The 900,759-nt window shown below is 66.5% G+C and carries 833 protein-coding genes, 8 tRNA genes, 3 rRNA genes, 10 pseudogenes and 1 riboswitch (2 of these 855 running past the window's edge); of the genes and pseudogenes, 467 read left to right on the top strand and 387 right to left on the bottom strand.

The genetic code is table 11. The annotated features are described in order from the left end of the window. The 3 genes and pseudogenes from FOC67_RS26115 to FOC67_RS26105 all read left to right on the top strand — a co-directional run. On the top strand, positions 1-46 hold the end of the coding sequence (locus tag FOC67_RS26115; protein WP_009316048.1) for an MFS transporter. 1,160 nt of this gene lie to the left of the window's left edge; 46 of the gene's 1,206 nt are visible here — the last part of the coding sequence; its start codon lies off the left edge, out of view; its stop codon occupies positions 44-46. A gap of 569 nt (positions 47-615) precedes the next feature. Next, positions 616-1,562: pseudogene (locus FOC67_RS26110) on the top strand (IS3 family transposase). A gap of 560 nt (positions 1,563-2,122) precedes the next feature. Then, positions 2,123-3,112: a hypothetical protein gene (locus FOC67_RS26105; protein WP_009316050.1), complete on the top strand. Its 990-nt coding sequence runs from the start codon at positions 2,123-2,125 to the stop codon at positions 3,110-3,112. 160 nt (positions 3,113-3,272) lie between these two features. Here the strand turns inward: FOC67_RS26105 and FOC67_RS26100 are convergent, their stop codons facing one another. The 26 genes and pseudogenes from FOC67_RS26100 to rpmH form a co-directional block, all read right to left on the bottom strand. After that, the gene (locus tag FOC67_RS26100) at positions 3,273-5,192 is read right to left on the bottom strand and encodes a S8 family peptidase (protein WP_218581110.1); all 1,920 of its coding nucleotides are present in this window, start codon (positions 5,190-5,192) and stop codon (positions 3,273-3,275) included. Positions 5,193-5,656: 464 nt separating this feature from the next. Continuing rightward, on the bottom strand, positions 5,657-6,634 hold the full coding sequence (locus tag FOC67_RS26095; protein ID WP_199806075.1) for an AAA family ATPase: 978 nt from the start codon (positions 6,632-6,634) through the stop codon (positions 5,657-5,659). 418 nt (positions 6,635-7,052) lie between these two features. Further along, positions 7,053-7,265: pseudogene (locus FOC67_RS26090) on the bottom strand (IS3 family transposase); the annotation flags it as partial. Positions 7,266-7,294: 29 nt separating this feature from the next. Next, positions 7,295-8,433, bottom strand: a protein-coding gene (locus FOC67_RS26085) for an IS3 family transposase (protein ID WP_126433622.1) whose coding sequence is annotated in 2 segments (ribosomal slippage) — positions 7,295-8,184 and positions 8,184-8,433 — 1,140 coding nt in all. Because the reading frame shifts where the segments join, the coding sequence is not laid out codon by codon here. Between the two features lie 264 nt (positions 8,434-8,697). Continuing rightward, a complete protein-coding gene (glmS, locus tag FOC67_RS26080) occupies positions 8,698-10,533 on the bottom strand; it encodes a glutamine--fructose-6-phosphate transaminase (isomerizing) (protein ID WP_003097120.1) in 1,836 nt (611 codons plus the stop codon). A gap of 15 nt (positions 10,534-10,548) precedes the next feature. Then, positions 10,549-11,322, bottom strand: coding sequence for a DeoR/GlpR family DNA-binding transcription regulator (locus tag FOC67_RS26075; RefSeq protein ID WP_009316056.1), 774 nt, complete (start codon positions 11,320-11,322; stop codon positions 10,549-10,551). Between the two features lie 67 nt (positions 11,323-11,389). Continuing rightward, positions 11,390-11,899 carry a M23 family metallopeptidase gene (locus FOC67_RS26070; protein WP_003097125.1) on the bottom strand — a complete coding sequence of 170 codons (510 nt, stop codon included), beginning with the start codon at positions 11,897-11,899 and terminating at the stop codon, positions 11,390-11,392. Positions 11,900-11,912: 13 nt separating this feature from the next. Then, a complete protein-coding gene (glmU, locus tag FOC67_RS26065) occupies positions 11,913-13,277 on the bottom strand; it encodes a bifunctional UDP-N-acetylglucosamine diphosphorylase/glucosamine-1-phosphate N-acetyltransferase GlmU (RefSeq protein WP_003114651.1) in 1,365 nt (454 codons plus the stop codon). Between the two features lie 120 nt (positions 13,278-13,397). Beyond that, on the bottom strand, positions 13,398-13,823 hold the full coding sequence (locus FOC67_RS26060) for a F0F1 ATP synthase subunit epsilon (RefSeq protein ID WP_003097128.1): 426 nt from the start codon (positions 13,821-13,823) through the stop codon (positions 13,398-13,400). Between the two features lie 41 nt (positions 13,824-13,864). After that, positions 13,865-15,241, bottom strand: a complete 1,377-nt coding sequence (gene atpD / locus FOC67_RS26055) for a F0F1 ATP synthase subunit beta (protein ID WP_003097130.1) — start codon at positions 15,239-15,241, stop codon at positions 13,865-13,867. 30 nt (positions 15,242-15,271) lie between these two features. Continuing rightward, the gene (gene atpG, locus FOC67_RS26050) at positions 15,272-16,132 is read right to left on the bottom strand and encodes a F0F1 ATP synthase subunit gamma (RefSeq protein WP_003097132.1); all 861 of its coding nucleotides are present in this window, start codon (positions 16,130-16,132) and stop codon (positions 15,272-15,274) included. A 50-nt stretch (positions 16,133-16,182) separates the two neighbouring features. Continuing rightward, the gene (gene atpA / locus FOC67_RS26045) at positions 16,183-17,727 is read right to left on the bottom strand and encodes a F0F1 ATP synthase subunit alpha (protein ID WP_003097134.1); all 1,545 of its coding nucleotides are present in this window, start codon (positions 17,725-17,727) and stop codon (positions 16,183-16,185) included. Between the two features lie 18 nt (positions 17,728-17,745). Beyond that, positions 17,746-18,282 (bottom strand): F0F1 ATP synthase subunit delta, encoded by a 537-nt coding sequence (locus FOC67_RS26040; protein ID WP_003097135.1) that lies wholly within the window; start codon positions 18,280-18,282, stop codon positions 17,746-17,748. A gap of 11 nt (positions 18,283-18,293) precedes the next feature. Continuing rightward, positions 18,294-18,764 (bottom strand): F0F1 ATP synthase subunit B, encoded by a 471-nt coding sequence (locus FOC67_RS26035; RefSeq protein WP_003100235.1) that lies wholly within the window; start codon positions 18,762-18,764, stop codon positions 18,294-18,296. A 57-nt stretch (positions 18,765-18,821) separates the two neighbouring features. After that, positions 18,822-19,079, bottom strand: a complete 258-nt coding sequence (gene atpE, locus FOC67_RS26030; protein ID WP_003097235.1) for a F0F1 ATP synthase subunit C — start codon at positions 19,077-19,079, stop codon at positions 18,822-18,824. A 49-nt stretch (positions 19,080-19,128) separates the two neighbouring features. Continuing rightward, positions 19,129-19,998 carry a F0F1 ATP synthase subunit A gene (atpB, locus tag FOC67_RS26025; RefSeq protein ID WP_003097238.1) on the bottom strand — a complete coding sequence of 290 codons (870 nt, stop codon included), beginning with the start codon at positions 19,996-19,998 and terminating at the stop codon, positions 19,129-19,131. Positions 19,999-20,014: 16 nt separating this feature from the next. Beyond that, a complete protein-coding gene (locus tag FOC67_RS26020) occupies positions 20,015-20,395 on the bottom strand; it encodes a F0F1 ATP synthase subunit I (RefSeq protein WP_003097239.1) in 381 nt (126 codons plus the stop codon). Positions 20,396-20,558: 163 nt separating this feature from the next. Beyond that, the gene (locus tag FOC67_RS26015) at positions 20,559-21,431 is read right to left on the bottom strand and encodes a ParB/RepB/Spo0J family partition protein (RefSeq protein ID WP_003100240.1); all 873 of its coding nucleotides are present in this window, start codon (positions 21,429-21,431) and stop codon (positions 20,559-20,561) included. Positions 21,432-21,440: 9 nt separating this feature from the next. Further along, positions 21,441-22,229, bottom strand: a complete 789-nt coding sequence (gene soj / locus FOC67_RS26010) for a chromosome partitioning protein Soj (RefSeq protein ID WP_003097243.1) — start codon at positions 22,227-22,229, stop codon at positions 21,441-21,443. Between the two features lie 18 nt (positions 22,230-22,247). Beyond that, on the bottom strand, positions 22,248-22,892 hold the full coding sequence (rsmG, locus tag FOC67_RS26005; protein WP_003100242.1) for a 16S rRNA (guanine(527)-N(7))-methyltransferase RsmG: 645 nt from the start codon (positions 22,890-22,892) through the stop codon (positions 22,248-22,250). Continuing rightward, positions 22,892-24,784 carry a tRNA uridine-5-carboxymethylaminomethyl(34) synthesis enzyme MnmG gene (gene mnmG, locus FOC67_RS26000; RefSeq protein ID WP_003100244.1) on the bottom strand — a complete coding sequence of 631 codons (1,893 nt, stop codon included), beginning with the start codon at positions 24,782-24,784 and terminating at the stop codon, positions 22,892-22,894. The genes rsmG and mnmG overlap by 1 nt, the downstream gene beginning before the upstream one ends. A 473-nt stretch (positions 24,785-25,257) precedes the next feature. Next, positions 25,258-25,482 (bottom strand): hypothetical protein, encoded by a 225-nt coding sequence (locus FOC67_RS25995; RefSeq protein WP_003097251.1) that lies wholly within the window; start codon positions 25,480-25,482, stop codon positions 25,258-25,260. Positions 25,483-25,975: 493 nt separating this feature from the next. Next, positions 25,976-27,343, bottom strand: a complete 1,368-nt coding sequence (mnmE, locus tag FOC67_RS25990) for a tRNA uridine-5-carboxymethylaminomethyl(34) synthesis GTPase MnmE (protein WP_003100248.1) — start codon at positions 27,341-27,343, stop codon at positions 25,976-25,978. A 70-nt stretch (positions 27,344-27,413) separates the two neighbouring features. Then, positions 27,414-29,150 (bottom strand): membrane protein insertase YidC, encoded by a 1,737-nt coding sequence (gene yidC, locus FOC67_RS25985; protein ID WP_003097255.1) that lies wholly within the window; start codon positions 29,148-29,150, stop codon positions 27,414-27,416. Between the two features lie 240 nt (positions 29,151-29,390). Further along, complete coding sequence (gene rnpA / locus FOC67_RS25980; RefSeq protein WP_003100251.1) at positions 29,391-29,798, bottom strand: ribonuclease P protein component; 408 nt, start codon at positions 29,796-29,798, stop codon at positions 29,391-29,393. A gap of 14 nt (positions 29,799-29,812) precedes the next feature. Further along, positions 29,813-29,947: a 50S ribosomal protein L34 gene (gene rpmH / locus FOC67_RS25975; protein ID WP_003100258.1), complete on the bottom strand. Its 135-nt coding sequence runs from the start codon at positions 29,945-29,947 to the stop codon at positions 29,813-29,815. 525 nt (positions 29,948-30,472) lie between these two features. Here rpmH and dnaA point away from each other — a divergent pair. From dnaA to FOC67_RS25950, 5 genes and pseudogenes are all read left to right on the top strand, one after another. Beyond that, positions 30,473-32,017 carry a chromosomal replication initiator protein DnaA gene (dnaA, locus tag FOC67_RS25970; RefSeq protein ID WP_003109151.1) on the top strand — a complete coding sequence of 515 codons (1,545 nt, stop codon included), beginning with the start codon at positions 30,473-30,475 and terminating at the stop codon, positions 32,015-32,017. Positions 32,018-32,045: 28 nt separating this feature from the next. Continuing rightward, complete coding sequence (dnaN, locus tag FOC67_RS25965) at positions 32,046-33,149, top strand: DNA polymerase III subunit beta (RefSeq protein WP_003097262.1); 1,104 nt, start codon at positions 32,046-32,048, stop codon at positions 33,147-33,149. Between the two features lie 9 nt (positions 33,150-33,158). Beyond that, positions 33,159-34,261, top strand: a pseudogene (gene recF / locus FOC67_RS25960) (DNA replication/repair protein RecF). 3 nt (positions 34,262-34,264) lie between these two features. Then, positions 34,265-36,685, top strand: coding sequence for a DNA topoisomerase (ATP-hydrolyzing) subunit B (gene gyrB / locus FOC67_RS25955; RefSeq protein ID WP_003097268.1), 2,421 nt, complete (start codon positions 34,265-34,267; stop codon positions 36,683-36,685). Between the two features lie 120 nt (positions 36,686-36,805). Beyond that, positions 36,806-37,543: a hypothetical protein gene (locus FOC67_RS25950; protein ID WP_159068405.1), complete on the top strand. Its 738-nt coding sequence runs from the start codon at positions 36,806-36,808 to the stop codon at positions 37,541-37,543. Positions 37,544-38,203: 660 nt separating this feature from the next. Here the strand turns inward: FOC67_RS25950 and FOC67_RS25945 are convergent. Together FOC67_RS25945 and gmhB are read right to left on the bottom strand one after the other, a co-directional pair. Next, positions 38,204-38,977 carry a 1-acyl-sn-glycerol-3-phosphate acyltransferase gene (locus FOC67_RS25945; protein ID WP_003100265.1) on the bottom strand — a complete coding sequence of 258 codons (774 nt, stop codon included), beginning with the start codon at positions 38,975-38,977 and terminating at the stop codon, positions 38,204-38,206. Between the two features lie 11 nt (positions 38,978-38,988). Continuing rightward, positions 38,989-39,525: a D-glycero-beta-D-manno-heptose 1,7-bisphosphate 7-phosphatase gene (gene gmhB, locus FOC67_RS25940; RefSeq protein WP_004351911.1), complete on the bottom strand. Its 537-nt coding sequence runs from the start codon at positions 39,523-39,525 to the stop codon at positions 38,989-38,991. A 331-nt stretch (positions 39,526-39,856) separates the two neighbouring features. Between gmhB and FOC67_RS25935 the strand changes: the two genes are divergently transcribed. Then, positions 39,857-41,563 (top strand): di-heme-cytochrome C peroxidase, encoded by a 1,707-nt coding sequence (locus FOC67_RS25935; protein ID WP_003161952.1) that lies wholly within the window; start codon positions 39,857-39,859, stop codon positions 41,561-41,563. A 56-nt stretch (positions 41,564-41,619) separates the two neighbouring features. Here the strand turns inward: FOC67_RS25935 and glyS are convergent, their stop codons facing one another. Together glyS and glyQ are read right to left on the bottom strand one after the other, a co-directional pair. Beyond that, entirely contained in the window at positions 41,620-43,674 is a 2,055-nt protein-coding gene (gene glyS, locus FOC67_RS25930) for a glycine--tRNA ligase subunit beta (protein ID WP_030047954.1), read from the bottom strand. Continuing rightward, the gene (gene glyQ / locus FOC67_RS25925; protein WP_003097276.1) at positions 43,674-44,621 is read right to left on the bottom strand and encodes a glycine--tRNA ligase subunit alpha; all 948 of its coding nucleotides are present in this window, start codon (positions 44,619-44,621) and stop codon (positions 43,674-43,676) included. Before glyQ ends, glyS begins: the two co-directional genes overlap by 1 nt. A gap of 104 nt (positions 44,622-44,725) precedes the next feature. Here glyQ and FOC67_RS25920 point away from each other — a divergent pair, with 104 nt between their 5' ends. From FOC67_RS25920 to FOC67_RS25905, 4 genes are all read left to right on the top strand, one after another. Beyond that, positions 44,726-45,277 (top strand): DNA-3-methyladenine glycosylase I, encoded by a 552-nt coding sequence (locus FOC67_RS25920; protein ID WP_003097280.1) that lies wholly within the window; start codon positions 44,726-44,728, stop codon positions 45,275-45,277. 144 nt (positions 45,278-45,421) lie between these two features. Then, positions 45,422-46,309: a lysophospholipid acyltransferase gene (locus tag FOC67_RS25915; protein WP_003097282.1), complete on the top strand. Its 888-nt coding sequence runs from the start codon at positions 45,422-45,424 to the stop codon at positions 46,307-46,309. Positions 46,310-46,393: 84 nt separating this feature from the next. Further along, on the top strand, positions 46,394-46,660 hold the full coding sequence (locus FOC67_RS25910) for a PilZ domain-containing protein (RefSeq protein ID WP_003114645.1): 267 nt from the start codon (positions 46,394-46,396) through the stop codon (positions 46,658-46,660). A gap of 146 nt (positions 46,661-46,806) precedes the next feature. Further along, on the top strand, positions 46,807-47,460 hold the full coding sequence (locus FOC67_RS25905) for a 7-cyano-7-deazaguanine/7-aminomethyl-7-deazaguanine transporter (RefSeq protein ID WP_003097286.1): 654 nt from the start codon (positions 46,807-46,809) through the stop codon (positions 47,458-47,460). Between the two features lie 60 nt (positions 47,461-47,520). Here the strand turns inward: FOC67_RS25905 and FOC67_RS25900 are convergent, their stop codons facing one another. From FOC67_RS25900 to def, 6 genes are all read right to left on the bottom strand, one after another. Beyond that, positions 47,521-47,793, bottom strand: coding sequence for a hypothetical protein (locus FOC67_RS25900; RefSeq protein WP_009316072.1), 273 nt, complete (start codon positions 47,791-47,793; stop codon positions 47,521-47,523). Between the two features lie 314 nt (positions 47,794-48,107). Beyond that, positions 48,108-48,425 (bottom strand): tetratricopeptide repeat protein, encoded by a 318-nt coding sequence (locus FOC67_RS25895; protein ID WP_003097288.1) that lies wholly within the window; start codon positions 48,423-48,425, stop codon positions 48,108-48,110. Positions 48,426-48,573: 148 nt separating this feature from the next. Further along, positions 48,574-49,947 (bottom strand): Trk system potassium transporter TrkA, encoded by a 1,374-nt coding sequence (trkA, locus tag FOC67_RS25890; RefSeq protein ID WP_009316074.1) that lies wholly within the window; start codon positions 49,945-49,947, stop codon positions 48,574-48,576. A gap of 26 nt (positions 49,948-49,973) precedes the next feature. Then, positions 49,974-51,278, bottom strand: coding sequence for a 16S rRNA (cytosine(967)-C(5))-methyltransferase RsmB (gene rsmB / locus FOC67_RS25885; RefSeq protein WP_009316075.1), 1,305 nt, complete (start codon positions 51,276-51,278; stop codon positions 49,974-49,976). Beyond that, positions 51,275-52,219, bottom strand: coding sequence for a methionyl-tRNA formyltransferase (gene fmt, locus FOC67_RS25880; protein WP_009316076.1), 945 nt, complete (start codon positions 52,217-52,219; stop codon positions 51,275-51,277). The genes rsmB and fmt overlap by 4 nt, the downstream gene beginning before the upstream one ends. 54 nt (positions 52,220-52,273) lie before the next feature. Further along, positions 52,274-52,780 (bottom strand): peptide deformylase, encoded by a 507-nt coding sequence (def, locus tag FOC67_RS25875; RefSeq protein ID WP_003097293.1) that lies wholly within the window; start codon positions 52,778-52,780, stop codon positions 52,274-52,276. A 138-nt stretch (positions 52,781-52,918) separates the two neighbouring features. Between def and FOC67_RS25870 the strand changes: the two genes are divergently transcribed. From FOC67_RS25870 to FOC67_RS25860, 3 genes are all read left to right on the top strand, one after another. After that, positions 52,919-53,944 carry a LysM peptidoglycan-binding domain-containing protein gene (locus FOC67_RS25870; RefSeq protein WP_003097294.1) on the top strand — a complete coding sequence of 342 codons (1,026 nt, stop codon included), beginning with the start codon at positions 52,919-52,921 and terminating at the stop codon, positions 53,942-53,944. A gap of 134 nt (positions 53,945-54,078) precedes the next feature. Further along, complete coding sequence (gene dprA, locus FOC67_RS25865; protein WP_009316077.1) at positions 54,079-55,167, top strand: DNA-processing protein DprA; 1,089 nt, start codon at positions 54,079-54,081, stop codon at positions 55,165-55,167. Between the two features lie 40 nt (positions 55,168-55,207). After that, the gene (locus tag FOC67_RS25860; protein WP_003097300.1) at positions 55,208-55,765 is read left to right on the top strand and encodes an L-threonylcarbamoyladenylate synthase; all 558 of its coding nucleotides are present in this window, start codon (positions 55,208-55,210) and stop codon (positions 55,763-55,765) included. 9 nt (positions 55,766-55,774) lie between these two features. Here FOC67_RS25860 and FOC67_RS25855 read toward each other — a convergent pair whose 3' ends face one another. After that, on the bottom strand, positions 55,775-56,752 hold the full coding sequence (locus tag FOC67_RS25855; protein WP_003097303.1) for an NADPH:quinone reductase: 978 nt from the start codon (positions 56,750-56,752) through the stop codon (positions 55,775-55,777). 190 nt (positions 56,753-56,942) lie between these two features. On the opposite strand from FOC67_RS25855, the gene hemF reads away from it, so the two are divergent. The 5 genes from hemF (at position 56,943) to FOC67_RS25830 (ending at position 61,705) form a co-directional block, all read left to right on the top strand. Further along, a complete protein-coding gene (gene hemF / locus FOC67_RS25850; RefSeq protein WP_003097311.1) occupies positions 56,943-57,860 on the top strand; it encodes an oxygen-dependent coproporphyrinogen oxidase in 918 nt (305 codons plus the stop codon). 57 nt (positions 57,861-57,917) lie between these two features. Continuing rightward, positions 57,918-58,742 carry a shikimate dehydrogenase gene (gene aroE, locus FOC67_RS25845; RefSeq protein ID WP_003097314.1) on the top strand — a complete coding sequence of 275 codons (825 nt, stop codon included), beginning with the start codon at positions 57,918-57,920 and terminating at the stop codon, positions 58,740-58,742. Between the two features lie 110 nt (positions 58,743-58,852). Then, positions 58,853-59,839: a phospholipase gene (locus FOC67_RS25840; protein ID WP_003097316.1), complete on the top strand. Its 987-nt coding sequence runs from the start codon at positions 58,853-58,855 to the stop codon at positions 59,837-59,839. Continuing rightward, positions 59,820-61,106, top strand: a complete 1,287-nt coding sequence (locus tag FOC67_RS25835) for a peptidylprolyl isomerase (protein WP_009316078.1) — start codon at positions 59,820-59,822, stop codon at positions 61,104-61,106. Before FOC67_RS25840 ends, FOC67_RS25835 begins: the two co-directional genes overlap by 20 nt. Further along, a complete protein-coding gene (locus FOC67_RS25830; protein ID WP_003131389.1) occupies positions 61,103-61,705 on the top strand; it encodes a hypothetical protein in 603 nt (200 codons plus the stop codon). Before FOC67_RS25835 ends, FOC67_RS25830 begins: the two co-directional genes overlap by 4 nt. A 3-nt stretch (positions 61,706-61,708) precedes the next feature. On the opposite strand, the gene FOC67_RS25825 is transcribed toward FOC67_RS25830, so the two are convergent. The 3 genes from FOC67_RS25825 to betC are packed head-to-tail and all read right to left on the bottom strand — an operon-like array spanning position 61,709 to position 65,718. Further along, entirely contained in the window at positions 61,709-63,262 is a 1,554-nt protein-coding gene (locus tag FOC67_RS25825) for a SulP family inorganic anion transporter (protein ID WP_009316079.1), read from the bottom strand. A gap of 4 nt (positions 63,263-63,266) precedes the next feature. Continuing rightward, positions 63,267-64,190 carry a choline ABC transporter substrate-binding protein gene (locus FOC67_RS25820; RefSeq protein WP_003097322.1) on the bottom strand — a complete coding sequence of 308 codons (924 nt, stop codon included), beginning with the start codon at positions 64,188-64,190 and terminating at the stop codon, positions 63,267-63,269. A gap of 16 nt (positions 64,191-64,206) precedes the next feature. Then, positions 64,207-65,718, bottom strand: coding sequence for a choline-sulfatase (gene betC / locus FOC67_RS25815; RefSeq protein ID WP_003097323.1), 1,512 nt, complete (start codon positions 65,716-65,718; stop codon positions 64,207-64,209). A gap of 112 nt (positions 65,719-65,830) precedes the next feature. Here betC and FOC67_RS25810 point away from each other — a divergent pair, with 112 nt between their 5' ends. Both FOC67_RS25810 and FOC67_RS25805 read left to right on the top strand, forming a co-directional pair. Next, positions 65,831-66,745, top strand: a complete 915-nt coding sequence (locus FOC67_RS25810; protein ID WP_003122286.1) for a LysR family transcriptional regulator — start codon at positions 65,831-65,833, stop codon at positions 66,743-66,745. A 10-nt stretch (positions 66,746-66,755) separates the two neighbouring features. After that, positions 66,756-67,133, top strand: a complete 378-nt coding sequence (locus FOC67_RS25805) for a DOPA 4,5-dioxygenase family protein (RefSeq protein ID WP_009316080.1) — start codon at positions 66,756-66,758, stop codon at positions 67,131-67,133. On the opposite strand, the gene FOC67_RS25800 is transcribed toward FOC67_RS25805, so the two are convergent. The 4 genes from FOC67_RS25800 to trpB form a co-directional block, all read right to left on the bottom strand. Further along, a complete protein-coding gene (locus tag FOC67_RS25800) occupies positions 67,112-67,477 on the bottom strand; it encodes an Hpt domain-containing protein (protein WP_003097330.1) in 366 nt (121 codons plus the stop codon). The two genes, FOC67_RS25805 and FOC67_RS25800, sit on opposite strands and share 22 nt — an antisense overlap. Before the next feature lie 7 nt (positions 67,478-67,484). After that, on the bottom strand, positions 67,485-68,108 hold the full coding sequence (locus FOC67_RS25795; RefSeq protein ID WP_003111192.1) for a response regulator transcription factor: 624 nt from the start codon (positions 68,106-68,108) through the stop codon (positions 67,485-67,487). 185 nt (positions 68,109-68,293) lie between these two features. Continuing rightward, positions 68,294-69,100 carry a tryptophan synthase subunit alpha gene (gene trpA, locus FOC67_RS25790; protein WP_009316081.1) on the bottom strand — a complete coding sequence of 269 codons (807 nt, stop codon included), beginning with the start codon at positions 69,098-69,100 and terminating at the stop codon, positions 68,294-68,296. After that, on the bottom strand, positions 69,097-70,305 hold the full coding sequence (trpB, locus tag FOC67_RS25785; RefSeq protein ID WP_003097340.1) for a tryptophan synthase subunit beta: 1,209 nt from the start codon (positions 70,303-70,305) through the stop codon (positions 69,097-69,099). The genes trpA and trpB overlap by 4 nt, the downstream gene beginning before the upstream one ends. Before the next feature lie 103 nt (positions 70,306-70,408). Here trpB and trpI point away from each other — a divergent pair, with 103 nt between their 5' ends. The 9 genes and pseudogenes from trpI (at position 70,409) to FOC67_RS25735 (ending at position 87,305) form a co-directional block, all read left to right on the top strand. Then, positions 70,409-71,296, top strand: coding sequence for a trpBA operon transcriptional activator TrpI (gene trpI, locus FOC67_RS25780; protein WP_003111191.1), 888 nt, complete (start codon positions 70,409-70,411; stop codon positions 71,294-71,296). A 100-nt stretch (positions 71,297-71,396) separates the two neighbouring features. Then, positions 71,397-71,612 (top strand): dodecin, encoded by a 216-nt coding sequence (locus FOC67_RS25775; protein ID WP_003097345.1) that lies wholly within the window; start codon positions 71,397-71,399, stop codon positions 71,610-71,612. A gap of 183 nt (positions 71,613-71,795) precedes the next feature. Continuing rightward, complete coding sequence (locus FOC67_RS25770) at positions 71,796-72,023, top strand: DUF1161 domain-containing protein (protein ID WP_003097347.1); 228 nt, start codon at positions 71,796-71,798, stop codon at positions 72,021-72,023. Between the two features lie 295 nt (positions 72,024-72,318). After that, positions 72,319-74,007, top strand: coding sequence for a two-partner secretion system transporter TpsB2 (gene tpsB2, locus FOC67_RS25765; protein WP_174707756.1), 1,689 nt, complete (start codon positions 72,319-72,321; stop codon positions 74,005-74,007). Positions 74,008-74,119: 112 nt separating this feature from the next. Continuing rightward, positions 74,120-84,811, top strand: a complete 10,692-nt coding sequence (locus FOC67_RS25760) for a DUF637 domain-containing protein (RefSeq protein WP_256679252.1) — start codon at positions 74,120-74,122, stop codon at positions 84,809-84,811. After that, complete coding sequence (locus FOC67_RS25750; protein WP_023108715.1) at positions 84,808-85,401, top strand: hypothetical protein; 594 nt, start codon at positions 84,808-84,810, stop codon at positions 85,399-85,401. Before FOC67_RS25760 ends, FOC67_RS25750 begins: the two co-directional genes overlap by 4 nt. Positions 85,402-85,991: 590 nt before the next feature. Next, positions 85,992-86,309 carry a hypothetical protein gene (locus FOC67_RS25745; protein WP_019485604.1) on the top strand — a complete coding sequence of 106 codons (318 nt, stop codon included), beginning with the start codon at positions 85,992-85,994 and terminating at the stop codon, positions 86,307-86,309. Positions 86,310-86,532: 223 nt separating this feature from the next. Next, positions 86,533-86,729 (top strand): annotated as a pseudogene (locus tag FOC67_RS25740) (transposase); the annotation flags it as partial. A gap of 180 nt (positions 86,730-86,909) precedes the next feature. Next, the gene (locus tag FOC67_RS25735) at positions 86,910-87,305 is read left to right on the top strand and encodes a hypothetical protein (protein ID WP_003083536.1); all 396 of its coding nucleotides are present in this window, start codon (positions 86,910-86,912) and stop codon (positions 87,303-87,305) included. A 264-nt stretch (positions 87,306-87,569) separates the two neighbouring features. Here FOC67_RS25735 and FOC67_RS25730 read toward each other — a convergent pair whose 3' ends face one another. Continuing rightward, positions 87,570-88,979: an MgtC/SapB family protein gene (locus FOC67_RS25730; RefSeq protein ID WP_025999417.1), complete on the bottom strand. Its 1,410-nt coding sequence runs from the start codon at positions 88,977-88,979 to the stop codon at positions 87,570-87,572. Positions 88,980-89,142: 163 nt separating this feature from the next. On the opposite strand from FOC67_RS25730, the gene exoT reads away from it, so the two are divergent. The 4 genes from exoT to FOC67_RS25710 all read left to right on the top strand — a co-directional run bounded on the left by exoT (position 89,143) and on the right by FOC67_RS25710 (position 92,745). Then, the gene (gene exoT, locus FOC67_RS25725; RefSeq protein WP_003111705.1) at positions 89,143-90,516 is read left to right on the top strand and encodes a T3SS effector bifunctional cytotoxin exoenzyme T; all 1,374 of its coding nucleotides are present in this window, start codon (positions 89,143-89,145) and stop codon (positions 90,514-90,516) included. A 496-nt stretch (positions 90,517-91,012) separates the two neighbouring features. After that, on the top strand, positions 91,013-91,699 hold the full coding sequence (locus FOC67_RS25720) for a CsgG/HfaB family protein (protein ID WP_003111706.1): 687 nt from the start codon (positions 91,013-91,015) through the stop codon (positions 91,697-91,699). A gap of 30 nt (positions 91,700-91,729) precedes the next feature. After that, entirely contained in the window at positions 91,730-92,083 is a 354-nt protein-coding gene (locus FOC67_RS25715) for a DUF4810 domain-containing protein (protein WP_003083569.1), read from the top strand. Further along, a complete protein-coding gene (locus FOC67_RS25710; protein ID WP_003083573.1) occupies positions 92,080-92,745 on the top strand; it encodes a DUF799 domain-containing protein in 666 nt (221 codons plus the stop codon). Before FOC67_RS25715 ends, FOC67_RS25710 begins: the two co-directional genes overlap by 4 nt. A 14-nt stretch (positions 92,746-92,759) precedes the next feature. Here FOC67_RS25710 and FOC67_RS25705 read toward each other — a convergent pair whose 3' ends face one another. Together FOC67_RS25705 and FOC67_RS25700 are read right to left on the bottom strand one after the other, a co-directional pair. After that, the gene (locus FOC67_RS25705; protein WP_003111707.1) at positions 92,760-93,143 is read right to left on the bottom strand and encodes a helix-turn-helix domain-containing protein; all 384 of its coding nucleotides are present in this window, start codon (positions 93,141-93,143) and stop codon (positions 92,760-92,762) included. Positions 93,144-93,424: 281 nt separating this feature from the next. Continuing rightward, a complete protein-coding gene (locus FOC67_RS25700; RefSeq protein WP_009314897.1) occupies positions 93,425-95,086 on the bottom strand; it encodes a hypothetical protein in 1,662 nt (553 codons plus the stop codon). Positions 95,087-95,697: 611 nt separating this feature from the next. On the opposite strand from FOC67_RS25700, the gene FOC67_RS25695 reads away from it, so the two are divergent. The 3 genes from FOC67_RS25695 to asnB all read left to right on the top strand — a co-directional run bounded on the left by FOC67_RS25695 (position 95,698) and on the right by asnB (position 98,491). Further along, positions 95,698-95,838: a hypothetical protein gene (locus FOC67_RS25695; protein ID WP_003111527.1), complete on the top strand. Its 141-nt coding sequence runs from the start codon at positions 95,698-95,700 to the stop codon at positions 95,836-95,838. Between the two features lie 61 nt (positions 95,839-95,899). Further along, positions 95,900-96,037, top strand: a complete 138-nt coding sequence (locus FOC67_RS25690; RefSeq protein WP_003083584.1) for a hypothetical protein — start codon at positions 95,900-95,902, stop codon at positions 96,035-96,037. A gap of 621 nt (positions 96,038-96,658) precedes the next feature. Further along, positions 96,659-98,491, top strand: a complete 1,833-nt coding sequence (gene asnB / locus FOC67_RS25685) for an asparagine synthase (glutamine-hydrolyzing) (protein ID WP_003111526.1) — start codon at positions 96,659-96,661, stop codon at positions 98,489-98,491. Positions 98,492-98,543: 52 nt separating this feature from the next. Here asnB and FOC67_RS25680 read toward each other — a convergent pair whose 3' ends face one another. The 4 genes from FOC67_RS25680 to osaR all read right to left on the bottom strand — a co-directional run bounded on the left by FOC67_RS25680 (position 98,544) and on the right by osaR (position 101,260). Next, a complete protein-coding gene (locus tag FOC67_RS25680; RefSeq protein ID WP_003083588.1) occupies positions 98,544-98,972 on the bottom strand; it encodes a cupin domain-containing protein in 429 nt (142 codons plus the stop codon). A 208-nt stretch (positions 98,973-99,180) separates the two neighbouring features. After that, positions 99,181-99,729: an RNA 2'-phosphotransferase gene (locus FOC67_RS25675; protein WP_009314898.1), complete on the bottom strand. Its 549-nt coding sequence runs from the start codon at positions 99,727-99,729 to the stop codon at positions 99,181-99,183. 38 nt (positions 99,730-99,767) lie between these two features. Next, a complete protein-coding gene (locus FOC67_RS25670) occupies positions 99,768-100,274 on the bottom strand; it encodes a DUF1993 family protein (protein ID WP_003083593.1) in 507 nt (168 codons plus the stop codon). A gap of 65 nt (positions 100,275-100,339) precedes the next feature. Further along, positions 100,340-101,260: an oxidative stress response transcriptional regulator OsaR gene (gene osaR / locus FOC67_RS25665; protein ID WP_003083596.1), complete on the bottom strand. Its 921-nt coding sequence runs from the start codon at positions 101,258-101,260 to the stop codon at positions 100,340-100,342. A 107-nt stretch (positions 101,261-101,367) separates the two neighbouring features. On the opposite strand from osaR, the gene FOC67_RS25660 reads away from it, so the two are divergent. From FOC67_RS25660 to FOC67_RS25645, 4 genes are all read left to right on the top strand, one after another. After that, entirely contained in the window at positions 101,368-102,255 is an 888-nt protein-coding gene (locus FOC67_RS25660; RefSeq protein ID WP_003083599.1) for an MBL fold metallo-hydrolase, read from the top strand. Positions 102,256-102,317: 62 nt separating this feature from the next. Beyond that, positions 102,318-103,022: a disulfide reductase DsbM gene (gene dsbM / locus FOC67_RS25655; protein WP_009314899.1), complete on the top strand. Its 705-nt coding sequence runs from the start codon at positions 102,318-102,320 to the stop codon at positions 103,020-103,022. Between the two features lie 83 nt (positions 103,023-103,105). Then, positions 103,106-103,561, top strand: a complete 456-nt coding sequence (locus FOC67_RS25650) for an OsmC family protein (RefSeq protein ID WP_003118563.1) — start codon at positions 103,106-103,108, stop codon at positions 103,559-103,561. Between the two features lie 110 nt (positions 103,562-103,671). After that, positions 103,672-103,905, top strand: a complete 234-nt coding sequence (locus FOC67_RS25645) for a DUF1161 domain-containing protein (protein ID WP_003083610.1) — start codon at positions 103,672-103,674, stop codon at positions 103,903-103,905. 11 nt (positions 103,906-103,916) lie between these two features. Here the strand turns inward: FOC67_RS25645 and FOC67_RS25640 are convergent, their stop codons facing one another. Further along, complete coding sequence (locus FOC67_RS25640; RefSeq protein WP_003083612.1) at positions 103,917-104,354, bottom strand: hypothetical protein; 438 nt, start codon at positions 104,352-104,354, stop codon at positions 103,917-103,919. A 56-nt stretch (positions 104,355-104,410) separates the two neighbouring features. Continuing rightward, positions 104,411-104,827 carry a hypothetical protein gene (locus tag FOC67_RS25635; RefSeq protein ID WP_003083614.1) on the bottom strand — a complete coding sequence of 139 codons (417 nt, stop codon included), beginning with the start codon at positions 104,825-104,827 and terminating at the stop codon, positions 104,411-104,413. Positions 104,828-104,918: 91 nt separating this feature from the next. Here FOC67_RS25635 and FOC67_RS25630 point away from each other — a divergent pair, with 91 nt between their 5' ends. Beyond that, positions 104,919-106,046, top strand: a complete 1,128-nt coding sequence (locus FOC67_RS25630; RefSeq protein WP_003136953.1) for an aminopeptidase — start codon at positions 104,919-104,921, stop codon at positions 106,044-106,046. Between the two features lie 7 nt (positions 106,047-106,053). On the opposite strand, the gene FOC67_RS25625 is transcribed toward FOC67_RS25630, so the two are convergent. From FOC67_RS25625 to FOC67_RS25615, 3 genes are read right to left on the bottom strand one after another with little or no spacing between them, the layout of a single operon-like run. Then, positions 106,054-107,037 carry a hypothetical protein gene (locus tag FOC67_RS25625; RefSeq protein WP_003114660.1) on the bottom strand — a complete coding sequence of 328 codons (984 nt, stop codon included), beginning with the start codon at positions 107,035-107,037 and terminating at the stop codon, positions 106,054-106,056. Positions 107,038-107,069: 32 nt separating this feature from the next. After that, positions 107,070-107,735: an HAD family hydrolase gene (locus FOC67_RS25620; protein WP_003111507.1), complete on the bottom strand. Its 666-nt coding sequence runs from the start codon at positions 107,733-107,735 to the stop codon at positions 107,070-107,072. Then, a complete protein-coding gene (locus FOC67_RS25615) occupies positions 107,728-108,270 on the bottom strand; it encodes a gamma carbonic anhydrase family protein (protein WP_003083618.1) in 543 nt (180 codons plus the stop codon). Before FOC67_RS25615 ends, FOC67_RS25620 begins: the two co-directional genes overlap by 8 nt. A 77-nt stretch (positions 108,271-108,347) precedes the next feature. Between FOC67_RS25615 and prlC the strand changes: the two genes are divergently transcribed. The 3 genes from prlC to FOC67_RS25600 all read left to right on the top strand — a co-directional run bounded on the left by prlC (position 108,348) and on the right by FOC67_RS25600 (position 111,812). Continuing rightward, positions 108,348-110,393 (top strand): oligopeptidase A, encoded by a 2,046-nt coding sequence (gene prlC / locus FOC67_RS25610; protein ID WP_003083621.1) that lies wholly within the window; start codon positions 108,348-108,350, stop codon positions 110,391-110,393. Further along, positions 110,390-110,665 (top strand): YheV family putative zinc ribbon protein, encoded by a 276-nt coding sequence (locus FOC67_RS25605; protein WP_003083624.1) that lies wholly within the window; start codon positions 110,390-110,392, stop codon positions 110,663-110,665. Before prlC ends, FOC67_RS25605 begins: the two co-directional genes overlap by 4 nt. 88 nt (positions 110,666-110,753) lie before the next feature. Beyond that, positions 110,754-111,812, top strand: a complete 1,059-nt coding sequence (locus FOC67_RS25600; RefSeq protein WP_009314900.1) for a PA0069 family radical SAM protein — start codon at positions 110,754-110,756, stop codon at positions 111,810-111,812. Positions 111,813-112,042: 230 nt separating this feature from the next. Here FOC67_RS25600 and tagQ read toward each other — a convergent pair whose 3' ends face one another. The 12 genes from tagQ to tagH form a co-directional block, all read right to left on the bottom strand. Continuing rightward, positions 112,043-112,957 carry a type VI secretion system-associated lipoprotein TagQ gene (tagQ, locus tag FOC67_RS25595; RefSeq protein WP_003083630.1) on the bottom strand — a complete coding sequence of 305 codons (915 nt, stop codon included), beginning with the start codon at positions 112,955-112,957 and terminating at the stop codon, positions 112,043-112,045. Positions 112,958-113,018: 61 nt separating this feature from the next. Continuing rightward, positions 113,019-114,731 carry a type VI secretion system-associated regulator TagR gene (gene tagR, locus FOC67_RS25590; protein WP_009314901.1) on the bottom strand — a complete coding sequence of 571 codons (1,713 nt, stop codon included), beginning with the start codon at positions 114,729-114,731 and terminating at the stop codon, positions 113,019-113,021. Further along, entirely contained in the window at positions 114,724-115,923 is a 1,200-nt protein-coding gene (tagS, locus tag FOC67_RS25585) for a type IV secretion associated ABC transporter permease TagS (RefSeq protein WP_003083634.1), read from the bottom strand. Before tagS ends, tagR begins: the two co-directional genes overlap by 8 nt. Beyond that, a complete protein-coding gene (gene tagT, locus FOC67_RS25580) occupies positions 115,923-116,642 on the bottom strand; it encodes a type IV secretion associated ABC transporter ATP-binding protein TagT (RefSeq protein ID WP_003136959.1) in 720 nt (239 codons plus the stop codon). Before tagT ends, tagS begins: the two co-directional genes overlap by 1 nt. After that, positions 116,639-119,725, bottom strand: a complete 3,087-nt coding sequence (gene ppkA / locus FOC67_RS25575) for a serine/threonine protein kinase PpkA (RefSeq protein ID WP_174707755.1) — start codon at positions 119,723-119,725, stop codon at positions 116,639-116,641. The genes tagT and ppkA overlap by 4 nt, the downstream gene beginning before the upstream one ends. Positions 119,726-119,732: 7 nt before the next feature. Beyond that, positions 119,733-120,461, bottom strand: a complete 729-nt coding sequence (gene pppA / locus FOC67_RS25570) for a serine/threonine phosphatase PppA (RefSeq protein ID WP_003083639.1) — start codon at positions 120,459-120,461, stop codon at positions 119,733-119,735. Positions 120,462-120,470: 9 nt separating this feature from the next. Continuing rightward, positions 120,471-121,151: a type VI secretion system-associated protein TagF gene (tagF, locus tag FOC67_RS25565; RefSeq protein ID WP_003083642.1), complete on the bottom strand. Its 681-nt coding sequence runs from the start codon at positions 121,149-121,151 to the stop codon at positions 120,471-120,473. After that, entirely contained in the window at positions 121,148-124,681 is a 3,534-nt protein-coding gene (gene tssM / locus FOC67_RS25560; protein WP_009314904.1) for a type VI secretion system membrane subunit TssM, read from the bottom strand. The genes tagF and tssM overlap by 4 nt, the downstream gene beginning before the upstream one ends. Further along, complete coding sequence (locus FOC67_RS25555) at positions 124,678-126,024, bottom strand: DotU family type VI secretion system protein (RefSeq protein ID WP_033993169.1); 1,347 nt, start codon at positions 126,022-126,024, stop codon at positions 124,678-124,680. Before FOC67_RS25555 ends, tssM begins: the two co-directional genes overlap by 4 nt. A 6-nt stretch (positions 126,025-126,030) precedes the next feature. Next, positions 126,031-127,365 carry a type VI secretion system baseplate subunit TssK gene (gene tssK, locus FOC67_RS25550; protein WP_003115052.1) on the bottom strand — a complete coding sequence of 445 codons (1,335 nt, stop codon included), beginning with the start codon at positions 127,363-127,365 and terminating at the stop codon, positions 126,031-126,033. A gap of 15 nt (positions 127,366-127,380) precedes the next feature. Continuing rightward, positions 127,381-127,845, bottom strand: a complete 465-nt coding sequence (gene tssJ, locus FOC67_RS25545; protein WP_003083660.1) for a type VI secretion system lipoprotein TssJ — start codon at positions 127,843-127,845, stop codon at positions 127,381-127,383. 44 nt (positions 127,846-127,889) lie between these two features. Further along, positions 127,890-129,437: a type VI secretion system-associated FHA domain protein TagH gene (gene tagH, locus FOC67_RS25540; RefSeq protein ID WP_009314907.1), complete on the bottom strand. Its 1,548-nt coding sequence runs from the start codon at positions 129,435-129,437 to the stop codon at positions 127,890-127,892. A gap of 367 nt (positions 129,438-129,804) precedes the next feature. Here tagH and tssA point away from each other — a divergent pair, with 367 nt between their 5' ends. The 10 genes from tssA to vgrG1a all read left to right on the top strand — a co-directional run bounded on the left by tssA (position 129,805) and on the right by vgrG1a (position 142,588). Next, positions 129,805-130,839: a type VI secretion system protein TssA gene (tssA, locus tag FOC67_RS25535; protein ID WP_003083664.1), complete on the top strand. Its 1,035-nt coding sequence runs from the start codon at positions 129,805-129,807 to the stop codon at positions 130,837-130,839. An 88-nt stretch (positions 130,840-130,927) separates the two neighbouring features. Continuing rightward, positions 130,928-131,446 carry a type VI secretion system contractile sheath small subunit gene (tssB, locus tag FOC67_RS25530; RefSeq protein ID WP_003083666.1) on the top strand — a complete coding sequence of 173 codons (519 nt, stop codon included), beginning with the start codon at positions 130,928-130,930 and terminating at the stop codon, positions 131,444-131,446. Positions 131,447-131,458: 12 nt separating this feature from the next. Continuing rightward, complete coding sequence (tssC, locus tag FOC67_RS25525) at positions 131,459-132,955, top strand: type VI secretion system contractile sheath large subunit (RefSeq protein WP_003104973.1); 1,497 nt, start codon at positions 131,459-131,461, stop codon at positions 132,953-132,955. Between the two features lie 75 nt (positions 132,956-133,030). Then, positions 133,031-133,519: a type VI secretion system receptor/chaperone Hcp gene (hcp, locus tag FOC67_RS25520; protein WP_003083670.1), complete on the top strand. Its 489-nt coding sequence runs from the start codon at positions 133,031-133,033 to the stop codon at positions 133,517-133,519. Between the two features lie 167 nt (positions 133,520-133,686). Then, entirely contained in the window at positions 133,687-134,532 is an 846-nt protein-coding gene (tagJ, locus tag FOC67_RS25515; RefSeq protein WP_003119488.1) for a type VI secretion system accessory protein TagJ, read from the top strand. A gap of 1 nt (position 134,533) precedes the next feature. Further along, positions 134,534-135,043, top strand: a complete 510-nt coding sequence (tssE, locus tag FOC67_RS25510) for a type VI secretion system baseplate subunit TssE (RefSeq protein ID WP_003111625.1) — start codon at positions 134,534-134,536, stop codon at positions 135,041-135,043. After that, the gene (tssF, locus tag FOC67_RS25505) at positions 135,040-136,899 is read left to right on the top strand and encodes a type VI secretion system baseplate subunit TssF (RefSeq protein ID WP_003083676.1); all 1,860 of its coding nucleotides are present in this window, start codon (positions 135,040-135,042) and stop codon (positions 136,897-136,899) included. Before tssE ends, tssF begins: the two co-directional genes overlap by 4 nt. Beyond that, positions 136,863-137,909 (top strand): type VI secretion system baseplate subunit TssG, encoded by a 1,047-nt coding sequence (tssG, locus tag FOC67_RS25500; RefSeq protein ID WP_003083679.1) that lies wholly within the window; start codon positions 136,863-136,865, stop codon positions 137,907-137,909. The genes tssF and tssG overlap by 37 nt, the downstream gene beginning before the upstream one ends. Beyond that, a complete protein-coding gene (tssH, locus tag FOC67_RS25495; protein ID WP_003136970.1) occupies positions 137,902-140,610 on the top strand; it encodes a type VI secretion system ATPase TssH in 2,709 nt (902 codons plus the stop codon). The genes tssG and tssH overlap by 8 nt, the downstream gene beginning before the upstream one ends. Positions 140,611-140,656: 46 nt before the next feature. Then, a complete protein-coding gene (vgrG1a, locus tag FOC67_RS25490) occupies positions 140,657-142,588 on the top strand; it encodes a type VI secretion system spike protein VgrG1a (RefSeq protein ID WP_073646568.1) in 1,932 nt (643 codons plus the stop codon). A gap of 6 nt (positions 142,589-142,594) precedes the next feature. Here the strand turns inward: vgrG1a and FOC67_RS25485 are convergent, their stop codons facing one another. Genes FOC67_RS25485 through eagT6 form a run of 6 tightly spaced genes read right to left on the bottom strand, consistent with a single transcriptional unit; the run spans position 142,595 to position 145,709 of the window. Further along, the gene (locus FOC67_RS25485) at positions 142,595-142,822 is read right to left on the bottom strand and encodes a hypothetical protein (protein WP_269326411.1); all 228 of its coding nucleotides are present in this window, start codon (positions 142,820-142,822) and stop codon (positions 142,595-142,597) included. Between the two features lie 11 nt (positions 142,823-142,833). Next, positions 142,834-143,097, bottom strand: a complete 264-nt coding sequence (locus FOC67_RS25480) for a hypothetical protein (protein WP_003123786.1) — start codon at positions 143,095-143,097, stop codon at positions 142,834-142,836. Positions 143,098-143,143: 46 nt separating this feature from the next. Continuing rightward, positions 143,144-143,689, bottom strand: coding sequence for a hypothetical protein (locus FOC67_RS25475; protein WP_009314908.1), 546 nt, complete (start codon positions 143,687-143,689; stop codon positions 143,144-143,146). Further along, positions 143,686-143,970: an immunity protein Tsi6 family protein gene (locus FOC67_RS25470; RefSeq protein ID WP_003104961.1), complete on the bottom strand. Its 285-nt coding sequence runs from the start codon at positions 143,968-143,970 to the stop codon at positions 143,686-143,688. The genes FOC67_RS25475 and FOC67_RS25470 overlap by 4 nt, the downstream gene beginning before the upstream one ends. Beyond that, positions 143,967-145,259, bottom strand: a complete 1,293-nt coding sequence (gene tse6, locus FOC67_RS25465; RefSeq protein ID WP_009314911.1) for an NAD(P)+ glycohydrolase Tse6 — start codon at positions 145,257-145,259, stop codon at positions 143,967-143,969. Before tse6 ends, FOC67_RS25470 begins: the two co-directional genes overlap by 4 nt. A 15-nt stretch (positions 145,260-145,274) precedes the next feature. After that, positions 145,275-145,709, bottom strand: coding sequence for a type VI secretion system effector EagT6 (gene eagT6, locus FOC67_RS25460; protein ID WP_003111796.1), 435 nt, complete (start codon positions 145,707-145,709; stop codon positions 145,275-145,277). 253 nt (positions 145,710-145,962) lie between these two features. Between eagT6 and vgrG1b the strand changes: the two genes are divergently transcribed. From vgrG1b to FOC67_RS25415, 9 genes are all read left to right on the top strand, one after another. Beyond that, positions 145,963-148,188, top strand: coding sequence for a type VI secretion system spike protein VgrG1b (gene vgrG1b, locus FOC67_RS25455; RefSeq protein ID WP_009314913.1), 2,226 nt, complete (start codon positions 145,963-145,965; stop codon positions 148,186-148,188). Positions 148,189-148,215: 27 nt separating this feature from the next. Continuing rightward, positions 148,216-148,665, top strand: coding sequence for a DUF6484 domain-containing protein (locus tag FOC67_RS25450; protein WP_003136987.1), 450 nt, complete (start codon positions 148,216-148,218; stop codon positions 148,663-148,665). Between the two features lie 16 nt (positions 148,666-148,681). Beyond that, positions 148,682-149,794, top strand: a complete 1,113-nt coding sequence (locus FOC67_RS25445; protein WP_003083696.1) for a DUF2169 domain-containing protein — start codon at positions 148,682-148,684, stop codon at positions 149,792-149,794. Beyond that, a complete protein-coding gene (locus FOC67_RS25440; RefSeq protein ID WP_003161052.1) occupies positions 149,791-150,828 on the top strand; it encodes a 3-oxoacyl-ACP synthase in 1,038 nt (345 codons plus the stop codon). The genes FOC67_RS25445 and FOC67_RS25440 overlap by 4 nt, the downstream gene beginning before the upstream one ends. Further along, entirely contained in the window at positions 150,829-151,776 is a 948-nt protein-coding gene (locus FOC67_RS25435; protein ID WP_003123791.1) for a DUF4150 domain-containing protein, read from the top strand. Positions 151,777-151,786: 10 nt separating this feature from the next. Next, positions 151,787-152,701 carry a hypothetical protein gene (locus FOC67_RS25430; RefSeq protein WP_003110650.1) on the top strand — a complete coding sequence of 305 codons (915 nt, stop codon included), beginning with the start codon at positions 151,787-151,789 and terminating at the stop codon, positions 152,699-152,701. 6 nt (positions 152,702-152,707) lie between these two features. Continuing rightward, positions 152,708-153,940 carry a TIGR02270 family protein gene (locus FOC67_RS25425; RefSeq protein WP_009314921.1) on the top strand — a complete coding sequence of 411 codons (1,233 nt, stop codon included), beginning with the start codon at positions 152,708-152,710 and terminating at the stop codon, positions 153,938-153,940. Between the two features lie 375 nt (positions 153,941-154,315). Then, complete coding sequence (locus FOC67_RS25420; RefSeq protein ID WP_003083701.1) at positions 154,316-155,044, top strand: carbonic anhydrase; 729 nt, start codon at positions 154,316-154,318, stop codon at positions 155,042-155,044. Between the two features lie 210 nt (positions 155,045-155,254). Beyond that, complete coding sequence (locus tag FOC67_RS25415) at positions 155,255-156,826, top strand: SulP family inorganic anion transporter (protein WP_003083703.1); 1,572 nt, start codon at positions 155,255-155,257, stop codon at positions 156,824-156,826. Here FOC67_RS25415 and FOC67_RS25410 read toward each other — a convergent pair. Then, entirely contained in the window at positions 156,813-157,451 is a 639-nt protein-coding gene (locus FOC67_RS25410; RefSeq protein WP_003083705.1) for a hypothetical protein, read from the bottom strand. The two genes, FOC67_RS25415 and FOC67_RS25410, sit on opposite strands and share 14 nt — an antisense overlap. Before the next feature lie 371 nt (positions 157,452-157,822). On the opposite strand from FOC67_RS25410, the gene coxB reads away from it, so the two are divergent. Genes coxB through FOC67_RS25390 form a run of 4 tightly spaced genes read left to right on the top strand, consistent with a single transcriptional unit; the run spans position 157,823 to position 162,012 of the window. Next, positions 157,823-158,947, top strand: coding sequence for a cytochrome c oxidase subunit II (gene coxB / locus FOC67_RS25405; protein ID WP_003101203.1), 1,125 nt, complete (start codon positions 157,823-157,825; stop codon positions 158,945-158,947). Positions 158,948-158,956: 9 nt separating this feature from the next. Next, positions 158,957-160,549, top strand: coding sequence for a cytochrome c oxidase subunit I (gene ctaD, locus FOC67_RS25400; RefSeq protein ID WP_003083723.1), 1,593 nt, complete (start codon positions 158,957-158,959; stop codon positions 160,547-160,549). A gap of 10 nt (positions 160,550-160,559) precedes the next feature. Continuing rightward, positions 160,560-161,114 carry a cytochrome c oxidase assembly protein gene (locus FOC67_RS25395; RefSeq protein ID WP_003083725.1) on the top strand — a complete coding sequence of 185 codons (555 nt, stop codon included), beginning with the start codon at positions 160,560-160,562 and terminating at the stop codon, positions 161,112-161,114. Positions 161,115-161,124: 10 nt separating this feature from the next. Beyond that, positions 161,125-162,012 carry a cytochrome c oxidase subunit 3 gene (locus tag FOC67_RS25390; protein WP_003115030.1) on the top strand — a complete coding sequence of 296 codons (888 nt, stop codon included), beginning with the start codon at positions 161,125-161,127 and terminating at the stop codon, positions 162,010-162,012. Between the two features lie 15 nt (positions 162,013-162,027). On the opposite strand, the gene FOC67_RS25385 is transcribed toward FOC67_RS25390, so the two are convergent. Beyond that, positions 162,028-162,237, bottom strand: a complete 210-nt coding sequence (locus FOC67_RS25385) for a twin transmembrane helix small protein (protein ID WP_003110653.1) — start codon at positions 162,235-162,237, stop codon at positions 162,028-162,030. A 15-nt stretch (positions 162,238-162,252) separates the two neighbouring features. On the opposite strand from FOC67_RS25385, the gene FOC67_RS25380 reads away from it, so the two are divergent. The 5 genes from FOC67_RS25380 (at position 162,253) to senC (ending at position 166,339) form a co-directional block, all read left to right on the top strand. Then, positions 162,253-163,047: an SURF1 family protein gene (locus FOC67_RS25380; protein ID WP_003119510.1), complete on the top strand. Its 795-nt coding sequence runs from the start codon at positions 162,253-162,255 to the stop codon at positions 163,045-163,047. Next, positions 163,022-163,600 carry a hypothetical protein gene (locus tag FOC67_RS25375; protein WP_003101218.1) on the top strand — a complete coding sequence of 193 codons (579 nt, stop codon included), beginning with the start codon at positions 163,022-163,024 and terminating at the stop codon, positions 163,598-163,600. Before FOC67_RS25380 ends, FOC67_RS25375 begins: the two co-directional genes overlap by 26 nt. 64 nt (positions 163,601-163,664) lie before the next feature. Then, on the top strand, positions 163,665-164,738 hold the full coding sequence (locus FOC67_RS25370) for a heme A synthase (RefSeq protein WP_003115033.1): 1,074 nt from the start codon (positions 163,665-163,667) through the stop codon (positions 164,736-164,738). 25 nt (positions 164,739-164,763) lie between these two features. Beyond that, positions 164,764-165,678 carry a heme o synthase gene (gene cyoE, locus FOC67_RS25365; protein WP_003083746.1) on the top strand — a complete coding sequence of 305 codons (915 nt, stop codon included), beginning with the start codon at positions 164,764-164,766 and terminating at the stop codon, positions 165,676-165,678. A 25-nt stretch (positions 165,679-165,703) separates the two neighbouring features. Beyond that, the gene (gene senC / locus FOC67_RS25360; protein WP_003083748.1) at positions 165,704-166,339 is read left to right on the top strand and encodes a cytochrome c oxidase copper chaperone SenC; all 636 of its coding nucleotides are present in this window, start codon (positions 165,704-165,706) and stop codon (positions 166,337-166,339) included. 39 nt (positions 166,340-166,378) lie between these two features. Here the strand turns inward: senC and FOC67_RS25355 are convergent, their stop codons facing one another. Next, a complete protein-coding gene (locus FOC67_RS25355) occupies positions 166,379-166,831 on the bottom strand; it encodes a GNAT family N-acetyltransferase (protein ID WP_009314933.1) in 453 nt (150 codons plus the stop codon). A gap of 133 nt (positions 166,832-166,964) precedes the next feature. Here FOC67_RS25355 and FOC67_RS25350 point away from each other — a divergent pair, with 133 nt between their 5' ends. The 7 genes from FOC67_RS25350 (at position 166,965) to FOC67_RS25320 (ending at position 172,774) form a co-directional block, all read left to right on the top strand. After that, a complete protein-coding gene (locus FOC67_RS25350) occupies positions 166,965-167,438 on the top strand; it encodes a helix-turn-helix domain-containing protein (protein WP_003083753.1) in 474 nt (157 codons plus the stop codon). A 256-nt stretch (positions 167,439-167,694) separates the two neighbouring features. After that, positions 167,695-168,423: an SDR family oxidoreductase gene (locus FOC67_RS25345; protein WP_003083755.1), complete on the top strand. Its 729-nt coding sequence runs from the start codon at positions 167,695-167,697 to the stop codon at positions 168,421-168,423. Between the two features lie 24 nt (positions 168,424-168,447). Then, positions 168,448-169,035 (top strand): 2-hydroxychromene-2-carboxylate isomerase, encoded by a 588-nt coding sequence (locus tag FOC67_RS25340; protein ID WP_003083757.1) that lies wholly within the window; start codon positions 168,448-168,450, stop codon positions 169,033-169,035. Between the two features lie 229 nt (positions 169,036-169,264). Next, positions 169,265-170,614: a C4-dicarboxylate transporter DctA gene (locus tag FOC67_RS25335; protein WP_003137006.1), complete on the top strand. Its 1,350-nt coding sequence runs from the start codon at positions 169,265-169,267 to the stop codon at positions 170,612-170,614. A gap of 48 nt (positions 170,615-170,662) precedes the next feature. Next, complete coding sequence (locus FOC67_RS25330; RefSeq protein WP_003083762.1) at positions 170,663-171,349, top strand: FadR/GntR family transcriptional regulator; 687 nt, start codon at positions 170,663-170,665, stop codon at positions 171,347-171,349. Between the two features lie 100 nt (positions 171,350-171,449). Beyond that, positions 171,450-172,184 (top strand): GntR family transcriptional regulator, encoded by a 735-nt coding sequence (locus FOC67_RS25325; protein WP_003110658.1) that lies wholly within the window; start codon positions 171,450-171,452, stop codon positions 172,182-172,184. A gap of 179 nt (positions 172,185-172,363) precedes the next feature. Next, complete coding sequence (locus FOC67_RS25320; protein WP_003110659.1) at positions 172,364-172,774, top strand: aegerolysin family protein; 411 nt, start codon at positions 172,364-172,366, stop codon at positions 172,772-172,774. A gap of 31 nt (positions 172,775-172,805) precedes the next feature. On the opposite strand, the gene FOC67_RS25315 is transcribed toward FOC67_RS25320, so the two are convergent. From FOC67_RS25315 to FOC67_RS25300, 4 genes are all read right to left on the bottom strand, one after another. Beyond that, complete coding sequence (locus FOC67_RS25315; protein WP_003083769.1) at positions 172,806-173,714, bottom strand: LysR family transcriptional regulator; 909 nt, start codon at positions 173,712-173,714, stop codon at positions 172,806-172,808. A gap of 299 nt (positions 173,715-174,013) precedes the next feature. Beyond that, entirely contained in the window at positions 174,014-174,295 is a 282-nt protein-coding gene (parE, locus tag FOC67_RS25310; protein WP_003083773.1) for a type II toxin-antitoxin system toxin ParE, read from the bottom strand. Continuing rightward, positions 174,292-174,519: a CopG family ribbon-helix-helix protein gene (locus FOC67_RS25305; RefSeq protein ID WP_003083775.1), complete on the bottom strand. Its 228-nt coding sequence runs from the start codon at positions 174,517-174,519 to the stop codon at positions 174,292-174,294. The genes parE and FOC67_RS25305 overlap by 4 nt, the downstream gene beginning before the upstream one ends. 175 nt (positions 174,520-174,694) lie before the next feature. Beyond that, positions 174,695-175,315 (bottom strand): hypothetical protein, encoded by a 621-nt coding sequence (locus FOC67_RS25300; RefSeq protein WP_009314940.1) that lies wholly within the window; start codon positions 175,313-175,315, stop codon positions 174,695-174,697. Between the two features lie 100 nt (positions 175,316-175,415). Between FOC67_RS25300 and FOC67_RS25295 the strand changes: the two genes are divergently transcribed. Further along, on the top strand, positions 175,416-175,916 hold the full coding sequence (locus FOC67_RS25295) for an LEA type 2 family protein (protein ID WP_003101228.1): 501 nt from the start codon (positions 175,416-175,418) through the stop codon (positions 175,914-175,916). 72 nt (positions 175,917-175,988) lie between these two features. Further along, positions 175,989-176,330, top strand: a complete 342-nt coding sequence (locus FOC67_RS25290; protein WP_003101229.1) for a zinc ribbon domain-containing protein YjdM — start codon at positions 175,989-175,991, stop codon at positions 176,328-176,330. A gap of 81 nt (positions 176,331-176,411) precedes the next feature. On the opposite strand, the gene gabP is transcribed toward FOC67_RS25290, so the two are convergent. The 4 genes from gabP to bauA all read right to left on the bottom strand — a co-directional run bounded on the left by gabP (position 176,412) and on the right by bauA (position 181,218). Then, positions 176,412-177,839, bottom strand: coding sequence for a GABA permease (gabP, locus tag FOC67_RS25285; protein WP_009314944.1), 1,428 nt, complete (start codon positions 177,837-177,839; stop codon positions 176,412-176,414). Between the two features lie 168 nt (positions 177,840-178,007). Beyond that, positions 178,008-179,501, bottom strand: a complete 1,494-nt coding sequence (locus FOC67_RS25280; RefSeq protein WP_003101230.1) for a CoA-acylating methylmalonate-semialdehyde dehydrogenase — start codon at positions 179,499-179,501, stop codon at positions 178,008-178,010. Positions 179,502-179,584: 83 nt separating this feature from the next. Then, positions 179,585-179,872 (bottom strand): beta-alanine degradation protein BauB, encoded by a 288-nt coding sequence (gene bauB, locus FOC67_RS25275; RefSeq protein WP_003083790.1) that lies wholly within the window; start codon positions 179,870-179,872, stop codon positions 179,585-179,587. Continuing rightward, positions 179,872-181,218, bottom strand: coding sequence for a beta-alanine--pyruvate aminotransferase (bauA, locus tag FOC67_RS25270; RefSeq protein ID WP_003101231.1), 1,347 nt, complete (start codon positions 181,216-181,218; stop codon positions 179,872-179,874). The genes bauB and bauA overlap by 1 nt, the downstream gene beginning before the upstream one ends. A 135-nt stretch (positions 181,219-181,353) precedes the next feature. Between bauA and bauR the strand changes: the two genes are divergently transcribed. After that, entirely contained in the window at positions 181,354-182,271 is a 918-nt protein-coding gene (bauR, locus tag FOC67_RS25265) for an HTH-type transcriptional activator BauR (protein ID WP_003083805.1), read from the top strand. Positions 182,272-182,384: 113 nt separating this feature from the next. On the opposite strand, the gene guaD is transcribed toward bauR, so the two are convergent. Beyond that, positions 182,385-183,755, bottom strand: a complete 1,371-nt coding sequence (guaD, locus tag FOC67_RS25260) for a guanine deaminase (protein ID WP_003128340.1) — start codon at positions 183,753-183,755, stop codon at positions 182,385-182,387. 273 nt (positions 183,756-184,028) lie between these two features. Here guaD and FOC67_RS25255 point away from each other — a divergent pair, with 273 nt between their 5' ends. From FOC67_RS25255 to ahpF, 6 genes are all read left to right on the top strand, one after another. Next, positions 184,029-184,472, top strand: a complete 444-nt coding sequence (locus FOC67_RS25255; RefSeq protein WP_170940918.1) for a hypothetical protein — start codon at positions 184,029-184,031, stop codon at positions 184,470-184,472. Positions 184,473-184,865: 393 nt separating this feature from the next. After that, positions 184,866-186,437 (top strand): ABC transporter ATP-binding protein, encoded by a 1,572-nt coding sequence (locus tag FOC67_RS25250; RefSeq protein WP_023085742.1) that lies wholly within the window; start codon positions 184,866-184,868, stop codon positions 186,435-186,437. Next, entirely contained in the window at positions 186,437-187,534 is a 1,098-nt protein-coding gene (locus FOC67_RS25245; protein ID WP_003107144.1) for an ABC transporter permease, read from the top strand. Before FOC67_RS25250 ends, FOC67_RS25245 begins: the two co-directional genes overlap by 1 nt. Positions 187,535-187,556: 22 nt before the next feature. Beyond that, positions 187,557-188,483, top strand: coding sequence for an ABC transporter permease (locus FOC67_RS25240; protein ID WP_003083821.1), 927 nt, complete (start codon positions 187,557-187,559; stop codon positions 188,481-188,483). A gap of 164 nt (positions 188,484-188,647) precedes the next feature. Further along, positions 188,648-189,211, top strand: coding sequence for an alkyl hydroperoxide reductase subunit C (ahpC, locus tag FOC67_RS25235; RefSeq protein ID WP_003083828.1), 564 nt, complete (start codon positions 188,648-188,650; stop codon positions 189,209-189,211). A gap of 144 nt (positions 189,212-189,355) precedes the next feature. Beyond that, on the top strand, positions 189,356-190,921 hold the full coding sequence (gene ahpF / locus FOC67_RS25230; RefSeq protein WP_009314960.1) for an alkyl hydroperoxide reductase subunit F: 1,566 nt from the start codon (positions 189,356-189,358) through the stop codon (positions 190,919-190,921). Between the two features lie 79 nt (positions 190,922-191,000). On the opposite strand, the gene ppk2 is transcribed toward ahpF, so the two are convergent. After that, a complete protein-coding gene (ppk2, locus tag FOC67_RS25225; protein WP_003137024.1) occupies positions 191,001-191,897 on the bottom strand; it encodes a polyphosphate kinase 2 in 897 nt (298 codons plus the stop codon). A gap of 454 nt (positions 191,898-192,351) precedes the next feature. On the opposite strand from ppk2, the gene FOC67_RS25220 reads away from it, so the two are divergent. Then, the gene (locus tag FOC67_RS25220) at positions 192,352-193,701 is read left to right on the top strand and encodes an 8-oxoguanine deaminase (protein ID WP_003083834.1); all 1,350 of its coding nucleotides are present in this window, start codon (positions 192,352-192,354) and stop codon (positions 193,699-193,701) included. A 106-nt stretch (positions 193,702-193,807) separates the two neighbouring features. Beyond that, entirely contained in the window at positions 193,808-194,860 is a 1,053-nt protein-coding gene (locus tag FOC67_RS25215; protein ID WP_003137027.1) for a nucleoside hydrolase, read from the top strand. Between the two features lie 36 nt (positions 194,861-194,896). Here the strand turns inward: FOC67_RS25215 and FOC67_RS25210 are convergent, their stop codons facing one another. From FOC67_RS25210 to FOC67_RS25200, 3 genes are all read right to left on the bottom strand, one after another. Further along, on the bottom strand, positions 194,897-195,745 hold the full coding sequence (locus FOC67_RS25210; RefSeq protein ID WP_003083838.1) for an outer membrane protein OmpK: 849 nt from the start codon (positions 195,743-195,745) through the stop codon (positions 194,897-194,899). 34 nt (positions 195,746-195,779) lie between these two features. Further along, positions 195,780-196,406: a nucleoside 2-deoxyribosyltransferase gene (locus tag FOC67_RS25205; RefSeq protein WP_003083840.1), complete on the bottom strand. Its 627-nt coding sequence runs from the start codon at positions 196,404-196,406 to the stop codon at positions 195,780-195,782. A gap of 149 nt (positions 196,407-196,555) precedes the next feature. Further along, on the bottom strand, positions 196,556-197,074 hold the full coding sequence (locus tag FOC67_RS25200; RefSeq protein ID WP_003083842.1) for a nucleoside 2-deoxyribosyltransferase: 519 nt from the start codon (positions 197,072-197,074) through the stop codon (positions 196,556-196,558). Positions 197,075-197,312: 238 nt separating this feature from the next. On the opposite strand from FOC67_RS25200, the gene FOC67_RS25195 reads away from it, so the two are divergent. The 16 genes from FOC67_RS25195 to FOC67_RS25120 all read left to right on the top strand — a co-directional run bounded on the left by FOC67_RS25195 (position 197,313) and on the right by FOC67_RS25120 (position 217,275). Continuing rightward, positions 197,313-198,410: a BMP family ABC transporter substrate-binding protein gene (locus FOC67_RS25195; protein WP_009314963.1), complete on the top strand. Its 1,098-nt coding sequence runs from the start codon at positions 197,313-197,315 to the stop codon at positions 198,408-198,410. Positions 198,411-198,482: 72 nt separating this feature from the next. Then, a complete protein-coding gene (locus FOC67_RS25190; RefSeq protein WP_009314964.1) occupies positions 198,483-199,445 on the top strand; it encodes an oxidoreductase in 963 nt (320 codons plus the stop codon). A 104-nt stretch (positions 199,446-199,549) separates the two neighbouring features. Continuing rightward, positions 199,550-200,500: an adenosine deaminase gene (locus tag FOC67_RS25185; protein WP_003083850.1), complete on the top strand. Its 951-nt coding sequence runs from the start codon at positions 199,550-199,552 to the stop codon at positions 200,498-200,500. A gap of 197 nt (positions 200,501-200,697) precedes the next feature. Further along, positions 200,698-201,243 (top strand): RNA polymerase sigma factor, encoded by a 546-nt coding sequence (locus FOC67_RS25180; RefSeq protein ID WP_003112642.1) that lies wholly within the window; start codon positions 200,698-200,700, stop codon positions 201,241-201,243. Further along, entirely contained in the window at positions 201,240-202,235 is a 996-nt protein-coding gene (locus FOC67_RS25175; protein ID WP_009877356.1) for a FecR family protein, read from the top strand. The genes FOC67_RS25180 and FOC67_RS25175 overlap by 4 nt, the downstream gene beginning before the upstream one ends. A 147-nt stretch (positions 202,236-202,382) precedes the next feature. Then, complete coding sequence (locus tag FOC67_RS25170) at positions 202,383-204,770, top strand: TonB-dependent receptor (protein WP_009314967.1); 2,388 nt, start codon at positions 202,383-202,385, stop codon at positions 204,768-204,770. 287 nt (positions 204,771-205,057) lie between these two features. Then, positions 205,058-205,975 carry a pca operon transcription factor PcaQ gene (gene pcaQ / locus FOC67_RS25165; protein WP_009314968.1) on the top strand — a complete coding sequence of 306 codons (918 nt, stop codon included), beginning with the start codon at positions 205,058-205,060 and terminating at the stop codon, positions 205,973-205,975. Between the two features lie 134 nt (positions 205,976-206,109). Beyond that, on the top strand, positions 206,110-206,829 hold the full coding sequence (gene pcaH / locus FOC67_RS25160; RefSeq protein ID WP_003102187.1) for a protocatechuate 3,4-dioxygenase subunit beta: 720 nt from the start codon (positions 206,110-206,112) through the stop codon (positions 206,827-206,829). Positions 206,830-206,839: 10 nt separating this feature from the next. Next, positions 206,840-207,445, top strand: coding sequence for a protocatechuate 3,4-dioxygenase subunit alpha (gene pcaG, locus FOC67_RS25155; protein WP_003137038.1), 606 nt, complete (start codon positions 206,840-206,842; stop codon positions 207,443-207,445). A gap of 215 nt (positions 207,446-207,660) precedes the next feature. Then, positions 207,661-208,500: an IclR family transcriptional regulator C-terminal domain-containing protein gene (locus tag FOC67_RS25150; protein ID WP_003083866.1), complete on the top strand. Its 840-nt coding sequence runs from the start codon at positions 207,661-207,663 to the stop codon at positions 208,498-208,500. Between the two features lie 152 nt (positions 208,501-208,652). Next, on the top strand, positions 208,653-209,804 hold the full coding sequence (triA, locus tag FOC67_RS25145) for a triclosan efflux RND transporter adaptor protein TriA (protein ID WP_003128363.1): 1,152 nt from the start codon (positions 208,653-208,655) through the stop codon (positions 209,802-209,804). Beyond that, positions 209,801-210,871 (top strand): triclosan efflux RND transporter adaptor protein TriB, encoded by a 1,071-nt coding sequence (triB, locus tag FOC67_RS25140; RefSeq protein WP_003083872.1) that lies wholly within the window; start codon positions 209,801-209,803, stop codon positions 210,869-210,871. The genes triA and triB overlap by 4 nt, the downstream gene beginning before the upstream one ends. Beyond that, positions 210,868-213,915 (top strand): triclosan efflux RND transporter permease subunit TriC, encoded by a 3,048-nt coding sequence (gene triC / locus FOC67_RS25135; protein WP_009314970.1) that lies wholly within the window; start codon positions 210,868-210,870, stop codon positions 213,913-213,915. Before triB ends, triC begins: the two co-directional genes overlap by 4 nt. A 199-nt stretch (positions 213,916-214,114) precedes the next feature. Next, positions 214,115-215,053 (top strand): LysR family transcriptional regulator, encoded by a 939-nt coding sequence (locus FOC67_RS25130; protein WP_003083876.1) that lies wholly within the window; start codon positions 214,115-214,117, stop codon positions 215,051-215,053. Positions 215,054-215,168: 115 nt separating this feature from the next. After that, a complete protein-coding gene (locus tag FOC67_RS25125) occupies positions 215,169-215,354 on the top strand; it encodes a hypothetical protein (RefSeq protein WP_003083879.1) in 186 nt (61 codons plus the stop codon). Between the two features lie 586 nt (positions 215,355-215,940). Continuing rightward, complete coding sequence (locus tag FOC67_RS25120; RefSeq protein ID WP_003112121.1) at positions 215,941-217,275, top strand: OprD family porin; 1,335 nt, start codon at positions 215,941-215,943, stop codon at positions 217,273-217,275. A gap of 28 nt (positions 217,276-217,303) precedes the next feature. On the opposite strand, the gene FOC67_RS25115 is transcribed toward FOC67_RS25120, so the two are convergent. Next, positions 217,304-218,101, bottom strand: coding sequence for a helix-turn-helix domain-containing protein (locus FOC67_RS25115; RefSeq protein WP_003083886.1), 798 nt, complete (start codon positions 218,099-218,101; stop codon positions 217,304-217,306). Positions 218,102-218,178: 77 nt separating this feature from the next. Here FOC67_RS25115 and FOC67_RS25110 point away from each other — a divergent pair, with 77 nt between their 5' ends. Next, positions 218,179-219,795 (top strand): gamma-glutamyltransferase family protein, encoded by a 1,617-nt coding sequence (locus tag FOC67_RS25110; RefSeq protein WP_003137047.1) that lies wholly within the window; start codon positions 218,179-218,181, stop codon positions 219,793-219,795. A 345-nt stretch (positions 219,796-220,140) separates the two neighbouring features. Here the strand turns inward: FOC67_RS25110 and FOC67_RS25105 are convergent, their stop codons facing one another. Next, complete coding sequence (locus FOC67_RS25105) at positions 220,141-220,398, bottom strand: hypothetical protein (protein ID WP_123903201.1); 258 nt, start codon at positions 220,396-220,398, stop codon at positions 220,141-220,143. A gap of 68 nt (positions 220,399-220,466) precedes the next feature. Here FOC67_RS25105 and FOC67_RS25100 point away from each other — a divergent pair, with 68 nt between their 5' ends. The 4 genes from FOC67_RS25100 (at position 220,467) to FOC67_RS25085 (ending at position 224,305) form a co-directional block, all read left to right on the top strand. After that, complete coding sequence (locus FOC67_RS25100) at positions 220,467-221,303, top strand: outer membrane protein OmpK (RefSeq protein WP_003083898.1); 837 nt, start codon at positions 220,467-220,469, stop codon at positions 221,301-221,303. 241 nt (positions 221,304-221,544) lie between these two features. Next, positions 221,545-222,951 carry a uracil-xanthine permease family protein gene (locus FOC67_RS25095; RefSeq protein WP_009314973.1) on the top strand — a complete coding sequence of 469 codons (1,407 nt, stop codon included), beginning with the start codon at positions 221,545-221,547 and terminating at the stop codon, positions 222,949-222,951. A gap of 92 nt (positions 222,952-223,043) precedes the next feature. Then, on the top strand, positions 223,044-223,709 hold the full coding sequence (locus FOC67_RS25090; protein ID WP_009314974.1) for a TetR/AcrR family transcriptional regulator: 666 nt from the start codon (positions 223,044-223,046) through the stop codon (positions 223,707-223,709). A gap of 5 nt (positions 223,710-223,714) precedes the next feature. Further along, entirely contained in the window at positions 223,715-224,305 is a 591-nt protein-coding gene (locus tag FOC67_RS25085) for a YigZ family protein (protein ID WP_009314975.1), read from the top strand. Positions 224,306-224,311: 6 nt separating this feature from the next. Here FOC67_RS25085 and siaD read toward each other — a convergent pair whose 3' ends face one another. From siaD to FOC67_RS25020, 13 genes are all read right to left on the bottom strand, one after another. Beyond that, positions 224,312-225,139, bottom strand: a complete 828-nt coding sequence (gene siaD, locus FOC67_RS25080; RefSeq protein WP_003083910.1) for a biofilm formation regulator diguanylate cyclase SiaD — start codon at positions 225,137-225,139, stop codon at positions 224,312-224,314. 6 nt (positions 225,140-225,145) lie between these two features. Continuing rightward, positions 225,146-225,526 (bottom strand): biofilm formation regulator SiaD modulator protein SiaC, encoded by a 381-nt coding sequence (gene siaC / locus FOC67_RS25075; protein WP_003083913.1) that lies wholly within the window; start codon positions 225,524-225,526, stop codon positions 225,146-225,148. Positions 225,527-225,552: 26 nt separating this feature from the next. Further along, the gene (gene siaB, locus FOC67_RS25070) at positions 225,553-226,095 is read right to left on the bottom strand and encodes a biofilm formation regulator kinase SiaB (protein ID WP_003083916.1); all 543 of its coding nucleotides are present in this window, start codon (positions 226,093-226,095) and stop codon (positions 225,553-225,555) included. A gap of 8 nt (positions 226,096-226,103) precedes the next feature. Continuing rightward, positions 226,104-228,095, bottom strand: a complete 1,992-nt coding sequence (siaA, locus tag FOC67_RS25065) for a biofilm regulation protein phosphatase SiaA (protein WP_009314976.1) — start codon at positions 228,093-228,095, stop codon at positions 226,104-226,106. Positions 228,096-228,357: 262 nt separating this feature from the next. Continuing rightward, positions 228,358-229,407, bottom strand: coding sequence for a chemotaxis response regulator protein-glutamate methylesterase (locus FOC67_RS25060; RefSeq protein ID WP_003083922.1), 1,050 nt, complete (start codon positions 229,405-229,407; stop codon positions 228,358-228,360). 19 nt (positions 229,408-229,426) lie between these two features. Next, positions 229,427-230,029, bottom strand: a complete 603-nt coding sequence (cheD, locus tag FOC67_RS25055) for a chemoreceptor glutamine deamidase CheD (protein WP_003102220.1) — start codon at positions 230,027-230,029, stop codon at positions 229,427-229,429. A 5-nt stretch (positions 230,030-230,034) separates the two neighbouring features. Next, positions 230,035-230,877, bottom strand: coding sequence for a CheR family methyltransferase (locus FOC67_RS25050; protein WP_003083930.1), 843 nt, complete (start codon positions 230,875-230,877; stop codon positions 230,035-230,037). Positions 230,878-230,946: 69 nt separating this feature from the next. Further along, complete coding sequence (gene aer2, locus FOC67_RS25045) at positions 230,947-232,986, bottom strand: aerotaxis transducer Aer2 (protein WP_003137052.1); 2,040 nt, start codon at positions 232,984-232,986, stop codon at positions 230,947-230,949. Positions 232,987-233,021: 35 nt separating this feature from the next. Next, the gene (locus FOC67_RS25040) at positions 233,022-233,507 is read right to left on the bottom strand and encodes a chemotaxis protein CheW (protein WP_003083938.1); all 486 of its coding nucleotides are present in this window, start codon (positions 233,505-233,507) and stop codon (positions 233,022-233,024) included. Beyond that, a complete protein-coding gene (locus FOC67_RS25035) occupies positions 233,494-235,422 on the bottom strand; it encodes a chemotaxis protein CheA (protein ID WP_134278666.1) in 1,929 nt (642 codons plus the stop codon). Before FOC67_RS25035 ends, FOC67_RS25040 begins: the two co-directional genes overlap by 14 nt. Positions 235,423-235,449: 27 nt before the next feature. Further along, on the bottom strand, positions 235,450-235,815 hold the full coding sequence (locus FOC67_RS25030; protein WP_003083943.1) for a response regulator: 366 nt from the start codon (positions 235,813-235,815) through the stop codon (positions 235,450-235,452). Between the two features lie 197 nt (positions 235,816-236,012). Further along, positions 236,013-237,032 (bottom strand): methyl-accepting chemotaxis protein, encoded by a 1,020-nt coding sequence (locus FOC67_RS25025; RefSeq protein ID WP_371028879.1) that lies wholly within the window; start codon positions 237,030-237,032, stop codon positions 236,013-236,015. A 345-nt stretch (positions 237,033-237,377) separates the two neighbouring features. Next, a complete protein-coding gene (locus FOC67_RS25020) occupies positions 237,378-238,310 on the bottom strand; it encodes a LysR family transcriptional regulator (protein ID WP_009314982.1) in 933 nt (310 codons plus the stop codon). Positions 238,311-238,426: 116 nt separating this feature from the next. Between FOC67_RS25020 and FOC67_RS25015 the strand changes: the two genes are divergently transcribed. Next, entirely contained in the window at positions 238,427-239,179 is a 753-nt protein-coding gene (locus FOC67_RS25015; RefSeq protein ID WP_003083953.1) for a 3-oxoacyl-ACP reductase family protein, read from the top strand. A gap of 99 nt (positions 239,180-239,278) precedes the next feature. On the opposite strand, the gene atsA is transcribed toward FOC67_RS25015, so the two are convergent. The 3 genes from atsA to FOC67_RS25000 form a co-directional block, all read right to left on the bottom strand. Next, complete coding sequence (atsA, locus tag FOC67_RS25010) at positions 239,279-240,889, bottom strand: arylsulfatase AtsA (RefSeq protein WP_003137060.1); 1,611 nt, start codon at positions 240,887-240,889, stop codon at positions 239,279-239,281. An 87-nt stretch (positions 240,890-240,976) separates the two neighbouring features. After that, on the bottom strand, positions 240,977-241,816 hold the full coding sequence (locus FOC67_RS25005; protein WP_009314983.1) for an ABC transporter ATP-binding protein: 840 nt from the start codon (positions 241,814-241,816) through the stop codon (positions 240,977-240,979). Then, entirely contained in the window at positions 241,813-243,429 is a 1,617-nt protein-coding gene (locus tag FOC67_RS25000) for an ABC transporter permease (RefSeq protein ID WP_009314984.1), read from the bottom strand. Before FOC67_RS25000 ends, FOC67_RS25005 begins: the two co-directional genes overlap by 4 nt. 266 nt (positions 243,430-243,695) lie before the next feature. Here FOC67_RS25000 and FOC67_RS24995 point away from each other — a divergent pair, with 266 nt between their 5' ends. The 3 genes from FOC67_RS24995 to FOC67_RS24985 all read left to right on the top strand — a co-directional run bounded on the left by FOC67_RS24995 (position 243,696) and on the right by FOC67_RS24985 (position 246,869). Beyond that, positions 243,696-244,757: an ABC transporter substrate-binding protein gene (locus FOC67_RS24995; RefSeq protein WP_009314985.1), complete on the top strand. Its 1,062-nt coding sequence runs from the start codon at positions 243,696-243,698 to the stop codon at positions 244,755-244,757. A gap of 418 nt (positions 244,758-245,175) precedes the next feature. Further along, on the top strand, positions 245,176-245,991 hold the full coding sequence (locus tag FOC67_RS24990) for a TauD/TfdA family dioxygenase (protein WP_003107194.1): 816 nt from the start codon (positions 245,176-245,178) through the stop codon (positions 245,989-245,991). Next, a complete protein-coding gene (locus FOC67_RS24985) occupies positions 245,988-246,869 on the top strand; it encodes an AEC family transporter (RefSeq protein WP_003083960.1) in 882 nt (293 codons plus the stop codon). The genes FOC67_RS24990 and FOC67_RS24985 overlap by 4 nt, the downstream gene beginning before the upstream one ends. A 37-nt stretch (positions 246,870-246,906) precedes the next feature. Here FOC67_RS24985 and FOC67_RS24980 read toward each other — a convergent pair whose 3' ends face one another. After that, positions 246,907-248,265: an OprD family porin gene (locus FOC67_RS24980; RefSeq protein WP_009314986.1), complete on the bottom strand. Its 1,359-nt coding sequence runs from the start codon at positions 248,263-248,265 to the stop codon at positions 246,907-246,909. A gap of 247 nt (positions 248,266-248,512) precedes the next feature. On the opposite strand from FOC67_RS24980, the gene FOC67_RS24975 reads away from it, so the two are divergent. Beyond that, entirely contained in the window at positions 248,513-249,238 is a 726-nt protein-coding gene (locus FOC67_RS24975; protein WP_009314987.1) for a phosphatase PAP2 family protein, read from the top strand. Between the two features lie 23 nt (positions 249,239-249,261). On the opposite strand, the gene FOC67_RS24970 is transcribed toward FOC67_RS24975, so the two are convergent. Next, on the bottom strand, positions 249,262-250,179 hold the full coding sequence (locus FOC67_RS24970; RefSeq protein WP_003117232.1) for a LysR family transcriptional regulator: 918 nt from the start codon (positions 250,177-250,179) through the stop codon (positions 249,262-249,264). A 350-nt stretch (positions 250,180-250,529) separates the two neighbouring features. On the opposite strand from FOC67_RS24970, the gene FOC67_RS24965 reads away from it, so the two are divergent. From FOC67_RS24965 to FOC67_RS24925, 9 genes are all read left to right on the top strand, one after another. Continuing rightward, positions 250,530-252,902, top strand: coding sequence for a TonB-dependent receptor (locus FOC67_RS24965; protein ID WP_003083968.1), 2,373 nt, complete (start codon positions 250,530-250,532; stop codon positions 252,900-252,902). 40 nt (positions 252,903-252,942) lie between these two features. Further along, on the top strand, positions 252,943-253,845 hold the full coding sequence (locus FOC67_RS24960; RefSeq protein ID WP_009314988.1) for a TauD/TfdA family dioxygenase: 903 nt from the start codon (positions 252,943-252,945) through the stop codon (positions 253,843-253,845). 67 nt (positions 253,846-253,912) lie between these two features. After that, on the top strand, positions 253,913-254,812 hold the full coding sequence (locus FOC67_RS24955; protein WP_009314989.1) for a TauD/TfdA family dioxygenase: 900 nt from the start codon (positions 253,913-253,915) through the stop codon (positions 254,810-254,812). Between the two features lie 646 nt (positions 254,813-255,458). Further along, positions 255,459-256,577: a Re/Si-specific NAD(P)(+) transhydrogenase subunit alpha gene (locus FOC67_RS24950; protein WP_003083972.1), complete on the top strand. Its 1,119-nt coding sequence runs from the start codon at positions 255,459-255,461 to the stop codon at positions 256,575-256,577. A gap of 75 nt (positions 256,578-256,652) precedes the next feature. Then, positions 256,653-256,961, top strand: coding sequence for an NAD(P) transhydrogenase subunit alpha (locus FOC67_RS24945; protein WP_003083974.1), 309 nt, complete (start codon positions 256,653-256,655; stop codon positions 256,959-256,961). Further along, positions 256,961-258,397 carry an NAD(P)(+) transhydrogenase (Re/Si-specific) subunit beta gene (locus FOC67_RS24940; protein ID WP_009314990.1) on the top strand — a complete coding sequence of 479 codons (1,437 nt, stop codon included), beginning with the start codon at positions 256,961-256,963 and terminating at the stop codon, positions 258,395-258,397. Before FOC67_RS24945 ends, FOC67_RS24940 begins: the two co-directional genes overlap by 1 nt. A 343-nt stretch (positions 258,398-258,740) precedes the next feature. After that, positions 258,741-259,535 carry an energy transducer TonB gene (locus tag FOC67_RS24935; protein WP_031631606.1) on the top strand — a complete coding sequence of 265 codons (795 nt, stop codon included), beginning with the start codon at positions 258,741-258,743 and terminating at the stop codon, positions 259,533-259,535. A gap of 28 nt (positions 259,536-259,563) precedes the next feature. After that, a complete protein-coding gene (locus FOC67_RS24930) occupies positions 259,564-260,283 on the top strand; it encodes a MotA/TolQ/ExbB proton channel family protein (RefSeq protein ID WP_003083979.1) in 720 nt (239 codons plus the stop codon). A 1-nt stretch (position 260,284) separates the two neighbouring features. Then, a complete protein-coding gene (locus FOC67_RS24925; protein WP_003106175.1) occupies positions 260,285-260,686 on the top strand; it encodes a biopolymer transporter ExbD in 402 nt (133 codons plus the stop codon). Positions 260,687-260,866: 180 nt separating this feature from the next. On the opposite strand, the gene FOC67_RS24920 is transcribed toward FOC67_RS24925, so the two are convergent. Further along, positions 260,867-261,079 (bottom strand): DUF3079 domain-containing protein, encoded by a 213-nt coding sequence (locus FOC67_RS24920; protein WP_003111981.1) that lies wholly within the window; start codon positions 261,077-261,079, stop codon positions 260,867-260,869. Positions 261,080-261,294: 215 nt separating this feature from the next. Here FOC67_RS24920 and FOC67_RS24915 point away from each other — a divergent pair, with 215 nt between their 5' ends. The 10 genes from FOC67_RS24915 to madM all read left to right on the top strand — a co-directional run bounded on the left by FOC67_RS24915 (position 261,295) and on the right by madM (position 269,360). Further along, on the top strand, positions 261,295-261,876 hold the full coding sequence (locus tag FOC67_RS24915; RefSeq protein WP_003106176.1) for an alpha/beta hydrolase: 582 nt from the start codon (positions 261,295-261,297) through the stop codon (positions 261,874-261,876). Between the two features lie 110 nt (positions 261,877-261,986). Next, positions 261,987-263,651, top strand: a complete 1,665-nt coding sequence (gene mdcA, locus FOC67_RS24910) for a malonate decarboxylase subunit alpha (RefSeq protein ID WP_003083990.1) — start codon at positions 261,987-261,989, stop codon at positions 263,649-263,651. Then, on the top strand, positions 263,651-264,532 hold the full coding sequence (locus FOC67_RS24905; protein ID WP_003137092.1) for a triphosphoribosyl-dephospho-CoA synthase: 882 nt from the start codon (positions 263,651-263,653) through the stop codon (positions 264,530-264,532). The genes mdcA and FOC67_RS24905 overlap by 1 nt, the downstream gene beginning before the upstream one ends. A gap of 1 nt (position 264,533) precedes the next feature. Continuing rightward, positions 264,534-264,833: a malonate decarboxylase subunit delta gene (locus tag FOC67_RS24900; protein ID WP_003084001.1), complete on the top strand. Its 300-nt coding sequence runs from the start codon at positions 264,534-264,536 to the stop codon at positions 264,831-264,833. Next, on the top strand, positions 264,826-265,689 hold the full coding sequence (locus tag FOC67_RS24895; RefSeq protein WP_003084003.1) for a biotin-independent malonate decarboxylase subunit beta: 864 nt from the start codon (positions 264,826-264,828) through the stop codon (positions 265,687-265,689). The genes FOC67_RS24900 and FOC67_RS24895 overlap by 8 nt, the downstream gene beginning before the upstream one ends. After that, positions 265,686-266,492, top strand: a complete 807-nt coding sequence (mdcE, locus tag FOC67_RS24890; RefSeq protein WP_009314993.1) for a biotin-independent malonate decarboxylase subunit gamma — start codon at positions 265,686-265,688, stop codon at positions 266,490-266,492. The genes FOC67_RS24895 and mdcE overlap by 4 nt, the downstream gene beginning before the upstream one ends. Before the next feature lie 15 nt (positions 266,493-266,507). Beyond that, positions 266,508-267,200, top strand: coding sequence for a malonate decarboxylase holo-ACP synthase (locus FOC67_RS24885; RefSeq protein WP_009314994.1), 693 nt, complete (start codon positions 266,508-266,510; stop codon positions 267,198-267,200). Beyond that, complete coding sequence (gene mdcH / locus FOC67_RS24880; RefSeq protein ID WP_009314996.1) at positions 267,197-268,129, top strand: malonate decarboxylase subunit epsilon; 933 nt, start codon at positions 267,197-267,199, stop codon at positions 268,127-268,129. The genes FOC67_RS24885 and mdcH overlap by 4 nt, the downstream gene beginning before the upstream one ends. A gap of 56 nt (positions 268,130-268,185) precedes the next feature. Then, positions 268,186-268,590: a malonate transporter subunit MadL gene (gene madL, locus FOC67_RS24875; RefSeq protein ID WP_003084010.1), complete on the top strand. Its 405-nt coding sequence runs from the start codon at positions 268,186-268,188 to the stop codon at positions 268,588-268,590. Positions 268,591-268,595: 5 nt separating this feature from the next. Further along, positions 268,596-269,360 carry a malonate transporter subunit MadM gene (gene madM, locus FOC67_RS24870; RefSeq protein WP_009314997.1) on the top strand — a complete coding sequence of 255 codons (765 nt, stop codon included), beginning with the start codon at positions 268,596-268,598 and terminating at the stop codon, positions 269,358-269,360. A gap of 84 nt (positions 269,361-269,444) precedes the next feature. On the opposite strand, the gene FOC67_RS24865 is transcribed toward madM, so the two are convergent. Beyond that, positions 269,445-270,374, bottom strand: coding sequence for a LysR substrate-binding domain-containing protein (locus FOC67_RS24865; RefSeq protein WP_009314998.1), 930 nt, complete (start codon positions 270,372-270,374; stop codon positions 269,445-269,447). 346 nt (positions 270,375-270,720) lie between these two features. Beyond that, positions 270,721-271,641, bottom strand: coding sequence for a LysR substrate-binding domain-containing protein (locus tag FOC67_RS24860; RefSeq protein ID WP_003084035.1), 921 nt, complete (start codon positions 271,639-271,641; stop codon positions 270,721-270,723). 350 nt (positions 271,642-271,991) lie between these two features. Here FOC67_RS24860 and FOC67_RS24855 point away from each other — a divergent pair, with 350 nt between their 5' ends. From FOC67_RS24855 to FOC67_RS24840, 4 genes are all read left to right on the top strand, one after another. After that, positions 271,992-273,482 (top strand): aldehyde dehydrogenase, encoded by a 1,491-nt coding sequence (locus tag FOC67_RS24855; protein WP_003084042.1) that lies wholly within the window; start codon positions 271,992-271,994, stop codon positions 273,480-273,482. A 57-nt stretch (positions 273,483-273,539) separates the two neighbouring features. After that, on the top strand, positions 273,540-274,973 hold the full coding sequence (locus tag FOC67_RS24850) for an APC family permease (protein WP_003084045.1): 1,434 nt from the start codon (positions 273,540-273,542) through the stop codon (positions 274,971-274,973). A gap of 30 nt (positions 274,974-275,003) precedes the next feature. Next, the gene (locus FOC67_RS24845; protein ID WP_009314999.1) at positions 275,004-276,386 is read left to right on the top strand and encodes an aspartate aminotransferase family protein; all 1,383 of its coding nucleotides are present in this window, start codon (positions 275,004-275,006) and stop codon (positions 276,384-276,386) included. A 163-nt stretch (positions 276,387-276,549) separates the two neighbouring features. Beyond that, complete coding sequence (locus FOC67_RS24840) at positions 276,550-277,608, top strand: ABC transporter substrate-binding protein (protein ID WP_009315000.1); 1,059 nt, start codon at positions 276,550-276,552, stop codon at positions 277,606-277,608. A 77-nt stretch (positions 277,609-277,685) separates the two neighbouring features. On the opposite strand, the gene FOC67_RS24835 is transcribed toward FOC67_RS24840, so the two are convergent. Further along, positions 277,686-278,567 (bottom strand): dihydrodipicolinate synthase family protein, encoded by an 882-nt coding sequence (locus FOC67_RS24835; protein WP_003110235.1) that lies wholly within the window; start codon positions 278,565-278,567, stop codon positions 277,686-277,688. 59 nt (positions 278,568-278,626) lie between these two features. Beyond that, the gene (locus FOC67_RS24830; RefSeq protein ID WP_003084054.1) at positions 278,627-279,409 is read right to left on the bottom strand and encodes an aldolase; all 783 of its coding nucleotides are present in this window, start codon (positions 279,407-279,409) and stop codon (positions 278,627-278,629) included. A gap of 154 nt (positions 279,410-279,563) precedes the next feature. On the opposite strand from FOC67_RS24830, the gene FOC67_RS24825 reads away from it, so the two are divergent. The 10 genes from FOC67_RS24825 (at position 279,564) to FOC67_RS24780 (ending at position 289,247) form a co-directional block, all read left to right on the top strand. After that, complete coding sequence (locus tag FOC67_RS24825; RefSeq protein ID WP_003084057.1) at positions 279,564-280,103, top strand: helix-turn-helix domain-containing protein; 540 nt, start codon at positions 279,564-279,566, stop codon at positions 280,101-280,103. Between the two features lie 150 nt (positions 280,104-280,253). Next, a complete protein-coding gene (locus FOC67_RS24820) occupies positions 280,254-281,105 on the top strand; it encodes a CoA transferase subunit A (RefSeq protein WP_003084060.1) in 852 nt (283 codons plus the stop codon). Then, entirely contained in the window at positions 281,102-281,884 is a 783-nt protein-coding gene (locus FOC67_RS24815) for a CoA-transferase subunit beta (protein WP_003084062.1), read from the top strand. Before FOC67_RS24820 ends, FOC67_RS24815 begins: the two co-directional genes overlap by 4 nt. After that, positions 281,881-283,086, top strand: coding sequence for a 3-oxoadipyl-CoA thiolase (pcaF, locus tag FOC67_RS24810; protein ID WP_003110233.1), 1,206 nt, complete (start codon positions 281,881-281,883; stop codon positions 283,084-283,086). The genes FOC67_RS24815 and pcaF overlap by 4 nt, the downstream gene beginning before the upstream one ends. Before the next feature lie 149 nt (positions 283,087-283,235). Continuing rightward, a complete protein-coding gene (locus FOC67_RS24805; RefSeq protein WP_009315001.1) occupies positions 283,236-284,534 on the top strand; it encodes an MFS family transporter in 1,299 nt (432 codons plus the stop codon). Positions 284,535-284,556: 22 nt separating this feature from the next. Next, a complete protein-coding gene (locus FOC67_RS24800; RefSeq protein WP_003110232.1) occupies positions 284,557-285,936 on the top strand; it encodes a 3-carboxy-cis,cis-muconate cycloisomerase in 1,380 nt (459 codons plus the stop codon). A 14-nt stretch (positions 285,937-285,950) separates the two neighbouring features. Beyond that, positions 285,951-286,742 (top strand): 3-oxoadipate enol-lactonase, encoded by a 792-nt coding sequence (pcaD, locus tag FOC67_RS24795; protein WP_009315002.1) that lies wholly within the window; start codon positions 285,951-285,953, stop codon positions 286,740-286,742. 10 nt (positions 286,743-286,752) lie between these two features. Next, entirely contained in the window at positions 286,753-287,154 is a 402-nt protein-coding gene (pcaC, locus tag FOC67_RS24790; RefSeq protein WP_003084072.1) for a 4-carboxymuconolactone decarboxylase, read from the top strand. 127 nt (positions 287,155-287,281) lie between these two features. Next, positions 287,282-288,223 carry a LysR family transcriptional regulator gene (locus FOC67_RS24785; RefSeq protein WP_003084073.1) on the top strand — a complete coding sequence of 314 codons (942 nt, stop codon included), beginning with the start codon at positions 287,282-287,284 and terminating at the stop codon, positions 288,221-288,223. Positions 288,224-288,413: 190 nt separating this feature from the next. Beyond that, positions 288,414-289,247, top strand: coding sequence for a hypothetical protein (locus FOC67_RS24780; protein ID WP_003137110.1), 834 nt, complete (start codon positions 288,414-288,416; stop codon positions 289,245-289,247). A gap of 442 nt (positions 289,248-289,689) precedes the next feature. Here FOC67_RS24780 and FOC67_RS24775 read toward each other — a convergent pair whose 3' ends face one another. After that, positions 289,690-291,036: a 4-hydroxybenzoate transporter PcaK gene (locus FOC67_RS24775; RefSeq protein ID WP_003101875.1), complete on the bottom strand. Its 1,347-nt coding sequence runs from the start codon at positions 291,034-291,036 to the stop codon at positions 289,690-289,692. 305 nt (positions 291,037-291,341) lie between these two features. Between FOC67_RS24775 and FOC67_RS24770 the strand changes: the two genes are divergently transcribed. From FOC67_RS24770 to FOC67_RS24755, 4 genes are all read left to right on the top strand, one after another. Beyond that, on the top strand, positions 291,342-292,121 hold the full coding sequence (locus tag FOC67_RS24770) for an IclR family transcriptional regulator (protein WP_003101874.1): 780 nt from the start codon (positions 291,342-291,344) through the stop codon (positions 292,119-292,121). A gap of 243 nt (positions 292,122-292,364) precedes the next feature. Then, positions 292,365-293,408, top strand: coding sequence for a Gfo/Idh/MocA family protein (locus FOC67_RS24765; RefSeq protein WP_009315003.1), 1,044 nt, complete (start codon positions 292,365-292,367; stop codon positions 293,406-293,408). A 22-nt stretch (positions 293,409-293,430) separates the two neighbouring features. Then, a complete protein-coding gene (locus FOC67_RS24760) occupies positions 293,431-294,246 on the top strand; it encodes a sugar phosphate isomerase/epimerase (protein ID WP_003084082.1) in 816 nt (271 codons plus the stop codon). Between the two features lie 149 nt (positions 294,247-294,395). Further along, positions 294,396-295,274 carry a DMT family transporter gene (locus FOC67_RS24755; RefSeq protein ID WP_003101866.1) on the top strand — a complete coding sequence of 293 codons (879 nt, stop codon included), beginning with the start codon at positions 294,396-294,398 and terminating at the stop codon, positions 295,272-295,274. Between the two features lie 25 nt (positions 295,275-295,299). On the opposite strand, the gene FOC67_RS24750 is transcribed toward FOC67_RS24755, so the two are convergent. Together FOC67_RS24750 and FOC67_RS24745 are read right to left on the bottom strand one after the other, a co-directional pair. Next, entirely contained in the window at positions 295,300-296,565 is a 1,266-nt protein-coding gene (locus tag FOC67_RS24750; protein WP_009315004.1) for an OprD family porin, read from the bottom strand. A gap of 65 nt (positions 296,566-296,630) precedes the next feature. Continuing rightward, positions 296,631-297,956, bottom strand: coding sequence for an MFS transporter (locus tag FOC67_RS24745; RefSeq protein WP_009315005.1), 1,326 nt, complete (start codon positions 297,954-297,956; stop codon positions 296,631-296,633). A gap of 546 nt (positions 297,957-298,502) precedes the next feature. On the opposite strand from FOC67_RS24745, the gene quiC reads away from it, so the two are divergent. Further along, a complete protein-coding gene (gene quiC / locus FOC67_RS24740; RefSeq protein ID WP_009315006.1) occupies positions 298,503-300,407 on the top strand; it encodes a 3-dehydroshikimate dehydratase QuiC in 1,905 nt (634 codons plus the stop codon). A gap of 92 nt (positions 300,408-300,499) precedes the next feature. Then, positions 300,500-301,168, top strand: a complete 669-nt coding sequence (locus FOC67_RS24735; RefSeq protein WP_003101858.1) for a TetR/AcrR family transcriptional regulator — start codon at positions 300,500-300,502, stop codon at positions 301,166-301,168. 39 nt (positions 301,169-301,207) lie between these two features. Here the strand turns inward: FOC67_RS24735 and FOC67_RS24730 are convergent, their stop codons facing one another. The 4 genes from FOC67_RS24730 to pobA form a co-directional block, all read right to left on the bottom strand. Further along, positions 301,208-302,062, bottom strand: coding sequence for a shikimate dehydrogenase (locus FOC67_RS24730; protein ID WP_009315007.1), 855 nt, complete (start codon positions 302,060-302,062; stop codon positions 301,208-301,210). Then, positions 302,059-302,505: a type II 3-dehydroquinate dehydratase gene (gene aroQ, locus FOC67_RS24725; protein ID WP_003084089.1), complete on the bottom strand. Its 447-nt coding sequence runs from the start codon at positions 302,503-302,505 to the stop codon at positions 302,059-302,061. Before aroQ ends, FOC67_RS24730 begins: the two co-directional genes overlap by 4 nt. A gap of 116 nt (positions 302,506-302,621) precedes the next feature. Further along, a complete protein-coding gene (locus FOC67_RS24720; RefSeq protein ID WP_003084091.1) occupies positions 302,622-304,127 on the bottom strand; it encodes an MDR family MFS transporter in 1,506 nt (501 codons plus the stop codon). Between the two features lie 174 nt (positions 304,128-304,301). After that, positions 304,302-305,486 (bottom strand): 4-hydroxybenzoate 3-monooxygenase, encoded by a 1,185-nt coding sequence (gene pobA, locus FOC67_RS24715; RefSeq protein WP_003084095.1) that lies wholly within the window; start codon positions 305,484-305,486, stop codon positions 304,302-304,304. Positions 305,487-305,663: 177 nt separating this feature from the next. Between pobA and FOC67_RS24710 the strand changes: the two genes are divergently transcribed. After that, a complete protein-coding gene (locus FOC67_RS24710) occupies positions 305,664-306,530 on the top strand; it encodes a helix-turn-helix domain-containing protein (protein WP_003111457.1) in 867 nt (288 codons plus the stop codon). Here FOC67_RS24710 and FOC67_RS24705 read toward each other — a convergent pair. The 6 genes and pseudogenes from FOC67_RS24705 to hudA form a co-directional block, all read right to left on the bottom strand. Then, a complete protein-coding gene (locus FOC67_RS24705; protein ID WP_003111458.1) occupies positions 306,527-306,973 on the bottom strand; it encodes a GNAT family N-acetyltransferase in 447 nt (148 codons plus the stop codon). The genes FOC67_RS24710 and FOC67_RS24705 overlap by 4 nt on opposite strands. 77 nt (positions 306,974-307,050) lie before the next feature. Next, entirely contained in the window at positions 307,051-307,485 is a 435-nt protein-coding gene (locus tag FOC67_RS24700; RefSeq protein WP_003084101.1) for a CBS domain-containing protein, read from the bottom strand. A 164-nt stretch (positions 307,486-307,649) separates the two neighbouring features. Next, positions 307,650-308,291 carry a suppressor of fused domain protein gene (locus tag FOC67_RS24695; protein WP_003084105.1) on the bottom strand — a complete coding sequence of 214 codons (642 nt, stop codon included), beginning with the start codon at positions 308,289-308,291 and terminating at the stop codon, positions 307,650-307,652. A gap of 267 nt (positions 308,292-308,558) precedes the next feature. Further along, positions 308,559-308,846, bottom strand: coding sequence for a hypothetical protein (locus tag FOC67_RS24690; RefSeq protein WP_023443569.1), 288 nt, complete (start codon positions 308,844-308,846; stop codon positions 308,559-308,561). Positions 308,847-308,937: 91 nt separating this feature from the next. Further along, positions 308,938-309,414, bottom strand: coding sequence for a MarR family winged helix-turn-helix transcriptional regulator (locus FOC67_RS24685; RefSeq protein WP_009315008.1), 477 nt, complete (start codon positions 309,412-309,414; stop codon positions 308,938-308,940). Between the two features lie 40 nt (positions 309,415-309,454). Next, positions 309,455-310,944: pseudogene (hudA, locus tag FOC67_RS24680) on the bottom strand (UbiD family decarboxylase HudA). A 196-nt stretch (positions 310,945-311,140) separates the two neighbouring features. Between hudA and FOC67_RS24675 the strand changes: the two are divergent. After that, positions 311,141-311,563, top strand: coding sequence for a hypothetical protein (locus FOC67_RS24675; RefSeq protein WP_009315011.1), 423 nt, complete (start codon positions 311,141-311,143; stop codon positions 311,561-311,563). 19 nt (positions 311,564-311,582) lie between these two features. Here the strand turns inward: FOC67_RS24675 and FOC67_RS24670 are convergent, their stop codons facing one another. From FOC67_RS24670 to FOC67_RS24660, 3 genes are all read right to left on the bottom strand, one after another. After that, a complete protein-coding gene (locus FOC67_RS24670; protein WP_003106170.1) occupies positions 311,583-312,269 on the bottom strand; it encodes a YoaK family protein in 687 nt (228 codons plus the stop codon). Positions 312,270-312,432: 163 nt separating this feature from the next. Further along, a complete protein-coding gene (locus tag FOC67_RS24665) occupies positions 312,433-313,365 on the bottom strand; it encodes a hypothetical protein (protein ID WP_003084116.1) in 933 nt (310 codons plus the stop codon). A 252-nt stretch (positions 313,366-313,617) separates the two neighbouring features. After that, positions 313,618-313,694 (bottom strand) — tRNA-Arg (locus FOC67_RS24660). Positions 313,695-314,323: 629 nt separating this feature from the next. Between FOC67_RS24660 and gabD the strand changes: the two genes are divergently transcribed. From gabD to FOC67_RS24645, 3 genes are all read left to right on the top strand, one after another. Continuing rightward, a complete protein-coding gene (gabD, locus tag FOC67_RS24655; protein ID WP_003106269.1) occupies positions 314,324-315,775 on the top strand; it encodes an NADP-dependent succinate-semialdehyde dehydrogenase in 1,452 nt (483 codons plus the stop codon). A gap of 244 nt (positions 315,776-316,019) precedes the next feature. Continuing rightward, a complete protein-coding gene (gene gabT / locus FOC67_RS24650) occupies positions 316,020-317,300 on the top strand; it encodes a 4-aminobutyrate--2-oxoglutarate transaminase (RefSeq protein ID WP_003106268.1) in 1,281 nt (426 codons plus the stop codon). A 325-nt stretch (positions 317,301-317,625) separates the two neighbouring features. After that, positions 317,626-318,825 (top strand): HDOD domain-containing protein, encoded by a 1,200-nt coding sequence (locus FOC67_RS24645; RefSeq protein WP_003084206.1) that lies wholly within the window; start codon positions 317,626-317,628, stop codon positions 318,823-318,825. Between the two features lie 167 nt (positions 318,826-318,992). Here the strand turns inward: FOC67_RS24645 and FOC67_RS24640 are convergent, their stop codons facing one another. Beyond that, positions 318,993-320,414 carry a PLP-dependent aminotransferase family protein gene (locus FOC67_RS24640; protein ID WP_009315012.1) on the bottom strand — a complete coding sequence of 474 codons (1,422 nt, stop codon included), beginning with the start codon at positions 320,412-320,414 and terminating at the stop codon, positions 318,993-318,995. A 126-nt stretch (positions 320,415-320,540) separates the two neighbouring features. Here FOC67_RS24640 and FOC67_RS24635 point away from each other — a divergent pair, with 126 nt between their 5' ends. The 3 genes from FOC67_RS24635 to FOC67_RS24625 are packed head-to-tail and all read left to right on the top strand — an operon-like array spanning position 320,541 to position 321,715. After that, positions 320,541-320,978 carry a carboxymuconolactone decarboxylase family protein gene (locus tag FOC67_RS24635; RefSeq protein WP_003084211.1) on the top strand — a complete coding sequence of 146 codons (438 nt, stop codon included), beginning with the start codon at positions 320,541-320,543 and terminating at the stop codon, positions 320,976-320,978. Between the two features lie 11 nt (positions 320,979-320,989). Further along, positions 320,990-321,397, top strand: coding sequence for a cupin domain-containing protein (locus FOC67_RS24630; RefSeq protein WP_003084212.1), 408 nt, complete (start codon positions 320,990-320,992; stop codon positions 321,395-321,397). Positions 321,398-321,430: 33 nt separating this feature from the next. Then, entirely contained in the window at positions 321,431-321,715 is a 285-nt protein-coding gene (locus tag FOC67_RS24625; RefSeq protein WP_003106257.1) for an antibiotic biosynthesis monooxygenase family protein, read from the top strand. On the opposite strand, the gene FOC67_RS24620 is transcribed toward FOC67_RS24625, so the two are convergent. From FOC67_RS24620 to FOC67_RS24605, 4 genes are all read right to left on the bottom strand, one after another. After that, positions 321,712-322,644 carry a LysR family transcriptional regulator gene (locus FOC67_RS24620; protein WP_003128492.1) on the bottom strand — a complete coding sequence of 311 codons (933 nt, stop codon included), beginning with the start codon at positions 322,642-322,644 and terminating at the stop codon, positions 321,712-321,714. The two genes, FOC67_RS24625 and FOC67_RS24620, sit on opposite strands and share 4 nt — an antisense overlap. Positions 322,645-322,693: 49 nt before the next feature. After that, positions 322,694-323,908, bottom strand: coding sequence for a cyanate transporter (locus FOC67_RS24615; RefSeq protein WP_134278650.1), 1,215 nt, complete (start codon positions 323,906-323,908; stop codon positions 322,694-322,696). Between the two features lie 162 nt (positions 323,909-324,070). After that, on the bottom strand, positions 324,071-324,841 hold the full coding sequence (locus tag FOC67_RS24610; protein WP_009315015.1) for a hypothetical protein: 771 nt from the start codon (positions 324,839-324,841) through the stop codon (positions 324,071-324,073). A 108-nt stretch (positions 324,842-324,949) separates the two neighbouring features. Then, positions 324,950-325,636: a Crp/Fnr family transcriptional regulator gene (locus tag FOC67_RS24605; RefSeq protein ID WP_003128506.1), complete on the bottom strand. Its 687-nt coding sequence runs from the start codon at positions 325,634-325,636 to the stop codon at positions 324,950-324,952. A gap of 75 nt (positions 325,637-325,711) precedes the next feature. Here FOC67_RS24605 and FOC67_RS24600 point away from each other — a divergent pair, with 75 nt between their 5' ends. Continuing rightward, on the top strand, positions 325,712-326,227 hold the full coding sequence (locus FOC67_RS24600) for a DUF962 domain-containing protein (RefSeq protein ID WP_003084225.1): 516 nt from the start codon (positions 325,712-325,714) through the stop codon (positions 326,225-326,227). Positions 326,228-326,266: 39 nt separating this feature from the next. Here the strand turns inward: FOC67_RS24600 and FOC67_RS24595 are convergent, their stop codons facing one another. After that, positions 326,267-327,025 (bottom strand): M48 family metallopeptidase, encoded by a 759-nt coding sequence (locus FOC67_RS24595; RefSeq protein WP_009315016.1) that lies wholly within the window; start codon positions 327,023-327,025, stop codon positions 326,267-326,269. A 171-nt stretch (positions 327,026-327,196) separates the two neighbouring features. After that, positions 327,197-327,949 (bottom strand): sulfite exporter TauE/SafE family protein, encoded by a 753-nt coding sequence (locus FOC67_RS24590; RefSeq protein WP_009315017.1) that lies wholly within the window; start codon positions 327,947-327,949, stop codon positions 327,197-327,199. 93 nt (positions 327,950-328,042) lie between these two features. Between FOC67_RS24590 and FOC67_RS24585 the strand changes: the two genes are divergently transcribed. Then, positions 328,043-328,741 (top strand): helix-turn-helix transcriptional regulator, encoded by a 699-nt coding sequence (locus FOC67_RS24585; RefSeq protein ID WP_003137212.1) that lies wholly within the window; start codon positions 328,043-328,045, stop codon positions 328,739-328,741. Between the two features lie 12 nt (positions 328,742-328,753). On the opposite strand, the gene FOC67_RS24580 is transcribed toward FOC67_RS24585, so the two are convergent. The 6 genes from FOC67_RS24580 to FOC67_RS24555 form a co-directional block, all read right to left on the bottom strand. Next, entirely contained in the window at positions 328,754-329,743 is a 990-nt protein-coding gene (locus FOC67_RS24580) for a sulfate/molybdate ABC transporter ATP-binding protein (RefSeq protein WP_003104490.1), read from the bottom strand. Positions 329,744-329,746: 3 nt separating this feature from the next. Next, entirely contained in the window at positions 329,747-330,616 is an 870-nt protein-coding gene (cysW, locus tag FOC67_RS24575; protein ID WP_003084239.1) for a sulfate ABC transporter permease subunit CysW, read from the bottom strand. Positions 330,617-330,626: 10 nt separating this feature from the next. Then, positions 330,627-331,445 (bottom strand): sulfate ABC transporter permease subunit CysT, encoded by an 819-nt coding sequence (cysT, locus tag FOC67_RS24570; RefSeq protein ID WP_003084241.1) that lies wholly within the window; start codon positions 331,443-331,445, stop codon positions 330,627-330,629. Between the two features lie 161 nt (positions 331,446-331,606). Beyond that, entirely contained in the window at positions 331,607-332,605 is a 999-nt protein-coding gene (locus FOC67_RS24565) for a sulfate ABC transporter substrate-binding protein (RefSeq protein WP_003084243.1), read from the bottom strand. 176 nt (positions 332,606-332,781) lie between these two features. Then, entirely contained in the window at positions 332,782-332,964 is a 183-nt protein-coding gene (gene oscA / locus FOC67_RS24560; RefSeq protein WP_003084246.1) for a sulfur starvation response protein OscA, read from the bottom strand. Between the two features lie 163 nt (positions 332,965-333,127). After that, positions 333,128-335,410 carry a bifunctional diguanylate cyclase/phosphodiesterase gene (locus FOC67_RS24555; RefSeq protein ID WP_003084250.1) on the bottom strand — a complete coding sequence of 761 codons (2,283 nt, stop codon included), beginning with the start codon at positions 335,408-335,410 and terminating at the stop codon, positions 333,128-333,130. 171 nt (positions 335,411-335,581) lie between these two features. On the opposite strand from FOC67_RS24555, the gene desA reads away from it, so the two are divergent. The 6 genes from desA to FOC67_RS24525 all read left to right on the top strand — a co-directional run bounded on the left by desA (position 335,582) and on the right by FOC67_RS24525 (position 343,482). Further along, entirely contained in the window at positions 335,582-336,760 is a 1,179-nt protein-coding gene (gene desA, locus FOC67_RS24550) for a delta-9 fatty acid desaturase DesA (protein WP_003084252.1), read from the top strand. Positions 336,761-336,988: 228 nt separating this feature from the next. Continuing rightward, entirely contained in the window at positions 336,989-338,374 is a 1,386-nt protein-coding gene (locus FOC67_RS24545) for a sodium:solute symporter (protein ID WP_003144950.1), read from the top strand. A gap of 55 nt (positions 338,375-338,429) precedes the next feature. Continuing rightward, a complete protein-coding gene (gene speB, locus FOC67_RS24540; protein ID WP_003112934.1) occupies positions 338,430-339,386 on the top strand; it encodes an agmatinase in 957 nt (318 codons plus the stop codon). A gap of 52 nt (positions 339,387-339,438) precedes the next feature. After that, on the top strand, positions 339,439-340,401 hold the full coding sequence (locus tag FOC67_RS24535) for a LysR family transcriptional regulator (RefSeq protein WP_009315018.1): 963 nt from the start codon (positions 339,439-339,441) through the stop codon (positions 340,399-340,401). A 112-nt stretch (positions 340,402-340,513) separates the two neighbouring features. Further along, complete coding sequence (locus FOC67_RS24530; RefSeq protein ID WP_003084261.1) at positions 340,514-341,485, top strand: sensor domain-containing diguanylate cyclase; 972 nt, start codon at positions 340,514-340,516, stop codon at positions 341,483-341,485. 614 nt (positions 341,486-342,099) lie between these two features. Then, the gene (locus FOC67_RS24525) at positions 342,100-343,482 is read left to right on the top strand and encodes an OprD family porin (RefSeq protein ID WP_003084265.1); all 1,383 of its coding nucleotides are present in this window, start codon (positions 342,100-342,102) and stop codon (positions 343,480-343,482) included. A 134-nt stretch (positions 343,483-343,616) separates the two neighbouring features. Here the strand turns inward: FOC67_RS24525 and aguA are convergent, their stop codons facing one another. From aguA to FOC67_RS24500, 5 genes are all read right to left on the bottom strand, one after another. Then, a complete protein-coding gene (gene aguA, locus FOC67_RS24520; protein ID WP_003084267.1) occupies positions 343,617-344,723 on the bottom strand; it encodes an agmatine deiminase in 1,107 nt (368 codons plus the stop codon). 85 nt (positions 344,724-344,808) lie between these two features. Then, positions 344,809-345,687 (bottom strand): N-carbamoylputrescine amidase, encoded by an 879-nt coding sequence (aguB, locus tag FOC67_RS24515; protein ID WP_003111119.1) that lies wholly within the window; start codon positions 345,685-345,687, stop codon positions 344,809-344,811. 162 nt (positions 345,688-345,849) lie between these two features. Then, complete coding sequence (locus FOC67_RS24510) at positions 345,850-346,515, bottom strand: TetR/AcrR family transcriptional regulator (RefSeq protein ID WP_003084271.1); 666 nt, start codon at positions 346,513-346,515, stop codon at positions 345,850-345,852. Positions 346,516-346,575: 60 nt separating this feature from the next. Next, positions 346,576-347,637 carry a polyamine ABC transporter substrate-binding protein gene (locus tag FOC67_RS24505; RefSeq protein ID WP_009315019.1) on the bottom strand — a complete coding sequence of 354 codons (1,062 nt, stop codon included), beginning with the start codon at positions 347,635-347,637 and terminating at the stop codon, positions 346,576-346,578. Positions 347,638-347,892: 255 nt separating this feature from the next. Then, positions 347,893-349,269 carry a glutamine synthetase family protein gene (locus FOC67_RS24500; protein ID WP_003112937.1) on the bottom strand — a complete coding sequence of 459 codons (1,377 nt, stop codon included), beginning with the start codon at positions 349,267-349,269 and terminating at the stop codon, positions 347,893-347,895. Between the two features lie 278 nt (positions 349,270-349,547). On the opposite strand from FOC67_RS24500, the gene FOC67_RS24495 reads away from it, so the two are divergent. The 8 genes from FOC67_RS24495 (at position 349,548) to FOC67_RS24460 (ending at position 358,939) form a co-directional block, all read left to right on the top strand. Further along, positions 349,548-350,300, top strand: a complete 753-nt coding sequence (locus FOC67_RS24495) for a gamma-glutamyl-gamma-aminobutyrate hydrolase family protein (RefSeq protein WP_003084285.1) — start codon at positions 349,548-349,550, stop codon at positions 350,298-350,300. Between the two features lie 40 nt (positions 350,301-350,340). Next, positions 350,341-351,699 carry a glutamine synthetase family protein gene (locus FOC67_RS24490; RefSeq protein ID WP_003084290.1) on the top strand — a complete coding sequence of 453 codons (1,359 nt, stop codon included), beginning with the start codon at positions 350,341-350,343 and terminating at the stop codon, positions 351,697-351,699. A gap of 65 nt (positions 351,700-351,764) precedes the next feature. Beyond that, entirely contained in the window at positions 351,765-353,135 is a 1,371-nt protein-coding gene (gene spuC / locus FOC67_RS24485; protein ID WP_003084297.1) for a putrescine--pyruvate aminotransferase, read from the top strand. Positions 353,136-353,250: 115 nt separating this feature from the next. Beyond that, positions 353,251-354,354, top strand: coding sequence for a putrescine-binding protein SpuD (spuD, locus tag FOC67_RS24480; protein ID WP_003084299.1), 1,104 nt, complete (start codon positions 353,251-353,253; stop codon positions 354,352-354,354). Between the two features lie 418 nt (positions 354,355-354,772). Beyond that, a complete protein-coding gene (spuE, locus tag FOC67_RS24475) occupies positions 354,773-355,870 on the top strand; it encodes a spermidine-binding protein SpuE (protein WP_003084301.1) in 1,098 nt (365 codons plus the stop codon). A gap of 54 nt (positions 355,871-355,924) precedes the next feature. Continuing rightward, the gene (potA, locus tag FOC67_RS24470) at positions 355,925-357,079 is read left to right on the top strand and encodes a polyamine ABC transporter ATP-binding protein (RefSeq protein ID WP_003084303.1); all 1,155 of its coding nucleotides are present in this window, start codon (positions 355,925-355,927) and stop codon (positions 357,077-357,079) included. A gap of 26 nt (positions 357,080-357,105) precedes the next feature. Continuing rightward, positions 357,106-357,987, top strand: a complete 882-nt coding sequence (locus FOC67_RS24465; RefSeq protein WP_003121722.1) for an ABC transporter permease subunit — start codon at positions 357,106-357,108, stop codon at positions 357,985-357,987. Positions 357,988-358,069: 82 nt separating this feature from the next. After that, positions 358,070-358,939 (top strand): ABC transporter permease subunit, encoded by an 870-nt coding sequence (locus tag FOC67_RS24460; RefSeq protein WP_003084307.1) that lies wholly within the window; start codon positions 358,070-358,072, stop codon positions 358,937-358,939. A 197-nt stretch (positions 358,940-359,136) separates the two neighbouring features. On the opposite strand, the gene hacB is transcribed toward FOC67_RS24460, so the two are convergent. After that, positions 359,137-361,524: an N-acylhomoserine lactone acylase HacB gene (gene hacB, locus FOC67_RS24455; protein WP_009315022.1), complete on the bottom strand. Its 2,388-nt coding sequence runs from the start codon at positions 361,522-361,524 to the stop codon at positions 359,137-359,139. A 110-nt stretch (positions 361,525-361,634) separates the two neighbouring features. Between hacB and FOC67_RS24450 the strand changes: the two genes are divergently transcribed. Beyond that, entirely contained in the window at positions 361,635-362,687 is a 1,053-nt protein-coding gene (locus FOC67_RS24450; RefSeq protein ID WP_003110711.1) for an AraC family transcriptional regulator, read from the top strand. On the opposite strand, the gene FOC67_RS24445 is transcribed toward FOC67_RS24450, so the two are convergent. Continuing rightward, on the bottom strand, positions 362,666-363,169 hold the full coding sequence (locus FOC67_RS24445; RefSeq protein WP_003112942.1) for a transcriptional regulator: 504 nt from the start codon (positions 363,167-363,169) through the stop codon (positions 362,666-362,668). The genes FOC67_RS24450 and FOC67_RS24445 overlap by 22 nt on opposite strands. Positions 363,170-363,273: 104 nt before the next feature. Then, positions 363,274-363,885 (bottom strand): DUF6436 domain-containing protein, encoded by a 612-nt coding sequence (locus tag FOC67_RS24440; protein ID WP_031627657.1) that lies wholly within the window; start codon positions 363,883-363,885, stop codon positions 363,274-363,276. Positions 363,886-363,961: 76 nt separating this feature from the next. Here FOC67_RS24440 and FOC67_RS24435 point away from each other — a divergent pair, with 76 nt between their 5' ends. Further along, entirely contained in the window at positions 363,962-364,903 is a 942-nt protein-coding gene (locus FOC67_RS24435; RefSeq protein ID WP_003084318.1) for an alpha/beta hydrolase, read from the top strand. Between the two features lie 19 nt (positions 364,904-364,922). On the opposite strand, the gene FOC67_RS24430 is transcribed toward FOC67_RS24435, so the two are convergent. Beyond that, the gene (locus FOC67_RS24430; RefSeq protein WP_009315024.1) at positions 364,923-365,675 is read right to left on the bottom strand and encodes a hypothetical protein; all 753 of its coding nucleotides are present in this window, start codon (positions 365,673-365,675) and stop codon (positions 364,923-364,925) included. Positions 365,676-365,723: 48 nt separating this feature from the next. Between FOC67_RS24430 and FOC67_RS24425 the strand changes: the two genes are divergently transcribed. Further along, the gene (locus FOC67_RS24425) at positions 365,724-366,422 is read left to right on the top strand and encodes a 2OG-Fe(II) oxygenase (protein WP_073656392.1); all 699 of its coding nucleotides are present in this window, start codon (positions 365,724-365,726) and stop codon (positions 366,420-366,422) included. 21 nt (positions 366,423-366,443) lie between these two features. On the opposite strand, the gene FOC67_RS24420 is transcribed toward FOC67_RS24425, so the two are convergent. After that, positions 366,444-366,998 (bottom strand): DUF6160 family protein, encoded by a 555-nt coding sequence (locus FOC67_RS24420; RefSeq protein ID WP_009315025.1) that lies wholly within the window; start codon positions 366,996-366,998, stop codon positions 366,444-366,446. A gap of 265 nt (positions 366,999-367,263) precedes the next feature. On the opposite strand from FOC67_RS24420, the gene FOC67_RS24415 reads away from it, so the two are divergent. After that, positions 367,264-367,758, top strand: coding sequence for a DUF523 domain-containing protein (locus FOC67_RS24415; RefSeq protein WP_003112945.1), 495 nt, complete (start codon positions 367,264-367,266; stop codon positions 367,756-367,758). Between the two features lie 2 nt (positions 367,759-367,760). Here the strand turns inward: FOC67_RS24415 and FOC67_RS24410 are convergent, their stop codons facing one another. After that, positions 367,761-368,453 (bottom strand): amino acid ABC transporter permease, encoded by a 693-nt coding sequence (locus tag FOC67_RS24410; protein ID WP_003084339.1) that lies wholly within the window; start codon positions 368,451-368,453, stop codon positions 367,761-367,763. A 71-nt stretch (positions 368,454-368,524) separates the two neighbouring features. Next, the gene (locus FOC67_RS24405; RefSeq protein ID WP_009315027.1) at positions 368,525-369,295 is read right to left on the bottom strand and encodes a cystine ABC transporter substrate-binding protein; all 771 of its coding nucleotides are present in this window, start codon (positions 369,293-369,295) and stop codon (positions 368,525-368,527) included. 292 nt (positions 369,296-369,587) lie between these two features. Between FOC67_RS24405 and FOC67_RS24400 the strand changes: the two genes are divergently transcribed. Next, positions 369,588-370,025, top strand: a complete 438-nt coding sequence (locus FOC67_RS24400) for a DUF4399 domain-containing protein (RefSeq protein ID WP_003084345.1) — start codon at positions 369,588-369,590, stop codon at positions 370,023-370,025. 57 nt (positions 370,026-370,082) lie between these two features. Here the strand turns inward: FOC67_RS24400 and serA are convergent, their stop codons facing one another. Continuing rightward, a complete protein-coding gene (serA, locus tag FOC67_RS24395) occupies positions 370,083-371,312 on the bottom strand; it encodes a phosphoglycerate dehydrogenase (RefSeq protein ID WP_003084348.1) in 1,230 nt (409 codons plus the stop codon). A 203-nt stretch (positions 371,313-371,515) separates the two neighbouring features. On the opposite strand from serA, the gene FOC67_RS24390 reads away from it, so the two are divergent. From FOC67_RS24390 to FOC67_RS24375, 4 genes are all read left to right on the top strand, one after another. Continuing rightward, entirely contained in the window at positions 371,516-372,910 is a 1,395-nt protein-coding gene (locus tag FOC67_RS24390; protein ID WP_003112948.1) for an FAD-binding oxidoreductase, read from the top strand. Between the two features lie 91 nt (positions 372,911-373,001). After that, positions 373,002-373,667, top strand: a complete 666-nt coding sequence (locus FOC67_RS24385) for a fumarylacetoacetate hydrolase family protein (protein ID WP_003110705.1) — start codon at positions 373,002-373,004, stop codon at positions 373,665-373,667. 98 nt (positions 373,668-373,765) lie between these two features. Then, positions 373,766-374,755: an SdiA-regulated domain-containing protein gene (locus FOC67_RS24380; RefSeq protein ID WP_003128872.1), complete on the top strand. Its 990-nt coding sequence runs from the start codon at positions 373,766-373,768 to the stop codon at positions 374,753-374,755. Between the two features lie 61 nt (positions 374,756-374,816). After that, positions 374,817-375,167, top strand: coding sequence for a NirD/YgiW/YdeI family stress tolerance protein (locus tag FOC67_RS24375; protein ID WP_003084357.1), 351 nt, complete (start codon positions 374,817-374,819; stop codon positions 375,165-375,167). 80 nt (positions 375,168-375,247) lie between these two features. Here the strand turns inward: FOC67_RS24375 and aphB are convergent, their stop codons facing one another. The 6 genes from aphB to FOC67_RS24345 form a co-directional block, all read right to left on the bottom strand. Beyond that, complete coding sequence (aphB, locus tag FOC67_RS24370; protein ID WP_003110574.1) at positions 375,248-376,282, bottom strand: acetylpolyamine amidohydrolase AphB; 1,035 nt, start codon at positions 376,280-376,282, stop codon at positions 375,248-375,250. Between the two features lie 15 nt (positions 376,283-376,297). Then, on the bottom strand, positions 376,298-377,692 hold the full coding sequence (locus FOC67_RS24365) for an APC family permease (protein ID WP_009315028.1): 1,395 nt from the start codon (positions 377,690-377,692) through the stop codon (positions 376,298-376,300). A gap of 420 nt (positions 377,693-378,112) precedes the next feature. Next, positions 378,113-379,156, bottom strand: coding sequence for an extracellular solute-binding protein (locus FOC67_RS24360; protein ID WP_003084365.1), 1,044 nt, complete (start codon positions 379,154-379,156; stop codon positions 378,113-378,115). 47 nt (positions 379,157-379,203) lie between these two features. Then, positions 379,204-379,992 (bottom strand): ABC transporter permease, encoded by a 789-nt coding sequence (locus FOC67_RS24355; protein WP_003084366.1) that lies wholly within the window; start codon positions 379,990-379,992, stop codon positions 379,204-379,206. Then, on the bottom strand, positions 379,989-380,918 hold the full coding sequence (locus tag FOC67_RS24350) for an ABC transporter permease (protein WP_003084369.1): 930 nt from the start codon (positions 380,916-380,918) through the stop codon (positions 379,989-379,991). Before FOC67_RS24350 ends, FOC67_RS24355 begins: the two co-directional genes overlap by 4 nt. Then, positions 380,915-381,964, bottom strand: a complete 1,050-nt coding sequence (locus tag FOC67_RS24345) for an ABC transporter ATP-binding protein (protein ID WP_009315029.1) — start codon at positions 381,962-381,964, stop codon at positions 380,915-380,917. Before FOC67_RS24345 ends, FOC67_RS24350 begins: the two co-directional genes overlap by 4 nt. Before the next feature lie 327 nt (positions 381,965-382,291). On the opposite strand from FOC67_RS24345, the gene FOC67_RS24340 reads away from it, so the two are divergent. Then, positions 382,292-383,257 carry an SdiA-regulated domain-containing protein gene (locus tag FOC67_RS24340; protein WP_004364984.1) on the top strand — a complete coding sequence of 322 codons (966 nt, stop codon included), beginning with the start codon at positions 382,292-382,294 and terminating at the stop codon, positions 383,255-383,257. A gap of 38 nt (positions 383,258-383,295) precedes the next feature. On the opposite strand, the gene FOC67_RS24335 is transcribed toward FOC67_RS24340, so the two are convergent. Further along, on the bottom strand, positions 383,296-385,239 hold the full coding sequence (locus tag FOC67_RS24335) for an autotransporter outer membrane beta-barrel domain-containing protein (protein WP_004364986.1): 1,944 nt from the start codon (positions 385,237-385,239) through the stop codon (positions 383,296-383,298). Between the two features lie 289 nt (positions 385,240-385,528). Here FOC67_RS24335 and FOC67_RS29855 point away from each other — a divergent pair, with 289 nt between their 5' ends. Continuing rightward, positions 385,529-386,254: a CatB-related O-acetyltransferase gene (locus FOC67_RS29855; protein WP_009315031.1), complete on the top strand. Its 726-nt coding sequence runs from the start codon at positions 385,529-385,531 to the stop codon at positions 386,252-386,254. Between the two features lie 42 nt (positions 386,255-386,296). On the opposite strand, the gene FOC67_RS24325 is transcribed toward FOC67_RS29855, so the two are convergent. Continuing rightward, the gene (locus FOC67_RS24325; protein ID WP_003110581.1) at positions 386,297-386,629 is read right to left on the bottom strand and encodes a YegP family protein; all 333 of its coding nucleotides are present in this window, start codon (positions 386,627-386,629) and stop codon (positions 386,297-386,299) included. A gap of 122 nt (positions 386,630-386,751) precedes the next feature. Beyond that, positions 386,752-387,423 (bottom strand): ribose-5-phosphate isomerase RpiA, encoded by a 672-nt coding sequence (gene rpiA, locus FOC67_RS24320; protein ID WP_003084386.1) that lies wholly within the window; start codon positions 387,421-387,423, stop codon positions 386,752-386,754. 258 nt (positions 387,424-387,681) lie between these two features. Here rpiA and ilvA point away from each other — a divergent pair, with 258 nt between their 5' ends. The 4 genes from ilvA (at position 387,682) to FOC67_RS24300 (ending at position 391,569) form a co-directional block, all read left to right on the top strand. Further along, a complete protein-coding gene (gene ilvA / locus FOC67_RS24315) occupies positions 387,682-389,196 on the top strand; it encodes a threonine ammonia-lyase, biosynthetic (RefSeq protein ID WP_003110582.1) in 1,515 nt (504 codons plus the stop codon). Positions 389,197-389,315: 119 nt separating this feature from the next. Further along, positions 389,316-389,783, top strand: coding sequence for a DUF2269 family protein (locus tag FOC67_RS24310; protein ID WP_003112958.1), 468 nt, complete (start codon positions 389,316-389,318; stop codon positions 389,781-389,783). A 50-nt stretch (positions 389,784-389,833) separates the two neighbouring features. Then, positions 389,834-391,105 (top strand): SDR family oxidoreductase, encoded by a 1,272-nt coding sequence (locus FOC67_RS24305; protein ID WP_009315032.1) that lies wholly within the window; start codon positions 389,834-389,836, stop codon positions 391,103-391,105. Further along, positions 391,102-391,569, top strand: a complete 468-nt coding sequence (locus FOC67_RS24300; RefSeq protein ID WP_003084393.1) for a DUF2269 domain-containing protein — start codon at positions 391,102-391,104, stop codon at positions 391,567-391,569. Before FOC67_RS24305 ends, FOC67_RS24300 begins: the two co-directional genes overlap by 4 nt. Here FOC67_RS24300 and FOC67_RS24295 read toward each other — a convergent pair. Then, complete coding sequence (locus FOC67_RS24295) at positions 391,542-392,783, bottom strand: MFS transporter (RefSeq protein ID WP_009315033.1); 1,242 nt, start codon at positions 392,781-392,783, stop codon at positions 391,542-391,544. The two genes, FOC67_RS24300 and FOC67_RS24295, sit on opposite strands and share 28 nt — an antisense overlap. 49 nt (positions 392,784-392,832) lie before the next feature. Further along, positions 392,833-393,486, bottom strand: a complete 654-nt coding sequence (locus FOC67_RS24290) for an HAD family phosphatase (protein ID WP_003084397.1) — start codon at positions 393,484-393,486, stop codon at positions 392,833-392,835. 203 nt (positions 393,487-393,689) lie between these two features. Between FOC67_RS24290 and FOC67_RS24285 the strand changes: the two genes are divergently transcribed. From FOC67_RS24285 to FOC67_RS24275, 3 genes are all read left to right on the top strand, one after another. Next, positions 393,690-394,169, top strand: coding sequence for an RNA pyrophosphohydrolase (locus tag FOC67_RS24285; RefSeq protein WP_003084400.1), 480 nt, complete (start codon positions 393,690-393,692; stop codon positions 394,167-394,169). A gap of 22 nt (positions 394,170-394,191) precedes the next feature. Further along, a complete protein-coding gene (ptsP, locus tag FOC67_RS24280; protein WP_003084404.1) occupies positions 394,192-396,471 on the top strand; it encodes a phosphoenolpyruvate--protein phosphotransferase in 2,280 nt (759 codons plus the stop codon). A 118-nt stretch (positions 396,472-396,589) separates the two neighbouring features. Beyond that, positions 396,590-397,627, top strand: a complete 1,038-nt coding sequence (locus FOC67_RS24275) for a sensor domain-containing diguanylate cyclase (protein ID WP_003084406.1) — start codon at positions 396,590-396,592, stop codon at positions 397,625-397,627. A gap of 3 nt (positions 397,628-397,630) precedes the next feature. Here the strand turns inward: FOC67_RS24275 and FOC67_RS24270 are convergent, their stop codons facing one another. Next, a complete protein-coding gene (locus FOC67_RS24270; protein ID WP_003084407.1) occupies positions 397,631-398,386 on the bottom strand; it encodes an NRDE family protein in 756 nt (251 codons plus the stop codon). A 121-nt stretch (positions 398,387-398,507) separates the two neighbouring features. Between FOC67_RS24270 and FOC67_RS24265 the strand changes: the two genes are divergently transcribed. From FOC67_RS24265 to FOC67_RS24255, 3 genes are all read left to right on the top strand, one after another. Beyond that, a complete protein-coding gene (locus FOC67_RS24265) occupies positions 398,508-399,311 on the top strand; it encodes a sulfite exporter TauE/SafE family protein (RefSeq protein WP_003110587.1) in 804 nt (267 codons plus the stop codon). Between the two features lie 9 nt (positions 399,312-399,320). Beyond that, entirely contained in the window at positions 399,321-400,121 is an 801-nt protein-coding gene (gene lgt / locus FOC67_RS24260) for a prolipoprotein diacylglyceryl transferase (protein ID WP_003128900.1), read from the top strand. 205 nt (positions 400,122-400,326) lie between these two features. Then, positions 400,327-401,121, top strand: coding sequence for a thymidylate synthase (locus FOC67_RS24255; protein WP_009315037.1), 795 nt, complete (start codon positions 400,327-400,329; stop codon positions 401,119-401,121). A 26-nt stretch (positions 401,122-401,147) separates the two neighbouring features. Here the strand turns inward: FOC67_RS24255 and FOC67_RS24250 are convergent, their stop codons facing one another. The 3 genes from FOC67_RS24250 to FOC67_RS24240 are packed head-to-tail and all read right to left on the bottom strand — an operon-like array spanning position 401,148 to position 404,737. Further along, complete coding sequence (locus tag FOC67_RS24250; RefSeq protein WP_003112965.1) at positions 401,148-401,945, bottom strand: FkbM family methyltransferase; 798 nt, start codon at positions 401,943-401,945, stop codon at positions 401,148-401,150. 34 nt (positions 401,946-401,979) lie between these two features. After that, entirely contained in the window at positions 401,980-403,359 is a 1,380-nt protein-coding gene (locus FOC67_RS24245) for a GTPase/DUF3482 domain-containing protein (protein ID WP_009315038.1), read from the bottom strand. After that, positions 403,352-404,737, bottom strand: coding sequence for a DUF2868 domain-containing protein (locus FOC67_RS24240; RefSeq protein ID WP_009877388.1), 1,386 nt, complete (start codon positions 404,735-404,737; stop codon positions 403,352-403,354). The genes FOC67_RS24245 and FOC67_RS24240 overlap by 8 nt, the downstream gene beginning before the upstream one ends. Before the next feature lie 191 nt (positions 404,738-404,928). Here FOC67_RS24240 and FOC67_RS24235 point away from each other — a divergent pair, with 191 nt between their 5' ends. Further along, on the top strand, positions 404,929-405,291 hold the full coding sequence (locus tag FOC67_RS24235; protein WP_009315043.1) for a hypothetical protein: 363 nt from the start codon (positions 404,929-404,931) through the stop codon (positions 405,289-405,291). 36 nt (positions 405,292-405,327) lie between these two features. Here FOC67_RS24235 and FOC67_RS24230 read toward each other — a convergent pair whose 3' ends face one another. Further along, positions 405,328-406,479: a glycerophosphodiester phosphodiesterase gene (locus FOC67_RS24230; RefSeq protein ID WP_003117884.1), complete on the bottom strand. Its 1,152-nt coding sequence runs from the start codon at positions 406,477-406,479 to the stop codon at positions 405,328-405,330. Positions 406,480-406,688: 209 nt separating this feature from the next. Here FOC67_RS24230 and FOC67_RS24225 point away from each other — a divergent pair, with 209 nt between their 5' ends. The 3 genes from FOC67_RS24225 to FOC67_RS24215 all read left to right on the top strand — a co-directional run bounded on the left by FOC67_RS24225 (position 406,689) and on the right by FOC67_RS24215 (position 409,397). Then, entirely contained in the window at positions 406,689-407,783 is a 1,095-nt protein-coding gene (locus FOC67_RS24225; RefSeq protein ID WP_003110414.1) for a hypothetical protein, read from the top strand. After that, positions 407,780-408,820: a hypothetical protein gene (locus FOC67_RS24220; RefSeq protein WP_009315046.1), complete on the top strand. Its 1,041-nt coding sequence runs from the start codon at positions 407,780-407,782 to the stop codon at positions 408,818-408,820. Before FOC67_RS24225 ends, FOC67_RS24220 begins: the two co-directional genes overlap by 4 nt. Before the next feature lie 70 nt (positions 408,821-408,890). Further along, entirely contained in the window at positions 408,891-409,397 is a 507-nt protein-coding gene (locus tag FOC67_RS24215; RefSeq protein WP_003084430.1) for a dihydrofolate reductase, read from the top strand. Positions 409,398-409,412: 15 nt separating this feature from the next. On the opposite strand, the gene FOC67_RS24210 is transcribed toward FOC67_RS24215, so the two are convergent. The 5 genes from FOC67_RS24210 to pfpI all read right to left on the bottom strand — a co-directional run bounded on the left by FOC67_RS24210 (position 409,413) and on the right by pfpI (position 415,614). Beyond that, positions 409,413-409,886, bottom strand: a complete 474-nt coding sequence (locus tag FOC67_RS24210) for a metallophosphoesterase family protein (protein ID WP_003102894.1) — start codon at positions 409,884-409,886, stop codon at positions 409,413-409,415. Positions 409,887-410,024: 138 nt separating this feature from the next. Then, positions 410,025-411,410, bottom strand: coding sequence for a nucleobase:cation symporter-2 family protein (locus FOC67_RS24205; protein WP_003084433.1), 1,386 nt, complete (start codon positions 411,408-411,410; stop codon positions 410,025-410,027). A 229-nt stretch (positions 411,411-411,639) separates the two neighbouring features. After that, a complete protein-coding gene (gene ilvD, locus FOC67_RS24200) occupies positions 411,640-413,478 on the bottom strand; it encodes a dihydroxy-acid dehydratase (RefSeq protein ID WP_009315048.1) in 1,839 nt (612 codons plus the stop codon). A gap of 327 nt (positions 413,479-413,805) precedes the next feature. Next, positions 413,806-415,002, bottom strand: coding sequence for a class I SAM-dependent rRNA methyltransferase (locus FOC67_RS24195; RefSeq protein ID WP_009315049.1), 1,197 nt, complete (start codon positions 415,000-415,002; stop codon positions 413,806-413,808). 72 nt (positions 415,003-415,074) lie between these two features. Then, positions 415,075-415,614, bottom strand: a complete 540-nt coding sequence (gene pfpI / locus FOC67_RS24190) for a protease PfpI (RefSeq protein WP_003110411.1) — start codon at positions 415,612-415,614, stop codon at positions 415,075-415,077. A 216-nt stretch (positions 415,615-415,830) separates the two neighbouring features. Here pfpI and FOC67_RS24185 point away from each other — a divergent pair, with 216 nt between their 5' ends. The 5 genes from FOC67_RS24185 (at position 415,831) to FOC67_RS24165 (ending at position 419,864) form a co-directional block, all read left to right on the top strand. Beyond that, the gene (locus FOC67_RS24185) at positions 415,831-416,655 is read left to right on the top strand and encodes an HDOD domain-containing protein (protein WP_003128920.1); all 825 of its coding nucleotides are present in this window, start codon (positions 415,831-415,833) and stop codon (positions 416,653-416,655) included. Between the two features lie 58 nt (positions 416,656-416,713). Beyond that, on the top strand, positions 416,714-417,526 hold the full coding sequence (gene mutM, locus FOC67_RS24180; RefSeq protein WP_003102876.1) for a bifunctional DNA-formamidopyrimidine glycosylase/DNA-(apurinic or apyrimidinic site) lyase: 813 nt from the start codon (positions 416,714-416,716) through the stop codon (positions 417,524-417,526). A 76-nt stretch (positions 417,527-417,602) separates the two neighbouring features. Then, the gene (locus FOC67_RS24175) at positions 417,603-418,181 is read left to right on the top strand and encodes a lysophospholipid acyltransferase family protein (protein WP_003110410.1); all 579 of its coding nucleotides are present in this window, start codon (positions 417,603-417,605) and stop codon (positions 418,179-418,181) included. A gap of 82 nt (positions 418,182-418,263) precedes the next feature. Beyond that, a complete protein-coding gene (locus tag FOC67_RS24170; RefSeq protein ID WP_003084452.1) occupies positions 418,264-418,608 on the top strand; it encodes a hypothetical protein in 345 nt (114 codons plus the stop codon). Between the two features lie 269 nt (positions 418,609-418,877). Continuing rightward, positions 418,878-419,864 (top strand): tetratricopeptide repeat protein, encoded by a 987-nt coding sequence (locus FOC67_RS24165; RefSeq protein WP_003110409.1) that lies wholly within the window; start codon positions 418,878-418,880, stop codon positions 419,862-419,864. A gap of 112 nt (positions 419,865-419,976) precedes the next feature. On the opposite strand, the gene FOC67_RS24160 is transcribed toward FOC67_RS24165, so the two are convergent. The 7 genes from FOC67_RS24160 to FOC67_RS24130 all read right to left on the bottom strand — a co-directional run bounded on the left by FOC67_RS24160 (position 419,977) and on the right by FOC67_RS24130 (position 427,105). Next, entirely contained in the window at positions 419,977-420,408 is a 432-nt protein-coding gene (locus FOC67_RS24160) for a hypothetical protein (RefSeq protein WP_009315050.1), read from the bottom strand. Between the two features lie 151 nt (positions 420,409-420,559). After that, positions 420,560-422,293: a gamma-glutamyltransferase gene (gene ggt, locus FOC67_RS24155; RefSeq protein ID WP_009315051.1), complete on the bottom strand. Its 1,734-nt coding sequence runs from the start codon at positions 422,291-422,293 to the stop codon at positions 420,560-420,562. A gap of 127 nt (positions 422,294-422,420) precedes the next feature. Further along, the gene (locus FOC67_RS24150) at positions 422,421-422,672 is read right to left on the bottom strand and encodes a YfhL family 4Fe-4S dicluster ferredoxin (protein WP_003084462.1); all 252 of its coding nucleotides are present in this window, start codon (positions 422,670-422,672) and stop codon (positions 422,421-422,423) included. A gap of 120 nt (positions 422,673-422,792) precedes the next feature. Further along, on the bottom strand, positions 422,793-423,272 hold the full coding sequence (coaD, locus tag FOC67_RS24145) for a pantetheine-phosphate adenylyltransferase (RefSeq protein WP_003084466.1): 480 nt from the start codon (positions 423,270-423,272) through the stop codon (positions 422,793-422,795). Between the two features lie 148 nt (positions 423,273-423,420). Then, the gene (locus FOC67_RS24140) at positions 423,421-425,016 is read right to left on the bottom strand and encodes a GMC family oxidoreductase (protein ID WP_003128925.1); all 1,596 of its coding nucleotides are present in this window, start codon (positions 425,014-425,016) and stop codon (positions 423,421-423,423) included. A 55-nt stretch (positions 425,017-425,071) separates the two neighbouring features. After that, on the bottom strand, positions 425,072-425,620 hold the full coding sequence (locus FOC67_RS24135; protein ID WP_003084486.1) for a hypothetical protein: 549 nt from the start codon (positions 425,618-425,620) through the stop codon (positions 425,072-425,074). A 54-nt stretch (positions 425,621-425,674) separates the two neighbouring features. Then, positions 425,675-427,105, bottom strand: coding sequence for a coniferyl aldehyde dehydrogenase (locus FOC67_RS24130; RefSeq protein ID WP_003102868.1), 1,431 nt, complete (start codon positions 427,103-427,105; stop codon positions 425,675-425,677). Positions 427,106-427,393: 288 nt separating this feature from the next. On the opposite strand from FOC67_RS24130, the gene FOC67_RS24125 reads away from it, so the two are divergent. Then, the gene (locus FOC67_RS24125) at positions 427,394-428,041 is read left to right on the top strand and encodes a TetR/AcrR family transcriptional regulator (protein WP_003084488.1); all 648 of its coding nucleotides are present in this window, start codon (positions 427,394-427,396) and stop codon (positions 428,039-428,041) included. Here the strand turns inward: FOC67_RS24125 and FOC67_RS24120 are convergent. The 6 genes from FOC67_RS24120 to FOC67_RS24095 form a co-directional block, all read right to left on the bottom strand. Continuing rightward, positions 428,026-428,436 carry a GNAT family N-acetyltransferase gene (locus FOC67_RS24120; protein ID WP_003084489.1) on the bottom strand — a complete coding sequence of 137 codons (411 nt, stop codon included), beginning with the start codon at positions 428,434-428,436 and terminating at the stop codon, positions 428,026-428,028. The two genes, FOC67_RS24125 and FOC67_RS24120, sit on opposite strands and share 16 nt — an antisense overlap. Before the next feature lie 62 nt (positions 428,437-428,498). After that, the gene (locus FOC67_RS24115; protein WP_003084490.1) at positions 428,499-429,497 is read right to left on the bottom strand and encodes a hydrolase; all 999 of its coding nucleotides are present in this window, start codon (positions 429,495-429,497) and stop codon (positions 428,499-428,501) included. 36 nt (positions 429,498-429,533) lie between these two features. Continuing rightward, positions 429,534-430,100, bottom strand: a complete 567-nt coding sequence (locus FOC67_RS24110) for a hypothetical protein (RefSeq protein ID WP_003084491.1) — start codon at positions 430,098-430,100, stop codon at positions 429,534-429,536. A 2-nt stretch (positions 430,101-430,102) separates the two neighbouring features. After that, positions 430,103-430,699 carry a 16S rRNA (guanine(966)-N(2))-methyltransferase RsmD gene (gene rsmD / locus FOC67_RS24105; RefSeq protein ID WP_009315052.1) on the bottom strand — a complete coding sequence of 199 codons (597 nt, stop codon included), beginning with the start codon at positions 430,697-430,699 and terminating at the stop codon, positions 430,103-430,105. Continuing rightward, positions 430,699-432,186 carry a pitrilysin family protein gene (locus tag FOC67_RS24100; RefSeq protein WP_003084496.1) on the bottom strand — a complete coding sequence of 496 codons (1,488 nt, stop codon included), beginning with the start codon at positions 432,184-432,186 and terminating at the stop codon, positions 430,699-430,701. The genes rsmD and FOC67_RS24100 overlap by 1 nt, the downstream gene beginning before the upstream one ends. Next, the gene (locus FOC67_RS24095) at positions 432,179-433,576 is read right to left on the bottom strand and encodes a pitrilysin family protein (protein WP_003084498.1); all 1,398 of its coding nucleotides are present in this window, start codon (positions 433,574-433,576) and stop codon (positions 432,179-432,181) included. Before FOC67_RS24095 ends, FOC67_RS24100 begins: the two co-directional genes overlap by 8 nt. A 120-nt stretch (positions 433,577-433,696) precedes the next feature. Here FOC67_RS24095 and ftsY point away from each other — a divergent pair, with 120 nt between their 5' ends. From ftsY to FOC67_RS24070, 5 genes are all read left to right on the top strand, one after another. After that, positions 433,697-435,052: a signal recognition particle-docking protein FtsY gene (ftsY, locus tag FOC67_RS24090; RefSeq protein WP_009315053.1), complete on the top strand. Its 1,356-nt coding sequence runs from the start codon at positions 433,697-433,699 to the stop codon at positions 435,050-435,052. After that, positions 435,049-435,720: a cell division ATP-binding protein FtsE gene (ftsE, locus tag FOC67_RS24085; RefSeq protein ID WP_003084505.1), complete on the top strand. Its 672-nt coding sequence runs from the start codon at positions 435,049-435,051 to the stop codon at positions 435,718-435,720. The genes ftsY and ftsE overlap by 4 nt, the downstream gene beginning before the upstream one ends. Beyond that, positions 435,720-436,727, top strand: coding sequence for a permease-like cell division protein FtsX (gene ftsX / locus FOC67_RS24080; RefSeq protein ID WP_003084508.1), 1,008 nt, complete (start codon positions 435,720-435,722; stop codon positions 436,725-436,727). The genes ftsE and ftsX overlap by 1 nt, the downstream gene beginning before the upstream one ends. A 113-nt stretch (positions 436,728-436,840) precedes the next feature. Continuing rightward, positions 436,841-437,695 (top strand): RNA polymerase sigma factor RpoH, encoded by an 855-nt coding sequence (gene rpoH, locus FOC67_RS24075; RefSeq protein WP_009315054.1) that lies wholly within the window; start codon positions 436,841-436,843, stop codon positions 437,693-437,695. A gap of 64 nt (positions 437,696-437,759) precedes the next feature. Then, positions 437,760-438,365, top strand: coding sequence for a hypothetical protein (locus FOC67_RS24070; RefSeq protein ID WP_003084511.1), 606 nt, complete (start codon positions 437,760-437,762; stop codon positions 438,363-438,365). A 4-nt stretch (positions 438,366-438,369) separates the two neighbouring features. Here FOC67_RS24070 and mtgA read toward each other — a convergent pair whose 3' ends face one another. After that, positions 438,370-439,101 carry a monofunctional biosynthetic peptidoglycan transglycosylase gene (gene mtgA / locus FOC67_RS24065; protein ID WP_009315055.1) on the bottom strand — a complete coding sequence of 244 codons (732 nt, stop codon included), beginning with the start codon at positions 439,099-439,101 and terminating at the stop codon, positions 438,370-438,372. 36 nt (positions 439,102-439,137) lie between these two features. Between mtgA and FOC67_RS24060 the strand changes: the two genes are divergently transcribed. The 5 genes from FOC67_RS24060 (at position 439,138) to FOC67_RS24040 (ending at position 443,008) form a co-directional block, all read left to right on the top strand. Beyond that, positions 439,138-439,515: a DUF423 domain-containing protein gene (locus FOC67_RS24060; RefSeq protein WP_003084513.1), complete on the top strand. Its 378-nt coding sequence runs from the start codon at positions 439,138-439,140 to the stop codon at positions 439,513-439,515. Between the two features lie 102 nt (positions 439,516-439,617). Further along, positions 439,618-439,818 carry a sulfur carrier protein ThiS gene (gene thiS / locus FOC67_RS24055; protein ID WP_003084514.1) on the top strand — a complete coding sequence of 67 codons (201 nt, stop codon included), beginning with the start codon at positions 439,618-439,620 and terminating at the stop codon, positions 439,816-439,818. A 58-nt stretch (positions 439,819-439,876) separates the two neighbouring features. After that, positions 439,877-440,674: a thiazole synthase gene (locus tag FOC67_RS24050; protein WP_009315056.1), complete on the top strand. Its 798-nt coding sequence runs from the start codon at positions 439,877-439,879 to the stop codon at positions 440,672-440,674. 153 nt (positions 440,675-440,827) lie between these two features. Continuing rightward, the gene (trmB, locus tag FOC67_RS24045; protein ID WP_003128948.1) at positions 440,828-441,499 is read left to right on the top strand and encodes a tRNA (guanosine(46)-N7)-methyltransferase TrmB; all 672 of its coding nucleotides are present in this window, start codon (positions 440,828-440,830) and stop codon (positions 441,497-441,499) included. Positions 441,500-441,661: 162 nt separating this feature from the next. Beyond that, on the top strand, positions 441,662-443,008 hold the full coding sequence (locus tag FOC67_RS24040) for a DUF1329 domain-containing protein (protein ID WP_003084522.1): 1,347 nt from the start codon (positions 441,662-441,664) through the stop codon (positions 443,006-443,008). A 12-nt stretch (positions 443,009-443,020) separates the two neighbouring features. Here the strand turns inward: FOC67_RS24040 and FOC67_RS24035 are convergent, their stop codons facing one another. From FOC67_RS24035 to FOC67_RS23980, 12 genes are all read right to left on the bottom strand, one after another. Beyond that, positions 443,021-443,278, bottom strand: a complete 258-nt coding sequence (locus FOC67_RS24035; protein WP_003084524.1) for a hypothetical protein — start codon at positions 443,276-443,278, stop codon at positions 443,021-443,023. Positions 443,279-443,339: 61 nt separating this feature from the next. Continuing rightward, a complete protein-coding gene (locus tag FOC67_RS24030) occupies positions 443,340-443,663 on the bottom strand; it encodes a DUF3392 domain-containing protein (RefSeq protein ID WP_003084525.1) in 324 nt (107 codons plus the stop codon). 80 nt (positions 443,664-443,743) lie between these two features. Continuing rightward, complete coding sequence (hemW, locus tag FOC67_RS24025; protein WP_003128950.1) at positions 443,744-444,898, bottom strand: radical SAM family heme chaperone HemW; 1,155 nt, start codon at positions 444,896-444,898, stop codon at positions 443,744-443,746. 120 nt (positions 444,899-445,018) lie between these two features. Next, on the bottom strand, positions 445,019-445,612 hold the full coding sequence (gene rdgB, locus FOC67_RS24020) for an RdgB/HAM1 family non-canonical purine NTP pyrophosphatase (RefSeq protein WP_003084527.1): 594 nt from the start codon (positions 445,610-445,612) through the stop codon (positions 445,019-445,021). Then, positions 445,609-446,028: a DUF4426 domain-containing protein gene (locus FOC67_RS24015; protein WP_003084528.1), complete on the bottom strand. Its 420-nt coding sequence runs from the start codon at positions 446,026-446,028 to the stop codon at positions 445,609-445,611. Before FOC67_RS24015 ends, rdgB begins: the two co-directional genes overlap by 4 nt. Positions 446,029-446,159: 131 nt before the next feature. Continuing rightward, positions 446,160-446,780 (bottom strand): methionine biosynthesis protein MetW, encoded by a 621-nt coding sequence (gene metW, locus FOC67_RS24010; protein WP_003084530.1) that lies wholly within the window; start codon positions 446,778-446,780, stop codon positions 446,160-446,162. A 7-nt stretch (positions 446,781-446,787) separates the two neighbouring features. Continuing rightward, positions 446,788-447,927 (bottom strand): homoserine O-acetyltransferase, encoded by a 1,140-nt coding sequence (locus FOC67_RS24005; protein ID WP_003084535.1) that lies wholly within the window; start codon positions 447,925-447,927, stop codon positions 446,788-446,790. Positions 447,928-448,015: 88 nt separating this feature from the next. Then, positions 448,016-449,983 (bottom strand): dynamin-like GTPase family protein, encoded by a 1,968-nt coding sequence (locus FOC67_RS24000; RefSeq protein WP_003084539.1) that lies wholly within the window; start codon positions 449,981-449,983, stop codon positions 448,016-448,018. A 107-nt stretch (positions 449,984-450,090) separates the two neighbouring features. Next, positions 450,091-450,387, bottom strand: a complete 297-nt coding sequence (locus FOC67_RS23995) for a DUF167 domain-containing protein (protein WP_031627661.1) — start codon at positions 450,385-450,387, stop codon at positions 450,091-450,093. Then, positions 450,384-450,977: a YggT family protein gene (locus tag FOC67_RS23990; protein WP_003084544.1), complete on the bottom strand. Its 594-nt coding sequence runs from the start codon at positions 450,975-450,977 to the stop codon at positions 450,384-450,386. The genes FOC67_RS23995 and FOC67_RS23990 overlap by 4 nt, the downstream gene beginning before the upstream one ends. Before the next feature lie 10 nt (positions 450,978-450,987). After that, positions 450,988-451,809, bottom strand: coding sequence for a pyrroline-5-carboxylate reductase (proC, locus tag FOC67_RS23985; protein WP_009315058.1), 822 nt, complete (start codon positions 451,807-451,809; stop codon positions 450,988-450,990). Between the two features lie 11 nt (positions 451,810-451,820). Then, positions 451,821-452,513 (bottom strand): YggS family pyridoxal phosphate-dependent enzyme, encoded by a 693-nt coding sequence (locus FOC67_RS23980; protein ID WP_009315059.1) that lies wholly within the window; start codon positions 452,511-452,513, stop codon positions 451,821-451,823. A 214-nt stretch (positions 452,514-452,727) separates the two neighbouring features. On the opposite strand from FOC67_RS23980, the gene pilT reads away from it, so the two are divergent. Further along, the gene (gene pilT, locus FOC67_RS23975) at positions 452,728-453,762 is read left to right on the top strand and encodes a type IV pilus twitching motility protein PilT (protein WP_003084552.1); all 1,035 of its coding nucleotides are present in this window, start codon (positions 452,728-452,730) and stop codon (positions 453,760-453,762) included. A 177-nt stretch (positions 453,763-453,939) separates the two neighbouring features. Beyond that, the gene (gene pilU, locus FOC67_RS23970) at positions 453,940-455,088 is read left to right on the top strand and encodes a type IV pilus ATPase PilU (protein WP_003110016.1); all 1,149 of its coding nucleotides are present in this window, start codon (positions 453,940-453,942) and stop codon (positions 455,086-455,088) included. A 7-nt stretch (positions 455,089-455,095) separates the two neighbouring features. Here pilU and czcD read toward each other — a convergent pair whose 3' ends face one another. Next, positions 455,096-455,995: a CDF family zinc transporter CzcD gene (czcD, locus tag FOC67_RS23965; protein WP_003100957.1), complete on the bottom strand. Its 900-nt coding sequence runs from the start codon at positions 455,993-455,995 to the stop codon at positions 455,096-455,098. 153 nt (positions 455,996-456,148) lie between these two features. Here czcD and FOC67_RS23960 point away from each other — a divergent pair, with 153 nt between their 5' ends. The 3 genes from FOC67_RS23960 (at position 456,149) to FOC67_RS23950 (ending at position 459,350) form a co-directional block, all read left to right on the top strand. Next, positions 456,149-456,553 (top strand): NINE protein, encoded by a 405-nt coding sequence (locus tag FOC67_RS23960; protein ID WP_003084560.1) that lies wholly within the window; start codon positions 456,149-456,151, stop codon positions 456,551-456,553. 242 nt (positions 456,554-456,795) lie between these two features. Continuing rightward, positions 456,796-458,169 carry a pyridoxal-phosphate dependent enzyme gene (locus tag FOC67_RS23955; RefSeq protein WP_003100955.1) on the top strand — a complete coding sequence of 458 codons (1,374 nt, stop codon included), beginning with the start codon at positions 456,796-456,798 and terminating at the stop codon, positions 458,167-458,169. Then, complete coding sequence (locus tag FOC67_RS23950) at positions 458,166-459,350, top strand: cystathionine gamma-synthase (RefSeq protein WP_003110017.1); 1,185 nt, start codon at positions 458,166-458,168, stop codon at positions 459,348-459,350. The genes FOC67_RS23955 and FOC67_RS23950 overlap by 4 nt, the downstream gene beginning before the upstream one ends. A 226-nt stretch (positions 459,351-459,576) precedes the next feature. Here FOC67_RS23950 and FOC67_RS23945 read toward each other — a convergent pair whose 3' ends face one another. The 7 genes from FOC67_RS23945 to gshB all read right to left on the bottom strand — a co-directional run bounded on the left by FOC67_RS23945 (position 459,577) and on the right by gshB (position 465,542). Next, positions 459,577-460,848, bottom strand: a complete 1,272-nt coding sequence (locus tag FOC67_RS23945; protein ID WP_003128956.1) for a dihydroorotase — start codon at positions 460,846-460,848, stop codon at positions 459,577-459,579. Beyond that, on the bottom strand, positions 460,845-461,849 hold the full coding sequence (locus FOC67_RS23940) for an aspartate carbamoyltransferase catalytic subunit (protein ID WP_003084569.1): 1,005 nt from the start codon (positions 461,847-461,849) through the stop codon (positions 460,845-460,847). The genes FOC67_RS23945 and FOC67_RS23940 overlap by 4 nt, the downstream gene beginning before the upstream one ends. Before the next feature lie 23 nt (positions 461,850-461,872). Continuing rightward, the gene (pyrR, locus tag FOC67_RS23935) at positions 461,873-462,385 is read right to left on the bottom strand and encodes a bifunctional pyr operon transcriptional regulator/uracil phosphoribosyltransferase PyrR (protein WP_003084574.1); all 513 of its coding nucleotides are present in this window, start codon (positions 462,383-462,385) and stop codon (positions 461,873-461,875) included. A gap of 111 nt (positions 462,386-462,496) precedes the next feature. Continuing rightward, entirely contained in the window at positions 462,497-462,931 is a 435-nt protein-coding gene (gene ruvX, locus FOC67_RS23930; protein ID WP_003084575.1) for a Holliday junction resolvase RuvX, read from the bottom strand. Beyond that, a complete protein-coding gene (locus FOC67_RS23925) occupies positions 462,931-463,500 on the bottom strand; it encodes a YqgE/AlgH family protein (protein WP_003084577.1) in 570 nt (189 codons plus the stop codon). Before FOC67_RS23925 ends, ruvX begins: the two co-directional genes overlap by 1 nt. Before the next feature lie 48 nt (positions 463,501-463,548). Next, positions 463,549-464,442: an energy transducer TonB gene (locus FOC67_RS23920; RefSeq protein ID WP_009315060.1), complete on the bottom strand. Its 894-nt coding sequence runs from the start codon at positions 464,440-464,442 to the stop codon at positions 463,549-463,551. A 146-nt stretch (positions 464,443-464,588) separates the two neighbouring features. Then, the gene (gene gshB, locus FOC67_RS23915; RefSeq protein ID WP_003100943.1) at positions 464,589-465,542 is read right to left on the bottom strand and encodes a glutathione synthase; all 954 of its coding nucleotides are present in this window, start codon (positions 465,540-465,542) and stop codon (positions 464,589-464,591) included. Between the two features lie 254 nt (positions 465,543-465,796). On the opposite strand from gshB, the gene pilG reads away from it, so the two are divergent. The 10 genes from pilG to FOC67_RS23865 all read left to right on the top strand — a co-directional run bounded on the left by pilG (position 465,797) and on the right by FOC67_RS23865 (position 480,731). After that, positions 465,797-466,204: a twitching motility response regulator PilG gene (gene pilG / locus FOC67_RS23910; protein WP_003084583.1), complete on the top strand. Its 408-nt coding sequence runs from the start codon at positions 465,797-465,799 to the stop codon at positions 466,202-466,204. A gap of 46 nt (positions 466,205-466,250) precedes the next feature. After that, on the top strand, positions 466,251-466,616 hold the full coding sequence (gene pilH / locus FOC67_RS23905; RefSeq protein ID WP_003084587.1) for a twitching motility response regulator PilH: 366 nt from the start codon (positions 466,251-466,253) through the stop codon (positions 466,614-466,616). 50 nt (positions 466,617-466,666) lie between these two features. Beyond that, complete coding sequence (locus tag FOC67_RS23900; RefSeq protein ID WP_003084590.1) at positions 466,667-467,203, top strand: chemotaxis protein CheW; 537 nt, start codon at positions 466,667-466,669, stop codon at positions 467,201-467,203. Positions 467,204-467,287: 84 nt separating this feature from the next. Beyond that, positions 467,288-469,336, top strand: a complete 2,049-nt coding sequence (pilJ, locus tag FOC67_RS23895) for a chemotaxis chemoreceptor PilJ (protein WP_003084592.1) — start codon at positions 467,288-467,290, stop codon at positions 469,334-469,336. Positions 469,337-469,396: 60 nt separating this feature from the next. Beyond that, positions 469,397-470,272, top strand: a complete 876-nt coding sequence (gene pilK, locus FOC67_RS23890; protein WP_003084594.1) for a type 4 fimbrial methyltransferase PilK — start codon at positions 469,397-469,399, stop codon at positions 470,270-470,272. Between the two features lie 11 nt (positions 470,273-470,283). Continuing rightward, positions 470,284-477,714, top strand: a complete 7,431-nt coding sequence (chpA, locus tag FOC67_RS23885) for a chemotaxis signal transduction system protein ChpA (RefSeq protein ID WP_009315061.1) — start codon at positions 470,284-470,286, stop codon at positions 477,712-477,714. Beyond that, on the top strand, positions 477,707-478,738 hold the full coding sequence (locus FOC67_RS23880) for a chemotaxis protein CheB (protein WP_009315062.1): 1,032 nt from the start codon (positions 477,707-477,709) through the stop codon (positions 478,736-478,738). The genes chpA and FOC67_RS23880 overlap by 8 nt, the downstream gene beginning before the upstream one ends. Continuing rightward, the gene (locus FOC67_RS23875; protein ID WP_003084602.1) at positions 478,735-479,241 is read left to right on the top strand and encodes a chemotaxis protein CheW; all 507 of its coding nucleotides are present in this window, start codon (positions 478,735-478,737) and stop codon (positions 479,239-479,241) included. The genes FOC67_RS23880 and FOC67_RS23875 overlap by 4 nt, the downstream gene beginning before the upstream one ends. Before the next feature lie 7 nt (positions 479,242-479,248). Continuing rightward, on the top strand, positions 479,249-480,043 hold the full coding sequence (locus FOC67_RS23870; RefSeq protein ID WP_003111539.1) for an AraC family transcriptional regulator: 795 nt from the start codon (positions 479,249-479,251) through the stop codon (positions 480,041-480,043). Between the two features lie 76 nt (positions 480,044-480,119). Further along, positions 480,120-480,731: a LysE family translocator gene (locus tag FOC67_RS23865; RefSeq protein WP_003084610.1), complete on the top strand. Its 612-nt coding sequence runs from the start codon at positions 480,120-480,122 to the stop codon at positions 480,729-480,731. Positions 480,732-480,738: 7 nt separating this feature from the next. Here FOC67_RS23865 and FOC67_RS23860 read toward each other — a convergent pair whose 3' ends face one another. The 3 genes from FOC67_RS23860 to FOC67_RS23850 form a co-directional block, all read right to left on the bottom strand. Then, positions 480,739-482,154: a hypothetical protein gene (locus FOC67_RS23860; protein WP_031627662.1), complete on the bottom strand. Its 1,416-nt coding sequence runs from the start codon at positions 482,152-482,154 to the stop codon at positions 480,739-480,741. Between the two features lie 34 nt (positions 482,155-482,188). Then, positions 482,189-482,911, bottom strand: coding sequence for a 16S rRNA (uracil(1498)-N(3))-methyltransferase (locus FOC67_RS23855; protein WP_009315064.1), 723 nt, complete (start codon positions 482,909-482,911; stop codon positions 482,189-482,191). Between the two features lie 92 nt (positions 482,912-483,003). After that, positions 483,004-484,407 (bottom strand): adenosylmethionine--8-amino-7-oxononanoate transaminase, encoded by a 1,404-nt coding sequence (locus tag FOC67_RS23850; protein WP_003106128.1) that lies wholly within the window; start codon positions 484,405-484,407, stop codon positions 483,004-483,006. Between the two features lie 172 nt (positions 484,408-484,579). On the opposite strand from FOC67_RS23850, the gene FOC67_RS23845 reads away from it, so the two are divergent. The 3 genes from FOC67_RS23845 to FOC67_RS23835 all read left to right on the top strand — a co-directional run bounded on the left by FOC67_RS23845 (position 484,580) and on the right by FOC67_RS23835 (position 487,407). Next, positions 484,580-486,070, top strand: coding sequence for a flavin monoamine oxidase family protein (locus tag FOC67_RS23845; RefSeq protein WP_009315065.1), 1,491 nt, complete (start codon positions 484,580-484,582; stop codon positions 486,068-486,070). A 180-nt stretch (positions 486,071-486,250) separates the two neighbouring features. After that, positions 486,251-486,820 carry a cytochrome b gene (locus FOC67_RS23840; RefSeq protein WP_003106133.1) on the top strand — a complete coding sequence of 190 codons (570 nt, stop codon included), beginning with the start codon at positions 486,251-486,253 and terminating at the stop codon, positions 486,818-486,820. 11 nt (positions 486,821-486,831) lie between these two features. After that, on the top strand, positions 486,832-487,407 hold the full coding sequence (locus tag FOC67_RS23835; protein WP_003084626.1) for a YceI family protein: 576 nt from the start codon (positions 486,832-486,834) through the stop codon (positions 487,405-487,407). Positions 487,408-487,475: 68 nt separating this feature from the next. Here the strand turns inward: FOC67_RS23835 and mexR are convergent, their stop codons facing one another. Next, positions 487,476-487,919, bottom strand: coding sequence for a MarR family transcriptional repressor MexR (gene mexR, locus FOC67_RS23830; protein WP_004365054.1), 444 nt, complete (start codon positions 487,917-487,919; stop codon positions 487,476-487,478). Between the two features lie 274 nt (positions 487,920-488,193). Here mexR and mexA point away from each other — a divergent pair, with 274 nt between their 5' ends. The 3 genes from mexA to oprM are packed head-to-tail and all read left to right on the top strand — an operon-like array spanning position 488,194 to position 493,960. Then, positions 488,194-489,345: a multidrug efflux RND transporter periplasmic adaptor subunit MexA gene (mexA, locus tag FOC67_RS23825; protein ID WP_003118819.1), complete on the top strand. Its 1,152-nt coding sequence runs from the start codon at positions 488,194-488,196 to the stop codon at positions 489,343-489,345. Between the two features lie 15 nt (positions 489,346-489,360). Continuing rightward, complete coding sequence (gene mexB / locus FOC67_RS23820) at positions 489,361-492,501, top strand: multidrug efflux RND transporter permease subunit MexB (RefSeq protein ID WP_003107312.1); 3,141 nt, start codon at positions 489,361-489,363, stop codon at positions 492,499-492,501. Position 492,502: 1 nt separating this feature from the next. Next, positions 492,503-493,960, top strand: coding sequence for a multidrug efflux RND transporter outer membrane channel subunit OprM (gene oprM / locus FOC67_RS23815; RefSeq protein ID WP_003084633.1), 1,458 nt, complete (start codon positions 492,503-492,505; stop codon positions 493,958-493,960). 95 nt (positions 493,961-494,055) lie between these two features. Here the strand turns inward: oprM and FOC67_RS23810 are convergent, their stop codons facing one another. The 5 genes from FOC67_RS23810 to ahcY all read right to left on the bottom strand — a co-directional run bounded on the left by FOC67_RS23810 (position 494,056) and on the right by ahcY (position 500,285). Then, the gene (locus tag FOC67_RS23810; protein ID WP_009315066.1) at positions 494,056-495,975 is read right to left on the bottom strand and encodes a DEAD/DEAH box helicase; all 1,920 of its coding nucleotides are present in this window, start codon (positions 495,973-495,975) and stop codon (positions 494,056-494,058) included. Between the two features lie 250 nt (positions 495,976-496,225). Further along, entirely contained in the window at positions 496,226-497,296 is a 1,071-nt protein-coding gene (locus FOC67_RS23805) for a hypothetical protein (protein ID WP_003084637.1), read from the bottom strand. 69 nt (positions 497,297-497,365) lie between these two features. Then, a complete protein-coding gene (gene metF / locus FOC67_RS23800; RefSeq protein ID WP_003084639.1) occupies positions 497,366-498,214 on the bottom strand; it encodes a methylenetetrahydrofolate reductase [NAD(P)H] in 849 nt (282 codons plus the stop codon). A 66-nt stretch (positions 498,215-498,280) separates the two neighbouring features. Further along, the gene (locus FOC67_RS23795) at positions 498,281-498,835 is read right to left on the bottom strand and encodes an HD domain-containing protein (RefSeq protein ID WP_003118822.1); all 555 of its coding nucleotides are present in this window, start codon (positions 498,833-498,835) and stop codon (positions 498,281-498,283) included. Positions 498,836-498,875: 40 nt separating this feature from the next. Beyond that, the gene (gene ahcY, locus FOC67_RS23790; RefSeq protein WP_009315067.1) at positions 498,876-500,285 is read right to left on the bottom strand and encodes an adenosylhomocysteinase; all 1,410 of its coding nucleotides are present in this window, start codon (positions 500,283-500,285) and stop codon (positions 498,876-498,878) included. Between the two features lie 22 nt (positions 500,286-500,307). Then, positions 500,308-500,413, bottom strand: a riboswitch (S-adenosyl-L-homocysteine riboswitch). Between the two features lie 179 nt (positions 500,414-500,592). On the opposite strand from ahcY, the gene FOC67_RS23785 reads away from it, so the two are divergent. The 4 genes from FOC67_RS23785 (at position 500,593) to FOC67_RS23770 (ending at position 505,521) form a co-directional block, all read left to right on the top strand. Continuing rightward, positions 500,593-501,009 (top strand): DUF2946 domain-containing protein, encoded by a 417-nt coding sequence (locus tag FOC67_RS23785; protein ID WP_003109726.1) that lies wholly within the window; start codon positions 500,593-500,595, stop codon positions 501,007-501,009. A gap of 125 nt (positions 501,010-501,134) precedes the next feature. Continuing rightward, entirely contained in the window at positions 501,135-503,327 is a 2,193-nt protein-coding gene (locus tag FOC67_RS23780) for a TonB-dependent siderophore receptor (protein ID WP_003114901.1), read from the top strand. Between the two features lie 10 nt (positions 503,328-503,337). Beyond that, positions 503,338-504,816: a PepSY domain-containing protein gene (locus FOC67_RS23775; RefSeq protein WP_009315068.1), complete on the top strand. Its 1,479-nt coding sequence runs from the start codon at positions 503,338-503,340 to the stop codon at positions 504,814-504,816. Between the two features lie 84 nt (positions 504,817-504,900). Then, positions 504,901-505,521: a TetR/AcrR family transcriptional regulator gene (locus FOC67_RS23770; RefSeq protein ID WP_003084655.1), complete on the top strand. Its 621-nt coding sequence runs from the start codon at positions 504,901-504,903 to the stop codon at positions 505,519-505,521. A gap of 36 nt (positions 505,522-505,557) precedes the next feature. Here FOC67_RS23770 and FOC67_RS23765 read toward each other — a convergent pair whose 3' ends face one another. From FOC67_RS23765 to hydA, 5 genes are all read right to left on the bottom strand, one after another. After that, the gene (locus FOC67_RS23765; RefSeq protein ID WP_003084657.1) at positions 505,558-506,829 is read right to left on the bottom strand and encodes a cytosine deaminase; all 1,272 of its coding nucleotides are present in this window, start codon (positions 506,827-506,829) and stop codon (positions 505,558-505,560) included. Further along, positions 506,819-508,069: a cytosine permease gene (codB, locus tag FOC67_RS23760; protein ID WP_003084659.1), complete on the bottom strand. Its 1,251-nt coding sequence runs from the start codon at positions 508,067-508,069 to the stop codon at positions 506,819-506,821. The genes FOC67_RS23765 and codB overlap by 11 nt, the downstream gene beginning before the upstream one ends. Positions 508,070-508,250: 181 nt before the next feature. Next, entirely contained in the window at positions 508,251-509,528 is a 1,278-nt protein-coding gene (gene preA / locus FOC67_RS23755; protein ID WP_078451859.1) for an NAD-dependent dihydropyrimidine dehydrogenase subunit PreA, read from the bottom strand. After that, positions 509,525-510,892, bottom strand: a complete 1,368-nt coding sequence (locus FOC67_RS23750) for an NAD(P)-dependent oxidoreductase (RefSeq protein ID WP_003084667.1) — start codon at positions 510,890-510,892, stop codon at positions 509,525-509,527. The genes preA and FOC67_RS23750 overlap by 4 nt, the downstream gene beginning before the upstream one ends. Positions 510,893-510,986: 94 nt before the next feature. Then, entirely contained in the window at positions 510,987-512,426 is a 1,440-nt protein-coding gene (gene hydA / locus FOC67_RS23745) for a dihydropyrimidinase (protein WP_003099919.1), read from the bottom strand. A gap of 615 nt (positions 512,427-513,041) precedes the next feature. Here hydA and FOC67_RS23740 point away from each other — a divergent pair. Then, a complete protein-coding gene (locus tag FOC67_RS23740) occupies positions 513,042-514,532 on the top strand; it encodes an NCS1 family nucleobase:cation symporter-1 (RefSeq protein ID WP_003084674.1) in 1,491 nt (496 codons plus the stop codon). A gap of 58 nt (positions 514,533-514,590) precedes the next feature. Then, entirely contained in the window at positions 514,591-515,874 is a 1,284-nt protein-coding gene (locus FOC67_RS23735; protein ID WP_003084676.1) for a Zn-dependent hydrolase, read from the top strand. Positions 515,875-516,029: 155 nt separating this feature from the next. On the opposite strand, the gene FOC67_RS23730 is transcribed toward FOC67_RS23735, so the two are convergent. Together FOC67_RS23730 and FOC67_RS23725 are read right to left on the bottom strand one after the other, a co-directional pair. Next, on the bottom strand, positions 516,030-517,253 hold the full coding sequence (locus FOC67_RS23730) for a CaiB/BaiF CoA-transferase family protein (protein ID WP_003084679.1): 1,224 nt from the start codon (positions 517,251-517,253) through the stop codon (positions 516,030-516,032). A gap of 119 nt (positions 517,254-517,372) precedes the next feature. Continuing rightward, the gene (locus FOC67_RS23725; protein ID WP_003084682.1) at positions 517,373-518,554 is read right to left on the bottom strand and encodes an acyl-CoA dehydrogenase; all 1,182 of its coding nucleotides are present in this window, start codon (positions 518,552-518,554) and stop codon (positions 517,373-517,375) included. A gap of 220 nt (positions 518,555-518,774) precedes the next feature. Here FOC67_RS23725 and gcvA point away from each other — a divergent pair, with 220 nt between their 5' ends. Continuing rightward, complete coding sequence (gcvA, locus tag FOC67_RS23720; RefSeq protein ID WP_003084684.1) at positions 518,775-519,683, top strand: LysR family transcriptional regulator; 909 nt, start codon at positions 518,775-518,777, stop codon at positions 519,681-519,683. Positions 519,684-519,834: 151 nt separating this feature from the next. Continuing rightward, entirely contained in the window at positions 519,835-520,239 is a 405-nt protein-coding gene (locus FOC67_RS23715; RefSeq protein ID WP_003084686.1) for an acyl-CoA thioesterase, read from the top strand. A gap of 42 nt (positions 520,240-520,281) precedes the next feature. Here the strand turns inward: FOC67_RS23715 and FOC67_RS23710 are convergent, their stop codons facing one another. After that, positions 520,282-521,904 carry an inorganic phosphate transporter gene (locus FOC67_RS23710; RefSeq protein ID WP_009315072.1) on the bottom strand — a complete coding sequence of 541 codons (1,623 nt, stop codon included), beginning with the start codon at positions 521,902-521,904 and terminating at the stop codon, positions 520,282-520,284. A gap of 379 nt (positions 521,905-522,283) precedes the next feature. Here FOC67_RS23710 and FOC67_RS23705 point away from each other — a divergent pair, with 379 nt between their 5' ends. The 3 genes from FOC67_RS23705 (at position 522,284) to FOC67_RS23695 (ending at position 525,245) form a co-directional block, all read left to right on the top strand. Beyond that, on the top strand, positions 522,284-523,615 hold the full coding sequence (locus FOC67_RS23705) for a nodulation protein NfeD (RefSeq protein ID WP_003099925.1): 1,332 nt from the start codon (positions 522,284-522,286) through the stop codon (positions 523,613-523,615). After that, positions 523,612-524,406, top strand: a complete 795-nt coding sequence (locus tag FOC67_RS23700) for a slipin family protein (protein WP_003084693.1) — start codon at positions 523,612-523,614, stop codon at positions 524,404-524,406. The genes FOC67_RS23705 and FOC67_RS23700 overlap by 4 nt, the downstream gene beginning before the upstream one ends. A gap of 107 nt (positions 524,407-524,513) precedes the next feature. After that, positions 524,514-525,245, top strand: a complete 732-nt coding sequence (locus FOC67_RS23695) for an ABC transporter substrate-binding protein (protein ID WP_009315073.1) — start codon at positions 524,514-524,516, stop codon at positions 525,243-525,245. Here FOC67_RS23695 and yccS read toward each other — a convergent pair. Together yccS and dbpA are read right to left on the bottom strand one after the other, a co-directional pair. Further along, on the bottom strand, positions 525,242-527,443 hold the full coding sequence (gene yccS / locus FOC67_RS23690; protein ID WP_003084700.1) for a YccS family putative transporter: 2,202 nt from the start codon (positions 527,441-527,443) through the stop codon (positions 525,242-525,244). The genes FOC67_RS23695 and yccS overlap by 4 nt on opposite strands. Positions 527,444-527,704: 261 nt before the next feature. Next, positions 527,705-529,081: an ATP-dependent RNA helicase DbpA gene (gene dbpA, locus FOC67_RS23685; RefSeq protein ID WP_003084703.1), complete on the bottom strand. Its 1,377-nt coding sequence runs from the start codon at positions 529,079-529,081 to the stop codon at positions 527,705-527,707. A 347-nt stretch (positions 529,082-529,428) separates the two neighbouring features. On the opposite strand from dbpA, the gene FOC67_RS23680 reads away from it, so the two are divergent. Together FOC67_RS23680 and FOC67_RS23675 are read left to right on the top strand one after the other, a co-directional pair. Next, complete coding sequence (locus tag FOC67_RS23680) at positions 529,429-529,638, top strand: cold-shock protein (protein WP_003084710.1); 210 nt, start codon at positions 529,429-529,431, stop codon at positions 529,636-529,638. A gap of 150 nt (positions 529,639-529,788) precedes the next feature. Then, entirely contained in the window at positions 529,789-530,313 is a 525-nt protein-coding gene (locus FOC67_RS23675; protein ID WP_003084714.1) for an ATP-dependent zinc protease, read from the top strand. 102 nt (positions 530,314-530,415) lie between these two features. On the opposite strand, the gene mdtD is transcribed toward FOC67_RS23675, so the two are convergent. Continuing rightward, positions 530,416-531,849 carry a multidrug transporter subunit MdtD gene (gene mdtD, locus FOC67_RS23670; protein ID WP_003084717.1) on the bottom strand — a complete coding sequence of 478 codons (1,434 nt, stop codon included), beginning with the start codon at positions 531,847-531,849 and terminating at the stop codon, positions 530,416-530,418. A 374-nt stretch (positions 531,850-532,223) separates the two neighbouring features. Between mdtD and clpG the strand changes: the two genes are divergently transcribed. Together clpG and FOC67_RS23660 are read left to right on the top strand one after the other, a co-directional pair. Continuing rightward, positions 532,224-535,022, top strand: coding sequence for an AAA family protein disaggregase ClpG (clpG, locus tag FOC67_RS23665; RefSeq protein WP_003084722.1), 2,799 nt, complete (start codon positions 532,224-532,226; stop codon positions 535,020-535,022). A 101-nt stretch (positions 535,023-535,123) separates the two neighbouring features. Then, positions 535,124-535,702 (top strand): DUF2780 domain-containing protein, encoded by a 579-nt coding sequence (locus tag FOC67_RS23660; protein WP_009315074.1) that lies wholly within the window; start codon positions 535,124-535,126, stop codon positions 535,700-535,702. Positions 535,703-536,020: 318 nt separating this feature from the next. Here the strand turns inward: FOC67_RS23660 and FOC67_RS23655 are convergent, their stop codons facing one another. After that, a complete protein-coding gene (locus FOC67_RS23655) occupies positions 536,021-536,908 on the bottom strand; it encodes an acyltransferase (RefSeq protein WP_009315075.1) in 888 nt (295 codons plus the stop codon). Positions 536,909-537,050: 142 nt separating this feature from the next. Here FOC67_RS23655 and FOC67_RS23650 point away from each other — a divergent pair, with 142 nt between their 5' ends. The 6 genes from FOC67_RS23650 to FOC67_RS23625 all read left to right on the top strand — a co-directional run bounded on the left by FOC67_RS23650 (position 537,051) and on the right by FOC67_RS23625 (position 541,753). Further along, a complete protein-coding gene (locus FOC67_RS23650) occupies positions 537,051-537,560 on the top strand; it encodes an ATP-dependent zinc protease (protein WP_003084733.1) in 510 nt (169 codons plus the stop codon). A gap of 84 nt (positions 537,561-537,644) precedes the next feature. Further along, positions 537,645-538,334, top strand: coding sequence for a two-component system response regulator CreB (gene creB / locus FOC67_RS23645; RefSeq protein WP_009315076.1), 690 nt, complete (start codon positions 537,645-537,647; stop codon positions 538,332-538,334). Further along, positions 538,334-539,758, top strand: a complete 1,425-nt coding sequence (gene creC, locus FOC67_RS23640) for a two-component system sensor histidine kinase CreC (protein ID WP_009315077.1) — start codon at positions 538,334-538,336, stop codon at positions 539,756-539,758. The genes creB and creC overlap by 1 nt, the downstream gene beginning before the upstream one ends. 102 nt (positions 539,759-539,860) lie before the next feature. After that, positions 539,861-541,219, top strand: a complete 1,359-nt coding sequence (gene creD, locus FOC67_RS23635) for a cell envelope integrity protein CreD (protein WP_003084736.1) — start codon at positions 539,861-539,863, stop codon at positions 541,217-541,219. A 49-nt stretch (positions 541,220-541,268) separates the two neighbouring features. Beyond that, complete coding sequence (locus FOC67_RS23630) at positions 541,269-541,571, top strand: hypothetical protein (RefSeq protein WP_003084737.1); 303 nt, start codon at positions 541,269-541,271, stop codon at positions 541,569-541,571. Continuing rightward, positions 541,568-541,753 (top strand): hypothetical protein, encoded by a 186-nt coding sequence (locus FOC67_RS23625; RefSeq protein WP_003084739.1) that lies wholly within the window; start codon positions 541,568-541,570, stop codon positions 541,751-541,753. The genes FOC67_RS23630 and FOC67_RS23625 overlap by 4 nt, the downstream gene beginning before the upstream one ends. On the opposite strand, the gene FOC67_RS23620 is transcribed toward FOC67_RS23625, so the two are convergent. Both FOC67_RS23620 and FOC67_RS23615 read right to left on the bottom strand, forming a co-directional pair. After that, positions 541,716-542,336: a glutathione S-transferase gene (locus FOC67_RS23620; RefSeq protein WP_009315078.1), complete on the bottom strand. Its 621-nt coding sequence runs from the start codon at positions 542,334-542,336 to the stop codon at positions 541,716-541,718. The genes FOC67_RS23625 and FOC67_RS23620 overlap by 38 nt on opposite strands. Positions 542,337-542,354: 18 nt before the next feature. Continuing rightward, entirely contained in the window at positions 542,355-543,305 is a 951-nt protein-coding gene (locus FOC67_RS23615; protein WP_009315079.1) for a lyase, read from the bottom strand. An 85-nt stretch (positions 543,306-543,390) separates the two neighbouring features. Here FOC67_RS23615 and FOC67_RS23610 point away from each other — a divergent pair, with 85 nt between their 5' ends. Next, a complete protein-coding gene (locus FOC67_RS23610) occupies positions 543,391-544,248 on the top strand; it encodes a PP2C family serine/threonine-protein phosphatase (protein ID WP_003084748.1) in 858 nt (285 codons plus the stop codon). A gap of 172 nt (positions 544,249-544,420) precedes the next feature. Here FOC67_RS23610 and FOC67_RS23605 read toward each other — a convergent pair whose 3' ends face one another. The 3 genes from FOC67_RS23605 to FOC67_RS23595 all read right to left on the bottom strand — a co-directional run bounded on the left by FOC67_RS23605 (position 544,421) and on the right by FOC67_RS23595 (position 548,425). Continuing rightward, the gene (locus FOC67_RS23605) at positions 544,421-546,835 is read right to left on the bottom strand and encodes a TonB-dependent siderophore receptor (RefSeq protein WP_003129046.1); all 2,415 of its coding nucleotides are present in this window, start codon (positions 546,833-546,835) and stop codon (positions 544,421-544,423) included. A 103-nt stretch (positions 546,836-546,938) separates the two neighbouring features. After that, positions 546,939-547,910, bottom strand: a complete 972-nt coding sequence (locus FOC67_RS23600; RefSeq protein WP_003105235.1) for a FecR domain-containing protein — start codon at positions 547,908-547,910, stop codon at positions 546,939-546,941. Beyond that, on the bottom strand, positions 547,907-548,425 hold the full coding sequence (locus FOC67_RS23595) for an RNA polymerase sigma factor (RefSeq protein ID WP_009315080.1): 519 nt from the start codon (positions 548,423-548,425) through the stop codon (positions 547,907-547,909). The genes FOC67_RS23600 and FOC67_RS23595 overlap by 4 nt, the downstream gene beginning before the upstream one ends. Before the next feature lie 168 nt (positions 548,426-548,593). Between FOC67_RS23595 and FOC67_RS23590 the strand changes: the two genes are divergently transcribed. The 3 genes from FOC67_RS23590 to FOC67_RS23580 all read left to right on the top strand — a co-directional run bounded on the left by FOC67_RS23590 (position 548,594) and on the right by FOC67_RS23580 (position 550,506). Next, positions 548,594-549,343, top strand: coding sequence for a glutathione S-transferase family protein (locus tag FOC67_RS23590; RefSeq protein ID WP_009315081.1), 750 nt, complete (start codon positions 548,594-548,596; stop codon positions 549,341-549,343). Between the two features lie 139 nt (positions 549,344-549,482). Next, on the top strand, positions 549,483-549,887 hold the full coding sequence (locus FOC67_RS23585; RefSeq protein ID WP_003084769.1) for a PaaI family thioesterase: 405 nt from the start codon (positions 549,483-549,485) through the stop codon (positions 549,885-549,887). A gap of 49 nt (positions 549,888-549,936) precedes the next feature. Next, entirely contained in the window at positions 549,937-550,506 is a 570-nt protein-coding gene (locus FOC67_RS23580; protein WP_009315082.1) for a TetR/AcrR family transcriptional regulator, read from the top strand. A 33-nt stretch (positions 550,507-550,539) separates the two neighbouring features. On the opposite strand, the gene FOC67_RS23575 is transcribed toward FOC67_RS23580, so the two are convergent. Both FOC67_RS23575 and FOC67_RS23570 read right to left on the bottom strand, forming a co-directional pair. Continuing rightward, positions 550,540-552,267 (bottom strand): NCS1 family nucleobase:cation symporter-1, encoded by a 1,728-nt coding sequence (locus FOC67_RS23575; protein ID WP_003084774.1) that lies wholly within the window; start codon positions 552,265-552,267, stop codon positions 550,540-550,542. A gap of 347 nt (positions 552,268-552,614) precedes the next feature. After that, positions 552,615-553,541 (bottom strand): LysR substrate-binding domain-containing protein, encoded by a 927-nt coding sequence (locus tag FOC67_RS23570; protein WP_009315083.1) that lies wholly within the window; start codon positions 553,539-553,541, stop codon positions 552,615-552,617. 87 nt (positions 553,542-553,628) lie between these two features. Here FOC67_RS23570 and FOC67_RS23565 point away from each other — a divergent pair, with 87 nt between their 5' ends. Next, the gene (locus FOC67_RS23565) at positions 553,629-554,105 is read left to right on the top strand and encodes a GNAT family N-acetyltransferase (RefSeq protein WP_003084777.1); all 477 of its coding nucleotides are present in this window, start codon (positions 553,629-553,631) and stop codon (positions 554,103-554,105) included. Between the two features lie 78 nt (positions 554,106-554,183). On the opposite strand, the gene FOC67_RS23560 is transcribed toward FOC67_RS23565, so the two are convergent. Then, positions 554,184-555,122, bottom strand: a complete 939-nt coding sequence (locus tag FOC67_RS23560) for a LysR family transcriptional regulator (RefSeq protein ID WP_009315084.1) — start codon at positions 555,120-555,122, stop codon at positions 554,184-554,186. 103 nt (positions 555,123-555,225) lie between these two features. On the opposite strand from FOC67_RS23560, the gene pcaD (FOC67_RS23555) reads away from it, so the two are divergent. Both pcaD (FOC67_RS23555) and FOC67_RS23550 read left to right on the top strand, forming a co-directional pair. Then, positions 555,226-556,023 (top strand): 3-oxoadipate enol-lactonase, encoded by a 798-nt coding sequence (gene pcaD, locus FOC67_RS23555; RefSeq protein ID WP_009315085.1) that lies wholly within the window; start codon positions 555,226-555,228, stop codon positions 556,021-556,023. A 42-nt stretch (positions 556,024-556,065) separates the two neighbouring features. Further along, positions 556,066-556,509 carry a hypothetical protein gene (locus FOC67_RS23550; protein ID WP_009315086.1) on the top strand — a complete coding sequence of 148 codons (444 nt, stop codon included), beginning with the start codon at positions 556,066-556,068 and terminating at the stop codon, positions 556,507-556,509. A 47-nt stretch (positions 556,510-556,556) separates the two neighbouring features. Here FOC67_RS23550 and FOC67_RS23545 read toward each other — a convergent pair whose 3' ends face one another. Beyond that, a complete protein-coding gene (locus FOC67_RS23545) occupies positions 556,557-558,734 on the bottom strand; it encodes a malate synthase G (RefSeq protein WP_003111109.1) in 2,178 nt (725 codons plus the stop codon). A gap of 306 nt (positions 558,735-559,040) precedes the next feature. Here FOC67_RS23545 and FOC67_RS23540 point away from each other — a divergent pair, with 306 nt between their 5' ends. Next, positions 559,041-559,484, top strand: a complete 444-nt coding sequence (locus FOC67_RS23540; RefSeq protein ID WP_003084786.1) for a GNAT family N-acetyltransferase — start codon at positions 559,041-559,043, stop codon at positions 559,482-559,484. A gap of 31 nt (positions 559,485-559,515) precedes the next feature. Next, positions 559,516-560,031 (top strand): glycine cleavage system protein R, encoded by a 516-nt coding sequence (locus tag FOC67_RS23535; protein WP_003084789.1) that lies wholly within the window; start codon positions 559,516-559,518, stop codon positions 560,029-560,031. Positions 560,032-560,721: 690 nt separating this feature from the next. Here FOC67_RS23535 and rarD read toward each other — a convergent pair. From rarD to FOC67_RS23500, 7 genes are all read right to left on the bottom strand, one after another. Then, positions 560,722-561,618 (bottom strand): EamA family transporter RarD, encoded by an 897-nt coding sequence (rarD, locus tag FOC67_RS23530; RefSeq protein WP_003103301.1) that lies wholly within the window; start codon positions 561,616-561,618, stop codon positions 560,722-560,724. Positions 561,619-561,820: 202 nt separating this feature from the next. After that, positions 561,821-562,795 carry a serine/threonine protein kinase gene (locus tag FOC67_RS23525; RefSeq protein ID WP_003129062.1) on the bottom strand — a complete coding sequence of 325 codons (975 nt, stop codon included), beginning with the start codon at positions 562,793-562,795 and terminating at the stop codon, positions 561,821-561,823. Positions 562,796-562,856: 61 nt separating this feature from the next. Continuing rightward, positions 562,857-563,615, bottom strand: a complete 759-nt coding sequence (locus FOC67_RS23520; protein WP_003103305.1) for a TOBE domain-containing protein — start codon at positions 563,613-563,615, stop codon at positions 562,857-562,859. A 67-nt stretch (positions 563,616-563,682) separates the two neighbouring features. Beyond that, positions 563,683-564,003 (bottom strand): YfiM family lipoprotein, encoded by a 321-nt coding sequence (locus FOC67_RS23515; RefSeq protein ID WP_004365177.1) that lies wholly within the window; start codon positions 564,001-564,003, stop codon positions 563,683-563,685. 41 nt (positions 564,004-564,044) lie between these two features. After that, entirely contained in the window at positions 564,045-564,770 is a 726-nt protein-coding gene (locus FOC67_RS23510) for a ComF family protein (RefSeq protein ID WP_004365178.1), read from the bottom strand. A gap of 138 nt (positions 564,771-564,908) precedes the next feature. Next, positions 564,909-565,202, bottom strand: coding sequence for a hypothetical protein (locus tag FOC67_RS23505; RefSeq protein WP_003084806.1), 294 nt, complete (start codon positions 565,200-565,202; stop codon positions 564,909-564,911). Positions 565,203-565,255: 53 nt separating this feature from the next. Beyond that, complete coding sequence (locus FOC67_RS23500) at positions 565,256-566,182, bottom strand: LysR family transcriptional regulator (protein WP_003129068.1); 927 nt, start codon at positions 566,180-566,182, stop codon at positions 565,256-565,258. Between the two features lie 117 nt (positions 566,183-566,299). On the opposite strand from FOC67_RS23500, the gene FOC67_RS23495 reads away from it, so the two are divergent. The 5 genes from FOC67_RS23495 to FOC67_RS23475 all read left to right on the top strand — a co-directional run bounded on the left by FOC67_RS23495 (position 566,300) and on the right by FOC67_RS23475 (position 570,617). Beyond that, on the top strand, positions 566,300-567,058 hold the full coding sequence (locus FOC67_RS23495; RefSeq protein WP_003111232.1) for a 5-oxoprolinase subunit PxpA: 759 nt from the start codon (positions 566,300-566,302) through the stop codon (positions 567,056-567,058). A gap of 76 nt (positions 567,059-567,134) precedes the next feature. Continuing rightward, a complete protein-coding gene (locus FOC67_RS23490) occupies positions 567,135-567,383 on the top strand; it encodes an acetyl-CoA carboxylase (protein ID WP_003084813.1) in 249 nt (82 codons plus the stop codon). A 10-nt stretch (positions 567,384-567,393) separates the two neighbouring features. Further along, the gene (locus tag FOC67_RS23485) at positions 567,394-568,770 is read left to right on the top strand and encodes an acetyl-CoA carboxylase biotin carboxylase subunit (RefSeq protein ID WP_003084815.1); all 1,377 of its coding nucleotides are present in this window, start codon (positions 567,394-567,396) and stop codon (positions 568,768-568,770) included. Position 568,771: 1 nt separating this feature from the next. Beyond that, on the top strand, positions 568,772-569,650 hold the full coding sequence (locus tag FOC67_RS23480; RefSeq protein ID WP_009315097.1) for an allophanate hydrolase subunit 1: 879 nt from the start codon (positions 568,772-568,774) through the stop codon (positions 569,648-569,650). Next, a complete protein-coding gene (locus tag FOC67_RS23475; protein ID WP_003084819.1) occupies positions 569,640-570,617 on the top strand; it encodes a biotin-dependent carboxyltransferase family protein in 978 nt (325 codons plus the stop codon). The genes FOC67_RS23480 and FOC67_RS23475 overlap by 11 nt, the downstream gene beginning before the upstream one ends. 43 nt (positions 570,618-570,660) lie before the next feature. Here FOC67_RS23475 and FOC67_RS29780 read toward each other — a convergent pair whose 3' ends face one another. Then, positions 570,661-570,903 (bottom strand): fimbrial protein, encoded by a 243-nt coding sequence (locus FOC67_RS29780; protein WP_073650955.1) that lies wholly within the window; start codon positions 570,901-570,903, stop codon positions 570,661-570,663. Positions 570,904-571,217: 314 nt separating this feature from the next. Between FOC67_RS29780 and bioB the strand changes: the two genes are divergently transcribed. The 9 genes from bioB to FOC67_RS23425 all read left to right on the top strand — a co-directional run bounded on the left by bioB (position 571,218) and on the right by FOC67_RS23425 (position 582,355). Continuing rightward, positions 571,218-572,276: a biotin synthase BioB gene (gene bioB, locus FOC67_RS23465; protein WP_009315099.1), complete on the top strand. Its 1,059-nt coding sequence runs from the start codon at positions 571,218-571,220 to the stop codon at positions 572,274-572,276. A gap of 105 nt (positions 572,277-572,381) precedes the next feature. Then, entirely contained in the window at positions 572,382-573,587 is a 1,206-nt protein-coding gene (bioF, locus tag FOC67_RS23460; RefSeq protein WP_003084826.1) for an 8-amino-7-oxononanoate synthase, read from the top strand. Beyond that, complete coding sequence (locus FOC67_RS23455; RefSeq protein WP_003111239.1) at positions 573,580-574,302, top strand: alpha/beta fold hydrolase; 723 nt, start codon at positions 573,580-573,582, stop codon at positions 574,300-574,302. The genes bioF and FOC67_RS23455 overlap by 8 nt, the downstream gene beginning before the upstream one ends. Beyond that, the gene (gene bioC, locus FOC67_RS23450; protein WP_009315102.1) at positions 574,295-575,119 is read left to right on the top strand and encodes a malonyl-ACP O-methyltransferase BioC; all 825 of its coding nucleotides are present in this window, start codon (positions 574,295-574,297) and stop codon (positions 575,117-575,119) included. Before FOC67_RS23455 ends, bioC begins: the two co-directional genes overlap by 8 nt. Before the next feature lie 3 nt (positions 575,120-575,122). Continuing rightward, the gene (bioD, locus tag FOC67_RS23445; protein WP_009315104.1) at positions 575,123-575,809 is read left to right on the top strand and encodes a dethiobiotin synthase; all 687 of its coding nucleotides are present in this window, start codon (positions 575,123-575,125) and stop codon (positions 575,807-575,809) included. A gap of 108 nt (positions 575,810-575,917) precedes the next feature. Next, a complete protein-coding gene (locus FOC67_RS23440; RefSeq protein WP_003103338.1) occupies positions 575,918-576,148 on the top strand; it encodes a hypothetical protein in 231 nt (76 codons plus the stop codon). A 340-nt stretch (positions 576,149-576,488) separates the two neighbouring features. Next, positions 576,489-578,294 carry a phenylacyl-CoA dehydrogenase gene (locus tag FOC67_RS23435; RefSeq protein ID WP_003084842.1) on the top strand — a complete coding sequence of 602 codons (1,806 nt, stop codon included), beginning with the start codon at positions 576,489-576,491 and terminating at the stop codon, positions 578,292-578,294. Positions 578,295-578,506: 212 nt separating this feature from the next. Next, a complete protein-coding gene (locus tag FOC67_RS23430) occupies positions 578,507-580,303 on the top strand; it encodes an acyl-CoA dehydrogenase C-terminal domain-containing protein (protein ID WP_009315108.1) in 1,797 nt (598 codons plus the stop codon). A 273-nt stretch (positions 580,304-580,576) separates the two neighbouring features. Further along, positions 580,577-582,355 carry an acyl-CoA dehydrogenase C-terminal domain-containing protein gene (locus FOC67_RS23425; RefSeq protein WP_003113245.1) on the top strand — a complete coding sequence of 593 codons (1,779 nt, stop codon included), beginning with the start codon at positions 580,577-580,579 and terminating at the stop codon, positions 582,353-582,355. Positions 582,356-582,945: 590 nt separating this feature from the next. Here the strand turns inward: FOC67_RS23425 and nirN are convergent. The 11 genes from nirN to nirS are packed head-to-tail and all read right to left on the bottom strand — an operon-like array spanning position 582,946 to position 591,935. Beyond that, entirely contained in the window at positions 582,946-584,427 is a 1,482-nt protein-coding gene (gene nirN, locus FOC67_RS23420) for a dihydro-heme d1 dehydrogenase (RefSeq protein WP_009315111.1), read from the bottom strand. Then, positions 584,418-585,257: a uroporphyrinogen-III C-methyltransferase gene (gene cobA, locus FOC67_RS23415; protein WP_003137316.1), complete on the bottom strand. Its 840-nt coding sequence runs from the start codon at positions 585,255-585,257 to the stop codon at positions 584,418-584,420. The genes nirN and cobA overlap by 10 nt, the downstream gene beginning before the upstream one ends. Positions 585,258-585,267: 10 nt before the next feature. After that, a complete protein-coding gene (gene nirJ, locus FOC67_RS23410) occupies positions 585,268-586,431 on the bottom strand; it encodes a heme d1 biosynthesis radical SAM protein NirJ (protein ID WP_003106109.1) in 1,164 nt (387 codons plus the stop codon). Further along, positions 586,425-586,940, bottom strand: a complete 516-nt coding sequence (locus tag FOC67_RS23405; protein ID WP_003084858.1) for an Lrp/AsnC family transcriptional regulator — start codon at positions 586,938-586,940, stop codon at positions 586,425-586,427. The genes nirJ and FOC67_RS23405 overlap by 7 nt, the downstream gene beginning before the upstream one ends. Further along, the gene (locus FOC67_RS23400) at positions 586,915-587,358 is read right to left on the bottom strand and encodes an Lrp/AsnC family transcriptional regulator (RefSeq protein ID WP_003084860.1); all 444 of its coding nucleotides are present in this window, start codon (positions 587,356-587,358) and stop codon (positions 586,915-586,917) included. The genes FOC67_RS23405 and FOC67_RS23400 overlap by 26 nt, the downstream gene beginning before the upstream one ends. Beyond that, positions 587,351-587,875, bottom strand: a complete 525-nt coding sequence (locus tag FOC67_RS23395) for an Lrp/AsnC family transcriptional regulator (RefSeq protein ID WP_003111534.1) — start codon at positions 587,873-587,875, stop codon at positions 587,351-587,353. The genes FOC67_RS23400 and FOC67_RS23395 overlap by 8 nt, the downstream gene beginning before the upstream one ends. Then, complete coding sequence (locus FOC67_RS23390; protein WP_003084864.1) at positions 587,872-588,324, bottom strand: AsnC family transcriptional regulator; 453 nt, start codon at positions 588,322-588,324, stop codon at positions 587,872-587,874. Before FOC67_RS23390 ends, FOC67_RS23395 begins: the two co-directional genes overlap by 4 nt. 8 nt (positions 588,325-588,332) lie before the next feature. After that, positions 588,333-589,511, bottom strand: a complete 1,179-nt coding sequence (nirF, locus tag FOC67_RS23385) for a heme d1 biosynthesis protein NirF (protein WP_003084866.1) — start codon at positions 589,509-589,511, stop codon at positions 588,333-588,335. Continuing rightward, on the bottom strand, positions 589,508-589,867 hold the full coding sequence (gene nirC, locus FOC67_RS23380) for a cytochrome c55X (RefSeq protein WP_003084870.1): 360 nt from the start codon (positions 589,865-589,867) through the stop codon (positions 589,508-589,510). Before nirC ends, nirF begins: the two co-directional genes overlap by 4 nt. After that, positions 589,864-590,178 (bottom strand): cytochrome C-551, encoded by a 315-nt coding sequence (gene nirM, locus FOC67_RS23375; RefSeq protein ID WP_003084872.1) that lies wholly within the window; start codon positions 590,176-590,178, stop codon positions 589,864-589,866. The genes nirC and nirM overlap by 4 nt, the downstream gene beginning before the upstream one ends. 50 nt (positions 590,179-590,228) lie before the next feature. Continuing rightward, complete coding sequence (gene nirS / locus FOC67_RS23370; protein ID WP_009315122.1) at positions 590,229-591,935, bottom strand: nitrite reductase; 1,707 nt, start codon at positions 591,933-591,935, stop codon at positions 590,229-590,231. 215 nt (positions 591,936-592,150) lie between these two features. On the opposite strand from nirS, the gene nirQ reads away from it, so the two are divergent. The 6 genes from nirQ to FOC67_RS23340 all read left to right on the top strand — a co-directional run bounded on the left by nirQ (position 592,151) and on the right by FOC67_RS23340 (position 597,527). Next, positions 592,151-592,933, top strand: a complete 783-nt coding sequence (nirQ, locus tag FOC67_RS23365) for a transcriptional regulator NirQ (RefSeq protein ID WP_003084875.1) — start codon at positions 592,151-592,153, stop codon at positions 592,931-592,933. Positions 592,934-592,967: 34 nt separating this feature from the next. Next, complete coding sequence (locus FOC67_RS23360) at positions 592,968-593,495, top strand: cytochrome c oxidase subunit 3 (RefSeq protein WP_003118864.1); 528 nt, start codon at positions 592,968-592,970, stop codon at positions 593,493-593,495. A 7-nt stretch (positions 593,496-593,502) separates the two neighbouring features. Continuing rightward, on the top strand, positions 593,503-593,760 hold the full coding sequence (locus FOC67_RS23355; protein ID WP_003084879.1) for a cytochrome C oxidase subunit IV family protein: 258 nt from the start codon (positions 593,503-593,505) through the stop codon (positions 593,758-593,760). An 89-nt stretch (positions 593,761-593,849) separates the two neighbouring features. Then, entirely contained in the window at positions 593,850-594,290 is a 441-nt protein-coding gene (norC, locus tag FOC67_RS23350) for a nitric oxide reductase subunit NorC (RefSeq protein ID WP_003084881.1), read from the top strand. Next, on the top strand, positions 594,290-595,687 hold the full coding sequence (gene norB / locus FOC67_RS23345; protein WP_003084883.1) for a nitric-oxide reductase subunit NorB: 1,398 nt from the start codon (positions 594,290-594,292) through the stop codon (positions 595,685-595,687). Before norC ends, norB begins: the two co-directional genes overlap by 1 nt. A 1-nt stretch (position 595,688) precedes the next feature. Beyond that, positions 595,689-597,527 carry a nitric oxide reductase activation protein NorD gene (locus FOC67_RS23340; protein WP_003117939.1) on the top strand — a complete coding sequence of 613 codons (1,839 nt, stop codon included), beginning with the start codon at positions 595,689-595,691 and terminating at the stop codon, positions 597,525-597,527. A gap of 6 nt (positions 597,528-597,533) precedes the next feature. Here the strand turns inward: FOC67_RS23340 and FOC67_RS23335 are convergent, their stop codons facing one another. The 3 genes from FOC67_RS23335 to FOC67_RS23325 all read right to left on the bottom strand — a co-directional run bounded on the left by FOC67_RS23335 (position 597,534) and on the right by FOC67_RS23325 (position 599,727). Next, positions 597,534-597,728 carry a hypothetical protein gene (locus tag FOC67_RS23335; protein ID WP_003084889.1) on the bottom strand — a complete coding sequence of 65 codons (195 nt, stop codon included), beginning with the start codon at positions 597,726-597,728 and terminating at the stop codon, positions 597,534-597,536. An 83-nt stretch (positions 597,729-597,811) separates the two neighbouring features. Further along, the gene (gene dnr, locus FOC67_RS23330) at positions 597,812-598,495 is read right to left on the bottom strand and encodes a transcriptional regulator Dnr (RefSeq protein WP_003084891.1); all 684 of its coding nucleotides are present in this window, start codon (positions 598,493-598,495) and stop codon (positions 597,812-597,814) included. Positions 598,496-598,848: 353 nt separating this feature from the next. Beyond that, complete coding sequence (locus FOC67_RS23325; protein ID WP_003084893.1) at positions 598,849-599,727, bottom strand: LysR family transcriptional regulator; 879 nt, start codon at positions 599,725-599,727, stop codon at positions 598,849-598,851. Positions 599,728-599,828: 101 nt separating this feature from the next. On the opposite strand from FOC67_RS23325, the gene FOC67_RS23320 reads away from it, so the two are divergent. From FOC67_RS23320 to FOC67_RS23305, 4 genes are read left to right on the top strand one after another with little or no spacing between them, the layout of a single operon-like run. Further along, entirely contained in the window at positions 599,829-600,530 is a 702-nt protein-coding gene (locus FOC67_RS23320; protein WP_009315131.1) for an MOSC domain-containing protein, read from the top strand. After that, positions 600,527-600,763: a hypothetical protein gene (locus FOC67_RS23315; protein ID WP_003101561.1), complete on the top strand. Its 237-nt coding sequence runs from the start codon at positions 600,527-600,529 to the stop codon at positions 600,761-600,763. The genes FOC67_RS23320 and FOC67_RS23315 overlap by 4 nt, the downstream gene beginning before the upstream one ends. Continuing rightward, positions 600,756-601,937, top strand: a complete 1,182-nt coding sequence (locus FOC67_RS23310; protein ID WP_009315133.1) for an aspartate aminotransferase family protein — start codon at positions 600,756-600,758, stop codon at positions 601,935-601,937. The genes FOC67_RS23315 and FOC67_RS23310 overlap by 8 nt, the downstream gene beginning before the upstream one ends. Further along, positions 601,937-602,653, top strand: a complete 717-nt coding sequence (locus FOC67_RS23305; RefSeq protein WP_003084901.1) for a type 1 glutamine amidotransferase — start codon at positions 601,937-601,939, stop codon at positions 602,651-602,653. Before FOC67_RS23310 ends, FOC67_RS23305 begins: the two co-directional genes overlap by 1 nt. 74 nt (positions 602,654-602,727) lie before the next feature. On the opposite strand, the gene FOC67_RS23300 is transcribed toward FOC67_RS23305, so the two are convergent. Beyond that, positions 602,728-602,991, bottom strand: coding sequence for a hypothetical protein (locus tag FOC67_RS23300; protein ID WP_003084903.1), 264 nt, complete (start codon positions 602,989-602,991; stop codon positions 602,728-602,730). Between the two features lie 285 nt (positions 602,992-603,276). Here FOC67_RS23300 and FOC67_RS23295 point away from each other — a divergent pair, with 285 nt between their 5' ends. The 3 genes from FOC67_RS23295 (at position 603,277) to FOC67_RS23285 (ending at position 606,964) form a co-directional block, all read left to right on the top strand. Beyond that, the gene (locus FOC67_RS23295) at positions 603,277-604,767 is read left to right on the top strand and encodes a helix-turn-helix transcriptional regulator (RefSeq protein WP_009315135.1); all 1,491 of its coding nucleotides are present in this window, start codon (positions 603,277-603,279) and stop codon (positions 604,765-604,767) included. Positions 604,768-605,102: 335 nt separating this feature from the next. Then, complete coding sequence (locus tag FOC67_RS23290; RefSeq protein ID WP_003084910.1) at positions 605,103-606,392, top strand: FAD-binding oxidoreductase; 1,290 nt, start codon at positions 605,103-605,105, stop codon at positions 606,390-606,392. A 17-nt stretch (positions 606,393-606,409) separates the two neighbouring features. Continuing rightward, complete coding sequence (locus FOC67_RS23285; protein ID WP_003084911.1) at positions 606,410-606,964, top strand: helix-turn-helix domain-containing protein; 555 nt, start codon at positions 606,410-606,412, stop codon at positions 606,962-606,964. Positions 606,965-607,074: 110 nt separating this feature from the next. Here the strand turns inward: FOC67_RS23285 and FOC67_RS23280 are convergent, their stop codons facing one another. From FOC67_RS23280 to FOC67_RS23270, 3 genes are all read right to left on the bottom strand, one after another. Further along, complete coding sequence (locus tag FOC67_RS23280; protein ID WP_009315137.1) at positions 607,075-608,100, bottom strand: YgcG family protein; 1,026 nt, start codon at positions 608,098-608,100, stop codon at positions 607,075-607,077. Positions 608,101-608,103: 3 nt separating this feature from the next. Further along, positions 608,104-608,712, bottom strand: coding sequence for a LemA family protein (locus FOC67_RS23275; RefSeq protein WP_003084923.1), 609 nt, complete (start codon positions 608,710-608,712; stop codon positions 608,104-608,106). 87 nt (positions 608,713-608,799) lie between these two features. Next, complete coding sequence (locus tag FOC67_RS23270; protein WP_003101580.1) at positions 608,800-609,309, bottom strand: disulfide bond formation protein B; 510 nt, start codon at positions 609,307-609,309, stop codon at positions 608,800-608,802. Between the two features lie 227 nt (positions 609,310-609,536). Here FOC67_RS23270 and FOC67_RS23265 point away from each other — a divergent pair, with 227 nt between their 5' ends. The 3 genes from FOC67_RS23265 to FOC67_RS23255 all read left to right on the top strand — a co-directional run bounded on the left by FOC67_RS23265 (position 609,537) and on the right by FOC67_RS23255 (position 611,394). Further along, positions 609,537-610,367 carry a DMT family transporter gene (locus tag FOC67_RS23265; RefSeq protein WP_003084928.1) on the top strand — a complete coding sequence of 277 codons (831 nt, stop codon included), beginning with the start codon at positions 609,537-609,539 and terminating at the stop codon, positions 610,365-610,367. Positions 610,368-610,436: 69 nt separating this feature from the next. Continuing rightward, a complete protein-coding gene (locus tag FOC67_RS23260) occupies positions 610,437-610,823 on the top strand; it encodes an MAPEG family protein (protein ID WP_003101585.1) in 387 nt (128 codons plus the stop codon). Positions 610,824-610,935: 112 nt separating this feature from the next. Then, positions 610,936-611,394 (top strand): cytochrome c, encoded by a 459-nt coding sequence (locus tag FOC67_RS23255; RefSeq protein WP_009315143.1) that lies wholly within the window; start codon positions 610,936-610,938, stop codon positions 611,392-611,394. A 191-nt stretch (positions 611,395-611,585) separates the two neighbouring features. Here FOC67_RS23255 and FOC67_RS23250 read toward each other — a convergent pair whose 3' ends face one another. Further along, positions 611,586-612,005 carry a DUF1090 domain-containing protein gene (locus FOC67_RS23250; protein WP_003084937.1) on the bottom strand — a complete coding sequence of 140 codons (420 nt, stop codon included), beginning with the start codon at positions 612,003-612,005 and terminating at the stop codon, positions 611,586-611,588. A 249-nt stretch (positions 612,006-612,254) separates the two neighbouring features. Between FOC67_RS23250 and FOC67_RS23245 the strand changes: the two genes are divergently transcribed. Continuing rightward, entirely contained in the window at positions 612,255-613,223 is a 969-nt protein-coding gene (locus FOC67_RS23245; RefSeq protein ID WP_009315145.1) for a PHB depolymerase family esterase, read from the top strand. Positions 613,224-613,226: 3 nt separating this feature from the next. Here the strand turns inward: FOC67_RS23245 and FOC67_RS23240 are convergent, their stop codons facing one another. Further along, positions 613,227-613,970, bottom strand: a complete 744-nt coding sequence (locus FOC67_RS23240; RefSeq protein ID WP_009315147.1) for a metallophosphoesterase family protein — start codon at positions 613,968-613,970, stop codon at positions 613,227-613,229. A gap of 204 nt (positions 613,971-614,174) precedes the next feature. Between FOC67_RS23240 and FOC67_RS23235 the strand changes: the two genes are divergently transcribed. Further along, positions 614,175-615,479, top strand: a complete 1,305-nt coding sequence (locus FOC67_RS23235) for a ferric reductase-like transmembrane domain-containing protein (RefSeq protein ID WP_009315149.1) — start codon at positions 614,175-614,177, stop codon at positions 615,477-615,479. A gap of 56 nt (positions 615,480-615,535) precedes the next feature. Here FOC67_RS23235 and metK read toward each other — a convergent pair whose 3' ends face one another. Then, positions 615,536-616,726 carry a methionine adenosyltransferase gene (gene metK, locus FOC67_RS23230; protein WP_003084948.1) on the bottom strand — a complete coding sequence of 397 codons (1,191 nt, stop codon included), beginning with the start codon at positions 616,724-616,726 and terminating at the stop codon, positions 615,536-615,538. Positions 616,727-616,741: 15 nt separating this feature from the next. Beyond that, positions 616,742-617,743, bottom strand: a complete 1,002-nt coding sequence (locus tag FOC67_RS23225; RefSeq protein ID WP_003113231.1) for a metalloregulator ArsR/SmtB family transcription factor — start codon at positions 617,741-617,743, stop codon at positions 616,742-616,744. A gap of 246 nt (positions 617,744-617,989) precedes the next feature. Between FOC67_RS23225 and tkt the strand changes: the two genes are divergently transcribed. Further along, a complete protein-coding gene (tkt, locus tag FOC67_RS23220) occupies positions 617,990-619,987 on the top strand; it encodes a transketolase (protein ID WP_003110216.1) in 1,998 nt (665 codons plus the stop codon). After that, positions 619,987-621,051 (top strand): hypothetical protein, encoded by a 1,065-nt coding sequence (locus tag FOC67_RS23215; RefSeq protein WP_009315153.1) that lies wholly within the window; start codon positions 619,987-619,989, stop codon positions 621,049-621,051. Before tkt ends, FOC67_RS23215 begins: the two co-directional genes overlap by 1 nt. Here the strand turns inward: FOC67_RS23215 and otnI are convergent. Beyond that, the gene (gene otnI / locus FOC67_RS23210) at positions 621,032-621,829 is read right to left on the bottom strand and encodes a 2-oxo-tetronate isomerase (protein ID WP_003113230.1); all 798 of its coding nucleotides are present in this window, start codon (positions 621,827-621,829) and stop codon (positions 621,032-621,034) included. The two genes, FOC67_RS23215 and otnI, sit on opposite strands and share 20 nt — an antisense overlap. Positions 621,830-622,043: 214 nt before the next feature. Between otnI and epd the strand changes: the two genes are divergently transcribed. The 6 genes from epd to FOC67_RS23180 all read left to right on the top strand — a co-directional run bounded on the left by epd (position 622,044) and on the right by FOC67_RS23180 (position 626,780). Then, positions 622,044-623,105: an erythrose-4-phosphate dehydrogenase gene (epd, locus tag FOC67_RS23205; protein ID WP_003084958.1), complete on the top strand. Its 1,062-nt coding sequence runs from the start codon at positions 622,044-622,046 to the stop codon at positions 623,103-623,105. Positions 623,106-623,110: 5 nt separating this feature from the next. After that, on the top strand, positions 623,111-624,274 hold the full coding sequence (locus FOC67_RS23200; protein ID WP_009315158.1) for a phosphoglycerate kinase: 1,164 nt from the start codon (positions 623,111-623,113) through the stop codon (positions 624,272-624,274). A gap of 72 nt (positions 624,275-624,346) precedes the next feature. Further along, positions 624,347-624,547 (top strand): hypothetical protein, encoded by a 201-nt coding sequence (locus FOC67_RS23195; protein WP_003084961.1) that lies wholly within the window; start codon positions 624,347-624,349, stop codon positions 624,545-624,547. A gap of 159 nt (positions 624,548-624,706) precedes the next feature. Further along, complete coding sequence (locus FOC67_RS23190; protein ID WP_003084963.1) at positions 624,707-625,048, top strand: MliC family protein; 342 nt, start codon at positions 624,707-624,709, stop codon at positions 625,046-625,048. A gap of 119 nt (positions 625,049-625,167) precedes the next feature. Further along, positions 625,168-626,232 (top strand): class II fructose-bisphosphate aldolase, encoded by a 1,065-nt coding sequence (gene fba / locus FOC67_RS23185; RefSeq protein WP_003084964.1) that lies wholly within the window; start codon positions 625,168-625,170, stop codon positions 626,230-626,232. A 65-nt stretch (positions 626,233-626,297) separates the two neighbouring features. Further along, positions 626,298-626,780: a hypothetical protein gene (locus FOC67_RS23180; protein WP_009315162.1), complete on the top strand. Its 483-nt coding sequence runs from the start codon at positions 626,298-626,300 to the stop codon at positions 626,778-626,780. 1 nt (position 626,781) lies between these two features. Here the strand turns inward: FOC67_RS23180 and FOC67_RS23175 are convergent, their stop codons facing one another. Then, positions 626,782-627,207, bottom strand: a complete 426-nt coding sequence (locus FOC67_RS23175; RefSeq protein ID WP_003110219.1) for an SgcJ/EcaC family oxidoreductase — start codon at positions 627,205-627,207, stop codon at positions 626,782-626,784. 229 nt (positions 627,208-627,436) lie between these two features. Between FOC67_RS23175 and FOC67_RS23170 the strand changes: the two genes are divergently transcribed. Next, positions 627,437-628,204 (top strand): class I SAM-dependent methyltransferase, encoded by a 768-nt coding sequence (locus FOC67_RS23170; RefSeq protein WP_003084969.1) that lies wholly within the window; start codon positions 627,437-627,439, stop codon positions 628,202-628,204. On the opposite strand, the gene FOC67_RS23165 is transcribed toward FOC67_RS23170, so the two are convergent. After that, a complete protein-coding gene (locus tag FOC67_RS23165; RefSeq protein WP_003084970.1) occupies positions 628,201-629,379 on the bottom strand; it encodes an NAD(P)/FAD-dependent oxidoreductase in 1,179 nt (392 codons plus the stop codon). The genes FOC67_RS23170 and FOC67_RS23165 overlap by 4 nt on opposite strands. 112 nt (positions 629,380-629,491) lie before the next feature. Here FOC67_RS23165 and FOC67_RS23160 point away from each other — a divergent pair, with 112 nt between their 5' ends. Further along, a complete protein-coding gene (locus tag FOC67_RS23160; protein ID WP_003084971.1) occupies positions 629,492-629,980 on the top strand; it encodes a M48 family metallopeptidase in 489 nt (162 codons plus the stop codon). A gap of 7 nt (positions 629,981-629,987) precedes the next feature. Here FOC67_RS23160 and FOC67_RS23155 read toward each other — a convergent pair whose 3' ends face one another. The 3 genes from FOC67_RS23155 to FOC67_RS23145 all read right to left on the bottom strand — a co-directional run bounded on the left by FOC67_RS23155 (position 629,988) and on the right by FOC67_RS23145 (position 632,254). Then, entirely contained in the window at positions 629,988-630,683 is a 696-nt protein-coding gene (locus FOC67_RS23155; RefSeq protein ID WP_003084972.1) for an HAD family hydrolase, read from the bottom strand. 128 nt (positions 630,684-630,811) lie between these two features. After that, positions 630,812-631,165: a DUF805 domain-containing protein gene (locus FOC67_RS23150; RefSeq protein ID WP_003084974.1), complete on the bottom strand. Its 354-nt coding sequence runs from the start codon at positions 631,163-631,165 to the stop codon at positions 630,812-630,814. 177 nt (positions 631,166-631,342) lie between these two features. Further along, complete coding sequence (locus tag FOC67_RS23145; protein ID WP_009315166.1) at positions 631,343-632,254, bottom strand: AraC family transcriptional regulator; 912 nt, start codon at positions 632,252-632,254, stop codon at positions 631,343-631,345. A gap of 117 nt (positions 632,255-632,371) precedes the next feature. Here FOC67_RS23145 and FOC67_RS23140 point away from each other — a divergent pair, with 117 nt between their 5' ends. After that, positions 632,372-632,710: a carboxymuconolactone decarboxylase family protein gene (locus FOC67_RS23140; RefSeq protein WP_003084980.1), complete on the top strand. Its 339-nt coding sequence runs from the start codon at positions 632,372-632,374 to the stop codon at positions 632,708-632,710. Here FOC67_RS23140 and FOC67_RS23135 read toward each other — a convergent pair. After that, the gene (locus FOC67_RS23135) at positions 632,700-633,215 is read right to left on the bottom strand and encodes a hypothetical protein (RefSeq protein ID WP_003117947.1); all 516 of its coding nucleotides are present in this window, start codon (positions 633,213-633,215) and stop codon (positions 632,700-632,702) included. The two genes, FOC67_RS23140 and FOC67_RS23135, sit on opposite strands and share 11 nt — an antisense overlap. A 187-nt stretch (positions 633,216-633,402) precedes the next feature. On the opposite strand from FOC67_RS23135, the gene FOC67_RS23130 reads away from it, so the two are divergent. After that, a complete protein-coding gene (locus tag FOC67_RS23130) occupies positions 633,403-633,561 on the top strand; it encodes a YqaE/Pmp3 family membrane protein (protein WP_003084988.1) in 159 nt (52 codons plus the stop codon). A 9-nt stretch (positions 633,562-633,570) separates the two neighbouring features. Here FOC67_RS23130 and FOC67_RS23125 read toward each other — a convergent pair whose 3' ends face one another. The 5 genes from FOC67_RS23125 to impA form a co-directional block, all read right to left on the bottom strand. Continuing rightward, positions 633,571-634,029 carry a hypothetical protein gene (locus FOC67_RS23125; RefSeq protein WP_003084991.1) on the bottom strand — a complete coding sequence of 153 codons (459 nt, stop codon included), beginning with the start codon at positions 634,027-634,029 and terminating at the stop codon, positions 633,571-633,573. 15 nt (positions 634,030-634,044) lie between these two features. Continuing rightward, positions 634,045-634,515: a hypothetical protein gene (locus FOC67_RS23120; protein WP_003084993.1), complete on the bottom strand. Its 471-nt coding sequence runs from the start codon at positions 634,513-634,515 to the stop codon at positions 634,045-634,047. A gap of 13 nt (positions 634,516-634,528) precedes the next feature. Continuing rightward, positions 634,529-634,876: an SMI1/KNR4 family protein gene (locus tag FOC67_RS23115; RefSeq protein WP_009315174.1), complete on the bottom strand. Its 348-nt coding sequence runs from the start codon at positions 634,874-634,876 to the stop codon at positions 634,529-634,531. Then, positions 634,866-635,480, bottom strand: a complete 615-nt coding sequence (locus FOC67_RS23110; protein ID WP_009315175.1) for a DMP19 family protein — start codon at positions 635,478-635,480, stop codon at positions 634,866-634,868. Before FOC67_RS23110 ends, FOC67_RS23115 begins: the two co-directional genes overlap by 11 nt. A gap of 190 nt (positions 635,481-635,670) precedes the next feature. After that, positions 635,671-638,442, bottom strand: a complete 2,772-nt coding sequence (gene impA / locus FOC67_RS23105) for an ImpA family metalloprotease (RefSeq protein ID WP_031627670.1) — start codon at positions 638,440-638,442, stop codon at positions 635,671-635,673. 99 nt (positions 638,443-638,541) lie between these two features. Here impA and FOC67_RS23100 point away from each other — a divergent pair, with 99 nt between their 5' ends. Together FOC67_RS23100 and FOC67_RS23095 are read left to right on the top strand one after the other, a co-directional pair. Then, complete coding sequence (locus tag FOC67_RS23100) at positions 638,542-638,685, top strand: hypothetical protein (protein ID WP_003085001.1); 144 nt, start codon at positions 638,542-638,544, stop codon at positions 638,683-638,685. A gap of 418 nt (positions 638,686-639,103) precedes the next feature. Further along, positions 639,104-639,391: pseudogene (locus tag FOC67_RS23095) on the top strand (type II toxin-antitoxin system HipA family toxin); the annotation flags it as partial. Between the two features lie 365 nt (positions 639,392-639,756). Here the strand turns inward: FOC67_RS23095 and FOC67_RS23090 are convergent. Genes FOC67_RS23090 through FOC67_RS29940 form a run of 6 tightly spaced genes read right to left on the bottom strand, consistent with a single transcriptional unit; the run spans position 639,757 to position 645,497 of the window. Further along, positions 639,757-640,146: a very short patch repair endonuclease gene (locus tag FOC67_RS23090; RefSeq protein WP_305965288.1), complete on the bottom strand. Its 390-nt coding sequence runs from the start codon at positions 640,144-640,146 to the stop codon at positions 639,757-639,759. A 39-nt stretch (positions 640,147-640,185) separates the two neighbouring features. Beyond that, positions 640,186-641,481 (bottom strand): McrC family protein, encoded by a 1,296-nt coding sequence (locus tag FOC67_RS23085; protein WP_083842323.1) that lies wholly within the window; start codon positions 641,479-641,481, stop codon positions 640,186-640,188. Then, on the bottom strand, positions 641,471-642,772 hold the full coding sequence (locus FOC67_RS23080) for an McrB family protein (RefSeq protein WP_009315179.1): 1,302 nt from the start codon (positions 642,770-642,772) through the stop codon (positions 641,471-641,473). The genes FOC67_RS23085 and FOC67_RS23080 overlap by 11 nt, the downstream gene beginning before the upstream one ends. Before the next feature lies 1 nt (position 642,773). Beyond that, the gene (locus FOC67_RS23075) at positions 642,774-643,922 is read right to left on the bottom strand and encodes a DNA cytosine methyltransferase (protein WP_009315180.1); all 1,149 of its coding nucleotides are present in this window, start codon (positions 643,920-643,922) and stop codon (positions 642,774-642,776) included. Next, a complete protein-coding gene (locus FOC67_RS23070; RefSeq protein ID WP_009315181.1) occupies positions 643,919-645,130 on the bottom strand; it encodes a DNA cytosine methyltransferase in 1,212 nt (403 codons plus the stop codon). The genes FOC67_RS23075 and FOC67_RS23070 overlap by 4 nt, the downstream gene beginning before the upstream one ends. Then, on the bottom strand, positions 645,123-645,497 hold the full coding sequence (locus FOC67_RS29940; RefSeq protein WP_083842324.1) for a helix-turn-helix transcriptional regulator: 375 nt from the start codon (positions 645,495-645,497) through the stop codon (positions 645,123-645,125). The genes FOC67_RS23070 and FOC67_RS29940 overlap by 8 nt, the downstream gene beginning before the upstream one ends. 293 nt (positions 645,498-645,790) lie before the next feature. On the opposite strand from FOC67_RS29940, the gene FOC67_RS23060 reads away from it, so the two are divergent. Then, positions 645,791-646,929, top strand: a protein-coding gene (locus FOC67_RS23060; protein WP_174707753.1) for an IS3-like element ISPa32 family transposase whose coding sequence is annotated in 2 segments (ribosomal slippage) — positions 645,791-646,040 and positions 646,040-646,929 — 1,140 coding nt in all. Because the reading frame shifts where the segments join, the coding sequence is not laid out codon by codon here. A gap of 25 nt (positions 646,930-646,954) precedes the next feature. On the opposite strand, the pseudogene FOC67_RS23055 reads toward FOC67_RS23060, so the two are convergent. Then, positions 646,955-647,383, bottom strand: a pseudogene (locus tag FOC67_RS23055) (site-specific integrase); the annotation flags it as partial. A 64-nt stretch (positions 647,384-647,447) separates the two neighbouring features. Here FOC67_RS23055 and FOC67_RS23050 point away from each other — a divergent pair. Further along, positions 647,448-647,642, top strand: a pseudogene (locus FOC67_RS23050) (transposase); the annotation flags it as partial. A 7-nt stretch (positions 647,643-647,649) separates the two neighbouring features. On the opposite strand, the gene FOC67_RS23045 reads toward FOC67_RS23050, so the two are convergent. After that, positions 647,650-649,026 (bottom strand): IS30-like element ISPa37 family transposase, encoded by a 1,377-nt coding sequence (locus FOC67_RS23045; protein WP_174707752.1) that lies wholly within the window; start codon positions 649,024-649,026, stop codon positions 647,650-647,652. A gap of 69 nt (positions 649,027-649,095) precedes the next feature. Between FOC67_RS23045 and FOC67_RS23040 the strand changes: the two are divergent. After that, positions 649,096-649,236, top strand: a pseudogene (locus FOC67_RS23040) (IS3 family transposase); the annotation flags it as partial. A gap of 9 nt (positions 649,237-649,245) precedes the next feature. Here the strand turns inward: FOC67_RS23040 and FOC67_RS23035 are convergent. The 7 genes and pseudogenes from FOC67_RS23035 to rpsU form a co-directional block, all read right to left on the bottom strand. Then, positions 649,246-649,626: pseudogene (locus FOC67_RS23035) on the bottom strand (site-specific recombinase); the annotation flags it as partial. A 126-nt stretch (positions 649,627-649,752) separates the two neighbouring features. After that, positions 649,753-649,829, bottom strand: a tRNA-Ile gene (locus FOC67_RS23030). A gap of 16 nt (positions 649,830-649,845) precedes the next feature. Beyond that, entirely contained in the window at positions 649,846-653,583 is a 3,738-nt protein-coding gene (locus FOC67_RS23025; protein WP_009315185.1) for a bifunctional diguanylate cyclase/phosphodiesterase, read from the bottom strand. A 106-nt stretch (positions 653,584-653,689) separates the two neighbouring features. Continuing rightward, on the bottom strand, positions 653,690-655,543 hold the full coding sequence (gene rpoD / locus FOC67_RS23020; RefSeq protein WP_003085035.1) for an RNA polymerase sigma factor RpoD: 1,854 nt from the start codon (positions 655,541-655,543) through the stop codon (positions 653,690-653,692). Positions 655,544-655,622: 79 nt separating this feature from the next. Next, entirely contained in the window at positions 655,623-657,617 is a 1,995-nt protein-coding gene (dnaG, locus tag FOC67_RS23015; RefSeq protein ID WP_009315186.1) for a DNA primase, read from the bottom strand. 82 nt (positions 657,618-657,699) lie between these two features. Further along, a complete protein-coding gene (locus tag FOC67_RS23010) occupies positions 657,700-658,149 on the bottom strand; it encodes a GatB/YqeY domain-containing protein (RefSeq protein ID WP_009315187.1) in 450 nt (149 codons plus the stop codon). A 69-nt stretch (positions 658,150-658,218) separates the two neighbouring features. Beyond that, a complete protein-coding gene (rpsU, locus tag FOC67_RS23005) occupies positions 658,219-658,434 on the bottom strand; it encodes a 30S ribosomal protein S21 (RefSeq protein ID WP_003085057.1) in 216 nt (71 codons plus the stop codon). A gap of 200 nt (positions 658,435-658,634) precedes the next feature. Between rpsU and tsaD the strand changes: the two genes are divergently transcribed. Further along, positions 658,635-659,660, top strand: a complete 1,026-nt coding sequence (tsaD, locus tag FOC67_RS23000) for a tRNA (adenosine(37)-N6)-threonylcarbamoyltransferase complex transferase subunit TsaD (RefSeq protein ID WP_003109020.1) — start codon at positions 658,635-658,637, stop codon at positions 659,658-659,660. A gap of 78 nt (positions 659,661-659,738) precedes the next feature. On the opposite strand, the gene plsY is transcribed toward tsaD, so the two are convergent. Continuing rightward, positions 659,739-660,308, bottom strand: coding sequence for a glycerol-3-phosphate 1-O-acyltransferase PlsY (gene plsY, locus FOC67_RS22995; RefSeq protein WP_003085061.1), 570 nt, complete (start codon positions 660,306-660,308; stop codon positions 659,739-659,741). A gap of 83 nt (positions 660,309-660,391) precedes the next feature. Between plsY and folB the strand changes: the two genes are divergently transcribed. Further along, on the top strand, positions 660,392-660,745 hold the full coding sequence (gene folB / locus FOC67_RS22990; protein WP_003099587.1) for a dihydroneopterin aldolase: 354 nt from the start codon (positions 660,392-660,394) through the stop codon (positions 660,743-660,745). After that, positions 660,736-661,278 (top strand): 2-amino-4-hydroxy-6-hydroxymethyldihydropteridine diphosphokinase, encoded by a 543-nt coding sequence (gene folK, locus FOC67_RS22985; protein WP_003085067.1) that lies wholly within the window; start codon positions 660,736-660,738, stop codon positions 661,276-661,278. Before folB ends, folK begins: the two co-directional genes overlap by 10 nt. On the opposite strand, the gene FOC67_RS22980 is transcribed toward folK, so the two are convergent. The 12 genes from FOC67_RS22980 to lptD all read right to left on the bottom strand — a co-directional run bounded on the left by FOC67_RS22980 (position 661,251) and on the right by lptD (position 675,856). Then, positions 661,251-662,483, bottom strand: coding sequence for a multifunctional CCA addition/repair protein (locus FOC67_RS22980; protein ID WP_003099584.1), 1,233 nt, complete (start codon positions 662,481-662,483; stop codon positions 661,251-661,253). The two genes, folK and FOC67_RS22980, sit on opposite strands and share 28 nt — an antisense overlap. Positions 662,484-662,526: 43 nt before the next feature. Next, positions 662,527-663,033 carry a DUF4136 domain-containing protein gene (locus tag FOC67_RS22975; protein WP_003085071.1) on the bottom strand — a complete coding sequence of 169 codons (507 nt, stop codon included), beginning with the start codon at positions 663,031-663,033 and terminating at the stop codon, positions 662,527-662,529. Between the two features lie 93 nt (positions 663,034-663,126). Then, positions 663,127-664,680 (bottom strand): SpoVR family protein, encoded by a 1,554-nt coding sequence (locus FOC67_RS22970; RefSeq protein ID WP_003099581.1) that lies wholly within the window; start codon positions 664,678-664,680, stop codon positions 663,127-663,129. Next, positions 664,677-665,948, bottom strand: a complete 1,272-nt coding sequence (locus FOC67_RS22965) for a YeaH/YhbH family protein (protein WP_003085075.1) — start codon at positions 665,946-665,948, stop codon at positions 664,677-664,679. Before FOC67_RS22965 ends, FOC67_RS22970 begins: the two co-directional genes overlap by 4 nt. Before the next feature lie 100 nt (positions 665,949-666,048). Beyond that, the gene (locus FOC67_RS22960; RefSeq protein ID WP_003085078.1) at positions 666,049-667,971 is read right to left on the bottom strand and encodes a PrkA family serine protein kinase; all 1,923 of its coding nucleotides are present in this window, start codon (positions 667,969-667,971) and stop codon (positions 666,049-666,051) included. 279 nt (positions 667,972-668,250) lie between these two features. Further along, positions 668,251-668,583 carry a thiosulfate sulfurtransferase GlpE gene (gene glpE / locus FOC67_RS22955; RefSeq protein WP_003085081.1) on the bottom strand — a complete coding sequence of 111 codons (333 nt, stop codon included), beginning with the start codon at positions 668,581-668,583 and terminating at the stop codon, positions 668,251-668,253. A 43-nt stretch (positions 668,584-668,626) separates the two neighbouring features. Further along, positions 668,627-669,478 carry a symmetrical bis(5'-nucleosyl)-tetraphosphatase gene (locus tag FOC67_RS22950; protein WP_003113213.1) on the bottom strand — a complete coding sequence of 284 codons (852 nt, stop codon included), beginning with the start codon at positions 669,476-669,478 and terminating at the stop codon, positions 668,627-668,629. After that, on the bottom strand, positions 669,478-669,858 hold the full coding sequence (apaG, locus tag FOC67_RS22945) for a Co2+/Mg2+ efflux protein ApaG (protein WP_003085085.1): 381 nt from the start codon (positions 669,856-669,858) through the stop codon (positions 669,478-669,480). The genes FOC67_RS22950 and apaG overlap by 1 nt, the downstream gene beginning before the upstream one ends. 36 nt (positions 669,859-669,894) lie before the next feature. Further along, positions 669,895-670,701 (bottom strand): 16S rRNA (adenine(1518)-N(6)/adenine(1519)-N(6))-dimethyltransferase RsmA, encoded by an 807-nt coding sequence (gene rsmA, locus FOC67_RS22940; RefSeq protein WP_003099569.1) that lies wholly within the window; start codon positions 670,699-670,701, stop codon positions 669,895-669,897. Between the two features lie 115 nt (positions 670,702-670,816). Then, a complete protein-coding gene (gene pdxA / locus FOC67_RS22935; protein WP_009315189.1) occupies positions 670,817-671,803 on the bottom strand; it encodes a 4-hydroxythreonine-4-phosphate dehydrogenase PdxA in 987 nt (328 codons plus the stop codon). Continuing rightward, a complete protein-coding gene (locus FOC67_RS22930) occupies positions 671,800-673,092 on the bottom strand; it encodes a peptidylprolyl isomerase (protein WP_003109024.1) in 1,293 nt (430 codons plus the stop codon). The genes pdxA and FOC67_RS22930 overlap by 4 nt, the downstream gene beginning before the upstream one ends. Then, on the bottom strand, positions 673,073-675,856 hold the full coding sequence (gene lptD / locus FOC67_RS22925) for an LPS-assembly protein LptD (RefSeq protein WP_009315190.1): 2,784 nt from the start codon (positions 675,854-675,856) through the stop codon (positions 673,073-673,075). Before lptD ends, FOC67_RS22930 begins: the two co-directional genes overlap by 20 nt. A 126-nt stretch (positions 675,857-675,982) precedes the next feature. On the opposite strand from lptD, the gene FOC67_RS22920 reads away from it, so the two are divergent. The 3 genes from FOC67_RS22920 to FOC67_RS22910 are packed head-to-tail and all read left to right on the top strand — an operon-like array spanning position 675,983 to position 678,430. Then, positions 675,983-676,999: an aminoglycoside phosphotransferase family protein gene (locus FOC67_RS22920; protein ID WP_003137370.1), complete on the top strand. Its 1,017-nt coding sequence runs from the start codon at positions 675,983-675,985 to the stop codon at positions 676,997-676,999. After that, positions 676,996-677,670 carry an N-acetylmuramate alpha-1-phosphate uridylyltransferase MurU gene (gene murU, locus FOC67_RS22915; RefSeq protein ID WP_003117959.1) on the top strand — a complete coding sequence of 225 codons (675 nt, stop codon included), beginning with the start codon at positions 676,996-676,998 and terminating at the stop codon, positions 677,668-677,670. Before FOC67_RS22920 ends, murU begins: the two co-directional genes overlap by 4 nt. 1 nt (position 677,671) lies before the next feature. After that, positions 677,672-678,430, top strand: coding sequence for a DnaJ domain-containing protein (locus FOC67_RS22910; RefSeq protein ID WP_003099547.1), 759 nt, complete (start codon positions 677,672-677,674; stop codon positions 678,428-678,430). Here the strand turns inward: FOC67_RS22910 and FOC67_RS22905 are convergent, their stop codons facing one another. Then, positions 678,431-679,492 carry an alpha/beta hydrolase family protein gene (locus FOC67_RS22905; protein WP_003137371.1) on the bottom strand — a complete coding sequence of 354 codons (1,062 nt, stop codon included), beginning with the start codon at positions 679,490-679,492 and terminating at the stop codon, positions 678,431-678,433. Between the two features lie 151 nt (positions 679,493-679,643). On the opposite strand from FOC67_RS22905, the gene FOC67_RS22900 reads away from it, so the two are divergent. The 10 genes from FOC67_RS22900 (at position 679,644) to trpE (ending at position 691,788) form a co-directional block, all read left to right on the top strand. After that, positions 679,644-682,037 carry a PAS domain S-box protein gene (locus tag FOC67_RS22900; RefSeq protein ID WP_009315191.1) on the top strand — a complete coding sequence of 798 codons (2,394 nt, stop codon included), beginning with the start codon at positions 679,644-679,646 and terminating at the stop codon, positions 682,035-682,037. Positions 682,038-682,082: 45 nt separating this feature from the next. Further along, positions 682,083-682,715 carry a response regulator transcription factor gene (locus tag FOC67_RS22895; RefSeq protein ID WP_003085103.1) on the top strand — a complete coding sequence of 211 codons (633 nt, stop codon included), beginning with the start codon at positions 682,083-682,085 and terminating at the stop codon, positions 682,713-682,715. Positions 682,716-682,843: 128 nt separating this feature from the next. After that, the gene (locus FOC67_RS22890; protein WP_003085106.1) at positions 682,844-683,878 is read left to right on the top strand and encodes a polyamine ABC transporter substrate-binding protein; all 1,035 of its coding nucleotides are present in this window, start codon (positions 682,844-682,846) and stop codon (positions 683,876-683,878) included. A gap of 233 nt (positions 683,879-684,111) precedes the next feature. Beyond that, positions 684,112-685,221 carry an ABC transporter ATP-binding protein gene (locus FOC67_RS22885; RefSeq protein WP_003085109.1) on the top strand — a complete coding sequence of 370 codons (1,110 nt, stop codon included), beginning with the start codon at positions 684,112-684,114 and terminating at the stop codon, positions 685,219-685,221. Between the two features lie 55 nt (positions 685,222-685,276). Continuing rightward, positions 685,277-686,323 (top strand): ABC transporter substrate-binding protein, encoded by a 1,047-nt coding sequence (locus FOC67_RS22880; RefSeq protein ID WP_003109043.1) that lies wholly within the window; start codon positions 685,277-685,279, stop codon positions 686,321-686,323. Positions 686,324-686,437: 114 nt separating this feature from the next. Then, the gene (locus FOC67_RS22875) at positions 686,438-687,685 is read left to right on the top strand and encodes an ABC transporter permease (RefSeq protein WP_009315192.1); all 1,248 of its coding nucleotides are present in this window, start codon (positions 686,438-686,440) and stop codon (positions 687,683-687,685) included. A 105-nt stretch (positions 687,686-687,790) separates the two neighbouring features. Next, positions 687,791-688,621 carry an ABC transporter permease gene (locus tag FOC67_RS22870; RefSeq protein WP_003085119.1) on the top strand — a complete coding sequence of 277 codons (831 nt, stop codon included), beginning with the start codon at positions 687,791-687,793 and terminating at the stop codon, positions 688,619-688,621. A gap of 123 nt (positions 688,622-688,744) precedes the next feature. Continuing rightward, on the top strand, positions 688,745-689,419 hold the full coding sequence (gene rpe / locus FOC67_RS22865; protein ID WP_003085122.1) for a ribulose-phosphate 3-epimerase: 675 nt from the start codon (positions 688,745-688,747) through the stop codon (positions 689,417-689,419). Then, the gene (locus FOC67_RS22860) at positions 689,419-690,237 is read left to right on the top strand and encodes a phosphoglycolate phosphatase (protein ID WP_003099532.1); all 819 of its coding nucleotides are present in this window, start codon (positions 689,419-689,421) and stop codon (positions 690,235-690,237) included. Before rpe ends, FOC67_RS22860 begins: the two co-directional genes overlap by 1 nt. A gap of 72 nt (positions 690,238-690,309) precedes the next feature. Beyond that, the gene (trpE, locus tag FOC67_RS22855; RefSeq protein ID WP_003085126.1) at positions 690,310-691,788 is read left to right on the top strand and encodes an anthranilate synthase component I; all 1,479 of its coding nucleotides are present in this window, start codon (positions 690,310-690,312) and stop codon (positions 691,786-691,788) included. 186 nt (positions 691,789-691,974) lie between these two features. Here the strand turns inward: trpE and prtN are convergent, their stop codons facing one another. After that, the gene (gene prtN, locus FOC67_RS22850; RefSeq protein WP_003085128.1) at positions 691,975-692,289 is read right to left on the bottom strand and encodes a pyocin genes transcriptional regulator PrtN; all 315 of its coding nucleotides are present in this window, start codon (positions 692,287-692,289) and stop codon (positions 691,975-691,977) included. Positions 692,290-692,388: 99 nt separating this feature from the next. Further along, on the bottom strand, positions 692,389-693,159 hold the full coding sequence (gene prtR, locus FOC67_RS22845; protein WP_003109047.1) for a transcriptional regulator PrtR: 771 nt from the start codon (positions 693,157-693,159) through the stop codon (positions 692,389-692,391). A 457-nt stretch (positions 693,160-693,616) separates the two neighbouring features. Here prtR and FOC67_RS22840 point away from each other — a divergent pair, with 457 nt between their 5' ends. From FOC67_RS22840 to trpC, 25 genes are all read left to right on the top strand, one after another. Further along, entirely contained in the window at positions 693,617-693,817 is a 201-nt protein-coding gene (locus FOC67_RS22840; RefSeq protein WP_003085132.1) for a TraR/DksA C4-type zinc finger protein, read from the top strand. Between the two features lie 47 nt (positions 693,818-693,864). After that, positions 693,865-694,224, top strand: a complete 360-nt coding sequence (locus tag FOC67_RS22835; RefSeq protein ID WP_003085135.1) for a hypothetical protein — start codon at positions 693,865-693,867, stop codon at positions 694,222-694,224. 458 nt (positions 694,225-694,682) lie between these two features. Beyond that, entirely contained in the window at positions 694,683-695,030 is a 348-nt protein-coding gene (locus tag FOC67_RS22830) for a phage holin family protein (RefSeq protein ID WP_009315194.1), read from the top strand. A gap of 15 nt (positions 695,031-695,045) precedes the next feature. Continuing rightward, positions 695,046-695,675 (top strand): glycoside hydrolase family 19 protein, encoded by a 630-nt coding sequence (locus FOC67_RS22825; protein ID WP_003117966.1) that lies wholly within the window; start codon positions 695,046-695,048, stop codon positions 695,673-695,675. Further along, entirely contained in the window at positions 695,672-696,034 is a 363-nt protein-coding gene (locus tag FOC67_RS22820; RefSeq protein ID WP_009315195.1) for a hypothetical protein, read from the top strand. Before FOC67_RS22825 ends, FOC67_RS22820 begins: the two co-directional genes overlap by 4 nt. After that, positions 696,031-696,288 (top strand): hypothetical protein, encoded by a 258-nt coding sequence (locus tag FOC67_RS22815; protein WP_003118919.1) that lies wholly within the window; start codon positions 696,031-696,033, stop codon positions 696,286-696,288. The genes FOC67_RS22820 and FOC67_RS22815 overlap by 4 nt, the downstream gene beginning before the upstream one ends. 315 nt (positions 696,289-696,603) lie before the next feature. Beyond that, a complete protein-coding gene (locus FOC67_RS22810; RefSeq protein ID WP_003113190.1) occupies positions 696,604-697,098 on the top strand; it encodes a phage tail tube protein in 495 nt (164 codons plus the stop codon). Between the two features lie 11 nt (positions 697,099-697,109). Beyond that, entirely contained in the window at positions 697,110-697,457 is a 348-nt protein-coding gene (locus tag FOC67_RS22805) for a phage tail assembly chaperone family protein, TAC (protein ID WP_004352265.1), read from the top strand. 29 nt (positions 697,458-697,486) lie between these two features. Beyond that, on the top strand, positions 697,487-697,741 hold the full coding sequence (locus FOC67_RS22800) for a hypothetical protein (protein WP_003113188.1): 255 nt from the start codon (positions 697,487-697,489) through the stop codon (positions 697,739-697,741). Positions 697,742-697,787: 46 nt separating this feature from the next. Further along, complete coding sequence (locus tag FOC67_RS22795; protein ID WP_003161921.1) at positions 697,788-699,626, top strand: phage tail tape measure protein; 1,839 nt, start codon at positions 697,788-697,790, stop codon at positions 699,624-699,626. After that, complete coding sequence (locus tag FOC67_RS22790) at positions 699,619-699,960, top strand: phage tail protein (RefSeq protein WP_003113186.1); 342 nt, start codon at positions 699,619-699,621, stop codon at positions 699,958-699,960. The genes FOC67_RS22795 and FOC67_RS22790 overlap by 8 nt, the downstream gene beginning before the upstream one ends. A 7-nt stretch (positions 699,961-699,967) precedes the next feature. Further along, on the top strand, positions 699,968-700,663 hold the full coding sequence (locus FOC67_RS22785) for a phage minor tail protein L (RefSeq protein ID WP_003118922.1): 696 nt from the start codon (positions 699,968-699,970) through the stop codon (positions 700,661-700,663). Between the two features lie 2 nt (positions 700,664-700,665). Then, positions 700,666-701,436 (top strand): C40 family peptidase, encoded by a 771-nt coding sequence (locus FOC67_RS22780; protein ID WP_003113184.1) that lies wholly within the window; start codon positions 700,666-700,668, stop codon positions 701,434-701,436. 54 nt (positions 701,437-701,490) lie between these two features. Next, a complete protein-coding gene (locus FOC67_RS22775) occupies positions 701,491-702,093 on the top strand; it encodes a tail assembly protein (protein ID WP_003117974.1) in 603 nt (200 codons plus the stop codon). Between the two features lie 58 nt (positions 702,094-702,151). Continuing rightward, a complete protein-coding gene (locus tag FOC67_RS22770) occupies positions 702,152-705,766 on the top strand; it encodes a phage tail protein (RefSeq protein WP_009315196.1) in 3,615 nt (1,204 codons plus the stop codon). Between the two features lie 286 nt (positions 705,767-706,052). Next, positions 706,053-706,790, top strand: coding sequence for a hypothetical protein (locus tag FOC67_RS22765; protein ID WP_009315197.1), 738 nt, complete (start codon positions 706,053-706,055; stop codon positions 706,788-706,790). Between the two features lie 23 nt (positions 706,791-706,813). Further along, positions 706,814-707,905: a pyocin knob domain-containing protein gene (locus tag FOC67_RS22760; protein WP_009315198.1), complete on the top strand. Its 1,092-nt coding sequence runs from the start codon at positions 706,814-706,816 to the stop codon at positions 707,903-707,905. Further along, positions 707,905-708,240, top strand: coding sequence for a hypothetical protein (locus FOC67_RS22755; protein ID WP_009315199.1), 336 nt, complete (start codon positions 707,905-707,907; stop codon positions 708,238-708,240). The genes FOC67_RS22760 and FOC67_RS22755 overlap by 1 nt, the downstream gene beginning before the upstream one ends. Then, entirely contained in the window at positions 708,221-708,451 is a 231-nt protein-coding gene (locus FOC67_RS22750) for a hypothetical protein (RefSeq protein WP_003118928.1), read from the top strand. Before FOC67_RS22755 ends, FOC67_RS22750 begins: the two co-directional genes overlap by 20 nt. A 95-nt stretch (positions 708,452-708,546) precedes the next feature. After that, positions 708,547-709,599, top strand: coding sequence for a pyocin knob domain-containing protein (locus tag FOC67_RS22745; protein WP_009315200.1), 1,053 nt, complete (start codon positions 708,547-708,549; stop codon positions 709,597-709,599). Further along, positions 709,599-709,901: a hypothetical protein gene (locus FOC67_RS22740; protein ID WP_003113177.1), complete on the top strand. Its 303-nt coding sequence runs from the start codon at positions 709,599-709,601 to the stop codon at positions 709,899-709,901. The genes FOC67_RS22745 and FOC67_RS22740 overlap by 1 nt, the downstream gene beginning before the upstream one ends. Continuing rightward, the gene (locus tag FOC67_RS22735; RefSeq protein WP_003118930.1) at positions 709,898-710,128 is read left to right on the top strand and encodes a hypothetical protein; all 231 of its coding nucleotides are present in this window, start codon (positions 709,898-709,900) and stop codon (positions 710,126-710,128) included. The genes FOC67_RS22740 and FOC67_RS22735 overlap by 4 nt, the downstream gene beginning before the upstream one ends. A gap of 418 nt (positions 710,129-710,546) precedes the next feature. Next, positions 710,547-711,152 (top strand): aminodeoxychorismate/anthranilate synthase component II, encoded by a 606-nt coding sequence (locus FOC67_RS22730; RefSeq protein WP_003101640.1) that lies wholly within the window; start codon positions 710,547-710,549, stop codon positions 711,150-711,152. Between the two features lies 1 nt (position 711,153). Then, positions 711,154-712,203 carry an anthranilate phosphoribosyltransferase gene (gene trpD, locus FOC67_RS22725; protein ID WP_003085203.1) on the top strand — a complete coding sequence of 350 codons (1,050 nt, stop codon included), beginning with the start codon at positions 711,154-711,156 and terminating at the stop codon, positions 712,201-712,203. After that, positions 712,200-713,036 carry an indole-3-glycerol phosphate synthase TrpC gene (gene trpC, locus FOC67_RS22720; protein WP_003085205.1) on the top strand — a complete coding sequence of 279 codons (837 nt, stop codon included), beginning with the start codon at positions 712,200-712,202 and terminating at the stop codon, positions 713,034-713,036. Before trpD ends, trpC begins: the two co-directional genes overlap by 4 nt. Before the next feature lie 61 nt (positions 713,037-713,097). Here trpC and crp read toward each other — a convergent pair whose 3' ends face one another. Then, the gene (gene crp / locus FOC67_RS22715) at positions 713,098-713,742 is read right to left on the bottom strand and encodes a cAMP-activated global transcriptional regulator CRP (protein WP_003085214.1); all 645 of its coding nucleotides are present in this window, start codon (positions 713,740-713,742) and stop codon (positions 713,098-713,100) included. Positions 713,743-714,013: 271 nt separating this feature from the next. Here crp and FOC67_RS22710 point away from each other — a divergent pair, with 271 nt between their 5' ends. After that, on the top strand, positions 714,014-714,436 hold the full coding sequence (locus FOC67_RS22710; protein WP_003085219.1) for an OsmC family protein: 423 nt from the start codon (positions 714,014-714,016) through the stop codon (positions 714,434-714,436). Between the two features lie 319 nt (positions 714,437-714,755). Further along, entirely contained in the window at positions 714,756-715,550 is a 795-nt protein-coding gene (speD, locus tag FOC67_RS22705) for an adenosylmethionine decarboxylase (RefSeq protein ID WP_003085223.1), read from the top strand. A 54-nt stretch (positions 715,551-715,604) separates the two neighbouring features. Here speD and coq7 read toward each other — a convergent pair whose 3' ends face one another. Then, a complete protein-coding gene (gene coq7 / locus FOC67_RS22700; RefSeq protein WP_003085224.1) occupies positions 715,605-716,252 on the bottom strand; it encodes a 2-polyprenyl-3-methyl-6-methoxy-1,4-benzoquinone monooxygenase in 648 nt (215 codons plus the stop codon). 99 nt (positions 716,253-716,351) lie between these two features. Then, positions 716,352-716,690 carry a histidine triad nucleotide-binding protein gene (locus FOC67_RS22695; protein ID WP_003085225.1) on the bottom strand — a complete coding sequence of 113 codons (339 nt, stop codon included), beginning with the start codon at positions 716,688-716,690 and terminating at the stop codon, positions 716,352-716,354. Positions 716,691-716,768: 78 nt separating this feature from the next. Between FOC67_RS22695 and FOC67_RS22690 the strand changes: the two genes are divergently transcribed. Continuing rightward, entirely contained in the window at positions 716,769-718,250 is a 1,482-nt protein-coding gene (locus FOC67_RS22690) for an AAA family ATPase (protein ID WP_003121853.1), read from the top strand. Positions 718,251-718,289: 39 nt separating this feature from the next. Here the strand turns inward: FOC67_RS22690 and FOC67_RS22685 are convergent, their stop codons facing one another. From FOC67_RS22685 to hemJ, 4 genes are all read right to left on the bottom strand, one after another. Further along, on the bottom strand, positions 718,290-719,090 hold the full coding sequence (locus FOC67_RS22685; protein WP_003085237.1) for an SDR family oxidoreductase: 801 nt from the start codon (positions 719,088-719,090) through the stop codon (positions 718,290-718,292). A gap of 60 nt (positions 719,091-719,150) precedes the next feature. Beyond that, positions 719,151-720,233, bottom strand: coding sequence for a DUF805 domain-containing protein (locus FOC67_RS22680; RefSeq protein WP_009315201.1), 1,083 nt, complete (start codon positions 720,231-720,233; stop codon positions 719,151-719,153). Positions 720,234-720,354: 121 nt separating this feature from the next. Further along, positions 720,355-721,323, bottom strand: coding sequence for a nitronate monooxygenase family protein (locus tag FOC67_RS22675; protein WP_003085244.1), 969 nt, complete (start codon positions 721,321-721,323; stop codon positions 720,355-720,357). Positions 721,324-721,339: 16 nt separating this feature from the next. Continuing rightward, positions 721,340-721,762 carry a protoporphyrinogen oxidase HemJ gene (gene hemJ, locus FOC67_RS22670; protein ID WP_009315202.1) on the bottom strand — a complete coding sequence of 141 codons (423 nt, stop codon included), beginning with the start codon at positions 721,760-721,762 and terminating at the stop codon, positions 721,340-721,342. Positions 721,763-722,052: 290 nt separating this feature from the next. Here hemJ and argC point away from each other — a divergent pair, with 290 nt between their 5' ends. The 4 genes from argC (at position 722,053) to erpA (ending at position 724,657) form a co-directional block, all read left to right on the top strand. Further along, the gene (gene argC, locus FOC67_RS22665; RefSeq protein WP_009315203.1) at positions 722,053-723,087 is read left to right on the top strand and encodes an N-acetyl-gamma-glutamyl-phosphate reductase; all 1,035 of its coding nucleotides are present in this window, start codon (positions 722,053-722,055) and stop codon (positions 723,085-723,087) included. After that, a complete protein-coding gene (locus FOC67_RS22660; protein WP_003085249.1) occupies positions 723,087-723,806 on the top strand; it encodes a DUF6776 family protein in 720 nt (239 codons plus the stop codon). Before argC ends, FOC67_RS22660 begins: the two co-directional genes overlap by 1 nt. After that, positions 723,807-724,229 carry a polymer-forming cytoskeletal protein gene (locus tag FOC67_RS22655; protein ID WP_003120826.1) on the top strand — a complete coding sequence of 141 codons (423 nt, stop codon included), beginning with the start codon at positions 723,807-723,809 and terminating at the stop codon, positions 724,227-724,229. A gap of 77 nt (positions 724,230-724,306) precedes the next feature. Further along, positions 724,307-724,657: an iron-sulfur cluster insertion protein ErpA gene (gene erpA / locus FOC67_RS22650; protein ID WP_003085254.1), complete on the top strand. Its 351-nt coding sequence runs from the start codon at positions 724,307-724,309 to the stop codon at positions 724,655-724,657. A 53-nt stretch (positions 724,658-724,710) separates the two neighbouring features. Here the strand turns inward: erpA and FOC67_RS22645 are convergent, their stop codons facing one another. Both FOC67_RS22645 and FOC67_RS22640 read right to left on the bottom strand, forming a co-directional pair. Next, complete coding sequence (locus tag FOC67_RS22645) at positions 724,711-725,802, bottom strand: anhydro-N-acetylmuramic acid kinase (protein ID WP_003085271.1); 1,092 nt, start codon at positions 725,800-725,802, stop codon at positions 724,711-724,713. A gap of 2 nt (positions 725,803-725,804) precedes the next feature. Next, positions 725,805-727,244, bottom strand: a complete 1,440-nt coding sequence (locus FOC67_RS22640) for a peptidoglycan DD-metalloendopeptidase family protein (RefSeq protein WP_003085274.1) — start codon at positions 727,242-727,244, stop codon at positions 725,805-725,807. Positions 727,245-727,432: 188 nt separating this feature from the next. Here FOC67_RS22640 and tyrS (FOC67_RS22635) point away from each other — a divergent pair, with 188 nt between their 5' ends. From tyrS (FOC67_RS22635) to bfr, 56 genes are all read left to right on the top strand, one after another. Then, positions 727,433-728,632 (top strand): tyrosine--tRNA ligase, encoded by a 1,200-nt coding sequence (tyrS, locus tag FOC67_RS22635; RefSeq protein WP_003113167.1) that lies wholly within the window; start codon positions 727,433-727,435, stop codon positions 728,630-728,632. 539 nt (positions 728,633-729,171) lie between these two features. After that, positions 729,172-730,707, top strand: a 16S ribosomal RNA gene (locus FOC67_RS22630). Between the two features lie 64 nt (positions 730,708-730,771). After that, positions 730,772-730,848: transfer RNA gene (locus FOC67_RS22625), tRNA-Ile, on the top strand. 28 nt (positions 730,849-730,876) lie between these two features. Continuing rightward, a tRNA-Ala gene (locus FOC67_RS22620) sits at positions 730,877-730,952 on the top strand. Positions 730,953-731,178: 226 nt separating this feature from the next. Next, a 23S ribosomal RNA gene (locus FOC67_RS22615) occupies positions 731,179-734,069 on the top strand. 144 nt (positions 734,070-734,213) lie between these two features. Beyond that, positions 734,214-734,329 (top strand): 5S ribosomal RNA (rrf, locus tag FOC67_RS22610). Together the 16S, 23S and 5S rRNA genes with 2 tRNA genes alongside form the textbook arrangement of a ribosomal RNA operon. Positions 734,330-734,490: 161 nt before the next feature. Next, complete coding sequence (gene birA / locus FOC67_RS22605; RefSeq protein WP_009316350.1) at positions 734,491-735,429, top strand: bifunctional biotin--[acetyl-CoA-carboxylase] ligase/biotin operon repressor BirA; 939 nt, start codon at positions 734,491-734,493, stop codon at positions 735,427-735,429. Next, on the top strand, positions 735,426-736,172 hold the full coding sequence (locus FOC67_RS22600) for a pantothenate kinase (protein ID WP_009316349.1): 747 nt from the start codon (positions 735,426-735,428) through the stop codon (positions 736,170-736,172). Before birA ends, FOC67_RS22600 begins: the two co-directional genes overlap by 4 nt. Before the next feature lie 8 nt (positions 736,173-736,180). Further along, positions 736,181-736,885 carry an SPOR domain-containing protein gene (locus tag FOC67_RS22595; RefSeq protein WP_003112013.1) on the top strand — a complete coding sequence of 235 codons (705 nt, stop codon included), beginning with the start codon at positions 736,181-736,183 and terminating at the stop codon, positions 736,883-736,885. 147 nt (positions 736,886-737,032) lie between these two features. Beyond that, a tRNA-Tyr gene (locus FOC67_RS22590) sits at positions 737,033-737,117 on the top strand. A 26-nt stretch (positions 737,118-737,143) separates the two neighbouring features. Then, positions 737,144-737,217, top strand: a tRNA-Gly gene (locus FOC67_RS22585). 19 nt (positions 737,218-737,236) lie between these two features. Then, positions 737,237-737,312: transfer RNA gene (locus FOC67_RS22580), tRNA-Thr, on the top strand. A gap of 84 nt (positions 737,313-737,396) precedes the next feature. Next, on the top strand, positions 737,397-738,590 hold the full coding sequence (tuf, locus tag FOC67_RS22575) for an elongation factor Tu (protein WP_003115146.1): 1,194 nt from the start codon (positions 737,397-737,399) through the stop codon (positions 738,588-738,590). Between the two features lie 55 nt (positions 738,591-738,645). Continuing rightward, a tRNA-Trp gene (locus FOC67_RS22570) sits at positions 738,646-738,721 on the top strand. Between the two features lie 45 nt (positions 738,722-738,766). Further along, entirely contained in the window at positions 738,767-739,135 is a 369-nt protein-coding gene (gene secE, locus FOC67_RS22565) for a preprotein translocase subunit SecE (protein WP_003108030.1), read from the top strand. A gap of 9 nt (positions 739,136-739,144) precedes the next feature. Beyond that, positions 739,145-739,678 carry a transcription termination/antitermination protein NusG gene (nusG, locus tag FOC67_RS22560; protein ID WP_003108028.1) on the top strand — a complete coding sequence of 178 codons (534 nt, stop codon included), beginning with the start codon at positions 739,145-739,147 and terminating at the stop codon, positions 739,676-739,678. A 116-nt stretch (positions 739,679-739,794) separates the two neighbouring features. Beyond that, complete coding sequence (gene rplK / locus FOC67_RS22555) at positions 739,795-740,226, top strand: 50S ribosomal protein L11 (RefSeq protein ID WP_003093751.1); 432 nt, start codon at positions 739,795-739,797, stop codon at positions 740,224-740,226. Further along, positions 740,226-740,921 carry a 50S ribosomal protein L1 gene (rplA, locus tag FOC67_RS22550; protein ID WP_003093749.1) on the top strand — a complete coding sequence of 232 codons (696 nt, stop codon included), beginning with the start codon at positions 740,226-740,228 and terminating at the stop codon, positions 740,919-740,921. Before rplK ends, rplA begins: the two co-directional genes overlap by 1 nt. Before the next feature lie 198 nt (positions 740,922-741,119). Further along, positions 741,120-741,620: a 50S ribosomal protein L10 gene (gene rplJ / locus FOC67_RS22545; RefSeq protein WP_003093748.1), complete on the top strand. Its 501-nt coding sequence runs from the start codon at positions 741,120-741,122 to the stop codon at positions 741,618-741,620. 78 nt (positions 741,621-741,698) lie between these two features. Beyond that, on the top strand, positions 741,699-742,067 hold the full coding sequence (rplL, locus tag FOC67_RS22540) for a 50S ribosomal protein L7/L12 (protein ID WP_003093747.1): 369 nt from the start codon (positions 741,699-741,701) through the stop codon (positions 742,065-742,067). Between the two features lie 221 nt (positions 742,068-742,288). After that, a complete protein-coding gene (rpoB, locus tag FOC67_RS22535) occupies positions 742,289-746,362 on the top strand; it encodes a DNA-directed RNA polymerase subunit beta (protein ID WP_003093746.1) in 4,074 nt (1,357 codons plus the stop codon). A gap of 65 nt (positions 746,363-746,427) precedes the next feature. Then, positions 746,428-750,627: a DNA-directed RNA polymerase subunit beta' gene (gene rpoC / locus FOC67_RS22530; protein WP_003093745.1), complete on the top strand. Its 4,200-nt coding sequence runs from the start codon at positions 746,428-746,430 to the stop codon at positions 750,625-750,627. 151 nt (positions 750,628-750,778) lie between these two features. Further along, a complete protein-coding gene (gene rpsL / locus FOC67_RS22525; RefSeq protein ID WP_003093744.1) occupies positions 750,779-751,150 on the top strand; it encodes a 30S ribosomal protein S12 in 372 nt (123 codons plus the stop codon). A gap of 99 nt (positions 751,151-751,249) precedes the next feature. Then, a complete protein-coding gene (gene rpsG, locus FOC67_RS22520) occupies positions 751,250-751,720 on the top strand; it encodes a 30S ribosomal protein S7 (protein WP_003093742.1) in 471 nt (156 codons plus the stop codon). Positions 751,721-751,750: 30 nt separating this feature from the next. Further along, entirely contained in the window at positions 751,751-753,871 is a 2,121-nt protein-coding gene (gene fusA / locus FOC67_RS22515; RefSeq protein WP_009316344.1) for an elongation factor G, read from the top strand. Between the two features lie 30 nt (positions 753,872-753,901). Further along, entirely contained in the window at positions 753,902-755,095 is a 1,194-nt protein-coding gene (tuf, locus tag FOC67_RS22510) for an elongation factor Tu (RefSeq protein WP_003115146.1), read from the top strand. A 155-nt stretch (positions 755,096-755,250) separates the two neighbouring features. Continuing rightward, complete coding sequence (gene rpsJ / locus FOC67_RS22505; protein ID WP_003103876.1) at positions 755,251-755,562, top strand: 30S ribosomal protein S10; 312 nt, start codon at positions 755,251-755,253, stop codon at positions 755,560-755,562. Positions 755,563-755,644: 82 nt separating this feature from the next. Next, entirely contained in the window at positions 755,645-756,280 is a 636-nt protein-coding gene (rplC, locus tag FOC67_RS22500; protein ID WP_003103877.1) for a 50S ribosomal protein L3, read from the top strand. A 13-nt stretch (positions 756,281-756,293) separates the two neighbouring features. Beyond that, complete coding sequence (rplD, locus tag FOC67_RS22495; RefSeq protein WP_003093737.1) at positions 756,294-756,896, top strand: 50S ribosomal protein L4; 603 nt, start codon at positions 756,294-756,296, stop codon at positions 756,894-756,896. Continuing rightward, complete coding sequence (gene rplW, locus FOC67_RS22490; protein ID WP_003093736.1) at positions 756,893-757,192, top strand: 50S ribosomal protein L23; 300 nt, start codon at positions 756,893-756,895, stop codon at positions 757,190-757,192. The genes rplD and rplW overlap by 4 nt, the downstream gene beginning before the upstream one ends. Before the next feature lie 11 nt (positions 757,193-757,203). Continuing rightward, complete coding sequence (rplB, locus tag FOC67_RS22485; protein ID WP_003103878.1) at positions 757,204-758,025, top strand: 50S ribosomal protein L2; 822 nt, start codon at positions 757,204-757,206, stop codon at positions 758,023-758,025. A gap of 16 nt (positions 758,026-758,041) precedes the next feature. Beyond that, positions 758,042-758,317, top strand: coding sequence for a 30S ribosomal protein S19 (gene rpsS / locus FOC67_RS22480; RefSeq protein ID WP_003093734.1), 276 nt, complete (start codon positions 758,042-758,044; stop codon positions 758,315-758,317). 12 nt (positions 758,318-758,329) lie between these two features. Then, entirely contained in the window at positions 758,330-758,662 is a 333-nt protein-coding gene (gene rplV / locus FOC67_RS22475; RefSeq protein ID WP_003103908.1) for a 50S ribosomal protein L22, read from the top strand. Positions 758,663-758,674: 12 nt separating this feature from the next. Continuing rightward, on the top strand, positions 758,675-759,361 hold the full coding sequence (gene rpsC / locus FOC67_RS22470) for a 30S ribosomal protein S3 (RefSeq protein ID WP_003093727.1): 687 nt from the start codon (positions 758,675-758,677) through the stop codon (positions 759,359-759,361). Between the two features lie 11 nt (positions 759,362-759,372). Next, on the top strand, positions 759,373-759,786 hold the full coding sequence (gene rplP / locus FOC67_RS22465) for a 50S ribosomal protein L16 (RefSeq protein ID WP_003093723.1): 414 nt from the start codon (positions 759,373-759,375) through the stop codon (positions 759,784-759,786). Continuing rightward, on the top strand, positions 759,786-759,977 hold the full coding sequence (gene rpmC, locus FOC67_RS22460; RefSeq protein ID WP_003093720.1) for a 50S ribosomal protein L29: 192 nt from the start codon (positions 759,786-759,788) through the stop codon (positions 759,975-759,977). Before rplP ends, rpmC begins: the two co-directional genes overlap by 1 nt. 2 nt (positions 759,978-759,979) lie before the next feature. Continuing rightward, positions 759,980-760,246 carry a 30S ribosomal protein S17 gene (rpsQ, locus tag FOC67_RS22455; protein ID WP_003093717.1) on the top strand — a complete coding sequence of 89 codons (267 nt, stop codon included), beginning with the start codon at positions 759,980-759,982 and terminating at the stop codon, positions 760,244-760,246. A 23-nt stretch (positions 760,247-760,269) separates the two neighbouring features. Then, the gene (gene rplN, locus FOC67_RS22450) at positions 760,270-760,638 is read left to right on the top strand and encodes a 50S ribosomal protein L14 (RefSeq protein ID WP_003093714.1); all 369 of its coding nucleotides are present in this window, start codon (positions 760,270-760,272) and stop codon (positions 760,636-760,638) included. 12 nt (positions 760,639-760,650) lie between these two features. Further along, positions 760,651-760,965 (top strand): 50S ribosomal protein L24, encoded by a 315-nt coding sequence (gene rplX / locus FOC67_RS22445; RefSeq protein WP_003093711.1) that lies wholly within the window; start codon positions 760,651-760,653, stop codon positions 760,963-760,965. 19 nt (positions 760,966-760,984) lie between these two features. Continuing rightward, entirely contained in the window at positions 760,985-761,524 is a 540-nt protein-coding gene (gene rplE / locus FOC67_RS22440; protein WP_003093703.1) for a 50S ribosomal protein L5, read from the top strand. A gap of 13 nt (positions 761,525-761,537) precedes the next feature. Continuing rightward, entirely contained in the window at positions 761,538-761,843 is a 306-nt protein-coding gene (gene rpsN / locus FOC67_RS22435; protein WP_003093701.1) for a 30S ribosomal protein S14, read from the top strand. Positions 761,844-762,032: 189 nt separating this feature from the next. Then, positions 762,033-762,425, top strand: coding sequence for a 30S ribosomal protein S8 (gene rpsH / locus FOC67_RS22430; RefSeq protein WP_003093700.1), 393 nt, complete (start codon positions 762,033-762,035; stop codon positions 762,423-762,425). A gap of 11 nt (positions 762,426-762,436) precedes the next feature. Then, entirely contained in the window at positions 762,437-762,970 is a 534-nt protein-coding gene (rplF, locus tag FOC67_RS22425; protein ID WP_003093699.1) for a 50S ribosomal protein L6, read from the top strand. A 10-nt stretch (positions 762,971-762,980) separates the two neighbouring features. After that, positions 762,981-763,331, top strand: a complete 351-nt coding sequence (gene rplR / locus FOC67_RS22420) for a 50S ribosomal protein L18 (RefSeq protein WP_003093698.1) — start codon at positions 762,981-762,983, stop codon at positions 763,329-763,331. Positions 763,332-763,334: 3 nt separating this feature from the next. After that, positions 763,335-763,835 carry a 30S ribosomal protein S5 gene (rpsE, locus tag FOC67_RS22415; protein WP_003093697.1) on the top strand — a complete coding sequence of 167 codons (501 nt, stop codon included), beginning with the start codon at positions 763,335-763,337 and terminating at the stop codon, positions 763,833-763,835. 2 nt (positions 763,836-763,837) lie between these two features. After that, a complete protein-coding gene (rpmD, locus tag FOC67_RS22410; protein WP_003093696.1) occupies positions 763,838-764,014 on the top strand; it encodes a 50S ribosomal protein L30 in 177 nt (58 codons plus the stop codon). Positions 764,015-764,017: 3 nt separating this feature from the next. Next, a complete protein-coding gene (gene rplO, locus FOC67_RS22405) occupies positions 764,018-764,452 on the top strand; it encodes a 50S ribosomal protein L15 (RefSeq protein ID WP_003093695.1) in 435 nt (144 codons plus the stop codon). Next, entirely contained in the window at positions 764,453-765,781 is a 1,329-nt protein-coding gene (gene secY, locus FOC67_RS22400) for a preprotein translocase subunit SecY (RefSeq protein ID WP_003093694.1), read from the top strand. It abuts the gene before it with no gap. Positions 765,782-765,809: 28 nt separating this feature from the next. Beyond that, positions 765,810-765,926, top strand: coding sequence for a 50S ribosomal protein L36 (gene rpmJ, locus FOC67_RS22395; RefSeq protein WP_003093693.1), 117 nt, complete (start codon positions 765,810-765,812; stop codon positions 765,924-765,926). Between the two features lie 130 nt (positions 765,927-766,056). Next, positions 766,057-766,413, top strand: coding sequence for a 30S ribosomal protein S13 (rpsM, locus tag FOC67_RS22390; protein WP_003093692.1), 357 nt, complete (start codon positions 766,057-766,059; stop codon positions 766,411-766,413). 18 nt (positions 766,414-766,431) lie between these two features. Beyond that, on the top strand, positions 766,432-766,821 hold the full coding sequence (gene rpsK, locus FOC67_RS22385) for a 30S ribosomal protein S11 (RefSeq protein ID WP_003093689.1): 390 nt from the start codon (positions 766,432-766,434) through the stop codon (positions 766,819-766,821). 16 nt (positions 766,822-766,837) lie between these two features. Beyond that, positions 766,838-767,458, top strand: coding sequence for a 30S ribosomal protein S4 (rpsD, locus tag FOC67_RS22380; protein ID WP_003093678.1), 621 nt, complete (start codon positions 766,838-766,840; stop codon positions 767,456-767,458). A 22-nt stretch (positions 767,459-767,480) separates the two neighbouring features. Then, complete coding sequence (rpoA, locus tag FOC67_RS22375; protein ID WP_003093675.1) at positions 767,481-768,482, top strand: DNA-directed RNA polymerase subunit alpha; 1,002 nt, start codon at positions 767,481-767,483, stop codon at positions 768,480-768,482. Positions 768,483-768,525: 43 nt separating this feature from the next. Then, the gene (rplQ, locus tag FOC67_RS22370) at positions 768,526-768,915 is read left to right on the top strand and encodes a 50S ribosomal protein L17 (protein WP_003093672.1); all 390 of its coding nucleotides are present in this window, start codon (positions 768,526-768,528) and stop codon (positions 768,913-768,915) included. 281 nt (positions 768,916-769,196) lie between these two features. Further along, positions 769,197-770,645, top strand: a complete 1,449-nt coding sequence (katA, locus tag FOC67_RS22365) for a catalase KatA (protein ID WP_003103909.1) — start codon at positions 769,197-769,199, stop codon at positions 770,643-770,645. A 130-nt stretch (positions 770,646-770,775) separates the two neighbouring features. Beyond that, positions 770,776-771,240, top strand: a complete 465-nt coding sequence (bfr, locus tag FOC67_RS22360) for a bacterioferritin (RefSeq protein WP_003093668.1) — start codon at positions 770,776-770,778, stop codon at positions 771,238-771,240. 71 nt (positions 771,241-771,311) lie between these two features. Here the strand turns inward: bfr and uvrA are convergent, their stop codons facing one another. After that, complete coding sequence (gene uvrA, locus FOC67_RS22355; protein ID WP_003093663.1) at positions 771,312-774,149, bottom strand: excinuclease ABC subunit UvrA; 2,838 nt, start codon at positions 774,147-774,149, stop codon at positions 771,312-771,314. Between the two features lie 213 nt (positions 774,150-774,362). Between uvrA and FOC67_RS22350 the strand changes: the two genes are divergently transcribed. Together FOC67_RS22350 and ssb are read left to right on the top strand one after the other, a co-directional pair. Continuing rightward, positions 774,363-775,751 carry an MFS transporter gene (locus FOC67_RS22350; RefSeq protein WP_009316331.1) on the top strand — a complete coding sequence of 463 codons (1,389 nt, stop codon included), beginning with the start codon at positions 774,363-774,365 and terminating at the stop codon, positions 775,749-775,751. 16 nt (positions 775,752-775,767) lie between these two features. After that, positions 775,768-776,265 (top strand): single-stranded DNA-binding protein, encoded by a 498-nt coding sequence (ssb, locus tag FOC67_RS22345; RefSeq protein WP_003114685.1) that lies wholly within the window; start codon positions 775,768-775,770, stop codon positions 776,263-776,265. A gap of 86 nt (positions 776,266-776,351) precedes the next feature. On the opposite strand, the gene pchA is transcribed toward ssb, so the two are convergent. From pchA to pchD, 4 genes are read right to left on the bottom strand one after another with little or no spacing between them, the layout of a single operon-like run. Next, the gene (gene pchA / locus FOC67_RS22340) at positions 776,352-777,782 is read right to left on the bottom strand and encodes an isochorismate synthase PchA (RefSeq protein WP_009316330.1); all 1,431 of its coding nucleotides are present in this window, start codon (positions 777,780-777,782) and stop codon (positions 776,352-776,354) included. Then, positions 777,779-778,084: an isochorismate lyase PchB gene (pchB, locus tag FOC67_RS22335; protein WP_003106950.1), complete on the bottom strand. Its 306-nt coding sequence runs from the start codon at positions 778,082-778,084 to the stop codon at positions 777,779-777,781. Before pchB ends, pchA begins: the two co-directional genes overlap by 4 nt. Continuing rightward, positions 778,084-778,839, bottom strand: a complete 756-nt coding sequence (pchC, locus tag FOC67_RS22330) for a pyochelin biosynthesis editing thioesterase PchC (RefSeq protein WP_174707751.1) — start codon at positions 778,837-778,839, stop codon at positions 778,084-778,086. Before pchC ends, pchB begins: the two co-directional genes overlap by 1 nt. Further along, a complete protein-coding gene (gene pchD / locus FOC67_RS22325; RefSeq protein ID WP_009316327.1) occupies positions 778,836-780,479 on the bottom strand; it encodes a pyochelin biosynthesis salicyl-AMP ligase PchD in 1,644 nt (547 codons plus the stop codon). Before pchD ends, pchC begins: the two co-directional genes overlap by 4 nt. 229 nt (positions 780,480-780,708) lie before the next feature. Between pchD and pchR the strand changes: the two genes are divergently transcribed. The 10 genes from pchR to FOC67_RS22275 all read left to right on the top strand — a co-directional run bounded on the left by pchR (position 780,709) and on the right by FOC67_RS22275 (position 801,290). After that, complete coding sequence (pchR, locus tag FOC67_RS22320; RefSeq protein WP_003106955.1) at positions 780,709-781,599, top strand: pyochelin biosynthesis transcriptional regulator PchR; 891 nt, start codon at positions 780,709-780,711, stop codon at positions 781,597-781,599. A 193-nt stretch (positions 781,600-781,792) separates the two neighbouring features. Next, positions 781,793-786,109, top strand: coding sequence for a pyochelin non-ribosomal peptide synthetase PchE (pchE, locus tag FOC67_RS22315; protein WP_009316326.1), 4,317 nt, complete (start codon positions 781,793-781,795; stop codon positions 786,107-786,109). Next, complete coding sequence (gene pchF / locus FOC67_RS22310; RefSeq protein WP_174707750.1) at positions 786,106-791,535, top strand: pyochelin non-ribosomal peptide synthetase PchF; 5,430 nt, start codon at positions 786,106-786,108, stop codon at positions 791,533-791,535. Before pchE ends, pchF begins: the two co-directional genes overlap by 4 nt. Continuing rightward, entirely contained in the window at positions 791,532-792,581 is a 1,050-nt protein-coding gene (gene pchG, locus FOC67_RS22305) for a pyochelin biosynthesis thiazoline reductase PchG (protein WP_003129320.1), read from the top strand. Before pchF ends, pchG begins: the two co-directional genes overlap by 4 nt. After that, positions 792,578-794,290 (top strand): ABC transporter ATP-binding protein PchH, encoded by a 1,713-nt coding sequence (gene pchH, locus FOC67_RS22300; protein WP_073656144.1) that lies wholly within the window; start codon positions 792,578-792,580, stop codon positions 794,288-794,290. Before pchG ends, pchH begins: the two co-directional genes overlap by 4 nt. Beyond that, entirely contained in the window at positions 794,287-796,011 is a 1,725-nt protein-coding gene (gene pchI / locus FOC67_RS22295) for an ABC transporter ATP-binding protein PchI (protein ID WP_073656143.1), read from the top strand. Before pchH ends, pchI begins: the two co-directional genes overlap by 4 nt. A gap of 91 nt (positions 796,012-796,102) precedes the next feature. Then, positions 796,103-798,265 (top strand): Fe(3+)-pyochelin receptor FptA, encoded by a 2,163-nt coding sequence (gene fptA, locus FOC67_RS22290; protein WP_003111969.1) that lies wholly within the window; start codon positions 796,103-796,105, stop codon positions 798,263-798,265. Then, complete coding sequence (locus tag FOC67_RS22285; RefSeq protein ID WP_003093637.1) at positions 798,265-798,546, top strand: hypothetical protein; 282 nt, start codon at positions 798,265-798,267, stop codon at positions 798,544-798,546. The genes fptA and FOC67_RS22285 overlap by 1 nt, the downstream gene beginning before the upstream one ends. 1 nt (position 798,547) lies before the next feature. Beyond that, positions 798,548-800,053, top strand: coding sequence for a PepSY domain-containing protein (locus FOC67_RS22280; RefSeq protein WP_009316321.1), 1,506 nt, complete (start codon positions 798,548-798,550; stop codon positions 800,051-800,053). After that, positions 800,046-801,290: a RhtX/FptX family siderophore transporter gene (locus FOC67_RS22275; protein WP_003112118.1), complete on the top strand. Its 1,245-nt coding sequence runs from the start codon at positions 800,046-800,048 to the stop codon at positions 801,288-801,290. The genes FOC67_RS22280 and FOC67_RS22275 overlap by 8 nt, the downstream gene beginning before the upstream one ends. A gap of 95 nt (positions 801,291-801,385) precedes the next feature. Here the strand turns inward: FOC67_RS22275 and phzM (FOC67_RS22270) are convergent, their stop codons facing one another. The 8 genes from phzM (FOC67_RS22270) to phzA form a co-directional block, all read right to left on the bottom strand. Next, entirely contained in the window at positions 801,386-802,594 is a 1,209-nt protein-coding gene (gene phzM, locus FOC67_RS22270) for a pyocyanin biosynthetic protein PhzM (RefSeq protein WP_003093633.1), read from the bottom strand. 297 nt (positions 802,595-802,891) lie between these two features. After that, positions 802,892-803,536 (bottom strand): phenazine biosynthesis FMN-dependent oxidase PhzG, encoded by a 645-nt coding sequence (gene phzG, locus FOC67_RS22265; protein WP_003112073.1) that lies wholly within the window; start codon positions 803,534-803,536, stop codon positions 802,892-802,894. Positions 803,537-803,561: 25 nt separating this feature from the next. Beyond that, entirely contained in the window at positions 803,562-804,398 is an 837-nt protein-coding gene (gene phzF / locus FOC67_RS22260) for a phenazine biosynthesis protein PhzF (protein WP_003093628.1), read from the bottom strand. Between the two features lie 13 nt (positions 804,399-804,411). Beyond that, positions 804,412-806,295 (bottom strand): phenazine biosynthesis protein PhzE, encoded by a 1,884-nt coding sequence (gene phzE / locus FOC67_RS22255; protein ID WP_009316358.1) that lies wholly within the window; start codon positions 806,293-806,295, stop codon positions 804,412-804,414. Further along, the gene (phzD, locus tag FOC67_RS22250; protein WP_003093625.1) at positions 806,292-806,915 is read right to left on the bottom strand and encodes a phenazine biosynthesis protein PhzD; all 624 of its coding nucleotides are present in this window, start codon (positions 806,913-806,915) and stop codon (positions 806,292-806,294) included. Before phzD ends, phzE begins: the two co-directional genes overlap by 4 nt. Then, a complete protein-coding gene (gene phzC, locus FOC67_RS22245; RefSeq protein WP_003093621.1) occupies positions 806,912-808,129 on the bottom strand; it encodes a phenazine biosynthesis protein PhzC in 1,218 nt (405 codons plus the stop codon). The genes phzD and phzC overlap by 4 nt, the downstream gene beginning before the upstream one ends. A 35-nt stretch (positions 808,130-808,164) precedes the next feature. Then, positions 808,165-808,653, bottom strand: coding sequence for a phenazine biosynthesis protein PhzB (gene phzB, locus FOC67_RS22240; protein WP_003123955.1), 489 nt, complete (start codon positions 808,651-808,653; stop codon positions 808,165-808,167). 29 nt (positions 808,654-808,682) lie between these two features. After that, the gene (phzA, locus tag FOC67_RS22235; RefSeq protein ID WP_003114729.1) at positions 808,683-809,171 is read right to left on the bottom strand and encodes a phenazine biosynthesis protein PhzA; all 489 of its coding nucleotides are present in this window, start codon (positions 809,169-809,171) and stop codon (positions 808,683-808,685) included. Positions 809,172-809,867: 696 nt separating this feature from the next. On the opposite strand from phzA, the gene phzM (FOC67_RS22230) reads away from it, so the two are divergent. Continuing rightward, the gene (phzM, locus tag FOC67_RS22230; protein WP_009313264.1) at positions 809,868-810,872 is read left to right on the top strand and encodes a phenazine-1-carboxylate N-methyltransferase PhzM; all 1,005 of its coding nucleotides are present in this window, start codon (positions 809,868-809,870) and stop codon (positions 810,870-810,872) included. Between the two features lie 10 nt (positions 810,873-810,882). Here phzM (FOC67_RS22230) and opmD read toward each other — a convergent pair whose 3' ends face one another. From opmD to nmoR, 6 genes are all read right to left on the bottom strand, one after another. Next, positions 810,883-812,346 (bottom strand): multidrug efflux transporter outer membrane subunit OpmD, encoded by a 1,464-nt coding sequence (gene opmD / locus FOC67_RS22225; RefSeq protein WP_009313266.1) that lies wholly within the window; start codon positions 812,344-812,346, stop codon positions 810,883-810,885. Further along, positions 812,343-815,432 carry a multidrug efflux RND transporter permease MexI gene (mexI, locus tag FOC67_RS22220; RefSeq protein ID WP_003093610.1) on the bottom strand — a complete coding sequence of 1,030 codons (3,090 nt, stop codon included), beginning with the start codon at positions 815,430-815,432 and terminating at the stop codon, positions 812,343-812,345. The genes opmD and mexI overlap by 4 nt, the downstream gene beginning before the upstream one ends. A 12-nt stretch (positions 815,433-815,444) precedes the next feature. After that, positions 815,445-816,557, bottom strand: coding sequence for a multidrug efflux RND transporter periplasmic adaptor MexH (gene mexH / locus FOC67_RS22215; RefSeq protein ID WP_009313275.1), 1,113 nt, complete (start codon positions 816,555-816,557; stop codon positions 815,445-815,447). 7 nt (positions 816,558-816,564) lie between these two features. Further along, entirely contained in the window at positions 816,565-817,011 is a 447-nt protein-coding gene (gene mexG, locus FOC67_RS22210) for a multidrug efflux RND transporter inhibitory subunit MexG (RefSeq protein ID WP_009313277.1), read from the bottom strand. 649 nt (positions 817,012-817,660) lie between these two features. Beyond that, positions 817,661-818,827 carry a gluconolactonase PpgL gene (ppgL, locus tag FOC67_RS22205; protein WP_003093604.1) on the bottom strand — a complete coding sequence of 389 codons (1,167 nt, stop codon included), beginning with the start codon at positions 818,825-818,827 and terminating at the stop codon, positions 817,661-817,663. Positions 818,828-818,906: 79 nt separating this feature from the next. Then, a complete protein-coding gene (nmoR, locus tag FOC67_RS22200) occupies positions 818,907-819,761 on the bottom strand; it encodes a LysR family transcriptional regulator NmoR (protein WP_009313278.1) in 855 nt (284 codons plus the stop codon). 107 nt (positions 819,762-819,868) lie between these two features. Between nmoR and nmoA the strand changes: the two genes are divergently transcribed. Continuing rightward, positions 819,869-820,924, top strand: coding sequence for a nitronate monooxygenase (nmoA, locus tag FOC67_RS22195; RefSeq protein WP_009313279.1), 1,056 nt, complete (start codon positions 819,869-819,871; stop codon positions 820,922-820,924). 95 nt (positions 820,925-821,019) lie between these two features. Then, a complete protein-coding gene (locus tag FOC67_RS22190; protein ID WP_003093601.1) occupies positions 821,020-822,060 on the top strand; it encodes a D-alanine--D-alanine ligase in 1,041 nt (346 codons plus the stop codon). A gap of 39 nt (positions 822,061-822,099) precedes the next feature. Here the strand turns inward: FOC67_RS22190 and FOC67_RS22185 are convergent, their stop codons facing one another. The 3 genes from FOC67_RS22185 to FOC67_RS22175 form a co-directional block, all read right to left on the bottom strand. Next, positions 822,100-822,966 carry an MBL fold metallo-hydrolase gene (locus tag FOC67_RS22185; protein ID WP_003093600.1) on the bottom strand — a complete coding sequence of 289 codons (867 nt, stop codon included), beginning with the start codon at positions 822,964-822,966 and terminating at the stop codon, positions 822,100-822,102. A gap of 207 nt (positions 822,967-823,173) precedes the next feature. Then, positions 823,174-824,955, bottom strand: coding sequence for an acyl-CoA dehydrogenase C-terminal domain-containing protein (locus FOC67_RS22180; RefSeq protein WP_003118167.1), 1,782 nt, complete (start codon positions 824,953-824,955; stop codon positions 823,174-823,176). Positions 824,956-825,072: 117 nt separating this feature from the next. Then, positions 825,073-826,695, bottom strand: coding sequence for an acyl-CoA synthetase (locus FOC67_RS22175; protein ID WP_003093598.1), 1,623 nt, complete (start codon positions 826,693-826,695; stop codon positions 825,073-825,075). 248 nt (positions 826,696-826,943) lie between these two features. On the opposite strand from FOC67_RS22175, the gene bfiS reads away from it, so the two are divergent. The 7 genes from bfiS to FOC67_RS22140 all read left to right on the top strand — a co-directional run bounded on the left by bfiS (position 826,944) and on the right by FOC67_RS22140 (position 834,090). After that, positions 826,944-829,220: a two-component system sensor histidine kinase BfiS gene (gene bfiS, locus FOC67_RS22170; protein ID WP_009313280.1), complete on the top strand. Its 2,277-nt coding sequence runs from the start codon at positions 826,944-826,946 to the stop codon at positions 829,218-829,220. Between the two features lie 2 nt (positions 829,221-829,222). Further along, a complete protein-coding gene (bfiR, locus tag FOC67_RS22165) occupies positions 829,223-829,867 on the top strand; it encodes a two-component system response regulator BfiR (RefSeq protein WP_003101391.1) in 645 nt (214 codons plus the stop codon). Positions 829,868-830,022: 155 nt separating this feature from the next. Then, a complete protein-coding gene (locus tag FOC67_RS22160) occupies positions 830,023-830,853 on the top strand; it encodes an ABC transporter substrate-binding protein (protein WP_003118170.1) in 831 nt (276 codons plus the stop codon). Positions 830,854-830,937: 84 nt separating this feature from the next. Beyond that, positions 830,938-831,636 carry an amino acid ABC transporter permease gene (locus tag FOC67_RS22155; RefSeq protein WP_009313281.1) on the top strand — a complete coding sequence of 233 codons (699 nt, stop codon included), beginning with the start codon at positions 830,938-830,940 and terminating at the stop codon, positions 831,634-831,636. Then, the gene (locus tag FOC67_RS22150) at positions 831,633-832,337 is read left to right on the top strand and encodes an amino acid ABC transporter permease (RefSeq protein WP_009313282.1); all 705 of its coding nucleotides are present in this window, start codon (positions 831,633-831,635) and stop codon (positions 832,335-832,337) included. Before FOC67_RS22155 ends, FOC67_RS22150 begins: the two co-directional genes overlap by 4 nt. Next, positions 832,334-833,077: an amino acid ABC transporter ATP-binding protein gene (locus tag FOC67_RS22145; protein WP_003144541.1), complete on the top strand. Its 744-nt coding sequence runs from the start codon at positions 832,334-832,336 to the stop codon at positions 833,075-833,077. Before FOC67_RS22150 ends, FOC67_RS22145 begins: the two co-directional genes overlap by 4 nt. Before the next feature lie 8 nt (positions 833,078-833,085). Next, complete coding sequence (locus FOC67_RS22140; protein ID WP_009313283.1) at positions 833,086-834,090, top strand: isopenicillin N synthase family oxygenase; 1,005 nt, start codon at positions 833,086-833,088, stop codon at positions 834,088-834,090. Between the two features lie 40 nt (positions 834,091-834,130). Here FOC67_RS22140 and pqsL read toward each other — a convergent pair whose 3' ends face one another. From pqsL to FOC67_RS22110, 6 genes are all read right to left on the bottom strand, one after another. Then, positions 834,131-835,327, bottom strand: a complete 1,197-nt coding sequence (gene pqsL / locus FOC67_RS22135) for an FAD-dependent monooxygenase PqsL (protein ID WP_009313284.1) — start codon at positions 835,325-835,327, stop codon at positions 834,131-834,133. A 167-nt stretch (positions 835,328-835,494) separates the two neighbouring features. After that, positions 835,495-836,985 carry an aldehyde dehydrogenase gene (locus FOC67_RS22130; RefSeq protein ID WP_174707749.1) on the bottom strand — a complete coding sequence of 497 codons (1,491 nt, stop codon included), beginning with the start codon at positions 836,983-836,985 and terminating at the stop codon, positions 835,495-835,497. Continuing rightward, the gene (locus FOC67_RS22125) at positions 836,978-837,889 is read right to left on the bottom strand and encodes a dihydrodipicolinate synthase family protein (protein WP_009313287.1); all 912 of its coding nucleotides are present in this window, start codon (positions 837,887-837,889) and stop codon (positions 836,978-836,980) included. Before FOC67_RS22125 ends, FOC67_RS22130 begins: the two co-directional genes overlap by 8 nt. A 64-nt stretch (positions 837,890-837,953) precedes the next feature. Then, complete coding sequence (locus FOC67_RS22120) at positions 837,954-839,282, bottom strand: MFS transporter (RefSeq protein WP_003129340.1); 1,329 nt, start codon at positions 839,280-839,282, stop codon at positions 837,954-837,956. 135 nt (positions 839,283-839,417) lie between these two features. After that, a complete protein-coding gene (locus FOC67_RS22115) occupies positions 839,418-840,737 on the bottom strand; it encodes an FAD-binding oxidoreductase (RefSeq protein WP_003110547.1) in 1,320 nt (439 codons plus the stop codon). A 93-nt stretch (positions 840,738-840,830) separates the two neighbouring features. Beyond that, entirely contained in the window at positions 840,831-841,559 is a 729-nt protein-coding gene (locus FOC67_RS22110) for a GntR family transcriptional regulator (RefSeq protein ID WP_003101372.1), read from the bottom strand. A 307-nt stretch (positions 841,560-841,866) separates the two neighbouring features. Here FOC67_RS22110 and FOC67_RS22105 point away from each other — a divergent pair, with 307 nt between their 5' ends. Together FOC67_RS22105 and FOC67_RS22100 are read left to right on the top strand one after the other, a co-directional pair. Continuing rightward, positions 841,867-842,889, top strand: a complete 1,023-nt coding sequence (locus FOC67_RS22105) for a GlxA family transcriptional regulator (protein ID WP_009313288.1) — start codon at positions 841,867-841,869, stop codon at positions 842,887-842,889. Between the two features lie 25 nt (positions 842,890-842,914). Beyond that, positions 842,915-843,382 carry a VOC family protein gene (locus tag FOC67_RS22100; RefSeq protein ID WP_003118992.1) on the top strand — a complete coding sequence of 156 codons (468 nt, stop codon included), beginning with the start codon at positions 842,915-842,917 and terminating at the stop codon, positions 843,380-843,382. Between the two features lie 3 nt (positions 843,383-843,385). On the opposite strand, the gene FOC67_RS22095 is transcribed toward FOC67_RS22100, so the two are convergent. Next, on the bottom strand, positions 843,386-844,024 hold the full coding sequence (locus FOC67_RS22095; RefSeq protein ID WP_003110545.1) for an FMN-binding negative transcriptional regulator: 639 nt from the start codon (positions 844,022-844,024) through the stop codon (positions 843,386-843,388). Between the two features lie 27 nt (positions 844,025-844,051). Further along, on the bottom strand, positions 844,052-844,771 hold the full coding sequence (locus tag FOC67_RS22090; RefSeq protein WP_003110544.1) for a B3/4 domain-containing protein: 720 nt from the start codon (positions 844,769-844,771) through the stop codon (positions 844,052-844,054). Positions 844,772-845,071: 300 nt separating this feature from the next. Between FOC67_RS22090 and FOC67_RS22085 the strand changes: the two genes are divergently transcribed. Further along, entirely contained in the window at positions 845,072-846,715 is a 1,644-nt protein-coding gene (locus tag FOC67_RS22085; protein WP_009313290.1) for an acetolactate synthase large subunit, read from the top strand. A gap of 42 nt (positions 846,716-846,757) precedes the next feature. Here FOC67_RS22085 and FOC67_RS22080 read toward each other — a convergent pair whose 3' ends face one another. From FOC67_RS22080 to FOC67_RS22070, 3 genes are all read right to left on the bottom strand, one after another. Next, complete coding sequence (locus tag FOC67_RS22080; RefSeq protein WP_009313291.1) at positions 846,758-848,053, bottom strand: OprD family porin; 1,296 nt, start codon at positions 848,051-848,053, stop codon at positions 846,758-846,760. A 237-nt stretch (positions 848,054-848,290) separates the two neighbouring features. After that, positions 848,291-849,034: a class I SAM-dependent methyltransferase EftM gene (gene eftM, locus FOC67_RS22075; RefSeq protein WP_003093564.1), complete on the bottom strand. Its 744-nt coding sequence runs from the start codon at positions 849,032-849,034 to the stop codon at positions 848,291-848,293. Positions 849,035-849,133: 99 nt separating this feature from the next. After that, positions 849,134-849,535 (bottom strand): GFA family protein, encoded by a 402-nt coding sequence (locus FOC67_RS22070; protein WP_009313292.1) that lies wholly within the window; start codon positions 849,533-849,535, stop codon positions 849,134-849,136. A gap of 142 nt (positions 849,536-849,677) precedes the next feature. Here FOC67_RS22070 and FOC67_RS22065 point away from each other — a divergent pair, with 142 nt between their 5' ends. Beyond that, on the top strand, positions 849,678-849,959 hold the full coding sequence (locus FOC67_RS22065) for a peptidylprolyl isomerase (protein WP_003093561.1): 282 nt from the start codon (positions 849,678-849,680) through the stop codon (positions 849,957-849,959). A gap of 320 nt (positions 849,960-850,279) precedes the next feature. Here the strand turns inward: FOC67_RS22065 and piv are convergent, their stop codons facing one another. Further along, positions 850,280-851,668: a protease IV gene (piv, locus tag FOC67_RS22060; RefSeq protein ID WP_009313293.1), complete on the bottom strand. Its 1,389-nt coding sequence runs from the start codon at positions 851,666-851,668 to the stop codon at positions 850,280-850,282. Positions 851,669-852,200: 532 nt separating this feature from the next. After that, on the bottom strand, positions 852,201-853,124 hold the full coding sequence (locus FOC67_RS22055; protein WP_009313294.1) for a LysR family transcriptional regulator: 924 nt from the start codon (positions 853,122-853,124) through the stop codon (positions 852,201-852,203). Between the two features lie 140 nt (positions 853,125-853,264). Here FOC67_RS22055 and FOC67_RS22050 point away from each other — a divergent pair, with 140 nt between their 5' ends. Both FOC67_RS22050 and FOC67_RS22045 read left to right on the top strand, forming a co-directional pair. Continuing rightward, a complete protein-coding gene (locus tag FOC67_RS22050; RefSeq protein ID WP_003129356.1) occupies positions 853,265-853,675 on the top strand; it encodes a RidA family protein in 411 nt (136 codons plus the stop codon). 605 nt (positions 853,676-854,280) lie between these two features. Next, a complete protein-coding gene (locus tag FOC67_RS22045; RefSeq protein ID WP_003128029.1) occupies positions 854,281-854,559 on the top strand; it encodes a hypothetical protein in 279 nt (92 codons plus the stop codon). An 80-nt stretch (positions 854,560-854,639) separates the two neighbouring features. Here FOC67_RS22045 and xth read toward each other — a convergent pair whose 3' ends face one another. The 3 genes from xth to FOC67_RS22030 all read right to left on the bottom strand — a co-directional run bounded on the left by xth (position 854,640) and on the right by FOC67_RS22030 (position 857,079). Beyond that, entirely contained in the window at positions 854,640-855,425 is a 786-nt protein-coding gene (gene xth / locus FOC67_RS22040) for an exodeoxyribonuclease III (protein WP_003129357.1), read from the bottom strand. A 22-nt stretch (positions 855,426-855,447) separates the two neighbouring features. Beyond that, positions 855,448-856,011 carry a DJ-1/PfpI/YhbO family deglycase/protease gene (locus FOC67_RS22035; RefSeq protein ID WP_009313296.1) on the bottom strand — a complete coding sequence of 188 codons (564 nt, stop codon included), beginning with the start codon at positions 856,009-856,011 and terminating at the stop codon, positions 855,448-855,450. Positions 856,012-856,146: 135 nt separating this feature from the next. After that, the gene (locus FOC67_RS22030) at positions 856,147-857,079 is read right to left on the bottom strand and encodes an NAD(P)/FAD-dependent oxidoreductase (protein WP_024947486.1); all 933 of its coding nucleotides are present in this window, start codon (positions 857,077-857,079) and stop codon (positions 856,147-856,149) included. Positions 857,080-857,162: 83 nt separating this feature from the next. Between FOC67_RS22030 and FOC67_RS22025 the strand changes: the two genes are divergently transcribed. Continuing rightward, positions 857,163-857,591 (top strand): Rrf2 family transcriptional regulator, encoded by a 429-nt coding sequence (locus FOC67_RS22025; protein WP_003115857.1) that lies wholly within the window; start codon positions 857,163-857,165, stop codon positions 857,589-857,591. 64 nt (positions 857,592-857,655) lie between these two features. On the opposite strand, the gene FOC67_RS22020 is transcribed toward FOC67_RS22025, so the two are convergent. Beyond that, entirely contained in the window at positions 857,656-860,064 is a 2,409-nt protein-coding gene (locus FOC67_RS22020; protein ID WP_003129372.1) for a TonB-dependent siderophore receptor, read from the bottom strand. A gap of 342 nt (positions 860,065-860,406) precedes the next feature. On the opposite strand from FOC67_RS22020, the gene dkgB reads away from it, so the two are divergent. Further along, entirely contained in the window at positions 860,407-861,225 is an 819-nt protein-coding gene (gene dkgB / locus FOC67_RS22015; RefSeq protein WP_009313298.1) for a 2,5-didehydrogluconate reductase DkgB, read from the top strand. 49 nt (positions 861,226-861,274) lie between these two features. Here the strand turns inward: dkgB and FOC67_RS22010 are convergent, their stop codons facing one another. Then, positions 861,275-861,733: a GNAT family N-acetyltransferase gene (locus FOC67_RS22010; protein ID WP_003110534.1), complete on the bottom strand. Its 459-nt coding sequence runs from the start codon at positions 861,731-861,733 to the stop codon at positions 861,275-861,277. A gap of 131 nt (positions 861,734-861,864) precedes the next feature. Between FOC67_RS22010 and FOC67_RS22005 the strand changes: the two genes are divergently transcribed. Continuing rightward, positions 861,865-863,355 (top strand): PLP-dependent aminotransferase family protein, encoded by a 1,491-nt coding sequence (locus FOC67_RS22005; RefSeq protein WP_003129375.1) that lies wholly within the window; start codon positions 861,865-861,867, stop codon positions 863,353-863,355. Between the two features lie 15 nt (positions 863,356-863,370). Here FOC67_RS22005 and FOC67_RS22000 read toward each other — a convergent pair whose 3' ends face one another. The 5 genes from FOC67_RS22000 to fepB all read right to left on the bottom strand — a co-directional run bounded on the left by FOC67_RS22000 (position 863,371) and on the right by fepB (position 868,655). After that, entirely contained in the window at positions 863,371-863,697 is a 327-nt protein-coding gene (locus FOC67_RS22000) for a gamma-glutamylcyclotransferase family protein (RefSeq protein ID WP_009313299.1), read from the bottom strand. A 61-nt stretch (positions 863,698-863,758) separates the two neighbouring features. Further along, positions 863,759-865,468, bottom strand: coding sequence for an amidase (locus tag FOC67_RS21995; protein WP_003112050.1), 1,710 nt, complete (start codon positions 865,466-865,468; stop codon positions 863,759-863,761). A 200-nt stretch (positions 865,469-865,668) separates the two neighbouring features. Then, positions 865,669-866,700, bottom strand: coding sequence for an iron chelate uptake ABC transporter family permease subunit (locus FOC67_RS21990; RefSeq protein WP_003129378.1), 1,032 nt, complete (start codon positions 866,698-866,700; stop codon positions 865,669-865,671). Next, a complete protein-coding gene (locus tag FOC67_RS21985; RefSeq protein ID WP_003118181.1) occupies positions 866,697-867,719 on the bottom strand; it encodes an iron ABC transporter permease in 1,023 nt (340 codons plus the stop codon). The genes FOC67_RS21990 and FOC67_RS21985 overlap by 4 nt, the downstream gene beginning before the upstream one ends. 30 nt (positions 867,720-867,749) lie before the next feature. Beyond that, positions 867,750-868,655 carry a Fe2+-enterobactin ABC transporter substrate-binding protein gene (gene fepB, locus FOC67_RS21980; RefSeq protein WP_003093531.1) on the bottom strand — a complete coding sequence of 302 codons (906 nt, stop codon included), beginning with the start codon at positions 868,653-868,655 and terminating at the stop codon, positions 867,750-867,752. A gap of 125 nt (positions 868,656-868,780) precedes the next feature. Here fepB and FOC67_RS21975 point away from each other — a divergent pair, with 125 nt between their 5' ends. Next, positions 868,781-869,578 carry an ABC transporter ATP-binding protein gene (locus tag FOC67_RS21975; RefSeq protein WP_003093530.1) on the top strand — a complete coding sequence of 266 codons (798 nt, stop codon included), beginning with the start codon at positions 868,781-868,783 and terminating at the stop codon, positions 869,576-869,578. A 6-nt stretch (positions 869,579-869,584) separates the two neighbouring features. On the opposite strand, the gene FOC67_RS21970 is transcribed toward FOC67_RS21975, so the two are convergent. Further along, positions 869,585-870,373, bottom strand: coding sequence for an IclR family transcriptional regulator (locus tag FOC67_RS21970; protein ID WP_003119004.1), 789 nt, complete (start codon positions 870,371-870,373; stop codon positions 869,585-869,587). 255 nt (positions 870,374-870,628) lie between these two features. On the opposite strand from FOC67_RS21970, the gene FOC67_RS21965 reads away from it, so the two are divergent. The 3 genes from FOC67_RS21965 (at position 870,629) to FOC67_RS21955 (ending at position 875,193) form a co-directional block, all read left to right on the top strand. Further along, positions 870,629-872,713 (top strand): TonB-dependent receptor, encoded by a 2,085-nt coding sequence (locus FOC67_RS21965; protein WP_174707748.1) that lies wholly within the window; start codon positions 870,629-870,631, stop codon positions 872,711-872,713. A gap of 67 nt (positions 872,714-872,780) precedes the next feature. Then, a complete protein-coding gene (locus tag FOC67_RS21960; RefSeq protein WP_009313303.1) occupies positions 872,781-874,088 on the top strand; it encodes an NtaA/DmoA family FMN-dependent monooxygenase in 1,308 nt (435 codons plus the stop codon). Between the two features lie 436 nt (positions 874,089-874,524). Beyond that, positions 874,525-875,193 (top strand): TIGR04211 family SH3 domain-containing protein, encoded by a 669-nt coding sequence (locus FOC67_RS21955; protein WP_003104779.1) that lies wholly within the window; start codon positions 874,525-874,527, stop codon positions 875,191-875,193. A gap of 83 nt (positions 875,194-875,276) precedes the next feature. Here the strand turns inward: FOC67_RS21955 and FOC67_RS21950 are convergent, their stop codons facing one another. From FOC67_RS21950 to FOC67_RS21925, 6 genes are read right to left on the bottom strand one after another with little or no spacing between them, the layout of a single operon-like run. Beyond that, positions 875,277-876,338 (bottom strand): 2,3-butanediol dehydrogenase, encoded by a 1,062-nt coding sequence (locus tag FOC67_RS21950; RefSeq protein WP_223681893.1) that lies wholly within the window; start codon positions 876,336-876,338, stop codon positions 875,277-875,279. 43 nt (positions 876,339-876,381) lie between these two features. Beyond that, the gene (locus FOC67_RS21945) at positions 876,382-877,494 is read right to left on the bottom strand and encodes an acetoin dehydrogenase dihydrolipoyllysine-residue acetyltransferase subunit (protein WP_003093511.1); all 1,113 of its coding nucleotides are present in this window, start codon (positions 877,492-877,494) and stop codon (positions 876,382-876,384) included. Further along, the gene (locus FOC67_RS21940) at positions 877,491-878,510 is read right to left on the bottom strand and encodes an alpha-ketoacid dehydrogenase subunit beta (RefSeq protein WP_009313307.1); all 1,020 of its coding nucleotides are present in this window, start codon (positions 878,508-878,510) and stop codon (positions 877,491-877,493) included. Before FOC67_RS21940 ends, FOC67_RS21945 begins: the two co-directional genes overlap by 4 nt. A gap of 32 nt (positions 878,511-878,542) precedes the next feature. After that, positions 878,543-879,517, bottom strand: coding sequence for a thiamine pyrophosphate-dependent dehydrogenase E1 component subunit alpha (locus FOC67_RS21935; RefSeq protein WP_009313309.1), 975 nt, complete (start codon positions 879,515-879,517; stop codon positions 878,543-878,545). 22 nt (positions 879,518-879,539) lie between these two features. Then, entirely contained in the window at positions 879,540-880,580 is a 1,041-nt protein-coding gene (locus tag FOC67_RS21930) for an ATP-NAD kinase family protein (protein ID WP_003112999.1), read from the bottom strand. Next, the gene (locus FOC67_RS21925; protein WP_003111355.1) at positions 880,577-881,377 is read right to left on the bottom strand and encodes an SDR family NAD(P)-dependent oxidoreductase; all 801 of its coding nucleotides are present in this window, start codon (positions 881,375-881,377) and stop codon (positions 880,577-880,579) included. The genes FOC67_RS21930 and FOC67_RS21925 overlap by 4 nt, the downstream gene beginning before the upstream one ends. Positions 881,378-881,708: 331 nt before the next feature. Here FOC67_RS21925 and FOC67_RS21920 point away from each other — a divergent pair, with 331 nt between their 5' ends. Continuing rightward, positions 881,709-883,586 carry a sigma-54-dependent Fis family transcriptional regulator gene (locus tag FOC67_RS21920; RefSeq protein WP_009313314.1) on the top strand — a complete coding sequence of 626 codons (1,878 nt, stop codon included), beginning with the start codon at positions 881,709-881,711 and terminating at the stop codon, positions 883,584-883,586. Positions 883,587-883,790: 204 nt separating this feature from the next. Beyond that, complete coding sequence (locus tag FOC67_RS21915; RefSeq protein ID WP_009313316.1) at positions 883,791-884,402, top strand: LysE family translocator; 612 nt, start codon at positions 883,791-883,793, stop codon at positions 884,400-884,402. Here FOC67_RS21915 and FOC67_RS21910 read toward each other — a convergent pair. The 7 genes from FOC67_RS21910 to FOC67_RS21880 form a co-directional block, all read right to left on the bottom strand. Next, complete coding sequence (locus tag FOC67_RS21910; protein ID WP_009313318.1) at positions 884,389-885,279, bottom strand: LysR family transcriptional regulator; 891 nt, start codon at positions 885,277-885,279, stop codon at positions 884,389-884,391. The genes FOC67_RS21915 and FOC67_RS21910 overlap by 14 nt on opposite strands. 95 nt (positions 885,280-885,374) lie before the next feature. Further along, complete coding sequence (locus FOC67_RS21905; RefSeq protein ID WP_003158852.1) at positions 885,375-886,790, bottom strand: TolC family protein; 1,416 nt, start codon at positions 886,788-886,790, stop codon at positions 885,375-885,377. Then, positions 886,790-888,949 (bottom strand): peptidase domain-containing ABC transporter, encoded by a 2,160-nt coding sequence (locus FOC67_RS21900; protein ID WP_003105688.1) that lies wholly within the window; start codon positions 888,947-888,949, stop codon positions 886,790-886,792. The genes FOC67_RS21905 and FOC67_RS21900 overlap by 1 nt, the downstream gene beginning before the upstream one ends. 9 nt (positions 888,950-888,958) lie before the next feature. Continuing rightward, positions 888,959-890,215 carry an HlyD family secretion protein gene (locus FOC67_RS21895; RefSeq protein WP_003137547.1) on the bottom strand — a complete coding sequence of 419 codons (1,257 nt, stop codon included), beginning with the start codon at positions 890,213-890,215 and terminating at the stop codon, positions 888,959-888,961. Positions 890,216-890,311: 96 nt separating this feature from the next. Further along, positions 890,312-890,611, bottom strand: a complete 300-nt coding sequence (locus tag FOC67_RS21890) for a hypothetical protein (RefSeq protein WP_003111247.1) — start codon at positions 890,609-890,611, stop codon at positions 890,312-890,314. A gap of 308 nt (positions 890,612-890,919) precedes the next feature. Further along, positions 890,920-892,713, bottom strand: a complete 1,794-nt coding sequence (locus FOC67_RS21885; RefSeq protein ID WP_009313321.1) for a cholesterol oxidase substrate-binding domain-containing protein — start codon at positions 892,711-892,713, stop codon at positions 890,920-890,922. Positions 892,714-892,844: 131 nt separating this feature from the next. Then, positions 892,845-893,144 carry a hypothetical protein gene (locus FOC67_RS21880; protein ID WP_003093477.1) on the bottom strand — a complete coding sequence of 100 codons (300 nt, stop codon included), beginning with the start codon at positions 893,142-893,144 and terminating at the stop codon, positions 892,845-892,847. 758 nt (positions 893,145-893,902) lie between these two features. Between FOC67_RS21880 and tyrS (FOC67_RS21875) the strand changes: the two genes are divergently transcribed. After that, entirely contained in the window at positions 893,903-895,141 is a 1,239-nt protein-coding gene (gene tyrS, locus FOC67_RS21875) for a tyrosine--tRNA ligase (protein WP_009313322.1), read from the top strand. Positions 895,142-895,169: 28 nt separating this feature from the next. Here the strand turns inward: tyrS (FOC67_RS21875) and FOC67_RS21870 are convergent, their stop codons facing one another. Then, entirely contained in the window at positions 895,170-896,426 is a 1,257-nt protein-coding gene (locus FOC67_RS21870; RefSeq protein WP_003093475.1) for an OprD family porin, read from the bottom strand. Between the two features lie 364 nt (positions 896,427-896,790). Between FOC67_RS21870 and FOC67_RS21865 the strand changes: the two genes are divergently transcribed. Then, entirely contained in the window at positions 896,791-897,999 is a 1,209-nt protein-coding gene (locus FOC67_RS21865; RefSeq protein WP_003093473.1) for a Bcr/CflA family multidrug efflux MFS transporter, read from the top strand. Positions 898,000-898,084: 85 nt separating this feature from the next. After that, the gene (gene hpaR / locus FOC67_RS21860) at positions 898,085-898,507 is read left to right on the top strand and encodes a homoprotocatechuate degradation operon regulator HpaR (RefSeq protein ID WP_003093470.1); all 423 of its coding nucleotides are present in this window, start codon (positions 898,085-898,087) and stop codon (positions 898,505-898,507) included. Positions 898,508-898,522: 15 nt separating this feature from the next. Here hpaR and FOC67_RS21855 read toward each other — a convergent pair whose 3' ends face one another. From FOC67_RS21855 to mapR, 3 genes are all read right to left on the bottom strand, one after another. Beyond that, positions 898,523-898,765, bottom strand: coding sequence for a hypothetical protein (locus FOC67_RS21855; protein ID WP_009313323.1), 243 nt, complete (start codon positions 898,763-898,765; stop codon positions 898,523-898,525). Between the two features lie 83 nt (positions 898,766-898,848). Beyond that, the gene (gene ccoN, locus FOC67_RS21850) at positions 898,849-900,276 is read right to left on the bottom strand and encodes a cytochrome-c oxidase, cbb3-type subunit I (RefSeq protein WP_003093467.1); all 1,428 of its coding nucleotides are present in this window, start codon (positions 900,274-900,276) and stop codon (positions 898,849-898,851) included. 263 nt (positions 900,277-900,539) lie between these two features. Further along, on the bottom strand, positions 900,540-900,759 hold the 3' end of the coding sequence (gene mapR, locus FOC67_RS21845) for a GntR family transcriptional regulator MpaR (RefSeq protein WP_003101248.1). It continues 1,196 nt past the right edge of the window; 220 of the gene's 1,416 nt are visible here — the last part of the coding sequence; its start codon lies beyond the right edge, outside the window — the gene reads right to left on this strand; the stop codon is at positions 900,540-900,542.

Below are 900,759 nucleotides of genomic sequence, written 5' to 3'. Positions count from 1 at the left end.
GTTCGCCAGCCGCAGGAGCGACGAGGCGCTGCCGTTGCGCGATTGACGGCGGGCGTCGCGATCGCCGGGGCCGCATGCCTGCCCCGGTGTGTACGCCAAATAAAGATTGTCACAGCCATGTGCGACTTCCGTGGGCTCTAGAGCCCTATCGAGACAGTCGTTAAAAAATAGAGATTGTCACAAATCTCACTGCTACACCAAAAAAGGGCGCACTGCAATAAATAAAGATTGTCACAACGAAGCCTGAATGGGCGCTGGTCCATAGTAGACTCCGCCAACACGCCGAGCGACAAGTCGACAAAGCCCTGCGCCTGGCGCATCCGACGGCATAAGCATAAACGGTCTATCAGGTTGTCGCTCCTCGTCCAACCCAGTCCGCAGCTGAGCTCAATAAATTTGGCTTCAGTTGCGACCACAACGAACCAGTGGCCGCCTCCCGGAGCTGACGTCGCAGGAGCCCAGCAGGCTAATCAGCAGAGTTCCCTTGAGGACAGACGGCATTAGCGACCTCCTCACGGGTTGGCTTCCTTCTATCAGATAGAACACCATATGTAGTGGTCTACTGATCCCGGACACCGATTTAGGCGAGAATCCTCGCCGTGAGAGAGGTGTCTGATGAGCAAGCAACGACGTACGTTTTCCGCCGAGTTCAAACGAGAGGCTGCCGCCTTGGTGCTGGACCAAGGCTACAGCCATATCGACGCCTGCCGTTCGCTGGGGGTGGTGGACTCGGCCTTGCGCCGTTGGGTGAAGCAGCTCGAGGCGGAGCGCCAGGGTGTGACCCCGAAGAGCAAGGCGTTGACGCCTGAGCAGCAAAAGATCCAGGAGCTGGAAGCCCGGATCAACCGGCTGGAGCGGGAGAAAGCGATATTAAAAAAGGCTACCGCTCTCTTGATGTCGGACGAACTCGATCGTACGCGCTGATAGACCAGTTGAGTGAGCAGGAGTCGGTGGAAGTGGTCTGTTCAGCTTTCGATGTGGCGCGGTCTTGCTACTACGTCCACCGTCTTCGACGGCGGCGTGTCGATGCTCGCCGCGTGGCTCTACGCAGCCAGGTCAACCAGTTGTTCAACCAGAGTCGGGGCTCGGCCGGCAGCCGCAGCATTCTGGGCATGCTGCGCGAAGAGGGCGTGACCATCGGCCGTTTCCGAGTGCGTCGGTTGATGCGTGAGCTGGGCCTGGTCAGCAAGCAACCGGGCTCGCACGCCTACAAACAGGCCACGGTTGAGCGGCCGGATATCCCGAATCGGCTGAACCGCGAATTCGCGACCGAGCATCCCAATCAGGTGTGGTGTGGCGACATCACCTACGTCTGGGCGCAAGGCCGTTGGCACTACCTGGCCGCGGTGCTGGATCTGCATACCCGGCGGGTGATCGGTTGGGCGTTCTCGGCCAAGCCGGATGCCGAGCTGGTGATCAAGGCCCTGGACATGGTCTACGAACAGCGCGGCAGGCCACAGCAGGTGCTGTTCCATAACTGGATCAGGCCGCATCAATTCAACGACGGGCTACCGCCTGCGGTGGCCGAAGAAAAACTCAACCCACTGTCCGGGATGGGTTGACCACCACACGCCGTGCATTCTCTGCCGCTGGTCCACGTCCTGGAGATCGCGTCGTGCACTGCCTGAACTACTGCATGTGGACTGGCGGATTGCCACTACGGGAGACGCCAACTCCCCATCGCAAGAAACGACGGATGGAGCACTCGAAGGATCTTCGTAACGAAGCGTCGATCTGCGGCCGTAGATGTCTGCGACGGTTTCTTGGGCGATAGAAGGATCCCTGGTACCAGTTGGTGCAGGGCTGATTATTTTTCGGCTTCCTTTCGGGCAGGCAGCAGTACTTAGCGGCTCGTCCTGAGGAGGATCTACGGAAGCTGCACGCCACTACCCCTTCTCAATAGCACCCACGTACCGCTAATCGTACTTTCCATTGATACAACCTATGCAGCTTGTTTCCTCAGCGACGATTCGAGTACAGTCGGGATACGGTTTTAGGCCAGGGTCACTCCCTTAGCAGCTGCGAGCTAGACAGTGTTGCAATGCCGTTTTGCGCCTGAAACTCCATTAGTTTCCGGCAGTGTAATTCGTAGCCTGACCGGTCAACTGATGGAGACATCATCATGCCATTCGGCACTCAATCTGCGTTTGATACCTACGCACGCAACCTCTACAACGCTGCATCCGAAGTCTTTTCTCTCAGCCGCTCGAAGCTCAACGAGGCACTCGCTCGCGGGTACGGATTCCGCACCTATGCGGCCCTTTGCGCACACCTGAAAAATGGTCCTCTGGAGAGTACTCGGATATTCGACCACGCTGCTTTTCTGAGCAGCTTGGCCCGTCTCGAAGACTGGTCAAAGGCCTCGATGGTGGCCGTCCTTGTTGAAGGGCACACCTTCGACATCGAAATCACCAAATGGCCTGCTGGCACCCCCCGGCGTAACGAACCTGGCGATCTGGAAACGTCCTATCACATCTCTCTAAACATCTCGGAGGCAGATGGCAGTAAAGCCCAAGGCCGGCAGCCATTCACACTGCCGGAGTTCGCGAAATCTGTGATGGACGAAAAATTCCGAGTCGACTCGGGACACACATACCGAGTAACAGAGGGCCTGTATGTCAGTCGCTTCCGCAATGGGAGGGACACACTTCGGGCACTTGTCACGGAGGGGCGTTGGGGAGGCGAAGCATTCATTTACGGTACTGAGGAGCAGTTGGATGATTCGCGCACCCTGCAATGGATCAAATCCTCAATGGCAAAAGCTGTGCTCCCCACGACCTCAAATCGGGTGGTCTGCGATCTCTATCACCCGGATAAGTATGATCCCAATGCTCGCCGGATCGAGATCAGACTTGCCCCCCAAGTGCTGGAATTCCTCGACTCCACGCCCCTCCACTTCGAAATTCCGGCGATGGAAAAGCGGTTCTTTGTCATGGACGATGGACGCAGCCATACCGTGGCAGAGGGTGTGATCGTCGACGGTTTCTGGGGCTCTGCGGTCAACTCCAACGGCATCGCCGAAGCTGAGAATCCAACCCCTCTGGAGGAAGTGAGGGTACGGCTGCAGATTGCCGTGGAAGAAAGCCTCTCGAGGGCTGGCTACAACGGCTAAGGGTGGAACCTGCGAAAGTGCCCGTGACAGTATGCGGGCACTTTCGCCGACTTCTCAGACCGGTCAATTCAACGACCCGCGACTACCGATTAATGCCTCACCGAGTAGCTGCAGAAATGTGCGCAGGGTAGAGCTACACCACGCAGATAGATTAATAACTTCAGGCCAAAATCCGTGGGCGGACACGTACACGTTGCTCAACGTGCTGGTAGATCTGCACACCCGCGTTATGGGCAATTTCAACAACGACTGCGTATCGCTGCTCATTGAGGAAATCAGCCCAACCAGACTCGCAGCGGACAACCAGGTAGTACGTGTCCCCATAGTGCGTCAGCTCACCACGCCTAAAGGTCACGCAGCTGGTTTGCACTGAACCTTTCTCCCGCAAGGTAGGCCTCGGGACCATGTCGCAAACCTTGGCAGGGGCGATCGGGGGGGCGGCACCTTCATCCCTGGACCTCCAGCGGAAATGCTCCACCACCTCATCCAAGGTCACGCCACGAAGCATGCGATAGTTCATGTGAACGCCGGCATAGTCGACTCTTGTGTGTCGAACCGGTGGGTCGTATGCCAGGGTGATCGTTATCGTCCTATCGCCCGGTTGATTGAGGTACGGCTCAGGAATCGGGATTTCGAAGACAGCAAAGCTATCAAGGGGAAGAGCATCTTCTGCATACAGGACGACACGCGCGTCATCGGAGTACACGGCCCTTTCAACACCAATAAATCCGTTGCCGCAGATATGGCGAGTAGCCTCAGGGTCCAAATGGATAAGACGCTGCTTGGCCTGGTCCGGCACAGTTGCCGCGCCAACCAGAAGTGCCCTCAGCAGGTTTGCCGAAGCCTCGGGAAAACGACCCAGTAACTGGGCCGCCTTATGAGCAGCCATGGGTGTGGAATATGACGTGCCTGAAGCCGTCCTCAGCATCTGCTCCAAATAGCGATGATTCAATGTAAGAATCCCCGCGCTTGGCTGGTCGTATCCGGTACGCGGGCCGGCAAGCGGGTCGTAAACAAGTGTTCCCCCCAGATCCACCAGATCTGGCTTTATTGCCCCCCCAATGCCTGGGCCGACGCGAGTGAAAGGCGACGGCTCATACGGACCAGTAATTGGTCGAATGCCAACCCCAGCATCTTGAAGTGCTTGGTCAATCCCATTTCCATGAGCGATGGAGCCAACGGTCAGGACGTTTAGAGCTGCCGATGGCTCCAGAAAGCGGTTAGAGGCCTCTAAAAGATAGTCAGGGTATCCAGTTACACTTTCCTCCTGCCGCTCCCCTTGCCGCGGCATACGATTACCTGCTGAGACAAGGATCAGAACATCCAGCTCGCGAGCAAGCTCATCCAAGGTGGCTGTCCAGGGACCTACTTTGCCACCGGCATATGGAGCGCTCTTAATGTCAGCCAGAGAGATGCTGAAAATCCTGCAGCCAAACTCACGATTCAAGGTAGTCAGGGCATCGCGCATCTGGTTGGTGATCAGGCTATGGTCGTCAAATCCTCCTCGATGATTGACGACGCGTGCCGAACATATCCGCGCCGCGCACACCAGATCGCCACCTTCGGCTAGTTGAGCTCGCAGATCACCAAAAGCAGCAACCCCTGCCACCCGAGTTCCATGCCCAAACTCATCGGCAGTGCCAAGTCCTTCCGGTACACCGATGGCCCCAACTACGACGCCTTCCAGCAGGGGATGCGCGTTGATTCCGCTGTCGAGAATCCCAATGACCGGAGCGTTCTCAAGAACTTCGACTGGCGGGAAGTCCGCCAAATTGAGTTCGAGAGCCTCACGAGTGAACGTGTCGGGTTGGGGGGGGGCGTCGATGACCGCGATGACCTCTACGGAAAGAAGATCGATCAGCAGGCGACCAAGCACTTCAATGCGCAGTAGTGAGATCGCGGGTCCGTTGTACCTGTCATAGACATTTCCGCCCTGCTGCTCAATAAGGTCGGTCAGCTCATCAAGCTTTGCGCCCCGTATTTGGGCAGAGCCGATGTTCCATATTTCAAGATCGAGCAGCATTAGAGCATCTGGATCAATGTCGTCCAGATCCCCAAATCCTTCTTCTCTGAGACGCATACCGAGGCGATCGCGCGGCTCGACAGCTCCGATTGACTCAATTCCGGAGACAAAACCGGCATACGGAGGATTTCTCTGCCCAACGGGGATATCCCCACCGAACGCATCGAGCTGTCTACGAAAATGAGCGAGGTCACCGCTGGAGGAGAAGAGAATTAGCGTCTTGTCTGGATCACTGGATAAGAGCTCCAACCCCGCATTATGCCAGTCCTGCTCCAGTAGGCCCTCTGTCATCCTCACCCGCAGGATGAGCGACGGGTCGACAATGCCTGGCCGTTTACGAGCAACTTGTTGATCAACAGCCTGCGTCAGCTCAGCTGTAAGCCGGGCACTGTGCTCTCCGGGGGCCCGGGGGACCGGCGCTCCGAAGCCTGGCCTTTTCCTGCGGGGAAGCTCCGTGGGGAGCCGAATTAAGCGGAGGTGATCATAGCGGGCCATCCTGACCTCACGTGTTACTGGCTAGTTCAGAGCCTTGCGCGTCCTGCCCTTCTACGACTCTCATCTGCAATCGCAGCTGTAAAGTCGGACTCGGCGATTCCCTTACGACGGGCAATGAGAGGCGCCTTGATCGTTTGAATGCAGACTCGCTCGATTTCCGCGAAAGAATAGCCTTCCAGACGATCAACATACTTATCTAGATCAAAGTTGATCACGACATTTTTGAACTTGGTATTCAGGAAGCGTTTGATGAGTGCCTGATCTGGCTTGTCGAACCAGATGACCTCATCGAACCGTCTCCAAATCGCCGGATCCAGTGAACTATCCAAATTGGTCGCAGCGATCATGAAGCCGCGCGGCTGCATGCGATCAATGAACAGCAGAAGGCTATTCACGACCCGACGTAACTCATTGTGCTCTGCTGAGTCGTCGCGCGAGCGAGCCAATGCATCGAACTCATCGAGGAATAAGACACACGGTTGCCGCTTAGCAAACTCAAAGATCTTCCGGACATTTCCAGCCGTTTCGCCTAGGTAAGACGATATCAGGCGATCAAGCTTAACCACGAAGAGCGGCAACCCGAGCTCAGCGGCAAATACCTCAGCACAGAGGGTTTTGCCACACCCAGGCGGGCCGCAGAACAGAAGCTTGGCCCTCACAGCCAAACCATGACGCCGGATTTCTTCGGAGCGCCTGTACTCCTGGAGAAGCCCATCAAAAACGCGCGTATTGGCGTGCGAAAGGGTGATGTCTTTATGCGAATGAACCGGTTCGACTCTCTCAACGAAGTCGTTGGCAGCGTCGGGAAACGGGATCAGCGAAGCCAGCTTTTGAGAGGGGGGCTGTTTGCTTGAGCGAACGTTCGCTGAGGTGGCGTTGTCGAGCGTGTGACGAAGAGATCTAGCGAGAACGCGATTGTTCTTCTGCTCTTCTTCGAGAATGATCTGCTCGGCAACAGCACGGAACTCCTCGTCCCGGCCATAGCTAGCCAGCAGCTTTTTCATCAGTTCGCCACGTGCCATAGCTCTTCCCGTTCGAATCCCTTCGAGGAATTCGAGTACGCCCCCAGTGAAAGCCCTTTCTAGTAGTAAATGCGCTATTTAGCAGCAACCAGCGGGCGATTTTACCCGCTTTGCAGGGGTTCTACACCGACCCTTCGTCCCTACGTTAGCTCACTCTGCAGGGAATTCTCTCCATTCGGTAGTTATTTTTTGCTTTCCAAGGCTTTCATCTGAACAGGCTAAAAACCGGAGAGACATGCCTACCGCATCTCGAGCTTTCGGCGCATCGGCTATCGGCCTTGAAGAGGTTGGCAATTATTCGGGGAACCCTCCAGATTAGGCACATAGGAGCAAAACCGCGGTAGGCACTACGTCTGGAACAACCTTGCCCAATCGCGCTGCTGAAGTGCCAGTGTAGTGGTCAACCCATCCCGGACAGTGGGTTGAGTTTTTCTTCGGCCACCGCAGGCGGTAGCCCGTCGTTGAATTGATGCGGCCTGATCCAGTTATGGAACAGAACCTGCTGTGGCCTGCCGCGCTGTTCGTAGGCCATGTCCAGGGCCTTGATCACCAGCTCGGCATCCGGCTTGGCCGAGAACGCCCAACCGATCACCCGCCGGGTATGCAGATCCAGTGACCTGCCCCCAGTTTTAGTACCGCTGCCTAGTTAGTAGGCCCTGGGGTTGATATTAATTTTTCCTGCTTCAGCTGCTGCTGGCGAGTTCGCCAACTTGCAGCAAATTCTGCCGGGGTGAGATTGCCAATCGCGCTGTGCGGTCGGTGTTCGTTGTAATCCCGCCGCCAGGCCGCGATGCGGATTCTCGCTTCGGCCAGCGAACAGAACCAGTGCTCATTGAGGCATTCGTCCCGGAACTTACCGTTGAACGACTCGATGAAGGCATTCTGCGTGGGCTTACCAGGCTGAATCAGCTTCAGCTTGATGTCGCGCTGATAGGCCCATTGATCGAGTGCCTTGCCGGTGAACTCGGGCCCCTGGTCGGTGCGGATCGCTTTCGGGTAGCCGCGAAACCGCGCCATCTCGTCCAGCGCCCGTGTGACACGAAAGCCGCTGATACCGTGCTCCACCAGGATGCCGACCGACTCCTTGGTGAAGTCATCGACCACCGTCAGGCATTTGATCCGCCGCCCGGTGCTCAGTGCATCGAAGACGAAGTCCATCGACCAGACCTGGTTTGGTGCGCTCGGCAAACTCAGACGTTCGCGCTCCACCGCGACGCCATGGCGGCGGCGCCGCCGTTTCACCATCAAGCCGGCAGCGCGGTACAGGCGATAGATCCGCTTGTGGTTGACCTGCACGCCAGCACGCCGCAGCAGGATGTGCAGGCGGCGATAGCCAAAGCGCCGGCGCTCTTGGGCCAGTTCCACCAGTTGTGCTTGCAGCTCGGTGTTTTGCACACTGGCTCGCGGCTGGTAGCGCAACACCGAGCGGGACAGCCCGATCAACTGACAGGCACGACGCTCGGAGATGCCGGTTCGCGCCTGCATCTCCTGCACCGCCTCCCGCCGTGCTGTCGGGCTTACCCTTTTCCCCGGGCGACCACTTTCAGCGACTCGATGTCGAGGTGGGCCTCGGCGAGCCACTTCTTCAATCGGCTGTTTTCCAGTTCAATATCCTTCAACCGTTTGGCGTCCGCCACGGTCATACCGCCAAACTTGGCCCGCCAGGTGTAGAACGAGGCATCACTGAAGCCGTGTCGGCGACACAGTTTCTTCACCGGCACACCGGCCTCCGCCTGCTTGAGGAAGTCGAGAGTCTGCTCTTCGGTAAAACGCTTTTTCACTGCCGTCTCCTGCTCGGAAAACGGACTCTACTAAGTTTGACATGGTACTGAAATCGGGGGGCAGGTCAGCGCAACGTCTCTTCTTTTTGGATTCGCAAAAGCATAGCTAATCATGGAAAACAATATTGGATTGATCGATGAGATTTCATCGATACAGAGGCTACGCATCAAGGACGCCAAATCGGCGTCCCGCTGCGACAGTTTTTATTGTTCAGCGACAGTTTTTATTGTCTAAAACCAGGCTTCTCGGGCACGCGGCCGGCGTTACTCGACGGTGACCGACTTGGCCAGGTTGCGCGGCTGGTCGACGTCGGTGCCCTTGAGCACGGCGACATGGTACGAGAGCAATTGCAACGGGATGGTGTAGAGGATCGGCGAGAGCACGTCGCCGATGTGCGGCATGCCCACCACATGGGTGCCCTCGCCAGCCTCGATGCCCGCGCCTTCGTCGGCGAACACCACCAGTTCGCCGCCGCGGGCGCGGACTTCCTGCAGGTTCGACTTGAGCTTCTCCACCAGCTCGTTGTTCGGCGCCACGGTAACCACCGGCATGTCGCTGTCCACCAGCGCCAGCGGGCCATGCTTGAGTTCGCCGGCCGGGTAGGCTTCGGCATGGATATAGGAAATTTCCTTGAGCTTCAGCGCACCTTCCAGGGCCACCGGGAACTGCGCGCCACGGCCGAGGAACAGGGTATGGTGCTTCTCGGCGAACAGCTCGGAAACCTTCTCCACCGTACGGTTCATCGCCAGCGCCTCGCCCAGCCGGGTCGGCAGGCGACGCAGTTCGTCCACCAGCTCGGCTTCGACGCCATCGGCCAGGCGCTTCTGCACCTGGCCGATGCCCAGGGTCAGCAGCAGCAGGGCGACCAACTGGGTGGTGAAGGCCTTGGTCGAGGCCACGCCGATTTCCGGGCCGGCCTGGGTCAGCAGGGTCAGGTCGGATTCGCGCACCAGCGAACTGGTGGCAACGTTGCAGATCGCCACGCTGGAGAGGAAGCCCAGCTCCTTGGCGTTGCGCAGGGCAGCCAGGGTGTCGGCGGTCTCACCGGACTGGGAGATGGTGACGAACAGGCAATCCGGCTGCACCGCGACCTTGCGGTAGCGGAACTCGCTGGCAACCTCCACCTGGCAGGGAATCCCGGTCAGGCTTTCCAGCCAGTAACGGGCGACCATGCCGGCGTGGTAGCTGGTACCGCAGGCGACGATCTGCACGTTGCGAACCTTGGCGAACAGCTCCGCCGCCTGCGGGCCGAAGCTTTCCACCATTACCTGGTTCTGCCCGAGGCGGCCTTCCAGGGTGCGCTGCACGACGCTGGGCTGCTCGTGGATTTCCTTGAGCATGAAGTGCCGGTACTCGCCCTTGTCGGCGGCTTCGGCGCCTTCGTGGTACTGCACGGTCTCGCGCTGCACGTCGTTGCCCTGGACATCCCACAGGCGCACGCTGTCGCGACGGATCTCGGCGATGTCGCCTTCTTCCAGGTAGATGAAGCGATCGGTCACCTGGCGCAGCGCCAGTTGGTCGGAAGCGAGGAAGTTCTCGCCAAGCCCGAGGCCGATCACCAGCGGGCTGCCGCTGCGGGCGGCGACGATGCGGTCCGGCTGCGCCGCGCTGATCACTGCCAGGCCATAGGCCCCGTGCAATTCCTTGACCGCGTCCTTCAGCGCCAGGGTCAGGTCGCCGATGGACTGCAGCTTGTGATGCAGCAGGTGGACGATGACCTCGGTGTCGGTCTGCGAGGTGAACACGTAGCCCAGGCCCTTGAGCCGCTCACGGAGAGGTTCGTGGTTCTCGATGATGCCGTTGTGCACCACCGCCAGTTCGTCGCTGGAGAAATGCGGGTGGGCGTTGCCTTCGGTTGGCGCGCCGTGGGTCGCCCAGCGGGTATGGGCGATGCCCAGGCGGCCGAGCAGCGGCGTACCGGCCAGGCCTTCCTCCAGGCTGGCGACCTTGCCGACCCGGCGGCAGCGCTGCAGCCTGCCTTCGTTATCGAAGACCGCCACGCCGGCGCTGTCGTAGCCGCGATACTCGAGGCGCTTGAGGCCTTCGATGAGGATGGGGGTGATGTTGCGCTCGGCGATCGCGCCTACGATTCCACACATGGGGTCTTTCTCCTTTCAGGGCTCGACCGGGGCGCAGATCAGCGTGACGCCCCGGGCGGTTATCTTTTCGCGCGCGGAAGGTTCCAGGCGCTCGTCGGTAATCAGGGTATGGATGCTGCTCCAGGGCAATTCCTGGTTGGGAATGCGCCGACCGACCTTGTCGGCCTCGGCCATGACGATCACCTCGCGGGCGACCTCGGCCATCACCCGGCTCAGGCCCAGCAATTCGTTGAACGTGGTCGTCCCGCGTTCGAGATCGATGCCGTCGGCACCGATGAATAGTTGGTCGAAGTCATAGGAACGCAGCACCTGCTCGGCAACCTGCCCCTGGAACGACTCGGAATGCGGATCCCAGGTCCCCCCGGTCATCAGCAGCACCGGCTCGTGCTCCAGTTCGCGCAGGGCGTTGACCACGTTCAGTGAGTTGGTCATCACCACCAGGCCCGGCTTGTGCCCGAGTTCGGGGATCATCGCCGCGGTGGTGCTGCCACTGTCGATGATGATCCGCGCATGCTCGCGGATGCGCGCCGCGGCGGCGCGACCGATAGCCTGCTTGTAGGGCGAGACGGGCTGTGCGGCTTCGCCGATCAGTTCCTGCGGCATCGGCACCGCACCGCCGTAGCGACGCAACAGCAGGCCGTGGCTTTCCATGGCGGCGAGGTCCTTGCGGATGGTCACTTCCGAGGTGGAAAAGCGCTTGGCGAGTGCGTCCACGCTGACCTCGCCCTGCTCGGAAAGCAGCGCGAGGATGGCATGGCGACGTTGCGGCGTATTACGTTTCGAGATCACTTAAGTTTCGTTTCGAAAGAAAAGTGTGCGAATCAAAACTTATCCGGCGATTCCCGTCAATGACTTTTCATCGGCTCGGCAGCACCGTATTGGGATCGAGGTAGAACATTTTCTTCCAACCCTGGGTGCTGGCGTCGGCCAGCCAGGGATAGGGCAGCAAGGTGATGATCGCGTAGTGCAGGTGGGCCGGCTTGCCGCGCGCGTTGCCGGTGGTTCCGACCGCACCCAGGCGGGAACCGGCGAGGACCGGCTGGCCCGGATAGGCGTCGAGGCTATCGAGATGGGCGTAGTAATGCAGGCGCCACTTGGGCGCCAGCACCAGGACGACCTTGCCGCCGAGGGCGATCTCCCCGCGATAGAGCACCAGGCCGTAGCTGGCGGAGCGTACGGGGGTGCCGCTGCGGGCGAAGATGTCGATGCCCTTGTGCACTCCGGAGCGCCCCCAGGGCTCGAACCAGAAGGTTCGCGGATTCCAGTCGCGGGCACTGGCGCCTTCGACGGGTATCCGCGGCCATTCGGGTAGCACCGCCCCGGCTATGAGCAGCCCCAGCACGATCCATTTCGCAGGCTTCGGCATCCGTGCCGCTCCGTTACTTCTTGATTTTTTCCGGGCGCTTCCAGTTTTCCAGGTTCTTCTGCCGGGCGCGGCCGAAAGCCAGGTTCTTCGCCGGAACCTCATGGGTGATGGTGGAGCCGGCCGCGGTCGTCGCGCCATCGCCAATCTTCAGCGGCGCCACCAGCGAGTTGTTCGAGCCGATGAACACATCGTCGCCCAGCTCGGTGCGGAATTTGTTCGCGCCATCGTAGTTGCAGGTGATGGTGCCGGCGCCGATATTGCAGTTGGCGCCCAGCTCGGCATCGCCCAGGTAGCTCAGGTGGCCGGCCTTGCTGCCCTCGCCCAGGCGGGCATTCTTCAGTTCGACGAAGTTGCCGACATGGGCCCGAGCGCCGAGCACGCTGCCCGGACGCAGGCGGGCGAACGGACCGGCATCGCTACCCTCGCCCAGCTCCGCGCCTTCCAGGTGGCTGTTGGCCTTGATCACCGCGCCACGCCGCAGGACGCTGTCGCGAATCACGCAGTTCGGTCCGATGCGCACGTCGTCCTCGATCACCACGCGGCCTTCCAGCACCACGTTGACGTCGATCAGCACGTCGCGGCCGACCGAGATTTCGCCACGGACATCCAGGCGCTGCGGATCGAGCAGGGTCACGCCCTGGCGCATCAGCTCCTCCGCGCGCAGGCGCTGGTAGTGACGCTCCAGCTGGGCCTGTTGCATGCGGTCATTGACGCCCTGCACTTCCATCGCGTCCAGCGGTTGGGCGCTGGCCACCACCAGACCGTCGCCGACCGCCATGGCGATCACGTCGGTCAGGTAGTACTCGCCCTGGGCGTTGTCGTTGGACAGGCGGCCGAGCCAGTCGGCAAGGCGCTTGCCCGGTACCGCGAGGATGCCGGTGTTGATCTCGCCGATCTGGCGCTGCGCCGGGGTCGCGTCCTTGTGCTCGACGATGGCCTGCACCGCGCCCTGGTCGTCACGGACGATGCGGCCGTAGCCGGTGGGGTCGAGCATGTCGACGGTGAGCAACGACAACTGGTCCGGGGTGACTTGCGCCAGCAGGCGCTGCAAGGTGTCCAGCTGGATCAGCGGCACGTCGCCGTAGAGGATCAGCACCTGGTCTGCACTGAGGAACGGCAGGGCCTGGGCCACCGCATGGCCCGTACCGAGCTGTTCGGCCTGGAGCACGAAATTCAGGTCGTCGGCGGCCATCCGCTCACGCACCAGATCCGCGCCGTGGCCGATCACCACGTGGATCCGTTCCGGCTGCAACTGGCGCGCGCAGTCGATGACGTGGCCGAGCATCGGCTTGCCGGCAATGGGATGGAGGACCTTGGGCAGGGCCGAACGCATGCGGGTGCCCTGGCCGGCGGCGAGAATCACGATTTCAAGGGACATGGACTGGACTACCGTTCCTGGTGGTCACAGGCAAAACCTGTGAGTGAAGATGCAAAACGAAAAAAGGGTAGCCCACAGGCTACCCTTTTCCCTGACACCGCTAGAAGTACCGGCTGGAAATCAGCCGCCGAACTTCTTGCGCAGTTGCTGGACGGTGCGCAGCTGGGCTGCGGCTTCGGCCAGACGCGCGGCAGCGGCGCTGTAGTCGAACTCGGCGCCCTTGCCCTGCAGCGCCTTTTCGGCAGCCTTCAGGGCTTCCTGGGCGGCCGCTTCGTCGAGGTCGCCGGCACGAACCACGGTGTCGGCGAGGACCTTGACCATGTTCGGCTGGACTTCGAGGAAACCGCCGGAGATGTAGTACACCTCCTGCTCGCCGCCCTGCTTGACCAGGCGGATGGGGCCCGGTTTCAGGTCGGTGATCAGCGGCGCGTGGCCCGGGGCGATACCCAGGTCACCCAGAGCGCCGTGCGCGATAACCATCTCGACCAGGCCGGAGAAGATCTCCGCCTCGGCGCTGACGATGTCGCAATGGACTGTTATGGCCATACGCTTGCCTCACATGAGCGCCCGTCGCCGGGCGCACAGGATTACAGTTTTTTGGCTTTCTCGACCGCTTCTTCGATACCGCCGACCATGTAGAACGCCTGCTCCGGCAGGTGATCGTAGTCGCCGTTGAGAATGCCCTTGAAGCCAGCGATGGTGTCCTTCAGGGAAACGTACTTGCCCGGCGAGCCGGTGAAGACTTCCGCTACGAAGAACGGCTGGGACAGGAAGCGCTGGATCTTACGAGCGCGCGCCACCAGCAGCTTGTCGGCTTCGGACAGTTCGTCCATGCCCAGGATCGCGATGATGTCCTTCAGCTCCTTGTAGCGCTGCAGAACATACTGGACGCCGCGAGCGGTGTCGTAGTGATCCTGGCCGATCACCAGCGGATCGAGCTGGCGAGAGGTGGAGTCCAACGGGTCGACCGCAGGGTAGATACCCAGCGAGGCGATGTCACGGGACAGTACGACGGTCGCGTCCAGGTGGGCGAAGGTGGTCGCCGGGGACGGGTCGGTGAGGTCGTCCGCGGGAACGTATACGGCCTGGATCGAGGTGATCGAGCCTTTCTTGGTGGAGGTGATGCGCTCCTGCAGAACGCCCATCTCTTCGGCCAGGGTCGGCTGATAACCCACCGCGGACGGCATACGGCCCAGCAGTGCGGACACTTCGGTACCGGCGAGGGTGTAACGGTAGATGTTGTCGATGAACAACAGAACGTCACGGCCTTCGTCACGGAACTTCTCGGCCATGGTCAGGCCGGTCAGTGCGACGCGCAGACGGTTGCCCGGCGGCTCGTTCATCTGGCCGTATACCAGGGCTACCTTGTCCAGTACGTTGGAGTCCTTCATCTCGTGGTAGAAGTCGTTACCCTCACGAGTACGCTCGCCCACACCCGCGAACACGGAATAACCGCTGTGCTCGATGGCGATGTTACGGATCAGTTCCATCATGTTGACGGTCTTGCCCACGCCGGCGCCGCCGAACAGGCCTACCTTGCCGCCCTTGGCGAACGGGCAGACCAGGTCGATCACCTTGATGCCGGTTTCCAGCAGCTCGTTGCCGCCAGCCTGGTCGGCATAGGACGGAGCTTCGCGGTGGATGCCCCAGCGCTCTTCTTCGCCGATGGGACCGGCTTCGTCGATCGGGTTGCCCAGTACGTCCATGATCCGGCCCAGGGTCGCTTTACCGACCGGCACGGAGATGGCAGCACCAGTGCTGTCCACGTTCAGGCCACGCTTGAGGCCTTCGGTGGAACCCATCGCAATGGAACGAACCACGCCGTCGCCCAGCTGCTGCTGGACTTCCAGGGTGGTTTCAACGCCCTGAACCTTCAGGGCTTCATAGATGCTCGGCACGGCATCGCGCGGGAATTCCACGTCGATCACGGCGCCGATGATTTGAACGATACGTCCGCTACTCATGTCTGGTTCCTCTGAATTTTGAACCTGTTCTTACACCGCGGCAGCGCCGCCGACGATTTCCGAGATTTCCTGGGTGATCGCCGCCTGACGCGCCTTGTTGTAGATCAGCTGCAAATCGCTGATCAGCTCGCCGGCGTTGTCGGTAGCGTTCTTCATTGCAATCATCCGGGCCGCCTGCTCACAGGCGTTGTTCTCAACCACGGCCTGGTACACCTGGGATTCCACGTAACGCACCAGCAGCCCGTCGAGGAGCGACTTGGCGTCGGGTTCGTAGAGATAGTCCCAGTGGTGCTTCAGCTCCTGATCGTCATCGGCCACCAGCGGAATCAGCTGTTCCACGGTCGGCTTCTGGGTCATGGTGTTGACGAACTTGTTGGAGACCACGAACAGGCGATCGATACGGCCTTCGAGGTATGCGTCGAGCATCACCTTGACACTGCCGATCAGGTCGTTGATCGAAGGCTCTTCGCCGAGGTGGCTGATAGCTGCCACGACGTTGCCGCCGAAACTGCGGAAGAACGAAGCGCCCTTGCTACCGATCACGCAAAGGTCGATTTCCGCCCCTTGCTCGCGGTAGCCGCTCATGTCCTTGACGAGGGACTTGAACAGGTTGATGTTCAGACCGCCGCACAGACCACGGTCACTGCTCACCACGATGTAGCCGACGCGCTTGACTTCACGCTCGACCATGAACGGGTGACGGTATTCCGGGTTGGCGTTGGCCAGATGGCCGATCACCTGGCGAATACGCTCCGCGTAGGGACGGCCGGCCGCCATGCGCATTTGTGCCTTGCGCATCTTGCTCACCGCCACTTTTTCCATGGCATTGGTGATCTTTTGCGTGCTTTTGATGCTCGCAATCTTGCTGCGAATCTCTTTTGCGCCTGCCATTTGACACCTATCGGGTTAGCAGGCGGGAGCCTCGCGGCTCCCGCTGCGGCTTACCAGGTTTGGGTGGCCTTGAACTTCTCGATGCCGGCCTTGATGCCCGCGTCGATTTCGTCGTTGAAGTCACCTTTCTCGTTGATCTTCGCCAGCAGAGCGGCATGCTCGCGCTGGAAGTAGGAGATCAACGCCTGCTCGAAGCTACCGACCTTGGCGATTTCGACGTCCTGCAGGAAGCCACGCTCGGCGGCATACAGGGACAGCGACATCTCGGCGATCGACATCGGCGCGTACTGCTTCTGCTTCATCAGCTCGGTAACGCGCTGACCATGCTCCAGCTGCTTGCGGGTCGCTTCGTCCAGGTCCGAGGCGAACTGGGCGAAGGCCGCCAGTTCACGGTACTGGGCCAGAGCGGTACGAATGCCGCCGGACAGCTTCTTGATGATCTTGGTCTGGGCCGCGCCACCTACGCGGGATACCGAGATACCGGCGTTGACGGCCGGACGGATACCCGAGTTGAACATGGCGGATTCCAGGAAGATCTGGCCGTCGGTGATCGAGATCACGTTGGTCGGAACGAACGCGGAAACGTCGCCGGCCTGGGTCTCGATGATCGGCAGCGCGGTCAGCGAGCCGGTCTTGCCGGTCACGGCGCCGTTGGTGAACTTCTCGACATACTCTTCGGAAACGCGGGAAGCGCGCTCCAGCAGACGGCTGTGGAGATAGAACACGTCGCCCGGGTAGGCTTCGCGGCCCGGCGGACGGCGCAGCAGCAGGGAGATCTGGCGATAAGCCACGGCCTGCTTGGACAGGTCGTCGTAGACGATCAGGGCGTCTTCACCGCGATCGCGGAAGTATTCGCCCATGGTGCAACCGGAGTACGGCGCCAGGTATTGCAGGGCGGCGGACTCGGAAGCGCTGGCGGCGACCACGATGGTGTTGGCCAGGGCGCCGTTCTCTTCCAGCTTGCGTACGACGTTGGCGATAGTGGACTGCTTCTGGCCGATGGCCACGTAGACGCACTTAATGCCGCTGTCTTTCTGGTTGATGATGGCGTCGACCGCGAGGGCGGTCTTGCCGATCTGGCGGTCGCCGATGATCAGCTCGCGCTGGCCACGGCCTACCGGGATCATGGCGTCGACCGACTTGTAGCCGGTCTGTACCGGCTGGTCTACCGACTTACGCCAGATCACGCCCGGAGCGACCTTCTCGACCGCGTCGGTGGCCTTGGCGTCGATCGGGCCCTTGCCGTCGATCGGATTGCCCAGTGCGTCGACTACGCGACCCAGCAGTTCCGGACCAACCGGAACCTCCAGGATGCGCCCGGTGCACTTGGCGTTCATGCCTTCGGCGAGGCCCTGGTATTCACCCAGAACCACGGCACCCACGGAATCCTGCTCCAGGTTCAGCGCCATACCGTAGACGCCGCCCGGGAACTCGATCATCTCGCCGTACATGACGTCGGCCAGACCGTAGATGCGCACGATACCGTCGGACACGCTGACGATGGTGCCTTCGTTTCGTGCTTGGGAGGCGACGTCGAGTTTCTCGATGCGCCCCTTGATGATTTCACTAATTTCGGAAGGATTGAGTTGCTGCATGCCGCTGCCCCTTCAAACTCAAGATTTCAACGCTTCGGCCAGTTTCGCGAGCTTGCCGCGCACCGAGCCATCGATTACCAAGTCACCGGCGCGAATGATCACGCCGCCGATCAGGCTCGCGTCTTCCGACGCATGTAGCCGCACTTCGCGACTGAGCCGGGCGCTGAGAGCCTTGGCGAGTTTGTCCTGCTGTTCTTTGCTCAAGGTGAAGGCACTGGTGACTTCTACCTCGACCGACTTTTCCTGCTCGGCCTTCAACTGCTCGTACATCTCAGCGATGGTCGGCAGCAGTTCGAGCCGCTTGTTCTCAGCCACAGTCCGGACGAAGTTCTGGGCTGGTGCATTCAGCTTGTCGCCGCACACATCGATCAGGCTCTGGGCCTTGGCCGAAGAGGTCAGCTGAGGCTCTTTGAGCAGCTGGCGCACGGTGTCGTCCTGCGACACTGCGGCCAGCACACCCAGCGCAGCCGACCAATCGGCCAGTTGCTGATGAGCCTGGGCGTACTCGAAAGCCGCCTTTGCGTAGGGACGAGCCAACGTGGTCAGTTCTGCCATAGCGCCCTCGCTTAGATCTCGGCTGCCAGTTTGGAAACCAGCTGCTCGTGCGCGTTTGCGTCGATCGAAGCACCCAGGATCTTCTCTGCGCCGGTGACGGCCAGGGCACCCACTTGGGCACGCAGGGCGTCCTTGACGCTGTTCAGTTCCTGTTCGATTTCCGCTTGGGCCTGGGCCTTCAGGCGTTCGCCTTCGGTACGGGCCTGGTCGCGGGCTTCATCGACGATCTGGTTAGCGCGTTTCTTCGCCTGTTCGACGATTTCGGCTGCCTGAGCCTTGGCTTCGCGCAGTTGCTGGCCCGCTTTCTCATGAGCCAGCTCCAGATCACGAGCCGCGCGGTTGGCAGCGTCCAGGCCGTCAGCGATCTTCTTCTGACGCTCTTGCAGAGCCGCGATGACCGGAGGCCACACGAACTTCATGCAGAACAGCACAAAGATGAAGAACGCAACGGACTGGCCAATCAGGGTTGCATTAATGTTCACGCCAACACCTCGCTCGTTCGTTGTCCGTCAAACACTCAAATCGAATGATTCGAGTGATTAGCCGGCGATTTGACCAACGAAGGGATTCGCGAAGGTGAAGAACAGGGCGATACCCACACCGATCATGGTCACGGCGTCCAGCAGGCCGGCGACGATGAACATTTTCACCTGCAGCATCGGAACCATTTCAGGCTGACGAGCTGCGCCTTCCAGGAACTTGCCACCCAGCAGACCGAAACCGATGGCGGTACCCAGGGCACCCAGGCCAATCAGCAGAGCAACGGCGATAGCAGTCAGTCCAACTACAGTTTCCATTTTTCCTCCCGACTTTTTGTCGTGTTGGTTAAAGGTTGAAGCGAATCGATTAATGGTTGTCTTCGTGCGCCATCGACAGGTAGACGATGGTCAGCATCATGAAGATGAAGGCCTGCAGGGTGATGATCAGGATGTGGAACACAGCCCACGCCCAGTTCAGGGCTACGCCCAGGGCACTCAGCAGGAACATTCCGCTACCGAACATGACGGCGATCAGAATGAAGATCAGTTCGCCGGCATACATGTTGCCGAACAGACGCAGCGCCAGCGAAACCGGCTTGGCGATCAGGGTCACGAACTCGAGCAGGAAGTTCACCGGAATCAGCAGGATCTGAACGACGATGTTCTTGCTGCTGAAGGGGTGCAGGGTCAGTTCACCGAGGAAGCCGCCGATGCCCTTGACCTTGATGCTGTAGAAGATGATCAGGGCGAACACCGAGATCGACAGGCCGAGGGTGGCGTTCGGGTCGGTGGTGGCCACCGCGCGGAAGAACAGGTGCTCGTCGCCGGTGATCTTCGCGGCCAGCATCGGCAGGTAGTCCACCGGAACCAGGTCGATCAGGTTGAGCAGGAAGATCCAGACGAACACGGTCAGGGCCAGGGGCGCGATCAACGGGTTGCGCCCGTGGAAGGTGTCCTTGACGCTGGTGTCGACGAACTCGACCATCACCTCGACGAAGTTCTGCAGTCCACCCGGCTGGCCGCTGGTGGCCTTCTTGGCTGCCAGGCGGAAGATGAACAGGAACACCACGCCGAGCAGTACCGACCAGCCCAGGGTGTCTACGTGGAATGCCCAGAAGCCCATTTCCTTGGCTTGCTCGGCGGTGTGGGCGAACCCCCAATCACCATTAGGCAGACGCCCGAAGGTCAGGTTCTGCAAGTGGTGCTGGATGTAACCCGAAGCGGTTTCTGCTGCCATGTTTGCCTCAATCGCTCTAAGGTCTTGTAAATGTTTTTCCCATCAGCAGGGGTGCGCACCAGCTGACCATCAGGGTCAGCAGATAGACACCGAACAGAGCCGGCGCCATCAGTGGCTTCACGCCTGCGAACGCCAGTGCGAAGAGCACCGCCGTCAGAATCAGTTTCCCGGCTTCGCCCGCATAGAAAGAGCGAACGATTTCCCGGGCAGCCCGCGCTCCGCTGAAACGGAACGCCTTGTAGGCGAAATAACAATTCGGCAACCAGGCGATCATCCCTCCCAGCAGCCCGGAATATCCGGCTACCGGTCCCCAAGAAATCCACAGGGAGATCGCAGCAACAAGCACTACTACCAGTTGGACGAGCAGCAATCTGAATGCCGGCAGGCGACTTGGCATGCGGGACTCCATCGCGCTCTCAGTCTTCTGGTGTCGGCACTGCCAAATCAACGACTTGGCATAAAAAGTGCCCACAAAATAGCGCGCAGAGTATAGGGGGGGAGTCCCCCCTGTTCAACTGGCTGGTAGTGATTTCCGACTACCCGCTACAACCCAAAGTGTGTCAACGGATGTGGGCGAGAACGCCCTGCAGTTCATCCAGGGAGCTGTAGCGGATGACCAGCTGTCCCTTGCCCTTCTGACCATGCCGGATCTGCACCGAAGCGCCCAGGCGCTCGGCCAGGCGCTGTTCCAGGCGGGCGATGTCCGGGTCGCTCTTGACCGGTCCCGCAGGCTTGCCCGGGGCATGCGTCCACTGCCGAACCAGGGCTTCGGTCTGACGTACGGTCAGCCCATGTGCGACAACATGTCGCGCCCCTTCCACCTGCCGTTCTGCCGGCAGACCGAGGAGCGCACGGGCGTGGCCCATCTCCAGGTCGCCATGGGAAAGCAGGGTCTTGATCTCTTCCGGCAGGCCGATCAGGCGCAGCAGGTTGGTAATGGTCGCGCGCGACTTGCCGACCGCTTCCGCGACCTGCTGCTGGGTCAGCTGGAACTCCTGCTGCAAGCGCTGCAGGGCAGCGGCTTCCTCGATCGGGTTGAGGTCCTCGCGCTGGATGTTCTCGATCAGCGCCATGGCGATGGCCGCTTCGTCCGGCACGTCGCGCACCAGCGCCGGGATCTTTTCCAGTCCGGCCTGCTGGCTGGCCCGCCAGCGCCGCTCGCCGGCGATGATCTCGTAGCGGCCATTGGCGATCGGCCGCACCACGATGGGCTGCATCACGCCCTGGGCCTTGATCGACTGCGCCAGTTCCTCCAGCGCCTGAGGGTCCATGTCGCGACGCGGCTGGTACTTGCCGCGCTGCATCAGGTCGAGGGGGATCTGCTGCAACTCGCGGCGGTCGGCCTGTACGGCTTCTTCCTGCAGTTTGGCGGGACTCGAGCCGCCCAGCAGGGCATCGAGCCCGCGTCCCAGTCCACGTTTCTTGGCTGCCATGCGGGTTCCTTATGCGGTTGCGGCGCGGCCTTTGGCGCGCTGGCGGCGGACCAGCTCGCCGGCCAGCGCCAGGTAGGCGATGGCGCCGCGGGATTGCTTGTCGTAAACCAGCGCCGGCATGCCGAAGCTGGGGGCTTCGGCGAGGCGCACGTTACGCGGGATGACGGTGCTGTAGAGGGTGTCGCCGAAATGCTCCTGCAACTGCGCGGAGACATCGTTGGTCAGGCTGATGCGCGGATCGTACATGGTCCGCAACAGGCCCTCGATCTTCAGCGTCGGGTTGAGCAACTGGCCGATGCGCTGGATGCTGTTCATCAGGTCGGTCAGTCCCTCCAGCGCGTAGTACTCGCACTGCATGGGGATGATCACGCCGTCGGCGGCGGTCAGCGCATTGACGGTGAGCATCGACAGCGACGGCGGGCAGTCGATGAGGATGTAGTCGTAGTTCTCGCGGATCGGCGCCAGCGCGTTGCGCAGGCGATTTTCCTTCATGTCCATTTCCAGCAGCACCACTTCCGCGGCGGTCAGGTCGCGGTTGGCCGGCAGCAACTGGTAGCCGCCGTGTTCGGAGAACTGCATGGCCTCGGCGAGGTTGCACTCGCCGGTGAGCACGTCGTAGATGGAGTGCTCCAGGTTGTGCTTGTCGATGCCGCTGCCGGTGGTGGCGTTGCCCTGGGGATCCAGGTCCAGCAGGAGGACGCGGCGCTTGGTCGCCACGAGGGAGGCCGCGAGGTTGATACAGGTCGTGGTCTTGCCGACACCGCCTTTCTGGTTGGCGATCGCGAATACCTTAGCCATGGTTATCCCTGTTCCCCCTCATGCTGTGCGCCGCAGTATCAGCAGATGCCGCTGACCTTGGCAACCGGGTACCGCCAGCGCGTGCTCGGCTTCGACCCGGAAATCCTCCGGGAGTGCCGCCAGCTCTTCGTTCGGATGCACGCCCTTCATCGCCAGCCAGCGGGTTTCCTGGCCACCGAGGTGGCGGGTCCAGTTGGCGAAGTCCTCCAGGCTGCTGAAAGCGCGGGAAACGATGCCATCGAAGGGGCTCTCGGGACGGAAGGCTTCCACTCGGCTGTGCACGACTTCGAGGTTGGCCAGCTTCAGCTCGAGCTTCACCTGGGTCAGGAAGCGGGTCTTCTTGCCGTTGCTGTCGAGCAGGGTCAGGCGCTTTTCCGGGAACAGGATGGCCAGCGGCACGCCGGGCATGCCGCCGCCGCTGCCGACATCCAGCCAGTTATCCCCAGCCTCGGCGTAAGGCACGATGCTCAGGCTGTCGAGCAGGTGGCGCGAAACCATCTCGTCCGGGTCGCGTACGGCGGTCAGGTTGTAAGCCTTGTTCCATTTGATCAGCAGGGCCAGATAGGCCAGCAGCTGGCGTTGCTTGTCGGCGTCGAGGGCGACGCCTAGCTCGTCAGCACCGCGCGCGAGTTCGTCGGCGTGGTGTTGGGTTACCGCAGACATCAAGCGCTCTGCTCCAGTTGGCGGCCAGAGGCACGCTTCTTCAGGTGGATCAACAACAGCGAAATCGCAGCCGGCGTGACGCCGGGGATCCGCGAAGCCTGTCCGAGGGTTTCCGGACGGGCCTGGTTCAGCTTGTTCTGGATTTCCTTCGACAGGCCGGAAATCCCCAGGTAATCGATATCCACAGGCAGGCGGGTATCTTCGCTGGCGCGCAGCCGGGCGATTTCCTCCTGCTGGCGGTCGATGTAGCCGGCGTACTTGGTGCGAATCTCCACCTGCTCGGCCACCTGGGGGTTATCCACAGCGTCGCCGGTGATCTCTACCAGGCCGGCGTAATCGATCTCGGGGCGGCTCAGCAGGTTGAGCAGGTTGTATTCATGGGTCAGCGGCGTACCGAAGCGCTCGGCGATGGCGTCGCCCTGCGGGGTATTCGGCCGCACCCAGGTGCTCTTCAGCCGCTGTTCCTCGCGTTCGATACCTTCGCGCTTGGCTTCGAAGGCAGCCCAGCGCCGATCGTCGACAAGGCCCAGCTCGCGCCCCTTCTCGGTGAGACGCAGGTCGGCGTTGTCCTCGCGAAGGATCAGGCGGTATTCCGCCCGCGAGGTGAACATGCGGTACGGCTCCTGGGTGCCGAGCGTGATCAGGTCGTCCACCAGCACGCCGATGTAGGCCTCGTCACGGCGCGGGCACCAGCTGTCCTTGCCCTGCGAACGCAACGCAGCATTGGCGCCGGCCAGCAGGCCCTGGGCGCCTGCTTCCTCGTAGCCGGTGGTGCCGTTGATCTGGCCGGCGAAGAACAGGCCGCCGATGACCTTGGTCTCCAGGCTGTACCTGAGATCGCGGGGATCGAAGAAGTCGTACTCGATCGCATAGCCCGGCCGCACGATGTGGGCGTTTTCCATGCCACGGATGGAACGCACGATCTGCAGTTGCACGTCGAACGGCAGGGAAGTGGAAATGCCGTTGGGATACAGCTCGTGGGTCGTCAGGCCTTCCGGCTCGAGGAAGACCTGGTGGCTTTCCTTGTCGGCGAAGCGATGGATCTTGTCTTCGATCGACGGGCAGTAGCGCGGGCCGATGCCTTCGATCACACCGGAATACATCGGCGAACGATCGAGGTTGGCGGCGATGATCTCGTGGGTCCGGGCGTTGGTATGGGTGATCCAGCAACTGACCTGCTCGGGATGCTGTTCCTTCGAACCAAGGAAGGACATCACCGGGATCGGCGTGTCGCCCGGCTGCTCGGTCATCACCGAGAAGTCCACGCTGCGCCCGTCGATCCGCGGCGGCGTGCCGGTCTTCAGACGGCCGACCCGCAGCGGCAATTCACGCAGACGACGCGCCAGAGCGATGGACGGCGGGTCGCCGGCGCGTCCGCCGGAGTAGTTCTCCAGGCCGATGTGGATAAGTCCGCCGAGGAAGGTGCCGGTAGTCAGGACCACGTTGTCGGCATGGAAGCGTAGTCCCATCTGGGTCACTACGCCGCGGACCTGATCCTGCTCGACGATCAGGTCGTCGCAGGCCTGCTGGAATATCCACAGGTTCGGCTGGTTTTCCAGTGTATGGCGGATAGCGGCCTTATAGAGCACGCGATCGGCTTGTGCACGAGTGGCGCGCACTGCCGGCCCCTTGCGGCTGTTAAGGATGCGGAACTGGATACCGCCCTTGTCGGTGGCTTCGGCCATGGCGCCGCCAAGGGCGTCGATTTCCTTGACCAGATGGCTCTTGCCGATGCCGCCGATTGCGGGGTTGCAGCTCATCTGCCCCAGGGTTTCCACATTGTGGGTCAACAGCAGGGTTTTCACACCCATGCGCGCAGCCGCGAGTGCGGCTTCGGTGCCTGCATGGCCACCGCCGATCACGATTACGTCAAAACGGGTAGGGAAATCCACCGCGCACCTCGGCCTGTTCAGAAGCAGGAATTCAGGAAAGCCGGACAGTATAAGGATTTAGCGAACCTGAATGAAGACTCCTGGACAAAAAATAGCCAATCCAGATCGAGGGAGCAAAATGGCTCGGCGGGCTTACAAAAAATAAAAGGAAAGGAATGTTTATATCTTTTTAGAACTTATGTTTATTACTTGGCAGCGGCTTTTCTGTTGATAAGTACGTCGAGCCCAGTAAAGACATAGCCTGTAGCGAATGATAAGGCTGTCCCAAACCCTATCTGGGCCCTGTTGATAAGCGTTTTTTAGCTGTGGATGGAATGGCTCGTTATCAACATGTGGAGTTATGCACAGAGCTTCGGCGGGTTTATCTACCCTCCTGTCCCTGGGGTTTTCCACAGGTTTCAGGCGAGCGTATCCGGGCCGCGGCAGGACCGCAGCCAGGTAGGAAGAAGGAGATGGAAAGGCGTGGGAAAGGCTCAGTCGTTGCCGCTTTCCAGCGTATCGATGGATGACGACAGGCGCTCGAAGCGGCGCTTGGCGGAGACCTGGAAATCCCGCTCGGAGCCCTCGTTAGCGGGTTTGCGCAGCAGTAGCCGAGCACTGAGCCCGCTAGTGCGGTCGTAACTGCCGAACCAGTCGATCATCTGTCCGACATGGCATTCGCCGCCGAGCCATACCGCCAGGTTGGCTACGATCTCCATGTTGTAGTGTCCGAGTGCTCGCCCTGGGACGTCTTGGGAGCCGAAGGCGAGGGCCCCGCCTGGCCGGTATCGACGGAGTCCAGGGTCTGCAATAGCTCTTTTCGCAGAATCTCTTCCAGGCTTGTGGATAAACCGCTTACCGGGTTGACTTGCGTGCACGGAACGTCCCGGCGCGTGGCGATAGCGCCAGGCGAGACAACGGGATAGATACGCCATTCGAGAGGGGCGAGCAGGTAGAGATTGACCACAGCGCAGCGCCTTCGCGGACGCCGGATCGGAGCGCGGTGCCTGTGCATAAACCTCTCCCAGGTGGATATCATCCCATGCAGACCGACATCGGCGCAGATGGTTTTCTCGGGGACGAAGCGGCGCGCCGGCAATCCATGCCTGCGTGGTTGAGTGCCGGCGGCAAGGGGCACAGTGAAAGGAAAGTACGCAGAACCGGAGCGAACCTTGCCCTGGTTATCCACAACTCGGCGTGGGCCGAGCCCCATTACTTGCCGATGCAGAAACTCGAGAAGATGCGACCCAGCAGGTCGTCGGGGGTGAATGCGCCGGTGATTTCGCCCAGGTGCTGCTGGGCCTGGCGCAGATCCTCGGCCAGCAGTTCGCCGGCGCCATTGTGGATAAGTTGGCTGTGGCCATGCTCCAGCGCCTGCCCTGCCAGGCGTAGCGCTTCCAAGTGGCGCCGGCGGGCGCTGAAACCGCTTTCCGCGGTCTGTTCGAAGCCCATGCAGGCCTTCAGGTGTTCGCGCAGCAGCTCCAGGCCGGCGCCGGTGCGCGCCGAGAGGGTGATGGTGACGTGGCCGTCCGCGCTTTCCTCGAGGCCAATGGACTCTGTGGACAAATCCGCCTTGTTGCGGATCAGGGTGACCTTGCCCGGTTCCGGTCGCTGGTCGAGAAACTCCGGCCATAGGGAAAACGGGTCCGCTGCTTCCGGGGCGGTGGCGTCCACCACCAGCAGCACGCGATCGGCTTCGCCGATGGCTTTCAGCGCACGTTCCACGCCGATCTTTTCTACATGGTCCTCGGTATCCCGCAGGCCTGCGGTGTCCACCACATGCAGGGGCATGCCATCGATGTGGATATGTTCGCGCAGTACATCGCGGGTGGTGCCGGCTATGTCCGTGACGATGGCCGCCTCGCGACCGGCCAGGGCATTCAGCAGGCTGGACTTGCCGGCATTCGGTCGTCCGGCGATGACCACGGTCATGCCGTCGCGCAGCAGGGCGCCTTGGGAAGCTTCGCGCTGCACTGTGGATAATTCTGTGCGTACTTTTTCCAGAAGCCCCAGTACATGGCCATCGGCGAGGAAGTCGATTTCTTCCTCGGGGAAGTCGATGGCGGCTTCGACATAGATGCGCAGGGAAATCAGTTGCTCGGTCAATGCATGTACCCGGCGCGAGAATTCGCCCTGCAGGGAACGCAATGCATTGCGCGCGGCCTGCTCCGAGCTGGCCTCGATCAGATCGGCGATGGCTTCGGCCTGGGCCAGGTCGAGCTTATCGTTGAGGAACGCACGCTCGCTGAACTCGCCCGGTCGCGCCTGGCGGGCACCCAGTTCCAGACAACGCTGCACCAGCAGGTCGAGTACCACGGGGCCGCCGTGCCCCTGCAGTTCGAGTACGTCTTCGCCGGTGAACGAGTTCGGGCCGGGGAAATACAGTGATAGGCCTTCGTCGATCACCTGCCCACCGGCATCGAGGAACGGTCCGTAATGCGCATGCCGGGCTTTCAGCTGGCGTCCGCTCACGGCCACGGCCATCTGTCCGGCGAGGGGGCCGGAGACGCGGACGATTCCCACGCCGCCGCGGCCCTGGGCAGTAGCTATCGCGACGATGGTTTCGGTGGCGGCTTGCATGTGGATATCTCCGGATAGCAAGACGCCCCTCGAGGGGGCGTCTTGTTGTGGACAGTTTTCGCGATAGACGTCAGGCGGTCTTCGCGGCTGCCTCGATCTTGCGGGTAATGTACCACTGCTGTGCGATCGACAGGCAGTTGTTGACTACCCAGTACAGCACCAGACCGGCTGGGAACCAGAGGAAGAAGAAGGTGAAGATGATCGGCATCAGTTTCATCACCTTGGCCTGCATCGGGTCCGGCGGGGTCGGGTTGAGCATCTGCTGGATCAGCATGGTGCCGCCCATGACGATCGGCAGGATGAAGAACGGATCCTTCACCGACAGGTCGGTGATCCAGCCGAGCCACGGCGCCTGGCGCATTTCCACGCTTTCCAGGAGTACCCAGTAGAGGGAGAGGAAGACCGGCATCTGGACCAGGATCGGCAGGCAGCCGCCCAGCGGATTAATCTTCTCCTTCTTGTACAGCTCCATCATCGCCTGGGACATCTTCTGCCGATCGTCGCCGTGCTGTTCCTTGATCGCCTGCATCTTCGGCGACACCGCGCGCATGCGCGCCATCGAACGGTAGCTGGCGGCGGACAACGGGAAGAAGGCCAGCTTGATCAGGACGGTCAGGGCGATGATCGACCAGCCCCAGTTGCCGATCAGGCTGTGGATATGTTGCAGCAGCCAGAAGATCGGCTGGGCGATGAACCAGAGGAAACCGTAGTCGACGGTCAGTTCCAGGCCCGGGGAGAGTTCCTTCAGGTGCTTCTGGAGTTTCGGGCCGGCATACAGGGTCAGGTCGGTTTCCACCTTGCTACCCGCCGGAACGCTCAGGGTCGGGCCGGTGAAACCGACGATGTAGTTGCCCTGGCCGTCCTTGCGGGTCATGACCTGGTGCTGCTCGCCCTTGGTCGGAACCCAGGCGGTCACGAAGTAGTGTTGCAGCCAGGCGACCCAGCCACCCTGCACGGACTCCTTGAACTGTTCCTTGTCCATGTCCTTGGTGGAGATCTTCTTGTACGGCGAATCCGGGGTCCAGACCGCGGCGCCGAGGTAGGTGGACACCCCGGTGGCGGTGGTCGAGGACGGGTCGGCGCTGCCGTCGCGCTTGAGCTGGGCGAACAGGTTGCCGCTCCAGGTCTTGCCGCTCTGGTTGTCGATCAGGTAGCTGACGCCGACCTGATAGGCGTTTTCATTGATGCACTCGATCTTCTTCTGGGCCTTTTCCTTGTCCGAGCAATCGGCTTTCAGGCCACGGTGGAAGGTGAAGCGCTTGATGTAGTTGACACCGTCGTGGCTGAAGCTCAGGTCCACGACCAGTTCGTTCTGGCCGTCGGCCAACTGGTAGCTGCTCTGCGCACTGTGGAACAGCGGGCGGCCGGCGCTGCTGGCGTCCGGGCCGTCGGCACCGGTGAGGCCGCTCTGCGCCAGGTAGGTACGTTCGCGACCGTTGTCGAACAGCGGGAACGGCACGTCCGGACGGTCCAGGCGGCGCGGATACTGCAACAGGCCGAGCTGGACGATATCGCCGCCACGGGGATCGATGGCCAGGTCGAGGACGTCGGTCTTCACCTGGATCAGCTTGTCGCTGACCGCAACCGGCTTGTCGGCGGCTTCGCTGCCGGCCGCGCTGCTCTGGGCAGTGGGAACGTCACTGCTGGTGCCCGAGGCGGACGGAGTGTCCGGCAGGCCTTGCGTGGTGTTCATCGAAGCGCTGGCGGCGGGCAGCTCAGGCTGACCGTAATCCTTGTTCCACTGGAGAACCAGCAGGTAGGACACGACTGCAAGGGCGACGATGAGAATCGAGCGTTGAATGTCCATGGTTACTCGGCCATCGAGAAAGGGCGGGGCTTGAAGGAAACTGACAGTAGCAGATCGCGGCTACGGGATTGCCAGTGATGGAGCCGAGTGGAGGAAACCGCACTCGGGCGACCATTGCGTCGCGGGCCATGCTGCGCGATAGCCTCGTACGCTAGGGAAGTACAACTTGGCTGGGAACGACGGTGCCGGGTCATCGAAGGGGGGATGACACTACAGGGATCGGGATGCGCGGGCATCGACCTATGCATGAGTACCGTCGGCCACGCCAGGGGCGTCAGCAGGGCTTTCCGTGCGAGGTCGATTGCGCAACAGGCGTTTCCAGAGCTTGCCGAACTGCTGGTGCAGCTCCGGATTTTCCAGTTCGCCCAGGCCTTTGCGCGCGATCACCACGATATCCCAGCCAGCCAGGGTTTCCTGGTTATGGCGGAACGATTCGCGGATCAGGCGTTTGAGGCGATTGCGCTGGACGGCGAGCTTGACGTTCTTCTTGCCGATCACCAGGCCCAGGCGGGGGTGATCGAGACCGTTCTCGCGCGCCAGCAGCAGGACGTGCTTGCCGGGGACCTTGCCGGTCGGAGAGTCGAAGACTGCGCTGAATTGCCGGGCTGTCAGTAGACGCTTGTCCCGGTCGAAGTCCCGACTCACCACCCGTACCGGATAAATCAGACGGTCAGACGCTTACGGCCTTTGGCGCGACGACGCGACAGAACCTGACGGCCGTTCTTGGTGGCCATACGGGCGCGGAAACCGTGGACGCGAGCGCGCTTGAGGGTGCTGGGTTGGAAAGTACGTTTCATGATTCGGTACCTGGGTTGACGACTTGAGGTCGCAGTGACCCCGTTTAAAGAGACCGGCGATTCTAGTGAAATCGAACGGGCAGGTCAATTTCCAACCAGCGATGACGTAATAGATAGATACAAGGAAGTCATTTTTCTTTTAAAGGATAGAAACGGTTAATGCTCTTGGGACGGCGCTTTTCTGTGCATAACTCGATGAAGCCCAGCAACTGCGTGTTTCTCCGGCAGGAAAAAGGTTGTCGAGAACCGGTGTCGAGGCTGTTTCCTTCCTGAGCGAAGCCTGGGGATGAACGAGATGGTTATCCACAGCGGTTTTTTCCACACGCCTGTGCGCAGGGATGTACCCCCTTCAAAGCAAGGGTTATCCACAAAGTCCAGGACGACCGTCCGTCGGCCTGCCTGCTTTTATTAAGGTCTTGATTTGCTTGGGGCCTCAGCGCATCGGCATGTGGATAAGTACGGCCCGTCCGGCTACAATAGGCGCTTATTTCGTTGTGCCGCCTTTCCAATCTTTGGGGGATATCCGTGTCCGTGGAACTTTGGCAGCAGTGCGTGGATCTTCTCCGCGATGAGCTGCCGTCCCAACAATTCAACACCTGGATCCGTCCCTTGCAGGTCGAAGCCGAAGGCGACGAATTGCGTGTGTATGCACCCAACCGTTTCGTCCTCGATTGGGTGAACGAGAAATACCTCGGTCGGCTTCTGGAACTGCTCGGTGAACGCGGCGAGGGTCAGTTGCCCGCGCTTTCCTTATTAATAGGCAGCAAGCGTAGCCGTACGCCGCGCGCCGCCATCGTCCCATCGCAGACCCACGTGGCTCCCCCGCCTCCGGTTGCTCCGCCGCCGGCGCCAGTGCAGCCGGTATCGGCCGCGCCCGTGGTGGTGCCACGTGAAGAGCTGCCGCCAGTGACGACGGCTCCCAGCGTGTCGAGCGACCCCTACGAGCCGGAAGAACCCAGCATCGATCCGCTGGCCGCCGCCATGCCGGCCGGAGCCGCGCCTGCGGTACGCACCGAGCGCAACGTCCAGGTCGAAGGCGCGCTGAAGCACACCAGCTATCTCAACCGTACCTTCACCTTCGAGAACTTCGTCGAGGGCAAGTCCAACCAGTTGGCCCGTGCCGCCGCCTGGCAGGTGGCGGACAACCTCAAGCACGGCTACAACCCGCTGTTCCTCTACGGTGGCGTCGGCCTGGGCAAGACCCACCTGATGCATGCGGTGGGCAACCACCTGCTGAAGAAGAACCCGAACGCCAAGGTGGTCTACCTGCATTCGGAACGTTTCGTCGCGGACATGGTGAAGGCCTTGCAGCTCAACGCCATCAACGAATTCAAGCGCTTCTACCGCTCGGTGGACGCACTGTTGATCGACGACATCCAGTTCTTCGCCCGTAAGGAGCGCTCCCAGGAGGAGTTCTTCCACACCTTCAACGCCCTTCTCGAAGGCGGCCAGCAGGTGATCCTCACCAGCGACCGCTATCCGAAGGAAATCGAAGGCCTGGAAGAGCGGCTGAAGTCCCGCTTCGGCTGGGGCCTGACGGTGGCCGTCGAGCCGCCGGAACTGGAAACCCGGGTGGCGATCCTGATGAAGAAGGCCGAGCAGGCGAAGATCGAGCTGCCGCACGACGCGGCCTTCTTCATCGCCCAGCGCATCCGTTCCAACGTGCGTGAACTGGAAGGTGCGCTGAAGCGGGTGATCGCCCACTCGCACTTCATGGGCCGGCCGATCACCATCGAGCTGATTCGCGAGTCGCTGAAGGACTTGTTGGCCCTTCAGGACAAGCTGGTCAGCATCGACAACATCCAGCGCACCGTCGCCGAGTACTACAAGATCAAGATATCCGATCTGTTGTCCAAGCGGCGTTCGCGTTCGGTGGCGCGCCCGCGCCAGGTGGCCATGGCGCTCTCCAAGGAGCTGACCAACCACAGCCTGCCGGAGATCGGCGTGGCCTTCGGCGGTCGGGATCACACCACGGTGTTGCACGCCTGTCGTAAGATCGCTCAACTTAGGGAATCCGACGCGGATATCCGCGAGGACTACAAGAACCTGCTGCGTACCCTGACAACCTGACGCAGCCCACGAGGCAAGGGACTAGACCATGCATTTCACCATTCAACGCGAAGCCCTGTTGAAACCGCTGCAACTGGTCGCCGGCGTCGTGGAACGCCGCCAGACATTGCCGGTTCTCTCCAACGTCCTGCTGGTGGTCGAAGGCCAGCAACTGTCGCTGACCGGCACCGACCTCGAGGTCGAACTGGTTGGTCGCGTGGTACTGGAAGATGCCGCCGAACCCGGCGAGATCACCGTACCGGCGCGCAAGCTGATGGACATCTGCAAGAGCCTGCCGAACGACGTGCTGATCGACATCCGTGTCGAAGAGCAGAAACTCCTGGTGAAGGCCGGGCGTAGCCGCTTCACCCTGTCCACCCTGCCTGCCAACGATTTCCCCACCGTAGAGGAAGGTCCCGGCTCGCTGAACTTCAGCATTGCCCAGAGCAAGCTGCGTCGCCTGATCGACCGCACCAGCTTCGCCATGGCCCAGCAGGACGTGCGTTACTACCTCAACGGCATGCTGCTGGAAGTGAACGGTGGCACCCTGCGCTCCGTCGCCACCGACGGCCACCGACTGGCCATGTGCTCGCTGGATGCGCAGATCCCGTCGCAGGACCGCCACCAGGTGATCGTGCCGCGCAAAGGCATCCTCGAACTGGCTCGTCTGCTCACCGAGCAGGACGGCGAAGTCGGCATCGTCCTGGGCCAGCACCATATCCGTGCCACCACTGGCGAATTCACCTTCACTTCGAAGCTGGTGGACGGCAAGTTCCCGGACTACGAGCGTGTACTGCCGCGCGGTGGCGACAAGCTGGTGGTCGGTGACCGCCAGCAACTGCGCGAAGCCTTCAGCCGTACCGCGATCCTCTCCAACGAGAAGTACCGCGGCATTCGCCTGCAGCTTTCCAACGGTTTGCTGAAAATCCAGGCGAACAACCCGGAGCAGGAAGAGGCCGAGGAAGAAGTGCAGGTCGAGTACAACGGCGGCAACCTGGAGATCGGCTTCAACGTCAGTTACCTGCTCGACGTGCTGGGTGTGATCGGTACCGAGCAGGTCCGCTTCATCCTTTCCGATTCCAACAGCAGCGCCCTGGTCCACGAGGCCGACAATGACGATTCTGCCTATGTCGTCATGCCGATGCGCCTCTAATCACGCTGAATGTCCCTGACCCGCGTTTCGGTCACCGCGGTGCGCAACCTGCACCCGGTGACCCTCTCCCCCTCCCCTCGCATCAACATCCTCTACGGCGATAATGGCAGCGGCAAGACCAGTGTGCTCGAAGCCATCCACCTGCTGGGCCTGGCGCGTTCATTCCGCAGTGCGCGCTTGCAGCCGGTGATCCAGTATGAGGAAGCGGCCTGCACCGTATTCGGCCAGGTGATGTTGGCCAACGGCATCGCCAGCAACCTGGGGATTTCCCGTGAGCGCCAGGGCGAGTTCACCATCCGCATCGATGGGCAGAATGCCCGGAGTGCGGCTCAATTGGCGGAAACTCTCCCACTGCAACTGATCAACCCGGACAGCTTTCGGTTGCTCGAGGGAGCGCCGAAGATCCGCCGACAGTTCCTCGATTGGGGAGTGTTCCACGTGGAACCTCGGTTTCTGCCCGTCTGGCAGCGCCTGCAGAAGGCGCTGCGCCAGCGGAACTCCTGGCTCCGGCATGGTAAACTGGACCCCGCGTCGCAAGCGGCCTGGGACCGGGAATTGAGCCTGGCCAGCGATGAGATCGATGCCTACCGCAGAAGCTATATCCAGGCGTTGAAACCGGTATTCGAGGAAACACTCGCCGAATTGGTTTCACTGGATGACCTGACCCTTAGCTACTACCGAGGCTGGGACAAGGACCGGGACCTCCTGGAGGTTCTGGCTTCCAGCCTGTTGCGCGACCAGCAGATGGGCCACACCCAGGCGGGACCGCAGCGTGCGGATCTTCGCATACGGTTGGCAGGTCATAACGCCGCGGAGATTCTCTCGCGCGGTCAGCAGAAGCTGGTGGTATGCGCCCTGCGCATCGCCCAAGGCCATCTGATCAATCGCGCCAAGCGCGGACAGTGCGTCTACCTGGTGGACGACCTGCCCTCGGAACTGGATGAGCAGCATCGAATGGCTCTTTGCCGCTTGCTTGAAGATTTGGGTTGCCAGGTATTCATCACCTGCGTGGACCCGCAACTATTGAAAGACGGCTGGCGCACGGATACGCCGGTATCCATGTTCCACGTGGAACATGGAAAAGTCTCTCAGACCACGACCATCGGGAGTGAAGCATGAGCGAGAACAACACGTACGACTCTTCCAGCATCAAGGTGCTGAAGGGGCTGGATGCCGTACGCAAGCGCCCCGGCATGTACATCGGCGACACCGACGATGGCACCGGTCTGCACCACATGGTGTTCGAGGTGGTGGATAACTCCATCGACGAAGCGCTGGCCGGTTACTGCAGCGAAATCAGCATCACCATCCATACGGATGAGTCGATCACTGTCCGCGACAATGGACGCGGTATTCCGGTGGATATCCACAAGGAAGAAGGGGTTTCTGCGGCGGAAGTGATCATGACCGTCCTCCACGCCGGCGGCAAGTTCGACGACAACACCTACAAGGTGTCCGGCGGCTTGCACGGTGTGGGCGTCTCGGTGGTGAACGCGCTTTCCCATGAGCTGCGCCTGACCATCCGTCGCCACAACAAGGTCTGGGAACAGGTCTACCACCACGGCGTTCCGCAGTTCCCACTGCGCGAAGTGGGCGAGACTGATGGCTCCGGTACCGAAGTTCACTTCAAGCCGTCCCCGGAGACCTTCAGCAACATCCACTTCAGTTGGGACATCCTGGCCAAGCGCATCCGCGAACTGTCCTTCCTCAACTCCGGCGTCGGCATCCTGCTGCGCGACGAGCGTACCGGCAAGGAGGAGCTGTTCAAGTACGAAGGCGGTCTGAAGGCCTTCGTCGAGTACCTGAACACCAACAAGACCGCGGTGAACGAGGTATTCCACTTCAACGTCCAGCGTGAAGAGGACGGCGTGGGTGTGGAAGTCGCCTTGCAGTGGAACGACAGCTTCAACGAGAACCTGCTCTGCTTCACCAACAACATCCCGCAGCGTGATGGCGGCACCCACCTGGCCGGTTTCCGTTCGGCGCTGACGCGTAACCTGAACAACTACATCGAGGCCGAAGGCCTGGCGAAGAAATTCAAGATCGCCACCACCGGCGACGATGCCCGCGAAGGCCTCACCGCGATCATCTCGGTGAAGGTACCGGACCCGAAGTTCAGCTCGCAGACCAAGGACAAGCTGGTCTCCTCCGAGGTGAAGACCGCGGTGGAACAGGAGATGGGCAAGTACTTCGCCGACTTCCTGCTGGAAAATCCCAACGAAGCCAAGGCCGTGGTCGGCAAGATGATCGACGCCGCCCGTGCCCGCGAGGCCGCACGTAAGGCGCGCGAGATGACCCGCCGCAAGGGCGCGCTGGACATCGCCGGCCTGCCCGGCAAACTGGCCGATTGCCAGGAAAAGGACCCGGCGCTCTCCGAACTGTACATCGTGGAGGGTGACTCCGCGGGCGGTTCCGCCAAGCAGGGCCGCAATCGCCGGACCCAGGCGATCCTGCCGCTCAAGGGTAAGATCCTCAACGTCGAGAAGGCACGCTTCGACAAGATGCTCTCCTCCCAGGAGGTCGGTACGCTGATCACCGCCCTGGGCTGTGGCATCGGCCGCGAGGAATACAACATCGACAAGCTGCGCTACCACAACATCATCATCATGACCGATGCTGACGTCGACGGTTCGCACATCCGCACCCTGCTGTTGACCTTCTTCTTCCGCCAGATGCCCGAGCTGATCGAGCGTGGCTACATCTACATCGCCCAGCCCCCGTTGTACAAGGTCAAGCGCGGCAAGCAGGAGCAGTACATCAAGGACGACCAGGCCATGGAAGAGTACATGACCCAGTCGGCCCTGGAAGACGCCAGTCTGCACGTCAACGAGCACGCTCCGGGCCTGTCCGGGGCGGCGCTGGAGAAACTGGTCAACGAGTATCGCGGGGTGATCGCCACCCTCAAGCGCCTGTCGCGCCTGTACCCCCAGGAGCTGACCGAGCACTTCATCTACCTGCCTACCGTGTCGGTGGACGACCTGGCTAACGAGTCGGCCATGCAGGGCTGGTTGGAGAAGTTCCAGGCGCGCCTGACCGCCGCCGAGAAGTCTGGCCTGACCTACAAGGCCAGCCTGCGCGAAGACCGCGAGCGCCACCTGTGGCTGCCCGAGGTGGAACTGGTGGCCCACGGCCTGTCCAGCTACGTCACCTTCAACCGTGACTTCTTCGCCAGCAATGACTACCGCTCGGTGTCGCTGCTCGGCGACCAGCTGAACAGCCTGCTGGAAGACGGCGCCTACGTGCAGAAGGGTGAGCGCAAGCGCCCGATCAGCGCCTTCAAGGACGGCCTGGACTGGCTGATGGCCGAAGGTACCAAGCGCCACAGCATCCAGCGATACAAGGGGTTGGGCGAGATGAACCCTGAGCAGCTGTGGGAAACCACCATGGATCCGAATGTCCGGCGCATGCTCAAGGTGACCATCGAGGACGCCATCGCCGCCGACCAGATCTTCAACACCCTGATGGGCGATGCCGTGGAGCCGCGCCGCGACTTCATCGAAAGCAACGCGCTGGCGGTGTCGAACCTGGACGTGTGACAGGTTGTCCTGCAACAACGTTATTGGGCAGACGCCGATGACTGGTATGACGATGACGAAGCCCTGGACGCTGAGCAGGTGAGCGGTTCGTCACCATCACTCGACCCTACGAAAATAGCGTTGCTGATTGACGGCCTGAACGGTGCCGCTTCGAGAGGCTGCGCGGCAGCTCATTACGCATTGGCACTGATATATAGAGGGGACGATCTCGGTGAGGAGGCGGGCTCCTCTTATTGGTACTCGTTAATGGAGCAGGGCCGCGAGCTTGAAGGGGTGCAGTTGGAGTGGGCGACGGCTTACAAGGAGCGCCTGCTCAATGCTGAACGAGAAGAACTCCATCTGAAAGAGTCGGCACGTCTGGGATGGGCAGATGCTCGTCTGGATATTGCTCTTGAGTGTGCGCAGCGAGCTGAGCACCAGGGGGACTTTGGACAAGCCGAGCATTGGTACAAGGAAGCAGCAGGCTTAGGGCATGTGGAGGCAATGCGATCTTTAGTCTGGTTGGCTGAGGATGCCGGTGATGTCGATTCCGCAAGGCATTGGAATCACCAGGCAGCTCTGCATGGTGATATTGAGGCGATGCGCGACCTGATTGATGAGGATGATCGGGGCAACCTATTTCAGAACTGGGTCTGGGTTTACCTAGCCCTGCATCTGGGTACTGATCTGCGGGAGAGTACGTTGCGGGCCTACCATGAAGGCGGTCTGTACGCGGATCAGGAATACGACGATGACCAGGGAGGGCCACTTTATGTCGCAGGAGATGAAGGGGTTCGTTTGGAGGCACTGAATGCTGTAGATGACGCCAGAGCCAGGGAGGCTGCGCAGGCACTCTTCAATCAGATCAGTCGTTCGTAGCTTTAAACTGGAAGGCAGTCTGGGCATCGGAGCCCTTCAATCCGAGGCGCTTGGTGAGGTGAAATTTGCCTACGATCAGAGCCAAATTTGGGCTTCCATCAGCCTGCCTTCTGCCCTACTCTGAACCGTATTGGCAGGTTGCCAATCCTGGGTGAACGGCATCCTCTACCCGGCTTGTGTGCTCTCAGCAGGCTATGCGGGAAATGACATTTATTGCGGTCATTCCGGCGGAAAATGTCACTTTATGCGGCGCAAACGTGACAATAATTCTGCCCGTTTCTCTCGTAAGTCATTGATTTTACTAGAGAGCTGAATGACAGATTTACTGCCTCTCTACACAGGTCGGCAGACCGACCCTCATGGAAACCCCGGCCTGGCGCCGGGGTTTTCTTTTTGCGCCAGGTAGCCTGGATACGGGCGCCAGGGGTGCCTTGCCAAGGTGTGGTCGAGCCCCGGTTGCTCGCCGGCATTGGCACCCTGGGCCCGGGCCTCCTGGCGGCGTTGCACCGCTCCTGTGGGCAGCGGACGCCGGTCGATTCGGTCGATCGTTGCCAACCGGCCTTGCTTTGCGCCTCGCGTGAAAACAAGAAGCCCCGCTATGGCGGGGCTTCTTTTATCGAATCGGCGCACAGTGCGCCTTGCAGGGGGCTTTGCGGCCCTTCACGAGACCACCGACGGCTCCGGATGGCTGACCCGCTGCTGGATGGGGCTGATCTCGGCCATGGTCTCGCTGACCCAGGCTTCGGCGCGCTGGTTTAGCTCGGCGATGGCGCGCGGGCCTTCGCCTTCGGCGTGCATCGCCGGGCCGATCACCACCTGGATGGTGCCCGGGTACTTGGCCCAGCCGGCCTTGGGCCAATACTGCCCGGCGTTGTGGGCGATCGGCAGTACCGGTAGCCCGGCGTTGACCGCCAGGGCGGTGCCGCCGCGGGAGAACTTGCCCATCTGCCCCACCGGAATACGCGTGCCTTCCGGGAAGATCAGCACCCAGGCGCCTTTCTTCAGGCACTCGTCGCCCTGCTTGGCCAGTTGCTTGAGGGCCAGCTTCGGCTGGCTGCGGTCGATGGCGATGGGCTTGAGCAGGGCCAGGGCCCAGCCGAAGAACGGCACGTAGAGCAGCTCGCGCTTTAGTACCTGGCTGAGTGGCTCGAAGAAGCCGGAGAGGAAGAAGGTTTCCCAGGTGCTCTGGTGCTTGGAGAGGATCACGCAGGGCTTTTCCGGGATGTTCTCCAGCCCGCGCACCTCGTAGCGGATGCCGGCGACCACGCGGGTCAGCCAGATCGCGAAGCGGCACCAGTTCTGTACCACGAAGCGGTAGCGGGCGCGGAACGGCAGGATCGGCGCGATGAAGAAGCTGAGGGTGCCCCAGACGAACGCGCTGGCGGACAGCAGCAGGTAAAAGAGGACGGTTCTGATGGCCTGCACTGTCGACATGTATTCTGACCTTACTGAAGTAATGCGCTGGCGACTGCCGCCAGATCGTCGAATATCAGGGTGCCCTCTGGCAAGGGCTTGCCCAGCGTACGTACACCTTTTCCGGTCTTTACCAACACCGGCTGACAATCGACGGCCCGCGCCGCCTCCAGGTCACCGATGCTGTCGCCGACGAACCAGATACCCGACAGATCGACCCCGTAGTGCTCGCCGATCTGCCGCAGCATACCCGGCTTCGGCTTGCGGCATTCGCAGCCGTCGTCCGGTCCATGCGGACAATAGACGATGAGGCCGACCTCGCCGCCCTGCTCCGCGACCAGTTCGCGCAAGCGCGCATGCATGGCCTCGAGCACCGCCAGGTCGTAATAGCCACGGGCGATGCCGGACTGGTTGGTAGCCACCGCGACGGTCCAGCCGGCCTTGCTCAGGCGGGCGATGGCCTCGATCGAGCTGGGGATGGGGATCCACTCGTCGAGGGTCTTGATGTAATCGTCGGAGTCGAGGTTGATGACTCCATCGCGGTCGAGAATCAGCAGGGAACGGGACATCGATGCGCAGTTGGCCATGAACGGAAAGGATCGATTCTACCTCAGCCAGCCGGAGCATCGCGGATGGATCGACGAGCCCCCTACGCTGGACAATCTGTACTAGATTCAATAATGGCAATGGAATGGCAATCCCAGGCCAGGGAGTCATTTGGCACGCAGCAGTGGGTGTCTCGGAGTACGTGCGAACCCCTTGGCGGGTGGATCACCGGAGTAACGCAGTAAGCGCCTATCGCATGCCAGCACGGCCGACCGGCCGTGTTTCCACCACAGGTGGAGCGGGCATGACGACGGGGAGTTCCGGGGCGTCTGCCCGTTCCCAAGGACGGTAACCGTGAAACGCCTGAAAAAGACACTGCACCTTTCAAGCTTGTCCCTCGTTTCCCTGGCTCTTTCTTCCGCCGCCCTGGCGGCCGCTCCGGTCATGCTCGACCAGGGCAAGGAATGGACCGAAAGCCACCGCCAGGACTTCTACAGCCGCGACCAGGGCTCGCAGGTGATGCCCCTGCCCTGGCTCAAGGCGTTGCGACAGCCGGATGGAACGCCTTTCCTCGCCGACAGCCTGGCCCGCTACGGCTATTTGCCCAATCCCAAGGCGCCCGCGGAAGGCCTGCCGGTGGGCTTCACCGTAGCCGGCACGGGCGCCCGGCAGATGGTCGGCATGACCTGTTCGGCCTGCCATACCCGGCAGATCGAGGTGAAGGGCACGGCCTATCGGATCGACGGCGGTCCGGCGATCGTCGACTTCCAGGCATTCCTCGCCGACCTCGATCGGGCCGTGGGACCGCTGACCAGCGATGACGCCGCCTTCGACGCCTTCGCCAAGCAGATCCTCGGGGCCAATCCGCCTCCCGGTGCGCGTGACGCCCTGCTCGCGGCGGTGAAGGAATGGTACGAGCCCTATCACACGCTGATCGAGCGCGCGCTGCCCAAGGACACCTGGGGACCGGCGCGACTGGACGCGGTATCGATGATCTTCAACCGCCTTACCGGGCTGGATATCGGCACCGCGCCGCCCTATCTGATTCCCGACAACATCAAGGCGGCGGATGCGCCGGTGCGCTACCCGTTCCTGTGGAACGCGGCGCGGCAGAACAAGACCCAGTGGCCCGGCTTCGCCGCCAACGGCAACGACCTGCTCGGCCTGGCGCGCAATGTCGGCGAGGTCTACGGGGTGTTCGCCACCTTCCACCCGCAGAAGAGCAAGTTCCACCTGCTGGGCATGGACTACCTGAAGGTCAACTCGGCCAACTTCCACGGGTTGGGCAAGCTGGAGGAGCTGATCAAGAAGATCGGCCCGCCGAAGTGGCCCTGGGCGGTGGACAAGCACCTGGCCAGGAAAGGCGCGCTGATCTTCGCCCGCAAGACCGACGAGGGTGGCTGCGTGGAGTGCCACGGCATCCGGATCAAGGACCTGGTGCTTTGGGACACTCCGCTGAGGGACGTCGGCAGCGACAGCCGCCAGCACGCCATCCTCGATGGCCAGGTGCAGACCGGCGTGATGGAGGGCGCGCGGATGCCGTTCGGCCAGCCGCTGAAGGCGACCGACGGAGCCTTCGATGTACTCGCCGTAGCGGTGGCCGGTTCGATCCTGCAGCACTTCGTGCCGATCCTCGGTGAGAAGCACGATGCCAAGGCGGCGGCGGTCAAGCCGGAAAGCGTGATGACCGACGAAACCCGGCAACTGCTGACCGCCTTCCAGAAGCCGGTGCGTACCCAGGCCGACCCCTACCCCTACGAGTCGCGCGTCCTGCAGGGGATCTGGGCGGCGGCGCCGTACCTGCACAACGGCTCGGTGCCGACCCTGGAAGAGTTGCTGAAGCCGGCCGCGGAGCGGGTGGAATCCTTCCCGGTGGGCTCGGCCTACGACGTGGACAAGGTCGGCCTCGCCGCCCAGCAGACCCAATTCGGCAGCTATGTGCTGAAGACCACCGGCTGCGAGCAGCGTGATTCCGGCAACAGCCGCTGCGGCCATGAGTACGGCACCAGCCTGTCGGCCGAGGAGAAGCGCGCGCTGCTGGAGTATCTGAAGGTCCTGTAGTGAAAAAGGCCCGGTGTCGCGAGGACGCCGGGCCTTTTCTTCGAGGCGGGACTGGCTCAGCCGAGCAGCGAGATGTCCGCCACCCCGAGGAACGACCCGCGCAGCTTGGCCAGCAGCGCATAGCGGTTGGCGCGCACCGCCGCGTCGTCGACATTGACCATCACATCGGCGAAGAACGTATCCACCGGCTCGCGCAAGGCCGCCAGGCGGGCCAGCGCGGCGCGATAGTCGCGTGCCGCTGCCAGCGGCGCGACTTCGCTCTCGGCGTTCGCCACGGCGCTGCCCAGGGCCTTCTCGGCGGCTTCCACCAGCAGGCTGGCATCCACGTTCGGCGGAACCTCGTCCTCGGACTTGGCGAGAATATTCGACACCCGTTTGTTCGCCGCGGCCAGGGCCTCGGCTTCAGGCAACTGGCGGAAGGCCTGGACGGCCTGTACGCGCTGGTCGAAGTCCAGCGGCGAGCTTGGCTTGAGCGCGCGCACCGACTGGTACACGGCCACGTCCACGCCTTCGTCCTCGTAGCGCGCGCGCAGGCGGTCGAACACGAAGTCCAGCACCTGCTCGGCCAGGCCGGCGGCCTTGACCTTGTCGCCGTATTGCTCGACGGCGGCGTTGACCGCGGCTACCAGGTCCAGGTCGAGCTGCTTCTCGATGAGGATGCGCAGCACGCCCAGCGCAGCGCGGCGCAGCGCGTAGGGGTCCTTGCTGCCGGTGGGAAGCATGCCGATGCCGAAGATACCGACCAGGGTATCGAGCTTGTCGGCCACCGCCACGGCGGCGCCGGTCAGGGTCGAGGGTAGCTCGGCGCCGGCGCCGCGCGGCATGTACTGCTCGTTGAGGGCCAGGGCGACGTCTTCCGCTTCGCCGCCGTGGGTGGCGTAGTAGTAGCCGGCGATGCCCTGCATTTCGGGGAACTCGCCGACCATCTCGGTCGCCAGGTCACACTTGGACAGGATGCCGGCGCGCGCGGCGTTCTGCGCATTGCCGCCTATACGTTCGGCGATGTAGGCGGCCAGGCCGGAGACGCGCTGGGCCTTCTCGAACACGGTGCCGAGCTGGGCCTGGAACACTACGTTGCGCAGGCGCTCATTGAAGCTTTCGAGCGGCTGCTTCTTGTCCTGCTTGAAGAAGAACTCGGCGTCGGTGAGGCGCGGGCGAACCACCTTCTCGTTACCGCTGACGATGTTCTCCGGCGCCTTGCTCTCGACGTTGGCGACGGTGATGAAGCGAGGCAGCAGCTTGCCGTTGGCGTCCAGCAGGCAGAAGTATTTCTGGTTGTCCTGCATGGTGGTGATCAGGGCTTCCTGCGGGACCTCGAGGAAGCGCTCCTCGAAGGAGCAGACCAGCGGCACCGGCCACTCGACCAGTGCAGTCACTTCGTCGAGCAGGCTCGGCGGCACGATGGCGCTGCCCTGTTGCTCGGCGGCCAGTTCGGCCACGCGCTTGGCGATCAGCTCGCGGCGCTCGGCGAAATCGGCCAGCACATGAGCGCCGCGCAGGTCTTCCAGATACGCTGCCGGGCTGGAAATACGCACATTGTCCGGATTGTGGAAGCGGTGGCCACGGGATTCGCGCCCGGCTTTCTGGGCGAGGATCTCGCACTCGACCACATCGTCGCCGAACAGCATCACCAGCCATTGGGTCGGACGCACGAACTCCTCGCGGCGAGCTGCCCAGCGCATCCGCTTGGGAATCGGCAGTTCGTTCAACGAGGCCTCGACGATGCCAGGCAGCAGGCCGGCGGCCGGTTGGCCGGCGATGGTCTGGCTGAAGCGCAGCTTCGGACCGCTCTTGTCGATATGCTGCAGATCCACGCCGCACTTCTTGGCGAAGCCCAGGGCGGCCTGGGTCGGGTTACCGCTGGCGTCGAAGGCGGCCTGTAGCGGCGGACCGTCTAGGTTGACGGTACGGTCGGGCTGCTGCACGGCGAGTTGCTCGACCAGCACGGCGAGACGGCGCGGCGCCGCATAGAAACGCGCAGCGGCATAGCTCAGACCGGCAGCCTTGAGGCCCTTCTCGATACCGCTGAGGAAGGCTTCGCCGAGGCTGTTGAGGGCTTTTGGCGGCAGCTCTTCGGTGCCCAGTTCGACCAGGAAATCCTTGGCGCTCATCATTCGGCCTCCTTCAGCTTGGCCAGTACTTCGTCACGCAATTCGGGGGTGGCCATGGGGAAGCCGAGGCGCGCGCGGGCCTGCAGGTAGCTCTGCGCCACGGCGCGGGCCAGGGTACGCACGCGAAGGATGTAGCGCTGGCGCTCGGTGACCGAGATGGCGCGCCGCGCATCCAGCAGGTTGAAGGTATGCGAAGCCTTGAGGACCATCTCGTAGGTCGGCAACGGCAGCTCCAGCGCGATCAGGCGGTTGGCTTCGCTTTCGTAGAAGTCGAACAGTTCGAACAGCTTCGGCACGTTGGCGTGCTCGAAGTTGAAAGTGGATTGCTCCACCTCGTTCTGGTGGAACACGTCGCCATAGGTGACCTTGCCGAACGGGCCGTCGGTCCAGACCAGGTCGTAGACCGAGTCCACGCCCTGCAGGTACATGGCCAGGCGCTCCAGGCCGTAGGTGATCTCGCCGGTGACCGGATAGCACTCGATGCCGCCGACCTGCTGGAAGTAGGTGAACTGGGTGACTTCCATGCCGTTCAGCCAGATTTCCCAACCCAGGCCCCAGGCGCCGAGGGTCGGCGACTCCCAGTTGTCCTCGACGAAGCGGATGTCGTGGACCAGCGGGTCGATGCCGATGGCTTTCAGCGAGCCGAGATACAGCTCCTGGAAGTTCTCCGGGTTCGGCTTCAGGACCACCTGAAACTGGTAGTAGTGCTGCAGGCGGTTGGGGTTCTCGCCGTAGCGGCCGTCGGTGGGGCGGCGGCTCGGCTGGACGTAGGCGGCGTTCCAGGTCTCCGGGCCAATGGCGCGGAGGAAGGTGGCGGTGTGGAAGGTGCCGGCGCCCACTTCCATGTCGTAGGGCTGCAGCACCACGCAGCCCTGCTCGGCCCAGTAGTTCTGCAGGGCGAGAATCAGGTCTTGGAAGGTGCGCACGGCGGGCGTAGTCTGGCTCACGAAATTCACCTGTGCTGAGGCTTCGATACAAAACGCGGAAGTATACCCGATTCCCGCGCCGCCTCGCCCGTCCCCCCGATCCCTGGAAAACCACGGAAAGCCTTATGCCACGCTGCTTCTGGTGCAACGACGATCCTCTCTACATGGCCTACCACGACGAGGAGTGGGGTGTGCCGCAGCGCGATCCCGACGCGCTGTTCGAACTTCTGCTGCTGGAGGGCTTCCAGGCCGGGTTGTCCTGGATCACCGTGCTGAAGAAGCGCGAGCGCTACCGCGAGGTGCTGTTCGGCTTCGACGTGCAGCGGGTGGCACAAATGAGCGACGCTGAGATCGACGAACTGATGCTCGACCCCGGCATCATTCGCAATCGGGCCAAGCTCAACGCTGCGCGGCAGAACGCCCAGGCCTGGCTGGAGCTGGATGACCCGGCTGGGTTCCTCTGGTCCTTCGTCGGCGGCCAGCCGAAGATCAACCATTTCGCTGGTCGTGCCGAGGTGCCGGCGATTACCCCGGAAGCCGAGGCCATGAGCAAGGCGCTGCGCAAGGCCGGCTTCAACTTCGTCGGGCCGACCATCTGCTACGCCTTCATGCAGGCCAGCGGCATGGTCATGGACCATACCCAGGACTGCGACCGTTACGCCCAACTCGTCGGCTAGCCGGGCGCTCCCTGATGGATGCGTTCGGATGTTCCACGTGGAACATCGGCGCGTAGCATAGCTGGTCGCCCCGCTTCCTTGGCTGCCGCCCTCGCCCTTCTTCCTGGCGTACAATGCGCGTTCGAGTCGAGCGAGGAGTGTTTCGTGGAGAAATTCAAAGGTGCCCTGGTGGTGGGGGCCCTACGCCTGTTCGCGCTATTGCCCTGGCGTGCCGTGCAAGGCGTCGGGGCCGGCATAGGCTGGCTGATGTGGAAATTGCCGAATCGATCCCGCGAGGTAGTGCGGATCAACCTGTCCAAGTGCTTCCCCGAGTTGTCCGAAACCGAACTGGAAAAGCTGGTCGGACAAAGCCTGATGGATATTGGCCGTACCCTCACCGAAAGTGCCTGTGCCTGGATCTGGCCGCCTGAAAAGTCGCTGAGGTACATCCGCGAGGTCGAAGGCATGGAAGTGCTGGAGGAAGCGCTGGCTTCCGGCGATGGCCTGGTCGGCATTACCAGTCACCTGGGAAACTGGGAAGTACTCAACCACTTCTATTGCTCTTACGCCAAGCCGATCATCTTCTATCGTCCGCCCAAGCTGAAGGCAGTGGACGAGTTGCTGAAGAAGCAACGCGTGCAATTGGGCAATCGCGTCGCACCTTCCACTCCGGAGGGTATCCTCAGTGTCATCAAGGAAGTGAAGAAAGGCGGTTGCGTAGGGATTCCCGCCGACCCCGAGCCCGCGCGTACCGCTGGGCTCTTCGTGCCCTACCTGGGCACCACTGCATTGATCAGCAAGTTCGTCCCGCAGTTGCTTTCACGCGGCAAGGCGCGTGGAGTGTTCTTCCATGCGGTGCGCCTGCCCGATGGTAGCGGTTACAAGGTGATCCTCGAAGCGGCTCCGGCGGACATGTACGACAAGGACCTGGAAGTGTCTGTAGCAGCCATGAGCCGCGAGTTGGCGAAGTATGTACGAGCCTATCCCAGCCAGTACATGTGGAGCATGAAGCGCTTCAAGAACCGCCCGGATGGCGAGAAAAAATGGTACTGAGGAAAGGGCGTCGGAAGACGCCTTTTTCATATCCGGGTACTATGCTCAGCTCTGCCGCCTCCTCCGCAGGTCCCGAGGGACTCGATGGATAATCAACGACAATACCCACGAACCCCGCTCAAGTGCCGAATCCGTATCAGTCACCCGTTATTTGGCGAGCTGATGGCGCAGACACGCGACCTCTCCGACACCGGGGTCTATGTCAAACACCCGGATCTGACCCAGCTCCCAACAGGCAGTGTCGTTACTGGCCAGGTACAGGATCTGCCGATCGACGCGCCGATCCTGCAGATGGAAGTCGTGCGAGTCGATGCGGAAGGCGTCGGCCTGCGCTTTCTCAGCGAAGCCTGAACGGTGATGTTCCACGTGGAACCCCAGGCATGAGCCACTGATCACAGAGTGGGCGAAACCGCTGCCGGTTATCGGCTAGAATGCGCGCCGCTCGGCATGGTGCCGGGCATGGGTTCCCTCACCCCATCGCGCAAAAAGGACAGTACATGTCAGCCTCTTCTCCGGCGGCCTGGCGCGGCACCCTGGCCGGCCTGATCGCCTTCCACATCTTCATCATCATCGCCAGCAACTACCTGGTGCAGTTGCCGATCACCCTGTTTGGCTGGCACACCACCTGGGGCGCCTTCAGCTTTCCGTTCATCTTCCTGGCAACCGACCTCACCGTGCGCCTGCTGGGCAAGGGCCCTGCCCGGCTGGTCATCGCCCGGGTCATGATCCCGGCGTTGATCGCCTCCTACGTGGTCTCGGTGTTGTTCCAGGAAGCGGCGTTCCGTGGTTTCTCCGCGCTGCTGGAGTTCAACACCTTCGTCGCACGGATCTCCCTGGCAAGCTTCCTCGCCTATGTGCTCGGACAGATCCTCGACATCCAGGTATTCGATCGCCTCCGTCGTTCCCGGCACTGGTGGACCGCGCCAGTCGCCTCGACCATCCTCGGCAACCTGCTGGACACCTTCACCTTCTTCTTCGTGGCGTTCTGGCGCAGCGACAATCCGTTCATGGCGCAACACTGGGTGGAAATCGCCACGGTGGACTACGGAGTGAAGCTGAGTATCAGCCTTCTGCTGTTCGTGCCGCTCTACGGCATGCTACTCAATGGCATCCTGAAGATGCTGCCGGGGCGGCCGCAGAGCAACGCTTGAGGCTCATCGAGGCAATCTGGAGGAAGGGCGCAACGGCCGTGACCGTTGCGCCCTTCTTCGTTAGGAGGTGGTAGCCCGGTGCGCGGCCGTGAGCAGCGTCAGGGCATCGCCGCCGAGCGTGACCAGGATGTGCGCCACGCGCTGAATGGGAACGCCCTGCCCTGTCCGCACTTCGATCCTTTCCAAGGCATGGAGGAGACCGAGGAGAGCCCTCAGGCGCTCCTGTACGGATTCGAGCAACTCATTGGCAGAGGCGTTCCGGTGAACGTAGAGGATCGCTTGCTCGTATGGGTATTCGACATAGGACGGGACTGAACGCTCGTGCTTCGACATGTTGGCTCCGGAAAAGTAGTTGAAGTCGGGTGTCGCGTTCGGGCTTGGACCGAAGCGATGAGTCGAAGCTAGAGGGCCGGCAGCGGTCGCTCAATGGGGTGTTGGGCGTTCGGGATGCAGGCTACATCGTTGACAGAAGTTGCCTACGAATGTGTGGAACAGGTCTTTGTAAAAGTGTCGTCGGGGCGTGCTCGAACCGTTCCGCCAGCGCTGGATGAGGACGCCCGACCCGTCTGCCGGAACTCCGGCCTACGGGTGGAGAGAACGCGCTGTACTCCGTCCTGGCCGGGGAAGCGCGAGCCTCGGCCGGACGCTCAGGTTCTCGCCCTATCGAGCTTGCGCAGGAACACCGTCATTTCCTTTTCGGCCTGCTTGTCGCCATGCGTCGCGGCGGCTGCCAGGCCTTGCTCCCAGGCCTGCCGGGCGCCCGCGAGATCGCCGGCAGCCTGGCGCGCCTTGCCCAGCAGTTTCCAGCCAGCGGAATACTTCGGGTCCTGCTCTACGCAACGCTGGAGGTGTTCCGTCGCGCGTTCGGCGTCGCCCGCGTCCAGGTAGCCCTTGCCCAGGCCGAAGCGCAGCAGCGCATTGTCCACGCCTTTGGCCAGCATCTTTTCCAGACCTTCGATCATCACCCTGCCCTCTTCCAACGATGCCGGCCATTGTGCCCGGCTCCGGCCAGGTTTTGCACGGAACAGGGGGTTTCGGCCGTTGCGAAGGAGGCACGCGGCCCCTTCGTGTTCGTAGGCCGAAGCCCTATCGCCGTTCGCGATAGGGCGTGCCTCAGAAGAACGTCAGGCCGGCCTGGAACAGTCGCTCGACGTCGCGGATGTATTTCTTGTCGACCAGGAACAGCAGCACGTGGTCGCCGCTCTCGATGTGGGTGTCGCCGTGGGCGATCAGCACTTCCTCGTCGCGCACCAGCGCGCCGATGGTGGTGCCCGGCGGCAGCTTGATCTCGTTGATCGAGCGACCGATCACCTTGCTCGATTTGGCGTCGCCATGGGCCACCACCTCGATCGCTTCGGCTGCGCCGCGGCGCAGCGAGTGTACGCTCTCGATGTCGCCGCGGCGAACGTGGGCCAGCAGGGTGCCAATGGTCGCCAGTTGCGGGCTGATGGCGATGTCGATCTCGCCGCCTTGCACCAGGTCGACATAGGCCGGGTTGTTGATCAGGGTCATCACCTTGCTCGCGCCGAGCCGCTTGGCCAGCAGCGAGGACATGATGTTGGCCTCGTCGTCGTTGGTCAGGGCGAGGAACACGTCGGTCTCGCCGATGTTCTCCTCCAGCAGCAGGTCGCGGTCGGAAGCGCTGCCGTTGAGCACGATGGTGCTGTCCAGGGTATCCGAGAGGTGCCGGCAGCGCAGCGGGCTGCGCTCGATGATCTTCACCTGGTAGCGGCTCTCGATGGCCTCGGCCAGGCGCTCGCCGACATTGCCGCCGCCGGCGATGATGATCCGCTTGTAGCTGTCGTCGAGCCTGCGCATCTCGCCCATTACCGCGCGGATATGGGCCTTGGCGGCGATGAAGAAGACTTCGTCGTCGGCCTCGATCACCGTGTCGCCCTGGGGAATGATCGGCCGGTTGCGGCGGTAGATCGCGGCGACGCGGGTATCCACGTTCGGCATGTGCTCGCGCAACTGGCGCAGCTCCTGCCCTACCAGAGGGCCGCCGTAGTAGGCCTTGATCCCGACCAGTTGCGCCTTGCCTTCGGCGAAGTCGATCACCTGCAACGTGCCGGGATGTTCGATCAGGCGCTTGATGTAGTTGGTGACCACCTGCTCCGGACTGATCAGCACGTCCACCGGGATCGCCTCGTTGTCGAACAGGCCGGTACGGGTCAGGTAGGCCGGCTCGCGGACGCGGGCGATCTTGGTCGGGGTATTGAACAGGGTGTAGGCGACCTGGCAGGCGACCATGTTGGTCTCGTCGCTATTGGTCACCGCCACCAGCATGTCGGCGTCGTCGGCGCCGGCCTGGCGCAGCACCGTGGGGAACGAGGCCTTGCCTTGCACGGTGCGGATGTCGAGGCGGTCGCCGAGGTCGCGCAGGCGGTCGCCGTCGGTGTCGACCACGGTGATGTCGTTGGCTTCGCTGGCCAGGTGCTCGGCCAGTGTGCCGCCGACCTGGCCGGCACCTAGGATGATGATTTTCATGGCAGGAACGGCTCGTCAGGTTTCGATCAACGGGCGGATATCTTGATCAGCTTGGCATAGTAGAAGCCATCGTGGCCTTCCACCTGCGGCAACAACTGGCGGCCGTGGGGCTGTTTCATGCCCCAGGGGCCGGGAAGGTCCAGTTCGCGGGCGCCGGGCGTACGGGCAAGGAAGGCGGCGATGCTGTCGCTGTTTTCTGCCGGCATCACCGAACAGGTGGCATAGAGCAGCACGCCGCCGACTTCCAGGGTAGGCCACAGTGCGTCGAGCAATTCACCTTGCAGGTGCGCCAGGGCGGCGATGTCTTCCGGCTTGCGCGCCAGCTTGATGTCCGGGTGGCGGCGGATCACCCCGGTGGCCGAGCACGGCGCGTCGAGGAGGATGCGCTGGAACGGCTTGCCGTCCCACCACTCCCCGGTGGCCCTGGCGTCGGCGGCGACCAGGCTGGCTTGCAGGCCGAGCCGCTGGAGGTTTTCCCGAACCCTTACCAGGCGGCTCTCCTCGAGGTCGACGGCGACCACTTCGGCCAGTCCCGGCTGGGTTTCCAGCAGGTGGCAGGTCTTGCCGCCAGGCGCACAGCAGGCGTCGAGGACACGCTGGCCGGGCGCGCTTTCGAGCAGCTCGGCGGCCAGTTGCGCGGCTTCGTCCTGGACGCTGACGCGGCCCTCCGCGAAGCCCGGTAGTTCGCGTACGTCGCGCGGCGCGGCGAGCTGGATGCCGTCGCGGCTGTAGTCGCAGGCGCGGGCCTCGATCCCGGCTTCGGCGAGTTCGGCCAGGTAGGCATCGCGCTCGCCGTGGCGCCGATTGACCCGCAAGGTCATCGGCGGGTGTGCGTTGTTCGCCGCGCAGAGCGTGTCGAGTTGCTCCGGCCAGGCCTGCTTGAGCGCTTTCAGCAGCCAGCGCGGATGGCCCAGGCGCGCCGAGGGATCGCGGTCGACCTCGGCCAGCAGCGTCTCGCCTTCGCGCTGCGCGCGGCGCAGCACGGCGTTGAGCACGCCCTTGGCCCAGCCCTTCTTCAGCTTGTCGGCGCAGCCGACGGTCTCGCCGATCGCGGCGTGCGGCGGAATCCGCGTGTAGAGCAACTGGTAGAGGCCGATCAGCAGCAGGGCGTGGATATCGGTGTCGGCGGCCTTGAACGGCTTCTGCAACAGGCGCGCGGCCAGGGCCTGCAGGCGCGGTTGCCAGCGCGCCGCGCCGAAGGCCAGCTCCTGGGTCAGGCCGCGATCGCGCGGGGCGACCTTGTCCAGTTGCGGCGGCAGCGCGCCAGACAGCGAGGCGCGTCCGGCGAGCACCGCGGCCAGCGCCTGGCAGGCGGCGAGACGCGGGTTCATTGGCCGAGCACCTGGCCGGCGGCGAATTGCTCGCGACGGCTGTTGTAGAGGTCGGCGAAGGCCAGTGGCTTGCCGCCCGGCAATTGCAGGCGGGTCAGGCGCAGGGCGCCTTCGCCGCAGGCGACCAGCAGGCCGTCGCGGCTGGCCTCGAGGATGGTTCCGGGCGCCCCGCTACCCTGCCCCAGGCTGGCGCCGAGGACTTTCAGCGGAGCATCGGCGAGGCTGGTGTGGCAGACCGGCCAGGGGGTGAAGGCGCGGACCTGGCGCTCCAGTTCGACGGCCGGACGGCTCCAGTCGAGGCGTGCCTCGTCCTTGTTCAGCTTGTGCGCGTAGGTGGCCAGGGCGTCGTCCTGGACCTCGCCATGCAGGGTGCCGGCGGCCAGGCCGGCGATGGCTTCGACCACCGCTTTCGGGCCGAGCGCGGCGAGCCGGTCGTGCAGGCTGCCGCCGGTGTCCGCGGCGGAAATCGGCGTGCTCACCTTGAGCAGCATCGGGCCAGTGTCGAGCCCGGCTTCCATCTGCATCACGGTGACGCCGCTCTCCGCGTCGCCGGCTTCCACCGCGCGCTGGATCGGCGCGGCGCCGCGCCAGCGCGGCAGCAGCGAGGCGTGGCTGTTGATGCAGCCCAGGCGCGGGATATCGAGTACCGCCTGGGGCAGGATCAGGCCATAGGCGACCACCACCATCAGGTCCGCGCGCAGCGCCGCCAGCTCCGCCTGGGCCTCGGCATTGCGCAGGCTCTGCGGCTGCATGACCGGTAGGCCATGCTCCAGGGCCAGGCTCTTCACCGCGCTGGGCATCAGTTTCTGCCCGCGGCCGGCCGGCCGGTCGGGCTGGGTGTAGACGGCGACGATCCGATGTGGGGTGTCGAGCAGGGCCTTGAGATGCTCGGCGGCGAATTCCGGGGTTCCGGCGAAGACGATGCGCAATGCTTGGCTCATGCGGGGCTCGCTAAAAGAAAAAGGCTTGCCGGGGCAAGCCTTTGGGGGATGGGGTCACGCCTGCTGTCGATGCTGCTTTTCCAGCTTCTTGCGGATGCGGTCGCGCTTGAGGGTGGACAGGTAGTCGACGAACAGCTTGCCGTTGAGGTGGTCGCATTCGTGCTGGATGCATACCGCCAGCAGGCCTTCGGCGACCTCCTCGAAGGGGTTGCCGTCGCGGTCGAGGGCCTTGATCCGGACCTTCTGCGGTCGGTCCACGTTCTCGTAGAAGCCGGGTACCGACAGGCAGCCTTCCTGGTACTGGTCCATTTCCTCGGTCAGCGGTTCGAACTCGGGGTTGATGAATACCCTCGGCTCGGACTTGTCTTCGCTGAGGTCCATGACCACGATGCGCTTGTGCACGTTCACCTGGGTCGCGGCGAGGCCGATGCCCGGGGCTTCGTACATGGTTTCGAACATGTCGTCGATCAGCTGGCGCACCGCGTCGTCGACCACCTCCACCGGTTTGGCGATGGTCCGCAGGCGCGGATCGGGGAATTCGAGAATGTTCAGGATGGCCATATGCGTTTGTGATGCACTTGTGGAATCGATTGAAAATCCGCTGCTAAGATGGCGCGCAGCTTGAAAACGGCTTCAGACCGCGTTTCTCGCGGGCTTCGGGCGTTTCGCGTATGTCGACATGATAAAGGGATTCACTGCATGAGGAAATCACTAGTCGCCCTTCTGCTCCTTGCCGCGAGCGGTCTGGCGCAGGCCCAGGTCGACCTCAGGGAAGGGCATCCGGACCGCTACACGGTGGTCAGGGGCGATACCCTGTGGGACATCTCGGGGAAATTCCTCCGCCAGCCATGGAAGTGGCCGGAACTCTGGCACGCCAACCCGCAGATCCAGAATCCCCACCTGATCTACCCCGGCGACACCCTCAGCCTGGTCTACGTCGATGGCCAGCCACGCCTGGTGCTGAACCGTGGCGAATCGCGCGGGACCATCAAGCTGTCGCCGAAGATCCGCAGCACGCCGATCGCCGAGGCCATCCCGACCATCCCGCTGGACAAGATCAACAGCTTCCTGCTGGCCAACCGCATCGTCGATGACGAGAAGACCTTCACCAGCGCGCCGTACATCGTCGCCGGCAACGCCGAGCGGATCGTCAGCGGCACCGGCGACCGCATCTACGCCCGCGGCAAGTTCGCCGACGGCCAGCCGGCCTATGGCATCTTCCGCCAGGGCAAGGTCTACATCGATCCGAAGACCAAGGAAGTCCTCGGCATCAACGCCGACGACATCGGCGGCGGCGAGGTGGTAGCCACCGAAGGCGACGTCGCGACCCTGGCGCTGACCCGCACCACCCAGGAAGTGCGCCTGGGCGACCGCCTGTTCCCCACCGAGGAGCGTGCGGTGAATTCCACCTTCATGCCCGGCGAGCCGAGCCGCGAGGTGAAGGGCGAAATCATCGACGTACCGCGCGGCGTGACCCAGATCGGCCAGTTCGACGTGGTCACCCTGAACCGTGGCCAGCGCGACGGGCTGGCCGAGGGCAACGTGCTGGCGATCTACAAGGTCGGCGAGACGGTGCGCGACCGCGTTACCGGTGAGTCGGTGAAGATTCCCGACGAACGCGCCGGCCTGCTGATGGTGTTCCGTACCTACAAGAAGCTGAGCTACGCCCTGGTTCTGATGGCCAGCAGGCCGCTCTCGGTAACCGACAGGGTGCAGAATCCCTGACTCGAAACCCCCGCCTCGGCGGGGGTTTCGCGTTTCTGGGGGAAGGAAATTTCATACGACGGTTTCCAGGATCGAAGCCGGACCCTTCCCCTCTTCCTGTCAGCGATGGACCTGCCTGCTATGGATGAGTCGCGATGAAGAACCATTCTCCAGCCGAACTGGAAGCTCGGCTGCGCCTGCATGGCCTGCCCGAACTGGGACCCATGCGCTTCCTGCGCTTGATCGAGGCCTTCGGTTCGGCCTCTTCCGCGCTTGCCGCGCCAGCCGGCGCCTGGCGCACCCTGGGAGTGCCTGCCGAGGCCGCCGCCGCGCGGCGCAGCCCGGCGGTGCGGGAAGCGGCGGGTGAAGCCCTGCGCTGGCTGGAAGGTCCGCGCAGGCACCTGCTGATGTGGGACGACCCGGGATACCCGGCACTGCTCGCCGAAGTCGCCGATGCCCCGCCGCTGCTGTACGTCGAAGGCGCTCCGGAGACTCTGGAACGGCCGCAACTGGCGATGGTCGGCAGCCGCCGCGCCAGCCCCGCCGGGCTGGGCACCGCCCGGAGCTTTGCGCGCAGCCTGGCGCAGGGCGGCTTCGCCATCACCAGCGGGCTGGCCCTGGGAATCGATGGCGCCGCCCACGAGGGCGCGCTGGAGGTTGGCGGCGCGACCGTGGCAGTCCTCGGCACCGGCCTGCGCAGGCTCTATCCGCGCCGCCACGAGGCGCTGGCGCGGCGCATCGTCGAGGGTGGCGGCGCGCTGGTTTCGGAGCTGCCGCTGGACAGCCCGCCGCTGCCGGCAAACTTTCCCCGGCGCAACCGCATCATCAGCGGACTCTCGCTGGGTGTGCTGGTGGTCGAGGCAAGTCCCGCCAGCGGCTCGCTGATCACCGCGCGGCTGGCGGCGGAACAGGGTCGCGAGGTATACGCCATCCCGGGCTCCATCCACCATCCCGGCGCACGTGGTTGCCACCAGCTGATTCGCGATGGCGCGCTGCTGGTGGAAAGCGTCGGGCACGTGCTCGAAGCACTGCGCGGCTGGGCGCAGGCGGAGCCAGCGGAAGCGCCGGCGCAGCCCCTGCCCCACCCTTTGCTGGCGCTGCTGCGCACCGCGCCCTACACCAGCGAAGGCCTGGCTGCCGCCAGCGGCATGACGCTGCCCGACGTGCTGGCGACGCTCAGCGAACTGGAACTCGACGGCCGGGTCGCCTGCGAGGCCGGCACCTGGGTGCATCGCTCCGGCTGAAACCGTACACTTCGCGCACCCTGTCCGCTGGAGTGAGTCGATGATCAGCAGCTTTCGTGCGCAATGCGCCGCCCGGGTCGTCCGCGAGGGCGGCGTGATCGCCTATCCCACCGAGGCGGTATGGGGGCTCGGCTGCGACCCATGGAACGAGGATGCGGTGTATCGCCTGCTGGCGCTGAAGGCGCGGCCGGTGGAAAAGGGGCTGATCGTGGTGGCGGCGAACATTCACCAGCTCGACTTCCTTCTCGAAGACCTGCCGGACGTCTGGCTGGACCGCCTGGCCGGTACCTGGCCGGGGCCGAACACCTGGCTGGTGCCGCACCAGGAGCGCCTGCCGGAGTGGGTCACCGGCGTCCACGACAGCGTCGCCGTGCGGGTCACCGACCATCCCCTGGTACAGGAACTGTGCCATCTCACCGGTCCGCTGATCTCCACCTCGGCCAATCCGGCCGGGCGCCCGGCGGCGCGCACGCGGCTGCGGGTGGAGCAATACTTCCACGACGAGCTGGACGCTATCCTCGGCGGCGCCCTTGGCGGGCGCCGCAACCCCAGCCTGATCCGCGACCTGGTGACCGGACAGGTCATCCGCCCGGCCTGAGTACGCGCTTCAGGGCAACAGTACGGTCGAGCCCGTGGTTCGCCGTGCGGCCAGTTCGGTATGCGCCCTGGCTGCTTCGGCCAGGGCGAAGCGCTGGTTGATCTCGATGCGGATGTCGCCGCGCTCGATCAGGCCGAACAGCTCGTCGGCCATCGCCTGGAGTTTTTCCGGGGTATCGGCGTAGCTGCCCAGGGTCGGCCGGGTCACGTACAGCGAACCCTTCTGCGAGAGGATGCCGAGGTTGACCCCGGTCACCGGCCCCGAGGCGTTGCCGAAGCTGACCAGCAAGCCGCGCGGCGCCACGCAGTCCAGCGAGGTTTCCCAGGTATCCTTGCCCACCGAGTCGTAGACCACCGGGCACTTCTTCCCGTCGGTCAGTTCGAGCACCCGCCGCGCCACGTTCTCGTGGCTGTAGTCGATGGTCTCCCAGGCACCGTGCTGCCTGGCCAGGCGCGCCTTTTCCGGCGAGCTGACGGTGCCGATCAGCTGCACTCCAAGGGCCTTGGCCCATTGGCAGGCGAACAGGCCCACGCCGCCCGCGGCGGCATGGAAGAGAATGGTTTCGCCGCCCCGCAGTTCGTAGGTCTGGCGCAGCAGGTATTGGGTGGTGAGCCCCTTGAGCATCACCGCGGCGGCCTGTTCGAAGTCGATGCCGTCGGGCAGGTGGACCAGCTTCTCCTCCGCCAGCACATGCAGTTCGCTGTAGGCGCCCAGCGGGCCGGTGGCGTAGGCGACGCGGTCGCCGACCTTGAAACGGGTCACTTCGCTGCCCACCGCCTCGACCTCGCCGGCACCTTCGCTACCCAGCCCCGAAGGGAAGCCGGGGGCCGGATAGAGGCCGCTACGGTAGTAGGTGTCGATGAAGTTCAGGCCGATGGCGCGATTACGCACGCGGACTTCCCGGGGGCCCGGCTCGGCGGGTTGGTAGTCGCGGTATTCGAGGACTTCGGGGCCGCCGTAGGCAGCGAACTGGATGCGCTTGGCCATGCTGGAACTCCTGCTTCGTCAGGGTTTCGGACGGTCGCGCCGGGTGGGCGACCCTGGGTAAAGGCCTTCATCCAAGCCTTCCCCTTGACGGCCGTCAAGCGCCGGCTACCCATCCAGGGTGGTATGCTTGCGCCCTCGTTTCGTCGCCAGCCCGCGCCCCGCGCGGCCTCCCCGCTCCAAGGTGAACTCCGTGACCGACCGTATCGCCGCTGTCAAAACCTACCTGCTCGACCTGCAAGACCGCATTTGCGCCGCCCTCGAGGCGGAGGACGGCAAGGCCCGCTTCGCCGAGGACGCCTGGGAGCGTCCGGCCGGTGGCGGCGGACGGACGCGGGTAATCGGCGACGGCGCATTGATCGAGAAGGGCGGAGTGAATTTTTCCCACGTCTTCGGCGATAGCCTGCCGCCCTCGGCCAGCGCCCATCGGCCGGAACTGGCCGGGCGCGGTTTCCAGGCGCTCGGTGTGTCGCTGGTGATCCATCCGGAAAACCCCCACGTGCCGACTTCCCATGCCAACGTGCGTTTCTTCTGCGCCGAGAAGGAAGGCGAGGAGCCGGTCTGGTGGTTCGGCGGCGGCTTCGACCTGACCCCTTACTACGCCCACGAGGAAGACTGCGTGCATTGGCACCGGGTCGCTCGCGACGCCTGCGCGCCGTTCGGCGCGGACGTCTACCCGCGCTACAAGGAATGGTGCGACCGCTACTTCCATCTCAAGCACCGCAACGAGCCGCGCGGCATCGGCGGCCTGTTCTTCGACGACCTCAACCAGTGGGACTTCGACACCTGCTTCGCCTTCATCCGCGCCATCGGCGATGCCTATATCGACGCCTACCTGCCGATCGTCCAGCGCCGCAAGCACACGCCGTTCGATGAACGGCAGCGAGAGTTCCAGGCCTATCGTCGCGGTCGCTACGTGGAGTTCAACCTGGTCTTCGATCGTGGCACCCTGTTCGGCCTGCAGTCCGGCGGCCGTACCGAATCGATCCTGATGTCGTTGCCGCCGCAGGTGCGCTGGGGCTATGACTGGAAACCCGAGCCGGGCAGCGAGGAAGCGCGCCTGACCGAGTATTTCCTCGCCGACCGCGATTGGCTCGCCGGCCAGCCCTGACCCGCCCGCAGGGGACGAGTCCGCTCGTCCCGTCCCACCCCGGCAAAGGAACGACCCATGGACCGCTATTGCGTATTCGGCAACCCCATCGGCCATAGCAAGTCGCCGCTGATCCACCGCCTGTTCGCCGAGCAGACCGGCGAGGCGCTGGTCTATGACGCGCAGCTGGCGCCGCTGGACGATTTCCCCGGGTTCGCCCGGCGCTTCTTCGAGCAGGGCAAGGGCGCCAATGTCACCGTGCCGTTCAAGGAAGAGGCCTATCGTCTGGTGGACGAATTGAGCGAGCGGGCCACCCGGGCCGGGGCGGTGAACACCCTGATCCGCCTGGCCGACGGTCGCCTGCGCGGCGACAACACCGACGGCGCGGGCTTGCTGCGGGACCTGACGGCGAACGCCGGGGTCGAGCTGCGCGGCAAGCGGGTTCTCCTGCTCGGCGCCGGCGGTGCGGTGCGCGGGGTGCTCGAACCCTTCCTCGGCGAGTGCCCGGCGGAGCTGCTGATCGCCAACCGCACGGCGCGGAAGGCCGTGGATCTGGCCGAGCGGTTCGCCGATCTCGGCGCGGTGCGCGGCTGCGGTTTCGCCGAGGTCGAAGGGCCTTTCGACCTGGTCGTCAACGGCACCTCGGCCAGTCTTGCCGGCGACGTGCCGCCGCTGGCGCAGAGCGTGATCGAGCCCGGCCGTACCGTCTGCTACGACATGATGTATGCCAAGGAACCGACCGCCTTCAACCGCTGGGCCGCCGAACGCGGTGCGGCGCGTACCCTGGATGGCCTGGGCATGCTGGTGGAGCAGGCCGCCGAGGCATTCTTCCTCTGGCGTGGCGTGCGTCCTGCCTCGGCGCCGGTGTTGGAGACGCTGCGCCGGCAATTGGCAACTGTCTGAGTTGTCAGGCAGCATTTGAGACGTACGTCTCAAATCGGTTTCCATCTGACATGTAGGAATCACAAAACCGGGTTAAGACTTCAGGCTTCACTCACTCTCGAGCGCTGCCGATGAAAACCTTCGCCCGCCTGGCCGCCGGTCTCTGCATCTGCGCCATCGCCAGCCAGGCCAACGCCTGGTCGCAACCGACCCACAAGAACATCGTCAAGGATGCCCTGGCCTTCATGAACTCCTCCTACGCCACCGAGGAGATGCGTCAGGCCTACCGGTTCTACGTGAGCGCCGCCGGCAGCGAGGCGCAGGCCGGGGAGATCCTCGGCCAGGCGGCCTTCGACGTGGACGACTTCAAGGACACCCGTCTCGGTGGCTGGTGGGTCGGCTACGAACACGCGCCGCTGTGGGGCGCGGCTTCGGGCATCGTCAACTACACCTCGTACTGGCACTTCCTCAACCTGGCCCGCGACGGCGACTCCCATGGCAACCCCCACGGCGGCTACGACTACCGCTACCACAAGGTCGACGGCGGCATCGCCGACGTCGACTGGTACGCCATGGTCTATCTCTACAACCGCGAGCTGAAGCGCGAGGACTTCGACACCACCGAGGCGCACTACCGCCAGGGCACCCGCTCGGACTGGCAGGAGCACTACGGCGACTTCCAGACCGCCGCCTTCCAGCCGATCGACAACCTCGCCACCTACTGGTTCGAGCAGTTCCGCGCCGCGCCTTCGCTGCAAACCATCGGCTATGCCCTGCACGCCACCGGCGACGTGGCCCAGCCGCACCATGTGTGGATCACCTCGGCCAACGGCCATTCCAGCTGGGAAGGCTGGGTCGACGACCACTACGCCAGCGAGAAGCTCAACGACCCGGCGGCGGTGGCCAACCTGGTGGGGCGCTACGATCCGAGCAAGAGCATCCGCGACCTGCTCACCCAGACCGGCCAGGTCGCCTACGCGCGTCCCGAGCCGCTCTACGACACCAGCTACGAGACGCGCCTGCGGGTGGCGAAGGAGCTGATTCCCGAGTCCATCGCCCTGACCGTCACCGTACTGACCAAGGGCGCCAACAGCTTCGATGCACAGACTGCTCTCTGACCGCGCTCGGGGCTGGCGTCGCGCACTGTGCGGGGTCGCCTTCGGGCTGCTGGCGTGGAGCGCCCATGGCGTCCCCGCCAAGGCGCCGCAGGATCTGCGGATCGACGGCGAGGTGCTGCCGGGGAAAAGCGTCGACCTGCTCGAGCAGGCCTTGTCGCGGGTCAAGTTCAACACCGACCCGCAGCAGTTGCGCCGTGGCCTGGTGGAAAACCGCCTGCTGGCACGCGCGGTGGAAGACCAGCTCACCGCGCAGAGCCGCGCCGATCTCGACGCCAGCGTGGAGATCGAGGCCGGCAACCTGCTCGAACAGGTATACGGCAGGCGCTACCGCGAGGACCTCGGGCCATACCTGCGCCAGCCCCGGGCCCTGAGCGCGGAGCGTTTGCGCGAGGTGCTGGCGCCGAGGAGCCGCGGCCTGGTGGAAAACAGCCTGCTGCTGGACGAGACGCAGCGCCGCGAGGCGGCCGGGGTCGAGCTGATCGGCTGGCAGTTTCCCGGCCAGCCGGCACAGGTCCTCGACCTGCTATCGCTGTACGAAGGCGACAACGTCCAGGGCCAGGTCGAATTGCAACAGGGCAACCTCGCCTACCTGGCGCGCCAGGTCCAGACCCGCATCCGCCGCGACTACCTCTGGTACCGCCTGGCCCGGGACGGCTTCGGCCCGGCAGAGCGGCAGGGCGTGAGGACCCTGGTGCGGGACAAGCTGGTGCGCCATCGCTATCTGCACCAGATCGGCCTCTACAGTGATTTCCACCATGAGTCCGATGCGCTGCGGGAACTCGCCGGCAAGGTCAGCGACAAGGACGCCGAGGCCTACTATCGGCGCAACCTGGAGCGTTACCGCAACGTCGCGCAGGTGCAGGCGGCGCATATCCGCCTGGCCGACCAGGCGAGCGCGGACAAGGTCTACGCCGAGTTGCGCAACGGCCTGGCCTTCGACGAGGCGGTACGCCGCTATTCCCTGGCCGACGACAGGGACCGCGACCCGCCCGGCGACCTAGGCCTGATACGGCCCCAGGACGGCCGGCTCGACCTGCTGCGCAAGACTGCGCTGATCCAGAAGGCCGATACGGTTTCCCAGCCGATGCGCATCGACGGCGCGTTCGAGATCGTCCGGGTGCGTAGCCGCGAGGATCGCCAGTTGCCCTTCGACGACCGCAGCGTGCGCTTCGAGGTGAACCAGGCGGTGGCGCGCGAGCAACTGGCAGCGCAGTTCGAGACGCGCCTGCGCAACCTGCTGGCCGGCGCCAGGGTGGAAGGCCTGTGAAGCGCTGGCTCGGCGTTGCCCTCGGCTGCAGCGGGCTGGCGATCGCCCTGGCCTGCGCCGGCGTGTTGCTGGCGCCCGCCGATATGGCCGCTTCCTCGTCTTCTCCGCCGCCAGCCAGGACGGTTGCGGCGCTGCCCGCGGTCGACGACCGTCCGCCGCCGCTGGCGCCGGTACGATCGCAAGCGGTGGCACCGGCGTACGAGGCGGAGCCGCCGGCGGCGGAACTGGATCGCGAGCAGGCGATCCAGTTCATGCAGATGCTGCGCGACGAGGGCGACCCGCGCAGCCCGCCGCTCGGCGGCCTGCAACCACGCCAGGGCGCGACGGCGCAGGAGCTGGCCGATCCGAAGCAGTACCAGGCCTTCGAGGAACGACAGACCCGCGAACTGGTACAGGCCTACACCAGCGGCGTACAGCAGATCCCGGAAATCCGCGCGCGGATCGAGGCGGCCGAACAGGGTGGCGAGCGCAGCGCCGAGGAAATCGACGAGGCTCGCGCCGCCCTTGGACAGTTGGAGATGATGCGCGACAAGCTGCAGCGGGAATCGCCGCAACTGCTGCCCGGCGACAGCGCACCGACATCGCCGGCGGCGCCCTGAGCGTCAGCCTTCGTAGTGCAGGCGGCAGCCTTCGTCGGCCTGCCGGCCCAGCGCTTCGCGGACCTGCGGGCGAGCGTGGCGCAATACCAGGCGGCGTCCCTCGGCGTGCAGGCGGCGGGCTTCCTGCTGCAACAGCACTGCGCCGGCGAAGTCGATGAAGTTCACCTGGCGGGCGTCCAGCACCAGCCGTGGCCTGTCACATTGGCGCATGAGGCGTTGCAGGTAGTCGCAGGCGCCGAAGAAGATCGAGCCTTCGATGCGTAGCACTTCTTCCTCGTCGTTGCGCTGGCGCAGTACGCGTGGTGTCGAGGTGCGCCGCAGGTAGAAGAACAGCGACGCCAGCACTCCCGCGTAGATGGCGTTCTGCAGCGGCAACAGCAGCGTGGCCAGGGCGGTTAGGCCGGCCACCAGGCATTCGGCGCGGCCGCTGCGGTAGAGCGCACGGAGCGCCGGGCGGTCGATCAGGCCCCAGGCGATCAGCAGGATGCCTGCGGCCATCGCCGGCAACGGTACATGTTCGATCAGGCGCGCACCGAGCACGGCCAGCAGGGCCACCCAGAGCGCCGAAAACGCACCCGCCAGCGGGGAGCGCGCACCGGCTTCCAGATTGAGCCCGGAGCGGGTGAAGGAACCCGCCGACAGGCTCGCCGACAGCCAAGGCCCGAGCAGGTTCGACAGACCCTGGGCGCGGACCTCCTGGTTGGCATCGAACGCGTCTCCCTGGCGCGCGGCCAGGGCGCGGGCGATCGACAGGCTGGTGACCAGCCCGAGCATGCCGCAGGCCACCGCCGCAGGTAGCAGGTCGAGGATCGATCGGGAATCGAAGACCAGCGGATTCCAACCCGGCAGTGCACTCGATAAGGACTGCACATGGGCTACCGAGGCGAAGGTCCCGGGTAGCGCCCAGACCAGCGTGGCACCGCCCAGCAAGCCAAGCAGCAGGGCCGGCCAGCGCGGTCGCAGGCGCCTGACCAGCAGGCTGAGCGCGAAGCTGAAGCCGCCCACCAGCAGCGATGGGCCATCGAACTCGGCGAACCGCGCCAGCAGCCGCCAGCCGTTTCCCGGCGCTGCGCCCTCCCCGCTCGCGGCCAGGCCGAGAAGATAGGGCAGTTGGCCGAGGACGATCAGCAGCGCCGCGCCAAGGGTGAAGCCGAGCATCACCGAATGCGAGACGAAATTGACCAGCGACCCGACGCGCAGGACGCCGAGCAGCCACTGGAAGGCGCCGGCGAGAAAGGTCAGCAGCAGCACGGCCTGGACGTATTGCGGGCTGCCCAGCGGCGCCAGGGGGGCCACCGAACTGAACAGCAGCACCGAGATCGCCGCGGTGGGACCGCTCACCAGGTAGCGCGACGAGCCCCACAGGCAGGCGATCGCCACTGGCAGCATCGCCGCGTACAGGCCGTACTCCGCTGGCAGGCCGGCGATCAGCGCATAGGCCATCGATTGCGGCAGTGCCAGGATCGCGCCATTCAGGCCGACCCAGGCCTCGCGCCCGAGCGTGCTCCGGCGTAGCCCCGGTAGCCAGGCGAGGAACGGCAGCAGGCGCGTCCACATGGCGCTATGGCTGGCCGCGAACCGCGGCCAGGGCGTCGCCGCCGTCGCGGCTGGTCACCCCTTGCAGCCAGGCCTCGAGCACCCGCGGGTTGGCCTTGAGCCAGGCGCGGGTCGCCGAGGCCGGAGTCGCCGTGCCTTCCAGCGCGTCGCTCATCAGGCGGTTCTCCATGTCCAGGTCGAAGCGCAGGTTGGCCAGCAGCCGCGCCGGGTTCGGGCACTGCGCGGCGTAGCCCTTGCGTGCCAGGGTATAGACCTGGCCGCGGTCGCCGAAGTACTGCTCGCCGCCTTCCAGGTAGCGCAGGTCATGGCGGATGTTCATCGGGTGCGGCGTCCAGCCGAGGAACACCAGCCAGCGCTGGCGCTTCTCGGCCCGGCCGAGTTCGGCGAGCATCGCCTGCTCGCTGGACTCCACCAGCTTCCAGTCGCCGAGGCCGAACTGGTTGGCGTCGATCATCTTCTGGATCGACTGATTGGCCGGCGCGCCGGAGCCGATCCCGTACAGCTTGCGGTTGAAGCGTTGCCCTTGCGCGGCGAGGTCTTCGAAGCGGTGTACGCCGGCGTCCCAGACGTAGCGCGGCACCGCCAGGGTGAAGCGGGTGCCATCGAGGTTGCGAGCGAGGCGTTCGACCTGGCCGCTGGCGACGAACTTGTCGTGATAGTCCTGGTGCGCGGGCATCCAGCCGCCGAGGAAGGCGTCCACCTGGCCGTCGCGCAGGCCGCCATAGATGATCGGCACCGACAGGGTATCGATCTTCACCTGGTAGCCGAGGCTTTCCAGGAGAAACGCGGCGGTGGCGTTGGTCACCGCGATATCGCTCCAGCCTGGATCGGCCAGCCTGACGCGGGCACAGGCGGGGTCTTCGGCGTATAGCGAGGCGCTGCCCAGGAACAGGGTGGCGGCCAGCAGGCAGGTGGGAAGCCGGTTCATGGAAGTGCCCTCGTGCTCAGGGTTGCGGGAAGCGCGCGCGGCGCTCGAGATCGTCCAGGTCGATATGGTTGCGCATGTACTGCTGGCTGGCGTCGACCCACGGCTGGTGGTCCCAACTGGCCAGCCGCCCTCGCGCCAGCGCGGCGGCCACCAGGCGTCGGCGGCGCTGGCTGTCGAGTACGGCGCGGGTGATCGCGGGGATGTCCCAGCGTCGCCGGGCCTCGTCGAGGAACGCCTCGAACGTTCCGCGATGGGCCGGACTGGCGGCGAGGTTCTCGCGCTCCTGCGGGTCGTTGCGCAGGTCGTAGAGCAGGCAGGGGTCCTGCTCGGAGTAGATGAACTTGTAGTCGCCGCGGCGGATCATCATCAGCGGGCTGAGGGTGCCCTCGGCGGTGTATTCGCCGATCACCTCGTCATGCCCGCTGCCGTCGCGCAGGTGCGGCAGCAGCGAGCGGCCTTCCAGCGGCAGGCGTGGATCGACCTGGCCGCCGGCCAGCTCCACCAGGGTCGGCAGCAGGTCCACGGTGGATACCGAAGCGCCGATGCGGCGCGGCGCGAAGCGCGCCGGCGCATGGACCAGCAGCGGCACGCGCGCGGCCATCTCGAACCAGTGCATCTTGTACCAGAGGCCGCGCTCGCCGAGCATGTCGCCATGGTCGCCGGAGAACACCACGATGGTGTCGTCGGCCAGCCCGCATTCCTCCAGGGTCGCCAGCAGCGCACCGATCTGCGCGTCGACGTAGCTGCAGGCGCCGAAGTAGGCACGCCGGGCGGCGCGGATGCGCTCCTCGGGCAACGGCTTGTCCCACAGGTCGATGACCTTCAGCAGGCGTTGCGAATGAGGGTCCTGCTCCTCCTGGGCGAAGCGCTGGCGCGGCAGCGGGATGTCCTCGTCGCGGTAGAGATTCCAGTAGCTCGCCGGGATGCTGTAGGGGTCGTGCGGATGGGTCATCGACACGGTCAGGCAGAATGGCTGGCCGGCGTGCTGGCGAACATGGTCGTAGAGGTACTGGCGGGCCTTGAACACCACCTCCTCGTCGAAGTCCAGCTGGTTGGTGCGCACGCAGGGACCGGCCTGCAAAACCGAGGACATGTTGTGGTACCAGCTCGGGCGCACCTCCGGCTCGTCCCAGTTCACCGCCCAGCCATAGTCCGCCGGATAGATGTCGCTGGTCAGGCGTTCCTCGTAGCCGTGCAACTGGTCGGGACCGCAGAAGTGCATCTTGCCCGACAGCGCCGTGCGATAGCCGAGGTTGCGCAGGTAGTGGGCGTAGGTGGGGGTATCGGCGGCGAAGTCGGCGGCGTTGTCCCAGGCGCCGATGCGGGTAGGCAAGCGACCGCTGACCAGGGTGAAGCGCGACGGCGCGCAGAGCGGGCTGTTGCAGTACGCCGAGTCGAACACCACGGCCCGTTCGGCGAGGCGCGAGAGGTGAGGCATGCGCAGCACCGAGCGCGGATCGTGAAGCGGCAGCAGCGGCGCGGCCATCTGGTCGGCCATGATGAACAGGATGTTCGGCGAGGTCTTCATCGGGCGGCTTATCCCATGCGATTGGGTTATGCGATAGTGCTGCGTCGATCATCAGTGCATCGAAATCCCTGGTAAACCGCATGGGGCTGGATGCGTTGGATAAGCCTGGCTTATGGGAGAACGCCTCATGCCGCTGTCCCTCGACCTGCTCCGGGTATTCGAGTCCGCCGCCCGCCAGCTCAGCTTCACCGCTGCCGCCGAGGAGCTGGGGACCACCCAGCCTGCGGTCAGCCAGCAGATCAAACGCCTGGAGAAAGAGCTGGCGACCCCTCTGTTCCAGCGCGTTCATCGAGGCATCGTGCTCACCGACGCCGGCCAGCTCCTGCTCCGCCACGTGGCCGCCGGCCTCGAGACGATCGATGCCGGCATCGCCGCGCTGGGCGCGCGCCAGCGCCACGAGGTGCTCCAGGTGGCCACCGACTACGCCTTCGCTGCCTACTGGCTGATGCCGCGCCTTCCGCGCTTCCACCAGGCCCATCCGCACCTGGACGTGAGCCTGGTGACCAGCGAGCGCGGCCTGGCCGGCCAGCGCGGCGATATCGACGTGGCGATCCTGTTCGGCGACGGTCGTTCCAAGCACGGCGAAGCGCACCGGCTGTTTCGCGAGGAGGTGTTCCCGGTCTGTAGCCCGCGGCTGGTCGAGGGATTGCAGTTGCCGCTGGCCAAGGCGCACCTGGCGCGCCTGCCGATGCTGCATCTGAAGCCGGCGCAGCACGCCCGCTGGTTCGACTGGCCGGCGTTGTTCGAAGCGTTGGCCATCGATCGGCAGCCGATTCCGGCGGTGCTCAGCTTCGACAACTACACCTTGCTGATCCAGGCGGCCATCGCCGGCCAGGGCGTGGCCATCGGCTGGCGCCACCTGGTCGACGGCCTGCTCGAACAGGGGCTGCTTTGCCGGCCCATTGGCGAGAGCTGCCTGTCGCGATACGGGTACTATGCGGTATTGCCGGAGCGCAAGCGGCGCCAGCGGCTGGTCGACGGTTTCGTCGACTGGCTGCAGGCCGAGTTGCAGGCCGGCGGCGCTTGAAGAGGTGACGATGAACGAGTATTCCACCCCCCGCATCGAGGGCTTCCATGCTCACGTCTATTTCGATGCGCAGAGCATCGAGCGAGCCCGCGTCCTTTGCGAAGAGGCGGCGCGGCGCTTTCCGCTGAAGATGGGGCGGGTCCATGAGCGGCCGGTAGGGCCGCATCCGGACTGGAGCTGCCAGCTGGCGTTCGCTCCCGAGGTGTTCGGCGAGCTGGTGCCCTGGCTGGCCATCCATCGGCAGGACCTGGTGGTGTTCATCCACCCGGTCACCGGCAACGATCTGCTCGACCATCGCGACCGAGCCATCTGGATGGGAGCCATTCGCCCGCTGGACCTGTCGATCCTGGACGAAGGCCCGCAACGCTATGACTTCGCCGTGCCTTGAGGCGCGGTCATCGTCATCCAGTCGTGCAGTTCGCATTGCAGCTCGCCCAGTGCCGTCACCAGGTCGTCGACGGCATCGGCGAGCTTGCGCACGGAGCTTTCGCCGCAGGCGATCTCCAGTTGGTGGCAGGCGCGTTCCACGGCGTGGGCGTGGATCAGCGAGGCCATGCCCGCCAGGCGGTGCGCCAGCTCGTTGAGTTCCTGGGTCTGCTCGCGCTCCTGGGCGCGTCGCAGCTTGCGGGTGTCTTCGTTGTTGCTGGTCATCAGCTGCGCGACGAGCAGGCGGCTGATCTCCGGTTGGTTGGCGCGGTCGCCCAGGGCGGCGGTCAGGTCGAACGTTCGCATGGGATCCTCAGATCAGCTCGTGGCGGCGGGCGAAATCGATCAGGCCGGCCAGGGAATGGGCGTTGAGTTTCAGCATGATGCGTGACTTGTAGGTGCTCACGGTTTTCTCGCTGAGGAACAGCTGCTGGGCGATGGCCTTGTTGGTATTGCCGTTGGCCAGGTACTGCAGCACGGTCATCTCGCGGTCGGAAAGGCTTTCCAGCATGCGGGCCTCGTTGTCGCGGCTCTGCTGGTTGATGCTGCGCAACGCCCCGGTGGGGAAGTGGATGTAGCCGGCCAGCACGGCCTTGGCGGCGAGCAGCAGCTCGGAGAGGTTTTCCCTTTTGCTGACGAAGCCCATGGCGCCGGCCTGCAGGCAGCGCGGGGCGAACTGCGCCGGATTCTGCCGGGTCAGGACCAGGACCTTGGTGTCCAGCTTCAGGGACTTCAGGCGGGCTATCACTTCGAGACCGTCGATCTTGGGGATGCCGATGTCCAGGATGGCCAGGTCGGGAGACTTCTTGCGGGCTACCTGCAGGGCTTCGGCACCGTTGTCGGCCTCGCCGACGATGGTGAAACCGTCGCGCTCGAACAGCAAGCGCACGGCCAGGCGGATAGCGGGATGATCATCGACGATCAGCACCTTACTCATGCGAACCTTCTTTGAATGCGTTGGCTATTTGGGTGAGGCGCTATTCAAGGCTTCGGCAGAGTCGGCGGACAATAAGACGTTTCTGAAAGTGACCGTGAATTTTTCCTCACGGTTCTGGCAGCGTGCAACGCAAGGCCAGGCGCAGCGGGTTGCCTGCGCCTGGCGAATGCCGCTGTCAGGGTCTGTCAGCGTGCGTTGCGCACGCCTTCGGCCAGCTCGCCGCACAGGGCGAGGACATTCTTGACCGCCTGGGCATTGTCGCGGGCCTTGGCGATCCGGTCGATCAGCGCCGAGCCGACCACCACGCCGTCGGCCAACCGCGCGACCGCGGCGGCGTGTTCGGCGCTGCGGATGCCGAAGCCGATACCGATCGGCAGGTCGGTATGCCGGCGCAGGCGCGCCACTGCTTCCTCGACGTGCTCCAGGGTCGCCGCGTTGGCGCCGGTGACGCCGGCCACCGACACGTAGTAGACGAACCCGGAACTGCCTTCGAGCACCGTCGGCAGGCGCTGGTCGCCGGTGGTCGGGGTGGTCAGGCGGATGAAGTCGAGGCCGGCGGCCTGGGCCGGGTGGCAGAGGTCTTCGTTGTGCTCCGGCGGCAGGTCGACCACGATCAGGCCGTCCACCCCCACCTCCTTCGCCTCGGCGATGAAGCGCTCGACGCCGTAGTGGTGGATCGGGTTGAAGTAGCCCATCAGCACCAGGGGGGTCTTGCTGTCGCCGCTGCGGAATTCGCGGACCATCTGCAACGTCCTGGCCAGGGTCTGGCCGCCGTCGAGGGCGCGGATGTTGGCCAACTGGATGGCCGGGCCGTCCGCCATCGGATCGGTGAACGGCATGCCCAGTTCGATCACGTCGGCTCCGGCCGCCGGCAGGCCTTTGAGGATTTCCAGGGAAGACGCGTAGTCCGGGTCGCCGGCGGTGACGAAGGTCACCAGGGCGGCGCGGTTTTCCTGCTTGAGCTGGGCGAAGCGGGTCTGCAGGCGGCTCATGCTTTCGACTCCTGTTGCATGTGGTGCATGACGGTCTGCATGTCCTTGTCGCCGCGACCGGACAGGTTCACCACCATGATGTGCTCCTTGGGCAGGCTGGGCGCGCGCTTGAAGACCTCGGCCAGGGCATGGGAGCTTTCCAGCGCCGGGATGATGCCTTCGAGGCGGCAGCAGGTGTGGAAGGCCTCCAGGGCTTCGTCGTCGGTGATCGAGGTGTACTCGACGCGGCCGGTGTCGTGCAGCCAGGCGTGTTCCGGGCCGATGCCGGGATAGTCGAGGCCGGCGGAGATGGAGTGTGCGTCGATGATCTGGCCATCTGCGTCCTGCAGCAGGAAGGTGCGGTTGCCGTGCAGCACGCCGGGAACCCCGCCGTTCAGGCTGGCCGCGTGCTTGCCGGTGTCGATGCCGTGGCCGGCGGCTTCCACGCCGACGATCTGTACCCCGGCGTCGTCGAGGAACGGGTGGAACAGGCCCATGGCGTTGGAGCCGCCGCCGATGCAGGCGACCAGCGAATCGGGCAGGCGCCCTTCCTTCTCGGCCAGTTGCTCGCGGGTTTCCTTGCCGATCACCGCCTGGAAGTCGCGGACCATCGCCGGGTACGGATGCGGGCCGGCGACCGTGCCGATCAGGTAGAAGGTGCTGTCGACGTTGGTCACCCAGTCGCGCAGCGCCTCGTTCATGGCGTCCTTCAGGGTACCGGTGCCGGCGGTCACCGGGATCACCTCGGCGCCCAGCAGCTTCATGCGGAAGACGTTGGCCTGCTGCCGGTCGATGTCGGTGGTGCCCATGTAGATCACGCACTGCAAGCCGAAGCGCGCGGCGACGGTGGCGGTGGCCACGCCGTGCATGCCGGCGCCGGTCTCGGCGATGATGCGTTTCTTGCCCATGCGCCGGGCCAGGAGGATCTGGCCGATGCAGTTGTTGATCTTGTGCGCGCCGGTATGGTTCAGCTCCTCGCGCTTGAGGTAGATCTTCGCCCCGCCGCAGTGCTCGGTCAGGCGCTCGGCGAAGTACAGCGGGCTCGGCCGGCCGACGTAGTCGCGCTGGAAGTAGGCCAGTTCCTCCTGGAACGCCGGGTCGTCCTTGGCCTTCTCGTACTCGCGGGCGAGGTCGAGGATCAGCGGCATCAGGGTCTCGGCGACGTACTGGCCGCCGAAGCGGCCGAACAGGCCCTTGGCGTCGGGGCCGTTGCGATAGGAAGTCATGGAGGGCTCCAGGAAATGACGTATGGGCAGAATCTAATCCCCCCGCCGGGCAAAAGAAACCGATAAGATTGCGCAAACCTGTCAGGAAAACTCACGAATAGCCATGAGCCGCGACCTGCCCTCCCTGAATGCCCTGCGCGCTTTCGAAGCCGCTGCCCGGTTGCACAGCATCAGCCTGGCGGCCGAGGAACTGCACGTTACCCATGGCGCCGTGAGCCGGCAGGTGCGGTTGCTCGAGGACGATCTCGGGGTGGCCCTGTTCGGCAAGGATGGACGCGGCGTAAAACTCACCGATTCCGGCGTTCGCCTGCGTGACGCCTGCGGCGATGCGTTCGAGCGACTGCGTGGCGTCTGTGCCGAGCTGCGCCGGCAGACCGCCGAGGCCCCGTTCGTCCTCGGCGTACCCGGCAGCCTGCTGGCGCGCTGGTTCATCCCGCGGCTGGACCGGCTCAACCGTGCCCTCCCCGACCTGCGCCTGCAACTGTCCACCAGCGAGGGCGAGTTCGATCCGCGTCGTCCCGGCCTGGACGCAATGCTCTGGTTCGCCGAGCCGCCCTGGCCGGCGGACATGCAGGTCTTCGAACTGGCGCCCGAGCGCATGGGCCCGGTGGTCAGCCCGCGCCTGGCGCAGGAAACCGGCCTGGCCCAGGCGCCCGCCGCGCGGCTGTTGCAGGAGCCGCTGCTGCATACCGCCTCGCGACCCCAGGCCTGGCCGGCCTGGGCCGCGAGCCAGGGGCTGGCGGCGGAGGCGCTGCGCTATGGCCAGGGGTTCGAGCATCTCTACTACCTGCTGGAAGCGGCGGTGGCGGGCCTCGGCGTGGCCATCGCCCCGGAGGCGCTGGTCCGCGACGATCTCGCCGCGGGCCGCCTGGCGGCGCCCTGGGGCTTCATCGAGACCGATGCGCGCCTGGCCCTGTGGGTACCGGCGCGCCTGCACGATCCGCGTGCCGGGCGCCTGGCGCAATGGTTGCGGGAGCAGTTGGCAGGCTGAGCGCTGGCGATTTGCTGCACTTTTCCGGCTCGGCTAGTGTCCATTGAACAGAGGCGCCCGTCGGGCGCGAAGAACCAGGCATCGTCCGGGGAGAGAGTTCATGTCCAATCACCACACCTACAAGAAGATCGAACTGGTCGGCTCGTCCAAGACCAGCATCGAGGACGCCATCAACAACGCCCTCGCCGAAGCGGCGAAGAGCATCCAGCATCTGGAATGGTTCGAGGTGGTGGATACCCGCGGGCACATCGAGAACGGCGCCGTCGGCCATTACCAGGTGACCCTGAAAGTAGGGTTCCGTATCGCCAATAGCTGATGGCACCCTGGAAACCTGTCCACGATCGCCAGCGCCCTGGGAAGGCCACCGCGTCTTTCCGCTTCGCCGGATCATGCACAGGCTATGAGGGCGGCGTGCCTCCATGGGCGGCGCGCTCGTCTCAACCTTGCCGCATTTGGCAAGCCTGACCCGTTCGGGTCTTCATCCATGCAACGAGGGAATGTGTTCATGAAGAAGTTGATGTTGGCAGTCGGCCTGTTTGCCGTGGCGGGCAGCGCATTCGCCGCCAAGCCCTGTGAGGAACTGAAAGCCGAGATCGATGCGAAGATCAAGGCCAACGGCGTTCCTGCCTACACCCTGGAAATCGTCGACAAGGGCAGCGTCACCGACAAGAAGGTAGTCGGCACCTGCGACGGCGGCACCAAGGAAATCGTCTACCAGCGCGGCTGATGCAGCGCCTGCGACGAGCAGTATCCGGGGCCGGCTTTCCCATGGGAGCCGGCCCTTTCTTTTTGCCGCGATGAGTACCCTGCCAACGATGGGTCTTGTTGCAGTTCGTCGAGAAAGCGTGCCATCTAACGGATTAATCCAAAAGTCTGTGTTAGGTTTTTCGGCGCGCCCAGATGGCCTTGTGCCTTACTCCCGGATTGTCCGACTCATGGAAGACGGATTTCGGAATATTCCTGCTTACCCGCTGTAGCCGCTGGGCCAGTATCGCGCCTCTCTGAATTCAAGGAATGAACTCGTGGCTCTCCATCGCCTGGCCTTTATCTTCCTGTGCCTGCCGCTCATGGCCAGCGCCGCCCCCTTCACCTCCCCCGGCGACCGCGACCTGATCCGCGACCGCCAGCAGCGCCTGCTGGACGAACAGCGCAAGCGCCTGGAGGAACTCCAGCAACTGCCCGGCAAGGGAGCGCCCGCCGCTGCGGATGCCTCCGGCGACGACGAGCGCTGCTTCGAGATCCGCCGCATCGAGCTGGAAGGCGCCGGGCACCTCGGCGAAAGCGCGCGTCGCCAGTTGCTGGCGCCCTACCAGGGGCGCTGCCTGGGCGTCGGCCAGCTCAATGCGCTGCTCAAGGCCGTCACCGACCATTACCTGGATCGCGGCTACGTCACCACCCGCGCCTACCTGCCACAGCAGGACCTGGCCTCCGGGACCCTGCGCATCATCGTCGTCGAAGGCCGCCTGGAGGGCCTGGACAGCTCCGCGCTGGCCAGCCCGCGCGAACTGGCGATGAGCTTTCCGAGCAGGACCGGCGAGCTGCTCGACCTGCGCGAACTGGAGCAACTGGTCGACCAGTTGAGTCGCCTGCCGTCGCGCCAGGCGCAACTGGAGCTGGTGCCCGGCAGCGAGGTCGGCGGCAGCCGGGTGCGTCTCAAGGGTGAGCGCGACAAGCCCTGGCGGGTCTCCGCCACGCGCAACAACGACGGCGACGTCAGCACCGGCGAGCAGCAGATGGGCCTGGGTCTGGACTGGGACAGCCCGCTGGGCCTGGCCGACCAGCTCAACCTGCGCGCCAACCGCGACGCGGTGACCGACCGCTGGCGCCATTCCGACAGCCAGAGCCTGTTCTACAGCCTGCCCTGGGGCTGGTGGACCTTCACCTACGGCTACAGCCAGAGCGACTACCGCACGCGCAACGAGGCCAGCGGCTTCCCCTTCAAGCTCGATGGCGACAGCCGCAGCCATCAGTTCCGCGCCGAACGCGTGCTGCACCGCGACGGCGTGAGCAAGACCGCCATGAGCCTGGGGCTCAGCCACCAGCGCACCAACAACTATGTCGAAGACACCCGCCTGGAAGACCAGAGCACGCGGATCACCGAGACCCAGCTCGGCTTCAACCATGGCCGGCGGATCGGCAGCGGTTTCGTCAACCTCGACCTTGGCTGGCAGCAGGGCATCGGCGCCCTTGGCGCGCAGGGTCGCGGCCACCCGCACGCGGGCGATCCGCATGCGCGCTACGACAAGTACAGCCTGACCCTCAGCTACCTGCAGCCGTTCCAGCTATGGGGCGAGCGCTTCAGCTTCGACAGCCTGGCCACCGGGCAAAGGAGCGAGGACGTGCTGTTCAGCCCGCAGCGCATCAGCCTCGGCGGCAACAGCTCGGTGCGCGGCTTCAAGGACCAGACCCTGACCGGCGACAGCGGCGGCTACTGGCGCAACCAGTTGCGCTGGCGGCGTGCGGTGGAATGGGCGCCGCTGCGGCCCTGGCTGCAGGAATACGGCGTGGCCTTCGCCTACGACGTCGGCGTGATCCGCCACGACCGCTACAACGACGGTGCCAGCGGGCGCATGAGCGGCAACGCCATCGAACTGGATGCCCGGGGCCGCTATTTCGCCGCCAGCGTCGGCTTCGCCCGCTCGCTGGAGCGGCCCAGCGCCATCGAGCGGCGCGAGCACCCGATCTATTTCCGGGTCGACGCGTTCTTCTGAATACGCGGCGACCTCCTGAACGCTTTAGGAAAGCGCCTACCTGCATCGAGGCCCTTTCCTTGGAAAACCTTGCTTAACCTCGCCGGGCCCCTACCCGCCAAGGAGTAACGATATGGACATCCGCAGCCCGCTGAACCAGTGCATCGCCCTGTCCCTGGCCGGCATCCTGTTCCTCAACCCGATCGTCGCCGCGGCGGCGGGGCTGGCGCTGGACAAGGCCGCCGGCGGCAACACCGGCCTGGGCCAGGCGGGCAACGGCGTGCCCATCGTCAATATCGCCACGCCCAACGGCGCCGGGCTGTCGAACAACCATTTCCGCGACTACAACGTCGGCGCCAACGGGCTGATCCTCAACAACGCTACCGGCAAGACCCAGGGTACCCAGCTCGGCGGGATCATCCTCGGCAACCCCAACCTCAAGGGCCAGGCGGCGCAGGTGATCCTCAACCAGGTCACCGGCGGCAACCGCAGCACCCTGGCCGGCTACACCGAGGTGGCCGGGCAGTCGGCGCGGGTGATCGTCGCCAACCCGCACGGCATCACCTGCCAGGGCTGCGGCTTCATCAACACGCCGCGCGCGACCCTCACCACCGGCAAGCCGATCATGGACGGCCAGCGCCTGGAGCGCTTCCAGGTGGACGGCGGCGACATCGTCGTCGAAGGCGCCGAACTGAACGTCGGCAACCTCGAACAGTTCGACCTGATCACCCGCAGCGCCAAGCTCAACGCCAAGCTCTACGCGAAGAACCTCAACATCGTCACCGGCCGCAACGACGTCCAGGCCGACAGCCTGCAGGCCACGCCGCGCGCCGCCGATGGCAGCGAGAAGCCACAGCTGGCGATCGACAGCTCGGCGCTGGGCGGGATGTACGCCGGGGCGATCCGCCTGGTCGGCACCGAGCAGGGCGTGGGGGTGAAGCTGGCCGGCGACATGGCCGCCAGCGGCGGCGACATCCGCATCGACGCCAGCGGCAAGCTGAGCCTGGCCCAGGCCTCCAGCCAGGGCGACCTGAAGATCGCGGCCCAGGCCGTGGAGCTGAACGGCAAGACCTACGCCGGTGGCAGCGCCGAGATCCGCAGCGCGGAGGAACTGGTCAACCGGCAGAGCCTGGCGGCGCGCGAACGCATCGCGCTGGAGGCGGCGCATATCGACAACGCCGGGGTGATCGAAGCCGGCGTCGAGCCAGACGAGCGGCGCAACGCGCGCGGCGACCTCGAGCTGCGCAGCGGCACCCTGCGCAACGCCGGCAGCCTGGTGGCCAGCCGCGCGCTGGAAGCGAAGGCGAGCCAGGCGCTGGACAACCAGGGCGGCAGCCTGAAGGGGGCGACCGTCCGGGTCGACGCCGGGCACCTGGACAACCGTGGCGGCAAGCTGCTCGCCGAGGGCGAACTGCGGGTCGAGGCGAGCAGCCTGGACAACCGCCAGGACGGCCTGTTGCAGAGCCGGGACCGCGCCGTGGTCAAGACCCGTGGCGATCTCGACAACCGTGGCGGCCAGGTGATCGGCCTGAACGACCTGGAGGTCGGCGCGGCGACGCTCGACAACGGCCAGCAAGGCCTGCTCGGCAGCCAGCAGTCCACCCGCGTCCGCGCCCAGGCGCTGGTCAACCGGGGGGACGGCGAAGTCTCCGGCAAGCGCGTCGAGGCCCGCGTCGGCAGCCTCGACAATCGCGGCGGCAAGCTGATCGGCGACGACCTGCTGGTGGTCGCCAGCGGTGCCATCGACAACCGCCTCGGCTTGTTCTCCGCGGCCAACCGCCTCGACCTGCGGGCGCGCAGCCTGGACAACAGCGGCAAGGGCACGCTGAGCAGCCGGGGCGGCCTGGAGGTCAGCCTCGGCGGCCTGCTGGACAACCGCGATGAAGGCAACCTGCTCAGCCAGGGCGCGCAGCGCGTGACGGTGGGGCAACTGGACAACCGCGCCGGCGGCCTGCTGTCGAGCCGCAGCGAGTTGAACGTCCACGGCGCCAGCCTGGACAACCGTGGCGGCGTGCTGGTGGCCGACGCCGGCCTGAGCGCCACGGGAGGCGCCTTCGACAACCGCGACGGCGGCAGCGCCAGCGGCAAGGCTGGCGTGCGCGTGGAGGTCGCCAGCCTGCGCAACGACCAGGGTGGCAAGCTGCTCAGCGATGGCCGCCTGGACCTCGCAGCGAACGCCGTCGGCAACGCCGGAGGGCGTATCGTCGCCAAGGGCGACCTGCAGGCGACGCTTGGCAGCCTGGCCCAGCAAGGTGGCGAACTGGTCAGCGAAAAGACCCTGAAGGTCGCGGCCGACACGCTCGACAACAGCCAGTCCGGGCTGATCGCCGCGAATGGCGGCATCGCTATCGAGGCGCGGCAGGTCGACAACCGCGCCGGCGAGATTTCCAGTACCTCGAAGGTCGCCGTGAACGCCCGCGAGCAACTGGACAACCGCGGCGGCAAGGTCATCGGCGACAGCGGCCTGCGCCTCACCGTGCAGCGCCTGCTGAACCAGGCCAAGGGGGTGCTGGCCGGGCGCGACGGCCTGAGCCTGGACGGCGGCGAACTGTTCAACGGCGACGGCGGGCGGCTCGACAGCCAGAACGGCCTGAGCGTGAGCCTCGGCGGCGTGCTGGACAACCAGGGCGGCGCGCTGGTCAGCGAAGGCAGCCTGACGGCGCGCGCCGCGCGCCTGGACAACCGTGGCGGAACCTTCTCCAGCGCCGGTGCGCTGGCGCTGACCAGCCAGGCCGCGCTGGACAACCAGGGCGGCAGGCTGCTCAGCGATGCCGGCGTGACGCTGAAGGGCGCCAGCCTCGACAACAGCCGTTCCGGCGTGATCAGCGCCAAGGGTGCGGTGGATATCCGCACCGGCGTGCTGGACAACAGCCGCAACGGCGGCATCGGCAGCAACGCCGGCATCACCCTGGTGGCCGCCCGGCTGGACAACGGCCAGCAGGGCCGGGTCAGCGCCAAGGGCCTGCTCGACGCCAACCTGAAAGGCCTCGACCAGCGCGGAGGCGGTGTCCTGGTCAGCGAAACCGGCGTCACCCTCGACCTCAATGGCGGCACGCTGGTCAACCGCGACGGCGGCCTGATCGCCACGCCCGGCGCGCTGCTGCTGCGCCAGCTCGGCGCGGTGGACAACGGCGCCGGCGGGGAAATCTCCAGCGACCGCGCCTTCACCCTCGCCGCCGCCAGCCTGGACAACCGCGGCGGGCGCCTGATCGGCGCCGACAGCCTGACCCTGCGCATCGCCCAGGCTCTGGACAACAGCCTGGCCGGGGTGATCTCCGGCGCCGCCGGCCTGGACATCGCGGCCGCTCGCCTGGACAACAGCGCCAAGGGCACCCTGGCCAGCCGCGCCGGCATCGACCTGCGCGTCGACGGCGCGCTGGACAACCACGCCGAAGGCACCGTCTCCGGCGCCCGCCTGACGCTCGCCAGCGCCTCGCTGGACAACAGCGGCAAGGGCCTGCTCTCCGGCAACGCCGGCCTGAGCGTCGTCACTGGCGCGCTGGACAACGCCGAGGGTGGCCAACTGATCAGCCAGGGCGTGCTGGACGTCAGCAGCGCCGACCTCGACAACCGTGGCGGCGCCCTCAGTGGCAAGCAGTCGCTGCGCCTGAGCGCCGCCAACCTGGACAACCATGGCGGCCTGCTCACCAGCGACGGCGAACTGGAACTGACGGCAGGGCGCGTCGATTCCGCCGACGGCGGCGAAATCTCCGCCCGGGGCGACCTGCGCCTGACGGTCGAGCGCCTGGTGCAACGCCAGGGCCGGCTGATCGGCGAGCGCGGCGTCAGTCTCGACCTGCGAGGCGGCGACCTGGACAACCAGGGCGGCCTGATCAGTGCCCGCGGCCCGCTGAGCATCGAGCGGCTGAACGTCCTCGACAACCGCCAGGGCGGCGAGATTTCCAGCCAGCAGGGCTTCGAGCTGCTGGCCAGGCGCATCGACAACGGCCAGCAGGGGCGCATCATCAGCGCCGGGAAACTGCGCCTGGACGCCGACGCGCTGGGCAACGCCGGCGCCGGCCTGCTCTCCGGATGGCAGGGCCTGACGGTGACAGGCGGGAGCCTGGACAACAGCGCCGGCGGCACCCTTTCGAGCAAGGACGGCGAGCTGGCCATCAGCCTCGGCGGCGCGTTGGACAACCACGGCCAGGGCGCGCTGGTCAGCAAGGGCGCGCAACGGATCGACGCCGCCAGCCTGGATAACGCCCAGGGCATCGTCTCCGGCGAAAGCGACGTGACCCTGAGCATCGCCGGGAAGCTGGACAACGGCCAGGGCGGCCTGGTCTCGGCGCAGCGCGCGCTGAGCTTCGAGCGCGACGATACGCTGCTGAACAACGCCGGCGGCCGGATCAACGGCGGCAGCCTGCTGCTCAAGGGCGCCAGCCTGGATAACAGCGACGGCCAGTTGATCAGCCAGGGCCGGCTCGACGCCATCCTCGGCGGCGCCCTGGTCAACACCGGCGCGGCGCGCCTGGCCAGCGGCGGCGACCTGCTGCTGCGCAGCGCCAGCGTCGACAACCGCGGCGGCAAGCTGGTCAGCCAGGGGCTGCTGGAGATCAGCGCCGGCAGCCTCGACAACAGCGCCTCCGGCACCCTCGCCAGCCAGGCCGACATGAGCCTGCGCCTGGTCGGCGGCGCCCTGCGCAACCAGCAGGACGGCCTGATCTTCAGCCAGGCCGGCGCCCTCGAGGTGCAGGCCGGCAGCCTGGACAACCGCCAGGGCACGCTCCAGGCCCAGGGTGACAACCGGCTGCGTATCGGCGGCGCGCTGGACAACCAGGGCGGCCGCCTGGACAGCCGGGCCGGCAACCTCGACCTGCAGAGCGGCAGCCTCGACAACGGCGCCGGCGGCGTGCTCAACAGCGCCAAGGGTTGGCTGAAGCTGGTCACCGGGCTGTTCGACAACAGCGCCGGCGTCACCCAGGCGCAGTCGCTGGAGATTCGCGCCGGGCAAGGCGTGCGCAACCAGCAGGGCCATCTCTCGGCGCTGGGCGGCGACAACCGCATCGTCACCGCCGACTTCGACAACCAGGGCGGCGGCCTCTACGCCAGCGGCCTGCTCAGTCTCGACGGCCAGCGCTTCCTCAACCAGGGCGCGGCGGCGGGCCAGGGCGGCAAGGTCGGCGCCGGGCGCATCGACTTCAGCCTGGCCGGCGCGCTGGCCAACCGCTTCGGCCAGTTGGAAAGCGAAAGCGAGCTGCACCTGCGCGCCGCCGCGATCGACAACAGCGGCGGCAGCCTGCGCGCCCTCGGCCGCAGCGGCAGCACGCGGCTGGTCGCTGGCGGCCTGAACAACGCCTACGGCGTGCTGGAAAGCGCCAACCAGGACCTCGACCTGCAACTGGGCAGCCTGGCCAACGCCGGCGGGCGCATCCTCCACACCGGCAATGGCACCTTCGGCCTGGATTCCGCGCAGGTGATCCGCGCCGGCGGGGAACTGACCACCAATGGCCTGCTGGACATCCGCGCCAGCGAATGGACCAACAGCAGCGTGCTGCAAGCCGGACGCCTGAACCTGGACATCGGCACCTTCCGCCAGACGGCCGAGGGCAAGCTGCTGGCGGTGCAGTCCTTCACTGGCCGCGGCGGCGACTGGAGCAACGACGGCCTGCTGGCCAGCGACGGCAGCTTGCGACTCGACCTGAGCGGCGGCTACCGTGGCAACGGCCGCGCCACCAGCCTCGGCGACTTCGCCCTGAACGCCGCCAGCCTCGACCTCGGCAATGCCGCCAGCCTCGCCGGCGGCGCCAATGTCACGCTTGGCGCCGGCAACCTGCTGGTCAACCGTGGGCGGATCACCGCTGCCGGCGACCTCGTGGCCAGCGCCGCGAGCCTGAACAACTACGGCACCCTGGGCGGCGGCGGCAACCTGCGATTGAACGCGCCCGCCCTGCTCAACGAGCGCGGGTTGCTGTTCAGTGGCGCCGACATGACCCTGCGCGCCGGCGACATCACCAACCTCTACGGGGATGTGTACAGCCTCGGCAGGCTGGATATCGCCCGCGACGATGCCGGCAACCGTGCCGCCAGCCTGCGCAACCTTTCCGGGGTGATCGAGAGCGGCAAGGACTTCAGCCTGCGTGCCAGCCTGATCGAGAACCGTCGCGCCGTGCTGGAAAGCAAGTCGGGCCTGTACACCGCGAAGATGGAGCAGACCGCCTGCATCGAAGGCGTCAACGCGGGCGACTGCAGCGGCAAGCGCAACGCCATCTGGACCATCACCCAGCGCGACAAGACCGAGGTCACCGCCAGCAGCGCCATGGGGCAACTGCTGGCCGGAGGCGACTTCGCCATCGACGGCGGCACCCTGAACAACCTTTCCAGCCTGATCGGCAGCGGCGGCAACCTCACCGCCAACCTCGAAGTCCTCGACAACCAGGGCCTGGAAACCGGCGAGCTGGAAACCATCCGCGTGCTGCGTACCGCTCGCGGCGGCGATATCGGCGGCATCGACCAGAAGTCGCGCAACTTCACCAACCTCTACTGGTACCAGAGCGCCAATTTCGACCCGGCGCGCGCGGGCGAGATCCCCGCCGCGCTCAACGCGATCCTCAGCGACTGGTCCTTCGAGTACGAATTCCCGAGCAAGGGGCCGACCCCGATCAGCAGTGGCGACCAGTCCTACGCAGCGGTGATCCAGGCCGCCGGCGACGTCACGGTCAATGCCAGCACGCGCATCGACAACGGCGTCACCCGCCCCGGCTACACCTTCGTCGGCAGCGGCCGCCAGGTGGGCGACAGCGCGGTGGGCGGCAGCGGGGTTTCGGTGGTCGTGCCGCTGACCTCGCAACTGCCGCCCGACCTGGCGCGGCGCCAGGTCAACCCGGTTACCCTGCCCGGCTTCAGCCTGCCCCAGGGCGACAACGGCCTGTTCCGTCTCAGCTCGCGCTTCGCCGAGGACGGCAATGGCAGCGCCGCGCTCGGTGCCGGCGCCGACCGCACCCAGGGCGGTAGCGGCGTCTCGGTCGGCCAGCAAGGCGCCGGCAACGTCGCCGGTACCTGGCAGGGCCAGGGCGTGCGAGTCGATGGCCTGGCTGGCGCGGCCAACGTCCAGGGTCAGGGCGGCAGCGCGCTCGGCGGTAGCCTGCCGGGCGTCGCCCGGGTCCAGGGCGTGCCCGGCAACGCCACGCCGAGCGCCAGCCACAAGTACCTGATCGAGACCAACCCGGCGCTCACCGAACTGAAGCAGTTCCTCAACTCGGACTACTTGCTCAGCGGCCTGGGCATGAACCCGGACGCTAGCAAGAAGCGTCTCGGCGACGGTCTCTACGAGCAGCGGCTGATCCGCGACGCGGTGGTGGCGCGCACCGGCCAGCGCTACATCGACGGGCTGAGCAGCGACGAGGCACTGTTCCGCTACCTGATGGACAACGCCATCGCTTACAAGGACCAACTGCACCTGCAACTGGGTGTGGGTCTGAGCGCGGAGCAGATGGCGGCGCTGACCCACGACATCGTCTGGCTGGAAGAGGTCGAGGTGAACGGCGAGAAGGTCCTCGCGCCGGTGGTCTACCTGGCCCAGGCGGAGGGTCGGCTGGCACCCAACGGTGCGCTGATCCAGGGCCGCGACGTGAAGCTGGTGAGCGGCGGCGACCTGCATAACGTCGGCACCCTGCGCGCGCGGAACGACCTCTCGGCGACGGCCGACAACCTCGACAACAGCGGCCTGATCGAGGCCGGCAAGCGCCTCGACCTGCTCGCCGGCGACTCGATCCGCAACCGCCAGGGCGGGGTCATCGCCGGGCGCGATGTGAGCCTCACCGCGCTGACCGGCGACGTGATCAACGAACGCAGCGTGACCCGCTACGACAGCGCGCTCGACGGCCGCACCTGGGAGCGCAGCTTCGCCGACAGCGCCGCGCGGGTGGAGGCGGCGAACAGCCTGAACGTCCAGGCCGGACGCGACATCGCCAACCTCGGCGGGGTGCTGCAGAGCCGCGGCGACCTCAGCCTCGACGCCGGACGCGACGTCACAGTCGCCGCCGTCGAGGACCGCCAGGGCCAGACCCGCTGGAACACGTCGCGGCTACAGAGCGTGACCCAGCTCGGCGCCGAAGTCAGTGCCGGGCGGGACCTGAACGTCAGCGCTGGGCGCGACCTCAGCGCAGTGGCCAGCGCCCTCGAAGCGCGCCGCGACATCGCCCTCTCCGCCGGGCGCGACGTGACCCTGGCGGCGGCGGCGAACGAGGAGCATGCCTACAGCAAGACCAGGAAGGTCACCTACCAGGAAGACAAGGTCGCCCAGCAAGGCACCCGCGTGGATGCCGGCGGCGACCTGGCGATCAATGCCGGACAGGACCTGCGCCTGATCGCGAGCCAGGCCAGCGCCGGCGACGAGGCCTACCTGGTGGCCGGCGACAAGCTGGAACTGCTGGCCGCCAACGACAGCAACTACTACCTGTACGACAAGAAGAAGAAAGGCGACTTCGGCCGCAAGGAAACCCGGCGCGACGAAGTCACTGACGTCAAGGCGGTGGGCAGCCAGATCAACAGCGGCGGCGACCTCACCCTGCTCAGCGGCGGCGACCAGACCTACCAGGGCGCGAAGCTGGAATCGGGCAACGACCTGGCCATCGTCAGCGGCGGCGCGGTGACCTTCGAGGCGGTGAAGGACCTGCACCAGGAGAGCCACGAGAAGAGCAAGGGCGACCTGGCGTGGCAGTCGTCGAAGGGCAAGGGCCAGACCGACGAAACCGTGCGCCAGAGCCAGATCGTCGCCCAGGGGAATCTGGCGATCAAGGCCGTGGAAGGGCTGAAGATCGACCTCAAGCATATCGACCAGAAGACCGTGAGCCAGACCATCGACGCGATGGTGCAGGCGGATCCGCAACTGGCGTGGCTGAAGGAGGCCGAGCAGCGCGGGGATGTGGACTGGCGCATGGTGCAGGAGGTGCACGATAGCTGGAAGTACAGCAACTCGGGGTTGGGGGCTGCGCCGTCACTGGCCATTGCCATCGTTGCAGCTGCTTACCTCGGCCCGGTGTATGGCGCAATGGCCAGCAACCTCGCCATTGGCACCATCAACAATGGCGGTGACCTTGGCAAGGGGCTGCAACAGGCCACCAGCGCTGACAGTCTGAAAGGGTACGCCATCGCAGCGGCCACGGCTTATCTCGTCAGCCCGCAGTTGGACAAGGCATTCGGCGTATCCAGTGACAACATCAACAAAGTCACCAAAGGATTCAAGCTCAGCACAGTTGAGGGAATCGGTGGATTTGCTGCCTACAGCATTGCCCAAGGCTTTGCTCAATCGGTCATGCAGCAGGCCGCCTATGGCGGCAGCTACATCGACAACCTCGGTAATGCCATGGCAGGTCAGGCGCGCAACCTGGGAATGGCGGTAGGTTTCAATTTCATTGGTGACTCGGTCAAATACCCTGATGGCAGCCCGCCGAAAATCATGGCTCACGCCCTGATGGGAGGTCTGCTGGCCGAAGCCTCCGGCAGTGACTTCAAGACTGGAGCGGCGGCCGCTGGTGCCAACGAGGCCATGATCAACCTCCTTGGGAAAATGGTCGGTGGCGATCAAAACCTCGAACTGATGGCCTCGCAACTCGTTGGCGTAGCCGCGGCAAGTGCGGTCAATGGCGATGTGAGTCTGGGCGCCGAGATCGCCAAAAGCGGGACGGCGTACAACCGGCAGCTACACCCAGATGAAATCAAATTCGCATCGGATGTGGAGCGCGTCAAACGTTATGCCCAGGAAAATGGGCTGAGCGAGGACACCGCCCGCAAAGAGCTTCTCAGCACGGCCGCCATGATGGTGGACAATGGCTGGAACCAGGCCTTGGCCGGCACAGACATCAACGCTGCCCGGGCTGCTCAGTATCTGCGTACGGAGCTGGGCACAGGCCCGGACAGCAATCTCTTCCAGGTGACCCAGGCTGACTACTACAACGAGCGGGTGGGGCTGACGGCGCTATTCAAGAACAAGGAGGCCCTGACCAGCGTTCTGGAAAACATAGCCCTAGCGAATCCCGCGAGCTATACGAGGGACCCCGCGAACCGTGCGGAAGTGCTGAATGCCAAAGGTGAAGGTAGCCAAGCGGGCTTTGGGCTGGCACTGGAAGGGATCGTCAGCGCGCCTTCAAAAACTGCCTTGTGGTTGATGGGTGCGCTAACCTGTTCAAGCTGTGCGGAGCGGGATATCCAGAACGCTTGGAACTCGGTTGCCTCGTTACCTGAAGACATCCGTATGAAAGGCTATCTGGATGCCTTGCACACCATGCAAGGCCAGGGTGCCAGCGTGGTGCGGGACAACGCCGCGAGTTCGACTGCATTGGGAGTTGAGGTCGGGCTGGCCATTGATGGAGGGTTGGCGGGGGCAGGCAAGGGCGTCGTTACTGATGGTGCAAAAGGAACTGGAGAAGTAGCCAGTTCTGGAGGGAGACCCACAGTAGAATTGTTTGGTGGGCAAAAAGCACAAACCCCTGGTGCAATTAACGTTGATGTACGTCCAGATATTCAGTCGGGTATCCGCGCGGACGCAACGAAACTTCCTTTCAGGGATAATTCGCTAGGAGAGGTTGTTGCTAGTAACCCGTTCATTCCAAAGAGTGCGGGCGGTACTAACTCAATGATGGATTTTCTGCCGGAAGCTACTCGTGTGATAGAGCCTGGGGGAAAGATATTTATCAATGCGAACGCTGCAAACCCTTACGGAAAGATCCCAAGTGCATCTGAATTAGAGTCTCTAGGGCTGCGAATTATACAAAATGGCCCTCTTGACTCCAGATTCTCAGGGCAAACATTTCTCCGTACAGATGGAAGTGTAATTACGAATCTCGACAGCATGAAAACTATCGTTCTGGAGAAAATCAAATGATGATTTTCGTTGATTTTGATGAGCTTGATACATTTAACTGCACATACGGGTTTTCGGAAGAAAAGTCTGGTGCGCTTAGAGTCTTTGTTGAGGGTGGACTGGCGTTCCCATATGGGATGTTTTTAAAGGAAGAAAATGGTGTTCGCTTTTTTAAATGTGAAAAAGATAATTCTGAGAATGTGGGGGAGATATTTCCAAGACACTATATTTACGATCCATCAAGGCGGGTTGAATATGTTGAATGGGAGTTGAGTGACGATCATCTTTTGAGGGCTCGCACTAAATCTGGCGAGTGGGTTCAATATACAAGCAAAGCCGACAGTCAATACGCTATGCATGAGTTTGTTGGTGGTTGCTGGTTTGTTTTTGAAGGCGCTCACTTTTCAAAAAGGATAATTAATGAATATACAGATGGTCGAGAAAAGTCTGCTGGAAATAAAGTGATTCAAGAGTTTGGTTCCCGTTCTTGTATTGATGCTCTTTCCAGAGAGTATTTGTTAGAGGGGGTTCTCGAAGTTCAGCCGGGGCCGGGCTGGATGCTTTGGTATATTTATGCGAAGTCATTTCACATTGAGATTCCAGACGTTTGAAGCCCCCCCCGGCTCTCGCCCGGGGATTTTTTCACTCCGCCGTAATCGCCAAGCAGCCTTGCATTCGAAAGGCACAGTATAAAGGGGACAGGAACAAATTTATTTTTGCTACTCTAAAGTTAAAAGGCAGGTAGGTTTTCCCCGTTCAGTAATCCCTTGCTCTTTAACAATTTACATTTTCGGTTTAGAAGAAGAGCACCGTGCAAGACCTCCCTTTCGCTACTTCCGCAGAGTCCTGAACCCCCGGCCCCGTCATCCCTGACGGGTCGCTCGCCGGGGCAACGAGCATAAGGGAGCATAAAGGGGACAGATTTATTTTCCCTACTCTAATTTTCTAAGCAGGGAGGCTCCAGCGCAGACGCCGTAAGGAGGCTCCGCGATGCCTAGGTAAGGGCGCATGGTTTAGCGAATTATTTGCTTTGAGCGTTTCAGAGTGGGCGCAGTCGCCGAAATTAGAGTAGTAAAAATAAATCTTTCCCCTTTTCTCTTAATCTCGGCGTTGGTATAACTGATCAGGCAACCAATGTATTTATTATCAAGGGCACAAAGAGTCTAAGTATTGTCCCTACAAATCCAAACTGGAGCCCCAAATGAGTAGCCAGCCAACGTTGGAAGAATGGAATTTTCAAGTGTTAATGCTAATTCAAGCGTTGGTAGGTGCGATATCTGCCAATTTTAGAATGATTGCATTGTTATGGGATGGCGATGAGTGGGTATTGAGATTTTATCTTGAAGAGAGCAACGAAGAGGACGTTGAGGAGATTGAGGATGTTGTTTGCCAATATACGGCATATCAGGGCTCTAGTTTGAGATGCAGGTCTGAGTTGATCGTGGGGCGTGAACGCCTTCCGGGGCTTTCGGAGGTGGGTAGGGTTGTATACCGTCGCAGAGAGTCTTTTGATATTTAGTTGGGGCAAAAGGTAGCTCCGGCGCAGAAAGTGCTATCAATCAAGGCAGGCTTAATTCTCAGCTCCTGTCTGAGGAGGTTGCGAATGGCCACGCGTTCCAGAAACATGTAGTCGAACGGCAAGAGTTTGTTGATCTTAAGAATAAAGGGGACAGATTTATTTTCTCTACTCTAATTTTCTAAGCAGGGAGGCTCCAGCGCAGACGCCGTAAGGAGGCTCCGCGATGCCTAGGCAAGGGCGAGTGGTTTACCGAATTATCCGCTTCACATGGTCCAGCGGGGACACAGTCGCCAAGTGGTATTCGCCGAGGACGAGGACTACCAGCGTTACCTCTCCGATCGACGGAACCTCGAGGATGCCTTTGATAACAAGCTCCATGCATTTTGCCGAATGACCACCCATATCCATCTGCTCCTGGCGGCTTGCCGGTCCTCCTTTCTACTGCTCCCGTCGCACAGCGCCCCAATGTACTAGTACACCGGAAACCGCCGTCTCCCGTTGAACGGGCGGGCCCCGGCCCCCTACCATTCGCAGCACACCGACCCGCACAAAGGGAGCGGGATGCCGCGTAGGCAGACCGCCATGGAAGGAGAAGCACATATGCCGGTACTGGCTCTGAGACTCACCGCCCTGGCGGCCCTTGCGATCAGCGTGTCGGGGTGCGTCATGGAGGCCTATGGCAGTCGCGCGCGTAGCGATGCGCAGTCCTGGATCGGCTTGCCGATCCAGGACGTGATCAAGCGCTTCGGCGAGCCGGAACGCGTGACGGGGGATGCCGCCAGGCAGAAGTACGTGTGGAAGGAGTACGAGAACTATAGCCACGACTACGACTACACCTACTACGAGCAGGGCCATGGCAATACGCCCAACAGCTCGGTCCTGAACCAGAAGACCGGCACGGCCAACCAGAGCGGCTATTACACCTGCATCTACGAGTTCTTTGCCGACGCCTCGGGCAGGGTGGTCGATGCGACCGCGCGGGGCGAGTGCCGCTAGTTCCAGGCGCCCTTCACGCCGCAAAGGGCGATTGGCTCAGCCAGCCACCGCCTTGTCTCCGACGTCGCAGAGACGCCTGAGTCCAACGCGGAGGCGTCCCCTCCCCTCGCTCCGCCGTGATCGCCAGGCCGCCCTGCCTCACCCGGCTCCTGGTCCGGTCCTCGAAACCCGGCCGTTGCAGCCAGTAGCCGCGCAGGTTGATGCGGGGCGCCAGGCGGTTGTCGTCGCGTTCGCCCAGCGGCGCTCCGGAGTTTCCCCGGCGCCTCACAACAGGATCAGCAGCGCTCCTACCAGCAGCCCCGCCAGGCTGAAGGGCAGCGTTTGCAGGGCCAGCCGCTTGCCGCCCACCAGCACGACCAGGCCGGCCTTGACCAGGCTGTTGCTCAGGGCGGCAAGGGCGATGCCGCGGCTGGCCACGCCTGGATCGAGTTCGCCCTGCGCCGCGCGGGCCAGGGACAGGGTGATCGCGTCGACGTCGGCGAGGCCGGAGAGCAGCGCGACCGCGTAGATGCCGGCATCGCCGAACAGCCGCCGGCCGACCTCCACCAACAGCAGGATCGCGCTCAGCAGGGCGGCGAAGCGCAGGGCCGGGAGCAGTTCGAAGGGGTTGCGCAGGCCTGGCTCGTCGGGCGCCTCCTGGCTGGCGCGGCCGCCGCGCAGGGCGTGGAACAGCGTGCCGCCAAGGTAGACGAGGGTGGTGGCGGCGAATGGCAGGGCCAGTTCCTTCAGCAAGGCCGGGTGGATCGCGCCGATCTCGACGAGGATGCGCGGGAACATCAGCGCCGAGGTCGCCAGCAGGGCGCACGCCAACAGGGCGTCGGGCATGCGCTCGCGCAGGCGCGCCAGGGTCAGGGTCATCACCGTGGAGGACACCAGGCCGCCGAGCACCGCGGTCAGCAACAGGCCCTTGCGCGAGCCGATCAGGCGGATGGCCAGGTAGGCGGAGAAACCGAGGGCGGCGATCAGCACCACCATCCACCAGGTCAGGTAGGGATTGAAGAACGCCCAGGGACCATAGCCCTGGTTGGGCAGCACCGGCAGCAGGACCACGGAAATGAACAGCAGCTTGAGGGTGCCCGATAGCTCCTCGGCGGTCAGGCGCTTCAGCAGGGCGTGGAGCTTGTCCTTGAGGCTCAGCAGCAGGGTCAGCACGATGCCGCCGGCGGCAGCCAGCAGGCGCTGTTCGGTGAGGGCGAGGCTGCCGAGGAGGAAGGTCATCAGCAGGGCGATCTCGGTGGTCATGCCCTGGTCGCCGCCACGCCTGACATCGCTCACGTAGCCGGCCACGGCCAGCGCCGCGAGGGCCAGCAGCAAGGCTACCCAGACTGCGCTGCCCAGTTCGCCAGCGAGCAGGGTGGCGAAGCCGCCGAGCAGGCCGGCCAGGCTGAAGGTGCGGATTCCGGCGATCTGCCGCGCATCTTCGTGGTCGCGCTCCTGCCAGCCGCGCTCGGCGCCGATCAGAAGGCCGATGGCCAGGGCCGTGCACAGGCTCAACAACAGATCCAGGGAAAGCGTCATGCTCGATTCCATTCGCCGGGAGAGAGGATGGCGACGTGCCTGTGCGCACCATAGCAGCAGACGACCCCGAGGTGCCTGCGCGGTGGTACGCCGTCCGCCATGAGGCCGGCGCTGCCGCCGGTATCCATCGGGTTCTCCGCCCCGGTGTAGGCGCACGGGAGCTGGCGTAGGGAAAGTCCGCTGTTTTTCGGCCGCTGACGGTTCTCTTTCCGCGTGCTCCGACGGCCGCCAACAGTAAAAAAACCACGGCCAATCCTGATAGGCGGAGGGGCGCCTCGTTCCTAGACTGGCGGGGAAACATCAGGAGACGTCAATCATCATGCATATTCAATCATCTCAGCAGAACCCGTCTTTCGTGGCTGAGTTGAGCCAGGCCGTGGCCGGGCGCCTGGGACAGGTCGAGGCCCGCCAGGTGGCCACTCCCCGGGAGGCGCAACAACTGGCCCAGCGCCAGGAAGCACCGAAGGGCGAGGGCCTGCTCTCCCGCCTGGGGGCTGCCCTCGCGCGTCCCTTCGTGGCGATCATCGAGTGGCTGGGCAAACTGCTGGGGAGCCGTGCCCACGCCGCCACCCAGGCGCCGCTCTCCCGTCAGGACGCGCCGCCTGCCGCCAGTCTCTCTGCCGCCGAGATCAAGCAGATGATGCTGCAAAAGGCACTGCCCCTGACCTTGGGCGGACTTGGCAAGGCGAGCGAGCTGGCGACTTTGACAGCGGAGAGACTGGCGAAGGATCACACGCGCCTGGCCAGCGGCGACGGCGCTCTGCGCTCGCTGGCCACCGCCCTGGTCGGGATTCGCGATGGCAGCCTGATCGAAGCTTCCCGTACCCAGGCTGCCCGCCTGCTCGAACAGAGCGTTGGGGGGATCGCGCTGCAACAGTGGGGGACCGCGGGCGGTGCCGCCAGCCAGCATGTACTCAGCGCAAGCCCGGAGCAACTGCGCGAAATCGCCGTCCAACTGCATGCGGTAATGGACAAGGTCGCCCTGTTGCGCCACGCGGTAGAGAGCGAGGTAAAGGGCGAGCCTGTCGACAAGGCGCTGGCGGATGGCCTGGTGGAGCACTTCGGGCTGGAGGCGGAGCAGTACCTCGGCGAACACCCGGACGGGCCGTACAGCGATGCCGAGGTGATGGCGCTCGGTCTCTATACCAACGGCGAGTACCAGCACCTGAATCGGTCCCTGCGTCAGGGACGGGAGCTGGATGCGGGCCAGGCGTTGATCGACCGGGGCATGTCTGCCGCGTTCGAAAAGAGCGGACCGGCTGAACAGGTCGTGAAGACCTTCCGCGGCACCCAGGGCAGGGATGCCTTCGAGGCGGTGAAAGAGGGCCAGGTCGGCCACGACGCCGGCTATCTCTCCACCTCCCGGGACCCCGGCGTTGCCAGGAGCTTCGCGGGCCAGGGCACGATAACCACCCTGTTCGGCAGATCCGGGATCGATGTCAGCGAGATATCGATCGAGGGCGATGAGCAGGAGATCCTCTACGACAAGGGGACCGACATGCGCGTGCTTCTCAGCGCCAAGGATGGGCAGGGTGTGACCCGTCGGGTGCTCGAAGAGGCCACGCTGGGGGAACGGAGCGGCCACGGCGAGGGACTGCTCGATGCCCTGGACCTGGCAACCGGGACGGATCGTTCAGGCAAGCCCCAGGAACAGGACCTGCGCCTGAGAATGCGCGGCCTCGACCTGGCCTGACCGGTCGACGGCAGAGACGGACACTCCCAAGGGGTGTCCGTTTTCGTTTGCGCCGTACAGCGTCGGGCGCAATGGGCGGCAAGGATGCCTGCCTGGCTGCCACCGGTGGGTGGCGGACACCGGTGCCCGGCGTCCCACCTCGATCCTGCGAACGAGACGCAGTCAGAATTCTCCGAGTATGCTTCCTGCATAACGAAACGATCGGAATAACTGTGGTAACTTTGCCGCCCACCGAGATGGCCTATTGATGGCTCATACGGTTCGTGCATCGCTTCCCGCACGATTCTTTCGGATTTCCAAGGCCGGCCGGGAGCGCCGGTTGATCGACGCATTCGTATTTCAAGGAAAGAAAACGTGGCCATCCCATTTCGCCCCTCGCCTTGGCGCGCCGCCGTGCCGCCTGGCCTTCCTCGATTTTCACTACGCCCTCTTTTCCGCACACGGGTCGGCTAGAAGCCGCTCCGCGTCGATAGCGTTTTTTTTCCAGGAGAACCCCATGAGTCACAGCGCCAAGAAAGCACTACTGCCGCTCCTCGCCGTCGCCACCCTGGCCGGCCTGGCGGGCTGCGCCACCGAGACCTCCACCGCGTTGCCGGTTCAGCAGGTCGAGAGCGTCAACCGACCCTACAGCGGCGTGCGTTCGCCGATTGCGGTAGGCAAGTTCGACAACCGCTCCAGCTACATGCGCGGGATCTTTTCCGATGGCGTCGACCGTCTCGGCGGCCAGGCCAAGACCATTCTCATCACCCACCTGCAGCAGACCAATCGCTTCAACGTGCTGGACCGCGACAACATGAGCGAGATCCAGCAGGAAGCGGCGATCAAGGGCCAGGCCCAGCGCCTGAAGGGTGCCGACTACGTGGTGACCGGCGACGTCACCGAGTTCGGCCGCAAGGAAGTCGGCGACCGCCAGCTGTTCGGCATCCTCGGCCGCGGCAAGTCGCAGATCGCCTACGCCAAGGTGGCGCTGAACATCGTCAACATCTCTACCTCGGAGGTCGTCTATTCGACCCAGGGCGCTGGCGAGTACGCCCTGTCCAACCGCGAGGTGATCGGCTTCGGCGGCACCGCCAGCTACGACTCGACCCTCAACGGCAAGGTTCTCGACCTGGCCATGCGCGAGGCGGTGAACAAGTTGGTCAACGCGGTCGATAGCGGCGCCTGGAAGCCACAGAACCAATAATCCACCAGAAACCAGGGAATCACGGCACACATGAGCAAGACGATCACATGGACGGCGGCGCTGCTGGGGAGCATGGCGCTGGCCGGGTGCAGCGGACCGAAGACGCTGTACCAGTGGGAGGGCTACCAGGCCCAGGTCCACGAATACTTCAAGGGTGAATCCAAGGAGGCCCAGGCGCAGGCGCTAGAAGCCGACCTCGAGAAGATCCGGGCGAAGAACGGCGCGGTGCCGCCGGGCTACCACGCCCAGCTGGGGCTGCTCTATTCCAGCATTGGCAAGGACGACCAGATGGTCCGCGAGTTCGAGACCGAGAAGGCGCTGTTTCCCGAGTCGGCGACCTACATGGACTTCCTCCTGAACAACGCCCGTGGAGGTGCCCGTTGAAACTCGCCCGACTGTCCGGCCTGGTGGCCGGTTTCACCCTGCTGGCCCTGCTCGGCGGCTGCGCGCCGACCAAGAGCGTCGACTACTCGGCGTTCAAGCAGGCCAAGCCGCGCTCGATCCTGGTCCTGCCGCCGCTGAACGAGTCGCCCGACGTGAAGGCGACCTACAGCATGCTCTCGCAGGTCACCTTCCCGCTGGCCGAGGCCGGCTACTACGTGGTGCCGGTGGCGCTGGCCGACGAGACCTTCCGCCAGAACGGCCTGACCAGCGCCGGCGACGTGCACCAGGTGTCCCCGGCCAAGCTGCGCGAGATCTATGGCGCCGACGCGGCGCTGTACGTCACGGTGAGCGACTACGGCACGCGCTACATGGTGATCAGCAGCGCGACCATCGTCACCGCCAGCGCCAAGCTGGTCGACCTGCGATCCGGCACCACCCTGTGGACCGGCTCGGCGACCGCCTCCAGCGAGGAAGGCAACGGCGGCAACAACGGCGGCCTGGTGGGCATGCTGATCACCGCGGCGGTCAAGCAGATCATCAACAGTTCGGTGGAGGACGCCGGTTATCCGATCGCCGGGATGACCAGTGCGCGCCTGCTCTCGGCCGGCCAGCCGGGCGGACTGTTGTACGGCCCGCGCTCGCCGAGGTACGGCAGCGACTGAGCCGTGCGCCGGGGCTACGGGGACGTCTCCGTGGCCTCGGCGCAAGCCGCCGGGAGGGGCTTGGCCGCTGCGTTGCGCTTGGCCATGTACTGGCGGATCAGGTCGTCGAGCAACGCCCGGATGGCGCGCCGCTCGTCCAGCCGCAGGCGGCCGATGGCCTCGAACTGCAGGCGCAGGTCTTCCGGTAGCGCCTGCCGTTCGCTGCGCTCGCAGACCAGCCAGTCGAGGGGCACCGCGAAACGTCCGGCGATGGTTTGCAGCACCGCCAGCGACGGGTGCCCGCCCTTGGTTTCGAAGTGCCGCAACTGGCTCACGGTGATGCCCAGTCGCTCGGCCATCTGCCGTTGGGTCAGGGCGTTCTGCTGGCGTAGGCGTAGGAGATTCTGCGCGAAGCTCATGGAAAACTCTCCAAGTCAGGGGAAATCCTTGCCACCGCCCCGGTGATGCGGGCGATGGCGGTTGTCTCCATCATCGGCGTTCGCACTCTTCGACTCTGCCCTACCGTTCCGGCGCGGGCCTGGGAAAGCTCCGGGTCGTGAGTCCGAGGTTTCCCCGCGTGCCGCCTTTTTCGATTCAGTAGAGGCTGAAGCGACGGGCTACCGTCCCGTTGGCCTGCGTCGGCGGCAGTTCGGCTCCGCGGCGAAGCGATAGGTCGCGAGGGCCTTGCGCCTGGCGAGGACTAGTCCGCTTGCGCCCCCTGCGCCAGGGCGTTGCCGACGCCCACCAGCAGCGCCCGGGTCTGCGCCACGATGGCGCTGCGGTAGGCCTCGTAGCGGGCGTCGCTGATGGCGTTGTCGTTGCGCGCGCCGCCGCCGCTCGCCGGTACGCCGGTGTAGTAGTTGTTCATCACCGGGACATGGATGTGCCCGGCGGGAATCTCCAGGCGGAACGCGTCGCGCAGCACCGTGTTGCGGTAGGCGCTCTCGTTGGACAGGTAGTCGCCGCCACCGCCGTTGCGCGCGCAGATCCGTCGGTTCGGCGGGAGCACCAGGGAGGGATCGGGCATGGCGTTCATCACCCCGTTGGTCGGCACGTTTTCGGTGCGCGGGTTGGCGCAATCGGGGAAGAAGTCGTAGTTGGTGTGCCAGGTGACGTCGAAGCCTTCCGCGGCCTGGCTGGTAGCGCCCGGCGGCCGCTCGATGCCGCGCCAGGTATCGGCGGCGAGCAACTGGCGGACCGGTAGCGAGGCCTTGGAGAACTGCGCCGGCAGGTTCTGCCGCCAGCGGCTGGCGCTGTCGTAGCCGAGCCAGCGGCGCGGCGGGTTGATATTGCAGCCGGAGCCCCGCAGGGAAATCGGTGCGGTGCCGGGATTGGTCACGCTGCCCAGGGGAAGCACGTAGTTGGGCAAAGCGCTGTCGGCGGGGCAGTAGACGATGCCGTCGTTGCCGGCGGAGGAGCCGTGGAAGCGGCCGTTCCAGGCCTCCAGCCAGAACTGGTTGGCGCCGCCCTGGCTGATGGTGATGGAGGCGTCGACCCGGCGCGGACCGGGGCGGAACCAGGGGCCCAGGGTGTCTTCCTGCATGCCGCGGTTGAACGGGTCGTAGCTGACCGGCAACAGGTAGGCCTCGATACGCAGCAGGCTGCCGTCGGCCAGCCTGAACTCGCGGCCGTCCAGCGCAAGGGCGGTGGCGCCCGAGGGGTTGCCGTTGCGCAGGCCGGTGTTCGCCGTCCCGGGAGTGCCCAGGGTGAAGACGTCGAAGCCGCTGATGATCATCCGCCGGTAGCGCGAGCCGTCGGCGGCGTAGCGGCGCGGCAGGTCGATGTCCAACTGTCCGCGCGAGGCGCGTTCGAAGCGCCATTGCAGCGCCTGGGCCTGGGCCTTGCCGAGGCGGAAGGATGGCGCCCATTGGCGCAGGGTGCGGGTCATGTAGAGGCGCGTCCAGTAGAGCATGCGGTCATCGCTGGCCGGCAGCGCGCCGGCGGGAATGGCACGGCGCCCCTGGGCCCGGTCGACGGCGGCGCGCCACAGCGCGCGGCCCTCTTCGGTGACCAGCTTCAGTGCCTTGGCGTAGCTGGTGACCGGGGTGCGGCCGTCGGCGGCGCACAGGCGCTTGGCGAAGGCCGGTTCGAAGCCGTCGAAGCCGGCGCCCTTGACGATGCGCTCGGCCAGCGGCGTCTGGTCGTGGGTGACGACGTTGGCGCCGCTGAACGGCAGCGGCGTGTCGAGCCGGCGCTCCTCGTAGGACAACGCTGCCTCGCGGTTCCAGGAACAGGCGACGCTGGGCGGCGTGCGGGCGCCGGCGAGGTCGCCGTTGGCGGCCCAGCCGGCGCCGGGCAGCAGGGCCGCCGAGACGGCCAGGGCGAAGAGGGAGTATCGGCTTGCGTGACGGGCGTAGCGCATCGGGTGGACTCCTGTTCTTGTTCGGTTCATGGGTCGATCGGTGCGGCGGGCGGAGCGCGGGCGAGCGGCGCCCGCCGGCGGCGCGGGGGCCGGGGCCGACGCAAGGTGCGTCGCGGGTTGCTGCGGTGGCGGACGGGAGGGCGGTGCTAGGGGGCGCGTGTCGCCGGTAGACGGAGGCGCGCGGAGGGAGGGTTGCGGGACGACGCGGAGGCGTCTGGGAAAGTCAGGTCCTTTGCCATGGATGCACCGATCGTTGTTCTTGCTGTTGTGGGGCGTCGGTGGGTGCACAGCCGGACTTCGCACCCGTGCGGCATTCTTGGAGGCGCCGGCGCGGGGCGTCCAACGAATTTATGTGGCCGCCGGGGATAGGAAAAGTTGATGGCGAACCGGTGCCGAAGCCCCCTGCCCCGGTACTTTCGCTGGCGCTGCGGCAATCCACCGCACTGGCGCGTTCGCTCGGGCTGGTCTTTGCTCTCCGGGGGCCGGCGGCTCGCCGGCGAGTCTTGCGGTGCGCCGCGAGCGGACGGGCGTTCGGTCCTTCTGCAGGCAAATGCCCTTGTTTTCGGAGAAGGACACGGATCGTTGATCGCTGTTTCGACCAAGGAGGTCAGATGAAAAGGAAGATGCTGGCGGCTTCGCTGCTGCTGTGGATGTTCTCGCTCACGGCGCAGGCGGACTGCGCGGTGCTCGGGCCGGGGGAAGATCCCTGCGCGGGCCCGATGCTGGGACCGACCGTCTGCGAGTGCCCGTGATGACCGACTGTACCCTCGACCAGGGACAGGGAGCGTTCTATTACCAACCAGGAGGTTGCAAATGAAGAAAGTACTGTTGGCTGTGTTCCTGCTCTGTGGCTTCTCTCTTACCGCCCAGGCCGCGTGCCCGGTTTTCGGCCCATCCGAGGACCCGTGCAGCGGGCCGGTGTTCGGTCCGTCGACCTGCGAATGCCCTTGAGGTAGGTCGTCTGGCGGGCCCGGTGCAGCGGGCCCGCTTCCGGATGGATCGCTCGAAGTTGCCTGCTTTAATTCTCCATTCCCCGCGCCGCCCTACTTTTCCCGCTCGTCCATCGTCGCGTCGAACGTTGCCACGAAATCAGCGTCGGTGGACAACTCTTATATTCAATAGTTGTACGATCTGAGTTTGTTGTAGTCATTTGCTTAGTTGGCTATCCATATGATTGCCGTAAAGCAATTATAAGTTTAATTGGATTAGCTTTCTAAGTCTTTGGAAAGAGCCGTGAACGACCCTGTAATATCTGGTTGTAGAGCCGCATAATGATGTTTCAGGATGTTTCATTAATTTTGTAGATTATTGTTTTTCCTTTGTTTTTTTAAAAACAGCTACCAGATTTAGATAGATATTAATTAACTCGGCCACGTTTTTTCCTGTTCTATCATTGGCCTTCCTTGGGCGCAGGCCTGCCGAAACTGCTTATCTTCAGGTCCTCGAAAAGTTCATACATCGACCGCCTTGGGCGAAGCATTCGTACGCCGGCAATCTGGCCGGCCGCACGGATGTTTTCAGCATGTTCTCTGGATGAGTTTCCCGATAAACATCAATTAGAGGAGTTTCCCTATGTGCGGTCTCGCGGGTTGGGTGGATTACACGCGCAAGCTCGACGACGAATTTCCGGCGATCTTCGCCATGACCGATACGCTCGCCTTGCGCGGGCCGGATGCCGAGGGCATCTGGAAGCACCGCAACGCCCTGCTGGGTCACCGGCGGCTGGCGGTCATCGACCTCAGCGGCGGCGTGCAGCCGATGTCCTATCGCTTTCCCACCGGCCAGGAGGTCACCCTCGTCTACACCGGCGAGGTGTACAACCACGATGCCCTGCGCGAGCGGTTGCGCCGGGCCGGACACGAGTTCCGCACCCGCAGCGATACCGAGGTGGTCCTGCACGCCTATCTGCAATGGGGCGAGCGTTGTTGCGAGTACCTGACCGGGATGTTCGCCTTCGCCGTCTTCGATGGCCGCGACGGCCACCTGCTGCTGGTGCGCGACCGCCTGGGCATCAAGCCGCTGTATTACGCGCGGCACCGCGAGGGACTGCTGTTCGGCTCGGAGATCAAGTCCATCCTGGCGCATCCGGAATTCGCCGCCAGGCTCGACGCGGTCGGCCTGGTCGACCTCCTGACGCTGTCCCGGGGCACTTCGCAGACGCCGTTCCGCGAGGTCCAGGAACTGCTGCCCGGCCACCTGCTGTCCTGGCGTCCCAATTCCCAGGCGAAGTTGCGCCGCTATTGGGAGGTACGCCGCCAGGAGCATGCCGACGACCTGCAGAGCACCGTGCAGCGCACCCGCGAACTGGTCACCCGCGCCCTGGGGTCGCAATTGCACGCCGACGTTCCGGTGTGTTCGCTGCTATCGGGTGGGCTCGATTCGACCGCCCTGACCGGCATCGCCCAGCGCATCGCGAAGGCGGAGCACGGCGGCGACATCAATTCATTCTCGGTGGACTTCGTCGGCCAGGCCGAGCAGTTCCGCAGCGACGACCTGCGTCCCGACCAGGACCAGCCGTTCGCCCTGCTGGCCGCGCAGTACATCGGCAGCCGTCATCGCACCGTGCTCATCGACAATGCCGAACTGGTCTGCGAACGAGCGCGCGAAGAGGTATTCCGGGCCAAGGACGTACCTTTCACCTTCGGCGACATGGATACCTCGCTGCATCTGATGTTCGGCGAGATCCGTCGGCATTCCACGGTGGCCATCTCCGGCGAAGGCGCCGACGAGCTGTTCGGTGGCTACGGCTGGTTCCGCGATCCGCAGGCGGTGGCTGCGGCGCGCTTCCCCTGGGCCTCCAGGGTGCGCTTGCCGGCCGGCTTCATCGACGCCGGTTTCAACCGCCGCTGCGATCTCCTCCAGTACCAGCAGGCCAGCTACGACGATGGGCTGCGCCAGGTCGAACACCTGGCCGGCGACAGCCCGGAGGAGCGGCGGATGCGCGAGTTCAGCCACCTGCACCTGAAGCGCTGGATGGTGCTGCTGCTCGAACGCAAGGATCGCCTGAGCATGTGCAACGGCCTGGAGGTGCGGGTGCCCTACACCGACCATGAGCTGGTGGAGTACGTCTACAACGTGCCCTGGTCGATCAAGAGCCGGGACGGCGAGGAGAAGTGGCTGCTCAAGCGGGCCTGCGCCGACTATGTCCCGGAAGCCGTGCTCAAGCGCCGCAAGAGCCCTTATCCGACTTCTGCCAACCTCGGCTACGAGCGTTTCCTGCGCGGGAGCGTGCGGCGCTTGCTGGAGGACGCGGCGAACCCGGTGTTCGGCATCGTTTCGCGGGAGTTCCTGGCCGCCGAACTGGAGCATCCGGAGGGGTACTTCAACACCCAGGTGAGCCGCCACAACCTGGAGACCGCGCTGGCGCTGGAAGGCTGGCTCAGGTTGTACGGGCTCTCCGCCTGAGCGTGATGCGGGGCGTGGCGGGCCCGGGCTGCTGTCCGGCCCGCCGGCGTCTTCAGGCGTCGGGCATTTCGCCGCGTTCGCCGAGCCCCACCGGCATGCCTTCCACGCCGGCATGGAACAGCAGGGCTTCCACCGGTTCGGCCCCGGCTATCAGGCGATGGATGATGTTCATCAGGCAACCCGCCGCCTCGCCTTCCAGCACCCGCGTGCTCTGGGCACCGTCGCGGGTCTCCAGGCGCAGTTCGCCCTTGAGCACGTAGAGCGCGCTGGGCATCGGATGGACCTGCCAGTCCAGGCGTTCGTGGGCGGCCAGGCTCAGGCGCTGCACGGTGAGCTGCGGCTGGCCGAGGGGATAGCCGAGGTAGAGCGAGCCGTTCCAGGCGCAGCCGCTGCGCAGCAGGGTTTCGCGGTGCGGACTGGTTGCGGCCGGGAGGTCGCGGCTGGGTGGGAACACATGCACGTGGCTGGGGCGAAGGTCCATCGGGCGTCCTGCGCTTGTCGGTGTTTTTCCTCAGTCAAGCCGGCTTTCACCGCCTGCTCCACTGCCGCTTCTGCTAGGCGGCAGCGGGCCATCAAGGAGGCGGTTGGTTCATCGCAGGCGGCGGCTTTCTCCTTTTAGCCTCGGCGCATCGGCGGATAACGCTGCGCGTTATGCGCCCTACGACTTCCCGATGAGAGGCGATGCCTTCTCAAGCCTCGCGGATGAACCGCACGGGTACCCGCTCGGTCAGCCAGACGCCGTTCTCCGCCTGGTGGAATAGGTGCCCGGCCAGATGCATGTCGCGCGCGTCGATTTCCAGCAGAACCGGGCTGCCGTAGCGGCGGCCGACTTCCAGGGCGGTGGCGCGGCGGGCGGAGAGATGGACGTGGTGGCGGCTGCCGGGGACCAGGCCGCGCTCGCGGATGGAGTCGAGGAAGCGGCTGGCGGTGCCGTGGTAGAGCACTGCGGGCGGGACCGCGGGGGCGTAGGCGATGGCCACCGCGGCATGCGAGTGGCCTTGCACGGCGCGGATGCGCTGGCCATCGGCGGAGAGGGCGAAGCGCTTTTTGTCGTTGTTCTCGACCACCGCGCCGAGCAGCACGCGGTCGAGGGCGCGGCCGTCCCGCGCCGCGCCGGCGATCAGGGCGTCGATGTCGGCCCAGCCTTGGCCGTCCAGCGTCAGGCCGATGGCCTCGGGCTGGTGGCGAAGGACATAGCTGAGGAACTTGCTGGTGTCGTCGAGGGTTTTCCGATCCATTCCATGGTCCTTGTGCGTGCCATCCCGGCGCGGGAACCTCAGGCGCCGCCGAGGAAGTCCATCTTGCCCAGTTCGACGCCGTTGTGGCGGAGGATGGCGTAGGCGGTGGTGACGTGGAAGAAGAAGTTGGGCAGGGCGAAGCCGAAGAGGAAGTCGCGGCCGTTGAAGCTGATCTCCTGGCCGCGCACCTTGAGGGTCACGTTGCGCTCTTCGGCGCCGTCCAGTTGTTCCTCGCGGATGCCCTCGAGGAACTCGACGGTGCGGGCGATGCGTGCCTGGAGTTCGTCGAAGGTGGTTTCCGTATCCGCGTAGCTCGGCACTTCCAGCCCGGCCAGCCGCGCGCCGGCGCCCTTGGCGGCGTCGCTGGCGATCTGCACCTGACGCGCCAGGGGGAACATGTCCGGCGCCAGCCGGGCGTCGATGAAGATGCGCGGATCGATGTTCTTCGCTTCGGCGTGGGCGGCGGCTTTCTTCAGGATCGCCGAGAGGTTGCCGAGGGTGCGCAGGAAGGTCGGGATCGAAGCCTGGTAGATCGACAGGGACATGGACGTGCTCCAGACAGGGGATAAAGGTGCGTCGAAGGCGGCGCGTCCAGCAGTCTACCCGGCTTTCACGCCAGCGCCAGGGGGCCCGCCTCGTCCCAGTGCGGATCGGCCGCCATCCGTTCGACCAGGAAGTCCAGCAGCGCCCGCAGCGCCGGCGGCATCTGCCGGCGCGAGGCGTACACCGCGTGGATGCCGAGCACCTGCGGCGACCACTCCGGCAGCAGCGCCACCAGGCGTCCGCTACGGATCAGCGGGGCTGCCGAGTACAGCGGCTGCTGGCTGATCCCGGCACCGGCGGCGGCGGCCTCCAGCAGCACGGTGGATTCGTTGGCGCTGAGACTGCCACCCACCGGCACGCTGGTCGGCTCGCCGTCGCGCTCGAACTGCCAGAGACTGCGGCCGAAGTAGGAGTAGGTCAGGCAGTTGTGCAGCGCCAGATCCTCCGGGCGCCGCGGGGTGCCGTGGCGGCGCAGGTAGTCCGGCGCGGCGCAGATCACCGAGCGGCATTCGCCGAGGCGGCGGGCGATCAGGTTGGGGTCGAGCTGGTTGGCGATGCGCAGGGCCAGGTCGATGCGCTCCTCCACCAGGTTGACCACCTGGCTGTTGACCTGCAGGTCGATGGCGGTGCCCGGGTAGCGCTCGACGAAGGCGGCGGCGGCACGGGTCAGCCAGGCCTGGGCGAAGGACAGGCTGCTGGTGATGCGCAGGGTGCCGCGCGGGCTGTCGCGGCGGGTCTGGCCGGTGGCCTGCATGGCGTCGGCCACGGCGAGCATCTCGCGGCACTGCGGCAACAGCTCCGCGCCGGCGTCGGTCAGGCTCAGGCGGCGGGTGCTGCGGTGCAGCAGGCGTGCGCCGACCCACTCCTCCAACTCGGCGAGGTAGCGCGAGACCATCGCCCGGGACATGTCCAGACGCTCGGCGGCGGCGGTCTGGCTGCCGCTGTCGATGACTTCGACGAAGACGCGAGTGGCGGTCAGGCGGTCCATGATTCGCTCGATCCATGCAACAAAGCTGTGATTATTGCGGGGCTTTTTGCGCGCTTTCAAGCAACTAACATGGCAAGCCTCTGATCCCACTGCCTGGAGAACCGCTCATGTCGCGCCATGGATTGCTTCGTTCCCTGTTCGCCGCCGCCGCCCTGCTGGGTGCCGCCGGCGTCTTCGCCGCCAGCGCCGAACCGCTGCGGCTGGAGGTCTACAACCCCGGCGAGAAGGCGATCTTCGCCGTGTCCTCGGAACTGCTGGTGGGCCAGCGCGAGGCGATGCTGATCGACGCGCAGTTCTCCCGCGCCGACGCCGAGCAACTGGTCAAGCGTATCCAGGCCAGCGGCAAGACCCTCAGCACTATCTACATCAGCCACGGCGACCCGGACTTCTACTTCGGCCTCGACGTGCTGAAGGCCGCCTTCCCCGAGGCGAAGATCCTCGCGACGGCGCAGACCGTCGCACACATCCAGGCGACCAAGGACGCCAAGCTGGCCTACTGGGGGCCGATCCTCAAGGACAACGCGCCGACGTCGCTGGTGGTGCCGGAGCCGCTGAAGGGCGACCAGTTGAAGCTGGAAGGCCATGCCCTGAAGGTGGTCGACCTGAAGGGGCCGAGCCCGGACCGCACGGTGCTGTGGATTCCGTCGCTGAAGACGGTGGTTGGTGGCGTGCTGGTGGAATCCGGTTCGCACGTCTGGACCGCCGATACCCAGACCCAGGCCTCGCGCCAGGCCTGGGTGGCGATGCTCGACCGGATCGAGGCGCTGCAACCGCGGCGCGTGGTGCCCGGCCATTTCACCGGCGAGGAGCCGAAGGGCCTGGACGGCGTGCGCTTCACCCGTGACTACCTGAAGGCCCTGGAAGCCGAACTGCCCAAGGCCAGGGATTCCGCCGCGCTGGTCGAGGCGATGAAGCGCCGCTACCCGAACCTGCCGGGCGAGGAAGGCCTGGAGCTGAGCGCCAAGGTGCTCAAGGGCGAGATGCAGTGGCCCTGAGCCGCGCCCGCCGATAGCCGCTGATCGAGGCGTCCCCTGCGGGGCGTCTCGTGGAGACCGAGATGAACGACCTCACCCTGCATTACCTCTACGATCCGCTCTGCGGCTGGTGCTACGGCGCCTCGCCGCTGCTCGCCGCCGCCCGCGAGGTGACGGGTCTGGACGTACGCCTGCATGGCGGCGGCATGATGACCGATGCCAACCGCCAGCCGGTCGGCGCCGGTCTGCGCCACTACGTGATGCCCCATGACCTGCGGATCGCCCAACTGACCGGCCAGCCGTTCGGCAAGGACTACTTCGACGGCCTGCTGCGCGACACCAGCGCGGTATTCGACTCGGCCCCGCCGACCGCCGCCGTGCTTGCCGCCGAAGCGCTCGACGGCCTCGGCGCGGCGATGCTGGCGCGGATCCAGCGTGCCCACTACGTCGAGGGCCGGCGTATCGCCGAGCGTCCGGTGCTGCTCGAGCTGGGTGCCGAACTGGGGCTTGGCGAGGGCTTCGCCGAGGCGTTCGACGCCTGCTCCGGCGAGCCGCTGCGCGCGCACTTCGCCGACAGTCGGCGGCTGATGAACCGTCTCGGCGCCGCTGGCTTCCCGACCTTCGCCCTGGAGCGCGACGGCCGCCTGCAGGTGCTCGACACCGGGCGCTACCTCGGCCAGCCGGACGACTGGCGGGCTCTCCTCGAAACGCAGCTGTGCCTTGCCGGCGGCAGCGATGCCGTGGGCGGGGCCGCGGCGCCGCTCTGCCGCATCGACGGTTGCGCCTGAATCCCGCCGCCGCGCAGGCGGACTGAACTTGTCCGGCTGCGTCGTCCTCCCATGTAGACATGCCCGCTCGCCGACGCGAGCGGATGTCCATCCACAGCTCCGGAGGAGTCGACATGAAGAAGACGGCATCGGCGGTCTGGCAAGGCGGCCTGAAAGACGGCAAGGGCACCCTTTCCACCGAAAGCGGCGCGCTCAAGGACAACCCCTATGGCTTCAATACCCGCTTCGAGGGCGCACCGGGAACCAACCCGGAAGAGCTGATCGGCGCGGCCCACGCCGGCTGCTTCAGCATGGCCCTGTCGATGATGCTCGGTGAGGCCGGCCTGACCGCCGAACGTATCGAGACCCGCGCCGAGGTCACCCTCGACAAGCAGTCCGACGGTTTCGCCATCACTGCCGTGCACCTGGTGCTCAGGGCGCGCGTGCCGGGGGCGGACGCGCAGACCTTCGAGCAGATCGCCAACAAGGCCAAGGCCGGTTGCCCGGTATCCAAGGTGCTCAACGCGAAGATCAGCCTGGACGCCAGCCTCGACGGCTGAGCGGAACGCTTCCCCAGCCCGGCGAACTGGCCCTGGCCTGCCGCAGTCGAATGCGGCAGGATGCGCTGCGCAGCACTCGGCTGCCAGGCATCGACGAGGAGTGACGGGTCATGAAAACCATCGGGCTGGGGATTGCCGCCTTGCTGTTCAGCGCCACGGCGCTGGCCGCGCCGAAGCCGTGCGAGGAACTCAAGGCGGAGATCGAGACCAAGATCCAGTCGGCCGGGGTGACCTCCTACACCCTGGAGATCGTGCGCAACGACGAAGTCAGCGACCCGAACATGGTGGTCGGCAGTTGCGAGAACGGCACCAAGAAGATCATCTACCAGAAGAACGACGACTGAGCCGCTGCGTTTCAGTACGGCGGGCAGCGGCTGGTCTGGAAGTTCGAACGGGCGACCACCTCGCCACGCTCGTCGCTCAGTAGCGCCAGCGCCCTGCGCAATTGCGGGCGCACCTCCAGGCGATAGCGCCGGCCCGCCTCGAAGCCGTCATAGACCACCTGCTGGTAGCAGTTGATCTGCACCGGCTCGCCGAAGCCGCCGCCCCCGCCGCCGGAACCGCCATAGAGTTCGTACTGGAAGCGCACCTCCAGCACATGGCGTCCCGGAGTGACCTGGAAGTAGCGCCCGTCGCTCAACCGCTCGCCGTCCAGGCGCTCGGCCAGCAGGGTGTTGGCCGGCGCGCTGCGCAGCTCGACCCAGGCCATCTGCGGGTCCGGCTGCGGCAGCGGTCCGGCGCAGCCGGCGAGGAGCAGCAGCGCGAGCGGGACGAGACGGGTGAGTGGACGCATGGGGCGGGCTCCGGAGGGCGTTCAGCTCCTAGCATAGCGCCCTCGCCTTGCGCCGTTCAGACCTTCGCGCAGCGCCCCTCGCGGCCGCGCGCCAGTTCCCTGTTGTCCTGGTCGTAGAGCTTCGCCCAGGGACGGAAGCCGATGTGCCCGGCCTCCAGGCGGTAGCGCTGGCCGGCGCTGAAGTCCTTGAACTTGAGGTTGAGCTGGCAATCGCGCCAGAGCGGGCTGTCCACGGGGCCGATGTTGGTCGGGTCGACGGTGAACTGGTAGCGCACCGTGAGTTCGCGGGTGCCGGGATCGACCTCGAAGTAGCGCGTGCGGTCCCAGCTCTTGTCGTCGACTTCCACGGCGGCGAGATCGGCGTCGGGCTGGGTATCGAGGTCGACCCAGGCGCGGTTCGGGTCGGGGGTGGGCATCAGCAGTGAGCAGCCGCTCAGGACGAGCAGGCCACCGGCAAGCAGCAGCGTACGCATAGAAGACTCCGAAGCTCCTTTAACCCGGCCGCCATCCGTCGCGCCTTGGAAAAACGCCTTGCGTTCCTCCGCCTCGCCGGATCGCGGACCGGTGCTGGTAGGGCGGCGGGCGGTCCGCGTGCTGTGCTATGTTCCGCCCATGCCACGCCGCCTTCGCCATCCGCTTGCTGACCTTCGACTGCCCCGTTGGGTTCCCTGCCTGGCGCTGTTGGCGCTGAGCGGTTGCTCGACCGTCTCCTACTACGGGCAACTGGCCAGCGGCCAGTTCGCCCTGCTGCGCGCCCGCGAGCCGGCCGCCGCGGTGATCGCCGACCCGCAGCGCGACGCGCGCTTGCGCGAACGCCTGGCGAAGGCGGAAAAGGCCCGGCAATTCGCCAGCGAACGCCTCGGCCTGCCGGACAACCGCAGCTATCGCCTGTACGCCGATATCGGCCGGCCCTACGTGGTATGGAACGTGTTCGCCACCCCGGAGCTGTCGCTGCAGCCGGTCACCCATTGCTTCCCCATCGCCGGCTGCGTGGCCTACCGCGGCTACTACAGCGAGGCCGCCGCGCGCGCCGAGGCGGCGCGCCAGCGGGCGCTCGGCGACGACGTCTACGTCGGCGGGGTGCAGGCCTACTCGACCCTCGGCTGGTTCGACGATCCGATCCTCAGCAGCATGCTGCGCTGGGACGACGAACGGCTGGCGACCTTGATCTTCCACGAACTGGCGCACCAGAAGTTCTACCTGCGCGACGACACCGCCTTCAACGAATCCTTCGCCACCTTCGTCGAACAGGAAGGTACCCGCCAGTGGCGCGAGTATCGTGGACTGCCGCCGGCGGACGGCCGCGAGGAGAAGCGCCGCGAGCAGTTCACCGCGCTGGTCCTGGCCAGTCGTGCGCGCCTCGAAGCACTCTATGCCGGGCCGTTGGACGATGCCGCCAAGCGTGCCGGCAAGGCTGCCGAATTCCAGCGCCTGCGCCGCGAGTATACGGCGCTGAGCCAGCGCGAATGGGGCGGCGAGTCGCCGTTCAAGGCCTGGATCGACGCGCCGTTCAACAATGCCAAGCTGCTTCCCTTCGGCCTCTACGACCAATGGGTGGCGGCGTTCGCCGCGCTGTTCCGCCAGGTCGGCGGCAACTGGCCGGCGTTCTATGCGCGGGTCCGTGCCCTTGGCCAGCTCCCCCTGGCAGAGCGCCAGGCGGCGTTGCAGCGGCTGGCCGCCGCAGCGCCCTGACGCCTGCTCAGGCGGCGAGCTGGTCGGCGTAGCACCAGCGCGTGGCCAGCCGGCCGATCGGCCAGAGCAGCGCCAACAGGCCGACGCCGAGCAGCGCCACCAGCAGCGTATAGCCGATGCCAGCGGGCGCCAGGCCGAGGATCATCAGCAGCGCCAGCCCCCCGCCGACCGCCAGCAGCGCCACGCTCCAGAGCAGCATGGCGACCACCGCGAGCAGCAGCGCGCGGCCGGCGGCGAAGCGCTGCAGGCGCGCCGGCAGGCGCGTGCAGACGGCACCGAAGAGCAGCGCCGCGGGCAGCGCCACGCCGCTCAGGTACAGGCCGTATAGCCAAGGCTCGTCGTAGCGCAGCAGGGCGTAGGGAAGGAACTGCATCAGCTTGAAACACAGCGTGGCGAAACACAGCGCGGCGCCCAGGGCGACCTGCCAGGCAGCGACGCGGGCTTCTTCCCCTTCGGCCAGGCGCGGCGAGTTCACCCGGCTGCCGAGCAGCACCAGCCCCAACGGCAGCAGGCTGCCCAGGAGCAGGTAGACCCAGCTCATCGCTTCGTTGAACGCCATCAGCCAGACGCCGTAGCTGGATTGCGCCGTCACCCACTGGTAGAACGGCAGCGTCAGCGGTGCCAGGCCGATCCCGGCGAGCATGCCGCAGACCAGGTTGAGCAGACCGTAGCCGATCAGCAGCAGCGCCAGCGGGCGGAACTCGACGAGCTGCCGCTTCTCGCGGTAGGCATGCAGCACCAGCAGGTTGGCCGCCGCGTAGAACACCAGGCCGGTGAACCAGTGCGGCGCCATCAGTTGCAGGTGCTCGGAGAAACGCTGGCGGATCTCGCCGATGTCGTTGTACCACTGGATGCCCAGGCTCACGGCGAAGGACAGGCAGGTGACCAGCGCCAGCACCGCGATGAACGCATAGGGCTGGGTGGTGGCGGGCACCTCTCTGGCCGGCGGCTGCACCGGGGCGGTGGGGGTGGCGAAGGGATTGTCGGTCATGTCAGGCGTCCTTGTCTGAAACGGAGCATGGGTCAGTGGGATTCCAACACCTGCCGCAGGGCGGCGAGGTCGGCGCAGTAATGGGTCGGCTGGTGCGCGCGCAGTTCGTCTTCGCTGCCGAAGCCGTAGCCGACGCCGATGCAGGCGACACCGTTGCGGCTGGCGCCGAGCAGGTCGTGCATGCGGTCGCCGATCATCAGGCAATGCTCCGCTGCCAGGCCTTCGCTGTCGAGCAGATGGCGGATCAGTTCGTCCTTGTGCGTGCGGGTGCCGTCCAGCTCACTGCCGTAGATCGCCTTGAAGTGACGGTCGAAGGCGAAGTGGCGGGCGATCTCGCGGGCGAACACGCCGGGCTTGCTGGTCGCGACGTAGAGCGTGTGGCCGCGTCCGACCAGGGCTTCGAGCAGCTCGGGAATGCCGTCGAACACGCGGTTCTCGTAGAGACCGGTGACCCTGAAGCGCTCGCGGTAGTGGTTCACCGCCTCCCAGGCGCGCGCTTCGTCGAAGCCGTAGGTCTGCATGAAGCACTGCAACAGCGGGGGGCCGATGAAGTGTTCCAGGCGCGCCAGGTCCGGCTCGTCGATGCCCAGGCGGGCGAGGGCGAACTGCACCGAGCGGGTGATGCCCTCGCGCGGGTCGGTGAGGGTGCCGTCGAGATCGAAGAGGATGTTCGGGTAGTGCAGCGCGGCGTCACGCATGGTAGTCCTCGGCGATGTGCAGGTCCTTGAGCTTCACGTAGTTGCCGGCGGTGTAGGCGAAGAAGCCGCGCTCCTTGTCGCTCAGCGGACGGGCCTTCTTCGCCGGGCTGCCGACGTAGAGGAAGCCGCTCTCCAGCACCTTGCCCGGCGGCACCAGGCTGCCGGCGCCGAGGATCACTTCGTCCTCGATCACCGCGCCGTCCATGACGATCGAGCCCATCCCCACCAGCACCCGGTTGCCGATGCTGCAACCGTGCAGCAGGACCTTGTGCCCGACGGTCACTTCGTCGCCGATGCTCAGCGGAAAACCGTCCGGGTTGAAGGGGCCGGCGTGGGTGATGTGCAGCACGCTGCCGTCCTGGATGCTGCTGCGCTGGCCGATGCGGATGCGGTGCATGTCGCCGCGGATCACCACCAGCGGCCAGACCGAGCTGTCGGCGCCGATCTCGATGTCGCCGACGAGCACGGCCGAGGGATCGACGAAGACCCGCTCGCCGAGCAGTGGCGTTTTGCCCTGGTAGGAACGAATGGTCACGATAGTTTTCCTCAGGCTGCGGATGCCGCCGATTGTATTTAAGATGGTCGGGTATTTCCTTAGCCAAGGTTGCCAACGTGAGCGCGAATCCCCTTCTGCAGGCCTACGACCTGCCGCCTTTCTCCTCCATTCGCCCGGAACACGTGAAGCCGGCCATCGAGCGGATCCTCGCCGATAACCGCGCCGCCATCGCCCGCCTGCTGGAAACCCAGCGCGAGCAGCCGACCTGGAAGGGCCTGGTGCTGGCGATGGACGAACTCAACGACCGTCTGGGCGCCGCCTGGAGTCCGGTCAGCCACCTCAACGCGGTGTGCAACAGCGCCGAGCTGCGCGAGGCCTACGAGGCCTGCCTGCCGGAGCTGTCGGCCTACTCCACCGAGCTGGGGCAGAACCGCGCCCTGTTCGAGGCCTACGAGGCGCTGGCGAAGAGCCCCGAGGCGGCCGGCTTCGACGTGGCCCAGAAGACCATCCTCGAACATGCCCTGCGCGACTTCCGCCTGTCCGGCATCGACTTGCCGGCGGACAAGCAGAAGCGCTATGCCGAGGTGCAGTCGCGCCTGTCCGAGCTGGGTAGCCGTTTCTCCAACCAACTGCTCGACGCCACCCAGGCCTGGACCAAGCATGTCACCGACGAAGCCGCGCTGGCCGGCCTGACCGATTCGGCCAAGGCCCAGATGAAGCAGGCCGCCGAGGCCAAGGGCCTGGACGGCTGGCTGATCAGCCTGGAGTTCCCCAGCTACTACGCGGTGATGACCTATGCCGATGACCGCGCCCTGCGCGAAGAGGTATACGCCGCCTACTGCACCCGCGCCTCCGACCAGGGCCCTAACGCTGGGCAGAACGACAACGGTCCGGTGATGGAAGAGATCCTCGACCTGCGCCAGGAGCTGGCCGGCCTGCTCGGCTTCGCCAACTACGCCGAGCTGTCGCTGGCGACCAAGATGGCCGAGTCCAGCGACCAGGTGCTCAGCTTCCTCCGCGACCTGGCGGTGCGCAGCAAGCCGTTCGCCGCCCGCGACCTGGAGCAGCTGCGCGCCTACGCCGCCGAGCAGGGCTGCACCGAATTGCAGAGCTGGGACGCCGGCTACTACGCCGAGAAACTCCGCGAGGCGCGCTACAGCGTGTCCCAGGAGGCGCTGCGTGCCTACTTCCCGGTGGACAAGGTGCTTTCCGGCCTGTTCGCCATCGTCGAGCGCCTCTACGGCATCCAGATCCGCGAACTGCACGATTTCGAACGCTGGCACGCCGACGTACGCCTGTTCGAGATCCTCGAGAACGGCGAGCACGTCGGCCGCTTCTACTTCGACCTCTATGCCCGCGCCAACAAGCGCGGCGGTGCCTGGATGGACGGCGCCCGCGACCGCCGGCGCGACGCCCAGGGCCGGCTGATCGACCCGGTGGCCTACCTGGTGTGCAACTTCACCCCGGCGGTGAACGGCAAGCCGGCGCTGCTGACCCACGACGAGGTCACTACCCTGTTCCACGAGTTCGGCCATGGCCTGCACCACCTGCTGACCCGCGTCGAGCATGCCGCCGCCTCCGGGATCAACGGGGTGGCCTGGGACGCCGTCGAGCTGCCCAGCCAGTTCATGGAGAACTGGTGCTGGGAGCCGGAAGGCCTGGCGCTGATCTCCGCCCACTACGAGACCGGCGAGGCGCTGCCGCAGGACCTGCTGGAGAAGATGCTGGCGGCGAAGAACTTCCAGTCCGGGATGATGATGGTCCGCCAGCTGGAGTTCTCCCTCTTCGACTTCGAGCTGCACGCTACCCACGGCGACGGCCGCAGCGTGCTGCAGGTACTCGAGGGCATCCGCGACGAAGTGGCGGTGATGCGTCCGCCGGCGTACAACCGCTTCGCCAACAGCTTCGCGCACATCTTCGCCGGCGGCTACGCGGCCGGTTACTACAGCTACAAGTGGGCCGAGGTGCTGTCCGCCGATGCCTTCTCGCGTTTCGAGGAAGAAGGCGTGTTCAACCCCGATACCGGGCGTGCCTTCCGCGAGGCGATCCTGGCCCGCGGCGGCTCCCGCGAGCCGATGCTGTTGTTCGTCGACTTCCGCGGTCGCGAGCCGTCCATCGACGCCCTGCTGCGTCACTCCGGGCTGGTCGGGGAGGCCGCATGAGCCCGGCGATCACCAGGAAGCGCTTCATCGCCGGGGCGGTCTGCCCGGCGTGCAGCGAACAGGACAAGATCCAGATGTGGGAAGAGGACGGCGTGCCGCACCGCGAATGCGTGGCCTGCGGCTACGCCGACACGCTCAACGCCCAGGGCCAGTCGATCCCGAAGGAGCTGGGTACGCGGGTCAACCAGAACGCGCCGAAGCCGGCCAACCCGAAGGTGCAGTCGGTGCAGTTCTTCCCCAATCCCAAGCTGAAGAAGAAGCCCGACGCCTGACCGCTCGCCGCCGACCGGCGGCGATGGCTGTGGGCCGGGGTCCGGTGCGATACTGTATTTATATACAGTATTTCGCCGGGTTCCCCTCATGAGCGCTCCCCTGCCCCCGCGCGGTCGCGGTACCGCCAGCAACCCCCTCAACCGCTTCGCCCCGACCCACAGCGAGGCCTTCGACGATGGCTGGGAGCAGGAGGTGCCGCCGATCCAGCTCACCGAGGTGCGCGAGGAGATCGCCCGCACGGTGATCTCCCGCAACCAGTCGCCGGACCTCCCTTTCGATCGCTCGATCAATCCCTACCGTGGTTGCGAGCATGGTTGCATCTACTGCTATGCGCGGCCCAGCCATGCCTATTGGGACCTCTCGCCGGGGATCGATTTCGAGACCCGGTTGATCGCCAAGAGCAACGTCGCCAGCGCGCTGGAGCAGGAACTGAGCAAGCCCGGCTATCGCTGCGCGCCGATCAACCTGGGCGCCAATACCGACCCCTACCAGCCGCTGGAACGCGAACGCCGCCTGACCCGCCAGGTGCTGGAGGTGCTGCTGCGCTTCCGTCACCCGCTGACCATCGTCACCAAGGGCTCGCTGATCCTTCGCGACCTCGACCTGCTGCGCGAACTGGCGGAGCAGAACCTGGTGGCGGTGATGATCAGCCTGACCACCCTCGACGACGAGCTGAAGCGCATTCTCGAACCGCGCGCGGCGGCGCCCTCGGCGCGACTGCGGGCGATCCGCACGCTCAGCGGCAACGGCATCCCGGTGGGCGTGCTCTGCTCGCCGATGATCCCGATGGTCAACGACATGGAGCTGGAGCGCCTGCTCCAGGCGGCGCGGGACGCCGGCGCGCGCAGCGCCGCGTACATGCTCCTGCGCCTGCCGCGCGAAGTCGGCCCGCTGTTCGAGGAATGGCTGGCGGCGCACTACCCGCAACGCGCCGAGCATGTGATGAGCCTGGTCCGCCAATGCCGTGGCGGCGAGGTCTACGACAGCCGCTTCGGCCACCGCTTTCGCGGCCAGGGACCGTTCGCCGACCTGCTGGCGCAGCGTTTCGCGGTGGCGATGAAGCGCCTCGGGCTGGACCGCCGCGAGGGCTTCGGGCTGGATTGCAGCCGGTTCGCCGTGCCGGGGGCGCAGATGGCGTTGTTCTAGCGTTTTTCCCGCGGCGCAGCATTTCGTATAGGGCGGAGTTGCGGCGGAGCGTGCCGGTGGCGGTATCCGCCCTGCGGGAAGAACCGCTGCCGCCGGGGAAGCCGGAAACGTCGGAAGCAGCCGTCCCGGCGAACGCTCGCCCTTCAGGCCGGCCGGGTCAGCGCGCCAGGCCCATCAACGAAACGGCGACCCGAAGGTCGCCGTCGCGTTCGTGCCGGTAACGAGGCCGATCAGGCCTTGGCGCAGCTCGGCGGTGCCCAGTCGCCCATGTCCGGGCTGTTGCAGACTTCCTGGATCATGCCCTGGCCCCGGGAGGCCACCTTGTTGCCTTCGCTTTGCGCGTCCTGGGCCTTGCGGATAGTCTGCTCGGTGGCGACCGCTTCCTTCGGCACCTTGGGATTGCTGCCGGTCTTGGGCTTGCTGCCGCCTTTCGTAGTGCTGGCGCGGTTCTCGGCCTCGGCGACCTTGGTCACTTCGGTGCGCGGTACGCCGACCTGCTGCAGGTCTTTCTCGTAGGCCTGGGTGTAGTTGTTGATGTTCTCGCCGGCACGGCCGTTGGCGGCGACCAGCAGAGCGTTGGTCTCCTGCAGGCCGCTGACGATCTCGGCCAGGCGCTTGCGCCCTTCGGCTTCGTTGATCGACTTGTTCTTGCGGCCGTCGAGCAGGGCCTTGAACTGGCTCTGGTAGCAGCTTTGCGCCGACTTGGCGTAGGCCACGCTACGGTTGATCTCGACGGTGCTGCGGTCGACGTCGGTAGCGTAGGAGCCGATGCGCGCGCGGTCGTCGCTGATCTGCTTCTGCTTTTCCATGTAGTAGCCCGCCGCGCCGCCGGCCAGGGCGCCGCCTGCGGCAGCGAGGGCGGCATTGCGGCCGCGGTTCTCGTCGCTGGCCAGGCCGCCGGCCAGGCCGCCCAGCAGGCCGCCGGTGATGGCGCCAGTGATGGCCGAGTTGCGCACCGCGTTATCGGTGCTGCGCAGGTGCGACACCGGCTCGTAGCAGGACGGGTAGTATTCCGCGCGGGTGGTCTGGGCGACCGAGCCGACGCCGCTGCTGGCGCAGCCGCTGAGCAGCACGCCGCTGGCGGTCAACAGGCAGAGCGCGTAGCGCGCCGAGGTGATCAAACGGTTTTCGCTGGGTTGGCTCATTGCATCTCACTCCTGGTTTGATGAACCGCCCGGCTGCCGAGAGGTGCCGGACGGAACTCCTTCAACGCCCGCTGGACGCGAGCAATTCCTTCAATACCGCCTCCGGCTCGGCCCGGTGCTGCTGGCGATAATCTCCGACGTGTTTGACGAACAGGGTCGCGCGCTTGACCAGGCTCTTGCCCAGAACCGGGTTGCGATTGAGTTCTTCCTGGATGCGCTGGAACTGCGCCTGGATCACCGCGTCGGTGTAACGGGTGCCGGTGGCGAGGTTGTCGATGTAGATGGCCAATGCGCCATCGAGGGCGCTGCGCCCGTTGGCGATGGCGCCGGCATAGAGCTGGGCGGTCGCCTGATCCCTGGCTGCCACGGCTTTCTCCCTGTCCTTCTTGAGGTTGGTCAGGCGTATGTTGTAGTTGTTGATCGTCTCGGCGACCAGTGCCGCCGACTGTATCAGGTTTCCGGCGGCCTCTTCGCGCTGCCGGGCGATCAACGAAACGTTACGCTTGAGTTCCTCGTTTATCTGGGCCAACTGCGCCTGCATCTGCGGGTCGCGGGTGGCGGCAATGATTCCGTCCAATTGCTTGGTGGGATCTTGAGCGTCATCGATGGCATCGGTCAATGCCGCTAGTCGGCCTTCCTTCTGCCATTGGGCGAACAGCTCGGGATAGCGCGAGCGCGGCGCGGACAGCGCGCCGATGGCGACGCGGAAACCGGTGGTCTCGTTGCGCTGTTCGCTGCCGTCCGCGGCGAACAGCGGGTATTCGCGGCGCATCCCGGTGAATAGAGTCATCTCGCCTTCGAGATAGTTCCCGCCCTTCACCACGAAACCGCCATATGTGCCCTGCCGGCGTCCGGCGTGGACCAGTTGGAAGGACTCCTGGACCATCTCCGCGGCATTGCCGATCACGTCGAACAGGCCCAGCGGGTTCGGCCGCTTCATCCCCACCGGCAACAGTCGCGCGGCCTGGCCGGTGCCGCCGGCGACCTGGTTGTACACCGCCCAGTCGCCCAGCGGGCCCTCCTGGTCGCTGCCCTCGACCTTGCGCGGGAACAGCCGGCCTTCCAGTTCCTGGCGGCTTACCGCCTGACCGCCGCGCGCGGCGAACTCCCACTCGACCTCGGTGGGCAGGCGGACGAAGCCGATGCCGCCGTCCTCCGGATTCTTGCCGCGGCCGCTGACCGGCAGCAGTTCCGGGTGGTTCTTCAGCAGCCAGGCGCTGTACACCGCGCCGAAGCGTTCGGCGTCGAAGCGCGAGAGGTCGACCTTGGGCAGACGCGCGGCCATCCCGTCCGGCACGTCGCAGGCCGGCGCCTCGCCCTGGCCGGAGAGCGCGGCCGCCTGGCTCATCACCGCGGCGTACTGGCGGGCGGTCACCTCGTACTTGCCGATGAAGTACAGCATCGGCTTCAGCGGGGTGCCGGCGGCAGGCTTCGGCAGGCTGGCGGAGAGCTTCTGCTGCCAGGCCGGTGCCAGGTCGGCGAGGCTGAACTGGCCGTTCACGTAGTCGCGCCGGTAGCCGGAGATGAACGACTGCTGGTAGCCCGCCTCGCCTTCGTTGAAGGCGTAGCCGAGGTTGACCTCGCGATCGTCGAGGGCGCCTTCGGCGAGTACGTAGACATGCCGGAAGACCATCTCGCCGCCACACGGCAGCGGCAGGGCGACGTCGTCGGCCAGCGGCTTGGGATTGTCCGGCGAGTCGCCTTCGGCCCAGGCCGGCGCGGCAAATGCCAGGCAGGCGCCGAGGGCGAGCGGAAGAATGGCTTTCTCAAACATCGCGTAATCCCTCTGCGGCTTCGATCCGCGCCGCGCGCCAGCCGCCGCTGGCGGCGGCCAGGACGCTGCACAGCAGCGTGGCGAGCAGCGCCGTCAGGTAGTGGCTGGGCAGCAGGCGGCAGACGAACTCGCCGCTCTGGTTGTCGAACAGGTGGTTCAGCGCGCCGGCCGTGGCGGCGTACAGCAGCCCGGCGAGGAACAGGCCGAAGACGGCGCTGAACAGCGCCAGGAGCATGACGAAGCCGACCAGCGCGGCGGTCGGGAAGCCCAGCAGACGCAGCACCGCCAGGGCGCGGCGCTTGCGTTCGACGGCGGCCAGGCTGCTGGCGGCGATGGCCGCGAAGGCACCGCCGATGGCCAGCGCGGCGACGATCCAGAACACCAGGCCGAGGTTGCGGCTGAGGCTGCGCACCTGGGCGATGGCCTCGGCCTGGGTGGCGACTTCCACGCCACTCGCGACGAAGTGCCGGCGCAGCCCTTCCACCGCATCGAGGTCGCGGGCGTACAGGCGGAAGCCCGGGTAGATGCGTGCGCGCGGGGTCTCGCCGGCCTTCCCCGGCCAGCCGTAGGCGGCCACCGCGCGACCGTCGCGATAGTCCTCGGCGGCTTCCAGCAGGGCTAGCGGGGCGAACAGCGCGTCGCGGGCGAAACGCTCCTGCGGCAGCACCGCGAGCACTTCCAGCTCCAGGCGCTGGCTCTGTGCCTGGCCATCCATGCGCCGGCCGATGCGCGCGACGATGCGCTCGCCAGGCTGGGCGCCGAGTTTTTCCGCGGCGCCGTGGCTGAGCACCACGCGGGTCGGCCGGTCGGGTTGCGGCAGGCCGGCCAGCAGCGGGTCGCCAGCGGCGCTGGGAATCATCTCGACGCTCAGGGCGGTCTCGCCGCCGCCGCTGAGGTCGGCGGTGGCGGCGATCTGCCGGGTGCGCGGCACGGCGAAGGCGACGTCCGCGCGTGCGGCCAGGGCGGCGATGTCCTCGGCACGGTAGCGGGCGCCGCCGACCGGAATGATCTCGCGCACAGAAGGCGCGCGCTCCAGCCGCTCGGTGAGGGTGCTGACCAGGCCGTACTTGAGGCCGAACAGCACCAGCAGCGGGGTGATCACCGCCGCCAGGGCGAAGATCGCGCAGAGCGACAGGCGCGCCTCGCCGCGATAGTCGGCCCAGGCCAGCGAGAGCAGCAGGCCGGCGCGCATCAGCCGACGTCCTCGAGGCAGGCGCCGACGCTGTCGTCGGCCTCGCGTTGCCAGCGGATGGCCAGGACTTCGAGTCCGGCGGCGCGGGCCAGGCGCTCGTCGTGGGTGGCGACCACGGTGCAGGCGCCGCGCTCGCGGGCCTGTTCCACCAGCAGGCGCATCACCCGTTCGGCGTTCAGCGGGTCGAGCGCCGCGGTCGGCTCGTCGGCCAGCAACAGGCGCGGCGCATGCGCCAGGGCGCGGGCGATGGCGACCCGCTGGCGCTGGCCGACCGACAGCGCCGCCGGTTTCTTGTCCAGCTGGTCGCCGATTTCCAGCCGCTCGGCCAGCGCCTGCACGCGCTCGGCGGACGGGGCGCCGAGCAATGCGCAGGGCAGTCCGATGTTGCGCCGCACATCGAGGAACTCGAGCAACCCGCCGCTTTGCAGCACGTAGCCGCAGTGCTGCCGGCGCAGCGCCGCCAAGCGGTCCTGGCGGCCGTCGCGCCAGAGCGCGGCGATGTCCTGTGGGCGTTCCCCGGCGAGGAATTCGAAGCGCCCGCCCGGGTCCGGCGCCAGGGCCAGCGCCAGCAGGTCGAGCAGGGTGCTCTTGCCGCAGCCGCTGGGGCCGACGATGGCCAGCTGGCGACCCGCGCGCAATTCCAGCGCCGGCACCCGCAGGCGGTAGCGCTGGCGGCCGGCGCCGTGGCTGCGGGCGACCTCGTGCAGGCGCAGGATCATGGCAGCGTCGACAGCGGCACGCGGTACAGCGCGTCGCCGGCGTCGGCGTCGCCGAACCGGACCCAGTTGGCGACGTCGTTGTGGAAGGTTTCGTAGAGGCGGATCTTCGACTCCAGTTCGTCGATGAAGTCCTGCTGCTCGGCGACGCTCAGCGACAGCCAGAGGTCCTGGGTCATGTTCAGCGACTTGCTGCGGTACGGCAGGCCTTCCAGGTATTCGCCGAGCACGCCGCTCTGCGCCAGGTTGCTGCCCTTCACCAGTTGCGCCGGGTCGCGGCTCATGTAGGCGCTGGCGCTGGCGATTTCCTGGAAGAAGTCCTTGGGCGAGGTCTGGGTGCGCTTGGCCGCGTCGACGATCAGTTTCAGCGACTGTTGCAGTTCGTTGAGTTGCAGCTTGCTCAGCAGCACGCAGACCTGGAACGCCGGCAGCGCCGGGTTGGTCAGGTCGCGGTCGGCGGTCCAGGCGGTGACGACCTGCGGCGCGCGCACCGGGTCGCGGCGACCGAGGAATTCCATCTGCATGGCGTAGCCGATGGCCGCCGACTTGCTCGCCACGCTTGGCGCGGCGTCGAAGCGCGGCGCCTGCGGCTTGCGGTTGCCGGCGTCGTGGACCAGGTCGGCGAACACCGTGCCGATCTCCTTCACCGTGTTGCCGAAGGCGTTCACCTCGCCGCCGGCCACCGGGATGTAGAGGTCGGCGATCTTCGGGTTGGCGTCGGCGGTGAGGCTGCGGTACTGCTGCTCGGCGTAGCCGTGGTTGTTCTTCCCGGCCGGGGTGCGCAGGTGCAGCGCATAGATCTTCACGCCCTTGCGCAGCGCCGCCTGGCGGACCTCGGCCTCGTTCATCTGGGTGCGCCCGAGCGGGTCGTTCTTGCGCAGCGCGCCGGCGTCGGTGACCAGCAGCACCACGCGCCCGGCGTAGGGCGACCAGTCCATTTCGTCGACCGCCTGCATGATCCCGGCGAAGGCGTCTTCGTTGAACGAGTGGCTGGAGACGTCGGTGGCGCGCACCTGGCTGCTCAACTCGGCGAAGCGCTGCGCGTCGTTGCCCGGTTGCAGCGGCACCAGGGTCTTGCTGACGTATTCCAGGCCGGGGGTCTTGTCGGTGTTGTTGCGGAAGCCGACCAGGCCGAAGCTGACCTTGTCCAGGTCGCCGCGCTCGCCGATCTGCCGCTGCAGGCCGTCGATCACCTCGCGCACGCGGTCGATGTAGGGCTGCATCGACACCGAGGTGTCCACCACCAGGACGATGCCGGTGCGGAAGGTGTCGCTCGCCGCGCCGCTGGCGCCGCCCCGCGGCGCCTGGGGTGCCGTGGCGCTGCCGCCGGGGTCGATCGAAGCGACCTCCAGCAACTGCGCCGGCTGGCCGTCGGCGTCGAAGCTCTCCTTCGAGTCGAAGATCGGCAGCAGGTAGAACTGGTCCTGGGGGATCGCCCGGTCGTTGGGCTCGACCGCGACCACCTGCGGATCGCCCTTGTGGTCCACCGCCTGGGTCAGGGTGTCGCGCGCCGCGCGGGTATCGCCGAGCAGGCGTTCGACCTGCTCGGCGCTGTTGAGGAACATCACCGGCGCGCGGCCGGAGCGTTCGGTGAACTTCAGCACCAGGCTCTGCTTCCAGTCGCTCACCGCGCTGGCCGGCAGCCAGCCGTCGCCCTCGCCGTTGCTGGAGGCGCCGACGCGCAGCCAGGGGCTGCCGCCGACCTGCTTGCGGGCGTACACGTAGAGCACCGAGAAGGCCGGCACCGCGCCGGCCCGGGGCGGGCCGCCAGCCTCGGCGGAGATGGCCGCGCCGGGTTTGGTCAGGACGCGCTGGAACAGGGTCTTCTTGCCTGGCATCAGCAGCGGACGCTCGCCGCCGTCCTGTTCGGCATCGGCCACCGGGGTCTGCTGCTGCGGCTTGTCCGCCGGCGTCTGTCCCTGCGGCGCTGGATCGGCAGCGCTCGGCGCGTCGCCCGAGCCCAGCAGCCACCAGGCGCCGCCGCCGATCGCCAGGAGCACGGCGGCCGCGGCGGCGGCGATCAACGGCGTGCGGCTGCCGCCGGCACGTGGCTTCGCCGGCGGCAACGGAGGCGGCGGGGGCGATGGCGGTTTCGCCGCTTGCGACGGCGGAGGCGGAGGCGGCGTGGCGCCGCCGGCGCTGGGCGTGACCGGCGGCAACTGGATCGACACCGGTTGCAGGCCGCCGAGGTCGGCGGACGGCAGGGGCGCGGGTTCGGCCGGCGGCGGGTTGCTCGCTCGCGGCGAGCCCTGCGGCGTCGCCAGCGGACGGATCTGGGTGGCTTCCAGGGCGCTCGGCGCCAGGCGGTCGAGGGCGGCGATCAACGCGCCGGCGGTGGGGAAGCGCTCGGCCGGGTCCTTGGCCAGCAACTGGCGCAGGATGTCCTGGTAGCGGCCCTGCTCGATCGGCAGTTCCGGCAGCGGCTCGGTGAGGTGGGCCAGGGCGGTGGAGAGCGAGTCCTTGCCGTTGTAGGGCAGCTTGCCGGTGAGGATCTCGTAGAGCACCACGCCCAGCGCGTAGAGGTCGGCGCGGCCGTCGATCTCCTGCCCGCGGGCCTGCTCCGGGCTCATGTAGCTGGGGGTGCCGACGGCGAAGCCGACCTGGGTGAACTGGGTATTGTCCTCGATCGACTTGGCGATGCCGAAGTCAGAGAGCACCGCGGTGCCGTCGGCGCGGAACAGGATGTTGGCCGGCTTCACGTCGCGATGCACCAGGCCCTGGGAGTGCGCGTAGCCGAGCGCGGCGGCCACCTGCCGTACGTAGGCCAGGCCCTGCTCGGGATCGAGGCCCTGCTGGATGCGCTCCTTGAGCGTGCCGTTGGGCAGGTATTCCATGGCCATGTAGTAGCAACTGCCGACGTTGCCGATGTCGTGGATGGTCACCGTGTTCGGGTGCGACAGCCGCGCCAGGGTCCGACCTTCGCGCAGGAAGCGTTCGGCGAAGCTCGGGTCGGCGGCCAGCGCCGCGGCCATCACCTTCAGCGCCACCTTGCGCTGCAGCGAGCGCTGGGTGGCCAGGTAGACCGTGGCCATGGCGCCTTCGCCCAGCTCGCGTTCGATGTCGAATCCCGGAAGTTCTATGTCCATGTCCGTCTCAGAAGGCCCTGACCACCAGGGCCGTGATGTTGTCCGGGGCGCCGCGGGTCAGGCCCAGGTGGACCAGGCTGCGGACCACCGCATAGGGATCGCTGTGGCTGAGCACGTCGCGCAGTTCGCTGTCGTCGGCGGTCTTGTTGAGGCCGTCGCTGCAGAGCAGGAAGCTGTCGCCGGGCAGCACGTGCAGCGCGGCTTCCGACAGTTCCAGTTGCTCGTGCACGCCGACCGCGCGGGTGACCACGTTGGCGCGCGGATGGTGGCGCGCCTCTTCCTCGCTGATCAATGCGTTGTCGAGCAGCTCCTGGACGTAGCTGTGGTCCCGCGAGATGGCTTCCAGCACGCCGCCGCGCAGGCGGTACAGGCGGCTGTCGCCGGCCCACAGGCAGCTCGCCTGGTTGCCGCGCGCGGCGAGCAGTACCAGGGTGCTGCCCATCACGCTGACGCCACGCAGGCCGGCCTCCTGGCGAACCCGCTCGTTGACCTGGGCGAGGCCGGTGCGCAACGCGCCGACGTAGGCCGGTAGCGAGGAGGCCGCCGGGATGCGCCGCAGGGTATCGACGATCAGGCTGCTGACGAAGTCGCCGGCGGCGTGGCCGCCCATGCCGTCGGCGACCACCCAGAGTCCCGACTCTGGGGCGTCGAGACTGGCGTCTTCGTTGACCTTGCGGACCATGCCGACGTGGCTGTAGCTGGCCGACCTGTAGTAGCTGACTGAGTTGGGCACCATCAGTTGTCCTTAACCGGGTATGCCGGGAAAGAGCGGGATCACCTCGCCCTCTCCGGTGAGGAATCGTCCGAACGCCGGCGCCGGCGGCAGGCCCTGGTAGCGCATCAGGCCGGCGGAGATCCGTGCCGAGCCGCGTCCCCACCAGTGGCTGGCGCCGTCGCAGGCATGCTGGGCCAGCGCGGCGAGGCGCTGCGCCGGGGTCACCGCTTCGCTGCGCAGCAGGTTGCCGCTGATCAGCGATTGTTCGATGCGCGGTCCGCAGGGAGGGGCCGGGAGCTGCGCCACCGCCTGCTCGAAGGCCTCGACCTCGGCCTCCGGTTCGAGGGTGGAGAGCAGCAGGCTCTCGACCTGCTCGAACCAGCCGTCGTCGCCGCCGACCAGCCCGCCGAGGTCGGCGTTCGCCGGCAGCAGGCAGGCGACGGTCAGCGGGAAATAGCGACCGACCCGGTCGATGCTCGGCATCACCACCCCGGCCACCGCTTCGCCGCCGAGCAGGCCGGGGGCGATGGCGAAGCGCCACAGCGGGCTGGTCAGGTAGGCGTCGAGCCAGGCCGCGCCGAGTTCGTCCTGGCTGGCGCGCATGCCGCTGGCCAGCCAGGCGTCCCAGGGTTCGACGAAGGTGTTCGGCAGGCCGCGGCTGACGAAATCGCCGCGGCCGGCCAGCTTGCCGTAGAAGCCGACGCTGTTCAAAGGCGCTCCGGGAGGCTGAAGCCGGACACGACCCGGCTCTTGAAGGGGTTGAAGGCGCTGCTGGCGCGCAGCTCGCAGGCGATGCTGGAGCCGTCGATGCGCAGCCGCAGGGTGAAGCGGTCCGGCGAGTTGCCGCGTTCCAGGTCCGACTGGTCGAGCAGGCGGAACCAGGCCCAGGGGCCCTCCAGGGTCAGGCCGGAACGGCCGCTGCTGGGCGGCGGCGTCACCGTCAGGCGGACCACGCCGAGGCCGTTGGCGCTCGGCCACTGCATCGCCACCGGGCGGCTGGGGCCGTGGTCGTAGGTCAGCTGCTGGCCGTCGAGGTCGAGGATGAACTGGCTGATCGCCGCGTCCATGGTCACCGGCTTGAGTTCGAAGCGCACCGCCGGCTGCATGCCGCCGGAGCGGAAGAAGGCGTCGCGGATCGCCGCCGCGCGCTGGAAGGTGTGCAGCACGCCGGGGTTGATGCCGAGCTTCTGCGCCGCGCCGGGCTGCCAGCGCCAGGTGCTGGCGGAGGTGTCGACGTAGGGTTGCAGGTACTGGCGGAAGTAGCTGTCCATCACCCCACCGGCACCGAAGAAGTGGCCGAAGTCTTCCAGGGTGGCGTCGCGCGAGCTGCCGGCGGCGATCGGGTAGCGCCCGGCCAGGGACTGCCGGTAGACGCTGACCACGTCGCTGATCCAGGCCGCGTTGAGCTGGTTGCGCACGCTGCCCATCATGCTGCTGGTGGTGGAGTTGACCACGTTCTTCACCAGTCCCTGGACCACCGGCGGCTGGCGCTCGGCGCTGAGGGCCACGCGCGAGGCGGCGGCGGCCACCTGGTTCTTGGCGTCGCCGAGCAGCGAGTCGCCGCTGGCTCCGGCCATGGCGCTGACCTGTACGTAGAGCGCGTTCATGTCCTCCAGCAGGCTGTCGATCGGCGCCGGTTCGTTGCCGCCCTCGCCCTTGCTGACCAGGCTGTTGAGTTCGGCGAAGTGGGCGCTGATCGGGTCGCTGTCGGCCTGCTGCGGCTGTTCGCGGGCGCCTTGCTCCTCCTCCTGGCCGACCAGCGAGCCGAGGCGCTGCTTGAGCTTGTCCACGGTGCCGTCGGCGGCCTTCTTCACTTGCGCGGCGACCAGCCGGTCGCCCTTCTGCAGGTCGGTCTCGCGGGCCACCGCCTCGAGCAGCTTGCGGAACGGCGAGGTCGGTCCGGAGAGAATGCGCAGCACGTCGGCGGCCTGGGTGACATTGGTGATCGGCACTACGGTAAGGTCGGCGAGCAGGTCGTCCCACTGCCGCAGGTAGTCCTGGAAGTACAGGCGACGCACGTCGAGGGCCAGGTTGGCGGCATCGCCGGCATCGTTCAGGTCGCGCCCGAGCACCCACTGTTCCTCGGCGATGGTGCCGGCCTGGCTGAGGCTGGCGGTGAGGAACACCTCGCGATAGCCGCGGTAGGTGAAGAAGCCGCTGAGCGGGTCGGTGAGCGGCTTGCCGCTCTTGCGCGCGAACACCAGCGGCGCGTCGCGGCCGGCGGCGTCGCTGATGCGGAAGTCGGGCACGTCCTTGGGCAGCTTCTGCCGCTTGACCCGGTCGTAGACCCGCTGCGCCACCGGCAGTTGCTGCAACTGGCGGCGCAGGTCCTCGACCAGGTCCTGGTCCAGGCGCGCCGACGGCGGCCGTCGTTCGAGCAACGCGTCGAGGTGCGCGTGCAGCGCCTGGCGCTGTTCCGGCGAGAGGTCGCGCGGCAGGTTGCGTTCCCAGTCGAGGCTGATCCAGGCCTTGATGAAGTCGGCGTCGTAATGGTCCGGGCTGCCGAGCATCAGGTAGGCCTTCAGGCCCTCGTAGAGGAAATCGCTGCTGCCGCCGGAGCGCAACTGTTCCTCGATGCGGGTCACCAGGCGCGGGGCGAACACCGCGATCAGCAGCTTGCGGTAGACGCTGGTGGACTCCTCGCCGAGCATGTCGCCCTGGTACAGGCCGTAGCCTTCGGCCCAGCTTGGCGCGTCGCCGGCGAGATTCTGCACCGCGTTGAGCTGTGGCAGTACGGCCAGGACGTCGCGCTGGGCTGGGCTCAGCGACTCGATGCCGCGCGCCAGCGGGTCGACGCGCTGGTCGACCGCGGCGATGTAGCTCTGGTTGGCGCGGTAGCTGGCGATCCATACCGCCGTCACCGCCAGCACCACCAGCGCGGTGGCGCTCAGCGCGCCGATGGTCAGCCATTTGCGGCGGCGCTCGACCTTCGGGTTGGTGCCGACCAGGCCGCGTTCGCCGAACGCCACTTCGCGGAACAGCCGCTCGATGAAGTAGCTGCGCCCGGTTCCGGTCTGCCGCGCCAGGTGCTGGCGGTCGAGGTTCATCGACTGCGCCATGCTGCCGATCAGGCGGTCGATCGGACTGCCTTCCTGGGTTCCGCTGGTGAAGTACAGGCCGCGCAACAGCGGGCGTTCCTCGTAGGGGTTGGGCTTGAACACGCCGTTGAGGAACTCGCCGAGGCATTCGCGCAGGGCGGCGAATTGCTGCGGGAAGCCGTAGACCAGATCGCGCCGCGCCGGGTCGCGCTCCTGCTGCAGGCGTTCCACCAGGCGCGCGGTGAGACGCTGTTCGAGCAGGGCGAATTCGCTGTCGAACACCGCCAGCGGGCCTTCCGCGCTCTTGCCGTCGTCGAGGGCGAAGGTCATCCCCCAGACCTGCGCGCGTTCCTCGCGGTTCAGGCTGTCGAAGAACTCCATGAAGCCCGGCACCAGGTCGAACTTGGTCAGCATCACGTAGATCGGGAAGCGCACCCCGAGCTGCTGGTACAGCTCCTGGATGCGCGCGCGGATCGCCTGGGCATGGGCGGCGCGCTCGGCGTCGCTGCCCAGCAGCAGGTCGGAAAGGCTGATGGCGATGAACGCGCCATCGATGGGGCGGCGCTTGCGCTGGGTCTTGAGCAGGTCGAGGAAGCCCAGCCAGGCGGCCTTGTCCACCTGGGCGTGGCTGTCCTGGGTGGTATAGCGGCCGGCGGTGTCCAGCAGCACCGCTTCGTCGGTGAACCACCAGTCGCAGTTGCGCGTGCCGCCGACCCCGCGGATCGCCCCGGCGCCCATCTGTGCGGCGAGCGGGAAGTCCAGGCCGGAATTCATCAGCGCGGTGGTCTTGCCCGAACCGGGCGGGCCGATGATCACGTACCAGGGCAGCTCGTACAGGTTGCGCCGCTCGCTGCCGCCCAGCTTGGCCCGCTTGAGCAGGGCCAGGGCCTCGTCCATGCGTTGCTTGAGGGTCGCCAGCTCTTCGGCGGTGGCGACGCTGGCGGCGTCCGGCGCGCTGACCTCGGCGAGACTCTGCATGACCTTCGCCGCGTTGCGCCGGGCCTGCACGATGCGCAGCACGCGGAAGCCGATCCAGACCAGGAACAGCAGAACGATCAGCACCCAGCGGCTGGTCGCCGAGGCCAACGGTTCGTAGTTGCCCAGGCGCAGCAGCGGGCCGAGGAACCAGATGATCAGGCTCAGGGCGAGCAGGCCGAGCACCGGCACCACCCAGCGCGCGAAGAAGTTGAGGAAGCCTTTCATTGCGCGCCCTCCGCGAATACGGTGATTTCCACCCGGCGGTTGCGTGCGCGGCCTTCGGCGCTGGCGTTGGTCGCCACCGGCTCGGTGTCGCTGCGCCCTTCGGCGGTGAAGCGGCCGGCGTCGCCAGTGGTCGCGCCGAGCAGGTCGGCGACCTCCTGGGCGCGGGCCTGGGACAGTTTCCAGTTGGACGGGTAGCGCAGCGTGGCGATCGGCCGGTTGTCGCTATGGCCGGTGACCAGCACCTGGCCCTTGACCTTGCGCAGGGCGTCGGCGATGCGCAGCAGCAGCGGCTGGAACTCGTCGCGCACGCTGGCGCTGGCGCTGGCGAACAGCTCGTCGCCGCGGATGGTCACCACCGAGCGGTCGACGGCGTCCTCCACCGCCACTCGCTGGGCCTTGATGTCGTCGGCGAGGAAGCGCGCCAGGCGTGGCCGTTCGATCACCCGCGGCTGCACCGCCGGGCGGTCGATGGCCTGCACCGGGATCTCGCCGATGGCGTGGATGCGCTTGAACACCGGCTCGGCGTCGGCGGCCAGCTTCATCCGCAGGCCGAATAGCAAGGCCAGCAGCAAGGCCAGGCCGATGGCGATACCGACCCACGGCGGCAGGTATTGCGAAAGGCGGTCGCGCATCACGCTGAGGCCGCGCCAGTGCGGCGACAGTTCGTGCTCGTACTCGCCGCGGGTGCTGCGGATCACCGCCGCGGTGCGCTCGCGCAGCGCCTCCAGTTGGCTGCGGCCGTCGTGCATGACCCGGTAGCGGCCTTCGAAGCCGAGGCTGGTGCACAGGTACAGCAGCTCCAGCAGGTGCAGGCGCTGGTGCGGGTTCTGCAGGCAGTGTTCGAGCAACTGGAAGACCTTCTCGCCGCCCCAGGCCTCGTTGTGCAGGGTGATCAGCAGGCTCTGCTTGCCCCAGTCGCTGGTGCTGCCCCACGGCGTGCTGAGCACCGCTTCGTCGAGGGCGGTGCAGAGCACGTAGCGCGCCAGCATCACTTCGTCCGGCGCCACGCCGGCCTGGCGTGCCTTCTCCTCGAACTGGCGCAGGTAGCCGAGCAGTTGCGCGCGCAGGCTGGCCGGCGCCGGATGGGCGATGGTGTTGCGCAGGCGGGTGAGCATCGCCAGCAGTGGGCCGGCGGCCTGCTCCAGCGGGTTGAGGCCGTCGCCGCGGCCGCTCAGCGGCGCCAGGCTGGCCATCGGCGGCGTGTAGGGATCGCCGCCGCGGGGGCCGCCGGCCGGTTCCGGGGCGCGGCCGCCGGGACGCGGCATGATCATGGTGCGGTCGTCGGGCGGGCTTCCGTTGCCGCCGCCGGCCGGGGTGCCGAAGGGATCGTCGATGGGAGGCATCGTTGCTTATCCTCGAATGGCCCAGAAGGCCAGGTTCAGCCCGGGGAACTGGCCGGCGATGTGGAAGGCGAAGCCGCCGGAGTGCGTCAGCTGCTTCCAATGCGCGCTGCCGCGGTCCAGTTCGAAATAGGTGGAGCCGGCGTGGTAGGGGATCTGCCGCGGCGCCACCGGCATCGGCAGCAGGCCGATACCCGGCAGTTGCAGGTTGACCAGGTCGCGGATGTGCTCCACCGAGCCGACCTTGGCCTGCTGCGGGAAGTGCCCGCGCAGGCTCTCGCCGGGGACGTCGGCGCGCACCACCAGGACGAAGCTGGCGTTGTCGATCAGGCTGCGGTCGCTGAGCATCGCGACGTGCACGCCGTAGGCCTTCTCGACGATCGGGATGGCGATCGCCTTGGCGTCGATCACCGTCGCCAGCGCCTGGCGCAGGGCGAGCATCACCGGGGCGAAGCTGGCGGCCAGGTCGTCGTGGTTGTACACCGGGTACTCCTCGGGACGCCGCTGGCTGGCGGTGAAGGTGCAGAACTCGCCGGCCAGGGCCACCAGTTCGCGGTACAGCTCCTGGGGGTGCAGCGGGCGCACGCGGGACAGGTGACCGGTGAGGGCCTCGGCGCGGTTGACCAGTTGCAGCAGCAGGAAGTCGGCGATTTCCGAGGCGCCCCCGGCGCTGGAGGCCACCACCCGCCCGGCGAGGGCTTCGCCGCGCTGGTGGAGCAGGCCCAGCAGCTCCTTGGCGAAGGACGCCAGGGGCGGCGCGGCGGCAATGTCGAGTACCGGCGGCAGGTAGTCCTCGTCCAGGCTCAGGGCCTGGTCCGCGCGCTTCTCGCGGACCCGCGCGACGCCCACCGCGGCGTATTCGCCGAGGCCGTCGCGCTCGGTCAGCAGGCGGAACGCCTGGCTGCCCAGGGCCACCGGCGCGCGGCTCTCGAAGGCGGCATTGTCGTCGCGCACTTCCTGCACCTGGCTGACGTAGCGGGCGCCGCCGAGGGCCTCGCCCTCCTCCACCGTGTCGCGGGTGCCGACCCGCTTCAGCGGCAGGCCGAGGTAGACGATGCCGTCGCGCAGGCTTTCCTCGACATTCAGCGGCGCCGGCGCCGGATCGTCGGCGGGGATGTTGAACGGCGTACCATCCGGCAGCACGCCGCGGGCGCTGACGATGGCCAGCTTGCCCTGGGTCAGCAGGGCATCGTCCAGCTTCAGCTCGGAAAAGCCCCAGCCGCCCGCCAGGAGCGAGCGGCAGCGGCCATCCACCAGGGTTTCCAGGTAGCGGTCGTGCTGCTGGAAATGCTGTGGCCGCAGGAACATGCCTTCGGACCACACCACGCGGTTATTCCAGGACATAGGGACTCCGAAGGTTCAGGGCGCGGGACGCGCGACGATGCCGATGGCCTGCGCGCCGAGCGTGATGTCGAGATGGCTGGTGCGTTGCCCCGGCACGTCGAGGACCTGGCGCCAGGTGGCGCGGTCGAGGTCGCGGTAGGCGGCGACGAAGCCGAGCTGGCGGGTCTGCTCGTCGAGCGTGCGTTCGATGCGCCGTTCCTCGCCCGGACGCAGGAGGAACTCGTCCTGCTCCACCAGGTCGCCACCGAGGGTCGACTGGGCGTTGTCGGTGAGGGCGAAGTAGTCGGCGCGGCCGAACGCGGTGTCTTTCTTCAGCTCGTACAGCCGCAGGCGCAGCGGCGCCGCCTGGCCGGCGGCGGACGGGTTGAGGTTCGGTGCGGCGTGGAGCCAGATCACCACCCGGGTCGGCGGGGTTTCCGGCGGGCTGGACGAACAGGCGGCGAGCAGCAGCCCGAACAGCGCGACGATCAGTTTCTGCATGGTGTCGTCCTCATTGACGTTGTTTCTCCTGGTGTTCGTTGGCGTCAGGAACGCCGTAGTCGAGCGCTGTGTTCCTCGTAGGCGCGGCTGAATTCGCGGCCGAAAAGCTCCTGGAAGTCGTCCTCCGCCTCGCGCAGGATCTTCGCGTACAGCTCGGTGAAACTGTCCCAGTTCTGTGCCTGGCGGGCCCCCGGCAGCAGGCCGGAAAGCCCGGCCGGCTTGCCGAAGCGGGCTTCCAGCGCGGCCGGTTCGAAGCGCGCCAGGAGGTGGCGGATGGCGGCCTGCACGCCGGCCATCACCGCCAGCTGGTGCGCCTTGAGGTCTTCGAAGCTGTCGGCCACCGCGCGATCCGGCGCCATGAACGCCTGGTTGTCGCGGCGCAGCAGGAGCAGCATGGCTTCGTCGACGTTCGGCGCGAACTTCAGCGGGTTGTTCTGCACCGGCTGGATCATGGTCTGCGCCATGCGGAACTCGCCCTTCAGGCTGGCCCGTGCGCGCAGCACGTCCACCAGTCCTTCCACCAGGCCGCGATAGCTGCGGCCGATGGCTTCCATCTGCGCTTCGGCGCCGGCCGGGTCGACCTTCAACTGGGTCATGCCGGCGCCGCGCAGGAACGCCTGCAGCAGGTCGCCGCCGGCCGACGCGGCGGCGCTTGCCGGCGGCGTCGGCGCCGCCACGCTGGCTGGCTGTGGCTGTGGCTGTGGCTGTGGCTGTGGCTGTGGCTGTGGCTGTGGCTGTGGCTGTGGCTGTGGCTGTGGCTGTGGCTGTGGCTGTGGCTGTGGCTGTGGCTGTGGCTGTGGCTGTTGGGTGATCCCTGGGTCGGCGAAGGGCATCGCCAGCGGCGTCGGTTCGGCCGTCGGCAGCGGTTGGGCGACGGGCGTGGCGCTTGGCGCGGGCGTGTTGCCGAGCAGTTCGGCGAACGGGTCCCAGTCGGCCGGAATCAGCGGTGCGCCGCCAGCGGGCGGTGGCGCCGGGGTGGTCGCGGGGGGCGGCGGGATCACCGGTTCCGGCGGGCGGAAGTCGTGCTGTTCGGCCGGTACATGGTCCGGACGCGGCGCCGCGCCGGGCGGCGGCGGGGTGAGGAAGTCGAACAGGTCGGGCTTGGTATCCAGCGGCGAGCCGCCCTGGAAATGCGCCGTCACCGCGGGGTGCGGGGTGGGCGCCGGTTCGGCGAAGGCAGGCGCCGATCCGGCGGCCTGCCGGCTCATCAGGGCGTCGAAGCTGGTGAACGGATCGGTCTGCGGATTGCCGCTGCCGGGCAGGGCGATGTCATGGCCGAGCTGAACGAGGATGTCGTATTCGCCGAGGCGGACGGTCTCGCCGTCCTGCAGCGGCTCGCTGTTGCCGCGGCGCAGGCGGTGCCCGGCATTGACCAGCAGCACGCCGTTGGTGCTGGTGTCGGTGAGGTAGTACACCCCGTCGCGGTTGAGGATGGTGCAGTGGCGGCTGGAGACCAGGCGCTCCGGGTCCGGCAGGACCCAGTCGTTGTCCGGGCCCCGACCGATGGTCAGCTGTCCCTGGTCCAGTACCTTTTCCGAACACTGACCGGGGGTCAGCTTGTGGTAGCTGGTGATGGTCAATCGCAGCGGCATTGCTACTCCTTGCATTGCCAGCGCCCGGCTCTTCCAGGCGCTCACCCCCGTGCCCGAGGGATTTCGGTTCGCATCCAGGCTGGCCCGACGGCTTTCCGGCGTTTCGTCGCCTCGGGAAGACACATCGGGTGGTACCGGATTATAAAAGACTAATCCTACGTCTTTTAAAGATTTGTCCGATCTGCGGTGTCATGCAACTAGTGGCGTTGTGCCTTCCTTGACAAGCCTTGCGGCATGCCACAAGAATTTTGCCAACCTTTCGAGTCATCCGATATTCATCAATGGCTCCTACAAGATCCGACGGAGTGGATCTTACAAGCGAAGGTGAGGGCCGCGCAGCGGCTTCGATGATAGGGAGATCGTCACCGTGCTGGATGTACCCGTTTTGCTGGCTGCCGTATCCCCGGACTCGCCCTGTGGCGACGATCTGGAGTACGACGCCGCGTTCCTCGAACTCGAACGCATCGCCCAGGGCCAACCCGAGCGCCAGATGGGCGATGCCGTGCTGCCCGCCGAGCCGCCGGAGTGGCCGCGCGTACGCGCGCTGGCCAGCGAACTGTTCGGCCGTAGCAAGGACCTGCGGGTAGCCAACCTGCTGCTGCAGAGCAACGTCGCCCTCGACGGCCTGGACGGGCTCGCCGAAGGCCTGCTGCTGGTCCGCGAGCTGCTCGGCCAGTACTGGGACGGCGTCTATCCGTTGCTCGACGCCGATGACGACAACGACCCCACCTTCCGTATCAACGCCCTCACCGGCCTGGTCGCCGAACCGCTGCTGCAACTGGTCTGGGCGATCCCGCTGGTGCGCTCGCGGGCGTTCGGCCCGGTCAACCTGCGCGCCGCGCTGAACGCCGCCGGGCTGCAACGCTTCGCCAGCGAGACCCTGAGTCCCGAGCAGATCGCCGGCGCCTTCGCCGATGCCGACGCCGATGCGCTGGCCGCCACCCGGCGCGCCCTGGATGGCGCCCAGGAACATGCCCTGGCCATCGAGAGCGGCGTCGCCGAACGGGTCGGCTCGGCCCAGGGACTCGACCTCGGTCCCCTTCGTCAACTGCTGCGCCAGGCCCTCCAGGTGTTCGACCTGTACGGCCCGCAGGGCGCCGGCGAGTCCTTGGCGCCGGGTGCCGAGGCGGTCGCCGACGAGCAGGTGGGTGCCGCGCCTGTCGCAGCCGTCGCCGCGCCGGCACCGCGAGCCAGCGGCGAGATCGCCAACCGCGAAGACGTCCTGCGCCAGCTCGATCGCCTGCTCGAGTATTACGTTCGCCACGAGCCGTCGAGTCCGGTGCCGGTGCTGCTCAAGCGCGCCAAGACACTGGTGACGGCCGACTTCGCCGAAATCGTGAGGAATCTCATCCCTGATGGGATTTCCCAGTTCGAAACCCTGCGAGGCCCGGAAAGCGAGTAACGCCTAGCGGCCGTCCGGGCCAACGCTGCAAGCCGCCGGGGCGATTCCGACGGCGCTAACAACCGCCGTCGCGCGAGGGAGAAACAAGATGGGAAGCACTACCAGCAGTCAGAAGTTCATCGCCAGGAACCGGGCGCCACGCGTGCAGATCGAGTACGACGTGGAGCTGTACGGTGCCGAGAAGAAGGTCCAGCTGCCCTTCGTCATGGGCGTCATGGCCGACCTCGCCGGCAAGCCCGCCGAACCCCAGGCGGCGGTCGCCGACCGCAAGTTCCTGGAGATCGACGTGGACAACTTCGATGCCCGGCTGAAGGCGATGAAGCCGCGGGTGGCCTTCAACGTACCGAACGTGCTGACCGGCGAAGGCAACCTGAGCCTGGACATCACCTTCGAGAGCATGGACGACTTCAGCCCCGCCGCGGTGGCGCGCAAGGTCGATTCGCTGAACAAGCTGCTCGAGGCGCGTACCCAGCTGGCCAACCTGCTGACCTACATGGACGGCAAGACCGGCGCCGAGGAAATGATCATGAAGGCGATCAAGGACCCGGCCCTGCTTCAGGCCCTGGCCAGCGCGCCGAAGCCCAAAGATGACGAGCCGCAGGCGTAAGAGGATTCCAGCATGGCCGAATTGAGCACCGAGAACCTGGCCCAGGGCCAGACCACCACCGAGCAGACCAGCGAGTTCGCCAGCCTGCTGCTGCAGGAGTTCAAGCCCAAGACCGAGCGCGCCCGCGAAGCGGTGGAGACCGCCGTGCGGACCCTCGCCGAGCATGCCCTGGAGCAGACCAGCCTGATCTCCAACGACGCGATCAAGTCGATCGAGTCGATCATCGCGGCGATCGACGCCAAGCTCACCGCGCAGGTCAACCTGATCATGCACCACGCCGACTTCCAGCAACTGGAAAGCGCCTGGCGCGGCCTGCACTACCTGGTCAACAACACCGAGACCGACGAGCAACTGAAGATCCGCGTGCTGAACATCTCCAAGCCGGAGCTGCACAAGACCCTGAAGAAATTCAAGGGCACCACCTGGGACCAGAGTCCGATCTTCAAGAAGCTCTACGAAGAGGAATACGGCCAGTTCGGCGGCGAGCCCTATGGCTGCCTGGTCGGCGACTACTACTTCGACCAGTCGCCGCCGGACGTCGAGCTGCTCGGCGAGATGGCGAAGATCTCCGCCGCCATGCACGCGCCGTTCATCTCCGCCGCCTCGCCGACGGTGATGGGCATGGGTTCCTGGCAGGAACTGTCCAACCCGCGCGACCTGACCAAGATCTTCACCACCCCGGAATACGCCGGCTGGCGTTCGCTGCGCGAGTCCGAGGACTCCCGCTACATCGGCCTGACCATGCCGCGCTTCCTGGCGCGCCTGCCCTACGGGGCGAAGACCGATCCGGTGGAAGAGTTCGCCTTCGAGGAAGAAACCGACGGCGCCGACAGCAGCAAGTACGCCTGGGCCAACTCGGCCTACGCGATGGCGGTCAACATCAACCGCTCCTTCAAGCTCTACGGCTGGTGCTCGCGGATCCGCGGCGTCGAGTCCGGCGGCGAGGTGCAGGGCCTGCCGGCGCACACCTTCCCCACCGACGACGGCGGCGTGGACATGAAGTGCCCGACCGAGATCGCCATTTCCGACCGCCGCGAGGCGGAGCTGGCGAAGAACGGCTTCATGCCGCTGCTGCACAAGAAGAACACCGACTTCGCCGCCTTCATCGGCGCGCAGTCGCTGCAGAAACCCGCCGAGTACGACGATCCGGACGCCACCGCCAACGCCAACCTGGCGGCGCGCCTGCCCTACCTGTTCGCCACCTGCCGCTTCGCCCATTACCTGAAGTGCATCGTTCGCGACAAGATCGGTTCCTTCAAGGAGAAGGACGAGATGCAGCGCTGGCTGCAGGACTGGATCCTCAACTACGTCGACGGCGACCCGGCCCACTCCACCGAGACCACCAAGGCCCAGCACCCGCTGGCGGCGGCCGAAGTGGTGGTGGAGGAAGTCGAAGGCAATCCGGGTTACTACAACTCGAAGTTCTTCCTTCGCCCGCACTACCAGCTCGAGGGACTGACGGTATCGCTACGCCTGGTATCCAAGCTGCCTTCGGCCAAAGAGGCCTGAGGCATTCAACGACAGCGCCTGCCATGGTGGCGGGCGCTTGCATAGCGTAGTGGCGCGAGCCACACGGGAGGAAAGATGGCTGTTGATATGTTCATCAAGATCGGCGACGTCAAGGGTGAGTCCAAGGACAAGACTCATGCCGAGGAAATCGACGTGCTGGCATGGAGCTGGGGCATGTCCCAGTCCGGGTCGATGCACATGGGCGGTGGCGGCGGCGCCGGCAAGGTCAACGTGCAGGACCTGTCGTTCACCAAGTACATCGACAAGTCCACGCCCAACCTGATGATGGCCTGCTCCAGCGGCAAGCACTATCCGCAGGCGAAGCTGACCATCCGCAAGGCCGGCGGCGAGAACCAGGTCGAGTACCTGATCATCACCCTGAAGGAAGTCCTGGTGTCCTCGGTGAGCACCGGCGGCAGCGGTGGCGAGGATCGCCTGACCGAGAACGTGACCCTGAACTTCGCCCAGGTCCAGGTCGACTACCAGCCGCAGAAGGCGGATGGCGCGAAGGACGGCGGTCCTGTCAAGTACGGCTGGAACATCCGCCAGAACGTGCAGGCCTGATGAGCCGGCTGCCGGTCATGGCGTGGCCAGGCCATGCCGTGGCCGGTGCGAGCGCCCGCCATGCCGGGTGCCGAAGGCGCGCGCGGCGCGCCGCGGACCTCGTCCGCCCGACCTCCTGCCGGAGGTACTGAATTCCACCGGGTCGTCCGTCGCGTCCGCCGGGCGCCATGGCCGACCCTTCATTCGCATCCGGGCGCCTGGGCTCCCGGCTACAGGGAAGTATCGCGATGATCGCCGAAGAACTGTTGCGCGCCGGGCGCCTGGACGATGCCTTGAAAGCCTTGCAGGAACAGGTGCGCAGCCAGCCGTCGAACGCCACCCTGCGGATCTTCCTGTTCCAGCTGCTGGCCGTGATGGGCCAGTGGGCGCGGGCGCAGAACCAGCTCAAGGTGGTCGGCGAACTGGATGCCTCGGCGCTGCCGATGGTACAGACCTACTCCACCGCCATCGACTGCGAGGCGCTGCGCCGCGAGGTGTTCGCCGGGCGCCTGACGCCGGTGATCCTCGGCCAGCCGGCGGAATGGATCGCGCCGCTGTTGCAGGCCCTGAGCCTGGACGCCGAAGGCCATGGCGAGGCCGCCCAGGCCCTGCGCGAGCAGGCCTTCGACGCCGCGCCGGCGGTGCCCGGGCGGATCGGCGAAGCGCCGTTCGCCTGGCTGGCAGATGCCGACACGCGCCTCGGCCCGGTGCTCGAGGTAATCGTCAACGGTCGCTATGCCTGGTTGCCGATGAGCAACCTGCGCAGCCTCAAGGTCGAGGCGCCGAGCGACCTGCGCGACCTGGTCTGGCTGCCGGCCGAACTGACCCTGGCCAACGGCGGCGCCACCGTCGCGCTGCTGCCGGCGCGCTACGCGGAAACCGTCGAGCACGGCGACGACGCCGCGCGCCTGGGGCGCAAGACCGAATGGCTGGACAGCGGCCTGCCGGTCGGCCAGCGGCTGTTCGTCACCGATGCCGGCGAGACCGCGCTGTTCGACCTGCGTGAGCTGGACTTCGAGCCGACGGACGCCTGACATGGCCGAACTGACCCTCCAGGAGCGCCTGCAGCCGTCGCTGCTCGACCGCCTCACCGACGACGAGCCGGGCAACCTCAAGGAAGCCGCGGAGCGCCGGGTGCTGACCCTGAGCCAGCTGAAGGCCTCGGTGCTGCGCGACCTGGCGTGGCTGTTCAACACCACTTCGCTGTTCGACCACGGCCCCGCCGCCCGGATGCCGGCCGGCAACTCGGTGCTCAACTACGGGCTGCCGGCGCTGGCCGGGCACACCGCGTCGAGCGTCGACGTGCATGCCATCGAGGCGCTGCTCACCGAGACCATCGCCACCTTCGAGCCGCGCATCATCCGTTCTTCGTTGCGGGTGCGCGCGCAACTGCTGCCCGGCGAGATGGACCACAACGCCCTGAGCTTCGAGATCGAGGGTGACCTCTGGGCCGAACCGGCGCCGCTGCGCCTGCTGCTGACCACCAACCTGGACCTGGAGACCGGCCACGTGCGCGTCGCCCAGGGCGAGCGGAGGCGTACATGAACCCGCGCCTGCTCGAGTACTACAACCAGGAATTGCAACACATCCGCGAAAGCGCCGCGGAGTTCGCCGAGGAGTTCCCGAAGATCGCCGGGCGCCTGTCGCTGTCCGGCTTCGAGTGCGCCGACCCCTACGTCGAGCGCCTGCTGGAAGGTTTCGCCTATCTCACCGCGCGGGTCCAGCTGAAGCTCGACGCGGAGTACCCGACCTTCACCCACAACCTGCTGGAAATCGCCTACCCGCACTACCTGGCGCCGACTCCGTCGATGACCGTGGTGCAGCTGCGCCCGGACCCCAACGAAGGCGCCCTGAGCAGCGGCTTCAGCGTCGAGCGCGGGGCCTCCCTGCGCGGCCAGCTCGGCCCCGATGACCAGACCGCCTGCGAATACCGCACCGCCCACCCGGTGACCCTGTGGCCGTTGGAAGTGGCCCAGGCCGACTACTTCGGCAATCCCGCCGCGGTGCTCGGCCGCCTCGCCGCCAGCGAGCCGCGGGCCAAGGCCGGCCTGCGCATCCGCCTGCGCAGCGGCGCCGGTATCCCGTTCGACAGCCTGTCGCTGGACGCCCTGCCGCTCTACCTGCACGGCGCCGACGAACAACCCTACCGCCTCTACGAACAATTGCTCGGCAACGCCTGCGCGGTGTTCGTCCGCGCCCCGGACAATGCCTGGGTCGAACGCCTGCCGACGAGCAGCCTGCGTGCGCGTGGCTTCGACGACGAGGACGCGCTGCTGCCGGTGGTGCCGCGGGCGTTCCAGGGTTACCGCCTGCTGCAGGAATACTTTGCCCTGCCGGCGCGCTTCCTGTTCGTCGAGTTCTCCGGCCTGAACCGCGCCCTGCGTCGATGCCACGGCGAGGAGCTGGAACTGGTCGTGCTGTTCGGCAAGCACGACCAGCGCCTGGAGGGCACGGTGGACGCGGAGCAACTGGTGCCGTTCTGCACCCCGGCGATCAACCTGTTCCCGCGCCGCTGCGACCGCATCCACCTGTCCGACCGGGTCAACGAGCATCACGTGATCGTCGACCGCACCCGTCCGCTGGATTTCGAGGTGCATTCGCTGCAACAGGTGAGCGGCCACGGCAGCGGTCCGGAGCAACCCTTCCAACCGTTCTACGCGGTGCGCGACCCGGCGCGCTACGGCCGCGAGCAGGCCTACTTCAGCGTGCGCCGCGAACCGCGCGTGCTGTCCAGCAAGCAGCGGCGCAAGGGCCCGCGCTCGACCTACGTCGGCAGCGAGACCTTCGTCGCCCTGGTCGACGCCAACCAGGCGCCCTATCGCCACGACCTGCGCCAGCTCGGCATCGCCGCGCTGTGCACCAACCGCGACCTGCCGCTGTTCATGCCGATCGGCGCGCACAAGAGCGACTTCACCCTGGAGGACAGCGCCCCGGTCATGCAGGTGCGCTGCCTCGCCGGACCGAGCCGGCCGCGCGCCAGCCGTGCCCACGATGCCAGCGCCTGGCGGCTGATCAGCCAGCTGTCGCTGAACTACCTGTCGCTGGCCGAGCGCGGCCAGGGCGCCGCCGCCCTGCGCGAGCTGCTGCGGCTCTACGGCGACAGCGGCGATCCGGCGCTGCAACTGCAGATCGAGGGCCTGCGCGAGGTCAGCAGCAAGCCTTGCACGCGGCGCCTGCCGATGCCCGGGCCGATCGTCTTCGGCCGTGGCCTGGAGATCACCCTGGACTTCGACGAGAACGCGTTCCGCGGCACCGGGGTGTTCCTCCTCGGCGCCGTGTTCGAGCGCTTCCTGGCACGCTACGTGTCGATCAACAGCTTTACCGAGACGGTGCTGCGCACCGGCGAACGGGGCGAGGTGATGAGATGGCAGGCGAAGCCGGGCAGCCGTCCGAACCTCTGAACCTGCTCGCCGGGATGGCGGCGGCGCCCTGGGACTACGACTTCTTCCAGGCGCTGCGGCGCATCGAGTGCGAGTCGCCGCAACTGCCGCGCCTCGGTCATTCGGTGCGGCTGGCGGACGATCCGCTGCGCCTCGGGCAGAAGCCCGACTGTACCTTCGCGCCTTCGACCCTGGCCTCGGTGAGCCACACCGGCACCGCCGCGACGCCGCGCCTGGACCAGTTCTTCTTCGGCCTCACCGGCCCCAACGGGCCGCTGCCGCTGCACCTCACCGAATACGCCCGGGAACGCCAGCGCAACGTCAACGACGCGACCTTCAAGCGCTTCATGGACGTCTTCCACCACCGCCTGCTGACCCTGTTCTACCGGGCCTGGGCGGAGGCGCGGCCGGAGATCAGCCACGACCGGATCGACGACGACTACTGGTCGGCGCGTCTCGCCGCGCTCTCCGGGCGCGGCATGCCGAGCCTGCGGGGGCGCGAGCCGCTGGCGGACACCGCACGCTACTACTACACCGGCCACCTCGCCGCGCAGACCCGCTACCCGGACGGCCTGCGGGTGATCCTCGCGGAGTATTTCGAGGTCCCGGTGGCGGTCGAGGAATACGTCGGCCAATGGCTGGAGCTGCCCGAGCGCAGCCGCCTCGGCGTCGACTCGACGAGCCTGGGCATGGACGTCTGCCTGGGCACCCACGTCTGGGACCGCCAGCACAAGTTCCGCCTGCGCCTGGGGCCGCTGGACCTCGATCAATACCAGCGCTTCCTGCCCGACGGCGACCACTTCGTCGAGCTGGCCGCCTGGGTCGCCGAATACCTGGGCGAGGAGCTGGACTGGGACGTCAACCTGGTCCTGCAACGCCACGAAGTACCCCCGCTGGGCCTGCAGGGCGGCGGGCGGCTCGGTTTCAACACCTGGCTGGGCGATCCCGGCCAGGACGCCAGGGATCTACTGCTGGCCCGCCAGTACGCCACTGCGCGGCCGCATGAGCACAAGGAGAAGGAACATGAGTGAGATCAGTCGCGTTGCGCTGTTCGGCAAGCTGAACAGCCTGGCCTACAAGGCCATCGAGGCCGCCACGGTATTCTGCAAGCTGCGCGGCAATCCCTATGTCGAGCTGGTGCACTGGTTCCACCAGATCCTCCAGTTGCCGGACTCGGACCTGCACCAGATCGTCCGCCAGTCCGGGATCGACCCGGCGCGCCTGGCCAAGGACCTGACCGAGGCCCTCGACCGCCTGCCGCGCGGCTCGACCTCGATCACCGACCTGTCCTCCCATGTCGAGGAAGCGGTGGAGCGCGGCTGGGTCTATGGCAGCCTGATGTTCGGCGAGAGCCAGGTGCGCACCGGCTACCTGGTGATCGGCATCCTCAAGACGCCGAGCCTGCGCCATGCCCTCACCGGGCTGTCGGCGGAATTCGCCAAGCTCAAGGTCGAGGCGCTCACCGAGCGCTTCGACGAGTACGTCGGCGCCTCGCCGGAGAACGGCCTGTCGGCCAGCGACGGCTTCAACGCCGGCGCCGCCCCGGGCGAGGCCAGCGGCGCCCTGGCGCCGAGCGCGATGGGCAAGCAGGAGGCGCTCAAGCGCTTTACCGTGGACCTCACCGAGCAGGCCCGCAGCGGCAAGCTCGACCCCATCGTCGGGCGTGACGAGGAGATCCGCCAGTTGGTGGACATCCTCATGCGCCGCCGGCAGAACAACCCGATCCTCACCGGCGAGGCCGGCGTCGGCAAGACCGCGGTGGTGGAAGGCTTCGCCCTGCGCATCGTCGCCGGCGACGTCCCGCCGGCGCTGAAGGACGTCGAACTGCGCGCCCTCGACGTCGGCCTGCTGCAGGCCGGGGCGAGCATGAAGGGCGAGTTCGAGCAGCGCCTGCGCCAGGTGATCGAAGACGTGCAGAGTTCCGAGAAGCCGATCATCCTGTTCATCGACGAAGCCCACACCCTGGTCGGCGCCGGCGGCGCGGCCGGCACCGGCGACGCCGCCAACCTGCTCAAGCCGGCCCTGGCGCGCGGCACCCTGCGCACCGTGGCGGCGACCACCTGGGCCGAGTACAAGAAGCACATCGAGAAGGACCCGGCGCTGACCCGGCGTTTCCAGGTGGTGCAGGTGGACGAGCCGTCCGAGCACAAGGCCATCCTGATGATGCGCGGCGTCGCGTCGACCATGGAGAAGCACCACCAGGTGCAGATCCTCGACGAGGCGCTGGAGGCGGCGGTCCGGCTGTCGCACCGCTACATCCCGGCGCGCCAACTGCCGGACAAGTCGGTGAGCCTGCTGGATACCGCCTGCGCGCGCACCGCCATCAGCCTGCACGCGGTGCCGGCCGAGGTCGACGATAGCCGCCGGCGCATCGAGGCGCTGGAAACCGAGCTGGCGATCATCCGCCGCGAGAGCGCCATCGGCGTCGCCACCGCCGAACGCCAGCGCAACGCCGAGACCCTGCTGGCCGAGGAGCGCGAGCGCCTGGCCGCCCTGGAGCAGCGCTGGGCCGAGGAAAAACGCCTGGTCGACGAACTGCTGGAGACCCGCGCCCGTCTGCGCGCCGCCGCCGAAGCGGTGGACGCCGGCGGTGCGCCGCTGGGCGAAGGCGAGGCGCGTCTCGACGAGGAACAGCGCCAGGCGCTGCATGCGCGGCTGGCCGAACTGCAGGCGCAACTGAGCGCGTTGCAGGGCGAAGAGCCGCTGATCCTGCCGACCGTGGACTACCAGGCGGTGGCCTCGGTGGTCGCCGACTGGACCGGCATCCCGGTCGGCCGCATGGCGCGCAACGAGATCGACACCGTGCTCAACCTCGACCGGCACCTGAAGAAGCGCATCATCGGCCAGGACCACGCGCTGGAGATGATCGCCAAGCGCATCCAGACTTCCCGCGCCGGCCTCGACAACCCGAGCAAGCCGATCGGCGTGTTCATGCTCGCCGGCACCTCCGGGGTGGGCAAGACCGAGACCGCGCTGGCGCTGGCCGAGGCCATGTACGGCGGCGAGCAGAATGTCATCACCATCAACATGAGCGAGTTCCAGGAAGCCCACACCGTCTCCACCCTCAAGGGCGCCCCGCCCGGCTACATCGGCTACGGCGAGGGTGGCGTGCTGACCGAGGCGGTACGCCGCAAGCCCTACAGCGTGGTGCTGCTGGATGAAGTGGAGAAGGCCCACCCGGATGTCCACGAGATCTTCTTCCAGGTCTTCGACAAGGGCGTGATGGAGGACGGCGAAGGCCGGGTGATCGACTTCAAGAACACCCTGATCCTGCTCACCACTAACGCCGGCACCGAGATGATCGCCAGCCTCTGCGCCGATCCGGAACTGATGCCCGAGCCGGAAGCCATCGCCAAGTCGCTGCGCGAACCGCTGCTGAAGATCTTCCCGCCGGCGCTGCTCGGCCGCCTGGTGACCATCCCCTACTACCCGCTCAGCGACGACATGCTCAAGGCCATCTCGCGCCTGCAACTGGGGCGGATCAAGAAGCGCGTGGAGGCGACCCACAAGGTGCCGTTCGAGTTCGACGAGGGCGTCGTCGACCTGATCGTCTCGCGCTGCACCGAGACCGAGAGCGGCGGCCGGATGATCGACGCGATCCTCACCAACACGCTGTTGCCGGACATGAGCCGCGAGTTCCTCACCCGCATGCTCGAAGGCAAGCCGTTGGCCGGGGTACGTATCAGTAGCCGCGACAACCAGTTCCACTACGACTTCGCCGAGGCCGAGTGACAACCGGCGACACGCAGAGCAGTAGAAGGAACCGTCGATGGGATTGATGCAACTGACCCGCCTGGTCCAGGTGGATTGCCCGCTGGGGCCGGACGTGCTGCTGTTGCAGCGCATGGAGGGACGCGAGGAACTGGGACGGTTGTTCGCCTACGAGCTGCACCTGGTCTCGGAAAACCCCAACCTGCCGCTGGAACAGCTGCTCGGCAAGCCGATGAGCCTGTCCCTGGAGCTGCCCGGCGGCAGCCGGCGCTTCTTCCACGGCATCGTCGCGCGTTGCAGCCAGGTGGCCGGGCACGGCCAGTTCGCCGGCTACCAGGCCACCCTGCGGCCCTGGCCGTGGCTGCTGACGCGTACCTCGGACTGCCGCATCTTCCAGAACCAGAGCGTGCCGGAGATCATCAAGCAGGTGTTCCGCGACCTCGGCTTTTCCGATTTCGAGGATGCCCTCACGCGCCCCTACCGCGAGTGGGAATACTGCGTGCAGTACCGCGAGAGCAGCTTCGACTTCATCAGCCGGCTGATGGAACAGGAGGGCATCTACTACTGGTTCCGCCATGAGCAGAAGCGCCACATCCTGGTGCTCTCCGACGCCTACGGCGCGCATCGCAGCCCGGGTGGCTACGCCAGCGTGCCTTACTACCCGCCGACCCTCGGCCATCGCGAGCGCGACCACTTCTTCGACTGGCAGATGGCACGCGAGGTCCAGCCCGGTTCGCTGACCCTCAACGACTACGACTTCCAGCGCCCCGGCGCGCGCCTGGAGGTGCGTTCGAACATCGCCCGGCCGCACGCGGCGGCCGACTACCCGCTGTACGACTATCCCGGCGAATACGTGCAGAGCCAGGACGGCGAGCAGTACGCGCGCAACCGCATCGAGGCGATCCAGGCGCAGCACGAGCGCGTGCGCCTGCGCGGCGTGGTGCGTGGGATCGGCGCCGGACACCTGTTCCGCCTGAGCGGCTATCCGCGCGATGACCAGAACCGCGAGTACCTGGTGGTCGGCGCCGAATACCGGGTGGTCCAGGAACTCTACGAAACCGGCAGCGGCGGCGCCGGCTCGCAGTTCGAGAGCGAGCTGGACTGCATCGACGCCAGCCAGTCGTTCCGCCTCCTGCCGCAGACCCCGGTGCCGGTGGTGCGCGGTCCGCAGACCGCGGTGGTGGTCGGTCCCAAGGGCGAGGAGATCTGGACCGACCAATACGGCCGGGTCAAGGTGCATTTCCACTGGGATCGCCACGACCAGTCGAACGAGAACAGCTCCTGCTGGATTCGCGTGTCCCAGGCCTGGGCCGGGAAGAACTGGGGCTCGATGCAGATCCCGCGGATCGGCCAGGAAGTGATCGTCAGCTTCCTCGAAGGCGACCCGGACCGGCCGATCATCACCGGGCGGGTCTACAACGCCGAGCAGACGGTGCCCTACGAGCTGCCGGCGAACGCCACCCAGAGCGGGATGAAGAGCCGTTCGAGCAAGGGCGGCACGCCGGCCAACTTCAACGAGATCCGCATGGAGGACAAGAAGGGCGCCGAACAGTTATACATCCACGCCGAGCGCAACCAGGACAACCTGGTCGAGAACGATGCCTCGCTGTCGGTCGGCCACGACCGCAACAAGAGCATCGGCCACGACGAGCTGGCGCGCATCGGCAACAACCGCACCCGCGCGGTGAAGCTCAACGACACCCTGCTGGTGGGCGGGGCGAAGAGCGACAGCGTCACCGGCACCTACCTGATCGAGGCCGGCGCGCAGATCCGCCTGGTCTGCGGCAAGAGCGTGGTGGAGTTCAACGCCGACGGCACCATCAATATCTCCGGCAGCGCCTTCAACCTCTACGCCAGCGGCAACGGCAACATCGACACCGGCGGCCGCCTCGACCTCAATTCCGGCGGCGCCAGCGAGGTCGACGCCAAGGGCAAGGGCGTGCAGGGCACCATCGACGGCCAGGTACAGGCGATGTTTCCGCCGCCGGCGAAGGGCTGAGGCTGCTTAGCGGAAGGGAAAGCCGCGTTCATATTCCTCGCGGCTGATCTCCCGGCCGAAGCGCAACGCGTCGTTGAACAGCCGGTTGTGATACGCCACCGGCTCCGGGCATTCCGCTGTGCCGTAGAAGCGCACGTAGATCAGCGCGGTGCGGTGGTCCCAGCGGTAGGTGACCGCCTCGAAATCGTAGTCGAGGTAGATGTCCCGACTGGCGAAGGCTTCGCCCTTGTGCATGCCCATCGCCGCTACAGCGCGCTGCCGCGGTCGTTGCCGGGTGCGACCAGCAGCAGATGGTCCATTTGCCGGCGTCGGCAGCGTTCGACGAACTCCAGCGCCGAACCCATGTCGCGGAGGTAGCGGGCGAAGTCGTCGGCATCGATCCGGTAGTACTCCTCGTAGTCCACCAGGCGGTTGCCCACCGGGAAGGACAGGTAGTGCTGGCCGGAGTCGGTCTCGATACCGATGCTGAAGACGTGCTCGCGGCTGACCAGGTAGGTTTGCAGATTCATCGGTTGCTTCTCGCTGGTTCGTTCGGCTGGCGTCAGCGTCCGTGCCTCACGGGGTGTCGGGAACGAAATCCGGCCCGTCGAGTTTGTCGCGTACCGTCGTGGATGTGCGCAAGAGCGGACCCCACAGGCCGTTGCTGCTGTTCCAGGTAGCGCCCGCCCAGCGGGTGTCGCGGATCAGTTCGTCCTTGTTCGCCTCGAGCTGCCGCTTCAGCGCGACCGCGACGGCGCCGAGGTCGACCTCGAACAGATCACCGTAGGGGCCCTGCGGATTCGCGCGTTTCTTCGACAGGCAGAAGCGGTAGTACCAGATCCAGTTCTGGGCGACGTAGATCGCCCGGTTGCGATCGGGATAGGTGGCGAGGATCTTCAGCAGGGTGTCGGCGAAGCGGCGGGGAAGGTAGGGAAAACGACCGCTTTGCCAGCATGGCAACAAGCAGCGCTCGATGGCCCGGCACACGTCCTGCGGTTCCTCTTCGCCGCTATGGCTTTCGATGAAATAGGGCTGCTCGCCGACGAGGAACGCGACCAGATCGTCATTGGTGAGTGCCCGTGCCAGGAGGTTTTCGCAGACCTCAGCGGGCGTATCGCTCACGGCAGATCGACCTTCAGGCCGCGGCCAGTGCGTATGCCGACGTAATAGGCGTCCTTGAGGGCCCTGGAGAGTTCCGGGTCGGTTTCGTCGAATTCCTTCACGGCGATGCTGCCGAGGGTCAACCGGTGCAGTGCGGAACGATCCAGGCTGCGGTCGAGCAGGACGGACCTGATGTACTGCAATTGCTTTTCCGCGGACAGCAGGACCTCGTATCCCGGATAGCGGGCCAGCCGGTCGACGACCAGCGCCAGAGCGCGGTCGATGTATTCGATGGGTGTCATGATCCCTCCCGGGGAAGCAGACCGAAGGAGCCTTTCTCGTTGGAGAACAGTTGTTGCGCGCCGCCTTTGGCGGGATATGACTGTCCCTTTACCGACCAGAAGTCATCGGTCGGCGCAGCGGTGCTGCGCAGGACCTCGACCTTCTGGGTCGTCCTGTAGGAGTTGAGGACCTTGGGTTCGATGGTGTTCGCCGCCCGGTTGGTGCCCATGGGGTTGATTCCCAGCTCCGTGGGCTGCACGCGCGGGCTGAGTGTATACCAGTTGCCCTGCGGCGCTCCGGGGGACTGGTACTGCCACAGGTTCTTGCCGGGCGCGAGGGTTTCCACGCGGACCGGATGGTTGAAGTCCAGGCCGTTCATGTACGACTCGGCATCGGCAGGATCGATGTCCTTCGACTTGAAGAACTTGGCGGCGGTTTCACGATTCCCGCGGTAGTTGATGTCGTGGTCGAGGTTGCCGGAACGACCGAACTTGTTGTTCAGGTAGGCGCGTCGTTGCGCGGTTTCGGAGGTCACCGCTGCCGGACGACGACCGGCGAGTTTCGGCCCGAAGCCCAGCAATGCCATCCCCGCCACGCCCTGGAACAGGTCGCGGTAGCCGGGACCGAGGCGGTCGCCGAGGTCGCCGAGCAGGGCCATGCCGCCCATCATCAGCCCGCCGATGGCGACGAAGCCAACCAGCGCCGCGACCCCGGCCATCGCCGCCAGCAGCAGGCCGCCGGCAAGGGCCGCCAGGCCCAGCGCCTCGAGGCCGGTGTGCAGCCATTCCTCCAGGTCGAGGACGAAGGCCACCCGCTCGGTGGGGCCGCCGATGAAGGTGTCCTGGCTGCCGGTCTTGATGTGCGCGCCGCAGACCATCTTGCTCTGCAGGCGCGCCGCCGGCTTGCCGTTGATGTACACGGTGGCGCTGCCTTCGGCGATCAGCACCGGGAACGGCCACAGCGGATGGTTCAGCGGCAGGCCGCTGCAGGTGGCGGAGACGTCGTCGCCGGCGCGCATCGCGTTGCGACTGTTCACGTAGACGTTGAAGCTGCCGCGTATGAGCACCCCGGTGGTCGGCTCGGGTAGCTCGAAGATGGTGGTCAGGCCCTTGACGATCTGGAACATCGACAGCCCGCCGGCGGCGATCGAGCCGGCCAGGATCACCGCGGCCAGGCCGCCGGTGGCGGCGGTGGCGGCGACCACGGCGGCGCCGATCAGGGCTCCGGCCACGGCTCCGGCGACCATCGCGGCGACACCGAAACCGTGGGCTATCTCATCGCCCAGTCGGGCGGCGGCTTGCGCATCCATGCGTCGGTACTCGGGTCAGCTAGGGGTCGGGCGCGGGACCAGGGTCTGCATCGCCTGCTTCCAGGCCGGCTCGTGGTGCGGCAGGTCAGCCGGGGTGGTGGTCAGGGTGGTGATCAGCACCGCCGGGCGGCGCTCGATGAATACCTGGCGCAGCATCAGGTCGCGGCCCTCGCGCTGCCACTGGTAGTCGAGGAGCACGGCGGCGTGGCCGTGGATGTTGATGTCCCAGCGCTTGTGCAGCTTGAAGCCGGGCAATTGCTTCTCGGCGTTTTCCAGTTGGCGGGCGACATAGTCGGCGAACGGCGCGTCGCCCTGGCTGGGGTCGCGGCTGATGACGAAACTGGCTTCGCGGGCGGGGCCGCTGGCGGGGAGCTTGAAGATGTTGATGCTCTGGTCCTGCCAGGCATCGGGAATCTCGAGATCGGCTTCGTGGAGGCGATAGAGCGTCACTGTGTTAACCCCTTCCCTAGGATTCTGAGTGAGTCATTGCTGGACAAAAGCTTTACGGAATGTTGCTCGCGAATCAAGGCTTTCCTGGCCCGAAGCGGCCTTTCGTGATGGCCTTCTGCCTGTTCGCCGTCGGTCGGGGCGCTCGTCGGAATCTGTGTCACGCATCTCCCCTTTCCACCGCATCCGCGCCTATGCTGCTTGGGTGGTGCCGCTCCAACGGCGCCAGTGATGGACGTGGATCAAGGATGATTTCATGGCACTTGCGCAACAGACCCGCCTGGTCCGGGTCGACAGTCCGCTCGGCGCGGAGGTCCTGCAATTGCAGCGAATGGAGGGTCGCGAAGAGCTCGGCCGGCCGTTCGCCTACGAGCTGGAACTGATCTCGGAAAACCCCGACCTGCCACTCGACGGGCTGCTGGGCAAGCCGGCCAGCCTGGCGCTGGAACTGCACGACGGCAGCCGGCGGCATTTCCACGGCATCGTCGCCGCTTGCAGCCAGGGATCCGGCAACGGCCAGTTCGCCAGCTACCAGGTCACCCTGCGCCCCTGGCTGTGGCTGCTGACGCGCACCTCCGACTGCCGCATCTTCCAGAACCAGAAGGTCCCGGACATCATCAAGCAGGTGTTCCGCGACCTCGGCTTCTCCGACTTCGAGGACGCCCTGAGCCGCTCCTACCGCGAGTGGGAATACTGTGTGCAATACCGCGAGACCAGTTTCGACTTCGTCAGCCGGCTGATGGAGCAGGAAGGCATCTACTACTGGTTCCGCCACGAGCGGAATCGGCACATCCTGGTTCTATCCGACGCCTATGGCGCGCACCAGAGCCCGCCGAACTACGCCAGCGTGCCCTACTACCCGCCGACCCTGGAACAGCGCGAGCGCGACCATTTCTACGACTGGCACATGGCGCGCGAGGTGCAGTCCGGCTCACTGAGCCTCAACGACTACGACTTCCAGCGCCCCGGCGCGCGCCTGGAGGTGCGCTCCAATATCGCCCGTTCGCATGCGGCGGCCGACTACCCGCTGTACGACTACCCTGGCGAATACGTACAGAGCCAGGACGGCGAGCAGTACGCGCGGACCCGTATCGAAGCCTTGCAGGCGCGCTACGAACGGGTGCGCCTGCGCGGCCGCGCCCGCGGCCTCGGTTCGGGCCACCTGTTCAAGCTCAGCGGCTACCCGCGCGAGGACCAGAACCGCGAGTACCTGGTGGTCGGTGCCGATTACCGGGTGGTCCAGGAACTCTACGAGACCGGCGGCGGCGGGGTGGGCGCGCAGTTCGAAAGCGAGCTGGACTGCATCGATGCCGGCCAGGCCTACCGCCCCTTGCCGACCACTCCGCTGCCGATCGTCCGTGGCCCGCAGACTGCGGTGGTGGTCGGGCCCAAGGGCGAGGAGATCTGGACCGACCAGTATGGCCGGGTCAAGGTGCATTTCCACTGGGACCGCCACGACCAGTCCAACGAGAACAGCTCCTGCTGGATGCGCGTCTCGCAGGCCTGGGCGGGGAAGAACTGGGGCTCGATCCAGATCCCGCGGATCGGCCAGGAAGTGATCGTCAGCTTCCTCGAAGGCGACCCGGACCGGCCGATCATCACCGGGCGGGTCTACAACGCCGAGCAGACGGTGCCCTACGAGCTGCCGGCGAACGCTACCCAGAGCGGCACCAAGAGCCGTTCGAGCAAGGGCGGCACGCCGGCCAACTTCAACGAGATCCGCATGGAGGACAAGAAGGGCGCCGAGCAGTTGTTCATCCATGCCGAGAAGAACCAGGACATCGAGGTCGAGAACGACGAGACCCACTGGGTCGGCCACGACCGGACCAAGACCATCGACCACGACGAGACGGTGCATGTGAAGCACGATCGCACCGAGACCGTGGACAACAACGAGACCATCACCATCGGCGTCGACCGCACCGAGAAGGTCGGCAACAACGAGAAGATCAGTATCGGCGCGAACCGCACCGAGGACGTCGGCAGCAACGAGACCATCAGCATCGGCGTCGACCGCACCGAGAAGGTCGGCAGCAACGAGAAGATCAGCATCGGTGCAAATCGCACCGAGGACGTCGGCAACGACGAGACCATCAGCATCGGCGCGAACCGTAGCGAGTCGGTGGGCAACAACGAGACGATCAGCATCGGCGCCGACCGCAGCGAGTCGGTGGGCGCCAACGAGACCATCGACATAGGCGGCAACCAGAGCACCAGCATCGGCAAGAACGAGTCGCGCAGCGTCGGCCAGGGCCGCGATACCTCGGTGGGCAAGGACGATAGCCTGGACGTGGGCAAGAGCTTCACGCTCAACGCCGGCGACTCGATCACCCTGGTCACCGGTGCCGCCAGCATCCGCATGAAGAAGGACGGCAGCATCGTCATCAGCGGCAAGAACATCACCATCGACGGATCCGGGGCGATCAACGTCAAGGCCGACAAGAACGTGGTGGTGAAGGGACGCAAGATCCTCCAGAACTGAAGCGGCGCAGAGCCAGGGAGTCAGCGCATGAGTGTCGAGATCCATCTACCTGGGGCCACGACGGCCCTTCCCGCGCGGCTGGACGGCGTGGTCATCGGCGTCCTCCTCGACGTGCCGGACGCCGCCGCTCCGGTGGTCGCCTATCCCGGTTGCCCGAGCGAGCACGGCCTGGCGGCGGCCACCACCACTCAGCTCAGTCGCGCCGACATCGGCGCCCAGGTAGCGCTGATGTTCGTCGCCGGCGATCCGCGCCAGCCGCTGCTGATCGGCCGCATCCAGCGCCTGCCGCAGGAAGCGCTGGCGCAACTGGACGGCGAGCGCCTGGAGTTCAGTGCCGAACGCGAGATCGTCCTGCGCTGCGGCAAGGCCAGCATCACCCTGACCCGCGCCGGCAAGGTGATCATCCATGGCGCCTACCTCTCCAGCCGCTCCACCGGGGTCAACCGGATCAAGGGCGGTTCGGTGCAGATCAACTGAGCGCGGCGGGCCGGACATGGAACTGTTGAACGCCACCCCGCTGGCCGCCGCCTACAACCAGGGGCTCGACGCCGAAGGCCGGGAGTCGCTGGTGGTGATCGCCAAGGGCAGTTTCGACCTGCCGCTGGACGGTCGCGAGGCGCGCCTGCTGGACGAGCAGCAGGCGCTGCTGATGGTCGATGAATTCTATGGCGAGCCGGGGCTTTCCGCGCCGCGCCGGGAGTGCGAGTTCGTTCCCTTCAAGCCGTTCTGCGATGTGCTGGTGCTGGGCAGCGCCCAGGCGCCCGGCGGGCGGCCGGTACAGCAGTTGACCGCGGGCATCCGCGTCGGCCGGGTGAGCAAGGCGCTGACGGTGCATGGGCCGCGCCAGTGGGAACCGGGATTGCTCGGTGCCGGCGCGGGCGTCGCGCAGCCGTTCCAGCGCCAGGACATTTCCTACGCCAGTGCCTTCGGCGGCAGCCATGCCTCGCCGGACAACCCTGATTTCATGGATTGCTACATGGCCAATCCGGCCGGATGTGGCTGGTTTCCGCGCAGCGCCGACACCGCCGAGATCGTCGGCACGCCGATGCCGGCCACGGAAAAACTCGGCGAGCCGGTGGACAGCCCCCACGGCCGCTTCACGCCGATGGCGCTCGGCCCGCTCGGTCGCCACTGGCAGGCCCGGGTCGGCTTTGCCGGCCGCTACGACGACGCCTGGCTGGCCGAGCGCTTCCCGTTCCTGCCCGCCGATTTCGACGAGCGTTACTTCCAGTCCGCGCCGGCCGACCAGTGGACCGACCATCTGCGCGGCGGCGAGGAGGTCCTGCTGCTCAACCTCACCGGCGAGGAGCGCGCGGCCTTCCGCGTGCCGCGCAGGGAGGTGCCGGTGACCTTCTTCCTGAAAAAGGGTGGCCACGAAACCGCGCAGGCACGGATCGATACCCTGCTGGTGGACTGCGACGCCCGTCGCGTGGAAGTCACCTGGCGCATTCGCCGGCCGTTGAAGCGCAACCTGTTCGAGGTCGCCCAGGTGCTGGTCGGCAGCAAGTCCGCCGCCTGGTGGCGCGCCCGCGAGCTGGGCAAGGACTACTACCCCTCGCTTGCCGCACTGGTACGCAGCCGCCAGGCCGAGGAGGACGAGGCATGAGCCAGGTCCTGAGCATCGTCGCCTCCGGCATGGTCAGCGCGGTCGGCCTCAGCGCGCCGGCCAGCTGCGCGGCGATCCGCTGCGCCCTGGACAACTTCCAGGAGACGCGTTTCATCGACCAGGGCGGCGAATGGTTGGTCGGCGCTCCGGTGATGCTGCCCGAGCCGTCCTCCGGCTACGCGCAATTGGTGGGGATGGCTGCCATGGCCATCGCCGAATGTGTGGCCGGGTTGCCCGCCGAGGACATTCGCGAAATGCCGTTGCTGCTTGGCGTTGCCGAAGTCGACCGGCCCGGACGACTGGCGGGGTTGGAGCAGCCTTTGCTACAGGCCATCGAAGAGCGCCTGGGTTACCGCTTCCATGAACGTTCCTGCGTCATCCCGCGCGGTCGGGTGAGCGCCGCGGTGGCGCTCCTCAACGCGCGCAAGCTCATCGAACAGGGGTGTTCGAAGGTGCTGATCGCCGGAGTCGATTCCTACCTGACCGCGGCGACGCTGGCGGCCTACCAGGAACGCGACCGGCTGCTGGGCAGCCACTGCCAGGATGGCTTCATCCCCGGCGAAGGCGCGGCGGCGGTACTGGTGACGGCCGCGTGCGCCAGCGAGGAACCGCAATTGCTGTGCCTGGGGCTGGGGTTCGGGGTGGAGAAGGCTACCGTCGAAAGCGAGGGCCTGCCGCTGCGGGCGGACGGCCTCACCCAGGCGGTGAAAGCGGCGTTCGCGGACTGCGGGTTCGGTTACGAACTTGTCGACTATCGCCTGGCAGACCTCCCCGGCGAGCAGTATTACTTCAAGGAGGCCGCGCTGGCCTTGAGTCGAACCCTGCGGGTGCGCAAGGAGCGCGTCGAACTCTGGAGCCCTGCGGATTGCATCGGCGAGTGCGGAGCGATGACAGGCCCCGCGCTGCTGTGCATCGCCCTTGCCGCCTCACGCAAGGGGTATGCACACGGCCCGCAGGTACTCTGTCATTCGGGCAACGATGCTGGCGAACGGGCCGCGGTGGTGCTTGGCTACCAGCGAGTGAGGGCGAACTAGATGGCCAACGAGGTCTATGCCAACGGCCGCGAGCTCTCCTGCAAGTCGGCCTCGGGGAAATCGATAGCGTCGTTCCCCGACGTCTGCTTCACGCCGCCTCAGGCACCACCGACGCCGTTGGGCGTGCCGGTCCCCTACCCTAATACCGGCATGTCGAAGGACACCACCCGAGGTAGCCGGACCGTAAGGATCACCCGCAAGGAAGTGATGCTCAAGAACAAGAGCCACTTCAAGAAGAGCTACGGCGACGAGGCTGGGCGTGCGCCGAAGAAAGGCATCATCACCAGTACCAATACCGGCAAGGTCTATTTCACTTCATGGTCGATGGACGTGAAGATCGAAGGCCTGAACGTCGTCCGCCATCTCGACCTGACCACCCACAACCACAACCCCTCTCCCGGCAATACCGCGACCTGGCCGCACACCTCGAAGATGAAGGCGGCCTTCAAGCCGGGCGGCAAGTGTGCCGGCATGGAGCACCTGCGCCTGCAGCCCTACAGCAAGGCGTGCCCTAGCACGGCGGGCGGGGGCGCACAGACCGGCCACCACCTGATTCCTGGTCGCTGTATGCGCGGCAAGGCCGGCTACAGCCACTCCAAGGCCCCGGTGATCTGTGTGTCGCGCGGCAACCAGCACCAGGGCTCGCACAAGCGTTGTCACGCGAAGTTCGATCCGGTCGAACTGGACCACTTCGACAAAGGCAAGCCGTTCAAGTACGAAACCGCGCGCAACACCGCGGCTGCTTCGGCAGGGGGAGCGTTGAGCCCGCCGCGCGAGCTGACGAAAAAAGAAAAGGAGTGCGTCGCCTTCCAGCTCGACCAGTACTACAAGGCCAAGCCCAAGAAGGGGCCGGGCTGCACCACCGCCACGAACCTCCGCGCCTCGGGCGCGGCGGGAAAAGTCATACCACCCGCGCGTTCCGCGCCGGCACCTGCGGGACGTCCATAGGAACTGAACCATGGCAAAGAGCGAGACCGCCCTCTATTTCACCAACGTCATTGCGATCGGGCCTCAAGAGGCGCTGCTCGCCGGGCACCTCTACCTGGAGGGCGCGGAACCCAGCGTGACCCGGGTGATGATGATCGACCAGGACGACTGGTTCCACGTCTACGATATCCCCGAAGTCGTCTACAGCGCCCTGCAGAGGAGTCCGCGGCGCGGGCAGCAGAAAGGTGACTACTGCTTCCTGGGACGCGCCGGCCTGTTGCGTGAACACCCGTCCGGGCAGTCCAGCACGGATGCCACGCTGGACATCGACAACGTCTACCTGATGGATCTCTGCGAGGTGGACGGTGAGCTCTATGCCTGCGGCACCCAGAACCAGGTGCTGCGGCAGAACAAGGGCGTTTGGCAGCGTATCGACCAGGGGCTTTATGTCCCCCTGGGGGACGAGGTTACCGCTTGCCTGAACGGTATAGACGGGTTTTCGCGCGACGATGTGTATGCCGTCGGCGATGCCGGCGCCATCTGGCATTGGGACGGCAAGGGCTGGCAGGCATCGGCGGCGCCCACCAACCTGCCGCTCTACTGCGTGCACTGCGCCGCCGATGGCACTGTCTACATAGGCGGTTCCGGCGGCATCCTGCTACGCGGCAGCGCACAGGTCGGCTGGACCGATATCGGCGACCGCGACCTGTGCTCGGAGGTACTGGAGAATATGGTGGAGTTCGCCGGCAAGCTCTATGTGACCGCGACCGACCAGTTGCTCGAGTACGACGGTACGCGCCTGAGTGAGACCAAGGTGCCAGTGCAGGGTAAGAAGGCTTACTACGCCATCGATGCCAAACCCGAGGTGATGTGGGTGGTGGGCGATGAATGCGTGCTCAGCTACGACGGCGGCACCTGGCAGCGTCATGTCTGCCCGGAGAACTGATCGACGATGAATGTCGCCGCTGTCATCGACCAGCACGTCGAGGAGGCCGGCTTTCTGGCGGGGCTGCGCGACCATGCCGTGCGTGCTCCCCACTACGACCTGGCGCACCTGCTGGATCTCGACAATCGGATTGAGGCGCATCTGGATGCGTTGCAGATAGGTGGACTGAGGAGCCTGGACCTGGTGCTGAAGGCGCTGGACACAAACGCCGAGGGAGAGGTTTTCGTCGCTGCGATACTGGTGTTTCGTGGCACGAACGGTACAGCCCTGGCCCAGTTGTGCGAGCACCTACGGCGTTTTCCCGAGGGCGCGCGATTCTTCGCCGCAGCCCTCGGCTGGCTCGACTGGGACCAGGCGCGGCCCTGGGTGGAGCGCCTGCTGGCCTCGCCCGAGCCGCTGTTCCGCAACATTGGCCTGGCCGCCTGCGGCATGCACCGGCATGACCCGGGGCCGGCGCTGCTGTCCGCCCTTGGCCACGCCGACCCGGCGGTGCTGGCGCGCGCCGCGCGCACCGCCGGCGAGCTGCGTCGGCGCGACCTGATGGCGAATATCCGCGCCTATCGCGCCCACGATGACCCGAGCCTGCGCTTCTGGGCCAACTGGGCCACCGCGCAGATGGGCGACGAGGAGGCGTTGGGGCCATTGCGTGCGTTCGCCGGGCAGCCCGGCCCGTTCCAGCTGCCGGCGACCATGGTGCTGCTCGCCTGGCAGCCGCGCGACACCAGCATGGCCTGGATTCGCCAACTGATGCAGGCGGCGGACACGCGGCGGATCGGCATCCAGGCCACCGGCCTGTTCGGCGATCCGGTGGCGGTGCCCTGGCTGATCCAGCAGATGCGCGACGAGAGTCTGGCGCGGGTCGCCGGCGAGGCCTTCAGCCTGATCACCGGCGCCGACCTGGCGCTGCTCGACCTGGAGCTGGAGGCCTTGCCCGACTACGACCCTGGCCCCAACGACGATCCCGACGACGAAGACGTCGCCCTCGACGACGATGAGAACCTCACCTGGCCGGACGCGGCGCGGGTTACCGCCTGGTGGCGGGACCACGGCGCGCGCTTCGTCGCCGGGCGCGCCTACCTGCTCGGCGAACCTCTGGGCGAGGCGCGCTGCCGCCAGGTCCTGCGTGACGGCCAGCAACGCCAGCGAATGGCTGCGGCGTGCCTGCTGGCGCGCTTCGTGCCGAACCTGCCGCTGTTCCCCACCGGTGCGCCGGTGCGCCGCCAACTGGACCTGTTCTGATAGCTGGCTGGCGCCGGGCGGCCAGGTCATGGCCGCTGGCGCGGTGCGCCGGATTTTCCCATTCGACGAATTTCCCTGCACGTAGCCAACCGGTTGACTGAAACCTTTCACCACTTATGCGGGGCGAATGGAAATGCCACTCGTTTGCCATGATAGCCTGTCGACATCCTCTGGAAATATCGTGAAAAAAGCTGACAACGTGCGAGATAGAGGGATTTTTTAATTTATGGTTAAGCTTCGGGCATTAGCGTTGAGCACCAGAAGTGACCGGCCGGTCACGTAGGTCGCTCTGCGTTTGTTGTGCCTTTTTCCTATGGGGAAAGCGTCGGCAGACGTGGGAAAATTCAATCGATCCATTCATCGAGGTTCCGAACCATGCCAGACCGTATGCGGGGCGTTAAGTCCGATTCTCCAGAGCAGGAAAGCGCTGACGACGCATTGAAAAGGATTGTCGATGGATTCCAGCATTTCCGCCGGGAGGTCTTTCCCGAGCAGCAGGCGCTGTTCAAGAAGCTCGCCAATAGCCAGCGGCCGCGGGCGATGTTCATCACCTGCGCGGATTCGCGCATCGTTCCCGAGCTGATCACCCAGAGTTCCCCCGGCGACCTGTTCGTCACCCGCAACGTCGGCAACGTGGTGCCGCCCTACGGGCAGATGAACGGCGGCGTCTCCACCGCCATCGAATACGCCGTGCTGGCGCTGGGCGTGCACCACATCATCGTCTGCGGCCACTCCGACTGCGGGGCGATGCGCGCCGTGCTCGACCCGCAGACCCTGGAACGCATGCCGACGGTCAAGGCATGGCTGCGGCACGCTGAGGTGGCGCGCACGGTGGTGGCGGACAACTGCGACTGCGGCGCCAGCCACGACACCCTCGGGGTGCTCACCGAAGAGAACGTGGTGGCCCAGCTCGATCACCTGCGCACCCACCCCTCGGTGGCCTCGCGCCTGGCCAGCGGGCAACTGTTCATCCACGGCTGGGTGTACGACATCGAGAGTGCGCAGATCCGCGCCTACGACGCCAAGCAGGGTCGCTTCCTGCCCCTCGACGGCGAGCATCCGGTGCCGATGGCCACGCCCGCGCCGCGCTACCTGAACTCGTGATAGCGGCGGCCGTGCGGGCCGCCGGATAACAACAGCGTTTTCGCGTCACCTTTCGCCGTTCCTGCCATGGACGACCTCTGGGAAGCCCCGTTCCGGGGCTGAACGGGTCGCTATTACAAGAAAAAACACACTGCGCACACACAACCGGCGCCGGGCCTGGTCCTGGCGTCGCTCCCTCGTCGTGGAAAAAATTCGCAGGAGAACTGTGCCATGCATGTTTCAAAGGTGTTTCCGTCCCTCCGGGACACGTTGCCGCGGGACCTGATGGCCTCCGTGGTGGTGTTCCTCGTCGCCCTGCCGCTGTGCATGGGCATCGCCATCGCCTCCGGGATGCCGCCGGCCAAGGGCCTGCTCACCGGCATCGTCGGTGGCCTGGTGGTCGGCTTCCTGGCCGGCTCGCCGCTACAGGTCAGCGGCCCGGCGGCCGGCCTCGCGGTGCTGGTCTTCGAACTGGTGCGTACCTACGGGGTGGCCATGCTCGGGCCGATCCTGCTGCTCGCCGGCGCCATCCAGCTGCTCGCCGGGCGGCTGCGCCTGGGCTGCTGGTTCCGGGTCACCTCGCCGGCGGTGGTATACGGGATGCTCGCCGGCATCGGCATCCTCATCGTCCTTTCGCAATTGCACGTGATGCTCGACCTGGCGCCCAAGGCGTCCGGCCTCGACAACCTGCTGGCATTCCCCCAGGCGGCGTTCGCCGCGCTCGGTTCGCTGGGCATGGACAGCGGCCTCGACGCGGCGCTGCTCGGGCTGGGCACCATCGCGGTGATGTGGGGCTGGGACAAGCTGCGTCCGCAACGCCTGCGCTTCCTACCCGGCGCGCTGCTCGGCGTGAGCCTGGCGACCCTGGCCAGCCTCTGGCTGGCGCTGGACGTGCGGCGGGTCGAGGTACCGGCCAACCTCGGCGAGGCCATCGACTGGCTACGCCCGGCCGACCTGCTGGCTCTGGCCGATCCCTCCCTGCTGCTGGCGGCGGTGGTGGTGGCCTTCATCGCCAGTGCGGAGACCCTGCTCTCGGCGGCGGCGGTGGATCGCCTGCACGACGGCCCGCGCTCGGACATGGATCGCGAGTTGTCCGCCCAGGGGGTCGGCAACATGCTCTGCGGCCTGCTCGGCGCGCTGCCGATGACCGGGGTGATCGTACGCAGCTCGGCCAACGTCAATGCCGGTGCGCGAACCCGCGCCTCGGCGATCTTCCACGGCCTCTGGTTGCTCGCCTTCGTCCTCCTGCTCGGCAGCCTGCTGCGGCAGATTCCGGTGGCGAGCCTGGCCGGGGTGCTGGTCTATACCGGGGTCAAGCTGGTCGATTTCAAGGCCCTCGGCAACCTCTCTCGCTACGGCCGGATGCCGATGCTGGTGTACGCGGCCACCGCCCTGGCCATCGTCTTCACCGACCTGCTGACCGGCGTGCTGGTGGGCTTCGCCCTGACCCTGCTGAAGCTGGTGCTGAAGGCGGCGCGGCTGAAGATCGCCCTGCGCTACACCGGCGAGCATGAAGCCGAGCTGCGCCTGAGCGGCGCCGCGACTTTCCTCAAGGTGCCGGCGCTGTCGCGGGTGCTCGACGAGGTCAAGCCGGGGACCACCCTGCACGTACCGATGGATAACCTCAGCTATGTCGACCATGCCTGCATGGAGCTGCTCGAGGATTGGGGGCGGATGGCTCCGGTGCAGGGCTCGCGCCTGGTGATCGAACCGCGCGCCTTGAAGCGTCGCCTGGAAGGGCGCCTGCGCGGCAGCGTCGGGTTGGGCGGCGCGCGCAATGGCGGGGCGGTCAGCCCAGGCTGAGTTCCACCCCGAGCTGCTTCGACAGGCACGGCCACTGCTGCCAGGCGGCGACCACCCGCGGGTTCTTCAGGTTCTCGCGGTAGGCGCGGGCCGAGTCGGCGTCGAAGGTGGTGGCGTCGAGCATGTTCTCCACTGCATGGTGGACGGCTTCGTCCAGCCGGTTGGCGAAGGGCTCGCCGATCAACTGGTGGGCCACCAGGTTGGCTACGGTGGTGTCCAGTGGGATCAGTGCCTGGCCGAAGTGGGCGATGTAGCGGTCGTTCACTTCTTCCACCAGGCGGTGCGCCAGGTAGGCTTCGTCGAGCAGGGCGTCGAGGCCGTCGTGGCCGGCGAGCAACGCCGGCGGGGTGAGGAAGAACTGCTCGGCGACCTTCAGCACCGGCTTGATCCGTTCCTCGATGCCGGCTTCGCGGGCCACGCTGTTGGCGGCGTCGAGCAGGTCCGGTACCTGTTCGACGTAGGCGTGGACGAAGCGGGTGAGTATGTCTTCCGTGTTCTCGCCTTGCGGCTGGATGGTGCGATGCAGGCGGGGCAGGCGGCTGGCTATCAGATCAGCCAGGTGACCGTGGCGGGCTTCGCTGAGGTGCGCCTGCTGGATGAGTTCACGGAGGGCAGCGGTGTTCATGGGTTCTCCCATACAACGGGGATGGTGAAGAAGAGGAGAAACATAGCCGGCGGCGCGCGCCGGCTAAGACGCGATTGTCATAATCGCTTCGTGGTTATGCGAGGATGATATATCAGGCGGCCACCATTCGCCTGCAAAGCCACGCCGCTCGCGGCTTTTAGAGAAGAATCGGCACTTTCCAGCGACGTTTTTACGCTGCGTTGTTATGTCGCAGCCGCTGTCTATACTCCCACTCGAATGCTGAACCTGATGAACCCGGCCTGCCTTGCTGTGTGCCGAGGTGCGACGGTCAAAGTTCGTTGTCTTGGCGGTCCACCCCTTGGCCGTTGGCGTCTGCCGGCGGGATAAAAACAACGATAAGGGGAACCCGAATGCTGCGACATCCACGAGTCTGGATGGGCTTCCTTTTGCTCTCGGCGATCAGCCAGGCGAATGCCGCCTGGACGGTCAACATGGCCCCGGGCGCTACCGAGGTGAGCCGGTCCGTCTTCGACCTGCACATGACCATCTTCTGGATTTGCGTGGTGATCGGCGTGCTGGTCTTCGGCGCGATGTTCTGGTCGATGATCGTCCACCGCCGCTCCACCGGCCAGCAGCCGGCGCACTTCCACGAGAGCACCACGGTGGAAATCCTCTGGACGGTGGTGCCGTTCGTGATCCTGGTGGTGATGGCGGTGCCCGCCACCCGCACCCTGATCCACATCTACGACACTTCCGAGCCGGAGCTGGACGTGCAGGTCACCGGCTACCAGTGGAAGTGGCAGTACAAGTACCTGGGCCAGGACGTCGAGTACTTCAGCAACCTGGCCACCCCGCAGGACCAGATCCACAACCGGCAGGCGAAGGACGAGCATTACCTGCTGGAGGTGGACGAGCCGCTGGTGCTGCCGGTGGGCACCAAGGTGCGCTTCCTGATCACCTCCAGCGACGTGATCCATTCCTGGTGGGTGCCGGCCTTCGCGGTCAAGCGCGACGCCATCCCCGGCTTCGTCAACGAGGCCTGGACCAAGGTCGACGAGCCCGGCATCTACCGCGGCCAGTGCGCCGAGCTGTGCGGCAAGGACCACGGCTTCATGCCGATCGTGGTCGACGTCAAGCCCAAGGCCGAGTTCGACCAGTGGCTGGCCAAGCGCAAGGAAGAGGCGGCGAAGGTCAAGGAACTGACCAGCAAGGAGTGGACCAAGGAAGAACTGGTCGCGCGCGGCGACAAGGTCTACCACACCATCTGCGCCGCCTGCCACCAGGCCGAAGGCCAGGGCATGCCGCCGATGTTCCCGGCGCTGAAGGGCTCGAAGATCGTCACCGGGCCCAAGGAGCACCACCTGGAAGTGGTCTTCAACGGCGTGCCCGGCACCGCCATGGCGGCCTTCGGCAAGCAGCTCAACGAGGTCGACTTGGCCGCGGTGATCACCTACGAGCGCAACGCCTGGGGCAACGACGATGGCGACATGGTCACCCCGAAAGACGTCGTCGCCTACAAGCAGAAACAACAATAGGAGACCGCCATGAGTGCTGTGATCGATACGCCCGACCACCATGCCGGCGACCACCACCACGGACCGGCCAAGGGCCTGATGCGCTGGGTGCTGACGACCAACCACAAGGACATCGGCACCCTCTACCTGTGGTTCAGCTTCATGATGTTCCTGCTCGGCGGCTCGATGGCCATGGTGATCCGCGCCGAGCTGTTCCAGCCCGGCCTGCAGATCGTCGAGCCGGCGTTCTTCAACCAGATGACCACCATGCACGGCCTGATCATGGTCTTCGGCGCGGTGATGCCGGCCTTCGTCGGCCTGGCCAACTGGATGATCCCGCTGATGATCGGCGCGCCGGACATGGCCCTGCCGCGGATGAACAACTTCAGCTTCTGGCTGCTGCCGGCGGCCTTCGGCCTGCTGGTCAGCACCCTGTTCATGCCCGGCGGCGGCCCCAACTTCGGCTGGACCTTCTACGCGCCGCTGTCGACCACCTTCGCCCCGCACAGCGTGACCTTCTTCATCTTCGCCATCCACCTGGCCGGGATCAGCTCGATCATGGGCGCGATCAACGTGATCGCCACCATCCTCAACCTGCGCGCCCCGGGCATGACCCTGATGAAGATGCCGCTGTTCGTCTGGACCTGGCTGATCACCGCGTTCCTGTTGATCGCGGTGATGCCGGTGCTGGCCGGCGTGGTGACCATGATGCTGATGGACATCCACTTCGGCACCAGCTTCTTCAGCGCCGCCGGCGGCGGCGACCCGGTGCTGTTCCAGCACGTGTTCTGGTTCTTCGGCCACCCCGAGGTGTACATCATGATCCTGCCTGCCTTCGGTGCGGTCAGTGCGATCATCCCGACCTTCGCGCGCAAGCCGCTGTTCGGCTACACCTCGATGGTCTACGCCACCGCCAGCATCGCCTTCCTCTCCTTCGTGGTCTGGGCGCACCACATGTTCGTGGTCGGCATCCCGGTCACCGGCGAGCTGTTCTTCATGTACGCCACCATGCTGATCGCGGTGCCCACCGGGGTGAAGGTGTTCAACTGGGTGACCACCATGTGGGAGGGTTCGCTGACCTTCGAGACGCCGATGCTGTTCGCCGTGGCCTTCGTCATCCTGTTCACCATCGGCGGCTTCTCCGGACTGATGCTGGCGATCGCCCCGGCGGACTTCCAGTACCACGACACCTACTTCGTGGTCGCCCACTTCCACTACGTGCTGGTGCCCGGCGCGATCTTCGGCATCTTCGCCTCGGCTTACTACTGGCTGCCGAAGTGGACCGGCCACATGTACGACGAGACCCTCGGCAAGCTGCACTTCTGGATGAGCTTCATCGGCATGAACCTGGCGTTCTTCCCGATGCACTTCGTCGGCCTCGCCGGCATGCCGCGACGGATCCCCGACTACAACCTGCAGTTCGCCGACTTCAACATGGTTTCGTCGATCGGCGCCTTCATGTTCGGCACCACCCAGCTGCTGTTCCTGTTCATCGTCATCAAGTGCATCCGCGGCGGCAAGCCGGCCCCTGCCAAGCCCTGGGACGGCGCCGAGGGCCTGGAGTGGAGCATCCCCTCGCCGGCGCCCTACCACACCTTCAGCACCCCGCCCGAGGTCAAGTGAGGAGCGCGCCATGAGCGATGCCAAGGTCGATACCCGCCGCCTGGTCGGCCGCCTGCTGCTGGTGACCGTGCTGATGTTCGCCTTCGGCTTCGCCCTGGTGCCGCTCTACGACGTGATGTGCCGCGCCCTGGGGATCAACGGCAAGACCGCCGGCAGCGCCTACAGCGGCGAGCAGCAGGTGGATGTCGGGCGCGAGGTGAAGGTGCAGTTCATGACCTCGAACAATATCGACATGGTCTGGGAGTTCCGCTCCGCCGGCGACCAGTTGGTGGTGCATCCCGGCGCGGTGAACCAGATGGTGTTCTACGCGCGCAACCCGAGCGACAAGCCGATGACCGCGCAGGCCATCCCGAGCATCGCCCCGGCCGAGGCCGCAGCCTACTTCCACAAGACCGAATGCTTCTGTTTCACCCAGCAGGTGCTGCAACCCGGCGAGAGCATCGAGATGCCGGTGCGCTTCATCGTCGACCGCGATCTGCCCAAGGATGTGCGGCACGTGACGCTGGCCTACACCCTCTTCGATATCACTGCGCGGAAGCCGCCCGTACCGGTTGCGGGACGATAAGGAGAACAACATGGCAAGCCACGAACACTATTACGTCCCCGCCCAGAGCAAGTGGCCGATCATCGCCAGCATCGGCCTGCTGGTGACGGTGTTCGGCCTGGGTACCTGGTTCAACGACCTCACCGCCGGCCACAAGGAATCCCATGGCCCGTGGATCTTCTTCGTCGGCGGGCTGATCATCGCCTACATGCTGTTCGGCTGGTTCGGCAACGTCATCCGCGAGAGTCGCGCCGGACTCTACAGCGCGCAGATGGACCGCTCGTTCCGCTGGGGCATGAGCTGGTTCATCTTCTCCGAGGTGATGTTCTTCGCCGCCTTCTTCGGCGCGCTGTTCTACGTCCGCCACTTCGCCGGTCCCTGGCTCGGCGGCGAGGGTGCCAAGGGCGTGGCGCACATGCTCTGGCCGAACTTCCAGTACAGCTGGCCGCTGCTGCAGACCCCGGACCCGAAGCTGTTCCCGCCGCCGAGCGCGGTGATCGAGCCGTGGAAGCTGCCGCTGATCAACACCATCCTGCTGGTCACCTCCAGCTTCACCGTGACCTTCGCCCACCACGCCCTGAAGAAGAACAAGCGCGGCCCGCTCAAGGCCTGGCTGGCGTTGACCGTGCTGCTGGGGATCGCCTTCCTGATCCTGCAGGCCGAGGAGTACGTGCACGCCTACAACGAGCTGGGCCTGACCCTCGGCGCCGGTATCTACGGCTCGACCTTCTTCATGCTCACCGGCTTCCACGGCGCCCACGTGACCCTCGGCGCGCTGATCCTCGGCATCATGCTGATCCGCATCCTGCGCGGTCACTTCGATGCCGAGCACCACTTCGGCTTCGAGGCCGCCAGTTGGTACTGGCACTTCGTCGATGTGGTCTGGATCGGCCTGTTCATCTTCGTCTACGTGATCTGACCGCCACCGGGGTAATCAGAAATGCCAGGGCGCGTGGCTGTTCAGCTCGCCGCTGTAGAAGCCCCAGGCGACCAGCGCCAGGGTCGCCGCGGCGAGCACCACGCGGACGGTCAGCGAATTGACCACGCGGGAACCATGGCCCTGGTCCTTGACCAGGAAGAACAGGCCGCTGAACAGGCTCACCAGGGTAGCCAGCAGTAGCAGGACGATCGCCACTTTCAACATGGTGGGACTCCGGCGATGGGGGGATTCATGCAGTATAGCCAGCGCCTCGGGGAGGCCGGACGCAATGACAGACGCAGCATGCGTGGCGCGTTCCGCCCCGGCCTGCTGCCGACCCTGGTAGTCCTCGGCCTGCTGCCGGTGCTGCTCTGGCTGGGCACCTGGCAGTTGCAGCGGGCCGACGAGAAGCGCGCCCTGCTGGCCAGCTACGAGGCCCGGCGCGGCGCCGAGCCGGTGTCGCCCGGGCAGCTAGAGGGGCTGCGCGACCCGGCGTACGTCCGCGTGCGCCTGCACGGCCGCTTCGACGAGCGGCATACGCTGCTGCTGGATAACCGGCTGCGCAACGGGCAGGCCGGGGTCGAGGTGCTGCAACCCTTCTACGACCAGGCCAGCGGCCTCTGGCTGCTGGTCAACCGCGGCTGGGTCGCATGGACTGACCGACGTTCGCCGCCGACGCTGGAAACCCCCGACCGCGTCCTCCTGCTCGACGCCTGGACCTACCTGCCGCCACCCGGCGGCCTGCACCTGGCCGACGCGCCGGCCGGCGGCTGGCCGCGCCTGGTGACCCAGCTCGACATCCCGGCGCTGTGGCAGGCCTTCGGTCGCGCCGGGCTGCCCTGGGAAATCCGCCTGGAACCGGGCGACGCCAGCTTCGACACCGACTGGCCCCTGGTCTCGATGCCGCCGGAGCGGCACACCGGCTACGCCGTGCAGTGGTTCGCCCTGGCGACGGCCCTGCTCGCCCTCTATCTCTACCTCGGTGTGCGCCGCGCACGGGAGAAAAACCATGAGTCTCGCGATTCCGATGCCTGAACGTCCGCGCCGCGCCCGCGGCCGCCTGCAACTGCTGGCGATCATCGGCCTGGTGGTGGGGCCGATGCTGCTCGCCAGCGCCATGTACAAATGGAATTTCTGGGTGCCACAGGGGCGCAGCTACAGCGGCGCGCTGATCGGCAACGGCCAGACCCCCGCCGACCTCGGCGTGCAGGGACGCAGCCAGGGCGAGCAGTGGCAACTGCTGGTGACCGCGCCGGGCACTTGCGGCGAGGACTGCCAGCAACTGGTCTACCTGGCCCGCCAGGTCAACATCGCCCTCGGCCGCGAAGCCTCGCGCGCCGGCCACGCCCTGGCCGCCAGCGGCGAGCTGCCGGCGGACTTCGCCAACCTGGTGAGGCAGGACTACCCGCGCCTGCAGCGCTACGGCCTGGACCCGGCCCTGTACGACAAGGCCGGCGGCGGCGAGCGGCCGCTGCTGTGGGTGGTCGACCCGCACGGCAACCTGGTGCTGCGCTACGACGCCAAGGCCAACGGCAAGAAGCTGCTGAAGGACGTGCAACTGCTGCTCAAGCTCTCGCATATCGGTTGATCGGCGTGGCCGGCGCGGTTCCCGGCCCGATGAGGACAGAACGACAAGAAAAAGGGGCCCGCGAATGTCAGGCGCAACCCGCAAACCCGGTTTCACCGTCGCCGTGCTGGCGACCCTGCTGGCCGCCGTGGTGGTCCTGCTCGGCGCCTATACCCGGCTGACCCACGCCGGCCTCGGCTGTCCGGACTGGCCAGGCTGCTACGGCTTCGTCCACGTGCCGCTGAGCGAGGCGCAACTGGCCCACGCCGAACTGCACTTCCCCGACGCCCCGGTGGAGGCGCAGAAGGGCTGGAACGAGATGATCCACCGCTATTTCGCCGGCGCCCTCGGCCTGCTCATCCTTGGCCTGGCGTTGCATGCGCTGGTCCGCCGCGGGCGCGACGGCCAACCGCTGAAGCTGCCGCTGCTGCTGCTCGCGGTGGTGATCGCGCAGGCCGCTTTCGGCATGTGGACGGTGACCCTCAAGCTCTGGCCGCAGGTGGTCACCGCCCATCTGCTCGGCGGCTTCACCACCCTGGCGCTGCTCTTTCTCCTCGCCCTGCGTCTCTCCGGACGCTTCGCGGCGCGGCGCTACCCGGCGGCGACCCGCGGACTGGCGGGGCTGGCCCTGCTCCTGGTGATCGGCCAGATCGCCCTCGGCGGCTGGGTCAGCAGCAACTACGCGGCGGTGGCCTGCATCGACCTGCCCACCTGCCATGGCGAGTGGTGGCCGCGGATGGACTTCGCCAACGGCTTCCACCTGACCCAGCACATCGGCCCCAACTACCTCGGCGGCCAGCTCGACAGCGACGCGCGCACGGCGATCCACATGACCCACCGGATCGGCGCGCTGTGCGTGACCCTGGTCCTCCTGCTGCTCGCCTGGCGCCTGCAGCGCAGCGGCCTGGTCTGGCCGACCGCGCTGATGCTGCTCGGCCTGTCGCTGCAGATCGGCCTGGGCATCAGCAACGTGCTGCTGCACCTGCCGCTGCCGGTGGCGGTGGCGCACAACGGCGGTGGCGCCCTGCTGCTGCTCAGCCTGGTGCTGGTCAACTATCGCCTGCGCGCGCCGGCCAGCGTCCGCGCGCCGGCACCGTCGCCGCAGCGCGTGCGCCGCACGCTGCCGCCGGCGCAAGGTTCGCGGCTGAAGGCCGCCTGACAGACAGAAGGATGGAGGTAAGGATATGGCCACCGTCATCGATCGCCACAGCCAGCCGACCTGGCGCGACTTCCTCGAACTGACCAAGCCCAAGGTCGTGGTGCTGATGCTGATCACCTCGCTGATCGGCATGCTGCTCGCCACCAAGGCGCCGCTGGATGGCTTCGTGCCCTGGCAGGTGCTGATCTTCGGCAACCTCGGCATCGGCCTTTGTGCCGGCGCGGCGGCGGCGGTCAACCATGTGGTGGACCGGCGCATCGACTCGATCATGGCGCGGACCCACAAGCGGCCGCTGGCCGAGGGCCGGGTGTCGCCGAGCATGGCGCTGGGCTTCGCGCTGCTCCTGGCGCTGGCCGGGATGGCCGTGCTGCTGGCCTTCACCAACCCGCTGACGGCCTGGCTGACCCTCGCCTCGCTGCTCGGCTACGCGGCGCTCTACACCGGCTTCCTGAAGCGCGCCACGCCGCAGAACATCGTCATCGGCGGGCTCGCCGGGGCGGCGCCGCCGCTGCTCGGCTGGGTCGCCATCACCGGCCACCTGAGCGCCGAGCCGCTGTTGCTGGTACTGATCATCTTCGCCTGGACCCCACCGCACTTCTGGGCGCTATGCATCCACCGCAAGGACGAATACGCCAAGGCCGACATCCCGATGCTGCCGGTGACCCACGGCGAGCGCTACACCAAGCTGCACATCCTGCTCTATACCCTGGTGCTGTTCGCGGTGAGCCTGATGCCGTTCGTCATCCACATGAGCGGGCTGGTCTATCTGCTCTGCGCCCTGGCCCTGGGCGCGCGCTTCCTCGACTGGGCCTGGGCGCTCTACTGTGACAGCCGGCCACATGCGGCGATAAAGACCTTCAAGTACTCTATCGTCTACCTGTTCCTGCTGTTCATGGCGCTGCTGGTGGACCACTATCTGCCGCTGAAGCTGCTTCTCTGATCCCACTCTAGAGCCTTGCCCACCCATGACTCGAGTCAACAAGACCGTCCTCGTCCTCGTCGCCCTGGTTGCCCTGGTCCTCGGCCTCACCGTGCACAAGGTGCTCACCGCCCAGCGCCAGGCCGATCCCACCGTGCTGCTCGACGCCGGCATCGTGATCCTGCCGCAGACGCGCAAGGTGCCGGCGCTGGAGTTCACCAACCAGGACGGCCAGGCGGTCAGCACCGCCAGTCTCAAGGGTCGCTGGCACCTGCTGTTCTTCGGCTACACCTTCTGCCCCGATGTCTGCCCGACCACCCTCGCCCAGCTCCGCGAATTGCAGGGCAAGCTGCCGCAGGAGGTGCGCGACGACCTGCAGGTGGTATTCGTCAGCGTCGATCCGAACCGCGACACGCCGCAGCAGATCAAGCAATACCTGGGCTACTTCAACGCCGGCTTCCAGGGGCTCACCGGCACTCCGGAGAACATCCAGAAGCTGGCCAACGCCATGAGCATCCCCTACATCCCCGCCGACACCAGCAAGCCCAACTACACCGTCGACCACAGCGGCAACCTGGTGATCATCGGCCCGGACGGCGAGCAGCACGGCTTCATCCGCGCGCCGCTGAACAACGCCAAGCTGGAAGCCCAACTGCCCGGCGTGCTCAAGCCGCAGGCCTGATTACCTTTCCTTCCCCCACCGTCCGCGGCGTTCCGGGCCTCAGGCCCGGCGCATGCCGATGTGCGGGATGTCGTCTTCCAGGTAGACCTCGGTGACCGCGACGAAGCCATAGCGGCTGTAGTAGCCCTGCAGGTGGGCCTGGGCCGAGAGGTATACCGGGGTGTCCAGCCAGAGGCGCTCCGCCGCCTGCAGCGCGCGTTCCATCAACTGGTGACCGAGCCCCTGGCCGCGCGCGGCCGAGGAACTGACCACCCGGCCGATCACCACCTGGCCCTCGTGGCGAACCGGGTCCAGCAGGCGCAGGTAGGCGAGCAACTGGCCGTCGCGCCAGGCCATCAGGTGATGGGTATCGCCGACCAGGTCGAGGCCGTCGACTTCCTGGTAGGGGCATTTCTGTTCCACCACGAAGACCTCGGTGCGCAATTGCAGCAGCGCGTAGAGTTCCTTCAGGGTGAGGTCGGCGTGGTGCTTGCAGGTCCAGTCGAGCGACATGGTCGGGATTCCGGGACAAGGGGGACAGGAACGCGGTTATGCCATGGGCGGCGGGGCGCTGGAAAGGCGTGGCCGGTCGGTTTCGTTTCAGAACCCACGCGGCTATCCTTTGCCGAACGGCTGGAGGTGTCTCATGCGTTGGGAAGAACTGAGCGAACAACCCTGTTCGCTGGCGCGGGTGCTGGCGATCCTCGGCGATCGCTGGACCCTGCTGGTATTGCGCGACTGCTTTCTCGGCGTGCGCCGTTTCGACGACTTCGAGCGCAGCCTCGGCGTGACCCGCCACGTCCTCGCCGACCGCCTCAAGCGCCTTGTCGAAGCGGAGATACTGGCCAAGGTGCCCTACCAGGAACGGCCGCTGCGCGAGGAATACCGGCTTACCGAGAAAGGGATGGAACTGTACCCGGCCATCCTTTCCCTGGTGAACTGGGGCGACCGCCACCTCGCCGGCGTCGAGGGGCCGCCACTCGAGCATGTGCACAAGCATTGCGGCCAGCACATGCATGGCGTGCTGGTCTGTTCCGAATGCGGTGAGCCGCTGCACGCGCGGGACGTGACGGTACGCGAGGGGCTGTTCTGGAAGGGGCGCCTGCTGCGGCGCGGCTGAGCGTTCCAGGCCTGGCCGCCGACGCGAATCGGCGGATAAACGCCGATGGCGTTACGGCAGGAAGGACGCTGTCGTACCAGGCTCCGCCGACCGGTCCCCTCTCTTCAGGGAGAGGACGTGCCGGGCAGGCTGGGACAGGCAGAGTAATTGGTGCGCGGATATCACTCGAGCCCTTGCCAGTTGACAAGTTCCTTTTAAGAACTAACTATCGTCTCTATTGGGTTCTAAAAAAGAACTAACAAGAGAGGCCTCTGCAATGACCCAGCGCAAAGCGGTTCTGGTAATGGGCGCCGGCGACGCCACCGGTGGCGCCATCGCCCGGCGGTTCGCCCGCGAGGGCTACGTGGCGTGCGTCGCCCGGCGCAACGCGGAGAAGCTGGAGCCGCTGGTGCAGGCCATCCGCGACCAAGGCGGCGAGGCCCTGGCCTGCGGCTGCGACGCACGCCAGGAGCAGCAGGTGATCGACCTCTTCGCCCGCATCGAGGGTGAGGTCGGTGCGCTGGAGGCGGTGATCTTCAACGTCGGCGCCAACGTCTGGTTCCCGATCACCGAAACCACCGAACGGGTCTATCGCAAGGTCTGGGAGATGGCCGCCTTCGGCGGCTTCCTCACCGGCCGCGAGGCGGCGCGGGTGATGCTGCCGCGGCAGCGCGGAACGATCATCTTCACTGGCGCCACCGCCTCGCTGCGCGGCCGCGCGCATTTCGCCGCGTTCTCCGGCGCCAAGTTCGCCCTGCGTGCCCTGGCCCAGAGCATGGCGCGCGAGCTGGGGCCGAAGGGCATCCACGTCGCCCACCCGATCATCGACGGCGCCATCGACACCGACTTCATCCGCGAAACCCTGCCCGAGCTGTACAAGCGCAAGGAGCAGGACGGCATCCTCGATCCCGAGCACATCGCCGAGACCTACTGGCAGATCCACTGCCAGCCGCGCGACTGCTGGGTACACGAACTGGACCTGCGCCCCTGGATGGAAACCTTCTGATCCCCGCCACGGAAAGAGCCACGCATGAGCAAGCAAATCGAGTTCTTCTTCGACTTCGGCAGTCCCACCACCTACCTCGCCTGGACCCAACTGCCGCGCATCGCCGCCGCCCATGGCGCGAGCATCGCCTGGCGGCCGATGCTGCTGGGCGGCGTGTTCAAGGCCACCGGCAACCATTCGCCGATCGAGGTGCCGGCCAAGGGGCGCTACACCCTCCACGACCTGGCGCGCTATGCGAAACGCTACGGCGTGCCGCTGGCCTTCAACCCGGCCTTCCCGATCAACACCCTGACGCTGATGCGCGGCGCCCAGGGCTATCTCGGCGGCGAAGGGTTCCATCCCTACCTGAAAGCGGTGTTCGAAGCGTTGTGGGTACGACAGCAGAACCTCGGCAAGCCCGAGGTGGTCGCCCAGGTGTTGGCGGAGGCCGGGTTCGATCCGGATGAGTTCCTCCGCCTGGTTGGCGACGAGCAGGTCAAGGAGGGGCTCAAGGCGACCACCGAAGAGGCGGTGCGGCGCGGCGTCTTCGGCGCACCCAGCTTCTTCGTCGGCGACCAGTTGTTCTTCGGCCAGGATCGCCTCGATTTCGTCGCCGAGGCCCTTGCCGGCTGACCTCCCCTTCCCCGCGGCGAGCCGCTCTGGCCCGCCGCCTTGCGCCATCCGAGCGCCCTTCTCCCGGCTGCGGCCCGCGCGTGCCGCGGTTCCTGGCCATTCGTCGCGCCCGCCGATAGCGGCTTGTCAGGCCGACTTCTTTGCGTATAGGCTGAACTGGTCAGACCGGTAATACCACAATAAAAATGCGTTCATCGCCCGCCTCCGCGAGGCCCGATGGAAGCGCCGAATGGAGACTCCTGCGATGTTCATCAAGCGCTGTTCCCGCTCGATATTCCTGCAAGTCGTGATTGGCCTGGTGATAGGCGTCATCTGCGGGGTCGGCATTCCCGACCTGGCCGTGCAGATGAAGCCGCTGGGCGATGGCTTCATCAAGCTGATCAAGATGCTCATCGCACTGATCGTCTTCTGCGTGGTGGTCAACGGCATCTCCGGCGCCGGCGACCTGAAGAAGGTCGGCCGCATCGGCCTGAAGTCGGTGATCTACTTCGAAATCCTCACCACCATCGCCCTGGTCCTCGGCCTGGTGGTCGCCTACAGCCTGGGCCTGGGCAGCGGCGCCAACATCCATCTCAACGAACTGCCCGCCGGCGACGTCGCACTGTATACCGGGCGCACCCAGGAAATCCATGGCCCCGTGGCATTCCTCATGGGCCTGATCCCGACCTCTGTGTTCAGCGCCTTCGCCGAGAACGACATCCTCCAGGTCCTGCTGTTCTCCGTGCTGTTCGGCAGCGCCCTGAACCTGGTCGGCGAGCAGGCCAGCGGCGTGGCCCGCCTGATCAACGAATTCAGCCACATCGTGTTCCGCATCATGGGCATGATCGTGCGCCTGGCACCGCTCGGCGTGTTCGGCGCGGTGGCCTTCACCACCGCCCGCTACGGCGTCGACTCGCTCAGCCACCTGGGCGCGCTGGTGCTGGTGTTCTACGCCACCTGCCTGGTCTTCGTCATGGCGGTGCTCGGCAGCGTCCTGCGTCTCTCCGGGGTGCGCATGCTGCCGTTCCTGCGCTACTTCCGCGAAGAGCTGATGATCGTGATGGGCACCGCCTCCTCCGACGCGGTGCTGCCGCAGGTGATGCGCAAGCTCGAGCACATGGGCATCCGCAGCTCCACGGTAGGCCTGGTGATTCCCACCGGCTACTCGTTCAACCTCGACGGATTCTCGATCTACCTGACCCTGGCGGTGGTGTTCATCGCCCACGTCACCGGCACGCCGCTGGCGATGACCGACCTGGTCACCATCCTGCTGGTTTCGCTGGTGACCTCCAAGGGCGCCCACGGCATTCCCGGCTCGGCCCTGGTGATCCTCGCCGCCACCCTCACCGCGGTGCCGGCGATCCCGGTGGCCGGCCTGGTGCTGGTGCTTTCGGTGGACTGGTTCATGGGCATCGGTCGCGCGCTGACCAACCTGATCGGCAACTGCGTGGCCACCGTGACCATCGCCCGCTGGGAAAACGACATCGATATGCCGCGCGCGCAGGCCATACTCGACGGGCGCCTGGAGGCGCCGGCCAAGGCCGACGGCGAGCCGCTCAAGCGCAGCGCGGTGGCCGGGGAAGGCAAGCTGCATGGCTGACGCGCCGAGGCGCGTTGCACGTCCGATTGGCAAGTAAAGGGAGGCGACATGTTTTCTTCGTCCAAGCTGGTCAACGCGGTTGCCCAGCGCCTGCTCGACACCATCGAGCAGGGTCGCTGGGTCGCCGGCCAGATGTTGCCCGGCCAGCGCGAGCTGGCTGAGCAGATGGAAATCAGCCGGCCGAGCCTGCGCGAGGCGATCATGGTCCTGGAGACCCTGGGCGTGGTCCGTTCGCTGCCGGGCAAGGGCGTGATGGTCCTCGAACGCAGCGAACCGCTGCGCGAGGTCGCGGCGCCCGGCGAGGCGACCATGGAAGACGTCCTGCAACTGCGCTATGCGCTGGAGCCGTTCATCGTCGGCATCGTCGCGCAGAGCGCCGGGGCGGCGGAGATCAGCGAACTGCGGCTGTTGCTGCTGGACCTGCGCGAAGCGGTCGAGGATGGCGACCCGCAGGCTCTGGTTGAGGCCTACACGGCCTTCCACCGGCGCCTGGTGAAGCTCACCTCGAACCCGATCTTCCTCAGCGTTTCCGAACAGATCGGCAGCGCCCTGGAACGCAGCGACAACCTGGTGCGCCGCCAGCCGGAATACGCCGAGGAGATCCTCCAGGAACACGACGCCATCCTCCGTGCGATCCGCCAGCACGATAGCGAGCGGGCGAGCCAGGCGATGCGCCAGCACATCCTCAACGAAGGCGCGCGCCTGAACATCGACCTGCGCTTGCCGCAGGTCTGATCGCCCGCGCCAGGGTTCCAACCCGGGACCGTCGCGGCGCCCGGACGGCTTTCGTCCGCCGCCTGCGAAGGCCCACAAGCACGACTCGACAGGTGTGAACATGGTCGGATTCGACGCACGTACCCAGCAGGGCGCCGCGCTGCGCCCCACCAGCCATTTCGTCTACGAAAGCATCTACACGGCAATCCTGGAAAAGCGCCTGGCGCCGGCCGCCAAGCTGAGCAAGGAAACCCTCGGGCAGATCTTCCGGGTCAGCAACGGCACCATCCAGCGTGCCCTCACCCGTCTCGCCGAGGACGGCGCGGTGGTGATGCCGCCGAAGGAGGTCGCCAGCGTCGCCCGCCCGGACGAGCGCCAGGCGCGGCAGGTGCTGGACGCGCGCCTGCTGGTGGAAAGCGAAGTGGTGCGGCAACTGCCCGCGGGGCTGGATCCCGCCGCCCTTGCCGAGCTACGGGCGCTGGTCGACGAGGAGCAGGCTTGCCTCGCGGCCCGCGACAGCGCCGGGCTGATCCGTCTCGCCGGGCGTTTCCACCTGCGCCTGGCCGAACTGACCGAGAATCCCTTGCTGCAGGGTTTCGTCCGCGGCCTGGTGGCACGCGCCTCGCTGGACATCGCGCTGAACAAGGGGGCGGTCTATACCGCCGAGGCCTGCGCCGCGCAGCGCGCCCTGCTCGATGCCCTGGAGGACGGCGACAGCGCGGCGGCGGCCGCGCTGATGGACGCTTACCTGCGAGGCCTGTTCGCCCGCATGCGCTTCCTGCCGCCACCCACCACCGACCTGCGCGAGGCATTCGGCATGAAGGCCCCTCGCGGGGAAAAACGCCGGAGGGCCTGACCTCCCCGGCCGCCGCCTACCAGATCTGGCAGGCGGTGGTGGCTGGTGGCCAGCCTATAGTGAAGCGGGTCAGGGATGGCGCCGTGCTGGTCGAAGTAGCCAAGGGTCCGTTGTGAGCGCCCGGTCCTGTCCGTGACGTCCTACAGGAAGCTGTGAACGCATGGTTAACGGAGATCGACATGGCATACGCAGAATGGATCGCAGTGAAGGTCGTGGTATCCAAATCCATCGGCACGGTGGGCATCCGCAACGCCACCTTGCAATGGGGCAAGTTCTACCGCTACACCAACAAGGACGACGAGATTTCCACCGAGGAAGTCAGCAGCATGAACGTGCAGGCCGGCAGCCCGCAATGGATCGCCTCCTGCGGACGGGAGAACGCTTCGTCCGGCACCCAGGGCAGCTTCGACTGCTACGACGGCAACACCAAGATGGGCACCTTCAGCTGGGATGACCCGTGGAAATCCGGCGCCACCAACACCTGGGGCTTCACGCCGGCATCGGCGGACTATGCCGGCATCACCAGCGGCGGCAACGCCACGGGCACGGACATCGGCGAGGTCACCCTGACCCTCGGCCGCTTCTCCTGACGGTACCTGGAGCTGGCCGGCAGTCCGTCGGTCAGCTCCAGCGCTCATCCCCGTCCGTGGCGAACGCTCGCCGCAGCGCCTCGATGGCGACCTTCACCTTGGCCGGCTGGGCCTCTCGCCGTGGCGTCACCGCATAGATGCCGAGCCCGGGAATCCTCCACTCCGGCAATAGCTGTTGCAGGCGCCCGTCGTTCAGCGCGTCGCGTACCTCCGGCAGCGGCTGGTAGGACACGCCGAGTCCGTCGAGGGTGAACTGACGCACCGCGAGCATCCCGTTGGCGGCCACCCGTGGCTCCAGGCGCAGTTTGCAGACTTCCCCGCCCGGCCCGCTGAGCGTCAGGTGGTTGAGGTGGTTCGAAGTGTTCAGGGAAATCCAGTCGACCTCGGTCAACTGCTCCGGACGGTTGATGGGCGCCCGCTGGCGCAAATAGGCCGGCGCCGCGCAGAGCACGCTGCTCCAGTCGCCGAGGTGGCGCGCCACCAGGCTGGAGTCGGCGAGATTGCCGACGCGGATCGCCAGGTCGATGCGCTCGGCGACCAGATCGATGCGCTCGTCCTGGAAGAACAGTTGCAGGCGCAACTGGCGGTGGTTCTCCAGCAACGGTTTCAGCGCCTGGGTGATCAGCGTGCCGGAGAACCCCACCGGCGCCGCCAGGCGCAACTCGCCCACCGGCGCATCGCGCCATTCGCCAAGCCGCCGCTCGGCTTCCTCGGCGATCGCCAGCATCTGCGCGCAACTGCGATAGAACGCCTCGCCGGCCTCGGTCAGGGTCAGCCGGCGGGTGGTGCGATGCAGCAAAGTGACCTGGGCGCGGCTCTCCAGCTTGCGGATCTGCTGGCTGACTGCCGAAGGGGTCATGCCCAGGCTCTGGGCCGCGGCTGCCATCGAGCCCTTGTCCACCACAGTGGCGAAGATCGCCATGCCTTTCAGCGAATCCATGCCGGTTCCTCCTTGCGGGAGACTGCGTCTGGGAAAAAATCACCGGAAAAAGCGCGAGAAAGCGTGCCCAGCGGGCGAGGTCGTCGGGTTTCGGAAAAATACGGATGCGTATGGGAGCGAAGCATAAGTCAGTTAAAGAACTAATCAGGTTGCAGTGGTCGCAAGTTGGTCGCTCTCATTTGTCTGGTCGAAAAATGTCCATTTCTTGTGAGTTATGGATTTTTTGTCCGAAATAAGTAACTACGTACAAGTCAAGGTAAATATTCGTTTTGAAACATCTTGTAACCGTGTGACCACTTTTAGGGGGTAATTTCGACCCTGTCTATGCGCAAAATCTGGATTTCCTTGCCTTTTACCCGAAAAGGGGCGCTGAACGGCCAGCGCTCCAGGGTCAGGGTGCGTACGCCTGGCACCTCGCTGGGCCGCCCTGCCCCCTGGTTGGCTACCTGCTGCAGCGGTTTCACCTGCTCGACGATGTCCTGGACGGCTTTCAGGGCTTTTTCCGGGCCGATCAGCACGACGTAATGGTCGTAGATGGCGTCCAGGTCGGCGGCCGCCTTGCGGGTCCACTTCAGGCTCATTGCAGCCCCCAGCGCTTCTCGATCTCGGTGTGTTCCAGCAGGCGACCGGCATTGGCATCGGCCAAGCCTTCATCGATGGCAGCGACCTGCCACTGCTGCCTTTCCAGGTACTGCGCGAGCGCCTGCCGCAGGTGATACGGACGGTCGCGGTGGGTGGCGCGGGCCAGTTCGTCGAGGGCCGCGACCAGGGCGTCATCGGCGCGGAACGAGACTACGGTGCTCATTTTCTGATCAACTTCGTTTTCGATGTATACGGTGTTTACAGTGAAAACGAATGTATACGAAAGCTTTCGGGCGAGCAATCGCCCGGCTGTTTCGTCCGACGAAAAAACCTTTATCGATCAGTGGGTTGAATGAGGAGCCCGCCCCGAGCGGGGCGGGCGGAAGGGCGGCGTGGGATTACCAGGCCTGGTTGAAGTGGAAGCCCTGCCTGGGCGAGAAGCGGGTGTTGACGAGCTTGTAGCCTTCCTCGCCGCGTGGCTTGACCAGCGAGACCTGGCCGACCTGCGGTTGGGTGATCTGTTGCAGGGTGGTCAGGCTGGCCTGCTTGAGCACCTCGGGGTTCTTCGCCCAGTCCTTCACTTCGCGTGGCTTGACCTCGACGGTGACCAACCAGCCCTTTTCCACGGCCGGGCCGTAGTCGTCGGGCTTGGCGGGGTCCACCGAACGGACGCTGACGTCGAAGCCGCTGCTGTAGCAGAAGGCCTTCGACTCGGGCTTGTAGTCCTCGCGGCCGGCGGGCGTGAGGTCGTAGGAATCGCCGTCGCGGCGCAGCAGGCCGACGCCGACCAGCGCGTCGTAGACCGCGGCGTTGCCTTTCGCCGGGCCGGGGCCGGAGAAGCTGTCGGAGAGCGTCACCGGGAAGGTCTCGAACAGGGTGGAACTGGCGCAGGCGGGTTTGTCGAAGCCGCGCTCGGCGAGCAGGCGGGCGATCTCCTCGCTGGACGGAGCGGAGTCCGAGCAGGCGGCGAGGAACAGTGGGAGGGCGGCGACGAGGCCGCGCAGAACGCGTGTAGGCATGGGCATGTCCTTTGTCCATTGGCGCAGCCGGACCGGCTGCGCGGCGAATTCTAGCGGCTGTGGCACCATGGGCGCACATTCGACCCAAGGAGGAGAACCCATGCGCCTGCCTGCGAACCTCGGCCGCCTGCTGCCGGCCCTGTGCCTGGGCGTCCTGTTGAGCGCCTGCAGCACCTTCGGCCAGCGCGATCCGTTGCGTATCGACCTGGTCGGCCTGGAACCCCTGCCGGGGCAAGGCATGGAGATGCGCTTCATGGTCAAGCTGCGGGTACAGAACCCCAACGACGAGCCGATCGAATACAACGGCATCGCCCTCGACCTCGACGTCAACGGTCAGCCCCTGGCCAGCGGCGTCAGCGACCAGACCGGCGAGGTACCGCGCTTCGGCGAGCGGGTGGTGAGCGTGCCGCTGACCGTCTCCGCCTTTTCCGCCTTCCGCCAGGCCTGGGGCCTGAGCAACAACGCGCCGACCCGGGGCATGCCCTACGTGGTGAAGGGCAAGCTCGCAGGAGGCCTGTTCGGCACCGTGCGCTTCAGCGAAAAGGGCACCCTCGACTTCTCCGGGCCGGCCGTCGGCGCGCCGAAGACCAAGGGGCTCTGAGGCGGTTCGGCAGGGGAGCGATAAACCCTATATAATCTGCGGTTTTCGTTCCCCTGCTGAAGAGAGAATGCCGTGAGCACGCTGCCGCCCTGTCCCCAATGCAACTCCGAATACACCTACGAGGATGGTGCGCTGCTGGTCTGCCCGGAGTGCGCCCATGAATGGTCGCCGAACGAGGCCGCTACGGCATCCGATGATGGCAAGGTGATCAAGGATTCGGTGGGCAACGTTCTCCAGGACGGCGATACCATCACCGTGATCAAGGACCTGAAAGTGAAAGGCTCCTCGCTGGTGGTGAAGGTCGGCACCAAGGTGAAGAACATCCGCCTGGTGGACGGCGACCACGACATCGATTGCAAGATCGACGGCATTGGCGCGATGAAGCTGAAATCGGAATTCGTCAGGAAGGTCTGAGACGACCTTGCCTGAAGAAGCCCGGCCATTGGCCGGGCTTTTCTTTGGAGGGCTGTCTCGGTTCTTCCCCCGGTGGTGGGCTCAGACCCGCGCCGTCTTCCCGGCGTAGTCCTCGCCGAGGCGCGGCTTGCGTCGCGTGTTGAGCAGCCCGAGGCAGACGGTGAAGATCGTCAGCAGAGCGGTGGCGAACACCTCGTGACGGTGCTCCGGCATGATCAGCATGATGCTCAGCGCGGCGACGATGAACAGGATCACCGCCCAGGTCAGCCAGGGATATAGCCACATGCGGAACTCGATGGGCTGGCCGCTGGCCTGCAATTGCTTGCGCATGCGCAACTGGGCCACGGCGATCACCAGGTACACCAGTAGCGCCACGGCGCCGGAGCTGGCGAGGAGGAAGGTGAAGACCTTCTCCGGTGCGAAGTAGTTGACGATGGTGGTGAGGAAGCCCACCGCGGTGCTGGCCAGCACCGCCGGGCGTGGTACGTGGGCGGTGTTGGTCAGCTTGAGCACGCTCGGGGCGTCGCCGCGCTTGGCCAGGGAGAAGACCATCCGCGACGAGGTGTAGATCGCCGAGTTCAGGCAGCTGGCCACGGCGACCAGTACCACCAGGTCGACGATCAGCTTGGCGTGCGGGATGTCCAGCAGCTCCAGGGCGCGCTGGTAGGAGCCGACCTGGATCAGCAGCGGGTCGTTCCACGGCACGATGGAGATCACGATGAAGATCGACACCAGGTAGAACAGGCCGATCCGCCAGATCACCGAGTTGGTGGCGCGGGTGATCTGCTTCGCCGGGTCCTTGGACTCGGCGGCGGCGATGGTGACGATCTCGGTGCCCATGAAGCTGAACATGGTCGTCAGCAGGGCGCCGAGCACCGCGCCGTAGCCGTTCGGCACGAAGCCGCCGTGGCTCGCCATCAGGCTGGACAGGCCGCTGACCTCGCGTTCCGGCAGGCCGCCGACGATGGCCACCGCGCCGAGCACGATGAAGGCGATGATGGCGATCACCTTGAGCAGCGCGAACCAGAATTCGAACTCGCCGTAGCGGGCCACGCTGAAGAGGTTGGTGACGGTGAGCAGGAAGGTCACCGCGAGGGCGAAGATCCAGGTGTCGATGGCCGGGAACCAGGCGTTGAGGATGGCCGCGGCGGCGATCGCTTCGAGGGGGATCACCAGCACCCAGAACCACCAGTAGAGCCAGCCGATGGTGAAACCGGCCCAGCGGCCGATGGAGCGATCGGCGTAGGTGGAGAAGGAACCGGTATCGGGGGAGGCGACCGCCATTTCGCCGAGCATGCGCATGACCAGCACCACCAGGGTGCCGGCGATCAGGTAGGCGAGCAGGGCGGCCGGGCCGGCGGCGGCGATGGCATGGCCGGAGCCGACGAACAGGCCGGCGCCGATCACCCCGGCGATCGACAGCATGGTGACGTGGCGTTGTTTCAGGCCGGGCGCGAGCGAGGCGTTGCGCTTGTTCGGCAGTTGTGAAGCCAGTACGACTTTGGACATCGTTGAGACCCTTTAATTGTTCTTGGGCAAGGTCTGGGCCGCCTTGTGGGCGACGCCATGGGTGCGGCCGTGGGTGAGGTTTCACGGCGGTGGAACGTTGCGGACTCCTGATTGCGGAAAAAGAAAAAAGGCATGGTCGTTACCGACCATGCCTGTTGTCGTCAGCCTTCAGAGGCTGGGGAAGGCGAATTGCGAGGCCTCGTGGCTGGCCCGCTGCGGCCAGCGCTGGGTGATGGCCTTGCGCCGGGTGTAGAAGCGCACGCCGTCCGGGCCGTAGGCGTGGAGGTCGCCGAACAGCGAGCGCTTCCAGCCGCCGAAGCTGTGGTAGGCCACCGGCACCGGCAGCGGGACGTTGACGCCGACCATGCCGACCTCGATCTCGTCGCAGAACAGGCGGGCGGCCTCGCCGTCGCGAGTGAAGATGCAGGTGCCGTTGCCGTATTCGTGGTCGTTGATCAACTGCATGGCCTCTTCCAGGCTGTTGACGCGAACCACGCACAGCACCGGGCCGAAGATCTCTTCCTTGTAGATGGTCATTTCCGGGGTCACCCGGTCGAACAGGCTGCCGCCGAGGAAGAAGCCGTTCTCGTGGCCGGCGACCTGGTAGCCGCGGCCGTCCACCACCAGCTCCGCACCCTGGGCCACGCCGCTGTCGATGTAGCCGGTGACCTTGGCCTGCGCGGCGGCAGTGACCAGCGGGCCCATGTCGAGGCCGCAGGAAGTGCCGGCGCCGATCTTCAGCGCCTTGATCTGCGGAACCAGCTTGGCGATCAGCGCGTCGGCCACCTGGTCGCCGACGCATACCGCCACCGAGATCGCCATGCAGCGCTCGCCGCAGGAGCCGTAGGCGGCACCCATCAGCGCGCTGACGGCGTTGTCGAGGTCGGCGTCGGGCATCAGCACCGCATGGTTCTTCGCGCCGCCCAGGGCCTGCACGCGCTTGCCGCGCTTGGTGCCCTCGGCATAGATGTATTCGGCGATGGGGGTCGAGCCGACGAAGCTGATGGCTTTCACTTCCGGCGCCTGGAGCAGGCCGTCCACGGCTTCCTTGTCGCCGTGCACCACGTTCAGCACGCCCTTCGGCAGGCCGGCTTCGTGGAACAGCTCGGCGATCAGCAGGGTGGAGCTGGGGTCGCGCTCGGAGGGCTTGAGGATGAAGGTGTTGCCGCAGGCGATGGCCAGCGGGTACATCCACAGCGGCACCATCGCCGGGAAGTTGAACGGGGTGATCCCGGCGACCACGCCGATCGGCTGGAAGTCGCTCCAGGCGTCGATGTTCGGGCCGACGTTGCGGCTGTACTCGCCCTTGAGGATTTCCGGGGCGGCGCAGGCGTACTCGACGTTCTCGATGCCGCGCTTGAGTTCGCCGGCGGCGTCTTCCAGGGTCTTGCCGTGCTCTTCGCTGATCAGCTTGGAAATCCGCGCCTCGTTCTGCTCCAGCAGTTGCTTGAAGCGGTACAGCACCTGTGCGCGCTTGGCCGGCGGGGTGTTGCGCCAGGCCGGGAAGGCGGCCCTGGCGGCATCGATGGCTTTCTGCAGGGTCTTGCCGTCGGCCAGCGGGACCTTGTGGATGGCTTCGCCGGTGGAGGGGTTGAAGACGTCGGCGCTGCGGCCGTTGTCGGCGACCATTTCGCCGTTGATCAGGTGGTGGAGGGTGCCCATCTTGTCTTGTTCTCTCTTCGCTAGGGGTGACGAAAGGGCCGTGGCCCTTTCCCTTTACCCGCTCCCTGGGGAGCGGGTGCGGATTACTTGATCTCGGTCTCGACGAAGACCACTTCGTGTGCGCTGGCGTTGATCACGTTGTGCTCGACGCCGGCCTTGCGGAAGTAGGCCTGTCCGGCGACCAGCGGCGCGTGGCGGTCGCCCTCGGGGGTTTCCAGCAGCAGCGTGCCGTCGGTCAGCGGTACCACCACATAGTCGTGGCCGTGGCGGTGGCGCCCGGTTTCCGCGCCGGGGGCGAAGCGCCATTCGGTCACGATCACCTCGGCGTTGTCCACCTGCACGGTGGGTACGGCTTGCGGGCGGCCGCTCATCAGGCGATGCCGTTGAGCGCTTCGCCGACCGCGTCGAACAGGCGGTCCAGCTCTTCCGGCCTGGCGTTGAAGGTCGGGCCGAATTGCAGGGTATCGCCGCCGAAGCGCACGTAGAAACCCTGTTGCCAGAGCTTCATGCCGGCCTCGAACGGACGCACGGTCGGATCGCCGTCGCGCGGGGCGATCTGGATCGCGCCGGCCAGGCCGCAGTTGCGGATGTCGATGACGTTCTTCGCGCCTTGCAGGCCGTGCAGGACCTTCTCGAAGTGCGGCGCCAGTTCGGCGGACTGCTGCACCAGGTTGTCCCTGGCCAGGATGTCCAGCGCGGCGAGGCCGGCGGCGCAGGCGACCGGGTGCGCGGAGTAGGTGTAGCCGTGGCTGAACTCCACCGCGTGCTCGGGCAGCGCCTGGTTCATGAAGGTGTCGTAGATCTCGCTGCTGGCGATCACCGCGCCCATCGGCACGGCGCCGTTGGTGACCTGCTTGGCGACGTTCATCAGGTCCGGGGTGACGCCGAAGTACTCGGCGCCGCTGTAGGTGCCCAGGCGGCCGAAGGCGGTGATCACCTCGTCGAAGATCAGCAGGATGTTGTGCTGGTCGCAGATCTCGCGCAGGCGCTGCAGGTAGCCGACCGGCGGTACCAGTACGCCGGCGGAGCCGGACATCGGCTCGACGATCACCGCGGCGATGTTCGAGGCGTCGTGCAGTTCGATCAGCTTGAGCAGTTCGTTGGCCAGCTCGACGCCGCCGGTCTGGGCCATCCCGCGGGTGAACGCCATGCCCGGTTGCAGGGTGTGCGGCAGGTGGTCGACGTCCATCAACTGGCCGAACATCTTGCGGTTGCCGCCGATCCCGCCGAGGCTGGTGCCGGCGACGTTGACCCCGTGGTAGCCGCGGGCGCGGCCGATCAGCTTGGTCTTCTGCGGCTGGCCTTTCAGGCGCCAGTAGGCGCGGGCCATCTTGATCGAGGTGTCGGCGCACTCGGAGCCGGAACCGGTGAAGAACACGTGGTTCAGTTCGCCTGGCAGCAACCCGGCGATCTTCTCGGCCAACTGGAAGGACAGCGGATGGCCGTACTGGAAGCCCGGCGAGTAGTCGAGGGTGCCGAGCTGGCGAGCCACCGCCTCCTGGATTTCCTTGCGCGAGTGGCCGGCGCCGCAGGTCCACAGGCCGGACAGGCTGTCGTAGACCTTGCGGCCCTTGTCGTCGGTCAGCCAGCTGCCTTCAGCGGCGACGATGATCCGCGGGTCCTTCTGGAAGTTGCGGTTGGCGGAGAAGGGCATCCAGTGGGCGCGCAGGTTGAGTTCGCTGGAAACCGGCGGGGCCACGTTGAGCGGCTGGTTCATCGTTCGATCCTCGGGCTTTCTTGTTGGAAGGTTCCGCGCACGCGGCGGCGGAGCGTTGGGATCAAGCTTGGCCCTGACGAAAGGTTAGATAAAGCTTATTCTTCTCACGTTTAGTTTCGACTGGGTAAAACAATAATGGCCAAATCCCGCAACCCGTCGCTCGGCCAGGTCAGCGATTTCGATATCCGCCTGCTGCGCATCTTCAAGACCATCGTCGAGTGCGGCAGTTTCTCCGCCGCCGAGAGCACTCTCGGCCTCAGCCGCTCGGCGATCAGCCTGCACATGGGCGACCTGGAGAAGCGCCTGGGCATGCGCCTGTGCCAGCGCGGCCGCGCCGGCTTCGCCCTGACCGACGAGGGCCGCGAGGTCTATCGCGCGACCCAGACCCTGCTGGCGGCGCTGGAGGGGTTCCGCGCCGAGGTCAACGACCTGCACCAGCACCTGCGCGGCGAACTCAACATCGGCATCATCAACAACCTGGTGACCCTGCCGCAGATGCGCATCACCCACGCTCTCAGCGCGCTCAAGGGGCAGGGACCGCAGGTGCGGATCAACATCGGCATGACCACCCCCAACGAGATCGAACTGGGCGTGCTCGACGGCCACCTGCATGTCGGCGTGGTGCCGTTGATCAGTCCGCTGTCGGGGCTCGAGTACCTGCCGCTGTATGACGAGCACGCGCAGCTCTATTGCAGCCGCGGCCACGCACTGTTCGAGCGCGCCGACGGCGATATCGCGGTGGACGAGGTGCTCGCCGCGGACGCCGTGGCGCCCAGCTACCGCCTGCCCGCCGAAGCACAGGCGCGCCACCAGGAACTGAACAACAGTGCCAGCGCCTCGGACCGCGAGGGCATGGCGTTCCTGATCCTGACCGGCAACTTCATCGGCTACCTGCCGTCGCACTACGCCGCCGACTGGGTCGCCGCCGGGATGCTGCGGCCCCTGCTGCCGGAGCGTTTCCACTACGCCATCGCGCTGACCATCGTGACCCGCAAGGGACGCCGGCCGAACCTGGTGCTGGAACGGTTCCTGGAGGCGGTGGCGGTGTCGTGAGGGCGCGGATTGAGTGACGCGAGCTTCGGCCGTCCGCCGAACGGTGCCTTTTCTCTAACAGCGCGAGGAGGTGGCATGCAGCGACGGGCCGAGCCAACGCGGGAAAGAGGCTCTCACCCCTTCGCATGGCGCCGCTCCCCCATCACCCAGGTCTCCGCCACCGCGCGGTCGTCGCCCAGGGTGTTCAGCACGAACAGGGTATCGGCCAGGCCGCGCGCATGCTCCATGCGCTGGGCGATCATCGGCGTGGCGGCCAGGTCGAGAGCGACGAAGTCGGCCTCGCGGCCGGGCAGGAAGTTACCGACCAGGCCGTCCAGGTCGAGCGCCCTGGCGCCGCCGAGGGTGGCCAGGTAGAGCGCCTGGAACGGATCGAGGCTGGTGCCGCGCAATTGCTGGATCTTGTAGGCGTCGGCGAGGTTGGCCAGCAGCGACAGGCTGGTGCCGCCGCCGACGTCGCTGCCGATGCCGACGCGGATGCCGTATTGCTGGGCGCGGCCAAGGTCGAACAGGCCGGAGCCGATGAACAGGTTGGAACTGGGACAGTGCGCCAGCGCTGCGTTCTTGTGCGCCAGGCAGCGGCATTCGCGTTCGGAGAGATGGATGCCATGGGCGAACACGCTGCGTTCGCCGACCAGGCCGGCGCGATGATAGACGTCCAGGTAGTCCTGCGCCTGGGGAAACAGCTCGCCGACCCAGGCGACTTCCTTGAGGTTCTCCGAAAGATGGGTGTGCAGGTAGACGCCGGGATACTCGTCCAGCAGGCGCGCCGCCGCGGCCAGTTGCTCGGGCGAGGAGGTCGGCGCGAAGCGCGGGGTGACCGCGTATTGCAGGCGCCCGTTGCCGTGCCAGCGCTCGATCAGCGCGCGGCTCTCGGCGTAGCCACTGGCCGCGGTATCGCACAGCGCCGGCGGCGCGTTGCGGTCCATCAGAACCTTGCCGGCGATCATCCGCAGGCGGCGCTTCTGCGCGGCCTGGAAGAATGCCTCGGCGGATACCGCATGGACCGTGCCGAACACCAGCGCGGTAGTGGTGCCGTGGCGCAGCAGTTCGTCGAGGAACAGCTCGGCCTGGGCGGCGGCGTAGCCGGCATCGGCAAAGCGCTGCTCGGCGGGAAAGGTGTGGGTTTCCAGCCAGTCCAGCAGTTGGGTGCCGTAGGAGGCGATCACTCCGAGTTGCGGGTAATGCACATGGCAGTCGACGAAGCCGGGCAGCAGCAGGCGCTGCGGATGTTCCTCCAGCGGCAGGTCGGCGGGCAGTTGTGGCAGCAGGTAGGCTGCGTGATCGAGCGCGCGCACGTGGCCGTGTTCGATCCACAGCAGGCCGTCCTCGAAATACTCCCAGGCCTTGTCGCCGAGCTTCGCCGGGTCGCCGAGGAAATGCAGGATCCGCCCGCGATGGGCTGAACTGCTCATCGCGCTCCCGCCGTGGTCGGAGTGCAGGATAAGTGGGGGGACGAAGTTGCCAGCAGGTACTGCATCGTTCATCTCCTCTGCTGCCGGAACGGCGCTTTCGCCTCTTTAGTCCGGGAAATCGACGGAAATATCCCGTCTTTGGCGCGTGATCTCGCTTCCGCCATTATGCACTGTGCGCATGCTGTGGATAAGTCTGTGTGTAGCGCGCGTGTGGAAAGATTGCACGAGCCATTGCGGGATGTGCCCATCTGGCTTCCGGCAGGCGATCCGCGGAAAGCGTTCCGGCACCTTGAATCCGCCTTGCGAAATGCCCGGTCGGCAACTGGCGCTTCTGTGGGTTTGTCTGTGGAAAAGCTGTTCGCATTCCCCGTTGAAAAAATGCCTTCGGCGGTCGTGGGAAAGGCGTTGGACGGGGCCGCAGGATTTCTCCCGGTTGGCGAAAGAGCCAGGGAAAAGGCGCTGTGGAATGCGCCACGACGGTGCGTCGCGAAACTGTGGACAGTGGATTCACCCATGGCGCCGCCGAGCATGCTTCCGTCGATCGCCGCGGACTTTCCTGAAAAGCCGGAAAACCCAGTATTCATGGGCGTCCTGGCGTCGAAAGGGGAAGTCCTGGAGACATTTTCACGGGCATTCCCGTTCCGCGGGTTTCCTGTGGAAAAGCTGTTGGCAAACTGTGCCGGAAGCGGGCCGCCGGGGCTGCCCCAGGGATTCGGCCGAGCCATGGCTTGGCCGGGAGAGATCGTTCTGCCGGGTTCCTCCGAACGGCTGTCGATATCTTGTGGATAAAGCTGTTGGCAAAGTGTTGGAGAAAATGCCTTGCCAGGTCGCGCCCATGGCCTGCCGGGTTGGCTGTTTTCTGTCCAGCGCCGATGTTGCGAAAATTGCCGGGACGGTCGGCGCGGGAGGCTTCCCAAGGTCCCGGATGGGCTCCCGACACGCTGTGGATAACTCTGTGAGCAAGGTGGTGATGACTGTTTTGCGACAAATGCTCACACGGGTGCGCCGCAGGGTTGCCCGCAAATGTGCCGCGGCGTCCCAGGCGTGCTCCGGCTTGGTGCCGCTCGGCGCGGCAGCCTGGCCCGTGGCTCCCGGCGCAAGCCGCGTTCCAGGGCTTTCCTGACCTCCTGGCCAGGTATTTGCACCGGCCGCGGCATCGTCGAGCAACCGACCGGGTCCGCCATGTCCGCACCTTCCTCCTTCGCGCCGCCGCGCCTCGAACTGCGCGGGATCAGCAAGCGCTATCCGGGTTGCCTGGCCAACGACCGCATCGACCTGTGCATCGACGCCGGCGAGATCCACGCCCTGCTCGGTGAGAACGGCGCCGGCAAGAGCACGCTGATGAAGATCATCTACGGCGTGACCCGTCCCGATGCCGGCGAGATCCGCTGGCAGGGCGAGCCGGTGCAGGTGCGCGACCCGGCTCGCGCCCGGGCGCTGGGGATCGGCATGGTGTTCCAGCATTTCTCCCTGTTCGAGACGCTCAGCGTGGCGGAGAACATCGCGCTCGCCCTCGGCGCCGAGGCGGGCAGCCCGCGCCGGTTGGAGGCGCGTATTCGCGAGGTGTCGCAGCGCTACGGCATGCCGCTGGAGCCTCGCCGGCTGGTCCATGGGCTGTCCATCGGCGAGCGCCAGCGGGTGGAAATCGTGCGCTGCCTGATGCAGGACATCCGCCTGCTGATCCTCGACGAGCCGACCTCGGTGCTGACCCCGCGCGAGGCCGAGGATCTCTTCGTCACCCTGCGCCGTCTTGCGGAGGAGGGTTGCAGTGTCCTCTTCATCAGCCACAAGTTGGCCGAGGTCCGTGCGCTCTGCCAGCGCGCCACGGTGCTGCGCGGCGGACGGGTGGCCGGACAGTGCGTGCCGGCGCAATGTTCCGATCTCGAGCTGGCGCGGCTGATGGTGGGCGACGCCGAGGGCCTGGCGGCGGAGTATCCGAAGGTCACCGGCGGCGCGCCTTTCCTCCAGGTGCGCGACCTGCACTGGCGCAACCCGGACCCCTTCGGCGTGTCCTTCGCCGGCCTCGACCTGGAGGTGCGCAGCGGCGAGATCCTCGGTATCGCCGGGGTCGCCGGCAATGGCCAGGACGAGTTGCTCGCCCTGCTCAGCGGCGAAGTGCGCCTGCCGCGCGCCCAGGCCGAGCGCATCCGCCTCGGCGGCTGCGCCGGCGCGCACCTGGCGCCGGATGCGCGGCGCCGCGCCGGCCAGGCCTTCGTGCCCGCCGAGCGGCTGGGGCACGGCGCGGTGCCGGAGATGAGCCTGGCGGACAATGCGTTGCTCACCGCCTTCCAGCAGGGACTGGTGAAGCGCGGGTTGGTCCGGCGGCGCAAGGTGCTGGCGCTGGCCGAGGAGATCATCCGCCGTTTCGCCGTGAAGGCCCCGGGTGCCGGGGCGCCGGCACGCAGCCTTTCCGGCGGCAACCTGCAGAAGTTCATCCTCGGCCGCGAGATCCTCCAGGCCCCGCGCCTGCTGGTGGCGGCGCATCCCACCTGGGGCGTGGACGTCGGCGCGGCGGCGCTGATCCACCGCGCGCTGATTGCCTTGCGCGATGCCGGTACGGCGATCCTGGTGGTCTCCGAGGACCTCGACGAGCTGTTCCTGCTCAGCGACCGCATCGCCGCGCTGTGTTCGGGTCGGCTGTGCCCGGCGGTCGCCACCGCGAGCGCTTCGCCGCAGCAGGTCGGCGGCTGGATGGCCGGTCAATTCGAGGCGCCGGCGGCAGTCGCCGGCGCCGTTGCCCAAGGGAGCCTGTGATGCTGTTGTCCCTGGAACCGCGCGGCCGGCAGTCGCGCTGGATGCTGCTGGCCTCTCCGCTGCTGGCGGGGTTGCTGACCCTGGTCTGCGGCGCGCTGCTGTTCGCCTGTCTCGGCCACGATCCGTGGCAGACCCTGCATACCGTGCTGGTACAGCCGCTCAGCGACCTCTATGGGCTCGGCGAGCTGCTGGTCAAGGCCATGCCGATCCTGCTCTGTGCCCTCGGCCTGGCACTGGCCTACCAGGCGCGCGTGTGGAACATCGGCGCGGAGGGCCAGTTGCTGGTCGGCGCCCTGGCCGGCAGCGCGGTGGCGATCCAGTTGCTCGACTGGCAGAGCCGCTGGGCGCTGGCCTGGGTGCTGCTCGCCGGCACCGCTGCCGGGGCGCTCTGGGCCGGGTTCGCCGCCTGGCTGCGAACGCGCTTCAACGCCAACGAGATCCTGACCACCATCATGCTCAACTACATCGCGCTGAACCTGCTGCTGTACGGCGTGCACGGGCCGTTGAAGGACCCGGATGGCTTCAACTTCCCGCAGTCGGCGCTGTTCGGCGAGGCCAGCCGCCTGCCGGCGCTGTTCGAGGACAGCCGGGTGCACCTTGGCGCATTGTTCGGCCTGCTGGCGCTGGCGGCGGTCTGGGTGCTGGCGCAGCGCAGCTTCCTCGGTTTCCAGGTCCGCGTGCTCGGCCTCGACCGCCGCGCCGCCGGTTTCGTCGGTTTCCGCGAGAAGCGCCTGGTCTGGTTCGTGCTGCTGTTCTCCGGCGCGCTGGCAGGCCTGGCCGGCGTCTGCGAGGTCGCCGGGCCGATCGGCCAACTGGTGCCGCAGGTCTCGCCGGGCTACGGCTATGCGGCGATCACCGTGGCCTTCCTTGGCCGTCTCAATCCGTTCGGCATCCTCTGCGCCAGCCTGCTGATGGCGTTGCTCTACCTCGGCGGCGAGGCCGCGCAGATGAGCCTCAACCTGCCGTTGGCGCTGACCGGGCTGTTCCAGGGGATGATGCTGTTCTTCCTCCTCGCCTGTGACGTGCTGATCCTCTACCGCCCACGTTTGCACGGACGCTGGCGCAAGCGCCCGGCGCTGCGCGACGCCCTGGCCTGAGCCGAACCGCCGAGGAACCACGATGGATATCGATCTGCTCGACAACCTGCTGTTCGCCATGGTCCGCACCGGTACTCCGCTGCTGCTGGTGGCGCTGGGCGAACTGGTCTGCGAGAGAAGCGGGGTGCTCAACCTGGGCCAGGAGGGGATGATGCTGTTCGGCGCGGTGATTGGCTTCATGGTCGCCTTCTCCAGCGGCAGCCTGTGGCTCGGCGTGCTCCTCGCGGTGCTCGCCGGCATGCTGCTGGCGGCGCTGTTCGCCGGGGTCGCCCTGTACCTGAACGCCAACCAGGTGGCCTGCGGCCTGGCGCTGACCATCTTCGGCGTCGGCCTGTCGTCGTTCGTCGGCGCCGCCTGGGTCGGCAAGCCGCTGCAAGGGTTCGCCCCGCTGGCGCTGCCGGTGCTGGGCGAGTTGCCGCTGCTCGGGCGCATGCTGTTCGCCCAGGACGCGCTGGTCTACCTGAGCCTGGCGCTGTTCGCCGCGGTCGCCTGGATGCTCCTGCGCAGCCGCGCCGGGCTGGTTCTCCAGGCGGTCGGCGAGAACCCCGACGCGGCCAGCGCGATGGGCCTTCCGGTGCTGCGCGTGCGCACCCTGGCGGTGCTCTTCGGCGGCGCCATGGCCGGCCTGGCCGGTGCCTACCTGTCGCTGGCCTACACGCCGATGTGGGCGGAGAACATGACCGCCGGACGTGGCTGGATCGCCCTGGCGCTGGTGGTCTTCGCCAGTTGGCGGGTGTTCCGCGTGCTGCTCGGTGCCTGGTTGTTCGGCCTGGCCAGCATCCTGCACCTGGTGGCCCAGGGGATCGGGCTGTCGATTCCGGCCAACCTGCTGGCGATGCTGCCCTATGCGGCGACCATCCTGGTGCTGGTCCTGCTCTCCCGCGATGCCCTGCGCACCCGGCTGTATGCCCCGGTTTCCCTGGGCCAGCCGTGGAAGGCCGGGCACTGACGAGGGCAGGTTCTTCGATTAGTTGTTTTAACTATTTATATATTCTTCGATAGATTTAGATAATTTCACTGATGGCCTAAATCAATGGGGCATTTTTGCCGAACCCCGTTAAGATTCTCCCAGTCGATTTGAAACACCCCATTCAACTGAGAGAGGAACGACTGATGTCCCTGATCAACACTCAAGTCCAACCGTTCAAGGTCAACGCTTTCCACAACGGCAAGTTCATCGAGGTGACCGAGGAATCCCTGAAGGGCAAGTGGTCGGTCCTGATCTTCATGCCGGCTGCCTTCACCTTCAACTGCCCGACCGAGATCGAAGACGCCGCCAACAACTACGGCGAGTTCCAGAAAGCCGGTGCCGAGGTCTACATCGTGACCACCGACACCCACTTCTCGCACAAGGTCTGGCACGAAACCTCCCCGGCCGTCGGCAAGGCCCAGTTCCCGCTGATCGGCGACCCGACCCACCAGCTGACCAACGCCTTCGGCGTGCACATCCCGGAAGAAGGCCTGGCCCTGCGCGGTACCTTCGTGATCAACCCGGAAGGCGTGATCAAGACCGTCGAGATCCACTCCAACGAGATCGCCCGTGACGTCGGCGAGACCGTGCGCAAGCTGAAGGCCGCCCAGTACACCGCCGCCCACCCGGGCGAAGTCTGCCCGGCCAAGTGGAAGGAAGGCGAGAAGACCCTCGCTCCGTCCCTGGACCTGGTCGGCAAGATCTAAGACCGCGCCGGCGGCATTCGCCGCCAGCCTCTCCGGCGGACGATCCCTCGCGGATCGTCCGCCCTTCACCCAGCCAACGCGCCGTGCAGGGCGGATGTCCCATCCGCCGGGGATACGTTTGCCCGAATTTCGAGGAGCTGAACCATGTTGGACGCCAATCTTAAAACCCAGTTGAAGGCCTACCTGGAAAAGGTCAGCCAGCCGTTCGAGATCGTCGCGTCCCTCGATGACAGCGACAAATCCCGCGAGCTGCTGGGCCTGCTGCAAGACATCGTCGGCCTGACCGACAAGATCACCCTGAAGACCGACGGCAGCGATGCGCGCAAACCGTCGTTCTCGCTGAACCGCCCCGGTGCGGACATCGGCCTGCGCTTCGCCGGTATCCCCATGGGCCACGAATTCACCTCGCTGGTGCTGGCCCTGCTGCAGGTAGGCGGCCACCCCTCCAAGCTCGACGCGGACGTGATCGAGCAGGTCAAGGGAATCGAGGGCACCTTCGAGTTCGAAACCTACTTCTCGCTGTCCTGCCAGAACTGCCCGGACGTGGTTCAGGCGCTGAACCTGATGGCCGTGCTCAACCCGAACATCCGTCACGTCGCCATCGACGGCGCGCTGTTCCAGGATGAGGTCGAGGCGCGCCAGATCATGTCGGTGCCGAGCATCTACCTCAACGGCGAAGTCTTCGGCCAGGGCCGCATGGGCGTGGAAGAGATCCTCGCCAAGATCGACACCGGCGCCGCCGCCCGCGACGCCGAGAAGCTGACCGCCCGCGACGCCTTCGACGTACTGGTGGTCGGCGGTGGTCCGGCCGGCGCCGCGGCGGCGATCTACGCCGCGCGCAAGGGCATTCGCACCGGCGTCGCCGCCGAGCGCTTCGGCGGCCAGGTGCTGGACACCATGGCCATCGAGAACTTCATCTCGGTGCAGGAGACCGAAGGGCCGAAGCTGGCGCGGGCGCTGGAAGAGCACGTGCGTCACTACGAGGTCGACATCATGAACCTGCAGCGCGCCAGCAAGCTGGTTCCGGCGAAGAACACCGGCGAGTTGCACGAGGTGCGGTTCGAGAGCGGCGGCAGCCTCAAGGCCAAGACCCTGATCCTCGCCACCGGCGCTCGCTGGCGCGAAATGGGCGTGCCCGGCGAGCAGGAATACAAGGCCAAGGGCGTGTGCTTCTGCCCGCACTGCGACGGCCCGCTGTTCAAGGGCAAGCGCGTGGCGGTGATCGGCGGCGGCAACTCTGGCGTCGAGGCGGCCATCGACCTGGCCGGCATCGTCGCCCATGTGACCCTGCTGGAATTCGACAGCAAGTTGCGCGCCGATGCCGTGCTGCAACGCAAGCTCTACAGCCTGCCGAACGTCGAGGTGATCACCAGTGCCCTGACCAGCGAAGTGAAGGGCGACGGCCAGAAGGTCACCGGCCTGGTGTACAAGGACCGCAACTCCGAGGAGTTCAAGTCGATCGAGCTGGAAGGCATCTTCGTGCAGATCGGCCTGCTGCCCAACACCGAGTGGCTCAAGGGCAGCGTCGAGCTGTCGCCGCGTGGCGAGATCATCGTCGACGCCCGTGGCGAGACCTCGCTGCCCGGCATCTTCGCCGCCGGCGACGTGACCACGGTGCCGTACAAGCAGATCGTGATCGCCGTGGGCGAGGGCGCCAAGGCTTCGCTGAGCGCCTTCGACCACCTGATCCGGACCTCCGCGCCGGAGTGACCCGGCCAGCGACCGTCGAACCAGGGACGCCCGGAGCGCGAAAGCGCCCCGGGCGTTTTCGTTGGCGCGACCGCCCGCCTCAGGCCGGGATATCCAGGTTCGCGTGGCCCGGCGCGGCGGCCGCCTCGGCGTAGACCTTCTCGTCCTCCTCGATCACCCGCGAGGCCGGCCCCACCAGCAACGGGTCGGGCTCATGGGCGATGCGCCGGTCCTTGTCCGGGTAGTCCAGCGCGTGCAGGAAGTGGCGGATGCAGTTGAGTCGCGCGCGCTTCTTGTCGTCGGACTTGATGACCGTCCACGGCGCGTCGGCGGTGTCGGTATGGAAGAACATCGCCTGCTTGGCGGCGGTGTAGTCGTCCCATTTGTCCAGAGACTTGATGTCGATGGGCGACAGCTTCCAGTGCTTGAGCGGATCGTCGCGGCGCGAGATGAAGCGCCGCAGTTGCTCCTCGCGGCTCACCGAGAACCAGTACTTGAACAGCAGGATGCCGCTGTTGCTCAGCATGCGCTCCAGCTCGGGGGCCTGGCGCATGAACTCCAGGTATTGCAGTGGCGAACAGAAGCCCATGACCCGCTCGACGCCGGCGCGGTTGTACCAGGAGCGGTCGAAGAAGACCATCTCGCCGGCGGTGGGCAGGTGCTGGATGTAGCGCTGGAAATACCACTGGCCCTGCTCCTGGGAGGAGGGTTTCTCCAGGGCTACGATCCGCGCGCCGCGCGGGTTCAGGTGCTCCATGAAGCGCTTGATGGTACCGCCCTTGCCGGCGGCGTCGCGGCCTTCGAACAGGACCACCACGCGCTGGCCGGTCTCCTTCACCCAGCTCTGCACCTTGAGCAGTTCGATCTGCAGGTCGTGCTTGGCTTTCTCGTACTCGTTGCGGCGCATCCGCGTGTGATAGGGATAGTTCGCCGGCAGGCTCGCCGAGGTGCTGTCCTCGCTGCTGCCGTGGGGCGCGCTGGCGACCTGCAGGGCCACCGGCTTCTGGCTGATCGCCTGGATCTCCTCGCGGGCCTTCTGCGCCGGGCTGGCCACCCGCGGGCGGCGGGTCGCCGGCTTGCGTGGGGCGCGGCGGGCGGCTGGCCGGGCCGGCTTGGCCGGCTGCGCGGCGGGTTGCTCGGGGGAGGGGGGAGTGACAGTGGGTTCTTCGCTCATGCGGGGCTCCTTCCGTTCTACGTTTTCAGCTATGCAGTCCCCCACTCTATGCCCCTGCCGGAGGTCGTCCGTTGACCCCCATCAAACCGCGCCCGGCTGCCGCCGGGAGGAAAGCCTTACACCTCTCCGACAATCCCTTGTAGGATATCGCCACGCGCGCGGCGTCCCGTCGCCCCGCGGACCTGGATCAGCAGACAGGGTGAACACTGAGCTGGCTCTCATCAACCGAGGGCCGGCAGCGTTCGCGCCGGCCCGCCGATCCGACGAAGGTCCGCACATGTCCCGCACCTGGATTCGCAACCCCCTCGCCATCTTCACCGCCAACGGTCTCGACGCCGCCGGCGGCCTGGTCGTCGAAGACGGCCGCATCGTCGAGCTGCTCGGCGCCGGCCAACAGCCCGCGCAGCCCTGCGCCAGCCAGTTCGACGCCAGCCGGCACGTGGTCTTGCCGGGACTCATCAACACCCATCACCACTTCTACCAGACCCTTACCCGCGCCTGGGCGCCGGTGGTCAACCAGCCGCTGTTCCCCTGGCTGAAGACCCTCTATCCGGTCTGGGCGCGGCTGACCCCGGAGAAGCTCGAACTGGCCACCAAGGTGGCGCTGGCCGAGCTGCTGCTGTCCGGCTGCACCACTGCCGCCGATCACCACTACCTGTTCCCCGGCGGCCTCGAACAGGCCATCGACGTGCAGGCCGGGGTGGTCGAGGAACTGGGCATGCGCGCCATGCTCACCCGCGGCTCGATGAGCCTCGGCGAGAAGGACGGCGGCTTGCCGCCGCAGCAGACGGTGCAGGAGGCCGAGACCATCCTCGCCGACAGCGAGCGACTGATCGCTCGCTACCACCAGCGCGGCGAAGGCGCCCGGGTGCAGATCGCCCTGGCGCCCTGCTCGCCGTTCTCGGTGACTCCGGAGATCATGCGCGCCAGCGCCGAACTGGCGGCGCGCCACGACGTACGCCTGCACACCCACCTGGCGGAGACCCTCGACGAGGAAGACTTCTGCCTGCAGCGCTTCGGCCTGCGCACCGTGGACTACCTGGACAGCGTCGGCTGGCTCGGCCCGCGCACCTGGCTGGCCCACGGCATCCACTTCAACGCCGAGGAGATCCGTCGTCTCGGCGAGGCCGGCACCGGTATCTGCCACTGCCCGAGTTCGAACATGCGCCTGGCCTCGGGCATCTGCCCGACCGTGGAGCTGGAGGCGGCCGGCGCGCCGATCGGCCTGGGGGTCGATGGCTCGGCTTCCAACGACGCCTCGAACATGATCCTCGAGGCGCGCCAGGCCCTGTACCTGCAACGCCTGCGCTACGGCGCCGAGCGAATCACCCCGGAACTCGCCCTGGGCTGGGCCACCCGTGGCTCGGCACGCCTGCTCGGACGCAGCGACATCGGCGAGCTGGCCCCCGGCAAGCAGGCCGACCTGGCCTTGTTCAAGCTCGACGAGCTGCGCTTCTCGGGTAGCCACGACCCGCTCTCGGCGCTGCTGCTATGCGCTGCCGACCGTGCCGACCGGGTAATGGTCGGCGGCGCCTGGCGAGTGGTCGACGGTGCCGTGGAAGGGCTCGACCTGGCCGCCCTGATCGCCCGCCACCGCGAGGCGGCGAGCGCCCTGATCGCCGGGTGAGGCGGGCGCCGACGGAGGAGGCGCCAGGCTTCCTCTGTCGGTTCGCATAGGTCGGCGCCTGGCCTGCAACCGGCTAGACTTCGGCATCCCCCACCAGGAGCCGACCATGTCCCGCGCCGCCCGCCCCCGCAATCGCTTTTGCAGCCTTCTGCTAGGACTCTCCCTGCTGATGCCCGCCAGCCTTCCTCTGTCCGCTGCCGAAACGGCGGCGGCGCAATCGCCGCGGACCCTGATCATCGACACCGACCCGGGCGCCGACGACGTGATCGCCCTGCTGTTCGCCATGGCCTCGCCGAAGGAGCTGAAGATCCAGGCGCTGACCACCGTCGCCGGCAACGTGCCGCTGGAAAAGACCGCGCGCAACGCCCGGCTGGCCCGCGAGTGGGGCAAGCGCCCGGATATCCCGGTCTACGCCGGCGCCCCGCGGCCGCTGCTGCGCACGCCGATCTACGCCGCCGACGTACACGGCAGCGAAGGCATCACCGGCGTCGAGGTGCATGAGCCGAAGCAGCCGCTGGCCGAAGGCAACGCGGTGGACTACCTGATCCGTACCCTGCGCGCGGCGCCGGAGAAGAGCGTGACCCTGGCCATGCTCGGCCCGGAGACCAACCTCGCGCTGGCCCTGACCCAGGCCCCGGACATCGTCAAGGGCATCCGCGAGATCGTGATCATGGGCGGCGCCCACTTCAACGGCGGCAACATCACCCCGGCCGCCGAATTCAATATCTTCGCCGACCCCCACGCGGCGGAAATCGTGCTCAAGAGCGGGGCGCCGATCACCATGCTGCCGCTCGACGTGACCCACAAGATCCTCACCAGCCCCGAGCGCATCGCCAAGCTGCGCAACCTCGGCAACCGAGCCGGCAAGACCGTCGCCGATATCCTCGACGCCTACGTCCAGTACGACATCAAGTACTACGGCCTGAAGGGCGGCCCGGTGCACGACGCCACGGTGGTCGCCTACCTGCTCAAGCCCTCGCTGTTCAAGGGCAAGCGGATCAACGTGCAGGTCGACAGCCGCGAGGGCATCACCTTCGGCCAGACTGTGGCCGACTGGTACGGCGGCCTCAAGCAGCCGGCCAACGTCGAGTGGATCAACGAGGGCGATGCCCAGGGGTTCTTCGACCTGCTCACCGAGCGTATCGCCCGCCTGCCCTGAGCGGGCTTCCCGCGGCGCCCGGCGTGGGCGCCGCGCTCAGAACGCGTAGCCGACGTTGAAGTAGTGGCCGATCCCGCTGGAGTCGGTGCGGCGTCCGTCCAGTTGCTCGCCGTCGCGCCACTGGGTCATGTTGCGGTAGACCTTGGCGCCGTAGCCGAACTTCCAGTGTTCGGTGTGATACCAGAGCCCGAGGTAGGCCTGGAAGCCGTTATCGGTACGGTATTCGCGCTCGAAGGCATCGTCCTTGTCGGGCAGCTTCGAGCCGAACTCGTAGTCGAAGAAGCCCTGGAAGGCGATGAAGCGCTTGCCGCCGAACTGCGCCAGCGGCTTGAACCAGTTCATGTGGGCGACGTAGCCGTCCCAGGCGTTCTCGTTGGACGCGCCGTAGTTCTTGTCGATGTAGCGCGCGTAGAGATTGAGCCCCACCGTACCCAGCCAGGGCAGCTCGGTGTTGGTGCCGATGCCCGACCACAGCACGTTCAGCCCCGGTCCCTGGCGCGCGTCGGCGTAGTAGTAGTCGAAGGCGACGAACCATTCGCGGATCGGGCCGATGGAGAAGTCGCGGCCGAGCAGGCGGTCGATGGAGAGACGCGGCTCGATGTCGACGAACCAGTTCTCGCCGTCGGGTACGTCCGAGCTGGCGTCGTCGAAGAGGTTCTTGTAGTCGATGTAGCCGTACAGGTCGAGCACCCCCTTGCGGCCGCCGAACTCCCATTCCAGGTAGCTGTCGTCGGTCAGGTAGGGGCCGCCGCGCTGGTTGAACGCGCGGTAGACGTGCAGGTTGTTCCAGAGCCCTTCGCGGGCGGCGTTCTCGTCGTTGTTTTCGGCGCCGAAGGCGGCGGCCGCGCACAGCGGGGCGGCACAGCACAGCAGGGCTTTGCGCATGGGAAGTCCTTGCCTGGAGTGGGACGGGTCGGACTCAGCCGCGGGATTGCCCGGCGAGTTGCCGGAGAGCCTGCTCGGCGTCGCCGACGACGATCCTGCCGGGCACCGCCAGCATCAGGTTGAGCGGCAGGCCGAACTCTTCCAGGGCCATGCCGTCGCGGTCGCGGGTCGGATCCTCGCCGACCAGCTCCGGGGCGTGCCGGCGGATCCGCTCGGCGTAGCTGCCGGCGTCGTCGACGTAGCCATAGACCGGCTTGCCGAGAGCGGTGGCGTAGCCGACCTCGAAGGCGGTGCCGCTGTCCGGCTCGGCGCCGCGGAAGAAGTTCAGGTTGGCCAGCACCGCGTCGGCGCGTTCGATCAGGCCGATGTTGGCGCGGTAGATCCAGGCCGCCTGTTCGCGCGGCTCGGCGAGCTGTTTCGGCAGCGCGTTGTCCAGCGGGTAGAGGCCTTCGAAGCCGTAGCGTGCGCACAGTGCCTTGAGCGCTTCGCCGTGGGCGACGGCGTCGGCGCGGAACACGTCGGGACCGGCCAGATAGAGTTTCCGCGGTCTGGCCGCGGCGCGTACGCCCGGCAGGCTGCCGAGCAGGGCGCCGGCGGGCAGCAGCAGGGCCGCCAGGCGCAAGAAGGTACGACGGCTGCTGGAACCGTTGGATCGGCTCATCGGATGCTCCCCCCAGGATGCCGGACGCCCCGCGCGGGGGCCGTTGTTGTCCGGGGATTATGGGCAGCAAGCGACATGCCAGGCGGCGCCTACCTGTCAGCAGATAGGCGGCGGCTCGCGTGCTTCTTCCGGCGCTCGGCGCGGGCGCTTCAGGCGTTCCCGCCGAGTTCCTCGGCGAGGCGTCGCAGGGCCTCGCGCGGGCCGCCGGCGACCAGCCGCGAAGGCACCGCCAGCATCAGGTTCAATGGCAGGCCGAAACCCTCCAGTTGCCAACCGTCGCGGTCCTCGCCGGGGTGCTCGCCGAGCCATTCCGGCGCCAGCCGGGCGAGGCGCTCGGCGTAGGCGCCGGCATCGCTGAGGTAGGCATATACCGGCTTGCCCAGGGCCAGGGCGTAACCCACTTCGAAGGCGGTGCCGCTGTCCGGCTCGCTGCCGCGGAACGGTTCGAGGTTGGCCAGCACGCAGTCGGCGCGCTCGATCAGGCCGACATTGGCGCGGTAGATCCAGGCGGCCTGTGCGGCTGGCTCGCGGATGTCGGCGGGCAGGGCGTGGTCGAGCGGGTAGAGGCCGAGGAAACCGAACTCGGCGCAGAGCGCCTTGAGGGTTTCGCCATGGGCTTCGGCGTCGGGGCGGAAGACGTCCGGCCCGGCCAGGTAGATCGCGGTCATCGCGTGCGTGCCTTGTTACGGAAAGCCAGCGCCCATGGTAGCGCCATCGTGGCGGCGCCGGCATGCACCAAGCGATGGCGCGCTGCACCGTCCTGCAGCCGCGCCGGCATGGCGCGGCACGCAGAAGCGCGGGCTTGAGCGGAGTTGTCCGGGTGGTCAGGTAATTGCATCGGCGGGCGGGCTGAACGCGAAGCCACGCCCGATGGCCAACCCTGCACTCACCGGAGCACGCCCATCCATGAAACACCGTCGCACGCAATCCCGCATGTCCGTCCTGCGCCGCCTTGCCGTCGTCCTCGGCCTCGGCGCCTGCGCTCTCGCCGCCGAGGCCGCCGAACCGCTGAAGATCGGCTTCGTCTATGTCGGCCCGGTCGGCGACCACGGCTGGACCTACCAGCACGAGCTGGGCCGCCGCGAACTGGTGGAGCACTTCGGCGACAAGGTGAAGACCAGCTTCGTCGAGAACGTCGCCGAGGGCGCCGACGCCGAGCGGGTCATCCGCAACCTGGCGAAAGACGGCTACGGCCTGGTCTTCACCACCTCCTTCGGCTACATGAACCCCACCGCCAAGGTGGCCCGGCAGTTTCCCAAGGTGACCTTCGAGCACGCCACCGGCTACAAGCGTGACAGGAACCTCGGCACCTACCTGTCGCGCTCCTACGAGGGACGCTACGTCGGCGGCTTCCTCGCGGCGAAGATGACCCGCAGCCACAAGATCGGCTACATCGCCTCGTTTCCGATTCCCGAGGTGATCCGCGACATCAACGCGATCCAGCTGGCGCTGGACAAATACGACCCGCAGGCCGAACTCAAGGTGATGTGGGTGAGCACCTGGTTCGATCCGGGCAAGGAGGCCGACGCGGCCAACGCGCTGATCGACCAGGGCGTCGACGTGGTGTTCCAGCACACCGATAGCCCGGCGCCGATCCAGGCCGCCGAGCGTCGCGGGGTGTACGCCGTGGGCTACGCCTCGGACATGCAGCACTTCGGTCCGAAGACCGTGCTCACCTCGATCGTCAACGACTGGGGCCCGCACTATATCCGCTCGGCCCAGGCGGTGATGGACGGCACCTGGAAATCCGAGGACTTCTGGGGCGGCTTGGCCGAGAGTACGGTGGTCCTGCCGCTGAACCAGGAGGTGCTGCCGGCGCCGGTGCGGGAAGAGGCGGGCAGGCTGATCGAGTCGATCCGCAGCGGAGCCTTCCACCCCTTCACCGGGCCGATCCGCGACCAGTCCGGCAAGGAGCGTTTCGCCGCCGGCGTCAGCGCGACCAATGCCGACCTGGCGTCGATGAACTATTACGTGGAAGGCATCAAGGCCGACCTGCCGAAGTGAGCCCTGGCCTTGTATGGAAAAAGTCGCCGAGCGCAGGCACTTTCCGTACAGGGCCCATCGAGGAGAGCGCGATTGGACCGTCTACCCATCATCGACATCGCCCCGCTCTACGGCGCCGACCGTGGCGCCTGGAACGACGTGGCGCGGCGGATCGACCAGGCCTGCCGCGAGTGGGGCTTCTTCTACATCGCCGGACACCCGTTGCCGGCCGCGCGCTTCGAAGCCCTGTTGGCGGCGGCGCGGGAGTTCTTCGCGCTGCCCGTCGAAGAGAAGCTGAAGATCGATATCACCCGTAGCCGCAACCATCGCGGCTATGGCGCGATCGCCACCGAGCAGCTCGACCCGGCGTTGCCCAGCGACTTCAAGGAGACCTTCGACATGGCCCTGCACCTGCCGGCGGAGCATCCCGACGTGCGCGCCGGCAAGTCCTTCTACGGGCCCAACCGACACCCCGAACTGCCCGGTTGGGAGGCCCTGCTGGAAGGACACTATGCCGACATGCTGGCGCTGGCCCGTACCGTGCTGCGCGCCCTGGCCATCGCCCTGGGGATCGAGGAGGACTTCTTCGACCGCCGCTTCGAGCAGCCGGTCAGCGTATTCCGCCTGATCCACTATCCGCCGGCCGCCGCCCGGCAGAGCGCCGACCAGCCCGGCGCCGGCGCGCACACCGACTACGGCTGCGTGACCCTGCTCTACCAGGACGCCGCCGGTGGCCTGCAAGTGCAGAACCGCCAGGGCGAATGGATCGACGCGCCGCCCATCGACGGCACCTTCGTGGTCAACATCGGCGACATGATGGCGCGCTGGAGCAACGACCGTTACCGCTCGACCCCGCACCGGGTGATCAGCCCGCGCGGGGTGCATCGCTACTCCATGCCGTTCTTCGCCGAACCGCACATGGACACCGAGATCCGCTGCCTGCCGGGCTGCTTCGACGCGGACAACCCGCCGAAGTATCCGCCGACCACCTGTGGCGAGTGGCTGACCTCGCGCTTCGCGCAGACCTATGCCTATCGGCGCGGCGAAACGGCCTGAGCCGCCCGTCGCGCGCGGGAGCGGCTCGCGGGTTTCCCTCGGGCCTGACTCCCGGGACAGGTTAAACTTGCCGGCAAAGACCAGCCTGATCGAGAACCCACCCCATGTACGAATGGCTCAACGCCTTGCCCAAGGCCGAACTGCACCTGCACCTGGAAGGTACCCTGGAGCCGGAGCTGCTGTTCGCCCTCGCCGAGCGCAACCGCATCGCCCTGCCCTGGAACGACGTCGAGACCCTGCGCAAGGCCTACGCCTTCAACAACCTGCAGGAATTCCTCGACCTCTACTACGCCGGCGCCGACGTGCTGCGCACCGAGCAGGACTTCTACGACCTGACCTGGGCCTACCTGCAGAAGTGCAAGGCGCAGAACGTCGTCCACGTCGAGCCGTTCTTCGACCCGCAGACCCACACCGATCGCGGCATTCCCTTCGAGGTGGTGCTCGCCGGCATCCGCGCCGCGCTGCAGGACGGCGAGAAGCTGCTGGGCATCCGCCATGGGCTGATCCTCAGCTTCCTCCGCCACCTCAGCGAGGAACAGGCGCAGAAAACCCTCGACCAGGCGCTGCCGTTCCGCGACGCCTTCATCGCCGTCGGCCTCGACAGCTCGGAAGTCGGGCATCCGCCGAGCAAGTTCCAGCGGGTCTTCGACCGCGCCCGCAGCGAAGGCTTCCTCACCGTCGCCCATGCCGGCGAAGAGGGGCCGCCCGAGTACATCTGGGAAGCCCTCGACCTGCTCAAGGTCGAGCGCATCGACCACGGCGTGCGCGCCTTCGAGGACGAGCGGCTGATGCGGCGGCTGATCGACGAACAGATCCCGCTGACCGTCTGCCCGCTGTCCAACACCAAGCTCTGCGTGTTCGACGACATGAGCCAGCACACCATCCTCGACATGCTCGAACGCGGCGTGAAGGTGACGGTGAACTCCGATGACCCGGCCTACTTCGGCGGCTATGTCACCGAGAACTTCCATGCCTTGCAGCAGAGCCTGGGAATGACCGAGGAGCAGGCCAGGCGCCTGGCGCAGAACAGCCTGGATGCGCGCCTGGTGAAGTGAGGGGCGGCGCGCCGGGCAACCCGGCGCGCGACCCGCAAGGCGTTTCGTCGTCGCCGGCTTCTCGGTATTGATGATAAGCATTATCATTTGCGGGCTGCTCAGCATTCCCATGGCGCCGCCCCGGCGCCGGCTTTCGTGCAGCCGTCCCATCACCGATGCCCGACCGCGACCTTCCCTCCGGCCCGCGCCCGGATGCCTTGCCGGCAGACGGCGAGGCGGCGCGCCGCGCGGATCTGCTCAAGGCCTTCCTGGCCCAGCGCCAGCGCATGGAAAGCCTGGTCAGCCGCTGGGTCGGCTGCCGGGCGACCGCCGCCGACCTGGTCCAGGAACTGTTCCTGCGCTTCTGGCGGCGCCCGGCCGCCCCGGTGGAGGAGCTTGGCAGCTACCTCCTGCGCAGCGCGCGCAACCTGGCCATCGACCACTTGCGTGGCGAAGGATCGCGGCAGCGGCAACTGGACGACTGGCTGCCGGAGCAGCGCCAGGGCGAGCCGGTCGGTCCCGAGCAGGCGCTCGAGGCCGGCGACCAGTGGCGCCGGGTCGAGGCCGCCTTGCGCGGCCTGCCCGAGCGGACCCGGCGGATTTTCCTGCTCAATCGCATCCACGGCCGCACCTACGCGGAGATCGCCCAGGCCATGCAGCTTTCCCAAAGCGCCGTGGAAAAACATATGATGCGCGCCCTCGACGCCTGCAAGGCGAGCCTGGCCGGCCCGGCCGGCGAGCAGGCAAGGAGCGCCCAGCCATGACCCGACCCGATAGCGACGCCGCGCCCTACGATCCCGTCCTCGAGCAGACCGCCCAGGCCTGGCTGGTGCGCCTGCGCGGTACGCCGGATGCGGCGACCCGGCGGGCCTTCGAGGACTGGCTGGCGCAGCGGCCGGCGCATGCCGAGGCCTATGCTCGCGCCGAGGCGCTCTGGCGCCTGACGGAAATACCGGCGAGCCGCCTGGCCATCGAAGAGGCCGATGCCCTGGAAGCCTACCTGCGGCCGCGTCGAGCGTCGCGCAACCCGCGGCGCTGGGCCTACCCGCTGGCCAGCGTCGCCTGCCTGCTGGCGATGCTCTGGCTGGGCGGCTGGTGGCAGCCCGGCGACTGGCTGCAGGACTGGCGTGCCGACTATGTCGCCGCGCCGGGACAGGTCGCCGAATGGAAGCTGGCCGATGGCTCCTACCTGAGCCTGGACGCCGGCAGCGCGGTGCGCGTGCGTATCGACGGCGGCCAGCGGCGGGTCGAACTGCTGCGCGGCGCCGCCGCGTTGCGGGTGAAGCGCGACACGCTGCCATTCGTGGTCGAGGCCGGCGAAGGCCGGGCGCGGGTACTGGGCACCGAGTTCGAGGTCCGTCGCGGCGCCGGGGAGACCCGCGTCACCGTGCTGCAAGGGCGGGTCGCGGTGAGCGCCGGCACGGGCGCGGGCGCCGCCGAGGAAGTGCTGGGCGCCGGCCAGCAGGTCGGCTTCGCCGACGGCAGGCTGGGCCGGCCCGTGGCCATCGACGCCGCCGCCGCGCTGGCCTGGCGCCAGGGCTGGCTGAGCTTCTACCGGCGGCCGCTGGCGGAAGTGCTCGACGAACTCGCTCGCTACTACCCCGGACGCATTCTCCTGCTCGACGACGCGCTCGGCCGCCAGCCGGTCAGCGGCAGCTTCCGCAGCGACGATCCCGAAGCCGCGCTGAAGTCGCTGCAGGCGGTGCTCGGCTATCGCCAGCAGATCCTGTTCGGACGCCTGGTGGTGATTCGCTGACGGCGACCCCGCTCCGTTTGGCCGCAGGAATCTTTCCCGGCGAAGAATTTTTTTGCGCTGGGGGGTGAGGTAAATCCGGCGCCGCTTCGTGTAGTGCTCATGACCGCGATTGATTCGCATTAGAAAAGCGACCGACACGAGCAACCCATGACCCCCTTCCCGCGCTTCGCCCTGCGTACTCTCCCCGCCCTGTTCCTCAGCCTCGGCTGTCTCGCCGCCACCGCGCAGGCCGCCGAGGCGGTTCGCTACCGCTTCAGCCAGGCTGCCGCGCCGCTGGCCCAGGCGCTCAACGCGTTCAGCCGGGCCAGCGGGCAGACGCTGCTCTACACCGCCGAGCTGCCGCCGCAGGCGACCGCCCCGGCATTGCACGGTTCGCTGGACGCGGAGGAGGCGCTGCAACGCCTGCTGCAGGGCAGCGGCCTGCGCGCGCGGCGGATCGACGAGCGCACCCTGACCCTGGAACCGATCCCCGCCAGCGGCGCGCTCGACCTCGATGCCACGACGGTGTCCGCCGCCGCCCCGGCGCAGGGCTACCGGCCGGCGGCCAACGCCTCGATCAGCCGCGGCGATGCGCCGCTACTGGATATCCCCCAGGCGATCAGCGTGGTCCCGGCACAGGCGCTGCAGGACCAGCGCCCGCGCAACCTTGACGACGCGCTGGGCAACATCAGCGGCATCACCCAGGCCAACACCCTTGGCGGTACCCAGGACGCGGTGATGAAGCGCGGCTTCGGCGACAACCGCGACGGCTCGATCATGCGCGACGGCATGCCCTCGGTGCAGGGCCGCAATTTCACCGCCACCGCCGACCACGTCGAGGTGCTGAAGGGGCCTGCATCCCTGCTCTATGGCATCCAGGACCCGGGCGGGGTGGTCAACGTGGTGAGCAAGAAGCCGCAACTGCAACAAGCCAACGCCCTGACCCTGCGTGGCTCGGCCTACGCCCACGGGCGCAACGGCAGCGGCGGCCAGCTCGACTCCACCGGCCCGCTGGGCGACAGCGGACTGGCCTACCGGATGATCCTCGATCATGAGGACGAGGATTACTGGCGCGACTTCGGCAAGAGCCGCGAGACGCTGGTGGCGCCCTCGCTGGCCTGGTACGGCGAGGACACGACGGTCAACCTGAGCTACGAGCACCGTGAGTTCACCACGCCGTTCGACCGTGGCACGGCCATCGACCCGCGTACCAACCGCCCGCTGGACATCCCGCGCAGCCGGCGCCTGGACGAGCCCTTCAACATCACCGAGGGCCGTTCCGAGCTGACCCGCCTGGATCTCGAACGGCAGCTCGACGACACCTGGAAGGCCCACTTCGGCTACGGCTACAGTCGCGAGACCTACGACGACAACCAGGCCCGGGTGATGGCCGTGAACGCCGACGGCACCCTGACCCGGCGCATGGACGGCACCCACGGCGCGGTCAGCAGCGACAGCTTCGCCACCCTCGGCCTGAGCGGAACGCTGCAACTGGCCGGGATGCAACATGACCTGCAATTCGGCATGGACCACGAGAAGCGCAAGATCTTCCGCGCCGACCTGCTGCGCGACAGCAAGACCAGCCGCTTCGACTACCTCGACCCGGTCTATGGCCAGGTGGTGCCGTCGACCCGGGTGGTCGCCGGCGACAGCGACCAGACCGACAAGCTGCGCAGCGACTCGCTGTATTTCCAGGACTCGATCCACCTGGACGAACGCTGGATCCTGGTCGGCGGCGCGCGCTACCAGATCTACGACCAGCTCGCCGGGCGCGGCCGGCCGTTCAACGCCAACACCGATATCAACGGGCAGAAATGGGTGCCGCGCGGCGGCCTGGTCTACCGCCTGAGCGACGAGGTTTCGCTGTACGGCAGCTACACGCGCTCGTTCAAGCCGAACTCGACCATCGCCCCGCTGAGCACCGGCGAGACCATCGATTCGGCGATCCTGCCGGAGGAGGCGACCTCCTGGGAGCTGGGCGCCAAGCTGGATGTGCCGGGGCGTCTCAGCGGCACCCTGGCGCTGTTCGACATCCGCAAGAAGAACGTGCTGGTCAACGAACTGGACGGTGCCGGCAACAGCAGCGTGCGCGCCGCCGGCCGGGTCCGCTCGCGCGGCCTGGAGCTGGACCTCACCGGCCAGCTCAGCGAACGCTGGAGCCTGATCGGCAGCTACGCCTGGCTCGCCGCGGAAGTCACCGAGGACCCGACCCTGGAGGGCAAGCGCCTGCAGAACGTGGCGCGCAACACCGCGTCGCTGTCGGCGGTCTACGAACTCGGCCAGCTCTTCGGCGGCGACCGCCTGCGCCTGGGCGGCGGCGCGCGCTACGTCGGCAAGCGCCCGGGCGACCCGGCCAATTCCTTCGACCTGCCGTCTTACACCGTGGCCGATGCCTTTGCCAGCTACGACACCCGCTTCGGCGGACACGGCGTGAAGTTCCAGCTCAACGTGAAGAACCTGTTCGACCGCACCTACTACCCGTCCAGTGCCAATCGCCTGTACGTGGCGATGGGCGAGCCCCGGCAGTTCCAGGTGTCGACGACGGTGGAGTTCTGAGTCGGCGCCCGCTCCAGGTGGGGTTCCCCCGGCGTCCTCCTGGACGTGGAGGCCCCCCTGAAGGGCGAAGGGTCGGCGCGATGCTGCCCGACCATGCTCCATCCGGTTCCTTCTTCCCCCAGGGAAGGGATTGCCCGGCACGTGAGTCGTTCCGCCATCTAGTGCCTTCTCCCTTTGGGGAAAGGAAGGCGGAGTACCGCCTGGCACGACCTCGCCGCACGCCACACCTCGTTCCCAACCCGCCCGTTGGGTACCATGCCCGCACCACTCGCCGCCACGGCCGCCCCATGAACCTCGACAACCGCATCAAGTTCCGCCACCTCGCCTGCTTCCTCGAAGTCGCCCGCCAGCGCAGCTTCGCCAAGGCGGCGGACGCCGTGGCGGTGTCGCAGCCGGCGATCTCCAAGACCCTCAAGGAACTGGAGGAAATCCTCGGCGCGCGCCTGTTCGAACGGAGCAAGGCCGGCGCCGAGCTGACCGAGGCGGGGGTGACCTTCCTGCGCTATGCCGGCCCCTGCGTGCAGGCCCTGCGCGACGGGGTGAACACCCTGCGCGGCCACGAGGCGCAGGTCGAGACGGTGCGGGTCGGCGTGCTGTCGACGGTGGAGAGCCTGGTGGTGCCCGAGGTGATCCGGCGCCTGCACCGGCGCCACGGTGCGCTGGTGGTCAGCGTCGCCACCGGACCCAGCGCCTACCTGCTGGCGCAACTGAAGGTCGGCGAGCTAGACCTGGTGGTCGGGCGGATGACCGATAGCCCGGACATCCAGGGCCTGACCTTCGAGCACCTGTACAGCGAGTCGATGATGCTGGTGGTGCGTCCCGGCCACCCCCTGCTCGCCGCGCCCCTCGGCGACCCGCAGCGGCTGGCCGAATTCCCGCTGGTACTGCCGCTGGCCGGCACCACTATCCGCCGCCACGCCGACAGCCTGTTCGTGCAATGGGGCATCCCGCTCGCCGGACAGCGCCTGGAAACCCTCTCGCCGACCCTCAGCCGCAGCTATGTGTTGCGCAGCGAGGCGATCTGGGTGGCGCCGCGCGATGCCGTGCGCCTGGACGTCGGCAATGGCGAGCTGGCCGAGCTGGACCTGGGTATCCGCGAACCGGGCGGTTCGGTCGGGCTGTGCCACAACGCGGCCTTGCCGTTGCCACTGGGGGCGCAATGGTTCAGCGCGGTGTTGCGCGAGGTGGCCGCCGAGTTGCACTGATGAAGCATAACCAAATGGTTATGTATGGGGCCGGATAATTCACTGTCCCCGCCCCGCCTCCTGCGCAAGACTTCGTTTTCCATGCCTGAATCCACAAGCCTGGCGACCGATAACGCGAATAACAGGAGCCCGACATGCACGACGCCGAAAGCCGTCGTTTCGTCATCCGTGACCGAAACTGGCACCCCAAAGCCCTGACCCCCGACTACAAGACCTCCGTGCCGCGCTCGCCGAGCCAGGCGCTGGTGAGCATCCCGCAATCGCTCTCGGAAACCAGCGGGCCGGACTTCTCCCACCTCAGGCTCGGCCGCCACGACAACGACCTGCTGCTCAACTTCGACCACGGCGGCCTGCCCCAGGGCGAGCGCATCATCATGTTCGGCCGGGTCTTCGACCAGTACGGCAAGCCGGTCCCGCACACCCTGGTGGAGATGTGGCAGGCCAACGCCGGCGGGCGCTACCGGCACAAGAACGACCGCTACCTGGCGCCGCTCGACCCGAACTTCGGCGGCGTCGGCCGGACCCTCACCGACAGCGAGGGCCACTATTACTTCCGCACCATCAAGCCCGGGCCCTATCCCTGGCGCAACGGCCCCAACGACTGGCGCCCGGCGCACATCCACGTGTCCGTCAGCGGCCCGGCGATCGCCGCGCGGCTGGTCACCCAGATGTACTTCGAGGGCGACCCGCTGATCCCCAAGTGCCCGATCATCCGCACCCTTGCCGACCCGGAGGCGGCGCAGAGCCTGATCGGCCGGCTCGACATGAGCATGGCCAACCCGATGGATTGCCTGGCCTACCGCTTCGACATCGTCCTGCGCGGGCAGCGCAAGACCTTCTTCGAAAACGCCTGAGGAGCCGACCATGAGCCACGAACTGCTGCGGGAAACCCCTTCCCAGACCGCCGGTCCCTACGTCCACATCGGCCTGGCGCTGGCCGCCGCCGGCAACCCGACCCGCGACCTGGAGATCTGGAACCGCATGGCCCGCGAAGGCGCGCCGGGCCAGCACATCCTCCTGCTCGGCCACGTCTACGACGGCAACGGCCACCTGGTGCGCGACTCGTTCCTGGAGTTCTGGCAGGCCGACAGCGAAGGCCGCTACCAGGAGCGCTACGATCCGGAGCGACCGTTCAACAGCTTCGGCCGCACCGCCACCACCTTCGATGCCGGCGAGTGGACCCTGCACACGGTCAAGCCGGGGGTGGTGCGTAACGCCCAGGGCGTGCCGATGGCGCCGCACATCAACGTCTCGCTGTTCGCCCGCGGCATCAACATCCACTTGCAGACCCGGCTGTACTTCGATGACGAGACCGAGGCCAACGCCGCCTGTCCGGTGCTCAACCTGATCGAGCAGGCGCCGCGTCGCGACACCCTGCTCGCGCGGCGCTGCGAAGTGGACGGACAGCTCGCCTACCGTTTCGACATCCGCATCCAGGGCGACAACGAGACGGTGTTCTTCGACTTCTAGGTGCATCGATCTCGCGGGACGCGCGGGAAGGAAGGGCGCCCTTGCCGGAGCGGCAAGGGCGTACCCAGAACCCGCCGATGGGTACCTGACATTACTCCCGGAGGGCGATGGGTAGCCCCGACAGTACTACAGTCGGAGGCGCTCCGGTCAATTGCGATGATCGAACGAGTGTCCGATAATCGGCGAGCCTTTCCGTGACCCGAGCCCGAACGTCCATGAGCGAACTCCCGGAACACCCCGCCACCCTGGCGCCGCCGACCGTCCTTTCGCCAGCCAAGCGCATCGAGGCCTTCACCGGCGATCCCAACTTCATGACCTCGCTGGCCCGTGGCCTGGCGGTGATCCATGCGTTCCAGGAGCGCAAGCGGCACCTGACCATCGCCCAGATCAGCCACCGCACCGAGATACCCCGCGCCGCCGTGCGTCGCTGCCTGCACACGCTGATGCAGCTTGGCTACGCCACCACCGACGGGCGCACCTACTCGCTGTTGCCGAAGGTGCTCACTCTCGGTCACGCCTACCTGTCGTCGACGCCGCTGGCGATCACTGCGCAGCCGATCCTCGACCGCCTCAGCGAACAGCTCCACGAAGCCTGTTCGATGGCCACCCTGGAGGGCGACGACGTGCTCTACATCGCCCGTTCGGCCACTCCCCAGCGGCTGATTTCGGTGGACCTCAACGTCGGCAGCCGGCTGCCCGCCTATTGCACCTCGATGGGCCGCATCCTCCTCGCCGCGCTGGACGACGACGCGCTGCACGCCTACTTCGGCGGAGTGGAGATGCAGGCCAAGACCAGCCGTACCCTGTATACCCCCGAGACCCTGCTGCCGTGCCTGGTGGAGATTCGTCGCCAGGGCTGGTGCATCGTCGACCAGGAGCTGGAAGTCGGCCTGCGCTCGCTGGCGGTGCCGGTACGCGACTCCGCCGGCCATGTGCTCGCCGCGCTGAACGTCGGCACCCATGCCGGGCGGGTCTCCCGCGCCGAACTGGAAAGTCGCTTCCTGCCGTTGCTGCTGGAGGCCAGCCGCGAGCTGAGCGCGCGCCTGTTCACCTGACGCCGGAGGCGATCCCCTCCACAAGTTTGGAAAAGGAACCCCCGCTTCCATCTGATAGTCGCAATCCTTGGGGACGCGGCTAGAATCCCTGCCAATTCTGGGAGTTTCCGGCCGTATCGGCCGGTATCTGTATGGATCGCGAAGGGGAAGGCATGTCAGACGCCAGAGGCGCTTTTCATTCCAAAGGTCGCTGGTCGCGGATGGCGCTGCCCGCCATCCTGTGCGCCAGCCTGCTTGTCGGTTGCGGCGCCGAGCCGCCCGCCGAGGAACACGTCCGTGTGCTGGCGCAGACGGTGAAGATGGCCGAGTTCGCCTCGGCCACCTCGATCACCGGCGACATCCAGGCACGGGTACAGGCCGACCAGTCGTTCCGTGTCGGCGGCAAGATCGTCGAGCGCCTGGTCGATGTCGGCGACCACGTCGCGGCTGGCCAGGTGCTGGCGCGGCTCGACCCGCAGGACCAGCGCAGCAACGTGGAGAACGCCCAGGCGGCGGTCGCCGCGCAGCAGGCGCAGTCGAAGCTCGCCGACCTCAACTACCAGCGGCAGAAGGCGCTGCTGCCCAAGGGCTACACCAGCCAGAGCGAGTACGACCAGGCGCTGGCCTCGGTGCGCAGCGCGCAGAGTTCGCTGAAGGCCGCCCAGGCGCAGTTGGCCAACGCCCGCGACCTGCTTTCCTATACCGAGCTGCGTGCCTCCGACGCCGGGGTCATCACCGCCCGCCAGGCCGAGGTCGGCCAGGTGGTGCAGGCCACCGTGCCGATCTTCACCCTGGCCCGCGACGGCGAGCGCGACGCGGTGTTCAACGTCTACGAGTCGTTGTTCAGCCACGATGTCGACGGCCAGCGGATCACCGTCAGCCTGCTCGGCAAGCCGGAAGTCACCGCCAGCGGCAAGGTCCGCGAGATCACCCCGACGGTGGACGAGCGCAGCGGTACGCTGAAGGTCAAGGTCGGCCTCGACTCGGTGCCGGCGGAAATGAGCCTCGGCAGCGTGGTCAACGCCAGCGTCGCCGCGCCGGCCGCGCACAGCGTGGTGCTGCCCTGGTCGGCGCTGTCCAAGGACGGCGAGCAGCCGGCGGTCTGGTTGCTCGATCAGGAAAGCAAGGTGCGCCTGCAACCGGTGCGGGTGGCACGCTACGCCAGCGAGAAGGTGGTCATCGACGGTGGCCTGGAGGCGGGCCAGACGGTGGTCACGGTGGGCGGCCAACTGCTCCATCCGGGCCAGGTGGTCGAGGTGGCCCAGCCGCCGCAGCCGACCCAGAGCACCGCCAGCCGCGACGCCGTGGGCGGAGGCCAGCCATGAAGCCGTTTTCCCTCGCCGGCCTGTTCGGCTTCGCCCTGCTCCTCTCCGGCTGCGGCGACGAGCCGCCGCCGGCACCGCCGCGGCCGGTGCTGACGGTGACCGTGAAGACCCTGAAGAACGACGACCTCGGTCGCTTCGCCGGGAGCATCCAGGCGCGCTACGAGAGCGTGCTCGGCTTCCGCACCAACGGACGGATCGCCTCGCGCCTGTTCGACGTCGGTGACTTCGTCGGCAAGGGCGCGCTGCTGGCAACCCTCGACCCCACCGACCAGCAGAACCAGTTGCGCGCCAGCCAGGGCGACCTGGCCAGCGCCGAGGCGCAGTTGATCGACGCCCAGGCCAATGCCCGGCGTCAGGAAGAACTGTTCGCCCGTAGCGTCACCGCCCAGGCGCGCCTGGACGATGCGCGGACCCGCCTGAAGACCAGCCAGGCCAGCTTCGACCAGGCCAAAGCGGCGGTGCAGCAGGCCAGGGACCAGCTTTCCTACACGCGCCTGGTGACCGATTTCGACGGCGTCATCACCACCTGGCACGCCGAGGCCGGGCAAGTGGTCAGCGCCGGCCAGGCGGTGGTCACCCTGGCCCGGCCCGAAGTGCGCGAGGCGGTCTTCGACCTGCCCACCGAGGTCGCCGAGAGCCTGCCGGCCGACGCGCGCTTCCTGGTCAGCGCCCAGCTCGACCCGCAGGCCAGGACCACCGGCAGCATCCGCGAGCTGGGTCCGCAGGCCGACGCCTCGACCCGCACCCGTCGCGTGCGCCTGAGCCTGGCGCAGACGCCGGAGGCGTTTCGCCTCGGTTCGACCATCCAGGTCCAGCTGAGCAGCGCCGGTAGCGTGCGCAGCGTGCTACCGGCCAGCGTGCTGCTGGAGCGGGACGGCAAGACCCAGGTCTGGGTCGTCGATGGGAAACAGTCCAGCGTGGCCCTGCGCGAGGTACAGGTGCTCAGCCGCGACGAACGCCAGGTGGTGATCGGACAGGGCCTGGCCGACGGCGACCGGGTGGTCCGCGCCGGAGTCAACAGCCTCAAGCCCGGCCAGAAGATCAAACTCGACGAGGATGCGCGATGAAGGGCGGTTTCAACCTGTCGGACTGGGCCCTGCGCCACCAGTCCCTGGTCTGGTACCTGATGGCGGTATCGCTGGTGATGGGCGTGTTCTCCTACCTCAACCTGGGGCGCGAGGAGGATCCCTCGTTCGCCATCAAGACCATGGTCATCCAGACCCGCTGGCCGGGCGCCACGGTGGACGACACCCTGGAGCAGGTCACCGACCGCATCGAGAAGAAGCTCGAGGAGCTGGACTCGCTGGATTACGTGAAGAGCTACACGCGACCCGGCGAATCGACGGTCTTCGTCTACCTGAAGGACACCACCAAGGCCGGCGACATCCCGGATATCTGGTACCAGGTGCGCAAGAAGATATCCGACATCCAGGGCGAATTCCCCCAAGGCATCCAGGGACCGGGTTTCAACGACGAGTTCGGCGACGTGTTCGGCAGCGTCTACGCCTTCACCGCCGACGGCCTGGACTTCCGCCAGCTGCGCGACTACGTGGAGAAGGTGCGCCTGGACATCCGCTCGGTGAAAGACCTGGGCAAGGTGCAGATGATCGGTGCGCAGAACGAGGTCATCTACCTCAACTTCTCCACCCGCAAGCTGGCCGCCCTCGGTCTCGACCAGCGCCAGGTCGTGCAGAGCCTGCAAGCGCAGAACGCGGTGACCCCGTCCGGCGTGGTCGAGGCCGGCCCCGAGCGCATCTCGGTGCGCACCTCCGGCAACTTCCGTTCGGAAAAGGACCTGCAGGCGGTCAACCTGCGGGTCAACGATCGTTTCTACCGGCTGTCCGACCTGGCCAGCATCAGCCGCGATTTCGTCGACCCGCCGACCTCGCTGTTCCGCTACAAGGGCGAGCCGGCCATCGGCCTGGCGGTGGCGATGAAGGAGGGCGGCAATATCCTCGAGTTCGGCGAGGCGCTCAATGCGCGCATGCAGGAGATCACCGGCGAACTGCCGATCGGGGTCGGCGTGCACCAGGTGTCGAACCAGGCCCAGGTGGTGAAGAAGGCGGTCGGCGGTTTCACCCAGGCGCTGTTCGAGGCGGTGGTGATCGTCCTCATCGTCAGCTTCGTCAGCCTTGGCCTGCGCGCCGGGCTGGTGGTGGCCTGCTCGATCCCGCTGGTGCTGGCGATGGTCTTCGTGTTCATGGAATACACCGACATCACCATGCAGCGGGTTTCCCTCGGCGCGCTGATCATCGCCCTCGGCCTGCTGGTGGACGATGCCATGATCACCGTGGAGATGATGATCACGCGCCTCGAACTGGGCGACTCGCTGCACGACTCGGCGATCTACGCCTACACCTCGACGGCCTTCCCGATGCTCACCGGGACCCTGGTGACGGTGGCCGGCTTCGTGCCCATCGGGCTCAACGCCAGCTCCGCCGGCGAGTACACCTTCACCCTGTTCGCGGTGATCGCCGTGGCCCTGCTGCTGTCGTGGATCGTCGCGGTGCTGTTCGCCCCGGTGATCGCCGTGCACATCCTGCCGAAGACTCTCAAGCACAAGTCGGAGCAGAAGAAGGGGCGCATCGCCGAGCGTTTCGACAGCCTGCTGCACCTGGCGATGCGCCGGCGCTGGACGACCATCTTCCTCACCGCGCTGCTGTTCGGCGTGTCGCTGTTCCTGATGAAGTTCGTCCAGCACCAGTTCTTCCCGTCTTCCGACCGTCCGGAACTGCTGGTCGACCTCAACCTGCCGCAAAACAGCAGCATCCACGAGACCAGGGCGGTGATGGACCGCCTGGAAGCGACGCTGAAGGACGACGAGGACATCGACCACTGGAGCGCCTACGTCGGCGAAGGCGCGATCCGCTTCTACCTGCCGCTGGACCAGCAGTTGCAGAACAACTTCTATGGCCAACTGGTGATCGTCACCAAGGACCTGGAGGCCCGCGAGCGCGTCGCCGCGCGCCTGCGCGATCGCTTGCGCAAGGACTACGTCGGCATCAGCACCTACGTGCAGCCGCTGGAGATGGGGCCGCCGGTGGGACGGCCGATCCAGTACCGGGTCAGCGGACCGCAGATCGACAAGGTCCGCGAGTACGCCATGGGCCTGGCCGGCGTGCTCGACGGCAACCCGAACATCGGCGATATCGTCTACGACTGGAACGAGCCCGGGAAGATGCTCAAGATCGACATCGCCCAGGACAAGGCGCGCCAGCTCGGGCTGTCCTCCGAGGACGTGGCGCAGATCATGAACAGCGTGGTGACCGGCAGCGCGGTGACCCAGGTGCGCGACGACATCTACCTGGTGAACGTCATCGGTCGCGCCGAGGATAGCGAGCGCGGCTCGCTGGAGACCCTGGAGAGCCTGCAGATCGTCACGCCCAGCGGCACCTCGATCCCGCTCAAGGCGTTCGCCAAGGTCAGCTACGAGCTGGAGCAGCCGCTGGTGTGGCGCCGCGACCGCAAGCCGACGATCACGGTGAAGGCGTCGCTGCGCGGCGAGATCCAGCCCACCGACCTGGTCGCCCGGCTGGCGCCGGAGGTCAAGCGCTTCGCCGACGGCCTGCCGGCGAACTACCGGATCGAAGTGGGCGGCACGGTGGAGGAGAGCGGCAAGGCCGAGGGCCCGATCGCCAAGGTGGTGCCGCTGATGCTGTTCCTCATGGCGACCTTCCTGATGATCCAGTTGCAGAGCGTGCAGAAGCTGTTCCTGGTGGCCAGCGTCGCGCCGCTGGGGCTGATCGGGGTGGTCGCGGCGTTGCTGCCGACCGGCACGCCGATGGGCTTCGTGGCGATCCTCGGGATTCTCGCGCTGATCGGCATCATCATCCGCAACTCGGTGATCCTGGTGACCCAGATCGATGCCTTCGAGAAAGACGGCAAGACGCCCTGGGAAGCCGTGCTGGAAGCCACCCACCACCGCACCCGGCCGATCCTGCTGACGGCGGCGGCGGCCAGCCTGGGGATGATCCCCATCGCCCGCGAAGTGTTCTGGGGGCCGATGGCCTATGCGATGATCGGCGGCATCGTCGCCGCCACGCTGCTCACGCTGATCTTCCTGCCGGCGCTGTACGTCGCCTGGTACCGGATTCCGGAACCGGGACGCTGAGCGCGACGGAAGGGGAAGGGGGCGCCGCCGTAGCAGAGTCTGTGCGGGGGGGAAGGAGAGCGGACGGCGGGTGGGCCATCCGCCCCGACGCCGGGCAGGGTATGCCCGGCGTTGCTACGGCGACGGCGGCCAGTATAGGCAGCCCGGCGCCAGGGAAAATCCGACCAATTTACGAATCTGTTTTGCAACCGAGGTAATAGTGGACACATTGCAAGGCATGCGCGTGTTCGCCAGGGTGGTGGACAGCGGCAGCTTCACTTCCGCCGCCCAGGCCCTGGACCTGTCCACCGCGCAGGTATCGCGGCTGATCTCCGACCTGGAGGCGCACCTGCAGACGCGCCTGCTGCACCGCACCACCCGGCGCCTGGCCCTGACCGAGGCCGGCGAGCGCTACCTGGAGCGGTGCCGTGGGATCCTCGAGGACATCGAGGTCGCCGAGGCCGAAGCCGCCGGCGCGCACATCCGCCCCTGCGGCCGCTTGCGCGTGCAGTCGCTGATGGGCATGGGCCAGCATCACCTGGTGCCGATGATCGCCCGCTACGGCGCACTGTTCCCCGACGTAGTGATCGAGCTGACCCTGTCCCAGCGCAACCCGGACATGCTCGAGGAAGGCCAGGACGTGCTGATCACCGGCGAGCGCCAGTTGCCCGACTCGGAGTTCGTCGCCCAGCGCCTGGGCAGCATCCACAGCGTACTCTGCGCCAGTCCCGGCTACCTGCAACAGCACGGCGTGCCGCGCTCGGTGGACGACCTGGAGCGCCACGTCTGCCTGCGCCTGCAGGATCCGGCCTACCCGGAGGGCTGGATCTTCGCCGACGAGCAGGGCGAGCGCACCGTCAGCCCGCAGAACACCTTCATGGTCAATGTCGCCGAGGTCATGGCCCAGGCGGCCAAGGCCGACCTCGGCATCGCCCTGCTGCCCAGCTACGTGGCGGCCGCGGCGCTGCGCAACGGCGAGCTGCTACGGGTGTTGCCCGGCCATGCCATGCACGAGCGGACCATCTATGCGCTGTATCCCTCGCGGCGTTACCTGGACGCGAAGATCCGCACCTGGGTCGATCTGTTGCAACAGGAACTTCCCCAGGCATTCGCCCGCGACGAAACCACCATGCAAAGTTCAAGTTACTGGGCACAGTGAAGGATTGTTGTTATTGAGGTAATACTCTCTCGTCTGTTTGGCTATTTTTCCGAGCATGGCGGTTAACTAATATGGCGCCTGTCCCAAGTGAACAGGGTGTCATCGGAGACCCGCCATGAATCGCCAGATCCTTGCTGCCGCCATACTCAGTTTGTTTTCCCTCGCATTTTCCCAGGCCGGTTTCGCCGAAGAGTCCTCGCTGATGACCAACCGCATGGTCGACGCCAACCAGCAGGCCATCGAGCACCAGCAGGAACTTTCCGCCTCCGCCGCGCAGGCCGGGGCCCGCAGCGACTCCTGATCTAGCGCATGGCGCCAGCCGCGCCATGGCTTCCCCCGGGTACTCGGGAAGCGTGAGCCTGGGTACCCTGTCCTTGCGCCGCATATGATATGCGGCGTTTTTTTTGCCTTCCTGACCGTTCGGAGAATTCTTGCAGAATATGTAAAAGACTTTCGTTGGATATCGGGTTTTTCCGATAGTGGCAAAAAAATATAATCGCGCCAGCTCAATGGATAATTGTCGCTGGCTGTCGACGATATTCGTTCTGTCTTCATCGATCTCGCCATGCAAGAGCGGGACGTGGAAAGCCTAAAGCCCGATGAGTCGAAGAGACTTTCAATAGAAGAGTCCGACTGTGTTCCAACCGGTTTCCAGTGTCCGGAAATACACTGGCAAGACTTCCCGACGCCGAACTTTGATTGCTCCTATTCGACGTCTTCTCAAGGCCGCTGATACCAGCGGCCTTTTTTTTCGGGTTGCGCCCGGCTGGGCGCCCCATGGGAGCGATCGCCCGCGCGACGCCAGCAGAAGCGCCGCCGGGAACGACACCACAACACGCTTTCCGGCCTTGCCGGATTTCACCACGCTGTAAGAAGGAGCAACCGCAATGAGGAATCTGTTCGCCTTGACGCCGATGGCGCTGGCGCTGTGCACCGCGTCCGCCGCCTGGGCCGATGAGGGGGAAGCCAAAGAAGGCTTCATCGAAGGCTCCAGCCTCCAATTGCTGACCCGCAACTACTACTTCAACCACGACCGCCGGCACGCTTCCGGGCACGACAGCAAGGAATGGGCGCAAGGCTTCATCGCCACCTTTCAGTCCGGCTACACGCCCGGCGTGGTCGGCTTCGGCGTCGACGCCTACGGCATGCTCGGGCTGAAGCTCGACGGCGGCGGCGGTACCGGCGGCACCAGCATCCTGCCGATCACCGCGCCGAGCAAGGAAGGCTACGAGTCCGGCAAGGCGCCCGATGAGTTCTCCAGTGGCGGGGCGGCGCTGAAGATCCGCGCCTTCGACACCGAGCTGAAGCTGGGCGACCAGTTCCTCAGCAACCCGGTGGTCGCCGGCGGCGAGTCGCGCATGCTGCCGCAGACCTTCCGCGGTGTGAGCCTGACCAACAACAGTTTCGAGGACCTGACCCTCACGGCTGGCCAGGTCAGTTTCACCAAGTACTACAACCAGAGTGGCCACCGCCGCCTTGGCTCGTACTACGGCGAACTGCCGGGCGACCGCGACAGCCATCATCTCAGCTGGCTGGGCGGCACCTGGGGCGGCATCGAGGGCTTCACCAGCAGCCTGTACGCCGCCGAACTGCAGAACGTCTGGAAGCAGTACTACGCCGACGTCGACTACACCTACGAGATCGACGACAACTGGTCGCTGAACCCCGGCGCGCACTACTACAAGACCGTCGACAGCGGCGACTCGCTGCTCGGCCGGATCGACAACAACACCTACAGCCTGCATTTCGCGGTCGGCTACAAGCAACACACCGTCACCGCGGTGCTGCAGAAGGTCAACGGCAACACGCCGTTCGACTACATCAACCAGGGCGACAGCATCTTCCTCGACAACTCGCAGCAGTATTCCGACTTCAACGGTCCCAACGAGAAGTCCTGGAAGCTGCAATACGACTACGACTTCGTCGCCCTCGGCCTGCCCGGCCTGAGCGCCTCTGCCTCGTACTCGCGCGGCAAGCTGGACCTGACCCGGGTCGATCCGGACAGCCCCGGCTACGGCGGCTGGTACAGCGCCGACGGCAAGAACGCCAAGCACTGGGAACGCGACCTCGACCTGCAGTACGTGGTCCAGGGCGGTCCGGCCAAGGACCTCTCGCTGCGCCTGCGCTGGGCCACCCACCGCGGCACCGGCGGCTACAGCGCGGTGGACAACGACATCGACGAATACCGGGTGATCGTCGACTATCCCATCGACGTGTTCTGAGCCCCGCGCGCTGGGCCCTTCGCCGGGCTCAGCGCTGGCGGAACAGTTCGCCGGGAGTGAAGCCGAAGAGTCCCTTGAAGGCGGCGATGTAGGCCGAGGTCGAGTCGTAGCCGCTGTCCAGGGCGGCGCCGGTGACGCTGTCGCCGGCTTCCAGCGCGTTGAGCGAGGCGAGCAGGCGCTGGCGTTGGCGCCAGAGCCGGTAGTTCATCCCGGTCTCGCGCTGGAACAGGCGCGACAGGGTCTTTTCCGAGGTGCCCAGGCGCTGCGCCCAGTCGCCCATGGTCAGGCTCTGGGTCGGTTCGTCGATCAGTGCCTGGCACAGCCGCAGCAGGCGCGGCTCGCGCGGCATCGGCAGGGAGAAGGCGACCTCCGGCAGCAGCCGCAACTGGTCCAGCAGCACCTGCACCAGCCGCGATTCGGCGCTGTCGCCCTCCGGGTAGTCCACCGGCAACTCGCAGAAACTCTTGATCAGCTCGCGCGCCAGCGGCGTCACCTCCAGCACCCGGCAACGCGTCGGCGCCCAGGCGCAGGCGTCGCCACGGATGTACAGGCTGCGCATCTCGGCGCGGGTGGAGGTGACCACCTCGTGTTCCAGTTGCGCCGGAATCCAGATCGCCCGCTGCGGCGGGGCGAAGAAGCTGCCCTCGGCGGTATGCACGCCGAGCACGCCGCTGATGGCGTAGGAAAGCTGCACCCAGGCGTGCCGGTGGCGCGAGGTCCAGGAGCCGGCGCGCAGGCTTTCGGCGCGCGCGTAGACCGGCCGTGGCAGGCGGGCGAGGGTGGGAATCGGGCGGTGCAGTTCCGCAGGCTGTCCGTTCATCGTCATGACTTGGCGTCGTGTCGCTAGTCGGCAGAGTCTGGCAGGGCTAACCTGCCGCCTCAAGTTTCCCGGAGCCCACGCCGATGCTCGACTTCTCCGCCCACGCGCTTCCCTACGCCTCGCAACGTTCGCCGGTCCATGCCCGCCGCGGCATGGTCGCCACCTCGCAGCCGCAGGCGGCGCAGGTCGGGTTGGAGATATTGCGCCGTGGCGGCAACGCCATCGACGCGGCGATCGCCACCGCCGCCGCGCTGACGGTGGTCGAGCCGACCGGCTGCGGGATCGGCGGCGACGCCTTCGCCCTGGTCTGGACCCGCGGCCGCCTGCACGGCCTGGACGCCAGCGGGCGCGCGCCGGGCCTGCTCGATCGCGAGCGGGTGCGCGCCGCCGGCCACGAGCGGATGCCGCTGTACGGCTGGACGCCGGTCACCGTGCCGGGCTGTCCGGCGGCCTGGGCCGAACTGTCGCGGCGCTTCGGCAAATTGCCGTTCGAACAACTGCTGCGGCCGGCGATCGAGCTGGCCCGCGATGGCTTTCCGGTCTCGCCGGTGATCGCCCGCCTGTGGCAAAGCGGCCTGGACAAGTTCCGCGCGGCGTTGCCGCAGCGGCCCGAGCTGCGGGCCTGGTTCGACGAGTTCCTCATCGACGGCCGGGCGCCGCGCGCCGGCGAGGTGTTCCGCCAGCCGGGCCAGGCCGACACCCTGGACGAGCTGGCGCGCAGCCAGTGCGAAAGCTTCTATCGCGGCGAGCTGGCCAGGACCATCGTCGGCCACGCCGAGCGCAGCGGCGGCTACCTGCGCGCGGAGGACCTGGCCGGCTACCAGGCGAAGTGGGTCGAACCGATCTCGCTGAACTACCGTGGCTATGACGTCTGGGAGATTCCGCCGAGCGGCCAGGGCCTGATCGCCCTGATGACCCTGAACATCCTCAAGGGCTTCGAATTCGGCGAGCGCGACTGCGCGCGGACCTGGCATCGCCAACTGGAGGCGATGAAGCTGGCGTACGTCGACGGGCTGCACTACATCAGCCAGCCGCAGTCGATGCGGGTCTCGGTCGAGGAACTGCTGCACGTGGACTACGCGGCCAGCCGCCGCGCGCTGATCGGTGAGCGCGCGCTCGATCCCAGCCCCGGCCAGCCGAAGCCGGGCGGTACGGTGTACCTGGCCTGTGGCGACGAGGAGGGCAACCTGGTCTCGTTCATCCAGAGCAACTACCACGGCTTCGGCTCCGGCGTGGTGGTGCCTGGCACCGGCATCGCCTTGCAGAACCGCGGCGCCGAGTTCAGCCTCGATCCGGACCACGTGAATTGCCTGGAGCCGGGCAAGCAGACCTTCCACACCATCATTCCCGGTTTCCTCAGCAAGGACGGCGTGCCGCTCGGCCCGTTCGGCGTGATGGGCGCCTATATGCAGCCGCAGGGCCACGTGCAGATGGTGATGAACCTGGTGGACTTCGGCCTCAACCCCCAGGCTGCCCTCGACGCGCCGCGCTGGCAGTGGCTGGGCGGGCTGCGCGTCGGCATCGAACATGCCGCGCCGCGCGCGCTGGCGGCGGAGCTGGCGCAGCGTGGGCACCAGGTGGAGATCGCCTACGACTCGACCAGCTACGGGCGCGGCCAGATCGTCCTGCGCGACCCGGCCAGCGGCGTGCTCTGTGGCGGCACCGAGCCGCGCACCGATTCGCAGATCGCGGTGTGGTGAGGGGACCCATGTGGGTGAGGCGGGGAGACCTGTCCGGCGGATAATGCCCAAGGCGTATCCGCCCTGCGGATGGCGAAGCAAGAAGTCCCGGCAGGCATAGGCTGCCAGGCGACCCGTACTCGAGCGCGCTCCGCTACGCGACATCGAGAGCGCCTTCTGGATGTCATGCCACCGGAGTCTCCCAGGCCCTGGCGAATTTACGTCCGGGCGTCCTGAAACCCGACGAAAAACCCCATTCGGGGATGAATTCCGCCCGCCGTCTCTGGCATCATCCGCGCCGCTTCTCGCCCGAACGCCGGGGCGGTGATGTGTAGAAATACCACGCAGTGTTTTGTGTACAAAATCCTACTGATTCTTTTTGTCACAAAACGCTTTTGTGTATCCAGTTTTCTTCGCGCTGCCATCCCAAAGTCGAGCACGCCCCTCCCGACCATGCACCAGCGCAAGGCAGAAACTGTCCTTGGGGTCAGGTTTTTGCCGTCGTAGAGAGGTTGGAGGCATTTCGCCGCCTTTGTCCAGAACACTGAAAAAACAGGCGTTCCCTTCGCCGTTGGAAACCCGGCGAAGCGCCCGCGCCGTCTTGGCTTCGTTCTTGCTATCCATGGCGAGGCCTGACCGCTCGGACAGGTTCGCCCACTAGAAAAAAAGCTATTCACTCCAGGAGCGTTTCAATGAGCCGCACACTCGCCACCGTGATGCTAGCCGGGGGGCTGCTGGCCGCAGGCCAGGCTGTCGCCGAAGACCATGACATGACGCCGACCCACGAGACCGACTCGGGGCCGCTGCTCTGGCACAACGAGAGCCTGACCTACCTCTACGGCAAGAACTTCAAGATCAACCCGCCGATCCAGCAGACCTTCACCCTGGAACATGCCAGCGGCTGGACCTGGGGCGACCTGTTCATCTTCTTCGACCAGATCAACTACAACGGCAAGGAAGACGCCAGCAACGGCAAGAACACCTACTACGGCGAGATCACTCCGCGCCTGAGCTTCGGCAAGCTCACCGGAGCGGACCTCTCCTTCGGCCCGGTTAAGGACGTGCTGCTGGCCGGCACCTACGAGTTCGGCGAAGGCGATACCGAGGCCTACCTGCTCGGCCCGGGCTTCGACCTGGCGATCCCCGGCTTCGACTACTTCCAGCTCAACTTCTACTACCGCAAGCCCGACGGCAACCGTGTGCGCGCCGGCGCCTGGCAGATCACCCCGGTGTGGTCCTACACCATTCCGGTGGGCAACTCCGACATCCTCATCGACGGCTACATGGACTGGGTGATCAACAACAAGAGCGCCAGCACCAGCCGCCGCAACCAGAGCGACTACCACGCCAACCTGCACTTCAACCCACAGGTCAAGTACGACCTGGGCAAGGCCCTCGGCTACGAGGCGAAGCACCTGTACGTGGGCCTGGAGTACGACTACTGGTCCGACAAGTACGGCGTGAAGGACTCGCAGTACTTCACCACCGACCAGAACACCGCCAGCTTCCTGGTCAAGTACCACTTCTGAGTCCGTCGCGCGGGGCTGCCGGCCGGGCCCCGCCAGCGCGCCCCGTCATTGCGCGCCGTGCATCGGCACGGTGCGCGACGGTCGCCTTCGTGGTCCTTGCGTTTGCCTCCCGTTGTTCGCTCGACCCACGCCGGGCGCGCCCTGCAGCCTGAGCGGCAGGAATAAGCTGATCACCTGGACAGCTTTTTGCAGAAGCCGTGCATCCTCCTCCTGTCCGAGGAGCGCCACTTGAGACGGCCCGATGCATAGCGAAGACCAACGCCCCAACGACCTCATCTACGGCCTCGACGACCGGCCGCGCCCGCTTCCCGCCTTCCTTGCCGCGCTACAGCACGTGCTGGCCAGCTTCGTCGGCATCGTCACTCCGCCGCTGGTGATCGGCTCGCTGCTCGGCCTCGGCGAGCACCTGCCGTACCTGATCAGCATGGCGCTGATGGTTTCCGGCGCCGGCACCCTGATCCAGGCGCGCCGGCCGTTCGGCATCGGCGCCGGGATGATCTGCCTGCAAGGCACCAGCTTCGCCTTCCTCGGCGCCGTGCTGGCCGCCGGGATGCTGGTGAAGCAGCGCGGCGGCGGTCCCGAGGAGATCCTCGCGATGATCTTCGGCGTGTGCTTCTTCGGCGCCTTCGTGCAGATCGTCCTCAGTCGGCTCCTCGGCCATCTTCGCCAGGTGATCACGCCGCTGGTCACCGGCATCGTCATCACCCTGATCGGCGTCAGCCTGATCAAGGTCGGCATCACCGACCTCGGCGGCGGAGCCGGGGCCACGGACTTCGGCGCACCGGCCAATCTCGCGCTGGGCGCGCTGGTGCTGCTGAGCATCGTCCTGCTGAACCGCTCGCGCCTGCCCTGGCTGCGCCTGGCCGCCATCGTCATCGGCCTGGCGCTGGGTACCTTGGCGGCCTGGGCGACCGGCCTGTTCGTTCCGCGGGCGCTGCCCGAGCTGCCGCTGGTCAGCCTGCCGCAGCCGTTCCGCTTCGGCTTCGCCTTCGACTGGATGGCCTTTCTGCCGGTGGCGCTGATCTACCTGATCAGCAGCATCGAGACGGTCGGCGACCTGACCGCCAACTGCATGCTCTCGCGGCAACCCCTGGAGGGGCCGGCGTACCTGCAGCGGTTGCGCGGCGGGGTGCTCGGCGACGGCGTCAGTTGCCTGCTGGCAGCCACCTTCAGCGCCTTCCCGAACACCACCTTCGCGCAGAACAACGGGGTGATCCAGCTCACCGGGGTGGCCAGCCGGCACGTCGGGATCTATATCGGCGGCGTGTTGCTGGCGCTCGGCCTGTTCCCCTGGGTCGGCGCGATCCTCCAGCAGATCCCCAAGCCGGTGCTCGGCGGCGCCACCCTGGTGATGTTCGGCAGCGTCGCCGCCGCCGGCATCCGCATTCTCGGCCAGACCGCGATGGACCGCCGCAGCGTGCTGATCATCGCCGCCTCGTTCGGCGTCGGCCTCGGTGTGGCCGCGCAGCCGACCCTGCTCGACCAGATGCCGGCGGTGGTGAAGACCCTGTTCGACTCGGCGATCACCAGCGGCGGCATCACCGCCATCCTGCTCAATCTGCTGCTGCCCGAGGAGCGCGTTGCCGAAGCGGCGCAGGCCAGCGCGAAGGGCGGCGCCCTGGCGCGCTGGCGCAAGCCGCTGGGTTGATACGGGCGTTTGCAAATTTTTCCGCGCCTGGCTTGTGTCCCGCGGCCGGGCTGGGGTATCAACGCGGGGATCACGCCGATGGAAACCTGCGCATGACCCTGACAGTGCCCGCCCACGACCCGGCCTCCCGCGACAAGCCGGCCGGGCGCATCCGCCAGAAGAACGAGGAGGCGATCCTCGCCGCGGCCGAGGAGGAGTTCGCCCGCCACGGCTTCAAGGGCACCAGCATGAACACCATCGCGCAGAACGTCGGCCTGCCCAAGGCCAACCTGCACTACTACTTCGGCAACAAGCTGGGCCTCTACACGGCGGTGCTGAGCAACATCCTCGAACTCTGGGACAGTACCTTCAACACCCTCGGCGTCGACGACGATCCGGCCGAGGCGCTGGCCCGCTACATCCGCGCCAAGATGGAGTTCTCCCGCCGCTACCCGCTGGCCTCGCGGATCTTCGCCATGGAGATCATCAGCGGCGGCGAGTGCCTCACCGCGCATTTCAACCAGGACTACCGCAGCTGGTTCCGCGGCCGCGCCGCGGTATTCGAGGCCTGGATCGCCGCCGGCCGGATGGACCCGGTGGATCCCGTGCACCTGATCTTCCTGCTCTGGGGCAGCACCCAGCACTACGCCGACTTCGCCAGCCAGATCGGCCTGGTCACCGGCCGCAAGCGCATGTCCAGGCAGGACTTCGCCGCCGCCGCCGACAACCTGGTGCGGATCATCCTCAAGGGCTGCGGACTGACCCCGCCGGCGGCCTGAACGCGATGCCGAGCACCCTGCAAGGCCTCGCCGAATACCGCGAGGAAATCCGCAAGAGCCGTTTCCACACCGTCGCCGCGCCGGTGGCCGACGAGGACGAGGCGCAGGCGTTCATCGCCGCCCACCGCGACGCTTCCGCCGGACACAACTGCTGGGCCTGGAAGTGCGGCGCGCAGTACCGCTTCAGCGACGACGGCGAACCCGGCGGCAGCGCCGGGCGGCCGATCCTGGCGGCCATCGAGGGACAGGACATGGACTGCGTGGCGGTGCTGGTCAGCCGCTGGTTCGGTGGCATCAAGCTCGGCACCGGCGGCCTCGCCCGCGCCTATGGTGGCGGCGCGGCCAAGTGCCTGCAGCAGGCGCCGCGCAGCGAGCTGGTCGAGCGCTGCCGGGTGCGCTTCGCCTGTGCCTTCGCCGACCACACGCTGCTCAAGGCGCGCAGCCTGGCGCTGGGCGCCAGCGTGGCGGCCGAAGACTACGGCGCCGACGGCGTCGTCCTGACCCTGGAGTTGCCGGTGGCGCGCTTCGAGGCGCTACAGGCGCTGCTGGTGGACCTCAGCCGAGGCCAGGTGCGGCCGCAGCGGCTGGACGCCTGAGGAGGCTCAGCGCGCTGGAGCCGGGCGGGAAGGGGCAGGAAGCGGCGGGAGCGCGGCGAACACGCATTTGTCGCGGCCGCTGCGCTTGGCGTCGAGCAGTGCGGCGTCGGCGCGATTGACGGTCTGCGAATAGGTTTCGCCGATGCGGTGTTCGGTGACGCCGACGCTGGCGGTGACGCTCAGCGCCTCGGTGCCGACGCGTACCGCCAGGGTCCGTACGCTGTCGCGCACCCGCTCGAGTACCGGGCCGGCATCCTGCAGGCGGGTCTGCGGCAGCAGCAGGAGGAATTCCTCGCCGCCCCAGCGGCCGCAGAGGTCGTATTCGCGTAGCTCGGACTCCATGGCCCGGGCGATTTCCACCAGCACCCGGTCGCCGCTGTCGTGGCCCCAGGTATCGTTGACCTGCTTGAAGAAGTCCACGTCGAGCATCGCCAGCACGTAGCTCTGGCCGTGGCGCTGGGAGCGTTCGTTCTCCTCCCTGAGGCGCTCCAGCAGCATGCGTCGGTTGGGCAGGCCGGTCAGCGGGTCGCGGATCGAGGCTTCCTTCAGCGCCAGGTTGAGGTCGCGCATCATCTGCTGGTAGCGGTCGGAGATCCGCGCCACCTTTTCCAGGCGCCGCAGTTGCTTGTGGTAGCGCTCGGACAGCGACAGGTTCTGCTCCCGCGCCATCGACTGGAAACCGTCGGAGATCCGGGCGATGCGCTCCAGCCGCACCAGTTGCTCCAGCGATTGCTGGCGCAGGCGGGCCAGCGCCTGGTGCAGCGGATGTCCGTGGAACTGCGGATCGGCCAGCAGGCCGTCGATCCAGGCGTCCAGTTCGCGTTCGCGGCTCATCGTCGGCTACTCGTCGTGGGCCTGGATGGCGAAGGGGAAGCTGCAATCCTCGCGGAACTCCTCGGCCAGCTCGGCGACCCGTTCGTTGCGCCGGTCGTAGTGCCAGCGCAGGCTGACCGGGCGACCGCCCTGGTGGGCCTCTTCGAGCAGGTCGAGGATGTCCATCATGGCCTTGATCGAACTGGTGTTCAGGTACAGCAGGCGCAGGTCCAGTTCCAGCGGCCGCTGCCCGTCGGCGAGGAAGCGCTCGACCCAGTCGATCACCTGGCCGAACAGTTCATAGGAGTTTTCCGGGTAGGAATCGCCTTGCATGGACAGGCGTCCGGCCTGCCAGTCGCCCTGGATGGCGGGCGTGGACTGGGTGCCGGGTATGTGCAGGTCACTCATGATGGTGTTCTTCCTAAAACACGGGGTCAGATCACGGCGCGCAGGCTGAAGAAGGCGCGCCCGTCGGGCTGTTCCTTCAGCGATGCGGCCAGTGGTTCGCTGGACTTGCGGGCGATGTCCAGCAGGCCGAGACCGGCTCCGCTGGCGCAGCCGCTGTCGCGCGGGCGGCGTAGCTGCTCCTTGTAGGCGGCCTTGAGGGCGGCCTTGTCGAGGTTGGCGATGGCCTGGATGCTGCGCACCAGGCTCTGGCCGTCGTCACGCTCCACCAGGTTGCCGGCGGACACCACGTAGTGGCCGTCCTCGTTGCGGGCGATGGCTACCGTGGCCGCCGCCTCGTGTTCGCCGTAGCCCTTGAGATTGGCGTAGTGGCGGATGTTCTGGGTCATCTCGATGTACACCGCGAAGACGTCCATCGCTTCGCTCGGCTTGGCCTGTTCGGCGTGCAGGTAGTTGCGCAGCGCGTGGCCTATCTCCTCGATCAGGCTGCGCGAGATCGGTCCGTTGAAGCAGAGCAGGATGCGTTGGCGGGTGTAGCTTTCACGCATGGCCAGCAGGTCTAGCGTTTCCATGGGTGCCCCTAGTCGAATCGGAAGGACAGGATGGTGATGTCGTCGCGTTGCGGGTGCTCGCCCTGGTACTCGGCGAGCGTCGCCACGAAGGCCTCGGCCTGCTCGGGGAGCGGCTGCCGCGCGTGGTCGCGGAGCATGTCGGCGAAGCGCCGGCTGCCGAAGCCGAAGCCGTGTTCGCCGCCGGCCTGGTCGAGGAAACCGTCGGTGCTCAGGTAGAAGGTCCAGCCCGGCGCCAGCGGTACCTCGATGTTGCGGTAGTCGCCACGGCGCTTGTCGCCGATCGCCCGGCGCGCGCCCTTGAGTTCCTGGACCTCCTCGCCGTCGCTGGCGTACAGCGAGATCTTCGCCCCGGCGAAGGCCAGCTGGCGGCGCCGGCGGTCGACCCAGACCAGCCCGGCATCCATGTTGGTGGCCAGCGCCTGGGGGATCTGCTCCTGGCTGAGCATGCTGCGCATCGCCTGGTCGGTCTCGCCGAGGATCGCCGCCGGGTCGCGGCTGCCCACCGCCTCGATGGCGTGGTCGATGGCGGCGCGGGCGAGCATGGTCATCAGCGCGCCGGGCACGCCGTGACCGGCGCAGTCGACCACGCCGATCAGGTAGCCGTCGGCCTGCTCGCGGTACACGTAGAAGTCGCCGCCGACCACGTCGCGCGGTTTCCACAGGATGAAGTGATGCTCGCCGAGCGTGGCGCTGAGCTGGCGGTCGGGGAGGATCGCGCGCTGGATCAGGCTGGCATAGTCGAGGCTGTCGCCGATCTTCTTCTGCGCGGCGGCCATCTCGCGGTTGGCTTCCTCCAGCGCCTGGGTGCGCTCCTGGACCTTGTCTTCCAGCTCGGCGGTGTGCCGGCGGACCTGGTCGGCCATGCTGGCGAAGGCCTTCGACAGCGAGCCGATCTCGTCCTGGCGCGCCAGCGGCAGCGGCGTGTCGTAGCGCCCGGCGGCGATCGCCTTGGCCGAGCGCTTGAGGCTGCGCAGGGGGCGCAACAGCAGGCGCTCGACGGCATAGGCGAAGCCCAGCAGCAGGGCCACCAGCAACAGCAGGAACGTGCCCGCCAGCGGCCAAAGCCAGCGGTTGTCGAGGACCTGGGCGGCGTGCAGGTCGACGGCGGTGAGCACGTACCAGCGCAGTTGGGGAATGTAGGCCACGGCGAAGAGTTGCTGGCGGCCGTCGAGGCCGGCCCACAGGCAGTGCACCGAGCCGGCCTTGGCGCGGGCCAGGCGCATGGCCTCGCGCAGGGCGTCGCGCTGTTCCGGCTGGTCGAGCAGGTCGAACACCCGGTGGCGTTCGCTGGCGCCGCCGGCGGCGGAGCTGTAGGCGATCAGGCGGCGGTCCGGGTGGGCCTGGATGGCGCCGTCGTCGCCGACGATCATCGGCGTCACGCCCGGCTCGCGGGCGATGATGAAGTCGTCGAGGAAGTCGCTCAGGTCCAGGCCGCTGCCGGCCAGGCCGATGGGCCGGCCCTGGTCGCGGATCACCAGGTTGAACCAGACCTTGGTCAGGTTCAGCTTGCTGTCGACATTGACGTTGATGTTGTAGGCGGCGCTGTTGCGCAGGGTATTGAAGTACCAGGCGTCTTCCGGGTCGCCGGCCTCCAGGGTGTAGCGCGGCCGTTCGCTGTAGGGTTGGCTGCCGTCGTTGAAGTAGTAGTGCTGGGAGCCGCTGGCGATGATGAAGTAGGCGTGGTCGCGGAAGTCGCCGCGGTAGCCCTCGGCCTCGCGGAAGAACAGCGCGCGGCGCGCCGGGTCGTCTTCCTTCAGCAGCCAGTCGCGGGTCACCACCGATTCGGCGAAACGGCGCGACAACGCCAGTTCGCGGGAGACCGGGGCGAGGATCTTCTGCCGGTGCAGCAGGGTGAAGTTCTTCGCGTAGGCCAGGCCGAAGTGCGTACGGATGTCGTCCATCGCGCGCCAGCCCAGCAGCACCGCCGGGACCAGTGCCAGGGCACAGGCCAGCAACAGCGCCACCACCGATTTGCCGCGCAACCCCCAGTTCGCCGCCATGGCTATCCCTATCAGTTTCTCGCCCGGCCCGCGGCCGAAATCATGGATCGAAAGCGTGTGTCGAACTTTTGGCGAAAGGGCCAATTGTGCAGATGTGCATTATTTCAGGCAACGTAATTTGGTTTTATTTCGCCATTAATTTGACGTCACAATGATGGCGAGCAGGCAAAGGCCCGTGGTTCGGGCCTGTCGTCGGCGGGGTCTCGGCGGGGGAGGTTGCGGGGGGCGGCGAAAAAGCGCAGCGGGCCGGCCAGGATCCCGCTCAGAGGCGGTTGCCGCTGCCGCGCCGGGCGGCTTGCTGGAGCAGCGCGGCGGCGATCCGTTCGAGCGGCAGCACGTCTTCCGCGGCGCCCAGTTCCACCGCTTCGCGGGGCATGCCGTAGACCACGCAGGTAGCCTCGTCCTGGGCCAGGGTGTAGCCGCCGGCCTGGCGGATCGCCAGGAGCCCGCGCGCGCCGTCCTTGCCCATGCCGGTGAGCAGGCCGGCGAGCAGGTTGCGCCCGGCGCAGCGAGCCAGCGACTCGAACATCACGTCCACTGCCGGGCGGTGGCCGTTGACCTGCGCCTGGCGGTTCAAACGCACCACGTAGTTGGCGCCGGAGCGCTGCACCTCCATGTGGTGGTCGCCCGGCGCGACCAGGGCGTGGCCGGGCAGTATGCGGTCGCCGTCGCGCGCTTCGCTGACGCTGAGCCGGGTCAGGCGATCCAGGCGCTCGGCGAAGCTGCGGGTGAAGCCGGGAGGCATGTGCTGGGTGATGACCACTCCGGGACTGTGCGCCGGCAGGCCGAGCAGCACTTCCTTGAGCGCCTCGGTGCCGCCGGTGGAGGCGCCGAGGGCGATGATCTTCTCGGTGCTGAGCAGCGGCGCTGCGCTTTCCGGCGGCGCCGGCGCGTCCGCCGCACGGCGGCGCAGGCGGGCGCGGGCGACGGTCTTGAGCTTGGCGCGGATTTCCTCGGCATAGGCCTGCATGCCTTCGGCGATGCCCAGCCGGGGCTTGGCGATGAAGTCCACCGCGCCCAGTTCCAGCGCGCGCAGGGTGGCTTCGGAACCGCGCTCGGTGAGCGAGGAGATCATCAGCACCGGGGTCGGCCGCGCCTTCATCAGCTTGTCGAGGAAGGTCAGGCCGTCCATCCGCGGCATTTCCACGTCGAGGCTGATCACGTCCGGCGCGTGCTGCTTGATCAGGTCGCGGGCGACGAAGGCGTCCGGCGCACAGCCGACCAGGCGCAGCTCCGGGTCGGCCTGGATGATCTCCTTGAGCAGGCTGCGGATCAGGGCGGAATCGTCGACGACCAGGACACTGATGGGCATGGCGGGCTCTCCCGGAGAGTCAGAACAGGTCGATGGGGCCGCCGTCCGCGTTGCGATCGATACGGCGGCGGTAGTCGCGTTCACGCTGCAGCACGGTGTCGTTCTTCAGTTCCACCAGGGACTTCACCAGGACCCGGCCATTGCGCGGGAAGAAGTAGATCTTGCGCGGGAAGGCCTCCAGCACGTCGCTGGCGAGCAGCGGGATACGCTCGGTGGCCAGGTAGTCGAGGGTGAACTCGACGTTGCGCTGGCCGATGGCGGCGCTGATCTGGCGCAGTACCGAGCCGCCGCCGAAGACCTTGGCCTGCAGGCGCTCGCGGCTGGCGCCGAGGGCCAGCATGCGGTTGATCAGCAGTTCCATGGCATGGCTGCCGTAGCGCGCCGACGGCGAGGCCGGGTCGCCGCCGAGGCCGCGCTCGGGGAGCATGAAGTGGTTCATCCCGGCGATGCCGTTGAGCGGGTCGCGCAGGCACACCGAGACGCAGGAGCCGAGCACGGTGACGATCACCAGGTCTTCGCCGCTGGCGAAGTACTCGCCGGGCAACAGCTTCACCGCATCGCAGGCGAAGTACGGATCGTAGTAGCGGTTCAGCGGCGCGCCTTCCCGGGCCTGGAGATTCATCGCGATCAGGCCGGGCTGTAGACGGTCTGGCCGACGGGCCGCACCAGGTGGCTGGCGTGGACGAAGTTCTCCGAATGCCCGGCGAAGAACAGGCCCTCCGGCCGCAGCAGGGCCACCATGCGTTCCAGCAGGCGGGTCTGGGTCGGCTTGTCGAAGTAGATCATCACGTTGCGGCAGAAGATCGCGTCGAGTTCTCCGGCGATCGACCAGTCCGCTTCCAGCAGGTTGATCTGGCGGAACTCCACCAGTTGCCGCAGTTCCTCCACCACCCGCGCCTTGCCGGCGTTGGGCCCGGTGCCACGGAGGAAGAAGCGTTTCTTCAGTGGCGCCGGCATCTGCTCCAGGCGTTCCAGCGGATAGACGCCCAGGCGGGCGCAGTCGAGCACCCCGGTGTCGATATCCGAGGCGACGATCTTCACCGGCGGATCGAAGCTGCCCAGCGCCTCCACCAGGGTGATGGCGATCGAATAGGGTTCCTCGCCGGTGCTCGCCGCCGCCGACCAGATGCGCAGCGGGCGATGCCGCTGCAACTGGCGGCGGGCGAGGTCGGCGAGCAGGGGGAAGTGGTGGCGTTCGCGGAAGAATGCGGTGAGGTTGGTGGTCAGCGCGTTGACGAACAACTGCTGCTCGCCCGGCTCGCGGTCGAGGTGGGTGAAATATTCGGCGAAGCTGCCGAGCCGCAGCAGGCGCAGGCGCCGCGAGAGGCGGCTATAGACCAGTTGCGCCTTGCTCTCGGCCAGGCTGATGCCGGTCAGCCGGTAGAGCCGCTCGCGTACTTGCTGGAAGTCCTCGCGGGTGTAGTGGAACTCCTGGTTGCCGAACACCGGCGAAGGCGTGGAGGTGGGCATTGGCGTCGGGTTTCCCTGGTCGACCCTAAGGGCTTGCCGTCCTCCGCCTGGCGGAGGCGCGGCGTGGTCTCAGAACTCTTCCCAGCCGTCTTCCTTGCGCGCCTTGCTGGCCCGCGCCATGCCGCTGCGGGCCAGCGGCGCCGGCGCGCTGGGGCGTGGCGCGGACGGCCGCGCGCTGGCGAGCTGGACCACGCTCGGCGGAGTGTCCAGCCTGAACACCGCCACCGACTGGTTGAGCAGGCCCGCCTGCTCCTGCATGGCCTCGGCGGCGGCCGCGGCTTCCTCCACCAGCGCGGCGTTCTGCTGGGTCATGTCGTCCATCTGCGAGACCGCGCTGTTCACCTCTTCGATGCCGGTGCTCTGCTCGGCGGAGGCGGCGGCGATCTCCGACATGATGTCGGTGACCCGGCGGATCGCTACCACGATGTCGCTCATGGTCTGTCCGGCCTGGGCCACCAGGGTGTTGCCGTTCTCCACCTTGTCCACCGAGTCGGAGATCAGCGTCTTGATCTCCTTGGCCGCGGCGGCGGAACGCTGGGCGAGGGTGCGCACTTCCCCGGCGACCACCGCGAAGCCGCGGCCCTGCTCGCCGGCGCGGGCTGCCTCGACCGCGGCGTTGAGGGCGAGGATGTTGGTCTGGAAGGCGATGCCGTCGATCACCCCGATGATGTCGGCGATCTTGCGCGCCGACTCGTTGATCGAGGACATGGTGCTGACCACCTTCTGCACCACGGTGCCGCCCTGGGTCGCCACTTCCGAGGCATTGGCCGCCAGCGAGTTGGCCTGGCGGGCATTCTCGGCGTTGAGCTTCACCGTGCTGGTCAGTTCTTCCATGCTCGAGGCGGTTTCCTCCAGGCTCGACGCCTGCTGCTCGGTGCGCGCCGACAGTTCGGCGTTGCCGCTGGCGATCTCGCTGGCGGCGGTGTTGATGGTGTCGGCGGCCTCGCGAATCTGCCCGAGCATCCGCGACAGGCTCAGCGCGGTCTCGTTGGAGAAGTCCTTGAGCTGGCCGAAGGTGCCCTGGTAGTCGGCCTCGATGCGCTGGGTGAGGTCGCCCTGGGCCAGCGCCCCGAGCATCCGCGAGACGTCGCGCAAGCCGCGGTCGGCGGTATCCACCAGGCTGTTCAGGTCCTTCGCCAGCCTGAGGAAGAAGCCTTCCTTGCCGGCCTCCTCGACGCGCTTGCTGAAGTCGCCGGCGGCCGCCGCCTGCACCAGTTGCGAGACTTCCTGCTCGGCGCGGTGTTCCTCGGTGCGGTCGGTCCATTGCACGGCGGAGCCGAGGCGTTCGTTGGCGTCGTTGAACACTGGCACCACGTCGAGGGAGAAGCGCCGGCCGCCGAGGTTGAGCTCGGCCTTGTGCACGCCGGTGAGGTTGGCCAGCAGGTGCCGCTGGTGCGCCGGGTTCTTGTGGAACACGTCGATGTTGGCGCCCAACAGGCGGCCGGCGTCGAAGTTCGGCAGTTGCTTGCGGATATCCGCTTCGGCGCGGCCGAGCATCTCGCTGACGGTGCGGTTCATGTAGATGATGTTGAGGTCGTTGTCGGCGATCATCACGTTGGCCGAGACGTTGTCCAGCGCGCTCTTGATCCGCGCGTTGTAGGCCGCCGTGGCCAGTTGCGCCGAGGTCGCCTCGGCGGCCCCGCGCAGGCGCTCGCGAACGCCGTCGATGGCTTCGGTGATCTGCGCCTTCTTGCCCGGCAGGCGGTCCATCAGCGGCTCGAAGTTGCCCTGGCCGTAGGCGGTGACCACGCTGACCACCTTCATCTTCACCGCGATGTGCGCGGCCACCAGTTCGTTGACGCCCTTGGCGATGCGCGCCGCGCGGCCTTCTAGGCGTTCGGCGGGAATCGTCTGGTCGATCCAGCCGGCTTCGTGCTGGCGGCTCATCTCCGCCAGCCCCGCCTCCAGGCTTTCCACCTGCTGGAGTTCGGCGCGTTGTTCGCGCAGTTGCCGCTGTAGCGCCCGCAGGCTGTCGTAAAGACGCTCGTAGCCGGGCGCCGGGGCCTCGCCGACGGCGGTGTCGAGCTGGCCGTCGGCGAACGACTGGAGGAGCGTGGCGATCCGGTCGGCGCGTTGCTGCGCCACCGCATGTGCATTGAACAGACCCATTTCGATATCCCCTGCCTATCCCTCGTTGGCGCCGCTCAGGCCGCGGCTTCGTCGACCAGCGCCATTTCGCGGCTGGTCATCAGTCTCTCGATGTCCACCAGGATCAACATGCGCTCGCCCGCGGTGGCCAGGCCGAGCAGGTATTCGGTGTCGAAGCTGGCGCCGAACTCCGGCGGCGGCCTGATCGCGTCGCCGCCCAGGGCGATCACGTCGGATACCGAGTCCACCACCACGCCGACGATGCGCCGGCCGATGTTGAGGATGATCACCACGGTGAACGGGTCGTAGGTGACCTCGGCGAGGTGGAACTTGATGCGCAGGTCGACGATCGGCACGATCGCCCCGCGCAGGTTGATCACGCCCTTGATGAAGGGCGGCGCGTTGGCGATCGCGGTGACCTGGTCGTAGCCGCGGATCTCCTGCACGCGGAGGATGTCGATGGCGTACTCCTCGCGGCCCAGGGTGAAGGTCAGGTATTCCTGCGCCGGGCCGTTCGCCTGGCTTGCCTCAGTGCCGTTCATCGGCGGTGTCCTCCCGCGCCGCCAGGCGTGGCAGCGCATCGACGTCGAGAATCAGGGCGACGCTGCCGTCGCCCATGATGGTGGCGCCGGCGATACCCTCCACGCGGCGGAAATTCTGTTCCAGGCTCTTGATCACCACCTGCTGCTGGCCGACCAGCTCGTCCACCTGCAGGGCGAAGCTGCGCTCCTCGGACTCGAGGATCACCACGATGCCCTGCTCCGGCGCCGGCGCTTCGCCGCCGATGCGCAACAGCTCGTGCAGGCTGAACAGCGGCAGGTACTCGCCGCGCACGCGGATCATCGCGTTGTCTTCGCCGCCGAGGCCGCGCACGTCGTCGCTGCGCGCCTGCAACGACTCGACGATGTAGGTCAGCGGAATCACGTAGTTGACCGCTTCGACGGCGACGATCAGGCCGTCGAGGATCGCCAGGGTCAGCGGCAGGCGGATGCCGATGCGAGTGCCCATGCCGGGCGCCGAGTCGATGTCGATGCGCCCGCCCATGGCACCGATGTTGCGCTTCACCACGTCCATGCCGACGCCGCGTCCGGACAGCTCGGTAACCGTCTCGGCGGTGGAGAAGCCGGGCATGAACACCAGTTGCCAGACCTCGGCGTCGCTCATCCCGTCATGCACCGGCAGGTTGCGCTCGCGGGCCTTGGCGAGGATGCGCGGACGCGACAGGCCGCGACCGTCGTCGGAAACCTCCACCACCACGCTGCCGCCCTGGTGGCTGGCGGCGAGCTTCACCGTGCCGCTCGCCGGCTTGCCGGCGGCGAGGCGTTCGGCGGGTGTTTCGATGCCGTGGTCGATGCTGTTGCGGACGATGTGGGTGAGCGGATCGCTGAGTTTCTCGATCACGCTCTTGTCCAGTTCGGTGTGCTCGCCGTGCAGGTGCAGCTCGACCTGCTTGCCCAGGCGCGTGGCGGTGTCGCGCACCAGCCTGGGGAAGCGGCTGAAGATGAAGTTGATCGGCAGCATGCGGATCGACATCACCGACTCCTGCAGGTCGCGGGTGTTGTGTTCGAGCTGGGCCAGGGCGTGCTGCAAGCGCTCGTGGTGGCTCGGATCGAGCTGCTCGCCGAGCTGGCCGAGCATGGCCTGGGTGATCACCAGTTCGCCGACCAGGTTGATCAGGCTGTCGATCTTTTCCACGCTGACCCGGATCGAGCCGGACTCGCCGTCGCCACGCACGGGCGCGACTGCGCCCCTGGCCGGCGCGGCGACGGCTTGCGCGGGCGCGCTGGGCGCGGCGGGGCTGCCGGGGGCGCCGTCGAACAGGCCGAAGGCGCGTTCCTCCGTGGGCGGGGAGCCCGGCGCGTCATCGAAGAGGCCGAACGCTTCGCTCGCGGCCGGTGCGCCGGGCGCCTCGTCGAAGAGCCCGAACGCTTCCGGCGCGGCCGCTCGTTCCGGAGCGCCCGGGCCTTCGTCGAAGAAGCCGAAGGCATCGTCGTCCGCGGTTTCCCTGGCGGGACTGGTGGGCGCGTCGTCGAACAGGCCGAAGCCTTCCTCCGCCGCTTCCTGCTCCGGCGCACGCAGCCAGCCGCGCAGCCGCTCGACCGTCTCCAGCAACGGCACCCCGGGGTCGGGACGGCCGCTGCGATGGGCGTCGAGCAGGCGCTGCAGTACGTCGCGGGCTTCGAGGAAGGAGCTGATCATGTCCGGCCGCAGGCCCATCTGGCCGCAGCGGATGCGGTCGAGCAGGGTCTCCAGTTCGTGGGTGACGGAGGTGATGTCGTCGAAACCGAACATTCCGCTGGAACCCTTGATCGAATGCGCGGCGCGGAAGATGCCGTGCAGCGTCTCGCTGTCCGGCCGGTCCAGGTCGAGACCGATCAGGAGGAGTTCGAGGGTGGCCAGGTGTTCCTCGGTTTCCTCGAAGAACACCTGGAGAAACTGGCTCATATCCTGGGGCATGGGACCTCCCCCGCGGGGGAACGGGAATCAGGGCAGGACCTTGCGCGTCACTTCGAGCAGTTTCGGCGGGTCGAACGGCTTCACCAGCCAGCCGGTGGCGCCGGCGCTGCGTCCCTGCTGCTTCATCGCGTCGCTCGATTCGGTGGTCAGCATGAGGATCGGCACGCTGCGGTAGCCGGCCAGGTTACGCAGGCTGCGGATCAGCGACAGGCCGTCCATGTTCGGCATGTTCTGGTCGGTGAACACCAGGCTGTAGCTCTTGCTCTGGGCCTTGCCGAGGCCTTCCTTGCCGTCCGCGGCCTCGTCCACCTCGTAGCCGGCGGACTTCAGGGTGAAGCTCAGCATCTGGCGGATAGACGCCGAGTCGTCGACGATCAGAATCGGTTTGCCCATGGTCTTGCGTCCTCACGGTGTCCCTACCGCAGCGCCAAGCTCGGCGGCGAAGGTGGTGTGTGCCAGGTGGCTGTGACGGAGGGCTCTGATGGCCCTTTGCTAGTTCCAGTAAAGACAATGTCCGGTGGATTTCAATTATTGGCGCCGGTTTCTCGTCGGATAGTTATCCGGTTAGACGGATTGGCTATCGATACCCCTCAGAACAATTCCACTTCGCCCACGTTGACGCTGTTCTGGCTCACCGGGCTGGGCAAGGGCCGGCGCAGTTCCTCGACCTCCCGCGCGACCCGTTCGGGCCATTCCTGGCGCGGCCGCGCCTCCAGCGCGCCGAGGCCGAGGGCGAAGGCGCCAAGACGCGCATGGTGCTTGCGCATCTGGCCGAGCAACTGGCTGCCCATGTCCTGGAATTGCAGGGCGGTGACCGCCGCATCGACGCCCTGGCCGACTTCCAGTGAGAGCCGGTCCAGTTCGTGGATGACCTTCAGGGTGTGCCGGTTCATCGCCTCCAGGTCATCGAGCATGCCCTGGATCTTCTGCTTGGAATCGAGGGCGAAGGACATGTCCTTGTCGGCCAGTTGCGAGATCGCGCTCTCGGCGTCCTGGATCTCGTGGTGGACCACGTCGACGTGCTTGCGGATGGCGGCGGAAAACTCCGTGGAGCGGGTCGACAGCGCGCGCACTTCATCGGCGACCACGGCGAAGCCGCGGCCGCTCTCGCCGGCTCGGGCGGCCTCGATGGCAGCGTTGAGGGCGAGCAGGTTGGTCTGCTTGGCGATGGCGTCCATGTCCTGGGTCGACTGCAGGATCTCGGTGATCTTCAGGCGCACCTGGTCCATGCGTTCCACCAGTTGCTGCGAGGTCCGGCTGGTTTCCAGGGTAGCCTCGACGAACAGGCTGAGGGTCTGCTGGGTGGTCCTGACGAAGTCCTGGAAGTTGATGCCTTCGTCGACCTGGCCGCGCCCGTCGTAGCGCTCGATCAGCGAATGGGACAGGCCGCGCTGGGTATCGATGCGTTCGGCGAGGCCGTGGAAGCTGTCGCTGAGCTGGCGGATCGCCGAATGCAGCAGTTCGTCGATCTGCCGGGCGTGACCGTCCAGTTGCGCGGTTTCGTCGGCGAGCGCCCGTTGCGCCGCGCTCCAGGCCGGCGAAGCGGCATCCGCCTGCGGGTTGGCATTCGCTACCGCTTGCCGAGGGGCGCGCAGGAGGAGGACGAGCATGGCCAGGCTGGCGAACCAACCGAGCGCCAGGACCAGCCAGACGCCGAGGCCGACGGCATGCAGCCCGGCGCACAACGCCCAGGGTAGGGAAAGCAGGCCCAGCTTCAGCAGCAGGGGCCGGGATGGTAACGAAACACCGAGGGACTCGCGCATGCTGCACTCCATGTGCCGGATCGGAGCAGGGCTTCCAGGCGGTCCCTCGGGACCGTGCGGAAGACGCCTTCCAAGCTCGTCGGCGGCGTTTTCTAAAACTAGAGTCCCAATCGGTAATGTCAAACTGCCGTTTTTCCGGCGAGGCCGGTGCCAGGGCCTTTTCCCGTTTGCCGAGGCGACGGATGGCTGGCGCTAGCCGGTTGGGAAGGCGGAGAAGCGCCGGGCCAGGTCCTGGCGGCGGAAGTAGTCGACGACGAAGTCGACGAAGACCCGGGTCTTGGCCGGTAGCAGCTTGTTCGCCGCGTAGTAGAGGCTGGTGTTGCCGGCGTCGACGTACCAGTCCGGCAGGACCCGCACCAGGGCGCCGGACTCCAGGTAGGCATAGGCGTGCTGCATGCATACCAGGGTGATGCCCAGGCCCATGGCGGCGACCTCGCAGGTGGCTTCCGGGTCGCTCATGGTCATGCGTTCGCGCAGCTCGATCGGCGCCTCCTCGCCGTTGCGTCGGCGCAGCGGCCAGGAGCGCACGCGGCCGGTCTGCGGCGAGCGGATGCGGATCCCGTCGAAGCCGCCCAGGTCGCCTGGATGGCGGATTGGCGGCTTGTCGCGGAGGTAGGCGGGCGAGGCGAGGAGGATCAGGTGGCCCGGCGTCAGGTCGCGCGCCACCACCCCGGGCGGCAGTTCGAAACCGCCGCCGATGGCGGCGTCGAAGCCTTCGCCGATGAGGTCCACCTGGCGATTGTCGAAATGCCAGTCGGGCACGATGTCGGGATAGCGTTCGAGGAACTCGCCGAGCAGCGGCAGGATGTAGTCGCGGCCGAAGGCCAGCCCCATGCTGACCTTCAACGTGCCGCTGGGTTGGTTGCCGACGCTGGAGACGTTGGCGAGAGCGGTCTGGATGCCCTCCAGGCTGCCGCCGACCTCTTGCAGGAAACGCTCCCCGGCTTCGGTCAGGGTCAGGCGCCGGGTGCTGCGCTGGAACAGGCGCACGCCGAGGTTGCTTTCCAGGCGGGCGACGTTCTTGCCCACCCCGGCCGGCGTCAGGCCCAGGCGCCTGGCGGCCTCGGCGAAGCTACCGGCCTCGGCGCTGCGGACGAAGCACTGGATGTTGCTGAGGGTTTCCATGGGAAAGGGCCCGCATAAACCATTGGTATCGGCTGAATATAGCGATTACCCGCTACCAGGTCTGCAATGGACGACGGAAACTCGGGGCCTGTCTATCCACTCCGATGGAGATTTCCATGTCCGTATCCTCTGCATCCCTCGCCGGCAAAGTCGCCTTCGTCCAGGGCGGTTCCCGCGGCATCGGCGCCGCCATCGTTCGCCGGCTGGCCGCCGAAGGCGCCAGCGTCGCCTTCACCTACGTCAGCTCGGCGGACAAGTCCCGGGCCCTGGCGGCCGAACTCGAAGGCGCCGGAGCCAGCATCCTGGCCCTGCATGCCGATAGCGCCGACGCGGCCGCGCTCGTCGCCGCCGTCGACGAAGCGGCGGCTCGCTTCGGACGCATCGACATCCTGGTCAACAACGCCGCCGTCCTCGCCCTCGGTTCGGTGGAAGAGCTGCCGCTGGCCGACTTCGAGCGGACCCTGGCGATCAACGTGCGCAGCGTCTTCGTCGCCACCCAGGCGGCGGTCAAGCACATGGGCGACGGCGGGCGGGTGATCAGCATCGGCAGCACCAATGCCGAACGTATGCCGTTCGCCGGCGGCGCCACCTACGCGATGAGCAAGTCGGCGCTGGTCGGCCTGACCAAGGGCCTGGCCCGCGACCTCGGCCCGCGCGGGATCACGGTGAACAACGTGCAGCCGGGTCCGGTGGATACCGACATGAACCCGGACGACGGCGACTTCGCCGAGACCCTCAAGGGCCTGATGGCGCTGCCGCGCTACGCCCGCAGCGAGGAAATCGCCAGCTTCGTCGCCTACCTGGCCGGGCCGGAAGCGGCCTACATCACCGGGGCCAGCCTGACCATCGATGGCGGTTTCTCGGCCTGACCCGGGGCGCCTCGTTCCGCCCGGCGAAGTAGCCCCTCTCCCCGACCTTATGGCCAGACGTTCCCTCCTGAAGGGAGAGGGCGAGGGGAGAGGTTCCGCTTATCGCACCAGGAAAGGCGAAGCCCCCTCTACGACACCGGTCTCGCTGACGTAGCGCTTCCAATGCTCGATCAGCTCCGCCAGCTTGCCCGGCTGGCTGTCAGCGAGGTCGTGGATCTCGCCCGGGTCGCGGGCCAGGTCGTAGAGCTGCCAGGTGGCCGGACCCACCGGGGCCGGCAGGTACACCGCCTTCCAGTCGCCCTGGCGGATCGCACGCATGCCGAACAGCTCCCAGCCGGTCACGGTGTTCTCGTCGTGGGCCGCCTCGGTCTCGCCGGAAAGCCAGCCCAGCCACGACCTGCCGCGCGGTTCGGCGATCTCGCGGCCGCGCCAGCGCTTGCCTGGGTGGCGGACACCGGCGAGGTCGAGGAGGGTCGGGGTGACGTCCATCACCGTGGCGAAGGCATGGCTGATCGCGCCCTGCCGGCTTAGCCGCGGGTAGCGCACCAGCGCTGGCACGCGAATGCCGCCCTGGGTGGTGAACGCCTTGTACAGGCGCGACGGCGCGGTGGCCGCCTGGGCCCAGCGCGGGCCATACCAGACGTAGGAATTGGCGCGGCCGATGTTCTCCAGGCTGTTGTCGTAGTGCCGGTCGAGAAAGCCCAGCAAATCCGGGCCGAATTTCGGAAAGGCCTCCAGCAGGGCGCCTTCGGCGCCGTTGTCGGACATGAACAGGACGAAGGTGTTGTCCAGCTCGCCCTGCCGACGCAGGTAGTCCACGACCCTGCCGATGTTCCAGTCCATGCGCTCGACCATCGCCGCGTAGACCTCCATCGCCCGCGCCGACTTCGCCCGTTCCTCGTCGTCCAGGGCTTCCCACTCGCGGCTCAGGGCGAGCACCGGATGGGCTTCGACGTCCGCCTCCACCAGGCCCAGCTCCTTGAGCCGGGCCAGGCGTTCCTGGCGCAGCGCCTCTGGGCCGGCGTCATAGCGGCCGCGGTACTTCTCGACGATCTCCTGCGGCGCCTGTAGCGGCCAGTGCGGCGCGGAGAACGGCAGGTAGGCGAAGAACGGCCGGCTCTGGTCGCGCTCCTTGAGGTAGTGCAGCAGCTTGTCGCCGAAGGCATCGGAGGAATAGAAACCCTCCGGCAGCGTGTCGAGGTAGCGCTCGTCTTCCACGTAGAGCGCCGGCGTGCCCTTGAGGATGCGCGGAGTGCTTTCGTCGTAGGGAGGCTCGAAGCCGTAGTGGTTGGCGGCGCCCGGCAGCAGCGAGAAGGAACGCTCGAAACCGCGTGCATGGGGCGTCTGTTCCGGCTTCAGACCGAGGTGCCACTTGCCGGCCATGAGGGTCTGGTAGCCGGCCTCGCGGAGCAGCTCCGGCAGCGCCACCACGCGCTCGTTGAGATGCCCTTCGTAACCCGGCTTGCCTGCCAGTTCCGGGGTCAGCGCCTCGGCCATGGTGCCGATCCCGGCGATGTGGTGGTCGGTGCCGGTGAGCAGCATCGAGCGGGTCGGCGAGCAGGTCGAGGCGGTGTGGAAGTCGGTCAGGCGCAGGCCGGCGATGGCCAGGGCGTCGAGGTTCGGCGTGGCGATCTCGCCGCCGAAGGCGCCGATATCGGAGAAGCCCAGGTCGTCGGCGACGATCACCAGGAAGTTGGGGCGTTTGCTCATGCGCGGGTCTCGTCTGGATGGGAGGAGAGGGTGGGGCCCTCGCCCCCGCCCTTCCCGCAAGGGGAAAGGGCCAGGGCAAGGGGCTTTTCAGCAAGCGAGGAATTCGAAGGGCAGGTTTTCCACCCGTCGCGGCGGTGGCGCGACGTACTCGCCGTCGGCGGTCAGTTCGTGCAGCAGCGCTTCGCGCTGGCGCAGGAAGTCGAAGCCACCGCGCTCGCGCGGGTGCGCCAGGTCCACCTCGACCACCCGCCTGATCCGCCCCGGGCGCGGCTCCATCACCACCACCCGGTCGGCCAGGTAGAGCGCCTCCTCGACGTCGTGGGTGACCAGCAGGGTGGTGATGCGGGTGCGCCGACGGATCGCCAGCAACTCTTCCTGCAACTGCTGGCGGGTCAGTGCGTCGAGGGCGCTGAACGGCTCGTCGAGCAGCAGCAGGCGCGGGCTGGCCACCAGGCCGCGGGCGATCGCCACGCGCTGGGCCATGCCGCCGGACAACTGGTGCGGGTAGGCACGCTCGAAGCCGTGCAGGCCGACCAGGCGGATGTATTCGTCGATCCGCGCCGCCTTGTCGGTTTCGCCAAGGGCTTCGTTGACCAGGCCGAGGGCGACGTTCTGCTGCACCGTCAGCCAGGGGAACAGGCGGTGCTCCTGGAACACGATGCCGCGTTCGCCGCCGATGCCGGCGATTGGCCGGCCGTCGACGCGGATCTCGCCGTCGTAGTCGCGGTCCAGGCCGATCAGCAGGCGCAGCAGGGTCGACTTGCCGCAGCCGCTGGCGCCGACGATGGCGATGAACTCGCCCTCGCCGATCTGCAGGTCGAACTGCTGGATCGCTTCCAGTCGCCGGCCGTCCACGGCGAAGTGCTTGCGCACCTGGCGGAAGCTGACCAGCGGGGTGCCCGTGGCGGGCGCGGTGAGTGCGTTCATGCGTGTCTCCAGCGCGTGGCGCGCGCTTCGATGCGTTGGCCGAGAGCATTGAGCAGGGCGCCGGTGAGGCCGACCAGGAGCATGCCGGCACCGATCAGGTCCATGCGGAACAGTTGCTGGGCGCCGATCATCAGGCTGCCGATGCCGCCGTCGGAGGGCATGAAGTACTCGGCGCCGATGGTTCCCAGCCAGGCGTAGATCAGCGCCAGACGCAGGCCGGCGAACACCGACGGGGCGGCACCCGGCAGGACCAGCCGGAGCAGCCGTCGCCAGGGACCCAGGCGCAGCACCCGGGCCGCCTCGCCGAGGCTCGGCGGCAGGCTGGCGATGCCGCGCTGGGTGGCCAGCAGCAGCGGGAAGAAGGCGGCGATTGCGACGAACGTCAGCTTGGCCGGTTCGCCCAGGCCGAACCAGGCGGTGAGCAGCGGCACCCAGGCGAAGATCGCCACCTGCCGCAGTGCCGCGAAAGTGGGGCCGAAGAAGCGTTCCGCCGGGCGCCACAGGCCGAGCAGCAGGCCGCCGAGGAAACCCAGGCCGCCGCCCAGCAGGAGGCCGCCGAGCGTGCGCTTCAGGCTGTCGAACAGGGCGCCCGGCAGGCTGCCGTCGAGCGCTCCGCTCCAGGTCGCCCGCGCCACTTCCAGAGGGCTGGCGAGGATCGCCGGATCGACCCATTCGGCGCTGCTCGCCGACTGCCACAGGAGCAGCAGCGCCAGCGGCGGCAGCCAGACCTGCAGGCGCTGCCAGCCGCGTCCCGGCGGGCGCCGGCGGAATTCGCCGGTGGCGGCTTGCGGCCAGTGCAGCAGGCGGTGGTCGAGCCACTGGATGGCGCGGTCCATGCCCACCCCGACCAGGCCGATGACGAGGATGCAGACGAACACGATGTCGAGCATGAACAGTTGCCGGCCCTGCACCATCAGGTAGCCGATGCCCTCGCTGGAAGCCAGCAGCTCGACCGCCAGCAGCGAGGTCCAGCCCTGCGCCAGGGCCAGGCGCAGCCCGGTGAGGAAGGCCGGCAGCGCCGCCGGCAGGATCAGCCGCCAGACCAGCAGGCGTGGCGGCAGGCGCAGCACCGCGGCGGCTTCGCGCAGCTTGGGCTGGGCGTCGCGCACGCCGACCAGGGTATGGATGGTCACCGGCACCACGACCGCTTTCACCAGCACCACCAGCTTGAGCAGTTCGCCGATGCCGAAGAACAGCATGAACAGCGGGATCCAGGCCAGCGTGGGGATCTGCGCGAGGGCGCTGAAGGTGGGGAAGACCAGGCGCTCGGCACGCGGACTGAAGCCCAGCCAGGCGCCTAGCGCGGCGCCGCTGGCGACCCCGGCGAGCAGGCCCCAGGCCAGGCGCCGCAGGCTGATCGCCAATTCGCTCCAGAGTTCGCCGGCGAGCAACTCGCGGGCGCTCTGCCAGACCAGCTCGGGAGTCGGCAGCACCTGGGCCGACATCCAGTGGCGATGGCTGGCGACCCACCACAGCAGCGCCAGCCCGAGCGGCAGCAACCAGGGCAGCAGGCTGTCCCCCAGGCGCCGGGCGAAAGCCGCGGAGGGCGGCGGCGCCAGGCGCGGCAGTGGCCGGCTCCAGGCGGGCGAAAGGGTTTTATCGATATTCTTCATGGGAATATAAATCGCCGCATCAATGCATTTTTTCGCTAAGAAGGGTCATTTAAAGAAAGGCGCCAGGCAGCGGCAAATGCATTTGGAGAATATTTTCCATGCTCTGGCTGCATATGACGCGGAGAGGCCCGTGCGGCCTGTCATACTGCTTATGGTTATAAAAAAATGAATTTTTATTATTTATTTTCGAGGCGCCGCTGTGCATAGCTAGCCGCTCACCCGCTCCCGGCGGGAATCCCTCTCTTCCCGTTCCAAGGAGCCGCCCCATGAAAGCGCTTACGTCTTCCCTGCTCGGTCTGTTCGCCGCGCCTGTCCTCGCCGGCCTGCTCGGTGCCTACGTGCCGCTGGCGAGCGCCGCTCCGCCGAAGGAAATCCGCATCGCGGTGCCGGACGTCAGCGCCGGCAGTTCGCACTCGGGCGGCGGCGTGGTCGACGTGCTCTACACCCGCCAGTTGCTGGAGAAGGAATTCGCCAACGACGGCATCGCGGTGAAATGGAACTTCTTCAAGGGCGCCGGCCCGGTGGTCAACGAAGCGTTCGCCAACGGCCAGGTGGACTTCGCCTACCTCGGCGACCTGGCGGCGATCATCGGCAAGTCCGGAGGCCTGGACAGCCGTCTGCTGGCCGCTACCGCGCGAGGGGTCAACCACTATCTCGGCGTGCAGCCGGGCTCCGGGATCAAGACCCTGGAGGATCTCAAGGGCAAGCGCGTAGGCATCTTCCGTGGCACCGCCAGCCAGTTGTCGTTCGACAATGCCCTGGCCAGCGTCGGTCTCAGCGAGAAGGACCTGAAGGTGATCAACCTCGACTTCAGCGCCGCCCTGTCCGCCCTCGCAGCCAGGCAGATCGATGCCACCTGGGGCCTGGCCGGGCTGTTCGCCCTGCGCGACCGCGGGCTCGCGGAAATTCCGCTGAGCACCCGCGACCTGGACGGCGCCGGCACCCTGCAGGCGCTGCTGGTCGGCTCCGGGGCTTTCGTCGATGCCCATCCGGACATCACCGAGCGGCTGCTCAAGGTGCAGTTGCAGGCCCAGGACTGGCTGGCCCGCGAGGAGAACCGCGACGCCTACATCGAACTGGTGTCGAAGCAGGCCAGCTACCCGGTGGTGATCCTGCAGAGCGAGTACCGTGGCCGCAAGCTGGGCGACGCCCTGTCGCCGCGCCTGGACGCCGATTTCCTTGGCCGGCTGGATGCTTCGATCCAGGCGGCCAAGCGTTTCGGCCTGATCCGTCGCGAATTCAGCGCCGAGCAGTGGGCCGCGCCGGAACTGCTGGAGGCGGCCGGCAAGCTGGCGAAGGCCAAGGCCGTGGCGCAAGCGGCGGAGTGACGCCGAGCCGGGGACGGCCGAGGCGGCGCCGTTTCGTAGCAATTTGTAATATGTTTCGAAATTCTTGCACCGACCCAACCAATGACTGGGATCGAGCGAAGTATCCAGCCGTTGGTCGGGGATTCTGCGTATATCGCGTCATGAAAGTTTCACGCGGGTAATCCGCAGGTTATTCCGCGATCATTTCGTTCGTTAATCGCCCCATATATTCAGATACAAAATCGGCACTGCCAATTCTTCCAGTTTTCCCTTCCGACAATTCTCCCGACCCTCCCCGGAAACAACTCCAAGTATCTCGCGGCGAACCGCCGCGTCCCGCATCTAGCCTGCCCATCACTACGACAGCGCGGCGCCAGCGCCGGGCCTCGCCCTGCGCGTCGGCGGCATTCCTGATTTTCTTTCGGAGGAGAGCGGTCATATGAATCTCGATAGCAAATTGTTCGACGCGACACTCGATCTCGAACGCGTGAAAGTTTCGGTGAGAACGCTGGTGAAGTTATCCCGCCAGGAACAATCGGCGATCATCCGGACCCTCAACGAGTTTGGTTTCCTGCTGTTGCGCAGCGAACAGGGCGAAGACAGGCAGGAACTTCTCGCGCTCAAGGAGTTGTTCGGCCGCGCCGCCCCCCACCCGCGCGCCGACGCCGACGGCATCGTGCCGATCAGCAATGCGCGGTATGTCAGCGGCTACCTCGGCTCCACGCCGCTGGAGCACAAGCTGCACACCGACGGCGCTTTCCTCGACACCCCGGAGCAATTGTGCAGCCTGCAATGCGTGCGCAACGCCCGGGAGGGCGGGGAGACTCTGCTGGCCAGCGCCGGACTGGCCTTCGAGCGCCTGCGCCGGCGCATGCCGACCAAGCATCTCGGCCTGCTGCGCGGCGACGCCCTGACCATCGTGCGCAAGCACCAGAGCAGCACCCAGCCGGTGTTCCGCCTGAACGGCGAGGCGCTGGGCATCAAGTTCCGGCAGAACGACGGGGCGGCCGAGGTGGTCGAGCACCCTGTGGCGGTGGAGGCCTTCGCCGAACTGGTGGCGGCGCTCGAGGATCCGGCCTGCCAACTGCGGATCAAGCTCGAGCCGGGGGAAATCCTGGTGCTCGACAACACCGCGGTGTTGCACGGGCGCACTGCCTTCTGCGCCAACGAACTGCGCGAGATGCGCCGGCTCAACTTCGACGGCCACGGCCGCCTGCGAGCGGAGCTGGAACTGGGCTTCAAGGTGGGGTTGTGATCGCACAGTTCGTCGCGGTGGTGCTGCCGATCCTGATCTGCACCGGCATCGGTTTCGCCTGGAGCCGTTCCGCCGGGCCGGTGGATACCCGCGCGCTGGTGTTCCTGGTGGCCAACGTCGGCTTTCCCTGCCTGCTGCTGTCGTCGCTGGACCGCCCCGGCCTGTCCATTGGCATGGTGGCCGGGGTGTTCCTCGCCACCGCGCTGGCGGTGCTGGCGTTCGCCCTGCTGGGCCTGGTCTCCCTGCGCCTGCTGCGGATGCCGGTGCGGCGCTACCTGCCGTCGATCATGCTGCCGAACTCCGGGAACATGGGCATCCCCATCGCCTACCTGGCCTTCGGCGAGGAGGCGCTGGTGTATGCGGTGGCGTTCTCCACCCTGATCCAGGTGGGTCACGCGACGCTCGGCGTCTGGTTCGCTTCGGGCGATATCACCCCGGCGAGCATCCTGCGCAACCCGATGATCTATGCCCTGGCCGTGGCGCTGGGCCTGATCGCCCTGGGCTGGAGCCTGCCGCCGCCGTTGCGCGATGTGACCCGCCTGCTGGGCGGGATTACCGTGCCGCTGATGCTGGTGATGCTCGGCCTGTCGCTGGCCGGTCTGCGCCTGCACGAGACCTGGCGGCCGTTGCTGCTGTCTCTGGTGCGGGTCTGGGGCGGTTTCGCGGTCGGCTATGGGATCGCTGCCGGCCTGGGCATGGAGGCGGTGGCGGCGGGCACCTTCGCCATCCAGTGCGGGATGCCGACCGCGGTGCTCACCTACCTGTTGGCCAAGCGTTACGACGGCCCGGTGAACGAAGTGGCAGGCATGGTGCTGATCACCACGCTGCTGGTGCTGCTCTCCACGCCTTTGTTCATCCAGTTGCTGCCGCGCGCGTGAGGACGATCCGGGCCGCCTCGCGGGGCGGCCCGGGGCGTCACCAGATCGAGCGGGAGTAATCGACGACCAGCCGGGTTTCGTCGATGTCGCCGTCGAGATAGCTCGCGTTGCCCCGGTGCCAGGCCTGCGAGGCGCGCAGCGCGAGGCCGGCGAGGGGGCCCGCCTTGACCCGGTAGGCGAAGCCGAGGTCGCTTTCCCGGTGCCGCCCGTCACGCCCGTAGAGTCCGGCGTAGATGCTCTCGGCGGCGCTGCTGGCGCTGGCCCCGGCACGGCCGCGGGCATGCAGCGCGTGCAGGCTGAGCCCAGGCAGGCCGAGCGCGCCGAGGTCCAGGTCATAGCGTAATTGCCAGGAGCGCTCGCCCGGTCCGTTGAAGTCGGAGTAGCCCACCGAGTTGGCCAGTACCATGGATGCGCTGGAGCGCCCGTCGCCGAAGGCCATGTAGTCGAACGGCTGCTCGCCGTGGACACGCTGGTAGGCCAGGGTGATGCGCTGCGGTCCCTGTTCGTAGCCCAGGGCCAGGGAGCTGGCCAGGGTGTCGATGCGGCCGAAGCGGCTCTGGCCGCTGTCGCGGGTGCGGTAGGCGTCGAGGTCGACCCGCAGCGCGCGCTCCCCGCCCAGCGGCTGGCGATGGCTGGCGCCGAAATAGGCCTGCTGCCAGATGTCGTCGAAGCGCGAGGCGTAGAGCGACAGTTGCAGCCGCTCCGTGGCCTGCCATTGACCGCCGAGGAAGCCGACCGCGTCGAGGCGCACCGGATAGGCGCCGAGGCGTCCGTAGACGGTGCTGATGTCGCCGCGGACCTTGGATTCGCCGGGGCCGGAGGCGGCGGTGAAGCGCCCGCCCTCGAGCAGCAGCCCGTCGAACGAGCGATCCTCCAGCAGCAGGCCGTAGGCCATGCCGGCCAGCGTGCGGTTGCTGCTGGCGGCGAACACCGGCGCGCTGGTGGTGGTCTGGCCGTACTTCAGGCGGGTTTTGCCGTGGCGTAGCCTGAGGGCGCCACCGACCTTGCCGTAGCGATGGTCGGGATGGCCGTCGGCGCCGACCGGCAGGTTGCCGGTGCCGGTGCGGCCGCCGCCGCTGTCCAGTTGCAGGCCGAGCATGGCATGGGCGTCGAGGCCGAAGCCGAGGCTGCCCGGCGTGTAGCCGGAGGCGAACTGGAGGCGCAGGCCCTGGGTGGTTTCCTCGCGGTAGCCGTTGCGCTCGCTCCTGGGCTTGAAGCGGTTGCGCCCGGCGTTGTTCGGGCTGTCGCGGTAGTCGCGGTTGAAGTAGTAGGTGCGGGCGAGGAACTGCAGTTCGCTGTCCTCGACGAAGCCCCCATCCCCGGCCGTCGCGGCCGCCCCTTCGGAAAGCGTGCCGGCGACCAGGCCGGCGAATACAGCGCGTCTGAGATTTTGCATTTATTGTTTTCTCCCACCTGAGTGCCAGGTGGGCGCAGTCTCGGAAGTCGCTCCGCAGGCCGCTTGTGTTTCCCTGCCTCGGCTTTTGCCGGGGCCTGCCATTGGCAGGGGCTGGCATGTGCAACGGCAGGCCGGGTCAAGCATTTCGGAAGTCACCGACGGAGAGTGTGGCGTCGGCCGTCATCCGCAACGGCCGTGGGTGGGAGCCTCGGCTCCCGATGCAACCTCGCCTCAGGGAATACGCTTCATGAACAACAAGACCCTATGCCCTTCGCTCTTGCTCTGCCTTTCGCTGCTCGCGCCGCTGTCTTGTCTCGGGGAGACCGCCGCCGCGCCCTATCCGCTGGCCCACCCACCGCGCCTGGCCGACTACCTCCCGCCGCCGCCGGCGGCGGACTCGGCTGCGGCCGTCGCCGATCTCGGCGCGGTGCTGGAGGCGCAACGCCTGCGCACGCCCGAACAGGTACGCCGGGTGCGCGCCCACGACCAGTGGAAGGACAACGTCTTCCCCTTCGCCGGCGACCTGCTGGGCGCCTCGTTCGACAAGGAACGCCTGCCGCTGACCCGGAGTTTCTTCAACCGCGCCCAGGAAAACCTGGTCGAGGTGCTGATGCCGGCGAAGAAGCACTTCGCCCGCCCGCGTCCCTACGAAGTGACACCGAAGGTGAAGCCGGTGCTGCCGCCGCCGGAGGGGGAGTCCTATCCCAGCGGCCACACCATGGACAGCTACTTCAAGGCCTCGCTGCTGAGCATGCTGGTGCCGGAGCATCACGATGCGTTCTTCGCCCGCGCCGAGGAGCATGCGCAGAGCCGGGTGCTGGCCGGCGTGCACTTCCCCAGCGACCTGGAAGGCGGGCAGACCGCCGCCGCGGCGCTGGTGGCGAGCCTGCTGGCCGATCCGGCGGTGGCCGCCGACTTTGCCGCGGTGCGCGAGGAGCTGCGCGGCGCGCTGGGGTTGCCGAAACTCCAGTAGAGGAAGGGAAACCGCGCGGCGGCTCAGGCCGCCGCGTGTTGCGCCTGGTCCAGTTCCACCAGCGTCTCGATCATCGCCTTGGCCGCTGCCGAAAGCCGGTAGCCGCTGCGGCTGATGATGCCGCAGCGGGCGCTGAGGCTATCCAGGTTCTGCGGCAGGTTGCGCCACTGTAGCGGTTGCAGTTCGCCGCGCTGCAGGTAGGGGCGCAGGGTCTCGTCGCTGGCGATGCCGATGGCGTCGGTCTGGCGGACGATGCGGATCAGCGCGTGCATGTTCTCGCAGCGGATGTTGGCGGCGAAGTCGATCTTGCCGCTGAGGTTCGCCAGCAGCTTGCGGATGCCCGGGGGAATCAGGGTCGAGGCCAGCGGGTAGTTGAACAGGTCGTTGGTGGACAGGCTGTCCTTGCCCAGCAGCGGATGTTGCGGACGGCAGAAGAACTGGCCGCGGCGCGGGGTCAGCGGGCGCGTCTGGAAGTTCGGGTCGGCCTCGAAGTCGCGGATGTCGGCGACGAAGAATTCGATCTCTTCGCGGAGCAGGGAGCGGCTGAGCTTTTCCCAGTTGTCCACGTCCAGGCTGATCTGCACCCGCGGGTGGCGGTTGATGAAGTCGGCCACCGCGTCCGGCACCAGTTGCTGGGCCGGCGCCGGCCCGCTGCCGAAGCGCAGCTCGCCGGCATCCAGCTTGTTCAACTGGGCGATCTCGTGGATCAGGTTGGCCGACCCCTGCACCAGGCTCAGCGCGTGTTGCAGCACCACCTGGCCTTCCGGCGTCGGGCGCAGGTCCTTGCTGCCACGGTCCACCAACTGGCAGCCAAGCTCCTGCTCCAGGCCCTGGATGCTGCGGCTGAAGGCCGGCTGGGTGATGCCCATGGCGTCCGCCGCGCGGACGAAACTGCGGTGTTCGGCGAGGGCGATGAAGTAACGCAGTTGGCGCAGATCCATGATGCTTTACCGGCATTGGAAATATTGGACAAAGGCATTTGCCGTTCGGGATGTGCTGGTTTTAAATGCAAGCTCTTATTCCGTCAACAAAGAACAAATTAGAAAAATATGCGATTTAGTAATAAGCATAGATAGACCCCAGGAGCTGAACATGGTCCACCGTGCCTTTGCCGCGCCACCTCCGCCGTTCCGAATGCCCTTCCGCGTCGCCGGCGGCTGTCGTCCCTGACAGTCGCCCGGGGCTGAGCCGACCGCCGGCCCCCCTTCGAACCTTTCGCCAGATCGCTGCCTTGCGCGGCATGGCCGCCTGCTGCCTGCGTCCGGCTGTGCCGGAACCGAGGACATTCACGATGAAGTATCACTACCGCTTGCCGCTCCGCCGAACGCCGCCCGGCGGCTCCGACTACGCCCTGGCCCTGCTGCTCGCCCTCGGCGGTGCGTTGCCGGCCAGTGCCGCCGATGCTCCCGCGCCCGCCGAGGAGGCGCCGCCGCTGGCCGGCAGCGCACCGGCCAAGGCCGATACGGCCCTGGGCAAGGTTACCGTCACCGCGCGTCGCCGCGAGGAGGATTCGCAGAAGGTACCGACGCCGATCACCGTGCTCGGCGGCGAGACTCTCGAGGCCCAGCGCATCTCCCGGGTGCAGGACCTGCAGCAGGTGCTGCCCAGCGTCAATGTCGCCTACATCCATGCGCGGCAGTCGAGCGTCGCCGTGCGCGGCATCGGCAACAACCCCGCCAGCGACGGCCTGGAAGGCAGCGCCGGGATCTACCTCGACAACGTCTACCTGGGACGTCCGGGAATGGCCGTGTTCGACCTGCTGGACATCGAGCAACTGGAGCTGCTGCGCGGTCCGCAGGGCACTCTGTTCGGCAAGAACACCACCGCCGGGGTGCTGAACATCAGCACCCGCGCGCCGACCTTCACTACCGAGCGCACCGTCGAGGTCTCCGGCGGGCAGGACGGCTACTTCCAGGGCCGCGGCACGGTTTCCGGGCCGCTCGGCGAAACCCTCGCCGGACGCCTCTCGGCCTATCGCACCCGCGACGACGGCTACATCAAGAACATCCACGACGACAACTATCTCAACGGCGGCGAGCGCCAGGGCGCGCGCGGGCAATTGCTGTTCGAGCCGAACGAGGACTTCAGCCTGCGCTGGATCGCCGACTACAACGAGGAGGATTCGAGCAACGGCAGCATGGTGGTCTACGGCGCCGCCGAGCGTTTCTGGCAGCGCGCCGCGCTGGTCGGCGCTTCGCCGTTGCGCGATCCGCAGCGCAAGAAGGTCAACATCAACGGCCGCCAGCACGTCAGCGTGCACCAGGGCGGCAGCTCGCTGGAGGCCAACTGGAACCTCGCCGGCGGCTACCGCCTGACCTCCATCAGCGCCTACCGCTACTGGCACTTCACCCCGGCCAACGACGAGCAACTGAACGTCTCGGCGATCAACGACACCGGGGTGGAAGTGCACGACCGGCAGTTCTCCCAGGAGATCCGCCTGGCCTCGCCCACCGGCGGTGCCTTCGACTACGTGGTGGGCGCCTACGCGTTCAGGCAGAACCTCGGCAACAAGACCTTCACTTCCTACGGACCGTTGGCCGACCTGTACCTGCTCGGCGCCAATCTCGGCGCGCTGAACGACACCTACTCGAAGGCCAACGGCAAGATCGAGACCGACAGCTTCGCGCTGTTCGCCCAGGGCACCTGGCACCTCAGCGAACGCCTGGACTTCACCGCCGGCCTGCGCGGTACCTACGAGGAGAAGAACGCCAAGGTCGAGCGCTTCGCTCCGCTGGGCGGCGCGGCGGTCGGCGGGGTCGGCGCGGCGGTGCGCAACGGCCAGCTCGGCGCCTACGATTCCGGCGATCTCAGCCAGTACAACTTCGCCCCTTCGGCGTTGCTCAGCCTCAGCTACCAGTTCAGCGACGACCTGCTCGGCTACGCCAGCCTGTCCCACGGCGAGAAGTCCGGCGGGGTCAACCTGGCGGTGGGCAGCGCGCCGAGCGCCGGCGCCGATTCGCTGCTGGTCGGACCGGAGCGCGCCAACGACGCCGAGCTGGGCCTGAAGAGCACGCTCTTCGACCGGCGCCTGCTGCTCAACGCCAACCTGTTCTGGACCGGCATCCACGGCTACCAGGCCACCACCCTGTACCAGGCGCCGGGCTCGACGCAGTTGGTGCAGGTGCTGGCCAACGCCGGCAGCGTGCGCTCGCGCGGCCTGGAATTCGAGGCCACCGCGCTGCCGTTGCGCGGCCTGACCCTGAACTTCAACGGCTCTTACAACGACGTCACCTACCTGTCGTTCAAGGATGCCCCGTGCCCTGCAGAAGTCAGCACCCGGCCCGGCGCGCCGAGCAGTTGCGACCTCAGCGGGCAGCGCGTGGTCGGCGCCTCGAAATGGATCGCCAACCTCAATGGCGAATACCAGTGGCGCCTCGACGACCGCTTCCAACCCTACGTCAGCGCCAGCTACGCCTACCGCTCCGCGGCCGAGGGCACGCTGGACAACTCCGACCTTTCGAAGATCGACGGCTACGCCCTGGTGAACCTCGCCGCCGGCCTGCGCAGCGATCTCGGCGACGGCCAGCTGGACACCTCGGTATGGCTGAAGAACGCCTTCGACAAGGACTACTACCTGAGCGCCTTCGCCAGCATCAACGGCTCCTACACCGCATCGGTGGGGCAGCCGCGCACGCTCGGCGTATCGCTGCGCTACGACTTCTGAGCCTTCACCCACGCAGTACCCCACGCATGAGGAACATGACATGAACAATGCAGCACAAGCCCTCGCCACGCCGGTACGGCTCGACATTCAGCCGGTCGCCGGACGGATCGGCGCGGAGATTCGCGGCGTGACCCTGTCCGGCGAACTGGACGCCGCCACCGTCGAGGCGATCCAGGCCGCCCTGGTACGCCACAAGGTGATCTTCTTCCGGGACCAGAGCCATCTCGACGACCAGACCCAGGAGGCCTTCGCCCACTTGCTCGGCGAACCGGTCGCCCACCCCACCGTGCCGTCCCGCGAAGGCACCCGCTTCCTCCTCGAGCTGGATGGCGCCGAAGGCCGCCGGGCCAATTCCTGGCATACCGACGTGACCTTCGTCGAGGCCTACCCGAAGGCCTCGATCCTGCGCAGCGTGGTGGCCCCGGAGTCCGGCGGCGACACCGTCTGGGCCAACACGGCGAGCGCCTACGCCGACCTGCCGGCGGAGCTGCGCGAGCTGGCCGACCGGCTCTGGGCGGTGCACAGCAACGAGTACGACTACGCCGGGGTCAAGCCCAGCGCCTCGCTGGAGCAGTTGGAGAACTACCGCAAGGTGTTCACCTCGACCGTCTACGAGACCGAGCACCCGGTGGTCCGCGTGCATCCGCAAAGCGGCGAGCGGACGCTGCTCCTTGGCCACTTCGTGAAACGCCTGAAGGGTCTTTCGCAGCATGACTCGGCGCACCTCTTCGCGGTGCTGCAGGGGCACGTCACGCGCCTGGAGAACACCGTGCGCTGGCGCTGGCAGGCCGGCGACGTGGCGATCTGGGACAACCGCGCGACCCAGCACTACGCGATCGACGACTACGGCGACCAGCCGCGCGTAGTGCGCCGGGTGACCCTCGGCGGCGACGTGCCGGTAGGCATCGACGGGCAACGCAGCCGGACGATCCGGAAGGCATGACGGACCCGGCCCTCTCCTCGCCGGGGAGGGCGACCACAGGCAGAACGAACCCGCGAGGACCCCTTACATGAGCCAATCTGCCACCGCCCGGCAACCCGAACCCGAGGTCGCCGAGGCATTCCGCATCACCCCCCTGGAGGCGCCGCTGGGCGCCGAAGTCCGTGGCCTTGACGCGCGCCGGCCGCTGGCGCCGGAGCAGGTCCTGGCGCTCAAGCAGGCGCTGCGCGAGCACCACATCCTGGTGTTCCGCCAGCAGCACCTCGACGATGAGCAGTACTTGCGCTTCGCCACCCTGTTCGGCTCGGTGTTCCAGCCGCCGGCGGACATCCCGGTGCTGTCCTCGGGTGGCGACGGCAAGGTGCCGGACATCGTCAAGGTGGCCAACACCGGCGACGGCGAACTGGGCAACTTCGCCCTGCCGGCACACATCGACCACCAATGGACGCCGGTGCCGTCCTCCGGCTCGTTCCTCTACGCACTGGAGGTGCCGTCCAGTGGCGGCGAGACGCGCTTCACCAACCTGGCGCGCGCCTACGAGAGCCTCGACGAGGCGACCCGGCGCGAGATCGATGGCCTGCGCCTGATCAACTACAACCCCTTCATCCGCCTGCGCGAGGGCGGCTACGGCGGCGGTTTCGCCACCTACCGCACGCCGGACATCGAACCGATCCAGGGCAGCGAGCACCCACTGGTACGCACCCACCCGGAAAGCGGCCGGCGCGTACTGTTCCTCAGCGCCCACACCGAGGTGGAGATTCCCGGCTACGACCCCGCGCGGGGCCAGGCGCTGATCGGTCGCCTGCGCGAACATCTGGCGCGCCCGGAACTGAGCTACAGCCACGCCTGGTCGGTGGGCGACATCGTCTGGTGGGACAACCAGGCCGTGCTGCATGCGCGCAACGCCTTCCTGGCCAGCGAGCGGCGGCGCCTGAAGCGCATCAGCCTGGCGGGCAGCCGTCCGTTCTGAACCGGCATCCCCCAGCGTGCGCCGGCTCCTCCGTTGCCGACCGACGCCGGTCGCTGCGCACCGCTCTGGCGAGCCCCTTCCGTTCCGGCGAATAGCTAGCAGAACTGCGACATGCTGTCGCAGTTCTGCCATTTCTCCGCGTCTATCCTGCCCATAGGGCAATTCGCCTTTGGTCTAACGAGCTGGCCTGCAGCGCCCATGGAAAGGCGATCCTGACTTTGTAGTCAAAGTTTTGCTTTGCTACTTTGGCCAGGCATCAGGGATTGCTGATACAGCGTATTAAAAACATTAATTACCCCGGCATTCCGCGGCGCTGGCAGGATATTTTCCCGTCGAAGCCGTAGCGGCTTGACCTGATAGCCGGTCATTCACGGCAGGGATGTCATATTCTCGCGCGGGCTTCCCCGGATAGGCTGCACGCCAGTCAGGACGCGCCCGGCGGCGATGGGCGGGAATTGTTGGTCGGTTTATGACTTGTAGTTTCTCTGTCGTATGCCTTCAGAACTTGTTGAAGGCTTTTCGGCTCGATTGCACAATGCCGCGCCAAGGTTCGTTCGCGAATCGCGGTATGTGAGCTAGACCTCCGCAGCCGGTGCGCCATCCGCAGTGCCCCGGACTACTCGACAATCACGCAGGAGATTCGTGAGTGCAGATCGGTGTCCCCCTCGAGACCCATGCCGGTGAGACGCGGGTTTCCGCCACCCCGGAAACCGTCAAGAAGCTGATCGGCCAAGGCCACCAGGTGATCGTCCAGAGCGGCGCCGGCGTCAACGCCAGCCAGCCGGACAGTGCCTATGAAGCCGCCGGCGCGACGATCGGCAGCGCCGCCGAGGCCTTCGGCGCCGACCTGGTGCTGAAGGTGGTCGCGCCCAGCGCCGCCGAGCTGGCCCAGATGAAAAGCGGCGCCGTGCTGGTCGGCATGCTCAACCCCTTCGACAACGAGAACATCGCCCGCATGGCCGAGCGCGGCATCACCGCCTTCGCCCTCGAGGCCGCGCCGCGTACCTCGCGGGCGCAGAGCCTGGACGTGCTCTCCTCGCAGGCCAACATCGCCGGCTACAAGGCGGTGATGCTCGCCGCCAACCACTACCCGCGCTTCATGCCGATGCTGATGACCGCCGCCGGCACCGTGAAGGCCGCCCGCGTGCTGATCCTCGGCGCCGGCGTCGCCGGCCTGCAGGCGATCGCCACGGCCAAGCGCCTGGGTGCGGTGATCGAGGCTTCCGACGTGCGTCCGGCGGTGAAGGAGCAGATCGAGTCGCTCGGCGCCAAGTTCGTCGACGTGCCCTACGAGACCGACGAAGAGCGCGAGTGCGCCGAAGGCGTCGGCGGCTATGCGCGGCCGATGCCGGCCTCGTGGATGGAGCGCCAGGCCAAGGCCGTGCACGAGCGCGCCAAGCAGTCGGACATCGTCATCACTACCGCGCTGATCCCCGGCCGCAAGGCGCCGACGCTGCTGCACGAGGCGACCGTGGCGGAGATGAAGCCGGGCTCGGTGGTCATCGACCTGGCCGCCGCCCAGGGCGGCAACTGCCCGCTGACCGAGGCCGACCAGGTCGTGGTCCGGCACGGCGTGACCATCGTCGGCCACAGCAACCTGGCCGCGCTGGTACCGGCGGACGCCTCGGCGCTATACGCGCGCAACATCCTCGACTTCCTCAAGCTCACCCTGAACGCCGAAGGCTTCAGCGTGAACCTCGAGGACGACATCGTCGCCGCCTGCCTGATGTGCCGCGACGGCCAGGCGGTGCGCAAGAACGGCTGAGCCGCTGCGTCGGGAAGCTTCGATAACGATAAATGCGCACGCCTCGCGCCTGCGCCCTGAAGACCGGTGAAAACGATGGATATCATTTCTGACGGGATCTACAACCTGATCATCTTCGTGCTGGCCGTGTACGTCGGCTACCACGTGGTATGGAACGTCACCCCTGCCTTGCACACCCCGCTGATGGCGGTGACCAACGCGATTTCCGCGATCGTCATCGTCGGCGCCATGCTCGCCGCCGCCCTGACCGTGACCCCGCTGGGCAAGGCCATGGGCACCCTCGCCGTGGCCCTGGCCGCAGTCAATGTGTTCGGTGGCTTCCTGGTCACCCGGCGCATGCTGGAAATGTTCAAGAAGAAAGCGCCGAAGGCGGGGGGCCACTGATGAGCATGAACCTGGTCACCCTCCTGTACCTCATCGCCTCGGTCTGCTTCATCCAGGCCCTGAAAGGCCTGTCGCACCCGACCACCTCGCGCCGCGGCAACCTCTTCGGCATGGTCGGCATGGCCATCGCCGTGGCCACCACCGTCGGCCTGGTGTTCAAGCTGGGCGCGGAGATCGCCACCACCGGCGTCGGCTACATCGTCGTCGGCCTGCTGGTCGGCGGCACCGCCGGCTCGATCATGGCCAAGCGCGTCGAGATGACCAAGATGCCCGAGCTGGTCGCCTTCATGCACAGCATGATCGGCCTGGCCGCGGTGTTCATCGCCATCGCCGCGGTGGTCGAGCCGCAGTCGCTGGGGATCGTCGCGCACCTGGGCGACACCATTCCCACCGGCAACCGCCTGGAGCTGTTCCTCGGCGCGGCCATCGGCGCCATCACCTTCTCCGGTTCGGTGATCGCCTTCGGCAAGCTTTCCGGCAAGTACAAGTTCCGCCTGTTCCAGGGCACCCCGGTACAGTTCTCCGGGCAGCACCTGCTGAACCTGGTGCTCGGCCTGGCGACCCTCGGCCTGGGCCTGGTGTTCATGTTCACCGGCAACCTCACCGCCTTCGCCGTGATGCTGGCGCTGGCCTTCGTCCTCGGCGTGCTGATCATCATCCCCATCGGCGGCGCCGATATGCCGGTGGTGGTGTCGATGCTCAACTCCTATTCCGGCTGGGCCGCGGCGGGGATCGGCTTCTCGCTGAACAACTCGATGCTGATCATCGCCGGCTCGCTGGTCGGCTCCTCGGGCGCGATCCTCTCCTACATCATGTGCAAGGCGATGAACCGCTCGTTCTTCAACGTCATCCTCGGCGGCTTCGGCGCCGAAGCCGACGCCGGCGGCCCGGCGGGCTCCAAGGAGCAGCGTCCGGTGAAGTCCGGTTCGGCCGACGATGCCTCGTTCCTGCTGACCAACGCCGACAGCGTGATCATCGTCCCCGGCTACGGCCTGGCGGTGGCCCGCGCCCAGCACGCGCTGATGGAACTGGCGGAGAAGCTGACCCATCGCGGGGTCACCGTGAAGTTCGCCATCCACCCGGTCGCCGGGCGCATGCCGGGGCACATGAACGTGCTGCTGGCCGAGGCCGAGGTGCCCTACGAGCAGGTGTTCGAGATGGAGGACATCAACTCCGAGTTCGGCCAGACCGACATGGTCCTGGTGCTCGGTGCCAACGACGTGGTCAACCCGGCGGCGAAGAACGATCCGAAGTCGCCCATCGCCGGCATGCCGATCCTCGAGGCCTACAAGGCCAAGACCGTGATCGTCAACAAGCGCTCCATGGCCAGCGGCTACGCCGGCCTGGACAACGAGCTGTTCTACCTGGACAAGACCATGATGGTGTTCGGCGACGCCAAGAAAGTCATCGAAGACATGGTCAAGGCGGTGGAGTGATTCCCCGCTGAGTCCACCAGAACCCCGGCCCAGGCCGGGGTTTTTCGTTTTCGCGGGTTGCCCGCGCAGCGTTCTCCGCCGCTTCCAACGGCGAAAACACCAGCCTTTCAGGAATATTTTTCATGCCCGCAAGGCATGGGTTTTTCGTCGGATCGCTGTAGCCCGCCAACCACGCGGCCTGTGGCGTGATGGGCGAAACCCATAGCTCCAGAAGTTATTTCCATAACAAAAATAATTACTTCAGGCGCTAAGCCTCCTTGCCAATCATGCAACTCCCTGCGCCGCTAGGACTCCAGCACGGACCTGAGCGGCCATCGAGTTCGTCAGTGCAAGGAGCTTTTCCATGGCAACACCCCAGCCCGTCGATGCCCGCACGCAGCCCTGGCGCGAGACGCCCGGCGGCGACCTGGTGGCGCTCGGTCGGCCGGTTCGCCAGGCGTTGCACCTGGTTCGCCACAACCCGGCACAGGGTCGCGTGCTCAGCCGGCGCGAGACGATCCTGCTGGTCCTGTTCGCCCTGACCCTGCACGGAGCGGTGATCCATTGGCTGAGCCAGCAGAGAACCCCGGCGCTGCCCGAGGTGCCGCCACAGGTGCCGCCGATGACCATCGAGTTCACCGCCCCGGCGCCGCCGGTGGTGGAACCGCCGCCGCCCGAGCCGTTGCCGCCGGTGGTCGAGGAACCGCCACCGCCGGTGGTCGACGAGAACGCGGTGAAGCCGCCGCCGCCGAAGCCGGTGCCCAAGCCGAAACCCAAGCCCAAGCCGCAACCCCGGCCGAAGCCGGCGCCGAAGGCCGTCGAGCCGGCTCCGCCCGCGCCGCCGCAACCCGCCGCGCCACCCGCCCCGCCGGCGCCGTTGACGCCGCCGTCGGCGAACGCCGGCTACCTGCACAACCCGGCGCCGGAATACCCCGCCCTGGCCATGCGCCGCGGCTGGGAGGGCACCGTGCTGTTGCGGGTGCATGTCCTCGCCAGCGGCAGTCCGAGCGAGATCCAGGTGCAGAAGTCGAGCGGACGCGAAGCCCTCGACCAGGCCGCGGTGAAAGCGGTCAAGCGCTGGTCCTTCGTTCCCGCCAAGCGCGGCGACAAGGCCGAGGACGGCTGGGTCAGCGTACCGATCGATTTCAAGTTGAACTGAATCTGCAGCGTCATGAGGAGCATCCGTCATGAGTCTGTTAACCACCCCGCTCGAATCCGTCGAAGGCGCCGTCATCTGGCTGCTGGTCGGCTTTTCCGTGGTCACCTGGGGCCTGGCCCTGGTCAAGGGCGTGCAGTTCGCCCGGCAGAAGCGCCAGGACCGCCAGTTCCAGAAGCAGTTCTGGAGCGCCACCAGCCTCGACTCCGCCGGCGAGCAGGCGCAGGACAAGCAGGGCGCCGGCGCCCGCGTGGCCCAGGCCGGCTTCGCCGCGATCCAGGTGCAGGACAACGGCCAGCCCGACCTGGCCCAGTCGATCAACCACCAGGACCGTCTCGAACGCGCCCTGCGCCAGCAGATCCAGCGCGAGCGGCGTTCCCTGGAGTCGGGCCTGGCGGTGCTCGCCTCGATCGGCTCGACCTCGCCCTTCATCGGTCTGTTCGGCACCGTCTGGGGCATCATGGAGGCGCTCAAGGGGATCAGCGCGGCCGGCTCGGCGAGCCTGGAGACCGTGGCCGGGCCGATCGGCAGCGCGCTGATCGCCACCGGCGTGGGAATCGCCGTCGCGGTGCCGGCGGTGCTGGTCTACAACTACTTCCTGCGGCGCCTGAAGCTGACCGCCGCCGACCTCGACGACTTCGCCCACGACTTCTACAGCCTGGCGCAGAAGAGCGCGTTCCGCGTCATCGTCCATCCCTCCGCCGCGCGCCAGGCCGGCAACCCCTCGCGCAACGTGAAGGAGGCGTCCTGACATGGCCTTCTCGACCCAGGACAGCGACGAAGTCCTTTCCGAAATCAACGTCACCCCGCTGGTCGACGTGATGCTGGTGCTGCTGGTGGTGTTCATCGTCACCGCGCCGCTGCTGACCAACTCGATCCCGATCAACCTGCCGAAGACCGAATCGGTGGCCCCGCCGGAGCAGAAGGATCCCCTGGTGGTGAGCATCGATGGCGCCGGCAAGCTGTTCGTCAACAAGGACGAGATCCAGCCGGAGCTGCTGGAGAGCAACCTGGCCGCGGCCAAGGCGAAGGACGCCGAGGTCCGCGTGCAGTTGCAGGCCGACGAAGGGGTGAACTACGGCCAGGTGGCGAAGGCCATGGCTTCCATCGAGCGCGCCGGGATCACCAGGCTGGCGGTGATCACCGCACGCTGAAGCGAATCCACGCCGTCCGGCGCAGGCCGGGCGGGCAACGGTTTCGACCGCTCCGATCCGGGCAGGGGAGAGCGGTCTTTTTTATTCCGGATGGACGCTCCTCGGGCGTGTCCGCCGAGGCCGGGCTCGCGAATGCGTCGCGCACCCTGTCCGGCGCTCGCACGTCCCACGCCTGGGCGCTCAGGCCTGGCGTGCCGGCGCCTCCTGCTCCTTGGCGTCCTCCGTTCCTTCGACTTCCCATTCACCGGCCCAGTCCTCGCCGAACAGTTCGCTGGGATGCTGGGTGCGGCTGGCGCCGTTGCCGCAGCCCATCGATTCCGCCGAACAATAGCGGTCGCAACCCCAGCAGATGCGCTCCGGATGGCTGGGATGGAGGGGAAATTTCTTGGCCATGATCCTGTCCCGATACCTGATGCCTGCGCTCAGGTATACCGCCGATGGCATGCGCCGCCCAGGCGTTGCCGCGGAAAAGTGGCTTCGGCTTGCGCTGGATCAACTCGATTGGCATATATGTATTAATAGAATATTAAAATTGCTTTTTATTCCTCAGAGAAAAAAGGCTGCGCCCTTACACTTCCCTGGTGATGAATTTTTCTGGAGGGATCTCCATGCACAGCGAACGCGTCCGTTATGTGTTGGTGCCCGGTTGGTACGGCTCGGAAGACGCCCATTGGCAAAGTCACTGGCAGCGCGCGCTGCCCAATGCCTCACGGGTCGAGCAACAGGACTGGATCACCCCGCTGCGCGCCGACTGGATCGCCGAGCTGGACGCCGAGATCCGCCGCCAGCCCGGGCCGGTGGTGCTGATCGCGCACAGCCTGGGTTGTGTGACAGTGGCGCTGTGGGCGGCCCAGGCCGAGCGCCGGGTGCGCGACCAGGTACGCGGCGCCCTGCTGGTGGCGCCGGCCGACGTCGAGCGCGAGAGCTGCGCCGAGGCGCTGCGCAACTTCGCGCCGATCAGCCGCGAGCCGTTGCCGTTCCCCAGCGTGCTGGTGGGTTCCGACAACGACCAGGCCTGCAGCCCGCAGCGCGCCATGCACCTGGCCCGCGCCTGGGGCGCGGAGACGGTGATCCTGCCCGAGGCCGGGCACATCAACGTGAAGTCCGGCCACGGCGCCTGGGAGGCCGGCTACCGTCACCTGTTTCGCTTGCAGTACCTGATCGACAGCCAGGCTCGTCGCCGCGCCTGATCCTTCAGATCGTTAACCTTGGCGTAACGGTTCGTCGCCCGGCTTGATTGAACAGGCCTGGCGGCCTGCCTAACGTGGCTCCTCACGACAGCGTGAAACCTGGAGCCGACATGACGACACCGATCTCTCCCCCGCCGCAGTGGTCGCGGCGCCGCCAGGAAAAGCAGCGGCGCCTCGAGCGCGTGCGCGGCCTGGCCGACGGCGCGGTGCTGCCGCGCGAACGCCTGGTCGCCGCGCTGGAGGCGCTGATCGCGCCGGGCGATCGCGTGGTGCTGGAAGGCAACAACCAGAAGCAGGCGGACTTCCTCTCCCGTTCGCTGGCGCGGGTCGATCCCGGCAAGCTGCACGACCTGCACATGATCATGCCCAGCGTCGGTCGTCCGGAGCATCTCGACCTGTTCGAACTGGGCATCGCGCGCAAGCTCGACTTCTCCTTCTCCGGCCCGCAGAGCCTGCGCATCGGCCAGTTGCTCGAAGACGGCCTGCTGGAGATCGGCGCGATCCACACCTACATCGAGCTGTACGCGCGGCTGGTGGTCGACCTGATCCCCAACGTCGCACTGGTCGCCGGTTTCGTCGCCGACCGCGAAGGCAACGTGTACACCGGGCCGAGCACCGAAGACACCCCGGCGCTGGTGGAGCCCACCGCGTTCAGCGACGGCATCGTCATCGTCCAGGTCAACCGTATCGTCGACGACCCGCGCGACCTGCCGCGAGTGGACATCCCGGCGTCCTGGGTGGACTTCGTGGTCGAGGCCGACCAGCCGTTCTACATCGAGCCGCTGTTCACCCGCGACCCGCGCCACATCAAGCCGGTCCACGTGCTGATGGCGATGATGGCGATCCGCGGCATCTACCAGCGGCACAACGTGCAGTCGCTGAACCACGGCATCGGTTTCAACACCGCGGCCATCGAACTGATCCTGCCGACCTACGGCGAGTCCCTCGGCCTGAAGGGCAAGATCTGCCGGCACTGGACCCTCAACCCGCACCCGACCCTTATCCCCGCCATCGAGAGCGGCTGGGTCGAGAGCGTGCACTGCTTCGGCACCGAGCTGGGCATGGAGGGCTACATCGCCCAGCGTCCCGACGTGTTCTTCACCGGTCGCGACGGCTCGCTGCGTTCCAACCGGATGTTCTGCCAACTGGCCGGGCAGTACGCGGTAGACCTGTTCATCGGCGCCACCCTCCAGGTCGACGGCGACGGCCATTCCTCCACCGTCACCCGCGGACGCCTGGCCGGTTTCGGCGGCGCCCCGAACATGGGCCACGACCCGCGCGGCCGGCGCCACTCGACGGCGGCCTGGCTGGACATGCGGGGCGAACCCGAGGCCTTGCTGGAGCGCGGCAGGAAGCTGGTGGTGCAGATGGTCGAGACCTTCCAGGACGGCGGCAAGCCGACCTTCGTCGAGCGTCTCGACGCGCTGGAGGTGGCGCGCCAGACCGGCATGCCGCTGGCGCCGGTGATGATCTATGGCGACGACGTCACCCATGTGCTCACCGAGGAAGGCATCGCCTATCTGTACAAGGCGCGCTCGCTGGAGGAACGCCAGGCGATGATCGCCGCGGTGGCGGGGATCAGTCCGATCGGCCTGCGCCACGATCCGCGCGAGACCCAGCGGATGCGCCGCGAAGGGCTGATCGCGCTGCCCGAGGACCTCGGCATCCGCCGCACCGACGCCTCGCGCGAGCTGCTGGCGGCGAAGAGCATCGCCGAGCTGGTCGAGTGGTCCGGCGGCCTGTACCAGCCGCCGGCGCGTTTCAGGAGCTGGTGATGAACGCCATCGCGAACCTCGCGGCGACGCTGCGCGCCGACCTCGGCGAATGCCTGGCCGACCTGGCGGTGGACGCCCTCATCGACGAAGCCGAACTGTCGCCCAAACCGGCCCTGGTGGACCGTCGCGGCAATGGCGCGCATGCCGACCTGCACCTGGGCCTGATGCAGGCCTCGGCGCTGAGCCTGTGGCCGTGTTTCAAGGAAATGGCCGACGCCGCCCAGCGGCATGGGCGCATCGATGCGCGCCTGCGCGGCGTCCTTGGCCAACTGGGGCGCGACGGCGAGGCGGCGATGCTGCGTACCACCGAAGGCGTGAACACCCATCGCGGAGCGATCTGGGCGCTCGGCCTGCTGGTCGCGGCCGCCGCTCTCGAACCGCGCCGCACGCAGGCCGGCGAAGTGGCCGCGCGCGCAGGACGCATCGCCCTGCTCGACGATCCGGCGGCCGCCATCGGCGACAGCCACGGCGAGCGCGTCCGTCGGCGCTACGGCGTCGGCGGCGCCCGCGAGGAGGCGCGTCTCGGCTTCCCCCGCGCAGTGCGCCACGGCCTGCCGCAGCTATGGCGCAGCCGCGAAGGCGGCGCTGGCGAGCAGAACGCCAGGCTCGATGCGCTGCTGGCGATCATGAGCGTCCTCGACGATACCTGCGTGCTGCACCGCGCCGGCCGCGTCGGCCTCGCCGCGATGCAGGATGGCGCACGCGCGGTGCTCGCCGCCGGCGGCAGCGCCAGTCTCGCCGGGCGTCGCCGCCTGTGCGAGCTGGACCGCCGCCTGCTGGCGCTGAACGCTTCGCCCGGCGGCGCCGCCGACCTGCTGGCCGCCTGTCTTTTCCTCGATCGCCTGCCCGCCGTGTCCGGTGGGTGGGCTGGGAGTCTCTGAGATGGAAACCCTGACCTTCGAATTTCCCGCCGGCGCTCCGGCGCGCGGTCGCGCCCTGGCCGGCTGCGTCGGCTCCGGCGACCTGGAGGTGCTGCTCGAGCCGGCCGCCGGAGGCGCGCTGAGCATCCAGGTGGTGACCTCGGTAAACGGCAGCGGCCCGCGCTGGCAACAACTCTTCGCGCGGGTCTTCGCGGCGTCCACGGCGCCGGCCGCGTCGATCCGCATCCACGATTTCGGCGCCACTCCCGGGGTGGTCCGCCTGCGCCTGGAGCAGGCACTGGAGGAGGCTGGCCATGACTGACGTCGCCCGCCTGCTGGCGCTGCGCAGCTTCACCGAACTGGGAGCGCGCCAACGCGCCCGTGCCCTGCTCGACGCGGGCAGCTTCCGCGAGTTGCTCGATCCCTTCGCCGGCGTGCAGTCACCCTGGCTGGAACGACAGGGCATCGTGCCCCAGGCCGACGATGGGGTAGTGGTCGCCCGTGGCCTGCTCGACGGCCAGCCGGCGGTGCTCGCCGCCATCGAAGGTGCCTTCCAGGGCGGCAGCCTTGGCGAGGTCAGCGGAGCGAAGATCGCCGGCGCGCTGGAGCTGGCCGCCGAGGACAACCGCAACGGCGTTCCGACCCGGGCCCTGCTGTTGCTGGAAACCGGTGGCGTGCGCCTGCAGGAAGCCAACCTCGGACTGGCGGCGATCGCCGAGATCCAGGCGGCCATCGTCGATCTGCAGCGCTACCAGCCGGTGGTGGCGGTGATCGCCGGGCCGGTCGGCTGCTTCGGCGGCATGTCCATCGCCGCCGGGCTGTGCAGCTATGTGCTGGTGACCCGCGAGGCGCGCCTCGGCTTGAACGGTCCGCAGGTGATCGAACAGGAGGCCGGCATCGCTGAATACGACTCGCGCGACCGGCCGTTCATCTGGAGCCTCACCGGCGGCGAGCAGCGCTTCGCCAGCGGTCTCGCCGACGCCTACCTGGCCGACGACCTCGATGAGGTACGCACCTCGGTACTCGCGTATTTCGCCAAGGGCCTGCCGGCACGGCCGCGCTGCCGCCGCGCCGAGGATTACCTGCGGCGGCTGGGCGACCTCGATACCGCCGAGCAACCGGATGCCGCCGGCGTGCGCCGGCTGTACCAGGGGCTGGGCCAAGGAGATGCAACATGAGCCAACCGTTCGCTTCCCGTGGCCTGGCCTGGTTCCAGGCGCTGGCCGGTAGCCTCGCGCCGCGTCCCGGCGATCCTGCTTCGTTGCGCGTCGCCGATGCCGAGCTGGACGGCTACCCGGTGCGTTTCCTGGCCGTCGTGCCCGATCCCGACAATCCGTTCCCGCGCGCTCGCCAGGGCGAGGGCGGGCTGCTCGAGGGCTGGGGCCTGGCCGCCGCCGTCGACGAGGCGCTGGAGGCCGACCGCGAGGCGCCGCGCAAGCGCGCGCTGCTGGCCATCGTCGACGTGCCGAGCCAGGCCTACGGCCGCCGCGAGGAGGCCCTGGGTATCCACCAGGCGCTGGCCGGGGCGGTGGATGCCTACGCCCGCGCCCGACTCGCCGGGCATCCGCTGATCGGCCTGCTGGTGGGCAAGGCGATGTCCGGTGCGTTCCTCGCCCACGGCTACCAGGCCAACCGCCTGATCGCCTTGCACGATCCGGGGGTGATGGTCCACGCCATGGGCAAGGCCGCCGCCGCGCGGATCACCCTGCGCAGCGTCGAGGAACTGGAGGCGTTGGCGGCGAAGGTGCCGCCGATGGCCTACGACATCGACAGCTACGCGTCGCTCGGCCTGCTCTGGAGGACCCTTCCGGTGGAGACCGTCGAGGTGCCGTCGACGGCGGACTTGGTGCGGGTCCGCACCTGCCTGGGCGAGGCCCTGGCCGATATCCTCGGCGGCCCGCGCGACCTCGGCGGCCGCCTCGGCGCGGCCAACCGCGAGGCGTCGGCGCGGGTGCGCCGGCTGCTGCGCGAGCAGTGGTGAATTCAGGAGCGAGCCGTGGTCATCGCGAACAGCTCACAGCGGGGCTCCAGCCGGCGACGGCTCGCTCCTGATCCGATGCGCCGCAGGGCAGGGCCGGAACCCCATGACCTGCTCCTGGGCATGGCGCCGGCGCATTTGCCGGAGAATGCTCCGGCCTGGGTCTGCGCGGCACTGAAGGCCGGCTGGCCGGTGGTGGTGCGCCGTGCGCCGGCAGATCCTGCGCGGGTGGCCATCGGCGTGCGCGGCCTGGCGCGGGAGCAGCGCTGGGCCGGCTGGATGCCGTTGGCGGCAATCACCCGGCGCTTGTGCCCGGAAGCGCTGGGCCAGCGCGAGCCGGCGATGCTGCGCGATCTGCCGGCCTGGCGTGCCTTGCGCGACCTGCGTGCGCCGCTGAACGCGCTGGGACTGGCCTGGGGCGTGACCGGCGGCGCCGGTTTCGAGCTGGCCAGCGGGGTCGCCGTGCTGCATCCGGACAGCGACCTCGACCTGCTGCTGCGCACCCCGCGCCCGTTCCCGCGCGATGACGCGCTGCGCCTGCTGCAACGCTTCGAGCAGTGTCCCTGCCGGATCGACCTGCAACTGCAGACCCCGGCGGGCGGCGTGGCCCTGCGCGAATGGGCCGAGGGTCGGCCCCGGGTGCTGGCGAAAGGCAGCGAGGCGCCGCTGTTGCTGGAAGACCCCTGGCGGGTCGCGGAGGTCGAGGCATGAGCGTGCTGTTCGCCTATCCCGGCCAGGGCGCCCAACGTCCCGGCATGCTCGCGGCCTTGCCCGACGAACCGCCGGTGCGCACCTGCCTGGAGCAGGCGGCGGACTGTCTCGGCCAGGCGCCGGCCGAACTGGAGAGCGCCGAGGCCTTGCGCGGCACCCGCGCGGTGCAGTTGTGCCTGCTGATCGCCGGGGTCGCCGCCAGCCGCCTGCTGGAGACGCGCGGGCATCGGCCGGGGCTGGTCGCCGGGCTGTCCATCGGCGCCTATCCGGCGGCGGTGGTGGCCGGCGCGCTGGACTTCGACGACGCGCTGCGTCTGGTGGCGCTGCGCGGCGAACTGATGCAGGCCGCCTGGCCCGAGGGCTACGGGATGAGCGCCATCCTCGGTCTCGACCAGGCGCAACTGGATGCGCTGATCCTGATGGTGCGGCGCGAGCACCCGCCGCTCTACCTGGCCAACGTCAACGCCGAGCGGCAACTGGTGGTGGCCGGCAGCGAAGCGGCGCTGGCCGCCCTCGCCGAACGCGCGCGTGCCGCCGGCGCCAGCGCGGCGAAGCGCCTGGCGGTGAGCGTACCGTCGCACTGTGCGCTGCTCGACGAACCGGCCGCGCGCCTGGCCGAAGCTTTCGCCGGTATCCGCCTGCGTCGGCCGCGCGTGCCCTACCTGAGCAGCAGCCGGGCGCGCCTGGTCGCCGAACCGGCCGCGCTGGCCGACGATCTCGCCGGCAACATGGCGCGCCGCGTCGAGTGGCTGGCGACATTGCGCAGCGCCTACGAGCGCGGTGCCCGCCTGCATCTCGAGCTGCCGCCGGGACGGATCCTCAGCGGGCTGGCGCGGCCTCTGTTCGGCTGCGCCACGCCGGCCTTCGAAGGCTCCCGGGCGGATACCCTGGACGCGCTGTTGCGCGAGGAGGAAAAGAGAACCCGATAAGCGTTCGTTCGAGGCATAAAAACAACAACATCGATCCGCAACCGAGGACAACAATAATGATTATCTACGGTGTCGCACTGCTGTCTCTGTGTACCCTCGCCGGGCTGTTCATCGGCGAGATCCTTGGCGTGCTGCTCGGCGTGCCGGCCAACGTCGGTGGCGTCGGCATCGCCATGCTGCTGCTGATCTTTGTCGGCAGCTACCTGGGCAAGCGTGGCCTGCTCTCGGCGAAGACCGAGCAGGGCGTGGAGTTCTGGAGCGCGGTCTACATTCCCATCGTGGTCGCCATGGCCGCCCAGCAGAATGTCCTCGGCGCGCTGAGCGGCGGGCCGGCCGCTATCCTCGCCGGCATCGCCGCGGTCGCCGTGGCCTTCGCCCTGGTCCCGCTGCTCGACCGCTTCGGCCGGAAGAAAGCCGAAGGCGCCCCGCCGTTGAAACCGCGCACCAGCGTGCAGGGGTGAGCGCCATGTTCGAGTCCCTGAACAAAGTCATCAATGGCTACGGCCTGATCAGCGGCTTCGCCATCATCGGCGTGACCATGGCGGTGTCCTACTGGTTGTCGGCGCGCCTCACCCGCGGGCGCCTGCACGGCTCGGCGATCGCGATCTTCCTCGGCCTGGTGCTGTCCTACGTCGGCGGCGTCGCCACCGGCGGGCAGAAAGGATTGGTGGACGTGCCCCTGATGTCCGGTATCGGCCTGCTGGGCGGCGCCATGCTGCGCGACTTCGCCATCGTCGCCACGGCCTTCGGGGTGAATGTCGAGGAACTGCGTCGGGCAGGGGTTTCCGGGGTGGTGGCGCTGTTCCTCGGGGTCGGTTCGTCGTTCGTCGCCGGGGTCGCGGTGGCCATGGCCTTCGGCTACACCGATGCGGTCAGCCTGACCACCATCGGCGCCGGCGCGGTCACCTACATCGTCGGACCGGTGACCGGCGCCGCCCTGGGGGCCAGCTCCGAGGTGATGGCGCTGAGCATCGCCGCCGGGCTGGTGAAGGCGATCCTGGTGATGGTCCTGACGCCTTTCGTCGCGCCCTACATCGGCCTGAACAATCCACGTACGGCGGTGATCTTCGGTGGTCTCATGGGCACCTCCAGCGGCGTCGCCGGCGGCCTCGCCGCCACCGACCCGAAGCTGGTGCCCTACGGTTGCCTGACCGCGGCGTTCTATACCGCCATCGGTTGTCTGCTGGGGCCGTCGCTGCTGTATTTCAGCGTGCGCGGCCTGGTTGGGTGAGCGGGCTGGTCCGGGCACCCTCTCCCTGAAGGGCGAGGGTTGGGGAGAGGTCAGCGGGCCAGCGGTAATGTGGACTTCCGTCCGCTATCCCGCCGCCTCCTGCTCCAGGCGCAGGCTGTACATCCGGCACTCCGCGAGCAACGCCAGCAGGTTCGGGTCGCGCTCCTTGGCCTTGAGGAACACCACGCCGATGTGCTGCTGCAGGCGATAGCGCGGTTGCAGCGGGATCAGCCGCACGCGGTTCTCGTAGACCGCCTCGATGCGTTTGGGCAGCAGCGCATGGCCGACCCCCGAGCTGACCATGCTGAGGAGGGTGAAGATGTCGTTCACCTGCATGGCGATCTGCGGTTCGAAGCCGGCCTGCTGGAACACCCGGGTGCCGTCCTGATGGGTGGCGAAGCCCTGGGTGAGCGTGACGAAGGGCGTGTCGCGCAGGGTGCTGAGATCGATCTCGGCGAGCCTGGCGTAGGGCGAGTCCACCGGCACGGCGAGGAAGATGTCATCGGAGAACAGCGGCAACTGCTCGCAGTCGGGATCGCTGACGCTGTCGTTGAGCGACACCAGGATGGCGTCCAGCTCCATGTTCTTCAGCTGGTAGAACAGGTCGACGTTGGAGCCGAGGATCAGGTCGATGTTCAGCGCGCTGCGTCGCAGCTTGAGGCCCATGATCAGTTGCGGCACGGTCTTCACCGTCAGCGAATAGAGCGCGCCGAGCTTGAAGCGCTCGGCGGAGAAGCCGGCCGCCTCGCGGGTCAGGCGCACCGTGTCGAGTACCTCCTGGACCAGCTTCTGCGCGCGCTCCTCGAGCACGTAGGCGCTTTCCAGCGGGGTCAGGTTGCGTCCCTCGTGCTTGAACAGCGGGCAGCGCAGGGCGCTTTCCAGCGAGTGGATGGCGCGGTGCACGCTGACGTTGCTGGTGCCCAGTTCCGCCGCCGCGCGCGCCAGGTTGCCGGTGCGCATGAAGGCGAGGAAGGTTTCCAGCTTCTTGAGGGTGATTTCTTCGTCGATCAGCATCCGCGTTCCCCTGGCCGGTGGCGTCGGGGGATTGTGCCTGAGGCGGCGCGGGAGGGGTAAAAAGGGCCGTCATGTCCTAGCGCGTGGCGGAGCATGACGGCCTGGAAACGCCTTGGGGAAGGCGGAGTTGCACTGACCGGATGGAATCCCGCTTCGGCAGCCTGAGCCGCCGATAGGCTAACGGAACTCAGCGGATGGAGCGGATGGTGCCCTTGCTGCCGGTGACCTGCCGGACCGGGGTGGTCCGGAGCGCCGGCCACCCTAGCAACGGAGGCTTTTTGCCACAGTCATCGGATTCGTCTTTGTCAGAAAGAAAGTTCCTCTTGGAATGTCGGAAAGCTGAGGGTCAGTGCCGGCGCTCGGCAAGCTTGCCCAGTTGCTCCCGGCAGTAGTCGACGAACAATCGTGCCGGCTTGGTCAGTTGCGCGCGCTTCAGCCAGGCGGCGGCGAGCCCGGAGGTGGACACCGGCTCGGCGAGGTCGACCATGACCACCTTCTTGCCGTCGTAGGTGCATTCCGAATGCGGGCGGGTGACCAGCAGGGAGAAGCCGAAGCCCTGGCCGACCATGCCGCGCACCATCTCGATGGACGGCGAGCTGAAGGCGATGTTCGGCGTCAGGCCGAGTTCCTCGAACAGGCTGACGAAATAGGTGCGGCTGGGCTGCACGTCGAGCAGGATCATCGGTTCCAGGCACAGGTCGCGCAGCGACACCTGCGCCTGCCCGGCGAAGCGGTGCCCTTCGGGGAGCAGCGCGTGGGGTCGTTGCGGCGGCATCAGCGGCTCGGTCTCGATGGTCGAGTCGAGGTCGTGCTCGTAGAGGAAGGCCAGGTCGAAGCGCCCCGAGGTGAGGCCTTGCACCAGTTCCTGCTGCTCGCCGTCGCGTATGCGGATCTCCACCCCCGGATAGGCCTGGCGAAAGCCGGCGATCAGGCCCGGCAGGTAGAGCGGGGCGACCGTCTCGAAGCAGCCGATGTCGATCTGCCCGGCGATCACGTCGTTGTCGGCCAGGGCGTTCTGCTCGAACTCGTGGGCCATCCGCAGCAGCTCCTGGGCCTTGCGGTAGAAGCGCGCGCCGGCGGGGGTCAGCGACACGCCCTGGGCGTGGTGGCGGATGAACAGCTGCACGCCGAAGCTTTCCTCCAGACCCTTCACCGCCGTGGAGATCGACGGCTGGGCGATGTACAGCTTGCGCGAGGCCTCGGCCACGCTGCCGCATTCCACGGTGGTCACGAAATACTTGAGTTGCCGCAAGGTATAGGACGCCACTGCAAGACCTCATCGGCGCATCATCCTCCCCGGGCCGGGCGTGCGCGCCTCGATTGTTGTGTCCGCCGCGCTGCAAGCAAGTTGCAGGCCGCTGCCGAGCGTCGCGGCGCTGGCCGCGACGACGATTGCCCGCCTGCACGATAACCCAGCACGACGCACTTTGCCGGGGCACGCCTGGCCAGCTTTTTCTTATGTCCCGAGGACATTTTTAATAATTTTCCTTCGCCGCGGCTTGCGCGACCATCCTTCCCCATCGACCCCATGGACAGCGGTCCGCCTCCCGGCGGTCCGGGCCATGCGTGCAGAACCACGACCGGCGCAGACCGGCGAGATAACAAGGAGAAGGTGGGGTGTTCGAACTCAGCGATTGGCAACGGCGCGCCGCGACACAGCGCTTCATCGACCAGGCCCTGATCGGCGGCCGCCAGCGTCCGGCCGCCAGCGGCGCTACCTTCGACGCCATCGATCCGGCGAGCAATCGCCTGCTGGCGCGGGTCGCGGCCTGTGATGCGGCCGACGTCGACGCGGCAGTGGCCGCCGCCCGCCGCGCCTTCGACGAAGGCCCCTGGGCGCGTCTCGCCCCGGTCGAGCGCAAGCGCGTGCTGCTGCGCCTGGCCGAGCTGATGCTGGCCCATCGCGAAGAGCTGGCGCTGCTCGACTCGCTGAACATGGGCAAGCCGGTGATGGACGCCTGGAACATCGATGTGCCCGGCGCCGCCCACGTCTTCGCCTGGTATGCGGAAAGCCTCGACAAGCTCTACGACCAGGTCGCGCCGACCGCCCAGCAGGCCCTGGCCACCATTACCCGCGTGCCGCTGGGGGTGATCGGCGCGGTGGTGCCGTGGAACTTCCCGCTCGACATGGCCGCCTGGAAGCTCGCCCCGGCCCTGGCCGCCGGCAACTCGGTGGTGCTCAAGCCGGCCGAGCAGTCGCCGTTCTCCGCCCTGCGCCTGGCCGAGCTGGCCCTGGAGGCGGGGGTGCCGGAAGGCGTGCTGAACGTGGTGCCGGGCCTCGGCGAGCAGGCCGGCAAGGCCCTCGGCCTGCACCCGGAGGTGGACGCACTGGTGTTCACCGGCTCCACCGAGGTCGGCAAGTACTTCATGCAGTATTCCGCGCAATCCAACCTCAAGCAGGTCTGGCTGGAGTGCGGCGGCAAGAGTCCGAACCTGGTGTTCGCCGATTGCCGCGATCTCGACCTGGCGGCGGAAAAGGCCGCCTTCGGCATCTTCTTCAACCAGGGCGAGGTCTGTTCGGCGAACTCGCGCTTGCTGGTGGAGCGTTCGATCCACGACGAGTTCGTCGAGCGCCTGCTGGCCAAGGCCCGCGACTGGCAGCCGGGCGATCCGCTGGACCCGGCCAGCCGCGCCGGCGCCATCGTCGACCGCCGGCAGACCGCCGGGATCCTTGCCGCCATCGAGCGGGCGCAAGGCGAGGGCGCGACCCTGCTCGGCGGTGGTCGCCAGTTGACGATCAACGGTTCGGACAACTTCATCGAACCGACCCTGTTCGGCGACGTACGCCCGGACATGCAGCTGGCCCGCGAGGAAATCTTCGGTCCGGTGCTGGCGATCAGCGCCTTCGACTCCGAGGACGAGGCCATCCGCCTGGCCAACGACAGCCGCTACGGCCTCGCCGCCTCGCTGTGGAGCGACGACCTGCACCGTGCGCACCGGGTGGCGCGGCGCTTGAATGCCGGAACGGTGTCGGTGAATACCGTGGACGCGCTGGACGTCGCGGTGCCTTTCGGCGGCGGCAAGCAGTCCGGCTTCGGTCGCGACCTGTCGCTGCATTCCTTCGACAAGTACACCCAGTTGAAGACGACCTGGTTCCAGTTGCGCTGAAGACGCGACGGACGCGACACGACTCGATGCCGATAACGACAACAAGAGGACGATCGAATGAACGACACGCCGAACGTGCGTGAGCCGGCCCTGCGCCGCGTGCTCGGGCTGGGACCGCTGCTGGCGGTGGCCATCGGCCTGGTGGTTTCCCAGGGCGTGATGGTACTGATGCTGCAAGGCGCCGGGACGGCCGGCCTGGGCTTCATCGTGCCGCTGGGAGTGGCCTACCTGCTGGCGCTGAGCTACGCCTTTTCCTTTTCCGAGCTGGCCCTGATGATTCCCCGCGCCGGTAGCCTTAGCAGCTACACCGAGGTGGCCATCGGGCATTTCCCGGCGATCCTGGCGACCTTTTCCGGCTACGTGGTGGTGGCGATGTTCGCCCTCTCGGCGGAACTGCTGCTGCTCGACCTGATCATCGGCAAGGTCTACCCCGGCGCGCTGCCGCCGATGCTGGTGGCCTACGGCGTGCTCGGCCTGTTCACCCTGCTCAACCTGCTCGGCATCGACATCTTCGCGCGCCTGCAGAGCGCCCTGGCGCTGCTGATGATGATCGTCCTGCTGGTGCTCGGCCTGGGTGCGGTGAGCAGCGACCACGCTTCCGCGCAGACCGCCCTGGCGAGCGGCTGGAACCCGCTCGGGGTAAGCGCCCTGGCGCTCACCGCGATGGCCGTGTGGGGCTTCGTCGGCGCCGAGTTCGTCTGCCCGCTGGTGGAGGAGACGCGGCGTCCGGAGCGCAACATCCCGCGTTCGATGATCCTCGGCCTGAGCATCATCTTCCTGACCATCGCCCTCTACTGCTTCGGTGCGCTGCTGTGCATCCCGCAGGCGGAACTGGCCGGCGACCCGCTGCCACACTTCCTCTTCGCCAACCGCGTGTTCGGCGAGTACGGCCAGCTGTTCCTGGTGATCGCCGCGATCACCGCCACCTGCAGCACCCTCAACTCGTCGCTGGCGGCGATCCCGCGGATGCTCTACGGGATGGCGCAGAACGGTCAGGCCTTCCCGCAATTCAAGCAGCTCAGCCGGCGGGCGCGCACGCCCTGGGTGGCGGTGCTGTTCGTCGCCGCGATCACCGGCCTGCCGATCCTGATCCTCGGCCAGGACCCGGACTCGATCAACCTGCTGCTGCTCGCTGCCGCGCTGGCCTGGCTGCTGGCCTACATCATCGCCCACGTCGACGTGCTGGCCCTGCGCCGTCGCTATCCGCACATCGCCCGTCCGTTCCGCACGCCGTTCTACCCGCTGCCGCAACTGTTCGGCATCGCCGGGATGATCTACGCGGTGGTCCACGTCTCGCCGACCCCGGAAATGACCGGACGGATCTTCGCCAGCGCCGGCGTGGTGCTGGGCGTGGTCTCGCTGGTGGCGGTGGTGTGGATCAAGGGCGTGATGCGCAAGCCCCTCTTCGTACCCGAACCGCTCGAGACGGCCGGTGAGACTGCCCAGGGCAAGTCCGTCGCCCTCGATCCCCTGCAATCCCCTTCGGCCTGACGCGCCAAGGGAACAAGGAGAACACAGACGATGACCGCTCAGCTCAACCCGCAGCGCGACACCCGCGACTACCAGCAACTGGACGCCGCGCACCACATCCACGCCTTCCTCGACCAGAAGGCGCTGAACCGCGAAGGCCCGCGGGTGATGGTCCGCGGCGAGGGCCTGCAGCTCTGGGACAACGACGGCAAGCGCTACCTGGACGGCATGTCCGGCCTCTGGTGCACCAACCTCGGCTACGGCCGCCAGGACCTCGCCGCCGCCGCCAGCCGCCAGCTGGAACAACTGCCGTACTACAACATGTTCTTCCACACCACCCACCCGGCGGTGGTGGAGCTTTCCGAGATGCTCTTCAGCCTGCTGCCGGACCACTACAGCCACGCGATCTACACCAACTCCGGCTCCGAGGCCAACGAGGTGCTGATCCGTACCGTGCGGCGCTACTGGCAGATCCTCGGCAAGCCGCAGAAGAAGATCATGATCGGCCGCTGGAACGGCTACCACGGCTCGACCCTGGGCAGCACCGCGCTCGGCGGGATGAAGTTCATGCACGAGATGGGCGGCATGCTGCCGGACTTCGCCCACATCGACGAACCCTACTGGTACGCCAACGGCGGCGAGCTGAGCCCGGCCGAGTTCGGTCGCCGCGCGGCGCTGCAACTGGAGGAGAAGATCCTCGAACTGGGCGCGGAGAACGTCGCCGCCTTCGTCGCCGAGCCCTTCCAGGGCGCCGGCGGCATGATCTTCCCGCCGCAAAGCTATTGGCCGGAGATCCAGCGCATCTGCCGGCAGTACGACGTGCTGCTGTGCGCCGACGAAGTGATCGGCGGCTTCGGCCGCACCGGCGAATGGTTCGCCCACGAACACTTCGGCTTCCAGCCGGACACCCTGTCCATCGCCAAGGGCCTGACGTCCGGCTACATCCCCATGGGCGGCCTGGTACTCGGCAAGCGCATCGCCGAGGTGCTGGTGGAGCAGGGTGGGGTGTTCGCCCACGGCCTGACCTATTCCGGCCACCCGGTGGCGGCGGCGGTGGCCATCGCCAACCTCAAGGCGCTGCGCGACGAGGGCGTGGTCACGCGGGTCAGGGAGGAGACCGGACCCTACCTGCAACGCTGCCTGCGCGAGGTCTTCGGCGACCATCCGCTGGTCGGCGAGGTCCAGGGCGCCGGCTTCGTCGCCGCGCTGCAGTTCGCCGAGGACAAGGCGACCCGCAAGCGCTTCGCCAACGAGAACGATCTGGCCTGGCGCTGCCGCACCATCGGCTTCGAGGAGGGCGTGATCATCCGCTCCACCCTCGGCCGCATGATCATGGCCCCGGCGCTGGTGGCCGGGCGTGCCGAGATCGACGAACTGATCGACAAGACCCGTATCGCGGTGGATCGCACCGCGCGCGAGATCGGCGTGCTCTGACGCGCCCCGGCGGCCCGGCCTCGGCCGGGTCGCCTGCGACACGGAGCGTCCCCCCATAACGACGACGCGGCGCCTGGCGACCGCGCGCGGAACCGTTTCGGCCTCTGGCCGGCAACTGCCTCAGCAACATCACAACAATGCCAATCGGCTGTGGGAGTGTTCCATGTACAAGTCCTTGCACCAGTACGCACACGTGTTTTCCCGGTTGTCCCTGTTCGGCCTGGCGTTCGCCGCGGCGGCCCAGGCGCAGAGCCAGAGCCTGACGGTGATCTCCTTCGGCGGCGCGACCAAGACCGCCCAGGAGCAGGCCTATTTCAAACCCTTCGAGCGAAGCGGCGGCGGGCAGGTGGTCGCCGGCGAATACAACGGCGAAATGGCCAAGGTGAAGGCCATGGTCGACGTCGGCAAGGTCAGCTGGGACGTGGTCGAGGTGGAGAGCCCCGAACTGCTCCGCGGCTGCGACGAGGGGCTGTTCGAACGCCTCGACCCGGCGCGTTTCGGCGACCCCGCGCAGTTCGTCCCCGGCACTTTCAGCGAGTGCGGGGTGGCCACCTACGTCTGGTCGATGGTGATGGCCTACGACTCGACGAAGCTGGCCAGGGCGCCGCAGTCCTGGGCGGATTTCTGGAACGTCCGCGAGTTCCCCGGCAAGCGCGGCCTGCGCAAGGGCGCCAAGTACACCCTGGAAGTGGCGCTGCTGGCCGACGGGGTGAAGGCGGAGGACCTCTACAAGGTACTCGCCACCCCGGAGGGGGTCAGCCGCGCCTTCGCCAAGCTCGACCAGCTCAAGCCGAACATCCAGTGGTGGGAGGCCGGCGCCCAGCCGCCGCAATGGCTGGCGGCCGGCGACGTGGTGATGAGCGCGGCCTACAACGGGCGCATCGCCGCTGCGCAGAAGGAGGGGGTGAAACTGGCCATCGTCTGGCCCGGCAGTCTCTACGATCCGGAGTACTGGGCGGTAGTGAAGGGCACGCCGAACAAGGCGCTGGCGGAGAAATTCATCGCCTTCGTCAGCCAGCCGCAGACGCAGAAGGTGTTCTCCGAGCAGATCCCCTACGGGCCGGTACACAAGGGCACCCTGGCGTTGCTGCCGAAGACGGTGCAGGAGGCGCTGCCGACCGCGCCGGCCAACCTCGAAGGCGCGCGGGCGGTGGATGCCGAGTTCTGGGTGGACCACGGCGAGGAGCTGGAACAGCGTTTCAATGCCTGGGCGGCGCGCTGAGCGCGCTGCGCGTCGGCAAAAAAAACGACGGGCCCCAAGTCGTCCGGGCCCGTCGGGTCAAAGCGCTGACGGGGTGATCAGCGCAGCTCTTCCAACAACCCCTGCAGATACCGACAGCCCTCGGTATCCAGCGCCTGCACCGGAAGGCGCGGCGCCCCCACCTCCAGGCCGGAGAGGCCCAGGCCGGCCTTGATGGTGGTCGGCAGGCCCCGGCGGAGGATGAAGTCGAGCAGCGGCAACTGTCGGTAGAACAGCGTGCGGGCCTTCTCCAGGTCGCCGTCGAGCACCGCCTGGTAGAGCTGGCCGTTGAGCGTCGGGATCAGGTTCGGCGCGGCGCTGCACCAGCCTTTCGCGCCGGCCACGAAGGCCTCCAGCGCCAGCGGGTTGCAGCCGTTGTAGAAGGGCACCCGGCCTTCGCCGAGCAGGCGCAGCTTGTGCATGCGCTGGATGTCGCCGGTGCTCTCCTTGACCATGGTCACGTTGTCCACTTCGCGGACGATGCGCAGGATCAGTTCCACCGACATGTCGATGCCGCTGGTGCCCGGGTTGTTGTAGAGCATCACCGGCACGCCGATGGCTTCGCCCACCGCGCGGTAGTGCTGGAACACTTCCGCCTCGTTGAGCTTCCAGTAGGAGATCGGCAGGACCATCACCGCCTCGGCGCCGAGGGATTCGGCGAACTGCGCGCGGCGCACGGTCTTGGCGGTGGTCAGGTCGGAGACGCTGACGATGGTCGGCACGCGATGGGCGACGGTCTTCAGGGTGAAGTCGACCACCTCGTCCCATTCCGGGTCGCTCAGGTAGGCGCCTTCGCCGGTGCTGCCGAGCGGGGCGATGGCGTGCACGCCGCCGTCGATCAGGCGCTCGATGGAGCGGCCGAGGGCCGGCAGGTCGAGACCGCCGTCGGCGGCGAAGGGGGTGATGGTGTAGCCGATGATGCCGTGGATGGATGCGGACATTGGATGTACCCGTGACATTGAGTGGGAAATGCCAGGACGGACCTGGTGGGAAAGGTCGTTCAGCTCAGGCAGTCGCTGTTGCGCGGCAGGCAGCGCCGGGCGTAGTAGTTGAATGCGGCGCCGTGGCGCTTCGGGGTGGAGATCCAGTCGTGGGCCTCGCGCGCCAGGGCCGGCGGGATCGGCTTGATCTCCCCGGCGGCCATCGCCAGCAACTGCATCTTCGCCGCGCGCTCGAGCAGCACCGCGATCACGCAGGCCTCCTCGATGCTCGCACCGGTGGCCAGCAGGCCGTGGTGGGAGAGCAGGATGGCGCGCTTGTCGCCGAGGGCGGCGGAGATGATCTCGCCTTCCTCGTTGCCTACCGGCACGCCCGGCCAGTCCTTGAGGAAGGCGCAGTCGTCGTATAGCGGGCAAAGGTCCATGTGCGAGACCTGCAGCGGTACTTCCAGGGTCGACAGCGCGGCGATGTGCAGCGGGTGGGTATGGATGATGCAATTGACGTCCGGGCGGGCGCGGTAGACCCAGCTGTGGAAGCGATTGGCCGGATTCGCCATGCCGTGCCCGTGGAGGACGTTGAGGTCTTCGTCGACCAGCAGCAGGTTGCCGGCGCTGATCTCGTCGAAGCCCAGGCCCAGTTGCTGGGTGTAGTAGGTCCCCGCCTCCGGGCCGCGCGAGGTGATCTGCCCGGCGAGCCCGGAGTCGTGGCCGGCCTCGAAGAGAATCCGGCAGGTCAGGGCCAGCTTTTGCCGGTCAGTCCACGTATTATCGCCGAGGCTGCTTTTCATCTGCTTCAGCGCGTGCTGGATCAGTTGATCCTTGGGTAATTCCAGTGTCGTAGCCATGCGAGGTTCCTTTGACGGAGCGAGTCGGGGGAAACGCCAGGCAGTTGCGCGCCACGCAACGACCCGGCTGTAAATGACACGGATCAAGTTATATGACACAAAGTGTCATTAGCAAGAGAAAAGTTTCATCGCCATCGGGAGAAGGCTGTCCTCAATGTCCATGCGCTTGAAATTGCTGAGAAAAAAACTCGGGGTCACGCTGGAGACCCTGGCCGACAAGACCGGCCTGACCAAGAGCTACCTGTCCAAGGTCGAGCGCGGGCTGAACACGCCGTCCATTGCCGCCGCGCTGAAGCTGGCGAAGGCGTTGAACGTGCAGGTGGAGGAGCTGTTCTCCGAGGAAAGCGACGGTGTCGACGGCTACAGCATCGTTCGTCGCGACCAGCGCAAGTCGCTGTCCAGCGGCGACGACGGCCCGGCCTACGCCTCCCTCGCGCAGCAGATCGGCGCCCGTGCGTTGTTGCCGTTCATCGTCCACCCGCCGCGCGATTTCAGTCACTCGACGTTCAAGGAGCACCTCGGTGAAGAGTTCATCTTCGTCCATGAGGGTCAGGTCGAGGTCGACTTCATGAACCAGCGGATCATCCTCGAGCGCGGCGACGCCCTGCATTTCAACGCACAGAAGCCGCACCGCATCCGCTCCCTGGGGGAGACCCAGGCGGAATTGCTGGTGGTGATCCACAGCGACGAATGAGGCGACGGCTTCGGTCGATCGGATGCTTGCTAACGTTCTGTTCGATTATCGAACTGTTAATCGATTATCGGATTGTGAGCCCTCGGACCCCGGCGTAAGGTTCTCGTCACGTGCCGTCCAGGCAGCGCACAACAAGACGAGACCCGACCGATGGCTGAAATCCTCTCCCTGCGCGAAGCGGTGCGACGCTTCGTCCACGATGGCGACAGCGTCGCCCTCGAAGGCTTCACTCACCTGATCCCGACGGCCGCCGGCCACGAGCTGATCCGCCAGGGCAGGAAAGACCTGACGCTGATCCGCATGACTCCCGACCTGGTCTACGACCTGCTGATCGGTGCAGGCTGCGCGAAGAAGCTGGTGTTCTCCTGGGGCGGCAACCCCGGTGTCGGTTCGCTGCACCGCCTGCGCGACGCGGTGGAGAAGGGCTGGCCGCAACCGCTGGAGATCGAGGAACACAGCCACGCCGACCTCGCCAACGCCTATGTCGCCGGCGCCTCCGGGCTGCCCTTCGCGGTGCTGCGCGCCTACGCCGGCTCCGACCTGCCGAAGGTCAACCCGCTGATCCGCAGCGTCACCTGCCCGTTCACCGGCGAAGTGCTGGCGGCGGTGCCCTCGGTGCGCCCGGACGTCAGCGTGATCCACGCGCAGAAGGCCGACCGCAAGGGCAACGTGCTGCTCTGGGGCATCCTCGGCGTGCAGAAGGAAGCGGCCCTGGCGGCGAAGCGCTGCATCGTCACCGTCGAGGAGATCGTCGACGAACTGGACGCCCCGATGAACGCCTGCGTCCTGCCGAGCTGGGCGCTCAGCGCCGTGTGCCTGGTGCCCGGCGGCGCGCATCCGTCCTATGCCCACGGCTACTACGAGCGCGACAACCGCTTCTACCAGGACTGGGACCCGATCGCCCGCGACCGCGAAAGCTTTACCGCGTGGATCGACGAATACATCCGGGGGACCGAGGATTTCGGCGCCTTCCAGGCCAAGCTCGCGGAGGGCAAGCGATGAGCAGCTACAGCACCAACGAGATGATGACCGTGGCCGCCGCCCGCCGCCTGCACAACGGCGCGGTGTGCTTCGTCGGCATCGGCCTGCCGTCGAAGGCCGCCAACCTGGCGCGCCTGACTTCCTCGCCGGACGTCGTGCTGATCTACGAGTCCGGGCCGATCGGCGCCAAGCCCAGCGTCCTGCCACTGTCCATCGGCGACGGCGAGTTGGCCGAGACCGCCGATACCGTGGTCCCCACCGGCGAGATCTTCCGCTACTGGCTGCAGGGCGGACGGATCGACGTCGGCTTCCTCGGCGCGGCCCAGGTCGATCGCTTCGGCAACATCAACACCACCGTGATCGGCGACTACCGCCAGCCCAAGGTGCGCCTGCCGGGAGCCGGCGGCGCGCCGGAAATCGCCGGCAGCGCCAAGGAAGTGCTGATCATCCTCAAGCAGTCGCACCGCACCTTCGTCGACAAGCTGGCCTTCGTCACCTCGGTCGGCCATGGCGAGGGTGGCGACTCGCGCCAGCGCCTGGGCCTGCCGGGCAAGGGGCCGGTGGCGATCATCACCGACCTGTGCATCATGGAGCCGGAAGCCGGCAGCAACGAGTTCGTGGTCACTTCGCTGCATCCGGGCGTGACCCGCGAGCAGGTGGTCGAGGCCACCGGCTGGGCGATCCGCTTCGCCGAGCGGGTCGCCGAGACGCCCGCGCCGAGCGAGGTCGAACTCGCCGCGCTGCGCGACCTCGAGGCGCGCACCGCGGCCGCCCATGGACAGAAGGGGAGCGACGAATGAGCCGCGAGGTATTCATCTGCGATGCCGTGCGCACGCCGATCGGCCGTTTCGGCGGCAGTCTTTCCGCGGTGCGCGCCGACGACCTCGCGGCGGTGCCGCTGAAGGCCCTGGTCGAGCGCAACCCGGGGGTCGACTGGTCGGCGCTGGACGAGGTGTTTCTCGGCTGCGCCAACCAGGCCGGCGAGGACAACCGTAACGTGGCGCGCATGGCGCTGCTGCTGGCCGGTTTGCCGGAGAGCGTGCCCGGCGTCACCCTCAACCGCCTCTGCGCCTCGGGGATGGACGCCATCGGCACGGCGTTCCGCGCCATCGCCTGCGGCGAGATGGAGCTGGCCATCGCCGGCGGCGTCGAATCGATGTCGCGCGCGCCGTACGTGATGGGCAAGGCCGATAGCGCCTTCGGGCGCGGCCAGAAGATCGAGGACACCACCATCGGCTGGCGCTTCGTCAACCCGCTGATGAAGGAGCAGTACGGCATCGACCCGATGCCGCAGACCGCCGACAACGTCGCCGACGACTATCGCGTGTCGCGTGCCGACCAGGATGCCTTCGCCCTGCGCAGCCAGCAGCGCGCCGGCAGGGCGCAGGCGGCCGGTTTCTTCGCCGAGGAAATCGTCCCGGTGACGATTCGCGGACGCAAGGGCGACACCCTGGTCGAGTACGACGAGCATCCGCGTCCTGACACCACCCTGGAGGCGCTGGCCCGGCTCAAGCCGGTCAACGGGCCGGAGAAGACCGTCACCGCCGGCAACGCGTCCGGGGTCAACGACGGCGCCGCCGCGCTGGTCCTGGCCTCCGCCGAGGCAGTGGAGAAGCACGGCCTGACTCCGCGCGCGCGGGTGCTGGGCATGGCCAGCGCCGGCGTCGCCCCACGGATCATGGGCATCGGCCCGGTGCCGGCGGTGCGCAAGCTGCTGCGGCGCCTGGACCTGGCGATCGACGCCTTCGACGTGATCGAACTCAACGAAGCCTTCGCCAGCCAGGGCCTGGCCTGCCTGCGCGAACTGGGCGTGGCCGACGACAGCGAGAAGGTCAACCCGAACGGCGGTGCCATCGCCCTCGGCCACCCGCTGGGGATGAGCGGTGCGCGGCTGGTCCTCACCGCGCTCCATCAACTTGAGAAGAGCGGCGGCCGGCGCGGCCTGGCGACCATGTGCGTGGGTGTCGGCCAAGGCCTGGCGCTGGCCATCGAGCGGGTCTGACTGGCACAACCGGGTCGCCCGCCCGGTATCAAGAGCGCGCGTCGCGCGGCGCTGCCCATGGTTCGGCGGCGGCGCGGCGCGTGTGCAGCGGAACAGGACGCTCCGTCGCACGGTCAGGATGAAACGGACCCTGTCGAGAGAACAACAGCATGACTGCCCCTGTTCACCAGTACAGCAACGAAGAACGCCGCAAGCGCATCTTCGCCATCGTCGGCGCCTCCTCCGGCAACCTCGTGGAATGGTTCGACTTCTACGTCTACGCCTTCTGCGCGATCTACTTCGCACCGGCCTTCTTCCCCTCCGACAACCCCACGGTGCAGTTGCTGAACACCGCCGGGGTCTTCGCCGCCGGCTTCCTCATGCGCCCCATCGGCGGCTGGATGTTCGGCCGCATCGCCGACAAGCACGGGCGCAAGACCGCCATGCTGATCTCGGTGGTGATGATGTGCGCCGGCTCCCTGGCGATCGCCTGCATGCCCACCTACGCCAGCATCGGCACCCTGGCGCCGGCGCTGCTGTTGCTGGCGCGGATGTTCCAGGGCCTGTCGGTGGGCGGCGAGTACGGCACCAGCGCGACCTACATGAGCGAGGTGGCGCTCAAGGGCCAGCGCGGCTTCTTCGCCTCGTTCCAGTACGTCACCCTGATCGGCGGACAGTTGCTGGCGGTGCTGGTGGTGGTGATCCTGCAGCAGTTGCTGAGCGAAGACGAACTGCGTGCCTGGGGCTGGCGGATTCCCTTCGTGATCGGCGCGATCACCGCGGTGATCGCCCTCTGGCTGCGGCGCTCGCTGAACGAGACCGCTTCGAAGTCGACCCTGAAGCGCAAGGAATCCGGCACCTTCGCCGAGCTGTTCAAGCACAAGCGGGCCTTCTTCACCGTGCTCGGTTTCACCGCCGGCGGCTCGCTGATCTTCTACACCTTCACCACCTACATGCAGAAGTACCTGGTCAACACCGCCGGGATGAGCGCCAAGACCGCCAGCGCGGTGATGACCTTCGCCCTGTTCGCGTACATGCTGATGCAACCGCTGTTCGGCATGCTTTCCGATCGCATCGGGCGTAAGACCTCGATGCTCTGGTTCGGCACCCTGGGCACACTCTGCACCTTGCCGATCCTGCTCGCGCTGAAGACCGTGAGCAGTCCCTACATGGCCTTCTTCCTGATCATCCTGGCGCTGGCCATCGTCAGCCTGTACACCTCCATCAGCGGCCTGATCAAGGCCGAGATGTTCCCGCCGGAGGTGCGCGCCCTCGGCGTCGGAGTGTCCTACGCGGTGGGCAACGCGATCTTCGGCGGCTCGGCCGAGTACGTCGCCCTGGGGCTGAAGTCGGTAGGGATGGAGAACGTCTTCTACTGGTATGTTTCAGCCATGTGCCTGCTGGCGCTGCTGGTCTGCGTGAGCCTGCCGGACCTGCGCAAGGTCAGCTACCTGAACGACGAGCCCTGACGGGCCGGGAAAAGGAAAACCGATGAGCGACGTACCCGCCAACCAGTTGTTCGATGCCTATTTCACGGCGGCGCCGATGCGCGCGGTGTTCTCCGACCGCGGCCGCCTGCAAGGCATGCTCGACTTCGAGGCCGCCCTGGCTCGCGCCGAGGCGCGCACCGGGGTGGTTCCCGCGACGGCGGTGGCGCCGATCGAGGCGGCCTGCCGCGCCGAACTGTACGACCCGCTGGCGCTGGCCGAGGCGGTCGCCACTGCCGGCAACTCGGCGATCCCGCTGGTCAAGGCGCTGGGCCGCCAGGTGGCGGCCGGCGACGCCGAGGCCGAGCGCTACGTGCATCTCGGCGCCACCAGCCAGGACGCCATGGACAGCGGCCTGGTGCTGCAACTGCGCCGTGCGCTGGCCTTGCTCGAGCAGGATCTGCAACGTCTTGCCGAGGTCCTGGCGGACCAGGCCGAACGGCATGCCGACACGCCGCTGGCCGGGCGCACCTGGTTGCAGCACGCCACCCCGGTGACCCTGGGCATGAAGTTCGCCGGCCTGCTCGGTGCCTTGACCCGGCACCGCCAGCGCCTGCGCGAGTTGCGCCCGCGCCTGCTGGTGCTGCAATTCGGCGGCGCCTCGGGGACGCTCGCCGCGCTCGGCGAACAGGCCCTGCCGGTGGCCGCGGCGCTGGCCGAGGAGCTGGGCCTGGCTTTGCCCGAACAACCCTGGCACACCCAGCGTGACCGCCTGGTGGAGTTCGCCAGCGTGCTCGGCCTGGTGGCCGGTAGCCTCGGCAAGTTCGGTCGCGATGTCAGCCTGCTGATGCAGACCGAGGCCGGCGAGGTCTTCGAGCCGGCCGGCGCCGGGCGCGGCGGTTCCTCGACCATGCCGCACAAGCGCAACCCGGTGAGCAGCGCGGTGCTGATCGCCGCCGCCACCCGTGCGCCGGGGCTGGTCTCGACCCTGTTCGCGGCGATGCCGCAGGAACACGAGCGCAGCCTCGGTCTCTGGCACGCCGAGTGGGAAACCCTGCCGGAACTCTGTTGCCTGGTTTCCGGCGCGCTGCAACAGGCGATCGGCCTGCTCGAAGGCCTGGAGGTGGACGCCCAGCGGATGCGCCGCAACCTTGGCCTGACCCACGGCCTGGTGCTCGCCGAGGCGGTGAGCATCGCCCTGGCCCGTCGTATCGGCCGCGAAGCCGCGCACCACCTGGTGGAACAGTGCTGCCGCCGCGCCGTCGAGCAGCGCCGCGAGTTGCGCGCGGTGCTCGGCGAAGAGGCGCGGGTGAGCGCCGAGTTGTCCGGCGACGAACTGGACCGCCTGCTCGATCCCGCCCATTACCTCGGCCAGGCCCGCGCCTGGGTCGAGCGCGCGCTCGCCGAACACCATGCCCTGGGCTTCGAACCCCATCCCGCCTGACTGGAGATCCCTTCGTGCCAACCGTACGCCTCGCCGACGGCGACCTGAACTACTCCCTGGAAGGACCGGCCGGCGCGCCGGTCCTGCTGTTGTCAAACTCGCTGGGCACCGACCTGGGCATGTGGGACACGCAGATCCCCGCACTCACCGCCCACTTCCGCGTGCTGCGCTACGACACCCGCGGCCACGGCGCCTCGCTGGTCACCCCCGGACCGTACGCCATCGGCCAGCTCGGCGCCGACGTGCTTGCCCTGCTCGATGCCCTCGACCTGCCGCGCGTGCATTTCTGCGGGCTGTCCATGGGCGGCCTGATCGGTCAGTGGCTGGGCATCCACGCCGGCGAGCGGCTCGGCCGGCTGGTGCTGTGCAACACTGCGGCGAAGATCGCCAGCGACGAGGTCTGGAACACCCGCATCGATACCGTCCTGAAAGGCGGCGAGCAGGCCATGCGCGACCTGCGCGACGCCTCGGTGGCGCGCTGGTTCACCGCGGGCTTCGCCGAGCGCGAGCCGGCGCAGGTCGAGCGCATCGTCGCGATGCTCGCGGCCACCTCGCCGCAGGGCTACGCGGCCAACTGCGCTGCGGTACGCGACGCTGATTTCCGTGAGCAGCTCGGGCTGGTCCAGGCGCCGACGCTGATCGTCGCCGGCAGCCACGATGCCGTGACCACTCCGGACAACGCCCGCTTCATGCAGGCGCGCATCGCCGACGCGCAGTTGGTCGAGTTCACCGCCGCGCACCTGTCCAACGTCGAAGCGGGCGATGCCTTCAGCCGCCGCCTGGTCGATTTCCTGCTGTCCGCCTGAGGAACCGCCGATGGACGAGAAACAACGCTACGAAGCCGGCATGCAAGTGCGCCGCGCGGTGCTCGGCGACGCCCACGTCGAGCGCAGCCTGGCCAACCTGACGCCGTTCAACGAAGAGTTCCAGGAGATGATCACCCGCCACGCCTGGGGCGACATCTGGACCCGTCCGGGGCTGCCGCGACACACCCGCAGCCTGGTCACCATCGCCATGCTGATCGGCATGAACCGCAACGAGGAACTCAAGCTGCATCTGCGCGCGGCGAAGAACAACGGGGTGAGCCGCGACGAGATCAAGGAAGTGATCATGCAGAGCGCCATCTACTGCGGCATTCCCGCGGCCAACGCGACCTTCCACCTGGCCGAATCGGTGTGGGACGAGCTTGGCGTGGAGTCGCAGCAGGCGTCCCGGTAGGCCGCCGGGCGGGGCTATCGGTAGGGCGAATGGCGTCGCAGGCGTTATCCGCCGAGGCGGCGCTTCCCCTTGCCATTCGCCGGCGTTTCCCGGAAGGTCGACAGCTCCGTCATCCCTTCGGTCCGCCATGAGCCGCAAGCTGCATATCCACGCGCCCGCGATCCACTACTTCGACATGGTGCGCCGCTGCCATTCGATCCGCGAAGCCGCGCGACGCCTGAACGTCGCCTCGTCGGCGGTGAACCGGCAGATCCTCAAGCTGGAGGACGAGATCGGCGCGCCGCTGTTCGACCGCCTGCCCGGGGGCCTGCGCCTGACCGGAGCCGGGGAGATCTTCGCGCGCCACGTCACCGTGGTCCTGCAGGACATGGAGCGCGTGCGTTCCGAACTGGACGCGCTGCAAGGCCTGCGCACCGGCCATGTGGAGATCGCCACCATCGAGGCGGTGACCAGCGACCTGCTGCCCTGCGTGCTCAAGGCGATGCGCGAACGCTACCCGGACATCACCGTCGGCGTCACCCTGCTCGGTTCCCAGGCGATACCCGAGGCGGTGAGCAGCGGCGCGGTCGACCTCGGCCTGGCCTTCGCCCTGCCGCGCAGCGCCGACCTGCAACAGGTCAGCGTCGGCCATTTCCGCCTCGGTGCCATCGTCTCCCCGCAGCACCCGTTGGCGCGACACCAGGCCATCGCCTTCGCCGATTGCGTCGAACATGGCCTGATCATGGCCAAGAGCGAGCTGTCCATCCATCACCTGCTGGCGCCGCTCCAGCGCCGTTTGCGCGAACCGCGCCGGGCGGTGCTGGAGAGCAGCTCCCTGGAGCTGTCGCGACAACTGGCGCGGCGCGGGCTCGGCGTCGCCTTCCAGACCCGCCTGGGGATCGAGGCCGACATCGCCCAGGGCGAGCTGCGCTTCCTGCCGCTGAAAGACAATGGCGGCATCCACAGCGACCTCGGCCTCTACGTGCGCACCGGCCGCTACCTGCCGGTGGCGGTGGACGCCCTGGCCCGGCAGATCGCCGAGGAAGTGCGCCTGCGCGAGCGCGAGGAAGCGCGCCTGAACGAGGCCTGAGCGGCGCTCGCGCCGATGCCAGACGGCTTGCCCGAGCTTGCTCGTTCACTGATGCCGTTTCGGCATCGGTATGTTCGATATTCTGTTCTTTGGTCAGCGCGGCGAAGTGCCGATACTGCCCCGCGACCCCGGCGCGAAACCGGGGGCTGAGTCGCCACAAGAACAACAAGCAACCAGCAGGACACACAGCATGAAGAAGATGATGCAGGGCGCCGCCGCCCTGATCGCGCTCGTCGGCGCCGGGGAGAGCATGGCGCTGGAATGGATGAGCAACAGCGTCGGTTTCCGCTACGGCCAGCAATTCACCAACCCGAACAACCCGGACAAGTTCGCCAAGCGCATCTACAGCTTCACCCACGCCGACGGCTATCGCTACGGCAGCAATTTCTTCAATCTCGATGTGTTCCTTTCCGACAGCCGCGACCCGCGCAAGGGCACCGACCACGGTGGCAGCGAGGTCTATGCGGTCTACCGCCACCAGCTCTACGCCTCGCGGGTGTTCGACCGGCCGCTGGGCACCGGCCTGGTCAAGGACTACGCCTTCACCCTGGGCTTCGACGCCAGCCGCAACAACAACCTGGCTTCGGCCAAGAAGCGCGCCCTGGTGTTCGGCCCGACCCTCAAGTTCAACGGTCCCGGCGTGCTCGACCTGAGCCTGCTCTACTACCGCGAGAAGAACCACTTCGGCGTGCCCGGCGCGCGCCATCCCGACCACACCTTCGACACCACCTACATGCTCAACCTGACCTGGATGCGGCCGTTCAAGGTCGGCAACCGTGCGGCGAAGTTCCAGGGCTTCGTCAACTACGTGGGAGAGAAGGGCGAGGACTACAACGACAAGGACACCGCGGCGGAAACCCTGGTCCGCACCGCCCTGATGGTCGCCGCCCTGCCAGGCGACAAGCGCCAGCCGAACCTGTGGCTCGGCGTCGGCTACGAGTATTGGCACAACAAGTTCGGCGTCGACGGCGGCACCGGCAGCCGAACCTCGACGCCGACGTTGAACATGGAATTCACCTTCTGAGGCGATGCGCCGCCGCCCTACGCGATGCCGCCAACCCTGGGGTGGGGCGGATAACGCCACCGGCGTTATCCGCCGATACACCGAAGCCCGGCGGCGGATAACCGCGAGCGGTTATGCGCCCTACGCGATGCCCACCCCTGGGGTAGGGCGAATAACGCCACCGGCGTTATCCGCCGATACACCGAAGCCCGGCGGCGGATAACCGCAAGCGGTTATGCGCCCTACGCGATGTCGCAGCCCTGGGGTGGGGCGAATAACGCCACCGGCGTTATCCGCCGATACACCGAAACCGGACGGCGGATAACCGCAAGCGGTTATGCGCCCTACGCGATGCCGACCCCTGGGGTGGGGCGGATAACGCCACCGGCGTTATCCGCCGATACACCGAAGCCCGGCGGCGGATAACCGCGAGCGGTTATGCGTCCTACGCGATGGGGCAGTTTCACCCCGCATCCGCGTGACTGACCAACCCCTTCAGCAGCACCGCGGCGGTGGCCAGTGCAGCCGGCAGCACCAGGGCGGTCAGCACCTGTTCGAAGTTCCAGCCAAGGCCCAGCAGGGTGGCCCCGATCCAGGCGCCGAGGATGGCGCCGAAGCGGCCGATACCGAGCATCCAGGAGACCCCCGTGGCCCGCCCCTGGGTCGGATAGAAGCGCGCCGCCAGCGACGGCATCGCCGACTGCGCGCCGTTGATGCACATGCCGGCCAGCAGCACCAGGGTCGCCAGCAGGGTGACCTGGCCGAGGCTCTGGCCGACGCACCAGGCGAACACCCCCGCCAGCAGGTAGAACAGGCCGATCACCTTGTGCGGGTTGAAGCGATCCATCGCCCAGCCCACCGCTACGGCGCTGAGCACCCCGCCGAACTGGAACAGCGCGCCGATGAACGCCGCCTGCTCCAGGCTCGCCCCGCTATCGCGCATCAGGGTCGGCAGCCAGCTGGTGAGCAGGTAGACGATCACCAGGCCCATGAAGTAGGTCAGCCAGAGCAGCAGGGTGCCGGCGCTGTAGGTACCGGAAAAGATCACCGCGAACACGTTGCGGGCCTGCACCGTCTGCTGCTCGGGGACGTGGAAACTCCGTGCCAGCGCCACCTGCGCCGGGGCGATGGGGGCCAGCACCTGGCGTACCCGCTCGCTGCCGCGGTTGCGGACCACCAGGTAGCGCGCCGATTCCGGCAGGCGGAACAGCAGGACTACCGCCAGGACCAGCGGTAGCAGGCCGCCGAGCAGCAGCAGGCTGTGCCAGCCGAACAGCGGGATCAGCTTCGCCGAGACGAATCCGCCGCAGGCCATGCCCAGGTTGAAGCCACAGAACATGCTGGTCACCAGCAGCGACTTGAGGCGCTCGGGGGTGTATTCGGAAAGCAGGGTGGTGGCGTTGGGCATCGCCGCGCCGAGGCCGAGGCCGGTGAGGAAGCGCAGCGCCAGCAGTTGCTCGACGTTGGTGCTGTAGGCCGAGGCCAGGCTGAACAGGCCGAAGAGGAAGACCGCCGCGACCAATACCAGCTTGCGTCCGTAGCGGTCGGCCAGCGGTCCGGAACCGAGGGCGCCGAAGACCATGCCGATCAGCGCGGCGCTCATTACCGGACCGAGGCTGGCGCGGTCGATGCCCCAGTCCTGGGTCAGCGCCGGCGCGATGAAGCCCATCGCGGCGGTGTCGAGGCCATCGAGGAAGACGATCAGGAAGCACAGCAGGACGATCCGCCATTGGTACGGCGAAAGCGGCTGGGCATTGATGAAGGCTTGCACGTCGAGTCGTTCGACGGCGGGCAGGCTGGGGCTGTTCATGGGACGGGTTCCGCGGCGAGAGTGAGGGCGTGGGACGAGGGTCGGACGCGTGGCTCAGGTGCAGGCGGCGGAAGGCAAGGTGTGCTGCGGCATGTCGGGATTCCCCTGTTGTTTTTGTAGCGGAGGCGCTCGGCCTGCCGGGGTGCAGACACATTACGGAGGGCCATGGGGAGTGGCAATCCGATAATCGTTTATCGGTTCGCTGATCGAACGGAACCCTGTGAAATCTCGACCTTCGCCAGGCTGTGAAAATCCGGAACCAGATTCTAGAATCCTGCCTTCCCTCGACTCAGGAACGTCCTTCCATGGCCGGTAGCCTCATCGAACGCGCCCTCGGCTTGCTCGAACTCCTCGCCAGCGATGCCCGCGGCCTGCCCCTGCAACAACTGGCGGACCGCCTGGATATCCCCAAGAGCGCCGCGCACCGCATGCTCGCCGAGCTGATCCGGCTCGGCTACGTGCGCCAGGACGACGACACCAGCCGCTACCGCCTCAGCACCCGCCTGGCCGCGCTGGGCTTCCGCTTCCTCGCGTCCAGCGGGGTGGTCGACCTGGTCCAGCCGGTGCTCGACGGGCTCGCCCGGGAGACCGGCGAACTGGTGCGCCTGGGGGTGATCGAAGGCGATCGCCAGACCTGGATCGCCAAGTCCCAGGGCGCCACCTCCGGGCTACGCTACGACCCCGACATGGGGCGCGAGGCGCCGCTGTTCTACACCGCGTCCGGGCACGCCTGGCTGGCCAGCCTGAGCGACAAGGCGGCGCTGGCGCTGGTGGAGCGCCAGGGCGTAGGGGCGGCGCGGGACTTCGGTCCCAACGCGCCGCGCTCCAGGAGCGAGCTGCTGCGTTACCTGAAGCGCGCCCGCGAGCACGGCTATGCCTGGCAGATCGAATGCTCGGCGCCGGGCATGGCGGCAATGGCCGCACTGGTGCGCCACCCCGAGGACGGACGGGCTCTCGGCGTGCTCAGCGTGGCCGGGCCGAGCGCACGCTTCGGCGAGGCGCGCATGCACGAACTGGCGCCCCTGCTCCTGGCCGCGGCGCAGGACCTGTCCCACGCCAGCCAGGCGTCCGAGCTGTTCCGCTGAGCCATCCGGCCCGGCCCCAGTCCTTTCCCGACATCGGCGTTCGAATAGCGAACGCTTTCTTGCCTGCCACGGAGCCCGCATGCAGCGGGCCTTTCCGCACTTCCATGGAGGTCCTGGCGGCGCTGCCGTCTCGAAGCGCTCTTGCGCGGGGCCAACTCCTCGTTCAAATAATCTCCTTCGTTAAATCTGGAACGACGTTCTGGAATCCTGAGACGAACAAGAAAACAACGATTGGGGACCGCCTTGGACGCACCGCTTCGCATCGCCCTCATCGGCGCCGGCAACATGGGCCGCCAGCATTACCATCGCTTGCAGCGAATCGCCGGCGCGCGCCTGTGTGCGGTGGCCGATCCCCAGGGCCAGGCGTTCGCCGCGGACGCCGGCGTGCCCTGGTTCGGCGATCATCGGAGGTTGCTGGAAGAAGCCCGGCCGCAAGCGGCGATCGTCGCCAATCCGAACAACCTGCATGTCGCCACCGCCCTCGACTGCCTCGCCGCCGGGGTGTCGCTGCTGCTGGAAAAACCGGTCGGCGTGCAGCTCGACGAAGTGAGCGAGCTGGTGGCCGTCGCCCGGCGATCTGGCGTTCCGCTGCTGGTCGGTCACCATCGTCGGCACAATCCGCTGGTCGTGCGGGCGCGCCAATTGATCGCCGAGGGCGCGCTCGGTCGGTTGCTGTCGGTCACCGCGCTCTGGCAGTTGAAGAAGCCCGACAGTTATTTCGAGGTGGCCTGGCGTCGCGAGCCCGGCGCGGGAATGTTGCTGACCAACCTGATCCATGACCTCGACCTGCTCCGCCACCTGTGCGGGGAAGTGCGGGAGGTGCAGGCGCTGGCCGGCAACGCTATCCGTGGCCTGCCCAACGAAGACAACGTCGCGCTGCTCCTGCGCTTCGCCAATGGCGCCCTGGGCAGCCTGACCGGTTGCGACGCTGCGGCGGCGCCCTGGAGCTGGGAGCTGGCAGCCGGGGAGAACCCGGTCTATCCGCGCCAGGCCGAGCAACCCTGCTACCTGCTGGCCGGCACCGAGGGTGCCCTGAGCCTTCCCCAGCTCCGCCGCTGGCGCTACGCCGAGGCCCGGCAGGGCTGGCACGACCCGCTGGCGGCCAGCGAGGAGGCCGTGGCGACAGGCGATCCCCTGCAACGCCAGCTAGAGCACTTCGTCCGGGTCGCGCGGGGCGAGGAAGCGCCATTGATGGATGCCACCGACGCCGCTCGCACCCTGGCGCTGGTCGAGGCGGTTCGCGAGGCCGCGCGCAGTGGCCGGGCCTGCGCGCCGGCCAGTTTCTGAACCGCTGACGATGAGGTAGTGCATGGAATCGAGGATTCTTTCCCTGGCGGCGCTCACCGTGCTCGAGCTGTCGCCCCCGGACATGGTCGAGGCTGCCGCCCGCGCCGGCTACAGTCATGTCGGCCTGCGCCTGGTGCCGGCCACCGTGGAAGAGCACCACTATCCGCTGCTGGCCGATGCCGGCCTGCGCCGGCGGACCCTGGCGCGGCTGCGCGACAGCGGAGTGCGCACGCTGGACGTGGAGATCCTGCGCCTGCGTCCGGACACCCGCGTCGGCGAGTTCGCCGCGGTGCTGGAGGTCGGCGCCGAGTTCGGCGCGCGCTATGTGCTGGTGGCCGGCAACGATGACGACGAACGGCGCAGCGCGGACAATTTCGCCGCGTTGTGCGACCTGGCGCGGCCGCTCGGCCTCGACCCGCACCTGGAGTTCATGCCCTGGACCGGGATCCGCGACCTGCGGCAGGCCGCGCGGGTGGTCGAGGCGGCGGCGCGGGATAACGCCGGCCTGTTGCTGGACGCCTTCCATTTCGACCGCTCGGCCAGCAGCCTGGAAGACCTGCGGGCGATCCCGCCTGCGCGCCTGGGCTACGCGCAACTCTGCGATGTCGTCGGGCCGCGTCCGACGTCGATGGACGAAATCCTTCGCCAGGCCCGCGAGGAACGGCGCTTCCCTGGCGATGGCGGGCTCGATCTGCTGGCGCTGCTGCGCGCCTTGCCGGAGAACCTGCCGCTGAGCCTGGAGGTGCCCGCGCTGGATCTGCTCGCGCGCGGCGTGGATGGCGCGGAGCGGGCGCGGCTGGCGATCGAGCGGACCCGGGCGCTGCTCGCCCGCCTGTAGCGCCACCGCGCAGGCAGGTTGCCCGTTTGCATAATGGAACGGGGTTCTATAGTTTCCAAACGTTGAAGCCGATCGTTTCTTTCCTCGATGGCGGGTACCGTCAGAATAAATAGCCTGCTATCGATTTGCCCTGGTGCCCGGACCCTCCGATGAACGCATCCACCTCCCCGCTGCCCGCCAGCGACCAGACCCTGCGCGGCATCCTGCTGATCTGTGCCGCGGTGTTCCTGTTCGCCAGCCACGACGGGTTGTCCAAGTTCCTTTCCGGTTTCTACCCGATCGTCATGGTGGTCTGGGCCCGCTACCTGGTGCACACCCTGTTGATGGTCGCCGTGTTCGTGCCGCGCAACGGCCTCGCGGTGATCCGCAGCCGCCGTCCGCTCATGCAGTTGGCGCGGGCGCTGTGCCTGATCGGCACCAGCCTGTTCTTCACCACCGGCCTGCGCTACCTGCCCTTGGCCGAGGCGACCGCGGTGAACTTCCTGGCACCGCTGCTGGTGACCGCGTTATCCGTGCCGCTGCTGAAGGAGAAGGTCAGCCTCGGCCAATGGCTGGCGGTGCTCACCGGCTTCATCGGCGTGCTCTTCATCGTGCGTCCCGGTGGCGCGCTGTTCACCCCGGCGGCGTTGTTCCCGCTCGGCTCGGCGCTGTGCTTCGGGCTCTACCAACTGCTCACGCGGATGCTCGCCAACAGCGACAGCCCGACCACCAGCAACTTCCTCGCCGGCATCTTCAATACGCTCATCATGAGCCTGCTGGTGCCGTTCTTCTGGCAGACCCCAAGTCTTCTCCACGGCCTGATGATGATCGCCCTGGGCGGTTGCGGCATGGGCGGCCACCTGCTGCTGACCCAGGCCTTCCGCCATGCGCCGCCGGCGACCCTGGCGCCGTTCAGCTATGGCCAGATCATCTTCGCCGGCCTGCTCGGCCTGCTGGTGTTCGGCCACGTGCCGGACGCCTGGGCGCTGCTCGGCATCCTCGTCATCTGCGCCAGCGGCCTGGTGGTCGCCTGGCGCCGTGGCCGCTGAACGCAACGGGGTCGGCGCGTAGGCTTCACAACAGGCTCAGCGGATAGCTGACGATCAGCCGGTTCTCGTCGAAGCGGGTATTGCTGCCCCAGTCGCGGCGCTGGCTGGAGTTGCGCCAGCGGACGTTGAGACGCTTGAAGGCGCCGCTCTGCAGCGTGTAGCCCAGCTCGCTCTCGCGTCCCCATTCGCTGCCGTCGTCGGTGACTCCGGCCAGGCGCACATGGTCGCCATGCAGGTAGCGGGTCATGAAGGTCAGGCCGGGTAGGCCGAGGCCAACGAAGTCGAAGTCGTAGCGCAGTTGCCAGGAGCGCTCGCCGGGATTGTCGTAGCTGGCGTTGTAGCTGTCGTTGGCCAGGGTTCCGCCGCTGGTGCCGTTGACCCGCATCCAGCCATCGTCGCCACTGACCTTCTGCAGGCCGAGATAGAGGGTATGCAGCCCGTAGCGCGCGGAGAACAGCGCGGAAACGGTGCGGTTATCGAGCTTGCCGGCGCGCGCGCTGCCAGCGTCGCGGCCACGGAAGCCGCCGAGGTTGGCGCCCAGCAGCCAGTCGCCGAGCGGCTGGCTGTGTTGCAGTTGCAGGTACTGTTGGCGGTAGATGTCCTTCAGCTCGGCGTTCCACAGGCCGAGCAGGCTGCGTTCGCCATTGAAGCGATATTCGCCGCCGGCGAAATCGAAGCGGTCGGAAGTGGCGGCTGGCCGGCCGAACAGCGACATGTCCTGCATGCTTGCGTCGTTGCGCGGGCTGTTGCCGCGGAACTGGCCGGCGTAGAGGGTCAGGCCGGCGATCTGGTTGGCGCTGAGCTGGCCGCCGCGGAAGGTCTGCGGCAGCGAGCGGCCATCGTCGGAGCGGAGGATCGGCAGCACCGGCATCCATTCGCCGATCTTCAGTTCGCTGTTCGACACGCGCAGCTTGCCGGCCACCGCCAGGCGTCCGAAGTCGTCGGCCGGGCGGCCGTCGTCGTGGGTTGGCAGCAGTTGGGTGCCGGCCGTTCCCTTGCCGCCATCCAGCTTCAGGCTGTAGAGACCGAGGACATCGAGGCCGAAGCCGACGCTGCCCTGGGTGAAGCCGGAGCGGGCGTCGAGGATGAAGCTCTGCGTCCACTCCTCGGCCTTGCCCTGGCTGGCATCGCCGACGAAGTTGCGGTGCAGGTGGAAATTGCGCGCGGTGAGGCTGGCCTTGGCATCTTCGAGGAAACCTTGCCCGGCATGGACGTGCCCGGCATGGACTGGCAGGCCGGCGCCCAGGCAGAGGGAAGCGCAGAGCGCGCGGACGTGGCTCGGGTGCGACATGGGAGTGTCCCTTCGTTCTTGTTCTCTAGGCAGGGAGGCGCCCGGCGAGCGCCGGGCGCTTGGACTCAGGCTTCGATCCGGCGCGGGGCCATGAAGTACAGCCAGGTCAGGGCGATGAAGTACATCGCCGGGATCATGGTGAAGAGCACCGCGTAGTTGTTGTTCGTCGCGGTCAGTACGCCGCCGACGATCTGGGTCATGAACATCCCGCCCAGCGCTGCGCACATGCCGCCGAAGCCGAACACCGTGCTCATCAGGTGCTTGGGCGTGTAGTCCATCACCAGGCTCCAGATGTTCGCCGTCCACGCCTGGTGCGCGCCGACCGCCAGGGCGATGGCCAGCACGGCGATCCACAGGCCGCTGGCGTTGGCGGCGAACACCACGCCGACGATGGTGCAGGCGAACAGCAGCATCGACAGCAGGCGCGCGCGGATCGCCGGCATGCCGCGGCCGATCAGCCAGGACGAAAGGATGCCGCCGCCGACGCTGCCGAAGTCGGCGGTCAACCAGATCAGGATTAGCGGGATGCCCATCTGCGTCACGCTGATGCCCAGGCCGTACTGCTGGTTGAGGAACGGCGGCAGCCAGTAGAGGTAGAACCAGAACACCGGCGCGGTGATCGAGTAGGCCAGGGCGAAGGCCCAGGTGCCGCGGCGGCGGAGAATCTGCGAGAAGGGCACGCGGGTGGCGGGCGGCTCCTCCTGCTGCTGGATGTATTCCAGCTCGCTCTGCTTCACCCGCGGATGCTCCTCGGGGTTGTAGTAGTTGCGCCACCAGAACACCAGCCAGACCAGGCCCAGCGCCGACATGCAGAGGAACGCCGCCTGCCAGCCCCAGACGCCGAGGATCAGCGGCAACAGGGCCGGGGTGACCATCGCGCCGACATTGGTGCCGGCGTTGAAGATGCCGGTGGCCACCGCCCGTTCCCCGGCGGGGAACCACAGGCGGGTGGTCTTCACGCAGGCCGGGTAGTTGGCCGCCTCGGTCAGGCCGAGGATGAAGCGACAGACCATGAAGCCCGCCGCCGAGGTCGCCAGGCCGTGGGCGCCGGTGGCCAGGCTCCAGAGCAGCACGGCGAGGAAGAACGCGCGCTTGACCCCGATCTTGTCGATGAAGCGGCCCTGGAGGATGAAGCCGATGGCGTAGCCGACCTGGAACCAGAAGTTGATGTTGGCGTAGTCCATCGCCGTCCAGCTCATCTTCTCGGCCAGGATCGGCTGCATCACGCCGAGGGCGGCGCGATCGATGTAGTTCAAGGTGGTGGCGAAGAACACCAGGGCGAGCATGCCCCAGCGCGTCCGGCCGACGGCGAAGGCGTTGCGGATCCTGCCGCCGCGGGATTCCCGCGGGGCGTCGGCGGCGAGCAGTCGAGAGCTGGAAGAGTGGATCATTGACGGGGCCATCCTTTCGGCGGCCGGCGCCTGGGCGCCCGGCCTGGATTTGTCGTTCTGGGTTGCACGCAGGCGGGCCAGGGGCCGCGCCGGTGTCAGCGGGCCAGGGGCGGTCGGGCCGGGCGAGCGGCGAGCGGACGGGATGGAGGGCGGACGGAGAGGTCGGCGATGGACATGAGCGGGTACCCGATTCTTGAAATTGTTATGTCGCGTGGGTTGCGCAGGTGCCCGGGGAAGAAGCGCGGAGCGCTTCCGGCAGATCGGGACGGCCTGCACGGGTGGCTGCGATGGTGCGCGATTGGTCGAAAAAGCGTCAATTCGATAATCGTGCTTTCGTTCGATATTCGAACGGAATACTAACCAGTTCGTACATTTTGCGTTGCCCGTCAGTTGGCGCAAACCAATAATCGGCTTGCCGGGCGAGCGGTCTCAGCGACCCGAAGTGGCTTCCCGGCGCATCCCGCGCGGGCTATCCGCGCCTCCGCCGTTCCGCCGCCGGCCCTCGCGCGGCGCCAGGCGCCGTAGGGCGCATTGAGGAGTCGAAGCATGCAGCGTTCGATCGCCACCGTATCCCTGAGCGGCACCCTGCCGGAAAAGCTCGAGGCCATCGCCGCCGCCGGTTTCGACGGGGTGGAAATCTTCGAGAACGACCTGCTTCATTACGACGGCAGCCCGCGCGACGTACGCCGGCTGTGTGCCGACCTGGGCCTGGAGATCCTGCTGTTCCAGCCGTTCCGCGACTTCGAGGGCTGCCGCCGGGAACGCCTGGGGCGAAACCTGGAGCGCGCCGAACGCAAGTTCGACCTGATGCAGGAACTCGGCACCGACCTAGTGCTGGTGTGCAGCAACGTCGCTGCCGATGCCCTCGGCGAACCGGCGCTGCTGGCCGATGACCTCCGGCTGCTGGCCGAGCGCGCCGCCGTCCGCGGCCTGCGCATCGGCTACGAGGCGCTGGCCTGGGGGCGCCAGGTGAACACCTGGGAGCAGGCCTGGGACCTGGTGCGGCGGGCCGACCAGGCTAATCTCGGGCTGATCCTCGACAGCTTCCATACCCTTTCGCTGGACGGCGATCCGCGCGGCATCGCCGATCTTCCGGGGGAAAAGATCTTCTTCGTGCAGATGGCCGACGCGCCCTTGCTGGCAATGGACGTGCTGGAATGGAGCCGGCACTTCCGCTGCTTCCCGGGACAGGGCGGCTTCGACCTGGCAGGCTTCCTCGCGCCGGTCGTCGCGTCCGGCTATCGCGGTCCGCTGTCGCTGGAGGTCTTCAACGACGGCTTCCGCGCCGCGCCGACCCGCGCCAACGCCGTCGACGGCCTGCGCTCGCTGCTCTACCTCGAGGAGAAGACCCGCGAGCGCCTGCAACGCCAGACGCCGCACGTGGCGGTGGACGAGCTGTTCGCGCCGCCGCCGGCGAGCCTCTGCGACGGCATCGAGTTCCTCGAGTTCGCCGTCGACGAGACGCTCGGCGCGCGCCTTGGCCAGTGGTTGCAGCGACTGGGCTTCGCCAGGGCCGGCGAGCACCGTTCGAAGAATGTCAGCCTGTTGCGCCAGGGCGACATCAACCTGGTACTGAACGCCGAGCCCTATTCCTTCGCCCACGGTTTCTTCGAGGCCCACGGACCGTCCTTGTGCGCCACCGCGCTGCGCGTGCGTGACGCCGGCCAGGCGCTGGGGCGCGCTCGTGCGTACGGAGGCCAGCCGTACCGCGGACTGCTCGGCCCCAACGAGCGGGAAATCCCGGCGGTGCGCGCCCTCGACGGCAGCCTGCTGTATCTGGTCGAGCGGCACACCGAGGGCCGCAGCATCTACGACAGCGACTTCGTGACGAACGACGCCGACACCTCCGGCCTCGGCCTGCGACGCGTCGACCACGTGGCCCTGGCGCTGCCCGCCGAAGGCCTGGACAGCTGGGTGCTGTTCTACAAGAGCCTGTTCGACTTCGGCGCCGATGACGAAGTGGTGCTGCCCGACCCCTATGGCCTGGTCACCAGCCGTGCCGTGCGTAGCCCCTGCGGCAGCGTGCGCCTGCCGCTGAACATTTCCGAGGACCGCAACACCGCCATCGCCCGTTCGCTGTCCAGCTATCGCGGTTCCGGCGTGCACCACATCGCCTTCGATTGCGCCGACATCTTCGCCGCCGTGGCCCAGGCCAAGGAGGCCGGGGTCGCACTGCTGGAAATCCCGCTGAACTATTACGACGACCTCGCCGCGCGCTTCGACTTCGACGACGAGTTCCTCAGCGAACTGGCCTACTACAACGTCCTCTACGACCGCGACGCCCAGGGCGGCGAGCTGTTCCATGTGTTCACCGAGCCGTTCGAGGAGCGCTTCTTCTTCGAGATCCTCCAGCGCCGCCACGGCTACGCCGGCTACGGCGCGGCCAACGTGCCGGTGCGCCTGGCGGCGATGGCGCAAGCGCGGCGGGGTGTGCGCCGGGCCAAGCTGTGAGAATTGTCGGGGCTCCGGCAGGTGCTCTTCCTACAGCCGGGCGGGCCCCGCATAATCGGCCGCAATTCCCGCCGGCCACGAGTGAGTCACCGATGTCCAAGCCTGATCCCGCCGTCGTGGAGGAATCCGCTCCGCGCGGCAAGGGACGCAAGAACAATCCCGAGAAGACCCGCCAGGACATCCTCCGCGCCGCCATCGACGAGTTCGTCGCCCAGGGCCTCTCGGGTGCGCGGGTCGACGCCATCGCCGAGCGCACGCATACCTCGAAGCGGATGATCTATTACTACTTCGGCAGCAAGGAGCAGCTTTACCAGGCCGTGCTGGAGAAGCTCTACAGCGACATCCGCGGTATCGAGGGCACCCTGCGGCTGGGCGCGCTGCCGCCGGCCAAGGCGATGGAGAAGCTGGTGGAGTTCAGCTTCGACTACCACGACCGGCACGTGGATTTCGTGCGCATCATCAGCATCGAGAACATCCACAAGGGCGAGCACATCGCCAGCAGCGAGCTGGTGCAGAGCGTCAACAGCTCGATCGTCCAGAGCATCGCCGAGATTCTCCGCCGCGGCGAAGCGGAAGGGGTGTTCCGCGCCGGGCTGGAGGCGCTCGACGTGCACATGCTGATCAGTTCGTTCTGCTTCTACCGGGTGTCCAATCGCTACACCGTGTCGCGGATCTTCCGCACCGACCTGCACGACGCCGAGGTTCGCCAGCGGCATCGGCGGATGATCGGCGAGGCGGTATTGCGCTACATCCGTGCTTGACTGCCGTCCCCTCTCCCCTTGGCGGGAGAGGGGGGCCATTCAGTCGCCCAGGCTGGCGAAGTGCGCCTGCATGCGCGCGGCGTCAGCCTCTACTCCGCTGAACAGTTCGAATGCCTTCACCGCCTGGAACACCGCCATGGTGCCGCCGTCCAGTGTGCGGCAGCCGAGGGCGCGGGCCTGGCGCAGCAGCTCGGTTTCCAGCGGAAAGTAGATCACCTCGGCGACCCACAGGTCGGCGCGCAACAGTTCCGCCGGCACCGGCATGCCGGGCAGCTTGGCCATGCCCACCGGGGTGGTGTTGACCAATCCCTGGGCGTCGCCCAGGGCGCCGGCCAGGTCGCTGCCGGCGAGCGCTCGTGGCGCGCCGAAGTGCTGGTTGAGGTTGTCCGCGAGGGCCTGGGCCCGCGCCGGGTCGACGTCGAACAGGACCAGCCGCTCGACGCCCTCGGCGAGCAGGGCATGGGCCACTGCCGCGCCGGCGCCGCCCGCGCCCATCTGCACCACGCGCTGGCGCGGCGCGTCGGCCAGGCCGCGCCGAAAGCCCTCGGCGAAGCCCAGGCAGTCGGTGTTGTGGCCGATGCGCCGGCCATCGCGCAGCACCACGGTGTTCACCGCGCCGATGCCGCGCGCCTCGGCGGAGAGTTCGTCGAGCAGGGGGATGATCGCCTGCTTGCAGGGGAAGGTGACGTTCAGCCCGGTGAAGCCGAGGTCGCTGGCGGCGGCGAGCAGGAACTCCAGGTCGTCCGCCGACTTGCCCAGCAGGTCGAGATCGATCAGCCGGTACAGATAGCGGATGCCCTGGGCGTCGCCTTCGTGCTCGTGCAGGGCCGGGGTCCGTGACGCCTGGATGCCGGCACCGATCAGGCCGGCGAGAACCGATCGCGGCGCGCTCATGCGGCCGCCTCGAAACGCTCGGCGAAATGTTCCAGGGCCAGGCGGTAGCCGAGGCTGCCGAATCCGCAGATCACCCCCAGCGCCACCGGCGAGACGTAGGAGTGGTGGCGGAACGCTTCGCGCTGGTGGACGTTGGACAGGTGCACTTCGACCACCGGCAGTTCCACCGCGGCCAGGGCGTCGCGCAGCGCCACCGAGGTGTGGGTCCAGGCGGCGGGGTTGATGACGATGCCGGCGACCCGGCCGCGGGCCTGGTGGATCCAGTCGAGCAGTTGGCCTTCCTGGTTGGTCTGGCGGAAGTCCACGGCGAAGCCGCGCGTTTCGGCGAAGGCCGCGCATTCGGCGGCGATTTCGCCCAGGGTCCGCCGGCCGTAGGTCTGCGGCTCGCGGGTGCCGAGCAGATTCAGGTTGGGGCCGTTCAGGACCAATACCGTGCGCGTCATGGCGCAGCCTCCACAGCAATGATGTCATCGATGCCGGGAAAATGTACCGAACGGTTACTTTTGTAAACCGGACGCCGTCGCCAACGGGACGAAAGCGTTCGATTATCGGCGTCCGCTCACTCGCCTGCCGCCGGTTGCGTCGCGCCGCGGCCGCGCAGGGTCATGTCGGGCAGTGCCGAGGCCACCGCCAGGCCGAGCAGCGCCACCGCCGCGTTGACCAGGAAGAGCACCTTGAAGGCATCCGCGAGGACATGCTGGAGGATCACCCGGGCCGGCCCGCTGGCGGCGTCCAGGCTGCTCAGCAGGGCGCTCTCGGAAAAGCCCTGGTCGAGCCCGCCGCCGATCCGCAGGTGCTTGAGCAGGGCTAGCAGGATCGCCGACATCAGCGCCACCCCGACCGCCCCGCCGAGGGAGCGGAACAGCGTCGCGTTGCTGGTGGCGACGCCGATGTGGCGTTGCTCCACGGCGTTCTGCGCGGCCACCAGGCTGGTCGGGAACTGGGTACCGATGGCGATCCCGGTGAGCAGCATGCACAGCCCGGACAGCCAGTGGTCGCCGACCGGGACCAGGGCCAGGCCGGCGATGCCGCAGGGCAACAGGACGGCGCCGAGCAGGATCAGCGGCTTGTAGCGTCCCAGGCTGGCGGTCAGCCGCCCGCAGCAGTACGCGCCCAGCGGCAGGCCCATGACCAGCGGCAGCAAATGCAGCGCGGCGCTGTCGGCGCCGGCGCCGGTAACGCTCTGGTAGCGCAGCGGCACCAGCACGGTCAGCGAGATGGCCTGGAAGCTGGCGAAGAACGCAACCAGCCAACTGAGGGTGGCGGCGCGGACGGCGAACAGTTGCATCGGCACCAGCGGTTCGCGGAAGCGCCGCTCCTGGGCGACGAACAGCAGCAGGGCGAGCGCCGCCAGGGCGAACAGGCCGAGCAGCGCCGGGTCGCTCCAGGCTGCGCCCTGGCCGATCTGGGTGATGGCCAGGAGCAGCGCGGTGAGGCCTACCACCATCAGCACGATGCCCAGGTAGTCGATCACCGGTTGCCGGCGCGGCACCGGCAGGCCGACCAGGGTCCGCCGCGAGATGGCCAGCGCGAGAAGGCCGATCGGCAGGTTGATCCAGAACACCCAGCGCCACGACAGGTACTCGGTGAGCAGGCCGCCGAGCACCGGGCCGGCGACGCTGGCGATGGCGTACATGCTGCTGAAGTAACCCTGGTAGCGGCCGCGCTCGCGCGGCGGGACGATGTCGCCGATGATCGCCTGGCTCACCGCCATCAGCCCGCCCGCGCCGACCCCTTGCAGCACTCGCGCCAGCACCAGTTGGCCCATGCTCTGCGCGAGCCCGCAAAGCAGCGAGGCGGCGGTGAACACGACGATGGCGAAGAGCATCAGACGGCGGCGGCCGTAGAGGTCGCCGAGCTTGCCGTAGATCGGCATCGATACGGTCATCGCCACCATGTAGGCCGAGATCACCCAGGCCAGCAGGTCGAGGTCGGCGAAGTCGGCCGAGATCGCCGGCAGGGAGACGGCGACGATGGTCTGGTCGAGGGCGCTGAGGAAGATCGACAGCATCAGGCCGGCGAGGACGGTACGGACGGCGGGCGGGTTCTGGGCGAGATCGGACAAGACGGCACCTGGGGCGGACGGAACGCGAAGGCAGCGGGCATCATACTGCGCCTGGGGTAGGACAGGTGCCGGGGAATATCGATCCGAGGGTCGTCTTTCGTCGATATTCGCCTGCGCCAACGTTGCGTCCCGCCTTGGGAACGGTGCCCCGGCGTTGCGCCGGGGTGGCGCGGCCTACTCGATTTCCTCGTAGGGCAGGCCGACATAGTTCTCGGCGATGGTCGCCAGGCCCGCCTCGGAGCCCAGGTAGTACTCCAGTTCGGTCTGCTGGATGCGCTGGCTGAACGCGTCGGTGTCGGGGAAGCGATGCAGCACCGAAGTCATCCACCAGGAGAAGCGTTCGGCCTTCCAGATCCGCCGCAGGCAGATTGCCGAGTAGCGTTCCAGCAGTTCGCCGCGCCCTTCGCGGTAGGCCTTCAGCAGCAGCCGGTAGAGCGTGCTGACGTCGCTGGCCGCCAGGTTCAGTCCCTTGGCGCCGGTGGGCGGCACGATGTGCGCGGCGTCGCCGGCGAGGAACAGCCGGCCATGCTGCATCGGCTCGACCACGAAGCTGCGCAGCGGCGCGATGCTCTTCTCCAGCGAAGGACCGGTCACCAGTTTCTCCGCCACCTCGGCCGGGAGGCGCGCTTTCAGTTCCGTCCAGAAGCGCTCGTCGGACCAGTCCTCGACCTTCTCTGTCAATGGCACCTGTACGTAGTAGCGGCTGCGGGTCGCCGAACGCTGGCTGCACAGGGCGAAGCCGCGCGGATGGTTGGCGTAGATCAGTTCGTGGCTGACCGGCGGGGTGTCGGCGAGCAGGCCGAGCCAGCCGAACGGATAGACCCGCTCGAAGACCTTCAGCCGTTCCGCCGGGATCGATTGCCGCGAGATGCCGTGGAAGCCATCGCAGCCGGCGATGTAGTCGCAATCCAGGCGCAGCCGTTCGCCGTCGCGTTCGAAGGTCACGTAGGGGCGCTCACCTTGCAGGTCGTGCAGGCGCACCTCGGCGGCCTGGTAGACGGTAGTGGCGCCGCAGGCTTCGCGGGCTTCCATGAGGTCGCGGGTGACCTCGGTCTGGCCGTAGACCGTCACCGTCTTGCCGCCGCTCAGGCGCTTCAGGTCGATGCGCCGGCGCTGCCCGGCGAAGGCGATCTCCACGCCTTCGTGGACCAGCCCGTCGCGCGCCATGCGCCGGTCGACGCCGGCCTCGCGCAGCAGGTCGACCATACCCTGTTCCAGCACGCCGGCGCGGATGCGGCCGAGCACGTAGTCCGGGGTCTGGCGTTCGAGGATCACGTTGTCGATGCCGGCCTTGTGCAGCAACTGGCCGAGCAGGAGGCCGGACGGACCGGCGCCGATGATGGCGACTTGAGTCTTCATTGCGGATAGCCCTCTCGCTGTTATGGCTGGCCGGCGGCGCATGCGCCGGCGCTGATCTTGTCTGGAGGTGGCTGTATTTTTGTTTGCCGTGGGGTGCTATAGAAGGCAAATTGCCGATCTATTTCTGGACTTTTATAAACTCTGTTCGGCAATCGGCCATTTCGCTCGGAGGGCTCGATGACGGATTCCACCCGCGACGTCCCGGTGTTCAAGCTCTACGGCGCGCCCCTCGAATGGCCGACCCCGGACCTGCTGCACTGCGAGTCGATCCCCGCCCGCAGTCGCCTGCACGACTGGGAGATCAAGCCGCACCGGCACGCCGATCTCGCTCAGTTGCTCTACGTGCGCAAGGGCTGGGCGCAGCTCCAGGTCGAGGGCGAGCCGACTCGCGTCGAGCAGCCTTCCATCCAGTTCGTACCGCCGTTGTGCATCCATGGCTTCCAGTTCTCCGAGCGCATCGACGGCTACGTACTGACGCTCGCCGCACCGTTGCTGGCCCGCTTGCAGGCGCACCTCGGCGCGCAGCGCCAGGCGCTGGAAGCGCCGGGGTTGTACCCGGTGGGCGCGGACCGGCGCTATATCGACACGCTGTTCGACGCCATAGACGGCGAGTACGCCGGCACTGCGCCGGCGCGCGAGCTGTTGTTGCAGTCGCTGATCGGCGTGCTGGCGGTGTGGCTGGGGCGGCAGGTGATGGTCCGGCGGGCGGAGGCACGGCCGGGTCGTGGTCAGGAATATCTATCGGCCTTTTCGCAACTGGTCGAGCGGCATTTTCGCGAGCACCTGGGAATCGACGAGTACGCGCGTCGCCTGGGCATCTCCCCGGCACACCTGAACGGCGTGGCGCGTCGCCTCAGCGGGCAGACCGCGCTGGGCATCGTGCACCAGCGCCTGCTGCTGGAGGCCAAGCGCGACCTGGTCTACACGGCGATGACGGTGAACGAGATCGCCGACCGCCTCGGTTTCAGCGAGCCGGCCTACTTCACCCGTTTCTTCAAGCGCCTGAGCGGCGTCTCGCCGAGCGTCTTCCGCAAGGGCGACTAGTGTTCGCGGCGCAACTGGACGATCTCCAGCGCGCGCCCCTCGTCGTCGCGCGGGCGTCGGCCGCTCTCGACGAAGCCGCAGCGTGCGTAGAACCCCAGCGCCTCGCGGTTGGCGGCGTAGACCTCGACCTCCAGCGCGCCCTTCAGGGTTGCCGCGTGCTCCACCAGTTGCCGGCCGATCCCGCGCCCGTGGGCCGTCGGGGCGACGAACAGGCCGCCGATGAAGGCATCGAGCAGGCCGATGAAGCCCAGCGGCGTATCGCCGTCCAGCGCCAGCCAGGTTTCCGAGGCATCCAGATAATGATCGCGAACCAGTGCCTTCTGCTTCTGCAACTCGGCTTCGCCGAGGAAACCGTGGCCGACGCGCGAGGCCTCCAGCCAGATGGCGAGGGTGGCATCGCGGTCGGCGGGAATGTAGCGGCGGATCTTCGGCGGAGAGGGCATGGCGGCGGCTCGCAACGGCAACAGCCGCGGATTATCGCGTGAGCCGGCGGGAAAAGGGCAGGGCCGGCACGCCCGCTTCAGTCGCCGCGGATGTACTGTTCCAGTTGCTGGATCAGCTCGGCCTGCTCGGCGATCGCCGCCTTGACCAGGTCGCCGATGGACAGCAGGCCGAGCAACTGGCCGTCTTCCACGACCGGCAGGTGGCGCAGGTGGCGATCGGTCATCAGGTTCATGCAGGTGTCGACGCTCTGCTTCGAGTCCACGCTGACCACAGGCGCGCTCATGATCGCGCTGATCGGCGTACCGATGGACGAACGGCCCTTGAGGACCATCTTGCGCGCATAGTCGCGCTCGCTGACCACTCCGACCACCTCGCCATGGTTCACCACCAGCAGCGCGCCGATGTTCTTTTCCGCCATCAGGCGCAGGGCGTCGAGCACCATCTCGTCCGGTCCGATGGTGTACACCTGCTGGTTCTGCTTGGCGTTCAACAGTTGTGCCACGGTTTTCATGCGCGCCCCTCCGGAGCCGTTCTCACGTCCAGCAAGAATCGTAGACGGCGAGCGGATCGGCAAGCGGGGAAAACGGCATCGAACCGATTGAAAAACGTCATCGCCGGCTTCCCCGACGAAGGTAGGGCCTGGCGACGGGCCTCTTGCTCCGGTTGCCCGGCGACCTAATGCAGTATCCGCTCGAACCCTTCCGGACGTTGGCCGGTGACGTAGCAATGGCGATGCCGGTCGAGGCTGAGCGGATGTCCGGCGTCGTTCAGCACTTCGGCGATGCCTTCCAGGTGCTTGTTCACTTTCACCTGGTATTCCTGCTCGGTCAGCGGCACGACCCAGAGCAGGTCGACCGGATGGGCGGACAGGTCGAAACCGTCGAACAGGGCGGCATCTTCGCCCAGCGGGGTCGGCAGGAGAAGGAAGTGACGCAGCAGGCTGTGCTCGTAGAGCGGGAAACCGAATGCCACGCTGTGTCCGTGGCCGAGGGCCAGGCGTTCGTGGAACGGCAGGCCGGCGAGCCACTGCAGGTGGCGCAGGTCCTCACCGCCGAGGACGTCAAGGTAGCAGATCAGCTCGCTGGACCAGCGCGCGCTGCCCATATAGGGCGCGAAGTGCATCCGTGCCTGGCTCATCCCCGCGGTGATCACCACGTGGTGCGGGCGCCGGCTGCTTTCCAGGCGGTAGCCGAACACCGCCATTTCCGGTGCCGTCACGCAGTGCCTCCAGAAGTCACGGCAGTCCAGGACGATGCTCGGCGCACAGCCGAAATGGTCGTCGTATTTCTCGCGCAGCCGGGCGATGTAGTCGTTCATCTTCAGTCCTCGGAGTGGGGCGGGTAGGGCCGGACATGGGCAGGCGCCGGGGGCGCGTCCGTTGCCATGCGAGGGCAATCCAGTCATGGCCGATCCTCGTTGCCGTTGGGTGACCAATGGAATGCGAACGGCGACTGCCGAGAAATCGGCTCGTTCCGAGAGAGGCGAGAGGCTTTCCTTCTTGGTGCGTAGGAAAGCGCTGAGGGCAGCTGAGGGTATCTGTCGGGAACGGAAAAAAGCCCGTCGGGAACGGGCGAAGAGGGAAGCTTACCAGGGCAGCGGGAAGTGGCCTTCCGCGCGCAGGTAGTCAGGATCGGGGGTGAACGGGTCGATCTTCTGCCGCTCGCTGCAACCCTGGCGTTCGCAGTCCCGCAGGCGCTGCAACGGCGAGCGGTCGTCGCGCTGGATGCGGATGCCTGTGACAGGCGCGCCGTCGGAAAGGCTGTAGCTGCGGCTGCTCTCGCAACCGAGCAGGGTCAGGCAAAGGCAGAGGAGCAGGGTGGTGTGCGGGTGTCGTGGCATTGCGGGTCGAATGGGCTTGCGAAGGCCGCCCATGCTATCAATCGGCCAGCAAATAGGGGGCCGGATGGTCAGTCCATGACCGGGATGAGAGTTGCTTCGCAAACCCGGAGATGCCCTCGAAAGGCTATTGCGTCACGCGGGAAAGCCCGTCGAAGGCCCGCAGCAACTTGCCCAGGGCGAGGGTCAGCGCCTCTTCTTCCGGGCCGGCGCCGAGAGTCGCCAGCAGCCTTTCGTCGAGCCCTGCGACCTGTGCCAGGGCCTGCTCGAACACCGCCTGTGCCGCGGGGCTGCGGCGCACCAGCACGGCGCGACCGTCGTCCGGGTCCGGCAGGCGGCTGACCCAGCCGCGCCGCACCAGCCGTTCGATGGTCCGGCCCAGCGCAGTGCGGTCGGTCTGTGAGTGCTCGATGAGCACGCTCATCGGCACGTCACCGTCGAAGGCATGGATGATCCGCAACGCACGCCATTCATGCAGCCCCAGTTCGAGAGGGGCAAGCAGGGCGGTGAGTTGCCGTTCGCGCTGGCGGACGATCTCCGTCATCAGGTACAGCGGGCCTTGGGGCAGCCCCAGTGCGTTCGTCTCGGTCATTGGCCCGGTCACCTTCCTCGATCCTCTTTCGCCAGGGCGGGGATTGTAGCGCTCAGGCGTCGGCGAATCCGTAGTCGCTCCAGCGTTCTTCGACTCGCCTGCGCAGCGCCGTCGGATAGGCGTGGCGGAACGATGCCGTAGCGGCACGCATTTGCCCGGCGAACTGTTCCGGGTACAGGCAGTTGATCACCAGCCGACCGCCGCTGCCTCGTGCCTTGTCCTCGGCATCGAGGTAGGGAACCATCGGGAAATCGCGGATCTGCGGGAAGGCGAAATGGTCGTGCAGCGGATGCGCGCGGGTCGCCAGCGCCCATACCACCTGGTCGATCTCGGTGACGTCGATGTCGTTGCCGACCAGGATCAGCTTCGGCACCAGGTGCCCGGCATGCGAGCCGAAGACGGTCTCGGCGACCCGTGCGGCGAAGGCCGCGGCGTCGGTGCCCAGGGCCGCCAGGCGCTGCACGTCGATCGACAGCACGGCCCAGCAGGTCGCCGCCTCGTAGGAGCACCAGACCATGTCCACCGGCAGTCCGGCGTTCTGCGCCACGTCCAGCAGTTGCGCGGAAATCATGGTGCCCCAGATGGTGTGGTTTTCCTCCGGTGGCGTGCCGGCGACGCAGATCGGCAGGATCGGTTGGTCGCGGAAGCTCAGCGCATGGACGTGGAACAGCGGCTGCGGCTTGCCGGTGGGGAAGGAATAGCCGTGGTATTCGCCCATCGGGCCTTCCAGCGCGGTTTCGTCGAGGCTGATCTCGCCCTCCAGGACGATCTCGGCATTGGCCGGAACCCACAGGCCGTTGGTCTGCGTGCGCACCACCTCCACCGGCTCGCCGATCAGGGCGCCTACGTAGCCGGCTTCGCTGACCCCCTCCGGCAGCGGCATACCGGCCGCCGCGAGTGCCGCCGGCGGTGCGCCGAGGGCCATCGCCCAGGGCGTCGGCTTGCCCTGGCGGCGCCACTGCTCGCGGATGATGCCGATGTGCTGGGTGGGAATGGTCGGGCCCGCCAGGGTGTTGCGGTCCACCAGCATCAGCCGGCCCACCGACCAGCTGTCCCAACTGCCGCCCGGCGTCTGTACCACGTGGAAACCGTAGGTGCCGAAATAGCGGCCGCCGTCCTGCTCATGGAGCAAGGGGACCGGGAAGCGGGTCAGGTCCACCTGCTCGCCGAGCCAGACGTTTTCCTGCACCGGCCCGCGCTCCAGCCGGCGCGGCGCGATCGGTTCCGCGCGCATCGCGGCGCGCAGCGTGGCCACGATGTCCCGTGGCCCGCTGTGTTCCGGCAGCCGAAATGCAGCGCCAGGCGCGAATGGGCGCGGGCCCTGTCGGCGCGCAGGCCGGCCGGCGCGCCCAGTATCCGCGCGCCGGGCAGGCTGTCGCGGATGTTGTGGAACAGCGGGGCGGGTGCGCGGCGTTCGTAGACCCGGCGGGTGATGGCGCCGATCTCCAGGTTGGCGTCGACCTCGGTGTGCACGTCCACCAGGTCGCCCTGGCGACGCAGGTGGTCGACGAAGTGGCGGAAATCCAGGGCGCTGCGGTTCATCGGCTCGCCACTCCATATAAGTGCGTGTGCATGCATCTTATGTGCTGGCGCGTTCTTTAGACAAGCGGAGCCCGGTCGGTTCGCGGGCTGGCCGGAAGGTCGCCACCTAGGCAAGATATATGGTTGGTTGGAAGCCCTGGCAAGCTTCCTTGCGCAGTCGCGGCACAGGATCGGCAAGCGCCGTCGTGGAGGAAACATGGAAGCGTGCGATACAGCGGGCATTATGGATGCGATCACGGCTGTCACCGGCGTACTCACCCTTCTGGTGGCGTGGGCAGCATTGTTTTCGTGGCGCCGGCAAGAGCGTCAGAAAGCGATATTGGCGTGGAAGGCCGATCTGGTGGACTACGCCTACGGGTTTCCCAATCTGCCGGTGATATGGGGTTACCAGACGCACAAGGACGAGGTCGACCAGGCCGCAGAGCGTTTTTATCGGTGCGTGAAAAGCTACATGGTCATGCGCGAGCTGGTGTCGCGGAAGCGGATGAAAGCCTATGAGCGAATCTGGCGCCAGGCTCATTTCGTTCATGAGAAATGTACATTCGAAGGGCAAATGACCTGCGCCATCGCCCGGGATCTGCTTTCCCAGGCTTACCTGAACGATTTTCTGAAATCTTGATGGGACAGCTCCCGGCCGCTCAACGCACCATATAGTCCATCTGCCATGGCCGCGGAATCACCAGTGCCAGCAACGCGAGAAGAGCCGCCAGCGCTGCGCTCGCCGCCATCGCCGCGAGGCCCAGTTGCTGTTCCAGCAGGGCGCCGAGCACCGCGCCGACGCACATGCCGCTCCAGGGCACCAGTTGCACCCGCCAGCCGTTGCGCCGCTCGCCCAGCAGCCAGCGGCCGAGGCCGCGGCCGAAGCGGGAGAGGGCGCCGGTGACGTAGGTCAGGCCGATGGGCAGGCCGTTGACCTGCTCGACCACGGCGTTGAGCATGCCCATGGCGAGGATCGCGGCGACCAGCGCCGGCACGTTCCAGTCGAATGGCCAGACCGCCGACAACGCCAGCAGCATCGCGCAGCAGACCAGGATCGGCGCCGCCCGGCGCCCGCTGAAGCGCGCCAGTATCACTCCCAGCGCGTTGCCGACGACGAAACTGGCCAGGGCGACGCTCAGCCGCACCAGCCCGCCGAAGTCGCCCTCGCCCAGCGATACCGCCAGGCGCGTGGTGTTGCCGCTCATGAAGGAAACGAAGTCGCCGGTGGCGAGGAAACCGATGGCGTCGGTCATGCCTGCCAGTACCGACAGCCCGGCCACCAGGCCGAGCCCGACACGCCCGCGCGTCCGCCGCAAACGAAGGCGCCGCGCGCTGCTACCCACCATGCTGTCTGGAAGCATCCGGAGAAACCACCCGCAGGAAGAGAAGGTCCGCCCCAGTGCGGACTCCCGATCTTAAGGCTCTCCCCAGGGAAAAGGCCAGGGGCGAGGCGGAGCGTCTGGGGCCGAAGATCCTGGGCAATCGGCAATGACAGTGCGGGGCGGGGCCTCAGATATCGAATACCGGTACCTGGTTTCCACCCAGTACCTCGATCTTGTCGGTCCGGTAGACCACCATCGCCTTGCTGCAGGTCACCGTGGAACGACCCTCTTTGCTGGCATTGAGATACACCGTGCCCTTGCCGGCGTAGACCGCTCTCGCGTTGGCGGCGATGCGCAGCTCGAGGGCCGCCGCTTCTCCGTCCTCGTCCCCGGCGAAGTCGCACCCGTAGAGGGCGATGGCCAGTTCCTTGCCGAACAGTTCGAGAAGGGTCGCACCAAAGGCCTGGGGCTCGACGAACTGCTTGCCCTGGACACGCCGGGCCATGACGTCCGCGGTGCTATCGCCGTGGGGGTTGCCCAGCCAGAGTTGGCCAGCCGTGCCGTGGGTGGCGATGAGGATCGTATCGATGAAGTACTGTTCGCCGCTCTCCGCGGCAACCTTGCCTAGATCCCGAACCAACTGGGCGTAGTTGGTATCGGCCTTGATCGCGAAGGCCGGCTTGTAGAGCTTGTTCCGCGCATAGGCGACGACCGCCTCCGCGAAGGCGCTGCCGGAGTCGCCTCTCCGGATCTCCTGCTGGAAGTCGTGGTAGATGACCAGGACCGCCCCTTTCCTGACCGGGCCGCTGAGCCCTCCCTTGACGATGTCGAGGGCGAAACGGAAATTGGCGCTGAGCACCTGGGACGCATGGGTAGGAAAGGTATCCGTATCGGTCAGCAGTTCCACTTCGGTACCGACCAGCACCTCCTTTCGTTCGTCGCCCTCCGCCCAGGGCGTGTCGTCCACATCCGTTCCGTAGATCCTTGCGTCCAGGTCGACCTCGACGAGCGTACTCACTGTGAAGGGCACCAGAAGCTCTTCCGGGCCGAGTCGATTCTTGACCACGGCGCCCTTGCCTTGCTTGGCGATTTTCGTGACTACGCCATGCCATGAGCGCATCCTGTTGCTCCTGTGGGAGTCCTGGTAGGAACGGCATCCGAGCATGCAGAACTATAGACGTGAAACGGCCAGCCCCGAGGAACTATCCGCCGATCGACCCTTCATCTGACCCCGGCCTTGGGTGCCATTCCCGGCCGGACAGGATCGGTTGCTCTGGTCTCTGTGGCGAGGGAGAGGCGCTGCTCGGCGGAGCGGGTGGCGGCGAGGCAGGTCTGAAAGCAAAAAGCCCGCACAAGGCGGGCTTCTGGAAGATGGCGCATCCGGCGGGATTCGAACCCACGACCCCTGCCTTCGGAGGGCAGTACTCTATCCAGCTGAGCTACGGATGCAGCGCCGCGGCTCGCGCGGCAGGCCGCAATCATACGCATCTCGTCGGCGGGAGTCCATTCCATGTGCGTACGTTCGTGATTTCGAACGAAAACGACCGTCCGTCGAGGATGTGCTCAGCAAAGCAGCAGAATTTTCCGACTTTCGTTGATTTTATCGAACGGGGTATTGCCCTTTGTCAGTGGTGGCCCTAGGATTCGTTTGAGATTTCAAACGCCCCCAAAGCCACAACAACAGGAGACCGGGGAATTGGCATCAGTTCAGCCGGCCGCGTGCCCCTGGAATGACCTCTTTCTGACCTGCCCGTCGCTCGTCCGGCCTTTCGCGCTGCCGGGCCGCCGTGGTGCCGGCGTGGCGTTTCGTCCGCAATCCCTTTCCCGCACGAGTCTTTCGTATCCTCCCCGACGCCTGTCGGCGGTCGCGTTCGTCCGCGTCCGCCCGTTGCGCACGGTGGCCGGCCGGTAACGGCGACGCCGCTGGCACAGGGCGCAGGAAATGGAACACCGGGGCGCTGGCCCTTTCGAATAACCAGCAGGCAACACTTTCCGGTTACAACCGAACCAGACAACCAGGCACGCGGGGTAGTCGAGGTAGACCCGCTGCTCACGGCATTCCTCGAAGGAGACAGGTCATGCAACTCAAAGATGCCAAGCTGTTCCGTCAACAAGCCTACGTCGATGGCGCCTGGGTGGATGCCGACAACGGCCAGACCATCAAGGTGAACAACCCGGCCACCGGCGAGATCATCGGCAGCGTGCCGAAGATGGGCGCCGCCGAGACCCGCCGCGCCATCGAGGCTGCCGACAAGGCCCTGCCGGCCTGGCGCGCGCTGACCGCCAAGGAGCGCGCCAACAAGCTGCGCCGCTGGTTCGACCTGATGATCGAGAACCAGGACGACCTGGCCCGCCTGATGACCATCGAGCAGGGCAAGCCGCTGGCCGAGGCCAAGGGCGAGATCGCCTACGCCGCCTCCTTCCTCGAATGGTTCGGCGAAGAAGCCAAGCGCATCTATGGCGACACCATTCCCGGCCACCAGCCGGACAAGCGCATCATCGTGATCAAGCAGCCGATCGGCGTGACCGCGGCCATCACGCCGTGGAACTTCCCCTCGGCGATGATCACCCGCAAGGCGGGCCCGGCCCTGGCCGCCGGCTGCACCATGGTGCTCAAGCCTGCTTCGCAGACCCCGTATTCCGCGCTGGCCCTGGCCGAGCTGGCAGAGCGCGCCGGCATTCCGAAGGGCGTGTTCAGCGTGGTCACCGGTAGCGCCGGCGAAGTCGGCGGCGAGCTGACCAGCAACCCGATCGTGCGCAAGCTGACCTTCACCGGTTCCACCGAAATCGGCCGCCAACTGATGGCCGAGTGCGCCCAGGACATCAAGAAGGTGTCCCTGGAGCTGGGCGGCAACGCGCCGTTCATCGTGTTCGACGACGCCGATCTGGACGCCGCCGTCGAGGGCGCGCTGATTTCCAAGTACCGCAATAACGGCCAGACCTGCGTCTGCGCCAACCGCCTGTACGTGCAGGACGGCGTGTACGACGCCTTCGTCGACAAGCTGAAGGCCGCCGTGGCCAAGCTGAACATCGGCAACGGCCTGGAAGCCGGCGTGACCACCGGTCCGCTGATCGACGCCAAGGCCGTGGCCAAGGTCGAGGAACACATCGCCGACGCGGTCTCCAAGGGCGCCAAGGTGGTTTCCGGCGGCAAGCCGCACGCCCTCGGCGGCACCTTCTTCGAGCCGACCATCCTGGTCGACGTGCCGAAGAACGCACTGGTGTCCAAGGACGAGACCTTCGGCCCGCTGGCGCCGGTGTTCCGCTTCAAGGACGAGGCCGAGGTCATCGCCATGTCCAACGATACCGAGTTCGGCCTGGCGTCCTACTTCTACGCCCGCGACCTGGCCCGCGTGTTCCGCGTCGCCGAGCAACTGGAGTACGGCATGGTCGGCATCAACACCGGCCTGATCTCCAACGAAGTGGCGCCGTTCGGCGGCATCAAGGCCTCGGGCCTGGGCCGCGAAGGCTCCAAGTACGGGATCGAGGACTACCTCGAGATCAAGTACCTCTGCCTGGGCGGTATCTGAGTCCGGCGAGAAACGCATCCGGAGGGGCCGGACGGCAGGCAAGAGCTGCGCCGTCCGGTGTCGACGTTGCCGGTGGTGGCACCGGACGAACCGGGAGTCGCGGTCGCCGATCGCGAAGCGGCTCCGAGCCCTGGCGGGCCTGCAAGTCCCGAGGCAGTCGATCATCGCATGCTGCCTTGGGGAGCTTCCTTCCCGCCTTCATCCTTTGACCCGGCCGACCCGATGAGCGGCCACTGAGGAAGCCATGAGCAAGACCAACGAATCCCTGCTGAAGCGTCGCCAGGCCGCGGTACCCCGCGGCGTGGGCCAGATCCACCCGGTCGTCGCCGAGCGCGCCGAGAACTCCACCGTCTGGGACGTGGAAGGCCGCGAGTACATCGACTTCGCCGGCGGCATCGCCGTGCTGAACACCGGCCACCTGCATCCGAAGGTGATCGCCGCGGTCCAGGAGCAACTGGGCAAGCTGTCCCACACCTGCTTCCAGGTGCTGGCCTACGAGCCCTACATCGAGCTGGCCGAGGAAATCGCCAAGCGCGTGCCGGGCGACTTCCCGAAGAAGACCCTGCTGGTCACCTCCGGCTCCGAAGCCGTCGAGAACGCCGTCAAGATCGCCCGCGCCGCCACCGGTCGCGCTGGCGTGATCGCCTTCACCGGCGCCTACCACGGCCGCACCATGATGACCCTGGGCCTGACCGGCAAAGTGGTCCCGTATTCCGCCGGCATGGGCCTGATGCCGGGCGGCATCTTCCGCGCCCTGGCGCCCTGCGAACTGCACGGCGTGAGCGAGGACGACTCCATCGCCAGCATCGAGCGCATCTTCAAGAACGATGCCCAGCCCCAGGACATCGCCGCGATCATCATCGAGCCGGTGCAGGGCGAGGGTGGCTTCTACGTCAACTCCAAGTCCTTCATGCAGCGCCTGCGCGCCCTTTGCGACCAGCACGGCATCCTGCTGATCGCCGACGAAGTGCAGACCGGCGCCGGCCGTACCGGCACCTTCTTCGCTACCGAGCAACTGGGCATCGTTCCTGACCTGACCACCTTCGCCAAGTCGGTCGGCGGCGGCTTCCCGATCTCCGGCGTGGCCGGCAAGGCCGAGATCATGGACGCCATCGCGCCCGGCGGCCTGGGCGGCACCTATGCCGGCAGCCCGATCGCCTGCGCCGCGGCACTGGCCGTGCTGAAGGTGTTCGAGGAAGAGAAGCTGCTGGAACGTTCGCAAGCCGTCGGCGAGCGCCTCAAGGCCGGCCTGCGCGAGATCCAGGCCAAGCACAAGGTGATCGGCGACGTTCGTGGCCTGGGTTCGATGGTGGCCATCGAGCTGTTCGAGGGCGGCGATACCCACAAGCCGGCCGCCGAGCTGGTCAGCAAGATCGTCGTCCGTGCGCGCGAGAAGGGCCTGATCCTGCTCTCCTGCGGCACCTACTACAACGTCATCCGCTTCCTCATGCCCGTCACCATCCCCGACGCGCAACTGGAGAAGGGCCTGGCCATCCTGGCCGAGTGCTTCGACGAACTCGCTTAAGCTTCACCGGCAAAGCGATACCCCCGAGGCCCGCGCGTCCGCGCGGGCCTTTCTTTCAGAGGCTTCACGGAAACGGAAGCCTCTTTTTTCTGCCAGGGTTTTCCGCGAAACGCCCGACGAACGGTTTTCCCCTGTTACCCTTGGGCGCCTGGCGCATACGAATCCTCCCGCATTCCTCCGGTCGTACCGTTCGAGGCGATTAGGACAGGTCCTAGAGGCGCACCGTGTTCGCCCGTCATACCCTTGTGTGCCCGCGGGCCGTGTCGTGCCCGCCTGTCATGCCTGGTGCGTCCCGCTCGGTTCGCCAGGTTCGAAGAGGAACGCCATGAGTGCCGCGAAAAAGGCCCCCGTCATCCTGATTGCCGATCCGGACCCCTGGAGTCGCGACCTGCTTGGCCAACTGGTCCTCGGCGTGCGTTGCGATGCGCGGCTGGTCCTCTGCGGCGATGGCGGGGAAGCGCTGGCGCATTGCCGGCGCCGGCGCTTCGCGTTGATCCTGGCCGAGCTGAACCTGCCGCAAGTGGATGGCTTCGAGCTGCTGCGCGAAGCGCGCCTGCGCCGCTCGGTCGCCGAGCAGCCGTTCATCCTGATCAGCGACCGCGCCGACCAGGCCAGCGTGCGCGCCGCCGTGGCACTGGCGCCGACCGCCTACCTGGTGAAGCCGTTCCAGGCCGAGAACCTGATGCAACGCCTGCGAGGGTTGTTGCTGAAGGGCGACGAAGTGGTCGCCTGTCCGCTGCCGGAGCGGGACGCGGGCGAGAACCTGGAGGCTTTCCTCGAACGTGCGCGCGACTCCGCGGAGGGGGCGCCGTTGCTAGCCGACGTGCGTGCCGCCAGCGATCGTTGCCTGAGCGCCGAGGAGCATCCGCTGCGCGTGCTGGAGGATGAGTTCGGTCGCGACCCGCAGATCACCGCTGGCCTGATCGCCGCCGCCAACAGCGCCGCCCGGCACGTCGGTCCGGCCTGCCAGACCCTGGGCCAGGCCCTGCGGCGGCTGGGACTCGGGCACAGCCTGAACCTGGTGCTCGGTTTCAGCCTGCAGCGGGCCATCCAGCTCGGCGAACCACTGCTGGCCGAGCGCGCCATGCACTTCTGGGATCTTTCGCAACGTTGCGCGGACATCGCCTGGGAACTGGCCGACGCCCTCGGCGCGGACGTCGAGCGCTGCTATACCGCAGGGCTGCTGCATCGCCTGGGCGACCTGGCGCTGCTGCGGACATTGCAGGATTGGTGCGATGGCGGCGGCGCGCTGGACGAGGCGCGCCTCGACGAGCTGCTGGGGCGTTTCGGCGCCAGCTTCGGCTCGGCCCTGCGGGCGCGTTGGCGGCTGCCGCTGGAGCTGCGCCGGCTGATCGCTGCGGCGTACCAGTTCGGTGGCGTGCTTTCCCGCGAAGAGCTGATCCTCAGCCTGGCGACCCAGGCCGCCAGCCTGCCCGAGGACGACGCGGAGCAACTGGCCGAGAGCAAGGCTGCCCGCATGCTCGGCCTGGACGGCGAACGACTGGCGAAACTGCTGCAGCCCTGAGCCGTCCTCGCCGGGCCTTTGCAAGGGGCGGCGCCTCCCATAGGGCGGATAACGCGGCGCGTCATGCGCCGCTGGGCATGGGCGCGGTTGCAATCGAGCCTCTGGCCGGGGAGATCGGCTCCTACGCACGCCGCCGAGTTGCCGGCCGTGGATGGGCGGGAGCGAGCCTAGCGCCGCAGCTCGGCGCGCAACAGGTCCAACGCCGGGTCGATGTCGTCCCGTTCGATGCAGCCGAAGCCGAAGAGGAAGCCGGCCTGTGCCGGGGTTTCCGCGTAGAAGGGCGGCAGGGTGCCGACCTCCAGGCCTTGCTGGCGCAAATGACGGGCGATGCGCAGCACATCCAGCGGTTCGCGACAGCGCGCCGCGAGGTGGATCCCGGCCACCGCCGGCAGCGCTTCGAGCCAGGGGCTCAGGTCGCCGTGCAGGCGTTCCAGCAGGCGTCCGCGACGCTGGGCGTATTCGCGTTGCAGGCGGCGCGTATGGCGGGCGAAGTCGCCGCGCTGGATGAACAGCGCGAGGGCGCGTTGCTGCAAGGTCTCGCTGTGCCGGTCGACCAGCTTGCGCGCCGCCAGCACCGCTTCGCGCAGGCTTGCCGGCGGCAGCAGGTAGCCGAGGCGCAGCTCGGGGAAGAGGGTCTTGGAAAAGGTCCCGAGGTAGGCCACCTGGCCGTTCCGGTCGAGGCTGCGCAGCGACTCCAGCGAACGCCCGTCGAAGCGGTACTCGCTGTCGTAGTCGTCCTCGATGATCAGCGCCCGGTGGCGCTGCGCCCAGTCCAGCAACTGCAGGCGCCGCTCCAGGCTCATCGGCATGCCCAGCGGGAACTGGTGCGACGGGGTGACGTAGACCAGCTTGGCGTTGTCCGGCAGCAGGTCGACGCGCAGCCCCTCGGCGTCCACCGGCACTCCGCGCACCTCGGCGCCGGTGGCCAGCAGGCTGGCGCGGGCCGGCGGATAACCGGGTTCCTCGACCACCGCCAGGTCGCCGGGGTCGAGCATCACCCGGGCCAGCAGGTCGAGTCCCTGCTGGGCGCCCTGGGTGACCATCAGGGCGTTCCAGTCGCACTGCACGGCGCGGTTGATCGCCAGGTAGCGGGAGATCGCCAGGCGCAGCTCGGGGTCGCCTTCGGTTTCCTTGTAGAACGCCGGCGAGCGCTGTTGCAGGCGTAGCGCCTGGAGCACGCAGGTACGCCAGGTATCGAAGGGAAAGCGGCGCTTGTCGGTCGTGCCGCCGGCGAAGCTGTAGCGGAGCGGTGCTCGCTGGTCCATCAGACCGGACTGCGGTTCGATGTGTGCCCAGCGCGCGGCCGGCCGCAACGGACCGTCGGCGCGCTGCGGCGGCGCTTCCCCGGCGGGCCCGCGGGCGACGAAGGTGCCGCTGCCGACCCGGCCTTCGAGGAAGCCCTCGCTGGCGAGGCGCTCGTAGGCTTCGCTGACGGTCTTGCGCGACACTTCCAGGCGTTCGGCGAGGTAGCGCGTGGCTGGCAGGCGATCGCCGGTGGCCAGGCGACCATGGAGGATCGCGTCGCGCAGCTGGCGATAGAGCTGGCCGACCAGGTCGTGGCGGCCGTCGAGGATCAGTTGCAGTTCCATGGCGAAATTGGCTACCTGGTATTTCTGGTAATTGGCTCTTCGTGGAAGCCAAAGGCAGGCTTAGTGTTACCCCATGCCGCGCCGCTTTCCACCCTCGCGGCTGCCAATCAGCCAAGGAGATTAGCCATGACCACCCGCCTCGAATGGGCCAAAGCCTCCCCCGACGCCTATGCCGCCATGCTCGGCCTGGAAAAGGCCCTGGCCAAGGCCGGCCTGGAACGCCCGCTGATCGAACTGGTCTACCTGCGCACTTCGCAGATCAACGGTTGCGCCTACTGCGTGAACATGCATGCCAACGACGCGCGCAAGGCCGGCGAGACCGAGCAGCGTCTGCAAGCGCTCTGCGTCTGGCAGGAAACCCCCTACTTCACCCCGCGCGAGCGCGCCGCCCTGGCCTGGACCGAGCAACTCGCCCGCCTCAGTCAGGGTCCGTTGCCGCACGGCCTGCTCGACGAACTGCGCGAGCACTTCGACGACAAGGAGATCGCCGAACTGACCCTGGCGGTCTCGGCCATCAACGCCTGGAACCGCTTCGGCGTCGGCATGGGCATGCAACCGGAGTGAGGTGGGCGGCGATGAAGGCCAATCGATCGATCGCCTGCCTGCTGCTCGCCGCGCTGCCGACGCTGGCCAGCGCCCATGCTGCGGAGAAGGTGGAAACCCTGCGCGACCAGGCCCTGGCCGAGATTCCCGGCCATCGTGGGTTGATGCTGACGGTGTCGTTCAAGCCCGGCCAGGTCTCCGCGCCCCATGTGCATCCCGGCTCGGTGTTCGTCTACGTGCTCGAAGGCACCGTGCAGACGCAACTGGAAGGCGGCCCGGTGGAGACCTACACGGTGGGCCAGAGCTGGTACGAGCCGGCGAACGTGCCGCACCTGCTGGCACGCAATCCCGATCCGATGAAGCCGGCCAAGTTGCTGGTCTGGGAGTTGCTCAAGGAGGGCGACCCGATCCTCAAGCCACTGGAGCGCGGCGCCCACTGAGGCGTCGCTCGTTCGTCCGGAGGAGCGTCCGTCATGAGCGCCAGCCAGGTCATCCGTATTCGCGCGCGCAACGGTCAGTCGGAACGGCTTGGCCTGCGCCTGCAACAACTGGTCGAACCGGGGCTGGAGGCGCCGGGTTGCCTGGAGTACCAGGTGCGCAGGGACGCCCTCGAGCCGGATCTCTGGCTGGTGTGCAGCCAGTGGCGGGAAGCGCAGCAGATGTTCGACTACCTGGCCGGCGGCATCCAGCAGGTATTCGCCGAAGTGCTCTGGCGCTCCCTGGCGGCGAGCCTCGAAGTGCAGGATGACGCAGGCTAGAGCAAACCCAGCTCGGCGCAGACGATCAGCACCTGTTCGCGCAGCCAGAGGTTCGCCGGGTCCTGGTCGGCGGCGCGGCTCCATGACAGGTGCAGGGCGAACGGCGGCAGCCCTGACGGTGCGAGGCAGGCGCGATGGCGGCCATCGTCGAGCAGCGCGTGGATACGTCGCGGCAGCATCAGCACGAAGTCGCTGCCCGACAGCAGTTGCAGGGCGGCGACGTAGCTGTTGGCGCGCGCGGCGACTTCGCGGCTGCGGCCCTGGCGTCGCAGCCACGTGTCCACCAGGTTGGCGTTGCTGGCGTCGAGCGGGGTCGGGAAGACGAAGCGGCGCCGGCAGAACTCGTCCAGTTCCAGGCGCTCGTGGCGCGGCTGGGCACGATCCTGCACGCAGAGCAGTTCGTCGCTGAACAGGGCGAGCGCCTGTAGCTCCGGTGCCGGTCGGTGGTACTCGGGACCGAAGTCGAAGACCAGGTCGACCTGGCCGTCGAGCAATGCTTCGGTGGGCAGTTCGGGACCCAGGCGGCGGATGTCCAGGCCGATCCTCGGGCCGTTGGCGGCGAGCCGTCGCAGGAGTGCCGGAAGGATCAGCAGCTCGACGTATTCCGGCGCGCAGAGGGTAAAGGTACGCGGCTCGCCACGCGGGTCGAAGCTGCCCTGGGCGGCGTGACAGGCGTTTATGCGGGCAAGCATTTCCTCCACATGGGGCAGCATGGCGCGACTCTTGTGGGTCGGCTGCATGCCGCCGCGGGTGGCGATGAACAGCTCGTCGTCGAAGGCCTGGCGCAGCTTCTTCAGGCAGTAGCTGACCGTCGACGGGCTGAGGCTCAGGTGTTCGGCGACCTCGACGAGGTTCTGTCGTTGGTGGACCTGGAGGAAGACCAGCAGGTCCTGCATGTCGACCTTGCGCAGGCCGTTGGCGATCAGCATCGGGGCGTCCTGACGGCGTCGGGAGCGCCATCAGAACCCGTCCCCTTCCTCAGCGCAAGCTTTCGGCGCCGACGTCTCGCGCCTGCCGCTCGGCGAACAGTGCCGCATAGCGCCGTGGGTCGAAGCGCAGGCCCAGTCCCAGCAGCAGCGCCGCCACCGCGGTCAGTCCGAGCCAGGCGCCGGTGAAGCTGCCGAGGCTGTCGCGCAGCAGCCCGGCGACCCATGGCGAGACCCCGGCGATCAGGTAGCCGGCGCCTTGTACCAGGGCAGCCAGTTGACCGGCGCGTTGCGGCGCGTCGAAGTGGTCGAGGCAGACGATCAAGCCCATGGGGAACAGCCCGCCGATGCCCAGTCCGAGGCACAGCGCCCAGAGCAGCGGCAGGCTGGCCGGCGCCCAGGCGAGGCCGAGGAAGCCGGCCAGCATCAGCGCCGTTAGCCCGACCAGCACCGGGCGGCGATCCCGCGAGCGGCTGGCCAGGGCCGGCGCGAGCAACCCGGAGAGCACCTCCATGGCCGTCAGGAAACCGAGCAGCAGCCCGGATTCCTGGGCGCTCCAGCCCTGCTCCAGGTAATAGGGCGCGAGCCAGGCCAGCACGCAGGTGTAGCAGGCCGTGCCGAGGCCGAAGAACAGGACCAGCAGCCAGGTCCGCGGATAGCGCAGGAGGCTCCTGCCGGGCTGCGCGGCGGGCAGGCGCAGGCGGGTGCCGGGTTGCAGCCACCAGGCCAGCAGCGCGAGCGCGGCGAGCGCCGCCCAGGCACCGAGGCCGAGCCGCCAGCCGGCGTGCTCCGCCAGGGTCGGCGCGGCGCTGGCGGACAGCGCCGCGCCAGCCATGATGGCGGTGACGTAGAGCCCCATGCAGAGCGGCGTGCGCGCGCCGAAACGGGCCTTGATCAGGGCCGGCATCAGCGCCTGGATCAGGGCGATGCCGAGACCGGCAAGCATGGCGCTGCCGAGCAGGTCGGGCAGGCCTCGGCTGCCCAGGCGCAGGGCGCTGGCGGCGCCGATCAGCAGCAGGGCGAGGGCCACCGAACGCCACTCGCCGACGCGGCGGGCGATGCCCAGGCCGAAGAACATGCCGAGGCCGAGGGTCAGCACCGGCAGGGCGGTCAGCAGCGAGACGTCGCCGAAGCTGAGCGCGATCTCGCCGAGCATGGCGTTCAGCAGTGGGCCGACGGCGGCCATGGAGGGCCGCAGGTTGAGGCCGACCAGGACGATGGCGGCCATCAGCCAGAGGGTGCGGCAGGGTGGGTTGGCAGTGGGCATGGCGATCTCCTTTCGGGAGCACCATTGCGCCTGCGCCAGGGCGTGGCGGCAAATCAAAATCCGCAGGGCGGATTCGAAAAAATGCGCTGGCCAGGGAGTCGGGGCGGACGCTGGCGCAGCGTGGCGAGTGGCGAGGTTATCCGCCCCGTGCGGCGCGTGGCCTCACTCCGCGCTCAAGCGCATCAGGCTTTCGCTCAGGGCCCGCGCGTGGCGGTCGACGATGATCGGCGCCCAGGGCCTGCCGGAAGCGCTGACCAGCGCGCTGCTCTTGCTGTTCAGGTCGCGCAGGGCCTGGCTCAGGTACTCCCAGCGGTTTTCCAGTTTCTTCAGTCCCGCCGGGTTGGCGCTTTGCGCCACCAGCAGGGCGATGCGCCGGTCGATCAGCGGAACCAGCACGCTCTCGTCCTGGCCGAGATAGTCCCGGGGCTGTTCGCGGGCAATCTCCAGCCCGCCCAGGTAGGCGCGCGCCAGGTATTGCAGGGACAGGTACTCGACCCGCACCGGCAACTGCCAGAGCGGCAGGGGCTGGCCTGGCGGGGGCGGCGGCACCTGGCGTTCCACCAGGTTGAGGAAGTCACGCAGGGCGCGACTCAGTTGCTGCGGGTAGCGCCAGGGCAGGTCCTCCTCGCGGGGGCCGTAGGCCGCGCCTTCACGGATGCGCGCCACCAGCGTCCTTTCGCCTTGCCGCAGGAGCACCCCCTCGGGGGCGGCGGCGAGCGCGCGGTCGAGGCTGGCGAGATCCTTCTCCAGTTGCGCCGCGTGCTGTTCCTGGAAGCCCTCGCCGCGCAGCAGCAACAGGCTGCCCACCGCGCGACAGGCCTGGACCTGCAGTTGTTGCAGGGCGCGTTGCTGGTCGTCGAGGGCGGCGCGCGCCGGCAGCGCCAGCAACAGGCAGCAAAGACAGAGGACAGCGGGAAGCGCGGGACGGAGCATGGGGAGATCCTGTTGTTGTCGTTATGGATATCCGCACCGAGGGCAGGTGCCCTGCACACGGTAGCCGGCCATGGCGCGCCTGCAAGCGTTCGAAAGTGTGATTCGCGCTCAGCCGTGGGTGGCCGCGCGCAGGCCGGCGAGGTCGAGGATCTCGATGCCGCCGTAGCTGAGCTGGAGGATGCCCTGGGCTTCGAGGTCCTTGAGGATCTGGTTGGTGGTCTGCCGCGACAGCGACAGCATCAATGCCAGCTGTTCCTGCGGCAGGTGCAAGACCTGCCGGCTGCGGCTGTTGTCGTAGCCCTCGGCGAGCATCAGCAGGCGCCGCGCCAGGCGTTGCGCGGCCGGCAGCAGGGCCATCTCTTCCAGGGCGATGAATGCCAGGCGCAGCTTGTGGCTCATCAGCAGGGCCATGTCGCGCCAGTAATGCGGCTCGCGGCGAAGCAGTTCGAGCAGCGCCGCCTGCGGTACCTGGAGTAGCTGGGTGTGGCCTTCGGCGTAGGCGTCGTGGGTGCGCGCCTGGCCGTCGAACAGGGCGATCTCGCCGAACCAGTGCGGTGCTTCCACCAGGATCAGCAGCGCCTCCTTGCCGTTCTCGCTGACCGCGCTGATACGGATCGCGCCCTCGACCACGCAGTACAGTCCGCAGGGCGCGTCGCCGCGGGCGAACAGGCGCTGGCCCGGCGGCAACTGGCGCGGTTGGGCGAGTGCCAGCAGGTGCGTCTGCAAGGCCTCCGGCAAACCCTGGAACCAGCGGCCGGCCTGGAGTTGCGAACGGTAGTCGGTACGCTCGTTCATGTTTGTCGTCTAGCTGACAGAGTGGAAAACCGGGGCGGCGCGATGATGCGAGAACCCTGGCGTGAGACCACAACAATGAAAACCCTAGTCGATCACCTTGCGCAATACGCCGCCTACCACCGCGACCGGCGCAACATCTTCAGCCATTTCATCGGCATTCCGATGATCGTCCTCTCCATCGCCGTGTTGCTGGCGCGGCCGGCGCTGGGGTTCGGCCTGTCTCCGGCGCTGCTGCTGGCGCTCGCCGCGGCGCTGTTCTACCTGCGCCTGGACCTGCGCTTCGGCGCGGCCATGACGGCGCTGCTGGCGCTGACGGTGTGGGGCGCTGCGCAATTGGCGGCGGGGACTACCGCGGCCTGGCTGGGCTGGGGCGTCGGCCTGTTCGTGGTCGGCTGGATCATCCAGTTCGTCGGTCATTACTACGAAGGGCGCAAGCCGGCCTTCGTCGACGATCTCAGCGGGTTGATCGTCGGTCCGCTCTTCGTGCTGGCGGAACTGGCCTTTCTGCTGGGGCTGCGCGGCGACGTGCAGCGCGAGGTCGAGGAGCGCGCCGGCCCGACCTGCATTCGCGAGCACAAGCGGGCGGCGTGAGAAGGTCTCCCGCGAGCGCGGGAGACCGGGGCGGGAGCGTTACTTGCGATCCGCAGCGATGCGCTGGCGGATGTGATCGGCGCGGGCCTGGGAGCCCGGGTGCGAATCGAACATGCTGCTGTCGCCGCCGCCCAGCTTGGCCAGCTTCTCGAAGGCGGTGACCAGGCCCTGGGTGTTCACTCCGCGCTTCTTCAGTAGCTCGTAGGAAAAATCGTCGGCGTCGGACTCCTGGGACTGGGAGAACTGCGCGTTGATCAGCGATTCCGTGAGTTCGCCCAGCTGGGAGCCGGACAGGGCGGCCAGCGCGCCGCTCTTCGAGGCGCCGGCGGCGCCGCGCACCGCGGCGGCCGCGTAGGCGGTCTGGGCGGCCTTGCGGGTGTGGCCGAGGGCGACGTGGCCCATCTCGTGGCCGAGTACGCCTTCGATCTCGTTGTCGCTCATCAGCTCCATCAGCCCGCTGTAGACGCGGATGCAGCCGTTGGCCATGGCCCAGGCGTTGACCTCCTCGGTGAGGTAGACCTTGTAGTTCACCGGCACGCCGTCGATCTGGTCGCCCAGGGCCTTGGCGATCTTGTCCAGGCGCTGGCCGTACTTGCTGTTGGCCGGGGCGATGCGGTTCTGCTGGTCGGACTCGGCACAGGCCTGGTCGGCGACCTGGCGGACCTCGGCGTCGCTCAGGGTAGCGGCCTTCACCGCCATCATGCCGTGCTGCATGAGGTCCCCCTGGGGCAGGTTCTGGCAGCCGGCCAGGGTGGCGCAGGCGAGGGCCAGGGCGGAAAGGGAAAGACGGATCTTCATCGTGTGCTCCTTGCGATAGGTGGCGTTCCGTGCCGGACGGGCGTGTTCCGCCCGGTGCCGCGCGCCCGGTGGGGGTCGCGCGGCGGCGGATGATAGCGGCTTGTGCCGTTCGTCGGAAGTCCCGCGAAGGCCGCAGGCCCGCCCTGGCGGGTGCGCAATGCGTCCCTGGCGTCAGTGGAAACCGCGCCAGGCGAGGTCGGCGCCGAGCAGCAGGAGACCGACGAAGAAGCAGCGCCTGAACAGCGCCGCGCTGATCCGCTGGCGCAGCCACTGGCCGAGGAGCATCCCGCCCAGCGCCGGGACCAGGGTCAGCAGCGAGGCACCGAGCATCTGCGGTTCGAGCAGGTCGCCATGCACGCCGAGAGTGACCGCCAGGGCCAGGGTCGAGGCGCTGAACGACAGGCCGAGGGCCTGGACCAGTTCGTCGCGCGGCAATCCTAGGGCTCCCAGGTAGGGCACCGCGGGAATCACGAAAACCCCGGTGACCGCGGTCAGCGCGCCGGTCGCCAGCCCGACCAGCGGGCCGGCCCAGGGCTCGTGGCGTGCCGGCAGGTGCAGCGGGATCGCGGCCAGGCCGAGCAGCGCGTAGGCCGCCAGGGCCAGGCCGAGCACGCCGGTGGCCTGCCTTGGCGCGTCGCCGCCGAGCCATGCGCCGACCAGCAGGGTGCCCACGACCACCCCGAGCAGCAGGCCGGCCAGGCGCTTCATCAAGCCGAGGAAGCGCGGGCCGCAGGCGAGCTGCCAGAGGTTGGTCACCATCGACGGTACGATCAGCAGCGCCGCCGCCTGCATCGGCGGCATGGCCAGGCCGAGCAGGCCCACCGAGACCGTCGGCAGGCCCAGGCCGACCACGCCCTTGACGAAGCCGGCGAGAAGGAAGGTGAGGGCGATCAGCGGGATCAGGGCGTGGAGGTCGACGGACATGCGGGTTCTTCCTTGTCTCGGGCTGGCGCGAGCGGGCGATGGCGGCCAGTATCTCTCGTCGTCGACAGGCAATGTTTCATCCGGAGGTGAAGCATGCAATTCAATCCCGGCTTCAGTTCGCTGGCGGCGCTGCTCGCCGATCCCGGCCGCGCGCAGATGATCTGGGCACTGATGGATGGCAGCGCCCGCCCGGCCAGCGAGCTGGCGCTGCTGGCAGGCGTTTCGCCGTCCTCCGCCAGCGGCCACCTGGGACGGCTGGTCGAGGGCGGCGTGCTGAGCCTGGAGGCGCGCGGGCGCAATCGCTTCTATCGCCTGGCCGGGCCGGAAGTGGGGCAGGCGGTGGAAGCGCTGGCCAGCGCCTCCCTGGCCCTGCAGCCGCAGCGGCGCAGCCTGCCGCCGAGCCACGGCACGCCGTCGGCGTTGCGCGAGGCGCGGACCTGCTACGACCACCTGGCCGGCGAACTCGCGGTCGGTGTGTTCGCACGGATGCTGGATGCCGGCTGGATCGAGCAGGAGGGCAGGACGCTGCGCCTGAGCGCGACCGGCGAGGCCGGGCTGGCCGGGTTGGGGATCGACCTGGCGGAGGTCCGCCGCCGCCGTCGGCAGTTCGCCTGCGCCTGCCCCGACTGGAGCGAACGCAAGCCGCACCTCGGCGGCGCGCTGGGGGCGGCGTTGCTGGAGGCCTGTCTGCGCCAGGGCTGGTTGCGGCCGCAGGACGGCTCGCGGGCGTTGCAGGTGTCGCCGAAGGGCCGCGCGGGACTGCGCGGCCTGGCGGAACGCACGGCGGGCTGAACCCGCCGGGGATCAGAGATTGGCCACCGGCTGGAAGGCCTTCGGCTTGAAGTAGAGGGTCTCGCCGCGGGCCAGGCCGGCCAGGCTGTCGTGGTCCTTCACCACTTCGGCTTCGATCAGTTCGTCCTGGCCGTCGACCTTCAGCGTTACCCGGGTGATCGCCCCCAGCGGACGGATGTCGCGGACCTCGGCGGCGCGGTGCTCGGCCACCGCGGAACGCGACAGCGACACTTCGTGGGGGCGGAACAGCAGGTGCTGGTCGTTGCCCAGTTGCAGGCGGTTGGAGTCGCCGAGGAAGTGGTAGACGAAATCGCTGGCCGGGTTCTCGTAGACCTCGCCGGGCGAGCCGATCTGCTCGATCACGCCCTTGTTCATCACCACGATGCGGTCGGCCACTTCCATCGCTTCTTCCTGGTCGTGGGTGACGAACACCGAGGTCAGGTTGATCTCCTCGTGCAGGCGCGCCAGCCAGCGGCGCAGCTCCTTGCGTACCTTGGCGTCGAGGGCGCCGAAGGGTTCGTCGAGGAGCAGGATCTTCGGCTCCACCGCCAGCGCGCGGGCCAGGGCGATACGCTGCCGCTGGCCACCGGAGAGCTGCTCGGGATAGCGGTCGGCGAGCCAGTCGAGCTGCACCATGTTGAGCAGCTCGTGGACCTTGGCCTTGATCGCGGACTCGCCCGGCCGCTCGCCCTTGGGCTTCATGCGCAGGCCGAAGGCGACGTTGTCGAACACCGTCATGTGGCGGAACAGCGCGTAGTGCTGGAAGACGAAGCCGACGTTGCGGTCGCGCACGTCGTGCTGCGAGACGTCCTCGCCATGGAACACGATGTTGCCGGCGTCCGGGGTTTCCAGCCCGGCGATGATCCGCAGCAGGGTGGTCTTGCCGCACCCGGAGGGGCCGAGCAGGGCCACCAGCTCGCCGCTCTGGATATCCAGGTTGATGTTGTCCAGGGCCTTGAAGGCGTTGAAGTTCTTGCTGACGTTACGGATTTCGATGCTCATGGTTCATTCCTCGTCAGCATTGCTTTTCAGTCGGGACATGCGGGATTCGCTCCACTGCTTGAGCAGAAGGATGACCAGCGCCATCAGCAGCAACAGGCTGGCGACGCTGAAGGCGGCGACGTGGTTGTATTCGTTGTAGAGGATCTCGACGTGCAGCGGCAGGGTGTTGGTGACGCCGCGGATGTGCCCGGAAACCACCGACACCGCGCCGAACTCGCCCATCGCCCGGGCGGTGCAGAGCACCACGCCGTAGATCAGGCCCCACTTGATGTTCGGCAGGGTCACGTGCCAGAACATCTGCCAGCCGTTGGCGCCGAGCAGGCGGGCGGCCTCCTCCTCCTGGGTGCCCTGCTCCTGCATCAGCGGGATCAGCTCGCGGGCGACGAAGGGCACGGTGACGAAGAGGGTCGCCAGGACGATGCCGGGCACCGCGAAGACGATCTGGATGTCGTGGTCGCTCAGCCATTCGCCGAAGTAGCCCTGGGCGCCGAACAACAGCACGTAGATCAGGCCGGCGATCACCGGCGAGACCGAGAACGGCAGGTCGATCAGGGTCACCAGGATGCTCTTGCCGCGAAACTCGAACTTGCTCACGCACCAGGCGGCGGCGACGCCGAACAGCAGGTTGAGCGGCACCGAGATGGCCACCGCGATCAGGGTCAGCTTCAGCGCGGCCAGCGCGTCGGGTTCGAGGATCGCCTCGAAGAAGGTGCCGAAACCCTGCTTCAGCGCCTCGCTCAGGACCACGTAGAGCGGCAGCAGGAGGAACAGGGCGAAGACCAGCCAGGCCAGGACGATCAGGGCCAGGCGGCCGCCGGCGTTGCCGCGGCGGGAGGCGCTGGCGGTGGCAGCGGAAATGCTTGCACTGGACATGGCGCCCTCCTTACGGGGTTTCGATGCGACGCTGCAGCAGGTTGATCAGCAGCAGCAGGATGAAGGACACCACCAGCATCAGCACGCCGATGGCGGTGGCGCCGGTGTAGTCGTACTGGTCCAGCTTGACCATGATCAGCAGCGGCAGGATCTCGGTCTTCATCGGCATGTTGCCGGCGATGAAGATCACCGAGCCGTATTCGCCGACGCCCCGGGCGAAGGCCAGGGCGAAACCGGTCAGCCAGGCCGGCAGCAGCGCCGGCACGAGGATATGGCGGAACACCTGCAGCGGCCTGGCGCCGAGGCAGGCGGCGGCTTCCTCGACTTCCTTGGGAATGTCGGCGAGCACCGGCTGCACCGTGCGGACCACGAACGGCAGGGTCACGAAGGTCAGCGCCAGGGTGATCCCCAGGGGGGTATAGGCGATCTTGAAGCCGAGGTCGCTGGCGAACTGGCCGACCAGGCCGGCCGGCGCATAGAGCGCGGTGAGGGCGATACCGGCGACGGCGGTGGGTAGGGCGAAGGGCAGGTCGATCATGGCATCGATGATCTTCCGTCCGGGGAATTCGTAGCGCACCAGGACCCAGGCCAGCAGCGTGCCGATCAAGCCGTTGAGCACGGCGGCGGCGAGCGCGGTGCCGAAGCTCAGCTTGAGCGCGGCGAGCACCCGCGGCGCGCTGATGATGGCCCAGAATTGCTCCCAGCTGAGCTGGGTGGTCTTGAGGAACATGGCCCCCAGCGGGATCAGGACCAGCAGGCTGAGGTACACCAGGGTGTATCCCAGGGTCAGCCCGAAGCCGGGTATGACCGGGGAAATGCGTCGTGACATGTTCTGTCCTTACTCTGCGTTGGAACGCTTGGTGGCTCTCCCGGTGCCGGTTCCTTCCGGCAGTGGGCCCGGTACGGGACCGGGCCTGCTAGCCCCCTCGCCCGTCCGGGAGAGGGTCTGGGAGAGGGGCCGTGGTTCGGGCGACGGGTCTGCCGTCGCGATCATTGCGCCTGGTAGATCTGGTCGAAGATGCCCCCGTCGTTGAAGAACTTCGGCTGGGCCGTCTTCCAGCCGCCGAAATCGGAGTCGACGGTGACCAGGTTCAGTTTCGGGAACTGCGTGGCGAACTCGGCGGCGACCTTCTGGTTGCGCGGCCGGTAGAAGTTCTGTGCGGCGATGCGCTGGCCTTCCTCGCTGTACAGGTATTGCAGGTAGGCCTCGGCGACCTTGCGGGTGCCTTTCTTCTCGACCACCTTGTCGACCACCGCGACCGGCGGTTCGGCGAGGATGGAGATGGAGGGTACGACGATCTCGAAGTTTTCCCCGCCCTGTTCCTTCTTCGCCAGGAACGCCTCGTTCTCCCAGGCCAGCAGCACGTCGCCGATCTGGTTGTTGACGAAGGTGATGGTCGAGCCGCGGGCGCCGGTGTCGAGCACCGGTACGTGCTTGTACAGCGCCTGCACGTAGTCCTTGGCCTTCTCGTCGCTGCCGTACTGCTTCTTCGCCCAGGCCCAGGCGGCGAGGAAGTTCCAGCGCGCGCCGCCGGAGGTCTTCGGGTTCGGCGTGATGACTTCCACGCCTTCCTTGGTCAGGTCGCCCCAGTCCTTGATGCCCTTGGGGTTGCCCTTGCGCACCAGGAACACGATGGTCGAGGTGTAGGGGGTGCTGTTGTCCGGCAGGCGTGCCTGCCAGTCGGCCGGCAGCAGCTTGCCGAGCTTGTGCAGTTCGTCGATGTCGCCGGCCAGGGCCAGGGTCACCACGTCGGCCTTGAGCCCGTCGATCACCGCGCGGGCCTGCTTGCCGGAGCCGCCGTGGGACTGCTGGACGGTCAGGTCCTCGCCGCCCTGGGCCTTCCAGTGCTTGATGAAGGCCGCGTTGTAGGCCTGGTACAGCTCGCGGGTCGGGTCGTAGGAAACGTTCAGCAGTTGCGTGGCCGCGGCAACCGGGCCGGAGACCAGGGCGCTGGCGAGTGCGGCCAGGGCGAAACGACGAAGGGACATGTGCAGCTCCTAGGTGTGTGCTGTTTCGATTGTTCTAATGGGGTGTTGGCGGAACGACGGGAACACGGGGCGTCAGGCGCGCATTCGCGGCCGACAGCTGCAGTACCGGTGCGGATGGGGTATCGAACGGATGTTCATGGCGAGACGCCTCCGGTGGTCCAGTCGGGTCGTGTGCTTCAGGCCTGCTTGACGGCCGGTTGCTGCAGACGGAATTTTTCCTTGCGCTCGATCTGCACCACCTGGCCGTTGTGCACGGTGATCTCGACGGCGCCGAAGCGCAGGCCGCGCAGGGCACTCTGGATTTCACGCAGGATGGTGGCTTCGTCCTGGCCATCCAGGCTTCTGAGGGTTGCGCTCATGGGTCTCTGCTCCTGTGGCTCGAGGTGCCGCGTTGCTCGACGAAGTGGAGGCGGCGTGAGGCGCATAGTAAGCAGTGGGCAATATTCTTAAAAATATTGTTTAAGAATCTTTATAGGTAAAGTGGTTATAAGACGGCGAAGCGGCCCGGCTTCGCCGCCAGGCTCAGTCTTCCGGCAACGCCACGGGCGGCAGGTCGAAGCGCAGCGCTTCCGCCGGTTGCGGCCGTCCGTACCAGTAGCCTTGGCCGAAGTCGCAGCCATGTTCGCGCAGGAACAGCGCCTGGTCCTGGTGCTCGATGCCCTCGGCAACCACCCGCAGCCCCATGCTTTGCGCCAGGGCAACGATCGCACGGGCGATCGCGGCGTCGTCCACCGCGCCGGGCAGGCCGGCGACGAAGCCCTGGTCGATCTTCAGCTTGTGCACCGGCAGCCGCTTGAGGCGCATCAGCGAGGAATAGCCGGTGCCGAAGTCGTCGATGGCCAGGTTCACGCCGAGGATGCGCAGGCGGCAGAGCAGGTTGAGGGACTGCTCGAAGTCCTCCATCACCGCGCTTTCGGTGACTTCCAGCTCCAGGTAGCGGGGCTCCAGCCCGGACTCTTCCAGGGCATTGGCGATCCTTTCCTCCAGGCCGCCGCGGTTGAACAGCCGGCTGGAGACGTTGACCGCGACGAACTCCAGCTCGACACCGCGCTGTTGCCATTCGCGCATCTGCCGGCAGGCACGCTTGAGCACCCAGTTGTCCAGCGCGGCGATCAGCCCGCATTCCTCCGCCACCGGGACGAACTCGCCTGGCGGCACCAGGCCGCGCTCGGGATGCTGCCAGCGCACCAGCGACTCGACGCCGACGATCCGCCCGCTGGCCAGGTCGTGCACCGGCTGGTAGTGGACGCGCAGTTCGTCGTGCTCCAGCGCATGGCGCAGGGCCGATTCCACCTGGACATGGGCGCGGGCCCGGGCGGTCAGCACGCGGGTGTAGAAGGCGTAGGCGTTACGCCCGCTGTCCTTGGCCTGGAACAGCGCGGCGTCGGCGTGTTGCATCAGGTGGTCGACGTCGCTGGCGTCTTCCGGGTAGAGGCTGACACCGAGGCTGGCGCTGATATAGATCGGCTGGCAGTGGATGTCGAACGGCGCGTTGAAACCGTCGAGGATGCGCTGCGAGAGTCGCGCGACGGCTTCCGGGTCGTCGTTCTCGACGAGGATGGCGAATTCGTCGCCGCCCAGTCGCGACAGCAGGCAGCGCTCGTCGAGCTGGTGTTGCAGGCGCTTGCTGACCTCCTTGAGGAGCATGTCGCCAGTTGTATGGCCGAGGCTGTCGTTGATGTGCTTGAAGTGGTCGAGGTCGATCAGCAGCAGGGCCCCGGCCACCGTCCGGTCCTTGCCGTTCTCCAGCGCCTGCTCGATGCGCTCGCGCAGCAGCACGCGGTTGGGCAGGCCGGTCAGCGAGTCGTGGTGGGCGAGGAAGTCCAGCTCGTTCTCCGAGCGCTTGATGCTGCTCAGGTCGGAGAACACCCCGACGTAGTGGGTCAGTTGGCCCTGGTCGTTGCGCACCGCGCGGATGTGCAGCCACTGCGGGTAGATCTCGCCGCTCTTGCGACGGTTCCAGATCTCTCCGCTCCAGACGTCCTGCTCGCGCAGGGCCAGCCACAGGCGCTGGTAGAACGCCTGGTCCTGGCGGCCGGAGCGGAGGATCGCCGGGGTCTTGCCGAGCACGTCCTCGGAACGGTAGCCGGTGATGCGCTCGAAGGAAGGGTTGACGTGCACGATCACCGCCTGGGCATCGGTGACCAGAACGCCCTCGCGGGTGCTGTCGAATACCGCCGCGGCCTGGCGCAGGTGGTCTTCCTTGAGCCGCTGCAGGGTGATGTCGCGGGCCACGCCGGTGTAGTGCAGCGGCTTGCCCAGGGCATCGCGGAGGACCCGGCCGCGCGAGTGGATCCAGCGGTAGTCGCCGTCCTTGTGGCGCAGGCGGTAGATGTGGTCGAGATTGTCGGTCAGGCCCTGCAGGTGGTTGCGGTGGGCCTCCAGCACGGTGGCGTACTCTTCCGGGTGCAGGCGCTTCTTCCAGGTCTCGATGGGGTCGCCGAGTTCCTCCGGAGCGAGGCCGATCAGCGCGGCGTAGCCCGGCGAGACGAACATCCGGTCGGTCACCAGGTCCCAATCCCAGAGACCGTCGCGCACCGCTTCCAGGGCACGGTTCAGGCGCTGCTCGCTGCCGTGCAGTTCGTCGTAGGCCTGGGCCTTGCGGCGGAATTGGCGTACCAGGTAGAGGTACAGGAGCAGGCCGGTTGCGGCGAAGAAGAACAGCCGCTTGGCGGTCATCCAGAACACCAGCTGGTCGTGGTCCTGGACCTGGTTTTGTAACAAATGATCGCTCAGGAACGCCCAGGCGATGGCGATTGCGAGATAAGCCAGGCTCAGGCGAAGGGCACTCAGGCGGGGGCTCATGGGATTTTCAGTGGGCAATTATTGGCCGGGCAGTATAAATGATGGCCATCCGGCCCTGTTCATATCTAAAAGAACGGATGGTAATCCCCAGCCGCTTGGTGATAATGCCCCCAGGTTTTGTCAGACAAGGCCCTCATCACTCCCAAATCCCCCCGAGGTTCAGTACCGCCTATGTGGTTCAACGGTTTTCTCGACCTGTCGCCCTGGCAACTGGTGGCAGTTACCCTGGTGCTGACGCATATCACCATCGTCAGCGTGACCGTCTACCTGCATCGCTATTCCGCCCACCGTGCACTCGACCTGCACCCTGCGTTGCAGCACTTCTTCCGTTTCTGGTTGTGGTTGACCACAGGGATGAACACGCGCGAATGGACCGCGATCCACCGTAAGCACCATGCCAAGTGCGAGACCGTCGAGGATCCGCACAGCCCGGTGCACAAGGGCCTGTTCACCGTCCTGCGCGCAGGCGCGGAGCTGTACAAGGCCGAGGCGAAGAACCAGGACACCCTGCGCATCTACGGCAAGAACTGCCCGGACGACTGGATCGAGCGCAATCTCTACTCGCGCTTCCCGATCGGCGGCGTGGTGCTGATGGCGCTCATCGACCTGGCCCTGTTCGGCGCCCTTGGCCTGACCGTCTGGGCCGTGCAGATGGCATGGATTCCGTTCTGGGCCGCCGGCGTGGTCAACGGCCTCGGCCACGCGGTCGGCTATCGCAACTTCGAATGCCGCGACGCCGCCACCAACCTGGTGCCCTGGGGCATCCTCATCGGTGGCGAAGAGCTGCACAACAACCACCACACCTACCCGAACTCGGCCAAGCTGTCGGTGAAGAAGTGGGAATTCGACCTGGGCTGGGCCTGGATCAAGCTGTTCAGTTTCCTGCGCCTGGCCAGGGTCGCCCGGGTCGCGCCGATCGCCCATCGGGTCGAAGGCAAGCACAGCCTGGACATGGATACCGCCATGGCGATCCTCAACAACCGCTTCCAGATCATGGCGCAGTACCGCAAGCTGGTGATCGCGCCGCTGGTCAAACAGGAAGTGGCCAAGGCCGACGAGTCGGTGCGCCACCTGTTCCGCCGCGCCAAGCGCCTGCTGTCGCGCGAGACCAGCCTGCTGCAGGACCGCCACCACGTGCGCATCGACTCGATGCTCGCCCACAGCCAGGCGCTGAAGGTGATCTACGAGAAGCGCCTGGCGTTGCAGCAGATCTGGGCCAAGACCAGCGCCAACGGCCACGACATGCTGGCGGCGATCAAGGACTGGGTGCATGAGGCGGAAGCCAGCGGTATCCAGTCGTTGAAGGAGTTCGCCGCGCAACTGAAGACCTACTCGCTGCGTCCCGCCTGACGCCTGACGCGCCCTCGCGGGTGCGTCAGCCGCCTCTGCAACGCGCCGGCTCCTGCCGGCGCGTTGCGTTTCGGCGTCGCCAATGCGACGCCCCGCCGATACTTCTCTTCCTCCGCAAGTCGACTTGCCCGATCCGGGATTCAGCCCGGGCGGCGCCCGGCCTATCTTCGGCGTGCCCAGGCGCCACGCCGGGCGTCACGCAGAACAACAAGAAAAGGAGCGCGGGCGATGTTGCTGGATTACCTGATCATGCTGGTCTACGCCCTGGCCATGCTGGGCCTGGGCTGGTACGGAATGCGCAAGGCGAAGAGCCAGAGCGATTTCCTCGTCGCCGGACGCCGCCTCGGCCCCGGCCTCTACCTGGGAACCATGGCCGCGGTGGTGCTCGGCGGCGCGTCGACCATCGGTACGGTCAAGCTCGGCTACCAGTTCGGCCTGTCCGGCTTGTGGCTGGTGTTCATGCTCGGCCTGGGGATCATCGTCCTCAGCCTGGTGTTCTCGCGGCAGATCGCGCGCCTGCGGGTGTTCACCGTGACCCAGGTGCTGGAGCAGCGCTACCAGGCCTCCTCGCGCCTGATCGGCGGGGTGGTCATGGTCGCCTACGACCTGATGGTGGCGGTCACCGCGACCATCGCCATCGGCTCGGTCACCGAGGTGGTATTCGGCATCCCGCGGATCCCGGCGATCCTCTGCGGTGGCGGGATCGTCATCGTCTATTCGGTGATCGGCGGCATGTGGTCGCTTACGCTGACCGACATCATCCAGTTCGTGATCAAGACCGTCGGTATCTTCCTGGTCCTGCTGCCGTTGTCGATCGACGGCGCCGGTGGCCTGGCGCGCATGCAGGAGGTGCTGCCGGCGGGCTTTTTCGACCTCGGCCACATCGGCCTGGATACCATACTCACCTACTTCCTCCTGTACTTCTTCGGCGCGCTGATCGGCCAGGACATCTGGCAGCGGGTGTTCACCGCGCGCAGCGAGACGGTGGTGCGCTACGCCGGGCTTGGCGCCGGCGTCTACTGCATGCTCTACGGCGCCGCCTGCGCGCTGATCGGCGCGGCGGCGCGGGTCCTCCTGCCGGACCTGGCGGTGCCGGAGAACGCCTACGCCGAGATCACCCGCGAGGTACTGGCGCCGGGCCTACGCGGCCTGGTGGTGGCGGCCGCGCTGTCGGCGATCATGTCCACCGCCAGTGGGTGCCTGCTGGCGGCGGCCACCGTGCTGCAGGAAGACATCTACGCGCGCTTCCTGCGCCCCGGTACCACCAGCGACATCCGCCTGAGCCGTTGCATCACCCTGCTGATGGGCGTGGCGATGCTGGTCCTGGCGTGCCTGGTCAACGATGTCATCGCGGCCCTGAGCATCGCCTACAACCTGCTGGTCGGCGGCCTGCTGGTGCCGATCGTCGGCGCGCTGCTGTGGCGTCGGGCCAGTCCGCAGGGAGCGATCGCCAGCATCGTCGCCGGTTGCCTGGCGGTGATCGTCTGCATGGCCCGCGACGGCCTGCTCGCCAACTCGCCGATCGTCTACGGCCTGCTGGCCAGCCTGGCGACCTTCGTCGCGGTCAGCCTGGCTACCCGTCCTGCCGCCAGCCTGCGAGCCCAGCCGGAATGAACCCACCGCGCCGGGCGGCGCCCGGCGCTTTCTTCCCGCCACACGGAGACGCCCCATGTCGAACGACCATCCGCAGCCCCTCGACGCCGCCGAGATTCCCCGCTTCGCCGGTATCCCGACCTTCATGCGCCTGCCGGCGTTCACCGACCCGGCGGCGCTGCAGGTCGGCCTGATCGGCGTGCCCTGGGATGGCGGCACCACCAACCGCGCCGGTGCCCGCCATGGCCCGCGCGAGGTGCGCAACCTGTCCAGCCTGATGCGCAAGGTGCATCACGTCAGCCGCATCGCGCCCTACGACCTGGTGCGGGTCGGCGATCTCGGCGACGCGCCGGTGAATCCCATCGACCTGCTCGATTCGCTGCGCCGCATCGAAGGCTTCTATCGCCAGGTCCATGCCGCCGGTACCCTGCCGCTGTCGGTCGGTGGCGACCACCTGGTGACCCTGCCGATCTTTCGCGCCCTGGGTCGCGAGCGGCCGCTGGGCATGGTGCATTTCGATGCGCATTCCGATACCAACGACCGCTACTTCGGCGACAACCCCTACACCCACGGCACGCCATTCCGCCGAGCCATAGAGGAAGGCCTGCTCGATCCGCTGCGCACGGTGCAGATCGGCATCCGCGGCTCGGTGTATTCGCCGGACGACGACGCTTTCGCCCGCGAGTGCGGCATCCGCGTGATCCACATGGAGGAGTTCGTCGAACTGGGCGTCGAGGCGACCCTGGCCGAAGCGCGGCGGGTGGTGGGCGCCGGGCCGACCTATGTGAGTTTCGACGTCGACGTGCTCGACCCGGCCTTCGCGCCCGGCACCGGCACCCCGGAGATCGGCGGCATGACCAGCCTCCAGGCCCAGCAGCTGGTCCGCGGCCTGCGCGGGCTGGACCTGGTCGGCGCCGACGTGGTGGAAGTCTCGCCGCCGTTCGATGTCGGCGGCGCCACGGCGCTGGTGGGGGCGACCATGATGTTCGAGCTGCTCTGCCTGCTTGCCGAGTCGGCCGCGCGAAGCGCCTGACGGCGTTCCGCCGGCCCGGCTTTGGCGCTATAACGAAGGCGGACCGAACGCCATGGGGGCGGGAATGCTGGGCAACCTCAACGACATCGACCTGCGCATGCTGCGCACCTTCTGCGCCATCGTCGAGGCCGGCGGCTTCACTGCCGCCCAGGCGCGCCTGAACACCAGCCTGTCGCGCCTGAGCGTGCTGGTGCGCGACTTGGAGGTGCGCCTGGGCTATTCCCTGTGCCGGCGCGGCAACGGCGGTTTCCAGTTGACCGAGGAGGGACAGGAACTCTACGACGCCGCGCTCGGCCTGTTCAGCGACATCGCCCGTTTTCGCGAGCAGGTCCGCGGCCTCGGCGGGCGCGATCGCGAGGCGTTGCACCTGGGCTGCGTCGATGGCGTCATCGGCCAGCATTGCCTGCCGTTGCCGCTGGCCATCCGGCTGTTTCGCCAGCGCGCCCCGGAGGTGCTGCTCAAGCTGCACACGCGGCGTCCCGACGAACTCGAACACGCGGTGCTGGAAGAGCGCCTGCAACTGGCGGTGGGGGCCTTTCACCACCGGTTGTCCGGGCTCTACTACCAACCCCTGTTCCGCGAGGAGCAGAACCTCTATTGCGGCAGCGCGCACCCCTTCTTCGCCCGGGCGGACGACGAGCCGACGCTGGGCGAGATCTGCGCCGCCGACTATGTCGGCCGCGGCTACATGGCGGAAAACCATCGCCCGCACGACCTGCGCTTCAACCAGGGGACCGACGCCTACACCATGGAGGCCATCGCTACCCTGGTCTTCAGCGGCACCTACATCGGCTACCTGCCGACGCACTATGCCGCCACCTGGGTCGCCGAAGGGCGCATGCGGGCGATCCGGCCACGGCAACTGGCCTACGACTCGGAATTCCATTGCATTACCCGCCAGGGACACGAAGAACGACCGACCCTGACCCTGTTCCTGCGCTCGCTGTTCGAGGCGCAGAAACAATTGGGCGTGCAGGCTCCGGCGAATACGAACGGCATCGCTCGGCAATTGTGATCGAGCGCACTGGCTGGAGCCTTTCCCTGCCGTTCGGCGGGCATTTCTGTATCGCCGCGACCCCTGCGCTAAGTTGGCGGTCGAACCCGTTCCGCGAGCAGAGCGACGATCCATGGACGACCTAACCGGCATTCCCGAAGACCCGCAGGAGGCCGCGCTGGCCTTGCTGCACAGCCGTGCCGAAGTGGCCCGGCTGAAGGAGCGCGAGCAACTCTTCAGCGCCTTGCTGGCCAGCGTCAACTCGGTGCTCTGGGCCTACGACTGGCAGAACCGGCGGATGGTCTACGTCAGCCCCGCCTACGAGAAAATCTTCGGCCGTTCCGCGGCGCTGCTGCTGGCGGACTACGAGGAGTGGCGCAACAGCATCTACCCGGACGACCTCGACTACGCCGACAGCAGCCTGCTGCAGGTGCTCGAACGTGGCGCCGTGGAACAACGCGAATACCGCATCGTGCGCGGCGACGGCGAGGTCCGCTGGCTCAACGACAAGTGCTTCGTCAGTCGCCAGGGCGAGGCGGGACTGCCGCTGATGGTGGTGGGCATCGCCGAGGACATCACCGACAAGAAGCACATGGAGAGCGAGCTGCAACGGTTGGCCACCACCGACGTGCTGACCCAGAGCAGCAACCGTCGCTATTTCTTCGACAGTGCCGAGGCGGCCTTCAAGGAGTGTCGCCGCGAGGGGATACCGTTGGCGTTCCTGCTGCTGGACGTCGATGACTTCAAGAAGATCAACGACCGCTTCGGCCACCAGGTCGGCGACCAGGTCCTCCAGCGTATCGCCCAGAGCGGCAGTGCCGCGTTGCGCCGTGGCGACCTGTTCGGGCGGATCGGCGGCGAGGAGTTCGCCGTGCTGCTGCCCGGCTGCGACGAGCAGACCGCGCGACAGATCGGCGAACGCCTGCAGCGCGAGGTGCAACGCCTGCGCTTCCAGGAGGGCGAACAAAGCTTCGGGATCACCGTCAGCCAGGGCCTGACGGTCCTCCAGGCTGATGACGAGGGGCTCGGTGCCCTCTACAGCCGGGCCGACGCCGCGATGTACTCGGCCAAGCGCCAGGGCAAGGACTGCATCGTCGTGGGCTGACCGCTGGGCAAACGTTTCCGTTTTGTCGACGGCGCCACGGAATACCTCTTTGGGGAGGCGACCGGCAGGCTGCGGCTGCGGTACAATATTCCTTAAAGCTATTAAATGCGAATAATTAATTCTTTTTAGGTTTATTGCGGATATTTTACTGTTTATTACCCACGCGCTATAAAGCGCAGGAAATAACGATTTTCTGAAACGTGGCGGTAACTCGCCAGAAATGAAGCTGTAATAGGCGGTTTTCTGCCGATACCCTCCGGCCCCGTCAGCCGGGAGAAGGGCAGGAAGCCCGAGAGGACGCGAAGGCGGAGCCCGATGGAAAGATTGGCTTACAAATTGCCTTCACTGGCGGTGGGTCGAGACACCCGCCGCACAATAACAAGACACGAGTACACCCATGCACACGCTTCCGTTCGCTGCCTCCCTGCCTGCTTGCCTGCCCCGTCGTTCCATCGTCGCGGGTTGCGCCGTTTCCTGATCCATCGAATGCCGAGTTTCGCGCGCGCCATCTTCCGGGATGGTACGGCGCTCAGTGTTTCAACGACCGGTCGGGCCCACGCGTTCCACTTCCCCCGACCGGAAGACAATTAGCAATACCAATGGGGAAAAGACCAATGAAGAGTCGCAAGATCAACAAGTCACGACTGGCCCTGGCCATCACTGCCGGTACCCTCGGTGCCCTGGCGCAACAGGCGGTCGCCGCCGGTTTCATCGAGGACAGCAAGGCATCGCTGACCCTGCGCAACTTCTACATCAATACCGACAACCGCAATGGCACCGCCTCGCCGAGCAAGCAGGAAGAGTGGGGCCAGGGCTTCATCCTGAATTACCAGTCGGGCTTCACCCAGGGCACCGTCGGCTTCGGCGTCGACGCGCTGGGCCTGCTCGGCGTGCGCCTGGACGGCGGCGGCCGTGCCGGCAAGAGCGGCCTGGACCGCCAGCCGGGCACCGTGTTCCCGCTGGAAAGCAACGGTGAGCCGGTGCACGACTTCGCCAGCCTGGGCCTGACCGCCAAGGCCAAGGTATCCAACACCGAGTTCCGCTACGGCACCCTGCAGCCGAAGCTGCCGGTGGTCACCTACAACGACGGCCGCCTGCTGCCGGTCACCTTCGAGGGCGGCCAGGTCACCTCGACCGATCTCAAGGACTTCACCCTGGTTGCCGGCCAACTGGAGCACTCCAAGGGCCGTAACTCCACCGACAACCGCAGCCTGAGCATCGCCGGCGCCAACGGCAGCAGCGCCAGCTCGCGCGACAGCAACAAGTTCTACTACGCGGGTGGCGACTACAAGGTCAACAAGGACCTGACCCTGCAGTACTACTACGGCAACCTGGACGACTTCTACAAGCAGCACTTCCTCGGCCTGATCCACAACTGGCAGATCGGCCCGGGCGTCCTGAAGACCGACCTGCGCGCCTTCGACAGCAGCTCCGACGGCAAGAACGGCAGCCGTTCCGGCCGTGCCGACGGCTACGTCAGCAGCGGCTACTACGGCAGCGGCGTGACCAAGGGCGAAGTCGACAACCGCGCCTTCAGCGGTCTCTTCACCTATACCGTCAGCGGCCACAGCATCGGCGCCGGCTACCAGATCCTCAACGGCGACAGCGACTTCCCGTTCCTGAACCGTGGCGATGGCGAAGGTTCCACCGCGTACCTGATCACCGACGTGCAGATCGGCAAGTTCCAGCGTGCCGGCGAGCGCACCTGGCAGGTCCGCTACGGCTACGACTTCGCCACCGTCGGCGTGCCGGGCCTGACCTTCAACACCATTTACCTGAGCGGCGACAAGATCAAGACCGCCCGCGGCGACCAGAGCGAGTGGGAACGCGATATCTCCCTGGCCTACGTGATCCCGGACGGCACCTTCAAGGGCCTGGGCTTCACCTGGAAGAACGCCTCCTTCCGCAGCGGCCTGCCGGCCGCCGGTTCGAGCAACAACCAGCGCGACCAGGACGAAAACCGCCTGATCGTCAGCTACACCCTGCCGCTGCTGTAAGCTCCGGCCGGACAGGAAAAAGCCCGCGTCCTCCAGGAGGACGCGGGCTTTTTTCATTCAGGGCGCCACTCGGCGTGCCGGGCCGGCCAGCGCGAACAGCGCCGCGGCTGGCCATCCGCCCTGGGGGATGCCCGTCAGGCCTTGCGCGGCGCCGGTTGCTGCTGGGTGATGCAATGGATGTTGCCGCCGCCGAGGAGGATCTCGCGCCCCGGGACCATCACCACCTCGTGCTCGGGGAACACCCGCTGGAGTATCGCCCTGGCCTCGGCGTCCTTGGGATCGTCGAAGCTTGGCGCGACGATGCCGCCGTTGACGATCAGGAAGTTCACGTAGGAGCCGGCCAGGCGAATGGAGGGATCGCGCGGCTGGCTGCCCTCGACGATATCCACGCCGTCGCACTCTTCCTGGGTCGCGTACAGCGGGCCGGGGATCGGCATCTTGTGCACCACCAGCTTGCGTCCCTTGGCGTCGCGGCTTTCTTCCAGCACGCGGAGGGCGGCCTGGCAGCGCAGGTAGTTCGGGTCGTCCTGGTCGTCGGTCCAGGCCAGCAGCACCTCGCCGGGACGCACGTAGCAGCAGAAGTTGTCGACGTGGCCGTCGGTCTCGTCGTTGTAGAGGCCGTTCGGCAGCCAGATGATGCTGTCCACCGCAAGGTAGTCGCGCAGGGTCCGCTCGATCTCCGCCTGGCTCAGGTGCGGGTTGCGGTTGTGGTTGAGCAGGCATTCCTCGGTGGTGATCAGCGTGCCTTCGCCGTCGACGTGGATCGAGCCGCCCTCGAGGACGAAGTCGTCGGTGCGGTAGCGGGCGCGCCGTTCGATCTCGAGGATCTTGCGTGCCACCTGGTCGTCGCGCTGCCAGGGGAAGTACAGGCCGCCTTCGAAGCCGCCCCAGGCGTTGAAGCCCCAGTCGACGCCGCGTACATCGCCCTTGTCGTCGATGACGAAGGTCGGGCCGGTGTCGCGGACCCAGGCATCGTCGCTGCTGATTTCCACGACGCGGATGTTGCCGTCGTCGAGGCGCGCGCGCGCGTTCTCGTACTGCCCGGCGCTGGCGCAGACGGTGACCGGCTCGAAGCGCGCGATGGCCTTGGCCACCGCGGTGAAGGCCGCCTGGGCCGGCTTGCCGCCGTTGCGCCAGTTGTCCGGGCGTTCCGGCCAGACCATCCAGGTCTGCTCGTGGGGTTCCCATTCGGCGGGCATGCGGAAGCCGTCGGCGCGTGGGGTGCTGGTCGGGTTGCTCATCGCTGCTCCTGAAATCGTTGCTATGCGCGGCGGACGCCGGCGCGGAATGCGCGGGGCGTCCCCGCGCGGATCGTTTCCCGAGGCCTCAGGACTCCAGCGAGCCGTCCAGGGTCTTCAGCGGACCGTAGAGGTTCGGCCGGCGGTCGCGGAACACGCCCCAGGCGCTGCGGGTGCGCTCCAGCGCATCGAGGTCGAAGGTGTGGACAAGGATACCTTCCTCGGTGCGGTTCAGCTCCTCGACTTTCTCGCCGAACGGGTCGGCGATGAACGAAGAACCATAGAAGGTGATGTCGTAGCCGTCCTGCTCCTCGCGGCCGATGCGGTTGGAAGCCACCAGCGGCATCAGGTTGGCCCCGGCATGGCCTTGCTGCACGCGCTGCCAGTGATCGCGCGAGCTGATGCTGGCGTCGTGCGGTTCGCTACCGATGGCGGTCGGGTAGAACAGGAGTTCCGCGCCGAGCAACGCCATGCTGCGCGCCGATTCGGGGAACCACTGGTCCCAGCAGATACCGACGCCGATCCGTGCGTAGCGGGTCTGCCAGACCTTGAAGCCGGTGTCGCCCGGATTGAAGTAGTACTTCTCGTGGTAGCCCGGGCCGTCCGGGATGTGACTCTTGCGGTAGACCCCGAGGTTGCCGCCATCGGCGTCGATGACCGCGATGCTGTTGAAGCGGGCGCGCCCGGCGCGTTCGAAGAAGCTGATCGGCAATACCACCTGCAACTCCCGGGCGAGGGCCTGGAAGTGGGCGATGGCGGCGTTCTCCTCGACCGTGGTGGCCAGCTGCAGGTAGTCCGGGTTCGGCTTCTGGCAGAAGTAGGGGGTCTCGAACAGTTCCTGGATCAGGATGATCTGCGCACCCCTGGCGGCGGCCTGGCGCACCAGTTTCTCGGCGCGGGCGATGTTCGCCGGACGATCCCAGGAGCAGGCCATCTGGGTGGCGGCGACGGTGACGTTGCGGGTCATGGAACACCTCGTGTGCTGGCTCGGATGGCTGCCGGGCTTGGCGGCGGCCGGTTGTGGGTCGGGCGGGCGGGAACGGGGTGTCGCGCCCGATCGAGTGATGGGCGGATTTATATCCGATAAAAATCGGACTGTGAAGCGGTTTAAGGGAGTGTTATGGATTTTCTATCGATTTAAATCGGATATAAATCCGGTTAATGGTTCGCTACGCTTTTCCAGGATCGGCGGCAGGTAGAGCCCCAGGTAGGCGTCGAACACCCGCATGCCTTCTTCCGCCAGGCGTGCGTCGATGATCCCGTGACGCTGGACCGACAATGCGTAGACGCGATCGCCTAGCTCCATGGCCAGGCTGAAGATCTCGATATCGGTCGGCAGCGGAGGCAGCAGGAAATGCCGCTCGAACAGGGCGCGCATGGCCTGGCCGAGTTGCACGTCATGTTGGCGATCGGCCTGGGTGACTTCGGCCAGGCCGTGGCTGGCGAGAATCAGTTGGCGGGCCGCCGCGTCGCGGGCGTAGACCGCCAGCATGCGCTCCTCGACGATCCGCGACAGGTCGCGCCAGCAGCGCAGGCCTGCATGGTCCACCGGCTGTTCGAGGCACGCGCGGAAGGCGGCGTGGACCTCGCCGGTCAGCCCCTGGAGCAGGGCCGGCACGCTGGGGAAGAAGTGGTAGACCGACGATGGCGGCATTTCCGCGCGTTCGGCCACGCTATAGATGGTCAGGCCGCCGATGCCTTCGTCGGCGAGCAGGCCGCGAGCGGCGTCGAGGATCGCGGCGATCCGGGCCTGGCTGCTGGCGCGGGGCTTGCGGATGGACGAGGTGGGCTGCATGGCGGGTCTCCGGGCGTGAGCGGCTATTGGACGCCAGCTCACGCGACCGGGGCAAGCCGCTCAGTGGCTGGCGCCGCGGAAGGCCTTCCAGATCTCGTCGACCACCGGCCGGAGTTTTTCCGGCGGCGTTTCCAGGGCGAACAGGCGGCGGCTGGTGTCGCGGTCCGGATACAGGCCGGGTTGCTGGCGCAGGGCGGGATCGAGGAAGCCGGCGGCGTCGGCGTTGCCGCTGGGGTAGAGGGTGGCGGCGGTGATCTGTGCGGCGATCTTCGGTTGCATCAGGTAGTCGATGAAGCGGTGCGCCTCGCGTGGATGCTGGGCGCCGGCCGGGATCACCAGGTTGTCGATGAACAGCACCGAGCCTTCCTGCGGTACCTCGAAACTTACCGGCTGGCCCGCCTTGGCCGCGCGCAGGGCGTCGCCGACCCAGGCCATGGCCAGGCAGAGGCGACCGTCTTCGAGGTCGGCGATGTAGCGCTCGCTGTCGACGTAGCGCAGGTTCGGTCGCAGTCCGTGCAGCGCCTCGGCGGCGCGGCGTACCTGGCTCGGCGCAGTACGACCGAGGTTGCGGCCCTGGTAGTTGAGGAGGATCGCCAGGGTTTCGTCCGGCGCGTCCAGCAGGCTGATGCCGCAGCTTTTCAGGCGCTGGCTCTGGCTGGCGTCGAACAGCAGGCTCCAGCTGTTGGGCAGCGGCCCGCCATAGGCGGCTTCGGCCTGCGGGGTATTGATGGCCAGGCCTACGGCACCCCATAGATAGGGGACGGCGTGGCGATTGTCAGGATCGACCGCGGCCAGTTTGCTCAGCAATTGACGGTCGAGATGGCTGCGGTTGGGCAGCTGGGTGAAGTCCAGCGGCTGCAGTAGGTTGTCCTTCAGCAGGGCCGGCAGGGTGTCGTGGGAGGGGACGGCGACGTCGATCGCCTCGCCACTGCGCAGCGCCTTGTCCAGTTCCTCGGCGGTGGCGAAGGTGTGGTACTCGACGCGGATGCCGGTGTCCTTCTGGAAGGACTCGAGCACCTGCGGGTCGATGTAGTCGTTCCAGTTGTAGACGCGCAGGGTCTCCTCGGCTTGGGCCAGCCAGGGTGCGAGGGCGAGGAACAGCAGGGCGGAAAGGCGGGGCATGGAATCTTCTCGCTGGACGGAACGGAGCGGACGATGGTGCCGGAGCCAGGCGGCAGAGGCATTGATGCAGGCCAGCATCGAGTCTGGCGGGAGGCGTGGCGGCAGGCTGTGCCGTGGCGCACATTTCCCGGTTCCGAGAAAAGGACCGGGGCGGTTTCCCAGACACAGACGCCCCCGCGTTGAGTGTCTGCGAAACCGCCCCGGATTTCGCTGCGTACGGCGCCGGCCCAGGACCGGCGCGCCGATACCGCTACCTCAGACGGTATGCAGGTACCAGTTGTACTCGAGGTCGGAGATCGAGTGCTCGAACTCCTCCAGCTCGCTTTCCTTGCAGGCGACGAAGATGTCGATGTACTTCGGGTCGATGTACTTCGCCATGATCTCGCTTTCGTCCAGCTCGCGCAGGGCGTCGCGCAGGTTGTTCGGCAGGCTCGGCTCCATCTGCTCGTAGGAGTTGCCTTCGATCGGCGCGCCCGGCTCGACCTTGTTGGTCAGCCCGTGATGAACGCCGGCCAGCACCGCTGCCAGTAGCAGGTAGGGGTTGGCGTCGGCGCCGGCCACGCGGTGTTCCAGGCGTACCGCGTCCGGGCTGCCGGTGGGCACGCGCAGGGCCACGGTGCGGTTGTCCAGGCCCCAGCTCGGCGCGTTCGGCACGTAGAACTGCGAACCGAAGCGGCGGTAGGAGTTGACGTTCGGGCAGAGGAAGGCCATGGAGGCCGGCAGGGTCTCGAGCACACCGCCGATCGCATGGCGCAATGCGGCGTTCTGCTCGGGATCCTCGCTGGTGAAGATGTTGTTGCCGTGCTTGTCGAGCAGCGAGATATGCACGTGCAGTCCGTTCCCGGCCTGGCCCGGATAGGGCTTGGCCATGAAGGTGGTGTCCATCTCGTGGTCGTAGGCGATGTTCTTGACCAGGCGCTTGAGCAGCACCGCGTGGTCGCAGGCCTTGAGGGCGTCGTTGACGTGGTTGAGGTTGACCTCGAACTGCGCCGGTGCGGATTCGGCGACGATGGCGTCGGCCGGGATGCCCTGGGCGCGGGCGCCGTCGATGATGTCCTGGAGGCACTCGACGTATTCGTCGAGGTCGTCGATGGAGTACACCTGCACCGACTGCGGACGCTTGCCGGAGATCGGCGAGCGCGGCGGTTGCGGCCGGCCGTTCACGTTCTCCTGGTCGATCAGGTAGAACTCCAGCTCGAAGGCGGCGACGATGGTCAGTTCCATCTCGGTGAACCTGGCCACCACCTGGCGCAGGACTTCGCGGGGGTCGGCGAAGAACGGCTCGCCTTCCAGTTCGTGCATGGTCATCAGCAACTGCGCGGTCGGGCGCTTCTGCCAGGGTTCCATGGAGAGGGTGCCGGGGATCGGGTAACAGATCCGGTCGGCGTCGCCGATGTCGAGACCCAGGCCGGTACTCTCTACGGTGGAGCCGGTGATATCGAGGGCGAACAGGGAAGCGGGGAGATTGATACCTTTTTCGAAGACTTTGTTCAGACTGTTGCGTTCGATCCGCTTGCCGCGAACCACGCCATTCATGTCTGCAATAAGGAGGTCGACGAACTGGACCTCGGGATGTTCCTTGAGGAACTCGCTCGGTTCAGTGAGCTGAACGGCACGCTGGGGTACCGACATGATGCAACACCTTTTTTGTTAAAAATTTCAATCATGCGGGGGGTAGGCTATGAGTCAATCCGAAAGCCTGTGGGATGTCAATAGCCGCCAAAAACGCCCTCTTGTGGGGCGTTGAGGCCGTTTTCAGGGCATTTTCGCCGGACGAAAAGCCGAAAAAAACCTCGCGTCGAAGGGTGTTCAGGAGTGCGTGTTCAATTTTTTACAGGCCTATTGTGTAAAAAAATGAACAACGCTAAGCTCGGCCAAACCCCATAACATCTACAAACAACGGGTGTCTCATGTCTCGCCTGCCGTTAATCGGCGTCACCGCCTGCACCAAGCAGATCGGTCTTCATCCCTACCACATTGCCGGCGACAAATATCTGCGTGCCGTCGTCAACGGCGCTGGCGGTCTCCCGCTGATCATTCCTGCGCTGGGCGAGTCGATCGACCAGGCAGCCCTGCTGGACAGCGTCGACGGCTTGCTCTTCACTGGCTCGCCGTCGAACGTCGAGCCCCGTCATTATAGTGGACCGGCGAGCGAGCCCGGCACCCTCCACGACTCCGACCGCGACGCCACCACGCTGCCGCTGGTCCGCGCCGCCATCGACGCCGGCATTCCGGTCCTCGGCATCTGCCGCGGTTTCCAGGAAATGAACGTGGCTTTCGGCGGCAGCCTGCACCAGAAGGTGCACGAGGTCGGAACCTTCATGGACCACCGCGAGCCGGCCGACCAGCCGCTCGAGGTTCAGTACGCGCCGCGCCATGCCATGCATGTGCAGCCGGGCGGAGTGCTCGCCGGTATCGGCTTGCCGAGCGAGTTCCAGGTCAATTCCATCCATGGCCAGGGCGTTGATCGTCTGGCGCCGGGCCTTCGAGTAGAAGCACTGGCGCCTGACGGGTTGGTCGAAGCCATCTCCGTAGAAGGTGCAAAAGCCTTCGCTCTTGGTGTGCAATGGCACCCGGAGTGGCAGGTTCTGACGAACCCCAACTATCTCGCTATCTTCCAGGCTTTCGGTAAGGCCTGCGGCAAGAGGGCGGGGCAACGTTGAGTCCGGCTGTTGGGGCCGGACTCTCAACCCTGAGGTCTTTATGACTACCAAGTTAGACCAGCTGACCAGCTGGCTGAAGGAACGCAAGATCACCGAAGTGGAATGCCTGATTTCCGATCTGACAGGCATCGCCCGCGGCAAGATCTCGCCGACCAACAAATTCATCGCGGAAAAGGGCATGCGCCTGCCGGAGAGCGTTCTGCTGCAGACCGTCACCGGCGACTACGTGGAAGACGACATTTACTACGACCTGCTCGACCCGGCCGACATCGATATGGTCTGCCGCCCGGACGAGAATGCCGTGTTCCTCGTCCCCTGGGCCATCGAGCCCACCGCGATGGTGATCCACGACACCTTCGACAAGCTCGGCAATCCCATCGAGCTGTCGCCGCGCAACATCCTCAAGCGCGTGTTGAAGATGTATGCCGACAAGGGCTGGCGGCCGATCGTGGCGCCAGAGATGGAGTTCTACCTGACCAAGCGCAGCGACGACCCCGACTATCCGTTGCAGGCCCCGGTGGGCCGCTCCGGACGCCAGGAAACCGGGCGTCAGTCGTTCTCCATCGACGCCGCCAACGAGTTCGACCCGCTGTTCGAGGACATGTACGACTGGTGCGAGGCCCAGGGCCTTGACCTGGATACGCTGATCCACGAGGAAGGCACCGCGCAGATGGAGATCAACTTCCGTCATGGCGACGCCCTCGACCTGGCCGACCAGATCCTGGTGTTCAAGCGCACCATGCGCGAGGCCGCGCTCAAGCACAACGTCGCCGCGACCTTCATGGCCAAGCCGATGACCGGCGAGCCGGGCAGCGCGATGCACCTGCACCAGAGCATCGTCGACGTGAAGACCGGCAAGAACATCTTCTCCAATGCCGACGGCACCATGAGCGAGCTGTTCCTGCACCATATCGGCGGCCTGCAGAAGTTCATCCCGGAAGTGCTGCCGCTGTTCGCGCCCAACGTGAACTCGTTCCGCCGCTTCCTGCCCGATACCTCGGCGCCGGTGAACGTCGAGTGGGGCGAAGAGAACCGTACCGTCGGCCTGCGCGTGCCGGACTCCAGCCCGGAGAACCGCCGGGTCGAGAACCGTCTCGCCGGCGCCGACGCCAACCCTTACCTGGCGCTGGCTGCCAGCCTGCTGTGCGGCTACATCGGCATGGTCGAAGGCATCAAGCCGAGCGCCCAGGTCAAAGGTCGCGGCTATGAACGCCGCAACCTGCGCCTGCCGCTGACGATCGAAGCGGCGCTGGAGCGCATGGAGAACTGCAAGCCCCTAGAGCAGTATCTCGGCAGCAAGTTCATCAGCGGCTACGTCGCGGTGAAGCGTGCGGAGCACGAGAATTTCAAGCGGGTAATCAGCTCCTGGGAGCGGGAATTCCTCCTGCTTTCCGTTTGATCCTGACCGGGGGCGGCCGGCGTGGTCCGCCGCTCCCGGACAGTCTTGAATAGAAGAGGTGTGACATGAACAGCCAAATCACCAACGCCAAGACCCGTGAGTGGCAGGCGTTGAGCCGCGACCACCATCTGCCGCCGTTCACCGACTACAAGCAGTTGAACGAGAAGGGCGCGCGGATCATCACCAAGGCCGAAGGCGTCTATATCTGGGACAGCGAGGGCAACAAGATCCTCGATGCGATGGCCGGCCTCTGGTGCGTCAACGTCGGCTACGGCCGCGAGGAGCTGGTCCAGGCCGCCACCCGGCAGATGCGCGAGTTGCCGTTCTACAACCTGTTCTTCCAGACCGCCCACCCGCCGGTGGTCGAGCTGGCCAAGGCGATCGCCGACGTCGCTCCGGAAGGCATGAACCACGTGTTCTTCACCGGCTCCGGCTCCGAGGCCAACGACACCGTGCTGCGTATGGTCCGCCACTATTGGGCGACCAAGGGCCAGCCGCAGAAGAAAGTGGTGATCGGCCGCTGGAACGGCTACCACGGCTCCACCGTCGCCGGCGTCAGCCTGGGCGGCATGAAGGCGTTGCATGAGCAGGGTGATTTCCCCATCCCGGGCATCGTCCACATCGCCCAGCCCTACTGGTACGGCGAGGGCGGCGACATGTCGCCGGACGAGTTCGGCGTCTGGGCCGCCGAGCAGTTGGAGAAGAAGATTCTCGAAGTGGGCGAGGAAAACGTCGCCGCCTTCATCGCCGAGCCGATCCAGGGCGCCGGCGGCGTGATCGTCCCGCCGGACACCTACTGGCCGAAGATCCGCGAGATCCTCGCCAAGTACGACATCCTGTTCATCGCCGACGAAGTGATCTGCGGCTTCGGCCGTACCGGCGAGTGGTTCGGCAGCCAGTACTACGGCAACGCCCCGGACCTGATGCCGATCGCCAAGGGCCTCACCTCCGGCTACATCCCCATGGGCGGGGTGGTGGTGCGCGACGAGATCGTCGAAGTGCTCAACCAGGGCGGCGAGTTCTACCACGGCTTCACCTATTCCGGTCACCCGGTGGCGGCCGCCGTGGCCCTGGAGAACATCCGCATCCTGCGCGAAGAGAAGATCATCGAGAAGGTGAAGGCGGAAACGGCACCGTATTTGCAGAAACGCTGGCAGGAGCTGGCCGACCACCCGTTGGTGGGCGAAGCGCGCGGGGTCGGCATGGTCGCCGCCCTGGAGCTGGTCAAGAACAAGAAGACCCGCGAGCGTTTCACCGACAAGGGCGTCGGGATGCTGTGCCGGGAACATTGTTTCCGCAACGGTTTGATCATGCGCGCGGTGGGCGACACTATGATTATCTCGCCGCCGCTGGTGATCGATCCGTCGCAGATCGATGAGTTGATCACCCTGGCGCGCAAGTGCCTCGATCAGACCGCCGCCGCCGTCCTGGCTTGAGTCCCTGAGCGGACTTTTGCCAGACTGCGCCAGTGCGTTGGCCAGGCTCACCGGGTGGTGACGCGATCGGTTGCGCCACCGCCCGGATACTTCAACAAAAATGGAGCTACCCCGCATGATGAAACGTTTCGGTAAGACCCTGCTCGCCCTGACCTTGGCGGGCTCTGTGGCCGGTATGGCGCAGGCTGCGGACAACAAGGTACTGCACGTCTACAACTGGTCCGACTACATCGCGCCGGACACCCTGGAGAAGTTCACCAAGGAAACCGGGATCAAGGTCGTCTACGACGTCTACGACAGCAACGAAGTGCTGGAAGCCAAGTTGCTGGCGGGCAAGTCCGGGTACGACGTGGTGGTGCCGTCCAACTCCTTCCTCGCCAAGCAGATCAAGGCCGGGGTCTACCAGAAGCTCGACAAGTCCAAGCTGCCGAACTGGAAGAACCTGAACAAGGACCTGATGCACACCCTGGAAGTCAGCGACCCGGGAAACGAGCATGCGATTCCCTACATGTGGGGCACCATCGGCATCGGCTACAACCCGGACAAGGTCAAGGCGGCCTTCGGCGACAATGCGCCGGTGGATTCCTGGGACCTGGTATTCAAGCCGGAGAACATCCAGAAGCTGAAGCAGTGCGGCGTCAGCTTCCTCGACTCGCCGACCGAGATTCTCCCGGCGGCCCTGCACTATCTCGGCTACAAGCCGGACACCGACAATCCCAAGGAACTCAAGGCGGCCGAAGAGCTGTTCCTGAAGATCCGTCCCTACGTCACCTACTTCCACTCGTCGAAGTACATTTCCGACCTGGCCAACGGCAACATCTGCGTCGCCATCGGCTACTCCGGCGACATCTACCAGGCCAAGTCCCGCGCCGAAGAGGCGAAGAACAAGGTCACCGTCAAGTACAACATTCCCAAGGAAGGCGCCGGCAGCTTCTTCGACATGGTCGCCATTCCGAAGGACGCCGAGAACACCGAGGGCGCCCTGGCCTTCGTCAACTTCCTGATGAAGCCGGAAATCATGGCCGAGATCACCGACGTGGTTCAGTTCCCCAACGGCAACGCGGCGGCCACCCCGCTGGTGTCCGAGGCGATCCGCAACGACCCGGGCATCTACCCGAGCGAAGAGGTCATGAAGAAGCTGTATACCTTCCCCGACCTGCCGGCCAAGACCCAGCGGGCGATGACCCGCAGCTGGACCAAGATCAAGTCCGGCAAGTGATCCGCGAGGAGCCCGGCGGCGCCTGAAGCCGCCGGCGCTCCGGCACGAGAGAACCGGAACGCGGCCGGGTTTCCTCCGGCCACGCTCCCCTGCGAAGAGGTTCGACTCTTTTGCCCGTTCGTCCAGACGCTTCCTCCTGGGGGCCCGACGACCGGACGCAGTATCGACGACGAAGACGCTGCCATGGGCGCTGCGCCAATCTGCCGCGCCGGGGCCGGTCGTGTCGCTCGCACCGGGGCCGAGGGCCCGGAAAACCTGAAACCAACACGCCGGTAGGGAACCCAGCTCACTCATGTTTCCCGGCGGAATCGTCGGGTTGTCATGAAACCCGAGTGATCTGGGCTTACATCGGCACTTGAAGAACACGGGTCGAACAGGCAGGGTGCTGCCGTGAAAAGGCCCGGAACAGGAGTCGGACATGCAACATTCCATTGGCAAGACACTGCTGGTAGCCGCTCTGGCTACGGCGATCGCGGGCCCCGTGCAGGCGGAGAAGAAGAGCCTGCACATCTATAACTGGACCGATTACATCGCTCCCACCACCCTCAAGGACTTCACCAAGGAGAGCGGGATCGACGTCAGCTACGACGTCTTCGACTCCAACGAGACCCTCGAGGGCAAGCTGGTCTCCGGCCACTCCGGCTATGACATCGTGGTGCCGTCGAACAACTTCCTCGGCAAGCAGATCCAGGCCGGTGCCTTCCAGAAGCTGGACAAGAGCAAGCTGCCGAACTGGAAGAACCTCGATCCGGCGCTGCTCAAGCAACTGGAGGTCAGCGACCCGGGCAACCAGTACGCGGTTCCCTACCTGTGGGGCACCAACGGCATCGGTTACAACGTGGCCAAGGTCAAGGAAGTCCTCGGCGACCAGCCGATCGACTCCTGGGCCATCCTCTTCGAGCCGGAGAACATGAAGAAGCTCGCCAAGTGCGGCGTAGCCTTCATGGACAGCGGCGACGAGATGCTGCCCGCCGCCCTCAACTACCTGGGGCTGGACCCCAACACCCACGACCCGAAGGACTACAAGAAGGCCGAGGAAGTCCTGACCAAGGTTCGCCCCTACGTCAGCTACTTCCACTCCTCCAAGTACATCTCCGACCTGGCCAACGGCAACATCTGCGTCGCCTTCGGCTATTCCGGGGACGTCTTCCAGGCCGCTGCCCGCGCCGAAGAGGCCGGCAAGGGCATCGACATCCAGTACGTGATTCCCAAGGAAGGCGCCAACCTGTGGTTCGACCTGATGGCGATTCCCGCCGATGCCAAGGCCGCCGATAACGCCTATGCGTTCATCGACTACCTGCTGCGTCCGGAGGTGATCGCCAAGGTCAGCGACTACGTCGGCTACGCCAACGCGATACCGGGGGCCCGCCCGCTGATGGACAAGAGCGTCAGCGACAGCGAGGAGGTGTATCCGCCGCAGGCCGTGCTCGACAAGCTCTACGTTTCCGCCGTGTTGCCGGCCAAGGTGCTGCGCCTGCAGACCCGTACCTGGACCCGGATCAAGACCGGCAAATAAGTTCAAATTCCGCCCGGTAGCGTGACCGGGCTCAACGACTTGGGAGTTGTGGTAATGGCGATAGCCTCCGGTGCCTACAAGAAAGCCCTAGAGGGCAACCAGCAGCCGAAAGAGGTGCTGGTAAAGATCGACCGGGTAACCAAGCAGTTCGACGAGACGCTGGCGGTGGACACCGTGTCCCTGACCATCAACAAGGGCGAGATCTTCGCCCTGCTCGGCGGCTCCGGCTCGGGTAAATCCACCCTGTTGCGCATGCTCGCCGGTTTCGAGCGGCCCACCGAGGGGCGGATCTTCCTCGATGGCCAGGACATCACCGACCTGCCGCCCTACGAGCGACCGATCAACATGATGTTCCAGTCCTATGCGCTGTTCCCGCACATGAGCGTGGCGCAGAACATCGCCTTCGGCCTCAAGCAGGACGGCCTGCCCAAGGCCGAGATCGACGAGCGCGTGGCCGAGATGCTCAAGCTGGTGCACATGACCCAGTACGCCAAGCGCAAGCCGCACCAGCTCTCCGGCGGCCAGCGCCAGCGGGTGGCCCTGGCCCGTTCGCTGGCCAAGCGGCCGAAGCTGCTGCTGCTCGACGAGCCGATGGGCGCGCTGGACAAGAAGCTGCGCTCGCAGATGCAACTGGAACTGGTGGAGATCATCGAGCGCGTCGGCGTGACCTGCGTGATGGTGACCCACGACCAGGAAGAGGCCATGACCATGGCCCAGCGCATCGCCATCATGCACCTGGGCTGCATCGAGCAGATCGGCAGCCCGATGGACATCTACGAGACCCCGGCGAGCCGCCTGGTCTGCGAGTTCATCGGCAACGTCAACCTGTTCGACGGCGTGCTGGTGGAGGACGTGCAGGACCATGCGGTGATCGCCTGCCCGCAGCTGGAGAACCCGATCTACATCGGCCACGGCATCAGCACCCGCGCCGAGGACAAGCGCATCACCTACGCGCTGCGGCCGGAGAAAGTGATGATCAGCGCGCAGAAGCCGGACAACCTGGAACACGCCGGGCACAACTGGGCCCAGGGCACCGTCTACGACATCGCCTACCTTGGCGGCCACTCGGTGTACTACATCAAGCTGGCCTCCGGGATGATCGTCCAGGCCTTCATGGCCAACGCCGAGCGCCACGTCGCCCGGCCGACCTGGGACCAGTCGGTGTACATCAGCTGGTACGACGACAGCGGCGTGGTACTGCAGTCATGAAATTCGCCAACAGCCTGAAAAAGCGCATGCCCACCGGGCGGCATGCGGTCATCGGGGTGCCGTTCCTGTGGCTCTTCCTGTTCTTCCTGCTGCCCTTCGCCATCGTGCTGAAGATCAGCCTGGCGGAAGCGGACGTAGCCATCCCGCCCTACACCGAGATCTTCGCCTACGCGGACCAGCAGTTGCAGGTGCTCCTCAACCTCGGCAACTACCTGATGCTGACCGATGACCCGCTCTACATCGATGCTTACCTCGGCTCGCTGAAGATGGCCTTCATCAGTACCCTGATCTGCCTGCTGGTGGGCTACCCGATGGCCTACGCCATCGCCCGCTCCAGCCAGTCCTCGCAGACCGTCCTGCTGCTGCTGATCATGATGCCGACCTGGACGGCGATCCTGATCCGGGTCTACGCCTGGATGGGCATCCTTTCCAACAACGGCCTGCTCAACAGCGTACTGATGGGGCTGGGGCTCATCAGCGAGCCGCTGACCATCCTCAACACCAACATCGCGGTGTACATCGGCATCGTCTATTCCTACCTGCCGTTCATGATCCTGCCGCTCTACGCCAACCTGGTGAAGCACGACCCGAGCCTGCTGGAGGCCGCTTCCGACCTGGGCGCGCGTAACTTCACCAGCTTCTGGAAGATCACCGTGCCGCTGTCGAAGAACGGCATCATCGCCGGCTGTATGCTGGTGTTCATCCCGGCGGTGGGCGAGTTCGTCATCCCGGAACTGCTCGGCGGCCCCGAGACCCTGATGATCGGCAAGGTGCTCTGGCAGGAGTTCTTCAACAACCGCGACTGGCCGGTGGCGTCCGCCCTGGCGGTGGTAATGCTGGCGATCCTGATCATCCCGATCATCCTGTTCAACAAGAACCAGGCCAAAGAACTGGAGGGCAAGGTATGAGCCAGCACAGCGTATCCCGCTCCGTATCCCGTTCAACAGGCTCTCCATCCAGAAGCGTGGCCAAAGAACTGGAGGGCAAGGTATGAAGCGCTGGAATTTCTCCAACGTCATGCTGATCGTCGGCCTGCTCTTCATCTACCTGCCGATGCTGATCCTGGTGATCTATTCGTTCAACGCCTCCAAGCTGGTGACGGTGTGGGGCGGCTGGTCGGTGAAGTGGTACGTCGGCCTGCTGGACAACACCCAACTGGTCAGTTCGGTCGGACGCTCCCTGGAGATCGCCTTCTATACGGCGTTCTCCTCGGTGCTCCTCGGCACCCTGGCGGCCTTCGTCCTCACCCGCATCCCGCGCTTCCGCGGTCGTACGCTGTTCGGCGGCATGGTCACCGCGCCGCTGGTGATGCCGGAAGTGATCACCGGTCTGTCGCTGCTGCTGTTGTTCGTGGCCATGGCGCAACTGATCGGCTGGCCGCAGGAACGGGGTATCGTGACCATCTGGATCGCCCACACCAGCTTCTGCTCGTCCTACGTGGCGGTGGTGGTGTCGGCGCGCCTGCGTGAACTCGACCTGTCGATCGAGGAAGCGGCGATGGACCTGGGCGCCAAGCCCTGGAAGGTGTTCCTGCTGATCACCATCCCGATGATCGCGCCCTCGCTGGCGGCGGGCGGCATGATGTCCTTCGCCCTGTCGCTGGACGACCTGGTACTGGCCAGCTTCGTCTCCGGACCCGGCTCGACCACCTTGCCGATGGAAGTGTTCTCGGCGGTACGCCTGGGCGTGAAGCCGGAGATCAACGCGGTGGCCAGCCTGATCCTGCTGAGCGTTTCGCTGTTCACCTTCTTCGCCTGGTACTTCACCCGCCAGGCCGAGGAGCGGCGTCGCCGGGCGATCCAGCAGGCGATGGAAGAGACCGCGACCGACTGGCAGAAAGGCTCGCCGACCCCGGCCTGAGCCCTCCGCCGAAAAGAAAAGGCCACCTGCGGGTGGCCTTTTTCATTGGCGCGTCGGTGGCGGGAAATGCCTGGCTACGCTCCGTAGGACGAATAACGCCCGAGGCGTTATCCGCCGATACCCTGTTGTATCCGGCGGACAACCACCATCCGGTTACTCGCCCTACGCCACGCCGGGCGGATGCTCCGCCGGCCGGCTCAGCGCTTCGGTTCCAGCACCAGCACGCCCTTGCTGTTCGCCTTCACCTCGTTTTCCTCGTAGTGCTGCGGCAGGTAGTGGCCCTCGATGTAGGCCTCGGCCTGGTCGTCGTAGTGGCCGTCGAAGGGCACGCCGCTCTGCCCGACCGGGTTGATGCCGAGGCTGTGGGTCGGGTCGGCGAAGTCCACCAGGCGCCGGGTCGATGGGCCGTAGGTGACCGCCCAGGGGGCCGGGCCGATCTTCGCCGACAGGTTGTTCGGTACCTCGTGGGTGCCGGGGGCGGCGAACGGACCGACGTTGAGAAGGCGCTTGAGCAGCGCTTGCTGGCCCAGGGCGTGCTCGTGGGTCAGGGTATGCGCCTTGCCCCACAGCCAGCCGGACGGGTCGTTGCCGAGGGTGCCGCGCAGATGCGCGAGGGAGGCGTTCCAGGCGGCCCTGACGATATCCGCGCGGGTTTCCCGGCGTTCTGTGCGGCGGTCGTCCCACCAGGGCGAGTCGGCGTCGCCAGCCAGCCGAGGCAGCGCGCTGTCGATGGCGCGGGTGGCGATCAGGCTGTCGAAGAAGGCATCGCCCAGTTCGTCGTGCAAGGCGCTCTCGGCAATCTGGAACAGCAACTGGTTGAACAGCGTGGCGGCGGTCGAGTCGACCGGGTAGTCGCCCTTCCAGGCCGCCAGTTGCTCGACCAGGCGCTTGCCTTCGGCGTCGTCGACCACCTCGCGCAGGACCGGCAGCAAGGGTGCGAGCAGGCGTGGCGCGTAGCCGGTGCGATTGCCGAGTTGCAGCGCGCGGCTGTTGTCCAGGTTCCATTTGGTGCCGCGGTCGGCCAGTTGGGTATCCAGCCACTGGCCGCGGTCCGCCAGATTGTAGTAGCCGGGAATCGGCCGGCCATTGGCCGGGACCGGCTGGAAGTTGGCGGAGACGATGTAGCCGCGCGCCGGGTTTTCCTCCTGCGGGTTGTCGGCGAACGGATAGAAGCCGGACTTGTCCGCCTCGCCCTTGCTGCCGTCGAGGATGAAGCTCGGGTTCACTCCCTCCGGCCGCTTCGGCAGGGCCGCCGAGGCCCACCAGCCGATATCGCCGGCGGCGTTGGCCCAGACCAGGTTGAGTCCCGGCGAATGGATCTTCGAGGCCGCCGCGCGGGCCTTGGCCAGGGTATCGGCGCGATTCAGCTGGTAGAAGGCGTCGAGCACCGGGTTCTCGGTCTCGAGGAAAGCCCACCACATGGCGATCGGGGTCTTGCCGGAGCTGGCGCCGAGCGCGTCGTTGACGATCGGACCGTGGGGCGAGCGGCGCAGGGTGAGCTTCACCGGCGCAGCGCCCTTGACCGCGATTTCCTGCTCCTCGCTCTGCAGGTCGACCCATTTGCCCTGGTACCAGACCTGGTTGGGGTTGTCCGGGTTGACCTTCTCGGCGACCAGGTCGAGGTCGTCGTTCTGGAACATCGTCAGGCTCCAGCCGAACGCGCGGTTGTGGCCCAGCGAGGCGAAGGGGTTGAGCGCCTGGTGGTGGCCATAGAGTTCGAAGCCGGGCGCGCTCAGCTGGGCCTCGTACCATACCGCCGGCGCGGCGAAGCGGATATGCGGGTCGCCGGCCAGCAGGGGCTTGCCGCTGGCGGTGCGGCTGCCGGCGACGACCCAGGCGTTGCTGCCCTCGAACTGCGGCAGGCCGGCGTCCTCCAGGGCCTGCTGGCTGAGACGGGCGAGGGCGCCGAGGTCCTTCCAGTCGCCGGCGCCCAGTGCGCCGGAGGGCGTCAGCACGCCCTGCGGATGCCAGTCGAGATCGAAGATGCGCAGGTAGTCGCTGCCCAGTTCGTCGCGGATGTAGGTCAGCACCGGCTCGGTGCGGAAGGCGGCGGCGAAGCTGTAGGCCATGTAGCCGGCGATGCTCAGGGTGTCTTCGGGGGTGAAGGGACGCCTGGGTATGCCCAGCAGGTCGAATTCGAGCGGCGCCGGGTTGTTTTCCTGGAACTGGTTGACCCCGTCCAGGTAGGCCTCCAGCACCTTCCAGGGCTGCGACTGCTTGTCCTGGCGGGCGCTGTATTCGGCGGCGTGGTCGCGGATGCGCAGGGTGCGGAACAGACGGTCGGTATCCACCAGCTTGGCTCCGAGCACTTCGGCCAGCTCGCCGCGCGCCAGGCGCCGCAGCATTTCCATCTGGAACAGGCGGTCCTGGGCGTGCACGTAGCCGAGGGCGCGGTAGAGGTCGGTCTGGTTCTGCGCGTACAGGTGCGGAACCCCGCGCTCGTCGTAGCGCACGTCGACCGGCGCCTGCAGGTGGGCCAGGGCGAGCGAGCCGTTGCGGAGCGGCTGCTTGGCATGGAGGTACCAGGCGCCGCCGGCAGCCGCGGCGGCGACCGCCACGGCGATCACGGTCAGGGTGCGTTTCATCGATCCTTTCTCCTTGTTGTAGTGCCGAGCATTCTGCGGATGCCGCCGGCCCGCGGCATTGACCGAATGCTCGGACCCTGGAAGTCTTTGGTCAATCGCGAGGAGCCGCCATGCAGGACGACCCGTCTACCAGCCCCCTGACCCATTCCGCCACGTTGCGGCGTCTGTTGTATGAAGCCCTGGACGCCCTCGGGCTCGACCCCACCCGCGTCTACCGCAGCGTCTACCGGCGTATCCCGCTGCCGCCGCCGACCCTGGGCGGCCGCCTGGTGCATGACAACGCCCCGTTGTTCTGGACCGAACTGGCGGCGGTGACCGGCGATGCCGACATCGGCCTGCACCTGGGCGAGGCAATGAAGCCGCGCCTGCTCGATGTGGTCGGCTACCTGCTGCTGTCCGCGCGCGACCTGGAGGAGGCGCTGCGCAGCTTCGTGCGTTTCCAGCACATTCTCTCCGGCGGTTTCGCCGCGCGCCTCGAGGTCGAAGGGGAAACGGCAAGGCTGATCCTCGACATCAACTACCTGGGCTATGCCTCGCTGCGCCAGCAGATCGAATGCCTGATGCTGCTGTTCCTCAAGCTGCTGGCGCTGATCAGCGACGACGAGTTCGTCGCCGAGCGCATCGAGTTCCGCCACCGAGCCCCGCCGCGGCTGGGCGAACACCGCCGGTTGTTCGGCAGGCTGCCGCTGTTCTCGCGGCCGCACGATGCCCTGGTGTTTTCCGCCGCCTTGCTGCGGCGTCCTTCGCGCAACGCCAATCCGGACATGCATGGCGTGCTGACCCGCCACGCGGAAGAACAGACCCGCGAACTCAGCGAGAACCGCTTGCTCAATCGCGTGCGCTACCTGATCGAGCTGCGCCTCGGGGAGGGCTATGGCTTGCGCCAGTGCGCGGCGGAGCTGGGTCTTGGCAGCGGCGCCTTGCAGCGTGCGCTGGCCGCTGGCGGAGCGAGTTTCCGGCAGGTTCGCGATGAGGTTCGCCGGCAGCGGGCGAGCGAGATGCTGTTGGCCGGTCGCGCCATCCGCGAGGTGGCCAAGGCTTGCGGGTTCGCCGAGCTGTCGCCGTTCTACCGGGCCTTTCGCCGCTGGCACGCCGCGCCCCCGGAGCAATACAGGGCGCGGCTGGCGAAGCGGGAAGAGGGTTACTCGACCAGCGGTACCTGACGGCCGATCTCCAGGGTGGCGATGGCGTCGAGCTGGATCTCGATCTGCAGGAAGCGCATGGCGCGCTTGGGCGAGACGTTCTTGGCGATGCGCTTGACGTACTTGTCGCGCAGTTCCAGGCGGTCCTCCTGGAGGTCGTCGACACGCTCGATCAGCTTGCTCGCCTGGTCGTCGCTGACGTTGCCGCTGTTGTAGGCCTGGGCGTAGTCGAGCAGGAGCTTGAGGGTTTCCTTGCTGAGCTTGTCCGACTCGGTGCGGTAGGTGTTGTAGATCGGCCAGAACTTCTCGCCTTCCTGGTCGGTGAGGTTCATGTTGGCCTCGACGATGCGCTTGCGCTTGTAGTCGACGTCGGCCAGGTCGTTCTGGATCTGCGCCTGGTGCTCCTTCATCAGTTCCTTGCTGCTGGGCTGAGGGTCGTTCTGGGCGGCCATCAGCGGCAGGCTGACGAGGGCGAGCAGGGCGAGGGTGGGACGTAGGGACATGCAGCGACTCCTTGGTTCGGCAACGGCCCCTCGTGGGCCGACCCGGGCAGTGTAGCCGCTACGCCGTCCGGCGCCCCCTCCGGAAGGCCCGGTGTTGAGCCAGGTCAGCCTTTTTCCGGGGGCCAGGGGCAGTAGCAACCCACGGCGAGGGTATGGGTGGCATCCACCGGACGTCCCTGCAGCAGCGCTTCGAGGATCGGTTCGATGAAGCTGTTGCTGGAGGTGCATACCGCGCCCTCGCTATAGGGGCCGAAGTAGGCCAGGCGGCCGTCGCGGTCCCAGATCGCCACGGCCGGGCTGGCCGGCAACTGCTCGGAACCGGGCAGACCGGCGAGGGGGCGCAGGGCGGCCAGGTTGTCCGGCAGGCGGCCCTGGCTGCCAGGCTTCTGCAGGACATGGAACTCCACGCCCTTGCCGGCGAAGCGTTCGATCAGCTCGCCGAGGTGCTGCTGGTTGCCGACGTTGCAGGGGCAGGCCGGGTCCCAGAAATGCACCAGGCGGATCGGCCCCGGCCCGGCCAGCTCGGCCGGCAGGCGCAGGCTGTCGCCGGAGAACAGGGTGGTCTGCTCGCTGAACGGACGGATGTAGCGGATCTCGAACCACCAGTAGGCGGCGAGCAGGCCGCCGGCCCAGAGCAGGCCGACCAGGCTGACGAGGAGCGTCTTGCGGCGGGGAGTCATGGCATTCACACGGAAAACGGGTGCCAAGCTTGCCATGTGTTCGCGCGCAGCTGAATATCCCTGGGTTTCGCCCGTGGCCCGGCCACGAATCGATTGCAGCCCGGAACCGCCGATGTCAGAAGCCTTCAACCCCGATTACCTGCGCCAGCACCTGCGACCCTTGGCCGCGGCCGAGGCGGACGCCGCCGTCCTCGCCTACCAGGCCTACTACGGCCTGGACCTGCGCTCCCGCCATCCGCGCCTGCAAGCGCGGCTCGGCAGCATGGCGGTCGATGGGCGCCGCCTGGCGGTGCAGGCCTGGCTGCTGCCGGAAGCGCGCGGCAGCCTGTTGCTGATGCATGGCTATTACGACCACATGGGACTGTATCGGCACGTGGTCGACTGGGCGCTGGGCATGGGCTTCTCGGTGCTCGCCTGCGACCTGCCGGGACATGGCCTGTCCGAAGGCGAGCGGGCCAGCATCCGCGACTTCGCCGAATACCAGGCGGTGTTCAAGGGCCTGCTGGGCCAGGCTGCCGAACTCGACCTGGCGGCGCCCTGGCACCTCTGCGGACAAAGCACCGGTGGGGCGATCCTGCTGGACTACCTGCTGCACGGCGGCGAACGTCCCGAGCTGGGCGAGACGATTCTCCTGGCGCCGCTGGTGCGTCCGCGCGCCTGGGGCTGGTCGAAGCTCAGCTACCGCCTGCTGAGCCCCTTCGTCGACTCGATCCCGCGGCGCTTCTCGGAGAACTCCAGCGATCCGCAGTTCCTCGACTTCCTCCGCGAGCACGATCCGTTGCAGCCACGCACCCTGCCGACCGCCTGGGTCGGCGCGCTGACCCGCTGGGTGCCGCGCATCGAGCGGGCGCCTCGGCGTGCCCTGAGCCCTCTGGTGGTGCAGGGCGAGTCCGACGAGACGGTGGACTGGCGCCATGGCCTGAAGGTGCTGCGGGAGAAATTCGACGAGCCGCGGATACTGTTGCTGGAAGAGGCGCGCCATCACCTGGCGAACGAAAGCGAGGGGCTGCGGCGGCGCTATTTCGATTTCCTGAGCGACGCGCTGGGGGCCTGAGTACCAGGCCCCGCGGCGATCAGGGGGCGACCGCCTGGTCCACCGCCAGGCCGGCTTTCAGCGCGGCCAGGGCCGCCTGGTAGTAGCTGCGGCCGGCCGGCGACTCGGCGAAGTTCACGTACTGGGTGAGTTCCGCGTCGGAGAGATCGCGGTAGACATACAGCAGGGTGTTCTCCAGGTCCGCGCCGATCTGCTGCACCAGGCGCTGGCGCTGGCCTTCCAGCAACTGGCCGGTCTGTCCGCCGCCAAGCAGGCCGGGGAGGCCCGGAAGCATCTGGCTGAGGCTGTCGGCGGCGACCCCGGCCAGGGCCAGGCTGACTTCCGCACCGGCCTCTCGGGCCGGAAGGACCTGGGCCAGGCGCTTGACCAGGGCCCGGCGTGGCTGGCTGGCGGTCTGCCGCGGCAGGCCGTTGCTGTGCTGGAGCAACTGGTCGCGGCGGGTGGCGAGCACCTCGGCGGCGACCACCTTGCGCCCCAGCGGCGACTCGAAGAAATTCAGCGGGCTGGCGCTGTCCGGAAGGTTCTCGCGCAGGCCGTTGAGGGCGCGCTGGTCGACTTCGGCCGGGGCGAAGCGGCGATTGCTGTTGTCCACCAGGGTCTGGTAGAGCGCGGGTGGCAGCTTGTCCTGGTAGCGCTTCTGCGCCGCGTCCAGGGCATCGCTGAAATGCGCGCGCTGGTCGGGCCAGCCAGCGGCCTGGTACAGGCGTTGATAAGGGTCGGCCAGGGCGGGCAGACCAACCAGCAGTAAAGCGAAGGCGAGCAAAGCGCGCATTGATACTCCTTTGGCGGCGAAAGCCTCGTCGTTCGGGTGGTGCCGTCCATGGGGCGCTATTGTCGACATGCGGCGGACCGCTTGTCGAGACACCGGGGCGGCACGCTACAATGGACAATGCACATCAACGTCAATCATCCACTCCTGCATCGCATCGTCGATGAACTGGTCGACCAGGGCTGGTCGCACCAGAGCATCTTCATGCCTGAGCGTCTGACCACCAGATTGGCCGAAGAGTGCCGCACCCGTGCGGTCGCGGGCGACCTGACCCCGGCGGCGATCGGCCGCGGCGACGGCCAGGTGATCCGCGAAGGCATCCGCGGCGACCTCACGCAATGGCTGGAGCCCGGAGAATCCGAGGCCTGCGACGAATACCTGGGGGTGATGGACAACTTGCGCCAGGCGCTCAACGCCTCGCTGTTCCTCGGCCTCGAGGATTTCGAGTGCCACTTCGCGCTGTACCCGCCGGGCGCCTATTACCAGAAGCATGTCGATCGTTTCCGCGACGACGACGCACGCACCGTCTCCGCGGTTCTCTACCTCAACGATGCCTGGTTGCCCGAGCATGGCGGCGCGCTGCGCCTGCACCTGCCGCAGCGGCAGGTGGACATCCAGCCGACGGGCGGTAGCCTGGTGGTGTTCATGTCCGCCGGCACCGAGCACGAAGTCCTGCCCGCCAGCCGCGACCGGCTGTCGCTGACCGGCTGGTTCCGCCGGCGCAACGAATCCCTCCTGCAACTTTCCTGAACCCTCGGCGGCGTCGCCGCCTCAGTGACCCCAGACCTTGATCGTGCCGCGCAGGTCGGTGATGTCGCGCAGTTCGATGCGGCCGATCGAGTTGTCACCGATGTACAGGTCGCTGGCCACCCGCAGGCGGATGCGCTGCGCCGGCAGGCCGCTGGCGATCAACTGGTCGTTGATGGTGGCGAGGTCCGGCAGGCTGATCGCCAGTTGCTGCCCGCCGCCGCTGCCGGTGGTCACGTCCAGTGCCAGGGTCGGCTGCTCGACGCCGAAGATCGGCAGGCTCAGGCCGAGCTGGGCGGCGCCCAGGGGGATGTTGCCGCCGCGCCCGTCCGGGCAGTCGCCGACCTTCACGCAGCCGTTGTCGATCACCAGGTTGCGCAGCGAGAGGCTGCCGCCGTCGTCCACCCAGGCGACCCTGGCCGCGCCGGCGCGCAGGTCCAGGCGCAGGCTGATGCCGGCCTGGCCGGTGACCTGGCTGAGACTGTCGTTGTCCAGGGCCTCCATGGCCGCCTGGCTGGCAGCGCTGGCGAGCAGCGCGGGGGCCAGGAAAAACGGTAGAAGCGAGCGGGTCGGGAGCATGACGGGCGGGTCCTTCGCGGTTGCGCGGGAAGCCAGTCTGCTCGGGGCGGCGGAGGTTCGCCATGGGCCGCCCGCAGTTCTATCCTAAGGATCGGCAAGAAATAGCCCTGGTCCCCGCCATACGGGCGCTGGAGCGCTACCGCGAGGCCTAACTCCGGTTGGGTCGAGGGCGGGTTTCCCCGGTGCTTCCCGGCTACTGTTACCGGGCGTGACCATCGGTGAGCGGCAGGCTACTCTGTGTGCCTGTCAAAGGGGTGGAGCATCCATGCAGAAGGTTCTGGTCAGCCGTTGCCTGCTGGGCCACCTGGTGCGCTACGACGGTGGCAGCCATGGCCCGTTCGACCTGCTCTCGCGCTGGCATGCGCAGGGGCGGATCGTCGCCCTTTGCCCGGAGGTCGCCGGAGGCCTGCCGACGCCCCGCCCGCCAGCGGAGATCCCCGGCGGCCAGGGCGGCGAAGTGCTGGACCGGCTGAACCGGGTCTTCACCGTCGACGGCGAGGATGTCAGCGAAGCATTCCTGCTGGGTGCGGAGGCGGCAGTGGAGCTGGTCCGCCGCCATGACATCCGGATGGCCGTGCTCAAGGCGCGCAGTCCGTCCTGCGGCAACCTGGAGAACTACGACGGGCGCTTCAACGGCAACCGGGTCGCCGGCGAGGGCGTTACCGCCGCCGCCCTCAAGCGCATGGGCGTGCTGGTATTCAACGAGGATGAACTGGACCGCGCCGCGGTCTGCCTGGCCGGCCTCGACGCCGGCGGCTGAACTCAGCGCCGCAGCGGCGCGGTCAGGCGGTTCTCCAGGGCTTTCTGCACACGCTCGAAGAGTGCCGAAAGCAGCCAGTAGATCCCGGCGGCGGCGAGATAGAGCGGCAGCGGCTGGAAGGTCTCGGCGATGACCTCCTTGGTCGCCAGCATCAGTTCGGTCACGGTGATCACGGAGATCAGCGAGGTGTCCTTGATCAGGCTGATCAGGCTGTTCGACAGGCTCGGCACCGCCAGGCGCAGGGCCTGCGGGGTGATGATGTTCCACAGGGTCTGGCCCCAGGTCAGGCCGACCGAGAGCCCGGCTTCCCATTGTCCCTTGTCGATGCCGAGGATCGCCCCGCGCATGGACTCCGAGAGATAGGCCGCGACATTCAGGGTCAGCGCCAGGATGCCCGCGGTGACCGGGGTGAACTCGATGCCGACGCTCGGCAGCCCGTAGTACAGGACGAAGATCTGCACCAGCAGTGGCGTCCCGCGGAAGGCGCTGACGTAGACCGCGGCGATCTGCGAGACCACCGGCACCTTGGTCACCCGGACCACCGCGACGCTGAAGCCGAGGATCAGGCCCAGGACCATCGATACCGCGGCGAACAGCACGGTATACATCGCGCCCTGGAGCAGGAAGGGCCAGGCCATCCCGAGCAGCTCGACCAGGTTGGCGAGCCATTCGAGCAATTTCTGCAGCGAATTCATTCAACACTCCATCGACAAACACGACGGCCGCGTCCCTCGGACGCGGCCGCTTCCCCCGTTCGGGCGGGAACTCACTTCGGCGGCTGGCTGACGTCCAGGCCGAACCACTTTTCCGAGAGCTTGGCGAAGCGGCCGTCGGCCTTGATCTTCTCCAGCGCCGCGTTCAGCGCCTCGCCGAACTTCGGGTTGTTCTTCCGGTAGGGAATCGCCATGTTCGCCACCGGTCCCACCGCCGCGCCGGGCTTGACCGGGAGCTTGGCCTCGCGGATGGCGAAGGGGATCAGCAGGCGGTCGTTGAGCGCCGCGTCGATACGCTTGCTGGCCAGGTCCTGCAGGTATTCCGGGGCGCCCGGATAGGTGCGCACGTTGACGCCGGCCACCGACTTCGCCAGGTCGGCGTAGTTGGTGCCCTGGCCGACGCCGAGCTTGAGGCCCTTGAGGTCTTCCAGCGACCTGAACTGGCGGGTTTCGTCGGCGCGCACGATCAACTGGGCGCTGGAGATGGTGTATGGCTCGCTGAAGTCGAAGACCTTGCGCCGCTGCTCGTTCACCGAGACCTGGTTCAGCGCGATGTCGTACTTGCCGCTCTGCAGGCCGGCGAGGATGCCGCTCCATTCGGTGGTGACGAATTCCGGCTTGACCGCCAGTTCGGCGGCCAGCAGTTCGCCCAGTTCGGTCTCGAAGCCGGTGAGCTTGCCGCCCTGCTTGAAGTTGAACGGCGGATAGGTGCCCTCCAGGGCGATGCGCAGGGCGCCGCGCTGGTGGACGTCGTCGAGCAGCTCGGCATGGGCCAGCGGGGCGGCCAGGGATACCAGCATCAGCAGGCGGGGCAGAAATCGCATGTAGTACTCCTCGGGTGGGAATGAACGTCGGTCGGGCCTATGCTGTTCGTTCAGCTTAGCCGGGCCCGCGTCCTGGACAATCGCGAACCTACTGGGTTGCATGCGGTCTTTCCAGGGGTTGCGGGCATTGACCCGGATTATGTGCGCGAGCGCCGCTCTAACACGGGCTTCGCAGTGGAAATCGCTGTGCCAGCGATGCCTTTCCCTGATTCGGAAGGCACGAAGAGTGCCGGGGAAATTCCGTCCAGTGGCGTTTCCCGGGTGCTAACGGAAGTGAAAACAGGAGACTCCCATGAGAGTGACATTGCCTTGCCTCGGTCTAGCCGCCCTGATGTTCGGCGCATCCGCCAGCCTGATGGCTGCCGACCTGCCTCGGACTAAGGCGCCCGAAGGGGCGAAAGTGTATTTCATCACGCCGGCCGATGGTGCAACCGTCGACAAGACCTTCACCGTGAAATTCGGCCTGAAAGGCATGGGCGTGGCGCCGGCCGGCGTCGACATGCCGGATACCGGCCACCATCACCTGCTGGTGGACCTGAAGGAGCAGCCGGCGATGAACCTGCCGCTGCCGATGACCGACAACATCCGCCACTTCGGCAAGGGCCAGACCGAAACCGAGATCACCCTGCCGCCGGGCAAGCACACCCTGCAACTGCTGGTGGGCGACAAGAACCACGTGCCGCTGGAGCCGACCGTGGAGTCGGAGAAGATCACCGTTACCGTCAAGTGACGGAAACGAAAAAAGGAGGCCGCTGGGCCTCCTTTTTCCTTTCCGCCGGACGCTGCCTTAGAACAGCACGCGGCTACGGATGGTGCCGTTGACCTGCTGGAGTTTCTCCAGGGCCAGGTCGGAGTACTCGGCGTCGACGTCGATCACCACGTAGCCGACCTTATCGTTGGTTTGCAGGTACTGGCCGGAAACGTTGATGCCGTTGTCGGCGAAGACCTTGTTGATCTCGCTCATCACGCCGGGGATGTTGGCGTGGATGTGCAGCAGGCGGTGCTTGCCCGGGTGCGACGGCAGGGCCACTTCGGGGAAGTTGACCGAGGACACCGAGGTGCCGTTGTCGCTGTACTTGACCAGCTTCTCCGCCACTTCCAGGCCGATGTTGGCCTGTGCCTCGGCGGTGGAGCCGCCGATGTGCGGGGTCAGGATCACCCGGTCCAGGCCACGCAGCGGGCTGGCGAATTCCTCGTCGTTGGATTTCGGCTCGACCGGGAACACGTCGATGGCGGCGCCGATCAGGTGCTCATCCTTGATCGCGGCGGCCAGGTGGTCCAGCTCGACCACGGTGCCGCGCGCGGCGTTGATCAGGATGCCGCCCTTCTTCATCGCGCGGATTTCCTTCTCGCCGATCATCCACTGGGTGGAGGGCAGTTCGGGAACGTGCAGCGAGACGATGTCGGACATGCCCAGCAGCTCGTGCAGGCTGCCGATCTGCACCGCGTTGCCCAGCGGCAGCTTGGTCACGGTGTCGTAGAAGAACACCTGCATGCCCAGGGCCTCGGCGAGTACCGAGAGCTGGGTGCCGATCGAACCGTAGCCGACGATGCCGAGCTTCTTGCCACGGATCTCGAAGGAGTTCGCCGCGCTCTTGATCCAGCCGCCGCGATGGCAGGAAGCGTTCTTTTCCGGGATGCCGCGCAGCAGCAGGATCGCCTCGGCCAGTACCAGCTCAGCCACAGAGCGGGTGTTCGAGTAGGGCGCGTTGAACACGGCGATACCGCGTTCGCGAGCGGCGTTGAGGTCGACCTGGTTGGTGCCGATGCAGAAGCAGCCGACCGCGATCAGTTTCTTCGCGCAGTCGAAGACCTCTTCGGTCAGCTGGGTGCGGGAGCGAATGCCGATGAAGTGCGCATCGGCGATCCTTTCCTTCAGCTCATCGCCGGAAAGCGCGGTCTTGAGGTACTCGATGTTGGTGTAGCCGGCGGCCTTCAGCGTGTCCACGGCGTTCTGGTGGACACCTTCGAGAAGAAGGAACTTGATCTTGCTCTTGTCGAGAGAGGTCTTGCTCATCTGCGTAAACCTGTTGTCCCGGAGGAAGTGGCTGGAAAGCGAACTGCGCGAAGCGGGTCCGGCCGGCGCTGGCCGGCACCCGCAACTCGGCGCCCAGAGGCACTAAGCGCGGGGGGCGTATGCTAGCATGTTCTCCCTTTTCCTTGCCCGGTTGCGACCTGAGTTGTTCTCAGGGCGACCATGAATCATTTGAGAGTTCCCGAATGACCCGCGAAGCCCTGATCGAATCGCTCAAGCCCCTGGTCGAGCCTGGCAAGCTGCTCGACGACGCCGCCTCCCTGGACGCCTACGGCAAGGACTGGACCAAGCATTTCGCCCCTGCGCCGCTGGCCATCGTGTTCCCCAAGAGCGTCGAGCAGGTCCAGGCGATCGTCCGCTGGGCCAACCAGCACAAGGTCGGTCTGGTCCCGTCGGGCGGTCGTACCGGGCTCTCCGCCGCGGCCGTGGCGGCCAACGGCGAAGTCGTGGTGGCCTTCGACTACATGAACCGGATACTCGACTTCAATGCCTTCGACCGTACCGTAGTCTGCCAGCCGGGCGTGGTTACCAAGCAACTGCAGACCTTCGCCGAGGAAAACGGCCTGTACTACCCGGTTGACTTCGCTTCTTCCGGTTCCAGCCAGATCGGCGGCAATATCGGCACCAATGCCGGCGGGATCAAGGTCATTCGCTACGGCATGACCCGTAACTGGGTGGCCGGGATGAAGGTCGTCACCGGCAAGGGCGACCTGCTCGAGCTGAACAAGGACCTGATCAAGAACGCCACCGGCTACGACATGCGCCAGCTGTTCATCGGCGCCGAAGGCACCCTGGGCTTCGTGGTCGAGGCGACCATGCGCCTGGAGCGCACGCCGAAGAACCTCACCGCTATGGTCCTCGGCACGCCCGACTTCGACTCGATCATGCCGGTGCTGCATGCCTTCCAGAGCAAGCTCGACCTGACCGCCTTCGAGTTCTTCTCCGACAAGGCCCTGGCCAAGGTCCTGGCCCGTGGCGACGTACCGCGGGCGTTCGAGACCGACTGCCCGTTCTACGCCCTGCTGGAGTTCGAGGCGACCACCGAGGAAGTCGCCAACGAAGCGCTGGCCACCTTCGAGCACTGCGTCGAGCAAGGCTGGGTGCTGGACGGGGTGATGAGCCAGAGCGAGCAGCAGTTGCAGAACCTGTGGAAGCTGCGCGAGTACATCTCCGAGACCATCTCCCACTGGACGCCGTACAAGAACGACATCTCGGTCACGGTTTCCCGGGTGCCCGCCTTCCTCAAGGACATCGACGCCATCGTCGAGGCCAACTACCCGGACTTCGAGGTGGTGTGGTTCGGCCACATCGGCGACGGCAACCTGCACCTGAACATCCTCAAGCCGGAAAACCTCGGCAAGGACGAGTTCTTCGCCAAGTGCGCGACCGTCAACAAGTGGGTGTTCGAGACCGTCGAGAAGTACAACGGCTCGATTTCCGCCGAGCATGGCGTGGGCATGACCAAGCGCGACTACTTGACCTACACCCGCTCGGAAACCGAAATTGCCTATATGAAGGCACTGAAGGCGGTGTTCGACCCCAACGGGATCATGAATCCCGGCAAGATCTTCGCCGAGTAGCAGGTTTCGCAACGCAGAGGGCCGGTCATCCGGCCCTTCTCGTCTGTGGCGGGCGCCACGGATGCCTTTCCACCCGTTCAGGAGTCGGTAAATGAGTTACCAGCATCAATATATCGACGGCACCCCGATCCACTTCCCCCTGGGCAAGCTGGTCTGCGTCGGGCGCAACTACGCCGAACACGCCAAGGAACTGAACAACCCGGTTCCCACCGAGCCGCTGCTGTTCATCAAGCCCGGCTCCTGCGTGGTGCCGGTGAGCGGCGGGCTGAGCCTGCCGCAGGAGCGCGGCTCGGTACACTACGAGGCGGAAATCGCCGTGCTGATCGGCAAGCCGCTGTCGCGCAAGCCGAACCGCGAGGAGGTCCTCGACGCGATCTCCGGCTATGCGCCGGCGCTGGACCTGACCTTGCGCGAGGTCCAGGCGAAACTGAAGGAAAAGGGCCTGCCCTGGGAGCTGGCAAAGAGCTTCGATGGCGCCGGCGTGCTGTCGCCGTTCGTGAACGCCGACCAGTTTCCCGACCCGACCGACATCGGCATCCGCCTGACCATCAACGGCGAGGTGCGCCAGGACGGCAACAGCCGCGACATGCTCAATCCGATCGTGCCGCTGATCCAGCACATCGCCGGGCATTTCTCGCTACAGGCCGGCGATGTGGTGCTGACCGGCACGCCGTCCGGGGTCGGGCCGCTGAACAGCGGCGACGAGTTGCTGCTCGAATTGCCGGGCGCCAGCCGTTTCGAGACCCGCGTGCTCTGAACCGCTGCGGCCGCCGGGGGCGGCCGACCTCCCTAGCGCCGGCAGCGGAAGCGACTGTCGGTCGGCTGGCCGACGCTTCGATTGACAGGCCGGGGGCAATGCCCTTTCATGGCGACGCCCAAGAAAACACCTGGCCAAACAGTCGAGCCTCGCCCATGTCCCTTGCCTCCAAGCTTCCCCGTTTCCGCTGGCTGCTGCCGGCGTTCGTCGTGCTCGTCGGCGTGGTGCTGACCATCGTCATGCATTGGGACGATCGCGCCGGCCTTTGGTGGAAGGAAAGCCAGGCCAGCCAGCAGCAGCGCGACGAAAGCATCTGGCTGCCGGGCTATCGGGTGGTGATCGACGCCAAGCCGTTGCAGGGCCTGGAAGAGGACGAAACCTCGGACCTGGCCTACAACCCGGCAACCAGGACCCTGTTCACCGTTACCGGCAAGCGGCCGCTGCTGGTGGAGCTGTCGCTCACCGGCGACGTGCTGCGCACCATCCCGCTGCTCGGCCTGAGCAATCCCGAAGGCGTGGCGGTGCTGGAGAACGGCAACGTCGCAGTGACCGACGAGCGCCGCAATACCCTGACCATCTTCCATGTCGACCCGCAGACCGCCGAGCTGAGCACCAAGAGCCTGGCCGAATTCCCGCTGGGCAATATCGGCAAGAAGAACAAGGGCTTCGAGGGCATCGCCTGGGATCCGCGCCAGCAGCGTCTGTTGCTGAGCAAGGAGCGCGATCCGATGACCCTGTTCAGCTGGAAGAGCGACGGCGGGCCGAGCCTGAGCGGGGCGATGACCGCGCTACCGAGCGACGACCTTTACATGCGCAACGTCTCGGCGCTCAGCGTCGACCCGCGTACCGGGCATACGCTGGTGCTGTCGGCCGAATCGCATCTGCTGCTGGAGCTGGACGAGAAGGGCGAGCCGGTCAGCTTCATCAGCCTGCTCGGCGGCTTCAACGGCCTGGACAGCAAGATCCCGCGCGCCGAAGGGGTGGCCATCGACGACGAGGGCACCATCTACATGGTCAGCGAGCCGAACCTGTTCTACGTGTTCCGCAAGAAGAGCGGCGAGCGCCTGGCCACCAGCGATGCCGATTAAGCCTGGTTTCAGCAAGGCTTCGTAGCCTGGACCCATCGAAACCAACTACGAGGCGTTACCCATGAAACTTCGTCACCTGCCCCTCATCGCTGCCATCGGCCTGTTCTCCACCGTCACCCTGGCCGCTGGCTATACCGGCCCGGGCGCTACCCCGACCACCACCACGGTGAAGGCCGCGCTGGAAGCCGCCGACGACACCCCGGTGGTCCTCCAGGGCACCATCGTCAAGCGCATCAAGGGCGACATCTACGAGTTCCGCGACGCCACCGGCAGCATGAAGGTCGAGATCGACGACGAAGACTTCCCGCCGATGGAAATCAACGACAAGACCCGGGTCAAGCTGACCGGCGAAGTCGACCGCGACCTGGTCGGCCGCGAGATCGACGTCGAGTTCGTCGAAGTGATCAAGTAAGGCCCTGAATCGAAACGGCCCGCCTCTCTTCCGGGAGGCGGGCCGTTTCGCGTTCCGACCGGGCGAAGTTGCGGGCGGGCTTACCGGTGAACCCCTTCGAAACCCTGTAGCACGTTCACCGCGTTGATCCCGATTTCCTCCACCGCGTAGCCTCCCTCCATCACGAACAGCGTGGCCAGGCCGAGCTTGCCGATGGCTTCGCCCATGCGCAGGTAGTCGGGGCTGTCCAGGCGGAACTGGGAAATCGGGTCCTCCTTGAAGGTATCCACCCCCAGGGAAACGATCAGGACGTCCGCCGCATAGGCCTGGATCTGCCGGATCGCCGCCTGCAGCGCCTGGCTCCAGGTCGCCCAGTCGCTGCCGGCCGCCAGTGGGTAGTTGAAGTTGTAGCCGGTGCCGACGCCGTTGCCCTTCTCGTCGGCGTAGCCGAGGAAATAGGGGTATTCGAAGCGCGGATCGCCGTGGATCGAGGTGAACAGCACATCGGCGCGGTCGTAGAAGATGTCCTGGGTGCCGTTGCCATGGTGGTAGTCGACGTCGAGGATCGCCACCCGCCCGGCGCCCCGGTCGAGGAAGGCCTGGGCGGCGATGGCGGCATTGTTGAAGAAGCAATAGCCGCCCATGTAGTCGGCCGCGGCGTGGTGGCCCGGCGGGCGACAGAGCGAAAATACCGAGCGCGCGCCGTTGGCGAGTTCGGACTGGCCGCTGAGGGCGACGTTGGCCGAACTGGTGATCGCCTGCCAGGTCCCGGCGGTGATTGGCGCGCCGGCGTCGAAGGAGTAGTAGCCGAGGCGACCGTCGATGTTGTCCGGCTCCGTCTGCCGCAGGCGCCGGGTCGGCCAGGCGATCGGCAGCATGTCGTGGCTGCGGCCGGTGGCCAGCCAGTCCTGCCAGGCGTTCTGCAGGAAACGCACGAAACCCTCGCTGTGCACCCGGCGGATCGGTTCCAGGCCGAAGTCGCGCGGTGCGCGGACTTCGCCGAGGCCGACGGCCTTCACGCGGTCGAGGACCATGTCGGCGCGGCTGGGTTTTTCGAAGCAGGGGGTGAACTGGCCGCCGATCAGTTCGTGCCGGCCGTGGTGCAGGCGATGGTCGTCGCTGTAGATGGTCAGCATGTCGGGCTCCCGGGCTCAGTTCTGTTCGGAGAAGGTCACGGTCGGCGCCTTGCGGCGGAAACCGCCGGTATGCAACGCCAGGTAGGCGAGGCCGGCGGCGAACCAGGTCAGGCCGATCACCAGGGTCAGCGCCGAGAGGCTGGTCCACAGCCACAGGGTCAGGCCCAGGCCGATGGCCGGCACCAGCCCGTAGCGCAGCAGGTCGCGCGGGGCGCGGCGGCCGTCGAGCAGCAGGTAGCTGCGGATCACCGCCAGGTTCACCGCGGAGAACGCCACCAGCGCGCCGAAGCTGATCATCGAGGCCAGGGTGGTGAGGTCGATGACCACCGCCAGCAGGGAAATCACCGAGACCACCAGGATCGCGATCACTGGCGTCTTGAAGCGTTCCGAGAGGCTGCCGAACACGCGCCGCGGCAGGATGCCGTCGCGGCCCATGCTGTAGAGGATGCGCGACACCGAGGCCTGCGAGGCCAGTGCCGAGCCGGCGGCGCCGGCGACGTAGGCGGCGGTGAAGAAGCTGGCGAGGAACTTGCCGCCGGCCGCCAGCATCACTTCGTTGGCCGCCGACTCGGCGTCCTGGAATACGCTGCCGGGGAACACCAGTTGGCTGAAGACCGCCAGCACGGTGAACAGCAGGCCGGCGCCGACCGTGGTGATGACGATGGCGCGCGGGATGTCGCGTTGCGGGTCGCGGGTTTCCTCGGCCAGGGTCGAGACCGCGTCGAAGCCGAGGAACGACAGGCACAGCACCGCCGCGCCGGCCATCAACGGGGCGAAGCCCGGCTGGCTGCCGTCGCCGACGAAGGGCAGGCTCAGGTCCAGCGAGGGGATGCCGGCCAGGTGCTTGACCGCCATGGCGACGAACACCACGGCGAAGACGAACTGGGCGCCGACGATCACGTTGCTCATGCCGGCCACCGAGCTGATGCCGATCACGTTGAGCACGGTGACCAGGCCGATCGCCGCGAGCACGAAGATCCAGGCCGGCACCATCGGGAAGGCGATGTTGAGGAACAGGCCGATGAGCAGGTAGTTGATCATCGGCAGGAACAGGTAGTCGAGCAGCAGCGACCAGCCGGCGAGGAAGCCGACGCAGGGGCCGAAGCTGAGGCTGGTATAGGAATAGGCCGAGCCGGCGATGGGATATTTCTTCACCATGAAGCTGTAGGAAAAGGCGGTGAAGAGCATCGCCGCCAGGGTGATCAGGTAGGCGCTGGCGGTGCGACCGCCGGTGATCTCGGTGACTACCCCGTAGGTGGTGAACATGGTCAGCGGAACCATGTAGACCAGCCCGAAGAAGACCAGGGCGGGGAGCCCGAGGATGCGCCGCAGGCCGGTGCCCTGGGCGCTGTGGACGTACTCGGGGCGCTTGCCGCCGATGAGGATGCCGTTGTTGCGTTGGCTGGCCATGTTCCGCTCCTCGCGAAATGCCGTATCGATCCCGCAGGCGGCCGCGTGGGCGGACCTTTCCTGCGCCGGGTGAATGGACGGGCTAGTGGAAAACCGCTGGGGTTTCCGTCGGGTCGGTGGAAATGGCAGTGACGAGAGGGCGCGCGGCGTGTGCGGGCACGGGCGTTGGGGCGTCGATAGTGTTCATGGCGTTCTCAGGAAGCGTTCTTGTTGGATTTCTAGCTCGCGGTCGCGAGGTTCCCTTGGGCTCTGCCGGCGCCGTTTCCGCGGCTCCGGGCGACCCCTCGAGGAGGGCGCGGTTCGACTCTAGCAATCCGGTTTCGCCGGGGAGAACCCTGTAGACGGTCAAAAAGGGATCGAGATGGCCAAACTGGCTGGCCGGCCAGCGCTGGCGCGAGCTGGCCGCCAGCGCCGCGTCGATCATTTCTTAAGCTTGGTCCAGACCTTGCTGCGCAACGCCAGGGCTTTCGGCGAGCAGAGCTTGAACGGCTTCAGGCGGTCGAGCTTGTCCTGCGGGGTGTTGATCGCCGGGTCGTCGAACAGCGCCTTCTCCATGAATTTCTCCGAGCCGACGATGGCGTTGTTGTACTTGGCGAAGTTGGAGGCGGCGGCGATGTTCTCCGGGCGCATCATCCAGTCGATGAAGACGTGGGCTTCCTTGACGTTGCTGGCGTCGCGCGGAATCGCGAAGTTGTCGATGAACAGCCGGATGCCTTCCTTCGGATAGACGTATTCGAGGCTGGCGCGTTGGGCGTGGGCGCGGTGGAAGGCGCCGTTCCACTGCTGGTGCATGGCGACCTCGCCGGCGGCCATGCGCTCGATGGTGCCGTCGCTGTTGTACATGGCCAGCGCCGGCTTTTGCCTGAGCAGCAGGTCGAGGACCTTCTGCGCTTCCCTGGCGTCCTCGGTGCATTCGTCGATGCCGAGGTAGTAGGTGGCGGGAATGAACAGTTCCTCGATGGAGTTCAGCGCCACCACCTTGCCTTTCAGCTCGGCTGGTGGTTCGAAGAACGGCTTCCAGCTTTCTTCCAGCCTGCCGCCCGGCACCTTCGCCGTATCGTAGCTGTAGCCGGTGGTGCCCCAGAGATAGGGAATGCTGTAGTCGTGGCCGGGATCGAAGCCAAGGGTCCGGAAGTTTTCCTTCAGATTGCCCAGGCTCGGCAACTGGCTCTTGTCGAGCTTTTGCAGCAGCCCCTCCTTGACGAATATTTCTATGAAACTGTCCGACGGCACCACCACGTCGTAGGCGCCGCCTCCGGCCTTGAGCTTGGCCAGCAGCGTCTCGTTGCTGTCGTAGGCGTCGAGGGTGGCCTTGATCCCGGTGTCCTTCTCGAACTTCTTCAGCAACTCCGGCGGGTAGTAGTCCGACCAGTTGGCGAAGTGCAGGGTGCCTTCGGCGCGAGCCTGGCCGCCCAGGGCTAGACCGGCGGCGAAGAGCAGGGTGAGCGGTGTGCGGTAGGTCATGGTGGACTCCTGGCGATCTTCTGTTTTTTCTTCGTGGAGGCAGGTTCTCAGCGGCGGCGTTGGCCGAGGTAGTACGACAGGGCGACGAAGGCGATGGAAATCATGAGGATGATCGATGAAATCGCATTGATCTTCGGGGATATGCCCATGCGGATGGAGCTGAAGATGTACACCGGCAGGGTGGTTGCGCCGGCGCCGGCGACGAAATAGGTGATGACGAAATCGTCCATCGAGATGATGAACGCGAGCATCGCCCCGGACAGCACGCCGGGCATCAGCAGCGGCAGGGTGATTTTCCAGAAGGCCTTCCACGGCGAGGCGTAGAGGTCGGCGGCGGCCTCCGCCAGGCGCGGGTCCAGGCCCTCCAGGCGGGCGCGGATCGGCAGGTAGGCGAAGGGGATGCAGAACACGATGTGGGCGATGAGGATGGTGAACAACGACAGCTTCAGGCCGATGAAGGAGAAGAACATCAGGGTCGCCACCGCGGTGACGATCTCCGGCACCAGCAGCGGCAGGCCGAGCACGCCGTTCATCAGGGTCTGTCCGCGGAAGGCGCGACCACGCATGCCCAGCGCGGCGAGGGTGGCCAGGACGGTCGAGGCCAGGGTGGCGAGGGTGGCGACGATCAGCGAGTTCTTCGCCGCGCGGAGGATTTCCGGATCGTTGGCCACCACCGCGTACCATTTCAGGCTGAAGCTTTCCCAGAGCGTCGCCGACTGGCCGCTGTTGAAGCTGAGCGCTACCAGCACCAGGATCGGGATGTAGAGGAAGGCGAAGAACAGCCAGGCGGCCTGGCGCACTCCGCTGAAGGTCCAGAGTGGATTGCGGCCGTTCATGGCTGGCCTCCGCCGGCGTTGGCCCGGAAGCGCAGGTTGTGGATCAGCATCGCCAGCAGGACGAAGGCCAGCAGGGCGAACGAAAGGGCGGCGCCGAAGGGCCAGTTGTGCGCGGTACCGAATTGCAGCTGGATCAGGTTGCCGATCATCAGCGCCTTACCGCCGCCGAGCAATTCCGGAATGATGTAGCTGCCCAGGGCCGGGATGAATACCAGGATGCAGCCGGCGACTATCCCCGGCATCGCCAGCGGCACGATCACCCGGCGCAGCGCTTTCCAGCGGTTGGCGCCGAGGTCGAATGCCGCCTCCACCAGGCGCCAGTCCATCTTTTCCAGGCTGGTGTAGATCGGCAGCACCATGAACGGCAGGTAGGTATAAAGGAGGCCGATGATCACCGCGTTGTCGGTATAGAGCAGCCCCAGCCCGGTGTCGGTCAGGCCGATGCCTTGCAGGCCGGCGTCCACCAGCCCGCCGTTGCGCAGCAGCAGGATCCAGGCGTAGACCCGCACCAGCAGGTTGGTCCAGAACGGCACGGTGACCAGGAACAGCAGCAGGTTGCGCCGGCGTTCCGGCTGCAACGCCAGGTACAGCGCGGTGGGGAAGCCGAGTGCCAGGCAGCCGAGGGTGGTCAGCAGCGACAGCCAGAACGAGCGCTGGAAGATGCCCAGGTAGTCGGCGTTGAACACCAGGCTGTCGTCCAGGTCGCGTTCCCAGAGGAAATTGAGGTAGGCCTCCAGGCTGTGCTGGCCCCACTTCACCCCGCCGTAGTCGCCGGACTGCTGGATCGACACGGCGAACATGATGCCCAGCGGGATCACCAGGAACAGCACCAGCATCAGCATCGCCGGGCTGCTCAGCAGCAGGCGCCGACGCAGCTGCCGGCGTTCGGCCGACTGTTGCGCGGAAGGTCGGCCGGTGGCGCTCATTCGGCGAGCACCCGGATGGCGGCGGCGGGAACCCGCACCCGCACCTTCGCCCCCGGACTGTGCGGGCAGCGTGCGCCGTCGCGGTTCTGCTGGCGCACGCGGAAGCCCGGCTGGCCGGCCACGTTCAGGTGGTAGACGGTATCGGTGCCGACATAGACGACGTTTTCCAGCACGCCTTCCAACTGGCCGTCGGCGGCCAGTTCGGTGCGCTCCGGGCGGATCGCCAGGGTCACCGCGCCGCTGCCCGGGGTCGTCGCGGCCAGCCGCTGGCCGTCCGCCAGGCGCACGCCGTCGGCGTCGGCCTGGCCCTCGAGGAAGTTGGTTTCGCCGATGAAGTCGGCGACCGCCCGGTTCAGCGGCGCCTCGTAGATGTCGCTGGGTGTGCCGACCTGCAGCACCTTGCCCTTGCTCATCACCGCGATGCGGTCGGACATGGTCAGCGCTTCCTCCTGGTCATGGGTGACGAAGATGAAGGTGATCCCGGTCTCGTGCTGCAGGCGCTTCAGCTCGATCTGCATTTCCTTGCGCAGCTTCAGGTCCAGCGCCGACAGCGACTCGTCGAGCAGCAGCACCTTGGGCCGGCTGGCCAGCGCGCGGGCCAGGGCGATGCGTTGCTGCTGGCCACCGGACAACTGGTCGGCGCGGCGCTTGCCGACCTCCGGCAGCTTCACCAGCTCGAGCATGCGGCTCACGGTGGCGCCGATCTCGCTGCGCGGGCGGCCCTGCATCTCCAGGCCGAAGCCGATGTTGTCGGCGACGCTCATGTGCGGGAACAGCGCATAGCTCTGGAACACCGTGTTGACCGGGCGGCGGAACGGCGGCAGGCCTTCCATGCGTTCGCCATAGAGGCGGATGCTGCCGGAACTGGGCTGTTCGAAGCCGGCGATGAGGCGGAGGAGGGTGGTCTTGCCGCAGCCGGAAGGGCCGAGGAGGGTGAAGAATTCGTTGGCGTGGATATCCAGGGACACATCGTCAAGGGCCTTCAGGCCTTGGCCGGGGGTACCGAATTCCATGCAGATCCGCTCGATGGCTATCGCGCTGGTCATGCTGAATTCCATGCAGTCAAGCAGTTGTTATTGTTGAGGTTTTGCGGTTTCTGGGGCCCGCTTCACCTGCTGCGGTTCGATAATGACCGGGGCGCCGCGGGCGCAGAACGATAGATGCGGCCAATAAGGGATCGAACAGGCCAATCTGGTGGCGCTGGAAGAAGACTGCGGATGCTCTCTTGTCGTCTCTTTCGGACAGGAAACTCGGACCTGTCCGAGTCGCCCGGGCGGCTGGCTGACTTTAAGCTTGGCTTCAGCCTGGAGCCGTAGCTTGCGTAGGAAAGGTCGGGCGCAGCCCGTTTCCATACAGCGTACAGGCTCTATGCTATGACTATCCACGCCCAAACTCCCGAGCCGTTTTCAATGTCCCGAGCTTTTACGCCTCGCCGTCTGCTGCTGGCCGTCCTGCTGGTCGCGCTGACCGCGCTGGTCCTTCTCGGCCAGAGCTTCCGCGTCTTCGACCGGGCCTGGTTCGCTGTCCAGGAGTGGCGTCACGCCGATGCCTGGAAAGAGCGCTCGATATGGCTGCCGGACTACCGCGTGCGGATCGAGGCGCAGCCCATCGAGGGGTTGAACGACGACGTTTCCGCGCTGACCTTCGATCCCGACCGGCGCACCCTGTTCACCGTGACCAACCAGCCGGCGCAGATCATCGAGCTGTCCTTGCAGGGCAAGGTACTGCGGACCATCCCGCTGACCGGCTTCGGCGACGCCGAGGCCATCGAGTACATCAGCCGCGGTGTCTACGTGATCACCGACGAGCGCCAGCAACGCCTGGTCAAGGTGCGCCTGGAGGACGATACGCGCTTCATCGACGCTGCCGATGCCCAGCAGCTTTCGCTGGGTATCGGCCTCAACGGCAACAAGGGTTTCGAGGGGCTGGCCTACGACGCCGAGGGCAAGCGCCTGTTCGTCGCCAAGGAGCGCGACCCGGTGCGCATCTACGAGATCCACGGTTTCCCCCACACCCAGGCGGACAAACCGTTCGCCGTGCACGTGGTGGACGACCCCGGGCGCGACAAGCGCCTGTTCGTCCGCGACCTGTCCAGCCTGCAGTTCGACGAGGGCACCGGGCACCTGCTGGCGTTGTCCGACGAGTCGCGCCTGGTAGTCGAGCTGGACACCGACGGCGAGCCGGTCAGCACCCTGTCGCTGCTGCGCGGCATGCACGGCCTGAAGCGCAGCGTGCCGCAGGCCGAGGGCGTGGCGATGGACGACCGTGGCGTGCTCTACCTGGTCAGCGAGCCGAACCTGTTCTACGTGTTCAGCAAGGACGAGCCGGCGCAGCCCTGACGCGGATGCGGGGACGGCAGGAGCGTCCCCTGGACCGCTCAGAACTGCCAGTTCACCCCGAGCGAATAGCCCGCCTGGTTGCCTTCGCTGTGGGCGAAGCGGCTGTTGGCTTCGGCGAAGACCCCGAGCTGCTCGGTGATCGCCAGTTGCGCGCCAAGCTGGGCGCGGCCGAAATCCTTGTCCACGCCGCCCATGTCGGCGACCCGGACACGCCCGTCGCCGCGGCTGGTCAGGTCCATGTCCTCCAGGCGTCCGTCCGCCAGCTCGCGGACCCAGCGCAGGCTGGCGTAGGGTTGCAGGCGCATTCTCGCACCCAGCGCCAGCTCGCCGCGCAGGCGCCAGCCGAGGCTCGCCTCCAGCGAGTCGTAGTCCTGCTTCTCGTAGCCGAGTGCGGTACGCAGGGCCTCGTCCTCGCGGAAGTCGTCGATGCGGTAGCGCATGTAGTCGAGACCGGCCAGCGGCCCGCTCCGCAGTTCGCCGAAGCTGAAGTCATAGCCGCCTTCCAGCCGGGCGCCCCAGGACCAGGCCGAGGTGTCGCCCGACAGACGCTGGTCGAGCAGCACCGGGCCGCCGGCGGCCTGGAGGTAGACCGAACGCTTGCTGTCGTAGCGGGTATGCCCGAGGTTCAGCTCGCCGGCCAGCCATTCCGGACCGCCGTCGTTGTACAGGCCGAACAGGCCGAGCTGCCAGGTGTCGCCCTCGATGCGCCCGCCATGGTCCAGCTTGTCGCGGCTGCGCTGGAAGGCCAGGCTGCCGCCGAGGGTCAGGGCCTCGCTGTAGCGGTAGTCGCCGAGCAGATGCACGCCGGCGCGCCTGGACTCCGGATCGCCAGGCATGTCGAAACCGCTGTCCGGCGAGACCTCGCCCTCCGCGCCCACCTCGCCGTCGAAGCTGCCTACCGGCCGGTTGCTGCCGAGCAGGGTCAGCCAGCGGCGGTCGTGCAGGCGGGTCAGTGCCTGGTGCTGGCGCTGCAACTGGTCTTCCATCTGCCGCGCCAGGGCGCCGCCGGAGGCGGTGGAGGCCAGCAGGTCGGCGTTGGTCAGCTCCAGCACCAGGCGCGTCAGCAGGCGGGAAAAGTCGCGCATGCGTTGCTCGATGCGCTCCTGGCCGAGGGCGTTGGTCAGTACTTCCTTGTTGTCCTCGGCCGGGTCGTGCCAGGTTGAGCCGCCGGGAATCGCCGGGTTGTCGGTCTGCTCGTAGCCGTCCAGGTCGCCCAGTTCCCAGTTGGTCGCCTCGATGAACAACACCGGGATGTCCATCCCGTTGAAGCTTTCGCCGTCGCTGCAGCAGCCGGTACCCGCCGGGTATTCGGCGTTCAGGCCGGGGTTGGTGAACAGCGGGATGTCCAGCTCGCGGGCGATGCGCAGGATCTGTTCGCGGTAGGCGCCGAGGGCCGGGTTGGACACGCTGTTGGAGCCGGCATGGGCGTACATCTTGTCGCCGGTGACCAGGCTGTCGAGGTTGATCATTCCCAGCAGGTTGGCGCGCTGGCTGGCGTCGAGGGACTCGACGTAGGCACGCGAACCGCGCAGGCCTTCCTCCTCGGCGCCGAAACCGACCACCTCGAGGCCGTTCTCCAGGGCGATGCCGCCGAGGTTGCGGGCGATCTCGGTGAGCACCGCCGCGCCCGAGGCGTTATCGTCCAGGCCCTGCAGGGTCGGGCGACCGTAGTAGGTGTCGTAGTGCGCGCCGAGTACCAGGAACTTCCCGCTGCTGCCGGGCGCCGAGGCGATGACGTTCTGCGAACTGCGGTTGCCGGCCCAGGTGAAGTCCTGGCGACTGGTCTGGTAGCCGAAGCCCAGGCGCGACTGCATCAGTTCGCTGGCGCCGGCGAAGCTGGCGGTGCCGCGATAGCGGCCCGGGTAGTCGGTGATCAGGCGCTCCAGGGTCTCCCCGGCGTATTCCCCGTATTGATAGGCGTTGGCGCCCAACGACAGCGCAGCACATCCCAGGCCTACAGCGACAGCTAATGGTTTGAACACGGCACTTTCCTCTGTGTCGGTACGATGGTGCATCGAATGATGCTCGCGCCGCGGAAAGCAGGATGCGGACCGTTTCATGTCCCTGGAGCACGAATTGACGCCTGGGCGACCTGCGGTGTCGCCAGGTTGTAAGAAGCGTCGCTCCTGGCGATGGGCAGGAAGCTTCGTGCTGGACGTAGTGTTACCGGCGATGGCCGCTACTGGGGCGTGACTTCCCGTTTCGGGGCTTGGTAACCGCGAGCGGTCGATTTACAGTGCTCGCCCTGCCGATCTCCTGGATACCCGTCGCATGAACATTTTCCGCGAAGCCCTGCTCAACCGTCGCCTGAAGAAGGCCCTGGCACGTCACGGTTGCCGCATGGCCAGCGGGGTCGAGACGCTGCGCGACGGCACGCAGGTGACGCTGGAGCCGAACGTGAAGCTGGGCAAGGCGAAGATCCACTCGCCAGCACTGGAGGTCGGCGCCTATACCGACGTGGTCAGCGGCTGCGAGTTCTTGGAGGTGGCCAGCATCGGCCGCTTCTGCTCGATCGCCACCGGGGTGGTGATCGGCCAGCCGCGCCGCTCGCATCCAATGCACTGGCTGAGCACCCACGCCTTCACCGCCAATCCGAAGCTGTTGCGCAAGCCGTTGCAGCCCGAGCACGAAGCGACCCCGGCGCGGATCGGCCACGATGTGTGGATCGGGCGCGACGCGCTGATCCTCGATGGGGTGGAGATCGGCACCGGCGCGGTGATCGGCGCGCAATCGCTGGTCAATCGCGACGTGCCGCCCTACGCGGTGGTGGCGGGTTCGCCGGCGCGGGTACTCCGCTATCGCTTCGCGCCGGAGCTGATCGAGCGACTGCTGGCGAGTCGCTGGTGGGAGTTGCCGCTGGACGTGCTCGGCGAATTGCCGCTGGACGATCCGCAGGCCTGCGTCGAGGCGCTGGAGCGTCGGCCGCCGCAGGCGCGCCAGGAGGCGCGGCGCTTGCGCATCCGGCACAAGCCGTTCGCCATCGAATGGCTGTCCTGAGGCCCGCAGCCGCCGCCGGCGTCGACGGCGGCCAGGGCTGGATCAGCTTTCGTCGCTGAGGCCGGCTTCCGGCGCTGCGCGCTTCACCGACTGCACGCCGGCTTCGGCGTTGGCCTGGCTGGCATAGAGCTGGCTCTGGCCGACGACCTGGCCATTGGTGGCCTTGAGCACGAAGTGGAACTTGCCGTTGTTGGCCGGCTTGACCTCGAAGGCACCGTCGCGCTGGGAGTTCTTGCGCACCGACTCGATGCCGCCGAGCGCCGAGTCCTTGGCCTTGTACAGTTCGCTGGTGAGAATGATCTCGCCGTTGGCGGCATGCAGGTTGAAGTGGAACTGGCCGTCTTTCGCTTTCTTCAGATGGAATTTGGCTGCCATGTCTAGCTCCTTGTTCACGGGGTGCGGCGGATCGCAACGGACCAGCCGTCTGCTGAGACACAGCGTAGCCGCTTTTGTTGCAGTGTCGCCCCGCACCGGTCATCGGCCTGGGGCGAGCGGGCTCAGGCCTTGAGGGTCTTGACGCCGTCGGCGGTGCCGAGCAGCAGCAGGTCGGCCGGGCGGGCGGCGAACAGGCCGTTGGTGACCACGCCGACGATGGCGTTGATCTTCTCTTCCAGTTCCACCGGGCTGTCGATGCGCAGGTTGTGCACGTCGAGGATGATATTGCCGTTGTCGGTCAGCACGCCTTCGCGGTAGACCGGATCGCCGCCGAGCTTCACCAGTTGGCGGGCGACGTGGCTGCGAGCCATCGGGATGACCTCCACCGGCAGCGGGAACTGGCCGAGGATGGGTACCAGCTTGCTGGCATCGGCGATGCAGATGAAGGTCTTGGCCACCGCGGCGACGATCTTCTCGCGGGTCAGCGCGGCACCGCCGCCCTTGATCAGCTCCAGGCGCTCGTTGCTTTCGTCGGCGCCGTCGACGTAGAACTCCAGCTCGCTGACCGTGTTCAGCTCGTAGACCGGGATGCCATGCTCCTTCAGGCGCTTGGCGGTGGCCTCCGAACTGGCCACTGCGCCGTCGAACTCGGCCTTGTGGCGGGCCAGGGCATCGATGAAGAAGTTGGCGGTGGAGCCTGTGCCGACGCCGACGATGCTCTTGCTGTCGAGGTGCGGAAGAATGTGGTCGACGGCGGCCTGTGCCACTGCCTGCTTGAGCTGATCCTGGTTCATCCCGGGTGCCTGTCTGGTTGCCTGGCCGGCCGTCCCGGCGGCGCAGGCGGAGGGTGCGCGCGGCCGTGGCGGCCCGGCGGGTTTCCGGCACGTCCTGTGCCGCTGCGATACGAAGGGACGAATTATAGCGGCCTGGCGTCCTCCGGTCTTGCCCCGGATGACCGGCAGTCGCGGTGTTTTCCTGCGGCGCGCCGGTAGTCCGCCCGGCGGGCCTGGAGTAGACTCCGGGCTTCCGTGAAGTCCGCCGAACCGCCTCCGATGCTCGAACAATACGTCAAGAAGATCCTCACCTCGCGCGTCTACGACGTCGCGGTGGAAACGCCCCTGCAACCCGCCCGCCAGTTGTCCGAACGCCTCGGCAACCAGGTCCTGCTCAAGCGCGAGGACCTGCAGCCGGTGTTTTCCTTCAAGATCCGCGGCGCCTACAACAAGGTCGCGCAGCTCACCGAGGAGGAGAAGGCCCGCGGGGTGATCGCCGCCTCGGCCGGCAACCACGCCCAGGGCCTGGCCCTGGCGGCCAAGCGGCAGGGGATCAGGGCGGTCATCGTGATGCCCAAGACCACCCCCGAGATCAAGGTCCAGGCGGTGCGCGCCCACGGCGCCAAGGCGGTGCTGCACGGCGACGCCTTCCCCGAGGCGCTGGCCCACGCGCTGAAGCTGGTCGACGAGAAGGGCTACACCTTCGTCCATCCCTACGACGATCCGGACACCATCGCCGGCCAGGGCACCGTGGCCATGGAGATCCTCCGCCAGCAGCCCGGCCGCCTCGATGCGATCTTCGTCCCGGTGGGCGGTGGCGGACTGGTCGCCGGCATCGCCGCCTACGTCAAGTACCTGCGTCCGGAGATCAAGGTGATCGGCGTCGAGCCGGACGAGTCGAACTGCCTGCAGGCGGCCATGGCCGCCGGCGAGCGGGTGGTGCTGGGCCAGGTCGGGCTGTTCGCCGACGGCGTGGCGGTGGCGCAGATCGGCCAGCACACCTTCGACATCTGCAAGGACCACGTCGACGAAGTGATCACCGTCAGCACCGACGAGATCTGTGCGGCGATCAAGGACATCTACGACGACACCCGCTCGATCACCGAGCCGGCCGGCGCGCTGGCGGTGGCCGGGATCAAGAAGTACGTCGAGCGCGAGCGCGCCGAGGGGCAGACCCTGGTGGCGATCGACTCCGGCGCCAACGTCAACTTCGATCGCCTGCGGCATGTCGCCGAACGCGCCGAACTGGGCGAGCGCCGCGAAGCGATCATCGCGGTGACCATTCCCGAGCGGCCGGGCAGCTTCAAGGCCTTCTGCGAGGCGGTCGGCAAGCGCCAGATCACCGAGTTCAACTATCGCTACCACAGCGGCAGCGAGGCGCACATCTTCGTCGGCGTGCAGACCCACCCGGAAAACGACCCGCGCGAGGCGCTAGTGGCCTATCTGCGCGAGAAGGGCTTCCCGGTCCTCGACCTGACCGACAACGAACTGGCCAAGCTGCACATCCGCCACATGGTCGGCGGTCATGCGGTGAAAGTCAGCGACGAGATGGTGTTCCGCTTCGAATTCCCCGAGCGGCCCGGCGCGCTGTTCAACTTCCTCACCAAGCTCGGCGGGCGCTGGAACATCTCGATGTTCCACTACCGCAACCATGGCGCGGCCGACGGCCGGGTGGTGGCCGGGTTGCAGGTGCCGGAAGACGAGCGCCACCTGATCCCGCAGACCCTGGAGGCGATCGGCTATCCGTACTGGGACGAGACCGCCAACCCGGCCTACCAGCTGTTCCTCGGCTGACCCGCGGCGGCTCGCCGACACGGGCTGCTAAGCTTCACGGGCAGGTGATCTCCTTCCTCGGGAACTGAGCCCGCCCCCGGCGCCTCAAACGGGCCGGGAACACGGACAAGGATGCGCTGATGGAACATTTTCTCCAGATCAAGATTCTCCACGGAGTCGCCACCGTGCTGCTCTTCGGCGGCCTGCTCGGCCTGGCGTTCTACGCCTGGCGCAGCTGGCGGACGGGCGACGCGGCGCGGGTCGCGCGCGGTTTCAAGCGGGTCCGCCTGATCGGCTGGCCGCTGCTGGGGCTCAGCCTGCTGGCCCTGCCGGTCAGTGGCTGGTGGCTGGTGCACCTGGCCGGCTGGCCGTTGGGCCAGAGCTGGCTGCTGTTCGGCGCCTGCCTCTATCTGCTCGGCTGCATCTTCTGGCTGGTCCTCGCCGGCCGCCTGGCGCGGGTCCAGCACCAGGCCGGCGCCGCCGAGACGGCGGGGGCCGCGCTGGGCGAGCAGACCCTGCGCGAGATCAAGGTGGGCTTGGTCATGGCCCTGCTCGGTGCGGCCAGCTTCATCGCGGTGGCGGTACTGATGGTCAGCAAGCCGCTCTGAAACGCCAACGAAATGGACTTCACCGGCCTTCGCCGGTTCTGTAGGAACGCATGCGTATTCTGCTGGTAGGCGCGGGAGGTTTCGTCGGGCGGCACCTGCTCCCGGCGCTGCTCGCCGCCGGACACGAACTGCTCCTCACCGCGCGCCGCCCGCCGGTCGATGCGCCTGCCGGCGTACGCTGGCTGGCGCTCGACCTGGAGCGGCTTGCGGAAAGGCCGGACAGCTTCGCCTGGCCCGCCGGGGTCGACCTGCTGATCAACGCCGCCGGCACCATGAGCCTCGACGAGGCGAGCATGGCTCGCGTCCAGGACAGCGGCGCGCGAGCACTCTTCGACCTCGCTGCGGCCCATGGGGCGAAGGTCCTGCAGATTTCCGCGCTGGGCGCCGGTGCGCACCCGGACGTGGCCTTCCTCGCCAGCAAGGCGGCGGCCGACCGCCACCTGCTGGAACTGGGCATCCCGGCGCTGGTGCTGCGCCCGTCCCTGCTGCTGGGGCCGGGCGGCGCCAGCAGCGCCTGGCTGGAACGCCTGTCGCCGCTACCGCTGATTCCCTTGCTGGACAATCGCGCGCGCCTGCAACCGCTGCATGTCGAGGACCTGGTCGGCGCGGTGCTGGCCCTGCTGCGCTGCTGGCCGGAGCGGGCGCAGGTGATTCCGCTGGTGGGCCCGCAGGCGCTGTCCCAGGGCGAGCTGCTGGACGAGCTGCGCCGCGCCCAGGGTTGGCCGCGCGGCCGCTATGTGGTGCCGCCCGCGGCGCTTCTCGATGCGTTGGGCGGGCTTGGCCGGCGTGCTGGCTGGCGGACACTGAGTCCATCGATGCTGAAGCTGGTGCGCCACGACAACCTGGCCGACCCGGCACTCCTCGATGCGGCCTGCGGCTATCGTTGCGCGCCGCTGGCCAGTCGGCTGCTCGGCTGGCCGCAGGCGGCACGCAGCCTGGCGGCTCTGATGCGGCCGCTGATGCTGGCGGCCCTGGTGCTGATCTGGCTGGGTACCCTGGTCGCCTGCCTGGGGCCGGGTTACGGCTGGGGCCTGCGGATCCTCGGCGAGGCCGGCATCCACGGCTGGCCGGCGAGCCTGGCGGTGATCGCCGGGGCCCTGCTCGATGGCGCGCTCGGCGTCGGCCTGCTGCTCCGCCGCTGGCGTCGGCGCGCGCTGCTGGCGCAGTTCTGGCTGATGCTTGGCTACAGCCTGGCGATCAGCCTGATCCTGCCGCACTACTGGTACGACCCCTACATGGCGGTCGGCAAGAACATCGTGCTGATGGTGGCCACGCTCTGGCTGCTGGGCGACGAACCTCGAGCCAAGGAGGCCCGTGGATGAACCTTTACCTACTGCTGAAGACCCTGCATATCCTTTCCTCGACCATTCTTTTCGGCACCGGCCTGGGGTCGGCCTACTACGCCCTGCGTGCCTGGCGCAGCGGGCAGTTGCCGGTGATCGCAGTGACCTTCCGCCACCTGGTCACCGCCGACTGGCTGTTCATCGCCACCACCGCGGTGTTCCAGCCGCTCAGCGGCCTGGCCATGGTGCATGTCGCCGGCTGGTCGCTGGCCCAGGGCTGGTTGCTGTGGAGCCTGGGCCTCTACGTGTTCGCCGGGCTCTGCTGGCTACCGGTGGTGTGGTTGCAGATCCGCGTGCGCGACATGGCCGAGGCTGCCTTGCGCGAGGCGCGGCCCATCGAACCGCTGGCGTACCGCTACATGAACGCCTGGTTCATCCTCGGCTGGCCGGCCTTCATCGCCTTCATGGTCATCTTCTACCTGATGGTCAACAAGCCGGTCTGAGAGTCCGCTCGGCGCAACCAGAGCAACGCCAGGACCAGGAACGCCAGGGAGCCGCCCCAGTACAACCAGGCGAAGCCGCCGGGCCGCTCCAGCAGGAGGAAGGCCAGGGCCGGGCCCAGCGCGGCACCAAGGTCCTGGACGATGGAGTAGCGGGTCATGAAGCCGACCACGTCGCCGGCGCGGGCGATGTCGGCGGCGAGGGCGTCGGTCAGGGTGGTGAGGGCGGTGGCGACCAGCATCACCAGCAGGGCGATGGCCAGCCAGGCGAGAATGGGCAGCCTGCTGGAAAGCAGGCCGAAGCCCATTGCGCCGACCAGTAGCGCAGCCACGTAGAAGCGCCGACGCCCGCGCGGGCCATCCGACCAGGCACCGAAGCGCCCGGCCAGCCAGGGCTCCCAGGACCAGCGCAGGGCCTGGATGATCCCGGAGAGGCCGGCGGCGCTGAGCGCCAGGCCGAGCAGGCTGACCTCGGTGCCGAAGCTGCGGGCGATCAGCGCGCTCAGGGTGGCGGCGAGCACGCCCTGGATCAGGAGCGCGGTGGCGAAGCCGCTGAGGATCACCAGGCCGCGCGGCGGCGGGCGCCTGGCGACGCTGGTGGATGCCGTTGCGGCGGAGGTCCGCGCATGTCCGGCGGGATTCTCCGGCAGGTCGAAACCCTTCGCCAGCAGCGGCAGGCCGAGCAGTGCCAGGATCGCGAAGGACAGCGCCAGCGCCGGCAGGCCGAGGACCGGCACCAGCAGCCCGCCGAGCAGCATGCCGACCAGGCTGCCCAGGCGGTAGAGGCCGTTGTACAGGCCCATGGCGCGGCCGCGCTGGTGGTCGGCGGCGCAGTAGACCACCGCCGAGAGCCCGCCGATGCGGAAGAACGACCAGCCGATCCCCCACAGTCCGCGCAGCAGCACCCAGGCCAGGAAACCGCTGGCCAGGCCGTAGCCGGCGGTGCTCAACACGCCGATGACGACCGCCAGGAGCAGGCCGGTCTTCAGTGCCAGGTGCTTGTACAGGCGGCCGATCAGCGGATTGAAGGGCAGGCGGATCAGGCGGTTGATCGACAGCAGCACGCCGACCTGCCAGAGCGCCTCCAGGCCGACCTCGTGCCAGTAGATCGGCAGGGCGATATAAAGCATCGAATCGCCGGCCAGGCATAGCGCGGTGACCAGGGCGACGATCACGACCGGCCGCAGCGAGCCGGGAGCGGGGGCGGTGTGGGGCATCCTGGGTCCGCCGTGGCGCCGCCCGTCGGACGGCGCGCTTGTCAGTGGGTCAACGCAGGGAAATGATCGGCCAGCCGCGTTTTTCCGCCTCGGCGCGCAGGCGCGGATCGGGGTCGACGGCCACCGGCCGGCTGACCTTCTCCAGCAGCGGCAGGTCGTTCAGCGAGTCGCTATAGAAGCTGGCGCCTTCCAGGTTCAGGCCGTTCTCGTCGAGCCAGCGTTGCAGGCGAACCACCTTGCCGCCCTGGAAGCAGGGCACGTCGAAGGTCTGCCCGGTGTAGCGGCCGTCGCGCATCTCGCACTCGGTGGCAATCAGGGTCTCCACCCCGAGTCGTTCGGCGATCGGGCCGGTGACGAAGCGGTTGGTGGCGGTGATGATCACCAGCCGGTCGCCGGCGGCGCGGTGCTCGGCGAGCAGCGCCTCGCCCTTGGCCAGCACGATCGGCTCGATCACTTCCTGCATGAATTGGCGGTGCCAGGTTTCCAGCTGGGCCATCTCGGTGCGACCGAGGATCGCCTGGGTGAAGGCCTGGTAGGCAAGGACGTCGAGCTTGCCGGCCACGTAGTCGGCATAGAAGGCGTCGTTGCGCGCCTGGTATTCGGCGGCGTCGACCAGGCCGCGCTGGCACAGCCATTCGCCCCAGCTATGGTCGCTGTCGCCGGCGAGCAGGGTGTTGTCGAGATCGAAAAGGGCCAGACGCACGGGGTGACTCCATCGGTTGGCGGGTGGCGGGAGGGCCGCGAGAGCCTTTTGCGAAGGCTCCCACCGGGCCTTGGGAAAACCCCTAGCCTACCGGCTTTTGCCGGCCCTGTATCCTCCCCGCACGAGTCGCAAAGCCGCGCGTTGCCGCTATCACAAGCTTTATGGAACAATGCGGGCACATGCGATTTCGAGGATGTCCCAGCGTGATCGATTCCGATGGTTTTCGCCCGAATGTCGGCATCATTCTCGCCAACGAGGCGGGGCAGGTGCTGTGGGCGCGGCGTATCAATCAGGAAGCCTGGCAGTTCCCGCAGGGAGGCATCAATGATCGCGAAACGCCGGAAGAGGCGCTGTATCGCGAATTGAACGAAGAAGTCGGGCTGGAGGCCGGGGACGTGCGCATCCTGGCCTGTACCCGCGGCTGGCTGCGCTACCGTTTGCCGCAGCGCCTGGTGCGGACCCACAGCCAGCCGCTGTGCATCGGCCAGAAGCAGAAATGGTTCCTGCTGCGGCTGATGTCCGACGAGGCGCGCGTGCGCATGGATATCACCAGCAAGCCCGAGTTCGACGGCTGGCGCTGGGTGAGTTACTGGTACCCCCTGGGACAGGTGGTGACCTTCAAGCGCGAGGTCTACCGCCGCGCCCTGAAGGAACTGGCCCCGCGCCTTCTGGCGCGGGACTGAACACGGAGACAAGGCCCCGAGCATGCTCAACACGCTGCGCAAGATCGTCCAGGAAGTGAACTCCGCCAAGGATCTGAAGGCGGCGCTGGGCATCATCGTGCAGCGGGTCAAGGAAGCCATGGGTACCCAGGTCTGCTCGGTGTACCTGCTCGACACCGAGACCCAGCGTTTCGTCCTGATGGCCACCGAAGGCCTCAACAAGCGTTCCATCGGCAAGGTCAGCATGGCTCCCAGCGAAGGCCTGGTCGGCCTGGTCGGCACCCGCGAGGAGCCGCTCAACCTGGAGAACGCCGCCGCCCACCCGCGCTACCGCTATTTCGCCGAGACCGGCGAGGAGCGCTACGCGTCGTTCCTCGGCGCGCCGATCATCCACCATCGGCGGGTGATGGGGGTGCTGGTGGTGCAGCAGAAGGAGCGCCGCCAGTTCGACGAAGGCGAGGAAGCCTTCCTCGTCACCATGAGCGCCCAGCTCGCCGGGGTCATCGCGCATGCCGAGGCGACCGGTTCGATCCGCGGCCTGGGCAAGCTCGGCAAGGGCATCCAGGAAGCCAAGTTCGTCGGCGTGCCCGGCGCCCCCGGGGTCGGGGTGGGCAAGGCGGTGGTGGTGTTGCCTCCGGCCGACCTGGAAGTGGTGCCGGACAAGCAGGTCGACGACATCGACGCCGAGATCGCCCTGTTCAAGCAGGCCCTGGAGGGCGTTCGCGCCGACATGCGCGCGCTGTCGAGCAAGCTCGCCAGCCAGTTGCGCAAGGAAGAACGCGCGCTGTTCGACGTCTACCTGATGATGCTCGACGATGCCTCCATCGGCAACGAGGTCAAGCGCATCATCCGTACCGGCCAGTGGGCCCAGGGCGCCCTGCGCCAGGTGGTGATGGAGCACGTGCAGCGCTTCGAGCTGATGGACGACGCCTATCTCCGCGAGCGCGCCTCCGACGTCAAGGACATCGGTCGCCGCCTGCTCGCCTACCTCCAGGAAGAACGCAAGCAGAACCTGACCTACCCGGAACAGACCATCATCGTCAGCGAGGAGCTGTCGCCGGCGATGCTCGGCGAGGTGCCGGAAGGGCGCCTGGTCGGCCTGGTCTCGGTGCTCGGCTCGGGCAACTCGCACGTGGCGATCCTCGCCCGTGCCATGGGCATCCCCACGGTGATGGGGGCGGTCGACCTGCCGTACTCCAAGGTCGACGGTATCGACCTGATCGTCGATGGCTACCACGGCGAGGTCTACACCAACCCCTCCGCCGAGCTGGTGCGCCAGTACAGCGACGTGGTCGCCGAGGAGCGCGAGCTGAGCAAGGGCCTGGCGGCCCTGCGCGAGCTGCCCTGCGAGACCCTCGACGGCCACCGCATGCCGCTCTGGGTCAACACCGGCCTGCTCGCCGATGTCGCCCGCGCCCAGGAGCGTGGCGCCGAGGGCGTGGGCCTGTACCGCACCGAAGTGCCGTTCATGATCAACGACCGCTTCCCCAGCGAGAAGGAACAGCTGGCGATCTACCGCGAGCAGCTCAGTGCCTTCCACCCGCTGCCGGTGACCATGCGCACCCTGGATATCGGCGGCGACAAGGCGCTGTCCTACTTCCCGATCAAGGAAGACAACCCGTTCCTCGGCTGGCGCGGCATCCGCGTCACCCTCGACCACCCGGAGATCTTCCTGGTCCAGACCCGCGCCATGCTCAAGGCCAGCGAAGGACTGGACAACCTGCGCATCCTGCTGCCGATGATCTCCGGCACCCACGAGCTGGAAGAGGCCCTGCACCTGATCCACCGCGCCTGGGGCGAGGTGCGCGACGAGGGCGTGGACATCGCCATGCCGCCCATCGGCATGATGGTCGAGATTCCCGCCGCCGTGTACCAGACCCGCGAGCTGGCCCGCCAGGTCGACTTCCTTTCGGTCGGTTCGAACGACCTGACCCAGTACCTGCTGGCGGTCGACCGCAACAATCCGCGGGTCGCCGACCTCTACGACTACCTGCATCCGGCCGTGCTGCATGCGTTGAAGAAGGTGGTCGACGATGCCCACCTGGAAGGCAAGCCGGTGAGCATCTGCGGCGAGATGGCCGGCGATCCCGCGGCTGCCGTGCTGCTGATGGCGATGGGCTTCGACAGCCTGTCGATGAACGCCACCAACCTGCCCAAGGTGAAGTGGCTGCTGCGCCAGATCACCCTGGACAAGGCCCGGGACCTGCTCGGCCAGTTGCTCACCTTCGACAACCCGCAGGTCATCCACAGCTCGCTGCACCTGGCGTTGCGCAACCTCGGCCTGGGTCGCGTGATCAACCCGGCGGCTACCGTCCAGCCCTGATTTCCCGCGCGCCGGACGCTTCGTCGTGCGGCGCTTACGCTTTCCCCGCAAGCGTATAGACTGCCTGCCATTCGGTAGAGGCCACTGGCCAGTCGAACGTGCGAGGGATTGCCGCAAAATGGACGAACGGGCGTCGAAGCCGCCAGGTCTTCTTCCGCTGTCACGCGAAGACCTTGAGAAAACCCTGCGATATGCCCTGGAGATCGTCAGCGACGGGATCTGGGACTGGAACATCGCGACCAACCAGGTCAGCCGCAGCGCCGGCTGGTACCTGATGCTCGGCTATCCGCCGCATAGCCTGCCGGAGAGCGTGGAGACCTGGAAGAACATCATCCATCCCGAGGACTATCCGCGGGTGATGGCCAGCTTCCAGGCCTACCTCGACGGCGAAAGCCCGGAATACTGCGAGGAATACCGCTGCCGCACCTACAGCGGGGATTACCTGTGGATCAGCGATCGCGGGCGTTTCGTCGAGTTCGACGAGCGCGGCGAGCCACGGCGGATGATCGGTGCGCACCACGAGATCCATCAGCGCAAGCTGGTCGAGCTGGAGTTGCAGCAGCGCAACGAGGAACTGTTCGACTGGAACCGGCGTCTCGAGGACCTGGTGGCCGAGCGCACCGAGGCGCTGCACCGGGTCAACCAGGCGCTGGCCTCGAAGATGGCCGAGGCCCAGCGCCTGAGCGAAATCGATCCGCTCACCGAGCTGTACAACCGGCGCAAGTTCGAGCAGTGCCTGCACCATGAATGGATGCGCCGGCAGCGCCATGGACGCGCGACGGCACTGGTGATGATCGATGTCGATCACTTCAAGCGGATCAACGACCTGTTCGGCCACTCCACCGGCGATCGCGTGCTGGTCGCCTTCGGCCGCCTGGTCGCCAGCGAGCTGCGCGAGGTCGACGTGCTGGCGCGCTGGGGCGGCGAGGAGTTCATCCTGCTGCTTCCGGAAACCGGCCTGGAGGCCGCGGCGGCCTTGGCCGAACGCCTGCGCCAGCGGGTTCGCTCGCAGTCCTTCGAGATGGGCGAGCGGTTGACCGCCAGCTTCGGCGTCGGCGTGCTGAACGATGGCGAGACCCTCGACCTGCTGCTGTGCCGGGTGGACGACGCCCTCTATCGGGCCAAGCAGCGTCGCGATTGCGTGGCCTGTTGCTGAAGGTCAGCCTGGCGGCAGCACCAGGCTGACCTCGCCGAGCCGGGCGCCGGACGGCCCGAAGCTGCGCTCGATCATCTCCCGCGTGCCGTCGGCGTGTACCCGTACGACGCTGCTGGCGCGAGTGCCGTAGCTCGGGCTGGCGATGAACACGCTGGAGAGCAGACGTTCCGTGGCCAGACCCACGCCGGTATCCGGCAACTGGCTGTCGGCGGCCGGCGCTGCGTCGGCCAGCAGCTCCAGCAGGGCCTGCGGATGCGGCTCGGCAAGCCGCTCGGCGAGGGCGGCGCGAGCCTTGAGCAGCTTCGGCCAGGGCGTATCGAGGGCCGCGTTGGACAGCCCGTAGACCCCCGCCGGCAGCAGGCGCGGTGGCCCTACGCGGGGGTTGTAGTGCCAGAGCTGATGGCGATCGCCAATGAGCAGGTTGAAGCCGGAATAGTCCGCGGCGCGCCCGGCGACCTGCGCCAGGTAGTCGGCCGGGTTGCCGCCGCCGCGCAGGAAGTCCGCCACCAGTTCGCCACGGGAGCGCTTGCCGAGAGCCTGCGACGGATCGCGGACGTTGGTCAGGGCGGCGAAACGGCCGGCCGGGCCGAGCCCCAGCCAGGTGCCGCCGGCCTCCAGGTCGCGTCCGGCGAATACCCCCTCGGCGTCCTCCCAGGCCGCCAGCGGCAGGCTCGGGCGGGCATAGAATTCGTCACGGTTGGCGGCGACCAGCAGCGGCAGGGCGTGCCCCGGTTGCCAGGCGAAGACGATCAGGCACATGCGCGATCCTTGGGATGGGCTGGCCGTCAGGCTAAAGGCATCCGCCATCGCCGTTCAAGCACGACGCCTGCCGCGCGGCGCGCAATTCCGTTACCATGCCGGCTTTCCAACGGGGGCGTGCATGGAGTTTCTCCTCTATATCGTGCTGGGCGCCTGTGCCGGCGTGCTGGCCGGACTGTTCGGCGTCGGTGGCGGCCTGATCATCGTCCCGGCGCTGGTCTTCAGCTTCACCGCGCACGGTTTCGGCGGCGACGTCCTGACCCAGATGGCGGTCGGCACCTCCCTGGCGACCATCGTCTTCACTTCGATCAATTCCATTCTCGAACACCATCGGCGCGGCGCGGTGCGCTGGCCGGTGTTCGCCTGGATGACCCTCGGCATCCTCATCGGCAGTGCCCTCGGCGCGCTGACCGCGGCGCAGATCAAGGGGCCGCTGTTGCAGAAGATAATCGGGGTGTTCGCCATCCTGGTCGCTTTGCAGATGGTTCTCGATCTCAAGCCAAAGGGTAGCCGCGAGGTGCCCGGCAAGGGCGGCCTGACCCTGGCCGGCGCGGTGATCGGCTGGGCCTCGGCGATCTTCGGCATCGGCGGCGGTTCGCTGACCGTGCCTTTCCTCAGTTGGCGCAGCGTGCCGATGCAGCAGGCGGTGGCGACTTCCTCGGCCTGCGGCCTACCTATCGCCATTTCCGGCGCCCTGTCGTTCATCGCGGTCGGCTGGCACAACCCGCAGTTGCCGGAGTGGAGCCTGGGCTACGTCTATCTGCCGGCGTTGGTCGGCATCGCCGCCACCAGTATGCTGTTCGCCCGCTTCGGCGCGCGCCTGGCGCATCGTTTGTCGCCGCGTGTACTCAAGCGACTGTTCGCCCTGCTGCTGTTCAGCGTGGGCATAAGTTTCCTGACCCCCGATCTCGCTTTTCTGTCGTAGGAGTTATCGATGCTGACGTATCCCCAGATCGATCCGGTTGCGCTGGCCATCGGCCCGCTGAAGATCCACTGGTACGGGCTGATGTACCTGATCGGGATCGGCGGCGCCTGGCTGCTGGCGTCGCGCCGGATGAAGCGCTTCGACCCGACCTGGACCAAGGAGCGCCTTTCCGACCTGGTCTTCTGGGTCGCCTGCGGCGTGATCCTCGGTGGCCGCCTGGGCTACGTGCTGTTCTACAACCTGGACGAGTACATCGCCAACCCGACGCTGATCTTCGAGGTCTGGAAAGGCGGCATGTCCTTCCATGGCGGTCTGCTCGGCGTGATGCTGGCGGTCTGGTGGTTCGGCAAGCGCCATGGCAAGAGCTTCTTCCAGCTGATGGACTTCATCGCCCCGCTGGTGCCCATCGGCCTGGGCGCCGGGCGCATCGGCAACTTCATCAACTCGGAGCTGTGGGGCAAGGTCAGCGACGTGCCCTGGGCCATGGTCTTCCCCAACGGCGGCCCGCTGCCGCGGCATCCCTCGCAGCTGTACCAGTTCGCCCTGGAAGGCGTGGCGCTGTTCGTCATCCTCTGGCTGTTCACCCGCAAGCCACGGCCGACCGCCTCGGTCTCCGGCCTGTTCGTGCTGTGCTACGGGATCTTCCGCTTCGTCGTCGAATTCGTCCGCGTGCCGGATGCCCAGCTCGGCTACCTCGCCTGGGGTTGGCTGACCATGGGCCAGGTGCTCTGCGTACCGATGGTGCTGGCCGGCATTGCCCTGATGGTCTGGGCCTACCGCCGCGACGCGGCGCAGCCGAAGACGGCCTGAGCCGCTTTTCGTGCCCGGGGCGGATAACGTCGCAGGCGTCATCCGCTCCGGGCAGCCGGCTTTCCGCGCCAGGGCGTGCATGGCTTGCGCCGGTCGCGCCGAACTGGCGATGCAGGCTCCGTCGCCGTAGACTTGGCCATCCTTCTGTCATCCCTCGGTGGGAGCCGCCACGTCGGCGCCGCACCGATATCGATCCGAGCCTCCGATGAAACAGTACCTCGACCTGATGCGCCACGTGCGCGAGCACGGCACCTTCAAGAGCGACCGCACCGGCACCGGCACCTATAGCGTGTTCGGCCACCAGATGCGCTTCGATCTGGCCGCGGGCTTCCCCCTGGTGACCACCAAGAAGTGCCATCTCAAGTCGATCGTCCACGAGCTGCTGTGGTTCCTCAAGGGCTCCACCAATATCGCCTACCTCAAGGAGCACGGCGTCTCGATCTGGGACGAGTGGGCCGACGAGAACGGCGACCTCGGCCCGGTGTATGGCTACCAGTGGCGCTCCTGGCCGGCGCCGGACGGCCGCCACATCGACCAGATCACCAACCTGATGGCGATGCTGAAGAAGAATCCGGACTCGCGCCGGCTGATCGTCTCCGCCTGGAACCCGGCGCTGATCGACGAGATGGCCCTGCCGCCCTGCCACGCGCTGTTCCAGTTCTACGTCGCCGACGGCAAGCTCAGCTGCCAGCTCTACCAGCGTTCGGCGGACATCTTCCTCGGCGTACCCTTCAACATCGCCAGCTATGCCCTGCTGACCCTGATGGTGGCGCAGGTCGCCGGCCTGCAGCCGGGCGAGTTCATCTGGACCGGCGGCGATTGCCACCTGTACGCCAACCACCTGGAGCAGGCCGACCTGCAGTTGACCCGCGAGCCGCTGCCGTTGCCGAGCATGAAGCTGAATCCCGAGGTGAAGGATCTGTTCGACTTCCGCTTCGAGGACTTCGAGCTGGTCGGCTACGAGGCCCATCCGCACATCAAGGCACCGGTCGCGGTCTGACCCTTCGGCGGAGCCGTCGGCTCCGCTCAACCGAACAGGCGGCGGTACCAGGGAAGCGCGCGCCAGTCCCGCAAAGCCCGCTCCGCATCTTCTGCGCGTTGCAGCGCCTGCTCCAGGGCCTGCTCCAGCGGTGCGACCGGATGGCTCATGGCGTGGCCATGGCAGAGCTGGAAGTCGTCCAGCAGGTTCGGCGGTAGCGCGAAGGCGCCTTCCAGGCGGGCCTGTTCCTCCGCCAGGTAATAGCCGTTAAGGCCGTCGAAGTGGACGAAACGGTAGCCCGCGGCGAGCAGCGGCGCTTTCCACTCGGGGTCGTGGTCGAACGGAGTTTCCGCGAGGATCAGCCACGGGCGCCAGCGGTTCAGGTCGAGGCCGCGGAGCACCGCGCCTTCCAGCCCTTCGACGTCGATCTTGAGGAAGTGGATCGGCCCTTCGACATGGGCCGCGCAGATCGCGTCCAGGGTGCTGACCTTCACTTCGCGCGGAGTGGCCGTGCAGCCCTCGGCCTGGCGCTGGCGGGCTAGCTCGGGGTCCAGGGTGGAGAGACCCGAGGCGGCCATCTCGTAGAGCGTGGCGCGGCCTTCGCGCTCGCCAATGGCGAGGTTCAGGTTGAGGTCTTCCGGCCGTTCCCGCTCCAGCTCGCGGTGCAGGTGGGGCAGCGGTTCGATGTTGATGCCGCGCCAGCCGCGCTCGTAGAACGCCAGGGTGACCGAGTCGATCCGCGGGTGGTTGGCGCCGACGTCGATGTAGAACCCCCTGGGGAAGAGTTTCAGGGCCCGCCAGAGTCGGACGTCTTCCAGGTTCTGCGCGTAGGAAACGAAGGGCATGGGCCTACCTCTTGGGCGATCGTCGCCCAGTCTGTCATTCCCCGCGTCCGCTCTCCAGCAATTCGGCCAGCGCGTCGATCTGTTCCTGGCGGTCGCTGCCGCTCACCCGCCTGCCGTTCAGCGACGACCACTCCGGATGCGCGCGCGCCTTGCGCAGTGCTTCCGGCAGCTTGCCTTCGCGCCACTGCTTGTCCTCCGGGGTCTCCAGGCGGATCGCCTCGATCGCCGCGTGGCCGCGCGTTTGCAGGGCTGCCAGGAGCTGCCGTTGGCGCAGCGCAAGCAAGCGCAGCACGGCGTCGTTGACGGTCAGCTCGCGGGCGCCCTTGAGCTTGCCGAGCAGGCGCGAACCGTAGTGCCCGACGGTCTGCCAGGCGCCGCCAGCGAGGGCGCCGAGGGCGGCGGCGGCGCCAAGGGTGACGCCGCCCACCAGCAGGTCGATGCCGGCGCCGGCCGCGGCACCGGCCGCAACCCCGCCGCCGAGGCGGATACCGAGTTGGCGCAGGGTCTCCGGATTGAACAGATCGTCGCCCCAGCGGCCGTCGAGCAGCGGCAGGTCGGCGGCGCGGGCGTCGTCCCTGGCGAAGGCGTAGAGCCGCAGCAGCGCTTCCACGCAGGCCTGCTCGCGCTTGCGCACCTGCTGGTGCAGGTCGCGGGTGGCTTCCTGCACGGCGCTTTCGCCGCCGGGCACCAGGCGCCGGCAGGCGGCGACGTCGACCAGCAATTCGGCGATCAGCCGTTGCCCGGCGCGCAGGCGCGCGGCGGCCTGGGTCTCATGGTCGGCGATCAGCCGGTCGAGTTGCGGCCGGGCGCGCTCCAGCAGCAGCGCCAGGCTCTCGTAGAGGCGCCGTTCGCCGTCCAGCGGCGGCGCCACGCTGTCGAAACGCACCAGGGCGTGCAGGCCCAGGCGAGCGAGGGCGGCGCGCCACTCCTCCTCGCGATGCTGCGGGCTGGCGACGAAGTTCAGCACCGGCAGCAGCGGCCGGCCGCAGCCGGCGAGCACCGCCAGTTCGTCGCGATACTTGGCCAGCACCGGTTCGCGGGCGTCGATCACGTAGAGCCCGGCGTCGGAGGCGAGCAACTGGCGGACCACCTTGGCTTCCTGTTCGAAACGCCCGCGCGCTTCGTTGCTGTCCAGCAACCGCGCCATGCGTTCCGGGCCATCGAGACGCTCGCCGGGGCGCTCCAGGGCGTCCAGGTAGTCGAGCAGGGCGATGGCGTCTTCCAGGCCGGGCGTGTCGTAGAGTTCCAGCAGCGCTTCGCCGTCCACCGACAGCCTGGCGCCCTCGACGTGGCGGGTGGTGCTGGGGCGATGGGAGACTTCGCCGAATCCGCGGTCGCGAGTCAGGGTGCGCAGCAGCGAGGTCTTGCCGGTATTGGTGTGGCCGACCACGGCCAGGATCAGCGGCTCAGTCATGGCCGGTCTCCAGCCAGGCCAGCGGCGAGGTCTCGCCGTGCGGCAGTTGCAGGCGCTCCAGGGCGGCGTGCCAGTCGCCCAGGCGGTCGCTGTCGAGCGCTTCGCCGGGCGGAGCCTGGAGCAGCCAGATGCGGGTGCTGGCGGCGCAGCGGGCGAGTTCGCCGAGCAGTGCCAGGGTGCCACGGTCCGGCGAGCGACGCGGGTCGCAGGCGATGGCCAGGCGCGCCGGCGGGTAGCGGGTCAGTTGTTCGAGCAGACGACGGCGCTGCTGGCCGTCGTCGAGGATGCCGGCGTCGGCGACGCCTTCGGCGAGCTTCGGCGGCCAGGGCCGGCGATCGTCCAGCTCCACCGCCACCAGCACCGCTCCGGCGGCTTCCTGGCCGGACTGGCCGCCCTGCGGCTCCGGCAGCCAGTCCGGCGCCGCGTCGCTGACGCCGAGGCGTTCGCTGGCCGGCATCAAGCGTTCGCGCAGCAGGCTGTAGCCTGGGTCGTCGAGGTCCAGGTCGAGGTCGGCCAGGCCGCGTTTCCAGCGCCACAGGCAGAACAGACCGAGCAGCGCGCGCGGCAGGACCCCATAGACCAGCAGTACGCCTACCAGCCAGCCGGCCCAGGCGTGCCGTGCGGCTTCGCTGGCCAGGGCGGCGTCGCCGCTGGCGCGGATCAGCTCGGCGTCCGGCAACGGGAAGCCAAGCAACGCCGGCAGGGCGCCGAGCGCCTGGGTAAAGGTGATGAAGGTATCGCTGCCGAGAATGGTGGTTTCCCAGACGAAACCGTAGCGGCGGGTCGCCAGCAGGCCGAGGAGCATGGCCAGCGCGGTCAGCAGGCCGAGCAGCCAGAGCCCGTGGACCAGCGCGCCGAGGCCCCAGCGCGCCAGCCGGCGCCGGCCGAGCAGGACCAATAGCGCCGGCGCCAGGTGCGCGGCGCGAGCATCGCGCGCCAGCTTGCCGCTGAGCCACAGCCAGAGCCGGCCGAGCGCGCCCGCGGCCTCGCCGCCGGCGAGCAGGCCGAGGGCCCAGCCGAGCAGGGTCAGCAGGTGCAGGCCGAGGAGGCTGGCCAGCGCCCAGAACACGTTGACCGGGCGCTGGCCGTCGCCAAGCGCGGCGAAGGCCAGTCCGGCGCCGCTGGCCAGGGCCAGCACCAGCAGCAGGGCCAGCGCCAGCCGCGAACCCTGGCGCCAGGTCCGCTGGGCGTCGAGCAGGCCCTCGCGGCGGCCCAGCCAGTGGGCGCGGGTGAGAATACGGCGCGGCAGGGAACCGCCCTGGGCCAGCGCCTGGCGAAGCGCCTCGCTGTCTTCCAGCGGACCGGCCTGCTCCTCGCGCAGGCGAACGGCCTCGGTCAGCCAGAGGGCGTCGAGGCCGGGATGCGTCGTGTGACTCAAGTCACCTCCTGTGTCGATTTCCCTGCCGAGCGTGAATCGTGCCCGGCCAACGGCGTCTGATCAGCGCCAAACATAGCAAAAAGCGCCCCGGCGGCTCATGCTGGCTTGCCAGCCGGCTGGCGGCGGGGTGTGGGATTTTGACTGGCGCCGTGGCGAAAGCGTTCGGCGCCGGTAGCGAGAGGAACACTGAGATGAAGGTAGTACGCCGATACCCCCTGGCGCTGTTGCTGGGGATGGCGGGCGCGCTGGCCGACGAGTTGCCCGATGGCTCCTTGCTGCAACGCTATGGCGTGCAGGCCGACCAGTTGCCGACCCTGGCGGCGGATCCGCCGTCGCGCAAGGAGGAGAAGGAAACGCCGTCGCGCTTCCGGGTGGAGCCGGAGCAGCCCTTGGTGACCTTTGGCGTCAAGGACCACAAGGGCGTGGAACCCACTGGCAACCCGTCGATCGACGCCATGCACGAGCGCGATCGGCGGATCTGCCGGAGCATCAGGCGGCAGGCGCTGGAGAAGGGCAAGGCACAGCCCTTCGACGGCTACATCGAGTGTCCATGAGGCCGGCGCCCGCGTACGAGCGCCGGTCGGGCTGCGTCAGCGCTGCTCGCGCAGGCGCACGGCGACGTCCGGCTGGTCGCTGAACAGGCCGTCGATGCCGGCGTCGAGGTAGGCCCTGATCTCGCCGGCCAGGTCGCCGCGCGACTGTGGGTTGCCGTCGGCGCTGCGGAACTCCGCCGGAAGGAAGCTGTTTTCCGCGCGGAAGGTGTAGGGATGCACCTTCAGCCCGGCGGCGTGGGCGTCGCCGACGAAGCGGGTCGGCTGGCCGAGGTTGCCGTTGGCATCGCGAGGAATCACGTAGCTCTTGTCCGGACCGACCCCGTAGGCGTAGCGCGCCACCTGGCGCAGGCCCTTGGCGGTGGCCATCTCGGCGTAGGTCAGGCTGCCGCCGCTGGCCTGCTGGTCGTAGGGCTGGCCGCTGCCGTAGAGCTGGACCAGGCGGATGCCGGTGAGGCGCTTGAGTTCCTTCAGGTTGTTCACCTCGAAGGACTGGATGAATACCGGCGCGCGCGGACCGAGGTAGCCGTTGCGGTGCAGGGTCTTCACCAGCGGGCGTTCCATGGCCAGGCCGAGGCGCTGGAAGTGGGTGCCGTGCTTGATCTCGGGGTACAGGCCGATGGTGCGTTGCTGGCTGATTTGCAGGCTTTTCACCAGGTCGATGATCTCCTGCAGGGTGGGGATCTCGAAGGTGCCGTCCAGGCGCGCATTGCCCGGGCGGATCGTGGGGATGCGCTCGATGGCGCGCAGGGTCTTCAGTTCGGCGAGGGTGAAGTCTTCGCTGAACCAGCCGGTGAGTTCCACTCCGTCGACTTTCTGCGTGCGCTTGCGGTCGGCGAATTCCGGGTGCTGGGCGACATCGGTGGTCAGGCCCAGCTCGTTGTCGTGGCGGGCGACCAGCTTGCCGTCGCGGGTCATCACCAGGTCCGGCTCGACGTAGTCGGCGCCCATCATCACCGCCAGGGCGTAGGCGCCCAGGGTGTGTTCCGGTACGTAACCGCTGGCGCCACGGTGGGCGATGACCAGAGGCGAGCGTTCGTCGCTGGCCGGGTGGCGAACGGAGGCCTGGCCCTGGGCCCAGTCGATGGCGCGTTGTACGTTGCCGGTGTCGGCGTGGGCAGCGCTGGCCAGGCCAGCGGCGAGCATCAGGCAGGCGGCGCCGAGGTGGCGGCGCAGGAAGGCTGGTTGCATGACGGGTCCTCGTCGGCGGTTCGGGAGTGTTCCAGTCCAGCAGAGTGACGCAGCCAGGTGATACTTCTTTGCCCGTTTCGCGACATTCCCGTGACAATCGCCGCCAGCGTGACGACGTCGGCGTTTTCCCGGCCAATCCAACGAAAGGGGCGGACGGCCGGGGCAGGGTATAGGGTGACGGCGCTCGCATAACAATAAGAGGATCGGTGATGGCTTCCGCGCAACCTGCCTCCGCGTTTCCCTGCCTGTCGTTGCAACTGGCCTGCCTGTTGCTGGGCGCCTGGCTGGCCTTCGATGCCCACGGTGGCGGCCAGGCCGTGGCGCCGCCGGCCCGTGTCGAAGCGCGTGTGCCGACGGCCGCTACCGATGACTGGGGGCGCCAGCCGGACAGCCTGATGAGCGCCGTGCCGCCGCGTACGCTGGAGGCGAGCGTCGGCGCCCGCGGCTCGGGATCGGCGAGTTCGCGACTGTGGATCGCCGATACCGACTTCCGCCTGCACGACGACATCGGTTTCTTCATCCAGCGCATGCTGATCCGCATGGAACCGACTCGTCCCGGCGCGCCCTTGTCGCTCGACGATCCGACGGCGATGGTGGCGCGGATCCAGGCCGGCGAGATATTCGTCAGCGACGCCACCCTGGCGACCCTGCTCAACCAGGACCTCGCCGCGTCCCGCGCGGCCGTGCGCAACCTCAGGATGAGCACCCGCAAGGACGGCCAGGAAGTGCGTGGCGAGTTGTTGCGCAAGGGGCGCTGGCGGCCGCTGCGGATGCTCACCGAGATCGAGCTGAGCGGTCCGCTGGAGGTGACCCTGGTACCCCGGCGGATCTTCGTCGACGGGGTCGAGGTCACTTCGTCGCTGGCGGCGGCCTCGATCGAGATGTCCGAGGTGCTGAAGCTGAAGACCCGGCACATGGAGCTGGTCGGCAACCGCATCCGCGTCGACCTCGACGGTTTGTTCCCGCCGCCGCGCCTGGACTTCCGCGTCAGTCGCCTGGCCCTGGCGGACGGCGGCATGCAACTCGCCCTCGGCGACTCCCTGGCCGACCTGCAATGGCCGGCATTACGGGCGCCGGACAGCTACATGTTCATCGAGGGCGGCGATATCAAGATGGCGCGCACCGTGCTGGTCAAGGCCTACGCCTTGTTCACCAGCCTCAGCCCGGGGCAGCCGCTGCTGTTCAATCTCTACGACTACCGGCGGCAACTGCAGAACGGCGTGATCCGCCTGCGCGAGGACGGCATGGTGCAGATCGCCGTGTCGCCGGTGAAGGCGCCGGCGCCGCTGGAGGCACGGCTGTGAGCCGGCGTCCGTGGGGCGTGCTGCTTGGCTGTTGCCTGTTGGCGGCCAGCGCGGCCCAGGCCGAAAGCGCCATCGACCGGCAGCAGCGCGAACTGGCCCTGCTGCGCGAGGGCTGGTACCGGCAGGTCCCGCCGGCGCCGGTGCCGCTGCCCATGCGTACGGCCGGGCCGGCGGATTCCGGCCAGGATGGCGTCGGCATACTGCTGCGCAACGTGGACATGTATCTGCGCGGCAACATCGGTTTCCACGTGCCCGAGGTGAAGGGCTGGCTGGTGCCGAACCGGGTCGGCCAGCCGGTGGACTTCGACCGCCCGCAGGACATGCATTTCCAGGTGATGGAGGGCGAGGTGCTGCTCAGCCCGCGGCAACTGGCCAACCTGTTCAACGAGCACATCCTCGCCTACGACGGGACCATGTTGAAGGACTTCCGCATGAGCAGTGCGGCGGGACGCCTGGAGGTGGAGGGACGGGTGCGTCCGCTCGGCGTAGGGCCCTGGCTGCCGCTGCGGCTGGGCGGCGGCGTGGAGGTGGACGCGGCCAGCGGCGCGCTGGTCTATCGGCCCGACCAGTTGAAGGTGATAGGTCTGCCGCTGTACGGGGCGATGAGCCTGGTCGGCTTGCCGATGTCGGCGCTGGTCAGCCTCGATCGGCCGGGGGCGAGCCTGGTCGGCAGCGCCATGCGCCTGGACTACCGCAAGGTCTTCCCGCTGCTGGGCATCGACGGCCACGTACAGGAGGCCTGGCTCGACGACCAGGGGCTGCACCTGCGTTTCTCCCAGGCGCCCGGCCAGCCGTCGCCGGTGTTCAGACCGCCGGCCGCGGCGGGCCCATCCTTCCTCTGGCTACAGTCCGGCGACCTGAAGATCTTCGAAATCCTCATCACCTACGCCCAGGTGCTGCTGAAGACCGAGACCCCGGACCAGGTGCTGACCTTCAACCTGCAGGACTACCGCAAGGTGCTGGCGACCGGCACCACCCAGGTCAACGAGGATGGCACCTTCTTCATGCAGGTGCCGCCGTATGCCAATCCCTTGTAGGCCGGGCCTGGAGTCCGCCGGCGCGAGTGTTTATCCTCGCGCCTTTGTCCTTCCACGATGAGGTAACCCCATGGCACGACCGCTGGCGATGATCGCCGCCCTTGGCGAGAACCGCGCGATCGGCATCGACAACCGCCTGCCCTGGCGCCTGCCGGCCGACCTCAAGCATTTCAAGGCGATGACCCTCGGCAAGCCGGTGATCATGGGGCGCAAGACCTGGGACTCGCTGGGTCGGCCGCTGCCGGGCCGGCTAAACCTGGTGGTCAGCCGCCAGGCCGGCCTGGCACTGGAGGGTGCGGAAGTGTTCGCCAGCCTGGACGCCGCGCTGGCGCGCGCCGAGGCGTGGGCGCAGGCGGAGGACGCCGACGAACTGATGCTGATCGGCGGCGCCCAGCTCTATGCCGAGGCCTTGCCGCGCGCCGCGCGTCTCTACCTGACCCGGGTTGGCCTGGCGCCGGAGGGCGACGCCTTTTTCCCCGAGATCGATGGTGCGGCCTGGCGCCTGGCGTCGAGCATCGAACACGCCGCGGCTGACGATGCGCCTGCCTACGCCTTCGAGGTATGGGAGCGCCGCTGACGGTTCCAGGCGGGGTCAGAGGGTGATCAGCTCCGCCTCGATCTTCTTCCCCGCCACTTCCAGCACGCCGATCCCGATCGGCAAGCTGAAGCGCCGCGGTCCGGCGCTGCCCGGGTTGAGGTAGAGCACGCCGTCGCGCTCTTCCTTCAGCGGCTTGTGCGAATGTCCGGCGACCACCACGTCGATGCCTTCGGCGGCCGGGTCGAGGTCGAGTCGCTTGAGGTCGTGCAGTACGTAGAGGGTCAGCCGGCCGATCTTCAGCAGCAGGCGCTCGGGGATGTCCGCCGCCCAGTCCTGGGTGTCGTTGTTGCCGCGCACCACCGAGAGCGGCGCCAGGCGTTCCAGCTCGGCGAGGATTTCCGGCTTGCCGATGTCGCCGGCATGGATCAACTGGTCGCAGCCGCGCAACCGTTCCAGCGCCTCGGGCCGAAGCAGGCCATGGGTGTCGGCGATCAGGCCGATGCGCAACGGGCGGCGGGACTGGGGCATGGGCGCGGGTCCGGGTTGCGGGACGGAAGAGGGTGGCCGACGGGCATGGCCATGCCGTCGATCATACCCAACCATTGGCCGGGTACGAAAACCCTTCGGCGAAAACCGCGACGCCACCCGGAGGTGGCGCCGCGCCTATCAGTGTGCGGCCTTCTGGACCGGGCTTTCCGGCAGGAACCAGTTCAGTAGCAGGGCGCAGATGCCGCCGGTGGCGACCCCGGATTCCAGCACGTTGCGCAGCGCCGCGGGCATGTGCGCGAGGAACTCCGGCACCTGCGAAACGCCCAGGCCGAGGGCCAGGGACACGGCGATGATCAGCAGGGCGCGGCGGTCCAGCTGGATGCCGGCGAGGATGTTGATGCCCGAAGCGGCCACCGCGCCGAACATCACCATCGCCGCGCCGCCCAGTACCGGTTCCGGCACCGCCTGGATGACCCCGGCGACGCTCGGGAACAGGCCGAGCAGGACCAGCATGGCGGCGATCCACAGGCCGACGTAGCGGCTGGCCACGCCGGTGAGCTGGATCACCCCGTTGTTCTGGGCGAACACCGAGCTGGGGAAGGTATTGAAGATACCGGCGAGGAACGAGTTGGCGCCGTTGACCAGCACGCCGCCCTTGATCCGCTGCATCCACAGCGGGCCTTCCACCGGTTGCTTCGACACCTTGCTGGTGGCGGTGACGTCGCCGATGGCTTCCAGGGAGGTGACCAGGTAGATCACCAGCATCGGGATGAACAGCGGCCAGGAGAAGTCCAGGCCGAAGTGCAGCGGGGTCGGTACCTGGAACAGCTCGGCCTGGTGCATGCCGGTGAAGTCCAGGCGGCCGAGGTAGCCGGCCAGCGCGTAGCCGACGGCCAGGGCGATGACGATGGCGCAACTGCGCATCCATACCACCGGGATGCGATTGAGCACCACGATGATGCCCAGCACCACGCCGGACAGCAGCAGGTTCTCGCCGTTGGCGAAGGTGCCGTTGGACATCGCCGAGAAGCCGCCGCCCATGCTGATCAGGCCGACCTTGATCAGGGTCAGGCCGATCATCAGCACGACGATGCCGGTCACCAGCGGGGTGATCAGCCGCTTGACGAACGGCAGTATGCGCGAGATGCCCATCTCGACGAAGGAGCCGGCGATGACCACGCCGAAGATCGCCGCCATCACGCTTTCCACCGGCGTACCCTGCTTGACCATCAGCGCCCCGCCGGCGATCAGCGGGCCGACGAAGTTGAAGCTGGTGCCCTGGACGATCAACAGTCCGGCGCCGAACGGGCCGAAGCGCTTGCACTGGACGAAGGTGGCGATGCCGGAAATCACCAGCGACATCGACACGATCAGATTGGTGTCGCGCGGCGATACGCCCAGCGCCTGGCAGATCAGCAGGCCGGGGGTAACGATCGGCACGATGATCGCCAGCAGGTGCTGGAGGGCGGCGAGCAGGGCGATGGGAGCGCTGGGACGGTCGTCCAGGCCATAGACCAGGTCGTTGCGGGCGCTGGCGTCCGACGGGCTTTGCAGGGAACTCATGGTGGCGGTCCGGGGAAAAAGAGCGCGATTTTACTGGGCGAACACGGTCTCGCCCAGGCCTGGCTGCGCCGCATGTCGGCGGATAACGCAGGTGGCGTATGCGCCCTACGGTTGGAGCGTGGGTGAGCGGTAGGGCGAATGACCGCTTGCGATTATCCGCCATTCGGCGCGCGCACGCGTGAATGAAAAAGCCCGGCGCGGGACCGGGCTTTTTTCGTCGCGGGACGATTCAGCCGTCCAGCAGCGCCTTGTTGCGTACCGCGCCCTTGTCGGCGCTGGTGGCGAGCAGGGCGTAGGCCTTGAGCGCGGTGCTGACGCGGCGGGCACGCGGCGCGGCCGGCTTCCAGCCCTTCTTGTCCTGTTCGGCGCGGCGTGCGGCGAGTTCTTCGTCGCTGACCAGCAGGTTGATCGAGCGATTGGGAATGTCGATCAGCACCTTGTCGCCGTCCTGCACCAGGCCGATGGCGCCGCCGGCGGCGGCTTCCGGGGAGGCGTGGCCGATGGACAGGCCCGAGGTGCCGCCGGAGAAGCGTCCGTCGGTGAGCAGGGCGCACTGCTTGCCCAGGCCCTTGGACTTCAGGTAGCTGGTCGGATAGAGCATTTCCTGCATGCCCGGCCCGCCCTTCGGTCCTTCGTAGCGGATGATCACGATGTCGCCGGCCTTCACCTCGTCGCCGAGGATGCCTTTCACCGCGGCGTCCTGGCTTTCGAAGATCTTCGCGCTGCCTTCGAACACGTGGATCGACTCGTCGACCCCGGCGGTCTTCACCACGCAGCCGTCGAGAGCGATGTTGCCGTAGAGCACGGCCAGCCCGCCTTCCTTGGAATAGGCATGCTCGACGCTGCGGATGCAGCCCTCGGCGCGGTCGTCGTCCAGGCTCGGCCAGCGGGTGTTCTGGCTGAACGCGGTCTGGGTCGGGATGCCCGCCGGACCGGCCTTGAAGAAGGTGTGCACGGCTTCGTCGCGGGTCTGGGTGATGTCCCACTGGGTGATGGCGTCGGCCATGCTCGGGCTGTGCACGGTGGGGACGTCGGTGTGCAGCAGGCCACCGCGGGCCAGTTCGCCGAGGATGGAGAAGATGCCGCCGGCGCGATGTACGTCTTCCATGTGGTACTTCTGGATGTTCGGCGCCACCTTGCACAGTTGCGGCACCTTGCGCGACAGGCGGTCGATGTCGCGCAGGTCGAACGGCACCTCGGCCTCCTGGGCGGCGGCCAGCAGGTGCAGGATGGTATTGGTCGAGCCGCCCATGGCGATGTCCAGGGTCATGGCGTTCTCGAAGGCCTTGAAGTTGGCGATGTTGCGCGGCAGCACGCTGTCGTCGCCTTCGCCGTAATAGCGCTGGCAGAGTTCCACGGCCAGGCGCCCGGCGCGCAGGAACAGTTGCTCGCGGTCGGCGTGGGTGGCCAGGGTCGAGCCGTTGCCCGGCAGCGACAGGCCGAGCGCCTCGGTCAGGCAGTTCATCGAGTTGGCGGTGAACATGCCGGAGCAGGAGCCGCAGGTCGGGCAGGCGCTGCGCTCGTACTCGGCGACCTTCTCGTCGGAGCAGGAGTCGTCGGCGGCCACCACCATGGCATCGACCAGGTCCAGGCCGTGGCTGGCCAGCTTGGTCTTGCCGGCTTCCATCGGCCCGCCGGAGACGAACACTACCGGGATGTTCAGGCGCAGCGCGGCCATCAGCATGCCGGGGGTGATCTTGTCGCAGTTGGAGATGCAGACGATGGCGTCGGCGCAGTGGGCGTTGACCATGTATTCCACGGAGTCGGCGATGATCTCCCGGCTCGGCAGCGAATAGAGCATGCCGTCGTGGCCCATGGCGATGCCGTCGTCGACGGCGATGGTGTTGAATTCCTTGGCCACGCCGCCGGCCTTCTCGATCTCGCGGGCGACCAGTTGGCCGAGGTCCTTCAGGTGCACGTGGCCGGGCACGAACTGGGTGAAGGAGTTGGCGATGGCGATGATCGGCTTCTTGAAGTCTTCGTCCTTCATCCCGGTGGCGCGCCAGAGGGCGCGGGCGCCGGCCATGTTGCGGCCGTGGGTGGAGGTTTTCGAGCGGTAATCGGGCATGACGATTTCCTGCGGCTAATCAGGTTCGGGTTATGACTGTATCGTGAGCGTCGAAGGAACCGGATGCAAACGGGGAATAGCCGAGTGTACGGAGTTGGCCGGGGTCTGAATGGGGTCACCATTGGCGACGGCCTGGGCTCACTGCCCGCCGGGGGATGATTGGCGAGGAATGCCCGGATTCTAAGCCCAGAGCGGGCGAATGGGGAAGGCTGGCGGTCGGCGGAGCGGCGCGTCGCGACCCGGCTGGCGTCTTGCGCCGCCCGTCGCGCCATGAGCGGCGGTGGCCGTAGGGCGGATGAACGCAGGCGCTCATCCGCCGGGACGGGCTCAGCCGTTGGGCAGCAGCCGGCAGGTCAGGCTCTTGATGTAGCGGGTTTCCGCGATCGCCAGGTGCACCGGATGGTCGGGGCCCTGGCCGCCGCGCTCGAGCAGCTGGATGTTGCGGTCGAGATGGCGGGCGCTGCCGATCAGGATGTTCTGCAGGTCGTCCTCGGGCAGGTGCATCGAGCAGGAGGCGCTGACCAGGATGCCGTCCTTGCTCAGCAGGCGCATGGCCTGTTCGTTGAGACGGCGGTAGGCGGCCTCGCCGTTCTTCAGGTCCTTCTTGCGCTTGATGAAGGCCGGCGGGTCGGCGATCACCACGTCGAAGCGTTCGTCGGCGGCCTTCAGTTCGCGCAGGGCCTCGAACACGTCGCCCTCGACGCAGGCGACCTTCTCCGCTACGCCGTTCAGCGCCGCGTTGCGCTCGACGCCGTCGAGGGCGAAGGCGGACGCGTCCACGCACATCACTTCGCTGGCGCCGAAGGCGGCGGCCTGGATGCCCCAGCCACCGATATAGCTGAACAGGTCGAGGACCCGCTTGCCCTGCACGTAGGGCGCCAGGCGCGCGCGGTTCATGCGGTGGTCGTAGAACCAGCCGGTCTTCTGCCCGGCCAGCACCGGCGCCTCGAACTTCACGCCGTTCTCTTCCAGCGCGACCCACTCCGGCACTTCGCCGTAGGCGTTGGCCACGTAGCGCTCCAGGCCCTCGGCGTCGCGCGCGCTGGAGTCGTTCTTCCAGAGCACGGCGGCGGGCTTGAGCACCTGCAGCAGGGCAGCGAGCACCTCGTCCTTGTGCAGTTCCATGGCCGCGGACGCCAGTTGCACCACCAGCACGTCGCCGAAGCGATCGACCACCAGGCCGGGCAGCAGGTCGGAATCGCCGTAGACCAGCCGGTAGAACGGCTTGTCGAAAAGCCGCTCGCGCAGGCTGAGGGCGATGTTGATGCGATGAACCAGCAGCGATTTGTCGAGAACGTGCTTGGTATCACGGGAAATGAGGCGGCCGCAGATGAGATTGTTCGGGCTCAGCGCGACGATGCCCAGCGGCTTGCCGTTGGCCATTTCCAGCACCGCCTGGTCGCCGGCGGCGAAGGCATTCAGCGGCGTCGCGGCGACATCCACCTCGTTGCTGTAGACCCACAGGTGGCCGGCGCGCAGGCGGCGCTCGGCGTTGGCTTTGAGACGCAAGCTGGGCAGGGTCATGGGAAAGGCTCCGGCAAAAGAGCGCGATTATAGCGCAGCGACGGGATTCGCCGCTGCGCGAACGCGGGCCGTTCAGCCGGCGAGGATTTCGATGAATCGACGGTTGAAGGCCGGGATGTCTTCGGGTTTGCGGCTGCTCACCAGCTTTCCGTCCACCGCTACCTCCTGGTCCACCCAGTGGCCGCCGGCGTTGTTGATGTCGTCCTTGAGCGACGGCCAACTGGTCAGGGTACGACCCTGCACCAGGCCGGCGGAGATCAGCAGCCAGGCGCCGTGGCAGATCACCGCCACCGGCTTGCTCGCCTGTTCGGCGCGGATCGCCAGTTCCTGGGCCTTGGCCAGGCTGCGGATCTGGTCGGAATTGATCACCCCGCCGGGCAGCAGCAGGGCGTCGTAGTCGTCCAGGCTGGCGTCTTCGAAGGTGCCGTCGACGCGGAAGGCGTCGGCTGGCTGGTGATGGTTCCAGCCGCGCACCTCGCCGGCCTTGTCGGAAAGAATCCTTACCGTGGCGCCGGCGTCTTCCAGGGCTTTTTTCGGACCGGTCAGTTCGACCTGTTCGAAACCGTCGGTCACCAGGGCGGCGACGACCTTGCCGTGCAGGGATTGGGTCATGGCGTGTCTCCCGATATCGGATGGGGGTATTCATTCCGACCCTGGCGGCTGCGGGAAAAGTTCCATGCCCGTTGCCTGGCGCCGCTTTTCCGGCAGAAGCCCGCCCCATGGCGGGGTTCTCCGGGTAAACTGCGCACACCGTCAACTTTCGCCCCCGCCCTCATGGTCCAAGAACTCACCGCCGAGCAGATCCGCCAGGCCCTGCAAGGCATCAGCGTGCCGCCGCAACCCCAGATCATGGTCGACCTGCAGATGGAGCAGGTCATGCCCAATCCGGACCTGAAGAACATCGCCAGGCTGATCAGCCAGGACCCGGGCCTTTCCGGCGCCCTCCTGAAACTGGTGAACTCGCCGTTCTTCGGCCTGGCCAACCGCATCACTTCGATCCAGCGCGCGGTGAACCTGCTGGGCAGTCGTTCGGTGATCAACCTGATCAACGCCCAGTCGATCAAGGGCGAGATGAGCGACGACACCATCGTCACCCTCAACCGTTTCTGGGACACCGCCCAGGACGTGGCCATGAGCTGCCTGAGCCTGGCCAAGCGGGTCGGCTACGAGTCGGTGGACGAAGCCTACGCCCTCGGCCTGTTCCACAACTGCGGCATTCCGCTGATGCTCAAGCGCTTCCCGCACTATATGGCGGTGCTGGAGGAGGCCTATGCCGCCGCCAGCGACGAGCGCCGGGTGGTGGACACCGAGAACCGCGTGCTGAACACCAACCATGCGGTGGTCGGCTACTACACCGCGCGTTCCTGGCGCCTGCCGGAGCACGTCTGCGAGGCGATCGCCAACCACCACAACGCGCTGTCGATCTTCGGCGACGAGTCGGCCCGCGACACCCAGCTGAAGAACCTGCTGGCGATCCTGAAGATGGCCGAGCACATCTGCGGCTCGCACCGGATTCTCGGCAACCAGCCGGAAGACCACGAGTGGAACAGCATCGGCGCGCTGGTGCTGGACTACGTCGGGCTCACCGACTACGACTTCGAGAACCTCAAGGGCTCGATTCTCGAGCTGGGCGTCGGCCAGGGCAGCTACTGACTGGCCGCGCCGCGGCGCTTCCTGCTAAGGTGCCGCGGTCAACCGGATTGCTGCCGCCATGCCCGAACTACCCGAAGTCGAAACCACCCGCCGGGGCATCGCCCCCTACCTCGAAGGCCAGCGCGTCGAGCGCGTGATCGTGCGCGAGCGGCGCCTGCGCTGGCCGATCCCCGAAGACCTGGACGTGCGCCTGTCCGGACAACGCATCGTCAGCGTCGAGCGCCGCGCCAAGTACCTGCTGCTGGGCGCCGAGGCCGGTACGCTGATCAGCCACCTGGGCATGTCCGGCAGCCTGAGGCTGGTGGAGAGCGGCACCCCGGCCAGTCGCCACGAGCACGTCGACATCGAGTTGGCCTCGGGCATGGCCCTGCGCTACACCGATCCGCGGCGCTTCGGCGCCATGCTCTGGAGCCTGGCGCCACTGGAACACGAGCTGCTGCGCAACCTCGGCCCGGAACCGCTGACCGACGCTTTCGCCGGCCAGCGTCTGTTCGAGCTGTCGCGCGGGCGGAGCATGGCGGTCAAGCCGTTCATCATGGACAACGCGGTGGTGGTCGGGGTCGGCAACATCTACGCCAGCGAAGCGCTGTTCGCCGCCGGCATCGATCCGCGCAAGCCCGCCGGGAGCATCTCCAAGGCGCGCTACCTGCGCCTGGCGGAGGAGATCAAGCGGATCCTGGCGATCGCCATCGAGCGCGGCGGCACCACCCTGCGCGATTTCGTCGGCGGCGACGGCCAGCCCGGTTACTTCCAGCAGGAATTGTTCGTCTATGGCCGTGGCGGGGAGTTCTGCAAGGTCTGCGGCAGCACCCTGCGCGAGATCCGCCTAGGCCAGCGCGCCAGCGTGTACTGCCCGCGCTGCCAACGCTGAAGCGCCGCGCCGCGCATACTCTACCGCCACAAGAAGGGCCGCCACGGTGAGCGGCCTGCCATAAGAAAGGTGCACGATGTCCGGCAATTACCTGCCTCGCAACACCCTGGTCGAGTCGCTCGGCCATGCCATGCTGAAACTCTCCGGCTGGAAGATCGAGGGCCAATTGCCCGCGCTCGACAAGTTCGTGGTGATCGGCGCCCACCACACCTCGAACTGGGACTTCGTGGCCTTCCTTGCCGCCAAGTTCGTCCTGCGCCTGAACGCCCGCTGGTTCGGCAAGCACACCCTGTTCAACGGCCCGCTGGGCGGCCTGATGCGGCGCTGGGGCGGTATCCCGATCCAGCGCCACCTGAAGCTGAATACCGTGGACCAGGCGATCCAGGCCTTCCGCGAGCACCGTGAGTTCATGCTGATCATCGCTCCGGAAGGCACGCGCAAGAAGGTCGACCGCTGGCGCATGGGCTTCTACCACATCGCCCGTGGCGCCGGCGTGCCGGTGGTGCCGGCGGCGCTGGACTACGAGAACCGGCGGATCGTCATCGGCGAACCCTTCTGGCCGACCGGCAACGAGGACGACGACCTGTGCAGCCTGATTGGCTTCTACCGGCCGTTCATCCCGAAAAAGCCGCACTACGCATTCCTCGGCGATTGAAGGCGGTCACGCTGGCACTACCCGCAGCGCTGTTATAGTTAGGCGATATCTGCCCAACCAAAAACCAGAAAGGACCGCCTCCATGAACCTGTTTCGCACCACCGCGCTCGTGCTGGCGCTGACCACCGGGCTCTCGTCCATGCCCGCGCTGGCGGATGCCGTGCAGGAAAACGCCAGCGGCGACCCGATGTACACCGTCGAAGCGCCCCCCGCGTACGCCATGATCGGCGATCTGCTCATCGCCCGTCCCTTCCTGATCGCCGCCACGGCCGTCGGGGCGGTGGCCTTCGTGGTCAGCCTGCCGTTCACCGCGGCCAGCGGCAGCGTCGGCAAGGCCGGCCAGGCGCTGGTGGTCGATCCGGGCAAGGAAGCCTTCGTCCGTTGCCTGGGCTGCACCACCAGCGGCTATAACCACGACGAAAGCTGAGTTTCCAACGGAATGAAAAAAAGCCGGTCATCGACCGGCTTTTTGTTTTCTCGATGCATTGCAGGGGGCACGGAGATTGGGCTAAGTCTTTTCTTCCGCCACGGCAGGCGGCAGCTATAGCGCCGCATCGGCCGATGACAGATGTTCCGCACGGACCGTTCGCGGCACTTGATCGGACTCTCCGATGGTGACAGTGTCCTGCTGACCAGCAAGGTCACAAGGTCGACCAGGGGTGGCCGACCGACTCAACCAAGATAAGGATTTCGCGTATGTTCAGTCAGTGGGTGTTCCTGTCCGTCCTTGCTCTTGCCGTACCCTCGTTCGCCTGGGCGGAGGACGCGGTGTCCGACCTCGCCAAGGAGCAGTCCAAGGCCGAGCAGGGCGACAAGCGCGGCGATGAACTGTTCGCCGAATTCACCCGCCTCCGCCAGGCCGCCGAGACGGGGGAGCCGCAGGCGCTGTTCGATTTCGGCGCCTACTTCTACCAGCAACAGAACTACGCCAGCGCGCGCGAATGGTGGGGCAAGGCGGCCGCTGCGGGGATGGTCCGCGCGCAGATCCAACTGGCCATGCTCTATCGCGATGGTGACGGCGGGCCACAGGACAAGACCGAGGCGGCACGCTGGTTCCGGAAGGCCGCGGAGCAGGGGGATGCCGCCGCCCAGAATGAAATGGGCGTTCTCTACTGGAGAGGCGAAGGGGTCGACCAGGACCGGGTGAAGGCCGGGACCTGGTTCGAACGTGCGGCGGCCAGCGGTAGCGAAGACGCCGAAACCAATCTGGGATGGTTCTACCTGGACGACTCGCAAGGCGTCTATTCCGCCACTTCAGACGAGGAAGCCGCCCTGCTGGACCGTTATGCCGGCAGCCGGGAAAAGGCCTTCCAGTGGTTCTGCAAGGCTGCGACCCAGGGAGATGCCCGTGCCCAGTTCAAGGTGGGCGAGGCCTACTGGAACGGTTCCGGTGCCGGGATGAACAAGCTGCAAGCACGGCTCTGGCTGGAAAAGGCCGCACAGCAGCAGGATGCGGATGCCATCGCCTGGCTGGAGAGCGCCGCGAACGCAGCCTGGTACACCCGTTTGGAAAACTGGATTCACGCTGCGCTGGATGGAGAGCTGTCCGGCGTCGCCGACTGCTCCGGTGTCGCCGATCGCCGGCACTCCGGCCGAGGCATGGAGGGCGCCTCGTCTGAACCGGAGGCGGTGGAAGCCAGTGCGGAGGATGCGCAACAGGCGGCTGAAGCGGCGAGCCAGTGAGGCCCGCCGCCTGGATTGCCAGCCGGACTCGTCGGCGAGACGTCTACGCGTGGGCCGGGGCGTCCTGTCGGTCGAGGAGGACCCGGCCGGTCATCGATCGGCTTTTTCTTGTTCAGGGGGTGTAGCGGTATTTCGTTTCCACGTCCTGGCGCTTCTGCGCCAGCGTGGCGCCGTCCAATGCGCCGTTGTCGGCCAGCCGTTGCAGTTCGTCGAAGTCGCGCTGGCGCAGCTTCTCCAGGTGCACCCGGGTCGCGGTGTAGTTGATGCGCTGGGATGCGTCGTAGCCGCTCACCGGGTCCCAGAGGATCGACAGCGGCCAGAACAGCAGGTTGACCACTCCGAGTCCGTAGGAACGGCCGTAGAAGGAGCCGCCGCCGGGGAGCAGGCCGAGGGCCGCGCCGGTGCCGGGGGATTTCTCGATGACCGCCAGGTTGCGGGCTTCGTAATACTCAAGTTCGGCCGTCTGCTGCGAGTTGAGGCCGCTGGCGCAACCGCTGGCGAGGGCGAGGGTGGAGGCGATCAGGAGGGGACGAAACAGCGACATCGGGTTTCCTTGCTTTTGATTATCCAGTATCCGTGTGAGCCGCCTGCGCGGCGGCGCGCAAGCTAGCATGGATGGATGTCAAAAGGCCATCATCGATCGCTGGTATCCGCGTTTTTGAGCGCTGTCTCTCGTTTCGCCGCTCTCCTGGGGTTCAGTGCGCCTGGGGCTGTGCCTGCATCTCCGGGGAAAACGCCGAATAACCGATCCCGCGCGGGTCGCTGGCGGCGTCGACGCGGCCGCTGCGCTTGTCCCAGTAGAGCACCTGCTGGTTGCCGTAGCTGCGCTCCAGGCGTTTGAGCTGATAGCCGCGCCGGCGCAGTTCGGCGGCCTCGGCATCGCTGAAGGCGCGCGGTTCGTACTCGACGACGTCCGGCTTGTACTGGTGGTGGTAGCGCGGCGCGGCAACCCATTGGCCGACCGGGCGGCCGTCGAAGTACTGCAACATGGAGATCAGCACCATGCTCGGGATGCGGCTGCCGCCAGGGGTGCCGAAGGCGGCGAAGTCGGTCGGGCTTTCCAGGAAGCTCGGGCTCATGCTCGACAGCGGGCGCTTGCCGGCCGCCACCGCGTTCGCCTGGCTGCCGGCCAGGCCGTAGCTGTTGGCGCCCTGGGTGTCGGCGGCGAAATCGTCCATCTCGTTGTTCAGCACCACGCCGGTACCGGGAACGGTGAAGGCGGCGCCGAACGGCAGGTTCACCGAGAGGGTGGCGGCCACCGCGTTGCCCTGGGCATCGATCACCGCGAAGTGGGTGGTGTGGTCGCCTTCGCGCCAGGCCGGCGCCTCCGGCAGCGCCGAGCTGGGCGTGGCGCGGCGCGGGTCGATGCCGGCGGCAAGGCGCTTCAGGTAGTCCGGCGCCAGCAAGCTGGGCAGCGGGTTGGCGACGAAGTCCGGGTCGCCGAGCAGGCCTCGATCGCGGTAGGCACGGCGCAGGACCTCCAGCACGTAATGGGCGCGCTGTACCGGCTCGGCCTTCTGCCACGGCAGCTGTTCCAGCATCTGCAGGCTCTGCGCCAGGGCCACGCCGCCGGCCGAGGGCGGCGGTGCGCTGATCAGTTCGCGGCCGTTGGCCAGCTTCACCTCCAGCGGGCGGCGTTCGATCACCCGGTAGTCGCGCAGGTCGGCCGCGCTCCAGATGCCGCCGCCGGCGCGGACCCCGGTGAGCAGCTTGTCCGCTGTCTCGCCTTCGTAGAAGCCGATCCGCCCGTAGCGCCCGAGGCGTTCCAGGGTACGTGCCAACTGCGGTTGGCGGAGCAGGTTCCATTCGTCGGGGATTCCGCCCTTGTCGAGGAAGATCCGCGCGGTTTCCGGGTCCTTGCGCATCGCTTCCAGGCGCATGGCGGCGCGGTCGCGGTAGACCCGGTCGACGGATACGCCATCCACCGCCAGGCGGATCGCCGGCACCAGGTTGTCGGCCAGGGGCTTGCGTCCGTAGCGGCCGCTCAATTCGACCAGCGCCGCCGGCAAGCCGGGGATCGCCGCCGCCAGCGGGCCGTCGACGGACAGCCTGGGGTCGACCTTGCCGTTGCGCCGGTACATGTCGGCGTAGGCGGCCTTCGGCGCGCGCTCGCGGGCGTCGAGGAAGCGATAGGTCGGCTGCGCGCCGGCCTGGCGCAGAAGGAAGAATCCACCGCCGCCGAGTCCCGAGCCGTAAGGCTCGGCTACCGCCAGGGCAGCGGCGATGGCCGCCGCGGCGTCGAAGGCGTTGCCGCCATTGGCCAGGGTTTCCAGGCCGGCGACGGTCGCGGCCGGATGCGGCGTGGCGACGGCGGCCTGCTGCGGTGCGTGGGCGTCGCCGCGAAAGCTGTCGGCATGCGCCGCGAGGCTGAGCAGGGACAGGCCGCAGGCGGCGACCAGGGTACGGACGGGCAGGTTCAGGAAGGACATGGCGGCTCACTGTTCAGCGGCGTTCGCGGGACGGGACCGCGAACGCCTCAGACTGGATTGCCAAGGATAGCCAAAAGCGCGTCGGACGGGGCGCGAACCGTCCCTGAAGGACAGGCGCCGGCGGGGATCAGGCCTTGCCGGTGATCTTCCGGTATTTCTCCATCAACTGGTCCTTGCTCTCGACATTGGCGTCGTCGAGGGGAATGCAGTCCACCGGACAGACCTGCTGGCACTGCGGCTCGTCGTAGTGGCCGACGCACTCGGTGCAGAGATTGGGATCGATCACATAGATTTCTTCGCCTTGCGAGATCGCGCCGTTCGGGCATTCGGGTTCGCAGACGTCGCAATTGATGCAATCGTCAGTGATTTTCAGGGACATCTAACAACTCCAACCGCGACGGACAGCCACGGCATCGGTAACGGGAATAGCGGAATTGTGCCGCATCGGCGCCCGCAGTGCACGCGGGGCGCCGACGGGAGGCCGGCGGAGAGATGCGGATCAGCGCTTGAAACGTTCCGCCAGGGCGTCTGCCACGGCCGGATGCACGAACTTGCTGATATCCCCGCCGAGAGCGGCGATTTCCCGGACCAGCGTCGAGGAAATGAAGGAATACTTCTCCGACGGGGTGAGGAACATGCTTTCCACGTCGGGGGCGAGCTGGCGGTTCATGTTGGCCAGCTGGAACTCGTACTCGAAGTCGGAAACCGCGCGCAGGCCGCGGAGGAAGACATTAGCCTTCTGCTCCTTGACGAAGTGCGCCAGCAGGGTGGAGAAGCCCACCACCTCGACGTTCGGCAGGTGCTTGGTGACCTCCTGGGCCAGCGCCACCCGCTGTTCCAGGCTGAACAGGGGGTTCTTCTTGGGGCTGGCGGCGACCGCGATGATCACATGGTCGAAAAGCCGTGAAGCACGTTCGATCAGATCGCCGTGACCCTTGGTGATGGGATCGAAGGTGCCTGGGTACAGCACTCGGTTCATCGCTACGTCCTGGCAGGGTTTCGTAAGGGAATCGGATGGTAGCGCAGGGATGCCCGTGCGGCCAAGACGCACGGGCCATCGGCCTTTAGCCCATAGGTCTGATGGCGCCGGGCCGGCTGCCGCGGCGCGCGGCCCGCCCGGCGGCGGTTCAGGCCCTGGCCAGGCGTTCGGCCAGCGCGCTGGCCAGTTGCGCGGTAAGACCGTAGACCGAGAGCTGCGGGTTGGCGCCGATGCTGGTAGGGAACAGCGAGCCGTCGTGGATCGACAGGTTTCGCAGGTGGTGATGGCGGCCGAGGCTGTCGGCCACCGCCACGGCCGGGTCTTCGCCCATGGCGCAGCCGCCCATGACGTGGGCGCTGCCCAGGCGCGTGCGGTAGATCTCCAGGCGCAGGCCGTCGATGATCCCGCGCGCCTCCTGCAGGTTCTTCGCGCTACGCGCGTCGCTGTGCACCGGCCGCACTTCCCGGGCGCCGGCGGCGAACTGGATCTCCGCCATGGTATGGAAGGCACGGCGGATACCGTCCCAGGTGTAGTCGGTCATCCGGTAGTCGAGCACCGGGGTGTCGTCGCCGCGCAGGCCGACCGAGCCCTCCGCGCTGTCCGGGTGGAAGCCGTCGCGAAGCAGGGCGAGCATCATGTTGGTATGCGGTAGCTGTTCCATGCGCAGGGCGTTGTCGCTGCCGAAGCCGCCGAGCAGCACCGAGGCCAGCGACGGTTGCAGCGGCGGCACCTCCAGTTTGTAGGACATGCGTCCGGTGACACCGTCGTCCCATTGGAAATGGTCGGAGTAGATCGACTGCGGTGCGCCGTAGAAGGGGTTGATCACCCGGTCGAACAGCCCCGCGCTGAAATTCACCGTGTGCAGGAAGGTGCGCTTGCCGACCCGCTGGCTCGGATCAGGCGCCTTCGAGCGGAGAAGAATCGCCGGGGTGTTGATGCCGCCGCCGGAGAGCACGTAGTGCCTGGCCCGGACCCTGATCCGGCGGCCGTTGGGAGCCACGCAGCGCTCATCCATGCCCAGGCATTCGAGGCCCGTCACCTTGTCGCCATCCAGCAGCAGGCGGTTGGCGCGCGCCAGGTAGAGCAGCTCGCCGCCCTTGTCGAGGGTCGCCGGGATGGTGGTGACCAGCATCGACTGCTTGGCGTTGACCGGGCAGCCCATGCCGCAGTAGCCGAGGTTCCAGCAACCGAGGACGTTGCGCGGGATGACCTTCCAGTGATAGCCGAGCTTCTCGCAGCCCAGGCGGATCACGTCGTTGTTGGCATTCGGCGGCAGCGCCCAGGGCGCCACGTGCAGGCGCTGCTCCATTTTCTCGAACCAGGGCGCCATGTCCTCCGCGCTGTGGCCCTTGACCCCGTAGACCTGGGCCCAGTGCTGCAGGGTCGGTTCCGGGGTGCGGAAGCTGCTGGTCCAGTTGATCAGGGTGGTGCCGCCCACGGCGCGACCCTGGAGAATGGTGATGGCGCCGTCCTTGCTCATCCGGCCGATGCCTTCCTGGTACAGCTCGGGGTAGGCGTCGGCCTCCTGCATCTTGAAATCGCTGCTGGTCTTCAGCGGGCCCTCTTCCACCAGCAGCACCTTCAGGCCGGCGGCGCTGAGGATTTCCGCGGTGGTGCCGCCGCCGGCGCCGGTGCCGACCACGACCACGTCGGCCTCCAGCTCCAGGTCGGCGTCCAGGCGCGAGCCGTTGTAGGTTTTCCAGCCGCGGGCGAGGCCCTCGGCGAACAGATCGGGTACAGGCATGAATGCACTCTCAGGCTAGGCGGCTTCGGGCTCTTCGTATTGTTCCGGGGGCGGCTCAAGCGATCTTCGGCGGTCCGGGATAGCCACAATGGGCCCACGCCTCGGGGCGGGCGTACCAGGCCATCATCGCCAGTTGCATCAGCGAACTGTGGCCCATCCGCAACAGGCCGATGAAGCTGTTTTCCCAGCGCGAAAGGAATGCCCGAACGTCGTCGCCGCTGGCGTTCTCCCAACTGCCCCAGATACCGGTCAGCGGGCCACGGGTGAGCGGCAGGGCGAGCACGTCGAAGAGTTGCTGGGTGAGCTTGAACATCTCCGGGGAGAGCCGCGCCAGGTTGTGGTCGAGGCTCTGGATCGCGCCCTCCACGGCTTTCGGCATCTGCTCGGCGGAAACCGCGCCGAGCAGCATCACCGGCAGCAGCGCACGGAGGAACGGCAGGTCGGATTCGCGGACCTTTTCCAGGCCGCTCGCCGGTTTCTCCGCCGAACAGCCGGTGAGGCTGGCGGTGACGCCCGCGGTGGCGAGGAACGCGCCGCCGATCAGGCCGACTTTCATCAGGCTGCGTCGGGACAGGCCGGCGCTTTCGAGAGTGGTGTCGCTCATTGTTGTTATGTCACCTGCAGCGTAGGAATGAGGGGGCGCCGCACGCGCCCCGGTTCAGCGCACGAACAGCTTGTAGACGAGCTTCTGGATCGACTTGCCGTAGGGCGGGTAGATCATTCGCGCGGCGTTGAAGCGCGGCTTGCTGAACACGCCCTTGGCCTTGCTGAAGGTGAGGAAGCCTTCGTGGCCATGGTAGTGGCCCATGCCGGAGGGACCGACGCCACCGAACGGGATGTCGTCCTGGGCGACATGCAGCAGGGTGTCGTTCAGACACACACCGCCTGAGTGGGTCTCGTGCAGCACGCGCTGCTGCTGCGCCTTGTCGTAGCCGAAGTAGTACAGGGCCAGCGGTCGCGGGCGCTGGTTGACGTAGGCCAGGGCGTCTTCCAGGCGCTCGTAGGGGATCACCGGCAGCAGCGGGCCGAAGATTTCCTCCTGCATCACTTTCATGTCGTCGCTGACGTTCAGCAGCAGCGTCTGCGGCAGGCGCCGTTGCTGGCCTTCGGCGAACAGCGGGACGAGGGTCGCGCCCTTCTCGCGGGCGTCGTCGAGATAGCCCCGGAGGCGGCCGAGCTGGCGCTCGTTGATGATCGCGGTGTAGTCGGGGTTGTCCGAAAGACGCGGGAAGAAGCCCTGGACCACCTCCTTGTACTGACTGACGAATTCCTCGACGCGCCGGCTCGGTACCAGCACGTAGTCGGGCGCGACGCAGGTCTGCCCGGCGTTGAGGCTCTTGCCGAAGGCGATCCGCTCGGCGGCGTCCTTCATCGGCACGCTGTCGGAGACGATCGCCGGCGACTTGCCGCCCAGCTCCAGGGTGACCGGGGTCAGGTTCTCGGCGGCGGCGCGCATCACGTGCTTGCCGACGCTGGTGGCGCCGGTGAACAGCAGGTGGTCGAACGGCAGCTTGGAAAAGGCCACGCCGACGTCTACCTCGCCGAGCACCACGGCGACCTGGTCCTCGGGGAAGATCCGCGCCAGCAGGTCCTTGAGCAGGCGCCCGGTGGCCGGGGTCGACTCGCTCATCTTGATCATCACCCGGTTGCCGGCGGCGAGGGCCCCGGTCAGCGGGCCGATGGAGAGGAACAGCGGATAGTTCCAAGGCACGATCACCCCGACCACGCCCAGCGGCTGGTACACCACCTGGGCCGAGGCCGGCTGGAATTGCAGGCCGACCGCGCGGCGCGCGGGCTTCATCCATTTCTTCACGCGCTTGGCGGCGTAGTGGATGCCGTGCAGGCTGGGCATGATCTCGGCGAGCAGGGTCTCGTCGGCGGAGCGCGCGCTGAAGTCCCGGTCGATGGCCTCGATCAGTGCCTGCTGTTCCTTGAACAGCAGGTCGCGCAGGGCCTTCAGCCACTGCACGCGCTGCGTGGCGTCGGGCATCGGCTGCGCCAGGTAGGCGGCGCGCTGGCGGGCGAAGAGGGCTTCGAGCTGGTTGATTTCCTGCTGGCTCTGCTGCAGGTAGGCGATATCGGCGACCATGGGCTGGCTCCTCGGCGAAGCGTGGGCGGCTGCGTGGCCGCGCGTCTGTCGTTGTGGCGGACCTGGTTCGGTCCGATGAATTTCGCTGCGTCGCTGGATTTCTAGAGTAAATACTCTAAAGTGTCAAACAGCATGCCTGCCAGCCCGGCGCTTGCGTACCCAACGAAAGGCGGGCCGGTCGCCGGCCGCCACCCCGGGGGCTGACCCGGGCGGCCAGCTTTGTGTACCTTCTACGCTGTCACGGCGGGGCGCGCCCCGCACTGTTACCCGAACGAGCCCGTCGTCCCCATGGCACCACGCATCAAGACCCGCGATCGCATCGCCCAGGCCAGCCTGGAACTGTTCAACGCCCAGGGCGAGCGCAGCGTCACCACCAACCATATCGCCACCCACCTGGGTATATCGCCTGGGAACCTCTACTACCACTACCCGAACAAGCAGGCGATCATCGCCGAGCTGTTCGCCGAGTACGAAAGCCACGTCGAGAGTTTCCTGCGCCTGCCCGAAGGGCGGGGTCTGACGGTGGACGACAAGACCTTCTACCTGGAAGCGCTACTGGCCGCGATGTGGCGCTACCGCTTCCTCCACCGCGACCTCGAGCACCTGCTGGAAAGCGACCCGGAGCTGGCGGCGCGCTACCGCGCCTTCGCCCAGCGTTGCCTGGTCAACGCCAAGGCGATCTACCGGGGCTTCACCGAGGCCGGCATCCTGCGGATGAACGAGACCCAGCTGGAGGCCCTGACCCTCAACGCCTGGATCATCCTCACCTCCTGGGTGCGCTTCCTCTGCACCACCCTCGATCTCGACGGCGACCTCAGCGAGGCGCAACTGCGTCGCGGCATCTACCAGGTGCTGGCGCTGGAGAGCGGGCACATCGAGGCGCAGGCCCAGGATGCGGTGGACGGGATTTCCGAGCGGCTCTACGTGCCGCTCTGATCGCGCAGGGTTTTCTCCAGCACCTGCTGGATGTGGATGCCGTGGCGGCGGAAGAAGGCTTCGGTACCGAGGGTGGCGTCGGTGAACAGGTAGGCGCCGCGGTGATCCTCGGCGAAGCGCCGCAGCAGGGCTGCGCCGACGCCGCTGCGCTGTGCGCCGGGCAGCACGGCGATTTCCGCCAGCCAGACGCGAATCGGTGTTTCTTCCTCGGCGCGCAGCAGGCCGACCAGGCGGCCGTCGCGTTCGGCCAGCAGGGAATAGCCGGAATGCTGGTACAGCGTGCGTAGCTCGGCAGGCGGCATGCGCCGGTCCCAGCCGACCGCCGCGTGGATCGCCAGGATCGCCTCGCAGTCGGCGTCGTCGAGCATCGGGTTGTGCCGCAGCGTCAGTTCCATTCGCCCCCCTTTTTCCTTCAGCCTGTTCCTATTCTGCCGCCCGTCGCCGGACGCCGGCCAGCTCAGTGCTGCCGCAGGCGGGCCTCCAGCCAGTCGGGGATGCGTCGTTCCAGGTAGTAGGTGGGCTGGCGCGGAGAGCCGTCGACGAAGCCGACGTGACCGCCGCGGGCGTGCAGTTCCAGCTCGGTGCAGGGTGCCAGTTCGCTGCGATCGGGCAGGCTGCGGGCGAACACGAAGGGGTCGTCGCTGGAATGGATGATCAGGCTCGGCGTGCGGATGTCCGGCAGGTAGTAGCGGCTGGACGCGCGCCGATAGTAATCCCTGGCGTCGGCGAAGCCGTGCAGCGGCGCGGTGACCCGGCCGTCGAAGTCCCAGAAGGTGCGCATGCCCTCCAGCGGACCGAGACGTTGCAGGGCGGCCAGGCCTTCCGCCTGGCCCTGCTCGCCGAACAGCCGCTGCTTGTCCTGCACGTAGGCCAGCATGGCCTTCATGAAGTGCGCCTGGTAGACCCGGGAAAAGCCCAGGCCGATGCGGTCGGCGCACTCGTCCAGGCGGAACGGCACCGACACCGCGACGCCGCCGAGCAGCGGGCAGTCCCCAGCGGTTTCGCCCAGGTACTTGAGCAGCACGTTGCCGCCCAGCGAATAGCCGACCGCGTACAGCGGCGCTTGCGGGCGCCTGGCGCGCAGGTGCGCGACCACCTCGGCGAGGTCGTCGCTGACCCCGGAATGGTAGCCGCGCGGCAGGCGGTTCGGCTCCCCCGAGCAACCGCGCCAGTTCAGCGCCACGCTGGCCCAGCCGCGCTCCAGCAGGGCGCGCTGCAGACCGAGGATGTAGTGCGACGAGGATGACCCGGTGAGGCCGTGCAGTGCCAGCACCAGCGGGGTTTCGGCATCGTGCGGGCCGGCCCAGTCGAGGTCGATGAAGTCGCCATCGGCCAGCCACAGGCGTTCGCGCTGCCGTTCCAGGGTCGGCCCGCGGCGGAAAAACGGGCTCCACAGGGTCTGCAGGTGCGGATTGGGCAGCCACCAGGCGGGCTGGAAGGTCGGGGACGCGGTCATGCGCAGGTCATGGGCGGTGGTGGTGTGGTCACCAGCTTACCAGCCGAACTCGTCGGCGAGGTCCTCCGCCCGCTGGCGCGAACCGAGGATCGGTTGCAGTTCGTCGACGAGCTGCTGCCGATAGCGGGGCGCGACGCTGCAGTCGTCCAGCAGGATGTCCTCGCCGGCGCCGCTCCAGACCTCGCCGAAGCAGGCCAGGCTGGCCGCCATCTGCCACAGGTCGTCGAAGCACGGGGCCGGGTCCCAGCCCCTGCCGCCATGCAGGTCGAAGAGTATGCGCCCGCTGCCGGTCTCGAGGATGAACGGGTCGGCGCCCTGGTCGGCCACCACCAGCCAGTCGTCCTGCCAGCCCGACAGGCGCTCGCCGCTGATGCCGTGCCAGCGATAGCCGGCCTGGCGCTGCCAGAGGCGGGCCAGGGACGGCAGGAAAAATGGGTTGCCGGCACTCTCCAGGGTGCAGTCGAGCGGGCCGACCTCGCGGTAGAAACGCTCCAGCTCGGCGGGCAGGGCGATATCGCCCTGCCAGTCGGCGGCGGGTTGCGCCGCGCAAGGCTCGCCAAGCGCCAGTAGGCGTTGGCGAATGCTCGCGGAAGCCGGGCTCATCCTCAGGCTCCCCGCTGCCAGAGCGCGTAATGTACGTTGCCGGCTTTCTTTTCCCGGTGCAGCCGCCAGTTTCCGGGCAGGCCGAGGGACGAGGGGACGTTCTCGCTCTCGGTATAGATCCAGGCGTCGGGGTTCAGCCAGCCGCGGGTTTCGAGCAGGCGGCAGGCGTCCTGCAGCAGGTTCTGATGGAACGGCGGGTCGAGGAACACCAGGTCGAAGGCGCTCGGAGCCTGGTTTCCCAGGTAGCGCACGGCATCGCCGAGGACCAGTTGGGCGGTGCCGCACTTGAGCGCGTCGAGGTGGTTGCGCAGGGCCGCCACCGCTTCGCCGTTGGTATCCAGGGCCAGCCCTTCGCGGGCGCCGCGCGACAACGCCTCGAGGAACAGCGCGCCGCTGCCGGCGAAGGGATCGAGCACCCGTGCGCCTTCGACATAGGGTGCCAGCCAGTTGAACAGGGTCTCGCGGACCCGGTCCGGGGTCGGTCGCAGGCCGGGCCCGTCGGGAAAGACGAAACGCCGGCTGCGCCATTCGCCACCGATGATCCGCAGCTGTCCCTGGCCGCCGTGGCGGCCGGGGGCTTTCGCAGTAGGTTTGCTCATCAATGCTCCGGAACGCCGCTGGGTTGCTGGGCCGGCTTGGCGGTGGGTGGCGGCAGGGGTTTCTGCGGCACGCTCGGGCCGGCGCTGACGATGACGAAGGCGTCGGCGTCCAGGTGCTTGGCCATGGCGGTCCTGACCTGTTCGACGCTGAGTCCCTCGACCTGCTTGAGGAAGCTTTCCAGGTAGTCCAGCGGCAGGCCGTAGAAACCGATGGCGCCGAGCTGGCCGACGATGTCGGCGTTGCTCGCGGTGGACAGCGGGAAGCTGCCGGCCAGTTCGCGCTTGGCGTCGTCCAGCTCCTTCTGGGTCGGGCCGTTGGCCAGGTAGTCGCGGACGATGTCCTGGACCAGCTTCAGCGCACCTTCGCTGAGTTCGGCGCGGGTCTGGAAGTTGATCATGAACGGACCGCGTGCCTGCATGGCGGTGAAGCCGGAATAGATGCCGTAGGTCAGGCCGCGCCTTTCTCGCACCTGGTCCATCAGGCGGGTGCCGAAGCCGCCGCCGCCGAGGATCTGGTTGCCCAGGTAGAGCGCCGCGTAGTCGGGATCCTGGCGGTCGATGCCAAGCTGGGCGAGCATCAGGTGGGTCTGCTCGGAGGGGAAGTCGATGTGCGTCAGGCCGGGCTTGGGCGTTTCCGGCTGGGCGGTCTTGGCCAGCGCCGGGCCCTGGGGCAGCGCCTTGGAGACTTCTGCGGCGATCGCTTCGGCCTCCTGCCGCGAGAGGTCGCCGACCAGCGCGATGACCACGTTGCCGGCGGCGTAGGCTTTCTTGTGGAACGCCTGCAATTGTTCGCGGCTGATCGGTGGAACGGACTTTTCGTCGCCGTCGCTGGAGTGCGCGTAGGGATGCTCGCCATAGAGGCGCTTGAACAGCTCCAGCCCGGCCAGCTTGCCGGGGTTCTGCTTCTGGTACTCGAAACCGGCCAGGACCTGGTTCTTGATGCGTGCCAGGGCGTCCTCGGGGAAGGTCGGCTGGCCGATCACCTGTTCGAACAGCTTCAGCGCCTGGGTCCGCTTGTCGGCGTCGGACAGGCTGCGCAGGCCGGCCACCGCCATGTCGCGGTAGGAACCGTTGCTGAACGAGGCGCCGAGGTCCTCGAAGCCGGCGGCGATGGCAGTGGTGTCCTTGCCCGGCACGCCTTCGTTGAGCATGGCGTTGGTCAGCATCGACAGGCCGGGGGTGCCGGCGTCCTGGCTGCTGCCGGCGGCGAAGGTCAGGCGCAGGTCGAACATCGGCAGTTCATGGGCCTCGACGAACAGCACCTTGGCGCCTTCGGCGGTCTTCCATTCCTGGATGTCCAGCTTGCGATGGACCGGCGCCTGCTTGGCGACGTCCTTCAGCGACTGCAACTGGTTTTCCTCGACCGCCGCGGCATGGGCCGCCGCCGGGGTCTGGGTGGGACGCGCGACGAAATAGGCCAGCGCGGCCAGCAACGCAATGACGATCAGGCCGAGCAGGCCATAACGCAGCCCTGTGCGCTCACTCATGACGGGCCTCCTTTTCCTCGGCCTTCACAGGCAGCACTTGCGCCAGGGTCAGGCGCGACGGGGTGAAATAGGTGCGGGCGGCTTTCTGGATATCGTCCGGAGTCACTGCCTTGAGGGCCTCCAGGTCCTGGTCGATCAGCTTCCAGGACAGGCCGACGCTTTCCAACTGGCCGATGCTGCTGGCCTGGGCGGCGATGGAGTCCTTCTCGTAGACCATCCCGGCGATCATCTGCGCGCGCACGCGCTCGATCTCCGCGGCGCTGGGCGGGTTCTGCTTGAGGTCATCGAGCTGCTTCCACAGACCGGCCTCGACCTGCTCGAGGGTCTTGCCCTTCTGCACGTTCGGCGTGGCCGAGAGGACGAACAGGCTGTCGCCGCGGTTGAACGCGTCATAGTAGGTGGAGGCGCCGGCGACCAGCTCCTCGCCGCGCTCCAGGCGCGAGGCCAGGCGGGCGCTGTAGCCGCCATCGAGCAGCGCGCCGATCAGGCGCAGGGCGTTGACTTCGCGAGGATTCTCGCTGCTGCCCAGGCTGGGCACATTGAAGCCCATGATCAGGTTCGGCAGCTGGGTGCGTACGTACAGCTTGAGCCGGCGCTCGCCGGGCTCGGCCAGTTCCAGCGGCTTGCGCGCCGGCGGCAGCTGGCGCCAGGGGATCTCGCCGAAGTAGCGCTTGGCGAGGGTCTTGACCTCGTCGGCGGTGACGTCGCCGACCACTACCAGGGTGGCGTTGTTCGGCGCGTACCAGGATTCGTACCAGTGGCGCAGGTCGTCGATGGTCATGCGCTGCAGGTCGGCCATCCAGCCGATGGTCGGGGTGTGGTAGCCGCTGGCCGGGTAGGCGGCGGCCTTGAAGCGCTCGAAGGCGAGGGCGTTGGGATTGTCGTCGGTGCGCAGGCGGCGCTCCTCCTTGATCACCTCGATCTCGCTCTTGAACTGGTCGGCCGGCAGGCTCAGGTGGGCCATGCGGTCGGCTTCCATCTCCAGCGCTACCGGCAGGCGGTCGCGGGCCAGGACCTGGTAATAGGCGGTGTAGTCGTCGGTGGTGAAGGCGTTCTCTTCCGCACCCAGGTCGCGCAGCACCCGCGAGGCTTCGCCCGGGCCGAGCTTGCGGCTGCCCTTGAACATCATGTGTTCGAGGGCGTGGGACAGGCCGGTGAGCCCGGGTGTCTCGTAGCTGGAGCCGATCCTGTACCAGAGCTGGGAAACCACCACCGGGGCGCGGTGGTCTTCACGCACTATGACCTTCAGGCCGTTGTCGAGGCTGAACTCGTGGGTGGGCTGGGTTTCCGCCGCCTGGGCGAAAAGCGGGAGACAAAGGCTGGCTAGGAGCAGGCCGACGCGGCGGCGAGCTGGGGTTTTCATGGTGATCTGGACCTTTCGTGCCGCCACCGGGGTCTCAGGTCACTGCGGGGCAGGACCCTTAGCCCCGTCGGGCGAGGAGATGCTAGGATACCCATCCGTTTTCCGGGCGGCCACGTCCCGTGCCGCTCCCTTGAGATACAAGCATTCATGTTTGGTTCCAACGACGACAAGAAGGCCCCGCAGGGCGGGGAAAAGAAAGGTCTGTTCGGCTGGTGGCGGAAAAAGCCGCAAGCCGGCGAGCAGCCTGCCGATCAGCCTGTCGAGCCGGTCTCCGAGACAGCGGCCGCCGAGCAGCGCGCGCCTGCCGATGGCGTGGCGCAATCCCTGACAGAACAGCCAGGTCGGCAGCAGCCCTCCGCTGCCGAGCCGGCCGAGCCGCCGGCGCCGGTTGCCGAAGCGCCGCTCGCCGGTGACGAGCCAGCGTCGGCCGAGGAGCATTCGCCCCGGCCCGAGGCGCCCGTCGCGCAACCCGAGCCTATCCTGGCTGCCGAGCCCGAGCCCGAGCCCGAGCCCGAGCCCGAGCCCGTTGCGCCGCTGGCCGCCGCTCCGGCAGTCAGCGAGCCGGCGACCAGGCCGGGCTTCTTCGCCCGCCTCCGGCAGGGACTGTCCAAGACCAGCGCCAGCATCGGCGAAGGCATGGCCAGCCTGTTCCTCGGCCGCAAGGAAATCGACGACGACCTGCTCGACGACATCGAGACGCGCCTGCTGACCGCCGACGTCGGCGTCGAGGCCACCACCCTGATCGTGCAGAACCTGACCAAGCGCGTGGCGCGCAAGGAGCTGGCCGACAGCGGCGCGCTGTACAAGGCGCTGCAGGAAGAGCTGGCCAGCCTGCTGCGCCCGGTGGAGCAGCCGTTGCAGGTCGACGTCGCGCGCGAGCCCTATGTGATCCTGGTGGTCGGGGTGAACGGCGTGGGCAAGACCACCACCATCGGCAAGCTGGCGAAGAAGCTGCAACTCGAGGGCAAGAAGGTCATGCTGGCCGCCGGCGACACCTTCCGCGCCGCCGCCGTGGAGCAGTTGCAGGTCTGGGGCGAGCGCAACCGCATCCCGGTGATCGCCCAGCACACCGGCGCCGACTCCGCCTCGGTGATCTTCGACGCGGTGCAGGCCGCCAAGGCCCGCGGCATCGACGTGCTGATCGCCGATACCGCCGGACGCCTGCATACCAAGGACAACCTGATGGAGGAGCTGAAGAAGGTGCGCCGGGTGATCGGCAAGCTGGACGAGACGGCGCCCCATGAGGTCCTGCTGGTGCTCGACGCCGGCACCGGGCAGAACGCCATCAACCAGGCCAAGCAGTTCAACCTCGCGGTGGAGCTGACCGGCCTGGCCCTGACCAAACTGGACGGCACCGCCAAGGGCGGGGTGATCTTCGCCCTGGCCAAGCAGTTCGGCCTGCCGATCCGCTATATCGGTGTCGGCGAGGGGATCGACGATCTCCGTACCTTCGAGGCCGACGCCTTCGTCCAGGCACTCTTCGCAGAGCGGGAGAACGCATGATCCGCTTCGAGCAGGTCGGCAAACGCTATCCCAACGGCCACGTAGGCCTGCATGAGGTGTCCTTCCGCGTGCACCGTGGCGAGATCCTCTTCGTCACCGGCCACTCCGGCGCCGGCAAGAGCACCCTGCTGCGCCTCATCCTGGCGATGGAGCGACCGACCAGCGGCAAGCTGTTGCTCGGCGGCCAGGACCTGGGGCGCATCACTACCGCGCAGATCCCTTTCCTGCGCCGGCAGATCGGCGTGGTGTTCCAGAACCACCAACTGCTCACCGATCGTACGGTGGCGGACAACATCGCCCTGCCGCTGCAGATCCTCGGCATGCCCAAGCCGGAGATCGCCAAGCGCGTGGCCTCGGCCCTGGAGCGGGTGAACCTGAAGGAAAAGGGCGAGGCGTTGCCTTCCGACCTTTCCACCGGCCAGCAGCAGCGGGTCGGCATTGCCCGCGCCATCGTCCACCAGCCGGCCCTGCTGCTGGCGGACGAACCCACCGGCAACCTCGACCCGCGACTCGCGTCGGAAATCATGGGCGTGTTCGAGGATATCAATCGCCTGGGCACCACCGTACTGATCGCCAGCCACGACCTGGCCCTGATCGCCCGTATGCGCCATCGCATGCTGACCCTGCAGCGTGGCCGGATCATCGCTGACCGTGAGGACGAGGCCTGATGAGCGCCAACGATCTTCCCCGTGGCCCCGAAGAGGGCGCACCGGAACGCAAGACCCGCGAGAAACCGAGCCAGGAACAGACCGACTGGAGCGGCTCGTTCAGCGCCTACCTGGAAAGCCATCGCGCCAGCCTGGTGGACAGCCTGCGCCGGTTGTTCGGCCACCCGTTCGGCAGCTTCTTCACCTGCCTGGTGATGGGTATCACCCTGAGCCTGCCGATGGGCCTCTCGCTGCTGCTGAACAATGTCGAACGGCTCGGCGGCTCCTGGCAGCGCGCCGCGCAGATCTCCCTGTTCCTCGACCTGAAGACCAGCGAAAACCAGGGCCAGGACCTGCGCGAGCAGATCGAACGCCTGCCGGACGTGATCGAGGCCCAACTGATCAGCCGCGAGCAGGCGCTCAGCGAATTGCAGGAACAGTCCGGCCTGGGCGAAGCGCTCAAGGAGCTGCCGGAGAACCCGCTGCCGCCAGTGATCTCGGTCACGCCCAAGCAGATCGACCGGGCCGGCCTGGAAGCGCTGCGCCAGCAGCTCGCGGAGCTGCCTCATGTGCAGCAGGCGCAGCTCGACCTGGTATGGGTCGAGCGCCTGAGCGCGATCCTCAAGCTCGGCGAACGCTTCGTCTTCGGCCTGACCATCCTGCTGGTGCTGACCCTCTTGCTGGTGGTGGGCAACACCATCCGCCTGCACATCGAAAATCGCCGTAACGAAATCGAGGTGATCAAGCTGGTCGGCGGGACGGACGGTTACGTGCGCCGGCCATTCCTGTACATGGGCGCGTTGTACGGCCTGGGCGCGGGCATCCTGTCCTGGGCGCTGCTGGCCTATTCGCTGAACTGGCTGAACGGTTCGGTGGTCAACCTTTCAGGGCTGTACGGCAGCGACTTCGGCCTGCAGGGCGTGCCGCTGGACGACGGCCTGTCGCTCACCGTCGGCGCGGTGCTGCTTGGCTGGGTCGGCGCCTGGCTGGCCGTGGCCCGCCACCTGCGCGAGCTGGCGCCGCGCTGAGGACAGGGGAATCACGACCGGTCAGCGGGTCGCTGTAAAGGAACTTATACACCCGCTTGCAGTCAGATATCCGAGTGCTACACTGCGCGAGTTTCGTGAATCGGAGGATTCGCATGACCACTTCTTTGCAACCTGTACATGCCTTGGTTCCAGGCGCAAACCTGGAAGCCTACGTGCACTCGGTGAACAGCATTCCGCTGTTGTCGCCGGAACAGGAGCGTGAACTGGCCGAACGCCTCTTCTATCAGCAAGACCTGGAAGCGGCGCGGCAGATGGTGTTGGCGCACCTGCGCTTCGTTGTTCATATCGCCAAGAGTTATTCGGGGTACGGCCTGGCCCAGGCCGACCTGATCCAGGAAGGCAACGTCGGCCTGATGAAGGCCGTGAAGCGTTTCAACCCGGAAATGGGCGTTCGCCTGGTGTCCTTCGCCGTGCACTGGATCAAGGCGGAGATCCACGAGTTCATCCTGCGCAACTGGCGGATCGTCAAGGTCGCCACCACCAAGGCGCAGCGCAAGCTGTTCTTCAACCTGCGCAGCCAGAAGAAGCGCCTGGCCTGGTTGAACAACGAGGAAGTCCATCGCGTCGCCGAGAGCCTGGGGGTCGAGCCCCGCGAAGTGCGCGAGATGGAAAGCCGCCTGACCGGCCAGGACATGGCGTTCGACCCGGCCGCCGACGCAGACGATGAGAGCGCCTACCAGTCGCCGGCGCATTACCTCGAAGACCACCGCTACGACCCGGCGCGCCAGTTGGAAGAGGCCGACTGGAGCGACAGCTCCAGCGCCAACCTGCACGAGGCGCTGGAAGGCCTCGACGAGCGCAGCCGCGACATTCTCCAGCAGCGCTGGCTGTCCGAGGAGAAGGCCACGCTGCACGACCTGGCGGAAAAGTACAACGTCTCCGCCGAGCGTATCCGGCAGCTGGAAAAGAACGCCATGAGCAAGCTGAAAGGGCGGATTCTCGCCTGATCGCCGCGCCTCGCGAAAACCGCACCCCGCAAGGGTGCGGTTTTTTTCTGCCCGGAGGAATCCCATGCCGCGCAATACCCGCTGGCTGTTCTACCTGTCGCTGGCGGTCCTGACCTTCGTCGTCGGCGCCTGGCTGGTCCGTACGCCGGAACCGGCGCGGCCGTTGCCGTGGCTGGCCGACTGGCAGGAGCAGGTGCTGGCGCCGTTGGCGGACAACGCCCTGACCCTGCGCCAGCTGCACGACGCGGTGGATGGCGAGCTGTGGGTGGACCCGCGCCTGGATGGCGTGCGCCTGGCCTTCCGTGGCCGCCTGCTGGGCGACGGCGGCCCCTGGCAGGTGGAAGGCGAGCTGGGTCTGAGCGCCGAGGAGCAACTGAGCCTGCAGCGGGCATCCGCGTTGCAGCCTGGCAGCGCGCCGCAGCCATTGAGCGCCGGATTGGAAGGACAGTTGGGCGACAAGCCGATCGTGGCGCTGAGCATGATTCCCGAAGGCAGGGTCGGTGCCGAGCGGCTGCTGGCCAGTCTCGGCCAGCCGCGCCTGCGCCTGCAACTGGCCCAGGGCGAGGCCTGGGTCTATCCGCAACTGGGCCTGACCGCGCACCTGCCGGACGACGACTTGCGACTGATGCTCGCGGTGCCGCGCCAGGCCCTGGAAAAACCGCCGCGTTGAGCTTTCAGCGCTCCAGGCGCAGCAGGTAGTCGTCGCCGCCCAACTGCCACATCTGCTGGCGAATCCAGGCCGCGCGCTGGCGCACGTAGGGGCCCGGCTTGGCCGCGCTCCATTTCAGCGGGCTGGGCAGCACCGCGGCGAGCTGGCTGGCCTGGGTGCGGCTCAGGCGCTCGGCGTCGAGGCCGAAGTGATAGCGTGCCGCAGCCTGCGCGCCGAAGACGCCCGGGCCCCATTCGGCGCTGTTCAGGTAGACCTCGAGAATCCGTTGCTTGGTCCAGAGCGTCTCGATCAGCAGGGTGAACCAGGCCTCCAGGCCCTTGCGCAGCCAACTGCGCCCGGACCAGAGGAAGACGTTCTTCGCCACCTGCTGGCTGAGCGTACTGGCGCCGCGGATACTGCCGCCGCGCTCGTTGTGCGCGAGGGCCTGCTGGATGGCCGGCAGGTCGAAGCCGTGGTGCTCGGCGAAGTGCTGGTCCTCGCCAGCGATCACCGCGACCTTCAGGCTGTCCGGCAACTGCTCCCAGGAGCGCCAGTCGCGCTGCAGGTCGATGGGCTGGCCGTCGACCCAGGAGCCGACCTTGCGTTCGACCATGACCATGGTCCCCGGTGGCGGCACCCAGCGCAGGACCGCGACCAGCACGACGCTGGCGGCCATGAACCAGAGCAGGTACTTGAACAGGCGGCGGAACAGGAATCGCAACATGCGCGGCTTGGCTTGGAAGAAGGGGGCGGCCATTATAGCGGGCTGGATGCTATCACCGGAGTCTTGTCCATGCTTCGTCCCTTCCTGTTGTTGGCGGCATTTTTCGGTTTCACCGGCGTGGCCCTCGGGGCGTTCGCCGCCCACGGCCTGAAGAAGCAGCTCAGCGCCGAGTACCTGGCGGTATTCCAGACCGGCGTGCACTACCAGTTGATCCACGCCCTGGCGCTGTTCGGCGTGGCGCTGCTCGCCACCCGCCTGGACGGCCGCCTGGTGAGCGCGGCGGGTGGCCTGTTCACGCTGGGCATCCTGCTGTTCTCCGGCAGCCTCTACCTGCTGACCCTCAGTGGCATCGGCAAGCTCGGCATCGTCACCCCGTTCGGCGGCGTCTCCTTCCTCGCCGGCTGGCTGTGCCTGGGGCTGGCCGCCTGGCGCCTGGGCAACGCCTGAGACCGGTTGCCTCAGGCGGCGCACTTGTCGACAAGGCGCCTTGGTCATCGGGGTGGATCGGGCTAGAATGCCGCTCCCTTTCACTTTCGTGACCGTCCAGCCATGCAGATTCAACTGAACGGCGAGCCCTTCGAGCTGCCCGACGCGCAGAGCGTCGCGGACCTGCTGGCCCGCCTGGAGCTTGGCGGCCGCCGCGTGGCCGTCGAGCTGAACCTGGATATCGTGCCGCGCAGCCAGCACGCCAGCACCGCGCTCAAGGATGGCGACCGCGTGGAGATCGTCCACGCCATCGGCGGCGGCTAGGCCTGGCCCCCGAACCCTTCCATCGGCCCCGCAAGCCTTTCCATCCAGGAGTCATCCGATGAGCCAAGCATCCAGTACCGATACCCCCTTCGTCATCGCCGGCCGTACCTATGGCTCGCGCCTGCTGGTGGGGACCGGCAAGTACAAGGACCTCGACGAGACCCGCCGGGCCATCGAGGCCTCCGGAGCGGAGATCGTCACGGTGGCGGTGCGGCGCACCAACATCGGGCAGAATCCCGACGAGCCGAACCTGCTGGATGTGATCCCGCCGGATCGCTATACCATCCTGCCGAACACCGCCGGCTGCTATGACGCGGTCGAGGCCGTGCGCACCTGCCGCCTGGCCCGTGAGCTGCTGGACGGGCACAACCTGGTCAAGCTGGAAGTCCTCGCGGACCAGAAGACCCTGTTCCCCAACGTCGTCGAGACCCTCAAGGCCGCCGAGCAACTGGTGAAGGACGGCTTCGACGTGATGGTGTACACCAGCGACGACCCGATCATCGCCCGCCAGCTGGCCGAGATCGGCTGCATCGCGGTGATGCCGCTGGCCGGCCTGATCGGCTCCGGCCTGGGCATCTGCAACCCCTACAACCTGCGCATCATCCTCGAGGAAGCCAAGGTCCCGGTGCTGGTCGACGCCGGCGTGGGCATCGCTTCCGATGCAGCGATCGCCATGGAGCTGGGTTGCGAGGCGGTGCTGATGAACACCGCCATCGCCCATGCCAAGGAACCGGTGATGATGGCCGAGGCCATGAAGCACGCGATCGTCGCCGGTCGTCTCGCCTACCTGGCCGGACGCATGCCGCGCAAGCTGTATGCCAGCGCCTCGTCGCCGCTGGACGGCCTGATCGACTGATACCGACTACCTGGGGCGGGCTGTCCGCCGGATGCGGGAAGCGTCCGGCAGGCAGCCCGCCCTTCTGTCTCTAGCAAGGTTTTCTTTTCCATGAGCGATACCCCGCAATCCCCGGCCCAGGACTCCCTGGCGGAACACGACGAAGCACGGCCGATGCGCACCGTGAAGAGCTTCGTGATGCGCGCCGGGCGCATGACCGAAGGCCAGCAGCGTGGCCTCGACCTGGGCTGGCCGAAGTTCGGCCTGGAACTGAGCGATGAGGTTCAGGACTTCGACGCGATCTTCGGTCGCCGGGCGCCGCGGACTTTCGAGATCGGCTTCGGCATGGGCCATTCCACCCTGGAAATGGCCGCCGCCGCGCCTGACATCGACTTCATCGGCGTCGAGGTGCACAAGCCGGGCGTCGGCGCGCTGCTCAACGGCCTGCTGACCCAGGGCCTGGGCAACGTGCGGGTGTATAGCTGCGACGCGCTGGAAGTGCTGCGCCACTGCGTGGCCGACGCCAGCCTCGATCGGCTGCTGCTGTTCTTCCCCGATCCCTGGCACAAGAAGCGCCACCACAAGCGGCGGATCGTCCAGCCGGAATTCGCCGAACTGGTGCGGCGCAAGCTGAAGGTCGGCGGCGTGCTGCACATGGCCACCGACTGGGAGCCCTATGCCGAGCACATGCTGGACGTCATGAGTGCGGCGCCGGGCTACCGCAACCAGGCCGAAGACGGCCGCTTCGTACCGCGCCCGCAAGAGCGTCCGGTGACCAAGTTCGAACGGCGCGGGGAGCGCCTGGGACATGGCGTCTGGGACCTCAAGTTCGAGCGCATCGACTGATCCACCGCACCAGCGACGTATCCCTGGCGCCGAACCGGCGCCGGGACTCCAAGCAGACCGGGAACACCCGGCGGACCTCACCTTCAAGCTGCACGTTTCCCGGCTTCGGCCGGATCCAATAATAAGAGCGGCACGGCTCGGCCGGCTGCAAAGGAGACTGCTGTGTTGAAGAAACTGGGCATCCTGTTGCTCGGGGCCGGTTGCGCCTGGGCGGCGCAGGCCAAGGTAGACGAAGTCCAGGCCGCACGCCTGGACCAGGACCTGACCCCGCTGGGAGCGGAGCGGGCCGGCAACGCCGATGGCAGCATCCCGCCCTGGACCGGCGGCATCACCCAGGCGCCGGCCGGCTACCGGCCCGGCATGCATCACCTCGACCCGTTCGCCGCCGATCGTCCGCGCCTGGTCGTCGACAGCCGCAACATGGCCGCCTACCAGGCGCTGCTGACGCCGGGCACCCAGGCCTTGCTGCAGGCCAACCCGGACTACCACCTGCGGGTCTTCCCCACCCGCCGCAGCGCATCCCTGCCGCAGCGCCTGTACGACGCTACCCGCGCCAACGCCAGCCGCGCCGAGCTGATCGCCGACGGCAACGGCGTGCAGGGCGCTGCCGCCGGTGTGCCCTTCCCCCTGCCGCAGAGCGGCCAGGAAGCGATCTGGAACCACATCATGCGCTACCGCGGCGAGCAACTGCACCTGCAGACCAACCAGGCGGCGGTGCTGGCCAACGGCAGCTACAACCTGCTCAAGCTCGACCGCTACCTGTACTTCGTCTATGGCCGCGAGGGGATGATCCCGGAGAACCTCGACAACACGTTGTTCTACTACAAGTACAAGGTGGTCGCGCCGGCGCGCCTGGCCGGTTCGGCGCTGGTGGTGCAGGAAACCCTCGACCAGGTGCTGTCGATCCGCAAGGCCTGGCGCTTCAACCGTGGCGAGCGGCGCGTGCGGCGCTTGCCGACCCTGGCCTACGACAGCCTGCAGCCGGATACCAACGGCATGGCCACGGCGGACACCGTGGATGTCTACAACGGCGCACCGGACCACTACGAGTGGGCGTTGCTCGGCAAGCGCGAGATGCTGGTGCCTTACAACAGCTACGCGGTGCACCAGAAGGGCCTCGCCTATGGCGACATCCTCAAGAGCCGCTTCATCAATCCCGACCTGCTGCGCTACGAGCTACATCGCGTCTGGGTGGTCGAGGCGACCCTGCGCAAGGGCTTCAGCCATCCCTACGCCAAGCGCCGCTTCTACCTCGACGAAGACAGCTGGCAGATCCTCGCCGCCGACATCTACGACAAGGATGGCGTGCTGACCCGGGCCCAGGAGGTCCATCCGATCAACTACTACGATGTGCCGCTGGTCTCCAGCACCCTGGAAGCGATCTACGACTTCAAGGGCGGCCGCTACTTCGTCGATGGGCTGGACAACAACGAGCCGATGTACGACTTCGGCGTGCAGGTCGGGCCGCGCGACTTCACCCCGCAGGCGCTGCGCCGGGAGGGTAACTGAGGCGGACGGCCCTCAGACGATCAGCTCGGCGCCGCGCAGCGTGCCGTCGTCGTCCAGGCGCGCTGGCGCCGGGCTGATCTGCAGGTACTTGATGCTGTCCCGCGGGATCAGCAGCAGGTCGCCGTCGACCTCGACGCTGAGATAGGGCGTGTCCAGTTGCTGGCGGATGCTGCGGGCGACCTCGGCCGGGTCGTCCTGCTGGCGCGGGAAGCGCAGCGACAGGCGCTGGCCGTCGGTGAAATGCAGATAGAGGTGCTTGATCGGTTTCATGCGGGCTCCCGGAGGCCATGACGCTCTTGGGGACGGCGCTGGCCGCCGGGAGACCGGGGGCTCAGCTGCGATCGGCGATCATGCCGATCACGAAGAACACTAGCAGGAGCACGGGCGCCAGGGTGTAGTTGTTGAAGTAGCCGAGGCCCTTGGCCAGCCAGGGGGTGACGAAGACCATCGCCAGGCCGTAGCCGACCGCGCAGATCAACACGAACAGCAGGGTGCGGAAGACGAAGTTGAGGCTGCCGATGCGCTGCTGTACCCAGGCGTTGATCGCCGGGCCGAACAGCACCAGCAGGGTGGCCATGATGGCCAGGGAAATGTCCGACAGGTGGCTGCGGCTCCAGCGCGACAGGGTGGCGATCAGGTCCAGCGCGTAATCCATCGAGGGTTCCTTGTAACGAATCGGCGTGTCGGTCGGCGGAGTTTACCTGCCTGCCGGCACGGATGGGCGTGCATCCGTCGTCACGGCAGGAAATGTTGCAGCAGGTCATTGAGGAACAGCTGGCCGCGTTCGCTGGGACGCAGGCGCTGCGGGTCGTCGGCGAGCAGCCCGGCGTCGCGCGCGGCGGCGCAGGCATCGGTGATCGTCGCCAGCGGCTGGCCGGTGCGCTGCGGGTAGAGCGCGGCGGGGACGCCGTCGACCAGGCGCAGCACGTTCATCATGAACTCGAATGGCAGGTCGGCCGCTTCCAGCGGGCGCTCGCCGGCCTGGAAGGCCTTTTGCGGGTTGAGGTAGTCCTTCGGCAGGCGGGTCTTCCAGGTCCGCACGATGCGTCCGTCCGGCGCGCTCAGCTTGGAGTGGGCGCCGGCGCCGATGCCGAGGAAGTCGCCGAAGCTCCAGTAGTTCAGGTTGTGCCGGGCGCGCAGGCCGTCGCGGGCGTAGGCGGAGGTCTCGTACTGGCGGTAGCCGTGCGCGTCGAGCAGGGCCTGGCCGGCTTCCTGGATGTCCCAGAGGATGTCGTCCTCGGGCAGCTCCGGCGGCTGGCTCCAGAACACCGTGTTCGGCTCCATGGTCAGTTGGTACCAGGAGAGGTGCGTGGGGGCCAGGGCGAGGGCCTGGCGCAGGTCGGCCAGGGCGTCGTCGAGGCTCTGCCCGGGCAGGCCGTGCATCAGGTCGAGGTTGAAGTTGTCGAAGCCGGCCTGGCGCGCCATGTCGGCGGCGCGCACTGCCTCGGCGCCGTCGTGGATGCGCCCCAGAGCCTGCAGCTTGTCGGCCTGGAAGCTCTGCACGCCGATGGACAGGCGATTGATGCCGAGGCGCCGGTAGTCGGCGAACTTGACCTGTTCGAAGGTGCCGGGATTGGCTTCCAGGGTGATCTCGATGCCGTCGGCGAAGCCGACCCTGCGCTCGACGCCTTCCAGTAGCCGGCCCAGGGCCTTGGCCGAGAACAGGCTGGGCGTGCCGCCGCCGAAGAAGATCGAACCCAGGCGCCGGCCGTGGACATGGCGCAGGTCCTGCTCCAGGTCGGCGAGCAGGGCGTCGACATAGGCCTCTTCGGGCAGCTCCGGGCCAGCGGCGTGGGAGTTGAAGTCACAATACGGGCACTTGCGCACGCACCAGGGGATATGCACGTACAGGGCCAGGGGCGGGAGCTGGAACGGGGTGGCTTGGGTCACGGCGGGGCAGGGTGGGGGCGGTTTCGGGGCGCTATCGTGGCATGAGTTCGGCCAACCTCCAAGGCGGCCGGACGAAACGCCGTGCCGACGCCGCCCGGGGGCGGCGCCGGCGGTTGCGGCTCAGAGACCCAGGCGCTGCTTGAGCAGGGCCATGGCGCGGGCCCGGTGGCTGAGGCGGTTCTTCTCCTCGGGCGCCAGCTCGGCGCTGGAGCAGTCGCGTTCCGGCACCCAGAACAGCGGGTCGTAGCCGAAGCCGTGGGCGCCGCGGGCTTCGCGAAGGATGCGGCCTTCCCAGATGCCCTCGCAGAGGATCGGCAGCGGGTCGTCGGCGTGGCGCACCAGCGCCAGCACGCTGACGAACTGCGCGCCGCGCTCGGCGTCCGGGACATCCTTCATGGCCTCCAGCAGCTTGGCGTTGTTCGCCGCGTCGCCCCGGCCGTCGGCATAGCGCGCCGAGTAGATGCCCGGCGCGCCGCCGAGGAAGTCCACCGCCAGCCCGGAGTCGTCGGCCAGCGCCGGCAGGCCGGAGAGGCGTGCGGCGTTGCGTGCCTTGAGGATGGCGTTCTCGACGAAGGAAAGACCGGTTTCCTCCGGTTCCACCTGGCTGAACTCGCCGATCGAGCGCACCTTCACGCTGGCGCCGAGCATGGCCTGGAGTTCCTTGAGTTTGCCGGCATTGTGGCTGGCCAGCACCAGCTGTTCGAGCTTGATCATTCGTCCGGGAAGATTTCCTTGTTGAAACTGAAGGTTTGCGCAGGTTCGCCCTTGGCCTCGACCTTGATGGTGAAGACCAGGGTCTCGCGCTGGCTGATCGGGAATTGCGCCAGGTTGTAGATGGCGCCTTCCTCGCTGACCCGGCGGAACTCCAGGGGAATGACCTTGCCGGTCAGGTCCTTGGCCGAGCCGGTCACGCTGGCCTCCACCGGCTTGCCTTTCTCCATCGGCACCACGTTGATCACGCCCTGCGCCTTGCTGCGTACCAGGCCGACCGCGCTGGCCACGTTGGGTTGGAGGAAGCTGGAGTTGAACACGTTGTAGTGGACGTCCAGGTCGCCGAAGCGCTGCACCTGCTCGGCGAGGACCGGCAGGCTCAGGCAGAGGCCGAGGACGAAAGCGGTGAAGCGGCGCATGGTGGTTTCTCCTGAAAGGTGGCATGGACGTTGTCCATGGTCTGCTGCCGGCGGCCTTGGCCGGCTTCGGCAGCGCTCTCCCGAGGACGAGCGGAGGGGCGCCCGGCCCTGGCCCGCAGCCTGGCGCGTTCCTAGACGGCGAGGTTGCGGGTCTGCACTCCGGGTCCGGTGACCCGGTAGATTCCAATCTCACCCAATAGATTAGGCCACAGCCGGCTGGCCCAGCCATGCCGGTGGTCACGGTCTACGGCCAGGCGGTCGAGCACGCGCATGCGCAACTGGCGGCACAGGCGCTCGAAGTCCTGGAAGGTGCAGAAATGGATGTTCGGCGTGTTGTACCAGGTATACGGCAGGAACTCGGAGACCGGCATCCGGCCGTTGCGCGCCAGGTACCAGCGGCAGCGCCAGTGGCCGAAGTTGGGGAAGGTGATGATGCAGGTCTTGCCGACCCGCAGCATCTCTTCGAGGATCTTGTCCGGATAGTGCACGGCCTGTAGCGCCTGGGTCATCACCACCACGTCGAAGCTGTCGCTGGCGAAGTTGCCCAGGCCCTTGTCGAGGTCCTGCTCGATCACGTTCACCCCGTTTTCGATGCAACGGGCGATGTTGTCGGGGTCGATCTCCAGGCCGTAGCCGCTGACCTGCTTGTGGTCGCGCAGCCAGGCCAGGAGTTCGCCGTCGCCGCAGCCGAGGTCGAGGACGCGGCTGCCGGCGGGAATCCATTCCTGGATGATTTCGAGATCGGCGCGCATCGGGTCCTCACACGCTGATGCGGTTCATGTAACCGCTGAAGGCTTGCAGGTACCGGGGGATCGGCATGAGGAAGGCGTCGTGGCCTTGCGGGGCGTCGATCTCCAGGTAGCTGACGTTCTTTTTCGCCGCGATCAGGGCGTCGACGATTTCCCGCGAGCGGGCCGGCGAGAAACGCCAGTCGGTGGTGAAGGACATCAGGCAGAAGTCCGCCTCGACGCCCTCCAGGGTGCGCACCAGGTCGTCGCCGTGGGCGGCGGCGGGGTCGAAGTAGTCCAGCGCCTTGGTCATCAGCAGGTAGGTATTGGCGTCGAAGCGGGTGGAGAACTCCTCGCCTTGGTAGCGCAGGTAGCTCTCGACCTGGAACTCGACGCTGTGCAGGTCGTAGTTGAGCTTCTCGGTCTTCAGTACACGGCCGAACTTGGCGCCCATGGCGTCGTCGGACAGGTAGGTGATATGGCCGACCATCCGCGCCAGCTTGAGACCGCGCTTGGGAATCACGCCCTGTTCCTGGAAGTAGCCGCCGAGGAACTCAGGGTCGGAAAGAATCGCCTGCCGGGCGACTTCGTTGAAGGCGATGTTCTGCGCCGACAGCTTCGGCGCGCTGGCGATGCACAGGCAGTGACGGACGCGTTCGGGGTAGCTGATGGTCCATTGCAGCGCCTGCATGCCGCCGAGGCTGCCGCCGACCACCGCGGCCCACTGGCGGATGCCGAGGCGGTCTGCCAGGCGCGCCTGGCTATGCACCCAGTCTTCCACCGTGACCATCGGGAAGTCCGCGCCGTAGACTTTGCCGGTCGCCGGATTGATGCTGGCGGGGCCGCTGGATCCGTTGCAACCGCCGAGGTTGTTGAGGGCGACGACGAAGAACTTGCGGGTGTCGATCGGCTTGCCCGGACCGATGCAACTGTCCCACCAGCCCGGCTTGCGCTCGTCGACGCTGTGGTAGCCGGCGGCGTGGTGGTGGCCGGAGAGGGCGTGGCAGATCAGCACCGCGTTGCTCTGCGTGGCATTCAGCTCGCCGTAGGTTTCGATCACCAGGTCGTACTCGGCCAGGGACTTGCCGCTGGTCAGCTCGAGCGGTTCGTTGAAGTGCAGCGTCTGGGGGGAGACCAGACCGACGGAGTCGTCGGGGAAGACTGTGGGCATCGACCCTGCTCTCGAACAAAGGAGGGCGCCAGTCTAAAGAGCGTCGCCCCCAGCGGCAAGCGCGCTGGCGCGCGCCGTGGGAGCGGGGTCAGGCGCGCTGCGAGCCGGGCAGGTTGACCACCTTGGCCTGGCGCTGCAGGGGCGAGGGGCGGCGCAACTGGCGGAGAATGTCGCCGGCTTCGCGCAACTGTTCCTGCAATTCCTCGGCGAACCCGGCGAAGGCCTGGCTGCGCTGGCGTACCTGCTGGGTCTCCTGGGCCAGGCCCTTGAGGCGGAGCATGTGGCTTTCGAGCAACTGTTTGTTTTCCAGGGTGTGCTGCATCAGCGGCATCAGCGCGTCGTTGGCCCAGCGCTCGGTTTCCTCGCGCAGACGCTGGTGCAGGCCGACCACCTCCTGCACCAGGGTGGCGAAGAAGCGCCGGGTCAGCAGGCGTTGCTCGGTAAGCACGGTCTTCAACTGCAGGCGGAACTGGTCGCCCTTCTTCTTCAGTTGCAACAGTTCGCGCTGGTAGCGCTGGACCCGCAGCTGCGGCGCGTCGAGGGCGTAGAGCGGGTTCTCCTCGTTGTGCCGGCGGTAGATGGCGGCGACCATGCGGTTGGCCATGCCGGCCTCGTGCTCGAGGTTGTCGAGGTCGTGCTCCACCGCGCGGAAGAACGCCAGGATCGCCTGGTTGATGCCGACCGTGGTCAGGCTGCCGTTGAGGTTGCGCCGCACCTTCTGCAGGTGCTGTTCCATGCGTTCGCTACGGATCGTCTCGCGCAGCGTCGCGCCCTGGTGCTGCAACAGGCGCTGGTTGGTCTTCAGGTTGAGCAGGCGGCGGTGGTGGCGGCCGTGGTCGTCCTTGGTCTTCGCGGTCAGTTCGAACAGCAGTTGGCCGCTGTCGCGCTGCTTGTCGTCGAGCAGCGCGCGCTGTTCCTCGACCTTCTCCAGGCGCAGGCGCAGCAGATGCTGGCTGTTGTGCAGCAGGCCGAGGACCTGGCCGAGCACGGCGTTCTCCAGCAGCGCTTCCTTCTGCGCGACGATGCGCTCGCAGAGCAGCGCTTCTAGCCGATCCAGGCGACTGCGTTCGAGCAGCGCCGGTTCGCCGCGGACCTTGGCCAGCAGCGCCTGCTTCGCCGACAGCGGCAGCACGTCGCCGCGCTGCAGGCCGAGCTGGCGGGCCGTGCCGTCCTGGATCAGGCGGATGGCGTTCTGTACGAAGCGCTCGCCGGAGAGGTCGTCCCAGAGCACGTCGATCTTGTTCAGCACGGCGAACAGGCTGCTATGGCCGTCCTCGCGCAGTGGCTGGATGTACTTCTGCCAGATTTCCATGTCCGAGGCGGTGACACCGGCGTCGGCGGACAGCAGGAACAGGATCGCCTGGGCGTTGGGCAGCATCGACAGGGTCAGCTCCGGCTCGCTGCCGAGGGCGTTCAGGCCGGGCGTGTCGAGGATCCGCAGGCCCTGGCGCAGCAGCGGGTGGTCGAAGTTGACCAGGGCGTGGCGCCAGGCCGGGACGCGCACCTGGTCGGGCTCGTCGGCGGCTTCCAGGGCATCCGGATGGAAGCCGAGCTGGATCGCCTGTTCCACCGGCAGCGCCTTGGTCTTGGCGACCTGGGCGAAGGCCTGGGCCATGCCCTCCGGGTCGCCGGTGTCCAGCGGAATGTTCACCCAGTGGCGCGGCACGCGCTTGAACTGGGCGACGCTGGCGTCGGCCAGGCGCGTCTCGATCGGCAGCAGGCGGATGTAGCTGCGCTCGGCGCGCGGATCGTGGAACAGCTCGGTGGGGCACATGGTGGTGCGCCCGGCGTGGGACGGCAGCATGCGCTGGCCGTAGCCGGCGAAGAACAGGCTGTTGATCAGCTCGGTCTTGCCACGCGAGAACTCGCCGACGAAGGCCAGGGTGATGTGGTCCGCGCGCAGTTGGCGCAGGGCGCGTTCGAGCTTGGCCTCGACCGCCGGGCTGTTCAGCCGGCTGCGCTCCAGCCAGCCGCGATAGCGGGTGATTTCCCGCATCAGCTCGCGCTTCCAGGCGACGTAGGCGTCGATTTGATGGCTGAGTCTTTCCATGCTCATCCAGGGGCTCCAGGGCGCGGGACCGGCGGGGGAAGGATGGCGTGGATTATGCGGGGGAGCGGGGGAGCGTCAATTGGCCTGCTTCACATTCCTGCACGTAAGGTCGGTCAAGCGGGTCGAGCGGCGATCCCCAGTTCCTCCGGCAATCGGGTCGGACGGCGGATGCGCACCCGTTTCTGCCGGTTCAGCTCGCCGCTTTCGAGACTCACCAGGCTCTTGGCCACGCCGAAGGCCTTGCCGAGGAAGGCCAGCAGATGGGCGTTGGCCTTGCCCTCCACCGGCGGTGCGGTGAGGCGGATCTTCAGGCGTTCGCTGTGCAGCCCGGCGAACTCGTCGCGGCTCGCCTTGGGCTGCAGGTGGCAATCGAGGAGCAGGTCCTCGCCGTCCCAGCGGTAGAAGCTCAGAGGAAGATGCTCAACTGCTGGGGCATGCCGGTCATGGCCGCCAGGTTGTTGATCACCAGCATGTCGATCAGCTTCAGCGCGAGGAACGCGAAGATCGGCGAGAGATCCAGTCCGCCGAGGTTCGGCAGGAGCTTGCGGAACGGCATCAGCAGCGGTTCGCAGATCTGGTTCACCAGTTGCGCGCCGGGGTTGTAGCTGCCCGGGGCGACCCAGGAAAGGATCACGCTGATGATCAGGGCGAAGAAGAACACCTTCAGGAACAGCGAGGTGACGGCGATGATCGACCAGATCAGCAGTTGCATGATGAAGCCGCCGACGCCGTAGCCCATCAGCATCAGGATCAGGATCATCAGCACCAGCTGGATCAGGATCGCCAGCACCAGCGAGGCCAGGTCGATCCCGCCGAAGCCGGGGATGATCCGCCGCAGCGGGTTCAGCAGCGGCTTGGTGGCGCGCACGATGAACTGGCTGAGGGGGTTGTAGAAGTCCGCGCGGACCAGCTGCAGGATGAAGCGCAGCAGCACGATCAGCAGGTAGAGGCTGCCGAGGGTCTGGAGGATATAGATAGCAGCGGTGTTGAGGCCGATCATCGACTACTCCTTATTGGCCAAGCTGTTCGGCCAGCTCGGCGGAGCGCTGGCTGGCGGCGTTCAGGGCCTGCTCCACCAGTGCTTCGAAGCCGTTGGCCTGGAAGGATTTGATCGCCGCCTCGGTGGTGCCGTTGGGCGAAGTCACCCGGCGCCGCAGTTCGGCCGGCTCGACCTCGCTGGACAGCGCCATCTGCGCCGCGCCGAGGGCGGTCTGCAGGGTCAGGCGCGAGGCTGTCTCGCGGGACAGGCCGAGCTTCTCGCCGGCGTCGGTCATGGCCTGCATCAGCAGGAAGAAATACGCCGGGCCGCTGCCCGACACCGCGGTCACCGCGTCGATCTGCGCTTCGTCGTCCAGCCACAGGGCGATGCCTACCGCAGACAGCAGCTGCCCGGCCTGCTCGCGTTGCGCGGCGCTGACCTGCGCGTTGGCGTACAGCCCGCTGGCGCCCTGGCGCAGCAGCGCCGGGGTGTTGGGCATGCAGCGGACCACCGGGCGCGGCTGGCCGAGCCAGGCTTCGAGGCTGGCGCAGGGGATGCCGGCGGCGATGGAGACGATCAGTTGCTCCGGCTTCAGCGCTGGCGCCAAGGCCTGGCACACGGCTTTCATGGCCTGCGGCTTGACCGACAGGACCACGACGTCGGCGTCGGCCACGGCCTCGGCGTTGGACTCGACCACGTCGATGGCGAACTCGCCGGCGATCTTCGCGCGTTGCTCGGCGCCCAGGTCGCTGGCGCGGATCTGCGCCGCCGGCACGCCTTGGGCGCGCAGGCCGCCGATCAGGCTGGCGGCCATGTTGCCGGCGCCGATGAACGCTATGCGGGGTGTGCTCATAGGGGATTCCTTCAAGAAGCCGGCGCGCCGTAGTCGCGGGCGCCGAACAGGGCGGTACCGATGCGGACCCAGGTCGCACCTTCGCCGATGGCTGCCTCGAGGTCGTCGCTCATGCCCATGGACAGGGTGTCCAGGCCAAGGTTCAGGTCCAGCAGCAGTTCGCGCAGGCGGGCGAACGCGGCGTGTTGCGCGGCGCGTTCGGCGGTGGGTTCGGGGATGGCCATCAGGCCACGCAATCGGAGGTTGGGCAGTTGCTTCACGGCCTCGGCCAGGGCCGGCAGGTCCTCGGGGGCGCAGCCGGACTTGCTGGCTTCGCCGCTGACGTTGACCTGCAGGCAGACATTCAGGGGCGGCAGCCCGGCCGGGCGTTGCTCCGACAGGCGCTGCGCGATCTTCAACCGGTCCACCGAGTGCACCCACTGGAAATGCTCGGCGATGGGCCGCGTCTTGTTCGACTGGATGGGGCCGATGAAGTGCCAGCTCAAGGGCAGGTCGGCCAGTTCGGCCTGCTTGCCGAGGGCCTCCTGCAGGTAGTTTTCGCCGAAGTCGCGAAGGCCGGCGGCGTGCGCCTCGCGCACCGCGGCGGCGGGCTTGGTCTTGCTCACGGCGAGCAGGCCGACCGTGGCCGGATCGCGCCCCGCAGCTTGCGCTGCCTCACGGATGCGCGCGGCAACCTTTGCAATATTCTCTGCTATCGTGGACATTACCTGCGCCCTATGGAAGTGCGGTCGGCGTCGGCTAGACGCCCTCGAAACCGCCGGCCTCGATGGCCATCTTCCTGTTCCAGTGTCGAGGTTCCGCGTCTGGCGCAGGACACCACGCGTGTCCTGGAAGCACCCTGGTTCATCCGGTGTTTTCCTTGTCCGAGACGGCGGCTTTGGCGGCATTCTACCTGCTTGCTTGTAATTGGGGAGTCCCATGGATATTACCGAGCTGCTCGCCTTCAGTGCCAAACAGGGCGCTTCGGACCTGCACCTCTCCGCCGGCCTGCCGCCCATGATCCGGGTGGATGGCGATGTACGCCGGATCAACCTGCCACCGCTGGAACACAAGCAGGTGCATGCGCTGATCTACGACATCATGAACGACAAGCAGCGCAAGGACTTCGAGGAATTCCTCGAGACCGACTTCTCCTTCGAGGTGCCGGGCGTCGCGCGTTTCCGGGTCAACGCCTTCAACCAGAACCGTGGCGCCGGCGCGGTATTCCGGACCATTCCCTCCAAGGTACTGACCATGGAGGAGCTTGGCATGGGAGAAGTGTTCAAACGTGTTTCAGACGTCCCGCGCGGGCTGGTACTGGTAACCGGGCCGACCGGTTCGGGCAAGTCCACCACCCTGGCGGCGATGCTCGACTACCTGAACAACACCAAGTACCACCACATCCTCACCATCGAGGACCCGATCGAATTCGTCCACGAATCGAAGAAGTGCCTGGTCAACCAGCGCGAGGTGCATCGCGACACCCTCGGCTTCAGCGAAGCGCTGCGCTCGGCGCTGCGGGAGGACCCGGACATCATCCTGGTCGGCGAGATGCGCGACCTGGAGACCATCCGCCTGGCCCTGACCGCGGCGGAGACCGGCCACCTGGTATTCGGCACCCTGCACACCACCTCGGCGGCCAAGACCATCGACCGGGTGGTCGACGTGTTCCCGGCCGAGGAAAAGGCCATGGTTCGCTCGATGCTCTCCGAGTCGCTGCAATCGGTGATCTCGCAGACCCTGATCAAGAAGATCGGCGGCGGCCGGGTGGCGGCCCACGAGATCATGATCGGCACCCCGGCGATCCGCAACCTGATCCGCGAGGACAAGGTCGCGCAGATGTATTCGGCGATCCAGACCGGCGGCTCGCTGGGCATGCAGACCCTCGACATGTGCCTCAAGGGCCTGGTCGCCAAGGGCCTGATCAGCCGCGAGAACGCCCGCGAGAAGGCGAAGATCCCGGAAAACTTCTGATCCTGGCGCCGATCCGCCGCGCTTCGCCCGAATCCCGGAACTGCGTCTAGGATTCAAGAGCGGGAGAGCGGTACCGTAGGCGCATTCCTACCTATCCTTGCCGGCGAGCGCGTCCAGCGCCCGCTCGCCCGCATCCGGCTCGCCGTCGCGGCGCGCCCCTGAGTGAGCGAGAACATCATGGAATTCGAAAAGCTGCTGCGCCTGATGGTGGAAAAGGGCGGCTCCGACCTGTTCATCACCGCCGGCGTACCGCCGTCGATGAAGGTCAACGGCCGGGTGATGCCGGTGACCAAGACGCCGCTGTCGCCGGAGCAGACCCGCGAGACCGTGCTAGGCGTGATGAACGAGCAGCAGCGCCGCGATTTCGCCGAGAACCATGAGTGCAACTTCGCCATCAGCGCCCGCGGCATCGGCCGCTTCCGGGTCAGTGCCTTCTACCAGCGCAACCTGGTGGGCATGGTATTGCGCCGGATCGAGACCAACATCCCGACCCTGGAAGAGCTGAAGCTCCCGGAAATCCTCAAGAAGCTGGCGCTGACCAAGCGCGGCCTGGTGATCTTCGTCGGCGCCACCGGCACCGGCAAGTCCACCTCGCTGGCGGCGATGATCGGCTACCGCAACAAGAACTCCACCGGGCACATCATCTCCATCGAGGACCCGATCGAGTACATCCACCAGCACCAGGGCTGCATCGTCACTCAGCGCGAGGTGGGGCTGGACACCGACTCCTTCGAGGTGGCGCTGAAGAACACCCTGCGCCAGGCGCCGGACGTGATCATGATCGGCGAGGTGCGCTCGCGGGAGACCATGGACCACGCCGTGGCCTTCGCCGAGACCGGCCACCTGTGCCTGGCGACCCTGCACGCGAACAACGCCAACCAGGCGCTGGAGCGGATCATCCACTTCTTCCCGGCCGACCGTCATGGCCAGGTGTGGATGGACCTGTCGCTGAACCTCAAGGCCATCGTCGCCCAGCAACTGGTGCCGACCCCCGACGGCAAGGGGCGGCGGGCGGTGATCGAGGTGCTGCTGAACACCCCGCTGGCCGCCGACCTGATCCGCAAGGGCGAGGTACACGAGCTGAAGCCGCTGATGAAGCGCTCCACCGAGCAGGGCATGCAGACCTTCGACCAGGCGCTGTACCAGCTCTACACCCAGGGCGAGATCACCTACGAGGACGCCCTGGCCCACGCCGACTCGGCCAACGACCTGCGCCTGATGATCAAGCTCGGTTCGGAAAGCGACGCCGACCACCTGTCGAACCTGACCCAGGGCCTGAGCCTGGAAATCACCGACGACGACCCTGCCGGCCGGCGCTTCCGCTGAACCGTCTTCAGTAGGCCAGCGGCTCCTCGGCCTGGGCGCAGGCCGAGGTTTCCAGTTGCAGGGTGCTGTGTTCGATCTCGTAGCGGTCGTGCAGCAGCGCCTTCACCGTTCCCAGCAGCGCCTCGGCGTCGACCAGGGCCGGGTCGTAGACCAGATGGCTGGTCAGGCTGATCTTGCCGCTGGTGATCGACCACACATGCAGGTCGTGCAGCCCGGTCACGCCGGGAATCCCCAGCAGCGCTTCGCGCAGCTCGGCCAACTGGATTTCCTTCGGCACCCCTTCGAGCAACACATGCAGGCTCTCGCGCAGCAGGATCCAGGTGCGCGGCAGGACCCAGAAACCGATCAGCACCGCCACCAGCGAGTCGACCCAGGCCCAGCCGGTGAAACGGATCACGATCGCGGCGACGATCACCCCCAGCGAGCCGAGCATGTCGCTCCAGACCTCCAGGTAGGCGCCCTTGACGTTCAGGCTGTTGCCCTGGGCCGGCGCCAGCAGGCGCATGCTGGCCAGGTTCACCAGCAGACCGAGCACGGCGATCACCAGCATGCCCACGGACTGGATCTCCGCCGGCTGGTTGAGCCGCTCGTAGGCCGCGTAGAGGATATAGAAGGCCACGCCGAACAGCAGGAACGCGTTGAACGCCGCGGCGAGGATCTCGAAGCGGTGGTAGCCGTAGGTCAGGCGATCGTTGGTCGGGCGCCTGGCGATGTTGATCGCGGCCAGGGCGATGGCCAGGGCCACGGCGTCGGTGAGCATGTGCGCGGCATCGGAGATCAGCGCCAGGCTGCCGGTGAGGATGCCGCCGACGACCTCGGCGACGAGGAAGCTTCCGGTCAGCAGCAACGCCCATTTCAGGCGGGTCGAGTTGGTCTGGGCGAAGCTGTGCTCGTGTCCGGCACTCATGGCGGCTCCTGTGGGGCGGTGGCGGCAGCACCAGCCTACAGGATAGGCAATTGCAAAACTGTCATGCGCCGGGCCGCTCTGGCGCGGCGTCCGCCGCTCCGCTAACCTGCGGCTCAAGCGCGGCCGCAGCCGCGCACGGAACGAGGGGGACGCATGACTCAACAGCACGACACCCATAGCAAGGCCATCGGCTACCTGCTGTGGATCTTCGGTTTCACCGGTTCGCACCGCTTCTATTACGGCAAGCCGATCACCGGGACGATCTGGTTCTTCACCTTCGGCCTGTTCTTCATCGGCTGGATCATCGACCTGTTCCTCATCCCGTCGATGGACCGCGAGGCCGACCGGCGCTTCCAGGGCGGCAACCTGGACTACAACGTGGCCTGGATCCTGCTGACCTTCCTCGGCGTGCTCGGCGTGCACAGGATGTACATGGGCAAGTGGATCACCGGGATCATCTACCTGTTCACCGGCGGCCTGTTCTTCCTCGGCGTGCTCTACGACTTCTGGACCCTCAACGGACAGGTGTCCGAGCGCAACGGGCCGCAGCGCATCTGAGGCTCGTCGCCAGGTGCGAGAAGCCCGCCATCCGGCGGGCTTTTTCATGGGTGGCGCCACGGTCGGCAGGGAATTCCTCCGGCGGGACTTAAGGAACCAAAGGTTCTAACGTTCTACCTGTAGGTTATTGGCGCCCGCGCGCGCCAGCCCCTATGGTCTGCAAGCCCCAGAACGGATAGGTGCAATGGCTCACGAGGCCGCGCACCGTATCGCTCCGTGCGGAAACACCGAAAGGAGAAAAGATGACTTCCGACTCACGTCCCGCCGTGCTCGACCTGATCGGCAACACCCCGCTGGTTCGCGTGACGCGCTTCGATACCGGCCCCTGCACCCTGTACCTCAAGCTCGAATCGCAGAACCCCGGCGGCTCCATCAAGGATCGCATCGGTGTCGCCATGATCGAGGCCGCCGAGCGTGACGGCCGCCTGCGGCCCGGTGGCACCATCGTCGAGGCCACCGCCGGCAACACCGGTCTCGGCCTGGCCCTGGTCGGCCGCGCGAAGGGCTACCGGGTGGTGCTGGTGGTGCCGGACAAGATGTCCACCGAGAAGGTCCTGCACCTGCGCGCCATGGGCGCCGAGGTGCACATCACCCGCTCGGACGTCGGCAAGGGCCATCCGGAGTACTACCAGGACGTTGCCGCGCGCCTGGCGCAGGACATTCCCGGCGCCTTCTTCGCCGACCAGTTCAACAACCCGGCCAACCCGCTGGCCCACGAGTGCGGCACCGGCCCGGAGCTCTGGGCGCAGACCGGCCACGATCTCGACGCCATCGTCGTCGGCGTCGGCTCCTCCGGTACCCTGACCGGCCTTACCCGGTTCTTCCAGAAGGTCCAGCCGGAGCTGGAGATGGTGCTCGCCGACCCCGAGGGCTCGATCATGGCCGAGTACTCCCGCTCCGGCACCCTGGGTACGCCGGGTTCCTGGGCGGTGGAGGGCATCGGCGAGGACTTCGTACCGGCCATCGCCGACCTCTCCAGCGTGCGCCATGCCTATTCCATCAGCGACGAGGAAAGCTTCGCCATGGCCCGCGAACTGTTGCGCGTCGAGGGCATTCCCGGCGGCTCCTCCACTGGCACCCTGCTGGCCGCGGCGCTGCGCTTTTGCCGCGAGCAGAAGGAGCCGAAGCGGGTGGTCAGCTTCGTCTGCGACACCGGCACCCGCTACCTGTCGAAGATCTACAACGACCAGTGGATGACCGACCAGGGCCTGCTGCAACGCAAGCACTACGGCGACCTGCGCGACATCATCGCGCGGCGCTTCGAGGAGGGCCGGGTGATCAGCGTCGGTCCGGACGACACCCTGCTCACCGCCTTCCAGCGCATGCGCCTGGCCGACGTTTCGCAATTGCCGGTGCTGGACGATGGAAAACTGGTCGGTGTGATCGACGAGTCGGATATCCTGCTCGGTGTCCACGCCGACGCGCCACGCTTCCGCGATGCGGTAAGCAGCGCGATGAACGCCGCGCCGGAGACCCTCGCGCCCGGCGCCAGCCTGGCCCAGTTGCAGGCGGTCCTGGACCGCGGCCTGGTGGCGATCGTCGCCGACGCCAGCGGCTTCCACGGCCTGATCACCCGTTTCGACCTGTTGAACCATTTGCGGAGAAAGCTCGCATGAGCCAGCACGACCAGCATCCCGACGCCCCGGCCCAGGCCTTCGCGACCCGGGTCATCCACGCCGGGCAGGCCCCCGATCCCTCGACCGGCGCGATCATGCCGCCGATCTATGCCAACTCCACCTACATCCAGGAAAGCCCCGGGGTACACAAGGGGCTCGACTACGGCCGCTCGCACAACCCGACCCGCTGGGCCCTGGAGCGCTGCGTGGCCGACCTCGAGGGCGGCGCCCAGGCCTTCGCCTTCGCCTCCGGCCTGGCGGCGATCTCCTCGGTGCTGGAGCTGCTCGACGCCGGTTCCCACATCGTTTCTGGAAATGACCTCTACGGCGGTACCTTCCGCCTGTTCGAGCGGGTCCGCCGGCGCAGCGCCGGGCATCGCTTCAGCTTCGTCGACCCGACCGACCTGCAGGCCTTCGAGGCCGCGCTGACCCCGGAAACCCGCATGGTCTGGGTGGAAACCCCGAGCAACCCGCTGCTGCGCCTCACCGACCTGCGCGCCATCGCCCAGCTCTGCCGCGCCCGCGGCATCATCAGCGTGGCCGACAACACCTTCGCCAGCCCCTACATCCAGCGCCCCCTGGAACTGGGCTTCGACGTGGTGGTGCACTCCACCACCAAGTACCTGAACGGCCATTCCGACGTGATCGGCGGCATCGCCATCGTCGGCGACAACCCGGACCTGCGCGAGCGCCTGGGCTTCCTGCAGAACTCGGTGGGCGCCATCTCCGGGCCGTTCGACGCCTTCCTCACCCTGCGCGGGGTGAAGACCCTGGCGCTGCGCATGGAGCGCCATTGCAGCAACGCCCTGGCCCTGGCCCAGTGGCTGGAGCGCCAGCCGCAGGTGGCGCGGGTCTACTACCCCGGCCTGGCTTCGCACCCGCAGCATGAGCTGGCGAAACGGCAGATGCGTGGCTTCGGCGGGATGATCTCCCTCGACCTGCGCTGCGACCTGGCCGGCGCCCGGCGCTTCCTGGAGAACGTGCGGATCTTCTCCCTGGCGGAGAGCCTGGGCGGGGTGGAAAGCCTGATCGAGCATCCGGCGATCATGACCCACGCCAGCATCCCGGCGGAAACCCGCGCCGACCTGGGCATCGGTGACTCGCTGATCCGCCTGTCGGTGGGCGTCGAGGCGCTGGAGGACCTGCAGGCCGACCTGGCGCAGGCGCTGGCGAAGATCTGAGGCTCCGCAGGGAGCGGCGCCGACCGGCGCGGCTGCCGGCCATCGGGTGTTCCCGGCGAGCATGCCTCGGCGGATAACGCTCCGCGTTATTCGCCCTGCCGTTGAGGCGGGTTGGTGGCAGAGGCTGGGATAGGGCGCCCACCCCGGCAACGGATACGCCCCCGGAATCGCGAACGCGAAGATGAAAAAGCCCGCCGGATGGCGGGCTTTTTCGTGGTGGCAGGGATCAGCCCTCGTGGGTCAGGTGTCCGTCCACCAGGGTGTAACGCACTCGTCCCGGCAGGCAGTGACCGACGAACGGGCTGTTCTGCCCCTTCGAGTACCAGCTCTCACCGGCCAGGGTCGAACCCTGCGGGTCGAACAACACTAGGTCGGCGGCCTGGCCGACCGCCAGGCGCCCGGCAGGCAGGCGCAGGGCCTGGGCCGGGCCGTGGGAGAGGCGGGCGAGCAGGGTCGGCAGGTCGAGCAGGCCGTCCTGCACCAGCGTCATCGCCAGCGGCAGCAGCAGCTCGGCGCCGCTGATGCCCGGCTCGGTGGCGGCGAACGGCGCGTTCTTGGCGTCCGCCTCGTGGGGTTGGTGGTGGCTGGCGATGGCTTGTACCACGCCGTTCTTCACCGCCTCGCGCAGGGCTTCGCGGTCGGCCCTGGTGCGCAGCGGCGGTTGCACGTGGTAGAGGCTGGAGAAGCCCACCAGCGCTTCGTCGGTGAGGATCAACTGGTACAGCGCCACGTCGCAGGTCACCGGCAGGCCACGGGCCTGGGCCTGGGCGACGAGTTCGATGCCGCGGGCGCTGGTCAACTGGCTGAAGTGCGCGCGCACGCCGCTCTGTTCCACCAGCAGCAGGTTGCGGGCCAGGGCCACGGTCTCGGCGGTTTCCGGGATCCCCGCGAGGCCGAGGAAGCTGGCGGTCGGGCCTTCGTGGGCGAGGCCGCCTTCGGCGAGATCGGTGTCCTGCGAGGTGAAGATCACCGTCAGGTCGAAGGTCGCCGCGTACTCCAGGGCGCGCCGCAGGATGCGGTTGCTGGCGAAGCCATGCAGGCCATTGGTGAAGGCCACGCAACCGGTGTCGCGCAGGGCCACCAGTTCCGACAGTTGCTCGCCGCCGAAGCCGCGGGTCAGCGCGCCGATGGGGTAGACCTTGGCGTTGCCGGCCTCGCGGGCGCGGTCGAGGATCAGCTCGGCCACCGCCGGGGTGTCCAGCACCGGCCGGGTGTAGGGCGGGCAGCACAGGCTGGTGGTGCCGCCGGCCGCGGCGGCGCGGGTCTCGCTTTCGACGTTGCCCTTGCGTCCGTAGCCCGGCTCGCGCAGGGCGACGCTGAGGTCGACCAGTCCCGGCGCGGCCACCAGGCCGGCGCCGTCGAGGGTCTTCTGGGCGCTGAAGCCGGCCGGCGCGGCGCCGATGGCGACGATCTTGCCGGCCTCGATGTGGAGGTCGCCGACCTGGTCCAGGCCGCTGGCCGGGTCGATGACGCGGGCGCCTCGGATACTGATGGTCATTCGGCGTCCTCCTGTTCCAGCTGGCGTTGGGTGTTCTGGCCGCTCATGGCCATGGACAGCACCGCCATGCGGATGGCGATGCCGTAGGTGACCTGGTTGAGGATCACCGACTGGGCACCGTCGGCCACCGCCGACTCGATCTCCACGCCACGGTTGATCGGGCCAGGGTGCATGACGATGGCATCCGGCTTGGCCAGCTTCAGGCGCTTCTCGGTCAGGCCGTAGAGCTTGAAGAACTCGCCCTCGCTGGGTAGCAGGCCACCCTGCATGCGCTCGCGTTGCAGGCGCAGCATGATCACCACGTCGACGTCCTTCAGGCCTTCGTCGGCGTTGGTGAACACGCGCACGCCGTACTGCTCTTCCAGTCCGATCGGCAACAGGGTGCGCGGGGCGATCACGCGGATGTCCGGGCAACCCAGGGTCTTGAGCGCCAGCATGTTCGAACGGGCTACTCGCGAATGCAGGATATCGCCGACGATCGCCACCGATAGCTGCTCGAAGTTCCCTTTGTGCCGGCGGATGGTCAGCATGTCGAGCATCCCCTGGGTGGGGTGCGCGTGGCGGCCGTCGCCGCCGTTGATCACCGCCACGTTGGGGCTGACGTGCTCGGCGATGAAGTGCGCCGCGCCCGAGTCGCTGTGGCGCACCACGAACATGTCGGCGGCCATCGCCTCCAGGTTGCGCAGGGTGTCGGTGAGCGTCTCGCCCTTGCTGGTGGAAGAGGTGGATACGTTCAGGCTGATCACGTCGGCCGACAGCCGCTGGGCGGCCAGCTCGAAGGTGGTGCGGGTGCGCGTGGAGTTCTCGAAGAACACGTTGCAGACGGTCTTGCCGCGCAGCAGCGGAACCTTTTTTACCGCGCGGGCGCCGACCTCCAGGAAGGAATCGGCGGTATCGAGGATTTCGGTGAGCAGCTCGCGGGGCAATCCGTCGAGCGAGATGAAGTGGCGCAGCTGGCCCTGGTCGTTGAGCTGCAGCGGGCGCTTGGCGTCTGTCGGCATGGGGCAGGCCCTAGTGAAGAGGATCAGGAAGCGGAGGAAAGGACCTTGCGCTCGAGGGCGAGCGGTGCGGGACCGACCAATTTTACCCGTTCATCGCGACCCAGGGACAGGGTCTGGCCGACCACGTCGGGGCGGATAGGCAACTCCCGGGCGTTCAGGTCGAGCAGGCAGACCAGGGTCACGCTGGCCGGACGGCCGTAGTCGAACAGTTCGTTGAGCGCGGCGCGGATGGTGCGGCCGCTCATCAGCACGTCGTCCACCAGGACCAGGTGCTGGCCGTCGATCTCGAACGGCAGCGCCGACGGGCGGACCTGTGGATGCAGGCCGTTCTGGGTGAAGTCGTCGCGGTAGAAGGAGACGTCGAGGGTGCCCAGCGGCTCTTGGTTGCCCAGTTCCCTCAGCAGCGCCTCGGCGACCCAGATGCCGCCGGTATGGATGCCGACGAAGCGCGGCCGCTCGATGCCGCGCTCGGCGAGATGGGCGCGCAGGTCGCTGGCCATGCGCGGCAGGAGTTCGGCGGGATTGGGTAGGCTCATGGTGGCTCCTCGCTGACATCGATGGGATGGCCGCCGGGAGAGCCCGCTGTAGGGAGGCGCCCGCGGTGGCGAAAGCATAATGGCAACCGGCGGCGTGCCGGCTGCCATGGGTCAATCCGGGTGTTCGGCCAGCCAGCCTTCCAGCAGCAGGGCGGCGGCCAGGGCGTCCACCGGTCGCTCGCGGTAGCCGTCGCGCTGGCCCTGGGCCAGGCGCTCGCCCTTGGCGGCATAGGTCGTGAGGCGTTCGTCGTGGGTAAAGACCGGCAGGTTGAAACGGCCGTTGAGGCGGCGGCCGAACTTTTCCGCGCGCTCGCTCATCTCGCTTGGGCTGCCGTCCATGTTCAGCGGCAGGCCGACGACGATGGCGTCCGGCTGCCATTCCTTGATCAGCGCTTCCACCCGGTTCCAGTCCGGCACGCCGTTCTGCGCCTTCAATACGCACAGCTCGCGGGCCTGGCCGGTCACCGCCTGGCCGACGGCGACGCCGATCTGCCGGGTGCCGTAGTCGAAGCCCAGCAGCAGGCGCAGCGGCTTGTCGCTGGCCATCAGGCGTGACCGGCCTGGGCGGTGAGCAGGCTGAGGTTGACGCCCAGGCGCGCGGCGGCGGCGCTGAGGCGCTCCTCGGCCGGCAGGTCGAAGAGGATCGCCGGGTCCGCCGGGCAGGTCAGCCAGGCGTTGTCGCTCAGCTCGGCCTCCAGCTGGCCGGCTTCCCAGCCGGCATAGCCGAGGCTGATCAGGCTCTTTTCCGGGCCGGTGCCGGCGGCGATGGCGAACAGCACGTCCTGCGAGGTGGACATCGCCAGCTCGCCCAGTTCCAGGGTCGACTGGTAGCTCAGGCCGCTGGGGTGGAGGACGAAGCCGCGGTCGGTCTGCACCGGGCCGCCGTTGTAGATGTCGATGTGCTGGCAGCGCGCCGGCGGCAGGGCGTCCGGCTTGAGCTGTTCGAGGACTTCCGCCAGGTTGAGGCCGCTGGGACGGTTGATCACCAGGCCCATGGCGCCCTGCTCGTTGTGTTCGACCAGGTAGGTCACGGTCTGGGCGAAATTGGGGTCGGCCATGTGCGGCATGGCGATCAGGAAATGATGCTTGAGGTAGGTTGGGCTGCTCTGTTTCATGGCCGCTAGTGTCCTGCTTCGGACGCGAGAAAGCCAGCCTTGCCGGCGCTACTTGCTGGACAGCCGGTCGCCACGTTCGAAGCGCCAGGTACGGATGATCTCCAGCCGGTCGATGTCGGCCAGGTCGCCGCTGAACGGCGCATAGGGCGCGGCCAGGCGGACGATGCGCTGGGCGGCCTGGTCGAGGATCGGCTCGCCGGAAGACTCCAGCACCTGCACCTCGTAGATGGTGCCGTCGCGGTTGATCGACACCAGCAGTCGCAGGCTGCCGTAGAGCTTCTGCCGGCGGGCCTCGTCGGGGTAGTTGAGGTTGCCGATGCGTTCGATCTTCTTGCGCCAGTCTTCCTTGTACCAGGCGCCCTTGTCGCGCATGGTCGACGCGGCGCTCAGGCGGTGGATGCGCGGGCGCTTGGCGTAGGCCTGCTGCTCCTTGGCCAGGTCGGCCTCGAGGCTGGCGATTTCCGCCGACAGCTGGGTTGAGTCGAAATGCGGCGCCGGCTTGGCGACCTGCTCGGCCTTCTGTGCCTGGGTCTTGCTCGGTGCCTTCTGCTGGCGCTGGCGGGTGGTGGTCACCGCGGCCTTGGGCGCCTCTTCGCTCCTGGCCTGCTTCGGCGTAGCCGGCGGCGCGACTTTCTTCACCTGGTTGTCCTGGAACGGCGCGACCTCGGTGGTCTTCGGCGCGGCCTTGTGCTCCAGGGTACCGCTGCCCTGCTGGTTCATCTGCGCGAGGTAGTCGGCCTTCTCCGGCGTCTTGTCGCTCTTGAAGGTGGCCAGGGTGATTTCCAGGGTCTTGCTGATCTGGCTCGGCGCGGGCATGGAGAAGCCCACCCCGAGGATGAAGGCGACGTGCAGGATGGCTGCGATGAACAGGGTGAAGCCCAAACGGTCCGCCGGGCGGACGCCGGCAGCGGCGGAGGGGGACTTGAGGACGGCGGCGTTCATTGCGGATCGTGGTGGCTGGCGTGGGGCGAAGTCTGCCGATGGGGGGCGGAAAAGTCTATGACGCACTCCGCGCCTTGGACACGCGGTCGCTCGCCGTGGCGCATCGGCCGGGCCGAGACGGGCGGACCGAGGCCCGCCCGCGCGATTCAGCGGGCAGCCAGCTGGGCGGCGATGGCGTCCATCAGCTTGTCGCCGATTCGGGTGTCGAAGGCCTGGTCGATCTCGCGGATGCAGGTCGGGCTGGTGACGTTGATTTCCGTCAGATAATCGCCGATCACGTCGAGGCCGACGAACAGCAGGCCGCGCTCGCGCAGGTGCGGGCCGACCTCGGCGGCGATCCAGCGGTCGCGCTCGCTCAGCGGCTGGGCCACGCCGCGGCCGCCGGCGGCGAGGTTGCCACGGGTCTCGCCCTGGGCGGGGATGCGCGCCAGGCAGTAGGGCACCGGTTCGCCGTCGATCATCAGGATGCGCTTGTCGCCGTCCTTGATTTCCGGCAGATAGCGCTGCGCCATGATCTGCTGGCTGCCATGCTGGGTGAGGGTCTCGAGGATCACCGAGAGGTTCGGGTCGCCTTCGCGGTGACGAAATATCGACGAACCGCCCATTCCGTCCAGGGGTTTGAGAATGATGTCACGATGCTCGGCGGCAAACTCGCGCAGAATATCGGATCGCCGGCTGACCATCGTCGGCGGAGTGCACTGGGTGAACTGCGTGGCGAAGAACTTCTCGTTGCAGTCGCGCAGGCTCTGCGGCCGGTTCACCACCAGGGCGCCGGCACGCTCGGCCTGTTCCAGCAGGTAGGTCGAATAGACGAATTCGTTATCGAAGGGCGGGTCCTTGCGCATCAGGATCACGTCCAGTTCGTGCAGCGGTTGGTCGCTTTCCGCTTCCAGTTCGAACCAGCGGGAGGCATCGTTGAAGACCTTCAGCGGGCGCATGCGTCCACGCGCGACGCCGGCCTTCTGGTAGAGGTCCTGCTGTTCCATGTAGAACAGCGACCAGCCGCGGGCCTGGGCAGCCAGCAGCATGGCGAGCGAGCTGTCCTTCTTGAAGTTGATGCGCGCGATGGGGTCCATGACGATCCCGAGGCGTACGCTCATGGGAATTCCTCCGAAAGGGGGTGGGTTGTCCGGTCGCGGCGGGGAGGCCGCGTGGCAAGCGGGTTTGACGCTCAGGTTGGCGCCCCGTTTGCGCTTGGTCAAGGAAAAAGCCGGCCTGTTCCGGGCATTATGGATAGAGTTGCGTCGAGTGTGCTAAAAAGGCCCGCGATTGGGTCGCAGCCCGTCGGTGACAGGGCGTTAGCGCACTGAAGAAAACACAGAAGAATGATTCACCGAGTCGATATAGGGCGAACATGGAACAGCAATCCGACGGTTTGAAAGTGATGGTGATCGACGATTCGAAAACGATTCGTCGCACCGCCGAAACACTGCTGAAAAAGGTCGGTTGCGACGTGATCACGGCAATCGACGGCTTCGATGCCCTGGCGAAGATCGCCGATACCCATCCGAACATCATTTTCGTCGACATCATGATGCCGCGCCTGGATGGCTATCAGACCTGCGCCCTGATCAAGAACAACAGCGCGTTCAAGTCCACCCCGGTGATCATGCTGTCCTCCAAGGACGGCCTGTTCGACAAGGCCAAGGGGCGCATCGTCGGCTCCGACCAGTACCTCACCAAGCCGTTCAGCAAGGAAGAGCTGCTGGGCGCGATCAAGGCACACGTACCCAGCTTCACCCCGGTGGACGCCGTTTCCTGATATCCGGCCGCATGGCCGTTGATGCTTATTTCGTGATGGGGATCCCATGGCTCGTATTTTGATTGTTGATGACTCTCCGACCGAGATGTACAAGCTGACCGCCATGCTGGAAAAGCATGGTCACCAGGTACTCAAGGCCGAGAACGGCGGCGACGGCGTCGCCCTGGCCCGCCAGGAAAAGCCCGACGTGGTCCTGATGGACATCGTCATGCCCGGCCTCAACGGCTTCCAGGCGACCCGTCAGTTGACCAAGGACGCCGAGACCAGCGCCATCCCGGTGATCATCGTCACCACCAAGGACCAGGAGACCGACAAGGTCTGGGGCAAGCGCCAGGGCGCTCGCGACTACCTGACCAAGCCGGTGGACGAAGAGACCCTGCTGAAAACCATCAATGCGGTGCTGGCGGGCTGAGCCCGTCGCAGCGCATCGCTCACCCTGACCCCGGAAAGACCAGGCCCCGCATGTCGGACGTTCAGACCCCCTTCCAGCTCCTCGTCGACATCGATCAGCGCTGCCGACGCCTGGCCGCCGGCCTGCCGGCCCAGCAGGAGGCGGTGCAGAGCTGGAGCGGGATCGGCTTCCGCATGGGCGGGCGGTTCTTCGTCGCCCCCATGGGGGAGGTCGGCGAAGTCCTGCACGAACCGCGCTACACCCAGCTGCCGGGCGTGAAGACCTGGGTCAAGGGGGTGGCCAACGTACGTGGCCGCCTGCTGCCGATCATGGACCTCTGCGGTTTCCTCGGCACCGAACTGTCGCCCTTGCGCAAGCAGCGGCGGGTGCTGGTGGTGGAGCACCTGGACGTGTTCGCCGGCCTCATCGTCGATGAGGTGTTCGGCATGCAGCACTTCCCGGTGGACACCTTCAGCGAACAGCTGCCGCCACTAGAAGCGGCACTGCAACCCTTCATTCATGGCGTCTTCCATCGAGAGCAGCCGTGGCTGGTGTTCAGCCCGCATGCGCTGGCGCAACACCAGGGCTTCCTCGACGTCGCCGTATAAACAGCTTCACCGGTTGGGCCGGTCTGCCGGCCCGTGTCGTGACATGGAAATCGTAATCGTGGTCGGTCCGGGCGGGGGCCAAATATGAAGAAAATCAACGCAGGCAATCTTTTCGCGGGCATGCGCAGCAGCTCGGTGATCGCGGGGCTGTTCATCGTCCTCATCGTCTCGATCGTGTTGCTGTTCGCCAACTTTGCCTACCTCAACACCCAGTCGAACCATGACAAGCAGTACATCGGCCATGCCGGCGAACTGCGCGTCCTGTCGCAGCGGATCGCGAAGAACGCCACCGAAGCGGCGGCGGGCAAGGGCGAGGCGTTCAAGCTCCTGAAGGATGCGCGCAACGACTTCGAGAAACGCTGGAACATCCTGGTCAACGGCGACGAGAGTACATCCCTGCCGCCCAGCCCCGAAGCGGTGAAGCCGCAGATGGACGTGGTGCAGCAGGACTGGGACGGCCTGCGCAAGAACGCCGACTCCATCCTCGCCAGCGAACAGACCGTACTGTCCCTGCACCAGGTGGCCTCGACCCTCGCCGAAACCATCCCGCAGCTGCAGGTGGAATACGAAGAGGTGGTCGACATCCTGCTGGAGAACGGTGCCCCGGCCGACCAGGTCGCGGTCGCCCAGCGCCAGTCGCTGCTCGCCGAACGTATCCTCGGCTCGGTGAACAAGGTGCTGGCCGGCGACGAGAACTCGGTGCAGGCCGCCGACAGCTTCGGCCGCGACGCCAGCCTGTTCGGCCGCGTACTGAAGGGCATGCAGGAAGGCAACGCGGCGATGAGCATCTCCAAGGTGACCAACGCCGAGGCGGTGGATCGCCTGAACGAGATCGCCGAACTCTTCGAGTTCGTCTCCGGCTCGGTGGACGAGATCCTCGAGACCTCGCCCGACCTGTTCCAGGTCCGGGAAGCGGCGAACAACATCTTCAGCGTTTCGCAGACCCTGCTGGACAAGGCCTCGCAACTGGCCGACGGCTTCGAGAACCTGGCCGGCGGGCGTAGCATCAACCTGTTCGCCGGTTACGTCCTCGGCGCCCTGGCCCTGGCCTCGATCATCCTGATCGGCCTGGTGATGGTGCGCGAGACCAACCGCCGGCTGGCCGAGACCGCCGAGAAGAACGACCGCAACCAGGCCGCGATCCTGCGTCTGCTCGACGAGATCGCCGACCTCGCGGACGGCGACCTGACCGTGGCCGCGACCGTGACCGAGGACTTCACCGGCGCCATCGCCGACTCGATCAACTACTCCATCGACCAGCTCCGCGAACTGGTGGAGACCATCAACCAGACCGCCGTGCAGGTGGCCGCAGCGGCCCAGGAAACCCAGTCCACCGCGATGCACCTGGCCGAAGCCTCCGAGCACCAGGCGCAGGAAATCGCCGGCGCCTCGGCGGCGATCAACGAAATGGCGGTGTCGATCGACCAGGTATCGGCGAACGCCTCGGAATCCTCGGCGGTAGCGGAACGTTCGGTAGCCATCGCCAACAAGGGCAACGAGGTGGTGCACAACACCATCACCGGCATGGACAACATCCGCGAGCAGATCCAGGACACCTCGAAGCGAATCAAGCGCCTCGGCGAGTCGTCCCAGGAGATCGGCGACATCGTCAGCCTGATCAACGACATCGCCGACCAGACCAACATCCTCGCCCTGAACGCCGCGATCCAGGCGTCGATGGCTGGGGACGCGGGCCGCGGCTTCGCCGTGGTAGCGGACGAGGTACAGCGACTGGCGGAACGTTCCTCGGCGGCGACCAAGCAGATCGAGGCGCTGGTGAAGACCATCCAGACCGACACCAACGAAGCGGTGATCTCGATGGAGCAGACCACCTCCGAGGTGGTCCGCGGCGCGCGCCTGGCCCAGGACGCCGGTGTGGCCCTGGAGGAGATCGAGAAGGTATCCAAGACCCTCGCGGCACTGATCCAGAACATCTCCAACGCCGCCCGTCAGCAGGCATCGTCGGCCGGCCACATTTCCAACACCATGAACGTCATTCAGGAGATCACCTCGCAGACCTCCGCCGGTACCACCGCCACCGCGCGGAGCATCGGCAACCTGGCGAAGATGGCGAGCGAGATGCGCAACTCGGTATCCGGCTTCAAACTGCCGGAGGGCGTGGAGCAGGCCTGAGCATAGGCGCGGCGGCCGCCTGGCGGGCGCCGCGTCGACACCTTGGACGAGGGGCACGGCATGCAGGCGAACGGCGTCTGGTCACTGCAGCCGCTGGCCGATATGTCGGCAGCGGAGTTCCGCGACTGGCAGGTCCTGTTGGAGAACCGCACCGGCGTGGTGCTCAACGAGCAGCGCCGGACGTTCCTGCAGGCCAGCCTGACCGCGCGCATGCGTGAACTGGGCATCGGCGACTACCACAGCTACTACCGCCAGGTGACCGACGGTCCGCGTGGCGCAGTGGAGTGGGCGACCCTGCTGGACCGCCTGACCGTCCAGGAAACCCGTTTTTTCCGTCATCCCCCGTCTTTCGAGCTGCTCGAGCGCTACCTGGGCGAGCGCCTGCGCCGCGAAGGCATGCCGCGGCCCTGGGCCCTGTGGAGCGTCGGCTGCTCCAGCGGCGAGGAACCCTACTCGCTGGCGATGTGCGCCGCGCAGGCGTTGCGCGGGCAGGAACGGGAAGATTTTTTCGGCGTCACCGGGACGGATATCAGCCTTCACGCCCTGCAGCGGGCGCGGCAGGCGAACTATCCGGCCCGCAAGCTGGAGCAACTGGAGGCCGGACTGGTCGAACGCTATTGCGAACGCCAGGCCGACGGCAGCTTCAGCGTGAAAACGATACTGACCGAGCGCGTCTGCTGCGCCCGGCTGAATGTGCTGGACCTGGCGAAGGCGCCCTGGTCCGGCATGGACGTGATTTTTTGTCAGAACCTGCTGATCTACTTCCGTCGCTGGCGACGGCGCGAGATCCTCAACCGGTTGGCCGAACGGCTGGCGCCGGGAGGCTTGCTGGTGATCGGGGTCGGCGAAGTGGTCGACTGGAGCCATCCGGAGCTCGAGCCGGTCGCCGACGAGCGGGTCCTGGCCTTTACCCGTAAGGGGTACTCAGGCACATGAATGGAGTGGCTATGGGTGACCGGCACGACTACGTCGCTCTGGAATGGGTGAAAGGCGAGATCGCCGAAACCCTGAAACAGGCGCGCCAGGCGCTGGAAGCGTTCGTCGAGAACCCGCAGGACCCGACCCGCATGCGGTTCTGCCTGACCTACGTGCACCAGGTGCAGGGCACCCTGCAGATGGTCGAGTTCTACGGCGCGGCCCTGCTCGCCGAGGAAATGGAGCAGTTGGTCCAGGCCTTGCTGGACGGTCGCGTGCCGAACCAGAGCGAGGCCCTGGAAGTGCTGATGCAGGCGATCCTGCAACTGCCGGTCTACCTCGACCGGATCCAGACCGCCCGGCGCGACCTGCCGATGGTGGTCCTGCCGCTGCTCAACGACCTGCGCGCCGCGCGCGGCGAGAAGCTGCTCTCGGAAACCAGCCTGTTCGCGCCCGACCTGTCGCAGCGCCAGCCGCAACTGGACGGCGAGGCCATCGCGCAACTGCGCACCGACGAACTCGGCGGCTTGCTGCGCAAGCTGCGCCAGACCCAGCAGATGGCCCTGGTCGGCCTGCTGCGCAACCAGGACGTGGCCACCAGCCTCGGCTACCTGGCGCGTGTCTATGCGCGCCTGGAGGGCCTGTGCCGCGAGGCACCGCTGGGGCCGCTGTGGAGCATCGCTTCCGGCCTGGTCGAGGGCCTGGCCAACGGTAGCGTGGTCAACAGCGCCTCGGTGCGCACCCTGCTGCGCCAGCTCGACCGCGAACTCAAGCGCCTGGTCGAGCAGGGCGCCGACGGCCTGAACCAGGCCGCGCCGGACGAGCTGGTGAAGAACCTGCTGTTCTACGTGGCCAAGGCGCCTTCGCAGTCGCCGCGAATCCGCGCACTGAAGGAACAGTACCGCCTCGACGAGGCGCTGCCCGACCACGAGACGGTGGATGCCGAGCGCGCCCGCCTCGCCGGACCCGACCGCGACGCGATGCGTTCGGTGGTCGGTGCGTTGTGCGAGGAACTGGTGCGGATCAAGGACAGCCTCGACCTGTTCGTGCGCAGCGACCGTGGCCACCCCTCGGAACTGGACGCCCTCCTGGCGCCGCTCAAGCAGATCGCCGATACCCTGGCGGTACTCGGCTTCGGCCAACCGCGCAAGGTCATCCTCGACCAGTTGGACGTCATCCACGCCCTGGCCCAGGGCCGCCGCGAGCCGAGCGACGCGATCCTGATGGACGTCGCCGGCGCGTTGCTCTACGTCGAGGCCACCCTGGCCGGCATGGCCGGTCCCGGCGACGAGCGCAACAGCGAGGAAAGCCGCCTGCCCACCACCGATGTGGCGCAAATCCACCAGTTGGTGATCAAGGAAGCGCGCAACGGTCTGGAGCAGGCCAAGGACGCGATCATCGAGTTCATCGCCTCGCAGTGGAACCACGAGCACCTGGCCCGCGTGCCGGAGCTGCTGACCCAGGTCCGCGGCGGCCTGGCGATGATCCCGCTGGAGCGCGCCGCGACCCTGCTGGAAACCTGCAACCGCTATATCCAGGAACAGCTGCTGGCGCGCAAGGCGGTGCCGGACTGGCAGAGCCTGGATACCCTGGCCGATGCCATCACCAGCGTCGAGTATTACCTGGAGCGCCTGAGCGAGGACCATGCCAGCCAGAGCGACCTGATCCTCGACGTCGCCGAGGACAGCCTGGCGAACCTCGGCTATACGCTGAAACCGAATTCGTCGGCCCCGGCCGAGCCCGGCCTGTCCGGGCCCGCTGCCATCGAGTCCCCTGCTGCCGAGCCGGAGAGGCCGGAGGCGGTCGTCGAGGTCGCCGAGACAGCGGAGCAACCGCCCGCCGACACGGCTTCTGCCGAGGCGGCGAGGGAAGATGCCCCGCTGCTGGCCAGCGACGACAACTGGACCCTTGGCGAAGTCGTGCCCGACGCCGGCGAGCCGTCCCTCGACCTGGCCCTGGACCTGCCGCTGGACGATTCCGCCGAAGTGCCGCCGGCGTTGCCGGAGGTGGTCGAGGAGAGCGGCCAGCCGCAGTCGACCCCGGCGCCTGCCCGCAGCCTGGACGATTTCAGCCTCGACGAGATCGATCTCTCCGGCCTCGACCTGCCCGCCGATGCGGCCCCGGCCTCCGGGCCGGCGGCCCTGGCGGACTGGTCGCTGCCGGAGCAGTGGGGGCTCGGCGATGACCTGGCGCAGCCGGCGCAGGCCGGCGAGACGTTGGATCTGAGCCTGGAGGAGCCGGCACTGTCCTTCGACGCGCCGCTGGAAAGCCTCGAGCCGTTGCCGGCGCTGGAGCCTTTCGACGGCTCCGCTGAACAGGAGCTGGTTCTCGATGCGCTCGATCCGCTGCCGCTGGATGTAGCCTTGCCGGAGGCGGAGGGCGAGGTGTCCGCCTGGGAGGGCTCGAGCCTGGAGGAACTGGATCTTTCCGACCTCAATCTCCCCGAGGTGCAATTGCCCGAGGCCGAGGCGCCGCCTGCCGCCGAGGCGCTCGCCAGCGCAGCGCCGGCCCTGTCTCTGGCCGAGGTGATGGCTGCGCCGGTGCAGCCGATCAACCCGCCGGCGCAGAACGTTCCGGTCAGCCTGCTGCCGCCTCCGGCCGACGAGGAACCGGTGGACGAGGAACTGCGCGAGGTCTTCATCGAGGAGGCCGGCGAGGTCCTGGAGACCATCGGCCGCTACCTGCCGGCCTGGAAAGCCGACCACGACGACCGCGACGCGCTGACCGAGGTACGCCGTGCCTTCCATACCCTCAAGGGCAGCGGACGGATGGTCCGTGCCCTGGTGATCGGCGAACTGGCCTGGTCGATAGAGAACCTGTTCAACCGCGTGCTCGATCGCAGCATCGCCGCCAGCGAGCCGGTTCAGCGAGTGGTGGACCAGGTCGTGGCCCTGTTGCCTGAGCTGGTCGAGGAGTTCGCCGCCAATGCCCAGCGCCAGCGCGACGATGTCGACCTGCTGGCGGCCACCGCGCATGCCCTGGCCAAGGGCGAGCCGCTGCCGGAACCGCCGGCGCCGGACGACGGCGGAGTACCGCCGGAAGCCGGGGCGGAGCAGCCGTCGAGCCTGGAGAACGGAGTCCAGGCGCCGCCATTGGCCGACGCGCCGCAGGCCGCTGCCGAGGCGCAGAGCGACGTCGAACTGCTCGATCCGCAACTGCTGGAGATCTTCACCAACGAGGCGGAGACCCATCTCGAGGCCCTGGTCGGCTTCCTCGCCGACTGCGCCCGCGAACTGCCGCAGCCGGTCACCGATGCCTTGCAGCGTGCCCTGCATACCCTCAAGGGTAGCGCGCACATGGCCGGCATCCTGCCGATCGCGGAGATCGCCACGCCGCTGGAAAAACTGGTCAAGGAATACAAGTCCAACCTGCTCGCCTTCGACCTGCGCGAAGCCGAGTTGCTGCACGACGCCGAGCAACTGTTCCGCATCGGCCTGGAACAGGTCGGTGCGCACCGGCCGTTGAACCCGATCCCCGGCAGCGATGCGCTGCTGGAGCGTATCGAGGCACTGCACCAGGAGCGCATCGCCTCGCTCGAGGCCGAGCGCTACAGCGATGCCGGCGAGCGCCGCGATCCGTTGCTGATCGAGGCGTTCCTCGTCGAAGGCATGGACATCCTGCTGGACGCCGAGGACTTGCTCGAGCGCTGGCACGAGCATCCGCAGGAGCGCCAGGAGCTGAGCGCGCTGCGCGAGGAACTCAGCGCTCTGGACCAGGGCGCCCGGCATGCCGAGCTGCCGCAGGTGGAAGAACTCTGCCAGGCCTTGCTGGCGCTCTACGATGCCGTCGAGGAAGGCCGCCTGGCGGTCAGCCCGGCGTTCTTCGAGGAAGCCCGCCAGGCCCATGAGGCGCTGATCGGGATGATGGACCAGGTCGCAGCCGGCCTGCAGGTCACGCCGCGTCCGGAGCGGGTCGCGGCCCTGCAGGAACTGTTGGAAGCGCCCGCCGCCGAGGCCGTTCCGTTCATCGACCCGGAGAGCCTCGGCGCCGACGATTTCCCCCCGGAAGACGAAGAGCTGGCCCTCCCCGAGGCGGTCTTCGAAGAGGCCGGGACGCCTGCCGAGGAGACCGTACCGGCAGCGCCTGCACCGGCTCCCGGCCGCGAGCTGGACGAGGAAATGGTGTCGATCTTCCTCGAAGAGGCGGTGGACATCCTCGAAAGCGCCGGCCAGGCACTGGCCCAATGGCAGGCCGAGCCGGGCGCGCTGTCTTCGCTCAGCGCCCTGCAGCGCGACCTGCACACCCTCAAGGGCGGCGCACGGATGGCCGAGATCGCCGAGATCGGCGACCTGGCCCACGAGCTGGAGGCCCTCTATGAAGGACTGGTCGACCGCCGTTACCAGCACTCCCCGCAACTGGCCGGATTGCTGCAAGCCTGTCACGACCGCCTGGCCGAACAGCTCGACCAGTTGAGCGCCGGCCAGCCCCTGGCCGACCCGCACGACCTTATCCAGGCGATCCGCCGGTTCCGCCAGGGCCCGCTGGCCGAGACCGCGACACCGGGCGAGGCGGAAAGCCCCGTCGAGGAACTCGTTGCACCGGCCGTCGAGGAGCCCGCCGTGCCTGCCGCGACGCAGCCGCCCGCTGCGGAGGCGTTCGAAGAGCGCGATCCCGAACTGGTGGAGATCTTCCTCGAGGAAGGCTTCGATATCCTCGACAGCGCTGCCGCCGCGTTGCAGCGCTGGATCGACGACGTCGACAACACCATCGAACTGGAAGCCTTGCAGCGCGACCTGCATACCCTCAAGGGCGGTGCGCGGATGGCCGAGATCGGCGAGATCGGCGACCTCGCCCATGAGCTTGAATTCCTCTACGAAGGCCTCTGCGGCGGACGCCTGCGCGCCAGCCCGGCCTTGTTCGGCCTGCTGCAGCGCTGCCACGACGAGCTGGCCGAGATGCTCGAGGCGGTGCGTGGCCATCGCACGCTGCCCGACGGGCAGGCGCTGATCGCGGAGATCAGGCGCCTGCGCAGCGATCCCGACGAGCAACTGAGCGTACCCACCAGCGTCAGCCTCAAGCCGCTGGCGGCGAAGGGCGCGGCGGCCGACGAGAGCGAGATCCTCGACATCTTCCTCGAGGAAGCCGACGACCTGCTGGAGAACCTCGAACTGGCGCTCGGCCGCTGGGACGGCGGCAACGGCGACGCCCAGCCGCTGGACGACCTGCTGCGGATCCTGCACACCCTCAAGGGCGGTGCGCGCCTGGCCGGGCAGACCGAGCTGGGCAACCTGGCCCACGACCTCGAGCAGCATCTCACCGATGCGCAGCAACAGGGCGCGCCGTGGCCGGACAGCCTGCTGCTGGATGCGCAGTCGGGGCTGGAAGGCCTGCAGCGGCAGGTCGACCTGTTGCGCGAGCGGCTGGCCGAGGACGACGAGGCCGGTGAACGGCCCGAGCCCGCCCAGGCGCTGGTCCAGGCCGACGATACCGACCGCGCGGTGGCCTCCGCGCTGGCCGAGCTGACCCGCCTGGCCCCGGCGGCCGGCGCGATCATGGCGGCCGAGGCGGCGCCTCCGGCTGCCCCGGCCACCACCCTGCCGTTCGTGCGCAAGGCCCAGGAGGCGGCCCAGGAGGCCGCTTCCCGGCGTGCCCCGCAGGAACTGGTGAAGGTGCCGGCGGAACTGCTGGAGAACCTGGTCAACCTGGCGGGCGAGACCTCGATCTTCCGCGGCCGGGTCGAGCAGCAGGTGAGCGACGTCGGCTTCACCCTCGGCGAGATGGAGTCCACCATCGAGCGGGTGCGCGACCAGTTGCGCCGCCTCGACACCGAGACCCAGGCGCAGATCCTCTCGCGTCACCAGGCCGATGCCGAACGCGCCGGCTACGAAGAATTCGACCCGCTGGAAATGGACCGCTATTCGCAGTTGCAGCAGCTCTCGCGCGCACTCTTCGAATCGGCCTCCGACCTTCTCGACCTGAAGGAAACCCTGGCGGCGAAGAACCGCGACGCGGAGACCCTGCTGCTGCAACAGGCGCGGGTCAACACCGAACTCCAGGAAGGCCTGATGCGTACCCGCATGGTGCCGTTCGATCGGCTGGTACCGCGTTTGCGGCGGATCGTCCGGCAGGTGGCCGGCGAACTCGGCAAGCAGGTCGAGTTCGTGGTCGGCAACGCCGACGGCGAGATGGATCGTACCGTTCTCGAACGCATCGTCGCGCCGCTGGAGCACATGCTGCGCAACGCCGTGGACCACGGCATCGAGTCCGGCGAGACACGCCGCGCGGCGGGCAAGCCGGAGCACGGTACGATCCGCCTGAACATCGGCCGCGAGGGCGGCGACATCCTCCTCACCCTCTCCGACGACGGCGCCGGCATCCGCCTCGACGCGGTACGGCGCAAGGCCATCGAGCGTGGCCTGATGAGCGCCGACAGCGACCTCAGCGATCATGAAGTGCTGCAGTTCGTGCTCGAGTCCGGCTTCTCCACCGCCGAAAAGGTCACCCAGATCTCCGGGCGCGGCGTCGGCCTCGACGTGGCCAACTCCGAGGTCAAGCAGCTCGGCGGCTCGGTGAGCATCCAGACCGAGCCGGGCCAGGGCACCCGCTTCAACGTGCGGCTGCCGTTCACCGTGTCGGTGAACCGGGCGCTGATGGTGCTATCCGGCGAGGATCTCTACGCGGTGCCGCTGAACACCATCGAGGGCATCGTGCGGGTTTCGCCCTACGAACTGGAGGCGCTCTACGACCAGCGCGGCGAGGCGGGGCTGGATACGCCCAGCTTCGAATACGCCGGGCAGTCCTACGAACTGAAGTACCTCGGCGAGCTGCTGAACAACGGCCAGGAACCCAAGCTGGTCGGCCAGTCGCTGCCCTTGCCGGTGATCCTGGTGCGCTCCTCGGAGCATGCGGTGGCGGTGCAGGTCGACTCGCTGGCCGGTTCCCGCGAGATCGTGGTGAAGAGCCTCGGTCCGCAGTTCGCCGGGGTCGCCGGGATTTCCGGGGCGACCCTGCTCGGCGATGGCCGGGTGGTGGTGATCCTCGACCTGCTGGCGACCATCCGCTCCCGGCACGCGCTGCTCGGCCAGGAAAACCGTCGCGAACGCCTGGCGCTGCGCCAGGAAATGGCGGCGAGCGAAAGCGAGCAGCAGCGGCCGCCGCTGGTCATGGTGGTGGACGACTCGGTCACCGTGCGCAAGGTCACCACCCGCCTGCTGGAGCGCAACGGCATGAACGTGCTGACCGCGAAGGACGGCGTGGACGCCATCGCCCAGCTCCAGGAGCACCGTCCGGACATCCTCCTGCTGGACATCGAGATGCCGCGCATGGACGGTTTCGAGGTCGCCACCCTGGTGCGCCACGACGAGCGCCTGGGCAACCTGCCGATCATCATGATCACCTCGCGGACCGGCGAGAAACACCGCGAGCGCGCGCTGGGCATCGGCGTCAACCAGTACCTCGGCAAGCCTTACCAGGAAACCGAGCTGCTCGAAGCCATCCAGTCCCTGGTCGGCCAGCATGAGTGAGCGCGCCACGCCACGGGTCGCGGTGATCGCCGACACCTCGTTGCAGCGCCACGTGTTGCAACAGGCGCTGCTCGGCCATGGCTACGAGGTGGTGCTCAACGCCGACCCGGCCAGGGTCGACGACGCCGCGCTGGAGTGCGCGCCCGACCTGTGGCTGGTGGACCTGACCCAGCAGGACGACTCGCCGCTGCTGGACAGCCTGCTGGAGCAGGACCGTGCGCCGGTGCTGTTCGGCGAGGGCCACGCGCCGGAGCGGCATACCGAACATTACCCGCGCTGGGAGCGGCGGCTGATCGGCAAGCTGAAGCGCTTGATCGGCGACCCCAGCGATGGCGTTGGCGACAGCCTCGGCGCATTGCTCGACGAGGAGCGTCCGCCGCGCCTGGAGATTCCCGGCGACCTCGCGGCGATGCCGCTGCAGGCCGGCGAAGCGGCCTGCGAGGTGTGGCTGCTGGCGGCCTCGCTCGGCGGCCCGGCGGCGGTGAAGGCATTTCTCGACGCCTTGCCCGGCGGCCTGCCGATCGGCTTCCTCTATGCCCAGCACATCGACGCCAGCTTCGAGCAGAACCTGCCGCAGGCAGTCGGCCGGCACAGCCAGTGGCATGTGAAGAACGTCCGCGACGGTGAAGCGCTGCGTTGCGGCGAGGTCATGGTGGTGCCGGTGCTGCACGAACTCGGTTTCCACCACGATGGGCGACTGAAATGCAGCCAGCGTCCCTGGCCGGAACCCTACACCCCGTCCATCGACCAGATGATGCTCAACCTGGCCCAGCAGTTCGGGCCCGACTGCGGGGTGATCGTCTTCAGCGGCATGGGTAGCGACGGCAGCGCCGCTGCCGCCTACGTGCGGCGCCAGGGTGGCGAGGTATGGACCCAGCGCGCCGACAGTTGCGTCTGTTCGAGCATGCCGGACAGCTTGCGCGAAGCCGGTTACAGCAGTTTCAATGCCAGCCCCCGCGAACTGGCCGAGGCATTGGTCAAGCATCTGGCCGCACGCTGCGCGCCGACAGGAGTCGAAACATGAACCAGGCCGTGATCGAGCAGGATGGCATGAGCCGGAACACCCCAGCCAACCCGACCCCGGACAGCCTCACCGGGCTGCTCCTGCCGCTGAGCGACCGCACCCTGCTGTTGCCCAACGTCGCCGTGGCCGAACTGATCGCCTATCGCAACCCGCAGGTCGCCGCCGGCGTGCCGCAGTGGTACCTGGGCCAGGTGGCCTGGCGCGACCTGCGCCTGCCGCTGCTGTCCTTCGAGGCGGCCTCCAGCGGCGAACAGCAGCCGGTACTCGGCAGCAGCGCGCGGGTGGTGGTCATCAACGCCCTCGGCGGACGACCCCATGTGAAATTCCTCGCCCTGCTGGTGCAGGGCATTCCGCGCTCGGTGCGGCTGGACGCCAATCTCGCGAGCACCGCCGCGCCGCTGGCGGCGCTGGAACTGGCGGCGGTGGACATCGGCGGCGAAACCGCGCGGATTCCGGACCTGGCCGGGCTCGAAGAGAAGCTCGCCGACGCCGGCCTGATCTGAGCCGTCCATGGCCGGCCTGCAGCACGCGCGGATCGGCGCCTCCCTCGAGGTCGCCAGCGCCAGCCTGGCCGGGCACCGCTTCGAGAAGCACAGCCACGACGAGTTCGTCATCAGCGCCAACCTCTGCGGATTGGAAGATGTCTGGCTGGATGGCCGTACCTTCCAGGCCGACAGCGGCGACCTGACCCTCTACAACCCGGGGCAGATCCAGGGCGGCGGCGTCCGCGACGGCCAGCCCTGGCGCTTCGCCAGCCTCTATCTGCCTGCCGCCGAACTGGCGAGCAGCCTGGATCTTTCCTCCGTCGAGTTCGACCGCCCGCTGCTGCGCAGTCCGGCGCTGGGCCGCGAGTTGGCCGCCAGCATCGAAGCCTTGCTGGCCAGCGACCGCTTCGCCCGCGAACGGGGCGAGGAGCGCCTGCTGGAGTTCCTTGGCCGCCTGCTGGCGGCGAGCGGCACCCGCCTGCCGCAGAGGGCCGATCCTGGGCGCCCGGCTGTCGCCCGCCTGCAGGCGCTGCTCGCCGAGCGCCTGGCCGAGCCGCCGGACCTGGATGGGATGGCGGAGCAGGTGGGCCTGTCGAAATACCACCTGCTGCGGGCGTTCAAGAAGGCCACCGGGCTCAGCCCGCGCCAGTGGAGCATGCAACTGCGCACCCGCCGCGCCCTCGGCCTGTTGCGCCGTGGCCTGGCGGTGGGCGAGGTGGCCCACGCCCTGGGCTTCGCCGACCAGAGCCACCTGACCCGTTACTTCACCAGCGCCTACGGCATTTCGCCGGGCCGCTACCAGCGCGCTGTGCGCGGCTGAACTGCGCAATCCGGTTCAAGTCCGCTTCGCTGCCGGCCGGGATAATCCGACGACCCACCCACGGAGTCGTCGTCCCATGCTCGCCATCTTCCTCGCGGCCTTGCTGTTCGGTTTCGCCTTCAATGTTTCTCCTGGCGCGGTGTTCAGCGAAACGCTGCGCCGTGGTTTGACCGGCGGCTTCCGCCCGGCGTTGCTGGTGCAACTGGGGTCGCTGATCGGCGATGCCGTCTGGGCCCTGCTCGGGCTCACCGGGCTGGCGCTGCTGCTGGGCTACGAACAGGTGCGGATTCCTCTGACCCTGGCCTGTGCCGCCTACCTGGCCTGGCTCGGCGTGCAAGGCTTGCGCGACGCCTGGAGTCCGCCGCTGGCGGCGGAGGATGCCGGCGAGCAGGGGCGCAACGCCTTCGGCGCCGGCGCGGCGATCTCCCTGTCCAACCCGAAGAACGTGGTCTATTGGGGCGCCCTCGGCAGCGCCCTGGCGGGGATCGTCGACGGCACGCCGAACCAGGCGCAGTCGCTGGTGTTCTTCGCCGGTTTCATGCTCTCGTCGCTGATCTGGTGCTTTTGCTGCGCGGCGCTGGTGGACTGGCTGCGGCGCAACACCTCGCTGTTCTGGCACCGCGTCAGCTACGCCGGTTGCGGCGTGCTCCTGCTCGGCCTGGCAGGACTGGCGCTGCGCGGGCTGTAGCCGCGCCTCAGGCCGGCGCCAGGCGCCGCCGCAGCAGGCGTTGGCGCAGGCTTTCGAACCTGCCGAGGTCGACATGCCGGGCATGGTCGCCGACGACGATCCGGCCGTCGGGCAGCTCCGCCCAGTGCTGTAGTCCGCCCTCCAGGTCCAGTTCGCCGTAGCGGATGCGCAGCGCCCGGCCGGATTCGAGGTGCCAGAGCTGGGCGAGGTCCCGCGAGCGATGCGGTTCCAGCCACGGCGCCAGGAGCAGCCAGCCTCCGTCCAGGGCCTGGAGCTTCAGGTAGGGGCCTTCGGCCAGGCCGTCCAGCGAGTGGCTGCGGATCTCGCCGCTGTCGAGCCGGCCTTCGCAGAGCGTTTCACGCTCCAGCCAGACGATGGTCCCGGGCGCCGCCGAGGTCGGTTGCGCCGGATCGGCGGGCAGATCCTTGCCGACGGGGAACGGCAGGGGCTGGATGCGTGCCTCGCGCCATTCGAAGAACTGCCCGCGGGAGAGCAGGCAGACGCGCTGGTCCGGAGTGGTGAAGACCGCCGGCGGATTCTCGATGGAGCGCCGCGCTTGCGGCACCTCGAAGAGCAACCGCGGTTCGTCGTTGCCCTGGGCGAAGCCCGGATAGAGGAAGAACAGGCCGCGGTCGGCCAGGAGCAGGTCGTCCCCGGCCAGGCCGATGGCAAGTTCCGGGGTGCGGCGTTGGCGCAACGACTGCGCCGGCGGCAGCGGCAAGGGCGGTAGTTCGGGCGTCAACGAGGCGAGGTCGCGGGAGCGATGCAGCCAGGCGTAGGGGCTTCCCGAACGGGTCATCCTGATCCAGGCGTGCAGGCCGTCCGCCGAACTGGCCCGGCAGAGCAACGCGCCCTGGGTTTCCTCCGCGCCATCGGGCAGGCGTTGCAGCCTGGGCCATTGGCGCAGGTCCAGCAGGTTGCGGCTGTCCTCGCCCGGCAGGCGGGCGATGGCCAGGCCGGGCGCCAGGTGCTCGGCGTGTTCGAGGCAGATGTAGGCCGAAGCCGGCGCCAGGCCGGCCGGCGCGGCGGCGGGGAGGGCCGCCCGGGCGCCCTCAGGGGCGTCTTCCTGGCGCAGCGTGCGGGCGTTGTGGCCCTGCGCTGCGAGCGCATCGAGGAGGCGCCGGCTGTGGGGAGCGCCGACCACGTACAGGTTCAGGCTGTCGTCTTCGTCCAGGCGCTCCACCAACGCCAGTCCCAGGGATTCCAGCTCCTGGCCGAGGGCTGGCAGGAAATCCTCGGGAAGGTCGTCGCGCAGGCGCTCCAGCAGTGTCTCCAGTGCGGCGGAGGCCAACTGCGGGAAGCGTCCGGCATAGTCTCGGCGGAGTACGCCGAGCACGTCGGGCAGGCGGATCTTCCAATCGAAGGTAACGGGCGTGTCCATGCGTGCGATCCGTTGCGAAGTGGGTTGCGCAACGGTATTCACTGGCTGTCGCCGTTGTAAAGCGGCGGGAGAGATATCAGGCGAAGTCGCCCCAGAGTTGCTGGGCCACTGCCAACGCCACCACCGGCGCGGTCTCGGTGCGCAGCACTCGCGGGCCGAGGCGCGCGGCGTGGAAACCGGCCGCCTGCGCCTGCTCCACCTCGGCATCGCTCAGGCCGCCTTCGGGACCCACCAGGAAGGCCAGGCGCGACGGCGGCACATGGCTGGCCAGGGGGGCGGCTACTGGGTGCAGGACCAGCCTGAGCTCATCGTCCCGCCCGCGCAGCCAGTCCTCCAGGGCCAGCGGCGGATGGATCAGCGGCAGGCTCGAACGGCCGCACTGCTCGCAGGCGCTGATCGCCACCTGGCGCCAGTGTTGCAAGCGCTTGTCGGCGCGCTCGTCCTTCAGGCGCACTTCGCAACGCTCGCTGACGATCGGGGTGATTTCCGCCACCCCCAGCTCGGTGGCCTTCTGGATCGCCCAGTCCATCCGCTCGCCGCGCGACAGGCCTTGCCCCAGGTGGATACGCAGGGGCGAGTCGGGCTGGCCGGCGAACTGCTCGCGGAGTTCGACGCGGACATTCTTCTTGCCGACCTCGACCAGCTCGCCGAGGTATTCCCGGCCGCTGCCGTCGAACAGTTGCACGGCGTCGCCCGTGGCGTGCCGCAGCACGCGGCCGATGTAGTGGGCCTGGGTCTCGGGCAGGTCGTGCTGGCCGAGGGCGAGGGGCTGGTCGACGAAGAAGCGGGACAGGCGCATGGCGATTCGAGGGTAGTGGCGACAGGCGCGCAGTTTACTGCCTGCCGCGGGGCGCTGGAACCGGCCCCCTCGGGACGAAGGGGCGGCGACGTTCAGCCCGGATCGCGGTGGTCCGGGTGGAAGTCGCTGACCGCCACGCTGACCGCGTCGCGGGTGGCGATGTCGATGCCTTCGCTGGCCACCTCGGCGAGGAAGTCGATCTGCTCCGGGGTAATCACGTAGGGCGGCAGGAAATACACCACGCTGCCCAGCGGGCGCAGCAGCGCGCCGCGCTCCAGGCCATGCTGGAAGACCTTCAGGCCGCGGCGCTCCTGCCAGGGGTAGGGCGTCCTGGACGCCTTGTCCTGGACCATTTCGATGGCCAGGACCATCCCGGTCTGGCGCACCTCGGCGACATGCGGGTGGTCGGCCAGGTGCGCGGTGGCCCTGGCCATGTGGGTGGACAGCGCGCGGTTGGCCTCGATCACCTTGTCTTCCTCGAAGATGTCCAGGGTCGCCAGGGCGGCGGCGCAGGCCAGCGGGTTGCCGGTATAGGTGTGCGAGTGGAGGAAGGCGCGCAGGGTCTGGTAGTCGTCGTAGAAGCCCCGGTAGATGGTCTCGCTGGTCAGCACCGCGGACATCGGCAGGTAGCCGCCGGTGAGGGCCTTGGACAGGCAGAGGAAATCCGGGGCGATGCCGGCCTGCTCGCAGGCGAACATCGTCCCGGTGCGGCCGAAGCCCACCGCGATCTCGTCGTGGATCAGGTGCACGCCATAGCGGTCGCAGGCTTCGCGCAGCAGCTTGAGGTAGACCGGATGGTACATGCGCATGCCGCCGGCGCCCTGGATCAGCGGTTCGACGATGACCGCGGCGATCTCGTCGTGCCCTTCGGCCAGGGTGCGCTCCATGTGGGCGAACATGTTCCGCGAATGTTCTTCCCAGCACATGCCGTCCGGACGCAGGAAGCAGTCCGGGCTGGGCACCTTGATGGTGTCCAGCAGCAGCGACTTGTAGGTTTCGGTGAACAGCGCCACGTCGCCCACCGACATCGCCGCGATGGTTTCGCCGTGGTAGCTGTTGGTCAGGGTGACGAAGCGCTTCTTGCGCGGCCTGCCGCTATTGAGCCAGAAGTGGTAGCTCATCTTCAGCGCGACCTCGATGCCCGCCGAGCCGCTGTCGGCGTAGAACACCCGGTCGAGCCCCGGCGGGGTGATCTTCACCAGTCGCTCCGACAGCTCGATCACCGGCTGGTGGCTGAATCCGGCGAGGATCACGTGCTCCAACTGGTCGACCTGGTCCTTGATGCGCTGGTTGATGCGCGGGTTGGCGTGGCCGAACACATTGACCCACCAGGAACTGACCGCGTCGATGTAGCGCTTGCCTTCGAAATCCTCCAGCCAGACGCCTTCGCCGCGGCGGATCGGGATCACCGGCAGGCGTTCGTGGTCTTTCATCTGGGTACAGGGATGCCAGAGTACGTTCAGGTCGCGCTGCATCCAGTCGGCGTTAAGGCCCATGGGCTGTCTCCTCGGATCGATCGGCAAAGCCTATGCAATGGGGGTGAGATGAACAACCCGGTGGGTTGGGACACATCCGACAGCAGCCGCCGACGGACTCCTATGGTGGCCCAAACGGCTCTGGCGTATGCTGCGCGCCGTTGCGTCTTTGCTTTTTTCTGGGGAGTCCGGTATGTCGTTAAGGTGGCTGCGCGCCGCGGCGTTTCTCATGTTGGGGGTGTTCAGCGCGGTGGCGCTGGGCAAGGATAGACAGCCTACGGCGATCGTCGTCGGCGCGGGCCTGGCAGGCCTGAGCGCGGCCTACGAATTGCAGAAGGACGGCTGGCAGGTCACGGTGCTCGAGGCGCGGCCGCAGGTGGGCGGGCGTTCCGGCCTGGCCACCAGCGAATGGGTCGGCAACCAGAAGGTCCAGCCCACGCTCAATGCCTACCTGGACACCTTCAAGCTGAAGCCGGTGCCGGCGCCGGACTTCGTCCGCACCCCCAGCTACCTGATCGACGGCCTGTACTACAGCAGCAGCGATCTCGCGCTCAAGCAGCCGAACGTCGCCGCCGACCTCAAGCGCTTCGAGTCGACCCTGGACGATCTCTCGGCATCGATCTCCGATCCGCTCAACCCCGCCTCGAGCAATACCCTGTTCGCCCTCGACCAGATGAACGCCGCGCGCTGGCTGGACAAGCTGAACCTGTCGCCGACCGCGCGCCTGCTGGTCAACCAGCGTATCCGCTCGCGCTACGACGAACCGTCGCGCCTGTCGCTGCTCTACCTCGCCCAGCAGGGCCGCGCCTACCGTGGCGTCGACGACCGCGACCTGCGCGCGGCGCGCCTGCCCGGCGGCAGCCAGGTGCTGGCGGAAGCCTTCGTCAAGCAGATCAAGACGATCAAGACCAAGTCCAAGGTGTCGAGCATCGTCCAGGCCAAGGACGGCGTCGCCGTCAAGGCCGGCAGCGAGACCTACAAGGCCGACTACGTGGTTCTCGCCGTGCCGCTGAAGGCGCTCGGCCAGATCCAGATGACCCCGTCCCTGAGCGGTACCCAGATGTCCGCGCTGAAGGGCACCAACTATGGCTGGCGCGACCAGATCCTGCTGAAGTTCAAGCGTCCGGTGTGGGACGACAAGTCGCGCCTCTCCGGCGAGATCTTCAGCGACCAGGGCCTGGGCATGATCTGGGTCGAGCCGGCGCTGAAAGGCGGCGCCAACGTGCTGATCAACCTGTCCGGCGACAACGCCCGCGTGCTGCAGGCTTTCGGCGACCGGCAGATGGTCGACCAGGTGCTGATCCGCATGAACAAGTTCTATCCGAAGATGCGCGGTGCCTTCGCCGGCTACGAAATTCGTCGCTACAGCGCCGACCCGGGCACCGGCGGTTCCTACCTGGCCTACGGTCCGGGCCAGGTGACGCGCTTCTGGCGGATCTGGGAACAGCCGCTGTCGCGGGTCGCCTTCGCCGGCGAGCACACCGATGCGCTGTACCCCGGCACCATCGAGGGGGCGCTGCGCAGCGGCAAGCGCGCCGCCAGCCAGGTGCGCGACCTGTACGCCGGCAAGACGCCGGTGATCGAGGGCGCACCGATGGTGGCGAAGGCCGAGAAGGTAGCCGCACCGACGACCGGCGGCGAGAAGAAGAACCCGTTCGCCTGGTTCACCCGCCTGTTCGATTGATCCCCTTCGCCGGCGCCGGAAGCTCCGGCGCCTTGCGCTTCCCGGTTCGCAGCGCAATCCAGGGTTTTTTCTTAGCCTGCGAACCTATCTTGTGAATCGATGTTTCAAAGCAGAATTTTCTGCTTTAACTCGATGGATTTGCCGCTAGTCTTGAGGCTTCGCTTTTCAAGGAAGTTTTTCATGCAGTGGCGCAATACCTCATCCCGTTACGGCGTATTCAGCCTGTTCCTGCACTGGGGCAGCGCGCTGGTGGTCTTCGGCCTGTTCGGCCTGGGCCTGTGGATGCGCGAACTGAGCTATTACGACCCCTGGTACCACCCCGCGCCGGCGCTGCATAAAAGCATCGGCATCCTGCTGGCCATCGCCCTGCTGGTGCGGATCGTCTGGCGTTTCGTCAGCCCGCCGCCGCCGGCGCCGGCCAACCACGGTCCGCTCACGCGGGTAGCGAGCAAGCTCGGCCACCTCGCGCTGTACGGGCTGCTGCTGGCGGTGATCGTCGCGGGCTACCTGATTTCCACCGCCGACGGCGAACCGATCAGCGTATTCGGCTGGTTCTCCGTGCCGGCGACCCTCAGCGGGCTGCCCGACCAGGCGGACGTCGCGGGTGAAATCCATCTCTACCTGGCCTGGGCGCTGGTGGTCTTCGCCGTCCTCCATGCCCTGGCCGCCCTCAAGCATCACTTCGTCGACCGCGACCCGACCCTAAAGCGCATGCTCGGTCGCTCGTCGAATGATCAACAACCACGTTAAGGAGAATGTCCATGCTGAAGAAGACCCTTGCCGCGCTGGCGCTCGGCTCCGCACTGTTCACCGCCGGCCAGGCAATGGCCGCGGACTACAAGATCGACAAGGAAGGCCAGCACGCCTTCATCGAGTTCCGCATCAAGCACCTGGGCTATAGCTGGCTGTACGGCCGCTTCAACGACTTCGACGGCAGCTTCACCTTCGACGAGAAGAACCCGTCGGCCGACAAGGTCAAGGTGACCATCAACACCAACAGCGTGGACACCAACCATGCCGAGCGTGACAAGCACCTGCGCAGCGGTGATTTCCTCAACGTCAGCAAGAACCCGACCGCTACCTTCGAATCCACCGAAGTGAAGGCCAACGGCGACAGCGCCGACATCACCGGCAACCTGACCCTGAACGGCGTGACCAAGCCGGTCACCATCAAGGCCAAGCTGATCGGCCAGGGCGACGACCCGTGGGGCGGCTACCGTGCCGGCTTCGAAGGCAGCGCCACCCTGAAGCTGAAAGACTTCGGCATCAAGATGGACCTCGGCCCGGCATCCCAGGAAGTCGAGCTGCTGCTCTCCGTCGAAGGCATTCGCCAGTAAGCGGATACCTGAAACGAAAAACGCCGGCGATCGCCGGCGTTTTTCATTGTGCTTCGAAAAGAATGTTCTTAAATATCCTCAAGCGGTTGCGCGGCCAGGCATTGGTCGAGGAGATGCACCAGGGTGGCTTGTTCCTCCGGGGTGAGCGGGGCAAACAACTCGTCATGCACGCGTGACATGATGGCTTCCGCATGCTGGTGGATGGCCAGCCCCTCGTCGGTGAGGAAGAGCTGGAAGCTGCGCTGGTCGCTGGGGTTGCGCTCGCGGCGGACCAGGTTTCTTCCCTCCAGCTCGCGGATCTTCCGGGTGATCAGTGCCTTGTCGCGGCACATCTGGCGTCCCAGGTCCTGCAGGTTCAGCCCGCGTTGTTCGTCGATAAGCTTCAATACATGGACGTCGGGCGGGGTCAGGTCGAGTCGCTGGCAATCGAGCTCGCTCTGGATGCGCGTCCGTACATGCTGGAAGACCGCCATCAGCGCGGGCATCAGGTCGGGATTCACGGGGTAGTTCATTGGTTTGGCCGAGTAAACCTAATGTAAATGTGGTTGATCCAGTCAACTATTTTGCTTATTTTAGTTGACCTTATCAACCTTGTTTCAGGTTCTGAATATGGGCCATGGCGCCGGGTGGATAACCGGCCATCGAGCTAAAACGTTTCAGGTGTTTTCACGCGAGGCTTTCGGACGTTTACAAACACCTATGAATGTAAGTATTTTGCCTGCCTTCTTCGAGCCGGTGCAGCGCCTTCACGCTGCATCGGCCGCTTTCGCTCATGAGGACAACGCTATGCAACGAACGCCAGCCATGCGTGTACTGGTTCCGGCCCTGCTGGTCGCGATTTCGGCCCTTTCCGGGTGCGGAAAAAGCGAGGCGCCGCCGCCGGCGCAAACGCCGGAGGTCGGAATCGTGACCCTGGAAGCGCAGACGGTGACCCTGAATACCGAGCTGCCGGGCCGGACCAATGCGTTCCGCATCGCCGAGGTGCGTCCCCAGGTGAACGGCATCATCCTCAAGCGCCTGTTCAAGGAAGGCAGCGACGTCAAGGCCGGGCAGCAGCTCTACCAGATCGACCCCGCCACCTACGAGGCCGACTACCAGAGCGCCCAGGCCAACCTGGCCTCGACCCAGGAGCAGGCCCAGCGCTACAAGCTGCTGGTCGCCGACCAGGCCGTGAGCAAGCAGCAGTACGCCGACGCCAATGCCGCCTACCTGCAGTCCAAGGCGGCGGTGGAACAGGCGCGGATCAACCTGCGCTACACCAAGGTGCTGTCGCCGATCTCCGGCCGCATCGGCCGTTCCGCGGTGACCGAAGGCGCCCTGGTGACCAACGGCCAGGCCAACGCGATGGCCACCGTGCAACAGCTCGACCCGATCTACGTCGACGTCACCCAGCCGTCCACCGCCCTGCTGCGCCTGCGCCGCGAACTGGCCAGCGGCCAGTTGGAGCGCGCCGGCGACAACGCGGCGAAGGTCTCCCTGAAGCTGGAGGACGGTAGCCAATACCCGCTGGAAGGCCGCCTCGAATTCTCCGAGGTTTCCGTCGACGAAGGCACCGGCTCGGTCACCATCCGCGCCGTGTTCCCCAACCCGAACAACGAGCTGCTGCCCGGCATGTTCGTTCACGCGCAGTTGCAGGAAGGCGTCAAGCAGAAGGCCATCCTCGCTCCGCAGCAAGGCGTGACCCGCGACCTCAAGGGCCAGGCTACCGCGCTGGTGGTGAACGCGCAGAACAAGGTCGAGCTGCGGGTGATCAAGGCCGACCGGGTGATCGGCGACAAGTGGCTGGTCACCGAAGGCCTGAACGCCGGCGACAAGATCATTACCGAAGGCCTGCAGTTCGTGCAGCCGGGTGTCGAGGTGAAGACCGTGCCGGCGAAGAATGTCGCGTCCGCGCAGAAGGCCGACGCCGCTCCGGCGAAAACCGACAGCAAGGGCTGATCAAGGGGATTCGTAATGTCGAAGTTTTTCATTGATAGGCCCATTTTCGCGTGGGTGATCGCCTTGGTGATCATGCTCGCGGGCGGCCTGTCGATCCTCAGTCTGCCGGTCAACCAGTACCCGGCCATCGCCCCGCCGGCCATCGCCGTGCAGGTGAGCTACCCGGGCGCCTCGGCCGAGACGGTGCAGGACACCGTGGTCCAGGTGATCGAGCAGCAGATGAACGGGATCGACAATCTGCGCTACATCTCCTCGGAGAGTAACTCCGACGGCAGCATGACCATCACCGTGACCTTCGAACAGGGCACCGACCCCGACATCGCCCAGGTTCAGGTGCAGAACAAGCTGCAACTGGCCACCCCGCTGCTGCCGCAGGAAGTGCAGCGCCAGGGGATCCGGGTGACCAAGGCGGTGAAGAACTTCCTCATGGTGGTCGGTGTGGTTTCCACCGACGGCAGCATGACCAAGGAAGACCTGTCGAACTACATCGTTTCCAACATCCAGGACCCGCTCTCGCGGACCAAGGGCGTCGGTGACTTCCAGGTGTTCGGCTCGCAGTACTCGATGCGCATCTGGCTCGACCCGGCCAAGCTGAACAGCTACCAGCTGACCCCCGGCGACGTGAGCAGCGCGATCCAGGCGCAGAACGTGCAGATCTCCTCCGGCCAGCTCGGCGGCTTGCCGGCGGTCAAGGGCCAGCAGCTCAACGCCACCATCATCGGCAAGACCCGCCTGCAGACCGCGGAGCAATTCGAGAACATCCTGCTCAAGGTCAATCCCGACGGTTCCCAGGTGCGCCTGAAGGACGTCGCCGATGTCGGCCTGGGCGGCCAGGACTACAGCATCAACGCGCAGTTCAACGGCAGCCCGGCGTCCGGTATCGCGATCAAGCTGGCCACCGGCGCCAACGCGCTGGATACCGCCAAGGCGATCCGCCAGACCATCGCCAACCTGGAACCGTTCATGCCGCAGGGCATGAAGGTGGTCTACCCGTACGACACCACCCCGGTGGTCTCGGCCTCGATCCATGAGGTAGTGAAGACCCTCGGCGAGGCGATCCTCCTCGTGTTCCTGGTGATGTACCTGTTCCTGCAGAACTTCCGCGCCACGCTGATCCCGACCATCGCCGTACCGGTGGTGCTGCTGGGGACCTTCGGCGTGCTCGCCGCGTTCGGCTTCTCGATCAACACCCTGACCATGTTCGGCATGGTGCTGGCCATCGGCTTGCTGGTGGACGACGCCATCGTGGTGGTGGAGAACGTCGAGCGGGTGATGGCCGAGGAAGGCCTGTCGCCAAGGGAGGCGGCGCGCAAGTCCATGGGCCAGATCCAGGGCGCGCTGGTCGGTATCGCCATGGTGCTCTCGGCGGTATTCCTGCCGATGGCGTTCTTCGGCGGCTCCACCGGGGTGATCTACCGGCAGTTCTCCATCACCATCGTGTCGGCCATGGCCCTCTCGGTGATCGTGGCGCTGATCCTCACCCCGGCGCTCTGCGCGACCATGCTCAAGCCGATCGAGAAAGGCGACCATGGCGAGCACAAGGGCGGCTTCTTCGGCTGGTTCAACCGGATGTTCCTTTCCACCACCCACGGCTACGAGCGGGGCGTGGCGTCGATCCTCAAGCATCGCGCGCCGTACCTGCTGATCTACGTGGTGATCGTGGCCGGGATGATCTGGATGTTCACCCGCATTCCCACCGCGTTCCTCCCCGACGAGGACCAGGGCGTACTGTTCGCCCAGGTACAGACCCCGCCGGGCTCCAGCGCCGAGCGTACCCAGGTGGTGGTGGACTCGATGCGCGAATACCTGCTGGAGAAGGAAAGCTCTTCGGTCAGCTCGGTGTTCACCGTGACCGGCTTCAACTTCGCCGGCCGCGGCCAGAGTTCGGGCATGGCGTTCATCATGCTCAAGCCCTGGGAAGAGCGTCCCGGTGGCGAGAACAGCGTGTTCGAGCTGGCCAAGCGCGCGCAGATGCACTTCTTCAGCTTCAAGGACGCGATGGTGTTCGCCTTCGCGCCGCCGTCGGTACTGGAACTGGGTAACGCCACCGGCTTCGACCTGTTCCTCCAGGACCAGGCGGGCGTCGGCCACGAGGTCCTGCTCCAGGCGCGCAACAAGTTCCTCATGCTCGCCGCGCAGAACCCGGCGCTGCAACGCGTGCGCCCCAACGGCATGAGCGACGAACCGCAGTACAAGCTGGAGATCGACGACGAGAAGGCCAGCGCCCTCGGCGTGTCCCTCGCCGACATCAACAGCACCGTGTCCATCGCCTGGGGTTCCAGCTACGTCAACGACTTCATCGACCGTGGCCGGGTCAAGCGGGTCTACCTGCAGGGCAGGCCGGACGCGCGGATGAACCCGGACGACCTGAGCAAGTGGTACGTGCGCAACGACAAGGGCGAGATGGTGCCGTTCAACGCCTTCGCCACCGGCAAGTGGGAATACGGTTCGCCGAAGCTGGAGCGCTACAATGGCGTGCCGGCGATGGAGATCCTCGGCGAGCCGGCGCCCGGCCTGAGTTCCGGTGACGCCATGGCGGCGGTCGAGGAGATCGTCAAGCAATTGCCGAAAGGCGTTGGCTACTCCTGGACCGGCCTGTCCTACGAGGAGCGCTTGTCCGGCTCGCAGGCGCCGGCGCTGTATGCGCTGTCGCTGCTGGTGGTGTTCCTCTGCCTGGCGGCCCTGTACGAAAGCTGGTCGATTCCGTTCTCGGTGATGCTGGTGGTGCCGTTGGGCGTGATCGGCGCGCTGCTGGCGACGTCCATGCGCGGCCTGTCCAACGACGTGTTCTTCCAGGTGGGCCTGTTGACGACCATCGGCCTGTCGGCGAAGAACGCCATTCTCATCGTGGAGTTCGCCAAGGAGCTGCACGAGCAGGGCAAGGGCATCGTCGAGGCGGCCATCGAGGCCTGCCGCATGCGTCTGCGGCCGATCGTGATGACCTCCCTGGCGTTCATCCTCGGTGTGGTTCCGCTGGCGATCTCCACCGGCGCCGGCTCGGGCAGCCAGCATGCGATCGGTACCGGCGTGATCGGCGGCATGGTCACTGCGACCGTCCTGGCGATCTTCTGGGTACCGCTGTTCTACGTGGCGGTCAGCACGCTGTTCAAGGACGAGGCGTCCAAGCAGCAAGCGTCCGTCGAAAAGGGGCAATGATATGAAACGGTCCTTCCTTTCCCTGGCGGTAGCCGCTGTCGTTCTGTCCGGCTGCTCGCTGATCCCCGACTACCAGCGCCCCGAGGCGCCGGTAGCCGCGGCCTACCCGCAAGGGCAGGCCTACGGGCAGAACACCGGCGCGGCGGCCGTTCCGGCCGCCGACATCGGCTGGCGCGAGTTCTTCCGCGACCCGCAGTTGCAGCAACTGATCGGCGTGGCGCTGGAAAACAACCGCGACCTGCGGGTCGCCGCGTTGAACGTCGAGGCCTTCCGGGCGCAGTACCGCATCCAGCGGGCCGACCTGTTCCCGCGGATCGGCGTGGACGGTAGCGGCACCCGCCAGCGTTTGCCGGGCGACCTGTCGACCACCGGCAGTCCGGCGATTTCCAGCCAGTACGGGGTGACCCTGGGCACTACCGCCTGGGAACTCGATCTCTTCGGCCGCCTGCGCAGCCTGCGCGACCAGGCCCTGGAGCAGTACCTGGCGACCGAACAGGCGCAGCGCAGCGCGCAGACCACCCTGGTGGCCAGCGTGGCGACCGCCTACCTGACGCTGAAGGCCGACCAGGCGCAGTTGCAACTGACCAAGGACACCCTGGGCACCTACCAGAAGAGTTTCGACCTGACCCAGCGCAGCTACGACGTCGGCGTCGCCTCCGCGCTCGACCTGCGCCAGGCGCAGACCGCCGTGGAAGGCGCCCGCGCGACCCTGGCGCAGTACACCCGCCTGGTAGCCCAGGACCAGAATGCACTGGTCCTGCTGCTGGGTTCCGGGATCCCGGCGAACCTGCCGCAAGGCCTGGGCCTGGACCAGACCCTGCTGACCGAAGTGCCGGCGGGCCTGCCGTCGGACCTGCTGCAACGGCGCCCGGACATCCTCGAGGCCGAGCACCAGCTCATGGCCGCCAACGCCAGCATCGGCGCCGCGCGCGCGGCGTTCTTCCCGAGCATCAGCCTGACCGCCAACGCCGGCACCATGAGCCGCCAACTGTCCGGCCTGTTCGACGCCGGTTCGGGTTCCTGGTTGTTCCAGCCGTCGATCAACCTGCCGATCTTCACCGCCGGCAGCCTGCGTGCCAGCCTGGACTACGCGAAGATCCAGAAGGACATCAACGTCGCGCAGTACGAGAAGGCGATCCAGACCGCCTTCCAGGAAGTCGCCGACGGTCTGGCCGCGCGCGGTACCTTCACCGAGCAGTTGCAGGCACAGCGCGATCTGGTCAAGGCCAGCGACGAGTACTACCAGCTCGCCGACAAGCGCTACCGCACGGGGGTGGACAACTACCTGACCCTGCTCGACGCGCAACGCTCGCTGTTCACCGCGCAGCAGCAACTGATCACCGACCGCCTCAACCAGCTGACCAGCGAGGTCAACCTGTACAAGGCCCTCGGCGGCGGCTGGAACCAGCAGACCGTGACCCAGCAGCAGACCGCGAAGAAGGAGGATCCGCAGGCCTGATCGCCTTCCGCGCCATGCAAGAACGCCGACCCTAGGGTCGGCGTTTTTTTATCCTCGCGGAAGTCGGTGGGTCCGCGTCACGGACCCGCTCGGCCTTAGCGGTTGCGGGTCAGCAGTGCGGGGCGCTCGCCCTTGCGCCGCGGCTCCAGCTCGTCGAGCTGCTCGGCGGTGGGGAAGCGATCCATGCGCACCAGGTCGCGCTTGTTGATCACCACCGGCTGGCGGCTCGGCTGCTTGCCGGTGCCGTACTCGGACGGCTCGCGCAGCGGCGCGTCGCTCATCCGCGAGGCATTCTCGCGACCCTGGCCGCGCGGCTTGCTGGCGCGCGGTTTCTTCGCCTTGCCCTGGCCGGCACCCTGACCGCGAGCGCCACCTTGAGCGGCGCCCTGGCTCTTGCCGCGAGCTTGGCCCTGGCCTTGGCCACGACCCTGCTGGCTGGTGCCGCCCTGGGGTTTCTGCTGGCCACCGCGGCGTCCGCGTCCCTTGTTTTCCTGGCCCTGGTAGGGGCTGACGTAGTCGGCGCGGTTGCCGAAATTGTCGAAGTCGTCGTCGAGGAACTCTTCCGGATCGCGATTACCGTCGACTTCCGGCGGCCGATTGGGCTTGGCCGGACGCGCTTCGCGGCTCTGCCGCGGCTGCTGCGCTTGGCCGGCCTCGCGGTTTTCCTTGTTCTTGCCTCCGCGACGGCGGCGCTTTCCAGCCGGCTTCTCGGTACCGTCCTGGGCCGCAGCGACATTGCTGTCGGGGTTGCTCGCCTGGGCGTCTTTCGGCTTGCGCTCGCGGCTGCTGCGCCGTTCCTTGTCGCGGCGCGGCTGCTTCTGCGGCGCTTCGCGGGGCTCCGGCTGGGCCACCTCGGGCAGCACGGCCTCGGGGTCGAAACCCTGGGCATCGCCATCGGGAATACGCTGTCTGGTCATCTTCTCGATGGCCTTGAGCAGCTTCTCTTCGTCCGGCGCCACCAGCGAGATCGCCTCGCCGCTGCGTCCGGCTCGGCCGGTACGGCCGATGCGGTGGACATAGTCTTCCTCGACGTTGGGCAGCTCGTAGTTGACCACATGGGGCAACTGGTCGATATCCAGGCCGCGGGCGGCGATGTCGGTCGCCACCAGGATGCGCACGTCGTTGGCCTTGAAGTCGGCCAGCGCCTTGGTCCGCGCGTTCTGGCTCTTGTTGCCATGGATCGCGGCGGCCGGCAGGCCGTGCTTGGTCAGGTACTCGGCGAGACGGTTGGCGCCGTGCTTGGTACGGGTGAAGACCAGCACCTGTTCCCAGGCGCCGACGGTCACCAGGTGCGCCAGCAGGGCGCGCTTCTGCGGCGCCGGCAGGCGGAACACGCGTTGCTCGATGCGCTCGACCGTGGTGTTCGGCGGCGTTACCTCGATGCGTTCCGGGTTGTGCAGGAGCTTGTTGGCGAGGTCGACGATGTCTTTCGAGAAGGTAGCCGAGAACAGCAGGTTCTGGCGCTTGGGCGGCAGCTTGGCGAGAACCTTCTTCACATCGTGGATGAAGCCCATGTCGAGCATGCGGTCGGCTTCGTCGAGGACGAGGATTTCCACGTGGGACAGGTCGACCTTGTTCTGCCCGGCCAGGTCGAGCAGGCGGCCGGGGCAGGCGACGAGTACGTCGACGCCCTTGGCCAGGGCCTGGATCTGCGGGTTCATGCCAACCCCGCCGAAGATGCAGGTGCTGTTCAGCGGCAGGTCGCGGGCGTAGACCTTGAAGCTGTCATGCACCTGGGCGGCCAGCTCACGGGTCGGGGTCAGTACCAGCACGCGCGCCTGGCGCGGGCCGTGGCGGTGTTCGCGGTCGGGATGACCGGCGGGGAACAGGCGCTCCAGTACCGGCAGGGCGAAACCACCGGTCTTGCCGGTGCCGGTCTGTGCCGCAACCATCAGGTCGCGACCTTGCAACACGGCGGGAATCGCCCGCTGTTGCACGGGAGTGGGCTGGCTGTAGCCCGCAGCCTCCACAGCGCGGGCAAGCGCCTCGGAGAGTCCGAGGGAAGAAAAGGACATGCGGGTTTTCCTATATGGGCCGGGGCGAGGCCGGCTGCTGTGAAATCACCAAGTTCTGCGAACTCCTGTCTACCTTCGGGCCCTGTCGGCCAGGGCGGAAGGTCTGGCCGCGGCGCTGCGTATGCGCTCGGTGGCCGGTGTCGAACGGGTGCCCTCGCGGGCATGGCCGCGCACCTGGTCGGGGGCGCTGGCCGGTTCGCTCCCGGCCCTGGGTGGGGGGGCCGGGGGCAGCGTCAACGGAGGGCTGCGGTCAGAGCAGGTCACGCTGGCGCAAATGCTGGCGGATCTCGTTGGCCCGGGAGCCAAGGAGGTTGCGCAGCAAGCTGTGATTCAGCCAATCCTCGATTTGTTCCGCAATCGGTTCCTGCGGATAGCGTTCGATGGCATTGGTCGCGGCTTTCTCCCACCAGACGGGGCCGCAGGCCCGGTCGAACTCGTTACTGTATTCGTGGCAACCGTAGAGCAGTTCGATACTGAACTGGCGCATCGGAGCCGGCAACGGCAGGGTTCCCAGCTTGTACAGCAGACGCTTGGCACGCGGTGGGCGTGGCAGTCGATCGGTCACCTTGAGGGTGTCGTCGAGGGCTGCAGCGCTGAGAAGGGAGGAACCGTGCTTGCACAACCAGGCCTGGATCTTCGCGCGGAACAGCTGTTTCCGGCTCCAGTAATGGTGGATCAGGTCGGTACAACCCACCAGCTCCAGCCGCTTGTGGGCGGCGACGGCCAGGACGAATTCCTCAAGAGTATAGGCACCGTTGGCAATTGGATAGAGTTCATCCATTAATTCCAACGAACGGTCGAGTATTTTCGCCTCTTCCCGAGGCAGGCCGATGACGCCGGAGTTGAGCTGGTGCATCTCGTCGTCGGCCCAGCCGCGCTCGAACAGGTAGGGCGAGAGGTCGCGGTAGAGCGGGAAGTTACGGTGTTCGCCATAGCGCGCGCCGATCGCGTTGCACAGCAGGCTGCCGGGCTGGATGCGGTCGAACAGGCGCAGGGGCGAACTGTGGAAGAAGGTATCGGTGTCGATCAGCAATGCCTGGTCGGCGTCTTCCAGGGCGTCGCGCAGGGCCACGTGCTTGGCGCGGAAGTGATAGCCGTGCGGTTGGCACCAGGCGACCAGCTCCTCGGCCGTCACTTCGCGGACCTGCACCGGCAGGCCGGCGTAGGGACTGGGGTCGTCGGTATAGACCCTGACCGTCAGGCCATGCGCCGCCCCGTCGCGGAGGTGGGCGAAGGCGCTGGCGATGCTGAACAGGGCTTCCTGGTGGTAGGTCTGTCGCCCGTAGACCAGGTAGATCAGATGCTTGCGTGAGTTGGCCATGTCTGTCGTGGATCGCGTGAGAGGCTTCCCTGCCGGTATACGCTGCCGGGCCGAACCGCGTGGGCGGTATCAGCGTGGCAGCTGGAGATTCTTCCAGATCGCCAGGCTCGGATCGGCCTGGTTCAAAGTATAGAAATGCAGTCCCGGTGCGCCGCCCTCCAGCAGGCGTTCGCACATCTCGCTGATGACCTGCTCGCCGAAGGCCTGGATGCTGCGGCTGTCGTCGCCGTAGGCTTCCAGTTGCTTGCGGATCCAGCGCGGCAGTTCGGCGCCGCAGGCGTCGGAGAAGCGCGCCAGCTTGGAGTAGTTGGTGATCGGCATGATGCCGGGGACCACCGGGATGTCCACGCCGAGCTTGGCGACCCTCTCGACGAAGTAGAAATAGGCATCGGCGTTGAAGAAGTACTGGGTGATGGCGCTGCTGGCGCCGGCCTTCACCTTGCGCACGAAGTTCGCCAGGTCATCCTCGAAGCTGCGCGCCTGGGGGTGGACTTCCGGATAGGCGGCGACCTCGATGTGGAAGTGGTCGCCGGTCTCGGTGCGGATGAAGTCCACCAGTTCGTTGGCGTAGCGCAATTCGCCGCTGGCCATGCCCATGCCCGACGGCAGGTCGCCGCGCAGGGCGACGATGCGGCGGATGCCGGCCTCGCGGTAGCGGCCGAGCAGTTCGCGCAACTCGGCTTTCGAGTCGCCGACACAGGACAGGTGGGGCGCGGTCGGCACCTTCACCTCGCCGTCCAGTTGCAGCACGGTACTCAACGTGCGGTCGCGGGTGGATCCGCCGGCGCCGTAGGTGCAGGAGAAGAAGTCGGGCTTGTAGCCCGCCAGGTTGCGGGCGGTGGCCAACAGCTTTTCATGGCCGGCCTCGGTCTTCGCCGGGAAGAACTCGAAGCTGAAACGGCGTTCGCTCTGACTCATGATCGGTTCCTTGGACGCGACCACGGCCGCGCCTCTTCTTGTTGATTCCGACTAGCGCCGGGTACTTCAGTAGTACTGGCGGTAGTGCTCGATTTTTTCCCGCAGGCGTCGGGCCGTCGCGGCGTGGGCATGGCCGAGGCGAGCGAGGATCAGCTGCGACTCCTGGTGGTAGTTCGCGATCTTGTCCTGGTTCCAGGTCTGCGGCGGTGGCTGCAGGTTGGTGATGCGGTCGCACAGCTTGACCAGGGCGTACTGCGCCGGGCCCTCGGCAAGCGCCTGGAGATAGTCGTCGAGGGAACGCTTGGGGCCGTCGCCGACGCGCTTGCTCAGGGCCTGCACGCCGGCACAGACGAACTCGCCGAACTGTTGCCGCAGCTCCTCGGGTGAGGTCGCCGTGTCTTCCAGGGTGTCGTGCAGGACCGCGATCTGCAGGGTTTCCCCGAGCCGTTCGATGGCACCGTCGCGATCGGCGGCCAGCAGCTCGTTGGCGACCATGCCCAGGTGCACCAGATAAGGCAGCGGCGAGCCGCTGAGGGTCTGGTTGCGGTGGGCGCGGGCGGCGAACAGCCAGGCCTGGTTGTAGCGATCGGCGAGGTGCGTGGACATCGTGGGAGCGCTCATGCGAACGGGGCAGGCGCATGGCGCCTGCCCCGTGGTCCGCTTAGTAGCGATAGGTGTCCGGCTTGAACGGGCCTTCCACGCTCACGCCGATGTACTCGGCCTGTTTCGGGGTCAGCTGGGTGACCACGCCGCCGAAGCCCTTGACCATCTCCAGGGCCACTTCCTCGTCGAGCTTCTTCGGCAGCACTTCGACGCTCAGGCGCTTGGCCTTCTCGGCGGCCGGCAGGTCGGCGTACTTCTGCTCGAACAGGTGGATCTGCGCCAGCACCTGGTTGGCGAAGGAACCGTCCATGATCCGGCTCGGATGGCCGGTGGCGTTGCCCAGGTTGACCAGGCGGCCCTCAGCGAGAAGGATCAGGTAGTCGTCGTTGTGCGCGTCGAAACCGTCCTTGCCGGTGCGGTGGATCTTGTGCACCTGCGGCTTGACCTCTTCCCAGGCCCAGTTCTTGCGCATGAAGGCGGTGTCGATCTCGTTGTCGAAGTGGCCGATGTTGCAGACCACCGCGCGCTTCTTCAGCGCCTTGAGCATGTTGGCGTCGCAGACGTTGACGTTGCCGGTGGTGGTGACGATCAGGTCGATCTTGCCCAGCAGCGCGGCGTCGATGCTGGCCTCGGTGCCGTCGTTGATGCCGTTCTTGTACGGCGAGACGACTTCGAAGCCGTCCATGCAGGCCTGCATGGCGCAGATCGGGTCGACTTCCGCGACCTTGACGATCATGCCTTCCTGGCGCAGCGACTGCGAGGAGCCCTTGCCCACGTCGCCGTAGCCGATCACCAGGGCCCGCTTGCCCGACAGCAGGTGGTCGGTGCCGCGCTTGATGGCGTCGTTGAGGCTATGGCGGCAGCCGTACTTGTTGTCGTTCTTGCTCTTGGTCACCGAGTCGTTGACGTTGATCGCCGGGACTTTCAGGGTGCCGTTCTTGAGCATGTCGAGCAGGCGGTGGACCCCGGTGGTGGTCTCTTCGGTGATGCCGTGGATGCGCTCGAGCATCTGCGGGTATTTCTTGTGCAGGATCTCGGTCAGGTCACCGCCGTCGTCCAGCACCATGTTGGCGTCCCACGGCTGGCCGTCCTTGAGGATGGTCTGCTCGATGCACCATTCGTACTCTTCCTCGGTCTCGCCCTTCCAGGCGAACACCGGGATGCCGGCGGCGGCGATGGCGGCGGCGGCCTGGTCCTGGGTGGAGAAGATGTTGCAGCTCGACCAGCGGACTTCGGCGCCCAGCGCGACCAGGGTCTCGATCAGCACGCCGGTCTGGATGGTCATGTGGATGCAACCGAGGATCTTCGCGCCTTTCAGCGGCTGCTGGCCGGCATACTTGCGGCGCAGGCCCATCAGTGCGGGCATTTCCGATTCGGCGATGATCAGCTCGCGGCGGCCCCAGGCGGCCAGGGTGATGTCGGCGACCTTGTAGTCGGTGAAACCGGCGGGCGTCATGACAGCGCTCATGCGTAACTCTCCATTCGTTGTCTGCGAATGGGCGCCGTTGGTGCGTTGACAGACCGGCGAGGCCGGCCTGAGAGCGCGCTCCGTTCGAGCCTGACAGGCCTAGGCCTGCTGCAGCGCCCCTCGAACGGAAGGCGGGAGCGACCCGAAAGGGCCGCCTGAGCGGGCGATTATAGCGGCGCCACATGAAACTCCCAAGTCACCCCTGATACGCCGCTCGTCGCCGTGCGTCGCGCCCTCGGGCTGCGGCGATGCACCGCAGCGCAGAAGCGCGGGGAATTTGCGTGTCAGGATGCTAGAGTGCGCGGTCATGAGAATCGCTCCCATCTCCCGCTCGCCGCTGCTGCAGTGGCTGAGCTTCGCCCTCTGTGCCTGCGTGCTGGTCAACGCGCTGGCTTGCGGCGTCCTGCACCTGCAGGCGCTGGGAGTGGGCAGCGACAAAGGGCAGAAGGCCAGCGTCGGGCTGTTCTGCGTCGCCGGTGCCAGCCAATGGCTATCCCTGGATCCCGACGACGGGTCCGCCGGCGATCCGGCACCGGTCAATCCCCAGTTGCCGATGAGCTGCCCGATGTGCAGCGCTCTGGTGCTGTTCGTCGCGCTTGGGGTGATCTGGTCCTGGCGCTTGCAACGGCGACGCCAGGCGCGTTTCCGCCCGCCCGCCACGCGCGAGCCGGTGCCGCCCCGGTACGTCTGGCCGCCGGCCAACCCGCGCGCTTCCCCCGCCTGATCCTGAACGCCCGCCGCGCCGGGCATTTGCATCCGTCGCCCGTCCTGCCTCGTCCGCGCAGCGCTCGCCGCTGTCCATCCGGGCGAGGCGGGCGTGCCCACCATGCCTTGCTTCAGGATCGCTCGATGAAAAAGCACTCCACGGCCCGCCGCGTCCTCGCGCTGGGTCTCAACCTCACCCTGGCCGGCGTTCCGGCCTTGCTCTGGGCCGATGAGGAACCCACCGAACTGCCCGCCCTCACCGTCAGCGCCGGCGCCGCCGGGGAAACCCCGCCGGCCCTCGATCTCGACGACAGCGCCGGCGGCGGCTCGCGCCTGGGCCTGAGCCTGCGCGAGACTCCCGGCTCGGTAAGCGTGGCCAACCGTGCCAGCTTCGAGCGGCGCGGCCTGCGCAGCACCCAGGACATCGCCAACAGCCTGCCCGGCGTGAACGCCTCGGCGCCGCCCGGCTTCGGCGGCTTCGTCACCTACCGCGGCTTCAGCTCGAACCAGGTCAACCAGTTGTTCAACGGCATTCCGGTGCAATACAGCAGCGCCATGCGTCCGCTGGACGACTGGATCGTCGACCGCGTCGAGCTGGTCGGCGGTCCGTCCTCCTTCCTCAACGGCGCCGGTGCCGTCGGCGGCTCGCTGGACTACATCAGCAAGCTCGCCGACCGCTACGGCGATTTCATGGAAGGCCGGGTGCGCTACGGCAGCTACGACGATTCGGAAGTCGCCTTCGGCTTCAACCAGGCCCTGGGCATCGGCCCCGAGCCGAAGCACTTCGTGCGCCTGGACGTCAGCCGCAGCGGCGGCAACGGCTACGTCGACCGCAATTCGCGCGAATCGTGGAACGTCGCTTTCTCCCTGCTCAGCGACCTGACCCCGGACCTTTCCCACACCCTGGCCCTGGAGTACCAGGATGAGCAGGAAGACAGCCCCTACTGGGGCACGCCGGTGCTCAATCCCTACGCCGGCGAGCTGAAGATCGACAAGAGCCGTCGCCGCGAGAACTACAACGTCGCCGATGGCCGCTACGAACAGCGCGTGCGCTGGCTGCGCTCGATCCTCGAATACCGGGTCAGCGACAGCACGCGCTGGCGCAACACCTTCTACCACTACGACGCCGAGCGCGATTACCGCAACCTCGAGACCTACCGCTACAACGCCGACAACAGCGGGGTGGTGCGCTCCAACGCATTCCTCCAGCGCCACGACCAGCAGCTCAACGGCAACCGCTTCGAGCTACAGCACAGCCAGCCGCTGTTCGGACTGGCCAGCGACTGGGCGCTGGGCTTCGACTACAGCATCAACAAGCAGACGCGCTTCCCGAGTACCGCCTCCGGGCCGTTCGGTACGGTCGATCCGGCCAGTTTCGAGCCGGGCCACTTCTACGACCTGCCGGGCATGCGTCCCGGCCACCGGAAGGACCGCAGCAACGAGGTGCGCACCAGCGCGTTGTTCGCCGAGAACCGCCTGGGCCTGACCGACGAGCTGTCGCTGGTTACCGGGCTGCGCTACGACCACCTCGACCTCGACGTGCGCAACCATCGGGTACCCGACAAGGACAATCCCGCACACTTCGAACGGCGCTGGGACGTGGTCACTGGGCGCGCCGGGCTGGTCTACCAGTTCACTCCGCACGCCAACGTCTACCTGCAATACAGTACCGCCGCCGACCCGCCGGGCGGGGTGCTGACCAGCGCCAGCTTCGGCCAGGTCCGCGACTACGACCTGTCCACCGGCGACCAGTGGGAGCTGGGCAGCAAGTTCGATTTCCTCGACGGTCGCGGCAGCGCCACCCTGGCCGCCTACCGCATCGTCCGCCGGGACTTCTCGGTGGCCGACCCGAACAACCCCAACCTCAGCGTGCCGGTGGGCCAGCAGACCTCCAGGGGCATCGAGGCCGCCGCCTCCCTGCGGATCACCCCGAAGCTGCTGGCCGAGGGCAATTTCGCCTGGGTCGACGCGCAGTACGACGAGTTCACCGAGAACGTCGGCGGCGTCGCCGTCTCGCGCAAGGGCAAGACGCCGCCGAACGTGCCGGAGCGGGTCGGCAACCTGTGGCTGACCTACGACTTCGACCCGGCCTGGCAGGGCGGGGTGGACGCGCGCTACGTGTCCTCGGTGTACGCCAACAACGCCAACACCTGGCACGTGCCGTCCTATACGGTCTACGGGACTTTCCTCAGCTACCGGCTGGACGAGCGCACGCGGATCACCGGGCGCGTGCGCAACCTCACCGACGAGGTCTACGCGCGCTTCGTGCAGAGCACGCCGCTGTACTACGTCGGCGACCCGCGCACCTTCGAGCTGAGCGTGCAGACGCGCTTCTGAGGAGTCGTCGATGAAACGCTACCTGTACCTGTGGCACCGCTGGCTGGGCATCGGCTGCTGCCTGCTGATGGTGCTCTGGTTCGTCTCCGGCATGGTCATGCTGTATGTCGGCTATCCCAAGCTGACTCCGCTGGAACGCCTGGCACACCTGCCCGAGCTGGACGGCTGCGAGGCCTGCGTACCGCTGCGGACGGCCCTCGCCGGCGGCGATGGAAAGACCCCGCGGAGCATCCGGCTGGCCAGCGTAGGCGGCCTGCCGACCTACCTGCTGGACGATGCCGACGGACGCACGCGTGCGCTGGCGGCGCGCGACGGCCGACCGCTGGCGGTGGACGCGGACAGGGTGCTGGCCTCGGCCCGTGCCTTCAGCGGCGAAGTACCGATGCAGTTGCAAGGGCGGATCGAGGAAGACGCCTGGACCCATACCCGCAACCTCGATCCGCACCGGCCGCTATGGCGGGTGCAGACCGCGGACGAGCAGGGCCGGCTGCTCTACCTGTCCTCGCAGACCGGCGAGGTGGTACGCGACGCCAGCCGCCGGGAGCGTGCCTGGAACTGGCTCGGCGCCTGGTTGCACTGGCTCTATCCGCTGCGCGGCGGCTGGTTCGACGGGCAGTGGGCGAACCTGGTGATCGGCCTGTCGCTGCTGGCGACCCTGGCGACCGTCCTCGGCATCCTCGTCGGCCTGCTCCGCTGGCGCTTCCGCAAGCCCTACCGCAGCGGCTCGCGCTCGCCCTATGCGGGCGGTTTCCAGCGCTGGCACCACCTCGCCGGCCTGCTCTTCGGCGCGCTGGTGCTGAGCTGGATCTTCAGCGGGCTGATGTCGATGAATCCGTGGAACCTGTTCGGCCGCGGCACGCCGCTCGACGTCGCGGCCTACCAGGGCGGTAGCTGGGACCGGGCGCTGCCCGCCGGACTGGAGGCGGACGCTGTCCTGCGGCGCTTGCGTGCCGCCGGGTTGCGGGTGCGCGAGCTGGAGTGGCGGGCGCTCGACGGCGAGCCCTATGCGCTCGGGCGCAGCGCCAGCGGCAACAGCCTGCTGCTGACGGCGGATGGCGAAATCCTCCGCGAGCTACCCGCGGATCGCCTGCTGGCGGCGGCTCGCGCGCTGCTGCCGGGCGTGCCGATGCAGGCCGAACGGTTGGAACGCTACGACTTCTATTACTACCCGCGCGAAGAACACAGCATGATGGGCTACCTGGAGCGGCGCCTGCCGGTCTGGCGCCTGCGTTTCGACGATCCCCGGCATACCTGGGTGCACCTGGATCCCTACAGCGGCGCGGTGGTTGGCGTGCTCGACGACGGTCGGCGCGGCAGCCGCTGGCTGTTTTCCCTGTTGCATAGCTGGGACTGGCTGCCGCTGCTGACCCGGCGTCCGCTGTGGGACCTGTGGATGCTCGGTTTCAGCCTCGGCGGCCTGGTGGTTTGCTCCAGCGGCTGCTGGATCGGCTGGCGTCGCCTGCGCGGCCGCCGTCCGAAGCGTCGCTGAGAGGGGCTACCTGGCAAGACTGGGCGTCGCCGCACGCCCGGATTTGCTGGTAGCCTTGGTTGAATTCGCAGTAATGGATCGCACATGGGCACACACAAGATCGAGATCCGCCGCCGCAACGTCGAGAAGATTCTCCTGGCCGCCGAAAAAGTCTTCGCCGAAAAAGGCTACGCCGGCACCTCCATGGGCAATATCGCCGAAGAAGCCGAACTGCCGCGCTCCAACCTGCACTACTACTTCAGCACCAAGGACGAGCTGTACCGCGACGTCCTCCTCGGCCTGCTCGAGGTCTGGAAGCAGGACGCCCTCTGCTTCGAGATGTTCGATGACCCAAGGGTGGTATTGACCAGCTATATCCGCGCGAAGATGAACCACTCGCGTACCCGCCCGCATGGCTCCAAGGTCTGGGCCAACGAAATCATGCATGGCGCGCCGCTGCTCGGCGCCACCCTCGACGACAGCCTCTACGAATGGGCCAAGATGAAGGAGGCGAAGATCCGCCAGTGGGTCGAGGAAAAGCGCATCCTGTCGATCGAACCGAGCAGCCTGCTCTACATGATCTGGGCCTCCACCCAGCACTACGCCGACTTCGGCTACCAGGTCGAGGTGCTCAACGGCCACCAGCCGCTCAGCGACATGCAGTTCGAAAGGGCGGTACAGACGGTGACCAGCGTGGTCCTGCGCGGAATCGGATTGGAGCCCTGAGCAGCGGAGCCTTCGCTAGAAGGCTCCGGCGAAGGCTCAGCTGGCGCGGGTGAAGTCCACCGCTTCCGCCTGTTCGAGGAACACCGTGGTCTGCGCCGGGACCGTCTCGGCGAGCAGCCGTCCGCCGCGGATCGAGTAGCGCACCGGGACCTGCCGGCGCACCGCGTCGAAGCCGTCGCGGGCCGGCAGCACCAGCAGGTTGGCCGGATGGCCGACCTCGATGCCGTATTCCCGCAGGCCGAGGGTGCGGGCGCTGTTGCGGGTGATCAGGTCGAGGCCGCCGTCGATCTCGTCGTAGCCCATCATCTGCGTCACGTGCAGGCCCATGTGCAGCACCTGCAGCATGTTCGCGGTGCCCAGCGGGTACCAGGGGTCGAACACGTCGTCGTGGCCGAAGCAGGTGTTGATCCCGGCACCGAGCAGTTCCTTGACCCGGGTGATGCCGCGGCGCTTCGGGTAGTCGTCGAAGCGACCCTGCAGGTGGATGTTCACCAGCGGGTTGGCGACGAAGTTGATTCCCGACAGTTTCAGCAGGCGGAACAGCCGCGAGGTGTAGGCGCCGTTGTAGGAGTGCATCGCCGTGGTGTGGCTGGCAGTGACCCGTGCGCCGAGGCCGTCGCGATGGGCGAGCATGGCCAGGGTCTCGAGGAAGCGCGACTGCTCGTCGTCGATCTCGTCGCAATGCACGTCCACCGGCAGGTCGTAGCGCTTGGCCAGGTCGATGGCCTTGTGCAGCGACTCGACGCCCAGCTCGCGGGTGAATTCGAAATGCGGGATCGCCCCCACCACGTCGGCTCCCAGGCGCAGCGACTCCTCCAGCAGTTCCAGGCCGTTGGGGTAGGAGAGAATGCCCTCCTGGGGGAAGGCGACGATCTGCAGGTCGACCCAGGGCGCCACTTCGCCGCGCACCTCGAGCATGGCCTTGAGCGCGGTGAGGGTCGGGTCGGAGACGTCGACGTGGCTGCGCACGTGCTGCACGCCGTTGGCGATCTGCCATTTCAGGGTCTGCCAGGCGCGCTGCTTGACGTCCTCGTGGCTGAGCAGGGCCTTGCGCTGGGCCCAGCGCTCGATGCCTTCGAACAGCGTGCCGGAGCGGTTCCACTCCGGCTGGCCGGCGGTCTGGGTGGTGTCGAGATGGATGTGCGGCTCGATGAACGGCGGCACGGCAAGACCGCCGGCGCCGTCCAGGCGCTCGCCGGCGTCGTCGGCGGCCTGTTCCATCGGCACCAGGGCGGCGATACGGCCATCGGCGACACGCAGTTGCCAGAGACCTTCGCGGCCGCGCAGGCGCAGGTTGTCAATCAGCATGGAGGACCTCTTCTGGTTTGTTCGGGCTGCGGCTCAGCAGGGGATTGAGCAACAGGTAGGCGATGGCGGCGCCGAGCACCGCGTTGACCGGCACTATCCCCGGCAGCCAGTGGCCGGCGGCGGTGCCGCAGGCGACGGCGAGGATCGCCGCCCAGTTGATCGCCTGGATGTCCGCGCAGGGGTGCTGGCGGTAGCGCCGGCGGCGACTCAGGTAGTCGGCGATGATCACCCCGCCGATGGGCGGGATGGCGGCGGAGAGGAAGGTCAGCCAGCCGACGAAGTGGTTGTACAGCCAGAGCGCGGCGAGGGTGCCGAGGGCGCCGTTGAGCATCGCCAGGAAGCGGCTGGAGAGGCCGGTGATGTTGGCGAAGCCGAGGCCGGAGGCATACAGCGCGTTGTCGTTGGTGGTCCAGATGTTCAGGCCGAGGACCAGGATCGCCGGGATCAGCAGGCCCTGGGCGATCATCACGTCGGAGATGTCCGACTTGCCCACCGCCGCCGCGCCGGCCGCGCCGAAGATGAACATCAGCGAGTTGCCGAGGAAGAACGCCACCAGGCACACCACCACGGCGGTACGCGCGCTGCGGCCGAAGCGGACGAAGTCGGCGGTGAGGGTGCCGGCGCTGACGAACGAGCCGACCACCAGGGCGATCGCGGTCGAGAGGCTCAGCGGCGCGCTCGGCGTCACCTGCTGCAGCGCCGCCAGGCCGCCGGCGTCGCGCACCGCGAGCCACACCGAGTAGCTGCCGAGGACGACGATCGCCGGGACCGCGATGGCCGACAGCAGGGTCAGACCGGCGATGCCGAAGAACACCGTGAGGGTCATCAGCGCCCCGGAGACCAGGATCAGCAGGTTGACGTCGAGGCCGGTGGCCTTGGCCACCGGGATCGCGAACATCGCTACGCCGACGCCGAACCAGCCGACCTGGGTGCCGCCGAGCAGCGCCGAGGGCAGCCAGGAGCCCTTGCTGCCGAACGAGTAATGCGCCAGCAGGTGGGTGGAAAGGCCGGTGCGCGCGCCGATGAAGCCGAGGATCGCGGTGTACAGGCCGAGCATCAGGTTGCCCAGCAGCACGGCGAGGAAGAAGTCGTCGTAGCTCAGGCCGGTGCCGAGGGTGCCGCCGGTCCACATGCTGGCGGAAAAGAAGGTCAGGCCGAGCATCACCACGCTCAGGGCCAGCGCGCTCTTGCGCGCCGCCAGCGGGACCGGTTGCTGGCTGTAGTTGCTGTCTGCGGACATGCGCGAGTCTCCGTGGGGCGCCGGCCGTCCGGGAGCGTCGGCCGGGCCGCGGCGAATGGTAGTCGAAGGCGGGTCGATCCGACAGACGCCGTTGCGCGTCGTCGGAGCGTAGCGGCACGCAGGAAGCGTGCCGGCGCGCGGCAGGGCGGCGTCCGCCGGGGATGCGGGCGCCGCCCTGCGTTCAGGAGGCTTCGCGGTAGGGGTTGCGCGGATCCTGGGTCCAGTTGAGATAGGGCTTGCCGGTGTCCTGCGGCACCATTTCGATGCAGTTCTCCACCGGACAGGTGATCTGGCACAGGTTGCAGCCCACGCACTCGGCGTCGATCACTTCGTAGCGGTGCGTACCGTCGACCCGGGGCAGGCTGGCGATGGCCTGGTGCGAGGTGTCCTCGCAGGCGATATGGCAGCGGCCGCAACCGATGCAGGCGTCCTGGTCGATGCGGGCGATCACCTGGTAGTTGATGTCCAGGTACTTCCAGTCGGTGGTATTGCCTACCGCGCCGCCGCTGAAGTCGGACAGCCGCTGGTAGCCATGGCTGTCCATCCAGCGCGCGAGACCGTCCTGCATGTCCTCGACGATACGGAAGCCGTGCAGCATCGCCGCCGTGCATACCTGCACCGCGCCGCAGCCGAGCGCGACGAATTCCGCTGCGTCGCGCCAACTGCCGATACCGCCGATGCCACAGATCGGCAGGCCGCGGGTCTGCGGGTCGCGGGCGATCTCGGCGACCATGTTCAGGGCGATCGGCTTCACCGCCGAGCCGCAGTAGCCGCCGTGGGTGCTCTGGGTGCCGACCACGGGCAGGGCGACCATGCGCTCCAGGTCGACGCTGGTGATCGAGTTGATGGTGTTGATCAGCGACACCGCGTCGGCGCCGCCGCGATGGGCGGCGCGCGCCGACTGGCGGATGTCGGTGATGTTGGGGGTGAGCTTGACGATCACCGGCAGCGAGCAGTGGGTCTTGCACCAGCGGGTGACCATCTCCACGTACTCCGGTACCTGGCCCACCGCCGCGCCCATGCCGCGCTCGGGCATGCCGTGGGGGCAACCGAAGTTCAGCTCGATGCCGTCGGCGCCGGTGGCTTCCACCAGCGGCAGGATGTATTTCCACGACTCCTCGACGCAGGGCACCATCAGCGACACGATCAGCGCGCGGTCCGGCCAGTCCTTCTTCACCTGGGCGATCTCGCGCAGGTTGATCTCCAGCGAGCGGTCGGTGATCAGCTCGATGTTGTTGATCCCCTGCACCTGGCGGTTCGGTCCGAAGTGCGCGGAATAACGCGACGACACGTTGACCGCCGCGGGGTCTTCGCCGAGGGTCTTCCAGACCACCCCGCCCCAGCCCGCCTGGTAGGCGCGGACCACGTTGTAGGCCTTGTCGGTGGGCGGCGCGGAGGCCAGCCAGAAGGGGTTGGGCGACTTGATGCCGGCGAATTCGATAGACAGGTCGGCCATCACGCAGCCTCCACGTTGAGCATGAGTTGGGCGTGGATCGCTTCCGCCGCCAGTTTGCCGTGCTGCACCGCCTGCACGGTGAGGTCCTCGCCGAGCGCCACGCAGTCGCCGCCGGCGTAGATGCCGGGGATGCTGGTGCGCATCTGTCCGTCGACCTGGATGCGCTCGCCGTCGCGCCGCAGTTGCGCTGCCAGCGGATCGCCCAGGCTGGCGCCTTCGAAGGCCTGGCCGATAGCCTTGAAGATGGCGTCGGCGGCCAGTTCGAAGTGCTCGCCGGTGTCGCCCAGGCGACCGTTCTCCAGGCGCGTGCGGGCGAAGCGCATGCCGCGCACCCGGCCGTGCTCGTCAAGCAGTACCCGTTCCGGTCGGGCCCAGGTCAGCAGGCGCACCTGGCTGGCCTTGGCGATCTCCTGCTCATGGCCGGTGGCGCCCATTTCCTCGAAGCCACGGCGGTAGACCAGGTTGACGTCGCGGGCGCCGAGCCGGCTCATCTGCACCGCCATGTCGATGGCGGTGTTGCCGGCGCCGATGACGATGCAACGGTCGGCGACGGGCAGGTCGAGCAGGTCGTCGCTCTGCCGCAGTTCGCGGATGTAGTCGGTGGCGGCGAGCAGGCCGGGGGCGTCCTCGTCTTCCAGGCCGAGGCGCTTGCTGGCGGCCAGGCCGATGCCGAGGAACACCGCGTCGTACTCGTCGTGCAGGGCGCCGAGCGCCAGGTTGTCGCCGAGACGCTGGCCGTGGCGCAGTTCGATACCGCCGATCTGCAGGAGGAATTCCACTTCGCGCCGGGCGAAGTCGTCCACCAGCTTGTAGCGGGCGATGCCGTACTCGTTGAGGCCGCCGGCCTTGGCGCGGGCCTCGAAGAGCACCACGTCGTGGCCGTGCATGGCCAGGCGGTGGGCGCAGGACAGCCCGGCCGGCCCGGCGCCGACCACGGCGATGCGCTTGCCGGTGGCCGGCGAGCGCTTGAACGGATGTTCGCCGAAGCCGGCGTGGTCGAGGGCGTAGCGTTGCAACTGGCCGATCAGCACCGGTGCGCATTCCTGGGCGTTGTTGCGTACGCAGGCCCGCTGGCAAAGGATTTCCGTGGGGCAGACGCGGGCGCAGCTGCCGCCTAGGATGTTCGCCGAGAGGATCTTCTGCGCCGCGCCCTGGACATTCTCCTGGGCGATGCTGCGGATGAACCCGGGGATGTCGATCTCGGTCGGGCAGGCGTTGACGCAGGGCGCGTCGTAGCAGTACAGGCAGCGGGCGCTTTCCAGGGCGGCCTGGCGGGCGTTGAGCGGCGGCGCGAGGTCGGCGAAGCGCTCGGCGAGCGTGTCCGCGCCGGCGTCCGGACGGGGGAGGTGGTTCAGGGAATCGATCACGGTTGTAGCCTCTCTTCTGGTTTCTTCTCGGGGCAGTCAACGGCAATACGGCACCGTCCGGCCTCTACGGGCCGGTCCGGTATTGCGGGAAGGATCAGCGCTCGACGGCGACCGGGCGCTGGCGTTCGGCGCGGCGGCCGAGCACTTCGTACACCGACGGGTAGGCCGGGCGCTCCACGTAGCGTCCGGCGCCGGGTTCGGCGCGCAGGTCGCCGGCGGCCCAGAGCAGCTTGCCCTGGCTGATGGTGTGGCTGGGTATGCCGCGCACGGTGCGACCTTCGAAGATGTTGAAATCGACCCGCTGGTGATGGGTGGCGGCCGAGAGGGTGCGGCTGCCCTGCGGGTCCCAGAGCACCAGGTCGGCATCCGCGCCGACGCGGATCGCGCCCTTGCGCGGGAACAGGTTGAAGATCTTCGCGGTGTTGGTGGAGGTCAGCGCGACGAACTCGTGCATCGACAGGCGCCCGCTGTTGACCCCGGCGTCCCACAGCAGCGCCATGCGGTCCTCGATGCCGGCCGTGCCATTGGGAATCTTGCTGAAGTCGTCGCGGCCCATGGCCTTCTGCTCGGCGCAGAAGCAGCAGTGGTCGGTGGCGGTGGTATGCAGGTTGCCGGACTGCAGGCCGCGCCACAGCGCTTCCTGGTGTTCGACGGGACGGAACGGCGGGCTCATCACGTAGCCGGCCGCGGTGGCCCAGTCCGGGTGGCGGTAGACGCTGTCGTCGAGCAGCAGGTGCCCGGCCAGCACCTCGCCGTAGACCGGCTGGCCCTTGGCGCGGGCATAGGCGATCTCGTCCAGCGCCTCGCGGCTGGAAATATGCACCAGGTACAGCGGCGTACCCAGCGTCTCGGCGATGCGGATGGCACGGCTGGCGGCCTCGCCCTCGACTTGCGGCGGACGCGACAGCGGATGCGCCTCGGGGCCGGTGAGGCCCTGGGCGAGGAGTTTCTGCTGCAGGTGGAAGACCAGTTCGCCGTTCTCCGCGTGCACCGTCGGCACCGCGCCCAGCTCCAGGCAGCGCTCGAAGCTGGCCACCAGGGTATCGTCGGCGGCCATGATGGCGTTCTTGTAGGCCATGAAGTGCTTGAAGCTGTTCACCCCGTGCTGTGCCACCAGCTCGCCCATTTCCCGGGCGACCTCGTCGCTCCACCAGGTGATGGCGACGTGGAAGCCGTAGTCCGCAGCGGATTTCTGCGCCCAGCCGCGCCAGGTGTGGAAGGCCTCCAGCAGCGACTGTCGCGGGTTGGGGATGACGAAGTCGATGATCGAGGTGGTCCCTCCGGCCAGCCCGGCCGCGGTGCCGCTGAAGAAGTCCTCGCTGGCCACCGTGCCCATGAAGGGCAACTGCATGTGGGTATGGGGGTCGATGCCGCCCGGCATCAGGTACTGGCCACCGCCGTCGAGGACGTCGCAGCCGGAGGGGGTTTCGAGGTTCTCGCCGATGGCCTGGATGAGGCCGTTGGCACAGAGCACGTCGGCTCGATAACTCTCTTCGTGAGTAACCACGGTGGCGCCACGGATCAACAGGGACATGCCGTCTTTCCTCGCAGGCTGACCGGTCGTTGCCGGTTCTTGAAATTGTTTTTTCGCCATGCGCCGAGGACTTTTGTAATCCTGTCAGCGCTGACAGGATTCGAATCTAGATGCTGATCATCGATTGAGCAAGATTATTTTCAAATGGTTGTTTGAGTTTATAACTTATTGATTTTAAATAATTAAAAATAAATATCACCAAAATGGTGAGGGTTCTCACCATTTTGACGCGCTTGACAAGAATTCAAAAAGGTCGAGATTTCCCATGCAAAATCAGCCGCTTGAAAGCCGTGTTCGAACGGTTGTGGGGAGATGAAAAAAGTTGGCCTGCACTCCTTTGGTTCCTGACCGGGGCGACAGGCTCGCGCATTTCCCCCGGTGACACGCCGGACTGCCCGTCGGCGTGTCACCAACGTTGTCGATGAAGTGTTTCAGATCAGTCGGTTACCTCCAGTAGACCGGCCTGCCCAGTGACGTCGCGGGGTTTTCGGCACGCTTATTGAGTGCCGCCCGCCACGGCATTGTCCGGACCGGAGGTGCAGTACTGGTGGTGCGGTACTCCGGCCATCGCATTAGCCCGATGAGCGAATAACTAAAAGAATTCTGGAGAGGCCCATGCAACAGAGCAGATCGGAAGTGACCGAGCGCGACGGCTTGGTCGAGCTGTCCGCCGGCAGCGACGTACTCGACAGTCCCCGCTACAACCACGACATCGCCCCGACCCGGGTGGAACAGCGTACCTGGAACAGGTGGCACATCACCGCGCTGTGGATCGGCATGTCCATCTGCGTGCCCACCTACACCCTCGGCGGCGTCCTCACCGCCTACTTCGGCCTCAGCGTCGGCGAAGCGCTGCTGGCGATCCTGCTGGCCAACCTGGTGGTGCTGATCCCGCTGACCCTCAATGCCTTCGCCGGCACCCGCTACGGCATTCCCTTCCCGGTGCTGCTGCGCGCTTCGTTCGGCATCATCGGCTCCAACGTGCCATGCCTGATCCGCGCCGTGGTCGCGTGCGGCTGGTTCGGCATCCAGACGCTGTTCGGCGGGCTGGCGATCCATCTCTTCCTCGGTTCGATCTTTCCCGCCTGGAAGGCCCTCGGCGGCACCGGCGAGGTGATCGGTTTCCTCCTGTTCTGGGGGCTGAACCTGTGGGTGGTGCTGCGCGGCGCGGAGTCGATCAAATGGCTGGAGACACTCTCGGCACCGCTGCTGGTGCTGGTCGGCCTCGGCCTGCTGGTGTGGGCGCTGCCGCACATATCGGTCAGCGAACTGCTGGCGCAGCCGCCGAAGCGGCCGGAAGGCGCCAGCGTCACCGGCTACTTCATGGCCGGGCTGACGGCGATGGTCGGCTTCTGGGCCACGCTGTCGCTGAACATCCCCGACTTCAGCCGCTATGCGCGTAGCCAGAAGGACCAGATACTCGGACAGATCTTCGGCCTGCCGCTGACCATGTTCCTGTTCGCCGCCCTCGGCGTGGTGATGACCGCCGCCTCGGCTTCGCTGGTGGGCGAGACGGTTTCCGACCCGGTCAGCCTGATCGGGCACATCCCCAGCCCCGGCTGGGTGGCGGTGGCGATGGCGTTGATCATCGTCGCCACCCTCTCGACCAACACCGCGGCGAACATCGTCTCGCCGACCAACGACTTCCAGAACATCGCACCGAAACTCATCGGCCGCACCCGCGCCGTCTGGCTCACCGGTTTCATCGGCCTTGCGCTGATGGCCCACGAGTTGCTGAAGAAGCTCGGCTGGATCGTTTCCGACCTCAGCCTGGAAAGCGTCTACTCCAACTGGCTGCTCGGATACTCCAGCCTGCTCGGGCCGATCGCGGGGATCATGGTGGTGGACTACTTCCTGGTGCGCAGGCAACGCCTCGACCTCGCCGGACTCTACCGCGACGACGTCTACCCGGCCTGGAACTGGCCCGGCTTCGCCGCCTTCGCGGTGCCGGTGGCGCTGACCGTCATGGCCCTCGGCAACCGCCAGTTCCACTGGTTCTACGACTACGGCTGGTTCACCGGCTCGCTGCTCGGCGGCGCGCTCTACTACGGCCTCTGCGGCCGCCGCGCGCGGAGCCCGGCGGCATTGGCCAAACCGCTGCCCTGATGGGCATACAGGCGGCCGGCGAGCCGCCGACACCTACTCCAAGCCTGAGGAGACGACAATGAGCACTGCCCGGAACGTCCTGCAATCCACCCAGCGACACATCGATGGCCAGCGCCTCTGGCAATCGCTGATGGATCTCGCCCGCCTCGGCGCCACCGCCAAGGGTGGGGTCTGCCGCCTGGCCCTGAGCGATCTCGACCGCCAGGCCCGCGATCTCTTCGTGCAATGGTGCGAAGCGGCCGGCTGCACGGTCAGCGTCGATCGGGTCGGTAACATCTTCGCCCGTCGTCCCGGGCGTAACCCGGACTTGCCCCCGGTGATGACCGGTAGCCACATCGACACCCAGCCCACCGGTGGCAAGTTCGACGGCTGCTTCGGGGTGATGGCCGGCCTCGAGGTGATCCGCACCCTCAACGACCTCGGGGTGGAAACCGAGGCGCCGCTGGAGGTGGTGGTGTGGACCAACGAGGAAGGCTCGCGCTTCGCGCCCTGCATGATGGGCTCGGGCGTATTCGCCGGGAAGTTCACCCTGGAGGAGACCCTGGCCAAGCGCGATGCCGACGGTGTCAGCGTAGGCGAGGCGCTGGACGCCATCGGCTACGCGGGAGCGCGCGATTGTCTCGGACATCCGGTGGGCGCCTATTTCGAGGCGCACATCGAACAGGGGCCGATCCTCGAGGACGAGGAGAAGACCATCGGCGTGGTGCTCGGCGCGCTCGGGCAGAAATGGTTCGACCTGTCCCTGCGCGGCGTCGAGGCACACGCCGGGCCAACGCCGATGCACCTGCGCAAGGACGCCCTGGTCGGTGCCGCGGCGGTGGTCGAGGCGGTCAATCGCGCGGCCCTCGGCCATCAGCCGCATGCTTGCGGCACGGTCGGCTGCCTGCACGCCTATCCCGGTTCGCGCAACGTGATACCCGGCGAAGTGAAGATGACCCTGGACTTCCGCCATCTGCAACCGGAGCGCCTGGACTCGATGATCGCCGAAGTCCGCCAGGTGATCGCCGCTACCTGCGAGAAGCATGGCTTGCAATACGAGCTGGTGCCGACCGCCGATTTCCCGCCGCTGTACTTCGACCAGGGATGCGTCGGCGCGGTGCGCGAGGCGGCGCAGGCGCTGGGCATGCCGCAGATGGACATCGTCAGCGGCGCCGGCCACGACGCGATCTTCCTCGCCGAACTCGGTCCGGCGGGGATGATCTTCGTGCCCTGCGAGAACGGCATCAGCCACAACGAGATCGAGAACGCCAGCCCCGACGACCTGGCCGCCGGCTGCGCGGTGCTGTTGCGGGCCATGCTCAAGGCCTCCGAGGCGATCGCCGGCGGCCGCCTGGCGGCCTGAGTGGCGCTTCCATCGAGGCGCCGGCATTGACCGCCTTCTACACGGGTACGGGAGGGCGAATAACGCCCGGGGCGTTATCCGCCCTACGTGGCGGTGCTGCGCGGGGTACGGTGGGGCGTTGCCCGCCGAGGCGTCGCTGGGGCGGTGCGCGGGGCTCAGATCACCTTGCCGTCGCGCAGTCTTTCCAGCGCGGCCGCGTCCAGGCCGAGGAGCGTCTCGAGGACCTCGTCGGTGTGCTGGCCGAGGGTGGGCGGCGGGTTGCGGTATTCCACCGGCGTCTCGGACAGGCGGATCGGGCTGGCCACCTGCGGCACCGTGCCGGCCAGCGGGTGCGGTAGCTCCACGCGCAGGCCGCGGGCCTGCACCTGCGGGTCGGCGAACACTTGCGCCAGGTCGTTGATCGGCCCGCAGGGCACGCCGGCGCGCTCCAGGGAAAGAATCCACTCGGCGGTGGTGTGCAGCACCGTGGCCTGGCGGATCAGCGGGATCAGCACCTCGCGGTTGGCCACCCGCGCCTTGTTGGTGGCGAAGCGCGGGTCGTCGGCCCATTCCGGGTGGTCTGCCAGCTCGGCGAACTTGCGGAACTGGCTGTCGTTGCCGACCGTGAGGATCATGTCGCCGTCGGCGGTGGGGAAGTCCTGGTACGGCACGATGTTCGGGTGTGCGTTGCCCAGGCGCCGCGGCGGCACGCCGGTGGTCAGGTAGTTGAGGGTCTGGTTGGCCAGGCAGGCGACCTGCACGTCGAGCAGGGCCATGTCGATGTGCTGGCCGATGCCGCTGACGTCGCGGTGGGCGAGGGCGGCGAGCACCGCGGTGGAGGAGTACAGCCCGGTGAGGATATCGGTCAGCGCCACGCCGACCTTCACCGGACCGGCGCCTTCCTCGTTGTCGGCGCGCCCGGTGAGGCTCATCAGGCCGCCCAGGCCCTGGATCATGAAGTCATAGCCGGCGCGCTTGGCATAGGGGCCGGACTGGCCGAAGCCGGTGATCGAACAGTAGATCAGCTTCGGGTTGACCTGCTTCAGCGATTCATAGTCGAGGCCATAGGCCTTGAGCCCGCCGACCTTGAAGTTCTCCAGCAGGATGTCGGCCTTGGCCGCCAATTCGCGAACGATGCGCTGGCCTTCCGGCTGGGTGAAGTCCACCGTCACCGACTTCTTGTTGCGGTTGGCCGACAGGTAGTAGGCCGCCTCGCTGGTGTCGTTGCCTTCGGCATCCTTGAGGAACGGCGGGCCCCAGGCGCGGGTGTCGTCGCCGCTGCCGGGGCGCTCGATCTTGATCACCTCGGCGCCGAGGTCGGCGAGAATCTGCCCGGCCCAAGGGCCGGCCAGGACACGGGACAGGTCGAGTACGCGGATATGGGAAAGGGCGCCGGGCATGACGGTTCTCGCTGCTGGGGGCTGGAAACGGAAATGGCCGGGAAGACGGGTTCCTTGCCCGTCTCCCCGGCGGCCGGCGCGCTACCGTGAAAAAGCGCGCCGGGGTGTTGCTCGGTGGCTCAGAAGAATGCCTGGATGCCGGTCTGCGCGCGGCCGAGGATCAGCGCGTGGACATCGTGGGTGCCCTCGTAGGTGTTCACCACTTCCAGGTTGACCAGGTGGCGGGCGATGCCGAATTCGTCGGAGATGCCGTTGCCGCCCAGCATGTCGCGGGCCAGGCGGGCGATGTCGAGGGCCTTGCCGCAGCTGTTGCGCTTCATGATCGAGGTGATTTCCACCGCCGCGGTGCCTTCGTCCTTCATCCGCCCCAGGCGCAGGCAGCCTTGCAGGGCCAGGGTGATCTCGGTCTGCATGTCGGCCAGCTTCTTCTGGATCAGTTGGTTGGCGGCCAGCGGGCGGCCGAACTGCTGGCGGTCGAGCACGTACTGGCGGGCGGTGTGCCAGCAGAACTCGGCGGCGCCCAGGGCGCCCCAGGAGATGCCGTAGCGCGCCGAGTTCAGGCAGGTGAACGGACCGCGCAGGCCGCGCACCTCGGGGAAGGCGTTCTCTTCCGGAACGAATACGTTGTCCATCACGATCTCGCCGGTGATCGAGGCGCGCAGGCCGACCTTGCCATGGATCGCCGGGGCGCTCAGGCCTTCCCAGCCCTTCTCGAGGACGAAACCGCGGATCTGCCCTTCGTCGTCCTTGGCCCAGACCACGAAGACGTCGGCGATCGGGCTGTTGGTGATCCACATCTTGCTGCCGCTCAGGCGATAGCCGCCGTCGACCTTCTTCGCCCGGGTGACCATCGAGCCCGGGTCGGAACCGTGGTTCGGCTCGGTCAGGCCGAAGCAGCCGATGTATTCGCCGCTGGCCAGCTTGGGCAGGTACTTCTGCCGGGTGGCTTCGTTGCCGAATTCATGGATCGGCACCATCACCAGCGAGGACTGCACGCTCATCATCGAGCGATAGCCGGAGTCGACGCGCTCGACTTCGCGAGCGATCAGGCCATAGCAGACGTAGTTGAGGCCGCTGCCGCCGTAGGCTTCGGGAATGGTCGCGCCGAGCAGGCCGGTCTCGCCCATCTCGCGGAAGATCTTCGGGTCGGTCTGTTCGTGGCGGAAGGCTTCGAGCACGCGCGGGGCCAGCTTGTCCTGGGCGAACTGCTGGGCGCTGTCGCGAACCATGCGCTCTTCTTCGGTGAGCTGCTGGTCCAGCAGCAGGGGATCTTCCCAGTTGAAGCTAGCTTTGGTGGCCATGCGTACATCCTCGTCAAGCGGTAGCGGAGGCTGGCGTGGGCCAGCCGGAATGGAAGCATCCTAAGAGCCTAGCGAATGGGGCGGCAAACGAGGAATTCGCACGCACTTGTGCTATTTTCTCACTCCGAGAAAATGAGTCTCGTATTTCATGCCCTTTAAGAGGCGCGAGGAATCGTGACCTGGGCGTCATAGATGCGAAACCGGCACTCCGGAGTCCTCCATGCGACGCAAGATCCCTTCCACCGCCGCGCTGGTCAGCTTCGAGTCCGCCGCGCGCCACGAGAGCTTCACCAAGGCGGCGGAGGAGTTGTCCCTGACCCAGAGCGCGATCTGCCGGCAGATCGCCACGCTCGAGGAATTCCTCGGTGTCGAGCTGTTCCGTCGCTCGCGGCGCGGGGTCAAGCTCACCGAGGCCGGGCTGTCCTATAGCCGGCGGGTGGCGGTACGCCTCGACGCGGTGGAGCGCGACACCCTGGCGGTGATGGGGCACCAGGGCGGCGGCGCGATCGAACTGGCGGTGGTGCCGACCTTCGGCACCCAATGGCTGTTGCCGCGGCTCAAGCGCTTCCAGCGGCTGCACCCGGAGGTCACGATCAACCTGACCAACCGCACCCGCCCGTTCCTCTTCGCCGACACCGAGTTCGACGCCGCGCTGTACTTCGGCGACGCCGACTGGTCGGGTACCGTCTCGCATTTCCTGATGCGCGAGAATCCGGTGCCGGTGTGCAGCCCGGAGCTGCTGGGCGGGCGTCGAACGCTGAGCGCCGAGCAGGTCGCCGGGCTGCCGCTGATGCAGCAGAGCACCCGGCCCTACGCTTGGCGCCAGTGGTTTCACTCCCAGGGACTGAACGTCGCCCACGACATGAGCGGGCCGCGCTACGAGCTGTTCTCCATGCTTGCCCAGGCGGCCATGCACGGCATGGGCGTGGCCCTCATACCGCCCTTCCTGATCCAGGACGAGCTGGCCGACGGAAGGCTTATCGTGCCCATGCAACATGCCTATTTGAGCGAGAATGCGTATTACCTGATCATTCCCGAGCGCAGGGTCGAATCGGCGATGCTCAATGCCTTCCGCGACTGGCTGGTGGAAGAGGCCAGGCAGTACCGCGAGGCCAACGGGCTGGGCTGAGCGCGCAGGAACATCGGGCGGCGCAGGCAGGACGCGCCGCCCCGGGACCGGGCCGATCCGCCGGGTCCCGCGGAGCCGCGGCGGCGATACCGCCGGGCATCCTCCACGACGGCCAGGATGGCGGCCGCGGAGCACCACACCAGGAGTTCACATGAATTTCCACACCCGCAAGTGGGTCAAGCCAGAAGATCTCAACCCCAACGGCACCCTGTTCGGCGGCAGCCTGCTGCGCTGGATCGACGAAGAAGCGGCGATCTACGCGATCATCCAGCTGGGCAACCAGCGCGTGGTCACCAAGTACATTTCCGAGATCAACTTCGTCAGCTCGGCGCGCCAGGGCGACATCATCGAGCTGGGCATCACCGCCACCGACTTCGGTCGTACCTCGCTGACCATGACCTGCCACGTGCGCAACAAGATCACCCGCAAGAGCATCCTCACCATCGACAAGATGGTCTTCGTCAACCTCGGCCCGGACGGCCTGCCGGCGCCCCACGGCAAGACCGAGATCACCTACATCAAGGACCAGTTCAAGGAAGACGAAGTCCTGCCCTGAGCGGCGCGACGAGCGGCCGGCACCCATGCCGGCCGCCGTGTTTCAGAACAGCCGGGTAAGCAGCCAGTAGAGCGAGGCCGAGAGCAGGATCGCCGCCGGCAGCGTCAGCACCCAGGCCATCAGCAGGTTGCGGATGGTCTTCCACTGTAGCCCCGAACCGTTCGCCGCCATGGTCCCGGCCACCCCGGAAGACAGCACATGGGTGGTGGAGACCGGCAAGCCATACAGGTCCGCCGCGCCAATGGTCAGCATCGCCACGGTTTCCGCCGAGGCGCCCTGGGCGTAGGTCAGGTGGGTCTTGCCGATCTTCTCGCCGACCGTCACCACGATGCGTTTCCAGCCGACCATGGTGCCCAGGCCGAGGGCGATGGCCACGGCGATCTTCACCCATAGCGGGATGAACTTGGTGGCATCGTCGATCTTCCGCTTGAACGCCTGCAACTTGCCGTGGGTGTCGGCGTCGAAGCGGCCGACGCCGTCCTTGTCCATCAGGCGGATCGCCTCGGAGGTCAGGTACATGTCGTTGCGCACGTTGCCCATGGCTTCCGCCGGTACCCGCGAGAACGCGCCATAGCCTTTCACTTCCTGGCCGATCGAGCCGGTCAGGGCGGCCAGCGCCGGGATCAGCTCAGGCGATGCCTGCTTGCTGCGCACGTAGTCGGAGAGTACCTGGCGCGGATCGGCCGGCGCCGGTTGCGGCGCGCTCTTCACCAGCGCTTGCTGGGTGACCTCGGCGACGGCGGCGAACTGCACCGCCTGGTCCGCCGGCATGGTGCGGTTCAGGGCGTAGGCCATCGGCAGGGTGCCGACCAGGATCAGCATGATCAGGCCCATGCCTTTTTGTCCTTCGTTGGAGCCGTGGGCGAAGGACACCCCGGTACAGGTCAGGATCAGCAGGCCGCGGATCCACCAGGGGGGCGGCGCCTTGCCCTTCGGCGCCTTGTACAGCGCGCGGTTCTTCACCAGCAGGCGCAGCGCCAGGAGCAACAGGGCGGCGCAGGCGAAGCCGAGCAGCGGCGAGAGCAGCAGGGAGTAGCCGACCTTGGTCGCCTGGCCCCAGTCCACCCCGCTGGTGCCATCGCGCCCATGCATCAGCGCGTTGGCCACGCCGACGCCGATGATCGAGCCGATCAGGGTGTGCGAGGACGACGCCGGCAGGCCCAGCCACCAGGTCCCGAGGTTCCACAGGATGGCGGCGATCAGCAGGGCGAAGACCATGGCGAAGCCGGCCGAGGAACCGACCTGCAGGATCAGTGCCACCGGCAGCAGGGCGATGATGCCGAAGGCCACCGCGCCGCTGGAGAGCAATACGCCGAGAAAGTTGAAGCAACCCGACCAGACCACCGCGAAGTGCGGCGGCAGCGAGTGGGTGTAGATCACCGTGGCCACCGCGTTGGCGGTGTCGTGGAAGCCGTTGACGAACTCGAAGCCGAGGGCGATCAGCAGGGCCACGCCGAGCAGCAGGAAGGGCGTCCAGGTGGTGATCGTGGAACCGACGTCATCGACGTCCTGCATCAGGCTGTAGGCGCTGAACAGCAGTCCGGTGGCGAGCACGGCGAAGAATACGAGGGCGGTGAGGCGGCCGGGACGCTGCTCGAGATGGGGCTTGTGCGCGTTGCCGGCGGCACTGACGACGGCGTCGGCGGGAAGGACATCGGAGGTCATGGTGCGGGTCCGCGCTGGGGATGACCGGCACATGATGGGCAGGCGATTGTGACAAGTTATGTCTTGCGCATACCGGCTTCGTCTGGCGAAGAAAGGACAAGGGCCGCGGGAGGCCGCCGGAAGCCGGATGGGGTCGGGCGCCAGGCGGCCTGCCCGCTGCGGCCGCGAAGATTAATGAATTCCTGTGGCGAGTGCCATCATTTCGTCGCTAAAAAGTTGGCATGTTGAGGGATTTGCCGATCCGGACACGCGCGGGGAAGGCGAGAGCCACTGAACTAGACTGAGAAGTGCGCGGCGGGGCCGGTCGCTTGCCGGCCCGGTGCGCGGGACGAGCACCTTCGTCCCGGGGTGGCCCGGCCGGGCGGTCGGGGAGGTCGATATGCGGATGCCGTGCCGGCTCGCGCTGGCGCTGTTGCTGTGCTTCGCCGGCCCGGCCTGTCTCGCGGCCTCCGGACCGGTTCGGGTGCTCTCGGTGGATGGTGCGATCGGCCCGGCCAGCGCCGATTACCTGGTGCGCGGCATCGAGCGTGCCGCCGAGGACGGCGCGCAACTGGTGGTGCTGGAACTGGACACGCCCGGCGGCCTGGACGCATCGATGCGGCGCATCGTCAAGGCGATCCTCGCCAGCCAGGTGCCGGTCGCCGGTTTCGTCGCGCCCAGCGGGGCGCGGGCGGCGAGCGCCGGCACCTACATCCTGTATGCCTGCCATATCGCGGCGATGGCGCCGGGCACCAACCTCGGCGCTGCCACCCCGGTGCGCCTGGGGACGCCGGACAAGCCCGCAGAGAAGCCCCCGGCGCGGGACGCCGAACCCATGGCGCGCAAGCAGGTCAACGACGCCGCCGCCTATATCCGTGGCCTCGCGCAACTGCGCGGGCGCAACGTCGAGTGGGCCGAGCGCGCGGTGCGCGAGGCGGTCAGCCTGGCGGCGCACGAGGCGGCGGCGCAGAAGGTGATCGACCTGCAGGCCCGCGACCTGCCCGACCTGCTGCGCCAGCTCGACGGCCGCAGCCTGCGCGTCGGCGAGCGCGCGCTGACCCTGGCTACCGCCGGCGCCACGGTCGAGCGCCAGGCACCGGACTGGCGCGCGCGGTTGCTGGCGGTGCTCACCGATCCCAGCGTGGCGCTGATCCTGATGATGATCGGCATCTACGGGCTGATCTTCGAACTGGCCAATCCCGGCATGGCGCTGCCCGGCGTGCTCGGCGGCATCTGCCTGCTGCTCGGCCTGTACGCCCTGCAGATGCTGCCGGTCAACTACGCCGGGCTGGCGCTGATCGCGCTGGGCCTGGCGTTCATGGTGGGTGAGGCGTTCGTCGCCAGCTTCGGCGTGCTCGGCATCGGCGGAATCGTCTCGTTCGTGGTCGGCGCGCTGATCCTGATCGATACCGAGGTGCCCGGCTACGGCATTCCGCCCGGCCTGGTGGTGGCCCTGGCGTTGCTCAGCGCCGCGCTGATCGTCGGTCTGCTGGGCATGGCCCTGCGTACTCGCCGGCAAGCGGTGGTAAGTGGCACCGCCGGATTGGTCGGCAGCCTGGCGACGGTGGCGGCGGTGGATTCCGAACAACCCTGCGCAGGCTGGGTGCTGCTCCAGGGCGAGCGCTGGCGGGTGCTCGCCGCGCGGCCGCTGGCGGTGGGCCAGCCGGTCTGGGTGCTGGCGCGCAAGGGCCTGCTCCTGGAAGTCGCGCTGGCCGATGAAGGAGGTGGATGATGGGTATTTCCTATGGTTTGGCGATGTTGCTGGTGTTCCTCGCGCTGCTGCTGTTCAGCGCGCTGCGCATCCTCCGCGAGTACGAGCGTGGCGTGGTGTTCCAGCTCGGGCGGTTCTGGAAGGTCAAGGGGCCGGGGCTGGTGCTGGTGATCCCGGCGATCCAGCAGATGGTGCGCATCGACCTGCGCACCATCGTCCTCGACGTGCCGCCGCAGGATGTGATTTCCCGCGACAACGTTTCGGTGAAGGTCAACGCGGTGGTGTACTTCCGTGTGCTCGATCCGCAGAAGGCGATCATCCAGGTGGAGAACTACCTGGCCGCCACCAGCCAGTTGGCGCAGACCACCCTGCGCGCGGTGCTGGGCAAGCACGAACTGGACGAGATGCTCGCCGAGCGCGAGCGCCTGAACCTGGATATCCAGCAGGTGCTCGATGCGCAGACCGACGCCTGGGGCATCAAGGTGGCGAATGTGGAAATCAAGCACGTCGATCTCAACGAATCGATGGTTCGCGCCATCGCCCGGCAGGCCGAGGCGGAGCGTGAGCGCAGGGCCAAGGTGATCCATGCCGAGGGCGAGCTGCAAGCCTCGGAGAAACTCATGCAGGCGGCGCAGATGCTCGGCCGGCAGAGTGGCGCCATGCAGTTGCGCTACATGCAGACCCTCGGCGCGATCGCCGGCGACAAGAGTTCGACCATCGTCTTCCCGATGCCGATCGAACTCTTCGGCGGCAAGTACGCAGGTGCCGCGCCGCGAAACGAAAAGGCCGCCGGAGAGGACGAGGAGAGGTGAAAGCGCGCGGTTTGTGATGGAAATATCATCGAGCCGCGACACGGGGACATGCGTGCCCGGGGTCGGGATGGCTATGCTGTGGCGATCCACTCCCGGGACGCTCCTTCATGCTGCGATGCGCACTCCTGCTGCTGACATTGCTCCTCCCTTGCGCGCTGCCTGCCGCCAACCTGCGCCTGGTCGGCGACTCCTGGCCGCCTTTCGTCGATTCGCGCCTGCCTGGCAACGGCCTGGCGGTGGAACTGGTGACCACCGCGCTCAAGCGCGCCGGCTTCGACTCGAGCTTCCAGCAGGTACCCTGGTCGCGTGCCCTGCACGGCGTGCGCAGCGGTGACTACGACATCGCCCTGAGCGCCTGGTACGAGCCCGCCCGCAGCCTCTACGGGCAGTTTTCCCGCGCCTACCTGAGCAACCGCATTCGCCTGCTGCAACGCAAGGGGCGGGGTATCGAGTTTTCCCGCCTGAGCGACCTGCGTCCCTACCGCATCGCGGTCGTGCGCGACTATGCCTACGCGCCCGAATTCGACCGTGACAGCCGTCTGCAGAAGGTCAACGTGACCAGCTTCGCCAACGCCGCGCGGATGCTCGAGGCGGGGCGGGTCGACCTGGCGGTGGAGGACGAGCTGGCGCTGGGGGTCGCCTTCAAGGGTGAGCTGGCCGATTTGCGCGACAAGCTGGAGGTACTGCCCACCCCGCTTGGCGAGAACGGCCTGCACCTGCTGGTGAGCCTGAGGAATCCCCGGCATGACGAGATCGTCGACGGCTTCGACCTGGCCATCCGCGGCATGCGCGACGACGGCAGCTACCAGCGTCTGCTGGAGCGCTACGGCGCGCGCTAGGGCTGGCCTGGCAGCGGCTGCGCGCCGGCCAGTTCCTTCTTCAGCAAGTGCGCGGCCAGGGTGCGCAGCGGGGCGAGCTGGCGACAGATGTGCGCCAGTTGGGTCTGTACCAGGCGATGGCTGTCGTCCATGTCCTCGGGCATCTGCTCCAGTTCCTTGGCCAGCGCTTCCTCCTCTTCGCTGTAGATGGCGACCGGGCGTTTCTGTTCCAGGCTCGCGGCGATTTCCTCGAGGCTGGCGGAGAGCCGCTCGGCGGCGCGCTCCAGGAGGCCGTCGCTGGCGTCCTCGGGCAGGCTTTCGCGGTGCGCGCCGAGGCCGGATAGATAGCTGAGCAGGGTGTGCGAGAGGACCAGGAAGCGGAAGCCGATCTCGGCGTCCTTCCTGAAGTGGCCGGGCTCCAGGAGCATGTTCGACAGGGTGGTCGAGAGCGCCGCGTCGGCGTTGTGCGCGTTGCGCCGGGCGGTGCGGTAGTCGAGGTCGTCGCGCTTGCCGGTGGCGTACTGCTGCATGATCTGCCGCAGGTAGCGGCTGTTGCAGGCGAGGGTGTTGGCGAGCATGCGGTTGAGCCGGCGGCCCTGCCAGTCGGGCAGCACCAGGAACACCGCGAGGCCGGCGATCAGGCTGCCCAGCAAGGTATCGAACAGGCGGGGCAGGATCAGCCCGTAGCCATCGCCGACCTGGTTGAAGCAGAACAGCACCAGCAGGGTGATCGCCGCCGTCGCCAGGGTATAGCGACTGCTGCGGGTGGCGAAGAAGGCGACCCCGGCGGCGACCGCGAACAGCGACTGCACCAGCGGGCTGGGGAACAGGTCGATCAGCGCCCAGCCGACCACCAGGCCGACCACCGTACCGAGGATCCGCTGCACCAGGCGCAGGCGGGTCGCGCCATAGTTGGGCTGGCAGACGAACACCGTGGTGAGCAGTATCCAGTAGCCCTGGGTCGGATGGATCCAGTGCAGCACGCCGTAGCCGGCGGTCAACGCCAGGGCCATGCGCAGGCCGTGGCGGAACAGCAGCGAGGTCGGGGTGAGCTGCTGGCGCAGGCGCTCGAAGGCGTCCTTCAGGCTGCGCGGCGAGCGGTCGAGCAGGGCGCTGTCCTGTTCGTCGGCGATGGCGTCCGGGTTGCTCGCCCCGGCCAGCTTGCGGTCCAGCGTGGTGAGGTTGGCGGCCAGGGCGCCGAGCGAGCGCAGCAGGCCCTTCCAGGCCGGGTTGCTCTGCTGGCGCAGGTGTTCGAGCGAGGCCTGGAGGTCTTCCAGGGCCAGCTCGCGGTCGGCGTAGTCGAACGGCTGGCGCAGGCGGATAGCCCGCGCCAGGGCCTGGCAGGCCTTGCCCTGCTGGTTGAGCAGGCGCTGGCAGCGGAACAGCACGTCGCTGTGGAAGAACGCCTCTGCCAGCCGGTTGTACGGGTAGTGCGAGGAACTGGCGCGCTCGTGGACGTCCTGGGCGATGAAATAGAGCTTCAGGTAGCGGCTCACCTTGGGGCCCGGCCGGCCATGGCCGAGGCGGTTGAGGATGGTCTCCTTGGCCTGGTTCAGCGCCACCACCACCTTGCCGTTCTGCCGTGCCAGGGCGAGGCGCTGGCCCTCTACGTCGAGCTGGCGCAACGGTTCGAACAGGCTCGACTTGATCCTCAGGTATTCGCCCAGCTCGAAATACAGGCGGGAAAGACTCTGCTGCACCGGCTGGTTGGAGAACAGCGCGTTCCACAGCACCGAGAGCAGCCCGTACCAGGCCGCCCCGGCCACCAGCAGCAGCGGTTCGTGCCAGACATCGGCGACCTCACCGCCGCGCTGGTCCACGCCGATCATGGTGTAGATCGAGAGGATCAGGGTCGCCGAGGCGATCGCCGCATAGCGCTCGCCGAGGGCGCCGAGGAGGATCATGCCGAACGCCGACAGCGCCATCCCGGAAACGAACAGCCAGGGATAGGGGAACAGCAACTCGACGGCGAAGGCGGCGACGCTGAAGCACAGCAGGGTCACCAGCAGCGCTTGCAGGCGGCCGAGCCAGTTGTCGTCGGTCTCCGCCAGGGCGCTGGCGATGATCCCGAGGAACAGCGGGATCAGCAGCTCGATGCGGTCCTGCCACCAGCACAGCAGCAGGGCGCCGGCCAGGGCGATGAACACCCGCAGGCTGTAGGCGAACTTGTCGAGGGCCCAGAGGCGGCGGAGCGTGTGTGTCAACGAAGAGGGCGGCATGGGGGCGGAGTGCTATCCGATGGTCCGTGGTTCAGCCTATGTGGCCTGTCCGGCTAATTCAATCGGCCGATTTCGCGCGACTGGAAGTCCGCTGCCCGCCGCAGTCGCAGGAAACGCTGCCGTGGGCAACTCGGTCGAGCCGGGCATCTGGCGGATGCAGGCTTCGTGCCTGCGAACGCTAAGACGTCGTCGCCGCGCCGGAAGTTACCCGGCGGCGATATCGCGCGCCGGAGCGGGCCCGGCGAGCGAAGCGGCGGCGCGCTACAGCAGGCGGACCTTGAACGAGCGCCCCTTGATCTTGCCTTCGCTCAGGCGCTTGAGGGCCTGGTGGGCGAGGCCGCGCTCGATGGCGACGAAGGCCTGGAAGTCGAAGATGGCGATCTTGCCCACCGCGCTGCCGGGCAGCCCGGCGTCGCCGGTGAGGGCACCGAGCAAGTCGCCGGGGCGCACCTTGTCCTTGCGTCCGCCGGCGATGCACAGGGTGCTCATCGGCGGCAGCAATGGCTCCGGGCTGGCCTTCAACTGGCCGAGGGCGTACCAGGCCAGCGGCTGCTTCTGCAGGTCCTCGATGGCCTGTGCGCGGCTGGCCTCGGCCGGCGCCACCAGCGACAGGGCCAGGCCTTTCTCGCCGGCGCGACCGCTGCGTCCGATGCGATGGATGTGGACCTCCGGGTCGCGCGCCAGCTCGACGTTGATCACCGTTTCCAGGGCGGCGATGTCCAGCCCGCGAGCGGCCACGTCGGTGGCCACCAGTACGTTGCAACTGCGGTTGGCGAACACCGTCAGGACCTGGTCGCGCTCGCGCTGCTCCAGGTCGCCGTGCAGGGCCAGGGCGGAAATCCGCTGCGCCTTCAGTGCGTCGGCCAGCTCCTGGCACTGCTGGCGGGTCTGGCAGAAGGCCACGCAGGACTGCGGCCGGAAATGCTGGAGCAGGCGTACCACGGCGTCCATGCGCTGCTTCGGGTCGATCTCGAAGAAGCGCTGCTCGATCTGGCTGTCGGCGTGCAGCGACTCGACCTTCACCTGTCGCGGATCGCGCATGAAGGTCTTCGCCAGCTTCTCGATGCCGTCCGGGTAGGTGGCGGAGAACAGCAGGGTCTGCCGGCGCTCGGGGAGCTGGCCGATGATCTCGGCGATGCTGTCGTAGAAGCCCATGTCGAGCATCCGGTCGGCTTCGTCGAGGACCAGGGTATTGAGCCCGTCGAGGACCAGGGTGCCCTTGCGCAGGTGCTCCTGGATGCGCCCCGGGGTGCCGACCACCACGTGCGCGCCGTGCTCCAGCGAAGCCACCTGCGGGCCGTAGGGGACGCCGCCGCAGAGGGTGAGGACCTTGATGTTGTCGGCGGCGCGGGCCAGCCGGCGGATCTCCTTGGCGACCTGGTCGGCCAGTTCGCGGGTCGGGCACAGCACCAGTGCCTGGCAGCCGAAGTAGCGCGGGTTCAGCGGGCTGAGCAGGGCGAGGCCGAAGGCCGCGGTCTTGCCGCTGCCGGTCTTGGCCTGGGCGATCAGGTCGTGGCCCTGGAGGATCAGCGGCAGGCTCTGCGCCTGGATCGGCGTCATCTCCCGGTAACCGAGGGAGTCGAGATTGGCCAGGAGGTCCGCGGAAAGCGGCAGCGAGGAGAAAGCGGTGGAGGTCACGGGGCAGGGCTCGGCAGGCGATACGAGCGGCTAGTCTAGCAGCCTGCGGCGGCTTGCCGCGTGCGATCGCCGCCGGAGCAGCAGCGACAGGCAATGTATCTTTGGCCAGTACCGTTCGTCCGAAAAACGAAAAAAGCGCGTTTCTGTATTTTTATACAGGTTCGCTTTCCTCAGTTTTTTGTCGTAGAGTGCTGACACTGTGTTTGCATGGGTCGCCGTCGATCGTGACCTGATGCGGTCGGAAATTCCAGCCCGTCCTGCTCGACTCCTTGTAACTCCTTGCAACTCAGTTACCGGCTACGATTTCGTGGCTAAATCAATACCCATAGTTCCAAGGAGAACTTGCAATGTCCCGTCAGAACGGCACCGTTAAGTGGTTCAACGAAACCAAAGGCTACGGCTTCATTACCCCGGAAAGCGGCCCGGACGTTTTCGTTCACTTCCGTGCCATCGAAGGTAACGGCTTCAAGACCCTGGCCGAAGGCCAGAAGGTCAGCTTCGAAGTCGTACAAGGCCAGAAAGGCATGCAGGCCGAGCGCGTTCAGGTGATCAACTAAGATCCCTGGGCCCCAGCCCGAAGAACCCGGATGGAAGCATCCGGGTTTTTTATTGCCCGAAGAAAACCGTCACACTGTCTTCGCCTGCCGTTCACCCTGTCTTGACGAGTTCCCGCCCAGAGTGGCCCGGTCCCGTTCGGAGTCGTTTCGATGAAGCCTGTGCAATCCCGTCGTCTGGCCTTCGCCGCGCTGTTGTCGCTGTCGTTCTCTTCCGCGTCCTGCCATGCCGCCACCGAGCACTGGGGCTGGATCGAGCAGTCCTGGCTGATGCCCGAGCGCATGCAGGCCAAGGCCAAGCTGGATACCGGCGCGCTGACCTCGTCGCTGGACGCGAGGAATATCCATCGCTACAAGAAGGACGGCGAGCGCTGGGTGCGCTTCGATGTCGTGCTGCCCACCGCCGACAGCAAGGCGCCGGTCAGCGTGACCTTCGAGCGCAAGGTGCTGCGGCTGATCAAGGTGCGCGGCGCCGGTGGCAGCGACAGCCGTCCGGTGGTGGCGATGGACATCTGCCTGGGCGCCAAGCTGCTGCGCGAGCAGTTCTCCCTGCGCGACCGCGGCAACATGAACTATCCGGTGCTGCTCGGCCGCCGCACGCTCGAACACCTCGGCGCGGTCGACGTGTCCCGAACCTTCACCCGCAAACCCACCTGCGGCGCGCTCGCCGCTCAGTAGAAGAACCCGCGCGGCAGTCCGGCGGCCAGCGCCAGCCGGGGCAGCACGATCAGCGCCGTCATCCACAGGTTGCGCGGGCGCGCCTCGCCCTCGCGAGCCCGGCTAGAGGTCCGGGTCCTTTTCCGGATCGACCCGGCGCGGGCTGGTGCGGCCGTCCTCGCTGCCGAGCTGGAAGAAGATCGCCGCGGCCAGCATCGACATCAGGCCGACGCTGACATAGGTGGCGTGGAAGGCGCCGAGTACGGTGTCCTGCCCCGTATCCAGGTCGGTCTGGAAACCGCCCAGCAACGCCGCCGCGCAAGCCACGCCAAGGCTGATCGACAATTGCACGACCACCGACATCAGGCTGTTGCCGCTGCTGGCGTTGCTGTCCTGCAGGTCGATCAGGGTGAGGGTGTTCATCGCCGTGAATTGCAGGGAGTTCACCGCGCCGAGCAGGCTCAGGTGCAGCAGCAGCCAGACGTAGGGGGTGTCCTGGTCGACCAGGCCGAAGCCGGCGATCAGGCAGCCGAGGATCAGGGTGTTGCCGACCAGCAGCTTGCGATAGCCGAAGAAGTCCAGCAGTGGCTTGGCCATCGGCTTGGCGACCATCGCGAACAGCGCCAGCGGGATCATGGTCATGCCCGCGGTGGAAGGCGGGTAGCCCAGTCCCACCTGCAGCAGCAGCGGGGTGAGGAAGGGCAGGGCGCCGCTGCCCAGGCGGGCGAACAGGTTGCCGAGGATGCCGACGGCGAAGGTCCGCGCCTTGAACAGGCTCGGCGGGAACAGCGGCTTGTCGATGCGCAGCGCGCGCAGCCAGTAGGCGGTGAGCAGGACCAGTCCGCCGATCAGCAGCAGGACCACGCGCAGGTGCGACAGGTGCAGCTCGCCGAGTCCTTCCAGGGCGATGGAGATCAGCACCATGGAGCCGCCGAAGAGCAGGAAGCCGATGCTGTCGAAACGGCTCGGCACCGGGCTGCGCAGGTCCGGCATCAGCTTCATCGCCACCAGGCAGCCGAGCAGGCCGACCGGCAGGTTGATCAGGAAGATCCAGTGCCAGGAGGCGTACTCCACCAGCCAGCCGCCCAGCGTCGGTCCCGCCAGCGGGCCGAGCAGGCCGGGAATGGTGACGAAGCTGAGCACTCGCACCAGGTCCTGGCGCGGGTAGACGCGCAGGATCACCAGCCGTCCCACCGGCATCATCAGCGCGCCGCCGACGCCCTGTACGATGCGCGCCCCGACCAGCAGTTCGAGGCTCGGCGACAGCGCGCAAAGCAACGAGCCGAGGCTGAACAGCAGTACCGCGCCGAGGAATACCCGGCGCGTGCCGAAACGGTCGGCGATCCACCCCGAGGCCGGTATCAGCAGGGCCACCGTGAGCAGGTAGGCGATCACCACCGCCTGCATGCGCAGCGGGTTTTCGTTCAGCGAACTGGCCATGCTCGGCAGCGCGGTGTTGAGGATGGTGCCGTCGAGGGCTTGCATGAAGAAGGCGACGGCGACCAGCCAGGGCAGTTGGCGGGCGATGCGGGGGGTGAGCTGGAACGGCTCGCTCATGGACGGGCTCCCTCGGGCGGACAGGGCCCAAGCATAGAGAAGTTCTCGCCGCGATGGGACGGCCGACGACCGGATCGGGGCGAACAGCGGGCATTGCGGCGGAAGTCGCGGGCCAGAGCGGTCGCCTTTCATTGTCCTGGGTCAAGCCGAAGCGCTGGCGCTCGCCGGCTGCTGTGCTAGTACTCAAGAGTCACCCCGTCAGTGGCTGCGGATGCGACGCCGGCGCTTCGTCATCGCACGGACATGTCCCGCGTTGCATGCTCGACGGCGCGTGCTTCACCGCCTTGTCGCGATGTTCTCCACGCAGCGCTCGGCGACCCCGGTCGCCGCTGCCGTCGCCGAAGCCCACCTTCCGTGGAAACAGGAGTCCTCCCATGGCCCAGGAACTTTGCGCTATCTGCCACGAACGTCCCGCCGTCGCCCGCGTCAGCCTGGTACAGAACGGCCAGCGCCGCGAACTCGCTCTCTGCGAACTGCATTACCGCCAGTTGATGCGCCAGCAGCGCATGCGCTCGCCGCTGGAGTCGCTGTTCGGCGGCGGCAGCCCGTTCGACGAGATCTTCTCCGGCTTCGGCGAGCAGAGCCCGGTCACCCCGGTGCGCGCCCGCGAGCCGGAGGCGGTGGACATCGCCGAGTACTTCAGCAAGCAGACCACCGAGTACCTGCAACGCGCCGCGCAGGTCGCCGCCGAATTCGGCAAGCGCGAAGTGGACACCGAGCACCTGCTCTACGCCCTGGCCGACGCCGACGTGGTGCAGGCGGTGCTCAAGCAGTTCGGCCTGTCGCCGGCCGACCTCAAGCAGTACATCGAGGCCAACGCCGTGCGCGGCGCCAGCAAGGGCGAGGCGAGCGAGGACATGACCATCTCGCCACGGGTGAAGAGCGCCTTGCAGCATGCCTTCGCCCTGTCCCGCGAACTCGGCCACAGCTATGTCGGCCCCGAGCACCTGTTGCTCGGCCTGGCGGCGGTGCCGGACAGCTTCGCCGGGACGCTCCTGAAGAAGTACGGCCTGACTGAGCAGGCGCTACGGCAGAAAGCGGTCAAGGTGGTCGGCAAGGGCGCCGAGGACGGCCGCGTGGACGGCCCGAGCAACACTCCGCAACTGGACAAGTTCAGCCGCGACCTGACCCGGCTGGCCCGCGAAGGCAAGCTCGATCCGGTGATCGGCCGCTCGAAGGAAGTCGAGACCACCATCGAGGTGCTCGCCCGGCGCAAGAAGAACAACCCGGTGCTGATCGGCGAGCCCGGCGTCGGCAAGACCGCCATCGTCGAAGGCCTGGCCCAGCGCATGGTCCAGGGCGAGGTGCCGGAGGTGCTGCGCGACAAGCGCCTGGTCGAACTGAACATCAACGCCATGGTCGCCGGCGCCAAGTACCGCGGCGAGTTCGAGGAACGCCTCAAGCAGGTGATGGACGAACTGCAGGCGGCGCAGAGCGAGATCATCCTGTTCATCGACGAGGTGCACACCATCGTCGGTGCCGGCCAGGGCGGCGGCGAAGGCGGGCTGGACGTGGCCAACGTGCTGAAGCCGGCGATGGCGCGCGGCGAGATGAACCTGATCGGCGCCACCACCCTCAACGAGTACCAGAAGTACATCGAGAAGGACGCCGCGCTGGAGCGGCGCTTCCAGCCGGTGTTCGTCCCCGAGCCGACGGTGGAGCAGACCATCTCCATCCTCCGTGGCCTGCGCGACAAGCTCGAAGGCCACCACAAGGTGACCATCCGCGACGAGGCCTTCGTCGCCGCCGCCGAACTGTCCGACCGCTACATCGGCAACCGTTTCCTGCCGGACAAGGCCATCGACCTGATCGACCAGGCCGCCGCCCGCGTGCGCATCGCCAGCACCTCGCGGCCGGCCGAGATCCAGGAACTGGAGGCCGAGCTGGCGCAGCTCAAGCGCGAGCAGGACTACGCCGCCAGCCGCAAGTGGTACGACGAGGCGAAGGTCTTCGAGAAACGCATCCAGGAACGCAAGGAACACCTCGAGCAGATCACCGAGCGCTGGCAGCAGACCCAGGGGTCGAAGACCGAGGAGGTGCGGGTCGAGGACATCGCCGAGATCATCTCCAAGCTCACCGGCATCCCGGTCACCGAACTGACCGCCGAGGAGCGCGAGAAGCTCCTGCAGATGGAAGAGCGCCTGCACCAGCGGGTGATCGGCCAGCAGGAAGCGATCACCGCGGTCAGCGATGCCGTGCGCCTGGCCCGCGCCGGGCTGCGCCAGGGCAGCCGGCCGATCGCCACCTTCCTGTTCCTCGGCCCGACCGGGGTGGGCAAGACCGAGCTGGCCAAGGCCCTGGCCGAGGTGGTGTTCGGCGACGAAGACGCGATGATCCGCATCGACATGAGCGAATACATGGAGCGCCACGCGGTGTCCCGGCTGATCGGTGCGCCGCCGGGCTACGTCGGCTACGACGAGGGCGGCCAGCTCACCGAGCGGGTGCGCCGGCGGCCGTACAGCGTGATCCTGCTCGATGAGATCGAGAAGGCCCACGCCGACGTCAACAACATCCTCCTGCAGGTGTTCGACGACGGCCGCCTGACCGACGGCAAGGGGCGCGTGGTGGACTTCACCAACACCATCATCATCGCCACCAGCAACCTCGGCTCCGAGCTGATCATGAAGAACGCCCAGGCCGGCGAGTTCGCCCAGCCGCCGGAGAAGCTCAAGCGCGAACTGATGACTACCCTGCGCGGGCATTTCCGCCCGGAATTCCTCAACCGCCTCGACGAGGTGATCGTCTTCGAATCGTTGAGCAAGGCGCAGATCGAGGACATCGTGCGCCTGCAACTGGAGCGGGTGAAGCGCGCCGCGCACGCCCAGGACATCTACCTGCACATCGACGACAGCCTGGTCGGCCACCTCGCCGAAGAGGCCTACCAGCCGGAGTTCGGCGCCCGCGAACTGAAGCGGCAGATCCGCCAGCAACTGGAGACGCGCCTGGCCACGGCGATGCTCAAGGGCGAGGTGAAGGAGGGCGAGACGGTCACCTTCTTCTACGACGCCAAGGACGGCGTCGGCTACCGCAAGGGCGCCGCGCCGAAGCCGGCGGCACGCAAGAAGTCCGGTGCCGGCGAGACGCCCAGGGGCCGCGCGACGGCGGCGAGGAAGCCGGCGGCGAAGAAAGGCGCCGCCGCCAAGGGCAAGGCCGACAAGCCGAAGGCCAAGTGACCCGACCAAGGTTGGGGAACAAGGCACCGGCCGGCCGGTCGAAATCTCACCCCGGCCTGCGAATGCGGCCGGGGCGTTCGATATCTCATGAGGAATTGCCGATGCGCGTCACCACTCACGCTACCCTGGCCGCGGCCCTGCTGCTCAGCGCCGCCTCCGCGTTCGCCTTCAATCTCGGGGATGCCGCCAAGGCGGTCGCCGGGGCGTCCCAGGGCGACTCCGCCCAGGTAGCCACCACCCCGCAGACCAGCGGTCTGCTCGGCGCACTCACCGGTCAGCTCGGGGTCAGCCAGGAGCAGGCGGTCGGCGGTACCGGCGCCCTGCTCGGCCTGGCCAAGAACCAGTTGGCCGGCAACGATTACTCGCAACTGGTGAAGACCATCCCCGGCCTCGACAAGCTGGCCGGCAACAACGCCCTGGCCGGTCTCGGCGGGCTCGGCAACGTGCTCGGCAAGGGCGGCGGCGACAGCAAGGGCCTCGGTTCGCTGCTCGGCAATGCGGACAGCATGGGCGACGTGAACAAGGCCTTCGGCACCCTGGGCATGGATAGCGGGATGACCGAGAAGTTCGCCCAGGTGCTGGTCGACTACTTCGGCAAGCAGGGCGCCAACAGCGAGCTGCTGGGCAGCCTGAGCAATCTCTGGGGAGTGAGCAAGGCGGGCGGCTCGTCGCTGCTCTGATCTGCCGCCAGCGGATCGGCGGATAACCGCGTTGCGGTTATTCGCCCTACGAAGTGGGTGCGGCGCCCGGGTATTCGCTGCCCGCACCGGTAGGGCGAATAACGCCCTCGGCGTTATCCGCCGCCGCTCCGTGGAAACGGCGGATAACCGCGTTGCGGTTATTCGCCCTACGAGGTGGGTGCGACCCCCGGGTATTCGTTGCCCGCACCGGTAGGGCGAATAACGCCCCCGGCGTTATCCGCCGCTGCGCCGTGGAAACGGCGGATAACCGCGTTGCGGTTATTCGCCCTACGAGATGGGTGTGCTTCGGCCGGTACTTCAGCGCAGTTGCCGCAAGCGGGCGATGCGTTCGTCCTTTTCTTCCCACATGCGCGAGACCCATTCCTGCACGTACTGGCGGAACACCGGGTCGTTCTCGTAGTCGCCCTGCCACAGGGCGGGATCGATCGGCCGGGTCTGGATGTCGACGATCACCTTCGGCACCCGTCCGCAGAGCAGGTCCCAGAATCCCGGCACCTTGTCGCTCGGGTAGACCACGGTGACGTCGAGCAGGGCGTCCAGCTGCTCGCCCAGCGCGGCGAGGACGAAGGCCACCCCGCCGGCCTTGGGCTTGAGCAGGTGGCGATAGGACGACTGTTGCTGGGCCTTCTTCTGCTCGCTGAAGCGCGTGCCTTCCAGGTAGTTCACCACGGTCACCGGGATGCGCTTGAACTTCTCGCAGGCGGCCCTGGTGATCTCCAGGTCCTTGCCCTTGAGTTCCGGGTGCTTCTCCAGGAAGGCCTTGGAATAGCGCTTCATGAACGGATACTCCAGCGCCCACCAGGCCAGGCCGAGGAAGGGCACCCAGATCAGCTCCTTCTTGAGGAAGAACTTGAAGTACGGGGTGCGCCGGTTGAACACCTGGATCAACGCGGGGATGTCGACCCAGGACTGGTGGTTGCTCACCACCAGGTACGAGGTGTCCTGGCGCAGGTCGCCGGCGCCGCGCACGTCCCAGACCGTCGGCGTGCAGGTGGCGAAGATCCACTTGTCGATCTCCGCCCAGGTCTCGGCGATCCACATCACGCCCCTGGAGCAGAGGTCCTTCAGGCGCTGGCCGGGGAGCACCAGCTTGAGCAGTGCGATCAGCATCATCGGGCCGATCAGGATCAGCGTGTTGAGAAGCAGCAGAAGGCTGCTGGTCAGGCCGGTCAACAGTTCCCGCATGGTTGGTTTCCCTGTCCTGGGTGTGGGTCGACGCGGCCCATCATACGCATCCGCGCCGCGCCGCCCAAGCCGCCGGCGTGGCGAACGAAACCGCGCCGTGCTAGTCCTATGTGGACCTCGTATCACTTCAGGAGATGCCCGCGTGAAGCGTGCCCTTGCCTTGCTCTCGCTGTTCGCCCTGCCGGTCCTCGCCGCCGAACCCAACCTCTACGGCCGCTACGAATGGGTCTCCCTGCCGGAGCTGGACCGCACCCTGCAGGCGAAGATGGACACCGGCGCCTACACCTCCTCGCTGTCGGCCAAGGACATCGAGCTGTTCCAGCGCGACGGCGAGGAGTGGGTGCGCTTCCGCCTGGCCACCAAGGAGGCCGATGGCTCGGTGTTCGAGCACAAGCTGGCGCGCATCGGCAAGATCAAGAACCGCGCCGACAACCGCAACGGCGAGGACGAGGATGAGGACCGCCTGAGCGAACGCCCGGTGATCGACCTGCAGGTCTGCCTGGGCGGAGCGATGAAGACCATCGAGGTCAACCTCACCGACCGCAGCGCCTTCAACTATCCGTTCCTGATGGGCACCAAGGGCTTGCGCAAATTCCACGTCGCGGTCGATCCCTCCGAGCGCTTCGTCGCCGACAAGCCCACCTGCAAGTAAGCGTCCTACGCCACCGGCGGCGCGATTGACGCGCGCGCCGGCTTGCGGCACCGTTCCGGCATTCCCGTCAGCCGCCGTCACGCCATGCCGCATATCCTGATCGTCGAAGATGAAGCCGCGATTGCCGACACCCTGCTCTACGCCCTGCAGGCCGAAGGCTTCGCCACCACCTGGGTGACCCTCGCCGGCGAGGCGCTGGCGTTGCAGGAGCGCCAGCCGGCGGACCTGCTGATCCTCGACGTCGGTCTGCCGGACATCAGCGGTTTCGAGGCCTGCAAGCGCCTGCGGCGGTTCTCCGAGGTGCCGGTGATCTTCCTCACCGCGCGCGATGCCGAGATCGACCGCGTGGTCGGCCTGGAGATCGGCGCCGACGACTACGTGGTCAAGCCGTTCAGCCCGCGCGAGGTGGCGGCTCGGGTCAAGGCCATCCTCAAGCGCATGGCGCCGCGCCCGGCGGCGCTGGAAGGGGCCACGCCGAGCGGGCCGTTCCAGGTCGACGAGGAGCGCGTGCGGATCCACTACCGCGACACCCCGCTCAACCTCACCCGCCACGAGTTCCGCCTGTTGCAGACGCTGCTCGGGCAGCCCGAGCGGGTATTCAGCCGCGAGCAGTTGCTCGACGCCCTCGGCGTCGCCAGCGAGGCCGGCTACGAGCGCAACATCGACAGCCACATCAAGAGTCTGCGCGCCAAGCTGCGCCAGGTGAACGAACGCGGCGAAGCGATCCAGACCCATCGCGGCCTGGGCTACAGCTACAGCCCGGACCACGCCTGATGCCGCTCGGCGTTCGGATCTTCCTGGTCTACTTCCTGTTCGTCGGTCTCACCGGCTACTTCGTGCTGAGCACGGTGATGGACGAAGTGCGCCCCGGCGTGCGCCAGTCCACCGAGGAAACCCTGGTGGACACCGCCAACCTGCTCGCCGAGATCCTCCGCCAGGACGTGAAGAACGGCACCCTGGCACAGAGCGACCTGCCGGAGATGCTCGAGGACTACGGCAAGCGGGTGCCGCAGGCGGATATCTGGGGCTTGCGCAAGGAGGCGGTGAACCACCGCATCTACGTCACCGACGCCAGCGGCAAGGTGCTGCTGGACTCCGCCGGGGTGGCCGTCGGCCAGGATTATTCGCGCTGGAACGACGTCTACCTGACTCTTCGGGGCCAGTACGGCGCGCGCTCCAGCCGCGAAGACCCGGACGACCCGGATTCCTCGGTGATGTACGTGGCGGCGCCGATCAAGGATGCCGGGAAGATCATCGGGGTGGTTTCGGTGGCCAAGCCGAACAGCAGCCTGCAACCCTACATCGACCGCTCGCAGCGGCGCCTGGCCTGGCTCGGTGCCGGGCTGATCGCCCTCGGGCTGCTGGTCGGCGGCCTGCTCTCCTGGTGGCTCAGCGGCGCGCTGCGGCGCCTCACCCAGTACGCACAGGCGGTCAGCGAGGGGCGCCGCGCCGAGCTGCCGCGCTATCGCGGCGGCGAGATGGCGCAACTGGCCGACGCGGTGGAACGCATGCGCACGCAACTGGAAGGCAAGGACTACGTCGAGCGCTACGTGCATACCCTGACCCACGAACTGAAGAGCCCATTGGCGGCGATCCGTGGCGCCGCCGAGTTGCTCGACGGCGAGATGCCGGCCGAGCAGCGGGCGCGCTTCGTCGGCAACATCGCCGGCGAGAGCGAGCGCCTGCAACAACTGATCGAGCGCCTGCTGAGCCTGGCCCAGGTGGAGCAGCGGCAAGGCCTGGAGGAGGTCGGCAAGGTCGACCTGCGGGAGATCGCCGCGTCCCTGCTGGAAGGCCAGGCGGCGCGTATCCAGCGCCAGCGATTGCGGGTGGAGAACTGCCTGGAAGGTCCCTGCGAGGTTCGCGGCGAGCAGTTCCTGCTGCGCCAGGCGCTGGCCAACCTGCTCGACAACGCCCTCGACTTCACCCCGCCCGGCGGCATCCTTCGCCTGCTCGCCGAGGCCGACGGCGAGGGTATCGCCCTGCGCCTGTTCAACCAGGGGCCGGCGATTCCCGACTACGCCCTGGCGCGCCTCACCGAACGCTTCTACTCGCTGCCGCGCCCGGCCAGCGGGCGCAAGAGCACCGGGCTGGGACTGAACTTCGTCGCCGAGGTGGCGCAACTGCATGGCGGCCGGTTGCAGGTCGGCAACCGCGACGACGGCGTCGAGGCGCTGCTCTGGCTGCCGCGCGGCTGAGGCGTCTCCACGGAAACTCCATCGACTCTCCACACGGCGACCCGAAGCCCGCCATCGCGGCGCCGCAGACTTTCCGCCATCACCCCGACGGAGAGTCCCCCCATGAACCGCACGCTGGCCTACAAGCTCGGCGCCATCGCCCTACTCATCCTGCTATTGCTGATTCCCCTGTTGATGATCGACGGCCTGATCCGCGATCGCCAGGAGGTTCGTGACGGCGTGCTGCAGGATATCGCCCGCAGCTCCAGCTACAGCCAGCGCCTCACCGGCCCGCTGCTGGTGGTGCCGTACCGCAGGACGGTGCGCGAGTGGGTCACCGAGGAGAAGACCGAGAAGCGCGTGTTGCAGGAGCGCGAGCAGCGCGGCGAGCTGTACTTCCTGCCCGACCGCTTCGCCCTCGACGGGCAGATGCGCACCGAGCTGCGCTACCGTGGCATCTACCAGGCGCGCCTGTACCACGTCGACAACAAGGTCGCCGGCTACTTCCAGGTGCCTGCGCACTATGGCATCGAAGAAGACCTGGAGGACTACCAGTTCGAAACGCCGTTCCTGGCGATGGGCATCAGCGACATCCGCGGCATCGAGAATGCCCTGCGCCTGTCCCTCAACGGTGCCAGCGTCGACTTCGAGCCGGGTAGCCGGGTCGGCCTGCTCGGCAGCGGTGTGCACGCACCGCTGCAAGGCGTCGACGGGCGCCAGGCGCAGCGCCTGGAGTACGCCTTCGACCTGTCGTTGCTCGGCAGCGAGCGGCTGGACATCGTGCCGGTGGGCCGCGACAGCCAGGTCATCCTGAAGGCCGACTGGCCGCACCCGAGCTTCGGCGGCGAGTTCCTGCCCAGCGAGCGGGAGATCACCGCCCAGGGCTTCACCGCGCGCTGGCAGACCAGCTTCTTCGCCACCAACATGGAAGAGGCGCTGCGCAGTTGCGTGGAGGAGCAGCGCTGCGACGGTTTCCAGGCGCGCGCCTTCGGCGTCGGCCTGGTCGATCCGGTGGACCAGTACCTGAAGGCCGACCGCGCGATCAAGTACGCGCTGCTGTTCATCACCCTGACCTTCGCCGGCTTCTTCCTCTTCGAGGTGCTCAAGCGCCTGGCGGTACACCCGATCCAGTACGCGCTGGTCGGCCTGGCGCTGGCGTTCTTCTACCTGCTGCTGCTGTCGCTGGCCGAGCATGTCGGCTTCGAGCTGGCCTACCTGGTCTCCGCCGGAGCCTGCGTCGGCCTGATCGGCTTCTACCTGTGCTTCGTCCTGCGCAGCGTGGCCCGAGGGCTGGGCTTCAGCGTCGGCCTGGCAGGGCTGTACGGCCTGCTCTACGGCTTGCTGAGCGCGGAGGACTACGCCTTGCTGATGGGCTCGCTGCTGCTGTTCGCGGTGCTTGCCGCGGTGATGGTGCTGACCCGCCGCCTGGACTGGTACGGGGTCGGCCGCAAGGACCTCCCGGCGGTACCCGCCAGGGCCTGACGACGAGGGCGGCGGCGCCGGCCGCCGCCGATTTCCAAGGAGGAAAAGCATGCGCCTGTTCTTCGAGTTCACCCTCTGTGCCGCCCTCGGCCTGCTGGTCAGCGGCGTGATCCTGATCTTTCTGCTGTTCTTCGGCAAGTTCGGCCTGATCGAGTACTGGATCGCCAGCGGCAAGCCCCTGGCCCACGCCATGCTGGTGCTGATGCCGGACGGATTCTGGGAAGGCCTCAGCGGCATCGAGGGCGCCGCCGGCAATCCGCACGTGCGCTCCTTCCTGGAGCTTTGCATGGGGCTCGGACAGAGCGCGCTGTTGCTGGGCCTGCTGCTGTTCCGCCTGGTGTGCTGGAAATGAACGGCTATGTCGGCCTGCGCGACGACCGTCGCGACGGCGAGCGCCTGGCGGCGCGGATCGGCCTGCTGTTCCCCGGCCCCTCGGCGGCCTGGCTGCAACGCGCCGAACGTCTGCGGCGGCAGCAGGCGTCGGCGGGCCTCGGGGTCAGGCGCGGGTGGCCTGCATCGACGGGCGCTGGCTGACTTCGGCGAACCAGGCGGCGAGTCGCGGGTAGCGGCCGCGCCAGTCCCACTCCGGCTGGCGCAGGTCGAGATAGCCCAGGGCGCAGGCGACGCCGATGGCGGCGATGTCGAAGCGCGCCTGCAGTTCGGCGATGCAGTCGCTCTCCAGCCATGCCAGGGACCGCGCGATCTTTTCCCGCTGCGCCTCGAGCCAGGCGTCCCAGCGCTTCTCCTCGGGGCGGACGAAGGTCTCGTAGCGGGTCAGCACCGCGGCGTCGAGGACGGCGTCCGCCAGCGAGACGATGGTCAGGCGTCGCCAGCGGGCGCTGCCTTCGCGGGGGATCAGCGGTTCGCCGACGTGCTGCTGGTCGAAGTAGTCGCAGATCACCCGGCTGTCGTGCAGCACCTGGCCGTCCGGCAGGCGCAGGGCGGGAATCTTGCCGGCCGGGTTGCTGGCGTTGAGCTGCCGGATGGGCGCGACCGGCGTCGGCGTGACTTCCTCGAGCGCCACGCGCTCGCGTTGGCCGGTTTCGTGGAGCAGGACCAGGACCTTGCGCACGAAGGGCGAGGCGGCGGCGTAGAACAGCGTATGGGTAGCGCTCATGCGGGCTCCTTGGAAGGATCAGTCGCGGACGACGCGCAGACGATCGGCGGCAGGCTCGGCGCTCCAGGTTTCTCCGGGGCGACCGCCGAGCAGGGCGTTGCCGGGCGCCGGCCGGTCGCTGGGCAGGACGCGGAATGTCGCCTGCTCACTGTCGAAACGCAAGAGCGCCCCGCTGGCGGCGTCGTGCAGCCAGACACGGTCCATGGCGTCGACCCGCAGGCTGTCCGGGCGGGCCTGGCTGTCCGGCAGCGGCCAGCTCTGCCACGAGGCATCGCTGGGATCGTAGCGGTACAGCCGGGCGCCACCGCTGTCGCTGGCCCAGAGCCTGCCGATGGAGTCGGCGCCGATCCCGCGCAAGGCCTTCGTGCCTTCAGGCGCGGGCAACCGCTCGGCGCTGCCGTCGAGCGGATCGACATGCACCAGCGCGTCGTCCTGCGCGTACCAGACCTCGCCGTCCGGGGTGACGCAGATGCCGTTCGCCGCCTTGCCCTGGGGCGAGGGCCAGACCTCCACCAGGCGCCTGGCTGGGTCGAGGCGACCGTGGAAGCCGCGGCTGCCGGTGAACCAGAGGCGCCCGTCGTCGTCGAATACCGCGGACTCGAGCCCGGCCGGCGCGGCCTTGGCCGGTAGCGGGAAACGTTCGCTGCCCAGGCGCTCGCCGCCGATGCGAAGGATGGCGTTGAGGCCGCTGTCGAGCACCCAGGCGTTGCCGCTCTCGTCGCTGACGATGGCTCGCGGCCGCGCGCCTTCGCCGAGCGGCACCTGCACGCTCTCGCCACTGGTCGGGTCGAGGCGCCCCAGCGAATGCCCGCCGTCCGCGCCGTACCAGACCGCACCCTGTGCACTGGGCGCGACCGCGTAGGGCGCGGAGCCCTTGTCCAGCGGGTAGTACTGTTCGCCGGCCAGGGCGGTGCCGGTCGACGACAGGGCCAGGAGCAGGCCCAGCAGCGGGTAGGGCAGGTGACGCATACGGTTCTCCCGGAACGACGAGCGGAACGTGGAAAGGCTCTGTCTTGCTATTCTGGCAGCGCATTGAGCATAGGAGGAACTGCGAATGGCCACAGTGGAAATACTCGGGGCGGAATGCCGCGCGGGGGGCGCGGTGAACGACGATGCGCTGGGCTGCACGGCGCAGGCCGCCTGGGTGATCGACGGTGCCACCAGCATCGGTCGCAGCGTGCTGGGCGTGGAAAGCGACGCGCGCTGGCTGGCCCAGGCGGTGGACCGGCACCTGCGGTTGCTGCTGGAAGTCGAGCCCGAGCAATCCAGCGAGACCCTGCTGCGGCGCCTGCTCAACGATATCCAGGGCGACTTCCGCGCCCAGAGCGGCCGCGACTGGCACGACCTCGAAGACATGCCGGCGGCCTGCCTGAGCCTGCTGCGGATTCGCGGCGGAGAAATCGAACTGCTCAACATCGGCGACAGCCGGATTCTCGTCGAAGGCGCCGACGGCCAGGTACGCAGCTTCGGCGATTCGGCCCTGTACGAACTGGATCGGCAATCCCTGGCGCATTTCTGCCGGATGCGCGAGGAACATCCGCAGTGGGATCACGCCGAACTGTTCAAGGCCAGCCGCCCGCGCGTACGGCAGAACCGCCTGCTGATGAACAAGCCCGAGGGCTACTGGGCGCTGGACATCAGCGACCGCTGGCTCGGCCAGGTGCAGCGCGAGACCTTGCCGCTCGCCGCGTTGCGTTCCTTCGTGCTGATGACCGACGGCTTCGACCGGCTGGTCGAGCCTTTCCGCCGCTATACCGACGAACAGTTGCTGCGGCGCCTCGAGGACGTCGGAGTGAGCGCCATGCTCGACGAGTTGCGCGAGATCGAACAGGGCGACGACCAGGCCCTGGCTTTCCCGCGTTTCAAGATCCACGACGACGCCAGCGCGCTGTGGGGTCGGATCGCGGGGTGAACGACGATCTCCGGCGCCCGGAATGCAGGTCCTCCCCGATGCGCCGGCTACCGATATCCCGGCCCTCTCCCACAGGCGGGAGGAGGGCATCCGGTGCCCGGAAGGTACGTTCTGCGGTAGGGCGGATAACCGCGAAGCGGTTATCCGCCGTTGCGCACCTGTGACGCGTCGCTCACCACTTGTAGCTGACGCTGCCCACCACGCTGCGCTGGTCGCCGTAGTAGCAGTAGTAGCCGTCGCAGGACGCCAGGTAGTCCTTGTTGAACAGATTGTTGGCATTGACCGCCACGCTGACGCCTTTCAGGCTGCCGTTCAATTGGCCCAGGTCGTAGCGCACGGCGGCGTCGTACAGGGTGTACGAGCCGGCGTAGCCGTCGTAGGTGTTGGCCTGGTCGCCGTAGGTCGAGCCTACGTAGCGGGCGCCGGCACCCACGCTGAAACCGTTCAGCGTACCCTCGTGCCAGGTGTAGTCGGCCCATAGCGAGGCCTGGTTGCGCGGCGCCTGTTGCAGGCGGTTGCCTGCGTACTGGCCTTTTTTCACTTCGGTGTCGGTGTAGCTATAGGAACCGATCACTTTCAGATTGTCTGTGACGTTGCTGGTGGCTTCCAGTTCCAAGCCGGTGACCTTAACCTCGCCAGCCTGCGAGGTAGTGGGTGTCCCATTGACGTTGTCGGTGACCCTCACGTTCTCCTGGCGTAGGTCGTAGACGGCTGCGGTGAACAGCGAATCGGAGCCTACGGGTTGATACTTGACGCCCAGTTCCCATTGTTTGCCTTCGGTGGGTTTGAACATCTTGTTGGAGCCTATATCGTCGGCGCCGGTGCTTGGCTGGAATGACTCTGCATAGGAAAGGTAGGGCGCCAGGCCGTTGTCGAAGATGTAGCTCAGAGCTGCGTTACCGCTGAATTTCTTGTCGCGGCTGGTGTTGGTGGCATCGTTCTGATTGTAGAACGTGGCGCCGGCATGTACCCAGTCCTCACGGCCGCCGAGGGTCAGGCGCCAGTTGTCGAGGGCGATCTGATCCTGGACGTAGAGCCCGGTCTGATAAGTCTTCTGTCGGTAGTCATAGAACGCACTAGAGCGCGATGGCTTGGGAATTGGCTGACCATAGATCGGGTTGTTGACGTTGGTCGGCGGCACACCGGTGAAGTTGTAGATCGAGGTGTAGTCGGTGCGGGTGCGGTTGTGATCGATACCCAGCAGGAGAGTATGGCGCAGCGCACCGGTCTCGAAGTCAGCCTGGAAATTGTTATCTACCACGAACTGACTGATGTCCTCGTCCACCGAGGTCGTCATGCGCTGTAAGGTGCCGTCGGCGCTGGCCGCATCGATACTGCTGGTTGGCGTAAGCGTCTGGAACGACAGGTCGTTGCGCAGGTAGCGCAGGTTCTGGCGAAACTGCCAGACATCGTTGATGCGCCGTTCGAAGGAATAGCCCAACCAATAGTAGGTGCGGTCGTAGAAGTCCCAGTCCGGATCGCCGAGGTTTTTGTGATGGGAGATCTTTCCGAACGGAGCGTCGTATTTGGTCCCGCGTAACGGCAAGAATTGGCTGGTGGCGGCTGTATCGTCGCGGTTGAATTGGCTGAGGAAGGTCAGCCGGGTATCGTCGTCGATGTTCCAGGTCAGGCTCGGGGCGATGTTGTAGCGCTTGTCGTCGATATGGTCGACCTGGGTGTTGCTGTCGCGCACCACGCCGGAGAGGCGATAGAGAAAGCGCCCCTCGTCGTCGATCGGGCCGGTGCTGTCGAAGCTGATCTGCTTGTGGTTGTAGTTGCCGATCTCGGCCTTCACCTCGTGACTGGCGACGTTCTGCGGACGCAGGCTGACCATGTCGAGCATGCCGCCGGGCGGGGTCTGGCCGTAGACCGAGGAGGCCGGGCCGCGGAGCAGGGCGAGGCGCTCCAGGTTCCAGGTCTCCAGCTTCGGGTTGTTGTATGAGCCTGTCGCCATCGGCAATCCATCGAGGAACTGGGTCGGCTTGAAGCCGCGCACCTTCAACCAGTCGGAACGGGAGTCGCTGCCGAAACTGCTGGCGACGACGCCGGGCATGTAGCGCACCGCGTCGTCGAGGTTGTGCACGGCGCGGTCGGTCATCTGCTGGCGGGTCGCCACCGAGATCGAGCGCGGGGTCTCGAGGATCGGCGTATCGGTCTTGGTCCCGGTCATGCTGCGCTTGGCCACGTAGCCGCTGGTCGGCCCCAGTGGGTCTTCCTCGGCGCCGCTGACCGTCATCGCCTGCAACGACAGGGTGTCTTCCGGCACCTTGCGCAGGCTGTAGGTGCCGCCGGCATTTTCCACCAGCTCCAGGCCGCTGCCCTTGAGCGCTTCGCGCAATGCGCCGGGCGCGTCGAAGCGACCTTGTACGGCGTGGGCGCTGCGTCCTTCGGCGAGCGCCGGGTCCAGGGTGAGGACCAGGCCGGCCTGGGCCGCGATGCGGTTCAGGGTGCCTGCCAGCGGCCCGGCGGCGATGCGGTAGTCGCGCACGCTGGCCTGTTCGGCCGGGGCGGCGTGGAGGAACGGTGCGGGAACGGCGAGGGCGATGGCTAGGGCGAGCAGGCCGGGACGGAACGTCGGGCGGGGCATGTGCGGGGCTCCTGGATGGAAACGAGTCTCAATGCCTCCTTGCCGGACGAGTCGGAAAAAGTGATAGGGCCGGCGGGAAAAATTTTTCGCCGGCCCGTTCGGTTCAGCGTGGCACCACTTCGAACCACCAGGCGTTGTGCCTCACGCTGCGCACCGGCAGGCTCGGCTCCAAAGCCTGAAGGGCAAGGCGGGTGTCCTTCAGCGGGAAACTGCCGGTGACGCGCAGGTCGGCGATGCTCGGGTCGACCCGCAGCAGCGCCGGCGAATAGCGCCCCAGTTCCGCCACCAGGTCGGCCAGCCGGGCGTTCTCCACCACCAGCATGCCTTGTGCCCAGGCGCCGGCCAGGGCCGGGGCCGCTTCGCTGGCCTGCAGGCCTTGCGGCAGGATCAGCACCTGCTGGCCTTCCTTGATCACACGCTCTTCGCTGAGCGTTTCCGCGCGCGCGGCCACCGCCGACTGCAACACGGTGAGGCGCGTGCCGGGTTCCTCGCGGCGCACCAGGAAGCGCGTGCCGAGGGCGCGCATGTCGCCATCGGCGCTGCTGACCACGAAGGGGCGCGGGTCGCCATGGGCGGTTTCCACCAGGATCTCGCCGGCCAGTAGCACGACCTGGCGGCGTTCGCCGTCGAAGCGGACGTCGATGGCGCTGCGGCTGTTCAGGCGCACATGGGTGGCATCCGGGAGGGTCAGCTCGCGCTGCTCGCCGGTGGCGCTGTAGGCATCGGCCAGCAGGTAGCGGACCGGGACGTAGCGGTTGGCCACGCCGAGCCCGACGCCCAGCGCCAGCACTAGCCCCAGGGCGCTGCCGCCGAGCCGGCGCAGGCGGCGCTTGAAGCGTGCGTTGCCGGACAGCAGGGCGTTGCGTGCCGGCCCGTTGGCGGCTCTCGCCAGGTGCCGGTCGAGGCCGCCGAGCTGTTCCCAGGCGCGTTCGTGTTCGGGATGCGCCGCGTACCAGCGGTGGAAGGCGCGGTGATCGTCGGGATGGGCTTCGCCGGAGTCGAGCAGCAATTGCCAGGCGATGGCTTCGTCGAGCACCCGCGCGCGTACCGGCGAATGACGATCGTCGGCGCTCACCGGGGCTCTCCGTAGAGGGCGATATAGCACTGGCGCAGGCCCTGGGCCAGGTATTGGCGCACGCGCGGCACCGAGACTCCGAGACGCTCGGCGATCTCCGCGTGGGGCATGCCGTCCAGGCGGCTATAGAGAAACGCGCTGCGCGCCTTCAGCGACAGCGTGCCAAGCAGGCGATCGATCTCGCGGAGATTCTCGAGAATCAGGTACTGCTCTTCGGCCGAAGGCTGCTCCGCTTCCGGAACCAGCGCCAGTTCGGCGAGATAGGCCTGCTCAAGGGCGGCGCGGCGGAAGTGGTCGATCATCAGGCCGCGCGCCACCTTCGCCAGGAACGCGCGCGGTTCGCGCAGGCCGGGCAGCTCCGGGCGGCCGAGGAGGCGAACGAAGGTGTCCTGGCTGAGGTCTTCGGCGCGCTGGCGGCAGCCGAGGTTGCGGTTCAGCCAGGCAAGCAGCCAGCCGCGGTGGTCCCGGTACAGGCTACCCACGAATTCGCTGTTGCTGACGTCACCCGCCGACACGACCGCTCCCCATCCCGAAACGGGATTGAATGGAAAAACGAGAATTATTCGCAAATGATCGCAAAGTGCGACTATCCCTGCAATTGGCGTCCGTCGGGAAGCCACTTGAGTCGTCCCACCGGTTTGCCGGAGGATCGGCGTTCCCATAACAAGAACAGGAGTCTCGCCGTGGCCGAACCTTTGCTGATCATCGGTTCCTATCTGTCCCCCTATGTGCGCAAGGTGCTGGTGCTGCTGGAACTGAAAGGCATCGCCTACCGCATCGACCCCATCGTGCCGTTCTTCGGCAACGAGGCCTTCGAGCGCCTCAGTCCGTTGCGCCAGATTCCGGTGCTGGTGGACGGTGACTTCGTCCTCAACGATTCCAGCGTGATCTGCCAGTACCTGGAGGAGCGCTACCCGCAGCCGAGCCTGTATCCCGCCGACATCGGCCAGCGCGCCCAGGCCCGCTGGCTGGAGGAGTACGCCGATTCGCGGCTGGGCCAGGTGATCATCTGGCAGTTGTTCCACCAGTTGGTGATCAACCGCGGCATCTGGCAGCGCGAACCCGACCAGGCGATCCTGCAACGCACCTACGACGAAGACCTGCCATCGATCTGCAACTACCTGGAAGGGCGGGTCCCGCCAAGCGGCTGGCTGTGCGGCGAGCTGTCCATCGCCGATGTCGCCGTCGCCTGCCTGTTCCGCAATGCCCAGTTGGCGCGCTACCAGGTCGACGGCGAGCGCTGGCCGCGCCTGGCGCGCCTGTTGGCTGACGCTTTCGCCCTGCCGGCCTTTCAGCATCTGGCGCGTTTCGAGAAGGCCACCGCGCAGACCCCGGTCGCCGAACAGCGCCAGGCGCTGCGCGAGGCCGGCGCGCCGCTCAGCGCGACCAGCCACGCCCGCGAGCGGCCGGTGCGCGGTCCGATGAGCCGCTGAGAGGGAGTGCGGGCGGCGCCCAGGGCGCCGTCCTGATGAAGCGCCATTCAGCGCCTCGATAAGACCTTCGCGGCGCTGGTGGATCCAGCGTCCGGGCATATTTTATATAGACCAGTCTATATAAAACGGAGGCCGCACCGTGATGAACGTCCCCGAAGGGTTCCAGCCGCTGTTCCGCAGCAGTCCGTTGCTCGACCTGCTCGGTCCTTTCTTCTGCCGGCACGACGCCCAGCGCCAGTTGGTGGTGGCGCTGCGCATCGACGAAAAGCACTGCAACCACGGTGGCACCGCCCACGGCGGCCTGCTCTCGACCCTGGCCGACGTTGGCCTCGGCTACGCCATGGCGTTCTCCCGCGAACCGCCGCAGCCGATGGTCACCGTCGGCCTGCGCCTGGACTTCTGCGGGGTCGCGCGGGTCGGCGACTGGCTGGAGGTGCATACCCGGGTCGACAAGCTCGGCCAGCGCATGGCCTTCGCCTCGGCCCGGCTGCACAGCGGCGAGCGCCTGGTGGCCAGCGCCAGCGGCGTGTTTCATCTGCCCTGAGGCTCGGGCATGCTTGCCCGGTCGTCTGCCGTGAGTTGGGGAGTCAGGTTTGCCGAAGAAGTCCAATGCCGCCGAACGGATCGTCCATGCCACCGCCTCGCTGCTGGCCAGCCGCGGGTATTTCGGCACCGGGCTGAGCGACATCATCGCTCGCGCCGAGGCGCCGAAAGGCTCGCTCTATCACTATTTCCCCGAGGGCAAGCCGCAGATCGCCAGCGCCGCGATCGGCTTCGTCGCCGACGAGGTGGCGTCCTTCCTCGACCGCGCAGGGACCCAGGCTCCCCATGCGCGCAACGTCCTCCGCCAGTTCATCGCGACCCTGCGTGGCTGGCTGGAGCATTCGCGTTTCGAAGAGGCCTGCCCGGTGCTTTCCACCAGCCTGAGCATCGACGCCGAGCTGGCCCCGGTGCATGCCGAATGCCGCCGGGCGCTCCGCGCCTGGCACGCCAGCATCGAGCGTGCGTTGCGCGCCGACGGACTGGCGGAAAAGCTCGCCGCCTCGCGCGCCTGGCTGATCCTCGCGGCGCTGGAGGGGGCGGTCGCGGTGGCCCGCGTCGAGCGGTCGTTCCAGGCGCTGGATGCGATCGAGGAAGAATTGCAGGCGCTACTGCCGGCCTAGGCGGGTGTCGCGCCCAGGCCGGCCAGGTATCCGTCAGTGCTGCACGCTGTCCACCGCGATCGCTTCGCCGGAAACTTCGCGGTAGGCCGTGCGGCGCTTGGCCAGGGCGTAGTGGATCAGGCCGGCCAGGCCGGCGCCGAAGAACCAGGAGAACGGCGATAGCTCGGCGAATGCCGGCAACAATGCCAGCAGGGTGGAGATGATCGCCGCCGGGACGAACGCGGCGATGGCCCGCGGGTTCACCCCTCGCGCGTAGTGATAGGCGCCGGCGCGGCTTTCGGTGTACAGCTCCGGCAGGTTCACCCGGCCTTTCCGCACCAGGTAGTAGTCGACCATGATGATCCCGTACAGCGGGCCGAGCAGCGCGCCGAGGCCGCCGAGGAAGTAGAGGATCACCCCGGGGCTGTTGTACAGGTGCCAGGGCAGGATCAGCACCGCGATGGTCGCGCTGATCAGCCCGGCGCGGCGGAAGTTCAGCAGGTTCGGCGCCAGGTTGGTGAGTACGTAGGCCGGGGCGACGAAGTTGGCCATGATGTTCACCGCCACGGTGACGATCAGCAGCGCCAGGCTGGCCAGCACCAGGAAGAGGGTGTCGGGGATCGCGGCGACGATGTCGGTGGGGCTCTGGATGAGCTGGCCGTCGATCCTGAACTGGGCACCGGCGAGGACCACCGCGAACAGGCCGAACAGCAGGATGTTCACCGGCAGCCCCCAGAAGTTGCCGACGCTGATGGTGCGCCGGTCCGGGCAGCCGCGGGCGAAGTCGCAGAAGTTCAGGATCATGGTGCCGTACAGGGTCACCCAGAACGCCGCACCGCCGAAGATCTTCAACCACATCTGCGAACCGCTCATGGGTTCGCCGCTTGACCAGGCGATGGAGGCGCCGGCGCGCAGGTACATCCAGGCGGCGAGGGCGGCGACGGTGAGCAGGATCACCGGTCCGGCGAAGGATTCGTAGCGACGCACCATCTCCATGCCGTAGGCGAAGATCAGCAGTTGCACGCACCAGATGGCGACGAAGGTCGCCCAGCCCAGGCTCGACAGGCCGAGGATGGCGTCCTGGTCGTAGGCGGCCAGCCCCGGCCAGATCGCCGTCAGCAGCACGCGCAGGACGATGGAGGCGAGATAGGTCTGGATGCCGAACCAGGCGATGGCGATCACCGCGCGGATCAGCGCGGGGAGTTGCGCGCCGTGGATGCCGAAGGCGATGCGGCACATCACCGGGTAGGGCAGCCCGGTCTTCTGGCCCATGTAGCCGGACAGGTTCATCAGCCCGTAGACCATCAGCGCGCCCAGGGCCAGCGCGGCGAGGATCTGCGCACCGCTCATGCCGAGGGCGAAGAGGCCGATGGCGAAGGAGTAGTTGGCGATGTTGTGCACATCGTTGGTCCACAGCGCGAACAGGCTGTAGCGTCCCCAGCGGCGCCCTTCGGCCTTGGTCGGGGCGAGATCGGCGCTGTACAGGCGCGGGCTCAGCGGCGGCAGTTCGGGGCCGGCGTGATGGCTGGCGCGGGGCAGGCAATCGAGACTGGCGGGAGTGCCGAGGTCCAGGCGCGCCGCCGAGAACTCCGCTGCGCGCAGCCCGGCGCGTGGCAGGCAGTCGAGACTGGCCGGAGTGCCCAGATCGAGCAGTGAGGCGGAGAACTCGGCGCTCCGCTGACCGGCGCGCGGCAGGCTGTCGAGGCTTTCCAGGGTGCCGAGGTCGAGCAGCGAGGGAGAAAACTCGCGGGGCGAGGCGGGCGGCTTCGGGGTGCTGGACATGGCGGTCTCCTCCGGCAGTCGGAAGAACTCGGCGCGAGGTCGGGTTCGTCTATTGTTTTTGTATACAAGAATTTCGAAGATTTAAGCCAGTTATGTGCCAACCGATCCTCGACCGACTTTTCCGTGTTCTGCGGAAACCGGCCTTTCACCGGCAAGCCCCTGAAACCGCTTGGGAAAAAGCTGTCGCCTCGATCAGGTAAGAATTTCGAACCGATTCATGGGCTTATGCGGACGGACGAGGGAGAGGGGAAAAAAGCGTGGCGCCAGGAGAGCGTATTGGGAAAATTGTGCACAATAATTGTGCCCAGTGTTACCGCCGCGCCCGTCGACGGTGCGCGGCGCGAAGCTCAGCCCGTCCGGGAAATATCCAGGCCCTTCAACTGCCCGATCATCCACGCATGGGCATCACGCCCGACATGCTGGGCGTGGCTGTAGAGCCGCAGCACGTAGGGCGGAATGTCGAACGGCGCGGGATACAGGGCGAGGCCGGCGGCTTCCGCCAGGGCCTGTGCGGCATGTCGCGGAGCGGTGAGCAGGAAATCGGTGGAGCCTGCCAGGAACAGCGCCGCCAGCACCGTCGGCAGTTGCACCGCCACTTCGCGACGCAGGCCGGAGCGGGCCAGCAGCCGGTCGATCACCCCGCTGTCCTCGTTCCACGGCGTCACAACCGCATGCCGTTCGGCCAGGTAGCCGTCCAGCGTCGGTGCCCCGGCGAGGCGCGGGTGGTCGCGCCGCGCTACCACCACGTAGCGGTCGGCGAACCAGTCATGGGCCTGGATGCCTTCGGGCAGGCGCTCGTGTTCCTCGTCGTAGCCGAGGGCGAAATCGATCCGCCCGCTGGCCAGGGCCTCCACCGACAACTTGCGTTCCGCGTTGACCAGGCGCAGGCGCACTCCGGGCGCGCTGTGCTGCAGGCGGTTCATCAGCGGCGGAAGCAGGGCGAAGGCGGTGTAGTCGGTGGCGGCGAAGACGAAGGTACGCTGGCTCTGTCCCGGTACGAACGGCCGCCACTCTTCCAGCCCCTCGCCGAGGGCGCGCAGGGCGGCGGCCACCGCAGCGGCCAGGTGCTCGGCACGCTGGGTCGGCTGCATGCGATTGCCCTGGCGCAGGAACAGTTCGTCGTCCAGCCCCTGGCGCAGGCGCCCCAGCGCATGGCTGAAGGCCGAGGCGCTGATCGCCAGTTCGCTGGCTGCGGTGCCGACGTTGCGGTGGCGATACAGGGCGTCGAAGACAAGCAGGAGGTTGAGATCGAGACGGCGCAGCAGGGGATGCATGTTATTCAGTTGCCGATGAGAAGAATGCACTTCATGCATCTTAGCAGTCGCACTAGGATGGCCGGATCCTCCACCGGAAGGTTGCCCATGACTCTCGAAATCCGTCCCGCCGTACCGGCCGACGCCGAACAGATCCTTGCCTTCATCATCGAACTGGCCGACTACGAGCGCGCCCGCCACGAGGTGGTCACCGATGTCGAAGGCATCCGCCGCAGCCTGTTCGCCGAAGGCTCGCCGACCCGCGCGCTGATGTGCCTGAGCGAAGGCCGGCCGATCGGCTATGCGGTGTATTTCTACAGCTACTCGACCTGGCTGGGGCGCAACGGCATCTACCTCGAAGACCTCTACGTCACCCCTGAGTACCGTGGCGTCGGCGCCGGTCGCCGGCTGCTCCGCGAGCTGGCCCGCGAGGCCGTGGCCAACGACTGCGGACGCCTGGAGTGGAGCGTGCTGGACTGGAACCAGCCGGCCATCGACTTCTACCGCTCCATCGGCGCGCTGCCGCAGGACGAGTGGGTGCGCTACCGGCTGGATGGCGAGGCGTTGCGCAAGATGGCGGAGTAGCTGGCGGCAAGCCGGCGTTGATGCCGGGGGAGTGTGTGGGGGTAGGACGAATAGCGCCTGGCGATATCCGCCAGTTTCTCACCGAGGACGCCTGGCGCCCTCCGCCCTGTCGCCGCTTTTCCCCCGCAACGTCGTAGCGTTGTCCCGCAGGAACGCCCACAGGCGTTCCGCTACCGGGCCCTGCGCGCGATCGCGCCGGCGCGCCGCCACCACCTCTTCGCTGCGTCCTGGCAGATGCGGCCCGGCCAGGGCGAGCAGGCGGCCGTCGGCCAGTTCCTCGTCGACCAGGAAGTCCGGCAGGTGCCCCCAGCCGAGGCCCTGGAGGATCACCTCTTTCTTCGTTCGCTGGTCCGGCACGCTGCACTGTCGCGCGCCGGCGAGCATGAAATAGTCCGTCGGCGGCGAATGGCGGGCGCTGTCGCGCATCACGCACTGGGCGAAGGGGCGCAGTTGTTCCGGGCGCACCGATCGCGGCGGAGGATCGCCGAGCAGGCCCGGCGCGATGACCGGGACCAGCCCGACCCTGCACAGGTCGAGCCATTCCAGGCGTGGGTCGGACTTGTCCACGCGATGCAGGATCAGGTCGGCCTCGCCGTCCAGCAGGCGCTCCAGCGGGCCGCTGACGGTTTCGAACAGCAATTGCAGGCGGGTCTGCGGCTGGCTGCCGAAGAACCCTGCGAGCAGCGCCAGGGCCGGGCGCGGCGGGCAGAGGTCGCCCAGTACCACGCGCAGCTCGCTTTCCTCGCCCTGGGCCAGGTGCGCGGCGTGGCCCCGCAGCCCTTCCAGTTCGTAGAGCAGGGCCTGGGCACGCTGGTGGAAGGAGCGACCGGCGGCGGTCAGGCCGACCCGGTAGCCGCCTCGTTCGAGCAGCACCAGGCCGAGCTGGCGCTCCAGCCTGGCAACGGCGGCGAACACCGCCGGATGGGAGCGGTGCAGGCGCTGTGCGGCGGCCTGGAAGCCGCCGGCGTCGACCACTGCGTCGAAGCATTGGAGGTCGTGGAGGGTGAAATCGTGCATGTCAGCTTCCCTGACAGAGTCGTTCCATTCTTTGTAGTTTTTCCCAGGGGTCGTCGCAACTAGCCTGGCGTGCATGGCAATCACCCTGACCCCGGAGGCTCCCATGGGCAACCTGTCTTTTCTCGCTACCAGCGATGGCGCCAGCCTCGCCTATCGCCTGGACGGTGCGGCGGAGAAATCGCTGCTGGCGCTCTCCAACTCCATCGGTACCACCCTGCACATGTGGGATGCACAACTCCCGGCACTGACCCGGCACTTCCGCGTCCTGCGCTACGACGCCCGTGGCCATGGCGCCTCCAGCGTGCCGCCGGGGCCCTATACCCTGGCCCGGCTGGGCGAGGACGTACTGGAGCTGTTCGACGCGCTGGAGGTACGGCGCGCGCATTTCCTCGGCCTGTCCCTGGGCGGGATCGTCGGCCAGTGGCTGGCGCTGCATGCGCCGCAGCGGATCGAGCGGCTGGTGCTGGCCAACACCTCGGCCTGGCTTGGCCCGGCGGCGCAGTGGGACGAGCGCATCGCCGCGGTGCTGCAGGCCGAGGACATGAGCGAGACCGCCGCGGGCTTCCTCGGCAACTGGTTTCCGCCGGCGCTGCTGGAGCGCGCCGAGCCCGTCGTCGAGCGCTTCCGGGCGATGCTCATGGCCACCAACCGGCACGGCCTGGCCGGCTCCTTCGCGGCGGTGCGCGATACCGACCTGCGCGCGCAACTGGCGCGGATCGAGCGGCCGACCCTGGTGATCGCAGGGGCGTACGACACGGTCACCGCCGCCAGCCACGGCGAGCTGATCGCCACGTCGATTGCCGGGGCCAGGCTGGTTACGCTGCCGGCGGTGCATCTGTCGAACGTCGAGTTCCCGCAGGCGTTCGAAGGCGCGGTGCTGAGCTTTCTCGGCGCAGCCTGATTAGGCTATCGTCGCGGCTTTTCCCTCGGCGCAGGAGCCGACATGAACGAGCCGGGCAGTTTCATCTGGACGTGGTACGGGCAGGATGAGCATCGATGGGTCCTGCTCAGCGCAGAGGCGTTCCTGGCGCTCGATTTCCTGGCCCTTGACGGTGCCATGCAGAGAGAGACCATCGGCAGTTGCCCGGGCTGCTCTACCTGGTCGGAGAAGATCGTGCCGCTGCACGAGTGGCTCGAAGGCTGTCCGGGTCACCAGGCCGGGAGTTTTCGCGATGCCTTGAGGCGTGTCTGGGCGCTGTGCAACGAGCTGCCCGAGGAAGCGCTGGGCTGCTTCGACTTCGACATCTATGCCCACCCCGGATGGCAGGCGGTACGTCGAGAGGCCCGGGAGGCGCTGCGGCAGAACGGTTGGGGCAGCATCCGTAGCCATGCCGAGGAGCTGCGTGACGACTGTTGGGAGCGTGTGCATGGCTACCCGAAGAAATGAAAAAGCCGCCCCTCGGGGCGGCTTTTCGTTGCGCTGCGGCGAACGGCCTACAGCCCGTTCTTCGCCTTGAACTCGCGGCGGCGGCGATGCAGGACCGGCTCGGTATAGCCGTTCGGCTGCCGGGTGCCTTCCACCACCAGCTCCAGGGCGGCCTGGAACGCGACGTTGTCGTCGAAGTTCGGCGCCATCGGCCGGTAGGACGGGTCGCTGGCGTTCTGCCGGTCGACCACCACGGCCATGCGCTTGAGGCTCTCGACCACCTGCTCCTGGCTGATCACGCCGTGACGCAGCCAGTTGGCCAGCAGCTGGCTGGAGATGCGCAGGGTGGCGCGGTCTTCCATCAGACCGACGTCGTTGATGTCCGGCACCTTGGAGCAGCCGACGCCCTGGTCGATCCAGCGGACGACATAGCCGAGGATGCCCTGGGCGTTGTTGTCCACCTCGTTCTTGATCTCTTCCGCGGTCCAGTTGGTGTTCGGCGCCAGCGGAATGGTCAGGATGTCGTCCACCGAGGCCGGGGTGCGCTTGGCCAGCTCGGCCTGGCGGGCGAACACGTCGACCTTGTGGTAATGCAGGGCGTGCAGGGTCGCGGCGGTCGGCGACGGGACCCAGGCGGTGTTGGCGCCGGCCAGCGGATGGCCGATCTTCTGCTCGAGCATGGCGGCCATCAGGTCGGGCATGGCCCACATGCCCTTGCCGATCTGCGCCTTGCCTTGCAGGCCGGTGGCCAGGCCGACGTCGACGTTGTTGTTCTCGTAGGCGCCGATCCACTTCTCCGACTTCATGGCGCCCTTGCGCACCACGGCGCCGGCTTCCATGGAGGTGTGGATCTCGTCGCCGGTGCGGTCGAGGAAGCCGGTGTTGATGAACACCACGCGATCCTTGGCCGCCTTGATGCAGGCCTTCAGGTTCACGGTGGTGCGGCGCTCCTCGTCCATGATGCCGACCTTCAGGGTGTTGCGCGGCAGGCCGAGGACGTCCTCGACGCGGCCGAACAGCTCGTTGGTGAAGGCGGCTTCTTCCGGACCGTGCATCTTCGGCTTGACGATATACACGCTGCCGGTGCGGCTGTTCTTGCGGCTGGTGTTGCCGTTCAGGTCATGAATGGCGATCAGGCTGGTGAACAGACCGTCCTGGATGCCTTCCGGCACTTCGTTGCCGTCCTTGTCGAGGATCGCATCGTTGGTCATCAGGTGGCCGACGTTGCGCACGAACAGCAGCGAGCGGCCGTGCAGGGTCAGTTCGGAACCGTCGGCCCTGGTGTAGACGCGGTCCGGGTTCATGGTGCGGGTGAAGGTGCTGCCGCCCTTGCTGACTTCCTCGGCCAGGTCGCCTTTCATCAGGCCCAGCCAGTTGCGGTAGATCACTACCTTGTCGTCGGCGTCGACCGCGGCGACCGAGTCCTCGCAGTCCATGATGGTGGTGAGGGCGGCTTCCATCAGCACGTCCTTCACGCCTGCGGCATCGGTCTGGCCGACCGGGCTGCTGGGGTCGATCTGGATTTCGAAGTGCAGGCCGTTGTGCTTGAGCAGTACCGCTTGCGGCTTGGCGGCGTCGCCCTGGAAGGCAAGGAACTGGCCAGCGTTCTTCAGGGCGGTTTCGCTGCCGTTCTTCAGCGCGACGACCAGCGCGCCGTTCTTCACGCTGTAGGAAGTGGCGTCGACATGGGAGCCGGACTCCAGCGGCGCGGCCTCGTCGAGGAAGGCGCGAGCGAAGGCGATGACCTTGTCGCCGCGAACCTTGTTGTAGCCCTTGCCTTTCTCGGCGCCGCCTTCTTCGCTGATCACGTCGGTGCCGTAGAGCGCGTCGTACAGCGAGCCCCAGCGGGCGTTGGAGGCGTTGAGGGCGAAGCGCGCATTCATCACCGGCACCACCAACTGCGGGCCGGCCATGCGGGCGATCTCGTCGTCGACGTTCTGGGTGCCGGCCTGGAAGTCTTCCGCCTCGGGCAGCAGGTAGCCGATTTCCTCGAGGAAGGCCTTGTAGGCAGCGGCGTCGTGGGCCTGGCCGGCGCGAGCCTGGTGCCAGCCGTCGATCTTGGCCTGGAGTTCGTCGCGCTTGGCGAGCAGGGCTTTATTCTTCGGCGCCAGGTCGTTGATCACGGCCTCCGCACCGGTCCAGAACGTGTCGGCAGAGACGCCGGTTCCGGGGATGGCTTCGTTGTTCACGAAGTCGAACAGGACTTTGGCGACCTGCAGGCCACCGACTTGAACGCGTTCAGTCATTGTTTGCCTCACTCTGCTCTAGACCAGCTCTGGACCCGGGCCGCACGGCCTTGTAGTCCGAGCCGCGGCATACTACATGATGCCGCGGGAAAAATCAGTGGTTACGCGTCGCGTTACGACTGGATGACGCTTCACGGTCACGTTGGCCAGGCTTAATGTTCGCAAAAAAACTGTACTTTGTTCCAGATAAATCTAAAAACAGTACACGATTTATCGCTAGCCCAACTGCGGCGCGGCGTCGCAGGATGTTTCTCTGCGCTGCGAGCGCCTTGCCTATACTCCCGGAATCGCCCCAGGAGCCTCGCCATGCCCGTCCATGCCGCATCCCTCGCCGATCTCGCCGACCTGGTTCCGCTGTTTTCCGCCTACCTCGACTTCTACGAAGTGCCGGCGCCGGAAGAGCAGGTCCGCGCATTCCTCGCCGAGCGCCTGCGCCAGGGCGATTCGACCCTGTTCCTGGCCAGGGATGCCGAGGCGCGGGCGCTGGGCTTCGTCCAACTCTATCCGCTGTTCGCCTCCCTGGCGCTACGACCTTCGTGGTTGCTCAGCGATCTCTACGTCCGCCCGGAGGCGCGCCGCCAGGGCGTCGGCGAGGCCCTGATGAACCAGGCCCGGGGTTTCGCCGAAAGCATGGGCGCCTGCGGCCTGCAACTGGAGACGGCGAAGACCAACCACGCCGGGCAGTCGCTCTACGAGCGCCTCGGCTATGTCCGTGACGAACAGTTCTACACTTACTGGCTGCAGCTCTGAACTCCCATTCGTCCCAGCAGGAGGCAAGCTCATGGATCACCTGGTCCTGACCGTGATCGCCACCGACCATCCCGGCCTGGTCGAGCGCATCGCCCAATGCATCGCCTCCCACGGCGGCAACTGGCTGGAAAGCCGCATGTCGCGGATGGCCGGGCAGTTCGCCGGGATACTGCGGGTGGCCGTGCCGGCGGAAGGCTACGACGAACTGGTGGAAGGGCTACAGGGCCTGTCCAGCCACGGCATCCGCGTGCTCCTGGCGGAAAGCGGGATCGAGCCGGTATGCAACTGGAAGCCTATCCACCTCGACCTGGTGGGCAACGACCGCCCCGGTATCGTGCGCGACATCACCCGGTTGCTGGCCGAGCACGGGGTGAACCTGGAGAGCCTGTCCACCGAAGTGCGCCCGGCGCCGATGAGCAGCGAACCGCTGTTCCATGCCGATGCGCTGCTGGCGGTGCCGCTGACCCTGTCGCTGGACACCCTGCGCGAGCGACTGGAAGACCTGGCCGACGACCTGATGGTGGAGTTGGTGCTGGACGCGTCCTGAAGTTGTTCAGGAAAGCGGGGGGACGGGCCTGTGGAAAAGCCTTGGGTGAAACCCTGAAACCCAGGCGCCGCGAGGCTTGGAGGTCGTAGCGCGTTTTTTGACCAGCTACGTTGCGGTTATTCCCAAACCAGGTGGACCAGCCTGTGGGTATTCTGTGTGGATAACCTTGCAGGCCTTCATCCATGGGCGATACAAGGGTTTGATCGTTTTCTGAGCAGCCTCTCTTGCGCTTTTGCTTGTGGATTAACCTTCGCCGCTGTTATTGCCCCTGTGCACAAATAACGTGGAGCAGTCTGTGGGTAAGCCGGGGAAGAATCCATGCAGGCCTTTATCCATCGGCAGTCCAAGAATCCGTACGTTTTTTGATCGATGGCTTTTCCGGTTCATCCACAGTTGCTCACAAAAGCCTTGGGCAGCTTTGTGGATAAGTCTTGTGTATATCGGTGTAACCCTTGGTAATACTGGCATACAGCGGTGTGCTCAAAGACTGATCAGGCGCTTTGCAGGGCTTCTTCCGACGAGTTATCCACGCGCCTGCGGGGAGGAGAAGGCAGGTCTATGCACAAAGTACGTGCATGAACCTGTGGAAAAGCCTGGGGTGGATCGCTGAGCGCCAGTATTGGCGGGGGATAGGAAGGAGTGCGTGTTTTTTCGCCAGGCTTGCGGAGTTCCGCAAGCCTGGGGATAACGTCAGCCCGGCTGGGGAAGGCGGCGCAGGCTGCGCCAGGCGTCGAAGCTGTAGACGGCCAGGGCGAGCCAGATGAAAGCGAAGGCGGTCAGGCGGCTGGAGTCCAGATGCTCGCCGAACAGCAGGATCGCCTGTAGCAGGACCAGCGTCGGCGCCAGGTATTGCAGGAAGCCCAGGGTGGCGTAGGGCAGGTGCCTTGCCGCAGCGTTGAAGCAGACCAGCGGAACCAGCGTCACCGGGCCCGCGGCGACCACCCACAGGGCTTCCGGGGTGCTCCAGAAAGCCGTTTCGCTGGTCGGCCCGTCGGCGAAAAACAGCAACCAGACCAGCGCCAGCGGCAGCAGCAGCCAGGTTTCCACCACCAGTCCGGGCAGCGCGGCGACCGGCGCCTTTTTGCGGATCAGGCCGTAGAAGCCGAAGGTCAGGGCCAGCACCAGCGACACCCAGGGCAGGCTGCCGAGTTGCCAGACCTGCTGCGCCACGCCCAGCGAAGCCAGGGCCACCGCCAGCCATTGCAGGGGACGCAGGCGTTCCTTGAGCAGCAACATGCCGAGCATCACGTTGATCAGCGGATTGATGTAGTAGCCCAGGCTGGCTTCCAGCATGTGGCCGTTGTTCACCGCCCAGACATAGGTCATCCAGTTGCTGGCGATCAGCAGTCCGCTGGCGGCCAGCACGACGAAGCGCTGCGGATTCTGGCGCAGCTCGCGCCACCAGCCCGGGTGCTTCCAGAACAGCAGCAGGACGGCGCCGAACAGGGCCGACCAGACCGCGCGCTGGACGATGATTTCCACCGCGGGGATGCGTTCGAGCAGTTTGAAGTAGAGCGGGAACAGTCCCCAGATCACATAAGCCGTCAGGCCGAGGACATAGCCCCGACGGAGGTTGGCGGTCGCCATGGAGAATCCTTGAAACGTCAGGCAGGTAAGAATGGCCGTGCACGGCATGCACGAGCGGATGACCTGTGAATTCTAGTAGGGGGGTGACGGGGTTGTCTGCGCACAGTTCCCGCGGAAAAGCACCGGCACACTTGCCGTTCCCTCGCCTGCCCCGCGGCGGGACGGATAGCGCCGCGCGCCATTCGCCCTGTCCGCAGGAGGCTCAGAACAGCCGCAGCGGTTCCTCGTCCAGCGCCGCCAGTTGTTCGCGCAGCACCAGCACCTGCTCGCCCCAGTAACGTTCGCTGCCGAACCAGGGGAAGCTCGGTGGGAACGCCGGGTCGTCCCAGCGCCGCGCGAGCCAGGCGCTGTAGTGCATCAGGCGGAGGCTGCGCAGGCCTTCGAGCAGCGGTAGCTGGCGCGGGTCGAAGTCGTGGAACTCATTGTAGCCGTCGACCAGTTCGGCAATCTGCGCCAGGCGTTCGTGGCGCTCGCCGGCGAGCATCATCCACAGGTCCTGGAGGGCCGGGCCCATGCGGCAGTCGTCGAGATCGACCATGTGGTAGACCTCGTCGCGGCACAGCAGGTTGCCCGGATGGCAGTCGCCGTGCAGGCGGATCGGCTGGTAGGGCACCTCGGCGAACAGGGCGTCGAGGCGTTTCAGCAGGTCGCGGGCGACCGACTCGTAGGCCGGCAGCAGGCTCCTGGGGATGAAATTGCCTTCCAGCAGGGTGGCCAGCGAGGCGTGGCCGAAGTTATCCACAGCGAGCGCCTCGCGGTGCTCGAACGGCCGCGTGGCGCCGACCGCGTGCAGGCGGCCGAGCAACTGGCCGAGGCGGTAGAGCTGGTCGAGATTGCCCGGCTCGGGCGCGCGCCCGCCGCGCCGGGGGAACAGGGCGAAGCGGAAGCCGGCGAATGCGAACAGGCTTTCGCCGTCGCGCGACAGCGGCGCCACCACCGGCACCTCGCATTCCGCCAGCTCGGCGGAGAAGGCGTGCTCCTCGCGGATCGCCGCGTCGCTCCAGCGGTCCGGTCGGTAGAACTTGGCGATCAGCGGCTCGCCGTCCTCGATGCCGACCTGGTACACGCGGTTTTCGTAGCTGTTGAGCGCCAGCACCCGTGCGTCGCTGAGATAGCCGAGGCTTTCCACGGCATCCAGGACGAGGTCGGGGGTCAGTTGGTCGAAGGGATGGGACATGACGGGGCATCCAAGGCTCGAAAGACCCCTAGTGTACGCAAGCCGGCGCGGGCCGGCAGGTTCACAGCGGCGTGCCGAGCAGGACCTGGGCCGGATCGAAGGAGGCGATCACCTTCTGGCCCTTCTTCAGCCCCAGGCTGGCCAGGCGTTCGCCGGACAGCAGCGCGCAGAGGGTAAGACCGCTGCCCAGGGCGATGCGCACCTCGCTGGGACCGGCCTTGGCCGCGAGGATTTCCTCCAGGGTGCCTTGCAACTGATTCGGCTGGTCCTCGCGCGGTTCCAGCCCGACGTCCAGCCAGCCGGCCTTTATCAGCGCCAGTACCGGGCGGCCGCGACCGAGTTCGAGTTGCTCGGTGCTGGCGCGGGTGATCAGCGCCTCGATGCGTTGCTGGCCTGGCAGCTCGATGGCGATGCGGTCGTGGAAGCCTTCGCCATGGATCGACAGGACCCGCCCGTGCAATTGGTTGCGTGCGCTGGTGCGGAGCATCAGGCGGCCGATCAGGTTGAGGTCCTCGGCGTCTTCAGCGGCCTGCAACACCTGCGCTTGCAAGGCTTCCAGGCGCCGGTAGAGAGCCAGCAGGCGTTCGCCCTCGGCGGTCAGTCGGGCGCCGCCGCCGCCCTTGCCGCCGACGCTACGCTCGACCAGCGGGCGCTCGGCCAGGTTGTTCAGTTCGTCGATGGCGTCCCAGGCGCCCTTGTAGCTGATGCCCACGGCCTTCGCCGCACGGGTGATGGAGCCCAGTTCGGCGATCTGCGCGAGCAGGGCGATGCGTTGCGGGCGACGGGTGACGTGCTGGGCGAGAGTGGAGAGTGCGGACATGGAAGCTTCGCTATGAGCGGACGTATACGGCGAAGGCTCCAACAGCCATGGGCAAAACGCAAGGGCGTCACTCGGCGGCCTGGTAGAGACCGTAGCCGGCGGCGGCGCCGGCCAGGTCCCAGGCGAGGTCCTTCCAGCTCCAGCCGCTGCCGGCGGAACGGCTGTCGTAGAGTTCCTTGCCGACGCCGAAGGCGAGCGAGAAGCTCAGGCCGAAGCGTGCCTGGCGAGCACCGTGCAGGCCGCGGTCGTGGGCCATCTGCATGCCCGCCGCGGTAAGGGCCGCGGAACTGGCGAAATGCAGGGCCTTGTCTTCGCCCAGCCAGTCGTCTTCGGCGAAGTGGCTGCAACCGCCGAGCAACAGGCAGGCCACGACCAGCAGTGCGCGCATGGATCCTCTCCCGTATCGGTTGCGCGGCAGTTTAGCCCAGCTCAGCCGGGCTTCGGCGTGCGCGCCAGGCAGTAGACGTCGACCCGCGCGGCGCCCGCCCGGCGCAACAGACGGGAAAGGCACTCGGCGGTGGCCCCGGTGGTGAGCACGTCGTCCACCAGTGCCAGGTGCAGCCCGCGAACATCGCTGGCGGGCGCCAGGGCGAAGGCGTGGCGCAGGTTGCGCCGCCGCACCGTCGCGTCCAGGCCCTGCTGGGCCGGAGTATCCAGCACTCGCCGCAGGCTGTGCGGATCGCTGCGCAGGTCCAGCTCGCCGGCCAGTCGCTCGGCGAGCTGTTGCGCCTGGTTGAAGCCGCGCCGACGTTCGCGCCGTGGCGCCAGCGGGACCGGCAGCAGGCGTGCCGGGCGCGGCAGGCCTTCGGCGTAGCGTTGCCGCAGGTGTTCCGCCAGCAACTCGCCGAGCAGCCGCCCCAGCGGCCAGGCCGCCTGGTGCTTGAAGCGGTTGATCAGGCTGTCGAGCGGAAAGGCGTAGCGCCAGGGCGCGATCGCCTGTTCATAGGCCGGCGGGCGGCGCAGGCACTCGCCGCACACCTGGCCGTCCAGCGGCAGGGGCAGGGCGCAGCGCCGGCACTGCTGGCGCGACCAGGGCAGGTCGGCGGCACAGGCGCGGCACAGCGGGCGGGGCGGCTGGTCGCTGCGGGCGGCGCAGAGCAGGCAGGCCGGCGGCGGCAAAAGCCAGCGCGTGAGAGGACGAAGCGGGAACGACATGGCGGGACTTCCTGGCGGATGTCGCACCATGCAACCGCAGGCGCGCGCCGCCGACCAGCCGTTGCCAGCGGGTTCGGAACTCGCCTGTGGATAACCGAAACCTTCCTTCGCTCCTTGCGGAAACGGCCGACGCGTGGATCAGTGGATGAGCCAGCTCATGACGATCAGGCCGAGCACCGTCCAGATCACCCCGCCGACTATCGAGCGGCGCATGAAGGCGCGTATGCCGCTGTAGAGCAGCAACAGGCCGAGCACCAGGAAGACGAAGCTGAACAGCGATGCGTCCATGCCGATGGCCCTGGCCAGGCCGTGGAGGAAGTCGTCCATGGCGCCCCAGATGCCGCCCAGCAGGCCGGAGAGCAGGTCCACCACGAAGCGGATCGCCCTGCCCAGCATCTCGCCCAGTCCGTCGAAAAAGCCTTCTGTACCCATGAGTGTCCTGTCCTGAGTGTTCCCAGCGTTGGATCAGAGATTAGCCGCCGGGTTCAGCGCCGGCTGCTGCTTTGCTGCGGAGCGAGGAACGACTGGCGGAAGTATTCGCGGAACGCGCGCATCCCGGCGCTCGCTTCGGTGTCGCGGCGCCAGGCCAGGCCGACGCTCATCGACGGCACCGGGTCGACCAGCGATAGCGTCTCGATGCGTTTGCCTTCCAGCGACCAGGGCCGGTACACCAGATCGGAGAGGATGGCCACGCCGGAGCCGTTGGCGACCATGCTGCGCACCGCTTCCACCGAACTGGTATGGAGGATCACCTGCGGCCGGTGGCCGCTCTGTTGCCAGTAGCGCAGCGCGCTCTGCCCGGCCTCGTCGACGGTGAGCATGATGTAGGGCTCGCCGGCCACGTCGGCCAGGCCCAGGTCGGCCTTCTCACCCAGCGGATGGCGGCTGGGCAGCCACAACCGGCGCTCGGAGTTGAACAGGGTTTCGGCGGCGATCCCGGGCTCGGTGAGATTGCCGGTGAGCAGCACGGCGATGTCGTAGCGACCGTCGAGGAGGCCGCGCTCGATGCTGGCGCGCTCGTCCTCGAACAGTTGCAGCTCCAGTTCCGGGTACCACTGCGCCAGGCGTTGCAGGTGGTGGGGGAGGAAATAGCCCATCACGGTATAGCTGGCGGCGACCTTCAGGGTGCCGTCGACCCGGGTGTCCGGTTGCGGGCTGTTGAGCGCGTCGTCGACGCTGCGCTGGATCGAATAGGCGTGGTTGAGGAAGTGCCGGCCGCTGTCGGTCAGGTTCATGCCCTGGGCCGTGCGGGTGAACAGGGCGACGCCGAGCATGCCCTCCAGTTCCTGGATCGCGCTGGTCACCGCCGACTGCGAGATGTTCAGGTGGATGGCGGCCTGGGAGATCTGGCCGAACTCGGCGGTGGCGATGAAGTAGCGAACCTGGCGGAGGGTCAGGGCCATGGGCAGCATCCGGAAGAGGTATCTGTTTTTCAGAAACCAGTCTATCGAATAATAAATCTACCCAATACCTTTCCCGGCTTTTACCGTGGCTCCATCCAACAACAAGACAGATGAGGCCAGCCGGCAATGACTGAAGTCGACCTCAATTCCGACATGGGCGAAGGCTTCGGCCCATGGACCATCGGCGATGGCGTGGACGCGGCGATCATGCCGCTGATCAGCAGCGCCAACATCGCCACCGGTTTCCATGCCGGCGACCCGAGCAGCATGCGCCGCACCGTGGAGATGGCCGCCGAGCATGGCGTGGCCATCGGCGCCCATCCGGGCTTCCGCGACCTGGTCGGCTTCGGTCGCCGGCACATCGCCGCGCCGGCCATCGAGCTGGTCAACGACATGCTCTACCAGCTTGGCGCCCTGCGCGAATTCGCCCGGCTGCAGGGCCTGTCGCTGCAACACGTCAAGCCCCACGGCGCGCTCTACATGCACCTGGCGCGCGACGAGGCCGCCGCGCGCCTGTTCGTCGAGACCCTGCAACGCCTGGAACCGGAACTGCTGCTCTATTGCATGCCCGGTTCGGCCACCTGGCGCATCGGTCGGGAACTGGGCCAGCCGCTGGTGCGCGAGTTCTACGCCGACCGCGACTACGACCGCAGCGGCTCCATCGTCTTCACCCGGCGGGTCGCCGCCCTCGATCCGCAACAGGTCGCCGACAAGGTCCTGCGCGCCTGCCGCGAGGGCAAGGTGCGCACCGTCGAGGGCGAGGACCTCGACATCGCCTTCGACTCGGTGTGCATCCACAGCGACACCCCCGGCGCCCTGGAGCTGGTCGCCAGCACCCGCGCGCGCCTGGAAGGCGCCGGCATCCGCATCAAGGCGCCGCGTTGAGCGCCGCTCGCCTCGGCGAGCCTCGCGACAAGCTTTTCTGCCATTTCCTACAACGTTCGAATAATGAGGATTCGTCATGGCCGAACATAACGTGCAGTCCCCCTTGCCCGGCACCTTCTATCGCAAGGCCAGCCCCGACGCGCCACCCTACGCGGAGGTCGGGCAGGCGGTCGAGGCCGGCAGCGTGATCGGGCTGATCGAGGTGATGAAGCAGTTTTCCGAAGTGCAGGCCGGGCAGGCCGGCATACTCCAGGCGTTCCACGTGGAAGATGGCGAGGCCATCGAGCCGGGACAGGTGCTGGCGGTGATCGCCAGCGCTACCTGAGGAGGACGCCATGCACAAGCGACTGAACAAGCTGCTGGTGGCCAATCGCGGCGAGATCGCCGTGCGCATCATCCGCGCCGCGCAGGCACTGGGCATTCCCACGGTAGCGGTGTGCAGCGAGGCGGATCGCGATTCGCTGGCCGCGCGGCTGGCCGATGAGGTACGTCTGATCGGCCCTGCGCGGGCCGAGCGGAGCTACCTGGATATCGAGGCGATTCTCATGGCGGCGCGGGAAACCGGTGCCGACTCGATCCATCCCGGCTACGGTTTCCTCTCCGAGAACCCTGCCTTCGCCGAAGCGGTGCAGGCGGCCGGACTGGTCTTCGTCGGTCCGGATGCGCAGACCATCCGCCGCATGGGCGACAAGGCCGAGGCGCGGCGTACCGCGATGGCCGCCGGGGTGCCGGTGGTGCCGGGCTCGCCCGGCGAGCTGGACGACCTCGACGCGGCGCTGGCCTGCGCCGAAGAGGTCGGCTATCCGCTGCTGGTCAAGGCCTCCGCTGGCGGCGGCGGGCGTGGCATCCGTATCGCCCACGACGCCGACGAACTGCGTCGGGAATTCCCCATCGCCCAGCGCGAGGCGCAGGCCGCCTTCGGTTCGCCGGCGGTGTACCTGGAGCGCTTCATCCGCCAGGCGCGGCACATCGAAGTGCAGATCCTCGGCGATGGCGAGCGCGCGGTGCATCTGTTCGAACGCGAATGCTCGCTGCAGCGGCGGCGCCAGAAGGTCTTCGAGGAGGCACCTTCGGCGGCGCTGGACGGCGCGCAGCGCCAGGCCCTCTGCGAGAGCGCCGTGCGCCTGGCGCAGAGTCTCGGCTATCGTGGCGCGGGCACCCTGGAATACCTGTTCGACGCGCACAGCGGCGAGTTCTTCTTCATCGAGATGAACACCCGTATCCAGGTCGAGCATCCGGTCAGCGAGATGGTCACCGGCATCGACCTGGTCCAGGCCATGCTGCGCATCGCCGCCGGCGAGGCGCTGCCCTGGCGCCAGGAGGACATTCGCCTGAACGGCGCGGCGCTGGAGATGCGGATCAACGCCGAAGACCCGGCGCGCAATTTCTTCCCCAGCCCCGGCACCGTGGAGCGCCTGGAGTGGCCGCAGGGCGAGGGCGTGCGAGTGGACAGCCACCTGTACCCCGGCTACCGGGTGCCGCCGTACTACGATTCGTTGCTGGCCAAGCTGATCGTCCATGGTCGCGACCGCGACGAAGCGTTCGCCCGCGCGCGCCAGGCGCTGGAGCGCACCGTGCTGGCCGGCATGGCCACTACCCTGCCGCTGCACCGCTGGCTGCTCGCCGATGCGCGGGTACAGGCCGCGCAGTTCGATACCGCTACCCTGGAAACCTGGCTCGCCGAGCGGACCGCCGCCGCGCAGGAGGTTTGAGATGCACGCCAACATCCGCTACAGCTTCGGCGGCGACGAGCACCTGTTCGCCGAGGTCGCCGAGTCCATGTCGCTGGAAGCCTTCTTCCGCGGCATGGCGATCACCCGCGCCATCGAGACCCTGCAATTGCCCGGGGTGCTCGACGTGTGCCTGGCCAACGCCTCGTTCCAGGTCCGCTTCGACCCCGACCGGCTGGCCCCGCAGGCGCTGCTGGAGACCGTGCGCGGCCTGGAAGCCGAGGCGGTTGCCGCGCGCAGCATCGAGACGCGTATCGTCGAAGTGCCGGTGTTGTACAACGATCCCTGGACCCACGAGACCCTGATGCGCTTCCGCGACCGTCACCAGGACCCGGACTCCACCGACCTCGAGTACGCCGCGCGGATCAACGGCTACGCCGACGTGCGGGCGTTCATCCAGGCGCACAGCGGCACGCCGTGGTTCGTCTCGATGGTCGGGTTCGTCGCCGGCCTGCCGTTCATGTACCAGATGGTCGAGCGCGAACGGCAGTTGCAGGTGCCCAAGTACCTGCGTCCGCGCATCGACACGCCGAAGCTGACCCTCGGCCACGGCGGTTGCTTCGGCTGCATCTATTCGGTGCGCGGTGCCGGCGGCTATCAGATGTTCGGCGTGACTCCGGCGCCGATCTTCGATCCCCGCCAGGGCCTGCCCTATCTCGAGGAATCTATGGTGTTCTTCCGCGCTGGCGACATCGTCCAGTTCCGCCCCATCGAGCGGACCGAATACGAGCGCATGGCGGCCGAAGTCGAAGCGGGTACATTCGACCTGCGCATCCGTCCGGTGAGTTTCGATCTCGACGCGTTCCTCGCCGATCCGCGAGGCTGCACGCAACGTCTGCAGGAGGTGCTGTATGTCGATTAAGGTGCTCAAGCCCGGCCTCGCCACCTCGGTGCAGGACGCCGGCCGCGAAGGCCACTATCACCTGGGTATCCCGCCGTCCGGCGCGCTCGACCAGTACGCCCTGCGCGCGGCCAACCTGCTGGTGGGCAACGCACCGACCGCCGCCGTGCTGGAGTGCGCGCTGCTGGGTCCGCAGCTGGAGTTCCAGCGCGACGCCCTGGTGGCCGTGTGCGGGGCGCGCATGACGCCTCGCCTGGAGGGCGCGGAGATGCCGCTGGATACTTCCTTCCGGGTTCGCGCCGGCCAGGTACTGGGGTTCGACTTCATCCGTGCCGGCGCCCGTGGCTATCTCGCCATCGACGGCGGCATCGCGGTACCCGAGGTGCTGGGCAGCCGTTCGACCTACGGTCTGGGGGCGATCGGTGGCTTGCAGGGACGACGGCTGGCGGAGGGCGACCTGCTGCCCCTGGGGCCTGCCTCGCCCTCTGCCGTGGAGGGCTTGGCGCTGCCGCGTTCGCTGCAGGTGGAGGTCGGCGGCGAGGTGAGCTTGCGGGTAGTTCCCGGACTCTACGTCCATCGCCTGACTCCCGACGCGGTCGAGCGTTTCTTCGCCGAGACCTGGACCGTCGGCTCGGAGGCGGACCGCACCGGCTACCGCTTCAAGGGCGGCACGGCGCTCCGGTTCGAGCCGCGCGAACAGCCATTCGGCGCAGGCTCGGACCCGTCCAACATCGTCGACGCCTGCTATCCCATCGGCTCGATCCAGGTACCGGGCGGGCTCGAACCCATCGTCCTGCATCGTGATGCGGTGTCCGGTGGGGGATATGCCACGCTGGGCACGGTGATCAGCCCCGACCTGAACCGGCTGGCGCAGATGCAACCGAACCAGAAGGCGCGTTTCGTCGCCGTCAGCCTGGAGGAAGGTCTCGAGGCGCGTCGCCGTTACAACTGGCAAGTGCAACGACTCCAGCACTTCTTCCTGCGCTGAGTCGTCGATACCGGCCGCTTCCGTCTGCGAAGCGGCCTCCCGCTCACTTGTAGTAGATATCTATCGCAGCGGTGGCATTGAATCGACCCAACGTAGGTGCGTTGGTCATCCATTTCAGTTGGGCCAGGAAGTTCTTCACCACGACCTGGTCTTTGCTGTGTTCCACCAATTGGAATTCTTTGTTGAAGGGGACGATGCGACGGTCTTCTTGCCTGAGCACGGTGATGCCTACGGACTTGTTGTCTCCCGGCACCAACGTGTCGCCTACGGTGCTGGAAGAATTCACGGGACTCAGAAGGGCTCCCAGGCCATAGGCGCTATGCAGTTCTTGCTTGCAGTGATCTGGAAAGGCTTCTCCTTGAGGGTCTGGTTGGTGGCGGCTTGAAGCGCTTGAAGTAGGCCGAAGTCGAGTGTCTTGGGTGAAATGCTCAGGGGCGACGATCGCCGATGAAATGATCAAATATTGATCAGATGTATACCTGTGTCCTGGTCTGGGTTGACAGCGTCCTAGAGCCACTTATGATGCCCCTTAAGCCTGACCCCGGCGTGCCGGGGCTCCCCGACAAAAGGCGCCATGCAAGCGTCGAAGGAATCTTCCCCATGAGTGCAACCGCTTCCGTCGCCACCCGTCACGACTGGTCCCTCGCCGAAGTCCGTGCCCTGTTCGAGCAGCCGTTCAACGACCTGCTGTTCCAGGCGCAGACGGTGCATCGCGCGCACTTCGACCCGAACCGCGTACAGGTCTCGACGCTGCTGTCGATCAAGACCGGCGCCTGTCCCGAGGACTGCAAGTACTGCCCGCAGTCTGGCCACTACAACACCGGCCTGGACAAGGAGAAGCTGATGGAGGTGCAGAAGGTCCTCGAGGCGGCGGCCGAGGCCAAGGCCATCGGTTCGACCCGCTTCTGCATGGGCGCTGCCTGGAAGCACCCGTCGGCCAAGGACATGCCCTACGTCCTGGAGATGGTCAAGGGCGTGAAGAAGCTCGGCCTGGAGACCTGCATGACCCTCGGCCGCCTGACCCAGGAACAGACCCAGGCGCTGGCGGACGCCGGCCTCGACTACTACAACCACAACCTGGATACCTCGCCGGAGTTCTACGGCAACATCATCACCACCCGCACCTACAGCGAGCGCCTGCAGACCCTGGCCTACGTGCGCGAGGCGGGGATGAAGATCTGCTCCGGCGGCATCCTCGGCATGGGCGAGTCGGTGGACGACCGCGCCGGCCTGCTGATCCAGTTGGCGAACCTGCCGGAGCACCCGGAGTCGGTGCCGATCAACATGCTGGTGAAGGTCAAGGGCACGCCGTTGGCCGAGGAGAAGGACGTCGATCCGTTCGACTTCATCCGCACCCTGGCGGTGGCCCGGATCATGATGCCGAAGTCCCACGTGCGCCTGTCCGCTGGCCGCGAGCAGATGAACGAGCAGATGCAGGCGCTGGCCTTCATGGCCGGGGCCAACTCGATCTTCTACGGCGAAAAGCTGCTGACCACGAAGAACCCGCAGGCCGAAAAGGACATGCAGTTGTTCGCCCGTCTCGGCATCAAGCCGGAAGAGCGCGAAGAGCACGCCGACGAAGTGCACCAGGCCGCCATCGAGCAGGCGCTGGTGGAACAACGCGATTCGCAGCTGTTCTATAACGCCGCTTCCGCCTGACCATACTGGAAGGGAGGGCGCCGCCGTCCCTTCGTTGCAGCCGCTGATGTCGGCCCTGCGTGGACGGGTGCGCCTGCGTCCGTCCAGCAACACGAGCGACCTGCCATGTCCTTCGATCTCGCTTCCCGCCTCGCCAGCCGGCGCGCGGAAGACCTCTACCGCCAGCGGCCGCTGCTGGAGTCGGCCCAGGGCCCGGACGTCGTGGTCGACGGCCAGCCGCTGCTGGCCTTCTGTTCCAACGACTACCTCGGCCTGGCCAATCATCCCGAAGTGATCGCCGCGTTACGCGCCGGCGCCGAGCGCTGGGGCGTGGGCGGCGGCGCCTCGCACCTGGTGGTCGGCCACAGCGGTCCGCACCACGAACTGGAGCTGGCCCTCGCCGAATTCACCGGGCGGCCGCGCGCGCTGCTGTTCTCCACCGGCTACATGGCCAACCTTGGCGCGGTGACCGCGCTGGTCGGCAAGGGCGACACGGTGCTGGAGGACCGCCTCAACCACGCTTCGCTGCTGGATGCCGGATTGCTCTCCGGCGCGCGTTTCTCGCGCTACCTGCACAACGACCCGGCAAGCCTCGCCGCGCGCCTGGACAAGGCCGAGGGCAATACCCTGGTGGTCACCGATGGGGTCTTCAGCATGGACGGCAATCTCGCCGACCTGCCGGCCCTGGCCGCCGTGGCGCAGGCCCGCGGCGCCTGGCTGATGGTCGACGACGCGCATGGTTTCGGCCCGCTGGGCGCCAGCGGCGGCGGGATCGTCGAACACTTCGGCCTCGGCCAGGAGCAGGTGCCGGTGCTGATCGGCACCCTCGGCAAGGGTTTCGGTACCGCTGGCGCCTTCGTAGCCGGCAGCGAGGAACTGATCGAGACCCTGATCCAGTACGCCCGGCCCTACATCTACACCACCAGCCAGCCTCCGGCGGTGGCCTGCGCCACCCTGAAGAGCCTGGAGCTGCTGCGCCGCGAAAGCTGGCGGCGGCAACACCTGGCGGCGTTGATCGCCCGTTTCCGCCATGGCGCCGAGGCGCTTGGCCTGACCCTGATGGACAGCTTCACGCCGATCCAGCCGATCCTGGTCGGCGGCAGCCGCCAGGCCGTGGCCCTGGCCGGCATGCTTCGAGCCCGCGGCATCATGGTCGGCGCGATCCGCCCGCCAACCGTGCCGGCCAACAGCGCGCGGCTGCGCGTCACGCTGTCCGCCGCGCACAGCGAAGCGCAGGTCGACCGCTTGCTCGAAGCCCTCGGCGAAAGCTGGCGACAGCTGTCGTCTAGCCTTCTGGCAGAGATCGAAGCCGAGGAGGGAGACGATGCGTGATCACCTGATCCTGTTGCCGGGCTGGGGCCTGGGCAGCGCACCGCTGGAACCGCTGCGCGACGCGCTGCACGAGCGCGAGCCGCACCTGAACGTGTTGATCGAGCCGCTGCCGTCGCTGGACGATGCCGCCGACTGGCTCGACGAACTCGACGACAACCTGCCGCGCGATAGCTGGCTGGCCGGCTGGTCGCTGGGTGGCATGCTCGCCGGCGAACTGGCGGCGCGCCGCGGCGACGATTGCCGGGGCCTGCTGACCCTGGCCAGCAATCCGTGCTTCCGTGTGCGCGAGGACTGGCCGAACGCGATGCCGGCGGAAACCTTCGAGGACTTCTTCGAGGCTTTCCTGCTCGAACCGCACCTGACCCGCAAGCGTTTCACCCTACTGGTCAGCCAGGGTGCGCGCGACCCTCGGACCCTGGCGCGGCAACTGCAGGTGGCGCTGCCGCAGCTGGAGCGCGAGGCGCTGGTCGCCGGCCTGCAGTTGCTCGGCCAACTGGATACCCGGGCCGCCCTGGAAAACTTCCGCGGGCCGCAATTGCATCTGTTCGCCGAAGCCGATGCGCTGGTGCCGGTGGCCGCCGCCGAGGCCCTGCTCGAGTGGCTGCCGGACGTCGAGGTCTCGACCCTGGCGGCCAGCCACGGCCTGCCGCTGGAATGCCCGGACGAGGTGGCCGGCGCAATCCTGAGATTCCTTCGCGAGGGTGACGATGCCTGACGATTCCGCGCCGCTGCTGGCGCCCCATGGCGTTGCCGCGCTGCCCGACAAGCGCCAGGTCGCCGCGTCGTTTTCCCGCGCGGCGGCCAGCTACGACGCGGTGGCCGAACTCCAGCGCGGCGTCGGCGAGAGCCTGCTGTCGGCATTGCCGGAAGGCTTCTCGCCGCGCCGCTGGGTCGATCTCGGCTGCGGCACCGGTCATTTCAGCCGGGCCCTGGAACGCCGCTTCGGTGCGGCCGAGGGCCTGGCCGTGGATATCGCCGAAGGCATGCTGCGGCATGCCCGCGCGCGCGGCGGCGCCAGCCATTTCATCGGCGGCGACGCCGAGAGGCTGCCGTTGCGCGACGGCAGTTGCGACCTGCTGTTCTCCAGCCTGGCCATCCAGTGGTGCGCCGACCTCCCGGCGGTGCTGGCCGAGGCGCGGCGGGTCCTGCGGCCGGGCGGCGTGCTGGCGTTCAGCAGCCTGTGCGTCGGTACCCTGGGCGAGTTGCGCGACAGTTGGCGGGTGGTGGACGGCTTCGTCCACGTCAATCGCTTCCGCGCCTTCGCCGACTACCTGCAACACGCGGCCGGCAGCGGCCTGCTGCCGCTGACCCTGCGCCACGAGGACCGGCTCCTGCATTTCCCCGACCTGCGCAGCCTGACCCACGAACTCAAGGCGCTGGGCGCGCACAACCTCAACCCCGGGCGGCCCGACGGCCTGACCGGGCGCCAGCGCATCCGCGCGCTGGTCGCCGCCTACGAGCGTTTCCGCCAGCCCGAGGGGCTGCCCGCTACCTACCGCGTCGTCTTCGGCGTGCTGCGCAAGGATTGCTGAACCATGCCGGCGTTCTTCGTCACCGGTACCGACACCGAGATCGGCAAGACCACCATCGCCGCCGGCCTGCTCCACGCGGCCCGGCGTGCCGGCCTGAGCACCGCCGCGGCGAAGCCGGTGGCCTCCGGCTGCGAGCCCACGGCGCAAGGCCTGCGCAATGGCGACGCGCTGGCGTTGCTCGGCCAGTGTTCGCTGGCGCTGGCCTACGAGCAGGTCAACCCGCTGGCCTTCGCGCCGGCCATCGCCCCGCACCTGGCGGCGCGCGAGGCTGGCGTCGAACTGAGCGCCGCACGCTTGCACGAGGCGGTGCGCGAGGTGCTGGCGCTACAGGCCGACTTCACCCTGGTGGAGGGCGCCGGCGGATGGCGCGTGCCGTTGCTGGGCCGCGAGAACCTCTCCGACCTGGCGCGCCTGCTGGCGCTGCCGGTGGTGCTGGTGGTCGGCGTGCGCCTGGGCTGTATCAACCATGCGCTGCTCAGCGCCGAGGCGATCCTGGGCGACGGCCTGGCGCTGGCCGGCTGGGTGGCCAACGTGGTCGACCCGGCTACCTCGCGCCTGGAGGAGAACCTGGCGACCCTCGCCGAGCGCCTGCCGGCGCCCTGCCTGGGCCGGGTACCGCGCCTGGAGGAAGCCACTCCCGAGGCCGTGGCCGCGCACCTCGACCTGCGGCCCCTGGGCATCGGGCTATAAACAGCGGGCCGTCCATAACCAACGGGCGGTACCCAGCGCCGGCCAAGTCTGCTTGAATAGAAGCCACTTGCTATCGTAGCGGCGCGTGCGCGTCCCCAGGAGTAGAGGGTGGAAATTTCCGGCAACGCTTTCGTCAGTGGCCTCAATGCGGTGCAGTCGGGTAGCGCCCGCGTCGCCCAGGCCGGCAGCGAGATCGCCCGCAACACCGTGGAGGCCCGTTCGCCCCAGGCCGAGCAGATGGTCGAGCTGACCCGCGGCAAGCTCGAGGCGCAGAGCGGCGCCCGGGTCATCGAGGTAGCCGACGAGACCCTCGGCACCCTGATCGACACCCACGCCTGACTCCCTGGCGGCCGGCAGCGGTCGTCCCCGACTCTTTCTTTTCCGACTGTCACCCGGCGGCCCCTGAAGCCTGCCGGGCGCTTCGCCATGGGCTTTACTGAGAGAGACGAAAGCGCTTTGGATGGTCGTTGCAGCCAGTGATTTCGGGCATGACCGAGCGGTCGGTTCGGATGCTTGACAAGGGATTGGCGTAAACGTATGTTTCAAACGCCTGTTTGAGAGTCGGGACGCATGAGTGCGTCCGGCAAGGCGACCGGGAGCGATCCCGCACTGCGACCGCAGACTCTGGACATCCGTCCGGTCGCCGATTAACCAGAACCCTTCGTAGAGGTTGACTGCTATGCCTGATTACAAGGCCCCCTTGCGTGATATCCGTTTCGTTCGCGACGAGCTGCTGGGCTACGAAGCGCACTACCAGAGCCTGCCGGGCGCCGAAGACGCGACTCCCGACATGGTCAACGCCATCCTCGAGGAAGGTGCGAAGTTCTGCGAACAGGTGATCGCTCCGCTGAACCGCGTTGGCGACCTGGAAGGCTGCACCTGGAGCGCCGACGGCGTGAAGACCCCGACTGGCTTCAAGGAGGCCTACCAGCAGTTCGTCGAAGGCGGCTGGCCGAGCCTGGCCCATGACGTCGAGCACGGCGGCCAGGGGCTGCCGGAATCCCTCGGGCTGGCCATCAGCGAGATGGTCGGCCAGGCCAACTGGTCCTGGGGCATGTACCCGGGCCTGTCCCACGGCGCCATGAACACCCTGCATGCCCACGGCACCGCCGAGCAGCAGGCGACCTACCTGACCAAGCTGGTCTCCGGCGAGTGGACCGGCACCATGTGCCTGACCGAGCCGCACTGCGGCACCGACCTGGGCATGCTGCGCACCAAGGCCGAGCCGCAGGCCGACGGTAGCTACAAGGTCACCGGCACCAAGATCTTCATCTCCGCCGGCGAGCACGACATGGCCGACAACATCGTCCATATCGTCCTGGCCCGCCTGCCCGACGCCCCGCAGGGCACCAAGGGCATCTCGCTGTTCATCGTGCCGAAGTTCCTGCCCAACGCCGAAGGCAACGCCGGCGAGCGCAACGCGGTTTCCTGCGGTTCCATCGAGCACAAGATGGGCATCCACGGCAACGCCACCTGCGTGATGAACTTCGACGCCGCCACCGGCTTCCTGATCGGCCCGCCGAACAAGGGCCTGAACTGCATGTTCACCTTCATGAACACCGCTCGCCTGGGTACCGCGCTGCAAGGCCTGGCCCATGCCGAAGTCGGTTTCCAGGGCGGCATCGCCTATGCTCGCGAGCGTCTGCAGATGCGCTCGCTGACCGGTCCGAAGGCGCCCGAGAAGCCCGCCGACCCGATCATCGTGCATCCTGACGTGCGCCGCATGCTGCTGACCATGAAGGCCTTCGCCGAAGGCAACCGCGCGATGCTGTACTTCGCCGCCAAGCAGGTCGACATCGTCCAGCGCAGCCAGGACGAAGAGCAGAAGAAAGCCGCCGACTCGATGCTGGCCTTCCTCACGCCGATCGCCAAGGCGTTCATGACCGAAGTCGGCTTCGAGTCCGCCAACCACGGCGTGCAGATCTTCGGCGGCCACGGTTTCATCGCCGAGCACGGCATGGAGCAGAACGTCCGCGACAGCCGCATCTCGATGCTGTACGAAGGCACCACTGGCGTTCAGGCCCTCGACCTGCTGGGTCGCAAGGTGCTGATGACCCAGGGCGAGGCGCTGAAGGGCTTCACCAAGATCGTGCACAAGTTCTGCCAGGCCAACGAAGCCAACGAAGCCGTCAAGGAATTCGTCGCTCCGCTGGCGCAGCTGAACAAGGAGTGGGGCGACCTGACCATGAAGGTCGGCATGGCCGCCATGAAGGATCGCGAGGAAGTCGGCGCCGCTTCGGTGGACTACCTGATGTACTCCGGCTACGCCTGCCTGGCCTACTTCTGGGCCGACATGGCGCGCCTGGCCGCCGAGAAGCTGGCCGCCGGCACCGGCGAGGAAGCCTTCTACAAGGCCAAGCTGCAGACCGCGCGCTTCTACTTCCAGCGCATCCTGCCGCGTACCCGCGCCCACGTCGCCGCCATGCTGTCCGGCGCCAACAACCTGATGGAGATGGCCGAGGAAGATTTCGCCCTCGGTTACTGATGGCACGGGCCGCTGGCGGCCCGTTCCCCAGGTGAGAAAGAGCCCGCCCTTCGGCGGGCTTTTTCATGCCTGCGATCCGCTGCATCCTGGCCTTCCGACCTCGGGGTTATGGCGTTGCATTCAGCGTCCGCAGCGTGATTGTAGGCGCCCGCCCGGCGCAGTAGCTTCGAGGGATTCGCGCCTGTGGGGCGCCCCTGCCGAGGAGAACAGAGATGCCGGAATACAAGGCTCCGCTGCGCGACATGCGCTTCCTGATCGATGAGGTATTCGACTTCCATGGGCGCTACCAGGCGCTCGGCGCCAGCGACGCGACCCCGGACATGGTGGCGGCGATCCTCGATGAAGGGTCGAAATTCTGCGAACAGGTGCTGGCGCCGCTGAACCGCTCCGGCGACGAAGAGGGCTGCCACTTCGACAACGGCGTGGTGACCACGCCCAAGGGCTTCAAGGAAGCCTATGCACAGTACGTCGAGGGTGGCTGGAACGGTGTCGCCAGCGATCCCGCGTACGGCGGCCAGGGCCTGCCGCACTCGCTGGGTCTGCTGCTCAGCGAGATGATCGGCGCCAGCAACGTCTCCTGGGGCATGTACCCGGGCCTGACCCGCGGCGCCATGTCGGCGATCCACGCCCACGGCAGCCAGGCGCAGAAGGACCTCTACCTGGCGCGGATGACCGCCGGCACCTGGACCGGCACCATGTGCCTGACCGAGCCGCACTGCGGCACCGACCTGGGCATCATCAAGACCCGCGCGGTGCCGAACGCCGACGGCAGCCATGCGATCAGCGGGACGAAGATCTTCATCTCCGCCGGCGAGCACGACCTGAGCGAGAACATCGTTCACCTGGTGCTGGCCAAGTTGCCCGATGCGCCGGCCGGGACCAAGGGTATCTCGCTGTTCATCGTGCCGAAGTTCCTCCCCGACGCCGCCGGCGAGGCAGGCGTGCGCAACGCGGTTTCCTGTGGCTCCATCGAGCACAAGATGGGGATCAAGGCCTCGGCCACCTGCGTGATGAACTTCGACGGCGCCACCGGCTACCTGATCGGCGAGCCGAACAAGGGCCTGCACTGCATGTTCACCATGATGAACCACGCCCGCCTGGGCACCGGCATGCAGGGCCTGTGCCTTGGCGAGACCAGCTACCAGGGCGCCGTGCGCTACGCCCGGGAGCGCTTGCAGATGCGCTCGCTGACGGGGCCGAAGGCGCCGGACAAGCTGGCCGACCCGATCATCGTGCACCCCGACGTACGGCGCATGCTGCTGACCATGAAGGCGTTCAACGAAGGCAACCGCGCGCTGGCCTACTTCACCGCCCAGTTGCTCGACACCGAGCACCTGTCGCAGGACGCCGCCGAGCGCGAGCGGGCCGCCGACCTGCTGGCCTTCCTGACACCGATCTGCAAGGCCTTCATGACCGAGACCGGGCAGGAGGTGACCAACCTCGGCATGCAGGTCTACGGCGGCCACGGCTACATCCGCGAGTGGGGCATGGAGCAGTTGGTCCGCGATTGCCGCATCGCACAGATCTACGAAGGCACCAACGGCATCCAGGCCCTCGACCTGCTTGGCCGCAAGGTACTGGGCAGCCAGGGCAAGCTGTTGCGCGGCTTCACCAAACTGGTCCACCAGTTGTGCCAGGCCCAGGCCGAGCATCCGCAACTGAAGGGACAGGTCGCGCAACTGGCGGCGCTGAACGCGCAGTGGGGCGAACTGACCCAGCAGGTGGGCCTGGCGGCGATGAAGAATGCCGACGAAGTGGGCGCCGCCTCGGTGGACTACCTGATGTTCTCCGGCTACGTGACCCTGGCCTATTTCTGGTTGCGCATCGCCCTGGTGGCGCGCGAGAAGCTGGATGCCGGCAGCGGCGAGGCCGCGTTCTACGAAGCCAAGCTGGCCACCGCCGACTTCTACTTCAGTCGCCTGCTGCCGCGCACCGCGGCGCACGCCGCGGCGATCCAGGCCGGCGCGGCGGGCCTGATGAGCCTGTCGGCGGAGCAGTTTTCGCTCTAGCGGCTGCCGGGGCAGGGGCGCGGCGCTTCTTCCCCCCGGTTTCTCCCCCACCCGCCGGGCCCGTCGGACTCCCGGCGAACTCGCTCGAGCCCGCGAAAAGCGGGCTTTTTCATGCCTGTCGCATAGAAGACCGATATAGACTTAATGGTCACGACGTGACGCTACAAGTCCGAAATGTTGGTGGTGTAGACTCGGCCGCGGCACGCCTTTCGTGCCTCCATTTTGTTGCCGCTGGCCCCCGGCCGGCGATCGGTACGATCGAGGATTCCCCACATGGCTGATTACAAAGCTCCGCTGCGCGACATGCGCTTCGTCCTCAATGAGGTGTTCGAGGTCTCCCGGCTCTGGGCGCAACTGCCGGCGCTGGCCGAAGTGGTCGACGCCGAGACCGCCGCGGCGATCCTCGAAGAGGCCGGCAAGGTCACCGCCGGTACCATCGCCCCGCTGAACCGTCCGGGCGACGAGGAAGGCTGCCAGTGGAACGCTGGCGCGGTGAGCACCCCGGCCGGCTTCCCCGAGGCCTACCGGACCTACGCCGAAGGCGGCTGGGTCGGCGTCGGCGGTGATCCGGCCTACGGCGGCATGGGGATGCCCAAGGTGATCTCGGCGCAGGTCGAGGAACTGGTCAACTCGGCCAACCTGTCGTTCGGCCTGTATCCGATGCTGACCGCCGGCGCCTGCCTGGCGCTCAATGCCCATGCCAGCGACGAATTGAAGGACAAGTACCTGCCGAACATGTACGCCGGTATCTGGGCCGGTTCCATGTGCCTGACCGAGCCGCATGCCGGCACCGACCTGGGCATCATCCGCACCAGGGCCGAGCCGCAGGCCGACGGCTCCTACAAGATCAGCGGGACCAAGATCTTCATCACCGGCGGCGAGCATGACCTGACCGAGAACATCATCCACCTGGTGCTGGCCAAGCTGCCCGACGCCCCGGCCGGGCCGAAGGGCATCTCGCTGTTCCTGGTGCCGAAGGTGCTGGTCAACGCCGACGGTTCGCTGGGCGAGAAGAACAGCCTGGGTTGCGGCTCCATCGAGCACAAGATGGGGATCAAGGCCTCGGCCACCTGCGTGATGAACTTCGACGGCGCCACCGGTTGGCTGGTGGGCGAGGTCAACAAGGGCCTGGCGGCGATGTTCACCATGATGAACTACGAGCGCCTTGGCGTCGGCATCCAGGGCCTGGCCACCGGCGAGCGCTCCTACCAGAGCGCCATCGAGTATGCCCGCGAGCGTATCCAGAGCCGCGCGCCGACCGGCCCGGTAGCCAAGGACAAGGCCGCCGACCCGATCATCGTGCACCCCGACGTGCGCCGCATGCTGCTCACCATGAAGGCGCTGAACGAAGGCGGCCGCGCCTTCTCCAGCTACGTCGCGATGCAGCTGGACACCGCCAAGTACAGCGAAGACGCGGTCACCCGCAAGCGTGCGGAAGAGCTGGTGGCGCTGCTGACCCCGGTGGCCAAGGCATTCCTCACCGACATGGGACTGGAAACCACTATCCATGGCCAGCAGATCTTCGGCGGCCACGGCTTCATCCGCGAATGGGGCCAGGAGCAACTGGTGCGCGACTGTCGCATCACGCAGATCTACGAAGGCACCAACGGCATTCAGGCGCTCGACTTGGTGGGACGTAAGGTGATCGGCAGCGGCGGCGCCTTCTCCCGTCACTTCACCGACGAGATCAAGGCCTTCGTCGCTTCCGCCGACGAGGCCCTGGGCGAGTTCAGCAAGCCGCTGGCGGCCGCCGTGGAGAACCTGGAAGAGCTGACCGCCTGGCTGCTCGACCGTGCCAAGGGCAACCCCAACGAGATCGGCGCGGCGTCGGTCGAATACCTGCATGTGTTCGGCTATACCGCCTACGCCTACATGTGGGCATTGATGGCGCGCACCGCGCTGGCCAAGCAGGGCGAGGACGACTTCTACGCCAGCAAGCTGGGTACCGCGCGCTTCTACTTCGCCCGCCTGCTGCCGCGCATCCATTCCCTGAGCGCCTCCGTGCGCGCCGGCAGCGAGTCGCTGTACCTGCTGGACGCCGAGCAGTTCTGAGGCCTGGCGCCTGAGACGGAAAGCCCCGCGATGCGGGGCTTTTTTCTGGGCGCCGGGGGCTCGGCGCGCGGGACGGGTGGGGGTGGATATCCGCTTGCGGCTATCCGCCATTCCCAGGGTTTTCTCGGGGCCGTGATGGGACAGGGTGATCGGCGGATAACGCCGTTGGCGTTATGCCCTAGGGCTCCTCGCGCAGGGTGGGCGGTAGGGCGAATAACCGCTTGCGGTTATCCGCCATTCCCGTGGTTTTTCTCGGGGCCGTGATGGGACAGGGTGATCGGCGGATAACGCCGTTGGCGTTATGCGCCCTACGGCTCCTCGCGCGGGACGGGCGGTAGGGCGAATAACCGCTTGCGGTTATCCGCCATTCCCGTGGTTTTTCTCGGGGCCGTGATGGGACAGGGTGATCGGCGGATAACGCCGTTGGCGTTATGCCCTACGGCTCTTCGCGCAGGGTGGGCGGTAGGGCGAATAACCGCTTGCGGTTATCCGCCATTCCCGTGGTTTTTCTCGTGCCGTGATGGGACAGGGGTGTCGCGGTCCGTCGCGGAGGATACGGGGATATCCGTTGATGGCGTCTCGCCCGAGCCTCAGTGCGAGGTTCCCTCCGCATAGCCGATCTTGTTGCCGACGTTGTACTTGCCCGACGGCTTGTTCATCGGCAGTCGCTTCACTTCCTCCAGGCTGTGCGCGTCGTAGACCACCAGCGCGCCGTCGCGGTCCCAGACGCTGAGCAGGGCGTAGCGGCCGTCGCGGGTGAACTCGACGTGGCCGGCCACCTTGCCCGGGCTGGGGCGCAGGCGATGGGCGATTTCCAGGGTCTGCTTGTCGATCAGCAGGATCTCGTCGTGTTTCTTGCCAAGGAAGGTATCGGTCCAGGCGTAGGGCGAGTCGGCATGGCTGCGCATGAAGAAGCCGGGGCCGTCGGTGACGATTTCCTTCAACGGCTTCCAGTTTTGCAGGTCGATCACCGAGATCACCCCGCGCCTGATGTTCGGCGTAGCGAACACCCAGCGCCCGTCGCGCTTCCAGTAGATGCCCGAGCCGAGGTGCGGCATGCCCGACAGCGGGATCGAGGCGACCCGCGCGCCGCTGTCCAGCTCGATCACCTCGCCGCCCCTGGCCTGCCGCGAGCTGCCCAGCAGGTAGCGGTAGTCGGGGCTGAAGGAGAAGTCGTCGAGGTAGTCGGCCACCGCCAACCGTTTCGGCGCGACCGGCTTGCCGTTGGCATAGGGCAGCTCCCACAGCTCGTGGACGTCCTTCAGGGCGACCACGAAGCTGTGCCGCGGCGGTGCCGTGTATACCGCGCTGACCCGCGAGGCCTGGCCCTGGGCGTCGGCCGCCGGGATGACCTGCACCAGGGACAGGTCGCGGGCGTCCAGCAGCACCAGGTTGCCGGGCAGGTAGTTGCCCACCAGGACCCAGCGCCCGTCGTCGCTGACCGCCAGGTTGCGCGTGTTGAGGCCGGCGCGGACCTCGGCGACCACCTTCAGGTTGTACAGGTCGTAGAGGGTCACCCAGCCGTCGCGCGAGGCGAAGTACACCAGGCGCCCGTCCGGGGAGAACTTCGGACCACCGTGCAGGGCGTAGCGCGATGGGAAGCGGGCGATGGGCTCGAAGCGATCGCCGTCGAGGATGGTCACGTGGTGGTCGCCGGATTCCACCACCACGAACAGGTTCAGCGGGTCGGCCTCGAAGCGGGGCCTGGACGGCAGGGTGGCGAGGGGATGCGGCTGAACCTGGCTGGCCCGGATGTCCTCGGCGCTCCACTGCGGTTCGCGCGGCGGCGTCTGGTAGAGATAGGCGACCAGGGCGTCCGCCGCGGCGTCGTCCAATTGACCGGCAAAGCCGGCCATCTGGGTTGCCGGGCGACCGTGCAGGATCACCTCGCGGGCCTGCGCCGGCTTCAGCCGCGAAAGGCTTTCCGGGAGCAGGGTCGGGCCGCTGCCGCCGAGCCGCCCGGCGCCGTGGCAGGCCTGGCAGTGCTGGCGGTAGAGCGCTTCCCCCGGCGCTTCGCCGGCCTGTGCGAGGGCGCCGAGGAGCAGGCCGAGGGCGAGGCCGATCAGGCGCATGCGACGGCCTCGCGGCTGACCGGCGAGCCGGCGCCCAGGTATGACGGATGCGCCATCGCGCGCTCGGCGAAGAGCGCCACCACCTGGCCGACGACGATCAGCGTCGGCGGCTTCAACTGGTAGCGCCGCGCCAGCGCCGGCAGCTCGGAAAGGGCGCCGCGGGTCACCTGCTGGCCCGCCTGGGTGCCCTGGCTGACCAGCGCCGCCGGGGTGTCGCTGGCGAGGCCGTGCTCGACCAGGCGCGCGGCGATCTCGGCGAGGTTGCCCAGGCCCATGTAGAACACCAGGGTCTGCTTGCCGCGCGCCAGGCCGGCCCAGTCGAGGTCGAGGCGGCCGTCGTTCTGCAGGTGGCCGGTGACGAAGGTGCAGGACTGGGCGAGGTCGCGGTGGGTCAGCGGGATGCCGGCGTAGGTACTGCAACCGGAGGCGGCGGTGACGCCGGGGACCACCTGGCAGTCGACGCCGGCCTCGAGCAGGCGCTCCAGCTCCTCGGCGCCGCGACCGAAGATGAACGGGTCGCCGCCTTTCAGGCGGACCACCCGGCGTTGCTGCCGGGCCAGGCGCACCAGCAGCTCGTTGATTTCTTCCTGCGGCAGGCTGTGGTGGCCGCAGCGCTTGCCGACGTAGATGCGCTGGCAGCTTTCCGGCAGAAGGGCGATCAGCTCGCGGGCGACCAGGCGGTCGTAGACCACCACCTCGGCCTGTTGCAGCAGGGCCCAGGCGCGCAGGGTGAGCAGGCCCGGATCGCCGGGGCCGGCGCCGACCAGGGCGACGCTGCCGGCAGGGAAATCGACATCGAGGAGGGACGGCGGAATCACGGTAGTGTTCATGAGGCTTTCCTTAGACGGCGTGCAGCGCGATGCGCTCGAGGCCGATTTCCTGATCGCTGAGGTAGCAGCCGGGGTCTTCGCCCCAGAGTTCTCCGCCGGCCCAGGCGCGGGTGCGGGTGTTGCCGTTGCAGATGTCCAGCCAGCGGCATTGGCTGCAGCGCCCGACCACCGGTCGCGGGCGCTGGCGCAGTTGCAGGAGCAGCGGGTCGGGGCGCTCGAACCAGAAGTCGGCGAAGCGCTGATGGCGGATGTTGCCGACGCTGTGGTGCCACCAGTAGCTGTCCGGATGCACCTCGCCGGTGTTGTCGATGTTGGCGATGCCCTCGCCCGAGGCGTTGCCGCCCCAGTCCAGCAGCAGCTCGCAGAGACGCGCCAGTTGCTGCGGGCGGCGGCGCTTGAGCCAGTCGAGGAGAAGGATCGCGTCGGCGTCGTTGTTGCCGGTGACGAAGTCGCTGTCGCGCCCCTGCCGGATGTCCTCGTCGGCCCGTTCGAAGAGCAGCGCGAGGGCCTCGCGGGTGCGCCGGTGGTGGGCGTCGAGGGCGCGGCTGCGGCGGCCGCGGCCACTGTAGTTGAGGTGCGAGAGGTAGAACTTCTGCACGTCGAGTTCGCGCATCAGGTCGAGCAGTGCCGGTAGTTGCGCGGCGTTCTCCTCGGTCAGGGTGGTGCGCATGCCGACGCGGATATCCGCCTCGCGGCACAGGCGCATGGCCGCCAGCGCGGCGTCGAAGCTGCCCTGCTTCTGGCGGAAGCGGTCGTGGGTCTCGCGCAGGCCGTCGAGGCTGATGCCGACGTAGTCGAAGCGGGCCTCGGCGACGCGCTGGATGTTGCCTTCGTCGATCAGCGTACCGTTGCTCGACAGCGCCACGAACATCCCGGCCTGGCGCGCATGGGCGGCGATCTCGAAGAGGTCCGGGTGCATCAGCGGCTCGCCGCCGGAGAGGATCAGCACGCGCACTCCGGCGGCGCGCAGGTCGTCGATGCCGCGAAGGATTTCCGCGGTCTCCAGCTCGCCACGGAAGTCGCTGTCGGCGGAGGTGGAGTAACAGTGCTTGCAGGTCAGGTTGCAGCGCCGCAGCAGGTTCCAGATCACCACCGGGGCGCGCCTGCCGCCGGCGCGGCGCGGCGTCGGCGCGTCCTCGGCGAGGCTGCGCAGGTAATGGCTGATCCTCAGCATGGACGTTCCTCCTTCTGCGCCAGGCGCAGGCCGGTCTTCTTCAGGATGCGGCTGCTCACCAGCATCTCGTCGGCGCGACAGTCCTCGCCGAGCAGCAGGCGGATCTGCTGGCGGTAGCCTTCGATCTCCGCTTCGCTGCGGCCGTGGACCATGGCGAACAGGTTGTAGCGCCACTGCGGCAGATGGCGCGGGCGCCGGTAGCAATGGCTGACGAAGGACAGCCCGCCTACCAGCCGGCCGAGGCGTTCGATGCGTTCGTCGGCGACGTCCCAGACGGTCATGCCGTTGTGCCGGTAGCCAAGGCGATAGTGGTTGGGCACCGCGGCGATGCGCCGGATCACCCCGGCGTCGCGCAGGCGCTTCAGCAGCGCCAGGGTCTCCGCCTCGCTCAGCCGCAGTTGCGCGGCGATCCACGCCCAAGGGTCGGCGACCAGCGGCAGGCCGGCCTGGGTCAGTTCGATCAGGCGGCGGGCGAGCAGGGCGTCAGAGGGGGAAATGCAGGCCGACATGGTAGGTCGCCTCCTTGGGCAGGTCGAGTACCGCCAGCCCGCTCTCGCGCTCCAGCCGTGCGAGGGTCTCGGCGACCTCCGCCGGGCTGTCGCAGGCGACCACCAGCCACATGTTCAGGGCGTGCTCGCGACGGTAGTTGTGGGCGACCTGCGGCCAGCCGGCGAGCAGCGCGGCGATCTCTTCGAAACGCGCCTCCGGCACGCTCATGGCGGCCAGGGTGAAGGCACCGCCGAGGGGCTCGATATCGAACAGCGGACCGAAGCGGGTCAGGGTGCCGTCGTCGAGCAGGTCGTCGAGGCGGCGCAGGATGTCTTCCTCGCGGCAATCCAGCTCGGCGGCGAGCAGCGCGTAGGGATGCGGCTCCAGCGGCAGGCCGTGTTGCAGGCGGTTCAGCAGGCGCCGGTCGAACTCATCCATGGCGGCGCTCCAGGTCGGCCGGCGGCGCGGTGTAGCGGCCGCCGCACTGCTTGTAGGCGCGCAGGCTGAACAGCCAGCGGTGCGGTGTCTGGCGCAGGGCGTGGCGCTCCAGCAGGGCCTCGATCTGGCGTTCCACTTCGCCGCGCTCGCGGCCGTGGATCATGCAAAACAGGTTGTATGGCCACATCGGCAGGCGACGCGGGCGGCGGTAACAGAGCGAGACGATCGTTTCGTGGGCGAGGGCGCGGCCGACGGCGTCGACCTCCGCGTCGGCGACGTCCAGCACCAGCATGGCGTTGGCGGTATAGCCCAGGGCGCGGTGGTGGAGGATCACTCCGAAGCGGCGGAACAGGCCGTCTTCGTCCCAGCGGCGGACCTGTTCCAGCACTTCGTCTTCGCCGGCGCCGATGCGTTCGGCGAGCACCCGGTAGGGCCGGCTGGCCAGCGGCAGGCCCTGTTCCAGCAGGTAGCGCAGGTGTTGCCGCTGCGGCGCGGCGAGGGGTTCGACGGGGTTCATCGGCTGGCCTCCAGGGGAAACGCGAGGTCGATGCAGTAGGCTTCCTGCATCGGCAGGTCGAGGGGTTGCAGGCCGGTGTCGGCGGCGATCTCCGCCAGTACCCGGTCGAGTTGCGCGCGGTCGCCGGCGGTGAGCACGAACCACAGGTTGTAGCGGTGTTCGCGCTGGTAGTTGTGGTTGACCTCGGCGTACTGGCTGATGCGCTCGGCGACCCGTTGCAGACGCTCCTCGGGCACCGCCAGGGCAGCCAGGGTGCTGGCCCCGGCGCGTTGGTGGCGGAGCACCGGGCCGACCCGCGACAACGCGCCGTCGGCTTCCAGGCGACGCAGCCGTTCGAGCACCTCGGCTTCGCTGCAACCCAGGGTCTCGGCCATCCGCCGATAGGGTTCCGCGCAGATCGGCAGGCCTTTCTGGTAGCGGGCGAGGAGGCGGCGGGAGAGGTCGTCCATGGTGCCTCCTAGAGTCCGATGTGCTGGGCGCGGTGGCTGAAGAAGATGCCGCTCGGGCTGCGGGCCGGAAGGCTGCCGATGCGCTTCAGGCGGTACGGGTCCCAGACCTGCAACTGGTCGGCGTCGCGCACCGAGATCCAGACCTGGTCGCCGCGCCCGCTGAATTCCATGTGCAGTACGCCGGGGCCAGGGCGTAGGGTTTCGATCACTTCGTGGGTCTCGCTGTCGATGACCTGCACCTTGTCGTTGTCCGGGTAGGCGAAGTTGACCCAGATCTGCCGGTCGTCCGGTCGAGTCATGACGAACACCGGCTGGCCGGCGACGTCGATGGCGTCGGTCTGCTTCCAGTCGCGCGCGTCGAGCACCAGCACCTGGTGATGGCCGACCGCCGGGACGAAGGCCTGGTCGCTGGCGATGGTCCAGCCCTCCAGGTGCGGCATCTTGTACACCGGCAGCTTGCGTTGGCCGCGGCCGTAGTCGCCGAGTACGCGCCTGACGCCGCGCTCCGGGTGCCAGAGGTCGAGCTGGGCCATGCCGTCCTCGCCGAACAGCCCGGCCATGTAGTAGCGCCCGTCGGGGCTGATGAGGGCGTCGTAGGGTTGCTTGCCGATATCGCGGAAGCGGGTCAGGTGCGGCGTGTCGCCCTGGCTGAAGTCGGCGATCCAGATCTCGCCGCTGTCGAACAGGCTGAACACGAAACGCTGCCCCGGCGCGTCGACCAGGCCGACCACCCGGGAGTTCCTGTCCTGGCCGGGGAGGCGGGTGGCGGGAATCTCGGCGACCAGCTCCAGGGTGCGGCTGTCGAACACCTTGACCCCGCCCGGCTCGTAGTTGGATACCGCGACCAGCCGACCGTCCTGGCTGATCGCTCCGCCGATGCTGTTGCCGCCCTGGATCAGGCGCTTGTCGATGCGCTGGGCCAGCAGGTCGAGCTTGGTCAGGCCGCCGTCGCGACCGAACACGTAGGCGTAGCGCTGGTCGCGGGAGAAAACCAGGGAGGCGTGGGACAGGTCGCCGAGGCCTTCGACCCGCGCCAGCGAGGTCTTCGCCGTGCCGTCGAGGATCTGCACGCTGCCGTCGGCGCGTTCGATCAGCACGCCGAGGTCGCCGCTGCCGCGCAAGGGCGGCTGCTGGCTACAGCCGGCGAGCAGGGCGAGGAAAAGCGGCGCGAGGGGACGCAGGTTCATGGGGCGATCTCTCCTTCGATCAGGCGGTCCACCAGCCAGCCGGCGTCGTCTTCGCTGAGCAGGCCGGCCCAGGGGGGCATCGGGGTTTGCGGACGGCCCATGAGCACGGTGGCGACCAGCGATTCGCGCGGCTTGCCGCGCAGGGCCTCGGGGGTCAGCGCCGGGCCGAGGCCGCCGGTCAGGCGCAGGCCGTGGCAGGAGCCGCAGTCCTGCAACAGCAGGTGACGCAACTGGGCCTGGCGACGGGCATCGGGATGCTCGTCGGCCAGGCCCGGAAGAGGACAGGCGAACGTCAGCGCGAGGGCCAGCCACAAGGCGTGGCTGGCGGCGCGCCGGAAGTCCGGAGGGGCGTTCATTTCTGCGACAGGACCCACTTCGCCAGGGTCTGCGCCTCGTCGTCGCTGACCGCGTTCGGCGGCATCGGGATCGGGCCCCAGACGCCCTGGCTGCCGTTCTTGATCCGCTGCGCGAGTTCCGCTTCGGCGCCGGCCTGGCCGGCGAACTTGGCGGCGACGTCCTTGTAGGCCGGGCCGACCATCTTGGTGTCGATGGCATGGCAGGCCACGCAGCCCTTGTTCTTGAACAGCACTTCGGGGTCTTCGGCCCAGGCGCCCTGGGCGAGCAGGGTGCCGGTGGCGAGCAGCGAAAGCAGTGCGTACGGTTTCATCACGGTTCCTCGTAGGGGGGAGCGTGCGGGGCGTGCCCCGCACGCGGGTCTCAGTACACGTCGTGCTGGGTGTTGTAGACGTTGAACTTGCCGGTCGGGGTGATCAGCCGCGGGTCCTTGACCACGGCCTTGAGCTTCAGGGTCTTGTCGTCCACCACCACCAGCGCGGAGCTGTCGTTCTTGCCGTTCCACACCGAGAACCAGACTTCATCGCCGCGCTTGTTGTACTCGGGCTGCACCACCCGCTTGGCGCCTTCGCCGAGATCGGCCCATTCGGCGATCGGCAGCACCTGGTACTTGGCGTCGAGGTTCTTCAGGTCGAACACCGCGACGCTCTGGCTGATCCTGGCGTCGGGGTTGAAGGTGGTGTCGACGTAGAGGTGCGAGGACTTCGGATGGGTCTTGATGAACAGCGAGCCGCCGCCCTGGCCCTGTAGCTCGGCGACTTTCTTCCAGGCGTACTGCGGATGGTTCTTCGGATCGGTGCCGATCAGCGAGATGCTGCCGTCGCCCAGGTGGCTGGTGCTCCACACCGGGCCGTACTTGGGATGCACGAAGTTGGCGCCACGCCCCGGGTGCGGGGTCTTGCCGACGTCGACCAGGGCTGACAGGCGACGGTCCTTGGAGTCGATCACGGCAACCTTGTTGGAGTTGTTGGCGGCGGTCATGAAGTAGCGGTGGCTGCTGTCCCAGCCGCCGTCGTGGAGGAACGGCGCCGCGCCGATGCTGGTGATGGTGAGGTTGTCGATGTCCTTGTAGTTGACCAGCAGGACCTTGCCGGTCTCCTTCACGTTGACGATGAACTCGGGGTGCTCGTGGGAGGCGATGATCGCCGCCACGCGCGGTTCCGGGTGGTAGGTCTGGGTGTCTACGGTCATGCCGCGGGTGGAGACGATCTGCTTCGGTTCCAGGGTCTCGCCGTCCATGATCGCGAACTGCGGCGGCCAGTAGGCGCCGGCGATGGTGTAGCGGTCCTCGTAGCCCTTGAACTTGGAGCTTTCCACCGAGCGCGCCTCGATGCCGATCTTGATCTCGGCGACCTTGGTCGGCTCCTTGGCCCACAGGTCGATCATGTCGATCCGCGCGTCGCGGCCGATCACCAGCAGGTAGCGGCCGGAAGCGGACATCCGCGAGATGTGCACGGCGTAGCCGGTATCGATGACCTTGACGATCTTCTTGCTGTCGCCGTCGACCAGGGCGATCTGCCCGGCGTCGCGCAGGGTCACCGAGAACAGGTTGGGCAGGTCGAGGTCGTTGAGCTGTTTCTTCGGCCGGTCCTCCGGCTTCACCAGCACCTTCCACGATTCGCGCATCTCCGGCATGCCCCACTCCGGCGGTTGCGGCGGGGTGTGCTGGATGTACTTGGCCATCAGGGTGATCTGTTCCTTGCTCAGCTCGCCGGAGCTGCCCCAGTTCGGCATGCCCAGCGGGGTGCCGTAGGTGATCAGCGCTTCCAGGTATTGCTGGCCGCGTTGCTGGGTGATGTCCGGGGTCAGCGGCTTGCCGGTGGCGCCCTTGCGCAGGACGCCGTGGCAACCGGCGCAGCGTTGGAAGTAGATCTGCTTGGCCTCGTTGAACTCGCTTTCACTCATGTCGGGGGCACCGTTGGTGCGCACCACGTGAGCGGGATCGACGGCGGAAGCGGCACCCTGGTATTGCTCGGCGGCTTTCATGTCGTCCTTGGCGTGAGCGGTGGCCAGGCCCAGCAGCGTCAGCGAGGCGAGCAAGGTGCCCACCAGTGGCTTGCCAAATGGCATGGTCTATCTCCTCAGGAGCCCTGCGAGGCGCTCCCTTAGCAGTGTTTTGGGGGTGGCTGCGTCGGGAACTCCCGGGAATTCATGGCGCGAAAGGATCATAGAAAGCAGGGTCTTTACCCTTGCTTGACCGGAATCAAGATTGCGTTGCTTTGCGCTTGTGGCACCTTCCAACTGTGAATAGCGTGCGGTCCTAATCCCTAGCGCAGGAGTAGGACATGCGGGACGCGACACCCTTCTACGAGGCCACCGGCCATGAGATCGAAGTCTTCGAGCGCGCCTGGCGGCACGGCCTGCCGGTATTGCTCAAGGGCCCCACCGGTTGCGGCAAGACCCGCTTCGTCCAGTACATGGCGCGGCGCCTGGAACTGCCGCTGTACAGCGTCGCCTGCCACGACGACCTGGGCGCCGCCGACCTGCTCGGCCGCCATCTGATCGGCGCCGACGGCACCTGGTGGCAGGACGGCCCGCTGACCCGCGCAGTGCGCGAAGGCGGTATCTGCTACCTGGACGAAGTGGTGGAGGCGCGCCAGGACACCACGGTCGCCATCCACCCGCTGGCCGACGACCGCCGCGAGCTGTACCTGGAGCGCACCGGCGAGACGTTGCAGGCGCCGCCTTCGTTCATGCTGGTGGTGTCCTACAACCCCGGCTACCAGAACCTGCTCAAGGGCCTGAAGCCCAGCACCCGGCAGCGTTTCGTCGCGTTGCGCTTCGACTACCCGGCGGCGCAGCAGGAGGCACGCATCCTGGTCGGCGAAAGCGGTTGCGCCGAGGCCCTGGCGCAGCGCCTGGTGCAGTTGGGCCAGGCGCTGCGGCGGCTGGAGCAGCACGACCTGGAGGAAGTCGCCTCGACCCGCCTGCTGATCTTCGCCGCGCGCCTCATCGGCGACGGCATGGACCCGCGCGAGGCGTGCCGGGTGGCGCTGGCCGAACCGCTCTCGGACGACCCGGCGACGGTGGCGGCGCTGATGGACATCGTCGATCTCCATGTCGCCTGATACCGTCGAGCGGCGCCTGCCCGGCGACCTGGCGATGTGGTTCTTCATCCTCGCCGAACTCAGCGTGTTCAGCCTGCTGCTGCTGGCGTTCGCCGGCGCCCAGGCCTGGCAGCCGGAGCTGTTCCGTGCCGGCCGGGAGCAACTGGATAGCCGCTGGGGCCTGTTGCTGACCGTGGCCCTGCTCAGCTCCGGCTGGCTCGCCGCGCTGGCGGTGCACGCGGTGCGCCGCGGACGGCCGCGCCAGGCGAGCGGCTGGTTGCTGGCGGCGCTGCTGCTGGCGCTGGTCTATGTCGGCCTGAAGTTGCACGAGTACGGGCGGCTCGCCGACCTCGGCCTGGACATCGAGCACGACACTTTCTTCACCCTCTACTGGTGCCTGACCGGTTTCCATTTCCTCCACGTCCTGCTCGGCCTGCTGATCCTCGGCTGGCTGGCGCAGGCCTGCTGGCGCCGGTGTTATACGCCGCAGGCTTGCTCGGGACTGGAGTCGGGAGTGCTCTACTGGCACATGGTCGACCTGGTCTGGGTGCTGCTGTTCCCGCTGGTCTACGTCCTGCAATGAGGTGCCGATGCGAACCCTGACCCTCTGCTGGCTGGCGTTGCTGGCGCTGGCCGTGGCCGGCGTGCTGCTGGGCGGCGCCGGCGACTCTCCCTGGCTGCTGGCGGCGGTGCTGGCCTGCGCGGTGGCCAAGGGCTGGCTGATCGGCGAGCGCTTCATGGAGCTGGCCCATGCCCCGGCGCTATGGCGCCGCCTGCTGCTGGCCTGGCCGCTGCTGATGGCCCTGGCGGTGGGCGCTGCGCTGTACCTGGCGCGGATGAATAACTGAGTAAATCGTTCGGGAATCTTGATTGCCATCAAGCGGGTTCGCCGCCGCCGCTTCCTAGAATCGCCGCACCACCCATTCCAGGAGGCCGCATGTCCGAGACCTTTACCAAAGGCATGGCCAGGAACATCTATTTCGGCGGGAGTGTGTTCTTCATCCTGCTGTTCCTGGCCCTGACCTACCACACCGAGAAGACCCTGCCCGAGCGCACCAACGAGGCCGCGATGAGCGCCGCGGTGGTGCGCGGCAAGCTGGTCTGGGAGCAGAACAACTGCGTCGGCTGCCACACCCTGCTCGGCGAGGGCGCCTACTTCGCGCCGGAGCTGGGCAACGTGGTCGGACGCCGTGGCGGCGAGGAGGGCTTCAACACCTTCCTCCAGGCCTGGATGAAGATCCAGCCGCTGAACGTGCCGGGCCGCCGCGCCATGCCGCAGTTCCATCTCAGCGAGGGCCAGGTCGACGACCTGGCCGAGTTCCTCAAGTGGAGCTCGAAGATCGATACCAACCAATGGCCGCCGAACAAGGAGGGTTGATGATGTCGCCCAATGGCTCCCTGAAATTCGCCTCGCAGGCGGTCGCCAAACCCTACTTCGTGTTCGCCCTGATCCTCTTCGTCGGGCAGATCCTGTTCGGCCTGATCATGGGCCTGCAGTACGTGGTCGGCGACTTCCTGTTCCCGGCGATCCCCTTCAACGTCGCGCGCATGGTGCACACCAACCTGCTGATCGTCTGGCTGCTGTTCGGCTTCATGGGCGCTGCCTACTACCTGGTGCCGGAGGAGAGCGACTGCGAGCTGTACAGCCCGAAGCTGGCCTGGATCCTGTTCTGGGTATTCGCCGCCGCCGGCGTGCTGACCATCCTCGGCTACCTGCTGGTGCCCTACGCCGGCCTGGCCAGGCTCACCGGCAACGAACTGTGGCCGACCATGGGCCGCGAGTTCCTCGAACAGCCGACCATCAGCAAGGCGGGCATCGTGATCGTCGCCCTGGGCTTCCTGTTCAACGTCGGCATGACCGTGCTGCGCGGGCGCAAGACCGCCATCAGCATGGTCCTGATGACCGGCCTGATCGGCCTCGCCCTGCTGTTCCTGTTCTCCTTCTACAACCCGGAAAACCTCACCCGCGACAAGTTCTACTGGTGGTGGGTGGTGCACCTGTGGGTGGAAGGCGTGTGGGAACTGATCATGGGTGCGATCCTCGCCTTCGTGCTGGTGAAGATCACCGGGGTCGACCGCGAGGTGATCGAGAAGTGGCTCTACGTGATCATCGCCATGGCGCTGATCAGCGGCATCATCGGCACCGGCCACCACTACTTCTGGATCGGCGTGCCCGGCTACTGGCTGTGGCTCGGCTCGGTATTCTCGGCGCTGGAGCCGCTGCCGTTCTTCGCCATGGTGCTGTTCGCCTTCAACACCATCAACCGCCGCCGCCGCGACTATCCGAACCGCGCGGTCGCGCTGTGGGCCATGGGCACCACAGTGATGGCCTTCCTCGGCGCGGGAGTGTGGGGCTTCATGCATACCCTGGCGCCGGTCAACTACTACACCCACGGCACCCAGCTCACCGCCGCCCACGGCCACATGGCCTTCTATGGCGCCTACGCGATGATCGTGATGACCATCATCTCCTACGCCATGCCGCGCCTGCGCGGGATCGGCGAGGCGATGGACAACCGCTCGCAGGTCCTGGAGATGTGGGGCTTCTGGCTGATGACCGTGGCGATGGTGTTCATCACCCTGTTCCTCTCCGCGGCCGGGGTGCTGCAGGTCTGGCTGCAACGGATGCCGGCGGACGGCGCGGCGATGACCTTCATGGCCACCCAGGACCAGCTGGCGATCTTCTACTGGCTGCGCGAAGGCGCCGGGGTGGTGTTCCTCATCGGCCTGGTCGCCTACCTGCTGAGCTTCCGGCGCGGCAAGGCGGCCGCCTGAGATGGCCTTCGCCGTCGAGCTGGAGGAATGGGTCGGCGCCCACTGGCACCGCTTCATCACCCGCCATGCCAGCGGCGAGTTCGAGGCGGCGCGGGTGACCCTGGAGAGCATGCGGCGTCCGCTCGGCATGCTCTTCCGGGCGCTCGGCGGCGCACCGGGGGTAGCCCTCGAGGCGACCCCGGCGCGCCGCCTGCTGCTACGCCGCACCTGGTTGCAGCGGGTCGCCGGGACCTGCGAGCAGGCCCCGGTGTCCTGGTTCAACGGCGACAGCCTGCGCCTGCCGGAATCCCTCGCGGTCTATCCGCAGGCCGAGCTGAACCGCGAACTGTATCGCTGGCTGGCGCTGCTGGCGGCCAGCGCCGGGCCGCTGCGGCACTGGGCCCAGGACAACCAGCGCTGGGCGCGGCAGTTGCTCGATGCCTATCCGGCGCTGCGCCCGCGCTACGCCCGGCTGGTCGCCGCGCATCTGCGCCAGCGCCCGTCGCTGGACGATTGCCCGGCGGCAGACGCCGAACTGGAAATCGCCCTGCGCCGCGCGCTTGCCGAGCCGGGCAGTGTCGAGCGCTTCCCGCGAGTCGAGCGGGCGCCCTGGCCGGTGCCGCTGTGGCTGTATCCCGGCGAGCGCTGGACGCCTTCCGCCAGCGCGGAGGACGGCGAGGAAGCGGCCGCCGGCGCCGGCAAGCGCCAGGTCGCCCGCAGCGGAGCGCGCAAGCGCGCCGAGCGCGTCGAGGAGCGCGACAGCGAGCGCAACCTGCTGCTGTTCCGCCTGGAAAGCCTGCTCAGTTGGTCGGAGCACCTGGCCCTGGACCGCTGTAGCGACGACGAGGACGACCCGGACGGCGCGCGCGTCGCCGAAGACCTCGACTACCTGTCGCTGTCGCGCCAGCGCACGCAGAAGGGCGGCGGCCTGCGCCTGGATCTCGACCTGCCGGCCGCCGACTACGATGACCTGCCGCTCGGCCCCGGGCTGAAGCTGCCCGAGTGGGACTATCGGCAGCAGCGCCTGCTGAGCGACCACGTGCTGCTGCAACCGATGCGGCCGCGCGGCGCGACCAGCGCCAGCCTGCCGGCGCACCTGGAGAAGACCGCGCTGCATCTGCGCCGCCAGTTCGCCTGCCTGCGCGACGGCCGCCAACGCCTGCGCCAGCAGCCGCAGGGCGACGAGATCGACCTCGATGCCTGGCTCGACTTCCAGGTCGAGCGGCGGCGCGGCGGTTCCACCCAGCCAGGCCTGTTCCTCGAACAGCGGCCGCGCCGGCGCGACCTCGCCTGCCTGTTGCTGGCGGACCTGTCGATGTCCACCGAAGCCTACCTCGACGACCAGCGGCGGGTGATCGACAGCATCGTCGACAGCCTGCTGCTGTTCGGCGAGGCGTTGCAGGCGCTGGGGGACCCCTTCGCGCTGTACGGGTTTTCCTCGGTGCGCCGGCAGCAGGTGCGCTGGCAGGTGCTGAAGGATTTCGACGAAGGCTACGGCGGCGAGGTCCGCGGTCGCGTGCTGGCGCTCTCGCCGGGCTACTACACGCGGATGGGCGCGGCGATCCGCCGGGCCAGCCAGGTGCTCGGCGGGCAGCCGCAGAAGCGTCGCCTGCTGTTGCTGTTGAGCGACGGCAAGCCCAACGACCTGGACCGCTACGAGGGCCGCTACGGCATCGAGGACACCCGCCAGGCGGTGATCGAGGCGCGCAGCCAGGGACTGGTGCCGTTCTGCATCACCATCGACAAGGAGGCGGCGGACTACCTGCCCTACCTGTTCGGCGCCGACGGCTTCGCGCTGGTCGAGCGCGCCGGGCAGTTGCCCGAGCGCCTGCTCCAGCTCTATCGGCGCCTGCGCCGCTGAGAGGCCTCAGGGAACATCGCGCGGCAGCCAGAGCATCATGCCCAGGCAGAACAGCGCCAGCCCGACGCAGAACCAGGCGAAGCGCCGCTGCCGGCGACCCTGGAGCTGGCGCTGGGAAGCGCTGGGCAGTGGCATGCCGCACTGTTCGCAGGCGCTTTCCGCGCCTTCGGTTTCATGGAGGCAATACAGGCATTGGCGCATGGGCGTTCTCGCGGGCTCGACCCCGCCAGCTTGCCGGTGGACGGGCCGTGGCGCGCTTGACCGCGATCAAGCGGCGGGGCTGTTCACTCGAAGCACTCCAGGCGTTCGCGGTCGAGGATGCTGATTTCGCGGCCGTCGAGGCGGATGATGCCCTCGTCGCCGAGGCGGTGCATGATCCGCGAGAAGGTTTCCGGCTGGATCGACAGGTGACCGGCCACCAGTTGCTTGGCCACCGGGATTTCCACCCGGCAGTTCTCCCCCGGCGCGTGAGCGGCGAGGGTCAGCAGGTAGCGCACCACGCGGTGGGTGGCGTTCTTCAGGGAAAGCGTCTCGATCTCGTCGATGCGCTGGTGCAGGCGGGTGCTGAGCTTGGCCAGCAGGGCCAGGGCCAACGGGGTGTTGTCCTGCAACTGGCGCAGGTAGGCCTTGTTGGAGAAACGGAACAGCTGGCTGGGTACCACGGCCTGGGCGGTGGCCACGTAGTTCGGGGTGTCCATGAACATCATCGCCTCGGCGAAGGTGTTGCGTTCGTTGGTCACTTCGAGAATCTTCTCCTGGCCTTCCGGGGTCAGCCGGTAGATCTTCACGCAGCCGGAAATCAGGTAGTAGAAGGCGTGCGCCGGCTCGCCCTGGCGGAACACGTAGGCGCCCTTGTCGAGGTTGACCAGGTCGCTGCTGGCGAGCAGTTCCTGGAGCTGGACGGGAGAAAGCGGTTCGAACAGGTGGTGGCTTTGCAGCAACTGCTGGTGGACGCGCTGGAATTCCATGCTGGGAAGGCTCGCGATGATGAGGGGACTGGCCACTGTAGCGGGCCCGGCGCAGATCATCTTGACGCACGGCAAGCTCGCGGCGGCTGGGTGTTGCCGTCGGTCCGGCGAGCGGAACTATTACAGCGTGTAAGCCAAGGCTTACAAACGGCGGTGGTTTTGGCTGCTTTCTCCCCCTCGCGGAGATGCGTAATCTTCAAACCGTCAGGACATTGCGCAGGAAGCGCCAAAGACAATACGGAAACTCAGGGAATCCACCATGGATGGTGGCGTAGCACGGATGTCAGGATAGAGGTCTGCAAAACCCCGCCCAAAAGGCGGGGTTTTTTATTGCCCGAGGAAAACCGCGTCGCTCAGACCACGCCTTCCAGCAGCGAGCGCAGCAGCTCGACGCTGGCGTGCTGGCGTTGCGCGTCGCGGTAGACCAGGCCGACCTTCAGCGGGATGCGCGGTTCGCTGAGCGGTTTCCACAGCAGCCGCTGGTTCGAGTGCATCTGCCGTGCCTTGCCCGGTAGAACGGTGGCGAAGCGGGTCTGCGGCAGGCTGTCGAGAATCCCGCTCATGTGGTTCAGTTCCGCCTGCACCCGCGGCCGCCGGCCGATCGCGGCGAGTTGCTCCTGCCAGATCTGGCGCGCACGGAACTCCTCGCCGAGCAGCAGCATCGGCAACTCCGCGGCCTGGGCCAGGGACACCTTCCTGAATTCCTTCAACGGGTGTTCCTCGGGGATCACCAACTGCAATTCGTCCTCGTACAGCTCGACGCTGTGCAGGCCCGGCTGGCGCGGCGGCAGGAAACCGATGCCGATGTCCAGGTTGCCGGTGAGCAGGCGCCGCTCGATGTCGATTCCCGACAGTTCGTAGATCTGCACCCGCAGGTGCGGCTGCGCGGCATGCAGGCGTTCGACCATGTACGGCACCAGGCTGGCGTTGACCGTCTGCAGCACGCCGATCGCCAGGCTGCGCGGGGTCTGCCCGCGGAATACGCGCATCGCCTCGCGGGCCCTTTCCAATCCCTCCAGCAGCGGTACCGCATGGTTGTACAGGGTGTGGGCGGCGACGGTCGGCAGCAGGCGCTTGCCGCTGCGCTGGAACAGCGAGACGTCGAGGTTCTGCTCCAACTGGCGGATCTGCTGCGAGAGGGCCGGTTGCGACAGGGCCAGGCGTTCGGCGGCGCGGCCGACGTGGCCTTCTTCGTAGAGCGCGACGAAATAGCGGAGTTGGCGAAAATCCATAAGCTGTTCTTATCGATGAAACTGGAAAATCGAAATGGAGTGGGTCCCGCGTGAGGCACTAGTCTAGCTGCATTGGCGGTACATCGGGTGGTCGCGGAGCAATGGAGCAGATAGTCGTAAACGGTGTTTTCATAGGTAAAGTCGAAGAAACCTGGGGCGGATTGGTCAGCGCGATCGACAAGCTGCCGGTCGAGCAGGAGTTCTGGCTGGGCCACGATGGCCTGCCCGGCGACGAACAGGCCGACATCCGCCACCACGGCGGCCTCGAGCGCGCTCTCCATCACTATCCCGCCGAGCACTACCGCTACTGGCGCAAGCGCCACCCGCTGAACCGCTGGCAACTGCCGGCGTTCGGCGAGAACATCTCGACCTACGGCATCACCGAAGCCGAGGTCTGCATCGGCGACCAGTTCCATTGGGGCGATGCCCTGCTGGAAGTCAGCCAGCCGCGTTCGCCCTGCTATCGCCAGGGCCAGCGCTGGAATCTTCCCGAGCTGCCCGACGAATTGCAGAGCGGCGGCCGCTGCGGCTGGTTCTATCGGGTCCTGCGCAGCGGCATGGTGACTCCCGGGGACGAGCTGAAGCTGGTCCAGCGGCATTACCCCGAACTGACCGTCGCCCGCCTGTTGCAGTGGTATTTCGGCGATCCCCTGGAGCCTCTCGGGTTGCGCCAGATGATGGCCTGCGACGCGCTATCCCAGCGTTGGCGCAAGACAGCGGCGAAACGCCTGTCCAGCGGCGTGGTGGAAGACTGGGGGCCGCGCCTGCACGGGCCGTCGGATTACCGGGAGCATGCCTCTTGAGCGACTACCTGATCACCTTGAGCCAGTCCGGCCGGCTGTTGGCCAGCATGACGGTGAGCGCCGCGCGCTTTGCCGAGGTGCGCGAGCTGATGCGCCAGCGCTTCCCCGCCGGCGACGGCTTCGAACTGCGCATCGAAACGCGCCGGGAAAGCCGCCGGCTGCTGGAACAGGGGCCGCAGGGCGTGCGCTTGCTGGCGGTGGAGTACATGACCGAGGAACTGAAAGATGGCTGATGCGCTGGATAGCCTGCGCCTGATGCGCACCCAGGAACGGCCCGAACAGGTGTTCGTCCGTGGCCAGGGCTCGTGGCTGTGGGACAGCGACGGACGCGCCTTCCTCGACTTCGCCCAGGGCCTGGCGGTGAACTGCCTCGGCCACAGTCCCAGCGTGCTGGTCCAGGCCCTGGCCCGGCAGGCGCGGGAGCTGGTCAGCGCCGGCCCCGGCCTGCTCAACCGGCCGGTGCTGGCATTGGCGCAGCGCCTGTGCCTGGCGACCGGCAGCGACCAGGCCTACTTCCTCACCAGCGGCGCCGAGGCCAACGAAGCGGCCATCGCCCTGGCGCGCAAGTGGGGCCGCCTGCATCGCGGCGGCGCGCAACGGATCGTCAGCACCGTCAACAGCATCCATGGACGCACCCCGGGCACCCTGACGGCTTGTGGCAAGCCGGCGCAGCATGGCCTGGAGGGCTTCGCCAGGGTGCCGTTCAACGACCTCGACGCCATGGCCGCGGCCATCGACGAAGAGACGGTGGCGGTGATGCTGGAGCCGGTGCAGGGCGATGCCGGGGTGATCCCGGCGACCCTCGACTACCTGCGTGGCATCGAGCGGCTGTGCCGGCAGCGTGGCGTCCTGTTGATCCTCGACGAGGTGCAGACCGGCATCGGCCGCTGCGGCGCGCTGCTGGCGGAGGAACTGTACGGGGTACGCGCCGACATCGTTACCCTCGGCAAGGGCCTCGGCGCCGGGGTGCCGCTGTCGGCGCTGCTGGCGCGTGGCAACGCCTGTTGCTTCGAACCGGGCGACCAGCTTGGCACCCACCATGGCAACGCGTTGATGACCGCTGCTGGGCTGGCGGTACTGAATACCGTGCTGGAGCCGGGTTTCCTGGAGCAGGTGCGCGAGCAGGGCACTCACCTGCGCGATGGCCTGGCCCGTGTCGCGCGTCGCTATGGGCATGGTCCGCTGCGCGGCCAGGGACTGTTCTGGGGGCTGCCGCTGATCGGCCAGCGCGCGCCGGCGGTGGTTCGCGCGGCGTTCGGCGAAGGCCTGCTGATCAACGCGCCGCAGCCGCATTGCCTGCGTTTTTCCCCGGCGCTGACGGTGAGCCGGGCCAACGTCGACGAAATGCTGCGGCGACTGGAGCGGGCCCTGGCCCGGGTCGCCAACCGACACGAGGAGGTGGCCTGATGCGCGCCCTGGTATTGCAACACGTTCCCTTCGAAGGCAGCGCGCGGATCGGCGACTGGATCGGCCGCCACTGCGAGCACGAGCACGTCTGCTACCTCTACGCCGACGCCCACCTGCCTGCGCTGGACAGCTTCGACCTGCTGGTGGTGATGGGCGGGCCGATGAGCGTCCACGACGAAGCGCAATATCCCTGGCTGGTGGCGGAGAAGCGTTTGATCCGCGCGGCGCTGGATGCCGGCAAGAAGGTCCTTGGCATCTGCCTCGGCGCGCAGCTGCTGGCCCAGGCGCTGGGGGCTGCGGTACGCCCGGGACGCCAGGCGGAGATCGGCTGGTGGCCGCTGCACAGGTACAGCCAGGCGCTGGGCTCGCCGCTGGGCGAGCGCCTGCCGGAACGGCTGATGGCGTTCCACTGGCACGGCGAGACCTTCGACCTGCCAGCCGGCAGCGTGCCGCTCTATGGTTCGGCTGCCTGCGCCAACCAGGGCTTCATCTGGAACGAGCAGGCTATCGGCCTGCAATGTCACCTGGAAAGCACCGCGGAGAGCATCGAGGCGCTGCTCGATGCCTGCCCGCAGGACCTGCAACGGGAAGGGGCGGTGCAGAGCGCCGGGAGGATCCGCCAGGGTGTCGCGCATTGCCGCGAGGTGGCGCCGGTGCTGTTCCTGTTGCTCGATTACCTGGCGCATCGGCCGGCGGAGATCGCACGCCGGGCCTGATCGCCAGAAAGATTCCTCTGTCCTCGCATGCGCCTCCGGACGTCGTTTTGGTCCTGTGGGGCGCTTTTTTTATTCTAGGCTGCGTGCTTTCCCAACCAGGGCTCCAGTAGTGCCAGGTCGCGACGCAGGCTTTCGGCGAACAGGTGCAGGCGGGTGGGGTTGTCCAGCTCGCCGGGCTGGATGCCGACGAAGGTGAAGGTTTCGTCGTGCTCTCGGGCGGCGACATTGATACTGACGGTGCCGTCGTAGTGCATCCGGCACTGGCAGTCGTAGCCTTCCAGCGCCTGGTTCAGGCTGCGCTGGATCTCGCCGAGATCGGGGTGCTTGTTCTTGCTCATCGCATCGCTCATGCAAGGGGATGGGGCTTTCTTCTCGTGCAGGGCGAGTCGGGTGGATGCGTCGACGACCTCGGGACCGAGGGGCGGCGTAGCCTCCCGGCCGGCGCGGCGTCTGGGCTTCCCGCCCGGACATTGCTTCCTGTATCGCCAGGGTAGGGGTGCCTCCGCTATCGTTTCGCGATGCAAATGCACTAGCACCGCTAGTGCAATCGTCACGCGTGCGCGGTCAGGGCGGGCGGGCATCCTTGCTGCCCCCGGAAAATCGCTCCATCCAAGAGGAACAGCATGAACGACCAGGTACTGCGTACCCAGACCGACCGCCGCCAGTTGCAGCAGATCATCGCCGGTCTTACCGAAGGGGTGATCCTGATCGAGCCGGACCAGCGCATCCTCTGGGCCAACGAGGCGGCCCTGGCGATGCACGGCGTCGATTCGCTGGAAGGCCTGGGCGCCGATACCGGCGAGTATCGCGAGCGCTTTCGCCTGCGCTACCGCAACAATCATCCGCTGCAGGAGGGCCAGTACCCGGCCGAGCGCCTGGTGGCTGGCGAGTGCTTCAGCGACGTGGTGGTGGAAGTGTTTCCCGCCGCCGACGAGGACACCCACTGGGTGCACCGCGTGCGCGGGTTGGTGCTGACCACCCCCGAGGACAAGCCCGACTGCCTGGTGCTGATCCTCCACGACGCCACCGAGTGGGCCAGCGCCGAGCAGCGCTTCGAGAAGACCTTCAATGCCAACCCGGCGCCGGCGGTGATCTGCCGGCTCAGCGACTACCGCTACGTGAAGGTCAATGTCGGTTTCCTGGAAATGACCGGCTATGCCCGCGACCAGGTGATCGGCCGTTCGGTGTACGAGCTGGACGTACTCGACCAGGCCGAGCGCCGCGAACTGGCGGTGGAGCGCCTGGGCGCCGGCGAGACCATCCCGCAGATGGAGGCGAGCCTGCGGGTGGCGGAGGGCGGACGCAAGTGCGTGGTGGTCGCCGGGCAACCGATAGAGGTCGGCGAGGAGGCCTGCATGCTCTTCACCTTCACCGATCTCGAACCGCGGAAGAAGGCCGAGGAGGCCCTGCGCAAGAGCGAGGAGCGCTTCGCCAAGGCCTTCCGCATGGCACCGGTGCCGAGCCTGGTGCTGTACGGCGACGACCTGCAGGCGCTGGACATCAACCAGGCCTTCAGCGAAACCTTCGGCTACCAGGCCGAGGAACTGCTCGGCGAGTCCACCGTCGCCTGCGGGCTGTGGCAGGACGGCGGCGCCGAGCGCCTGGGCGAGCTGCTGGCGCAGAGCGGCAGCGTGCGCAACGTCCAGCTGCGCCTGCAGCACAAGGATCGCAACGGCCTGGACTGCCTGGTCTCGGCCGAGGCGGTGAGCCTCAACGAGCAGGACTGCGTGCTGGTGGCCTTGCTGGACATCAGCGACCGGCGGCGCACCGAAATGGAGCTGGTGCACGCCATCGAGACGGTGATGCAGGACGCTTCCTGGTTCAGCCGCACCCTGATCGAAAAGCTCGCCAACGTGCGCCGCGCCAACGCGCCGGGCACCGGCGCCGAACTGGCCGACCTGACTGCGCGCGAGCGCGAGGTGTTCGACCTCATCTGCCAGGGCCTGGCGGACAAGGAGATCGCCAAGGAACTGGGCCTGGCGCCGAACACCGTGCGCAACCACGTGGCGACCATCTACGCCAAGCTCGATGTCCACAGCCGTGGCGAGGCCATCGTCTGGGCACGCGAACGCGGATTCGCGCCGGAGCCGCGCAACGGCAACGGGCGCAAATAAACGAAGAGGGTACGAATGCACCAGGGCGGCTGGTGCATTCGTACCTGTCGCCCGCTCCCGTCGGCGCCGACACTGGCGCAGCACGCCCGGCATGCCCCCGCCCGTGGTCGTGCACCTTTTCTCTGCGGCGCGAGCCGCGCCGTCCGCACGTCTGCCCCTCGCCAGTTTCGCTCTGGCGGGGGGCTTCCCGCCTCCTTTCGAATATTTGCCCCTCTGCCTCTGCTGGTGCGCGACGGCATCCTGCCGGCCGTTTGCGAATGCTCGGGACTGGTGTCGTGAAATTTTAAGTGTTATTTTTCATGAAAAATAACCAATATAATTTCACGGAGGTCGCGATGTTCCTGCAATCCAACGAGCATGTCGGCACTTACTACGCCGCCGTCAATCCCGAACTGATCCAGCCGCGCCAGTCCCTGGAGGGCGACCTCGACTGCGAGGTGCTGGTGGTCGGCGCCGGTTTCAGCGGCTTGCACACGGCGCTGCGGCTGGTCGAAGGCGGACGCCAGGTATGCGTCATCGAAGCCAGCCGGATCGCCTGGGCGGCCTCCGGGCGCAACGGCGGGCAGGCGCTGCCCGGCTGGTCCAGCGACCTGCCGCCGCTGGAGGCCGACCTCGGCTACGAAGGCGCACGCCGTCTCTGGGACGGCATGCTCTGGGCGGCCGGCGAGATGCGCGAGTTGCCGCAGCGACATGGCTTCGACTGCGACTACCGGGTCGGCCACCTATGGACGGCGATCCTGCCGCGCCGGGTCGGCCTGCTCTACGACTGGCAGGCCGAGGCCAACCGTCGCTGGGGCTACGAGGGGCTACGCTTCGTGGCGAAGGACGAGTTGCCCGAATGGATCGCCAGCGAGCGCTACCTTGCCGGTCTCTACGATCCCCACGCCGCACACCTGAATCCGCTCAAGCTGGCGTTCGGCCTGGCCGCCGCCATCGAGCGCGCCGGCGGGCGTATCCACGAGCGGACCCGGGCCCTGAACTATCGCGAGGAGGGCGACGGCTACCGGGTCCGTACCGAGCACGGCGAGATCCGCTGCGCGGCGCTGGTGCTGGCCTGCAACGCCTACATCGACGGGCTGGACAGCGAGCTGTCGCAACGGATGCTGCCGGTGGGCACCTATCAGGTCGCCACTGAGCCGCTCGGCGAGGAACGGGCGAAGTCGTTGCTGCCGCGCAACTGCTGCGTGACTGACAACCAGTTCGTCCTCGACTACTTCCGCCTGACCCCGGACCACCGCCTGCTGTTCGGCGGCGGCTGCACCTACCTGGGCGGCATGCCCAGCGACATCCGCGCCGCCACCCGGCCCTATCTCGAACGGGTGTTCCCGCAGTTGCGCGGGGTGGCGCTGGAATACGCCTGGGGCGGGCATATCGACTGCAGCATGCGGCGCACCCCGGACATCGGCCGGCAGGGCAACCGCTACTGGCTGCAAGGCTACTCCGGCCACGGCGTGCTGCCGAGTCTGGCGGCGGCCAGGGCGGTCAGCGACGCGCTGCTCGGCGAGGACGAGACCCTGGCGCTCTACCAGCGTCTGCGCAATCCGAAGTTTCCCGGCGGCCAGCGCTTCGCCGCGCCGCTGGAAGCCCTGGGCAAAGCGTATTACCGTTTGCGCGACCTGTTCTGAGAGGGCCCGGAGCCGAGATGAGCGAAGTAGCCGACGACCTGGCGGAGATCGCCAGCCTGGTGCGCGAATTGCGCAAGCGCAAGGGCATCACCCTGCAGGCGCTGGCCGACGGCATTCGCCGTTCGGTGGGCTTCGTCTCCCAGGTCGAGCGCGGCCTGTCGCGGCCGGCGGTGGACGACCTGGTCGCCATCAGCCAGGTGCTCGGGGTGCCGGCGACCTACTTCTTCTGCTCGCCGAAGACCCAGGCCTCGCCCTGGGTGACCCGTCCGGGCGAGCGTCGGACCCTGGCCTACGCTCGTGGCGCCAGCGACAACCTGGTGTCGCCGCGTCTTGGCGGTGCCTTCTTCATGCTCGAAACCTGCCTTGAAGCGGGTGCCGACAGCGGCGAGCGCGACCTGCTGGACAGCTCGGAGCAGGGCGGCTACGTGCTCGAAGGCGAGCTGACCCTGTGGCTGGAGGACGAGGAGCTGCGCCTGCAGGCCGGCGACGGTTTCCAGATTCCCAGCCATATGCGCAGCCGCTATGCCAACCGCAGCCAGGCGCCGGTCAGGGTGCTCTGGGTATACGCCTGACGGGGCGCGTTACCCTGTCGTTTGCCGGATAGCGGCGAAGACTTCCGGCATCGGCGATAACCGTCGCCGACCGATGAAAAAAGCCCGAGGCACAGGCCTCGGGCTTTTCGTCACCAGCGTCCGGAGGCGCCGCCGCCGCCGCTGGAGCCGCCGCCACCGCGGAAGATGCCGCCACCGCCGCTGCCGCCTCCCCCACCGCCGCCGCGACTATTGAGGATGGCGCTGAGAATGGCCATCAGCACTTCGCCGGGAAGCAGGAACAGGGCGTAGATGAACAGGGTCGGGGCCAGTACGCCGAGACTGTCGTCCGCCGCGCGGTCGACGTTCTGCCACAGGCCCATGCTCAACAGCCAGGCCAGGCCGGCGACCGCCGCGCTGCAAAGCAGGAAGCGGCCGATGCTGCGCCGCCGCATCCACTGCAACGGCAGCAGGCGTCCGAGCAGGGCCACGGCGAGCAGGACCGCCACATAGACACCGAGGTAGACCGGATTGCCCCAGAGCTGTCCGCTCAGGCCGCTCTTCTTCTTCGGCTCCGGCGGGGCGCTGTCATACACCTCACCCTCGTCGACCGGTGCCGGCAGGGCCCGCGGCGGCGTGGCCTCGGGAACCGCCGGCAAGGCGTCGACGGGAGTGCTGGCGGTAGCGCTGTCCGGGTTCTTCTCGGCATCGATCAGTTGCACCAGGCTGTCCACGCCGGCCTGGATGCCGCCATAGAAATTGCCCTGGCGGAACTGCGGCGTGATCTGCTCGCTGATGATCCGCCCGGCCTGGACGTCGGTGATGGCCCCTTCCAGGCCGTAGCCGACCTCGATGCGCAGGGTGCGGTCGTTCTTCGCCACCAGCAGCAGGACGCCGTCGTCGACCTTCTTCTGGCCCAGCTTCCATTTCTCGAAGGTACGCACCGCGTACTCCTCGATGGAATCGTCGCCGGTGGTCGGGACCAGCAGCACCGCGAGCTGCGCGCCGCTCTTGGCTTCCAGGGCGGCGAGCTGTTGCTCCAGGTGCTGGCGCTGGTCGCCGGAAAGGGTCGCGGTGAGGTCGGTGACCCGCGCCGTCAGCGCGGGTATCGGTGGCACATCGGCCCAGGCGACCAGGCTGGCGAGCAGCAGCCCGGCGCCCAGTAGCAGCCGGCGCATGGCTTACTGCGCCGGTTGCGGGTTGCCGAAATCGACTTTCGGCGCGGTGGAGATGGCCGCTTCGTTTTCCACGCTGAAGTTCGCCTTGGGCTTGTAGCCGAACAGCTTGGCGGTGATCACGCCGGGGAACTGGCGCAGCAGCACGTTGTATTCCTGTACCGACTTGACGTAGCGGCCGCGAGCGACGGCGATGCGGTTCTCGGTGCCTTCCAGTTGGGTCAGCAGGTCCTTGAACAGGCCGTCGGCCTTCAGTTGCGGGTAGTTCTCGGTGACTACCAGCAGGCGCGAAAGCGCCGAGCTCAGTTCGCCCTGGGCCTTCTGGAAGCGCTGCACGGCCTGCTCGTCGTCCAGTTGGTCGGCGTTCAGCTGCACGCTGCCGACCTTGGCCCGGGCCTCGGTGACCTGGGTCAGGACCGACGCCTCATGGGAGGCATAGCCCTTCACCGTGCTGACCAGGTTGGGCACCAGGTCGGCGCGCCGCTGGTACTGGTTGAGCACTTCCGACCAGGCGGCTTTCACCTGTTCGTCACCGGCCTGCATGGCGTTGTAGCCGCAGCCGCTGAGCAGCAGGGCGAGGACGGGAAGGAGGGCATTTCTGAGGAATCGAGGCATGGTGGTACTCATCCGGGTTGAGAAAGCTCGATTGTAGACCAGCCAATGGCCAGCACGTTCCTTGTGCCGGCACGGATATCGGCGCTGTCAGGCGGTGCGGCGGCCGAATGCCAGCTTGGCCGCCAGGGCCAGCAGGCAGAACACGAACAGCGCCAGCGACCAGACCGCCATGGACTGGCCGAGCAGGGTCCAGACCACTTCGCCGCACAGTCCCTCGGGCTGGAAGACCTGCGGCAGCCAGGTATCCAGCGGTATCCATTCGGGGAAGCCCATGAACATCTTGCAACTGCCCATGCCCTGGGCAGCCAGTTTCTCTTCCGCGACCAGCGACCAGGCGTGGTAGATCCCGCCCAGGCTGGCGGCGAGCATGCCCAGCGCGGCGATGCCGCCGGCGATCCGTGAACGCGGGGCGAGGCTGCCGACGATCCCGGCGAGCACCAGGCCGAGCACGTCCAGGCGAATGAAGATGCACAGCGAGCAGGGCGCGAAGCCGCGCACGTGCTGGAGGTAGAGGACGAAAGCGAGGATCAGCAGGCCGCCGATGGCGACCGCGGGCCAGAACAAGCGGTTGTCGAGGGGCTTGAGGAGAGCGCTCAAGGCAGGGATTCCTGTGTCGTTGATAAGGGAGGCCGGGCCGGCACTGTGCGGCGCTGGCCGATGGTAGTCCATCAGGATTGCCCGAAGATTAAGCCGTTTGACGTAACGATGTCTGCTGCATGTTTCTCCGCTTTCGTAGGAGCTTTCAGGGAAAAACGCCGCAACGGGGTGAGCATCTGGAGGCTCCGCCGGGATAGACTATCTTGGTCTATACCAAAAGGACCATCATGCTAGCCACCAGCCTGGTGCTGTGCGCCGCCGTTCTCCACGCCACCTGGAACACCCTGGTCAAGTTCAGCAGCGACCGCTTGCTGGTCGTCGCCTGCATGGACGTGGTCGGCGTGCTCTGCGCCATCCTGCTGTTGCCCTTCGTCAGCCTGCCGCCGGCCGAAGTCTGGCCCTGGCTGCTCGGCGCCACCGTCCTGCAACTGCTCTACCGGGTACTGCTGATCGAGGCCTACAAGGTCGGCGACCTGGGCCTGGTCTATCCGCTGATGCGCGGGCTGTCGCCGCTGGTGGTGCTGGGCCTGACCCTGGCGTTCGGCGGCGAGCAGCTCAGCGGCCGGCAGATCCTCGGCATCCTGTTGATCCCCTTCGGCATGCTTTGCCTGCTCTGGGGCGGCGGCGGTTCGCGCCTGCCCTGGCGGACCCTGCCGGTGGTGCTGCTGATCGGCCTGTGCATCGGCGGCTACACCTGGAGCGACGGCAACGCCCTGAAGCGCTGGCCGTTGGCGCTGGACTACCTGGTCTGGCTGACGCTGCTCTCCGGCCTGCCGTTCCCGCTGATCGCCGCCGGCGCGCGAACCCGCGCCTTCGCCCGCTTCTGGGCGCTGGAGTGGAAGCTCGGCCTGGCGGTCGGGGTCTGCGTGCTGGCCAGCTACGGCCTGGTGCTGTGGGCCATGCAGTTGGGGTCGATCGCCGAAGCGGCGGCGTTGCGCGAGACCAGCGTGCTGTTGGCGGTGCTGTTCGGCATGCGCTTCCTCAACGAGCCGTTCGGACTGCCGCGCCTGCTGGCGTGCGGCCTGGTGCTGGCCGGAATGCTGCTGATGAAACTCTGAAGGGGCTGTGCCTTTACAGAACGAGCGGCGCCAGCTTGAGTTGCAGTTCCACAACCACAAGGAACTGCCATGACCATCGCTTTCTGGTGCGTGCTGATCGCGATCTTCCTGCCTTACGTCTGTACCTCCATCGCCAAGTTCGGCGGGGAGGGCTACGGCGGTCGGGCCAACGCCGACCCGCGGGCGTTCCTCGGTTCGCTCGAAGGCTTTCGCCGGCGTGCCAACAACGCCCAGTTGAACGCTTTCGAAGTGACCCCGGCGTTCGCCGCGGCGGTGATCATCGCCCATCTGGTCGGCAACGCTTCGCAGGCGACCCTGGATAGCCTGGCCATTGCCTGGATCACCAGTCGCCTGCTCTACGTCATCTGCTACCTCGCCGATTGGGGGCCGTTGCGCTCGCTGGTCTGGTTCGTCGGCATGCTGCTCATCGCCGCGTTCTTCGTGGTTTCCGCCTGAGCAGCCCGCTGCGGCCTATGGCCGCAGTGCGGGCGCGCGGCTCTGGATCAATCGGCGGTGGCGGCGGATAATCCGCCGCTTCCGTGATCGACCCTGAAAAAAGAGCCTTGCCATGAAGCTGAAGTCCCTGCTCGTCGTGCTGCTGGCCGGCGTCGCCCTGAGCGGCTGTCACCGTATGGATCCCAATTCGCCCGAGGCCAAGCGCCAGGCGATCTTCAAGGAAATGCTACGGACCAGCGAGGACATGGGCGGGATGCTCCGCGGACGCCTGCCCTTCGACGCGGAGAAGTTCCGCGCCGGATCGGCGAAGTTGCACCAACTGGCCGACCAGCCCTGGCAGTACTTCCCCAGTCCCAAGGCCGGCGAGGAGGGCGAGGACACCCGCGCCAAGGACGAGGTCTGGCAGCGCCAGCAGGAGTTCAAGGCCGCCACCCAGGTCTTCATCGACGCGATGAACCGTCTCCAGGACAACACTCGCCAGGCCACGCTGACCCCGGATGGCGTGCGCAAGGACTTCGCCGCGGTGGAAGACGCCTGCGAAGCCTGCCACAAGAAATTCCGCGCGCTCTGAGGCCGGACCGGGCGTCATACGCCCTGCCTGGAAGGCGCGAGGGGTAGGGCGAATGAGCGCTGGCGCTCATCCGCCGTTGCGGCAGCGCTGGGCGGCACCTGGTGTCCCGCTGCGGCGCGGATGGCGGGTAACGCCATGGGCATCATACGCCTTGCGTGGGAGGCGCGAGGCGTAGGGCGGTACCTGGTGTCCTACTGTGCCTGGGCCTGTTCCAGGCCTTTCTTGGCCTCTTCCAGTTCGGCGCGGGCCTCGGCCAGCTTGGCCTTGCGTTTCTCGATCTTCTCCGGATCGCCCTTGCCCATGGCCTTGCGCAAATCCTTCTCGCGTTCGCTGACCTCGCGCTCGCTGTCGATCACCTTCTGCTTGTTCTCCCTCAGCAGGCCGGCTTCGGTGCAGTGTTCCTTGACCTCGGAGAGGGCCTTTTCCAAGCCGGCCACCTGGCCTTCGTTGGCGAACGAGCGGGCCGTTTCCAGCTTCGCCTCGATGGCGGCCTGCTTGGCGGCGCAACCGCTGAGCGGGGCGCCTTTGGTGGTGCCCGGCTGGGCGGCGGAGAGCGGCAGGGAGACGGCGAGCAGCAGCCCGGCCAGCGGCAGTGAAGGACGAATGGACATCGGTTGGCTCCTTGATCGAACGGCCGGTGCGGTTGCCGGACGACGGCTCGGCCGAGCGTCCTGGCAGGCGGATGAGGCAGGCGGCAGCCGGCGTGACAAAGGCGCAAGTGTGCCAGCAAACGGCACGGTTGTGGTTGTCCGGGAGCAAAGTACGCCGCCCCGGGGTCTCTGGAGAAAGGCCATGGTTCGGGCATTCCGGCGCAACCCGGCCTAACGTTGTCCGAAGACGCCGAGAACGGGAGAACCGCGATGCGTACGCTGATCCGCCTGGTTCGCACGCTTATCCTGCTGCTGGTCCTGGCGCTGCTCGCCGGCGCCTGGTGGTGGCTGCAGGACGAGGCCCTGCGCACCCCCGCGCTGGCCGGCCACAGCGAGGACTCGAGCCTGAAGGTCGCGGGCCTGCGCCGGCATTATCTGCTCTACGTGCCGCCGGGCGTGTCCGAGGGGGCGCCGTTGCTGGTGGTGCTGCACGGCTCACGGGGCGACGGCGCGCAGATGCGCCGCATCAGCGGCTACGGCTTCGACCGGCTGGCGGCGCAAGAAGGTTTCCTGGTGGCCTACCCGGACGGCTTTGAGGGCCACTGGAACGATTGCCGCAAGGCCGCCAGCTATTCGGCACGGCTGCGTGACGTCGATGACGTGGCTTTCCTCCGCGCGCTGGTGGCGCGGCTGGCCCAGGAATACCGCGTCGATCCGCAGCGGGTATATGTCGCCGGCTACTCCAATGGCGGCCAGATGGCTTTCCGCCTGGCCGCCGAAGCGCCGGGGTTGCCGGCGGCGATCGCAACGGTGGCGGCGAGCCTGCCGACCACGGAGAACGATGCCTGTCGTCCGGTCGAGCGGCCGACCGCGGCGTTGCTGATCAACGGCACGCGCGATCCGATCAATCCCTATCTCGGCGGCAAGGTCAGCCTGTTCGGCTTCGGCGACCGGGGCGCGGTACGCTCGACCCTGGACTCGGCACGCTGGTGGGCCGGCCTGAACGGCATCGCCGCGCCGCCGGACGTGGCGCCGCTGACCCGTCCCGGCCCGGTCTGGACCGAGCGCCAGCGCTGGCAGGAAGACGGCCATCCGCCGGTGGAGCTGCTCAGCGTGCATGGCGGCGGCCACGTGCTGGCGCAGCCGGACTATCGCTTCCCGCGGATTCTCGGCAAGAGCGACCCGGAACTGGACGCGCCAGTGGAAATCTGGCGCTTCTTCAGCCAGTTGCCGCGCTGAGGCTCAGACCTCGAAGACGAATTCCGGACGGAACCCGCCTCTCTCGTGGGGATAGCCGCCCGGATTGGCCAGCACCCGTGCCCGGCCGATGCGGTAGTCGAGGGCATCGTGGACGTGACCGTGCAGCCAGTAGTCGGCCTGCGCCACCAGTTCGTCGAGGTTGGAAGCGAAGGCTGGCGAGAGCGGGTTGCCGACGAACTGCGGCGGGATCGACAGCGCACTGGGCGCGTGGTGGCTGACCACCAGCGTCGGGCCGTCGTGGGGCCGCGCCAGCTGTTCGGCGAGCCAGTCGCGCGAGGCTCGGTGCAGGGCGATGCTCTGCTCGGGGGTGAAGTCGCCGCCGAACCAGTCGATGCAGCTGAAGTCCGGCATCGATTGCAGGGCCAGCTCATGGGCGGGCGCATAGCCGTCCGCGCCATAGAGCTGGAAGTCGGTCCACAGGGTGGCGCCGAGGAAGCGCGCCGGGCCGATCCGCGCTTCGTCGTTTTCCAGGAAGTGGATCTCCAGCGCCCGGGCGATATTGCGCATCGCCTGGGTCAGGTCGGTCATTTCCGAGGAGTAGAACTCATGGTTGCCGGCGACGTAGACGATCTCGCTGTCGTCGAAGGTCTCGCGGGCCCAGTGCAGGCCTTCCAGGTGGCTGTGGATATCGCCGGCCAGCACCACCACGTCGGCCTCGACCTCTGGCAGTTGGCGTCGCCCGTCGAAATGTTCGTGGTGGAGGTCGGACAGCAGGCGGATCTTCATGGCACGGCTCGGCGGTAGGCGCGGCGGACCAGCATAGCTCCACCCACCCCGGGGTTGAAGGCCGACAACGATTGACGCAGGTCATGGCTGTGCGGGAAAACCTCGCTGGCCTCGCTAATTCCCCCATGAAGTTAAGGGACAATTAAGACTGGACGCGCAGGGTTCATTCCAGCGATTCGCGCGTTCTGTCGGGGAGTGGTGCCAATGAAACTGTTATGGGGAGTTCTCGCCGCCGCGCTGGCGGCCTGGGGCCTGACGCTGGCCGTCGATCCGCTGGCGAGCCTGGACATCTGGGTGGTGCGCAAGCAGGCGATCCTGCTTACCGGGGTAGCGTCCTTCGCCCTGATGTCGTTGATCATGCTGCTGGCGGTGCGTCCGGTCTGGCTGGAGAAGCCGCTGGACGGGCTCGACCGCATGTACCGCCTGCACAAGTGGGCGGGCATCCTGGCCATCGTCCTCGGCCTGTTGCACTACCTGCTGGAGTTGGCCGGTCCCTGGCTGGCGGGTATCGTCGGCAAACCGGTGAAAGGCCCGCGGGTGGAAACCTTCCTCGACGTCTTCCGTGGCTCGGCCAAGGAGTTGGGTGAATGGTCGGCGTGGATTCTCGGCGGGATGCTGCTGATCACTCTCTGGCAGCGCTTCCCGTATCACCTCTGGCGCTATGTGCACAAGGCGTTGGCCCTGGTCTACCTGGTACTGGCCTTCCATTCCGTGGTGCTCGCCCCGGCCAGCTACTGGAGCCAGCCGGCCGGTTGGCTGGTGGCGGCCTGCGCTCTGCTCGGTTCGGCCTGCGCACTGTTGTCTCTGAGCGGGCGGATCGGTCGCGCGCGCCGCCATGCGGGCGTGGTCACCGCCGTCGAGCGGCGCGGCGAAAGCCTGCTCGAGGTGACCTGCCGGCTGCAGGGCGACTGGTCGCACAGGGCCGGGCAGTTCGCCTTTCTCACCTGCGACCGCCTGGAGGGTGCCCATCCGTTCACCATCGCCAGCGCCGACCGCGGCTGCGGCGAGGTGCGCTTCAGCATCAAGGCGTTGGGCGACTACACCCGGCGCCTGCAGGACAACCTGGAGGTCGGCGCCAGGGTCGAGGTGGAGGGGCCATACGGCTGCTTCGACTTCCGCCGTGGCCTGGCCGGGCGGCAGGTCTGGGTCGCCGCCGGGATCGGCGTGACGCCGTTCATCGCCTGGCTGGAGTCGCTGCAGGCCGCGCCGGAAAGCGCGCCATCGGTGGAGCTGCACTATTGCGTGCGCAATTCCCAGGAAGCGCTGTTCGCCGGGCGCTTGCGCGAGCTTTGCGAACACCTGCCCAGCGTGACCCTGCACATCCGCTATAGCGACGATCAGGGCAAGCCGCAGGCGGCGCAACTGGGCGTGCTGAAGAGCGCCGAAGGACGCTGGCCGAGCGTCTGGTTCTGCGGTCCGCAGGGGCTGGCCGACAGCCTGCGCCGCGATCTGCGCCGGCAGGGCATGCCGCTGCGGCTGTTCCACCAGGAAGCCTTCCGCATGCGCTGAGCCTGCCGGAAACGAAAAAGCCCCACCGAAGCGGGGCTTCTTCATCGCGCGGTCGCTCAGAGGCCGGCGGCGTCGCGCAGGAGAGCGGCCTTGTCGGTCTTCTCCCAGGTGAACGCGGTGAAGGTATCGCCGTCCACGGTCAGCTCGAACGGATGACGACCGAAGTGGCCGTAGGCCGCGGTCGGCTGGTACATCGGGTGGAGCAGGTCGAGCATCTTGGTGATCGCGTACGGGCGCAGGTCGAAGTGCTCGCGGACCAGTTGCACGATCTTCTCGTCGCTGACCTTGCCGGTGCCGAAGGTGTTGATCGAGATCGAGGTCGGCTGGGCCACGCCGATGGCGTAGGAAACCTGGATCTCGCAACGCTCGGCGAGGCCGGCGGCGACGATGTTCTTCGCCACGTAGCGGCCGGCGTAGGCGGCGGAGCGGTCGACCTTGGACGGGTCCTTGCCGGAGAACGCGCCGCCGCCGTGGCGGGCCATGCCGCCGTAGGAGTCGACGATGATCTTGCGTCCGGTCAGGCCGCAGTCGCCGACCGGGCCGCCGATCACGAAGTTGCCGGTCGGGTTGATGTGGAACTGGGTGTCCTTGTGCAGCAGCTCGGCCGGCAGCACCTGCTTGATGATCAGCTCCATCACGCCGTCGCGCAGGTCGTTATAGGAGACTTCCGGGTTGTGCTGGGTGGACAGCACCACCGCATCGATGCCGACCACCTTGCCGCCTTCGTAGCGGCAGGTCACCTGGGACTTGGCGTCCGGGCGCAGCCATGGCAGCAGGCCGGACTTGCGCGCCTCGGCCTGGCGCTCGACCAGGCGGTGGGAGAAGCAGATCGGCGCCGGCATCAGCACGTCGGTCTCGTTGCTGGCGTAGCCGAACATCAGGCCCTGGTCGCCGGCGCCCTGGTCTTCCGGCTTGGCCCGGTCGACGCCCTGGTTGATGTCCACCGACTGCTTGCCGATGATGTTCAGCACGCCGCAGGTGGCGCCATCGAAGCCGACGTCGGAGCTGTCGTAGCCGATGTCGATGATGACCTTGCGCACCAGCTCTTCCAGGTCGACCCAGGCGGAGGTGGTGACTTCACCGGCGATGATCGCCACGCCGGTCTTGACCAGGGTTTCGCATGCCACGCGAGCGTACTTGTCCTTGGCGATGATGGCGTCCAGCACCGCGTCGGAGATCTGGTCCGCGATCTTGTCCGGATGGCCTTCGGACACGGACTCGGAGGTGAAAACGGAATATTCGCTCATCAATCGGTTCCTACATTACCGGTGGGTGAGGCGGCTTTCGGATGCATCCCTGGCGAAGTGCCGGACCTGGATCTGGAAGCCATTGCGTAAACCAATGTAAAGACTCTCGCCGGGCGTGAGCCCTGCGGCGTCGGCCCACTGGGCCAGGTCCTCCTGTTCGAAACCCAACCAGAGGTCGCCGCAGGCCTCCCTGGCCCAGCCCTGGTTGTGCCGGCACAAGTCCGTCACCAGCAGGCTGCCGCCCGGATGGACCAGGCGGGCCAACTGTTTCAGCGCCTCCGCCGGCGCGGCGAAGTGGTGCAGGACCATGTTCAGCACCACGCAATCGGCCGGTTCGGCGGCATCCTGCAGGGCATCGGCCAATTCCAGGCGGACGTTGCCCAATCCTTCTTCCTTGCAGCGCTGGCGCGCCAGTTCCAGCATCGCCGCGCTGTTGTCCAGCGCCGTGACCTGGCGGAAACGCCTGGCGAGTTCCGGCAGGAACCCGCCGTCCCCCGGGCCGACCTCCAGCGCCGTGGCGCCGGGGGCGAAGGCCAGTGCGTCGAGCAAGGCCAACACGCTCTCACGGTATTGCGGCAGTCCTGCGATCAGGTCCTGCTGGGCCTGGAACTTGTCCGCCGCGCGGGCGAAGAAGTCCTGGCTGACCGCCGCGCGCTGGGCGTGCACGGCATCGATCCGCGCCCGCACGTCGTCGGGTAGCGCCCGTTCGTCCACTTCCTCCAGCAGCGCCGCGTGCAGCGCGCCGCCGGTGCGTTCGGCCAGGGGCAGCGAACGCCGGTAGAAGATCGCGTTGCCCTCGCGGCGCGTCGCCACCAGCCCGGCCTGGGCCAGCACCTTGAGGTGGTGGCTCATGCCCGACTGGCCGATGGCGAAGATCTGCGCCAGCTCCAGCACGCCGAACGAATCGTTGGCCAGGGCGCGCAACACGTTCAGTCGCAGCGAGTCGCCAGCCGCCTTGCACAGCGCGGCGAGCGGGTCGTAGTCGTCTGGTCGTATCGAAGGCACGCGAAGGCTCATGGAGGCGCAGTCTAGTACCGGGTCCGAACCCCGGCAATGCCTGTATCAAAAATTTTTGATATTGATGACGGGTGGCCGTCGCGCAATTGCAATCCGGCTGCGCCAGGCTTCTGGCAAAACCGGTCGGCAGCGACATACTGTCCCCCTGCCGATCTGTCATTGCCCCTTGGGCCTTCGGTGGGCGAAAATGGCGCCCTTTTTTTCACTCCTGGTCTTCCGACCAGCAACCCCCGTAGGAGAATTGCGATGCCCAGCCGTCGTGAGCGAGCCAATGCCATCCGTGCACTGAGCATGGATGCCGTGCAGAAAGCCAACAGCGGCCACCCGGGCGCCCCGATGGGCATGGCCGATATCGCCGAGGTCCTCTGGCGCGACTACATGCAGCACAACCCGAGCAACCCGCAGTGGGCCAACCGCGACCGCTTCGTGCTGTCCAACGGCCACGGCTCGATGCTGATCTACTCCCTGCTGCACCTCACCGGGTACGACCTCGGCATCGAGGACCTGAAGAACTTCCGCCAGCTCAACTCGCGCACCCCGGGCCACCCGGAGTACGGCTACACCGCCGGCGTCGAGACCACCACCGGTCCGCTCGGCCAGGGCATCGCCAATGCGGTGGGCATGGCGCTGGCGGAGAAGGTCCTGGCCGCCCAGTTCAACCGCGACGGCCACGCGGTGGTCGACCACTACACCTACGCCTTCCTCGGCGACGGCTGCATGATGGAAGGCATTTCCCATGAGGTCGCCTCGCTGGCCGGCACCCTGCGCCTGAACAAGCTGATCGCCTTCTACGACGACAACGGCATTTCCATCGACGGCGAGGTCCACGGCTGGTTCACCGACGACACCCCGAAGCGCTTCGAGGCCTATGGCTGGCAAGTGATCCGCAACGTCGACGGGCATGACGCCGACGAGATCAAGACCGCCATCGATACCGCGCGCAAGAGCGACCAGCCGACCCTGATCTGCTGCAAGACCGTGATCGGCTTCGGCTCGCCGAACAAGCAGGGCAAGGAAGAGTGCCACGGCGCGCCGCTGGGTGCCGACGAGATCGCCGCGACCCGCGCCGCGCTGGGCTGGGAGCACGCTCCGTTCGAGATCCCGGCGCAGATCTACGCCGAGTGGGACGCCAAGGAAACCGGCGCCGCCCAGGAAGCCGAGTGGAACAAGCGTTTCGCCGCCTACCAGGCCGCCCATCCGGAACTGGCCGCCGAACTGCTGCGCCGCCTGAAGGGCGAGCTGCCGGCCGACTTCGCCGAGAAGGCCGCGGCCTACGTCGCCGACGTCGCCAACAAGGGCGAGACCATCGCCAGCCGCAAGGCCAGCCAGAACGCGCTGAACGCCTTCGGCCCGCTGCTGCCGGAACTGCTCGGCGGTTCCGCCGACCTGGCCGGCTCCAACCTGACCCTGTGGAAGGGCTGCAAGGGCGTCAGCGCCGACGACGCTGCCGGCAACTACGTGTTCTACGGCGTGCGTGAATTCGGCATGAGCGCGATCATGAATGGCGTCGCCCTGCACGGCGGTTTCATTCCTTACGGTGCGACCTTCCTGATCTTCATGGAATACGCGCGCAACGCCGTGCGCATGTCCGCACTGATGAAGCAGCGCGTGCTCTACGTGTTCACCCACGACTCCATCGGCCTCGGCGAGGACGGCCCGACCCACCAGCCGATCGAACAACTGGCCAGCCTGCGCCTGACCCCGAACCTGGACACCTGGCGCCCGGCCGACGCGGTCGAGTCGGCGGTGGCCTGGAAGCATGCCATCGAGCGTGCCGACGGTCCGTCCGCGCTGATCTTCTCCCGCCAGAACCTGCCGCACCAGGCGCGCGACGTCGCCCAGGTGGCCGACATCGCCCGCGGCGGCTACGTGCTGAAGGACTGCGAAGGCGAGCCGGAACTGATCCTGATCGCCACCGGTTCGGAAGTCGGCCTGGCCGTGCAGGCCTACGACAAGCTCAGCGAGCAGGGCCGCAAGGTCCGCGTGGTATCGATGCCGTGCACCAGCGTCTACGAGCAGCAGGACGAGTCCTACAAGCAGTCCGTGCTGCCGGTGGAAGTCGGCGCGCGCATCGCCATCGAGGCCGCCCATGCCGACTACTGGTACAAGTACGTCGGTCTCGACGGGCGCATCATCGGCATGACCAGCTTCGGCGAGTCGGCGCCGGCCCCGGCGCTGTTCGAGCACTTCGGCTTCACCCTGGACAACGTCCTGGCGGTGGCCGAGGAGCTGCTGGAAGACTGATGCACACGCTCTACTGGCGGGACCTCGAAAGCCCCGCCAATGGCGAATGGCTGGGCCTCGCGGTCCAGGTGGAGGGCGCCCATCGGGCGCCCTCTTTCCTTCATCTGCAATCCGGCGGCCAGGCCCGCATCCGTCTGATGCGCGGCGATCAGCCGCTGCTCTGGGCCACCCAGTTGCCGTACCACGATGGCATCTGGCTGGTGAAGAGCCTGGTCGCGGCGAGCCCGGCGCAGGCCAGCGTGCCGCCCATCGACTCGCCGACCCTGGAAGCCTTGCGCGGCCTGCGCGGCGAGGCCCGCTACAAGGCCTGGAGCCGGCATTTCGTCGAGGCCCTGCGCGCCAGCCCGGGCAGTTGCCTGGAGGCCGGGCGCTGGTTGCTGCGCCTGTCGCTCGCCGAGCAGGTGCCCGCCTGGCAGCCACCGCAGAGCCACGATCCGCGCGAACGGGTGCTGGAACGCTGGCGCTACCGCAGCGTCGGGCGCGACGCACTGTTGCCGGACTGGCGCTTCTACAGCCTGGAGAAGGTCCTCGACGACGACTGGGTGCAGTGGCTCGACTGGTGGGGGCGCGACAACGACGCCCTGATCGCCCTGCGCCGGGTCGAGGATGACGAGGGGCGGGTCAAGTGGTGGCGCAAGAAGGCCCGCGAAGGCGAGCTGCCGCCGGTGCTGGCGCTGCGCCTGAACTGCCTGGATGCCTGCGTGATCCTCGATGGCCACTGCCGGCTGCGCGCCGGCCTGCTGGAGAACGTCGCGCCGGAGATCCTGGTGCTCTGCGCCTACGACGAGCAGCAGATGCCGGTGGATACGGCACAGCGCGAACGGGTGCTGCAATCGCTGGCGCAGCGGGTCGACGCGCCGGTGCGCCGTGGACGCCGGCCGCTGGATAGCGAACAGCTCAACCAGGTGCTGCTGCGCCTGTTCGACGACCGTCCCTGGCCGCGAGTGCTGACCCGTGCACGCGCGGTGCTGAAGGAAGAACAGTGGTGCGCGGAAGTGCGCGACTGGCTGGCCGCCCGCGAGCGCCTGGACGCGCTGGAGCCGATCATCCGTCGCGTCGAGTAGCGCGCCAGCGCCGCAGCCATTCCAGGCCTGCCGAGGTGTCGCCGCGCGGACGGTACTCGCAGCCGATCCAGCCCTGGTAGCCGAGCCGGTCGAGTAGCTCGAACAGGTAGGGGTAGTTCACTTCGTTGTCGTCATCCGGCTCGTGGCGGTCGGGTACCCCGGCGATCTGGACATGGCCGATATTGCCGATGTCGCGACGCAGGGTGGTGGCCAGGTCGCCCTCGACGATCTGGCAGTGGTAGCAGTCGAACTGCACCTGCAGGTTGTCCGCGCCGACCTCGCGGCAGATGGCCTGGGCGTCGTCCTGGCGGGTGAGGAAGAAGCCCGGCATGTCGCGGTTGTTGATCGGCTCTATGAGCACCGTCAGCCCGGCGCCGGCGGCCTCGCGGGCGGCATGGGCGAGGTTGTCGAGGTAGGTCTCGCGGTGGCGGATGCGGTCGGCGCCGGCCGGCAGCAGTCCGGCCATGACATGGATGTGGCGGTTGCCGAGGACCTGGGCATAGTCGATGGCCTGGGCGATGGCGCGGCGGAATTCGGCCTCGCGCCCCGGCAGGCTGGCCAGGCCGCGCTCGCCCTTGTCCCAGTCGCCGGGTGCGGCATTGAACAGCACCTGGCGCAGGCCGTGGTCGTCCAGCCGGGCCTTCAGTTCGGCCGCAGGGTAGGCATAGGGGAACAGGTACTCCACGCCCTCGAAGCCGTCCGCCGCGGCGGCGGCGAAGCGTTCGAGGAAGTCGTGGCGGGGGTAGAGCATGCTGAGGTTGGCGGCGAAGCGGGGCATCTGGCGCTCCTGGCGGTCGGTGGATGCGGGCGAGCCTTGCACAACGGAACGCGGTCGCGCCAGCCAGGTGTCGCATGAATCGTTTCAGCGCCTGCACGCGAGCCGTCGCCGCGGCGTACGCCGCGCCGCGCGGGTCGCGGACGGTTCCCAGGCGGGCCCATCCCCCGCATAATTGGCGCCTTTCACTGGCCCCTTGCCGGAGCTATCCCTGCCGATGTCCACCCCGCCTTTTCGCGTCGCGCTCAATGGCTATGGCCGTATCGGCCGCTGCGTCCTGCGCGCGCTGCACGAGCGCCCGGAGCAACTGGGCTTCGAGATCGTCGCGCTGAACGACCTGGCCGACCAGGCCAGCGTCGAGTACCTGACCCGCTTCGACTCCACCCATGGCCGCTTTCCCGGCGAAGTGAAGGTCGACGGCGACTGCCTGCACATCAACGGCGATTGCGTGAAGGTGCTGCGCAGCCCGACTCCGGAGGCCATCGACTGGCAGGCGCTGCGGGTCGACCTGGTGCTGGAGTGCTCCGGCCAGTACACCAACCGCGCCCAGGCCGAGCGTTTCCTCCGCGCCGGCGCGCCGCGGGTGCTGTTCTCGCAGCCGATGGCGAGCGAGGCGGACATCGACGCCACCATCGTCTATGGGGTCAACCAGCAGGACCTCAGCGGCCGCGAAACGTTGGTCTCCAACGCCTCCTGCACGACCAATTGCGGGGTGCCGCTGCTCAAGCTGCTGAACGAGGCGATCGGCCTGGAATACGTGTCGATCACCACCATCCACTCGGCGATGAACGACCAGCCGGTGATCGACGCCTACCACCATGAGGACCTGCGCCGTACCCGTTCGGCGTTCCAGTCGGTGATCCCGGTGTCCACCGGTCTGGCGCGCGGCATCGAACGCCTGTTGCCGGAACTTGCCGGGCGCATCCAGGCCAAAGCCATACGCGTGCCCACGGTGAACGTCTCGGCGCTGGACATCACCCTGCAGACTTCCCGCGACACCTCCGCCGCCGAGATCAACCGGGTGCTTCGCGAGGCCGCCGAAAGCGGCCCGCTGCGCGGACTGCTGGCTTATACCGAGCTGCCGCACGCCAGTTGCGATTTCAACCACGACCCCCATTCGGCCATCGTCGATGGCAGCCAGACCCGCGTTTCCGGGCCTCGCCTGGTCAACCTGCTGGCCTGGTTCGACAACGAATGGGGATTCGCCAACCGTATGCTCGACGTCGCCGGACACTACCTGCGCGCCGCCGTGCCTGATCAACAAGTACCCAAGGACTGATTGTCATGACCGTGTTGAAGATGACTGACCTCGACCTCAAAGGTAAGCGCGTGCTGATCCGCGAGGACCTCAACGTGCCCGTGAAGGACGGCCAGGTGCAGAGCGATGCACGGATCAAGGCCGCCCTGCCGACCCTCAAGCTGGCCCTGGAGAAGGGCGCGGCGGTGATGGTCTGCTCGCACCTGGGCCGTCCGACCGAGGGCGAGTTCTCCGCCGAGAACAGCCTGAAGCCGGTGGCCGAGTACCTGTCCAAGGCCCTGGGCCGCGAAGTGCCGCTGCTGGCCGACTACCTCGACGGCGTCGAGGTCAAGGCGGGCGACCTGGTGCTGTTCGAGAACGTGCGCTTCAACAAGGGCGAGAAGAAGAACGCCGACGAGCTGGCGCAGAAGTACGCCGCGCTGTGCGACGTGTTCGTGATGGATGCCTTCGGTACCGCCCACCGCGCCGAGGGGTCGACCCACGGCGTGGCCAGGTTCGCCAAGGTCGCCGCCGCCGGCCCGCTGCTGGCCGCCGAACTGGACGCGCTGGGCAAGGCGCTGGGCAACCCGGCGCGGCCGATGGCGGCGATCGTCGCCGGCTCCAAGGTTTCCACCAAGCTCGACGTGCTGAACAGCCTGGCCGGCATCTGCGACCAACTGATCGTCGGCGGCGGCATCGCCAACACCTTCCTCGCCGCGGCCGGACACAAGGTCGGCAAGTCGCTGTACGAGGCCGACCTGGTCGAGACCGCCAAGGCCATCGCCGCCAAGGTCAAGGTGCCGCTGCCGGTGGACGTGGTGGTGGCCAAGGAATTCGCCGAGAGCGCCGTGGCGACCGTCAAGGTCATCGCCGAGGTCGCCGACGACGACATGATCCTCGACATCGGCCCGCAGACCGCCGCGCAGTTCGCCGAGCTGCTGAAGACCTCGAAGACCATCCTGTGGAACGGTCCGGTCGGGGTGTTCGAGTTCGACCAGTTCGGCGAGGGCACCCGTACCTTGGCCAACGCCATCGCCGATAGCGCGGCGTTCTCCATCGCCGGCGGCGGCGATACCCTGGCGGCGATCGACAAGTACGGCATCGCCGAGCGGATCTCCTATATTTCCACCGGTGGCGGCGCGTTCCTCGAGTTCGTCGAGGGCAAGGTCCTGCCGGCCGTGGAAATCCTGGAGCAGCGCGCCAAGGGCTGACGCAGACGGGGCAAACCATTCGCCGTCCTCGGCGGTCACACCTTTGAGGACGACGAAAAAAGGAGGTGCCCCATGCGTTCCGTAACCTTGCCACTCCTGATGTTCTGCCTGGGCCTGGCCGCCTGTAGCGGCGATGGCGGTCGACGCCCGAGCACCTGCGAGGTGATCAGTCCGCCGGACGTGATGGTGCCGACCGAGCAGAACCGCCAGCGGGTCGAGCAGCAGAGTAGCGGCGATCCGACCGCCGGACAAAAGCCGGTGGAATGCCCGTAGTGCTTTTCTGCCAGTTTCTACGGAAAGGGCTGGGGATTCGCCAGCGTACGCAGTAGCATTGCGCCTTTCCTGTGACAGGCAAGGCCAGCCGGCCGCCGCGCGGGCCGCTTGCGGCCCGGCGAGGTGCGGCGGAGCGTTCCGCACGGATGGAGGATGGACATGAACTACTCGCGTATCGCCCTGCTCGGCGGCCTCGCCGCCGCGGCCCTGCTGGCCGGCTGCTCCGGCTCCTCGGGCAAGCCCGGTGGCAAGGACTGGACCCGCTGGACCTGCGACAGCAAGGCGGTGATCGAATGGCGCTATATCGACGGCAGCAAGAACATCGTCGACCTGCGCCTGAAGGACGAGGACGACGTGGTCCACCATCTGGAGCAGGAACCTGCGGCCGTCGGCGCTTTCTATAGCGACGGACGCCTGGGCTTCCACCTGGAGAACGACGAAGGCCTGGTGTACTGGGTCGAAACCGACGACCTCATCGGTCGCGGTTGCAAGGCGCGCTGAGTCGCGCCGGCAGGGGCGCGGCGCCGCGACCGCTCCTCGCAAGGAACTTGAACCGGGCCTGCCCCTGCGGCAGGCTTCTGAATCACTGAACGACCCCGCGATTGGGAGATACGAGAACCATGGCACTCATCAGCATGCGCCAGATGCTGGATCACGCCGCCGAATTCGGCTACGGCGTGCCGGCCTTCAACGTCAACAACCTCGAGCAGATGCGCGCCATCATGGAAGCGGCCGACAAGACCGATTCGCCCGTGATCGTCCAGGCTTCCGCCGGTGCTCGCAAATACGCCGGCGCGCCCTTCCTGCGCCACCTGATCCTCGCCGCGATCGAAGAATTCCCGCACATCCCGGTGGTCATGCACCAGGATCACGGCACCAGTCCCGACGTCTGCCAGCGTTCCATCCAGCTGGGCTTCAGCTCGGTGATGATGGACGGCTCCCTGCGTGAAGACGGCAAGACCCCTGCCGACTACGACTACAACGTCCGCGTGACCCAGCAGACCGTGGCGTTCGCCCATGCCTGCGGCGTGTCCGTGGAAGGCGAGCTGGGCTGCCTGGGTTCCCTGGAAACCGGCATGGCCGGCGAGGAAGACGGCGTCGGCGCGGAAGGCGTGCTGGACCACAGCCAGTTGCTGACCGACCCGGAAGAAGCCGCCGACTTCGTGAAGAAGACCAAGGTCGACGCCCTGGCCATCGCCATCGGCACCAGCCACGGCGCCTACAAGTTCACCAAGCCGCCGACCGGGGACACCCTGTCGATCCAGCGCATCAAGGAAATCCACGCGCGCATCCCGGACACCCACCTGGTGATGCACGGCTCTTCCTCGGTACCGCAGGACTGGCTGGCGATCATCAACGAGTACGGCGGCGAGATCAAAGAGACCTACGGCGTGCCGGTCGAGGAAATCGTCGAGGGCATCAAGTACGGCGTGCGCAAGGTGAACATCGACACCGACCTGCGCCTGGCCTCCACCGGTGCCATCCGCCGCTTCCTGGCGCAGAACCCGAGCGAGTTCGACCCGCGCAAGTACTTCTCCAAGACCGTCGAGGCCATGCGCGACATCTGCATCGCTCGCTACGAAGCCTTCGGCACCGCCGGCAACGCTTCCAAGATCAAGCCGATCTCCCTGGAAGGCATGTTCCAGCGCTACGCCCGCGGCGAGCTGGATCCGAAGGTCAACTAAGCGCCTTCGTTCGAACGGGAGCCCCGCTGGTCGGGGCTCTTGCACATCCGTCCCGGGGAAATCCGATGCGCCGCTGGCTCCTGACCCTGCCGTTCCTCCTGCTGGCCGGTTGCGCTGGCCTGCACACGCCGTCCCGCGACGTCGAGGAGGCCGCGTCGCCGAGCGTAGCGCGTGATCCCGCCGATCCGCAGGATTGCCTGGCGCGTAGCGACTGCACGACCAAGACTTCGCGCACCCTGTTGTTCGTCTTCGACTATGCAGAGGCCGGCGGCGAACTGGTGGTGCGCGACGGTCGCCGACTGGAAACCCCGCCGGCGCCGCACCGCTCCACCTGGCCGGCGTTGCGCATCCAGCTGGCCGAGCCGGTCAACGGTCGCTTCGAGTTCGAGAGCCCCTGCCTGCGCAAGAGCGGCAAGGGCTGCCGCTACAGCCAGGCTACGCTGCTGAAGGTCTACCGCAGCTACCTGGTCGGCAAGCCTTGCTCGCTGCTCAGCCCTCGCGCAGTGAAACGCTGCGGCGACCCGGCGACGACCGCCGCGCGGCGCTGAGTCAGGGCTGCAGGTCGAACAGCGCCTTGCCGTCCATGTCGAACGGCGCCGAGAAATGCTCGTGGATCACCTTCCAGCCGTCGCCTTGCTTGCGGTAGCCGGCGCTGACCCGCATCCACGAGGAGTGCGGCTGGCCGTCCGGGCCGGTGCCGCCGCAGTGGCAGAGGTAGTGGGCGAAGGCGACCTGCTGGTCGGCATGGATCTGCAGTTCGGCGATATCGAAGGTCATCGGTCCTTTGCACATCTCGGTGCAGGCCTGCCAGTGCTTCTGGTAGGCGTCGCGCCCCTTGAATTGCAATTGCAGGATGGCGTCGAAGGCGACGATGTCCTCCGCGTAGTACGAGACGATGCGCGGAACGTCGCTGGCGCGGACGGCGGCTCGCCAGTCTTCGATCAATTGGCGGATGGCGCTGACTTCGCTGCTCATGGCTGACTCCTGGTTGTGGCGGGGGACGCCGGCGTGTGCCGGGATGCTTTTACCCTGGTCGTCGGGTGGGCCTTCGGATCGACAATAGCCTCTTCCCCGAGAGGTCCACGAAGCCCCTGACCAATGGCTGCGAGCCACGCTGCGCAAGGCTTTGAACCGTTCGTCTGGAATTCGGAGGAAAACCGCTGTGCTATACCTCGGGCTTTCCCTGCCGCCCAGGAGGTCCCTCATGTCGTCCGTACACAGCGCCGCCCAGCAAGGTTTCAGCGCCGAGGCCCAGCGTTACGCCCAGGGCCGGCCCGAGTACCCGGAAGCGCTCTCCGACTGGCTGCGCGATGCCCTTGGCCTGCGTCCGCAGACCGTCGCGGTGGACCTCGGCGCCGGCACCGGCAAGTTCACCCGCCTGCTGGCCCGTACCGGCGCGCGGGTGGTCGCGGTGGAACCGGTGGATGCGATGCGCGCCCAGCTCGCCGAAGCCTTGCCGCAGGTCCAGGCGCTGGCCGGTAGCGCCCAGTCGATTCCGTTAGCCAACGGCTTCGCCGACGCCCTGGTGTGCGCACAGGCCTTTCATTGGTTCGCCACCGTGGAGGCGCTGGAGGAAATGCGCCGCGTGCTGACGGCGGAAGGCAGGCTGGGGCTGGTGTGGAACGTGCGTGACGAGTCGCTGGATTGGGTCGCCGAGATCACCCGCATCATCACCCCCTACGAAGGCGATGCGCCGCGTTTCTACAAGGGCGACTGGCGTCGGCCGTTCGAGCGTGCGCCCTTCGGACCGCTGCGACTTTCCACCTTCGCCTACGAGCATGTCGGCCCGCCGGAGCAGGTGATCGTCTCGCGCTTCCTTTCGGTGAGCTTCATCGCCGCCTTGCCGGAGACGGAAAAGAACGCCGTGGCGGCGCAATTGCGCGAGCTGGTCGCCAGCCACCCGGCGCTCAAGGGGAAGGAGCAGGTAGCGCTGCCCTATCGCACCGAGGCCTATCTGGCCGAGGCGCGCTAGGCGTACTGTCCCGCCGCATAACCCGAGGCCCAGGCCCACTGGAAGTTGAAGCCGCCGAGGTGGCCGCTGACGTCCAGTACTTCGCCGACGAAATACAGCCCCGGCGAGCGCTGCGACTCCATGGTCTTCGACGACACTTCGTCGGTGCTCACCCCGCCCAGGGTCACTTCCGCGGTGCGGTAGCCCTCGGTGCCCGAGGGCGTGACCCGCCAGGCCGAAAGCTGCCCGGCGATACCCGCCAGTTCGGTCGGGGTGTACTGTTTCATCGGCTTGGAGACGAACCAGCGGTCGGCCAGCAGTCCGGCGAGCTTCTTGGTGAACAACTCGGCGAGCAGGGTCTTCAGCTCGCTGTTGGGACGCTCGCGCTGTTGCTGCGCCAGCCATTCGCTGGCGTCGTGGTCCGGCAGCAGGTCGATTTCCAGGGTATCGCCCGGTTGCCAGTAGGAGGAAATCTGCAACATCGCCGGGCCGCTGAGGCCGCGATGGGTGAACAGCAGGTTCTCGCGGAACACTTGGCCGTTGCAGCTCACCCGGCAATCCACGGAGGTGCCGGAAAGCTCGGCGCACAGCTCCTTCAGCTGGTCGGTGATGGTGAACGGCACCAGCCCGGCGCGGGTCGGCAGCACCTCGTGGCCGAACTGGCGCGCCACCTGGTAGCCGAAACCGCTGGCGCCGAGGGTCGGGATCGACAGGCCGCCGCTGGCGATCACCAGCGACTCGCAGCGCATCTCGCCGGCGCTGGTACGCAGGCGGTAGCCGGCGTCGTCGCGGGCGATCTCTTCGATCGAGGTGTCCAGCAGGATTTCCGCTCCGGCCTCGGCGCATTCGCGCAGCAGCATCTCGAGGATGTCGCTGGACTTGTTGTCGCAGAACAGCTGGCCGAGTTTCTTCTCGTGGTACGGCACCTGGTGCTTGGCCACCAGGCCGATGAAGTCCCACTGGGTGTAGCGGGCCAGCGCCGACTTGCAGAAGTGCGGGTTGCGCGAAAGGAAGTTGGCCGGCTCGGTGTACAGGTTGGTGAAATTGCAGCGCCCGCCGCCGGACATGAGGATCTTCTTGCCGGCCTTGTTGGCGTGGTCGAGTACCCGCACGCGGCGCCCGCGCCCGGCCGCCGTCATCGCACACATCAGCCCGGCCGCCCCGGCGCCAACGATCAGCACATCTGTACTTGCCACTGTCCCACTCCGCTCATCGGAAACGGCGCGCATCTTACCCGAAGCGGCGGTCGGCCGCCGGAGCTCCCGACGCGGTACACTGGGCGTTTTCCGCGAACCGCCGGACCCGTGCATGATCCCCCTCAAGTACCTCCAGGCCTATCCCGCATCGCTGCAGGACCAGGTCCGCCAGCTGATCGCCGAGAACCGCCTGGGCGAGTACCTCGAGCGCCGCTACCCGGGGCGTCACGATGTGCAGAGTGACAAGGCGCTGTACGCCTACACCATGAACCTCAAGCAGGAACACCTGCGCAACGCGCCGGGCCTGGACAAGGTGCTCTACGACAACAAGCTCGACGTGGTCCAGCGTGCCCTCGGCCTGCACACCGCGATCTCGCGGGTGCAGGGCGGCAAGCTCAAGGCGAAGAAGGAAATCCGCGTGGCTTCCCTGTTCAAGGACGCCGCCCCGGAGTTCCTGCGGATGATCGTCGTCCACGAACTCGCCCACCTGAAGGAAAGCGAGCACAACAAGGCGTTCTACCAGCTCTGCCAGTACATGCTGCCGGACTATCACCAGCTGGAGTTCGACCTGCGGGTGTACCTGACCTGGAAGAGTCTCTGACGCCCGGTTACGGCGTTCCCAGCGCCACTCGGCTCTCGCGGCGCAGGCGCGCCACGGTCTCCGGCAGTTCGCGCATGTGCTCGACGATGGCGATGGCGCCCAGCTCGCGCAGTACCTCGGCGTGCCCGGCGGGAATGTGCCCGGCGCCGACGAAGCCGATCACCCGCATCCCCGCGGCGAGGGCGGCGCGGGTGCCGGTGCTGCTGTCTTCCACCACCAGGCAACGCTCGGGGGCGACGCCGAGCAGGCTGGCGGCGTGCAGGTAGACGTCGGGTGCGGGCTTGGGCAGGGCGACCATATCGGCGCTGGCCAGGCGTTCGCCGATCAGTTCGCTGAGCCCGGCGCGCGCCAGCGAGCGCTCCAGGCTGTGGCGGCGGCTGTTGGAGGCCACCGCGACGGGCAGATCCAGGGCCAGCAGCGCCTCGCGTGCGCCGGGAATGGGTTGGACCTGGGCGACCATCTCCTCGCTGCGCTGGCGCACCTCGCGGTTGAAGCTGTCGGGGATGCGCAGGCCGAAGTGCTTCTCGACGCGATCGAGGATGTCGCGGCTGGTCAGGCCGAAGGTGCCTTCCAGCAGGCGCTGCAGCTCCTCCAGCGGCGCGTAGGCGCTGAGCGCCTCGTACATCACGCGCTCGGCGATGACCTCGCTGTCGACCAGGACGCCGTCGCAGTCGGAAATCAGTGCGTCGATGGGGTGGGGCATGGGCTACCTCGCTGCGGGCGTTGGCGCAGGGCGCCGGAGTGGGAGCGAGGCATTCTAACCCCGGTCAGGGGCGGGAAGGGAAACAGGGAGAGGGAGAACGCCGGGCCGTGCGGCCCGGCGGGAAGGAATCAGGCGATGCCCTTCGGGTTCTGGCCGTACTGGTTCTGGCCGGCGTCGCTGTCCTTGGCCAGCAGGTAGATCAGGTACAGGCCGACGATCGGGATCAGCGCGATCAGCATCCACCAGCCGCTCTTGTTGATGTCGTGCAGACGCCGGGCGGTGACGCCCAGGGCCGGCAGCAGCACGGCGAGCGAGTAGAGATTGGCGATCGGCAGGAGCTTTTCACTGATCAGGCCGAGCACGACGCTCAGCGCGACGGAGATGATGATGTTCACCAGGGTGAACATCCAGTATTCCTTGCGACGGGCACGCCCGTTGAAGTCGAAGTAGTGTTCCTTCACGCATTTCAGAAACCATTCCATGTTTGCCTCCTGGGCGTACTGGTAAAGCGGGAGAGTGGGTGCCGCGACAAGTACCCCCGCGCCTCCTTGCCGGGAAAGCACAGTGTAGCCGTACTGTCAGTGAATTCGTACAGGATGTTGCGAAAATCATTCACATTGCATAGCAGCGGATCGCCGAAATGTGCGCCGGTAGCGCTTTCAGCGAGCGGAGTCGGCCTGGCGGCGGAAACGGCCCGGCGATTCGCCGAAGGCCTGGCGGAAATTGCGGGAAAACGCCGCCTCCGACTGGTAGCCGGTCTCGGCGGCGATATCCAGCAGGCTCTTCTGCGTTTGTCGCAGCAGGCCGCGGGCCTTTTCCATGCGGATGCGGGTCAGCAGGTTCCACGGCGAGGTCCCGCCGAGGGCGGAGAAGGCGCGGACGAAACTGGCCCGCGACATCGCCGCCTGCTGGGCAAGCTGTTCCAGGGTCCAGGCATGCTCCGGGCGTTCCAGCATGGCCCGCAGGGCTCGTCCCAGGCGGGCGTCGCCCAGCAGGCCGAACAGGCCGTCGCCCAGCGGTTGGCGGTCCAGGTAGGCGCGCAGGGCCAGGGCGAACAGCGCGGTGGCCAGCGCGTCGATGATCGAGCGGGCGCCGCTGCGGGTGCTCTCGGCTTCCTCGCGCATCAACCCGATCAGCGCGCGCAGGGGCTGCTGGGTCGACTCGTCCATATGCACCAGCAGGCGCTCGGGGAGCGCGCCGAACAGGGTGGCACCGGCGTGATAGCGGTAGCTGCCGCAAAGCATGTCGAGGGCCTCGCCGGGGCCGTTCAACTGGTACAGCGGGATGCTGCCGCGGTGCTCCACGGTGGGTTCGCAGGGTTGCGCCGGGCTGTCGCTGCGCAGGAGGTGCGGGGTGCCGCGTGGCAACAGGATCAGGTCACCGGGATGCAGGTCGAGGCGACCGCCATCGAGGAATTCGCAATAGCAGGTGCCGGCCATGACGATATGGAAGGTCGCCTCGCCGGGCACCGCTTGCGGGTGCTCCAGCGCCCAGCTGCCCTGTAGCTGGCAGCGCTGGTCGAGGCGGCCCTGCAGGTTGGCGAGCTGGATGAGCCGGTCGAGTGGGTCCATGGGATGAGCCGATCAGGTCGAAAGTAGAGACGCATGGGCAGGCGGCGCGGTCCAGACTGGTCGAGACTGGTAACCCGACGCGCCACTCCCGGCGCGAAAGCAACGGAGAATATCACCATGCTGAACAACTGGACCGAGTTCGTCCCCGCCGTGAAAAAAGCCTTCGGTGCCCTGGGCAAGCAACACCCGAAGATGCTCGCCGCCTATGGCGCGCTGGAGGAAGCCAGCGCCGAGGGCGCCCTGGATGCCAAGACCCGCGAACTGATCTCCATCGCCGTGGCTATTACCACCCGTTGCGACGGTTGCATCGGCGTGCACACCGAGGCCGCGCTGAAGGCCGGCGCCAGCGAGGCGGAAATCGCCCAGACCCTGGCTACCGCCATCTCCCTGAATGCCGGCGCCGCCTATGTCTATTCGCTGCGCGCGCTGGAAGCCTACGACCAGTTCAAAAAGTGAGGCCGTACAGGCGCTGCAGGTAGAACAGCAACCCCAGCCAGGCCACCAGGGCCAGCCAGCCCAGCCCCAGCAGGCCCTTGCGCAGCAGCGTCGAGGGCCTGCCGTGGAGCAGGTCGACCAGGCTCAGCACGCCGCCGAGCAGCAGCAGGCCGAGCAGCGCCTGGGTGTACTGGGCGAAACTCGGCGACAACGCCTCGTCGCCGTGGGCGGCATAGTTGTACAGGTTCCAGGCGCAGATCAGCGTCGCCGGCAGCAGCGCCAGCAGCGCGCCGAGCCAGCGCCCGCGGACATGCAGGAGGAAGCCCGCGAGCAGGCCGACCAGCCCGGTACCCAGCGGTAGCAGCGCCAGGCCCTGGCTGAGGTAGACCAGGTCGACGCCGTCGGCGAGCGCCATCGGGGTGACGAAACGGTAGCTGCCGCTGGCGCAGAGCAGCACCGAAAGCAGCAACAGGGCGTAGCCCGGCAGGTACGGCCAGAAGGCGGGACGCGGGGGCAGGTCGGACATGGATGTTCCTTGCGGGTTGTCCGCTCGCATGAGCGTAGGCTCAAGCGTACCGCTGCGCGTGACAGGCGGCGAGTACCGTTGCGGTTGAACCCTCCGCGAATGGCGGGAGTCAGTCATAGGGTGACGCGAAAAAACGCCGGCTCACGCGCCGGACACCGTATCGACCCTGGACCAAGGAGTTCCGTTCATGGACCTGATCCGCATCCTCATCGCCATCCTCCTGCCGCCGCTGGGCGTGTTCCTGCAAGTCGGCTTCGGCGGCGCCTTCTGGCTGAACATCCTGCTCACCCTGCTCGGCTACATCCCGGGCATCGTCCACGCGGTGTACATCATCGCCAAGCGTTGAGGCCTCTGCTCAGGCGTAGTTCCATGGTTCCTTCACGGTGAAGTCCCGCCACGGGTCTTCGCCGTGAAAGGGGCCGACGTAGAGCACCTCGCCGCCCCGGACGATCCATTCCATACCGTGTTCGCGGTCCCATTCGCAGTTCAGCGACAGGTGGATCACCGCTTCGTCGCCCTGTTCCGGGTCGGGCACGATCAGCTCGCCCGGCTCGATCCGTTCCAGCACCCCGCGCGCCGGCGCGACTTCCTCCGCAGACTCGCCCAGCCGCTCCAGGCGCGCGGCGCGGTAGCGCAGGCTGGCGGCACAAAGCCGCTCGACCACGGCGTCATCCAGTTCGTCGAGGGCTCGGGCGCAGCGCCAGGCGTAGGCGTCGTCGGCCTCGTTCTCGATGAACAGGCTGATGTAGCGCCGGTACAGGCGCCAATACACTTCGCCCATGTTCGCATCGTCCAGGTTGCGGATCAGTTCCATGCGTGGTCTCCCTGTTCAGCAGCGTTCGGTGAGGGCGATGCCACGGCCGTCGCCGAAGCCATCGTGTACGTGCAGCCACAGCGGGATCGGCCAGGCCCAGCCGCCGGCCTTCCACCAGCACTCGGCGAACCAGGCTTGCAGCGTATCGGCGAGCAGATCGACGCCGCCGAAGCCGTCGGCGAAATAGGCTTCGTCGAAATCCGGGGCATGTCCCAGGCCGAGCGCCAGGTCCAGCGCCTTGCCGGGAAACAGGCGCGGGTCGCTGGCGTCCACCCGGTTGCTGGCGCCATTCAGGTACAACCACGCTTCCGCTGCGTCGCGTCCGTCCTCGCCGAGGAACAGTTGGATCTCGCCGTCGCGCAGTCCTTCCTCCAAGGGTTGCCGGAGCAGCTCGCGCAGGTGCTGGATCACGCCCGGCGCGGCGCGTTGCAGGTCGCGGCGGTAGCGCTCGCGGAATTGTTCGGGGCTGAGGCCGAAAGGAATCATGGGCGTTTCTCCGTCATTCGGGCAGGCAGGGCCCGGCTTCCAGCCAGGCCTCCAGGCTGGGTGCCAGGGGTTCGAAGCAGTCCGGCGTCATCGCGCCATGGTCGACCAGGAACAGCGCCTGCCAGTGGTCGTCCAGCGCCATCACCACGGCGCGGCCGCCGCTGTCGTTGCCTATGGCCAGGTAACCGGGGCAGTAGAGAGAGGTTTCGAAGGCCCGGTTGCGTTCCAGCAACTCGTCGGCGGCGTAGAGCAGCAGGTCCGGCTCGACGAGGCGGCCGCCGTGCTGCTCCAGAGCGGCGACGAAGGCAGCCGGCAGCGGTTGTCCGAGCCAGGCCTCTAGGGCATCCAATTCAGGCTTCATCGGGCTCGTCCAGGGCGAACAATGCATGGTGGCGGGCATGGGCCAGCAGGCGTTCGCCCAGCGCGTCGGCCAGGGCGTAGAAGCGCGTGTCCAGCGCATTCAGGGCCGCTTCGCAGTCGCGGTCGGGTTCATCGGCCCAGGTCGGCATGCGCAACTGGCGTTCGGCCTGGGAGACTGGCACCGGACCGTCGCCGAACAGCAGGGCGGCGGCTCGCTCCAGCAGGGCCAGGGCGTCCTCCGCCTCCAACTCGCGAAGACCCGCGCGCGCCGCCTGGTACTGGTCGCCGGAGGAGTTGCCGAAGTACTGGTCGAAGCCGCCGTTGTGCACTTCGCCGCTGAGCACGCTCAATGCGTAGTAGCTCCGTTCGGCCGGCGACAGCCCGGCGAATCCCTCGCGGCCATCGTAGACGCGATTCACCAGCGCGCTCCAGTACAGCGCCTGCGGACTCGCCAGGTAGCGCCGTCGCTCCGTGTGGAAACGCTTGCCATCCTCGATGTTCTGCCGGTAGCCGCCCTTGCAGGGCATGCACAGTCCGTCGTTCCTCGCCGCCGTGGTCGGGAGAATGAGATGGCCGCAGGCGCGGCAGGGAAGGCGGTCGGTCATGAGCGGTCCTTGCTGGTGGAAGGGGCTCATTATTGCGCAGGATCGTTCAGCTTGAACGACAGTTTGGCTTGCCAGCCTGGCACGGCATTGCCCGCTGGCATGGCCGACCCTCTCTCCCGTCGGGGAGAGGGGCATGAGGACCGGCGCGGAGCGAGAAGCATCACCCCGCGCCAGCCCCCTCAGCTACGACTCACGGAAACGGCCACGCCGGCGACCCCTGGCTCATGTCCAGAAGCTTCACCGTGCTGTATTCGTTGGTCCGGTTGTTGGCATAGAAGAACGCCGGCTGCTCGGCGAAACCGTAGGCCGCCACCTGCGCCTGGGCCGCTGCCGAGGTACGGATGCCCCATAGCGCGAAGGTTGGCCGCTGGTCGCGCTGGGTCAGCCAGGACAGGCCGATCAGCAGGTTGTCGTTGCCGTCGGTGCTGCTGGCGTCGCCGCTGTTGCCCGGGCGCTGCGCGTAGGTGCCGTAGCCGAGGGCGGCCTTGTTGGCGTCCCAGTCGGCCTTGTCCACCTGGCGCTGGTGCAGGTAGAGCAGGGTCCAGATATCCCAACCCTGCAGCGGATCGTTCTTCAGGTCTGCCCAGTAGTGCACCCACTGGGTATAGAAGGCCATTCGCTCGCCGTTCAGCGCGTAGGTGCCCGGGTCTTCCCATAGGCGCTTGTATACGCCGGCCAGCGGATCGGCCTCGGCGCGTCCGGCGACGATCAGGTTGTAGGCGTTGCGGTAGTTGACCCGCGTATCGTCGAGGTTCTGCCCGAACTCGCGGAGCACGCGCCAGTCCTTGTGCAACGGAAATATCTGGTTGGAGATTTCGCCCGAGCGCCCGCCGTAGACCTTCAGTCGATTCACTTGCAGGTTGTGGCCCAGCTCATGGCTTTCGCCCCAGCCACGCGGGTTCAGGCCCCAGGTCTGGTCGTAGGGGTTGCCGCTGCAACCGCCGCCGCACTGGGCGTACTGGTCGACGTTGATGTGCTGGGTGCCGGGCAGCTTGTGCAGGGTCTCGCTGTCGCAGTCCCAGCCGCGCACCGCGCATTCCTGCTGGATTGCCGGAGTCTTCGCCTGGTTGGGAATGGCGAAGCCGGCCAGGGTGTAGGCGTCGTCGATGAACACCTCGTTCAACTCACGGATGAAGCGCTGGACGTCGCCGCCATAGTCCTTGTCGATCGAGCCACGGACCTTCTCCACCTTGGCGTGGACCTCCACCGAGCCGCTGCGGATCTCCAGCCAGTCGGCCTTGTCGGCGTCCAGCGCCTGGATGAAGTCGGCAATCGCCTGGCTGCTGTCCTCGCCCGGCTGGATGTCGAGGAACGGCTGGCTGGCCGCGCCGGTTACCTTGACGGTTACCGTCTGTCCCGGCGTGGCGCCGCTGTAGACCAGTTGCAACAGGCCGCCGTAGGGCGATACCAGCGCCACCGACTGGTTTGCCTGGAGCTTGATGTCCGGGCTCTTGAGGAAGCGCGGGCGGTCATACTGGCGGGTATTCCACAGCCGCGTCGAGCCGATGCGCTGGGTGTTCAGGCCGACCGCCAGGCTGGCCTGGCCAGCGTCTTCGATGCGAATGCTCAGGCGCTTGCCCGGCGCCGCCATGCGGCCGATGGCGGTGAAGCCCTGGGCCGACGGCAAGGTGAGGGTCAGGGTTTCCTCCGAGCCCGATACCGGCATCGACTGTTGGCGCTGGCCGGCGTAGCTGCCCAGTTCCTTCTGCGCCGCGCCGGCCTCGCGCACGTAGCCGACGATGGCGTCGGCGACGAAGGTTTCCTGGAAGCGCGCCGTGTCGGCGGCCTTGTCCATCGGGTAGCGGATGTTCTGCCGCACCGCGTCGGCCCACAGCAGCCAGAGCCGCAGCGAGGTGGTGCCGGGCAGGGCGAAGAGGTTCTGCGCCTTCTGGTTGTAGGCGTCGAGGGCGCCTTTCAGTACATCGACGCGCTTGCTGAAGTCGCTCAGTCCCGGCACGTCGTCGCAGGTGGTGCGACCGACGTAGGAGGTGCATTTCGACCAGTCGTAGTCCGTGCGCCAGCTACCGTCGACGATCTGCTGCACCAGCGCCGGATCCTGGCCGTAGGCACCGCCCAGCTCGACCGAACGCGCCCGGGTGCGGCTGGATGGCACCGCGTCCTTGTCCCAGTAGTTGCCGCCGTAGGGGCCTTCCTGCAGGCCCAGGCCGGAGAGGATCTGCTGGCCGGTGCTGCTCTGGTTCCAGCCATTGGTGTGCACGAAGAGGATCGGCAGCCCGGCCTGTAGCCGTGCGCGCACCGTGGCGCTCAGGCTAGCGGCGCTGGCGCCGTTGCCCAGTACCAGCAATTTGCTGGCGCTGGCGCAACTGGCGTCGGTCAGCGCGTTGCAGGCGGCGTCCGCCGGTTGCAGGCCGGCGCTCTTCAGGCCGTTGAGGGTGGCGGTCTTGTCCACCCCGACCACGCTGACCTTGAAGTCCTTCGCAGTGGCCGCGCCCGGGTCGCCGTTCACCAGCCACTGCACCGCCCGCTTCAGCAGCGGTGCGTGGGCGGCATTGGCCCCGCTCAGTTGGGTGAGCACGTTGGTGCCATAGGCCAGCCCGCGGCCGCCGGCCTCCAGGCTCAGGCTGGCGAGCACGCGCCCCTTGTCGCCGATGAGGAAGGGCAGGGTATTGTCCGGGTTGGCCGGCAGGACCCACATGCTGGCGGCGCCAGGATCATAGGCTTGGCTGAGGTTCTGGTAGAGACCGTCGAGCAACTGCGTGCGGGTCTGGCGGATGCGCTCGACCTGCTGCTGCAGGCGGAGGGCGACCAGGTGGCTGTCGGTCAGTTGCGAGGAATCCCCGCTGACCAGTGCCGCATCGAGGATTTCTTCCTGGGTGGCCGCCTGGGCGGACAGCGCGCCAGCCAGGCAGAAACCGGCCAGCAACGCTCGGTGGCGAGGGATGGGTGAGCGACTCATGTTCTCTCCTTGCAGTGAGGGAAATGCAGTGGTGGACAAGCTCACAACTGGCGCTATCGGCCCGTGGAGGGCGGCATATTGTTATGGGTGCGCCGGGTATCGCGTCGAACAGGGAATGGGCCTCGGACAATGCCGGAAATACGCATGGGCGATCCGCTGCATCGAACGAGTCAAGGCGAGAGGAGCATGTTGGGAAAGGCGGAAAAACTATCTGTTCTGGTTGTTTTTGAACTGCGTCTGATTATTTGGATTTTATTTTTACCGATTGTTCGAAGCGCTCTGGAATAGGCGCTCCAGCGTTTCCTGTGACGAAACGATCCAGACTTTGGTTAGGGTCTTGGAAAATACCGAGGATGTATTTCCAGAGCTGTCGATCGAGTTGGAGGTTGCAGTTTCATGAAGGTTTAAGTACTTCGAAGTTACCGCGTTGACGATGGAATCGATATCGTCCGGTAGTGCCTTCGGAAGTGCCTGATAAGTGCCTTCCCACGCTCAGGCGGCGAGCAGAGCGCCACGTCCATCGGATTCCGCTCCGCCAGCGCCAGTTCGCCTTCGCCGAAACTTGCGCTGCTGCCGCCGACACCCTGCGATTGATCGCGCAGTGGCGGGCGATTCATGCCAAAGCCTGTGACCTGCAGCACGGCTCGCCGGTGCAACGGTAGAGACCTATCGGCAGGTGCTGGAAACCTGCCGCCAGCACAGCTGCGAATTGCGCTTGGCACCGGCCTACGACATCGTCAACACCACGGCTTATATCCCGCAAGATGTACTGGCGCTGGATGTCGTAGGCAACAAGACCCTCTTTGCCTCGCGACAGGGGCTGCTGGAGTTCGCTCAGGTCTGCTATGTAGCTCGGCCAAAAGAAGTGATCCGCGAGCAGTTGCAGGCACTGGAGCGGGTGTTGGCCCGCTCAACTGAGCTGAGCGAGCAGGCCCCGCAGGTGGTCGCGGCAATCAGGCAATGTGCCGTTCCGTTTATGCAGACGTTTGGCTAGCGCACTCGGAAAGATCAGCGAACTGACCACGCTCGAAAACGCGGTAAGGGGAGATGGCCAGCCGCTGGAAGGCACTCGGGGAGGGACAGACCAAAAAGCTTGAAGCCGCGCAATGCGCGGCTTTGAAGGTGGTGGGCCCACACGGACTCGAACCGTGGACCAAAGGATTATGAGTTGCTATGAAAAACTGCAAGTGTAGCAAAGACTGGCGAAGCTAACCGAAAGGTACGCTAAGAAAAGCTCAACGAAATCAGAAGATTGGCGTAGTCTAGCGAAATCAGAACAATCCTGCCTGTGTACCGCTACTGTACCGATCGTTAGGGCGTATAGTAAAGGAACATTCAGTGCATTTGCATGACGATCCGTTAGCAGCTACGAGGCTGGGCTTCTGCATTGAGAGTCATAAGGATTTCATTGAGAACTATTTTGTCTTTAGTTTGACATTCCCAAATCACAAGGACATGCCATCCCATGGCGTTAAGGGAAGCTATATTTTTGATGTCTCGGTGAGTGTTTGCAGTGAATTTATTTGACCAAAATTCTGTTCTGGTTTTTGGAAAGGTGGCATATTTGCACATTGGGTGACGATGCCAGAAGCATCCATGCACAAAGATTGCGGTTTTATATTTTGTTAAAACTATATCCGGTGAGCCCGGGAGCGTTTTCCGATGTAGTCGGAAACGAAAACCTAAACGGTGTAGGGCTTTGCGAACGGTTATTTCGGGAGTAGTGTTTTCTCGGCGTACAGCACGCATCCGATATGATATTTCTTCGTTCGACTCCATAAATAATCCTCAAGGCCCTTGAAAAAGCTCTGACAATCTAGATGCCATCAAGGCCTCCTCTTCCTCGATGTGCGAGTTATTCAGGTCAATAAACAGGGCGTAAAATCTGACGCCAGGTAATTCGCCTATTAGATTTATGCCGGATGGGTTTTTATCATTTGCAGGAAATATCAATATTCCGTGACTGGCGCTGTAAGAGGCGGCATAAGAAATAATTTGATTAAGGTCATCGCGGTCGGGAAGCTTTTCTATGGATTTGTACTTTACGTCGATAACAATGGTAGAGTTGTCACTGGTCTGAACAGATTTTAGAACAATATCTGGGGTGGCCATAATCGGTTTTTTTACTTGCGGAGGTGGAACTAGCAACGCTTTTTTCCCTCCATCTGCGCCGCCTTTATTTCCGTCCAAGACTTGAATGTCATTCCGGTATCGGTAAGCGGATCGCAAGACCTCAAGAGCATACCACTCAAAGGCTTCTGCAAGATTCAAAATCAGAGAGTTGGCGCTTGTAGAACCACCAAGTCCGAAGCTTAATCCTTTGCCGGAAATGAAGATCATTGCCAAGCCTACCGCGTCGCGATAGTTCTCTTTGAGGCACTCAATATTAAGGCTCGGATCGTGCGGCGCGTTGTGCAGCTCGTAGTGATCTGAGACCTCTGCAAAAGTGTTAAGGGCGTACTGTATTGCAACTCGGCGATGCTTGTCCTTTACCATTTCCGGATTTTTTGAGAGACCCAAACAAACCTTTTTTAGGAAACGATTGGGGGGGTTGTCAATCATCCGCTCGTAGTGCGAAGCTACGACATGCATACCATTAAGTTTGGCCCGAGCTCTAATCGTTTTGTTGAAATTTATCTTTCCGGAGGGAAATAAGGTTTGCTCTTCTACTCTCGTATACTTTTTGTACAGTCCGGTATTTATTATCTCTTCAATGTGCTTTAGTAAACAATCGATCAAGAACTCATTCAGATTTTTTGACGAATAATCGTGGGGGGAATAGCGGCGCTTGAAGTTCTTAAGGATTTCGGGTTTGTGATTGGATAGGAAAACAAGCCGCTCCAAGTTGCTAATAGGCACCTTGGGGATTATATTAAGACTTAACTTGTCATTTACTGGAATGACGCCGACCCAACCTCCGGCCTGGAATATTGGCTTTCCCTTCTTGTATCGAATAGAAAAGAAGTTTCTTTCTAGAATCTCGGGGTAGGCAAGGAGTTCTCCACTCGGAAGTAGTAAGGATTCAGGAACGTCCATGTCCTTGAATTCCGCGATGGTTAGAGTCTTTGTATTCTCACTCTTCATGGAAAATACGATTCCATGCGGACTGGATCAGAGCCAGCTGCTCGGGATCATTCTTCAGTACTCTTTCAAAATGAAACGACAGCTGGTGATCCCATAGGCGCTTGAGACTATCATCATCTTTAACTTTCAAAAAATAGGCGTGGCCGAGACTGCATAACCGGTTTGAGTGTCGGGAGGTCATGAAGAAAAATTGTTCGAGTTTTCCTTTTCGCTCATCGCTCAAGCTACTTCCAGAAAGGGCGTCTCTCAGTAACTCAATTTTCGGTTCAAAATGAATTTTTGCAAATCGGCGTTCCAGGGCCATATCCAGTTCTTCGACTCCTCTATCCCATGGATTCATCGTACACAGGACCACCAAGTTGTCAGGGACAGAATAGGATCTCCCAGAAGATAAAGTGAAATTCAGTTTTCGATTGGACTGTTCTAGGTAGGTTAGAGCTTCACCAAATACCCGGACGACATCGGTTCGGCTGAGCTCGTCGATGACAAGCACTGATGTTGAATCAGGATTGTTTCGTGCTGCCTCACATGCGCGTAGAAAAATCTTATCAACCAGATCAAATCCACCGCTTTCGTTAGGGATGTAGGACTCGACAAAATCCTCATACTGGTAGCCCGGATGAAACTGAATAAATTTTACAAGCTCCTGATCGCCGTCAGCCAATCTGAGAGCTATCTGTCTAGCAAACCAGCTTTTACTTGTTCCTGGGTCTCCCGTGAAGATAACGCCTCCATAGCCGTCATCCAGAAGCTGTAAAACCTTTAAGTAAATTTCATTGTCTTCAGCTATAAGGGATTGAAGTTTGGCCGGAGGCAAGTTTGTTTGGCTAGCGCCTGTGGAAATGACTTTGCGGTCAGGGCTGAATTTGTGCACCTTCAAGTCTTTGAAGTTTGCTAAATAAAATCCTTCCACTGAACTATTAGAGGCTGCGTTAGAGAGTAGGAAGACTGGGGTGGCGCTACCTGAGGCGCCTTTTGCTGCCTCCATAAAGAGTATGGTTTCTAAACCATTATACAAAAACTTCTGACAGTCGTTGATCAGCTTGTCTAATGCATTAGGGTCGGTCACAACATAGAGAACATGTTGTGCATCTTGAGGGCTTAGTTGCTCTTTTACTCTGTTGCCAGCTTGGCGCAGTTCGTTGACTATACTCGCGCGCGCGGTAGCGCCAAAATTTTGTGCGTACCACTCTTTAATCAGTTTGCCTTTGTTGTTGTTTTGAGAGTCAGCCTCCCGAAGGTATTGAATGGCCTCAAAAAAATCATTTAGCGAAATTGAGCTCAAATCCATTTTACCTAAATCCTGAATGATTACTTAGTATTTCCAGAAAGCCTGCCGGGTACTTAAGATTGCCTTTATATGCTCTAGAAAGAAATCCCGTCGTTGCACGTATTGAGAGAGGCTTAACGGGGTGTAGCAGAAATTCTGATATTCGAGCGATTTTAGAATCAAAAGGCCAGTCTGAGCTACTGGACTCATACCTTTGCTTATTGATGGACCATGCAGCCATAGGCCATTTTTGTCCTAAAGGCCGATCTTTTGAAGCGTCGTATTCCACCGGCCTCAAGGTTTTCTTTGCAACCCATTCCGAAACGTTAACGGTTACAGAGTTTCCAAGCAAACGCCATCTAATTGATGGTTTAGCGATTTCCTCAGCTGGCTTAGTCCAATCCTCGTAGAAGCCTTGTACTCGTTCAGCATCTCTAATATCTGGCGTTCCAACTAATCCATCTGGGAAACAGATTGCAGGCGGGGAGGGTATACCGATGGTGGAGCCAGCCTTAAGCGGGGGAATGGCATTTTTATTTAGCCCGGCAGCAAACGCACCTTCTGTCCAGTAAAAGCCAATCGGTTCTTCGATTGAAAGTTCTTTAAGGGATTCCGGCTTACCGCTGTCATCAGAGAGAATGACGTTTCTAGGGTCTTCTTCACGGGATGCAACAAAATAAACCCGATGGCGGCGTTGAGGTACGCCAAAAGACTGGGAGTCAATAACTCGATAAGCCCAGTTGTAACCAAGTTGCTCGAAGCTCTCAACTATCCGTCTCATGGCCTCACCTTTGTTTAGATGAAGCATAAACCGGACATTTTCAATAATCACCCATTTAGGATGATTGGTTTTGAGTACTCTGAAAACTTCATCTACCAATGAGGACTGACTGCCGTTGATTCCTACCTTGTTTCCTGAGGAACTAAGGTTTTGGCATGGAAAGCCAGCACATAATACATCTGCGCCGCGCAGCGATGACACATCTCGAACGTCGTCGATAAGTTCTACGTTGGGGAACCGGACTTTCAAAACATGCGCAGCTACCGGGTCGATCTCACAAAGCATCTGAGATTGAAAACCATTTAGATGGAAGCCAAGCTCCAACCCCCCAATGCCTGAAAATAATCCACAAACCTTAGGTTTCAAGTCTTGTAACTTTTCGAGATTCATATGCGATTGTCACATATCAGACTATAAGCAAATATATAAGACAGCTTGGGTGGCACCGCGTTACCGATTATCTTCGCGATTGCAGTTCTAGACCCTGCAGCGTTAAATTTAAAATAATCTGGGAAGAACTGCAGTCGAGCTGCTTCTCTGGCAGTCAGTGTACGCCTGCGACTCGGATGCACGTAGCGGCCCATGCACATGCTATAAAAGCCACTTGTGATAGTTTGCGATGGCTCACTCCATTTTAACCGACCATAAATGCTTTTGTAGGAGTGATTGCCATGGGCATGGCAGGGAGGTCTCATATGATTTGGTAGGTCATCTATATCGTTGTCAAAAAGATAGTTAATTCTAGCCATGTTGTCCTTCGACGGCTTAGAAGGAGTTTCTTCCAAATTCGGCGAATGACTATCTTCGAGGTCTTTAATGGCCCATTCCAAGTTGCGCACGGGTGTAGTGAATCGCTCGACCGCCTTTGTAATGCCTTCAGTGGCTGATTTAGACGCAACTATTATTAGTCTGCGGCGAGTTTGAGGAACCCCAATAACCGTTAGGTCTACAGGGGCCATCTCGACTCGATAGCCAAGCTCCTGAAGAGCGGAAATCGTCTTGTGAACAACGCCATTTTTATCATGGCGCGCCCCCAAGACATTTTCGATTATAATATGAGAAGGTTGGAGCACGTAAGCCGCCCGAGCCATTATGAAATACAGGCTGTTTTTGGGATCGTTCCGTCTCGAATAATTATTTAAATCTGAGTGTCCTTGGCATGGTGGTCCGCCGACTAGAATATCGACTTTCCCCACCTGAGCTCTCAACTGTTGCTCCGTATCCGTAAGGTTATCAAATTGATCAGAGCTACTAAACAGGTCGCTAACGTTCGCTTGAATCGCATTGGCGAACTTAAAATTCTCTTTGTATACTTTTACAGCCGTTGGTTCAAAGTCGACAGCTAATGGGATATGCAAGCTTAAACCGAGATCATAAGCTGCCTCAGCGATCCCAAGGGAAATCCCTCCTGCACCACAAAAAAGGTCTACAAGCGAAAGCCCAGGGCCTTTGCTACAAAAGGGCGGCACGTGTTGCTTTCGCAAAAAGTCATGGTCTGAGCCATTGATTTGCTTACCTACCCCCGCAGAAACTGGAGCAAATAGGTCACCCGTTGCTGGTTCGCAACCGCTCCCAGGAATAGTGAACAGGTCATTCATCAACAGAAACCTTTGTTGTATTGCCGAGCGTGTCAGAAGAAATGGCCTGCAGAGATAGCTCCAGCCCAAGAATTTTAAGAATGGCAAGCAGCTTTCTGGACCCAAGCTCCTCCGATCGTCCGCGCTCGAAGCGAGAAAGGCACTCCTGAGATATTCCGGCCTCAATTGCCACAAGACCTTGTTTTAGCCCTAGCCGGTGTCTACGTTCAGCAACCGCTCGGCCTAGCTCTTGGACCGTCCGCAAGGGCGTTTCCTCACCAATTTGATGAGGGACAGGATACTTTTTTTTGACGTAAATGTCAAAATCAGGCGATGGTAATAAAGCCCTACATCGGACCGTTATCGTCGTTTGGTTCCTGGATACCATTGTCCTCTGGAAAGGCGTTGCGTATATATTCGAGCATTAGTTCTTTTTCGTCACAAACAATATCGTTAGATATTTCCTCTAATAATTTCATTGCGTATGGTCGATTCTTTTGTAGTAGTTCAATAAAGTATCGTTGGTGTGCAAGGTCTTTCAATTGCAGCTCTCTATAGCCCATTTTTTACTTCTAGTACAGCATATTAAGCTTCGGTCGAATTTTTAGAGTTGTGACCTGCCCCCCGATTTCAGTACCATGTCAAACTTAGTAGAGTCCGTTTTCCGAGCAGGAGACGGCAGTGAAAAAGCGTTTTACCGAAGAGCAGATTCTCGACTTCCTCAAGCAGGCGGAGGCCGGTGTGCCGGTGAAGGAACTGTGTCGCCGACACGGCTTCAGTGATGCCTCGTTCTACACCTGGCGGGCCAAGTTTGGCGGTATGACCGTGGCGGACGCCAAACGGTTGAAGGATCTTGAACTGGAAAACAGCCGATTGAAGAAGTTGCTCGCCGAGGCCCACCTCGACATCGAGTCGCTGAAAGTGGTCGCCCGGGGAAAAGGGTAAGCCCGACAGCACGGCGGGAGGCGGTGCAGGAGATGCAGGCGCGAACCGGCATCTCCGAGCGTCGTGCCTGTCAGTTGATCGGGCTGTCCCGCTCGGTGTTGCGCTACCAGCCGCGAGCCAGTGTGCAAAACACCGAGCTGCAAGCCCAACTGGTGGAACTGGCCCAAGAGCGCCGGCGCTTTGGCTATCGCCGCCTGCACATCCTGCTGCGGCGTGCTGGCGTGCAGGTCAACCACAAGCGGATCTATCGCCTGTACCGCGCTGCCGGCTTGATGGTGAAACGGCGGCGCCGCCGCCATGGCGTCGCGGTGGAGCGCGAACGTCTGAGTTTGCCGAGCGCACCAAACCAGGTCTGGTCGATGGACTTCGTCTTCGATGCACTGAGCACCGGGCGGCGGATCAAATGCCTGACGGTGGTCGATGACTTCACCAAGGAGTCGGTCGGCATCCTGGTGGAGCACGGTATCAGCGGCTTTCGTGTCACACGGGCGCTGGACGAGATGGCGCGGTTTCGCGGCCACCCGAAAGCGATCCGCACCGACCAGGGGCCCGAGTTCACCGGCAAGGCACTCGATCAATGGGCCTATCAGCGCGACATCAAGCTGAAGCTGATTCAGCCTGGTAAGCCCACGCAGAATGCCTTCATCGAGTCGTTCAACGGTAAGTTCCGGGACGAATGCCTCAATGAGCACTGGTTCTGTTCGCTGGCCGAAGCGAGAATCCGCATCGCGGCCTGGCGGCGGGATTACAACGAACACCGACCGCACAGCGCGATTGGCAATCTCACCCCGGCAGAATTTGCTGCAAGTTGGCGAACTCGCCAGCAGCAGCTGAAGCAGGAAAAATTAATATCAACCCCAGGGCCTACTAACTAGGCAGCGGTACTAAAACTGGGGGCAGGTCACCAAAGAAAACCAAATCCGAGTCGAGTGGACGAATCGGGTTGGCCAATGCCTCGCGGAAAGCGGCGGTGGCATCGGTCGTCAGTGGGGCGGTTCGAGGCTGTGTGTTTTTGGTATCAAGCAGGCGGACGATACGGCGCGCTACATCTACCTGACCGCGACGCAGGGTTGTGATTTCGGAAGAGCGCATGCCAGTTTCTAGTGCGATGCGTACGATCCAATTCAGCATGGGATTGCTGTGCTTTTTAACTGCAGCAATGAGTTTGCGCTCCTCATCAGCGGTAAGGCGGCGGTCACGTCCTTCTCCGGGGCTTGGCTTTCTGATGTTCAGCACAGGATTGAACGTCAGGCCTAATCCCCATTCTTGAATGGCCACTGTGAACAGGTGGCTCAGCAGCGCTAGCTCCAAGCGCACCGTATTGTTGCTGTAGTGGTCTACTGATCCCGGACACCGATTTAGGCGAAAATCCTCGCCGTGAGAGAGGTGTCTGATGAGCAAGCAACGACGTACGTTTTCCGCCGAGTTCAAACGAGAGGCCGCGGCCCTGGTGTTGGACCAAGGCTACAGCCATATCGACGCCTGCCGTTCGCTGGGGGTGGTGGATTCGGCCTTGCGCCGTTGGGTGAAGCAGCTCGAGGCGGAGCGCCAGGGTGTGACCCCGAAGAGCAAGGCGTTGACGCCTGAGGGTGGATTCAATCGGCCCTCGCAACACTGGGTTGCTGAATAGATGTTAGATAGTCGTTCAGTACGTCGGCAGGTGTTTTCCAGCCGAGCGTTTTCCTGGGTCTAGTGTTCAGCGTATGGGCTACTGCTTGGATCTCTTGGTAACTCCAACGAGACAGGTCGGTGCCTTTCGGGAAATATTGCCGTAGAAGACCGTTTGTATTCTCGTTCGTACCGCGCTGCCATGGACTGTGAGGGTCGGCAAAGAAGACTTTCACTCCAGACTCAATGGTAAAGCGGACGTGATCCGATAACTCCTTTCCACGATCCCAAGTCAATGATCGCCACAGCTGAACGGGTAAGCCAGTCACGGCCCTCTTCAATGCATTGGTCATGGTGACAGCACCGTAGCCAGCAAGAGCGGGGCCGTTCTTCGTCCGGGGAGTCAGCCCGTAACCTTCCTCGCGAGGCAGATGAACGAGCATGGTAAATCGGCTTGAGCGCTCGACCAGCGTCCCGATGGCGGATCGGTTCAGGCCAATGATCAGATCACCCTCCCAATGCCCTGGTAAGGCACGATCCTCCACCTCAGCAGGACGGCTGGAAATCATGACATCCTCACTGACATGTGCCCATGCTTTGGCCTGCGCCCTGGCTCTTGGTACGCGCAACGCCCGCCCAGTACGCAGGCAACTCACCAGTTCATGCTTGAGAGCGCCTCGCCCTTGAATGTAGAGAGCCTGATATATGGCTTCGTGAGAAATACGCATGGACTTGTCATCCGGAAAGTCGATTTGCAGCCGGTTGGCAATCTGTTCGGGTGACCAACCATTGACCCATTTACGGTCACCACGATGTGGTTTATTTCGTCCCTTGAATGGTGCCTGTAGAGGACCGGCAATCTCACGGCCATTAGCGTTATGAACCTTGCCTTCCAAGCGCTCTTGCACGTAATGGCGCAGTTGCGGGTTGGTCACCAATCTCGCCGGCTTCGGTCTCTTGGCAACCAATTCCGCCTTCCACTGCGCGACTGAAGCGCGATACTCGAGCCGGCCGCTACGAGTTGCTGCGTTACGAGTCAGCTCCCGTGAAATGGTCGACGGACTTCGTCCAAGACGGCGAGCAATCTCACGCACACCAACACTTTGCGCCCGGAGCAACCCGATCTCTTCTCGCTCAGCGAACGACAAGTACCTTCCTGATATGTGGTTCGACATGAATAATGGCATTCCGCCGCGATGACGGAACCAGCGTGTGCCTACCGCTGACGATACGCTAATAGCCTCTGCCGCCCTTTCGCTTGTGATCCCGGTTGCGATCTGTTCCCAAAATAGCCGCTCGATCTCTCGGCGAAGTGACGGGGCACCTGGCGAGCGCATTGCCCCTCGCCCCGTCAACTCCTGCATCCACCCTGCAGGTCGCCCCATAAACACCTCCACGATCAAAGGTGTTGCAACGACCGGTTGAATCCACCCCTGACGGCGCAGGAGGCCCAACGGGACATCAGTCATTACTTGATGCACCGCTACAACTGGATCAGGCCGCATCAATTCAACGACGGGCTACCGCCTGCGGTGGCCGAAGAAAAACTCAACCCACTGTCCGGGATGGGTTGACCACTACATGCTGATTGGCTGGCCGCGTGTGGTAAAGGTGGAGAGACGCTTATCCCGGTAATCGGCTATCACTTCGGCAGAAAGTGCAGCGAGCGAGTATTTACCCAGCCCATTGATTAACTGCTTCGCCTTGGTGATCTCCGCCCGCGGAGTCGTTGGTTTCTTCGTCGGCGTGATTTCCCGTAGATATCGCTGCAAGGCTTTTACAAGCGTCAGTCGCTCGGACCCACTGCGCTGGATATAGACACCCCGCACCATTTCATCTTCGGTTCGTCGTGACCAATCCTCTGCGTCGCGTTTGGTGCGGAAGGTTTTGGCGTTGGTCGGCCATCCAGTCTTGCGGATGACGGCCTTCCAGGTGCCGGCAGGGGTTTTGACGATTGTGGCCATCTGAAGGACTCCAAAGGCGTGCAAGCGAAGCTGCACTGTACCTAATTTGTACCTTCGGACCATAGGACTGATCCGGCTGCCACAAACCCAAAAAGCCGAAAGCCGCGTAATACGCGGCTTCAAGGTTGGTGGGCCCACACGGACTCGAACCGTGGACCAAAGGATTATGAGTCCTCTGCTCTAACCGACTGAGCTATAGGCCCCCAGAAGGTCGGCGGATTATACCGGCGCTTCTCGGGGAGCGCCAATCGGCTGGCGCGGTTTGAGGAATTTGCTGGCGAACAGCTCGGCGGGCAGCGGCGGGCTGAGGACGAAGCCCTGGATCTGCTCGCAGCCTTCGTGGGTGAGGAAGCTCTGCTGGCCTTCGGTTTCCACGCCTTCGGCGATCACCGTGAGCTGCATGCTGCGGCCGAGGGCGATGATGGCGCGGGTGATGGCGGCATCGTGGGGATCGTCGGGGAGGCCGCGGATGAACGACTTGTCGATCTTCAGGATGTCCAGCGGCAGGCGCTTGAGGTAGCTGAGCGAGGAGTAGCCGGTGCCGAAGTCGTCGATCGCCAGCTGTACGCCGAGGCGCTTGAGGCCGTGGAGGACGGCGAGGGCCTCCTCGGTCTGGTTCATGATGAAGCTCTCGGTGATTTCCAGTTGCAGCCGCGACGGTTCCAGGCCGGACTGCTCCAGCAGTTGCTCGAGGCGTTCGATCAGTTGCGGCTGGCCGAGCTGGGCGCCGGCGAGGTTGACCGACAGCGGGCCGAACGGCGCGTGCAGCTTTTGCCATTCGCCCATCTGCTGGCAGGCGTGTTCCAGCACCCAGTCGCCGAGGGGCAGGATCAGGCCGCAATCCTCGGCGAGGGGGATGAAGCGCTCCGGGGAAATTTCCCCGAACAGCGGATGGTTCCAGCGCACCAGTGCCTCGGCGCCGACCAGCAGGCCACTCTCCAGGCTCAGCTTGGGTTGGTAGTAGAGCTGCAACTCGTCGCGCTCGAGGGCGCGGCGCAGTTCGGTTTCCAGCGCCATGCGCTCGGTGGCCAGGTAGGTCAGTTCGCGGGTGTAGTACTCGATGCGGCTGCGGCCCCGCGACTTGGCGCGGTACATGGCGGCGTCGGCGTTCTTCACCAGGGTCGGGGCGTCGTCGCCGTCCTTGGGGAACAGGGCGATGCCGACGCTGGCGCTGACGAAGAATTCATGACCGTCGGCCTGGAACGGCGCGGTGAAGGCATTCAGCAGCTTGCGCGCGACGTGCTCGGCGTCGCTTTCCTGGTGCAGGCCTGGGAGCAGGATGATGAATTCGTCGCCCCCCAGGCGGGCTACGGTATCGACGTCGCGCAACTGGTCGCGCAGGCGTTCGGCGATGGCCTTGAGCAGCAGGTCGCCGATGGGATGGCCGAGGCTGTCGTTGATGTGCTTGAAACGGTCCAGGTCGATGAACAGCACGGCGCCGGGACGGCTCTCTTCGCGGGCCTCGTCGAGGGCGTGATTGAGCCGGCTCTCGAACAGCAGGCGATTGGGCAGGCCGGTGAGCGGATCGTGGTGGGCCTGGTAGTCGAGCCGGGCCTGGGCGTACTTGAGGGTGGAGATATCGGCGAAGACGCCGACAAAGTGGGTGATCTCGCCCTGCGGATTGTGTACCGCGCTGATGGTCAGCCATTCGGGGTACAGCTCGCCGGTCTTGCGTCGGTTCCAGATCTCGCCCTGCCAGTGCCCGTCGCGCTCCAGCTGGTTCCACATGGCGAGGTAGAAGCTGGAGTCGTGTTGTCCGGAGGAGAGCAGGCTGGGCGAGCGTCCCAGCGCCTCCTGCTCGCTGTAGCCGGTGATCTCGCTGAAGGCGCGGTTGACCGCGGTGATGCGTTGGCGGGTATCGGTGATCATCACGCCTTCGGCGGTGCTTTCGAAGACGGTGGCGGCCTGCTGCAGCTTCTCCTGCATGAGCTGGCGCTCGGTGATATCGCGGGCGATGGTCAGCACGCAGTCCTCGCCATCGATGCTGATCCGGTGGGCGGACATCTCGCACTGGCGGATGCCACCGTTGCGGTCCCGTACAGGGGCGGTGAAGCCCTGGGTCAGGGTGTGGTGGCGTACCAGCGAGATCAGGCGCTTGCGGTCCTCGGTGTCGACCCACAGGCCGAGTTCGAGCGTGGAGCGGGAGATGACTTCGTCGCGGCGGTAGCCGGTGAGACGGGTGAAGCCTTCGTTCACGTCGATCAGCGTGCCGTCTTCGAGGCGGCTGATCAGCAGACCGTCGGGGTAGGCATGGAAGGCGTTGGCGAACTTCTCCTCGGAGATCCGCAGCAGTTCCTGGGTCTCCACCAGGTGGGTGATGTCGCGGATCACCACCACCAGCGCCGGGGTTTGGTCGAGGGCCACGTGCTGGGCGCTGAGCAGCGCGCTGAAGGTACTGCCATTGCGGCGCCGCAGGGGCACCTCGAGGTTGGTCAGGTTGCCGTGGCCGAGCTTTTCCAGGACCTGCGGGCCCAGGCCGGGGAGTGCCCAGATGCCCAGTTCGGTGGCGGTCTTGCCGATGGCGTCGTCGGCGGCGATGCCGATCTGCTGCTCGAAGGTGTTGTTCACCGCGAGGAAGCGGCCGTCGGCGCCATTGGCCAGTACCACCATGTCCGGACAGTGGTGGAACACCGAAGCGAACTTCTGTTCGGACAGGCGCATGGCCTGCTCGGTGAGCTTGGCCTCGGTGATGTCGATCATCAGACCGCGCAGGAGCAGGTCCCGGCCTTGCGCGATCGGGGTGACCAGATCGCGAATCCAGACTACCCGGCCGTCGGCGGCGAGCATCCGGTAGTCGAAGCTGTGGTCGCGTCCGGCCTGGCTTTCGCTCATGCAATAGTGGATGGCGTACTCGGCGTCCATGGGGTGCAGGGTCCGCTGCCAGAAGCCCGGCAACAGCCATTCGCCGAGGGGATAGCCGAGCAGGCGTTCGGCGTGGGGCGAGACGTAGGTGAAGCGGTTCTCCTCGAGGCGCATTTCCCAGGCGATGGCATTCAGGCTTTCCACCAGTCCCCGGTAGTGCTGTTCGCTGTCGCGCAGTTCGCGCTCCAATTGCCGCCGGCGACTCACCTCGCGGCGCAGGCGGCGGTTCATGGCCAGCAGTATGGCGACCGAGACCAGGATCAGCAGGACGATGGGAAGGCCGTAGGTCGCCATCTCGCGCCAGGCCGGACGTCGGTCGAGCAGGCCGCCGACCCAGGGGGCCTGGAGTCGCTCGATCTCCTCGGCGCTGAGGTCGGCGAGGACCTTGTCGACGATCCCGGCGAGGATCGGTTGTCCGCGCGGCACGGCCATCGCCAGTTGGTAGCGGTATGGCGTCTCGCCGCTGATCTCCAGGCCGTTGAGCTTGAGCTGGCGGAGGTTCCATACGCTGGAGGCGAAGTCGCCGACGAAGGCGTCGGCCTGGCCGGTGGCCAGCGCCTGCAGGGCTGCCGCTACCGAAGGCAGCGGCAGCAGGGTGAGGTCGGGATGCTGGGCGATCAGCAGTTCGTGAGGAGCATAGTGGTCGACCACCGCGACCTTGAGTCCGTAGAGCTCGTCGATGCGCTTCGGCATCGGGCCGTTCTTGCGTGCCAGGATGATGATCGGGAAATCCAGGTAGGGCCGGGTGAAGCTCAGGTACTCCTGGCGCTCCGGGGTAGCCATGCTGCCGGGCAGCAGGTCCAGCCGACCGTCCTTGGCCTGCTCCAGGACCTGCGTCCAGGTCTTTGGTTCGACAGGCGTCAGGCTGACGCCCAGGCGTTCCTGCAGCAGGCCGACGTAGCCGGCGGCGAGTCCCTGGTAGCGGCCCTGTTCGTCGCGGAACTCGAATGGCGGCCAGGAGGTATCCACGCCCAGGCGGATGCTCGGGTGCTCGGCCAGCCAGGCCCGTTCCTCGGGCGTGAGCGTGAGGGCGCCGGCCAGCCCCGGCCAGCAGCAGGCCAGACACAGGAGAAGCACGGCCTGCAGACGCTGCATGAGGCGGTCTCGCGGTGGACGGGAATATAAGCGGAAGTGTAGACGCCGGGCGGCGGGGCAAGCGGCAAAGAAAAACCCCCGGTTTTTCAGGCCGGGGGTTCGTTCGTCACTCGTCGAGGAAGGAGCGCAGGTGCTCGCTTCGCGACGGATGGCGCAGCTTGCGCAGCGCCTTGGCTTCGATCTGGCGGATCCGCTCGCGGGTCACATCGAACTGCTTGCCGACTTCCTCGAGGGTGTGGTCGGTGTTCATGTCGATGCCGAAGCGCATGCGCAGCACCTTGGCTTCCCGGGCAGTGAGGCCGGCGAGGACTTCGCGGGTGGATTCCTTGAGGCTCTCGCTGGTCGCCATCTCGATCGGCGACTGCATGGTGGAGTCCTCGATGAAATCGCCCAAGTGCGAATCTTCGTCGTCACCGATCGGGGTTTCCATGGAGATCGGCTCTTTGGCGATCTTCAGTACCTTGCGGATCTTGTCCTCAGGCATGTCCATGCGCTCGCCAAGCTCTTCCGGGGTGGGCTCGCGACCCATTTCCTGGAGCATCTGGCGGGAGATGCGGTTGAGCTTGTTGATCGTCTCGATCATGTGCACCGGGATGCGGATGGTGCGTGCCTGGTCGGCGATCGAACGGGTGATCGCCTGGCGAATCCACCAGGTGGCGTAGGTGGAGAACTTGTAGCCACGACGGTATTCGAACTTGTCCACCGCCTTCATCAGGCCGATGTTGCCTTCCTGGATCAGGTCGAGGAATTGCAGGCCGCGGTTGGTGTACTTCTTGGCGATGGAAATCACCAGGCGCAGGTTGGCCTCGACCATTTCCTTCTTCGCCCGGCGAGCCTTGGCTTCGCCGATCGACATCGCGCGGTTGATTTCCTTGATCTCGGCGACGGTCAGCTCGACCTCGCTTTCCAGGGCCGCCAGCTTCTGCTGGTTGCGCAGGATGTCGTCGCGCAGGCGCTCGATGGCCTCGGCGTACTTCGGCTTGCTCTTCAGGACGCTGTCGACCCACTTCTCGTCGGTCTCGTGGTTCGGGAACAGGCGCAGGAAGTCGGCACGCGGCATGCGCGCGTCACGCACGCAGAGTTGCATGATGGCGCGTTCCTGGGCGCGCACGCCTTCCAGGGCGGAGCGCACGCGGGCGACCAGGGCGTCGAACTGCTTGGGCACCAGCTTGATCGGCATGAACAGCTCGGCCAGGCCGGTGAGTTCGGCGGTGGCCTGCTTGCTGCCGCGACCGTGCTTCTTCAGGGCCTTCTTGGCCTTGTCGAGCTGCTCGGAGACCGCGGTGAAACGCAGGCGGGCTTCTTCCGGATCCGGACCGCCGTCGCCTTCGTCGTCGCTGTCGCTGCTGTCGTCGCTTTCTTCTTCCTCGTCGTCCTTCTCTTTCGAGTCGGCGGAATCGTCCTTCAGGTTGACCGGCTCCACCTCTTCGGCGGGCAGGCTGCCGTCATCGGGATCGATATAGCCGCTGAGGACGTCGGAGAGGCGACCGCCTTCGGCGACGATGCGATTGTAGTCGGCCAGGATGCTGTCCACCGTGCCCGGGAACTGGGCGATGGCGCTCATCACTTCGCGGATGCCTTCCTCGATGCGCTTGGCGATTTCGATCTCGCCTTCGCGGGTCAGCAGTTCCACGGTACCCATTTCACGCATGTACATGCGCACCGGGTCGGTGGTGCGACCGATGTCGCTTTCCACCGCGGCCAGGGCCGCTGCGGCTTCTTCCGCTGCGGCTTCGTCGGTATCCGCCTCGGCCAGCAACAGGGCATCCGCATCCGGGGCTGTCTCGAATACGTTGATCCCCATGTCGTTGATCATGCGGATGATGTCTTCCACCTGTTCCGGATCGGAAATATCCTCCGGCAGGTGGTCGTTGACCTCCGCGTAAGTCAGGTATCCCTGCTCACGGCCTCGGGCGATCAACTCTTTCAGACGAGATTGCTGTTGCGCTTTTCCGGACATAACACCCTATCCACTGAAGGTCTTGGCGGGCAAAAAATAAGCAGAGGATTATACCTGATGCCTGGGCTGAGGCGCCAGTTCAGCTCTGGGAAGGCGATGAAGCGGCAACACTGTAGTGCTCTCTGAGCAAGGCTTTCTCTTCATCGGTCAGTTCACTGTAGCTCTTCTGCATGACGCTGCGTAAACGCTCCTCCCGCTCGCCGAAACGCTGGCTCTCGGAGAGTTTAGTAATGGTGTCGAAGAACTGCTTTTCAAGGTTCTCCTGGACGATCAGCCACTCCTTCTCGCCCAGGGCCTGCAGCAGGCGGCCCTGGGGCGTGCCGTGCCAGCGCGCGATGAGTTGCATCGAGCTCTGCCGCGGGTTCTTCTGCAGGGCTTCCAGCAGGGACACCAGCAACTGGGCGTAGGTATCCTGCTCCCTGGCGAGGGTGCCCGCATCGTCGACCTTCAAGGCCAACTGCGGATGATGCAGCAAGGTGCGCAGGGCGTTGAGGGTGGTGGACTCCACGCTGACCGGCGTTCGTTGCGGAGTCTTGAAGTCGCCGCGGCCGCCTTTGTCCCACTTCTTCTTGCCATCCCACTTCTTGCCGTCCCAGGGCTTCTTGTCCTTGTTCCAGCTCTTGCGCGGTTGCGCCTCGCCATAGCCTGGCGCAGCGTCGAATGGCGCATGGGAGGGCTCGTTCTCGTAGTAGGCGCTGGCGGCGAAATAGTCGTCGCCGTCCAAGACGCCGCTCGCTCCGTGGTCCATGGACGACGGCGGCGGGCTGTGGTGCGCCAGTTGTCCGATGTTTTCGCCGGACAGGCCGGTGATTTCCGACAGACGTTGCCGCATCAGCAGGCGCAGGTTGTTCCCGGGAATCTTCTCCAGCAGCGGCGCGGCGAGGGTCGCCAGGTGGGCCTTGCCTTCCAGGGTGGCGGGGTCGGCCTCGAGCATCAGTTGCTGGAAGAAGTACTCCGCCAGCGGCTGGGCCTGCTGGGTGATGCGTGCGCGGAAGGCATCCTCGCCCTCGGCGCGTACCAGGCTGTCCGGGTCCTCCCCCTCGGGGAGGAACAGGAAGCGCACGCGCTTGCCGTCCTGCAGGTTCGGCAGCACCGACTCCAGGGCGCGCCAGGCCGCCTTGCGGCCGGCCTGGTCGCCGTCGAAACAGAACAGGATGCTCGGTACCAGGCGGAACAGGCGCTTGATGTGTTCCTCGCTGGTCGCCGTGCCGAGGGTCGCCACCGCGTTGCGGATGCCTTGCTGGGCCAGGGCGATGACATCCATGTAGCCCTCGACCACCATGATCTCGTCGAGGTCGCGATTCTTCTGCCGGGCTTCGTAGAGTCCGTAGAGTTCCTGGCCCTTGTGGAAGACCGGAGTCTCCGGGGAGTTCAGGTACTTCGGCTTGTCGTCGCCGAGCACCCGGCCGCCGAAGGCGATGATCCGCCCGCGGCTGTCGCGGATCGGGAACATCACGCGATCGCGGAAGCGGTCGTAGCGCTTGCCGGTGTCGCTGTTCTCCACCAGCAGGCCGGCGTCGAGCATGGCCTTGAGTTGCAGGTTGTCGCCACCCAGGTGCTTGAGCAGGTTGTCCCAGCCGGGCGGGGCGAAACCGAGGCCGAAGTCGCGGGCGATCTCGCCGGTCAGGCCGCGGCCCTTCAGGTAGTTCACCGCGGCCTTGCGCGCCGGGTGGCTTTTCAGCGCCTGCTTGTAGAACTCGGCGGCGGCGCTGAGCAGCGGGTAGAGCGGCGAGTCGGTCGGCTGGCGCGGCGTGTGCCCGCGTCCGCCGCGTTCCTCGCGCGGCACGTCCATGCCGGCGCGCTTGGCCAGTTCCTCGACCGCCTGGGGGAACTCCAGCTGGTCGTGGTCCATGACGAAGCCGAGCGCGTTGCCGCCGGCGCCGCAGCCGAAGCAGTAGTAGAACTGCTTGTCCGGGCTGACGGTGAACGAGGGAGTCTTTTCCTTGTGGAACGGGCAGCAGGCGCTGTAGTTCTTGCCGGTTTTCTTCAGCTGGATGCGCGAACTCACCACCTCGACGATGTCGGTGCGGTTCAGCAGGTCATCGATGAAGCTTTGCGGTATCAGGCCGGCCATGGTGTTCTCGAAAACGACGGCGCGTGGGCGCAGAGCGGCAGCATAGCAATTATCGCCGGGCCGATCAGGCCGGCGCGGTGTTTCAGGAGGAGAGGCGCGCCTTCAGGCGCTGACTGACCTGTGCCATGTCGACGCGACCCTGGACCTGCGGTCGCAGCAGGTTCATCGCCTTGCCCATGTCCTGCGGACCCTGGGCGCCGCTGTCGACGATGCTGCGCTCGATCAGGGCGTCGATCTCATGGTCGTCCAGGGGCTTGGGCATGAAGTCCTGGAGCACGAGGATCTCGGCGGTCTCGACCTCGGCGAGGTCCTGGCGGCCGGCGTCGCTGAACTGGCGCTGGGCGTCGCGGCGCTGCTTGATCATCCGGTCTAGGATCAGCAGGGCTCGGGCGTCATCCACCTCGATGCGTTCGTCGACTTCGACGCGCTTGATGTCCGCGAGGGCCAGGCGCAACGTGGTCAGCCGCGGCTTGTCCTGGGCGCGCATGGCGACCTTGACGGCGTCGAGGAGGCGGGATTTGATTTCGCTCATGGCGGAAAGCCGAAAGCCCGGCCGAGGCCGGGCTGAGGCACGATCACTGACGCGTGGGCGTCGAGTGGATCAGTACAGGCGCTCGCGACGGCGCTGTTCGCGCTGTACTTTCTTCGCGTGGCGCTTCACTGCGGCAGCGGCCTTGCGCTTGCGCTCGGCAGTGGGCTTCTCGTAGAACTCGCGGCTGCGAACTTCAGCCAGTACACCTGCTTTTTCGCAGGAGCGCTTGAAACGACGCAGGGCTACGTCGAAGGGTTCGTTCTCTTTTACTTTGACGGCTGGCATCCAGGTCGTACCTTCACTGATTACCGGGGGTTGAACGTACTCCGGCAAGGTGGCGCGGATACGTCGGTTTTCAAGGGTTGCGGATATTAACGGTTCGGCCGGAGGAATGCAAAGCCTCCGATCGAAAAACACTGGTCTGGCGCAAAGCCGCCGATTATCATGCGCGGCTTCGTATTTGCCAAGCTCTAAGGCTCAAGCCCATGCGCGTGCTGGGACTGGAAACGTCCTGCGACGAAACCGGCGTCGCCCTTTACGACAGCGAACGCGGCCTGCTGGCCGACGCGCTGTTCAGTCAGATCGACCTCCATCGCGTCTACGGCGGCGTCGTGCCCGAGCTGGCCTCGCGCGACCACGTCAAGCGCATGCTGCCGCTGATCCGCCAGGTGCTCGACGAGTCCGGCTGCACGCCGGCGGATATCGACGCGATCGCCTATACCGCCGGCCCCGGCCTGGTCGGCGCCCTGCTGGTGGGGGCTTCCTGTGCCCAGGCGATGGCCTTCGCCTGGGGCGTGCCGGCGGTCGGCGTGCACCACATGGAAGGGCACCTGCTGGCGCCGATGCTGGAAGAGCAGCCGCCGCGGTTCCCGTTCGTCGCCTTGCTGGTTTCCGGCGGTCACACCCAGTTGGTGCGGGTGGACGGTATCGGCCGCTACCAGTTGCTTGGCGAATCGGTGGACGATGCCGCCGGCGAAGCCTTCGACAAGACCGCCAAGCTGATCGGCCTGGGCTATCCCGGTGGTCCGGAAATCGCCCGCCTGGCGGAGCGCGGCACTCCTGGCCGCTTCGTGTTCCCGCGGCCGATGACCGATCGCCCCGGCCTGGACTTCAGCTTCAGCGGGCTCAAGACCTTTACCCTGAACACCTGGCAGCGTTGCGTCGAGGCCGGCGACGACAGCGAGCAGACCCGCTGCGACATCGCCCTGGCGTTCCAGACCGCGGTGGTCGAGACCCTGCTGATCAAGTGCCGTCGCGCCTTGAAGCAGACCGGCCTGAAGAACCTGGTGATCGCCGGCGGTGTCAGCGCCAACCAGGCGCTGCGCAGCGGCCTGGAAAAGATGCTCGGCGAAATGAAGGGGCAGGTGTTCTACGCCCGCCCGCGCTTCTGCACCGACAATGGCGCGATGATCGCCTACGCCGGCTGCCAGCGCCTGCTCGCCGGCCAGCATGACGGCCCGGCGATCAGCGTCCAGCCGCGCTGGCCGATGGAGTCGCTGCCGGCGGTCTGAGTGGCCGCCAGGTCGCAGTCAGGCAGGTGTCGATGACGCAGCTGGGCCAGACTGCATGAAGTTTTTTCCTTTTATGGATTAGAAATGCCGTTCGCGGCCGGCGAACAGATCGCGTAAGTTGGCGCGGTGCCGCCAGACGATCAGGCCGGTCAGCACGGTCATCGGCAGCAGCGCTCCGGGCTGCTGCCAGGCCAGCAACGGCAGGGTCAGCGGGGTGGCCACCAGCGAGGCGAGCGAGCTGGTGCGCGACAGCTTGAAGGTCAGCAGCCAGGCCGCCGCGGCCAGCAGTACGGCCGGCGGATAGAGGCCGAGGAGCATGCCCGCGGCGGTGGCGACACCCTTGCCGCCGCGGAAGTTGAAGTACAGCGGATACAGGTGGCCGATCACGGCGGCGATGCCGACCCAGGCCTCCTCCATCACGCCGAGCCCCAGCCAGCGGGCGACCAGCACCGGCAACAGGCCTTTGCCGACGTCGCCGAGCAGGGTCAGGATGGCGAGTTTCTTCCCGGCGACGCGCAGCATGTTGGTCGCGCCGGGGTTGCCGGAACCGCTGGCGCGCGGGTCCTGGGTGCCGAACCAGCGGCTGAGCAGGACGGCGAAGGAGAGGGAACCGAGCAGGTAGGCGAGGATCGCCAGTAGCCAGACCATGGATTCCACCGAGGACGAGGATGTCCTCGATTCTAACGGGGCGGCGCACGCTTGTCGTGGCATCCCTTGGAGCGGGTAGCGAAGTGGACAGAGTTTTTATCGAAGGCTTGGAGGTCGATACCGTCATCGGCGTGTACGACTGGGAGCGCGGCATCCGTCAGTGCCTGCGCCTGGACCTGACCCTGGGCTGGGACAACCGTCCGGCCGCCGCGGGCGACGATCTCGCCCTGGCGCTGGACTATGCCGCGTTGTCCGAGCGGGTGCAGGAATTCGCCCGGGAATCGCATTTCCAGTTGGTGGAAACCTTCGCCGAGCGCCTCGCCGAGGTACTGATGGGCGAGCGCGGCATTCCCTGGCTGCGCATCCGCGTGACCAAGCCCGGCGCGGTGCCGGCGGCCCGTGGCGTTGGCGTGGAGATCGAACGCGGATGTCGCTGATCCCGGTCTACCTCGGCCTCGGCAGCAATGTCGAGCGTGAGCGCCACCTGCATGCCGGCCTCGATGCGCTGGCCGGTTTCCTTCATGACCTGCGTTGCTCGCCGGTGTTCGAGAGCGAGCCGGTGGGTATCAAGAGCGGGCCGTTCTTCAACCTGGTGGTGTCTGCCCGCACCGATCTGCCGCTGGCCGAACTGAGCCTGCGACTCAAGCACATCGAGGCCGACAATGGCCGCTATGCGCCAGAGCGCAAGGGGCTGCCGCTGGATATCGACGTGCTGTTCTACGGCGACCTGGTGGGCGATTTCGATGGCCTGGTGCTGCCGCGCGCCGAAGTGCTGAAGAACGCTTTCGTGCTCTGGCCCTTGTCCGAGCTGGCGCCGAACCTGGAGCATCCGGTCGCCCGCCAGCCGCTGGGCGATCTCTGGCGCGAGGCGAGGATCCAGCAGAAGCTCTGGCCGGCGCCATTCGAATGGCGTGGCCAGGCGTTGACTCCCGAAGCGCTGCTTCAGGCCTTTCCGCGTTCTTCCTTGTAGGCCTTGAGTGCGGCGAGGCGCGCACGCTTCAGCGCCTCGCCCAGTTCCGCGCCCTTCAAGCCCTTTTCCACCAGCGGCTTCACGCTGACTGCCCGCGCTGCCTGCGCCGCGCCGAGCAGGTAGGCGGCCTGCGGATAGTCCCGCTGTTCCAGGCCGAGGCGGCCGCGCGCGTCCATCTCGCTGGCGGCGACGAACTCCTCGAAACGCTGCGGGCGGCGATACACGTCGAAGCTCTGCAACAGCTCCAGCAGTGTATTCGGGCGCAGCTCCAGCGCCCGGTGGGCATGGGTGTGGTACTCGCCCACCAGGCGCGCCAGTTCCTGGCAGTCGCGCGGCACCCTGAAGCGCTGGTTCACCGCATCGATCAACGGCACGCCGCGAGCCTCGTGGGCGATATGGCGGGGCCAGTCCGCTTCGCTGGTGAGTCCCTTGCCCAGGTCGTGCAGCAGGCAGGCCCAGCGTACGCTGAGCGGCTGCCGGTGGCGGGCGCATTGCTGCAATACCGACAGGACATGGACGCCGGTATCGATTTCCGGATGGTGGGCCGCCGGCTGCGGTACGCCGAATAGCGCCTCGACTTCCGGGATCAGTTCGGCCAGGGCGCCGCAGTCGTGCAGGACCTGGATGAAGACCTCGGGGTTGGGTTCCATCAGGGCGCGGGAAATTTCCTTCCAACTGCGCTCCGGGGTCAGCGCCTGCAACTCGCCGGATTCCGCCAGTTGGCGCATCAGGGCGAGGGTTTCGGCGGCGACCCGGAAGCCCAGGCCGGCGTAGCGGGCGGCGAAGCGCGCTACGCGCAGGACCCGCAGGGGATCCTCGGCGAACGCCGGGGAAACGTGGCGCAGCAGGCGCGCCTCGAGGTCGGCCTGGCCGCCGTAGGGGTCTATTACCCGGCCCTGTTCGTCCTCGGCCATGGCGTTGATGGTCAGGTCACGGCGAGTCAGGTCTTCCTCCAGGGTCACCTCGGGGCTGGCATGGAAGGTGAAGCCGCCGTAGCCGCGCCCGCTCTTTCGCTCGGTGCGCGCCAGGGCGTATTCCTCGCCGCTCTGCGGATGAAGGAAGACCGGGAAGTCGGCGCCCACCGGGCGGTAGCCGCGGGCGAGCATCTCGTCGCTGCTGGCACCGACCACCACCCAGTCGATATCGGTGACCGGACGGCCGAGAAGGCGATCGCGCACGGCGCCGCCGACCTTGTAAATCTGCATGGGAATCCTCCGCGTGATAGGCGGAAGTCTACCCCAGGGTGTCCTAGCGGGCGCGTGGAAGCTGCCGGAGCAGGGCGCCGACCGCCAGTTCGAGCTGTTCCGGATTGGCCCTGGCGGGGCTGAGGCCGGTGCTTACCATACCTTCCCAGAGAACGCGCTCCTCCAGGTCGACCAGGCGCACGCGCAATGTCCCGGTTTCGTCGCGCAGGCGGTGGATCGCCAGATAAGGCCCCATGCCGGAGGTGGGCGGAAGGTCGGGGCGGAACTCCAGCGGTGCGTCGCGTAGCGCCAGCCAGTAGTAGACGCGGAATTGCGGGGTAGCGCTCTCGTGGTAGCCGTGGGCCGCCAGTCCCTGGCGCAGCTCTGCGTTTATCAGCGGATAGCGGTTGCGGTAGGGAAGGGCGTCGACCGCCTGTTCCGGCGGCATCAACTGGAAACCTTGCAGGCCGGGCAGTCCGGCGCTGGCCGGATGGGTCACCCGGGCGCTGGGGATGTGGCTGGCGCAGGTGGCCAGGACGAGGCAGAGCAGGACGATGGCGAACAGGCGCATGGCGGCTCCCGTGGACGGCCGGCTTCTTGTTCTGCTGTGGGCGCCCCGACCGTGCCGGCATGCTGGCCGGCGGTCGGGGCGGACGTCAACCGATCAAATGGGCGGGATGATCAGGTCCAAACGCGGGTAGCCTTCCTCGCCCTCGCTGGCGCCCTTGGGCGGCATGTGGTGGGTCTGCACGAGCTGGTCGCCCTGCAGGGTCTCCAGGTGGATATCGAAGCCCCACAAGCGATGCAGGTGCTTGAGCACGTCGGCGGTGGAGTCGCTCAGCGGCTGGCGGTCGAACTGCTGGTGGCGCAGGGTCAGCGAGCGGTCGCCGCGACGGTCGACGTTCCAGATCTGGATGTTCGGCTCGCGGTTGCCGAGGTTGTACTGCGCCGCCAGGGTCTCGCGGATGGTGCGGTAGCCGGCTTCGTCGTGGATCGCCGCGACCAGCAGGTCGTCCTTCTGGTCGTCGTCGAGAATGCTGAACAGCTTCAGGTCGCGAATCACCTTGGGCGAGAGGAACTGGAGGATGAAGCTTTCGTCCTTGAAGCTCTTCATGGCGAACTTCAGCGTGGCCAGCCAGTCGCTGCCGGCGATATCCGGGAACCAGCGGCGGTCCTCGTCGGTAGGTTCCTCGCAGATGCGGCGGATGTCGCGGTACATGGCGAAGCCCAGGGCGTAGGGGTTGATGCCGCTGTAGTAGGGGCTGTCGAAGGACGGCTGGTAGACCACGCTGGTGTGGTATTGCAGGAACTCCATCATGAAGCCGTCGTTGACCAGGCCTTCGTCGTAGAGGTCGTTGAGCAGCGTGTAGTGCCAGAAGGTCGCCCAGCCTTCGTTCATCACCTGGGTCTGGCGTTGCGGGTAGAAATACTGGGCGATCTTGCGCACGATGCGGATCACCTCACGCTGCCAGGGCTCCAGCAGCGGCGCGTTCTTCTCGATGAAGTAGAGGATGTTCTCCTGCGGCTCGCTCGGATAGCGCGCCATGGATTGTTCCTTGTCCTTGCCGCCGACGCGCGGGATGGTCCGCCAGAGGTCGTTGACCTGGCGCTGGATCAGTTCCTCGCGCTCCTTCTGCCGCTGCCGCTCCTCTTCCGCGGAAATCGGGTAGGGCCGCTTGTAGCGGTCGACACCGTAGTTCATCAGGGCGTGGCAGGAGTCGAGCAGGTCTTCCACCGCGTCGATCCCGTAGCGCTCCTCGCACTGCATGATGTACTGCTTGGCGAACACCAGGTAATCGATGATTGAACTGGCATCGGTCCAGGTGCGGAACAGGTAGTTGCCCTTGAAGAAACTGTTGTGCCCGTAGCAGGCGTGGGCGATCACCAGCGCCTGCATGCACTGGGTGTTTTCCTCCATCAGGTAGGCGATGCAGGGGTCGGAGTTGATCACGATCTCGTAGGCCAGGCCCATCTGGCCACGCTTGTAGTTCTTTTCCGTGCTGAGGAAGTGCTTGCCGTAGGACCAGTGGTTATAGCCGATCGGCATGCCCACCGAGGCGTAGGCGTCCATCATCTGCTCGGCGGTGATCACCTCGATCTGGTTCGGATAGGTATCCAGGGCATAGCGCTCGGCGATCCTGCTGATTTCCCGGTCGTACTGCTGGATCAGCTCGAAGGTCCATTCCGAGCCGGTGGCGATGGGCTGGCGCTTGCTCATGCGACGAGCCTCCTCTGGAACAGCTCGCGGAACACCGGGTAGATGTCCGATGCCGAGACGATCTGCTGCTGGGCGAAGCTGTCTTCGAAGGCTTCGCGCACGCGCTCGTACTCGAACCACAGGGCCTGGTGTTCGCGCGGGGTGATCTCGACGTAGGTGTAGTACTGGACGAACGGCATGATCTGCTTGAGGAGGATGTCCCGGCACACCGGCGAGTCGTCGTTCCAGTTGTCGCCGTCCGAGGCCTGGGCGGCGTAGATGTTCCACTCATGGGTCGGATAACGCTCGGCCATGATCTCCTGCATCATCTTCAGCGCGCTGGAGACGATGGTGCCGCCGGTCTCGCGGGAGTAGAAGAACTCCTCCTCGTCGACCTCGCGGGCGCTGGTGTGGTGGCGGATGAACACCACTTCGATCTTCTCGTAGTTCCGCTTGAGGAACAGGTAGAGCAGGATGAAGAAGCGCTTGGCGATGTCCTTGGTCGCCTGGGTCATCGAGCCGGAGACGTCCATCAGGCAGAACATCACCGCCTTGGAGGTGGGGTTGGGCTGCTTGACCAGCAGGTTGTACTTGAGATCGAAGGTATCGAGGAACGGTACCCGGTCGATGCGCGCGCGGAGCCTGGCGATTTCCAGTTCGAGTTCCTGGATATCGCCGAGATTGTCCGGCTCTTCGCGCTTGATCCGCTCCAGTTCCTTCAGCGCCGCGCGCAGCTTGGCCCGGCTGCCGCCGGACAGCGCGATGCGCCGCGCATGGGCCGAGCGCAGGGTGCGGACGATGTTGATGCGCGACGGGTTGCCGTCGTTGCTGATGCCGGCGCGGACGGTCTTGAAGGTGTCGGTGCCGGTGATGTGGCGCTTGACCAGGTTAGGCAGCTCCAGGTCCTCGAACATGAAGTCGAGGAATTCCTCCTGGGTGATCTGGAAGACGAAGTCGTCCATGCCTTCGCCGCTGTTGCTGGCCTTGCCGCCGCCGCGGCCGCCCCCACCGCCGGATGGGCGGGCGATGTGCTCGCCGGCGGTGAATTCCTTGTTGCCGGGGTGGACGACGGTCTGCCGCCCGCCGCGGCCATGGTGCAGCACCGGTTCGTCGATATCGCGCCCGGGAATGCTGATCTGCTCGCCGTGCTCCATGTCGGTGATGGAACGCCGGCTGACGGCCTCCTCGACGGCCTTCTTGATGTGTTCACGGTAGCGCCTCAGGAAGCGCTGGCGGTTCACCGTGCTCTTGTTCTTGCCGTTCAGACGCCGGTCGATGACGTAGCTCATGAATGCTCCTCAGGGCCTGTGGCGCCCCGCCGGAGCGGAGGCGCCGAGGTCCGAATGCGACGGCGACCGGTACGGTCGCAGCGACCGTACCGATGGCAGACTACTGCGACTTGCGAACCCGCAGGTACCATTCCGACAGCAGGCGGACCTGCTTCTCGGTGTAGCCGCGCTCGACCATGCGTTTGACGAAGTCGTTGTGCTTCTGCTGGTCCTCCTTGCTGGCCTTGGCGTTGAAGCTGATGACCGGAAGCAGGTCCTCGGTGTTGGAGAACATCTTCTTCTCGATCACCACGCGCAGCTTCTCGTAGGACAGCCAGCTCGGGTTCTTGCCGTTGTTGCCGGCGCGGGCGCGCAGCACGAAGTTGACGATCTCGTTGCGGAAGTCCTTCGGGTTGCTGATGCCCGCGGGTTTCTCGATCTTCTCCAGTTCCTCGTTGAGGGCGGCGCGGTTGAGGATCTCGCCGGTTTCCGGGTCGCGGTATTCCTGATCCTGGATCCAGAAGTCGGCGTACAGCACATAGCGGTCGAAGATGTTCTGACCGTATTCGCTGTAGGACTCCAGGTAGGCGGTCTGGATTTCCTTGCCGATGAACTCGACGTAGCGCGGCGCCAGGTATTCCTTGATGAAGCGCAGGTAGCGCTCGCGGGTTTCCGGCTGGAACTGTTCCTGCTCGATCTGCTGTTCGAGGACGTAGAGCAGGTGCACCGGGTTGGCCGCTACCTCGTGCGGGTCGAAGTTGAATACCTTGGAGAGGATCTTGAAGGCGAAGCGGGTGGAAAGCCCGGCCATGCCTTCGTCGACCCCGGCCGAGTCGCGGTATTCCTGGATCGACTTGGCCTTGGGATCGGTATCTTTCAGGTTTTCGCCGTCATATACCCGCATCTTCGAGTAGATATTCGAGTTTTCCGGCTCTTTCAGCCTCGACAGCACGGAGAACTGCGAGAGCATCTTCAGGGTGTCCGGCGCGCAGTGGGCATGCGCCAGCGAGCTGTTGACCAGCAACTTGTCGTAGATCTTGATCTCGTCCGCCACGCGCAGGCAGTACGGCACCTTGACGATGTAGATGCGGTCGATGAAGGCCTCGTTGTTCTTGTTGTTGCGGAAGCTGTGCCATTCCGACTCGTTGGAGTGGGCCAGGATGATGCCGCTGTAGGGCAGGGCGCCGAGGCCTTCGGTGCTGTTGTAGTTGCCTTCCTGGGTCGCGGTCAGCAGCGGGTGCAGGACCTTGATCGGGGCCTTGAACATCTCGACGAATTCCATCAGGCCCTGGTTGGCCCGGCAGAGGGCGCCCGAGTAGCTGTAGGCGTCCGCGTCATTCTGCGGGTATTCCTCCAGCTTGCGGATGTCGACCTTGCCGACCAGCGCGGATATGTCCTGGTTGTTCTCGTCGCCGGGCTCGGTCTTGGCGATGGCGATCTGGTTGAGGATCGAGGGGTACAGCTTGACCACGCGGAACTGGCTGATGTCGCCGCCGAACTCGTTGAGGCGCTTGGTTGCCCAGGGCGACATGATCGAGCGCAGGTAGCGCCTCGGGATGCCGTAGTCCTCCTCGAGGATGGCGCCGTCTTCGTCGGGGTTGAACAAGCCCAGCGGCGACTCGAAGACCGGCGAGCCCTTGATCGCGTAGAAGGGCACCTTCTCCATCAGTTGCTTGAGTTTTTCCGCCAGGGAGGATTTACCGCCGCCGACCGGGCCGAGCAGGTAAAGGATCTGCTTCTTCTCCTCCAGCCCCTGGGCCGCATGGCGGAAGAACGCGACGATCTGGTCGATGCATTCCTCCATGCCGTGGAAGTCGGCGAACGCCGGGTAGCGGCGAATCACCTTGTTGGAGAAGATCCGCGACAGCCTGGAGTCCACCGAGGTGTCCAGCAATTCCGGCTCGCCGATCGCCATCAGCAGGCGCTCGGCGGCAGAGGCATAGGCTGTCTTGTCTTGCTTGCAGAGGTCGAGATATTCCTGGAGGGAATATTCCTCTTGGCGGGTCGCTTCGAAGCGTTCCTGGAAGTGACTGAAAATGCTCATGACGTCTCCTCGCTCGATGCAGTGAGCCGGCGCGGGATCGGTCGTGCGGGTGCGGGGGGGCCGCCAGCCAGGCCGGCGAGAATCCCCCAGACTCCGTCGCTGCACGGTGCTTCCCTTTCCGCCAGCGCTCCTAACGGTCACAGCCGATGGCCCGGAAGCCGGTGTGCCGGCTCTCCCCTGTTTTGGATGGCCTGAGGAAAAGAATAGTTCGTTCTGGACGGAGTAAAGGAAGAAAGGCGAGAGAAGTTACAGTTTTTTTTGGCGGGGTAGCGGCGTGGCCTACTCCGCTTCGCCGCTGCTGGTATCCGCGGGATAGACGCTGCGCCATAGCTCGAAGCCGCCGTCGAGGCTGTAGACGTCGCTGAAGCCCTGCTGGATGAAATAGGCGGCGGCGCTCTGGCTGGAGTTGCCGTGGTAGCAGACCACCACCAGCGGAGCGTCGAGGTCGGCGGCGGCGATGAAGTCCGCCACCGAGTGGTTGTCGATGTGCCGCGAGCCGCTGATATGGCCGACAGCGAAGCTCTGCGGGTCGCGGATGTCGACCACCTGGGCGCCGTTTTCGCGGAGCTGGCGGACCTGTTCGGGGGCGATGCGCTGGAAGGTGTCGCTCATGTCGGGGTACCTGTGTACAGGGCGTCCACCGGACGCCGGGGATTCATGCGGGCGTGGCGGCGGGTCTGGCCGGCGCGCGCTGTTCGGCGCAATCGCAGCTCAGGCGTTCGCCGCTGTCGACGTTCAACAGGGTCATCCGCGCGCCCCAGACGCAGCCGGTATCCAGGGCGAACAGGCCGGGCTCGTCGCAGTGGCCTTCGAGGGCCGCCCAGTGGCCGAAGATGATCTTCTCGCCGCGGGTCTTGCGCGAAGGGAAGCTGAACCAGGGGGCGTAGCCGGGCGGCGCGGTGTCGAGGCCTTCCTTGCTCTTCAGGTCGAGCTTGCCATCTTCGGTGCAGAAACGCATGCGGGTGAAGTAGTTGGTGATCACCCTCAGGCGATCGATGCCATGCAGCTTCTTGTCCCACTTGGCCGGCTCGTTGCCGTACATGCCGTCGAGGAACAGCGGCAGGCGCTGGTCGTCGCGCAATGCTTGCTCCACCTCGGCTGCGCGCAGGCGGGCTTTTTCCAGGCTCCACTGCGGGGGGATGCCGGCATGCACCAGGGCGACCTTGCGTTGTTCGTCGTAGTGCAGCAGCGGCAGGCGACGCAGCCAGTCGAGCAGTGGCTCGCGGTCCGGCGCCTCGAGGATTTCCCGCAGCGTGTCGGACTTCTTCAGGCGCTCGGACTTGTGCGCCACCGCCAGCAGGTGCAGGTCGTGGTTGCCCAGGACGCTGACCACCGACTCGCGCATGGCATAGAGGAAGCGCAGCGTCTCCAGGGACTGCGGGCCGCGGTTGACCAGGTCGCCGACCAGCCACAGGCGGTCCTTGGCCGGGTCGAAGGCGACGCGCTCCAGCAGGCATTTCAGGGGATCCAGGCAACCCTGCAGGTCGCCTACCGCGTAGACCGCCATCAGTGCAGCGCTCCCGGTACGGCCAGGCGGAACACCGGGATCGCGGCGTCGAAGGCGATTCCGTCGCTGCCGAGCATCTGATAGCTGCCGCGCATGCTGCCGACCCGGGTCGCCAGCACCGTGCCGCTGGTGTAGGTGTGTTGCGCGCCGGGGGCGATCAGCGGTTGCTCGCCGACCACGCCGGCGCCGCGAACTTCCTGGGTACGGCCGTCGCCGTCGGTGATGATCCAGTGGCGCGACAGCAGTTGGGCCGGAACCTCGCCCTGGTTCTCGATGGTCACCGTGTAGGCGAAGGCGAAACGGTTCTGCTCCGGGGCGGACTGTTCCGGAAGGTAGCGGGTGTCGACCCTGACGTTGACCTGGTGCTGGGTATCGCTCATACGGCTTGCCTGATTCCTGACGAGTGTCTCATCAGACTAACGATTGCCTGGCAGCTCGGCCAGCCGGTTGGCCAGGCGGACGAATGCGGCCAGGTCGAGTTGTTCGGGACGAAGGGTCGGATCGACCTCTGCGGCCTCGATGTCCTCGACGCTCAGGAGAGGCTTGAGGGTGTTGCGCAGGGTCTTGCGGCGCTGGTTGAAGGCCTCGCGGACCACCCGTTCGAGCAGTTTCGGGTCGCGTGCCGGATGGGGCGGCTCGGCGAAGGGGGTGAGGCGGACGATGGCCGAGTCGACCTTGGGCGGCGGGTTGAACGCGCCGGGGCCGACGTTGAACAGGTGCTCCACCCGACAGTGATACTGGACCATGATCGAGAGCCGGCCCCAGTCCCCGCCGCCCGGCGTGGCCGCCAGGCGCTCGACCACTTCCTTCTGCAGCATGAAGTGCATGTCCTCGATCACCGGCGCGTGCTCCAGCAGATGGAAGATCAGTGGCGTGGAGATGTTGTAGGGCAGGTTGCCGACCACTCGCAGCTTCTCGCCGCTCTCCACCAGCGAGGCGAAATCGAACTTGAGGGCGTCGCCCTGGTGCAGGCTGAAGCGCGACTCGAGGCCGAATTTCAGCTTCAACAGGGGGATCAGGTCCTGGTCGAGCTCGATCACGTCCAGGCGTGCGCCGCTGCCCAGCAGTCCCTCGGTCAGGGCACCCTGGCCCGGGCCGATCTCCAGCAGGCGCTGACCCTCGCGGGCATGGATGGCACGGAGGATGCGGTGAATCACCCCGGCATCGTGCAGGAAGTTCTGGCCGAAGCGCTTGCGCGCGCGGTGTTGGTAAAGCTCGGACATTGGAAACGGTTCCAGGCTGCGGGCCCCAGGCCAAGGCGGGAGGCGCGGATGCGAAAGGGCGCCATTTTAACAGCGAAGCGTCGGGCCGGCAGGGCTAAACGATGGCCGACCGCCGTCAGCAGCGGCTGGCCGCCATCTGGTAGGCGGTTTCCAGGGCGACCTGCAGGCTGCCGCTATCGATGCGGCCGCTTCCGGCCAGGTCGAGCGCGGTACCGTGGTCGACAGAGGTGCGGATGATCGGCAGGCCGAGGGTCACGTTCACGGCGGCACCGAAGCCCTTGTACTTGAGCACGGGGAGACCCTGGTCGTGGTACATCGCCAGCACCGCGTCGCAATGCTCCAGGTGCTTGGGAGTGAACAGGGTGTCGGCCGGCAGCGGGCCGATCAGGTCGAGGCCTTCGCCACGCAGGCGCTCGAGGCAGGGTTCGATCACCTCGATCTCTTCCCGGCCCAGGTGACCGCCTTCGCCGGCGTGCGGGTTGAGTCCGCAGACCAGGATGCGCGGATGGGCGATGCCGAACTTGTCGCGCAGGTCGGCGTGGAGGATGCGCGCGACCCGGGACAGGCGCTCGTCGCTAATGGCGTCGGCGACCTCGCGCAGCGGCAGGTGGGTGGTCGCCAGGGCCACGCGCAGGCCGCGGGTGGCCAGCATCATCACCACCTGGGCGGTGTGGGTGAGGTCGGCGAGGAATTCGGTATGGCCGGAAAAGGGGATGCCGGCTTCGTTGATCACGCCCTTGTGCACCGGTGCGGTGATCATCCCGGCGAAGTGCCCGTCGAGGCAGCCCTGGCCGGCGCGGGTCAGGGTTTCCAGGACGTAGGCGGCGTTGGCGCGGTCCAATTGCCCGGGCCGGACCGGGGCGGCCAGGGGCGTATCCCATACGTACAGTTGGCCGGCCTTGGCCGGTCGCTCTGGCCAGGCGGCCGGGGAAACGTCCTTAAGGTCGATCGCCAGGCCCAGTTGGCCGGCGCGCTCTTGCAGGAGCGTGCGGCTGGCGATGGCGATCAGGGGGTGGTGCTGGGCGGAGCGGGCGAGCAGCAGGCACAGATCGGGTCCGATACCTGCCGGCTCGCCGGGAGTGAGCGCGAAGCGCAGGCTCACTGCTTGATTTCCACGTAGGCCTCGTCGCGGATCTGCCGCAGCCAGGCTTGCAGTTCCTCGTCGTACTTGCGGTTGCGCAGTACGCTTACCGCCTGCTGCTCGCGGAACTTCTCGCTGCTGTCGGTGGCGCGACGGCCGAGGACCTGCAGGATGTGCCAGCCGAACTGCGAGCGGAACGGCTTGGACAGCTCGCCCTGCGGGGTATCGTTCATCACCTGGCGGAACTCGGGCACCAGGGCTTCCGGATCGATCCAGTTCAGGTCGCCGCCGTTGAGGGCGGAACCCGGATCTTCGGAGAAGCTCTTCGCCAGTTCGCCGAAGTCTTCCCCGGACTGGATGCGCTCGTACAGCTTCTGCGCCAGCTTCTCGGTCTCCGCTTCGCTGCGGATTTCGCTGGGCTTGAGCAGGATATGGCGGACATGCACCTCGTCACGGACCATCTTGCTGCCGCCGCGCTTCTCTTCCAGCTTGAGGATGATGAAGCCGCCGGGGGTGCGGACAGGCTCGGTGACGTCGCCGACGGCCAGGGAGCCGATCATGCTGTCGAACGGCTGCGGCAACTGGGCGGCCTTGCGCCAGCCGATCTCGCCGCCTTCCAGGGCGTTGTCGCCGGCCGAGCGGGAAATCGCCAGTTGGCCGAAGTCGGCGCCCTGCTTGAGCTGCTGGTAGAGCTCCTGAGCCTGCCTTGCGGCGGCCTGGATCACGTCCGAGGACGCGGCTTCCGGCACCGGGATCAGGATATTGGCCAGGCGGTACTCTTCGGAAAGCTGGATCTTGCCCATGTCCGAGGCAAGGAAGTTCTTCACCTCCTGCTCGCTGACCTGGATGCGCTCGGCGACCCGGCGCTGGCGCACACGGCTGATCACCATCTCGCGACGGACCTGCTCGCGGGCGTCGGCGTAGGACAGGCCGTCGCGGGTGAGGGCGGCCTGGAACTGCTCCAGGCTCATGCCGTTGCGCTGGGCGATGGTGCCCATCGCCTGGTTCAGCTCCTCGTCGGAGATGCGGATGCCGGAGCGGTCGCCGATCTGCTGCTGGATGTTCTCGATGATCAGGCGTTCCAGCACCTGCTGGGTCAGCACGTGCTCGGGCGGCAGCGGCGCGCCGCGCTTGAGCAGCGTCTGGTGCACTTCACGCAGGCGCTGGTCGAGCTGGCTCTGCATGATCACATCGTTGTCGACGATGGCGACGACCCGGTCCAGTGGTACCACTTCGGCATGCGCGAAGGAGCAAAGGAGTGCTGCGCCCAATGCAAGGGGGCGCAGCCGGTTACATAGCTTGATCTTCACGTTGACGATAACCTTGGATGCCTTTGTCGAGGAACATTTCCGTCTTGTTGCCCACGATGCCGCCGAGGCCCTTCAGGACGATCTGCAGGAAGATGCCGCGGTCGGCTTTTTCATTTTGGTTGAGGAAGGCATCGTCATCCACGTCCAGCCAGTAACGGTTGATCAGACGCAGCTTCCAGCAGCAGCTGTCGTATTCGAAGCCACCGAAGGCCTCGAGTGTGCGGTTCTTGTTGTAGTCGTACTGCCAGCGGGCGAGTACGGACCACTGCGGTACCAGCGGCCAGATGACCGAGAAGTCGTGCTGTTTGATGATGTCGTCTTCACGGCCGTACATGTACCGACCAGTTGCACCGTTGAAGCGGCGGGCGTCTTCACGGTACCGGTAACCGGCGTTGACCACTTTGTTCGGGTTGTCTTCCGGCTGGTAGTGGAACATTGCACTGCCCGACTCGGTACGGCTGGTGTTGGGGTTCCAGTTGAAGTCGGAGCTAACCCTCCAGTCGCGATTGAAGCGATATTGCCCCATCAGTGCATATGGCGAACGCCAGCTATCGGTATCCGGATCCTTCAGATCAGGATTGGTCACGCGCAGACGATCCAAATCTTTTTCGGTCAGGCCGGGCAGTTGTACACGACGATCACGGAAATAGTAAATCTGGCCAGCGCTCAAGCTGGCGCGCTCGAATCCGTTGGATTCGATGAAGCGGGTAGTCACGCCGAGCGATAATTGGTTGGCGTCTCCGATACGGTCACGGCCGGAGAACCGATTCTCTCGCCAGAGGGAGTCATAGCTGAACGACGGTTCGCTGGTGTCGAATACCGGAATATTGTCCTGGTCCTTGTACGGAACGTACAGATACATCGCTCTTGGTTCCAGGGTTTGCCGGAACTGCGTGCCGGCAAAGGTCGTATCACGATCAAAATACAGGCCACTATCAACCTTGACCAACGGAAGCGAGCGATCCTGACTGCTATCGAATGTTTCGTCATATGCAGTAAGGGTTTGCTTGCCCTGGCTGTCCAGATCCAGATCGTACTTCGTATAGAGGAACTTCAGGGTCGGGGTCAGATAGCCCCAACTCTGGGTCATCGGCAGACTCATGCCTGGCTCAAGATGGATACGGTCACCGGTGGAGCGCGCAAGCCCCTTCAGATATGCGTCGGGGCGTCGCCCCCAAACGCTACCGTCGTCGTTCAGGTAGACATTGTCATCCAAATCCCGGTCGAAACGTACGAACTCAGTGCTGTAGTTGAGCTTCACCCCGCCTGGCTCGTAGGGAATGAATCCATTGAAAGTGATTTGCGGCAAGCGTTCGTAGGGTGTCACGTCTGTAGTCGTTGCCAACTGGTACGCTTGAGCGTTCAGCTGGCCGGTGAAGGTATCACCGCGATAGGTCAGCGTGCCCCGCTGGTTGAGATAGGTCGTGCTACCCACGCCCAGGTCGGAATCCAGATCCTGGAAGTAATAGGGATCGCTGATCCGCGTGTAGTCGACCTCGGCCAGCCAGCGCGAATCGAGGCCGGTGGTGTTCTTGAGGCCGTACAGCCAGCGGTCCTTGCTGTAGTCCGGGAAGTTCTCGCGGTGGTCGTCCTTGTCGTTCAGGTAGGCGGCCGTCACCATCCCTTCGCTGCTGTGGGTCAGGTAGCGGAACTCGCCTTCCAGCATCATGCCGCGCTTGGCCATGTAGCGCGGGTACAACGTGGCGTCGTAGTTCGGCGCCAGGTTGAAGTAGTACGGGGTGACCAGGGTGAAGCCGGTGTCGCTGGTGCTGCTGAAGCTCGGCGGCAGGAAGCCGGACTGGCGGCGGTCGTCGATCGGGAAATAGATGTACGGGGTGTAGAACACCGGGAAATCTTTGACCCGCAGGGTCGCGTTGGTCGCGGTGCCGAAGCCGGTGGCCGGGTTCAGCTTGACGTTGTTGCCCTTCAGGGTCCAGGCGTTGCTGCTCGGTTCGCAGCGGGTGTAGGTGCCATCCTTGAGCATGATGATGGCGTTCTCGCTGCGCTTGGCGTAGAGCGCGCTGCCGCGGGCATGGGCCTTGTGGATCACGTACTCGGCGTTGTCGACCTGGGCCTCGCCGTTGTCCAGCTGGACCTGGGCGTGGTCGCCGACCACCAGCATGCCCTTGTCGCGCAGCTTGACGTTGCCGACCAGTTCGCCGCGGTTTTCCAACTGGTGCAGGTTGGCCTCGTCGCCTTCCACCTGCATGCTGCCCTGGCGCAGGACCACGTCACCGGCGAGGGTGGCGATCTGTTTTTCCTGCTCGTAGCGCGAAGCCTTGGCGGATACGTAGGTTGGGCTCTCGTCGCTGGGCGCGCCGTCATCCATGCCCGGACGGACCGGCTCGATGTAGGAGCCGCCGCAATAGGGGCCGATTTCCGCCAACTGGGCGGCGGTCAGTTTTTCCCGAGGAATCCAGTCGAGGTGCGAGTAGTCCGCACTGCGGGATTTCAGCGCGCGACCGCCGGACTCGGTGACCAGGCGCTGGGTCGGCTCTGCCTCGACGGTTTCGCCTCCGCTGCCGGATACGCTGCTGCCCGCCGCGGCGGTGCTGACCGAGGTCGCGGTATGCGCCGGGCGCGGTGGCAGGTTGGCATTGGCGTTCTGCAGCGGGGAGCAATCCCAGCCGCCGGTGGCCGATACCTTGCAGTCGAACTGATCGGCGGCCTGTACAGTCAATGCTGCGACCGGCTGCAGAGCCAGCAGGCTGCCGGTGACCAGCAGGGGAAACTTTCTTCGAAACACGAGGGATTTCACTGCCATCTTGTTAATCCGGGCTTCCTGCGCGCCATCGGCCCGGTGGGCCGCACGCCTCTCGATGGGCTGAAAAAGATGCTGGATAATAAAGCATGACCTGCGCAACGGCTAGGGCCGTGGAGAACCCCGTAAATGTCTGATGATGCCCGTTTCCAGCAGCTGAATCGCTGGTTGGACTCTTGTTTGCCCGAGTTGTTCGTTGCCGAAGGTTGGGGGGAAGTGCCCCCCGCCGAACTGATCCCGGCCAGTAGCGACGCCAGCTTCCGTCGTTATTTCCGCTGGCAGGGAGGGGACCGCAGCCTGGTGGTGATGGACGCGCCGCCGCCCCAGGAAGACTGCCGACCGTTCGTCAAGGTCGCCGGACTGCTCGCCGGAGCCGGCGTGCATGTGCCGAGGATTCTCGCCCAGGATCTGGAGAACGGTTTCCTGCTGCTCAGTGACCTGGGCCGGCAGACCTACCTCGACGTGCTTCATCCCGGAAATGCCGACGAGCTGTTCGAACCGGCCCTGGATGCGCTGATCGCCTTCCAGAAGGTCGATGTCGCCGGTGTCCTGCCTGCCTACGACGAAGCGGTGCTGCGCCGCGAGCTGCAGCTGTTCCCCGACTGGTACCTGGCCCGCCACCTCGGCGTGGAGCTGGAGGGCGAGACGCTGGCCCGCTGGCAGCGGATCTGCGACCTGCTGGTACGCAGCGCGCTGGAGCAACCGCGGGTGTTCGTCCATCGCGACTATATGCCGCGCAACCTGATGCTCAGCGAGCCCAACCCGGGCGTCCTCGACTTCCAGGACGCCCTGCACGGCCCGGTCACCTACGATGTCACCTGCCTGTACAAGGATGCCTTCGTCAGTTGGCCGGAGCCGCGCGTGCATGCCGCGCTGAGTCGTTACTGGAAGAAGGCGACCTGGGCCGGCATCCCGCTGCCGCCAAGCTTCGAGGACTTCCTCCGCGCCAGCGACCTGATGGGCGTGCAGCGCCACCTGAAGGTGATTGGCATCTTCGCCCGTATTTGTCACCGCGACGGCAAGCCGCGCTACCTGGGTGACGTGCCGCGCTTCTTCCGTTATCTGGAAACCGCCGTGGCGCGCCGTCCCGAGCTGGCCGAACTGGGCGAGCTGCTGGCCTCGCTGCCGCAGGGAGCCGAGGCATGAAGGCGATGATCCTCGCCGCCGGGCGTGGCGAGCGCATGCGGCCGACCACCCTGCACACGCCCAAGCCGCTGATCGAGGCCGCCGGCGTGCCATTGATCGAGCGTCAGTTACTGGCGCTGCGCCAGGCCGGAGTCGACGACTGGGTGATCAATCATGCCTGGCTTGGCGAGCAGATCGAGGCCTATCTCGGCGACGGTTCGCGCCTGGGCGGGCGGATCGCCTATTCCCCGGAGGGTGAACCGCTGGAAACCGGTGGCGGAATCTTCCGTGCCCTGCCGTTGCTCGGCGAGCAGCCGTTCCTGTTGCTCAACGGCGATGTCTGGAGCGACTTCGACTACTCTCGGCTGCATCTTGCCGACGGCGACCTGGCGCATCTGGTGCTGGTCGACAACCCGGCGCACCATCCCGCCGGCGATTTCCACCTGGATGCCGGCGGACGGGTGGGCGAGACCCGCGAAGCGGGCGGCAACCTGACCTACAGCGGGATCGCCGTACTGCATCCCGCGCTGTTCGAGGGCTGCCAGCCGGGCGCCTTCAAGCTGGCGCCGCTATTGCGCAAGGCCATCGCCGCGGGGCGGGTCAGCGGCGAACACTATCGTGGGCAGTGGGTCGACGTCGGTACCCACGAGCGCCTGGCGGAAGTCGAGCGATTGCTGGCGGAGCACGCCTGAGATGCTCTGGCCCGCTACGCTGATCGGAGCCGGAGCCGGCTGGGCCCTGGCCAGCATCCCCGGCGCCCTGCTCGGCGGCCTGCTGGGGCAACTGCTGGACCGCAGGTTGCGCCTGGAGTCCTGGCGCGGCCTGCTGGCGCGCTTGCGCGGGCGGGCGGTGAACGATGAGGACGACCTGCTGTTCCAGTTGCTCGGCTATCTGGCCAAGAGCGGCGGGCGGGTGGAGGAGATGCATATCCGCCAGGCGCGCGAGGAGATGGCGTTGCGCAAGCTCGATAGGCGAGCCCAGCGGCGTGCCATCGCGTCCTTCGGCAAGGGCAAGGCCGGCATCGCCCATCTGCAGGCGGAGGTCGCGCGTCTGAAGGGCGAACGTGCGGAGGCAGTATTGCTCGCCTGCTGGCGGATGGCCTGGGCTGGCGGCGTGCTCAGCCAGTCGGCGCGACAACTGGTGTTGCAATGGGGGCGCTGGCTGGGTTGGTCGGCGGAGCGAACGGAACGCTTGTCGGCGCGGGTCATGCCGAAGCGGACGCGCGCTGTCGCCCGGGATAGCTACCGTGAGGCCCTGCTGCTGCTCGGCGTGGAGGCCGGAAGCGAGCCGGCGCTGATCAAACGCGCCTATCGCAAGCTGATCAGCCAGCATCATCCGGACAAACTGGCGGGAGCCGGCGCCAGCGTCGAGCGCGTGCGTGCGGCTACCGAGAAAACCCGTGAATTGCAGGCGGCCTACGCCCTGGTCCGAGAGCGTGAGGGGTTCCGCTGATCACTCCGCAGGTTTCTGCGCATCGGCCTGCAGGTGAAGACTGAGCCAGCCGCGGATTCGTCGGTACAGTTGCTCCTGCTCCGCCTTGGGGTCGGCCGGTAGAGCCTGCATCGCGATTTGTACGTAGGCCGGGTGTTTCTGCCGCTTGCCGGCCTGCATGCGCAGCCTGGCCGCCTCGCGGTCGGCGCGGGCGTCGCGGTAATAGAAGTCGCCGGTCGCCAGTTTCAGCTTCGGCACCATATCTTCCAGCGCCGGGCGAAAATCGCGCGGTACCTCCGCGGCAACCAGCAGCAGGTTGTGGATTTCCGCAGGCTCCTTCTCCGCCAGGTAGCGTGCCGCCCAATAGGCGCCCGTGCCATGACCGAGCAGGACGACGCTTTTCGGTTCGTGCTGCAGGGCCAGGTCGATGCTCGCCTGCAGGCGCGCCATGACCCGTTCGGCGTGCGCCTTGCGCTGCTCGACCGGATCGATGGCTGGGGGAGGGGCCTGGTCCTCGCTCTGCGCCGGTTCGCCGCTGCCGGCTTCGGCGGTGCTTTCCGGCGCCGGCGCGTTGCCGCTTTCGCCTTTCACGTCAGGCTTGCTTGCGCTGTCCGCGGCGCTGGCGTCCTTGTCGGCGCTGGCGCTGGCGGCGGATTCCGCAGGGCGGGTAACCGGCGCGGTGCTCTGCGGGTCGGGCAGGGCCAGGCTCAGGGTCTGCCAGCCGGCATCCGGCAGTTTGCGCCTTAGCGGGCCGATGGCTTGCGGCCAGTCCGGACTTTCGCCATCACCGGGAACCAGGATCACTACACCTTCGGCCTCGGCGGTGTTGGCCGGCAACCAGAGGGTGAGGAAGCTTTCGTCGCCGGCCTTGAGGATCTGCTGGCCGTCCTCCGGCAACTGGCGCTCCAGCCCCTTGGCCTCGTCCTGGCTGCGCTCGCTGACCGCCGGGCGTTCCACGGGGGCCGGCGGCTGGTCCTTGGCGGCCTCCTCTTCGGCTTGAACGAAAGCCGGCGGCAGGAAAGCGGCGGCCAATAGCAGCGGCAGCAGGGCGGAGGGCTTCGGCAGTAGAGAGAAGGCCGGCATTGGAAATTCCCGATAGACAATCCAGAAGGCAGCCTAAACCCAGAGCACTTCTTTGTCAGGCCGAGCCTTCGCATGGTTCGCCGGTCGCGCTCGCGGTAAGGTATGCCCGCTTTTCCTTCCGTTGCGGTGTATTCCGTGGAGTGTCGCCGGCATGTTGCGTCGTTGCTGTCTGCTCTTCTTCTGTCTGCTGTTGAGCCTGCCCGTGCGAGCGGAGGAGTCGGTCGCCTTGCCGCTGACGGCAGAACTACGGACCTGGCTGGCGGAGCATCGGGAATTGCGCGTCGGGGTGGTCACCGAAGCGCCCTATGCCCAGTACGACCGCCGCCTGCAACAGTATTCCGGGGCCAACGTGGAGCTGATGGGCTGGCTGGCCACGGCAATGCAGGTGACCTTGCGGTGGCAGGGCTATCCCGACCAGGCGGCGCTCGACGATGCCCTGCGCGCTGGGCGCGTGGATATCGCTCCCGGCCTCAGCCAGACCCCAGCCGGGCTGCGCTTGTGGCTGTTCTCCGATCCCTACCTGCGGGTTTCCCGGCTGGTGGTGGGGAAGCGCGATGGCAGCGGCAGCGTCGAATTGGAGCAACTGGAGCGCGATACCCGGGTTGCCGTGCGTGCCGGCAGTTCGGTAGCCGACTACCTCAGCAGCACCTATAGCAGCCTGCAATGGGTGTCGGCCGATTCCGAACGCGAGGTGCTGCGCGCCGTGCTCGCCGGACAGGCACGCTACGCAGTGATCGACGAAGCGCAACTCAGTCGCCTGACCCGCGAACCGGAGTTCGCCGAGCTAGCGGTGGTTGGCGATATCGGCTACCCGCAGCTGCTACGGGTGGCGACCCGTCGCGACTGGCCGGAACTGGCGATGGTGGTCGACCAGGCGTTGCGCTCGCTGCCGCGCAAGTCCCTGGACCAGTTGCACGAGCGCTGGTTGCAACCCAAGTATCCGCGCCTCGGCGAGTCGCCGGGGTTCTGGCAGAACCTGTCGATCCTCCTCGGCCTGCTGCTGGCCGGCGCGCTGGCGGCGGTGTTCCTCCAGCGGCGCCAGCAGCATGCGCTGGAAGCCCGGCTGTACGGCGCCCGCCGCGACCTGGAGCTGCGCCAGGCGGCCGAGGAGGCGCTGCGTCTGACCCAGTTCTCCATCGACAACAGCACCCTGGGCATCCTCTGGGTCAACTGGGACAGCCGCGTACGCTACGCCAACCGCGCCGCCGAACAGATGCTCGGCCATGCCGACGGCCAACTCGTGGACCGTCCGCTGGCCGACTTCGAGCCCGGCCTGGACATGGACCGCTGGTTGAATCTTTGGCGTCGTGCGCGCAATAGCGAGGAGGGCCCGCTCAGCTTCGAGACCCGCTGCCTGCGCGCCGACGGCAGTTGGCTGCCGGCCGACGTCTCGCTTAGCTTCCTGCGCTTCGGTACGTCCGAGTATCTGGTGGTGTTCCTCAGCGACGTCACCGAGCGCCGCCGTGCCCGCGAGGCATTGCAGGAAAGCGAGGCGCGGATGAAGGGCATCGCCTCCAACGTGCCGGGCATGGTCTTCCGCCTGGAGCGGCCGCGGGCCGGCGCGTTTTCCGACTTCGCCTATATCAGCGAGGGCAGCGAGGCGCTGGTCGGCTACAGCGCTCGCGAACTGATCGAAAGCGGCCGCGGCATTCGTGGCCTGGTCCATCCCGACGACCGCGAGCGCTACTGGTCGAGCCAGATGACTGCCCTCGACGAGAATCGCGACTGGCATTGGCAGGGCCGCATCCTCACTCGCCAGGGCGAATTGCGCTGGGCCGACATCAAGGCTTCGGCGCGCTGTTTCGAGGATGGTCGCGCGGTCTGGGACGGGGTGGTCTGGGACATCACCGCGAACAAGCAGATCGAACTCGAACTCGGCGAGTCGCGCGCCCAGCTCCGCGAGCTGTCGGCGCACCTGGAGTCGGTGCGGGAGGAGGAGAAGGCGCGTATCGCCCGCGAGGTCCATGATGAGCTGGGCCAGGTGCTGACGGTGCTGAAGCTGGAAACCTCGATGTGCGAGCTGGCCTATGCCGATGCCCAGGAGGGCCTGCGCGAACGCCTGGGCAACATGAAAAAGCTGATCGCCCAGTTGTTCCAGCTGGTGCGCGACGTGGCTACCGCACTGCGCCCGCCGATCCTCGACGCCGGAATCGGCTCGGCGGTGGAGTGGCAGGCGCGGCGCTTCGAGGCGCGCACGCAGATTCCCTGCCTGGTGGAGGTGCCGGAGAACTCGCCGCAGTTGGTCGACGCCAAGGCTATCGGCCTGTTCCGCATCCTCCAGGAGGCGTTGACCAATGTCATGCGGCATGCCGAGGCGCATACTGTGCAACTGCGTCTGCTGCGCGAGGGCGACGAGCTGTGCCTGAGCGTCAGCGACGACGGTCGCGGGTTCGATGTTGCCACGGTGGGGCGTGGCAGTTCCTTCGGCCTGGTCGGCATGCGTGAGCGGGTGCTGATGATGGGCGGTACGCTGGACATCGACAGTGCCCCCGGCGAGGGCACCACGCTCAGCGTGAGGATTCCGCTGGGCGTCGCGAGCCCGTGACAAGAACAACCGCCGGCAAGGCGGAACAGCGTGAGGCAGCAAAGAGTGGTGATCCGAGTCCTGGTCGCTGAAGACCACACGATCGTCAGGGAAGGCATCAAGCAACTGATTGGCATGGCCAAGGACCTGCAGGTGGTCGGCGAGGCCACCAATGGCGAGCAGTTGCTGGAAACCCTGCGCGGAACGCCTTGCGAGGTGGTCCTGCTGGATATCTCCATGCCCGGCGTCAATGGCCTCGAGGCGATTCCGCGGATTCGCGCGCTGAACGAGCCGCCGGCGATCCTGGTGCTGTCGATGCACGACGAGGCGCAGATGGCCGCCCGCGCCCTGAAGATAGGTGCTGCCGGCTATGCCACCAAGGACAGCGATCCGGCATTGCTGCTCACCGCGATCCGCAGGGTCGCCGGCGGCGGACGCTACATCGACCCGGACCTTGCCGATCGGATGGTCTTCGAGGTTGGCCTGACCGATTCGCGTCCGCCCCATGCGCTGCTCTCCGAGCGCGAGTTCTCGGTGTTCGAGCGGCTGGTGCAGGGCGCCAACGTCAACGAGATCGCCCAGCAACTGGCGGTCAGCAACAAGACCATCAGTACCCACAAGGCACGCCTGATGCAGAAGCTCAACGCGCATTCGGTAGCCGACCTGGTGCGCTACGCGATGGAGCACCGCCTGCTCTGACAGGGGCGTTCGCCCAGGTTTTGCTCGCGGCTTGTGCGCCAGGTCCGGTTTTCGCGATCTGCTGTCTACCTGGCTTCCGCGCGGCAGGGAATGATGCTTGCCGGCCAACACGATAAGGAGAAGAAACGATGTTGCCAGCCATGAGGACGGGCCTGTTGTGCGCCCTTCTCGGAGTTACCGCGCCCGCCTGGGCGGAATACGTGACCGTGATTTCCTTCGGCGGCGCCAACAAGGAAGCCCAGGAAACCGCGTTCTACAAACCCTTCAAGAGCGCCACCGGCAATCGCGTGGTGCATGGCTCCTACAATGGCGACCTGGCCAAGCTCAAGCGCATGGTGGAGATCAGCCACGTCTCCTGGGACGTGGTGGAAGTCGAGGCGCCGGAGCTGGCGCGCGGTTGCGAGGAAGGTCTGTTCGAGAAGCTGGACATGGCGAAGGTCGGCGATCCCGCGGATTTCGTTCCCGGCGCGGTGCAGCCCTGCGGAGTCGGCATCTTCGTCTGGACCACGCTGCTTGCCTACAACCCCGGCAAGGTTGCGGGCAGCCCGCAGGGCTGGGCGGATTTCTGGGACGTGAAGAAGTTTCCCGGCAAGCGCGGCCTGCGCTGGGGCGCCAAGTACAGCCTGGAGTTCGCCCTGATGGCCGATGGCGTGGCGCCGAAGGACGTCTACCAGACGCTGGCGACGCCCGCCGGCGTCGAGCGGGCGTTCCGCAAGCTCGACGAGCTGAAGCCCTATATCCATTGGTGGAAGTCCGGGCAGGACCCTGTGCGCGACCTGGCCGATGGCACGGTGGTGATGAGTTCGGCCTACAACGGGCGGATCGCCGCGGCGCAGGCCGAGAAGCAGCGCCTGGCAATGGTCTGGAGCGGCGGCGTCTACGATTTCGACTTCTGGGCGCTGCCGGTCGGGGTTTGGAAGAAGCAGTTGGCCGAGGAGTTCATCCGTTTCGCCAGCCAGCCGGAGCAGCAGAAGGCTTTCGCCGAGAACATCGCCTACGGCCCGGCCAACCGCAAGGCGGTAGGCCTGCTCGATCCGCAAGTGGCTGCCAACCTGCCGACCGCACCGCAGAACATGCAGAACGCGGTGGGTATGAACGTGGCCTTCTGGGCGGAGCACGGCGAGGCCCTGGAGCAGCGTTTCCAGAACTGGGCCAAGCGCTGAGGACGCCGTTGCGCGCCAGCCGAAGAGCGCTGGCGCGCAAACCTTTGCCCTTCTCGAAAGCCCCTTCCCAGAGCGGTCTGGCCCATTCCGGGGTGCATCTTTTTTGTAGGGCGATTCCTACAAAGAGCTTTCCTTTCCCCTGATAGAAAACTCTCTTGCCGGCCGATTTGCGTCCTGCGCCGGGTTCTCTAGGCTGTTCGCACAGCATCCATAAAACGAACAAAGGTGCGGTTATGGCCGAGACTCAAGGCGGCGATGTACTGGTCAGCTTCCGTGGCGTGCAGAAGAGCTACGACGGCGAGACCCTCATCGTGAAGGATCTCAACCTGGACATTCGCAAGGGCGAATTCCTCACCCTGCTCGGCCCCTCCGGGTCCGGCAAGACCACCAGCCTGATGATGCTGGCCGGTTTCGAAACTCCCACCGCCGGCGAAATCCTCCTGGCCGGTCGCTCGATCAACAATGTCCCTCCGCACAAGCGCGACATCGGCATGGTGTTCCAGAACTATGCGCTGTTCCCGCACATGACCGTGGCCGAGAACCTGGCCTTTCCCCTCAGCGTCCGCGGCATGAGCAAGACCGACGTGAAGGAAAGGGTCAAGCGCGCGTTGTCGATGGTCCAGCTCGACGCCTTCGCCGGGCGTTATCCGGCGCAACTTTCCGGTGGCCAGCAGCAGCGCGTGGCGCTGGCCCGCGCGCTGGTCTTCGAGCCGCAACTGGTGCTGATGGACGAGCCCCTGGGAGCGCTGGACAAGCAACTTCGCGAGCACATGCAGATGGAAATCAAGCATCTGCACCAGCGCCTCGGTGTCACCGTGGTCTACGTCACCCACGACCAGGGCGAGGCGCTGACCATGTCCGACCGGGTGGCGGTGTTCCACCAGGGCGAAATCCAGCAGATCGAGCCGCCGCGCAATCTCTACGAGCAGCCGCGCAACACCTTCGTGGCCAACTTCATCGGTGAGAACAACCGTCTATCCGGGCAGCTTCTCAGTTGCGACGGCGAGCGCTGCGTGGTCGGACTGCCGCGCGGCGAGAAGGTCGAGGCGCTGGCGGTCAACGTCGGCCAGCCGGGCGAGCCGGTGACCTTGTCGATCCGCCCCGAGCGGGTGCGCCTGAACGGTGCCAGCGAGTCTTGCGTCAACCGTTTCTCCGGCCGCGTGGCCGAGTTCGTCTACCTGGGCGACCACGTGCGTGTGCGCCTGGAGGTCTGCGGCCGCGACGACTTCTTCGTCAAGCAGCCGATCGCCGAGCTGGACCCGACGCTGAGCGTCGGTGATGTGGTTCCGCTGGGCTGGCAGGTCGAGCATGTGAGGGCGCTCGACCCTCTGCCGGCGGCGTGAGCGCCGGCAGTCCCGAACCGTACCGAAGCAACCCTGCACTGTGGAGAGAACAATAATGTCGAAATCCCTGAAAGCGGCCAGCCTGAAGTTCGCCACCCTGGCGGCCGGCCTGGCCTGCGCGGCCCAGGCCATGGCGGTGGACCTGACCGTGGTGTCCTTCGGCGGGGCCAACAAGAGCGCCCAGATCAAGGCGTTCTACGAGCCCTACCAGAAAGCCACCGGCAACAGGATCGTCGCCGGCGAATACAACGGCGAGATGGCCAAGGTCAAGGCCATGGTCGATACCAACAGCGTGTCCTGGGACCTGGTGGAAGTGGAGTCGCCGGAGCTGTCGCGCGGCTGCGACGAAGGCCTGTTCGAGGAGCTCGACCCGGCGCAGTTCGGCAAGACCGAGGACTTCGTGCCCGGCGCCATCCAACCGTGCGGCGTGGGTTTCTTCGTCTGGTCCACGGTGCTCGCCTACAACGCCGACAAGCTGAAAAGCGCGCCGACCAGTTGGGCGGACTTCTGGGACATCAAGAAATTCCCCGGCAAGCGCGGCCTGCGCAAGGGCGCCAAGTACACCCTCGAATTCGCCCTGATGGCCGATGGCGTGGCGCCGAAGGACGTCTACGGCGTGCTCGCCACCAAGGAAGGCCAGGATCGTGCCTTCAAGAAGCTCGACGAGATCAAGTCGAGCATCCAGTGGTGGGAGGCGGGCGCCCAGCCGCCGCAGTACCTGGCTTCCGGCGACGTGGTGATGAGTTCTGCCTACAACGGCCGGATCGCCGCGGTGCAGAAGGAAAGCAACCTGAAGGTGGTATGGAACGGCGGCATCTACGATTTCGACGCCTGGGCCATCCCGAAGGGGGCGAAGAAACAGGAAGAGACCCTGAAGTTCATCGCCTTCTCGGTGCAGCCCCAGCAGCAGAAGACTTACTCGGAAAACATCGCCTACGGTCCGGCCAACAAGCAGGCGGTGCCGCTGCTGGACAAGGCCCTGCTGAAGGACATGCCGACCACTCCGGAAAACATCCAGAACCAGGTGGCAATGGACGTGACCTTCTGGGCCGACTACGGCGAACAACTGGAACAGCGCTTCAACGCCTGGGCGGCCAGGTAATCCTCGCCTGACCCTCCAGAGAGGGCCGGAGGGGCCGCCGCGCGGCGGCTCCTCCTACCGTTCCACACTTTCCAGGGTCGCTCCCGACGGCCCGCTTTTTTTCCGGAGTTCGCTATGGCCACAGCTGTGCCCATGTCCCAGGCCGCCGGCAGCACCCTCAAGCAACGCCTGGCGCGCGCCGAGCGGATGAACCGCCTGAAGTCCCAGGCGCTGATCCTGCCCCTGCTGGCCTTCCTGGTCCTGACCTTCCTGGTGCCGATCGCCGCGCTGCTCTACAAGAGCGTGTCCAACCCGGAAGTGGTTCGCTCGTTGCCGCTGACGGTAGAGGCCATCTCCGCCTGGGACGGCAAGTCGCTGCCGGCCGATGCCGTCTACAAGGCGCTCAGCCAGGATCTCGCCGAGGCTCGTCGCAACCAGACCATCGGCGATCTCTCCAAGCGCCTGAACATGGAGCTGGCCGGTTATCGCAGCCTGATGGCGAAGACCGCGCGCAAGCTGCCGTTCAAGGAGGAGCCCGTTTCCTACAAGGACGCCATGGAGCAGCTCGACGAGCGCTGGGGCGACCCCGCCTACTGGCAGGTGATCCGCCGCAACGCCAGCAGCTATACGCCCTATTACCTGCTCGCAGCCCTCGACCACCGGATCGACGATCTCGGCGAAGTGGCGCGCGCCACCCCGGACCAGGCCATCTACCTGGACATCTTCGCCCGCACCTTCTGGATGGGCGCGGTGATCACCGTCATCTGCCTGCTGCTGGCCTACCCGCTGGCCTACCTGCTGGCCAACCTGCCGACGCGCAAGAGCAACCTGCTGATGATCCTGGTCCTGCTGCCGTTCTGGACCTCGATCCTGGTGCGTGTCGCCGCCTGGATCGTCCTGCTGCAATCGGGTGGCCTGATCAACGGCGCGCTGCTCAAGCTCGGCCTGATCGACCAGCCGCTGCAACTGGTGTTCAACCGCACCGGCGTATACATCGCGATGGTGCACATCATGCTGCCGTTCATGATCCTGCCGATCTACAGCGTGATGAAGGGCATCTCGCCGAGCTACATGCGCGCCGCGATTTCCCTCGGCTGCCACCCGTTCGCCAGCTTCTGGCGGGTGTATTTCCCACAGACCGTCGCGGGCGTCGGCGCCGGTTGCCTGCTGGTGTTCATCCTGTCCATCGGCTACTACATCACCCCGGCGCTGCTGGGCAGCCCGAACGACCAGATGGTCAGCTACTTCGTCGCCTTCTATACCAACAGCACCATCAACTGGGGCATGGCCACCGCCCTCGGCGGCCTGCTCCTGCTCGCTACCCTGGTGCTCTACGTCGTCTACAGCTGGCTGGTGGGCGCCAGCCGCCTGCGCCTGGGATAGAGCGCCTTCCGAGAAGGCCAACCGATTCCCCTCTCCCTTCGGAAAAAAGGTTGCCCGGAGGGCGGGGAGAGGGGGATCCGCACGAAACACATTGGAGAGCGAGTCATGCTGAGTCCCTACATGTCCCCGGTCGAGCGCCTGTGGTTCTACTCCCTGCGCATCCTCTGCGGCCTGGTACTGCTGTTCCTGGTACTGCCGGTGCTGGTCATCGTGCCGCTGTCGTTCAACTCCGGTACCTTCCTGGTCTACCCGCTGCAAGGGTTCTCCCTGCGCTGGTACGCCGACTTCTTCCAGTCCGCCGAGTGGATGCGCTCGTTGACCAACAGCATGATCGTCGCTCCGGCGGCGACCCTGCTGGCGATGGTCTTCGGCACTCTGGCGGCGATCGGCCTGACCCGCGGCGAGTTCCGCGGCAAGGCACTGGTGATGAGCCTGATGATTTCGCCGATGGTGGTGCCGGTGGTGATCATCGGCGTGGCCAGCTACCTGTTCTTCGCTCCGCTCGGGCTCGGCAACAGCTACCTGTCGCTGATTGTGGTGCATGCGGTGCTCGGCGTGCCGTTCGTGATCATCACCGTCTCCGCGACCCTGCAGGGGTTCAACTACAACCTGGTGCGCGCCGCCGCCAGCCTCGGCGCGCCGCCGCTGACCACCTTCTTCCGGGTGACCCTGCCGCTGATCGCTCCCGGGGTGATCTCCGGCGCGCTGTTCGCCTTCGCCACCTCGTTCGACGAAGTGGTAGTGACCCTCTTCCTCGCCGGCCCCGAGCAGGCCACCCTGCCGCGGCAGATGTTCAGCGGCATTCGCGAGAACCTGAGCCCCACCATTGCCGCCGCGGCGACCTTGCTGATCGGTTTCTCCGTACTGCTGTTGCTGACCCTGGAATGGCTGCGCGGGCGCAGCGAGAAGATGCGTACCGCACAACCCGGCGCCTGAGGCGCAGGGCGCGCCCTGCTTGGTCCGGGCGTCGGCTGCTGCGGCGAAAAGTCGTCATTTTCACCGCCAAAAACCGATAACGGCTACAATGCGCGCCTTCCGTGATCCCCTTTGAGGTGCGCCATGCAACCCTTCGCCATCGCTCCGTCGATCCTTTCCGCCGATTTCGCCCGCCTGGGCGAGGACGTGGACAAGGTGCTCGCCGCCGGTGCCGACATCGTTCACTTCGACGTGATGGACAACCACTACGTGCCGAACCTGACCATCGGCCCGATGGTCTGCTCGGCGCTGCGCAAGTACGGCGTGAGCGCGCCGATCGACGTGCACCTGATGGTGTCCCCGGTGGATCGCATCATCGGCGACTTCATTGAAGCTGGCGCCACCTACATCACCTTCCATCCGGAAGCTTCCCAGCACATCGACCGTTCCCTGCAACTGATCCGCGACGGCGGGTGCAAGGCAGGCCTGGTGTTCAACCCGGCCACTCCGCTGGAGGTGCTGAAGTACGTGATGGACAAGGTCGACATGGTCCTGCTGATGAGCGTCAACCCCGGCTTCGGCGGGCAGAAATTCATCCCCGGTACCCTCGACAAGTTGCGCGAGGCACGCGCCCTGATCGATGCCTCCGGACGCGAGATCCGCCTGGAGATCGATGGCGGCGTCAACGTCAAGAACATCCGTGAGATCGCCGCGGCGGGCGCCGATACCTTCGTCGCCGGCTCGGCCATCTTCAACGCCCCGGACTACGCCGAGGTCATCCGCGCCATGCATGCCGAACTGGCCCAGGCGCACCAGTAATGAGCGCTGCGGAGCCGTTCTTCGCCACGCGCCTGCCGCGTCTGGTGATGTTCGACCTGGATGGCACGCTGGTCGATTCCGTTCCCGACCTCACCGCCGCGGTCGACAGCATGCTCGCCAGCCTCGGGCGGCCGCCGGCGGGCATCGAGAAGGTCCGCCAGTGGATCGGTAACGGCGCACGCGTCCTGGTGCGTCGCGCCCTGGCCGGAAGCATCGAGCACGACGGCATCGGTGAGGAGGAAACCGAAGCCGCGCTGGCGTTGTTCATGGAGGCCTATGCCGACAGTCATGCGCTCACCGAGGTCTACCCCGGCGTCGTCGACACCCTCAAGTGGCTCAAGCGCAACGGCGTGGAAATGGCGCTGATCACCAACAAGCCGGAGCGCTTCGTCGCTCCGCTGCTGGATGAGATGAAGCTGGGTCGCTATTTTCGCTGGATCATCGGCGGCGACACCCTGCCGCAGCAGAAGCCCGACCCGGCGGCGCTGCTGTTCGTGATGAAGATGGCTGGCATCGAGCCCGAAGATGCGTTGTTCGTCGGTGACTCGCGCAACGACGTGCTCGCCGCCAAAGCTGCCGGCGTGCGCTGCGCGGCGCTGACCTATGGCTACAACCACGGCCGGCCGATCGCCGAGGAAGCGCCCACCCTGGTCATCGACAACCTGCGCGACCTGCTGCCTTGCGCCGACCAGGCCGCTGAGATAGTGTTGCCGGACGACTCCCTTTCCCCCTCCGACCAGCGAGATCAAGCCGTGGCGGTCAGCAAACTCTGGATGAAGGTCATCAAGGCCCTGGCGCGTTGGCGCTGGCGCGCCTGACATCATCCTCCGCCGGATAGCCGGCGCGCGTTTGCACCCTGTTGACCGTTCTCTCCTCCGATGAGGCTGATCATGAATCGCGAAGAATTCCTGCGGCTGGCCGCCGATGGCTACAACCGCATCCCGCTGTCCTTCGAGACCCTTGCCGACTTCGACACGCCGCTGTCGATCTACCTGAAGCTGGCCGACGCGCCGAACTCCTACCTGCTGGAGTCGGTGCAGGGCGGCGAGAAATGGGGGCGCTATTCGATCATCGGCCTGCCGTGCCGCACGGTGCTGCGGGTCTACGACCATCAAGTGCGGATCAGCATCGATGGTATGGAAACCGAGCGCTTCGATTGCGCCGACCCGCTGGCTTTCGTTGAGGAGTTCAAGGCGCGCTACCAGGTGCCCACCGTGCCCGGCTTGCCACGTTTCGATGGAGGCCTGGTCGGCTACTTCGGTTACGACTGCGTGCGCTACGTGGAAAAACGCCTGGCCACCTGTCCGAACCCGGACCCGCTGGGCAACCCGGATATCCTGTTGATGGTGTCCGATGCCGTAGTGGTATTCGACAACCTGGCCGGGAAGATCCACGCCATCGTCCTCGCCGATCCCTCCGAGGAAAATGCCTACGAGCGCGGCCAGGCACGTCTGGAGGAGCTGCTGGAGCGTCTGCGCCAGCCTATCACCCCGCGTCGCGGCCTCGACCTCGAGGCGGCCCAGGGCCGGGAGCCGGCGTTTCGTGCCAGCTTCACCCGCGAGGACTATGAAAACGCGGTAGGAAGGATCAAGGACTACATCCTGGCCGGCGACTGCATGCAGGTGGTGCCGTCGCAGCGCATGTCCATCGAGTTCAAGGCGGCGCCCATCGACCTGTACCGCGCGCTGCGCTGTTTCAATCCGACGCCCTACATGTACTTCTTCAACTTCGGCGACTTCCATGTCGTGGGCAGCTCGCCGGAGGTGCTGGTACGGGTCGAGGATGGCCTGGTGACGGTGCGCCCGATCGCCGGTACCCGTCCGCGCGGGATCAACGAAGAGGCCGACCTGGCGCTGGAGCAGGATCTGCTGTCGGACGCCAAGGAGATCGCCGAGCACCTGATGCTGATCGACCTGGGGCGCAACGACGTGGGGCGGGTGTCCGATATCGGCGCGGTGAAGGTCACCGAAAAAATGGTGATCGAACGTTACTCCAACGTCATGCACATCGTGTCCAACGTCACCGGGCAATTGCGCGAGGGGCTCAGCGCGATGGACGCGCTGCGGGCGATCCTGCCGGCGGGTACGCTGTCCGGCGCGCCAAAGATCCGCGCCATGGAGATCATCGACGAGCTGGAGCCGGTCAAGCGTGGAGTCTACGGCGGCGCGGTCGGCTACCTGGCATGGAACGGCAACATGGACACCGCCATTGCCATCCGCACCGCGGTGATCAAGAACGGTGAACTCCACGTGCAGGCCGGCGGCGGTATCGTTGCCGACTCGGTGCCGGCGCTGGAGTGGGAAGAAACCATCAACAAGCGCCGGGCGATGTTCCGCGCCGTGGCGCTGGCCGAGCAGAGCGTCGAGTAAGACGGCGCGAGGCGGAAGAAAAAAAGGCGGATGGCGTTTGCGTCATCCGCCTTTTTTGTGCCCGGCTGGACCCTCGCATTGGCTTCGCCCTACGCGGAACCGCTTTCGTAGGGCGAATATCGCGACGCGATATCCGCCAGGCGGAGCATGGTGTCGCTCCCTACGATGCTGGCAACGGCGGGCCGCTCAGGATGCGATGCTGTCCGCGCCTGGCTGTGCTCGACGGGCGCTTCCGGCTTGGTTCGCGCGCTGGTCGACGTAGGCGGCGAGGTGATCGAGGGCCACGAACTGCATGGCCTTGTGGCTATCGTCGAGGGTCGTCACTGGCAGGGCGATCCGCCCGCATGCCAGGGCCTTGCTGAAGTTTTCCTTGTTCAGGTTGCGAAACCAGCGTTCGCGGACCTGCTCCAGCGGCACCAGGACGTCGCCGAAGATGCGGTAGACCAATTCCACGGTTTCCTGGCGTGGAATTGGAGTGGTAGGGGCGATGGTTGGCTGCACGGTATTCCCTCCTGCGGCTACGCGTCGTTGAAGGAAATATAGCTCAGGTTGTTTTTCTGTGCAATAGCTGGAGTTGTAGTGCGGGCGAGCGCCAGGCGCTCACCGCACCAGGGACGGGGCGCGCCGGTGGCGTACGGTGGACCACCAGAAGACCCAGCCGATCATGCTGATCTGGCGGCTGCGCATGTCCTCCGGCGAGTACTCCTCGTCCGGGTATTCCTCGCGGTTGAAGCTGCGCAGCCGAATGCCGCCGCCGGGCAGGCGATAGACGAACTTCACCCGCAGCATGCCGTCATGTTCGAGAGCGTAGATCTCGCCATCGGTGATATGGGTGGTGGCGGTGTCCACGCCGATGGTGGAGCCATCCATGATCAGCGGTTCCATGCTGTTGCCGGTGAGTTGGGCGCAGATCGCCGCCGACGGATCGACGCCCGAGGCTCGCAGCGTGGCATAGGAAAAACGCAGCTTGCGCCCCTCTATCTCGCGTACCGCAGTGCGTCCGGCGCCGGCGGACATCTCCACTTCCTTGTACAGCGGCAGTTCCACTTCGTCTTCGTCCAGCGGTGTGTCGCTGTCCCACGGATGCAGCGGTTCCAGCACCAATGGGCTGCCATCGGCCACGGACACGGCACTGCGCGCGGCTGGAGCGCCTTCGCCGGTCTGCAGCCAGACCGGCGAGACGCCCAGGGCCGCCGCGATCTCGATCAGCTTGCGGGTGCTCTGGGCCTTGCCCGAGGTCAGCTTGTGAATGGTGTTCTGCGAAACCCCTGCCGCTTCGGCGAGGGTTTCCTGCTTCAGGTTGCGCATCGCCATGGCCTGCTTGAGGCGAGCGGCGAAGCTGTCGGGCGGGATCTGGGTGCTCTTGTCCATGTTCGGCAATCTACAGACCGATGGATTCTCTGTAAAGAGCCTAGGTGTTGACGATAAATAGCTTTGGTTGTAATTTCTCTTCCGTCAGAAAGCGGAAGGGGTGAGTTCCACAACTTCCCACCCGCCTTTCAGAGATTTCACATGGGTGCAGGGACGCACCCGGTTGTCGGTGACCGACGATGCAGGTGCCGACTGCTTGGGTGCCGGGGCTATGGGAAAGCGCTCCGGCACCTGGAGGGCCGGAGCGCCGTCCATGCAGACGCTCCGTCCCGCTCATTCATTCTGTCGCCGACCTGCTTCAGGTACGGCGGCGTCGTACAGGGAGTCATTGCCATGTCGCGAGATACGCACTCGCCATTTCCGCGCAGAGGAACGCAGGTCGCCGAACCGGCGCCGCGCATCTGTCATGTTCCATCCATTCGGCCGTCGGGCGTCGGGCACGCCAGGGAGGCTTTCCATGGCTGACCTTGCCGATCACGCCAACGAACTGGTCCTGGCTCGCCTCGACGGCCTCCTGGCGGCGCGCCCGGCGCTGGCCATCCGCGAGTCCGCGGAAGACTGCGAGGACTGCGGCGAGCCCATTCCCCAGGCGCGCCGTCGGGCGGCACCGGGTTGCAGTCGCTGCATCGACTGCCAGGACCGCCACGAGCGCCGTTGAACCGACCTCATGCCGAGCCCTCGCGGGCAGTGAAAGGAGACACGACCGTGATCAAAGCCATCGATGAAATGCTCAAGCTCTGGGCCGAGGAAATGCACGCGCCAGGCAGCAACGGAGGCGGCTACGCCGGCGGCAACCTGATCGCCATGCTGATCGCCAGCAAGGGCGAGGTGGTCCGCGGCCACCGTGGCAGCCGGGTGATCCTCGACCGTGTGGCGGAGGTCGATCGCCTGGTAAATCGCCTACCCGAGGAACTGAAGACCGTGGTGGTGGAGCACTATCTCAATCGCGACAGCTTCCCCGAGCAGAAGTACCGTCACTGCGGTTGCAGCCGCAACACCTTCTATCTGCGCCTGCATGTGGCGCACCAGGGTATCCAGGACGGCCTGCTGCGACGGGCGGCCTGAGTTCCTGGACCGGATCCCGGTCCCCCCTGGAATTTTCCAACCGGCCTTCGGGCCGGTTTTTTTATGCCTGTCGCCCATGGAGGCGGCGAGCCCCATGCACAGCAGCGGACCCTGCACGGTAGAGGCGGGGTCGGGCTGGCGTAGCCATCCTTTTCGTCAGTCGATGCCGGGCTTTTCCATATCGGAAGTGGGTATGCGCTTGCCCGGATGCCTGGCGAAGGTTCCCAGGGCGGTATATCACCCTCATATCGTGGTGCGTCTCCCTCCTATTGCAGTGGATTGTCGAGAAGGCATTGCGGGGCTGGGAATCGGGCGGTAAAAAGTAGTCATTCTTGTAAAGGTGCGTCTCCAGGGAGGCACTTGTGAAGCACCGGAACCCGGCCCTGGCGCCGGGTTTTTTATTGCCCGGGAAAACGTTCGTGCGGACGTGCCCGGCGCTGCCTGCCAAGGAGGGACCCATGGGCAACGAACCGCAGACACTGACGGAAATGCCGCTCTGGGTACTGATCCTGCTCGCCGCGCTGGGCGGCGTCAGCGGTGAGATGTGGCGTGCCGACAAGGCCGGTCTCGGCGGCTGGGCCTTGTTGCGGCGCCTGGCGCTGCGCTCCGGCGCGTCGATCGTCTGCGGCGTGGCGGTGATGCTGCTGGCGTTGGCTTGCGGCGCCGCGCTGCTGTTCGCCGCGGCGCTGGGCAGTCTGACCGCCGCGGCCGGCGCGGAGATCGCCGTCGGTCTCTACGAACGCTGGGCCGCCCGGCGCCTGGGGGGTTGCGAGCTGCCCGAGGAGGAGCCGCATGAGCGGACATAAGCGCCAGGAGGATCGATGAAACTGACCGAGCAGCAATTGCTGCGCATTTTTCCCAACGCCCGCCTCGTCGCGGGCGTTTTCGTTGCGGCGTTGCAACGGGCCATGGACGAGAGGGAGATCGACACACCGGCGCGGCGTGCCGCGTTTCTCGCCCAGGTCGGCCACGAAAGCAGCCAGTTGACCCGGCTGGTGGAGAACCTCAACTACAGTGCCCAAGGCTTGGCGGCGACCTGGCCGAGCCGCTATCTCGGCCCCGACGGGCAGCCCAACGCGTTGGCCTTGCGGCTGGCGCGCAATCCGCAGGCGATTGCCGACAACACCTACGCCACGCGCAACGGCAATGGCGACGAAGCGTCCGGCGATGGCTGGCGCTTCCGCGGGCGTGGCTTGCTACAAATCACCGGGCGTGCCAACTACCGGTTGGTCGGCGAGGCCCTCGGCGAGCCGCTGGAAGCCGAGCCCTGGCGCCTGGAGCAGCCCGTGCCGGCGGCCCGCAGCGCCGCCTGGTGGTGGGCCGGTCACGGGCTCAACGAGCTGGCCGACCGCGGCGAGTTCGCTGCCATCACCCGCCGCATCAACGGCGGCCTGAATGGCCAGGCGGAGCGCCTGGCGTTGTGGCAGCGGGCCAGGGTGGTGCTGTCATGAGCCGGCTCGCTCTGCTCCTGCCGGCCGTGTTGCTGGTCCTGCTGGCCGGCGCCTTGCTCGGCGGCGGCCTGGTTGCCCGCCACTATCGTCCGCAACTGGAGGAGGCCCTGGGCCAACTCACTGCCAGCCGCGTCGCCAGCGGCCAGCTCGAGGCTTTGCTCGATGAGCAGCAGCGCGCGCTGGCGGCGGTGCGGGCGAGCGCCGAGACGCGCGCGAAGGACGTCGAGCAGGCACTCGGCGAGGCCAGGGCGCAGGTCGCGGAGCAGTATGCCGCGGCCGTGCGTCTGCTCCAGGAACCCGACATTGGTGTGGACTGCCAGGCGGCAGGTGCGGCGATCGACCGGGAGCTGGGACTATGACTCGTCTCCTGCTGGGGCTTTGTCTGCTTTTCGCGGGCTGCGCAGCCTCGCCGACGACACCTCGCCCCGTGCGCGTCGAGGTTCCCCTCGCAGTGCCCTGCCGTGTACCTGACGTGCGCCCGCCGAGCTGGGCCGGCGCCACGCTGAAGGCCGGCGATTCGCTGCAGGCCAAGGTTCGCGCATTGCTCGCCGAGCGCCGCCAGCGGCAGGGCTACGAACTCGAATTGCAGGCGGCGTTGCGTGCCTGCCGCTGAGACACTGGGCGCATATGGACGTCGATGGACGTGTGTCCGGCGCATATTGCCGTGTATTGATTCCGCAGCGTTGTCGAGCCAGGAATCGGCCGGTACAACGTAGTCATGCTTGTACAGGTGTGTCCCCCCAGGGATGCCACCTGCAACCTCAGAGCCCGGCCCGTGTGCCGGGCTTTTTCGTTTGCATCCGACAACGGCTCGGGACGTGGAGGCTCCTCGCCGACCGCGTACCGCGCCACGGCCGACCGTCCTGGGGACGGGGCCAGACGACCCGCCTGGTGCGGGTCTTTTCATGTGCATAAAGGAGAGTTTTCCATGTCCATCCTGACTCAAGGTACCCAGATCTACGCCCTGGTTCCGCCGGTATCCGGTACCGGTGCCGCTACCGTCCTGGAGATCGAAGGCGTGACCTCGTTCAACCCGGGCGGCAATCCGGCCGACCAGATCGAAGACCCGTGCCTGAGCGACACTTCGCGCAAGTACAAGAAGGGCCTGCGCACCCCTGGCCAGGCGACCCTCGGCATCAACGCCGATCCACGCCTGGCCAGTCACGTTCGGTTGTTCCAGCTGTCCGAGAAAGATGGCGAGACGAGCGTCAAGTGGGCCATCGGCTGGTCCGACGGAATCGACGTAAAGCCGACCGTCAGCACCGAAGGCGACGATTTCGTGTTGCCGCCGGCGCGCACCTGGTTCACCTTCGAAGGCTACGTCAGCGACTTCCCCTTCGATTTCGCCAGCAACACGCTGGTCGCTACCCAGGCCACCATCCAGCGTTCCGGCGCCGGCAAGTGGACGCCGAAGTCGGCTTGAGGAGCGCGTAGATGAATCTCAACGAACTTCGTGCGGCGGGCGGTTTCATCGAGTCGGCGCTGGTGCGCAAGGAGATTAGCTGGACCCGCGTTCCCGCCGGCAGGAAGAAGGCGGTCAGCGACACCTTCCAGGTGTTCGTCCGACGCAACAGTTTTGGCGCGGTGGAGCGCCTGTTCTCCGCCGAAGGCGACCAGCAGAGCCGCAACGCGCGCTACCTCGCCGAATGCATTCGCCTGGGCGAGACGGGAGAGGAAAGCCTGACCTACGAACAGGCCTACGACCTCGACCCGGCGCTGGGCTTCCTGCTGCTGCAGGCGGTCGGCGAGGTCAACCGGGTCGAGGACGCGGAAAAAAACTGACCCCCGCCGACGAGGTTTGGCACGAACTGGTGCTGAACGGCGTCGGCGGGTCGACCATTGCCGAGGCCAAGGAGCGGCTCAGCTACGCCGAGTACCGCGCCTGGGTCGCCTATCTGAACAAGCGCGGCTCGCTCCATCCGGGACACCGGCTGGAGCTTGCGCTGGCTCGGATCGCTGCGTTGCTCGGGCATGCGCTGGGAGCGGACGCCGATCCCGACGCGTTCCGTCCGCATATGGCTCTCCAGCCCCTTTCGCTGCATCAGGCGATGGATCAATGGGCATGACAGGCCACCCCGCTGCGGCGGGGTCTTTTTCTGGAAGACATGAATCATGGCCACGAATACCGACGGCAGCCTGACGCTCGACCTGGTCCTTCGCAGCGAAGGGTACAGGGCCGGGATGGACAAGGTTGGCAGGATCAACGATCAGAAAATGCGTGCCATGGAGGCGCGCGCGGAAAAGGCTGGCAAGGCTATCGGCAAAAGCCTGGACAGTTCGGCGCTGATTGCCAGCAGCGTGCTGGACCAGGCGCTGGACATGCTGGGCAGGACCAGTCGCCAGGCGGGTCAGGCCAAGAAGCCTGTGCAGAGCGCCCAGGACAAGGTACTGGCCGAGTGGAAGACCCGGCAGAAGGAGCTGGGCGAAGCTTGGAAGAGCTATCGCGAACCACTCCAGGATCTGTCCAAGCTCAACGAAGCACTACTGAAGAACTCTTCCGACAAGCTCGACAAGGCGCTGCTCAATCTCAGCGAGACCGGCAAGCTGTCGCTTGCCAACGTGGGCAAGGCCGCCTACGCCGATGCCGCGCGCCTCGCCTCGCGGCAGATGACGCTGATGCTGCTGGACGGGCTGTTTGGCTGGGTCGCCAGCGTCGGTACCGAGAAGCCCAAGGTCGACGACAAGGCGGGCAAGGGACAGGCGAAGGCCGGCGACGACGAGAAGGAACAGCCGTCGCTCCAGTCGCAGGTCTTCAAGCAGTGGCTGTTGCAGATGAACAGTGTCTGGGGCGCCTACCGCGCGCCGCTGCAGGATATCTCCGGGATGACCGACGAGCTGTTCAGGAATGCGTCGGAGAAGCTCGAGAAGTCGCTGTTCAATTTCGCCACTACCGGAAAGCTGTCCTTGAGCAACTTCGCCAAGACGGTGATCGACGATGTCGCCCGGATCGCCGCGCGGCAGCTTTCAATGCTCGCCCTGGACGGATTGTTCGGCTGGATGAATGGCAAGGCCGGCATCACCGAGGCGCAACTGGCCAGCCAGAAGCCCTATACCTCGCTACTGGAAAAGGCCCGAGCAGATGCGGGACAAGCGGCTGCGGGCGCTCCCGCGGCCCAGGGTGCCGCGCCAATGCCGGCAGCGGCGATGGATGTCGGCGCGATGGTGGCCACTGCTTCCGGGCAGACCGGGGACGGTTCCAAGGTATCGGCTGGAGGGGCTTCGGCGAGCGCTGGCAAGCCGGTGGGCAGTTGGGTCGAACAGATGGACGCCTCCTGGGCGAGCCTGCGCGACCAGGCGCAGGACGTCTCGGGAATGATGGACATGCTGTTTACCAACGCTTTCACCAATATGGAGAACGCCCTGTTCACCTTTGCCACCACGGGCAAGCTGTCGTTCAAGGATTTCGCCGACTCGGTGATCCAGGATATGGCGCGGATCGCCGCGCGGCAGGCGACGCTGCAGATCATCGGCGGCATCGTCGGTGCGGTCAGCGGGTTCTTCGGTAGCGGCGCAACGGCGGGCTCGCGGATTTCCGACTACACCGGCTCGGACATGGCCAATTGGGTCAGCAAGCAACGCGCCGGAGGCATGCCTGGGTTCGCCAGGGGCGGTGCCTTCAACGATGGCATCCAGAGCGCGCCGGCGCTGTTCAGCATGGCCGGCGGTCGTCCGGCGCTGATCGGCGAGCGTGGGCCGGAAGCCATCATGCCGCTGAGTCGCGGTTCCGATGGCGTGCTCGGCGTGCGCGCGCTCGGCGGCGGCGAGGGGGGCAACGTCTTCAATTTCTCCACCAGCGTCAGCCTGGGCGGCGGCCGCGAGGGCGCGGCGACGGCCAGCGGCGACGACGGTACGGGACAGCAGCTGGCGGGAATGATCAACGATGCCGCGCGCAACGTGGTGGCGCAGGAGCTGCGCCCCGGCGGCCTGGTATGGAGGATGGTGAATGGCTGATCTGGAACGCTTTACCTGGGACATCTCGATCGATTCCGCCGGCCAGGCGAACCAACTGGTACGCCAGGTGCAGTACGGCGGCGGCTACAGCCAGGCGCTCGGTGACGGGCTGAACAACCTCAGCGAGACCTGGCAGGTTTCGCGTACCGGCGATCTCGCGCTGATCGGCCCGATCCGCGATTTCCTCAAGCGCCACGGCGGCTACCGCTCGTTCCTCTGGACCTTGCCCACTGGCGAACCGGTACGGGTGCGCGCCCAGGGCTGGCAATTGCGGCCGCGCGGCAACGGTGTGTTCACCCTGAACACCACCTTCCAGCAAGTCTTCAATCCGTGAGGTAAGTATGACCATCACAGCCGATGACCAGGCCCTCGAGCCTGGGGCGCTGGTGCGCCTGTTCGACCTGGATTGCACCGGGTTCGGCGGCGAGATGCTGCGCTTCCACGGCCACCTGCAGCAGGGGCCGATCCACTGGCAGGGCAACGCCTACCAAGCTTGGCCGCTGGAGGCGCGCGGCTTCGAGCAGCGCGGTGACGGCCGGGCCAGTTCGCCTACCCTTAGCGTGGGCAACATCGACGGCAGCATCAGCGCGCTCTGCCTGTTCTTCGATGGCCTGGTAGGCGCGCGCCTGACCGTGCGCGAGACCTATGCGCACTACCTGGATGCAGCCAACTTCGCCGAAGGCAACCCGCAGGCCGACCCCTCCCAGGAGCGCCTGAACATCTGGTTCCTCGAGCAGAAGACCGCCGAGAACAGCGTCCAGGTGACCTGGGAGCTGTCCGCTCCGCCGGACTTCCAGGGCCAGCAGATCCCGGCGCGCCAGATCACCTCGCTGTGCCACTGGTGCATCACCAACGAGTACCGCGGGCAGGACTGCAACTACACCGGTACGGCGATGTTCGATGCCGACGGCAATCCGGTGGACGATCCGGCGCTGGACCGCTGCGGCGGCCGGGTCAGCGATTGCAAGCTGCGCTTCGGCGCGGACAACCCGCTGTCCCACGGCGGCTTCGCCGGCGCCGGCCTGGTCAGGATGTGAGCATGGAACTGAGCCGCAGCCTGCAGCGGGCTATCGCCGCACACGCCGCCCGCGAGCATCCGCGCGAATGCTGCGGGCTGATCGTTCGCGGTGTGCGTCAACGCCGCTACGTGGCCTGTCGCAACGCAGCCGGATCGCCCAGCGAGCACTTCGTGATCGATCACCAGGACTGGTGCGCTGCCGAGGATCAGGGCGAGGTCCTGGCCATCGTCCACAGCCACCCGGACGTTCCGGCCACGCCGAGCATGGCCGATCGGGTCAGTTGCGAACTGCATGGTCTGCCCTGGGTGATCCTGTCCTGGCCGGAAGGCGATGTCGCGCATCTAGCGCCGGAGGGCTATCGGGCGCCGCTGCTCGGCCGCGAGTTCGCTCACGGCGTGCTCGACTGCTGGAGCCTCTGTCGCGACTGGTACCGCCGCGAGGCAGGTTTGGAGCTTCCGGACTATCCGCGCCGCGACGGTTGGTGGGAAACCGGCGAGAGCCTCTACGAGCAGCACTATGCGGCGGCCGGATTCCGGCCGGTGCCGCTGGCCGGAATCCGCCGCGGCGACATGCTGGTGATGCAGGTCGGGAGGGCGCTGCACCCTAACCACGCGGGCATCTACCTGGGCAATGACTGGCGTCTGGACAGCGAGCCGGTCCAGGCGCTCGGCGGCGACGGACCGTTCCTGCTGCACCACCTGTACGGACGGCTGTCGACCCGAGACGTGTTCGGCGGACCCTGGATCGAACGCACGCGCCTGGTCTTGCGGCACACGCGGATGCCGCAGTGAACGACATATTCAAGCGAGCCGTCGGAATCGGCTCTTCACGAGAGGAACAGGTCCATGAGTGACACCCTGAGTCAGGGCCTCACCACCATCCGTCTGTACGGGGTTCTGGGCAAGCGCTTCGGCCGCATGCACGGTCGGTTGTTGGAAAGCGGCACGGTACGCGAGGCGATGAGCGCCCTGAAGCACACCATGGAGGGATTCGAGACGTTCATGCGCGAGGCGGAATCGAAAGGGCTGACCTTCGCCGTGTTCCGTGGGCGTACCAACCTGTCCGGCGAGCAACTGGACATGCGCGGACGCGAGGATATCCGCATCGTGCCGTTGGTGATCGGGAGCAAGCAGGCGGGGCTTTTCCAGACGATTCTGGGGGCTGCCTTGATTGTCGTGGGTGGATTCACGACGTTCTTCTCCGGTGGAACCAGTTCGTTCCTGGTAACCGTTGGAGTCAGCATGTTGGCGGGCGGCGTCATGCAGATGCTCAGCCCCCAACCCAAGGGCCTGAAGGGCCGCGAGGCCCCCGAGAACGCCCCCAGCTATGCCTTCGGCGGCCCGGTCAACACCATCGCCCAGGGCCATCCGGTCGGCGTGCTCTACGGCAAGCGCCGCATCGGCGGCGCGGTGATCAGCGCCGGCATCTATGCCGAGGACCGGCTGTAGCCGGCAACGCCGTAACAGGCCCGCCATGCGCGGGCGTTTTTTTGCCTGAAGGAACGTCATGAACAAGACCATCACGGGCCACAAGGGTGGCAGCAAGAAGCCGCGCCAGCCGGTGGAGATGCCGGACTCGGTGCGCTCGATCGCGCGGGCGAAGATTCTCCTGGCACTGGGCGAAGGCGAGTTCGACGGTGGCGTCGACGGCCGTTCGATCTACCTGGACGATACGCCGCTGCTGGCGGCGGACGGCTCGGTGAACTTCCCCGGAGTGACCTGGGAGTTCCGTCCGGGCTCGGTGGACCAGGAACACATTGCCGGTGTGCCCGCCGTGGAAAACGAACTGGCGGTCGGCGTCGAACTCAAGAGTGACGCGCCCTGGGTCCGCGCGGTGAACAACACCCAGCTCTCGGCGGTGCGCCTGCGCCTGTCCTGGCCGGCCATCCAGCGCCAGCAGGAAAACGGTGACGTGGTCGGCTACCGCATCGACTACGCGATCGACATCGCCGTCGACGGCGGTGCCTGGCAGGAAGCGCTGAAGGCTTCGCTGGACGACAAGTCCACCAGCCGCTACGAGCGCTCCCACCGTGTCGACCTGCCGGAGGCGCGGAGCGGCTGGCAGGTGCGCGTGCGCCGCCTGACGCCGAACCAGAACAACAACCGCGTCGCCGACACCATGCGGGTGGAGGCGATCACCGAGGTGATCGACGCCAAGCTGCGCTACCCGAACACCGCGCTGCTGTTCGTCGAGTTCGATGCCAGCCAGTTCCAGAGCATTCCGCAGATATCGGTGGAAGCGCGCGGCCGGCGGGTGCGGGTGCCGAGCAACTACGATCCGCAGACCCGTAGCTACAGCGGCACCTGGGACGGCTCGTTCAAGTCGGCCTGGACCAGCAACCCGGCCTGGCACTGGTACGACATCGTGTTGCACAAGCGCTTCGGCCTCGGTCGGCGGATCGACGCGAGCATGGTCGACAAGTGGTCGCTGTACCGCATCGCCCAGTACTGCGACCAGTCGGTGCCCGACGGCAAGGGCGGCCAGGAGCCGCGCTTCAGCTGCAACCTGTACCTGCAGAGTCGCGCCGAAGCCTGGACCGTGCTGCGCGACCTGGCAGCGATCTTCCGCGGCATGTCCTACTGGTCCGGCGCGGAAATGGTGGCGGTATCCGACATGCCGGAGGACGAGGCCTACACCTTCTCGCCGTCGAACACCGTGCGTGGCGACGACGGCAGCCACTTCAACTACAGCAGCAGCCGCCAGCGCGATCGCCACACCCTGGCCCTGGTCAACTACGACAATCCGGGCAACGGTTACCAGAGCCAACCGGTAGCGGTGAACAATGACCGCGCGCAGCGCCGCTACGGCATCAGCCAGTTGGAGATCACCGCGATCGGTTGCACCTCCGAGGGCGAGGCGCAGCGGCGTGGCCAGTGGGCGCTGCTGACCGAGGAGCTGGAGCAGGACGCGGTGACCTTCCGCACCGGCATGGATGGCCGTGGGCTGGCGCCGGGGAAGATCATCGCCGTAGCCGACCCGGTCAAGTCCGGCAAGCAGATCGGCGGACGCCTGAGCGCGGTGGATGGCCGCGCGCTGACCCTCGACCGCGACGTCGAGGCCCGACCCGGCGATCGCCTGCTGGTCAACCTGCCGAACGGCAAGGCCGAGGCGCGCAGCGTCCAGTCGGTGGTAGGCCGCGTGCTGACCGTGACCGCCGCCTATTCGGAGACGCCTCGGCCCCAGGGGCAGTGGGCGCTGCAGAGCAACAGCCTGACCACCCAGCGCTTCCGCATCATGAGCATCACCCGGCCGGAAGACAATCTTTTCGAGATCACCGCGCTGCAACACAACGCGAGCAAGTTCGACGCCATCGACAACGGCGCGCGCATCGAGCTGCCGCCGGTCACCAGCATTCCGCCGGGCGTGCAGGCGCCGCCGCAGAACGTGCGGATCAAGGCTTTCACCAAGGTCGACCAGGGGTTGGCGGTGACCAGCCTGTCGGCCTCCTGGGATGCCGCGCCGAACGCGGTGGCCTACGAGGCCGAATGGCGCAAGGACTCGGGCAACTGGGTGCGGGTGCCGCGAACCTCGGCGCTCGGTTTCGACGTGCCGGGCATCTATGCCGGTCGCTACTTGGTGCGGGTACGCGCCTTGAACGTGATGGAGGTCGGTTCGGTCTACGCCAGCAGTGTGGAAACCGCTCTCGAGGGCAAGACCACACCGCCGCCGGCGCTGGCCTACCTGCGCTGCGTGGCCGGCCCCTGGCGCATCGGCCTGGAGTGGGGGTTTCCGGCCAGCGGCGCGGCGGACACCGCTTACACCGAGATCCAGCAGTCCGCCACGCCCGGCGGCAGCGAGGAGACCGCACGGGCGCTGGGCCTGTTCGCCTACCCAGGCAATACCCACCTGGTATCGCCGATACCGGCCGGCGAACGGCTGGCGTTCCGCGGTCGCTTGATCGACCGTAGCGGCAACGTCGGCGCCTGGTCGAACTGGGTCACCGGCACCAGCTCCAGCGACGCCAGCGAATACAACCAGTTGATCACCCAGGAGTACGTCGAGTCGGCGCTGGGCCAGCAATTCTTCTCCGATATCGAGCGGATGCAGGTGGATATCGGGGGCTTGCAGAAGCAGGTCGGCGACCTCGCCGACGTTCTGCTGTACGACCCGACCAAGGTCTACGCGAAGAACGACATGGTGCGACAGGGGCAGCGGTTGTACCAGGCACTGAAGGCTGTGCCGGCGAAGACGGCGCCGCCGAACGCGGCCTACTGGTCCGATATCGGCCAGTCGCTGGAAACCGCCAACGGGCTGGCGCAGCAGGTGGCGAGCCATACCGCTGAAATCAGCGAACTCGACGGCAGCCTTACCGCCCAGGCATCGCGCCTTGGCGTACTGCAGGCGGCGACCCGTGACGACGCGGATGACGGCAATGGCGCCATGGCCGATGCCCTGCGCGGCTGGAAGACCGTTGCCCGGGCAGCCCAGGAGGAAACCGTACGGGCCACCGAAAACGAGGCACAGGCCACTCGCACGACGCTTCTGGAGGCGCGCACCGCCGATGCCGAAGGGCGAATCGCCACGGTGGAACGGGTCGCGACCAGCGATCGCCAGGCCACCGCGCAACGTCTGGACCAGCTCTCGGCCTCGATCGGTGGCACCGCCGCCAGCCTACAGAGCGAACAGACCGCCCGCGCTAACGCCGACAGCGCCCTCGCACAGCGGATCGACACCGTGCAGGCGCGTACCGACACCAACAGCGCGGCGATCCAGACCACCTCCCAGGCGGTCACCTCGCTGGATGGCAACGTCAAGGCGATGTACAGCGTGAAGCTCCAGGCGCATGCCAACGGACAAAAGTATGCGGCGGGGTGGCAGCTGGGGTTCGACAGTGGGACCAGTGTGTCAACCATGGCGTTTCAGGCGGATCGTTTTATCTGGTTCGACAGTTCGAGTGGGGCAACGGTAGCGCCGGTTTCAATAGTTAACGGGCAGATGTTTATCAAGAGCGCCCTGATTCAGGACGGAGCGATAGATAACGCGAAAATTGGAAATGTCATTCAGTCAAATGCAATATCAAATAATGGTATGCCGATATGGAGGCTGGATAAATCAGGTACTTATACAGTGCGAGACAGTGCAGGCCAAGTCAGAGTTGAGATGGGGCTTCTACAGTCATGAGTATCTATGGGTTACGTATCTATCGAGAGAATGGGGATGTCGCTGTCGATATAACTGACAGGGCGTTGCGGGTTGTATATTCCAGGCGGGTCGATGCAGTTTCGAAAGGAGAAGCTGCCACGCCCGGCTTTGGCCCGAACAATGCTTCAGTCTATGTGATTGGTGATCAGTACAATAAGCGTCCGGTCTGGGCCCGAATGGGTGATGGCGTTGTTCAATGGGGCTACGAGGATTGGTGGCCCTCACTATTTCACACTTCTGGAACCTTATATGTGGTGGCCAAGGTATGAGTGAGTATGGGGTCTTGGTAAGGAATGGCCTGGGGCAGACTGTAATAGATGGAGAGTTTCATAATCTTTCTCTTCTGTTGGAAAGAAATATTGAAGTCGAGACAAGTCAGTGGTTCTCACTGGATTTTCCATATGCGGTTACCTCAGCTGCACCTCCTGTTCTAGCAGTTCAAGCTTGGAAGAATAAATTTCTTTACTTCGATTCAGTACAGTATCGAGGCGGGCCAGGAAACTGGACAGGCGCCAGTCTGAGTTTTTCGGGGTATGGAGCACATACATCCGGCTCCGTAAGAGTTCGAGTCTATGCCTATGCATTGCCTTTGCTGAGAGGATATGGGCTTCGTGTTCGAAACTCGGCGGGAAGTGTCGTTTTCGATTCTCTAAGACTTCCCTTGGTTTTTAGTGCGGAACTGGGCGGGGCGCCAGAAGATTGGGTTAGGGTATCTGGGGAACCGATTATAGGAGCTGGCCGCATAGACATATATCGCCCAGCGACATGGGGGCAGCCTGCCGATAGCTACATTGCAGTAGGCATGGCGCTTGACGTGGAATTTGGCAGAGTGGCGGTATCTGGTGGCACGGCCAACGCAATTATTTATATACGCTGGGGTTTCACTGAGGAGGGAGTGCCAAGGCTTATGCAGCATGCATATACCGGGCTTCCAAGTTCTTATCCTGGAATTCCAGCTGCTGTTTATTATGCTATGCCTTCAATTCCAATAATAAAGGCTTGAGTTGATTTTTGGGAGATAATGCTATGGCTTGGCATTCGAAAGGTTCGGTTTCCGTCACGCTGAATTCCGAAGCGGTGTTAGGAAGCGCTACTGATTTTATCGCCAATGTGCGAACCGGCGATGCGTTCCGTGGCCCTGACGGCCGGTGGTACGAAATCACCAATGTGACCAGTGCAACGGTTATTTCTATCAAGCCCAATTATCAGGGCGCGACCGCTAGCGGCCAAGTTTATGCGGTTGTCCCAGTACATGGTTATTCAAAAAACTTGGCAGACCAATTCCGCGATATCAACAACCAGTGGGGAGCCACCCTGGCAGGGATCAAACCCTGGGCGGTGTCCTCGACGGGCCAGCAGGCGCAGGCCGACATGGGAATCTCGGCTGTTGGTCGGGCCCTGAACAATGCCTCGACGCCGGCCAACGCCTTGAGTTACCTGGGGGGCGTCGCGCCCAATCAGATGGGCTGGGCTGGCAACGCGATGAATACGGCGGACCTCGATTTGCTGACCGTCTCGGGGCTATACGCTCATGGCACGGCGGTGCCTTCGCCGGTGAACAATGCCCAGGGCTATGTCTTGCATATGCAGCACGGCAACCCGGACTTCGCCGTCCAGCAGTGGTACCAGTTGAATTCCGCCACTGGCCAGTACATGCGGATCAAGGCCGGGGGTAACTGGTCGCGCTGGGTGTTGCAGTACAGCCAGTTCAACCTTGTCGGACTGGCGAGCTTCGATGCATCGAACAATCCATCCGGCGCCATCATCCAGCGCGGCGGGACTGTCGGTTTCAACGAGTATGTACGCTACGCCGACGGAACCCAGATCTGCTGGGGCAACACCACTACCAATGTGGGAGCCACCATGGCCTACCAGCCGGCTGGTACGTTGTCGTTCTATATCACCCCGGTTGCTTATTCGTGGGGGTTCCCGGTCTCGTTCTCCCGGCCTCCGTCTGTCATGGTCAACCCGATGAGAGCAGCAGGAAACAACGCTTCCCGTCCCTGGGGTTCGACGATGTCGGTCACCGAAACGCTGTTTTCCTGGTACGGCTACGACACCGCCAGCGTGGCCAGCGGGATGGCCGCCAGCTATGTCGCCATGGGGAGGTGGAATTGATGAAGCTGTTGTTGAAACCTTTGTTGCAGCAGGGCATCACGCCTGACAGGGAACGTCTCAGCGATGTCCAGGTGCGAGGGTCGGTGTTTATCCTGGATGGCGTCGAATACGATTTCGGAAGAATGCAGCCTGGCGGGAACCTGCCTCCGGAGGCATACCATGGTACGCCATTCATTGATATTCGCTTCGTGGACGGCGACCGCCTGTACCTGCACTACATCCACCAGGTGACCTCTGAAGTGATGATGCAGTTTCCCAGGGAGGTCGAGTCAATTCCGGTCGACCAGGATGGAAAAGTCGAGGTAGCGTTCAGCTATGAACATCCAATGGGATAAGTACGTCAGCCCTGCAAAGGCCGCGGCAGATGTGCGCGATCAGGCCTTGGCCAGTGCTCAGGCCAAGCGCCTTCTGGCCTATCGGGAAGAAAGCGATCCGCTCAAGACCGAAGCCGAGTTCGATGCGATCAAGGCCGGCGTCGAGCCGGACTATGGCGCCTGGATCGCCAAGGTGGAAGAGATCAAGTCACGATACCCGATGCCTGAATAGCCGAACTCCAGGCTCGCCTGGGCGTCAGCCCTGTGGTTCCGAACTAACCCTATCAAGCCCGCCGACTGCGGGTTTTTCATTATCTGGAGAACGTCATGCCTTGGTATTCCACAGGCACGGTTTCCGTCGTCCTCAATTCGGACACGGTGACCGGCAGCGGCACCGCCTTCAGCGCCAATGCGCGCGCCGGCGATGCCTTCAGAGGGCCGGATGGCCGTTGGTACGAGATCGGCAACGTCACCAGCGCCACCGTGTTGACCATCAAGCCCGCATATCAAGGAGCTACCGCCAACGGGCAGGCATATTCGATCACCCCGGTGCAGGGGTACTCGAAGACACTGGCGGATCAGTTCCGTGACCTCAGCAATCAATGGGGTTCCCTCCTGGCGGCAGTGAAGCCTTGGGCGATAGCGTCTACCGGTTCGCAGGCGCAGGCTGACATGGGGATCACCGAAGTTGGCCGTGCTATCAATGGAGCCTCTACCGTAGGCAATGCATTGGGGTTTTTGGGAGGTGTTTCCAAGACCCAAGCCCCCATGGCCCTGGATATGGACACGGTGAACGAAAGCGGATGGTTCTCGATAACCCCCAATACTTACAACGTGCCTCTCGGAAACAACAATATCAGCGGTGTGAACGGCCATGTCGCTCTGTCGATGGTATTCGACGCCAGTACCCGCTATCAGCTGTTCTTCGTGAGAAATACCAACCTCCCAGAGGTTTGGTACAGGAGCTGTACCAATGGAACCTGGAAGGAATGGGTCAGGTTTTATACGACAGACAATATCGTGGGGACCGTAACGAGGCGACTTGTTACGGGTAAGCCCACCGGGGCTGTGATGGAGAGCGGGACAACTTCCAACGGCTGGTACGTTCGCTTTGCGGATGGTACCCAGATGGCAGCGGCAAGATCCGAACCGGGCCTTTCGTTTGGAGCTAACGTGATACAGCTACCAGCTGCCTTCGTTACGGGCTTCAATACCGGGGTGACCTGCAATTGGATTCCCTCCAGCGGATGGCCTGCCACTGCAGGGCAGGGGGTTCGTGGAGCCTATCTCAACGGTAGCAGCTCTGTTTCTTTCGCGACGGCGCAGGCACTGGGGGCTAACGACACCATTACGGTGATGGCTGTGGGGAGGTGGTACTGATGCGTATCGAACTCAGTCCGGTTGTAGTCCTGCCCGAGGACTCGACTGATATGGATGTCATGGTTTCCGGAGATTCGATAGCCGTCTCGGGTGTCATGTACGACTTCTCGCAGTTACCGGAGGGGGGATATCTGCCAGCCTCTGCCATCCATGAGGGGCCTTTTTCCGGGAGGGTTACCAGGGCAGGCGGAGAGATATGCCTGACATTGGTGTTTCCCATCCGGGGGAGCTACAGCGAAGCTGCCAAATTCCCTGTCCCCATCCATATCGTTGAAGACGGAACCGTGGAGTTGCCCAAGTGATCGATTGGAAAATGATGAAAACACCGGATCAGGTTTCCAGAGAGCGGGTTCAGCAAGAATATGATGCTGTGTTGGCCAGACGTGCCGAGGCCTACCGTTTGGAAAGCGATCCGATCAAAACGGAAGTGGAGTTCGATTCGATCCGTGCAGGTGTGGAGACGGATTACGCCGCCTGGCTTGCCAAGGTCGAAGAGATCAAGGCCAGATATCCGCTCCCGCGCATCTGACCTAGCTGATGGACGCAAGCCTGCCTCGTGTAGGCTTCGCCATTTTAGATCGCTACTGTCGGGCCTCTGCTTGGTAAACAATTTCCGCTTCTTAAGCCTCTTTCTTCCGACATCCCGCTGTTGCACCCATCCTCCCCACTGGGCTATGTTCCCCAACATGGCTCCGTGAGACCGCTATCGTGATCCACCTCAGCAGCATCATCACCTCCCTCATCAAGGCATTCGCCCGTTGGCGCTGGCGCGCCTGACTTCTTCTTCGCCGGCCTGGCCGGTCACGTCTCCCTGCGTCCCCCGTTTTCCACAGGCATAATGCCGACGATCCACTCCCCCTTCCTCCGCGAGCACGCCGGGAAACGGGTGTGGCGAAAGCCGGGTGATGCGATTCGCATAAGAATGAAATCAAGAGGTTACAGCCAGCATGCTGCTGATGATCGATAACTACGACTCCTTCACCTACAACCTGGTGCAGTACTTCGGCGAACTCAAGGCCGAGGTCAAGGTGGTGCGCAACGACGAACTGAGCGTGGAACAGATCGAGGCCCTGGCGCCCGAGCGCATCGTCCTTTCCCCCGGTCCCTGCACCCCCAACGAGGCCGGCGTCTCGCTGGCCGTGATCGAGCGCTTCGCCGGCAAGCTGCCATTGCTCGGTGTCTGTCTTGGCCACCAGAGCATCGGCCAGGCCTTCGGCGGCGAAGTGGTGCGGGCGCGGCAGGTGATGCATGGCAAGACCAGCCCGATCCACCACAAGGACCTCGGCGTGTTCGCCGGCCTGGCCAATCCCCTGACGGTGACGCGCTACCACTCGCTGGTGGTGAAGCGAGAGAGCCTGCCGGAGTGCCTGGAGATCACCGCCTGGACCCAACATGCCGACGGATCGCTCGACGAGATCATGGGTGTACGCCACAAGACCCTGAATGTCGAGGGCGTGCAGTTCCATCCCGAGTCCATCCTCACCGAGCAGGGCCACGAGTTGCTGGCAAACTTCCTCCGCCAGCAGGGCGGCGTGCGTGGGGAGGGCAACTGAGATGGATATCAAGGGAGCCCTCAATCGCATCGTCAACCAGCTCGACCTGACCACCGAGGAAATGCAGGCGGTCATGCGCCAGATTATGACCGGGCAATGCACCGACGCGCAGATCGGCGCCTTCCTGATGGGCATGCGGATGAAGAGCGAAACCATCGACGAGATCGTCGGCGCGGTGGCGGTGATGCGCGAACTGGCCGACGGCGTGCAGTTGCCTACGCTGAAGCATGTGGTCGACGTGGTCGGCACCGGCGGCGATGGCGCGAACATCTTCAACGTATCCTCGGCGGCGTCCTTCGTGGTCGCCGCCGCTGGCGGCAAGGTCGCCAAACACGGTAACCGCGCGGTCTCCGGCAAGAGCGGCAGCGCCGACTTGCTGGAAGCCGCCGGCATCTACCTGGAGCTGACCTCCGAACAGGTGGCGCGTTGCATCGACACCGTCGGCGTCGGGTTCATGTTCGCCCAGGTCCACCACAAGGCGATGAAGTACGCCGCCGGTCCGCGCCGCGAGCTGGGCTTGCGGACTCTGTTCAACATGCTTGGCCCACTGACCAACCCGGCGGGAGTCAGGCACCAGGTGGTCGGGGTGTTCACTCAGGAACTGTGCAAGCCGCTGGCTGAAGTGCTCAAGCGTCTCGGCAGCGAGCATGTGCTGGTGGTGCATTCGCGCGACGGGCTGGACGAGTTCAGTCTGGCCGCGGCGACCCACATTGCCGAGTTGAAGGACGGCGAGGTACGCGAGTACGAAGTGCGTCCCGAGGACTTCGGGATCAAGAGCCAGACCCTGATGGGGCTGGAGGTCGACAGTCCGCAGGCCTCGCTGGAACTGATCCGCGACGCTTTGGGGCGGCGCAAGACCGAGGCTGGGCAGAAGGCCGCCGAGCTGATCGTGATGAATGCCGGCCCGGCACTGTACGCTGCCGATCTGGCGACCAGCCTGCACGAGGGCATTCAACTGGCCCACGATGCCCTGCACACCGGGCTGGCACGGGAGAAGATGGACGAACTGGTGGCCTTCACCGCCGTTTACAGAGAGGAGAACGCACAGTGAGTGTGCCGACGGTTCTGCAGAAGATCCTCGCCCGCAAGGCCGAGGAGGTCGCCGAGCGCCGTGCGCGCGTCAACCTGGCCGAGGTCGAGCGGCTGGCGCGTAGCGCCGATGCGCCGCGCGGCTTCGCCAATGCCCTGCTGGAGCGGGCCAAGCGCAAGGAGCCGGCAGTGATCGCAGAGATCAAGAAGGCATCGCCGAGCAAGGGCGTGCTGCGCGAACACTTCGTCCCGGCGGAGATCGCCCGCAGCTACGAGGCGGGTGGCGCGGCGTGCCTGTCGGTGCTCACCGACGTGGACTTCTTCCAGGGCGCCGATGCCTATCTGAAGGAAGCGCGGGCCGCCTGTGCGCTGCCGGTGATCCGCAAGGACTTCATGATCGATCCGTACCAGATCGTCGAGGCGCGGGCGATCGGTGCCGACTGCATCCTGCTGATCGTCTCGGCGCTGGACGACGTGCTGATGGCCGAGCTGGCGGCGACTGCCAAGTCGGTCGGTCTCGACGTACTGGTCGAAGTGCATGACGGCACCGAGCTGGAACGTGCACTGAAGACCCTGGACACGCCGTTGGTGGGCATCAACAACCGCAACCTGCACACCTTCGAGGTGAGCCTGGAAACCACCCTCGACCTGTTGCCGGAAATTCCCCGCGACCGCCTGGTGGTCACCGAGAGCGGTATTCTCAACCGGGCCGACGTGGAGCTGATGGAAGTCAGCGAGGTCTACGCCTTCCTGGTTGGCGAGGCGTTCATGCGGGCCGACGATCCTGGCCTCGAGCTGAAGCGCCTGTTCTTCCAGGAGCGTGGCGGCGTGGTGCTGGGCGCCGATCCTGACTGATCCGCGCTGTCGAACCCCATGAAAAAGGCCGGTTGTGACCGGCCTTTTTCATGTGTGCTGTTCAGCGGGTGCCGAAGACCACCATGGTCTTCCCTTTCACATGCACCAGGCCCTGCTCCTCCAGGCTCTTCAGCACGCGTCCGACCATTTCCCGCGAGCAGCCGACGATCCGGCCGATCTCCTGGCGGGTGATCTTGATCTGCATGCCGTCCGGGTGGGTCATGGCGTCCGGTTGCTGGCACAGGTCCAGCAAGGTGCGGGCCACGCGTCCGGTGACGTCGAGGAAGGCCAGGTCGCCCACCTTGCGGGTGGTCTTGCGCAGGCGGTCGGCCATCTGGCTGCCGAGGGTGTAGAGGATCTCCGAGTCCTGCTGCGACAGTTCGCGGAATTTCGCATAGCTGATCTCGGCGACTTCGCATTCCACCTTGGCGCGAACCCAGGCGCTGCGTTCCTGTTCGCTGCCTTCCTTTTCGAACAATCCCAGCTCGCCGAAGAAATCACCGCTGTTGAGGTAGCCGATGATCATTTCGCGGCCGTCGTCGTCCTCGATGAGGATGGTGACCGAACCCTTGATGATGAAGAACAGCGTTTCGCAGCGATCGCCGGCATAGATGATGGTGCTCTTTGCGGTGTAGCGGCGGCGGTGACAGTGTGCGAGCAGCTTGTCTAGGTGTTTGAGTTTGGGTGTGTGGGTAATAGCTACCATGCCCGAGTCCCGAAAGAATAAAGAATATGCCTGACGTACAAGGCGATGTTTTTTTGAGTTCTTATGGAGAGACCTGCCAGGGCCCGGGAGCTCAGCGGAGAACTCCCCCCAACCGGGCAGATCAGGAAGTGTGCCAGTAAACCGCGTCCAGCTTAACAGACGGACCATGAAGGTCGATGTGATTTTGCGACGCAGCTATCAGGACTGTGATCCCGTACTGTCCTTGGGCCCTGTGCTAAGCTGGCGCCCTTTGCCGGCGGGAGTCTGAACGATGAAAGCGCGTATCCAGTGGGCGGGCGAGGCGATGTTCCTCGGCGAGTCCGGTAGCGGCCACGTGGTGGTCATGGACGGTCCGCCGGACCATGGCGGACGCAACCTCGGGGTGCGCCCTATGGAGATGGTCCTGATCGGCCTCGGCGGCTGCACCAACTTCGATGTGGTCAGCATCCTGAAGAAGGCGCGCCAGCCGGTGGAGAGCTGCGAAGCCTTCCTCGAGGCCGAAAGGGCCGACGAGGAGCCCAAGGTGTTCACGAAGATCCACGTGCACTTCGTGGTCAAGGGCCGCGGTCTCAAGGAGGCCCAGGTCAAGCGCGCGGTGGAGCTGTCGGCGGAGAAATACTGCTCGGCGTCGATCATGCTCGGTCGCGGCGGGGTGGAGATCACCCACGACTACGAGATCGTCGAACTCGGCTGAGACGACATCCGGTCATCATAAAAGGGGCGCAAACTCTGGCGGAGGCTTGATTGGCTCTGCATAATGCGCCCCTTTTTTCGTGCCGCGCGATTCCGTCGGGCGGCCGTTCAGTTCGGAAGATTCTTCCGCTCTGATAGACGTTTCCCGAGCCATCCCGGTCGGGTGACCAATGGCGCCAGCCGGCGCCCGTGCAACTCAACAAACCACAATCGCCATCGCGAAGAGGTGTTAACCGTCCTACGCAGGTGCGTCGTTCGCATCTGACGGGCATGCCCCAACCCTGCGGCAGAGCCGCAAGCAACCGAGAGAGTTCCCCACGGTGAAAAGCAAACTCAAGCTCCACGGGTTCAACAACCTGACGAAGACCTTGAGCTTCAACATCTACGACATCTGCTACGCCGAGACGCCCGAAGACCTCCAGGCCTACGTGCAGTACATCGACGAAGAGTATGACGCGGAGCGTCTGACGCAGATTCTTACCGATGTTGTCGACATCATCGGCGCCAATATCCTGAACATCGCGCGTCAGGACTACGACCCCCAGGGCGCCAGCGTGACCATCCTGATCTCCGAGCAGCCGGTCACTCCGACCGACAGCCAGATCGAAGAGTCCCCGGGCCCGCTGCCGGACACCATCCTGGCGCACCTGGACAAGAGCCACATCACCGTGCATACCTACCCGGAAATCCATCCGGTGGACGGCATCGCGACCTTCCGCGTGGACATCGATGTGTCCACCTGCGGAGTGATCTCCCCGCTGAAGGCCCTGAACTACCTGATCCACCAGTTCGACTCGGACATCGTCACGGTCGACTATCGGGTCCGCGGCTTCACCCGCGACATCGAGGGGCGCAAGCATTTCATCGACCACGAGATCAACTCGATCCAGAACTATCTCTCCGACGACACGCGCGAGGCCTACCAGATGACCGACGTGAACGTGTACCAGGAGAACCTGTTCCACACCAAGATGCTGCTCAAGGACTTCGAACTGGAGAACTACCTGTTCGGCGACGCTACCCGGACGCTCTCGACGGAACAGCGCGAGCAGGTCACGGAACGGCTCAAGCACGAAATGCTGGAGATCTTCTACGCGCGCAACATGCCGCGCTGATCGCACACGAGAAAGAAAAAGCCCGCTTCGAGCGGGCTTTTTCATGCGTGCGATTCAGATGCGGTAGGTGCTCTTGGTCATCACCTTCGCCAGCAGGCTCATGCCCAGCTTCACCGGTGCCGGGAAGCGCAGGCCGCCGGCGGCCAGGGCGTTGCTCGAATGCTGTTCCTCGTCGATACGCATCTGCTCGAGGATGGCACGGGATTTCCGATCCTCCTGGGGAATCTGCGCCAGGTGTTCGTCCAGATGCTTGCACACCTGGTCTTCGGTGGCGGCGACGAAGCCCAGGCTGACCCGGTCGCTGACCAGCCCGGCGGCGGCACCGACGCCGAAGGACAGGCCGTAGAAGATCGGATTGAGCACGCTGGGACGGCTGCCCAACTGGCGAATGCGTTGCTCGCACCAGGCCAGGTGGTCGATCTCCTCCTCGGCGGCTTCCTCCATCGCCTCGCGGACCTCGGGCAGCTTGGCGGTCAGTGACTGGCCCTGGTACAGCGCCTGGGCGCAGACCTCGCCGGTGTGGTTGATGCGCATCAGGCCGGCGATATGGCGGGTGTCTTCCTCGCTCAGTTCGCCATCGGGTTCCACGATGGCCGGCGACGGTCGCGCCGGCTGGCCGCTGAACGGCAGCAGGGTGCGCAGGGCGGAGTCGGCCTGCAGCAGGAAACGGTCGATGGGCGAATAGTGGCGGTCGGCGGACATGGCGCACCTCCGGAAACGAAAGATCGCACCAGTTTACCGGAAGTGCGCTGATAGCAGGATGTTGCGGACGGGCTGCGATGTCGCAGCGCCAGCAGGGACTCAGCCCGGCGGCCAGTGCATCTGGCGTTGACCCAGCACGTGCATGTGGATGTGGTGCACGGTCTGCCCGCCAAGGTCGTTGCAGTTCATCACCACACGGAAGCCTTCCTCGCAGCCCTGCTCCCGGGCCAGGCGCTGGGCGGTGAAGAGGATATGGCCTGCCAGCGGCCGGTCTGCCTCGGTCAGGTGCTCGAGGGTGGGAATGTGCCTTTTCGGGATGACCAGGAAGTGCACCGGCGCCTGTGGGCCGATATCGTGAAACGCGACAACTTCCTCGTCTTCGTAGAACTTGCGCGCGGGAACTTCCCCCGCCACGATCTTGCAGAACAGACAGTCCATGGGCGATTCCTCCGGCCTCGGGTGCTTTCCCGAGTGTAGCGGTGCCCGTCGCGACCGCCCAAGCGTGAAGGAGCCGCAGTGAAGAACGACATACACGACCTCGGCCTGGTCCTGGATTCCCGGGTCAAGCTGATCCTGATCGAGTCCTGGGACGAGCCGAAGGTGATGGAAACCCTCACCGGCCTGGCGGTCAGGCGCGGCCTTGGCCTGTATGCCTGGTCGGTGACCGAGGGCGTGCAGCGCCTGGGCTTCGGCGGCGAGCCGCTGGGCGGGGAGGAGAGCCGCGACCCGGTCGCGGCGTTGCGCTTGATCAAGCACGATCAGCAGGCGAATCTCTACGTGCTCTGCGACCTGCATCCTTTCCTTGGCGACAGCCCGACCCTAGTGCGCCTGCTCAAGGAAATCGCCATGGCCGAAGGCAATCATCGACCGACCGTGGTGCTGGTGTCCCATGCGCTGAAGCTGCCGGCCGAAGTGCAGCGCTTCGCCGCGCGGTTCTCGCTGTCCCTGCCCAGCGAGGACGAACTGCTCGGCATCGTCCGCGAGGAAGCGACGCGCTGGAGCGAGCGCAACCGTGGTGCCCGCGTGCGCACCGACAACCGCACCCTGCAGCAGGTGGTGAAGAACCTGCGTGGGCTCAGCCATGCCGAGGCGCGGCTGCTGGCGCGCAACGTGATCTGCAACGATGGGGCGATCACCCAGGAGGACCTGCCCGAGCTGAACCGCACCAAGTTCCAGCTACTCGACCTGGAGGGTGTGCTGAGCTTCGAGTACGACACCGCGCGCTTCGCCGAGGTCGGCGGGCTTGCCGCGCTCAAGCGCTGGCTCGGCGAGCGTCAGTCGGCGTTCCTCGCCGGCAAGCCTGGCGACCAGCCGAAGGGCATGATGCTGGTCGGCGTGCAGGGCGCCGGCAAGAGCCTGGCGGCCAAGGCGGTGGCCGGCCTCTGGGGCTTGCCGTTGCTGCGTCTGGATTTCGCCTGTCTCTACAACAAGTACTTCGGCGAAACCGAGCGCAACCTGCGCGAGGCGCTGCGCCTGGCCGAACAGATGGCGCCCTGCGTGCTGTGGATGGATGAAGTGGAGAAGGGCATTTCTGGCGGCGACCAGGACAACGGCGTCAGTCAGCGCGTGCTGGGTACCCTGCTGACCTGGATGGCCGAGCGCGAGGCGCCGGTCTTCATGGTCGCCACCGCGAACGCTATCGACCGCCTGCCGCCCGAACTGATCCGCAAGGGACGCTTCGACGAATTGTTCTTCGTCGACCTGCCGACGCCGGAGGTTCGCGCCGAGATCTTCCGCATCCACCTGCAACGCCGCGAGCTGGAGCCGGCACAGTTCGACCTCCTTCTGCTGGCGGCTGCCAGCGAGGGTTTCAGCGGGGCGGAGATCGAGCAGGCGGTGGTGGCGGCACTGTACGCCGGGCAGGCGCGACAGCAGGCGGTGGATCAGGAGCTGTTGCTCAGGGAGCTGTCGCGAACCTCGCCGCTGTCGGTGCTGATGGCGGAAAAGCTCGCCGCGCTGCGGACCTGGGCCAAGGGGCGGGCGGTGCCGGCAGACTGAGCCGACGGCTAACCTCGTTGCCCTGCGAGGAGAGGCCGATCAACCCCGTGGGACGGAGGGTACCGCCGAGGCGTTGATCCGCGCGGCGAGTCGGCGCACCAGCCAGCGTGGCGCCAGGCGTGGGCTCAGCGCCAGCAGGCGATTGCGCCAACCGGGGACGATCAGGGCGCGGTTCTTGTCCAGCCCGCGCAGGGCCAGCAGCGCGACTTCCTCCGGGGTCATCATCAGCTTGCTCCGGTCGAGCCTGCCGAGCCGCATCCCGGCTTCCCGGAAGAATGCCGTACGGGTTGGCCCAGGGCACAGCACCGAGACCTTGACGCCGCGCCCTTTCAGTTCTTCCCGCAAGCCTTCCGAGAAGTGCAGGACGTAGGCCTTGCTGGCGTAGTAGTTGCTCATCCAGGCGCCGGGCTGGAAGGCGGCCACCGAGGCGATATTGAGTATCTGGCCACCGCCCTGCGCCGCCATGCGGGCGCCGAGGGAGTGGCAAAGGCGGGCCAGGGCCAGGATGTTGAGTTCGATCAGCTCCTGTTCCCGCGCCCATTCCTGGTCGATGAAGGGGCCGGAGGTACCGATCCCGGCATTGTTAACCAGCAGGTCGATCTGTCGTTCGCCCTGTTCCAGTTCGTGCAACAACCCTGACAGTTGCAGCGGCTCGGAAAGATCGCAGGTGCGGAACAGCACTTCCACGCCGAAACGCTGCGCCAGCTCATAGGCGATGCTCTCCAGCGCGTCGCGCTGGCGCGCCACCAGGATCAGGGCGCGACCGCGCCGGGCCAGGGCTTCGGCTAGGGCCAGGCCGATACCGCTGGAAGCGCCGGTGATCAGGGCATAACGGGGCATTCGAGACTTCTCCGAAACGGACGGGGAATTGGACCCCGCCCGTCGCGAGGGGTTGCGTGGCTACTGTTGGTCGTCGTCTTCCATGGCCTCTGCCGCCGCCGTGGCGGCTTCATCGGCTTCGGCCGCCGCTGCGGCGGCCTGCTCGTCCGTGGTGTACGGGTCGGCTGGAGCGCTGGCGCCGCCGTCATAGTTCGCGCGCTCCAGGTAACCCTGGTAGGACGGCAGGGCGATGGCGGCGATGATACCGACTATCGGCAGCAGGATGATCAGACTGGCCAGGACTTTCACCCCGGTGCTGTTCGCCGGCGGCGGCGGACCGTAGCGGTTGGCGCCGGTGCTGCCGGGCAGGACCAGCATCAGGATGCCGAACACGCTGCCGACGAAGGGGACGAAGTTGAGCAGCCAGAGCCAGCCCGACCAGCCGAGGTCATGCAGGCGCTGCACGCCGATCATCACGGCAATGACGATGAAGGCGATCGAGGCCAGGGCGGTGACGGCCACGCCGACGGTTTCGCCGAGCAGGAAGCCCAGGCCCATGATGACGAGGAAGCACAGCGTCATCGCCATCGACCAGCCGAGATAGCGCAGGCGTCCGATCCGGCCGTTGGTGGTGAACACGTTCAGCTCGCCGAACTCGGGGAGGGCTTCGCCGACCTGGGCGCTGGGTGGTGTGTAGGGAGACGCGCCCGCGCCCGCGCCCGCGGCCGCCGCAGGCGCGGCGTTTTCGCCGAGCTGCGCCTGGCGCGCCAGGTACTTCTCGATGATGATGCCGCAAGCCGAACATTCCGCTCCGCTGGGCTGTTCATGGCCGCATTTCGGGCAGGTCATGGGAGGCAGGTCTTGCGCTGGGGTTTCCTCCGCGACCTGGGGGTTGTGATCGGGCGTTTCCACCAGGCTCAGGCTGGCCGCCAGGTCGACTTCCTTGTAGGCATTGGCGCCGGCCTGGCGCAGGGCGGTCAGGTAACGCTCCGCCTCGGCCTCTGGAAGTTCGCGTTTCAGCACCACCGGGCGACCGCCGAAGAGGGCGTCGATCTTGCCCGGTTCGCTCTTGAACAGGCGGGCGAGATTGTCCTTCACGGTTTCGAGCGATGCGTCGGGCATCAGCTCGCCGGAGAAGACGATCTTGAAGCGTTGGTCGGTCATGCAGGCATCCTTGTCAGCTGGGGTGAGAGAAATGCAGCCGACAGCCTAATCGGCGGCCTTGGCGCCCACAAGCGCGAGATGAGAACTCCCGCACAAGCCGGGGCGCCGTGACCCGGCGGTTTCAGCGCGGCCAGCGGTTGGCCAGGCTATCCATGTTCCGCAGGGCGTCTCGATATTCCCGGTCGAGGCGGGCGACCAACTCGTCGACGCCGGGCAAGTCGTCTATGTTGCCCGCGCCCTGGCCGGCGGACCACACGGTCTTCCAGGCCTTGGCCTCGTCGTTCACCGGCTTGAGTTTCTCGCCGTAGTTCATGTCTGCCTTGTCGGTCAGGCGCTTCAGATCGTAGCCGGCGGCCTCCAGGCTTTGCCGCATGAAGCTGGCCGGTACGCCGGACACCGCCGGGGTGTGCACGATGTCGGCGGCGCGTGCCTCCAGGATCATCTGCTTGTAGGCGTCGGAGGCATTGCTCTCGCGGGTGGCGATGAAGCGGGTGCCGAGATAGGCCAGGTCGGCGCCGAGCATCTGTGCGGCGAGAATCTCGTGGCCGTGGTTGATGCAGCCGGCCAGCAGCAGAGTCTTGTCGAAGAACTGGCGGATTTCCGCGACCAGCGCGAAAGGGCTCCAGGTCCCGGCGTGCCCGCCCGCGCCGGCCGCCACCGCGATCAGACCGTCGACCCCGGCCTCGGCGGCCTTTTCGGCGTGGCGGCGGGTGGTGACGTCGTGGAATACCAGGCCGCCGTAGCTATGCACAGCGTCTACCACTTCGCGCACTGCGCCGAGGCTGGTGATGACGATCGGTACGCGGTGCTCGACGCAGATCCGCAGGTCGGCCTGCAACCGCGGATTGGTGTTGTGGACGATCAGGTTCACCGCATAGGGCGCGGGATTGTCCAGCGCCTGCAGGCCGGCCCCGATTTCCTCCAGCCAACCCTCGAAGCCGCTGCTCTCGCGCTGGTTGAGCGCCGGGAAGCTGCCGACGATGCCGCTGCGGCAGCAGGCCAGCACCAACTGCGGGTTGGATACCAGGAACATCGGCGCGGCCACCATCGGCAGTCGCAGGCGTTGGTCGAGCAGGGCGGGCAAGGACATGGACAGGACTCCTGGGTCAGAAAGGTTTGAGCACCACCAGTAGGACGATCAGCAGCAGGAACAGTACAGGCACTTCGTTGAACCAGCGGTAGAACACATGGCTTCGCCCCGGCTCGCCGCGGGCGAAGCGCTTGAGCATGGCGCCGCAGGCGTGGTGGTAGCCGATCAGCAGGACCACCAGGGTCAGCTTGGCGTGCAGCCAGCCTTGGCTCAGCCAGCCGGGGGTGAGATAGAGCATCCAGAGGCCAAGGACCAGGGTGGCGAGCATCGAGGGCATCATGATCCCCCGGTAGAGCTTGCGCTCCATGACGCAGAAGCGTTCCTGGCTGGTCTGGTCCTCGCTCATGGCGTGGTAGACGAACAGGCGCGGCAGGTAGAACAGGCCGGCGAACCAGCAGACCACGGCGATGATATGGAAGGCTTTGAGCCACAGGTACATCAGGACATCCTCTTGATCACGGTGCCCCGATAGTAGAGGGATGGCTGGAACGCGTCACCCTGGCGGCTTGCCGCTGTCTGATTTGCCGGCAGATATGGCCGCATAACAGGTAGGAACATTCGGATAGGGCCTCGCAGCAATTTCTGCCCGACGACCCCGGGGGCTAGACTGCCGACCGAAGGGCCGAACCGGTCGCAAAGCCGGACGCCCAGCGCTGTTCATGCCGGCGCTCGGCTCTTATCATTGGCCTCTTTTGGCTAGCTTGCCTCAGCGCGCGGAGTGATGGACAGATGATCAAGGTCGGCATCGTTGGCGGTACGGGTTATACGGGCGTGGAACTGCTGCGCCTGCTGGCGCAGCATCCGCAGGCCCGGGTGGAAGTGATCACTTCGCGTTCCGAGGCGGGGGTGAAGGTCGCCGACATGTACCCGAACCTGCGAGGTCATTATGACGACCTGCAGTTCAGCGTGCCGGACGTGCAGCGCCTCGGCGCCTGCGACGTGGTGTTCTTCGCCACGCCGCACGGCGTGGCGCACGCGCTGGCTGGCGAACTGCTGGACGCCGGGACCCGGGTCATCGATCTGTCCGCTGACTTCCGCCTGGCGGACGCCGAGGAGTGGGCGCGCTGGTACGGCCAGCCGCATGGCGCTCCGGCGCTGCTCGACGAGGCTGTCTACGGCCTGCCGGAAGTGAACCGCGAGAAGATCCGCCAGGCCCGCCTGATCGCCGTGCCGGGCTGCTACCCGACCGCGACCCAACTGGGCCTGATCCCGCTGCTGGAGGCCGGCCTGGCCGACGCCTCGCGGCTGATCGCCGATTGCAAGTCCGGGGTCAGCGGCGCCGGTCGGGGCGCCAAGGTTGGCTCGCTGTTCTGCGAGGCGGGCGAAAGCATGATGGCCTACGCGGTCAAGGGGCATCGGCATCTCCCGGAAATCAGCCAGGGCCTGCGTCGGGCCTCCGGCGGCGAGGTCGGGCTGACGTTCGTACCGCACCTGACGCCAATGATCCGCGGTATCCATGCAACCCTCTATGCCCATGTCGCGGATCGCTCGGTCGATCTCCAGGCGCTGTTCGAGAAGCGCTACGCCGACGAACCCTTCGTCGACGTGATGCCGGCCGGCAGCCATCCGGAGACCCGCAGCGTGCGTGGCGCCAATGTCTGCCGAATCGCCGTGCATCGCCCCCAGAGCGGCGACCTGGTGGTGGTGCTGTCGGTGATCGACAACCTGGTCAAGGGCGCCTCGGGTCAGGCGCTCCAGAACATGAACATCCTGTTCGGGCTGGACGAGCGCCTGGGCCTCTCGCATGCGGCCCTGCTCCCCTGATGTCCGGCTGGGAACTCCAGTTCCGTGATCCACGGCGGGCCTGGCTGGTCCGCCTTGGGGTGGGTGCGCTGCTGCTGGCGGTTCCGCTGGCGTTTCTCGGCGGTCGCTGGTCGACCGGGGCGGACGCCGCTCGCAGCGAGGCCGATGCGCAACGCCAGGAAACCCTGATCGGCGAGCAGAAGGCCGAGCTGGAGCGCCTGCGTACCGAAATCGAGGTGTTGCGCAGCGGAGAACGCCTCAGCCAGCAGGCCACCGAACAGAGCCGGCAGACCATCAAGCTGCTTGAGGACCAGGTGTTCAAGCAGCAACAGGACATCGCGTTCTACAAGGGGGTAGTCGCGCCGGCCAGCAAGGCGGATGCGCTGGAAATCCGTGCCTTTGAGGTGCAGGGCACGGACGACCCGCAGCGCTTCCGCTATAAGGTGATGCTCAGCCGCCTGGGCAGGGACGACCGCAAGCTGGATGGGCGGCTGAAAGTCCGCATCAGCGGCAAGCTGGCGCGCAAGGACGCTACCTACGACCTCGAACAGCTCTCGCCGGAACTGGGCAAGACAGGGCTGTCGATTTCCCTCCGGCATTTCCAGTCGATCCCAGAAGGGGGGCGTTTCGCCGAGCTGGAGCTGCCGAAGAACTTCATCCCGAAGCTGATCGACGTACGTGCGGAGCTGAATGGCCAGTCCAAACCGCTACAGCGCCGTTTCGATTGGCCGAAGCAGTGAGTGAGCATTATGTGGAGCAAGAACAAAGGCCGGGCCGACGTCCAGCGTTTCACCGGGCAGACCAGCCTGATCGCCAGCGGCGCCGAACTGGTCGGTGACATGAACCTCAAGGGCGCGGTGCAGATCGACGGCACCGTCCGCGGAGCGTTGCAGGCGCACGAAGGGCTGGTGCGGGTCAGCGCCGGCGGTCGAGTCGATGGCGAAATCCGGGCCCCCCATGTGATCATCGACGGTCAGGTGGATGGCGACATCCATGCCATCGAACGCCTGGAGCTGGGGGCCCAGGCCCGGGTGAAGGGCAATCTTCACTATGGGCTGATCGAAACCGCCATGGGGGCCCAGATCGAGGGCCGCCTGTGCCCGATGACCGAGGCCAGTCCGCGCCCGCTGGAACTGCCTGCCAGCGTGGAAACTGTGGATTAGTTGACCATTTTTCTGGGACAAGAGGATAATGGGCGTAATGTTGTAACGCACGGCCTCAAGCCGGGAGATTCGGAAACATGAGCATCGAGACCTTCACCCCTACGCCCCTGCTCTTTACCCCAGGCGCAGCCAACAAGGTGAAGACGTTGATTGACGAAGAGGGCAATCCTCGCCTGAAACTGCGTGTATTCGTCACCGGCGGCGGTTGCTCGGGCTTCCAGTATGGCTTCACCTTCGACGAAGATATCGCCGATGACGATACCGTGATCGAGCGCGATGGCGTGGGCCTGGTGGTGGACCCGATGAGCTTCCAGTACCTGGCGGGCTCGGAAGTCGACTACCAGGAAGGCCTGGAAGGTTCGAGGTTCGTCATCAAGAACCCGAACGCCGCCACGACTTGCGGTTGCGGACAGTCGTTCTCGATCTGACGTCGATGGGGCCGCTACGAAAACGCCGCGCTTATATGCGCGGCGTTTTCGTTTCAGGCGGGATACAGCGCGCCCAGAGTTCTGGGACCGAGCGCACCGGTCACATCAGGGCAGTTGCCGGGCAGGCGCTCGAGAAACCGATGGGCTAGCCAGGCGAATGCCATGCCCTCCATCCAGGCAGGGGGAATGCCGTATTCGTCGGTACTGGCGACCCGAGCTTCGGGCATCAGCAGGGCCAGGCGCTTCATCAGCGCCGTATTGAAGGCGCCGCCGCCGCATACCAGCACCTCTTCGCAGTCCGGCTGGGCGTCCAGCAGCGATTCGCTGATGCTGCGCGCGCTCAGTTCCAGCAGGGTTGCCTGGATATCCGCTGCCGGCAAGGCAGGGTGACGAGCCAGGTGCTCCTGCAGCCAGGACAGGTTGAAGCGCTCGCGCCCGGTGCTCTTGGGGCCACGCGCGGCGAAGAACTCATCCGCCAGCAGGCTTGCCAGCAGTGCGTGGTTCATCTGGCCGCTGGCGGCCCACGCACCGTCCCGGTCGAAATGTTCGCCGCGTTGGTGATGAATCCAGGCGTCCATCAGCACGTTGCCCGGGCCGCAGTCGAAGCCGCGTACCGGCTTTCCGGGGCTGAGCAGCGAAACGTTGCTGAAGCCACCGATGTTCAGGACCGCCCTGGAGGCGTCATCATCGCCAAACAGCGCCTGATGGAAGGCCGGTACCAGCGGGGCGCCCTGGCCGCCGGCTGCGACGTCGCGGCGGCGGAAGTCGGCGACGACATCGATGCCGGTCAGCTCCGCCAGCAGGGCGGGGTTGCCGATCTGCACCGTGAAGTGGCGAGCGGGTTCATGTCGGATGGTTTGACCGTGACTGCCGATGGCACGGACTTCGTCGGGGCTCATCTGCTGCTGGAGCAGCAGTTCGCGCACGCCCTGTGCTGCAAGGGCGACCCAGCGTTGCTCGACTTCGGCGGCGCGGGCGATTTCATCGGGACCGGGGACGCACAGGGCGAGGATGTCTTCGCGCAGCCCGGCCGGCATGGGTAGGTAATGGGAAGCGAGCAAGGTGGTGCGATCACCTTGCTCGATCAGGACGATGTCCATGCCGTCCAGGCTGGTTCCGGACATCAACCCCAGGTAGCGCGGCACGATCAGCGCTGCTTGTTCAGGGCCAGGAGGGTTTTCTTCTCCTGATCCATGCGCGCGATCATCGGCTGGGTCTGCGCCATGAAGCGCTTGCGATCTGCGCCACCGAGCGGGTCCGCCATGGGCAGCTTGGCACTCAGCGGATCGACGTGACGGCCATTGATCTGGAATTCGTAGTGCAGGTGTGGGCCGGTGGCCAGGCCCGTCATGCCCACGTAACCGATGATCTGGCCCTGCTTCACGCTGGTACCGGCGCGGATACCCTTGGCGAAGCGGCTCATGTGTCCGTAGATGGTCCGATAGCGCTGGCCGTGCTGGATCACCACGGCGTTGCCGTAGCCCCCCTTGCGTCCGGCTTCGAGGATCTTGCCGTCTCCGGTGGCCTTGATCGGTGTGCCGATGGGGGCAGCGTAGTCGACGCCCTTGTGCGCGCGGATCTTGTTCAGGATCGGGTGGCGGCGGCCCAGGGAGAAGCGCGAGCTGATGCGGGCGAAATCCACCGGCGTACGGATGAATGCCTTGCGCATGCTGGAGCCGTCGGCGCGGTAGTAGCTGGTATTGCCCTGCTTGTTGGTATAGCGCACGGCGGTGTAGGTCTTGCCACGGTTGACGAAGCGGGCGGCGAGGATATTGCCGGTCGCCACTTGCTTGCCGTTGACCTTGTGCTGTTCGTAGATCACGTCGAACTCGTCGCCTTCACGCAGATCGAGGGCGAAGTCGATGTCGTAGCCGAAGATGTTCGACAGCGACGTGACCAGGTTATAGGGCAGGCCGGCGTTACGACCGGCAACGAACAGCGAGCTGGTGATGCGGCCATGGGCATAGGCGGTATGCAGGTCGATCTGGGCCTTCTCGCGTTTGAAGGAGTAGCCCTTGTCGGTCTTGTCCAGGCCGATGGTCTCGAGTTCGCTCTGCTTGACTCGCAGCGCCTGCAGCTCTCCTTTGGGGTCGAGCTTGAGCTTGACCTCCTGGCCGACCTTCAGATGGGTGAAGCGCTTGGCATCCTTGCTGCTGGTCAGCATGTCGTGCATGGCCGAGGTGGAAAGGCCTGCCTTGGTGAATACGGTCGACAGCGTATCGCCACTGGCGACGGTGATGGTCTTCCACTCGGGATCGACGGGCTTGGTGTCGGCATCGGCTACAGATGCGCCCGGCTTGTCCGAGTCTTGCTCGGCGGTGTTGTCGTCGGAGGCGCCTTCTACCTGAGCGAAAGGCGTGCCTTCGTCGCTGGAATTGGTGACCGATTGCGGCAGGAGGTCGTCTTTCTCCTGAAGGAGGCGATCGGTGTTGCTTTCAAGCTCCAGATTGAGCGTGGTCCTCTTGGCCTCGACTTCGCTCGAGGGGAACACCAGTAGTGCCAAACTGAGGAGCGCTGCAACACCGCTGGCGGCCAACAAGTGGCTTTTCGGGTAATACGGCGGCGCTTTCTGATCGGATTGCGTCATGGCGTGATTGGTGTTTTTGGATTGTGAATAAATAACTGCCTAAAATATAACCAAAATCTCCTTGAATCAAGCCAAAAGTCGCGTCTGGCCTGGCTCCGTCCCCCTGACGGTCGGCAAAATTTGTTTTTAGTCTGCGATCTTGTATGGTTGGTTCCCTTTCGATTTTGGCAATTGGGCAGAACCTGTAAATGAAGTCGGTTGAAGAGCAGCTGGCGCTGATCCAGCGCGGTGCAGACGAGATCCTGGTAGAGGCGGAACTGGTGGCCAAGCTGAAGCGTGGCCAGCCCTTGCGGATCAAGGCCGGCTTCGACCCGACCGCTCCCGATCTGCATCTTGGCCATACCGTGCTTATTAATAAGCTGCGCCAGTTCCAGGACCTGGGGCATCAGGTGATCTTCCTCATCGGTGACTTCACTGGGATGATCGGTGACCCCAGTGGGAAAAGTGTTACCCGTCCTCCCCTGACGCGCGAGCAGGTTCTGGAGAATGCGGAGACGTACAAGTCCCAGGTCTTCAAGATCCTCGACCCGGCCAAGACCGAAGTAGCCTTCAATTCCACCTGGATGGACCAGCTGACCCCGGCTGACTTCATTCGTCTTGCCTCTCAGTACACCGTTGCGCGCATGCTGGAGCGCGATGACTTTAGCAAGCGCTATGCCAGCAATCAGCCCATCGCTATCCATGAGTTCCTCTATCCGCTGGTCCAGGGCTATGACTCCGTCGCGCTGAAGGCGGACGTCGAGTTGGGTGGCACCGACCAGAAGTTCAACCTGCTGATGGGGCGCGAGCTGCAGCGCGCCTATGGTCAGGAGGCCCAGGTGATCCTGACCATGCCGTTGCTGGAAGGGCTGGATGGCGTGAAGAAGATGTCCAAGTCGCTGGGCAACTATATTGGTATCCAGGAAGCGCCGGGTGTCATGTACAGCAAGCTGGTCTCCATTCCTGACACGCTGATGTGGCGTTACTTCGAACTGCTCAGCTTCCGTTCCCTGGATGAGATCGATAGCTTCCGCAAGGACGTCGAGGCGGGCGCCAACCCGCGTGACATCAAGATCAAGCTGGCCGAGGAGATCGTCGCCCGCTTCCATGGCGAGGAGGCGGCGGCGAGCGCACACAAGTCGGCCGGCAATCGCCTGAAGGAGGGCGAGCTGCCGGAGGACCTGCCGGAGATCGAGCTGTCGTCCCCCGAGGATATGCCCGTTGCCTCTGTCCTTAATAAGGCGGGGTTGGTGAAGAATGCGGCTGCGGCTCGCGATCTCCTGGGTGCCGGCAGCGTCAAGGTGGATGGGCAGGTCGTCGACCGCACCTTCATGCTGGCGCTGGGTGAAACCCGTGTGTTCCAGGCAGGGAAGAAGGCTTTCGCGCGCATCACGCTGAAAGCTGAATAATTCTTTCAAATAAGTGTTGACGCCAGTTTCTATCTCCCTATAATGCGCACCACTCCCGGCGACGGCGAAGAGTAAATGCTTGAAAATCAAGGATTTACGGATTCTCTCCCAGGGGTGGTGAAGCGCTCCGGCAGGTTGTTCGCCGCAGCGGTTCGGTCCCGAAAGGGGCTCGAAACGAAGCTTCATCGAGGTGCTTGACAGCGAATTTGAACGCTGTAGAATGCGCCTCCCGCTGATCGGAAGATAGTTTGAAGGTCGGCGCAAGCGGTTGAGTAGAAAAGAAAATTTTCGAAAATAACGCTTGACGGAACGAGAGGTTGCTGTAGAATGCGCGGCCTCGGTTGAGACGAAAGCCTTGACCAACTGCTCTTTAACAAGTCGAATCAAGCAATTCGTGTGGGTGCTTGTGATGTAAGACTGGTGATCGCAAGATTATCAGCAACGCAAGTAACACTCGTGAATTCGAGAGTTTTATCTCTTTTTAAGAGAATGCGATTGCTGAGCCAAGTTTAGGGTTTTCTCAAAACCCAAGCAGTATTGAACTGAAGAGTTTGATCATGGCTCAGATTGAACGCTGGCGGCAGGCCTAACACATGCAAGTCGAGCGGATGAAGGGAGCTTGCTCCTGAATTCAGCGGCGGACGGGTGAGTAATGCCTAGGAATCTGCCTGATAGTGGGGGATAACGTCCGGAAACGGGCGCTAATACCGCATACGTCCTGAGGGAGAAAGTGGGGGATCTTCGGACCTCACGCTATCAGATGAGCCTAGGTCGGATTAGCTAGTTGGTGGGGTAAAGGCCTACCAAGGCGACGATCCGTAACTGGTCTGAGAGGATGATCAGTCACACTGGAACTGAGACACGGTCCAGACTCCTACGGGAGGCAGCAGTGGGGAATATTGGACAATGGGCGAAAGCCTGATCCAGCCATGCCGCGTGTGTGAAGAAGGTCTTCGGATTGTAAAGCACTTTAAGTTGGGAGGAAGGGCAGTAAGTTAATACCTTGCTGTTTTGACGTTACCAACAGAATAAGCACCGGCTAACTTCGTGCCAGCAGCCGCGGTAATACGAAGGGTGCAAGCGTTAATCGGAATTACTGGGCGTAAAGCGCGCGTAGGTGGTTCAGCAAGTTGGATGTGAAATCCCCGGGCTCAACCTGGGAACTGCATCCAAAACTACTGAGCTAGAGTACGGTAGAGGGTGGTGGAATTTCCTGTGTAGCGGTGAAATGCGTAGATATAGGAAGGAACACCAGTGGCGAAGGCGACCACCTGGACTGATACTGACACTGAGGTGCGAAAGCGTGGGGAGCAAACAGGATTAGATACCCTGGTAGTCCACGCCGTAAACGATGTCGACTAGCCGTTGGGATCCTTGAGATCTTAGTGGCGCAGCTAACGCGATAAGTCGACCGCCTGGGGAGTACGGCCGCAAGGTTAAAACTCAAATGAATTGACGGGGGCCCGCACAAGCGGTGGAGCATGTGGTTTAATTCGAAGCAACGCGAAGAACCTTACCTGGCCTTGACATGCTGAGAACTTTCCAGAGATGGATTGGTGCCTTCGGGAACTCAGACACAGGTGCTGCATGGCTGTCGTCAGCTCGTGTCGTGAGATGTTGGGTTAAGTCCCGTAACGAGCGCAACCCTTGTCCTTAGTTACCAGCACCTCGGGTGGGCACTCTAAGGAGACTGCCGGTGACAAACCGGAGGAAGGTGGGGATGACGTCAAGTCATCATGGCCCTTACGGCCAGGGCTACACACGTGCTACAATGGTCGGTACAAAGGGTTGCCAAGCCGCGAGGTGGAGCTAATCCCATAAAACCGATCGTAGTCCGGATCGCAGTCTGCAACTCGACTGCGTGAAGTCGGAATCGCTAGTAATCGTGAATCAGAATGTCACGGTGAATACGTTCCCGGGCCTTGTACACACCGCCCGTCACACCATGGGAGTGGGTTGCTCCAGAAGTAGCTAGTCTAACCGCAAGGGGGACGGTTACCACGGAGTGATTCATGACTGGGGTGAAGTCGTAACAAGGTAGCCGTAGGGGAACCTGCGGCTGGATCACCTCCTTAATCGAAGATCTCAGCTTCTTCATAAGCTCCCACACGAATTGCTTGATTCACTGGTTAGACGATTGGGTCTGTAGCTCAGTTGGTTAGAGCGCACCCCTGATAAGGGTGAGGTCGGCAGTTCGAATCTGCCCAGACCCACCAATTGTTGGTGTGCTGCGTGATCCGATACGGGGCCATAGCTCAGCTGGGAGAGCGCCTGCTTTGCACGCAGGAGGTCAGGAGTTCGATCCTCCTTGGCTCCACCATCTAAAACAATCGTCGAAAGCTCAGAAATGAATGTTCGTGAATGAACATTGATTTCTGGTCTTTGCACCAGAACTGTTCTTTAAAAATTCGGGTATGTGATAGAAGTAAGACTGAATGATCTCTTTCACTGGTGATCATTCAAGTCAAGGTAAAATTTGCGAGTTCAAGCGCGAATTTTCGGCGAATGTCGTCTTCACAGTATAACCAGATTGCTTGGGGTTATATGGTCAAGTGAAGAAGCGCATACGGTGGATGCCTTGGCAGTCAGAGGCGATGAAAGACGTGGTAGCCTGCGAAAAGCTTCGGGGAGTCGGCAAACAGACTTTGATCCGGAGATCTCTGAATGGGGGAACCCACCTAGGATAACCTAGGTATCTTGTACTGAATCCATAGGTGCAAGAGGCGAACCAGGGGAACTGAAACATCTAAGTACCCTGAGGAAAAGAAATCAACCGAGATTCCCTTAGTAGTGGCGAGCGAACGGGGATTAGCCCTTAAGCTTCATTGATTTTAGCGGAACGCTCTGGAAAGTGCGGCCATAGTGGGTGATAGCCCCGTACGCGAAAGGATCTTTGAAGTGAAATCGAGTAGGACGGAGCACGAGAAACTTTGTCTGAACATGGGGGGACCATCCTCCAAGGCTAAATACTACTGACTGACCGATAGTGAACCAGTACCGTGAGGGAAAGGCGAAAAGAACCCCGGAGAGGGGAGTGAAATAGAACCTGAAACCGTATGCGTACAAGCAGTGGGAGCCTACTTGTTAGGTGACTGCGTACCTTTTGTATAATGGGTCAGCGACTTATATTCAGTGGCAAGCTTAACCGTATAGGGTAGGCGTAGCGAAAGCGAGTCTTAATAGGGCGTTTAGTCGCTGGGTATAGACCCGAAACCGGGCGATCTATCCATGAGCAGGTTGAAGGTTAGGTAACACTGACTGGAGGACCGAACCCACTCCCGTTGAAAAGGTAGGGGATGACTTGTGGATCGGAGTGAAAGGCTAATCAAGCTCGGAGATAGCTGGTTCTCCTCGAAAGCTATTTAGGTAGCGCCTCATGTATCACTCTGGGGGGTAGAGCACTGTTTCGGCTAGGGGGTCATCCCGACTTACCAAACCGATGCAAACTCCGAATACCCAGAAGTGCCGAGCATGGGAGACACACGGCGGGTGCTAACGTCCGTCGTGAAAAGGGAAACAACCCAGACCGCCAGCTAAGGTCCCAAAGTTGTGGTTAAGTGGTAAACGATGTGGGAAGGCTTAGACAGCTAGGAGGTTGGCTTAGAAGCAGCCACCCTTTAAAGAAAGCGTAATAGCTCACTAGTCGAGTCGGCCTGCGCGGAAGATGTAACGGGGCTCAAACCACACACCGAAGCTGCGGGTGTCACGTAAGTGACGCGGTAGAGGAGCGTTCTGTAAGCCTGTGAAGGTGAGTTGAGAAGCTTGCTGGAGGTATCAGAAGTGCGAATGCTGACATGAGTAACGACAATGGGTGTGAAAAACACCCACGCCGAAAGACCAAGGGTTCCTGCGCAACGTTAATCGACGCAGGGTTAGTCGGTTCCTAAGGCGAGGCTGAAAAGCGTAGTCGATGGGAAACAGGTTAATATTCCTGTACTTCTGGTTACTGCGATGGAGGGACGGAGAAGGCTAGGCCAGCTTGGCGTTGGTTGTCCAAGTTTAAGGTGGTAGGCTGAAATCTTAGGTAAATCCGGGGTTTCAAGGCCGAGAGCTGATGACGAGTCGTCTTTTAGATGACGAAGTGGTTGATGCCATGCTTCCAAGAAAAGCTTCTAAGCTTCAGGTAACCAGGAACCGTACCCCAAACCGACACAGGTGGTCGGGTAGAGAATACCAAGGCGCTTGAGAGAACTCGGGTGAAGGAACTAGGCAAAATGGCACCGTAACTTCGGGAGAAGGTGCGCCGGCTAGGGTGAAGGATTTACTCCGTAAGCTCTGGCTGGTCGAAGATACCAGGCCGCTGCGACTGTTTATTAAAAACACAGCACTCTGCAAACACGAAAGTGGACGTATAGGGTGTGACGCCTGCCCGGTGCCGGAAGGTTAATTGATGGGGTTAGCGCAAGCGAAGCTCTTGATCGAAGCCCCGGTAAACGGCGGCCGTAACTATAACGGTCCTAAGGTAGCGAAATTCCTTGTCGGGTAAGTTCCGACCTGCACGAATGGCGTAACGATGGCGGCGCTGTCTCCACCCGAGACTCAGTGAAATTGAAATCGCTGTGAAGATGCAGTGTATCCGCGGCTAGACGGAAAGACCCCGTGAACCTTTACTGTAGCTTTGCACTGGACTTTGAGCCTGCTTGTGTAGGATAGGTGGGAGGCTTTGAAGCGTGGACGCCAGTTCGCGTGGAGCCATCCTTGAAATACCACCCTGGCATGCTTGAGGTTCTAACTCTGGTCCGTGATCCGGATCGAGGACAGTGTATGGTGGGCAGTTTGACTGGGGCGGTCTCCTCCTAAAGAGTAACGGAGGAGTACGAAGGTGCGCTCAGACCGGTCGGAAATCGGTCGTAGAGTATAAAGGCAAAAGCGCGCTTGACTGCGAGACAGACACGTCGAGCAGGTACGAAAGTAGGTCTTAGTGATCCGGTGGTTCTGTATGGAAGGGCCATCGCTCAACGGATAAAAGGTACTCCGGGGATAACAGGCTGATACCGCCCAAGAGTTCATATCGACGGCGGTGTTTGGCACCTCGATGTCGGCTCATCACATCCTGGGGCTGAAGCCGGTCCCAAGGGTATGGCTGTTCGCCATTTAAAGTGGTACGCGAGCTGGGTTTAGAACGTCGTGAGACAGTTCGGTCCCTATCTGCCGTGGACGTTTGAGATTTGAGAGGGGCTGCTCCTAGTACGAGAGGACCGGAGTGGACGAACCTCTGGTGTTCCGGTTGTCACGCCAGTGGCATTGCCGGGTAGCTATGTTCGGAAAAGATAACCGCTGAAAGCATCTAAGCGGGAAACTTGCCTCAAGATGAGATCTCACTGGGAACTTGATTCCCCTGAAGGGCCGTCGAAGACTACGACGTTGATAGGCTGGGTGTGTAAGCGTTGTGAGGCGTTGAGCTAACCAGTACTAATTGCCCGTGAGGCTTGACCATATAACACCCAAACAATCTGACGATTGTGTGTTGTAAGGTGAAGTCGACGAACCGAAAGTTCGCATGAACCGCAAAACACATTGAAATCACATACCTGAATCCGGATAGACGTAAGCCCAAGCAAACGGATATCCAACCGAATTGCTTGACGATCATAGAGCGTTGGAACCACCTGATCCCTTCCCGAACTCAGAAGTGAAACGACGCATCGCCGATGGTAGTGTGGGGTCTCCCCATGTGAGAGTAGGTCATCGTCAAGCTCCTATCCCAAAACCCCTGGTCAGCGATGACCAGGGGTTTTGCTTTTGCGCGCGGAAAAGTCTGCGAAAATCCAGGGAAAAGGCAGCTATACGGCAGGGCTTTTCGTAGGCAAAGCGCAAGTGCCTCTATATGATGCGTGCCTGGCTAGTGTGGGGCGTCTATGCAGACCTTGCTGAAACTACTTCAAGACGGGCGATTCCACTCCGGTGAGGAGTTGGGGGCGGTACTGGGCATCAGTCGCAGTGCAGTCTGGAAGCGCTTGCAGCACCTGGAGGCTGAACACGGCCTGCAGTTCCACAAGGTGCGTGGCCGGGGTTACCGCCTGGCGAGTCCCCTCAGTCTCCTGGATCCGCGGAAGATCGACAGCCTCTGGCCTGTCGAGATCATGCCCACCGTCGATTCAACCAATAGCGAGGCCATGCGCAGGCTCGCGGCTGGAGCCTCGACGCCTTTCGTTATCGTCGCCGAGCAGCAGACTGCCGGGCGTGGACGTCGCGGGCGAGCCTGGGTCAGTCCCTATGGAGAGAACCTCTATTATTCTCTGGCCATTACTGTCAGGGGGGGCGCTCGGGAGCTCGAAGGGTTGAGCCTGGTTGTCGGTCTCGCGGTGCTCCGGGCCCTGGAGTCCTTGGGCGTCCGGGACGCCGGGTTGAAGTGGCCGAACGACGTTCTGCAGGGAGGCAAGAAGATCGCCGGAATTCTCCTGGAGCTGAGTGGCGACCCCGCGGATCTGTGTCATGTCGTTATCGGCATAGGGATCAACGTCAACATGAAGACCGCCACTGATATCGGCCAGCCTTGGACCTCCCTGCGCGAAGCGCTGGGGGAGCTTGTGGATCGTTCGCGGCTGCTTTCTGCTCTCAATCGGCAGCTGGCCGATTATCTCGATAGGCATTCGCGCGAAGGCTTTGCTGCAAGTCGCGAGGAGTGGGAGTCCTGCAATCTCTGGCAGGGTGCCCAGATCATTCTCTCGACTGCCCTGAGTTCCATCGAGGGTCGTGTGCTGGGTGTCGATAGCCGAGGAGCGCTGCGTCTCGAGGTGGATGGCGTGGAGCAGGGTTTCAGTGGAGGGGAGCTTAGTTTGAGGTTGCGTCAATGATTCTTGAGCTCGACTGTGGAAACTCGCTGATCAAGTGGCGGGTCATCGAGGGCGCGGCACGGTCGGTCGCCGGTGGCCTTGCGGAGTCCGATGATGCCCTGGTCGAACAGTTAACGTCGCAGCAAGCGCTGCCAGTGCGAGCCTGTCGCCTGGTGAGCGTTCGCAGCGAGCAGGAAACCTCGCAACTGGTCGCACGGTTGGAGCAGCTGTTCCCGGTTTCGGCGCTGGTTGCATCATCCGGCAAGCAGTTGGCGGGTGTGCGCAACGGCTATCTCGATTACCAGCGCCTGGGGCTCGACCGCTGGCTGGCCCTCGTCGCGGCTCATCACCTGGCTAAGAAGGCCTGCCTGGTCATTGATCTGGGGACCGCGGTCACCTCTGACCTGGTCGCGGCGGATGGAGTGCATCTGGGGGGCTACATATGCCCGGGCATGACCCTGATGAGAAGCCAGTTGCGCACCCATACCCGACGTATCCGCTACGACGATGCAGAGGCCCGGCGGGCGCTTGCCAGTCTCCAGCCAGGGCAGGCCACGGCCGAGGCGGTTGAGCGGGGTTGTCTGCTCATGCTCAGGGGGTTCGTTCGTGAGCAGTACGCCATGGCGTGCGAGCTGCTCGGTCCGGATTGTGAAATATTCCTGACGGGTGGGGATGCCGAACTGGTTCGCGACGAACTGGCTGGCGCCCGGATCATGCCGGACCTGGTTTTCGTAGGGCTGGCACTGGCTTGCCCGTTTGAGTGAGAGGATCTATGCGCTGGTTCTTCCTGTTTCTCCTGGCCCTGAACGTCTTCTACTACGTCTGGCACCAGCAGCAATCCCCGCTACGGGCCAAGGAAATCGCACCGCTGGAACTCTATAAGGATGGGCAGAAGAACATTCTGCTGTTGGCCGAGAGCAACCTTGCTTCCAGGGCGCGCTCGGGATCGCAGGTGCCGGCGCCGAGTGTGCCTCCGGCTGCCGAAGAGTCGATCGCATCCGAGTCGGCCTGTCTCTATCTTGGCGGAGGCGGTGAGGAGGCGGATGCCCGAAGGTTGCAGCAGCGCCTGCTGGGCCTGGATATCGAGGCGGAGGTCGAGGCCCGTGGGGAGATGAGCGTCGATTACTGGGTCTATCTTCCTCCGCTAGCCTCGCGGGAGGCTGCGCTTCGTCAGTTGAAGGAGCTTCAGGCGCGCAATATCGACAGCTACCTGATTGGCGAGGGAGTGCTGGCCAATGGCATTTCTTTGGGGATGTTTTCCGCGCGGGATTCGGCTGAAAGTGCGCAGGTGCGTCTCAAGACGGCAGGTTACGAGGCGGAGCTGAAGGAATTGCCCCGCGGGCAGCGTGATTTCTGGGTAAGGGTGGCCCCCGGCAGCCGGCGCCTGGTGGATGAGCAACTGCTCCAGGAGCTGGCTCGGGACTTCAAGGGATTGCAGCATCAAATAATGTCGTGCAAAGGTGTTGCATCCCCCTGATGGTTTGCATAGAATGGCGCCCGCTTCGCAGGGGGAAGGCTGAAAGACTCCTACCATGAAGTTGCTGTTGAAACCTAAGTTCAGGTTTTTTAAGAGAAAACTCTTGACAGCAAGGTGGCAGACGTAGAGAATGCCGCACACCAGTTTGGAGGGATTCCCGAGTGGCCAAAGGGATCAGACTGTAAATCTGACGTCATAGACTTCGAAGGTTCGAATCCTTCTCCCTCCACCAGTTTAAAAGCGTGAGCTTCGGGCTCCGCGGGTATAGTTCAGTGGTAGAACCTCAGCCTTCCAAGCTGATGATGCGGGTTCGATTCCCGCTACCCGCTCCAGTCAAGTTGCTTGTGTTTCGCTCATGTAGCTCAGTTGGTAGAGCACACCCTTGGTAAGGGTGAGGTCAGCGGTTCAAATCCGCTCATGAGCTCCATTTATCCAGGGGCAGATATGAAAATATCTGCCCTTGTTCTAATGGTAGCGTGATCCGCTCAATTCCTTGAAGGGGATGGTCTCCATGGCTAAAGAAAAATTTGAACGGAACAAGCCGCACGTCAACGTCGGCACCATCGGTCACGTTGACCATGGCAAGACCACTCTGACCGCTGCACTGACCAAGGTCTGCTCCGACACCTGGGGTGGTTCCGCTCGTGCTTTCGATCAGATCGACAACGCGCCGGAAGAAAAGGCCCGCGGTATCACCATCAACACCTCGCACGTTGAATACGATTCCGCTGTTCGTCACTACGCCCACGTTGACTGCCCCGGTCACGCCGACTACGTGAAGAACATGATCACCGGTGCTGCCCAGATGGACGGCGCGATCCTGGTTTGCTCGGCTGCCGACGGCCCCATGCCGCAGACCCGCGAGCACATCCTGCTGTCCCGCCAGGTAGGCGTTCCCTACATCGTCGTGTTCCTGAACAAGGCCGACATGGTCGACGACGCCGAGCTGCTGGAACTGGTCGAGATGGAAGTTCGCGATCTGCTGAACACCTACGACTTCCCGGGCGACGACACTCCGATCATCATCGGTTCCGCGCTGATGGCGCTGGAAGGCAAGGATGACAACGGCATCGGCGTAAGCGCCGTGCAGAAGCTGGTAGAGACCCTGGATTCCTACATTCCGGAGCCGGTTCGTGCCATCGACCAGCCGTTCCTGATGCCGATCGAAGACGTGTTCTCGATCTCCGGCCGCGGTACCGTGGTAACCGGTCGTGTAGAGCGCGGCATCATCAAGGTCCAGGAAGAAGTGGAAATCGTCGGCATCAAGGCGACCACCAAGACCACCTGCACCGGCGTTGAAATGTTCCGCAAGCTGCTCGACGAAGGTCGTGCTGGTGAGAACGTTGGTATCCTGCTGCGTGGCACCAAGCGTGAAGACGTAGAGCGTGGCCAGGTACTGGCCAAGCCGGGCACCATCAAGCCGCACACCAAGTTCGAGTGCGAAGTGTACGTGCTGTCCAAGGAAGAAGGTGGTCGTCACACCCCGTTCTTCAAGGGCTACCGTCCGCAGTTCTACTTCCGTACCACCGACGTGACCGGTAACTGCGAACTGCCGGAAGGCGTAGAGATGGTAATGCCGGGCGACAACATCAAGATGGTTGTCACCCTGATCGCTCCGATCGCCATGGAAGATGGCCTGCGCTTCGCGATCCGCGAAGGCGGCCGTACCGTTGGCGCCGGCGTGGTTGCCAAGATCATCGAATAATATCGGTTGATCTTCCCCTCTCAGGCCGGCATAATGGTCGGCCTGATTTTGCTTCAGGCCAGTAGCTCAATTGGCAGAGCGGCGGTCTCCAAAACCGCAGGTTGGGGGTTCGATTCCCTCCTGGCCTGCCAGATTTCCCAAGTAAATCTGGCTTTTCTTCACGAGATTCCTAACAGATGAATGCCAAGGCAGAAGCCAAAGAATCACGTTTTGATCTCTTGAAATGGCTCTTGGTTGCCGTTCTGGTTGTGGTTGCCGTTGTGGGCAATCAGTACTTTTCGGCTCAACCAATCCTGTATCGCGTTCTCGGTATTCTCGTTCTGGCGGTGATCGCTGCCTTCCTGGCTCTGCAAACGGCCAAGGGGCAGGCCTTCTTTAGTCTTGCTAAGGAAGCGCGCGTCGAGATTCGCAAGGTCGTATGGCCGAGTCGTCAAGAAACAACTCAGACCACTCTGATCGTGGTCGCGGTAGTGCTGGTAATGGCGCTGCTGCTGTGGGGGCTCGATTCCCTGCTGGGTTGGTTGGTTTCCATGATTGTAGGTTAAGGGTGCGCCGTGGCTAAGCGTTGGTACGTTGTGCATGCATACTCGGGCTACGAGAAGCATGTCATGCGCTCGCTGATCGAGCGTGTCAAGCTTGCTGGCATGGAAGAAGAGTTCGGCGAGATTCTGGTTCCCACCGAAGAAGTGGTGGAGATGCGGAACGGCCAGAAGCGCAAGAGCGAGCGCAAATTCTTCCCTGGCTATGTGCTGGTTCAGATGGAAATGAACGAAGGTACCTGGCACCTGGTGAAGGATACCCCGCGCGTCATGGGCTTCATCGGCGGGACTGCCGACAAGCCGGCTCCGATCACCGATCGTGAGGCTGATGCAATCCTGCGTCGCGTGGCCGATAGCGGCGACAAGCCCAAGCCGAAGACCCTGTTCGAGCCGGGCGAGACCGTTCGTGTCATCGATGGTCCTTTCGCCGACTTCAATGGTGTCGTCGAAGAAGTTAACTACGAGAAGAGCCGGATCCAAGTGGCCGTGCTCATCTTTGGCCGCTCTACCCCGGTGGAGCTGGAGTTCAGTCAGGTCGAAAAGGTCTAGCTGAAAACGCATCCCTCACCCCGCAGCCCAAGGCTGCGGGGTTTTGTCGTCACTGGGATAAACGCGAAAGCAACCGGGGAGCCTTCAGGCGCTTGTACCCGAATTTGGAGTAGCAAATGGCTAAGAAAATCCAGGCTTATATCAAGCTGCAAGTAAAGGCCGGTCAGGCCAACCCGTCGCCGCCGGTCGGCCCTGCCCTGGGTCAGCACGGCGTGAACATCATGGAATTCTGCAAGGCGTTCAACGCCAAGACCCAAGGCCAAGAGCCGGGCCTGCCGACTCCTGTGATCATCACCGTTTACAGCGACCGTAGCTTCACCTTCGAAACCAAGAGCACCCCGGCTGCCGTCCTGCTGAAAAAAGCAGCTGGCATCACCAGCGGCTCCGCTCGTCCGAACTCCCAGAAAGTCGGCACCGTTACCCGTGCCCAGCTGGAAGAGATCGCCAAGACCAAGCAGGCTGACCTGACCGCTGCTGATCTGGACGCTGCTGTACGTACCATCGCTGGCTCCGCGCGCAGCATGGGCCTGAACGTGGAGGGTGTGTAATGGCTAAGCTGACCAAGCGCCAGAAGGCGATTGCCGAGAAAGTAGTTGCCGGCAAGCAGTACAGCTTCGAAGAGGCCGCCAAGCTGCTGGCCGAGCTGTCCACCATCAAGTTCAAGGAGTCCGTGGACGTTGCCGTGAACCTTGGCGTCGATCCGCGTAAATCCGACCAGGTCGTTCGTGGTGCCACCGTCCTGCCGAACGGCACCGGCAAGAGCGTTCGCGTTGCCGTCTTCACCCAGGGTCCGGCTGCCGAAGCCGCTCTGGCTGCCGGCGCCGACAAGGTGGGCATGGACGAGCTGGCTGCCGAAATGAAAGGCGGCGACCTGAACTACGACGTCGTCATCGCTTCCCCGGATGCCATGCGTGTCGTCGGTCAGCTGGGCCAGATCCTCGGCCCGCGTGGTCTGATGCCGAACCCGAAAGTCGGCACCGTGACTCCGGACGTCGCTACCGCCGTGAAGAATGCCAAAGCTGGTCAGGTACGTTTCCGTACCGACAAGAACGGCATCATCCACAGCTCCGTCGGTAAGGTCGATTTCGAACCGGCCAAGCTGCAGCAGAACGTTGAAGCGCTGCTGGCCGACCTGAAGCGCCTGAAGCCGTCCTCGTCGAAAGGCGTGTACGTCAAGCGCGTGACCCTGAGCACCACCATGGGTCCGGGCCTGCAGATCGACCTGGCTTCCCTGGAAGCCTAAGTGAAATCGTGCAGCGGGTTCTGCCCGCTGCACAGGTATTGGGGTCCCTGCCTGGCGGGGGCTATCCAAGACCGTAGGTGGCGCAAGCCTTAAACCACAAGCCTACGCAGATGGTGCTCCCGATTCGGTTACCGAATCAGACACCAAAACGACGTCCGGCCCCGGCTGGACGAAACGGTAACATCCAGGAGTAAACCCGTGGCAATTAAACTCGAAGACAAGAAGGCCATCGTCGCTGAAGTCAACGAGGCTGCCAAAGCTGCCCTGTCCGCTGTCGTGGCCGATGCCCGTGGCGTGACCGTAGGCGCCATGACCGGACTCCGTAAAGAGGCCCGCGAAGCTGGTGTGTACGTGAAAGTCGTACGTAACACCCTGCTCAAGCGCGCCGTTGAAGGCACCCAGTTCGACGTGCTCAACGACGTGTTCAAAGGCCCGACCCTGATCGCTTTCTCCAACGAACATCCGGGCGCTGCCGCTCGTATCTTCCGTGAGTTCGCCAAGGGTCAGGACAAGTTCGAGATCAAGGCGGCTGCCTTCGAGGGTCAGTTCCTCGCAGCCAATCAGATCGACGTACTGGCAAGCCTGCCGACCTACGACGAAGCCGTATCGCAGCTGATGAGCGTGATTCAGGGCGCTACCAGCAAGCTGGCTCGTACTCTGGCGGCCATTCGCGACCAGAAAGAAGCTGCTGCCGCCTAAGTCGGCTCGCAAGCGCTTTCAATCTTATTTGTTTAATACGATGGCCGCAGGCCGTCCCCCAATACAGGAATTAGAGTCATGGCTCTGACCAACGAAGACATCATCAACGCCGTATCCGAAATGTCCGTCATGCAAGTGGTCGAACTGATCAAGGCGATGGAAGAGAAGTTCGGCGTTACCGCTGCTGCCGCTACCGTTGCCGCTGCTGGCCCGGCTGCTGCCGCTGCCGAAGAGCAGACCGAGTTCACTATCGTCCTGGCCGAAGCTGGCGACAAGAAAGTGAACGTGATCAAGGTCGTTCGCGAACTGACCGGTCTGGGTCTGAAAGAAGCCAAGGCTGTCGTAGACGGCGCTCCGGGCGTGGTGAAGGAAGGCGCTTCGAAAGAAGAAGCCGAAGCCGCCAAGAAAGCCCTGGAAGAAGCAGGCGCCAAAGTCGAGCTCAAGTAAGCGACGACCTTGCGTCTACAGCCCGAGCGTCAAGCGAAAGGCTGATGGCTGGTGGCTTTTGCCACCGGCCTTTTTCCGTTCTGGGTGGACTCGCCTCGGGCGTTCCACCCACGACGTGAAAGTGCCCCGAGTGGGCAATGCAGGCCAAGGGGTCTGCAAGATTTTCCGGCTGCTCCCGTCGGAGACGCCAAACAAGCAGGTGACCAAGCTGGGGAACGCTGATGGCTTACTCATACACTGAGAAAAAACGTATCCGCAAGGACTTTAGCAAGTTGCCGGACGTCATGGATGTGCCGTATTTGCTGGCCATCCAGCTGGATTCCTATCGCGAATTCCTGCAGGCTGGCGCAACCAAGGAGCAGTTCCGCGATATCGGTCTGCACGCGGCCTTCAAGTCCGTTTTCCCGATTATCAGCTATTCCGGCAATGCTGCCCTGGAATACGTCGGCTACCGTCTGGGTGAGCCGGCATTCGATGTCAAGGAGTGCGTGCTGCGCGGCGTGACCTTCGCCGTACCGCTGCGCGTGAAAGTTCGCCTGATCATCTTCGACCGCGAGTCGTCGAACAAGGCGATCAAGGACATCAAGGAACAAGAAGTCTACATGGGGGAAATCCCCCTGATGACCGAGAACGGTACCTTCATCATCAACGGTACCGAGCGTGTCATCGTCTCCCAGCTGCACCGTTCCCCGGGCGTGTTCTTCGACCACGACCGTGGCAAGACCCACAGCTCCGGCAAGCTGCTGTACTCCGCGCGGATCATTCCTTACCGCGGTTCCTGGCTGGACTTCGAGTTCGATCCGAAGGACTGCGTGTTCGTCCGTATCGACCGTCGCCGCAAGCTGCCGGCCTCGGTACTGCTGCGCGCGCTCGGCTACAGCACCGAAGAGATCCTCAACGCCTTCTACGCGACCAACGTCTTCCACATCAAGGGCGAGACCCTGAACCTGGAACTGGTCCCGCAGCGTCTGCGCGGTGAAGTCGCGAGCATCGACATCAAGGATGGCAGCGGCAAGGTGATCGTGGAGCAGGGGCGTCGTATCACTGCCCGCCACATCAACCAGCTGGAAAAGGCTGGCGTGAGCCAGCTGGAAGTGCCGTTCGACTACCTGATCGGCCGTACCATCGCCAAGGCGATCGTGCATCCGGCTACCGGCGAGATCATCGCCGAGTGCAACACCGAGCTGACCCTCGACCTCCTGGCCAAGGTGGCCAAGGCTCAGGTCGTGCGCATCGAGACCCTGTACACCAACGACATCGACTGCGGTCCGTTCATCTCCGACACCCTGAAGATCGACAACACCAGCAACCAGCTGGAAGCCCTGGTCGAAATCTACCGGATGATGCGTCCGGGCGAGCCGCCGACCAAGGAAGCTGCCGAGACCCTGTTCGGCAACCTGTTCTTCAGCGCCGAGCGTTACGACCTGTCGGCCGTGGGCCGGATGAAGTTCAACCGCCGTATCGGTCGTACCGAGATCGAAGGTCCGGGCGTCCTGAGCAAGGAAGACATCATCGATGTGCTCAAGACCCTCGTCGACATCCGTAACGGCAAGGGCATCGTCGATGACATCGACCATCTGGGCAACCGTCGCGTCCGTTGCGTCGGCGAAATGGCCGAGAACCAGTTCCGCGTGGGCCTGGTGCGCGTCGAGCGCGCGGTCAAGGAACGCCTGTCCATGGCCGAAAGCGAAGGCCTGATGCCGCAGGACCTGATCAACGCCAAGCCGGTGGCTGCCGCGATCAAGGAGTTCTTCGGTTCGAGCCAGCTGTCGCAGTTCATGGACCAGAACAACCCGCTTTCCGAGATCACCCACAAGCGCCGCGTCTCCGCGCTCGGCCCGGGCGGTCTGACCCGTGAGCGTGCGGGCTTCGAGGTTCGTGACGTACACCCGACCCACTACGGCCGCGTGTGCCCGATCGAAACCCCTGAAGGTCCGAACATCGGTCTGATCAACTCCCTGGCGACCTACGCCCGCACCAACAAGTACGGCTTCCTCGAGAGCCCGTACCGCGTAGTCAAGGACAGCCTGGTAACCGACGAGATCGTATTCCTGTCGGCGATCGAAGAAGCCGACCACGTCATCGCCCAGGCTTCGGCGACCCTCAACGAGAAGGGTCAACTGGTGGACGAACTGGTGGCCGTGCGTCACCTGAACGAATTCACCGTGAAGGCGCCGGAAGACGTGACCCTGATGGACGTGTCGCCGAAGCAGGTCGTTTCCGTAGCTGCCTCGCTGATTCCGTTCCTCGAGCACGATGACGCCAACCGCGCACTCATGGGCTCGAACATGCAGCGTCAGGCCGTGCCGACCCTGCGTGCCGACAAGCCGCTGGTGGGTACCGGCATGGAGCGCAACGTGGCGCGCGACTCCGGCGTCTGCGTCGTGGCTCGCCGTGGCGGTGTGATCGACTCGGTCGATGCCAGCCGTGTCGTGGTTCGCGTGGCGGATGACGAGGTCGAGACCGGCGAAGCGGGTGTCGACATCTACAACCTGACCAAGTACACCCGTTCCAACCAGAACACCTGCATCAACCAGCGTCCGCTGGTGAGCAAGGGTGACGTGGTCGCGCGCGGCGACATCCTGGCCGACGGTCCGTCCACCGACATGGGCGAACTGGCCCTGGGCCAGAACATGCGCGTAGCGTTCATGCCCTGGAACGGCTTCAACTTCGAAGACTCCATCTGCCTGTCCGAGCGCGTGGTCCAGGAAGATCGTTTCACCACGATCCACATCCAGGAACTGACCTGCGTCGCTCGTGACACCAAGCTTGGCCCAGAGGAAATCACCGCGGACATCCCGAACGTGGGCGAGGCCGCGCTGAACAAGCTGGACGAAGCCGGTATCGTCTACGTCGGCGCCGAAGTGCAGGCCGGCGACATCCTGGTCGGCAAGGTCACTCCGAAAGGCGAGACCCAACTGACTCCGGAAGAGAAGCTGCTGCGCGCGATCTTCGGTGAGAAAGCGTCCGACGTGAAGGACACCTCCCTGCGTGTGCCGACCGGCACCAAGGGTACCGTCATCGACGTTCAGGTCTTCACCCGCGACGGCGTCGAGCGCGACTCCCGCGCTCTGTCCATCGAGAAGATGCAACTCGACCAGATCCGCAAGGACCTGAACGAAGAGTTCCGCATCGTCGAAGGCGCGACCTTCGAGCGTCTGCGTGCCGCCCTGGTCGGTGCCAAGGCTGAAGGTGGCCCGGCGCTGAAGAAGGGCACGGAGATCACCGACGACTACCTCGACGGTCTCGAACGCGGCCAGTGGTTCAAGCTGCGCATGGCCGACGACGCCCTGAACGAACAGCTGGAGAAGGCCCAGGCCTACATCAGCGATCGTCGCCAGCTCCTGGACGACAAGTTCGAGGACAAGAAGCGCAAGCTGCAGCAGGGCGACGACCTGGCTCCGGGCGTGCTGAAGATCGTCAAGGTCTACCTGGCGATCAAGCGTCGCATCCAGCCGGGCGACAAGATGGCCGGCCGTCACGGTAACAAGGGTGTGGTCTCGGTGATCATGCCGGTGGAAGACATGCCGCACGATGCCAACGGCACCCCGGTCGACATCGTCCTCAACCCGCTGGGCGTACCGTCGCGTATGAACGTCGGCCAGATCCTCGAAACCCACCTGGGCCTCGCGGCCAAGGGGCTGGGCGAGAAGATCAACCGCATGCTCGAAGAGCAGCGCAAGGTCGCCGAACTGCGTAAGTTCCTGCACGAGATCTACAACGAGATCGGCGGTCGCGAGGAAAACCTCGACGAGCTGGGCGACAACGAGATCCTCGCGCTGGCCAAGAACCTGCGCGGTGGCGTACCGATGGCGACCCCGGTGTTCGATGGCGCCAAGGAACGCGAGATCAAGGCCATGCTGAAGCTGGCCGACCTGCCGGAAAGCGGCCAGATGCGTCTGTTCGACGGCCGTACCGGCAACCAGTTCGAGCGTCCGACCACCGTCGGCTACATGTACATGCTCAAGCTGAACCACCTGGTGGACGACAAGATGCACGCCCGTTCCACCGGCTCGTACAGCCTGGTTACCCAGCAGCCGCTGGGTGGTAAGGCACAGTTCGGTGGTCAGCGCTTCGGTGAGATGGAGGTGTGGGCGCTGGAAGCCTATGGCGCGGCGTACACCCTGCAGGAAATGCTGACGGTCAAGTCGGACGACGTGAACGGCCGGACCAAGATGTACAAGAACATCGTGGACGGCGATCACCGCATGGAGGCCGGCATGCCCGAGTCCTTCAACGTTCTGATCAAAGAGATCCGTTCGCTCGGCATCGACATCGAACTGGAAACCGAATAACACGTGACGCTAGACGGTGCGGCTGGTCAAGGCCGGTCGCACCGGGTCCGTGAGGAGGAAAGGCCTTGAAAGACTTGCTTAATCTGTTGAAAAACCAGGGTCAAATCGAAGAGTTCGATGCCATCCGTATTGGCCTGGCTTCGCCCGAGATGATTCGTTCCTGGTCTTTCGGCGAAGTTAAAAAGCCGGAAACCATCAACTACCGTACCTTCAAGCCGGAGCGCGACGGCCTGTTCTGCGCCAAGATCTTCGGCCCGGTGAAGGACTACGAGTGCCTGTGCGGCAAGTACAAGCGCCTCAAGCACCGCGGTGTGATCTGCGAGAAGTGCGGCGTGGAAGTCGCCCTGGCCAAGGTGCGCCGCGAGCGCATGGGCCACATCGAGCTGGCTTCGCCGGTTGCCCACATCTGGTTCCTGAAGTCGCTGCCGTCCCGTATCGGCCTGCTGCTGGACATGACCCTGCGCGATATCGAGCGCGTGCTCTATTTCGAGAGCTACGTGGTGATCGATCCGGGCATGACCACCCTGGAAAAGGGCCAGCTGCTGAACGACGAGCAATACTTCGAGGCCCTCGAAGAGTTCGGTGACGATTTCGATGCTCGCATGGGCGCCGAAGCCGTTCACGAACTGCTCAACGCCATCGATCTGGAGCACGAGATCGGCCGCCTGCGCGAAGAGATTCCGCAGACCAACTCGGAAACCAAGATCAAGAAGCTGTCCAAGCGCCTGAAGCTGATGGAAGCCTTCCAGGGCTCCGGCAACAAGCCTGAGTGGATGGTCCTGACCGTCCTGCCGGTGCTGCCGCCGGACCTGCGTCCGCTGGTTCCGCTGGATGGCGGTCGCTTCGCGACTTCCGACCTGAACGACCTGTATCGTCGGGTGATCAACCGTAACAACCGTCTGAAGCGCCTGCTCGACCTGGCCGCTCCGGACATCATCGTGCGCAACGAAAAGCGCATGCTGCAGGAAGCCGTCGACGCCCTGCTCGACAACGGCCGTCGCGGTCGCGCCATCACTGGCTCGAACAAGCGTCCGCTGAAGTCGCTGGCCGACATGATCAAGGGCAAGCAAGGTCGCTTCCGTCAGAACCTGCTCGGCAAGCGCGTGGACTACTCCGGTCGTTCCGTGATCACCGTGGGCCCGACCCTGCGCCTGCACCAGTGCGGTCTGCCGAAGAAGATGGCCCTGGAGCTGTTCAAGCCGTTCATCTTCGGCAAGCTGGAAGGTCGTGGCATGGCCACCACCATCAAGGCCGCCAAGAAAATGGTCGAGCGCGAGCTGCCCGAGGTCTGGGACGTTCTCGCCGAAGTTATCCGCGAGCATCCGGTTCTCCTGAACCGTGCGCCGACCCTGCACCGTCTGGGCATCCAGGCGTTCGAGCCGGTCCTCATCGAAGGCAAGGCGATCCAGCTGCACCCGCTGGTCTGCGCCGCGTACAACGCCGACTTCGACGGTGACCAGATGGCCGTCCACGTTCCGCTGACCCTCGAGGCCCAGCTGGAAGCGCGCGCGCTGATGATGTCCACCAACAACATCCTGTCGCCCGCCAACGGCGAGCCGATCATCGTTCCGTCGCAGGACGTGGTAATGGGTCTGTACTACATGACCCGTGAAGCGATCAACGCGAAGGGCGAGGGCATGGCCTTCGCCGACCTGCAGGAAGTCGACCGCGCCTACCGCAGCGGCCAGGCGTCCCTGCACGCTCGCGTGAAAGTGCGCATCAACGAAAAGATCAAGGGTGAAGACGGCCAACTGACCGCCAATACCCGTATCGTCGACACCACCGTCGGCCGCGCGCTGCTGTTCCAGGTCGTTCCGGCCGGCCTGCCGTTCGACGTGGTCAACCAGTCGATGAAGAAGAAGGCGATCTCCAAGCTGATCAACCACTGCTATCGCGTGGTGGGTCTGAAGGACACCGTCATCTTCGCCGACCAGCTGATGTACACCGGTTTCGCCTACTCGACCATTTCCGGCGTGTCCATCGGCGTCAACGACTTCGTCATCCCGGACGAGAAGGCGCGGATCATCAACGCCGCCACCGACGAAGTGAAGGAGATCGAGAGCCAGTACGCCTCCGGCCTGGTAACCCAGGGCGAGAAGTACAACAAGGTGATCGACCTGTGGTCGAAGGCCAACGACGAAGTGTCCAAGGCGATGATGGCCAACCTCTCGAAAGAGAAGGTCGTCGATCGCGAGGGCAAGGAAGTCGACCAGGAGTCCTTCAACTCCATGTACATGATGGCTGACTCGGGTGCGCGGGGCTCCGCGGCCCAGATCCGTCAGCTGGCAGGTATGCGTGGCCTGATGGCCAAGCCGGACGGCTCGATCATCGAGACCCCGATCACCGCGAACTTCCGGGAAGGCCTGAACGTACTCCAGTACTTCATCTCCACCCACGGTGCTCGTAAGGGTCTGGCGGATACCGCGCTGAAGACCGCGAACTCCGGTTACCTGACCCGTCGTCTGGTCGACGTGGCCCAGGATCTGGTAGTGACCGAGATCGATTGCGGTACCGAGCACGGCCTGCTGATGTCGCCGCACATCGAAGGCGGCGACGTGGTCGAACCGCTCGGCGAGCGCGTGCTCGGCCGTGTGATCGCGCGCGACGTGTTCAAGCCGGGCAGCGACGAGGTCATCGTGCCGGCCGGCACCCTGATCGACGAGAAGTGGGTCGACTTCCTCGAGGTGATGAGCGTCGACGAAGTGGTGGTGCGTTCCCCGATCACCTGCGAAACCCGTCATGGCATCTGCGCCATGTGCTACGGCCGCGACCTGGCCCGTGGCCATCGCGTCAACATCGGCGAGGCGGTCGGTGTCATCGCTGCCCAGTCCATCGGTGAGCCGGGCACCCAGCTGACCATGCGTACCTTCCACATCGGTGGTGCGGCCAGCCGGACCTCCGCGGCCGACAACGTCCAGGTGAAGAACGGCGGCACCATCCGCCTGCACAACCTGAAGCATGTGGTTCGTGCCGACGGCGCGCTGGTCGCGGTTTCCCGTTCCGGCGAGCTGGCGGTTGCCGACGACTTCGGTCGCGAGCGCGAGCGCTACAAGCTGCCGTACGGTGCGGTGATCTCGGTCAAGGAAGGTGACAAGGTCGACCCGGGCGCTATCGTCGCCAAGTGGGACCCGCACACCCACCCGATCGTCACCGAGGTGGACGGTACCGTGGCCTTCGTGGGCATGGAAGAGGGCATCACCGTCAAGCGTCAGACCGACGAACTGACCGGCCTGACCAACATCGAAGTGATGGATCCGAAGGACCGCCCGGCTGCCGGCAAGGACATCCGTCCGGCCGTGAAGCTGATCGATGCCGCGGGCAAGGACCTGCTGCTGCCGGGTACCGACGTACCGGCGCAGTACTTCCTGCCGGCCAACGCCCTGGTCAACCTGACCGACGGCGCCAAGGTGAGCATCGGTGACGTTGTCGCGCGTATCCCGCAGGAAACCTCGAAGACCCGTGACATCACCGGTGGTCTGCCGCGCGTCGCCGACCTGTTCGAGGCTCGTCGTCCGAAAGAGCCTTCGATCCTGGCGGAAATCAGCGGCACCATTTCCTTCGGCAAGGAGACCAAGGGCAAGCGCCGCCTGGTCATCACGCCGAACGATGGCAGCGATCCGTACGAGGAGCTGATTCCGAAGTGGCGTCACCTGAACGTGTTCGAAGGCGAACAGGTGAACCGCGGCGAAGTCATCTCCGACGGTCCGAGCAACCCGCACGACATCCTGCGCCTGCTGGGCGTGAGCTCGCTGGCGAAGTACATCGTCAACGAGATCCAGGACGTCTACCGTCTGCAGGGCGTGAAGATCAACGACAAGCACATCGAGACCATCCTGCGTCAGATGCTGCGCAAGGTCGAAGTCAGCGAGTCCGGCGACTCCAGCTTCATCAAAGGTGACCAGGTGGAACTCACCCAGGTGCTGGAAGAGAACGAACAGCTCGGTACCGAGGACAAGTTCCCGGCCAAGTACGAGCGGGTTCTGCTGGGTATCACCAAGGCCTCCCTGTCGACCGAGTCGTTCATTTCCGCGGCGTCGTTCCAGGAGACCACTCGCGTCCTCACCGAGGCGGCGGTCACCGGCAAGCGCGACTTCCTGCGTGGTCTGAAAGAGAACGTGGTCGTGGGTCGCCTGATCCCGGCCGGTACCGGTCTGGCTTACCACAGCGAGCGCAAGCGTCAGCGCGACCTCGGCAAGCCGCAGCGTGTGAGTGCCAGCGAGGCGGAAGCCGCACTGACCGAAGCGCTGAACTCGAGCGGTAACTAAGCATCAACGACAAGCCCCGGCTATCCCGATAGCCGGGGCTTTGTCTTGACGGTGTACAAGAACCTCTTTACTATTTTGTACCCCGAAAATTGGCAGGGCGCACGCTCTGTCATTTCGTTTGTGTGTCGTAAGACAATCAGTGGAGCTATAGATGGCAACTATCAACCAGCTGGTGCGTAAGCCGCGCAAGCGCATGGTCGACAAGAGCGACGTGCCTGCGCTGCAGAACTGCCCGCAACGTCGTGGCGTATGCACCCGCGTATACACCACCACGCCGAAAAAGCCGAACTCGGCACTGCGTAAGGTATGCCGTGTACGTCTGACCAACGGTTTCGAGGTTTCCTCGTACATCGGTGGTGAAGGTCACAACCTGCAAGAGCACAGCGTAGTGCTGATCCGTGGCGGTCGTGTAAAGGACCTTCCGGGTGTGCGTTACCACACCGTGCGCGGTTCGCTGGACACCTCGGGTGTCAAAGACCGTAAGCAGGGTCGTTCGAAGTACGGCGCCAAGCGTCCGAAGTAATAGCGTTTTTATATTTATCTGAGTCGATAAGAGTAAGGTCGGGCGTAACTTGACTGTTATGGTCCCGGGCTAACCTGAAGACCGTTTGAGGGCTTATCAATGCCAAGACGTCGTGTAGCGGCCAAGCGTGAAGTGCTGGCTGATCCGAAATACGGAAGCCAGATCCTGGCCAAGTTCATGAACCACGTGATGGAAAGCGGCAAGAAAGCCGTTGCCGAGCGTATCGTTTACGGTGCGCTGGACAAGGTGAAGGAACGCGGCAAGGCCGATCCCCTGGAAACCTTCGAAAAAGCTCTCGATGCCATCGCTCCGCTGGTCGAAGTGAAGTCCCGCCGCGTAGGTGGTGCGACTTACCAGGTTCCGGTCGAAGTCCGTCCGTCCCGTCGTAATGCCCTGGCCATGCGTTGGCTGGTGGACTTCGCCCGCAAGCGTGGCGAGAAGTCCATGGCTCTGCGCCTGGCTGGCGAGCTGCTGGATGCCGCTGAAGGCAAGGGCGCAGCAGTCAAGAAGCGTGAAGACGTGCACCGTATGGCAGAGGCCAACAAGGCCTTCTCGCACTACCGGTTCTAATCGCGCTGCCCAACCCCCGAGGACCTTATTGTGGCCCGTACTACACCCATCAACCGCTACCGTAATATCGGTATCTGTGCCCACGTTGACGCGGGCAAGACCACCACCACGGAGCGGGTTCTGTTCTATACCGGCGTCAACCACAAGCTGGGCGAAGTGCATGACGGCGCTGCGACCACCGACTGGATGGTGCAGGAGCAGGAACGCGGTATCACCATTACCTCCGCTGCCGTTACCACCTTCTGGAAGGGCTCGCGCGGTCAGTACGACAACTATCGCGTAAACGTCATCGACACCCCCGGCCACGTAGACTTCACCATCGAGGTGGAGCGTTCCCTGCGTGTACTGGACGGCGCTGTCGTGGTGTTCTGTGGCACCTCCGGCGTAGAGCCGCAGTCGGAAACCGTATGGCGTCAGGCCAACAAGTACGGCGTACCGCGCATCGTCTACGTCAACAAGATGGACCGCCAGGGCGCGAACTTCCTGCGCGTCGTCGAGCAGATCAAGAAGCGCCTGGGTCATACCCCGGTTCCGGTCCAGCTCGCCATCGGCGCTGAAGAGAACTTCGTCGGTCAGGTCGACCTGGTCAAGATGAAGGCCATCTACTGGAACGATGACGACAAGGGCATGACCTACCGCGAGGAAGAAATTCCTGCGGAGCTCAAGGACCTGGCCGAAGAGTGGCGTTCCAGCATGGTCGAGGCTGCGGCCGAAGCCAACGAAGAGCTGATGAACAAGTACCTCGAAGAGGGCGAGCTCTCCGAAGCCGAGATCAAGGAAGGCCTGCGTCTGCGCACCCTGGCGTGCGAGATCGTTCCGGCCGTCTGCGGTTCCTCGTTCAAGAACAAGGGCGTTCCGCTGGTTCTCGATGCCGTCATCGACTACCTCCCGGCTCCGACCGAGATCCCTGCGATCAAGGGCGTCAGCCCGGACGACGAGACCGTCGAAGACGAGCGTCATGCCGACGACAACGAACCGTTCTCGTCCCTGGCGTTCAAGATCGCTACCGACCCGTTCGTCGGTACCCTGACCTTCGCCCGCGTTTACTCCGGCGTCCTGAGTTCCGGCGACTCCGTCCTGAACTCGGTGAAAGGCAAGAAAGAGCGCGTCGGTCGGATGGTGCAGATGCACGCCAACCAGCGTGAAGAGATCAAGGAAGTGCGCGCAGGCGACATCGCTGCCCTGATCGGCATGAAGGACGTCACCACCGGTGACACCCTGTGCTCGATCGAGAAGCCGATCATCCTCGAGCGCATGGACTTCCCCGAGCCGGTAATCTCGGTCGCTGTAGAGCCGAAGACCAAGGCTGACCAGGAGAAGATGGGTATCGCCCTCGGCAAGCTGGCCCAGGAAGACCCGTCGTTCCGTGTCAAGACCGACGAAGAGTCCGGTCAAACCATCATCTCCGGCATGGGCGAGTTGCACCTGGACATCATCGTCGACCGCATGAAGCGCGAGTTCGGTGTCGAGGCCAACATCGGCAAGCCGCAGGTTGCCTACCGTGAGACCATCACCAAGGACAACGTGGAGATCGAAGGCAAGTTCGTTCGCCAGTCCGGTGGTCGCGGTCAGTTCGGTCATTGCTGGATCCGTTTCTCGGCCGCGGACGTGGACGAGAAGGGCAACATCACCGAAGGCCTGGTGTTCGAGAACGAAGTCGTGGGCGGTGTGGTTCCGAAGGAATACATCCCGGCGATCCAGAAGGGTATCGAAGAGCAGATGAAGAACGGCGTCGTTGCCGGCTATCCGCTCATCGGCCTGAAGGCTACCGTTTTCGATGGTTCCTACCATGACGTCGACTCCAACGAGATGGCGTTCAAGATCGCTGCTTCCATGGCGACCAAGCAGCTGGCCCAGAAGGGCGGCGGCAAGGTGCTCGAGCCGATCATGAAGGTAGAGGTGGTGACTCCTGAGGACTACATGGGTGACGTGATGGGCGACCTGAACCGTCGTCGTGGTCTGATTCAGGGGATGGAGGACACGGTTTCCGGTAAGGTTATTCGTGCCGAGGTTCCGCTGGGTGAGATGTTCGGTTATGCGACCGACGTGCGTTCCATGTCCCAGGGTCGCGCGAGCTACTCCATGGAATTCTCCAAATACGCCGAAGCTCCGTCGAACATCGTCGAAGCGCTGGTTAAAAAACAAGGTTGATTCAGCCCTTTAAGTAAGAGGTTTACTGTCGTGGCTAAGGAAAAATTCGAACGTAACAAACCGCACGTCAACGTCGGCACCATCGGTCACGTTGACCATGGCAAGACCACTCTGACCGCTGCACTGACCAAGGTCTGCTCCGACACCTGGGGTGGTTCCGCTCGTGCTTTCGATCAGATCGACAACGCGCCGGAAGAAAAGGCCCGCGGTATCACCATCAACACCTCGCACGTTGAATACGATTCCGCTGTTCGTCACTACGCCCACGTTGACTGCCCCGGTCACGCCGACTACGTGAAGAACATGATCACCGGTGCTGCCCAGATGGACGGCGCGATCCTGGTTTGCTCGGCTGCCGACGGCCCCATGCCGCAGACCCGCGAGCACATCCTGCTGTCCCGCCAGGTAGGTGTTCCCTACATTGTCGTGTTCCTGAACAAGGCCGACATGGTCGACGACGCCGAGCTGCTGGAACTGGTCGAGATGGAAGTTCGCGATCTGCTGAACACCTACGACTTCCCGGGCGACGACACCCCGATCATCATCGGTTCCGCGCTGATGGCGCTGGAAGGCAAGGATGACAACGGCATCGGCGTAAGCGCCGTGCAGAAGCTGGTAGAGACCCTGGACTCCTACATTCCGGAGCCGGTTCGTGCCATCGACCAGCCGTTCCTGATGCCGATCGAAGATGTGTTCTCGATCTCCGGCCGCGGTACCGTGGTAACCGGTCGTGTAGAGCGCGGCATCATCAAGGTCCAGGAAGAAGTGGAAATCGTCGGCATCAAGGCGACCACCAAGACCACCTGCACCGGCGTTGAAATGTTCCGCAAGCTGCTCGACGAAGGTCGTGCTGGTGAGAACGTTGGTATCCTGCTGCGCGGCACCAAGCGTGAAGACGTAGAGCGTGGCCAGGTTCTGGCCAAGCCGGGCACCATCAAGCCGCACACCAAGTTCGAGTGCGAAGTGTACGTGCTGTCCAAGGAAGAAGGTGGTCGTCACACCCCGTTCTTCAAGGGCTACCGTCCGCAGTTCTACTTCCGTACCACCGACGTGACCGGTAACTGCGAACTGCCGGAAGGCGTAGAGATGGTAATGCCGGGCGACAACATCAAGATGGTTGTCACCCTGATCGCTCCGATCGCCATGGAAGATGGCCTGCGCTTCGCGATCCGCGAAGGCGGCCGTACCGTTGGCGCCGGCGTGGTTGCCAAGATCATCGAGTAATCGCTGATCCTGCCATCAGAAAAGGGGCCCTTCGGGGCCCCTTTTTCGTTCGTTGGTTAAATATTGACACCCTGTGGGGGCATCCGTACAATTGCGCCTCCTTTTAACGGGCGTAGTCCGTCCGTTGGGAATGGTAAATTGGAGTCTGAGGTCAAATGCAAAACCAACAAATCCGGATTCGGTTGAAGGCTTTTGACCATCGCCTGATCGATCAATCAACCCAGGAAATCGTGGAAACCGCGAAACGTACTGGTGCTCAGGTGCGTGGTCCAATCCCTCTGCCGACCCGCAAGGAACGTTTCACCGTGCTGATCTCTCCGCACGTCAACAAAGATGCGCGTGATCAGTACGAAATTCGTACACATAAGCGTGTACTGGACATCGTCCAGCCGACGGATAAAACCGTCGATGCGCTGATGAAGCTCGATCTTGCTGCAGGCGTTGAAGTACAGATCAGCCTCGGCTAATGCCTTCGGCATTGGTCGTGTAACGCTCTGAAATGGGCGGCCATAGCGGGTGAAAGCCCCGTACACTCAAGAGGTTTACAACATGACAATTGGTGTTGTCGGTCGTAAATGCGGCATGACCCGCATTTTCACCGAGGAAGGTGTCTCTATTCCGGTTACGGTCATCGAGGTCGAGCCGAATCGCGTCACCCAGTTCAAGACTGAAGAAACCGATGGCTACCGTGCAGTGCAAGTCACCGCCGGCGAGCGTCGTGCTTCTCGCGTTACCAAAGCGCAAGCTGGTCACTTTGCCAAGGCGAATGTCGCCGCCGGTCGCGGCGTGTGGGAATTCCGTCTGGGCGAAGAGCAGTATGCCGCTGGTGACCAGATCACTGTCGATCTGTTCCAGGCAGGCCAGATGGTAGACGTTACCGGCGAGTCCAAGGGTAAGGGCTTCGCGGGCACCATCAAGCGCTGGAACTTCCGTGGTCAGGATAACACCCACGGTAACTCCGTTTCCCACCGCGTCCCGGGTTCCATCGGCCAGTGCCAGACTCCTGGTCGAGTGTTCAAGGGCAAGAAAATGTCCGGTCATCTGGGTGCGGAGCGGGTAACCGTTCAATCCCTGGAGATCGTGCGCGTCGATGCTGAACGCAATCTGCTGCTGGTCAAGGGTGCCGTTCCCGGCGCTACCGGCGGTGATGTGATCGTGCGTCCGGCAGCCAAGGCTCGCGGTTAAGGGGGAAGCTGAGATGCAATTGAATGTGAACGGCGCTCAGGCTATCGAAGTCTCCGAGCGTACCTTTGGTGGCGAATTCAACGAGACCCTGGTGCACCAGGCAGTCGTGGCCTACATGGCTGGCGGCCGTCAGGGCAGCAAGGCGCAGAAGACTCGCTCCGAAGTCTCTGGTGGTGGCAAGAAGCCGTGGCGTCAGAAGGGCACCGGTCGTGCTCGCGCTGGCACCATCCGTAGCCCCATCTGGCGTGGGGGCGGCACCACTTTCGCCGCTAAACCGCGTAGCCACGAACAGAAGCTGAACAAGAAGATGTACCGCGCAGCACTGCGCTCCATCCTTGCCGAGCTCGTTCGTCTGGACCGTCTGGTCGTCGTTGCCGACTTCGCTGTCGATGCACCGAAAACCAAGGGCCTGGTTGCCAAGCTGGACACCCTGGGTCTGAAAGACGTGCTGATCGTGACCGATGGTGTCGACGAGAACCTGTACCTCGCTGCGCGCAACCTGGCGCACGTCGATGTACGTGATGTCCAAGGTTCCGACCCCGTCAGCCTGATCGCCTACGACAAGGTGCTGGTCACCGTGTCCGCCGTGAAGAAGTTCGAGGAGCTGCTGGGATGAACCAGGAACGCGTATTCAAAGTGCTGCTTGGTCCGCACATCTCCGAGAAAGCCACGGGTCTCGCGGACGGCAAGAGCCAATTCGTTTTCAAGGTTGCCACCGATGCAACCAAGCTGGAAATCAAGAAGGCCGTAGAAAGCCTGTTCAGCGTGAAGGTACAGCGCGTCACTACCCTGAACGTCAAGGGTAAGACCAAGCGCACCGCTCGCGGTCTGGGCAAGCGTAACGACTGGAAAAAAGCGTACATCGCTCTCCAGCCGGGCCAAGATCTCGATTTCGCCACCAGCGCTGAGTAAAGGGGTGCATCATGGCAATCGTTAAGTGCAAACCGACTTCCGCTGGTCGTCGCTTTGTCGTCAAGGTGGTGAATCAGGAGCTGCACAAAGGCGCTCCCTACGCACCGCTGCTGGAAAAGAAATCCAAGTCTGGCGGCCGTAACAACAACGGTCGTATCACCACCCGTCATATCGGTGGTGGTCACAAGCAGCACTACCGTCTGGTCGACTTCCGTCGCAACAAGGATGGCATCCCTGCCATCGTTGAGCGCGTCGAATACGATCCGAACCGCACTGCACACATCGCTCTGCTGAAGTATGCAGACGGCGAGCGTCGCTACATCATCGCCCCCAAGGGCGTTGCTGCAGGTGACCAGCTGATCTCCGGTATCGGTGCGCCGATCAAGGCAGGCAACAGCATGCCTCTGCGCAACATCCCGGTGGGTAGCACTGTTCATGGTATCGAGCTGAAGCCGGGTAAAGGCGCTCAGATCGCTCGCTCCGCTGGCGCTTCCGCCCAGCTGGTCGCGCGTGAAGGTGCGTACGTAACCCTGCGTCTGCGCTCCGGTGAAATGCGTAAAGTCCTGGCTGAGTGCCGTGCGACCCTGGGCGAAGTCTCGAACTCCGAGCACAGCCTGCGTTCGCTGGGTAAAGCCGGTGCTACGCGCTGGCGTGGTGTTCGCCCGACCGTTCGCGGCGTGGCGATGAACCCGGTCGACCACCCGCATGGTGGTGGTGAAGGCCGTACCTCTGCTGGTCGTCATCCGGTATCGCCGTGGGGTCTTCAGACCAAGGGTAAGAAGACTCGCTCGAACAAGCGTACCGATAACATGATCGTCCGCCGCCGCAAGTAAATAGAGGGATGCCACAGTGCCACGTTCACTGAAAAAAGGTCCGTTTATCGATCTTCACCTGTTGAAGAAGGTCGAAGTCGCGGTGGAAAAGAACGACCGCAAGCCGATCAAGACCTGGTCGCGTCGTTCGATGATTCTGCCGCATATGGTTGGTCTGACCATCGCCGTGCACAACGGCCGTCAACACGTACCGGTTCTCGTCAACGAGGACATGGTCGGCCACAAACTGGGCGAGTTCGCCGCTACCCGCACCTACCGCGGGCATGCTGCGGACAAGAAAGCCAAGCGTTAAGGGGTAAGGAAGATGGAAGTAGCCGCTAAGCTGTCGGGCGCTCGTATCTCCGCCCAGAAAGCCCGCTTGGTCGCCGACCAGATCCGCGGGAAGAAGGTGGGCGAAGCGCTCAACCTCCTGGCTTTCAGCAGTAAGAAAGCCGCCGAGATCATGAAGAAAGTGCTGGAGTCGGCCGTTGCCAACGCTGAGCACAACGAAGGCGCCGATGTGGATGACCTGAAGGTCTCCACCGTCTTCGTCAACGAAGGTCGTTCGCTCAAGCGCATCATGCCGCGTGCCAAAGGCCGTGCTGATCGCATCGTGAAGCGGTCTTGCCATATCACGGTCAAGGTTGCGGACAAGTAACGGAGTCGACAGATGGGTCAGAAAGTACATCCCAATGGCATTCGCCTGGGTATCGTCAAGGAGCACACCTCCGTTTGGTACGCAGACCGCAAGAACTATGCGGATTACCTGTTTGCCGACCTGAAGGTGCGTGAGTACCTCCAAGACAAACTAAAAAGCGCGTCCGTAAGCCGTATCGATATTCATCGTCCGGCTCAAACCGCACGCATCACCATCCACACCGCTCGTCCCGGCATCGTGATCGGCAAGAAAGGTGAAGATGTTGAGAAACTGCGCCAGGACCTGACCAAGCAAATGGGTGTGCCCGTGCACATCAACATCGAGGAAATCCGCAAGCCGGAACTCGATGCCATGCTGGTTGCGCAGAGCGTAGCCCAGCAGCTGGAGCGTCGCGTAATGTTCCGTCGCGCCATGAAGCGCGCCGTACAGAACGCCATGCGCATTGGTGCCAAGGGCATCAAGATTCAGGTCAGCGGTCGTCTGGGTGGGGCTGAAATCGCCCGTACCGAATGGTATCGCGAAGGTCGTGTGCCCCTGCACACCCTGCGCGCCGATATCGACTATGCCACCTACGAAGCGCACACCACTTACGGTGTGATCGGTGTCAAGGTTTGGATCTTCAAGGGCGAGGTCATCGGTGGCCGCCAGGAAGAGCTGAAGCCGGTAGCACCCGCTCCTCGTAAAAAAGCTGCTAGGTAAGGAGTACGCAAATGCTGCAACCCAAGCGTACGAAGTTCCGCAAACAAATGACCGGCCACAACCGTGGTCTGGCTCATCGTGGTAGTAAGGTCAGCTTCGGTGAGTACGCACTGAAGGCCACTAGCCGTGGCCGCCTTACTGCTCGTCAGATCGAGTCCGCGCGTCGTGCGCTGACCCGTCACGTGAAGCGTGGCGGCAAGATCTGGATCCGCGTATTCCCTGACAAGCCTGTCACCAAGAAGCCCCTCGAAGTTCGTATGGGTAAAGGTAAGGGTGGGGTCGAGTACTGGGTAGCCCAGATCCAGCCGGGCAAAGTCCTGTACGAGATCGAGGGTGTTTCCGAAGAGCTGGCGCGTGAGGCTTTCGCCCTGGCTGCTGCAAAGCTGCCCCTCGCCACCTCCTTTGTTAAGCGGACGGTGATGTGATGAAAGCGAATGAACTTCGTGAAAAATCCGTTGAGCAGCTGAACGAGCAACTGCTCGGCCTGCTGCGCGACCAGTTCAATCTGCGCATGCAGAAAGCAACTGGCCAGTTGGGGCAGTCTCACCTGCTCTCGCAGGTTAAGCGCGACATCGCTCGCGTTAAAACTGTGCTCAATCAGCAAGCAGGTAAGTGATCATGGCTGAAGCTCAGAAAACCGTCCGTACGCTGACCGGCCGCGTCGTCAGCGACAAAATGGACAAGACCGTCACCGTACTGATCGAGCGTCGCGTCAAGCACCCGATCTACGGCAAATACGTCAAGCGTTCGACCAAACTGCACGCACACGACGAATCCAATCAGTGCCGCATTGGTGACCTGGTCACCATTCGCGAAACCCGTCCGCTGGCCAAGACCAAGGCCTGGACCCTGGTTGATATCGTTGAACGCGCGGTGGAAGTCTAAGGACTAGGGGTCGGAGAAATTATATGATTCAGACTCAATCCATGCTCGATGTCGCTGACAACAGCGGCGCGCGTCGTGTGATGTGCATCAAGGTGCTCGGCGGTTCCCACCGCCGTTACGCCGGCATCGGCGACATCATCAAGGTCACCGTCAAGGAAGCGATTCCGCGCGGCAAAGTGAAGAAGGGCCAGGTCATGACTGCCGTGGTCGTTCGCACCAAGCACGGCGTACGTCGTACCGACGGTTCCATCATCCGCTTCGACGGCAACGCCGCCGTCCTGCTGAACAACAAGCAGGAGCCGATCGGCACCCGTATCTTTGGGCCAGTGACTCGTGAACTCCGTACCGAGAAGTTCATGAAGATCGTCTCGCTCGCCCCCGAAGTGCTGTAAGGAGTAGCCGTCATGCAAAAGATTCGTCGTGACGACGAAGTAATCGTCATTGCCGGCAAGGACAAGGGCAAGCGTGGCAAGGTGCTGAAGGTTCTCGCTGACGACCGTCTGGTCGTCGGCGGGGTGAACCTGATCAAGCGCCACACCAAGCCCAATCCGATGCTCGGCCAACAGGGCGGTATCGTCGAGAAGGAGGCGCCTCTGCACGTCTCCAACGTCGCCATCTTCAATACTGAAACCAGCAAGGCTGACCGCGTTGGCTTCAAGGTAGAAGACGGTAAGAAAATTCGTGTCTTCAAGTCGACCCAGAAACCGGTTCAGGCTTGAGGCTGCTAGGTAGATCACCATGGCACGATTGAAAGAAATTTATCGGAAGGAAATCGCGCCCAAGCTGAAAGAAGAGCTTCAGCTGGCGAACGTGATGGAAGTTCCGCGCGTTACCAAAATCACCCTGAACATGGGTCTTGGCGAGGCGGTCGGTGACAAGAAGATCATCGAGAACGCCGTAGCCGATCTGGAAAAGATCACTGGTCAGAAGCCGGTCGTGACTTACGCTCGTAAGTCCATCGCAGGCTTCAAGATCCGTGAAGGCTGGCCGATCGGCGTCAAGGTCACCCTGCGTAGCGACCGGATGTACGAGTTCCTGGATCGTCTGCTGTCCATCTCCCTGCCGCGCGTGCGTGACTTCCGCGGCCTGAATGCCAAGTCCTTCGATGGTCGCGGCAACTACAGCATGGGCGTGAAAGAGCAGATCATCTTCCCGGAAATCGATTACGACAAGATCGATGCGCTGCGTGGCCTGGACATCACCCTGACCACCACCGCTCGTACGGATGACGAAGGTCGCGCCCTGCTGCGTGCTTTCAAATTCCCGTTCCGTAACTGATTGGAGTAGGAACATGGCTAAAGAGAGCATGAAGAACCGCGAGCTGAAGCGTCAGCTGACGGTAGCCAAGTACGCCAAGAAGCGTGCCGAGCTGAAAGCGATCATCGCTAATCCGAACTCCTCTGCGGAAGAGCGTTGGAATGCCCAGGTCGCCCTGCAGAAGCAACCGCGTGACGCCAGCGCCAGCCGCCTGCGTAACCGTTGCCGCCTGACCGGTCGTCCGCACGGCTTCTACCGCAAGTTCGGCCTGAGCCGTAACAAACTGCGCGAAGCCGCCATGCGCGGCGACGTACCGGGTCTGGTGAAAGCCAGCTGGTAATCGCAGCGAACGGTGTCGCCAGTCGGCACCGTTGATCGCGACATCGAATCAAGCCCCTCATGGGGCTTGATTCGTTTTGGCGTGATCTCTAGAATACCCGGCTCCCCTGAGCCTGGGTTTGTTTCGCCTGGCGTTTATGGGCGAATTGAAGTTGAAGGCTTATTCTTTTGTATCAGGAGCGTTAAGCCCATGAGTATGCAGGACCCGTTAGCAGACATGCTAACTCGCATCCGTAATGCCCAGATGGCTGAAAAGACCGTCGTAAGCATGCCGTCCTCGAAACTGAAAGCGGCGGTAGCCAAAGTCCTGAAGGACGAAGGCTATATTGCGGATTTCCAGATCAGCTCGGAAGTAAAACCCCAGCTGTCCATCGAACTGAAGTACTTCGAAGGCAAGCCTGTCATCGAAGAGGTCAAGCGCATCAGCCGTCCTGGCCTGCGTCAGTACAAATCCGTTGAGCAACTGCCGAAAGTTCGTGGCGGCCTCGGTGTGTCGATCGTCTCCACCAACAAAGGTGTGATGACCGATCGTGCTGCCCGTGCTGCTGGTGTTGGCGGCGAAGTGCTCTGCACTGTGTTCTAAGGGGAATCAGCATGTCTCGCGTTGCTAAGAACCCCGTCAAGCTGCCTGCCGGCGTTGAAATCAAACTGGCTGGTCAGCAACTGTCCATCAAGGGCGCCAAAGGTGCTCTGGAGCTCAAGGTCCATCCTTCGGTCGAAGTGATCCAGGACAGCGGTGAGCTGCGTTTTGCTGCGCGTAACGGCGACCAGCAGACTCGCGCCATGGCTGGTACCACCCGTGCTCTGGTGAACAACATGGTAGTCGGCGTCAGCCAGGGCTTCGAGCGCAAGCTCCAGCTGGTCGGCGTTGGTTACAAAGCGCAGGCCAAGGGCCAAGTGCTGTCCCTGTCCCTCGGCTTCTCCCATCCGGTTGATTACGAACTGCCGGCCGGCATCGTCGCTGAGACCCCCAGCCAGACCGATATCCTGATCAAGGGTATCGACAAGCAGCTGGTCGGTCAGGTTGCTGCCGAAATTCGCGACTTCCGTCCGCCGGAGCCTTACAAAGGCAAGGGCGTGCGTTACGCCGACGAAGTCGTCCGTCGTAAAGAAGCCAAGAAGAAGTAGGGCATAGCAAATGAGCGTCAAGAAAGAAACCCGTCTGCGTCGCGCTCGCAAGGCACGCCTGAAGATGCGCGAGCTGGAAACCGTACGCCTCTGCGTGTACCGCTCTTCCCAGCACATTTACGCCCAGGTCATTGCGGCCGACGGCGGCAAGGTCCTGGCCAGCGCCTCGACCCTGGACAAAGACCTGCGCGAAGGTGCCACCGGCAACATCGATGCAGCCAAGAAAGTTGGTCAACTGGTCGCCGAGCGCGCCAAAGCGGCCGGCGTCACCCAGGTGGCGTTCGATCGTTCTGGCTTCAAGTACCACGGCCGTGTGAAAGCGCTGGCTGATGCCGCTCGTGAAGGCGGACTGGAGTTCTAAGTTATGGCAAACAACGAGCAAAAGCGCGACGAAGGCTACATCGAGAAGCTGGTTCAGGTTAACCGCGTCGCCAAAACCGTAAAAGGTGGCCGTATCTTCGCTTTCACCGCACTGACCGTGGTGGGTGATGGCAAGGGTCGCGTTGGTTTCGGTCGTGGCAAGGCGCGTGAAGTGCCGGCCGCCATCCAGAAAGCAATGGAAGCCGCTCGCCGCAACATGATCCAAGTCGATCTGAACGGCACCACCCTGCAGTATCCGACCAAGTCCGCCCATGGCGCCTCCAAGGTGTACATGCAGCCGGCTTCGGAAGGTACCGGCATCATCGCCGGCGGCGCCATGCGTGCCGTTCTGGAAGTGGCTGGTGTGCAGAACGTCCTGGCCAAGTGCTATGGCTCCACCAATCCGGTGAACGTGGTTTACGCCACCTTCAAGGGCCTGAAGAACATGCAGGCTCCGGAAGCAGTAGCGGCCAAGCGTGGCAAGAGCGTCGAGGAGATTCTCTAACCATGGCAACTGTCAAAGTCACTCTGGTCAAGAGCCTGAACGGCCGTCTGGCCAACCACAAGGCTTGCGTCAAGGGTCTCGGCCTGCGTCGCATCAATCATACCGTCGAAGTTCAGGACACTCCTGAGAACCGCGGCATGATCAACAAGGCCTACTACCTGCTGCGTGTGGAGGGTTAATCCATGCAACTGAACGATCTGCGTTCCGCGCCGGGTGCCCGTCGCGAAAAGCACCGTCCGGGCCGTGGCATCGGTAGCGGTCTGGGCAAGACCGGTGGCCGTGGTCACAAAGGTCTGACCTCCCGCTCCGGTGGCAAGGTCGCTCCGGGCTTCGAGGGTGGTCAACAGCCTCTGCACCGTCGCCTGCCGAAGTTCGGCTTCGTTTCCCTGAAGGCCATGGATCGTGCTGAAGTACGCACCTCCGAGCTGGCCAAGGTCGAAGGCGACGTCGTCAGCCTGCAGACCCTGAAGGATGCCAACCTGATCAACCAGCACGTACAGCGCGTCAAAGTCATGCTGTCCGGCGAAGTTGGTCGTGCGGTCACCCTGAAAGGTATCGCCGCCACCAAGGGTGCGCGTGCGGCTATCGAAGCAGCTGGCGGTAAATTCGAGGACTAAATGGCTAAGCAAGGTGCTCTCTCTGCGCTAAGCAACGGCGGTCTGTCCGAGCTCTGGGCACGTCTGCGTTTCCTGTTCCTGGCGATCATCGTCTATCGGATCGGCGCGCACATCCCAGTTCCGGGCATCAACCCCGATCGCTTGGCGGCACTGTTCCGGCAGAACGAGGGGACCATTCTTAGCCTCTTCAACATGTTTTCCGGCGGCGCGCTGGAGCGCATGAGTATCTTTGCACTGGGGATCATGCCGTACATCTCGGCTTCGATCATCATGCAGCTCATGACCGCTATCAGCCCGCAGCTGGAGCAGTTGAAGAAAGAGGGTGAGTCTGGGCGTCGCAAGATCAGCCAGTACACCCGCTACGGTACTGTAGTCCTGGCACTGGTCCAGGCCATCGGCATGTCCGTTGGCCTGGGCAGCCAGGGCGTAGCCTTCTCCAACGACTTCGGCTTCTACTTCGTGGCTGTCACCACCTTCGTGGCTGGTGCCATGTTCATGATGTGGCTGGGCGAGCAGATCACCGAGCGCGGTGTCGGCAACGGCATCTCGATGTTGATCTTCGCTGGTATCGTTGCAGGCCTGCCGCGCGCCATCGGTCAGTCTTTCGAGTCTGCCCGTCAAGGTGACATCAACATCTTCGCCCTGATCGGCGTCGGCCTGCTGGCCGTGGCGATCATCGCGTTCGTGGTGTTCATCGAGCGTGGCCAGCGTCGCATCGCGGTGCATTACGCCAAGCGCCAGCAAGGCCGCAAGGTGTTTGCAGCGCAGACCAGCCATCTGCCGTTGAAGGTGAACATGGCGGGTGTGATTCCCGCGATTTTCGCCAGCAGTATCCTGCTGTTCCCGGCGTCCCTGGGCTCCTGGTTCGGTCAGTCGGAAGGCTTGGGTTGGTTGCAGGACGTCGCGCAAGCGATCGCTCCGGGGCAGCCGCTGAACATCTTGCTGTTCACTGCAGGGATCGTTTTCTTCTGCTTCTTCTATACAGCGCTGATGTTCAACCCGAAGGACGTGGCGGAGAACCTCAAGAAGTCCGGTGCATTTATTCCGGGCATCCGTCCGGGCGAACAGTCCGCTCGCTACATCGATGGCGTGCTGACCCGTTTGACCATGTTCGGTGCTCTGTACATGACGGCTGTCTGCCTGCTGCCCCAGTTCCTGGTGGTTGCGGCGCACGTGCCGTTCTATCTTGGCGGGACCTCGCTGTTGATCGTGGTCGTGGTTGTCATGGACTTTATGGCCCAGGTGCAATCTCACCTCGTTTCTCACCAGTATGAATCCCTGATGAAGAAAGCCAACCTGAAGGGCTACGGCAGCGGTATGCTGCGCTGATAGACCCGTAAGGTTCGAGGAGTTGGTGATGAAAGTTCGTGCATCGGTCAAGAAGCTGTGCCGTAACTGCAAAATCATCCGTCGCGATGGCATCGTGCGGGTGATCTGCAGCGCGGAACCGCGTCACAAGCAGCGCCAAGGCTGATTGTGATCCACGCGTGATAACCCGGCAGCTAGTGTGCTGCCGGGTTGATTATTTGCTATTACAGCGCTAATATCCGCGCCCTTTCTTGGCTTCCTGGGCGCAGGGTAGCTGTCAATTGGAGTTTTTCTGAATGGCCCGTATTGCAGGCGTCAACATTCCGGATAACAAGCACACTGTTATCTCGCTGACCTACATCTATGGTGTTGGTCGCACTACTGCTCAGAGCATCTGCGCAGCCACCGGCGTAAACCCGGCTGCCAAGATCAAGGACCTGAGCGACGAGCAGATCGATCAGCTGCGTAACGAAGTCGCGAAGATCACCACCGAAGGTGACCTGCGTCGCGAAATCAACATGAACATCAAGCGTCTGATGGACCTCGGTTGCTACCGCGGTCTGCGTCATCGTCGCGGTCTGCCGGTTCGCGGTCAGCGTACCAAGACCAACGCGCGTACCCGCAAGGGCCCGCGTAAGCCGATCCGCAAGTAATCGCGTAGGAATCTAGTCATGGCAAAACCTGCTGCTCGTCCCCGTAAGAAAGTCAAAAAGACAGTGGTCGATGGGATCGCCCACATCCACGCGTCTTTCAACAACACCATCGTGACCATCACCGACCGTCAGGGCAACGCACTGTCCTGGGCGACCTCCGGTGGTTCCGGTTTCCGCGGCTCGCGTAAGAGCACCCCGTTCGCTGCCCAGGTAGCGGCCGAGCGTGCCGGCCAGGCTGCCCTGGAATACGGTCTGAAGAACCTGGACGTCAACGTCAAGGGCCCGGGCCCGGGCCGCGAGTCCGCCGTTCGCGCTCTGAATGCTTGCGGCTACAAGATCGCCAGCATCACCGACGTAACCCCGATCCCGCATAACGGCTGCCGTCCGCCGAAAAAGCGTCGCGTGTAATAGGAGACAGTGAGAAATGGCTCGTTACATTGGTCCCAAGTGCAAACTGTCTCGCCGTGAAGGCACCGACCTGTTCCTGAAGAGCGGCGCCCGCGCCCTCGACTCGAAGTGCAAGGCTGAAAACGTTCCTGGCCAGCATGGCCAGCGTCGTGGCCGTCTGTCCGACTACGGTCTGCAGCTGCGTGAAAAGCAGAAAGTACGTCGCATCTACGGTGTGCTGGAGCGTCAGTTCCGCGGTTACTACCAGGAAGCTTCCCGTCGCAAGGGTTCTACCGGTGAGAACCTGCTGCAACTGCTCGAGTGCCGCCTGGACAACGTCGTATACCGCATGGGCTTCGGTTCCACTCGTTCGGAATCCCGCCAGCTGGTATCCCACAAGGCCATCACCGTCAACGGTCAGACCGTCAACATCCCTTCCTACCAAGTGAAGGCCGGTGACGTCGTAGCTGTTCGCGAAAAATCGAAGAACCAGCTGCGTATCGCTCAGGCTCTGGAACTCTGTGGCCAGCGCGGTCGCGTCGAGTGGGTCGAAGTCGACCTCGACAAGAAGGCTGGTACCTTCAAGAGTGCTCCGGCTCGCAGCGACCTGTCCGCTGATATCAACGAAAACCTGATTGTCGAGCTCTACTCCAAGTAAGGGCTAGAAAATAGGTGCATCCATGCAGAGTTCGGTAAATGAGTTCCTGACCCCCCGCCACATCGATGTGCAGGTGGTCAGTCAAACCCGCGCCAAGATCACGCTCGAGCCTCTCGAGCGTGGTTTTGGTCACACCCTGGGCAACGCGCTGCGTCGCATCCTGTTGTCCTCCATGCCTGGCTGCGCAGTGGTCGAGGCCGAGATCGACGGCGTACTCCACGAGTACTCGGCGATCGAAGGTGTGCAGGAAGATGTAATCGAGATCCTGCTGAACCTGAAAGGTCTGGCCATCAAGCTGCACGGTCGTGATGAAGTGACGCTGACCCTGGCTAAGAAGGGCTCGGGTGTTGTGACTGCTGCCGATATTCAGCTGGATCACGATGTTGAGATCATCAACGGTGACCACGTTATCGCCAACCTGGCAGACAACGGCGCGCTGAACATGAAGCTGAAGGTAGCTCGTGGCCGTGGCTACGAGCCTGCCGACGCACGTCAGAGCGATGAAGACGAAAGCCGCAGCATCGGCCGTCTGCAGCTCGACGCATCGTTCAGCCCGGTCCGTCGTGTCTCCTACGTGGTGGAAAACGCCCGTGTCGAGCAGCGCACCAACCTGGACAAACTGGTCCTGGACCTGGAAACCAACGGCACTCTGGATCCCGAAGAGGCTATCCGTCGCGCCGCTACCATCCTGCAACAGCAGCTGGCAGCGTTCGTGGACCTCAAGGGCGACAGCGAACCCGTCGTTGAAGAGCAGGAAGACGAGATCGATCCGATCCTCCTGCGCCCGGTCGATGACCTGGAACTGACCGTACGTTCGGCCAACTGCCTGAAGGCGGAAAACATCTACTACATCGGTGACCTGATCCAGCGCACCGAAGTGGAGCTGTTGAAAACGCCGAACCTGGGCAAGAAGTCCCTGACCGAAATCAAGGACGTTCTGGCTTCCCGTGGTCTGTCCCTCGGTATGCGCCTCGATAACTGGCCGCCGGCAAGTCTTAAGAAAGACGACAAGGCCACTGCCTGATCGTCGTAACTACCGAACGTAAAGTTTGGAAAGGAATTGAACCATGCGCCATCGTAAAAGTGGTCGTCACCTGAGCCGCACCAGCGCGCACCGCAAGGCTATGTTCCAGAACATGGCGGTGTCGCTGTTCGAACACGAACTGATCAAAACCACCCTGCCCAAGGCCAAGGAACTGCGTCGCGTTGCCGAGCCGCTGATCACCCTGGCCAAGGAAGACAGCGTCGCCAACCGTCGCCTGGCTTTCGACCGTACCCGTTCGAAAGCTGCCGTTGGCAAGCTGTTCAACGACCTGGGCAAGCGCTACGCCAACCGTCCGGGCGGCTACCTGCGCATCCTGAAGTGCGGTTTCCGCGCTGGCGACAACGCCCCCATGGCGTACGTCGAGCTGGTTGATCGTCCTGTCGGCGGTGAAGTCGTAGAAGCTGCCGAATAAGGCATCTGCTGCACAAGAAACCGGGCCTAGGCCCGGTTTTTTTATTACCTGCCTTAAAGTTTTTATCTATCGGCTCGCTGTCTTTAATAAATTGGATTGCGGGAGGGCTGTCATTCATCCTTAACCTGCTTTTACGAAAAGCTACGTTCGGATAAGCGAGATCAATGCAAAGGGCGCTTGGTTCAGCCGACAGGTTGTCCTCCGCCAATCCCTGGTCCACGCTGATGATTTCCGTGTAGCCGCTTCGCTTCATAGCACGTTAGCCGTTGAGGAGAGAGTAAATGGAAGAGAAGACCCGCCTGACCACTGCCGCTGGCGCACCGGTGGTCGATAACCAGAACGTGCAGACCGCCGGTCCGCGTGGCCCGATGTTGCTGCAGGACGTGTGGTTCCTCGAGAAGCTCGCCCACTTCGATCGCGAAGTGATCCCCGAGCGACGCATGCATGCGAAAGGCTCCGCGGCCTACGGCACCTTCACCGTCACCCATGACATCACCCCCTACACCCGGGCGAAGATCTTCTCCCAGGTCGGCAAGAAGACCGATATGTTCCTGCGCTTCTCCACCGTCGCCGGTGAGCGTGGCGCGGCGGATGCCGAGCGAGACATCCGCGGCTTCTCCATGCGTTTCTACACCGAGCAGGGCAACTGGGACCTGGTCGGCAACAACACCCCGGTGTTCTATCTGCGCGACCCGCTCAAGTTCCCCGATCTCAACCACGTGGTGAAGCGTGACCCGCGCACCAACCTGCGCAATGCGACCTTCAAGTGGGACTTTTTCTCTCACCTCCCCGAGTCGCTGCATCAGTTGACCATCGACTTCAGCGACCGCGGTCTGCCGAAGAGCTATCGGCACATCCATGGTTTCGGCAGCCATACCTTCAGCTTCATCAATGCGAACAACGAGCGCTTCTGGGTCAAGTTCCACTTCAAGACCCAACAGGGCATCGAGAACCTGACCAACGCCGAGGCTGCCGAAGTGATCGCCCAGGACCGCGAGAGTTCGCAGCGCGACTTGTACGAGAGCATCGAGAAAGGCGACTTCCCGCGCTGGAAGATGTACGTGCAGATCATGCCCGAGAAGGAAGCGGCCACCTATCGCTACAACCCGTTCGACCTGACCAAGGTCTGGCCCCACGGTGACTACCCGTTGATCGAAGTGGGCTTCTTCGAGCTGAACCGTAACCCGGACAACTACTTCGCCGAGGTCGAGCAGGCCGCTTTCACGCCGGCCAACGTGGTGCCCGGTATCGGTTTCTCGCCGGACAAGATGCTCCAGGGCCGTCTGTTCTCCTACGGCGACGCCCATCGCTATCGCCTGGGCGTCAACCACCACCAGATCCCGGTGAACGCCGCGCGTTGCCCGCACCAGGTCTACCACCGCGACGGCGGCATGCGGGTGGACGGCAACAACGCCCATCAGCGCGTCACCTACGAGCCGAACAGCTTCAACCAGTGGCAGGAGCAGCCTGACTTCTCCGAGCCGCCGCTGAGCCTGGAGGGCGCGGCGGACCACTGGAACCACCGGGTGGACGACGACTACTACAGCCAGCCCGCCGCGCTGTTCCATCTGTTCACCGACGAGCAGAAGCAGCGGCTGTTCGCCAACATCGCCGAAGACATCCGCGATGTACCGGAACAGATCCAGCGTCGCCAGATCGGCCTGTTCCTCAAGGTCGATCCGGCCTACGGCAAAGGCGTCGCCGACGCCCTCGGCCTGAAGCTGGACTGATGGCCTGATGAGGCCCCCGGCCCCCTTCCTAGGAAGGGGGCTTTTTTATCTGCATTGGCTTGACCCGGATCAGGCGGAGCCGGGAGCATATGCGGCTAGATTCCTAGTTTTCTCCAGGGAGAGCCCCCCGATGCAAGGCCATCCGGAAGTCATCGATTACCTCAACACGCTGCTGACCGGCGAGCTGGCCGCGCGCGACCAGTACTTCATCCACTCGCGCATGTACGAGGACTGGGGCTTCAGCAAGCTCTACGAGCGCCTCAACCACGAGATGGAGGAGGAGACCCAGCATGCCGACGCCCTGCTGCGCCGTATCCTCCTGCTCGAAGGTACGCCGCGCATGCGTCCCGACGATATCCACCCGGGCACCACGGTGCCGGAGATGCTCGAGGCCGACCTCAAGCTCGAGCGCCATGTCCGCGCCGCGCTGGCCAAGGGCATCGCCCTCTGCGAGCAGCACAAGGACTTCGTCAGCCGCGACATCCTCAAGGCCCAGTTGGCCGACACCGAGGAAGACCACGCCTACTGGTTGGAGCAACAGCTTGGCCTGATCGCCAGGATGGGCCTGGAGAACTACCTGCAGTCGCAGATCTGACCCTACCCTGCGGATACGAAAAAGCCCCTGCGCCTCACGGCCGCAGGGGCTTTTTCATGAGCGCCCGGCAATCAGGCGCGATCGCGTTCCAGCAGCGGCTTGAGGAAGTGGCCGGTGTGCGACTGGGGCATCTCGGCCACCTGCTCCGGCGTGCCGTTGGCGATGATCTGGCCACCCTTGGAGCCGCCCTCGGGGCCGAGGTCGACCAGCCAGTCGGCGGTCTTGATCACGTCCAGGTTGTGCTCGATCACCACCACGGTGTTGCCGTGGTCGCGCAGGCGGTGGAGCACGTCGAGCAGTTGCTGGATGTCGGCGAAGTGCAGGCCGGTGGTCGGTTCGTCGAGGATGTACAGGGTCTTGCCGGTGTCGCGCTTGGACAGCTCGCGGGACAGCTTGACCCGCTGTGCCTCGCCGCCCGAGAGGGTGGTCGCGCTCTGGCCCAGCTTGATGTAGGACAGGCCGACGTCCATCAGTGTCTGCAGCTTGCGCGCCAGGGCGGGGACGGCGTCGAAGAACTCGCGGGCTTCCTCGATGGTCATCTCCAGCACCTCGTGGATGCTCTTGCCCTTGTAGCGGATCTCCAGGGTCTCGCGGTTGTAGCGCTTGCCCTTGCAGACGTCGCAGGGAACGTAGATGTCCGGCAGGAAGTGCATCTCCACCTTGATCACGCCGTCGCCCTGGCAGGCCTCGCAACGGCCGCCCTTGACGTTGAACGAGAAGCGGCCGGGACCGTAGCCGCGCGAGCGGGCCTCCGGCACGCCGGAGAACAGTTCGCGGATCGGCGTGAACAGGCCGGTATAGGTCGCCGGGTTGGAGCGCGGGGTACGACCGATCGGGCTCTGGTCGATGTCGACCACCTTGTCCAGGTGCTGCAGGCCGTCGAACGAGTCGTACGGCGCCACTTCCAGGGTAGTCGCGCCGTTCAGCGCGGTGGCGGTGATCGGGAACAGGGTGTTGTTGATCAGCGTCGACTTGCCGGAGCCCGAGACCCCGGTGATGCAGGTGAACAGGCCGACCGGGATTTCCAGGTTGACGTTCTGCAGGTTGTTGCCGCGGGCGCCTTTCAGCTTCAGCAGCTTCTTCTTGTCGCGCGGGGTGCGCTTGGCCGGAACCGCGATTTTCTTGCGCCCGGAAAGGTACTTGCCGGTCAGCGAGTCGGGGTGGTTCATCACCTGGTCGGGCGTACCTTCCGCCACTACCTGGCCGCCGTGCACACCGGCGCCCGGACCGATGTCGACGACGTAGTCGGCGAGTCGGATCGCGTCCTCGTCGTGCTCGACCACGATCACCGTGTTGCCGAGGTTGCGCAGGTGGGTGAGGGTGCCGAGCAGGCGTTCGTTGTCGCGTTGGTGCAGGCCGATCGAGGGTTCGTCGAGGATGTACATCACTCCCACCAGGCCGGCGCCGATCTGGCTGGCCAGGCGGATGCGCTGGGCTTCGCCGCCGGACAGGGTGTCGGCGCTGCGGTCGAGGGTCAGGTAGTCGAGGCCGACGTTGACCAGGAATTGCAGGCGGTCGCGGATTTCCTTGAGGATCTTCGCCGCGATCTCGCCACGGCGGCCGGTCAGGCTGAGTCCGGCGGCATACTCGCAGGCCTCGCCGACCGGCATCGCGGTGATCGCCGGCAGCGTCCGGTCGCCGACCCACACATGCCGCGCCTCGCGGCGCAGGCGGGTACCGTGGCAATCCGGGCAGGGCTGGGTGCTGAGGAACTTGGCCAGCTCCTCGCGGACCGTGGCCGACTCGGTCTCGCGGTAGCGCCGCTCAAGGTTCGGCAGGATGCCTTCGAAGGGATGCGAACGCTTGACGATGTCGCCGCGGTCGTTGAGATAGCGGAAGTCGACGTTTTCCCGGCCGGAGCCGTAGAGCACCACCTTCTGGTGCTCGGCGCCGAGTTCGTCGAAGGGTTCTTCCAGGCTGAAGCCGTAATGCTGGGCCAGCGAGCCGAGCATCTGGAAGTAATAGACGTTGCGCCGGTCCCAGCCGCGGATCGCGCCCTCGGCCAGGGTCAACTCGCCATTGACCACCCGGCGCGCGTCGAAGAATTGCTTCACGCCGAGGCCGTCGCAGGTCGGACAGGCGCCGGCCGGGTTGTTGAAGGAGAACAGCTTGGGTTCCAGCTCGCTGATCGAGTGGCCGCAGACCGGGCAGGCGAAGCGCGCCGAGAAGATGATCTCCTCGACATCCTCGTCCTCGTCCATCGGTGCTACCAGGGCGATACCGTCGGCCAGGGACAGGGCGGTCTCGAACGACTCGGCCAGGCGTTGCTGGAGGTCCGCGCGAACCTTGAAGCGGTCCACCACCACATCGATGCTGTGCTTCTTCTGCTTATCCAGCTTCGGCACTTCGTCGAGTTCGTAGAGCTTGCCGTCGACCCGGGCGCGGACGAAACCCTGCGCGCGCATCTCGTCGAACACCGCCAGGTGCTCGCCCTTGCGCTCGCGGATCACCGGCGCCAGCAGCATCAGCTTGCTGCCTTCCGGCAGGGCCAGGACCTGGTCGACCATCTGGCTGACGGTCTGCGCCTCCAGCGGGATGTCGTGGTCCGGGCAGCGCGGGGTACCGACGCGGGCATAAAGCAGGCGCAGGTAGTCGTAGATCTCGGTGATCGTACCCACGGTGGAGCGTGGGTTGTGGGAAGTGGACTTCTGTTCGATGGAAATCGCCGGCGACAGCCCTTCGATGGTGTCCACGTCCGGCTTCTCCATCATCGACAGGAACTGCCGGGCGTAGGCCGAGAGGGATTCCACGTAGCGCCGCTGGCCTTCCGCATAGAGCGTGTCGAAAGCCAGGGAAGACTTGCCGGAACCGGAAAGACCGGTGATCACGATCAGTTTGTCGCGTGGCAGTGTGAGGTCGACGTTCTTCAGGTTGTGGGTACGCGCCCCACGAATCAGGATCTTATCCACAGCGGCCTCGCATGGCGGGCGAAAACCGCTGATTATACGGCTGGCCGCTAGCGCGCGGCAAAGTGGCGCGCCTGTGCCGCGAGGGGGCGGACTGGTAGAATGCGCGGCATTTTTCCGGCGCGGGCATTGCCCCGGCCGCCCAGGAGCGGGCGGCGGCGCCATCGGCAGGGGCATGAGGCCTTGCCCTGCAGCGGTTTCTTCCATGAGGGTGTTATGCACGACTCACATACTGAGCGGATGAGCGGTACCGAAACGCGAGCGGCCGTCGGGCTGTCACTGGTATTCGCCTTCCGCATGCTCGGCATGTTCATGGTCCTGCCGGTGCTGGCCACCTACGGCCAGGACCTGGCCGGCGCGACCCCGGCGCTGATCGGCCTGGCCATCGGCGCCTACGGCCTGACCCAGGCGATCCTGCAGATTCCCTTCGGGACCATTTCCGACCGCATCGGCCGGCGCCCGGTGATCGTCGTCGGGCTGCTGATCTTCGCCGCCGGCGCGGCCCTCGCGGCCAATGCCGACTCCATCTGGGGGGTGATCGCCGGCCGCGTCCTGCAGGGCGCCGGGGCGATCTCGGCGGCGGTGATGGCACTGCTCTCCGACCTCACCCGCGAGCAGCACCGGACCAAGGCGATGGCGATGATCGGCATGAGCATCGGCGTCTCCTTCGCCGTGGCCATGGTGCTCGGCCCGGTGCTGACCCATCTGTTCGGCCTGCATGGGCTGTTCTGGTTCACCGCCGGGATGGCGCTGGTCGGCCTGCTGCTGATCCTGTTCTTCGTCCCGCAGCCGGACCACATGACCCAGCACCGCGAATCCAGCGTGGCGCGCCAGGCCCTGCTGCCGACCCTGAAGCACGGCGACCTGCTGCGCCTGGACGCCGGCATCCTGATCCTCCACGCCATCCTCATGGCCAGCTTCGTCGCCTTGCCGCTGGCACTGGTGCACGAGGGTGGCCTGCCCAAGGAGCAGCACTGGTGGGTCTACCTGACTGCGCTGCTGGTCGGTTTCTTCGGCATGGTGCCGTTCATCATCTACGCCGAGAAGAAGCGTCGCATGAAGCGCGTGCTGACCGGCGCGGTGGCGACCCTGCTGGCCTGCGAACTGTTCTTCCTGGTCTTCGGTCACAGCCTGGCCATGCTGGTGGTCGGCACGGTGGTGTTCTTCACCGCCTTCAACCTGCTCGAAGCCTCGCTGCCGTCGCTGGTCAGCAAGGTCTCGCCGGCTGGCGGCAAGGGCACGGCGATGGGGGTGTATTCCACCAGCCAGTTCCTCGGCGCGGCGCTGGGCGGCATCCTCGGCGGCTGGATGTTCCAGCACGGCGGGCTGAGCATGGTGTTCATCGGATGCGCGGTGCTCGCTGCCCTCTGGCTGGCGATTGCTGTTACCATGCGCGAACCGCCTTATGTGACCAGCATTCGCCTGCCGCTCGCGCCCGCCGCGCTGCAGGACGCGGCGCTGGTCCAGCGATTCAGGGCGTTGCCCGGTGTGGCAGACGCCATGGTGGTGGCCGAGGAGGCCGCCGCCTATGTCAAAGTGGATACCCAACAAGTGGATCGCACCGCCCTCGAGCGCCTGGCCCAGGCCGCGCCGGGCGGATGCTGAACCTTAGGAGAACGTCATGGCCCGTGGGGTTAACAAAGTCATTCTGGTTGGTAACGTCGGTGGTGACCCGGAAACCCGCTACATGCCCAACGGCAATGCGGTGACCAACATCACCCTCGCCACCAGCGAGAGCTGGAAGGACAAGCAGACCGGCCAGCAACAGGAGCGCACCGAATGGCACCGCGTGGTGTTCTTCGGCCGCCTGGCGGAGATCGCCGGCGAGTACCTGCGCAAGGGTTCCCAGGTCTACGTCGAAGGCAGCCTGCGCACCCGCAAGTGGCAGGGCCAGGACGGTCAGGATCGCTACACCACCGAGATCGTGGTCGACATCAACGGCAACATGCAACTGCTCGGCGGCCGCCCCTCCGGCGACGACTCGCAGCGTGCCCCGCGCGAGCCCATGCAGCGCCCGCAGCAGGCCCCGCAGCAGCAGTCGCGTCCGGCCCCGCAGCAGCAACCGGCGCCGCAGCCGGCCCAGGACTACGACAGCTTCGACGACGACATTCCGTTCTAAGCGACGCCCTTGCGGCGCGGCCCGCCCGCGCCGGGCAGACCTTCGAAGACCCCCTGCCGCCCTCGGGCCGCAGGGGGTCTTCGTTTTCAGGCGACGCCGCGCTGCAAGGGCACTTCGCCCAGGCCGCCTAGGGCTGACAGAGCGTCCCGCATGGCACTGAGCTTAAGGCAGGTTTCGCGATACTCGTGGGCCGGTTCCGAATCGCCTACCAGGCCGCAGCCGGCGAACAGGTAGCCCCGGCCCGGCGTGAGCAGGGCCGAGCGCAGCGCCACCAGGAAATCGCCGTTGCCTTCGCCGTCGAGCCAGCCCAGCGGCGCGGCGTACCAGCCACGATCCATCCCTTCGTGCTGGCGGATGTAGTCCAGCGCCGCGCTGCGTGGGTAGCCGCCCACCGCGGGGGTCGGATGCAGCGCCTGCAGCAGCCGCAGGATGCCGCCTGCGTCGGCGAGGCGGGCGCGGATCGGCGTGTTCAGGTGCTGGACTCGCGCCAGTCGTTTCAGGCCGGGCGCATCGGGGATTTCCAGCGCCTCGCTGAAGGGTTCCAGAGCCGTACGGATCGCCTCCACCACCAACTGGTGTTCGTGCCTGTCCTTGGCGCTGTCCAGCAGGGCCTGTCCGAGCCGCGCATCTTCCTGGGCATCGCCGCCGCGGGCGATGGTTCCGGCCAGGGCATGGGTGAGCGCCTCGCCGGCGCGAATGCGGACCAGGCGTTCCGGGGAGGCGCCGAGGAAGCAGGCGTTGCCGCGGCGACAGGCGAACAGCTGGGCGTCGGCATGTTGCAGACGCAGGTGTTCGATGACCTGCCACGGCTCGATGTCGCCGAGAGGCCGGGCCTGGGTGCGGGCCAGCACGACCTTGCCGAAGCGTCCCTGGCGGACACTGCTTACCGCGTCGCTCACCTTGGCTTCCCATTGCCTGCGCTCCAGCGCCGAAGCGTCGCCCTGCGCGCCAGCGGTCGGCCCCGAGGGCCGGCGCCTGGCCGGCTGCCTCAGGCGCAGTAGCGCCGAGCAGTGGTAGGCGGCCAGGGCCAGGGCATCTTCGCCGGGCTTGGCCAGGTGTTGGCAGAGTACCCGGTAGCGTTCGCCCTCGCGCAGCACGGTGATGCCGGCGAGCATCAGGCTGGCATCGGCGAAGGCTTGCCAGTGTTCCTCGCGCGGGCCGCGCGGATCGAAGCGGAATCCGCCGCACAGGCGCGGCGCCAGCGGGCCCTCGACCACGGCGTCGGCGCAGAGCGATTGCCAGTTTTCCTCGATCCGGGCGAAGCGCTGTTCGCCGTGGCCTTGCAGCTCCAGGGCGCAGCCCCAGGCGAAGAACGCCAGCTCGGGCTGTTCCCAGTACAGGCAGGGCGTTTGCCGGTCGTCCCAGGCACCGAATACCTGCAGCGGGTCCAGTGGGTCGATCTCGAACGACGCCGCCACCAGGACCGGACGATCGAGCGCCTGCGCCTGGCCGATGGCGCGCTCGAAGGTGCCGCGCAAGGCGTGCAGGCACTGGCTCAGGGGCGCCAGCCGGCTCATGCGGCACCCCGTGTCTGGCGCCAGTACTTGATCTGCTCGGCGATGTACCAGTGGATGATCTGCGCGAACAGTCCCTCGACGAAGGGCGCGTCGAGTCCGTTTTCCTCGGCCCAGCGGGCGCGCTCGGGGAGCATCGCGGCGACCCGCTCGGGCGCCGGAATCGCCGCCTCGCTGGCCTTGAAGCGCGACGCCGCCTTGACGTAGTCCATGCGGCGGCCGAGGGCCTGGACGATATCCAGGTCGATCCGGTCGATGGCCTCGCGGATGTCCGCCAGGCCGGTGCAGTCTTCGGGAGTTTTCATCATGCAACCTCTCGGGAAAGGGCGTCGGGATGTGCGAGGCGGCGCAGCAGGTGCTCGATCACCGCGTCGCGCCCCTCGCTCAGGTAGAAGTGGCTGCCAGGAAAGCGCCGCAGCCTGGCGGGAGTCCGGCTGGCGTCGCTCCAGGCCTGCGCCTCGGCGGCGCTGACTTCCTCGTCGTGCTCGCCGAGGAGGACGTCGAGGGCGCAGGCCAGGGCGATGGGCTGCGCCCGTCGGTAGGTCTCGATCGCCTGGTAGTCGGCGCGCAGGATCGGCAGGAACAGCGCGCGCAGGTCGGCGTCCTCGAGTAGCTCGCTGGCGCCACCCTGGCGGCGGACGTCCTCCAGCAGCGCCGCCTCGTCGCCGCGGTGCAATGCGCCGCCGCGTTGCCGGTGCGGTGCCGGATGGGCGGAGACGAACAGGTGGCGCAGCGGCGCGCCGGCGCTTTCCAGGCGTAGGGCGGTTTCGTAGGCCAGCGCCGCGCCGAGACTGTGGCCGAACAGCGCCAGGGGCGCGTCGGCGAAATCGCGCAGGGCGAGGGCGGCGCCGTCGGCGAGGTCTTCCAGGCGGGTAGCCGGCGCCTCGTTGAAGCGGTCCTCGCGGCCCGGGTACTGCAAGGCAAGCAGGTCGATGTCTGGCGGCAGGCGTTCGCTCCAGCTACGGAAGAAACTGGCGCTGCCGCCTGCATGGGGGAAGCAGGCCAGGCGCAGGCGCGGCATCGGCGTCAGGCGGAACGGCCGGACCCAGGCGGCGCTCATGCGCGGGCCTCCAGCTCGCGGCGCAGGCGCTCGCGCAGGTCCTTCTTGCTGATCTTGCCGATGCCGGTCTGGGGGAAGGCCGGGACCAGCTCGATGCGGTCCGGCACCTTGAACGCGGCCAGCCCGCAGGCGTGCAGGTATTGCTTCAGCTTCAGCGCCGAGGGCGCCGGCTGGCGCGGGATGACGAAGGCGCAGGTGCGCTCGCCGAGCAGGCTGTCGGGCATCGCCACGACGGTGGCGTCGTGCACCTGCGGATGGGCGATCAGCAGGTTCTCCACCTCTTCCGCGGCGATCTTCTCGCCGCCGCGGTTGATCTGGTCCTTGTCGCGGCCCTCCACCACCAGGTAGCCGTCCTTGTCGCGGCTGACCCGGTCGCCGGTGCGGTAGAAGCCGTCCGCGCTGAAGGCCTTGGCGTTGTGTTCGGGCAGGCGGTAGTAGCCGCGGATGGTGTAGGGACCGCGCACGGTCAGTTCGCCGACCTCGCCGGGGCCGACCTCGCGGCCCTCGGCGTCGACCACCCGCACTTCGTCGTCCGGCGACAGCGGCCGGCCCTGGGTATGCAATACGCGCTCGGGCGGATCGTCCAGGCGGGTGTAGCAGATCAGCCCCTCGGCCATTCCCAGCACCTGTTGCAACTGGCAGCCGAGCACCGGTTCGACGCGTTGCGCGGCACTGCTGCCGAGCCTGGAACCGCCGACCTGGAGCAGACGCAGGCTGGATAGATCGGCGCGGCGGCTTTCCTGGGCATCCAGCCAGAGCATCGCCAGCGGCGGTACCAGGGCGGTGTGGGTGACCCGTTCACGGGCGATCAGGGCGAAGCAATGCTCGGGATCGGCGCGCTGGCTGACCACCACGCGGCCGCCGGCCAGCAGCGTGCCGATCACTCCGGGGCAGCAGAGGGTGAAGTTGTGCGCCATCGGCAACCCGGTGAGGTACACCGTGTGCTCGTCGAAGCCGCAGACCTCGGCGCTGGCGCGGACGTTGTAGAGATACTCGCGATGACGCCGGGGAATCAGCTTCGGCGTGCCGGTGGTGCCGCCGGACAACTGGAAGCAGGCGATATCCTCGGCGCGGGCGGCGCAGTCTTCCAGCGCGTCGGCCTGGTACAGCGGTGCCAGCGCTTGCAGCGGCGCCTCGGCCTCGCCGTGGATCAGCGCCATCCGGCAGGCGCCGCTGGCGAGCAGCTCACGGGCCATCGGCCGTGGGTCGAAGCCGTCGATCCGTTCGGCGCCGATGTAGGCCTTGGCCTCGGCGAAGCGGCAGAAACCGCTGATCTCATGCTGGCGATGGGCGGGGAGGGCGAGCACCGGGCGTACGCCGAGCTGGAACAGGGCGAAGCAGGTCTCGACGAAGGCGATGCCGTTGGGCAGGTGCAGCACCACCGTGTCGCCATGTGCGAGGCCGGCCTGGCGCAGTCCGGCTGCCAGGCGGCGGCAGCGCTGGAGCAGGTCGGCATAGCTGAGCCGCTGGTCGTCGTCGCATAGCGCGATCCGCTGCGGATGGCGCGCGGCGCTGGCGGCCAGGGCTTCGGCGAAGCTCCGGTCCTGCCAGTGGCCGGCGTCGAGATAGCGGCGGACGAAGGCGGCGGGCCAGTCGGGGGCGTCGTCGACGGCCGATGGGGTGGCGGGCGAGGAAGTCATGCGATCTCCGTGGATGCGGTCGATTGCCATTGCTGGGAAATGAGATTTATTATCATTGGCGGGCGGCAGGGACCGCGCAAGCCCGCGCCTTTCGATTGCGGGGCTTTTTCATTCGCTGCAGGGGCGGAGTGCAGGACGCGTTGTCCATCTCCGCTAAAAGGTCCCCCTGTCCCCACGTATCCAGGAAGGCGTCGCCGCGTCGGCAGCGCCCGGGCTACAGGAAAACCTGATGACCATCACCATCATTGCTCCGCCACAGGCCGATGCCGCCGCGCCGGCACCGGGCAACCGGCCCGGCGTCGCGCACATCGATCCGAACATGAAGCTGGTGACCGGAACCTTCTGTTCGGCCAGCGAGGACTGGTTCGAGGAACCGCTGGAGCGCGGCCTGCGCCTGATCCTCGTGCAGAGCGGCCAGTTGCGCTGCCGGATCCCCGGCCAGCCCGAGCACCTCATCGAGGGGCCGAGCCTGTGCACCATCGCCAACGACGGCGACTTCACCTCGGCGCAGATCTACGGCACCGACAAGCCGTTGCGCTACACCATCGTCCAGCTCGGCGTCGAAGCCCTGGACAGCCGCCTCGGCTGGCTGCCCGAGCAACTGATACGCCGCCCCGGCGGCGATCCGCGGATCATGAGCTGCCCGGCGCCGCGGGCGATGCAGGCGTTGGCCTCGCAGATCGCCACCTGCCAGATGCTCGGTCCGACCCGCGATCTCTACCTCGGCGGCAAGGCCCTGGAGTTGGCCGCGCTCAGCGCCCAGTTCCTTTCCGGCGAGGGGCGCCCCGTCGAGGAGCCGCGCATCACCTGCTCCGAGGTCGAGCGCATCCACGCCGCCCGCGACCTGCTGGTCGGCGCCTTGCAGGAACCACCGTCGCTGGACACGCTGGCCAGCCGCGTGGGCATGAACCCGCGCAAGCTGACCGCCGGCTTCCGCAAGGTGTTCGGCGCCAGCGTATTCGGCTACCTGCAGGAGTACCGCCTGCGCGAGGCGCACCGGATGCTCTGCGACGAAGAGGCGAACGTCTCCACGGTGGCCTACCGGGTGGGCTACAGCCCGGCGCATTTCTCCATCGCTTTCCGCAAGCGCTACGGCATCTCCCCCAGCGAGATCCGCTGAGTCTCCGCGACGACCCCCGGCCCGGCCACGGGAGGGGTGTCGCCGCTGCGGGATGACGCTGCATCTAACGAAACAGTCCGGCTGTCTAAAGCATTGCCGGCCAGGCCTCCCAGGCAAGTGAGATAAGGTCGCATTTGATAATCGTTGCCAGGAACTGGCAACCGACCTCAGATGCTTGCCCTAGGGAGCCCCCATGGATCTGCCCCCCGATTCCCGTACCGCCCTGCGCGACTGGCTGACCGAGCAGCTCGCCGACCTGCTCGGCGAACCGCTTGCCGACGTGCGCGCCCTGGCGGACGACGACGACCTGCTGGGCTGCGGCCTCGACTCGATCCGCCTGATGTACCTGCAGGAACGCCTGCGCGCGCGTGGCTCGACGCTGGACTTCGCCCAGTTGGCGCAGCGCCCCTGCCTGGGGGCCTGGCTCGACCTGCTGGCCTGCGCGGACCGGCTGTCCGCCCCGGCAACGGTCGCGCTGCCGGCGGCGCAGGATCGCGACCAGCCGTTCGAGCTGTCTTCCGTGCAGCAGGCCTACTGGCTGGGACGTGGCGCCGGCGAGGTGCTGGGCAACGTCAGCTGCCATGCCTTCCTGGAATTCCGCGCGCGGGATGTCGACCCGCAGCGCCTGGCCGCGGCGGCGGAGTGCGTGCGTCAACGCCACCCGATGCTGCGGGCGCGCTTCTTCGACGGTCGCCAGCAGATCCTTCCGACGCCGCCGCTGTCCTGCTTCGACCTGCAGGACTGGCGCACTTTGCAGGTGGACGAGGCCGAGCGCGACTGGCAGGCGCTGCGCGACTGGCGCGCCCATGAATGCCTGGCGGTGGAGCGTGGCCAGGTGTTCCTGCTCGGGCTGGTGCGCATGCCGGGCGGCGAGGATCGCCTCTGGCTGAGTCTCGACCTGCTTGCCGCCGATGTCGAAAGCCTGCGCCTGCTGCTGGCCGAACTGGGCGTTGCCTACCTGGCGCCGGAGCGCCTGGCGGAGCCGCCGGCGCTGCATTTCGCCGACTACCTGGCGCGCCGTGCGGCGCAACGCGCCGAGGCCGCGGCGCGGGCCCGCGACTACTGGCTGGAACGCCTGCCGCGCTTGCCGGACGCGCCGGCCCTGCCGTTGGCCTGCGCGCCGGAAAGCATCCGCCAGCCGCGCACCCGGCGCCTGGCATTCCAGCTTTCCGCCGGCGAGAGCCGGCGCCTGGAGCGTCTTGCCGCGCAGCATGGCGTGACCTTGTCCAGCGTGTTCGGCTGCACCTTCGCGCTGGTCCTGGCGCGCTGGAGCGAAAGCGCGGAATTTCTCCTCAACGTGCCGTTGTTCGATCGGCATGCCGACGACCCGCGTATCGGCGAAGTGATCGCCGACTTCACCACCCTCTTGCTGCTGGAGTGCCGGATGCAGGCCGGGGTGTCCTTCGCCGAGGCGGTGAAGAGCTTCCAGCGCAACCTCCACGGAGCCATCGACCACGCCGCATTCCCCGCCCTGGAGGTGCTCCGCGAGGCGCGCCGGCGGGGCCAGCCGCGCTCGGCGCCGGTGGTGTTCGCCAGCAACCTGGGCGAGGAGGGCTTCGTCCCGGCGGCCTTCCGCGACGCTTTCGGCGATCTCCACGACATGCTCTCGCAGACCCCGCAGGTCTGGCTCGACCACCAGCTCTACCGGGTGGGCGACGGTATCCTGCTGGCCTGGGACAGCGTCGTCGGCCTGTTCCCCGAAGGTCTGCCGGAAACCATGTTCGAAGCCTACGTGGGGCTGCTCCAGCGTCTCTGCGACAGCGCCTGGGAGCAGCCCGCCGATCTGCCGTTGCCCTGGGCGCAGCAGGCGCGCCGGGCCCTGCTCAACGGCCAGCCGGCATGCGCCACGGCGCGCACCCTGCATCGCGACTTCTTCCTTCGCGCCGCCGAGGCGCCGGATGCCGACGCGCTGCTCTATCGCGACCAACGTGTCACCCGCGGCGAACTGGCCGAGCGTGCGCTGCGCATCGCCGGCGGCCTGCGCGAAGCCGGGGTGCGCCCCGGCGACGCGGTCGAGGTCAGCCTGCCGCGCGGACCGCAGCAGGTCGCGGCGGTATTCGGTGTGCTCGCCGCAGGCGCCTGCTACGTGCCGCTGGACATCGACCAGCCGCCCGCACGGCGGCGCCTGATCGAAGAGGCCGCCGGGGTATGCCTGGCGATCACCGAGGAGGACGATCCGCAGGCCTTGCCGCCGCGCCTGGATGTCCAGCGCCTGCTGCGCGGCCCGGCGCTGGCCGCCCCCGTGCCGCTGGCGCCGCAGGCCAGCGCCTATGTGATCTACACCTCGGGCTCCACCGGGGTGCCCAAGGGCGTCGAGGTCAGCCACGCGGCGGCGATCAATACCATCGACGCGCTGCTCGACCTGCTGCGGGTGGACGCATCGGATCGCTTGCTGGCGGTCTCCGCGCTGGACTTCGATCTGTCGGTCTTCGACCTGTTCGGCGGCCTCGGCGCCGGTGCCAGCCTGGTCCTGCCGGCCCAGGAACAGGCGCGCGATGCCGCTGCCTGGGCGGAGGCTATCCAGCGGCATGCGGTGAGCCTGTGGAACTCGGCGCCGGCCTTGCTGGAGATGGCCCTCAGCCTGCCGGCGAGCCAGGCCGACTATCGCAGTCTGCGGGCGGTGCTGCTGTCCGGCGACTGGGTGGCCCTGGACCTGCCCGGCCGCCTGCGCCCACGTTGTGCCGAAGGCTGCCGCCTGCATGTGCTGGGTGGCGCTACCGAAGCGGGCATCTGGTCGAACCTGCAGAGCGTCGATACGGTGCCGCCGCACTGGCGTTCGATTCCCTACGGCCGGGCATTGCCGGGACAGGCCTACCGGGTGGTCGACACCCACGGGCGCGACGTGCCGGACCTGGTGGTCGGCGAGCTATGGATCGGCGGCGCCAGCCTGGCCCGCGGTTATCGCAACGATCCCGAACTCAGCGCCCGGCGCTTCGTCCACGATGCCCAGGGCCGCTGGTATCGCACCGGCGATCGCGGTCGCTACTGGGGCGACGGTACCCTGGAATTCCTCGGTCGGGTCGACCAGCAGGTGAAAGTGCGCGGCCAGCGCATCGAGTTGGGCGAGGTGGAGGCCGCGCTGTGCGCCCAGACTGGCGTGGAGAGCGCCTGCGCGGCGGTGCTCGGCGGTGGCGTGGCGAGCCTCGGCGCGGTGCTGGTACCGCGCCTGGCGCCACGGGCCGAAGGCTCCATGGAACTACCGGCCGCACAGCCCTTCGCCGGCCTGGCAGAGGCCGAGGCGGTACTCACCCGGGAAATCCTCGGCGCGCTGCTGGAGGCGCCGCTGGAGCTAGACGACGGTTTGCGCCGGCGCTGGCTGGACTGGCTAGCGGACTCCGCCGCCAGCGCGCTGCCGCCGCTCGACGAGGCGTTGCGCCGGCTCGGCTGGCAGGCCGCGGGGCTGACCGCGATGGGCAACGCTCTGCGCGGCCTGCTCGCCGGCGAACAGGCGCCGGCCGCGCTGCTCCTCGATCCCTGGCTGGCGCCGCAGGCGGTGGCCGCGCGCCTGCCGGACGGCCGCGAGGCTCTGGCGCGCCTGCTCGAAGCGCTGCCGACGCCGGCAGCCGGCGAACGCCTGCGGGTGGCGGTGCTGGATACCCGCGCCGGGCTCTGGCTCGACCAGGGCATGGCCTCGCTGTTGCGCCCGGGGCTGGAACTGACCCTCTTCGAACGCAGTCGCGTCCTCCTCGACGCCGCCGCCACCCGCTTGCCGGAACGGATCGCGGTGCAGGCGCTGGATGACGGCCTGCTACCTGCCGAGCACCTCGGTCGCTACGACCGGGTGATCAGCTTCGCCGCGCTGCACACCTACGCGGCCAGCCGCGAAGGCCTGGCGCTGGCGGCGGCGCTGCTGCGCCCGCAGGGCCGCCTGTTGCTGGTGGACCTGCTATGCGAGTCGCCACTGGCGCTGCTCGGTGCGGCCTTGCTCGACGACCGGCCGCTGCGCCTGGCGGAGCTGCCGAGCCTGTTGGCCGATCTCGCCGCTGCGGGACTGGCGCCGCGTTGCCTGTGGCGCAGCGAACGGATCGCCCTGGTCGAGGCGCTGGCGCCGGGGCTCGGGCTCGACGCCGCCGCGCTCCAGGCCGGCCTGGAGCAACGCCTGCCCCAGGCGATGCGGCCCGAACGCCTGTGGTGCCTGCCAAGCCTGCCGTTGAACGGCAATGGCAAGGTCGATCGTCGCCGCCTGGCCGAGAGCATGACCCGCGCACTCGGTGAGTGTCGTCACGAGCCCTCGGCGGAGGAGCCGCTGGAAGCCCATGAGCAGGCGCTGGCCGAGTGCTGGGAAGCGGTTCTCAAACGCCCGGTGCGTCGTCGCGAGGCGAGCTTCTTCAGCCTCGGCGGCGACAGCCTGCTGGCGACCCGCCTGCTGGCCGGCATACGTGAGCGTTTCGGCGTACGCCTGGGCATGGCCGACTTCTATCGCCAGCCGACCCTGGCCGGTCTTGCCCGCCACTTGCAGGCGCAGACCGTCGAAATCGAGGAAACCCAACTGGAAGAGGGCGTGCTATGAGCCTCGGCGAACTGCTGGAAACCTGCCGCAGCCGGCGCATCGAACTCTGGAGCGAGGCGGGCCGCCTGCGCTATCGCGCCCCCCAGGGCGCCCTCGACGCCGGCCTCGCCGAGCGCCTGCGGGCCGAGCGCGAGGCTCTGCTGGAACACCTGGAGGGCGGCCCTGGCTGGCGCGCCGAACCCGACCTGGCCCACCAGCGCTTCCCGCTGACCCCGGTGCAGGCCGCCTACGTGCTGGGCCGCCAGGCGGCCTTCGACTACGGCGGTAACGCCTGCCAGCTGTACGCCGAGTACGACTGGCCGGCCGACACCGATCCGGCGCGCCTGGAGGCGGCCTGGAACGCCATGGTCGAGCGCCACCCGATGCTGCGCGCGGTGATCGAGGACAACGCCTGGCAGCGCGTGCTGCCCGAGGTGCCCTGGCAGCGGCTGACCGTACATGCCTGCGCGGGGCTCGACGAGGCCGCTTTCCAGGCGCACCTGGAGCGGGTCCGCGAACGCCTCGACCACGCCTGCGCGGCGCTCGACCAGTGGCCGGTCCTGCGCCCCGAGCTGAGTATCGGCCAGGATGCCTGCGTGCTGCACTGCTCGGTGGATTTCACCCTGGTCGACTACGCCAGCCTGCAATTGCTGCTTGGCGAATGGCGCCGCCGCTATCTCGATCCGCAATGGACGGCGGAACCGCTGGAGGCGACCTTCCGCGACTATGTCGGCGTCGAGCAGCGTCGACGCCAGTCGCCGGCCTGGCAGCGCGACCGCGACTGGTGGCTGGCGCGCCTCGACGCGCTGCCGGGGCGTCCCGACCTGCCGCTGCGGGCGCAGCCGGACACCCGGTCCACGCGCTTCCGGCACTTCCACGCGCGCCTCGACGAGGCCGCCTGGCAGGCGCTCGGCGCGCGCGCCGGCGAACACGGCCTGAGCGCTGCCGGCGTGGCCCTGGCAGCCTTCGCCGAGACCATCGGTCGCTGGAGCCAGGCACCGGCGTTCTGTCTCAACCTGACGGTACTCAACCGGCCGCCGCTGCATCCGCAGCTGGCGCAGGTGCTCGGTGACTTCACCGCGCTCAGCCTGCTGGCGGTGGACAGCCGCCACGGCGACAGTTTCGTCGAGCGTGCCCGACGCATCGGCGAGCAGATGTTCGACGATCTCGACCACCCGACCTTCAGCGGCGTCGACCTGCTGCGCGAACTGGCGCGCCGGCGCGGTCGCGGCGCCGACCTGATGCCGGTGGTGTTCACCAGTGGCATCGGCAGCGTGCAGCGCCTGCTCGGCGATGGCGAGGCGCCGCGCGCGCCACGCTACATGATCAGCCAGACCCCGCAGGTCTGGCTGGACTGCCAGGTCACCGACCAGTTCGGCGGCCTGGAGATCGGCTGGGACATACGCCTCGGGTTGTTCCCCGAGGGCCAGGCTGAAGCCATGTTCGACGACTTCGTCGGGCTGCTCCGGCGCCTGGCGCAGAGCCCGCGCGCCTGGACCGACGGTGATGCCACGGAACCCGTCGAGGCGCCGCCGCAGGCGTTGCCCGGTAGTGCCCGGAGCATCGCCGCCGGTTTCGCCGAGCGTGCCCTGCTGTCCCCCGACGCCACGGTGATCCACGATGCCGCCGGCAGCTACAGCTATCGCCAGGTCGCCCAGCACGCCAGCGCCCTGCGCCGCGTCCTGGAAGCGCACGGCGCGGGCCGTGGCCGGCGGGTCGCGGTGATGCTGCCGAAAAGCGCCGCGCAATTGGTCGCGGTGATCGGCATCCTCCAGGCCGGTGCCGCCTATGTGCCGGTGGACATCCGCCAGCCGCCGCTGCGGCGCCAGGCGATCCTCGCCAGCGCCGAAGTGGTCGCGCTGGTCTGCCTGGAAAGCGATGTCCCGGACGTCGGCTGCGCCTGCGTGGCCATCGACCGGCTGGCCGCCGACAGCGCCTGGCCGCCACCGCACGCGGCGGAGGTGGCGGCGGACGACCTCGCCTACGTGATCTACACCTCCGGCTCCACCGGCACGCCCAAGGGCGTGATGCTCAGCCATGCAGCGGTGAGCAACACGCTGCTCGACATCAACCAGCGCTACGGCGTCGACGCCAACGACCGCGTCCTCGGCCTCGCCGAGCTGAGCTTCGACCTCTCGGTCTACGACTTCTTCGGCGCCACCGCGGCGGGGGCCCAGGTGGTCCTGCCGGACCCGGCGCGCGGCAGCGATCCTTCGCATTGGGCGGAACTGCTGGAACGCCACGCCATCACCCTGTGGAACTCGGTGCCGGCCCAGGGCCAGATGCTCATCGATTACCTGGAGAGCGAGCCGCAACGCCACCTGCCGGGACCGCGCTGCGTGCTCTGGTCCGGTGACTGGATTCCGGTCAGCCTGCCGACCCGCTGGTGGCGGCGCTGGCCGGACAGCGCGCTGTTCAGCCTGGGCGGCGCCACCGAGGCGGCGATCTGGTCGATCGAGCAGCCGATCCGCCCGCAGCACACCGAGCTGGCCAGCATCCCTTATGGCCGTGCCCTGCGTGGGCAGAGCGTGGAAGTCCTGGATGCCCGCGGGCGGCGCTGCCCGCCGGGCGTGCGCGGCGAGATCCATATCGGCGGAGTGGGCCTGGCGCTCGGCTACGCCGGCGATCCGCAGCGCACCGCCGAACGCTTCGTCCGTCATCCCGATGGCCGTCGCCTGTATCGCACCGGCGACCTCGGCCGCTACCTGGCCGACGGCAGCATCGAGTTCCTCGGTCGCGAGGACGACCAGGTGAAGATTCGCGGCCACCGCATCGAACTGGCCGAGCTGGACGCCGCGCTGTGCGCCCATCCGCAGGTCAACCTGGCGGCCACCGTGGTGCTCGGCGAGACCCACGAGCGCAGCCTGGCCAGCTTCGTCACCCTGCATGCGCCGGCGGAGGCTGGCGAGGACCCGCGCACGGCGCTCGACACGGTGCGCCAGCGGGCGGCCCAGGCCTTGCGCCGCGACTGGGGCAGCGAGGAGGGCATCGCCGCGGCGGTGGCCGCACTCGACCGTGCCTGCCTCGCCTCGTTGGCCGCCTGGCTGGCCGGCAGCGGTCTGTTCGCCAGTGCGACGCCGCTGGACTTCGCCACCCTGTGCCAGCGCCTGGGTATCGCCGAGGCGCGCCAGCGCCTGCTGCGCCACTGGTTGTGCCAGCTGGAGGAGGGCGGCTACCTGCGCGCCGAGGGCGAGGGCTGGCTGGGCTGCGCCGAGCGTCCCGCGCAGAGTCCGGAGGACGCCTGGACGGCGTTCGCCGGCTGCGCGCCGGCGGCGCTCTGGCCGGCCGAGCTGGTCGCCTACCTGCGTGACAGCGCGCAATCCCTCGGCGAGCAACTGGCCGGGCGGATCAGCCCGGCGGCGCTGATGTTCCCGCAGGGCTCGGCGCGCATCGCCGAGGCCATGTACAGCCAGGGCCTGCATGCCCAGGCGCTGCACGAGGCGATGGCCGAGGCCATCGCTGCCATCGTCGAGCGCCAGCCGCAACGGCGCTGGCGCCTGCTGGAGCTTGGCGCCGGCACCGCCGCCGCCAGCCGCGCGGTGATAGCCCGGTTGGCGCCGCTGGTGCAGCGAGGGGCGGAGGTGGACTACCTGTTCACCGACGTTTCCAGCTACTTCCTCGCCGCCGCCCGCGAGCGCTTCGCCGACCAGCCGTGGGTACGCTTCGGCCGCTTCGACATGAACGGCGATCTTCTCGACCAGGGCGTGGCGCCGCATTCGGTGGATATCCTGCTTAGCTCCGGGGCCTTGAACAACGCGCTGGACACCCCGGCGCTGCTGGCCGGCCTGCGCGAGTTGCTGAGCGCCGACGCCTGGCTGGTGATCCAGGAACTGACGCGCGAGCACAACGAGATCAGCGTCAGCCAGAGCCTGATGATGGAAAACCCGCGCGACCTCCGCGACGAGCGCCGCCAACTGTTCGTCCACACCGGGCAATGGCTGGAGTGGCTGGCGGCACAGGGTGGCGACCTGGCTTGTGGGGTGGTGCCGCCGGGCAGCGCTCTCGACCTGCTTGGCTACGATGTCCTGCTGGCTCGCTGCAAGACCGACCGCGCCCGCCTGGAGCCGGCCGAGCTGCTGGCCTTCGTCGAAGCGCGGGTGCCGCGCTACATGCTCCCGGCGCAGTTGCGCGTGCTCGAACGCCTGCCGGTCACCGGCAACGGCAAGATCGACCGCAAGGCCCTGACCGGCTTTGCCCGCCAGCCCCAGGCGGACCTTCGGCATGGCGTCGCGCAGGCACCGGCCGACGAACTGGAGAATGCGCTGCTGGCACTCTGGCGGGAGGTGCTGGACAACCCGTCGCTGGGCGTCGAGCAAGACTTCTTCGGGGCTGGCGGCGACTCGCTGTTGATCGCCCAGTTGATCGCCCGTTTGCGCGAACGACTGGAAAGCGCCCGCCGGCATCCGTTCGATCGCCTGCTACGCTGGGCGCTCAGCCAGCCGACGCCGCGCGGCCTGGCCGAACGCCTGCGCAGCGCGCCGGAAGAGGGCCGTGGGCCAGCCCTGGCCGCGGCGCGCGGCGTCGCCCCGGCGCAGACCGGCATGTCGCGCGCACCGCTCGCCGAGGGCGCGGTGGCGCTCGACCCGCTGGTGCGCCTGGTGCCCGGCGAGGGCGTGCCGAGGGTGCTGGTCCACGAAGGCCTCGGCACGCTGCTGCCGTACCGCCCGCTGCTTCGCGCCCTGGGTGAGGGGCGGCCGTTGCTGGGCCTGGCCGTGCATGACAGCGACGCCTACCTGGCGATCCCCGCCGAGCATCTCAACGCCTGCCTCGGCCGCCGCTACGCTGAGGCGCTCCATGGCGCCGGGCTGCGTGAGGTTGACCTGCTCGGCTACTGCTCCGGCGGGCTGGTCGCCCTGGAGACCGCCAAGTCCCTGGTCCAGCGCGGGGTGCGCGTGCGCCAGCTGGATATCGTCTCCAGCTACCGGATTCCCTACCGGGTGGACGACGAGCGCCTGCTGTTGTTCAGCTTCGCCGCGACCCTCGGACTGGATACCGCGGCGCTCGGCTTCCCCGCGCCGGAACGTCTCGGCCAGGCGGTGCAGGCGGCGCTCGCGCAGACACCGGAGCGCCTGGGCGCCGAGGCGCTGGCGGAGCTACCGGGCCTGGCCGATCTCGTCGCCCTGCGCGGCCGCGTGCTACAGGCGGCCAGCGGTAGCGCCGACGCCGCCAGCGTCGAACGCGACACCCTCTACCGACTGTTCTGCCACTCGGTGCGTGCCAGCCAGGCCGCGGCGCCGGAGCCCTACGTCGGCGCGCTGCGGCTGTTCGTGCCGGACGCCGGCAACCCATTGGTGCCGTGCTACGCCGAGGCCCTGGAGACCCAATGGCGGGCCGCCGCGCTCGGCGCGTGCGGCATCCACGAGGTGCCCGGCGGGCACTTCGACTGCCTGGGCGAAGCCCTGGCGCAATCCCTGTCGAAACCCATGCCAGAGGAGGCGAGCCGATGAGCGACGTCCGTTCCGTGGTGGTCGCCGGTTCCCGGTTCGGCCAGTTCTATGCCGCCGGCGTCGCCGCCGATCCGCGCTTCGTCCTGCGCGGGATCCTTGGCCAGGGCAGCCGGCGTTCGCGGGCGTTGGCCGAGCGCCTCGGGGTGGAGACCTGGTGCGAGGTCGAGGCGTTGCCTGACGATGTCCGCCTGGCCTGCGTCGCGGTCGGCGGCGCGGCACGCGGCGAGCAGGGCCCGGCGCTGGCCGAGGCGCTGATGGCGCGTGGCATCGACGTGCTGATCGAGCATCCGTTGCTGCCGCGCGAATGGCAGGACCTGCTGCGCAGCGCCGAGCGCCTGGGCCGGCGCTGCCTGCTCAACACCTTCTATCCGCAGTTGCCGGCGGTGGCGCGTTTCATCGAACTGGGCCGCCAGTTGCACCACCGGCGCGGCATCCGCCACCTGGACGCGGCCTGCGGGGTGCAGGTCGGTTTCGCCACCCTGGACATCCTCGCCGCGTTGCTGGAGGGCGTCGGCCCCTGGTCGCTGGAGTCGCCCTCGAACGACCTGTCGGCGATGCGCGGGCTATCCCTGGTGTTGGCGGAAGTGCCGTTGAGCCTGCACGTGCTCAACGAACTGGCGGCCGCCGACGATGGGCGCATGACCTTGTTGCAGCGCGTCAGCCTGACCACCGATCGCGGCACGCTGAGCCTGCTCAGCCCCCATGGCCCGTTGTTGTGGACGCCTGCGGTGGCGGTACCGGCAGAGGATGACGACGGCCTGTTCGCGTTGTTCGACGAGATAGCCGGCGAACCGCTGCCCAGCGCCCAGCTCTGGTATGCCGAACCGTGCAGCTGGGCCCAGGTGCACCAGCGCCTGTGGCCGGCGGCGGCGGCCGAGGCGCTGGCGCTGCTCGCCGACGGCGACGAGGTGCGCCGGCGCAACCAGCGCAGCCTGGAGGTCGCCGCCCTGTGGCAGCGGATCGGCGAGCGCCTTGGCTTCCCCGAGGCGCCGCCGGCGTCGCTGGCGCCGGCGAGCCTGGAACAGGTGCTGGAGCAAGCCTCGTGACCCCGGTGCTGTGGCGCCTGCTGCGCACCTATCGCTGGCGGCTGGCGGCGGCCATGGGGTTGCAGGCCCTGGCCGGGCTCTGCTCGCTGTTGCCCTGGATGCTTCTCGCCTGGCTCGCCGAGCCGCTGGCGCGCGGCCAGGCGCAGCCGGCCCTGCTGGCCCTGGTGCTGCTGGCGGTGCTGGCCTGGCTGGGCTGCCAGGCGCTGGCCGCGCACCTGGCCCACCGGGTCGACGCGGACCTCTGCAACGACCTGCGCCTGCGCCTGCTGGCGCACCTGCAACGGCTGCCGCTGGACTGGTTCGGTCGCCAGGGCCCGGACGGCGTGGCGCGCCTCGTGGAGCAGGACGTGCGGGCCCTGCACCAACTGATCGCGCACGCTCCCAACGATCTCAGCAACCTGTTGGTGGTGCCGCTCGTCGCGTTGCTCTGGCTGGCCTGGCTGCACCCCTGGCTGCTGCTGTTCTGCCTGCTGCCGCTGGTGCTGGCCGCCGCCGGCTTCCTGCTGCTGCGCTCGGCGCGCTACCGCGACCTGGTGCTGCGGCGCAACGCCGCGCTGGAAAGGCTCTCGGCGGACTATGGCGAATTCGCCCACAACCTGCTGCTGGCCCGACAGTACCCCGGCGCCGGCATACAACAGGGCGCCGAGGCGTCGGCGGCGGCCTTCGGCGAAGCGTTCGGCGCCTGGGTGAAGCGGGTCGGCCACCTCGCCGCGCTGGTCTACGTGCAGTTGTCGACGCCCTGGCTGCTGGCCTGGGTCCTGCTCGGCGCGCTGGTCCTGGATGCCCTCGGCGTGCCGCTGGCGCTCGGCCAGGCCTGTGCCTTCCTGCTCCTGCTGCGGGCCCTGGCCGCCCCGGTGCAGGCGCTCGGCCACGGCGGCGACGCGCTGCTGGGCGCGCGCGCCGCCGCCGAGCGCCTGCAGCAGGTATTCGACCAGGCGCCGTTGGCCGAGGGCCGCTCGACCCGCGAGCCGGTCGATGGCGCGGTGGCGCTGCACGGCCTGGGCCATGCCTACGAGGGCGTGGAGGTCCTGGCCGATATCGATCTGGAGCTGAAGGATGGCAACCTGGTGGCCCTGGTCGGTCCCTCGGGCTCCGGCAAGAGCACCCTGCTGCACCTGCTGGCGCGCTACATGGACGCGCAGCGCGGCGAACTGGAGATTGGCGGCCTGGCACTGAAGGACATGCCCGATGCCGTGCGCCATCGGCATATCGCGCTGGTCGGCCAGCAGGCGGCGGCGCTGGAGATATCCCTGGCCGACAACATCGCCCTGTTCCGCCCCGATGCCGATCTCCAGGAGATTCGCCAGGCGGCCCGTGACGCCTGCCTCGACGAGCGCATCATGGCCCTGCCGCGTGGCTACGACAGCGTGCCGGGACGCGACCTGCAACTGTCCGGCGGCGAACTGCAACGACTGGCCCTGGCCCGTGCGCTGTTATCGCCGGCGCGCCTGTTGCTGCTCGACGAGCCGACCTCGGCGCTGGATCCGCAGACCGCCCGGCAGGTCCTGCGCAACCTGCGCGAGCGTGGCGGCGGCCGGACCCGGGTGATCGTCGCCCATCGTCTGGCCGAAGTCAGCGATGCCGACCTGATCCTGATGCTGGTCGCTGGCCGTCTGGTCGAACGCGGCGAGCACGCGGCGCTGTTGGCGGCGGACGGCGCCTATGCGCGCTTGTGGCGTGAACAGAACGGCGCGGAGGTGGCGGCATGACCCTGTTCGAACGAATGCGTGCGCTGCCCGAAGACTGCCGTGCCGCGTTGCGCCGGGCGAGCGCCTGGGCGGTCCTGGCGGCGCTGCTGGACGCCGCTTGCGGCGTATTGCTGGTGCCGTTGGTCGAGGCCTGGTTCGCCGAAGGCGCGTTGCCCTGGCGCTGGGTCGCCGCGTTGCTCGGCTTGAGCCTGGCGCAGGCGCTGTTGCAGTACCTGGCCCTGCGTCGCGGTTTCGCCGCCGGCGGCTCGCTGGCGGCTGGACTGGTGCGCAGCCTGGTGGCGCGCTTGCCGCGCCTGGCGCCGCCGGCGCTGCGCCGGGTCGCGCCGGCCGAAGGCCTGCTGCGCGGCCCGGTGATGCAGGCGATGGGCATTCCGGCGCACCTGCTGGGGCCGCTGGTCGCCGCGTTGGTGACGCCGCTCGGGGTGATCCTCGGGCTGTTCCTGATCGACCCGTCCATCGCCCTCGGCCTGCTCCTTGCCGGTGCCGTCTTCGCCGCGCTGTTGCGCTGGAGCGGGCGGCGCAATCTGGCGGCGGAGGATGCCCGGCTGGCCGCCGAGCGCGACGCCGCACGGCAGTTGCAGGCGTTCGCCGAACGCCAGCCGCTGCTGCGCGCGGCGCAGCGCGAAAGCGTCGCCCGCCAGGGGCTGGAAGAGGCCTTGCGCAGTCTCCGCCGCAGCACCCTGGAACTGTTGCGGCGCAGCCTGCCCAGCGGCCTCGGCTTCGCCCTGGCGGTGCAGGCGGCGTTCGCCTTCGCCCTGCTCGGCGGCGCCTGGGCGGTGGAGCGGCAATGGCTGGACGGCGCGCGGCTGGTGGCCGTGCTGGTGCTGCTGGTGCGCTTCATCGAGCCGCTGGCCCAGCTCACCCATCTCGACCAGGCGTTGCGCGGCGCCTGGCAGGCGCTGGACACCCTGCTGCGGGTTTTCGCCCTGGCTCCGCTGCGCAGTCCCGAGCCGGGCGAGCGGCCGCACGACGCCAGCCTGGCGGCCGAGGCCGTGGAATTGCGTCTGGAAGATGGCCGCGCCTTGCTCGAGGACATTTCCCTGAGGCTGGAGCCGGGTTCGCTGAACGTCCTCGTCGGACCCTCCGGGGCCGGCAAGAGCAGTCTGCTGGCGCTGCTCGGGCGGCTCTACGACGTCGATGCCGGGCGTGTCCTGCTGGGTGGCGTGGATATCCGCCGGTTGAGCGAAACGACCCTCGCCGCCAGTCGCAACCTGGTGTTCCAGGACAACGGCCTGTTCCGCGGCAGCGTTGCCTGGAACCTGCGCATGGCGCGAGCGGACGCCGATCTCGAAGCGCTGCGCGAGGCGGCGCGGGCGGTTGGCCTGCTGGAAGAGATCGAGGCCTGGCCGCAGGGCTGGGACAGCGATGTCGGTCCCGGCGGCGCGCTGCTGTCCGGCGGCCAGCGGCAACGCCTGTGCCTGGCTCGCGGGCTGCTCTCGGCAGCGCCGTTGCTGCTGCTCGACGAGCCCACCGCCAGCCTCGACGCCGCCAGCGAGGCGCAGGTGCTGCGCAGCCTGCTCGGGTTGCGCGGCCGGCGCACCCTGCTGGTAGTGACCCACCGCCCGGCGCTGGCGCGTCAGGCCGACCAGGTACTGCTGCTGGAGGAGGGGCGCCTGCGCCTCAGCGGACGTCACGCCGATCTGCTTGTCCGGGACGACTGGTATGCCGGTTTCGTCGGGCTGGCGGGCGAGGAAAGTTCCGCGACGGTCGTGGATCGATAGAGAAAGACCGGCAATCGAAAAAGCCCCGGAGACGATTTCTTCATAATGATAAGCATTATCAAATCGTATATCCCCCGAGGCTGTTCGAACGATGAAAACGGAGACGAAGGTGATCAAGGGACGCCAGGGCATCGCCCGCAATCGGCACACCCCGTTGTGCCTGGGGCTGCTGCTGGCGCTGAGTCCGCTGGCGGCGGCCGTGGCCGACGCGCGCAAGGACGGCGAGACGGAACTGCCGGACATGGTGATCAGCGGAGAAAGCACGTCTGCCACCCAGCCGCCGGGGGTGACTACCCTGGGCAAGGTGCCGCTCAAGCCGCGCGAGCTGCCGCAGTCCGCCAGCGTCATCGACCATGAGCGCCTCGAACAGCAGAATCTGTTCAGCCTCGACGAAGCCATGCAGCAGGCCACCGGGGTCACCGTGCAGCCGTTCCAGCTGCTGACCACCGCCTACTACGTGCGCGGCTTCAAGGTCGACTCCTTCGAGCTGGACGGGGTGCCGGCGCTGCTTGGCAATACTGCCAGTTCGCCGCAGGACATGGCGATCTACGAGCGGGTCGAGATCCTTCGCGGCTCCAACGGACTGCTGCATGGCACCGGCAACCCGGCGGCCACCGTCAACCTGGTGCGCAAGCGGCCGCAGCGCGAATTCGCCGCCAGCACCACCCTCAGCGCCGGGCGCTGGGACCGCTACCGCGCCGAGGTCGACGTCGGCGGCCCGCTGAGCGCCAGCGGCAACGTGCGCGGCCGAGCGGTGGCCGCCTACGAGGACCGCGACTACTTCTACGACGTGGCCGACCAGGGCACCCGCCTGCTCTACGGGGTGACCGAGTTCGACCTGAGCCCCGACACCCTGCTCACCGTCGGTGCGCAATACCAGCACATCGACTCGATCACCAACATGGCCGGGGTACCGATGGCCAAGGATGGGTCCAATCTCGGGCTGTCCCGCGACACCTACCTCGATGTCGACTGGGACCGCTTCAAGTGGGACACCTACCGCGCCTTCGGCTCCCTCGAACAGCAACTGGGCGGCGGCTGGAAAGGCAAGGTCAGCGCCGAATACCAGGAAGCCGATTCGCGCCTGCGTTACGCCGGCTCCTTCGGCGCCATCGACCCGCAGACCGGCGACGGTGGCCAGCTGATGGGCGCCGCCTACAAGTTCAAGAGCATCCAGCGCAGCCTCGACGCCAACCTCAATGGGCCGGTGCGACTGTTCGGCCTGACCCACGAACTGCTCGGTGGGGTCACCTACGCCCAGGGCGAGACCCGCCAGGACACCGCGCGCTTCCTCAACCTGCCGAACACCCCGGTCAATGTCTACCGCTGGGACCCGCACGGCGTGCCGCGCCCGCAGATCGGCCAGTACACTTCGCCGGGCACCACCACCACCACCCAGAAAGGCCTCTATGCCCTGGGTCGGATCAAGCTCGCCGAGCCGCTGACCCTGGTGGTCGGCGGCCGCGAAAGCTGGTGGGACCAGGACACCCCGGCCACTCGCTTCAAGCCCGGTCGCCAGTTCACGCCCTACGGCGGGCTGATCTGGGACTTCGCCAGGGACTGGTCGTGGTATGTCAGCTACGCCGAGGTCTACCAGCCGCAGGCGGATCGCCAGACCTGGAACAGCGAGCCGTTGAGCCCGGTGGAAGGCAAGACCTACGAAACCGGGATCAAGGGCGAACTGGCCGACGGCCGCCTGAACCTGTCGCTGGCGGCGTTCCGCATCGACCTGGAGAACAATCCGCAGGAAGACCCGGACCATCCGGGGCCGCCCAACAATCCGTTCTACATCAGCGGCGGCAAGGTGCGCAGCCAGGGCTTCGAGCTGGAAGGCACCGGCTACCTGACGCCCTACTGGAGTCTCTCGGCCGGCTACACCTACACCAGCACCGAGTACCTCAAGGACAGCCAGAACGACTCGGGGACGCGCTACTCCACCTTCACCCCGAGGCACCTGCTGCGCCTGTGGAGCAACTACGACCTGCCCTGGCAGGATCGGCGCTGGAGCGTCGGCGGCGGACTCCAGGCGCAGAGCGACTACAGCGTCGACTACCGTGGCGTGAGCATGCGCCAGGGCGGCTACGCACTGGTCAACATGCGCCTGGGCTACAAGATCGACGAGCACTGGACGGCGGCGGTCAACGTCAACAACCTGTTCGACCGGACCTACTACCAGAGCCTGTCCAACCCCAACTGGAACAACCGCTACGGCGAACCGCGCAGCTTCAACGTCAGCCTGCGGGGCGCGTTCTGATGCCGCGCCGGCCGGGCTTCGGCTGGGCCTGGCGGGTTCCGCTGGCGCTCGCCGGCAGCCTGGCGGCGGCGGCCGCCAGCGGTTATCTGTTGACTCGCGGGCTGCCCCTGGACGACCCGCTCGAGCGTCTCTACGCCGGGCTCTTCGGCGCGCTCGGGGTGGGCTTGTTGCTGCTTGTCGGCGGGTTGCTGGCGCGTGGTCCGGGCAACCTCGCCTGGCGCCTGGGCGGTAGCCTGCTGGCACTGGGCCTGGCGCTGTGGCTGCTGGCGGGGCGCGGTTGAAGTGGCGGCGCGTCCTCTCCTGCTCTCGCTGCACGGTGGCGCCGGCGCGCTGTTCGGCGTGCTGCTGTTCGTGGTGCTGTTCAGTGGCGCCTGGAGCCTTGGCCACGACGACCTGCGCGAGTGGCTGCGGGCCCCGGCGCAGGCGGGAGGAGAGGCCCTTGCGCTGGAGCGCCTGCTCGAGCGGGCGGGCGAGGAAGGCGTCGACATCGGCGATGCGACCCTGCTGCTGCCCGCTCCCGGCCATGCCGCCTTCAGCGTCTGCGATGCGCGCCTGGACTGCCGGCTGGACCTCGACCCGGCCAGTGGCCGGGTGCTGCCGCCGACGCCGGCGCTGGACCTCCTGCTGAACCTGCACAAGAGCCTGTTCGTCGGCTTCCCCGGGCGGGTGCTGGTCAGCCTGTTCGGCGTATCGCTGTTGCTGCTGTGCCTGGCCGGCGTGCTGCTGCACAGCCGCCGCTGGCGCGACCTGCGGCGTTGGCGGCGGGACCGCGGGCTGCGCCTGGCGCTGTTCGACCTGCATGGCCTGATCGGCATCTGGGGACTGCCCTGGCTGCTGTTGTTCGGTTTCACCGGCGCGCTCAGCGGGCTGGGTGCGCTCGGGACCCTGTTGCTGGCGCCGGTGGCCTACCCGCAGGAACCGAACCGGGTGTTCGTCGAGTTGATGGGACCGCCGCCGCCCGCCGCCGAGGGGCGGCCATTGGTGTCCCGCATCGATCTCGACCGCCTGCTTGCCGGCGATGCCGTGCGGGCGCCCGGCTTCGTCGCCCAGCGTTTGAGCCTCAGTCATGCCGGGGATGTCGCCGGCAGCGTGGAGATCGCCGGTATCCGGCGTGGCCTGCCGAGCACCGCGAACTTCGAGCGGCACCGCTATCGGCTGGCCGACGGCACCCTGCTCGGCGAGCGCAGCTCGGCGCAGCGCGGTTTCTGGCTGCGCGCCTTCATCGCCGTGCAGCCGTTGCATTTCGCCCAGTACCAGTGGCTCGGGCCGGGCTGGTCCGCCGCGTTGCGCGGCCTGCACCTGGCGATGGGCCTCGGCGCCTGCCTGCTCTGCGTCAGCGGCCTGTACCTGTGGCTGCAACGACGCGCCTCGGCGCCGGACGCCCGCGTACGGCTGTTGCAGCGCCTGAGCCAGGGTTTCTGCGCCGGCCTGGTGGCGGCGGCCGCGTTGCTCCTGCTGGGGCTGCAACTCGCGCCCTTGGAGTTGCTCGCCGGACCCTGGCCGGGGCGGCTGTTCCTTGTCCTGTGGGGCGTCGCTGGTCTGGCGGCGTTGCTGCTGCCGGGCGACTGGCCGCTGGCGCGCGGATTGCTCGGCGTCGCCGGGCTGGCCTGCCTGGCGGCCGCCGTCGCGCACCTGGCGCCCTGGCTCATTCGCGGCCGGCTGCCGGCCCTGGGCCCCGACCTCACCCTGATCCTCTGCGGCGCGCTGCTCATCCGGCACGCCTGGATGCAGGCGCGCGCCGCCGCGCCACCCGCCCACCCCCGTGTCACCGGAGACCACCATGCTTGAGCTGTATCGCCACCGCCGCCTGGTCATCACCCTGGCGTTGCTCTACCTGTCCCAGGGCATTCCCATCGGCCTGGCCATGGACGCCCTGCCCACCCTCCTGCGCCAGGATGGCGCGCCATTGCAGGCGCTGGCCTTCCTGCCCCTGGTGGGGCTGCCCTGGGTGGTCAAGTTCCTCTGGGCGCCCTGGGTCGACAACCATTGGTCGCGCCGTCTCGGCCGGCGGCGTAGCTGGATCCTGCCGATGCAATGCATCGTCCTCGCCTGCCTGCTCGGCCTGGCGACGCTCGGCCTCGGCGTGGCCAGTGCCGGTTGGGCGGTCGGCCTGCTGGCGCTGGCTTCGCTGGCCAGCGCGACCCAGGACATCGCCACCGACGGCATGGCGGCGGAGCACTTCAGCGGCGAGCTGCTGGCCAAGGTCAACGCGGTACAGATCGCCGGGGTGATGATCGGCTTCTTCGGCGGCGGCGCCGGCAGCCTGATCCTCGCCGGGCATTTCGGCCAGCGCACGGCGTTCCTGGTCATGGCCTGCGTGCCGCTGGCAAGCCTGTGCTGCGTGCTCGCCCTGGGGCGCGGCGACCCCCACGAACTCCCCCCGGCACCGGCCGCCAAGGCCAGCCTGCTGCGCTTCCTGCGTCGGCCGCTGGCGCCTTCGCTGCTGGCGCTGGCACTGCTGTCGGCGATGACCGCGGTGTCCGGCTTCGGCCTGTCCAAGCTGTACCTCAGCGATGCCGGCTGGGCCTTGCAGGACATCGGCCGGCTGGGCATGAGCGGTGGCCTGGTCACGGTATTCCTCGGCTGCGGCGGCGGCGCCTGGCTGGTCAGGCGGATCGGCCTGTGGCGCGGTTTCGCCCTTGGCGTGGTGCTCGCCGGTTGTTCGGCGCTGCTCTGGTATCTGCAGGCCGGTCGCTGGTTGGCACTGAGTGAAGGATTGGCGTGGACCTGCGTGCTGATCGGCTCGCTGGCTACCGGCATCACCTCGGTGGCGATCCTCACCGCGGCGATGCGCTTCGCCGGCCAGGGCGGCCAGGCCGGCACCGATGTCACCGCGGTGCAGAGCACCCGAGACCTCGGCGAGATGCTGGCGTCTTCGTTCCTGGTCAGCCTCACCGCGCAGATCGGCTATGCCGGCGGTTTCCTCACCGGCAGCGCCCTGGCGGTGCTGGCCCTGCTGCTCGCCCTGCGCCTGCAGGCCGGCGAGGGGCGCGGGGAGTGGAAAGGGCGGGCGGAAGAGGCCTGAGGCGCTGCCGATAGGCGCGCAGCGCCCGGCACCCGCACGGATGCCGCCTCTCCCGCGGACGGGAGAGGGCAGGCGCGGTGGCCTGCCCGGTGTTGCTAGCGTGGCCGTTCCACCTGGTTGCGGTAGCTGCCGGTGATCGCTTCCAGCGCCGCGCTCTTCTCGGTCTTCGGTCGCGAAGCCGCGGCCCATTCCTCTTTTTCCCGTTCGCGGTTGGCCAGGATGATCTTGTTGGCGGTCGGCCGCCGCGCTTCTTCGTATTCGCGCAGGGCTGCGGCCACGTCGGCGTTGCGCGCCAGCGCGGCGGCCAGCTCGATGCCGTCGAGGATCGCCTGCGAAGCGCCGTTGGCGCCCATCGGATACATCAGGTGGGCGGCGTCGCCGAGCAGCGTGATGCGTCCCCGGCCCCAGTGCGGCAGCGGATCGCGGTCGACCATCGGGTACTGCAGGATCAACTGGTTGCGGGTCAGCAGGTCGCGGATGTCGAACCAGCCCAGGTCCCAGTCGGCGAAGAACGGCAACACGTCTTCCAGGCGTCCGTTGCGGTTCCAGTCGGCCTCGTTGTCGAGCTGGCCGACGGCGGCGCTCGGCACCATGCACACCCAGTTCACCAGCGACTTGCCTTCGGCCGCGTGGCGCGCCGAGATCGGATAGGCGACCAGGCGCGACCAGTGCTCGTCGTTGGCGACGATCATGGTCTTGCCGTCGAGGAAGCGGTCGAACTCGGTGACGCCGCGCCACATGGTGATCCCACCGTGGGACAGCGGCCCCTGGTCGGGATGCAGGTGCGCGCGGACCGCCGAATGGATGCCGTCGGCGCCGACCAGCACATCGGCACCGAGCGCCAGGGGCTTGCCGTGTCCGTCGCGGGCGCCGATCAGTACGCGGCCGTCGCGCTCTTCGATGCGCTCCACGCCGAGACCGGTGCGTACCGCCTGTTGGCCGAGACGCTCGCGCACCGCGGCGAGCAGGATCATCTGCAGTTCGCCGCGATGGATCGAGTACTGCGGATAGGCGTTGCCGGCTTCCACCCCGCGCGGCTCGGACCATACCGTGGCGCCGCTCTGGTCGATGTAGCGCAGCTCGTGGGTGGGGATGGCGGTGGCCGCCAGCGCCGGGCCGAGGCCCAGTTCGGCGAGGGCCTCGACCGCCGCCGGCTGGATATTGATGCCGACGCCAAGGGGGCGTATCTCGCTGCTGCTTTCCAGCAGCGTGACCTTGCCGATGCCGGCCTGGTGCAGGGCCAGGGCGCAACTGAGGCCGCCGATGCCGGCGCCGGCAATGAGGATATCGATGGGTTCGCTCATGGGTGCTTCCTTTTCTCGAGTGTTCGAATCGATGGGTGTTCGGCTGGGACGGATGACCGTTTACCGCGATGAAACGTCGGCGCAGCGGCGGATAACGCCGGTGGCGTTATTCGCCCTACAGCCCGGCTCCGAGGCCGCGGTACGCATGACCGCATTCGGTTATCCACCGTAAAACGGGTGAGCTTCGAGGCCGCGTAGGGCGAATAACCGCTTGCGGTTATCCGCCCTACGGCCCGACTCCGGGGCCGCGGGACGCATATCCGCCGTGAAACGCCGGCGCAGCGGTCAGCGGTGTCGTCACGGTTGCAGGTAGCGGTGCTTCCAGCCTCCTTCGTCGCGGTCGTAGCGCAGGCGCTCGTGCAGCCGCTCGGTGCCGTTGCCCCAGAACTCCACCGACTCCAGGCACAGTTCGAACAGGCAGTAGCCCGGCGGGCGCGGCAGCGGGCCGTCGGTTTCCGCCAGGCGCCGGGCTTCGGCGCGCAGGGCGTGGATGTCGGCGAGGGTTTCGCTCTGCCGCGAGGCGATCGACATCGGGTGGGTCTGGTACGGGCGGCTCAGCCACTGGGCGTCGGCACGCTCGTCGGGCAGGCGTTCGGCGCGGCCGTTGAGGATGATCTGCTGGCTGCTCTCGCGCCAGTACAGCACCCCCGAGGCCCAGGGGTTCTGCGCCAGTTCGCGGCCCTTCTGGCTATCGGCGTGGGTGGCGAACACCACCCCGCGTTCGCCGAGTTCGGCGATTACCACGATCCGCGTCGACGGCCGGCCCTGCCCGTCGACCGTGGCCAGGGCCAGTGCCCGCGGCTCGCGCACGCCATAGCGGCGGGCGCGTTCCAGCCAGTTGCGCAGCACCTCCATGGGGTTCGCCGGCGGCGCCTCGAACTCCGGGAAAGGGGCTTCGATGGTCCCGGTGAGGGACTCGGAAATGTTCGCGTTGACGCCCATCACGGCGTTCCTCCGTTCTGCCCGTTCACAGGTAGGCCCGGCCTTCGGCGAAGGCCGCGCCGTTGCCCGACACTTCCACCGCCGAGACCCGCTCGCCGGCGCCCTCGGCGCGGGCGTACATGCGCGACGGCCGGCCGATCTCGACGCCCTGGAGGATCTCGATCTGCTGCCCGTAGGGGATCTGCCGGTGGCGCGCCAGGTGGATCGCCAGCGGCCCGGCGGCGGAACCGGTGGCGGCGTCCTCGACCACGCCATAGGCCGGCGAGAACATGCGGCTGCGCCAGTGCCGCCCGGCGCCGGCGAAGCAGTTCACCGCCAGGTCCGGGAAGTCGCACAGCGCGCGGTGGTCGGGGTGCAGCGCGGACAGCGCGGCGACGCTCTCCAGACCGACGAACACGTGGCGCGGGCCGTTGCGGTAGACCTCGATGGGAAAGGTCGAGCCCTTCAGGCCGAGGGCGGCGAGCAGCTCGGCCGGGCGGCTGAAGTGCTCCCAGGTGGGGATCGGCTGCTGCATGCTGCAGGCCACCACCTTGCCGTCCTGGCGCTCCAGGGCGAAGGGCACGGTGCCCATCCTGGTCTCCAGGAACAGCCTGTCCTTGTCGGTCTCGGCGCCCAGGGCGATGGCGGTGCCCAGCAGCGGGTGGCCGGCGAACGGCAGTTCGTTGACCGGGGTGAAGATGCGGATGCGCGCGTCGCCGTCCTGTTGCGGGCGGAGCACGAAGGTACTCTCCGACAGGTTCATCTCCCGCGCCATGCGCTGCATGCGCTCGCCGCTGAGGTCGTCGCAGTCGAAGAACACCGCCACCGGGTTGCCTTGCAGCGGTTCGCTGGCGAAGGCGTCTATCACGACATATCTGTGCATGGGCTCTCCTGGCTCAGGGCCGCCGCTCGACCAGCGCGTGGCGCAGCAGGTCGGCGATGATGCGCGGACCCTCGCGGGTCAGCACCGATTCGGGATGGAATTGCATGGAGGCGAAGCGCGGCCCGCGCAGGGCGTGGACCTCGCCGGTCTCGCGGTCGCGGCTGATCTCGATCGGGCCGACCTCGGGGATCTCGATGCGGTCCTGCAGGGCGCGCGCGGCGAAGGTGTTGTAGAAGCCGACGCGCTCGGCGGCGCCGAACAGGTCGATCTGTTTCTGCACGCCCTGGTTGGGTTCCTGCCGGCGTTGCAGGTCCAGGCCCAGGCACAGGCTCAGCACCTGGTGGCTCAGGCACACGGCGAGGAACGGCCGGCGCTCGCTGAGCAGCGAACGGATGGCCAGGTGCAGGTGGCCGATCTTCGGCTGGCCGATCTCGGTGGGGTTGCCCGGGCCGGGGCCCATGATCACCAGGTCGTAGCCGTCGAACGAGTACGGCTCCTGGAAGCCGCGCACGGTCACCGTCAGGCCCAGCGACTTGAGCTGCTTGGCGATCATCGAGGTGAAGGTGTCCTCGGCGTCGACGATCAGCACCTCGCGTCCGGACAGGTCGGCCTGCAACTGCTGGCGCTCGCTGGCGCCGCGCAGCCAGAAGTCGGCGATCGGCGCGTTGCGGCTGGCCAGCGCCGCCACCACGTGCGGGTGCGAGCCCAGGCGCTGCGGCGCCTGGCTCTTCAGCGCGGCGATCAGCCCGGAAGCCTTGGCCCGGCTTTCCGCCGCCTCGCCCAGGGGATCGGAGTGACGCACGATGGTCGAGCCGACGCCGATGCGCAGGCGGCCGTCGCCCTCGATCTCGGCAGTGCGGATCAGGATCGCCGAGTCCAGCGTGCGCCCGCCCTGGCCATCGCCGCCGATCAGCGCCGCCACCCCGCTGTAGTAGCCGCGACCCTGCGGCTCGTAGCGGCGGATCACCCGGCAGGCGCTTTCCAGCGGGCTGCCGGTGACGGTCGGGGCGAACAGCGTCTCGCGCAGCACCTCGCGCACGTCGCGGCTGGTCTGGCCCTCGATGAAGTACTCGGTGTGCGCCAGGTGCGCCATCTCCTTGAGGTAGGGACCGAGCACCCGGCCGCCGTCCTCGCAGATCCGCGCCATCATCTTCAGCTCCTCGTCCACCACCATGTACAGCTCGTCGGCTTCCTTGCGGTTGTCGAGGAATTCCATGACCTCGGCCAGGTTCGGCCCGGCCGGCGGGTAGCGGTAGGTGCCGCTGATCGGGTTCATCACCGCCAGGCCGTCGCGCACGCTGATGTGTCGCTCGGGCGAGGCGCCGACCAGGGTGCGTTCGCCGGTGTGGACGATGAAGGTCCAGTAGGCGCCCTTCTCGCGCAGCAGCAACTGGCGGAAGAAACTCAGCGCGCTGGCCGTGGCGTAGCCGTCGATGCGCGCCTGGAAGCGCCGCTTGATCACGAAGTTGGCGCCTTCGCCGCGACCGATCTCGTCGGCGATGACCCGCCCGACCACTTCGGCGTAGGCCTCGTCGTCGAGGTCGAAACCTTCCTCGCTCAGTTCCAGCGCCTGGTTCGGCAGCAGCGCCAGGGCCTGCTCCAACGGCAGCAGTTCCTGCTCCAGAACCTTCAGCGCCAGCAGCGGCGTGCCGTCGTCGAGCGCCTCGAAGCCGCGCTCGGCGATCTGCCGGTAGGGAATCAGCGCCAGCAGGTCATGGCGCGGCAGGCCCGGGCCGGGCTCGTCCAGCGGCAGGTCGGCCAGGCCGTGCAGTTCGAGCGTCTCGCCGCGAATCACGTCGAGCAGGCCCGGGCCATTGCTTTCCGGGCGGTAGAGCAAGGCGAACGGCGCCGGCCGTTCGAGCAGGCGCTGCAACAGCGATGTGGGCAGGGCGTTCATTCCAGCACCTCGTCGGTGGTGACCACCATCGCGCAGCGGCTGGCGGCGTATTCCAGGGCCATGCGGTGGTGCGCCTCGCTGAAGTCGGCGATGGCGTCGGCCACCAGGAACGGCTGGATGTCGTTGGAGTAGGCGTCGACCGTGGAGATCAGCACCCCGACGTGGGCGTATACGCCGCACAGCACCAACTGGTCGCGGCCGGCGGCGCGCATCCGCTGGAGCAGGTCGGAGTGGAAGAAGGCGCTGTAGCGCCACTTGGTCAGCAGCCAGTCGTCCGGCCCCGGCGCCAGCTCCTCGACCACCTCGCGGTCGGCCGGACTGGCGCGCATGCCCGGCCCCCAGAAGTCCTTGAGCAGGCCGCGCTGCTCCTCGGTCATGCTGCCCGGCTGGGCGGTGTAGGCGATCTGCACGCCCTGCTCGACGCACCAGCGGCGCAGCCGCGCGGCGTTGGCCACCAGCCCGGCGCGCAGGCTCTCGGGCAGCGGGCGCAGGAAGTAGCGCTGCATGTCGTGCACCAGCAGCACCGCGCGCCGCGGCTCCAGGCTCCAGCGCGCCAGGTTGGCCGGCAGCTGCTGGGCGGTCGGCAAGGGATAGGCGGTGATTTCGGGAATGCCGCTCATGCCACGGTCTCCAGGGGGAAGGTTGCGCTCGGGATCGCTTCTGCGCCGGACCAGGCCATCACCGCGCTGAGCGCCTGCCAGGGGTTCAGCCGCGGATCGCAGAGGCTGGTGTAGTGCCGGCTGACCTGGTGCAGGCCGCTGGAATCGGCGACGCACTCGGTGACGTCGTCCGGGGTGGTCTCCAGGTGCAGCCCGGCGGCCACGCCGCCGGAGCCGGACACCGCCAGGCGGAACGCCGCCACCTCCTCGGCGATGCTGCGCACCAGGCGGGTCTTGTTGCCGCAGGGCGCGACGATGGTGTTGCCGTGCATCGGGTCGCTCAGCCAGATCACCGGGTGGCCGGCCGCGCGCACCGCTTCCACCAGCGGCGGCAGGCGCTCGCCGACCTTCTGCGCGCCCATCCGCGCGATCAGCGTCAGGCGCCCCGGCTCGCGGCGCGGGTCGAGGCGCTCGCAGAGCGCCAGCAACTGGTCGCGGCCGATCTCCGGACCGACCTTGCAGGCCACCGGGTTGAGCACCTCGGCCAGCAGCGCCACATGGGCGCCGTCGACCTGGCGGGTGCGCTCGCCGATCCACGGCCAGTGGGTCGAACCGAGATAGACCCGGCGCTGCTCGTCCTCGCGCAGCATCGACAGCTCGTAGTCGAGCAGCAGCATCTCGTGGCTGGTCCAGACCGGCGAGGCATTCGCCTCCTGCCCGGACGCGGCGTCCCAGCCCAGGTGGCGCATGATGTTGCGCGCCGCCGCGTAGCCCTTGAGGATCCGCTGCGGATCGGCCCGGCGCTGCTCGGCATGGGCCTCGCGGCCGTTGACCATGTCGCCGCGATAGACCGGCAGGGTCTGCTCGCCGACCTGCTCGTGCGGCTTGGAACGCGGCTTGGCGTACTGCCCGGCGATGCGCCCGACGCGGATCACCGGCCGCCGGCCGGCCAGGCGCAGGGCGCCGGCCAGCAGTTCCAGCACGGCGGCCTTGCGCGCCACGTTCTCGGCATGGTGGTCGTCCATGTCCTCGGCGCAGTCGCCGCACTGCACCACCAGCGCCTCGCCGCGGGCGACCCGCGCCAGGGTCGCGCGCAGGGCCAGGATGTCGCCGGCGCGGATCAGCGCCGGACTGCCGCGCAGGTACGCCTGCACGTCGCGCAGGCGCGACGGATCGCCCCATTCGGGTTGCTGCAGCGCTTCGCAGCGCCGTACGCGTTGCAATAGATCGTCCATGGTGGGTCCCCCTTCGGCAGGAGATATCGTTTCGATCAAGTGGGAATGCCTTCGCGTTTTATTTCCGGGACCGGAATGCTCAAGGCGCGCAATTGTTGGAAGACGTTCATGAATTCGCGGTTGCGCTTGATCTTGCCGTCTTCAAGTTCGAAGGAATGCAGGAAGTGGTTTTCGTAATAACCTTCGGGATATCCGGGGAAAAGAATCTTGCCGTGACCGTCGCATTCGACCCAGAAATGATTGGGGTCGTCGGTTCCGAATATATTTATGTTGTACCACTCCCAATCGGGAAAGCACTTCAATGACCAGACGGCATGTTCCGCAAGTTTGTCTTTGCCACGAATGACGATGGGCGAGCCGGTATCGGTGGTCCATAAACCGCCACAGCCGTCCTCGACGAAAAGTTCATGGCGGCGCAGGCGATCCTGGCCTTTGGTATTCATGTACTTCTCGACGGTGGCGCGATTCTTTTCGCGAAGTTCGTTGGCATCGGTGAAACCGATTGGATTTGTCGTGTCAGGCATCGTCAATGCTCCTTGGCGGTAGATGTCATTCAAGTGGGAATACCGTCACGTTTTATTTGCGGAACGGCTATTCCCAATGCACGCAATTTCTGTATCGGGTTCATGAACTCGCGATTACGTTTTATCCGGCCGTTCTCGAGTTCGAAGGAATGGATGTAGTGGTTCTCGCAATAGCCCTGCGGATACCCCGGGACCAGCGCCTTGCCGCGCCCGTCGCACTCGACCCAGAAGTGGTTCGGATCCTCGGTCTCGAAGATCCGCACGTTGTGCCACTCCCAGTCGGGGAAGCAGCGCTCGAGCCACTCGGCGAGCCGCCTGAGGCTCTCATGGCCCCGGAAAACCAGGGGTTCGCCGCTTTCCGTGGTCCAGTTGCCGGCGCAGCCGTCCTCGACGAACAGGCTGTGCCGCTGTAACCGTTCGGCCCCCTTCATGGCCATGTAGCGCTCCACCGTGGCGCGATTCAGGCGCCGCAGACGCTCGATGTCGAGGGGTGTTTCCCTGTACCGCTGACCGTTCATGCGCCGCCTCCGAGAGGGCTCTGCAGGTATGCCGGAGAAACTTTTCCCTCGCGGCATCGGTTATTCGCTGGCGCGCAGGAGTTCGTCGCTCGGTAAGGGAGCGATATTCGCTGGGCGCATTGTTTATACGTAGAGTGAAATTTCGCGTTACATATGTTCGCCTGTCGTTTCCAATTTTCGAAAGGCAATAGGAGTTTCATCCCGGGTTTCTTTTGAAAACCTGTCGGTAATGGATTCGCAATGCTTTCGTTAAGGTGCGACAGACGAGGTCGCGAAGACTTTCAGCGTCATTCCGTGAAGTGTTTCAAATAGCCAGCATCCCTGGTCGCTGATGTGGATTGCATAAAACACAGAACGCTCGTACCGGCTCAACTACAAGATCTGGTAGGTGCCAGACAGGGTATGCGGGATTGCTAAGCTGATGCTTCCTGCAATGCCGGAGGTTGTAGCCAAGTTGTAATTTTATTCTTTCGGTACGCAGGAAAAGGCTCTGGAACAGGCAGTTGGAAAGTTTCAGGGTTGTTTCCGCAACGAGATCCAGGGAGCGCTGATCCGGGGGATGAGCGCATTTTTTCTCAAAGTTCCGAATGAACCGGGGTGTTCTGCGGTATTTCTCGCCGAGCGGGCAAGAAGTGCGAAATAGAGCGCTTGGGTACTTCTCGGGTTACGGAAATGTGTAACGAGAGAGAATAAAAGATGAATAATTCGAATCTTGCTGCTGCGCGTAATTTGATACAAGTTGTTACCGGGGAATGGAAGTCCCGTTGCGTCTACGTCGCTACGCGCCTCGGGCTGGCCGATCTGATCGAGAGCGGGATCGACAGCGACGAGACGCTGGCCGCCGCGGTCGGTTCCGATGCCGAGCGCATCCATCGACTGATGCGCCTGCTGGTGGCCTTCGAGATCTTTCAGGGCGATACCCGCGACGGCTACGCCAATACCCCCACCAGCCACCTGCTGAGGGATGTCGAGGGCTCCTTCCGCGACATGGTGCTGTTCTACGGCGAGGAGTTCCACGCCGCCTGGACGCCCGCCTGCGAGGCGCTGCTCAGCGGTACCCCAGGCTTCGAGCTGGCGTTCGGCGAAGACTTCTACAGCTACCTGAAGCGCTGCCCGGATGCCGGCCGGCGCTTCCTGCTGGCGATGAAGGCAAGCAACCTGGCCTTCCATGAGATCCCCAGGCTCCTGGATTTCCGCGGGCGTAGCTTCGTCGACGTCGGTGGCGGTTCCGGCGAATTGACCAAGGCCATCCTGCAGGCCGAGCCCAGCGCCCGGGGCGTGATGCTCGACCGCGAGGGTTCCCTCGGCGTGGCCCGCGACAACCTCTCCAGCCTGTTGGCAGGGGAGCGCGTCAGCCTGGTGGGCGGCGACATGCTGCAAGAGGTGCCGTCCAACGGCGATATCTACCTGCTGTCGCGGATCATCGGCGATCTGGACGAAACCGCCAGCCTGAGGTTGCTCGGCAATTGCCGCGAGGCGATGGCCGGCGACGGCCGGGTGGTGGTGATCGAGCGGACCATCTCGGCCAGCGAGCCGTCGCCGATGTCGGTGCTCTGGGACGTGCACCTGTTCATGGCCTGCGCTGGCCGCCACCGCACCACCGAGGAGGTGGTCGACCTGCTCGGGCGCGGCGGCTTCGCGGTGGAGCGGATCGTCGACCTGCCGATGGAAACCCGCATGATCGTCGCTGCCAGGGCCTGAATCGGAACTCTCAACGGTTGGCCCCGGCGGTTTCGCCGGCGGCCAGTTGGCCGGCGCCCGGCGCCAGGTCGCCGCTGCCCCAGCCGAGCGCCTTGTAGAGGGCGATGACGTTGACGAACGAGGCGGTCTCCGCCTGCGCCAGTTCCTCGCGGATCTGGTACAGCGCGCGCTGGTTCTCCAGCACCGCCAGGTAGCTGCCGGCGCCGGCGCGGTAGCGTTCGTTGGCGATCTCCAGGGCGTTCGCGCCATGGGTCGCGGACTGGAACAGGGCGACCAGCCGACGCTGGTGTTCGGCCAGTTGGTTGAGCGCGTTGCCGACGTCCTCCTGGGCCAGCAGCAGGGAGCGCTGGTAGCGCGCCAGCGCGGCGTCGGACTGCGCCTCGACGGCGCGCAGGCGGGCCCGCACGTTGCCCAGGCGGAACGCCGGCCAACTGACGCTGGGCGCCAGTTCGAAGGCGCGCGAGGCGCTGCCGAGGTCGCCGCTGCGCAGGGCGAAGAAACCGATGAAGCCGCCCAGGTCGAGGCGCGGATAGAGTTCGGCGGTGGCCGCGCCGACGTCTTCGGTGCTCGCTGCCAGTTGCCGCTCGGCGCTAACTACGTCGGGGCGCTGGAGGATCAGGCGGTCGACGTCGCCCAGCGGCAGGTTCTTCGCCAATGGCGCGGCGCCGCCACCGTCGAGGATCGGCGCGCCGCTGCCCGGTGCCTCGCCGCGCAGCACGTCGAGGCGATAGCGGGCGCTCTCCAGCGCGGTCGTCAGTGGCGGAATCGCCGCTTCGCTGCGCAGCAGGTTGGCCTGGGCGTTCTCCACGTCCTCCGGCAGGCCGCTGCCCAGTTGCAGGCTGCTGCGGGTCAGCTCCAGGGTGTCGCGCCAACTGCGCACCTGGGCGCGCGCCACGTCCAGCCGGCGCTGGTAGCCCTGGATCTCGAAGTAGGCGCGGGCGGTGTCGGCGGCGATGCTCAGGCGTACCAGCCGGAGGTCGGCGTCGGCCGCTTCGGCGCGGGCCAGGGCGGCGTCGGAAAGTCGGCCGAGGCGGCCGAACAGGTCGATTTCCCACTGCGCGTCGAAGCCGGCGCGGTAGCTCTCCGCCAGGCGCCGGCGCGGCTCGCCGTCGTAGTCCAGCTGTTGTTCGATGCTGCGGCTGTAGCCGGCCTGGCTGGTGACCTGCGGCAACTGGTCGAGCCAGCGGTCGTCGAACAGCGCGCGGGCGCTGCGCAGGTTGGCGCGGGCCTCGCGGATGTCGTGGTTGCGCGCCAGCGCCTGGTCGACCAGGCGCACCAGTTGCGGATCGTCGAAGAAGCTCCACCAGGGCGCTTCCCGCCGCTCGCCGGAGAACTCGTCGAGGTGCTCGCTGGCGACGCGTGGCGGCGGCGACTGCGGACGCTGGTAGTCGGGGCCGACGCTGCAGGCGGCCAGGCCGGTGCCGACCGCCAGGGCCAGCGCCAGGCGCGAAAGGTTCGGGTAGGAGCGCTTCATGCCTTGTTCACCAGCAGATCGGCCTCGGCCAGTTGCCGGCTGCGCGGGCTCTTGTCGACTTCCGCGTGGTTGCGCGCCAGCAGGGTATAGACGGTGGGCAGCACGAACAGGGTGAAGAGGGTGCCGACCAGCATCCCGGAGACGATCACCACGCCCAGGCCGAAGCGGCTGGCGGCGCCGGCGCCGCTGGCGAAGAGCAGCGGCACCAGGCCGAAGACCATTGCCGCGGTGGTCATCAGCACCGGCCGCAGGCGGATCTGTGCGGCGCGCAGGATCGCCGCGCGGCGGTCGAGGCGCTCGTGGAGTTGCAGTTCGTTGGCGAACTCGACCATGAGGATGCCGTGCTTGCTGATCAGGCCGATCAGGGTGACCAGGCCGATCTGCGTATAGATGTTCATCGTCGCGTAGCCCAGCGCCAGCGGCAGCAGCGCGCCGCAGATCGACAGCGGCACGGTGATCAGGATGATCAGCGGGTCGGCCAGGCTCTCGTACTGCGCGGCGAGCACCAGGTAGATCACCACCAGGGCGGCGAGGAAGGCGAACACCAGGGTGTTGCCTTCCTGGGTGTATTGCCGCGAGTCGGATTGCCAGTCGTGGCTGAAGCCGGCCGGCAGGCCGCGCGCCACGTCGTCGAGGAAGGCCACCGCCTGGCCCATGGAGACGCCGGGCGCGGGGATCGCCTGGAGGGTCGCGGCGTTCTGCTGGTCGAACTGGATCAGCTTGTTCGGTTCGACCTGAAGCTCCACCCGGACCACCGTCGACAGCGGCACCAGGTTGCCGTCCTGGGTGCGCACGAACTGTCGTGCCAGCGCTTGCGGAGTGAAACGCTGGTCGCGCAGGCTCTGCGGGATCACGTCGTAGGAGCGGCCTTCCATGCCGAAGCGGTTGACGTAGTTCTCGCCCACCAGCACCGCCAGCGACTCGCCGATGTCCTGCATGCGGATGCCCAGGCTGTTGGCCTTGGCGCGGTCGATGCGGACCTGGACCACCGGGTTGTTGTAGTCGAGGTCGCTGTCGACCACCACGAACAGCCCGCTCTGCCGGGCCTTCTGCTTGATCTCTTCCATGGTCCGGTAGAGCACCGGATAGTCCTGCGGGCTGCGCAGCACCATCTGCACCGGCAGGCCGCCGGTGGAGCCGGGCAGGGCGGCCAACTGGAAGGCGAAGATGCTGCTGCCCTCGACGTCGCCGACCTTGCCTTGCAGCTCGGACTGGATCGCCGAGGCGTCGCGCTCGCGTTTTTCCCAGGCCGCCAGGTTGATCCCGCCGAAGCTCGCCGCCGGGCCGTCGGTGCCGTTGATGATCCAGGTGCTCACGGTTTCCGGGATGCTGGTGTAGACCTGGTCGAGCTTGCGCGCGAACAGTTCGACGTAGTCGAGGTTGGCGTGCTGCGGCGCCTTGATCGCGGTGAGCACCGCGGCTTGGTCCTCGGTCGGCGCCAGTTCGCGCTTGGGCATCGAATACAGCAGCGGCAGGCTGATGCACACCAGCAAGGCCAGGCCGCCGGTCAGCCAGCGGTGGCCCAGGGAGAACTCCAGGACCTGCCCGTAGCGCCGCGTCAGGCCGCCGAAGAACCACTCGGCGGCGCGGCCCATGCGCCCCTCGTTCTGGTGCGCCTGGAGCAGCAGCGAACTCATCACCGGCGACAGGGTCAGCGCCACCACCCCGGACACGATCACCGCGCCCGCCAGGGTCAGGGCGAACTCGCGGAACAGTGCGCCGGTGAGGCCGCCCATCAGGCCGATGGGGGTGTACACGGCGGCCAGGGTGATGGTCATGGCGATCACCGGGCCGGCCACTTCGCGGGCGCCGATCAGCGCCGCCGCCACCGGCGACTTGCCTTCCTCGATGTGGCGGTGGACGTTCTCCACCACCACGATGGCGTCGTCCACCACCAGCCCGATGGCCAGCACCATCGCCAGCAGGGTCAGCAGGTTGACGCTGAAGCCGAAGGCCAGCATCAGCGCGGCGGCGCCGAGCATCGACAGGGGAATGGTCGCCACCGGGATCAGCACGCTGCGCAGCGAGCCGAGGCAGAGGTAGATCACCAGCACCACGATCAGCAGCGCTTCCACCAGGGTCCGCACCACCTCGTCGATGGAGGCCTGGATGAAGCGCGAAGTCTCGTAGGCGAGGTCGACGCGGACATCCGGCGGCAGGGTCTTCTGGATCTCCGGCAGCAGCTTGCGGATGCCGTCGACGATCACCAGCGGGTTGCCGGTGGGCGTCGGGAACAACCCCAGGTGCACCGCCGGGTCGCCGTCCATCAGTGCGCTGGTCTCGGTGGCCGCGGCGCCCAGTTCGACGGTACCGACGTCGCGCAGGCGCACCAGGCCGTTGCCATCGTTGCGGATGACCATCTCGCGGAAGTCGTCGACGTTGGTCAGGTCGGTGTTGACCCGCACGTTGGACAGCACGTACTGCCCCTTCACCATCCCCGGCGCCGCCTGGTAGTTGTTGCGGCGGATCGCCTCGGCCACGTCGGAGGCGGTCAGGCCGCGCCCGGCGAGGCGGTCGGCGTCGAGCCAGAGGCGCATGGCCAGGCGCTGGCCGCCAAAGGTCTGGACCTTGGCCACGCCGTCGATGGAAGAGAACATCGGCTCGACCACCCGCGACAGGTAGTCGGTCAACGCCGGGATCGGCAGGGTCTTGCTGGAAAAGCCGACGTAGGCCACCGCGGTGGTCTCGCCGGAAGAGCGTTCGATCACCGAGTCGTAGGCACGCTCGGGCAGCTTGTAGCGCACCGAGTTGACCTTGGCCATGGTCTCGGTCATCGCCTGGGTCGAATCGCGGTTGAGCAGCATGCGGATGGTCACCACGCTACGCCCCTGCACCGAGGTCGAGGAAAGGTAGTCGATGCCCTCCACCGACGACACCGCCTGGGCGATCGGCTGGGTGACGAAGCCTTGCATGAGATCGGCGGAGGCGCCGGGGTACTCGGTGGTGACGGTGATGGTCGAGCTTTCCAGCAGCGGGTACTGGCGGATCGGCAGCTTGCCCAGGGAGAACAGGCCGAGCAGCAGGATCAGCGTGCTGACCACCAGCGCCAGCACCGGCCGGCGGACGAACAGGTCGGTAAAGGTCATCGCGGGGTTCCTTCAGCGGCCGGCGACCGGCACGGGGGGCGCGGCGCTGCTCAGGGTGTCTTCCTTGACCGGTTCCACGGCCATCCCGTCGCTCAGGTTGATCTGCCCGGAAGTCACTACCCGGTCGCCCTCGGCGAGGCCCTGGAGGATTTCCACGCGACCGTCCCAGCGCTCGCCGATCCGCACCGAGACGCGCTTGGCGCTGAGCGGCCGGTCGCCTTCCTGGTGGGCGACGAACACGGTGTCGCCGTAGGCGGTATAGGTGACCGCGGTTTCCGGCACGCTCAGCGACGGCGCGTCGGCTTTGCGCGAGACCCGGATGCTGGCGAACATGCCGGCGGCGAGCAGGCCTTCGGGGTTGTCCAGCAAGGCCTGGACCTGCACCGTGCGCGACTTGCCGATCAGCGGGTCGATGGCGCTGATGCGCGCCGGGAAGCTGCGCCCCGGATAGGCGTCGACCAGGACCTCGAGGGTCTGGCCGAGCTTCAGCTCGGGGCTGGTGCTTTCGTCCAGGGAGAAATTGCTTTTCAGGGTCCGCGCATCCACCAGGCTGGCCACCGGCTCGGCGACGCCGAGGTACTGGCCGAGGTGCACGCGGCGGATGCCGAGTTGGCCGGAGAAGGGCGCGCGGATTGCCTTCTGGTCGATCAGCGCCTGGGTCTGGCGCACCGCGCCGAGCGCCATGTCGCGGGCGGCGACGGCGTTGTCCAGCTGTTCCTGCGAGGCGACGTTGCGCTCTACCAGCTTGCGCGCACGGGCATGGAGGATCTCGGCATTGCGCAACTGCGCCTTGAGACGGATCAGCTCGGCCTGTTCCACCGCGTCGTTGAGTTGCACCAGCAACTGCCCTTGCTGCACCTGCTGGCCCGATTCGAAGGCGATGCGGGTGATCCGTCCTGCCGCTTCGGCGGCCACCTGGACCTGGCGACCGGCCTCCAGCTCGCCGACGCCATCGAAGACGCGCGGCACCACCCGCCGCTCCACCGAGGCGAGGGCGACCTTCACCGGCGGGTAGCCGGCGAAACCGCCGGCGTCTTTCTTCGCCGAGCCGGTGGCGTAGACGGCGATGCCGATAACCGCCGCGCAGATGAGCGCGGCACTGGCGATCAGGACGGGTTTCTGCATGATCGCCTCAGGCCTTCTGGTAGGTGGCGGCCACGGAGACGTCCTGGCGCAGCCGCTGGCGTTGCACGCTGGCGATGGCCGTGGCGATCAGGCCGCCGATCACCGCGATGTGCTCGAGGGCGAAGAACATCGCCAGCTTGGCTTCGACGCCGGTCTTGCTCCAGAAGGTGTGGACGATGAGGATGGTCAGCAGCAGGAACACCGCCAGCGCCCCGGCGCCGAGCCATAGCTTGCGGTCCAGCAGGACCAGCGCGGAGCCGGCCAGCAGGGTCACGGCGGTGGCGATGTTGAACAGCCAGGCCGGCTCCAGGCCGGCGGCGCGCATTTCCTCCAGGCTGGCCTGATAGTCGAACAGCTTCGCCAGTCCCGAGGCGACGAACATCAGGGCCAGGCAGATCCGGGCGGTCAGCCAGAGCCAGTTGCTTTCGAGCGAGTTATCGATGAAGCGCTGCATGGGTCGTTCCTTGTGCTGGTCGCCATCCGGCGCCGCGAAGCGGCCGTGGGGGCGGTTCGTGGTCCTGGGGAAACGGGGCGGTATGACCGCAGCGGGGACTATAAAACCTCAAGTTAAGTTGAGGTCAAGGGCGTCTGTGATTAGCACTGTAGGCCTTGCTGGACGTGGGTTTCAGGTGGATTCGTTGGTGTCGCGGGACGGTGGGATGAGGGGCTGACGATTGGTCGCGGGGACTATTGGGGGAGGGGCTGGGTGTAGCTTGCGGGCAACCCGTCGCGACGGTTCCCCTGGAGCGAGACGCCTTCGCGGCATCACTGTCGCTCGACCCGCTGCGCGACGATTCGACCTCCTGCCGGGGCGAGTTAGCTACCCCATCGTCTGGAGGGTAAGCATGACAAACCTCTACGTGGCGGATCCTGGTTCCGTAGGGCGAATAACCGCTTGCGGTTATCCGCCGGTTCTTCGGGACAGCGGCGGATAACGCCCCTGGCGTTATTCGCCCTACAGGACTTGCCGTATGTGGGCGGAAGCTCCATGCCTGTGGGCCTCGGAGCCAGGGCGGGCTTCGGCTCTGGCTCCGTAGTGCGGATGACCGCTTAGCGCCGATCCGCCGGCCCAGCGGCGTATCGGCGGATGGCCGAGCGCAAGGTCACGGCACCGCCACGAAGCGCAGATCGCTCGGTGACCCCACCTCGACGCTTTGCAGCGTCTTGCCCACCTGGCCGCTCTGCGGATCGCGGGCGAACACCCGCAACTGGTCGCTGTTCTGGTTGGCCACGAGGACGAAGCGCCCGCCGGGCGAGAAAGCGAATTCGCGCGGCTCGGTGCCTTCCACCGAGCGCCGTTCGACGAAACGCAACTGGCCGCTGGCCGGGTCGACGGCGAAGGTCACCAGTTGGTTGTCGTCGCCGCGATTGAGCACGCCGAGGAAGCGGCCGTCGGCGGACAGGTGCAGGGCGCCGGCGCCGACTTTGCCCTGGAAGCCGGCAGGCGCCAGGTCGTGGGTCTGCAACTGACGCAGGCGGCCATTGCCCTCATGGGCGAACACCATCACCTGGCCGCTCAGTTCCAGGGTCAGGTAGGCGAAACGCCCGTCGGCGCTGAAGATCAGATGGCGCGGGCCGCTGCCGGGCGGGGTCGGGACGAATGCCGGATCGGCCGCCTGCAGTGGACGTTCGGCCTGTTCCGGGGCGTAGCGGTAGACGAATACCTTGTCGGCGCCGAGGTCGGGGGCGAACAGGTACTGGCCGTCGGGCGAGGACACCACCGAGTGCACATGACCGGAAACCTGGCGCGGATGCACCTTGCTGGCCTGGTGCGACTCCACCTGCACCACCGGCGCCAGCGAGCCGTCCGCGCGCACCGGCAGTACCGCCACCGAGCCTTCCGGCTGTACCGAGTAGTTGGCGACGAACAGGTAGCGACCGTCGTGGCTGAGGCTGCTGTAGGTCGGATGATCGCCGAGGGTCTGGACCTGGCTGATCTGTTGCAGGCGGCCGCTGATCGGATCGAAACGGTAGGACGTGGCGCGACCGACGGTATCGCCCTTGCCGCCCCGTCCGTTCTCGTTGACCACGAACAGAGTGCGTTGGTCCGGGGCGAAGGTCAGGTACGAGGGGTTGCTGGTATGGGCCACGCGCAGCGGGCCTTTCACCGAGCCGTCGGCGCCGTCGAAGCGGTATACCTGGATGCCTTCGCTGGAGCCTTCGGTATAGGTCCCCACCAGCAGGTTGTAGAGGCTGGCGGCCTGGGCCTGGGGCGCCACGCCGGTGAGCGGCGCGAGGGCCAGCAGGCAGAGGGTGGGCAGTCTTCTCATGGGCAACTCCTTGGCTCGCTATTGTTCTGATGGCTCGGGGTTGGACCGGAGCCAGGCCGTTGGGTTCGCCCCTGGCCGCTCAGTCGCCGGCCTGGCCCAGCACGCCGCGCCAGCGTTCGAAGGCGGCGGTCGCGTAGCCTTCGCGCCAGACCAGCCAGGTGTCTACTTCGGCAAGGGGCAGGCTGCGCAGCGGCGGCGTGCCGAGCAGTTGCAGCACCGAGCGCGGCAGCACGCCGACACAGGCGCCGGCGGCGACGCAGGCGAGGATCGCATGGTAGGAGCCGACTTCCTGCACCGTCAGCGGTGTGCCCAGGCTGTCCTCGGCCAGTTGCCGGTAGGTGCAGCCACGGGCGAAGCCGGCCAGGGTGCGCAGGCGCACCTCGGCGACGTCGTGGACCGGCGGGTGTTCGGCCGGCAGGATCATCAGCAGGTCCTCGCGGAACAGCGGCTCGCCGCGCAGGCCGCTGCCATCGAGTTCGCCGGCCCAGCCCGGGCCGGCGGCCACCAGCGCGCAGTCCAGGCGCCGCGCCCGCACCCCATCGAACAACGCGCGACTGGTGCCGGTGGAGACTTCCAGGGCGACCCGCGGACAGGCCTTGTGATAGCTCGCCAGCAGCGCCGGCAGGCGGCTGGCCGCGGTGCTTTCCATGCTGCCCAGGCGCAGGCGCCCGCCGGGCTCGGCGGGATGCATCGACTGGCGCGCCTCGTCGGCGAGAGCCAGCAACTGCTCGGCATAGGCGAGGAATTCGCTGCCGCGTTCGGTCAGGCTCATGCGCTTGCCGTCGCGCAGGAACAGTTCGACGCCCAGGTCCTCCTCGAGCTGGCGGATCCGCGTGGTGACGTTCGACTGCGCTCGCTGCAACTGCTGAGCGGCGCGGGTGACGCTGGCTTCGTGGGCGACCGCGCGGAAGATTTCGAGGGAGGAAAGGTCCATCGATCTATCTCTTTATGAGAATGAATTGTTAAAAATATTCTTTTATGAAGATATATTGGTCAAGCGTCGGCCGACGCGGTGTCGTCCGACCGGGAGAGGGAATCGCCATGACTGACCGCTTCACGCGCCTGCTCGGCATCCAGCAGCCGATCGTCCAGGCACCCATGCTCGGCGTCTCCACGCCGGCGCTGGCCGCCGCCGTATCGAACGCCGGCGGGCTCGGTTCGATCGCCATCACCGGTAGCGCCGCCGAGAAAGGCCGGGCGCTGATCCGCGAGGTGCGCGGGCTGACCGACAAGCCGTTCAACGTCAACCTGTTCTGCCACCGCCCGGGGCAGGCCGACCCGGCCCGCGAGCGCGCCTGGCTGGACTACCTGAAGCCGCTGTTCGCCGAGTTCGGCGCCGAGCCGCCGGCGCGCCTGAACAACATCTACCTGAGCTTCCTCGAAGACCCGACTCTGCTGCCGATGCTGCTGGAAGAGCGGCCGGCGGCGGTCAGCTTCCATTTCGGCGCGCCGCCCCGCGACCAGGTTCGCGCGTTGCAGGCGGCGGGCATCCGCGTACTGGTCAGTGCCACCACGCCGGGGGAAGCGGCTCTGGTGGAGGCCGCCGGCGCCGATGCGGTGGTCGCCCAGGGCATCGAGGCCGGTGGCCATCGCGGGGTGTTCGAGCCGGAGCGCGGCGACGCCGCCATCGGCACCCTGGCGCTGGTCCGCCTGCTGGCGGCGCGCGGTTCGCTACCGGTGGTGGCTGCCGGCGGGATCATGGACGGACGGGGCATCCGCGCCGCCCTGGAGCTGGGCGCGAGCGCCGTGCAGATGGGCACCGCCTTCGTCCTCTGTCCGGAGTCCTCGGCCAACGCCGCCTACCGCGAGGCGCTGAAGGGGCCGCGCGCGGCGCGCACCGCGCTGACCGTGACCATGTCCGGGCGCAGCGCCCGCGGCCTGCCCAACCGGATGTTCTTCGATGCCGCCGCGCCTGGAGTGCCGCCCTTGCCGGACTATCCGTTCGTCTACGACGCGACCAAAGCGTTGCAGACCGCCGCTCTGGCTCGCGGCAACCATGATTTCGCCGCCCAGTGGGCCGGCCAGGGCGCGGCGCTGGCGCGGGAGCTGCCGGCCGCCGAACTGCTGCGCACGCTGGTCGAGGAACTGCGCGGCTGAGGGAGGCCGTTCGCTGCGCGCGACGATGACTGTCTCTGTTCAGTTACCCCTGTGTTGTGCTTTTCTGCCTCCAGCACTGGAACGACAGGTGGAACATGGGACAGGACAAGTTGAAGGTCGCCGTTCTCTTCGGCGGTAGCAGTGAGGAACGGGACGTCTCCATCGCCAGCGGCGCGCAGGTGATCCAGGCGTTGCGCAGCGCCGGCCACCAGGTGCTGGCGGTGGATACCGCCAGCGGCCTGCTCGGCGCGGAGGAAGAGCGCCGCCTGCTGGCGAGCAAGGTCAAGGAGGTCCCGCCGGACTCCGACTCGCTGGCGATCATCCGCAGCGGCAAGCAGAGCCTGCTGAGCGCCGGCGAACTGGCTGGGGTCGACGTGTTCTTCCTCGCCCTGCACGGCGGCACCGGCGAGGACGGCACCCTGCAGGCGCTGCTGGATGCCGGTGGTTTCGCCTATACCGGCAGCGGCCACCTGGCCAGCGCCATGGCGATGGACAAGGACGTGGCCAAGCGCCTGTTCCTCGCCGCCGGGGTGGAGACCGCCAGTTGGCTGATGGCGCCGGCCTCGGAAGAGGCGGTGCGCGAGCAACTGGGCTTCCCCCTGGTGGTCAAGCCGAACAGCCAGGGCTCCACTGTGGGGCTGTCCATCGTGCATTCCCAGGCCGAATTGCAGCCGGCTATCGAGCTGGCCGGGCGCTATGGCGACGAGGTGATGCTGGAGCGCTTCGTCGCCGGCCGCGAGGTCACCGTCGGGGTGCTCGACGACCAGGCGCTGCCGGTGGGCGAGATTCTCCTCGGCGGCCAGGAGGTCTTCGACTACGAGCACAAGTACCAGGCCGGCGCGGTGCGCGAGGTGTTTCCCGCCGACCTGCCGCCGGCGATCGCCGCCGAGGCCCAGCGTCTGGCGCTGAAGGTACACCGGGCGCTGAAGCTGAGCGGCTACAGCCGCACCGACTTCCGCCTCGACGAACAGGGCCGGCTCTGGTGCCTGGAGGTCAATACCCTGCCGGGAATGACCGCCACCAGCCTGCTGCCGCAGGCCGCGGCGGCGGCCGGGATCGGTTTCGCCGAACTCTGCGAGCGGATCTGCCGGCTCGGCATCGAGCGCTGCAAGGGCGCGCGCAAGGCGCGTTCCTGATTCCCGCGGCCCGCCGCCGGGGCGGGCCGCACCTTTCGCTCAGGCCTCGAGGTTCTCGACCCGCTCGAGGGTGTCGTAGAGGCTGTAGCGCTCCTGTTCGTCGCGTCGCACCCGGCCCATGGCTACGCACGGATCATGGGTGAAGACCAGTCGGCCGTTGCGGGCGATGAGGCTGTCCAGCAGGCGTTCCTTTTCCTCGATCAGGCCTTCCGGGAAGCGGTCGTAGCCCATGGTCAGCGGTAGGTGTACCCAGGGTGCGCCGGGGATCAGGTCGCCGCTGAATACCACCGGGCCGTCGGGCATGGCGATCTCCGGGAGCATCTGGCCCGGGGTATGGCCTTCGCTGAAATGGAAACGCCAGCCCTCGCCCAGATGCGCCGAGCGCTCGCCGTCGTCGAGCAGCTCCAGGCGTCCGCTGGCCTGCAGCAGGTCGAGCAGTTCCGGCACGAACGAGGCTCGGTCGCGCGGGTGCGGCTGGCGCGCGCGCTGCCAGTGGCGGCGGCCGCTGACGAAATGCGCGTTGGGGAACAGCAGGCGCGCCGGCTGGCCTTCTTCCCAGGCGGCGAGCAGGCCGCCGGCGTGGTCGAAGTGCAGGTGGGTGAGCAGCACCACGTCGATGTCGGCGTCGTCCAGGCCGACCGCGGCGAGGCTGTCGAGCAGTACGTGGCGCTCTTCCTGGACGCCGTAGCGCTGGCGCAGGGCGGGCGGGAAGAACGCGCCGATGCCGGTCTCCACCAGTACGTTGCGCTCGCCGTCGCGCACCAGCAGGGCACGGCAGCCGAGGTCGATGCGGTTCTCCGCATCGGGCTGCATCCAGCGTGACCAGAGCGCGCGCGGGGCATTGCCGAACATGGCGCCGCCGTCGAGTTTCTGGCTGTTGCCGAGGAGGGTGGTGAGGGTTCGCATGGATATGTCCTTGTTCCTGGTCTAGCGAATAACCGGCGGTTGCGTCGTTTTTCAGGAATGCCTGGCCGGCTTCCCGGGCGTCGTAGGGCGAATAACCGCTTCGCGGTTATCCGCCGTTATCGCCGGCTGTCGGCGGACAGCGCGCTGCATGCTGTCCCGAAAAAAACACGCGGCCCACGGGCCGCGCGACAACGCTCGACGGAAGCTTCAGAACTGTTCCGCCTCCAGGCCGTACAGGCTTTCGCTGCCGGCTTCGACGGCGGCGGCGAGGGAGTGCACGCGGGGCAGGATGCGGGCGAAGTAGAAGCGCGCGGTGGCCAGCTTGCCGTCGTGGAACGCCGGGTCGGCCTCGCGCTGGCGCAGCGCGGCGGCGGCCATGCGCGCCCAGAGGTAGGCGTAGGCGGTATAGCCGAACAGATGCAGGTATTCCACCGAGGCTGCGCCGATCTCGCGCGGGTCGTTGCCGGCGCGGGCGACGATGCCCTGGGTGAGGTTGTCCAGCAGGTCCAGGGCGGTCAGCAGCGGGGTGACGAACTCCGCCAGTTCGGCGTTGGCGCCGGCGGCGAAGGCTCGCACCTCGCGGCTGAAGATGGAGAGGAACAGCCCGCCGTTGGCGACCACCTTGCGGCCCATCAGGTCGAGCGCCTGGATGCCGTTGGTGCCTTCGTAGATCTGCGCGATGCGTACGTCGCGCACCAGTTGCTCCTGGCCCCATTCGCGGATGTAGCCGTGGCCGCCGAACACCTGCTGGCCGAGCACGCAGCTCTCCAGGCCGGTATCGGTGAAGAAGGCCTTGGCCACCGGGGTCAACAAGGCCACCAGGGCTTCGGCCTGGCTGCGTTCTTCCTGGTCCTCGGCGTACTTGGCCAAGTCGAGCTGCTGCCCGACATAGGTGGAAAAGGCGCGGCCGCCCTCGGTCAGCGCCTTCATGGTGAGCAGCATGCGGCGCACGTCGGGGTGCACGATGATCGGGTCGGCGGCCTTGTCCCTGGCCACCGGGCCGGTCGGCGCGCGGCTTTGCAGGCGCTCGCGGGCGTAGGCGACGGCGCTCTGGTAGGACATCTCGGCGCAGCCGATGCCCTGGATGCCGATGGACAGGCGCTCGTAGTTCATCATGGTGAACATCGCCGCCAGGCCCTTGTTGACTTCGCCGACCAGCCAGCCGCTGGCGCCGTCGAAGTTCATCACGCAGGTGGCCGAGGCCTTGATCCCCATCTTGTGCTCGATGGAGCCGCAGTGCACCGCGTTGCGTGCGCCGAGCGCGCCGTCGTCGCCGACCAGGAACTTCGGCACCAGGAACAGCGAGATGCCGCGCGAACCGGCCGGCGCGTCGGGCAGCTTGGCCAGCACCAGGTGAATGATGTTCTCGGTGAGGTCCTGTTCGCCGCCGGTGATGAAGATCTTCGTCCCGCTGATCCTGTAGGAACCGTCGGCCTGCGGCTCGGCCTTGGTGCGGATGATGCCCAGGTCGGTGCCGGCATGCGGTTCGGTCAGACACATGGAGCCGGCCCAGGTGCCGGCGTACATGTTCGGCAGGTACCTGTTCTTCAGCTCCTCGCTGCCGTGCGCATCGAGGGCCAGGCAGGCGCCGGCGGAAAGGGTCGAGTAGAGGCTGAAGCTGGCGTTGGCCGCGTACATCATCTCCTCGAACTGCACTGCCAGCATCTTCGGCATGCCCATGCCGCCATGGGCCGGATTGCCGGTGAGGCCGACCCAGCCGCCCTCGGCGTAGGTCGCGTAGGCCTCGCGGAAGCCGGCCGGGGTGCGCACGGCGCCGTCCTGCCACTGCGCGCCTTCTTCGTCGCCGCTGCGGTTGAGCGGCGCGAGCAGGCCGCCGGTGACCTTGGCCGCTTCCTCGAGGATGGCGTCGGCGGTGTCGGCGTCGATCCGCTCGGCCAGTCGCGGCAGGCGCTGCCACAGGGCGGGGGCGTCGAACACGTCGTTGAGCAGGAAGCGCATGTCGCGCAGCGGGGCGTTGTATTCAGGCATTGCACACCTCGTCGGTGAACGGCCGGCGGGACGGCCGCAGGTACAGGGTTGCCCGTGCGCATCCTGCCTACGGCCGCCGTGGCACGGCCGCTGCACGGGCAATTCGGCTGGCGGCGCTCAGAGGGCGGCGGCCCACTCGCGCAGCACGTATTTCTGGATCTTGCCGGTGGAGGTCTTCGGCAGTTCCGAGAACACCACGGTACGCGGAATCTTGAACGCGGCCAGGTGTTCGCGACAGAACGCGACGATCTCGCTCTCGGCGAGCCCCTGATGATCGCTCTTCAGGGTAATGAACGCACAGGGCGTTTCCCCCCACTTTTCGTCGGGCCGCGCCACCACCGCCGCCTCCAGCACCGCCGGGTGGCGGTAGAGCACGCCCTCCAGTTCGATGGTGGAGATGTTTTCGCCGCCGGAGATGATGATGTCCTTGAGCCGGTCGCGGATCTCGATGTAGCCGTCCGGATGGCAGACCGCCAGGTCGCCGGTATGGAACCAGCCGCCGGCGAAGGCTTCCTCGGTGGCGCTGGGATTCTTCAGGTAGCCCTTCATCACGGTATTGCCGCGCATGAAGATCTCGCCGATGGACTGGCCGTCGCGCGGCACCGGCTCGAGGGTCTTCGGGTCGGCCACCATCACCCCTTCGAGGGTCGGGTAGCGCACGCCCTGGCGCGACTTGATCGCGGCGCGCCGCTCCAGCGGCAGGTCGTCCCACTCGCCGTGCCAGGCGCAGACCGTGACCGGGCCGTAGACCTCGGTGAGGCCGTAGACATGGGTGACGCGGATGCCCATCTCTTCCACCGCGCCGATCACCTTGGCCGGCGGCGCGGCGCCGGCGACCATGGCGTGCACCGGGTGGTCGATGGCGGCCTTGGCCGAGTCGGGCATGTTGATCAGGGCGTTGAGCACGATGGGCGCGCCGCACAGGTGGCTGACCTGGTGCTCGCGGATCAGGGTGAGGACCTTTTGCGGATCGACCCGCCGCAGGCAGACGTGGACGCCGGCCAGCGCGGTCACCGTCCACGGATAGCACCAGCCGTTGCAGTGGAACATCGGCAGGGTCCAGAGGTACACCGGGTGCTGGCCCATGGACCAGGTCATCTGGTTGCCCAGCGCGTTCAGGTAGGCGCCGCGGTGATGGTAGACCACGCCCTTGGGGTTGCCGGTGGTGCCCGAGGTGTAGTTCAACGAGATCGCCTGCCACTCGTCCCGGGGCCATTCCCAGGCGAACTGCGGGTCGCCCTCGGCGAGCAGCGCCTCGTAGTCCAGTTCGCCAACCGGGCGGCCTTCGCCATACTCGGGGTCGTTGACGTCGACCACCAGCGGCGGGTGGTCGAGCATGCCGATGGCGGCATGGATCACCTCGTGGAATTCGTAGTCGGTGATCAGCACCTTGGCTTCGCCGTGTTGCAGCATGAAGGCGATGGCTTCGGCGTCGAGGCGTACGTTGAGGGTGTTCAGCACCGCGCCGATCATCGGCACGCCATAGTGCGCCTCGAGCATCTCGGGGATGTTCGGTAGCATCACCGCCACCGTGTCGCCCTGGCCGATGCCGCGCCCGGCCAGGGCCGAGGCCAGGCGTCGGCAGCGTTGGTAGGTCTGCGCCCAGTCGCGGCGGATGTTGCCGTGGATCACCGCGGGGTAGTGCGGATAGACGCTGGCGGTGCGCTCGATGAAGCTCAGCGGCGTCAGGGCGATGTGGTTGACGGCGGCGGGCGCGAGACCCTGTTCGAAGATCGACATGAAGAGTACCCCGTGGCTGATTGTTAGCTCTGTTCTGGGCAAGGGTCACGATCTGCCGTGAGTCGGAAAGACAGCGTCGAGAACGGCTGGCTTTTCCCTGGCTCGGTAGTTCGTGAACAGCTTCCAAGGACCAGGCGAAGCGCTCCTTGGGTTGGGGCGATTTATAGCAACGTTGAAAAATATATGGAAGTTAAACCATAAGCTTATAGTATAACTACCATATGCATTCCCAAGGTCCGCTTCCGTCCATGAGTCCGCTTCCCGCTTCGCCTGCCCTCAACAGCCTCCTGCGCCTGCTGCGCGAGGGCGCGCCGCTGGTCGAGCGGGTCGGTGCGCTGCGCCTCTTGCTGCTCGAACATCCGGGTACGCGCCAGGCTTGGTACCTGGCCTGGCAGCCGCAGGCGCAGACCTATACCCCGGTGCCGCCGTCGCCGGCGCTGCCGCCGGGTGCCGGCGAGCCGAACCGGGCCAGCGACCTGGCGTTGCGCGAGCGCCTGGCGCGCGACGGCCGGCTGGCGCTGGACGAATTGCGGCGTTCCGCGTCCTGGCTCGGCGCGCGCTTGCGGCGTGCCGGCGTGGAGCATGGCATGGCCTTCGCCCTCGACCTGCAGGCTGGCGACGAAGGCCTGCTGCTGGTGGCCAGCGATACGCCGCAGAGCGCCGCGCTGGACTGGCTCGGCCTGCTCCTCGCACCGTTGCTCGCCGCCGCCCGTGGCGTCACCCGCGCCGCGCCGTTCCTCGCCGCCGACCCGCAGCCGGCGCTGCTGCTCGACGGCGAGGCGCAGGCGGTGGAATTCAACCAGGCTTTCCTTGCCTTGCTTGGCGAGCGGCCGCGCGAGGCCTGGCGCGCCTTCCTCCCGGCCAACCATGGGCAACTGGTGCGCGCCAGCCTGGGGCAGGCGCGGGCCCTCGGCGAGGTGGAGGCGGAGTGCGACGGGCGCATCCTGCTCTGGCAGTTCATTCCCGACAGCGCCGAGGCCCGGGTGCTGGCGCGCTGCCGCGACGCCACCGCCAGCCTGCGCGGCGAGCGCGAGGCGGCGCGGGCCAGCCGGCTGTACCGGCTGATCACCGAGAACACCACCGACCTGATTTCCCGGCATACCCTCGACGGCGTTTTCCTCGACGCCTCGCCGGCCTCCTGGACCCTGCTCGGCTACTGGCCGGAGGAACTGCGCGGGCGACCGGCGCAGGCGCTGTTCCATCCCCAGGATCGCGGCCAGGTGGCGCTGCGCGCGCGCGAAGCGCTGGAGCAGGACGGCTACCTGACCATCACCTACCGTATCCGCCACCGCGACGGCCGCTACCGCTGGTTCGAGACCGCCAGCCGGGCGATCCGCGAGACCTACACCGGGGCGGTGGTGGAGGTGGTCAGCGTGTCCCGCGATGTCACCCGGCGGGTCGAGGCGGAGGAGAACCGCCGGCGCCTGGCCGAAGTGGTCGAGGCGAACACCGACCTGGTGCTGTTCGTCGAGCATGGCGGCCGCGTCACCTACCTCAATCCTTCGGCACGCGCCGCCCTCGGCATCGCCGACGGGCAGGAGGCGCCGGCGCTGGAACGCCTGCTGGCCGGCGACACCCCGGCGCGGCTGGCCGAAGAGGGTTGGCGACAGGCGCGCGATGGCGGCGTGTGGAGCCGCGAGGGGCGCCTGCAACCGCAGGACGGGCGTCCGTCGCTGCCGGTCTCGCTGGTGTTGCTGGCCCATCGCGGCCGCGGCGAGGAGCGCTATTACTCGCTGGTGGCCCGCGACATGACCGAACGCGAACTGCGCGAGGCCCAGCAGCGCCGTCACCAGGACGAACTGGCGCACACTGCGCGGCTGGTCACTCTCGGCGAACTGGCCTCGGGCATCGCCCACGAGATCAACCAGCCGCTGGCGGCGGTGATGAACTACGCCAGCGCCAGCCAGCGTTACCTGGCCGTCCTCGGCAGCCAGCCCGAGGCCGCCGGGCGGGTGGCCGAGGGGCTGGCGCGGATCGGCGAGCACGCCGGCCACGCGGCGGAGGTGATCAAGCGCCTGCGCGCCTTCCTGCGCAAGGGCCAGCGGCGCCTGCAGGCGCTCGACCTCAACCAGGTGGCACGCGAGGCCATCGGCCTCTGCGCCTGGGAAGCCGGGCACTGGCAAGTGGCGGTGGAAGAAGCGATGACCGACAATCCGCCGCCGCTGTATGCCGACCGCGTGCTGCTCGAACAGGTGTTCCTCAATCTGCTGCGCAACGCCATCGAAGCCAACCGCGAGGCGCATCCCGGCTCGCCGTCGCGGGTCGTCATCGGTAGCCGCGTCGAGCCCGGCGGGCTGCTCTGCTTGTGGGTTCGCGACCAGGGACCGGGAGTGCCGGCGGATCAGCTGGAACACATTTTCACGCCGTTCCACACCAGCAAGCCGGAAGGGCTGGGCCTGGGCCTGTCGATGAGCCGCAGCATCGTCGAGGGCTTCGGCGGCACCCTCGAAGCCGAGCTGCCGGCGGATGGCGGGTTGCTCATGAACTGCCGGCTGCCGCTCGCCGCCGGCGCCACGGGAGGTTAACGATGGCTATGCCTGACGAAGCGCTGGTCTACGTGGTCGACGACGACCAGGGCATGCTCGAATCGACGGTCTGGCTGCTGGAATCGGTCGGCCTCAAGGCACGGCCCTTCACCCAGGGCCGGGACTTCCTCGACGCCTGCGAGGGCGGCCGCCATGCCTGCGTCCTGCTCGACGTGCGGATGCCCGGCATGGGCGGGCTGAACGTGCAGGACGAACTGCTGGCGCGCGGCATCGACCTGCCGGTGATCTTCGTCAGCGGCCATGCCGACGTGCCCATCGTGGTGCGCGCCTTCAAGGCCGGGGCGGTGGATTTCATCGAGAAACCCTACAACGAACAATTGCTGCTCGACAGCGTGCAGCAGGCCCTCGATCGCCACGCCCGTCGGCGCCGCCACCGCGATCTCGACGCCGGGTTGCGCGAACGCCTGGACAGCCTCACCCCGCGCGAGCGCGACGTGCTCTTGCCGCTGGTGCGCGGCTATACCAGCCGCGAGGTGGCCGAGCAACTGGAAGTCAGCGTGAAGACCGTCGACCTCTACCGCGCGCGGGTGATGAAGCGCATGCAGGCCCAGACCCTGCCGGAGCTGGTGGGCATGGCCATCGCCGCCGGGCTGGTGGACCCGCTGCGCTTGCGCGAGGGCACCTGAGCGCGCGCGGGCCCTGGCGCGGGGCGGGAAGTGGCATAGTTTGATATCTCATATGGTTATATGAAAACCATATTTCACCGGATGTTTGGTTATTAATAGACTGCGGCCCACCCGGCGCCCGACGTCGAACCCCATTCCTCCGCGAGATACCCATCATGAAGATTCGCCTGCTTGGCGCAGCCGTGGCGGCTGTGTTCACCCTGATCGGCAGCGCTGCCCATGCCGACGACCTGGCCGACATCCGCAAAAAGGGCGAGATCGTCATCGGCACCCTTGGCACCGACGAGCCGAACAGCTTCATCGACCCGAAGACCCGTCAGATCATCGGCTACGAGGTCGATCTTGGTACCGAGATCGCCAAGGCCATCGGGGTCAAGCCGGTGTTCAAGCAGATTTCCGTGGCGGCGCGTATCCCGGAGTTGCAGCAGGGCCACGTGGACCTGCTCGCCGCCTCGCTGACCCACAACAAGGAGCGCGAGGCGCTGGTGGATTTCTCCTATTCGATCATCGTCACCGGGCAGAAGGCCCTGGTGAAGAAGAACGCCGGCTTCGCCTCGCTGCATGACCTCGACGGCAAGAAGGTGCTGACGGTCAAGGGCGGCACCCAGGAGCCGAACATCCGCAAGGCGCTGCCCAACGCCCAGGTGGTCACCTTCGAGACCAGCCAGCAGGCGCTGCTGGCGTTGCAGCAGGGCAAGGGTCAGGCATTCGTCGACGACGAGTCGGCACTGGTCAACGATTTCGGCAAGCTCGGCGCGGCGGCCGGCGGCTACGCCATCCTGCCGGAGAACCTGAGTACCGAGGCCCTGGCCATCGCCTTCCGCAAGGGCAATCCGCAACTCAAGCAACTGGTCGACTCGACCCTCGCCGGCCTGGAGCGCAGCGGCGCGGCGGAGCAGCTGTACCTCAAGTGGTACGGACCGGGCACCAAGTCCAACCTCAGCGAGCGCCACTTCAAGATCGATTCCGACCGGATCCCCGAGTGAGCGCCTGACGTCTCTGCGTGACGGCGACCATGCGCGTCGCCGCCCGTCCCCTGTGAGTCCTCGCGGACAGCGTGCGCCTTTCCCATGTTCGAGTTCGATTTCTCCCTGCTGCTGCGCGGCCAGTACCATGAGATGCTGGTCGCCGGCCTGCTGCTGTCGCTGAAGCTGGCCGCCGTCACCCTGGTCTTCGCCGTGCCGCTGGCGATGCTGGTGGCGCTGCTGCGCCTGGCGCCGTTCCGCGCCCTGCAATGGCTCGGTTTCGCCTATGTCGAGAGCATCCGCAACATACCGCTGTTGGCGCACATGCTGTTCTGGTACTTCGCCGCGCCGGAATGGCTACCCGAGGACCTCAAGGCCTGGCTCTACGCCGGCAACATCGAGGCCGCCAGCGCTATCGTCGCGCTGACCCTGTACACCGCCGCGTTCATGAGCGAGGACATGCGCAGCGGCATCCGCGCGGTGCCCACGGTGCAACTGGAGGCCGCCCGCGCGCTGGGCTTCGGCTACCTGGCGAGCATGCGCCTGGTGATCCTCCCGCAGGCCTTGCGGATCACCGTACCGCCGCTGATCTCGCAAGCCCTCAACCTGTGGAAGAACACCAGCATCGCCACGGTGATCGGCGTCGCCGAGCTGATGTACCAGGCCGGCCAGGTGGAGAGTTCGACCTTCCGCAGCTTCGAGTCCTTTGCCTTCGCCACCGCGGCCTATCTCAGCGTATCGCTGCTCATCACCGGCGCCGCCGCCTGGTACCAGCAGCGCTATCCGGGAGTCGAACGGCGATGACCACCCTGGAACTGATCGATAGCTACTGGCTGTACTTCCTCGTCGGCCAGTACCCCAACGGGCCGTTGGGCGGGCTGGCCCTGACCCTGGCCCTGGCCTCGCTGGCGCTGCTGCTGGCGCTGCCGCTGGGCATCCTGCTCGGCCTGGCGCGGGTCAGCCCCTGGCGCTGGCTGCGCTGGCCGATCACCGTGCTGGTCTTCGTGGTGCGCGGGGTGCCGTTGCTGATGGTGATCTTCTGGGCCTATTTCTTCCTGCCGACCCTCACCGGCCAGCGCACCGACCAGTTCACCACCATGCTGCTGGCGCTTGTGCTGTTCGACGCGGTGTACCTGGCCGAGATCGTCCGCGCCGGCATCCAGGGCCTCGACCGTGGCCAGTTCGAGGCGGCGCGTTCGCTCGGCCTGGGCTACCTGGCGAGCATGCGCCTGGTGATCCTCCCGCAGGCGCTGCGCAACATGCTGCCGTCGTTGGTCAACCAATTCGTCTCGACGATCAAGGAGACCTCCCTGGGCTACATCATCGGCCTGGCCGAAGTCAGCTTCATCGCCTCGCAGATCAATACCCAGGTGTTCACCCTGCCGACCCAGGTCTACCTGATCCTCGGCCTCACCTATTTCATCCTGTGCTTCGGACTGTCGCGTTTCGCCTTCTGGCTCGAACGCCGCCAGGCGCAGCGTGGCAATCCCAAGGAGGCCCGATGATCCGGCTGGAAAAGGTCAACAAATGGTACGGCGCCTACCACGCCCTGGCGGATGTCGACGAACAGGTCGGCCGCGGTGAGGTGGTGGTGGTCTGCGGACCCTCGGGCTCCGGAAAATCCACCCTGATCCGTACCCTGAACCGCCTGGAACCGATCCAGGGCGGGCGCATCCTGATCGATGGCCAGGACATCCACGCTCCCGGCCTGGACCTCAATCGCTTCCGCTCGCACATCGGCTTCGTGTTCCAGCAGTTCAATCTGTTCCCGCACCTGAACGTGCTGGACAACTGCACCCTGGCGCCGCTCCGTTTGCGCGGCCTGAAACCCGCGGAGGCGCGCCGCCAGGCCATGGCGCTGCTGGAGCGGGTCGGTCTGGCGGACAAAGCGGCGGCGTTCCCCGCGCGGCTTTCCGGCGGCCAGCAGCAGCGCGTGGCGATCGCCCGCGCGCTGGCGATGGAGCCGCCGCTGATGCTGTTCGACGAACCGACCAGCGCCCTCGACCCGGAGATGGTCGGCGAGGTGCTGCTGGTGATGCGCGACCTGGCCCGCGACGGCATGACCATGGTGGTGGTAACGCATGAGATGGGCTTCGCCCACGACGTCGCCGACCGCGTGCTGTTCATGGACGCCGGCCGGGTGCTGGAGCGCGCCAGCCCCGACGATTTCTTCAACCGCCCGCAGCACCCGCGTGCGCGGAAGTTCCTCGCCGACATCCGCACCCCCTTCGCCCAACCCCTGTGAGGAACGCCATGAGCACTCCGAGTCTGCCGATCATCGATATCGCCGCCCTTGCCGGCAGCGACCCGGCGGCGCGACGGTCGGTCGCCGTGCGAATCGACCGCGCCTGCCGCGAGCAGGGCTTCTTCTACGTGGTCGGGCACGGCGTCGAGGCGCAACTGGTCGAGCGCCTGGAGCACCTGGCGCGGCAGTTCTTCGCCCTCGACGAGGCGAGCAAGCTGCGCTGGCGCATGGAGCTTGGCGGGCGCGCCTGGCGCGGCTATTTCCCTCTTGGCGGCGAACTGACCTCCAACCGCCCGGACTGGAAGGAAGGCTTGTACCTGGGCAGCGAACTGGACGCTGAGCATCCCGAAGTGCGCGCCGGGACGCCGCTGCATGGCGCCAACCTGTTCCCCGAGGTGCCCGGCCTGCGCGAGACGCTGCTGGAGTACCTGGACGCAACCACCCGCGTCGGCCACCGGCTGATGGAGGGCATCGCCCTCGGTCTGGGACTGGAAGCCGACTACTTCGCCGCGCGCTATACCGGCGATCCGCTGATCCTCTTCCGCCTGTTCAATTACCCGAGCCAGCCAGTGCCGGAGGGCCTCGACGTGCAGTGGGGCGTCGGCGAACACACCGACTACGGCCTGCTCACGCTGCTCCACCAGGACGCCATCGGCGGCCTGCAGGTGCGCACCCCACAGGGCTGGCTGGAGGCTCCGCCGATACCGGGCTCGTTCGTCTGCAACCTCGGAGACATGCTCGAACGCATGACCGGCGGCCTCTACCGCAGCACGCCGCACCGGGTGGCACGCAACACTTCGGGGCGCGACCGCCTGTCGTTCCCGCTGTTCTTCGATCCGAACTTCCATGCCCGCGTGCAGCCCATCGAAGGGCTGCCCGAGGTGCCGGAACAGGATGACAGCGCCCGTCGCTGGGACCAGGCCAACGTCCACGCTTTCCACGGCGAGTACGGCGACTACCTGCTGAACAAGGTGGCCAAGGTATTCCCGCAGTTGCGCCGCGACCTGCTCTAGGCGCGCGGCCGGACGCTACGCTCCGGCCGCGCTGGCGGGTTCAGCCGAGCGGCGCCGGCGACCGCACCGGCTGATAGGAACGCTCGCCGCCCAGCGCTTCCGGCGCCCGGCTGCTGCCCTGCAGGGCGGTGTCGAAGACCCCGGCGAAGCGCTGGCGATCCTCCAGGCTGGTGGCCAGCGCATGGCCATAGGAGACGATCGCCTGGTTCACCGGGAAGCGCTCGGCCTGGTAGCCGGCCAGGGCATCCTCCAGCGCGCAGGCGTCGCGCAAGGCTAGGTCGAGGGCGTCGGCCAGGGCGCTGGCGTCCTCGATGGCCAGGTTCATGCCCTGGCCGGTGATCGGATGCACGTTGTGGATGGCGTCGCCGAGCATCGCCACGTTGTCCGCCCAGTAGCGGTCCAGGTTCAGGTAGCCGATGGGGATGCCCTTGAAGCGCGAAGTGCCGGTGACGGCGGCGATCGCCTCGGCGCTCTCGTCGCCGACGAAGTGTTGCAGGCGCCGGCGCAGCGACTCGCCGCAGGTGTCGGCCATCAGCTCGCGCGACTCTTCCCTGGGGAAGCTCACCACCAGTCGCGCGCGGTCGAAACCGATCGGGTAGAAATAGGCCAGCCCGCCCTGCGCGTCCACGTACAGCCGGTTGCGCTCGGCCACGCAGGGGGCCAGGGCGAAGGTGCCGACCAGCATCGGCGACGGGTAGGGGTGGCGCTCCACCTCGATATCGAGCAGCCGGCGGCGCACGTAGGAGGCGATACCGTCGGCGCCCACCACCACCCGCGGACGCAGCACGCGGCCGTCGTTCAGGCGCACCTGGTCGATCGCGTGGCGCTCGTCGCGCTGCACCGCTTCGATGCGGGTCTCGAACAGCATCTCGACGGTCGCTTCGCCGTCGATCTTTTCCAGTACCAGGCGGCGCAGCGACTCGCAGGGCATGAGGATGAAATAGCCGCGCGCGTCGACGCTGGAATAGTTGAAATAGCGAAGCAGCTCGCCGTCGTGATAGACCTCCAGCTCATGGCGGACCCGCCCGCCGCGACGGGTCACCTCGGCCAACAACCCGGCCGCCTCGACCACCCGGATGCCGGCCGGCTTGAGCAGGTCGGCGCCGTTGATCGCGCGTTCGCGCCGTGCCTGCTCCACTACCACCACGCGGTGGCCCTGGCGGCCGAGCAGGTAGGCGAGCATCGCCCCGCCGATGCCGCAGCCGTTGATCAGTACATCGATATGGTTGTCCGTCATGGATGAGTCTCCGTGTCGTTCCTGGCGGAAAAGGGAAGGGTGGAGGCAGCAGCATAGCGACGGAACGTTATGCAGAATGGGTGTTGTCTGCACTTGGTCGCCTGTCCGGCCCGGTTGTCCGGTCTCGCCGCCAGGCGGGAGTGCCGGCCCTTGCGGGCCGGACAGCTTCAGGAAGCGTCGATCCAGATGGTCTTCAACTCTGTGTACTGGTCGTGTGCCCAGACCGACTTGTCGCGACCGCCGAAGCCTGACTCCTTGTAGCCGCCGAAGGGCGTCGAGGCGTCGCCCTCGCCGAAGCAGTTGACGGTGACGATCCCCGCGCGGATCTCCCGCGACAGGCGCAGTGCGTGGCGCAGGCTGCCGGTGTAGGCCGAGGCGGCGAGGCCGTAGACGGTGTCGTTGGCCAGGGCGATGGCTTCGTCGATGTCGTCGAAAGAGGTGACCGAGAGCAGCGGGCCGAAGATTTCCTCGCGGAACAGCCGGCTGTGCGGCGAGACGCCATCGAACACGGTCGGCTCGACGAAGATGCCAGCCTCGGTGGCGCCGCCGAAGCGCACCGCCAACCGCTCCGTCCTGGCCTGGTCGAGGTACGCGCGGACCTTCTCGAAGTGCGCCGGGCTGACCAGCGCGCCGAGGCGATTACGCGGATCCAGCGGGTCGCCCATGCGCCACTCGCGGAGCTGCGCGCCGATGCGTTCGAGCAGCGCCTCGCGGACCTCGGCATGGACGATCAGCCGCGAGGACGCCGAGCAGTTCTCGCCCATGTTCCAGAACGCGCCGTTGACCACGTGTTGCGCCACCAGGTCGAGGTCCTCGACATCGTTCATCACCACCGCCGGGTTCTTGCCGCCGCACTCCAGTACCACCCTCTTGAGGTTGGACTCGGCGGCGTACTTGAGGAACAGGCGGCCGGTCGCGGTGGAGCCGGTGAAGCTGACCATCGCCACGTCCGGGTGGCGGCCCAGCGGTTCGCCGGCCTCGCGGCCGCCGCCGGGGACCACGTTGAACACCCCGGCGGGGATCCCCGCCCGGCTGGCCAGTTCGGCGACGCGCAGGGCGGTCAGGCTGGTCTCGGGGGCCGGCTTGACCACTACGGAGCAGCCTGCCGCCAGCGCCGGGCCGATCTTCCAGGCGAGCATCAGCAGCGGGAAGTTCCACGGCAGCACCAGGCCGACCACGCCGATCGGCTCGCGCACCACCATGGCCAGCGCCGCCGAACCGACCGGGGCTGTGCTGTCGTAGATCTTGTCGATCAGTTCGGCATGCCAGCGCAGGGTATTGATGGTTTCCGGCAGGTCGGTGTGCTGGCATTCGCGGATCGGCTTGCCGCTGTCGAGGCTCTCCATCACCGCCAGTTCCAGCAGGTGCTCTTCCAGCAGCTCGGCCAGGCGCAGCAGCGCCGCCTTGCGCTCGGCGGGCGTGCGCGAGCGCCAGCGGCCGTCCTCGAACGCCCGCCGCGCGCTGGCCACGGCGTGCCCGACGTCCTCCGCGTCGCAGGCGGCGACCTGCGCCAGCAGCTCGCCGGTGGCCGGGTTGGTCGAGGCGAAGGTGCGGCCGCCGCAGGCATCGCGGAACCCTCCGTCGATGAAGGCGCGCTGGGGAAGGTCCAGCCTCGCGGCGATGGCCGCGTATTCCTCCCGGCTCAGCAGCTCAGTCATGGCGGCCACCCTCGACGATCCGCGCGACCTCGCCCTTGAGCCTGGCGACGATCTCCGCCAGTGCCGCCTTGCCGGCCTCGTCCAGCGCCTTCAGCGGCGCACGTACGCCGCCGGCGCGCAGGCCGGCCAGCTCGCAGCCGTGCTTGATCGACTGGACGAAGTGACCGCTTTCGAGGAAGTCCATCAGCGGCATCATCGCCGCCATGATGCGCCGGCCCTTGGCGAAGTCGTTCTCGACCACGCAGGCCTGGTACAGGGCGAGGTGTTCGCCAGGGATGAAGTTGGAGCCGGCGCAGACCCAGCTGCGCGCGCCCCAGGCGAAGAACTCCAGGGCCTGGTCGTCCCAGCCGCAGGACAAGGCGATCCGCGGGTGGCGGCAGGCCAGGCGGTGCAATTGCGCGGTGGAGCCGGAGCTTTCCTTGATCGCGACGATGTTGCGGCAGTCGGCGACGGCGGCGAAGAACGCCTCGTCCATCTCCACGCCCATCCGCGCCGGATAGTTGTAGAGCATGATCGGCAGGCCGGCGGCGCGGTCCACCGCCAGCACGTGCTCGGCGATCTCCCGCGAGGTCGGCAGCGCGTAGGGCGGCGAGCCGACCAGGATGGCGTCGGCGCCGATGGCGCGGGCGGCTTCGGCGTAGGCCAGCGAGTCCTCGGTGCGGATCGCGCCGGTTCCCACCACCAGCGGCAGGCGCCCGGCGATGACTTCGCTGGCGCGGGCGGCGAGGGCCAGGCGCTCCTCGGCGGTGTGCGCGTAGTACTCGCCGGTGGAGCCGCCGATCACGATGCCGTGCACCTTCGACTCGACGAGAAACTCCAGTACCTCGGCGAAGGCCTGGGTGTCGATGCTGCCGTCGGCGCTCAGCGGGGTGATGGCGGGGGTATAGATACCTTCGAATTTCACGGGGTTTCCTCCTGTGGGACGCTGGGCCGCGGCGCACCCGGCGGGCGCTGCCGCGGCGGGTGGTTCAGGTGAGCGAAGCCGCCTGCTGCAGGTTCAGCGAACGGGTTTCCGGCGCCAGGGCCCAGGTCACGAGCAGCCCGAGCAGGGTCACCAGCGCGGCGGCGTACATGGTCTGGGCGGTACCCAGGGTTTCCAGGGAAAGCGGCACCAGGTAGGTGCCCACCGCGGCGCCGACGCGCGACAACGAGGTGCCGACGCCGACCGCGAAGGCGCGGATCTCGGTGGGGAACAGTTCGTTCGGGTAGACCAGTTGCAGCACCTGGGCGCCGCCGATGAACAGCGCGTAGGCACCGAACAGGCCGAGGATGGTCGCCTCCGAGCCGGCGTGGAAGACGCCCAGCCCGAGCAGCGCCAGGCCGGACCAGAGGAAGCTGTGCAGCAGCATGCAGCGCCGGCCGATGCGGTTGATCAGGCGGGTGGCGATGATGCAGCCGATGACGAACAGCAGGGTGATCGCCACCGAACCGTAGGAGGCCCAGTCGCCCTTCAGGTTCAGCGCCAGCAGCACCTTGGGTGCGAAGGCGTAGACGGCGAACACGGGGATCACCGAGCAGGTCCAGAACAGGGTGACGAAGAGCATGCGCTTGCCGTAGCCGGCGTAGAGCAGGTGCCAGATGGTGACCTTCCGTTCCAGCGCCTGTTCGGGCAGGTTCGCCAGCGAGAAGGCTTCGCCGTAGACCTGGCGGATGACCCGTTCTGCGTCCGCGTCGCGGCCCTTGCTCAGCAGCCAGCGCGGCGACTCGGGGGTGCCGATGCGTAGCAGGAACAGCACGGCGCCGATCGCCGCGGTGCTGGCCAGTACCAGGCGCCAGGCGTCCTCGCCGCCGCTGCGCAGGATCAGGTCGCCGACCAGGTAGGCGAAGGCGGCGCCGGCGAACCAGAGGATGGTCAGGGTGGCCAGGCGCGGTCCGCGATACTTCTTCGGCAGGAACTCCACCAGCAAGGCGGTGGCGACCGGGTACTCGATGCCCACCGCCACGCCGATCAGGAAGCGCAGGACGAACAGCGCCGCCGCCGAGTCGACCCCGTACTGCGCCAGGGAAGCGAGGACGAACAGGCTGGGGCCGACGAAGAACAGCCTGCGGCGGCCCAGGCGGTCGGTCAGCCAGCCGCCGAGGAAACCGCCGAAGAAGATGCCGACCAGCGCCGAGGCGGCGATCATGCCCTGCCAGAAACTGCTCAGTTGCAATGCCGCGGTCATCTGCAGCATCGCCACGCCGATGATGCTCAGCACGTAGCCGTCGACGAAGGAGCCGCCGCCGGAGCGCAGGGTCAACAGCCGGTGGAAGGCGTTGAGGGGTACGTCTTCGATCGAGGTCGTAGGATTTGTCATTATTGTCTCCTGGTTCTAACCGCTGCCGGTGAATTCGGGCCGAGCGAATCCGCGAGGCTGGAACGCTCTCCAGCTCCGGTCTTCAATGGCCGTCTGAATCGAAGTCGGCGCCCGTGGGCGCGTTACTAGGGATGCCTAGCTTTCTCTACCTGCTCGATACTGCCCCCACCTCAGGTTGAGGTTCACGCCAAGGGAAAGGAGTGGTTCGGGTGGATTGCCGCTGGGACCGGGCGCGCGCAGCAGGAAGTCGATCAGCTCGTTGCGTTCGCCCGCCAGCCAGTCGGCCAGCAGCTTCCCGGTGACGGTCCCGCGGGTTACCCCCAGGCCGTTGCAGCACAGGGCGCCATAGACGTTGGGCGCCAGCTCGCCGAAGTGCCCCATGTGGTTCCTCGACAGCGCCAGCGAGCCGCCCCAGGTGTAGTCGAAGCCGACTTCCGGGAGCATCGGGAAGCGCTGGCGGAACGAGGCGCGATGGCGTACGGCGAAGCGCTCAAGGTACTTCCCGGCGCTGCGTCCGTCAGGGTTGAAACTGAAGCTGTTGCGGATCAGCAGGCGGTTGTCCGGGGTACGCCTCACCGTGGTGCCGTAAGGGTCGGCCGGGATCAGGCCCCAGTAGGGGCGGCCGCCGAGGCGGGCCTGCTCCTCGGCAGCGAGCGGCCGGGTCAGGCTGGCGTAGGTGAAGATCGGCAGCATCCGCCCCTGGAGGAAGCCGAAGCTCATGCCGAAGGCGTTGTTGGCGAGGACCAGGCGGTCGGCCAGGATGCTGCCGTGGGGATGGCTCAGCAGGGTCCTGTCGCCATATTCCACGGCGGTGATCGGTGTGTGTTCGTAGAGGCTGACGTTGCCCGGCAGGCTGTCGGCCAGGCCCTTGACCAGGGCCGAGGGCTGCACCAGCAGGGTACCGGGGGTGAACAGGGCCTTGCGATAGAAGGCGGTGCCGATGTGTCCCGGGAGGTCGTCCGCCTCGATCACCTCGTAGGCCTGGCCGAGCCGATCGAGGCCGCGCCGGTAGGCGTCGAGCACAGCCACGCCGCGCGCCTCGACGGCCGCCTGGTACTTGCCGCAGGCCTTCATCTGGCAGTCGATGGCATGGCGCTGCACCTGTTCGCGGAGCAGCGACTGGCCGGCGAGATTGAGCTTCAGGGCGATCCGGGCGGTCGCTATGTCGCCGATGTAGTCGTCGGCACCGATGTCGTGGGGCAGGTCGATGGCGAAGCCGGCGTTGCGCCCGGCGGTACCGAAGCCGACTTCCTGGGCCTCGACCAGGACGATCTCCTCGTCGGGAAAATGCAGCGCCAGCTGGCGCGCGGCGGCGAGGCCGGTGAAGCCGGCGCCGACCACCACCCAACGGGCGGCGCTCCTGCCGTAGTGGGCCGGCTTCGGCCGCCGCGGCGGGCTGAGGTGATACCAGCCGCAGGAACGGTCGTCGGCCGGAAGGTGGGTTACTTTCGTCATCGCAGGGACCTGACTCTTGTTATTGGAACCCGGTAACCATCCCCTGCGTGACCGCCTCCGCTTCTCGGGCGGGGCCATGGCGCGGGGGGCTCGCTAACCCTCGTAGACCAGCGCCACCTCCACTCCGGCCGGCGCCGCGTACTCGGCCATGCGCCGGCGCGACAGCTCGAAATGCGCACGGACGATGTCCGCCGCCGCATCCGGATCGCGCCGCTGGATGGCATCGACGATCTGGTCGTGCTGGTCGCAGGCGAGTTCCAGGTCGCGTTGCATGTCGTCGGTGGTCGGATGGCGGTAGAAGATCTTGCCCAGCCGCGCATGGTCGATCAGCAAGCGGCGCAGGCTGGGCATGAGGTAGTCGTTGTGGGCCATCCTGCCGATCTCCAGGTGGAAGGCGTCGTTGTGGATGACGCGGTTTTCCACATGCTTCTCTTCGATGGCCTTGCGGAAATCTTCCTGGATCGCCTTGAGCGTCTCGATCTCCGCTTCGCTGGCATGGGTGGCCGCCAGTTGCGTGGTGGCGATGTAGATCAGCGGCGCGGCGAGAAAGAAGGCGTGCAGCGAGTCGTGGCTCATGGCCGCGACGCGCGGCGCACGGTTGGCTTCCAGTTCGATGTAGCCCTCGGCGGCGATCTGCCGCAGCAGTTCGCGCACCGGCGGGCGCGAGAGGCCGAACTCGTCGCACAGGGCGAGTTCGTCGACGACCGCGCCGGGCGCCAGTTCCATGCTCAGGATCCGCCGGCGCAGCGCATCGCCCAGCACCGCCTTGCGGTCGAAGGGGGCATCGGCGCTGTTCGAGTCGACGTCGGGTTGGGCTTTCATGGAGGCCTTTCTACTTGTCATGGGCTGTGTCTACAGTTTGTATAATGACTATAGGATTCTGTTAGACAATATGTCTACAGGTTTTTCGGGGCGTTTCCGTACCGTTCGTCCGCGCTGTTTCCGCTGACGCCGTGGCGTGCGAAAGGGGCAGCCCCCCGAGGGCGTATTTGAGCATATTCCCCCGGCGCGCCAGGGAGGCGCCAAGTCACATGGCTTGCGCATATGATGGAGCGCCCGGGGTTTTCGCCGCGACGGTAGGCGTCGCGGCCCGCTGGCCGGGAACAAGAAGAACAAGAGGCACGAATCGATGGAAAGAAGGCGTTTCAGCGCCGCCCTGCAAGGGCAGAACCTCAGGTTCACCGGGGCCGGGGAGGGGGGCTCGGCACGGGCTCGGGTGGGCTTCCTGCTGCTCGAACACTTTTCCCTGCCGGCCTTCACCCAGGCGCTGGACACCCTGGTGACCGCCAACCTGATCCGCAGCGAGTCCTTCGCGGTGAGCAACTTCAGCCTGAGCGGCGAGCCGGTGACCAGCGACCTCGGGTTGCTGATCTGCCCGGACCTGGCGCTCGCCTCGGCGGCGCGGCAAGGACTCGACCTGCTGGTGGTCTGCGGCGGTTTGCGCACGCCCCTGCGCTCGTCCGCCGCGCTGCGGGAAGCGTTGCAGGACGTGGCGTCGCGCGGCGTCGCCCTGGCCGGGCTGTGGAACGGTGCCTGGTTCCTCGGCGACGCCGGCCTGCTGGATGGCTACCGCTGCTGCATCCATCCCGAGCACCGCGCCGCCCTCGCCGAGATCGCCCGCAACAGCCAGGTGACCAGCGACAGCTACATGGTCGACCGCGACCGCCTGACCGCGGCCAGCCCCACCGGCGCCTTCAACCTGGCGCTGGAGTGGATCGCCCGGCGCCACGGGCGCGACCTGGTGGAGGCGGTGGTGGATATCCTCGCCTTCGAGGAGTCGCGCTACCGGCGGGTGCGCCCGGCCCTGCACGAGAAGATGAGCGCGCCGCTGCGCGAAGTGATCAACCTGATGGCGGCGAATATCGAGGAACCGCTCAGCCAGGAGCAGCTCGCCCACTACGTGGGGCGCTCGCGGCGGCAGATCGAGCGGTTGTTCCAGCAGCAGCTCGGAACCACGCCGGTGCGCTACTACCTGGAGTTGCGGATCACCGAGTGCCGGCGCCTGCTGCAACATTCCGACCTGACCATGCTGGAGGTCCTGGTCGCCTGCGGCTTCGTCTCGCCCAGCCACTTCAGCAAGTGCTACACCGCCTTCTACGGCTACCCGCCGTCGAAAGAAGTGCGCTACGGCAACGTCCGCTCGACGAAATGAGGGCGTTTCGCCGGACGCGGCCGGCATGCTAGAACGGACCTTTCGCCCTGGCCTGCGGAGGTCCTGCGCCATGTCCCAGCCTTTTCTCTGGCGTCGCGTCAACGACTCGTCCGGTTTCGCCGAGCCGCGGGTGTTCATCCGTGTCTACCTGGAACCGGGCAGCATCGATGCGGCCATCGCCTTCTACGAAGACCTGCAGGGCGTCGCCCACGACATGCGCTTCGACTTTCCCGAGAAACGCCTGACACTCGCCGCGGTCGGCGCCTTCCTCCTGCTGGAGGGCAGTGACGAGGCGCTGGCGCCGTTCCGCAGCACCACCGGCACCCTGCTGGTGGACGACATCGAGCCCTATCACCGGCGGTTGCTGGCTGCCGGCGCGCAGATCATCTTCGGGCCGGCGCGCGCGCCCACCGGCGCCTGCTTCAATGCGCTGCTGCCGGACGGCACGGTGGTCGAGTTCGTCCACCACCGGCCGCAGCCGGGCGAGGCCTGAGCCTCAGCCGTCGCGCCGGGCGGCGCAGTCGTCCATGGCCGCGCCGATCGCCTGTTCGCCGCGCGCCAGCAGCGCTGCGCTGGCGCCGCGGATATCGCGGGCTTCCTTGTTCTGGCTGAGCTTGAACTTGCCGACCAGGCGGGTGATCTCGATTTCGATGCCGACGATCAGCCGGAGCATCTCGTCGATGTAGTCGGCGGGGCCGTCGGTCATTTTCCAGGGCGTTTCCTGGGTCGCCTCGTGGGTGCGGGTCAGGCGCGCCACCAGGCCGCGCACGTAGCGTTGGTCGTCGCGAATCCGCACCCGGCCGTGGGCGTGGACCACCCGGTAGTTCCAGGTCGGCACCTGGCGGTGGTGCTCCTGCTTGCTCGGGTACCACTGCGGCGAGATGTAGGCATCGCCGGCGCGGAACACCACCAGCACCTCGTCGCCGTCGCGCAGCTCGCTCCATACCGGGTTGTTGCGCGCGACATGGGCTTCCAGGGTGCCTTGCGCGCCCTTTTCCGGGCTCAGCTCGAACGGCAGGTGGTTGGCGTCCAGGCCCGCTTCGCCGTGGCTGACCAGCAGGCCCAGCGGATAGTCCCGGATCAGCGCGTGCAGCGCCTGCGGGTCGGACTCTTCGAAATGCGAAGGCAGGTACATGTTCTGTTCTCCTCGGGGACTCGGCCCTTATACGCTGTCGGTGGGTTCCGTCGCCACGCACAGCAGGCGCGAGTCGGCGCGCATGCCGGGCATCATCAGGCGCAATTCGTCGAGCAGCAGGCCGCCCGCTTCGTGCAGGGCCGCCAGCGGCATTTCCGGCAGGCTCTCGAGGATGAACCACATGCGCCGGGCGCTGGCATCCAGGCGGGTGCGCACGCCCTGGCGCCAGTTCCAGCGGCGGCAGGTGACGCCGAGGTCGTCGCGCCAGACTACCTCGCCGGGGTCGGGGGATTCGTCGAGCGCCTCGCCGTTCTTCAGGGTGTCGAAGGTCTCGCTGCCGTCGGCGACCACCAGGCGCGGCGTGCCGGCATAGGCGGCGAGGTTCTCGCCGCCTACCGGAATGGCGAATTGCACGCTGATGGCGTTGTACAGGTCCACCACCGGGTCGATGCTCGGCAGCCCGCCGTCGCGCAGCGCGCGTTTGCGCAGGGCTTCGGCGGAGCAGGGGGTACGCTGCGGCTTGGCGCCGAAGCGGCGGAACGCCTCGGCCCAGGCTGCCAGGTGCGCCTCGGCCCAGTCCGGTTCGCCACGCGCCAGCGCTTGGCAGGCGCGCTCCACGGCGCGGCCGGCGATTTCCGGACGAACGATCGGCGCCGCCTCGACGGTGAGGCTCAGGGCGCGGAAACCGGGGGCGAGGGCGGCCACCTCGGCGGCGATGACGGGGAGGATCGGGGCGTGCTCGGGCATGGTCGTCTTCAGGGTTCGGTGAGATGGAGGGGCCGGGGCATTCGGCTTGGCCGGCGCGTAAAGCGGTAGGTGGATTTCTACCATCCGGGCTCCGCCCTCACCATGAAATCAGCGAATGAATTATTAGCTGTGCTGATGATCGGGTGGTCGGGTTCAGCTGCGCTAATGGCGGGAGCGGCGTTCGCTTGCCGGCGAAGCCGGCGCCAGAGCCTTCCGCCGGCCGGGCGGGGCTGGACAGCGAGGCGCGAGGGGCGCAGTGTTCGAGCGGTCAGAACCGCCACCACCCGAGGTAGAACGCAGATGGCCAAGGCAGCCGATGTGGTTGTGCAATGCCTGGAAAACGAGGGCGTGCAGTACGTCTTCGGAATTCCCGGCGAGGAGAATCTCGACCTGCTGGAGTCCCTGCGCAAGTCGCAGATCCGGCTGGTGCTCACCCGTCACGAGCAGTCGGCCGGTTTCATGGCCGCCACCTACGGGCGCCTCACCGGCAAGACCGGGGTCAGCCTGTCGACCCTCGGCCCGGGCGCCACCAACCTGGTCACCGCCGGCGCCTACGCCTACCTGGGCGGCATGCCGATGCTGATGATCACCGGGCAGAAGCCGATCAAGAAGTCCAAGCAGGGCCGCTTCCAGATCCTCGACGTGGTCGGCATGATGCAGCCGCTGACCAAGTACACCCACCAACTGGCCTCCGCCGACAACATTCCCTCGCGGGTCCGCGAGGCGTTCCGCCTGGCCGAGGAAGAGAAGCCCGGCGCGGTGCACCTGGAGCTGCCGGAGGACATCGCTGCCGAGCAGACCGACAGCCTGCCCATCCCGCCGAGCCTGAGCCGCCGGCCGCTGGCGGAATACAAGGCGATCTGCGCCGCGGTGGAGAAGCTGCGCGCCGCGCGCAGCCCGATCCTGGTGATCGGCGCCGGGGCCAACCGCAAGATGACCGCCAAGGTCCTCAAGCAACTGATCGACAAGACCGGCATTCCCTTCGTCACCACCCAGATGGGCAAGGGCGTGGTCGACGAGCGTCACCCGCGCTTCCTCGGTAACGCCGCGCTGTCCGCCGGCGACTTCGTGCATCGCGCGGTGGAGGCGGCCGACCTGATCGTCAACGTCGGCCACGACGTGATCGAGAAGCCGCCGTTCTTCATGGTTCGCGGCGGTACCGAGGTGATCCACGTGAACTTCCGTTCCGCCGAGGTGGACCCGGTGTATTTCCCGCAGATCGAAGTGGTGGGCGACATCGCCAACGCCATCTGGCAGATCGGCGAGGCGCTGGACGATACCGCGCACTGGGACTTCACCCGCCTGCTGGCGATCCGCGAGGCCAACGAGGCGCAGGTCGCCGAAGGCGCCGACGACCCGCGCTTCCCGCTCTATCCGCAGCGCCTGGTGGCCGACGTGCGCCGGGCGTTGCCGTCGCAGGGCATAGTCGCCCTGGACAACGGCATGTACAAGATCTGGTTCGCCCGCAACTACAAGGCGCACATGCCCAACACCGTGCTGCTGGACAACGCCCTCGCCACCATGGGCGCCGGCCTGCCCTCGGCGATGGCCGCGCACCTGGTCTACCCGGACCGGCCGATCGTCGCGGTGTGCGGCGATGGCGGCTTCATGATGAACAGCCAGGAACTGGAAACCGCGGTGCGGCTGAAGATGAACCTGACGGTGATCATCCTGCGCGACAACGGCTACGGGATGATCCGCTGGAAGCAATCGAACATGGGCTTCGCCGACTTCGGGCTGGACTACGGCAACCCGGACTTCGTGCGCTATGCCGAGGCCTACGGCGCCCACGGCCACCGGGTCGACAGTGCCGAGGGCTTCCTGCCGTTGCTGGAGCGCTGCCTGGGCACGCCCGGGGTGCATGTGATCGATTGCCCGGTGGATTACTCGGAGAACGACCACATCCTCAACGTCGAGTTGCGCGAACGCGCCCTGGCGGTCTGAACCGCCGGAGCGTCGCGCCGGGGTGCGTTCCGGCGCGACGGCTCAGAACAGCGACAGGTTGTAGCTGGCGATCAGGCGCACCTCGTCCACGTCGCGCGCCGAGCGCTCGAAGTTGGTGCGGTAGGTGGCGTTGCGCAGGCGCAGGCTGAGGTCCTTGAAGCGGCCGCTCTGCACCACGTACTTCAGCTCGATGTCGCGCTCCCATTCCTTGCCCTCGTCGCCGTTGGCCAGGCGGATATGGTCGCCGTTGACGTAGCGGGTCATGAAGCTCAGGCCGGGCACGCCGACGCTGCGCAGGTCGAAGTCGTAGCGCAGTTGCCAGGAGCGTTCCTCGGGGTTGGCGAAGTCGTTCACCTGCAGGTAGTTGGCCAGGTACGGATTGCTGCCGTCGAGGTAGGGCATCGAGCTGGCGCCGTTCATCCGCTGCCAGCCGGCGCTGAGCGTGTGGCCGCCCTGGGCGTAGGCGAGCAGCAGGCTGAGGGCGCGGTTGTCGATCTTGCCGGCGCGGGCCGCGCCGGCGTCCTCGCTGTCGAACCAGCGCAGGTCGGCGCTCAGCTTGCCGGCGCCGAGCTGCCGCTTGCCCACGGCACCGAGGTAGCGCTGGCGATAGACGTTGCGCAGGCCGCCCTGGGCGTATTGCAGCAGCAGGCCGTCGTTGACCTGGTAGTCGAGTTGGTAGGCGTCGAAGCGGTTGCCGGTGGTGTCGCAGGCGTAGCGTTTGTTCTTGCAGTGCAGGCGGATGTCCTGGGCATCGCTGGAGTCCCGCGCGGTGTAGCGCTCCAGGCGGGTGGCGGAGAGCCTGAGGCCGGCGATCTCCTCGCTGGTCAGCTGGGCGCCGTGGAACAGGGTCGGCAGCAGGCGTCCGTCGTTGTATTTCAGCAACGGCATGTCCGGCAGCATCGCGCCGTATCTGAACTGTGTCTGCGAGAAGCGCATCTTGCCGGCGACGCCGGCCTTGGCGTACTGGTCGACCGAGCGACGCGGATCGTGGCCGCTGGAAGGCAGCAGGCCGCTGTTGCTGTCCGCGGGGCTGGAGTCGAGCTTGATCCCGAGCATCGCCAGGGTATCCACGCCGAAGCCCAGCGCGCCCTCGGTATAGCCCGAGCGCAGGTCGAGGATGAAGCCCTGCGCGGCTTCCTCGCGCTTGGAGGCGCCCTGCGGGTTGGCCGAGCTGCCGTCGCGGAAGTCGCGGTTGAAGTAGACGGTGCGCGCTTCCAGGCGCGCGCTGCCGTCCTCGAGGAAGGCGGCAGGGGCCGGGGCGACGAATCCGCCGCACAGGGCGAGGGCGCCCAGGCCGCGAAGGGTGCGGGGCGAACGGGGGGAAAACGGGGCGGACATGCGGTGACTCTCGACAGCGGGGGGTAAAAAAGCGCGCGAAGGTGTCACAGATGGTCGGCGGGGTCTTTGCGACCTTGGTCTAGCCGAGAAGGCGCGCACGGATCGTCGGCCAGGCAGGCCTCTAGCGGGTCGGACGCAGCGTGCCGAAAGCGACGAAGAATCCTCCGCAGCCCCCTGTGAAACGCTGCCCCGCCCGTGCCAGCCTGATCGTCACGTTTGCGCCAGGATATCCGGAGGCTAGCGCTTCACGCAGACGAACAGGGCATTCCCGGAGCTGCCGGCCCAGGGCGTGATCCGTTCGTAGTCGTGTTCGAAGACCTGCACCTCGAAATGCGTCTGCAACAGGTGCTGCAGCTCGGCGAAGCTGAGGGCGACCATGGGGTGTTCGTCCTCCCAGGTCTGGGTCGTTCCGTCCGTGGTTTTCTCGATACCGAGGCGCAGCGCCTGGCGCTCGCCCTCGCCGCTGTAGTACCAGCCGGAACCGAAGGTGAAGCGGCTGCCTCGATGCTCCACGGAATGGCGGACGAACGAGCGATTGTCGATCTGCCCCTTGTCCACCGTGTTGAAACAGAACACGCCGCCATCCGCCAGTGCGCCATGCACGCTGGCCAGGCATGCGCGCAAGCGCTCCAGCCCTGCGTTGTAGTGGATCGAATAGAGGAAACAGGTGATCAGGTCCAGCGGCTCGTCCACCTGGAAGCCGGCCATGTCCTGCCGGCTGAAGTGCGCTTCGGGGCAGCGCTGTCGGGCGAGGTCGAGCATCGGCTGGTTGATGTCCAGGCCGGCGCTGCGATAGCCGAAATCGAGGAAGTGCCTCACGTGAGGGCCGGTACCGCAGGCCAGGTCCAGGTGCCGCCGGCCCTGGTTGCCGAACAACTGGTGCAGGCGACGCACGCAGTGGCTCTGCGCCTGGTAGTCGATGTCGGCGCACATCAGGTCGTAATAGTGGGACAGGTCGGTGTACAGCGCGGTGGCGGACATGGGCGGCAAGGACCGGCGGCGAAGGGCGCGGCATGGTACCCCAGGCCCGGGCTTTGCCGGCGAAAAAACAGGCACCGGCCGGCGGATCGCGGGCGGACTTCAGTCGAACCGCGGCCAGTCGTCGGCTATCCGGTACCAGCAGGCCATCGACGCGACCTGGACATGCTTCTGTTTCGCCGCTGGGAAGGGCGTGTCCAGGCTGCCGAGGGCGACCGATACCCAGTCGGCGAACTTGCCTTCGCTCCTTGACCAGAACAGCGGCGAGCCGCAGCGCGAGCAGAAGCGCCGGAGCACGGCGGGGGAGGAGCTGAACGCGGCGAGCAGGTCGGCGCCGCGGTCGATGTGCAGGTCCGCGACGGGGACGCTGCCATAACTGGCGAATGCCGCCCCATGGGCCTTGCGGCACTGGCTGCAATGACAGTGGGAGAGCGCCCGCGGGGGCGACGACAGGCGGTAGCGCAGCGCGCCGCACAGGCAACTGCCGTGGAAAGTCTGGCTCATCGGAAGGCGTTCCCGGATTCGCAAAGGCGGCGAGTCAAGCAGCCCGCGCCACGCTTGTCGAGCGCCTCCTCCGATCGTGGGCTGTCGGTGCTGGCGTCGATGTCTGCTAGGCTCTGCCGTTTCACCCTAGGAGTATTTCCCCATGGCCCGAGCCACTGCCCGCCACATCCTGGTTTCCAGCGAAGCCAAGTGCAACGAACTGAAAACCGCCATCGAAGGTGGTGCGGATTTCGCCGAAGTCGCCCGCGAGCATTCCACCTGCCCCTCCGGCCGCGACGGCGGCAACCTGGGCTCGTTCGGCCCCGGCCAGATGGTCCGCGAGTTCGACCAGGTGGTCTTCAGCGCGCCGTTGAACGTGGTCCAGGGCCCGGTGAAGACCCAGTTCGGCTACCACCTGCTGGAAGTCACCAGCCGCCAGGACTGAACGTGCGGCGGCGCATAACGCCCCTCTTCCACGCGCCGATCCAGGCGTGGGGCGAATAACCGCTGCACGGGGTAAACGGCGGATAACGCCGTTGGCGTTATGCGCCCTACCTGTCCCGGACCGATGAAGGAAGCCGCACTTCCACGCGCCAATCCGGGTGTGGGGCGAATAACCGCTGCGCGGGATAAACGGCGGATAATGCCGTTGGCACCTGTTCCGGACCGATGAAAGAAGCTGCACTTTCACGCGCCGATCCAGGCGTAGGGCGAATAACCGCTGCGCGGTTATCCGCCGGTGCGCGATCGATAGCCTGGCTGGCCTCAGGGCGCGAAGTAGCGGGAGATCTGCGAATAGACGCCGCTGAAATCGGAGAAGTAGTCATTGCGCTGTGAGGTGGGCGCGCCGCAGTACGAGGGGCCGCCGTACAGGCCACCGCGTAGCTGGTAGGAACCGTCGCCGGCGACGGTCAGCAGGCCCGAGCCGGACGAGCCGCCTTCGACCACCGCCGACGGCCAGTCGACGCGGGTCAGGGCGGTATGCCCGTCGTAGGTGACGCCCACTGCCGAGACGTTGCCCTGCGAGTACTTCTTGGCGTCGCCGCGCGGATGGTGGATGTCATGGCCGAGCGAGCCGTTGGCGATCGGCGTGGCGCTCCAGCCCTGGTAGAACACGCCGGCCGGCGGAGTACGCTTGAGTTCCAGCAGCAGGGTGTCGCGCTTCGCGTCGCGGTGCAGGATATTCGCCCCGCCGGTCAGCACGGTGACGCTCTGGTTGATGGTCGAGGCGTCGCCGTAGCACTGGGTGGTGTTGTAGAACCAGATGGTCTGCAGCGTCGCGGCGGTGGCCTGGTCCTCGATGCAGTGCGCGGCCGACCAGAACAGCTGGCGCTTGGGCGAGTTGCCGTTGTTCAGCAGGGTGCCGGTGCAGATGTAGCTGCCGCCGTCCGCCGAGCTGGTGAAGACCATCTTCGCCACCGCGGCGGTGGCGTTGTCGTAGGCCCGCGTGCCGCTCTGGGTCGCGCAGACCGTATCCACCTCGCAACTGCCGCTGGCGCCGAAGCCGTCGCGGTAGCCGGCCTTGTACAGGGAGTCGGCGAAATACGATACCTGGGGTACCGACAGGCGCAGGTCGCCCGGTTGCAGGTTGGCCGGCAGCACCAGTTCGACGGTCAGGGTATCGCCCTCGATGACCGGGCTCCAGTAGGGACGGTTGAGCGACAGGTCCTTGCCGCTGGCCTCGAAGATTTCCTTGCCGGCGCCGGCGAAGTGCAGCAGCACGTCGTCGGGCAGCGAGCCGCTGCGGGTTTCCAGGCGAATCGCGGCGCGCAGGCTGGCGGCCCCCGCGGCGCTGATCGGGAAGCGCGCGGTGTGGCGCCCGTCCGGGGTGTCGATCCATTCGAGGGTTGCCAGGTCGATTTCCGGAGTCGCCGTCTTCAGGCCCACGCCTACTTGCAGCGGCGTACCCGGTTTCGGCGCCAGCGGCGCGGCGCGGGCCACGCGGCGGGCGGGGGGCGCGGCGAAGTGGATGCCGGCCGCCGAGGTCGCCGCGTTGGGGTTGGCGAAGCGGGCGTGGCCGGTGCTCGCCGGAGAAGCCTGGAGCACGGCGACGTCGCCAGCCATTTCGCTCGCACCGGGCGCGGCCGAGGCCTGGCTCGCGCCCGCAGCCAGCGCGAGAACCAGGCATGCATTCAGGTACGTTCTCTTATGCATGAATCGACTCCTTCAGTTTGGGGAGGGCAACTTCCTTAATCGTTCGCGTGGCGAAAGATATGCAGGGGTGACGGAGTCGTTCAAATATTTTTTATATTCGTTTCTGCTAGCTATTAAATATGAAGAAGCGTTTATGGATAGCAGAATAGATAGCTATTCCCCTCACTTGTCATTGATGTTGGAGTGCTCTCTCTACCAACTAAAGTTTGGTCTGGAGTGCCGCTATAGAGCCTTCGGCTTGCTTCAGGGAGGTGCAGGGTGTAGTGCGCGAGTGCTTTGCTGGTGCATCTATCGATGTGATCGGGTTAACGAAATCCGGATTTTCAAGTTATCCGGTTTGACCAGTCCTGAATATAAGGCTGGGTGAATCTTTCATTCACCGCTCGGAAACCGTTCCGATGTCGGCTTGGTTGAATTCCAGGATATCCGGCTTATCGTCGTATCAGTCATCTTTATAATCGCGGGGCATATATAGAGCCCTGGCCGCTTACCATTACTCCAGGGTTTTCCAGGATACGCCTCCGTCTTTGTTTCAGAGCGGCGGATGCAACGGCGGCGCATGCCGTGCGATCAGTTCGGCGACCCACTCGATGAACACCCGCAGCTTGCCGCTGACGTGGCGGTTCGGCGGGAACGCCAGGTACAGCGGCATCGGCTCCAGGCTCCAGTCCTCGAACAGCGGCAGCAGCTCGCCGCGGGCGAGGGGCTCACGCGCCATGTAGTGCGGCAGCCAGAGGATGCCCAGGCCGGCCAGCCCGGCCGCCAGGTAGGCGTTGCCGTCGTCCACCGCCAGCACATGGCGGCCCGCCACCCGCAGGCTTTCCTCGCCCCTGTGCATGGCGTAGGGCAGGGCCTTGCCGGTGCGCGCCCAGAGGAAGCCGACGATGCGCTGGTGGCTGTCCTCCAGTTCGCGCGGGTGGCTCGGCACGCCGGCGCGCTGCAAGTAGGCCGGTGCCGCGTAGACCCCCAGTTGCAGGTCGCCGACCCGCCGCGCCATCAGCGACTGGTCGCGCAGTTCGCCGCCGCGGATGACGCAATCGACGTTCTCGTCGATCAGGTCGACGAGCCGATCGCTCACGCCCAGGTCGATCTGGATCTCCGGATAGCGCGCATGGAACTCGGGCAACGCCGGGATCAGCAGCAGCCGCGCCAGCGGGCTCGGCACGTCGATCCGGAGACGCCCGCGGGGCGCCAGGGCGGCGCTGGAGAGGCTGGTCTCGGCATCGTCCAGTTCCGCCAGCAGGTGTACCACCCGCTCGTAGTAGGCGGCGCCGTCGGCGGTCAGGTTGAGCTTGCGCGTGGTGCGATTGAGCAGGCGTACCCGCAGCCGCGCTTCCAGTTGCTGGACCAACTGGGTGACGCTGGTGCGGCTCATGTGCAGCGTCTCCGCCGCCTTGGTGAAGCTGCCGGTCTCCACCACACGGGCAAAGGCCTGCATCGCATCGAAACGGTCCATCGGGGCTCCGGGTCGTCGGGGATTGTTTGGATTCTACAAACAGTCATGGCCAGGGTTGCGCGTTTATCCACGGCGCGCACGACCTTACCGTTCTTCCATCGACGATGACGGGGCCGGGAGCCCCAGGATGGAGGTATCGCATGACTGTACGCGACGTGGTTTTCCCCGCCGGCCGCCAGGCCCTCTACGAGCGCAACCGCTATTCCCCGGCGGTCCGCAGCGACGGCCTGCTGTTCGTCTCCGGCCAGGTCGGCAGCCGCGACGACGGCTCTCCCGAACCCGAGCTGGAGACCCAGGTCCGCCGCGCCTTCGACAATCTGAATGCGGTGCTCGCCGCGGCCGGTTGCGGGTTCGACGATGTGCTGGACGTCACCGTGTTCATGGTCGACGCCGAGGCCAACTTCGAGCGCATCTGGAAGATCGTCCCGGAGTACTGGGGCGAGGCGCCGCACCCCACGCTGACGGCGGTGGGGGTGAACTGGCTGTATGGCTTCAGCTTCGAGATCAAGGTGGTGGCGAGGTTGCCGGAGGGGCGAGAAGGAGGGGCGTAGATCGCCCGGATTACTCTCAGACTTTTATATCTGACCACCTGGGTTGCTGGTGGTCAGAGGTATCCACCGCTATTTTTTCCTCGGTTTTCCTGCATCGCTACGTTTGTCACGTATCTGTCCATCTTTATTTCTGGAGCGCGGTTGTTCCCCGCCCCCGGGCTTGGGAACGTTCACATTAGGGTTGATCGGCCTTCTGTCAGTCATTTCTCTTTCCTTGCAATAGACTTGGGTCGGTACCAGCCAATGACCTGGCCGGGGGGCGAGGTCTTCTTCAAGGTAGCCCATGGCCATCTTTTGTCAGAAATGTATAAGAGGCCTATGGGAACTCAACACCTGCCGAGGTGTGAGCCTGCCACGCTACTGTCGTTCCATCACGAACCCTCGTGATCAGGTTTGGCGACCTGAACGACGAAAGGTGTAGCAGCGCCCATGTACCCATTGCAGATGCGCCCCGTGTCTACGATGCTGTGCCGCGGTCGCTGTGCATGGGAGACCCCCGGGTCTGCCGGGCTCCTTTCGTCCTGGTTCGCCAACCTGTGCACAGCGGCCTCCTTGACCGTTTGGCGACGGCAAAAGGCTGCTCCTGATAACGAAAGGAGCTTTACATGTCTGAGTTCGAAGCACTCCCCACCCTTTCCCAGCATTCCTCTGATTCCGATTCCGCCGTCCTCTACCTGCGCCAGGACGCTCCGGCCTACCAGTTGCTGCATGCCGCCGAGTACCGTTTTGGCGCTCTGGCTGAACTCCTCGCGGTGCTCAGCCTGGGTGAGGATAAAGCCGAGGTGCCCGCCGCCTTGCAGCGCTCGGCGCGGGCTTTCCTGCTGTTGGCTTCGGATGCGCGGGGGCTTTATTGCGCCGCCTGTCAGCGGCAAGGCGTGGTTTGAAGTGGTATAGCGGTGGAGGCGCAGGGCCTGTCGGTCCTGCGTTGTTCCCGGCTTGGCGTCGCGAGGCAGCCATCGGCTTTTCAGCTTAGGCGCAGGCTTACCCAGGCCGGCGCGTGGTCGCTGGCGTGCTCCTCGCCGCGCACCCAGCGATCCACCCCGGCGTCTTCCAGGTGGTCCGCCAGGCTGGCGCTGAGCAGCAGGTGGTCGATGCGCAGCCCGGCGTCGCGTTGCCAGTGCTGGCGGAAGTAGTCCCAGAAGGTATAGATGCGCCGGTCGGGGAAGCGCTGGCGTAGCGCGTCCACCCAGCCCTGCCGCAGGAGGCGCTCGAAGCACTCGCGGGACTCCGGCTGGAGCAGGGCGTCCTTTTTCCAGGAGCGGGTGTCGTAGATATCGAAGTCGCTGGGCACCACGTTGAAGTCGCCGGCCAGCACCACCGGATGGCCGCTCTCCATCAGTTCGGCGGCGTGGCGGATGAGGTGCTCGAACCAGGCCAGCTTGTAGTCGAACTTCGGTCCCGGCTGGGGATTGCCATTGGGCAGGTAAAGACTGGCCACCAGCAGGCCGTCGACGGCCGCTTCGAGGTAGCGGCTGTGGGGATCGCTGGCGTTGCCCGGCAGGCCGCGGCGTACCTCCAGCGGCTGGCTGTCGCGGGCGAGGATGGCGACGCCGTTCCACGCCGACTGGCCCTGCCAGATCGCGCCGTATCCGGCCCTCTCCAGCGCCGCGGCGGGGAAGCGCGCGTCGGGCGTCTTCAGTTCCTGCAGGCAGACGATGTCCGGCGCTTCCCGCTCCAGCCAGGCCAGCAGCGCGGCCAGCCGGGTCTGGATGCCGTTGACGTTGAAGGTGGCGATCTTCAGGGTGTCCACCGCTTGTCTCCGCGAATGACGATCAGGCTGCCGCCTGCAGGGCTTCGCCGATGGCTTCGTTGAACGCCTGCAGGTCACCCGGGTTGCGCGAGGTGATCAGGGTCCAGCCGTTCGCCGGGCAGACTTTCACCCGCGTGTCGACCCAGTTCGCGCCGGCGTTGGTCAGGTCGATACGCACGCTGGAATAGGAGGTCAGGGTCTTGCCGCGGGCGACGCCGGCGTCGATCAGCAGCCAGGGGCCGTGGCAGATGGCGGCGACCGTCTTGCCTGCGTCGCTGAATTCCCTGACCAGGCGCCGGGCCTCGCTGTCCTGGCGCAGGGTGTCGGCATTCACCGTGCCGCCGGGGACCAGCAGCAAGTCGTAGTCCTCGGCGCGCAGGCCTTGCAGCCTGGCGTCGGAATTGACGATCAGGTCCTTCTCGCTGTCGTGTACCCAGGTCTGCGCTTCGCCGCCCTCGATGGTCGCGTGGGTGACCGTGGCGCCCTGTCGCTTCAGGGCCTTCAGCGGTTCGAGCAGCTCGTCGCGCTCGATGCCGGCGTTGGCGGTGATGACCAGGACGTTCTTGCCTTGCAGCTTCGCGCTCATGGTTTTCTCCTCTGCTGGGGCGCTCGTAGCGGGCGCCGTGGCGTGACATGCAGGAGAGTGGAAAGCCGGAACGCCGGGGAGTTCGAAAGATTTGCCGGGCGGTGGGCCGGATCCTTGGCCTGTCAGCCTCCGGCGTCAGCGGAACAGCAGCGAATGATGCGCCGCGCCACCGGTGCGCGCGCCGTCGCCCACCGCGATGGCGACGTTGCCGGCCGCCAGCGCCGCGTCGCCGCAGGCGAAGACGCCGGGAACGCTGGTTTCGCGCATGCCGTCGGTCCTGATGAACGGCCCGCTCGGGCCGTCCTCGAACTCGCAGCCGAGCAACGCCGCCAGCGGGCTGGCCATGCGCGTACGCGGCTGGGTGAACAACCCCGCGAGCGTAATCGTGCGGCCGCTGGCCAGGGTCACGTCAGCGCGCGCGCCGCCCAGCGCGACCACGGCTTCGCGCTCGATCGCCACGCCGCGCCGGTCCAGTCTGGACATTTGCTCGGCATCCGGTTCGAAGACGCCGTTGAGGAAGAAGGTGGTCGCTCCCCAGTCGGGCAACATCAGGGCGTGGTGGATGGCCAGCGGCGAGGCCGCCAGTACGCCAATCGGTCCGCCGTCCAGTTCGTAGCCGTGGCAATACGGGCAATGGAACACGTGCCGTCCCCAGCGCTCGGCAAGACCGGGGATCTCCGGCAGGTCGTCGGCGACCCCACTGGCGAGGATCAGCCGGCGCGCGGTGAAGCGTTCTCCGTTGGCGGCCTTCACCACGAAACCGTCAGCCTCCTTCTTCGCCGCGACGGCGGCTTCGGACAGCCACTCGACGCTGGGATAGGCCAGCAACTGGGCGCGGGCGTCATCGACGATGGCCGCCGGATCGCGGCCATCCTGGCCGAGAAAGCCGTGGGAGGCCCGGGCGAAGCGGTTGCGCCGCAGTCCCGTGTCCATCACCAGCACCCTGCGCCGCGCCCGCGCCAGTTGCATGCCCGCGGAGATGCCGGCGTAGCTGCCGCCCACGATGATCACGTCGAAAGTCATGGCGTATCTCCCATTCGGATAGTCACGCAACAACGTAAGTTTCATGATGGGCGCTTGTCAACGCTCTCGTAACTTTTTCTGTAGCGAGAGATACTCATGGCTTTTCCGTCTCCACGAGTCCGCCGTCCATGAGAAACGACACCCGCCTCTCGCGCATGCTCCATGTGCTGATCCATATGGCCCGCCACGAAGGGCCGGCGACCTCCGAAGCCATCGGGCAGATGCTCGGCACCAACCCGGTGGTGGTGCGGCGGACCATGGCGCTGCTGAAGAACGAAGGCTACGTGAGTTCGGAGAAGGGCCATCGCGGCGGTTGGCGGCTGGCCAAGCCGCTGGCGGACATCACCTTGCTGGATATCCACCAGGCGCTGGGAGCGTCCTCGATCTTCGCCATCGGCCTGTCTACCGATCATCCGGAATGCCTGGTCGAGCAGGCGGTCAACGAAGCGCTCGGCGAGGCGTTCGAGGCGGCGCAGGCGTTGCTCCTGGAGCGCCTGGGGAGCGTCACGCTGGAGCAGTTGGCGAGCGAGTTCGAGCGCCGCTATCGGCCCTGCTGAGGCGCCTGGAAGGGCCGTTCGGACACCGCCGCCGCGCCTGCGGAGGCACGCCGGCGGTCCGGGTTCAGAGCGAGTACTTCACCGTGAACATCAGGTTGCGCGGCTCGCCGTAGTTGAGGTTGCCGAAGTCGATGCCGCTGTAATAGTACTTGTCGAACAGGTTGTTGAAGTTCAGCCGTGTGTCGATCCGTTCGCTGACCTTGTAGCCGAGCATGGCGTTGACCACGGTGTAGCCGCCCTGCTGGAAACCGGTGCTGCTGTCCTCGGTCTTGCTCTGGGTGGCCAGGTCGCCGCCGACGCGCCATTTGTGCAGTTCGCCGGGCAGCGTGTAGCTGGTGGCGAGCTTGAACAGGTGGCGTGGCTTGGCCGCGTCGAATGGCTTGCCCTCGTTGGCCTTGTTGCTGTCGTGCTTGTACTTGGCGTCGACGTAGGTATAGCCGGCCATCATCTGCCAGTCGTCGCTCAGCGCACCGCTCAGCTCCAGGTCGACGCCCTGGCTGCGGACCTTGCCCGAAGCGCGCGAGCAATAGCGCGAGGTGGGGCTGAAGGGGCATGGCGAGGGGCCGCCGACGTCCTCGGTGGCGCGGTTTTCCTGGTCGATCTGGAACAGCGCGATCTGCGAATTGAGCGCGCCGCCGAAGTGTTCGCCCTTCAGGCCGATCTCGTAGTTCTTGCCGGTGATCGGGTCGAGCAGGCCGCCGCCGGCGTCGAAGTTGCTCTGCGGCTTGAAGATGTCGGTATAGCTGGCGTAGACCGAGTAGGTCTGGTTCAGGTCGTAGATCACCCCGGCATAGCGGGTGACGTTGCGGGTGACCTTGTAGCTGTCGGTATCGGCGTCGGCCTTGTACCAGTCCAGGCGCCCGCCGAGGATCACTTTCAGCGGGTCGGCGAGGTTCAACCGGGTGGTGAGGTAGGCGCCTTTCTGTTCCTGGTCGAGCTTCATGCCCCACAGGCTGGTGTTCAGCCTCGGCTTGAGGGTCGAACTCGGGTCCCACTGGGTCGGGTCCATCGGCCCGGTCGGGGTGCCGTCCTTGTTGAACAGGCTGCCCCAGCCGCCGTGGCCGTCGAAGCGTTCCTGGCGATAGCTGGCGCCGACCACCAGCTCGTGCTCGCGGCCGAGCAACTGGAAGGGACCGTTGGCATAGGCGTCATAGCTGTCGTGGTCGTCGGTGTAGCTGTAGTCGCCGGGGTTCTGGGTCATGCTGGCGCAGCCGGTGGTCGAGTAGTAGCAGTCGTTGTACAGCCCGAGCATGTTGATTCGCGCCCACAGCTTGTCGGCGGCCAGCTTCATCTGCCAACCGTTGGCGAAGCGGTGGGTCAGGTCGCTGAACAGGTGGGTGGTGTCGGTATCCCAGTAGGACCAGTCGGCGCCGTAGTAGGACGAGCGCTTGAGGTCCAGGTGGCGGCCGCCCAGCGGGCTGGGCAGGCCTACCCAGTTGTCGTTGCGGTTGTCGTTCTGGTTCGAGGCGCCGATGGCGAAGGTGGTGTCCGGGCTCAGGTCGGCTTCGGCGATCCCGTAGAACACGCCGCGTTCGCTGCTGACGTGGTCCTGGAAACTGTTGCCTTTCTGGTAGGCGACCACCGCGCGGCCGCGCAGGGTTCCTTCGCTGTTCAGCGGACCGGAAACGTCGGCCTCGCTGCGATAGCGGTCCCAGGAGCCGACGCTGCCTTGCAGGGAGGCGCGGAAGTCCTGGGTCGGACGCTTGCGCACCATGTTGATCGCCGCCGCCGGGTTGCCTGCGCCCTGCATCAGGCCGGTGGCACCGCGCACCACTTCGACGCGGTCGAACATGGCCAGGTCGGCGGCGGAAATGACGTCCTGGGTATAGGTGGAAATGCTCGTCGGCAGGCCGTCGTACATGATGTTGTCGACGTCGAAGCCGCGCGCCGCGTACTTCACCCGGGCCGGCCCGTACTGTTGCACGGTGAGGCCGGTGACGCCCTTCACCGCGTCGTTGAGGTCGCGCATGCCCTGGTCGTCCATGCGCTGGCGGGTGACCACGCTGACCGACTGAGGGGTCTCGCGGATCGACATCGCCAGCTTGGTCGAGGTGCGCATCGCCCGGGTGGTGTAGGAGCCGCTGTCTTCGGTGATGGCGGCGGTGGCCGGGTCCTGGGTGGCGACCACGCTGAGCGCGCCGAGGTCGACGCTGTCGCCGGGGGCGATGCCGGCACCTGTCGGCGCGGCCTCGACCCAGGCGTCGCCGCCCCGTACCTCCCCGCTCAGTCCGGAACCTGCGAGCAGACGCTGCAGTGCCTCGCTCGGCTCCAGCGTGCCGCGTAGGGCCGGTGCGCGCCGGTCGGCCACGGTCGCGCGGTCGAAACGGATGCGCAGGCCGCTGGCGCCCTGCAATTGCTCGAGGGATGCGGCCAGGGGCTGAGCGGGAAGGTCAAGGGCGATGGGAGCGGCCTGGGCGGCCAGGGAAAGCGAGGAGAGACCGAGCAATAACGCACTGGAAACGACGTGTTTCATCTGCAGTGTCCTGGATGGCGGCGCAGGCAGGCCGTTGGCGCGACCGGCTGCGTTTCTTGTTTACGTGGGAAACCGGCGTAGGAATTCGCGGCGGGGCAAGTGTATGTAAATGTAAAAATGGAGTAAATGATAGAGATTATCGTTATCAGTAGTATTCGTAGAAATCCGATGAACTGCGTCCTGCCAGCGGCTGACGGGGATTTCCGCTGGATACCTCCCGTGAAGGCCGCCTGGATTCGTGATTCCAGCGCAAATGAATTTGCTCGATTCGGGTCTTAATCGAAGAGATGTAAGCCGCCACACTGCGCTTCCTTCGAGTCATCCCGCCCACGGAGCGCAGCCATGTCTTCCACCATCCACCCCCTCCCGTCCTTCGGTCTCGGCACCTTCCGCCTCACCGGCCAGGTCGTCGTCGACTCGGTGCGCAGCGCCCTCGAGCTGGGTTATCGCGCCATCGATACCGCGCAGATCTACGGCAACGAGGCGGATATCGGCCGGGCGATCGCCGAGAGCGGCGTACCGCGTTCCGAGCTGTTCCTCACCACCAAGGTCTGGGTCGACAACTACGCCCGCGAAAAGCTGCTCGCCAGCCTGCGCGAGAGTCTGGAGAAACTGCGCACCGACCGGTTGGACCTGGTCCTGATCCATTGGCCGGCACCCGGCAACGGCGTCGAGCTGGCGGAGTACATGGCGGCGCTGGCGGAAGCCAAGTCCCTGGGCCTGACCCGGCGGATCGGCGTCTCCAACTTCAACATCGAGCTGACCCGCCAGGCCATCGCCGCGGTCGGTGCGGGCGAGATATCCACCAACCAGATCGAACTCAGCCCTTACTTGCAGAACCGCGCGCTGACCGCCTTCCTCGAGGAGCAGGGCATCGCGGTCACCTCGTACATGACCCTGGCCTACGGCAAGGTGCTGAAGGACTCGACGCTTGCCGGGATAGCCGCCAGGCACCGGGCCACGGTCGCCCAGGTGGCGCTGGCCTGGGCGATGCAACTGGGCTACGCGGTGATCCCGTCCTCGACCCGCCGCGAGAACCTCGCCAGCAACCTGCTGGCGCGCGACCTGCGCCTGGACGCCGAGGACATGGCGCGCATCGCCGGCCTCGAGCGTAACGGCCGCGAGGTCAGTCCGCAGGGCCTGGCGCCGGCCTGGGACTGAGAACCGCGTCGAGGGTCCGCCGCGCGGAGGCTCCGGTCGCGCGGTCGGTTCAGAGCTCGATGCGGTATTCGATCACGCCCGGCTTGTCCGCCACCCAGTCGTACAGGCGCTGCGCCCTGTGGTTGCTTTCCTGGGTATGCCAGTAGAGCCGCGCGCAGCGACGTTCCTCGGCCTGCCGGCGGACGTACTCGATCAACTGCTTGCCGATCTGCTGGCCGCGCACGTCGGGCGAGACATAGAGGTCTTCCAGGTAGCAGACGTCCTGTGCCGCCCAGGTCGAGCGGTGGTAGAGGAAGTTGACGATGCCATGCAGGCGGCGACCGTCGCTGGCCACCGCGCAGTGCATCGGTTCGCCCTCGTCGAAGAAGCGCCGCCAGGTGGCCTCGGTGGTCTGTGCCGAGAGTTCGACTTCATAGAACGCCTGGTAGGCCTTCCAGTGTTCGAGCCACTGCTCGAAGTCCTCGTGTGCCACGGGGCGTACCGATACCAGTGTGTGCAGGGATTGCATCCAGTGCTTCCTTCTTTGGCTTGATGGGGCGATCCGGCGGAGGCCGGGACCGAGGGTCTTGACCCGGGTGTTTTTATAGCCGCCTAATGGCTTGCCATATCCCACCAATTAGATGATCGAGGGCAGACCATTTGTTCAGGCAATCACTGCTCGAATCGGTCAAGGCGCGACTCCTCCATCCACAGCTCCAGGCCCTGCCGCTGCATGCGCGAATCCAGCGCGCGATCCGCCAACTGATCCTCGACGGTGCCCTGGCGCCGGGCAATCCGTTGCCGGCCTCGCGGGCGCTGGCGCAGTCGTTGGGGGTATCCCGCGACACCGTCGAAGCGGCCTATTCGCACCTGCATGCCGAGGGCTTCATCGAGCGTCGGGTCGGCAGCGGCAGCGTGGTGGCCGCGGCTACCCGGCTGTCCCCCGGCCGGCGCGGTGCGGGCGCTCCACGACGGGTCGGCGGCGCGCCGCGACTGAGCCGGCGTGGCGAGGCGATGCAGGCTGGCGGCGGGGTTCGCGAGCAGCTCGTCCCGCGCCCCTTCGCTCCCGGCGTGCCGGAGACCCGCACCTTTCCCCTGGCGACCTGGGAGCGCCTGCAGCGCCAGGTCCTCAAGGAATATGGCGCGCGCGCCCTGACCCACGGCGACCCGCAGGGCGCCGAACCGCTGCGCCAGGCGATCGCCGACTACGTCAACCTGGAGCGTGGCGCACGCGCCACGGCCGACCGGGTACTGGTGCTGACCAGTTCGCAACAGGCGCTGGGTCTTTGCGCCAGCGTGCTGCTCGACGCCGGCGAGCGGATATTCGTCGAGGACCCGGCCTACTACGGCGCGCGCAAGGCCTTCGAGGCCGCCGGCCTGGAGTGCCTGCCGGTCCCGGTCGACGAACAGGGCCTGCGGCCCGAGCCGATCCTCGCCCAGCCGCAGGCGGCGCGGGCGCTGTGCCTGACCCCGTCGCACCATTACCCGACCGGCGTGACCCTGTCGCTGGAGCGTCGCCTGGCGCTGATCGAATGGGCGCAGCGGCAGCAGGCATGGATCATCGAGGACGACTACGACAGCGAGTTCCACTACGCCGGCCGGCCCACCGCCTGCGTGCAAGGCCTGGACGTCCACGAGCGGACGCTCTACATCGGCACGTTCACCAAGTCGCTGTTTCCCGGCCTGCGCATCGGCTACATGGTCCTGCCGCCGGCGCTGGTGGCACCGATGACCGTCGCCCGCTCCCTGCAGGACGGGCACAACGCCTCGCTGGCGCAACTGACCCTGGCGCGCTTCATCGCCGGCGGCCACTTCGGCGCCTACGTGCGCGGCATGCGCAACCTCTACGGCGAGCGCCTGGGATTCCTCGCGGAGCGGGTAGGCAAGCGTCTGGGCGGCCTGGTCGAGCCGCGCGTGCCGGCCGGCGGGCTACAGATGCCCGGGCTGCTCTGCGCGGAAATCGACGAAACGCGCGCCATCGCGGCGGCATACCGCGCCGGTGTCGAGCTGGTCGGGCTCAGCGCCCTGCATCTCGCCGCGCCACCGCGAGCGGGTTTCCTGATGGGCTTCGCCGCCTACACCACGGACGAGCTGGAGGCGGCGGTCGGGGTCCTCGCGAAGACCCTGCGCGGTTTGCGTGCGAATCCCTAGGCCGCCGGCAAGCGCTCAGTCGCGCAGGGCGTAGACGTAGGCATCGACCTGGGCGCCGTCGGCCAGCGTTACCCGGGCCGCCACGCGCCGGTATTCGGTGCCTTCGAATTCATCCAGCGCGGGCCAGTGCTCGGCGAGGCGGTCGGAGACGAACACATGGCCGTGGATTTCCTCGCCGTCGGCGTCGATCGCCAGGCCCGGAAAGCCCATCCCGGCGCCCCAGCCCTTTTCCAGCAGGCGACCGCGGAGGCTGGCCGCCTGCCATTGCCCGCCGATCTTCTGCATCAGGTGTTCGTTGGGACGGCCGGGGCCGAGGCTGCCGTAGACGAAGAGTCGCTGCATCGATAACTCCCTTGAACGGAAGAGCGTGGGCGCAAGACGCGAAGCCTTCCGCCCGCGCCTTTCACTTGCTTGCCAGCGGTGGAGTACGTGGCGGCACGATACGCCGCGAGCCGGTCGACTCGAAGGCCGCGGCGAAGCGCAGCAGCGCCGAGTCGTCGTAGGCGCGGCCGGCGAAGGTCAGGCCCACCGGCATGCCGATGTCGGCCATCACCCCCATCGGTACGGTGACCGTCGGCACGCCGAGGTGGCGGATGGCGAGGTTGCCGTTGGCGACCCAGACACCGTTGCTCCAGGCGATGTCGGCCGAGGCCGGGTTGACGTCGGCGTCCGCCGGGCCGACGTCGGCGACGGTGGGGAAGAGCACGGCGTCCAGGCGCAGGCGTCGCATCCACTCCTCGAGGTCGATCCGCCGGGTTTCCTCGAGGCCGCGCAGGCCATCGGGGAGGGTCGCGATCCGGTCCCAGGGCTTGATGCCGCGCTCGGCCATCCGCACGTATTCGTCCATGCCGGCGGCCAGGTCGCCCTCGCGGTTGGGCAGGGTGCCGGGGTCGTGGGGGAAGATCTGCGGGCCGTCGACATCCGCCAGGCGGTTCAGCTTCGGATCGCCATTGGCGCGCAGGAAGTCGTCGAAGCCCCAGGCCGAGAGTTCCCACAGCTCGTCGTGGAGGAATTCCTTCGACACCAGGCCGCGGTTGAACACGGTGGGCGCGCCGGGTCGGTCGCCCTCGCAGTTCGACACCAGCGGGAAGTCCACCTCGATCACTTCGGCGCCGGCGGCTTCCAGGGCCTTGCGCGCCTGTTCCCAGAGGGCGATGACCGAGGGCCGGGTATGGATGCGCTGGCCGGTCGGGCCGCCGATCCCGGGGGACTCGCTGGTGCCCGCATCGGGGTCGGCGTTGATGAACATGCGCGGCACGCCGAAGCGCTTGCCGGCCAGGGCCTCGGCGCCTGCGGCCAGGGCCGGGTAGCTCGCCGGGCGTACCTCGGAGGCCTTGGGGATCGGCACCCAGGGCTGCATGCGCCAGAGGTCGCCGCGGGTATCGGGATCGTCGGCGACCACTACGTCGAGGATTTCCAGCAGGTCGGCCATGCTCCGCGCATAGGGCACCACCACGTCCATGGTCGGCGTCAGCGGCCAGTTGCCGCGCACCGAGATCACCCCGCGCGAAGGGGTGTAGGCGCACAGGCCGTTGTTCGACGCCGGGCCGCGCCCGCTCGACCAGGTTTCCTCGGCCAGGCCGAAGGCGGCGAAGCTGGCCGCGGTGGCGGTGCCGGCGCCATTGGAGGACCCCGAGGCGAAGGGCGCGGTGAGGTAGGCGGCATTGTACGGGCTCTCCGCGCGGCCGTAGACGCCGCGCTGCATGCCGCCGTTGGCCATGGGCGGCATGTTGGTCTTGCCCAGGCAGATCGCCCCGGCGGCGCGCAGGCGCTCGACGGTGAAGGCATCGCGCTGGGCCACCAGGTCCTTGAACGCCGGGCTGCCGGAAGCCGCGGTGAGGCCCTTGACCAGGTAGCTGTCCTTGGCGGTGTAGGGAATGCCGTCCAGCGGACCGAGGGTCTCGCCACGCGCCCGGCGGGCGTCGGAGGCCTGTGCTTCGGCCAGCGCATCGGGATTGCGCACCACCACCGCGTTCAGCGCGGTGGGCGTGCCGGGTGCATCGTAGGCGTCGATCCGCGCCAGGTAGGCCTGGACCAGTTCGACCGCCGTGGTACGACCGGACTCGAGCGCGTCACGCAGCTCGGCGATGGAAACCTCGGTGACCTCGATCATGCTGTCACCGCCTGGCGAATGGAGACGGGGAGACCGTTAGCGACGCTCATCATCGTTCCTCTTGTTCTCTGCTCGATGCGACGGGGGCCGCGAGGCGGCCGGGTCGATACAGGGGATGCAGTGTACATCCTGGCCGGCGTTCGCGGCTTCCCTGGCGGGGGCGCGGCAACGGCAGCCTGGGCGGTCGTTGAGGCCAGGGCTCAGATCCGGCGGCTGCGCAGCAGTAGCCAGAGCAGGTAGAAACCGCCGAGCAGGCCGGTCATCAGGCCGATCGGCAGGTTGGCGACGTATGCCAGGCGCTGGCCGAGCAGGTCGGCGGCCAGCAGCAGGACCGCGCCCATCAATGCGCCGGACAGCAACGGCACCCCGGCCGAGCGGGTCAGGCGCCGGGCCAGTTGCGGGCCGGCCAGGGCGATGAAGGCGATGGGGCCGGCCGCGGCGGTGGCGATGGCGGTCATGCCGACGGCGACCAGGACCATCTGCAAGCGCACGCGCTCCACCGCCACGCCGAGCTGGGCGGCGCTGGCATCGCCCAGCTCCAGCACTTCCAGGCGACGACCGTGGTACAGCGCCAGCGGCACGCTGGCGAGCAGGCCCAGCGCTGCCGGGACGACGTGCGACCAGGTCCGGGTGTTCAGCGAGCCGGCCAGCCAGAGCTGGGCGTACATCGCCTGGTCGAGGTTGCCGGTGACCAGCAGCAGGCTGTTCAGGCCCGACAGGCTGGCGCCGACACCGATGCCCACCAGCACCAGGCGGTAGCCGCCGGCGGTGGCGCCCCGGCGCGCCAGCAGCACCACCGCCAGCGCCGTGCAGAGGCCGGCGGCCAGCGCCGCCAGCGAGGTGGCCAGCGGGCCGGCATCGAACAGGATGATCTGCACGATGGCGCCGCTGGCGGCGCCGGTGGTGAAACCGATGACGTCGGGCGAGCCCAGCGGATTGCGCGAGATCGACTGGAAGATCGCCCCGGCCATGCCCAGCGCGGCGCCAACCAGGCAGGCGGTGAGCACCCGTGGCAGGCGCACGCGCTGGACGATGCGCTGGGCGGTGGGGTCCTGGCCCTGGCCGAGCAGGCTGGCGAACACCTCTGCCGGGCCCAGCGCCAGGCTGCCGGTCCCCAGCAGGGCCGCCGCCAGCGCCAGCCCGATCCCCGCGAGGACCAGGCAGGCCAGCGCCGCCCGTGGCCGCCAACGCAGCGACAGGGAACCCAGGCGCAGGGCGTGGAGACCGTTCACAGGCGGCTCAGGCGGAAGCGCCTGACCAGGACGATGAAGGCCGGCCCGCCGAGCAGCAACGCGACGATTCCGGCGGCGATCTCCGCCGGCGCCGCCAGCAGCCGCCCGAGGATGTCGGCGCCGAGCAGCAGGCCGGCGGCGATCAGCGCCGAGAAAGGCAGGATCCAGCGCTGGTCCGGTCCGGCCAGCAGTCGCGCGAGGTGCGGGGCGACCAGCCCGACGAAGGCGATCGGCCCGGCCAGGGCGGTGGCCGCGCCGGCCAGCAGCATCACCGCCAGGCAGGCGAGCAGCCAGGTCAGGCGCAGGTCGACGCCGAGCGCCCGGCCGATCTCCTGGCCCAGGGCCAGGGCATTGAGCCTGGCGGCGAGGGCGAAGGCGGCGGCCAGCCCGGCGCCGATGGCCAGGCCCGGCCATCCGAGCAGGGCGAAGCCGCTGCCGGAAAGCGAGCCGGCGGCCCAGTGGCGGAAGCGGTCGAAGACTTCCGGCGGGGCGTTCAGCACGATGATCCCGGTCAGCGAGGCGAGCATCACCGACAAGCCGGCACCCGCCAGCACCAGGCGCACCGGGTTGGTGCCGGTCTCGCGGGCCTGGCCGAGAAGGAATACGGCGATGCCGGCCAGGCCGGCGCCGAGGAAGGCGCAACCGAGGTACTGGCCCATGCTCGCCAGGTCGAACAGCGCGACCCCGACGATCACCGCCAGCGCCGCGCCGGCGTTGATTCCCAGCAGGCCGGGTTCGGCCAGCGGATTGCGCGTCAGCGCCTGCATCAGCGCGCCGGCCACTCCCAGTGCCGCACCGGCCAGCAGCGCCACCAGGGTGCGCGGCAGGCGCAGTTCGCGTACCACCAGGTGGCGATCATCGTGCGGATCGACGGCTTGCAGGGCATCCAGGGTGACCGCCAGGGGCACCGGCCGCGAGCCCAGCGCCAGGCTGGCCAGGGCCGCCAGCGCGAGCAGCAGCGCGCCGGCGAGCAGGCCCCAGGCGCGCAGGCGCCGGCGGCGCATCGGGGACGCCTGCATAAGCGGACTTCCGGCGAACGGGCGCATGGCTCAGCGGAAATGGCGGGCGACGTTGTCGATCATCTGCCGCCCCGAGTAGTAGTCGATGCGGAAGGAACTGGGGCCCAGAGCGTACACGCGCTTTTCGCGCACCGCCGACAGGTTGGCCAGCACCGGGTCGGCGAGGAACGCCTGCACGTCGTCGTCGCTGGCGCCGAGCAGGAACACGCTGTCGCCGGCGATGGCGGCGGGCAGGTTTTCCCGCGAGATGAACTGGAAGTCCGAGGCGCGCGTCACCTTGCCCGCTAGCGCCTCCGGCAGTTCCGCCACCTGGAAGCCGAGGGCTTCGAGCAGGCGTGCCTGGGGGCTGGCCTGGCGGCCGATGGAATAGCTGCCGGCGATGTTGTAGCCGACCACACTGACCGGGCCCTGCGGCGGCGCGATGGCCGCGGCGACTTCGGCGGTGTAGGCGTCGAAGCGCTGGATGGCGGCCTGCGCCTGGCGTTCCAGGCCGGTGTGCCGGCCCAGCTCGGTAGCCAGTTCCTGCCAGCTGTGTTTCGAGTAGTCGACCACCAGCGTCGGTACGCCCTGCGCCTCCAGCTCCGCACGGTATGGCGCGGCGCTGTCGGCGCCGGTGGCGGAGGCGACCAGCAGGTCCGGATCCTGGGCGATCACCGCTTCGATGTCGAAGCGCAGGTTGCGGTAGAGCACCTCGACGCCACGCTGGTCGGCGACCTTCGCCCATTGCGAGAAGAAGCCCTTGGCGTCGGTCAGGCGACTTGGCGTGGTGGCGGCGCTGGCCACCAGCGGCGCGTCCATCGCCAGCAGGATGCCGGTGACGCTCGGGGTGGTGGAGACGATCCGCGCCGGCTTCGGCTCCCCGGCCGCGGCGAGGGTGGCGAACAGGCTCAGGGCGAGGGCGAGTAACGGCAGGGCGGAGCGGCGGCGGGTCGGCATGAAGGCTGTTTTCGCTGTAGGGGAAGCCGGGCGGACGGATTCATATGATAATGCTTCTCATGCAGTCTATTCCATAATGTAGAATCGATTCCACATATTCGAGCCATCTCATCCAGGAACCTCCCATGACCCATCGCCTGCACGCGGACGCCGTGACCTTGCGCCGCGACGCGCGGACCGTTTCGCGGAATCTCTCGCTGGCCATCCCCGAGGGTTCGTTCAGTGTGATCGTCGGGCCCAACGCCTGCGGCAAGTCGACCCTGCTGGCGGCATTGTCGCGTCTGTTGGCGCCGGCCGAGGGCCGGGTGGTGCTGGATGGCAGGGATATCCACAGCCTGCCGGGGCGGGAAGTGGCGCGGCGTCTCGGCCTGCTGCCGCAGAGCGCGCTGGCGCCGGATGGCATCACGGTGGCCGAGCTGGTGGCGCGCGGACGCTATCCGCACCAGTCGTTCCTGCGCCAGTGGTCGCCGGCGGATGAGCGCGCGGTAGCGGCGGCGCTACGCGCCACGCGGGTCGACGGCCTGGCCGAGCGACCGCTCGACGCGCTCTCCGGCGGCCAGCGGCAACGCGTGTGGATCGCCATGGTGCTGGCGCAGGAAACCCCGTTGCTGCTGCTCGACGAGCCGACCACCTACCTGGATATCGTCCACCAGATCGAATTGCTCGAACTGCTCGCCGAGCTGAATCGCCAGGGGCGCACCATCGTCGCCGTGCTGCACGACCTCAACCAGGCCTGCCGCTATGCCTCGCACCTGATCGCCATGCGTGACGGCGCGATCCTCGCCGAGGGCGCGCCGGCGCATATCTTCACCGAGCGTCTGGTGGAGGAGGTGTTCGGCTTGCGCTCGTTGATCATCGCCGACCCGGTCAGCGGCACGCCGCTGCTGGTGCCGCGCGGGATCGCCGCCGACGCGCCGGGCTGAGGTGGCTCAGCGCGGCGGCGGCCGCATGCCGGGATGGAGGACCAGGCCGCCGGTGGACTGGTTGACCTGCAGCGCCTCGTGGAACAGCGCGTCGCGGTCTTCCGCCGACTGCAACTGGCCGAGATCGGTCACCGTGGTCATGGCGCAGACGATCTCCTGCTGGGCGTCGAACACCGGCGCCGCCTGGCCGGTGACGTTCGACAGCAGGTGGCTGGTCAGTTCGGCCCAGCAGCGCTCGCGCACCTCGTCGAGCAGAGCGCGGCTCGGCGGGCTGCCGCGGAAGTGCGCCGGTTGCTGCTTGCGCGCGGCGTCGACCACGGCCTTCGGCAGGAAGGCCTGGAACACCAGGCCGCAAGCGGTATTGTCGATGGGCAGGATATCGCCCAGGGCCAGCGGGTTGATCGAGAAATAGGCGCTGCGGTACCAGCGCACCAGGGTCGGGCCGCGCTCGGTCCAGATCGCCACCCCGCCGCTGGCGGCATGCCGTTGGGCCAGGGCCTTCATGTGGCGGGCGGCGATATCCACCGCGTCGATCCGCTTCAGCGCGCCTATGCCGATGCTCAGCGCCGCCGGCCCGAGGTCGTAGAGACCGCTGAGCGGGTCCTGGCGGGCCAGGCCTTCCTTCACCAGGCTCTGCAGGTAGCGGTGCGCGGTGGAGCCGCCGGTGCCGGTGCGCCGGGCCACTTCGCCGAGGGCCAGCTCGCCTTCGGCGTTGGCCAGGGTCTTCAGGAAGCGCGCGGCGATGGACACCGACTGGATGGTGCCGGAGCGCTTTTCGCCCGGGGCGTCCGGCATCTCGTCCGCCGGGGGCTGCGAAGTATTCAACGGCTCGGTCTCCTCACCACGGTTGATCCATAGGCTTCGGTCCGCGCTGCGGTGGCGCGGGCGGCGCCCATGATACCGATTCCCCGGGGCGGTGGGGCGCCGCGGAAGGGACGGGCGTAGGAGATTCCATATTTCGCAATGAGGAATCTATTCCCCATTGAGGAATGATCTGGTGGCGTGATAGCCTGAATGGAAAAGAGAGTCATTCCCATTTGGAGAAGATCCTTGAACGCCCGCACGCACCGCACGCTCAACCGGGGAATCGGCGTCGTCACGCTGTCCACCCTGCTCGCCTCGCCATCGGCACTGGCCCGGGAAAACCCGCCCGCCGAGGACGAACCCGCCGCCCTCGAGGCGCTGGTCGTGACCGGCGAGAAACGTGAACGCTCGCTGAAGGACACGGCGTCCTCGGTATCGCTCACCAGCGCCCGCGACATCGACCGCAAGCAGACCGGCAACGCCTCGGTCGCCGAGGTGATCAATGGCAGTCCCAACGTGGTCTACACCGACTCGGTGGGCGCGCCGATCATCCGCGGCCAGGACACCCAGGGCCCGAACAACGGGCAGAACGTGTTCTGGGGTGGCACAGTGCCGCGGGCGACGATCAACCTCGATGGCCACTACCTGAACTACAACGAGATGTTTTTCGGCGCGACCTCGGTCTGGGACGTCGACAGCATCGAGGTGTTCCGCGGCCCGCAGACCACCTCCCAGGGCGCCAACGCCATCGCCGGGGCGATCATCGTCAACACCAAGGACCCGACCTTCAGCCCCGAGGCTGCCTACCAGGCGGAGATCGGCAGCTACCATTCGCGGCGCAGCTCGATCGCAGTGTCCGGCCCGCTGGCGCAGGACTTCGCCGGGCGCCTGGCGGTGGACTACGCGGGCCGCGACACCTTCATCGACTACGACAACCCGAAGTTCCAGGACAGCGGCACCGACCAGGACTTCCGCGCCCTCAACGCGCGCGCCAAGCTGCTCTGGCTGCCCAGCGGAATTCCGGGCCTGGAGAGCAAGTTCACCTTCTCCCACAACGACAGCAACCGCCCGACCCAGGAAGCGGCGACCCGCCCGTTCGACAAGCTCGACCATCGCTCGACCACCATGCCCAGCTGGGAGCAGGACACCAACACCAGCATCCTCGACGTCGCCTATGACCTCGACAATGGCATCCGCCTGTTCAACCAGGCGCAGTACTCGCTGTCCTCGGTGCACCGCACCACCGGCGCGGGCGGCGAGGGCGACGCCGACATCCGCCAGAAGAACGCCTCCAACGAATCGCGGATCAGCTTCGGCGAGCAGGAGGACCGGGTCAGCGGCATGGGCGGGGTCTACTACGCCCGTACCCGCACCGACGAGACGCTGCACCTGCGCGGGCTGTCGGCCTTCGACGACACGAAGAAGAACCTCGGTGTGTTCGGCGAGCTGAACTACCGCCTGAGCGACCGCTGGACCCTGACCACCGGCCTGCGCTACCAGGAGGATCGCATCGAGCGCAGCGGCAACTCGGTGCTGGCGCCGCGTCCGCTGGACTACCAGAAGACCTTCTCGGCCTTCCTGCCGAAAGTCTCCCTGGCCTTCGCCGCGACCCCGGACTGGACCGTCGGCGGCCTGGTCAGCCGCGGCTACAACCCCGGCGGCGTGTCGCTCAACCTGACCACCCGCAACTGGGCCTACTTCAAGGAAGAAACCATCTGGAACTACGAACTGTTCACCCGCGCCAGCCTGCTCGACGGCCGCCTGCTGCTGAACGGCAACCTGTTCTTCATGGATTTCAAGGACGCCCAGTACAACATCCCGGTGGTGGTTTCGCCGGGGGTGGCGCAGTCGTACACCATCAACGCCGAGAAGGCCCATGCCTACGGCATGGAGCTGGACCTCGACTACCGCCTGCGCGACGACCTGCGGCTGAAGGCCAGCGCCGGCGTGCTACGCACCCGGATCGACGAGATGTCCGGCAATACCGGCTACGAGCACAACGAGTTCGCCCGCTCGCCGGGCTATACCCTCAGCTTCGGACCGAGCTGGGACGTCACCGAGCGCCTCAACCTGAACGCCCAGGTGCGCTACCTGGACGGCTACTACTCGGACACCGCCAACACCAAGGCCTACTCGATCAACGCCTACACCCTCACCGACGCCCGCGTCAGCTACCGCTTCAACGACCAGGTGCAGCTCTATGGCTACGTGAAGAACGTGTTCGACGACCGCTCGCCCACCTACATGCAGGAAAACCGGGGGATCGGCGGCATCGAGGCGAGCATGACGCAGCCGCGGACCCTTGGCATCGGCATCAAGGGCACCTTCTAGGCGCCCCGAGAAGCCGGCCCCGCGCAGGGCCGGCCCAGCCCCAGAGCCCATACAGGAGATTGGCACGATGAGTACCCCGAAACGCCTGCACATCGGCATGTCGCTGGCCCCCACCTGGCTCAGCGGCGATGCCTGGCGGCGCCCCGACAGCAACATCGAAGGCATCTTCGGCAGCGATTTCGCCGTCGACATCGCCAGGCGCTCCGAAGCCGCCCACCTCGACTTCGTGTTTCGCCCGGACGTCAGCAGCCTGCCACTGGACGTGCTGGAGACCGGCTCCGGCTTCGCCAGCCTGGATCCCACCGTACTGCTTGCCGCGGTCGCCCGCGAAACCTCGCGGATCGGCCTGGTGTCGACGGTCTCCACCACGTTCTATCCGCCCTACGTGGTGGCCCGGCAGCTGCAATCGCTGCACTGGATCAGCGACGGCCGCGCCGGCTGGAACATCGTCACCGCGCTGCAGGGCCACGAGAACTTCGGCCTGGACGCGATGCCCGATGCGGAGCAGCGCTACGCGCGCGCCGCCGAGTTCACCCGGCTGGTGCACGACCTGTGGGACAGCTTCCCCCGCGAGGCACTCCTGGTCGACCGCGAGAGCGGCCGCTACGCCGACGTTTCCCGGGTGCGCCCGGTCGACCACGACGGCGAATTCCTCAAGGTCAAGGGACCGCTCAACCTGCCGGCCTTCGGCGAGGCGCGGATTCCCCTGGTGCAGGCCGGCGCCTCCGAGAGCGGGCGCGACTTCGCCGCCTCGGTGGCCGACCTGGTGTTCGCGCCGACCCCGGACAAGGAGGCTGCCCTGGAACTGCGCCGCGACCTTTCCCGCCGCGCCGAACGCCACGGTCGCTCGCCGCGCGACGTGCGCCTGCTGCCGGGCTTCAGCCTGTACCTGGCGGAGAGCCGCGAGGAGGCGCGGGAAATCTTCATGCAGACCCACGCGCGCCTGGACCGCGCGCGCAAGTTCGCCACGATCAGGCAGATGCTCGGCCTCGACCTCAGCGACTGGCCGCTGGACCGGCCGATTTCCGCGGCCGACCTGCCGCCGCCGGTGGCCAACCCCGGCAGCCGCACCCACACCGACCTGCTGCGGCGCCTGATCGAGCGCGAGACGTTACGCCTGGACCAGTTGCTGCTGCGCCCCGAGGTGGTTTCCGCGGCGCACTGGCAGGTCATCGGTACGGTGGACGATGCCGTCGAGCAGATCTTCGACTGGGCCGCCGCCGGCGCCATGGACGGTTTCATCGCCGCGCCGGGAGGCTCGGTCGGCTCGCTGCGGCTGTTCCTCGAACAGGTGGTGCCGCGCCTGGTGGAGAAGGGGCTGTTCCGCGAGCGCTACAGCGCCACTACCTTCGCCGGGCACCTGGCAGAGGAATGATGGAAAGGGCCGGCGACGGCCGCGACCTGGCGGCGATGGCGAGCGAGTGACCGCCTGCGGTTGGCCGCCTGACGGGCCCGCTGTATCGCAGCACGCCATCCGACCGGTGGGGCGTGGTACAGGCGAGGGAGCCTCTGCCTTGGCGTAGATACCGTCGTACCCCGGGGATCATCCGGACAGGTCGCAGCCTGGGCAGCGCTGGCCGTCGGCAGGCCTGGCATTCTGCTGTTACAACCATCCATCCATTCCTGCGGAAACGAGTGAACTCAATCGCCCCGAGCGCTGTCTGTCAGCCGTCGGCCCAACCGGGCCGGGCGCATGGCCCTTGGCCATGCGGTAGCCCCGCCCCGGTCGCGCGCTTGTCCATAACAATTCGACTGGCCGGCTTTTTCGCTCCCCTTTGCGGGTTTCGTTCTCTCGCCATGTGAAGATTGCCATGTCCCTATCCCGTCGCATCCCCGCCGCTCTTTCCCCGTTCCAGAACCGCGTCATCGGAGCCTGCCTGCTCGGCGGCCTGCTGGCGGCCGGCGCCCCGGCGCAGGCCGAGGAGGCGACCGGCAACGCGCGCTGGGTGAGCGACAGCCTGACCACTTTCGTGCGCAGCGGCCCCACCGATGGCTATCGCATCGTCGGCACCCTCACCTCCGGGCAGAAGGTCGAGCTGCTTGGCACCCAGGGCAACTACAGCCAGGTGCGCGGCGAGAACGGCAGCACCGTGTGGATTCCCAGCCGCGACTTGCAGGAGGTTCCCGGCCAGGCCGAGCGCCTGCCGCAACTGGAACAGAAGGTGGCCGCCCTGACCGCCGAGCTGGACGGCATCAACGACACCTGGAAGACCCGCGTGCAGGGCATGCAGGAAACCCTCGACACGCGCAAGAAGTTGATCGACGAATTGCAGGCGGCGCGCAGCAACCTGGACGCCGAGCTCGGCAAGGCCCGCTCCGACCTGCGTGCGGTGCAGGCGCAACTGGGCGACGAGAACAAGCAGGTGCTGATGCGCTACATGGTCTACGGCGGCAGCATCGCCGGCGCCGGCCTGTTCGCCGGGCTGATCCTGCCGTCGCTGCTGAGGGTGCGGCGCAAGCGCAACGACAAGTGGTTCTGAGCCTCCGCCCGCGTCTCTGCGTTTCGTAAAGGAAGCCCCGCCGGCCGCGGGGCTGTGTCGCAAGCTCGACAAGGGCTGAAGCGTCAGCCGCCCGGCGAGACGATGATCTTCACGTTGTGCTCCTTGTTGTTCACCAACTCTTCGAAACCGCGCTCGACGATTTCTTCCAGGCCGATGCGACCGGTCACCAGCGGTGCGATGTCGAGGCGGCCGTCGGCTATGAAGGCGATCACGTCGGCGAACTCGCCGTTGTAGGCGAGGGCCCCGAGCAACTGCTTCTCGGTGGAAACCAGCTCGAAGAAATTGAATTCACTGGGCTCCTCGAAGATTCCCACAAGCACGCACTTGCCGGCCTTGCGGATGGCATCGATGGCCAGCTTGGCGGTGTGCTTGTTGCCGATGCATTCGAAGCTGACGTCGGCGCCAAGCCCGCCGGTGAGGGCGCGGATTTCGCCTAGGGCGTCGCACCGCGAGGGGTCGAGCACCTGGCTGGCGCCGACCTCCAGGGCCTTGGCCTTGCGCGCCGAGGACATCTCCAGGGCGATCACCTGTGCCGCGCCGGCGGCGCGCGCGCACATGATGGTGCACAGGCCGATGGTGCCGGCGCCGACCACCACCACGTTCTGCCCGAGCAGGCTGCCGGCCTTCTTCACCGCGTGCATGCCCACCGCCAGCGGCTCGATCAGCGCGCCGGCCTCGCTGGGAAATCCGGCCGGCAGGGCGTAGAGCAGGTTGGCCGGTACGTTGACGTATTCGGCGAAGGCGCCGTTGTTCATCAGCCCGGTGAAGGCCAGGTTCTCGCAGATGTTGTACAGCCCATGCCGGCAGTAGTAGCAGGTGCCGCAATGCTGGCAGGCGTCTGCGGCGACCGCCTGGCCGAGGGCGAAGCCGGTCACGCCGTTGCCGAGGCGGACGATTTCGCCGCTGAACTCGTGGCCGAGGATGCACCGATCCTTGAGGCCGGTGAGCGGGTGCGGCGCCTCCACGGGGATGAATACCGGGCCGGCCAGGTATTCGTGCAGGTCGGAGCCGCAGATGCCGCACCAGTGCACGCGGATCTGCACCCAGCCGGGCGGCGGCTCGGCCGGGAGCGGCACGTCTTCCACGCGGATATCGTGGCGGCCGTGCCAGACGGCGGCGCGCATCGCCGCGTTGGCTTGCGGGGAACTGTTCATGTCGGTCGTCTCCTCAATGCTGGCGGAGGAAGTCGAGCAGCAGGCGGTTGACCTGCTCGGCGGCTTCCATCTGCACCATGTGCGCCTGTCCGGGAATGATCTCCACCTGGGCTGGCAGGCCCTCGGCATGCCGCGCCGGGATGATCGCGTCATCGCTGCCCCAGATCGCCAGGACCGGCTGGCGGCCCTCGCTCGCCACGGCACGCAGGTCGTTGCGCTGGCGACCGTCGGCGAACAGGTTGTCCAGCAACTGGCGCAGGGCCGCATCGACGCCTTCCAGGCGCTTGTAGCGGAGCATGTCCTCGAGCATCTGTCGGGTGACCAGCGCGGGGTCGGAGAACAACTGCACCAGTTGCGGCTTCAACGCGTTGCGGTTGGCCGCCTCGACGAAGCCGCGCAGGTAGTCGCCGTTGATCTCCTCGCCGAGGCCGGCGCTGCCGATCAGGCTCAGCGACAGCACCCGCTGCGGCGCCAGGCGCGCGCAGTTCAGCGCCACCGCTCCCCCCATGGAGTGACCGGCCAGGTGTACCTGTTCCAGGTCGAGGTGGTCGAGCAGGGCCAGCACGCTGCCGCTGAGTTCATCGAGGTCGCCGCGCACCAGGGCCTTGCCGGACTCGCCGTGGCCCGGCAGGTCTAGAGCGATCACCCGCCGCTCGGCGGCCAGCGCCTCGTGGTTGAACAACCAGTTGTTCAGGTCGCCACCGAAACCGTGGATCAGCAGTAGCGCCGGATCGCCCTCGCCGCGGTCGAAATAGCGCAGGAGGCGCCCGTCCAGCTCGACTTTCCGCGGTGCCGGTCCGCTATCCCCAGCGTCCTCGTCGGCGGGTACGAATTCGGCCTGGAAGCGTTGCACCAGTGCGTCGATCTCCTCGTCGCTCGCCTCGCCCTCGACCACCACGCCGAGCAGCGCGCCGACCGCCAGGGTCTCGTCCTCGCGCGCCACCTTGCGCCGCAGCACGCCCGAGAAGGGCGCCTCGACGCTGCTGGAGATCTTGTCGGTCTCCACGTCGAGCACCTCGTCGCCTTTCTCGATATGCGCGCCCTCTTCCTTGAGCCAGGCGTCCACCCGACCCTCGGTCATCGACAGGCCCCACTTGGGCATGGTCAGTGTATGGATCCGGCTCATGCCGCGTCCCTCCCTTCCAGGGCCTGGCGCACGGCTGCCTCGATCTTCGCCGCGTCGGGGATGTAGAGGTCTTCCAGGGCGTCGGAGAAAGGCACCGGCGTATGGGGCGCGGTGACCCGGCGGATCGGCGCGCGCAGCGCGGAGAAGGCCCGTTCGGCGACCAGCGCGGCGATGTCGGTGGCCATCGAGCAGCGTGGGTTGGCTTCGTCGACCACCACCAGGCGGCCGGTCTTTTCCACGCTTTCGAGAATGCTGTCCTCGTCCAGCGGGCTGGTGCTGCGCAGGTCCAGTACTTCGCAGGAGATGCCCTGGCGCGCCAGGCTGGCGGCGGCGTCCAGCGCCAGGTGGACCATGCGGCCGTAGGTCACCAGGGTGACGTCGTCGCCGTCGCGGAGGAAGTTCGCCTCGCCGAAGGGTACGCTGTACAGCTCCTCGGGTACCTCGCCCTGCATCGAATAGAGCAGCTTGTGCTCGCAGAAGATCACCGGGTCGTTGTCGCGGATCGCCTGGACCAGCAGGCCCTTGGCGTCGTAGGGCGACGACGGGCAGACCACCTTGAGGCCGGGGATGTGGGTCCATAGCGAAGTGAGCATCTGCGAATGTTGGGCGGCGGCGCGCAGGCCGGCGCCGACCATGGTACGGATCACCAGCGGGGTGACCGCCTTGCCGCCGAACATGTAGCGGAACTTGGCGGCCTGGTTGAGGATCTGGTCCAGGCAGCAACCGGCGAAGTCGACGAACATCAGTTCGCACACCGGGCGCATGCCGCGGGTGGCGGCGCCGACCGCGGCGCCGACATAGCCGATCTCTGACAACGGGGTATCCAGCACGCGGCCGGGGAACTGGTGGTAGAGGCCCTTGGTGGCCCCCAGCACGCCGCCCCAGGCGTCGTCCTCGCCGGGCGCGCCGGCGCCGCCGGCATTGTCTTCGCCCATGATGAAGACGCTCGGGTCGCGGCGCATTTCCTGGGCCAGCGCCTCGTTGATGGCCTGCTGGTAGCTGATCTTTCTCGCCATGATGGTTCTCCTCGTTCTTGTTTTCGGGCGGCTCAGGGATAGGACACGTAGACGTCGCGCAGCAGGTCGTCCGGCTCCGGCTTGGGATCGTTCTTCGCGCGCTGCACGGCATCCTCGATGCGCGCCTCGACCTCGGCGTCGATGGCGTCCAGGTCGCTGGCGGAGAGCAGGCCGGCGTGGCAGGTGCGTTCGCGGAACTGCTTGAGGCAGTCGCGGGTTTCCCGGTAGTGCTTTACTTCGTCGGGATCGCGGTAGGTCTGTGCGTCGCCCTCGAAGTGTCCGTAGTAGCGGGTCAGCTTGACTTCGATCAGCGACGGCCCCTCGCCGGCGCGGGCGCGCTCGATGGCGGCGCCGGCAGCCTCGTGGACGGCGAAGAAGTCGAAGCCGTCGACGGTCACCCCGGGCATGCCGAAACCGGCGGCGCGGTCGGCGATGTGGTCGCAGGCCACCGACCAGTTGGCCGCGGTGGCCTCGGCATAGCCGTTGTTCTCGGCGACGAACAGGCACGGCAGGTTCCACACCGCGGCCAGGTTCATCGCCTCGAACACCGCGCCTTCGTTGGAGCCGCCATCGCCGAAGAAGGCCACCGCCACCGCATCGCTGCCTTTCAGCTTGGCCGCCAGCGCGGCGCCGGCGGCCAGCGGCGCGCCGGCGCCGACGACTCCGTTGGCGCCGAGCATGCCTTTCTCCAGGTCGGCGATATGCATGGAGCCGCCCTTGCCCTGGCAGACCCCGGTCTTCTTGCCATAGATCTCCGCCATCATGCCGTGCACGTCTACGCCCTTGGCGATGCAGTGGCCGTGGCCGCGATGGGTGGAGGCGATGCAGTCGTCGTCGCGCAGGTGCGCCATCACGCCGGCGGCGGAGGCTTCCTCGCCGGCGTAGAGGTGGACGAAGCCGGGTATCTCGCCCGTGGCGAACTCGACGTGCAGGCGTTCCTCGAAGGCGCGGATGGTGCGCATCACGCGGTAGGCATGGAGCAGTTGGTCGGTGCTCAGAGTGGACATCTTGTTGTTCTCCAGGTTGTCTTCACGGGGTCATCGGGGTTCGCTGGCCGGCCAGCAGGCGATGGCGGGCGGCGTAGGCGAGGGTGGCCGGCACATCGACGCTGAACGGGCCGGAAGGGTCGAGGGTGATGCTCGGGCGGTCGGTGGCGCTGAATTCGATCTCGCGCTCTCCGTCCAGCGCCAGGGTCCCGCTGGACAGGCTCGGCGCGTGGGCCACGCCGGGTTGCAGGTAGCCGGCGGCAGAGACCCCGCAGCCCACCAGCAGGCCCGGCGCCAGCGGCACCAGCAGGCTCTCGCGGGCGTCCGGATGCAGGCGCATCCAGGCGCCGTGGGGCTCCTCGCGGCTCACCGGCGACCACAGTCCGCAAAGCGCCGAAAGGCCGATGGCGTGGGGTTCGGCGAAGCTGACGAAGACTTCGGCGAGGTCTTCGGCGCGACTGATGGCGCGGGCGCCGATGAACGGCTGCGGCGACACCGCGACGTCCACCAGCGCCCACTCGCAGAGCCCGCGGCGCGGCTCGCGCACCAGCAGGCGCTTGTTGCGTCGCAGGCCGATCTCCGGCGGCACCCGGTTGCTGGCGCAGAGGCCGCCGGCGAGCCCCGCGCCGGTGGCTTCGCGCAGCTCCGGGAAGGCGTTGTTGGTCCCGGTGGACAGCGCCAGCAGGGGGACGTCGCCGACCTCGGCGGCCACTGCCTTGTGCGTGCCGTCGCCGCCGAGCACGGCGATCAGCGCCACGCCGCGCTCGACCATGCGCCGCGCCGCCAGGCGGGTATCCTCGACGCTCTGGCGCAGCGGCATGTCGAGGAACTCCAGGAACGGCCAGTGGCCGTCGCGGGCCTGGCGGGTCTGGCTGGCCCGGAGCACGGCGGCGGCGATGCCGGTCATGTCCGGCGGCAGCAACGCATGGCGGATGCCGGTGGCGCCGAAGGCGGCGAGCAGGCGTTGCACCACCGATGCCTTGTCGGTGCTGGAGTGCAGCCCGGCATGGGCGGTGAGGCGACGCAGGTCGCGACCGGAGGCCGGGTTGGCGATGATGCCGACGATCGGCGAGGGCGGGGTCATAGCGAGAATCCGCCGTCGACGGCGATGGCCTGGCCGGTGACGTGCGGCGCGCAGGCCAGGTAGACGACGAGCTGGCCCATGTCTTCGACGGTCTGCGCCTCGCCCTGGGGCAGCAGGCTGGCCTGGTGGCGTTCCCAGGACTGCGCCTCGCTTTCGCCGGCCTGCCGCCAGCGGCCCGACAAGCCGTCCTCGCCGCGCCACATTCCGGTGCCGACGATTCCCGGGCAGAGCGCGTTGACCGTCACCCCGTCGCGCGCGACCTCCTTGGCCAGGGCATTGCTGAAACCGATCACGGCAAACTTCGAGGCACAGTAGTGGGCGAGGTCTGGGAGACCGACCTTGCCGGCGATCGATGACAGGTTGACGATCCGCCCCCAGCGCTGCGCCTGCATCAGCGGCAGTTCGGCCTGGCAGCAGAGGAACACGCCGCGGGCGTTGACGTTCATCACCCGGTCCCAGTCGGCGAGGCTGAGTTCGGCGACCTTGCGGATGCTGATCACCCCGGCATTGTTCACCGCCACGTCGAGCCGGCCGAACTCCGTGGCGACCCGCTCGACCATCGCCCGGACGCTGTCGCCGTCGCTGACGTCGACCCCAAGGGCCAGGCTGCGGCGACCGAGGCTGCGGATCGCGGCGGCGGTTTCCTCGGCGACCTGCGGATCGAGGTCGGCCACCGCCACGTCGGCGCCGGCGCGCGCCAGGGCGAGGGCGATGCCCCGGCCGATGCCGAGTCCGGCGCCGGTCACCAGCGCGACCCGGGAAGACAGGGAGAAATCGTCGGACGACGTAGCGTGCATGCTTCACCTCTGATTGTTCTTGTAGGTGTATGCGGCAGGGCGTTGGGAGGAGCGGACAGTCCGCCCTGCCGTCGCCGTGGCTGGAGCAAGGCCGATGCCAGGTTGCGGCGTGGCGGCCGGAAGGCCCGTCGTAGAGCGCCGGCATGGGAAGGCCGGCGACCGCCGGGGCGACGTCCGGCGAGACAACCCATGTCATCGCGCACGGGTTCCCGGCGAGACGCTGAGACGCTCCGTCTCAGTCGTCGGCTGTGGCGGCCCGGCGCTTGTCGAGGGTCGCCGATGGGCGCTTAATGGGCGGCACAACAACAAGATGCCGAGCAACGGAGGCCCCATGCTTTCCGCACACTCGAAGGACCATGTGGACTGTGTCAGCCGTGTCCTGAGGAACGCCGCGCGCCTGCCGCAGGCGCCGGTGCCGACGCCGATCCTCGACTCCTGGCGCCGCTCCATGGAGCAGCACCGTCTCGACCCGGGGTCCCTGCAAGGGCCGCGGATTCTCTCGCAGACCCTCCTCGACGAATGTCGCGAGCGTTCCGAACTGTTCCTGCGCATCGCCAGCGAAGAGGTGGCGCGACTGCATGGACGGGTGCGCGATGCCGACTACTGCGTACTGCTCACCGATGCCCAGGGGCGGACCATCGACTACCGTGTCGAGTCGACCATCCGCAACGACTGCCGCAAGGCCGGGCTGTACCTCGGCACCTGCTGGTCGGAAGGCGAGGAGGGCACCTGCGGGGTGGCCGCCGTACTCACCGACAGGACTGCGGTGACGGTGCACAAGCGCGATCACTTCCGCGCCGCCTTCATCGACCTGACCTGTTCCGCGGCGCCGGTCTTCGATCCGCAGGGCGAGTTGCTCGGTGTGCTCGACGTTTCCGCCGTGCAATCGCCGGACGACCGCCGTAGCCAGCATCTGATCCGGCAGATGGTGGCGCAGAGCGCGCGGGAGATCGAGAACGCCTTCTTCATGCACAGCGCCCAGGGCCATTGGGTGCTGCGCGCGCACCGTGCGCCGGGCTACGTCGACAGCCAGCCGGACTACCTGTTCGCCTGGGACGCCGATGGGCGCCTGCTGGCGTTGAACCCGGCGGCGCGGCACTACCTGCGGCAGCGCCTGGGGCAGGTGCCGAGCCACATCGGCGAGGTGTTCGACCTCGACGTCCTGCACGCCGCCGCCGACCAGGCGCCGTGCCTGCTGCGCGGCCAGGCCGGCGAGCTGCACGTGCGTCTCAGCGCGCCGCGGGCCAAGGCGCGGCGGCTGGAGCGCGAGGTGCCCGACGACGCTGCGCTCGACCCGCGCATCGCCGAAAGCCTGCGCCTGGCGGTGCGGGTCAAGGACCGCAACCTGCCGGTGCTGATCCAGGGCGAGACCGGCGCCGGCAAGGAGGTTTTCGCCCGCCAGTTGCACCAGGCCAGCGCCCGTCGCGACAAACCCTTCGTCGCGCTCAACTGCGCGGCGATTCCCGAAAGCCTGATCGAGAGCGAGCTGTTCGGCTACGTTGGCGGAGCCTTTACCGGCGCGGCGGCGAAAGGGATGCGCGGCCTGCTGCAGCAGGCCGATGGCGGTACCCTGTTCCTCGACGAGATCGGTGACATGCCGCTGGGCCTGCAGACCCGCCTGCTGCGCGTGCTGGCCGAGGGCGAGGTGGCGCCGCTGGGGGCTGCGCGCCGGCAGGCTGTGGATATCCAGGTGATCTGCGCCACCCACCGCGACCTGGCGGCGCTGGTGGCGGCCGGCGGCTTCCGCGAGGATCTCTACTTCCGCCTCGGCGGCGCCCGCTTCGAACTGCCGCCGCTACGCGAACGCAGCGACCGGCTGGCGCTGATCCGGCGCATCCTCGACGAGGAAACCGCGCACTGCGGCGTACGCATCGAACTCGGCGAGGCAGCCCTGGAATGCCTGCTCGGCTATCGCTGGCCGGGCAATGTCCGCCAGTTGCGGCATGTGTTGCGCTACGCCTGCGCGCTGTGCGGCGGCGCCACCCTGCAACTCGCCGACCTTCCGGCAGAGCTGCGTGGCGAAGGCCGGACACCGGCCAGTGCGTGCGAGAGCGGCGGCGGTCCGGAGCGCGACGCCCTGCTCGACGCCCTCGTGCGGCATCGCTGGAAACCCATGGCCGCGGCGCGGGAACTGGGTATCTCGCGAGCGACCCTGTATCGGCGGGTGCGCCGGCATGGCATCCGCATGCCGGGCCAGGCGGACGACTGAGGTGCGCCGGCGCCCGGCGCAGTCGTCAAGCGCGGAAAATCAAAACCAGCCTTGAGCCTTGCCCCGTTAATGCACGGGGGCTTTCCCTGTAGCGTTCCGGGCAGCGGCGCAACCCGTTCGGTCGCGCCCCGCCAGGAGCCTACGGAGGAAACCCATGCCCGCCCCGCACCAGCCAGCCCGCAACCCGACCGGGGAGTTCGACCCATGCCGCTAGCCCTGCTGCTCGCCATGGGCGCGTTCTCCCTGAGCCTGTCGATTTCCCCCGGTCCGGTGAACCTGACCATCGTCGCTTCCGGCGCCAACCATGGTTTCCGCCGGACCCTGCCGTTCGTCACCGGCGCCACCCTCGGCTTCGTCCTGCTGCTGGCCTTCGTCGGCTTCTGGTTCGTCCGCACGATCGAGGCCTACCCGCGCTTCTTCGATTACCTGGGGATGGCCGGCGCGGCGTTCATCGCCCATGTCGGCTACCGCATCGCCACCGCGGATCCACGCCTGGCCCTTGAGGAAAACGGGGTCCCCGGGTTCTTCCAGGGCGTGCTCCTGCAATGGCTCAATCCCAAGGCCTGGATCGCCTGCGCTTCTGGCGTGGCCTTGTTCGCCAGCCCGAGCACGCACGCGCCGCTGCTGGTCTTCATGGCCATCTACCTGGTGGTCTGCTACCTCTCGCTGGCCGCCTGGGCACTGCTCGGTGACCGCGTGGCGCTGCTGCTCGACAGCCCCCGGCGGGTGCGCCTGTTCAATCGGGCGATGGGCGGCACCCTGGTGCTGACCGCCGGCTACATGCTCTACCTGCAACTCGCCGCTAGCTCGGGTTGAAGGCGTCGTAGAGGCGATTGATGAGGGTATAGGCGATGCTGCTGGCGGGTACGTTGGGCGGCCACACCGCATACACCTTCAACGGCTCCAGGCGCCATTCCGGCAGCACCGCGCGCAACTCGCCGCGGCGGATCGGCTCGTCGCTCAGGTAGGTCGGCGGCGCGGCCAGGCCGACGCCGAGGCGGGCCAGGCGGCAGGAGGCTTCGACGCTGTCGACGCGCACCCGCGGGGTGTAGTCGACGCGTACCTCCTCGTCGTCCCGCGCATGACGGAATAGCCGGCTGTCGGGGCGCATGCCGAGCCCGATCCATTCCAGCCGCTGCAGGTCGCGCGGGTGTTCCAGCGGCGCGTGCCGGGCCAGGAATGCCGGCGCCGCCACTACCTGGCGCGGCAGCAGGAACAGGTGACGGGCCTTCAGCGAGCTGTCCGGCAGGTCGCCGATGCGGAAGGCGATGTCGATGCCGTCGCCGATGATGTCGTGGCGGCTGTCGTCGCAGGCGATGCCGAGGTCGAGGTCGGGATGCTCCTCGATGAAGGCTGCCAGGTGACGGGTGAAGTCGCCGTTGACGAACACCGCGGGCATCGAGATGCGCAGGCTGTTGCGGGTCGAGACGGCGCGCTGGCGGAACTCGATGAAGCCCTTCTCGTAGAGTTCCAGCATGGAGCGGGCGGTGTCCAGCAACTGCGTGCCGTCCTGGGTCAGCGACAGCTTGCGGCTGTTGCGGTAGAGCAGCGCACGGCCCAGGTTCCGTTCCAGCCTGGACAGGTGCAGGCTGGCGGTCGCGGCGCTCAGGCCCAGCGCCTCGGCGCCGCCGGAGACGGAGCCGGTCTCGGCGATCTTGGCGAATACGATCAGGTAGCGGATGTCGTCGATCATGCGGTCTCTCGTCGCGGGGGCTGGGTGCATCCTGCGCGATGGCGGCCAGCCGGACAAGCGCGAGAGGTAGAGGGCAGCGGCGCTTTCCGGGCTTTTCAGCGCAGGCTCCAGAAGCCCAGGCGACCGAGGCTCGCCGCCAGTCGCAGGCGCGAGGTCTGCCAGTTGCCGAGGGCGCGGATGTGCTGGTCCTCGGCGCTGGCGTAGGCGGTCAGGGCGTTGAGCAGCTCGATCATGCTGCCGACCCCTGAGCGGTAGCGGCCCTGCACCACCTCCAGGCTTTGCCGCGACTGTTCGACCAGTTCGCGAGTGCGCGCCAGGCTGCGGGTCTCGACGCTGAGCGACTGGTAGTTGCTCCACACCTCCAGCGAAACCTGCTGCTCGGTGTCGGCCAGCTCCGCTTCGCTGGCCTCGCGGCGGGCCAGGGCGTTGCGGACCTGGTAGGTGCGTTCGAAGCCTTCGAACAACGGGATGTTCAGTTGCAGGCCGATGCTGCGGTCGCGTTCGCGGGTGTCACCGTTGAACGCCATCGCCTGGTCGCTGTGGCTGCGTGCCAGGTTGGCGCTCAGCGCCAGGCTCGGCCGGCCGGCGGCGCGGCTTTCCTCCACCGAGGCGGCGGCAGCCTTCAGCCGCGCCTGGGCGGCGAGCAGTGCCGGATGCTCGCGGCGGGCTTCGGCGAGCATCTCGTCGATGGCCTTGACGAAGCCGGTGTCGGGTTGCGCCTCCAGCTCGCCGGAGAGGCGCAGCGGGGTATCCGGCGCCAGGCCCATGCGCAGGGCGATGACGCCGAGGGCGTTGCTCAGGGCGCCTTCGTCGCGGACCTGGGCGAGGCTCGCCTGGGACAGCGCGGTCTGCGCCTGCAGGCGATCGGAAAGGGCGGCGGCGCCGGCCCGGTACTTGGCGTCGGCGGCTTCCAGGTTCTGCGCCGCCAGCGCCGCGACCTGCCGCGAGGCGGCCAGGCTGCGCTGGGCGGCGAGGGCGTCGTAGTAGGCCTGGGCGGCGAGGGCGAAGGTGTTCTGCAGGGTCGCGTCCTGGCTGGCGTTGGCCGCCAGCAGCAACTGCTGGGCGTTGCGCAGGGCGGCGCTGCGGCGGCCGAAGTCGAACAGCACCCAGCTCAATTGGAGGCTGGCGCCACGCCGGTGGCGATGGCCGTCGCCGGAGAGGTAGGGGGCATCGCGATAATCCATGTCGCTGTAGCCGCGACTGGCGTCGAGACGGCCGTCCAGGCGCGGCAGGTAGGCGGACTTGCCGATCCCGACCTGGGCCGCCTGGGCCTTGGCATTGGCCCAGGCGAGGCGGGTCTGCGGGTCGTGGCAGAGGATCCGCTCGATGGCTTCCTCCAGGCTCAGCTCGGTCGGTGGCGGCCCGCCGCGGCAGGGCAAACCGCTGCCGCCGAGGTCGTAGACCGCCTGGCCGGCGACCTGGCCGGCGGTGCCGAACACGTCCGGCTCGTAGGCGGCGGCGCCGGGAACCAGGCCGAGCAGGCCGCACAACAGGCCGGCGAGGGCACGCATCAGGCCTGCTCCCGCGCCGCGGCGGCCTGGCGTTCGGCCAGGCGCGCGGTGCTTTCGTCGAGGCTTACCTTGCCCTGGCCGAGGACTATCACGCGGTCCGCCGAGGCGATGGTCTCGGGCCGATGGGCGACCATGATGCGGGTGATGCGCAGCGCGCGAATGGCGGCGTTGACCCGCTGTTCGCAGTGTACGTCGAGGTGGCTGGTGGCTTCGTCGAGGAACAGGATGCGCGGCTTCTTGTACAGCGCCCGGGCCAGCATTACCCGCTGCTTCTGGCCGCCGGAGAGCACCGTGCCCATGTCGCCGACCAGGGTGTTGTAGCCCATCGGCATGGCCTGGATGTCATCGTGGATGGCAGCCATCTGCGCGCACTGCAGCAGCCAGGGCATGTCCGGCTGCGGGTCGAAGAAACTGATGTTGTCGCTGAGCGAACCGGCGAACAGCACGTCGTCCTGCAGCACCGTGCCGACCAGTTCGCGCAGGCCGTCCAGGCCCAGTTGCGCAAGGTCCAGGCCGGCCATGCGGATCTGTCCCTCCACTGGCGGGAGGATGCCCAGCAGGACGTTGAACAGGGTGCTCTTGCCGCAGCCCGAGGGGCCGACGATGGCCACCGACTCGCCGCCGGCGATGCGCAGGTCGAGGCCGTCGAGGACCCAGGGCTCCTGTTCCGCGTAGCGGTAGCGCAGGCCCTGGATCTCGATGCTCGCCTCGCGCTCGCGGAGGTTCTCCGGGAGGATGTCGCCGTGGCTGACCTCCGGGGCCTGGAGCACGATGTCGGCCAGGCGCTCGCCCTGCAACTGGAGCATGCGCAGCTCGAAGAACTTGTCGATCAGGCTGCCGACGCGGCTGTCGAACTGCGACTTGTAGGCGTTGAAGGCCATCAGGATGCCGACGCTGAACTGGCCGTCCATCACCATGGTCGCGCCGAGCCAGATCACCAGCAGGTTCTCCACGCCGAACAGCAGGCCGTTGAGCTGCTGGTAGAACAGTTGCAGCTTCTGCGTACGCAGGCCGGCGTTGATCTGTTCCACCAGCAGGCCGAGCCATACCGAGCGGCGCTCGTCCTGGCGCTGGAACAGCTTCAGCGGGCGGATGCCGCGCACCGTCTCGAGGAAGTGGCTCTGCTGGCGCGCGGCGTGGACGATCTGCTCCTCGGTGGCGTTGCGCAACGGCCGGTACCAGATCCAGCGGCCGAGGGCGTAGAGGCTCATGGCGGCGATGGCGATGGCCGCCAGTGGCGGACTGTAGAGCAGCATCATGCCGAGGGTGGCGACGGTCATCAGGCCGTCCAGCACCGCCGAGAGGAAGGCCGCGGTGAGGGTCTGCTGGATGCTGTTCACCGCGCCGAAGCGCGACACCACGTCGCCCAGGTGGCGCTTCTCGAAATACTGCGCGGGCAGCCGCAGCAGGTGACTGAAGACGTTGGCCTGCCACTGCACGCCGAGCAGGGTGCTCATGTGCATCATCACCCAGGCGCGCACCCCGCTGACCGCCTGCTGCATCAGCAGCAACAGGCCGAAGCCGATGGCTAGGGTGCTGAGCAGGTCACGGTCTTCGCTGACGATGACGTTGTCGATGGTCCATTGCAGGAAGAACGGACTGATCAGCGAGAACACTTCCAGCGCGCCGGCGAGCAGCAGCACCTGGGCCAGCGAGCGGTACAGCCCGGTGACCTTGCCGAGCATGCCCAGCAGCTTGATCCGCGGCGGCGCCTCCTGTTTCTCGAAGCCGCTCTCCGGCCAGAGTTCCAGGGCTACCCCGGTGAAGCTCCGCGAGACTTCCTCCAGGCCCAGCCGGCGCTGGCCGTGGGCGGGGTCGTGGAGCACCGCGCCGCGCCCGTCGACCGCCTTGAGCACGACGAAGTGGTTGAAGTTCCAGTGCAGCACGCAGGGCAGCTTGAGCTTGCCGAGGTCGCCGAGGTCGAGCTTCACCGCGCGGGTGCCCAGGCCGAGGCGGTGGGCGGTCTGGATCAGTTGCTTGAGGGAGATGCCCTTGAGCGATACGGAGAAGCGCCGGCGCAGTTCCATCAGGCCGGTATGGTGGCCGTGGTAGCCGGCGATCATCGCCAGGCAGGCCAGGCCGCATTCGGTGGCTTCGGTCTGCAGCACCAGCGGCAGGCGGCGGCCCAGGCGCAGGGCGAGAGCGTCGAGAAAGGCCATGGGTCGTTCCTAGAGTTTGCCGGTCAGGCTGTAGAGCGGTTCAAGCACCCATTCGTAGAGGCGCCGGGTGTCCTGGAGGATGTCGGCGTCCAGCAGCATGCCGCTCTGCAGCGGACGCGGCTGGCCGTAGGCGGTCACCGCCTGGTCGTCGAGGGTTACCCGCAGCCGGTACAGCTGCTCGCCATCCTGGCCGAGCCCCGGTACGCCGCCGACCATGCTGGAAAGCTCGGCATAGGAGACGCTGGCGCGGGAGATCGACTGCACCTTGCCGTGGTACTGGCCGAACTTCTGGTACGGATAGGCCTGGTAGCGGATCAGCACCGCGTCGCCCGGCCGGATGAAACCGATGGACTTGCTCGGCGCGTAGAGTTCGGCCTGCAACGGGGTGTCGGCGGGAACGATGCTCAGCAGCGGACGCGAGCTGTCGACGGTCTGCCCGGCTTCGGCGAGCACGGCGGTGGCGATGCCGCTCTCCGGCGCGGTGACCAGCAAGGTGCGCTTGGCTTCGCTTTCGGCCAGGTCCTGCTCCACCGCGCTGAGCTGGCGGCGGGTTTCAGCGAGCTGGTTGGCCTGGCGCGCGGAAAGCCCGGCGAGTTCGTTGCGGCGCTCGGTCAACTGCTGCCGCAGCGACGTGCGTTCGCGCTCCAGGCCTTGCAGGGTCTGGCGCTGGCCGAGCAGCTCGGCCTGGCGCTGCTGCAACTGGTCCATGGAGATGTAGCCCTTGTCCATCAGCCCCTGGTAGCGCGCGGCGGCGTCGCTGGCCAGCGCCAGCAGGCGTTGCTGGCTGTCGGTTTGGGCGGCGAGGGTGGTCAGTTCGCGCTGCAGGCTGGCGACCTTGCTGGTCAGGCTGTCGCGCTCGTCGTCTTGCAGGCGGCGAAGCTTTTCCAGTTCGTCGCGCAGGGAGTCGCGGCGTTGTTCCAGGCGCCTGCTGATACCGGCCTGCACCGGGCCGGCATCGCTGCCGTAGCGTTCGCTGGAAAGCACCATCAGGCGCTCGCCACGTCGTACCGCCTGGCCTTCCTGGACGAACTTGCGCAGCACGATGCCGGCCTGCGGCGCGTGCACCTTGACCTGGCCGCTGGCGGGAACCAATTGGCCGCTGACGGTGCTGCGCTTGGTGTAGCTGCCGAACAGGAAGAAGCCCACCACCAGCAGCGCCATCGCCGCGGCCAGCAGGGTGAGAAAAGTGAAGGAGACCGGGCGGATCAGCACGATCTCGCCCAGGGCGCCGGCATGCTGGGCGTCGAGGGCTTCCTGGCGAAACATGGTGGCTGGATCCTGGATTCGAATAATACTTGCATGACACTCCGACACCCTTGCGAAAGTTCAAACGCATGAAGTGCCGGAGTGCGACTTTTCTAATTAGATGGTGGTGCGGCCTACATCACCGGGACCGAAGTTTTCCCGGTATTGGCCCAAGTAACCGACAGCCGTCTCTGCATTGGTGAAGAGACCGACCGTGCCCCCGGCAATAGCGCCCATCGCGGTTGGCACGACCAGGCCGACCAACTGGGAAAGTGCGCCGAAGCCGAAGCCGCCGGCACCGCCCCATTTCCCGCCGATTGCCATGCCCGTCGCGGCGCCGTCGACGGCGCCTACGATCATGCCGGAAAGAGTTCCACCCGAAACGCAGGTGACTTCAATGTCATTGAGTTCTTTCATTTCATATATCTCCTTTAGGCTTCCCGTGAGTCTGGAAAGCCATTCGATGGTACTAATCCGAAAGAGTGGGATGAACTGCCAGGATTAGCGGTTTTTCATGGGCTCGATAGTTCGTTTGACAATGAGTTTCAATATTCGGCGGATGAAGGTTTGCCACTCCGGGTAAACTTTGCGAATGATTAAGGCCGGTTCGTGCGACACCTCGATAAGACCTGTTGAACAAGTCAACGCCGTATCGAGGGCTCATTCATATCGGCTCCGGCGAACCGCTCTTCGTCCGAGTCAGTACGGCCTCGCATAGCGGCATTTCATGGCATCAGCCGGTCGAGCAGCGGCGAGCTGAACAGCCGATGCGGATCGGCTTCGTTCAACTGGCGCGCCGCGGCGTCCCAATCGTTGTCTGCGACCAGGCCCTGGCGTAGCGACTGCGCCACCAACTGGTCGACCACCGTCGGCTCGGCCCAGGCGGCGGTGGGGCTGTAGCCCCAGCCCTTGCTCCACTCCACCCGCAGCGAGGCGTAGTCGCCGCTGAAGTGGTCGAACAGCCAGGCCTCGAACTCGTGGTAGAAGGCGTTGGCCTGCGGAGTGCCGGGCAGGCTGAGGATGTCCAGCCAGATCGCCGTGTCCCACTCCGGCTGGTCGGGGCGCGGACGGATCGCCGACAGGCTGGGCACCTGGGCGCCGGGAACGATCGACTCGCCGGGCTGGTCGAGCCCGCTGACGCGAATCTCCACCGGGCCGTTCATGGGGTAGTGGCCGTTGGCGCGGTAGGCGGCGACCATCGTCTGGTACTGCAGGTAGAACTCGTTGATCACCCGCTGCACGTCGCGACGCCGGGTCAGCACCGCGTAGCCGTTGGCGGTCACGCGCAGGGTGCTGGGCTTGATGTACAGCAGCAGGTCCTTGCTCCAGCCCCACAGGTCGTAGCCCAGGGTCAGCGCCATGCCGCCCACTACCAGGTCGTACTGCAGCTTGCCGAGCAGCGGGGTGAGTTCCGGGTGGCCGGTGTTGATCGCCGCCAGCAGGTCGGACAGCGCCTTGGGAATGTTGTCGGAGAAGGGGTAGTTGAACGGGCCGTTGACCGCGCGGGCGCCGAACGGGCAGCGCGGGGTCGGCGTCCAGACCTTCAGCCAGGGCTTGTCGGTGAAGGGGAACCAGATGGCCTCGGCGCGTCCGCTCTTTTGCAGGAAGCTGTCGAAGGTCCTTCCGCCGCTGCCGGCCGCGGCGAACATCTCGCTCGCCGGGATGTTCACGTAGCTCTGGCAGCGCATGCGCTTGTTGACCCCGGCCTGGAGGGTCGCCTCGACGATGAAGGCGCGTCCGAGGTGGACGAGGAACGGCGCGCAGGCCGGATCGTCGCGGCGGAAGGTCTTCAGCACGTATTGTCCGGCGGCGCCGTCCCAGACCACCGCGGTCAACGCCACGATGCTGTTGCTCAGGGAGCCGTAGCTCTGCCCCGGCAGGCGGCTTTCGCCCTGCGCCGGGATGCCGGTGCCGTGGCCGTCGATGGCGAGCACACCGCCGAGGGTCAGGTCGCCCGGCGCCGGCGTGGCGACGAAGCCGAGCTTGACCCGCTCCAGCTGTTTCAACAGGGCTTCCATGGTGACGCCGGTCTGCGCGCTGAACAGGCCGAACTCGCCCTGGGCGTCGATCCGTACGCGGGTCAGGTAACGGCTGGTTTCCACCAGCACGATGCGGCTCTCGCAGTTCTCGCCGCCTTTCAGCAGCAGCGGGGACCAGTTGTGGCCCATGCCGCGCGGGCGCACCTTGAAGCCGTTCTGCCAGGCCCAGTTGACCACCGCGAGAACCTCTTCGTTGGTGCGCGGGGCGCAGCTCCAGAGGTCGTCGGCGGCGATTTCCCCCGACCAGTTGCGGAACGCCCGCCGATAAAGTTCGAGGCCGGCCGGAAAGCCTGCCGGCGCCGGACAGCTGCTGGCGGCGGCTTCGGCGGGCTGGATGACGAAGGCCGGGGTCCAGCCGGCCACCAGGCCGACCGCGCCGAGCGTGGCACTCTTGCCGAGGAAGCTGCGGCGCGACAGGCCGCCGGATTCCTGGTCGGGATCGCCGACGAAGGCGTCGGCGTGCTGGATGAGGTCGTGCATGGCGGTTCTCCTGATCGGGGCGCTGGTCGCCCCTTCCCGGTTGCCGGGTCCTAGGTCGCCGCCGGGGGCGTCCGGGTCTCCGGCGACGGGGGAGGCCCGCTCCGCGACGGGAGCGGGCCGAGGTCCTGGGATCAGGTCCACTCGGTGTCGTAGTGGTAATCGATGCGGCTGGTGTCGCCGCCGAGCAGGCCGCCGACCGCGGCGACGCCCTTGAACACGCCGTAGCCGAGGGTGTCGGCCAGTTGATGGATGGGGGTCAGGCCGACGGCGTTGAACACCTTGCCGACCGAAGAGATGACCGACGTGTTGAGCAGGTCGTTGGACACCTTGACCACATCGACGATGGCATCGCCGACGAAGCTGAAGAGTCCGGCGCCCGATACCTGGTCGATTTCATCGAAGCTCAGTTCCTGAAGTGTGGCGAGTTGCATGGCGCTATTCCTTCATCAATCAAGTTTTGAGCGATAGCCGGCCCTCTCGCATAAACATCGGTTTGCGAAGATAGAGTGACTATCGGTTGCCAGCCGCTCTGGAAAAGTACTTTGCCGGCTGGTCGCTGAAAATTACTGATCTGCCGGCGAGAGTGTCAATCTGGGAAGTTGATAGGGTGAACTTGGAATATCCATGTTAGGCAAATGACGCCGATATTTTGTCAGTGGAACTGGTCGATGTTTTTTCGAATGCCGCGATAAGCATCTGGATATTGCTGATCCATTGATATTCGTGGGTGCAGGGAAGCGGTTCGCTATTTTTACGAGATGATGCGCCAATCCAGAAAAGTATCGAATTATTGCTTTCGGAAAAAATTCAACTGCCTTGCTGATAGGTTTCTTCCGGTCGAGTTATTGAAGTACACGTCCGGTCGGGCGTTGTTTTTCAAAGTAGAGAAACCGGCGTCATAAATTTGTGCGGATAACTGGCGGGTAAACTTTCCCAGGCTGCGCTTCTGTTGCGAGGAAGTGCCTCGGCTCGTGTCGAGGCGCTTTCCAGCCTTGACAGCCCGGCACAGGCGCGTAGAGTGCCGCGCATGAATCGTGCAGCCCTGACCTTCAAGCGCTATTACGCCTATCTGCTCCCTCATTGAGGCGGTAGATGCGTCGCTGCATTCCCGAACCGCCCGAGGCGGCGGTCCGGTGAACTCCCTCCCAACCTGTCTCCTCGGGCATCCACCGTGCCAAAGGAGATACCCGTGTCCGTCCCGACCCATCAGCAAGACCTGATCGCCCTGCTCGAAGAGCGTGGCTTCGTCCACCAGTGCACCGACCGCGACGGCCTCGCCGCGCACCTGGCCGCCGGTCCGGCAACCGCCTACCTGGGCTTTGACGCCACCGCCGACAGCCTGCACGTCGGGCACCTGCAGGGCCTGATGCTGATGCGCTGGCTACAGAAGGCCGGGCACCGTCCGTTGCTGCTGATCGGTGGCGCGACCACCCGGATCGGCGATCCGAGCTTCCGCGATTCGAGCCGGCCGATCCTCACCGAGACGCAGATCCAGGCCAACATCGACGGCATCGCCCGGGTCTTCTCGCGCTACGTCGAACTGCACGACGACAGCCTGGTGAACAACGCCGAATGGCTGGACGGCGTCGGCTACCTGGAGTTCCTCGACCGGGTCGGCCGGCACTTCTCGATCAACCGCTTGCTGACCTTCGACGCCATCAGGCAGCGCCTGGACCGCGAGCATTCGCTGTCGTTCCTCGAGTTCGGCTACACCCTGCTGCAGGCCTACGACTTCGTCGAACTGTCGCGCCGGCGCGGCTGCACCCTGCAACTCGGCGGCGCCGACCAGTGGGCGAACATCATCAACGGCGTGGAGCTGTCGCGACGCCAGGGCGGCGCCCAACTGTTCGGCCTGACCATGCCGCTGCTGGCCACCAGCGACGGGCGCAAGATGGGCAAGTCGGCGCAGGGTGCGGTATGGCTCAACGCCGAGCGCCTGGCGCCGTTCGACTTCTGGCAGTTCTGGCGCAACTGCGACGATCGCGACGTCGGTCGCTTCCTCGCCCTGTTCAGCGAACTGCCGATGGATGAGGTGCGCCGCCTGGGCGCCTTGCAGGGCGCCGAGCTGAACGAAGCGAAGGTGGTCCTGGCCAATGCCGCCACCGCCCTGGCGCACGGCGAGCACGCCGCGCGATCCGCCGCCGATGCCGCGCGCGGGGTGTTCGCCGACGGTACGCGGGATAGCGGCCTGCCGGTGATGAAGCTATCCCGCGCGCGCCTGGCGCAGGGACTGTCGCTGACCGACCTGCTGCTGGAACACGCGATCCAGCCCTCCCGCAGCGCGGTCCGCCGCCTCGCCGCCGGCGGCGGCCTGCGCCTGGACGGCACGCCGGTCAGCGATCCGGACGCGCCGCTGGCGGGCGAGGTCGACGGGCTGCGCCTGAGCCTGGGCAAGAAGCAGCATTTGCAACTGCGACTCGAGGATTGAGGTGCCTGCGGCCCCAAGGGGCCGCGCTTCACCAGAGCTTCAGCGTGTAATTGACGATGAAGCGGTTCTCGTCCAGGTCCGCACCGTAGCGGCTGCGGTAGGTGATGTTGCGCCATTTCAAGGCGACGCTCTTCAGCGGTCCGCTCTGGATCACGTAGGACAGGTCGGTGTTGCGCTCCCATTCGCTGTCGTCGGCGCGGCCGGCGCCGCGGTCGATGTCGCGGCCCTGTACATAGCGGGTCATGAGGTTCAGGCCGGGCAGGCCGAGGCCGGCGAAGTCGTAGTCGTAGCGCAGTTGCCAGGATTTCTCCTGCGGTCGGGTGAAGGTCTGGTAGGCCATGAGGTTGGCCACGTAGGGCGTGGTGTAGCCGTTGAGCACCGGAAAGGCGTCGTTGCCGATCATCTTCTGGACACCGATGCCGAAGGCGTGGGCGCCGGCGCGCAGGGTGAGCATGGCGTTGAGGTTGCGATTGTCCACCGGCCCGGAGATCGCCGCGCCGTCTTCGCCGCTGTCGAAGTAGCGTAGGTCGCTGCGCAGCGACAGCCCTTCGCCCAGCGGCAGGGTGTGCAGCAGGCCGAGATAGTGCTGCTGGTAGATGTCCTTGAGCTGGCCGTAGTAATAGCTGGCGCTGAGCCGAGGGGTGAAGGCGTAGGTCGCGCCGGCGAGATTGAACTCGTCGCTGGCGTGGGCCTTGTCGCGGCCCATGATGTACATGTCGTCGCTGCCGGCCGACTCGCGGGTGCGCGACTTCCACAATTGCCCCGCGGTGAGGGTGAGACCCTCGATCTCGCTGGAGGTCAGCAGCGCGCCGTCGAAGGTCTGCGGCAACAGGCGCACGTCGTCGCGGAACGCCACCGGCAGTTGCGGCATGAGGATGCCGACCTGTAGCTGGGTCTGCGAATAGCGCAGCTTGGCGGTCAGGCCGAGGTGACTGTAGTCGTCCACCGGCTCCTTCGAATTCGCTCCGAACGGCAGCGTGCCATCGTTGCTACGCCCGCGTCCCGAGTCGAGCTTGACGCCGAGCAGCCCGGTAGCATCCAGGCCGAAGCCGAGCGGGCCGTCGGTGAAACCGGATTGCAGGCGCAGGACGAAGCCCTGCGACCAGTTGCCGGCCTGCGATTGGGGCGCATCGTGCTGGCGGTAGTCGCGCAACTGGTAGAAGTTGCGGAGGTCGAGGTGGGCGCTGCTGTCCGCGAGGAATTCCGCTTGCGCGGCGAGGGGCAGGAGGCCGAGGCCAAGCGCATAGCTGCGCCAGGCGCACGGGCGGGGGCATGCCGTGATCATCGATTCTTCCCTTGGTTGTTGTTCTTGTAGGTATGGGTGACGCCGATTGCACGGTGAGTTTTAGCATATTGTTAACTTGTTAATGAAGTGTTGGCGATCCTCCTGGAAGCTTCGCTAGCTTCTGTCCCTTTCCATGCTTGCCGATCATGGAGGGTACGGCGCTGGAGAGCGAAACCGACCTGGAATCTTTCGCCTTCTGCGCATTTTGTTAATCTGTTAACGTTGTCGGCCCGCGAAAGGAGCCAGGCCCGCGCGCTGCCAGGGTGAACGAGGTCGCGTCGTGGGGATTTCCCGGACGGCGAACTTGCATCCGCGTGCACGGCGGTGTCGTCTGGACCGAAAGGCGAAGAAGAGGAGGGCGAACGTGCCTGCGAGTGCATCGAGGATTCAGCTCGGAAGCGGCGAACGACGCCTGTTGCTGCTGTTGTCGGCGCTGGTGGCGTTCGGCCCGCTGTCGATCGACATGTATTTGCCGAGCCTGCCGGCGATCGCCGCCGATCTCGGCGCCAGCGATGCCCAGGTGCAGCGGAGCATCAGCGGCTTCCTGGTCGGCTTCTGCGTCGGCATGCTGTTCTACGGCCCCTTGTCCGACCGTTTCGGCCGGCGCCCGGTGCTGCTGGCCGGTATTGCCTTGTACCTGTTCAGCAGCCTGGCCTGCGCGCTGGCCGACAGCGCGGGGCAACTGGTCCTGCTGAGGGTGCTCCAGGCCCTCGGCGGCGGCGCCGCGTCGGTGCTGGCGCGGGCCATGGTGCGCGACCTCTATCCGTTGGGCGAGGCCGCCCGGATGCTGGCATTGATGCATATGGTGACCATGCTGGCACCGCTGGCCGCGCCGCTGCTCGGCGGCTACCTGATGCTCTGGGCCGGCTGGCGCGCGTTGTTCGTGGTCCTGGCGCTGTTCGCCGGGCTCTGCCTGCTGGCGGTCTGGCGGGTCGCCGAAAGCCACCCGCCGGAGCGCCGCGGCGGCAGCCTGGCCCAGGCCTTTCTCGCCTATGGGCGGCTGCTCGGCGACCGTCGCGCGCTGGGCTACGTGCTGTGCATGGGGCTGGCGTTCGCCGGGATGTTCGCCTACATCAGCGCCGCGCCCTTCGTGTTCATCGAGCATTTCGGCGTGCGCGCGGAGCGCTTCGGCTGGTTCTTCGGCCTGAACATCCTCGGCGTGATGCTCGCCACCTGGTGCAGCGCGCGCCTGGTGCGCCGCCACGGTCCGCGGCCGCTGCTGCGGGCCGGCAGCCTGCTGGCCTGCGTGTCCGGGCTGTTCCTCCTCGGCTATGCGGCGCTCGGCGAGCGGGGCGGGTTGTGGGCGCTGGTGCCCGGGCTGCTGTGCTTCGTCAGCGTCACCGGCCTGCTCGGCGCCAACTGCATCGCCAGCCTGCTGGCGTTGTATCCCGGACAGGCCGGGGCGGCTTCGGCGGTGGCGGTGTCCGGGCAGTTCGGCCTCGGCTGCCTGGCCAGCCTGGCGGTCGGCTGGCTGGCGTTGCCCGGCGTGCTGCCGATGGCGCTGGTGATGGCCGTCTGCGGCGTCGGCAGCCTGCTCGCGCTGGGCTTGGCCCTGCACGGCGGAAACCGTTGATTTCCTTCTGCATACCCGCATGCAGCCTGTGTTTTTTCCGCTACTCTTCTGCACTTTCGAAACCAGTCATCCAAGCTCGGACCCTATGTCAACGCCAAGACCCTCCCTGACCCTGACCCTGTTGCAGGCTCGCGAAGCCGCGATGAGTTTCTTCCGTCCCTCCCTCAACCAGCACGGCCTCACCGAGCAGCAGTGGCGGGTGATCCGCATCCTGCGCCAGCAGGGCGAGATGGAGAGCTACCAGTTGGCCAACCAGGCCTGCATCCTGCGCCCGAGCATGACCGGCGTGCTGGCGCGCCTGGAGCGCGACGGCATCGTCCGGCGCTGGAAGGCGCCCAAGGACCAGCGGCGGGTCTACGTGAACCTGACGGAGAAGGGCCAGCAGTGCTTCGTCTCCATGAGCGGCGACATGGAGAAGAACTACCAGCGCATCCAGGAGCGGTTCGGCGAGGAAAAGCTCGCGCAGTTGCTGGAACTGCTCAACGAGCTGAAGAAGATAAAGCCCTGAAGCGACTGGCCGGCGTCATGCCGGCCAATTCTTGTCCCAGTGCCGGCAGTCGCCCTGGCAGCGACCGGGACAGCCGCAGCCGGTGCGGCTCCTGCCGGTTTCCCGCTCGACCCGGCGGGCCACCTCCTCGTCGTCGGCGAACGGCAGCATGCTCGCCTGGTCCAGGGTCTTGGCGTGGCGCAGGCTCCAATGCACGCCGAAGAACAGCACGGCGACCGCCAGCAGCTCCAGCAGGATCTCGCTCCGGCTGAATTCCATGATGATTCTCCTCGTCGGCTGTCGAGCCTTGCCCGCAGCGTGGCGGGCGAGGCTCGGGAAGGGAAGGGACGCGCTGTCGCGGCTCAGGCCATGCGGGCCGCCGCGAGGATTCCTTCCGGGCGCGCCTGGCGTACCGTGCGCCAGGTGTTGTAGCTCATCAGCAGCATGCCGGTGAGGAAGAACCCGCCACCGACCAGGCGCACGATGAAGCCCGGATGGCTGGCCACCAGCGACTCGACGAAGGAGTAGGTCAGCGTGCCGTCCTCGTTGACCGCGCGCCACATCAGGCCCTGGGTGATGCCGTTGACCCACAGCGAGGCGATGTACAGCACGGTGCCGATGGTGGCCAGCCAGAAGTGCGCATTGATCAGGCCGACGCTGTGCATCTTCTCGACCCCGTAGACCTTGGGAATCAGGTGGTAGAGCGAGCCGATGGTGATCATCGCGACCCAGCCGAGGGCGCCGGCGTGGACGTGGCCGATGGTCCAGTCGGTGTAGTGGGAAAGGGCGTTGACGGTCTTGATCGCCATCATCGGGCCTTCGAAGGTGGACATGCCGTAGAACGCCAGGGACACCACCAGGAAGCGCAGGATCGGGTCGTCGCGCAGCTTATGCCAGGCCCCGGAGAGGGTCATCATGCCGTTGATCATGCCGCCCCAGCTCGGCGCCAGGAGGATCAGCGACATCACCATGCCCAGCGACTGCGCCCAGTCCGGCAGCGCGGTGTAGTGCAGGTGGTGCGGGCCGGCCCAGATGTACAGGGTGATCAGCGCCCAGAAGTGGACGATGGACAGCCGGTAGGAGTAGACCGGGCGCCCGGCCTGCTTGGGCACGAAGTAGTACATCATGCCGAGAAAGCCGGTGGTCAGGAAGAAGCCTACGGCGTTGTGCCCGTACCACCACTGGACCATGGCATCGGTGGCGCCGGAGTACATCGAGTAGGACTTGAACCAGCTCACCGGCAGCGACATGTGGTTGACGATGTGCAGCATCGCGGTGGTCAGGATGAACGAGCCGAAGAACCAGTTGCCGACATAGATGTGCTTGACCTTGCGCTTGATCAGGGTGCCGAAGAACACCACCGCGTAGGCGACCCAGACGATCGCCAGCCAGATCGCGCCGGTGAACTCGATCTCGGCGTATTCCTTGGTGGTGGTGTTGCCCAGCGGCAGGCTGACCAGCAGGATCACCGCCACCGCCTGCCAGCCCCAGAAGGTGAAGGCGGCCAGGGTGTCGGAGAACAGTCGCACCTGGCAGGTACGCTGCACCGTGTAGTAGCTGGTGGCGAACAGCGCGCAGCCGCCGAAGGCGAAGATCACCAGGTTGGTATGCAGCGGCCGCAGGCGGCCGAAGCTGGTCCAGGGCAGGTCGAAGTTCATCTGGGGCCAGACCAGTTGCGAGGCGATCAGTACGCCCAACCCCATGCCGATCACGCCCCATACCACGGTCATGATGGCGAACTGGCGAACCACCTTGTAGTTGTAGGCAGGTTCCGTCGTTGCTTTGTTCATCTGTACAGTCCCGAAAGAAATGAACAGCCGGCGACCGCCGTCGAGGGGGGAGACGGGGCGCCAGCCGGAGCCTGCAATCTAAGGGCTGGGGCGGGGGTAAAACAGCTTCAGGTCGATATGGAATTTGGGTATCAGATGGGGCAGGGGAAGGCGTTCGCGCAGGGCGGCGGCGCATACCGGGATGGGGGACGCGAGCCGATCATGGCGGATGACCGCGCGCGGTTATCCGCCCTACGCCGGGGTGGCTTTCCGTGTGCGGGGCGTCATCCCGCCAGCGACTGGGCGATCCGCCCGAGGGTCTCCATCGCCTTCTCCTGCCGCGCGCTCCACGGGTGCCCGTAGTTGAGCCGGGCGCAATGGGCGAAGCGGCGGGTGGCGGAGAAGATCGGCCCCGGGGCGAGACTGATGCCCTGGGCCAGGGCCAGTTGGAACAGGCGCAGCGAGTCGACCGCCTCGGGCAACTCCAGCCAGAGGAAGTAGCCG

It is taken from the genome of Pseudomonas sp. FDAARGOS_761 (assembly GCF_013343155.1).
In the GTDB taxonomy this organism is placed as follows: Bacteria; Pseudomonadota; Gammaproteobacteria; order Pseudomonadales; family Pseudomonadaceae; genus Pseudomonas; species Pseudomonas aeruginosa.
The sequence above is the reverse complement of the archived record's forward strand: the minus strand, read 5'-3'. Positions and strand labels throughout refer to the sequence as shown.

Excerpts from the sequence above, each read along its gene's own strand:
- FOC67_RS26105 (WP_009316050.1), top strand. The coding sequence starts at position 2,123 with ATGCCATTCGGCACTCAATCTGCGTTTGATACCTACGCACGCAACCTC.
- FOC67_RS26100 (WP_218581110.1), bottom strand. The coding sequence starts at position 5,192 with ATGCGTCTCAGAGAAGAAGGATTTGGGGATCTGGACGACATTGATCCA.
- FOC67_RS26095 (WP_199806075.1), bottom strand. The coding sequence starts at position 6,634 with ATGAAAAAGCTGCTGGCTAGCTATGGCCGGGACGAGGAGTTCCGTGCT.
- glmS (WP_003097120.1), bottom strand. The coding sequence starts at position 10,533 with ATGTGTGGAATCGTAGGCGCGATCGCCGAGCGCAACATCACCCCCATC.
- FOC67_RS26070 (WP_003097125.1), bottom strand. The coding sequence starts at position 11,899 with ATGCCGAAGCCTGCGAAATGGATCGTGCTGGGGCTGCTCATAGCCGGG.
- glmU (WP_003114651.1), bottom strand. The coding sequence starts at position 13,277 with ATGTCCCTTGAAATCGTGATTCTCGCCGCCGGCCAGGGCACCCGCATG.
- FOC67_RS26060 (WP_003097128.1), bottom strand. The coding sequence starts at position 13,823 with ATGGCCATAACAGTCCATTGCGACATCGTCAGCGCCGAGGCGGAGATC.
- atpD (WP_003097130.1), bottom strand. The coding sequence starts at position 15,241 with ATGAGTAGCGGACGTATCGTTCAAATCATCGGCGCCGTGATCGACGTG.
- atpG (WP_003097132.1), bottom strand. The coding sequence starts at position 16,132 with ATGGCAGGCGCAAAAGAGATTCGCAGCAAGATTGCGAGCATCAAAAGC.
- atpA (WP_003097134.1), bottom strand. The coding sequence starts at position 17,727 with ATGCAGCAACTCAATCCTTCCGAAATTAGTGAAATCATCAAGGGGCGC.
- FOC67_RS26040 (WP_003097135.1), bottom strand. The coding sequence starts at position 18,282 with ATGGCAGAACTGACCACGTTGGCTCGTCCCTACGCAAAGGCGGCTTTC.
- atpE (WP_003097235.1), bottom strand. The coding sequence starts at position 19,079 with ATGGAAACTGTAGTTGGACTGACTGCTATCGCCGTTGCTCTGCTGATT.
- atpB (WP_003097238.1), bottom strand. The coding sequence starts at position 19,998 with ATGGCAGCAGAAACCGCTTCGGGTTACATCCAGCACCACTTGCAGAAC.
- FOC67_RS26020 (WP_003097239.1), bottom strand. The coding sequence starts at position 20,395 with ATGCCAAGTCGCCTGCCGGCATTCAGATTGCTGCTCGTCCAACTGGTA.
- FOC67_RS26015 (WP_003100240.1), bottom strand. The coding sequence starts at position 21,431 with ATGGCAGCCAAGAAACGTGGACTGGGACGCGGGCTCGATGCCCTGCTG.
- soj (WP_003097243.1), bottom strand. The coding sequence starts at position 22,229 with ATGGCTAAGGTATTCGCGATCGCCAACCAGAAAGGCGGTGTCGGCAAG.
- rsmG (WP_003100242.1), bottom strand. The coding sequence starts at position 22,892 with ATGTCTGCGGTAACCCAACACCACGCCGACGAACTCGCGCGCGGTGCT.
- FOC67_RS25995 (WP_003097251.1), bottom strand. The coding sequence starts at position 25,482 with ATGGAGATCGTAGCCAACCTGGCGGTATGGCTCGGCGGCGAATGCCAT.
- mnmE (WP_003100248.1), bottom strand. The coding sequence starts at position 27,343 with ATGCAAGCCGCCACCGAAACCATCGTCGCGATAGCTACTGCCCAGGGC.
- yidC (WP_003097255.1), bottom strand. The coding sequence starts at position 29,150 with ATGGACATTCAACGCTCGATTCTCATCGTCGCCCTTGCAGTCGTGTCC.
- rpmH (WP_003100258.1), bottom strand. The coding sequence starts at position 29,947 with ATGAAACGTACTTTCCAACCCAGCACCCTCAAGCGCGCTCGCGTCCAC.
- dnaN (WP_003097262.1), top strand. The coding sequence starts at position 32,046 with ATGCATTTCACCATTCAACGCGAAGCCCTGTTGAAACCGCTGCAACTG.
- gyrB (WP_003097268.1), top strand. The coding sequence starts at position 34,265 with ATGAGCGAGAACAACACGTACGACTCTTCCAGCATCAAGGTGCTGAAG.
- FOC67_RS25945 (WP_003100265.1), bottom strand. The coding sequence starts at position 38,977 with ATGTCGACAGTGCAGGCCATCAGAACCGTCCTCTTTTACCTGCTGCTG.
- gmhB (WP_004351911.1), bottom strand. The coding sequence starts at position 39,525 with ATGTCCCGTTCCCTGCTGATTCTCGACCGCGATGGAGTCATCAACCTC.
- glyS (WP_030047954.1), bottom strand. The coding sequence starts at position 43,674 with ATGAGCGCCAAGGATTTCCTGGTCGAACTGGGCACCGAAGAGCTGCCG.
- FOC67_RS25920 (WP_003097280.1), top strand. The coding sequence starts at position 44,726 with ATGCCACGCTGCTTCTGGTGCAACGACGATCCTCTCTACATGGCCTAC.
- FOC67_RS25910 (WP_003114645.1), top strand. The coding sequence starts at position 46,394 with ATGGATAATCAACGACAATACCCACGAACCCCGCTCAAGTGCCGAATC.
- FOC67_RS25905 (WP_003097286.1), top strand. The coding sequence starts at position 46,807 with ATGTCAGCCTCTTCTCCGGCGGCCTGGCGCGGCACCCTGGCCGGCCTG.
- FOC67_RS25900 (WP_009316072.1), bottom strand. The coding sequence starts at position 47,793 with ATGTCGAAGCACGAGCGTTCAGTCCCGTCCTATGTCGAATACCCATAC.
- trkA (WP_009316074.1), bottom strand. The coding sequence starts at position 49,947 with ATGAAAATCATCATCCTAGGTGCCGGCCAGGTCGGCGGCACACTGGCC.
- rsmB (WP_009316075.1), bottom strand. The coding sequence starts at position 51,278 with ATGAACCCGCGTCTCGCCGCCTGCCAGGCGCTGGCCGCGGTGCTCGCC.
- fmt (WP_009316076.1), bottom strand. The coding sequence starts at position 52,219 with ATGAGCCAAGCATTGCGCATCGTCTTCGCCGGAACCCCGGAATTCGCC.
- def (WP_003097293.1), bottom strand. The coding sequence starts at position 52,780 with ATGGCCATCCTGAACATTCTCGAATTCCCCGATCCGCGCCTGCGGACC.
- FOC67_RS25870 (WP_003097294.1), top strand. The coding sequence starts at position 52,919 with ATGAGGAAATCACTAGTCGCCCTTCTGCTCCTTGCCGCGAGCGGTCTG.
- dprA (WP_009316077.1), top strand. The coding sequence starts at position 54,079 with ATGAAGAACCATTCTCCAGCCGAACTGGAAGCTCGGCTGCGCCTGCAT.
- FOC67_RS25860 (WP_003097300.1), top strand. The coding sequence starts at position 55,208 with ATGATCAGCAGCTTTCGTGCGCAATGCGCCGCCCGGGTCGTCCGCGAG.
- FOC67_RS25855 (WP_003097303.1), bottom strand. The coding sequence starts at position 56,752 with ATGGCCAAGCGCATCCAGTTCGCTGCCTACGGCGGCCCCGAAGTCCTC.
- aroE (WP_003097314.1), top strand. The coding sequence starts at position 57,918 with ATGGACCGCTATTGCGTATTCGGCAACCCCATCGGCCATAGCAAGTCG.
- FOC67_RS25840 (WP_003097316.1), top strand. The coding sequence starts at position 58,853 with ATGAAAACCTTCGCCCGCCTGGCCGCCGGTCTCTGCATCTGCGCCATC.
- FOC67_RS25835 (WP_009316078.1), top strand. The coding sequence starts at position 59,820 with ATGCACAGACTGCTCTCTGACCGCGCTCGGGGCTGGCGTCGCGCACTG.
- FOC67_RS25825 (WP_009316079.1), bottom strand. The coding sequence starts at position 63,262 with ATGTGGACGCGCCTGCTGCCGTTCCTCGCCTGGCTACCGGGGCTACGC.
- FOC67_RS25820 (WP_003097322.1), bottom strand. The coding sequence starts at position 64,190 with ATGAACCGGCTTCCCACCTGCCTGCTGGCCGCCACCCTGTTCCTGGGC.
- betC (WP_003097323.1), bottom strand. The coding sequence starts at position 65,718 with ATGAAGACCTCGCCGAACATCCTGTTCATCATGGCCGACCAGATGGCC.
- FOC67_RS25810 (WP_003122286.1), top strand. The coding sequence starts at position 65,831 with ATGGGAGAACGCCTCATGCCGCTGTCCCTCGACCTGCTCCGGGTATTC.
- FOC67_RS25805 (WP_009316080.1), top strand. The coding sequence starts at position 66,756 with ATGAACGAGTATTCCACCCCCCGCATCGAGGGCTTCCATGCTCACGTC.
- FOC67_RS25800 (WP_003097330.1), bottom strand. The coding sequence starts at position 67,477 with ATGCGAACGTTCGACCTGACCGCCGCCCTGGGCGACCGCGCCAACCAA.
- FOC67_RS25795 (WP_003111192.1), bottom strand. The coding sequence starts at position 68,108 with ATGAGTAAGGTGCTGATCGTCGATGATCATCCCGCTATCCGCCTGGCC.
- trpA (WP_009316081.1), bottom strand. The coding sequence starts at position 69,100 with ATGAGCCGCCTGCAGACCCGCTTCGCCCAGCTCAAGCAGGAAAACCGC.
- trpB (WP_003097340.1), bottom strand. The coding sequence starts at position 70,305 with ATGACTTCCTATCGCAACGGCCCCGACGCCAAGGGCCTGTTCGGCCGC.
- trpI (WP_003111191.1), top strand. The coding sequence starts at position 70,409 with ATGAGCCGCGACCTGCCCTCCCTGAATGCCCTGCGCGCTTTCGAAGCC.
- FOC67_RS25775 (WP_003097345.1), top strand. The coding sequence starts at position 71,397 with ATGTCCAATCACCACACCTACAAGAAGATCGAACTGGTCGGCTCGTCC.
- FOC67_RS25760 (WP_256679252.1), top strand. The coding sequence starts at position 74,120 with ATGGACATCCGCAGCCCGCTGAACCAGTGCATCGCCCTGTCCCTGGCC.
- FOC67_RS25750 (WP_023108715.1), top strand. The coding sequence starts at position 84,808 with ATGATGATTTTCGTTGATTTTGATGAGCTTGATACATTTAACTGCACA.
- FOC67_RS25745 (WP_019485604.1), top strand. The coding sequence starts at position 85,992 with ATGAGTAGCCAGCCAACGTTGGAAGAATGGAATTTTCAAGTGTTAATG.
- FOC67_RS25735 (WP_003083536.1), top strand. The coding sequence starts at position 86,910 with ATGCCGGTACTGGCTCTGAGACTCACCGCCCTGGCGGCCCTTGCGATC.
- exoT (WP_003111705.1), top strand. The coding sequence starts at position 89,143 with ATGCATATTCAATCATCTCAGCAGAACCCGTCTTTCGTGGCTGAGTTG.
- FOC67_RS25720 (WP_003111706.1), top strand. The coding sequence starts at position 91,013 with ATGAGTCACAGCGCCAAGAAAGCACTACTGCCGCTCCTCGCCGTCGCC.
- FOC67_RS25715 (WP_003083569.1), top strand. The coding sequence starts at position 91,730 with ATGAGCAAGACGATCACATGGACGGCGGCGCTGCTGGGGAGCATGGCG.
- FOC67_RS25705 (WP_003111707.1), bottom strand. The coding sequence starts at position 93,143 with ATGAGCTTCGCGCAGAATCTCCTACGCCTACGCCAGCAGAACGCCCTG.
- FOC67_RS25700 (WP_009314897.1), bottom strand. The coding sequence starts at position 95,086 with ATGCGCTACGCCCGTCACGCAAGCCGATACTCCCTCTTCGCCCTGGCC.
- FOC67_RS25695 (WP_003111527.1), top strand. The coding sequence starts at position 95,698 with ATGAAAAGGAAGATGCTGGCGGCTTCGCTGCTGCTGTGGATGTTCTCG.
- FOC67_RS25690 (WP_003083584.1), top strand. The coding sequence starts at position 95,900 with ATGAAGAAAGTACTGTTGGCTGTGTTCCTGCTCTGTGGCTTCTCTCTT.
- asnB (WP_003111526.1), top strand. The coding sequence starts at position 96,659 with ATGTGCGGTCTCGCGGGTTGGGTGGATTACACGCGCAAGCTCGACGAC.
- FOC67_RS25680 (WP_003083588.1), bottom strand. The coding sequence starts at position 98,972 with ATGGACCTTCGCCCCAGCCACGTGCATGTGTTCCCACCCAGCCGCGAC.
- FOC67_RS25675 (WP_009314898.1), bottom strand. The coding sequence starts at position 99,729 with ATGGATCGGAAAACCCTCGACGACACCAGCAAGTTCCTCAGCTATGTC.
- FOC67_RS25670 (WP_003083593.1), bottom strand. The coding sequence starts at position 100,274 with ATGTCCCTGTCGATCTACCAGGCTTCGATCCCGACCTTCCTGCGCACC.
- osaR (WP_003083596.1), bottom strand. The coding sequence starts at position 101,260 with ATGGACCGCCTGACCGCCACTCGCGTCTTCGTCGAAGTCATCGACAGC.
- FOC67_RS25660 (WP_003083599.1), top strand. The coding sequence starts at position 101,368 with ATGTCGCGCCATGGATTGCTTCGTTCCCTGTTCGCCGCCGCCGCCCTG.
- dsbM (WP_009314899.1), top strand. The coding sequence starts at position 102,318 with ATGAACGACCTCACCCTGCATTACCTCTACGATCCGCTCTGCGGCTGG.
- FOC67_RS25650 (WP_003118563.1), top strand. The coding sequence starts at position 103,106 with ATGTCCATCCACAGCTCCGGAGGAGTCGACATGAAGAAGACGGCATCG.
- FOC67_RS25645 (WP_003083610.1), top strand. The coding sequence starts at position 103,672 with ATGAAAACCATCGGGCTGGGGATTGCCGCCTTGCTGTTCAGCGCCACG.
- FOC67_RS25640 (WP_003083612.1), bottom strand. The coding sequence starts at position 104,354 with ATGCGTCCACTCACCCGTCTCGTCCCGCTCGCGCTGCTGCTCCTCGCC.
- FOC67_RS25635 (WP_003083614.1), bottom strand. The coding sequence starts at position 104,827 with ATGCGTACGCTGCTGCTTGCCGGTGGCCTGCTCGTCCTGAGCGGCTGC.
- FOC67_RS25625 (WP_003114660.1), bottom strand. The coding sequence starts at position 107,037 with ATGACCGACAATCCCTTCGCCACCCCCACCGCCCCGGTGCAGCCGCCG.
- FOC67_RS25620 (WP_003111507.1), bottom strand. The coding sequence starts at position 107,735 with ATGCGTGACGCCGCGCTGCACTACCCGAACATCCTCTTCGATCTCGAC.
- FOC67_RS25605 (WP_003083624.1), top strand. The coding sequence starts at position 110,390 with ATGAGCCCGGCGATCACCAGGAAGCGCTTCATCGCCGGGGCGGTCTGC.
- FOC67_RS25600 (WP_009314900.1), top strand. The coding sequence starts at position 110,754 with ATGAGCGCTCCCCTGCCCCCGCGCGGTCGCGGTACCGCCAGCAACCCC.
- tagQ (WP_003083630.1), bottom strand. The coding sequence starts at position 112,957 with ATGAGCCAACCCAGCGAAAACCGTTTGATCACCTCGGCGCGCTACGCG.
- tagR (WP_009314901.1), bottom strand. The coding sequence starts at position 114,731 with ATGTTTGAGAAAGCCATTCTTCCGCTCGCCCTCGGCGCCTGCCTGGCA.
- tagS (WP_003083634.1), bottom strand. The coding sequence starts at position 115,923 with ATGCGCGCCGGCCTGCTGCTCTCGCTGGCCTGGGCCGACTATCGCGGC.
- tagT (WP_003136959.1), bottom strand. The coding sequence starts at position 116,642 with ATGATCCTGCGCCTGCACGAGGTCGCCCGCAGCCACGGCGCCGGCCGC.
- ppkA (WP_174707755.1), bottom strand. The coding sequence starts at position 119,725 with ATGGACATAGAACTTCCGGGATTCGACATCGAACGCGAGCTGGGCGAA.
- pppA (WP_003083639.1), bottom strand. The coding sequence starts at position 120,461 with ATGGTGCCCAACTCAGTCAGCTACTACAGGTCGGCCAGCTACAGCCAC.
- tssM (WP_009314904.1), bottom strand. The coding sequence starts at position 124,681 with ATGAAAGGCTTCCTCAACTTCTTCGCGCGCTGGGTGGTGCCGGTGCTC.
- FOC67_RS25555 (WP_033993169.1), bottom strand. The coding sequence starts at position 126,024 with ATGCCTCCCATCGACGATCCCTTCGGCACCCCGGCCGGCGGCGGCAAC.
- tssK (WP_003115052.1), bottom strand. The coding sequence starts at position 127,365 with ATGTCCTGGAATAACCGCGTGGTGTGGTCCGAAGGCATGTTCCTGCGG.
- tssJ (WP_003083660.1), bottom strand. The coding sequence starts at position 127,845 with ATGCAGAAACTGATCGTCGCGCTGTTCGGGCTGCTGCTCGCCGCCTGT.
- tagH (WP_009314907.1), bottom strand. The coding sequence starts at position 129,437 with ATGCCGCTGCGATTGACCATCACCAGCTACCACAAGCTGACCCCCGGT.
- tssB (WP_003083666.1), top strand. The coding sequence starts at position 130,928 with ATGGGAAGCACTACCAGCAGTCAGAAGTTCATCGCCAGGAACCGGGCG.
- tssC (WP_003104973.1), top strand. The coding sequence starts at position 131,459 with ATGGCCGAATTGAGCACCGAGAACCTGGCCCAGGGCCAGACCACCACC.
- hcp (WP_003083670.1), top strand. The coding sequence starts at position 133,031 with ATGGCTGTTGATATGTTCATCAAGATCGGCGACGTCAAGGGTGAGTCC.
- tagJ (WP_003119488.1), top strand. The coding sequence starts at position 133,687 with ATGGCCGACCCTTCATTCGCATCCGGGCGCCTGGGCTCCCGGCTACAG.
- tssE (WP_003111625.1), top strand. The coding sequence starts at position 134,534 with ATGGCCGAACTGACCCTCCAGGAGCGCCTGCAGCCGTCGCTGCTCGAC.
- tssF (WP_003083676.1), top strand. The coding sequence starts at position 135,040 with ATGAACCCGCGCCTGCTCGAGTACTACAACCAGGAATTGCAACACATC.
- tssG (WP_003083679.1), top strand. The coding sequence starts at position 136,863 with ATGGCAGGCGAAGCCGGGCAGCCGTCCGAACCTCTGAACCTGCTCGCC.
- tssH (WP_003136970.1), top strand. The coding sequence starts at position 137,902 with ATGAGTGAGATCAGTCGCGTTGCGCTGTTCGGCAAGCTGAACAGCCTG.
- vgrG1a (WP_073646568.1), top strand. The coding sequence starts at position 140,657 with ATGCAACTGACCCGCCTGGTCCAGGTGGATTGCCCGCTGGGGCCGGAC.
- FOC67_RS25485 (WP_269326411.1), bottom strand. The coding sequence starts at position 142,822 with ATGCACAAGGGCGAAGCCTTCGCCAGTCGGGACATCTACCTCGACTAC.
- FOC67_RS25480 (WP_003123786.1), bottom strand. The coding sequence starts at position 143,097 with ATGAATCTGCAAACCTACCTGGTCAGCCGCGAGCACGTCTTCAGCATC.
- FOC67_RS25470 (WP_003104961.1), bottom strand. The coding sequence starts at position 143,970 with ATGACACCCATCGAATACATCGACCGCGCTCTGGCGCTGGTCGTCGAC.
- tse6 (WP_009314911.1), bottom strand. The coding sequence starts at position 145,259 with ATGGATGCGCAAGCCGCCGCCCGACTGGGCGATGAGATAGCCCACGGT.
- vgrG1b (WP_009314913.1), top strand. The coding sequence starts at position 145,963 with ATGGCACTTGCGCAACAGACCCGCCTGGTCCGGGTCGACAGTCCGCTC.
- FOC67_RS25450 (WP_003136987.1), top strand. The coding sequence starts at position 148,216 with ATGAGTGTCGAGATCCATCTACCTGGGGCCACGACGGCCCTTCCCGCG.
- FOC67_RS25445 (WP_003083696.1), top strand. The coding sequence starts at position 148,682 with ATGGAACTGTTGAACGCCACCCCGCTGGCCGCCGCCTACAACCAGGGG.
- FOC67_RS25440 (WP_003161052.1), top strand. The coding sequence starts at position 149,791 with ATGAGCCAGGTCCTGAGCATCGTCGCCTCCGGCATGGTCAGCGCGGTC.
- FOC67_RS25435 (WP_003123791.1), top strand. The coding sequence starts at position 150,829 with ATGGCCAACGAGGTCTATGCCAACGGCCGCGAGCTCTCCTGCAAGTCG.
- FOC67_RS25430 (WP_003110650.1), top strand. The coding sequence starts at position 151,787 with ATGGCAAAGAGCGAGACCGCCCTCTATTTCACCAACGTCATTGCGATC.
- FOC67_RS25425 (WP_009314921.1), top strand. The coding sequence starts at position 152,708 with ATGAATGTCGCCGCTGTCATCGACCAGCACGTCGAGGAGGCCGGCTTT.
- FOC67_RS25420 (WP_003083701.1), top strand. The coding sequence starts at position 154,316 with ATGCCAGACCGTATGCGGGGCGTTAAGTCCGATTCTCCAGAGCAGGAA.
- FOC67_RS25415 (WP_003083703.1), top strand. The coding sequence starts at position 155,255 with ATGCATGTTTCAAAGGTGTTTCCGTCCCTCCGGGACACGTTGCCGCGG.
- FOC67_RS25410 (WP_003083705.1), bottom strand. The coding sequence starts at position 157,451 with ATGAACACCGCTGCCCTCCGTGAACTCATCCAGCAGGCGCACCTCAGC.
- coxB (WP_003101203.1), top strand. The coding sequence starts at position 157,823 with ATGCTGCGACATCCACGAGTCTGGATGGGCTTCCTTTTGCTCTCGGCG.
- ctaD (WP_003083723.1), top strand. The coding sequence starts at position 158,957 with ATGAGTGCTGTGATCGATACGCCCGACCACCATGCCGGCGACCACCAC.
- FOC67_RS25395 (WP_003083725.1), top strand. The coding sequence starts at position 160,560 with ATGAGCGATGCCAAGGTCGATACCCGCCGCCTGGTCGGCCGCCTGCTG.
- FOC67_RS25390 (WP_003115030.1), top strand. The coding sequence starts at position 161,125 with ATGGCAAGCCACGAACACTATTACGTCCCCGCCCAGAGCAAGTGGCCG.
- FOC67_RS25385 (WP_003110653.1), bottom strand. The coding sequence starts at position 162,237 with ATGTTGAAAGTGGCGATCGTCCTGCTACTGCTGGCTACCCTGGTGAGC.
- FOC67_RS25380 (WP_003119510.1), top strand. The coding sequence starts at position 162,253 with ATGGGGGGATTCATGCAGTATAGCCAGCGCCTCGGGGAGGCCGGACGC.
- FOC67_RS25375 (WP_003101218.1), top strand. The coding sequence starts at position 163,022 with ATGAGTCTCGCGATTCCGATGCCTGAACGTCCGCGCCGCGCCCGCGGC.
- FOC67_RS25370 (WP_003115033.1), top strand. The coding sequence starts at position 163,665 with ATGTCAGGCGCAACCCGCAAACCCGGTTTCACCGTCGCCGTGCTGGCG.
- cyoE (WP_003083746.1), top strand. The coding sequence starts at position 164,764 with ATGGCCACCGTCATCGATCGCCACAGCCAGCCGACCTGGCGCGACTTC.
- senC (WP_003083748.1), top strand. The coding sequence starts at position 165,704 with ATGACTCGAGTCAACAAGACCGTCCTCGTCCTCGTCGCCCTGGTTGCC.
- FOC67_RS25355 (WP_009314933.1), bottom strand. The coding sequence starts at position 166,831 with ATGTCGCTCGACTGGACCTGCAAGCACCACGCCGACCTCACCCTGAAG.
- FOC67_RS25350 (WP_003083753.1), top strand. The coding sequence starts at position 166,965 with ATGCGTTGGGAAGAACTGAGCGAACAACCCTGTTCGCTGGCGCGGGTG.
- FOC67_RS25345 (WP_003083755.1), top strand. The coding sequence starts at position 167,695 with ATGACCCAGCGCAAAGCGGTTCTGGTAATGGGCGCCGGCGACGCCACC.
- FOC67_RS25340 (WP_003083757.1), top strand. The coding sequence starts at position 168,448 with ATGAGCAAGCAAATCGAGTTCTTCTTCGACTTCGGCAGTCCCACCACC.
- FOC67_RS25335 (WP_003137006.1), top strand. The coding sequence starts at position 169,265 with ATGGAGACTCCTGCGATGTTCATCAAGCGCTGTTCCCGCTCGATATTC.
- FOC67_RS25330 (WP_003083762.1), top strand. The coding sequence starts at position 170,663 with ATGTTTTCTTCGTCCAAGCTGGTCAACGCGGTTGCCCAGCGCCTGCTC.
- FOC67_RS25325 (WP_003110658.1), top strand. The coding sequence starts at position 171,450 with ATGGTCGGATTCGACGCACGTACCCAGCAGGGCGCCGCGCTGCGCCCC.
- FOC67_RS25320 (WP_003110659.1), top strand. The coding sequence starts at position 172,364 with ATGGCATACGCAGAATGGATCGCAGTGAAGGTCGTGGTATCCAAATCC.
- FOC67_RS25315 (WP_003083769.1), bottom strand. The coding sequence starts at position 173,714 with ATGGATTCGCTGAAAGGCATGGCGATCTTCGCCACTGTGGTGGACAAG.
- parE (WP_003083773.1), bottom strand. The coding sequence starts at position 174,295 with ATGAGCCTGAAGTGGACCCGCAAGGCGGCCGCCGACCTGGACGCCATC.
- FOC67_RS25305 (WP_003083775.1), bottom strand. The coding sequence starts at position 174,519 with ATGAGCACCGTAGTCTCGTTCCGCGCCGATGACGCCCTGGTCGCGGCC.
- FOC67_RS25300 (WP_009314940.1), bottom strand. The coding sequence starts at position 175,315 with ATGCCTACACGCGTTCTGCGCGGCCTCGTCGCCGCCCTCCCACTGTTC.
- FOC67_RS25295 (WP_003101228.1), top strand. The coding sequence starts at position 175,416 with ATGCGCCTGCCTGCGAACCTCGGCCGCCTGCTGCCGGCCCTGTGCCTG.
- gabP (WP_009314944.1), bottom strand. The coding sequence starts at position 177,839 with ATGTCCAAAGTCGTACTGGCTTCACAACTGCCGAACAAGCGCAACGCC.
- FOC67_RS25280 (WP_003101230.1), bottom strand. The coding sequence starts at position 179,501 with ATGGGCACCCTCCACCACCTGATCAACGGCGAAATGGTCGCCGACAAC.
- bauB (WP_003083790.1), bottom strand. The coding sequence starts at position 179,872 with ATGAGCGGCCGCCCGCAAGCCGTACCCACCGTGCAGGTGGACAACGCC.
- bauA (WP_003101231.1), bottom strand. The coding sequence starts at position 181,218 with ATGAACCAGCCGCTCAACGTGGCCCCGCCGGTTTCCAGCGAACTCAAC.
- bauR (WP_003083805.1), top strand. The coding sequence starts at position 181,354 with ATGGCCAAATCCCGCAACCCGTCGCTCGGCCAGGTCAGCGATTTCGAT.
- guaD (WP_003128340.1), bottom strand. The coding sequence starts at position 183,755 with ATGAACGATGCAGTACCTGCTGGCAACTTCGTCCCCCCACTTATCCTG.
- FOC67_RS25250 (WP_023085742.1), top strand. The coding sequence starts at position 184,866 with ATGTCCGCACCTTCCTCCTTCGCGCCGCCGCGCCTCGAACTGCGCGGG.
- FOC67_RS25245 (WP_003107144.1), top strand. The coding sequence starts at position 186,437 with ATGCTGTTGTCCCTGGAACCGCGCGGCCGGCAGTCGCGCTGGATGCTG.
- FOC67_RS25240 (WP_003083821.1), top strand. The coding sequence starts at position 187,557 with ATGGATATCGATCTGCTCGACAACCTGCTGTTCGCCATGGTCCGCACC.
- ahpC (WP_003083828.1), top strand. The coding sequence starts at position 188,648 with ATGTCCCTGATCAACACTCAAGTCCAACCGTTCAAGGTCAACGCTTTC.
- ahpF (WP_009314960.1), top strand. The coding sequence starts at position 189,356 with ATGTTGGACGCCAATCTTAAAACCCAGTTGAAGGCCTACCTGGAAAAG.
- FOC67_RS25220 (WP_003083834.1), top strand. The coding sequence starts at position 192,352 with ATGTCCCGCACCTGGATTCGCAACCCCCTCGCCATCTTCACCGCCAAC.
- FOC67_RS25215 (WP_003137027.1), top strand. The coding sequence starts at position 193,808 with ATGTCCCGCGCCGCCCGCCCCCGCAATCGCTTTTGCAGCCTTCTGCTA.
- FOC67_RS25210 (WP_003083838.1), bottom strand. The coding sequence starts at position 195,745 with ATGCGCAAAGCCCTGCTGTGCTGTGCCGCCCCGCTGTGCGCGGCCGCC.
- FOC67_RS25205 (WP_003083840.1), bottom strand. The coding sequence starts at position 196,406 with ATGAGCCGATCCAACGGTTCCAGCAGCCGTCGTACCTTCTTGCGCCTG.
- FOC67_RS25200 (WP_003083842.1), bottom strand. The coding sequence starts at position 197,074 with ATGACCGCGATCTACCTGGCCGGGCCGGACGTCTTCCGCCCCGACGCC.
- FOC67_RS25195 (WP_009314963.1), top strand. The coding sequence starts at position 197,313 with ATGAAACACCGTCGCACGCAATCCCGCATGTCCGTCCTGCGCCGCCTT.
- FOC67_RS25185 (WP_003083850.1), top strand. The coding sequence starts at position 199,550 with ATGTACGAATGGCTCAACGCCTTGCCCAAGGCCGAACTGCACCTGCAC.
- FOC67_RS25175 (WP_009877356.1), top strand. The coding sequence starts at position 201,240 with ATGACCCGACCCGATAGCGACGCCGCGCCCTACGATCCCGTCCTCGAG.
- FOC67_RS25170 (WP_009314967.1), top strand. The coding sequence starts at position 202,383 with ATGACCCCCTTCCCGCGCTTCGCCCTGCGTACTCTCCCCGCCCTGTTC.
- pcaQ (WP_009314968.1), top strand. The coding sequence starts at position 205,058 with ATGAACCTCGACAACCGCATCAAGTTCCGCCACCTCGCCTGCTTCCTC.
- pcaH (WP_003102187.1), top strand. The coding sequence starts at position 206,110 with ATGCACGACGCCGAAAGCCGTCGTTTCGTCATCCGTGACCGAAACTGG.
- pcaG (WP_003137038.1), top strand. The coding sequence starts at position 206,840 with ATGAGCCACGAACTGCTGCGGGAAACCCCTTCCCAGACCGCCGGTCCC.
- FOC67_RS25150 (WP_003083866.1), top strand. The coding sequence starts at position 207,661 with ATGAGCGAACTCCCGGAACACCCCGCCACCCTGGCGCCGCCGACCGTC.
- triA (WP_003128363.1), top strand. The coding sequence starts at position 208,653 with ATGTCAGACGCCAGAGGCGCTTTTCATTCCAAAGGTCGCTGGTCGCGG.
- triB (WP_003083872.1), top strand. The coding sequence starts at position 209,801 with ATGAAGCCGTTTTCCCTCGCCGGCCTGTTCGGCTTCGCCCTGCTCCTC.
- triC (WP_009314970.1), top strand. The coding sequence starts at position 210,868 with ATGAAGGGCGGTTTCAACCTGTCGGACTGGGCCCTGCGCCACCAGTCC.
- FOC67_RS25125 (WP_003083879.1), top strand. The coding sequence starts at position 215,169 with ATGAATCGCCAGATCCTTGCTGCCGCCATACTCAGTTTGTTTTCCCTC.
- FOC67_RS25120 (WP_003112121.1), top strand. The coding sequence starts at position 215,941 with ATGAGGAATCTGTTCGCCTTGACGCCGATGGCGCTGGCGCTGTGCACC.
- FOC67_RS25115 (WP_003083886.1), bottom strand. The coding sequence starts at position 218,101 with ATGACGATGAACGGACAGCCTGCGGAACTGCACCGCCCGATTCCCACC.
- FOC67_RS25110 (WP_003137047.1), top strand. The coding sequence starts at position 218,179 with ATGCTCGACTTCTCCGCCCACGCGCTTCCCTACGCCTCGCAACGTTCG.
- FOC67_RS25105 (WP_123903201.1), bottom strand. The coding sequence starts at position 220,398 with ATGGATAGCAAGAACGAAGCCAAGACGGCGCGGGCGCTTCGCCGGGTT.
- FOC67_RS25100 (WP_003083898.1), top strand. The coding sequence starts at position 220,467 with ATGAGCCGCACACTCGCCACCGTGATGCTAGCCGGGGGGCTGCTGGCC.
- FOC67_RS25095 (WP_009314973.1), top strand. The coding sequence starts at position 221,545 with ATGCATAGCGAAGACCAACGCCCCAACGACCTCATCTACGGCCTCGAC.
- FOC67_RS25090 (WP_009314974.1), top strand. The coding sequence starts at position 223,044 with ATGACCCTGACAGTGCCCGCCCACGACCCGGCCTCCCGCGACAAGCCG.
- FOC67_RS25085 (WP_009314975.1), top strand. The coding sequence starts at position 223,715 with ATGCCGAGCACCCTGCAAGGCCTCGCCGAATACCGCGAGGAAATCCGC.
- siaD (WP_003083910.1), bottom strand. The coding sequence starts at position 225,139 with ATGAGCCGCGAACGCGAACTGGACGCCTGGATCGACGGCCTGCTGGCC.
- siaC (WP_003083913.1), bottom strand. The coding sequence starts at position 225,526 with ATGAGTGACCTGCACATACCCGGCACCCAGTCCACGCCCGCCATCCAG.
- siaB (WP_003083916.1), bottom strand. The coding sequence starts at position 226,095 with ATGGAAACGCTAGACCTGCTGGCCATGCGTGAAAGCTACACCCGCCAA.
- siaA (WP_009314976.1), bottom strand. The coding sequence starts at position 228,095 with ATGGCGGCGAACTGGGGGTTGCGCGGCAAATCGGTGGTGGCGCTGTTG.
- FOC67_RS25060 (WP_003083922.1), bottom strand. The coding sequence starts at position 229,407 with ATGCCCATCAGTGTCCTGGTCGTCGACGATTCCGCCCTGATCCGCAGC.
- cheD (WP_003102220.1), bottom strand. The coding sequence starts at position 230,029 with ATGAATCTCCAGGCCCGGGAAGGCGCGCCGCTGAACCGCTACTACGAT.
- FOC67_RS25050 (WP_003083930.1), bottom strand. The coding sequence starts at position 230,877 with ATGCCCACCTCCACGCCTTCGCCGGTGTTCGGCAACCAGGAGTTCCAC.
- aer2 (WP_003137052.1), bottom strand. The coding sequence starts at position 232,986 with ATGGGTCTGTTCAATGCACATGCGGTGGCGCAGCAACGCGCCGACCGG.
- FOC67_RS25040 (WP_003083938.1), bottom strand. The coding sequence starts at position 233,507 with ATGAACGGCACTGAGGCAAGCCAGGCGAACGGCCCGGCGCAGGAATAC.
- FOC67_RS25035 (WP_134278666.1), bottom strand. The coding sequence starts at position 235,422 with ATGCCCCAGGATATGAGCCAGTTTCTCCAGGTGTTCTTCGAGGAAACC.
- FOC67_RS25030 (WP_003083943.1), bottom strand. The coding sequence starts at position 235,815 with ATGGGCAAACCGATTCTGATCGTCGACGACTCGGCGTCTATCCGCCAG.
- FOC67_RS25025 (WP_371028879.1), bottom strand. The coding sequence starts at position 237,032 with ATGCTCGTCCTCCTCCTGCGCGCCCCTCGGCAAGCGGTAGCGAATGCC.
- FOC67_RS25020 (WP_009314982.1), bottom strand. The coding sequence starts at position 238,310 with ATGGAAACCCTCAGCAACATCCAGTGCTTCGTCCGCAGCGCCGAGGCC.
- FOC67_RS25015 (WP_003083953.1), top strand. The coding sequence starts at position 238,427 with ATGTCCGTATCCTCTGCATCCCTCGCCGGCAAAGTCGCCTTCGTCCAG.
- atsA (WP_003137060.1), bottom strand. The coding sequence starts at position 240,889 with ATGAGCAAACGCCCCAACTTCCTGGTGATCGTCGCCGACGACCTGGGC.
- FOC67_RS25005 (WP_009314983.1), bottom strand. The coding sequence starts at position 241,816 with ATGAACGCACTCACCGCGCCCGCCACGGGCACCCCGCTGGTCAGCTTC.
- FOC67_RS25000 (WP_009314984.1), bottom strand. The coding sequence starts at position 243,429 with ATGAAGAATATCGATAAAACCCTTTCGCCCGCCTGGAGCCGGCCACTG.
- FOC67_RS24995 (WP_009314985.1), top strand. The coding sequence starts at position 243,696 with ATGAAAGCGCTTACGTCTTCCCTGCTCGGTCTGTTCGCCGCGCCTGTC.
- FOC67_RS24990 (WP_003107194.1), top strand. The coding sequence starts at position 245,176 with ATGAATCTCGATAGCAAATTGTTCGACGCGACACTCGATCTCGAACGC.
- FOC67_RS24980 (WP_009314986.1), bottom strand. The coding sequence starts at position 248,265 with ATGCAAAATCTCAGACGCGCTGTATTCGCCGGCCTGGTCGCCGGCACG.
- FOC67_RS24975 (WP_009314987.1), top strand. The coding sequence starts at position 248,513 with ATGAACAACAAGACCCTATGCCCTTCGCTCTTGCTCTGCCTTTCGCTG.
- FOC67_RS24970 (WP_003117232.1), bottom strand. The coding sequence starts at position 250,179 with ATGGATCTGCGCCAACTGCGTTACTTCATCGCCCTCGCCGAACACCGC.
- FOC67_RS24965 (WP_003083968.1), top strand. The coding sequence starts at position 250,530 with ATGAAGTATCACTACCGCTTGCCGCTCCGCCGAACGCCGCCCGGCGGC.
- FOC67_RS24960 (WP_009314988.1), top strand. The coding sequence starts at position 252,943 with ATGAACAATGCAGCACAAGCCCTCGCCACGCCGGTACGGCTCGACATT.
- FOC67_RS24955 (WP_009314989.1), top strand. The coding sequence starts at position 253,913 with ATGAGCCAATCTGCCACCGCCCGGCAACCCGAACCCGAGGTCGCCGAG.
- FOC67_RS24945 (WP_003083974.1), top strand. The coding sequence starts at position 256,653 with ATGGATATCATTTCTGACGGGATCTACAACCTGATCATCTTCGTGCTG.
- FOC67_RS24940 (WP_009314990.1), top strand. The coding sequence starts at position 256,961 with ATGAGCATGAACCTGGTCACCCTCCTGTACCTCATCGCCTCGGTCTGC.
- FOC67_RS24935 (WP_031631606.1), top strand. The coding sequence starts at position 258,741 with ATGGCAACACCCCAGCCCGTCGATGCCCGCACGCAGCCCTGGCGCGAG.
- FOC67_RS24930 (WP_003083979.1), top strand. The coding sequence starts at position 259,564 with ATGAGTCTGTTAACCACCCCGCTCGAATCCGTCGAAGGCGCCGTCATC.
- FOC67_RS24925 (WP_003106175.1), top strand. The coding sequence starts at position 260,285 with ATGGCCTTCTCGACCCAGGACAGCGACGAAGTCCTTTCCGAAATCAAC.
- FOC67_RS24920 (WP_003111981.1), bottom strand. The coding sequence starts at position 261,079 with ATGGCCAAGAAATTTCCCCTCCATCCCAGCCATCCGGAGCGCATCTGC.
- FOC67_RS24915 (WP_003106176.1), top strand. The coding sequence starts at position 261,295 with ATGCACAGCGAACGCGTCCGTTATGTGTTGGTGCCCGGTTGGTACGGC.
- mdcA (WP_003083990.1), top strand. The coding sequence starts at position 261,987 with ATGACGACACCGATCTCTCCCCCGCCGCAGTGGTCGCGGCGCCGCCAG.
- FOC67_RS24905 (WP_003137092.1), top strand. The coding sequence starts at position 263,651 with ATGAACGCCATCGCGAACCTCGCGGCGACGCTGCGCGCCGACCTCGGC.
- FOC67_RS24900 (WP_003084001.1), top strand. The coding sequence starts at position 264,534 with ATGGAAACCCTGACCTTCGAATTTCCCGCCGGCGCTCCGGCGCGCGGT.
- FOC67_RS24895 (WP_003084003.1), top strand. The coding sequence starts at position 264,826 with ATGACTGACGTCGCCCGCCTGCTGGCGCTGCGCAGCTTCACCGAACTG.
- mdcE (WP_009314993.1), top strand. The coding sequence starts at position 265,686 with ATGAGCCAACCGTTCGCTTCCCGTGGCCTGGCCTGGTTCCAGGCGCTG.
- mdcH (WP_009314996.1), top strand. The coding sequence starts at position 267,197 with ATGAGCGTGCTGTTCGCCTATCCCGGCCAGGGCGCCCAACGTCCCGGC.
- madL (WP_003084010.1), top strand. The coding sequence starts at position 268,186 with ATGATTATCTACGGTGTCGCACTGCTGTCTCTGTGTACCCTCGCCGGG.
- madM (WP_009314997.1), top strand. The coding sequence starts at position 268,596 with ATGTTCGAGTCCCTGAACAAAGTCATCAATGGCTACGGCCTGATCAGC.
- FOC67_RS24865 (WP_009314998.1), bottom strand. The coding sequence starts at position 270,374 with ATGCTGATCGACGAAGAAATCACCCTCAAGAAGCTGGAAACCTTCCTC.
- FOC67_RS24850 (WP_003084045.1), top strand. The coding sequence starts at position 273,540 with ATGAACGACACGCCGAACGTGCGTGAGCCGGCCCTGCGCCGCGTGCTC.
- FOC67_RS24845 (WP_009314999.1), top strand. The coding sequence starts at position 275,004 with ATGACCGCTCAGCTCAACCCGCAGCGCGACACCCGCGACTACCAGCAA.
- FOC67_RS24840 (WP_009315000.1), top strand. The coding sequence starts at position 276,550 with ATGTACAAGTCCTTGCACCAGTACGCACACGTGTTTTCCCGGTTGTCC.
- FOC67_RS24835 (WP_003110235.1), bottom strand. The coding sequence starts at position 278,567 with ATGTCCGCATCCATCCACGGCATCATCGGCTACACCATCACCCCCTTC.
- FOC67_RS24830 (WP_003084054.1), bottom strand. The coding sequence starts at position 279,409 with ATGGCTACGACACTGGAATTACCCAAGGATCAACTGATCCAGCACGCG.
- FOC67_RS24825 (WP_003084057.1), top strand. The coding sequence starts at position 279,564 with ATGTCCATGCGCTTGAAATTGCTGAGAAAAAAACTCGGGGTCACGCTG.
- FOC67_RS24820 (WP_003084060.1), top strand. The coding sequence starts at position 280,254 with ATGGCTGAAATCCTCTCCCTGCGCGAAGCGGTGCGACGCTTCGTCCAC.
- FOC67_RS24815 (WP_003084062.1), top strand. The coding sequence starts at position 281,102 with ATGAGCAGCTACAGCACCAACGAGATGATGACCGTGGCCGCCGCCCGC.
- pcaF (WP_003110233.1), top strand. The coding sequence starts at position 281,881 with ATGAGCCGCGAGGTATTCATCTGCGATGCCGTGCGCACGCCGATCGGC.
- FOC67_RS24805 (WP_009315001.1), top strand. The coding sequence starts at position 283,236 with ATGACTGCCCCTGTTCACCAGTACAGCAACGAAGAACGCCGCAAGCGC.
- FOC67_RS24800 (WP_003110232.1), top strand. The coding sequence starts at position 284,557 with ATGAGCGACGTACCCGCCAACCAGTTGTTCGATGCCTATTTCACGGCG.
- pcaC (WP_003084072.1), top strand. The coding sequence starts at position 286,753 with ATGGACGAGAAACAACGCTACGAAGCCGGCATGCAAGTGCGCCGCGCG.
- FOC67_RS24785 (WP_003084073.1), top strand. The coding sequence starts at position 287,282 with ATGAGCCGCAAGCTGCATATCCACGCGCCCGCGATCCACTACTTCGAC.
- FOC67_RS24780 (WP_003137110.1), top strand. The coding sequence starts at position 288,414 with ATGAAGAAGATGATGCAGGGCGCCGCCGCCCTGATCGCGCTCGTCGGC.
- FOC67_RS24775 (WP_003101875.1), bottom strand. The coding sequence starts at position 291,036 with ATGAACAGCCCCAGCCTGCCCGCCGTCGAACGACTCGACGTGCAAGCC.
- FOC67_RS24770 (WP_003101874.1), top strand. The coding sequence starts at position 291,342 with ATGGCCGGTAGCCTCATCGAACGCGCCCTCGGCTTGCTCGAACTCCTC.
- FOC67_RS24760 (WP_003084082.1), top strand. The coding sequence starts at position 293,431 with ATGGAATCGAGGATTCTTTCCCTGGCGGCGCTCACCGTGCTCGAGCTG.
- FOC67_RS24755 (WP_003101866.1), top strand. The coding sequence starts at position 294,396 with ATGAACGCATCCACCTCCCCGCTGCCCGCCAGCGACCAGACCCTGCGC.
- FOC67_RS24750 (WP_009315004.1), bottom strand. The coding sequence starts at position 296,565 with ATGTCGCACCCGAGCCACGTCCGCGCGCTCTGCGCTTCCCTCTGCCTG.
- FOC67_RS24745 (WP_009315005.1), bottom strand. The coding sequence starts at position 297,956 with ATGATCCACTCTTCCAGCTCTCGACTGCTCGCCGCCGACGCCCCGCGG.
- quiC (WP_009315006.1), top strand. The coding sequence starts at position 298,503 with ATGCAGCGTTCGATCGCCACCGTATCCCTGAGCGGCACCCTGCCGGAA.
- FOC67_RS24735 (WP_003101858.1), top strand. The coding sequence starts at position 300,500 with ATGTCCAAGCCTGATCCCGCCGTCGTGGAGGAATCCGCTCCGCGCGGC.
- FOC67_RS24730 (WP_009315007.1), bottom strand. The coding sequence starts at position 302,062 with ATGAGCGCGCCGCGATCGGTTCTCGCCGGCCTGATCGGTGCCGGCATC.
- aroQ (WP_003084089.1), bottom strand. The coding sequence starts at position 302,505 with ATGACGCGCACGGTATTGGTCCTGAACGGCCCCAACCTGAATCTGCTC.
- pobA (WP_003084095.1), bottom strand. The coding sequence starts at position 305,486 with ATGAAGACTCAAGTCGCCATCATCGGCGCCGGTCCGTCCGGCCTCCTG.
- FOC67_RS24710 (WP_003111457.1), top strand. The coding sequence starts at position 305,664 with ATGACGGATTCCACCCGCGACGTCCCGGTGTTCAAGCTCTACGGCGCG.
- FOC67_RS24705 (WP_003111458.1), bottom strand. The coding sequence starts at position 306,973 with ATGCCCTCTCCGCCGAAGATCCGCCGCTACATTCCCGCCGACCGCGAT.
- FOC67_RS24700 (WP_003084101.1), bottom strand. The coding sequence starts at position 307,485 with ATGAAAACCGTGGCACAACTGTTGAACGCCAAGCAGAACCAGCAGGTG.
- FOC67_RS24695 (WP_003084105.1), bottom strand. The coding sequence starts at position 308,291 with ATGAACGACTACATCGCCCGGCTGCGCGAGAAATACGACGACCATTTC.
- FOC67_RS24690 (WP_023443569.1), bottom strand. The coding sequence starts at position 308,846 with ATGGGCGGCCTTCGCAAGCCCATTCGACCCGCAATGCCACGACACCCG.
- FOC67_RS24675 (WP_009315011.1), top strand. The coding sequence starts at position 311,141 with ATGGAAGCGTGCGATACAGCGGGCATTATGGATGCGATCACGGCTGTC.
- FOC67_RS24670 (WP_003106170.1), bottom strand. The coding sequence starts at position 312,269 with ATGGTGGGTAGCAGCGCGCGGCGCCTTCGTTTGCGGCGGACGCGCGGG.
- FOC67_RS24665 (WP_003084116.1), bottom strand. The coding sequence starts at position 313,365 with ATGCGCTCATGGCATGGCGTAGTCACGAAAATCGCCAAGCAAGGCAAG.
- gabD (WP_003106269.1), top strand. The coding sequence starts at position 314,324 with ATGCAACTCAAAGATGCCAAGCTGTTCCGTCAACAAGCCTACGTCGAT.
- gabT (WP_003106268.1), top strand. The coding sequence starts at position 316,020 with ATGAGCAAGACCAACGAATCCCTGCTGAAGCGTCGCCAGGCCGCGGTA.
- FOC67_RS24645 (WP_003084206.1), top strand. The coding sequence starts at position 317,626 with ATGAGTGCCGCGAAAAAGGCCCCCGTCATCCTGATTGCCGATCCGGAC.
- FOC67_RS24640 (WP_009315012.1), bottom strand. The coding sequence starts at position 320,414 with ATGGAACTGCAACTGATCCTCGACGGCCGCCACGACCTGGTCGGCCAG.
- FOC67_RS24635 (WP_003084211.1), top strand. The coding sequence starts at position 320,541 with ATGACCACCCGCCTCGAATGGGCCAAAGCCTCCCCCGACGCCTATGCC.
- FOC67_RS24630 (WP_003084212.1), top strand. The coding sequence starts at position 320,990 with ATGAAGGCCAATCGATCGATCGCCTGCCTGCTGCTCGCCGCGCTGCCG.
- FOC67_RS24625 (WP_003106257.1), top strand. The coding sequence starts at position 321,431 with ATGAGCGCCAGCCAGGTCATCCGTATTCGCGCGCGCAACGGTCAGTCG.
- FOC67_RS24620 (WP_003128492.1), bottom strand. The coding sequence starts at position 322,644 with ATGCTGATCGCCAACGGCCTGCGCAAGGTCGACATGCAGGACCTGCTG.
- FOC67_RS24615 (WP_134278650.1), bottom strand. The coding sequence starts at position 323,908 with ATGCCCACTGCCAACCCACCCTGCCGCACCCTCTGGCTGATGGCCGCC.
- FOC67_RS24610 (WP_009315015.1), bottom strand. The coding sequence starts at position 324,841 with ATGCTCCGTCCCGCGCTTCCCGCTGTCCTCTGTCTTTGCTGCCTGTTG.
- FOC67_RS24605 (WP_003128506.1), bottom strand. The coding sequence starts at position 325,636 with ATGAACGAGCGTACCGACTACCGTTCGCAACTCCAGGCCGGCCGCTGG.
- FOC67_RS24600 (WP_003084225.1), top strand. The coding sequence starts at position 325,712 with ATGAAAACCCTAGTCGATCACCTTGCGCAATACGCCGCCTACCACCGC.
- FOC67_RS24595 (WP_009315016.1), bottom strand. The coding sequence starts at position 327,025 with ATGAAGATCCGTCTTTCCCTTTCCGCCCTGGCCCTCGCCTGCGCCACC.
- FOC67_RS24590 (WP_009315017.1), bottom strand. The coding sequence starts at position 327,949 with ATGTCCGTCGACCTCCACGCCCTGATCCCGCTGATCGCCCTCACCTTC.
- FOC67_RS24585 (WP_003137212.1), top strand. The coding sequence starts at position 328,043 with ATGCAATTCAATCCCGGCTTCAGTTCGCTGGCGGCGCTGCTCGCCGAT.
- FOC67_RS24580 (WP_003104490.1), bottom strand. The coding sequence starts at position 329,743 with ATGAGCATCGAAATCCGTAACGTCAGCAAGAACTTCAACGCCTTCAAG.
- cysW (WP_003084239.1), bottom strand. The coding sequence starts at position 330,616 with ATGTCCAGTGCAAGCATTTCCGCTGCCACCGCCAGCGCCTCCCGCCGC.
- cysT (WP_003084241.1), bottom strand. The coding sequence starts at position 331,445 with ATGTCACGACGCATTTCCCCGGTCATACCCGGCTTCGGGCTGACCCTG.
- FOC67_RS24565 (WP_003084243.1), bottom strand. The coding sequence starts at position 332,605 with ATGTCCCTTCGTCGTTTCGCCCTGGCCGCACTCGCCAGCGCCCTGGTC.
- oscA (WP_003084246.1), bottom strand. The coding sequence starts at position 332,964 with ATGAGCGCAACCCTCAGAAGCCTGGATGGCCAGGACGAAGCCACCATC.
- FOC67_RS24555 (WP_003084250.1), bottom strand. The coding sequence starts at position 335,410 with ATGAGCCCCCGCCTGAGTGCCCTTCGCCTGAGCCTGGCTTATCTCGCA.
- desA (WP_003084252.1), top strand. The coding sequence starts at position 335,582 with ATGTGGTTCAACGGTTTTCTCGACCTGTCGCCCTGGCAACTGGTGGCA.
- FOC67_RS24545 (WP_003144950.1), top strand. The coding sequence starts at position 336,989 with ATGTTGCTGGATTACCTGATCATGCTGGTCTACGCCCTGGCCATGCTG.
- speB (WP_003112934.1), top strand. The coding sequence starts at position 338,430 with ATGTCGAACGACCATCCGCAGCCCCTCGACGCCGCCGAGATTCCCCGC.
- FOC67_RS24535 (WP_009315018.1), top strand. The coding sequence starts at position 339,439 with ATGGGGGCGGGAATGCTGGGCAACCTCAACGACATCGACCTGCGCATG.
- FOC67_RS24530 (WP_003084261.1), top strand. The coding sequence starts at position 340,514 with ATGGACGACCTAACCGGCATTCCCGAAGACCCGCAGGAGGCCGCGCTG.
- FOC67_RS24525 (WP_003084265.1), top strand. The coding sequence starts at position 342,100 with ATGAAGAGTCGCAAGATCAACAAGTCACGACTGGCCCTGGCCATCACT.
- aguA (WP_003084267.1), bottom strand. The coding sequence starts at position 344,723 with ATGAGCAACCCGACCAGCACCCCACGCGCCGACGGCTTCCGCATGCCC.
- aguB (WP_003111119.1), bottom strand. The coding sequence starts at position 345,687 with ATGACCCGCAACGTCACCGTCGCCGCCACCCAGATGGCCTGCTCCTGG.
- FOC67_RS24510 (WP_003084271.1), bottom strand. The coding sequence starts at position 346,515 with ATGCAGCCCACCTCGTCCATCCGCAAGCCCCGCGCCAGCAGCCAGGCC.
- FOC67_RS24505 (WP_009315019.1), bottom strand. The coding sequence starts at position 347,637 with ATGCCCCGCCTTTCCGCCCTGCTGTTCCTCGCCCTCGCACCCTGGCTG.
- FOC67_RS24500 (WP_003112937.1), bottom strand. The coding sequence starts at position 349,269 with ATGTCGGTACCCCAGCGTGCCGTTCAGCTCACTGAACCGAGCGAGTTC.
- FOC67_RS24495 (WP_003084285.1), top strand. The coding sequence starts at position 349,548 with ATGTCTCGCCTGCCGTTAATCGGCGTCACCGCCTGCACCAAGCAGATC.
- FOC67_RS24490 (WP_003084290.1), top strand. The coding sequence starts at position 350,341 with ATGACTACCAAGTTAGACCAGCTGACCAGCTGGCTGAAGGAACGCAAG.
- spuC (WP_003084297.1), top strand. The coding sequence starts at position 351,765 with ATGAACAGCCAAATCACCAACGCCAAGACCCGTGAGTGGCAGGCGTTG.
- spuD (WP_003084299.1), top strand. The coding sequence starts at position 353,251 with ATGATGAAACGTTTCGGTAAGACCCTGCTCGCCCTGACCTTGGCGGGC.
- spuE (WP_003084301.1), top strand. The coding sequence starts at position 354,773 with ATGCAACATTCCATTGGCAAGACACTGCTGGTAGCCGCTCTGGCTACG.
- potA (WP_003084303.1), top strand. The coding sequence starts at position 355,925 with ATGGCGATAGCCTCCGGTGCCTACAAGAAAGCCCTAGAGGGCAACCAG.
- FOC67_RS24465 (WP_003121722.1), top strand. The coding sequence starts at position 357,106 with ATGCCCACCGGGCGGCATGCGGTCATCGGGGTGCCGTTCCTGTGGCTC.
- FOC67_RS24460 (WP_003084307.1), top strand. The coding sequence starts at position 358,070 with ATGAAGCGCTGGAATTTCTCCAACGTCATGCTGATCGTCGGCCTGCTC.
- hacB (WP_009315022.1), bottom strand. The coding sequence starts at position 361,524 with ATGAAACGCACCCTGACCGTGATCGCCGTGGCGGTCGCCGCCGCGGCT.
- FOC67_RS24450 (WP_003110711.1), top strand. The coding sequence starts at position 361,635 with ATGCAGGACGACCCGTCTACCAGCCCCCTGACCCATTCCGCCACGTTG.
- FOC67_RS24445 (WP_003112942.1), bottom strand. The coding sequence starts at position 363,169 with ATGTCCCTACGTCCCACCCTCGCCCTGCTCGCCCTCGTCAGCCTGCCG.
- FOC67_RS24440 (WP_031627657.1), bottom strand. The coding sequence starts at position 363,885 with ATGGCAAGCTTGGCACCCGTTTTCCGTGTGAATGCCATGACTCCCCGC.
- FOC67_RS24435 (WP_003084318.1), top strand. The coding sequence starts at position 363,962 with ATGTCAGAAGCCTTCAACCCCGATTACCTGCGCCAGCACCTGCGACCC.
- FOC67_RS24430 (WP_009315024.1), bottom strand. The coding sequence starts at position 365,675 with ATGCGCGCTTTGCTCGCCTTCGCTTTACTGCTGGTTGGTCTGCCCGCC.
- FOC67_RS24425 (WP_073656392.1), top strand. The coding sequence starts at position 365,724 with ATGGGGCGCTATTGTCGACATGCGGCGGACCGCTTGTCGAGACACCGG.
- FOC67_RS24420 (WP_009315025.1), bottom strand. The coding sequence starts at position 366,998 with ATGCTCCCGACCCGCTCGCTTCTACCGTTTTTCCTGGCCCCCGCGCTG.
- FOC67_RS24415 (WP_003112945.1), top strand. The coding sequence starts at position 367,264 with ATGCAGAAGGTTCTGGTCAGCCGTTGCCTGCTGGGCCACCTGGTGCGC.
- FOC67_RS24410 (WP_003084339.1), bottom strand. The coding sequence starts at position 368,453 with ATGAATTCGCTGCAGAAATTGCTCGAATGGCTCGCCAACCTGGTCGAG.
- FOC67_RS24405 (WP_009315027.1), bottom strand. The coding sequence starts at position 369,295 with ATGCGATTTCTGCCCCGCCTGCTGATGCTGGTATCCCTGGCCGCCCCG.
- FOC67_RS24400 (WP_003084345.1), top strand. The coding sequence starts at position 369,588 with ATGAGAGTGACATTGCCTTGCCTCGGTCTAGCCGCCCTGATGTTCGGC.
- serA (WP_003084348.1), bottom strand. The coding sequence starts at position 371,312 with ATGAGCAAGACCTCTCTCGACAAGAGCAAGATCAAGTTCCTTCTTCTC.
- FOC67_RS24390 (WP_003112948.1), top strand. The coding sequence starts at position 371,516 with ATGACCCGCGAAGCCCTGATCGAATCGCTCAAGCCCCTGGTCGAGCCT.
- FOC67_RS24385 (WP_003110705.1), top strand. The coding sequence starts at position 373,002 with ATGAGTTACCAGCATCAATATATCGACGGCACCCCGATCCACTTCCCC.
- FOC67_RS24380 (WP_003128872.1), top strand. The coding sequence starts at position 373,766 with ATGCCCTTTCATGGCGACGCCCAAGAAAACACCTGGCCAAACAGTCGA.
- FOC67_RS24375 (WP_003084357.1), top strand. The coding sequence starts at position 374,817 with ATGAAACTTCGTCACCTGCCCCTCATCGCTGCCATCGGCCTGTTCTCC.
- aphB (WP_003110574.1), bottom strand. The coding sequence starts at position 376,282 with ATGCTGACCATCTACAGCGACGACCATCGCCTGCACCACGGCCGGCAC.
- FOC67_RS24365 (WP_009315028.1), bottom strand. The coding sequence starts at position 377,692 with ATGGCCAGCCAACGCAACAACGGCATCCTCATCGGCGGCAAGCGCCCC.
- FOC67_RS24360 (WP_003084365.1), bottom strand. The coding sequence starts at position 379,156 with ATGACCTACCGCACACCGCTCACCCTGCTCTTCGCCGCCGGTCTAGCC.
- FOC67_RS24355 (WP_003084366.1), bottom strand. The coding sequence starts at position 379,992 with ATGAACGGCCGCAATCCACTCTGGACCTTCAGCGGAGTGCGCCAGGCC.
- FOC67_RS24350 (WP_003084369.1), bottom strand. The coding sequence starts at position 380,918 with ATGAGCGCCACCGGCCGACCTTCCGCGCAACAGTCGGCCGAACGCCGG.
- FOC67_RS24345 (WP_009315029.1), bottom strand. The coding sequence starts at position 381,964 with ATGACCAGCGCGATAGCCATCGAGCGGATCTGCATGGAATTCGGTACC.
- FOC67_RS24340 (WP_004364984.1), top strand. The coding sequence starts at position 382,292 with ATGACTATCCACGCCCAAACTCCCGAGCCGTTTTCAATGTCCCGAGCT.
- FOC67_RS29855 (WP_009315031.1), top strand. The coding sequence starts at position 385,529 with ATGAACATTTTCCGCGAAGCCCTGCTCAACCGTCGCCTGAAGAAGGCC.
- FOC67_RS24325 (WP_003110581.1), bottom strand. The coding sequence starts at position 386,629 with ATGGCAGCCAAATTCCATCTGAAGAAAGCGAAAGACGGCCAGTTCCAC.
- rpiA (WP_003084386.1), bottom strand. The coding sequence starts at position 387,423 with ATGAACCAGGATCAGCTCAAGCAGGCAGTGGCACAGGCCGCCGTCGAC.
- ilvA (WP_003110582.1), top strand. The coding sequence starts at position 387,682 with ATGCTCGAACAATACGTCAAGAAGATCCTCACCTCGCGCGTCTACGAC.
- FOC67_RS24310 (WP_003112958.1), top strand. The coding sequence starts at position 389,316 with ATGGAACATTTTCTCCAGATCAAGATTCTCCACGGAGTCGCCACCGTG.
- FOC67_RS24305 (WP_009315032.1), top strand. The coding sequence starts at position 389,834 with ATGCGTATTCTGCTGGTAGGCGCGGGAGGTTTCGTCGGGCGGCACCTG.
- FOC67_RS24300 (WP_003084393.1), top strand. The coding sequence starts at position 391,102 with ATGAACCTTTACCTACTGCTGAAGACCCTGCATATCCTTTCCTCGACC.
- FOC67_RS24295 (WP_009315033.1), bottom strand. The coding sequence starts at position 392,783 with ATGCCCCACACCGCCCCCGCTCCCGGCTCGCTGCGGCCGGTCGTGATC.
- ptsP (WP_003084404.1), top strand. The coding sequence starts at position 394,192 with ATGCTCAACACGCTGCGCAAGATCGTCCAGGAAGTGAACTCCGCCAAG.
- FOC67_RS24275 (WP_003084406.1), top strand. The coding sequence starts at position 396,590 with ATGGACGAACGGGCGTCGAAGCCGCCAGGTCTTCTTCCGCTGTCACGC.
- FOC67_RS24270 (WP_003084407.1), bottom strand. The coding sequence starts at position 398,386 with ATGTGCCTGATCGTCTTCGCCTGGCAACCGGGGCACGCCCTGCCGCTG.
- FOC67_RS24265 (WP_003110587.1), top strand. The coding sequence starts at position 398,508 with ATGGAGTTTCTCCTCTATATCGTGCTGGGCGCCTGTGCCGGCGTGCTG.
- lgt (WP_003128900.1), top strand. The coding sequence starts at position 399,321 with ATGCTGACGTATCCCCAGATCGATCCGGTTGCGCTGGCCATCGGCCCG.
- FOC67_RS24255 (WP_009315037.1), top strand. The coding sequence starts at position 400,327 with ATGAAACAGTACCTCGACCTGATGCGCCACGTGCGCGAGCACGGCACC.
- FOC67_RS24250 (WP_003112965.1), bottom strand. The coding sequence starts at position 401,945 with ATGCCCTTCGTTTCCTACGCGCAGAACCTGGAAGACGTCCGACTCTGG.
- FOC67_RS24245 (WP_009315038.1), bottom strand. The coding sequence starts at position 403,359 with ATGACTGAGCCGCTGATCCTGGCCGTGGTCGGCCACACCAATACCGGC.
- FOC67_RS24235 (WP_009315043.1), top strand. The coding sequence starts at position 404,929 with ATGAAGGTAGTACGCCGATACCCCCTGGCGCTGTTGCTGGGGATGGCG.
- FOC67_RS24230 (WP_003117884.1), bottom strand. The coding sequence starts at position 406,479 with ATGCAACCAGCCTTCCTGCGCCGCCACCTCGGCGCCGCCTGCCTGATG.
- FOC67_RS24225 (WP_003110414.1), top strand. The coding sequence starts at position 406,689 with ATGGCTTCCGCGCAACCTGCCTCCGCGTTTCCCTGCCTGTCGTTGCAA.
- FOC67_RS24215 (WP_003084430.1), top strand. The coding sequence starts at position 408,891 with ATGGCACGACCGCTGGCGATGATCGCCGCCCTTGGCGAGAACCGCGCG.
- FOC67_RS24210 (WP_003102894.1), bottom strand. The coding sequence starts at position 409,886 with ATGCCCCAGTCCCGCCGCCCGTTGCGCATCGGCCTGATCGCCGACACC.
- FOC67_RS24205 (WP_003084433.1), bottom strand. The coding sequence starts at position 411,410 with ATGAGTTCCCTGCAAAGCCCGTCGGACGCCAGCGCCCGCAACGACCTG.
- ilvD (WP_009315048.1), bottom strand. The coding sequence starts at position 413,478 with ATGCCCGATTACCGCTCGAAAACCTCCACCCACGGCCGCAACATGGCC.
- FOC67_RS24195 (WP_009315049.1), bottom strand. The coding sequence starts at position 415,002 with ATGACCCTGCCCAGCTTGCGTCTCAAAGCCAACGCCGAGCGCCGCCTG.
- pfpI (WP_003110411.1), bottom strand. The coding sequence starts at position 415,614 with ATGACCCAATCCCTGCACGGCAAGGTCGTCGCCGCCCTGGTGACCGAC.
- mutM (WP_003102876.1), top strand. The coding sequence starts at position 416,714 with ATGCCCGAACTACCCGAAGTCGAAACCACCCGCCGGGGCATCGCCCCC.
- FOC67_RS24175 (WP_003110410.1), top strand. The coding sequence starts at position 417,603 with ATGTCCGGCAATTACCTGCCTCGCAACACCCTGGTCGAGTCGCTCGGC.
- FOC67_RS24170 (WP_003084452.1), top strand. The coding sequence starts at position 418,264 with ATGAACCTGTTTCGCACCACCGCGCTCGTGCTGGCGCTGACCACCGGG.
- FOC67_RS24165 (WP_003110409.1), top strand. The coding sequence starts at position 418,878 with ATGTTCAGTCAGTGGGTGTTCCTGTCCGTCCTTGCTCTTGCCGTACCC.
- FOC67_RS24160 (WP_009315050.1), bottom strand. The coding sequence starts at position 420,408 with ATGTCGCTGTTTCGTCCCCTCCTGATCGCCTCCACCCTCGCCCTCGCC.
- ggt (WP_009315051.1), bottom strand. The coding sequence starts at position 422,293 with ATGTCCTTCCTGAACCTGCCCGTCCGTACCCTGGTCGCCGCCTGCGGC.
- FOC67_RS24150 (WP_003084462.1), bottom strand. The coding sequence starts at position 422,672 with ATGTCCCTGAAAATCACTGACGATTGCATCAATTGCGACGTCTGCGAA.
- coaD (WP_003084466.1), bottom strand. The coding sequence starts at position 423,272 with ATGAACCGAGTGCTGTACCCAGGCACCTTCGATCCCATCACCAAGGGT.
- FOC67_RS24140 (WP_003128925.1), bottom strand. The coding sequence starts at position 425,016 with ATGCCTGTACCCGATCTGTTCGCCGAGGGCCTCGCCCGCGGCTGGAAA.
- FOC67_RS24135 (WP_003084486.1), bottom strand. The coding sequence starts at position 425,620 with ATGAGCGACACCACTCTCGAAAGCGCCGGCCTGTCCCGACGCAGCCTG.
- FOC67_RS24130 (WP_003102868.1), bottom strand. The coding sequence starts at position 427,105 with ATGGTCGCCGATATCGCCTACCTGCAGCAGAGCCAGCAGGAAATCAAC.
- FOC67_RS24125 (WP_003084488.1), top strand. The coding sequence starts at position 427,394 with ATGGCACCACGCATCAAGACCCGCGATCGCATCGCCCAGGCCAGCCTG.
- FOC67_RS24120 (WP_003084489.1), bottom strand. The coding sequence starts at position 428,436 with ATGGAACTGACGCTGCGGCACAACCCGATGCTCGACGACGCCGACTGC.
- FOC67_RS24115 (WP_003084490.1), bottom strand. The coding sequence starts at position 429,497 with ATGACCGCGTCCCCGACCTTCCAGCCCGCCTGGTGGCTGCCCAATCCG.
- FOC67_RS24110 (WP_003084491.1), bottom strand. The coding sequence starts at position 430,100 with ATGAGCCCGGCTTCCGCGAGCATTCGCCAACGCCTACTGGCGCTTGGC.
- rsmD (WP_009315052.1), bottom strand. The coding sequence starts at position 430,699 with ATGAGCAAACCTACTGCGAAAGCCCCCGGCCGCCACGGCGGCCAGGGA.
- FOC67_RS24100 (WP_003084496.1), bottom strand. The coding sequence starts at position 432,186 with ATGAGTGAGCGCACAGGGCTGCGTTATGGCCTGCTCGGCCTGATCGTC.
- ftsY (WP_009315053.1), top strand. The coding sequence starts at position 433,697 with ATGTTTGGTTCCAACGACGACAAGAAGGCCCCGCAGGGCGGGGAAAAG.
- ftsE (WP_003084505.1), top strand. The coding sequence starts at position 435,049 with ATGATCCGCTTCGAGCAGGTCGGCAAACGCTATCCCAACGGCCACGTA.
- ftsX (WP_003084508.1), top strand. The coding sequence starts at position 435,720 with ATGAGCGCCAACGATCTTCCCCGTGGCCCCGAAGAGGGCGCACCGGAA.
- rpoH (WP_009315054.1), top strand. The coding sequence starts at position 436,841 with ATGACCACTTCTTTGCAACCTGTACATGCCTTGGTTCCAGGCGCAAAC.
- FOC67_RS24070 (WP_003084511.1), top strand. The coding sequence starts at position 437,760 with ATGCCGCGCAATACCCGCTGGCTGTTCTACCTGTCGCTGGCGGTCCTG.
- mtgA (WP_009315055.1), bottom strand. The coding sequence starts at position 439,101 with ATGGCCGCCCCCTTCTTCCAAGCCAAGCCGCGCATGTTGCGATTCCTG.
- FOC67_RS24060 (WP_003084513.1), top strand. The coding sequence starts at position 439,138 with ATGCTTCGTCCCTTCCTGTTGTTGGCGGCATTTTTCGGTTTCACCGGC.
- thiS (WP_003084514.1), top strand. The coding sequence starts at position 439,618 with ATGCAGATTCAACTGAACGGCGAGCCCTTCGAGCTGCCCGACGCGCAG.
- FOC67_RS24050 (WP_009315056.1), top strand. The coding sequence starts at position 439,877 with ATGAGCCAAGCATCCAGTACCGATACCCCCTTCGTCATCGCCGGCCGT.
- trmB (WP_003128948.1), top strand. The coding sequence starts at position 440,828 with ATGCGCACCGTGAAGAGCTTCGTGATGCGCGCCGGGCGCATGACCGAA.
- FOC67_RS24035 (WP_003084524.1), bottom strand. The coding sequence starts at position 443,278 with ATGAAACCGATCAAGCACCTCTATCTGCATTTCACCGACGGCCAGCGC.
- FOC67_RS24030 (WP_003084525.1), bottom strand. The coding sequence starts at position 443,663 with ATGGATTACGCGCTGGACCTGATCGCCACCCTGTCGCGCTGGAGCCGC.
- rdgB (WP_003084527.1), bottom strand. The coding sequence starts at position 445,612 with ATGATCAAGCTCGAACAGCTGGTGCTGGCCAGCCACAATGCCGGCAAA.
- FOC67_RS24015 (WP_003084528.1), bottom strand. The coding sequence starts at position 446,028 with ATGCGCCGCTTCACCGCTTTCGTCCTCGGCCTCTGCCTGAGCCTGCCG.
- metW (WP_003084530.1), bottom strand. The coding sequence starts at position 446,780 with ATGCGCGCCGATCTCGAAATCATCCAGGAATGGATTCCCGCCGGCAGC.
- FOC67_RS24005 (WP_003084535.1), bottom strand. The coding sequence starts at position 447,927 with ATGCCCACAGTCTTCCCCGACGACTCCGTCGGTCTGGTCTCCCCCCAG.
- FOC67_RS24000 (WP_003084539.1), bottom strand. The coding sequence starts at position 449,983 with ATGAGCATGGAAAGACTCAGCCATCAAATCGACGCCTACGTCGCCTGG.
- FOC67_RS23990 (WP_003084544.1), bottom strand. The coding sequence starts at position 450,977 with ATGATCGGCCTCAACACCGCTGCTATCTATATCCTCCAGACCCTCGGC.
- proC (WP_009315058.1), bottom strand. The coding sequence starts at position 451,809 with ATGAGCACACCCCGCATAGCGTTCATCGGCGCCGGCAACATGGCCGCC.
- FOC67_RS23980 (WP_009315059.1), bottom strand. The coding sequence starts at position 452,513 with ATGTCCACGATAGCAGAGAATATTGCAAAGGTTGCCGCGCGCATCCGT.
- pilT (WP_003084552.1), top strand. The coding sequence starts at position 452,728 with ATGGATATTACCGAGCTGCTCGCCTTCAGTGCCAAACAGGGCGCTTCG.
- pilU (WP_003110016.1), top strand. The coding sequence starts at position 453,940 with ATGGAATTCGAAAAGCTGCTGCGCCTGATGGTGGAAAAGGGCGGCTCC.
- czcD (WP_003100957.1), bottom strand. The coding sequence starts at position 455,995 with ATGAGTGCCGGACACGAGCACAGCTTCGCCCAGACCAACTCGACCCGC.
- FOC67_RS23960 (WP_003084560.1), top strand. The coding sequence starts at position 456,149 with ATGACTCAACAGCACGACACCCATAGCAAGGCCATCGGCTACCTGCTG.
- FOC67_RS23955 (WP_003100955.1), top strand. The coding sequence starts at position 456,796 with ATGACTTCCGACTCACGTCCCGCCGTGCTCGACCTGATCGGCAACACC.
- FOC67_RS23950 (WP_003110017.1), top strand. The coding sequence starts at position 458,166 with ATGAGCCAGCACGACCAGCATCCCGACGCCCCGGCCCAGGCCTTCGCG.
- FOC67_RS23945 (WP_003128956.1), bottom strand. The coding sequence starts at position 460,848 with ATGACCATCAGTATCCGAGGCGCCCGCGTCATCGACCCGGCCAGCGGC.
- FOC67_RS23940 (WP_003084569.1), bottom strand. The coding sequence starts at position 461,849 with ATGCCGACAGACGCCAAGCGCCCGCTGCAGCTCAACGACCAGGGCCAG.
- pyrR (WP_003084574.1), bottom strand. The coding sequence starts at position 462,385 with ATGAGCCTACCCAATCCCGCCGAACTCCTGCCGCGCATGGCCAGCGAC.
- ruvX (WP_003084575.1), bottom strand. The coding sequence starts at position 462,931 with ATGGCCAGCGACAAGCCGCTGCGCCTGCTGCTGGGCTTCGACTACGGC.
- FOC67_RS23925 (WP_003084577.1), bottom strand. The coding sequence starts at position 463,500 with ATGAAACAGAGCAGCCCAACCTACCTCAAGCATCATTTCCTGATCGCC.
- FOC67_RS23920 (WP_009315060.1), bottom strand. The coding sequence starts at position 464,442 with ATGAACGCCGCCGTCCTCAAGTCCCCCTCCGCCGCTGCCGGCGTCCGC.
- gshB (WP_003100943.1), bottom strand. The coding sequence starts at position 465,542 with ATGAGCGTACGCCTCGGGATCGTCATGGACCCCATCGCGCGCATCAAC.
- pilG (WP_003084583.1), top strand. The coding sequence starts at position 465,797 with ATGGAACAGCAATCCGACGGTTTGAAAGTGATGGTGATCGACGATTCG.
- pilH (WP_003084587.1), top strand. The coding sequence starts at position 466,251 with ATGGCTCGTATTTTGATTGTTGATGACTCTCCGACCGAGATGTACAAG.
- FOC67_RS23900 (WP_003084590.1), top strand. The coding sequence starts at position 466,667 with ATGTCGGACGTTCAGACCCCCTTCCAGCTCCTCGTCGACATCGATCAG.
- pilJ (WP_003084592.1), top strand. The coding sequence starts at position 467,288 with ATGAAGAAAATCAACGCAGGCAATCTTTTCGCGGGCATGCGCAGCAGC.
- pilK (WP_003084594.1), top strand. The coding sequence starts at position 469,397 with ATGCAGGCGAACGGCGTCTGGTCACTGCAGCCGCTGGCCGATATGTCG.
- chpA (WP_009315061.1), top strand. The coding sequence starts at position 470,284 with ATGGGTGACCGGCACGACTACGTCGCTCTGGAATGGGTGAAAGGCGAG.
- FOC67_RS23880 (WP_009315062.1), top strand. The coding sequence starts at position 477,707 with ATGAGTGAGCGCGCCACGCCACGGGTCGCGGTGATCGCCGACACCTCG.
- FOC67_RS23875 (WP_003084602.1), top strand. The coding sequence starts at position 478,735 with ATGAACCAGGCCGTGATCGAGCAGGATGGCATGAGCCGGAACACCCCA.
- FOC67_RS23870 (WP_003111539.1), top strand. The coding sequence starts at position 479,249 with ATGGCCGGCCTGCAGCACGCGCGGATCGGCGCCTCCCTCGAGGTCGCC.
- FOC67_RS23865 (WP_003084610.1), top strand. The coding sequence starts at position 480,120 with ATGCTCGCCATCTTCCTCGCGGCCTTGCTGTTCGGTTTCGCCTTCAAT.
- FOC67_RS23855 (WP_009315064.1), bottom strand. The coding sequence starts at position 482,911 with ATGCGCCTGTCCCGCTTCTTCGTCGACCAGCCCCTCGCCCTCGGCCAG.
- FOC67_RS23850 (WP_003106128.1), bottom strand. The coding sequence starts at position 484,407 with ATGGGCCTTAACGCCGACTGGATGCAGCGCGACCTGAACGTACTCTGG.
- FOC67_RS23845 (WP_009315065.1), top strand. The coding sequence starts at position 484,580 with ATGTCGTTAAGGTGGCTGCGCGCCGCGGCGTTTCTCATGTTGGGGGTG.
- FOC67_RS23840 (WP_003106133.1), top strand. The coding sequence starts at position 486,251 with ATGCAGTGGCGCAATACCTCATCCCGTTACGGCGTATTCAGCCTGTTC.
- FOC67_RS23835 (WP_003084626.1), top strand. The coding sequence starts at position 486,832 with ATGCTGAAGAAGACCCTTGCCGCGCTGGCGCTCGGCTCCGCACTGTTC.
- mexR (WP_004365054.1), bottom strand. The coding sequence starts at position 487,919 with ATGAACTACCCCGTGAATCCCGACCTGATGCCCGCGCTGATGGCGGTC.
- mexA (WP_003118819.1), top strand. The coding sequence starts at position 488,194 with ATGCAACGAACGCCAGCCATGCGTGTACTGGTTCCGGCCCTGCTGGTC.
- mexB (WP_003107312.1), top strand. The coding sequence starts at position 489,361 with ATGTCGAAGTTTTTCATTGATAGGCCCATTTTCGCGTGGGTGATCGCC.
- oprM (WP_003084633.1), top strand. The coding sequence starts at position 492,503 with ATGAAACGGTCCTTCCTTTCCCTGGCGGTAGCCGCTGTCGTTCTGTCC.
- FOC67_RS23810 (WP_009315066.1), bottom strand. The coding sequence starts at position 495,975 with ATGTCCTTTTCTTCCCTCGGACTCTCCGAGGCGCTTGCCCGCGCTGTG.
- FOC67_RS23805 (WP_003084637.1), bottom strand. The coding sequence starts at position 497,296 with ATGGCCAACTCACGCAAGCATCTGATCTACCTGGTCTACGGGCGACAG.
- metF (WP_003084639.1), bottom strand. The coding sequence starts at position 498,214 with ATGAGTCAGAGCGAACGCCGTTTCAGCTTCGAGTTCTTCCCGGCGAAG.
- FOC67_RS23795 (WP_003118822.1), bottom strand. The coding sequence starts at position 498,835 with ATGAGCGCTCCCACGATGTCCACGCACCTCGCCGATCGCTACAACCAG.
- ahcY (WP_009315067.1), bottom strand. The coding sequence starts at position 500,285 with ATGAGCGCTGTCATGACGCCCGCCGGTTTCACCGACTACAAGGTCGCC.
- FOC67_RS23785 (WP_003109726.1), top strand. The coding sequence starts at position 500,593 with ATGAGAATCGCTCCCATCTCCCGCTCGCCGCTGCTGCAGTGGCTGAGC.
- FOC67_RS23780 (WP_003114901.1), top strand. The coding sequence starts at position 501,135 with ATGAAAAAGCACTCCACGGCCCGCCGCGTCCTCGCGCTGGGTCTCAAC.
- FOC67_RS23775 (WP_009315068.1), top strand. The coding sequence starts at position 503,338 with ATGAAACGCTACCTGTACCTGTGGCACCGCTGGCTGGGCATCGGCTGC.
- FOC67_RS23770 (WP_003084655.1), top strand. The coding sequence starts at position 504,901 with ATGGGCACACACAAGATCGAGATCCGCCGCCGCAACGTCGAGAAGATT.
- FOC67_RS23765 (WP_003084657.1), bottom strand. The coding sequence starts at position 506,829 with ATGCTGATTGACAACCTGCGCCTGCGCGGCCGCGAAGGTCTCTGGCAA.
- codB (WP_003084659.1), bottom strand. The coding sequence starts at position 508,069 with ATGTCCGCAGACAGCAACTACAGCCAGCAACCGGTCCCGCTGGCGGCG.
- hydA (WP_003099919.1), bottom strand. The coding sequence starts at position 512,426 with ATGTCCCTGTTGATCCGTGGCGCCACCGTGGTTACTCACGAAGAGAGT.
- FOC67_RS23740 (WP_003084674.1), top strand. The coding sequence starts at position 513,042 with ATGCAACAGAGCAGATCGGAAGTGACCGAGCGCGACGGCTTGGTCGAG.
- FOC67_RS23735 (WP_003084676.1), top strand. The coding sequence starts at position 514,591 with ATGAGCACTGCCCGGAACGTCCTGCAATCCACCCAGCGACACATCGAT.
- FOC67_RS23730 (WP_003084679.1), bottom strand. The coding sequence starts at position 517,253 with ATGCCCGGCGCCCTTTCCCATATCCGCGTACTCGACCTGTCCCGTGTC.
- FOC67_RS23725 (WP_003084682.1), bottom strand. The coding sequence starts at position 518,554 with ATGGCCACCAAAGCTAGCTTCAACTGGGAAGATCCCCTGCTGCTGGAC.
- gcvA (WP_003084684.1), top strand. The coding sequence starts at position 518,775 with ATGCGACGCAAGATCCCTTCCACCGCCGCGCTGGTCAGCTTCGAGTCC.
- FOC67_RS23715 (WP_003084686.1), top strand. The coding sequence starts at position 519,835 with ATGAATTTCCACACCCGCAAGTGGGTCAAGCCAGAAGATCTCAACCCC.
- FOC67_RS23710 (WP_009315072.1), bottom strand. The coding sequence starts at position 521,904 with ATGACCTCCGATGTCCTTCCCGCCGACGCCGTCGTCAGTGCCGCCGGC.
- FOC67_RS23705 (WP_003099925.1), top strand. The coding sequence starts at position 522,284 with ATGCGGATGCCGTGCCGGCTCGCGCTGGCGCTGTTGCTGTGCTTCGCC.
- FOC67_RS23700 (WP_003084693.1), top strand. The coding sequence starts at position 523,612 with ATGATGGGTATTTCCTATGGTTTGGCGATGTTGCTGGTGTTCCTCGCG.
- FOC67_RS23695 (WP_009315073.1), top strand. The coding sequence starts at position 524,514 with ATGCTGCGATGCGCACTCCTGCTGCTGACATTGCTCCTCCCTTGCGCG.
- yccS (WP_003084700.1), bottom strand. The coding sequence starts at position 527,443 with ATGCCGCCCTCTTCGTTGACACACACGCTCCGCCGCCTCTGGGCCCTC.
- FOC67_RS23680 (WP_003084710.1), top strand. The coding sequence starts at position 529,429 with ATGTCCCGTCAGAACGGCACCGTTAAGTGGTTCAACGAAACCAAAGGC.
- FOC67_RS23675 (WP_003084714.1), top strand. The coding sequence starts at position 529,789 with ATGAAGCCTGTGCAATCCCGTCGTCTGGCCTTCGCCGCGCTGTTGTCG.
- mdtD (WP_003084717.1), bottom strand. The coding sequence starts at position 531,849 with ATGAGCGAGCCGTTCCAGCTCACCCCCCGCATCGCCCGCCAACTGCCC.
- clpG (WP_003084722.1), top strand. The coding sequence starts at position 532,224 with ATGGCCCAGGAACTTTGCGCTATCTGCCACGAACGTCCCGCCGTCGCC.
- FOC67_RS23660 (WP_009315074.1), top strand. The coding sequence starts at position 535,124 with ATGCGCGTCACCACTCACGCTACCCTGGCCGCGGCCCTGCTGCTCAGC.
- FOC67_RS23655 (WP_009315075.1), bottom strand. The coding sequence starts at position 536,908 with ATGCGGGAACTGTTGACCGGCCTGACCAGCAGCCTTCTGCTGCTTCTC.
- creB (WP_009315076.1), top strand. The coding sequence starts at position 537,645 with ATGCCGCATATCCTGATCGTCGAAGATGAAGCCGCGATTGCCGACACC.
- creC (WP_009315077.1), top strand. The coding sequence starts at position 538,334 with ATGCCGCTCGGCGTTCGGATCTTCCTGGTCTACTTCCTGTTCGTCGGT.
- creD (WP_003084736.1), top strand. The coding sequence starts at position 539,861 with ATGAACCGCACGCTGGCCTACAAGCTCGGCGCCATCGCCCTACTCATC.
- FOC67_RS23630 (WP_003084737.1), top strand. The coding sequence starts at position 541,269 with ATGCGCCTGTTCTTCGAGTTCACCCTCTGTGCCGCCCTCGGCCTGCTG.
- FOC67_RS23625 (WP_003084739.1), top strand. The coding sequence starts at position 541,568 with ATGAACGGCTATGTCGGCCTGCGCGACGACCGTCGCGACGGCGAGCGC.
- FOC67_RS23620 (WP_009315078.1), bottom strand. The coding sequence starts at position 542,336 with ATGAGCGCTACCCATACGCTGTTCTACGCCGCCGCCTCGCCCTTCGTG.
- FOC67_RS23615 (WP_009315079.1), bottom strand. The coding sequence starts at position 543,305 with ATGCGTCACCTGCCCTACCCGCTGCTGGGCCTGCTCCTGGCCCTGTCG.
- FOC67_RS23610 (WP_003084748.1), top strand. The coding sequence starts at position 543,391 with ATGGCCACAGTGGAAATACTCGGGGCGGAATGCCGCGCGGGGGGCGCG.
- FOC67_RS23605 (WP_003129046.1), bottom strand. The coding sequence starts at position 546,835 with ATGCCCCGCCCGACGTTCCGTCCCGGCCTGCTCGCCCTAGCCATCGCC.
- FOC67_RS23575 (WP_003084774.1), bottom strand. The coding sequence starts at position 552,267 with ATGTCCAGCACCCCGAAGCCGCCCGCCTCGCCCCGCGAGTTTTCTCCC.
- FOC67_RS23570 (WP_009315083.1), bottom strand. The coding sequence starts at position 553,541 with ATGCATCCCCTGCTGCGCCGTCTCGATCTCAACCTCCTGCTTGTCTTC.
- FOC67_RS23565 (WP_003084777.1), top strand. The coding sequence starts at position 553,629 with ATGACTCTCGAAATCCGTCCCGCCGTACCGGCCGACGCCGAACAGATC.
- FOC67_RS23560 (WP_009315084.1), bottom strand. The coding sequence starts at position 555,122 with ATGCACGATTTCACCCTCCACGACCTCCAATGCTTCGACGCAGTGGTC.
- pcaD (WP_009315085.1), top strand. The coding sequence starts at position 555,226 with ATGGGCAACCTGTCTTTTCTCGCTACCAGCGATGGCGCCAGCCTCGCC.
- FOC67_RS23550 (WP_009315086.1), top strand. The coding sequence starts at position 556,066 with ATGAACGAGCCGGGCAGTTTCATCTGGACGTGGTACGGGCAGGATGAG.
- FOC67_RS23545 (WP_003111109.1), bottom strand. The coding sequence starts at position 558,734 with ATGACTGAACGCGTTCAAGTCGGTGGCCTGCAGGTCGCCAAAGTCCTG.
- FOC67_RS23540 (WP_003084786.1), top strand. The coding sequence starts at position 559,041 with ATGCCCGTCCATGCCGCATCCCTCGCCGATCTCGCCGACCTGGTTCCG.
- FOC67_RS23535 (WP_003084789.1), top strand. The coding sequence starts at position 559,516 with ATGGATCACCTGGTCCTGACCGTGATCGCCACCGACCATCCCGGCCTG.
- rarD (WP_003103301.1), bottom strand. The coding sequence starts at position 561,618 with ATGGCGACCGCCAACCTCCGTCGGGGCTATGTCCTCGGCCTGACGGCT.
- FOC67_RS23525 (WP_003129062.1), bottom strand. The coding sequence starts at position 562,795 with ATGTCCCATCCCTTCGACCAACTGACCCCCGACCTCGTCCTGGATGCC.
- FOC67_RS23520 (WP_003103305.1), bottom strand. The coding sequence starts at position 563,615 with ATGTCCGCACTCTCCACTCTCGCCCAGCACGTCACCCGTCGCCCGCAA.
- FOC67_RS23515 (WP_004365177.1), bottom strand. The coding sequence starts at position 564,003 with ATGCGCGCACTGCTGGTCGTGGCCTGCCTGTTGCTCGGCGGTTGCAGC.
- FOC67_RS23510 (WP_004365178.1), bottom strand. The coding sequence starts at position 564,770 with ATGTCGTTCCCGCTTCGTCCTCTCACGCGCTGGCTTTTGCCGCCGCCG.
- FOC67_RS23505 (WP_003084806.1), bottom strand. The coding sequence starts at position 565,202 with ATGGGTACAGAAGGCTTTTTCGACGGACTGGGCGAGATGCTGGGCAGG.
- FOC67_RS23500 (WP_003129068.1), bottom strand. The coding sequence starts at position 566,182 with ATGCTGCCCATGGCCCTGACCCTCCGCCAGGTTCGCTACTTCATCGCC.
- FOC67_RS23495 (WP_003111232.1), top strand. The coding sequence starts at position 566,300 with ATGACTGAAGTCGACCTCAATTCCGACATGGGCGAAGGCTTCGGCCCA.
- FOC67_RS23490 (WP_003084813.1), top strand. The coding sequence starts at position 567,135 with ATGGCCGAACATAACGTGCAGTCCCCCTTGCCCGGCACCTTCTATCGC.
- FOC67_RS23485 (WP_003084815.1), top strand. The coding sequence starts at position 567,394 with ATGCACAAGCGACTGAACAAGCTGCTGGTGGCCAATCGCGGCGAGATC.
- FOC67_RS23480 (WP_009315097.1), top strand. The coding sequence starts at position 568,772 with ATGCACGCCAACATCCGCTACAGCTTCGGCGGCGACGAGCACCTGTTC.
- FOC67_RS23475 (WP_003084819.1), top strand. The coding sequence starts at position 569,640 with ATGTCGATTAAGGTGCTCAAGCCCGGCCTCGCCACCTCGGTGCAGGAC.
- bioB (WP_009315099.1), top strand. The coding sequence starts at position 571,218 with ATGAGTGCAACCGCTTCCGTCGCCACCCGTCACGACTGGTCCCTCGCC.
- bioF (WP_003084826.1), top strand. The coding sequence starts at position 572,382 with ATGTCCTTCGATCTCGCTTCCCGCCTCGCCAGCCGGCGCGCGGAAGAC.
- FOC67_RS23455 (WP_003111239.1), top strand. The coding sequence starts at position 573,580 with ATGCGTGATCACCTGATCCTGTTGCCGGGCTGGGGCCTGGGCAGCGCA.
- bioC (WP_009315102.1), top strand. The coding sequence starts at position 574,295 with ATGCCTGACGATTCCGCGCCGCTGCTGGCGCCCCATGGCGTTGCCGCG.
- bioD (WP_009315104.1), top strand. The coding sequence starts at position 575,123 with ATGCCGGCGTTCTTCGTCACCGGTACCGACACCGAGATCGGCAAGACC.
- FOC67_RS23435 (WP_003084842.1), top strand. The coding sequence starts at position 576,489 with ATGCCTGATTACAAGGCCCCCTTGCGTGATATCCGTTTCGTTCGCGAC.
- FOC67_RS23430 (WP_009315108.1), top strand. The coding sequence starts at position 578,507 with ATGCCGGAATACAAGGCTCCGCTGCGCGACATGCGCTTCCTGATCGAT.
- FOC67_RS23425 (WP_003113245.1), top strand. The coding sequence starts at position 580,577 with ATGGCTGATTACAAAGCTCCGCTGCGCGACATGCGCTTCGTCCTCAAT.
- nirN (WP_009315111.1), bottom strand. The coding sequence starts at position 584,427 with ATGCGCCTGATCGGCCTCGCCCTCGGCCTGCTCCTCGGCGCCCTCGCA.
- cobA (WP_003137316.1), bottom strand. The coding sequence starts at position 585,257 with ATGAACACTACCGTGATTCCGCCGTCCCTCCTCGATGTCGATTTCCCT.
- nirJ (WP_003106109.1), bottom strand. The coding sequence starts at position 586,431 with ATGCTGAGGATCAGCCATTACCTGCGCAGCCTCGCCGAGGACGCGCCG.
- FOC67_RS23405 (WP_003084858.1), bottom strand. The coding sequence starts at position 586,940 with ATGTCGGCCTGCATTTCCCCCTCTGACGCCCTGCTCGCCCGCCGCCTG.
- FOC67_RS23400 (WP_003084860.1), bottom strand. The coding sequence starts at position 587,358 with ATGGATGAGTTCGACCGGCGCCTGCTGAACCGCCTGCAACACGGCCTG.
- FOC67_RS23395 (WP_003111534.1), bottom strand. The coding sequence starts at position 587,875 with ATGAACCCCGTCGAACCCCTCGCCGCGCCGCAGCGGCAACACCTGCGC.
- FOC67_RS23390 (WP_003084864.1), bottom strand. The coding sequence starts at position 588,324 with ATGGACGACCTCTCCCGCCGCCTCCTCGCCCGCTACCAGAAAGGCCTG.
- nirF (WP_003084866.1), bottom strand. The coding sequence starts at position 589,511 with ATGAACCTGCGTCCCCTCGCGCCGCTTTTCCTCGCCCTGCTCGCCGGC.
- nirC (WP_003084870.1), bottom strand. The coding sequence starts at position 589,867 with ATGAACGCCCCTCCGGACTTCCGGCGCGCCGCCAGCCACGCCTTGTGG.
- nirM (WP_003084872.1), bottom strand. The coding sequence starts at position 590,178 with ATGAAACCGTACGCACTGCTTTCGCTGCTCGCCACCGGCACCCTGCTC.
- nirS (WP_009315122.1), bottom strand. The coding sequence starts at position 591,935 with ATGCCATTTGGCAAGCCACTGGTGGGCACCTTGCTCGCCTCGCTGACG.
- nirQ (WP_003084875.1), top strand. The coding sequence starts at position 592,151 with ATGCGGGACGCGACACCCTTCTACGAGGCCACCGGCCATGAGATCGAA.
- FOC67_RS23360 (WP_003118864.1), top strand. The coding sequence starts at position 592,968 with ATGTGGTTCTTCATCCTCGCCGAACTCAGCGTGTTCAGCCTGCTGCTG.
- FOC67_RS23355 (WP_003084879.1), top strand. The coding sequence starts at position 593,503 with ATGCGAACCCTGACCCTCTGCTGGCTGGCGTTGCTGGCGCTGGCCGTG.
- norC (WP_003084881.1), top strand. The coding sequence starts at position 593,850 with ATGTCCGAGACCTTTACCAAAGGCATGGCCAGGAACATCTATTTCGGC.
- norB (WP_003084883.1), top strand. The coding sequence starts at position 594,290 with ATGATGTCGCCCAATGGCTCCCTGAAATTCGCCTCGCAGGCGGTCGCC.
- FOC67_RS23340 (WP_003117939.1), top strand. The coding sequence starts at position 595,689 with ATGGCCTTCGCCGTCGAGCTGGAGGAATGGGTCGGCGCCCACTGGCAC.
- FOC67_RS23335 (WP_003084889.1), bottom strand. The coding sequence starts at position 597,728 with ATGCGCCAATGCCTGTATTGCCTCCATGAAACCGAAGGCGCGGAAAGC.
- dnr (WP_003084891.1), bottom strand. The coding sequence starts at position 598,495 with ATGGAATTCCAGCGCGTCCACCAGCAGTTGCTGCAAAGCCACCACCTG.
- FOC67_RS23325 (WP_003084893.1), bottom strand. The coding sequence starts at position 599,727 with ATGGATTTTCGCCAACTCCGCTATTTCGTCGCGCTCTACGAAGAAGGC.
- FOC67_RS23320 (WP_009315131.1), top strand. The coding sequence starts at position 599,829 with ATGGAGCAGATAGTCGTAAACGGTGTTTTCATAGGTAAAGTCGAAGAA.
- FOC67_RS23310 (WP_009315133.1), top strand. The coding sequence starts at position 600,756 with ATGGCTGATGCGCTGGATAGCCTGCGCCTGATGCGCACCCAGGAACGG.
- FOC67_RS23305 (WP_003084901.1), top strand. The coding sequence starts at position 601,937 with ATGCGCGCCCTGGTATTGCAACACGTTCCCTTCGAAGGCAGCGCGCGG.
- FOC67_RS23300 (WP_003084903.1), bottom strand. The coding sequence starts at position 602,991 with ATGAGCAAGAACAAGCACCCCGATCTCGGCGAGATCCAGCGCAGCCTG.
- FOC67_RS23295 (WP_009315135.1), top strand. The coding sequence starts at position 603,277 with ATGAACGACCAGGTACTGCGTACCCAGACCGACCGCCGCCAGTTGCAG.
- FOC67_RS23290 (WP_003084910.1), top strand. The coding sequence starts at position 605,103 with ATGTTCCTGCAATCCAACGAGCATGTCGGCACTTACTACGCCGCCGTC.
- FOC67_RS23285 (WP_003084911.1), top strand. The coding sequence starts at position 606,410 with ATGAGCGAAGTAGCCGACGACCTGGCGGAGATCGCCAGCCTGGTGCGC.
- FOC67_RS23280 (WP_009315137.1), bottom strand. The coding sequence starts at position 608,100 with ATGCGCCGGCTGCTACTGGGCGCCGGGCTGCTGCTCGCCAGCCTGGTC.
- FOC67_RS23275 (WP_003084923.1), bottom strand. The coding sequence starts at position 608,712 with ATGCCTCGATTCCTCAGAAATGCCCTCCTTCCCGTCCTCGCCCTGCTG.
- FOC67_RS23265 (WP_003084928.1), top strand. The coding sequence starts at position 609,537 with ATGCTAGCCACCAGCCTGGTGCTGTGCGCCGCCGTTCTCCACGCCACC.
- FOC67_RS23260 (WP_003101585.1), top strand. The coding sequence starts at position 610,437 with ATGACCATCGCTTTCTGGTGCGTGCTGATCGCGATCTTCCTGCCTTAC.
- FOC67_RS23255 (WP_009315143.1), top strand. The coding sequence starts at position 610,936 with ATGAAGCTGAAGTCCCTGCTCGTCGTGCTGCTGGCCGGCGTCGCCCTG.
- FOC67_RS23250 (WP_003084937.1), bottom strand. The coding sequence starts at position 612,005 with ATGTCCATTCGTCCTTCACTGCCGCTGGCCGGGCTGCTGCTCGCCGTC.
- FOC67_RS23245 (WP_009315145.1), top strand. The coding sequence starts at position 612,255 with ATGCGTACGCTGATCCGCCTGGTTCGCACGCTTATCCTGCTGCTGGTC.
- FOC67_RS23240 (WP_009315147.1), bottom strand. The coding sequence starts at position 613,970 with ATGAAGATCCGCCTGCTGTCCGACCTCCACCACGAACATTTCGACGGG.
- FOC67_RS23235 (WP_009315149.1), top strand. The coding sequence starts at position 614,175 with ATGAAACTGTTATGGGGAGTTCTCGCCGCCGCGCTGGCGGCCTGGGGC.
- metK (WP_003084948.1), bottom strand. The coding sequence starts at position 616,726 with ATGAGCGAATATTCCGTTTTCACCTCCGAGTCCGTGTCCGAAGGCCAT.
- FOC67_RS23225 (WP_003113231.1), bottom strand. The coding sequence starts at position 617,743 with ATGAGCCTTCGCGTGCCTTCGATACGACCAGACGACTACGACCCGCTC.
- tkt (WP_003110216.1), top strand. The coding sequence starts at position 617,990 with ATGCCCAGCCGTCGTGAGCGAGCCAATGCCATCCGTGCACTGAGCATG.
- FOC67_RS23215 (WP_009315153.1), top strand. The coding sequence starts at position 619,987 with ATGCACACGCTCTACTGGCGGGACCTCGAAAGCCCCGCCAATGGCGAA.
- otnI (WP_003113230.1), bottom strand. The coding sequence starts at position 621,829 with ATGCCCCGCTTCGCCGCCAACCTCAGCATGCTCTACCCCCGCCACGAC.
- epd (WP_003084958.1), top strand. The coding sequence starts at position 622,044 with ATGTCCACCCCGCCTTTTCGCGTCGCGCTCAATGGCTATGGCCGTATC.
- FOC67_RS23200 (WP_009315158.1), top strand. The coding sequence starts at position 623,111 with ATGACCGTGTTGAAGATGACTGACCTCGACCTCAAAGGTAAGCGCGTG.
- FOC67_RS23195 (WP_003084961.1), top strand. The coding sequence starts at position 624,347 with ATGCGTTCCGTAACCTTGCCACTCCTGATGTTCTGCCTGGGCCTGGCC.
- FOC67_RS23190 (WP_003084963.1), top strand. The coding sequence starts at position 624,707 with ATGAACTACTCGCGTATCGCCCTGCTCGGCGGCCTCGCCGCCGCGGCC.
- fba (WP_003084964.1), top strand. The coding sequence starts at position 625,168 with ATGGCACTCATCAGCATGCGCCAGATGCTGGATCACGCCGCCGAATTC.
- FOC67_RS23180 (WP_009315162.1), top strand. The coding sequence starts at position 626,298 with ATGCGCCGCTGGCTCCTGACCCTGCCGTTCCTCCTGCTGGCCGGTTGC.
- FOC67_RS23175 (WP_003110219.1), bottom strand. The coding sequence starts at position 627,207 with ATGAGCAGCGAAGTCAGCGCCATCCGCCAATTGATCGAAGACTGGCGA.
- FOC67_RS23170 (WP_003084969.1), top strand. The coding sequence starts at position 627,437 with ATGTCGTCCGTACACAGCGCCGCCCAGCAAGGTTTCAGCGCCGAGGCC.
- FOC67_RS23160 (WP_003084971.1), top strand. The coding sequence starts at position 629,492 with ATGATCCCCCTCAAGTACCTCCAGGCCTATCCCGCATCGCTGCAGGAC.
- FOC67_RS23155 (WP_003084972.1), bottom strand. The coding sequence starts at position 630,683 with ATGCCCCACCCCATCGACGCACTGATTTCCGACTGCGACGGCGTCCTG.
- FOC67_RS23150 (WP_003084974.1), bottom strand. The coding sequence starts at position 631,165 with ATGGAATGGTTTCTGAAATGCGTGAAGGAACACTACTTCGACTTCAAC.
- FOC67_RS23145 (WP_009315166.1), bottom strand. The coding sequence starts at position 632,254 with ATGGACCCACTCGACCGGCTCATCCAGCTCGCCAACCTGCAGGGCCGC.
- FOC67_RS23140 (WP_003084980.1), top strand. The coding sequence starts at position 632,372 with ATGCTGAACAACTGGACCGAGTTCGTCCCCGCCGTGAAAAAAGCCTTC.
- FOC67_RS23135 (WP_003117947.1), bottom strand. The coding sequence starts at position 633,215 with ATGTCCGACCTGCCCCCGCGTCCCGCCTTCTGGCCGTACCTGCCGGGC.
- FOC67_RS23130 (WP_003084988.1), top strand. The coding sequence starts at position 633,403 with ATGGACCTGATCCGCATCCTCATCGCCATCCTCCTGCCGCCGCTGGGC.
- FOC67_RS23125 (WP_003084991.1), bottom strand. The coding sequence starts at position 634,029 with ATGGAACTGATCCGCAACCTGGACGATGCGAACATGGGCGAAGTGTAT.
- FOC67_RS23120 (WP_003084993.1), bottom strand. The coding sequence starts at position 634,515 with ATGATTCCTTTCGGCCTCAGCCCCGAACAATTCCGCGAGCGCTACCGC.
- FOC67_RS23115 (WP_009315174.1), bottom strand. The coding sequence starts at position 634,876 with ATGAAGCCTGAATTGGATGCCCTAGAGGCCTGGCTCGGACAACCGCTG.
- FOC67_RS23110 (WP_009315175.1), bottom strand. The coding sequence starts at position 635,480 with ATGACCGACCGCCTTCCCTGCCGCGCCTGCGGCCATCTCATTCTCCCG.
- FOC67_RS23100 (WP_003085001.1), top strand. The coding sequence starts at position 638,542 with ATGGGCGATCCGCTGCATCGAACGAGTCAAGGCGAGAGGAGCATGTTG.
- FOC67_RS23090 (WP_305965288.1), bottom strand. The coding sequence starts at position 640,146 with ATGCGTGCTGTACGCCGAGAAAACACTACTCCCGAAATAACCGTTCGC.
- FOC67_RS23085 (WP_083842323.1), bottom strand. The coding sequence starts at position 641,481 with ATGAAGAGTGAGAATACAAAGACTCTAACCATCGCGGAATTCAAGGAC.
- FOC67_RS23080 (WP_009315179.1), bottom strand. The coding sequence starts at position 642,772 with ATGGATTTGAGCTCAATTTCGCTAAATGATTTTTTTGAGGCCATTCAA.
- FOC67_RS23075 (WP_009315180.1), bottom strand. The coding sequence starts at position 643,922 with ATGAATCTCGAAAAGTTACAAGACTTGAAACCTAAGGTTTGTGGATTA.
- FOC67_RS23070 (WP_009315181.1), bottom strand. The coding sequence starts at position 645,130 with ATGAATGACCTGTTCACTATTCCTGGGAGCGGTTGCGAACCAGCAACG.
- FOC67_RS29940 (WP_083842324.1), bottom strand. The coding sequence starts at position 645,497 with ATGGTATCCAGGAACCAAACGACGATAACGGTCCGATGTAGGGCTTTA.
- FOC67_RS23045 (WP_174707752.1), bottom strand. The coding sequence starts at position 649,026 with ATGCAGGAGTTGACGGGGCGAGGGGCAATGCGCTCGCCAGGTGCCCCG.
- FOC67_RS23025 (WP_009315185.1), bottom strand. The coding sequence starts at position 653,583 with ATGCAGCGTCTGCAGGCCGTGCTTCTCCTGTGTCTGGCCTGCTGCTGG.
- rpoD (WP_003085035.1), bottom strand. The coding sequence starts at position 655,543 with ATGTCCGGAAAAGCGCAACAGCAATCTCGTCTGAAAGAGTTGATCGCC.
- dnaG (WP_009315186.1), bottom strand. The coding sequence starts at position 657,617 with ATGGCCGGCCTGATACCGCAAAGCTTCATCGATGACCTGCTGAACCGC.
- FOC67_RS23010 (WP_009315187.1), bottom strand. The coding sequence starts at position 658,149 with ATGAGCGAAATCAAATCCCGCCTCCTCGACGCCGTCAAGGTCGCCATG.
- rpsU (WP_003085057.1), bottom strand. The coding sequence starts at position 658,434 with ATGCCAGCCGTCAAAGTAAAAGAGAACGAACCCTTCGACGTAGCCCTG.
- tsaD (WP_003109020.1), top strand. The coding sequence starts at position 658,635 with ATGCGCGTGCTGGGACTGGAAACGTCCTGCGACGAAACCGGCGTCGCC.
- plsY (WP_003085061.1), bottom strand. The coding sequence starts at position 660,308 with ATGGTCTGGCTACTGGCGATCCTCGCCTACCTGCTCGGTTCCCTCTCC.
- folK (WP_003085067.1), top strand. The coding sequence starts at position 660,736 with ATGTCGCTGATCCCGGTCTACCTCGGCCTCGGCAGCAATGTCGAGCGT.
- FOC67_RS22980 (WP_003099584.1), bottom strand. The coding sequence starts at position 662,483 with ATGCAGATTTACAAGGTCGGCGGCGCCGTGCGCGATCGCCTTCTCGGC.
- FOC67_RS22975 (WP_003085071.1), bottom strand. The coding sequence starts at position 663,033 with ATGCGCCTGTTCGCCATCGTCCTGCTCTGCCTCGTCCTGGCCACCTGC.
- FOC67_RS22970 (WP_003099581.1), bottom strand. The coding sequence starts at position 664,680 with ATGAGCAAGCGCCAGCCCATCGCCACCGGCTCGGAATGGACCTTCGAG.
- FOC67_RS22965 (WP_003085075.1), bottom strand. The coding sequence starts at position 665,948 with ATGAGCTACGTCATCGACCGGCGTCTGAACGGCAAGAACAAGAGCACG.
- FOC67_RS22960 (WP_003085078.1), bottom strand. The coding sequence starts at position 667,971 with ATGAGCATTTTCAGTCACTTCCAGGAACGCTTCGAAGCGACCCGCCAA.
- glpE (WP_003085081.1), bottom strand. The coding sequence starts at position 668,583 with ATGAGCGACACCTTCCAGCGCATCGCCCCCGAACAGGTCCGCCAGCTC.
- FOC67_RS22950 (WP_003113213.1), bottom strand. The coding sequence starts at position 669,478 with ATGGCGGTCTACGCGGTAGGCGACCTGCAGGGTTGCCTGGATCCCCTG.
- apaG (WP_003085085.1), bottom strand. The coding sequence starts at position 669,858 with ATGAGCGATACCCAGCACCAGGTCAACGTCAGGGTCGACACCCGCTAC.
- rsmA (WP_003099569.1), bottom strand. The coding sequence starts at position 670,701 with ATGTCCGAGCTTTACCAACACCGCGCGCGCAAGCGCTTCGGCCAGAAC.
- lptD (WP_009315190.1), bottom strand. The coding sequence starts at position 675,856 with ATGGCAGTGAAATCCCTCGTGTTTCGAAGAAAGTTTCCCCTGCTGGTC.
- FOC67_RS22920 (WP_003137370.1), top strand. The coding sequence starts at position 675,983 with ATGTCTGATGATGCCCGTTTCCAGCAGCTGAATCGCTGGTTGGACTCT.
- murU (WP_003117959.1), top strand. The coding sequence starts at position 676,996 with ATGAAGGCGATGATCCTCGCCGCCGGGCGTGGCGAGCGCATGCGGCCG.
- FOC67_RS22910 (WP_003099547.1), top strand. The coding sequence starts at position 677,672 with ATGCTCTGGCCCGCTACGCTGATCGGAGCCGGAGCCGGCTGGGCCCTG.
- FOC67_RS22905 (WP_003137371.1), bottom strand. The coding sequence starts at position 679,492 with ATGCCGGCCTTCTCTCTACTGCCGAAGCCCTCCGCCCTGCTGCCGCTG.
- FOC67_RS22900 (WP_009315191.1), top strand. The coding sequence starts at position 679,644 with ATGTTGCGTCGTTGCTGTCTGCTCTTCTTCTGTCTGCTGTTGAGCCTG.
- FOC67_RS22890 (WP_003085106.1), top strand. The coding sequence starts at position 682,844 with ATGTTGCCAGCCATGAGGACGGGCCTGTTGTGCGCCCTTCTCGGAGTT.
- FOC67_RS22885 (WP_003085109.1), top strand. The coding sequence starts at position 684,112 with ATGGCCGAGACTCAAGGCGGCGATGTACTGGTCAGCTTCCGTGGCGTG.
- FOC67_RS22880 (WP_003109043.1), top strand. The coding sequence starts at position 685,277 with ATGTCGAAATCCCTGAAAGCGGCCAGCCTGAAGTTCGCCACCCTGGCG.
- FOC67_RS22875 (WP_009315192.1), top strand. The coding sequence starts at position 686,438 with ATGGCCACAGCTGTGCCCATGTCCCAGGCCGCCGGCAGCACCCTCAAG.
- FOC67_RS22870 (WP_003085119.1), top strand. The coding sequence starts at position 687,791 with ATGCTGAGTCCCTACATGTCCCCGGTCGAGCGCCTGTGGTTCTACTCC.
- rpe (WP_003085122.1), top strand. The coding sequence starts at position 688,745 with ATGCAACCCTTCGCCATCGCTCCGTCGATCCTTTCCGCCGATTTCGCC.
- FOC67_RS22860 (WP_003099532.1), top strand. The coding sequence starts at position 689,419 with ATGAGCGCTGCGGAGCCGTTCTTCGCCACGCGCCTGCCGCGTCTGGTG.
- trpE (WP_003085126.1), top strand. The coding sequence starts at position 690,310 with ATGAATCGCGAAGAATTCCTGCGGCTGGCCGCCGATGGCTACAACCGC.
- prtR (WP_003109047.1), bottom strand. The coding sequence starts at position 693,159 with ATGGACAAGAGCACCCAGATCCCGCCCGACAGCTTCGCCGCTCGCCTC.
- FOC67_RS22840 (WP_003085132.1), top strand. The coding sequence starts at position 693,617 with ATGGCTGACCTTGCCGATCACGCCAACGAACTGGTCCTGGCTCGCCTC.
- FOC67_RS22830 (WP_009315194.1), top strand. The coding sequence starts at position 694,683 with ATGGGCAACGAACCGCAGACACTGACGGAAATGCCGCTCTGGGTACTG.
- FOC67_RS22825 (WP_003117966.1), top strand. The coding sequence starts at position 695,046 with ATGAAACTGACCGAGCAGCAATTGCTGCGCATTTTTCCCAACGCCCGC.
- FOC67_RS22820 (WP_009315195.1), top strand. The coding sequence starts at position 695,672 with ATGAGCCGGCTCGCTCTGCTCCTGCCGGCCGTGTTGCTGGTCCTGCTG.
- FOC67_RS22815 (WP_003118919.1), top strand. The coding sequence starts at position 696,031 with ATGACTCGTCTCCTGCTGGGGCTTTGTCTGCTTTTCGCGGGCTGCGCA.
- FOC67_RS22810 (WP_003113190.1), top strand. The coding sequence starts at position 696,604 with ATGTCCATCCTGACTCAAGGTACCCAGATCTACGCCCTGGTTCCGCCG.
- FOC67_RS22805 (WP_004352265.1), top strand. The coding sequence starts at position 697,110 with ATGAATCTCAACGAACTTCGTGCGGCGGGCGGTTTCATCGAGTCGGCG.
- FOC67_RS22795 (WP_003161921.1), top strand. The coding sequence starts at position 697,788 with ATGGCCACGAATACCGACGGCAGCCTGACGCTCGACCTGGTCCTTCGC.
- FOC67_RS22790 (WP_003113186.1), top strand. The coding sequence starts at position 699,619 with ATGGCTGATCTGGAACGCTTTACCTGGGACATCTCGATCGATTCCGCC.
- FOC67_RS22785 (WP_003118922.1), top strand. The coding sequence starts at position 699,968 with ATGACCATCACAGCCGATGACCAGGCCCTCGAGCCTGGGGCGCTGGTG.
- FOC67_RS22780 (WP_003113184.1), top strand. The coding sequence starts at position 700,666 with ATGGAACTGAGCCGCAGCCTGCAGCGGGCTATCGCCGCACACGCCGCC.
- FOC67_RS22775 (WP_003117974.1), top strand. The coding sequence starts at position 701,491 with ATGAGTGACACCCTGAGTCAGGGCCTCACCACCATCCGTCTGTACGGG.
- FOC67_RS22770 (WP_009315196.1), top strand. The coding sequence starts at position 702,152 with ATGAACAAGACCATCACGGGCCACAAGGGTGGCAGCAAGAAGCCGCGC.
- FOC67_RS22765 (WP_009315197.1), top strand. The coding sequence starts at position 706,053 with ATGAGTGAGTATGGGGTCTTGGTAAGGAATGGCCTGGGGCAGACTGTA.
- FOC67_RS22760 (WP_009315198.1), top strand. The coding sequence starts at position 706,814 with ATGGCTTGGCATTCGAAAGGTTCGGTTTCCGTCACGCTGAATTCCGAA.
- FOC67_RS22755 (WP_009315199.1), top strand. The coding sequence starts at position 707,905 with ATGAAGCTGTTGTTGAAACCTTTGTTGCAGCAGGGCATCACGCCTGAC.
- FOC67_RS22750 (WP_003118928.1), top strand. The coding sequence starts at position 708,221 with ATGAACATCCAATGGGATAAGTACGTCAGCCCTGCAAAGGCCGCGGCA.
- FOC67_RS22745 (WP_009315200.1), top strand. The coding sequence starts at position 708,547 with ATGCCTTGGTATTCCACAGGCACGGTTTCCGTCGTCCTCAATTCGGAC.
- FOC67_RS22740 (WP_003113177.1), top strand. The coding sequence starts at position 709,599 with ATGCGTATCGAACTCAGTCCGGTTGTAGTCCTGCCCGAGGACTCGACT.
- FOC67_RS22730 (WP_003101640.1), top strand. The coding sequence starts at position 710,547 with ATGCTGCTGATGATCGATAACTACGACTCCTTCACCTACAACCTGGTG.
- trpD (WP_003085203.1), top strand. The coding sequence starts at position 711,154 with ATGGATATCAAGGGAGCCCTCAATCGCATCGTCAACCAGCTCGACCTG.
- crp (WP_003085214.1), bottom strand. The coding sequence starts at position 713,742 with ATGGTAGCTATTACCCACACACCCAAACTCAAACACCTAGACAAGCTG.
- FOC67_RS22710 (WP_003085219.1), top strand. The coding sequence starts at position 714,014 with ATGAAAGCGCGTATCCAGTGGGCGGGCGAGGCGATGTTCCTCGGCGAG.
- coq7 (WP_003085224.1), bottom strand. The coding sequence starts at position 716,252 with ATGTCCGCCGACCGCCACTATTCGCCCATCGACCGTTTCCTGCTGCAG.
- FOC67_RS22695 (WP_003085225.1), bottom strand. The coding sequence starts at position 716,690 with ATGGACTGTCTGTTCTGCAAGATCGTGGCGGGGGAAGTTCCCGCGCGC.
- FOC67_RS22685 (WP_003085237.1), bottom strand. The coding sequence starts at position 719,090 with ATGCCCCGTTATGCCCTGATCACCGGCGCTTCCAGCGGTATCGGCCTG.
- FOC67_RS22680 (WP_009315201.1), bottom strand. The coding sequence starts at position 720,233 with ATGACCGACCAACGCTTCAAGATCGTCTTCTCCGGCGAGCTGATGCCC.
- FOC67_RS22675 (WP_003085244.1), bottom strand. The coding sequence starts at position 721,323 with ATGTCCTTGCCCGCCCTGCTCGACCAACGCCTGCGACTGCCGATGGTG.
- hemJ (WP_009315202.1), bottom strand. The coding sequence starts at position 721,762 with ATGTACCTGTGGCTCAAAGCCTTCCATATCATCGCCGTGGTCTGCTGG.
- argC (WP_009315203.1), top strand. The coding sequence starts at position 722,053 with ATGATCAAGGTCGGCATCGTTGGCGGTACGGGTTATACGGGCGTGGAA.
- FOC67_RS22660 (WP_003085249.1), top strand. The coding sequence starts at position 723,087 with ATGTCCGGCTGGGAACTCCAGTTCCGTGATCCACGGCGGGCCTGGCTG.
- erpA (WP_003085254.1), top strand. The coding sequence starts at position 724,307 with ATGAGCATCGAGACCTTCACCCCTACGCCCCTGCTCTTTACCCCAGGC.
- FOC67_RS22640 (WP_003085274.1), bottom strand. The coding sequence starts at position 727,244 with ATGACGCAATCCGATCAGAAAGCGCCGCCGTATTACCCGAAAAGCCAC.
- tyrS (WP_003113167.1), top strand. The coding sequence starts at position 727,433 with ATGAAGTCGGTTGAAGAGCAGCTGGCGCTGATCCAGCGCGGTGCAGAC.
- birA (WP_009316350.1), top strand. The coding sequence starts at position 734,491 with ATGCAGACCTTGCTGAAACTACTTCAAGACGGGCGATTCCACTCCGGT.
- FOC67_RS22600 (WP_009316349.1), top strand. The coding sequence starts at position 735,426 with ATGATTCTTGAGCTCGACTGTGGAAACTCGCTGATCAAGTGGCGGGTC.
- FOC67_RS22595 (WP_003112013.1), top strand. The coding sequence starts at position 736,181 with ATGCGCTGGTTCTTCCTGTTTCTCCTGGCCCTGAACGTCTTCTACTAC.
- tuf (WP_003115146.1), top strand. The coding sequence starts at position 737,397 with ATGGCTAAAGAAAAATTTGAACGGAACAAGCCGCACGTCAACGTCGGC.
- secE (WP_003108030.1), top strand. The coding sequence starts at position 738,767 with ATGAATGCCAAGGCAGAAGCCAAAGAATCACGTTTTGATCTCTTGAAA.
- rplK (WP_003093751.1), top strand. The coding sequence starts at position 739,795 with ATGGCTAAGAAAATCCAGGCTTATATCAAGCTGCAAGTAAAGGCCGGT.
- rplA (WP_003093749.1), top strand. The coding sequence starts at position 740,226 with ATGGCTAAGCTGACCAAGCGCCAGAAGGCGATTGCCGAGAAAGTAGTT.
- rplL (WP_003093747.1), top strand. The coding sequence starts at position 741,699 with ATGGCTCTGACCAACGAAGACATCATCAACGCCGTATCCGAAATGTCC.
- rpoB (WP_003093746.1), top strand. The coding sequence starts at position 742,289 with ATGGCTTACTCATACACTGAGAAAAAACGTATCCGCAAGGACTTTAGC.
- rpsL (WP_003093744.1), top strand. The coding sequence starts at position 750,779 with ATGGCAACTATCAACCAGCTGGTGCGTAAGCCGCGCAAGCGCATGGTC.
- rpsG (WP_003093742.1), top strand. The coding sequence starts at position 751,250 with ATGCCAAGACGTCGTGTAGCGGCCAAGCGTGAAGTGCTGGCTGATCCG.
- rpsJ (WP_003103876.1), top strand. The coding sequence starts at position 755,251 with ATGCAAAACCAACAAATCCGGATTCGGTTGAAGGCTTTTGACCATCGC.
- rplC (WP_003103877.1), top strand. The coding sequence starts at position 755,645 with ATGACAATTGGTGTTGTCGGTCGTAAATGCGGCATGACCCGCATTTTC.
- rplD (WP_003093737.1), top strand. The coding sequence starts at position 756,294 with ATGCAATTGAATGTGAACGGCGCTCAGGCTATCGAAGTCTCCGAGCGT.
- rplW (WP_003093736.1), top strand. The coding sequence starts at position 756,893 with ATGAACCAGGAACGCGTATTCAAAGTGCTGCTTGGTCCGCACATCTCC.
- rplB (WP_003103878.1), top strand. The coding sequence starts at position 757,204 with ATGGCAATCGTTAAGTGCAAACCGACTTCCGCTGGTCGTCGCTTTGTC.
- rplV (WP_003103908.1), top strand. The coding sequence starts at position 758,330 with ATGGAAGTAGCCGCTAAGCTGTCGGGCGCTCGTATCTCCGCCCAGAAA.
- rpsC (WP_003093727.1), top strand. The coding sequence starts at position 758,675 with ATGGGTCAGAAAGTACATCCCAATGGCATTCGCCTGGGTATCGTCAAG.
- rplP (WP_003093723.1), top strand. The coding sequence starts at position 759,373 with ATGCTGCAACCCAAGCGTACGAAGTTCCGCAAACAAATGACCGGCCAC.
- rpmC (WP_003093720.1), top strand. The coding sequence starts at position 759,786 with ATGAAAGCGAATGAACTTCGTGAAAAATCCGTTGAGCAGCTGAACGAG.
- rpsQ (WP_003093717.1), top strand. The coding sequence starts at position 759,980 with ATGGCTGAAGCTCAGAAAACCGTCCGTACGCTGACCGGCCGCGTCGTC.
- rplN (WP_003093714.1), top strand. The coding sequence starts at position 760,270 with ATGATTCAGACTCAATCCATGCTCGATGTCGCTGACAACAGCGGCGCG.
- rplX (WP_003093711.1), top strand. The coding sequence starts at position 760,651 with ATGCAAAAGATTCGTCGTGACGACGAAGTAATCGTCATTGCCGGCAAG.
- rplE (WP_003093703.1), top strand. The coding sequence starts at position 760,985 with ATGGCACGATTGAAAGAAATTTATCGGAAGGAAATCGCGCCCAAGCTG.
- rpsN (WP_003093701.1), top strand. The coding sequence starts at position 761,538 with ATGGCTAAAGAGAGCATGAAGAACCGCGAGCTGAAGCGTCAGCTGACG.
- rpsH (WP_003093700.1), top strand. The coding sequence starts at position 762,033 with ATGAGTATGCAGGACCCGTTAGCAGACATGCTAACTCGCATCCGTAAT.
- rplF (WP_003093699.1), top strand. The coding sequence starts at position 762,437 with ATGTCTCGCGTTGCTAAGAACCCCGTCAAGCTGCCTGCCGGCGTTGAA.
- rplR (WP_003093698.1), top strand. The coding sequence starts at position 762,981 with ATGAGCGTCAAGAAAGAAACCCGTCTGCGTCGCGCTCGCAAGGCACGC.
- rpsE (WP_003093697.1), top strand. The coding sequence starts at position 763,335 with ATGGCAAACAACGAGCAAAAGCGCGACGAAGGCTACATCGAGAAGCTG.
- rpmD (WP_003093696.1), top strand. The coding sequence starts at position 763,838 with ATGGCAACTGTCAAAGTCACTCTGGTCAAGAGCCTGAACGGCCGTCTG.
- rplO (WP_003093695.1), top strand. The coding sequence starts at position 764,018 with ATGCAACTGAACGATCTGCGTTCCGCGCCGGGTGCCCGTCGCGAAAAG.
- secY (WP_003093694.1), top strand. The coding sequence starts at position 764,453 with ATGGCTAAGCAAGGTGCTCTCTCTGCGCTAAGCAACGGCGGTCTGTCC.
- rpmJ (WP_003093693.1), top strand. The coding sequence starts at position 765,810 with ATGAAAGTTCGTGCATCGGTCAAGAAGCTGTGCCGTAACTGCAAAATC.
- rpsM (WP_003093692.1), top strand. The coding sequence starts at position 766,057 with ATGGCCCGTATTGCAGGCGTCAACATTCCGGATAACAAGCACACTGTT.
- rpsK (WP_003093689.1), top strand. The coding sequence starts at position 766,432 with ATGGCAAAACCTGCTGCTCGTCCCCGTAAGAAAGTCAAAAAGACAGTG.
- rpsD (WP_003093678.1), top strand. The coding sequence starts at position 766,838 with ATGGCTCGTTACATTGGTCCCAAGTGCAAACTGTCTCGCCGTGAAGGC.
- rpoA (WP_003093675.1), top strand. The coding sequence starts at position 767,481 with ATGCAGAGTTCGGTAAATGAGTTCCTGACCCCCCGCCACATCGATGTG.
- rplQ (WP_003093672.1), top strand. The coding sequence starts at position 768,526 with ATGCGCCATCGTAAAAGTGGTCGTCACCTGAGCCGCACCAGCGCGCAC.
- katA (WP_003103909.1), top strand. The coding sequence starts at position 769,197 with ATGGAAGAGAAGACCCGCCTGACCACTGCCGCTGGCGCACCGGTGGTC.
- bfr (WP_003093668.1), top strand. The coding sequence starts at position 770,776 with ATGCAAGGCCATCCGGAAGTCATCGATTACCTCAACACGCTGCTGACC.
- FOC67_RS22350 (WP_009316331.1), top strand. The coding sequence starts at position 774,363 with ATGCACGACTCACATACTGAGCGGATGAGCGGTACCGAAACGCGAGCG.
- ssb (WP_003114685.1), top strand. The coding sequence starts at position 775,768 with ATGGCCCGTGGGGTTAACAAAGTCATTCTGGTTGGTAACGTCGGTGGT.
- pchA (WP_009316330.1), bottom strand. The coding sequence starts at position 777,782 with ATGAGCCGGCTGGCGCCCCTGAGCCAGTGCCTGCACGCCTTGCGCGGC.
- pchB (WP_003106950.1), bottom strand. The coding sequence starts at position 778,084 with ATGAAAACTCCCGAAGACTGCACCGGCCTGGCGGACATCCGCGAGGCC.
- pchC (WP_174707751.1), bottom strand. The coding sequence starts at position 778,839 with ATGAGCGCCGCCTGGGTCCGGCCGTTCCGCCTGACGCCGATGCCGCGC.
- pchD (WP_009316327.1), bottom strand. The coding sequence starts at position 780,479 with ATGACTTCCTCGCCCGCCACCCCATCGGCCGTCGACGACGCCCCCGAC.
- pchR (WP_003106955.1), top strand. The coding sequence starts at position 780,709 with ATGACCATCACCATCATTGCTCCGCCACAGGCCGATGCCGCCGCGCCG.
- pchE (WP_009316326.1), top strand. The coding sequence starts at position 781,793 with ATGGATCTGCCCCCCGATTCCCGTACCGCCCTGCGCGACTGGCTGACC.
- pchF (WP_174707750.1), top strand. The coding sequence starts at position 786,106 with ATGAGCCTCGGCGAACTGCTGGAAACCTGCCGCAGCCGGCGCATCGAA.
- pchG (WP_003129320.1), top strand. The coding sequence starts at position 791,532 with ATGAGCGACGTCCGTTCCGTGGTGGTCGCCGGTTCCCGGTTCGGCCAG.
- pchI (WP_073656143.1), top strand. The coding sequence starts at position 794,287 with ATGACCCTGTTCGAACGAATGCGTGCGCTGCCCGAAGACTGCCGTGCC.
- fptA (WP_003111969.1), top strand. The coding sequence starts at position 796,103 with ATGAAAACGGAGACGAAGGTGATCAAGGGACGCCAGGGCATCGCCCGC.
- FOC67_RS22285 (WP_003093637.1), top strand. The coding sequence starts at position 798,265 with ATGCCGCGCCGGCCGGGCTTCGGCTGGGCCTGGCGGGTTCCGCTGGCG.
- FOC67_RS22275 (WP_003112118.1), top strand. The coding sequence starts at position 800,046 with ATGCTTGAGCTGTATCGCCACCGCCGCCTGGTCATCACCCTGGCGTTG.
- phzM (WP_003093633.1), bottom strand. The coding sequence starts at position 802,594 with ATGAGCGAACCCATCGATATCCTCATTGCCGGCGCCGGCATCGGCGGC.
- phzG (WP_003112073.1), bottom strand. The coding sequence starts at position 803,536 with ATGGGCGTCAACGCGAACATTTCCGAGTCCCTCACCGGGACCATCGAA.
- phzF (WP_003093628.1), bottom strand. The coding sequence starts at position 804,398 with ATGCACAGATATGTCGTGATAGACGCCTTCGCCAGCGAACCGCTGCAA.
- phzE (WP_009316358.1), bottom strand. The coding sequence starts at position 806,295 with ATGAACGCCCTGCCCACATCGCTGTTGCAGCGCCTGCTCGAACGGCCG.
- phzD (WP_003093625.1), bottom strand. The coding sequence starts at position 806,915 with ATGAGCGGCATTCCCGAAATCACCGCCTATCCCTTGCCGACCGCCCAG.
- phzC (WP_003093621.1), bottom strand. The coding sequence starts at position 808,129 with ATGGACGATCTATTGCAACGCGTACGGCGCTGCGAAGCGCTGCAGCAA.
- phzB (WP_003123955.1), bottom strand. The coding sequence starts at position 808,653 with ATGCCTGACACGACAAATCCAATCGGTTTCACCGATGCCAACGAACTT.
- phzA (WP_003114729.1), bottom strand. The coding sequence starts at position 809,171 with ATGAACGGTCAGCGGTACAGGGAAACACCCCTCGACATCGAGCGTCTG.
- phzM (WP_009313264.1), top strand. The coding sequence starts at position 809,868 with ATGAATAATTCGAATCTTGCTGCTGCGCGTAATTTGATACAAGTTGTT.
- opmD (WP_009313266.1), bottom strand. The coding sequence starts at position 812,346 with ATGAAGCGCTCCTACCCGAACCTTTCGCGCCTGGCGCTGGCCCTGGCG.
- mexI (WP_003093610.1), bottom strand. The coding sequence starts at position 815,432 with ATGACCTTTACCGACCTGTTCGTCCGCCGGCCGGTGCTGGCGCTGGTG.
- mexH (WP_009313275.1), bottom strand. The coding sequence starts at position 816,557 with ATGCAGAAACCCGTCCTGATCGCCAGTGCCGCGCTCATCTGCGCGGCG.
- mexG (WP_009313277.1), bottom strand. The coding sequence starts at position 817,011 with ATGCAGCGCTTCATCGATAACTCGCTCGAAAGCAACTGGCTCTGGCTG.
- ppgL (WP_003093604.1), bottom strand. The coding sequence starts at position 818,827 with ATGAGAAGACTGCCCACCCTCTGCCTGCTGGCCCTCGCGCCGCTCACC.
- nmoR (WP_009313278.1), bottom strand. The coding sequence starts at position 819,761 with ATGGACCTTTCCTCCCTCGAAATCTTCCGCGCGGTCGCCCACGAAGCC.
- nmoA (WP_009313279.1), top strand. The coding sequence starts at position 819,869 with ATGACTGACCGCTTCACGCGCCTGCTCGGCATCCAGCAGCCGATCGTC.
- FOC67_RS22190 (WP_003093601.1), top strand. The coding sequence starts at position 821,020 with ATGGGACAGGACAAGTTGAAGGTCGCCGTTCTCTTCGGCGGTAGCAGT.
- FOC67_RS22185 (WP_003093600.1), bottom strand. The coding sequence starts at position 822,966 with ATGCGAACCCTCACCACCCTCCTCGGCAACAGCCAGAAACTCGACGGC.
- FOC67_RS22180 (WP_003118167.1), bottom strand. The coding sequence starts at position 824,955 with ATGCCTGAATACAACGCCCCGCTGCGCGACATGCGCTTCCTGCTCAAC.
- FOC67_RS22175 (WP_003093598.1), bottom strand. The coding sequence starts at position 826,695 with ATGTCGATCTTCGAACAGGGTCTCGCGCCCGCCGCCGTCAACCACATC.
- bfiS (WP_009313280.1), top strand. The coding sequence starts at position 826,944 with ATGAGTCCGCTTCCCGCTTCGCCTGCCCTCAACAGCCTCCTGCGCCTG.
- bfiR (WP_003101391.1), top strand. The coding sequence starts at position 829,223 with ATGGCTATGCCTGACGAAGCGCTGGTCTACGTGGTCGACGACGACCAG.
- FOC67_RS22160 (WP_003118170.1), top strand. The coding sequence starts at position 830,023 with ATGAAGATTCGCCTGCTTGGCGCAGCCGTGGCGGCTGTGTTCACCCTG.
- FOC67_RS22155 (WP_009313281.1), top strand. The coding sequence starts at position 830,938 with ATGTTCGAGTTCGATTTCTCCCTGCTGCTGCGCGGCCAGTACCATGAG.
- FOC67_RS22150 (WP_009313282.1), top strand. The coding sequence starts at position 831,633 with ATGACCACCCTGGAACTGATCGATAGCTACTGGCTGTACTTCCTCGTC.
- FOC67_RS22145 (WP_003144541.1), top strand. The coding sequence starts at position 832,334 with ATGATCCGGCTGGAAAAGGTCAACAAATGGTACGGCGCCTACCACGCC.
- FOC67_RS22140 (WP_009313283.1), top strand. The coding sequence starts at position 833,086 with ATGAGCACTCCGAGTCTGCCGATCATCGATATCGCCGCCCTTGCCGGC.
- pqsL (WP_009313284.1), bottom strand. The coding sequence starts at position 835,327 with ATGACGGACAACCATATCGATGTACTGATCAACGGCTGCGGCATCGGC.
- FOC67_RS22130 (WP_174707749.1), bottom strand. The coding sequence starts at position 836,985 with ATGACTGAGCTGCTGAGCCGGGAGGAATACGCGGCCATCGCCGCGAGG.
- FOC67_RS22120 (WP_003129340.1), bottom strand. The coding sequence starts at position 839,282 with ATGACAAATCCTACGACCTCGATCGAAGACGTACCCCTCAACGCCTTC.
- FOC67_RS22115 (WP_003110547.1), bottom strand. The coding sequence starts at position 840,737 with ATGACGAAAGTAACCCACCTTCCGGCCGACGACCGTTCCTGCGGCTGG.
- FOC67_RS22110 (WP_003101372.1), bottom strand. The coding sequence starts at position 841,559 with ATGAAAGCCCAACCCGACGTCGACTCGAACAGCGCCGATGCCCCCTTC.
- FOC67_RS22105 (WP_009313288.1), top strand. The coding sequence starts at position 841,867 with ATGGAAAGAAGGCGTTTCAGCGCCGCCCTGCAAGGGCAGAACCTCAGG.
- FOC67_RS22100 (WP_003118992.1), top strand. The coding sequence starts at position 842,915 with ATGCTAGAACGGACCTTTCGCCCTGGCCTGCGGAGGTCCTGCGCCATG.
- FOC67_RS22095 (WP_003110545.1), bottom strand. The coding sequence starts at position 844,024 with ATGTACCTGCCTTCGCATTTCGAAGAGTCCGACCCGCAGGCGCTGCAC.
- FOC67_RS22090 (WP_003110544.1), bottom strand. The coding sequence starts at position 844,771 with ATGCCCGAGCACGCCCCGATCCTCCCCGTCATCGCCGCCGAGGTGGCC.
- FOC67_RS22085 (WP_009313290.1), top strand. The coding sequence starts at position 845,072 with ATGGCCAAGGCAGCCGATGTGGTTGTGCAATGCCTGGAAAACGAGGGC.
- FOC67_RS22080 (WP_009313291.1), bottom strand. The coding sequence starts at position 848,053 with ATGTCCGCCCCGTTTTCCCCCCGTTCGCCCCGCACCCTTCGCGGCCTG.
- eftM (WP_003093564.1), bottom strand. The coding sequence starts at position 849,034 with ATGTCCGCCACCGCGCTGTACACCGACCTGTCCCACTATTACGACCTG.
- FOC67_RS22070 (WP_009313292.1), bottom strand. The coding sequence starts at position 849,535 with ATGAGCCAGACTTTCCACGGCAGTTGCCTGTGCGGCGCGCTGCGCTAC.
- FOC67_RS22065 (WP_003093561.1), top strand. The coding sequence starts at position 849,678 with ATGGCCCGAGCCACTGCCCGCCACATCCTGGTTTCCAGCGAAGCCAAG.
- piv (WP_009313293.1), bottom strand. The coding sequence starts at position 851,668 with ATGCATAAGAGAACGTACCTGAATGCATGCCTGGTTCTCGCGCTGGCT.
- FOC67_RS22055 (WP_009313294.1), bottom strand. The coding sequence starts at position 853,124 with ATGGACCGTTTCGATGCGATGCAGGCCTTTGCCCGTGTGGTGGAGACC.
- FOC67_RS22050 (WP_003129356.1), top strand. The coding sequence starts at position 853,265 with ATGACTGTACGCGACGTGGTTTTCCCCGCCGGCCGCCAGGCCCTCTAC.
- FOC67_RS22045 (WP_003128029.1), top strand. The coding sequence starts at position 854,281 with ATGTCTGAGTTCGAAGCACTCCCCACCCTTTCCCAGCATTCCTCTGAT.
- FOC67_RS22035 (WP_009313296.1), bottom strand. The coding sequence starts at position 856,011 with ATGAGCGCGAAGCTGCAAGGCAAGAACGTCCTGGTCATCACCGCCAAC.
- FOC67_RS22030 (WP_024947486.1), bottom strand. The coding sequence starts at position 857,079 with ATGAAACTTACGTTGTTGCGTGACTATCCGAATGGGAGATACGCCATG.
- FOC67_RS22025 (WP_003115857.1), top strand. The coding sequence starts at position 857,163 with ATGAGAAACGACACCCGCCTCTCGCGCATGCTCCATGTGCTGATCCAT.
- FOC67_RS22020 (WP_003129372.1), bottom strand. The coding sequence starts at position 860,064 with ATGAAACACGTCGTTTCCAGTGCGTTATTGCTCGGTCTCTCCTCGCTT.
- dkgB (WP_009313298.1), top strand. The coding sequence starts at position 860,407 with ATGTCTTCCACCATCCACCCCCTCCCGTCCTTCGGTCTCGGCACCTTC.
- FOC67_RS22010 (WP_003110534.1), bottom strand. The coding sequence starts at position 861,733 with ATGCAATCCCTGCACACACTGGTATCGGTACGCCCCGTGGCACACGAG.
- FOC67_RS22000 (WP_009313299.1), bottom strand. The coding sequence starts at position 863,697 with ATGCAGCGACTCTTCGTCTACGGCAGCCTCGGCCCCGGCCGTCCCAAC.
- FOC67_RS21995 (WP_003112050.1), bottom strand. The coding sequence starts at position 865,468 with ATGATCGAGGTCACCGAGGTTTCCATCGCCGAGCTGCGTGACGCGCTC.
- FOC67_RS21985 (WP_003118181.1), bottom strand. The coding sequence starts at position 867,719 with ATGCAGGCGTCCCCGATGCGCCGCCGGCGCCTGCGCGCCTGGGGCCTG.
- fepB (WP_003093531.1), bottom strand. The coding sequence starts at position 868,655 with ATGCCGACCCGCCGCCGCTCCGCCCTGCCGTTACTCGCCCTCGCCCTG.
- FOC67_RS21975 (WP_003093530.1), top strand. The coding sequence starts at position 868,781 with ATGACCCATCGCCTGCACGCGGACGCCGTGACCTTGCGCCGCGACGCG.
- FOC67_RS21970 (WP_003119004.1), bottom strand. The coding sequence starts at position 870,373 with ATGCCGGACGCCCCGGGCGAAAAGCGCTCCGGCACCATCCAGTCGGTG.
- FOC67_RS21960 (WP_009313303.1), top strand. The coding sequence starts at position 872,781 with ATGAGTACCCCGAAACGCCTGCACATCGGCATGTCGCTGGCCCCCACC.
- FOC67_RS21955 (WP_003104779.1), top strand. The coding sequence starts at position 874,525 with ATGTCCCTATCCCGTCGCATCCCCGCCGCTCTTTCCCCGTTCCAGAAC.
- FOC67_RS21950 (WP_223681893.1), bottom strand. The coding sequence starts at position 876,338 with ATGCGCGCCGCCGTCTGGCACGGCCGCCACGATATCCGCGTGGAAGAC.
- FOC67_RS21945 (WP_003093511.1), bottom strand. The coding sequence starts at position 877,494 with ATGAGCCGGATCCATACACTGACCATGCCCAAGTGGGGCCTGTCGATG.
- FOC67_RS21940 (WP_009313307.1), bottom strand. The coding sequence starts at position 878,510 with ATGGCGAGAAAGATCAGCTACCAGCAGGCCATCAACGAGGCGCTGGCC.
- FOC67_RS21935 (WP_009313309.1), bottom strand. The coding sequence starts at position 879,517 with ATGTCCACTCTGAGCACCGACCAACTGCTCCATGCCTACCGCGTGATG.
- FOC67_RS21930 (WP_003112999.1), bottom strand. The coding sequence starts at position 880,580 with ATGACCCCGCCCTCGCCGATCGTCGGCATCATCGCCAACCCGGCCTCC.
- FOC67_RS21925 (WP_003111355.1), bottom strand. The coding sequence starts at position 881,377 with ATGCACGCTACGTCGTCCGACGATTTCTCCCTGTCTTCCCGGGTCGCG.
- FOC67_RS21920 (WP_009313314.1), top strand. The coding sequence starts at position 881,709 with ATGCTTTCCGCACACTCGAAGGACCATGTGGACTGTGTCAGCCGTGTC.
- FOC67_RS21915 (WP_009313316.1), top strand. The coding sequence starts at position 883,791 with ATGCCGCTAGCCCTGCTGCTCGCCATGGGCGCGTTCTCCCTGAGCCTG.
- FOC67_RS21910 (WP_009313318.1), bottom strand. The coding sequence starts at position 885,279 with ATGATCGACGACATCCGCTACCTGATCGTATTCGCCAAGATCGCCGAG.
- FOC67_RS21905 (WP_003158852.1), bottom strand. The coding sequence starts at position 886,790 with ATGCGTGCCCTCGCCGGCCTGTTGTGCGGCCTGCTCGGCCTGGTTCCC.
- FOC67_RS21900 (WP_003105688.1), bottom strand. The coding sequence starts at position 888,949 with ATGGCCTTTCTCGACGCTCTCGCCCTGCGCCTGGGCCGCCGCCTGCCG.
- FOC67_RS21895 (WP_003137547.1), bottom strand. The coding sequence starts at position 890,215 with ATGTTTCGCCAGGAAGCCCTCGACGCCCAGCATGCCGGCGCCCTGGGC.
- FOC67_RS21890 (WP_003111247.1), bottom strand. The coding sequence starts at position 890,611 with ATGAAAGAACTCAATGACATTGAAGTCACCTGCGTTTCGGGTGGAACT.
- FOC67_RS21885 (WP_009313321.1), bottom strand. The coding sequence starts at position 892,713 with ATGCACGACCTCATCCAGCACGCCGACGCCTTCGTCGGCGATCCCGAC.
- FOC67_RS21880 (WP_003093477.1), bottom strand. The coding sequence starts at position 893,144 with ATGCAACTCGCCACACTTCAGGAACTGAGCTTCGATGAAATCGACCAG.
- FOC67_RS21870 (WP_003093475.1), bottom strand. The coding sequence starts at position 896,426 with ATGATCACGGCATGCCCCCGCCCGTGCGCCTGGCGCAGCTATGCGCTT.
- hpaR (WP_003093470.1), top strand. The coding sequence starts at position 898,085 with ATGTCAACGCCAAGACCCTCCCTGACCCTGACCCTGTTGCAGGCTCGC.
- FOC67_RS21855 (WP_009313323.1), bottom strand. The coding sequence starts at position 898,765 with ATGGAATTCAGCCGGAGCGAGATCCTGCTGGAGCTGCTGGCGGTCGCC.
- ccoN (WP_003093467.1), bottom strand. The coding sequence starts at position 900,276 with ATGAACAAAGCAACGACGGAACCTGCCTACAACTACAAGGTGGTTCGC.